The sequence below is a fragment of the Pseudomonas sp. GT1P32 genome (assembly GCF_054897805.1).
This window is the reverse complement of the sequence record NZ_CM142704.1, coordinates 4488444-5402475: the sequence shown is the minus strand read 5'-3', so window position 1 is coordinate 5402475 and position 914032 is coordinate 4488444. Positions and strand designations below refer to the sequence as shown.

Sequence of the window (914032 nt, the reverse complement as noted above, 5' to 3'; positions counted from 1 at the left end):
TGCCTTCGAGTCGGTGATCAAGCTGATCGCCATTGGCGGCGTTGGTTTATATGCGCTGTACGGCGTGTTCGACGGCCCGCAACAGCTGGAACTGTGGCTACTGCAAAACCAGACCGCCCTCGCCGCGCTGCACACGCCATTGCAGGAAGGCCCATGGCGCACGCTGTTGCTGGTGTTCTTCGCCTCGGCGATCGTGATGCCGCACATGTACCACATGACGTTTACCGAAAACCTCAACCCGCGCTCGCTGGTCAGTGCGAGCTGGGGCTTGCCGTTGTTCCTGCTGTTGATGAGCCTGGCGGTGCCGCTGATTCTCTGGGCGGGCCTGAAACTGGGGGCCACGACCAATCCGGAATACTTCACGCTCGGTATCGGTATCGCCGCCAACAGCAAAGCCTTGGCGCTGCTGGCGTATGTCGGCGGACTATCGGCAGCCAGCGGGCTGATCATCGTCACCACCCTGGCCCTGTCCGGGATGGCGCTGAACCACCTGGTGCTGCCGCTCTATCAGCCGCCGGCCGAAGGCAACATCTACCGCTGGTTGAAGTGGACACGCCGGGCGCTTATCGTCGCGATCATCATGGCCGGTTACGGTTTCTATTTGCTGCTGGGCGCAGAGCAGGACCTGGCCAACCTCGGCATCGTCGCGTTTGTGGCGACGTTGCAGTTCCTGCCGGGCGTGCTGTCCGTCCTGTATTGGCCGACCGCCAACCGCCGTGGCTTCATCGCCGGTTTGCTGGCGGGGATTCTGGTGTGGCTGGTGACCATGCTGTTGCCGCTGGTCGGCAACCTGCAAGGGTTCTACATTCCGCTGTTGAACATGATCTACGTGCTGGACGACACCAGCTGGCACATGGCGGCAATCGCCTCGCTGGCCGCCAACGTGCTGATGTTCACCCTGATTTCGCTGTTCACCAACGCCAGCCCCGAAGAAGCCAGTGCCGCCGAAGCTTGCGCCGTGGACAACGTGCGTCGTCCGCAACGCCGGGAATTGCACGCCGCCTCCCCCCAGGAATTCGCCACGCAACTGGCCAAACCCTTGGGTGCCAAGGCTGCGCAGAAAGAAGTCGAACAAGCGCTGCGCGACCTCTACCTGCCGTTCGACGAGCGCCGGCCTTATGCCTTGCGCCGCTTGCGCGACCGGATCGAAGCCAACCTCTCCGGCCTGATGGGCCCGAGCGTGGCGCAGGATATGGTCGAGACCTTCCTGCCTTATAAGGCTGGCGGCGAGAACTACGTCACCGAAGACATTCACTTCATCGAAAGCCGCCTTGAGGATTACCACTCGCGCCTGACCGGCCTGGCTGCCGAACTCGATGCCCTGCGCCGCTACCACCGCCAGACCCTGCAGGAATTGCCGATGGGCGTTTGCTCGTTGGCCAAGGATCAGGAAATCCTCATGTGGAACAAAGCCATGGAGGAGTTGACCGGAATCGCCGCGCAGCGCGTGGTCGGTTCGCGCCTGAGCACCATCGCCGATCCGTGGAAAGAGCTGCTGCAAGGCTTCATCAATCTGCCGGACGAGCATTTGCACAAGCAACATCTGGCACTTGATGGCCAGACCCGCTGGCTGAACCTGCACAAAGCGGCGATCGACGAACCGCTCGCGCCGGGTAACAGTGGCTTGGTATTGCTGGTGGAAGACCTCACCGAAACGCAGATGCTCGAAGACAAACTGGTGCACTCCGAGCGCCTGGCCAGTATCGGCCGCCTCGCTGCGGGCGTGGCCCATGAAATCGGCAACCCGATCACCGGCATTGCCTGCCTGGCGCAGAACCTGCGCGAAGAACGCGAAGACGATGGCGAGCTGAAGGAAATCAGCGGGCAGATTCTGGAACAGACCAAACGCGTATCGCGCATCGTCCAGTCGCTGATGAGTTTTGCCCACGCGGGCAGTCATCAGCACAACGACGAGCCCGTCTGTCTGGCCGAAGTCGCCCAGGACGCCATTGGTTTGCTGGCCCTGAACCGACGCAATTTCGAAGTGCAGTTCTACAACCTGTGCGACCCCGATCACTGGGTCGAAGGCGATCCGCAGCGACTCGCCCAGGTACTGATCAACCTGCTCTCAAACGCCCGTGACGCCTCGCCTCCCGGCAGCGCGGTGCGGGTAAAAAGCGAAGCCGGCGAACACACGGTCGACCTGATCGTGGAGGACGAAGGCAGCGGCATTCCGAAAAACATCATGGATAGATTGTTCGAACCCTTCTTCACCACCAAGGATCCTGGCGAAGGCACCGGTCTGGGCCTTGCACTGGTCTATTCCATCGTTGAAGAGCATTATGGACAAATCACCATCGACAGCCCGGCTGATGTTCAAAGCCAACGCGGCACCCGTATCCGGGTGACCTTGCCGCGTCATGTCGAAGCGACGTCCGCTGTGAACTGAGACCGTCGAGAGTATCGAATCAATGCCGCACATTTTGATCGTCGAAGACGAAACAATTATCCGCTCCGCCTTGCGCCGCCTGCTGGAACGCAACCAGTACCAGGTCAGCGAAGCCGGTTCAGTGCAGGAAGCACAAGAACGCTTCACCATTCCCACGTTCGACCTGATCGTCAGCGACCTGCGTTTGCCTGGCGCGCCGGGCACCGAGTTGATCAAGCTCGGCCAGGGCACGCCGGTGCTGATCATGACCAGCTACGCCAGCCTGCGTTCGGCGGTCGACTCCATGAAGATGGGCGCGGTGGATTACATCGCCAAGCCTTTCGACCACGACGAAATGCTCCAGGCCGTCGCACGCATCCTGCGTGACCGGCAATCGGTACAGGCCAGCGGTGAACCTGCCGTCGGCAAAGCCGCCAATGGCGCGGCGAAACCGGGTGTCGACAACAGCAACGGCGAAATCGGCATCATCGGTTCGTGCCCGCCGATGCAGGATCTGTACAGCAAGATCCGCAAAGTCGCGCCGACCGATTCCAATGTCCTGATCCAGGGCGAGTCCGGTACCGGTAAAGAACTGGTGGCCCGCGCCCTGCACAACCTGTCCAGGCGCGCCAAGGCACCGATGATTTCGGTGAACTGCGCGGCGATTCCGGAAAGCCTGATCGAGTCCGAACTGTTCGGCCACGAAAAAGGCGCGTTCACCGGTGCCAGCGCCGGGCGTGCAGGCCTTGTGGAAGCGGCTGATGGCGGCACCTTGTTCCTCGACGAAATCGGCGAACTGCCACTGGAAGCCCAGGCCCGCTTGCTGCGCGTGTTGCAGGAAGGCGAAATTCGCCGGGTCGGCTCGGTCCAGTCGCAGAAAGTCGATGTGCGCCTGATCGCCGCGACTCACCGGGACCTCAAGAGCCTGGCGAAGATCGGCCAGTTCCGTGAGGACTTGTATTACCGCCTCCACGTGATCGCCCTGAAACTGCCGGCCCTGCGTGAGCGCGGTGCCGACGTCAACGAAATCGCCAATGCCTTCCTGGCGCGGCAGAGCGCGCGGGTCAACCGCACCGATCTGAAGTTCGCCGCAGACGCCGAGCAGGCGATTCGTCATTACTCCTGGCCGGGCAACGTGCGCGAACTGGAAAACGCGGTCGAACGCGCGGTCATCCTGTGCGAGAGCCCGGAAATTTCCGCCGAGCTGCTGGGCATCGACATCGAGCTGAGCGACCTGGAGGACGACGAGTTCATCGGCCTGCCTCCGCAACAGGGCAACGGCGCCGGCAACAACAATCATGAGCCGACCGAAGACCTGTCACTGGAAGACTACTTCCAGCACTTCGTCCTCGAACATCAGGACCACATGACTGAAACCGAGCTGGCACGCAAACTGGGCGTCAGCCGTAAATGCCTGTGGGAGCGCCGCCAACGCCTGGGCATTCCGCGGCGCAAGACCGGGGTGGCCAGCGAGAGCTGAGCGGGTAACACATGACTGTGTGAAGAAACTGTTACCCCAGTTTTTTCACGTAACAGAAACCGGGGCTTACGGTAACGAAGCCCCGGTTTTTTTTGGCCTCGAAAAAGCCCACCAAGTGACGTAACCCCTTGTTTTGCTAGGCTTCGCAAAAGTTGGCACGCACCCTGCTATATGTTTGGTACAAGAACAATAACAAGCAATGTACAAGACAATAAAAATAAGACGAATCGACTCACGCACAATAAAAACAAGACGGCATGAGGCGCAGCTAACTGATTCTTTTGGAGAGGCGTTGTATTTGGGGCTTGCCCCACGACCAGGCTGAGAACAACAAAAAACTGTCTTGAGACAGAGCCTGAACTGGTTGGATCGCAAGATCACTGCAGCACAGCGACCAAAGCAATCCGTTTGCTCTTGGCTCCCGATTGGGAGGGTCATGAAGGGAAACTTCATGACGCGGGCACTCAACAAAAACAAGAAGCCCGAAACCAATAACAAAAATAGAACATGCAACTACTTCTTGGGGAGCTTCGGCTCCCCTTGTAGTTTCTGGCGTTTACGCCCGTGCCAGACACGCCCTTCAAGCGCTTGCGCAGCTTCCTACACCATCCCCCGACTAAATGCTAGAATCCCCGCCCATCATGCGGTCATTCTTCGTTTTGGCCGAACATTCCTTCAAACAGTGCATCCCATGCTGAAGAAGCTGTTCCAGTCATTCCGTTCTCCCAAGCGTCATACGCAACACATCCGCAGCACGCCTGAAGTGCTTAACAGCGGCCAACACTCGCTGCAAAAGGCGCAATTCAGCCGTTACGCGGTGAATATCGTCGAACGCCTGCAGAACGCCGGTTACCAGGCTTACCTGGTCGGCGGCTGTGTGCGTGACATGATGCTCGGCATCACACCGAAAGACTTTGACGTCGCCACCAGTGCCACCCCAGAACAGGTGCGCGCCGAATTCCGCAATGCGCGGATCATCGGTCGCCGCTTCAAACTGGTGCATATCCACTTTGGCCGCGAAATCATTGAAGTCGCGACCTTCCGTGCCAATCACCCGCAAAACGATGAAGAGGAAGACAGCAACCAGTCTTCCCGCAACGAGAGCGGGCGCATTCTGCGCGATAACGTCTACGGCACGCTGGAAGAGGACGCGCAACGCCGAGACTTCACCATCAACGCCCTGTATTACGATCCGGTCAGCGAGCGCATCCTCGACTACGCCAACGGCGTACACGACATCCGCAACCACCTGATCCGCCTGATCGGCGATCCGAAACAACGCTACCAGGAAGACCCGGTGCGGATGCTGCGTGCCGTGCGTTTCGCCGCCAAGCTGAATTTCGGCATCGAAAAACACAGCGCCCTGCCGATCCGCGACCTGGCACCGATGCTGCGCGAGATCCCGTCGGCCCGTCTGTTCGAAGAAGTGCTCAAGCTGTTCCTCTCCGGCCACGCCGCGGACACCTTCGAGATGCTGGTCGACCTGCAGCTGTTCGATCCGCTGTTCCCGGCCAGTGCCGAGGCGCTGGAATACAACCCGACGTACACCCACACCCTGATCAGCGACGCGCTGATCAACACCGACCTGCGCATCAAGCAGAACAAACCGGTGACCCCGGCGTTCCTGTTTGCAGCCCTGTTGTGGCCTGCCCTGCCGGCTCGCGTGCTGCGCTTGCAGGAACGTGGCATGCCGCCGATTCCGGCGATGCAGGAAGCGGCGCACGAGCTGATTGCCGAACAGTGCCAGCGGATCGCGATTCCAAAACGCTTCACCATGCCGATCCGCGAGATCTGGGACATGCAGGAACGCCTGCCGCGCCGCAGCGGCAAACGCGCCGACCTGTTGCTGGACAACCCGCGCTTCCGCGCCGGTTACGACTTCCTGCTGCTGCGCGAAAGCGCTGGCGAACAGACCGATGGCCTGGGCGAATGGTGGACGGATTATCAGGACGCCAACGACAGCGAACGTCGTGACATGATCCGCGACCTCAGTGGTAAAGAAGACGGCACTGGCGCGCCACGCAAACGTCGCCGCAGCGGCGGTGCCAAGCGCAAACGTGCAGCCGGCGCGCCGAGCACCACGGGCGAGTAATCGATGGAACGCATCTACATCGGCATGGGCAGCAATCTGGCTGACCCTGCCGAACAATTGCGCAGCGCCGTCGAAGCGCTGGCGCGGTTGCCGCAGACTGAACTGGTCGGGGTTTCCGGGTTTTACCAGAGCGACTCGCTGCTGCCTGGCCAACCGCGTTACACCAACGCAGTGGCCGCTCTCGACAGCACGCTTGCCCCGCTGGAGCTGCTCGATGCGCTGCAAGCCATCGAGAACGGACAGGGCCGCGAGCGTCTTGAGCGCTGGGGGCCACGCACGCTCGACCTCGACATCGTGCTGTTCGGTGATCGGCTGATCGACGAACCACGCCTCAAAGTGCCCCACTACCACATGCAGGAACGCGCGTTCGTTCTGTATCCACTGGCCGAACTGGCGCCGGTGGATTTGCGGTTGGCCGATGGCCGTGCGCTGACTGATCTCCTTGCAGCCTGCCCGTTCGTCGGATTGGAACGCTTGCCCTGACCTCCGCCATCCCCCTGTAGGAGCGAAGCTTGCTCGCGAAAGCGGTGTAACAGTCGACATAAATATTGAATGTCACACCGCTTTCGCGAGCAAGCTTCGCTCCTACAAAATCTAACGCCCCGCTAGATTGCGGCTGCTGAATCGCATCAGTTACTTCGGTAACACCCCACGCGTAACAATGCGGTAACACACGCAATTGACTTCCCGAGTTCTCCTCACGACTATAGGCGTCCCGCTGCCGCCAACACGGCGTTAAAGGGCGCAATCCAGGCCTTAAAAGCACGACAACAGACCGTGCGCCTGTATTTAACGAAGAATCACGCGCGTTACTCGCAGTAGTTTCCACAGCGCCTGAATGAGGAACTTTTCATGCCAGCCATCACCCTGACCACTCTGCAAGGTCTCAAGCAAAAAGGTGAAAAAATCACCATGCTGACCTGCTATGACGCGACCTTCGCCCACGCCTGCAATGAAGCCGGCGTCGAAGTGCTGCTGGTGGGCGACTCCCTCGGCATGGTTCTGCAAGGTCACGACAGCACCCTGCCGGTGACCACCGCCGAGATGGCTTACCACGTCGCCGCCGTCAAACGCGGTAACACCGACGCGTTGATCCTCGCCGACCTGCCCTTCATGGCCTACGCCACTCTCGAACAAACCATGACCAACAGCGCCCAGTTGATGCAGGCCGGTGCGCACATGGTCAAGGTCGAAGGTGCGCTGTGGCTGGCGGACTCGATCCGTCTGCTGGCCGAGCGCGGCATCCCGGTGTGCGCGCACATGGGCCTGACACCGCAATCGGTGAACATTCTGGGCGGCTACAAAGTCCAGGGCCGTAACGAGAACCAGGCACGGCAGATGCGCGCCGACGCCATCGCCCTGGAACAGGCCGGTGCCGCCATGCTGCTGCTCGAATGCGTGCCGAGCGAACTGGCTCAGGAAATTACCCAGGCTGTGGGGATTCCGGTGATCGGCATCGGTGCCGGCAGCGGTACCGACGGCCAGGTCCTGGTGCTGCACGACATGCTCGGCCTGTCGATCACTGGCCGAGTGCCAAAGTTCGTGAAGAACTTCATGAACGGTCAAACCAGCATTCAAGCGGCCCTGAGCGCTTATGTCACTGAAGTCAAAGCAGCGACTTTCCCAGGTATCGAACACGGATTCTCTGCATGAACACCGTAAAAACCGTACGCGAATTGCGGGCCGCCGTGGCCCGCGCCCGCAGTGAAGGCAAGCGCATCGCCTTCGTACCGACCATGGGCAACCTGCACAGCGGTCATATTGCGCTGATCACCAAAGCCTCCCAGCGGGCGGACTTCGTGGTCGCGAGTATTTTCGTCAACCCGCTGCAGTTCGGCGCCGGCGAAGACCTCGACAAGTACCCGCGCACCCTGGCAGCGGATCAGGAACAACTGCTCGAGGCCGGTTGCCACTTGTTGTTCGCACCCGCCGTAGAAGAAATGTACCCCGACGGCATGACCGGCCAGACCCGCGTCAGCGTTCCACAACTGTCCGAAGGCTTGTGCGGCGCCAGCCGTCCGGGGCATTTCGAAGGTGTGGCGACGGTGGTCAGCAAACTGTTCAACATGGTCCAGCCGGACCTGGCGATCTTTGGCCAGAAGGATTTCCAGCAACTGGCCGTGATTCGCGCGCTGGTGCATGACCTGAACATGCCGATCCAGATCATCGGCGAACCGACGGTTCGTGCGGCCGATGGGCTGGCATTGTCATCGCGCAACGGGTTTCTCAGTGAAGAACAGCGGGCCGTGGCGCCGGTTGTGTATCGCACGCTGGCCTCGATTGCCGAATCCATTAAACAGGGTGAGCGTGATTATCCTGCGTTGATCGAAGCACAGACCAAGCAGCTCGAAGCTGCGGGTTTGCGTACCGATTACCTGGAAATCCGCCATGCGCTGACCTTGCGCCCGGCGACGGCGGAAGATCGGGACCTGGTGATTCTGGTGGCGGCATTCCTCGGCACCACGCGGTTGATCGACAACCTGCACCTGAACCTCGACACACCCGCCTGAACCCCACAATTCCTCTGTAGGAGCGAAGCTTGCTCGCGAAGGCGTCGCGTCATTCGACATCTGCATCGACTGACACGGCGCCTTCGCGAGCAAGCTTCGCTCCTACAGGGAGTTGCGTTGCCTCGCCCCTGTATTGCTGCCCACAATCGCTTCGGGCAAACTGCCCGCCGTTCGATTCCGACCTGGGAAAACACTCATGCACGCCATCATGCTCAAGGCCAAGCTGCATCGCGCCGAAGTCACCCACGCAGTACTCGATTACGAAGGTTCTTGCGCCATCGACGGCGAATGGCTGGACTTGTCCGGCATCCGTGAATACGAACAGATCCAGATCTACAACGTCGACAACGGCGAACGCTTCACCACCTACGCCATTCGTGGCGAAGAAGGCTCGCGCATGATCTCGGTCAATGGCGCCGCCGCCCACAAGGCCAAGGTCGGTGACCGTGTGATCATCTGTGCTTACGCTCACTACAGCGAAGCCGAGCTGCTCAACTTCAAGCCACGCATGCTCTACATGGCACCGGGTAACGAGCTGAGCCACACCAGCAATGCCATTCCGGTTCAGGTCGCCTGACCGAACCTTCTCTTCCGTTTGTCGGACCGTTCCCTGCTTCATGTACAAAAAAGTACCGGGAACGGGTCAGACAAAGTCAAGACAGATCGCAGCGCGAGGTTTACTGTATTCGCCCTGTGCCATGAAATCGTGTCGACGCAGTTGACCGGACGCCCACCCACAGCGCTCCGGGATTTTTAGTGTTCAAAAGGCCGTTCAAGTAAAAAGGAAACCCGCAGCGATGGCGTACTACCGCACTCCTCAAGACGTGACCGCTCTGCCCGCCTGGCAGGCGCTGAATGACCACCGCCAAGCCATGCAGGATTTCAGCATGCGCGAAGCCTTCAATGCCGATCCGCAGCGCTTTACCCAATTCACCCTCAGCAGCTGCGGCCTGTTTCTCGACTACTCGAAAAACCTGATCAACGCCGAGACCCGCAATCTGCTGGTGGGCCTGGCCAATGAAGTCGACCTCCAGGGCGCAATCAAGGCGCTGTTCGAAGGCGAAATCGTCAACTCTTCCGAAGGACGCCCCGCCCTGCACACCGCGCTGCGCCGTCCAGTGGGCGAGAAGCTGTCGGTCAACGGCGTCAACGTGATGCCCGAAGTACACAAGGTGTTGAACAAGATCACCGACCTCGTGGGCCGTATCCACGACGGTCTGTGGCGCGGTTACACCGAGAAGCCGATCACCGACGTGGTGAACATCGGCATCGGTGGCTCGTTCCTCGGCCCAGAGCTGGTTTCCGAAGCCCTGCTGTCCTACGCCCAGAAAGGCGTGCGCTGCCATTACCTGGCGAACATCGACGGCACCGAGCTTCATGAACTGACCATGAAGCTGCGCGCCGAGACCACGCTGTTTATCGTTTCGTCGAAGTCCTTCAACACCCTCGAAACCCTGAAAAACGCCCAGGCCGCTCGCGCCTGGTACTTGGCTCAGGGTGGTTCGGAAGCCGAGCTGTATCGTCACTTCATCGCGGTATCGAGCAACAACGCCGCCGCCGTGGCGTTCGGTATCCGCGAAGAAAACATCTTCCCGATGTGGGATTGGGTTGGCGGTCGTTATTCGTTGTGGTCGGCCATCGGTTTGCCGATTGCCCTGGCCATCGGCATGTCGAACTTCAAGGAACTGCTGTCCGGTGCCTACACCATGGACCAGCATTTCCAGAGCGCGCCATTCGAACAGAACATGCCGGTGCTGCTGGCGTTGCTCGGTGTCTGGTACGGCAACTTCTGGGGCGCGCAGAGCCACGCGATCCTGCCGTACGACCACTACCTGCGCAACATCACCAAACACTTGCAACAACTGGACATGGAATCCAACGGCAAGAGCGTGCGCCAGGACGGCACACCGGTGTCCACTGATACCGGTCCTGTGATCTGGGGTGGCGTGGGCTGCAACGGTCAGCACGCGTATCACCAGTTGCTGCACCAGGGCACCCAACTGATTCCGGCCGACTTCATTGTGCCGATTGTCAGCTTCAACCCGGTGTCCGATCACCACCAGTGGCTGTACGCCAACTGCTTGTCGCAAAGCCAGGCATTGATGCTCGGCAAGACCCGCGCCGAGGCCGAATCCGAGCTGCGTGACAAAGGCATGGCCGAAGCCGACGTGCAGAAACTCGCGCCGCACAAGGTGATCCCGGGCAACCGTCCGAGCAACACCCTGGTGGTCGAACGCATCAGCCCGCGTCGTCTCGGCGCACTGGTGGCGATGTACGAACACAAAGTCTTCGTGCAAAGCGTGATCTGGGGCATCAACGCCTTCGACCAGTGGGGCGTGGAGCTGGGCAAAGAGCTGGGCAAAGGCGTCTACAACCGCCTGGTCGGCAGCGAAGAAACTCCGGCTGACGATGCTTCTACCCAAGGGCTGATCAACTACTTCCGCGGTCGTCACCGCGGTTAATCTGACGCCACTCCTACAGACGGTACTAACCTTGTAGGAGCCGGCTTGCTGGCGATGACGGTGTTTCAGTCGACGGATTTGTTGACTGATACGCCGCCATCGCCAGCAAGCCGGCTCCTACGAGGGTCGCGTAGCTCCCCTCTTGTCGCAAAAACAAGAAGAAGGAACCGTCATGTTCGATATCAGCACGTTCCCCAAAGCCGATGCCGTCCGCCGGGCCGCACACCTCAGTCAAGACGACTACAAGCGCCTGTATCGCCAATCCATCGAGCACCCCAGTGAATTCTGGGCTGAGCAGGCCACACGCTTTCTTGACTGGAGCAAACCGTGGGATACCGTCCAGCGCTATAACCTGAAAACCGGCGAAGCCAGCTGGTTCGCCGGCGGCAAGCTGAACGTCAGCTACAACTGCATCGACCGCCACCTGGAAAAACGCGGCGATCAGATCGCAATCCTCTGGGAAGGCGATGACCCCGCCGAATCGGCCCAGATCACTTACAAAAAACTGCATCACAACGTCTGCCGCCTGGCCAATGTGCTCAAAAGCCGTGGCGTGAAGAAAGGCGACCGCGTGTGCATTTACATGCCGATGATCCCCGAAGCCGCCTACGCCATGCTCGCCTGCACGCGAATCGGGGCGGTGCATTCGGTGGTGTTTGGCGGTTTCTCCCCGGACTCGGTGCGCGACCGTATTCTCGATGCCGACTGCCGCACCGTGATCACCGCCGATGAAGGCGTGCGCGGCGGCAAATTCGTACAGCTCAAGCAGAAAGTCGACCAGGCGCTGAAAAGTTGCCCGAACGTCAGCACCGTGATCGTGGTCGAGCGCACCCAGGGCGATGTCGACTGGGTCGAAGGCCGCGACCTCTGGTATCACCAGGCCCTGCGCGACGTCGACGACAATTGCCCGCCGGAACCCATGGACGCCGAAGACCCGCTGTTCATCCTCTACACCTCCGGCAGCACCGGCAAACCCAAAGGCGTGCTGCACACCACCGGCGGTTACCTGCTGCAAGCGGCGATGACCTTCAAATACGTACTCGACTACCGCGACAACGAAGTCTTCTGGTGCACCGCCGATGTCGGCTGGGTCACCGGCCACAGTTACATCGTCTATGGCCCGCTGGCCAACGGCGCGACCACGCTGATCTTCGAAGGCGTGCCGAGCTACCCGAGCAGCTCGCGCTTCTGGCAGGTGATCGACAAGCACCACGTGAACATCTTCTACACCGCCCCCACCGCCCTGCGCTCGCTGATGCGCGAAGGCCCCGAACCGCTGAAGGAAACGTCCCGCGCGAGCCTCAGATTACTCGGCAGCGTCGGTGAGCCGATCAACCCGGAAGCGTGGGATTGGTATTTCAACGTCGTCGGCGAGCAGCGTTGCCCGATCGTTGACACTTGGTGGCAGACCGAAACCGGCGGCATCATGCTCAGCCCGCTGGTGAGCGCGCAGCGGATCAAACCCGGCTGCGCCACGCAACCGATGTTCGGTGTGCAGCCGGTGTTGCTCGACGAAGTGGGCAAGGAAATCAAAGGCGCCGGCAGCGGCGTTCTGGCGATCAAATCCAGCTGGCCGGCGCAGATCCGCAGTGTCTACGGCGATCCGCAACGAATGGTCGACACCTATTTCAAACCCTACCCTGGCTACTATTTCACCGGCGACGGCGCGCGGCGTGACGAGGACGGCGACTACTGGATCACCGGGCGCATTGACGACGTGATCAACGTTTCCGGCCACCGCATCGGCACCGCCGAAGTGGAAAGCGCGCTGGTGCTGCACGACAGCATCGCCGAAGCGGCGGTGGTCGGTTACCCTCACGACGTCAAAGGCCAGGGCATCTATGCCTTTGTCACGCCCATGAACGGCACCGATCCCACCGACGAACTGAAGAAGGAACTGCTGGCCCACGTCAGCAAGGAAATCGGCAGCTTCGCCAAACCGGACCTGATCCAGTGGGCCCCGGCCTTGCCGAAAACCCGTTCGGGGAAGATCATGCGACGGATCCTGCGCAAGATCGCCTGCAATGAGCTGGACAGTCTGGGCGACACCTCGACGTTGGCCGATCCTAGCGTGGTTCAGGATCTGGTGGATAAACGCTTGAACCAATAACGTGTGCACGCCTTACCCTTGTAGGAGCCGGCTTGCCGGCGATAGCAGTGTGTCATTCAACATTTTTGTCGATTGATACGCCGCTATCGCCGGCAAGCCGGCTCCTACAGGGGGACATTAGCGCTCCCCTTTTTTTCACCATTGAGTCGCCATGGAATTCATCCGCAGCCGCATCGAAACCCAGGTCATGAGCCTCACTGGCCTGTCCCTCGGCAAGCTCGACCTGGAAAACCCCAAGGGTGATCCCGGCCTGTTCGGCCCTGATTCGGTCAGTTGGCAAGTCCACGGCGACTTCAGCAGCATGCTCATCGGCGGCATCAGCGCGTTGATGCTGCAAGCCCTGCACCCCTTGGCGCTGGCCGGGGTCTGGGACCATTCGAATTTTCGCGAGGACATGCTCGGTCGCCTGCGCCGCACCGGGCAGTTCATTTCCGGCACCACCTTCGGCTCGCGCAAAGATGCCGACTGGCTGATCGAGAAAGTCCGCACCATCCACCTGCAAGTGACCGGCACCGCGCCGGATGGCCGGCCTTACGCCGCCAGTGATCCCGACTTGTTGACCTGGGTGCACGTGGCCGAAGTCAGCAACTTCCTCGCGGCGCATTTGCGTTATCGCAACCCGCACCTTTCACTGGCCGATCAGGACCGTTACTACGATGAAATCGCCTTGGTCGCCGAACGCCTGGGCGCGCGTGACGTACCACGTTCGCGACAGGAAACGGCCGAATACCTTGAGCGCATTCGTCCGCAATTGCTGTGCGACGAACGCAGTCGCGAGGTGTTGCGACTGTTGTTGAACGCCCCCTCCCCGAGCCGTCTGGCCAAGCCGTTCGGTGGGTTGATGATGCAGGCAGGCATTGACCTGCTGCCGGATTGGGCCAGCGACATGCTCGGCGTGCGCCAAAGTGCCCTGCAACGCAAACTGATCCGCGCCAGCGTCAACCGCAGCGCACCGATGCTGCGTTGGGCCGTGCGTAATGGCTCGGTGCATCGGGCGAAGCGACGGATGGGATTATTGACCTGACTCATATTTGTAGGAGCCGGCTTGCCGGCGATGGCCACACCTCGGTTCATCAGACAAACCGCGTTATCGTTCATCGCCGGCAAGCCGGCTCCTACAGGTTGAGCGCAAGCTGTTAAACTCCCGCGCCAAATTCCCTCCCCTGCAAGGCGCCCAGCATGTCTTCCTTGAATCAGGCGCTGTGCGCCGCCCTCGAACATCGCCAGGACCTGCTTGCCGAACTGCATCAGCAAGGCACCGATTGCTATCGCCTGTTCCACGGCAGCCAGGAAGGCGCCGGCGGCCTGACCATCGACCGCTACGGCCCACAGTTGTTGGTGCAGAGCTTTCATCAGGCGCTGGAGCGCGACGCCCTGCTGCAAGTGCATGAAACGATCAACCAACATCTGGGCCTCGATACCCTGCTGGTCTACAACGACCGCTCCCGGGGCAACTCGCGCATCGACCGTGAAGACACGGTCTACCGCGCCGACGAAGCCGCCCTGCAAGACTTGGTCGGTCACGAATGGGGCCTGAATTACCGGGTTCGCGGCCGCCACGCCGGCCAGGATCCGCTGCTGTTTCTCGACCTGCGCAACACCCGCGGCTGGGTCAAGGATCACAGCAAGAACAAAAGCGTGCTGAACCTGTTTGCCTACACCTGCGGCGTCGGCCTGAGCGCTGCGGCCGGTGGCGCGAGCGAGGTGTGCAACCTGGACTTCGCCGAGGGCAATCTGGCGGTCGGCCGCGAAAACGGTCTGCTCAATCCGCAATTGCCGACCATGGAGTTCATCCAGTCCGATTATTTCCCGGCCATTCGCCAACTCGCCGGCCTGCCCATCAGCCAGCGTCGCGGGCAGAAACTGCCGAGCTATCAACGCCTGGAACAACGTCAATACGATCTGGTTTTGCTGGACCCACCGGCCTGGGCCAAGAGCGCTTTCGGCACCGTCGACCTGCTACGCGACTACCAGAGCCTGCTCAAGCCCGCACTGCTGACCACCGCCGACAATGGCGTGCTGATCTGCTGCAACAACCTGGCAAAAGTCAGCATGGACGACTGGCGCGAACAGGTTTTGCGCTGCGCGGAGAAGGCCGGCCGCCCGGTGCGCGAGTGGACGGTGATGAAACCGGGCGCCGACTTCCCGTCCATGGATCAGCAGCCGCCGCTGAAAACACTGATCCTGCAGCTCTGAATCACGACAGATAAATCTGAAAAATCCTGGGCTGAGCGAATACTTCGGAACCGGATTGGCGTGCCATACTCCAAGGCACTCCGATTCAGACAGATGAAGCCGCACATGCCCAAAGGATTGATCCGCGCTATCGGCGCCTTGTTGACTGCTCTGGCCCTCTACAGCCTGCTGGGGTTTCTGATTTTGCCGGGCATCGCATTGCGGGTGGCCAACCAGCAACTGGCCAACTACGCGACGACGCCCGCCACTATTCAGCGAATCGAACTCAACCCGTTCAGCCTTGAAGTCACCCTGTGGGGCCTGATCATCGGCGAACCGGGCAAGGAACAGGTCGGCTTCGAACGCCTGTACGCCAACCTGCAGATCGACAGCCTCTGGACCAAGGCGCTGCACCTGTCCGATATCGAACTGGACAAGCCTAAGACCGAAATCCTTTTCGGCAAGGACGGCAAACTCAACTTGCTTGGTATGTTCAAACTGCCGGCGAGCGAGCCGACGCCGGCCGACCCGAACGCCAAACCGTTTCCGCTGCGCGTAGAGCGGATCAAACTGGCCGGCGGTACCGTGCACTTCAAGGATGAACGTCCCAGCGAAGCCATCGAGTTCCTCTACGACAAACTCGATTTCGAGCTGAACAACCTCAGCACTCTGCCCGATGACAATGCCGACATGACCCTTGTGGCCATCGGCCCGAACGGTGGGCAGATCGACTGGACCGGTAACTTCAGCCTCATCCCGATCGCCTCCGAAGGTAAGCTGAAAATCACCGACGGGCAGATGAAAACCTTTTGGCCCTATGTGCGTGACGCATTGCCGCTGGTGCTGGAAAACGGCGTGCTGAATCTGAGCACCGACTACAAACTCAACCTGTCCAAGGAAACCGAGCTGCTGCTGAACAACGTCGCAGTGAGCGTCGCGCCCTTCGCCATCAAGGCTCCGGACGGTCGGCCATTGGTGAAACTCGAACGCCTGGACGTGACTGAAACCACGGTCGACCTGGCCAAGCAGCAAGTTGTCGTCGGCAAGATCCGCAGCAACAAACTGGAAACCTGGGCGGCACTGGAAGCCGACGGGCAACTCGACTGGCAGAAGCTGTTCGCCAGCCAACCGTCCAAGGCCGCCGCCAAAGCCAAAGCCGAACCGGCCAGCACGCCAGCGGCCGCCGACTCGCCAAAACCAGAACCGACGCCGCCGAGCAAACCTTGGCAAGTGCTGTTGAAAGATGTGCAGTTGCGCAATTACCAGGTGCACCTGGCTGACCGCAAAACACAGCCCGCCGTGACGCTGGATTTGAACCCGCTGAACCTGGACCTGCAAAATTTCGACAGCCTCAATGGCTCGCCTTTTACCCTCAAGCTCGACACCGGCGTGGGCAAGCAAGGCAAGATCTCTGCGGATGGCGAGGTCAATCTCGCTCCCGTCAGCGCCAAATTGAACGTGCACACCAAGGACATCGACCTGCGGGTCGCCCAGTCCTACATCAATCCGTTCATTCGCCTTGAACTGCGCAGCGGCATGCTCGGCAGCGATCTGGCGGTCAACCTGAAAAGCACCGAGCCGTTGGCGTTCAGCGTCACAGGACGGGCGCAGATCGATCAGTTGCACACCCTCGACACCCTGAAAACCCGCGACTTTCTCAAGTGGCAACAGGTGGTGGTCGAAGGCCTGAATTATCAGCACGGCGACAGCCTGTCGATCGACAAGGTCAACCTGCTCCAGCCCTACGTGCGTTTCATGATCAACGATGACCGCACCACCAACGTCGATGACCTGCTGATCCCGCAACCACCCGATTCCGGCGCCAAAACCGCTGCGGCCAAACCTGCCAGCAAGGACAAGCCGCTGGGCATCCACATCGGCGGCATTGCCATCAATGACGGTTCGGCCAACTTCGCCGACTTCAGCCTGACCCCGAACTTCGCCACCGCCGTGCAACAGCTCAACGGGCAGATCGGCACCATCGACAGCCGTCAGGCAAAACCGGCGACCGTCGACATCAAGGGCAAGGTCGATCGCTACGCGCCGGTGACCATCAAAGGTTCGGTCAACCCGTTCGACCCGATGGCCAGCCTCGACATCGCCACCAGTTTCAAACGGGTGGAACTGACCACACTGACGCCCTACTCCGGCAAATTCGCCGGCTACCGTATCCGCAAGGGCCGACTCAATCTCGACCTGCATTACCTGATTACCAAAGGCCAGCTCAAGGCTGAAAACAAAGTGGTGGTCGAGCAATTGCAACTGGGTGAAAAGGTCGACAGCCCCGACGCTGTCAGCCTGCCGCTGAAACTGGCGATTGCCCTGCTCAAGGATGTCGACGGCAAGATTTCCATCGAGCTGCCAGTCACCGGCGACCTCAACAATCCGCAGTTCAGCGTCATGCCGATTGTCTGGCAGACCCTGCGTAACCTGATCGTCAAAGCCGCTGCCGCACCGTTCAAAATGATTGGCGGGCTGGTCAGTGGCGGTGGTTCGGAAGACCTCGGCACGGTGTCGTTCGCACCGGGTTCAAGCGACCTGAGCAAGGACGCCGAGGGTTCGCTGGTCAAACTGTCCAATGCACTCAAGGAACGTCCGGCCCTGCGCCTGGAGATCGAAGGCACCGCTGCCGCCAGCAGCGATGGCCCGCTGATCGCCGAGCAACGCCTGGAACGGGAATACCAGTACAACTACTACAAAATGCTCCAGCGTCGCGGCGACAGGGTGCCGGCGCAGGCCTCGTTGCTGCAAGTACCGGACGGCGAGAAAGGCCCGCTGCTGGAAGGCATCTACCGCACCCGCCTGAAAAACCAGCCACCGGCCGAATGGAAGGACCTGGGCAAGGAAGAACGCACTGCAAAAATGCGCGCGGACGTGATCAAGTTCTGGAGTTCCAGCGACGTGCTCTTGCGCCAGCTGGGCCAGGATCGCGCCAGCAGCATCAAGGATTATCTGGTCGACAAGGGTCAGTTGGCCGATGACCGCGTGTACTTCATCGATGCCAGTCTCGGCGAAGCGGAAAGTGACGGTCGGGTGGTAACGCCGTTGCACCTGGATGCCGAGTGATGATCAGTCGGTTGCTGATCAGCCTGGCACTGGCAATGGCGGCCAGTCCGGCCACGGCCGCCGATACCCTGCGCTGCGGCAGTCAGTTGGTCAGCGTCGGCGACCGGTCCAGCGAGGTCCTGCAGAAGTGCGGTGAGCCAGTCAGTCGAGACCTGTTGGGCTACAAGCGCAGCGCCAACCGTCGGGAAGAATTCCAGGTCGAGGAATGGACCTACGGGCCCAACGGCGGGATGTATCAATACCTACGGTTTGAAGGGAATCGCCTGAGGCAGATCACCAGCAAGCGCGGTAACTGACACACAGGCCCTTTGTAGGAGCCGGCTTGCTGGCGATTGCGGTGTGTCAGTAATCAGTTTCGTCGACTGACACACCGCAATCGTCGGAACGCCGCCCGCAGCAAGCCGGCTCCTACAGTTTGGTTTTGTGGTGGCCCGGAATAGAACAGGCCCCGGACACGAATGTCTGGGGCCTGTAATGGCCACATCCTTGTGGCCGTCGCATGAACTCTCAAGTGGCGGCAGACGCATGACTCGGCTCGTCTACCGCGCCTTCTCCCGTTCAGGCGAGAAGTCTTGCCTTACTCGGCTTTCAGGCCGTCAGCGGAGACCGCTTTGACGCCTTTGATTTTCTTGGTGATGGCCACAGCGGTGGCTTTCTGCGCGTCAGTCACCGCGACGGTGGACGACAGGGATACAACACCTTTGTTGGTTTCGACTTTGATATCGGTACCAGGAATGCCTTTTTCAGTTACCAGGTCAGCTTTGACTTTGGTGGTGATCCAGGTGTCTGAAGTGGTTTCTTTAGCCTTGGCCACTTCACCGGCAGCCAGGGTCATTGGCGCTTGGGTAGCCTGGGTCTGTGCAAATGCAGCGTTGGCCATGGTCAGGGTCAGAGCGGTAGCAGCAGCGGCAGCGATAGCGAACTTCTTCATACGAGTAACTCCTGTTTTTTCATAAAGTCTGCTGCGTGTCTTGTCAGCAGGGTTACTGGGTATAGTGCGAACGCTGTGCCAACTTTGAAACAGTCATTAATTCCTTATAAATCAGCAAGTTAAAAAAATGACTGATTTTCGAAATCATGCAAATTGCATGACTTCGGCAATATCTACATGCAAGTTGCGGGTTTTACCGTTGGCCTAAGGCCATGAATTTGTGGGGTTTTCCAAATCTCACCAAGAAGCACAGCGAACTGGGAGTTTTTTCCCCCCAAAAAAATGCCCCATCCAACGATGGGGCATTCTTCTATTTACCCGTTTGCAGCATTAAGTTGCTGAGGCTGTGCAACCAGGCGGTGCGTAATCGGCAGTCACGCCGGTCGCGCATGACCAGCCTGCTGTGGCGCTGCGAGTCAGCGTGATGGTTTTACCTGCCACAGGGGCCGGTGCTTTCTGCAAGGTGCAGACAATGGTGCCAGCGCCTGAGGCAACCGTGCCGGTGACAGCAATTGCACAGTTCTGCGTCGTCGTGCCGGCGCCCGTCAGTGTGGTGGGTTCTGCAGTGCCGGCATTCATCAGGTCTTCAAACGAAACCTTCAGCGCTGCAATCTCCGCCAACCCCGCCGTCACTTTTGCCCGGGCCTGATACTTCGAGTAAGCCGGCAACGCAAACGTCGCCAGAATCCCGATGATCGCCACCACGATCAACAGTTCGATAAGCGTAAAACCTTTCTGAGTATTCATAGACAAGCTCCATGCATGAGTCGAAATCTCATGACCTGAACCAGTCTCAGCACAGCCCATGCCAAGCCCGTTGCCCCCTGTTAGCGGGACGCGGGAACGAAGCAAGGCCTTTTCCAGCCCCCAGGATCCGCACTATCTGACACTTTTTGTCACCAGAGCAGCGCTGGTTTGGCGCCACCGGTTGACTAGGCTATAAGTCATGAACTGTCTGCGTCCGGTATCCCCATGAATGACATCGCCCTTAGCGGTCTGGCCAAGCAATTGGTTCTTGCCGAGCTGCTCACCGACCAAAGCGCGCAACAGGCGTATCAGCAAGCCCAACGTCATAAAATCTCCCTCGTCAGTTATCTGGTGCAGAACAAACTGGTGAAAAGTCGCCAGGTCGCCGAGATCGCTTCGGAGCATTTCGGCATGGCGCTGCTCGACCTCAACTGCCTGGACAAGGAAACCCAACCCAAGGGCCTGGTCAGCGAAAAACTGGTTCGCCAGCATCACGCCCTGCCCCTCTGGCGGCGCGGCAACAAGTTGTTCGTGGGGGTTTCCGACCCGACCAATCACCAGGCCATCAACGACATCCAGTTCAGCACCGGGCTGAACACCGAAGCCATCCTGGTGGAGGACGACAAGCTCAGCGATGCCATCGAGAAGTTCTTCGACAGCCATGCCAGCGGACTGGAAGACATGGCCGACGTAGACCTCGATGGCATGGACATCGAGTCGATCGATGACCACCAACAGGACGCCATCGCCGGACAGGATGCCGACGACGCGCCGGTGGTGCGCTTCGTTCACAAGATGCTGCTGGACGCGATCAGGAGTGGCTCTTCCGACCTGCATTTCGAGCCCTACGAAAAAACCTACCGCGTGCGGATGCGCACCGACGGCATGCTGCGTGAAGTCGCCAAGCCGCCGATTCAACTGGCCAACCGCATCGCCGCCCGCCTGAAAGTCATGGCCAGCCTCGACATCTCCGAGCGGCGCAAACCCCAGGACGGGCGGATCAAGATGCGCCTGTCGAAGAGCAAGTCCATCGACTTCCGGGTCAACACCCTGCCGACCCTGTGGGGCGAAAAAGTGGTGATCCGGATACTTGATCCATCGAGCGCGCAAATGGGCATCGACGCCCTCGGTTACGAACCGGACCAGAAAGACCTGTACATGGCCGCGCTGAAGCAGCCGCAGGGGATGATTCTGGTGACCGGTCCCACGGGGTCGGGCAAGACCGTGTCGCTCTACACCGGGCTGAACATTCTCAACACCGTGGACATCAACATCTCCACCGCCGAAGACCCGGTGGAGATCAACATGGAAGGCATCAACCAGGTCAACGTCAACGCCAAGCAGGGGCTGGGTTTTGCCCAGGCGCTGCGTTCGTTTTTGCGCCAGGACCCGGACGTGATCATGGTCGGCGAGATCCGCGACCTGGAAACCGCCGAAATTGCCATCAAAGCCGCCCAGACCGGGCACCTGGTGCTGTCGACCCTGCACACCAACAGCGCCGCCGAAACCCTGACCCGCCTGCACAACATGGGCATTCAGGGGTTCAACATCGCGACGTCCGTCAGCCTGATCATCGCCCAGCGCCTGGCGCGCAAACTGTGCAGCCAGTGCAAGAAGCCCATCGATATTCCCCGCGAGGCATTGATCAAGGAAGGCTTCCCCGAGGAACGGATTGGCGCATTCACGATCTATGAGCCGGTCGGTTGCGATCAGTGCAACGGCGGCTACAAGGGGCGCGTGGGGATTTATGAAGTGGTGAAGAACACAGCAGACCTGCAACGGCTGATCATGGCCGAAGGCAACTCGCTGGAAATCGATATCCAGATGCGCAAGGACGGCTTCAATGACCTGCGTACTTCCGGGCTGATCAAGGCCATGCAAGGTATCACCAGCCTTGAAGAAATCAACCGGGTCACCAAGGACTGAACATGGCGGTCAAGGCAGCAAAAATCAGTGTGTACGCCTGGGAAGGCACCGACAAAAAAGGCAGCAGAATAACCGGCGAACTCAGCGGTCAGAACCCGGCGCTGATCAAGGCGCAACTGCGCAAGCAAGGCATCAACCCCGGCAAGGTGCGCAAGAAATCCGCCTCGCTTTTCAGCCTCGGTCAACGCATCAAGGCGCATGACATTGCCCTGTTCACCCGGCAGATGGCGACCATGATGAAAGCCGGCGTGCCGCTGTTGCAGTCGTTCGACATCATCGGAGAAGGCTTCGAAAACCCGGCCATGCGCAAACTGGTGGACGAGGTGAAACAGGAAGTCGCGGCGGGTAACAGCTTCGCGGCGGCCCTGCGCAAAAAGCCGCAGTATTTTGATGAGCTCTACTGCAATCTGGTGGATGCCGGCGAACAGGCCGGCGCGCTGGACACCCTGTTGGAGCGGGTCGCGACCTACAAGGAAAAGAGCGAAAGCCTCAAGGCCAAGATCAAGAAAGCCATGACTTATCCGCTGGCGGTGGTGTTCGTCGCGATCATCGTCACCGGGATTCTGCTGGTCAAGGTGGTGCCGCAGTTCGAGTCGGTGTTCAAAGGTTTTGGTGCGCAACTGCCGGCGTTCACGGTGATGGTCATCGGCCTGTCGCAGTTCATGCAGGATTGGTGGTGGCTGATGCTTGGCGTGCTGATCGCGGCGATATTCGGTGTGCGCCACGCCTTCAAGACATCGCAAGGCTTTCGGGACCGGACAGACACCTGGCTGCTGAAACTGCCGTTGATTGGCACGTTGATGTACAAGTCCGCCGTGGCCCGTTACGCCCGTACGCTGTCGACCACTTTCGCCGCGGGTGTGCCGCTGGTCGAAGCGCTGGAGTCAGTGGCAGGCGCGACCGGCAACATTGTGTTCAAGCGGGCGGTGCTGCGTATCAAGCAGGACGTTTCGACGGGGATGCAGCTGAATTTCTCCATGCGCACCGCCGGCGTCTTTCCGAACATGGCGATCCAGATGACAGCCATTGGCGAAGAGTCCGGCGCACTGGACGACATGCTCGACAAGGTCGCCAGTTTCTATGAGGCGGAAGTCGACAATATGGTCGACAATCTCACCAGTCTGATGGAGCCATTCATCATGGTGGTGCTGGGTGTGATCGTCGGCGGCCTGGTGGTTGCGATGTACCTGCCCATTTTCCAACTCGGCAATGCGATCTGACATGCCCTTGAACGAAATCCTGACCGTGTACCCGCTGGCGTTTGTCGTCGTTGCACTGGTGGTCGGCTTGCTGGTCGGCAGCTTCCTCAACGTGGTGATCTGGCGCCTGCCGAAAATGCTCGCGCGTGAGTGGCAATTGCAGGCCCGGGAAGTTCTCGGTTTGCCTGGCGAAACACCGCCTGCGACCTACAACCTGATGCTGCCCCACTCCCAGTGCCCGCACTGTGGGCACCGGATTCGCGCCCGGGAAAACATCCCGCTGCTCAGTTACGTGTTTTTACGTGGACGATGCTCAAGCTGCGCAACGCCCATCAGCAAACGCTACCCGTTGACCGAACTGGCCTGCGGCCTGCTGTCGGCGTTCATTGCCTGGCACTTCGGTTTCGGCTGGCAAGCCGGGATGGTGCTGGTCCTGAGCTGGGGCCTGTTGGCCATGAGCCTGATCGACGCCGAGCATCAACTGTTGCCGGATGTGCTGGTGCTACCGCTGATGTGGCTGGGACTGATCGTCAACAGCTTCAAATTGTTCGTGCCGTTGCACGAGGCGCTATGGGGCGCAATTGCGGGCTACATGGCGCTGTGGTCGGTGTTCTGGCTGTTCAAGCTGATCACCGGCAAGGAAGGCATCGGCCATGGCGATTTCAAGCTGTTGGCCATGCTGGGCGCCTGGGGCGGCTGGCAGATTTTGCCGCTGACCATTCTATTGTCGTCTCTGGTGGGCGCGATTATCGGCATGATTTTGCTGAGCCTGCGCAATGCGAAAACCTCGACCCCGATCCCCTTCGGTCCCTATCTGGCGATTGCCGGCTGGATTGCATTGCTCTGGGGTGGTCAAATAACCGACTTCTATTGGCAGTTTGTCGGTTTGAAATGAATACCCCTGTGGATAAACCCTGGATTCTCGGCCTGACCGGCGGCATCGGCAGCGGCAAAAGCGCGGCCGCCCAGCACTTCATCGACCTCGGTGTGCACGTGGTCGATGCCGATCATGCGGCGCGCTGGGTGGTGGAGCCTGGTCGTCCGGCGCTGGCACAAATCGCCGAACATTTTGGCCCCGGCGTGTTGCAAGCCGACGGGCAACTCGATCGCGCGGCGTTGCGCAAATTGATCTTCGAAGTGCCTGAGCAACGCCTCTGGCTCGAGGCGCTTTTACATCCGCTGATCGCGAGGGAAATCGCCGATCACCTGGGCAAGGCACAATCGCCTTACGCGATTCTGGTTTCGCCGTTGCTGATCGAGTCCGGGCAGTACGCCATGACCCAGCGAGTGCTGGTGATCGATGCGCCCGAACAACTACAGATCGAACGCACCCTGCAGCGCGACCAGACCAGCGAACAACAGGTTCAGGCGATCCTCAAGGCGCAATCCAGTCGCCAGGATCGCGTGAGCCATGCCGACGATGTGGTGGTCAACGACCGCGACCTCGCCTGGCTGCACAGCGAGGTCGAACGCCTGCATCACTTTTACCTTACATTGCGTGGAGGCCAGTCATGAGCCAGATCCCAACCGTCGAATGCCCAACGTGCGGCGCCCCTGTGGAATGGACCCCGGAAAGCACGTTCCGGCCGTTCTGTTCGGACCGCTGCAAACTGATCGACCTGGGTGCGTGGGCGTCAGAAGAGCACAAGATTCCAGTGGCACCCGATGCCGAGGACGAGTTGTTCAGTGGTGATTTCGACCCGCGTCACTAAGTGACGGTTCAGGGCCGCATGAAGCCGTAGTCCTGACCGTCATCGAGGTTCTCGGCGAGAAACTGCAACTCATCGGCCAGATCCTCGACACTGCGCACGGCCTTGCTCTGCTGCACCACCGCACTGAGCAGGGCGCGCAGGCTCAACCCCGGATCAAACCCGACTTCCTGCGCTGCATCCAGACTGTGGCGCAACTCCTGCCTTGCCCATTCGTAGACACTCATTTTCGATGCTCCTGAAGGTTTGTCGGAGCATGGATTCGTCGACGTTTTTTGGATTTGATGTGGATCAAGATTTCGGATCGTCGTCCTTCCAGGGTGCCGATAGGTAGCGTGTGCGGTTGAAGGTCTCCAGCCATTCGGGGCTGAACACCACCAGTGCGCTGACGACCATGCCGTTGATGAAGGCTTCGGGAAAGATGATCAGCCACAGGTAACCGACAAAATCTTCCAGCCAGTAAGGCATGACGAAAAGCTCGTTGAACCACAGCAGCCACAGGGCCAGCAGCAGGCACAGCAAGGCCGATAGCGCCGCGGCGAAGAAACCGGAAACGAAGATATACACGAAGGGATTACGCGGCTGCGCGCGCTCGACCAGGATTGCGCAGCACTCGGTGACCAGCACGGGCAGCAGAATCAACAAGGCGCCGTTCACGCCGACGGCGGCGAGGTCTTGGCGTCCGAGCAGTACCAGGCCTGCTTGTGCGACCAGTCCGCCGACGATTGCCAAGGGCCAGTCCAGGAGCAGTGTCACGGCGGTCATGCCGATGAAGTGATAGGACACGCCGGTGTCGAAATCCCGTCGTACCAGCCACAGCATGAATAGCGCGAACACGGTGCCGAACAACAGATGCTGGCGGCGGCTGTCGCTGAACAGCTCGACCCACGGGGCACGTGCGATGGCCCAGATCAGGGCTGGAATGTAGATCAGCCAGCCGACGGTGAGGGTTTCGGGGGACAGCAGCTCGGCGCCAATCATGGCTGGGTGGGCTCCCTTGTCTTTGCCGGAATAGGGTGGGTATCAGTTTACACCGGTGTTTGGTTGGCCTTTGGTTGGTGGGCATATCCGTTTTTGCGGTGATGGCGGCTATTGGTTTCGCCCTTACGGCGAGTCACTTGGAGAAGCCCCAAGTAACCAAGGGCTCTTGCCCCTTTCGTTCGGTGGCTCGCTAATGCTCGCCATGCCCTCGCTCCGGTCCTGCTCCGTGGGCCCGCCGCCATCGGCCATCCCTGGCCGGGGGCGGCTAACCCGGCATCCATGCCGGGTTGCCCACTACGCAGAACCTGCGCTCGGCCTCTCGAGGGGGCGCTCAGATCAAAAGCTGAAGGCGAGCTAACGCTCGGCCTGATGAGTGGTGAAAATCAAAAGCGCACGCCGATCCCTGTAGGAGCCGGCTTGCTGGCGATAGCGGTGGGTCAGTCACCCTGCTTTTCGACTGGACGGACGCCATCGTCGGAACGCCGCCTGCAGCAAGCTGGCTCCTACAGGGGAAATGCAGATGCGTTTGGATAAATACGATCAACTGTAGGAGCCGGCTTGCCGGCGATAGCGGTGGGTCAGTCAACGTATGTATTGGCTGGACGGACGCCGTCGTCGGAACGCCGCCCGCAGCAAGCTGGCTCCTACAGGGGAAATGCAGATACGTTTGGATAGATACGATCAACTGTAGGAGCCGGCTTGCTGGCGATAGCGGTGGATCAGTCACCCTCCTTTTCGACTGAATGGACGCCATCGCCAGCAAGCCGGCTCCTACAGGGGATCGGTGTACATGTCCAAAATGAGTGGCCACAGCAGTGAAGGAGAACGCGTACGCAAATCAGCCAGGTCGGCTTTCAGGCCGCCTCGGCTGCTGTGGCGGTAGTCGCCCCCTCGAGAGGCCGAGCGCAGGTTCTGCGCAGTGGGCAACCCGGCATGGATGCCGGGTTAGCCGCGCACGGCCAAGGATGGCCGATCGCGGCGGGCCCACGGAGCAGGACCGGAGCGAGGGCATGCCGAGCATTAGCGAGGCACCGAACGAAAGGGGCAGAAGCGCTTTGGTTACTTTCCGCCGGGCCGCGCAGGCTTTTCGAAAGTGACTCGCCGTAAGGGCGAAACCAATAGCCGCCATAACCGCAGAAACGGATATGCACCCACGATTGTTACGTTTTCTGCAAAGCTGAATCAGCCCCAGCCCCCTTTATCCATCACCGCCAAGGACTAAACTTCAAGCATCAAAACCAACACCGAGGGCACAAAAATGAAAACCCTGACCACCCTGTTTCTGACCCTGATCGCCACCTCAGCCATGGCCGCCAGCGAACCCGCTGCCACCCCGTACAACCCGGCGCAACCGCTGGACATCGCCAAGGTGGTTTCCGTCACCGACACCGCAACCGCGTGCGACGTCGTGCCGGCAACCATGGTCTACATCGACCATCAGGGCCAGACCCATCGCGTGACCTACCAAGTCATGGGCAACTGCACAAGCAACCTGTAACACCCGGCATCACACGATCAGCCGTTTCGCCTGCAACGCCAAATCATGCAGGCCGGCCAAACGCGCCATGATCCGTTCGACCACCTCGACCCTGGCCACCGCACCGCTTTGCAATTCCCCCATCGAATGCAAAGCCACTCCAGCCTTTTCCAGCCCCAGACGGGTGGAGCCGGATAACTGCTGAATCCCCTGGCGTGCATGCTCCGCCGACTGTTCCAGCCCCGTGGCGATTTGCCGGATCTGCGCACTGGAGTCCGCAGCCTGACGCGAGAGATTGCGCACCTCGTCGGCGACCACCGCAAACCCTCGGCCATGACTGCCCGCCCTCGCCGCCTCGATTGCTGCGTTGAGCGCCAGCAGATTGGTCTGACGGGCGATGTCCTGAATGCTGCCGACAATCGCACCGATGCGCATCGACTGACTGCCGAGCTCATCGAACACCTGATCCAGACGCTGCATGTAGAGGTTCAGGTCCTCCAGCACACTGGCCGAAGACTGCATGCTCTGCGCACTCGCCTTGACCCGATCGCCGGCCGTGCGCGCCAGTTGATTGGCAAAGCGCATGTCTTCCTCGGTTTGCAGCACCGACTCGGTCAATTGCTCCAGCTTGTTCTGCAAGCCGATGTTGTAAGGCAGTTGTTCTTTTTCAATGGTCATAGCAGCGTCCAGGTGTAACTGAGGATCAGGCGGTTTTCGTCGATATCACTGCGGTAGTTGGATCGGGCCATCACGTTACGCACGCGAATCCCGAGGCCTTTGAGGCTGCCGTTTTGCAGCACATAGCCGAGGTCGAGATCACGCTCGCGATCCTTGCCCTCGAAGCCCTTCCCTGTGTCGACGTTATTACCGGAAATGTAACGCACGGTGCTGGTCAGCCCCGGCACACCGAGGGCGGCGAAGTCGTAGTCGTAACGCGCTTGCCAGGAGCGCTCGTCGGTAAAGGCAAACTCGTAGGTCGGTACCTCGTTGCCCAGCGGCGAGATGTTGGCGAAGACCCGCGGGAATGCGCTGTCACCGAACATCCCCTGATAACCGACATAAAACGTGTGACCACCACGCTTGGCCGACAGCAGCGAGAAGAACGCTTGGTTATCAATGTTGCCCAGCAGCTTCTTGCCGTCTTCGCGCGAATCGTAATAACCAAGGTTGGCGCCCAGGGTCCAGTCGCCCATCGGCTGGCTGTGCTTGAGACCGAGAAAACGCTGGTTGTAGATATCTTCCAGTTGCCCGAACCAGGCGCTGACCGAGCTGCGTTTATCGTTGAAGGCGTAATCGGCGCCGGCAAAGTTGAAGCCATCACTGCTGACCTGGCGCTGCGGCACGTGGCCGAGCATGGCCTGCATTTTTTCGTCGCCCGCCTCGTTGCGCAGGCTGGTCGTGTTCAAGTGACCGCCCTGCAAAGTCAGGCCATTGATCTCATTGGAGCTGATGCTTGCACCTTGGTAACTGGGCGGCAGCAGGCGGATATCGCTGAACGCCAGCACTGGCAGGTTGGGTTGCAACTCCCCGACCTTCAGCTCGGTTTTGGAGTAACGCATCTTCAGCGCAGCTTCGAGACGGCTGTAATCATTCGCCGCGCGCCCGTCATCCTTGACCGGCAGCAAACCGGTATTGACCCGATCCGGGCTGCTGTCGAGTTTGAGGCCGAGCAGGCCGATCACATCCACACCAAAACCGACAGGCCCTTGGGTGTAGCCGGATTTGACGTTAAGGATGAAGCCCTGCGCCCACTCTTCGGCCTTCGATTGTTTGTTCGCCCCGACGATGTCGGAGAAGTCCCGGCTGAAGTAGTAATTGCGTGCCTGCAAGGTGGCCGTGGTGTCTTCGATAAAGCCGCCCTCGGCCGCCATCGCTCCGGTGGAGAAACCCGAGACGAGCGCCATGGACAACACGGAACCGGTTGTTGGAAGAATCTGTTTCATCGTTTTTTCTCTTATTTTTATTGATCGACAGTTGGAAGTGCTTCAGCCGCCGCGCTTTCGCGACGGGCGTTTAACAACACATGGGTGACCATGCCGAAAATCAGTCCCCAAAAAGCCGCGGACAAACCCAACAACGACATGCCCGAAGCGGTGGTGAGAAAGGTCACCAGCGCGGCTTCGCGATCTGCCGGCACCGCCATTGCGCCGGCCAGCGCCCCGGCAATCGCGGCGAACAGCGCCAGCCCGGCCAACGCCGCGATCAGCTCTTTGGGGAACGCCGAAAACAGCGAAACCAGGGTGGCGCCGAAGATGCCCAGCAGCAGGTAACACAGCCCACCGACCACCCCAGCCACGTAGCGCTTGCCGGGATTTTCATGGGCCTCGCGACCGGTACAAATGGCTGCGGTGATCGCCGCCAGATTCAGCCCGTGGCAACCGAACGGTGCCAACAGCGCCGTGCCCAACGCGCTGCTGGCGATAATCGGGCCGGACGGCATCGCATAACCGCTGGCCCGCAGCACCGCCATGCCGGGCACGAACTGGCCGGTCAGCGCCACCATCACCAGCGGCAAGGCAATGTTCAGCGTCGCGCTGAGGCTGAACACGGGCGTGATCCACACCGGCGTGGCCAACCCGATCACCAGCGCTTCGCTGTGCAAATCACCGGCGAGAAACGCCACCGAACAGCCCACCAGCAGCACCATCACCACCGCATAACGCGGCATCAGCCGTTTGCAGATCAGGTACGTGGCAAACATCGCCAGCACCAGCAACGGTTTGCCCTGCAACGAGACAAACAACCCGGTGCCGAAACTGAACAGAATCCCCGCCAGCATCGCCGCCGCAACAGCCGCCGGCAGTTTGCCGATGATCCGGTCAAACGCCCCCGACACCCCGACCAGGAAGATGATCAGGCTGCTGACCAGATACGCGCCCACCGCCTCCGGCATCGAGATCCCCGGCAACAGAGCCACCAACAAAGCCGAGCCCGGCGCCGACCACGCGATGATCACCGGCACGCGGTAACGCAGGCTCAAACCGATGCCGAGCACCGCACTGCCGATGGAAATCGCCCAGACCCAAGACGACAACACTTCCCGCGACAGGTGTGCGGTCTCGGCCGCCTGGAAAATAATCACCAACGGGCCGGCATAGGAAATCACCGTGGCGATAAATCCGGCGACGGCCGCCGACAGGGAAAAATCCCGGACAAACGTTTTCATGAAGCTTCGCCGACAGACCCGTCTGGCGAACCGTTGCGCAGGCCCGACAGCGCTTGCCTGTGACTGCGCTGACTGCTGATCGCAAACACGGTCATGGCAATCGCGGCCACCGCGCCGGGCAAGGCAAACGCCATGAAGTTGAGTTGCAGCGGCAGGCTGATCCCGAGCAAGGCACCACCCAGCAGCGGCCCGACAATCGCACCGTTGCGTCCGATACCCGAAGCCCAGCCCAGACCGGTGGAGCGAATGGTCATGGAGTAGAACTGCGCGGCGCAGGCGTACAACAGAATCTGCGAGCCGATGGTGGTGGCGCCGGCGATGGCGATCAGCAGGTACAGCAGCGGCATCGGGCTGTTGAAACCGAGCAAGGTGATCGACACGGCGGCCACGGTGAAGAACACCGCCAACACCCGCGGCAGGTTCAATTTGTCACCCAGCACGCCGCCACCGACCGCGCCGAAAATGGCGCCGAAGTTGAGCACCAGCAGGAACGACAGGCTCGAACCCAGGCTATAACCGGCGTTGGCCATCAGTTTCGGCAGCCAGGAACTCAAGGCGTAAACCATCAGCAAGCAGCAGAAAAATGCCAGCCACAACATCAGCGTGCGCAGCGCGCGCCCCTCGCGAAACAGTTGCAGCACGGGGGTGCCGGTGCCCTTCACTTCGCTCATCTGCAGTTGATCGCCGGACTGCGCGACGTATGCCGGATCGACCCGCTGAAGAATGGCCCGCGCCTCTTCATTGCGCCCCTGACGCAGCATGAAACCCACCGACTCGGGCAGGAAGTACATGATCAGCGGCAACAACACCAACGGCAGCACCGCGACGTAAAACACCGACTGCCAGCCGAAGCTCGGGATCAGCACGATACCCAGCCCCGCCGAGAGCATGCCGCCCACGGAGTAGCCGCTGAACATGATCGCCACCAGCGTGCTGCGGATTTTCTTCGGCGCGTACTCGTTCATCAGCGCCACGACGTTGGGCATCACCCCGCCGATGCCGAGCCCGGCAATAAACCTGCAAATCCCGAACTCGGTGGGGTTGCGGGCAAAACCGTTGAGCACGGTAAAACCGCTGAAGAGCATCACGCAGATGGTGATGGCTTTCTTGCGGCCGATCTTGTCCGAGAGCGGGCCGAAAAACAGCGCGCCGAACATCATTCCAAACAATGCGTAACTTCCCAGCGCGCCGGCCTGCAAGGGACTGAGCCCCCACTCCTTCATCAGCATCGGCAACACCACGCCGTAGATCACCAGATCGTAACCGTCGAAAATGATGATCAGGGCACACCAGAACAGCACCATCCAGTGGAAGCGGTTGAATCGAGCGTTGTCGATAACCTCATGTACGTCGATCTTGCGCATGGCATTCATCTCTTGTTGTTGTTTTATTCAGAGCGTCGGTAAAGCGGCTAACGTCCCGTAAAGCCGAGGGTAAAGCTGCCAGGCATGGGGCAATATCCGCTTTGCGCAGATCGCTATCCGTTTTGTGCAGGGCCCTGAAACGGGCGCGGGATGGGGCAATGGCGTGACAGGCTTTTGTTCTTCTCCGACAAACTGTCTTCTTTTCGAACGCATTTGAACGCTAAGCTTGGGCCTATGGATGACTCAGATTATTTACGCCTGCTGACCATTGCGGCCGAGCAAGCCAACGCGTTCCTTTCCAATGCCCGCAAATGGGAGCGTGAGCGTTGGGTGTGCCAGCGCCTGCTGCAAGGGCTGAACATTCCTTACCGCACCGACGAGTTCGCGCCTGCCGGGGAGCCGCCGGACGTGCTGTTTCGCGAGGCGAATTTCGAAGTGTTTTTCGTGCTCGACGAAGGCCGGCGCCTCAACGATGAGTGGCGCGATGAACTGCAACGCCGACGCAGTGCGTTTTCGCTGAGTTCGCTGGTGCGTCGCGAAGCCAAACCCAGGCGCATTCCGGCCAATGAATTCCTGCTGAGACTGGCGCCGACCTTGCGCAAAAAAGCGCACAACTACAAAGAGCGCGGCATGGACCTGGGCGAGCTGGACATCATCGCCTTCGCCAGCCTCAAGCGCGAAGTGCTCGACCTCAATAGCCATTTCCCACCGCCCACCGAATACTTGCGTCAGGGCTGGCGCTCGTTGTCGCTGGTGGGTCCGACCTTCGCCCGTGTTTTATTTGCGCATCCCGACGCTCCGGATTTCCTGCGCAGCAACCTCGGTCGCAGCATCGTTTTCGATGTCGGGATCAGCCTGTGAGTCCATTGCAGGAACTGATCGCTGAAGTCCCTCAAACCGGCCGCGTACGCTGGATCGGCGTGCGCCCGCAGCCACACGTGCCGATGATCGAACTGGCGGCCGTGGAGGCACGACTCGAGGCCGGGCTGACCGGCGATCGCGCTCGCCCCGGCGTGCGCAATGCGCGGCAGGTGACGCTGATTCAGTGGGAGCATCTGGCAGTGATCAACTCGCTGATGGGCCGCTCGGAAGATAATCCGCTGTTGCCTAATGATTTGCGGCGCAACCTCGTTATCAGTGGGATCAACCTGTTCAGCCTCAAGGGTCGCCGTTTCAAAATCGGCCAGGCGATTTTCGAAACCACCGGTTGGTGTCAGCCCTGCGCGCGTCTGCAAAACAACCTCGGCCCTGGTACCTTTCAGGCCGTTCGCGGACATGGCGGAATCACCGCCCGAGTGTTACAAAGTGGAATCATTCGCCTGGACGATACGGTCAGCGTCGAGCCTGTTCCGGAGAGCGGCTATGCTCCGTTCAACGCGGGCTAACGTTTTGCACAAAAGCCTGCTTGTAGCTTCTTCACATTAAGCAACGTCTACCCCTGACGAGGTCCGATATGACCAGCCGCCTGAACCCCGACGACCAAAAGCATGTCGAAGAGTACCTGCACCTGTCCCAGCACCGAGTCGAGCGCCGGCCTTTCCGGCCGTGGATGCTCCTGGTGGTGGTGCTGGCAGTGACTATTGGCCTGGGCCTGTTGAGCCGATTTATCAGTTACCTGACGCTATGAGCTGCATCGCGCTCGCTCGGATAATTGCACCGATTTCTTTTAGCCTTGCGAGATATCCCCATGACTCATCGTATTGTCATCGTTGGCGGCGGCGCCGGCGGTCTGGAGTTGGCTACCCGTCTGGGTAAGACTCTGGGCAAGCGCGGCACGGCCAGTGTGATGCTGGTCGACGCGAACCTGACCCACATCTGGAAACCGCTGTTGCATGAAGTGGCGGCCGGTTCCCTGAACTCTTCCGAAGACGAACTCAACTATGTTGCCCAGGCGAAATGGAACCACTTCGAGTTCCAGCTGGGGCGCATGAGCGGGCTTGATCGGGCACAGAAGAAAATCCAGCTGGCCGCCACCTATGACGAAGCCGGTCTGGAACTGGTGCCGGCGCGTGAAGTGCCGTACGACTCGCTGGTGATCGCCGTCGGCAGCACCACCAACGATTTCGGTACCCAGGGCGCGGCGCAACATTGCCTGTTCCTCGACACGCGTAAACAGGCCGAGCGTTTCCACCAGCAACTGCTCAACCATTATTTGCGCGCGCACGCCGGGCAGACGGATGTGGTGCAGCAGATCAGCGTCGCGATCGTTGGCGCTGGCGCCACAGGCGTCGAGCTGGCCGCCGAACTGCACAACGCCGCGCATGAACTGGCGGCTTACGGTCTGGACCGGATCAAACCGGAGAACATGCACATCACCTTGATCGAAGCCGGTCCACGGGTGCTGCCAGCATTGCCGGAGCGGATCGGCGGGCCTGTGCATAAAACCCTGGAGAAACTCGGGGTCAATGTCATGACCAACGCGGCCGTTAGCGAAGTGACCGCAGACAGCCTGATCACCGCCGACGGCAAAGTGATCAACGCCAGCCTGAAAGTCTGGGCCGCCGGGATTCGTGCGCCGGGTTTCCTCAAGGACATCGACGGTCTGGAAACCAACCGCATCAACCAGCTGCAAGTGCTGCCGACCCTGCAAACCACCCGCGACGAAAACATCTTCGCCTTCGGTGACTGCGCGGCCTGCCCGCAACCGGGCACCGATCGCAATGTGCCGCCGCGCGCCCAGGCTGCGCATCAGCAGGCGTCGTTGCTGGCCAAATCGCTGAAGCTGCGGATCGAGGGCAAGGCTTTGCCTGTGTACAAGTACACCGACTACGGCTCGTTGATTTCGCTGTCGCGTTTTTCGGCTGTGGGTAACTTGATGGGCAACCTGACCGGCAGCGTGATGCTCGAGGGTTGGCTGGCGCGGATGTTTTATGTGTCGCTGTACCGCATGCACCAGATGGCGCTGTATGGCGCGTTCCGCACAGCGATGTTGATGCTGGGCAGCAAGATTGGTCGCGGGACTGAGCCTCGACTCAAGCTGCACTAAGTTCTTCGGCGCTCGTTCGGGCCTCTTCGCGGGCAAGTCGGATCGCCGCACCGCTCGCTCCTACAGGTTGGTGGTGACCTTGTAGGAGCGAGCGGTGCGGCGATCCGACTTGCCCGCGAATGGGGCGCCTCGGTCCAACCTGAAAACACTTGTGTGTCTCACTGTATCTCACCCCACGATTTTGCCCCTTCGCTTACAAACTCCCCCCTTGCGCGACACAGTAGCGATACACCTCGCCCGTTAAATGGCCACATCCAAGCAAGGCACCCCGCCCGCTTCGGCTAACGCCGCACTTACGTGGCAACCTTTATCGAGTGGTTGTGTTGCGCAACCCAGGAGATTTGAAATGTCCCGTACCACCAAGAACACTATCGGTTTGCTCGGCGCTGTCCTCGCTGGCGGCATGATGTTGACCGGCACCGTTTTCGCCGCGCAGCCTCTGACCCAGGGCTACCTGCTGGCCTCGGCCGAACAGGTGGTGAAAACCCCTGAAGGCAAATGCGGCGAAGGCAAGTGTGGCGATGCGTCGATGGCAAAAACCGACACCGACGGTGACGGCAAGGTCTCTCGCGCCGAATTCCTGAAAGTCGCGCCGAAGTCCAACTTCGACAAGATCGACACTAACCACGACGGTTTCATCGACGAACAAGAAGCGTTCGATAACGTGAAAGCCAACTACGAAGCCAATGGCAAGAAAATGCCAAAAGGCCTGTTCGAACACCTGAAAGATCAAGACGGCGCCTAAGTCTCAATAAAAAAGCCGCGCTTTTCCTTCGAAAAGCGCGGCTTTTTCATGTCCGGCACATTTACACCCGAAAACGCTGCACCATCCCCTGCAACGCATTGGCCAGTTTCGATAGCTCGTGGCTGGAGGCACTGGTCTGATCCGCGCCGGTAGCGGAACGCACCGACAGATCACGAATGTTCACCAGATTGCGATCCACCTCCCGGGCCACTTGGGCCTGTTCTTCAGCGGCACTGGCAATCACCAGATTGCGCTCGTGAATCTCGTGGACCGAGGCGGTGATGGTCTGCAACGCGTCGCCAGCCCGCTCGGCCAGCACCAGCGTACTGGCGGCACGGGAAGCGCTGGCATTCATCGAGTCCAGCGCCAGGCTCGAGCCGCTGCGCATGCCCTGGACCATTTGTTCGATTTCCTGGGTCGATTGCTGCGTGCGATGCGCCAGTGCACGCACTTCATCGGCCACCACCGCAAAACCGCGCCCGCTTTCACCCGCACGCGCCGCTTCAATTGCAGCGTTGAGCGCCAACAGATTGGTTTGCTCGGCAATGGCCCGAATCACATCCAGCACCTTACCGATGTCCTGAGACTGATTGGCCAGCGACTGCACCAACTCGCCGGTGTGCTGCACATCATTGGCCAGGGCGCTGATGGCACTCGCGGTTTCGCTGACCCGCTCCTGCCCCAGATGCGCCGACTCGCTGGACTGGCGAGTGGCATCGGAAGTCGACACTGCGTTGCGCGCAACTTCTTCGACGGCGGAGGTCATTTCGTTGACCGCCGTGGCGGCTTGCTCAATCTCGTTGTTCTGTTGTTGCAGGCCCTGGGTGCTGTCGAGGGTGACGGCGTTCAGCTCATCTGCCGCCGTGGCCAGTTGCGTCGCCGAGCCACTGATGGCTTGCAGGGTTTCCCGCAGGTTCTGCTGCATGGTCGCCAGCGCCTTGAGCAAACGGCTCACTTCGTCATTGCCATGGGTCGCGATAGGTCGGGTCAAATCGCCCTGCGCCACGCTTTCCGCCGCACTCAAGGCTTCGTTCAGCGGACGGACGATGCTGCGAGTCAGCAACATCGCCAGGCCGACAGTCGCCAACGCCGCGAGCGCGATGAACAGGCTGACGATGGACCGCGAGGTTTCGTAGTGCGCTGCGGATTTCTGGCTTTCAACGGCGACCTGTTTGGCGAACAGTTCCGCCAGGTCATTGAGCTGCTTGCCGGAACCATCGACCACGGTTTTCATGTCGATCAACAGCAGTTTGGTCAGCTCGTCACGGCGACCTTGCTCGGCCAGGGTGAACGACTGGGCAATGCCGGTGCGATAGGCGGCGAAGGTGGTTTTGAACTGGTCATACAAGGCCTGACCTTCAGCGGTGTCGACCAACTTGTCGTAAGCCGCAATCTTCTCGCTCAGTTCCTTGTCGCGGGTGTCCATCTGGCCGCGGTAGGTTGGAATGTTCTTTGGGTCTTGATCCAGTGCCATGCGCAGGGAAATGGTACGGATGCGCAGCATCAGTTCGCGGATCTCGTCACCACCACGGATGCTCGGCAGCCATTGTTTCTCCACCGCCACCTCGCTCTCGCGAATGCTCGACATCTGCCCCAGGGCAAATATTCCAAGCAACGCCACCAGCACGGCAATCAAGGCAAAACCCAGCGCAGCACGAGGGGCAATATTCAGCTGACGAAGAAACATAACGAGTGCCTTTCTTGTTGTTGGCTTGAATGAGAGGTCGCGAGTGCGCCCCGACAGCTCGTTATCGGCTAGTTGTACGATGACTTGAAAGGATTCGGCTTTTTAAAAGGCAAAAAAAATCCCCGTATCTTTCGATACGAGGATTTTTAATATGGTCGGGGTAAGGGGATTCGAACTCCTGACATCCTGCTCCCAAAGCAGGCGCGCTACCGGACTGCGCTATACCCCGGTAAAAAAAAGGCACCTTTTAAAGGCGCCTTCTTCGATCAGCGCTTTTGGCCTCTGATCTTAAGATTCGATTCCAGCGCTAACTGGTTTCAAAAATGGTGGGTCGTGTGGGATTCGAACCTACGACCAATTGGTTAAAAGCCAACTGCTCTACCAACTGAGCTAACGACCCAAAAATGGTCGGGGTAAGGGGATTCGAACTCCTGACATCCTGCTCCCAAAGCAGGCGCGCTACCGGACTGCGCTATACCCCGGTTTGAAATTGGCTCCGTGACCAGGACTCGAACCTGGGACCCAATGATTAACAGTCATTTGCTCTACCGACTGAGCTATCACGGAACTACATATTTCAATTTACAACGGTGAAGCTTTACTGCGTTCTCTTCGACCCGTTCGCATCGCTGCGTTCGTGTGTCTGAGGCGCGCTATTCTACAATCTTAAGCACCTCTGTCAACCCCCTAAATTGCATTCAAGTTAATGATTTGCAACTTATTTCAGATTCCTGCTTGGGGAGCAGAAACCCTTCCGGGTGACTTACTGCGGGGCGCACTTTACAAGCCTTTTCCTTTGAGTTCAACAACCTGACGAAAAAAAGGCCTCGCAACGCGAGGCCTCTTCAGTTTTGTTGCTAACGCGGATCAGGCGAAGACGATTTCGTCGTTTTCCACCACACCCTTGGCGGTATCGCCGGGCATGAAACGACCCGACAAAATCAGCTGCGCCAGCGGGTTTTCGATCCAGCGCTGAATCGCACGTTTCAGTGGCCGTGCGCCGTACACCGGGTCGTAGCCAACCGCGATCAGCTTGTCCATGGCCTCAGGGCTGAGCTCCAGTTTCAGTTCGCGCTCAGTCAGGCGACTGCGCAGACGACCCAACTGGATCTCGGTAATGCCCGCAATCTGATCCCGCGCCAATGGTTCGAAGATCACCACTTCGTCGACCCGGTTGATGAACTCCGGCCGGAAGTGCGTGGAAATCGCATCCATCACCGCTGCGCGCTGAGCCTCACGATCACCGACCAGTTCCTGGATCTGTACCGAGCCCAGGTTGGAGGTCATGACGATCACGGTGTTCTTGAAATCCACCGTGCGGCCATGGCTGTCGGTCAGGCGGCCATCTTCCAGCACTTGCAGCAAGATGTTGAACACATCCGGGTGGGCCTTCTCGACCTCATCCAGCAGGATCACCGAATAAGGCTTGCGACGCACCGCCTCGGTCAGGTAACCGCCCTCTTCATACCCTACGTAGCCTGGTGGCGCACCGATCAACCGGGCCACGGAATGTTTCTCCATGAACTCGGACATGTCGATCCGCACCATCGCCTCTTCGGTATCAAAGAGGAACTCGGCCAACGCCTTGCACAACTCGGTTTTACCGACACCGGTCGGGCCGAGGAACATGAACGAACCGCTCGGACGATTCGGGTCGGACAAACCGGCCCGCGAACGACGCACCGCGTTGGAAACCGCGATCACCGCTTCGTCCTGACCGATCACGCGCTGATGCAACAGGCCTTCCATCTTCATCAGCTTGTCGCGCTCGCCTTCGAGCATTTTCGACACGGGGATGCCGGTCCACTTCGAGACGACTTCGGCGATTTCTTCCTCGGTCACCTTGCTGCGCAGCAACTGGTTTTCGCTTTTGCCATGCTGGTCGACCATTTGCAGGCTGCGCTCCAGATCCGGGATCACCCCGTATTGCAGCTCGGCCATGCGGTTCAGGTCGCCTTTACGGCGGGCGGCTTCCAGTTCCTGGCGGGATTGTTCGATTTTCTGCTGGATCTGCGCAGAACCCTGGACTTCGGCTTTTTCCGAGTTCCAGATTTCTTCGAGGTCCGAATACTCACGCTCATGACGAACGATTTCTTCCTGGAGTTTTTCCAGACGCTTGATCGCCGCTTCATCGCTCTCTTTCTTCAGCGCCTGGGATTCCACCTTCAGCTGAATCAGACGACGCTCAAGACGGTCCAGCACTTCCGGCTTGGAGTCGATCTCCATGCGGATGCGGCTGGCGGCTTCGTCGATCAGGTCGATGGCCTTGTCCGGCAACTGACGATCGGTAATGTAGCGATGACTCAGTTTGGCCGCGGCGATGATCGCGCCGTCGGTGATCGCCACTTTGTGGTGAACTTCATAACGCTCTTTCAGGCCACGCAGAATGGCGATGGTGTCTTCTTCGCTCGGTTCGTCCACCAACACTTTCTGGAAGCGCCGCTCGAGGGCCGCGTCCTTCTCTATATATTGACGGTACTCGTTGAGCGTGGTCGCGCCGACGCAGTGCAACTCGCCACGGGCCAACGCAGGTTTGAGCATGTTGCCCGCATCCATCGAGCCTTCGCCTTTACCGGCGCCGACCATGGTGTGCAGTTCGTCGATAAACAGAATGATCTGCCCTTCCTGCTTCGACAGTTCGTTGAGCAGGGATTTCAGGCGCTCTTCAAACTCGCCACGGTACTTGGCACCGGCAATCAGCGCGCCCATGTCCAGGGACAGCAGGCGTTTGCCTTTCAGGCCATCCGGCACTTCGCCGTTGATGATGCGCTGGGCCAGGCCTTCGGCGATGGCGGTTTTACCCACGCCAGGCTCACCGATCAGCACCGGGTTGTTCTTGGTGCGGCGTTGCAGCACCTGAATGGTCCGGCGAATTTCGTCGTCACGACCGATTACCGGATCGAGTTTGCCGTCTTCGGCGCGCTTGGTCAGGTCGACGGTGTATTTATCCAGCGCCTGACGCGACTCTTCGTGGTTGGCGTCGTTGACCGCTTCGCCGCCACGCAGGTTGTTGATCGCGTTTTCCAGGGCTTTTTTGCTGACGCCCTGACCGAGCAACAATTTGCCGAGTTTGTTGTTCTCGTCCATGGCGGCGAGCAGCACCAGCTCACTGGAAATGAACTGATCGCCCTTCTGCTGGGCCAGGCGATCCGCCTGATTGAGCAGACGCGCCAAGTCCTGCGACATGTTGACGTCGCCGGTCGGGTTCTGGATTTTTGGCAGCTGGTCGAGCTCTTTGGTCAGCTCTTTACGCAGGCTGTTGACGTCAAAACCAACCTGCATCAACAGGGGTTTGATCGAACCACCCTGCTGTTCAAGCATGGCTTGCATCAAGTGCGCCGGTTCAATACCGGGATGGTCAAGGCCGACGGCCAGCGATTGGGCGTCGGATAGAGCTAACTGCAATTTGCTGGTTAAACGATCTATACGCATGGGTCACCTTCCTTTTGAGCAGGCCGGACCTATAAAACATCCTGAATGAAGAAACCTGCCAGATACCGCTATAGATGTGGTCGATTCTGGGAGTTTCAAGCGTCGTGACGTTGATGCAGGTCAGGGAAGTCTAGCGATCCAACCAGACAAGGGAGGCAAACCGACCGGTGCGAGGGCTGCGGCGGTAAGAAAAGAAGCGGGGATCGGTCACGGTGCAGAAACCGCCACCATAAACAGCAGTGACACCACGAGCCGCCAGACGCAAACGCGCCAGCTCATAGATGTCAGCCATGAATTTGCCAGCGTTTTGGCTTGGGACGAAGGCTTTGGCGGATTCGGGCAATTGCTCGATGAAGGTATCCCGTACTTCCGGGCCGACTTCAAAGGCTTGCGGGCCAATGGCCGGACCGAGCCAGACCAGCACGTCTTCCGAGGGCACGGCCAGCGCATCGAGCGTCGCTTCGAGCACGCCCGCCGCCAACCCGCGCCAACCGGCGTGGGCGGCAGCGACGCGAGTGCCGGCACGGTCGCAAAACAACGCGGGCAGGCAATCAGCCGTCATCGCCGCGCAGGCAATGCCGGGCGTTGCCGTCCAGCTGGCATCGGCGGTGGCCACAAGGCTTGGGTCCGCATGAGCCACGGCGATGCCGTGAACCTGCTTCAACCAGGCCGGCTGCATGGAGAAATGATCGGTGAGGCGACGGCGGTTTTCGGCAACAGCTTCGGGGCTGTCGTCGACGTGATCGCCGAGGTTGAGGCTGTCGAACGGCGCCAGACTGACGCCGCCCGCACGGGTGGTGACGCAGGCCTTCACCCCGGCAGGCGCAGGCCAGTCGGGAATCAGCCAGTCACTCATCCGATGAACGCCTCACGGTCTTGCTTGAGCAGCGTCAGCAACCAGACGAAATCGTCCGGCAGTGGCGATTCCCAGCTCATGCGTTTACCGGTAGTCGGGTGATCCAGCTCCAGGAACCGCGCATGCAGCGCCTGGCGCGGGAACGTCTTCAAGGAATCGACCATGGTCTGGCTGGCGGCTGGCGGGATACGGAAACGACCGCCGTAGGCAGGATCTCCGACCAACGGGTAGTTGATGTGCGCCATGTGCACGCGAATCTGGTGCGTACGACCGGTTTCCAGCTTCACCCGCACGTGAGTGTGGGAGCGGAAACGCTCAAGCACACGGTAATGGCTGACGGCTTGCTTGCCACCTTCCATCACGGCCATGCGTTGGCGTTGCTGGCCGTGACGACCGATCGGCGCGTTGATCTTGCCGCCCGCCGTCACGACGCCGATTACGATGCACTCGTAGATCCGGCTGACGCTACGGCTCTGCAACTGTGTAACCAGCTGCGTCTGCGCTTGAATGGTCTTGGCCACCACCATCAGACCGGTGGTGTCCTTGTCCAGACGATGCACGATACCGGCGCGGGGCACATTGATGATGTCCGGCACGTGGTGCAGCAAGGCGTTGAGCAAGGTGCCATCAGCGTGACCGGCAGCCGGATGCACCACCAGGCCCGCAGGCTTGTTGATCACCAGGATGTCGTCGTCTTCATAGACGATGTCCAGCTCAATGTCTTGAGCGATCCATTCGCCCTGAGCTTCCTGCTCGGCAGTCAGTTCAAGAATGGCGCCACCGTGAACGATGTCTCGCGGGCGGATAACCGCCCCATCCACAGTCAGGCGGCCGTCTTTGATCCAGGCGGAAAGGCGCGAGCGCGAGTGCTCAGCGAATAATTGTGCGGCGACTTGATCGAGGCGTTGGCCGCCCAATTCGGACGGCACCTCTGCGCGAAGTTCAATTTTATCGGACATGCTCAGACTAGGCGTCGGCACAGCCTTTGGTTTCGGCTGCGCGCTTGTGGTTAAATACGGCGTCTTTTGCCCCGAGGCTATTCAACGGGGCGCTCATCATAACAGGACGGCCCCGCCCAAGACAGCGGCCGTCATAGGGACGCAAGCCGCCATGCAAGTGAAACACCTGCTGCTGATCGCCATCCTCGCATTGACCGCTGCTTGCTCATCGAAGGAAGTCGTAGACGAAAACCTTAGCGAAGTCGAGCTGTACCAGCAGGCTCAGCAAGATCTGGACAACAATAGCTACACCGCCGCCACAGCCAAGCTGAAGGCGCTGGAGTCGCGTTATCCGTTCGGTCGCTACGCCGATCAGGCTCAACTCGAGCTCATCTACGCCAACTACAAGAACACCGAGCCTGAGGCTGCGAAGTCTGCCGCCGAGCGTTTCATTCGTTTGCACCCTCAGCATCCGAACGTGGATTACGCCTATTACCTCAAGGGCCTGACCTCTTTCGACCAGGACGTCGGCCTGCTGTCGCGTTTCCTGCCGCTGGACATGACCAAGCGTGACCCGGGTGCTGCCCGCGACTCCTACAACGAGTTCGCCCAGCTGACCAGCCGCTTCCCGAACAGCCGTTACTCGCCGGACGCCAAGCAGCGCATGATTTACCTGCGCAACCTGCTGGCGGCCTACGAGATTCACGTCGCCGACTACTACCTGACCCGTCAGGCCTACGTCGCTGCCGCGAATCGTGGTCGTTACGTGGTGGAAAACTTCCAGGAAACCCCATCGGTCGGCGACGGCCTGGCGGTGATGACTGAAGCCTACCAGCGTCTGCACCTGGACGACCTGGCAGCCACCAGCCTCGAAACCCTGAAGCTCAACTACCCGAACCACCCAACGCTGGTAGACGGTCAGTTCGTGCCAACGGTCGACGAAGCCGACAACCGTTCGTGGTTGAGCAAGGCGACTCTGGGCCTGATCGAATCCCGCCCACCGCTGCCGCCGGGCGAAACCCGCGCCAACCAGGACGTGCAGAGACAATTCCGGGACGCCAAAGACGCGATTCCGAACGATCTCAAGCCTAAAGATGAAAATGGCGACGTGATCGAAGAAGAAAATCACGAAGCGGAAGGCAACAACAGCGACCGCTCGTGGTTCAGCTACATGACCTTCGGCGTGTTCGACTGATACGACCGGTGGTGCAAAAAGGGAGACTCTTGAGTCTCCCTTTTTTATTGCGCGGTTTTTATTACGCTGTGCGCCCGTCATGTCCTTGGCTAAACTGCTTAATCACTCGTCATAAAGCAGCTCATCATGCTTCGTTTACTGTTCTGGATCGCCCTGATTGCCGCAGCGGTATGGTTCTGGCGCAAGTTCAAGGGCCAGGCTTCTGTGCCCAAGTCCCCTGCCGAACTGGAAGCCGCGCCCATGGTCCGCTGCGCCCATTGCGGCGTACACCTGCCCCGCGACCGCGCGCTGAGCCTTCAACAACAGTGGTATTGCAGCCAGGCTCACCTCGAGCAAGGCCCGGGCTCCAGTGATCGCTGAGACGTCCAGTCCCGGCAGCAAACAGGCTCAGCGACTGCTGCGCCTTTATCACCTCTACCGTCTAAGCGTCGGCATCACCTTGGTGCTGCTGATCTCCAGCAACCTGGACAACCAGTTGCTGACGTTCGCCAATGACAGCCTGTTGCGCAGTGGCAGCTGGCTGTACCTGGTGCTGAACATCTTGCTGGTGGTCTTCTTCGAGAACACCCGCCGCCCGGCGCAACTGTTCGGGCTGGCGCTGATTGATGTCCTGCTGTTGTGTGGCTTGTTCTACGCCGCCGGCGGTGTCGCCAGCGCCATCGGCAACCTGCTGATCGTCTCGGTGGCCATCAGCAACGCCTTGTTGCGAAACCGCATCGGCCTGCTGATCGCCGCCGTCGGCGCGCTCGGCATCGTCGGGCTGAGCTTTCTCCTGAGCTTCAACCATCCCGCCAGCCCCAACGATTACCTGCAAGCCGGCACCCTCGGTGCGCTGTGCTTTGCTGCAGCGTTGCTGGTGCAAGGCTTGATCCAACGCCTGGAAGTCAGCGAAACCCTCGCCGAACAACGGGCCAGCGAAGTGGTGGGCCTCGAAGCCCTCAATGCATTGATCCTGCAACGCATGCGCACTGGCATCCTGGTGCTCGACGGGCAACTGCGGGTGCAATTGGCCAACCACAGCGCGCTGATCTTACTGGGTCGAGACACTCTCGAAGGCCAACGGATCGACGACTGCTCGCCCATTCTGGTCGAACGCCTGCAACTGTGGCGGAACAATCCGACGCTGCGCCCCCAGAGCCTGAAAATCGCCAACAGCGGCCTGGAACTGCAACCGAGCTTCATTGCCCTGGCCCAAAGCCCGCACCACCAAACCCTGGTCTTCCTGGAAGATCTCGCACAAATCGCCCAACAGGCCCAACAACTGAAGCTCGCCGCTTTGGGTCGCCTGACGGCCGGTATCGCCCACGAAATTCGCAATCCTTTGGGCGCCATTAGTCATGCCGCTCAGCTATTGCAGGAATCGGAGGAACTGAACGGCGCGGATCGGCGTCTGACCCAGATTATTCAAGACCACTCTCAGCGAATGAATCGGGTTATCGAAAACGTCCTGCAACTGTCCCGCCGCCAGCAAACCGTACCGCAACGACTCGATCTGAAGCCGTGGCTGGAGCAGTTCGTTGCGGACAGTCGCGAAAGTGCGCTCGATCGTCAGCAGATTCACCTGCGCATCGGTTCAGGCGACGTCAAAACCCTGATGGACCCGAACCAGCTCACCCAGATTCTCGACAATTTGTTGCGCAACGCCTGGCGTCATAGCGCTCAGGTCCACGATCAGGCACAGGTCTGGCTCGATTTGTTTGTCGACCCCGACAGCCAGTTGCCGATCATCGAGGTTCGGGACGATGGCCCCGGCGTAGCACCGGACCAGCAGGTGCATTTGTTCGAACCGTTCTATACCACCAGCGCCCAAGGCACAGGCCTGGGGCTGTATCTGTCCCGTGAGCTGTGCGAAAGCAACCAGGCCCGCCTAGACTTCAAGCCACGCCATGATGGCGGCTGCTTTCGCATCACCTTTGCTCACGGACGGAAACAAAGTTGAACATGAGCCCACGGCAAAAAGTCCTGATCGTCGACGACGAGCCGGATATCCGCGAACTCCTGGAAATCACCCTGGGACGGATGAAACTCGACACCTTCAGCGCCCGTAACCTCGGCGAAGCCCAAGCGCTGTTGAAGCGTGAGACCTTCGACCTGTGCCTGACCGACATGCGCCTGCCGGACGGCACCGGTCTTGAGCTGGTGCAACATATCCAGCAACGCGCCCCAAACCTGCCGGTGGCCATGATTACCGCCTACGGTAGCCTCGAAACGGCGATCAACGCCCTCAAGGCCGGCGCCTTCGACTTCCTGACCAAACCGGTGGACCTCACGCGATTGCGCGAACTGGTCACCAGCGCCCTGCGCATGCCGGCACCGGGCGCAGCCATCGACCGACGGTTGCTGGGCGATTCGCTGCCCATGCGTAACCTGCGTAAACAAATCGACAAACTGGCCCGCAGTCAGGCGCCGGTCTACATCAGCGGCGAGTCTGGCAGCGGTAAGGAACTGGTCGCCCGACTGATCCACGAACAAGGACCGCGCGCCAACCAGCCGTTTGTCCCGGTCAATTGCGGGGCGATACCGTCGGAACTGATGGAAAGCGAGTTTTTTGGCCATCGCAAAGGCAGTTTCAGCGGCGCTATCGAAGACAAGCCCGGGCTGTTCCAGGCCGCGCAGGGTGGCACGCTGTTCCTCGACGAAGTGGCCGACTTGCCGCTGTCGATGCAGGTCAAACTGCTGCGGGCGATTCAGGAAAAAGCCGTTCGCAGCGTTGGCGGCCAGCAGGAAACCGTGGTCGATGTGCGGATCCTCTGCGCCACCCACAAAGACCTCGACGCCGAAGTCGCCGCTGAACGCTTTCGTCAGGATTTGTATTACCGGCTGAATGTGATCGAACTGCGGGTTCCGCCTTTACGCGAACGCCGCGACGACATCGAGTCATTGGCCGGTCATGTGCTCAAGCGTCTGGCGGCAGCCAGCGGCCAACCCGCCACGAAACTCCACCCACAAGCGCTTGAAGCGCTGAAAAGCTATCGCTTTCCGGGCAATGTGCGGGAACTGGAGAACATGCTCGAACGCGCGCACACCTTGTGCGACAACAAGCAGATCGAAGCCAGTGACCTGCGACTGGCCGAAGGCAATTGCAGCGCCGACAGCGGTGCGCCGGACCTGACGCAGATCGACAATCTGGAAGACTATCTGGAAAACGTAGAACGCAAACTCATCCTCCAGGCCCTGGAGGAAACCCGCTGGAACCGCACGGCGGCGGCTCAGCGATTGAATTTGTCGTTTCGGTCGATGCGTTACAGGTTGAAGAAATTCGGGCTGGATTGAGGGCCCCTTCGCGGGCAAGCCTCGCTCCTACAAGATCAACGACGATTGACATCTGTAGGAGCGAGGCTTGCCCGCGAAAGCGTTCTGGAAGGCGACGAATGTTTCGCGACTAGATCCGCCCGGCCGGCGCATACGGCGCCGGATCAATGATCGGCGCCCTGCCCAGCATCACATCCGCAAACAACTGGCACGACGCCGGCGCCAGCACCAAACCGTTACGGTAATGCCCGCAGTTGAGCCACAACCCATCGAAGCCCGGCACCCGGCCGATGTAGGGAATGCCCTCCGGTGAACCCGGTCGCAGCCCCGCCCAATGCCCGACCACCTCGGCATCCGCCAGCGCTGGAATCAATTCCACCGCAGACGCTTTCAGACTCTCAAGCGCAGAGCCGGTCGGCGTCTTGTCGAAGCCTTCATGTTCCAGCGTGCTGCCAATCAGAATGTGTCCATCCCGGCGAGGAATCGCATAACGCCCCTTGGCCAGTACCATGCTCGGCAGGAAGTCCGCCGCGCACTTGTAAAGAATCATCTGCCCTTTCACAGGCTCAACCGGTAACGCCAGGCCCAGGCTTTTGAGCAAATCACCGCTCCAGGCACCAGCCGTCAGCACCACCTGTTCTCCGTGGATCGCGCCTGCCGAAGTCTGCACGCCGACGACTTTCTCGCCTTCGCGAACGAACCCGCTGACTTCGCACTGCTCATGAATCGTCACGTTCGGCATCGCCAGCAAGGCAGCCTTGAGGGATTTCACCAGTCGCGGATTGCGCACGTTGGCCACGTCGGCCATGTAGATCGCGCGGGTGAAACCGCCACCCAGGACCGGCACCGCATCGTGCGCTGCCGAGATATCCACAGCCCGCAGCGGACGGTTTTCCCGCTCGGCCCAGGCCAGCGCCTCGGCTTCATCGTCCAGGTCCAGCCAGTACAGGCCGGTGGTGTGCACTTCAGGATCAACCCCGGTCGCGGCAAACAGGCGCTCGCCCAGCTGTGGATAAAAGTCCTGAGACCAATGGGCCAGCGCGGTAACTGCCGGGCTGTAGCGCCATGGGTAGAGCGGCGAAACGATGCCGCCACCGGCCCAGGACGATTCCTGACCGACATTCGAACGGTCCAGCAGCACAACGCTCTGTACTTGCGACACGAGATTGAACGCTGTCAGCAGGCCAATCACACCGCCGCCGACTATCACCACTTGCTGTTGCATGGTCATGTTCCGATCCAACCGTTAAAGAGACAGGAGGCGCAAAAGGCGCCCGAAAAAAACTCAGCGACCCCAGCAATCTTTGGTGGTCAGTCCGGCCGTCGCGTTGACCATGCTTCTGACACCGGTGTTGGTGATGGTGAAATCGCCACACTTGTCAGTCGCCATGCTGCCGGCCTTGCGTGTAGCGGTCAGCAGGAAGGTCTGGTCGGTCAGGGTCGGGGTGATGGTGTAATAGTCATTGCCGACGCTCAGGCCGGTGGCACCGGTGTAGACATTACCCTTCGAGTAAAACCGTTCAAGAACCTGCGCCTGCTCGGAGAGAAGCCCGGCCACTTCAGCCCGGCGGCCCTTTTTCACGTATTCGGTAAGGCTCGGGTAGCCAATGGTGATGACGATCCCGATGATCGCAATCACGATCATGATTTCGATCAGGGTAAAACCTCGGTTGGATCTGCGCATGCCTCAACTCTCACTTACTGTATTTGTCGCCACATGATGCGACGGCTGCCACCGCCGCCTTTTTCGGTCAGCTTGGTCACCGTTGAACCTGTATCGGTTACGATCTTGCCGGTGCCGCCGTTGGTAACGGCGCTCAAGAATGGCATCCCGCTAGTGAAAATCACCCCGCTGGATATCGCATCGTTGCTGTCGACTAGCCCATCGCCAGTGGTGTCGAGCACCGCATAGTTGAGCATCTTACCGCTGAACGCATCCAGCTCGACCACTTTACCAGTGCCGAAACTGGCACAAGGATCCGTGGTGTCCACAATGGCCGTGGTAAATACGATTCGCCCCAACACCAGGGCTGCCTGGTTAATCACCCGCTCGCCGGTCAAAACACTGTTGTAGACCAGCGGCAAATACCAGCCCTTCTCCGCCGGATAGGTCACTTCGTTCTGGCTGGTGGTGATGAACTGCCCCGTGCTTCCCGAGAACACTCCCGTCACTGACTGGATCTGCAAACTGGACGTAGTGATCTGTCCAGAGCCGCCGTCAGCATCCCACACCGCATAGAACGCCTGCAGATCCTTGTTGGTCTTGTCGACCGTCTCATTGAATTTGCCGGTACCGAAAAACACCACTTTGCCGCCCAGTGAATTGTCCGCCAACAACGGCTGCGCGGTGATTGGCTGGGTGGCGCCGCCCGCTGTCGTGAACAACGGTTTGCCGGAAAACGCCACGCCCCAGGTGTCCGTGGTGGCGCCGCTCAAATCAAACTTCCATAAACGCCCTTTCAGATCCCCGCCATAGGCGGCCTGCACCACATTCTGCGAGTTGACCTTGAGTTTCACCGACGACAAACCGTTGGTGGTTTCCGTGCTGTCGATGACGATTTTCTTGATCAGCGAGCCATCGCGGATATCCACCACGTACAACGCGGCCACACCCGAATTGCTGCCGTAGCCGTTGGAGATGAACGCCGCCCAACGACCATCCGCCAAGCGTGCCACTTCCGGACGGGCGTAGGCATAACCCAGATCATTGAAAACGTTCGCCGTGTTTGCTGTGGCAGGTGCACTGATTTCCCACAACGCCTTGGTCACGTTGCCGGCCGAGGCGTCAAACAGCTGCAAGGCGTAGAACGTCTTGCCCCCCGCGCCTGTTCCGCCGAGCGCCAGGGTTTTCCAGGCACTGTTGAGTTGTGCATCAAAAACGCCAACCTGACCGTCGACCAGAAACCTGTGACTGACGCCGTTGATGTAGGCGGTATCGGCGATATAGCGCAACGATGGCAAAACACTGGATGGCATGTAGGCATAACGTCTGGCGCCGTTACCCGAATTGATGACGCTGACAAAACCATCGTTGGCATTGACCACCAGACTGGTGTTCATGTTGCTGGATTTGGTGGCCAGATAGGTGCTGTAGCTGGTGTCACTGACCAGATCGGAGGCGGTTTTTTCCGTTGGCGAGGCCAGCACCAAAGGCGAGTTGATGATGTCGCCGAGCAACACGCTGCGTACTTTCAACCCGGTCTTGTTGGTGCCCTTGCTCCACTCCACAAGGTCACTACCGGTGATGCCGGTGGGCAGGCCCTGATTCAGCACCGTCTGCTGTGCCGGGGCGAAATTGGCGAAGGCCAGCGTGACGGGAGCGTTGCTCACGTTGTTCCACGACTGGTAAGTCGGCGCTGTGGCGCCGGGCACGATGGCCGTATCAGTCGTCCAGAGCACCGTGGAGGTATTGACCGAGCCGGTGGCGGTGAACCCGTAAGACTTGATGGTGCCGCGCCAATCCTTGGGGTCGTAGCTGGTCTGGTAGTAAGCGGAACCGACCCCGACGATTGCACTGCTGGTGGTGCCGCTCCCGCCGGAACCGGCTTTCGACGTGATGTCGCCCAGTGCTGATGACAACGCGGTATTGAGACCGGCACTGTCCGTCGCCTGGTAGTACTTGCCCTGCCCGTAACCAGCGGCGTCCGACAACATCTGGTTCGCGGCGGTGAAACCCACGGTGTAGGTGTTCATGTTCTGTTTGGGGAAATCTGCGGCGTTCCAGCTTTTGCCACCGGCGTCGGTACCGGTGGTGCGCATATCGATGTCGAAGGCGAACTTGGCGATGTCGTCCAGGTACAACGTATCCCCCTCGCCATCACCGGAGAGGTTGTCGCCATCGTTCGCACTGTTGCCGTCCCAGTTCGGCAAGCGGGTGCCACCGAGCGGATCGTTGGTCGGGAAGGTCCGGTCGAACGTAGGCAGGCCATCGGTGATCACCACGCCATAGTTTTTCTGGCAGCGATACTGGATCGGGCTGGTGTAAGTGGTTGGCGTCGAGTTGTAGTACGGCGCCATGCCGCGCATGTACCGCGTGATCTCGTAATAGGTTTCCGCCAACGGGGTACTGGCGATTGCACTCAAACCATTGATCGAAGAGATCAAGGCGTTGTAGTTGGTGTCCGCCTGGGCCTGAGTAACGCTACCACTGACGGGAGACAGATCACTGACCGCGCGGGCGATAAAACCGCCGGGGCCGGAGTTGCCACTGACAGAAGGGTTGAATGTCGCCAGGCCTATTCTCAATGAGCGGTTGCTGGTGACCAGATTGGTGGATACATCTTGCGCAACGCTGATGCGGTAATCATTGGGGATCGCACCGGTGCCGGTGGTGAAATCCCTGTTTGAACCGTTGGCCAGTGTCACCAGATAAGACAGATAGTTAGCCGTATAACGCGTGTTTTCGTTGCCCACCGGGTCGGGCAGCTTCAGGCATATCGATGACAGCCCCAGGAAGCCCCGATAAAAACCGTACCAGTTGCCACTGGTGGAGCACCCGCCACGATTCAGGCTCGACAAGGCGATGTTGGTATCGTCCATGTCCAGGTTCTGACCGCTCAGACACGAGCCGTTCGAACTGCAATTGGCAATTTGCGGGCGACTGATCGTCGGATCGAAACCCGGCGCCCAAATGATGTTGTTCATGCTTCCCGAATCATCGATCAGCAGCATCACGTTGGGCGCAACCGCCGCAGCGCTCAGCAGGGGCGAGTCCGAGGGTGTGAACGCGTACGCAGGGGCTGTCAGGTACAGGCCCAATGCAACGCCCGTCAGCAACCGCCAGATCCTTGAGCAGCTATTAGTACTTGGCATAGATGCTCTCCACCACACTGCGCACGTTGTTGCCCACGATGGCTACAGCCGTGACCCGATAAAGCGTCGCAGAGGTGTTGCTCGGCACATTCACGGCATTCAACGTGGTGCCGATGTTCTGTACCCCATAGAAACCGTTGGCGGCCGCGATCCAGGTGACACCCGAGGAGGAATTGAGACCGGCAGCCGTGATGATCGATGACTCGGCGGGCGGCAAACATTGATTGCCGCTGCAAACCGGCAATGTATAGGTATCGAGCTGAACCGCACTTTCGCCGATGCGCAACGCGGCTTCGGCGATCTGGAACGACTGATTGCGCAGGGTCACGCTGCTGGCCATCTTTTCCTGCAGGGTTGCGTTCTGCATCGATGAAATGCCAATCAGCGTCAGCAACAGAAGGAACACCAGGCTGACCAGCAGCGCCATGCCGCGCTGGGCGTGAGAGGTCGCGGGAGAAAAATTCATCGACCCTCCCCTCATGGCAAGCGGTTGCGCAAAGCGGCAACCACGTTGAAAGTTTGATCGCGGACCCGGCTGTTCGGATCTCTCAGTGTCAGCGTCAGGCGCACACTACGGATTCGCGCAGGGTCGGACGGGTTGGTGCTGTAACTGGAAGCGGCCGTATCGGTGGTCGACGCAGCGAGGCCGAAGCTCACGTCGAATTTGCTGACGTTGTCGACAAGCACTGCCTGAGTCGGCGTGCCGATGCCACTGCCCATCGTCAGTTGGCCGTTCTTGAGGCTGTAGATCAATCGTCGAATCGGAAACGCCAATTGCCCTGTGGCGGGAGCCTGCACATTGGAGTAAGCCGTCGCCGTGTTTCGGCAATCCGAAACCACCGTCCAGGTCGGCGTACCGCCACCCGCTCCGACATCGGCGGTCACCAGGGTCAGCTTGAGGTTGGCATTGTCCCAGTTGATCGGCGTTATTTGGCTGGCAGTAAAACTCGCACCGGCGCTTGCATCGGTGATCGTCCCCAGACAACCAAACATCCCCACCATGCGGATTTCCTGAATCATTTTGCTCAGCACGAAACGTGCATCTTCCTGCATGTTCGCCGCCGCGTTCTGGCTGACATAAGTGTTCTTGGCCGCTATGAAAATCTGCGCCACACCGAGCACCACGACCAGGCTCAATGCCAACGCGATCAACATTTCGATCAGGCCGAAACCTCTGTTGAGCCGGTTCATGGCGTCGCCACCGGATCGACGGCGGCGCGACTGGTCAGCACAAAGCTGCGACGGGAATTGGCGGCATTGGCAGCCCGCGAGTCGTCCCAGGTAATGGTGATGGTGTACACCCGCTGATTGAGGGTGACGCTGCCCGTAGCGGTGGCGCCGAGCATACTGACGATATTGGAGGTGAAGTCGTAGAGGTCCTGATCCCTGGCAACGTTGAGGTTGCCCGACGTCGGCGGCGTGACCGTGTAATCGGCGCCGGCGTTGGCGCGGATGCGGTCCATCATGTCGTAGGCGATAAAACTGGCCTGACTGGTCATCCGCGAACTGTCGGTGTACTTCAGCGCATTGAGCTGGAACGCCGCCGCCCCCAACAGGCCCACGCTCAAAATCAACAACGCCACGAGAACCTCGATCAGCGTCATGCCCTCCTGTGCACGCTTGCTCCATCCCCTCATCCGCAACTTCCACCCAATAGAATTCGTCCGTTCAAACACACATTCAGCGTCCTGCTTTGCGCCCCCAGTACGTAGCTGATCACCACCGCCGTGGACGGTGCCGACAGACCGCCCAGATTGTTGAAATCGATGGCGGTCACTCCTGAGGTTAGCGTCAGAGTCGCGCCGCTGCTCATCGCTGGAACAACCCGCAATACATTGGGCGCCGTGCCAGTACTGTCATAGACCGCCAATTCTCCGGTCCAGACGCTGCCACCTGCCGTCGGCCGCACCCGGGTGGTGATGCCGCGGTCGATGGCTTCAAGCCGGGCGAAATTCAAAGCGCGCTGCAGGTCGCCCATCTCGGTATCGGCCTTGGTGCCTTGCACCGAACGGGTAAACGCCGGTACTGCCAGGGTGATCAGAATCAAAAAGACTGCGAGCGCGACCAGCAACTCGATCAGCGTGAAACCTTTTGTACGATGATCCATCGATGCCCTCCGTTGCCGTCGGCTATACCTGCTGTTACACGCTAGAACATCCGACCGACAGATGTCGGTTGTTTTGCCATTACTCGCGCAAGGATTGCGCGGGCCACCGCACTCCAGGGAAGGAGATGTCATGCGTCAACAGGGTTTCAGTCTGATTGAACTGCTCATGGGACTGACGATTGTCGGGATTGTTCTGCATCTGGTCAGTCCGGCGTTTGCAGCGCTCACGGAATCGAACCATCAAGAGGAGGCAGCGAAGTCACTTGTCAGTGGCATGCGCAGCGCCAGAAGCGAGGCGATCACGCGAAACCAGGCTGTCGTCATACACGGGATAAACGACGATTGGGGCCAAGGCTGGCGGATGATTCTGGATTTAAATGGCAAGGGACATGAGGACAGCAGCAATCCGCTGCTGGTAGAGCGCCGGAGTGACACTCGGGTACCGGTTGTCGGCAATTACTATGTCAGGACTTCAGTACGATTCAGCCATCTCGGCGAACCGCAGCACGGAGGCTTTCAAGCGGGGACATTGCATGTTTGCGCAAAACTCGAGCCAGTGAGTCAGCACCAAGTGGTGCTGGCCCCGAGCGGTCGCGTCAGCCTGCGCAGCATCAAGGCTGTGCAGGCGTTGTGCGAGAAAGGAAAAAAATCAAAGCAGCGAACGGACGCGTAACTCTTTCGGCATGGAGAACGTGATGTTCTCCTCGCGACCCGCCAGTTCATCGGCACCGGTGGCGCCCCAGGCCTGCAACTGCTGGATCACGCCACGCACCAGTACTTCCGGTGCAGAGGCACCTGCGGTAATGCCGATGCGCTCGACACCGTCGAACCAGCTCTTTTGCAGGTCTTCAGCGCCGTCGATCAGGTAGGCCGGAGTGGCCATGCGTTCGGCCAGCTCACGCAGGCGATTGGAGTTGGAGCTGTTCGGGCTGCCGACAACCAGCACCACGTCGCATTCGTCGGCCAGCGTCTTGACGGCGTCCTGACGGTTTTGCGTGGCGTAGCAGATGTCGTCCTTGCGCGGGCCACCAATCGCCGGGAAGCGTGTACGCAGGGCGTCGATGACGCGGCTGGTATCGTCCATGGACAGGGTGGTCTGGGTCACGAACGCCAGCTTTTCGGGGTTATTCACCTGCAACGCGGCGACGTCTTTCTCGTCCTCGACCAGGTAAATCGCGCCGCCATTGCTGCCATCGTACTGGCCCATGGTGCCTTCGACCTCCGGGTGACCGGCGTGGCCGATGAGGATGCATTCACGGCCATCGCGGCTGTAACGCGCGACCTCGATGTGCACTTTGGTCACCAGCGGGCAGGTGGCGTCGAACACCTTCAAGCCACGGCCGGCGGCTTCGGTACGCACAGCCTGGGAAACGCCGTGTGCACTGAAGATCACGATGACGTCGTCCGGCACCTGATCCAGCTCTTCAACGAAGATCGCGCCGCGAGCGCGCAAGTCTTCGACGACGAATTTGTTGTGGACCACTTCGTGGCGCACATAGATCGGCGGCCCGAAGACTTCCAGGGCGCGGTTGACGATTTCGATCGCCCGGTCCACACCAGCGCAGAAGCCACGGGGGTTGGCGAGTTTGATTTGCATGCTGTGCCTCGTGTCTTGCGCGCAGGAAATTAGAACATTACATCCTGTAGGAGCAGAGCTTGCTCGCGAAAGCGGTGTGTCAGTCGACATTGATGTTGAATGTGATGACGCCTTCGCGAGCAAGCTCTGCTCCTACATTTGACCGCATTCAGTCAGTTACAGCGATTTGACGGTGATGATTTCCACGTCAAAGGTCAATGTCTTGCCGGCCAACGGATGGTTGAAGTCGATGGTCACTTGCTCGTCATCGAACTCTTTCACCACGCCAGGCAGCTCAGTATTCGCCGCATCGTTGAAGATCACCAGCAAACCCGGTGAAAGGTCCATGTCCTTGAACTGCGAACGCGGGATGATCTGTACGTTTTGCGGGTTCGGCTGACCGAAAGCGTTTTCCGGCTGAATCGTCAGCGTACGCTTGTCGCCGGCCTTGAAGCCGAACAGGGCCGCTTCGAAACCTGGCAACAGGTTACCGTCGCCGACCTGGAAGGTCGCCGGGGCTTTGTCGAAGGTGCTGTCGACGGTGTCGCCATTCTCCAGGCGCAGTGCAAAGTGCAAGGTGACTTCCGTGTTCTGGCGGATGCGTTGCTCAGCCAATACCTGTTCAGTCATGAACTGCTTCTCCGGTCTTCTTTGATTTGAACATGTCCAGCGCCAGCATTACCGCACCCACAGTAATTGCACTGTCGGCGAAGTTGAACGCCGGGAAGTACCAGCGGTTCTGCCAATGCACCAGAATGAAATCGATCACATGGCCCAGGGCTATGCGGTCGTACAGATTGCCCAGCGCACCACCCAGGACCAGCGCCAACGCGATGGCCAGCCAGGTTTCGTTGCGCCCCAGACGCTTGAGCCACACCACCAGCACCGCACTGACCACGACCGCGATCAGGGCGAACAACCAGCGCTGCCAGCCCGAGCTGTCGGCCAGGAAGCTGAATGCCGCGCCCGTGTTGTAGGCCAGGGTCCAGCTGAAGTAATCGGGGATCACCACGATCTGCTGGTACATTTTCAGCGAGCCTTCGAAGTAGAACTTGCTGGCCTGGTCGATGACCAGGACCAGCAAACTCAACCAGAGCCAGCCCAGCCGTCCAAAACGGCCAATGGCGTTAGGCATAGTGACGAACCTCGCCAGTGCCGCTGATGTTATCGACGCAACGACCGCAGATTTCCGGATGTTCCGGGTTCACGCCGACGTCTTCACGGCAGTGCCAGCAACGGGCGCACTTGGCGAAGGCCGACTTGACGATTTTCAGCTTCAGGCCGCTGACTTCGGTGACCACTGCATCGGCCGGAGCCTGTACGAACGGCGCAACGCTGGCGGTCGAGGTGATCAGTACGAAGCGCAGTTCGTTGCTCAGTTTGGCCAGGTCGGCGCTCAGGGCGTCTTCGGCGAACAGCGTCACTTCGGCTTGCAGGTTGCCACCGACGGCTTTGGCCGCGCGCTGGATTTCCATTTCTTTGTTCACAGCGACCTTCACCGCCATGATCCGCTCCCAGTAGGCACGGCCCAGTTCGACGTTTTCCGGCAGCTCGGTCAGGCCTTCGTACCAGGTGTTGAGCATCACCGATTCGTTACGCTCGCCCGGCAGGTATTCCCACAGTTCGTCGGCGGTGAACGCGAGGATCGGCGCGATCCAGCGCACCAGCGCTTCGGAGATGTGGTACAGCGCAGTTTGCGCCGAACGGCGGGCCTTGCTGTTGGCGCCAGTGGTGTATTGACGGTCCTTGATGATATCGAGGTAGAAACCGCCCAGCTCCTGCACGCAGAAGTTGTGGATCTTGGAGTAGACGTTCCAGAAGCGGTATTCGCCGTAGTGCTCTTGCAGCTCGCGTTGCAGCAGCAAGGTGCGATCCACGGCCCAACGGTCCAGCGCGAGCATTTCTTCGGCCGGCAGGATGTCGGTGGCCGGGTTGAAACCGGTCAGGTTGGAGAGCAGGAAGCGCGCGGTGTTACGGATCCGCCGGTAGGCGTCCGCACTGCGTTGCAGGATCTGCTCGGAAACCGCCATTTCACCCGAGTAGTCGGTGGATGCTACCCACAGACGCATGATGTCGGCGCCCAGGGTGTCGTTGACTTTTTGCGGCGCGATCACGTTGCCCAGCGACTTGGACATCTTGCGGCCGGACTCGTCGACGGTGAAGCCGTGGGTCAGCAGTTCGCGGTATGGCGCGTGGTTGTCGATGGCGCAACCGGTCAGCAGCGACGAGTGGAACCAGCCACGGTGTTGGTCCGAGCCTTCCAGGTACAGGTCGGCGCGTGGACCGGTTTCGTGGCCCATCGGGTGCGAACCGCGCAGGACGTGCCAGTGCGTGGTGCCCGAATCGAACCAGACGTCCAGGGTGTCGCTGATCTTGTCGTACTGCGGCGCTTCGTCGCCGAGCAGCTCGGCAGCGTCCATCTTGAACCAGGCTTCGATGCCTTCGACTTCAACGCGCTTGGCGACTTCTTCCATCAGCTCGGCGGTACGTGGGTGCAACTCGCCGCTTTCCTTGTTCAGGAAGAACGGGATCGGCACGCCCCAGTTGCGCTGACGGGAGATGCACCAGTCCGGACGGTTGGCGATCATCGAGTGCAAGCGCGCCTGGCCCCAGGCCGGAACGAACTGAGTTTCTTCGATGGCTTTAAGAGCGCGCTTGCGCAGGGTATCGCCGCTGACAGGCTCTTTGTCCATGCCGATGAACCACTGCGCGGTGGCGCGGTAGATCAGCGGGGTCTTGTGACGCCAGCAGTGCATGTAGCTGTGTTCGATGATGGTGGTGTGCAGCAGCGCACCGACTTCGGTCAGCTTGTCGACGATGGCCGGGTTGGCTTTCCAGATGAACTGGCCGCCAAAGAATTCCAGCGAGGTCGCGTATACGCCGTTGCTTTGCACCGGGTTAAGGATGTCGTCGTTGACCATGCCGTATTTCTTGCAGGTCACGAAGTCGTCCACGCCGTAGGCCGGAGCGGAGTGAACCACGCCGGTGCCAGCGCCCAGTTCAACGTAGTCGGCCAGGTAAACCGGCGACAGACGGTCGTAGAACGGGTGACGGAAGTTGATCAGTTCCAGTTCTTTACCGGTGGTGGTCGCGATGACCGAGCCTTCCAGGCTGTAACGGACCAGGCAGGATTCAACCAGCTCTTCAGCCAGCACCAGCAACTTGTCGCCGACATCGACCAGGGCGTAGTTGAATTCCGGGTGAACGTTCAGCGCCTGGTTGGCCGGGATGGTCCACGGGGTGGTGGTCCAGATCACGATCGAAGCAGGTTTGCCCAGCGATGGCAGACCGAAAGCGGCAGCCAGCTTGGCTTCATCGGCAATCGGGAACGCCACGTCGATGGTCGAGGACTTTTTGTTCTCGTACTCGACTTCCGCTTCAGCCAGGGCCGAACCGCAGTCAAAGCACCAGTTCACAGGCTTCAGGCCCTTGAACACGAAACCGCCCTTGACGATTTCGGCGAGCGCGCGGATTTCACCGGCCTCGTTTTTGAAGTCCATGGTCTTGTACGGGTTGGCGAAGTCGCCCAACACGCCCAGACGGATAAATTCGGATTTCTGGCCTTCGATCTGCTCGGTGGCGTAGGCACGGCACAGTTCGCGGGTCTTGTCCGCGCCCAGGTTCTTGCCGTGGGTCACTTCGACTTTGTGCTCGATCGGCAGACCGTGGCAGTCCCAGCCCGGAACATAAGGAGCATCGAAACCCGACAGGGTTTTCGAGCGGATGATCATGTCCTTGAGGATCTTGTTCAGCGCATGACCGATGTGAATCGTGCCGTTGGCGTACGGAGGACCGTCGTGCAGAACGAACTTCGGACGATCCTTGCCAATCTCGCGCAACTTTCCGTACAGGCCAATACTGTCCCAGCGCTGCAGAATCTGCGGTTCGCGCTGTGGCAGGCCGGCCTTCATTGGGAAGGCGGTGTCCGGAAGGTTTAGCGTGGCTTTATAGTCGGTCATTTATGGCTCTTCATTAGCGATTGGCGCTAGGTGCGACAGGGCACGGGCGGCGGCGACATCCGCATTGATCGCCGTCTTAAGCGCCTCCAGAGAGGCGAAACGCTGCTCTTCACGCAGCTTGTGGTGGAAAACCACCGTCAAACGCCGGTCATACAGATCGCCGGCAAAATCTAAAAGATGTACTTCGAGGTGGGCTTTGCCATCCCCTTGGACCGTGGGCCGCACGCCGATATTGGCGACGCCTGGACAGGTCTTGCCGTCGATGTCGACGTCGACCAGGTAAACCCCGGTGAGCGGCACACGACGGCGCTTGAGTTGAATGTTGGCAGTTGGCGTACCCAACTGGCGCGCCAGTTTCTGGCCATGCAGGACTCGCCCGGTAATCTGGAACGGCCGACCGAGCAGGCGCTCTGCCAAGGCAAAATCGGCAGCGGCCAGGGCATTTCGCACTTGGGTGCTGCTGACGCGAATGCCGTCCAGCTCAACGGTTTGCGCCGCTTCGACGGTGAAGCCCTGCATGACGCCGGCCTGTTGCAGGAAATCGAAATCCCCTACCCGGTCACAGCCGAAGCGGAAGTCGTCACCGACCTCAAGATGCTGCACGCCGAGACCGTCCACCAGAATGGTATCAACGAATTCGCTGGCGCTGAGCTTGCTCAGGCGCTGGTTGAAGGCCAGGCACAGGACCCGGTCGACGCCTTCGTCAGCCAGAAGCTGAAGTTTGTCGCGCAGTCGCGCCAAGCGGGCCGGCGCTGTCTCCGGGGCGAAAAACTCCCGCGGCTGCGGCTCGAAAATCACCACGCAGCTGGGCACGCCCAACTCGAGCGCACGCTCACGCAGCCTGGCCAGGATAGCCTGGTGACCACGGTGAACACCGTCAAAGTTGCCAATAGTGGCGACACAGCCCCGATGCTGGGGGCGCAGATTGTGGAGGCCTCGAACCAGCTGCATAACGCGCTTCTTGCTCATAAAGTGGTCGATTATAACCACACCCGGCGGCCGACGACAGGCAACACCGTAACCCAAAGTGATCGAACCGACAAAACCGTCGGCCCGCCCGTGTTTATCGAGGCAAAAGCCTCAGTTCAGCGCCTTGCGATTGAAGTCGCGCAAACGGAAGCCCATCAACAGCAACATGCCGAAATAGGAGACCACGCCAGCCCCTACCAGAGCGCCCAGACGCAGGAATCGCTCAAGCATGTGGCCCTGATCCCAGGCCGACATGAAGTGCATCCCTACCAGCAACACCGCGGACATCACGGTGACCGCAACCACCAGTTTTGCACCGAACTTCGCCCAGCCCGGCTGCGGCTGATACATCTGCTGCTTGCGCAGCTGATAGAACAACAACCCGGCGTTAAGGCAGGCACCGGCGCTGATCGCCAGAGCCAGACCGGCGTGAGCCAACGGCCCGATCAACACCAGGTTGAACAACTGGGTAACCACCAGGGTGAAAATTGCGATTTTCACCGGCGTGCGAATGTTTTGTTGCGCATAAAAGCCCGGCGCCAGCACTTTGATCACGATAATCCCAAGCAACCCGACCGAATATGCAATGAGCGCCCGCTGAGTCATGGACGCATCGAAGGCGTTGAACTGACCGTATTGAAACAGCGAGACCGTCAGCGGCTCAGCCAGGATCCCCAACGCCAGCGAGCACGGCAGCACCAGCACAAAGCACAGGCGCAGCCCCCAATCGAGAATCCGCGAATACTCTGCGCGATCCTTGCTGGCGTAGGTCTTGGCCAGGGTCGGCAGCAGGATCGTACCCAACGCCACGCCCAGCACGCCGGACGGCAATTCCATTAGGCGGTCGGCGTAATACATCCACGACACAGAGCCGGCGACCAGGAACGACGCGAAAATGGTGTTGATGATCAGCGAAATCTGGCTCACCGAAACGCCGAGAATCGCCGGCAGCATCTGTTTCATGACCCGCCACACGCCACTGTCACGCAGGTTCAGGCGTGGCAGCACCAGCATGCCGATCTTTTTCAGGTGCGGCAGTTGATAGAGCAACTGCGCCAGACCACCCGCCAGCACCGCCCAACCCAGCGCCATGACCGGCGGATCGAAATACGGTGTCAGGAACACCGCAAAGATGATCATGCTGACGTTGAGCAAGGTCGGCACGAAGGCAGGCACCGAGAAACGGTTATAGGTGTTGAGGATCGCCCCGGCCAATGAAGACAGGGAGATCAGCAATATATAAGGGAATGTCACCCGCAACAGGCTGGAGGTCAGCTCGAATTTTTCCGGGGTATCGGTGAAACCGGGCGCGGTCACCCAGATGACCCACGGCGCAGCGAGCATGCCCAACACAGTGACCACTGCCAGCGCCAGGGTCAGCAGTCCGGAGACGTAGGCAATAAAGGTTCGAGTCGCCTCTTCGCCTTGCTGGCTTTTATATTCAGCAAGAATCGGCACAAACGCCTGGGAAAACGCCCCTTCGGCGAAGATCCGGCGCAGCAGATTGGGCAGTTTGAAGGCGATAAAGAAGGCGTCGGTCGCCATTCCCGCACCAAAAATACGCGCAATGAGGGTGTCACGGACGAACCCCAGAATCCGGGAAAGCATCGTGATAGAGCTGACGGCGGCCAACGATTTGAGCAGATTCATTGAAAGAGTTTGTGCCTGTCGATAAACAGCAGGCGAACAAAGCGCCCACTTATGCGATACTCCGCGCCGCAGCAGCACAGAGCCAAAGCTCGCGAGTTTACAGGTCAAGCGCCGGAAATAAATATCCCGCCTCTTTATACCTACCACTTAGCGGAACGTCTCAACCGCCCTTGACAAGACATCAACTCATCGGCATGATTCGCGGCCTATTTTGTTTGCTATTTCCTAAAAAGTCTTTCGAGGAGCTCGACGGTGGCCAACACACCTTCCGCCAAAAAACGTGCAAAACAGGCTGAGAAGCGTCGCAGCCACAACGCCAGCCTGCGTTCCATGGTTCGTACCTACATCAAGAATGTAGTTAAGGCCATCGACGCAAAAGACGCTGAAAAAGCTCAAGCTGCTTACGTTCTGGCCGTGCCAGTTATCGACCGTATGGCCGATAAAGGCATCATCCACAAGAACAAGGCTGCTCGCCATAAGAGCCGCCTGAACGGTCACGTCAAGGCTCTGAACCTTGCTGTTGCCGCATAAGCGATAAGCTTGTTGAAAAACCGACCCCAGGGTCGGTTTTTTATTGCCTGCGATTTAACAAACGCCGCGCAAAAAAGTAGGAGTGAGCCTGCTCGCGATGGCGGTGTATCAGATAGCACTAATGCCGACTGACACCCCGCCATCGCGAGCAGGCTCACTCCTACATTTCGAATCGCGCCAGATTATTGAGCCTGCGCCCAAGGCAAGATAGGAATCGCCGTCACCGCATTCTGCGGACTGCCTTCGATCAAGCGATCGCTGTAGACCAGATACACCAGCGTATTGCGCTTCTTGTCGAGGAAGCGCACCACCTGCATGGTCTTGAACACTAGCGAAGTACGCTCCTTGAACACTTCTTCGCCATCCTTCAACTCACCCTTGAAGTTGATCGGACCGACCTGACGACACGCAATGGACGCTTCCGCTCGATCTTCAGCCAAGCCCAAACCACCCTTCACACCGCCCGTCTTGGCTCGGGACAGGTAGCACGTCACGCCTTCGACCTTCGGATCATCAAATGCCTCAACGACGATGCGGTCGTTCGGACCGACGAACTTGAACACCGTCGACACCTGGCCAATTTCCTCGGCCGAAGCCAGCAGCGGCATTGCCAACAGCAAGCCCAACAATCCTTTTGCCACGCGCATTCAAATATTCCTTCAGACCAGGATCAGGTTATCGCGGTGAACCAGTTCCGGCTCCGCCATGTAACCCAACAGACCGACAATCGCCTCAGACGACTGACCGATGATTTTTTGTGCTTCCAGCGCGCTGTAGTTAGCCAGGCCACGGGCGATTTCACGACCGTCCGGCGCCACGCACACCACCATTTCACCGCGACGGAAACTGCCCTGAACCAGTTTGACACCCACCGGCAGCAGACTTTTATTGCCCTGGGACAGCGCCGTCACCGCACCAGCATCCAGCACCAGCGTGCCGCGAGTTTGCAGATGCCCGGCCAGCCACTGCTTGCGCGCCGCCAGCATGCCGCGCTCTGGCGACAGCAAGGTGCCGATGCGCTCGCCCGCCTTCAGGCGATCCAGCACACGCTCAAGGCGCCCACCGACGATGATGGTGTGCGCACCGGAACGGGCCGCCAAGCGCGCCGCACGCAACTTGGTCTGCATGCCGCCACGACCCAACGCACCACCGGTACCGCCCGCCACTGCATCCAGCGCCGGATCATCAGCACGCGCCTCGTAAATCAGCTTGGCATCGGGATTGTTGCGCGGATCGGCGTCGAACATACCGTCGCGATCCGTCAGGATCACCAGCAAATCAGCCTCGACCAGGTTGGCCACCAGCGCCGCGAGCGTGTCGTTGTCGCCGAAACGGATTTCGTCAGTGACCACAGTGTCGTTTTCGTTGATCACCGGGATCACTTTCAACTCGACCAAGGCACGCAAGGTGCTGCGGGCATTCAGGTAGCGCTTGCGGTCGGACAGATCGTCATGAGTCAGAAGAATCTGCGCAGTGTGCCGGCCATGCTCGGCAAAGCTCGACTCCCACGCCTGAACCAGCCCCATCTGACCGATGGCGGCAGCTGCCTGCAATTCGTGCATTGCACTGGGTCGCACGGTCCAGCCCAGACGGCTCATGCCCGCTGCTACCGCCCCGGAGGACACCAGCACCAGCTCGACGCCCGCCTCATGCAAGGCCACCATCTGTTCGACCCAGACACCCATTGCCGCGCGATCCAGGCCCTTGCCGTCCGCCGTCAGCAACGCGCTGCCGATTTTCACGACCCAACGCTGCGCACCTGTCACCTTGCTCCGCATCATCTTCAACCTTAGCTTGAGGGCAGCGCGACCCAGCGCTGCCCGTGACGTTAATCGTGGCTATTTGTTACCAACAATCGATTTCCAGATACTAAAACGCCGCTCCAGGGAGCGGCGTTCAAGTTTATCGCAACAGATCAGTCACGCACGTAAATGATTTCCGGACCGTCTTCGTCATCCACATCTTCTTCATCCCAATCATCGTCACCGATGTCATGGACCGACTTCACGCCGCTGCGACGCAGGGCACGCTGGTCATCCAGGGCCTGCAACTGAGCGCGCGCTTCGTCTTCGATGCGCTGATCGAGATCGGCCAGTTCTTCCTTGTAAGCCGGGTCGTTCGCCAGGCGGTCAGCACGATCTTCCATGTAACGCATGATGTCGTGGCACAGACGCTCGGTACCGAGCTTGGAGATGGCGGAGATCACGTAAACCGGACCGGTCCACTCCAGGCGATCAACGATTTCCTTGACGCGAGCATCGTGCTCTTCTTCAAGGATCTGGTCGCACTTGTTCAGCACCAGCCAGCGATCACGCTCAGCCAGGGACGGGCTGAACTTGGTCAGCTCGCTGACGATCACTTCAGCCGCATCCGGAGCGCTGGTGTCATCCAGTGGCGCCATGTCCACAAGGTGCAGCAGCAAACGGGTACGCGCCAAGTGCTTGAGGAAACGAATCCCCAGGCCAGCACCGTCAGAGGCACCTTCGATCAGGCCCGGAATGTCCGCAACCACGAAGCTTTTCCAGCGATCGACGCTGACCACACCCAGGTTCGGCACCAGCGTGGTGAACGGGTAGTCGGCGACTTTCGGCTTGGCGGCCGATACCGAACGGATAAAGGTACTTTTGCCAGCATTTGGCAAACCCAGCAAACCAACGTCCGCCAACACCTTCATTTCCAGCTTCAGGTCACGCGCCTCACCCGGCTTACCCGGAGTGGTTTGACGCGGAGCGCGGTTGGTACTGGATTTGAAACGAGTGTTACCCAGACCGTGCCAGCCGCCATGGGCCACCAGCAGCTTTTGACCGGCCTTGGTCAAGTCGCCGATCACTTCCTGAGTGGCAGCATCGATGACCGTGGTGCCGACCGGAACGCGCAACACCAGCTCTTCACCTTTCTTGCCGGTGCAGTCGGTACTGCCGCCGTTGGAACCGCGCTCGGCATCGAAATGCCGGGTGTAACGGTAGTCCACCAGGGTGTTGAGGTTTTCATCGGCGATCATGTAGACCGAGCCGCCGTCACCACCGTCGCCGCCGTTAGGGCCGCCGTTTTCGATGAATTTCTCGCGACGGAAGCTCATGCAACCGTTGCCGCCGTCACCGGCCTTTACTCGAATCGATACTTCATCAACAAACTTCATAACAAAACGCCTCTCGCCATACGGACGAGCCGAAAAAATCCAGACATAAGACTCTTGCAAAAATGAGCGCAGCGACCTCAATCAACGACCGCAAATCCAGCGCTGGAGCTCATTACAAACAGCTTTGCAAGAGACTCACCCCACAAACGAAAAAGCCCCGTCGCGAGACAGGGCTTTTCCAGCATCTACGTAATTATGCCGCGACGACTTCAGTCTTCGGGACAATGCTCACGTAACGGCGGTTGAAAGCGCCTTTTACTTCAAACTTGATCACGCCGTCGATTTTAGCGAACAGAGTGTGATCTTTACCCATGCCAACACCGTAACCGGCGTGGAATTGGGTGCCGCGCTGACGCACGATGATGTTGCCCGGAATGATAACCTGGCCGCCATACATCTTCACGCCAAGGCGTTTGGCTTCTGAGTCGCGACCGTTACGGGTACTACCACCAGCTTTTTTGTGTGCCATGAGTCAATTCTCCTAGTGAGGAATTAGGCTGAAATTAAGCCTGAATACCGGTGATTTTGATCTCGGTGTACCACTGGCGGTGGCCCATACGCTTCATGTGGTGCTTACGACGACGGAACTTGATGATGCGGACTTTATCGTGACGACCTTGGGAGATCACTTCAGCCACAACGGTAGCGCCAGCAACAACTGGAGCGCCGATGTTCACGTCATCGCCATTGGCGACCAACAGAACGCGATCAAAAGTAACGGATTCGCCGGTAGCGATTTCCAGTTTTTCGATCTTCAGGTATTCACCTGGGGCGACCTTGTATTGCTTGCCACCAGTAACAATTACTGCGTACGACATGGTATTTCTCCGATAATCCTGCTCACCCAGCTCTTTATAAGAAGAGGTATTGGCTGGCATGGCTGCATATGGCTGGAAGGCCAGTTTGCAATTGCGTAAGGCAGGTGCTGCCCAGGAAGTTCAGGGTGCGCGATTGTACGCAAGCTGCCGTGGCGTTGCAAGAGGCCGTCCATCGCGCCTTGACACCCGCCGACGTGGGTCCTAGCATGCCGCGCAACCCTTCTGGAGCGACTGTCGCTGATGCAACCCCAAGCTTTCTACCGCGCGGTGGCGGACGATTTTAGCGCCGTCGACGGCATCATCAAGAAGCAGCTGACTTCCCGAGTGCCGCTGGTTTCGAAAATCGGCGATTACATTACCTCGGCTGGCGGTAAACGCCTGCGTCCTTTATTAGTGCTGCTGTGTGGCAAGGCCCTTGGCCGCGAAGGCGACGACCTGCGTCTGCTGGCCGCGACCATCGAGTTCCTGCACACCGCCACCCTGCTGCACGACGACGTGGTCGACATGTCCGGCATGCGCCGCGGCCGTTCGACCGCCAACGCCATGTGGGGCAACGCACCAAGCGTGCTGGTGGGCGACTTCCTGTACTCGCGCTCCTTCGAAATGATGGTCGAACTGGGCTCCATGCCGGTGATGAAGATCCTTTCGCAAGCCACGCGCATCATCGCCGAAGGCGAAGTGTTGCAGCTGTCGAAGGTTCGTGACGCGAGCACTACCGAAGAAACCTACATGGAAGTCATCCGCGGCAAGACCGCGATGCTTTTCGAGGCTTCGACCCACAGCGCCGCAGCCCTCTGCGAAGCCACGCCGGAACAGGCTGAAGCCCTGCGCACGTTTGGCGATCACCTGGGCGTAGCCTTCCAGTTGGTCGACGACCTGCTGGACTACAAAGGTGACGCAGAGACCCTGGGCAAGAACGTCGGTGACGATCTGGCCGAAGGCAAGCCGACCCTGCCGCTGATCTACACCATGCGCGAAGGCACGCCGGAACAGGCTGCCCTGGTGCGCAAGGCGATCCAGAAAGGTGGCATCGAGGACCTGGAAAGCATTCGCGAGGCCGTTGATGCTTCCGGTTCGCTTGAGTACACCGCGCAACTGGCCCGCGACTACGTGGCCCGTGCGATCAAATGCCTCGACGCGCTGCCCGCCAGCGAATACCGCGATGCATTGGTCGAGCTGAGTGAATTCGCGGTCGCCCGCACTCACTGATCCGCTTTTGTAGGAGCCGGCTTGCTGGCGATCCAGTCGCCGCGGTGTTCCAGAAACACCGCGGTGATGCCATCGCCAGCAAGCCGGCTCCTACAGGTCACCTCTCCCCGCCTAAAACCCTATACAATGTGCGCTTTTTAGCGATCCTGAATCCAAGGAGCTTTAGTGAGCACGTTGCCACCCTGCCCGAAATGCAATTCCGAATACACCTATGAAGACGGCGCGCAGCTGATCTGCCCGGAGTGCGCCCACGAGTGGTCCGCCAGCGGCGAAGCTGAAGCGGCGTCCGATGACGCTGTGAAAAAGGATTCGGTGGGCAATGTCCTGCAAGACGGCGACACCATCACCGTGATCAAGGACCTCAAGGTCAAAGGCACATCGCTGGTGGTCAAGGTCGGTACCAAGGTCAAGAACATCCGCCTGTGCGATGGCGATCACGACATCGACTGCAAGATCGACGGCATCGGCCCGATGAAGCTCAAATCCGAGTTCGTCAGAAAAGTCTGAATCTGCTGTATTCCATCCCGCGCCCGGCGTGGGATGGTGCTTCGCCCTCCCCCGCTTCGCCCCGCATTTCCTCGCAATAGCCAAACGCCAGCCGTTTTGACCTTACGCAATCTTTACCCGGAAAAAATCACAAACCGCCAATAGGCCCTTGCTATTTGATGAATAAGAATTATTCTCATTGAAACCAATCAATGGAGATGAGACCCATGACTTATTTGATCGATGCCTGGCTGGACCGCCCACACCCCTACCTCAGGATCCTGCATCGGGAAACCGGGGAAGTCTGTGCGGTGCTTGAAGAAGAAGCCTTGAACGAGCTGCAGGATCAGGGTGACCTGGACGTCAACGGCTTGAGTTCCAGCGAGCCGGTAGTGCTCAAGGAACTGGTGCGTAATCTGTTTCTGTTCTGCTATGCCCGGGCGTTGCGCCCGTCGCATGAACTGCATCACAAGCTAGAAATATGAGAAACACCACAAAACCTGTAGGAGCGAGGCTTGCCCGCGAACCCGACAACTCGGTTCCGACTTGAAACCGAGGTGATGCATTCGCGAGCAAGCTTCGCTCCTACAGGCTCATGTATTACAGAACGTCGAGCAGCTCGACGTCGAAGACCAGTACGCTGTGCGGCGGAATGCTGCCAACGCCTTGAGCGCCGTAAGCCAGTTCGCTCGGCACGTACAGACGCCATTTGCTGCCAGCGTTCATCAGTTGCAGGGCTTCGGTCCAGCCAGCGATCACGCCGCCTACCGGGAATTCTGCAGGCTGACCGCGCTCGTAGGAGCTGTCGAACACAGTGCCGTCGATCAGAGTGCCGTGGTAGTGAGTACGCACTTGGTCTTCACGGGTCGGCTTGGCGCCTTCACCGGCGGTCAGCACTTCGAATTGCAGACCGGAAGCCAGGGTGGTGATGCCATCGCGCTTGGCGTTTTCAGCCAGGAATGCCAGGCCTTCGCCAGCAGCCGCTTCAGCCTTGGCAGCTGCTTCGGCTTGCATGATTTCACGGATAACCTTGAAGCTGGCGGACATTTCTTCCTGACTTACACGGCTTTCCTTGCCGGCGAAAGCGTCAGTCAGGCCTGCCAGGATTGCGTCCAGGCTAACGCCCGGCGGCGGGTTGTCGCGCAGTTGGTCGCCCAACTGACGGCCAATGCCGTAGCTGACGCGGGTTTCGTCGGTGGACAGATTTACTTCGGACATGACACTGCTCCGCTGTGCGGACGGCCCTGGAACTTGCCGTGCGTGCACAGCGCGTCCCGGAGCGCCCGGAACCAAAAGGGCCAGCAGACTAGCACAGATGTCGATGCGCTGATGAGGGGCGTCAGTGTCGCCAGGCAGTACCGATGTTGATCGGCACCTTCAGGCTTTCCTCTGCATTCGCAACCAGCCCGCACATTTCATCATGAACCGAAGTGTGTACAAGGTTGAACTGCAAGGTGGGAAAGGCATGAAGCACTTCACGCGCATGTTCGACCGAACGCAGGTGAACGGCCTGGCCGTGGGAATCACTCAAGGGGTACGCAGAACCATGCATGCGCGCCTCCAACAGGTAGATCCCGCCTTCCATGGAGATCAGGTTAAGCTCATCGATCTTCCCTGCGATGGCATAAGCACGTAACTCTACAAAATTCATGAACGCACCTCACGCAGTGGCGAGCCAGCATCCTTACAGGCATAGGCCTCACTGCATCAAAGTACAAGCCATAAACGCCACCGCCCGTCTGTTTCACACCGCCCCTGTAGGAGCGAGCGGTGCGGCGATCCGACTTGCCCGCGAAGGCGGCGTGACAGACAACACCTATGTCGACTGACCCGGCCTATTCGCGGGCAAGCCTCGCTCCTACAGTGCCTGGTGCGGATCAGTGTTTGGTGAGTTTATCCAGATACCCCATGGCAAACGCCGATACCACGAAGGTCATGTGGATGATCACGTACCACTTCAAATGCTCGGGATCGACGTTTTTGGCGTCCATGAAGATCCGCAGCAGGTGAATCGACGAAATCGCCACGATGGACGCAGCGACCTTCATCTTCAATGAAGACGAATCCATGGTGCCCAGCCAGTTGAGCTTTTCCTTGTGGTCATCGATATCCAGCTCGGAGACGAAGTTCTCGTAGCCGGAAATCATCACCATCACCAGCAAACCGCCCACCAACGCCATGTCGATCAACGACAGCAGCACCAGAATCAGGTCCGATTCGGCCATCGAGAACACGTTAGGGATGACGTGGAAGACTTCCTGGAAGAATTTCAGCGCCAGGGCCAGCAGCCCGAGGGACAGACCGAAGTAGATCGGCGCCAGCAGCCAGCGGGAGGCGTACATTGCATTTTCGATAAAGCGTTCCATTGAATCTCACACGTGGGCTTGGAAATGGCCGCGAGTATACCAGCCGCCCGGCTATCCCCAGAAGCAGCCAGAAACAGTCGGAAAATCCGCGACCTGCGCGTGTGTGACAAGGTTTTTCTGCTAGTGTCCAAACCATTGACACCTCTGCGACATCGGACAGGAAGACGGGAAATGGATGTGCGATTGCCTTTAATGAGCGCCGGGATTTGTCTGGCCCTGCTGGCGAGCGGCTGCTCACCGGACGATGACAAACGCCAGGTCAGCCTCGAGGAAAAGACCGCGCAGTTCGAAACGTCTCTCGACGCGATCCAGGACCCGAAACTCAAGGATGCCGTGGCCGAACTCGGTGGCTCCCTGCTGCTGCTCGAACGTGCGCAACTCAGACTCGACAGCAAACCGGTGGAAACCGAGTACGGCGAAGACGTCCTCGCCGTGCTCAAGCACTACCCCACGCCACAGGCGCTGGTCGACACGTACATTAACGGCCTGTTCGTGCTGCACAAGGATTCCAGCTCCGACTACCTGACCGATCTGCAACCGGTGTTCCCGTTCAATTTCAACATTCCGGCCGAGTTTCTCTTTCCTCATGGCCTGGAATGGCAGTCGGTGACCTTGAGCAACAAACGCGTGATCCCGTTCCAGCCGGAGTGGTCGGAAACCGATCCGGGCATTCAACTGAGCCCGTCGAGCTCCAACCTGACCAGCCCCGACGATCTCACGGTGACTTACCCCTTCATCGACGGCCTGGACGTGGAAAACAAGAACCAGCCGCAGCCCGTCAGCCTGCGAGGCAAGGTCGAAGTCATCGCCCCGCGCAGACTCTATAGCTTCGACCTGACCAAAAAGGACGTTGGCCAGGCTCGCAGCAATGACAACCTCAGCGTCACGCTGCTGAAGCTGACAAACAACTACGCCGAAATCGAGTTCAGCAACAGCGCGCCGCTGGCCCCGGAAGTCAGCGAGATACCCTTCAACCCGTTGGTCGTCCAGGCCAGGGACGCCACCGGGCAATTTCTCTCACGCTCGGGTTCGATCAACCAAACCGCCGCGCAAATTGCCTTCTACCAGAAACAACTGGCGAAAATGCAACAGCAGAAGAGCTGGAGCGAAGCCTTCGAAAAGCAGCTCAATGAAGAACAACGTGCGTTTGAGAAGCAACAAACCAGGCATTACTCCAAGGTGTATTTCAACGGACCTATCGAGACCCTCGAAGTCAGCCTGCTGGACTTTTCGGTGGCCACGGTCACGCGCAAGGACCTGGACCTGCCGATCCGTCGCTTCGATCAACACACCACGGCAAAAACCATCCAGCCACTGACTTTGCCCGTGGTCGTGTACGACGATCAGGCACCGACCTGGCTCAAAGGCGCAACGCTCAGCGAGGAACAACTGAAGAAGAGCGTCAGCATCCGGCAATCGGTGGACGACCCGAGCGCGGCGCGCATCGAGTTCGATCACACCCGAAGCTTCAACGATGAACTGCTTGGCACGTCCTTCAGCCCTGGCGATAGCCCGGTCAGTTTCTTTACCGAGGACAGCAGCGGTCAACGCGATGAGCCGATCGAACTGCCGCCTGAGGCTTACCAGGTCGATCCCCTGCGCGGCATCATCACTTATGACCTGAACCTGTTCGCGCAAACGCCGGCGTTTGCGGTGGGTTCCATGCCGCTGTTCCTGGCCACGGTCGACAAGCAAACACTTGAAACCGACCGGCTGCCCAAAGGCCTGGAATTGAAAGGCAATGCACTGGTGGTTGATCTGAAACTGTTTCCCGCCCAGGACTGGCGCTTTTTCGCCAGGGACGACAGCGGCCACTATCTCAAGGAGATTCTTTCGGTCATTCACGATGCGAGTGCACAGGGCCCGGCGTTATTCAGCGTGCATTACTTCTACGGCCAGCCGGCGCAGCTGGAAACCTACCAGCGAACCGATCTCACCACGGTGCAATATGGATTCGAGGTCAAGCTCGACAAGGCTGATATGTCCAACCTCGCCCAATAGCCGTCTCAGTGATCGGGGCGGAACTCGAAGCCGCCCATGTTGCGGCAGCGCCCACCATTGATTTCCCGTAGCTGGGCTTGCAGGTGCAGGCACCAGATTTGCGGGTCATCGGCCAGTTCATAGCCGTGCAACGTCAGGCTTTCAACGATGGTATCGAGGATCGATTCAGCCGCGAAGGGCCCGGGAAACGGACCTTGGGCTTTGATGGCTGAGGGTTGTTCGCCAGCCATTCCGGCGGCGAAAAGCAAAGTCCACATGCCCGTATCACCAGCCAATGGCTTGATGGCACATTCGATACGGGTCACAAGGCCCAGGCATTGACGGGTGAGGCAGAGGTTGCGCGACATGGCGGCGACCCTCGGTAGATCCGGTATTCAGCTCCCACGGGAGAACTGTCTCGATCCAGTGATTACTGTCGATGTCCTTGAGCTGAGAATAGAAGAAAAGTCAGACCCGCACGCCAACTGAGACCAGAAGGCGCCGAATGGTCATTGTGTGAATGTTGACGCCAGAGTGATGGCACATTCTTCTGGATAGGCCCAAAACAAATGTGGGAGCGAGCCTGCTCGCGATGAGGCACTAACATTCAACATCTCTGTTGGCTGAAAGTACGCTATCGCGAGCAGGCTCGCTCCCACAGTTTTGTTGCGTATCAGGCCGGTTTGGCTTCGACCAAGGCTTCCTGTGCCGCTTCTTTCTCGGCTTCTTTCAGGTCTTCTTCGCTGATCATTTCCGCGATCACCCGCAAGCGCTCCACCACCCGCGCATTCACGCTGCCTTCTGGAAATTCGCCATTTTCATCTGGCGCACCGGCAGGCTCGCCGACCAACAGGCTCAGCGCTTCGTCAGCCTGGCGCACCGCGTAAACGTGGAATTGCCCTGCGCGCACCGCCGCCAGCACCTTCTCGTCCAGCATCAGCGTTGCCACGTTGGCGTGAGGAATGATCGCCCCCTGCTCACCGGTCAGCCCGCGGGCTTCGCAGAGACGGAAGAAGCCTTCGATCTTCTCGTTGACCCCGCCCACCGCCTGCACTTCGCCGAACTGGTTGATCGAACCGGTGATTGCAAAGCATTGCTTGAGCGGCGTTTTCGACAACGCCGAAATCAACGTGCACGCCTCGCCCAACGACGCACTGTCGCCATCGACATAACCGTAGGACTGCTCCAGGGCGATACTCGCGGAAATCGCCAACGGGAATTCCTGGGCGTAACGGCTGCCCAGATACCCGGTGAGGATCATCACGCCTTTGGAGTGAATCGGCTGACCGAGGTTAACCTCACGTTCGATGTCGACAATGCCGCTGCCACCCGGATACACCGTGGCGGAAATCCGCGCCGGGACACCAAACGCCGAATCCCCGACTTCCAGCACCGTCAGCCCGTTGCACTTGCCCACGGCTGCGCCATCGGTGTCGATCAGGATGATCCCGGCCAGCATGTCATCGAGAATCCGCGCCGAAACGCGCCCGGTGCGGGTGGCCTTGGCCTTGAGCGCACGCTCGATGTGCCCGGCGTCGGTCATTTCATCGCTGGCCAGGTGACGAATGAAATCCGCCTCGCTGACCAGTTGGAACAAGTCACCGATCCGCGCCGACAAACGCCCCTGGTGCTCGGCCAGACGCGCGCTGTAGGTCGCCAGGCGCGCCACGGCGTCGGCGGTCAGCGGTGCCATGCCTTCTTCGGAGGTACGGGTTTTCAGCAACTGGGCAAACTGCTCCAGGCTTTCGTCGACCATCGGGATGTCTTCGTCGAAGTCCACCAGAACGCGGAACATCTCCTGGAAGTCCGGATCGAGGTCTTGCAGCGTGTAATACAACTGCCGGGCACCGATGATGACGACTTTGACCTGCAACGGAATGTGTTGCGGTGTCAGGGTCACGGTGGCCAGACGGCCCAGCTCACCCAGCGGTGATTCCATTTTCAGTTTGCGCGATTGCAGGGCGCGCTTGAGCGCATCCCATACGAACGGCTCGCTGAGCATTTTTTCTGCTTCAAGAATCAGGAAACCGCCGTTCGCGCGGTGCAGCGCACCGGGACGCAACTGGCGATACGTGGTGTAGAGCGCGCCCTGATCGGTGCTGTATTCGATGCGGCCAAACAGGTTTTCGTAGGTCGGGTGCGGCTCGAACACCACCGGCGCACCGCCGCTGGCCGAGTGACCGACCACCAGGCTCGGCGCGTATTGCTCTTCCAGCATCTTGCGCGCCACCGCATCGGCCTTGCTGTCGTCGACCAATTGCTCGACCACGGTTTTCAGCAAGTAAACCTGCATGGCTTGCAGGTAACCGCACACCGCCGCGTTCTCGGCGTATTTTTCCGACAACGGCGACAACAACGGCTGCAAGGCCAGGGTGATGGTTTCTTCGTTGAGGTGGCGCAGCTGATTGCTCGACTCGCGCTTCCACTGCGGCAGGCTGGCTAGTTCTTCGTTCAGTCGCTCTTCCAGGCCGGAGATGTCTTCGTGGAAACGCTCGCGATCGGCTTCCGGCAACTGGGCGAATTCCGCTTCATCCAGCGCCTTGCCTTCGCTCATCGGGGTAAACGCGATGTTGCTCGCGTCACGGTACAGCGCGACTTCTTTCTCCAGCGCCAGGCGCTCGATGATGTCCAGCGCCTTGTCGTAGCGCTGGTTGAAGGCACGGTCGATGGCGCTTTTCTTCTGCTGGTAGGACGGGTGCTCGAACACGGCGGGGAAAGTCGCCAGCAGGTTGTCGATCAAACCGTTGATATCACCGATGAACGCACCGGCCGTGCCCGATGGCAATTCCAGGGCGCGCGGCTCGCGGGGCTCATCGAAATTGTTGACGTAGACCCAGTCGGCCGGGGTCTGCAGGCGTTTGCCTTCGGCCTTCAGGTAGCGTTTGACGAACGAAAACCGGCCGGTGCCAGGCTCGCCCATGACGAATACGTTGTAACCGGGGCGTGGCATGGCCACACCGAACTGCAAGGCTTCGACCGCACGTTCCTGGCCAAGCACACCGCGGAAGGGCTCCAGATCATTGGTGGTAGAGAAGCTGAACTGTTCAGCGGAAAACGGACGGGTCAGCGCTTCGGGCGCTAGACGCAAGCTGGCAGCAACAGGATCAGGCATCGGGCTTCCTTACATCAGGCGGGGCAGATAGCGGCATTCTGGCGCTGCCCATACCCCACTTGCAAGGCGCGCCTTTCGCCAAAGCATAGCCAAACGGGCATCCCCAGGCGGGCCGGGTCTAAATCAATGTTTTCAACGAATGTTTCGTAAAAAATCACGGAACCCCTGGAACGTGCCTAAACTCCAAACTGCGCGGCTGGAACAATAACCGGCCCACTGGCGCCAGATCGGGCCAGACCCTGTCCATTGGTATGCACATAAAGAGAACAAAGCTATGAAACGGATTCTTCTCGGTACTCTCTTCACCGTTGTATCCCTCAACGCCATGGCACAAGCGCCAGGCGGTCCGGATTGCGGTTGGGGCAACATGCTGTTCGAAGGTCAGCGTGGCACCCCGGCTCACTTCCTGGCATCCACCACCAACGGCACTTCCGGCAACGCAACGTTCGGTATGACCTCTGGTACCAACGGTTGCGCGACTAATGCGTCGCTGACTTATGGCGGCAAATCCTGGTTTGCCATGAATGGCATGATGAACGAGCTGTCCGAAGACATGGCTAAAGGCAACGGCGAAGCGCTGACGACCTACGCCGTGGTACTGGGCGTGGCGCCGGAAGACCGTGCGCATTTCGCAGCTGTGACTCACGAGCACTTCCAGCAGATCTTCAGCAAGGCTGACGTGACTGCAGAAGATGTGCATACCAACACCCTGGCCGTTTTGAAGGCCGATCCTCGTCTGGCCAAGTACGCAACTCAAGCTTAAGCTCGACCCGCCCGTTCCTTTCGGGGAGCGGGTTTTATTTTTTGGACCTGCCCTCTTTGGTAATCCTGTTTAACTGTAGGAGCTGGCTTGCCAGCGATGATCGTTAACGATGACGCGTGCTTACTGGATAAACACGGCGCCTTTGAGACCATCGCTGGCAAGCCAGCTCCTACATTGACGGCGTCTACCGCGCTGGGTCTTTATTTTTTTCGACTTAAGTTGCCCACTATGCTCAAACGCCTTGCCTGGCTGGCGCTCTGTGTCTGCGCCCCGCTGTCCGCCGCGCCTCACATCGACAATCAACGTTTGCAGCAACTGGCCAACGACCCCTTCTGGATTTCCCTGGGGCATTACGAAACCGCCAAGCTCGGTGGCTGGCGCAGCTATGTCAGCGACAGGAAATTCTTTCTGGCGCCCGATGGCAACGAACACCCCGACCGCGAACTGGCGGCCACCGTGCAGGCGCTGTACGCCCCGGCCAGTGCCGGCGAAAAACATGCGCAATGCGTCTACCCGGCGCGTACCCGCTGGCTCAAGGCGCAACTCAACCTGACTGACTTGCCGGCCCTGGACTGTGCAGAATTCAAGCAATGGTTCAAGGATGTCTCGCCCCACAGCGCGGTGATGATTTTCCCGGCAGCCTACTTGAACAGTCCGTCATCGATGTTCGGCCACACGCTGCTACGCATCGATCAGGCGGATGTGCAGAGCGACAAGACGTCATTGCTCAGCTACGCCATCAACTTCGGCGCCTACATCGAAGGTTCGGACAACAGCATCCTCTACGCCTGGAAAGGTTTGATGGGCGGCTATCCGGGCCTGTTTGCGCTGGTGCCGTATCAGGAAAAACTCTCGGAGTACCGCAGCCTCGAAAACCGTGACCTGTGGGAATACCGGCTGAACCTGACGCAGCAGGAAACCGAGCGCATGGTCGAGCACGTCTGGGAACTCAAGCAGATCCAGTTCGACTATTTCTTCTTTGACGAAAACTGCTCCTATCGCCTGCTGGAACTGCTGCAAGTGGCGCGTCCGAGCTTGCGCCTGACCGAACAATTCCCGCTGACCGCAATCCCCACCGACACGGTCAAAGCGGTGAAAGAAGCCGGCCTGGTGGAATCCATTCAGTATCGGCCGTCCCGCGAACGCGAACTGCTGAGCCGCGCCGAACCGTTGAATCCTGAAGAACAGCAGTGGGTGCTGAAAGTCAGCGCCGACCAGAAACAGTTGCAGGAACCGGCGTTCAAGGCGCAACCGCGCGACCGTCAGGCGCTGATCATCGACGCGGCTTACCGGCTCGAACGCTACCGCGCCAACGGCCAGGAACGCGACCCGCAGCGGGCTCAGCGCAGTTTTGAATTGCTGCGGGCGATCAACCAGAACCCGGCGCCGGAGCTGGACATCCCCCAACCGGGCTTGCCCGAGGACGGCCATGAATCGCGCACCTGGCAGGCCGGCCTCGGCACCCGGGGCGACAAGGCCTTTGGCGAATATGGCCTGCGCATGGCGTATCACGATCTCAACGACAACTCGGAAAGCTTTCCCCTCGGCGCGCAGATCGAAATCCTGCAGATGAAACTGCGTCAGTACGAAGGCAATCAGTGGCAGTTGCAGCAACTGGATCTGGCGACCATTCGTTCCCTGACTCCGCGCAACGAGCTGCTGCAACCTCTGTCGTGGCAGGTCACCGGCGGCCTGGAGCGGGTGCCGGGTAAACATGACGATGAGACGCTGGTCAGTCACGTCAACGGCGGTGGCGGCGGTACGTGGCAACTGGGCGACGACATGCTCGGTTTTGCCTTGGGCACCGTGCGCGTCGAACACAATAACGACTTCGCCGGTTTCATCGCCCCCGCGGCGGGTTTCAACAGCGGTGTGCTATGGAACAACCCGCTGGGCAATTTCAGCCTGGAGGCCAAGGGGGACTTTTTCACCAATGGCGAAGTGCGCCGTAGCGTGAGTCTGAACCAGCAGTGGGAATTGTCGCGTAACCTGGGTGTGCGTCTGAGCGCCCAGCGCGAATTCAGCCATCTGGCCTCCCCCGAGAATGAAGTGATGCTTGAGCTGAAGTGGTATCACTACTGACCTGTAGGAGCCGGCTTGCTGCGGGCGGCGTTCCGACGATGGCATCACTGCGGTGAATCTGAAAAACCGCGTTGATGCCATCGCCGGCAAGCCGGCTCCTACAGGGGATGGCGTCATCGCGGTGTAACTGAGCGACCGTGTCGATGCGATCGCCGGCAAGCCGGCTCCTACAAGCGATGGCATCACTGCGGTGTAACTGAACGACCGTGTTGATGCGATCGCCAGCAAGCCGGCTCCTACAGGGGATGGCATCACTGCGGTGTAACTGAGCGAGCGTGTTGATGCGATCGCCGGCAAGCCGGCTCCTACAAGGGATCTGTGTTGTTCAACGGATTGATCACAGGCGTTTCACGAAGGTCTCACGAATGCACTCCTAGACTTGAACCATAGGCCGTTGAACGGCCGGGAGTCCGAGATGTGGCGTTGCGTGGGTGTGGTGGGTTTGGTGCTGTTATGCGCGGGTTGCCAGACGACTCACGAAGACCTGATCGCCAAGGGTTATCCTCCGGCCTTCGCCGATGGTTTCGATGACGGCTGCAGCAGTGGTCGACAGGCTGCCGGGGCGATCAGCGGTGAATTTCGCAAGAACGTGCCGCGGTATCTCAAGGACAAGCCATACGCCGAAGGCTGGAGCGATGGCTTCCGCCAATGCCAGGCCATGCGCGAAAGCGAAGACCGCGAGGACTATCGCAGCCACCATTGGGACGATCGTGAAAAAGCCTGGCAACAGCAGAAAGATCAGGACGCCGCCCGTGCGTTTCGCTCGCAATGAGTCGCTGACAGACATCCGCCGAAACTAAAAGCCTGTGACCATGGCCTAAACCTCATAACGGGAGGAAACCATGAGTCGTGCCTTCGTCAATGAAGATAACGCCGCCGCGCAAGCCGATCAGCCCGTCGAACGGCAGGTCAGCACGCAGCCCAATTACGTCACGCCCACAGGCCTTGCTCAGTTGCAGGCAAAAGTCGCCGGGTTGCAACAAATGCACAACGACCAATCGGCCAAAGGCGAACAGGCTGACAAGCAACGGCTGGCGGACCTTGAGCGGGATTTGCGCTACTTCAATCAGCGCCTGCAAAGCGCTCAAGTCGTGACCGCCGCCAGTTCAACGCAAAAGGTGCAGATCGGCAGCCGCGTGACCTTCGCCGACGAGCACAGCACCGAGCAAACCGTGCAACTGGTCGGTGAAGACCAGGCCGACGCGTCTGCGGGCCTGATCAACTGGGGTTCACCGCTGGGCCGGGCATTGCTTGGGGCGCAACTCGGCGACGAGGTGCTGTGGCAACGCCCGGCCGGCGATCAGAAGATCGAAATCATCCGCATTGAACCGGCTTAAACCACGCCCTGGGCGAGCATGGCGTCGGCGACTTTGACGAAACCGGCAATGTTCGCACCTTTGACGTAGTTGATGCGGCCGTTCTCTTCGCCGTAATGCACGCACGCATGGTGGATCGACTGCATGATCCCGTGGAGTTTGCTGTCCACTTCCCCGCCGGTCCACAGCAGACGCATCGCGTTCTGCGACATCTCCAGCCCGCTCACCGCGACACCGCCGGCGTTGGACGCCTTGCCCGACGCGAACAGAATCCCGGCCTCGATAAACAGGTCCACGGCTTCCAGGGTAGTCGGCATGTTCGCGCCTTCCGCCACGCAGATGCAGCCGTTGCGCAGCAACGTGCGCGCGGCCTCGGCATCCAGTTCGTTTTGAGTGGCGCAGGGCAGCGCGATGTCGCACACCAGATCCCATGGGCACTGGCCTGCGCGGAACTCCAGACCGAAACGATTGGCCAGTTCGCTGATCCGTCCACGCTTGACGTTTTTCAGCTCCAACAGCGCCAGCCACTGTTCTTCGGTCAAACCGGCCTCGCAGTACAGCGTGCCTTCGGAATCCGAGAGCGAAATCACCTTGCCGCCCAGGTCCATGACCTTGCGCGCCGCGTACTGCGCAACGTTGCCGGAACCCGAGATCGCTACGCGTTTGCCTTCGACGGCTTCACCGCCGCGCTTGAGCATTTCCTCGGCGAAGTACACGCAGCCGAAACCGGTGGCTTCCGGGCGAATCAGGCTGCCGCCATAGCTCGGGCCTTTGCCGGTCAGCACGCTGGTGAACTGGTTGCTCAGGCGCTTGTACTGGCCAAACAGGAAACCGATCTCGCGGGCACCGACGCCGATGTCACCGGCCGGCACGTCAACGTCTGCACCGATGTGGCGGTACAACTCGCTCATGAACGCCTGGCAGAAGCGCATGACTTCCGCGTCGCTTTTGCCTTTCGGGTCGAAGTCCGAGCCACCCTTGCCACCGCCCATGGGCAACGAAGTCAGGGAGTTTTTGAAGGTTTGCTCGAAGGCGAGGAATTTCAATACGCCGAGGTTCACCGAAGGATGGAAACGCAAGCCGCCCTTGTACGGACCGATCGCACTGTTCATCTGGATGCGGAAACCGCGATTGACCTGCACCTTGCCGTGATCGTCGACCCAGGAAACGCGGAACACAATCGCCCGTTCCGGCTCGCAGATACGCTCCAGAATGCCGGAGGTCAGATAATGCGGATTGGCTTCGAGAAACGGCCACAGACTGCGCAGGACCTCTTCGACGGCCTGGTGGAATTCAGGTTGATCCGGGTCGCGTTTTTTCAGTCGGGCAAGGAAGGTTTCGACGGATTCGATCATGGAAAAGTCTCGGCAAATTTATTGTCGTTGGAAGAGATTGGGCCGGACTTTAGCAAACGGAGCGCGCACAGTAACAGAGCAAAATGTCGCGTTTATGAAATTAAATGGTGCACAGGATATAAATAAACCCTGTTTTCAGGCAGTTTTCGCACCTAAAAAGGGATTCACAAATTGCATCATGCACCAGTAGTGATTCCGCTTTCGCGAGCAAGCTTTGCTCCTACAGTTGATCGCGTCCCCCTGTAGGAGCAAAGCTTGCTCGCGATGAATCCACCTCGGTATACCTGAAAAAACCCATAAAAAAACGGAGCCCCGAAGGCTCCGTTTTTTTATGCAACCAACCCGAAATCAGGCCAGTTTCTTGTGCCGTACACGATGCGGCTGGGAAGCCGCTTCGCCGAGGCGTTTCTTACGATCAGCTTCGTACTCGGTGTAGTTACCTTCGAAGAACACCGCTTGCGAATCGTCTTCGTACGCCAGGATGTGCGTCGCGACGCGGTCAAGGAACCACCGATCGTGAGAGATCACAATGGCGGCGCCCGGGAAGTCCAGCAGGGCTTCTTCCAGGGAACGCAGGGTTTCAACGTCGAGGTCGTTGGACGGTTCGTCGAGCAGCAGGACGTTGCCGCCCTCTTTCAGGGTCAGGGCCAGGTGCAAGCGACCGCGCTCACCACCGGACAGGTCCTTGACGAACTTCTGTTGATCGCCGCCCTTGAAGTTGAAGCGACCGACGTAGGTACGCGACGGGATCTCGTAGTTGCCGATGCGGATCTGATCCGAACCGTCGGAGATTTGCTGGAATACAGTCTTGCTGCCGTCCAGGTCCTCGCGGCTCTGATCGACGCAGGCCAGTTGCACGGTTTCGCCGACTTCGATGCTGCCCGAATCCGGTGTTTCCTTGCCCATCAGCATGCGGAACAGCGTCGACTTACCGGCACCGTTACCGCCGATCACGCCAACGATGGCGCCTTTTGGCATGGAGAACGACAGGTTGTCGATCAGCACGCGATCGCCGTAGCCCTTGGAAACGTTCTTGAACTCGATGACCTTGTCACCCAGGCGCGGACCGGCCGGGATGTAGATCTCGTTGGTTTCCGAACGCTTCTGGAATTCCTGCGATTGCATTTCTTCGAAGCGTTGCAGACGTGCCTTGGATTTGGACTGGCGGGCCTTGGCGCCTTTGCGCACCCACTCCAGTTCTTCCTTCATGGCTTTTTCGTGGGCCGACTGCTGCTTGGATTCGGCAGCGAGACGATCGGACTTGGCTTCAAGCCAACCCGAATAGTTGCCCTCGTACGGGATACCGGCGCCGCGGTCGAGCTCGAGGATCCAGCCAGCAACGTTGTCCAGGAAGTAACGGTCGTGCGTGATCGCAACGACAGTGCCCGGGAAGTCGTGGAGGAAGTGTTCCAGCCAGGCGACGGAATCGGCGTCCAGGTGGTTGGTCGGTTCGTCGAGCAGCAGCATGTCGGGGGCGGACAGCAGCAGGCGGCAGAGGGCCACACGACGCTTTTCACCACCGGAAAGGAATTCGATCTTGGCGTCCCAGGCCGGCAGGCGCAGCGCATCGGCGGCGACTTCCAGTTGGCGATCCAGGTTGTGACCGTCGCTGGCTTGCAGGATGGCTTCGAGCTTGGCCTGTTCGGCGGCCAGTTTGTCGAAGTCGGCATCTTCATCAGCGTAAGCCGCGTAGACCTCGTCCAGGCGTGCCTGGGCGTTCTTGATCACGCTGACCGCTTCCTCGACCACTTCACGCACGGTCTTGGTCGGGTCCAGGATTGGTTCCTGTGGCAGGTAGCCGATGTTCAGCTCCGGCATCGGACGGGCTTCGCCCTCGAACTCGGTGTCGACGCCGGCCATGATTTTCAGCAGCGTGGATTTACCCGAACCGTTGAGGCCGAGCACGCCGATCTTGGCGCCGGGGAAGAAGGACAGCGAAATATTTTTCAGGATTTCCCGCTTCGGCGGAACAACTTTGCCCAGCCGATGCATGGTGAAGACGTATTGAGCCATGGAGAACCTTGGGTCAGTGACAGATGAATGATTGAAGCGCAGGCGATGCCCGGCCAGACCGTGCGCGTCGTCCGATTGATAGTTATCAATGCGTGCGCGCTGAAAAAGCCTGATTCTAGGAGCTGGAACGCTCCCGCGTAACCGGCAAAGCTACCTTATTGACAGAAGGCAGTCCAGCCGGGAGGGTCTGGCACTTTGCCACAACTCAAGGCATGCTAGCCGCCCTCTGGGCGTCCGGCTTATAGTGCACGTCGCGCCAGTCCAGCTAAACCGCAGGATTACAGTTTGTCTAATGTCACTCCGCCCTTGACCACCCCTGCACCGACTGCGGTGTCCGGTACTCCCCTGCGCGGAACATTAAAGGGCGCGCTGGCGACACTCGTGCTTTTGCTGCTCGCGTTGCTGTTCTGGCAACTGCTGGATCAGCTGCGTGAAACCCAGAAAAACCAGCGCCAATACACCATCGACTACACCGCCGATCTGGCTGCGCAAGTCAGCCTGAACATGTCGCTCAATGCGCAGATCGCCCTCAACCTGCTACCGATCGTCGAACAGCCGCAAAGCGCCGACGAACAGCAGGAGCTGCTGCGCAAGCTGCAAAAATCCTTGCCCGACCTGCGCAGCCTCGCGTTGTTGAGCCCCTCAGGGAAAGTCATCAGCGACAGCGCCGTCGACAGCGAGGACGCCGACTACCTCGTCGAACTGGTACGCCGCAGCCGTGCCCAGGCGCATTATTTCAGCAACGCCGATAACGGTTCGGTGGTGCACCTGCTGCTGCATCAGGCCAGCGGCAGCTCTCGGGGCTATTGGGCCCTGCGCCTGACGCCGAGCTTTTTCTCGTCACTGACCAAACCAAGTGAGGCCGGTATCCGCCCAATGTGGCTGGTGGAAAACCGCGTCAATCACCAGGTCATCAGCCGCGATGATTCACTGCCCTTGGCCAAGTCGAGCGAGCTGACCGCCAATGATGTGGCCAACAGTGTGCTGACGGTTCCCCTGACCAGCAGCGACTGGCAACTGCGCGGGTTGTTCGACCGCCAACGCGTGATCGAAGAACTGCTGCCGGCGTTTATCGGTAAATGCCTGTTGGGGCTGGCGCTCTCTCTGCTGCCGCTGATCGCCCTGTTGAACATGCGCCGCCGTCAGCGCCAGGTGACTGAAGGTCGCCGGCGCTATCAGGATATTTTCGAAGGCACCGGCGTTGCCCTGTGTGTGCTCGATGTGTCTGGCCTCAAGAACGTCTTCGACAAAGCCGAGTTGCACAGCACCGAAAACCTGCAAGCCTGGCTGGAGACCCCGGAACAGCGCCAGCAACTATTGCAGGAACTGCGCATCACTGAGGTCAACCAGGTTGCGCTGCAACTGCTCAACGTCAATTCCTGTGAACAAGCCTGGAAGTTGCTGATCGACGGCAATCCGCTGGATGGCACCGCCATCGGCAATCAAGTGCTCGAAGCGGTACTCAATCAGCAGAAACAGTTTGAGCTGGAAATAAAACTGCAAGACGCCAATGGCCGCGATCAGCACCTGTGGCTGGTGATGCGCCTGCCGGAAAACCAGGACGACTATAAAGCAGTGATCCTGAGCATCAGCGACATCACCAGTCGCAAGCTCATCGAACTGTCGCTGCTTGAGCGTGAAGGGTTCTGGTCCGACGTGGTGCGCACCGTGCCGGATCATTTGTACGTCCAGGACGTGATCAGCCAGCGCATGATCTTCAGCAACCACCATCTGGGCCAGACACTCGGTTACAACCGCACCGAACTGCACCAGATGGGCGAGTACTTCTGGGAAATCCTGCTGCACCCCGAAGATGCCGACCATTACCACCGCGCGCGCCAGACCCAGCGGCACGCGGGCTATACGCAATTGCTGCAATGCCAACTGCGCTTCCGTCACCGCAACGGCAAATGGCGGCGTTTCGATATTCGTGAACAGGCGCTGGCGCGGGACAAACACGACCAGGTCACACGGATCATCGGCGTGGCCAAGGACATCACCGAGCAGATCGAGGCCAGCGAGTCCCTGCGCGACAGCGAGCAGCGCTACCGGATGCTCGCCGAAAGCATCAGCGACGTGATTTTCTCCACCGACAGCAAGCTCTCGCTCAACTACGTCAGCCCGTCGGTGCAAGCCGTGCTGGGCTACGACACCGACTGGATTTTCCAGAACGGCTGGCAGTCGACCATTGCCAACCCGCAACAATTGACCGGCATCTACAACCTGATGGACCGCGTCAGCAAAGCGCTGGGCAAACCCGACCAACTGGCGCTGCTGCGCAGTCAGGTGCAGACCCAACTGTTCCTGTTCGACTGCCTGCGTGCCGATGGGCGCAAAATTCCGATCGAGTTGCGGCTGGTGCTGGTCTGGGACGAACACGGTGCCTTCGAAGGCGTGCTCGGTGTCGGTCGCGACATCAGCCAGCAACGTCGCGCCGAGAAAGACCTGCGCATGGCGGCCACGGTATTCGAACACTCGACGTCGGCGATCCTGATCACCGACCCGGCAGGCTACATCGTGCAGGCCAACGAAGCGTTCAGTCGCGTGAGCGGCTATGCGGTGGAGCAAGTGCTCGACCAGTTGCCGAACATGCTGACCGTCGACGAGCAGCAGGAAGCGCACCTGCGCTATGTGCTCAAGCAATTGAATCAGCACAGCACCTGGGAAGGCGAAGTCTGGCTCAGGCGTCGTAACGGCGAGCATTACCCGGCGTGGGTCGGCATCACGGCGGTGCTCGACGATGAAGGCGATCTGGCCAGTTACGTGTGTTTCTTCAGCGACATCAGCGAGCGCAAGGCCAGTGAACAACGGATTCACCGCCTCGCCTATTACGACGCCCTGACGCACCTGCCCAACCGCACGCTGTTCCAGGACCGTCTGCACACCGCGCTGCAATCGGCGGAACGGCAGAAGTCGTGGGTGGTGCTGATGTTCCTCGACCTCGACCGTTTCAAGCCGATCAACGACTCCCTGGGCCACGCCGCCGGCGATCGCATGCTCAAGGAAATGGCCACGCGCCTGCTCGGTTGCGTCGATGACGACGACACCGTGGCGCGCATGGGCGGCGACGAATTCACTTTGCTCCTGCAACCGCGGGCCAACCGCGAAATCGCCCTCAATCGGGCGATTCACGTGGCCGAACAGATTCTCGCCAGCCTGGTGAAACCGTTCGTGCTTGAAGGCCGCGAATTCTTCGTCACCGCCAGTATCGGCATCGCCCTGAGCCCGCAGGACGGCAACGAACTCAGTCAGCTGATGAAGAACGCCGACACCGCGATGTACCACGCCAAGGAGCGCGGCAAGAACAACTTCCAGTTCTATCAGGCGGACATGAACGCCAGTGCCCTCGAGCGCCTGGAGCTGGAAAGCGACTTGCGTCACGCCCTGGAGCAAAACGAATTCGTTCTGTACTACCAGCCGCAATTCAGCGGCGACGGCAAACGCCTGACCGGCGCCGAAGCCTTGCTGCGCTGGCGCCATCCGCGCCGTGGCCTGGTGCCGCCGGGGGATTTCATTCCGGTGCTCGAAGAGCTCGGTCTGGTGGTGGACGTTGGCGACTGGGTGATCAGCGAGGCGTGCCGTCAGCTCAAGACCTGGCATCAGGCCAAGGTGCGGGTGCCGAAGGTATCGGTAAACATCTCTGCCCGGCAGTTCTCCGACGGCCAGCTCGGCACGCGGATCGCCACCATCCTCAAGGAAACGGGCCTGCCGCCGGCGTGCCTGGAGCTGGAGCTGACCGAAAGTATCCTGATGCGCGAAGTCAGCGAGGCTATGCAGATTCTGGCCGGACTGAAGAACCTCGGGCTGAGCATCGCAGTCGACGACTTCGGCACCGGTTATTCGTCGCTCAACTACCTCAAGCAGTTCCCGATCGACGTGCTGAAGATCGACCGCACCTTTGTCGATGGCTTGCCGTCGGGTGAACAGGATGCACAGATCGCCCGGGCGATCATCGCCATGGCCCACAGCCTCAACCTGGCGGTGATCGCCGAGGGCGTGGAAACCCATGAGCAGCTGGACTTCCTGCGTGAGCACGGCTGCGATGAGGTTCAGGGTTACCTGTTCGGACGGCCGATGCCGGCGGGCCGGTTTGAAGCGCAGTTCAGTAATGATGCGTTGTTCATGTTCGATTGAGGTTTTGTGGTGAGGCAAATGACGCCATCGCCAGCAAGCCGGCTCCTACAGGGGATCGCATTCCAACTGTAGGAGCCGGCTTGCTGGCGATGAGGCCGGCATGATCACCGCTGATCCCGACATGAAGCCCACTTGTCTGCGACATGATGCCCTTTCATATGCCATCTAAATCCCATTGGGTTAGAATGCCCCCCTTTTCTGCCCCGATCCTTGAGGACCGCCATGTTCAGCCGTGATTTGACTATTGCCAAGTACGACGCCGATCTCTTTGCCGCCATGGAGCAAGAAGCTCAGCGCCAGGAAGAACACATTGAGCTGATCGCTTCGGAAAACTACACCAGCCCTGCGGTGATGGAAGCTCAAGGCTCGGTACTGACCAACAAGTACGCCGAAGGCTACCCGGGCAAGCGCTACTACGGTGGTTGCGAGTTCGTCGACGTCGTTGAGCAACTGGCCATCGACCGTGCCAAAGAACTGTTCGGCGCCGATTACGCCAACGTTCAGCCGCACGCCGGTTCGCAAGCCAACAGCGCCGTTTACCTGGCCCTGCTGCAAGCGGGCGACACCATCCTGGGCATGAGCCTGGCTCACGGTGGTCACCTGACTCACGGTGCCAGCGTTTCGTCCTCCGGCAAGCTGTACAACGCCGTTCAGTACGGCATCGACGCCAATGGCCTGATCGACTACGACGAAGTCGAGCGCCTGGCCGTCGAGCACAAGCCGAAAATGATCGTGGCCGGTTTCTCTGCCTACTCGCAGATCCTCGACTTCCCGCGCTTCCGCGAAATCGCTGACAAGGTTGGCGCTTACCTGTTCGTCGACATGGCCCACGTGGCCGGTCTGGTCGCCGCTGGCGTCTACCCGAACCCGGTGCCATTCGCTGACGTCGTGACCACCACCACGCACAAGACCCTGCGCGGTCCACGTGGCGGCCTGATCCTGGCACGCGCCAACGCCGACATCGAGAAGAAGCTGAACTCCGCAGTATTCCCGGGCGCCCAGGGTGGCCCGCTGGAGCACGTGATCGCTGCTAAAGCGATCTGCTTCAAGGAAGCGCTGCAGCCTGAGTTCAAGGCTTACCAGCAACAAGTGGTGAAAAACGCCCAGGCCATGGCCAGCGTCTTCATCGAGCGCGGTTTCGACGTGGTTTCCGGCGGTACTGAAAACCACCTGTTCCTGCTGTCGCTGATCAAGCAGGAAATCTCCGGTAAAGACGCTGACGCCGCTCTGGGCAAAGCATTCATCACCGTGAACAAGAACTCCGTGCCAAACGATCCACGCTCCCCGTTCGTCACCTCCGGCCTGCGCTTCGGCACTCCGGCTGTGACCACTCGCGGCTTCAAGGAAGCAGAGTGCAAAGAGCTGGCCGGCTGGATCTGCGACATCCTGGCTGACCTGAACAACGAAGCGGTGATCGACGCCGTTCGCGAGAAGGTCAAGGCCATCTGCAAGAAGCTGCCGGTGTACGGCGCTTAATTGCACCGCTAGACCGTAGTTGGAAAAAAACCGGCCAGTGATGGCCGGTTTTTTTTCGCCTGCGATTTGTAGGAGCCGGCTTGCTGGCGATCCGTTCTAGAGCCTTGCATTGATCTTTTGGCCGCCATCGCCAGCAAGCCGGCTCCTACACACCCAGCTTCGCTGGTCAGACCGGTCATGCCAATTTTCAGGTTTTCACTTGTAATCGTAAAAAAATCCGGCGTAGACTGCGCCTGCACTGGACATACCGGTAAGACCACAATAATTAAGTCCTGAATCTGATGCGCTTAAGCGTCGGCAGCCAGGACACCGACCAGGATTCCTCCCATGCTCAGATGGTGCTCGCGTTCAATCTTCCTTCAAGTGGTTCTCGGACTGGTGCTCGGCATCGTCTGCGGGCTGACCCTTCCCGAATACTCCGCCCAGCTCAAACCCCTCGGCGACGGCTTCATCAAACTGATCAAGATGCTCATCGGTCTGATCGTGTTCTGCGTGGTGGTCAGCGGCATCAGCGGTGCCGGCGATCTGAAGAAGGTCGGGCGCATCGGCCTGAAATCGGTGATCTACTTCGAAGTGCTGACCACCATCGCCCTGGTGATTGGCCTGGTGTTCGCCTTCAGCACCGGCATCGGCAGCGGCGCGAACATTCATCTGGAGCAGCTGTCTGCCGCCGACATGGGCGACATCGCCCAGCGCGGCCAGCACATGCACACCACCACGCAGTTCCTGATGGACCTGATTCCGACCTCGGTGATCGGCGCCTTCGCCGACAACAACATCCTGCAGGTCCTGCTGTTTTCAGTGCTGTTCGGCAGCGCACTGAACCTGGTGGGCGAAGCCGCGTCGGGTATTTCCCGGCTGATCAATGAGCTGAGCCACGTGATCTTCCGCATCATGGGCATGATCGTGCGCCTGGCGCCGATCGGCGTGTTCGGCGCGATTGCCTTCACCACCAGCAAATATGGCCTGGACTCGCTGCAACACCTGGGCAGTCTGGTCGGTCTTTTCTACCTGACTTGTGTCGCGTTCGTGACACTGATTCTCGGCCTGGTGATGCGTCTGTCCGGCCTGCGCATGTGGCCGTTGCTCAAATACCTGCGCGAAGAATTGATGATTGTAATGGGCACCGCATCGTCCGACGCCGTGCTGCCGCAAATCATGCGCAAGCTCGAACACCTGGGCATCGGCAGTTCGACGGTCGGGCTGGTGATTCCCACCGGATACTCGTTCAACCTCGACGGCTTTTCGATCTACCTGACATTGGCCATTGTGTTCATCGCCAATGCCACCGGTACGCCGTTGGCCATGACTGATTTGCTGACCATTCTGCTGGTGTCGCTGATCACCTCCAAAGGGGCTCACGGCATTCCCGGCTCGGCACTGGTGATTCTGGCCGCGACACTGACGGCCATCCCGGCGATTCCAGTGGTCGGTCTGGTGCTGGTACTGGCGGTGGACTGGTTCATGGGCATCGGCCGCGCGCTGACCAACCTGATCGGCAACTGCGTCGCCACCGTGGCCATCGCCCGATGGGAAAAAGACATCGATATCCAACGCGCAAACAAGGTGCTTTCCGGTCAGGTGGGTTATACCTTCCAGCCTCGAAAACCGGTCGCACCCGCGCACCAGCAGGAATTCTAAACAACGTGTGCCTGCCTTTGGGCGGGCACATTATCGCGACTTGGAGCGAACAGTGATTACCTCGTCAACCGTCGTAAATTCAGTAGTGGAAAAACTTCGTGCCGCGCTGGCACGTGGGCAATGGCGCTCCGGCGAAATGCTGCCGGGGCAACGTGAACTGGCCGAACAACTGGGCATCAGCCGCCCGAGCCTGCGCGAGGCGGTCATCGTCCTGGAAACCCTCGGCCTGGTGCGCTCGATGCCGGGCAAAGGCGTGGTGGTGCTCGATGCCCAACTGACAGACAGCCAAAGCCACGACAGTGCAGTGGCCGGCGCGAGCCTGGAAGACGTGCTGCAACTGCGCTACACCCTTGAGCCGTTTATTGTCGGCCTGGTGGCGCAGTCGATCAGCAGCAAGGAAGTCGGGCAATTGCGCCTGACCCTGATGGACATGCGCGAAGCCCTTGAGGCGAACGACAGCGAAGCCGGGGTCAACGCCTACATCGCGTTCCACGAAGAGCTGTTCACGCTGACCTCGAATCCGATTTTCCAGAGCGTGGTTCAGCAGACCAGTAACGCCCTCAAGCAAAGCGCCGAGGTGCTGCGCAACTCCCCCGAACATCTGGCCGAACGCCTCGAAGAAAACGAAGCCGTGGTGCGCGCGATCCGCAGCAAAAACAGCGCCCAGGCCAGTGCCGAAATGCGTCGGCACATTCTTCGCGAAGGCCAGCGGATGGGCATCGAATTGAATATCCCGGACGACAACCTCGGCAGTTGAACCCTCTTGGAACCGGAGACAGGCCATGAACAGCTTCGCTTCAGCGCAAACTCTTGTTGCCCTGCCCTTTCCCGCGCCGACGGATGATCTCTACTCGCGAGTCTTCGACGCCATTCTTGAACAGCGCATCGATGCGGCCAGTCGCTTTACCGAAGAAAGCCTGGCGCAGATGTTCGGCGTTCGCCGCAGTGACATGCGTGGGGTGCTGACGCAGTTGTCCCATCAGCAAATCATCGTGTTGCGCACTCACCATCGTCCCCGAGTCGCTGCGCTCGAAAATGAGCAAGTCCGGCAGACGCTGCATGCGCGGCGGCTGACCGAAACCACGGTGGTGCGACTGGCGTGTCAGCAGCCCCGTGCGCAAGACTTGAAGTGTCTGCGTGGGTTGATTGATAGCGAGCGCCAATGTGCCACGCGTGGCTCGGCGATTCGGTTGGCGGGGGAGTTTCATCTGCAACTGGCCGAAATGGCGGGGAATGCACCGTTGGCGCATTTTCTGGGCAGTCTTGTGCCACTGACTTCGCTGGCGATTGCGCAGTTTGATGTGTCGGTGGAGGGTTATTGCGATTGGCGGGTGCATACGAGGATTCTGGAGGCGGTAGAGCGTGGGGATGCGGTGAAGGCGGTCTCGCTGCTGAGCGGGCACCTGGATGATCTTGAGGAAATATTGCTGAACTCAGGACTTGGGCTTAGTCAGGATCGTGTTGCTGGTTAGATCGCTTTCGCGGGCAAGCCTCGCTCCTACAGAGGGCATGCATTATCTGTAGGAGCGAGGCTTGCCCGCGAAGGCGTTATCACTGACGAACGAAATGATTCAATCCGCCGCCACCCGCGCAAACCCCTCGCGAATTTTCTCTTCCGGCAATTCATCGGCAATAAACACAATCACACTTTCCCGCGCCTCGCCCTCTGCCCACTCCGTGTCCCAGTCGAAGCCATACAACTTCAGCACACCCTGAAACACCATGCGCCGCGGCTCGCCAAGGATGTTCAGCACGCCTTTGTAGCGCAGCAACTGCTTGCCATGTTCTTCCAGCAGTTCGTTCATGAACTCGCTGAGCTTGTCGATATCCAGCGGTTTATCGGTGCGCAGCACCAGGCTGGAAATGCGGTCGATGGAAGGCGCTTTGCTGACCGGGCGCAAACTCACGCCGCCACCCAGGTCGGCATTGAGGTTGAAGCCGCGCACATCGAGCAGTTCGGCCAGATCGATCTGGCCGTGGTCGACCACGCGAATCGGCGCGCGACGGTTGATGCGGGTCAGGCGCTCGCTCAACGCGGTGAAGGTCGGCTCGTCCACCAGATCGCGCTTGCTCACCAGCAAGCGGTCGGCGAAACCAATCTGCGCCTGGGCGATGGTTTGGGTCAGGTGTACGTCGGCGTGCGCTGCATCGACCAACGTGATGATGCCGTCGAGGATGTAACGCTCACGCAATTCCTCGTCGATGAAGAAGGTTTGCGCCACCGGTGCCGGATCCGCCAGGCCGGTGCACTCGATCACCAGACGGTCGAAGGCGATTTCGCCACTGTCCAGCCGTTCAAGCAACAGGTAGAGCGCCTTGGTCAGGTCGGTGTGGATGGTGCAGCAGACGCAGCCGTTGGACAGCGTCATCACTTGCACCGGCTCGTCGCCCAACAGTTGGGTGTCGATGCCGGCGTCACTGAATTCGTTTTCGATCACGGCGATTTTCAGGCCGTGCTCGGCTTTGAGCAGGTGGCGCAACAGCGTGGTCTTGCCGGCGCCGAGGAAGCCGCTGAGGATCGTGACCGGGATTGGTGTGAACAATCGAAAATCTCCCATACGCTAAAAAAACTGTAGGAGCCCGGCTTGCCGGCGATAGCGAATTTAAAGACGCCATCGCCGGCAAGCCGGGCTCCTACAGTGGTGTGTTGCTTAAGCCTCGTGCATCAACAGCACTTCGGCCCACCCTTGCCACCGTAACGGGCTTCCTGACGTTCCCGAAAGAACATTTCGTAGCTCATCACCGGTTTGTCCGGGTGTTTGGTCTGCATATGCTCGACGTAGTTGTCGTAGTCGGGCATGCCGACCATCAGGCGTGCGGCCTGACCGAGGTATTTACCGAGGCGACTCAGGTCATTGAACATGCTGCAATCCTCGATTACGCGTCCGGCAAGGCCTGGAATGGCGATTCTTTATCCGTACGTTCTTTTTTACCCCAGGCGGCAATGCCGACCTTGAGCGCATAGAACAGGATACTGAACACCACGAACAGGAACAGCGCGGTCAGCGTTGCGTTGGTGTAGGCGTTGAAAATCACGTGTTGCATCTGGGTGATGTCCTTGGCCGGGGCGAGGATCTGACCGTTGGCCAGCGCATCGCTGTATTTTTTGGCCAACGACAGGAAGCCGATCGCCGGGTTGGCGTCGAACAGCTTGATGAAGCCGGCAGTGGTGGTGCAGATCAGCAGCCAGACCGCAGGCAGCATGGTCACCCAGACGTAGCGTTGGCGTTTCATTTTGATCAGCACGACGGTGCCAAGCATCAGCGCAATACCGGCCAGCATCTGGTTGGAGATACCGAACAGCGGCCACAAGGTGTTGATGCCACCCAGCGGATCGATCACGCCCTGATACAGCAACCAGCCCCACATCGCCACACAACCGGCGGTGGCGATCAGGTTGGCGGTCCAGGATTCGGTGCGTTTCAGCGCCGGCACGAAGGAACCGAGCAAGTCCTGCAACATGAAGCGACCGGCACGGGTACCGGCGTCCACCGCTGTCAGGATGAACAGCGCTTCGAACAGAATCGCAAAGTGGTACCAGAACGCCATGGTGTTTTCACCCGGCAGGACACTGTGCAGGATCTGCGCGATACCGACCGCCAGGGTCGGCGCACCGCCGGCGCGGGCCAGGATGGTGGTTTCACCGATGTCCTTGGCCACCGCTTGCAGCGCTTCCGGGGTAATTGCAAAGCCCCAGCTGCTGACGGTTTGCGCCACAGCCACCACGTCACCGCCGACAACGGCGGCCGGGCTGTTCATGGCGAAATACACACCTGGCTCGATCACCGAAGCGGCAACCATCGCCATGATGGCCACGAACGATTCCATCAACATGCCGCCGTAACCGATGTAACGGGCGTTGACCTCGTTATCCAGCAGTTTTGGCGTGGTGCCGGAAGAGATCAGCGCGTGGAAACCCGAGACCGCGCCACAAGCAATGGTGATGAACAGGAACGGGAACAGACCGCCCTTCCATACCGGACCGGTGCCATCGATGAACTGGGTCAGCGCCGGCATTTTCAGCTCGGGCATGGTAACCAGGATGCCGATCGCCAAGGCGATGATGGTGCCGATTTTCAGGAACGTCGACAGGTAGTCACGCGGCGCCAGAATCAACCACACCGGCAACGAAGCGGCCACGAAACCGTAACCGACCAGCATCCACGTAATCTGCACGCCAGTGAAGGTGAAGGCCTTGGCCCAGACCGGGTCCGCGGCAATCTGCCCGCCGAGCCAGATCGAACCGAGCAGCAACAGCACGCCGACGATGGAGATCTCACCGATGCGGCCCGGGCGGATGTAGCGCATGTAAATGCCCATGAACATCGCGATCGGGATGGTCGCCATCACCGTGAAAATGCCCCACGGGCTCTCGGCCAGGGCTTTGACCACGATCAGCGCCAGCACCGCGAGGATGATGATCATGATCAGGAAGCAGCCGAACAGCGCGATGGTGCCGGGGATGCGGCCCATTTCTTCACGGACCATGTCGCCCAGGGAGCGGCCGTTGCGGCGGGTGGACATGAACAGGACCATGAAGTCCTGAACCGCACCGGCCAGCACCACACCGGCGATCAGCCACAGTGTGCCGGGCAAGTAGCCCATCTGCGCCGCCAACACCGGACCGACCAACGGCCCCGCACCGGCAATGGCTGCGAAGTGGTGACCGAAGAGGATGTGTTTGTTGGTAGGGACGTAGTCCAGACCATCATTGTTGAGCACGGCGGGGGTGGCCCGTCGCGAATCGAGTTGCATCACGTTGTTAGCGATGAACAGACTGTAGTAACGGTACGCGACCAGATAAATGGCCAGGGCGGCGACCACAATCCACAAGGCGTTGATTGCCTCGCCGCGGCGCAATGCCACTACACCAAGGGCGCACGCTCCGACGATTGCCAGCAGTAGCCAGGGTAGGTGGCGTAGCGGGCTATTATTATTTTTCATTTTTTTATTCCAGCCAGGGTGGACAAGAAAGACAGCCACCCCGAGTTTAGCTCTCCTGACGGCAAAGGCCATACCCCGACATTGGTCTAGACGCCTGTGTCGGCTGGCAGGCTTTGACAATGCGGGTCTATAGTCAGCGAACATCTCAGAGGATTGCGCCATGAGCGAACACCCTGCCAATCGCCGCCGCTTCAAACGTATTGCGTTCGATGCCCGAACCGAGCTGAGCCAGGGAGAGTACATCTGGCCAGTACAGCTGATTGACTTGTCGCTCAAGGGTTTGCTGATCGAGCGGCCCGAGCCATGGCTGGGCGACCCGGAAAAGATCTTTTCCGTCGACATTCATCTCAGCAACGACGTTGACATCAAGATGGACGTGCAACTGACGCACGACGATCCTCGCCATTTGGGATTCGTTTGCCGGTACATCAGCCTGGAATCCATCGAGCGGCTGCGGCGATTGATCGAGCTCAACCTGGGGGATCCGCAGGAGCTGGAGCGCGAATTGGGTGCGCTTATAGAAGTGTGAACCTCCCTTTGTAGGAGCCAGCTTGCTGGCGATTGCGGCACACACGAACGCGCGTGAACTTCAATCGCCAGCAAGCTGGCTCCTACAAGGATTGGGGTTACTCGAAGAGTGCGTCGAGGGCCTGTTCGAGGCGGGTTACAGCAATAATCTGCAATCCCGGAGGAGACTCCTTCGGCGCATTGCCCTTGGGCACGATGGCCCGTTTGAAGCCGTGCTTGGCCGCTTCTTTCAAGCGTTCCTGCCCACTCGGCACCGGACGCACTTCGCCAGACAAACCGACTTCGCCGAACACCAGCAGGTCATGGGGCAATGGTCGGTTGCGCAAGCTGGACATGACCGCCGCCATCAGCGCCAGGTCGGAAGCGGTTTCCAACACCTTCACGCCGCCCACCACGTTGAGGAACACGTCCTGGTCGTGGGTCGGAATACCGCCGTGTCGATGCAAAACCGCCAGCAACATCGCCAGTCGGTTCTGATCCAGCCCCAACGTGACCCGACGCGGGTTGGCCAGATGGCTGTCATCCACCAACGCCTGAACCTCCACCAGCATCGGTCGGGTGCCTTCCCACGTTGCCATGACCACACTGCCCGGGACTTCTTCCTGTGCACGAGTGAGAAAAATCGCCGAAGGGTTGGAGACTTCTTTCAAACCCTTGTCGGTCATGCCGAACACGCCCAATTCGTTGACCGCGCCAAAACGGTTCTTCACCGCCCGCAGCAAGCGCAAGCGACCGTCGGACTCGCCCTCGAAATACAGCACGGTATCGACCATGTGCTCCAGCACGCGCGGACCTGCCAGCGCACCTTCTTTCGTCACGTGGCCAACCAGGAAAATCGCCGTACCGCTTTGCTTGGCATAGCGCACCAGCAAGGCCGCGCTCTCCCGCACCTGGGACACGCCGCCCGGTGCCGATTGCAGCTGTTCAGTGAAAATCGTCTGAATCGAGTCGATCACCATGACCTTGGGCTTTTCGACCCGAGCGGTGGCGATAATGGTTTCGATGCAGGTTTCAGTCATGACCCGCAGTTGATCCTGCGGCAATCCCAGGCGTCGGGCGCGCATGGCCACTTGCTGCTGGGACTCTTCGCCCGTGACGTACAGCGCCGGCATGCTCTTGGCGAGGTTGCACAAGGTTTGCAACAGGATGGTTGATTTGCCGATGCCCGGATCACCGCCGATCAGTACCACCGAACCGTCCACCAGCCCGCCGCCCAGGACGCGATCGAGTTCACTGGAGGCGGTGGAAAAGCGCGGTATTTCTTCGACGCTGACTTCGGCCAGGGTCTTGATCTGTGCCTGCTGGCCGGTCCAGCCGGTGCGACCGCTGGGGGCTGCGGCACCGCCGCTCTCGACCATGGTTTCGGTCAAGGTGTTCCAGGCCCCGCACTCGCCGCACTGGCCGGCCCACTTGGGGAAGGTTGAGCCGCACTCGGTGCAGCCGTACATGCGCTTGGCCTTGGCCATCTGAACTCCCGGCAAAAAAACGCGATGATAGCTCAGCTGGACTGGATCAGTGCGACGGAGTTACCCAATGGAGTTGTGCGGCAACTTGCTCGGCTCTCGAGACAACGACATCGTTATAAATTTTACAACTTGTACAACACGCCGCCCAAACAACTCTGCAAAAGTTAAATCTAAAACCCACAAAGCTGTACAACTCTTAACACTCTGCGAACTTAACGTACAACATTACCCAACAGACCAAGAGTTTAATACAAATAATCAAATCGATGGCTTTACGGAATCATCCACTCTGTGTTTTTCCAGCCACTATTTTCTGAACCAAGAACTTATACCTGAAATTCAGTACTGTAAAACTAATAGCGCACATTCCCATTGCACTCAATAAAACACTCCTGAGACGCACACACTTTTACTGACAACCACCACCTCCATCGCTGAATGACGAACAACGCCACCTCAGATGGATAGCGAGAGCAAGCCTGGAACACGCAGATCTGCGCATCAGTGATGGCATTTTGAAAACCTTTTACCGTTGCCCCGGTCGATAGCAGGCAAGCGCTGTAAGCAGTTGTTTCGGGCAAGAACCATTTGGCTGATTTACACTGCATTACCAACCTCATCTGTAACAAGGAAATAACCTATGGGCGTGCTAAATGAGTTCAAGGCCTTCGCGGTAAAAGGCAACGTGGTCGACATGGCCGTCGGTATCATCATCGGTGCCGCCTTCGGCAAGATCGTTTCGTCGTTTGTCGGCGACGTGGTCATGCCGCCAATCGGCCTGCTGATCGGTGGGGTGGATTTCAGTGATCTCGCCATTACGCTCAAAGCCGCCAGCGGCAACGCCCCCGCAGTGGTGATGGCGTACGGCAAATTCATCCAGAGCATGATCGACTTCATCATCGTCGCGTTCGCGATTTTCATGGGCGTCAAAGCCATCAACCGCTTGAAGCGCGAAGAGGCCGTTGCGCCCACCCTGCCGCCGGTTCCGACCAAGGAAGAAGAGCTGTTGGGTGAAATTCGCGATCTGCTGAAGGCCCAGAACAATCGGCCTTAATGATCTGATGCAGATAAAAAACGGCGCCTTCGTGGCGCCGTTTTTTTTACCAGTAGTTTTCCACCGCCACGTGCCCGGGGCGTCGGCTGAGGCTCAAGTGCATGTCACGCTGTTTCAGCAGTTTTCGCGTGTCATCGATCATCTGCGGGTTACCACACAGCATGACCCGCGAATGCTCGGCCGTCAGTGCCACGCCTGCCGCCCGCTCCAGTTCGCCACTCTCTATCAAGGTGGTGATCCGGCCATTCAAGGCCCCTGGATGCTGCTCGCGGGTAACGGTGGCAATGTACTGAAACTTGTGCGCGTACTCGGCCAGATAGTCACGCTGCACCAACTCCGCAATCAGTTCCTGATACGCCAGCTCCCGGGCTTCGCGCACGCTGTAGACCAGAATGATTCGCTCGAATTTCTCCCAGACCTCGAAGTCCTGCAGGATCGACAGAAACGGCGCCACGCCCGTGCCGGTGGATAACAACCAGAGATCCCGCCCGTCGATGAAGCGATCAAGCGTCAGGTATCCAAAGGCCTGGCGGTCGACCAGCAGCGTATCGCCGACGCCCAGCCGACTCAGCTCACTGGTGAACTCGCCTCCCGGCACCACGATGGAAAAGAACTCGAGGAACTCGTCGTAAGGTGAAGAAACCATGGAATAGGCACGCCAAACAACGCTGCCGTCAGCCTTGGTCACGCCCAGCCGGGCGAATTGCCCCGCACGAAAACGAAAGCCCGGATCCCGTGTCGTGCGCAGGGTGAACAGGTTTGGGGTCAACGGCTTGACGTCGAGCAGGGTCTGGCGCGTGAATTTTTCTGCACTGGCAGTCATGGTGCGCTCCATTCAACAGATAGCATCCAGTGTCCCGCAAAGCAGGGAAAACAAACACCGACGATTTGTAGTGCCTTTTATTATCAACCTGAACATTACAAATAGTATTCGATCTTTCTAGACGTACCATTCAGTTAATAAAACAGCCAATGAAATTAAACTCAACATTCAAAACCCGCCGTATTTTTAAAAACTCTATTAGAACTTGATATCTATTTTTTAAAGCGTAGTAAAGCCAAAAAATCTCACTTTTATGTAGGATTCATCCTACACTCGGCTCGTGCAGGATTTCGGATCCAATCAGCACCCCGGCAGATTGTAAAATGGAGATACATGATGGAGCGGTGGAAGGAGTCACAACTCAACCAACTATCGAGCACGAAGCATATTGATGCAGCGTACCCGATCGCACTTGAATTCGCGAAAAATATCGGGTTTAAATTTTTCGCTTTTTCAACTACTTATCAAACAAAAAACAACCAGTTCAACACTATCCGACACAACAATTACCCAACCGTCTGGAACAAATATTATGAACAGAAAAACTTAAGCTTGGTGGACCCGGTAGTAGCTCATTGCAATCACTCGATGCTGCCCATTCTGTGGAGCGAAAATCTTTTTTCCAAGGTTCCTTCACTGTGGGAAGCCCTTGAAGCACAAGGTTTGCAGCACGGCTGGTCACAATCGCTGCATGACGAAGAGAGCGGCCTGTGCAGTATTCTGAGGCTGGCAAGGAGCCATTGCCCGATCACGGCCCTGGAGTTGTATGAAAATCTCGGTTTCTCGGTGTTCATGTGCCGCCATCTTCATGCGTTGATCGCACAATCATTGCCCAAGAAAATGCTGAAACCACCCGCTGCACATTTATCTCCACGGGAAATCGACGTATTGGAACTGGCGGCAGCCGGGAAGACGGCTGAAGAAAGCGCGCGAATTCTCAACCTGAGCGCACGGACCATCCATTTCCACATTCAAAGCGTGATTTTGAAACTCGGGGTCAGCAACAAGATTGCCGCGATCATCGCCGCGATCAAGGCCGGTCACCTCAAAAGCACCTCGACACGTTGATCGATTAAAACCTGCGAGTAACGTACCATTTGTGATTCCTCCTGAGTGTTGACGTGTGAACCTTCACGACGCAGTGCACTCGGACGGTCTCGCCCGCTACAACGCCCCTGGGCCGCGGGATACCCGTTGATTTACCCAGAGCCCCGCCCCATGCCTTTGCTCGAAACATCCTTCGCCCGCCTCGACCTGATCCGCCAGCCAGAACAGCAGAACGAACCGCTGCAAGCGTTTGATGCCGCCGACGAATACCTGCTCAATCACCTGGCCGAACAACAACCGGGCGCGAACACTCGAGTGTTGGTGCTCAACGACAGCTTTGGCGCATTGGTGGCCAGCCTCGCAGGCAAGGTTCAGGTGACCAGCAGCGGCGACTCGTTCCTGGCCTTTCAGGGCCTGGAAAAAAATCTGATCCGTAACGCTCAGGCATTTGATGCCGTGCCTCGCGTGCCTGCCAGCGATGCGCTGACCGGCCCGTTTGATCGGGTCCTGATCCGCGTGCCGAAAACCCTGGCCTTGCTGGAGGAACAACTGATCCGTCTGCAAAGCCAATTGGCGCCCGGCGCCCAAGTGATTGCCGGCGCCATGATCAAGCATCTGCCACGCGCCGCCGGGGATTTGCTGGAGCGCTACATCGGTCCGGTTCAAGCCTCGCTGGCGGTGAAAAAGGCTCGGCTGTTGATGGCCACCGCTGAAGCCAAAGCCCCCGCGACATCGCCCTACCCGACTCGCTATCAGCTCGATGCGCCGGCGATTGAACTGCTCAACCACGCCAATGTGTTCTGTCGCGAAGGGCTGGATATCGGTACGCGAGCCTTTCTGCCGCACTTGCCGACAAACCTCGGCGCGGCACGGGTCGCTGATCTGGGCTGCGGTAACGGCGTTTTGGCCATTGCCAGCGCTCTGCAAAACCCTCAGGCGCACTACACGCTGGTGGACGAATCCTTCATGGCCGTGCAATCGGCCGCCGAAAACTGGCGCGCGGCGCTGGGTGACCGGGACGTGATAGTGCGTGCCGGGGATGGTCTGGCCGGACAGGAACCGCAGTCACTGGACGTGGTGCTGTGCAACCCCCCGTTTCACCAGCAACAAGTCGTGGGCGACTTCCTCGCCTGGCGGATGTTTCAGCAAGCACGCGAAGCGCTGGTGGTGGGCGGCGCGCTGTACATCGTCGGCAACCGTCATCTGGGTTATCACAGCAAACTGGCGCGGTTGTTCCGTGGCGTCGAACAAGTGGCGGCCACACCGAAGTTCGTGATCCTCAAAGCCCGAAAATAATCCCGGGCAAAAAAAACCCTCCAGCGCAGGAGGGTTGTAAATCCGTGCCGCAAGACATCGGGATGGGATTTTGCGAATTCAGTGGGTCGACAGGCCTGCGGCATTCATGAACATGCGCATCAGGCTCGCAACGATGAACAGCGCCACCACGCTGCCAGCCCAGATCATCGCCAGCCAGCCGAGCCGCTGCCAGAGCGGCTTTTTCTCTGCCGCCTGGATTTCTTCCAAAGTGTGTTTACCAGTCATGGCGTTCAAGACCTCCTCTTCAAGGTTGATGGCGTCTGTGATGACGCCATCGTCGGAGTGCCGCCCGGAACAAGCTCGGCTCCTACAGGATTAGTGGTAACCATCTTCATGGGTGACCTTGCCGCGGAACACGTAGTAGCTCCAGAAGGTGTAACCCAGGATGAACGGGATGATGAACAAGGTGCCGACCAGCATGAAGCCCTGGCTTTGCGGCGGTGCGGCGGCGTCCCAGATCGAGATCGACGGCGGCACGATGTTCGGCCACAGGCTGATGCCCAGACCGCTGTAGCCGAGGAAGATCAGCACCAGCGTCAGCAGGAACGGCGTGTAGTGCGCATTGCGAGCCACAGCGCGGATCAAGCCGTACATGGTCACCAACACCAGAATCGGTACCGGCAGGAACCAGAACAGATTCGGCAACGTAAACCAGCGCGCGGCGATTTCCGCGTGAGCCAGCGGCGTCCAGATGCTGACGATACCAATCACCGCCAGCACCACGAACGCCAGCGGCCGCGCCAGGTTGTGCATCTGCTCCTGCAACTTGCCTTCGGTTTTCATGATCAGCCAAGTGCAACCGAGCAGCGCATAAGCCACCACCAACGCCACGCCGCAGAACATCGTGAACGGTGTCAGCCAGTCCAGTGACCCGCCGGCGAACTGACGGTTGACCACCGGCAGCCCATCGATGAACGCACCCAACGCGACGCCCTGGAAGAAGGTCGCGGCGATGGAGCCACCAATGAACGCCTTGTCCCAGAGGTGGCGCTTGTCGTCCTTGGCCTTGAAGCGGAACTCGAACGCCACGCCGCGAAAGATCAGCCCGATCAGCATGAAAATCAGCGGCAGGTACAGCGCCGAGAGCACCACTGAATAGGCCAGCGGGAAAGCACCGAACAACGCCGCGCCGCCCAGCACCAGCCAGGTCTCATTGCCGTCCCAGACCGGTGCTACGGTGTTCATCATCACGTCACGGTCAGTCTTGCCCGGGATGAACGGGAAGAGAATCCCGATGCCCAGGTCGAAGCCGTCCATGACCACGTACATCATGATGCCGAAGATGATGATCACGGCCCAGATCAGCGGAAGATCAATACCCATGACTCAAATCTCCTTGGTCAGGCTGGGGCTGTGGTCGTTTTCGGCGCCATCATCGTCAGCCGCAGACAGCGGACGCGCCGGCGTGCGTTTCTGGCCGGGACCACCGTCGTTGGTTTCCTTGCCTTCGTCGATCTTCGGCCCTTTGCGCACCAGGCGCATCATGTAGCCCAGACCGGCACCGAACAGCGCGAAATAGACCACGACGAACAGGATCAGCGTGATGCTCATCTGCATGAAGCTGTGATTGGAGGACGCGTCCGCCGTGCGCATCAGGCCGTAGACGACCCAAGGCTGACGACCGATTTCAGTGGTAAACCAACCGGCGAGGATCGCGATCAAGCCGGACGGCCCCATCCACAATGCCAGGTACAGGAACGGTCGCGACGTATAGAGCCTGTCGCGTTTGCGCAGCCACAGGCTCCACAAACCGGTGAAGATCATCAGGAATCCGAGGCCGACCATGATCCGGAACGACCAGAACACGATGGTCGAGTTCGGCCGGTCTTCCGGCGGGAACTCCTTGAGCGCCGGCACCTGTTTGTCCAGCGAGTGCGTGAGGATCAGGCTGCCCAGGTACGGAATCTCGACGGCGAACTTGGTCCTCTCTTCTTTCATGTCCGGCCAGCCGAACAGGATCAGCGGGGTCGGTTCATCGCCGTGGTTTTCCCAGTGGCCTTCGATCGCGGCGATTTTCGCCGGTTGATGCTTCAACGTATTGAGACCGTGGAAGTCACCGATGACCGCCTGAATCGGCGCGACGATCAAGGCCATCCACATGGCCATCGAGAGCATGGTACGGATCGCCGGGTTGTCCTTGCCGCGCAGTAAATGCCAGGCCGCCGAGGAACCGACGAAGAATGCGGTCGCGACGAACGCGGCCGTCGCCATGTGCATCAGGCGGTACGGGAACGACGGGTTGAAGATCACCGCCAGCCAGTCGGTTGGAATGACCTGGCCGTTGACGATTTCGAAGCCCTGCGGGGTTTGCATCCAGCTGTTGGACGCAAGAATCCAGAAGGTCGAGATCAGCGTGCCGATGGCGACCATGACCGTGGCGAAGAAGTGCAGATTGCGCCCGACCTTGTTCCAGCCGAACAGCATGACCCCAAGGAAACCGGCTTCAAGGAAAAACGCGGTCAGTACTTCGTACGTCAGCAACGGCCCGGTGACGGAACCGGCGAAGTCCGAAAAACGGCTCCAGTTGGTGCCGAACTGATAGGCCATGACCAGCCCGGAGACCACGCCCATGCCGAAGTTGACGGCAAAGATCTTCGACCAGAAGTGGTACAGATCGCGGTAGGTGTCGTTATTGGTTTTCAGCCACAGGCCTTCGAGTACCGCCAGGTAACTCGCCAGACCAATGGTGATGGCCGGGAACAGGATGTGGAACGAGATGGTGAACGCGAACTGAATTCGGGCGAGATCAAGCGCCTCCAAACCGAACATAAGTCTTCCTCTGTCAGGTAATACCGGCTGAAGGCTTGCGGCCTACACCCACGGCCCCCACGAATAGGAGTGTGGCGAATTTGAATTCGTTCTTCTTTTTACAAACATCACACGTAGGGAGTCTGGCCATCTGGCCACCAGATCAATTCCACAAAGGCCTTGATCTGGATCAAGCATGGGTAAAAGAGTAGTCCGGTTTTTGGCGATGGACGGTGTGGTCTTTTGCCGCGTGACAGGTTGCCTCATAGGTTCGGCAATCAGCTGCAACACATTCCGTGTGGGAGCGGGCTTGCTCGCGAAGGCGATCTGTCTGTCACCTTTATGTTGGATGCGCCGACGTCTTCGCGAGCAAGCCCGCTCCCACAGGGGGATTTGCGGGTTTTCTGGATCGGTGTCTAGCTAACTAAATTTCCCGCCTCTGCAACTTCTGGTTACAGGTTGGTGATAATCTCGGACCTCTCCTCGCTCAAGATCCGCCTCAGATGCCCAGCCAAGCGCCCTTGCTGTTACGTCATCACCGCCCTTTCATCGCGTTCTGGCTGGCTCGGGTGTTTACCGCCAGTGGCTTTCAGATGCTCACCGTGGCCATCGGCTGGAACCTGTATCAACTGACCGGCAACGTGCTGGATCTGGGCCTGGTCGGTCTGGTGGAGTTTGCCCCGCGCGTGCTGTTCATGTTGCACACCGGGCATGTCGCCGACCGCTACGACCGGCGTAAAGTCGCGGCGATCTGTCAGTCGCTGCAAGCCTTGATTGCCTTGACGCTGGCGATTGGCGGCGCCACCGGCCATGTCACCCGGGAAATGATCTTCATCCTCGCGTTTCTGCTCGGCGCCGCGCGTTCCTTCGAGATGCCGACCACCCAGGCGCTGCTGCCAAGTATCGTTCCCTCCGCGCTGTTCCCCCGCGCCGTCGCCGCTGCACAGTCTGCCCAACAATCGGCGACCATCGTCGCGCCGGCCCTCGGCGGCTTGCTGTATGCCTTTGGCAGCGTCTGGGTCTACGGCCCGACCGTGATTCTCTATGTGATTGCCTGCCTGCTGATGCTCAACCTGCCTGCGCGGCAAACGCCGTTGAACAAAGGCAAGGCCACCCTGGACTCGCTGCTGGCGGGTATCCGCTTCATTCGCAGCCGACCGGACATTCTCGGGGCGATTTCTCTGGATCTGTTTGCCGTGCTGCTCGGCGGCGCGACGGCCTTGCTGCCGGTGTTTGCCAAGGACATTCTGCTGACCGGGCCATGGGGCCTGGGCTTGTTGCGTTCGGCTCCGGCAGTGGGCGCGTTGCTGATGTCGCTATGGCTGGCGCGGTTCTCCGTGGATCGCAAGGTTGGTCGGGTGATGTTTACCGCCGTCGGTGTATTCGGCGTCGCGACCATTGCGTTCGGCCTGTCCACTTCATTCTGGTTCTCGCTGGCGGTGCTGGTCGTGTTGGGCGCAGCAGACATGATCAGCATGGTGATCCGCGCGTCCTTCGTGCAACTGGAAACCCCGGATGAAATGCGTGGCCGGGTCAGCGCCGTCAACGGCCTGTTCATCGGCGCCTCGAACCAGTTGGGCGAGTTCGAATCCGGTCTTACCGCCCATTGGTTCGGCACCGTGCCTGCGGTGGTCATGGGCGGCATCGGCACGCTGGTGGTGACTGGGGTCTGGATCAAACTGTTCCCGACCCTGGCCAACCGGGATCGTATGCATGTGCCAGTGGAAGAAGCGACGGCCTGACATTCGTTAAACCACCAACTCCCCCGCCACCGTCGCCCGCATGGCCTTGCCGCAAAGTTGTTCCACCAGTGTCAGGGCAAACTCAAGTGCGCCCCCTGAACCTTGAGCGGTCACGCAGTTGCCGTCGACAACCACCGGTTTATCGACAAAGTTGCAACCCGACAGTTGATGGCTGGCAGTCGGCAGGCACGTCATCCGCCGTTGACGCAGGACGCCAAAGGCCTGAAGTGCCAGCGCCGGGGCTTCGGCGATGCCGGCGAACAGACGGCCGGCTGCCGCCTGATCCTTGATCAATTGCTGCAAAGGTTGATGGCCGGCCAGATGTTGCGCGCCGACGGCACCGCCGGGCAGCACGATCAGGTCGAACGGCTGAGCCAGCAAATCCACCAGCATTGCATCGGCCGTCACGCGGGTGCCGCGAGCACAGGTGAGCATGCGCCGGCCCTCGATGCTGGCCACCACCACTTCAACCTTGGCGCGGCGCAGCACATCGATCAGCGTCACGGTTTGCAGGTCATCGATGCCCTCAGCGAGGGTAATCAGGGCTCTAAAGGTCATGGGCGCAGTCCACAGAATGATCTTTAAAGCGTAGTCAGCTTTCCTGACCCTTGTTCGAGCCGGCCGTTACTTGATGTAAAGCTGCGTCGACAGCGTGTTGCCCGGCGCATTGATGGACGTGTTGCTGAAGGTGAACGTGCCTTCTTGCTTGCCGGCCAGATCGAAGACATACAGGTAACCCACGGTTTTTCTGCCGACGGTGCAATCGGTAAGGTTGCCGTTATCAAAGGCGCAGATCGGGGTCCGGGTGCCGTCCACATCAAAACCGTCCAGCCCGACTTGCGCCTTGCGCCCATAGCCGACTTCCAGCACGTAGATCTTGATGTTCGGCCCGCTGTGATCGCAGCGTGTTGTCTCCTGCCCCTCGCCAATGTCCTCAAACCCACAGGCTGGCGACTCGACCTTGAGCACCTTGACCTGGCTCAACGGCGCCGCCGAGGCAGCCGAAGCGGTTTGCGCCCCCAGCATCAAGGCAATCAATACTCCGAATACGTTAACCAGACGCTTTTTCATGCAATCCCCATGTCCCTCAAAACCAGCGCGCAGTATGGCGCACTTGGCTTTAACGCAAAACATCGACGACGATCACCACCATAAGCAGCCACAACCCCACGCGGCTGGTATGATGCGCGGCTTTTTCCGACCCACAGAAAATTACCAGGCGCCTGCAGCGGTCTGTGCTTTGCTGTTGAGGTCGATACATTCACGGCGCCGGGCGCGCCACGGGGAGCAGACATGCTGGAAAGGCTGTTTCAACTCAAGGCACACAACACCAACGTGCGGACCGAGATTCTTGCGGGCGTCACGACCTTCCTGGCCATGGCCTACATTCTGTTCGTCAACCCGAGCATCCTCGGCGAGACCGGCATGGACAAAGGTGCGGTGTTTGTCGCCACCTGTCTGGCAGCCGCCATCGGCTCCACGACCATGGGCCTGATCGCCAACTACCCGATCGCCCTCGCACCGGGCATGGGCCTGAACGCCTTCTTTACCTACACCGTGGTCCTGCACATGGGCCACACCTGGCAAGTGGCGCTGGGCGCGGTATTCATCTCGGCAGTGTGCTTCTTCCTGCTGTCGATCTTCCGCATCCGGGAATGGATCATCAACAGCATCCCGCTGCCGCTGCGTTCGGCGATTGCTGCCGGTATCGGCCTGTTCCTGGCGCTGATCGCCCTGCACAACGCCGGCATCGTGGTCAGCAATCCGGCGACCATGGTCGGCCTCGGTGACCTGAAACAACCGGCACCGATCCTCGCCACCCTGGGTTTTGCCCTGATCGTTGCCCTTGAAGCCCTCGCTGTGCGCGGTGCGGTGCTGATCGGGATTCTGGTCGTGACCATTGCGTCGATTGCCCTCGGTTTCACCCCGTTCGGCGGCGTGATGTCGATGCCGCCATCGCTGGCGCCGACCTTCCTGCAACTGGACATCAAGGGTGCACTGGACATCGGTCTGGTCAGCGTGATCTTCGCCTTCCTGTTCGTCGACCTGTTCGACAACTCCGGCACCCTGATCGGCGTCGCCAAGCGCGCCGGTCTGATGGGCAAGGACGGCCACATGCCGAAAATGGGCCGTGCGCTGATCGCGGACAGCACCGCGGCCATGGCCGGTTCGTTGCTGGGTACGTCGACCACCACCAGCTACATCGAATCCGCAGCAGGCGTGAGCGCCGGCGGCCGCACCGGTCTGACGGCCATTGTGGTGGCGATCCTGTTCCTGCTGGCACTGTTCTTCTCGCCACTGGCCGCCAGTGTTCCGGCATTTGCCACGGCGCCGGCACTGCTGTTCGTCGCAGTCTTGATGACTTCCGGCCTGGCCGAAATAGACTGGGACGACATCACTGTTGCCGCACCGGTCGTGGTCACTGCGCTGGCCATGCCATTCACTTACTCCATCGCCAACGGCATCGCCTTCGGTTTCATTTCCTGGACCGCCATCAAGCTGCTGTCCGGTCGCGGCCGTGAGCTGAACCCGGCGCTGGTGATTCTGTCGATTCTGTTTGTGATCAAGTTGGGTTGGTTCAACGCATGACTTTTGATTCCCAGGCTTACACCGTTCAGCTCGAAGAAAAGGTCTCGCGCCTGCGCGACCTGCTGGCCCCGTTCGATGCACCGGAGCCGGCGGTGTTCGATTCGCCGCTGAAGAACTTCCGCCTGCGTGCCGAATTCCGCCTGTGGCGTGAAGCCGGCGAGCGTCACTACGCGATGTTTTCTCAGGAAGACAAACGCACGCCGATCCTGATTGAAGAGTTACCGATTGCCAGCCTGCGCATCAATCAACTGATGCCGCAGCTCAAGGCCGCGTGGAAAGCCAGTGCGGCCCTGAGCCACAAGCTGTTTCAGGTAGAGTTCCTGACCACGCTGGCCGGCGATGCAATGATCACGCTGTGCTACCACCGCCCATTGGACGAACACTGGCATGCGGCGGCGTCAAAACTGGCGGCAGACCTGAACGTCAGCGTGATCGGCCGCTCCAAGGGCAAACGCGAAGTGATCGGTCACGATTACGTGGTCGAAAAACTGGAAGTCGGTGGCCGCACGTTCAGCTACCGCCAGCCAGAAGGCGCGTTCACCCAGCCCAACGGCACCGTGAACCAGAAAATGTTGAACTGGGCTTTTGACGCACTCGGCGATCGTCCCGACGATCTGTTGGAGCTGTATTGCGGCAACGGCAACTTCACGCTGCCACTCGCGACCCGCGTACGCAAAGTGCTGGCCACCGAGATCAGCAAGACCTCAGTCAACGCGGCGCTGAGCAATCTCAGCGAAAACGCGGTGGATAACGTCACGCTGGTGCGCCTGTCCGCTGAAGAGCTGACCGAAGCCCTGAACGAGGTTCGCCCGTTCCGTCGCCTGCATGGCATCGACCTCAAGAGCTACGAGTTCGGCAGCGTCTTCGTCGACCCGCCTCGCGCCGGCATGGACCCGGACACCTGCGAACTGACCCGACGCTTCGACAATATCCTGTACATCTCCTGCAACCCGGAAACCCTCGCGGCCAACATCGCCCAGTTGCACGACACCCACTGCATTACCCAATGCGCAATGTTCGACCAGTTCCCCTGGACTCACCACATGGAATCCGGGGTGTTGTTGACCCGTCGTTGATTGCTGCTGAGCGATACAAAACAGCCGTCATTTCGACGGCTTTTTTGTGCGTGCTCATTCGGTGATTTCTGGCTTGCGCGGACGTCCGCCCTTGCGACCATTGGCCCGCGCAGCCTCTGCTTTGGCGGCGCTGCTTTGGCGACCATTGCGCGAAGCAATGACCGAGGCGGCCATGTCCATCAGCGGCTTGCTCGCCGAGATCATGCTGGCGATGGATACATGCAAATCCTTGCCCTCATGGCAGAGGGCGGTTCCGGAAAAACCGACTTTCAGGTCGGCGAAATCCTCGACCTCGAATCCATCGAACTCCGGATAGTGCTGCACCGGCAGCAGCACGCCACTGCCATCAACGAAACTGACTGCCAGACACGGCTCCACAAAGGACACGGCCGTCACCTGAAAACCACCTTTGTGACGCGCTTGTCCACGACGGATGGCCGTATCCAGCGCGGCTTCTGTCACAGGCCGATCCGCCAGTGTTTTCGCCTCTATCGATTTCATAACTTGATCTCCACACCCTCCGAAACGCCAAACAGCGCCAGCAAGGTCTTGTTCGTCTCGGGCTCATAGCAAGCCGAATAAATCATGTTGGTCGCACTGGAGGAACAATTTCATGCTAACCCATCCGTTAGGTTAATGAGCCCTATGACCCGTCATTCCCTTGAAAATCCGATAACCGGTGCAAGCCTGCACGTTATCGCCCGAACTTGAGGCTAGCGTTCCAACTCGCATCGGGCATGGCGATAAGCTGCAAAAATGGTAAGCAATCCTTTCCGCAATTTGATAAACACTGCATCAAGTCCTTCATTTGATCCCCGGTGTAATCAATCATGCAGCGAACATTCGACGACCTTCAGCTCGGCAGCATCGAACTGTTTTGCCTCGCCGCTGAAGCTGGCAGTTTTACCGCCGCCGCGCTGGTCGCTGGCGTGACGCCGGCAGCGGTGAGTCGGTCCGTGTCGCGCATGGAAGAACGCCTGGGCGTGCGGCTGTTCGCGCGTACCACTCGCAGCGTCAAACTGACGGATAGCGGGCGCCGGTATTACGAAGAATGTCGTCAGGCGCTGGCGCAATTGGTCGAGGCCCAACGCGAAGTGATGGGCCAGCAGCAAGAGCCTTCCGGCACCTTGCGCATCAGTATTCCCACGACGTATGCGCATCACCGGATCCTGCCTTTGCTGCCGGCGTTTCGGGAGCGTTTTCCGCAGGTGAAAGTCGAGTCGCACATCAGCAATCGCAACATCGATTTCGTCGGTGAAGGCTATGACCTGGCCATCCGCGTGCGGGCGATTCCGGATTCCGGGCTGATCGCCCGGCAACTGGAGGACGCGGATCTGGTGATGATCGCCAGCCCCGATTACCTGAAGCGCGCGGGCACGCCGCAAACCCTGGATGACCTGAAAAATCATGAATGCATCCAGTACGATTTGCCCAGCAGCGGTCGGCGAATTGCCTGGCTGTTCAACGACGATGGCGTGCAGCGCGAGATTCTCGCCGAGGGCGATCTCAGTTGTTCCGACGACGTGCTGGGCGGTGTGACCCTGGCCAAACATGGGGCGGGTCTATTCCAGACCTATCGTTTTATCGTTGAAAAAGAACTGGCCGATGGCTCGTTGGTGGAAATCCTCAAACCTTACGGCGGACGGTCACGACCATTCACCCTGCTTTACCCGCAAAGCCGTCATGTGCCTCTGCGATTACGGGCGTTTATTGATTTTCTGATAGAGCATTTGCCGCGCTGAGATGCCGAAACCGTCCGATCACCGCACACAAACCTCCGTCTCGGCGCCTGTTCAATTGACCAAATTAACCATCTAGTACAATTTATCTCCACAGGCTGAAACATCAGCCCATGCCAAAAATAATATGTGGAGAGACCCTGATGAACCCTATCGTTCTGGTGCTCAACGGCCCGAACCTGAACCTGCTCGGCACCCGTGAACCGGCAACTTACGGCCACGAAACCCTGGCGGATATCGCAGCGTTGTGCGGCCGGTCCGCCGAAGAGTTTGGCCTGGCGGTGGAGTTTCGCCAGACCAACCATGAAGGCGAACTGCTCGACTGGATTCACGCCGCCCGCGGTCGTTGCGCCGGGATCGTCATCAACCCCGCCGCCTGGACCCACACCTCGGTCGCCATTCGTGATGCCCTGGTCGCCAGCGAATTGCCGGTGATCGAAGTCCACCTGTCCAACGTCCATGCTCGTGAACCTTTCCGCCACCACTCCTTTGTTTCAGCCATTGCCACCGCTGTAATGGCCGGTTTCGGCAGCCACGGCTATCGCCTGGCGCTGGAGCATTTCAGCCTGCGCTTGAAAGGGTGAACGCCGTGACTCAGAACAACGCGGTACTGGCCGGGCTGATCGGCGCCGGCATTCAGGCGTCCCGTACGCCCGCACTGCATGAACATGAAGGCGACGCCCAGGGTGTGCGTTACCTCTACCGCCTGATCGATCTCGATCAGTTGAAACTCGACAGCAGCGCCCTGCCCGACCTGTTGATGGCGGCGGAACGTATGAACTTCACCGGCCTGAATATCACCTTTCCGTGCAAGCAGTCGATCATCCCCCTGCTCGACGAGTTGTCGCCAGAAGCCCGCGGCATCGGCGCGGTGAACACGGTGGTGTTGAAGGACGGTAAACGCATCGGCCACAACACCGATTGCCTGGGTTTTGCCGAAGGTTTTCGCCGTGGCTTGCAGGGCGTTGCCCTTGAGCGTGTCGTCCAGATGGGCGCCGGTGGTGCCGGTGCGGCGGTGGCCCACGCGCTATTGAGCGAAGGCGTACAGCGGTTGAGCATTTTCGATGTGGAAATCAGTCGCGCGCAGAGTCTGGCAGACAATCTCAACCAGCATTTCGGCGCTGGCCGAGCCGTGGCGGGTCATGATTTGCCGAACACGTTGGCTCAGGCTGACGGTCTGGTGAACACCACGCCCATGGGCATGAAAAAGCTGCCGGGCATGCCGGTCCCGGTGGAGTTGCTAAGGCCGCAGTTGTGGGTGGCGGAGATTGTGTACTTCCCGCTGGAAACCGAACTGCTGCGCAACGCACGCGCCTTGGGATGCCGGACACTGGATGGCGGCAACATGGCGGTGTTTCAGGCGGTGAAAGCGTTTGAATTGTTCAGCGGCGTGGTGCCGGATGCGCAGCGAATGCTGGCGCATTTTCAAAGCATGAATGGCTGAAAAGCTTCGCGGGCAAGCCTCGCTCCTACAGATCAACGTAAAACCTGTAGGAGCGAGGCTTGCCCGCGAAGGCGTCAGGCCTGCAGGTATCGCAACACCGACTCGCAAATCATCTCTCGATGACGCTGCTTGATGCTTTCGTCCGGCAGGTCGATCTGAAAAATCTCACCAAAAGTATGGCGGTTCGACACGCGATAGAAGCAGAACGAACTGATCAACAGATGCACATCCAAGGGCTCAAGCCCCGCCCGGAACACACCTTCTTCAGCCCCGCGACGCAATATCACGCCCAGTGAATCAAGAATGGTGTTGTTCATCGCCTTGATCGCATCGGAGCGCTTCACGAATTCGGCATTGTGAATGTTCTCGATGCTGACGATGCGCACGAAATCGACATTGCGATCATGGTGATCGAAGGTGAACTCCACCAGCCGCCGAATCGCCTCCACCGGTGCCAGTTCGGCCAGGTGCAGGCGGTTTTCGGTGCTGCGGATATCGCCGTAGAGTTTCTCCAGCACCTCGATGTAGAGCTGTTCCTTACTGCCGAAGTAGTAATAGATCATGCGTTTTGAGGTGTGGATGCGCTCGGCGATCGCATCGACGCGAGCGCCGGAAAGCCCCTGCTGGACGAACTCGACAATGGCTTCTTGAAGAATGTTCTCGCGGGTCTTTTCCGGGTTGTTCTTGCGACTCTTGCGTGGCTCGGCCAACGGTTCGTCGGGCGCTACGGAGAGTTCTGATGTCATTGTCATTGCGGGCTCACGGCCATCACTGCACAGGCTGGCGATTATGAGCCGCACGGCACAGTGAAGGAAGCCGCGCGGCAGCGGTTTAACCTCGCGTTTACGAAATTGCTACAACTTAGCCTGACGAACGGCGCCGCTGCGGGATTTAGCCATCGCCGCCAGCCGTACCGCCACATTCGCCGCGCCGTAACCGGCATAGCCGTTTTTGCGCTGGATGATTTCAAAGAAGAACCGCCCTTCGAACGGCTCGGTGTAAACGTGGAACAGCTCACCGCCCTGGGCATCACGGTCGTACAGCACGTTGTAATAAGCCAGTTCGCTGAGGAACTCGTCGTCGAAATCGAACCGCGCCGCCAGGTCATCATAATAGTTGAGCGGGATATCCAGCAGCGGTACGCCCGCCTCCTTGGCCCGACGGACTTCGGCAAAGATATCGTCGCAGTCAAACGCGATGTGATGCACACCAGAGCCGCGATAACTCGACAGCGCGTGTGAGATCGCGGTGTTACGGTTCTCGGAAATGTTCAGCGGCAAGCGGATCGAACTGTCGCGGCTACGCAGCGCCCGACTCTTCACCAGACCGTACGGGTCAGGCAACACCACTTCGTCGTCGGCTTCGAAATCCAGCAGGCTCTTGTAGAACAGCACCCAACTGTCGAGGCTGTCGGCCGGCAGCGCCATGGCCATGTGGTCGATGCGCTTGAGGCCACCGCTGGCCGTTTCCGTCGGTTGCAGATTGAAGTCGGTGCCGTAGACGTCGGCGTCCTGGTCCACCAGGTAAATCAGGCTGCCATCCGGCGCGCGCACCGCAGCCAGTTCCAGCTCATTGGGGCCGACCAGTCCGCGATAAGGCTGACCTTTGTAAGCCACGGCCCGGGCCAGCGCGCTGGCGCTGTCATTGACCCGCACCGCCGTGGCGCAAAGCGACGGGCCATGAGCTTCGAAAAAGCTGTGGGCAAACGAGTAGGGCTCGGAGTTGAGAATCAGGTTGATGTCGCCCTGACGCATCAGGCTCACGCTTTTTGAACGGTGTTGGCCGGCCTTGACGAAGCCCAGCCGCTCCAGCCAATGAGAAAGCCTGGCGCCGAGGCTTTCGTCCACGGCGAACTCAAGAAATTCGATGCCGTTGTATTCACTGGCCTTCGGCGTCTCGAACAGAATGTCCGGGCTGGCCGCGGGTTGGGTTTCCTGCGCCAGCCGCTCGCGGGTCTTCTCTTCCAGGTACAGCAACGAACGCAATCCGTCGGCGGCGTTGGCCCGTGGCGGTGCGGCGCGGAAGCCGTCGTTGAAGATCTCGAGCGACAACGGCCCGGTGTAGCCACTTTTGATGATCGGCGCGAGGAACCCCGGTAAATCGAATTCGCCCTGGCCCGGGAAGCAGCGGAAATGCCGGCTCCATTCCAGCACGTCCATGGCCAGGATCGGCGCGTCGGCCATTTGCACGAAGAAGATTTTGTCGCCGGGAATGTCGGCGATGGCACTCGGATCGCCCTTGAGCGACAACGTGTGGAAGCTGTCCAGCAACACGCCCAGACTTGGGTGGTCCGCTTGGCGAACGATGTTCCACACCTGTTGCCAGGTGTTGACATGCCGGCCCCAGGCCAACGCTTCGTAACCGATTCGCAGGCCACGCGCACCGGCGTGTTCGGCCAGCAGGCGCAAGTCGTCGACGAGGATTTGCTCATCACCCACGGAATCGGCGGAAGCGTTGCTGCACACCAGCACCAGGTCAGTGCCCAGCTCCTGCATCAGGTCGAACTTGCGCTCGGCCCGTTCCAGATTGCGCGGCAGGCGGTCGCGGCGGCAGCCTTCGAAATCGCGGAACGGTTGAAACAGCGTGATGGCGATCCCGAGATCGGCGCACATCTGTTTGATTTCCCGAGGACTACCGTCGTAATAGAGCAGGTCGTTCTCGAAAATCTCCACCCCGTCGAAACCGGCGGCGGCAATGGCTTCGAGTTTTTCCGGCAGGGTACCGCTCAAGGACACGGTGGCAATGGAACGCTGCATGTTTCGACTCCCGGTGGTGGAGACTGTCTTGTTAGAGGTTTTTGTAGGAGTCGGCTTGCCGGCGATGGCGATCTTGCGGGCGCCATCGCCGGCAAGCCGGCTCCTACAGGGACCGCGTTTTTCATGGAGTAAATTATTGGCTGTAGTATCGAGCACAGCAATTCAAAGTGTACTATCCGGTTAGTTTTCCGTGCGATTATCGAACACAATGGCCTTTGGCGAATTGACGATTTTTCGTCCACTGCCCACCATCCACTACACATTGAGTCCGGTCACAACCATCGGTCTCGGTGACCCAAGAATCAGAACACCACATAAAAATAATCGGTGGCCTACATGACTCCTTCTCAAAGCTCTCCCGTGGAGCGTTCCTCCACGACTCCTGCCGTCGGCGGCATCGGCGACAAGATCCGCGGCGCCATGGCCGTCGGCAAGACCCGTTGGGGCATGCTGGCGCTGGTGTTTTTCGCCACCACCCTGAACTACATCGACCGCGCCGCACTGGGCGTCATGCAGCCGATCCTGGCCAAGGAAATGAGCTGGACGGCGATGGATTACGCCAACATCAACTTCTGGTTCCAGGTCGGTTACGCCATCGGTTTCGTGCTGCAAGGCCGCTTGATCGACCGGGTCGGCGTGAAGCGTGTGTTCTTCTGCGCGGTGTTGCTCTGGAGCCTGGCGACCGGCGCCCACGGCCTGGCCACGTCAGCGGTCGGCTTCATGGTTTGCCGCTTTATCCTCGGACTGACCGAAGCCGCGAACTACCCGGCCTGCGTGAAAACCACGCGGTTGTGGTTCCCGGCCGGCGAGCGCGCCGTGGCCACCGGCATCTTCAACGCCGGCACCAACGTCGGCGCGATGTTCACCCCGATGCTGCTGCCATTGATCCTGCATGTGTGGGGCTGGCAGGCCGCGTTCCTGTGCATGTCGGCACTGGGCGGTATCTGGTTGCTGTTCTGGGGCCTGAAGTACTTCAACCCGGAAGATCACCCAAGCGTTAAACAATCGGAACTGGACTACATCCAGAAGGAAGTCGAACCGGAACAATCCCGCGTACCGTTCTCGAAAATCCTGCGCATGCGTGGCACCTGGGCCTTCGCCCTCGCCTACTCGATCACCGCGCCGGTGTTCTGGTTCTACCTGTACTGGCTGCCGCCGTTCCTCAATCAGCAATACAACCTGGGGATCAACGTGACCCAGATGGGTATCCCGCTGATCATCATCTACCTCACTGCCGACTTCGGCAGCGTCGGTGGCGGCATCCTGTCCTCGTTCCTGATCGGTCGCGGGATCAACCCGATCAAGGCGCGCCTGATGTCCATGTTCCTGTTCGCCTGCTGCATCATCGGCGTGATCATGGCCGCCGGTTCGAGCAGCCTGTGGGTGGCGGTGTTTGCGATCTCCCTGGCCATCGGTGCACACCAGGCCTGGACCGCGAACATCTGGAGCCTGGTGATGGACTACACGCCTAAACACATGATGAGTACGGTGTTCGGCTTCGGCGGCATGTGCGCCGCGATCGGCGGGATGTTCATGACCCAGTTGGTCGGCCACATTCTGACCATCACCAACAACAACTACACCGTGCTGTTCACCATGATTCCGGCGATGTACTTCATCGCGCTGACCTGGATGTACTTCATGGCGCCGCGCAAGATTCCGACTGTCGAAAACTGATACACCCCAAACGCAGGCCTGATTCCGGGCCTGCGTTTTTTTATGCGCAGGATTTATGAATGCCCCCTTTTTTCTCAACACCACAGAGACCCACCATGTCGCCAGGTCACTTGAGCATTGCCAAACGCGCCGTGATCAGCTTCGGCGTTATCGCCCTGCTGGTTCTGTTACAGGGATTGTTCGCCCTCAAACAGGTTGCGCAGGTCCGCGCCACCGGCCAGCACACGGAAAACATCTCCCTGCCGAGCGTTCGCTACCTGGGTGAAATCCGCGACTACGTTCTTAGCATTCGCGTACTCAGCCTGCGCATGGCACTCAACCGCGACCCGAAAGTGCTCGATGCTACCGTCACACGCCTGCATCAAGTACAAGGCTGGCTGGGCGAGACGCTGGAAAAATTCACCCCGCTGGTCGGTGATTACAACCGGGAGCCGTACGAAAAGTTCGTTGCCACCGTCACCCGTTACCGTCAGGCGTTGGCGCAATACGAAGCGCTGTCGCGGGAGAACCGCAGCGAAGACATGACCGCGCTGCTCAACGGCAAAATCCAGGAGTACTCCACCCAGACCGGTGACCAGTTCGCTGAATTGATGGCCCTTGCCGCCAATGAAGTCAGCCTGTCGGCCAACCAGGCCGATTCGCTTTACAACCAGGTGAAGTTCACCGTGATCGGTGCGCTGATCGCCGTTGCGCTCCTGACCTTGTGCCTGGCCTGGCTGCTGATTCGCAGCATCGTCGTTCCGATCCGTCAGGCCGTCGCCGTGGCCGAGCAAGTCGCCGCCGGGGATTTGAGTAAACCGATCCACAGCCACGGCAGCGATGAAACCGCACGTTTGCTCAAGGCCTTGTCGGCCATGCAAACCAGCCTGCGCGAAACCCTGCAGTTGATCAGCGGCACCTCGACGCAATTGGCGGCGGCTGCGCTGCAGATGAATCAGAACACTCGGCAGGATTCCGCTCGGCTGCAACAGCAACACAATGAAATCGAGCAAGCCGCCACGGCCGTCAACGAGATGACGGTCGCGGTGGAAGAAGTCGCACGTAACGCGGTGTCGACTTCCGACAGCACTCGCCTGTCCACGCAGCAAGCCAACCAGGGCCAGACGCGGGTCATTGAGACACTGGATTCGATTCAGGCGATGAGCAGCAATGCCGGCATTGCTCTGCAACAGGTGCAGACGCTGGCCGAACAATCCCGGGAAATCGGCAAGGTGCTGGACGTGATCCGCGCCATCGCCGAACAGACCAACCTGCTCGCGCTCAATGCCGCCATCGAGGCCGCGCGCGCCGGGGAAGCCGGGCGTGGGTTTGCAGTGGTGGCCGATGAAGTACGGGCGCTGGCTCATCGCACCCAGCAATCGACCCGCGAAATCGAACAGATGATTGGCCGGGTGCGGGGCGATACCGACAGCGTGGTGCTGTCGATGCACGACAACAGTCAGCGCGTCGCCGATACCTTGACGATTGCCGAACAGGCTGGTCTGGCACTGGCAGAAATCACCCGGGCAATGGAGCAGATCCATGAACGTAATCTGGTGATCGCCAGCGCGTCAGAGGAACAGGCGCAAGTGGCCCGCGAGGTGGATCGCAATTTGCTGAACATCCGCGACCTGTCGCTGGAAAGTGCTGACGCCTCGACCCGGACCAGCGCCACCAGCCAGGAATTGTCGCAACTGGCGACCGGCCTGCAAAACCTGGTGGTGCGCTTCAGATTCTGACCCTGTTCAGCGACGGCTTTGCTGCCAGGCCGCCGCCAAACCGCTGCAGCAAATCACCGCGATCCCGACCACCGTGGTCAGGGTCGGCGTGTGGGAAAACAGCAACCAGCCGAGCAAACCGGCGAAAACAATCTGGCAATAGCCGAACGGCGCCAACAGCGCCGGAGCGGCGTAGCGGAATGCCTGAGTCAGAAACAAGTGCGCCGTCATCCCGCATGCCCCCAGCGCCACCATCATCAATCCATGCCCAAGGCTCGGCACTTGCCAGAAGAACGGCACCAGCGCACTCATCACCAGGGTGTTGCACAACCCGGCGAAAAAGTTGCTGGTGGTCGGGCTGTCGATGCTGCTGAGCTTGCGGGTGAGCAATTGATAGAAGCAGAAAAACAACGCTGAGCAGAGCGGCAGCAGCACCGCTGGCGTGAACAGATCACCGCCGGGGTGGACGATGATCAATACGCCGATAAATCCGCAAATCACCGCGATCCATTGGCCACGGGTGACGCGCTCACGCAGCAGCGGCACCGACAGCGCAGTCACCAGGACCGGTGCAAGAAAGTTGACGGCCGTGGCTTCGGCCAACGGGATGTACTGCAAGCCGGTGGTGAAAAACAGACTGGTGCCCAGCAGGCACAACGCCCTCAGCAGCTGCAGCAACGGCCGTTTGGTGCGTAGGACTCGCAGCCCGGATTGCGGCAGAAAAATCCCGGCCATCAACAAGGTGTGGACCACATACCGGGCCCACACCACCATGACGATCGGGTAGAACCCCGAAAGGTATTTCGACAAGGCGTCATGGCTGGAGAAGAGAAAGGTGGCGAAGACGATCAGCAAAATCCCTTTGAAGGGTTGGTTTACGCCGGAGAGCGGGGTGCTGACGGTCATTGGGGATCCTTTTTTACTTCGAAAGTCAAAAGCTTCGCGGGCAAGTCGGGTCGCCGCACCGCTCGCTCCTACAAGAGCAATGAAAAACCCTGTAGGAGCGAGGCTTGCCCGCGAAAGGTGCGCAGCACCGTCTAGATGCGCGCCAACAATTCCCGGGCCTTATCCAGCGCCATCTGCGCCCGTTGCAACCCGCTCACGCCCTGCTCCAACAACTTCGCCGTTGGAATCTCCAGGCTTAGCGGAATATCGGCAGGCAAACACTGCAACAACCCCGCCAGATCACAATCGCCATCACCTGGAAAACGTCGCTCGTTGCGGGCCTGACGCAAAATCTCCGCCATGTCCGTCGGCCGGCGCCCCGCCACATCGCACAACTGCGCATACCGTAACCGTGACGGGGCGACTTTGGCCAGATCTTCCAGCCGCGAACCCGAACGGTCGAAATGGAAAGCATCAACCAATACCGCGCCGTTTTCACGATCGGCGTTTTCGACGATGCGCACCGCTTGTTCAAGATTGCGCGCATCAGTCCAGGGCATGAACTCCAGGTGCGGGTGCAGTCCGTAAGGCGCCGCCAGATCACAGAGCCGGGCGAAGTTTTCCGTCAGCCGTTGCTCGTCAGAATCGTTACCCGCTACCAGCAATTCACTGGCACCAAACTCCGCACCGACTGCCAGAATTTTCTCGAAGTCGGCGACGACGGTGTCCGGTTTAAGACGCAGGATTTCAACATCCAGCACACGAACACCGGTGTCGCGCAGCCGCGCCAGCGTCTCACGCCGCAAACCGACATCGGCTACCAGCGCGAAGTGATGTTCTTCGGATGTCGCCGGCTCAAGGCGTAGTCCCACGTGGCTGTACCCGACGCGTGCCGCGACGTCCACCATCTGCGGCGGTGACAATTCCAGTACCGTCAGACTGGCCAAGGAAAAGATCCGTTCACTCATGTTCATTCCTCAATCACCATCGGGGTGCAGGCGCGACCGGTGTCGGCGGCTTCGCGGATGGCTTCGATCAACGCCAGTGTGCGTGCCGCATCGGCAGCGCTGACCAACGGTTCGACTTCCCGACGCACCACGCGCACGAAATGCTGCAACTGCAAACCCAGCGCTTCATCGGCGCTGACGCTTTCCTGCACCGGCAACAAGGGTTGATGCCATCCCCCATCAGCGTCGGCGTAATGCCAGCGCTTGAGTTGCGGAATGCTCAACGCGCCGCCGGTTCCGGCCAACAAGTAACACGGCTGATCCGCCTGACGCGGATACACCGGGTTCTCCCCGGAATCCAGCTCCCAACTCCAGGGCGCCGCCACCGCGTCGGAACCGGTCAGGCTGCCCAGTGCGCCGTTGTCGAATTGCAGCAACACCGCCGCACAATCCTCGTTGGCAAACCCGCGCACGGCATTGCTGGTGATCGCTTGAACCTGCCGCACTTCGCCGCACAGATGGCGCAGCAGATCGAGGTCATGGATCAGGTTGGTCAGCAACATTCCCGCGCCTGGTTCGCGGCGCCACGGCGTTTCGAAATAACTGTCGGGTTTGCGCAATTGCCAGAGCGCGGTCACCGTCGTCAGCCGTCCCAAAGCACCGCTTTGCACCAGTTCGCGGGCACGGACGATCAGTGGATTGTGCCGACGATGATGGCCGACCAGCACCGGGACGCCGGTGGCTTTCGAGGCAGCCACCAACTCGCGCGCCTCATCCAGGTGCACGCCGACCGGTTTTTCCAGCAGGACCGGCACGCCGGCAGCCAGGCAATCGAGCGCGGTGCTGACGTGCAGCGTGTTCGGGTTGGCCACGATGACCGCGTCCGGCTTCACCTGCTCCAACATCTGACGGTGATCGGAGAAATACCCCACGCCCCATTCGGCGGCGAGGCCTGCCGTTTGCGGGCCAGGGTCGGCTACCGCACACAGGGTCGCGTCTTTCAGGGTGTGCAAATGCCGGTAATGCTGCTGGCCCATGTTGCCGGCACCGATCAGGGCGATGCGAACGGGCGAAGTCATGGTGCGGTCCTCTTGTGATTATTGTTGGTTGACGCTCAACAATTTAGAACCTGGTTCCAGATTCTTACACAAGCGATTCACGAAAGCGTGCGAACAACGCACAACTTTCCGGCGAACAAAGATTCCTGTGCGGCGGTGGTTAACTGAAGAATTCCGACGCGAGACTCGCCGCCGACAACTCTTCGGCAAATCTCAACAACAGCGGTGCCAACTCATGCAGCCGCGCCCCCGGCATCCGCGCGCTCGGCCCGGCAATGCTCAGCACCCCGATCACTCGCCCATCGCTCGGGTGCCGCACCACCGCCGCAATCGCCGAAGTGCCCACCGCCGAACTCTCTTCGACCCAGGCGTAGCCCTGCTCCCGCGCCAGACGCAGGCGCTCGAGCAATTCAATGTTGGAACGCGGCGCGTTCGGCCCTAGGTCTTTTGGCCGCTCGCCGCCCTGGCGTTCCACCAGCGACAACGCTTCGGCATCGCTCATGCACGCCAGCCACGCATGGCCCGACGCCGTGTAAAACAGCGGCGCATCACGGCCCATGTCCGGGTCGTATCGCAGACCGGAGCGGGCGCCCTGGGACTTGGCGATCCAGGTTTGACGCTCGCCCTCGATGACCCCGAGGCGCACCAGTTCGCCGGTTTCCTGGGCCAGGCGATCAAGCACTGGCTGCACGATATCGGCGCCGCTTCCCGACAGATAACGGAACCCCATGGCCACCAGTTTGGTCGACAGGTGATAGCGCAGGTTATCCGGATTCTGCCGCACGTAACCCAGCCGAATCAGCTCGGCGAGCAAGCGATGCGTCGCGCTTTTAGGGATGTCCAGTTGCTCTGCCAGCGTCTGCATCGGCAGGCCGCGAGGGTCACTGGTGAGGCTTTCCAGCACGCTGAAAACACGTTCGATCTGACTGCCGGCCATGGAAGGTTCCGCCTGAAATTTGCCCGATTCTAGAAGACAAACCGCCTAATGCGAAATCTGGAACTGCTTGTTCGGTAACCGCCCGTTTTATCGGCTGAGTGGTTGCCGAGCGGATTCACGTCGCTATATTTTCTGGAATCCAATTCTAAAAATATGCACTGGAGTTTTAAACAATGCCTGCCGAATCCCACAGCTCTCCAGACATCGACTGCGATGTTTTGGTCGTCGGCTCCGGTGCAGCCGGGTTATCGGCAGCGGTTACCGCTGCATGGCACGGATTGAAAGTCATCGTGGTGGAGAAAGACCCGGTATTCGGCGGAGCCACGGCGTGGTCCGGCGGCTGGGCCTGGGTGCCGTGCAATCCTCTGGCCCGCCGCGCCAGCATCGTCGAAGACGTCGAGTTGCCGCGCACCTATCTCAAGCATGAACTCGGTGAGCGCTACGAACCGGCAATGATCGATGCGTTCCTCGAGGCGGGCCCACGCATGGTCGCCTTCTTCGAACAGCACACCTCGCTGCAATTCGCCGATGGCAATGCCATCGCCGACATACATGGCGATACACCCGGTGCCGGAACGGGCGGACGCTCGGTGATCGCAGCGCCCTATGACGGGCGAAAAGTCGGCAAGCTGCTGAGGCGTCTTCGCAAAACCATGCGGGAAACTTCGTTCATGGGCATGCCGATCATGGCGGGGGCAGACCTGGCCGCGTTTCTCAACCTGACCCGTTCGGTGCCCGCCGCGTGGCACGTCACCCGGCGCTTCACCCGGCACCTGCTCGACCTCATTGTGCATGGCCGGGCGATGCAACTGGTCAACGGCGTGGCGCTGGTCGCACGTCTGGCAAAATCTGCCGAAGACCTTGGCGTTCTGCTCTGGGAATCAGCGCCTGTCAGCGAGTTGCTTCGCGATGGCGATCAGGTCCGGGGCGCGCTGGTGAGCACCGCCAAAGGCAAGGTCCGCATCCATGCACGCAAGGCTGTTGTGCTCGCGGCCGGTGGGTTTGCCAATGACATCGAGCGGCGCAAGGCACTGTTCCCGCGCACACCGACCGGCAACGAGCACTGGGCGCTGCCACCACTCGGCGTGGCCGGTGACGGTTTACGCCTGGGCGAAAGCGCCGGTGCCCGGGTCAACACCGACATGGCCTCTCCCGTAGCGTGGGCGCCGGTCTCGCAAGTGCCACACAGGGATGGCAGCATCGGTCACTTCCCGCACATCATCGAGCGGGGCAAACCGGGGATCATCGGCGTACTGAGCAACGGCCAGCGCTTCGTCAATGAAGCGAACGGCTACTACGACTATGTAACGGCCATGGTCGCCGCTGCGCCTGCCGGCGAAGAGGTTGCCTCCTGGCTGATTTGCACCCATGGTTTTCAACGCCGATATGGGCTGGGCATCTCTCGGCCGTTTCCGGTTCCGTTGTCATCCTTTATCCGCAGCGGCTATCTGAAAACCGGCAACACGATCGAGGAATTGGCCCACGCCTGCGGCATCGACCCAAACGGGTTGCGCAGCACTGTGGCGGACTACAACCAGCATGCGCGCAACGGTGAAGACCCCTTGTTTGGCCGCGGCTCGACGCCTTACAACCGCAAACAGGGTGACGCCTTGCAGCAACCCAACCCGTGCGTCGCCCCCATCGAGCAAGGGCCGTTTTACGCGGTGAAGGTCCAGCCCGGCTGCTTCGGCACCTTCGCCGGGCTCAAGGTCAATCAACACGCCCAAGTCCTCGGCGAATCCGGCCAGGCCATCACCGGGCTGTACGCCGCGGGCGGCGACATGGCCAGCATCATGGGCGGGCATTACCCCGCCGGCGGCATTAATCTCGGCCCGGCGCTGACGTTCGGCTACATCGCCGCGCGACATATCGCCGGCATCACTGCTTACGAACAGGAGATCGACCATGCAGCGCATCGTTAATGCACAGGGTTTGAACATGCCCAAACTCGGCCTCGGCACCTGGCCGATGCTCGGCGAAGAATGCACACGCGCCGTTGAACAGGCGTTGAAGTTGGGTTATCGGCACATCGACACCGCTGCCGCCTACAACAACGAAGACGCTGTCGGTCAGGCGCTGGTGAACAGTCCTACGCCTCGCGAGCAGATCCACGTCACCACCAAAGTCTGGTGGGATCAACTGCAACCCGATGCCATGCGCCATTCCATGGACCGCAGCCTCAAGGCCTTGCGCAGCGATTACGTTGACCTGTTCATGGTCCACTGGCCGACCACCGATTGGGACCTGCCACGCACGATCGAAACCCTGGTGTCATTCAAGGAGCAAGGCCTGGCGCGCAACATCGGCGTGGCGAATTTTCCGCTGCCGCTGCTGCGTAAAGTCGTCGAAGAACTGGGTGCGCCGCTGTCAGCCATCCAGGTTGAATACCACGTGCTGCTCGGACAAAACGCGCTGCTGGATTACGCCCGTCAACATGACCTGGCACTGACGGCCTACTCGCCGCTGGCCCGCAACAAGGTCTCGGACATCCCGCAAATCCAGCAGATCGCCGCCAGACACGGGGTTCTGCCGACACAAGTGGCACTCAAATGGCTGCTTGATCAACCAAACGTTGCGGCGATCCCCAAGGCCAGCAGCGAGGCCAATCAACTGGCCAACCTGGCCTCGCTGGACGTCCAGCTCGATGACGAAGACCGGGCGTTGATTGCCGGGTTGTCGAAACGCGAACGACTGGTCAGCCCTGACTTTGCGCCAGTGTGGGATGCATTCGACCGGTAAGCACCGGACTGCTTTTTGTAGGAGTCGGCTTGCCGGCGATGTCGTCCGTAAGATCGCCATCGCCGGCAAGCCGGCTCCTACAAGTCATAGGGCGTTCGCCCTGACGTCATAAAAAACCCATCACCTGACGGAATTCGATGGGCTATCCACGTTCAATACACTCAGTAATGTTCCCGCCCGCATAAAAGCCGGACGACCGGACTGGCGCCGCTCCCACTCACCAGCAACACTCATCCCCACGATAATCAGAGGATTCCCACATGCTATGGAAAAAAGGCCGACGCAGCGACAACGTGGTCGATGCCCGTGGTGATGATGTCGGCGGCGGTGGCGGCGGGATGCGTTTTGGTGGCGGCAAGGGCCTGAGCCTGACCGCAATCATTCTGATTGTCGGGATCGGCTGGATCACCGGCCAGGACCCGTTGCAGATCCTCGGCCAACTCACCGGGCAGATGACCGAGCAATCGGCACCGGCACCGACGCAAACCCGCAAGGCACCGCCAGCCAATGATGAAGGGGCGGAATTCGTACGTTCGATCCTCGGTGACACCGAAGACACCTGGGGCCAGATTTTCCAGCAGGCCGGCCGGCAGTATAAGAATCCTACGCTGGTGCTGTTCAGCAACCGGGTGAACTCGGCGTGCGGCCTGGCCACCTCGGCGACCGGGCCGTTCTATTGCCCCGCAGACCAGAAGGTTTACCTGGACATGAGTTTCTTCCAGGAAATGTCGCAACGCTTTTCCGCTGCGGGTGATTTCGCTCAGGCCTACGTGATCGCTCACGAAGTCGGACACCATGTTCAGACCTTGCTCGGTGTTTCAGCGAAAATTCAGGCAGCCCGTCAGCAAGGCCGGCAAATGGAAGGCGACGGTGGCTTGCTGGTGCGTCAGGAACTGCAAGCGGATTGCCTCGCGGGTGTCTGGGCCAACAATGCACAGCAACGCCTGAACTGGCTGGAACCGGGCGACATCGAAGAAGCCTTGAATGCCGCCAATGCCATCGGCGACGACCGCTTGCAGCAGCAAGGCCAGGGTCGCGTGGTGCCGGACTCGTTTACCCATGGCACGTCGGCGCAAAGGGTGCGCTGGTTCAAAACCGGATTTGCGCAAGGCCAGGTGGGCCAGTGCGATACCTTTGCGGCGAAAAATCTGTAAATGAAAAAGTGGCTGTTGGTGTTGTTGCTTACCTGCACATGTACCCAGGCTGCCGAGCATGGGGTCAAGGAGATCAGCCCCGGCCGACTCTTGTTGAAAGAAGGTGAGATGGCGGTGGGCATCGGCCCGGCGCCGACGAAAATCGAACGTGTGCTGATCATCATCCACGGTCGGTTGCGCAATGCTGAAACCTACCGCCAGAGTGCCGAGCGGGCGGCAGAGCAAGCAGGGCAAAGCGCCAACACGTTGGTGATCGCTCCGCAATTTCTCAATGAAACCGACGTGGCACTCCATCCAGTCGCCGACACCGTGTTGCGCTGGCAGGGCAATGACTGGATGGCCGGCGGTTTATCCACCGCTCCGTTTGCGCTGAGTTCCTACGCGGCACTCGACCAAATCATCGCCCGGCTCGGCGATCGTCGACAGTTTCCGGACGTGAAGGATGTCATCATCGCGGGCCACTCGGGCGGTGCTCAGGTGGTTCAGCGTTATGCGTTGTTGAGTCACGATCAACCGGAGCTCAAGGCGGCTGGCGTGCACATGCGCTACGTCATCGCCAATCCGTCTTCCTACGCGTATTTCGATGAGCGGCGGCCAGTGGCGTTCAGTCACGCCGGCTGCCCGGAGTTCGATCGCTGGAAGTACGGCCTGAGAGATTTGCCCGCTTACGCCGACGGACAAACGCCCGCGCAACTGGAGGAAAACTACGTTCAGCGTGACATCGTTTATCTACTGGGGCAGCAGGACATTGATCCGAACCATCCGGCGCTGGATAAAGGTTGTGAGGCGAAAGCCCAGGGCGCTAATCGATTGATTCGCGGGCGCAATTTTTTTGAGTTTTTGAAGCGTAGCCATCCGCAAGGATTGAATCAGCAATTGATCGAAGTGCCCGGGGTTGGGCATAACGGGGATGGGATGTTTACGTCGCCGGAGGGGCAGAAGGTTTTGTTCGGGCAGTGATGACGCCTTCGCGGGCAAGCCTCGCTCCTACAAGGACCGCGGGTATCCCCTGTAGGAGCGAGGCTTGCCCGCGAAGGGTCCCTCAAGCCAACAACATTTCCCGCAACGCCACACAATCCGCCGCATGCCAATCGGTGAGCTCCGGCCACGGGTTATCCGGCAGGTTCACCAACACCGTCCGCGCCCCCGCCGCTCGCCCGCAATCCAGATCAAACCGGTAATCACCGACCATCACCATCTCGCTCGCCGGCACGTTCCAGGCCTCGGCCAATTTCAACAAACCACCGGGGTGCGGCTTGGGCGGCGCTTCATCACGCCCCAGCACATCCTCCACCGCGAAGCAGTCCGCCAGGCCAATGGCCTCCAGCGTCACGTGCGCCAGTTCCCGAGCATTGCGCGTAAGAATGCCCAGGCGATAACCGCGCCCCGCCAACTCGCGCACCAGTTCCACAGCACCCGGCGCCGGTTTCGAACCCAGCGCCAGATCCCGTTCATGCTCCAGCAACCATGCATGTTTGGCCGCGGCTTCAGCGGCCGGCAGCGCGGCGAGGTGGGTCAGGATGTCGTCTTCGGCCGGGATCGCCAGCGCCACACGAATCGCCGCGAAGTCATGCACCGCCACCGTCAGGGTGCCGTCCATGTCGAACACCCAGTGCCGCACCTCGGCCAGGCTCATGCCCAATCCTTGCGGTGACGGATCAGGCCTTCCTGCGTGACCGACGCCACCAGTTGCCCGGCGCGGTTGAACACGCTGCCACGGCTGAACCCACGGGAATTACCGGCCCACGGGCTGTCCATCGCGTACAGCAACCAGTCATCGGCACGCAGGTCCGCGTGGAACCACAGCGCGTGATCGAGGCTGGCGACCTGCATGTCTTTCTGCCAGACCGACTTGCCATGGGGCAACATCGAGGTGGTCAGCAGATTGAAATCCGACGCGTAGGCCAGCAGGTATTTGTGCAGCGCCGGGGAGTCGGCCAACGCGCCGTCGGCGCGAAACCAGACGTACTTGACCGGATCGGATGGTTGCGGGTTGTAGGGATCTTTCTCGGTGACCGGGCGGAATTCGATCGGCTTCGGGCACAGCAGTTTTTCACGCATGTGCTCGGGGATCAGGTGCGCGCGCTGATGGGTCAGTTCCAGTTCCGAGGGCAGGTTTTCCGGCCCGACCACCGTCGGCATCTGGGCCTGATGCTCGAAGCCTTTTTCGTCATATTGGAACGATGCGCTGCAAGTGAAAATCGGGTTGCCCTTCTGGATCGCCGTGACCCGACGTGTGCTGAAACTGCCGCCGTCGCGAACCCGATCAACCTGATACACCACGGGCAACGTGGAATCGCCCGGACGCAGGAAATAACCGTGCATCGAATGCACATGACGCGCGACTTCGACCGTCTGGCTGGCCGCCGACAGGGACTGACCGATCACCTGGCCACCGAACAACTGACGAAAGCCCAGGTCCTGGCTGCGGCCACGGAACAGGTTTTCTTCGATCGGTTCCAGGGTCAGCAAGTCGACCAGATCATCCAACACTTGGCTCATTCAGACTCTCCTCACACAACGCAATGCCGCGCAGTCTTGGCTGCGGCGGTCGGTTCAGTTTCCGGCCGGGGCCATCATTGGCGCCATTGTAAACGTCCGGGCCGTCTTATCCATGCAAGGTTTGCAGCCATTGTTCACGGGTGATGCGGTACAGCACATGGTGACGCAGGGGATGATCGACCGCGAGTTTCGGGTGGTCGAAGTCACCGGCTGAATCATGGTGCATACCGATGGCCTGCATGACTTTCTGCGATGGCGTGTTGGTTTCCGTGGTGAAGGACACGACCTCTTGCAGCGCCAACCGGTCAAACCCGCAGCGCAGAGCGGTCCACGCCGCCTCACTGGCGTAACCCAAGCCCCAGTGTTCGCGGGCCAGGCGCCAGCCGATCTCGACGGCCGGCGTGAAAGGCGCGTCGAAACCGACCACGCCGAGCCCGGTAAAACCGATGAATGCACCGGTGTCCTTGCGCTCCAGCGCCCAGAGACCAAAACCATGCTCGGCGAAATGCCCACGAACCAGCCCGATCAGCGACGCACTTTCCAGTCGACTCAAAGGCGCCGGAAAATAGCGCATCACCTGTGGATCGGCGCACATCGCCGCAAACGCCGGCAAATCCTCGTCACGCCACTGCCGCAATAGCAGTCGCGCGCTCTCGAGTTCCAGTATCGGCTCCATCGTGCCCCTCCGTTTCCATGCCGCAAGTCTACATCGCTGGTAGGATCGTTCACTCATTCCTACACGCCGTACTCATAAAAGCCCGTCATGCCGCTGCCACTGATCTACCACGAAGACTACAGCCCCGAGTTCCCGGCGGACCACCGCTTCCCCATGGACAAGTTTCGCCTGCTGCGCGATCACCTGGTGGACAGCGGGCTGACCCGGGACGCCGACCTGCTGCGACCGGAACTCTGCCCGCCGGAAATTCTCGCCCTCGCACATGACGCTGCCTATATCGAACGCTACATGAGCGGCGAGTTGTCCCGCGAAGATCAGCGGCGCCTCGGCCTGCCATGGAGCGAAGCCCTGGCCCGGCGCACGGTGCGGGCGGTCGGCGGTTCGTTACTGGCGGCGGAACAGGCGCTGGAACATGGATTGGCCTGTCACTTGGCCGGCGGCACGCATCACGCGCATTACGATTACCCGGCGGGGTTCTGCATCTTCAATGACCTGGCGGTGATCAGCCATTACCTGCTGGAAAGCGGTCGTGTGAATCGGGTGCTGATCTTCGATTGCGACGTGCATCAGGGCGATGGGACTGCACGGATTCTGCACAACACCCCGGACGCGGTGACCGTTTCCCTGCACTGCGAGAAGAACTTTCCTGCACGCAAGGCCGAAAGTGACTGGGACATTCCGCTGCCCAAGGGCATGGGTGATGCGGATTACCTGAAGGTGGTGGACGACGCGCTGAATTATTTGCTGCCGCTCTACCAGCCGGACCTGGTGCTGTACGACGCCGGGGTCGATGTGCATAAGGACGACGCGCTCGGCTACCTGAAGTTGACAGACCAAGGCGTGGCCGCTCGGGATGAAAGCGTGATGCGCCATTGCCTCGGGCGGGATATTCCGGTGGTCGGGGTGATTGGCGGCGGCTACAGCAAGGACCGCAAGGCGCTGGCGCGGCGGCACGGCATCCTGCATCACAGCGCGCAGCGGGTGTGGGCGTCATCAGGTTGTCATTGAGGTGTGCGCCTTTACCCACAATGCCTGTGGAACTGCCTGTGGATAACCTGAGCGAAAGGGCCTACAGGCCATGCAGCATATAGCCTGCAAAGGGGTGGTTGTTTTTTAACCAACTCTTGAACCCGACATAAATCCCCTGTGGGAGCGAGCCTGCTCGCGAAAGCGATTTAACAGTCACATTGATGTCGACTGAACCACCGCTTTCGCGAGCAGGCTCGCTCCTACAGGGAATTGGGCTGGTAGAATGCCCGGCTTATTCCGCCGAACCGCAGCGCATTCCATGACCCAATCTTCCGCCGCCCTCCCCCCTAAAGTCGCCATCATCGGCGGCGGCCCCGCCGGCCTGATGGCGGCCGAAGTGTTGAGCCAGGCCGGAATCAAGGTCGATCTGTACGACGGCATGCCTTCGGTAGGTCGGAAATTTCTCCTCGCTGGCGTGGGCGGCATGAACATCACCCATTCCGAAGCCTACCCGGCATTCCTCTCACGCTACGCCGAGCGTGCACCGCAGATTGCACCGCTGCTGCGTGCCTTTGGTGCCGAGGCGCTGTGTCAGTGGATTCATGACCTTGGCATCGAAACCTTTGTCGGCAGCTCCGGCCGGGTCTTTCCGACCGACATGAAAGCCGCGCCGCTGTTACGCGCCTGGCTCAAACGCCTGCGAGAGGCCGGCGTAGTTATCCACACCCGCCATCGTTGGCTCGGCTGGGATAACAACGGTGGATTGCGTGTTGAAAGTCCTGAGGGTGAAAAAACCCTGAAGCCCGAAGCAACGCTGCTCGCCCTCGGTGGCGGCAGTTGGTCGCGCCTGGGTTCGGATGGCGCGTGGATGCTGCCACTGGAGCAGCACGGCGTAGGACTGGTGCCGCTGCAACCGAGTAATTGCGGCTTCGAGGTGCAGGCCTGGAGCGAATTGATGGTCAGCAAATTCGCCGGCGCGCCGCTGAAAAATATCGCTATCGGACTCAATGACGATGTTCCGCGCCTCGGCGAATGTGTGATTACGGCCACCGGGATTGAAGGCAGTTTGATCTACGCCCTGTCGGCTCCCATCCGCGAAGCGATCAATCAGCATGGCTCGGCGACCATTCACCTCGACCTGTTGCCGGGCCGGCCTGTGGATAAAGTTCAGACTGCGCTGAGCAAACCGCGCGGGTCTCGTTCAATGTCCAAACATCTGCACAGTCAGCTCGGGATAGATGGCGTGAAAGCGGCACTGCTGCGGGAACTGACGCTGGCAGAATGCTTCGCCGATCCGGCGCTGTTGGCTAAAGCGATCAAGGCGTTGCCGCTGACATTGATGAAAACCCGCCCACTGGACGAAGCCATCAGCACTGCCGGTGGCGTGATGTTCGAGGCAATGGATGAACGTTTGATGCTCAAGCAGTTGCCTGGCGTGTTCTGCGCGGGGGAAATGCTGGATTGGGAAGCGCCGACGGGCGGTTACCTGCTGACCGCGTGTTTCGCCAGTGGGCGTGCGGCGGGGTTGGGGATGGTGGATTGGCTCAAGCGCAGGTCTTGAGACCGGGGCGCGCCCTTCGCGGGCAAGCCTCGCTCCTACGGATTAGTGGTGCCTTGTAGGAGCGAGGCTTGCCCGCGAAGGCGGCCTAACAGCCGCCGCAGTAAATCAAGGCTTCTTCTTACGCGGCCCAGTGTTAAACACCGGCACCTTACGCACAGGCTTGATCGAAGGCTCCGGCGCAGAAGCATCCCCGCTCTCGACCCATTTACCCAAATTGCGCTTACCGCCGCTGGACGTCTTCGGCTTCTTCGGTTTTTTCGGTTTCTTCACCACCTGGCCGCTGGCATCGGTGTCCGGCACGCGGTGCTCAGGTTCGAAGTCATGTTCCATCTGCCGAGGCAACGTCTGACGCGTCAACGTCTCAATGGCCGACAGCAAATTCACTTCATCGGCACAGACCAACGAAATGGCCTGCCCGGTGGCACCCGCACGGCCAGTACGACCGATCCGGTGAATGTAGTCTTCCGCCACGATCGGCAGGTCGAAATTGACCACCAATGGCAAATCTTCAATGTCCAGACCACGGGCCGCGACGTCGGTGGCCACCAGGATCTGCACTTCGCTGGCCTTGAAACGGTCCAGCGCACGTTGACGCGTAGCCTGAGGTTTGTCGCCATGGATGCCGTCGGCGTTGATGCCCAGGCCCTGGAGTTTTTCCACCAACGCGTCCACGCCGTTGCGGGTCTTGGCGAACACCAGCACCTGCTTCCACTTGCCCTTGCGCAGCAGGTGGATGAACAGTTCCGGCTTGCGCTTCTTGTCCACCGTCACTACCCACTGTTTAACAGTGTTGGCAGCAACGTTGCGCGGGCTGACTTCGATGCTCAGCGGGTCATTGAGCATTTGCCCGGCCAGCAGGCGAATCGCATCGGAGAAGGTCGCGGAGAACAGCAGTGTCTGACGTTTCTTCGGCAGCACGCGGTAAATGTTCCCCAGCTCCTCGGAAAAGCCCAGGTCGAGCATGCGGTCCGCTTCGTCCAGCACCAGGGTTTGCAGCTGGTTGAACTTCAGCGCGTTCTGGCGGAACAGATCGAGCAGACGGCCCGGCGTCGCCACCAACAGGTCGACGCCTTTGCGCAGCTTCATCATTTGCGGGTTGATGCTGACACCGCCATACACCGCATAAGTGCTCAGCGGCAGGTTCTCGGCGTACTGACGCACGGCTTCGTGAACCTGCTCGGCCAGTTCGCGAGTCGGCACCAGAATCAATGCGCGCACCGAGTTGGCAGTGACTTTCGGCCCTTCCATGGCCAACAATTGCAGCAGCGGCAGCGCGAAACCGGCGGTCTTGCCGGTACCGGTCTGGGCGGCGGCCATCAGGTCGCGACCGGCCAGCACCGCCGGAATGGCTTGCGCCTGAACCGGCGTCGGGGTCTGGTAGCCGAGCGTCTCGAGAGAGCGCAGCAAGGGTTCGATCAGGCCAAGGGTGGCGAAAGTCATGGGATTACCGTAGGAAAAATCAGAGCGGGTATGCAATGGCGCGCAGTTTACCCTAATTCACACGGGATTCTGTCGGCACCGCTACGGCGGGCTGCACAGGCGTCCGACGCCACTGCGGCAAACCGATCAGCACCACCGCGCTGATGATCACCAGCATAGCCAAGGCTTCTTCGATACCGATGGTCTCGCCGACAAACACGATCCCCAGCAACACCGCCACCGCCGGGTTGACGTAGGCATAACTGGTGGCCGCTGCCGGACGCACGTTTTTCAACAGGTACATGTAGGCGTTGAACGCGATGATCGAGCCGAAGAAGGTCAGATAGGCCAAGGCCGCCCATCCTTCAATCGGTGGCATGGCTTCCAGATGTTCGCCGCTCAGCGCACTGCCGATCAGCAGCGCCACGCCGCCCACCAGCATTTCCACGGCACTGGCCATCGCGCCTTGGGGCAACGGCAAGTGTTTGCTCCAGACCGAACCGAACGCCCATGCCGCCGCCGCAAAGATCAGCAACATCGCACCCAGCGGGCTCGATTGCAGGTTGGAACCGAGGTTGAGCATGGCGATGCCGATCAGCCCGAGCACAATCCCCGCCCATTCGAGACGGGTATTACGCGCGCCCCAGAAATAGCCGCAGAGCAAGGTAAACAACGGCACCGTCGCCACCGCCAATGCCGCGACGCCGGAAGCGACACCCATGTGTTCCGCCACACTGACCCCGCCGTTACCGCACGCCAGCAGCAAAATCCCGATGATCCCCGCCGCTTTCCACTGCGCCCAGGTCGGTGCCGGCGCCCCGCGCCAGCGCAGGAAGGCGTACATCAACGTGCCGGCGATGACGAAGCGAATACCGGCGAGCAGCAACGGCGGCCAAGACTCCACGCCGATACGGATCACCAGATAAGTCGAGCCCCAAATCACGTACAAGGCGAAAAAGGCAGCGATCAACGGTAGGGGAAAACGACGGAGGCCAGGCATGGGGGCAGCTCGCAGGCAAGGACAAATGAACAGCTATTCTAGAAAGGCGAACAGCAGAAAATAAGTTACAAAACCTGTTTATAGCGCCAGTACACTTTTCAAATCACGGAGATCAGCGCTATATACCGTGTTTTCGAAAGTCAGCCATTTTTCAGGAATTCGCTCATGGATAAATACGACCGCATGCTCCTCAGCGCCCTGCTGGAAAACGGTCGTGCGTCCTACGCCGACCTCGCGCGCAAGGTCAACCTGTCCGCCCCGGCCGTGGCCGAGCGAGTGGCCAAACTTGAGGCCAGCGGGGTGATTACCGGTTATCAGGCGAAAGTCGACATGGCCAAGCTAGGGCTGCCGATTCAATGCGTGATCGAACTGCGCCTGAACCAGCACGGTAATCAAAAGGCCTACGACGACCTGATCAAAATCCCACAGCTGACCGAATGTCACCGAGTGACAGGTGATCCATGCGTGATCATGCAAGCGGCGGTGGGTTCGATGCCGGAACTGGAAGAGCTGATCAACCGGATTGCCACGTTCGGGTTCAGCAAGACGTCGATCGTATTGTCGAGCGCGATAGAGAAGCGCGTGCCGTTGGGGCAGTTGGAGGGGAACGGTAAGTAGTGATGCGACTGACGCCTTCGCGGGCAAGCCTCGCTCCTACAGGATTTCATCGTACCCGTAGGAGCGAGGCTTGCCCTCGAAGAGGCCCGTCCGAACACCGCTGAACTTAAAACCCGCGATGGCGCTTGAGGTGTTCGTTGATTTTGGCCGCCGGCACTTTCTGCAGGCTGACCAACAAATCATGGGACAACTCCCGCAGCCCGTGCTTCTGCCGCAGTTCCTGCGCCAGATGCGCCGTCAGGTTGGCCGCCATCTCGGCGTCGGCCATCGCCCGGTGAGCCTGGCCGGTGTGGGGCAACTGGGCGAAAGTGGTGAGCGTACCGAGTTTGTGATTCGGCGCAGCCGGCATCAAGCGGCGGGCCAGTAGCAGCGAGCAGGCAAAGTTCTGCAACCGCGTGCGTTTGATTCGCCCCAGCTCAAAGTCCCAGAACTTCTGGTCGAACGCGGCATTGTGGGCCAGCAGCGGCGTGGTGCCGACAAACTCGTTGACCTCGTTCATCACCTGTTCCGCCGACGGCGCGGTGCGCAGCATGGCGTTGCTGATGCCGGTGAGTTGTTCGATGAAGGCCGGGACGCGTACGCCGGCGTTCATCAGGCTCTGGTAACGCTCGACGATGCGCCCCTGTTCAAGGATCACCACGGCAATTTCCGTGGCCCGGCAGCTGCTGCTCGGGGAGATCCCGGTGGTTTCAAAGTCGATGACTGCTATGCGTTCCAAACCTGTTTCAACTCCGTAAAAATCAATTCTTGAGCAGCAACGCGCCTTCGATCGGCACGTAGCGGCTGGCGGCGCGGATCAGCGAGTTGGCCGTCAGGCCCGGTACGCCGTAAGCCACCGCTTGTACGCCGTGCTTGGCGATGATGCGTTCCAGCAACATGTCGAAATCACCGTCACCGGAGGCCAGCACCACTTCGTCGACGTGATCGGCGGCGTCCATGATGTCGAGGGTGATGCCCACGTCCCAGTCGCCCTTGGCCGAGCCGTCGCTGCGCTGGATGTAGGGTTTGAGCTTCACGGTGAAGCCGAGGTTGCGCAGGATCTGCTGGAACTGCTGCTGTTTGCTGTCGCCGCGATCGATCGCGTAGGCATAGGCTTCGACGATATCGCCCTGCTTGCTGATGTCAGCCCACAGCGCGGCGTAGTTGAAGTGGCAACCATAGGCCTGGCGCACGGTGTAGTAGAGGTTCTGGACATCGGCGAACACTGCAATTTTTTTCACCGTGCATCCTCTTTCGCGCAGGCGGGATCAGGCACCGGGCCCGAAAAGTTGCCCAGTATGCCAGCCCGGAGGATTGTTCCGCGAATAATCAGCCCGGAGCGCCGCAGCGCTCCGGACGAATGGCGTGTCAGACGAAGGAATCGTCGTCGCCGCCGAAGAACGATGAGCTGTCATCGTTGTAGTCGGTGTCGGCATAGTCTTGGGAGTTGTCAGCCACGCGCTGGTCATCGCCCCAGCCGTTGTCACCGCCGTGGTCGTTGACCTGCGCCGGCTCTTCCTTGATCACTTCAACCACTTCCGGCTGCTGGTTGTGATGGAACAGGCTGCTGATGCCTTGTGCCAGCATCACGCCACCCGCCACACCCGCTGCAGTTTTCAGCGCGCCGCCGAGGAAACCGCTGCCAACCGCCGGTGCCGGCTGTTGCGGCGCGTAGTTCTGCTGCGGTGGCGGTGCACCGAAATTCTGCTGTGGCGGCTGCGCGTTGAACGACGGCCGTCCCGGCTCACGCCAGCCGCCGCTGGACGGCGGTGCACTTGGCGCAGGCGTCTCACGGGAACTGCCACCGAAAATGCTCGACAGGAACCCACCACTGCTCGGCGCCGGAGCAGGTGCCTGGGACTTGGCCGATTGCAGTTCGGCCTGCAATTGCTGGATTTGCTCGGTGAGTTGCTTGTTCTGTGCGTCGAGGCTCTTGATTGCTGCCTCTTGCACCAGAATCGCCTGGGTCATGAAGTAGCCCGCCGCGGGTTGGCGAGTCAGGTGTTCCTTGATCCGCGCCTCGGCCAGGGCATCGCGCGGGGCTGCGTCCGTTTCGGCCTGTTGCAGCCGGGAAAACAGTCCATCGATCAGGGTTTGTTCTTCAGTGTTCATGGCGACCTCGTAGATTGCCGGGGAAAATCGTTGACCTTCTCGAAGGAGGATACGGTGCTCGACCTTAATGGAGGCTGAAACAAGTTGTTTCAATGAGCTTTACCGAACGTTTACGTTTGCGCCCCGAAGCGCTGCATCGGTTAAAGTGGGCCACTGCTTTCAACCTGCGATACCGACTGATGAATCCGTTCGATGTACTGCGTGACTCGTTGTATTTCTTTAAGCGCAATCTGAGCCAGATCGTGCGGCTGTGCCTGCCGCTGGTGATTTTCGAAGCGCTGCTGCAACAAGTGGTCGACCACAACACCGTGCCGGACAGCTTTCCCGGCGTCAGCGTGATCGTTGGCCTGCTGGTGTACCCGCTGTACACCGCCGCCCTGATCCTGTTTCTCGACGCGCGCAGCCGTGGCGAATCACCGCGAAACCGTGACCTGCTGACAAGAGCCGCGTGGCTGTGGCCGCGCTTTGCACTGCTCACGGCGCTCAATACCTTGATGATCCTGCTCGGCCTGTCGTTGTACTTCCTGCCGGGCATCTGGCTGATGGTGACGTTGGCGTTCAGCGAATACCTGCTGGTGCTGCGCGGCCTGGCGCCACTGGCGGCAATGAAAGAAAGCCTGCGCATGACCCGCGGTCATTTCCTGCGCATTCTGGTATGCATCCTGTGTGTGATGGGTCCGTTGTGGGTGCTCAAGGGTGTGACAGTCAACGTGTATCCGGAACCGCAGAACCCGGTGATTTCCCTGCTGATCGACAGCGCCCACAGCTTCCTGCAACTGTTCACCAGCGTGGTGTTGTTCCGTTTGTTCATGTTGATCAGCGACGTTCCCGAGAAAATCGACCGCCCGCTCTGATCGTGGGCTTCGGCCCGACACTCGGTTATGCTCGGATCCATCTTTTGTAACGCTATAAGCCGAGCCATGACCCGACTACTGCGCTACACCCTGCTGGGCCTGTTGATAGCAATCGGCCTGATTGCCTTGCTGATCTACAGCCTGACCTGGCGCCCCGAAGCCAAGGAAGTTTTGCCCGTCAGTTGCAACGCTCAAGCACCGACACTGGTGCCCGGCCAGGCGCTGAAAGTGATGACCTGGAACGTTCAGTACCTGGCGGGTAAGCGCTATGTGTTCTGGAATGACCTGGCCGCCGGCGACGACGAAAAACCGACGCCTGAAGACATGGCCTTCAGCCTCGATGAAGTGGCGCGGGTGATTCGTGACGAACAACCGGACATCGTGTTGCTGCAAGAGCTCGATGACGACGCCAAGGCCAGCGATTACCAGAACCAGTTCAAACTGCTTCAGGAACGCCTCGCCGACCTCTATCCGTGCAGCGCCCATGCCTTCGACTGGAAAGCCGACTTCGTGCCGCAACCGCACATCTTCGGCAGTGTCGGCCGGCAACTGGCAACCCTCAGCCGCTACCGGATCGAACACGCCGAACGCCTGCAACTGCCGGTCGCGCCGGCCAACTTCATCAGTCGCCAGTTCCAGCCGAAAAATGCCTTGCTGGCCACTTACCTGCCGTTGAGCGACGGCGGGCAACTGGCGGTCCTCAACACCCATCTGGACCGTGCGACCCAACCTGACGAAACGCTACAGACCCAGGTGACGGCGGTGGCCAAAGTCCTCGACAAATACGAAAGCCATAGCACCCCGTGGCTGATCGGCGGCGACTTCAACCTGTTGCCGCTGGGGCAATATCGACGCCTTCCCACCGAACAACGCACGCCCTACTCCGCCGACAGCGCGTTGCACCTGTTGTGGGACAAGTACCCGATGATCCCGACCAACAATGAAGCCAGCGGCATCGATCGGGCACGTTGGTTGACGCACTACCCGAATGATCCAGGCTTGAACGGCCCGGACCGCACCGTCGATTACCTGTTTTACAGCCCTCGGATCAAACGGGTCGAGGCGACGGTGCGACAGGACGATACCTTGCGGATCTCCGATCACTTACCGGTGATAGCGCGGTTCCTCCTGCCGGCAGCACCGTAATCCCAGGCTAAACGCAAAACCCTGTAGGAGCCAGCTTGCTGGCGATAGCGGTGGGTCAGTCAACGAAGATGTTGGATGTGATGGCCTCATCGCCAGCAAGCCGGCTCCTACAGGGGATTGCGTGACACTCAATGCACCTCCTCCAGGTCGTCATGCAGCAGCCCGAAAATATCGCGCTTCATCTCGATAAATGAACGCTCCATGACCATGTCCAGGGTCCGTGGGCGTTCGATTGGCACGTCCAGAATCTGCTTGATCCGCCCTGGTCTGGCGCCCATCACGTAGACCCGGTCACCCAGCAGAATCGCCTCGTCGATATCGTGGGTCACGAACAGCACAGTCTTCTTGCTGTTGCCCCAGACGCGCAATAACAGCTGCTGCATTTGCAGGCGCGTCTGGCTGTCGAGGGCGCCGAAGGGTTCGTCCATCAGCAGGATTTGCGGGTCGTTGGCCAGTGCGCGGGCAATCGCCACCCGCTGCATCATGCCGCCCGACAGCTGCTTGGCGTAGTTGTCGGCGAACCCGCTGAGACCGACTTCGTTGACGTAGTAATCGACGATGTCCTTGCGCTGCGCCGCCGCCATGCCGCGACGCTTGAGGCCGAACTCGACGTTCTGTCGCACAGTCAGCCACGGGAACAGCGTGTAGCTCTGGAACACCATGCCGCGATCCGCACCCGGCCCCTGCACTTGCTGACCGCCGACGTAGATCTCGCCTTCCGTGGGCTCGTTCAAACCGGCGGTGAGGTACAGCAAGCTCGACTTGCCGCAACCCGATGGCCCGACCAGCACCGCGAACTGCTGATCCGGAACTTCGAACGAAACCTGATCCAGCGCGGTGAACACGCCGCCGTCGGGCTTCTGGTAACGCAGGCTGACTTTGTCCACTTGCAAACGAGGCGCGGCGTAGGCCGGGGCAGCCATCGGTGTGACGATACGCGGGTTGACGGCGGTTACTGAGCCCATGCGGCAATCCTCAGACGAAGGAAACGGAACAGTTGATCGGTGACCAGGCCCAACAGGCCGATGATCGCGATGGCGAGGAAAATCACATCCACCTGAAAGCCGCGCATGGCCTTAAGACTCAAGTAACCCAGGCCACTGGAAGCGGCGACCAGTTCGGCGACCACCAGGTACGTCCAGGCCCAGCCCATGGTCACGCGCAAGGTGTCGAGCACACCCGGCAACGAGGCCGGTGCGATCACATGCAACACCGCATCGCGGCGGTTCGAACCGAGTGTGTAAGAGGCATTGATCAGGTCTTTGGAGATGCCTTTTGACACGTCCGCGATCATCACCAGTTGCTGGAAGAACACGCCGAAGATGATTACCGAGACACGCTGCTCCAGACCGATACCGATCCACAGAATGAACAGCGGCACGAACGAGGTCACTGGCAGGTAGCGGATGAAATTGACCATCGGTTCGAGGAACGCCTGAACGATGCGGAAGCTGCCCATCAGCAACCCCAACGGCACCGCCACCAGCGACGAAACGACGAAACCGACCACCACCACTTCAAGACTGGCCCACACGTGCAAACCGAGCGTGCCGTCGCGGCTCAGGCGCACGGCGGCTTCGACCACCGCGCCCGGCGTCGGCAAGAACATGCCCGGCACCACGCCGCCGTAAGACAACCCGGCCCACAGGCCAACCAACAACACCCAGGCCAGGCCGCTCGCGCTCCAGATCACCGAAACCGGCAAGCCGGTCTTGGGCGTGATGCAACGGCTCAGCCATGAATTGCGCTTGAACATGCGAACCTCCTACAGCGGGCTGACGAAACGGTTGTCGATCAGGTCGTCATTGCTGACGCTGTAGGGTTTGCCCTGCAATTCACTGGCGGTTTCGTTGGCCAGTTTGATCAACGGTTCGCTGTCACCCGGATTGCCCGGCGAGCCCAGGAGTTTTTCGCTCATGGCCTGATCGTAGAAGCGCACGCCTTGCGCGGCGGCTTCCAGTTCCTTCGGATCGGCGAGGTAGCCGCCGACGCCCTTGGCCATGATTTTGTAGGCTTCCTGCGGATGGTCCTTGGTGTACTGCACTGCTTTGTACAGACCGGCGACCAACGCCTTGACGTCTTCCGGCTGTTTCTCGATGACCGTGCAGTTGAGCGCGACCACATCGACGATCACGCCTGGTGTGCTGCTGCTGTCGATCAAGACTTTGCCTTGTTTCTTGTCACGCACCATCGACAGGTGCGGTTCCCACGTCACGGCGGCCGGCACACGACCGGCGATGAACGCGGTGGCGGCGTCGTCAGCCGTCATGTTCTGCACGGTGATGTCGCTCATGCTCATGCCGTGTTTTTTCAGCAGGTACGAGAGCCAGAACTGCGAAGTGGAACCTTCGTTCACCGCCACGGCTTTGCCTTTCAGCTCCTGCAGGCTCTTGATGTCCTTGCCCACCAGAACACCGTCGCCACCATGGCTGTCATCGAGTGCGGCTACGGCCTTGAAGCAAAATTGCGGACGGTATTTCAGTACTTCGTCGATGGTCGACGCCGAGCCGGACAATTCGCCCGAGGCTTGCGCGGCCATGTACATCGAAGCCTCTTCGACGACGGGCAACTCGACGGTCAAACCGCCTTCCTTGAAGTAGCCCAGGTCCTGGGCGAGGTAGAGCGTGCCGTAACCGACCCATGTGGTATGGCCTATGGACAGGGTGCCGGCCTGGGCGCTGGTGGCGACCGTGGCGGCGATGGCGGTGATCGCCAGTGGATGAGCGACGCGGGTTAGCAAGGACTTGATCATGGAGCACTCCCAAAGCTGTTGATTTAGTTTTGTCATGGGCAGTACGGCCAGCAGCCCTGGTGAAGCGCTGCCACTTGTGGTCTCTGATGGACCTTTGGTGGGCAGCGCTCGGCTGACTGGCGAGGTCGATGTTGGACCAAGGTGGGGATTAGGAAAATTAGGAAATATGTCGATGGGAGTGATGAAAAAACTGGGTAGCGTGCGCGGTAAAAGGGCGGGGTTGGCGGGGGTGCACGGGCTTTGTGCAAAAGGTGAGAGGTGTGGTGAATCGACAAAAGCTTTCGCGGGCAAGCCTCGCTCCTACAGGTTATGTGTCAGGCCTAAAATCCGAGGCCGACAATAAACCTGTAGGAGCGAGGCTTGCCCGCGAAAAGGTCCGCAGGACCTTCGGCTACATCAGAGCCGCCCGTATTCCTGCGCCGTACGATCGACCGCTTTCAGCGTCTTGCCAACCAACTCATCCACTTCCTCACGACTGGCAATCAACGCCGGCGCCATGATCATCCGCCCCAGCGTCGAACGAATGATCACCCCCTCCTCAAACCCAATCGTGCGGCAACGCCAGGCAATGTCGTTCTCGTTGGCAAAGCGCTTGCGACTGGTTTTGTCTTCGGCCAACTGCAACGCCGCCACCATCCCGACACCCTGGATATCCCCCACCAACGGGTGGTTGCCGAACACCTCGCGCAAGCACTGTTGCAGGTACGGCCCGATGTCGTCCTTGACCCTCGTCACCACGCCTTCATCGCGCAACGCCTTGAGGTTGGCGATGGCCACCGCTGCCGCCACCGGGTGTCCGGAATAGGTCAGGCCGTGGGCAAACACCCCGCCCTGCTCCACCAATACCTGCGCCATTTTTTTCGACAGGATCAGCCCGCCCATGGGGATGTAGCCGGAGGTCAGCCCCTTGGCAATCGACAGCGTGTCCGGCTCGAAACCGAAGTGCTCGTGGGCGAACCATTCGCCAGTGCGACCGAAGCCGCCGATCACTTCATCGGCGCACAACAGCACGTCGTACTTGCGGCAAATCCGCTGAATCTCCGGCCAGTAACTTTCTGGCGGGAAGATCATCCCGCCCGCACCCTGGAACGGCTCGGCGATAAACCCGGCGACCTTGTCGGCGCCCAGTTCGAGAATCTTCGCTTCCAGTTGCTGCGCCGCCCGCAGGCCGAATTCAGCCGGGGTCAGGTTGCCTTCGTGGGCGAAGAAGTACGGCTCGTCGATGTGCTCGATGTCCGGCAGCATGCCGCCCATTTCGTGCATGAACTTCATGCCGCCGAGCGCCGTCGCCGCCAGTGTCGAACCGTGGTAACCGTTCCAGCGACCGATCATGACTTTCTTCTCGGGCTTGCCGAGGATGGTCCAGTAACGGCGCACGGTGCGGATCAGCACCTCGTTCGCTTCGGAGCCGGAGTTGGTGTAGATCGCGTGGCTGTAGTGCCCCGGCAACAGGCTGAACAGCAGCTCCGAAAGCTCGATCACCTGCGGGTGAGTGGTGTGGAAAAACATGTTGTAGTACGGCAGTTGCTCAAGCTGCTGAGCCGCTGCCGCCGCCAGATCCTTGCGACCGTAACCGAGGTTGGTGCACCACAACCCGGACATGCCGTCGAGGTAGCGCCGACCATCGTTGTCCCACAGGTGCAGGCGCTCGCCACGGACCATCACCCGTGGTCCTTCATCGTTGAGCGCTTTCTGATCGACGAATGCGTGGATGTGGTGCGCAGCGTCGGCGGCCTGGTAGTCGCGGGTTTCACGTGGTGTGGTCATCGCCAGTTCTCCGTTTTGTTATTAGCGCAGTTGAAACCAGGTGGTCTTCAACTGGGTGTATTTATCGAATGAGTGCAGCGACAGGTCACGGCCAAAACCGGACTGCTTGCCGCCGCCGAACGGCACCGTCACGTCGAGCGCATCAACACTGTTCACCGACACCGTGCCGGCGCGCAATTGCCGCGCCACGCGGTGGGCGCGATTGAGGTCGTCGGTCCACAGCGAAGCGGCCAGGCCGTAGACGCTGTCGTTGGCCAGTTGCAAGGCGTGTGCCTCGTCATCGAACGCCGTGACGGCCAGTACCGGGCCGAACACTTCGTCGCGAAACAGCGGCATGTCCGGGCTCACGTTAGTGAAAATCGTTGGCTGGATGAAGTTGTCGGAGCCGTTGAAAATCGACTGTCGACCGCCGCACACCTTGGTCGCACCCTGGCGCTGGGCTTGCTCGATGAACTTCATGATGCGCGCGGTCTGACGGCTGTCGACGATCGCCCCGGCGCTGCTCGACGGGTCCAGCGGATCGCCCGGCAGCCAGCGTTCGGCCTGCGCCTTGAGGCGCTCGACGAACTCGTCATGGATCGAACGCTGCACCAGCAACCGCGAGTTGGCCGAACACACTTCGCCCTGATTGAAGAAGATGCCGAACGCGGCTTTCTCGGCCGCCAGATCCAGGTCCTGACAATCGGCGAACACCAGATTGGCGCTCTTGCCACCGCATTCCAGCCACACCTGTTTCAGGTTCGATTGCGCGGAATACTGCATGAAAAATTTGCCGACTTCAGTGGAGCCGGTGAACACCAGGCAATCGACGTCTGGATGCAAACCGAGGGCTTTGCCGGTCTGCTCGCCGAGGCCCGGCAGCACGTTGAGCACGCCTGCTGGCAAGCCGGCTTCAAGCGCCAACTCGGCCAGACGCAGGGCGGAAAACGGTGATTGCTCGGCGGGTTTGAGGATCACCGAATTGCCTGCCGCCAGTGCTGGCGCGAGCTTCCACGCGGCCATGTCCAGCGGGAAGTTCCACGGCACCACGGCGGCGATCACGCCCAGCGCTTCGCGGGTGATGGTCGCCAACACGTTTTGCGCGCTCGGCGCGATCTGGTCGTAGAGTTTGTCGAGGCTTTCGGCGTACCAGCGAAACACCCCGGCCGCGCCCGGCACGTCGATGTTGTAGGCGTCCATCACTGGCTTGCCCATGTTCAGAGAATCCAGCAGCGCCAGTTCTTCGCGGTGGGTCATGATCAGATCGGCCAGACGCAGCAGCACTTGCTTGCGCTCGTTTGGCGAACGCGCCGACCAGGTGCCGGCCTCGAACACCTGCCGCGCATTTTTGACGGCGGCGTTCACTTCTTCATCACCGCACGCTGTCACGTTGGCCAGGCGCTGGCCGGTGGCCGGGTTGATCGCGGCGAAGGTTTGCCCCGACTGCGCCGAACGGGGTTTGCCATCAATCAGGGCCTGGTCGGGAAACGCCAGCGCAGCGGCCTTGTTTTGCCAGTAGGTAAGCTCGAACACGTTCAGATGCTCCATGGGCTTTTCTTGTGAATTGGATGGTGGCCCAGGCCCGTGTCGAGGAAAAATAGTAAAAATGTCTTCGCAGACCATGAAAAAACTGGGCAGCCCATCTCCCCGGTCGTGCGGTATGTGGTTATTGTTCAGGCACAACAACACCGTCGTCAGAACGGATGCAGTCGGCGCAAAAATTGCCTGGATGTCGAGTCCATCCACCCCGAGGTTTGCCGTGGCTGCCTACAACCTGCGTCAATTGAAGTACTTCATCACCACCGTCGAATGCGGCAGCGTCGCCGAGGCCTCGCGCAAGCTGTACATCGCCCAGCCGGCGATCTCCACGGCGATCAAAGGCCTGGAAGACAGCTTCGGCGTGCAATTGCTGATCCGTCATCACGCCCAAGGCGTGTCCCTGACCCCCAGTGGTGCACGCTTCTACCGCAAGGCCCAGGAACTGCTGCGCATGGCCAAGGAGTTCGAACAGAACGCCCTGGCCGACAACGACGTGGTGGCCGGGCAAATCGACATCGGCTGCTTCGAAACCGTCGCGCCGCTGTACCTGCCGCAATTGATTGCCGGGTTCTCGGCGCTGTATCCCGGCGTGAAAATCCGAATTCGCGACGGTGAGCAACAAGAGCTGGTGCAAGGCCTGACCTCGGGCACCTTCGACCTGGCGATCCTCTATGAACACGACCTCGACGCCACCATCGAAACCGAACCCTTGATGCCGGCGCAGCGGCCTTATGCCTTGCTGCCGGCGGACCATCGCTTCGCCCAACTCAAGCAAGTGTCCCTGCGCGACCTGTGCCTGGAGCCGATGATCCTGCTGGACGTGCAACCGAGCCGGACCTACTTCGTCAGCCTGTTCGAAGAACTGGGCCTGTCGCCGAACATTGCGTTCAGCTCACCGTCGATCGAAATGGTCCGGGGCATGGTCGGGCAAGGGTTCGGCTTTTCGATCCTGGTCACCCGCCCGCACTCGGAATGCACCTACGACGGGCAGAAAGTGGTGTGCGTGGACATCGTCGAAGACGTCACCGGCTCAGGATTGGTGGCGGCGTGGCTGAAGCGCGGGCAGTTGACCAAACCCGCGCAGTTGTTTGCCGACTATTGCCGGGAGCAGTTGACGGCCAAGGCCGGTGCTTGAATGCCCCGGCCCCTTTCAGGAAACCTGAGGTGACCTGCGCTCGATTTCGATGCCGATGAGTGGACGCTTCAAGGCAATCGATACCCATGCCCCCAAGGCTGCGATCACGCATGCGGCAAATCCCAACAGGAAGGACATGAAGCTGAGCTCTTGCGCGACAGCCAGCAGTCCAAGCACCGCTGCGGTTGCCTCGGCCGCCCCCCAGACACAGGTCTGGACGGCCATCGCGACAGAGCTGCGCCCTTTCCATATCTTGACGGCCTGGGCTTGATACAACGGGCCACAGATCATCTCGCCAATAACGATAAAAACCACCACGACAAACAGAATCGCCTGAGCTTGCGATGAAATGATCAACAGCAGGCATCCCGTCCCGATCAACATGTTTGAAACGATGACACGCCACAAGCGAGACACTCGCTGCGAGAGCGACGTTATATAAACCTGGCTGAAAATGATGATCCCGCTGGCCACCAGGAAAAGTACCCCCACCAACTCACTGGAGAAGCGCTCGGTCGCATAGGTTGGAAACACGTAATAAAACTGCGCATAGCCAATCATGGTCAAAAAATTGATTGCCATGAATGCAACAACTTTAGGGGACGCCTCGGAACCGTCCACTGTGGAAGAACGATCGCCAAACTCCAGACCTGCCGAGCGTGCCATGTGAGGAATCAGCGTGGTGGAAGCGGTTGCAAGCACACCTAAAAGCAATGGCAAGGCAACAAACCAGTAACCCGCCCCGGCCAGTATCAACGATGCGATGAAGGGGGCCACACCGGCGCCGGCGTTCGCTGCAACATTCTCGTAGGAGAGTACGCGCTCGTGTTCGCCCTCACGGAAGTACTGGACGATGTAGGAGATCTGCGAAATCGTAGCGATCGAATTGGCCACGCCGAACACCACGACAAGCACCACCCAGATCAATACGTTGGTGATTCCCATCGCTGCCGTAACAAGCATCAATAACGCGGCCACCGCCACGCACAGTAATGCCAGTGCAATTTCCAGGCGGCGATCAACCTTGTCCAGAACACCTTGAAAGGCCAGTGCACCTATGCGGTTTGAAACAATTGCAAAGCCGACGACGATGCCGGCAGCACTGGTACTGAGGCCCACAGCTGCATTGAGCCAGATAGCCATGAATGGATAAAAGCAACTCCATGCGGCGGACGATAGAAACCGGACGATGTAGATCATTTGAATACCGGTCTTCTAGGGCCACGATCAGTATGGACCAGCACTTGACCGATCTCGCGCACGACGACTTCTGCATAGCCGGTGAGCATGCCGATCCAGGCATAATCGGAAGTGCCGATGGGTTGGATCACGCTGCCGACGTTGGCGATCGGCGTATGAATGGAAGCCATTTGCGGAACCTCCCAGTCATGCACGATTGCTTCGTGGTCCAGGCAATACCAATAGCTCAAGGTCTGCCGGCACTCTTCAACCGGTTTGTATTCCAGCGTGGCATCCAGCAATCCCAGCGGCAGCAGCGCAACGTGTTGTAGAACGGTTGCAGGCGGCAGGTCATAGGCCAATGCAATCTGCTCGACGATACTCGCCCCACCCAGGCGCCCCATATTGGCGTCAATCAGATAGGCCGTGGACGGTGTTGCGATGAACTCGCAATGAAAGAAACCGTTATCAAACGCCGAACGCGAAACCAGATCGCGCACTGCTGTCTCGATTTTCGAACGAACGGATAGGGCAATAAGCTGGTTGGCAGGAAACTGATTGGCGACTTCAGTGAACCCGACACGATCGCGTCTGGACAGCCCAAGGAAGACAACCCGTCCGTCCTGAACGAAGCCCTCCATGCTCACGAGGTCACCCACGCAGTGCGCCTGGACAATCCACGCAATGCCTTCGGGATCGTCGATTCCGCTCTCCAGAATGGCCGATTTGATCACACTGGCAGGATCAACGTCCGCCGCGATTGAAAGCATGGTCGTTGCCACCGCACCGGAGCCGACCGCGGGCTTGAGGACAACGTCATTTTTCACACCTGGCGTCAGCCAGGGAAGCACGAAGTCGCCATCAGCCAGTGCAACACAGGACTCGGCTGGAACGTGCTCGGGTATCAAGCCGCCCACGAACTCCTTTGATGACAGTCTTGCAAATACCGCTGGCGGCGCGTTGAAGCCAAACGTTTCGGCAATCGCCGAGACAACCGGGAACAGCTCGTCAAAAAAGGTTGTAATGCTGTGGATCTTGCCAACCAGCGCTTCATTGGCCTTCAAGTAACCGGACAGGGCATCTGTGTCGGTAAATGCAGGAATGCAGGTTACCCCCTCGAATACAGCTTTGGCTGCTCCGTGAAAACCTGAAGGGTCAACGGAAAGTATCGGCTCGAACCCTGCACTGCGAATCGCATCGCAAACATACTTGATGGATACCTTGTTAATACCAACTATCAAAACATGACGCATATCTTTCACCTCCATCCATAAAAATGAAAAAACGACGATTATTGAGCTTCAACGGTTAACGGCCGATACATCTTTCCGGGGTTCAGGATGTTCTCCGGGTCCAATGCCGATTTGATTGCCCGCATGATCTGGAGCGCCGTGCCGTGTTGTGCCGACATCCATTTCACTTTTCCTTGCCCTACGCCGTGCTCGCCACTGACCGTGCCGCCGAACGACAACGCCCGATTCGACAATCGACTGAGGAAAGCCTGAATCTCCACACTTTCATCCTGACCTTCCTCAAGCATGACCAGTAAGTGGAAATTACCGTCCCCTACATGGCCGATGAGCGGTGCGTCGAGCCCGGAAGCGGCGATGTCTGCCGCGGTGGCGCTGATACATGCACTCAGGCACGACAGCGGAACACAGACATCGGTGGCCAGCCCCTTGCGCCCCTTGTAGAACGCGTGAAATGCCCACCAGGCGTCATGTCGGGCCTTCCACAAGGCCGTGCGTTCTTCAAGGCGATCAGAAACCTTGACCTGCCCCCCGTGCTCACGAGCGCAAACCGTGAACATTTCAACGCTACTGGCAACCGAGGACTTATCCCCGTGGAACTCCAGGAAAAGATGGGGTGTTTGCGGCAAGCACAAGGAGGGGGAATAGGCGTTGCACGCGCGAACAGCGGTGACATCCAACAACTCGATCCGTGCAATCAAGAGGCCTTGCCCGAGCGCACTTGCCACCGTCTGTACCGCGCTGTCGACAGAGTCAAACGAACAGACGCCTGCAACGATGGCCTCCGGCAATGGATGTAACCTGACTTCCAGCTCACTGAATACGCCAAGGGTTCCCTCCGATCCCACAGCGATCGCCAGCAGGTCCAATCCCATGGCTGACTTGGGCGCTCTGGAGCCAATTTCAGCCACTGCCCCATCCGCCATGATCCAGCGTGCGGCTTTGACATTGCCAGCCATCGTCCCGTATCGAACGGAGTTGGTACCCGATGCACGCGTCGCCGCCATTCCCCCCATGGAAGCGTTGGCGCCGGGATCGACTGAAAAGAACAGCCCCGTATCACGCAAATAACTGTTCAGCTGTTCACGGGTGACACCCGGCTGAACAGTTGCGCTCATGTCGGTAACGTTTACGCCGAGGATCGCGTTCATCTCTGAACAATCGACACATACGCCACCACATGGCGCGTTGATTTGCCCCTCGAGGGATGAGCGGGCGCCCGCCGGGATCACCGCAACGCCATATTCACGACAGAGCCGTACAACCTGAACGATTTCCTCCTCGCTGCGCACGGTAACGACGGCATCGGGAGGGCTCAGATCGATACCAGGGGGGGCCTGGCAGAATTGTTGCCTGATGCCTTGTTGTAGCCTTAAACGTTCGCCAAACAGCTGACGGAGTTTTTCAACAACCAGAGTATTCATTAGTCTCATCCCTGTTCTGACTGATCACTGCCAGGTTTCTTTTTATCTGCCGGATCACCGCGCTATCCCGCACACTCCTGTGAGCGGTCGACGGTCGCGAATCAGCGAACAAAGAAGGCGATGACACCCGCCTCCTGTATGTTCATTCCTTGGTACTTTTGGTCTTTCGGGCCGCACGCCCGTCGTACTCCGAACGGCCAGAAACAATTAACCCGAAGAAATAAGGCTGGGCGCCTGAGTCCTCGAGCTGATGCCCTGACTTGTTATGCACTTCAATGAGAGAGAAAAGATCCACAAGACGGTCTTGAATCTGTTCTATTTCCGCGTCTTTCAGTGTCACCATCGAGCTGTATTTGAAAGAACCTGAAACATCAAAGTATTCACTTTTTTCAGGCTTGAGCAGCGACCTTTCCACTTCATGGCGCAGGAACTGATCCTTTAACCTCAACGCATCAACTGTTCTGGGCATCCTCAGCGTTGGTGCATGACGAACAAAGGGATCTTCAGGTGCTGTTCGTTCTTTTGAGACAAGGCTCAAGAAAGCTTCCGTCTGTTGATCGTAGGCAAGGCCAATTTGCTGGCACACCAACTGGATTTCAGCAACGGAGGCACTGTCCACCATATAGAGGTAAGTCATCAATGGCAGCAGTTCAAAGTTCGCTTCAAATGCTGCGATCACCTCTTCGGTGATGATGAACTCACGCTCATACCGACTTAAACTCAGCGCCCGACGTAAAATTTTCGAATCATGCTCTCTCAGCTCAAGCCTGGAAGAAAGATCCGTGACTTCGACACCTTTGCCAAACAACATCTCGTGGACGTTAGCGGGCAGCAAGTCTCTGAAGTAATGCCAAAAATAATCAAAACTGACTTTGCTTGAGGCGTCGATACCAAGATGGTCATGCAACTCCACTGCGGCATCAATACTCAGGTATTTCCTTCCGGCCTCAACGTCACGATAGTAATTGGCCGAAAATGGAATATTGACCTCATCGAGAAACGTTGAAACCTTCAAATGTCCCTTTTCGATCCGCAACTGCATGAGAAACGCACCAAACGCTCGTTTACTATCCAAGCTCATCAGCCTCTGCCGACAGAGTGACAACCACTCTGGTCGTGTTTTTCTTGATTTTCATACTGGAAGTTACCACGCCTATTTCCTGCGTATTACGCACATGAACTCCCCCACAGGGAATTGACCAGTCTTCGCATTGCCACCAACGAAATCCATGTCCTTTGCTCGTATCCGACTCCGTACGAATCTCATGACTTGCAGAGCAAAACTCGTTCAAGGCATCCGTCGCCCGCCTCAGACTGTCTTCGTCGAACTCTGCGATAAACTCGTATTGATTCTCCCCACCGTCGTCACTCAACGGAGAACGTACCGGGTGTGGAATGGACCGCTCAAGCGTCTGCTCCAGCATGCAGTGCATCAAATGCATGGCCGAATGAAGACGCATCTGATGATATCGCAATGGCCAATCAAGCGTTGCCGTAGCCTGCTGGCCAATCGCGCGCGCTCTCAGCAGCGTGAACGCCTCATCGTCAACGCTCAAGTAATGCCTGATCTGATCATCCCTTTTCTTGGTCGACACAATCTCCAACGCGCGTAATGCCTCATCCTTCCCTGGGCCCGGGATATTCAACACGCCTCGATCTCCGAGCTGTCCGCCTCCTTGCGGGTAGAAAACTGTCTCGCCAAGGAGCGCAAAAGGAAGACCCGCGTCGTCGCGTTCAAGCGAGTCGACTCGACATTCCAGTTGCTTCAGATACGGTTTTTCGTGAAATAAAGGCTGCGTTTCGCTCATTTTTACCTCGAGTAAAGTCTCACCGGGTTGCGCTGGAAGCCCGCGCGAATCATCGAGGGCTTCCATGGCCTGCTGGCCTCAGCGGCGCTTATGGGTTTCCAGTTTTTTCCTCAGGACATTACACAGTCTTGTCATCTGATCCTCACTCCCGAACGAGATCCTGAGGCATGTATCCAGGCCATAGTCGGTCAACTGAGAAGTCAGGAAGCCTTCACCTTCCAGATAGCCATGCAAATCCTGGCAGTTGTGCTGGCTGACGCACTCCACGAATACAAAGTTGACGTACTGGCTTCTGGCTTGAATGCCATAGGCCTTGAACAGGCTCACAATTTCCTGCCCCCAGGCAAGACAATGCGCCGCAGTCTTGTCCAGATGATCAGAGTCCTGAAGCACGTATTCTCCCGCGAGGGCAGAAAACGAACTGACGTTGTAGGGCGAGCGCCGCGCTTGAAGTACCGGGACCAGATCAGCGCTGGCAAAAGCCCAACCAAGACGTAATCCGGCAATGCCGTACGCTTTTGAAAACGTCCGCAGGCATATCGAGTTTTCCCGAGTGTTCACTATCTGAACGCCTGCGGAGTTTTCCCGATCCGGCGCGAACTCCGCGTACGCTTCATCGATAATGACCGTGGTACTTTTCGGAATGGCGGCCACAAGTGCCAACAGTTCCGATGGCGATAAATAGTCACCCAGAGGGTTGGATGGATTTACCAGCACAACCACATCGGGCTTTTTCTCAAGGGCGATGTTCAGCGCGGTTTCATAGCCCTGACCGGCGGCTGGAAAAATCTCACTGTATTCGGCCCCCAGTAACGCTGATCTGATTTTGTACATTTTGAAACTGTGGTGCAGAGCCACGATGCGGCTGCCTGGTTTCAACAAGCCCCGCAAAGAAATATCGATCAACTCATCAGAACCTGCCCCTACAACCACCCGCTCGGAATCAACATTCCAGCGCTCTCCGATTGCCGAGCGAAGAGACTTGTAAGTCACCTCTGGGTATTCGCTCAATAACGATGGCATCGACATGCACAGATGCAGTGCCAGGCCAGACGCGCCCAGCGGATTTTCGTTGGCGTGCAGTCGGACACTATTGGCGACCACTGCCGAAGGCTCCCTGCCCGCGAGCACAGACTCCTTGACTGACGAACTCATCGGCCCTGCCCTCCCAGAACCTGGGCGACAATTTTTTCCAGATACCCGGTCAAGGCGACATCCCGATCCAGATAAGGGATAAGTTCACGCACTCGCCCGTGCCAGGAGCGGCCCTGAGTTCCCAGCTTCGTGCAACCCCTGATATCCGCGGCCTGGGCAGCACATATCAACTCGAAGGCAATGACATAGCGCGTGTTCTGAAGCACCTCGGCCACTCGCCGCGCGGCCACAAGGCCGAATGAAACCACGTCCTGGAAATCCCCCGTGGTGGTCAAGGTCTGGATCGAGACCGGCGTAGCCAGGGAACGGTTTTCTGCCGTCAGGGAAGCGGACATGAATTGCCCCCCCATGAGGCCGAAACGCAGGCCGCCATTTTCCGCACACAGGAATGACGGGAGACCATTGCTGTTTGCTTTCGTCAGGAAGCGATCGATTCGGCGATCGGAGAGGTTGCACATCGTGATCATGGAGATCGTCAGATAGTCCATGACCGAGGCGATGTACTGCCCGTGAAAGTGGCCATTGTGAAAAACCTGGCCATTCTCGGGCGTGATCAATGGATTGTCGTTCGATGAGTTCAGTTCGTTGGTGACCACGCGTTCGGCGAACTCGATGGTCTCCAGAACCGGACCCAGAATCTGTGGGGTGCAGCGAATGGAATATGCATCCTCGATGGGCATATCTTCCTGGCGAACCTGGTCCGTACGCAGCGCGCTCAGTTGCGACGACAATTCAATATCATCGATCGCCAGTTCCGACCCTTGAAGATCGTCCCAGATGGCCTGGGCAATCTTTTGCTGGCCCAGATGCGGTTTCAACTGATGAACGTCAGGGTGGAACGGACGCACGCGCGCCTGCAACGCTTCGAAAGAGAAGGCGGAAATCGAGGTGTATTGCTCAAGCAGGTCCCTGGCCTCGACCACATTCATCGCTGCGACCGCGACCATGCAGGAAGTGCCGTTGATCAGCGCCAGCCCTTCTTTGTAACTCAGGTGAAGCGGTGCCAGGCCCAACTGCTCAAGCGCCTGCGCCGCAGGGATGCGGGCACCCTCGAGATAGGCATATCCGTCCCCGGTCAGCATCCGCGCGACAGCCGCCAGCGGCCCCAGGTCGCCGCTGGTACCGAGAGAGCCCTTGCTCGGAATTTCGGGAATGAGACCGGCGTTATAGATGGCAATGTAGCGATCAAAATTCTCCAGCGAGATCGCCGAGTTTCCGCGCGACAAGGATACGATTCGCGCAAACATCGTTGCGCGGGCGACGCTGTCCGGAAAGCGCTCGCCGACGTTTGTCGAGACACCCTGAATCAGATTGGACTGGAGTTCATGGGCTTTCTCGATTGGCACAAGGTGGTCAACGAAGCCCCCCATTCCGGTATTCACGCCATAGATGACCGCCCCTTGCGCGACGAGGTTTTCCAAGGCTTCTCTCGACGCCTGGACCCTTTGCCGGGTGGCTAGCGACGCGACCACTTTTTTTCCGGGCGCGGCAAACCTGATCAGGTCCTTGAGGCAGACATCGACGCCGGGAGTCAGTACAAACGTGCTATCCGACGTGAAGTTTTTTTCCTGAATCGTCATCTTTTCATCCCTGAGCTACATGTGACTGACCATCAGCCCAATCGGCGATGATCACGTTGATTTTTCGATTGCCCGAAAATGCGCGCCGGCCGTGAGCGAACTGAAAATTATCGAGCAATAAAAGATCGCCCTCCCCCAGATCGACATCTCGTTCCAACCCTCTGACGGTGTGGAACAGCTCGAGGGTGAGATCTTCCGGTAGCGGTTCACCATCGCCAAAACACATGGCTTCCAGCAGTTCCGGGCTCTTGCTGCGCGCGTTTATCAGTTCACTGGCGTCCTGCTCTCGACCATCGATACGCGCCCATTCGATCATGGCTGCCGCACCCCAGAAGTGCGCTTGATTGCACCAGATGCTTGCCGTTTTACGAGGATGCTGACGCATCGGAGCGATACAGTCCTGCCAAAGGACCAGGTCTTTGTCGCTCCATTCGAAGTCCCAACCCCGCGCTCGGCAGAGCACTTCTGCTTCGGCCTCGCAGTTGGTGGAGAACGTCTCCTGCCAGCTCTTCTTGACCCCGGGCTTGAGATTGACCCGCGCCTCGCAGGGTAAGGTCCTGCGCAATTTAAGGCCGCGATCGGTCAGTCGTTTCAATGTCACTTGATCAACCAGATGCTCCAGCTTGCGCATGTCCCCGATGACAGATTCGCCGCCCTTCCCGGCAGGCTCAACGCATACGAAAGCGATGATCTCGGGCGGACTTTTCACATAGGCCATTTCCTGATGGAGGATGACTGACCACGCGGGTGGTGTGCGGGTCGCTTCCATGACCTTGCCCTGAATAGTCGAGCGTGGAGAGCTCCCGCCGACGTAATCCCGGGTCTGGAAGCCCAGTGCGCCAATGGCCTTTTCAAACACGCCAGGGTCCCGACACTGACCGGCGCCGCGAATGACAACGGCCCCGTCATTCAGCAGGCGTGCATGGATGTCGTTCGCTGCGTCTGAAAAATAGCGGTGCGGATCAGCGTATCCGCTGGCCACGAAATCGAATGTCCCTTGTGTATCACTGCCCTTCACTTTCATCACTCCTCACTTCCCTGGAATCGTCGGCATCTCCGTCTGCGATGCATTGAATACCACTCCCCATTTACAAATTCAACAAATAGAAATATGTTTCTTCCGTAAGATGTTTTACAGCTAAGCACGCAAACTCGCCGTAGGTCGCTCCGAGAAAACAACCCAACTTGTTGATACATATGAAAAATAATTCAAGGAATCGAAGATCGTATGACCATGGAAAAGCCGCAATCACTCGCTGTATGCGCAGGCGCTTCATCGGTACTGAGTGATTGCCTCCTCAAGCCCCCTGCAACGCTCCCCATCAAACCTTACGTGAGCCCCTTCTCATGAGTGGACCCAATGCGCGCCCGGGCGAGCTGAAGCGCAGCCTGAAAAATCGACACATTCAACTGATCGCCCTGGGTGGGGCAGTGGGGACCGGCCTGTTCCTGGGCTCGGCGGGAGCACTCAAGTCCGCCGGCCCCTCAATCATCCTCGGCTACGCGATTTGCGGTTTCATCGCCTTCATGATCATGCGACAACTGGGCGAAATGATTGTTGAAGAACCCGTCGCCGGCTCCTTCAGCCATTTCGCCCACAAGTACTGGGGCGGGTTTGCCGGCTTCCTGTCGGGATGGAACTGCTGGATCTTGTACATCCTGGTTGGCATGTCCGAACTGACAGCCGTCGGCAAATACGTGCACTACTGGTGGCCAGAGATTCCGACCTGGGTATCGGCCGCAGTCTTCTTCGTGCTGATCAATGCAATCAACCTGACAAACGTCAAAATATTTGGCGAGGCCGAATTCTGGTTTGCCATTATCAAGGTCCTGGCCGTGATCGGCATGATTGCCATGGGCAGCTATCTCTTGGTCAGCGGCAACGCAGGGCCACAAGCCTCGGTGAGCAACCTGTGGCAACACGGCGGTTTTTTCCCCCATGGGCTGGGCGGACTGGCGATGTCCATGGCAATCATCATGCTGTCCTTTGGCGGTCTGGAAATGCTCGGTTTCACCGCTGCCGAGGCGGAAAAACCTCGCACCGTGATCCCCAAAGCCATCAACCAGGTGATCTACCGCATTCTGATTTTCTACATCGGCGTGCTCGTCGTGCTGCTGTCGCTGACGCCGTGGGACAGTCTGCTGATATCGCTCAACGCGTCCGGCGATAGCTACAGTGGAAGCCCATTCGTCCAGGCGGCCTCGATGCTCGACAGTGCCATCGCTGCGCATATTCTCAACTTCGTGGTTCTGACCGCCGCCCTGTCGGTCTATAACAGCGGCACCTACTGCAACAGCCGCATATTGCTGGGCCTGGCCGAGCAAGGTGACGCCCCGCAAAGCCTGGTCAGTATCGACAGGCGCGGCGTCCCCGTGCGCTCCATCCTCGCGTCGGCGGCCGTGACCCTGATCGCGGTGCTGATGAACTACATGATCCCGCAGCATGCCCTGGAATTGCTGTTGTCTCTGGTGGTTGCGACGCTGGTGATCAATTGGGCGATGATCAGCCTGTCCCATATCAAATTTCGCCAGCACATGAACAACACCCGACAGACCTCGCGGTTCAAGGCGCTGTGGTACCCCTACGGCAACTATGTTTGCCTGGCATTCGTGGTGTTCATATTGGGCGTCATGCTGCTGGACCCCATCTATCAGATGGCGGTGTATGCGATACCGATATGGATTGCGTTGATGTGGATCTGCCATGGCATCAAGCACAAACGCAGTGTTTCGCAGGCTCTCTACGGGGAGGCCTGAACGATTGCAAATCTCGGACGACACGTCGCCCGGCTGAGACCGGGCACGTACGTCCTTACTTGCGGGGTTTGATTCGTGCGGTGGCTTCGGCCACCAACGGATCATCCGGCCAGTAATGCTTCGGATACCGCCCCTTCAAATCCTTTTTCACCTCGGCATACGTGCTGCGCCAGAAGTTCGCCAGGTCCTGCGTCACCTGCACCGGCCGTCGCGCCGGGGACAGCAAATGCAGTTTGACCACCTGCCGGCCACCGGCAATGCGCGGGGTTTCGGCCAGGCCGAACAACTCCTGCAACCGCACCGCCAGAATCGGCGGCTGCTCGCTGTAATCCAGACGAATCGACGACCCCGACGGCACGCTCAAATGATGCGGCGCCAGCTCATCGAGCCGTTGCGGCAGCGGCCACGGCAATAGGTTATGAACAATGCTTGAGAGATCCAGATTGGCAAAATGACTGAGCCGCGAGACCTTCCCCAGATACGGCATCAACCAGTGTTCAAGGCTTTTGAGCAGCGCAGCATCACTGACATCCGGCCACTCGCTCTCGCCCTTGCCGGCAATGTCCAACTGCCGCAACAACGCGACCCGCGCCTGCCACTGACGCAACTCCGGCGTCCACGGCAACAGCTCCAGCCCCTTGCGCCGCACCAGATTCACCAACGCCTGACTGCGCGCGGTTTCATCGAGCCCGGTCAACGGTTCACGGCTGAGGATCAACTCGCCAACCTTGCGCTGACGCTCGGCGCGTAACACGCCTTCACGCTCGTCCCAGTCCAGCTGATCGACCACGCGCACCTGCTCGGCAAGCACCGAATCGAACAACGCCGGATCGAAATCCGCCGCCAGATAAATCCGTTCCTCACGCTGCCCCTGACGGCTGCCGAGATCGGCGATTACCAGCCACGGTTGCTTCATCAAGCTGTCGGCTTCGGCGAACAACGCAGCACGACCGTTGGCCAGGCGATATTCCGCACCACCCGCTCGACGTTGCTGCGCAACACGGTCGGGATAGGCCAGCGCCAGCAAGGCACCGAGCCAGCGCGGGTGCTCCGGATCGCTGACCGGCTCCGACGCCTTGCCACGCAGATAACCACGGTATTGACGCGCCAGTTGCCGCGCTCGCTGAACACCGCCCTGAGCACCGCGTGCGGCACGCTCTTCGCCGGACAACAGCACCAGTCGACTGTGCAGATCGGCGCCGGCACCGCGCAAGATATCCCGCTCGCCGAGCAACGCCGCGACATCGCACGCCATGTCAGCCAAGCCCAGCGCCTGACCGCGCAGCAGCAAATGAGCGATGCGCGGATGCGCCGGCAGTTCGGCCATGGCTTGACCGTGGCGGGTCAGCGCTTCGCCATCCAGTGCGCCGAGGCGATCAAGCAAGTCCTGAGCCTGGGCATACGCGGCGGCGGGCGGCACGTCGAGCCACACCAGTTGCGTCGGTGTCACGCCCCAGCGGCCGAGCTGCAAAGCCAGACCGGCAAGGTCCGCCGAAAGAATTTCCGCACTCGCATACGCCGCCAGTTGCTCGTGCTGATCCTGCGACCACAAGCGATAACACACGCCCGGCTCCAGCCGCCCTGCCCGCCCCGCACGTTGCGTGGCGCTGGCGCGGGAGATGCGCTGCGTGTCGAGGCGGGTCATGCCGCTGCCCGGATCGAAACGCGGCACCCGCGCCAACCCGGCATCGATCACCACACGCACGCCGTCGATGGTCAGGCTGGTCTCGGCGATGTTGGTCGCCAGCACCACTTTGCGCTCGCCCGCCGGGGCTGGATCAATCGCGGCGCGTTGCGCGGCGAGGTCCAGTTCACCGTGCAACGGGCAGAGCAACACCTGGGTGTTCTCGCCCAACGCATCGGCCAGTTGTTGATGCACCCGGCGGATTTCCGCTTGCCCCGGCAGGAACACCAGGAGGCTGCCGGTTTCATCGTTCAAGGCTTCGAGGATGGTTTGCACCAGCCGCGGCTCGATGAATTCACCGGGCTGGAACGGTCGGCCCCAGCGCATCGCCACCGGGTACATGCGCCCTTCACTGCGCAGGATCGGCGCATCATCGAGCAACCCGGCCAGGCGTTCACCTTCAAGGGTGGCCGACATCAAAAGAATTTTCAGCGGCTGATCATCGCGGAACAGTTCCCGGCCATTCAGGCTGAGGGCCAAGGCCAGATCGGCATCAAGACTGCGTTCATGAAATTCGTCGAAGATCAGCAAACCCACGCCGTCCAGCGCCGGATCATCCTGCAAGCGCCGGGTGAGAATGCCTTCGGTGACCACTTCAATGCGCGTCCTGGGCCCGACTTTGCTGTCCAGCCGAATGCGATAGCCGACGGTTTCACCGACCTTCTCGCCCAGCTCACTGGCCAAGCGCTCCGCCGCCGCACGTGCAGCCAACCGACGCGGTTCAAGCATCAGAATGGTCTGCCCGGCCAGCCACGGCTCGTTGAGCAGGGCCAATGGAACACGGGTGGTTTTACCGGCGCCGGGCGGTGCTTCGAGCACGGCTTCGTGGCGTGTCGCCAAGGCTTCACGCAGGGCGGGTAAAACTTCATCAATCGGCAAAGAAATCATGCTGGCTCCCAAACAGAGGGCCGAGTATAACGGCGAACTGCCTGGCGTTCGTCGCGGTCCTAATTCATAACGACGACGCTTCGTTTTCCAGATGACTCAGGAGGTTTCATATGCGTGTTCCCTTTCGCCTGATTGGCGGTGTATTGGTTGCAACCCTGCTGACCCAGGTTACCGCTTGCGGATCGATCTTCTACCCTGATCGCCGTGGGCAGATCGAAGGCAAGATTGACCCGGCCATCGCCGCGCTGGATGCCGTGGGCCTGCTGTTCTACATCATCCCCGGCCTGATCGCGTTTGCCGTGGACTTCGCCACCGGCGCGATTTACTACGCACCGGGCGAGACCGCGCAGGTGGCGCCGGAAAAACTCAAGGAAGCGATCGGTGCCGACGGCAAGGTCGATACCCACAAGTTGCAGACTATTCTTGAAACCGAACTGGGCCGCAGCTTCCCGCTGGACGACCCACGTTTGATTCAACACAAGGGCAGCACTCAGCAATTGGCCCTGCTCGGCCTGCAGCCTGCCGCGTAATCCGTGCACATAAAGGAATAGCCGCACTTATGATTTCCAGCTCCGAACACGCCCGCCTGCTGCGGCTGGCGACCCGTGCCTCGGTGGCGGTGGCGTGCACGTTGATCGTCGCCAAAGCCATCGCGTGGTGGTTGAGCGGTTCGGTGAGCATGCTCGCCGGGTTGACCGACTCGGCCCTCGACGGTATCGCCTCGCTGCTCAACCTGCTGGCAGTGCATTACGCCTTGCGCCCCGCCGATGAAGATCACCGTTACGGGCACGGCAAGGCCGAATCGCTGGCGGGCATGGCGCAGGCGCTGTTCATTGGCGGCAGTGCGGTGCTGATTGCGTTGCAGGCGTTTGATCGGCTCAAGCATCCGGAACCGGTGGGTGCGCCGTGGATCAGCATCGGCGTGATCGTGTTTTCCCTGGCGCTGACGTTGGCGCTGCTGATGTTGCAGCATCGGGTCGTCAAGGCCACCGGCTCCAACGCGGTGCGTGCCGATTCCCTGCATTACCGTTCGGACTTGCTGCTCAATGGCAGCATTCTGGTTGCGCTGGTGCTGGCCGGGTTTGGCTGGCATCAGATGGACGCGTGGTTTGGATTGGGGATCGCCGCTTACATCTTCTGGAGCGCCATCCAGATCGCCCGGGAAAGTTTTACCGTGCTGATGGACGAGGAGCTGCCGCCGGACGTCAGCCAACACATGCTCGAACTGGCCTGCAGCGTACCGGGTGTGTTGGGCGCGCATGACCTGCGCACACGGGTTTCCGGCAATCAGTGGTTTGTGCAATTGCATTTGGAATTGCCGGGGGAACTGACCCTGTCAGTCGCCCACGGCATCAGTGATCAGGCGGCGGATGCGATTCACGCCGCTTACCCGCGAGCCGAGGTGCTGGTGCACGCCGACCCGCAGGAAGTGGTGAAGGCAGCCAGGGCGAATCAGAAACTCACCTGATACCCGCGACTGCTCAGGCAGTTGCCCTGGGCCTGGCGGTAGGCTTGCACCACCGACGGATCCGGCTGGTAGGTGGCCGTGCGCGGATCGAAGCCACTCTGCTGCACTGCGTATTGATAACACTCGTAGCCATCCTGATCGACCTGCTGCGGCGACTGCCCGTTGGCGGGATACGCCACCACGTCATAGCCATTGCCGGTCGGTTGCGGCTGCTGTTGCACGGGCGGCTCGACCACCACGTAATCCTGAGAGCTTTCCTGATAGGCGTAGTACGAGCCCGCCGCCAGGAACAACAGCGTGCCGCCGATCCACACTTCACGGGCGTAATCAGGCAGGTAGCTGACGCGAATCCCGCGCGGTGGCTGCACCACGACATAACGCGGGCCGAGCGGGCGATACCAGTAGCCGCCGGAGAAGAAATAATCCTGCCCACGATACGGCACGCGATAGTCGCGGTCCGGGAAGCGGTCGATCACATGCCCGGGACGGTACTGCGGGCCAGGGCCCCAGCCGTTACCGTGGCCGTTCGGGCGACCGGCCCAATGATGATCGTCGGGACGTGAACCCGGCCCGCCGGTCTGCCATTGCTGGTTGTAACCATTGTTTCGCGGGATGTCCTGATAGTAACCACGTTGCGGCTGCTGGGTCTGGCGCACGGTGTCGGGCCGGCCCTGGATCGGCAGGTCGTTGGCCGGCAATTGTGGCGGCGGCGGTGGCGGCCGGACGGGACTGTTGAAGTCGCGTGGCTGATTGTCTCGCGGCTGATTGTTTTGCCACTGACCGCCATTGCGCGACTGGCCGTTGTTCTCGAACTGACGACTGTTGTCGCCACGAATGATCTCGTTGTTCTGCGGACGTGGTTGATTATTCTGCTGCGGATCGTTTTGCGGGCGCGGCTGATTGTTACCGCCATGTCCCTGATTGTTGCCCTGATGACCGTCCCCACGTTGTCCGTTGTCGGAACCCCGGTTCTGCGGCTCATCGGCCAGCGATTGCGCAGTGACACTGACACACAGCAAACCAACACCGGCCAAACGCCAGATGCGCGACTTCATGCTTTTCCTCACTGCGGGTTAGGGCCTGTACGTAAGACTGGGAAAGCACAGGCCGGTTCTGCAACAGGTTATCAGTCGCGCAACTTATTTATTGAGGGACAGGCAAAAGAAAGGTTGGTTGTTCGGGTGTACACAAATCCCCTGTAGGAGCCGGCTTGCTGGCTCCTACAGGTATTGCATTCCCGGGGTTGCGTGAAGAACAAAAAGAAAAGGGAGACCCGTCGGCCTCCCTTTGAGAACTTCGTCCGTGCTCGACGCTTATGACGTCGGCTCACCTCACGCCGTCTTCTGGACAGTGTGCAGCTCGGGGGCCGGCACATCCCCGGTGGGGGTGGCGGCCGCGACTGGCCTGATTGGGCGAGCCGCTGTGGACTGTTTGTCCGAGCAGTGATTCTGGTGATAAGAATAGGCCTGGGGCGCCGGCAGAGGATTGCGAAGATTGCTCAAATAAACATGACTTGCGCAATTTTTAACCCTGGATAGATAATCTGCCGCAATCGATATGACAAAGGCCTGATTGATGAGCAAACTCGACCGATACGACCTGAGCATTTTGGCGGAATTGCAGCGCGACGCGCGCATCTCCAACCAGGAGCTGGCCGAACGCATCGGCCTGTCACCTTCACCGTGCTCGCGCCGGGTCAAGCAACTGGAAGACGACGGCTACATCACCCGCCAGGTGGCCCTGCTGGATCGCAAAATGCTTGGCCTGAGCCTGACTGCTTACGTGCTGATCGGCATGGACCGGCATACACCGGAGCGATTCGAGAACTTCGAAGCGGCGATTCGCACCTTGCCGCAAGTGCTTGAATGCAGCCTGGTGACGGGGATGGATGCGGACTATCAGCTCAAGGTGGTGGTGCCGGACATGGATCACTATCAGAAGTTGCTGCTGGGGCACCTGACGCGGATTGAAGGGGTGACGAGTGTGCGGTCGAGTTTTGTGTTGAATCAGGTGCTCAACAGCACCGAGTTGCCTTTAACTCACCTGCGCAGCTGACGACGCCTTCGCGGGCAAGCCTCGCTCCTACAGGGTCATGACGGTCGCAATATCGTGATCGCCGCAAAACCTGTAGGAGCGGGCTTGCCCGCGATAGGGCCCGCGAAGGCGACGAATAGCTGCGACACGCTGCCGCAGGTCAATGCCGCGCCAATCCCCCATGCCGTATACTCCAGCGCCTTTTAGCCCCGCCCCCGCTGGAGATGTCCGATGGATCCTGCAGTATTCGAAGAGTGGATGATGACCGGACTGGTCAGCATTCTGATCATTTTCATGGGTTTCATCGTCTGGGATCTGGCAAAGAAATCCAAGGCCGGGCGCTTTGGCTCGTTCATCCTGTTCTTCGTGCTCGGCCTGGGCGTGGCCGCGTTCGTGATCAAAAGCGTGGTGATCGGCCTGATCGAATCCGGCACGTTATAAGCGCGCCGGCACTTCTTTCCACTGGCCTTGATCGAGCCCTTCGATCGACCAGTCGCCGATCCTGACCCGTACCAGCCGCAACGTCGGCAAGCCGACCGCTGCGGTCATGCGCCGGACCTGACGGTTACGCCCCTCACGAATCACCAGTTCCAGCCAACTGGTCGGCACGCTTTTGCGAAAGCGCACCGGCGGGTTTCGCGGCCATAGTTGCGGCTCATCCAGTTGCCGTGCTTCAGCAGGCAAGGTCATGCCGTCATTCAGCTCGACGCCATCACGCAAACGCTGTAACTGCTCGGCACTCGGCTCACCTTCCACTTGCACCCAATACGTCTTGGCCAGTTTGTGCTTGGGGTCGGCAATCCGCGCCTGGAGCTGGCCGTCGTTGGTCAGCAGCAGCAACCCTTCGCTGTCGCGATCCAGACGGCCTGCCGGGTAAATCCCGGGAATCTCGATGAAATCCTTGAGCGTCGCCCGCCCTTCGCCGTCGCTGAATTGCGTCAGCACATCGAACGGTTTGTTGAACAGGATCAGCTTCGGCTCGGCCGGAGGCGCCTTGGCGACACGGCGCGGGGCTGATGGCGGGGTGTTCGCGCCGGGGCGGCGGGACACGGGACGTTGGGGACGGGACATGAGCAAAGGAACATCTAGCGGTCAGGGCTGCTAATGCTAGTGCCCTGACCGCCAAATGACCATGACAACTCTCAATCAGCGGAACGGCGGCTCGTCGAAGCTGCGCAGTTTGCGCGAGTGCAACGAGTTGAGTTCGGTGCGCAACAAGTCCACCGCCTCGATACCGATCTTCAAGTGCTGGCTGACCGCGCGTTCATAAAAGGCGTTGGCCGAACCCGGCAGCTTGATTTCGCTGTGCAACGGTTTGTCCGAGACGCAAAGCAATGTGCCGTACGGCACCCGCAAGCGATAACCTTGCGCCGCGATGGTGCCGCTTTCCATGTCCACCGCTACGGCGCGGGACAGGTTGATCAACGGACGTTCCTGGGCCCAGCGCAATTCCCAGTTACGGTCGTCGTAAGTCAGCACGGTACCGGTGCGCAGGCGTTTTTTCAGCTCGTCGCCCTTCTCTCCGGTGATGTTGGCCGCCGCTTGCTGCAACGCCATCTGCACCTCCGCCAGGGCCGGAATCGGAATGTTCGGCGGCACGACCCGGTCGAGAATCCCGTCGCGGCGCATGTAGGCGTGAGCCAGCACGTAATCGCCAATGGTCTGCGACTGACGCAGACCGCCGCAGTGACCGATCATCAGCCAGCAATGCGGACGCAATACCGCCAAATGGTCGGTGATGTTCTTGGCGTTGGACGGGCCGACGCCGATGTTCACCAGGGTCACGCCGTGACCGTCGCTGGCGATCAGGTGATAGGCCGGCATTTGATAGCGATGCCAGACCACGCCGGCAGCAATCGCCGACGCTTCGCCGTGATCCATGCTCTTTTCGATGATCACGTTGCCCGGCAGCACCATGCGCACGAAACGCGGATCGCTGCGCAACTGCTCGAGGCCATGAACAATGAACTGGTCAACGTAGCGGTGGTAGTTGGTCAGCAGAATCCACGGCTGCACATGGCGCCAGTCGCTGCCGGTGTAATGCACGAGACGGCGCAGGGAAAAATCCACCCGCGCGGCATCGAACAGGGCCAGCGGCAGCGGATCGGTGTTTTCCCAATCGTACAAACCGTCAGCGATGCCATCGGTCGCGGCGGACAGATCGGTACTCGGGAACACCCGCGCCAGCACGGCTGCGGTCACGCCGGAGCCGGCCAGTTCATCGCCCTGCTCGACCACGTAGGGATAAGGAATGTTCTGCTGGCTGATGCCGACTTCCACGGTCACGGTGAAGTCGTGCATCAACGGCACGAGCTGTTCCAGCAAGTATTTACGGAAAGCCGCCGGATGGGTGACGGTGACGCTGTAGGTCCCCGGCAACTGCACCTTGGCGTAGGCGCGGGTGGTTTGTGGGACTTCACCCTGGCAGTGGTAGGTCAGACGCAATTCAGGATAACGAAACATCGCACGCTGTTCGGCGTCCGGTTCAACTCGATCCTTGAGGTAACGCTTGAGCGCCTGGCTCAGCGCGGTGGTTGCGCGATTGTGCAAGTGAGCAAGCCGGTCCACGGCTTGCTCGGCGGTTTGAACGATAATAAAAGCTTCGGTCACGATCAGCATCCTGTGTTCTGACTTGCAGGCCTTCATCTTGCCTGCATCGTCGCTTCACGGGAACAGTGGTGGCTACACAAATGCCAAGTCCACAGTAGATCCAATGTGGGAGCGAGCCTGCTCGCGATGACGGTGTGTCAGTCAATGAATAAGTTGACTGCCAGTCCGCTATCGCGAGCAGGCTCGCTCCCACAGGGGTTTTGTGTTGGTTATAGAAGCGGGGTCGAGCGGGCCACGATTGCTTCGACATCCAACCCACGCGGCAACGCACCGTATACGCGACCGGCGTCGCCGAGGCGGCTGGCGATGAACGCATCGCTGACCGCCGAATTGCCGGCCTCCAGCAACAGCTTGGCTTGCAGCCCCAACGCGATGTCTTCGGTGAGCTGCCGCGCACGATACTGAATGTCGCTGGTGTCCTTGAACGCCGCCTGCAATTGGCTGATGTGCGCGGCCAGCCGTTGGTCGCCGTGACCATCGCCCAACTCGCTGAACAGCACATCGAGCACACCCGGCTCTTTCGACAGCGCCCGCAACACATCTAGGCATTGCACGTTGCCGGAACCTTCCCACGTCGAATTGACCGGAGCCTCGCGGTACAAGCGCGGCAGGATGCTGTCTTCGACATACCCGGCACCGCCCATGCATTCGGCGGCCTCGTTGATCATCGCGGGCGCGCGTTTGCAGATCCAGTACTTGCCCACTGCGGTCACCAGGCGGGCGAATTTGGCTTCGTGCCCGTCATCCAGATGATCCAGCGCCTTGCCCATGCGCAGGCTCAACGCCAACGCCGCTTCACTCTCCAAGGCCAGATCGGCGAGGACGTTCTGCATCAACGGTTGTTCGCTGAGCAGCTTGCCACCGACGCTGCGATGGGCGCAGTGATGACTGGCCTGGGTCAGCGCCTGACGCATCAAGGCGCTGGAACCGACCATGCAATCGAAGCGGGTCATGGCAACCATTTCGATAATGGTCGGAACGCCGCGCCCCTCTTCACCGACCATCCACGCCAGCGCACCGCGAAACTCGACTTCGCTGGAGGCGTTGGAGCAATTGCCAAGTTTGTTTTTCAGGCGCTGGATGTAGAACTGATTACGCGTGTCGTCCGGGCGATGGCGTGGTAACAGGAAGCAGGTCAAACCTTTGTCGGTCTGGGCCAGCGTGAGGAAGGCATCGCACATCGGCGCGGAACAGAACCATTTGTGGCCCACCAGTTCGTAGGCCTGGCCCGGTCCGCTGGCACCCACCGGATACGCTTTGGTGGTGTTGGCCCGCACATCGGTTCCGCCCTGTTTCTCGGTCATCGCCATGCCAATGGTGACACCGGCCTTGTGGGCCATGCCGACATTGCGCGGGTCATATTCGGTGGCGAGGATTTTCGGCAGCCACTGCTTGGCCAGGTCCTCTTGCAGGCGCATCGCCGGCACGCTGGCGAAGGTCATGGTCAGCGGGCAACCGCTGCCGGCTTCGGCCTGGCTGTGCAGGTAGGTCATGGAAGCGCGGGCGACATGGGCGCCGTCCTGTGGATGCGCCCAGGGCAGCGAGGTCAACCCGTGCTCGATCGCCGTGCGCATCAGCTCGTGATACGCCGGGTGAAACTCCACCAGATCGATGCGGTGACCGTAACGGTCGTGGCTGCTGAACACCGGTTTGTTCTGGTTGGCCAGGAACCCCGCTTCCATCAGCGGCCCGCCGGCCAGCGCGCCGTAAGCGTCGATCCGCGACTCGGCCCAACCGGCCCCGAAACGCCGCGACCATTCCTGCAAAGGCAGGTCGATACGATACAGGTTGGCGCCGTCCAGCGACGGCGGCTGGTTGGTGACTTCGTGGGTTTCGGCGAACTGATGCAGGTTCATGACGGTGCTCCTTTGGTCAGCCAAGGAGTTCAGTTAAGCACTGCCCCGAGGCCGAACAAAGTGGCATATCCGCCTAACTGTCGGCGCTTTCGCCTTGTTTTGGACAAAGCACTCGTCGATACAACGCGGCCTGCAAATCTTCGAATTTCACTGGTTTGCTCAGGTAATCGATCAATGCACCGGTTGGGCAGCGCTCCCGATCAGCACCCGAGGCAATCATGAACACCGGCAACTCGGCACAACCCGGCAAGGCCCGGATCTGGCAGCAGACAGACACCCCGTCGAGGGCCGGTAGCTGACAATCGAGGAGTACGGCGTCGAAGGTTTCACGCTGCAGGACTTCCAGCGCGGTCACCGCGTTGTCCGCCGTACGGACCCGAAACCCGAGCTTGAGCAACATGCCGCGCATCACCAATTGATTGATGCTGTTGTCGTCCACCAGCAGCACCGTGCAGTCCTGAGGCAAGCGCAGGCGCGGGAATTCCCGGGTCATCAATGGCGTTGTCACGCGCTCTACCACCGGCAATTCAAACTCGACGTCAAGCTGGAAGCGGCTGCCGCGACCTGGCTCGGAACGGTGCGTGAGGTTCCCGCCGAGCAGTTCGACCAGTTGTCGACAGATCGCCAGGCCGACACCGAGGCCGCCATATTCACGGGTCATCGAGCCGTCGAGCTGGAAGAACCGCTGATACAGCGTCGCCTCGCCCAGATCGGTGAAACCGATACCGGTGTCGATCACCGCAAAGGACAATGCCAGCTTGCCGGGCTCCGCATTTTTACCCGTGACCCGCAGCGCCACCCCGCCCACTCGCGTGAACTTGATCGCGTTATCCAGCAGGCATTCCAGGCATTGCGCCAACTTGACGTTATCGCCGTACAAACGGTCCGGCAGGCCTGGTGTCACCTCGACCTTGAAGTCCAGCGACTTGCCCGACGCGTTGCCTTCGAACTGCACGCGCAAGGTATCGACCACGCTGCGCAAACTGAAGGTGGACGCCGAAGCCTTGAGCTTGCCGGCCTGCAATTCGGTCAGGGTAAGTATGCCGTTGACCATGCGCATCATGTCGCGTGCCGAACCGGCAGCCGTTTGCTGGTATTGCTCCAGCTCCGGGTCCATCTCGACGGTTTGCATCAATTCCAGCGAACCGATCACGCCGTTCATGGGGGTGCGCAATTCGTGGGTCAGCGTGGCGAGGAATTCATCCTTGAGCTTGTTACTGTGCGCCAGTTGCTGGTTGAGCACTTCAAGCTTCTGGCCAGCATCGAACAAGGTTTGCGCCTGTTGCTCGCGCATGGCGTTGATGCGGTCGGCCAGGGCCAGGGACAGCAGCGCCACCTCGATGGCCGAACCGATCTGGCTGGAATACATGGTCAGGAATACGTTCGGCAGGTAACCCAGCACCATCATCGTATTGATGATGCCGCCGAGCAAAAACGCCGACCAGGCGATGATGAAATAGCGCGCCACACGCAAGCCGCGCCACCAGGCGAAAAACCCTGCGGCGAAAATCACCACGGTGAACGACAGGGCCAGCGTCGTCGCCAGGCGCAAGGCCAGGGCGTAACTGGTCATCAATGACAACCCGACGACTACCGCACTGAACGCAATCAACGCCAGCAGCAAGCGATCGAGCCAGCGGCTGAGGGTCGCCGTTTGCAGGAAGCTGCGGGCGAACTGGCTGCCGAACAGCCCTGCGCAACCAATGAAAAACGGCGTCGCGGCGTTGGCCCACCATGGGTTGTCCGGCCAGAAATACTGGACGGCCGCGCCATTCACCGACAGCTGATACAGGCCGAACGAGGCGATATAGAAGATGTAATAGAGGTAGCTGGTGTCGCGCACGCTGAGGTAGATGAACAGGTTATAGACCAGCATCCCCAGCAATACACCGTAAATCAGGCCCAACACATATAGCCGCACCGGCTGTTCTTCGAGAAACGCGGTGCTCGACCACAACGTGACCGGCGCCTGGATCGACCCTTCGCTTTGCAGGCGCAAGTACACGGTTTGCGTTTGATCGGGCGTGAAGTTCAGATCGAACAGGTAGTTGTTCTGGCGAATCTCGCGACTGCTGAACGGCAAGGCGTCGCCGGTCTGACGAGCCAATTGATAGCCACCGCCGGCATCAGGCAAATACAGATCAAGGTGATCGAGGGGCGGATAGGCCAGTTCCAGCAGCCACGTCCGCTGTGCAGCGGGATTGGTCGGGCGGTAATGCAGGTCGATTTTCAGCCAGAACACCGAACGCGAGTAACCGGCGTTGAGGGTGGCCTTGTCGTGGGGTTTGAAGTGACCAGCAGCGGCTTGCGCGCGGACATCGGCAATGCTCGCCTGACCATCGGCGTCTTCGAACACTTGCAGGGTTCGGCCCAAGGGCAGGCTTTGAGTGAACTCATCGAACTCGACTGCGCTTGCCATGAGGGGCAAGCAAAACAGCAACATCAGCAAATAGCGCATTTAAGCCCCAGCGTGGCCTGTCCGGTTATCTCAGGAAGCCCCTCATTCCTTTTGAGTAGACGTAAAACCGGCATTACCTGTTATTGGTTTGGATCCACTCTAGCATAGCCGTTGATGGCCATTGAACACCATTGAAATTTTTCTTGGAAAGGCTCTAGAACGGGCGTTACAGCGAAGAATGTCAAGTCAGAGCTGTTTGCTCGGTCAGATTGTGACAATCCCGGACGGCTGCATTGCCAGCCCATGACTCTCTATCGGCAGACCTGGCGGGCACTGCACCCGAAAATCGATGTTTGGTGGTAAGCTCGCGCACCATGAATATCTACAGCTCTCGCCCCGTTGTCCTCTGTCTCTCCGGCCACGACCCAAGTGGTGGCGCCGGCTTGCAGGCAGATATCGAAGCCCTGCTTGCCCAGGGATGTCATGCGGCTCCGGCCGTCACCGCCCTGACCGTGCAAGACACGGTCAATGTCACGGATTTCCGCGTCCTCGACCGTGAGTGGGTGCTGGCTCAGGCCAACGCCGTGCTCAACGACTCCGAAGTCGCCGCCGTCAAGCTGGGCATGCTCGGTTCCCTGGAAATGGTCGACACCGTCGTCGAACTGCTTCAGGCGCACCCGCATTTGCCGATGGTCTGCGACCCGGTGCTGCGCGCCGGCGGTGGCGGACGACTGGGCAAGGACGAAGTCGGCTACGCCATGCGCGAACGCCTGCTGCCCCTGGCCATCATCGCCACCCCTAACCTTCCCGAAGCCCGCATCCTCGCTGAACTGCCAGAAGGCACCGCCGACGAGTGCGCTGAAAAACTCCTGCCGTTCGTCAAACACCTGCTGATCACCGGCGGCCACGGTGATGAACACGAAATACACAATCGCCTTTACAGCCGCGACGGTCTGCGCGAAACCTATACCTGCCAGCGTTTGCCCGGCAGTTACCACGGTTCCGGTTGCACATTGGCGAGCGCCCTCGCCGGTCGTCTGGCCCAGGGTGAAAACCTCGTCAGCGCCGTGCAGAGCGCGCTTAACTACACGTGGCGCACCCTGCGCGATGCCGAGCAGTTGGGCAAAGGCCAGTTCGTGCCGCGCCGCCTGCCACTGGATTTCTGTTCGTAACGCCATGAGGCTTGCCCGATGAAACTACGTGGCCTGTACGCCATTACCGACAGCCAGTTACTGGCCGGTAAATTTCTTTCGTACGTGGAGGCGGCGCTGGAAGGCGGCGTCACCCTGCTGCAATACCGCGACAAGAGCAGCGACGAGGCCCGCCGTCTGCGTGAAGCTGAAGCCCTGCGCGATCTGTGCGAACGCTACAAGACCCATCTGATCATCAATGACGATGCCGAACTGGCCGCACGCCTGAACGTCGGCGTGCACCTGGGCCAGACCGACGGCCCGCTGATGCCGGTGCGTGCGTTGCTCGGTCGCCAGGCGATCATCGGTTCGACCTGTCACGCGCAACTCGAACTCGCCGAACAAGCGGCCAAAGAAGGCGCCAGTTATGTCGCCTTCGGCCGCTTCTTCAATTCCAGCACCAAACCCGGCGCACCGGCCTGCAGCCTCGAACTGCTCGACCAGGCCCGCAGCAAATTGCAACTGCCGATCTGCGCGATCGGCGGCATTACCCTGGAAAACGCCGCCCCGCTGGTGGCCCACGGGGTCGATCTGCTGGCGGTGGTCCACGGCCTGTTTGGCGCCGAGAGCACGGCTGAAGTGACCCGCCGCGCCCGCGCATTTAACGAATTACTAAAAATCTGATTTGAGAGCCCCATCATGTCTCGTTCCGAAACGCTGTTTGCCAATGCCCAGAAACACATTCCCGGTGGCGTGAATTCGCCTGTTCGCGCGTTCAAGAGCGTTGGCGGCACCCCCCTGTTTTTCAAACACGCTGAAGGCGCCTACGTCACCGACGAAGACGACAAGCGTTATGTGGATTACGTCGGTTCCTGGGGGCCGATGATCCTCGGCCACAGCCATCCGGACGTGCTGGACGCGGTGCGCAAACAGCTGGAACACGGCTTGTCCTACGGCGCCCCGACCGAGATGGAAACAGAGATGGCCGACCTGGTCTGCTCGATCGTGCCATCGATGGAAATGGTGCGCATGGTCAGCTCCGGCACCGAAGCGACCATGAGCGCGATTCGCCTGGCCCGTGGTTTCACCGGTCGAGACAGCATCATCAAGTTCGAAGGCTGCTATCACGGTCACTCCGACAGCTTGCTGGTTAAAGCAGGTTCCGGCGCCCTGACCCAAGGCGTGCCGAGCTCGGCCGGTGTACCCGCGGCCTTCGCCAAACACACCCTGACCCTGCCGTTCAACGACATCGACGCAGTGGAAACCATGCTCGCTGAAGTGGGCCAGGACGTGGCCTGCATCATCGTCGAGCCGGTGGCCGGCAACATGAACTGCGTACCGCCGGCGCCGGGTTTCCTCGAAGGCCTGCGGACCCTGTGCGACAAGCACGGCGTGGTGCTGATTTTCGACGAAGTGATGACCGGTTTCCGCGTTGCCCTCGGCGGTGCTCAAGCGCATTACGGCGTTACGCCAGACCTGACCACGTTCGGCAAGATCATCGGTGGTGGCATGCCGGTTGGCTGCTTCGGCGGCAAACGCGCAATCATGTCGCACATCGCGCCACTGGGCCCGGTTTACCAGGCGGGCACCTTGTCGGGTAACCCGCTGGCAATGGCGGCCGGTCTGACGACCTTGCGCCTGATCAGCCGCCCAGGCTTCCACGCCGAACTGAGCGACTACACCAGCCGCCTGCTCGATGGCCTGCAACAGCGCGCCGACGCCGCCGGCATTCCGTTCGTGACCACCCAGGCGGGTGGCATGTTCGGCTTGTACTTCAGCGGCGCCGACGACATCGTCACCTTCGATGACGTGATGGCCAGCGACGCGAAGCTGTTCGGCCGGTTCTTCCACCTGATGCTCGAAGGTGGCGTGTACCTGGCGCCAAGTGCATTCGAAGCCGGCTTCACCTCGATCGCCCATGGCGAAGCCGAGTTGAAACTGACCCTGGATGCCGCCGAGCGCGCTTTCGCTGCATTGAAATAACGTTGTGCCGCTGACGTTGGCGATTGCCAGCGTCAGCTTTCACCTACATTCCCGCCTCTTTTCCTACTCACCTGCCGATAATCCCCCGCAAAGTGGGCGATATATTCCCCGTGCAGCAGAAAAACGAGTAAAGACTTTGTAAGGTTGGCCCTGCTTATTTCATAATGCGCGCTTATTGGATCCCCTCGTTGGGTCCGCGCGCCCTTCAGAGGTAAGTCGATTCCCATGAACCGCACCGGCCGCGCCCTTGCAATGGGCTGCCTGTTGCTCCTTCAGCCCCTGCTCGCGCTCGCACAAGCAGGCGGCAACTCGTTGTTAATCCCAGCGATGGGTCGCTGCACCCTCAATACCCAGCCGCAAGACCTGGCACAGGCGCTCGCCGCCTGTCAGAAAGCGTCGGATGAAGGGGATGCGCAAGCGCAATACGAGTTGGGTGAGTTCTACTACGACGGCAAAAACTCCCCGCGCGATCTCAAGAAAGCCCTGGATTACTTCGAAAAGGCCTCGCTGCAAGGCCATGCCCAGGCGCAATTCAAACTCGGCACCATGTTTTTCCACGGCGAAGGCGTACCGGCCAATAACGTTCAGGCGTACATCGTGCTGAAAATGGCGGCGGTCAATGGTGCGGAAGAAGCGCTGGATACGGCGGATGAAGTCGCCGAGAAGATGCCGCGTGAAGAACTTGAGGTTGCGACCCAGGTGCTTGGACAGATCTTCCGCAAGTACCTGATGGAATTGCAGAGCGCCGATGGGCGCACGCCTTTCTCGCCGCTTCCCTGATTTCTGCCTCGATCTTTCTGGCCCCTTCGCGGGCAAGCCTCGCTCCTACAAGTCTTATGCGCACACATAACCTGTAGGAGCGAGGCTTGCCCGCGAAGGGCGCGACTCGATCTTACTTCTCAGGCATTGGCATCGGAAACGGCATCACATTGCCGACCGCGCCACGGGCTTCGCTGATTTTCGGGGTGCCCAGACGCTCGACTTCGTCGATGCGCACGATCGAATGCATCGGCACAAAACTGCGCACCACGCCCTCGAACTGAGCCTTGAGCTTCTCTTCGCTCGGGTCGACGACCACTTGCGTGCGCTCGCCAAAGACGAACTCTTCCACTTCCAGGAAGCCCCACAGATCACTTTGATAGATCTGCTTGGCGTACATTTCGTACACCTGGCCCTGATTGAGGAAAATCACCTTGTAGATTGGAGCTTCACGTTTGGTCATGGTGGGCGAGCAACACATCGGGGGATAAAAATGAGGGCGCGAACTATAGCATAGCCACCGGACGCGCAACGGTAGGAACCTTGGGACATGTTCCCTATAATGCGCGGTTCTTTGAATCACGTGATGACTGTATCCATGGCCAAGAAGCTTTACATCGAAACCCACGGTTGCCAGATGAACGAGTACGACAGCTCGCGCATGGTTGATCTGCTGGGTGAACATCAGGCCCTGGAAGTCACCGCTCGCGCTGAAGACGCCGACGTGATCCTGCTCAATACCTGCTCGATCCGCGAACGCGCCCAGGACCGGGTGTATTCCCAGCTCGGCCGCTGGCGTGAACTGAAACTGGCCAACCCGGACATGGTGATCGCCGTCGGCGGTTGCGTTGCCAGCCAGGAAGGCGCCGCCATCCGTGATCGCGCCCCGTATGTCGACGTGGTGTTCGGCCCGCAAACCCTGCACCGCTTGCCGGAAATGATCGACGCCGCCCGCGCTACCAAGCTGCCGCAAGTCGACGTCTCGTTCCCGGAAATCGAAAAATTCGACCACCTGCCCGAGCCGCGCATCGATGGCCCGAGCGCTTATGTGTCGGTGATGGAAGGTTGCAGCAAGTACTGCACATTCTGCGTGGTGCCCTACACCCGCGGCGAAGAAGTCAGCCGCCCGTTCGATGACGTGATTGCCGAGATCATCCACCTCGCCGAGAACGGCGTGCGTGAAGTGACGTTGCTGGGCCAGAACGTCAACGGTTATCGCGGCACAACCCACGATGGTCGCCTGGCGGACCTCGCCGAACTGATCCGCGTGGTCGCTGCTGTCGATGGCATCGACCGGATTCGCTACACCACCTCGCACCCGCTGGAGTTCTCCGACAGCCTGATCCAGGCCCACGCCGAGGTACCGGAACTGGTGAAACACCTGCACTTGCCGGTGCAATCGGGTTCGGACCGCATTCTGTCGGCGATGAAGCGCAACCACACGGCGCTGGAATACAAATCCAAACTGCGCAAGCTGCGCGCCGCGGTACCGGGGATCTGCATCAGCTCGGACTTCATCGTCGGCTTCCCGGGCGAGACCGAAAAAGACTTCGAACAGACCATGAAGCTGATCGAAGACGTCGGCTTCGACTTCTCCTATTCGTTCGTCTATAGCCAGCGCCCAGGCACGCCGGCGGCCGATCTGGCCGACGAAACGCCGGAAGAACTGAAAAAAGAACGCCTGAACGCCTTGCAACATCGCCTGAACCAGCAAGGTTTCGAGATCAGCCGACAAATGGTCGGTTCGGTCCAGCGGATCCTGGTCACCGATTACTCGAAAAAAGACCCCGGCGAGCTGCAGGGCCGGACCGAGAATAACCGGATCGTCAACTTCCGCTGCGACAATCCAACCCTGATCGGCCAATTCGCCGACGTGCACATCGATGCGGCACAACCGCACTCGCTGCGCGGTTCTCTAATTCAATGACACCACAAAACCTGTAGGAGCGAGGCTTGCCCGCGAAGGCCGCGCCACGGTCTGCCTGACAAACCGCGTTATCGTTCTTCGCGGGCAAGTCGGATCGCCGCACCGCTCGCTCCTACAGGGACGGTGTTCGACGGAGAGATATTTAAGAGCTTTCGCACCCAGGCCACTGGCGTTATCCTTGATTTCATCTTAATTGCCCCAGGGCGGCTAAATACGACCTTGAACGCACCCATAGAACCACATCGTTTTATCCTCGAGCCCTTTGAGGCTCGCCGCTTTGCCAATCTGTGCGGGATGTTCGACGAACACCTGCGCCTGATCGAGCAACGCCTGACCATCGAAATCCGCAACCGCGGAAATCAGTTCGAGCTGATCGGCGATCCCAAACACACCACCTCCGCGGAAAACCTCCTGCGCCGCCTGTACCGGGAAACCAAGGGTACCGAGCTGTCGCCGGACATGGTTCACCTGTTCCTGCAGGAATCGGCCGTCCAAGAGCTGGACAACGTTTCGCCGTCCGAACCTTCCGTGGCCCTGCGCACCAAAAAAGGCATGATTCGCCCTCGCGGCTTGAATCAGCTGCGCTACGTGAAGGAAATCCTCGGCAACGACATCAACTTCGGCATCGGTCCGGCCGGCACCGGCAAGACCTACCTTGCCGTCGCCTGCGCGGTCGATGCGCTGGAACGCGAGCAGATCCGCCGCATCCTGCTGGTGCGCCCGGCGGTTGAAGCGGGCGAAAAACTCGGCTTCCTGCCCGGCGACCTGTCGCAAAAGATCGACCCGTACTTGCGCCCTCTCTACGACGCGCTCTACGAAATGCTCGGTTTCGAATACGTCGCCAAGCTGATCGAGCGCCAGGTGATCGAAGTCGCGCCGCTGGCCTACATGCGCGGTCGCACGCTGAACAACAGTTTCATCATCCTCGACGAAAGCCAGAACACCACCGTCGAGCAGATGAAGATGTTCCTGACCCGGATCGGCTTCGGTTCCACAGCGGTCATCACCGGTGACATCACCCAGGTCGACCTGCCGAAAGGCACCAAGTCCGGGCTGCACCACGTGATCGAAGTGCTGAAAGACGTGCCGGGCATCAGCTTCACCCATTTCATGCCCAAGGACGTCGTGCGCCATCCACTGGTGCAGCGGATCGTCGAAGCCTACGAGCGCTTCGAGAATCGCGTGGCAGACGAAACACCAAAGGACAGCCGCCGCGATGCTTGAGCTTGATCTGCAACTGGCCACCGAAGCATCTGCGCCAAGTGAAGCCGAGTTCCGCCAATGGTGTGAACTGGCCCTGCGCCAGCGCACCGCCGACTCCGAAATGACCATTCGACTGGTCGACGAAGCCGAGGGTCGCGAGCTGAATCACACCTGGCGGCAAAAGGACTACGCCACCAACGTGCTGTCGTTTCCTGCCGATGTACCTGACGAGTTTCTCGACATCCCGCTGCTGGGCGATCTGGTGATCTGCGTGGCGGTGGTCGAGCGCGAAGCCGCCGAACAAGGCAAGGAACCCAAGGCACACTGGGCACATCTGGTCATTCACGGCTGCTTGCATCTGCTGGGTTACGACCATATAGATGACGACGAAGCCGAAGAAATGGAAGCACTGGAACGAACGTTGCTTGCTGAATTGGGCTATCCCGATCCGTACGCAGACGACGAAACAGAAACATCCCCTATCGTTACAACAAAGGATTCAGAGTAATCGCTATGAGCGAAGATCGATCGAGCAACGGGCAGAAGTCATGGCTGGGTAAGCTCACCCAGGCTTTTGCCCACGAGCCGAAGAACCGTCAGGAGCTGCTGGAGCTCCTGCGCGATGCACATCAAAACAAGTTGCTGGACAGCGAAGCGCTGGCCATCGTCGAAGGCGCCATCCAGGTTGCGGACCTGCAAGTACGGGACATCATGGTCCCGCGCTCGCAGATGATCAGCATCAAGGCGACCCAGACACCCCGCGAGTTTTTGCCCGCCGTGGTCGACTCTGCCCACTCCCGTTACCCGGTCATCGGCGAAAGCCACGATGACGTGATGGGCGTGTTGCTGGCCAAGGACTTGCTGCCGTTGATCCTCAGGGAGAACGGTGACAGCTTCAACATCAAGGATCTGCTGCGCCCGGCCACCTTCGTGCCCGAGTCCAAGCGCCTGAATGTGCTGCTGCGCGAGTTCCGCGCCAACCACAACCACATGGCCATCGTCATCGACGAATACGGCGGCGTGGCGGGTCTGGTGACCATCGAAGACGTGCTGGAACAGATCGTCGGCGACATCGAAGACGAGCATGACGTCGAGGAAGACAGCTACATCAAGCCGCTGCCCAGCGGTGATTTCCTGGTCAAGGCCCTGACGCCGATCGAGAACTTCAACGAGTTTTTCGACAGCGAATTCTCCGACGACGAATTCGACACCGTTGGCGGCCTGGTGATGAGCGCGTTCGGGCACTTGCCAAAACGCAATGAAATCACTGAAATCGGCCCTTATCGCTTCCGCATCCTCAATGCGGACAGCCGTCGGATCCACCTTTTGCGCCTGACTCCAATTGCCCGTTAAGGACTGACATGCTCCGCGTAACCCGCCCCGGCTGGCCCGGTAACCTGCTGGCCGTGGCGGCCGGTGCACTCACCACCCTGGCCCTGGCGCCGTTCGATATCTGGCCGCTGGCACTGCTGGCGGTCGGGTTCTTTTATGCCGGTTTGCGCGAACTGAACCCACGTCAGGCCCTGGGCCGTGGCTGGTGCTTCGGTTTTGGCCTGTTTGGCGCGGGCACCAGCTGGATCTACTACAGCATTCACCACTTCGGCGGCGCTTCAGTGCTGCTGGCCGGTTTCCTGATGCTGATCTTCACCGCGGCGATTGCCTGGTTCTTCGCCCTGCCCGCCTGGGTCTGGGCGCGCTGGCTGCGACGCAACGAGGCGCCGCTGGCCGATGCCCTGGCGTTTGCGGCGTTGTGGGTCGGCCAGGAAGCGTTTCGTGGCTGGTTCCTGACCGGTTTCCCGTGGCTCTACTCCGGTTACAGCCAGCTCGACGGCCCGCTGGCCGGGCTCGCCCCCGTGGGCGGGATGTGGCTGATTTCCTTCACCCTGGCCCTGACCGCCGCACTGATCTACAACGCCTTGCGCCTGGTGAAAGCGGGTCGCAAAGGCTTCATCGCCGCCGGCGTATTGCTGTTGCTCGGCCCTTGGGTCGCCGGCATCGCACTCAAGGGCCATGCCTGGACCTCCCCGGCCGGCGAACCGCTGAGCGTCGCGGCGATTCAAGGCAATATCGAACAAAGCATGAAGTGGGACCCGGCGCAGCTCAACGCACAACTGGCGCTATACCGCGACATGAGCTTCAGCTCCAAGCCGGTCGACCTGCTGATCTGGCCGGAAACCGCCGTCCCGGTGCTCAAGGAGTCCGCCCAGGGCTACCTGAACATGATGGGAAACTTCGCCGCGGAACGTAAGAGCGCGCTGATTACCGGCGTACCGATCCGTGAAGAGGTTCACCACCAGAAGCGCTTCTACAACGGCATTACCGTAGTGGGTGAAGGCGATGGCACGTACCTCAAGCAGAAACTGGTGCCGTTCGGCGAGTACGTGCCGTTGCAGGAAGTGCTGCGCGGGCTGATCGCCTTCTTCGATTTGCCGATGTCGGACTTTGCCCGCGGCCCCGCCGATCAGGCGATGCTGCAAGCCAAGGGTTATCAGATTGCGCCGTTCATCTGCTACGAAGTGGTTTATCCGGAATTCGCCGCCAGCCTTGCCGCTCGCAGCGATTTGTTGCTGACCATCAGCAACGACACCTGGTTCGGCACCTCCATCGGCCCGCTGCAACACTTGCAGATGGCGCAGATGCGCGCGCTGGAGGCCGGTCGCTGGATGATCCGCGCCACCAACAACGGCGTCACCGGCCTGATCAACCCGTTTGGGCAGATCACTGTCCAGATCCCACAGTTCGAACGCGGCATTCTGTATGGCGAAGTGGTGCCAATGCACAACCTGACGCCGTATCTTGAATGGCGTTCGTGGCCGCTGATCATCGTGTGCGTGTTGTTGTTTGGCTGGGCACTGGTCGCGAACCGGATGGCGAAAACCGTTTAATCGCGGAGCCTGCAAAGAGATCGCAGCCTGCGGCATCTCCTACATGGGATTCTGTACACCCTGTAGGAGCTGCCGCAGGCTGCGATCTTTTGATTTTTAGCGGTAAAACAACGAATACCCGATCTGCCCCGCCGCCTCATTCAACAACATCCCGCTTTGCCACACCGACTTGAATTCCGGGACCCAGCCAGCCAACGGCCGGGCATTATCCACCCCGAGAAACCCCATCGGCGCCGCCACCACCTCAAAACCCGCCTTCTGAAAACTCCAGACCGCTCGCGGCATGTGCCAGGCCTGGGTGACAACGACCACGCGCTTGACGCCTTCCGGCAACAACACCTCAGCGCTGAATTGAGCGTTCTCCCACGTGGTGCGGCTGCGCTCTTCCTGCCAGCGCACGGTCACGCCGAAATCATCGCGCAACGAATCGGCCATCAACCTGGCTTCGCTCGGTGGTGTCCCATAATGCAATCCGCCGCTGGTCAGGATCGGCAAGCCCGACGCCTTCGCCAACCGCGCCGCATAGCGTTCGCGCTCCAGCGCGACACCGGTCGGCTGGTCGGCGCCCCAGGCCAGGTCGCCACGTTCGCGCCCCGCACCGAGCACGATGATCGCGTCGGCGCGCTGAGCCAGGGTTGCCCACTCCTCGCGAGCCAGCGGCGGCTCGCGCTCCAGGGCTTTGGCGCCCCATTGCACAGCCACCGGCAGGCTCATCAGCCAGAAGCCGCCCGCCCCCAGCACAAAGCACACACCGGCAAGTCGCGGTCTTGAGCGGCGAAACCACCAGGCAAGCACCAGCAACAGCAACAAAATGCCGGGCGGCATGAGAAGGTGTTTAACGAAGTAACGAAAAGGCATCGAGCATCTCCTGAAGATGCCCGAAGCCTAAGTGGGTTGACGCAATGCGACAACAAATGCGAAAGGACTATGCTTTAAAAAAACATACGTCATGGGCTCAAGTGCCCTTACTTGAATTGCAGAGACCGGACCTTTACCGCGTCTTTGCCAGGTGCCTTGTCCTTGAGCCAGATGATCTTGGCCGAACGTGGTGCGTCGAGTTGCTTCACTGCTTCTGACAAGCATCCGTGTGTCTCACGTTCACTGCGGTCCAGATACGCCTTGACCAGTGCAAATTCTGCGGGGCTCAGGCCACGCAACTCCAGCTCAAGGGGGCGCTCATCGCGCAACTGGCCAGCGGTTTTTGCCGCGTCCAAGGCCAATCCCAGACGATCGATCAGTCTTTCGTACAACTCCGGTTTTGTAACTTTTTGCCGTGACTCAACCATCCCTCACCTCATTGAAGATAAGACTCACTCCCCATTTAGAGCTTAGCTTCCATGAACAAACCGGCTGAACGCCGCGACCAACGGCCCTCGCAGCCATTTCTGCGAGACGCGCGGCAGTAATCAGGGTTTCCCTCGGTAGAGTGCGGTCATGTATGCTACGGCGCTTCCTGTAACTCCACTTCCAGCTCGTCTGGGCACCGAAACGCCGATTTGGCGTGATCACCGTCCAGCGTCGCATTGAAGAGGATTAGGCCACCCCTATTCAGTTCAAAAGTAGCCATGCACGAACAATATCAGCCCCGTGAAATCGAAGCCGCCGCCCAGTCATTCTGGGACGAGCAAAAGTCCTTTGAAGTCAGTGAACAGCCAGGCAAGGAGACTTTCTATTGCCTGTCGATGTTCCCTTACCCCAGCGGCAAGCTACACATGGGGCATGTGCGCAACTACACCATCGGCGACGTGATCTCCCGCTACCAGCGCATGCAAGGCAAGAACGTCCTGCAACCCATGGGTTGGGACGCCTTCGGCATGCCGGCGGAAAACGCCGCGATGAAGAACAACGTAGCGCCCGCCAAGTGGACCTACGAAAACATCGCCTACATGAAAAACCAGCTGCGCAGCCTCGGCCTGGCGGTGGACTGGTCGCGTGAAGTGACCACCTGCAAGCCCGATTACTATCGCTGGGAACAATGGCTGTTCACGCGCCTGTTCGAAAAAGGCGTGATCTACAAAAAGAGCGGCACCGTGAACTGGGACCCGGTCGACCAGACCGTCCTGGCCAACGAGCAAGTGATCGACGGCCGCGGCTGGCGTTCCGGCGCGCTGATCGAAAAACGCGAAATCCCGATGTACTACTTCAAGATCACCGCGTACGCGGATGAACTGCTGGAGAGTCTCGACGATCTGCCGGGCTGGCCTGAACAGGTCAAGACCATGCAGCGCAACTGGATCGGCAAGTCCCGCGGCATGGAAGTGCAGTTCCCGTACAACGTCGATTCCATCGGCGAAGCTGGCACGCTGAAAGTCTTCACCACCCGTCCGGACACCCTGATGGGCGCGACCTACGTCGCCGTGGCCGCTGAACACCATTTGGCCACCCTGGCCGCGCAGAACAACCCTGAGCTGCAAGCGTTCATCGCTGAATGCAAGGGCGGCAGCGTCGCTGAAGCCGACGTCGCCACTCAAGAGAAAAAAGGCCTGCCGACCGGCCTGTTCGTCGAGCACCCGCTGACCGGCGAGAAGCTGCCGTTGTGGGTCGCCAACTATGTGCTGATGCACTACGGCGACGGCGCCGTCATGGCGGTTCCAGCTCACGACGAGCGTGATTTCGAGTTCGCCCACAAGTACAACCTGCCGGTCAAATCGGTGGTGCGCACCAGTTCAGGTGACACCAACCCGGCGCCGTGGCAAGACGCCTACGGCGAACACGGCACGCTGATCAACTCCGGCGAATTTGACGGCCTCGACTTCGCAGGCGCTTTCGACGCCATGGAAGTCGCGCTGATCAAGAAAAACCTCGGTGCCTCGCGTACCCAGTTCCGCCTGCGCGACTGGGGCATCAGCCGTCAGCGTTACTGGGGCTGCCCGATCCCGATCATCCACTGCGGCACCTGCGGTGACGTGCCGGTCCCGGAAGACCAGCTGCCTGTCGTACTGCCGGAAGATGTGGTGCCGGACGGCGCCGGTTCGCCATTGGCCCGCATGCCCGAGTTCTACGAGTGCACTTGCCCGAAATGCGGCGCACCGGCCAAGCGTGAAACCGACACCATGGACACCTTCGTCGAGTCCTCGTGGTACTACGCCCGCTACGCCTCGCCGCACTATGAAGGCGGCCTGGTGGAAAAATCCGCAGCCGACCATTGGCTGCCGGTGGATCAGTACATCGGCGGCATCGAACACGCGATTCTTCACCTGCTCTACGCGCGCTTCTTCCACAAGCTGATGCGCGACGAAGGCCTGGTGAGCTCCAACGAGCCGTTCAAGAACCTGCTGACCCAAGGCATGGTGATCGCCGAGACTTACTATCGTCGCGAAGCCAATGGTGCTTACACCTGGTTCAACCCGGCGGACGTCGAACTCGAACGCGACAGCAAGGCCAAGGTCATCAGCGCCAAGTTGATCGCCGACGGCCTGCCGGTGGAAATCGGCGGCACCGAGAAGATGGCCAAGTCCAAGAACAACGGCGTCGACCCTCAGTCGATGATTGACCAGTTCGGCGCAGACACCTGCCGCCTGTTCATGATGTTCGCCTCGCCGCCTGACATGAGCGCGGAATGGTCCGACTCCGGCGTAGAAGGTTCGCACCGCTTCCTCAAGCGCGTCTGGCGTCTGGCCCAAGCGCACGTGACTCAGGGCCTGCCGGGCAAACTGGACATCGCCAGCCTGAACGACGAACAGAAAGTCATTCGCCGTTCGATCCACCAGGCCATCAAGCAGGCCAGCCACGACGTTGGCCAGAACCACAAATTCAACACCGCCATCGCTCAGGTGATGACGCTGATGAACGTGTTGGAAAAAGCCCCGCAGGCGACCGAACAGGATCGCGCGCTGGTTCACGAAGGTCTGGAAACCGTGACGCTGCTGCTGGCTCCGATCACCCCGCACATCAGCCATGAGCTGTGGCATCGCCTGGGTCACGCCGATCCGGTGATCGACGCCGGTTGGCCAGTGCTGGACGACAGCGCACTGGTGCAGGACAGCCTGACACTGGTTATCCAGGTCAACGGCAAGCTGCGCGGCCAGATCGAAATGCCGGCCAGCGCGACTCGTGAAGAGATCGAAGCCGCTGCCCGTATCAACGAAAACGTGCTGCGTTTTGTCGATGGCCTGACTATTCGAAAAGTGATCGTAGTGCCCGGGAAACTGGTCAATATCGTCGCCAGCTAATTGGATCAGGCGCCAGGTGAGCCTGGCGCCGAGTAAAACCTTTCGGGCCGCATGATCGGCCCACATGGTTTCAAGGGGAGCAACAAGATGATCAAACGCAATTTGCTGGTGATGGGCCTCGCGGTCCTGTTGAGCGCCTGCGGTTTCCAGCTGCGCGGCACCGGCACCTATGAAATGGCGATCAAGGAAATCGACCTGAGCGCGCGCAATTCCTACGGTGAAACCGTGACGCTCATGCGTCAGGTGATGGAAAACAGCGGCATCAATGTCCACCCCGGCGCACCTTACAAACTGGTGCTGGCCGACGAAAAAGAAACCCAGCGCATTCTCAGCTACGCAGGTGCCGGCCGTACTGGCGAGTATGAGCTGAATACCGTGCTCGACTACGTCATCCTGGGTCGGAACGACCTGCTGCTGGTGAGCGACAAGATTGAAATGCAGCGAGTCTTCATTCACGACGGCAACAACCTGGTGGGTTCCGACCAGGAAGCCGCCGATGCCCGCAAGGACACGCGTCGTGAAATGGTTCAACGCATGATGATCCGCATGCAACAGCTCACCCCAGCTCAGCTGGATCAGTTGCAAGAGACCGCCGAAGCCAGGGCCAAGGCTGAAGCCGCGGCACTGGAAGCAGCGCAAAAGGCTGAAGCGGAAACGCCGCGTCAGTCGCCTATCGAAATCCCGCAGCAATAAGACTTACGGGGCGCTCAGGCGCCCCGTTTGCCCTCGCCTATGAAACTCGCCCCCGCCCAACTCGCCAAACACCTGCAAGGTGCACTCGCGCCGGTCTACATCATCAGTGGCGACGATCCGCTGCTGTGTCAGGAAGCCGCCGACGCCATTCGTGCAGCCGCCCGTCAACAGGGCTTCGATGAACGCCAAGTGTTCGCCGCCGACGCCAGTTTCGACTGGGGAACGCTGCTGCAAGCCGGCGCAAGCATGTCGTTGTTCGCTGAAAAACGCCTGCTGGAACTGCGTCTGCCGTCCGGCAAGCCCGGTGACAAAGGCGCAGCTGCATTCATCGAGTACTGCTCGCGACCGGCCGAAGACACCGTGTTACTGATCAGCCTGCCGAAGCTCGACGGCAGCGCGCAGAAAACCAAGTGGGGCAAGGCGCTGGTCGAAGGTCAGCACACTCAGTTCGTGCAAATCTGGCCGGTTGACGCCAGCCAGTTGCCGGGCTGGATCCGGCAGCGCTTGTCCCAGGCTGGCCTGTCCGCCAGCCAGGACGCCGTGGAACTGATCGCCGCGCGAGTTGAGGGCAACTTGCTGGCGGCCGCGCAAGAGATCGAAAAGCTCAAGCTGATGGCCGAAGGCGGGCAGATTACCGTCGAAACCGTGCAAGCCGCAGTGGCCGACAGCGCGCGCTTCGATGTCTTTGGCCTGACCGATGCGATTCTCAACGGCGAGGCTGCTCACGCCCTGCGCATGCTCGAAGGGCTGCGCGGTGAAGGCGTCGAACCGCCGGTGATTCTCTGGGCGCTGGCCCGGGAACTGCGCTTGCTGGCCAACCTCTCGCTGCAATACAGCCAGGGCGTGCCGCTGGACAAAGCCTTCAGTTCTGCTCGACCGCCGGTCTGGGACAAACGCAAACCGCTGATGAGCAAAGCCCTGCAACGTTACTCGGCGCAACGCTGGGCACAGTTGTTGTTGGAAGCACAGCGCATCGACGCACAGATCAAAGGTCAGGCGGCGGGTTCGCCGTGGATGAGTTTGAGTCGGTTGTCGTTGTTGATGGCTGGGCAGCGGCTGACATTGCCTGCCGAGTAAGGCGTTCGACCGCATAACAGCCATTCGCGGGCAAGCCTCGCTCCTACAGGTTTAGCATCGGATCTGTAGGAGCGAGGCTTGCCCGCGAAGGCGTCCGAAAGGTCCTACGCAATGTGGGGTCTAGACAGAACCCCAACTTCGGCAGATTATTTCCCCCCGCAAAACCCCACTCAATCGAGAGATCCGATCATGAGCAAAAAGCCATCTAAACATGGCCCCAACAAGGCCAAATCCATCATCGCCCAGCCACTGTTCCGCAGCCGTCAGGAACGAGCCGGCAAGGGCAAAGGCAGCTACCGCCGCGAAGCCTTCCAGTCTGACAACTGGGAGGCTTCTTACTTTCTGGCGGCCTGAAAGGCAAGCCATCGCTCAACATGTTAAGGTCTGCACCTGATCCGTATTCCCTGGACCCGTGCATGCCCCTTTGTATTTCCCGTCGTTGGCATTTGCGCCAATTGATTGCTGCCTCCAGCCTCGTTCTGCTTGTCGCCTGCGCGGAAAAACCGACCGCCGCCGACGCCCAACCGCTTCAGACCCTTCCCGTCGCGACAGCCCCTGCGGTGATCCCGTCCGTGGTGCCGACCGGTGAAAATCTCGACATCCAGCCAACCCAGACCTTCGCCGAATGGCAAGCGGGTTTCCGCAAGGATGCGCTGGCAGCCGGCATCCGCGCTGATCTGTTCGACCGCGCCTTCGCCAATGTCAGCCTGGACACCAGCGTGATCCGTGCCGACCGCAGCCAACCGGAGTTTTCCCGCCCGGTGTGGGAATACCTCGATGGCGCCCTGTCGCCGCTGCGCGTGCGCAAAGGTCAGGCACTGGTCGGCCAATACGCCGACATCCTGCAAAGCATCGAACAACGCTACGGCGTCGATCGGCAGGCACTGGTCGCGGTGTGGGGCATGGAAAGCAACTTCGGCCAGTTTCAGGGCAGCAAGTCGGTGATCAACTCCCTGGCGACCCTGGCCTACGAAGGTCGGCGCCCTGGTTTCGCCCACGCGCAATTGATCGCGGCCCTGCAGATCCTGCAACAGGGCGACATCGCGCCGGAGAAAATGCTCGGCTCCTGGGCCGGCGCCATGGGCCAGACCCAGTTCATCCCGACCACCTACAACACCCACGCCGTGGACTTTGATGGCGACGGCCGTCGCGACATCTGGGGCAGCTCCGCCGACGCCCTGGCGTCGACCGCGCACTACCTGCAAAGCTCTGGCTGGCAGAAAGGCCAGCCCTGGGGCTTTGAAGTGCAGTTGCCGGGCAGCTTCAACTACGTGCTGGCCGATGGCTCGATTCGCAAGAGCGTCGCCGAATGGCAGCAATTGGGCGTCACGCTGCCTAACGGTGGCCAGGTTCCGGCCGGCTCGGAACACCTGTCGGCGGCCCTGCTGCTGCCGGCGGGCTATCGTGGCCCGGCATTCCTCGTGCTCGACAACTTCCGTGCGATCCTCAAGTACAACAACTCGTCGTCCTATGCGCTGGCCGTCAGTTTGTTGGCCGGGCGCTTCAACGGCGCGGGTTTCATCAATGGCACCTGGCCCAAGGATGATTTGCCGCTGAGCCGTACCGAACGGATCGAGCTGCAAAACCTGCTGAGCGCGCAGAAGTATGACGCGGGCACCGCCGACGGAATCATCGGCGCCAACACCCGCAAAGCGATCCGCAGCGCCCAGCAGTCGTTTGGCTGGCCGGCGGACGGGTATCCGACGCACAAGTTGCTCGAAGGCCTGCGCAACCGCTAAAAGCTTCGCGGGCAAGTCGGATCGCCGCACCGCTCGTTCCTACAAGGGATATGTAACTCCTGTAGGAGCGAGCGGTGCGGCGATCCGACTTGCCCGCGAAGACTGACTATCAGGCGCTGTAAAACTATCGCCTGATCACAACATCCTGCTCCAACACCAATTCCTTATTGCCCGCATCCAACCGGACCAGTGCCCCCATCGGCAATGTCAGGTTCGGATCGCAATGCCCGCTGCGCCACCCGGCCAGTACCGGAATCCGCAACGGCTCGAACGTCTGCTTGAGCAACCGCTCCAGCGCCACCGTATCCACTCCCGCCACATCCCCCACCAGAACCCCGCGCAACTTGCCCAGCGTGCCGGCCAGACGCAGATGAGTCAGCAGCCGGTCAATGCGGTACAACGGCTCGTTGATGTCCTCGATAAGCAGGATGACGCCCTCGGCCTCGATTTCATAAGGCGTGCCCATGGTCGCGGCAATCATCGACAGATTACCGCCCAGCAACCGCCCGTGAGCGATGCCGGGCTCGATTGTGGTCAACGGGTAAGCCACCGGGTGCGTCAACACACTGCCCGCCTTCACCTGCCCCCTGAGCATGTTGAAAAACGAGGACTCGGTAGGCTTTTGCTTGTCCCCCAACAAATCAGCGTTGAGCAGCGGACCATGAAAAGTCACGAACCCGGCATAACGGCTGATCGCCAGGTGCAGCGCCGTGATATCGCTGTAGCCGATGAACGGCTTGGCGTTGTTCTGCAATAGTTCGAAATCAATGCGATCAAGCAAACGCGGCGTGCCGTAACCACCGCGCAGGCAAATGATGGCATCGACCTCGCTGTCCGCGAACGCGGCATGCAGGTCATTGAGCCGCACGTCGTCACTGCCGGCCAGGTAGCCTTCCTGCTCATACACACCAGGGAAAATCCGCAACGCGTAACCGCGCGCGCGCATCCAGCTGATGGCTTTATCGGTGTCCAGTGCCGCGGGGCCTGCGGGCGCAATGACACCGATCAGCCCTTGCGAGGGCAAGGCCGGAACAGGTTTGTGGGGAAAAAGAGTGTGGGTCGGTCGAACGGTCATCCATGAATCTCCCTGCGCGAAAGCTTCTGCACACAGTAGTCAGGAACGGGAATAAACAGAAGAGGGACAGTCGCCCCACAGCGTGCAGGAAAAGACTGTAGTTGCCGTAGGCACGGCCAAAAAAAGCCCGCAAGGCTGAAAAGCCTTGCGGGCGTTTTGTTACAACGACGAGATCAGTTCGGCTTTAACCAGCTTCGCCTGCTCGTCGGCGTGGTACGAAGAACGTACCAACGGACCGGAAGCGACGTTCTTGAAGCCCATCTTGTAACCTTCCTCGGCGAACCAGGCGAAGGTGTCCGGGTGCACGAAACGCTGCACCGGCAAGTGGCTGCGGGACGGTTGCAGGTACTGGCCGAGGGTCAGCATGTCGATGTCGTGCTCGCGCATGCGCTTCATGACTTCGATGACTTCTTCGTCGGTCTCGCCCAGACCCAGCATCAGGCCGGACTTGGTCGGAATGTGCGGCATCATCTGCTTGAAGCGTTGCAGCAGGGTCAGCGACCACTGGTAGTCCGAACCCGGACGCGCAGCCTTGTACAGGCGCGGCACGGTTTCCAGGTTGTGGTTGAACACATCCGGTGGCTCGGCGGCGGTGATTTCCAGCGCCACGTCCATGCGCCCACGGTAGTCCGGGACCAGGGTTTCGAGCTGCACGTTCGGCGACAGCTTGCGGATTTCGCGGATGCAGTCGGCAAAGTGCTGGGCACCGCCGTCACGCAGGTCGTCGCGGTCAACCGAAGTGATCACTACGTATTTCAGTTTCAGGTCGGCGATGGCAATGGCCAGGCTTTCCGGCTCATTCACGTCCAGTGGTTTCGGACGGCCGTGACCAACGTCGCAGAACGGGCAGCGACGGGTGCAGATGTCGCCCATGATCATGAAGGTCGCGGTGCCGCCGGAGAAGCACTCGCCCAAGTTCGGGCAGGACGCTTCTTCGCACACGCTGTGCAGCTTGTGTTTGCGCAGCAACGCCTTGATGCGGTCGACTTCCGGGGAAACCGGGATGCGCACGCGGATCCAGTCAGGTTTCTTCGGCAGTTCGGTGGTAGGAATGATCTTTACCGGGATGCGTGCAACCTTCTCGGCGCCGCGCAGCTTGACGCCGGCTTCAACCTTGGCACGCGGGGCCGGACGCTCGGTGACATCCAGCGTCGGGATCATGGTTTGCACTGCATCAGTAGTCATATCAGTCGATTCCGCCCGTTAGGGTCGTCTGCTCAGCATAGTCGAGGTGTTTGACGAGCTGCGCGCGCAGCCGGGCACTTACCTCGGCAAATTCAATCGATCCTGCGTGATCGCTCAGCTGGGTCATCGCCAGCCCGGCGTAGCCGCAGGGATTAATCCGTCGAAACGGTTCCAGGTTCATGTCCACGTTCAGGGCCAGGCCATGAAAGGAACAACCGTGGCGGATCCGCAGACCCAGGGAAGCGATTTTCGCCCCATCGACGTAGACGCCCGGTGCATCCGGCTTGGCCGCAGCCGTCACGCCGTAGCTGGCCAGCAGCTCGATCAGGCAGTGTTCCATGCGGGTGACCAGGTCACGCACGCCGAAACCCAGCTTGCGCACATCGAGCAACAGATAGGCCACCAACTGGCCGGGACCGTGATAGGTCACCTGACCACCGCGATCGACCTGCACCACCGGAATATCTCCCGGCAGCAACAAGTGCTCGGCCTTGCCGGCCTGGCCCTGGGTGAACACCGGCGGGTGCTCAACCAGCCAGATCTCGTCCGCGGCATCGCTGCCGCGTTCGTTGGTGAAGCGTTGCATGGCATGCCAGACCGGCTCGTACGCCATCTGGCCGAGCTCGCGAAAGCCCAGCGTGCCAGACATCACAGCACCATGTGCACGAAGCCGGTAGCCCGCAGTTCGCTGTTGATGTTGTACAGCTGGTCCTGGTCGGTGGCGACGATGTGCAATTGAATCGTGGTGTATTTGCCGTTGGTGCTTTGGCGTTCATCCACACGGTCATGGTTGATCGTCGCGTGTTTCTTGACGATCTCGATGATCCTGTCTTTGTTGCCAACACCGGTATCGCTGATCACCTTAACCGGGTAATCAACGTTGGGGAATTCGATCTTGGGCGCCTTTACTTCAGTATCGGTCATGGCGTAACGGCCTCGTAAGCGTAAGCCGTGGCGACGGGCATGACCCCGCGCCGGATGAGCGCGGGACCATGCAGGTGCACACTAATTCAGTTGAACAAGCCGTAGAAGAATAGACGGATGCTATCCCACATGCGACGGAAGATACCACCCTCTTCGACGCCATCCAGAGCGATCAGGTCAGCGCTGTGCACCACCTTGTCGTCCAGTTTGACTTCGACTTTACCGATCACGTCGCCCTTGGCGATTGGCGCAACCAGTTGCGGGTTCATGGTCATGCTGGCAGCGAGCTTTTTCAGCTGGCCTTTTGGCAGGGTCATGGTCAGGTCTTCAGCCAGGCCGGCCTTGACTTGATTGGTGGAGCCTTTCCAGACAGGGGCCTGAGCCAGCTCGGCGCCTTTCTGATAGAAGGTCTGGGTTTCGAAGAAACGGAAACCGTAGGTCAGCAGCTTCTGGGTTTCCGACGCACGAGCCACTTCGCTGTTGGTGCCGAACACCACGGCGATCAGGCGCATGCCATCACGTACGGCCGAAGACACCATGCAGTAGCCGGCTTCGTCGGTGTGGCCGGTTTTCAGACCGTCGACGGTCTTGTCGCGCCACAGCAGCAGGTTACGGTTAGGTTGCTTGATGCCGTTCCAGAAGAACTCTTTCTGCGAGTAGATCGCATAGTGAGCCGGGTCTTCGTGGATGATGGCGCGAGCCAGCACGGCCATGTCGTGAGCCGACGAGTAGTGCTCAGGGTTCGGCAGACCGGTCGGGTTCATGAAGTGGCTGTTGGTCATGCCCAGGTCGGCCACGGTTTTGTTCATCATGTCGGCGAAAGCGTCTTCGCTGCCGGCGATGTGCTCGGAGAGCGCAACACTGGCGTCGTTACCCGACTGAATGATGATGCCGTGCAGCAGGTCGCTGACGGTCACTTGCGAACCGACCTTGATGAACATCCGCGAACCGCCGGTGCGCCAGGCGTTTTCGCTGACGGTCACCGGGTCGTTTTCGCCGATCTGGCCGCGACGGATTTCCAGGGTCGCGATGTACGCGGTCATCAGCTTGGTCAGGCTGGCTGGTGGCAGACGCTGGTCACCGTTGTTCTCGACCAGCACGTTGCCGCTGCTGGCATCCATGAGCACATAGGCTTTGGCGGCCAGTTGTGGCGGCGACGGCATCATCTCGACCGCAAAAGCGGCAGGCGAGAGGAGCAGCGGGACTAGAAGGCACAGGCGTTTGGCAAAGGTGGTGATGTTCATCCGTCTCTCGAAATCGCTAATGGAAACTGCCCGAAGGCAAAACTAATCAGACAGCTTTCTAACGAGCTGTCGCGTGTTCAGTCGTTCACTCAGAACCCTTGCCGGGCTTTTGTTCTTCAACGAGCCAACAACCAGGTTCACCCCTCAAAACCGCAAGTGAACCGTCAATCAAGTACTACGTATTACTCGGCGGTGACCACGCTCGGCGAACCGAGATTGGCCAGGCGCACGCTGTTCTGCACTTGCTGGATTTCACCCGGCGAGCCGATCGGCCCCAGGCGCACCCGATGCAGTGTCTGTTGATTGCGCACGATCGAGCTGATGAACACCGGAGCGCTCACCATCCCGCTGAGCTTCGATCTCAGGAGTTCTGCAGCGTCCGGGTTGGCGAACGCGCCCACCTGCAGATACTGGCCAGAGGCTGGTACAGAAGCGTTTTTTTTTGCATCGATCTGCACGGGCACGACGGCCGCAGCGTGTTGCTGCGGCGGCGGTGTCCATTGCTCGACCGTGCCGGCCGATGCGGTAATCGTCGGCGCCGCATTTTGCGCTACTTGCGGCTCGTTGAGCATCAAAGGCGCCGGACGGCCTTTGGCCGCCCACCATTGCTGCGGGTCGATGCCTTCGACCTTGACCCGTGCGGTGCCGGTTTCGGCGTAGCCGAGTTTCTTCGCGGCAGCGTAGGACAAGTCGATGATGCGATCCGAGTAAAACGGCCCGCGATCGTTGACCCGCAAAATCACTGACTTGTTGTTGTCCAGGTTGGTCACCCGAACGTAACTCGGCAGTGGCAAGGTCTTGTGAGCGGCGCTCATTCCATACAGGTCGTAAACCTCGCCATTGGCAGTGTTCTGACCGTGAAACTTGGTGCCGTACCACGACGCCGTGCCCGAGGCGACGTAGGTCTTGGATTCTTGCAGCGGGAAGTAAGTCTTGCCCAGCACGGTGTACGGGTTGGCCTTGTAAGGGCCGGTGTGCAGGGTCGGCGTGGCATCCGGGATGCGCGACACGTCGACGTCCCACCACGGTGCGCCATCTTTGTGGGCGCGGTTGATGTCCAGCCCCGGCGCCGAGCGCACGGCGGTGGATGATTTCTGCGACGGTGCGCGGCTGGTCGAACAACTGGCGACCAGCACTGCCAACGCGGCGAATGCCATCAGCTTCAGGGGTTTATTCATAGGCAATGCCCGCATTACTTGACGCCCCGTGCTTGGACCAGCTGTTCAGACAGTTGATGTACGGCCATGGCGTACATCACGCTGCGGTTATAACGCGTGATTGCGTAAAAATTCGTCAGACCCATCCAGTATTCAGGGCCATTGTCACCTTCCAGGCGGAATGCCGTGACCGGCATATCATCGCGCAGCGCATCATGACTTGACCACCCTAGAGCCCGCAACTCCCCGACGGTTTTAGTCGGTTCTATACCGGTGGTCAAACCTTCGTCGACCTGATCGCCACGCACATCGGCGCGGCTGACCACTGGTTCGCCGGCCACCCAGCCGTGACGCTTGAAATAACTGGCGACGCTGCCGATGGCATCGTCCGGATTGGTCCAGATATTAATGTGGCCGTCACCGTCAAAGTCCACCGCATAGGCGCGGAAGCTGCTCGGCATGAACTGCGGCAAGCCCATCGCCCCGGCGTAGGAGCCTTTTAGGGTCAATGGATCAACCTGCTCTTCCCGGGCCAGCAACAGGAATTCACGCAATTCCTTACGGAAAAATTCGGCACGGGGAGGATAGTCGAAACCCAGGGTCGACAAGGCGTCGATTACCCGGTAATTGCCGGTATTTCGACCGAAAAACGTCTCAACGCCGATGATCGAGACAATCACTTGGGCCGGCACGCCATATTCCTGCTCGGCACGGGCAAGTACCGCCTCGTGCTGCCGCCAGAAATCCACGCCGCGTGCGATGCGCGCGTCGGTGATGAACATCGGGCGGTATTCTTTCCACTGTTTGACCCGTTCGGCGGGCTTGGAGATCGCGTCCAGAATCGACTGCTTGCGCTCGGCCTCGCGGAACACGCCCATCAGCTGTTCACCGGCGAAACCGTAGTCGCGGGTCATTTCACCGACGAATTCGGCCACCTGGGGGGTGCCTTCGTAATCGCCGGCCAACGCGTCCTGCGCGATGCCAAGGATGCTTACCAGGCTGACCCATGGCGCATTTCGAGTCGCCCAGCCACGCATTACTTGCATTGAAATCTTCACCTTATTCAAACCTGTGCGATCCACTTACGATGGGTATGGATCGACATCAAAACCCCAAACGCTGACAGCAGCGTTACCAGCGAAGTTCCTCCGTAGCTAATGAACGGCAACGGCACCCCTACAACCGGCAACAGGCCACTGACCATACCGATGTTGACGAAAACGTAAACAAAAAACGTCATGGTCAAGGCGCCCGCGAGCAGTTTGCCGAACAATGTCTGGGCCTGGGCGGTAATCACCAGCCCGCGACCGATCAACAGCAGGTAAATCAGCAGCAGTGCGCAGATGCCCACCAGGCCGAACTCTTCACCCATCACCGCAATAATGAAGTCGGTGTGGCTTTCCGGCAGGAAGTCGAGGTGCGACTGGGTGCCCAACAGCCACCCCTTGCCGAACACGCCGCCGGAACCGATGGCGGCTTTCGACTGAATGATGTTCCAGCCGGTGCCCAGCGGATCGCTTTCCGGGTCGAGGAACGTCAGGATTCGTTGCTTCTGGTAGTCGTGCATGATGAAAAACCACATCGCCACGGCCACCGGCACAGCGGCGGCCAGCACGCTGATGATCCAGCGCCAGCGCAGCCCGCCCATGAACAAAACGAATGCGCCACCCGCGAGGATCAGCAGCGAAGTGCCGAGGTCGGGCTGACGTACGATAAGAATGAACGGCAAACCGATCAGGAACAGACTGACGCCCACATGCTTGAGCTGCGGCGGCAAGGTGCGTTTGGACAAGTACCAGGCGATGGTCGCCGGCATCAGGATCTTCATGAACTCCGAAGGCTGGAAGCGGATCACCCCCGGAATGTTGATCCAGCGCGTGGCGCCCATAGCGTTGTGGCCCATGACGTCCACCACCACCAGCAACAGCACGCCGACGACATAACCGACCGGCACCCAACGGGCCATGAAGCGCGGCTCGAACTGGGCGATGACGATCATCGACACCAGGCCGATGCCGAACGAAGTGGCTTGCTTGGCCAGCAAATCCCAGCTCTTGCCGCTGGCCGAATACAGCACGAACAGGCTGCCGGCGGCGAGGGTCAGCAGCAGGATCAGCAGCGGGCCGTCAATGTGCATGCGTTGCAACAGCGTCGCACGGCGACGCATCACATCCTCGCTGGAGAGGATGCGATCGAAATTACTCTTCACGGGCCGTAGCCTCCGCACTGGTAGGGCTGGCGTATTCGGCTTTCAGTCGGCCGTCCTGGTCGAGGAGCCAGGCGTCCATGACTTGACGCACCACAGGCGCGGCGACACCGGAACCGGACTCGCCGTTCTCGACCATCACCGACACCACGATTTTCGGGTCGTCGGCCGGCGCGAAGCCAACAAACAAGGCGTGGTCGCGATGACGCTCCTGAACCTTCGAGCGGTCGTACTTCTCGCCCTGTTTGATCGCGACCACCTGGGCTGTACCACTTTTGCCGGCGATCCGGTATTGCGCGCCGATCGAGGCCTTGCGCGCCGTACCGCGGGCACCGTGCATCACCTGCTGCATGCCGTGGTTGACCTTGGTCCAGTCGGACGGATCACGCAGGATGATGTCCGGCATCGGGTTTTCATCCTTCGGCCGCTCGCCTTCGACGGTCTTGGCCAGGTGCGGACGGTTCCACACACCTTTGTTGGCCACCAGCGCCGTGGCCTGGGCCAGTTGCAGCGGCGTGGATTGCATGTAGCCCTGACCGATCCCGAGAATCAGCGTTTCACCCGGGAACCAGGCCTGGCGCCGGGTCGCGCGCTTCCACTCGCGGGACGGCATCAGCCCCGGCGACTCTTCGAACATGTCCAGCGAGACCTTTTGGCCGATGCCGAACTTGCCCATGTAGGCCGACAAGCGATCAATCCCCAGCTTGTGGGCCAGGTCATAGAAGTAGGTGTCGTTGGACCGCATGATCGCCGTGTCCAGATCGACGTAGCCGTCACCTGTACGGTTCCAGTTGCGATACTTGTGATCGTAATTGGGCAGCATGTAGTAGCCGGGGTCAAAGACCCGGGTCGACGCGGTGACAACGCCCGAATCCAGGCCCGCGATGGCCACCGCTGGCTTGATGGTCGAACCCGGCGGGTAAAGACCACGCAGCACGCGGTTGAACAACGGCCTGTCGATGGAATCACGCAGTTCGGAATAAGCCTTGAAGCTGATGCCGGTCACAAACAGGTTCGGGTCGAAACTCGGCTGACTGACCATTGCCAGCACTTCACCGGTTTTCGGGTCCAGCGCGACCACCGCACCACGGCGACCGCCGAGTGCCGCTTCGGCCGCTTCCTGCAATTTGATGTCCAGGCTCAGGACGATGTCCTTGCCGGGAATCGGATCGGTACGCTTGAGCACCCGCAACACGCGGCCTCGTGCGTTGGTTTCGACTTCCTCGTAACCCACCTGGCCATGCAGTTCGGGCTCGTAGAAACGCTCGATGCCGGTCTTGCCGATGTGGTGGGTGCCGCTGTAATTGACCGGATCGAGAGACTTCAGCTCTTTCTCGTTGATCCGCCCCATGTAACCCACCGAGTGCGCAAAGTGCGCGCCCTGCGGGTAATGCCGCACCAGTTGCGCAACCACTTCCACACCCGGGAGGCGGAACTGGTTCACGGCGATGCGGGCGATCTGTTCTTCGGTCAGCTCGAACAAAATCGGCACCGGCTCGAATGGCCGACGCCCCTGACGCATGCGTTTCTCGAAGATCACCCGATCCTCGGGCGTCAGCTCCAGCACTTCGACGATCACGTCGAGCACTTGCTGCCAGTCGCCGGAACGCTCGCGGGTCATGCTCAGGCTGAAACTCGGCCGGTTGTCGGCCACTACTACGCCATTGCGGTCGAAGATCAATCCGCGGGTCGGCGGAATCGGCTGCACATGGACGCGGTTGTTTTCCGACAGGGTCGAGTGGTACTCGTACTGGATCACCTGGAGGAAATACAGGCGCGCGATCAGCACGCCGATCAGCACCACCACTGCAATGGCCCCGAACACGACGCGGCCACGCACCAGACGGGCGTCTTTTTCGTGGTCCTTGATGCGGATCGGCTGGGACATGAGGCAGAACTACTTGTGGTAAGGGTGACCGGACAGAACTGTCCAGGCACGGTACAGCTGTTCGCCGATCAGAATCCGCACCAGCGGGTGCGGCAACGTCAACGGTGACAACGACCAGCGCTGATCGGCCCGCGCACAAACTTCCGGCGCCAGCCCTTCGGGGCCGCCGACCATGAAATTCACCGTGCGCGAGTCCAGCCGCCAGCGATCGAGCTCGACCGCCAACTGCTCGGTGCTCCAGGGCTTGCCATGGACTTCGAGGGTGACAACACGCTCATTAGGCCCGACTTTGGCCAGCATGGCTTCGCCTTCCTGACGGATGAAGCGTGCCACGTCGGCGTTCTTGCCACGGGTGTTGAGCGGTATTTCCACCAGTTCCAGCGCCAGCTCGGACGGAAGACGCTTGGCATATTCATGCCAGCCTTCTTCCACCCATTTGGGCATGCGTGAACCGACGGCGATCAGTCGCAGTCGCACAGCAATCCCTTACAGCTGGTCTTTGTTGAGCTTGGTGAAATGCTCGTGGGTGTTTTCCGGGCTGTGATGCGCAGCGCTGGCCGAACGGCTCTGCTCTGCACCGGCCCACAGGCGCTCCAGGTCGTAGAACTGGCGAGCCGAGGCGGTCATCATGTGCACGATGACGTCGTCCATATCCAGCAGGACCCAGTCGCTGTCGCCCTTGCCTTCTTCACCCAAAGGCTTGACGCCCTGGGCTTTGACGGCCTCGCGGACCTTGTCCAGCATGGCGCCGATCTGGCGGTTGGACGTACCGGTAGCGATGATCATGAAGTCAGTGATGCTCTGCTTTTCACGAACGTCGATGACCTGGATGTCCTGGGCCTTCACGTCTTCCAGGGCTGCCACGGCAACCTTGACCAGCGCTTCGCCAGCCAGCTCAGGGCCGGTTGGAGCTACTACTGGCAGCGGGGCGCTCTTGAATGTGCCTTTGCGCTTTACTTTAGCTACGTCTTTGTCAGTCATATAAAACTCGTTTTGCTCGTATGTTCGGGCGCTTCGCTACACGCATTCACGTGCCTTGAAGCGCACCCTTTTTCAGTTCGACGCACGGTAAAGTCCGTGCGCATCGATGTAGGCCAGGACCGCGTCGGGCACCAGGAAACGTACCGACTTACCGCTGGCCAGCAGTTGACGGATCTGGGTGGCGGATACCGCGAGCGGCGTCTGCCAGACGAATGCAATCTGTCCGCTCGGCCCTTTAAGGGCCAGCGGGTCGCTCACCGAGCGCGCTGCCAGCAGGTTGCGCAAGGCATCCGGCGGTTCGCTGTCGGCATCCGGGCGTTGCAGCACCAGGATGTGGCAATGCTGGAGCAACTCTTCCCAGCGGTGCCAAGTGGGCAGGCCGCAAAATGCGTCCCAGCCCAAAAGTAGAAAAACCTGGTCTTCAGCGGCCAGTTCGGCACGCATCAGTTCCAGGGTGTCGATGGTGTAGGACGGCTTGTCCCGCTGCAATTCGCGGGCGTCCACCACCAACGGCGCCACACCGGCCACCGCGCACTCGACCATCGCCAGACGGTCCTTCGCCGACACCTGCGGCGTACCGCGATGAGGCGGCCTGGCACTCGGTGTCAGGCGTAACTCGTCGAGCGCCAGCGATTCGGCGACTTCCAGCGCACCGCGCAAATGGCCGATGTGCACCGGGTCGAACGTCCCGCCCAGCATACCGATACGTCGAGGCGCAGGTTCGCTGGTGGTTACCGGGGCCGACGGATTAAGGTCGCCCAAGTCAGACCGACGCCTGGCCGCGCAACTGGCCATCACCGACCACGATGTACTTCTCGCAGGTCAGACCTTCGAGACCCACCGGGCCGCGGGCGTGCAGCTTATCAGTAGAAATGCCAATCTCGGCACCCAATCCGTATTCGAAGCCATCAGCGAAGCAGGTCGGGGTGTTGATCATCACCGACGACGAATCGACTTCCGCGACGAAACGCCGGGTGTCCGCAAGGTTTTCGCTGACGATCGAATCGGTGTGATGGGAGCCGTACTTATTAATGTGCTCGATGGCCTGGTCCAGCCCGTCAACCACGCGGATCGAGAGGATCGGAGCCAGGTACTCGGTGTGCCAGTCTTCTTCAGTGGCCACGGCGGCATCAATGATCGACCGCGTGCGCTCGCATCCCCGCAGTTCAACGCCTTTTTCGCGGAACTGGGCAGCCATCGATGGCAGGAAATCTTTGGCAACGGTTTGATCCACCAACAGCGTCTCCATCGCGCCGCAAATGCCATAACGGTAAGTCTTGGCATTGAAGGCAATACGCTGGGCCTTCGGCAGATCGGCGTGGGCACTGACGTAAACGTGGCAGATACCGTCCAGATGCTTGATCACCGGCACGCGCGCATCACGGCTGACGCGTTCGATCAGGCCACGGCCGCCGCGGGGTACGATGACATCGACGTATTCAGGCATGGTAATCAGCGCACCCACAGCAGCGCGATCGGTGGTTTCGACCACTTGAACCACGGCGGCCGGCAGATCGGCTTCGGCCAGACCGCGCTGAATGCAGGCGGCGATGGCACGGTTGGAATGAATCGCTTCGGAACCGCCGCGCAGGATGGTCGCGTTGCCGGACTTCAGGCACAGGCTGGCGGCGTCGATGGTCACGTTGGGCCGGGATTCGTAAATGATCCCGATCACGCCCAGCGGCACACGCATCTTGCCGACCTGAATCCCCGACGGACGGAAGCTCATGTCGCGAATGGCGCCGACCGGGTCCGGCAACGCTGCAACCTGGCGCAAACCGACGATCATGCCGTCGATACGCTCCGGGGTCAGCGCCAGACGTTCCAGCAGTGCAGGTTCCAGGCCATTGGCTCGACCAGCCGCCAGATCCAGCTCATTGGCGGCCGTCAGCTCGGCACGTGCGGCATCCAGCGCATTGGCAGCCGCCTGCAAGGCGCGGTTTTTCTGCGCGGTGCTGGCACGGCCGATGATGCGCGACGCTTCACGGGCGGCGCGACCCAGGCGGGTCATGTAGTCGAGAACGGACTCAGTCATTGTCTGCTGTGATCTTGGCAAAGATGAAAGCGGCAGATTATAGCTGTCGCGTCCCCTGACTAACAGCGGTGACGGGCGGATGGTCGAAATGGAGGGCAATTTGCCGACGTTCAGCCGTGATTAAGCTGCAAATTGTTATCATCACGACTCAATCAGCTTTGATAAATGCCGTTCATCATGTCCAACCTGACTGTTCGTGCGACCGCTGCGGGCCTGCCCACCGGGCTCCCGGACGCATTTTTCGACCGGGATGCGCAAACGCTGGCCCGGGATTTACTTGGCAAAGTCATCCGGCATCGGGTCGGTGAACTGTGGCTCAGCGCCCGGATCATCGAGACCGAAGCCTATTACTTTGAAGAAAAAGGCAGCCATGCCTCTCTCGGCTACACAGAAAAGCGTAAGGCTTTGTTTCTGGATGGCGGCCACATCTATATGTATTACGCCCGGGGCGGCGATTCCCTGAATTTCAGCGCTCAAGGTCCGGGCAATGCGGTTTTGATCAAGTCCGCTTACCCATGGGTCGATGAATTGAGCGGCCCGGCAAGCCTGGCGCAGATGCTGCTGAACAATCCCGACGCCCAGGGCCGCCCTCGCCCGTCGCAAAAACTCTGTGCCGGGCAAACGCTGTTGTGCAAGGCGCTGGGTTTGAAGGTGCCGGTCTGGGACGCCAAGCGTTTCGATCATGAAGTATTGCTGGTGGAGGATGTCGGCCCGGCGCCGGGCCACATCATTCAAACCACACGCTTGGGTATTCCCCATGGGCGCGATGAGCATCTGATGTACCGCTTCGTCGATGCGGCTTACGCGCCGTATTGCACGCGGAACCCGCTGCGACGGGGGCAGGTCGAAGGTCGCGATTATTTTTTGCTCACTTGAACAATGAAAATCCCTTGTAGGAGCAAGCTTGCTCGCGATAGCGGTCTGACAGCCGAAGCAGATGTTGCCTGACACTCCGCCATCGCGAGCAAGCTTGCTCCTACAAGGGTCTGTAGTGTTTTGAAGAGTGCGTTCGGCCTTTGAGGCCAATTGATTATTCAATGGAGTTGTTTTTATGGGCCCATGGCTCGATAGCGTGACCGGATGGCTGACGGTCAACCCGCAATGGCTGGCTGCGGCGGTGTTCATCGTGGCCTTCGTGGAATGCCTGGCGATTGCCGGACTGATCGTACCCGGCACAGTGTTGCTGTTTGCCGTCGCCGTTCTGGCCGGCAGCGGCGCATTGTCGCTGAGCGAAACCTTGCTGCTGGGATTCGTCGCCGGCGTGCTGGGCGATATCGTTTCCTACTTTGTTGGGCGACATTTCCATCAGAACATCCGGCGCCTTCCCGGTCTGCGCCATCACCCGGAGTGGATCGCCGGTGCCGAGGCTTACTTCCAGCGCTATGGCATTGCCAGCCTGCTGGTCGGACGATTCATCGGGCCGCTAAGGCCGATGCTGCCGATGGTCGCCGGGATGTTCGACATGCCATTCCCGCGCTTCGTCGCCGTCAGCCTGCTGGCCGCCGCCGGTTGGAGCGTCGCCTACCTGTTGCCCGGCTGGGCCACGGGCGCGGCGATTCGCTTGCCATTACCGGAAGGTTTCTGGCCTGAGGCCGGGATCGTCGCCGGCAGCATCGCCGTGATGATCGGCCTCAGCGCGACCAGCAGCCTGCGCCGTCATCGCAAGGCCACGATACTGATTGCCGGCATGAGCTTGTTGATTCTGGCCGGATTGTTTATCGGCTACCCGCACCTCACCGCTCTCGACCAGGGTTTGATGACACTGGTGCAGGAACACCGCAGCCCGATGCTCGATGAAGTCGCCGTCACCTTCACGCTGATTGGCGAGTTCCGCAACATGCTGATGTTCAGCGCCCTGCTGACCGTTTTGCTGCTGCTGACCCGGCAATGGCGCCAGGCGATTTTCGCCGGCAGCACGCTGCTGATCACCGCACTCGGCAACACCTTCACCAAGCAGTTTTTCGCCCGGGTGCGCCCGGAAGTCCTGAGCGACCCGCTCACCAGCTACAGCATGCCCAGCGGCCATGCCTCGGGTTCTTTCGCGCTGTTTCTGACGCTCGCCGTGCTGGCCGGTCGCGGACAACCGCCACGGATGCGCCTGACCTGGTTGCTGCTGGGTTGCCTGCCGGCGCTGGCGATTGCCTTGTCACGCGTGTACCTGGGCGCGCACTGGCCAACGGATGTGCTGGCCGGCGCCATGCTGGCGGCGTGCGTGTGTGCGGCGAGCCTGGGGTTGAGTCAACGCCAGACACCGCTCAACGCCATGCCGCCCAAAGTCTGGTGGCTGGTGTTGCCGGCGATGGCGGTGCTATTCGGCTTCTTTGCGCTGCGGCATTTGCCGCACGCGATGTTGCGGTATGCCTATTGATCGAACACAAAAAGCCCGAGCATTGCTCGGGCTTTTTTTATCCAGCGAAATTGTTCAAGTACGTCGAGCTTCGCGTTTTTCGATCAGTGCATCCGCGGCATCGACGGCAGCCTGAGCAGCGACTTCATAGTTGAATCGCTGTTGACTCTTCAGCACTACCAGCATGACCTCAACGGCGCATTGATCCCAGATAGCCTGTTTTTGTGTTGCGTCGGAATCCATTTACATCTTCCTTTTCAAGTGTGAACCCACTTCCTGTGGGCAGACTTGAAACTATGCGCATCCGTAGCTTCCGACAATGCTGGCCTGAAGCCCAAACTGCTACCAAATGCGTTCATCAATCCTTCGCTTTCAAGCAAACAACTCACCCTGCAACTCATCGAGCAGCGCCTGGATCGCATCCAGTCGTTGCTGCGGATCGTCGAGTTGCAGCAGGTCGATCTTGTCCACCTCGGCGAATGGCAGCAGGTACGCCAACTGATTGGCCAGCGACTGTTGCCCGGTCGCTTCGGTGCCCATGTTCAGCGCTTCGACCATCGGGTGTTCGGCCAGGGCCTTGAGCAGTGCGACGAGGTCGGCATCCTCATCCTGCAAGGGTTGCTCCGGTTCGTCTTCCAGCCACTCGACCTCGGCGACGGTCAACTGATCACGCTGAACCTCGGTGCGCAACACGTGAAAACGCCGCCCGCCCTGCACCCGAATGCCCAGCAGGCCATTGTCCTGCTGCTTGAAATCGGTGATCAGCGCCTCACACCCGACCAGCGCATAACCTGACGGGGCGATGCCGACCTCTTCACCCTCAAGGATGCACACCACGCCGAAGCCGCCGCCCTGTTTCATGCAGCGACCAATCATGTCCAGGTAGCGCGCCTCGAAGATCTGCAAATCGAGGATGCAGCCAGGGAACAGCACCGTGTTCAGCGGGAAAAGCGGCAAGCTCATAGACATTTCCTTACACCACCATCGACACCGCCAACGGCAGGAACACCGCCGTGGCCACGCCCATCAGACTCATCGCCAGCGCCGCGAAGGCGCCGCATTCTTCACTTTCCTGCATCGCCACGGCCGTGCCCACCGCATGGGCGGTCATGCCCAGCGCCATGCCACGCGCCTCGGGGCTGTGGACGCCGAGCCGGTTCAGCAGGCTCGGCCCAAAAATCGCCCCGATCACGCCGGTGATCAACACAAAAACCGCCGCCAGCGCCGCGACGCCGCCGATCTGTTCGGCCACCAGCATGGCGATCGGCGAGGTCACCGACTTCGGCGCCATGGTCATCAGGATCATGTGCTCGGCACCAAACGACCACCCCAGCAACACGCCCATGCCGGTGGCAATCACGCCAGCTATCACCAGCGTAGTAAATATCGGCCAGAACAACTGCCGAATCCGCCGCAGGTTGAGGTAAAGCGGCACGGCCAGCGCAACAGTGGCCGGGCCAAGCAAAATACTGAGGATCTCGGTGCTCTTGCGGTACTCAGCGTAGGTCAGGCCGCAGCCGACCAGCACGCCAATGACCAACAGCATGGAGACCAGCACCGGCTGCAGAAAAATCCAGCGGGTTTTCTCGAACGCCGCCAACACCAGCTGATAGGCGCCGAGGGTGATGCCGATGCCGAACAACGGATGATGAATCACCGACACCCAGGCGCCCTGCCAGTCGAAGATCATTGCGAGTCCTCGCGGTGCGCGTGGCGTTTGACCATGCGCTGCATCAGCACACCGGCGAACGCCATGGACAGCAGCAGCGACAACACCAGTGCGCCGACGATGGCCCAGAAGTCCGCGGCAATGTCCTTGGCATAAACCATCACGCCCACGGCCGGCGGCACCAGCAGCAACGGCAGGTAACGCAGCAGGCTGCCGGCCGCCAGGCTCAGCGGTTCGCCGACCTGGCCACGGCTGATCAGGTACACCAGCAGAAGCAGCAGGCCGATGATCGGCCCCGGCAGCACCGGCAAAAACAAATGGTTGATGGCGGTGCCCAGCAATTGGAACAACACCAGCCAGGTCAGGCCACGTAACAGCATCCGTCCTCTCCCCCGAAAAATCGCGCCCGGCATTATAAGCATGCCAACGCTATAGACCGGCATTCGCCAAAAGCATGGTCAGTTGACCGGAGCAATTTGCCATGTTGATCTAAAGTGGTAATCCGGGAGGTCAAATCCCCCCACCTCAAAACTATAAAACCGATGAACCCAAGGAGAGTCTCAATGCCCTATGTTCCTGTTGCAGAGCTCAAAGATTATGTCGGCAAGGAACTTGGACGTTCCGAATGGCTAACTATCGATCAGGAGCGCATCAACCTGTTCGCCGAAGCCACTGGAGACTATCAGTTCATCCACGTCGACCCGGTCAAAGCCGCGCAAACGCCATTTGGCAGCACCATTGCCCACGGTTTCCTGTCGCTGTCGCTGATCCCGAAACTGATGGAAGACATCCTCATCCTGCCTGAAGGCTTGAAGATGGTGGTCAATTACGGCCTCGACAGCGTGCGGTTCATTCAGCCGGTCAAGGTCGATTCGAAAGTGCGCCTCAAGGTCGATCTGACCGAAGTCACCGAGAAGAAGCCCGGCCAATGGCTGCTCAAGGCCACCGCCACGCTCGAGATCGAAGGTTCGGAAAAACCGGCCTATATCGCCGAGCCGCTGTCGCTCTGCTTCGTGTAAACCCTCCCGGATGCGAAGCAGCTCACGCTGTTTCGCGACCTCTCTCTATATCTCAGTCATAGAGCTGCGGCATACTCGGTCGCCTAATTGCCCGGATCCCGCTATGCGCTCACTTGCACTCATTGCCTTGACCCTGATGCTCACCGCTTGCGGCGACAGCGAATCGCTGTTGCCGCCCGATGCGCGCCTGCCGGACGGCGGCCGCTATCGCGGTGACCTGGTCAACGGATTGCTGCAAGGTCAGGGTCGCGTCGATTACCCGAACGGCAGCTGGTACGCCGGCAGTTTCGACAAGGGCCAGTGGCACGGCCAGGGCGAATGGCACGGCAGCAACGGCGAGCTGTATCGCGGCAATTTCAACCTGGGGCTGTTCGACGGCCAGGGCACGCTGACCACCAGCGGCAGCAGCTACACCGGCGGCTTCAAGGCGGGTCGGCGCGAAGGCGAAGGCACCCTCAAAGAAAACGGCATGACCTACCGCGGCGAATTCAAGGCCGATCAATATTCTGGGCTCGGCCGTCTGGAGCTCGAAGACGGCAGCTCGTATCAAGGCCAGTTCACCCATGGCAAACCCAACGGCGAAGGCCAGCGTGGCGACGCCAGCGGCAATCAGTTCACCGGTCATTTCAAGGACGGTCAGCTGGAAGGCAACGGGACATTCAACAGCGCTGAAGGCGACATTTACGTCGGCAGCTTCAAGAACAACCAACTGCACGGCAAGGGCCGCTACGAAAACGCCGACGGTGATGTCTGGCTCGGCCAGTTCAAGGAAGGCTCGCTGAATGGCAAAGGCGAGTTGATCGGCGCGGATGGCAGCCACTACATCGGCCAGTTCAGCGACTGGCGCTTCACCGGTCAGGGCCGACTGAATTTGCCCGACGGCAGTTTCTACATCGGCCAGTTCGACGGCGACAGTTATCAGGGGCGCGGCACGCTGGTGCTGACCGATGGCACCGTGCAGAGCGGCACTTGGGCCAATGGTCAGCGAGTGCGCGATGCCGACGGCAAGCTGTTGCCCGACAGCCTTGAACTCGGCTTGCTGGCCCAGGGCCGCTTGCTCGAAGACGCGCTGGCCAATGTGCCGGCTTCGACCCCGGCGATCGAGTTGTACACCTTGACCGTCGGCGGTGACGGCAAGCAGAGCGTGTTCCTGCGCGAATCCGATTATGTCAGCAACATGCTCACCAGCCGTTTCGGTGCGTTTGGCCAGATCCGCCTGGTGAACCATCGCGACCACCTCGTCGACCGGCCGATGGCCACCCGGGAAAACCTGCGCCGTGCGGCGCTGACGCTGGCCGAGCGCAGCGGCCCGGAAGACCTGATCTTCATCTACCTGACCAGCCACGGCACCAGCGAACACGAACTGGTGCTCGACCAGCCACGCATGGAGCTGTCCGACCTGCCGGCCAACGAACTCGGCGCCGTGCTCGCCCCGCTGAAAAACCGCGACAAGATCATCGTGATTTCGTCTTGCTACTCCGGTGGTTTCATCCCCGCCCTCAAGGACGAACGCACCCTGATCATGACCGCGTCGCGTGCCGACCGCGTGTCCTTCGGGTGCTCGGAAGAAGCCAACTTCACCTACTTCGGTGACGCGCTGTTCGCCCAGGCCCTGAACCAGACCGACGACCTGGAACAAGCCTTCAAGCTGGCAAAGGCCACCGTGGCCGAGCGTGAACTGGCGGACAGCTTCGAAGCCTCTGAACCGCAAATCTGGGCGCCGAAAACCGTTCTCTCCCATTGGCAGCTGTTACGCAAACAGCAGGCACGAAAAGCGCTACAAAGTGTCTCTATCGACAGCAAGGACGCAAAGAGCAACTAAGCTGATCAGTATCAAGGGGGACATATTATGTACTTGACGCCTCAGCATGTATTGCTTGCCGGAGCTACCGGGTTAACCGGTGAACACTTGCTTGATCGCCTGCTCAACGAGCCCACGATCACGCGCGTATTGGCCCCCTCACGCCGGCCGCTGGCCGAGCATCCGCATCTGGAAAACCCGGTCGGCGACCCGGCGATGTTCCTGCCGCAACTTAGCGGTCGCGTCGACATCGCCTACTGCTGCCTCGGCACCACGATCAAACAGGCCGGCTCGGAAGCGGCGTTCCGCGCGGTCGACCTGGACATGGTGGTGGCCTTCGCCAAACGGGCGCGGGAAATGGGTGCGCGACACTTGATCGTTATCAGCGCCTTGGGGGCCGATCGCAGATCCTCGGTTTTCTACAACCGGGTCAAAGGCGAGATGGAGTACGCATTGCGCGCACAAAACTGGCCACAGCTGACCATTTGTCGACCTTCGGTGTTGCTGGGTGAACGCCTCGAACCGCGCCTGGCCGAGCAGTTCGCCGGTCCGTTGTCCCGCTTGATCCCTGGCAAATACCGCGGCATCGAAGCGTGCCAACTGGCCCGGGCGATGTGGCGACTGGCGCTGGAGGAGCAGGATGGGATACGGATTGTCGAGTCGGATGAGTTGCGCAAGTTAGGCAAGTAATTTTGTGGCGTCTGTAATGACGCCTTCGCGAGCAGGCTCGCTCCCACACGGATCTGTGTCGTTCACAAATCCAATGTGGGAGCGAGCCTGCTCGCGATAGAGCGCGAAGCGCTCTCCTACAATCCACCCGTCGCCTGAAAACTCACACCGATCACCGTCAGCACCGACAACGGCAACAACAGCGTATCAAGCAACGCGCTGGCCGGCAGATCGACACCCGGATAGCTCGGCGCCTGCGCCCCAAAACGATCCATCGCACAGCAACCGCCATTCAGGGCGTACAAATCCAGGCGCGTCCCCGAATACACCACCGGCGCCCCCGGTTTGGCAGCATCCAGCGTGCGTGCCGTGGCGCAACCCGCCAGTTGCAACGCGAGCACAATCGTCAGCAGCTTATTCATCGCTGGTCAGATGGTGTTCGCCCCAACGCGGCAGCATGTCTTGTGGAATGTTCAGCAGGTTGAGAATCCGCGCCACCACGAAGTCGATCAGGTCATCGATGGTCTGCGGCTGATGATAAAAGCCCGGCGACGCCGGCAAAATGGTCACGCCCATGTTCGACAACTTGAGCATGTGCTCCAGATGAATGCTCGAATATGGCGCTTCACGCGGCACCAGAATCAACTGGCGACGCTCCTTCAGCGTGACATCGGCGGCGCGCTCGATCAGGTTGTTGCAGGCACCGGTGGCAATGGCCGACAACGTGCCGGTCGAACACGGCACGACCACCATCGCCGACGGCGCGCCGGAGCCCGAGGCCACCGGCGACATCCAGTCTTCCTTGCCGTACACCCGAATCTGCCCGGCGGCAGCGCCGGTGTATTCGGTGAGGAAGGCCTGCATCATTTGGGTTTTCGGCGGCAGCGTGACGTCAGTCTCGGTGGCCATCACCAGTTGCGCAGCCTTGGAAATCAGGAAGTGCACCTCGCGGTCTTCGCGGATCAGGCAGTCCAGCAGGCGCAAACCGTACTGGGCGCCCGAAGCGCCGGTCATCGCCAGCGTGATGCGTTCCGGGCCGTTGTTCATTGCAGCGCCTCGGCGAGTTTGCCGTGCAGGCCGCCGAAGCCACCGTTGCTCATGATCACCACGTGAGTGCCGGGCTGCGCCTGGCTCTTCACACGGTCGATGATGCCTTCCAGCGATTCGCTGACGATCGACGGCACACTGCACAGCGCGGCGGTCGCGCCCAAATCCCAACCGAGGTTGGCCGGTGCGTACCAGATCACTTGATCGGCATCGACGACGCTTTCCGGCAAACCATCGCGGTGCGCGCCAAGTTTCATGGAGTTGGAACGCGGCTCGATGATGGCGATCAGCGGCGCGTCGCCGATGCGTTTGCGCAGACCGTCGAGGGTCGTAGCGATGGCCGTCGGGTGATGGGCAAAGTCGTCATAGATGGTAATGCCGCGGACCTCGGCGACCTTTTCCATCCGGCGCTTCACGCTTTTGAACGCGCTCAACGCGGCGATGCCCATCGACGGCACAACACCGACATGCCGCGCGGCTGCCAGGGTGGCCAGTGCGTTGGCAACGTTATGCTGGCCGGTCATGTCCCACTCGACCACACCTTGAGCGACGCCTTCGAACATCACTTCGAATTTCGAACCGTCTTCGCTCAGCAGTTTGACCTGCCACTGGCCACCGGCGCCGGTGGTTTGCACCGGGGTCCAGCAGCCCATCTCGATCACGCGCTGCAACGCCGGTTCGGTGGTCGGATGGATCACCAGGCCTTCGCTCGGGATGGTCCGCACCAAATGGTGGAACTGTCGCTCGATGGCCGGCAGATCGGGGAAGATGTCAGCGTGATCGAACTCCAGGTTGTTCAGGATCGCCGTACGCGGGCGGTAGTGAACGAACTTGGAGCGCTTGTCGAAGAACGCACTGTCGTACTCGTCGGCTTCGATCACGAAAAACGGTGTGCCGCCCAGACGTGCCGACACCGAGAAATTCTGCGGCACGCCGCCGATCAGGAAACCGGGGCTCATGCCCGCGTGTTCCAGCACCCAGGCCAGCATGCTGCTGGTGGTGGTTTTGCCATGCGTACCGGCGACAGCCAGTACCCAGCGGCCCTGCAACACGTGATCGGCCAGCCATTGCGGACCGGAGACATAAGGCAGGCCTTTGTTCAGTACGTATTCAACAGCCGGGTTGCCGCGGGACATGGCGTTGCCGATGACCACCAGATCCGGCGCCGGATCGAGCTGGGCGGGATCATAACCTTGGGTCAGTTCAATGCCTTGCGCCTCAAGCTGAGTGCTCATCGGCGGATAGACGTTGGCATCGGAGCCGGTCACGTGATGGCCCAGCTCTTTGGCCAGAACCGCCATCGAACCCATGAAAGTGCCGCAGATACCAAGAATATGAATGTGCATTAGTCGACCTCGTAAAACATGGCCGCAGGTTAGCGTAGGGAGGCGAAAATCGCACCTTGTGTTTGTAGGAGCGAGCGGTGCGGCGACCCGACTTGCCCGCGAATGCCATCACACGGTTCACCTGATGCACCGCGTTATCGTTCTTCGCGGGCAAGCCTCGCTCCTACGGGGCCGGTGCAATTACCGGGCGATGCCGTGTTTACGCAGCTTTCTATACAGGGTGTTACGGCTGACACCCAACTGCTCGGCGGTATGGGTCATGTGCCAACGGGTTTGCTCCAGCGCATTCAGCAACGCCAGGCGTTCGGCATCGTCCAGCGGATGTTCGCAAGGCTGTTCAACAGCAACAATCGGCACCGGTCGCGCCTGTCGAATCATCACCGGCAAATCCTCCAGCCCGATCCGCCCACCATCACACAACGCCGCCAAGGTGCGCAGCACGTTGCGCAGTTGCCGCACGTTCCCGGGCCAGGCGAAACCCAGCAACGCCTGGCGTGCGGGCTCATCAATCAGCACCGTCTCCCCGCCCGCTTCTTCCGCCAGCAGAAAGTCGAGCAACTGCGATTTGTCACTGCGTTCGCGCAACGCCGGCAACGCAATCTCCAGCCCATTGAGCCGGTAATACAAATCCTCGCGGAAGCTTCCGTCCTGCACCCGTTCCAGAAGATTACGGTGAGTCGCGCTGATGATCCGCACGTTGACCGCCTCCGGCTCGCCGCCAATCGGCACCACTTGTCGGTCTTCCAGCACTCTTAATAGCCGGGTCTGCAACGCCAGCGGCATGTCGCCGATTTCATCGAGAAACAAGGTCCCGCCATCCGCCTGCTGCAACTTGCCGCGCATGCCTTCCTTGCGTGCGCCGGTGAAGCTGCCGCCGCGATAGCCGAACAACTCGCTCTCGATCAGGCTTTCCGGGATGGCCGCGCAGTTGAGCGCGACAAAGGCTTTTTCGGCCCGCTGACTGGCCTGGTGCACCGCTTTGGCGAAGGCCTCCTTGCCGGACCCGGTTTCGCCGTTGATCAACAGCGGCACATCCCGTTCGAAGACGCGCAGGGATTTGCGGAAGTCTTCCTGCAACCCCGTATCGCCCAGACAAATACCCGACAGGCGCGCAGGTTCGGCAATGACCCGACTGGGCACTACCGGCACCGGAATACTGCGCGGCTGACCGCGCAACACGGCAAACAGGCTGCGCCCGTCACGTGTTCGCAACGGCCAACTGGCGCTGGCATTCACACTCGCGCGGCCCAGCAACTCATCCAGCGAGCAATCGAAAAACGCCTCGACCGGTTTGCCCAGCAGCCCGCCGCGACTATGCCCCAGCAGGTTCAGCGCGCTCTGATTGACCGCGCTGATCCGACCTTCGCCGTCGAACGCCAGCAGCCCTTCGCTGAACAGCCCGACGGATTCCGCCTGCAGGTGAAAACGCAGCAACCATTGATTGTCGAAGTAACGCAGGAAATAGCAGCTCTCGATCATCTTCGCCGAGAGATTGACCAGGGCCATGGTGTGGAACTGACTCTGCCGCGAGACCTCGTGCCGCGCCGAGGACACGTCGAGCACCGCCAACAGTTCTCCATGCGGATCGAACACCGGGCTCGCCGAGCAAGTCAGCCCAGTGTGACGACCACGAAAATGTTCGTCCTGGTGAATGGTCAGCGACTGACGCTCCACCAGGCAGGTGCCGATGCCGTTGGTGCCTTCGCAGGCTTCGCTCCAGTCGGCACCGAGCCAGAGGCCGGCGCGTTCGAAAATCTTCCGCTCGGCGGGTGCCGTCACACAATTAAGGATCACCCCCCGCGCATCCGTCAGCAGCACCGCATGGCCGGCGCCGGACAGCTGCTGATGAAGACTGCTCATTTCGTTGCCGGCGATGTGCAGCACTTGCTGCAAGCGTTCGCGGCTTTCGAGGACACGGCCGTGCTCCAGCACCGTCGGCGCCATGGTCAGGGCCGGGTCGAGGTGATAGTCCTCAAGACAGCGCAGCCAGGAACGGGCGATGGACGGATCGCTGCCGGGACCGTGCAGGTGGGATTTCCCCTGGGTCACGGTCAGCACTTGCTGGGCATGGCGACTCAAATGGTTGTCGTGCATTTCTTATTATTCTCCCCGAGAGGTTTACGCCGACCCTGTAGGAGCGAGCGGTGCGGCGACCCGACTTGCCCGCGAAGGCGATGACGCGGTTTGCCTGATGCACCGCGTTATCGTTCTTCGCGGGCAAGTCGGGTCGCCGCACCGCTCGCTCCTACAGGGAGGTTCGAGCATCCTCCAGCCTAGCCCGCATTGCAATGCTGGCAAGACCGGCCAGTCACAAGCTGTGCCACAAGCGGTACAAACTGTCACTGGGACTGTACCGAATCCGTCACGGGCGCCGCCCGCCTGTCCGACAGAAACTACGCAAGGCCTTGATTTGCTTGACCTGCAGGGCAGTGGCCCGACCTTTGCTCTACGCTTATAGCAAGCGCACATGCGCCTCTCTAATAAGTACAAAAGCCAAGGAGAAAACACCATGCGTTACGCTCACCCCGGTACTGAAGGCGCTATCGTTTCGTTCAAAGCCAAATACGGTAACTACATCGGCGGCGAGTTCGTCGCGCCTGTCAAAGGTCAGTACTTCACCAATACCTCGCCAGTGAATGGCCAACCAATTGCCGAATTCCCGCGCTCCACGGCCGAAGACATCGACAAAGCCCTGGACGCTGCCCACGCCGCTGCCGATGCCTGGGGCGCTACGTCCGCCCAGGCGCGCTCGCTGGTTCTGCTGAAAATCGCCGACCGCATCGAGCAGAACCTGGAACTGCTGGCGATCACCGAATCCTGGGACAACGGCAAAGCCGTTCGCGAAACCCTCAACGCCGACATCCCGCTGGCCGCCGACCACTTCCGTTATTTCGCCGGTTGCATCCGCGCGCAGGAAGGCAGCGCTGCCGAGATCGACGGCAACACCGTGGCCTATCACATCCATGAACCGCTGGGCGTGGTCGGGCAGATCATCCCGTGGAACTTCCCGATCCTGATGGCCGCGTGGAAACTCGCCCCGGCGCTGGCGGCGGGTAACTGCGTGGTGCTCAAGCCTGCAGAACAAACACCGCTGGGCATTACAGTACTGGTCGAGCTGATCGGCGACCTGCTGCCACCGGGCGTGCTGAACATTGTTCAAGGCTTCGGCAAAGAAGCCGGCGAAGCGCTCGCCACCAGCAAACGCATCGCCAAAATCGCCTTCACTGGCTCGACCCCGGTCGGCTCGCACATCATGAAGTGCGCCGCCGAAAACATCATCCCGTCCACCGTGGAGCTGGGTGGCAAATCGCCGAACATCTTCTTCGAAGACATCATGAAAGCCGAACCGTCCTTCATCGAGAAAGCCGCTGAAGGCCTGGTGCTGGCCTTCTTCAACCAGGGCGAAGTCTGCACCTGCCCGTCCCGCGCGCTCGTTCAGGAATCGATCTACGACGACTTCATGAAAGAGGTGATGAAAAAAGTCCTGTCGATCAAACGCGGCGACCCGCTGGACACCGACACCATGGTCGGCGCCCAGGCGTCCGAGCAGCAATTCGACAAAATCCTTTCGTACCTGGAAATCGCCAAGGGCGAAGGTGCCGAGCTGCTGACCGGCGGCAAGGTGGAAAAACTCGAAGGCAGTCTGGCGACGGGTTATTACATCCAGCCGACCCTGCTCAAGGGCACCAACAAAATGCGTGTGTTCCAGGAAGAAATCTTTGGCCCAGTGGTGAGCATCACCACGTTCAAAGACGAAGCCGAAGCCCTGGCCATCGCCAACGACACCGAGTTCGGCCTCGGCGCCGGCCTCTGGACCCGCGACATCAACCGCGCCTATCGCATGGGCCGCGCCATCAAGGCCGGTCGCGTGTGGACCAACTGCTATCACCTGTACCCGGCGCACGCCGCGTTCGGTGGCTACAAAAAATCCGGCGTCGGTCGTGAAACCCACAAAATGATGCTCGATCATTATCAGCAGACCAAAAACCTGCTGGTGAGCTACGACATCAATCCGTTGGGCTTCTTCTAACCCGGCGCGAAACCGCGTAACGGCCTTCGCGGGCAAGCCTCGCTCCTACAAGGATTGCGTTGTACCTGTAGGAGCGAGGCTTGCCCGCGAAGACATCCTCAATGACACACCAAACATCGCCCTGCCGCTCTGGCACGGGCTTTGCGTGCCCGCTCCACACCAAAATGCAGTTCCCGAAAGTCCAACAGATCAAACAATAAAAAAGACAGCGAGGACTTATGACTTCTTCCACACAGCTCAAACCCACACTCGGCACCCTGCATCTATGGGGTATTGCCGTCGGCCTGGTGATTTCCGGCGAGTACTTCGGCTGGAGTTACGGCTGGGGCACCGCAGGCACTCTGGGTTTCCTCGTCACCGCCCTGATGGTGGCGACGATGTACACCTGCTTCATCTTCAGTTTCACCGAATTGACTACCGCCATTCCCCACGCTGGCGGGCCCTTTGCCTACAGCCGACGGGCCTTCGGCGAGAAAGGCGGCTTGATTGCCGGCATTGCCACGCTGATTGAGTTCGTCTTTGCGCCGCCGGCCATTGCCATGGCCATTGGCGCTTATCTGAACGTTCAATACCCGGAACTTGACCCCAAGATTGCCGCCGTTGGCGCCTATTTCGTGTTCATGACGCTCAACATCCTTGGCGTCAGCATTGCCGCCACGTTTGAACTGGTGGTGACCGTGCTGGCCGTCGCCGAGTTGCTGGTGTTCATGGGCGTGGTCGCACCGGGCTTCAGTTTCAGCAATTTCGTGCTCAACGGTTGGTCGGGCTCGAACGAGTTCACCATCGCCTCAATCCCCGGCATCTTTGCGGCGATCCCGTTTGCGATCTGGTTTTTCCTCGCGATTGAAGGCGCGGCGATGGCGGCCGAAGAAGCCAAGGACCCGAAACGCACGATTCCCAAGGCGTACGTCAGCGGCATTCTGACGTTGGTGTTCCTCGCGATCGGCGTGATGGTAATGGCCGGCGGTGTGGGCGACTGGCGTCAATTGTCGAACATCAACGACCCGCTGCCTCAGGCGATGAAAGCCGTGGTCGGCAACAATTCGACCTGGATGCACATGCTGGTCTGGATCGGCCTGTTCGGGCTGGTGGCGAGTTTCCACGGGATCATTCTCGGCTACTCGCGTCAGTTCTTCGCCCTGGCCCGTGCTGGCTACCTGCCACGCTCGCTGGCCAAACTGTCACGCTTCCAGACCCCGCACCGCGCCATCCTGGCCGGCGGCGTGATCGGCATCGCGGCAATCTACAGCGACGGCCTGGTCAACCTGCAAGGCATGACGCTGACGGCAGCGATGATCACCATGTCGGTATTCGGCGCCATCGTGATGTACATCATCAGTATGCTGAGCCTGTTCAAGCTGCGTAAGACCGAGCCGAACCTGGAACGCAGCTTCCGCGCGCCGGGTTACCCGATCGTACCGGGGATTGCGCTGTTCCTGGCGGTGGTGTGCCTGGTGGCGATGGCGTGGTTCAACACACTGATCGGCTGCGTGTTCCTCGGTTTCATGGCGGCCGGCTACCTGTATTTCCAATTGACCGCCAAGCAGCGCTTCGATGCGCCGGCGGATGCGATGCTTGAAGGCGTCTGAACTGCACCGGCGCCGGGCTAACTTCCCGGTGCCTGCTTTATTGAAGTGCACACAGATTCAAATGTGGGAGCGGGCTTGCTCGCGAATGCGGTGTGTCATTCAGTACATATTTTGAATGACATACCGCATTCGCGAGCAAGCCCGCTCCCACAGGAGGTTCGGTGGTGTATTTGAGTTATTGATTTGATCAGGAGGACACCGTGGCCACATTTGCCCATTCCATCGGCGCCCAGACCTACCGCTTTGCCAGCCTCAAAGAGGTCATGGCCAAGGCCAGCCCGGCACGTTCCGGGGATTTCCTGGCCGGCGTCGCCGCCCTTAACGATGGCGAGCGCGTCGCCGCGCAAATGGCCCTGGCTGATATCCCGTTGACTCACTTCCTGCAGGAAGTGCTGATTCCTTACGAGGCCGATGAAGTCACTCGACTGATCATTGACACTCACGACAAACAAGCTTTCGCCGTGGTCAGCCATCTCACCGTCGGCGGGTTTCGCGACTGGCTGCTCAGCGATGCCGCCGACGAACAGAGCCTGCGCGCCCTCGCACCGGGCCTGACGCCGGAAATGGCCGCAGCGGTGTCGAAAATTATGCGCGTGCAGGACCTGGTGCTGGTCGCGCAGAAAATCCGCGTGGTCACGCACTTTCGCGGCACCATGGGCCTGCGGGGACGCTTATCCACCCGCCTGCAACCCAACCACCCCACCGACGAACCGGCCGGTATCGCCGCGAGCATTCTCGACGGTCTGCTGTACGGCAACGGCGACGCGATGATCGGCATCAACCCGGCCACCGACAGCATTGCCTCGATTTGCGCGATGCTGGAAATGCTAGACGCGATCATCCAGCGCTACGAAATTCCTACACAGGCCTGCGTGCTGACCCACGTCACCACGTCCATCGAAGCGATCAATCGCGGCGTTCCGCTGGACCTGGTGTTCCAGTCGATCGCCGGCACCGAAGCGGCCAATGCCAGCTTCGGCATCAACCTGAACGTGTTGCAGGAAGGTTACGACGCCGGTTTGAGCCTGAATCGCGGCACGCTTGGGCAAAACCTGATGTATTTCGAGACCGGCCAGGGCAGCGCCCTGTCGGCGAACGCCCACCACGGCATCGATCAACAAACCTGCGAAACCCGCGCCTACGCGGTTGCCCGACATTTCAAACCGTTTTTGGTGAACACCGTCGTAGGATTTATCGGCCCGGAATACCTCTACAACGGCAAACAGATCATCCGCGCAGGCCTGGAAGACCACTTCTGCGGCAAATTGCTGGGCGTGCCGATGGGCTGCGACATCTGTTACACCAACCACGCCGAAGCCGACCAGGACGACATGGACACCCTGCTGACCCTGCTGGGCGTGGCCGGGATCAACTTCATCATGGGCATCCCCGGTTCCGACGACATCATGCTCAACTACCAGACCACTTCGTTCCACGACGCGCTCTACGCCCGACAAACCCTGGGCTTGAAGCCGGCGCCGGAGTTCGAACAGTGGCTGGCCAAGATGGGCATTTTCACTCAGGCCGATGGCAAGATTCATTTCGGCGAGCGCCTGCCGCCAGCCTTCCGCCAGGCGATGGGGCAACTGGGATGAGTGTCGAGATGGATAAACCGCCTGTTGATTCAGAAAATCCTTTGCTGGAACTGCGGCGCCTGACCCCGGCACGGATTGCCCTCGGCCGCACCGGCACCAGCATGCCGACCAGCGCACAGCTGGATTTCCAGTACGCCCACGCCCAGGCTCGGGACGCGGTGCACCTGCCCTTCGACCATGCCGGGCTCAGCGCGCAATTGGCCGAATGCGGATACGAAAGTGTGCTCCTCCACAGCGCCGCCACCAACCGCGACAGTTACTTGCAGCGCCCTGACCTGGGGCGAAAATTGAGCGATGAGTCCGCGCAAATCCTGCGCAACCATGCTTCAGCCTATCCCGGCGGCGTCGATCTGGTGATTGTCGTGGCCGATGGTTTGTCGGCACTGGCTGTGCACCGTCACACCGTGCCCTTCCTTTCGCGCATGCGAGAGCAGATCGAAGTCGATGGCTGGACGGTTTCACCGGTGATTCTGGTAGAACAAGGCCGGGTCGCGGTAAGCGACGAAATCGGTGAGCTGCTGGGCGCAAAAATGGTGGTGATCCTGATTGGCGAACGCCCTGGCCTCAGCTCGCCAGACAGTCTGGGATTATATTTCACCTACAATCCAAAGGTTGGTCTGACGGATGCCTACCGCAACTGCATCTCCAATGTGCGACTGGAAGGCTTGAGTTATGGCATGGCGGCACACCGCTTGCTTTATCTGATGCGCGAAGCCTGTCGGCGGCAGTTGTCGGGGGTCAACCTGAAGGACGAAGCGCAGCTTCAGACGCTGGAATCGGATGCAGGTGCGGACATGAAAGGTAATTTCCTACTGAGTCTGCCGGATGCCTGAACCGTTTCCGCATTGCGTTTCTGATTGGATTTCAGGCAGGATCGAAACACGGCTGCCCGAGTGAAGAACCGTTCGCCGTCAGAGCACGTGAAGACAGCCACTTGAAGACGAGACCTACCGATGCGGATTATTCAAGCGACCCTCGAACACCTGGACCTGCTGACCCCGTTGTTCGTCAAATATCGCGAGTTTTATGGTTCCCTGCCGTATCCGGACTCGTCCCGGGCGTTCCTTGAGAAACGCCTGCGTCGCAAGGAGTCGGTGATCTACTTGGCCCTGGCCGATGACGACGACAAGAAGCTGATGGGTTTCTGTCAGCTGTACCCGAGCTTTTCGTCGCTTTCGCTTAAACGCGTGTGGATCCTCAACGACATTTATGTCGCCGAAGACGCCCGCCGGCAGTTAGTAGCTGACAACCTGATGCGCACCGCGAAAAAAATGGCCAAGGAAACCAATGCCGTGCGCATGCGCGTTTCCACCAGCAGCGACAACGAAATCGCACAGAAAACCTACGAATCCATCGGGTTCAAGGAAGACACCGAGTTCAAAAACTACGTGCTGCCGATCAGCGACGAGCTTTGATCCGCACCGAGCCCTCGTAGGAGCGAAGCTTGCTCGCGAAAGCGGTCGGACATCCGGCGGATATGCTGAATGACAGACCGCTTTCGCGAGCAATCGAGCGTCGACCGGCCGCCCCTACAAAAAAAGCAGACCGCGCCGCCGGTCTTGCGCGACACTCCTCGCTACAAACTCGACGCGATTTTCACTTTTCAGTCCGTATAATCCCGATCTTTCCGGCTTGTAAGAAAAACTACATTCGCTTGTAGCCTTACATGAAGTCATCCGCACAGGCCTGCCGAGTCGGGCCGTCACCACAGGTGCCCCCATGGATTTCAACCCGCTCGACCTTATTCTGCATCTCGATGTTTACCTCGACTTGCTGGTAAATAACTACGGGCCATGGATCTACGCCATCCTGTTTCTGGTGATTTTCTGCGAGACCGGCCTGGTGGTGATGCCTTTCCTGCCGGGCGATTCCCTTCTTTTCATCGCCGGCGCCGTGGCGGCCGGTGGCGGCATGGACCCGGTATTGCTCGGTGGCCTGCTGATGCTGGCGGCGATCCTCGGGGACAGCACCAACTACATCATCGGACGAACGGCGGGTGAGCGACTGTTCAGCAACCCGAACTCGAAAATTTTCCGCCGCGATTACCTGCAACAAACCCACGACTTCTATGACAAGCACGGCGGCAAAACCGTATCGCTGGCGCGTTTTATGCCGATCATTCGCACCTTTGCACCGTTCGTCGCCGGCGTGGCAAAAATGCCTTACCCACGATTCTTCTTCTTCAGCGTCCTCGGCACCATCCTGTGGGTTGGTGGTTTGGTGACCCTCGGTTACTTCTTCGGCAACGTGCCGTTCATCAAGAAAAACCTCTCGCTGCTGGTAGTGGGCATCATTCTGCTTTCGCTGTTGCCGATGATCATCGGCGTGATTCGCAGCCGCTTCGGCAGCGCCGCATCCAAAGCCGAACCACACTGAACGATGTGGTCGCTCAGCGCCTGGCGTCGCCGGCGCATCCTGGCCAAACACCCGATTGCCGACGATATGTGGCAGCGGGTGCGCCATCACCTGAGTTTTCTCGACGGCATCAGCGCGGCTGAGGACCAGTGGTTGCGCGAAGCCTGCGTACTGTTTCTCGACGACAAACACCTGACCGCCCTGCCCGGCGTCGAACTCCACCAGGAGCAGCGTTTGCTGCTCGCCGCCCAGGCGCAATTGCCGTTGCTGAAGCTGGGCGATCTGAACTGGTATCAGGGTTTTCACGAAATCGTCCTCTACCCCGACGACTTCCTCAGCCCGCAGCGCCATCGCGACGCCAGTGGCGTTGAACACGAGTGGGACGGCGAACACAGCGGCGAAGCCTGGCAGCAAGGCCCGATCATTCTGGCCTGGCCCGGCGTGATGGCCAGTGGTGGCTGGGAAGGCTACAACCTGGTGATCCACGAACTTGCGCACAAGCTCGACATGCTCAACGGCGACGCCAACGGCCTGCCACCGCTGCACGCGGACATGCGCGTCAGCGACTGGGCCAGGGTCATGCAAGAGGCCTACGACGATCTCGACGGACAACTGGAGCGCAACCCGGACGCCGAAACCGCCATCGACCCCTACGCCGCGGAAAACCCCGCCGAGTTCTTCGCGGTCACCAGCGAATACTTCTTCAGCGCCCCGGATTTGCTGCACGAGGCTTATCCACAGGTGTATGAGCAGTTGAGGCTGTTTTACCGGCAGGATCCACTGGCGCGTCTGCGGCAACTTCTGGCCGAGAACCCTGTCTATCAGGCACACGACTAAGGTCTACACAACCTCTGGTCCGTAGCGTGATCGGCGGAATATGCCTATAATCGCCGCCACTTTTTGGTCAATCCGGCCAAGTGTTTTTGGTCAACTAACGGGGGCACCGCCCAATGAGCTACAGCAAGATTCCGGCTGGCAAAGACCTGCCGAACGACATCTACGTCGCGATCGAGATTCCGGCCAACCACGCGCCGATCAAATACGAAATCGACAAAGACAGCGATTGCCTGTTCGTTGACCGTTTCATGGCCACCCCGATGTTCTACCCGGCCAACTACGGTTACATCCCGAACACCCTGGCTGACGACGGTGATCCCCTCGACGTGCTGGTCGTGACCCCTTACCCGGTTGCTCCAGGTTCGGTCATCCGCGCTCGTCCGGTCGGCATCCTGAACATGACCGACGACGGCGGCGGCGATGCCAAAGTCATCGCAGTCCCACACGACAAGCTGTCCCAGCTGTACGTCGACGTGAAGGAATACACCGACCTGCCACCGCTGCTGATTCAGCAGATCGAGCACTTCTTCGCGAACTACAAAGATCTCGAAAAAGGCAAATGGGTGAAGATCGAAGGCTGGGCCGGTGCAGACGCCGCCCGCGAAGCGATCACCAAGTCGGTTGCTGCCTATAAAGGCTGAGACGCCACTGGCCTTACGCCACTGACGACTTGAAAAAACCCCGGTTAATCCGGGGTTTTTTGTGCCCGCAGAAAAGCATTTAAACGTGCCGTTTAACCATCCGGTGAATCGGTTTTTTCTTGTTTAATTTTTACTCGATACGTCTTACATCCGGTCTTAAATTTCCCTCGTATTTTGAACGGTTCGTTTATTCAAAGCCTCGCCATAGGCCCGTAAACTCGTGCCCATGAAGAAAAAAAACACTAGCGGTCCACGGTTTAAAGCGCTCCTCAAAGTAGCGAACATCACGACGACCGGATTTGCCGAATTCCTCGGCACGGCGCCGCAAAACGTCCACAACTGGTACACCCGCGGTGTGCCCGATCACTGCATGGAAGCCGTCGCCAGAAAGCTCTCGGTCAACAGCGAGTGGCTCAAATATCTCGAAGGCCCGAAAGACGCCAAACACCTGCGTCTGGTCAGCGACACCGGCAACACCTTCGACGCCCAGGCCCTCCGCGGCATCTACACCGTCATCGAACCCACCGATGTCGAATTGCCCTTTTACAAAGAAGCGCCCGTCGCTCCCGGCTCCAGCAAAACCCACGTGATCGAGGACACCAGCCACCCCATCCGCCTACCCCGAAGCCACCTCGACTCCCTGGAAATCAACCAAGCGGATGCCATCTGCGCCTACATGATCGGCAACAGCATGGCCGAGAAAATTGAAGACGGTTCAACCATCGCCATCGATCGCGGCCTGACCCAGATTGTCGATGGAGAAATTTACGCGATCGAACACGACGGGATGCTTCGCATCAAGTACCTGCACCGGATGCCAGGGAATGGATTGCGATTGCGCAGCCACAACAGCGCTGAGTACCCGGATGAGACGTTCAGGGCGGTGCAAATCGAAGAGCAGAACATCCGGGTGTTGGGGTGGGTGTTTTGGTGTTCGACGCTAAACAAGCGTCGCCCGCCCATTCCGTTCCTGTAACACCGCGCCGCGCCCCTTCGCGAGCAAGCCCGCTCCCACAGGGATTACGTAGAACCTGTGGGAGCGGGCTTGCCCGCGAAGGCGGTGGAACATTCACCTCAAAACCCGGATCAGCTACCCGATCCCAAGCAACTAACAGCTCTACCCCGCACACCACACTGGGAATTCCCCAAAAAAATCAGTATGCTGCGCCCCACATTTACGCATCGACCCGCCCCGCGGCTCCGATCGCACTGACAAGGCAGATGATTTTCTCGCCGAGTCCCACAGCCGGACGCAAGATCCGGGTGTACGTTTTGAAGGCTGGCGCGGTTTACCAAAAATGAACCAAGCCAGTCCCCGAGAAGCCGGCCACAAGCCGGCTTTTTAATGCCTGAAGCCTTTATAAAATATGGCCTTTATCGCAAGCCCCTATTCCAGCCCATACTTCAGTCCATATCTAAACGCAGATCGCAGATCGCAGATCACAAATCACGAGCTCTGGGTCATGGCAAACACCTGGGACACTTCCTGCAAATGAGCCCTGGTTAGCCACAAGCGGATCCTCAAAGACCTATCGCCCCTGCATTGCCTATGACATGTAGGCAGCTCGACGGGTTAAACTCGGCTTTTTTGCCTACCCGAAGGAACTGTCGCGTGAATACGGAAAACCATTCCCAGACGGCCGCCTTTCTCTGGTCGATTGCCGACCTGCTGCGTGGTGATTTCAAGCAGTCCCAGTACGGACGCATCATCCTGCCATTCACTCTGCTGCGGCGCATGGAGTGTGTGTTGGCGCCGACCAAGGATGCCGTGATTCGCGAGTTCTACGCCCAGGAAGGCCGCCCAGACACCGTACGTGAAATGTATATGCTGCGTGCGGCAGGTGGCCTGCAGTTCTTCAACGCCTCGCCGCTGACCCTCGGCACTCTGTCCGATACCCAGACCCCAGCCGACCTGATGAGCTACGTGCAGTCCTTCAGCAAGGACGCCCGCGAGATATTCGAACACTTCCACTTTGAAGACTTTGTTCAGCAACTGGCCAGCGCTAACCTGCTCTATCAGGTGGTGCAACGGTTTGCTGCCACGGACCTGAGCCCCGAGCGTATTAGCAACTTCGGTATGGGAATCATCTTCGAAGAACTGATCCGCAAGTTCGCCGAAAGCTCCAACGAAACTGCGGGTGAGCACTTCACCCCGCGCGATATCGTGCACCTCACTACTTCGCTGGTGATCACCGATCAGGACCATAAACTCGCGCCCAACAGCATTGTCACCATCTACGATCCAACGGCGGGTACGGGTGGCTTTCTGTCCGAAGGCGACGAGTACATCCAATCCATAAGCGAAAAGGTCAGCGTCTCCCTGCACGGGCAGGAGTTAAATCCCGAGTCCTACGCCATTTGCAAAGCAGACATGCTAATCAAGGGCCAGGATGTGGCCAGCATCAAGCTCGGCAACACGCTTTCTAACGACCAATTAACCAACAAGCACTTCGACTTCATGCTCAGCAACCCGCCGTTCGGCGTGGAATGGAAGAAGGTGCAAAAACAGATCACCGACGAGCACAGTCACAAAGGTTTCGATGGCCGCTTCGGCCCCGGCCTGCCACGAGTGTCCGACGGTTCACTGCTGTTCCTCCTGCATCTGGTCAGCAAAATGCGTGACCCACGCGACGGAGGCTCGCGAATTGGCATCATCCTCAACGGCTCGCCACTTTTCACCGGCGGCGCGGGCTCGGGTGAGTCGGAGATTCGCCGCTACCTGCTGCAAAACGATCTGGTCGAAGCCATCGTCGCGCTGCCAACGGACATGTTCTACAACACCGGCATCGCCACCTATGTCTGGATACTAAGCAACCACAAGGCCGCGGAACGCCAGGGCAAGGTGCAGTTGATCGATGGCAGCCAGCACTTCGCCAAGATGCGTAAGTCGCTGGGCAGCAAGCGCCAGTACATCACCGAAGATCAAATCAGCGAACTGGTGCGCCTGTATGGCAGCTTCGAGCACACAGCACAGAGCAAGATCCTCCCCATCGATGCCTTCGGCTACCGCCGCATCACTGTTGAGCGCCCGCTACGGCTGAGTTTCCAGACAAGTGCCGAGCGCCTCGACAAGGTGTTGGAAGAAAAAGCCCTGCAAAAGCTCGACAGCACCGCTCAGCAGCAACTGATGACCGCTCTGCAAGCCATAGACGCAAGCCAACTCTACCGAAACCGCGAACAGTTCACCAAGGTTCTGAAAAAATCCCTCGCTACGCACAGCGTCAGCCTCAACTTGCCGGAGCTCAAAGCCCTGCTCAATGCCCTGAGCGAGCGCGACCCCGAGGCGGATATCTGCATCACCAAGGGCCAGCCGGAAGCGGACGCTGGCTTGCGTGACAACGAGAACGTGCCGCTGGGCGAGTCGGTGTATGACTACTTCCAGCGCGAAGTCATCCCCCATGTGCCGGAGGCCTGGATCGACGAAACCAAAACCGACGCTCAGGATGGCGACGTCGGCATTGTCGGTTTCGAAATTCCCTTTAACCGGCACTTCTACGTGTTCCTACCGCCGCGCCCGCTAGCCGAAATTGACCGCGACCTGAAAATCTGTACCGACAGCATCAAACGTATGATTGAGGGGCTGTCGGCATGAGCTTGCTTGCATATCAGAAGCTGAAACCGTCAGGTATTGAGTATTTGGGCAAAATTCCAAATCATTGGTCATTAAAGCGACTTGGCGATCTTGTTGCTTTTGCTCAGGGCAAGGCGCATGAGCCGTATATTGACGATGACGGCGACTACATCTGCGTTAACTCTAGGTTTGTTTCGACCTCGGGAAAAACGATTAAGACATGCAATATCAATCTAACCCCTGCTTCGTTAAACGATATATTGATGGTAATGAGCGACCTGCCCAATGGGCGGGCACTTGCTCGGGCATATTACGTTGGTGATCATGGCAAGTACGCCGTGAATCAGCGGGTGTGTCGAATCACCGCAGAAAAGGCATATCCTCGTTTCTTGTTTTACTTGTTAGATCGTCACCCTGGACTTATGCAAAATGACGATGGCGTGCATCAAACCCATCTTTCAAACGCCGATTTTCAAAAGCTAAAGCTCTATTTACCAACAATTTCAGAGCAAAACCAAATCGCCCGCTTTCTCGACCACGAGACAGCCCGCATCGACGCGCTGATCGAAGAGCAGCAGCGCCTGATCGAACTGCTCAAGGAAAAGCGCCAGGCTGTGATTTCCCACGCCGTCACTAAAGGCCTCGACCCTACTGTGCCGATGAAAGACTCGGCCGTGGAGTGGTTAGGCGAGGTGCCAGCGCATTGGGAATTAACCGCCGTGAAATATGTAGTTGAGAGCCTGAGTCAAGGATGGAGTCCTCAGTGCGACAATTATCCGGCTGAGGATTGCGAGTGGGGTGTATTAAAAGTTGGGTGTGTAAATGGGGGAGTATTTAATCCAGCTGAAAATAAGCGCCTACCGGATGAGCTTGAACCAGATGCGAGATTAGCGATAAAGAAAGGGGACATGTTGATATCAAGAGCAAACACCCGAGAACTTGTTGGCAGTGCTGCTGTTGCTGTCAGCGACTATCCATGGCTAATGCTCTGCGACAAACTTTATCGATTGCGTTTGAACGCTAAGAGAGTCGCTCCCGAGTTCTTGGCGCTATACCTCGGATCAAGCGCTCCGAGGAGTCAGATTGAATTGGCTGCAAGTGGCGCAAGTGACTCGATGCAAAATATATCGCAGTCAGTAGTTATGGATATGCCTCTGCCCTTGCCGCCAGTCGGCGAGCAGGAGGCCATCTTGCGACTCCTAGGTGACACACTGAAATACTCCGATGAGCTAGTTGCGGATGTCACTATTCAACGCTGCCTACTCCAAGAACGCCGCTCCGCCCTAATCTCCGCCGCCGTCACCGGCAAAATCGACGTGCGCGGCTGGCAGCCTCCGGCCAGCGCGCCATCCCCCGAATTAGCACAAGAGGCCGTGTAATGGCGGACAGCAAGGAAGCTCAGTTTCAGCAGGACATTATCGACGCCCTGGCCGCTCAAGGCTGGCGAGTTGGTACTGCCAGCGGCTACAACCGGCGTACGGCGCTGTATACCGAAGATGTGCTGGGCTACTTCAAGGAGGCCTGGCCGGAGCGCTGGGACAAGTTCGCCAAGGCCAACCCGAATGCACCAGATGACGTGCTGGTACAGAAGCTGGTGCGCGAGCTTGAGCAGAGCGGCACCCTGGATGTGCTGCGCCATGGCTTCAAGTTGCCGGCGGTGAAGGTGGAGCTGTGCAGCTTCCAGCCCGACCACGGTATGAACCCGGATACCTTGAAGCGCTACCAGTGCAACCGCCTGCGCGTGGTACCGGAGGTGTCCTACTCGCCGCATGCGCGTGAGGCTGGCAGCAGTGGGCAGAGCTACAATCCACGGCTGGATCTGGTGCTGTTCGTTAACGGCATCCCCACAGCCACGCTGGAGCTGAAAAGCGAGTTCAAGCAGTCGGTCGAGAACGCCAAGCGTCAATACCGTTACGACCGCCCTGTGAAAGACCCGCTGACACGCAAGCCCGAACCGCTGCTGACCTTCAAGCGTGGCGCGCTGGTGCATTTTGCCGTAGGGCAGTATGAGGTGGCGATGACCACGAAACTGGCGGGCAAGGACACCTTCTTCCTGCCCTTTAACCTCGGCAGCGAGGAAGGCGGCGCTGGTAACCCGATGCCTACCGACGACAGCCAGTACTCCACCGGCTACCTGTGGCAAAGGCTGTTGCAACCAGATGCTTGGCTCAAGGTGCTGGGGCGCTTTCTGCACCTGGACAAAAAAACCAGCGAAGGCTTCGACGGCTCGCTGGTTACCAAGGAAACGATGATCTTCCCGCGTTACCACCAATGGGAAGTGGTCAACAAACTGGTCAACACCACCCGCGCCGAAGGACCTGGCAAGCGCTATTTAATCCAGCACAGCGCCGGCTCGGGCAAGTCCAACTCCATCGCCTGGACTGCGCATCAACTGGCCTCGCTGTACAACGACGCCGGCGAGCGCCTGTTCAACTCGGTGATTGTGGTCACCGACCGCACGGTGCTGGATAGCCAGTTGCAGAACACCATCTACCAGTTCGAGCATGCCCAGGGCGTGGTCAAACCGATCAGTCGTGATGTCGGCAACCAGAGCAAGTCCGAACAACTGGCTGAGGCGCTGGCTGAGCAGACGCGCATCATCATCGTCACCATCCAGACTTTTCCTGCGCTGTTCGATGCCCTAGACCAGTACCCCAAGCTGGCTAGCGGGCGTTATGCGGTAATCGCTGACGAGGCGCATTCATCCCAAACTGGCACGTCAGCCAGCAAGCTGAAACAGATCCTAGGCAGCGATGCGCTGGACGCCGAGGAAGTCAGCGCCGAAGAGTTGTTGGACGCAGCCGTACAGGCGCGCCAACCGAATGAGCGCATCAGTTACTACGCCTTCACTGCCACACCCAAGGCCAAGACCCTGGAGCTGTTCGGTCGCCCGGTCGACCCCACGCTGCCGGCCAGTTCCAGCAACAAGCCGGAGGCTTTTCATCTGTATTCCATGCGCCAGGCTATCGAGGAGGGTTTCATCCTCGACGTGCTGCGCAACTACACCACCTACAGCACCGCTTGGAAGATCGCCCACCCAGATGGCGAAGACGACGAGGTGGACAGCAAGAAGGCGCGCATCAAGCTAGCGCGCTGGGTGCGTTTGCATCCATACAACATCAGTCAAAAGGTTGAAGTGATCGTCGAGCACTTCCGCGCCAATATTCGCAATTTGCTCAATGGCCAGGCCAAGGCCATGGTGGTGACCAGCAGCCGCCAGGAGGCTGTGCGTTACCAGTTGGCGGTGAGAGCCTACGTACAGCAGATGGGTTACAACGATGTCCACCCGCTGGTGGCGTTTTCCGGCAGCGTGCTACCGGATGAGGTGATCCCCGAAGAGGTGACGGAAAACAGCAGCCTGCTCAACCTTGGCCTGAATGGCCGCGACCTGGCAGTGGCGTTCGACACCCAAGACTTCAACGTGATGATCGCGGCCAACAAGTATCAGACTGGCTTCGATCAACCCAAGCTGTGTGCCATGTACGTGGACAAGAAGCTGCAAGGCGTGGACTGCGTACAGACCCTGTCGCGGCTGAACCGCACTTTCGGTGACAGCAAGGAAACCTTCATCCTCGACTTCTTCAATGAGCCGCAGGATATTCTCGACGCCTTCTTGCCGTACTACACCAAGGCCGAGCTGACCGATGTAACCGACCCGCAGATCATCTATGACCTGCAGAAAAAGTTGGATGCCGAGGGGATCTATCACTGGCAGGAAGTCGAGGCTTTCGCCATGTCCTTCTTCGACCGCAAGGCGGCGGCCAGCAAGCTCAGCTATTACTGCGCGCCGGCCAAGGAGCGCTTTGCCAAGCGTTATGCCTTCTCGGTGGAGTCGCATCAGCAGGCGCTGGATTACAAGCGCATGGCCGAGGCGAACGGTGACAGCGCCGGCCTGAAAAAAGCCGAGCATGCGCTGAAAGAGACCGGCGAACAGATCGATCAACTGGACCTCTTCCGAAAGAATCTGCAGAGCTTCGTGCGCCTGTACGAGTTCCTCTCGCAGATTGTGCCCTATGAGGACCGCGAACTAGAGCAGCTCTGCGTGTACGCCAAACATCTACACCCGCTGCTGCGCTTCGATCGCCTGCAACAAGACGACGTGGACGTGGGCGAGCTGCAACTGAGCCACTACCGCCTGAGCAAGCGCGCCGAGCATCAGTTGCGCCTGAACGAGGAAAACGGCGAATACACACTCAAGCCCGGCAGTGATGTGGGTAGTGGTAAGCCTCATGATCCGGAGAAGAAGCGCTTGTCAGAAATTATCGAGGCGCTGAACGATATCTTCGGTGCAGAGGTGAGCGATGACGATCAGTTGCAGTTCCTCACCGGTATCGCCCAGCGTATCAGGCGCCAGGAAGATGTGATGGCCCAGGTGAACAACCACTCCGTGGATCAAGTGATGCATGGCCTATTTCCTAAGCGCGTTCTCGATACCGTATTGGACGCCATGACAGACCACGAGAAGCTGTCGCTGGAAGTTTTGGATAACGAAACGAAGAGCCGGGCGTTTGCACTGGTGATTTTGAAGATGCTGAAATCGGCAGTGAGCCTTGATGAGACATTCCACAGGCGTAAGGAGTGACAATGCCAATTCCGGATTTTCAAAGCGTGATGCGGCCGGTGCTGACCACCGTGCAGAACGGCGCACCACTACCGCTCAATGCACTGCGCGAGCAGATTGCTGATCAGTTCCAACTGACCGAAGAAGAGCGCAAGGAGCACCTGCCTTCCGGGCATCAGACGGTGATCAACAACCGCGTAGGCTGGGCTCGGACTTATCTAAATAAGGCAGGCCTACTGACCATTCCAGCGAAGGGCATGGTGCAAATCACCCCGCGCGGCCTCGATGCCTTGTCCAATGGACCAGAGCGAATCACCGTGAGCTGGCTAAAGCAATTCCCCGAATTCGCCGATTTCCATACCGCCAAGCCACACGCAGCGGGCATACCTGTTGTGATGGATATCACTACATCGGAAACCACTCCAGATGAGCAAATGGCCGAGGCCCATCAAGCTCTTGTGCAATCACTTGCTGATGAGCTTCTTGTTCAGGTGCGGGCAGCAACGCCGAGCTTTTTCGAGCAAGTGGTGGTCGATCTGATGCTGGCCATGGGGTACGGTGGCTCACGCAAGGAAGCCGGCAAAGCCACTCAGCTCACCAATGACGGCGGTATCGACGGCATCATCAAAGAAGACAAACTTGGCTTGGACGTGATCTACCTGCAGGCCAAGCGTTGGAACAACACCGTGCATCGCCCTGAAATCGACAAATTCATCGGCGCACTGACTCGCCAGCGGGCCCGCAAGGGTGTGTTCATTACCACCTCGGACTTTTCCATGGGAGCAAGGGACGCTGCACTTGGCCTTGATATCAAGGTGGTACTGATCGATGGTGTCGAGCTCGCTCGGCTGATGGTCGAGCATAACTTGGGCGTGAGCGTTAAGCAGGTATACGAGGTAAAACAGCTCGACAGCGATTACTTTGCCGAAGAGTGATTCGCGAACGGTCAGTTGGCTCAGTTCAACTGGTGCAAGGATCCAAAACACGGCTTATTTCGCAACAAAGTTCTGATGACCTCATCAGCCTGATCTGGTAGCGGCGATTTGTGTAGCCGGGTGGAGTGTTCAGCAGCGCAACTGTGCGTGAAGCGTTAAAGCATTGGGATTGCGTAGCCGGGGTTGCCGGGGTTGCCGCCCGCAAAAGCATACTGTTTGACGATTCGGCGCTTGATGTTGCTCTCAAACGCCTGATCTCCAGTGGTTTAGGTCTGAAATTGCGGCTGCTCGAAAAGGACGTCCTTCACCTTGCACTCACGACCGGCATTCACCGATTCCAGGTCTCACGGGGCCGTTTTTAAAAAACCAAATTTGACTACTACGTTCAAGTTTTCTTCTTCAAAGTTAATATTAGCCCTGTCATTTCTGCCTGCAGGTCTGCCAATTGTCTTTCCAGGTCAACTTGACGTTCAACCAGTGTTTCCAAGGAATCAATATCATCGAGCACTTCACGCACAAGATATTTGGAAACGCTCAAATTCCATTCATTATTTTCAATATCGGCCAATGGCACCAATTTAGAAAAATTCTCATAATCTGATCTGGCATCACAAAGAGCAACAACCTTACTCACTGCCTCACCGAGAATAACATTCCGGTTGCGGTCCTTCGAAAAAAAACTAGATGCATCTACAAAAAGCACATCACTTTCTTTTCGAGTTCGACGAAGAACCAAAATATTTGCAGGGACAGCAGTGCCGTAAAAAGTATTCGGCGGCACAGCCACGACCGTTTCAACATGATGATTAGCTAAAAACTTTACTCTAATAGCCTTCTCAACACCCTCTCGAGAGAGAACCCCAGTGGGTACAATAACTGCAGCACGGCCATTCTCCTTCAGACTAAATAACGCTCGTTGAAGAAAGGCATAATCTGCATTAGATCTAGGTGGAATGCCGTACTCAAAAAAAACACCACTCGCATTGCCATCCCAGCGGAGGGAAAACGGAGGATTCGCAGTGACCACGTCAAAACGCCCAAACTTCCCTTTACCGTCATGAACGCTGAACATACTATTTGAAAGCTCAATACTTTCTTCATCCAACCCATGCAACAGCATATTTGACTTTGCAATAAAAAGTGAGACAGATGAAATATCTTGACCGTACAAATTTAACTGACCACCACTTAAATCCTCACTAACGCGCCTTGCTGCTGCTATCAAAAACCCGGCGGACCCACATACCGGATCATACACACTCTCCGATTCTTGAGCCTTTAGCATCTCCGTCACCAAATGCACCACACCACGTGGAGTATAAGAGTAACCTGCACTGTCGATACTATTTTCTGCAAATATAAAAAGGAGCAATTCGAAACACTCCCCAAGCGCTACTCGACCATCCATTCCTTCGAATGGCAAGTGGCTCAGCCCTTGCCACAACTCATACAGATCCGCTTGCAAACGTGCATCTGTCCTCATAGAAGCAATGGACTTTAGACAAACCGAAACAAAGTACTTTTTAAAACTACTCGAGTCACGACCACTATTTTCTACGGTGACCATTAACCATCGATCAAAATCCTCTCGCCCATTTAACAAGGGTACGTTCTTGGCAAAATTATAATCTAAAAAATAAAACCTCAAGACCATCAACAACACTATTTGCTCAACCAACTCTGAACCACTTAAACGCGACCGTAGCCGTTCAATCGAGGGAGAGACAACACGAACAAATTCCTGCTGCAAGTTGGCTATCACTTTACTCCACCTCCCAATACTTGCATACAAGCACTGGCCATCAAGCTTTCACCATTCACCAAAAGCTCCTGCAACACTGATTTCTGCTTACACCAACTATCATAGATTTGCAGAATCATCCCCTGATCTTCAGGACTCGGAATCGGAATTTCTATTTCAGATAAATTTTTTATACTTATGTTTGGAATCGTCGCACCGCCACGAATTGAATCCAGCGCTCTACGACCAAAAGGCGAATTTAAATACCAATGAAAATATGCAGAACCAACACCCTGATCCAACGACTTTATTACTGCCACTTGATTTGTCGTGACGACTAAAATATCAGAGTTCTTCACGTTATAAAGCATAGCCTCACTCCTATTCCCTCTCAGAGGTAGCAGGACATCACCAAAAGTCAAAGGTGCTTTAATTTTGGCCGGATCAATTTCCGCAAAAGACAATTCGTCAGCATCTATCAGAGCCCCCTCACGAATATCTTTTATTTGAATCAAGCGTATGCCACTCTCATCGCTTATCGCTTCTGCTTTTTCTCTGAAAGTCTGCCCAACAGAAATTTTTGCAACCGATGAAAGTTTTTTTTTCTGAATCATTTTTTTAGGAGTCCGCTCTGGTCGACAGCGTCTTTTTTTAGCGCTACCTCTATGCTACTGATGTGTGAACCGTCAATCGAGGTTGACAGGGACTGTCTGAAGTCGAAATTAATGCTCGGGCTTAGGACAAGAAAAATCGCCACCGTCAGGGCGTGAGTAGAAAATTTCTTAGATCGTTTCTTTTTCATTTTTTGCTCCACCCATCGCTTAACAAGATCAGCGGCGCCCACAGAGGCCTGTACTGCTGGTACTGCTCATGCAGTAAGGCAAGAGTAGGTGCTTGTCTCGCTACTGTCAAATCAGTATTGCCAGTACCGCGCTGAATTCTCTTGGCGATCTATCCTCCACTCAGCTGATCAAACCAAAACCAATTGCAATCTTTTTCAGCCACGGCTTATGAAAAATCTAGCAATGCTGATCACGGATAACTAAACCCCTTAACCAACGTCAACTCCCCCACCGCCCGCATCGGCACCAGAAAAGTCTCCATCTTCTCGTTCGGCGTCCCTTCCTCCGTAATCACCGTCACCTGCGCCGTCGTCAACGGCTGAACCGCATCCTCCTGCCCCTCTTCATCACTCCGATACCCACCGCCAAAGTAATTCACATACACCAAATACTGCCCTTTGATCGGCGCCGGCATGGCGAAGATTTCCGGCCCATACCCCGTCGTAACGTCCACATCCAGCGCCGCGCCATTGGGCGCAACACGATCGCCATACCAGATGTGTGCGCCATCGGGGGTGATGAGGTGCAAGTCCAGATCCGTACCGTCGCTGTCCCACGCCAACAACACCCGCAATTTCGCTGGGGTGGCGCCGCCGCTGGCGTTGAGGAACTGTGTGCGATGGCGTTGTTGGCCATCGGGGCTGCGGACTTCGACGCTGTTGCTGCCGTTGGGGAACGAGAACGGTCGGTCAAAGCGGCCAGCGGGATCGATTTTCAGCGGCATGCTGACACCGTTGACGATCAACCGGCCCGGTTCAGTGGACTTGGGGGTGGCTTTGATCTGGCCGGTGATGCGTGCGGTGTTGGCCTGGCCCACTGGCGTGTTCACCGAGGAGGCCGGGTAGTTGACGGTCTGGCGGAAGTTTTCGCCTTCGCCCTCGGCCGCGCCCGTGCGCCAGCCGCCGACGGGGGTGTCGAGTTTGACGGCGCTTTCAGCCGCAAAAAGCGTCGGCAATACGCAAACAGAACAAAGGAACAGGAAGACCTGTGGATAACGGAGTTTCATGGCCTATTCCAGCAAGAGGTGGCGGGCGAGCCCTTCGATGTAGGTTTCATCCTGGCCGTTGGGGTGTGCTTCGAAGGCCAGGTGCAGGTATTCGTGGGTCAGGTCGAGGCGGTCTTGCAGCGACAGCACGCCGCGCACGTAAATGCGCTGACGCTCGCGGTCGACGTAGGGGCGGCCGAAGGCCAGGCGACAGACGGCGAAGGTGCTGACTTCGTTGTAGCCGGTTTCGTTTTCGAGGCGCTGGCGCCAGCCGCGTCGTTGGGTTTGCAGCCAGTCTTGGGCGGCGGGCAGTGCTTCGCAGGAGGCGACGGGGTTGTCCCAGCGGCTGAGGCTCGCGCGCGGGTAGGCGTGCAGCAGGATGGCGTCGTAGCGCTGGCCGGCGTTGGCTTGTTCGACGGCGTGCTGCCAGGAGAGTTTGTCCGGGCCGGGTTGATCGGAGTGATAAGTGACGGTGCTGCCAGCGAGTACCAGGTCGCTGGTCCATGCGGCGATGTTGCGTGATTCGGCGGTGGCAGGGCGCGGGGCGACGCGTTGACGGCTGCTGCTGTCGTCGATGCTCAGGCAGTCGCCGTTGCGGGTGGCGTTTTGCAGCAGGTAGGTGCGGATGGCGATGGCCAACGCTTTGGCGGCTTCAGCAGGTTCGGGTTTGGCTTCTCGTTGCAGGACGCGAGCGACATATTCTTCGCGGTCCAGACGGGCGATCAATTTATCGCCCACCAAAAACAGTTCTCCGTCGCTGTGGATATCGAGTTGGTTGCCATTAGAAAACTCGACGCGAAAATCGCCCTGCAGTGGTCCGGAAGAAACAACACGATCCCCCGCCAGAACCCGCCCGATCGGATAACGAGAAAACAACCCAACCTCGACGCAGCGCCCCGCATCCAAAGGCCAATCAACCGGCAGCACCGAAGCCAACGCCTCACCATAATTGCGCAGCACCATCTGACTGGTTCCGCGCCCGCCCGCCCAGATCGGTGTGCCATCGGCCAGCCAACCGGCAAACCCACCCTGACGCGACGATGGATCCTGGTCGCCCAACCAGCTCCAGGTTTTCACCCGCAACCGACCACCGAGTTCGCCCACGACATTGCCGTCGGCGGCGTTCAACACCACATCCAGCAACACTCGCCGTGCCTGATCCTGCGCGGGCATCACGGCCAGCACTTTAAGCAATTCAACCACCGACACCCGCGTGGATGGCTGCAACGAAGGCAAGTCCAGCAACCACTCCGGCGCCTGCCGTGCCTGCCAATACGTGCGCCACTCAGCGCCAGCAATGCCCAACCGCGCAGGCTCGAAGTACAAGCCACACGACTTCACCAGCGCCTGATCGCGCTCAATCTTGCCGCCTGCGGTGCAGCAATAGACTTCTTCTTTTGACTGCCCGCGACACTCATACGCTGGCTCACGGGCGCCGGTTTCCACCAGCCAGCCGTACACAAACAACTTCCACAGACTGCCCAATGGCGTCTGCAAATCCGAAGGCAACGGCTCACGAGCAATCACCTGAGTCCGGCTCAGCGACAGCAATTCACCCTTGAAACCCAGACGCAGCGGCTCGTCCTGCGCCGTCGCCAGCGCAGGGATCAAACACAGCAGCCACCAAAGCAAACGCCGGGTCATGTCAGTTGACCGTGACCTGACCAAGCGCCGGTTTCTGCTCCTGAGCCTGATGCTGCGGCGCGTAGACCTGAGTGAAGCGCACTGGCGGCAGGTTGAACTGGCCTTTCTGCGAGAAACGCACCAGGTGGCGCAAACGCAATTCGCCGCTCAAGGCATCCACCGGAATCGCGTAAGCCATCTGCCCCGGTTCGAAGCGCGCCTTCTCCAGCGCCGTCGGTTCAGTGCCGGCCTTGCCCATCAACTTGATGCCCCACGTGGTGCGCTCGACATCCGCGCCGGGTGGCAGCGGCACTTCGATCATGCCGTAGCGCAGCGGTTTCGCGGCTTTGCTGGTGATGATCACTTCGTCCAGATACAGGCTGTCGCTGGACAACGGTTTGGTGCCAACCGCTTCCAGTTTGAAGGTGAAGGCTTCATCACCCGGCACCAGACGCGACAAGCGACGGGTGATGGTCACAGCCATCGGATCAACCGGCGGTTGTTTAGTCTGGAAACTCAACGCCGCCCGCAACGGGCGCTCTTGTGTCCCGGTCAGAGACAGCACTGCCGGCACCGGCGAAGTGCCCTGCCACGTCCAATACATCTCACCGGTATCACCGTAATTTTTCTTCCAGCCTTCACCCGGTGCCAGTGCGATGGTGGGCGAAGCCTGCTCGATGCTGCGTTGCAACCAGGTCAGCGCCAATGCGCGCTCCAGGGTCGATTGCTGCGGCAGCAAGCGCTGCAACAACGCTTGCGCATGAGCCTGATCGAAGCTTTGCAGCGACAGATTCAACGCTTCGGCAAACGGCTGCGAACTGACGGCCAGACGCTGCTGCGCGTCGGCCAGTTGTCGGTTGAAAGCATCCGGCAGATTGACCTTTGACTGCTTCGCCAAAGAAGCGGTCAAAGCACGCGCCGCCGCCAGGCCCAACGCTGAATCCGGATCGCTCATGACAATACTGTCTTCGCCATCCTCCATCAGAGTCGCGGCATTGCCCACGCCCGCTTTTGCCAGGTCGTCCATCAAACCGCTGAGCAACGTGTTGACCGGCAATTGCATCTGTTTGGCGAACGACAGGATCAACGCACGCTGCAACAGCGGCGTGTTTTTCGCCTGTTTCGAATAGACCTCCAGCACCCGCTGCCAATGTTCCGGCGGCAGGCTCAGTTCCAGCGCTTTGCTGGCGTGCCAGTCGGCGTAATAGGCATACGCGGTGAGGAACGCGTCCGGCTCACCGTCCATGCCCCACCAGGTGAAACTCGCCGATGGCCCGGCCATTTGCACCAGACGCAGACGGCTGTTCTGCATGATCAGGCGCAAGCGATCGCGGATCTGTGGGTTCGACGACAAGGTCGGGTACGCAATGCTCAACGGCAACAAACGACTGGCCGTCTGCTCGACGCCGCCGTACGGATAGCTGAGCAAATCATCCAGCGCCGAACGGAACAGCGCTTGCGGACTGTCATCCAGACGCAGGCGAATATCGGTGGCGTCCGCCGGCAAGGTCAGCGGCGTATCACCGCTGGCCACGTCCAGGCTTTGACTCTGCGTAACGAGCCAACCTTCGCCGGTCGCGGTCAGACGCACGGCCAGGGCGTCGGCGGTTTTACCGTCCTGCACCAGTTCGGCGGTCCACTCGCCAGTGGCCAAGGCGAACGCCGGCAACGCGATGTAGTTGATGCCGTTGTTTAGCGTCACGGGCACGCGCTGTTCGGCGCCAGCGAAATGAATCACCAGCTCAGCCTTGACCGGTTTTTCCGCCTGACTGAAGGCGAACACGCCGAGATCCGGTTTGTCGCCGGTGCGGAATTTGGTCGGGCCGCTCCACTTCAGGTACAGCGGTTTTTCCGAGCGCAGGAATTGCTTTTTCTGCCCGACCTGACCGTCATCGGCGATGGCGCGCGCGGTGATGCGCCAGCGGGTCAGCGAGTCCGGCATTTTGAAGGTGAAGCGGGTTTTGCCGTTGGCGTCGCTGATCAATTCCGGCTGCCACGCGGCGGTGTCGACGTCCTCACGACGCGGCCGCTCCAGCACTTTCACACCGCGCTCGCTGCGATTGGCTTTGCCCGGTGCACCGGGGCTGCCCGGCAACGCGACGTCGTAGCTGATGAACGACAGACTGGCGCTGGTGCGCACGTTGTTGCGGCGCGGGTGATAGAAGAACTGGTCGATGGTTGGCGCAACTTCCGGTTGCAGCGCGTAGACCATTTCGTCGACAACGCTGACCGTTAGGTGCGCCGGAATCGGCTTGCCGGCGAACTGCGTTGTCAGGTCCACGGACACCGTATCCCCCGGCTGATACACCTCTTTATCGGTGACGATGGCTACGTCGATTTGCGGCGCAATCACCTTGATCCCGGCGTTCTGGAAGCTGTACTGGCCGCCCTTGGTGTACAACACCGAGAACGTCAGGTTCGGCGCGAAATTATCCTTCACCGGAATGCGCGCGCGGTATTGGGTGTCGCTGAGTTTTTCCATTTTCAGCCAGTCGCCGCCCTTCGACATCAGCGCGGTGGCCTCGACCTTGTCGCGTTCCAGCGACAGTAAGGCATCGCTGACAGGCTCGGGGAAAGTGATCAGCGCGAGGGCTTCGTCACCCGCCTTGTACTCGGGTTTATCGAGGACGATCTCCACGGTGCCGGGCACGGCTTTGACGCCATCGCCAGTGACCGAATGCCCGGTCGCGCCGACCACGCGACCATGGTCATCCTTCAACGTCAGGTTGTAAGTGCCCGGACGTTCGAAGGCCAAGGTGAAGCCTTTATCGCTTGCAGCCAGTTTGCCTTCGCCCGTGGTCTGATCTTCCAGGCGCACCCAGCTGTAGCCGCTCGGCGTGACCGCTTTGCTTTGCTCGCTGCCACCTTCATTGGCGTAGCTGAATGCAACCTTGTCGCCCACCGCACTGAAGCGCTGCGGCGCGTTCAAGCGGAAACTCGCGGCGCCACGGTCGATGAGGATTTCCTTGGTGGTCTTGACCCGATACGCCGCGCCATCGCTGGCGAAAACGGTGAGCATGTAACGGCTCGGTTTTTCGGCGGCGGGCAGGTCGAGGGTCGCGTTGCCTTTGGCGTCGGTGGTCAGTTCGGTGCTGGTCAGCTCCACCGGGAATTGCCCGAGATATTGCAGCTCGTTATCGACCATCGACAGTTGCTGGGCACGCAGGCTCAGGGTCAACTTGGCGTCGGTCACCGGTTTGCCGTCCGGGTACAGCAGCACCAGGCTGCCTTTCACCGGCTCGCCGGTGCGGTAATCCTGCTTGGCCAGGTTCAGCGAAATCTCGAAGTGCGGCTTGATGTATTCAGCCACGCGGAAGGCGCTGCTGTAGGCCTGATCCTTGTAGCTGAAACGCAGTTCATAACCGCCCGCGACCGCGTTGTCCGGCAGCTGGAAACGACCTTGTGTGCCGGCCTTGGAATCGAGTTTCAACGCCAGCGTTTGCAGCGCAGTGCCGGTGGCATCGAGCACCGTGACATTCACATCAGCCGCCGTCGGCAACACCGAATCACGGGCATTCTTGAACTCGCGACCGACGATTTTCAGCGACACCCAATCCCCCGGCCGATACAGCGGCCGGTCCGTAAACGCATAGAGTTTGGTGTCGTAGATTTCGCTGTCGTAATAGAAGTTCTCGGAGACAAACACCCCGCCCTCTTCGTCCTCGCCGATCACGAACGAACGCTCCGGGCTGACGTGTTTCAGGCGCAGCAAACCATCAGCATCGGTGGCACCGCTGCTCATCACGCCGAGGCCGTCGGTCCACAACACATTAACCTTCGGCACCGAACTGCCTTCGTGTTTGCGTGCCGCCCAGACCACCAGCTCATCACCGGCAATCTTGCTCACGGCCACGGTGTTGGAAACGAAGACCATGGTAGTCGCGCGGTACTTGCCGATCAGCGCTTCCACCAGATACAGGCCCGGCTTCAGGTTGCCCAACGGGATGTACACGTTGCCCGGTGCGACAGTGACGAACTCGCTGGACGAACCGGCGAGGTTCACGCCCTCAGGCGGCTGGATCGGTTTGGCTTGCCACAGTGGATAACGGAGCTGACTGACCACCGGCAGGCCCGGGATCAGTGCGAATTGCGGCTGCGCGTCGTAAGGCGTTGGCGCGGCAATCGCAGTGCCCATCTTCAGTTCCGGCACTTCCTCGGTGACTTGTTTGCGGGACTCGTAGGAAAACGCCCGCTGCATCACACGACGGGATTTGCGGTACCAGTTGTCCCACAGGTACGCGAGGGTGTTCGACAGGCCTTCACCCTTGAACTGGCCGTCGCTGACCACGCGGTGCAGGTTCTTCTGGCGCTTGAGGAAATCCAGCGGTTTGTCGATGCGGTACACACGAATGTCCGCGCCGCCGTAAGGCTCCATGCGGAAGCGGCGATAGTCGCGGCCCGGTGCTTCGAGGCGCACCATCGCCTGTTCGTCGCTGGCAAAACTGCTGTCCGCCAACAGGAAAAAGCTTTCACCGGCCACCGGCGTGTAGCCGCTCGGTTCGACGGTGTCTTCGGCATTCACCGCCGAAAAAGGCAGGACCAATACCAACAGTAGAGACAGAAAACGCAGCATGCGGGCACCGGTCATTGGGAGAGAAAGTTCAGTCGATAGACGCCGATGAAGTTGGGGTTGGCTGCGTCGGGTATCCATCGGGTGTCCTTCCATGTCATGAGTTGCTGCAGGCTCGCGGAACGCATGCCGTTGTCAGTGGGGGTGGTGGTGCCGGTGTGATAGGCGATGTAGCGGCCCATCCAGATCATCAGGTGCTGGTCGTCGCCCTGATCGAAAAACATCAGGTCGCCGGGCCGGGCTTGCGCCAGGTCGCGGCCAACCAGATGGCTGTTGAACTGAATCAGTTTGATCGCGTTGACGTACGGCCCGACCTTGCCGCCACCCTGCTGCCATTGCTGGGCGAGACCGCGTTGCGCCTCGCTCAATTGCAGCTCTGGCGGCAGGTAGCGATTGGACAGGCCATTGCTGCGCAGCCATTTGTCGTCATGGACTTTCAGCGCTTCGTTGGCGGCAAAACGCACCAGACCCGCGCAGTCCTGCTGATACCAACGCGGGCTCGGACCTTGGGTCAACTGTTCCTGGGCGATGCGCACGAACCAGGCGCGGAACACCTGGGATTGCTGCACGTCGAGCGGCGCGGCGTCACTGGCAAATACCCGACTGCCCAGCAACATCGCCAGCAAGCCGAGGCCTCGGATAAGTGCGGTCACAGCGCTTTCCATTCCAGCGGCAGCCATTGCCAATGGCCGTCGGGCTCGCTGCCTTCCGGCAACGTCAGCGCGTATTTGCCGTAACCGCCGAGCTTGCGCAGTTTCGGAATCAGGTAGGTTTGCGCCGCGTTGTAGAACACCGGCTCCATGTCTTGCGGCAGGCTGTCGAGGGTTTCCTGTTGCATCAGCTGCGCCATGGAGTCCGGGCCGAAGTAGACCGGCATCAACAGGTCTTTCGGTACCACGTCGGCCATCGGCGGGAAGCGTTTATCGAGGGTGCCGAGGGCTTTGTCCACGAGTTTGTCGTCGAGGGAGAACAACAGCGTCGAACCGTGGCGCGCCAGGCTCACGCGCATGAACGCTTTGCCGGTGATCGCGTCCGGGTCCTCGGCGTCCTTGGCTTTGTAAGGGCCGAAATTGGAACTGACCTGACGCTGCCACTGGTGGTTTTTACCTTCCTGCTTCTCGACCACCGGGAACGCGTGCTCTTCGACGTTGCCTTCGTAGGCGCCGACCATCGAGCTGAACAAGCTGCCCAGGTCACCGTCGAGTTTGGCGCTGTCGTCGTCATTCAGACTGGCCACCAGCAGCGGCGTGTACAGCCGCGAATCGGCGTACCAGCACAGGCCGGCGGCACCGGCCATGTGTTCGGTCAGCGCCTGGGCCACGGTTTCTTCGGCGCCGAGCTTCACCAGCAACGGCTTCTGTTGTTCGGCGGCGAGCGGCAGGGCCACACAAGCACTGGCGCCCATCGGCATGGCTTGCCAGATCGGTTTGAAATCGAAGTCCGGCTGGTTTTCCAGTTCGTCCATGGCGAGGAAGCTGTGCCAGCCCTTGTCGTCCATGTCGAAACGCAGGCCGGCGAAGTTCGGGATGAACCGCTGGTAACCCATGGCCAGCACGCTGGAACTGACCGACAGACGTTGTTTCACTTCCGGCGCGCGCAGTGGCAGGCCGAAGGCTTCGGGGAAGAGTTTCTGACCGCCGAGCAATGCTTCCAGCGATTGAGTCGAAACCATCCCAGGCTCATCGATCGGGCCATTGCTGTTGTCGTACAGTTTCGAAGGATTGGACAGCACCACCAGCTTGTCGCCATGAGAGGCAAACAGCAGCGCCTTGCTGTTGTTGTAGGTGAGCTGAAACAGCGGCACCGTCTCGCCGACGACCTTGATGTCACCGAGTTGCGTCAGCTGCGAATCATCCAGCGCCACTTTGGCCAGCGGCTCCAGCACCTTGGCCAGACCACCGCGATCCATCACCAACAAAAAGTCTTTCAGGCGACCATCCGCCCCGCGCCACAACGCGACATCCGCCGGTTGATCGAAAAGCTGCTCGATCAGGCTGTCCTGCAGCTTCAGGTCATGTTCGTAGATGATCCGCCGCAGACTGCCGATCAAGCCGAGGCGATCGGCATGGGCTTCGTAATAGAAGACGAAATCTTCGGTCAGGGTTTCCTTGAGGAACGGCACCGCCAGCAAGTCCTTGGGCAATTGGCTCAAGGAATGGGTTTCGAGCAGGCCGTCCGGGCGGCTCATGCCCAGTTTGTCGCTGGCCAATTGCGCCGCCGGCGCCTTGGGTTTGTGCATGAACCAGCCCAATCCGCCCGCCACGCCAGCCACCAGGATCAGCCCGCCCAACAGCAGTGGCCAACGTCGAGAAGGTTTGGCGGCAGGTGCGTCGGCGGCCGGGGTAACAGTGTTATCGCTCATGTTCACAAAGCCCATTTCATCCGTGGTGCGGGATGCTTAATAGTTGAAAGTCTTGACCAGCAGCAGGTCACCGATCGCGCGCAGGGGCACGATGAAGGTCTCGCGTTTTTCGTCGACGGTGTTTTCGTTCAGCACCAGGTTGATCTGCGAGGTGATCACCTCGTTCTGGTTGCTGGTCTCATCGAAGTTATAGCCGCCGCTGCCGAAGTTGCCCCAATAGTTCACGTAAACCAGATAGGTGCCATGCAGCGGCGCGGTCATGGTGAACATTTCCGGGCCGGGGCCGTCGACGCCGTCCGGGTCGAGGCCGCCGCCGTTGCTCATCGCCGGGCGAGCCCAGAACGCATGTTGGCCGTCGGGGGTAATGATGTGCAGGTCGAGTTCGGCTTTCGGATCGTCCCAGCCCAGCACCACGCGAATCCGCGCCGGGGTACGCAGGTTGTTGGCTTCATAGAATTGGACACGCTTGAGCGATTGGCCTTCGGCACTGCGCACTTCGACGCTGTTGGAGCCCGCGCCAAACGCATACGGCCGGGCGAAACGCCCCTGGTCGTCGGTGTACAGGTTCAGAGGATTGCCGTTGACCGCCAGCGTGTGCGGCCCGCGTTGAGTGCCGATGGCCTTGAGCTGGCCTTCGATCATCGTGCGATTGCGCTGCACACCCCGGTCGATGGGCGGCGTTGGGTAGGCGACTTGCGGGTTTTCGCTGCGATCGAGCAGGCCGTTGTAGCGCCAGCCGCCCACCGGTTCCGACAGCTCGGCCGTCGGCTCAGCCCAGGCTGCGGTCGCGCAGACCCACCCCATCAGCAATAGAAGAAATGAACGCATGTGATGCCTCCTGCCATGCATAACGAAACCTTGCGCCTGATCCTCGGCGCGTTACAGATCCAAATACTGCGTTTCGTCAGAAAGACCCGTGACTATTGGGTCGTAGAAGGCGCGAAGGTTAGCCATTTGGCGGGTTTTTAACAATCGGATACATCTTGAATTGCGGGGGGGATCACGATGATTGTTGGGGGTGAGCCGAATAATCCTCGTCACTGCAGTAGTGCTGTTACCTGAGAAAGCAGTCCTGCGGATGTATCCGGCACCTTTGTGGGAGCGGGCTTGCTCGCGAAGGCTGTGTGTCTGGTGACGAGTTTTTTGATGGTGTACATATCCATTATTGAGGTAACGGCGGCTATTGGTTCCGCCCTTACGGCGGGTTACTTGGAAAAGCGCCAAGTAACCAAGCGCCCGCGCCCCTGACGTACGGTGCCTCGCCTAGGCTCGGCATACCCTCGCTCCGGTCCTGCTCCGTGGGCCCGCCGCCATCGGCCATCCATGGCCGGGGGCGGCTAACCCGGCATCCATGCCGGGTTGCCCACTGCGCAGAACCTCCACTCGGCCTTCCGACGGGGCAGATCAAGATCAAAAGCCAAAGCAAAAACGAGGCGGCCTGCCAGCCGACCTGGCTCTTCGGTCGTGTGCACACTCCCGCACTGTGGTTGCCGCACTAATTTAGGATGTTTGCACATTCCCCTGTAGGAGCCAGCTTGCTGGCGATGGACGTCAACGATAACGCGGGCTGTCTGAATGAACGCGTTGTCCAAACGCTTTTCGCCGGCAAGCCGGCTCCTACAGGGAATCGCGTACGCTTTTGATTTTCACCACTCATCAGGCCGAGCGTTAGCTCGCCTTAAGCTTTTGATCTTGGGGTACACGCCCCCTCGAGAGGCCGAGCGCAGGTTCTGCGCAGTGGGCAACCCGGCATGGATGCCGGGTTAGCCGCGCACGGCCATGGATGGCCGATCGCGGCGGGCCCACGGAGCAGGACCGGAGCGAGGGCATGGCGAGCCTTAGCGAGGCACCGAACGAAAGGGGCAAAAGCGCTTGGTTACTTGGCGCTTCTCCAAGTGACCCGCCGTAAGGGCGGAACCCATATCAGCCGTTACCGCAAAAACGGATATACCCCCAACCCACCGCGCATCAGACAATGCCCTCATTTGCCCATAACCCCCATGTCTGCTAGTGTCGCGCCGGTTTAACGTCAACCGGAAATCGCCGCCATGGCCCGCAAAAAAGCTGCACTGGATTTCGAACAATCCCTCGCCGACCTGCAAACGCTGGTAGAGCGACTGGAGAACGGCGAACTGTCGCTGGAAGACTCGCTGACGGCTTTCGAGCAAGGCATCGGTCTGACCCGCGATTGCCAGGCAGCGCTGGCCCAGGCCGAGCAGAAGGTTCAAGTGCTGCTCGAACGTGATGGCGAGCTGGCCGAGGAACCCTTCGACGCGGATCAGCCAGAATGATTGCAGCGTATTCGGCGACGAGCCAGGCCCGCGTCAACGCGGCACTGGAAACCCTGTTCAACGCACCAAGCCCGGAACTCGCGCGGCTCTACGAAGCCATGCGCTACAGCGTGATGAACGGCGGCAAGCGCGTGCGTCCGTTGCTGGCCTACGCTGCGTGCGAAGCGCTGGGCGGCAAGGCCGAGCAAGCCAACGGCGCTGCATGCGCGGTGGAACTGATCCACGCTTATTCGCTGGTGCACGACGATTTGCCGGCGATGGACGACGACGATCTGCGTCGCGGCCAGCCGACCACCCACAAAAAATTCGATGAAGCCTGCGCGATTCTCGCCGGTGACGGTTTGCAGAGCCTGGCCTTCAGCGCCCTGCTCGACCCGCGCCTGAGCACGTCCGATGCTGAGATCCGCCTGCAAATGGTCAGCGCGCTGGCGTTGGCAGCAGGGCCGGCCGGCATGGTCGGCGGTCAAGCCATCGACCTCGGTTCGGTCGGCTTGAAGCTCGATCAGAAAGCCCTCGAATACATGCATCGGCACAAGACCGGCGCGCTGATCGAGGTCAGCGTCAAACTCGGCGCCCTCGCCAGCGGCCGGGCCGAGAAAGACGAACTGAAGTCCTTGCAGACTTATGCACAGGCCATCGGCCTGGCCTTCCAGGTGCAGGACGACATTCTCGACGTCGAAAGCGATACCGAAACCCTCGGCAAACGCCAGGGCGCCGACATCGCGCGCGACAAGCCGACCTACCCGGCCCTGCTCGGCCTCGATGCGGCCAAAGCCTATGCGCTGGAACTGCGCGATCAGGCCCTGCATGCGCTGCGACCGTTTGACGCGGCCGCCGAGCCATTGCGCGATTTGGCCCGGTATATCGTCGAACGGCGCAGCTGACAGCGTATCCGCCAAAAAAGAGCAACGCGTGGGCAGGGGCCGATGCATCAGGTAAACTGCCGCCTCTTCTATACCTATAACGATTCGCCTGATGCCCACGACGTTTCATGAGATTCCCCGCAAGCGCCCGACCACGCCCCTGCTCGACCGTGCCAACACGCCGGACGGCCTGCGCCGGTTAGGCGAAGCCGAGCTGGAAACCCTGGCCGATGAGTTGCGCCTGGAATTGCTCTACACGGTCGGTCAGACCGGCGGGCATTTCGGTGCCGGCCTGGGCGTCATCGAGCTGACCATTGCGTTGCATTACGTCTTCGACACCCCGGACGACCGGCTGGTGTGGGACGTGGGTCATCAGGCCTATCCGCACAAGATCCTCACCGGCCGTCGCGAGCGCATGGGCACCCTGCGCCAGAAGGACGGCGTCGCCGCTTTCCCGCGCCGCTCCGAGAGCGAGTACGACACCTTTGGCGTCGGCCACTCCAGCACGTCGATCAGCGCAGCGCTGGGCATGGCCATTGCCGCCCGCCTGCAAAACAGTGACCGCAAGGCCATTGCCGTGATCGGCGACGGCGCGTTGACCGCCGGCATGGCGTTCGAAGCGCTGAACCACGCGCCGGAAGTGGACGCCAACATGTTGGTGATCCTCAACGACAACGACATGTCGATCTCGCGCAACGTCGGTGGCTTGTCGAATTACCTGGCGAAGATCCTTTCCAGCCGCACCTACGCGAGCATGCGTGAAGGCAGCAAAAAGGTCCTGTCGCGCCTGCCCGGCGCCTGGGAAATCGCCCGTCGCACCGAAGAATACGCCAAAGGCATGCTGGTTCCCGGCACGCTGTTCGAAGAGCTGGGCTGGAACTATATCGGCCCGATCGATGGCCACGACCTGCCGACCCTGATCGCCACTCTGCGCAACATGCGCGATCTCAAAGGCCCGCAGTTCCTGCACATCGTCACCAAGAAAGGCAAAGGCTTCGCCCCGGCGGAAGTCGACCCGATCGGTTACCACGCCATCACCAAACTCGAACCGCTGGACGCTCCGGCCGCTGCGCCGAAAAAAGCCAGCGGTCCGAAGTATTCCGGTGTGTTCGGCGAATGGCTGTGCGACATGGCCGCGACCGATCCACGCTTGGTGGGCATCACCCCGGCGATGAAAGAAGGCTCCGACCTGGTGGCCTTCAGCGAGCGTTTCCCGTTGCGCTATTTCGATGTGGCGATTGCCGAACAGCACGCCGTCACGTTCGCGGCGGGTATGGCCTGTGAAGGCGCGAAACCGGTGGTGGCGATCTACTCGACGTTCCTGCAACGCGGCTACGATCAGCTTGTTCACGATGTGGCGGTGCAAAACCTCGACGTATTGTTCGCCATCGACCGCGCCGGTCTGGTCGGCGAAGACGGCCCGACGCACGCAGGCAGTTTCGACCTGTCGTTCCTGCGCTGCATCCCCGGCATGCTGGTGATGACCCCTAGCGACGAAAACGAACTGCGCAAAATGCTCACCACAGGCCATCTGTACAACGGTCCGGCGGCGGTGCGTTACCCGCGCGGCAATGGCCCGAACGCAACGATCGAGAAAGACCTGCAACCAATCGAAATCGGCAAAGGCGTGGTTCGCCGTCAGGGCAGCAAAGTCGCCCTGCTGGTGTTCGGCGTGCAATTGGCCGAGGCGCTGAAAGTCGCCGAGACGCTGGATGCCACCGTGATCGACATGCGTTTCGTCAAACCGCTGGATGAAGAGCTGGTTCGCGAAATCGCCGGCAGCCACGAGTTGCTGGTGACCATCGAAGAGAACGCAATCATGGGCGGTGCCGGTGGCGCGGTCAGCGAATTCCTCGCCCGCGAGAACATCCTCAAGTCGGTGCTGCACCTGGGCTTACCGGACCTTTACGTCGAACACGCCAAGCCTGCGCAAATGCTGGCCGAGTGTGGGCTGGATGAGGCCGGGATCGAGGCCTCGATCCGCGAACGCCTGCAACTGCTAGCTCAGTAACCCCTCCCCCTGTAGGAGCGAGGCTTGCCCGCGAAGACGATCTAACGGTCAACATAAATGTTGAATGTTATGGCCTCTTCGCGGGCAAGCCTCGCTCCTACAAGTCCCGTGTTTGCTACGGATTACCGATGAATTTCTCCCGCCTCGCCCTGACGCTGACCCTTCTGCCGTCCGGCCCGCTCCTGGCCGACACCTTCGAACGCGATCAAGCCCTGAAGCTGCCCGACGTGCTGATCAGCGCCAACCGCCAGGTCGAAGCGCGCAACGACAGCAGCGCCGCCAACACCGTGTTCACCCGCGACGACATCGACCGCCTGCAACCGGGCAGCGTCACCGATCTGCTGCGTCGCGTGCCGGGCGTGCAAGTCGGGCAGACCGGTGGGCGCGGCAGTTTGCCAGGGGTTTACATTCGCGGCACCAAATCCGCTCAGAGCCTGGTGCTGGTTGATGGTCAACGCATCGGCAACTCGACCTCCGGCGACAGCAACCTGCAACACATCAACATCGAACAAGTCGAGCGCGTGGAAGTGCTGCGCGGCTCCCGTTCGGTGATTTATGGCAGCGATGCGATTGGCGGGGTGATCCAGATTTTCACCCGTCGTGGCGCCGAACAAGGTCTGCAACCGCGTCTGCACATGGGTTTTGGCAGCAACCAGACGTGGGAGCGCAGCCTTGGCGTGTCCGGTGGCGATGAGCAAACCCGCTTCAACCTGGGCGCCAGTCTCGATGAGACGGCCGGGATCAATCGCACCCACGCGTCGTACCCCAGCGATGGTGATCACGATGAGTATCGCAACAAGTCGGTGAGCCTGAGCCTGAGTCACGCCCTCACCGATGACCTCGAAATCGGCGCCAACTTGCTGGATAACCGAGGCAAAGGCGCGTTCGACAACCCGTTCGGCCGCTTCGACACCACCACCTTCGAATCAGTCCAGCAGCAGCCTTACAACGAATTCACGGTGAGCAGCCTCAGCAGTTACCTCGATGCGCGCATCAACGACCGGTGGAAAACCCGCATCGAATTCGGCCACAGCGAAAACCGCGAGCAGACCGTCGACAAGCTCAGCGATGAACGCAGCGTGTTCAACACCTACCGAGACTCGGTGAACTGGCAGAACGACCTGACGCTCGACGCGCGCAACAGCCTGATCCTCGGCGGTGATTGGTACGAAGACCGCATCAACAGCAGCACCGCATTCGACGAGGACAGCCGCTGGAACCGCGCGGCGTTTATCCAACATCGCTATCAGGCCGACAGCTTCTCCACGGAACTGGGCCTGCGCCGCGACCAGAACCAGCAGTTCGGCAGCCAGAACAGCTGGAGCGGCACCTTCACCCTGCCGTTGAACCCGGATAACGATGTGCTGCTGACCTACAGCGAAGGCTTTCGCGCACCGACGTTCAATGACTTGTATTACCCGGACTTCAGCAATCCGGACCTGAAGCCTGAAACCTCGAAAAGCTACGAGCTGCAATGGCGCAGTCAGCTAACCGAAAACAGCCGCCTCGAAGCCTCGCTGTATCGCACCGATCTCAAGGACGCGATTATCTTCGGCAACAACGACCGCCCGCAGAACGTCGCCTCGGCGCGGATCAACGGGTTTGAAGCGGCGTTGAAGCAGGAGCTGCTCGGTTGGCAGAGCAACCTTGGCGTGGCGATCATCGACCCGCGGGATCGCGACAGCGGGCACACCCTGGCGCGTCGTGCACGGAGGACGTTGAGCCTGGACCTGGATCGACAGTTTGATCGACTGGGTCTCGGCGCCAGTTGACAAGCGGTGAGCAGCAGCTTTGACGATGAGAACAATCGGCAGCCGTTAGGCGGGTATGCGCTGCTGGGGCTGCGCAGCAGTTGGGAGCTAAATCGTGAGATCAAGCTTGAGCTGAAGGTCGATAACCTGCTGGACAAGGGTTACAGCCGGGCGTTGTACAGCCATGACGGCAGTCAGTATGGGTATCGCGAGGAAGGTCGGGCGTGGATGTTTGGGGTGACCTGGACGCCGGAGATCTGATCTGACATTTTCGGTGTTCGGGCGGGCCTCTTCGCGGGCAAGCCTCGCTCCTACAAAGCACCGTGATCCTCTGTAGGAGCGAGGCTTGCCCGCGAAGGCCGCGCCGCGGTTTAACGATCAGGCGCTATCAATTGGCAGAGCTTGGCCGTCGCTTCGATCATCTGCCCACTCGGCCGCTCCAGCCCTTTATCCGTCACCAACCGCAATCGCCCCTGCGCCACCGCCGCCACTTGCGGCCAGGTCTTCCACGCCTCCAACTGCGCCTGATCACCGGCCAGAATCACCTCGGGGTTACGCTGCAAAACCGCCTCCACGCTGACTTGCGGCGCTGGCAATGTCAGGTCGGCAAACACATTGCGCGCGCCGCACACGTCCAGCGCATCACTGATGATCTGCCCACCACCGACGGTGTACAGCGGACGATCCCATACCTGATAAAACACCCGCAACGGTTCATCCCGCCGATAGCGCTGGCGCAGTGCATCGAGGCGCTGACGCAGGTCGCTGGCCAATGACACACCTCGCTCGGGCCGGCCAAGCTGCGTGGCAATCGCCTCGATTTGCGCGGTCAGTTGGTCAAGAGTGTGGGGGTCGGCGACGTACGTGGGGATGTTCAGGCGCTTGAGTTGTTCACGCTGGGCCGGGCCGACGCTGCCGGGCCAGAGCAGCAACAAATCGGGTTTGAGGCTGAGCAACCGCTCCATGTCCAATTGGCCGTAGCGGCCAACGGAAGGCAGGTCTTTGAGTTCAGCAGGACGATCGCCGGCATCCAGTACGCCGACCAGAAGATCAGCCGAACCCAGCTCAACGACGATTTCAGAGAGAGACGGCGCAAGGCTGACGACGCGCTCGACCGCAGAGGTCAGGTTGCTGACGACCAGCAGCAAAACCGCCAGCCCGATGCGGCGCATCAGCCGAGTTGACGCGGGATACGGTAGAGGTAGAACAGCACCGTGGTCGACAGCGCCAGTAGCACCAACGGCACCGCTTCAAGCCCAACGAATACGGCCAACGCACCGATCCAGGCCGGTAAACCGGCGGCCAGAAACGCGGTACGGCGCTTGGCAGCCAGGACAATCCACGCGGCGGGCTCTTCAGGGGTATCGAGGGCTTTCTGGGTAGCGATCAGCGCGTGTTTGTAGCCACCGAAAAACTTCAGGCTGACAAACATCGAGGCCACACCGGCGATGAACAACGGCATCGCCAGCACCGGCAGGATCGCCTCGCCCTGGCCAAACACGCCGTTGATCACGAACAGCGGCAGCAGGGCCAGCGCCAGGTATTGCCACCAGCTGACGGACAGTCGGCGACGCACTTGACCGCGGGTCACGCCCGGTCTACCTCACCCTGATGCTCGTTGCCCATCATGTGGTCGAGCTTGCTGGCCTTGGTGGCCAGGTAGAGTTTGTTGTGCGGATTGTGGCCAGTGTGCAGCGGCACGCGCTCGGCGACGACGATACCCATGTCGGTCAAGGCTTTGACCTTGCGCGGGTTGTTGGTCATCAGGCGCAGGGATTTCACACCCAGGTGCTCGAGCATCGGCAAGCACATGGCGTAATCGCGCTGATCAGCGGCGAAGCCCAAACGCTCGTTGGCTTCAACGGTGTCGGCGCCGCCGTCCTGCAATTCATAGGCGCGGATTTTGTTCAGCAGGCCAATGCCACGGCCTTCCTGACGCAAATACAGCAATACGCCACGACCTTCGCGGGCGATGGCCTGCAAGGCAGCCTCAAGTTGCGAGCCGCAGTCGCAGCGCTGGCTGAACAAGGCATCGCCGGTCAGGCATTCAGAGTGCAAGCGGCCGAGTACCGGGGCACCGTCGTCGAACTCACCGAGGCTCAGTACAACGTGCTCGCGCCCGTTTTCTTCATCGAGAAAGCCGTGCATGGTGAATTGCGCAAAAGGCGTTGGCAGCTTGGAAGCGGCGACAAAAACGACAGGCACCGGTGTGCTCCTGATCAATAAGTACTGGAGATTCGCAGACGCGGCATTGTAACAGCAGGTTCCTACAGACGCTTAGGCTGAATTATGGAGCATAACGATCTAAAAGTTTGATCACAGCCCCACATCAGAACCTGTAGGAGCCGGCTTGCCGGCGATAGCGGTGGATCAGACGATTAATTTAGTGACTGGACGGACGCCATCGCCGGCAAGCCGGCTCCTACAGGGGGCCGCGGTGTAGCGCAGTAACTGTGTTCAGTTTGAGTCGAACGGATACGGCTGTTTCCAGCGCTCGAAAATCGGTTTCAACTGGCCGTTTTTGACCAGCACTTCCATTCGCTGGTCGAACAGCGCCATCAGTTTTCGCGCCTTGGGCGTATTGGCAAAGCACAGGTACAGCGGCAGTTCCGCGATGTGCGTGCGCCGGAACTGGGATGGATCCTTGGCCCAGCGGAGCACGTAATCCACCTCGGTCAGTGCGTCGATGTAGTAGTCGGCACGGTTGTGGGTCAGCATCGACAGAATGCCGGTGCGCCGCATCACTTCGTTATAGCGACGCACATTGGGCAGGTAGTTCTGGAAGTCGTAACCCCGGACCCAGGCCAGCCGATAGTTGCCCAGCGTCTGCGGCGTCGGCGCCGGATTGCTGGACAGCCCCAGGGCGTAGATGTGATCGGTGTCGTAATTCCAGCGCGGATACAGCAGGTCGCTGACTTCATCACGATAACCACCGACACACGCGTCCACTTCGCCACGCTGCGCCAGGCCGATAGAGCGAATGTAGGGTTCGGTCCGGATGTCCAGTTTGACGCCGGCCGGCTCGAAGACTTCGCGCAACACGTCCCAACCCAGGCCATGGCCATCAGCGGCGGTGTAGTCTTCCCAGTCTTCGCTGGCCAAATGAATCACCGATGGCGTTATCACTGCCTCCCCCGCCTGGGCGAGCGAAGCAAACAGTGCGAAACCCATCACAGCCAACCAGCGTCGAGCCATCCTAGTCCCCTGCTCCGCCACTCAGGCGAAAATCCATACCAGCCCCTGCATCGCCAGCCACGCAAACACTCCGGCCAATACGTCGTCGAGCATGATCCCGACGCCGCCGTGCACATGCCGGTCAATCCAGTGAATCGGCCACGGTTTGAGGATGTCGAAGAAGCGGAACACCAGAAAACCCGCGAGCAACCAGTACCAGCCTTCCGGAACCAGCCACAAGGTGATCCACATCCCGACCATTTCGTCCCAGACGATGCCTTCGTGGTCGTGCACCCGCAAATCGTCGGCCACTTTGCCGCACAGCCAGAAGCCGAACAGCATGGTGATGCCCAGCATCAGCCAGTAACCCCAGTCGGGCAGCATCTGCCACAACGGAATAAAGGGTAGCGCAACTAACGAACCCCAGGTGCCCGGTGCCTTTGGCAAGGTGCCCGAACCGAAGCCGAACGCCAGGAAATGCCATGGATTACGCCAGACCGACGGCGGTACGTTTTCCGCCGGGACCTGTTTGGGGTGATCTGTCACGGTGTCTCCCGAAAATGTTGATAGCCCCGGGTTTGCGGGGTGATGTCTTGTCCGGCGGCATCCAGCAGCACAACGCCCTGCCCCGTTACCACGCTCCCGATCACATGGATTGGCCAGCCATCTGCCAGCAACCCCGGCAACTCGACGGACGGTAAGGTGAAGGCCAGTACATAGTCATCACCACCGCTCAGGGCGGCGCTTTCGGCGCCCGATTGACCGAGGAAGGCCACTAAAGCCTTCGACAGCGGCAAGCGGTCCCGTTCAACCTGAATGCCGACCCTCGACGCGAGCGCGATGTGCCCGCAGTCGGCGAGCAAGCCATCGGAGATGTCCAGCGCCGAGGTGGCTTTACCGCGCAACGCCTGGCCCAGCGCGAGTTGCGGTTGCGGCGACCAGTAATGCGCCAGCAGCGGATCGGCGATGGCGGCTTCAGCCGTGCGCTGACCAAGCACCAGCGGCAAGGCACCGGCGGCGTTGCCCAGCTCACCGCCGACACACAGCAGGTCGCCTGGTTGCGCACCGCTGCGGGTCAACGCCAAACCACTTGGCACACGGCCGAACACGGTCATGGTCAGGCTCAACGGCCCACGGGTAGTGTCGCCCCCCACCAGCGCGACGCCGCAGTTCTGCGCCATGCGGTTCAAACCACGGGCATAGGCGTCCAGCCAATCGGCGGTTACCGTCGGCAAGGTCAGGGCAAGGGTAAAGGCAACAGGGGTGGCGCCCATGGCCGCCAGATCGCTGACGGCCACGGCCAGCGAACGCTGACCGAGCAGAAACGGGTCGCAGGGGTCTGCGAAATGCACACCGGCCACGAGCGTGTCGGTGGAAATGGCCAACTGTTCCCCGGGGGGAACAGCGAGCAAGGCGCAGTCATCGCCGATCCCCAGGGCAACGCCTTCGCCGCCCTGCGCACAAGGCGCGGCGGCGAAGAAATTGCGGATCAGCTCAAACTCGCCCATGGCTGAGACAAAGAGTTCAAGCGCCAATCAGCGCTTGAACGCCTTCACTTCAGCTTCACGCAGACGCGGGGCCAGCTTGTCGAGTACACCGTTGACGAACTTGTGGCCGTCGGTGGAACCGAAGACTTTCGCCAGTTCGATACCTTCGTTGATCACAACGCGGTAAGGCACGTCGACGCGCTCGAGCAGTTCCCAGGTGGACAGGCGCAATACCGCCAGCTCAACCGGGTCCAGCTCTTCGATGGTCAGGTCCAGGCAAGGTGTCAGTGCGGCGTCGATACGGTCTTTCTGCGCGGGAACCCCATGCAGGATTTCACGGAAGTAGGCGCCGTCGACATCGCTGAAATCGTTATCGACCCGGAACTGCGCTTCGATCTCGTTCAGCGATTGCTTGGCCATGTGCCATTGGTACAGCGCCTGAGTCGCGAGCTGACGGGCTTCGCGACGCTTGACGCTTTTCGATGGCTTGCCGGCATCCGCAGGCTTTGGATCGCGCGGGTTGAAACGATCGCTTTCGTCGCTAATCACTTGGCCTCCAACTGCGCCAGCAGGCTGACCATTTCCAGAGCGGACAGGGCAGCTTCGGCACCTTTGTTACCGGCCTTGGTGCCGGAACGTTCGATGGCTTGCTCGATGGAATCAACGGTCAGGACGCCGAAGGCAACCGGAACGCCGAACTCCATGGACACCTGGGCCAGGCCCTTGGTGCATTCGCCCGCCACGTATTCGAAGTGCGGAGTACCGCCACGAATGACCGCGCCCAGAGCGATGATGGCTGCGAACTCGCCCTTCTGAGCGACTTTCTGCGCAACCAGCGGGATTTCGAAGGCGCCAGGCGCGCGGATGATGGTGATGTCGCTTTCGCTCACGCCATGGCGAACCAGGGCATCAACTGCACCGCTGACCAGGCTTTCAACAACGAAGCTGTTGAAACGGCCCACTACCAAAGCGTAGCGGCCTTTAGGGGCGATGAAGGTACCTTCGATGGTCTTCAGGGTCATTCGTTAGTTCTCTTAAAGAGCCGGGACGCGTCTTCTACGCGCCCCTCAGTGATATTTGAACCGCGAATACAGGGCCGGGAACAACCGGTCATTATTCGGAGGGCACGTATTCTACAACTTCCAGATCGAAACCGGATATCGCATTAAATTTCATTGGCGCAGACATCAGGCGCATTTTGCGCACGCCCAGGTCCCGAAGGATCTGCGAACCGGCACCGACGATGCTGTAGGTGGTCGGTTTTTTCACCGCGGCGTGATCGGCGGTTTCGCGGATATGCGCCAGCAACACGTCGCCATCGAGCGGGTGACCGAGCAACAACACCACGCCGCTGCCAGCCTCGGCAACCGCGGCCATGGCGGCACGCAGGCTCCAGCGGCCAGGCTGCTTGACCATCAACAGGTCGCGCAGCGGGTCCATGTTGTGCACGCGAACCAGGGTCGGTTCTTCGGCGCACACGGTGCCCAGGGTCAGGGCCATGTGCACGTCGCCTTCCACGGAATCACGATAGGTCACCAGGTTGAATTGGCCCAGTTCGCTGTCCAGTGGCTGCTCGGCAATCCGCTGAACGGTACGTTCGTGGATCATCCGGTAGTGAATCAGGTCGGCGATGGTACCGATCTTGATGTTGTGCTCGGCGGCGAAAGCTTCCAGTTCGGCGCGACGGGACATGGTGCCGTCGTCGTTCATCACTTCGCAGATCACGCCGCTCGGCTCGAAACCGGCCATGCGCGCGAGGTCGCAGGCGGCTTCAGTGTGGCCGGCGCGAGCCAGGGTGCCACCGGCCTGGGCCATCAGCGGGAAGATGTGGCCGGGGCTGACGATGTCTTCGGCCTTGGCGTCTTTCGCGGCAGCGGCCTGCACGGTGCGCGCACGGTCAGCGGCGGAGATGCCGGTGGTCACGCCGGTGGCGGCTTCGATGGACACGGTGAACTTGGTGCCGAAACCGGAACCGTTGCGTGGCGCCATCAACGGCAGCTTCAGCGTTTCGCAGCGCTCGCGGCTCATCGGCATGCAGATCAGGCCACGGGCGTGCTTGGCCATGAAATTGATGTGTTCGGCCTGGCAGCACTCGGCGGCCATGATCAGGTCGCCTTCGTTCTCGCGGTCTTCGTCATCCATGAGGATGACCATCTTGCCTTGGCGGATGTCTTCAACCAGTTCTTCGATGCTATTGAGCGCCACAAGGCACCCCCTTGGGTCAGGATTTGAGGTAGCCGTTGGCGGCCAGAAAGCTTTCGGTAATGTTACTGGAGGTTGGCTCTGCGCCCTTGTCGCCCAGCAGCAGGCGCTCCAGGTAACGGGCCAGCAAGTCCACTTCCAGATTCACCCGGCGACCCGGCTGGTACGACGCCATGATGGTTTCGCTCAGGGTGTGCGGAATGATCGTCAGCAGGAACTCGGCGCCATCGACCGCGTTCACGGTCAGGCTGGTGCCGTCGACGGTGATCGAGCCTTTGTGGGCGATGTACTTGGCCAGTTCTTTCGGTGCACGGATGCGGAATTCCACGGCACGTGCGTTCTCGGTGCGGGCAACCACTTCGCCCACGCCATCGACGTGACCGCTGACCAGGTGCCCGCCGAGGCGAGTGGTCGGGGTCAGGGCTTTTTCCAGATTGACCGGGCTGCCGCTTTTCAGGTCGTTCATGGCGGTGCAGTCGAGGGTTTCGCGACTGACGTCCGCAGCAAAGCCGTTGCCTGGCAGCTCAACGGCCGTCAGGCAAACGCCGTTGACCGCGATGCTGTCGCCCAGTTTGACGTCGCTCAGATCGAGCTTGCCGGTTTCTACATGGACCCGCACATCTCCGCCTTTTGGGGTCAATGCACGAATACTGCCGATGGATTCGATGATGCCGGTAAACATGAAGTCCTCCTCGAGAACAGGGCCGTCGCGTGGCGCAGGCCCGGAATTATACGCTCGCCGATGGCGCAGGAATGGCAATGACTCGCCAGTCATCGCCAACCGCGCGGATTTCAGTGATTTTGAGCTCGGGCGCGTCTTTCATCTGAGCCAGAGGCCAGTCGAGCAATGGTCGGGCCGAAGAGCCAAGGAACTTGCCGGCGATGAAAATCTGGAATTCGTCCACCAGACCTTGCTGGGCAAAGGCCCCGGCCAGACGTGGACCGGCCTCGACCAGCACTTCGTTGACGCCGCGATTGGCCAGTTCGACCAGCAACTTGCGCAGGTCAACCAAGCCATCGTCACCGGCCACTATCAGGCATTCCGGGCCGTTGGCGTATTGTTCTTCAATCGCCATGCAGGTGGCGACCAGCGCCGGGCCGGCCTTGAAGAATGGCGCGTCGAGCGGCACGCGCAGACGGCCGTCGATCAGTACGCGCAGCGGCGGACGGCTCATTGCCAACGCGGTTTGCTCGGCGTCCAGCCCCAACTCGTCAGCGCGCACGGTCAAACGGGCGTTATCCGCCAGCACCGTGTCGGCGCCAGTCAGCACCACGCTGGCCTGGGCGCGCAGGCGTTGTACCGCCGAACGTGCTGCCGGGCCTGTGATCCATTGGCTTTCGCCGCTTTCCATCGCCGTGCGACCGTCGAGGCTCATGGCCAACTTGACCCGCACGAACGGCAAGCCGTGTTCCATGCGCTTGAGGAAGCCTTGATTGAGCTTGCGCGCCTCGCCTTCCAGCACACCGCTTTCGATGGCAATGCCGGCCTGAGCCAGACGCTGCATGCCACGACCGGCCACCGACGGGTTCGGGTCCTGCATCGCCGCGACGACGCGCGCGAGGCCGGCATTCACCAGCGCATCGGCGCAAGGCGGCGTGCGGCCGTGGTGGCTGCACGGTTCGAGGGTCACGTAAGCGGTAGCACCACGGGCCTTGTCGCCCGCAGCGCGCAGCGCGTGGACTTCGGCGTGGGGTTCGCCGGTGCGCTCGTGCCAGCCTTCGCCGACAATCTGCCCGTCCTTCACGATCACGCAGCCAACACGCGGGTTGGGATGCGTCGTGTAATGGCCTTTGCGCGCCAGTTCCAGGGCTCGGGCCATGTAGTGGGCGTCGAGGATGGCTTGCTCTGGGGAAGTGGTCATTCTTTCACCGGCTCACGGGCCAGGCGATCGATCTCTTCGCGGAACTCGTTGAGGTCCTGGAAGCGCCGATACACGGAGGCGAAACGAATGTAGGCGACTTCATCGAGCTTTTGCAGCTCGGCCATCACCAGTTCACCGACCACGAGGGACTTGACCTCGCGCTCGCCGGTGGCGCGCAGCTTGTGTTTGATGTGCACCAGCGACGATTCGAGGCGCTCGACACTCACCGGGCGCTTCTCCAGCGCACGCTGCATGCCGGCGCGGAGTTTTTCTTCGTCGAACGGCTGGCGGCTGCCGTCGGTTTTGATCAGGCGCGGCAACACCAGTTCAGCGGTTTCGAACGTCGTGAAACGCTCGCCGCAGGCCAGGCATTCGCGCCGGCGGCGCACCTGTTCGCCCTCGGCGACCAGACGCGAGTCGATGACCTTGGTGTCGTTGGCACCGCAGAAGGGACAGTGCATGGTGGCAGGCAACAAAAAAAGGGAGGGCCATGGTAGCGCATCCCGGTGGCAAGACAAGCCATAGGGTTTGCGGTATACAGACTGGCTATAGAGAACGATCCATGGATTTCACCTTGCTGGAGCCGCAAATGTCACTCAGACCGCTCGTATTGCTCAGCCTTTTCAGCCTGTTGGTGGCCTGTAGCAGCGATGCACCCAAGCCCCAGCCGCCAACGCCCGGCCCCGCTCCACAGGCGGCGCAGAAAAAAGCCCGCGAGTCCGCCAACCTCGGTCCGCTGCCCGCTTATCAGCGTGAATTGAGCGGCACCCTGCAAGGCGTGCCGGCCGGTGCCGAAGTCGAATTGGCGCTGCTGGTGATCGATGACAAGGATCGCCCGCAACAATTGCTCGCCAGTTCCAGCCTGATCGGCACCGATCAGGTGTTGCCGTTTCACCTGCGCTTCAACCCGGATTCGTTTCCGGCCGGTGCCCGCGTGGAACTGCGGGGCCGCGCCAGCCAGTCCGGCCAGCTGATTCTGCACCTGCCGTCGCAAGTCATCACCCAGCCGACGACCCAGGCCCTGGGTCAACTGCAATTCGTCAAAGCGCCATGATTGCACCGCTCGACCTGCAACAGGCGTTGGGGGAGTTGCTGGGCGATGCACAGCTTGTCCCGGTCGCCTTGCCCGATACCGCACTGAAGCTCTGGCTGATCGACGGCGACAACATGGACCGCGCCTTCAGCCCGGAAGAAACCCGGCGGATTCTGCATGAACCGCCGTACTGGAGTTTCTGCTGGGCCAGCGGGTTGTCGATGGCCCGTTATCTCGCTGAATTCCCCGAGTGGGTCAAAGGCAAGCGCGTGCTGGATTTTGGTGCCGGTTCTGGCGTCGCGGGGATTGCCGCGGTAAAGGCCGGGGCGCTGGAAGTGGTGGCGTGTGACCTGGACCCGCTGGCGATTGCCGCCTGTCGGGCGAATGCCGAACTCAATGAAGTGGAACTGAGTTACTCGACGGATTTTTTCGCCGAGGCGGATCGCTTTGATCTGATCCTGGTGGCTGACGTGCTGTACGACCGGGAGAATCTGCCGCTGCTCGATGAGTTTTTGAGTCGCGGCCGGGAAGCGCTGGTGGCGGACTCGCGGGTGAGGGATTTTCGTCATCCGTTGTATCAACGCATCGAAATGCTCGAAGCGATGACCTTGCCGGATCTGGCCGAGCCTGAAGAGTTTCGGTATGTGAGCCTGTATCACGCGCGGCGGTAGTTAAAAGCTTCGCGGGCAAGCCTCGCTCCTACAGGTCCGCGTCGTTATTGAGAGAGGCACTAAACCTGTAGGAGCGAGGCTTGCCCGCGAAGGCAATCTGTCAGACTGCACACACTTTCAGGCACACCCCGCCAAGCCGTATAGTTGCCACATTCACGCTTTTACGAGATCCCCCATGAGTCAGCAAACGCCGTACATCTTCGACGCCACGACTGCCGATTTCGACCAGTCGGTGATCGAGAACTCTTTCCACAAACCGGTGCTGGTGGATTTCTGGGCCGAATGGTGTGCGCCCTGCAAAGTGCTGATGCCGATGCTGCAGACCATCGCCGAGAGCTATCAGGGCGAGTTGCTGCTGGCCAAGGTCAACTGCGATCTGGAACAAGACATCGTCGCTCGCTTCGGCATCCGCAGCCTGCCGACCGTGGTGTTGTTCAAGGATGGCCAGCCGGTGGACGGTTTTGCCGGTGCGCAGCCGGAGTCCGCCGTTCGCGCCATGCTGGAGCCTCACGTACAAATGCCGCCACCGGCGGCGGCTGATCCGTTCGAACAGGCTCAGGTGCTGTTTGACGAGAGCCGTTTCGCTGACGCAGAAGCCATTCTCAAAGTGCTGCTGGGCGAAGACAACACCAACGCCAAAGCGCTGATTCTGTATGCCCGCTGCCTGACTGAACGAGGTGAGCTGGGTGAAGCGCAAACCGTGCTCGACGCGGTGAAAAGCGATGAACACAAGGCTGCATTGGCCGGTGCAAAAGCGCAGATCCAGTTTCTCGGCCAGGCCAAGGACTTGCCGGATGCCGCCGACTTGAAGGCGCGCTTGGCGAAGAATCCGCAGGACGATGAAGCGGTGTATCAACTGGCGATCCAGCAACTGGCCCGTCAGCAGTACGACGCGGCGCTGGATGCATTGCTCAAGCTGTTCGTGCGTAACCGCAGCTACAGCGAAGGCTTGCCGCACAAGACGTTGCTGCAAGTGTTCGAGTTGCTGGGCAATGATCACCCGTTGGTGACCACGTATCGCCGCAAGTTGTTTGCCGCGCTTTATTGATCTGTAGGAGCCGGCTTGCTGGCGATGGCCCCGACGCGGCGTCACTGACAAACCGCGTCATCGTTCATCGCCAGCAAGCCGGCTCCTACAGGATCGGGATCATCACAAAATTCCCGAACACCCGATCCTACGATTCGATCCAGCTGTAGAGCGGCGTATCACCGCCGCTCGACACTTTCACTTCCGCGCTATGCCGCAACCGCACCAGCAGACGCTTGCCCGACGCTGCGCTGCCAGTCAAACCTTCCAATTGCTCCAGCAAATCCGGCCCGCTCAGTTGCCCGGCCTTGCGCAGCAGATCCTTTGCGACCTGCCACTGCGCGTCATCCTGATTCACCGGTTTGGCCGGCGCTGCACTGACCTCTGACTTGACCACCTGCACCTGCGCGCCGAGCCGCGCCCAGTCAGCGTCGTCCATCTCCAGGGTCAAATCCACCGGCCAGTCGCCGATGCTTCCGCGTATACGCAACATGATTTCGCTCCCGCACATTTCTGACCTGCATGCTCCCATGGGACTTGTGCAACGCCAAGTAGCCGGTCAAACTCCTCGCGCTTACGTTATAAGATTACATAACAAATTCTTCATTTTACTTTTCGGAGACCCGCCATGCGCCGTCTGCTGCTCGCTTTGCCGTTTGCCCTGTTGCCGCTGGCCATCGCCCATGCCGCCGATGAGCATGACCACGACCATGAACACGGCAGCCTCGGTGCCCACGAGCATGGTGTCGGTCGCCTGAACGCAGCGCTGGACGGTCAGACCCTGGAGCTGGAACTGGAAAGCCCGGCGATGAACCTGGTGGGTTTCGAACACGCGGCCGCCAGCGACGCCGACAAAGCCAAAGTCGCCGCCGCCCGTGCGCAACTTGAAAAACCGCTGGCCCTGTTCAACCTGCCAAAAGCGGCGGGTTGCGTGGTCGCGACTCAGGAACTGGAAAGCCCGCTGTTCGGTGACAAGCCGGAGGCCGATGATGATCATGACGACGATGCCAAAGACGAGCATCACCACGACCACAGCGAAATCCACGCTCACTACCAGTTCACCTGCGCGACGCCGGGCGCACTGAAAACCCTGGATCTGGCAAACCTCTTCAACACGTTCCCGGCGACCCAGAAAATTCAGGTACAACTGATCAGCCCGAGCGGGCAGCAAGGGGTAGAAGTGACGGCCAAGGCGGCCGCCCTGAAATTCTGATCCACCACGACCCTGTAGGAGCCGGCTTGCTGGCGATTGCGGTGTATCAGCCAACACATTTGTTGAATGATAAAACGCCATCGCCAGCAAGCCGGCTCCTACAGGTCATCTGCATTCATGAAACCGGTGTTATGACCCAAGCACTCATCGAACTGTCCGACCTGGGCTTCAGCTGGCCCGGTCACCCGCCGCTGCTGGACATCCCGGCCTTTCGCCTGGAACCGGGTGAAACCCTGTTCCTCAAAGGCCCCAGCGGCAGCGGCAAGACCACCCTGCTCGGCCTGCTCGGTGGCGTGCAAAAGCCCGATCGCGGCAGCATTCGCCTGCTCGGCCAGGAACTGACCGAACTCGGTGCCGGCGCGCGTGATCGCTTTCGCGTCGATCACACCGGCTACATCTTCCAGCAGTTCAACCTGCTGCCGTTTCTCTCGGTGCGCGAGAACGTCGAACTGCCCTGCCACTTCTCCAGGCTGCGCGCCGAACGGGCGATCCAGCGCCATGGCAGCGTCGATCAGGCGGCGGCCACCTTGCTCGCTCATTTGGGTTTGAAGGATGAAAGCATCCTCGGCCGTCGCGCCGACTCGCTGTCCATCGGTCAGCAACAACGCGTCGCCGCCGCCCGTGCGTTGATCGGTCAGCCGGAACTGGTGATCGCCGACGAACCGACTTCCGCGCTGGATTACGACGCCCGCGAAAACTTCATTCGCCTGCTGTTCGCCGAATGCCGCGAAGCCGGGTCGAGCCTGTTGTTCGTCAGCCACGACCAAAGCCTCGCGCCGCTGTTCGATCGCAATCTGTCGCTGGCCGAACTCAATCGCGCCGCCACTCCGTCCGAGGTCTGAGATGTATTTGTTTCGCCTAGCCATGGCCAGCCTGGCTAACCGCCGCTTCACCGCGATCCTGACCGCGTTCGCCATCGCCCTGTCGGTCTGCCTGCTGTTGGCCGTGGAACGCGTGCGCACCGAAGCCAAAGCCAGTTTTGCCAGCACCATCAGCGGCACCGACCTGATCGTCGGCGCCCGTTCCGGCTCAGTGAACCTGCTGCTGTACTCGGTGTTCCGCATCGGCAACGCCACCAACAACATCCGCTGGGACAGCTTCGAGCACTTCGCCAACAACCCGAAAGTGAAGTGGGCGATCCCGATGTCGCTGGGCGATTCCCATCGCGGATATCGGGTGATGGGCACCACCGAGGCGTACTTCGAGCATTACCAGTACGGTCATCAACAACACCTGGAACTGGCTGACGGTCGCGCCTTCGCCACCGATCCGTTCGAAGTGGTGCTCGGCGCCGAAGTGGCCGATGCACTGCACTACAAACTCGGCGACAAACTGGTGCTGGCCCACGGCGTGGCGGTGATCAGCCTGGTCAAGCACGACGATAAACCGTTCACCGTGGTCGGCATTCTCAAACGCACCGGCACGCCGGTGGACCGCACATTGCACATCAGCCTCGGTGGCATGGAAGCGATTCACATCGACTGGCACAACGGTGTGCCGGCGCGCGGCAGCGGTCGGATCAGTGCTGATCAGGCACGCAACATGGACCTGACGCCGCAAGCGATCACCGCATTCATGCTGGGCCTCAACAGCAAGATTTCGACCTTTGCCCTGCAGCGCGAAATCAACGAATTCCGTGGCGAACCGATGCTGGCGATCCTGCCGGGCGTGGCGCTGCAAGAGTTGTGGAGCTTGATGAGCACCGCAGAAAAAGCCTTGTTCGTGGTCTCGCTGTTTGTGGTGCTGACCGGGTTGATCGGCATGCTCACGGCGATCCTCACCAGCCTCAATGAACGTCGGCGCGAGATGGCGATTCTGCGTTCAGTGGGGGCGCGGCCGTGGCACATCGCGACGCTGCTGGTGCTGGAGGCGTTTGCCCTGGCGCTGTCGGGCGTGATCGCTGGCGTGGCCCTGCTTTATGTGGGCATCGCCGCTGCGCAAGGCTACGTGCAGGCCAATTACGGTCTGTTTCTGCCGCTGGCGTGGCCCAGCGAATATGAATGGACGCTGCTCGGTGGCATCCTGATCGCCGCGCTGCTGATGGGCAGCGTGCCGGCCTGGCGCGCGTATCGCCAATCCCTGGCCGATGGCCTGTCGATCCGACTATGAGGACGTTAATGATGCCCCGCGCTCTGCTTGCGCTGTTGATGCTGGTCGCCTTGCCGCTGTGGGCCGCCGAGCCGAAAGAGCTGACCTGGTCGGAAATGATCCCGCCGGACGCTGCGCCGGAAGTGCCGAACATGACGCCCCTGCACGACCTCTCGCAGATGGGCAGCGCACTGTCCGCCGAGTCGGCGCCAGCCGCGAAACAGGACATGCCCAATGCACCGGTGGTGAAGAGCCTCGACGGCCAGAACATCCGCCTGCCGGGCTACATCGTGCCGCTGGAAGTGAGCGAAGAAGGCCGCACTACGGAGTTTCTGCTGGTGCCGTATTTCGGCGCCTGCATCCATGTACCGCCACCGCCGTCGAACCAGATCGTGCATGTGAAAAGCGAAGTCGGCGTGAAGCTGGACGAGCTGTATCAGCCTTATTGGATCGAGGGGGCGTTGCAGGTTAAAGCGTCGACCAGTGAGTTGGCGGATGCGGGGTATCAGATGGAGGCGGACAAGATTTATGTGTATGAATTGCCGGAGTGAATCCCGGTAGTCATGTGTTGTTTCAGTAGACGCCTTCGCGGGCAAGCCTCGCTCCTACAGGGGTGGCGCTAACCCGTAGGAGCGAGGCTTGCCCGCGAAGGCGTCCTCAAAGGTTCCGCAAAAATTAGTGCCATCACTGTTTCATTGAGCTGAGTCAAAAGACCGGACCAGACCGCTCCGTACCATTGGACATCGAACATTTTCAACGTCCTCTGGAGCCTCCATGCACAAGTCCTTGCTCAGCGCTTCGCTGTTTGCCCTCGCGCTCGCAGCCCCGCTCGCCCATGCCCACGAAGCCGGCGACATCCTCCTTCGTGCCGGTGCAATCACCGTCAACCCGAAAGCCGACAGCTCCGACGTCAAAGTCGATCAAGGCCCGCTGGCAGGTACCAATCTGGGTGGCAAGGCCACCATGAGCAGCGACACCCAACTGGGTCTGAACTTCGCTTACATGCTCAACAGCCACTGGGGCATCGAGCTGCTCGCGGCCACGCCATTCGAACATGACGTGAAGCTCAAAGGCACCGTCCTGGGCGCGGCCAACGGCAAACTCGGCAGCCTGAAACACCTGCCGCCGACCTTGAGCGTTGTCTACTACCCACTGGACGGCAAGTCTGCATTCCAACCGTACGTTGGCGCCGGTATCAACTACACCTGGATTTACGACGAGCACGTCGGCAGCGAAGCCAGCGCCAATGGCTTCAGCAACTTCAAGGCAGACAACTCCTGGGGCATGGCGTTTCAGGTCGGTGCTGACTACATGATCACCGACAACATCATGCTCAACGCCCAAGTGCGTTACATCGACATCGATACCACCGCCACCGTGGAAAACAACGCCGTGGCACAAGGCACCCGTGCCAAGGTCGATGTCGACGTGGACCCGTTCATCTACATGGTCGGTCTGGGTTACAAGTTCTAAAATCGTTCACGTGGTGGGAACGAGCTGCAAAAAAAGGCGCCTTCACAGGCGCCTTTTTCTTGCTGGCGAAAAACTCAGCGCCCCAACAACCGCGCCAGGCCGACACTCATCGGCGTCTGTGCGGGGCAGGAAAACCGCTCCAGCAGGCGCTGATTGTTCGCCCGCGAATGGCGAATATCACCCGAACGCGCCGGGCCGTAGCTCACTGGCGGCAGTTCACCGACCGCCACTTTCAACGCTTCCAGCATTTGCTTGAGCGTGGTTGCCTGGTTCCAGCCGACATTGACCGCACCGACTTCAACCTGCGGTTTTTCGATGGCTTGCACCAGCACGTCGACCAGATCTTCGACGTAAACAAAATCCCGCGTCTGCTCGCCATCGCCAAACACGGTGATCGGCAGGCCGTTTTGCGCGCGCTCGCTGAAAATGCTGATCACCCCCGAGTACGGCGAGGACGGATCCTGACGTGGGCCGAAGATGTTGAAGAAGCGGAAAATCACCGGTTCCAGCGCATGCTGGCGACGGTAGAAATCGAAGTAATGTTCGCTGGACAACTTGTCCGACGCATACGGCGTCAGCGGTGCCTTGGGCGTGTCTTCGTCGATCGACTGGCCTTCTCCATTGTTGCCGTAGACCGCTGCGCTGGAGGCAAACAGCACACGTTTGACGCCGCTCTGGCGCATGGCTTCGCAGACATTCAGCGAACCGATGAAATTGCTCTGGTGAGTCTTCACCGGATCATCCACCGAAGCCTGCACCGACGCCACGGCCGCCAGGTGCGCGACCGCACTGCAACCGGCCATTGCGCGAGCGACCAGGGCGGCATCGGCGACGTCGCCGACCATCAGCTCGACGCGAGGATTATCCAGCGCCAGGTTGCTACGCTTGCCGGTGGACAGGTCGTCGAGAATCCGTACCGAATGGCCCTTGGCGAGCAAGGCGTCGGTCAGGTGCGAGCCGATGAAACCCGCGCCGCCGGTGATTAAAACAGGGCCGTCAGCCATGGCGATAAAACCTGTCCAGTAAACCAGGGAGTGCCGCACGCCAGGCGCGGGGCTTGATCCCGAAGGTGTGAAGGATTTTCTTGCAGGCCAGCACCGCGTGTTGCGGCTCTTCGGCAGCGTCCGGGCGTGCGGCGTGAGCCTGGGCGGTCGGCGCTTCGATAGCCAGCGGATGCAGCGCGCGGGCTTCGGTGAGAATCGCCTGCCCCAGCGCCAGCGGCGTAGTCGCCTCGTGCCCGGCGTAGTGGTAGGTGCCCCACAGCGGCGCCGCGCAATCGAGTTGTTTGAGCACCGAAATGATCACCCGGGCCGCGTCGTCGACCGGAGTCGGGTTGCCCCGGCGGTCATCGGCCATCAGCAACTCATCAGGTTTTTCGGCCCGGGACAGGAAACGCCCAAGGGTGCCGTCGGGGCTGTCATCGAGCAGCCAGCCGAACCGCAGCAGCACATGCTGCGGGCAGGTCGCGCGCACGCTTTGCTCGATGCGCCACAAGGCCTGACCACGCAGGCCCAGCGGCACCGGCTCGTCTTTTTCGCTGTAGGCGGTAGCCCGCGAGCCGTCGAACACCCGATAGCTCGAGGGTTGCAGCAGAACGATGTTGTGATGCTGGCACAGTTCGGCCAGACGCTCGATTGCCCGTTCCTGCCCGGCCAGACGCGATTCGCTGACCGTCTCCGCCTGGAACCAGTCGAAGTAGTAGGCGAGGTTGATCAACGCGTCCGGGCGCGTGTCGTCGAGCAGTTGCGTCAGGCTCGCGGCATCCCAGCCGTCTTGCGGTGGGCGGGGGGCGAGGAAACCGATGTCTTCCTCCGCACCGAGGCGAATCAGCGCCTGCCCAAGGGCATTTCCGCCGCCCAGTAACATAAGGCGCATTCGCATAGAGTCAGCAGGCCCAGTCTGATTGGATCAATGGCTTTATCGGCACCGCTCGCGGGCGGTGCCGTCGATAGTTGCCGGAATCGTTGCATTTTGCGGGTTTAGTGCGCAACCGTCATCCGTAAAGTGTAGATCTCCGGGATTTGTGGTGCTGCTGATGGCCTCTTCGCGGGCAAGCCTCGCTCCTACAGGTTTCACGCGTGGCCTTGTAGGAGCGAGGCTTGCCCGCGAAGAGGCCATCAGCACCGATACAGATCCCGAGCGGTACTTGCATCTTCCCCACCCCGCCCGCATAAATTACTCCATGAATCTGCCCATTCCCACGGACGCGGCCATGGCAGGCTTCCACCCCGCCGTCAGCGCCTGGTTCAGCAGCACCTTCCCGACGGTCACCGCCGCCCAGGCCCGGGCGTGGCCGCTGATCCGTCAGCATCGTTCGACGTTGATCGCCGCGCCCACCGGCTCCGGCAAAACCCTCACGGCGTTTCTCGCCGTCATCGACGATCTGGTTCACCGTGGGCTGGAAACCGCAGACGGGCTACCCAACGAAACACTGGTGGTCTACGTCTCGCCGCTCAAAGCCTTGTCCAACGACATCCAGATCAACCTGCAAAACCCGCTGGCCGGCATCACTGAACAGTTACGCGCACTGGGCCTGCCCAAGTTGCAGATCAACACCGCCGTGCGCACCGGCGACACGCCGCAAAAAGAACGCTCGGCGATGCGCAAGACCGCGCCGCACATTCTGGTGACCACCCCGGAATCCCTTTACGTGCTGCTCGGCTCCGACTCCGGCCGGCAAATGCTCGGCACCACGCGCACGGTAATCGTCGATGAGATCCACGCCATCGCCGCCAGCAAACGCGGTAGCCATCTGGCCCTAAGCCTGGAACGTTTGCAGGCGTTATGCGCAGCACCGTTGATGCGCATCGGCCTGTCGGCCACGCAAAAACCCATCGAAGCAGTTTCACGCTTTCTGGTCGGTCGTGATCGCGCATGCGAAATCATCGACATCGGCCACGCCCGCCCAAGGGATCTGGGCATCGAAGTACCGTCGGTGCCGCTGTCGGCGGTGATGGCCAATGATGTCTGGGAACTGGTCTACGACCGCCTCGCCGCCCTCGCCCGCGAACACCGCACTACGCTGATTTTCGTCAACACCCGACGCTTGGCCGAGCGCTTGAGCCGGCATTTGAGCGAGCGTCTCGGCAAGGAAGCCGTCGCCGCCCACCACGGCAGCCTGGCCAAGGAGTTTCGCCTCGACGCCGAACAGCGGCTCAAGCGCGGCGACCTGCAAGTGCTGATCGCCACGGCGTCGCTGGAACTGGGGATCGATATCGGCGATGTCGATCTGGTCTGCCAAATCTCGTCGCCGCGTTCGATTGCCGGATTCCTGCAACGGGTCGGTCGCTCCGGCCACCAGGTCGGCGGCACGCCCAAGGGCCGATTGTTCGCCACCACCCGCGACGATTTGATCGAATGCACCGCCCTGCTCGACTGCGTGCGGCGCGGGGAACTCGACACCTTACAGATTCCTCAAGCGCCGCTGGACGTACTGGCCCAGCAGATCATCGCCGAGGTCAGTTGCCAGGAATGGCCGGAGCACGCGCTGCTGGAGATGTTCCGCAAAGCCTCACCCTACGCTGACCTCGACGAAAAACATTATCAGGCGCTGCTGCAGATGCTCGCCGAAGGCTACAACGGTCGCCAGGGCATCCGCAGCGCGTACCTGCACCGCGACGCCGTGACGCGTACGTTGCGCGGTCGGCGCGGCAGCAAACTGACCGCCGTCACCAGCGGCGGCACTATTCCAGACAACGCCGACTACAGCGTGCTGCTGGAGCCGCAAGGGCTGAACATCGGCAGCGTCAACGAAGACTTCGCCGTGGAAAGCATCGCCGGTGATGTCTTTCAGTTGGGCAACACCTCGTACCGAATCCTGCGGGTCGAAACCGGCAAGGTCCGCGTCGAAGACGCGCAGGGCCAGCCACCGACCATTCCGTTCTGGCTCGGTGAAGCGCCGGGGCGCAGCGCAGAATTGTCCTTCGCCGTGGCGCGCCTGCAAGCGCAACTCGACGACCTGCTCGGCGCCACGCCCGGCAACCTGCAGCCGGCCCTCGACTGGCTGACCGAGACCCTCGGCCTGAACCTCGACAGCGCCGGACAACTGGTGGATTACCTCGCCCGCGCGCGCCTGACATTGGGCGCCCTGCCCTCGCAGGACACGCTGCTGATGGAGCGCTTTTTCGATGAATCCGGCGGCACGCAACTGATCATCCACACGCCCTTCGGCAGCCGCATCAACCGCGCCTGGGGCCTGGCCCTGCGCAAGCGTTTCTGCCGCACCTTCAACTTCGAATTGCAGGCCGCCGCCAGCGAAGATGCGATCGTGTTGTCGCTGTCCACCAGCCACAGCTTTGAGCTCGATGAGGTCTGGCGCTACCTGCACAGCAACAGCGCCCAGCACCTGCTGATTCAGACGGTGCTCGATGCGCCGCTGTTCGGTGTGCGCTGGCGCTGGACTGCCGGCATCGCATTGGCGTTGCCGCGCTACAGCGGCGGGCGCAAAGTCCCGCCGCAGATTCAGCGGATGAAAAGCGAAGACCTGATCGCCAGCGTGTTTCCCGACCAGATCGCCTGCGTGGAAAACCTCGCCGGCGAACGGGAGATTCCCGATCATCCACTGGTGGAACAGACCCTCGACGATTGCCTCCACGAAGCCATGGACTGCGAAGGCTGGCTGACGTTGTTGCGGCGCATGGAAAGTGGCGACATTCGCCTGATCAGCCGCGACCTGCCGGCGCCCTCGCCCCTGGCCGCCGAAATTCTCAGCGCCCGGCCTTACACCTTTCTCGACGACGCGCCGCTGGAAGAGCGCCGCACCCAAGCCGTGCTCAACCGGCGCTGGACCGATCCGCAGTCCACCGACGACCTCGGCGCGCTGGACGCCGAGGCGATTCAAGCGGTGCGCGATGAGGCCTGGCCGACGCCGACCAATGCCGATGAAATGCACGAGACGTTGATGAGCCTCGCGTGCATCGCCGAGGCCGAGGCGCAGGCCAATGCGCAGTGGATTGATTGGTTGAATGCCCTTGCCGAGAGCGGTCGCGCCTGTCGTTTGCAGATTGATGCCGAGCAATCGCTGTGGCTGGCGGTGGAACGGCTGACGTGCCTGCGCGCCATTTATCCACAGGCAAATTTGTCGCCACCGCTGGAAGCGCTGCCAGGGTTCGATGACGTCTGGGAAGCAGACGAAGCGGTGCTGGAAGTTATCCGTGCACGGCTCAGCGCTTTCGGTCCGTTGCCGCTGAGCGCGATTGCCAAACCTCTGGGATTACCTGCGACTCACGTCACCCAGGCACTCGCGCAACTGGAACGCGAAGGGTATGTGTTGCGCGGCCACTTCACCCCCGGCGCCGATCAGGAAGAATGGTGCGAACGGCATCTGCTGGCGCGAATTCATCGTTACACGGTCAAGCGTCTGCGGCGAGAAATCGAGCCGGTGGCGTTGCAGGATTTCATGCGATTCCTGTTCGACTGGCAGCATCTTTCTGTCTCGACTCAAGGCCAGGGCAATGCGGTGCTGCCCGCTATCGTCGCTCAGTTCGAAGGTTATCCCGCCGCCGCTTCAGCCTGGGACAGCGACATTCTTGCGGCACGGATCAAAGGCTATTCGGCGAGTTGGCTGGATGACCTGTGTCGCAGCGGCAAACTGGTCTGGACGCGCCTGACTGCGCACAACAAAAGCGCCAGCACGGCGCTGCGCAGCACGCCCATTGTGCTGTTGCCGCGCAGTCAGGTCGGGTTATGGAGCGGTCTGACCGAACAGACACCGGTCAGCGATCTGTCGCCCAAAACCCAAAAGGTTTACCAAGCCCTCAGCCAGCACGGCGCGCTGTTTTTCGATGAGCTGATTCACGAGGCTCATCTGCTGCGCTCGGAGCTGGAAATCGCCTTGCAGGAACTGGTCGGCGCCGGGCTGGTGAACGCCGACAGTTTTGCCGGTTTGCGGGCGCTGATCACGCCGGCCAGTAAACGGCAAAATCATAGCAGCCGACGCGGGCGCGGGGCGTTTATCGGCGGCATGGACGACGCCGGACGCTGGGCCTTGCTTCGACGCGGGGCGCCAGCGCCGGTGGCGGATAACAAACATCCAACGCCGAGCGACACCCTGGAACACATCGCCATGACCTTGCTGCGCCGCTACGGCGTGGTGTTTTGGCGCCTGCTGGAACGCGAAGCAGACTGGTTGCCGAGCTGGCGCGAATTGCTGCGCACGTTCCATCGGCTGGAGGCTCGCGGCGAGATTCGCGGCGGGCGGTTTGTCAGTGGTTTGGCCGGTGAACAGTTCGCCTTGCCTGAGGCGATTCCGTTGCTGCGCGAAGTGCGGCGGCGGGCGCATGACGGGAGTCTGATTGCCGTGTGCGGGGTTGATCCGCTGAACCTCGCTGGCACGCTGCTACCCGGCGTGAAAGTACCGGCGCTGACGAGTAATCGGTTGGTGTACCGCGATGGTTTGCCGGTGGCTGCCGAGATCGCTGGTCAGCAGGTTTTCTGGGTGGAATCGACGAGTGAAATACGCAACAAGCTGATCCGGCACTGATGCTGTCCGGGCCGGCCTCTTCGCCGGCAAGCCGGCTCCTACAGGTCCGGTGCCACATGAAAACCCTGGATTACACGCAACCCTTGTAGGAGCCGGCTTGCCGGCGATGAGGCCCGCAAGAGCGGCGGCGTATTTGAGGCCGCCATCGCTGGCAAGCCAGCTCCTACAGGTCCGGTACCACATAAAAACCCCGGACTACACACAACCCTTGTAGGAGCCGGCTTGCTGGCGATGAGGCCCTCGAGAACGGCGGCGTATATGAGGCCGCCTTCGCCAGCAAGCCGGCTCCTACAAGGGGCTGCGTGTTTCTGCGGGAGTGATATTTGCGTTCAGGGCAAATATCAAATGCCAATACCTCTATTTTTCCGCACAACCCAATCCCCGACACTGCGCTCCATCAATCAACCCACCGGAGTTGCAGCCATGCCCATTGCCTTGCTCGCGCTGACCCTCAGCGCCTTCGCCATCGGGACGACCGAGTTCGTCATCGTTGGCCTGTTACCCACGATCGGCGCCGACCTCGGCGTCAGCCTTCCTTCCGCCGGTCTGCTGGTCAGCCTCTACGCCCTGGGCGTTGCCATCGGTGCCCCGGTGCTGACCGCCCTCACCGGCAAAGTCCCGCGCAAAATGCTGCTGTTGTCGCTGATGGTGCTGTTCACCCTTGGCAACCTGCTGGCGTGGAAAGCGCCGAGCTACGAATCGCTGATCATTGCGCGAATCGTCACCGGCCTGGCCCACGGGGTGTTTTTCTCGATTGGCTCGACCATCGCTACCAGCCTGGTGCCGAAGGAAAAAGCCGCCAGCGCGATTGCGATCATGTTCACCGGCCTGACGGTGGCGCTGGTCACCGGCGTACCGTTGGGGACGTTCATCGGTCAGCATTTCGGCTGGCGTGAAACCTTCCTCGCCGTCTCTGCTTTGGGTGTGATTGCGTTCATCGGCAGCCTGCTCTACGTGCCGAAAAACATCACCCACAGCAAACCGGCTTCGCTGCTGGAGCAGTTGCAGGTCCTCAAGCAACCGCGCCTGCTGCTGGTGTATGCCATGACGGCGGTCGGTTACGGCGGTTCGTTCATCGCCTTCACGTTCCTTGCGCCGATTCTTCAAGACATCTCTGGTTTCAGCGCCGGCACCGTCAGCCTGGTGTTGCTGGTGTACGGCATCTCGGTGGCCGTCGGTAATATCTGGGGCGGCAAACTGGCCGACAAACGCGGCCCGATCAAAGCCCTGAAGATCATCTTCGCCCTGCTCGCCGCCGTGCTGTTCGTGCTGACTTTCACTGCCGGCAACCCATGGCTGGCGCTGGCCACCGTGCTGGTCTGGGGCGCGGTCGCTTTCGGCAACGTGCCGGGCTTGCAGGTGTATGTGGTGCGTCAGGCCGAACATCACACGCCGAATGCGGTGGACGTGGCTTCCGGCCTGAACATCGCGGCGTTCAACCTCGGCATTGCCGGCGGCGCGTGGGGCGGTGGTTTGATCGTCGCCCACATGGGCCTGATCCATACCGCGTGGATCGGTGGTCTGGTGGTGTTGGTGGCGCTGGCGCTGACCGCATGGAGCGGTCGCCTCGATCGCCTCGGCCCGGTCTACGCCGCGGGTTCTACCCGCATAGTCGCCGGTCACTGATTACCCTGTAGGAGCCGGCTTGCTGGCGATAGCGGTGGCACATTCAACATGGATGTGACTGACACACCGCTATCGCCAGCAAGCCGGCTCCTACAGGTTTAGCCCTCCTACCGTCCGTAGTCCCGTCGAAACTTTCTCGCTTGCCCCGCAGTCATCAAAAGACAGGGGCAACCGGGGACCCTCAGACGGGAGGCGACATGGCGGCGATTCACAGCGGTATTTCAGGTTGGCGCTTCTGTGCCTCCGGCGAGCCTGCGGCACAAGGCGTGCTGCCATGAACCGCGCCGAGCAGTTCAACCCCGACGATGACGCGTCAGGAACCGTGAACGCGGTGCGCCGCTTCACCGTGCTGACGGTCAACACGCACAAGGGTTTCACCGCGCTCAACCGGCGTTTCATCCTGCCGGAATTGCGCGAAGCAGTGCGCAGCGTGTCCGCCGACGTGGTGTTTTTGCAGGAAGTCCACGGTGCCCACGAGCACCATCCCCAGCGTTACAGCAACTGGCCGACGATGCCGCAGTACGAATTCCTCGCCGACACGCTGTGGCCGCAATTCGCCTACGGACGCAACGCGGTTTACCCGGCAGGCGATCACGGCAATGCGCTGTTGTCGAAATTCCAGATCATTCGCCACGACAACCTCGACGTGTCCATCAGCGGACACGAAAACCGCGGCCTCCTGCATTGCGTATTGCGCTTGCCCGTCGATGGCCCGGAGGTGCACGCGATTTGCGTCCATCTGGGGCTGCGCGAAAGCCATCGCAATGAACAGCTGAAGCTGCTGACCCAACGCCTCGCAGAATTGCCGAGCGACGCGCCGGTGATTGTCGCCGGTGACTTCAACGACTGGCGTCAGCGCGCCGACGCAATGCTCAAGCCCTGTGGTTTGCGCGAGGTCTTCGCCGAACGCCATGGCAAACCGGCGCGCAGTTTTCCGGCGCGCTTGCCGGCCTTGCGCCTGGACCGCATCTACGTGCGCAACCTTAAGGCCAGTCATCCGCAAGTCCTCGCTGCGCGACCCTGGTCCCACCTTTCCGACCACGCACCGCTATCGGTGGAGATCGAGCTATGAGCAGCGCACCGATGGAAAAAACCACCGTGGATCACGTGCCCACCAACCCGCCGGTGCGCGAGCCCGGCGTGGTCGACGTTGAATACGGTTGGCAGGGCAACAACCGGGTGGAACTGCTGGAAAACGGCGAAGAGTATTTCCCACGGGTATTCGAAGCCATGCGCCAGGCCAAGACTGAAATCCTCCTGGAAACCTTCATCGTTTTCGAGGACAAGGTTGGCGACGAGCTGCAGCACGTGCTGATCGACGCGGCTCAACGCGGCGTGCGGGTTACCGCCAGTCTCGACGGGTTTGGTTGTGGCGAGTTGAGCACCGGTTACCTCACCGCGTTGAGCGAGGCCGGCGTGCACCTGCAAATGTTTGATCCGGCACCGAAACGCCTGGGCATCCGCACCAACTGGTTCCGGCGCCTGCACCGCAAGATCGTGGTGGTCGACGGCACGATTGCGTTCATCGGCGGGATCAACTTTTCCGCCGACCATCTGGCCGACTTCGGCCCCGAGGCCAAACAGGATTACTCGGTTGAAGTGCAAGGCCCGGCGGTGACCGACATTCATCATTTCGCCCTGCTGCAAAGCGGTCGCCCGGCCCGCGCCAAATACTGGTGGCAACGCCGGCGGCAGCGGCGTTCAGAACTGGCGTTCAACGATCACGATGGCCAGGTCCGTTTGGTGTACCGCGACAACGGTGATCATCAAACCGATATCGAAGAGGTTTATCGACATGTCCTGCGCAGCGCCCAGCGTCGTGTGGTGATTGCCAACGCTTATTTCTTTCCCGGTTACCGCTTGCTGCGCGAAATACGCAACGCCGCGCGGCGAGGCGTCGACGTGCGACTGATCCTGCAAGGCCAGCCGGACATGATGGTGGCCAAACTGGCGGCGCGAATGACCTATGACTACCTGCTCAAATCCGGGGTGCAGATTCACGAATATTGCGAGCGCCCGCTGCATGGCAAAGTCGCGCTGGTGGACGAAGACTGGAGCACCGTCGGCTCGAGCAACCTCGACCCGCTGAGCCTGTCGATGAACCTGGAAGCCAATGTGCTGATCCGCGATCGCGCCTTCAACCGCGATTTGTTCGAACGCCTCGAGAGGCTGAGCGACAACCACTGCAAAGCCATGTGCGCGGACAAATCCCCACGCGGACGGGTCTGGCACATGACCGTCGGCTTTCTGGTGTTTCACTTCCTGCGGCACTTCCCGGCGTGGGCCGGCTGGCTGCCGGCACACAAGCCACGCCTGAAACCCTTCACCCACCTCGCCGGGGGCGATCACCATGAGCCGCGCTGAAACCCACTCGGTGCCTCACGCCGACAGCCCGCACAAGTCGCATTGGAGTCGCTGGAAAAAACCGCTGACGATGCTGTTTTTCCTGGCGCTGATCGTCCTGTTCACGATGCTGGCCCAACGCATCGAATGGAACGAAGTGTTCGACACGCTCGCCGATTTCAAGGTGCGCACGCTGATCATCGCCTCCGGGCTGACGCTGGTGAGTTTTCTGGTGTACGCCTGTTTCGACCTGATTGGCCGCACCTATATTCGTCAGGACCTGACCTGGAAACAGATCCTGCCTGTGGGGATCATCAGCTACGCCTTCAACCTCAACCTGAGTGCCTGGGTCGGCGGCATTGCCATGCGCTATCGGCTTTACTCGCGGCTCGGCGTGAACAAAAGCAACATCGCAAAAATCCTCGGCCTGAGCCTGGCGACCAACTGGTTCGGCTACATGGTGATTGCCGGCGCGGTGTTCAGCAGCGGACTAGTACGCATGCCACCGGGCTGGAAACTCAGCAGTGGCGCCTTGCAGGGCGTGGGGGTTTTGTTGCTGTTGGTGAGCGCGGGTTACCTGGCGGCCTGTCAGTATTCCAAGCGACGGGAGTGGGCGATTCGCGGCGTCGAAATCAACCTGCCGTCCCTGCGCATGGCGGTGCTGCAACTGGCGCTCGGGGCGCTGAACTGGTCGCTGATGGCGGCGGTGATTTTCACCCTTCTACCGAGCAAGCTGGATTATCCGCTGGTGCTTGGCGTGTTGTTGATCAGTGCGATTGCCGGGGTGATCACGCACATTCCGGCGGGGCTCGGGGTGTTGGAGGCGGTGTTTGTGGCGTTGCTGCAGCATGAGGTTTCGCGGGGAAGTCTGGTGGCGGGGTTGCTGGCGTATCGGGCGATTTACTTCATATTGCCGTTGTTGATTACGTTGGTGATGTATTTGATTGTCGAAGCCAAGGCCAAGTCGTTGCGGATTGCGAAAAAGCCCAAGTGATTGGGTGGTTGTAAGGACGCCTTCGCGGGCAAGCCTCGCTCCTACGGGATTTGCGCGTTTCTTGTAGGAGCGAGGCTTGCCCGCGAAGGTATCCCCGCCGATCTTATGTCGATTGAATAATGCTCAACCGCTCACCCACCACCATCTCGGTAATCCAGTCCACCAGGATCGACGTATACGCCTGCTGCGAAACCGGCTCGCTCAACGCGTGATCGGCGCCGTCGATGATCCGGTGGGTCAGCGAGTGCGTCTGCTGACACGCCGCCCGGTAACTCATGATGGTCGCATGGGGCACATAGTCGTCTGTCTCGGACTCCACCAGCAGCACATCCCCGGTAAATTGCGAACAGGCATGCAACGCGCGATTGCTGTCGGCGCGCACCAGCGTGCTGCGGTAATCACGCAAATCGAGCTTGTCCAGTTCGCGCTTGGGCGTGTGCCATTGCTCATCGCGATACAACGCCGGCACCCGCAGAGCCAGCCAGCGCACGGGGCGCAATGAGGTCAGAATCGAAGCCAGATAACCGCCATAACTGGTGCCGACCACGGCGATCGCCGAGGTGTCGAGCGCAGGGTGCGCGAGCAATCGGTCGTACGCCGCGAGCAGGTCTCGCAAGTTGTCTTCGCGGGAAACCCGCGTCAGTGGAATGCCGGTGCCGCCGGTGTGCCCGCGCAAGTCGAACGTCAGGCACACGCAGCCCAGACCTGCGATGCCTTTGGCACGTTCAAGATCACGCTCCTGACTGCCGCCCCAACCGTGCACGAAGAGCACGCCGGGGACCTTCGATTTGGGGCTGAGAAAAGTCCCGCTCATCTGTTCATCGTCGATGTCGATCTGAATGGTTTCGCTTCTAGCCGTCATAGGATTTGACCGTTACGTACTTGAGGAGAAATTCACTGTTGTGCGCCGGACCGCGGTACACCTCAATGGCGTTCGCCGGCAGCGCTTGATCGATGTAGGTTTCCACCGAGGACACACGAATCGCGCTCATCTGCGGGTCGTTGACGAAGCTCTGCAACGCCGCGACTTCGGCGCTGCTGGCACCGCCCATGCGCCAGGATTGCTCAAGCACGCCGCTGCGCTGTGTGCCGTTACTGTCCAGGCCTTGCGCGATGTCGTAGTTGCGCCGCGAGGCATAGAAACCCGGATAGGCCTCGTCCGCCGCGCGGTCGAACACCTGCGCTTGCCGGATGGCCAGCCGCACGTCGTCGGGCAGTTGCAGTTCGAGCAGCTCGTCGTAGCCGCCCTGCACCGCGAGCAGATTGGAACCGCCATAGACCTGCTCGCCATGACCGTCTGCAGTCAAGTACTGATCACCGCAGTAACTCAGCACAGTGCCGCCGATGAAGCTTTGGCCGACGCTGTGGGTCACGACCTTGGTCAGGTCTTGCTCCAACACCACACCTTCGGTGAATAGCGCCTTGGCATCGGGTCTGCCGAGGATCGCATCGAATTGGTCGAGGCTCTGGATCACCTCCTGACCGCGCCCGGCGCAGGCATGGATCGGTTTCAGGCGAACCGGTCCGCTATCGAGCAAATGCTCCGCCGCAGGACGCGCATCGTCGAGGGAGAACACGCTGAGCCCCTCGAGCACCACGTTGCGCACCCGTTCGCAAAACAACGGCGACCAGCCGTGCGGAGCAAAAGCGTTTTTGTTGCGCAAGCCGTGGCTGATGGCTTTGGTGCAGATGAAATCATGCTCGACGTAGCCGCCCCACAAATCCTCCGGGCCCTTGACGCCCAATTGCCGCGCGGTCGCAGCGCCGACAATGGTTTGTGTCGGCAGCAGATAAAGATCGCGACCGCTGTGGTGTTCGGGGTCGTAGCTGCCGCCGAATTTGAACCCGAGAACCTGCGCCAGCCAACGGGCCAATGCGCGATTGGTGTCGACTTCGTGTTGTGGCGCGTCGGGCCGCACCGAATGGGCGACCACCAGTTTTTTGCGGTTTGTTGGGGTCATGCGTCCCCCCTTCAATCGGCGCTTGATGAATGTAGTTGTAGGGGTGCAGAGATCAGGCCAAGGGCGGCTGATTTGAAATAATCGGCAATTCAATCAGTTGCCGAATCGGTGATAGCAATGAGCCTGTCTCATTCTGCACGACACTCATTTCAGCTCTGGCATTTTGCACGATCCAAGCCTTGCATAGACCCACTGTAGGAGCGAGCCTGCTCGCGAAAGCGACCTTTCAGGCAACATAGATGCTGACCGTCACGGCCTCTTCGCGAGCAGGCTCGCTCCTACACTGAATTGATGTTCACTGACGGACCGATGCGGTAGTCGGCGTCACCCCAAACCGCGCCCGATAATCACTCGGCGCCAGCCCGGTGATTTTCTTGAACGTCGCACGAAAGGCGCTCGGGTCCTGATAACCGACGGTCCAGGCAATGTGGTCGATGGTGCCGTTGGTGAACTCCAACATTTCCCGGGCCTTGCCGACCCGCAGATGCTGACAGTACTCGGTAGGTTTCAGCCCGGTTGCAGCACGAAATCTGCGCAGGAAAGTACGCTCTTCCAGCCCTGCCCGTTCAGCCATGGTCGCCAGCGACACATCGGTCGCGCCGGTGCTTTGCAGCCAATGCTGAACCTTGAGAATCGAGGCGTCGCCGTGGCTGAGAATCGGTGAAAAGTTGCTGCCACATTCACTCGCACTGTCGCTGTGTTCCACCACCAGAAACCGCGCAGTGCCGGTGGCAATGCTCGGCCCCAGCAATCGGTCGACCAGGCGCAAACCCAGCTCGGACCAGGCCATCAATCCGGCGGTGGTGATCAAGTCGCCGTCATCGACGATCGGCGTATCGGCCTTGAGCTTGATCGCCGGATAACGCTCGGCGAACGCCTTGGCCGACGTCCAGTGGGTGGTGGCACTGCGGCCGTCGAGCAGGCCGCTTTCAGCCAATAGAATCGAGCCCACGCAGACGCCGCCGAGGGTCGCGCCTTGTGCATGTTGCTGACGAATCCAGCGCAGCAAGCCTTGCGGCGCCTGGCCTTCGGAAAAACCGGCAATCGACGGCGGGATCAACACCGCCACCAATGCGCCGTCCGGTGCGGGATGGCTGTCGTAGACGCGTTTGGGGGGCTGATCGCCATCGACCTGCCAATGGCTGACCCGCAACAGCGGTAACTGCGCCGCCTGATAGTCGGCGGCAATCCGGTTCGCCACCCCGAACAAGTCTGTCAGCCCGTGCACCGCCGCCATCTGCGCGCCGGGATAAATCAGTACGCCCAGCTCGGCGATTGCCCTTTGTGCGTCCATTGTCAGTTTTCCCCCTTTTATTGTCGGTGCGGCCGATCCTCGGACGGTCCGCCAGAGCCAATACTTCATTCCACACCAACACACACTTCGAGGAAACAGTCATGGCCAAGCAAGCACTCATCGTAGTTGATATCCAAAACGACTACTTCCCCCAGGGCAAGTGGCCGCTGGTCGGCGCCGACGCTGCTGCGGACAACGCCGTACGCCTGCTCAAAGCCTTTCGCGATGCCGGTGATTCGGTGGTGCACATTCGCCACGAGTTCACTTCCGACGAAGCGCCCTTCTTCACCCCGGGCTCCGAGGGCGCAAAGCTGCATCCCAAAGTCCTGAACCGTGCCGATGAGCCGGTGGTGCTCAAGCACTTCGTCAACTCGTTCCGCGAAACTGAACTGCAGTCAATTCTCGACGAGCAGGGCATCAAGGAATTGGTGGTGGTCGGCAGCATGAGCCACATGTGCGTCGACGGCATTACCCGTGCGGCCAACGACCTCGGCTACAGCGTCACGGTGATCCATGACGCCTGTGCCTCACGGGATCTGGAGTTCAACGGACTTACGGTTCCGGCTGCCCATGTTCATGCCGCGTTCATGTCTGCGTTGGGTTTTGCCTATGCCAGTGTGGTGTCTACTGCCGAGTTTCTGGCTGGTTGAGGTGAGCTGAGCTGAGCTGAACGGAGCTGAACGGAGCTGAGTACATATCCGTTGCTGCGGTAACGGCTTCTATTGGTTTCGCTCTTACAGCGAGTCACTTGGAGAAGCGCCAAGTAACCAAGCGCTTCTGCCCCTTTCGTTCGGTGCCTCGCTGTGGCTCGGCATGCCCTCGCTCCGGTCCTGCTCCGTGGGCCCGCCGCCATCGGCCATCCCTGGCCGGGGGCGGCTAACCCGGCATCCATGCCGGGTTGCCCACTGCGCAGAACCTCCTCTCGGCCTCTCGAGGGGGCGACTACCGCCACAGCCGCCGAGGCGGCCTGAAAGCCGACCTGGCTCTTCAGTTGTCCGCGTTGTCCTTCTTTGATGCGCTCACTCATTCCGGACATGTGCACCGCTCCCCTGTAGGAGCCGGCTTGCTGGCGATAGCGTCCTTTCAGGCGATAGATGTGTCGACTGACCCACCGCTATCGCCAGCAAGCCGGCTCCTACAGTTGATCGTATTTATCCAAACACATATGCATTTCCCTTGTAGGAGCCAGCTTGCTGGCGATGGCGTCCTTTCAGGCGATAAATGCGTCGACTGACCCACCGCCATCGCCGGCAAGCCGGCTCCTACAGGGGGTACGTACGCTTTTGATTTTCACCACTCATCAGGCCGAGCGTTAGCTCGCCTTCCGCTTTTGATCTGAGCGCCCCCTCGAGAGGCCGAGCGCAGGTTCTGCGCAGTGGGCAACCCGGCATGGATGGCCGATGGCGGCGGGCCCACGGAGCAGGACCGGAGCGAGGGCATGCCGAGCCTAGGCGAGGCACCGAACGAAAGGGGCAAGAGCCCTTGGTTACTTGGGGCTTTTCCAAGTGACTCGCCGTAAGGGCGAAACCGATATCCGCCATCACCCAAAAAACGGATATCCCCCCAATCCCCGCCCCCACCACCCATAAAAAAATCTCACGCGTGAGCTATTGAGCCCAGCAAAAATTGCCTGTAGTGTTTCTCACGCGTGAGTTTTTCACAACGAGGTCAGCACCATGAACAGCAGCTCTCCATCAGATCCGCCTTCCGGGTCTGTGAACGATTCAGCAAGCCGCAAGGGAGAGCGCTCGAAACCGTCCGCGAAAAAACCGTCGAGCTTCTACATGAAGCAGATGCGCGCGGGCCTGGGTGCCGCCGGTTATGTAAAACACGAGACTTGGGTGCTTCCCGAAAACCGAAGCCTGCTCAAGCAGATGGAGAAACAGCTACGCCAACCGATTCTGGCTGGCTCATTCATGTCGGAGAATTACATGAGCGCAGGTAACAACTGGAACATCGATCGCCTCTACAGCGCCCTTCAAGCCCTGGACGAAGTGGTCTCGAACGACATCACCCTCTCCCTCGTCCAAGGCTCCGAATCCAGCATCAAGCTGGAAATGAACGACTTCGGTGGCTTGCCGATTTACATCGCGGTAGTGGGCGACCAGATCATCGTCGATACCGTGCTGGTCGACGTCGAGTCGATCAAGGACGTGCCGGCCTTCAATGATGCCGTGCTGCGCAGCCGGGAAATGTTCCCGCTGTCCTCGATCGGCATCGAGTCCATGCCCAACGGGCAGGTCGTTTACAACATGTTTGGCGCGCTCAGCTCCGACTCGAGCCTGACCAACGTCGTAACCGAGGTCAAAACCCTCGTCGACAACGTGCAGCGCGCCAGCGAAGCCTTCGAACGTTTTTTCAATTAATTATTCGGGAATCAGGGAAAATCCAATGACTCAGTCCATCTGGAGCAAATTGTTCACCGCACTGCGTGGCGGCGCCAATGAAGTCGGCGAATCGATCGTCGACCAACAGGCCCTGCGCATCCTCGACCAGGAAATTCGCGATGCCGACAGCGCGCTGGCCAACGCCAAGCGTGAACTGGTAACCATCATGGCCAAGCACAAACTGTCGGCCGATCGCGTCAGCGAGTACAACGCCAAGATCAAGGACCTGGAATCCAAGGCGCTGGCCGCCATTCAGGCCAACCGCGAAGACCTGGCACTGGAAGTGGCCGAAGCCATTTCGACCCTGACCAACGAGCTGGATGTCGAGCAGAAGCAGGCCACCGAATTCGGCGGTTATGCGGACAACATGCGCAAAGACATCACCAAGGCTGAAAACCGCATCAAGAGCCTGCGCCAGCAAGTGGACATGGCCAAGGCCCGCGAAAGCGTGCAGAAAGCCCAGGTCAGCGCGTCCATCGCCAGCGGCGGCGCCAACGGCAAACTGGAAACCGCAGTCGGCACGCTGAACCGCTTGCAAGCCAAGCAGCAGCAACGCGCCGCTGAACTGGAAGCCCAGGACCAACTGGCCGATGCGTCGACCGGCACCGACCTGGAGCGCAAGCTGCGCGAAGCCGGCATCACGCCGGACGCAGGCAGCGCCAACGCGATTCTGGAGCGCCTGAAGCAGAAATCGGCTGAGTAATCGACTCAGTCGCAGATGCATAACCTGTGGGAGCTAGCCTGCTAGCGATTACGGTTTGTCAGGCGACATTAATGTTGACTGACACTTCCTCTTCGCGAGCAGGCTCGCTCCCACAATGGATATGCGTTTCAGTTTTTTGTTGAATCGAGGTCAAGGATGGGTGCCCTGAAGGGTTTCAAGACAATCGCCAGCCTCGCCATTTTCATGGTGGCGCTGCAACTGCTCAACGCCGCGACCGGCTACAGCCTTCTGGCATTCGGCCTGGTGCCGAGAACGGTCCACGGACTGGTCGGCATCATCACCTCGCCTTTTTTGCACGCGTCCTTTGCGCACCTCAGCGCCAACCTTATCCCCTTCCTGATTCTGGGCACCCTGGTCATTGTCGACGGGCTCAACCGGTTCCTGGCCGTCAGCGCGATCATCATTCTGCTGGGCGGCGCGCTGGTCTGGCTGTTCGGATTTTCCGGCGTGCACATTGGCGACAGCGGCTGGGTATTCGGATTGTGGGCCTATCTCCTGTCCCGCGCCTGGTTTCACCGCAGCTGGGGCAACCTGATCACGGCCAGCGTCGTGGCGCTGCTCTATGGCGGCCTGGTCTTCGGCTTCCTTCCGCGACAGGGTGTGTCCTTCGAAGGACATCTCTTTGGGGCGCTCGCCGGATTTATTGCAGCCAAGGTACTTTTCTCTGCGCCGCGCAGCAGGTTTAATGCCGCCGGTTAACCGCACTTGAGCATTCAGACGCCGAGGCGATAACGTCGCCAGGAATGAGTACCCACGGAGTCAGGGACGAAATGTCGATTTTCCTTTTACTGCGCATGTATGCCTCGTCCCTCTTCCACCGATTCGGTTGGGCAGGACTGGTCATCGCCTTGGCCGTGCACCTGACCACGGCGTATCTGGGCCTGGTGTTGCTGGGCGAACAGCACCTCACCGCCCCCGCCACGTTTACCTACTTCTATCTCACTACCACGCTTACCGTAGGCTATGGCGATCTCGCGCCACAGACATCGGCGGGGCGCATTTTCGTGGCCACCTGGGTCATGCTCGGCGGCATTGCGCTGCTGACGGCTGCCATCGGCAAAACCACCAGCAGCGTTATCGATGTATGGAGAAAAAGCATGAAGGGCAAAGGTGACTACACCGGCAATGTCGGGCATACGGTGCTCATCGGCTGGGAAGGTGCGTCCAGCGAACGGGTCGTTGAATTATTGCTTCAGGATGAAACCTCCAACGACAACCTGATCGTCATTTGCGATTGCACCCTTGAAGAAAACCCCATGCCCGGCCAGGCAGCCTTCATCAAGGGCGAAAGCCTGTCCTCGGTGGCGCTGCTGCTACGCGCTGGCGTTCCCGGTGCCGAACGCGTTCTGGTGCGAACCCATTCAGACGACCTGACCCTGGCCACCGTGCTGGCGGTCAATCAACTTAAGCCTGTCGGGCATGTGGTCGCCCACTTCAATGACAGTGAAATCGCCGCGCTTGCCAGCGCCTACGCCCCCAGCCTGGAATGCACATCAAGCATGGCCATCGAGATGCTTGTGCGCGCGTCTCAGGACCCCGGCTCGTCCGTGGTCATCAATGAATTGCTATGCGTGGGCCAGGGCGCGACCCAATACTTGATGAAACTGCCCGAGACGTTTAACGCGACCTTCGGCGATCTGTACACGCAGATGAAAGAACGTCACAACGCCACCCTCATCGGCTACCGCGCCAAGGGCGCCCGACAACCATCGATCAACCCGCCTGGCGCCACACGCGTCGAGGGCGGCGAGCTCTTCTACATCGCCTCCACTCGCCTCAAGGAAATCTCCAATGGGATGGTTTAAACAGTTGATGGGGCTTGAGGCCCCGAACGCGAATTCAGAATCGAAATGGACCGCCGGCGAAACCCAGCCGGCCGTCGGCCCGCTGGGTCTGGCACTGGGCAAAGGCGTGATGTTCGACAGCACGCTGCAATTGCTGCTCGACGAAAAAACCGCCGTGGCGATCCCTGGCTCGCAGCAGATCTGGAGCAACGGCACCATTGACCTCGGGCAGTCGACCTGGCTGTCGCGCTATTACATGAACGACGAAGACTACTGGCTGCAAGTGCACACCACCGGCGATATCGCCGGCCAGGTCGAGTCGGTGATCCTGTTCAACTACCTCAGCTACATCACCATCAGCAGCGAAGCGGAGCTGCGCCGTCTGGCCGGCCCGAATAGCCTGATCGGGCTGCCGACCTACACCCACAACGGCGTCGAATACACCCGCGAATGGGGCACCGAGAATGGCCAGACTGAATTGGTGGCGTTGAGCGAACAGCTGAAAAACCCGGACGAGTCCTACAGTGTCGAGCACCGTTCGATGCTGTACGCCCGCGAAACCGGCCTGACCGACCGCCGTGAATTCCTGCTGTTTTCCGTCGAAGAAGACGCCGAAGGCACGATCAGCTTGAGCACTTCGCTGGGTATTTCGCTGTACACCACCGACCTGAACACTTTTTAAAAAGGAAGAAACCCATGCTAGAAGCGCTCTCCGTCTCCCTGAACAAAGCCGCCGTGTTCGGGTTTGTTGCGTACATCCTCGGCGCCGCCGTGCTGTTCGCGCTGTTCCAGTTCATCTACACCCGCATTACCCCGCACAAAGAATTCGAACTGATCCGTTCGGGCAACGTCGCGGCTGCAATCGCCCTGGGCGGTGCGGTCATCGGTTTCGCGATTCCGGCCAGCAACGTGATCGCCTACTCGATCAGCCTCCTCGACTTCGTGGTCTGGGCAGTCATCGCCGCGTTCGTGCAATTGTTGGCGTTCCTGATGACCAGCCTGGTGCTCAAGGGCACCTCCGAGCGCATCAAGAAAGGTGAAATCGCCGCCGGTATCTACGTGGCAGCCGTGGCCATCAGCGTCGGCATGTTGAACGCCGCCTGCATGACCCCTTCCCAGAACTGATCGCGCACGGAGCTCCCGATGAAACGAAGCAAGTACGTTCAGCTGTCGCTGGCAGCCTCGGTCGCGATGGCGATTTCGGGCTGCGGGCCGACGGAAAAAACCTACTCGATGCAGAAAAAGTACAACTTCCAGTCCGTGCAACAATGCGCCGATGAGAAGCTTCCGGTGGACGTCTGCTCGGACGCCTTTATGACCGCCATGGCTGAACACCGGCGCATTGCCCCGGTGTACGACAACCAGGCCGATTGCGAAGCCGACTTCGTCGCCGATTGGTGCCAGCAGGACTCTGCCGGCAAATTCATCCCCAAGCTCGGCGGCTTTGAACTGACCGCCAATGGCGAGGTGACGCAATCCCAGGTGGACGCCGCCAAAGCGCAATTGCCTGCCTCGGAAGCAAACAGTGGCGGTTCGGGATTCTCCGGCACCAGCCTGCTGACCGGCCTGCTGATCGGCAACATGCTGAGCAACAACCGCAACAGCTACTATTCCGAGCCGGTGTACCGCTACCGCGATGACCGTGGCAGCTATTCGTCTTCGACACTCGGCCAGCGGATTTCGAAAGGTTCGACCTTTACCAAGTCCAATCAGGCGCGATACGGCAGCAGCAACTACGCCGACTCGATTCGTTCCGCCAGCAAACCGGTGTCCGTTGCCTCGTCCACTTCCCGTGGCGGCTTCGGCAGCAAAGCCAGTGCGCGCAGCGGCTGGGGTGGCGGCGGGTCGAGCAGTTAAGGAAACAGGGCCATGAAGAAAATCCTCTGCGCAGAGCGTCATGACTGGAAACAGACCGCCGAAAACCTCGGCTTTCTGTTTCACACCATCGACAACGAACCCTATTGGGACGAGAGCGCGTACTACCAGTTCACGCTCAAGCAGATCGAGAACGATCTCGAAGACCCGACCACCGAGATCCATGAGATGTGCATGGACCTGGTGGCTCGCGTGGTGCAGAGCGAGGAACTGCTGGAACGCCTGAGCATTCCGGCACCGTTCTACGACCTAGTTCGTACGTCATGGCTCGAAGGTCATCCGCATCTGTACGGGCGCATGGACTTTTCCTACAACGGCAACGGCCCGGCCAAACTGCTGGAGCTCAACTACGACACGCCGACCAGCCTCTACGAAGCGGCGGCGTTCCAGTGGGGCTGGCTGGAGCAATGCATTGAGCGCGGTCTGTTGCCCAAGAACGCTGACCAGTTCAACAGCATCGACACCAAGCTGCATCAGGCCTTTGCTCAACTGCAGCTCACGCGTCCCTTCTATTTCGCCTCGATGAAAGACTCGGTCGAGGACAAGGGCACCACCGATTACCTGCGGCTGGTTGCGGAAAAAGTCGGCATCGAATCCCGCCACATCGACATCGAAGACATTGGCCTCACCAATGACGGACGTTTCGTCGATCTTGAAGATCGCTGGATTCCTCACCTGTTCAAACTGCACGCCTGGGAGTTCATCTTCCACGAGCCTTTTGGTGCAGCGATTGCCCAGAGCGATACGCAGTTTTTCGAACCGGCCTGGAAATCCATCATCTCCAACAAAGGCATCCTGCCGCTGCTGTGGGAATTCAACAAAGGCCATCCGAACCTGCTCGCCGCCCACCTGGATACCGACCCGAACAAGGCAGTGCCCAAGGGTTGGGTGCGCAAGCCATTCTTCTCGCGGGAAGGCGCCAACATCGAGCTGCAAACAGCGGACGGTCTGATCGTGAAAGAGGACGGGCCCTACACGGACGCGCCGTTTATCCTTCAGGAGTTCGCGCCGTTGCCGCAGTTTGGCGATAGCTACACGCTGATCGGTTCGTGGGTGATCGGCGATCAAGCGGCGGGCATCGGTGTACGCGAGGACAACAGCTTGATTACCAAGGATTCCAGCCGATTCTTGCCGCACCTGATACTCGACTGAACAGTTACCGTTAGCGGAAAAGCCCGTTGCCATGCATCGGGCGTCGGGGTGAAACAGGCGTAAACCCGATCAGGGACCCGACAACCACAAGACTTACCGCTGAAAAGCCGGATAATGGCGGCCAAATCGTCTAGCCCGTTATTCTGGTACCCCCCCATGGAAATCAAGGTCAACTTTCTCGACAACCTTCGGCTTGAAGCCAAGTTCGACGACTTCACGGTGGTGGCCGATCAACCAATCCGCTACAAGGGCGATGGCTCGGCACCCGGTCCGTTCGACTACTTCCTGGCTTCGTCGGCGTTGTGTGCGGCGTATTTCGTGAAGTTGTACTGCAGCACACGCAATATCCCCACGGATAACATCCGCCTGTCGCAGAACAACATTGTTGACCCGGAAAACCGCTACAACCAGATTTTCAAGATCCAGGTCGAGTTGCCCGCGGACATCTCCGACAAGGACCGCCAGGGCATCCTGCGTTCCATCGACCGTTGCACCGTGAAAAAAGTGGTGCAGGCCGGGCCTGAATTTGTGATCGAAGAAGTGGAAAACCTCGACGCCGATGCCCAGGCGTTGTTGATGCCTGCTTCCAGTTCAGAGGCGAGCACTTACATTGCCGGCAAGGATCTGCCGCTGGAACAAACCATCGCCAACATGTCGGCCATTCTGGCGGACCTGGGCATGAAGATTGAAATCGCCTCGTGGCGCAATATCGTGCCCAATGTGTGGTCGCTGCATATCCGCGATGCACACTCGCCGATGTGCTTCACCAACGGCAAGGGTGCGACCAAGGAAGGCGCACTGGCGTCGGCGTTGGGCGAGTTTATCGAGCGGCTCAACTGCAACTTCTTCTACAACGACCAGTTCTGGGGCGAAGACATCGCCAACGCGGAATTTGTGCACTATCCGGACGAGCGCTGGTTCAAGCCTGGCCGTAAAGACGCACTGCCGACCGAGATTCTCGACGAGTACTGCCTGAAGATTTACAACCGCGACGGCGAACTGCGTGGCTCCCATCTGATCGACACCAACTCGGGCAATGAAGAGCGCGGTATCTGCTCGCTGCCGTACGTGCGCCAGTCGGACGGCGAGGTGGTGTATTTCCCGTCCAACCTGATTGAAAACCTGTACCTGAGCAACGGCATGAGTGCCGGCAACACGCTGGCCGAAGCTCAGGTGCAGTGCCTGTCGGAGATCTTCGAGCGCGCGGTAAAACGCGAAATCATCGAAGGTGAATTTGCACTGCCGGATGTGCCGGCCCACGTGCTGGCGAAGTACCCAGGGATCCTCGCCGGCATTCAGGCGCTGGAAGAACAGGGTTTCCCGGTGTTGGTGAAGGATGCGTCCCTGGGCGGTGAATTCCCGGTGATGTGCGTCACGTTGATGAACCCGCGCACCGGCGGTGTGTTCGCCTCGTTCGGCGCGCACCCAAGCCTTGAAGTGGCACTGGAACGCAGCCTCACCGAATTGCTGCAAGGCCGCAGCTTCGAAGGCCTCAATGACCTGCCCCAGCCGACGTTTGAAGGTCATGCGGTGACCGAGCCGAACAACTTCGTCGAGCACTTCATCGACTCGAGCGGCATTGTGTCGTGGCGCTTCTTCAGTTCGAAGTCGGATTACGAATTCGTGGAGTGGGACTTCTCCGGCCAGGGTGAAAACTCGAACACCGAGGAAGCCGCGACCTTGTTCGGCATTCTCGAAGGCATGGGCAAGGAAGTGTACATGGCGGTCTACGAGCATATCGGCGCGACGGCCTGCCGCATCCTGGTGCCGGACTATTCGGAAATTTATCCGGTAGACGATCTGATCTGGGATAACACCAACAAAGCGCTGTTCTTCCGCGAAGACATCCTGAACCTGCATCGCCTGGACGAAGAAGAACTGCGAGCGCTGGTCGAGCGTCTGGTGGAAAGTGAGCTGGACGACTACACCGACATCACCAGCTTGATCGGCATCGAATTTGACGACAATACCGCTTGGGGTCAGCTGACGATCCTGGAATTGAAGCTGCTGATTTATCTCGCCCTGCAACAGTTTGAAGAGGCGAAAGAGGCGGTGGAAATGTTCCTTCAGTACAACGACAACACGGTTGAGCGCGGTTTGTTCTACCAGGCTGTCAATGTGGTGCTGGAGATGAAGCTGGACGAAGACCTGGAACTGGAAGACTACGAGGCCAATTTCCGCCGGATGTTTGGCAGCGAGCGGACGGACGCAGCGATCGGCTCCGTGGACGGGACCGTGCGCTTCCATGGCTTGACGCCGACCAGCATGAAACTGGAGGGGCTCGACAGACATCTGCGCCTGATCGACAGCTACAAAAAACTGCATACGGCACGGGCCAACGTAACCACCTCATCCCGTTGAGCGCAAATCTGTAGGAGCCGGCTTGCTGGCGATGAACGATAGCGCGGTTCGCCTGATTAACCGCGTTGCCGCCATCGCCAGCAAGCCGGCTCCTACAAATTAGTGTGCAAAAGAAAACCCCCGACCAGTCCAGAGGACCGATCGGGGGTTTCGAGGCTAAACCTTACAAAGGCCTAAGCCATATCCTAGAACGGGATATCATCATCAAAGCTGTCGAAATCCGGAGCCGGCTGAGGAGCAGCCTGCTGTGGAGCCGGGCGCGACTGTTGCGGTGCCGACTGCTGCGGACGCGGTGCCTGCTGCTGGCGTGGAGCCGGAGCGGACTGCTGGTAGTTGTTGCCCCCGCCTTGTTGGTCGCCCTGCTGTGGACGGCCGCCCAGCAGTTGCATGGTGCCTTGCATGTCGACCACGATTTCAGTGGTGTAACGCTTGATACCGTCTTTTTCCCACTCGCGGGTCTGTAGCTTGCCTTCGATGTAGACCTGCGAACCTTTACGCAGGTATTCGCCGGCGATTTCCGCCACTTTGCCGAACATCGACACACGGTGCCATTCGGTCTTCTCGACCTTCTGACCGGTCTGCTTGTCGGTCCACTGTTCGCTGGTCGCCAGACTCAGGTTGGTCACGGCGTTACCGTTAGGCAAGTAGCGAACTTCGGGATCCTGGCCGCAAGTGCCGACCAATATGACTTTGTTAACCCCACGGGCCATAACGTTCTCCTAGGCTACGCACGCTGCCTCGGGCGGGTTGTTCACCAGGCGCTCGAGGGTAGTGCGATCCAATAGTTCTGTGTCCAATTTGATGTAAATCGCTGCTTCATCAGCAACGATTACCGCATCTGTTACCCCTACGACGGCCTTCAGGCGCTCAACCAGACCCGCTTCGCGGATCGCCTCGGGCGACAACGGCAAGCGCAGGCTCGTGACATAAGGTGGTTCGCGCATGGTAACAGCAAAGGCCAGCCAGAGGGCAGCCAGGCCGGCGCATCCGAGGAAGACAACCGACAGACCGCCATGCTGGAACATCCAGCCGCCGAGGATCCCGCCCAGTGCCGATCCGAGGAACTGACTGGTGGAATAAACCCCCATCGCCGTGCCCTTGCCGCCCGCCGGTGAAACCTTGCTGATCAGCGATGGCAGCGAAGCTTCCAGCAAGTTGAACGCGGTAAAGAACACCACCGTCCCGATCACCAGAGCCCGCAAGTTATCGCCGAACTGCCAGAAGAATAGCTCAGTGAGCATCAGCGTCAGCACTGCGCCCAATAAAACTCGTTTCATTTTGCGTTTCTTCTCGCCGTAGATAATGAACGGGATCATGGCGAAGAAGGAAATCAGCAGCGCGGTCAGGTAGACCCACCAGTGCTGCTCTTTGGGCAGGCCGGCTTTTTCGACCAGGGCCAGCGGCAATGCCACGAAGCTCGACATCAACATCGCGTGCAACACAAAAATACCCAGGTCCAGGCGCAGCAGGTCCGGGTGCTTGAGCGTCGGCATCAACGCCTGACGCGCAACGCCGGACTCACGGTGCTGCAACGGCCCGGTGGAGCGCGGCACCATGAACATCACGATCACGATGCCCACCAGCGCCATGCCACCGGTGGCGAGGAACAACCCGGACAGCCCGAAGGCGCGAGTCAGCAAAGGCCCTACCACCATGGCGACCGCGAACGACAGACCAATCGTCATACCGATCATGGCCATGGCTTTGGTCCGATGCTGTTCGCGGGTCAGGTCTGACAGCAACGCCATCACTGCTGCGGAAATCGCCCCGGCGCCTTGAAGGATTCGTCCGGCGATAACGCCCCAGATCGAGTCAGCGTTGGCCGCCAGCACACTGCCAAGGGCGAATACGATCAGCCCAAGGTAAATCACCGGGCGGCGCCCGATGCGGTCGGAAATGAAGCCGAACGGAATCTGAAAAATCGCCTGGGTCAGGCCGTAAGCGCCAATCGCCAGCCCGATGAGGGCCGGGGTCGCTCCTGCCAGATCCATCCCATAGGTCGCCAGTACCGGCAACACCATGAACATGCCAAGCATACGGAAGGCGAACACGAGGGCCAGACCGCTTGCTGCGCGGGTCTCACTGCCACTCATGCGTTCGCTGTGGGGATCGTGCATGGAAAAACCTCATGTGAACCGGCGGCGATTCTACCAGTCCCATCGATTGACAGGGTATATCGCGACGCTTTGACGCGCTCCGCTGACAGACTCTTCATGTACGACAGTAAACCACTCGTTTGATAGTGTGCATCCATCCAGTATTTGGCCGTATACTCCTACGTTTTCGACGCCCGCCGAGCGAGGCCACTTTGGACAAGATCCTGATTCGTGGGGCCCGAACCCACAACCTGAAGAACATCGACCTGACCCTGCCACGGGACAAACTGATCGTCATCACCGGCTTGTCCGGATCCGGCAAATCGTCCCTGGCGTTCGACACGCTGTACGCCGAAGGCCAGCGCCGCTATGTCGAGTCGCTGTCGGCCTATGCCCGGCAGTTTTTGTCGATGATGGAAAAGCCTGACGTCGACACCATTGAAGGTTTGTCGCCAGCCATTTCCATCGAACAGAAGTCGACCTCGCACAACCCGCGTTCGACGGTCGGCACCATCACCGAAATCTACGACTATCTGCGCCTGCTCTATGCTCGCGTCGGTATTCCGCGCTGCCCGGATCACGATATTCCGCTGGAAGCGCAGACCGTCAGCCAGATGGTCGACCTGGTCCTCGCCCAACCGGAGGGCAGCAAACTGATGCTGCTGGCGCCGGTGATCCGCGAGCGCAAAGGCGAACATCTTTCGGTCTTCGAAGAATTGCGCGCCCAGGGCTTTGTCCGGGCCCGGGTCAACGGCAGGATCTGCGAACTGGACGAACTGCCGAAGCTGGACAAGCAGAAGAAGCATTCGATTGACGTCATCGTCGACCGCTTCAAGGTCCGCGCCGATCTGCAACAGCGTCTGGCGGAATCCTTCGAGACCGCACTGAAGCTGGCGGACGGCATTGCCCTGGTCGCACCGATGGACGACGAACCCGGCGAAGAGATGATCTTCTCCGCGCGCTTCGCCTGCCCGATCTGCGGTCACGCGATCAGCGAGCTGGAACCCAAGCTGTTCTCCTTCAACAACCCGGCCGGTGCCTGCCCGACGTGCGATGGTCTGGGCGTGAAGCAGTTCTTCGACATCAAGCGACTGGTCAATGGCGAACTGACCCTGGCCGAAGGCGCGATTCGCGGCTGGGACAGGCGTAACGTCTATTACTTCCAGATGCTCGGGTCGCTGGCGGCGCACTACAAATTCAGCCTCGAAGTGCCGTTCAACGAACTGCCGGCCGATCAGCAGAAATTCATCCTGCACGGCAGCGGCTCCCAGAACGTCGATTTCAAATACCTGAATGACCGTGGCGACATCGTCAAACGTTCGCACCCGTTCGAAGGCATCGTGCCAAACCTGGAACGTCGCTATCGCGAAACCGAATCGGCTTCGGTGCGCGAAGAGCTGGCCAAGTTCCTCAGCACCCAGCATTGCCCGGATTGCCGTGGCACCCGCCTGCGTCGCGAGGCGCGACATGTCTGGGTCGGCGAGAAAACGCTGCCGGCGGTGACCAATCTGCCGATTGGCGATGCGTGCGAATACTTCGGCGTGCTGAAGCTGACCGGGCGTCGCGGTGAAATTGCCGACAAGATCCTCAAGGAAATCCGCGAGCGCCTGCAGTTCCTGGTCAACGTCGGCCTCGATTATCTGTCGCTGGATCGCAGTGCGGACACGTTGTCCGGTGGCGAGGCGCAACGGATTCGTCTGGCCAGTCAGATTGGTGCCGGCCTGGTGGGCGTTCTATACATCCTCGATGAACCGTCGATTGGTCTGCACCAGCGCGACAACGACCGTTTGCTCGGCACACTCAAGCACCTGCGCGACATCGGCAACACGGTGATCGTGGTCGAACACGATGAAGATGCCATTCGCCTCGCTGACTATGTTGTGGATATCGGCCCGGGTGCCGGCGTTCATGGCGGACATATCGTCGCCGAAGGTACGCCAGCGGAAGTTATGGCTCACCCTGACTCGCTGACCGGCAAATATTTGTCTGGCCGGGTGAAGATTGCCGTCCCTGCCAAACGCACACCGCGTAACAAGAAATTGTCGCTGTCCCTCAAGGGCGCTCGCGGCAACAACTTGCGCAACGTCGATCTGGAGATTCCGATTGGCCTGCTGACCTGCGTTACCGGCGTGTCCGGTTCGGGCAAGTCGACGCTGATCAACAACACACTGTTTCCTTTGAGCGCGACGGCACTCAACGGTGCAACGACGCTTGAGGCTGCAGCTCACGACAGCATCAAAGGGCTGGAGCATCTGGACAAGGTCGTCGACATTGACCAGAGCCCGATCGGCCGCACGCCACGCTCCAACCCGGCGACGTACACCGGGCTGTTCACGCCGATTCGCGAACTGTTCGCCGGCGTGCCGGAATCCCGCTCCCGCGGTTACGGGCCGGGGCGTTTCTCCTTCAACGTGAAGGGCGGACGCTGCGAGGCCTGCCAGGGCGATGGCCTGATCAAGGTTGAAATGCACTTCCTGCCGGACATCTATGTTCCGTGCGACGTCTGCAAGAGCAAGCGCTACAACCGCGAAACGCTGGAGATCAAGTACAAGGGCAAGAGCATCCACGAAACCCTCGAGATGACCATCGAGGAAGCTCGAGTGTTCTTCGACGCGGTGCCAGCACTGGCACGCAAGCTTCAGACGTTGATGGATGTCGGCCTTTCGTACATCAAGCTGGGGCAATCAGCGACCACGCTGTCTGGTGGTGAAGCACAGCGGGTGAAACTGTCCCGCGAGCTATCCAAGCGCGATACCGGCAAGACGCTTTACATCCTCGATGAGCCAACCACCGGTTTGCACTTCGCGGATATCCAGCAACTGCTCGACGTGCTGCATCGACTGCGCGACCACGGCAACACCGTGGTGGTGATCGAGCACAACCTGGACGTGATCAAGACGGCTGATTGGTTGGTGGATCTTGGACCGGAAGGTGGTTCCAAAGGCGGGCAGATCATTGCCGTTGGTACACCGGAAGAAGTCTCCGAGATGAAGCAGTCTCACACCGGTTTCTATCTCAAACCGTTGCTGGCTCGCGACAAGGCCTGAATCAGGCCCATGAAAAAGCCCCTGTCACTTTGTCGGTGACAGGGGCTTTTTTGTTCACACTGTAGGAGCACAGCTTGCTGGCGATGGCGATATCAAGGACGCCTTCGCCAGCAAGCTGTGCTCCTACGGTTCAATGTCAGGCGTGAGATTGCAGGTAATTTTCCAGACCAATCAACTTGATCAGCCCCAACTGCTTCTCGAGCCAGTAGGTGTGATCTTCTTCGGTATCGTTCAGCTGAATGCGCAGCATCTCGCGGCTGACGTAGTCTTTGTGCTGCTCGCAGAGTTCGATGCCCTTGCAGAGAGCGGCGCGGACTTTGTATTCCAGACGCAGGTCGGCAGCGAGCATGTCAGGAACCGTGGTGCCGACATCAAGATCGTCCGGACGCATGCGTGGCGTGCCTTCGAGCATCAGGATTCGGCGCATCAGCGCATCGGCGTGCCCCGCTTCCTCTTCCATCTCGTGGTTGATTCGTTCGTAGAGCTTGGTGAATCCCCAGTCCTCATACATCCGCGAGTGAACGAAATATTGATCACGCGCGGCCAGTTCGCCGGTCAGCAACGTGTTGAGGTAATCGATTACGTCTGGGTGGCCTTGCATCGCCCTACATCTCCCTGCTTGAAAGTCTGTAGTTTGAACCACAGCGACTGTTTGGTCACTTGGTTTGCGCGATAAAAGCGAAGATATTCTGAGAAAAGTAGTTTAAATAGCGCAAAAACCGCCCTAATGAGGGCGGTTCTGCTTCTCGTTTAGACTTCGTTAATCTGTACGTTGAGCGCCTTTGCGATTGCCTCTCCATACGCCGGGTCGGCCTTGAAGAAATGCTGCAATTGGCGATCCACTACATCAGCGGAGACCCCTGCCATCGCGCCCGCAATGTTGTTGATCAGCAGGTTCTTCTGCTCATCACTCATCAAACGGAACAACGCACCTGCGTGGCTGTAGTAGTCCGTGTCTTCGCGATGATCGTAACGATCAGCCGCACCACTCAATGCCAAAGCAGGCTCAGCATAACGAGGCGCCTGTTTTGGCGTCTCTACGTAGCTGTTCGGCTCGTAGTTCGGCGCTGCACCGCCATTGCTGCCAAACGCCATGGACCCATCACGCTGGTAGCTGTTGACCGGGCTGCGAGGCGCATTCACCGGCAGTTGCTGATGGTTGGTGCCAATACGGTAGCGGTGCGCATCGGCGTAAGCGAATACTCGCCCTTGCAGCATGCGGTCTGGCGACAGGCCGACACCCGGCACCATGTTGCTCGGACCGAAAGCCGCTTGCTCAACTTCCGCGAAGTAGTTCAGCGGATTACGGTTGAGTTCGAGCTCACCCACTTCGATCAGCGGGAACTCTTTCTGCGACCAGGTCTTGGTCACATCGAAAGGGTTCTCATAGTGCGCCGCAGCTTGGGCCTCGGTCATGATCTGAATGCACACACGCCATTTTGGAAAGTCGCCACGCTCAATCGCTTCGAACAAGTCGCGCTGTGCGTAATCCGGATCGGTGCCCGCCAGACGAGCAGCTTCTGCTGGTGCCAGGTTCTTGATCCCTTGCTGGGTCTTGTAGTGCCACTTCACCCAGTGACGCTCGCCGCCGGCACTGATCAAGCTGTAGGTGTGGCTGCCGAAGCCGTGCATGTGACGGTAGCCGTCAGGGATGCCGCGGTCCGAAAACAGGATGGTGACCTGATGCAGCGCCTCTGGCGAGTGCGACCAGAAGTCCCACATCATCTGCGCACTTTTCAGGTTGCTTTGCGGCAGGCGTTTTTGGGTGTGGATAAAGTCCGGAAACTTGAGCGGATCACGAATGAAAAACACTGGTGTGTTGTTGCCAACGATGTCCCAGTTACCTTCCTCGGTATAGAACTTCAGGGCAAAACCACGTGGATCGCGCTCTGTGTCAGCCGAGCCGCGCTCACCGCCCACGGTGGAAAACCGCAGAAACGTTGGCGTTTGCTTGCCGACGGATTCGAACAGCTTGGCGCTGGTGTACTCAGTGATGTCGCGCGTCACGGTGAACGTACCGTAAGCACCTGAGCCCTTGGCGTGTACGCGGCGCTCAGGAATGTTTTCACGGTTGAAGTGGGCAAGCTTCTCGATCAGGTGGAAGTCGTCGAGCAGCAATGGGCCACGAGGGCCGGCGGAGCGGGAATTCTGGTTGTCGGCGACAGGAGCGCCACTGGCGGTGGTAAGTATTTTATTTTGGCTCATGCGATCTCTTCCTCTGTCAGTCTTGAACTGCCGGCTAATCGGCTGAGAGGGAGTATTGATCACCAACGTTACACCTACAAATTCATTAACTTGTAAGTGTCGATAGAAAATTACTAACGACGAGCCTACTTTTCAGACGCCCACAAAAAACCGGGCACTAGGCCCGGTTTTTCGTTTCAGACTGACGTCTTACTCAGCGGATACAGCTTCACCGCCGGTAGCACGATCAACCAACTCGACGTACGCCATAGGCGCGTTGTCGCCAGTGCGGAAACCGCACTTGAGGATGCGCAGGTAGCCACCCTCACGGGTAGCGTAACGCTTGCCCAGGTCGTTGAAGAGCTTACCAACGATAGCTTTCGAACGAGTACGGTCGAAAGCCAGACGGCGGTTAGCCAGGCTGTCTGTCTTGGCCAAAGTGATCAGCGGCTCAGCAACGCGACGCAGTTCTTTAGCTTTCGGCAGTGTAGTTTTGATCAGCTCGTGCTCGAACAGCGACACTGCCATGTTTTGAAACATGGCCTTGCGGTGCGAGCTAGTGCGGCTCAGGTGACGACCACTTTTACGATGACGCATGGTTCATTCCTTACCAAACACGACGTTCGGTGATTACGACGATCAGGCAGTCGCCTTGTCGTCCTTCTTAAGACTTGCAGGCGGCCAGTTGTCGAGGCGCATGCCGAGGGACAGACCGCGGGAGGCCAGAACGTCCTTGATTTCAGTCAAGGATTTCTTGCCAAGGTTCGGAGTCTTCAACAGCTCTACTTCGGTACGCTGAATCAGGTCACCGATGTAGTAGATGTTTTCCGCCTTAAGGCAGTTAGCCGAACGTACAGTCAGTTCCAGATCGTCAACCGGGCGAAGCAGGATCGGATCGATCTCGTCTTCCTGCTCGACAACCACTGGCTCACTGTCACCTTTGAGGTCGACGAACGCAGCCAACTGCTGTTGCAGAATGGTTGCAGCGCGACGGATAGCCTCTTCAGGATCCAGAGTACCGTTGGTTTCCAGATCAATAACCAGCTTGTCCAGGTTAGTACGCTGCTCGACACGGGCGTTTTCCACCACGTATGCGATACGGCGAACCGGGCTGAACGAAGAGTCAAGCTGCAAGCGACCGATGCTGCGGCTTTCGTCTTCATCGCTCTGACGCGAGTCTGCCGGTTCATAACCACGACCACGAGCTACGGTGAGCTTCATGTTCAGGGCGCCGTTAGACGCCAGGTTAGCGATTACGTGATCGGGGTTAACGATCTCGACATCATGATCCAGCTGAATATCGGCAGCGGTAACCACCCCCGAACCCTTCTTCGACAAGGTCAGCGTAACTTCGTCACGACCGTGCAGCTTGATAGCCAGACCTTTAAGGTTCAACAGGATTTCAATTACGTCTTCCTGTACGCCTTCGATGGCGCTGTACTCGTGGAGTACACCGTCAATCTCGGCCTCGACTACTGCACAGCCGGGCATTGAGGACAACAGGATGCGGCGCAGCGCGTTGCCCAGGGTGTGGCCGAAACCACGCTCGAGAGGCTCGAGAGTGATCTTGGCGCGGGTTGGACTGACAACCTGCACATCAATATGGCGGGGTGTCAGGAACTCATTTACCGAAATCTGCATGGATGCACCTATTTTCTAGCCCTTACTTGGAGTAGAGCTCGACAATCAGGCTTTCGTTGATGTCGGCGGACAGATCACTGCGAGCTGGAACGTTCTTGAAAACGCCCGACTTCTTCTCAGTGTCTACTTCTACCCATTCTACGCGGCCACGTTGGGCACACAGATCGAGAGCTTGGACAATGCGAAGTTGGTTCTTTGCTTTCTCGCGAATCGCGACCACGTCACCAGCACGAACCTGGTAAGACGGTACGTTTACGGTCTGGCCGTTAACGCTGACGGATTTGTGCGATACCAGCTGACGGGATTCGGCACGAGTAGAGCCAAAACCCATACGGTATACAACGTTGTCCAGACGGCATTCGAGCAGTTGCAGCAGGTTTTCACCGGTTGCACCTTTCTTGCCAGCAGCTTCTTTGTAGTAGCCGCTGAATTGACGCTCGAGAACGCCGTAGATACGACGGACCTTCTGCTTTTCACGCAGTTGGGTGCCGTAATCGGACTGGCGACCGCGGCGTTGGCCGTGGATACCAGGTGCTGCTTCAATGTTGCACTTCGATTCGATCGCGCGCACGCCGCTCTTCAGAAAGAGATCGGTGCCTTCGCGACGAGCGAGTTTGCATTTTGGACCAATGTAACGAGCCATTCTTTACAATCTCCTGGATTACACGCGGCGCTTCTTCGGCGGACGGCACCCGTTGTGCGGGATTGGCGTCACGTCGGTGATGCTGGCGATCTTGTAGCCACAGCCGTTCAAAGCGCGGACTGCAGATTCACGACCTGGGCCTGGACCTTTGACGTTAACGTCGAGGTTTTTCAGACCGTATTCCAGCGCAGCTTGGCCAGCACGTTCAGCAGCTACTTGAGCAGCAAACGGGGTGGACTTGCGGGAACCGCGGAAACCCGAACCACCGGAGGTAGCCCAGGAAAGAGCGTTGCCTTGACGGTCGGTGATGGTCACGATTGTGTTGTTAAAAGAAGCATGGATGTGGGCGATGCCATCAACCACTGTCTTTTTAACTTTTTTACGAGGACGAGCAGCAGGTTTAGCCATGATTAATTTCCTGTCGATTCGCTGGGGCGATTACTTGCGGATCGGCTTACGCGGACCTTTACGGGTACGCGCGTTAGTCTTGGTACGCTGACCGCGCACTGGAAGACCACGACGATGACGCAGACCGCGATAGCAACCGAGGTCCATCAAACGCTTGATTTTCATGTTGATTTCGCGACGCAGGTCACCTTCAGTGGTGAACTTCGCCACTTCGCCACGCAGCTGTTCAATCTGCTCGTCGCTCAGATCCTTGATCTTTGCGGCTGGGTTTACCCCAGTCACTGCACAGATCTTCTGTGCAGTAGTGCGACCAACACCATAGATGTAGGTCAGCGAGATAACAGTATGCTTGTTATCTGGAATGTTAACGCCTGCAATACGGGCCATTCAGTGGGACTCCAATTGACAGCTACCTACGCCCCGGAAGCCAAGAAATAGGGCGCGAGATAATATCGCTGTAATAACAAATAATCAACCCGGTAGCGCACTAGCTACCGGGCTTGAAGCACAATCACACTCAGCCTTGGCGCTGTTTGTGACGCGGTTCCGCGCTGCAAATTACTCGAACAACACCTTCGCGGCGAATAATCTTGCAGTTACGGCACAGCTTTTTCACCGATGCACGAACTTTCATCACCAACTCCTCGAACCTTATGGGTACTCAGCGCAACATGCCGCTGCCGTAACCCTTCAGGTTGGCTTTCTTCATCAGGGATTCGTACTGGTGCGAAACGAGGTGCGATTGTACTTGGGACATGAAGTCCATCACAACCACGACGACGATCAGCAACGAGGTCCCGCCAAGGTAGAACGGTACGTTTGCCGCAACCACCAGGAACTGGGGAAGCAGACACACGGCCGTCATGTAAAGAGCACCGAACATGGTCAAGCGAGTCAGAACGCCATCAATGTAGCGCGCAGACTGCTCACCTGGACGGATGCCCGGAATAAAGGCACCGGACTTCTTCAGGTTTTCCGCTACGTCTTTCGGATTGAACATCAACGCCGTATAGAAGAAGCAGAAGAAAATAATCCCTGCACTAAACAGCAGAATATTCAACGGCTGACCAGGAGCGATCGACTGCGAGATGTCCTGCAACCAGCCCATACCTTCAGACTGGCCGAACCAGGCACCCAACGAAGCCGGGAACAGCAAAATGCTGCTCGCGAAAATGGCCGGAATAACACCGGCCATGTTCACCTTCAGCGGCAAGTGGCTAGTCTGCGCAGCAAAGACCTTACGGCCCTGCTGACGCTTGGCGTAGTGAACAGCAATACGACGCTGACCACGCTCAATGAACACCACGAAACCGATAATCGCTACTGCCAGCAAACCGATGGCAACCAGGGCGAAGATGTTGATATCACCCTGACGTGCAGACTCGAAAGACTGCCCGATCGCTCTCGGAAGACCGGCGACGATACCCGAAAAAATCAACATCGAGATACCGTTGCCAACACCACGCTCAGTAATCTGCTCACCCAGCCACATCATGAACATCGCACCAGCCACAAACGTGGATACCGCGACGAAATGGAAGCCAAAGTCACCAGTGAACGCAACGCCCTGCCCTGCCAGGCCAATGGACATGCCAATTGCCTGAACAAGAGCGAGGACGACAGTGCCGTAGCGGGTGTACTGGCTGATCTTGCGACGGCCAGCTTCACCTTCCTTCTTCAACTGCTCCAGCTGCGGGCTGACGGCGGTCATCAGTTGCATGATGATCGATGCCGAAATGTACGGCATGATCCCCAATGCAAAGATGCTCATCCGTTCCAGCGCGCCGCCGGAAAACATGTTGAACAAGCTAAGAATGGTCCCCTCATTCTGTCGAAACAGGTCCGCGAGTCGGTCCGGGTTGATACCTGGAACCGGGATGTGTGCGCCTATTCGGTAGACGATAATCGCCAGGAACAGAAAACGCAGACGAGCCCAGAGTTCAGACATACCGCCTTTGCCGAGCGCAGAGAGAGCACCTTGCTTAGCCATTTATTCCTCGAACTTGCCGCCAGCTGCTTCGATAGCCGCACGCGCACCTTTGGTGGCGCCGATTCCCTTTCCGATGGTAACAGCGCGAGTCACTTCACCGGACAGCATGATTTTCACACGCTGTACGTTGACGTTGATCACGTTGGCATCTTTCAAGGACTGCACGGTGACGATGTCGCCTTCCACTTTAGCCAGCTCGGACAAACGCACTTCTGCGCGGTCCATGGCTTTCAGGGAAACGAAACCGAACTTCGGCAGGCGACGATGCAGCGGCTGTTGACCGCCTTCAAAGCCTGGAGCAATGGTGCCACCGGAGCGGGAGGACTGACCTTTGTGGCCACGGCCACCGGTCTTACCCAAACCACTACCGATACCACGGCCCGGACGATGCTTTTCGCGACGGGAACCCGGCGCTGGACTCAGATCATTGAGTTTCATCGATTAACCCTCGACACGCAGCATGTAGTAAGCCTTGTTGATCATCCCGCGATTCTCGGGAGTATCAAGTACTTCTACAGTGTGACCGATGCGACGCAGACCCAGACCCTTAACGCACAGTTTGTGGTTAGGGATGCGGCCGGTCATGCTTTTGATCAGCGTAACTTTAACGGTAGCCATGATCAGAAGATCTCCTTGACGCTTTTGCCACGCTTGGCGGCAATGGATTCAGGAGACTGCATAGCCTTCAAACCTTTGAAAGTGGCGTGAACCACGTTTACCGGGTTAGTCGAGCCGTAGCACTTGGCCAGAACGTTCTGAACGCCAGCAACTTCGAGAACAGCACGCATAGCGCCGCCAGCGATGATACCGGTACCTTCAGAAGCAGGCTGCATGTACACCTTCGAAGCGCCGTGAGCGGACTTCATTGCGTACTGCAGAGTGGTGCCGTTCAGATCAACTTGGATCATGTTGCGGCGAGCAGCTTCCATTGCCTTCTGGATCGCAGCAGGCACTTCACGCGACTTGCCACGGCCGAAGCCAACGCGCCCTTTACCATCACCAACCACGGTCAACGCGGTGAAAGTGAAGATACGGCCGCCTTTAACGGTTTTGGCTACGCGGTTAACTTGAACCAGCTTCTCGATGTAGCCTTCGTCGCGCTTTTGGTCGTTATTTGACATAACTTAGAACTCCAGCCCAGCTTCACGAGCAGCATCAGCCAGCGCCTTGACGCGGCCGTGGTACTTGAAGCCAGAGCGGTCGAAAGCCACCTGCGAGACGCCAGCGGCTTTAGCACGCGTAGCGACCAGCTGGCCAACCTTAGTGGCCGCGTCGATGTTGCCAGTGGCGCCATCACGCAGTTCTTTATCCAAAGTCGAGGCAGATGCCAGGACTTTGTTGCCGTCGGCCGAAATGACCTGGGCGTAGATGTGCTGCGACGAGCGGAACACGCAGAGACGCACGACTTCGAGTTCGTGCATTTTCAGGCGTGCTTTGCGAGCGCGACGCAGTCGAGTAACTTTTTTGTCGGTCATTTGCTATGCCCTACTTCTTCTTGGCTTCTTTACGACGGACGACTTCGTCCGCGTAGCGCACACCTTTGCCTTTGTACGGCTCTGGTGGACGGAAGTCGCGGATCTCGGCGGCCACTTGACCTACCAGCTGCTTATCGATGCCCTTGATCAGGATATCGGTCTGGCTAGGAGTCTCAGCGGTGATGCCTTCCGGCAGTTCATAATCCACTGGGTGCGAGAAGCCAAGAGCCAGGTTCAGCACTGTGCCTTTTGCTTGCGCTTTGTAACCAACACCGACCAGCTGGAGCTTACGCTCGAAGCCTTGGCTTACGCCTTGGACCATGTTGTTTACCAACGCACGAGTGGTACCAGCCATTGCGCGAGTTTGTTGATCGCCATTGCGAGCAGCGAAACGCAGCTCACCAGCTTCTTCAACGATCTCAACGGACGAATGGATGTTCAGTTCGAGAGTGCCCTTGGCACCCTTCACCGAAAGCTGTTGGCCTGCGAATTTGACTTCGACGCCGGCTGGCAGCTTAACGGGGTTCTTAGCGACGCGTGACATGCTTATCCCCCCTTAGAACACAGTGCAAAGAACTTCGCCGCCGACACCGGCAGCGCGCGCAGCACGATCCGTCATCACACCTTTGTTGGTGGAGACGATAGACACACCGAGACCGCCACGAACTTTTGGCAGATCATCGACGGACTTGTACTGACGCAGGCCTGGACGGCTAACGCGCTTCACTTCCTCGATGACCGGACGGCCTTCGAAGTACTTCAGCTCGATGGACAGCAGTGGCTTGATTTCGCTGCTGATCTGATAACCCGCAATGTAACCTTCGTCCTTCAGGACTTTGGCAACAGCTACCTTCAAAGTAGAAGATGGCATGCTTACGACGGACTTTTCAGCCATCTGGGCATTACGGATTCGAGTTAGCATGTCCGCTAACGGGTCCTGCATACTCATGGGCTAGACGCTCCTAATACACAAAAAATTAGCCTTGCGGCTACTACGTGTCGCCGAGCACATCCGTGCGAAAAAAGCACGGGCTCAGGCGAGCCGGGTATTCTAGACACACCCCACAAATGAATCAAGCCCCAAAAGGGGCTTGATTCAAGTTCAAGGTCACCGGTGGTCAGGATCTTGCGATCCCGGACACCGAGACTTTGATAGTGCTTACCAGCTGGCTTTAACCAGACCAGGTACGTCACCACGCATTGCAGCTTCACGCAGTTTGTTACGGCCGAGGCCGAACTTGCGGTAAACGCCGTGTGGACGACCGGTCAGGCGGCAGCGGTTACGCATGCGCGAAGCGCTTGCGTCACGTGGCTGCTTCTGCAGAGCTACTGTAGCTTCCCAACGCGCTTCTGGACTTGCGTTCAGATCAACGATGATAGCTTTCAGTGCTGCACGCTTTTTGGCGTACTTGGCAACCGTGAGCTGACGCTTCAGCTCGCGGTTTTTCATGCTCATCTTGGCCATTTTCCTACTCCAATCAGTTGCGGAACGGGAATTTGAAAGCACGCAACAGGGCGCGACCTTCATCATCGTTCTTGGCAGTGGTGGTCAGGGTAATGTCCAGACCGCGGAGAGCATCGATCTTGTCGTAGTCGATTTCCGGGAAGATGATCTGCTCTTTTACGCCCATGCTGTAGTTACCACGACCATCGAAGGACTTGGCATTCAGGCCGCGGAAGTCGCGGACCCGAGGCAGGGAGATCGACAGCAGACGATCCAGGAATTCGTACATACGCTCACGGCGCAGGGTCACTTTGACGCCGATCGGCCAACCTTCACGGACTTTAAAGCCAGCGATGGATTTCCGAGCGTAAGTCACAACGACTTTCTGACCGGTGATCTTTTCCAGGTCAGCAACTGCGTGCTCGATGACTTTTTTGTCACCGACCGCTTCGCCCAGACCCATGTTCAGGGTGATCTTTGTAACGCGTGGAACTTCCATCACGTTCGAAAGCTTAAGTTCTTCCTTAAGCTTCGGTGCGATTTCTTTCCAGTAAATCTCTTTTAGTCGTGCCATGGTCTCATCTACCTAGCAGTGTTCAAGCATCAACCGCTTTTTGGGTCGACTTGAAGACACGAATTTTCTTGCCGTCTTCTACTTTGAAACCAACGCGATCAGCCTTGTTGGTTTCGCCGTTGAAAATGGCGACGTTAGAAGCGTCCAGTGGAGCTTCTTTTTCGACGATACCGCCTTGTACGCCCGACATCGGGTTAGGCTTGGTATGACGCTTAACCAGGTTCAGACCGCCGATAACCAGACGGTTATTAGCGAGAACCTTAAGCACCTTACCGCGCTTACCTTTGTCTTTGCCGGCGATCACGATGATCTCGTCGTCACGACGAATCTTTTGCATGTCGGATCTCCTTACAGCACTTCTGGGGCGAGCGAGACGATCTTCATGAACTTCTCAGTACGAAGTTCACGGGTCACTGGCCCAAAGATACGGGTGCCGATCGGCTCTTGCTTGTTGTTCAGAAGAACAGCAGCGTTGCCATCAAAGCGGATAATGGAGCCATCAGCACGACGTACGCCGTGACGAGTGCGGACTACAACAGCAGTCATCACTTGGCCTTTTTTCACTTTACCGCGAGGAATTGCTTCCTTCACGGTAACTTTGATGATGTCACCGATACCAGCGTAACGACGATGGGAGCCACCCAGCACCTTGATGCACATAACGCGGCGAGCGCCGCTGTTATCGGCCACATCGAGCATGGATTGAGTCTGAATCATATAATTTCTCCGACCCCTAGTCCTTAGACTTCCACAGCGCGTTCGAGAACATCAACCAGCGCCCAAGACTTGGTCTTGGCCAGCGGACGAGTTTCACGAATAGTGACTTTGTCGCCGATGTGGCACTGATTGGTTTCGTCGTGCGCGTGCAGCTTAGTCGAACGCTTAACGTATTTACCGTAGATCGGGTGCTTTACGCGACGCTCGATCAGAACGGTGATGGTCTTGTCCATTTTGTCGCTGACAACACGGCCAGTCAGCGTACGGACGGTTTTTTCGGCTTCAGCCATGATTACTTACCTGCCTGCTGTTTGAGCACAGTCTTCACGCGAGCGATGTCACGCTTAACTTGCCGGAGCAGGTGAGACTGCCCCAACTGGCCAGTTGCTTTCTGCATGCGCAGATTGAACTGGTCGCGCAGCAGGCCGAGCAGTTGCTCGTTAAGCTGCGGCGCGTCTTTTTCACGAAGTTCGTTCGCTTTCATCACATCACCGTCCGTTTAACGAAGGCAGTGGCGAGCGGCAGCTTTGCAGCAGCCAGGGCAAATGCCTCACGCGCCAGCTCTTCAGAAACACCCTCGATTTCATACAGGACTTTGCCTGGCTGAATCTGGGCAACCCAGTATTCCACGCTACCTTTACCTTTACCCATCCGAACTTCGAGTGGCTTCTTGGAAATAGGCTTGTCCGGGAATACACGGATCCAGATCTTGCCGCCACGTTTAACGTGACGGGTCAGTGCACGACGCGCTGACTCGATCTGACGAGCGGTGAGACGACCACGAGCTACAGACTTCAGCGCATATTCGCCGAAGCTGACTTTGCTACCGCGCTGAGCCAAGCCACGGTTGTGGCCAGTCATCTGCTTGCGGAACTTCGTACGCTTTGGTTGCAACATTTGGCGTACCCCTTACTTAGCAGCTTTTTTACGAGGCGCTGGTGCTTGTGGTTTCAGTTCTTCTTGGCGACCACCAATTACTTCGCCTTTGAAGATCCAAACCTTTACACCGATCACACCATAAGTGGTGTGAGCTTCGTAGTTGGCATAGTCGATGTCGGCACGCAGGGTGTGCAGTGGCACACGACCTTCGCGATACCATTCAGTACGTGCGATTTCAGCACCGCCGAGACGACCGCTCACTTGGATTTTGATGCCTTTGGCACCAATGCGCATGGCGTTCTGTACAGCGCGCTTCATAGCGCGACGGAACATTACGCGACGCTCCAGCTGCTGAGCTACGCTCTGCGCAACCAACATACCGTCGAGTTCCGGCTTGCGGATTTCTTCGATATTGATGTGCACAGGCACACCCATTTGCTTGGTCAGGTCCTGACGCAGTTTCTCAACATCTTCACCTTTCTTCCCGATAACGATACCTGGACGAGCGGTGTGGATGGTGATACGTGCTGTTTGAGCCGGACGATGGATATCGATACGGCTTACGGACGCGCTTTTTAGTTTGTCTTGGAGATACTCACGCACCTTCAGATCAGCGAACAAATAGTCCGCATAAGTCCGACCGTCTGCGTACCAGACGGAGGTGTGCTCCTTGACGATTCCCAGGCGAATGCCAATGGGATGTACTTTCTGACCCATCTCTTCGACTCCGTTACTTGTCAGCAACCTTGACAGTGATATGGCAAGACCGCTTGACGATGCGATCAGCACGGCCTTTGGCACGTGGCATGATTCGCTTCAGCGAACGCCCTTCGTTGACGAAAACGGTGCTGACTTTAAGGTCATCAACGTCTGCGCCTTCGTTATGCTCGGCGTTGGCTACGGCCGACTCCAGCACTTTCTTCATGATCTCGGCGGCTTTCTTACTGCTGAAAGCCAACAGGTTGAGCGCTTCGCCCACCTTCTTCCCGCGGATCTGGTCGGCGACCAAGCGGGCTTTCTGGGCGGAGATTCGAGCGCCCGACAACTTAGCGGCTACTTCCATTTCCTAACCCCTTAACGCTTGGCTTTCTTGTCTGCCACGTGCCCACGGTAAGTGCGGGTACCGGCAAACTCGCCCAGTTTGTGGCCGACCATGTCTTCGTTCACGAGAACTGGGACGTGGAGACGACCGTTGTGTACAGCGATGGTCAGACCGACCATTTGTGGCAGGATCATCGAACGACGCGACCAGGTTTTCACCGGTTTGCGATCGTTCTTTTCCGCCGCCACTTCGATCTTCTTCAGTAGGTGAAGATCGATAAAAGGACCTTTTTTCAGAGAACGTGGCACTGTCGTATCCCTCTATTTACTTGCGACGACGGACGATCATTTTGTCGGTACGCTTATTACCACGAGTCTTCGCGCCCTTAGTCGGGAAGCCCCATGGCGATACCGGATGACGACCACCAGAGGTACGACCTTCACCACCACCATGTGGGTGGTCAACCGGGTTCATGGCAACACCACGAACGGTTGGGCGAACGCCACGCCAGCGTTTAGCACCAGCTTTACCCAGCGAACGCAGGCTGTGCTCGGAGTTCGAGACTTCACCCAGGGTCGCGCGGCATTCAGCCAGCACTTTACGCATCTCACCAGAACGCAGACGCAGGGTCACGTAGACACCTTCACGAGCGATCAGCTGAGCCGAAGCACCAGCGGAACGAGCGATTTGCGCGCCTTTACCTGGCTTCAATTCGATGCCGTGTACGGTGCTACCAACTGGAATGCTGCGCAGCTGCAACTGGTTGCCTGGCTTGATCGGAGCCAAAGCACCCGAAATCAGCTGGTCACCAGCGTTCACGCCTTTAGGGGCAATGATGTAACGGCGTTCGCCGTCTGCGTACAACATAAGAGCAATGTGAGCAGTACGGTTTGGATCGTATTCGATACGCTCGACAGTGGCTGGAATGCCATCTTTGTCGTTGCGACGGAAATCGACCAGACGATAATGCTGCTTATGGCCACCACCGATGTGACGAGTGGTAATACGACCATTGTTGTTACGACCACCAGACTTCGATTTCTTCTCGAGCAGCGGTGCGTGAGGAGCGCCTTTATGCAGCTCCTGGTTGACCACCTTGACCACATGACGGCGGCCAGGGGAAGTCGGTTTGCATTTAACGATTGCCATGATGCACCCCTTCCTTACTCAGCACTGCTGCTGAAATCGAGATCTTGGCCTGGCTGAAGGGAGATAACTGCCTTCTTCCAGTCATTACGCTTGCCCAGACCGCGAGCGGTGCGCTTGCTCTTACCCAGAACGTTCAGGGTAGTAACACGCTCAACTTTCACGCTGAACAGGCTTTCGACGGCCTTCTTGATTTCCAGCTTGGTTGCATCAGTAGCAACCTTGAAAACGAACTGGCCTTTCTTGTCTGCCAGAACCGTAGCCTTCTCGGAAACGTGCGGGCCAAGCAGAACTTTAAATACGCGTTCCTGGTTCATCCCAGCAGCTCCTCGAATTTCTTCACGGCCGACACGGTGATCAACACCTTGTCGTATGCGATCAGACTAACTGGATCGGAACCTTGCACATCACGTACATCTACGTGCGGCAGGTTGCGAGCAGCCAGGTACAGGTTCTGATCAACAGCGTCCGACACGATCAGAACGTCGGTCAGGCTCATGTTGTTCAGCTTGCCCAGCAGGTCTTTGGTTTTCGGAGTTTCAACTGCGAAATCCTGAACCACGACCAGACGATCAGTACGCACCAGCTCAGCAAGGATGGAACGCATTGCTGCGCGATACATCTTCTTGTTCAGCTTCTGGGAGTGATCCTGAGGACGAGCTGCGAAAGTGGTACCGCCGCCACGCCAGATTGGGCTACGGATAGTACCAGCACGAGCACGGCCAGTACCTTTCTGACGCCATGGGCGCTTACCGCCACCACGAACGTCGGAACGGGTCTTTTGCTGCTTGCTACCTTGACGGCCGCCGGCCATGTAGGCCACGACTGCTTGGTGAACCAGCGTCTCGTTGAATTCGCCGCCAAATGTCAGTTCGGAAACTTCGATCGCTTGAGCGTCATTTACATTTAATTGCATGTCAGCTTCCCCTTAACCGCGAGCCTTGGCTGCTGGACGTACAACCAAGTTGCCGCCAGTAGCGCCAGGAACAGCGCCCTTGACCAACAACAGATTGCGTTCAGCGTCCACGCGCACTACTTCGAGGGACTGCACGGTCACGCGCTCAGCGCCCATATGACCGGACATTTTTTTGCCCTTGAATACACGACCAGGAGTCTGGCACTGGCCGATAGAGCCTGGAACGCGGTGGGACACGGAGTTACCGTGGGTATTATCTTGCCCGCGGAAGTTCCAACGCTTGATCGTACCCTGGAAGCCTTTACCTTTGGACTGACCGGTTACATCAACCAGTTGACCAGCGGCGAAGATTTCAGCGTTGATCAGATCGCCGGCCTGGTACTCGCCTTCTTCAAGACGGAATTCCATTACGGTACGACCAGCGGCAACGTTCGCTTTAGCGAAGTGGCCAGCCTGAGCAGCTGTAACACGCGAAGCACGACGCTCGCCTACAGTGACTTGCACTGCACGATAGCCATCGGTCTCTTCAGTTTTGAACTGGGTGACGCGATTCGGCTCGATCTCAATGACCGTGACCGGAATGGAGACACCTTCTTCGGTGAAAATACGGGTCATACCGCATTTACGACCGACTACACCAATAGTCATGTTGTAAACCTCATGAGTGTACGGGGCTTTCACCCGCTATGGCCGCCCATTTCAGAGCGTTACACGACTAAGACCGAGTCTTAGCCGAGGCTGATCTGCACTTCCACACCGGCCGCAAGATCAAGCTTCATAAGAGCATCAACGGTTTTATCCGTTGGCTGGACGATGTCCAGAACGCGCTTATGAGTACGGATCTCGTACTGGTCACGCGCGTCTTTGTTGACGTGCGGGGAGACCAGAACGGTGAACCGCTCTTTACGGGTAGGCAGTGGAATTGGACCACGCACTTGAGCACCAGTACGTTTCGCGGTTTCCACGATTTCCTGGGTGGATTGGTCGATCAGGCGATGGTCAAAAGCCTTCAACCTGATACGGATTTGCTGATTTTGCATTGGATTTCAGACTCCGGCTGCTATTCCCACCGGGCGCAATACGCCCGTTAAAAGGAGGCGCAATTCTATAGACGCCCCAGATAGGTGTCAACCCAATAAAAAAGCCCCCGCTAAGCGGGGGCTTTTTCAACTCATCAAAGCTTACTCAAAAAGAGCTTACTCGATGATTTTGGCTACGACGCCAGCGCCGACGGTACGACCGCCTTCACGGATAGCGAAACGCAGACCGTCTTCCATTGCGATGGTTTTGATCAGGGTAACAGTCATCTGAATGTTGTCACCTGGCATTACCATTTCAACGCCTTCTGGCAGCTCGCAGTTACCAGTCACGTCAGTAGTACGGAAGTAGAACTGTGGACGGTAGCCTTTGAAGAACGGAGTATGACGACCGCCTTCTTCCTTGCTCAGAACGTAAACTTCTGCGGTGAACTTGGTGTGCGGCTTAACCGAACCCGGCTTAACCAGAACCTGGCCACGCTCAACGTCGTCACGCTTGGTACCACGCAGCAGAACGCCGCAGTTCTCGCCAGCACGACCTTCGTCGAGCAGTTTGCGGAACATTTCAACACCGGTGCAGGTGGTGACGGTGGTGTCACGCAGACCAACGATTTCCAGTGGATCTTGAACGCGAACGATACCGCGCTCGATACGACCAGTCACAACAGTACCACGACCCGAGATCGAGAATACGTCTTCGATTGGCATCAGGAACGGCTTGTCGGTCAGACGAACTGGCTCTGGGATGTAGCTGTCCAGAGTTTCCACCAGCTTCTTAACAGCAGTGGTACCCATTTCGTTATCGTCAAGACCTTCAAGAGCCATACGAGCAGAACCGATGATGATCGGAGTGTCGTCGCCCGGGAAGTCGTAAGTGCTCAGCAGATCGCGCACTTCCATCTCAACCAGTTCCAGCAGCTCAGCGTCGTCTACCAGGTCAGCCTTATTCAGGAAAACCACGATGTACGGAACGCCTACCTGACGGGACAGCAGGATGTGCTCACGGGTTTGTGGCATCGGACCATCAGCGGCCGAGCAAACCAGGATTGCGCCGTCCATCTGTGCAGCACCGGTGATCATGTTCTTCACATAGTCAGCGTGACCTGGGCAGTCAACGTGAGCGTAGTGACGGATCTTCGAGTTGTACTCAACGTGCGCGGTGTTGATGGTGATACCACGAGCCTTTTCTTCTGGAGCGCTGTCGATTTTGTCGAAAGCAACAACAGCCGAACCGAAAACTTCGGAGCAGACGCGAGTCAGAGCAGCAGTCAGAGTGGTTTTACCATGGTCAACGTGACCGATGGTGCCAACGTTGACGTGCGGAAGGGAACGATCAAATTTTTCTTTAGCCACGACAATTAACTCCTAGCCTAAAGGACTGAATCAGCCTTGTTTTTTGGTTACAGTTTCGACGATGTGCGACGGAGCTGTATTGTATTTTTTGAATTCCATAGAGTAGCTTGCGCGACCTTGGGACATGGAACGAACGTCGGTCGCATAACCGAACATCTCGCCCAACGGAACCTCGGCACGAATTACTTTACCGGAAACCGTATCTTCCATACCCAGGATCATGCCGCGACGACGGTTAAGGTCGCCCATCACGTCACCCATATAGTCTTCAGGTGTAACAACCTCTACAGCCATGATCGGCTCAAGCAACTCACCACCGCCCTTCTGGGCCAGTTGCTTGGTCGCCATGGAAGCAGCCACCTTAAACGCCATCTCGTTCGAGTCGACGTCATGGTAGGAACCATCAAACACGGTAGCCTTCAGGCCGATCAGCGGATAGCCGGCAACAACGCCGTTCTTCATCTGCTCTTCGATACCCTTCTGGATAGCCGGGATGTATTCCTTAGGAACCACACCACCCACTACTTCGTTCAGGAATTGCAGACCTTCCTGACCTTCGTCAGCAGGAGCAAAACGAATCCAGCAATGACCGAACTGGCCACGACCGCCGGACTGACGAACGAACTTGCCTTCAATTTCGCAGCTCTTCGTGATGCGCTCACGGTACGAAACTTGAGGCTTACCGATGTTGGCTTCGACGTTGAACTCACGGCGCATCCGGTCAACCAGGATGTCCAGGTGCAACTCGCCCATGCCGGAGATGATCGTTTGACCAGTCTCTTCATCAGTCTTGACGCGGAAAGAAGGGTCTTCCTGAGCAAGCTTGCCCAGAGCGATACCCATTTTTTCCTGGTCGTCCTTGGTCTTAGGCTCTACGGCAACCGAAATAACCGGCTCCGGGAAGTCCATGCGAACCAGGATGATTGGCTTGTCAGCGTTGCACAAAGTCTCACCAGTGGTGACGTCCTTCATGCCGATCAAGGCCGCGATGTCACCAGCGCGAACTTCCTTGATCTCTTCGCGGGCGTTTGCGTGCATTTGCACCATACGACCCACACGCTCTTTCTTGCCTTTAACCGAGTTGATCACGCCGTCGCCGGAGGCCAACACGCCCGAGTAAACTCGAACAAAGGTCAAGGTACCCACGAATGGGTCGGTAGCGATCTTGAACGCCAGAGCCGAGAACGGCTCGCTGTCGTCTGCGTGACGCTCCATTTCCTTGGTCTCGTCATCCGGGTCAGTACCCTTGATGGCAGGAATGTCGGTAGGAGCAGGCAGGTAGTCGATAACGGCGTCGAGAACCAGGGGAACACCCTTGTTCTTGAAGGAAGAACCGCAAACAGCCAGAACGATCTCGCCAGCAATAGTACGCTGACGCAGAGCGGCCTTGATTTCCGCGTTGGTGAGTTCTTCACCTTCGAGGTACTTGTTCATCAGCTCTTCGCTGGCTTCAGCCGCAGCTTCAATCATGTTGCTGCGCCACTCGTCAGCCAATTCCTGCAATTCAGCAGGGATAGGCTCGCGACGTGGAGTCATGCCTTTGTCAGCATCATTCCAGTAAACAGCTTCCATGGACATCAGGTCGATCTGACCCTGGAAGTTGTCTTCGGAACCGATAGCCAACTGAATTGGCACCGGGGTGTGACCCAGACGCTGCTTGATCTGACCGATCACGCGCAGGAAGTTTGCACCAGCACGATCCATCTTGTTTACGTAAACAAGACGTGGAACGCCGTACTTGTTGGCCTGACGCCATACGGTTTCCGACTGAGGCTCAACACCCGAGGTACCGCAGAACACAACGACCGCGCCGTCGAGAACACGCAGGGAACGCTCAACTTCAATAGTGAAGTCAACGTGGCCCGGGGTGTCGATGACGTTGAAGCGATACTGATCTTTGTGCTGCTTCTCGGAACCCTGCCAGAAGGCGGTAATAGCAGCAGAAGTAATGGTAATACCACGCTCCTGCTCCTGCACCATCCAGTCTGTGGTCGCGGCGCCGTCATGCACCTCGCCCATTTTGTGACTTTTGCCGGTGTAAAAAAGGACGCGCTCGGTGGTGGTGGTTTTACCAGCATCCACGTGAGCAACGATACCAATGTTACGGTAGCGATTAATCGGTGTTGTACGAGCCATAAAGCCCTCGCAAAATTAGTGACGCTAAAATTAGAAGCGGTAGTGCGAGAAAGCTTTGTTAGCTTCAGCCATACGGTGCACGTCTTCACGCTTCTTAACTGCAGCACCTTTACCTTCAGCAGCGTCCAACAGTTCGCCAGCCAAACGCAGAGCCATAGACTTCTCGCCGCGCTTACGGGCGAAGTCTACCAACCAGCGCATTGCCAGAGCGTTACGACGGGACGGACGAACTTCGACCGGAACCTGGTAAGTAGCACCGCCTACACGGCGCGACTTTACTTCGACCAGCGGAGCGATGGCGTCGAGAGCTTTCTCGAAGATTTCCAGGGGGTCGCTGTTCTTGCGTTCTTTAACCTTCTCCAGCGCGCCATAAACGATACGCTCGGCAACGGCTTTCTTGCCGCTTTCCATCACGTGGTTCATGAACTTGGCCAGGATTTGGCTTCCGTATTTTGGATCGTCAAGCACTTCGCGCTTGGCTGCTACGCGTCTTCTTGGCATGGATAAGCCCTCAAACGGTCTTCAGGTTCGCTCGGAATCGGTGCCCTTTCGGGACGCCTCCGACCTTACTCTTATCGACTCAGAAAAATAGATGATTCAGTTTTTACAAAAAGCCACTGCTACTTAGGCTTCTTGGTACCGTACTTCGAACGACCTTGGTTACGACCTTTAACGCCGGAAGTATCCAAAGAGCCGCGAACGGTGTGGTAACGAACACCTGGCAAGTCTTTTACACGACCGCCGCGGATCAGTACCACGCTGTGCTCTTGCAGGTTGTGGCCTTCACCGCCGATGTACGAGGAAACCTCGAAACCGTTGGTCAGACGCACACGGCATACTTTACGCAGTGCCGAGTTAGGTTTTTTCGGCGTAGTGGTATACACACGGGTGCATACGCCACGACGTTGCGGGCAGTTCTGCAGCGCAGGTACGTCGGATTTCTCGACGATACGCTTACGCGGCTGACGTACCAGCTGGTTGATAGTTGCCATCTACTAGCTCCACTGTTGTCTTGCGACGCTATTGTCTTGCAAGAAAAGCAAAATGGCAGGAACGAATTCCCGCCAAATTTAGGGGTACAAGAGTCTAAAGAGGATCTTGCCCCCAGTCAAGACAAGGCCCCGACCTTCCCGCTCATCCAACCTCGACAATATGTCTTGATTCGATGAACGGAACGATCAGGGCCTTGGCTCATTTATCGCAGAACTCAGTTACCGCTCGAGTTCAGCGCTTCGGTCAGTGCAGCTTCCACTTCACTGGCGCTTACGCGCAACGGTTTGTCAGCATCACGACGGCGTTTACGCTCGCTGTGATAAGCCAGACCGGTACCAGCCGGGATCAGTCGACCCACGACCACGTTTTCTTTCAGGCCGCGCAGGTAATCGCGCTTGCCGGTTACCGCCGCTTCGGTCAGTACACGAGTGGTTTCCTGGAAGGAAGCCGCCGAGATGAACGATTCGGTGGACAACGACGCCTTGGTAATACCCAGCAGCACGCGAGTGAACTTGGAAACGAATTTCTCGTCGCCAGCCAGGCGCTCGTTCTCTACCAGTACGTGAGTCAATTCCATCTGGTCGCCCTTGATGAAACTGGAATCGCCGGATTCAGCGATTTCAACTTTACGCAGCATCTGACGCAGGATGGTCTCGATGTGCTTGTCGTTGATCTTCACGCCTTGCAGACGGTAAACGTCCTGGATCTCGTTCACGATGTACTTGGCCAGCGCACTTACACCCAGCAGACGCAGGATGTCGTGTGGATCGCTCGGGCCGTCGGAGATAACTTCGCCGCGGTTTACCTGTTCGCCTTCGAAGACGTTCAGGTGACGCCACTTCGGAATCAGCTCTTCGTACGGATCGCTACCGTCGTTCGGAGTGATGACCAGACGGCGCTTGCCTTTGGTCTCTTTACCGAACGCGATGGTGCCGCTGACTTCAGCCAGAATCGAGGCTTCTTTCGGACGACGGGCTTCGAACAAGTCGGCAACACGCGGCAGACCACCGGTGATGTCACGGGTCTTCGAAGTCTCTTGCGGAATACGAGCGATAACATCACCGATCGCGATTTTCGCACCGTCCGCAACACCGACCAGGGCGTTGGCCGGCAGGAAGTACTGAGCGATAACGTCAGTGCCTGGCAGCAACAGATCCTTGCCGTTGTCATCAACCATCTTCACAGCAGGACGGATATCTTTACCGGCAGCTGGACGGTCTTTGGCGTCGAGAACTTCAATGTTGGTCATACCGGTCAATTCGTCAGTCTGACGCTTGATCGTGATGCCTTCTTCCATGCCCACGTAGGTCACGGTACCTTTCATTTCGGTAACGATTGGGTGAGTGTGCGGATCCCACTTGGCCACGATTGCGCCAGCGTCGACCTTGTCACCCTCTTTAACCGAAATCACAGCACCGTACGGCAGCTTGTAGCGCTCGCGCTCACGACCGAAGTCATCAGCGATCGCCAGCTCACCGGAACGGGACACAGCAACCAGGCAACCATCCACTCGCTCAACGTGCTTCAGGTTGTGCAGACGGACGGTACCGCCATTCTTCACCTGAACGCTGTCAGCTGCGGAGGTCCGGCTTGCCGCACCACCGATGTGGAACGTACGCATGGTCAGCTGGGTACCCGGCTCACCGATGGACTGGGCAGCGATAACGCCGACCGCTTCACCGATGTTCACCTGGTGACCACGAGCCAAGTCACGGCCGTAGCACTTGGCACAAATGCCGTAGCGGGTTTCGCAGCTGATCGGCGAACGCACGATCACTTCGTCGATGCTGTTCAGCTCGATGAACTCGACCCACTTCTCGTCTACCAGGGTGCCGGCAGGAACGATAACTTCCTCGGTACCTGGCTTGAATACGTCACGAGCAATGACACGACCCAATACGCGCTCACCCAACGGCTCAACAACGTCACCGCCTTCAATGTGCGGAGTCATTACCAAGCCATGTTCGGTGCCGCAATCGATCTCGGTCACAACCAGATCCTGCGCCACGTCTACCAGACGACGAGTCAGGTAACCGGAGTTCGCAGTTTTCAACGCGGTATCCGCCAAACCTTTACGAGCACCGTGAGTCGAGATGAAGTACTGAAGTACGCTCAAACCTTCACGGAAGTTCGCAGTAATCGGCGTTTCGATGATGGAACCGTCCGGCTTGGCCATCAGACCACGCATACCGGCGAGCTGACGGATCTGCGCAGCAGAACCCCGTGCGCCCGAGTCGGCCATCATGTACATCGAGTTGAAGGACTCTTGGTCGACTTCGACGCCATGACGGTCGATGACTTTCTCTTTCGAGAGGTTGGCCATCATCGCCTTGGAAACTTCGTCGTTCGCCTTGGACCAAAGGTCGATCACTTTGTTGTACTTCTCGCCCTGGGTTACCAGGCCGGAGGCGTACTGACTTTCGATCTCTTTCACTTCGTCGGTAGCAGCACCGATGATGCGGGCTTTTTCATCCGGGATAACGAAGTCGTTAACACCGATGGAAACGCCGGAAATAGTCGAATAGGCAAAACCGGTGTACATCAACTGGTCAGCGAAGATCACGGTCTCTTTCAAACCAACCACGCGATAGCACTGGTTGATCAGCTTGGAGATCGCCTTTTTCTTCATCGGCAGGTTGACGACGTCGTACGACAGACCCTTTGGTACAACTTGATACAGCAATGCACGGCCGACTGTAGTGTCGACGATACGAGTGCCGCTCACGCTGCCACCGTCACGGTCGTTGACGGTTTCGTTGATCCGCACTTTGACTTTTGCGTGCAGTGCGGCTTCGCCGGCACGGAACACACGGTCAACTTCCTGCAGATCCGCGAACACACGACCTTCGCCCTTGGCGTTGATCGCTTCACGAGTCATGTAGTACAGACCCAATACAACGTCCTGCGAAGGAACGATGATTGGCTCACCGTTGGCTGGCGACAGAATGTTGTTGGTCGACATCATCAACGCACGCGCTTCCAACTGGGCTTCCAGTGTCAGCGGTACGTGCACGGCCATTTGGTCGCCGTCGAAGTCGGCGTTGTACGCAGCACAGACCAGAGGGTGCAGCTGGATAGCCTTGCCTTCGATCAGTACTGGTTCAAACGCCTGGATACCCAGACGGTGAAGGGTCGGTGCACGGTTGAGAAGCACTGGGTGTTCGCGGATAACTTCAGCGAGAACGTCCCAAACTTCCGGCAGCTCACGCTCGACCATCTTCTTGGCGGCTTTGATGGTGGTAGCGAGACCACGCATTTCCAGCTTGCCGAAAATGAACGGCTTGAACAGCTCGAGAGCCATTTTCTTCGGCAGACCGCACTGGTGCAGACGCAGGGTCGGACCTACGGTAATTACCGAACGACCCGAGTAGTCAACACGCTTACCGAGCAAGTTCTGACGGAAACGACCTTGCTTACCCTTGATCATGTCAGCCAGGGATTTCAGAGGACGCTTGTTGGAACCAGTGATAGCGCGGCCACGACGACCGTTGTCGAGCAGTGCATCGACGGCTTCCTGCAACATACGCTTTTCGTTACGTACGATGATGTCCGGAGCGGACAGATCGAGCAGACGCTTCAAGCGGTTGTTACGGTTGATCACTCGACGATACAGGTCGTTGAGGTCGGAAGTCGCGAAGCGACCGCCATCCAGCGGGACCAGTGGACGCAGATCTGGCGGCAGAACCGGCAGAACGGTCAGCACCATCCATTCTGGAAGGTTGCCGGAACCCTGGAAGGCTTCCATCAACTTCAGACGCTTGGACAGCTTCTTGATTTTGGTTTCGGAGTTGGTTTGCGGAATTTCTTCACGCAGACGGCCAATCTCGTGTTCCAGGTCGATAGCGTGCAGCAGTTCACGGACAGCTTCGGCACCCATACGGGCATCGAAATCGTCGCCGAACTCTTCCAGCGCTTCGAAGTACTGCTCGTCGTTCAGCAGCTGACCTTTTTCAAGGGTGGTCATGCCTGGATCGATAACGACATAGCTCTCGAAATAGAGAACGCGTTCGATATCACGCAGGGTCATGTCCATCAGCAAACCGATACGCGACGGCAGCGATTTCAGGAACCAGATGTGGGCAACTGGCGAGGCCAGTTCGATGTGCGCCATGCGCTCACGACGAACTTTAGCCAGCGCGACTTCAACGCCGCACTTCTCGCAGATCACACCACGGTGCTTCAAGCGCTTGTACTTACCGCACAGGCACTCGTAATCCTTTACCGGGCCAAAGATCTTGGCGCAGAACAGGCCGTCACGCTCAGGTTTGAACGTACGGTAGTTGATGGTTTCCGGCTTTTTAACTTCACCGAACGACCACGAACGGATCATCTCAGGCGATGCCAATCCAATACGGATGGCGTCGAACTCTTCGACTTGACCCTGGTTTTTCAGCAAATTCAGTAGGTCTTTCAAGGCCTTTCCTCCTGGCGGAGCAGAGAGCGGGCAATCCTGCCCCGCTCTCGATTCGCGTCACGTGTTATTCGGTTTCCAGATCGATATCGATGCCGAGGGAACGAATTTCCTTGATCAACACGTTGAAGGACTCGGGCATGCCCGGCTCCATACGGTGATCGCCATCCACGATGTTTTTGTACATCTTGGTACGGCCGTTCACATCGTCCGACTTCACTGTGAGCATTTCTTGCAGAGTGTAAGCGGCACCGTATGCTTCCAGTGCCCAGACCTCCATCTCCCCGAAACGCTGACCACCGAACTGCGCCTTACCACCCAGCGGCTGCTGGGTAACCAGGCTGTACGAACCGGTAGAACGAGCGTGCATCTTGTCGTCTACCAAGTGGTTCAGCTTCAGCATGTACATGTAGCCAACAGTAACCGGGCGCTCGAACTTGTTGCCGGTACGGCCGTCGGTCAGTTGCATCTGGCCGCTTTCTGGCAGGTCTGCCAGTTTCAGCATGGCCTTGATTTCGCTTTCCTTGGCGCCGTCGAACACTGGAGTGGCCATTGGAACGCCGCCACGCAGGTTCTTCGCCAGATCCAGGATTTCCTGGTCGGAGAAGCTATCCAGATCTTCGTTGCGACCGCCGATCTCGTTGTAGATCTCGTGCAGGAACTTGCGAAGATCGGCGACTTTGCGCTGTTCTTCGATCATCCGGTTGATCTTCTCGCCCAGACCTTTGGCCGCGAGGCCCAGGTGGGTTTCAAGGATCTGACCAACGTTCATACGCGAAGGTACGCCCAACGGGTTGAGGACGACGTCGACCGGGGTGCCATTGGCATCGTGCGGCATGTCTTCAACCGGCATGATCACGGAGACCACACCTTTGTTACCGTGACGACCGGCCATCTTGTCGCCCGGCTGGATGCGGCGACGTATTGCCAGGTAAACCTTGACGATTTTCAGCACGCCTGGAGCCAGGTCATCGCCCTGCTGCAGTTTGCGCTTCTTGTCTTCGAACTTGTCGTCCAGCAGACGGCGGCGATCAACGATGTAGGCCTGAGCCTTCTCGAGTTGCTCGTTCAGAGCATCTTCAGCCATGCGCAATTTGAACCACTGACCATGCTCAAGACCGTCGAGAACTTCGTCGGTGATGTCCTGACCTTTCTTCAGACCGGCGCCGCCTTCGGCTTTATGGCCGACCAGAGCGGAACGCAGACGTTCGAAAGTGGCGCCTTCAACGATACGGAACTCTTCGTTCAGGTCCTTGCGGATCTCGTCGAGTTGAGTCTTCTCGATCGACAGTGCACGAGCATCACGCTCAACGCCGTCGCGGGTGAAGACTTGTACGTCGATGACAGTACCCTTGGTACCGGTAGGTACACGCAGGGAAGTGTCTTTAACGTCGCTGGCTTTTTCACCGAAGATCGCACGCAGCAGTTTTTCTTCCGGAGTCAGTTGGGTCTCGCCTTTCGGAGTGACCTTACCGACCAGAATGTCGCCTGCGCCAACTTCAGCACCTACGTAAACGATACCGGCTTCGTCCAGCTTGTTCAGTGCAGCTTCACCCACGTTAGGGATGTCTGCAGTGATTTCCTCAGGCCCAAGCTTGGTGTCACGTGCCACACAGGTCAGTTCCTGAATGTGGATCGTGGTAAAGCGATCTTCCTGAACAACACGCTCGGACAGGCAGATGGAGTCTTCGAAGTTGAAGCCGTTCCATGCCATGAACGCGATGCGCATGTTCTGACCCAGAGCCAGCTCACCCATGTCGGTGGACGGACCATCGGCCATGATGTCGCTGCGCTGGACCCGATCACCTTTACGCACCAGCGGACGCTGGTTGATGCAGGTGTTCTGGTTAGAGCGGGTGTATTTGGTCAGGTTGTAGATGTCGACACCAGCTTCGCCGGTTTCAACTTCGTCATCAGCAACACGAACCACGATACGGCTGGCGTCCACGGAATCGATAACGCCGCCACGACGAGCCACGACGCAAACGCCGGAGTCACGAGCTACGTTACGCTCCATGCCGGTACCGACCAGCGGCTTGTCAGCGCGCAGTGTTGGTACAGCTTGACGCTGCATGTTCGAACCCATCAACGCACGGTTGGCGTCGTCGTGCTCGAGGAACGGGATCAGCGACGCTGCAACCGAAACTACCTGCTTCGGCGATACGTCCATCAAGGTGACGTCTTCCGGCGCCTTGACGGTGAACTCGTTCAAGTGACGAACGGCTACCAGCTCATCGATCAGCACTTTCTTGTCGTTCATCGTGGCCGAAGCCTGAGCGATCACGTGATCAGCTTCTTCGATGGCGGACAGGAACACGATCTCGTCAGTGACCAGAGCGTCTTTCACCACGCGGTACGGGCTTTCGAGGAAGCCGTACTGGTTGGTGCGCGCATAGGCGGCCAGGGAGTTGATCAGACCGATGTTCGGACCTTCCGGCGTTTCGATCGGGCATACACGACCGTAGTGAGTCGGGTGTACGTCACGAACTTCAAAGCCGGCACGCTCACGAGTCAAACCGCCAGGACCGAGTGCAGACACACGACGCTTGTGGGTGATCTCGGACAGCGGGTTGTTCTGGTCCATGAACTGGGACAGCTGGCTGGAACCGAAGAACTCTTTCACCGCCGCAGCCACTGGCTTGGCGTTGATCAGGTCTTGCGGCATCAGGCCTTCGCTTTCAGCCATCGACAGACGCTCTTTGACCGCACGTTCAACACGTACCAGGCCAACGCGGAACTGGTTCTCGGCCATTTCGCCTACGCAGCGAACACGACGGTTACCCAGGTGGTCGATGTCATCGACGATGCCTTTGCCGTTACGGATGTCGACCAGAGTCTTCAGAACCGCGACGATGTCTTCTTTGCACAACACGCCCGAACCTTCGATCTCGGTACGACCGATACGACGGTTGAACTTCATCCGGCCGACCGCAGACAGGTCATAGCGCTCAGGGCTGAAGAACAGGTTGTTGAACAGAGTCTCGGCAGCGTCTTTGGTTGGCGGCTCGCCTGGACGCATCATGCGATAGATCTCTACCAGCGCTTCCAATTGGTTGCTGGTGGAGTCGATCTTCAGGGTGTCGGAGACGAACGGACCGCAGTCGATATCGTTGGTGTACAGAGTTTCGATGCGGACAACCTGAGCCTTGGCGATTTTTGCCAGGATCTCGGTGTTCAGCTCGGTGTTGCACTCTGCCAGGATTTCGCCGGTTGCCGGATGCACGATGACCTTGGCGGTAGTGCGACCCAAGACGTAGTCCAGAGGCACTTGCAGCTCTTTGATCCCGGCTTTTTCCAGCTGGTTGATGTGGCGAGCGGTGATACGACGACCTTGCTCGACAATAACCTTGCCTTTGTCATCCAGGATATCCAGGACAGCAATTTCACCACGCAGGCGCTGGGGCACCAGTTCCAGGCTGAGGTTTTCACCTTGCACGTGGAAGACGTTGGTGGTGTAGAACGCGTCGAGCACTTCTTCAGTGGTATAGCCGAGCGCGCGCAGCAGTACCGATGCAGGCAGCTTGCGACGACGGTCGATACGCACGAACACGCAGTCTTTCGGATCGAACTCGAAGTCCAACCACGAACCGCGGTAAGGAATGATGCGCGCGGAGTACAGCAGTTTGCCGGAGCTGTGCGTCTTGCCACGGTCGTGGTCGAAGAACACGCCCGGGGAACGGTGCAGCTGGGAAACGATTACACGCTCGGTACCGTTGATTACGAAGGTACCGTTCTCAGTCATCAGGGGGATTTCACCCATGTAGACTTCTTGCTCTTTGATGTCCTTGATCGCTTTGTTCGACGATTCTTTGTCGAAAATGATCAGGCGCACTTTTACCCGCAAAGGTACGGCGTAAGTTACACCGCGCAATACGCATTCTTTGACATCAAATGCCGGTTCGCCCAGGCGATAACCGACGTACTCCAGCGCAGCATTGCCGGAGTAGCTGATGATCGGGAAAACGGATTTGAAGGCCGCATGCAGGCCCACGTCGCGGAACTGATCTTTAGTCGCTCCCGCTTGCAAGAATTCACGATACGAATCCAGCTGGATGGCCAGGAGGTACGGCACATCCATGACGTCCGGCAACTTGCTAAAGTCCTTGCGGATACGTTTTTTCTCAGTATATGAGTAAGCCATCAGCGTTCCCCAGCTTGGTCACCTGCTTGTTTGGCCCCTCCCGACGGGAGCAGCCAGAAAATCGTGCAAACCCCATGGTTTGCGCCACCGCATCGGGTGGTTACAACTCGTTATCAGCACCGACCCAGTCGGCTGCCAATAACGGAAAAAGGCCGGTGGCAAGAGCCACCAGCCATCAGCCTTTCGCTTTACGCTCGGGCTGGAGGAGCAAAGTCGATGCTTACTTCAGCTCGACTTTAGCGCCTGCTTCTTCCAGTACTGCTTTGGCTTTGTCAGCTGCGTCTTTGGCAACAGCTTCCAGAACCATGGCAGGAGCGCCGTCAACTACAGCCTTGGCTTCTTTCAGGCCCAGACCGGTCAGTTCACGTACAGCCTTGATCACGTTAACTTTCTTCTCGCCAGCTTCGGTCAGCATGACGTTGAATTCGGTTTGCTCTTCAACAACGGCGGCAGCAGCAGCTGGACCAGCCGATGCAGCAGCAGCGGTAACACCGAAGGTTTCTTCCATCGCTTTGATCAGCTCAACGATTTCCACTACGGATTTCTGGCCGATTGCTTCGATGATTTGTTCGTTAGTCAGAGACATGACTCAATTCCTGAATTGGGGGATAGCCTGCAGGCCATCGAAATAAACAAAAATACGCGAGAGATGAAACGCTCAGCCTCAGGCTGCAGCAGCTTCTTTCTGGTCGCGAATTGCCGCCAGAGTACGAGCCAATTTGCTGGTTGCGCCTTGAATCACGCTCATCAGCTGAGAAATTGCTTCGTCACGGGTCGGCAGAGTTGCCAGTACGTCGATTTGGTTAGCTGCGAGGAACTTGCCCTCGAACGCAGCTGCCTTGATCTCGAACTTGTCCTGACCTTTTGCGAATTCCTTGAAGATACGAGCAGCAGCGCCCGGATGTTCGTTGGAGAATGCAATCAAGGTCGGGCCGGTGAACACGTCGTTGAGAACACTGTATTCAGTGTCGGCAACAGCGCGCTTGAGCAGGGTGTTACGTACAACACGTACGTAAACGCCAGCTTCACGAGCCTCTTTACGGAGTCCGGTCATTGCGCCTACTGTTACGCCACGGGCATCAACCACGACAGCGGACAGAGCGACTTTGGCAGCCTCGTTGACTTCAGCGACGATGGCCTTCTTGTCTTCGAGTTTAATTGCCACGGGTTTAACTCCTGCTTGTTACCGTTTCATCCAGCCGGAGCCGGATGTCGTTTTGGTGTCTGATTCGGTAAGGAACCGGGAGCACCATCTGCGTAGGCTTGAGGTTTAAGACTTGCGTCGCCTACGGTCTTGGATAGCCCCCGCCAGGCAGGGACCCCAATCTTTCAATTGGCGCAATCGCTTGCGCCAATCTGTGTCTTACGCGTCGAGCGAGCTTTGGTCGATGACCAGACCTGGACCCATAGTGGTGCTCAGGGTAACGCGCTTGACGTAAATGCCTTTCGAGGAAGCTGGCTTGATACGCTTCAGATCAGCGATCAGGGCTTCAACGTTTTCCTTCAGCTTGACGGCGTCGAAGCCAATCTTGCCAACGGAAGTGTGGATGATGCCGTTTTTGTCGGTGCGATAACGAACCTGACCAGCCTTGGCGTTTTTAACCGCGGTAGCTACGTCTGGAGTTACGGTGCCGACTTTAGGGTTAGGCATCAGGCCACGTGGACCGAGGATCTGACCCAACTGACCTACAACGCGCATTGCATCCGGGGATGCGATAACTACGTCATAGTTCAGGTCGCCGCCTTTCATTTCGGCAGCCAGGTCGTCCATACCTACACGGTCAGCGCCGGCAGCCAGAGCGGCCTCAGCAGCTGGACCCTGGGTGAACACAGCAACGCGAACGGTCTTGCCAGTACCGTGCGGCAGCACAGTAGCGCTACGAACGACCTGGTCGGATTTACGCGGGTCAACACCCAGGTTCACAGCAACGTCAAACGACTCGCTGAACTTGACAGTCGACAGCTCAGCCAGCAGAGCAGCAGCGTCTACAAAGTTGTAGGACTTGCCTGCTTCGATTTTGCCGGCGATAGCCTTTTGACGCTTGGTCAACTTAGCCATTACACACCCTCCACGTTAAGGCCCATGCTACGAGCAGAACCGGCGATGGTACGCACGGCTGCTTCCATATCAGCTGCAGTCAGATCCGCGTTTTTAACTTTCGCGATTTCTTCCAGCTGAGCACGAGTCACAGTGCCAACCTTAACGGTGTTCGGACGAGCGGAACCGCTAGTCAGACCAGCCGCCTTCTTCAGCAGAACCGAAGCAGGGGTGGATTTGGTTTCGAAAGTGAAGCTACGGTCGCTGTAGACAGTGATGATCACTGGAGTCGGCAGACCTGGCTCAATACCCTGAGTACGGGCGTTGAAAGCCTTGCAGAATTCCATGATGTTCACGCCGTGCTGACCCAGAGCAGGACCAACAGGTGGGCTTGGGTTAGCCTGAGCGGCCTTCACTTGCAGCTTGATGTAAGCGGTAATCTTCTTGGCCATGAGGCACTCCAATTACGGGTTCGAACGCCTCGAAAGGCTCCCCGGTTACTTGCGCGTTTATCCCAGTGACGACAAAACCCCACAGCCTAGGGCTGCGGGGTTGGGATGCTTGTTCAGCTAGACTTTTTCGACCTGGCTGAACTCTAGCTCTACCGGAGTAGAGCGACCGAAAATGAGCACTGCCACCTGGATCCGGCTCTTTTCGTAGTTAACTTCTTCGACCGTGCCGGTAAAGTCGGCAAACGGCCCGTCGTTGACGCGCACCGACTCACCAGGCTCGAACAACGTCTTCGGCTTTGGCTTATCGCTACCATCAGCGACACGACGCAGAATCGCTTCTGCCTCTTTGTCTGTGATTGGTGCAGGCTTATCAGCGGTACCGCCAATGAAACCCATCACCCGAGGAGTATCCTTGACCAAGTGCCAAGTCCCCTCATTCATGTCCATCTGAACCAGCACGTAACCTGGGAAGAACTTGCGCTCGCTTTTGCGTTTCTGGCCATTACGCATTTCCACCACTTCTTCAGTGGGAACCAGAATTTCGCCAAAGCCATCTTCCATGCCAGCCAGCTTTACGCGCTCTACCAACGAGCGCATGACATGCTTCTCGTAACCGGAGTAAGCATGCACAACGTACCAACGCTTAGCCACGGGACACCCTTAGCCGACAATCAAGGAAACAAGCCAGCCGAGCAGGGAATCAAGCCCCCACAACAGCAACGCCATAACCAACACAACAGCGACAACGATCAACGTGGTCTGCGTGGTTTCTTGGCGAGTTGGCCATACGACTTTACGAATCTCGGTGCGAGCTTCCTTAACCAGTACAAAGAAAGACTTGCCTTTGACTGTCTGCAGACCTACGAAGGCAGCCACAGCAGCAATGACAAGCAATGCAAGTACGCGGTACAGGATCGGCGAAGCAGAGTAATACTGATTACCAACAACGCCAACAACCACCAAAGCGACTACTACTAGCCACTTGAGCAGATCGAAGCGAGAGCCTTGAGCTTCAGCTTTAGGAGTCATCTATGAAGATCCTGTGAAAAGAAAGCCAGACACACCAAGTGAATCTGGCAGGTCAGGAGGGAATCGAACCCCCAACCTACGGTTTTGGAGACCGTCGCTCTGCCAATTGAGCTACTGACCTAAAACAAATCAGGCCGACCATTATGCCGACCCAAAAAAGACATTACAACAATTTACTCGACAGCCTTGATTCAACACCAAAACCGCCCGAGCGATCACTCGACAACAACAACACGACGCGATCGCAACCATTAAAACAAAGGCAGATATTTTCATATCTGCCTTGTTATATGGAGCTCTTGAGCGGATTTGAACCGCTGACCTCACCCTTACCAAGGGTGTGCTCTACCAACTGAGCTACAAGAGCGTAACACTTTGCAGGACCTGCAAACTTGGAGCGGGTAGCGGGAATCGAACCCGCATCATCAGCTTGGAAGGCTGAGGTTCTACCACTAAACTATACCCGCGAGGCTTGCAGCTCTCGCTAAAAATGGTGGAGGGGGAAGGATTCGAACCTTCGAAGTCGTAGACGTCAGATTTACAGTCTGATCCCTTTGGCCGCTCGGGAACCCCTCCTAAGCGAGCCGGCATTCTATATCATGCCAGCCTTCTGTCAAGCATTTTCTCATTAAAAACCTGAGGTTAGCTGCGCTGACATCGCCTCGTAGTGTTTACCGTTAAAGGCGTTCACTGCGAAGCGGGCGCCATTCTATTCAAACTATTCAGCGGGTGCAACCCCCTCGCACGGCATTATTTTATGTTTTAACTCATTGAATTCTCTAGAAAGGTTTTGCAGCTGAACCTCACCCAGCCAACGCCGGCTTTCAGGGGCGATCCGAACCCAATAACCCGCGAATTCAGGATGATCCTTTGGCAGGAGCTGATACTTGATTTCCATGCCATTCAAGCGCCGCTCAACGGCCTGAACCGCATCCTGACGAGCAAAACCACCCAAGTACAAACAGCTATTGTCCGGCAGAGCAGCCTTCCCCTTATCAAGGACCGGATCAGCCGCCTCGCTCAACAAGCGAATATCCTGCTGCCCTCCCCTATACAAACTCAAAGGAGTGACATCCTTCGCGCGCAGAGGAGCCTCTTGTTGGTGCCAGATGTAATAGAACACATTCAAAACAAGCAGCAGCAGAAACAACCAACGCATAAGTACCTCAGGACAAAGGACATGCCATAGCCAAACCCACAAATACCAGGTCCGGAACCACTCTAGCCTCTGGCACAATCTCAGAAACCAACCCTGCATCCCCACCGGTCAGAAACACGGAGAAATCTGCCCCCCAGTAGCTACGCGCAAGCTCCAGCTGGGTCAGAACAAAGCCTCTAAGCATCAGCGAGCAGCCCCGCTCAACCGCTTCGACGGTTGTGCGACCCGGAATGAGACTTTCCATGGCGCGCTCAGCCGCCAGATCCCCATAACGAATTTTACGGGTATGGGTGCGCAATTGATTTCGCATCAATGGCATTCCCGGACAAATAAACCCCCCGAGATGCTCTCCATCACCGGCAACGAAATCCGCAGTGACAGCAGTACCAAAATCAAGCACCAGGCATGCACCTGACGCTAATTGGAACCCCCCAAGCATCGCCAGCCAACGATCGAGCCCCAGGCGTTCGAACTCTTCATAGCCATTGCGAACCCCCGACATTTCGCGAGCGGGCGCAGCGCAAACTACTGACACTCCGAAAGTATCGGTCAGCAGAGCAATCAGGGCACTGGTCTCCTCTGCCGTTCGGACACTGACCAATCGGCAAAACTTGAGGGCGAGCCCCTTGAGCGCGCTCAAACTCTCCAGCAGTGCAAGATTGGAGTCGACGACGCCCTCGCCGACCGCCTGGCGAGCATCAGCTTCAAGCACACGCCACTTGATAAAACTGTTTCCGCAGTCGAGCTCAAGAATCATCACGCAACCTCAAGCTGAGCTCACCACCACTAAAGACTTTTTCCACACCACCCACCTTCAAGCGCAGAGCACCCTGACTATCAATACCCAGCACCTCGCCATCTATGTGGTTAACTCCGGCGATCAACGACACCGCCCGACCCTGCCACAGATGGTTCTGCTCCCACTCTGCCTGGATAGCGGAAAATCCGTCGACTTGATGTCGACTCAAATAAACCTGGAGCATCTGCCCCAACTGCGCGACCAAGTGATTGCGATCGAATGTCCGCCCCGACTCAAGCCGCAAGGACGTCCACTGCTGATCAACCTCGTCGGTCATCTGCATGTTCACATTGATCCCGACACCCAGAACCACATGGCACACATCAGCAGGATCGCCTACCAACTCAAGCAGTATCCCCGCGAGCTTTTTTTGACCAACCAGAACATCGTTGGGCCATTTCAAGCCTGCATCTGATACGCCCAGCGCTCGCAAGGTTTGCAAGACAGCAAGTCCAACAACAAGGCTCAAGCCTTCCAACTGGCGCATGCCACCGTCAATACGCAGCACCAGACTGTAATAGATATTTTCCGCGAAAGGACTCACCCACTTACGCCCACGGCGCCCACGGCCAGACGTCTGCCGCTCGGCAAGCACAAGAAATGGCGCTACCTGACCGCGCTCTATTGCACGCAGCGCCTCGGCGTTAGTGGAGTCAATTGAATCGAAAACCAGAATGGGCCAATTACAAGAAGGCGCCTGCTCTGCTATTGCGACAGAGTCGAGCAGTGTCAACGGCGAGGCCAATTGATAACCACGCCCACGCACCTTGTGGATAGACAAGCCAAGCTCAGCCTCTAGAAGCTGAAGCTGCTTCCACACAGCACTCCGACTGACACCTAAAGCGGCGCCCAGGGCCTGACCTGAATGGAATCGGCCGTCCTTAAGAAGCTTTAACAACGTCAGCATGCAAGTCCCGCCTCACAATGAGGCCCGCATGATAGCCATGCCTTGAGCCGTTGCATAGAAACCGTACCAGGCAGATTTTTCTGCGGACAAAACAAAACCCCAACTGCTTTCGCAATTGGGGTTTCGGAATTTAATCTTGACGATGACCTACTCTCACATGGGGAAACCCCACACTACCATCGGCGATGCATCGTTTCACTGCTGAGTTCGGGATGGGATCAGGTGGTTCCAATGCTCTATGGTCGTCAAGAAATTCTTGAGCTGACGCGTCTTGCGACGTTCCAGCGAATTGGGTATGCGATAGTTTGTGTGTTGCTCTCGAACTTTCGGTTCATTGCGTCTTCACACACCGCAATCTGATGCTCTTTCGAGTAGTCAAATTGCTTGGGTGTTATATGGTCAAGCCTCACGGGCAATTAGTATTGGTTAGCTCAACGCCTCACAGCGCTTACACACCCAACCTATCAACGTCGTAGTCTTCGACGGCCCTTCAGGGGACTCAAGGTCCCAGTGAGATCTCATCTTGAGGCTAGTTTCCCGCTTAGATGCTTTCAGCGGTTATCTATTCCGAACATAGCTACCCGGCAATGCCACTGGCGTGACAACCGGAACACCAGAGGTTCGTCCACTCCGGTCCTCTCGTACTAGGAGCAGCCCCTCTCAAATCTCAAACGTCCACGGCAGATAGGGACCGAACTGTCTCACGACGTTCTAAACCCAGCTCGCGTACCACTTTAAATGGCGAACAGCCATACCCTTGGGACCGGCTTCAGCCCCAGGATGTGATGAGCCGACATCGAGGTGCCAAACACCGCCGTCGATATGAACTCTTGGGCGGTATCAGCCTGTTATCCCCGGAGTACCTTTTATCCGTTGAGCGATGGCCCTTCCATACAGAACCACCGGATCACTAAGACCTACTTTCGTACCTGCTCGACGTGTCTGTCTCGCAGTCAAGCGCGCTTTTGCCTTTATACTCTACGACCGATTTCCGACCGGTCTGAGCGCACCTTCGTACTCCTCCGTTACTCTTTAGGAGGAGACCGCCCCAGTCAAACTACCCACCATACACTGTCCTCGATCCGGATAACGGACCTGAGTTAGAACCTCAAAGTTGCCAGGGTGGTATTTCAAGGTTGGCTCCACGCGAACTGGCGTCCACGCTTCAAAGCCTCCCACCTATCCTACACAAGCAAATTCAAAGTCCAGTGCAAAGCTATAGTAAAGGTTCACGGGGTCTTTCCGTCTAGCCGCGGATACACTGCATCTTCACAGCGATTTCAATTTCACTGAGTCTCGGGTGGAGACAGCGCCGCCATCGTTACGCCATTCGTGCAGGTCGGAACTTACCCGACAAGGAATTTCGCTACCTTAGGACCGTTATAGTTACGGCCGCCGTTTACCGGGGCTTCGATCAAGAGCTTCGCGTTAGCTAACCCCATCAATTAACCTTCCGGCACCGGGCAGGCGTCACACCCTATACGTCCACTTTCGTGTTTGCAGAGTGCTGTGTTTTTAATAAACAGTCGCAGCGGCCTGGTATCTTCGACCGGCATGAGCTTACGGAGCAAGTCCTTCACCCTCACCGGCGCACCTTCTCCCGAAGTTACGGTGCCATTTTGCCTAGTTCCTTCACCCGAGTTCTCTCAAGCGCCTTGGTATTCTCTACCCAACCACCTGTGTCGGTTTGGGGTACGGTTCCTGGTTACCTGAAGCTTAGAAGCTTTTCTTGGAAGCATGGCATCAACCACTTCGTGTTCTAAAAGAACACTCGTCATCAGCTCTCGGCCTTAGAATCCCGGATTTACCTAAGATTCCAGCCTACCACCTTAAACTTGGACAACCAACGCCAAGCTGGCCTAGCCTTCTCCGTCCCTCCATCGCAATAACCAGAAGTACAGGAATATTAACCTGTTTTCCATCGACTACGCTTTTCAGCCTCGCCTTAGGGACCGACTAACCCTGCGTCGATTAACGTTGCGCAGGAAACCTTGGTCTTTCGGCGTGGGTGTTTTTCACACCCATTGTCGTTACTCATGTCAGCATTCGCACTTCTGATACCTCCAGCAAGCTTCTCAACTCACCTTCACAGGCTTACAGAACGCTCCTCTACCGCATCACCTAAGTGATACCCGTAGCTTCGGTGTATGGTTTGAGCCCCGTTACATCTTCCGCGCAGGCCGACTCGACTAGTGAGCTATTACGCTTTCTTTAAAGGGTGGCTGCTTCTAAGCCAACCTCCTAGCTGTCTAAGCCTTCCCACATCGTTTCCCACTTAACCATAACTTTGGGACCTTAGCTGACGGTCTGGGTTGTTTCCCTTTTCACGACGGACGTTAGCACCCGCCGTGTGTCTCCCATGCTCGGCACTTGTAGGTATTCGGAGTTTGCATCGGTTTGGTAAGTCGGGATGACCCCCTAGCCGAAACAGTGCTCTACCCCCTACAGTGATACATGAGGCGCTACCTAAATAGCTTTCGAGGAGAACCAGCTATCTCCGAGCTTGATTAGCCTTTCACTCCGATCCACAGGTCATCCGCTAACTTTTCAACGGTAGTCGGTTCGGTCCTCCAGTTAGTGTTACCCAACCTTCAACCTGCCCATGGATAGATCGCCCGGTTTCGGGTCTATTCCCAGCGACTAGACGCCCTATTAAGACTCGCTTTCGCTACGCCTCCCCTATTCGGTTAAGCTCGCCACTGAAAATAAGTCGCTGACCCATTATACAAAAGGTACGCAGTCACCCAACAAAGTGGGCTCCCACTGCTTGTACGCATACGGTTTCAGGATCTATTTCACTCCCCTCTCCGGGGTTCTTTTCGCCTTTCCCTCACGGTACTAGTTCACTATCGGTCAGTCAGTAGTATTTAGCCTTGGAGGATGGTCCCCCCATATTCAGACAAAGTTTCTCGTGCTCCGTCCTACTCGATTTCATGACTAAGAGATTTTCGCGTACAGGGCTATCACCCACTATGGCCGCACTTTCCAGAGCGTTCCGCTAATCTCAAAGCCACTTAAGGGCTAGTCCCCGTTCGCTCGCCACTACTAAGGGAATCTCGGTTGATTTCTTTTCCTCAGGGTACTTAGATGTTTCAGTTCCCCTGGTTCGCTTCTTAAGCCTATGTATTCAGCTTAAGATACCTAACTTATGTTAGGTGGGTTCCCCCATTCAGACATCTCCGGATCAAAGTCTGTTTGCCGACTCCCCGAAGCTTTTCGCAGGCTACCACGTCTTTCATCGCCTCTGACTGCCAAGGCATCCACCGTATGCGCTTCTTCACTTGACCATATAACCCCAAGCAATCTGGTTATACTGTGAAGACGACATTCGCCGAAAATTCGCGATTAAACTCACAAATTTTACCTTAGCCTGAATAAACACCAGTGAAAGTGCTATCCAGTCTATCTTTCTATCACATACCCAAATTTTTAAAGAACGATCTAGCCAAAGACTAGAAATCAACATTCACCACCATCACGATGGAATGCTCATTTCTAAGCTTTATACAATCAGAAGCAGTAGTGGTGGAGCCAAACGGGATCGAACCGTTGACCTCCTGCGTGCAAGGCAGGCGCTCTCCCAGCTGAGCTATGGCCCCGTATTGCTACAGGATCCCACACAAAAATTGGTGGGTCTGGGCAGATTCGAACTGCCGACCTCACCCTTATCAGGGGTGCGCTCTAACCAACTGAGCTACAGACCCAATTTCGGGCTGCTTCTTATCGTCTTCTTCAATGAATCAAGCAATTCGTGTGGGAACTTATGGAGCAGCTGATGTCGTCGATTAAGGAGGTGATCCAGCCGCAGGTTCCCCTACGGCTACCTTGTTACGACTTCACCCCAGTCATGAATCACACCGTGGTAACCGTCCTCCCGAAGGTTAGACTAGCTACTTCTGGTGCAACCCACTCCCATGGTGTGACGGGCGGTGTGTACAAGGCCCGGGAACGTATTCACCGCGACATTCTGATTCGCGATTACTAGCGATTCCGACTTCACGCAGTCGAGTTGCAGACTGCGATCCGGACTACGATCGGTTTTATGGGATTAGCTCCACCTCGCGGCTTGGCAACCCTCTGTACCGACCATTGTAGCACGTGTGTAGCCCAGGCCGTAAGGGCCATGATGACTTGACGTCATCCCCACCTTCCTCCGGTTTGTCACCGGCAGTCTCCTTAGAGTGCCCACCATTACGTGCTGGTAACTAAGGACAAGGGTTGCGCTCGTTACGGGACTTAACCCAACATCTCACGACACGAGCTGACGACAGCCATGCAGCACCTGTCTCAATGTTCCCGAAGGCACCAATCCATCTCTGGAAAGTTCATTGGATGTCAAGGCCTGGTAAGGTTCTTCGCGTTGCTTCGAATTAAACCACATGCTCCACCGCTTGTGCGGGCCCCCGTCAATTCATTTGAGTTTTAACCTTGCGGCCGTACTCCCCAGGCGGTCAACTTAATGCGTTAGCTGCGCCACTAAGAGCTCAAGGCTCCCAACGGCTAGTTGACATCGTTTACGGCGTGGACTACCAGGGTATCTAATCCTGTTTGCTCCCCACGCTTTCGCACCTCAGTGTCAGTATCAGTCCAGGTGGTCGCCTTCGCCACTGGTGTTCCTTCCTATATCTACGCATTTCACCGCTACACAGGAAATTCCACCACCCTCTACCATACTCTAGCTTGTCAGTTTTGAATGCAGTTCCCAGGTTGAGCCCGGGGATTTCACATCCAACTTAACAAACCACCTACGCGCGCTTTACGCCCAGTAATTCCGATTAACGCTTGCACCCTCTGTATTACCGCGGCTGCTGGCACAGAGTTAGCCGGTGCTTATTCTGTCGGTAACGTCAAAACAGCAAAGTATTAATTTACTGCCCTTCCTCCCAACTTAAAGTGCTTTACAATCCGAAGACCTTCTTCACACACGCGGCATGGCTGGATCAGGCTTTCGCCCATTGTCCAATATTCCCCACTGCTGCCTCCCGTAGGAGTCTGGACCGTGTCTCAGTTCCAGTGTGACTGATCATCCTCTCAGACCAGTTACGGATCGTCGCCTTGGTGAGCCATTACCTCACCAACTAGCTAATCCGACCTAGGCTCATCTGATAGCGCAAGGCCCGAAGGTCCCCTGCTTTCTCCCGTAGGACGTATGCGGTATTAGCGTCCGTTTCCGAGCGTTATCCCCCACTACCAGGCAGATTCCTAGGCATTACTCACCCGTCCGCCGCTCTCAAGAGAAGCAAGCTTCTCTCTACCGCTCGACTTGCATGTGTTAGGCCTGCCGCCAGCGTTCAATCTGAGCCATGATCAAACTCTTCAGTTCAAACATCTTTGGGTTTTTAAGAAACCCTAAACTTGGCTCAGCAATCGTTGGTTACATCTTTGATTTCTCGCGGAGTAACTTGTGATGCTGATAATCTTGTTGACTATCAGTCTGACCCCACAAGCACCCACACGAATTGCTTGATTCAGTTGTTAAAGAGCGGTTGGTTAAGATCTTTCGTCTCAACCGAGGCGCGCATTCTACAGCGTCCTCTGTATCTGTCAAGCGGTTATTTTCAGAAGTTTTCAAAGTTTCCTTTGCAACTTCAACCACTTGCGCTTCCGATCTCTCGTTAGCGGGAGGCGAATTCTACAGCGTTACTCGCTGCTGTCAACACCTCTTTTTCTCCGCTTTCGACCGAGAAGATCGAACCGTCAATCAAGCCACACAACACCGCTTGACCAACTCCTTCTGGGCTTCGATGACCTGAAGCAACTCACCGCCGAAAACTGCGTAACTCTTTGTTTACCAAGGAGTTTTCCGTTTCGACTGCGCCGGAAGTGGGGCGAATTATAGACTTCCAGAATCTGCCGTCAACCCCTAATTCCAGCTTTATTCGGATTTGAGCGAAATACGCGCAAATGCCTTCTTGCCAGCCTGGCAAACATGGGTCGCGCCCAGCACGTATATAAAGGTGCGATCCACAACTTCACCATCTATACGTACGCCGCCGGAATTCAGCAGATCACGCGCTACCGCCGAGTTCTTCACCAGGCCTGCCTTATTAAGGACAGCAGCGATCGGCATATCTTCAGTAGCGGTCAATTCGATTTCCGGCAGATCGTCAGGCAGCTCGCCATCCTTCATACGATTGCCCGCTGCACGGTGAGCATTGGCTGCAGCCTCTTCACCATGGAAGCGCGCAACAATCTCTTCGGCCAGCTTGATCTTGATATCGCGCGGATTGGCACCCGCCTCGACATCAGAGCGGAACGCATTGATCTCATCCATGGAACGGAAGCTGAGCAATTCGAAGTAACGCCACATCAGCGCATCCGGAATCGAAACCAGCTTGCTGTACATCACTCCCGGCGCTTCCTGAATGCCGACGTAGTTGCCCAAGGATTTGGACATCTTCTTCACGCCATCCAGACCTTCAAGCAACGGCATGGTCAGAATGCACTGAGGATCCTGCCCATAACCACGCTGCAGCTCACGCCCCATCAACAGGTTGAACTTCTGATCGGTACCGCCCAGCTCGACATCCGCGCGCAAGGCGACCGAGTCGTAACCCTGAACCAGCGGATAGAGGAACTCATGGATGGCGATTGGCTGATTGGTCGTGTAGCGCTTGTCGAAATCGTCGCGCTCGAGCATGCGAGCAACGGTGTACTGCGAAGTCAGGCGAATGAAGTCGGCCGGCCCCATCTGATCCATCCAGGTGGAGTTGAACGCCACCTCGGTTTTGGCCGGATCAAGAATCTTGAAAACCTGGGTCTTGTAGGTCTCGGCATTCTCGAGAACCTGCTCACGGGTTAGCGGCGGACGCGTAGCGCTCTTGCCGCTCGGATCACCGATCATCCCGGTGAAGTCACCTATAAGGAAGATCACCTGATGCCCCAGCTCCTGGAACTGGCGCAGCTTATTAATAAGCACGGTGTGGCCCAGGTGCAAATCCGGCGCGGTCGGATCGAAGCCTGCCTTAATACGCAGCGGCTGGCCACGCTTGAGCTTTTCGATCAGCTCGGACTCGACCAACAGTTCTTCTGCACCACGTTTGATCAGCGCTAGCTGCTCTTCAACCGACTTCATAACAGACCCGCAAGGCTCGAATTCAAAGGGAACCAACCATACAAGATCACGCGTCAAATACAAAGTTTGGCCGGCGCAATGACGCCAATCCGCTGGCAGAGTGACCACGGACTTGCTTCAGAGATGATTTGGTTATATTTTATACAGTTATTTCATCTTCATCATGTCATTCATCTTTTCCAATTCATCTTTTTCAAAGTCAAAATTACCTATGACCAAAGAATCGTCTAAAGCGCCTCCGCTTTACCCGAAGACCCACCTGCTCGCAGCAAGTGGTATCGCCGCCCTTCTGAGCCTGGCGCTTCTGGTATTTCCTTCCAGTGATGTAGAAGCCAAAAAGACGACCCTGAGTCTTGAACTGGAAAGCCCTGCTGAACAACTGACACAAGATCAAGACGCCGCCGACGCCGCCCAAGCCACAAATGAGCCGGTAACTTCCCCTTTTGCGCAGATCGAAAACGGCGCCGAAGAGTCCCAGGAAACTGCCCAGGCCAAACCCGCGCCGGTCGTCGAAGAAAAGAAGGGGCCCAACCACAGGGAAGTGACAGTCGCCAAAGGTGACACGCTCTCCACGCTGTTCGAGAAAGTCGGCCTTCCGGCCACTTCGGTGCATGAAGTATTGGCCAGCGACAAGCAGGCCAAGCAATTCAGCCAACTCAAACATGGCCAGAAACTCGAATTCGAACTGAACCCCGAAGGCCAGCTGACCAACCTGCACAGCAAGGTCAGCGACCTCGAAAGCATCACCCTGACCAAGAATGACAAGGGTTATGTGTTCAACCGCATCACCGCCAAGCCTACGGTGCGCTCCGCCTACGTTCACGGCGTGATCAACAGCTCGTTGTCGCAGTCCGCAGCGCGCGCCGGCCTGTCCCACAGCCTGACCATGGACATGGCCAGCGTGTTTGGCTATGACGTCGACTTCGCCCAGGATATTCGCCAGGGTGACGAGTTCGACGTGATCTACGAACAGAAAGTCGTCAACGGCAAGGCTGTCGGCAATGGCCCGATCCTTTCCGCACGCTTCACCAACCGCGGCAAGACCTACACCGCCGTGCGTTACACCAACAAACAAGGCAACAGCAGCTACTACACTGCTGACGGCAACAGCATGCGCAAGGCGTTTATCCGCACCCCGGTAGACTTTGCCCGCATCAGCTCGAAATTCTCCATGGGCCGCAAACACCCGATCCTGAACAAGATCCGCGCTCACAAAGGTGTCGACTACGCAGCTCCGCGCGGCACGCCAATCAAGGCGGCCGGTGACGGCAAGGTGTTGTTGGCCGGCCGTCGCGGCGGTTATGGCAATACCGTGATCATCCAGCACGGCAACACTTATCGCACGCTGTACGGCCATATGCAGGGCTTTGCGAAAGGTGTCCAGACCGGCAGCTCCGTCAAGCAGGGTCAAGTGATTGGCTACATCGGCACTACCGGCCTGTCCACTGGACCGCATCTGCACTACGAGTTCCAGGTCAATGGTGTGCACGTCGATCCGCTGGGTCAAAAAGTGGCGATGGCCGATCCAATTTCAAAAGCAGAACGGGCACGTTTCCTCGCGCAGAGTCAGCCTCTGATGGCGCGCATGGATCAAGAGAAATCCACCCAACTGGCTTCGAGCAAGCGCTAATCCATGACGCTCTATATAGGTGTGATGTCCGGAACCAGTCTCGATGGCCTGGACATCGCGCTGGTTGAGCTGAACCCGGCGATCAGACTGGTCGCCACGCACTACATTCCCATGCCTGATTCCCTGCGCACCGAGCTGCTTGGCTTGTGCGCCAGCGGCCCGGACGAGATTGCCCGCTCCGCCATCGCCCAGCAAAACTGGGTCACCCTGGCGGCGCAAGGCATTCATACCCTTCTTGATCAACAAAACCTGAAACCCGAAGACATTCGCGCGATTGGCAGCCATGGCCAGACCATTCGCCACGAACCGGCGCGCGGCTTCACGGTACAGATCGGTAACCCTGCCCTGCTGACCGAATTGACCGGCATCACCGTGGTCAGTGACTTTCGCAGTCGCGACGTTGCGGCCGGTGGGCAAGGCGCACCACTGGTGCCAGCGTTTCACGAAGCGCTGTTTGAAGAGCAGGCAGGCAACCGCGCGGTATTGAACGTCGGCGGTTTCAGCAACCTCAGCCTGATCGAACCCGGCCAACCCGTAGCCGGTTTCGACTGCGGCCCCGGGAACGTACTGCTGGACGCGTGGATTCATCAGCAACGCGGCGAAAACTTTGATCGTGACGGCCAATGGGCAGCCAGCGGTCAAGTCGAACCTGTTCTGTTGAAAGCGCTACTCAGTGATCCGTTCTTCGTGACCAAAGGCCCGAAGAGCACCGGTCGTGAAGTGTTCAATCTGCCATGGCTGACACAGCATCTTTCGCATTTGCCGACCTTCGCCGCCGAAGACGTGCAAGCAACGCTGCTTGAGCTGACCGCACTGACCATCGTCGAATCATTGCAAAGCGCCCAAGCGGATACCCGAGAGTTGCTGGTCTGCGGCGGCGGTGCGCACAACGCCACGCTGATGAAGCGCCTGGCCAGCCTGCTGCCAAACGCGAACGTCAGCAGCACCGCCACTCATGGCGTTGACCCGGACTGGGTCGAAGCCATGGCCTTCGCCTGGCTGGCTCATTGCTGCCTGGAAGGCATCGCGGCCAATCGTCCAAGCGTCACCGGCGCTCGCGGCCTGCGCGTACTCGGCGCCATCTACCCAGCCTGAACGCCAGACAGCAAAACGCCGCAGAGCCCTGAGGCCATGCGGCGTTTGTAATGCGGTGAATCGCGATCAGATCGAGAACGAAGAGCCGCAGCCACACGTGGTGCTGGCGTTCGGATTCTTGATGACGAATCGCGAACCTTCCAGACCTTCCTGATAATCCACTTCGGCGCCTGCCAGGTACTGGAAGCTCATCGGATCGACGACCAGGCTCACGCCCTCGCGCTCGACGATGGTGTCGTCATCGGCCACTTCTTCATCGAAGGTGAAGCCGTACTGAAAACCTGAACAACCGCCGCCCGTAACGAATACGCGCAGCTTCAAGCGATCATTCCCCTCTTCATCGACCAGGCTCTTCACCTTGTGCGCGGCACCGTGGGTGAATTGCAAAGCCGTGGGGGTGAAGGATTCGACGCTCATGCTGACTATCTCCCGGCGTTACGCCGCCATAATGCGTGATGACGAGCATTATCCGCTTCTCCTAGAAAAGCGGTCAACTATTGTTACGGTATATCAATAAACCCGATTGCCGGTTCGAAACGCAAAAAGGCCCGTTCAACGGGCCTTTTTGCTGAGCAGACTAAACCCTTACGGCAGCATGCCGGCGTGCGACAAGCCCAGACGCTCATCCAGACCGAACAGGATGTTCAGGTTCTGTACCGCTTGACCCGACGCACCCTTGACCAGGTTATCGATGACCGACAACACCACCACCAGGTCACCGTCCTGCGGACGATGCACGGCGATACGGCAGACGTTGGCGCCGCGCACGCTGCGGGTTTCCGGATGGCTGCCTGCTGGCATCACATCAACGAACGGCTCGTTGGCATAGCGCTTTTCAAACAGCGCCTGCAGATCCACCGAACGATCCACGACCGTCGCGTAGAGCGTCGAGTGAATGCCGCGAATCATCGGCGTCAGGTGCGGAACGAAGGTCAGACCGACATCCTTTCCTGCAGCACGACGCAGACCCTGGCGAATTTCTGGCAAGTGACGGTGACCTTTCACGGCGTAGGCCTTCATGCTTTCCGACGTTTCGGAGTACAGCGAACCTACGGCAGCACCACGACCGGCACCGCTGACGCCGGATTTGCAGTCAGCGATCAAGCGAGTGGTATCGGCCAGACCGGCTTCGAGCAATGGCAGGAAACCCAATTGCGTAGCCGTTGGATAGCAGCCCGGTACGGCGATCAGGCGAGCCTGCTTGATCTGCTCGCGATTGACTTCCGGCAAGCCATAGACCGCTTCTTCCAGCAGCTGCGGCGCACCGTGCGGCTGGCCGTACCACTTGGCCCACTCATCGGCATCTTGCAGACGGAAGTCCGCCGACAGGTCGATGACCTTGGTTCCGGCCGCCAGCAGTTCACCGGCCAGCGCGTGAGCAACACCGTGAGGCGTGGCGAAGAACACCACGTCGCAGGCGCCCAGGGTCTTGATGTCCGGAACGCTGAACGCCAGGCCGTCGTAATGGCCACGCAGGTTCGGATACATATCAGCCACGGCCAGACCGGCCTCGGATCGGGAAGTGATCACCACCACTTCTGCTTGCGGATGCTGTGCCAACAGACGCAGCAGTTCGACACCGGTGTAACCCGTGCCGCCGACGATACCGACCTTGACCATAAACCTGCCCTCAACGAACCCACTGGAAAGCCGTCGATAATAGGGCCCGTATCGCCCTGCGACAACCGTCAAGGTGACGTGCGGACGCTCTACCCTCTACTATCTTCGCTACCGTGAACCTGGGAATAACTAAAAATGCTTTATCTGTGGCTCAAAGCGCTTCATATCATCAGCATGGTCTGCTGGTTTGCCGGCCTGTTTTACCTGCCGCGCCTGTTCGTCTATCACGCCCAAAGCGAAGACACCGTCAGCAAGGAACGCTTCAGCCTGATGGAGCGCAAGTTGTATCGCGGCATCATGGGCCCGGCGATGATCGCCACGCTGGTTTTCGGCATTGCGCTGATCGGGCTGAACCCAGGCATATTCAGCCAAGGTGCCTGGATTCACGCCAAATTGACGCTGGTGGTGATCCTGATCGGCTACCACCACATGTGCGGCGCGCAGGTGAAACGATTTGCCCGTGGCGAGAACACCCGCAGCCATGTCTTTTATCGCTGGTTCAATGAAGTGCCGGTTCTGATATTGCTGGCTATCGTAATTCTGGTCGTCGTTCGGCCGTTCTAACTTCAATCAGCACCACTCACCGGGGTACTTCCAATGTCGCTGCCCGCTTTGCTCGAACAACGTTTGCGTCTGCCCGTGGTGGCAGCGCCGATGTTCCTGATTTCCAACCCGCAACTGGTACTCGCCTGCTGCCGTAATGGCGTGGTGGGCAGCTTCCCCGCGCTGAACCAGCGTGAGAGCAGCGGCTTCAAGGCCTGGCTGGAAGAGATCGAAGCAGGGTTGGCGACACTGGAAAACCCGGCGCCTTACGCCGTGAACCTGATCGTCCACAACAGTAACCCGCGCCTGCAAGCGGACCTGGAGATCTGCATCGAGCACAAGGTGCCGATCGTGATCACCAGCCTTGGCGCCGTGAAAGAGGTGGTCGACGCAGTCCACAGCTACGGCGGCCTGGTGTTCCATGACGTAACGACTCGTCGCCACGCAGAGAAAGCAGCGGAGGCAGGCGTAGACGGCTTGATCGCCGTTGCCGCGGGCGCCGGTGGACACGCGGGTACCTGGAGCCCGTTTTCGCTGATTGCCGAAATCCGCCAGTTCTTCGACAAGACGCTGTTGCTGGCCGGCTGCCTCAATCACGGTCACGAGATACTCGCGGCACAATTGCTCGGTGCGGATCTGGCCTACTTCGGTACGCGATTTATCGGCACCACCGAAAGTCATGCACCTGACGCCTACAAGGAGATGCTGCTGACATCCAGAGCGGCAGACATCATTCACACTCCGGCGGTATCGGGTGTTCCGGCGAGTTTCATGCGTCAAAGCCTGGAAGCTGCCGGGTTCGACATGGCAGCGCTGCAAAACAAGGGCGAGGTCAACTTCGGCTCCAAGCTCAAGCCATTGAGCGATGAAGCCAAGGCCTGGAAAACCGTGTGGTCCGCCGGCCAGGGCGTCGGAGAGATAGACGATTTACCGAGCGTGGATCAATTGGTTGCCCGGCTGGACGCTGAATACCGCCAGGCGCTGGAGCTGGCAGCACAACTGCCGAAACGCTGGCCGCGTTAGCAGGAAATTTGGCCAGTCATCGTCGACTGGCCTTACACTCCGGGCTCGCAACTCTCTAACTGTTCAAACACTCGCGACAAGGATGCTTCGCAATGAGCGACAACCGTTTCAAGATCGTATTCGACGGCGCTCTGTTGCCGGGGATCGACCTCACCACCGCGAAACTCAATCTGGCGGCGTTGTACAAAAGCGAAGTGGCAGCCGTCGAACGACTGTTCACCGGGCAAGCGGTTACGCTCAAGCAAGGCCTGTCGCAGACTGACGCGCAAACCTACCTTCAGGCGCTGACGAAAACCGGCATAAACGCCCGCATTGAAGCCGAGCCCTCGATTGAACTGAACCTGGCCGATGCACACCACCACGCCCCCGCCAGCAGCAAACCCGTATTCGCAGAACCGGAGTCGCCGTACGCACCACCCCAGGCCAGGGTCGGCGAAAACCTGCCGCCGTTCGGCACGCTCAAGCCTTTTGGCGTCGAAGGACGCATCGGCCGTTTGCGCTATCTGGCCTGGACCATGGTGCTGACGCTGGTCATGCTCGGCGTCGGGTCGGTCGTCGCCATTTTCGCCATTGCCCTGATCGCCAGCGATTCGACCGCAGGCCTGATTGTCGGCGGCCTGGTGGTGGTGCTCCTGTGCATCGCCATCGCGGTCGTCAGCATTCAGATCAGCGTTCAGCGCCTGCACGACATCGGCTGGTCCGGCTGGCTCTGGCTGCTCAATCTCGTGCCATTTATAGGCAGCTTCTTTCCGTTTGTGATCATGTGCGTGCCGGGCAACACCATCGCCAATCGCTACGGCCCACCACCACCGCCGAACAGCACGGCAGTCAAAGTGTTGTCTTCACTGTGGGTGGTATTCATTGCCATCGTCTTTATCGGTGCATTGGCTGGCGGTTTCAGTGCGATCCAGCAAGAGTACGAAGACGCTGCCGGACTCAGCTATGACAGCAGCTCGGTAACCACCGAAGAAGTGGAAGTCGAGCCCGCCGCTGAGGCTGAAGAAGTGCCGGATTCCACAGACGATGAAGCCGAAGAAGCCTTGGCCCCTGTAGACTCTGCGAAAGAATGAACAGCGCTCCCCGCCCGTGACACCTGCGTCGCCGGCGCGGAGCTGTTGCGATGGAGAACTGCATGACCCGTTACGCTCTGATCACTGGCGCTTCCAGCGGCATCGGCCTGGCGATGGCCGAAGCGCTGGCCCGCCGTGGCCGTAGCCTGATTCTGGTGGCCCGACAGCGTGATCAGCTGGAAAGTATTGCAATTGAATTGACCCAACGTTTTGGCGTGGAGGTATTGTTCCGCGCCTGCGACCTCGGCGAGCCGCTGCGCCTGTCCGGGTTTCTGCTGGAACTGGAAGAAGGCGACCGGCAGATCGACTTGCTGGTGAACTGCGCCGGCATCGGCACCTGCGGCCCATTCCTGGCGCAGGACTGGATGACCGAACAAGACTTGATCGAAGTGAACATTCTGGCCCTCACTCGCCTGTGCCATGCCATCGGCAACAGCATGGCCTTGCAGGGTGGCGGGCAGATTTTGAACGTCGCCTCGGTTGCAGCGTTCCATCCCGGCCCGTGGATGAGCACTTACTACGCCAGCAAAGCCTATGTACTGCACTTTTCCGAAGGGTTGCGCGTCGAGCTGAAGAAATGCGCAGTCAAGGTTTCCGTACTCTGCCCCGGCCCGACCCGCACCGCGTTTTTCCGCACCGCACAACTGAACAGCGACAAACTGGTCGATAGCAAACTGATGATGAGTCCCGAGGAAGTCGCGCTCTATACCGTGCGGGCTCTGGATAAGAATCGCGCCATTATTATTCCGGGTCGGCTGAACCGCTGGTTCGCTTTCCTGCCACGGCTCGGCTCACGCTGGCTGATCAGGACCATCACAGGCATGGTCAACAAGGCCTATTGCCCGCGCTGACCTGGCTTCAAGGCAAAAGGCTGGGCTCGGGGATCCCCCATGAGTACACTCAGGCCAGCCCAAACAACGGAGAAAACAGCTGTGGATACTCTGTTCACCAAGATCATCAACCGGGAAATCCCGGCGAAGATCATTTACGAGGACGACCAGGTACTGGCCTTCCACGACATCGCCCCGCAGGCACCGGTGCATTTTCTGGTGATCCCGAAGAAACCGGTGCGTACCTTGAACGACCTCACCGAGGACGACAAGGCATTGGCCGGGCATATTCTGTTCACTGCCCAGCGCCTGGCACTGGAACTGGGCTGCGAAAAAGGTTTTCGCGTTGTCATGAACTGCAATGAAGAAGGTGGGCAGACTGTGTACCACATTCATATGCATGTGCTGGGTCAGCGTCAGATGCACTGGCCGCCGGGTTGATCCATACCCCGCCCTTGTAGGAGCCCGGCTTGCCGGCGATGGCGTCATCGAGAGCGCCATCGCCGGCAAGCCGGCTCCTACAGATGCAGCCTGCGTCGCAATGACCCAGCGCAAACCTTCCACGGCCGATTGGGTTAAACTGGCCGCCGAGATTCCTCCCGGAGATCAGCATGACTACCCAACGTCACTACTCGCCCATTGACCGTCTTCTGCTGCAAGCCGACGCCGCGATGCGTACCCTGCTGCCCTTCAGCGGCCAGCCGTACCGTCCGTCCCCTGCGATCGTGCAGCCGGAAACGCAAATGAGCGACGAAGACACCCGGCACGTCGCCGGTCTGATGCGCATCAACCATACCGGCGAAGTCTGCGCCCAGGCGTTGTATCAGGGGCAGGCCCTGACCGCCAAGTTGCCGCAGGTGCGCGCCGCCATGGAACATGCTGCCGAAGAAGAAATCGACCACTTGGTCTGGTGCGAGCAACGCATCAAACAGTTGGGCAGCCATACCAGCATTCTCAATCCGCTGTTCTACGGCATGTCATTCGGGATTGGCGCAGTGGCCGGGTTGATCAGCGATAAGGTCAGCCTGGGTTTCGTTGCAGCTACCGAGCACCAGGTGTGCAAGCACTTGAACGAACACCTTGAGCAGTTGCCGGCCGAGGACGAAAAGTCCCGGGCGATTCTTGAGCAGATGCGTGTTGATGAAGAGCAACATGCCGAAAGTGCGCTGGAGGCTGGGGGCTTTCGTTTTCCGGCGCCGGTGAAGTTCGGGATGAGTTTGATGGCCAAGGTGATGACCAAGAGTACTTATCGGATCTGATTTCAGATTTTTTGTAGGAGCGAGCTTGCTCGCGATAAACCTGAGGGCAACGCGCTTATCCAGAAAACACGCGTTATCGTTAACGTCCATCGCGAGCAAGCTTGCTCCTACAAGGGCAAGACATGAAAAAGGCGACTGCCGTGAGGGAGTCGCCTTTTTTTGTGCTCGCGAGAATCTTAGGTCGGCATGTTGCGCGCGTAGAAGATTTCGAGCATTTCGTGTTTCACACGATCCGTCACTTGGGCACGTTGCTCAGTGGACAGGTTGTTGGTCGCGTCGCCGAACAGGTAGTTATCCAGTTCGAAGTTCTTCAACAGCATTTTGGTGTGGAACAGGTTTTCCTGGTACACGTTCACGTCGGTCATCTGGTACGCGTCGCGGGTGTCTTCGGACAGGTAGTTCTGAATCGAGTTGATCTCGTGATCGATGAAGTGCTTGTTGCCTTCGACGTCACGGGTGAAACCGCGCACACGATAATCCACGGTCACGATGTCCGAATCGAACTGGTGAATCAGGAAGTTGAGCGCTTTAAGCGGTGAAATGACGCCACAGGTCGACACGTCAATGTCCACACGGAAGGTCGCGATACCGTCGTCCGGATGGATTTCCGGGTAGGTGTGCACCGTGATGTGGCTCTTGTCGAGGTGGGCCAGGATGATTTCGGGCAACGGGCCCGGAGACTCTTCGATCTGGCTGTCGGTCGGGGTCACCGGCTCTTCAGAGATCAGAATCGTGACGCTGGCGCCCTGTGGGTCGTAGTCCTGACTGGCAATGTTCAGGATGTTGGCACCAATGATATCGACAACTTCAGTGAGGATCTGCGTCAGGCGTTTCGCGTTGTACTCTTCATTGATGTACTCGACGTAAGCCTGCTGGTCTTGCGGGGTTTCCGCGTAGCAGATGTCATAGATGTTGAAGCTCAAGGTCTTTGTCAGGTTATTGAACCCGTGGAGCTTGAGTTTGCTTTTCACCGTTAAAAACTCTCTATGTATTGCGGCCCGGGCCGCGTGATCAAGCATGCCCGTCAGATGCGTACGACGCACCTGCGTAGGACGGTTAACACCTCTTCGCGATGGCGATTTTGGTTGTCTGTTCGGGCGAGCGGCCTGTCGGTTGACGGACCACTACCCTGAAAAAAGTGGCGCATTATGCAGACGTCAGCTTGGGATCGCCAGAGTCTGCACCGCTTTTATGATAGTTGAATGTCGAATCAACCGAGTTCGATGATTTCGTAGTCGTGGGTAATCGCGACACCCGCCGCGCCGAGCATGATCGAGGCCGAGCAATACTTCTCGGCAGACAGCTCGATGGCGCGCTTGACCTGGGCTTCTTTCAGCCCGCGGCCCTTGACCACGAAGTGCATGTGGATCTTGGTGAAGACCTTCGGGTCCTCGGTCGCGCGCTCGGCTTCGAGGAAGGCTTCGCAGCTTTCGACGGCCTGACGGGATTTCTTGAGAATGCTGACCACGTCGAAATTGCTGCAACCGCCGACACCCAGCAGGAGCATTTCCATCGGCCGGACACCCAGGTTACGACCACCGGCATCGGGCGGACCGTCCATGACCACGACATGACCGCTACCGGATTCGCCGAGGAACATGGCTTCGCCAGCCCATTGGATGCGTGCCTTCATCGCCAAGACTCCACTGTATAAAAAAGGGTCGCCAGCTTAGCACAGGGCCCTGGATTGACAGCGCTCACCGTCCTAGGACATAACCTTCTGCTTTGTAGGTAAAATCTCGAATATTGCAGGAAGTGTCTGTTAAGCTGGCGCCAATTCGCTGGCGCATTGCCAGCCTTGTAGCAACCTCAGCGCCTCATAAAAAAACCAAACACACCGTGCAGTCTTTTCGGGATACAACCATGGTTGCTATTGCCCCTACACCCAAGATCAAGAACCTCGACAAGCTGTTGATGCATTGCCAGCGCCGTCGCTATGCGGCCAAGAGCAATATCATTTGCGCCGGCGACCGCTCGGAGACGCTGTTCTTCATCATCAAAGGCTCGGTCACCATTCTGATCGAGGATGACGACGGCCGTGAAATGATCATTGCCTACCTGAACTCCGGAGACTTCTTCGGCGAGTTGGGTCTGTTTGAACAGGCCGGTCTCGAACAGGAACGCAGCGCCTGGGTGCGCGCCAAGATCGAGTGCGAAGTCGCGGAAATCAGCTACGCCAAATTCCGCGAACTGTCCCAGCAAGACCCGGACATTCTTTACGTACTTAGCGGACAAATCGCACAGCGCCTGCGCAACACCACGCGCAAGGTCGGTGACCTCGCATTCTTCGACGTGACAGGCCGAGTTGCCCGTTGCCTGCTGGAATTGTGCAAACAGCCCGATGCGATGACCCACCCCGATGGCATGCAGATCAAGGTGACCCGTCAGGAAATCGGGCGGATTGTCGGGTGTTCCCGGGAGATGGTCGGTCGCGTCCTTAAAGATCTGGAAGAACGCAACCTGGTAGATGTCAAAGGCAAGACCATGGTGGTCTTCGGGACGCGCTAAGCCTTGAACATCTCCGCCAGCAACTGGCGATAGAGCGTGTCGAGCCGTGCCAATGCGTCAGGTGCGGCGAACTTCTCATGGAGCGCGATGTGGCTCTCGGCGCGGACCCGTTGTTCCAGGCCGCACGCCTCATTGAAGCGATTGACCGCGGCGACCATCGATTCGCGCTCGTTATCCAGCAACAACGCACCGTGCACCAACCCGACCGGACGCGTGCCGCCCTTGCTCTGGCGCCAGCGCTGGGCGGTGCCGACCATCTTGCGACCGTCGAGATTGACGTTGAAACGACCATCGCAAAATGCGCCGTCGATTTCGCCCAGGGACGAAACGCCGCCCAGTTCATCCAGCAACTGACAGATCGGATCGCAGAGCCTGCGATAGGCGGATTCGATGCGGTTCTGGTCGCCCTCGCTACGCGGTGGCGCGTAGACCAGTGCAATGTTGATGGTGGAAGCCGACTGCGGCACGGGCTCACCGCCGGTTTCACGCAAAAGGACTGGCCAGCCTGCTGCCGCCGATACTTCGCAAGCGGCATCGAAACCGGGCAGGCGATTCAGGCGGCGTGGCATGACCAGTGCGTGATCGCTAGGCTGCCAGAACAGCAAACCGAATTCCGAGTCGCCGGTGCAGACGGAGGCCAGCAAATCCTGTTCGGCTTGCAGGCCCGCTTCAACGGTTAGATTGGTCGGCTGGGTCATGGACTGCTCCACAAAGCATGAATTTTTTGGGGAATTGAAGGGCCTCTTCGCGAGCAAGCCCGCTCCCACATTAGTTCGCTTCCGTCCAGACAACGGCGATCCAATGTGGGAGCGGGCTTGCTCGCGAAGGCCACACCGCGGTTTCCGACATGTCTTCAGTCGAGTGTCGAACCACTCACCGGAACACCACGCTCCGGGAAGAACAGACGCTGAAGCTCGGTGCCCGGGCTTTCGGCGCGCATGAACGCTTCGCCGACCAGGAACGCATACACGTCGCTGATTTCCATCAGCTCGACATCGGCCCGATTGAGGATGCCGCTTTCAGTGATCACCAACCGGTCACGCGGAATCCGCGGCAACAAATCCAGCGTGGTTTCCAGACTGACATCGAAGGTGTGCAGGTTGCGGTTGTTCACGCCGACCAGCGGCGTGTCGAGGGTTTTCAAGGCCCGCTCCAGTTCGTCGCCGTCATGGACTTCCACCAACACATCGAGACCAACACTTTTCGCCACCGCCGCCAGCTCGGCCATTTTCACGTCGTCCAGCGCGGAGACGATCAACAGCACGCAGTCGGCGCCCAATGCACGGGCTTCGACGATCTGATACGGGTCGATCATGAAATCCTTGCGGATCACCGGCAGTTTGCACGCCGCCCGGGCCTGTTGCAGATACGCATCTGCACCCTGGAAATAATCGATATCGGTGAGCACCGACAAGCAAGTCGCGCCGCCCTTCTCGTAGCTCCTGGCGATATCGGCAGGAACGAAGTTCTCGCGAATCACGCCTTTGCTCGGCGAAGCTTTCTTGATTTCAGCAATGACCGCTGGCTGCTTTAGCTTGGCCTGCGCCAGCAATGCCTTGGCAAAACCACGGGGTGCATCGGCCGCCTTGGCCAGACTTTCCAGCTCGGCCAGGCTCACACGAGCGCTACGCTCGGCGACTTCCTGGACTTTGCGCGCCAGAATGTTTTCCAGAACCGTCGGTACACTCATCCCTCATTCTCCACTTTGAATACCGCGGTAAATGCACCCAACTCCTCAAGTTTTTCCCGAGCGAGGCCTGTGTGCAGCGCATCGTGCGCCAGGGCAACGCCTTCTTTCAAACTGGTTGCCAGGTCGGCGGCGTAGAGTGCAGCACCGGCATTGAGCACGATCATCTCGGCAGCTTTCTGACCGCTCTCGGTCTTGCGCTTGCCCAGGGCATCGCGAATCAGCTCAAGCGAAGCGGCCGGGCTTTCCACCGCCAGGCCGTGCAGGCTCTGGCTCTTCATGCCCAAATCTTCTGGCTCGACCCAATACTCGGTGATCTGGTCATTCTTCAGTTCGGCGACAAAGGTTGGCGCCGCCAGGCTGAATTCGTCCAGACCGTCTTTCGAGTGCACCACCAGCACATGCTTGCTGCCCAGACGCTGCAAGACTTCGGCCAATGGCCGGCACAACGCCTGATTGAACACGCCCACCACCTGATGCTTCACGCCGGCCGGATTCGTAAGCGGGCCGAGCATGTTGAACAGGGTACGCAGACCAAGATCCTTGCGCGGGCCGGCGGCGTATTTCATGGCTTTGTGATGAGTCTGGGCAAACATGAAACCGATGCCGACGTTGTCGATGCAACGCGCCACCTGAACCGGCGTCAGGTTCAGGTAGATGCCCGCCGCCTCCAGCAGATCGGCGCTGCCGCTTTTGCCCGAGACCGCACGGTTACCGTGTTTGGCCACGGTGCAACCGGCGGCTGCCACCACAAAGGAAGAAGCCGTCGAGACGTTGAAAATGTTCGCCCCATCGCCGCCGGTACCGACCACATCAACCACGCCGTCGAGGGTCTTCAGTTCGACCTTGTCCGCCAGCTCGCGCATGACAGACACGGCGCCGACGATCTCGTCGATGCTTTCGCTCTTCATGCGCATGGCCATCATGAACGCGCCGATCTGCGCGTCCGTGCATTGCCCGGTCATGATCTCGCGCATCACATCGCGCATTTCATCGGTGCTGAGGTCGAGGTGATCGACGATACGGCTGAGGGCTGTCTTGATATTCATGGAAAGTCCTTAGCGCGTGCCGCCGGTTTGTTTGAGGAAGTTGGCGAACAGCTCGTGGCCCTGTTCGGTCAGGATAGACTCAGGGTGGAACTGCACACCTTCAATGTTCAGCGTCTTGTGGCGCAGGCCCATGATTTCGTCGACCGAACCGTCTTCAAGCTGAGTCCAGGCGGTCAGCTCCAGGCAGTCCGGCAAGGTTTCGCGCTTGACGATCAACGAGTGATAACGCGTGACGGTCAGCGGATTGTTCAGGCCTTCGAAGACACCTTTGTCCTCGTGGAACACCGGGCTGGTCTTGCCGTGCATCACCTGGCGGGCACGAACCACATCGCCGCCGAAAGCCTGGCCGATGGATTGATGGCCCAGGCACACGCCGAGAATCGGCAGTTTGCCGGCGAAATGCTTGATGACGTCAATCGAGACGCCCGCTTCGGTCGGCGTGCAAGGACCGGGCGATACAACGATGCGCTCAGGGTTGAGGGCTTCGATTTCGGCAACGGTCAGTTCATCGTTGCGCACAACTTTGACCTGGGAGCCTAGCTCACCGAGGTATTGCACAACGTTGTAGGTAAAAGAGTCGTAGTTATCGATCATCAGCAACATGGCTTGAGAACCTCTTGAATTCACGGACTATAAAGGCTGCCTTCGAAGGAGCGACCCGCAGCGCTTTGTCAGCCAAAGCGACATGGCATACGGGTCACGTTCATCGGTCAGCTTTCCGGGGTTTGTTCAGCCAGGGCGACTGCGCGGAACATGGCACGACGCTTGTTCAGGGTTTCTTCCCATTCCAGCGCCGGCACCGAGTCGGCAACGATGCCGCCACCGGCCTGCACGTGCAGTTCGCCGTTCTTGATCACGGCGGTGCGGATCGCAATCGCCGTGTCCATGTTGCCGTTCCAGGCGAAGTAACCGACCGCGCCGCCATAGACGCCACGCTTGACCGGCTCCAGTTCGTCGATGATTTCCATCGCGCGAATCTTCGGTGCGCCGGACAAGGTGCCCGCCGGCAGGATCGCCCGCAATGCGTCCATCGCCGTCAGCCCGGCTTTCAGTTGCCCGGTGACGTTGGAAACAATGTGCATCACGTTGGAATAGCGCTCGATAACCATTTTCTCGGTGAGCTTCACCGAGCCGATTTCCGATACGCGACCGGTGTCGTTACGACCCAGATCGATCAGCATCAGGTGTTCGGCGATTTCCTTGTCGTCGGAGAGCAGGTCTTTCTCCAGCGCCAGGTCCGCCTCTTCGTTAGCCCCGCGTGGGCGAGTGCCGGCAATCGGGCGAACGGTGATCAGATTGTCTTCGACCCGCACCAGCACTTCCGGTGAACTGCCGACGACGTGGAAGTCGCCGAAGTTGAAGAAGTACATATAAGGCGTCGGGTTGAAGCAACGCAGCGCCCGATACAGATCAATCGGCGCCGCCTTGAAGTCGATCGACATGCGCTGGGACGGCACGACCTGCATGCAGTCACCGGCCAGGATGTATTCCTTGATGGTGTCGACGGCTTTTTCGTAATCGTCCTGGGTGAAACTGGAGCGGAACACCGGGTCAGCCGATTGTTGCTTGCTGAAGTCCAGGCCTCGGCGCGGGGTAATTGGCTGACGGAGTTTTTCCAGCAGCTCTTGCAGGCGCGCCTGACCTTGCTCGAAGGCATCGTCCTGCGACGGGTCGGCCAGGACAATCGCGTGCATTTTGCCGGCGAGGTTGTCGAACACCACCACCGCATCGGACACCATCAGCAGAATGTCCGGCACGCCCAGAGGATCCGGGTTCGGGCACTTGCCCAGACGCTTCTCCACATAACGCACGCAGTCGTAACCGAAGTAACCCACCAGGCCGCCGTTGAAGCGTGGCAGGCCGGGGATGGTCGGTACGTTGTAACGGGCTTTGAATTCTTCGACGAACGCCAGCGGGTCTTGCGCTTCATGGCTTTCGATCTCGACGCCGTCATGGGTCACGCTGATGTGATGGTCATGAACCCGCAGCACGGTGCGGCACGGCAGGCCGATGATCGAGTAACGGCCCCACTTCTCCCCGCCCTGCACGGATTCGAGCAGGTAGGAATTGGGCTCGTCAGCCAGTTTCAGGTAGATCGACAGCGGCGTGTCGAAGTCGGCCAGGGTTTCGCAGGCAAGCGGGATGCGGTTGTAGCCGGCAGCGGCCAAACGCAGGAATTCTTCGCGGATCATGGGGTAGCCTCGTGGCTTGAGGTGCTAACAGTCAGGTATGCAAACGCGCCGGTAGACCGGCCAGGAACAAGTCAGGCGCGCCAACGCCAGCGGGCCAGGGCCTTGATGACTTTCATCCAGAGTTTGCGGGTGACCACCACGATGGCGTTTCCAGAAGGGGGTTGAACAGCGTCGGCCAACGTTATCTCAGCGGCCGGATCCAGGCAACCGGGAATTAGCTTGCGCAGGTCGTCGATGACCAGCGCCGGCGACTCTTCGGCAATCGGTCGACCGTGGTTATAGCCATAACTGAGGGCCACGCATTTGACCCCCGCCGCTTTCGCCGCCAGCACATCACTGCGCGAATCGCCGACAAACAGCGATTGCGACGCCGGGATGTTGGCCATTTTCATCACAAAAAACAGCGCAGCCGGGTCAGGTTTCTTCTGCGGCAGGGTATCGCCGCCGATGATCCATTTGAAATAGCGGCCGATCTTCATCTGATCCAGCAACGGCGCGACGAAGCGCTCCGGCTTGTTGGTGATCAGCGCCATCTCCACGCCTTGCTTGTTCAGCCACTTGAGGGTGTCACGCACGCCGGGGTAAACCACCGTCAGGTCGTGACCGTCCTCGTAAAAGCCGTTGAACAATTCCAGGGCATGTTCAGCCTCGACATCATCGACACCTTCGGCGTCGATGTGATTAGCCAGGGCCCGGCGCACCAGCATGTGCACGCCGTTACCGACCCAGTCACGCACCGATTCGATGCCGACAGGCTGGCGCCCGAGTTTGAGCAGCATGTTATCCACCGCCGCGGCGAGGTCAGGGACCGAGTCGACCAGCGTGCCGTCCAGATCGAACATCACCAGCCGTGGCAGGCTCCCCGGGAACAGCTGCTCAAAGCCACTCATGGGCGGGCCAGCGCCAGTTCGGAACGCATCTTCTCGATGACTTCCTGGTAGTTCGGCGCGTTGAAGATCGCCGAGCCGGCCACGAAGGTATCGGCACCAGCAGCCGCGATTTCACGAATGTTGTTCACGTTCACACCGCCGTCGATTTCCAGGCGGATGTCACGGCCCGAGGCATCGATCAACGCACGTGCTTCACGCAGCTTGTCGAGGGTGCCGGGGATGAACTTCTGCCCGCCGAAGCCCGGGTTGACGCTCATCAGCAGGATCATGTCGACCTTGTCCATCACGTACTTGAGCACGTCCAGCGGGGTCGCTGGGTTGAACACCAGGCCCGACTTGCAGCCGCCTTCGCGGATCAGTTGCAGGGAACGGTCGACGTGCTGAGAGGCTTCCGGGTGGAAGGTGATGTAAGTCGCGCCGGCCTCGATGAAGTCGCCAACGATGCGGTCCACCGGGCTGACCATCAGGTGCGCGTCGATCGGCGCGGTTACGCCGTACTTGCGCAGCGCGGCACAGACCATCGGGCCGATGGTCAGGTTCGGCACGTAGTGGTTGTCCATGACATCGAAGTGCACGAAGTCGGCGCCGGCGGCCAGAACGTTGTCCACTTCTTCACCCAGGCGGGCGAAATCGGCGGAGAGAATCGACGGAGCAATTACGAAGGGCTGCATGACGCACCTTTTCTGAGCAGAATCACGATGGCGCGCATTGTATACCTCATGCTTTGACGCGCGCACCGTAAGGACGATGATCAGTAGGCCGCGCGGTAGATCCTCTCGATATCAATCGCACTCAGTTTGCGTGGATTGTTGCGCATCAGGCGCTCGATTCCCGCGGCTTCCAGGGCCATTGCCGGGATCGCATCCTCGGGAACGCCGAAACTGCGCAGGCCCGGCGGGATTTCTACCGCCGCGCACAGTTCGGTCATCGCCTCCACGGCTTTGTCGGCCGCTTCATTGGCGCTCAGATGAGCGGTCTTCACGCCCATGGCTTCGGCAATATCCTGCATGCGTTCGACGCAGGCCATCTTGTTCCAGGTCATGACGTACGGCAGCAACAAGGCGTTGCTGACGCCGTGGGCGATGTTGAAACGTCCGCCCAGCGGATACGCCAGCGCATGCACCGCGCCGACCCCGGCATTGCCGAACGCCATGCCGGCCATCAGGCTGGCGGTGGCCATGTCTTCACGCGCCTGCAGATTGGAGGGATTGGCGTAGGCCTTGGGTAACGCCTGGGTGATCAACTTGATCGCGCCGATGGCCAGCGCGTCGGTAATCGCTGAAGCATTGAGGGACAAATAAGATTCGATGGCGTGCACCAGCGCATCGACGCCACTGGCGGCGGTGACACTGCGCGGGCAGGTCAGGGTCATTTGCGGGCTGACCAGCGCCACGTCGGGCAACAGATAGTCGCTGATGATGCCCTTTTTCAGCTGCGCGACCTTGTCGGAGAGGATCGCTACGTTGGTCACTTCCGAGCCGGTGCCGGCGGTGGTCGGGATGGCGATCAGCGGTGGACCTTTACGCGGCACCTGGTCGATGCCGAACAGATCCTCCAGCGCGCCGTGATAACCGGCATACGCTGCAACACTTTTGGCGATGTCGATCGCGCTGCCGCCGCCCAGGCCGATCAGCCCGTCGTGCCCGCCTTCGCGGTAAACGCGCATGCAGTCTTCGACGATGGCGATTTCCGGGTCTGGCAGTACACGGTCGAAAATTTCGTAGCTACGCTCCCCCAACTGCGCGAGCGCCAGCTCCACCGTGCCGGACTTGACCAGCGCGGCGTCGGTGACGATCAGCGGGTTGTCGATGTCCAGACGTGTGAGCTCGGCGGACAGTTGCTCGATGGCAGCTGCGCCGGTGATCAGTTTGTGTGCGATTTTGAAAGAGGAAAGACTCATCGTGCGCAGCCTCTTATAGATAGGGGAGCTGGGCACAATAGTAGCTGGGGATTGGGGTTTGTCTGCTATTCAGGGCGTGAATGATCAAACATGGAAACAACACAAATCTAATGTAGGAGCGAAGCTTGCTCGCGAAGGGGCCATGTCAGTCAACATTTATGCTGAATGTGCTGGCCTCTTCGCGAGCAAGCTTCGCTCCTACAAAATCAAAAGCTGATCAGGCCTGGGCGGTGCGCAGTTTCTCGCTGCGGCCACGCAGCCATTCCAGGGTCAGCAGCAGGATCACCGAGAAGGCGATCAGCAGCGTTGCCGCGGCGGCAATCGTCGGGCTGAGGTTTTCGCGGATACCGCTGAACATCTGCCGAGGCAAGGTCGCTTGCTCGGGACCGGCGAGGAACAGCGTCACCACCACTTCATCGAACGAGGTCGCGAAGGCAAACAGTGCACCGGAGATCACTCCCGGCGCGATCAGTGGCAAGGTCACGCGGCGGAACGCGGTCAGCGGCGAAGCACCGAGGCTGGCAGCGGCGCGCACCAGGTTGTGGTTAAACCCCTGCAACGTCGCCGACACCGTGATGATCACAAACGGCACGCCCAACACCGCGTGCACCACGATCAACGAGAAGAAGCTGTTACCCAGGCCCAGCGGTGCAAAGAACAGGTAACTCGCGACACCGATGATCACCACCGGCACCACCATCGGCGAAATCACCAACGCCATCACCAGCGCCTTGCCCGGGAAGTCGCCCCGAGTCAGGCCAATCGCCGCCAGCGTACCGAACACCATCGCCAGCACGGTCGCCGCCGGGGCGACGATGATGCTGTTCTTCAGTGCACGCATCCATTCCGCCGAGGCGAAGAAGTCCTGATACCAGTGCAGCGAAAAACCTTGCAGTGGATAGACCAGGAAACTGCCCGAGTTGAACGACAACGGGATGATCACCAGCACCGGCAGGATCAGGAACAGCAAAATCAAGCCGCAGAGAATCCGCAAGCTGTAGAACCACACCCGTTCGATGGGCGACATGTAAGGACTCAGCATTTCGATTCTCCCCTTAGCTCAGGCGCAGGCGACTGGCGCCCACCAACCAGCTGTAAATCAGATAAAGCACCACGGTCGCCAACAGCAGCAGCCCACCGAGTGCGGTCGCCATGCCCCAGTTGATGCTGGTGTTGGTGTAGAAGGCGACGAAGTAACTGACCATCTGATCGTTCGGGCTGCCCAGCAAGGCCGGGGTGATGTAGTAGCCGATGGCGAGGATGAACACCAACAGGCAACCGGCGCCGACACCGGCATAGGTCTGCGGGAAGTACACCCGCCAGAAACTGGCGAACGGGTGGCAGCCGAGGGAAATCGCGGCGCGCATGTAGGTCGGCGAGATACCTTTCATCACGCTGTAGATCGGCAGGATCATGAACGGCAGCAGGATGTGCACCATCGAGATGTAAACCCCGGTGCGGTTGAACACCAGCTCCAGCGGTTTATCGATGATGCCCATGGCCATCAGGCCGCTGTTGATCAGCCCGCCCGATTGCAGCAATACGATCCATGCGGCGACGCGCACCAGAATCGAGGTCCAGAACGGCAGCAGCACCAGGATCATCAGCAGGTTGCTTTGACGCGACGGCAGGTTGGCCAGCAGGTAAGCCAACGGATAGGCGAGCACCAGGCAAATGGCGGTGATGATCAGGCCCATCCAGAAGGTGCGGGCGAAGATGTCGAGGTAGATCGCCTGATCGGGCGTGGCCTGGGCGATTTCGCCAAGGTCGTCGATGCGGTGATCGACCGCTGCCAGCAAATAGTACGGCGTGATGCTGCTGGTGTTGCGGCGCACCGCTTGCCAGTAGGCCGGGTCGCCCCAACGCTCGTCGAGCCCTTCCAGCGCTTCTTTATAAGAGGCCGGTTCGGTAGCGAACGGCAACGAGCGGGCGGTTTTGGTCAGCAGGCTGCGATAGCCGGCCAACTCCATGTTCAAGCGCTTGGACAGGTCGCCCAGGGTCTGATTCTTGCGCGCTTCAGCGAGGTCTTCGCTAGCCGCTTTGTAAACCGGTTCAGCGGGCAGACCACGGCCGTCCCAACTGGCGATGGCCGCCACGGTGCGCGGCATGCCGCCGACCACTTCCGGGTTACCAACGCTTTTGTAGAGCAGCGCCACGATGGGCACCAGGAACACCAGCAACAGAAACAGCACCAATGGCGCGATCAAGGCCTGGGCCTTCCAGCGGTTGATCCGCTCGGCGTGCTTGAGCCGCTGCTTCAAGGTGGGGTCAGTGCCCGCGTTCAGGGGAATGGCGGTGGCCATGGCGTACTCCGGAAATCTTTGATCGTTACAGAGGAGGCCTCCTTTGACCGCGAGGCCGCCTCTGTTCTTGATAACTACACATCCCCCCCGTAGGAGCGAAGCTTGCTCGCGAAGGCAGCGTGTCAGTCAACATTGATGTTGAATGTGCTGACGTCTTCGCGGGCGAGCCTCGCTCCTACAGGAGTCGATAAGCCCACGGGGTGGTCTTATTTCGCAGCCCAGGAATTGAAGCGCTGTTCCAGTTGCTCGCCGTTGTCAGCCCAGAAGCTGACGTCGATCTGCACTTGGTTGGCGATGTTTTCCGGGGTGGTCGGCATGTCTTTCAGGACGTCCTTGGACAACAGCGGTACGGCTTGGGTGTTGGCCGGGCCGTAGGCGATGTTTTCCGAGTAAGTCTTCTGCTGCTGCGGCGCCACCGAGTACGCGATGAATTTCTTCGCCGCTTCAGCACGTGCCTTGTCCAGGCCTTTTGGAATGGCCCATGCGTCGAAGTCGTAGATACCGCCGTTCCACACGACTTTCAGGTTGCTTTCTTTCTGCACGGCAGCGATCCGGCCGTTGTAGGCCGAGCTCATGACCACGTCACCGGAAGCGAGGTATTGCGGCGGTTGTGCACCGGCTTCCCACCACTGGATGTTTGGTTTCAGCTCATCGAGCTTCTTGAACGCGCGGTCCTGACCGTCTTTGCCGGCCAGCACTTTGTAGACGTCTTTCGGCGCAACGCCGTCGGCCATCAGTGCGAATTCCAGGGTGTACTTGGCGCCTTTACGCAGGCCGCGCTTGCCCGGGAATTTCTTGGTGTCCCAGAAATCCACCCAGCTGGTGGGTGCGGAGGCCAGCTTGTCGGCGTTGTAGGCCAACACGGTCGACCACACGAAGAAACCTACGCCGCAAGGCTGGATAGCGCCTTTGACGTAGTCTTCGGTCTTGCCGAACAGCGCCGGATCGAGTTGCTCGAACATGTCTTCGTCGCAACCGCGGGACAGTTCTGGCGACTCAACTTCTACCAGGTCCCAGGACACGCTCTTGGTGTCGACCATGGCTTTGACTTTGGCCATCTCGCCGTTGTACTCGCCCGCTACGATCTTGCCGTTACCCGCCGCTTCCCACGGTGCGTAGAAGGCTTTGACCTGCGCGGCCTTGTTCGCCCCGCCAAAGGACACCACGGTCAGGTCCGGGCCCGCCGCCATCGCGTGTGCCGCACCGATCATGCCCATGACCAGGGCGGTGAATTTCAGGGATCTCAACATTTATTGTTCTCTCCACGTGCAGGGTTGGTTGAAGCAGGGGGCGATCAGTTCGCCTCTAGAAGTGGGTCGAGCGCGCGAACGTGCTCGACCTGCCAGCCAAGCGGTACCACGTCGCCGACTGCGAGCGCGGGATCGAGCTCGGCAATCGGTTGTTTCACGAAGAAGTCGGTCTTGCCGCAGACTTCCAGGCGAACCCGGACGTGGTCGCCCAGATAGATGAATTCCGCCACCCTCCCTGAGAAGCGGTTGACACAGGACTCGCTCGAACCATTGAGGCTCACGCGTTCCGGACGAATCGACAGCGTGACGGGTTCGCCGGTCTTGCCGACATTGACCGCCAGCGCTTCAACCTTTTCACCGCGACCGAGTTCAACGATGCAGCGATCGCCGGTCTGGCTGTGCAGTCGGCCGTTGAGACGGTTGTTCTCGCCGATGAAGTTGGCGACGAAGGTGTTTTTCGGTTCTTCGTAGAGGCTGCGTGGAGGGGCGATCTGCTGGATTTCGCCCTGATGGAACACCGCCACACGGTCGGACATGGTCAGGGCTTCGCCCTGGTCGTGGGTCACGTAGACCACGGTCACGCCGAGGCGCTGGTGCAGATGCTTGATCTCCATCTGCATGTGTTCGCGCAGTTGTTTGTCGAGTGCGCCGAGGGGTTCGTCCATCAGCACCAGCTGCGGTTCGAACACCAATGCACGGGCCAGGGCCACACGCTGTTGCTGACCACCGGACAGTTGCGCCGGATAACGCTGGGCGAAGGTGTCGAGCTGAACCATGCTCAGGACACGTTTGACCCGGTCGCTGACGTCGCTCTTGTTCAAGCCGCGCACGGTCAGCGGGAACGCGAGGTTCTCGGCGACGGTCATGTGCGGGAACAGTGCGTAGTTCTGGAACACCATGCCGATGTCGCGCTTGTGCGGCGGCACGTTGTTGATGGCGCGCCCGGCCAGGAGGATTTCACCGGCGGTCGGGGTTTCGAAACCGGCGAGCATCATCAGGCTGGTGGTTTTGCCGGAACCTGACGGCCCGAGCAACGTGAGGAACTCGCCTTTGCGAATGTCCAGGTTGAGGTCTTTGACGATCAGGTTCTCGCCGTCGTAGCTCTTTTGCACTCCACGAAAGCTGACCAGAATGTCATTGGCCCCTGCACTTGAATCGACCTGGCTCATACCCACACCTTTGTTATTGATGACTGCTGTGGACTAAGCCTAGTGGACGCTGGGGAGCACGCAAATCGGGGCGCAGGAGAGAATCGCCTCAGCCGGATGGAAGGTTGGGGGTAGGGATTGCCCTACAAGGATGGCGGGATTGGATAGGTCGACGGCGAGTGTTCAGCTGCAACCCACAGGAACGGGCAATAGCTATTTGGCGGGATGTCGCAAATGGATATGCGCATGCGATCTCCTGTAGGAGCCCGGCTTGCCGGCGATGGCGATTTCGAGGGTGCCATCGCCGGCAAGCCGGCTCCTACAAGGGATTGGGGTGTCAGAGCAGTTTGTGTTCCATGGCGTACTTCACCAGTTCGGCCAGGGACGTGATGTTGAGTTTCTGCATCAGCCGCGCCTTGTGGGTGCTGATGGTTTTGCTGCTGAGGGCCAGTTGCTGGGCGATGTCGTTGACGTTGGCGCCCTGGGCCAGGCGTTCGAACACCGAGAACTCACGCTCCGAGAGCAACGAATGCAGCGGCCGCGAATCGGTCAGGCCGACTTCGAAAACCATGCGGTCGGCCAGGTCCGGGTCGATGTATCGACCGCCCGCCGCGACCTTGCGGATCGCCGTCAGCAACAGCGCCGGGTCGCTGTCCTTGGTCGCGTAACCCGCCGCGCCGACCTTCAACGCCCGGGCAGCCATTTGCGCTTCGTCGTGCATCGACAACACCAGAATCGCCGGTGGATTGTTCAGTGCGCGAATCCGCGGGATCGCTTCCAGGCCATTGACGCCCGGCATCGAGATGTCCAGCAACACTACTTCGCAAGGCACATGACGCAAGGTCTCGAGCAACTGCTCGCCATTGCTCGCCTCGCCCACCACCAGCAAGTCCTTGGCCAGGCCGATCAATTGTTTAATGCCTTCGCGAACGATGGTGTGGTCTTCGGCTACCAGTACACGGATCACGGTCTTTCTCCAGATTCAAGATCTATCGCGAGCAGGCTCGCTCCCACAGGGATTTTGTGAACGCCACAGATCCAAATGTGGGAGCGAGCCTGCTCGCGAAGGCGTCAGTAAAACCAACACAAATTCTTCAGGCTTCATCCAACGGTACGCGCACACTCAAGGTCGTGCCCTCCCCCGGCTCACTTTCAAGCGACAACTGCCCGCCCATGATCAACACCCGCTCGCGCATGCCCACAACCCCAAAGGATGTTGGCCGGCCAGTAGCGGCGACAAATCCTACGCCATCATCGCTGACAGTCAGACACAACTCGTCGCCCTCAAGCGTCAATGTCAGTTCAACAGTATGCGCCTGGGCATGCCGCATGACATTGGTCAGCGCTTCCTGAAGGATCCGGAACAAGCCGATCGCCTTGGCATCGCTGAGCACCGGCAAGTTCTCCGGCACTTGCACCAGACACGGAATCTGCGTGCGCGCCTCGAAACGCCGGGCCTGCCATTCGATGGCCGAAGCAATCCCGGCATCGAGAATCGGTGGCCGCAACGCCGTGGCCACATCGCGCACCAGTTGGAACAGCTGAGCGATCAAGCGCTTCATGCTGTTCAAACGTTCATTCAGACCTGGGTCGAGCTGGGCGTAGGCCAGTTCGCACATGGACGTTTCCAGTTTCAGCACGGTCAACATCTGACCCAACTCGTCGTGAACTTCCCGGGCGATACGCGCCTTTTCCTCTTCTCGCACGCTCTCCAGGTGTGCGGACAATTCACGCAATTGCTCACGGGAGCTGGCCAGTTCCAGCTCGATGCGTTTGCTCTCGCTGATGTCCCAGACGATGCCGTCCCAGACATAGGTGCCGTCTTCCAGCTGCCGCGTAATCGCCTTGATCTCGGCCCAGCGCTGATCGCCCTGGCGCGTGAGAATCCGCCCTTGCCACGACCAGTCACTGTCAGTGTCCAACGCATGATCCTGCGTCTGGTGGTAACTGGCCTTGTCGTCTGGATGCACCAGGCTGCGCAGGCCTTTGTCACGATGAGCCAGGGTCGCCGGCGAGTAACCCACCAGGCTCTCGCTGCCCTCACTGATGTAGGCAAAGTCGATCTGCCCTGTCATCGGTGCCCGCTCCAGGCGAAAGACCAATCCAGGCACGTTCGCGGCAATCCCTTGCAAGCGCGCCTCGCTCTCCTGCAACGCGGCCAGCGCACGGCGACGCTCGGTGACGTCGTTGAGGTAGACCACCAGATATTCACCATCGCGAAAACGCAGGAAGCTCAACGAAACATCCGTCGGCAGAATGCTGCCATCGGCTCGCAGGCAATTGGTTTCAAAGCTGAGCGGCCCTTCTTCACTGGCGCGGGCGCGTTTCCAAAGGTTCAGCCAGCGGTCCATGTGCAGACCGGGTTCGAAGTCGATCAACGGCCGATCGATGATGCCGCCCGACGGATAGCCGAGCATGGTTTCGGCGGCGCGGTTGGCATAGCGCACATGGCTGTCCCAGTTGACCCAGAGAATGCCGACGGTGCTCTGGTCGATGGAAAACTGGGTGAGGCGCAACGCTTCTTCGCTGGCGGCACGCAAGGCAATGTCTTCCCGTGCTACCAACAACCGTTGCTCAAGACTGTGTTGCTGCCGACGCTGCCAGGCCACGATCGCCATGCAGCTCAACATCAACACTGCAAACAGCAGACAGAGGTTCTGCCAGAAACCCGGTGACTCAGTCAGTCGCGGGTACTTGGGTTGCAGCCATTGATTGTGCAGTTGCTCCAGGTCCTTGGCGGGGATCGCCCGCAGCGCGCTTTCGATAATGCCGGCGAGTTCCGGCCAGTCCCGCCGTGTAGCCACCCGCAGCAGTTGCGGCAAGCCAATATCACCGACCACCACCAACCCGGCAAACTCCGGTTCGACAGACAAACGTCCCAATTGCGCTTCGTCGACCACGGCATAACTGGCCTGCTGACTCAACAACAGTTGCAGTGCCTGACGCTCGATCGGCACGCCCTGGAGATTCAAGTGCGGGTAATTGCTGCGCAGGTAATCGGCGGTGGCGCTGGGCATGCGTACGGCGACGCGGGTCTGGCTGTCGAGTTTTTCCAGTTCGACCACGCCGGCGCCCTTCTGGTCGCTGACCACCAGTTGTGGCACCCGCATGTATGGATCGGAAAACTGCCACAGGCGCAGACCGCCAGGGGTTTGCGCCAATCCCGGGGCGATGTCGATTTCACCTTCGCGCGCGGCGGCTTCCAGTTGCGCAAGGTCGGGATAGTTACGCCAGCTCAGTTCGACCTTGAGCGCTTTTGCCAGCCATTTCATCAGCTCGACGTTAACCCCGGACAGCCGCTGCAAGCGGCGATCGTATTGCGCATAGGGCACTTGCAACACCAGTCCGACGCGCAACTCATCATGCTGCGCCATCCATTGTTGCTGGCTCGCAGACAACTGCGCGACGTGCGCCGGTGGCGCAGGCGCCGCCCAGCCCATCAAGGGAAACCACAAACAGCCGATAACCCACAGGCAGCAAAAACGCATCATTGAAGTCTCACACACTGACAAATACTGACCAACCCATTAGGCTGCCGGAACCACTTCTGGCCTGGAATATCCGATGCCCCCTGTCTACCGCCTGGCACTGCCAGCATTGTGCCTGTCGCTGATCCTGCCTTGCGCCTTTTCCGTCGAGGCCGCAGACCCGGCACCGGCTGCCGCGGAAAAATCCGCAGGCGAAAAACCGGTCGAACGTCAGCCGCTGCTTGAGCGTAGTCAGGAAGAAGCGGCAGCACTTGAGCGAAAAATTCCCGCTCAGGAACAGCAACAACTCCAGGCCGGCAGCGACACGTTTCTGGCCTTGTGGAAACCGGCCAATACCGCTGACCCCAAGGGTGCGGTGATTATCATCCCGGGCGCGGGCGAAACCGTTGACTGGCCGCAGGCAATCGGCCCGTTGCGGCGCCAATTGCCGGACGCCGAGTGGAGCAGCCTGAGTATCACCTTGCCAGACGTGCAAAGCGATGCCATTGCGCCACGTATCGTTGAAGTAACGCCATCGCCCAAAGCACCTGATGCCGGCAGCAAGGACTCGACCACGGCGGCGCCCATCGAGCAGGCGGCGGGCGGTGAAGCGGAAGTGGCTGACAAGGCCATTGCTGAAACCAGCGATGAACAGGTCAAAGCCGACGCCGAACGAATTTTCGCACGCATCGATGCGGCTGTTGCCTACGCCGAACAGCAGAGCGCTCGCAGTATCGTGGTGCTGGGTCATGGCACCGGCGCTTACTGGGCTGCGCGTTATCTGAGCGAGAGGCAGCCCTCGCAAGTCGAGAAGTTCGCGATGGTCGCTGCGCAGACGCCCGTGGCAGCGAAACCTGGCCTGGCTGAATTGACGCCGACACTAAAACTGCCCACCGCCGACATCTTCTATAAGGACAAGCCGCTGGACCGCAACGCGGCACTGGAGCGCTTGCAGGCCAGCAAGCGTTTGAAGGGTTCGACGTTCAGTCAGGTATCGCTCAAGGCGTTGCCGGGTGACTCGAAAGCAGAGCAAGAGCAGTTGGTTCGCCGGGTGCGGGGCTGGTTGAATCCTCAGGCTGCGGCGGACTGATAGACCGAGTCGCGCCCTTCGCGGGCAAGCCTCGCTCCTACAGGATTTCATCGTACCTGTAGGAGCGAGGCTTGCCCGCGAAGGCGTCATCACTGACGACGCATCACTTGAAATCCCGCCGCTGACGAATCAACGTATAGGCGTTATGCAATTCGCGCGTCTTGTCCGTCGCCTCGCGCACCTGCAACGCCGTCGCACCGCTGCCGGCAATTTTGTCCGGATGATGACGACTCAGCAGGCGCCGATAGGCGCGTTTGATCTGCGCCGGTTCGGTGGTGGCGGACACACCCAACAGCGACAACGCTTCCTGATAAGTGATGGCAGTGCCGGCCGATGATCGCTTATGCGGCTCATAGTCAGACGCCAGCGCCTGCACCTGATACGACGTCCAGCCCAGCCATTTACCCCATTGCCGAATCAGTTCGCGCTCGGCTTGCCCGGCGCGACCATCGGCCCAGACCATTCGCCAACAGGCGCGCAATACGCCTTCCGCCGCATGGGGTTGCTCACTCAAGCGTCGCAGATAACCGCGCAACCGGTCACGGCCCGACTTGCCGCGGTTGAACGCGGCAATCGCCCGACGCTTGGCCGGCTCGGTCATGTCCAGTGCCTGCATTTCCTGGCGTGCCTGCTGGATATGCCCGTCTACCACTCGCCCATCGCATTTGGCCAGCCGTCCCAGTAACACGAACAGCAGCTCATCGTTGCGCAGCACCGGCCTGCCACCGAGCTTTTCACGCAAATGTCCCCACGTATGCAATTGCAGGTGCCGATCCAGCGCCTGCCCCAACAAAGCGCCGAGCATGGCCCCCGGAATGCTGGCAATGGCAAAGCCCGCTCCGGCTCCAATCAGAGTCCCTGGCCACAGCATCTCAGCGACTCGCTTCAATCAGAGTTTCAACTTCCGCCAGACGCTCGTGAGTTCCGACATCCACCCACCGCCCGCTCAGCCGCTCACCCGAAACTTGTCCGGCGGCCATGGCCGTGCGCAGCAGCGGTGCAAGCTTGAATGCCCCGGCGGTGTGCCCGTCGAACAGCTGCGGATGCAACACTGCAATGCCGCTGTAAGTCAGGGTCGGCGAATCTGCCTGACCGTCGTGCACTTGCCCGTCGACCAGCGTGAAATCGCCTGCCGGGTGGTGGCTCGGGTTATCCGCCAACACCAGATGCGCCAGGCCACTGATGGGTTGATGCAAGACGCTGAAGTCATAGTCGGTCCAGATATCACCGTTGACCACCACAAACGCCTCATCACCCAACAATGGCAATGCGCGAAAAATCCCGCCACCGGTCTCCAGCGGTTCACCTTCGGGCGAGTACTGGATGCTCACGCCATAACGCGAACCATCGCCCAGATAGTCTTCGATCTGCTGTCCCAGCCAGGCATGGTTGATCACGATTTCGGTAAACCCGGCAGCGGCCAGCGCGCGCAGGTGATACTCGATCAGCGGCACCCCGCCAGCGCGGACCAGCGGTTTTGGCGTGGTCAGGGTCAGCGGGCGCATGCGCTCGCCTTTACCCGCAGCCAGAATCATTGCCTTCATGCATTCGCTCCAGCACGCAGACTCAGCAACAACACATCCAGCTCCGCCAGTTCAGGACGGCGGGCGATCACTGCTTCTATATAAGCAAAGAAGCGCGGCACGTCGGCGAGGTAACGCGGCTTGCCATCGCGATGGCAGATGCGGGCGAAGATACCGATGACTTTCAGGTGACGCTGCACGCCCATCAGGTCGCTGGCGCGCAGGAAGTCTTCGAAGTCTGGCTGGACGGGAATGCCGAGGGCGCCCGCCTGCTGCCAGTAATCTTGCAGCCAACCGCGCACTCGCTCCTCGGGCCAGCTCAGGAACGCGTCCTTGAACAGGCAGGTCACGTCATAGGTCACCGGGCCATAGACCGCATCCTGGAAATCCAGTACGCCGGGATTCGGCTCGCTGAGCATCAGGTTGCGCGGCATGTAGTCGCGATGCACCAGGACTTTCGGCTGCGCCAGGGCGCTGTCGATCAGCAACTCCGTCACGTTCTGCCAGAGCATTTGCTGCGCAGCGTCGAACTCGATGCCCAACTCACGCTTCACAAACCACTCGGGGAACAATTCCAGCTCGCGACGCAACAGCGCCACGTCATAACTCGGCAGCGGAGCAACCATCGGCAACTGCTGAAAAGCCAACAGAGCCTGCAAGGCATCCTTGAACAAATCGTCGGCATTTTCGCTGTCGATAACGTCCAGATAGGTCTTGTTGCCCAGGTCATTGAGCAAAAGAAACCCGCGTTCGAGGTCTTCGGCATAAATTTTCGGCACATTTATTCCGGATTTCGCCAGCAAAAAAGCGATATCCACGAAGGGTTTGCAGTTTTCCTGGGGCGGCGGCGCGTCCATTACGACGAAACTTTTGCCGCCACCTTCCCAACGGAAATAGCGCCGAAAACTCGCATCACTGCTGGCCGCGGTCAACGTGGCCGGGGGTACGGCGCCCCAACTCTGCTCTGCAAAGAGGATCGCCAACTGCTCATCGAGCCAAACTTTCAGGTGTTGCAAACGTACATCTTGGTCAGGCATTGCAAGGGTCTCCGACGGCGCTAGCCGTCAAGCGGGTCATGCTTTATTATCCAGCATCTTTTTCAGACCATCGAGAGGCGTGCGGCCCACACCGCGGGCAGATGGCACGCAGGAAGCCCGGACTAATAAGATGGCATTGAAATCCCCCGCGTTTCGTAAAAAATTTCCGTTGTTGGTCACCGGCAGTCTGCTGGCCCTGCAACCTCTAGCCACTTCGTTCGTGGTCGCCGCGGAACAGTATGACTGCTCAGTCTCTGCTTCGGGTGCCTGGAACTGTGCGCCCAAGACGTCGGCGGCTGCTTTGCCACCGCGTCCCATCCATGAGGGCAGCGCAGTCTCCGCGACCGGTGAAGCACCAGCCGAAAGCGGCGCCAGTGAAGACACCGGCACCAAGCCTGTGCTGGTCACCGAATCCAAAGGTCGCGCCCTCAAGTCCCGTAGCGCAGACTACAGTCACCTCGACTGGGTTCCGCGTGAGAATCTCACTGCAGCGCAATTGGCCGAAACCGGTCCTTACTGCTCTGGTTCCTATATCGAACCGATTCGTCCTGGCATGAATGACAAGACGAATAAAAGTGACGCCCCGACGTTTGTCGGTGCCAAGGCTTCTCGCTACAAGCAGGATGAACAGATCGCTACCCTGGCCGGTGACGTGGTCCTGCGTCAGGGCAGCATGCAGGCCGAAGCCGACGAAGCGAACCTGTACCAGGCCGAGAGCCGTGGCGAGCTGGACGGCAACGTGCGCATTCGCGACAACGGCGCGCTGATCGTCGGCGACCACGCCGAAGTGCAGCTCGACACTGGTGAGGCCAAGGTCGACAACGCCGAATACGTGATGCACAAATCCCGTGTCCGCGGTAACGCGCTGTACGCCAAGCGTGCCGAAAACGCGATCATCCGCCTCAAGGATGGTACGTACACCACGTGCGAACCGAACAGCAACGCCTGGCAGCTCAAGGGCAACAACATCACCTTGAACCCGGCGACCGGTTTCGGTACCGCGACCAACGTGACACTGCGGGTCAAGGACATTCCGGTTCTGTACACGCCGTACATCTACTTCCCGATCGATGACCGTCGTCAGTCCGGCTTCCTGCCGCCAACCATTGGCAGCGGCAGCGATACCGGCTTCCTGTTGGTCACCCCGTACTACTTCAACCTGGCACCGAACTACGACGCCACGTTGTACCCGCGCTACATGAGCAAGCGCGGCCTGTTGATGGAAGGCGAGTTCCGTTACCTGACCAAGTCCACCGAAGGTCAGTTCGGCGCCGCGTACCTCAACGACGAGAACGACGATCGCAAGCGTCAAACGGATTACGAAAAAACCCGCTACATGTACAACTGGCAGCACAAGGGTGGTCTCGACTCGCGGGTATTCACGCAGGTCGACTACACCAAGATCAGCGATCCGTATTACTTCCAGGATCTGCAGACCGACCAGCTTGGCGTGAAGTCGTCCGATTACGTGAACCAGCAGGGCTCTGTCAGCTATCGTGGCGACAGCTACGTTGCACGCCTCAATGCCCAGGCCTATCAGCTGGCGACCGTAGCGAACATCACACCGTACGACCGCCTGCCACAGCTCACCTTCAACGGTCAGCTGCCAACGCACCCGAACGGTTTGAATTTCGACTACGAAACAGAAATCGTGCGATTCGAGCGCGACCTGAAAACAGGCTCGTTCTCCGATGAAGACGGCAACCTGTCGCCTCGTCTGGACACCAACGTGGCGGGTCTGGCTCGTGCCAACGGTAATCGTCTGAACCTCAAGCCAGGCGTAAGCCTGCCGCTGGACTGGACGTATGGCTTCGTCAAGCCATCGCTCAAATATCAATACACCCAGTACGACCTGGATCTCGATGGCACCGGTAAAAACGATCTCCTGACGAACCGCAATAACGCTTCGGCGCTTGGCGAGTCGTTCGGCAGCTCGCAAAACCGCGGCGTCCCGATCGCCAGCGTCGACAGCGGCCTGTATTTCGATCGCAACACCACCTGGTTCGGCAAGAACTATCGCCAGACCCTGGAACCGCGCCTGTTCTACCTGTATGTCCCTGAAGAAGACCAGAAGGACATCCCGGTTTTCGACACCGGCGAGTACACCTTCAACTACGCGTCGCTGTTCCGCGACAACCGCTTCTCGGGCTCCGACCGCGTCGGCGACGAGAACAAACTGTCGCTGGGCGTGACCAGCCGCTGGATCGAAGAAAACGGCTTTGAACGTCAACGCATCAGCGTCGGCCAGGCCTTGTACTTCAAGGATCGCGAAGTCCAGTTGCCGGGTATCGACGCAAAAACCCGCGACGATGCGCAATCCAATGTATCCCCGTATGCACTGGAGTACGAATACCGCTGGAACCGCGATTGGCGCACAACCGCCGATTACAACTGGGATCCGGACAGCCACAGCCCTCGCTCGGGCAGTGCGATGTTCCACTACCAGCCTGAAGACAACCCGAACAAGGTCATCAACGCCGGCTATCGCTATCGCAATGACCAGGTCCGTTACGACCAGAACACCGGTCAATGGTCGGTGGGCGGTGGTGACTACGGCACGCCGGGCACCCCGGGTTACGTGAAGGACTACTACAAGATCCAACAGCACGATTTCTCGGTGATCTGGCCGATCGTGCCGCAATGGAACGCCATCAGCCGCTGGCAGTATGACTACAACCAGAACCGTACCCTGGAAGCCTTCGGTGGTTTCGAGTACGACAACTGCTGCTGGAAACTGCGCCTGATCAACCGTTACTGGGTTTCCTATGACGAATTCAGTCAGGAAGCTCCGCAAAACGAAAAAGGCGACCATGGCATCTTCCTCCAAATCGTTCTGAAAGGTCTCGGCGGCGTTGTTGGCCAAAAAGTAGAGAGCTTCCTCGACAAAGGCATCCAAGGTTATCGTGAACGTGAAGACCAAGCTTTCTGATTGTCTGCGCCCGCTGATGCTGGGCGCGCTGTTCCTGGGTACTGCGGCGAATGCCGCGGTACAGTCCATCGATAAAGTGGTGGCCATTGTCGATAACGATGTGGTCATGCAGAGCCAGCTGGACCAACGTGTTCATGAAGTTCAGCAAACCATCGCCAAACGCGGTTCTGCTGCGCCACCGGCCAGCGTGCTGGACCAGCAGGTGCTTGAGCGCCTGATCGTCGAAAACCTGCAACTGCAGATCGGCGAACGCTCCGGCATTCGCATCACCGATGAAGAACTGAACCAGGCGGTCGGCACCATTGCCCAGCGCAATAACATGTCGATCGATCAGTTCCGCGCGGCCCTGACTCGCGATGGCCTGTCTTATGAAGACGCTCGCGAGCAGATTCGTCGTGAAATGATCATCAGCCGCGTGCGTCAACGCCGTGTGGCTGAGCGCATTCAAGTGTCCGAGCAGGAAGTGAAGAACTTCCTCGCTTCCGACCTTGGCAAAATGCAGCTGTCCGAAGAGTTCCGCTTGGCCAACATCCTGATTCCTACACCGGAAAGCGCTAATTCCGATGCGATTCAGAGTGCTGCCAAACAGGCCGACGCGGTTTACCAGCAGCTCAAGCAAGGCGCTGACTTCGCTCAGTTGGCAATCGCCAAATCCGCCAGCGAAACCGCACTGGAAGGCGGCGACATGGGCTGGCGTAAAGCCGCTCAATTGCCACCTCCGTTCGATCGCATGCTGAGCACCATGTCAGTCGGCGATGTAACCCAGCCGATGCGTACGCCGGGTGGCTTCATCATCCTGAAGATCCTCGACAAGCGTGGCGGCGAGACCCAGACGCGCGACGAAGTACACGTGCGTCATATCCTGGTCAAACCTAGCCCGATCCGCGACGAAGCAAAAACCAAGGCTCTGGCCCAGTCGCTCTACACCCGTATCGAATCGGGCGAAGATTTCGGCGAACTGGCGAAAAGCTTCTCGGAAGACCCGGGTTCCGCCCTCAACGGCGGCGACCTGAACTGGATCGACCCGAATGCATTGGTGCCCGAGTTCCGCGAAGTGATGGCCAAGACCCCGCAAGGTCAGCTGTCCAAGCCGTTCCAGACCCAATATGGCTGGCACGTCCTGGAAGTCCTTGGCCGTCGCGCCACTGACAGCACCACCCAGGCCCGTGAGCAGCAAGCAATGACCGTACTGCGTAACCGCAAATACGACGAAGAGCTGCAAACCTGGCTGCGTCAGATCCGTGACGAAGCGTATGTAGAGATCAAACTCCCTGGTGCAGACCAGGCAGCGCAGTGAAACCCCAACGTTTCGCGCTGACACCCGGCGAACCGGCCGGCATAGGTCCTGACCTTTGCCTGCTGGTCGCCTCGCAAGCCCAGCCACATCCCCTGATTGCCATTACCAGCCGCGACCTGCTCCTTGAGCGGGCCGCGCAGTTGGGCGTGGTCGTTGATTTGCTGCCGGTGACCCCGGACAGCTGGCCGGATGTCCCCGCGCCAGCCAACAGCCTGTATGTCTGGGATACACCGCTCAATGCGCCGGTGACTGCCGGTCAGCTCGACAAAGCCAATGCCGCTTTCGTACTGGAAACCCTGACCCGCGCTGGTCAGGGCTGCCTGGACGGGCACTTCGCCGGCATGATCACGGCCCCTGTGCACAAGGGCGTGATCAACGAATCGGGTATCGCCTTTTCCGGGCATACAGAATTTCTCGCCGACCTGACGCAAACCGCCCAAGTGGTGATGATGCTTGCGACCCGCGGATTGCGCGTGGCGCTGGTCACCACTCACCTGCCCCTTCGCGAGATTGCCGATGCAATCACACCGGAGCGTCTTGAGCGGGTCACGCGGATTCTGCATGCCGACCTGCAACAAAAATTCGGCATCGCCCAGCCGCGTATCCTGGTGTGCGGGCTCAATCCCCATGCCGGCGAAGGTGGACACCTGGGCCATGAAGAAATCGACATCATCGAACCTACATTAGAGCGCCTGCGTGGCGAAGGCATGGACCTTCGCGGTCCCCTGCCCGCCGACACTCTGTTTACCCCCAAATATCTGGAGCACTGCGACGCGGTGCTGGCGATGTACCACGACCAGGGCTTGCCCGTGCTGAAATACAAAGGCTTCGGCGCAGCAGTCAACGTGACCCTCGGCTTGCCGATCATCCGCACGTCGGTCGACCACGGCACTGCCCTGGACCTGGCCGGCAGCGGCAACATCGACACCGGCAGCCTGCAAGTCGCCCTGGAAACCGCCTACCAGATGGCCGAGACCCGTTTATGACCGAGCATTACCAACACAAGGCGCGCAAACGCTTTGGCCAGAATTTCCTGCACGATGCCGGCGTTATCGACCGCATCCTGCGCTCCATCCATGCCAAACCCGAAGACCGCCTGCTGGAAATCGGTCCGGGCCAGGGCGCGCTGACCCAAGGCCTGCTGAACAGCGGTGCCCAGCTGGACGTAGTAGAGCTGGATAAAGACCTGATCCCGATCCTCAACCAGCAGTTCGCCGGCAAGAGCAATTTCAACCTGCACCAGGGCGATGCGCTGAAGTTCGACTTCAACAGCCTGAACGCCGCCCCGAACAGCCTGCGCGTGGTGGGCAACCTGCCGTACAACATCTCCACACCGCTGATTTTCCACCTGCTGCATAACGCGAGCATCATTCGCGACATGCACTTCATGCTGCAGAAAGAAGTGGTCGAGCGTCTGGCGGCAGGCCCTGGCGGCGGTGACTGGGGTCGTCTGTCGATCATGGTTCAGTACCATTGTCGTGTAGAGCACCTGTTCAACGTTGGCCCCGGCGCATTCAACCCGCCGCCGAAAGTCGATTCTGCCATCGTGCGCCTGGTGCCTCACGCCGTACTGCCGCACCCGGCCAAGGATCACCGCTTGCTGGAGCGCGTCGTGCGCGAAGCCTTCAACCAGCGCCGCAAGACCCTGCGCAACACCCTCAAGTTGCTGCTGAGCAACGACGAAATCACCGCCGCCGGTGTCGACGGCAGCCTGCGCCCGGAGCAGCTCGATCTGGCCGCCTTCGTACGCTTGGCCGACAAGCTCAGCGAACAAGTCCTACAGAAGCCTGCCGCCGACTGACAGGCAACAAGCGTTATCGGGTAGGACACCAGCCCTCATGTCTGGTTTACTACCCGATACTTGGCCTAGACTGAGTTCCATCAGCTACGCCCCGCGTCCCGCTTCGTTTTTAAGGCCTCTTGAATGTCCGATCCTCGTTATCAGGTCGACGTCAGCGTCGTCACCCGTTATCTGGCAGAACAATCGCAACCCGAGCAAAACCGCTTTGCCTTCGCTTACACCATCACCGTGCACAACAATGGCGAATTACCGGCCAAGCTGTTGTCGCGGCACTGGGTGATCACCGATGGTGACGGGCATGTCGAGGAGGTTCGCGGTGCCGGCGTGGTTGGCCAACAGCCGTTGATCAAGGCAGGCGAGAGCCATACCTATAGCAGCGGCACGGTGATGACGACCAAGGTCGGCAACATGCAAGGCAGCTATCAAATGATTGCCGATGACGGCAAACACTTCGACGCCATCATCGCTCCATTCCGCCTGGCGGTGCCCGGAGCCCTGCACTGATGGCGACGTATGCCGTTGGCGACCTGCAAGGTTGCCTCGAACCGTTGAAATGCCTGCTCAAGCAAGTTGCCTTCGACCCTGCCCGGGACAAACTGTGGCTGGTGGGCGATCTGGTCAACCGTGGCCCGCAGTCGCTGGAAACCTTGCGCTTCCTCTATAGCATTCGCGAATCACTGGTGTGCGTGCTCGGCAACCACGATCTTCATCTGCTGGCCGCCGGGCATAACATCGAACGCCTGAAGAAAGCCGACACCCTGCGCGAGATTCTCGAAGCACCGGATCGTGTGGAACTGCTGGAATGGGTGCGCCAGCAAAAGCTCATGCATTACGACGAGCAGCGCAACATCGCCCTCGTCCACGCCGGTATACCCCCGCAATGGTCGCTGCGCAAAGCCCTGAAGTGCGCTGCCGAAGTCGAAGAGGCCCTGCGCGACGACAATCGCTTCGCGCCTTATCTCGACGGCATGTACGGCAACGAACCGCTGAAATGGGACGGCGATCTCAAAGGCGTGACCCGCCTGCGCGTGATCACCAACTATTTCACCCGCATGCGTTTCTGCACCAGCGAAGGCAAACTCGACCTCAAGGGCAAGGAAGGTGTCGACACCGCACTGCCGGGGTATGCGCCGTGGTTCACTTACAAGGAGCGCAAGACCAGGGACGTGAAGATCATCTTCGGCCACTGGGCAGCGCTCGAAGGCCAGTGCAACGAGCCAGGCATCTTCGCCCTCGACACCGGTTGCGTCTGGGGCGGTTCGATGACCCTGATGAACGTCGACACACTTGAGCGCCTGCAGTGCAAATGCGACGAGCATGGCCACACCTTCCTGCCGTCAGTCGCCTCCCCTATTTCCGAACAAACGTCAGCCGGCGCCCAGCGCTAGACTGCGCTTTCAGCCGAGCCACAGGAGCCCGCCATGAGCGAATTCAAACGTATCCCCCCAGAACAGGCCCAGGCCCTGCGTGAACAAGGCGCAGTGGTGGTCGATGTTCGAGACCCGGCAACATTTGCCGCGCTGCACATCAGCGGCTCGAAGCATCTGGACAACCATTCCCTGCATGCTTTCATTCAGGGCGCGGACCTGGACGCACCGACGGTGGTGGTCTGCTATCACGGCAATTCCAGCCAGGGCGCAGCGGCCTACCTGATCAGCCAGGGTTTCTCCGATGTCTACAGCATGGACGGCGGTTTTGAGCTGTGGCGTACGACTTATCCTTCGGAAACCGCGCAAGGCACTTCCGAATAATTTTTTTGTAACGTGCAAGCCCCGGCTGCCGCGGGCTCGCGCGGTGGCAGACGAACGGTCTGCCACAACTAATTACGTATCTCGCCTTTACCTCCCGAATAAGCAACTATCCTTAAGCGCAGGCCATCCAAAACAGGGGAGAGCCGGTACACCGGCGCGCGGGTCATCGGGAGTAGCTTTCGGGGCGGTACGCTTTGAAAGGGTTCTGGGGGGTAAACAGCGACTGCATATCCGGTCGCTGCCAGCATCGACTGACTGATCCGGCGTCGGCTCCACGTATCGAGCGAGGTGACGTCATGAGTATCTTTAGCCACTTCCAACAACGCTTCGAGTCCACACGCCAGGAAGAACTCTCACTGCAAGAGTACCTGGAGCTGTGCAAAAAGGACCGCAGCGCCTACGTTTCCGCCGCCGAGCGTCTGTTGCTGGCCATCGGAGAACCGGAGCTGCTCGACACCTCGACCAACTCGAGGCTTTCGCGAATCTTTTCCAACAAGGTGATCCGCCGCTATCCGGCCTTTGAAGACTTCCACGGGATGGAAGAATGCATCGACCAGATCGTCTCGTATTTCCGCCATGCCGCTCAGGGCCTGGAAGAGAAAAAACAAATCCTCTATCTGCTCGGCCCCGTCGGCGGCGGTAAATCGTCCCTGGCCGAGAAGCTGAAACAGCTTATCGAGAAGGTGCCTTTCTACGCGATCAAAGGCTCGCCGGTTTTCGAATCTCCCCTGGGTCTGTTCAACGCCACCGAAGATGGCGCGATCCTCGAAGAAGACTTCGGCATTCCGCGGCGCTATCTCAACACCATCATGTCGCCATGGGCCACCAAACGTCTGGCCGAGTTCGGCGGTGACATCAGCCAGTTCCGAGTAGTGAAGCTCTATCCGTCGATCCTCAACCAGATCGCCGTGGCCAAAACCGAGCCGGGAGACGAAAACAACCAGGACATCTCGGCGCTGGTGGGCAAGGTCGATATCCGCAAACTGGAAGAATTCCCGCAAAACGACGCCGACGCCTACAGCTATTCGGGCGCACTGTGCCGGGCCAACCAGGGCCTGATGGAATTCGTCGAAATGTTCAAGGCACCGATCAAGGTGCTGCACCCATTGCTGACCGCCACCCAGGAAGGCAACTACAACAGCACCGAAGGTCTGGGGGCGATTCCGTTTACCGGGATCCTGCTGGCCCACTCCAACGAATCGGAATGGCACACCTTCCGCAACAACAAGAACAACGAAGCCTTCATCGACCGGATCTACATCGTCAAAGTGCCGTACTGCCTGCGGGTCAGCGACGAAGTGAAGATCTACGACAAACTCTTGTTCAACAGCTCCCTGGCCAAGGCGCATTGCGCACCGGACACGCTGAAGATGCTCGCCCAGTTCACCGTACTCTCGCGCCTCAAGGAGCCGGAAAACTCGAACATCTACTCCAAGATGCGGGTCTACGACGGTGAAAACCTCAAGGACACCGATCCAAAGGCCAAGTCGATCCAGGAATACCGCGACAATGCCGGTGTCGACGAAGGCATGAACGGTCTGTCGACCCGTTTCGCGTTCAAGATTCTGTCGAAGGTCTTCAACTTCGATCCGCACGAAATCGCCGCCAACCCGGTGCATTTGCTCTACGTGCTGGAACAACAGATCGAACAGGAACAATTCCAGGCTGAAACCCGCGAACGCTACCTGCGCTTCCTCAAGGAGTACCTGGCGCCGCGTTATATCGAGTTCATCGGCAAGGAAATCCAGACTGCCTACCTCGAGTCGTACAGCGAGTACGGCCAGAACATCTTCGATCGCTACGTGCTGTACGCCGACTTCTGGATCCAGGACCAGGAATACCGCGACCCGGAAACCGGCGAGATCCTCAATCGCGTGGCGCTGAACGAAGAACTGGAGAAAATCGAAAAACCGGCCGGTATCAGCAATCCAAAGGATTTCCGCAACGAAATCGTCAACTTCGTGCTGCGCGCCCGTGCCAACAACAACGGCAAAAACCCGACCTGGCTCAGCTACGAAAAACTGCGGGTGGTCATCGAGAAGAAAATGTTCTCCAACACCGAGGACCTCCTGCCCGTCATCAGCTTCAATGCCAAGGCGAGCAAAGAGGACCAGCAGAAACACAACGACTTCGTCACACGGATGGTCGAGCGGGGCTACACCGACAAACAGGTACGACTGCTGTCCGAGTGGTACCTGCGGGTCAGAAAATCACAATAACCCGCTGCCGGTCAGACCGGTTGTCGTCAGCCAGAGGCCTGTGTACGCAATTTCTGTTACACAGGCCTTTGGAAGGTGTTCGAAAGTCGGTAGCGAGTTCAGGCAGCATCCAAAGCGCTTGGGGGAGCGTTGAATACCCCTTGGCACTCGGTCCGATGCTGCATCACCGCTCGCCCCTTTCAGGACAGCTTCTAAGGAGCAGTCATGAGCTATGTGATCGACCGACGTCTCAATGGCAAGAACAAGAGCACGGTGAACCGTCAGCGGTTTCTGCGGCGTTACCGTGATCACATCAAAAAGGCTGTCGAAGAGGCGGTCAGCCGGCGCTCCATCACCGACATGGAACACGGCGAACAGATCAGCATTCCCGGCCGCGACATCGACGAGCCGGTGCTTCACCACGGTCGCGGGGGCAAACAGACCGTCGTGCACCCCGGCAACAAAGAGTTCACCAGCGGCGAGCACATCGCCCGTCCACCCGGAGGCGGCGGCGGCAGAGGCCCCGGCAAGGCTGGCAACTCGGGTGAAGGCATGGACGAGTTTGTCTTCCAGATCACCCAGGAAGAGTTCCTCGAGTTCATGTTCGAGGACCTGGAACTGCCCAATCTGGTCAAGCGCAACCTGACCGGCACCGACACCTTCAAAACCGTTCGTGCAGGCATCAGCAACGAAGGCAACCCGTCGCGGATCAACATCATCCGCACCTTGCGCTCGGCCCACGCCCGACGAATCGCCCTGTCCGGCAGCAGCCGGGCGAAACTGCGCGAAGCCAAAGAGGAATTGCTGCGACTCAAGCAGGAAGAACCGGACAACTTCGGCGATATTCAGGAAATCGAGGCGGAAATAGAAAAACTCAGTGCGCGCATTCATCGCATACCGTTCCTCGACACCTTCGACCTCAAGTACAACCTGCTGGTCAAGCAACCCAACCCCAGTTCGAAGGCGGTGATGTTCTGCCTGATGGACGTGTCCGGTTCCATGACCCAGGCGACCAAGGACATCGCCAAGCGTTTCTTTATCCTGCTGTACCTGTTCCTCAAGCGTAACTACGACAAGATTGACGTGGTTTTCATCCGCCACCACACCAGTGCCCGGGAAGTGGATGAGGAAGAATTCTTCTATTCCCGCGAAACCGGCGGCACCATCGTTTCCAGTGCGTTGAAACTGATGCAGGAGATCATGGCCGAACGCTATCCGAGCAACGAGTGGAATATCTACGCCGCCCAGGCTTCCGACGGCGATAACTGGAATGACGACTCGCCGATCTGCCGCGACATTCTGATCAACCAGATCATGCCGTTCGTGCAGTACTACACTTACGTTGAGATCACCCCGCGCGAACATCAGGCCCTGTGGTTCGAGTACGAGCGCATCGCCGAAGCCTTTTCTGACACCTTTGCCCAGCAACAACTGGTCTCGGCCGGGGATATCTATCCGGTCTTCCGTGAACTCTTCCAGCGCAGGTTAGTGACATGACCGCCAAAGAGCAGAAGCGCCAACCCATTTCCACCGGCTCCGAATGGACGTTCGAGCTGATCCAGGCCTACGACCGCGAAATCAGTCGTATCGCGGCTCGCTATGCGCTCGACACCTACCCCAACCAGATCGAAGTGATCACGGCGGAGCAGATGATGGACGCCTACGCCTCCGTCGGAATGCCGCTGGGTTATCACCATTGGTCCTACGGTAAACACTTCCTCAGCACCGAAAAATCCTACTCTCGCGGGCAGATGGGCCTGGCCTACGAAATCGTAATCAACTCGGACCCCTGCATCGCCTACCTGATGGAAGAAAACACCATCTGCATGCAGGCACTGGTGGTGGCCCACGCCTGCTACGGGCACAACAGCTTCTTCAAAGGCAACTACCTGTTTCGCACCTGGACCGACGCCAGCTCGATCATCGATTACCTGGTGTTCGCCAAGCAGTACATCATGCAGTGCGAAGAGCGCCACGGCATCGACGCGGTGGAAGACCTGCTGGACTCCTGCCATGCGCTGATGAACTACGGGGTTGACCGCTACAAACGCCCTTACCCGATTTCCGCCGAGGAAGAACGTCGTCGGCAAAAGGACCGGGAGGAGCATTTGCAGAAACAGATCAACGATCTGTGGCGCACCATTCCGAAAGGCGCGGACAAGTACAGCGACCGGGACAACGCACGCTTCCCCGCCGAACCTCAGGAAAACATCCTGTACTTCATCGAAAAACACGCGCCGCTGCTGGAGCCCTGGCAGCGGGAGATCGTGCGGATCGTGCGCAAGATCGCGCAGTATTTCTACCCGCAACGCCAGACTCAGGTGATGAACGAAGGCTGGGCCACGTTCTGGCATTACACCCTGATGAACGACCTGTACGACGAAGGCCTGGTGACCGATGGCTTCATGATGGAGTTCCTCACATCACACACCAGCGTTGTTTATCAGCCAGGGTTCGACAGCCCTTACTACAACGGTATCAACCCCTACACCCTGGGGTTTGCCATGTATCGGGATATCCGGCGCATGTGTGAATCACCCACCGAAGAAGATTACCGCTGGTTCCCGGAAATTGCCGGCACCGACTGGTTGTCGTCCATCAAGTTCGCGATGAGCAGCTTCAAGGATGAAAGCTTCATCCTGCAGTACCTGTCACCGAAGGTGATCCGCGACCTGAAATTGTTCAGCATTCTCGATGATGATCAGAAGGACGACCTGCTGGTGCCAGCCATCCACGACGAAGATGGCTACCGCACCATCCGGGAAACCCTGGCCGCGCAGTACAACCTGGGCAATCGCGAACCCAACATCCAGATCTACAGCATCGACCGCCGCGGAGACCGCTCCCTGACCCTGCGTCACCAGCAACACGATCGCAAACCGCTGGGCGAGTCCACCGAGGAAGTGCTTAAACACTTGCACCGCCTCTGGGGCTTCGACATTCACCTGGAAACCCTGCAAGGGGATCAGGTGATGAAAACCCACCACGTACCGCCCAGAAGCGAACACAGCGAAGGCGAATACGGCCGGCTGGACCTGGCCGTCATTCATCTTTGATCCTGTTCGTGCCTCCGCAAGCTCGACGCAACGGTTATTCTGTCGGGCTAACGGAGGTTTTTTATGCGGATTTATAAAGTCGGCGGTGCGGTACGCGATCGCCTGCTGGGCAAACCTGTCACCGATATCGACTGGGTCGTGGTCGGCGCCACTACGGAAGAAATGCTCGCCAAGGGCTATCGCCCGGTGGGCGCGGACTTTCCGGTGTTTCTTCATCCAAAAAGTGGTGAGGAATATGCCCTCGCCCGGACTGAACGCAAAAGCGGACGCGGTTACGGCGGTTTTACCTTTCACGCCAGCCCCGAAGTCACCCTCGAAGAAGACCTGATTCGTCGCGACCTGACGATCAACGCCATGGCTGAAGACGATCAACAGAATCTGACCGACCCGTACCATGGCCAACGCGATCTCGAAGCTCGCGTTCTGCGTCACGTTTCCCCCGCATTCGCCGAAGATCCGCTCCGTGTTTTGCGTGTTGCGCGCTTTGCCGCTCGTTATGCGGAATTGGGCTTCACCGTCGCACCGGAAACGCTGGAGCTGATGCGCCAACTCAGCGAGTCGGGCGAATTGGAGGCATTGACCGCCGAACGCAGCTGGAAAGAAATTTCCCGCGCACTGCTGGAAGATCAGCCTCATGTGTTTATCGAAGTGCTGCGCGAGTGCGGCGCTCTCAAGGTGCTGATGCCGGAGGTCGATGCGCTGTTCGGCGTACCGCAACCGGAAGCTCATCACCCGGAAATCGACACGGGCGTGCACACCTTGAGCGTGCTTGAGCAATCAGCGCAGCACAAACAACCACTGACTGTGCGCTGGGCCTGCCTGCTGCATGACCTGGGCAAAGGACTGACGCCGAAAGAAGACTGGCCGCGGCACATCGCCCACGAACACACTGGCCTGAAGCTGATCAAAGCGGTCAATGAACGCTACAAGGCACCGAAAGACTGCCAGGAACTGGCTTTGCTGGTGGGGCAGTATCACACCCATGGCCATCGCGCCTTGGAGCTAAAGCCCTCGACGTTGCTGGAGCTGTTGCAGAGTTTTGACGTCTATCGTCGTCCGCAGCGGTTTGAGGAGTTTATCGCGGCGTGTGAAATGGACGCGCGCGGGCGCAAAGGGCTGGAGCAGAGAAGTTATCCACAGGCCGATTATTTGCGCGGGGCGGCGAATGCAGCCCGCAGCGTGGCGGTACAGCCGTTGTTGGAAAAGGGATTCAAGGGGCCGGAGTTGGGTGAGGCGATCAAGCGTGAGCGGCTCAAGGCTTTGAAAGCCTACAAAGAAGCGGCGTCTGCCTGAAAAGCATCGCGAGCAGGCTCGCTCCCACATTGGATCTATGGTGCTCATACAGCTCAGTGTGGGAGCGAGCCTGCTCGCGATGACGTCATCCGCCTCACAACAAATTCGAAGGCGTCAGCTGCTCCCCGCGCCACTCAAACGCCACTGGCGCCAACACCTGATCAATCTGCGCTTCGCCCCACAACGTCGCAAAGCTTTTGCCTACGCCCGGATGCACACGATCCGGCGCAATGAGCGACAACGGCCACAATACGAAGGCATTTTTCAGGATCTCTGCCCGCGGCAGAATCAATCCGTCGAAGTTGCCCACCAGATCACCGAACAGTAAAACGTCGATATCCAGTGGCAAACCCTTGCGGTCCGGCGCATAGCGACCATTGTCCGCCTCGATGAATTTCAGTCGGCGGTCCAGTTCTATCAGCGGCAAATCGGTGTAAGCCGAGACCACGAAATTGAAGAACGGCCCGCTCTTGATCCCCACCGGCTGGCTTTCAAACACCGCCGAGCATCTTATATCCACCAGAAAACCCGCCAGGGCTTCCAGGCCAGCCTGCAAATGGGTTTCGCGCTCGATATTGCTACCGAGCCCGAGGTACACCTGAGTCAGCGACATCCGCGCTCGATCTCCACGCCCACACCACCGGTGGCCGCCGGGACGGCACCTGGCTTGGTCAGTTTGAGACGCATCCAGGTGATGTTGAACTCGCTCATCAGCACTTCAACCAGACGTTCGGCAAAGGTCTCGACCAACTGGAATTGCGCTTGCTCGGCAAAGGCCTGGATGCGCGACGAAACGCTCGCGTAATCGAGCGCCAGGGTCAGGTCATCACCGGCCGCAGCCGGACGGTTGTCCCAGGCGAAACTCAGATCAAGACGCAAGCACTGTCGGATGCCTCGCTCCCAGTCGTAGGCACCGATCACGGTGTCGACTTCCAGGCCCTCGATAAACACTCTGTCCAAGCACTTTTCTCCGCTGCACGACAAGGGCGCAATGCGCCGTTAGAATCAGGGCGTCCTCGCCCGGAATAGTTAGCATGTTTTGGTTACTGGCGACTCTCGCCTACCTGCTTGGCTCTCTGTCCTTCGCCATTTTGCTCAGCCGCCTGACCGGTAACCCCGATCCGCGAATGAGTGGCTCGGGCAATGCCGGCGCCACCAACATGTTGCGTCTGGCCGGCAAGAAACTCGCCATCCTGACCTTGATCGGCGACCTCTGCAAAGGGCTGTTGCCGGTGCTGATCGCCGGTGTTGCGGGCCTTTCGCTGCAAGAACAGGCCTGGATCGGCGTTTGCGCCGTCATCGGCCACCTGTTCCCGCTGTATTTTCGCTTTCGCGGCGGCAAAGGTGTCGCCACTGCTGCCGGCATGTTACTGGGGCTTTACCCGCCAGCAGCCCTGCTGGCGGTCTGTGCCTGGCTGCTGACGTTCTACCTGACCCGCACCAGCTCACTCGCCGCGCTGATCGCCACACCGCTGACCCTGCCGCTGCTGGCCTGGCAGGAACCGGCGGCCTTGCTGCCCATGAGCGCGCTCACGGGCCTGATCGTCTGGCGTCATCGGGGCAATCTACGCGACCTGTTTGCCGGGCGCGAACGGCATTTTTAAATACCGGACGTGAGCGCCGTTCATCACAGCCCTGACAATTGCTCCATCGGCCAGCGTGCCTGCACGCTGATAGCCAGACTTTCGTGCTGACCGGCCTGCAAGCGCTGGCAGCCGGCAAACGCAATCATTGCGCCGTTGTCGGTGCAGAACTCCGGACGGGCGTAAAACACGTCGCCCTTCATGTCGCCGAGCATTTTCTCCAGTGAAGAGCGCAGCGCCTTGTTGGCGCTGACGCCTCCTGCGATGACCAGACGCTTCATGCCTGCCTGTTTCAGGGCACGCTTGCACTTGATGGTCAAAGTCTCCACCACGGCCTGCTGGAACGCCAGCGCGATGTCGCAACGGGCTTGCTCGCTGTCGTCCCCGGCGCTGACGCTCTGCTGCCAGGTGTTCAGGGCAAAGGTTTTCAGGCCGCTGAAGCTGAAAGCCAGGCCCGGGCGATCGCACATCGGACGCGGAAAAGTGAAACGTCCCGCAACGCCTTGCTCCGCCAGACGAGCGATTTCCGGACCGCCCGGATAATTCAGCCCCATCATCTTCGCGGTCTTGTCGAAGGCTTCACCGGCAGCATCGTCGAGGGTTTCGCCCAAGAGCGTGTATTGACCGATCCCGTCGACCTGAACCAGCTGCGTATGACCGCCCGATACCAACAAAGCGACGAACGGGAATTCCGGTGGTTGCGACTCCAGCATCGGCGCCAGCAAATGACCTTCCATGTGGTGCACGCCGAGCGCCGGAATTCCCCAGGCAAAGGCCAGCGCCTGAGCGCAGGAAGCACCGACCAGCAGCGCCCCGACCAGCCCCGGACCCGCGGTATAGGCGATCGCGTCGATCTCGGTGGGCACGCAGTCTGCCTCGGCCAACACCTGACGAATCAAGGGCAGCATGCGTTTGACGTGGTCACGCGAAGCCAGCTCCGGCACCACGCCACCATAGGCGCGATGCAGGTCGATCTGGCTGAACAGCGCGTCGGCCAGCAAGCCGCGTTCACTGTCATATAATGCGACACCGGTTTCGTCGCAGGAGGTTTCTAATCCCAGTACTAGCATGGGTTTGCGCCTTGTTTAGGCTGAATTCGAAGGCGCGCATAATAGTCGCCATGTGATGCCCCGACTAGCGGTTTTCGATCAGAGGCTTTGCATTCCGAGCGATGAGGGGTTAACATCCGCAACCCTTAAAAACCGACGTCTTCAAGTGCTCTTTTGCCGCGAGGATGTTGACCCCGGTAATGAATGAAGGTAGCTCTGGATGCCAGCCGTCAAAGTAAAAGAGAACGAACCCTTCGACGTAGCTCTGCGTCGTTTCAAGCGCTCCTGCGAAAAAGCCGGTGTACTGGCTGAAGTTCGTAGCCGCGAATTTTACGAGAAGCCAACTTCTGAGCGTAAGCGCAAAGCAGCAGCCGCTGTTAAGCGTCACGCCAAGAAAGTTCAGCGCGAACAGCGCCGCGCCGTTCGCCTGTACTAATACACAGACGTTCGTAGCAAGCTTCTGCCAAGCCCGGCCCTCAGCCGGGCTAATGGCATTTGCGGACAACGCTTGATGCTTCACCGTCAAAGCCGCAGACGCGACCGAGACAAACCTGCTTCACAGCGTCAGACCTGGCTCTTTTGCCAGCGGTGCACGTCTTTTCTGACGAGCCTTCCAAGGCTACTGACGAGCACACCCACTGATTCCTCTCACGACGATCAGCCCAAGGCACCTTCTTGCGTGCCCGCTTATGAGCTATCCGAGGCCATCGACTGGCCGCAGCGGATTCAGCGAAACACTTTCAAATAGTCGAATACTGATTGGTATTAACGTCAGTGGATTTTCGGCAGATACACTTCCCGACAGCGATTATGCAGACGACACTGGTCGAGCCGCACACTTTGCGCGCCTCAAGCAATGACCCGCGTTCGCCGGCCCTTCGTTTTGGGTCCATTTCAGCGCAGATGACGAGACCGCCATGGCCGGGCTAATTCCCCAGAGCTTCATTGACGACCTTCTGAACCGCACCGACATCGTCGATGTGGTCAGCTCGCGCCTGCAACTGAAAAAGGCCGGCAAAAACTACACCGCCTGCTGCCCGTTCCACAAAGAGAAAACCCCCTCCTTCAGCGTCAGCCCCGACAAGCAGTTCTATTACTGCTTCGGCTGCGGCGCTGGCGGTAACGCTCTCGGCTTCATGATGGACCACGACAACCTGGACTTCATCCAGGCTGTCGAAGAACTGGCCAAAGCCGCCGGCATGGAAATCCCCCGCGAAGAAAGCGGCCGGCCGCACAAACCGCGGCAGCCAACCGATTCGCCGCTGTACCCGCTGCTCACTGCCGCCGCCGACTTCTATCGCCAGGCACTGAAAAGCCATCCGTCGCGCAAAGCCGCGGTGGATTACTTGAAAGGTCGCGGGCTGACCGGCGAGATCGCCCGGGACTTCGGCCTCGGTTTCGCTCCGCCCGGCTGGGACAATCTGTTCAAGCACTTGAGCAGCGACACCCTGCAACAGAAAGCCATGGTCGATGCCGGCCTGCTGATCGAAAACGCCGAAACCGGCAAACGCTATGACCGCTTCCGCGATCGCGTGATGTTTCCGATCCGCGACAGCCGCGGCCGCATCATTGCTTTCGGTGGCCGGGTGCTGGGCGATGACAAACCGAAATACCTGAACTCGCCGGAAACCCCGGTATTCCATAAAGGCCAGGAACTCTACGGCCTTTATGAAGCACGCAAAAACAACCGCAACCTCGACGAAATCATCGTCGTCGAAGGCTACATGGACGTCATCGCCCTCGCCCAGCAAGGCCTGCGCAATGCCGTCGCCACACTTGGCACCGCCACCAGCGAAGAGCACTTGAAGCGCCTGTTTCGCGTCGTGCCCAACGTTTTGTTCTGCTTCGACGGCGACCAGGCTGGCCGTAACGCCGCATGGCGAGCACTGGAAGCCACCCTGCCTTGCCTGCAAGACGGGCGACGGGCGCGCTTTCTGTTTCTGCCCGAGGGCGAAGACCCGGATACGCTGGTCCGCTCCGAAGGCACCGATGCTTTCCGCGCGCGGATCAACCAGCACGCGCAGCCATTGGCAGACTACTTTTTCCAGCAACTGACCGAGGAGTCGGACCCGCGCTCGCTCGAAGGCAAGGCCCACATGGCCACCCTCGCGGCGCCGCTGATCGACAAGGTTCCGGGCGCGAACCTGCGGATCCTCATGCGCAAGCGCCTGTCCGAAATCACCGGGCTCAGTGGCGAAGCCGTGAGCCAGCTGGTGCAAAGCGCACCTCAGGACGCGCCGCCTGCCTACGATCCGGGCGTCGATTACGACGCTATGCCGGATTACAGCGACTACCATCAGCCGCAGGCACAAGAGATGTACGTGCCGCAGCAGGAATGGACGCCGAAGAAACCCGGCGCCGGCGGCAAGAAATGGGACAAGAAACCGTGGGACAAAAATGGCAAGCGTGGCGGTGATCGCGATCAACAAAGCGCTCCGCGCACACCGATTGCCGTGGAAGCCCCGACCCTGATTGCGCTCCGCACGCTCATTCATCACCCGGAACTGGCTGGCAAGGTAGAAACCGCCGACCATTTCGCCAATGAGAGCAACACCTACGCGCAATTGCTGGTGGCCCTTATCGAGGCCGTGCAAAAAAATCCTAAGCTAAACTCAATTCAGTTAATGGCCCGCTGGCACGGGACGGAGCAGGGACGTCTTCTCAAAGCATTGGCAGAAAAGGAATGGCTGATTGAAGGCGGCAACCTTGAACAACAGTTTTTAGACACCATTACTAGGCTATCAGCCGGTCAACACACCGATAGCCTGGAAGCACTTATCAGAAAAGCAAGACAGCCGGGATTGACCGCAGAGGAAGCAAATCAGATCGCAAATCAGATGCGCGACCTATTAAAACGCAATATGGCTGCACCAAACCCGACCTCAACTGGCGCGTGAGGTCATAGCTCAGGTATAATCCTCGGCTTGTTTTTTGCCCGCCAAGACCTTCAGTGGATAGGGTGTTATGTCCGGAAAAGCGCAACAGCAGTCTCGTATCAAAGAGTTGATCACACTTGGTCGTGAGCAGGGCTACCTGACTTACGCGGAGGTCAACGACCACCTGCCGGAGGATATTTCAGATCCGGAACAGGTGGAAGACATCATCCGCATGATCAATGACATGGGGATCAACGTATTCGAGGTTGCGCCAGATAAGGATTCCCTTATGCTGGCCGACGCCGATACCGACGAAGCCGCGGCCGAAGAGGCAGCAGCAGCGTTGGCAGCGGTCGAAACCGACATCGGTCGCACCACCGACCCGGTGCGCATGTACATGCGCGAAATGGGTACGGTAGAGCTCCTGACACGTGAAGGCGAAATCGAAATCGCCAAACGTATTGAAGAAGGCATCCGCGAAGTGATGGGCGCAATCGCGCACTTCCCTGGCACGGTTGACCATATTCTCTCCGAATACACTCGCGTCACCACCGAAGGTGGCCGCCTGTCCGACGTCCTGAGCGGTTATATCGACCCGGACGACGGCATTGCGCCGCCTGCTGCAGAAGTGCCGCCGCCAGTCGATCCGAAAGCCGTGAAAGCGGACGACGATACCGACGATGATGACGCCGAAGCTTCGGATGACGAAGAAGAAGCCGAAAGCGGTCCGGATCCGGTCATCGCCGCACAGCGTTTTGGCGCTGTCGCTGATCAGATGGAAATCACCCGCAAGGCTCTGAAAAAGCACGGTCGCAACAACAAGGCAGCTATCGCTGAACTGTTGGCCCTGGCTGAGCTGTTCATGCCGATCAAACTGGTGCCGAAGCAATTCGAAGGCCTGGTCGAGCGTGTTCGCAGTGCCCTGGATCGTCTGCGTCAGCAAGAGCGCGCGATCATGCAATTGTGTGTGCGTGATGCCCGTATGCCGCGTGCCGACTTCCTGCGCCAGTTCCCGGGCAACGAAGTTGACGAAAGCTGGAGCGACGCTCTGGCCAAAGGCAAAAGCAAATATGCCGAAGCCATTGGTCGCCTGCAGCCGGACATCATTCGTTGCCAGCAGAAGCTGACCGCGCTGGAAACCGAAACAGGTTTGACGATCGCCGAGATCAAGGACATCAACCGTCGCATGTCGATCGGTGAGGCCAAGGCCCGCCGCGCGAAGAAAGAGATGGTCGAAGCGAACTTGCGTCTGGTGATCTCCATCGCCAAGAAGTACACCAACCGTGGCCTGCAATTCCTCGATCTGATCCAGGAAGGCAACATCGGTTTGATGAAAGCGGTAGACAAGTTCGAATACCGCCGCGGCTACAAATTCTCGACTTATGCCACCTGGTGGATCCGTCAGGCGATCACTCGCTCGATCGCCGACCAGGCCCGCACCATCCGTATTCCGGTGCACATGATCGAGACGATCAACAAGCTCAACCGTATTTCCCGGCAGATGTTGCAGGAAATGGGTCGCGAACCGACCCCGGAAGAGCTGGGCGAACGCATGGAAATGCCTGAGGACAAGATCCGCAAGGTATTGAAGATCGCTAAAGAGCCGATCTCCATGGAAACCCCGATCGGTGATGACGAAGACTCCCATCTGGGTGACTTCATCGAAGACTCGACCATGCAGTCGCCAATCGATGTTGCTACCGTTGAGAGCCTTAAAGAAGCGACTCGCGAAGTTCTGTCCGGCCTCACTGCCCGTGAAGCCAAGGTTCTGCGCATGCGCTTCGGTATCGACATGAATACCGACCACACGCTTGAAGAGGTTGGTAAGCAGTTCGACGTGACCCGTGAACGGATTCGTCAGATCGAAGCCAAGGCGCTGCGCAAGCTGCGCCACCCGACGAGAAGCGAGCATCTGCGCTCCTTCCTCGACGAGTGATCACAAAACCCCCGGCCCAGGCCGGGGGTTTTGCTTTATGCAGATTAAATCCCCCGCACTTCCCTCCCGCCGAATTGCCCGTCTACACTCGAAACATTCCCCCGAGCCATAACGAGACCGTTATGCCCAGACTGCCGACCGTGCTTTTTTTGCTGTCGCTGATGACCTGGACCGCAACGGCTGGCGCGCTGACTCTGACCGACGAAGAACGTAGCTGGTTGACGGCCCACCCTGACTTGCGCCTGGGTGTCGATGCGTCATGGCCACCCTTTGAATTTCGCGACGATCAGGGCCGCTATCAGGGCCTTGCGGCGGATTACATCGACCTGATTCGCCAACGCCTGGCCATTAAGCTCACGCCCATCGAGCCTGTGAGCTGGACGGCTGTGCTTGAGCAGGCCAAGCAAGCGAAACTGGACCTGTTACCGGGCATCATGTCGACCCCGGAGCGTCAGAAATACCTGTCGTTTACGCGCCCCTACCTGGACTTTCCGATCGTCATTCTTGCCCACGTCGGAGGCGCTCAACCGCGCAAGCTCGAAGACTTGTACGGTCTGAAAATCGCCGTGGTGGAAAACTACGCGCCTCATGAACTGCTGCGCACTCACCACCCCGACCTGAACCTTGTGGGCATGCCCAACGTCAGTTCGGCCTTGCAGGCACTGGCGACCGATGAAGTGGACGCGGTGGTCGGCGATCTCGCTTCCAGCGTCTGGAGCTTGCGTCAACTCAAGCTCGATGGGCTCTATGTCAGCGGCGAGACGCCCTATCGCTATCAACTGGCCATGGGCGTACCTCAGGACAAGAAGATTCTGGTCGGCATCCTCGACAAAGTCCTGGCGGACATGACACCGGCAGAAATCAGCGCCATCCAGGAACATTGGGTCGGTAACGTCCTCGATCATCGAACCTTCTGGTCCGACCTGATCGTTTACGGCCTGCCGGGGTTGCTGTTGCTGATCACTGTGCTGGCGGTGGTCATCCGGATCAATCGCCGACTGAGTTCGGAAATCTCCCGCCGCGTCGACCTGGAACAGGAACTGCGCAGCAGCGAATACCATTATCGCGGGCTGGTGGAGAGCCTTTCGGCCATTGCCTGGGAAGCACGGATCACCGATTTCACCTACAGCTATGTGTCGCCCCACGCCGAAGAATTGCTTGGTTATCCCCTGTCCCATTGGCTGATTCCGGGGTTCTGGCGCAACATCATCCACCCCGCCGACCTGACCCGCGCCCAGACCTTTTGCGATCACGAAGTCCTGGCCGGGCGTGATCACAGCCTCGATTACCGGGTCATCACCGCCGACGGCCGTTGCCTGTGGGTGCGCGACATCGTCAGCCTGATCGAGCACGGTCATGAACCGGTGATGCGCGGGCTGATGATCGACATCAGCGAAGCCAAGCGCACCGAAGAGGCGTTGCGCCTGTCGGAGCAGAAGTTTGCCTCGGTGTTCCAGCAATGCCCGGACATTCTGGTCATCGCGCGGCTGTCGGATGGCTGCCTGCTGGAGGTCAACGAAGCGTTCGAGGAGCAGATTGGTCTCAAAGCCGAGGAAGTCATCGGTCAGACCGCCACCGACCTGAACATCTGGGGCATACCCGGCGTAGGGCCGGGCCTGTTGCAACGCTTGCAGGCCGGCAGCATCCGCAACCTGGAGATGCCCTTTCGCCGCAGCAATGGCCAAGTGTTTACCGGCCTGATCTCCGCCGAACCTTTCGACCTCGACACGACCCCGGCGCTGGTGGTGGTCGTGCGCGATATCAGTAAGCTCAAGGAGACCCAGCAACAGCTGCAAACGTCCGAAGAGAAATTCGCCAAAGCCTTCCACGCGTCCCCCGACGGTTTGCTGCTGTCCCGGCAGAGCGATGGCTTGCTGCTGGAGGTCAATGAAGGCTTCAGTCGCATTACCGGCTTCAACAGTGCGATGTCGGTGGATCGTTCGGCGCTTGAGTTGGGGATCTGGGTCAACCTCAACGAACGCAAACAGATGCTCGACCTGCTGCACCGGGACGGTTTCGTCCGCGACTTCAGCTGCCATATCCGCCGCAGCGACGGGCAGATCCGCCTCTGCGAGGTGTCCAGCCGGCCGCTGCCGATCGGCGATGAAGACTGCATGTTGACCATCGCCCGGGACATCACCGAGCGACACCTGATGCAGGAAAAACTGCAACAAGCCGCGACTGTGTTCGAGAGCACCGCCGAGGGGGTTTTGATCACCGACACGCAGCAACACATCAGCGCAGTCAATCGCGCGTTTACTGAAATTACCGGTTACAGCGAAAGCGAAGCACTGGGCCACACCCCGCGCCTGCTAGCCTCGGGCCTGCATGACAGCGCTTTCTACGCGGCCATGTGGCATCAACTGACCGCCGAAGGCCATTGGCAGGGCGAGATTTCCAACCGGCGCAAAAACGGCGAGTTGTACCCGAGCTGGCTGACCATCAGCGCCGTGCGCAACCGCGACAAGTTCATCACCCACTTTGTTGCCGTGTTCGCAGACATTTCCAGCCTGAAGCACGCGCAAGCCAAACTCGATTATCAGGCGCACCACGACCCGCTCACCGGCCTGCCCAACCGCACACTGTTCGAAAGCCGGCTGCTGACCGCGCTCAACAACCAACAGGAAAACGGCGGCCAGGGCGCGGTGTTGTTCCTCGATCTGGACCGCTTCAAACACATCAACGACAGCCTCGGCCACCCGGTCGGCGACCTGCTGCTCAAGGGCATCGCCGTGCGTCTGAAGGAGCAGTTGCGCGATATCGACACCGTGGCGCGGCTGGGCGGCGACGAATTCATCATCCTGCTGCCAGGCCTGCAGCAATCCACCGACGCCGACAATATCGCAACCAAGTTGCTCAACTGCTTCAGCGCGCCATTCCAGGCGGGCGAGCATGAGTTCTTCATCAGCGCCAGCATCGGCACCAGCCTGTATCCCAAGGACGGCTGTGACGTCGCCACACTGGTCAAAAACGCCGACGCGGCGATGTATCGCTCCAAGGCCAAGGGCCGCAACCGGGTCGAAAGCTATACCCGCGACCTGACCGCCCAGGCCAGCGAGCGTATCGCGCTGGAGCACGAACTGCGCCGCGCCATCGAGCGCAATGAGCTGTTCCTGTGTTACCAGCCAAAAATCAGCCTGGAGGACCATCGCCTTGTCGGCGCCGAAGCGCTGATTCGCTGGCATCACCCGACCTTCGGCGCCGTGCCGCCAGAGCACTTCATTCCGCTGGCCGAAGAGAACGGGATGATTCTGCAAATCGGCGACTGGGTGCTCGAGACCGCGTGTCGGCAGATGTACGAATGGAATCAGACCTATGAGTGCCTCGGCCCGCTGTCGGTCAATCTCGCAGGCGCACAACTGCGTCAACCCAACCTGCTCGGCCGAATCGAACAACTGCTCAAGGACAACGGCCTTCAGCCCGGTTTATTGCAACTGGAAATTACCGAGAACTTCATCATGAGCCAGGCCGAGGAGGCGCTGGCGGTGCTGCATCAACTCAAACACCTGGGCGTGCAACTGGCCATCGACGACTTCGGCACCGGCTATTCCTCCCTGAGCTACCTCAAACGCCTGCCGCTGGATATTCTCAAGATCGACCAGTCTTTCGTCCGCGGCCTGCCGGATGATCCCCACGATGCGGCAATCGTTCGCGCCATCATCGCGCTGGGTCGCAGCATGCAATTCACCGTGATAGCCGAAGGCGTCGAGACCCTGGCGCAGCAACTATTTCTCGCCGAAGAAGGCTGCGAACAGATTCAGGGCTACATCGTCAGCTTGCCGTTGCGGGCGGACGAATTCGCCGCGACGTTTCTTCGTATAGCCGTATCGGATTTTTCGGATAGCACAGCCGAGAAACCGTCGCTATAATCCGCGGCCTACTGAGGGCCTATAGCTCAGTTGGTTAGAGCAGAGGACTCATAATCCTTTGGTCCACGGTTCAAGTCCGTGTGGGCCCACCAAACAAAAAAGCCGCGCTTAATGCGCGGCTTTTGCGTGTCTGAGTGACTGGTTTTTTGTAGCTCTATTTTTCGGATCGCTCAGTTCGCAAAGTTCTCGATCTTTACCTGGCCCTCAGGAAAGGTCGCGATGATTTCCAGCTCGCCCCCCATTGCGCGGATGTAGTTGCGCAGCGTGCTGATGTACATGTCTGTGCGTCGTTCCATCCTGGAAATCGCCGCCTGATTGACGTGCAGCATCTTGGCCAGCGTTTCCTGGCTCAATTCTTGGGCCTTACGCAGCTCGTGCAGGGGCATTTCTTTCAGGTGCTGCTGGAACAACCGCTCTGCGTTAGCACGAGACTCTGGCGTCATACGGGCTTGAAGTTCAGCAAATTTTTTAGCCATCGTTGCGGCCCTCTTTACGCAATATTTCCAAATGGTCGTCATACAGTTTTTCAGCCAGCGGGACATGCTCGTCATACCAACGGTTTTGCCCGGTTTTATCCCCTCCGATTAAAAGTAGCGCGCATCGGCGTGGATCAAACGCGTAAAGCACGCGAATGGGACGACCGGCATGCTGGACCCGCAACTCTCGGAGGTTGCCCAGTCGTGAACCTTTAATGTCGCTGCTATGTGGGAAACGCAGGCCCGGGCCGAGTAACCCAAGCAGATCGACGCTGGCTGACACCGAGGACTGCTCTTTCGCGTCCAACCTCTCCCACCAGACTTCAAATTCATCGGTGTATTCAATTTCCCAACCCATACCAATATGCCACCCAAGGAATATGATCTCAAGGGAATAACTTTAGGCGTTAGCGGCCGTGCGGCCACCTTGGTTGCCAATGCAATTGTTAAGGGCGGTTTCGAGCGGGATGTGAGTGTTCGGCTTCTGGCGTTTGGTTTTGTTTACTTCAGGTGGCGCAATATCGGATGACGTCCGCAGACCTTGTAGGCAAACTCCGAATCGTGTTTTGTGGGCACTTTGATGCCTTGTTGTGCTTTTCTTCGACGGGATAGTCTCCGGACGTCGCTGCAAATGCAGTGATCGGGTGTGGTAACCCGGCGAGAAAAGGCGCAACAGCGTTTCCATCACATGAACAGTCAGTTCTTTACGGCTGTGATCCTGTGTTATGGCGGCTGTGCGTGGGACGCTCTAGGGCGTGCCGGTCTCCTTGGCTCCCGGTTTACCACCCTGCGCACAGCTGCCTCCCATTCGTGTGGTAACGAATGCGGCAGCTCCCTATGTCAAGGAGCAAGACTATGAGCAAAACAGATTCGACCGCGTTTTCAGAACTACAAACCATCGGCCTCACACCCTTCATCTACTGCTCAAACCAGGCGCTGTTCCATGTCAGTCGCGGCGTTCCCCTTGCCGACGCATTAGCCCAAGCCTCCAATCTGTTGTACCTCGCCAAGGAACTGACCATGGACGCCGCCTACGCCAAAGACACCGACCGCCACGCCTGGGCCGCGCATTACCTGACGTCGATGAGCAAGGCCGTGGTCGATGATGTGATGAAGGTGCTGGAGCGCGGACCTGATCGCACCGATACGGAGTCCAAAAAATAGCGGTCGATTGACCGTGGAATGAGCCCCGAGAATTCGGGGCTTTCACAGGATGATCGGTGGTGCGCTGTCTTACGCCCAAACACCCAACGCTGGAATGGCCTGCACCGGCCGCAACCGCTCAAGCATTTCACGCGTAAACACCACCTCATACGTATCCGCCGCCCTGCCCCACTGCTCCACGATGACCATGGCGTCGACCAACACGCGTCCCAGTTCGGTAATCGTGTCCGCCAGATCCTCGACGATTGCTTGAGTCCGACCCCACATGCGATCAGTCATCGCCTGAAGCTCAGCCGCAATAAGGTCAGATGACGTGGGGTCCGTATCGGGATAGGTGATGTTGCGCAGCAAATACTGAAGCTCTTTTACTTTTGCGTAGTCCTGTTCCGCCCCCAGCGAACCTTTCAGGATGGTGACGGCTTTCGTCTTGTCGACGCGATTCCCGGACCGATGCATCGAAGACAATGTCTGCCCCATGGCGCCGGCCATCAGGACCATCATTCGGGCTTCCACGTGCGCTTTCATTGCTTCCATCGATGAAATCGGGTGCGCCAGGGTAATGGCAGCGCCTCCTTGATGGCGCAAATCCATGGTCACGGACAGGGTCACGCCGCCGGTTGCAAACCCCAGTGCGCGAGCAACGACGTAGTGGCCCATTTCGTGATGGGCGATCTGCAATGCATGATCATGTACAGCGGCGGGCATATTCTTGGTCATTTCATCGCCCCGTTTCCCCGACCTCACATTCGACTACGATTGACGATAGCTGTCTATTCCGTCCGCTCAGCCAAAAAAGCCGCGCAATCGCGCGGCTTTTTCGTACCTGCAATTCAGCCTTTACTTGGGCAAGGCGTACGCAATTACATAGTCCCCACGATCGGTCGACTGACGCGCACCGCCCACCGTCAGCAGGATGTACTGCTTACCGGTTTTCGGCGAAACGTAAGTCATCGGACCCGACTGGCTACCCACTGGCAAACGCGACTTCCAGATCTCATTCCCGTTACCCGTATCGAACGCCCGCAGGTAGAAATCCTGGGTACCGGCGAAAAACAGCAGGCCGGACTGGGTGGCCAGAGAAGCACCGAGGGTCGGCATGCCAATCGGAATCTGCAAATGCATGCGGATGCCCAGCGGACCGGTGTCCTGAACGGTGCCGACCGGGACTTGCCACATCAGTTTGTGGGTCTTGAGGTCGATGGCGGACATGGTGCCGAACGGCGGCTTCTGGCACGGAATGCCCACCGCCGAGAGGAAGCGTTCGCGCATCGCCCCGAACGGTGTGCCTTCCTGTGGCACGACGCCCATTTCGATACCGCTGGCCCCGGCGGCGATCTTGTTGCGCGGGATCATGTAGTTGGCCAAGCCCAGGCGCATGTCGTTGACGAACATGTAGTTCGTGTTTGGATCAACCGAAACGCTGCCCCAGTTCATGCCGCCCAACGAACCCGGGAATTGCAGCGCGCGGTCCATGCCCGGCGGGGTGTAGACGCCTTCGTGGCGCATGCCTTTGAACTGGATGCGGCACATCAACTGGTCAAACGGCGTGGCGCCCCACATGTCGGCTTCGGTCAGGGTCTTGTTGCCGATGGATGGCATGTCCACCGAGAACGGCTGGGTGGGCGAATAGCGTTCGCCGGGCACACTACCTTGCGGAACCGGGCGCTCTTCGACGCGCGCGATCGGCACGCCGGTTTCGCGGTTGAGCAGGAAGATTTCGCCCTGTTTGGTGACTTGCGCCAAGGCTGGCTGCAGGCCGCCCTTGTCGTCCGGCACGTCGTACAACAACGGTTGGGCCGGCAAGTCGAAGTCCCACAGGTCGTGATGGGTGGTCTGGAAGTGCCAGCGCACCTGACCGGTCTTCACGTCGATGGCGACGATGGACGAGTTCCACTTGTCATCGAATGCCGTGCGTTGGCCGCCGAAGAAGTCTGGCGTGGCGTTGCCGGTGGGCAAGTAGACCAGACCGAGTTTGGCGTCGTAGGACATGGCCGACCATACGTTCGGTGTGCCACGGGTGTAGGTCTCACCAGCCGGCGGGCGTTTGGTGGTGTTCGGATTGCCCGGATCCCACGCCCACACCAGTTCACCGCTGCGTACATCGTAAGCGCGGACTACGCCTGGCGGTTCGCCGGTGGAGTAGTTATCGGCCACACGGCCACCGACGATCACCACGTCACCTGCGACCAGCGGGGTTGAGGTTTGCTGGTAGTAACCGGGCTTCACCTCACCCATGTCGGTGGTCAGATCGACCGTGCCTTTGTTGCCAAACTCTTCACACGGCTTGCCGGTCTCGGCATTGATCGCGATCAGACGGGCATCGCCGGTCGGCAGAAACAGACGTTTCGTACAGGCTGCTGGCTGGATGTCCGAAGACGCAGGGGTCTCGGAATAACCCAGGCCACGGCAACGCTGCCAGTTTGGCGCAGTACCTTGCGGGTCGAACTTCCAGCGTTGGGCGCCAGTGTCGACGTCCAGCGCGAAGACTTTGCCGTAAGCGGTGCAGGTGTAGACCGTGTCGCCGATTTGCAGCGGGGTGTTCTGGTCTTCAGCGCCAGCGCCGGTGCTTTGCGGGATGTCGCCGGTGCGGAAGGTCCACGCCACCTGCAACTTGTCGATGTTGCCTTTGTTGATCTGGTCCAGCGCAGCAAAGCGGTTACCAGCGGTGGTGTTGCCCCAATGGGCCCAGTCTTTCTGCTCGGTACCCGGAGCGACCGGCGTAACAGCCGGTTCAATGCTGGCCTTGACCACATGGGTCGGCACGAACATGTAGGCCATCGTAGCGACAACGCCGACGCCCAGGATACCGGCGAGGCCATAAGCGCCACGGTCGGCAGTCGCGCCTGAAGCACGCACCAGCGTCGGGTAAACAAGCGCGACGACCAGACCGATCACGGCAAAGGTCAGCACGCGCGAGACCAGCGGCCAGTATTCGAAACCGGTGTCCCATACGGCCCAGATCGCGGTAAGAATCAGCGCCACACCATACAGCCACGCACCTTGCGGCTTGCGACGGGCGATCATCAGCCCGGACACCAACATCGCCAGGCCCATCAGCAGGAAATACCAGCTGCCACCCAGCGAGACCAGATAACCGCCGCCACCGGCCAGGCCGAGTCCGATCAACGCAATCAGGACACCCAGCCCCGACAGCAACCATTTGCCGCCGCCGGCAGCCCCAGAATTATTCATGTCGGTAATTTTCCCCATTTGTGACAAGCGCGGAATAATGTACTACCTAGTTACTTATGGCAAATTGTCGCAGGCAAAAATGGCATGAACGGTACTGAGGCTAGATCAAACATCCGGTATGCGAGCGGTGCTGTAACATGCTGACCCATTGATTTGTGTTGCTGGAGACGACCATTGCCTGACACTCGCCCGCCCGTTCTTGACGAAATCGACCGCCAATTGATCGCGGCCCTGCAAATCAATGCCCGCGAAAGCGTGGCCATGCTCGCCCGGCAATTGGGAATCGCCCGCACCACCGTAACGTCGCGGCTGTCGCGCCTGGAAAAGGCCAGGGTCATCACCGGTTATGGCGTGCGCTTGGGCCAGCGTGTGGTGGACGGCGGATTGCAGGCGTACGTCGGGATAACCGTGCAACCGCGCTCGGGCAAGGAGGTATTGCGGCGGTTGAGTGCGATGGCTCAGGTTCAGCAGTTGTGTGCGGTGAGTGGCGAATTTGATTATGTGGCGTGGTTGCGCACTGATTCGCCGGAGCAGCTGGATCAGTTGCTGGATCAGATCGGCAGTGTGGACGGGGTGGAGAAGACGACCACGTCGATCATTCTCAGCAGCAAGATTGATCGCGGCCAGCCGGTTTAGATGCGGTCCACGGTGGGAGCGAGACCGGCTTGCCGGCGAATCGATTTACCAAACAATATCAATGTCGACTGACACACCCTCTTCGCGAGCAGGCTCGCTCCCACACTGGACGGTGTGTAGCGATAGCTCGTCATTTTGCTCAATTAATTAGCAAAACGACGACACATTGCGTCTTATTAACGTGTTCTACGCTCTCTAGAATGGCTGCCATCTTTTCCTATACTCAGACGCGCACTCCGCGTCCGGTCGCCAGCAAGGTCAGCCATGAACAAGAACAATCGCCATCCTGCAGACGGTAAAAAACCAGTCACCATTTTCGGCCCGGACTTTCCTTTCGCCTTCGACGACTGGATCGAACACCCGGCCGGCCTCGGCAGCATTCCTGCGCACAACCACGGCGCCGAAGTGGCGATTGTCGGCGCCGGTATCGCCGGTTTGGTCGCGGCCTACGAACTGATGAAACTGGGCCTCAAGCCCGTCGTCTATGAGGCCTCGAAAATGGGCGGCCGTCTGCGCTCGCAGGCGTTCAACGGGACCGATGGCATCGTCGCCGAACTGGGCGGCATGCGCTTCCCGGTGTCGTCCACCGCGTTTTACCACTATGTCGACAAGCTCGGCCTCGAGACCAAACCCTTTCCCAATCCGCTGACCCCTGCCTCTGGCAGCACCGTCATCGACCTGGAAGGCAAAACCCATTACGCACAGAAACTGGCGGATCTTCCTGCACTGTTCCAGGAAGTGGCTGACGCGTGGGCGGACGCACTGGAAGCCGGTTCGCAGTTCTCCGATATCCAGCAAGCGATCCGCGACCGCGACGTGCCACGCCTCAAAGAGTTGTGGAACACCCTCGTTCCGCTGTGGGACGACCGCACCTTCTACGACTTCGTCGCCACCTCCGAAGCATTCGCCAAGCTGTCGTTCCATCACCGCGAAGTATTCGGCCAGGTTGGTTTCGGCACTGGCGGCTGGGACTCGGACTTCCCGAACTCGATGCTGGAAATCTTCCGCGTAGTGATGACCAACTGCGACGATCACCAACACTTGGTCGTCGGCGGCGTCGAACAAGTGCCGCAAGGCATCTGGCGCCATGCGCCGGAACGTTGCGTGCACTGGCCCGAAGGCACCAGCCTCAAGTCGCTGCACAGAGGCGCGCCACGCTCCGGGGTCAAAAAAATCGCTCACGCCGCGGACGGCCGTTTTGCGGTCACCGATAACAACGGCGATACCCGCGAATACGCGGCGGTACTGACCACCTGCCAGAGCTGGCTGCTGACCACCCAGATCGAATGCGACGAAACCCTGTTCTCGCAAAAGATGTGGATGGCCCTCGACCGCACCCGCTACATGCAATCGTCGAAAACCTTCGTGATGGTCGACCGCCCGTTCTGGAAGGACAAGGATCCGGAAACCGGCCGCGACCTGATGAGCATGACCCTCACCGATCGCCTGACCCGCGGCACCTATCTGTTCGACAACGGCGACGACAAGCCGGGCGTGATTTGCCTGTCGTACTCGTGGATGAGCGACGCGTTGAAAATGCTTCCACACCCAGTGGAAAAACGCGTCGAACTGGCGTTGAACGCGCTGAAAAAGATCTACCCGAAAGTCGACATCGCAGCGCGAATCATCGGCGATCCGATCACCGTGTCGTGGGAAGCCGACCCGCACTTCCTTGGCGCGTTCAAAGGCGCATTGCCCGGTCACTACCGTTACAACCAGCGCATGTATGCGCACTTCATGCAGGCTGAGATGCCGGCCGAACAGCGCGGGATTTTCATCGCTGGCGACGACGTTTCGTGGACACCGGCATGGGTCGAGGGCGCGGTGCAGACCTCGCTCAATGCGGTGTGGGGCATCATGAAACACTTCGGCGGTGAAACTCACGCCGAGAACCCGGGTCCAGGAGATGTGTTCAACGAGATCGGTCCGATTGCCCTGCCCGAGTAAAAGGAGTTCGAAATGCGCGTAGCCCTTTACCAATGTCCACCGCTACCTCTGGACGTCGCCGGCAATTTGCAACGCCTGCAACAACTGGCACTGGAGGCCAAAGGCGCCGATTTGCTGGTGCTGCCGGAAATGTTCCTGACCGGTTACAACATCGGCGTCGATGCCGTCAGCGTCCTGGCGGAGGTGCACAACGGAGAGTCGGCGCAGCAGATCGCGCGCATTGCCAAGACAGCGGGGATCGCCATTTTGTATGGCTATCCCGAGCGTACCGAAGACGGGCAGATCTACAACGCCGTGCAACTGATCGACGCCAATGGCGAGCGCCTGTGCAACTACCGCAAGACTCACCTGTTCGGCGACCTCGATCACTCGATGTTCAGCGCCGGCCAGGATGATTTTCCGCTGGTGGAGCTCAACGGCTGGAAGCTCGGTTTCCTGATTTGCTACGACATGGAGTTCCCGGAGAACGCGCGGCGTCTGGCCCTGGCCGGCGCCGAGCTGATTCTGGTGCCGACGGCGAACATGATTCCTTACGACTTTATCGCCGACGTCACCGTCCGCGCCCGCGCCTTCGAAAACCAGTGTTACGTGGCTTATGCCAATTACTGCGGCAACGAAGGCGACATCCACTATTGCGGCCAGAGCAGCATCGCCGCGCCGGATGGCAGCCGCATCGCACAGGCGGGCCTCGATGAAGCGCTGATTGTCGGTGAGCTGGATCGCCAGTTGATGATCGATTCCCGCGCCGCCAATCGTTACTTCCTCGATCGCCGCCCAGAGCTTTACGGCGAGCTGAACAAGCGCTGACACCCAGTAATCCGCTAGCATTAGCGCTTCCCTGTTCTGGAAGTGCTCATGCCTGCGCTGAATCCCCCTCGCCCTCACACTGAAACCCTGGCCAACGGCCTGCGGGTGACGCTGCGTCATGCCCCGAATCTGAAGCGTTGTGCGGCCGCGTTGCGGGTCGCCGCGGGCAGTCATGACGTGCCATTGGCATGGCCAGGCCTGGCGCATTTTCTTGAACACCTGCTGTTTCTCGGTACCGAGCGTTTTCCTGCGGAACAAGGGCTGATGGCCTACGTACAAGGTCATGGCGGGCAGGTGAATGCACGGACCAGCGAGCGCACCACCGACTTCTTTTTCGAGTTGCCGCCTCAAGTCTTCAACGGAGGACTGCAGCGTCTGTCAGACATGCTCGCTCATCCGCGTATGAATCTGGACGATCAGTTGCGGGAACGGGAAGTGTTGCACGCGGAGTTTGTCGCCTGGTCGCAGGATCCTACGGCACAGCAGCAACTGGCGTTGTTCGATGGGCTTTCGCCGACTCATCCGTTGCGCGGCTTTCATGCCGGCAACCGCGACAGCCTGCCCGTGCAGCAACCGGAGTTTCAGCAAGCGCTGCAGGATTTCCATCAACGGTTTTATCAGACCGGACAGATGACGCTGAGCCTGGCCGGCCCGCAAAGTATCGAAGAGTTGAAGCAAATGGCGCTGAAGTTCGGCGCGGTGATTTCCGTGGGAGAAAACCTCCCGCAACAGGCTCCTGTGCCGCTGATGGAATCTCCAGTCGCAAGTTATCAACAGGCTGGCGAGCGTCGGCTGGATCTGCTGTTTACCTTCGAAGCACTGCCCAATGCGTCGACCGAAGCATTGGCGTTTCTGTGCCATTGGTTGAACGCCGCGAAACCCGGCGGGCTGCTGACTGTATTGCGCGAATGCGGTTTGGCTGAGCATCTGAATGCCAAGCCGCTGTATCAATTTGCCGGACAAGCCGTGCTGCACGTTGAATTCACAACGACCGCATCGGCGAGCGTCCTGAGCGAGAAGCTCCTGGATTGGCTGGGCTTTTTTGCAGCTCAGCAAGATTGGGCCCTTCTGCGTGACGAGTACGCTGCCGTGCTTCAGCGCCAGCAACAAGTCAGCAGCGCGCTGCAACTGGCCCGACTCGACAGCGAACAGCTTGAAACCGGGTTATCCGAGCAGGGCGTTGCAGCGCTCAAGGACATCCTGAAGAAAATCGGCGCTGTGGATAACTTCAGCGGTGAATGGCAACTGCCGACACCGAATCCGTTCTTGCGCGCCGAGGCGCCGCCCCCAAATGCCGGCCTGATTCGCGGCCAGACCAGCAAACACCGTGGCCTGCGGACATTTGCGCAGGACCGCTCGCGCAGCCGTCGCGAAAACTCGCCGATGCAATTCAGCCAGGCCCTGCCGGACAACACCGCTGAAGGCGCGATTTATCTGCGCTGGCGACTAGAGTCCAAACCTCAACCCTGCCATCAGCAGGGTCTGGAAAACCACCTGCAGCCGCTGCGCGAGGATGCCCGTCAGGCGGGCGTCGACTTTTCTTTCAGCGCTTCAGGAAATGAATGGTTGCTGAAAATGACGGGGCTGCAAGAGTCGATGCCGACCGTCCTCGAACATGCGCTGAAAGAGCTGACAAACCCTGACGCCGGTTTCTCACAGGAAGAACCGAACAGCGCCGCGTTGATACCGATTAAACAACTGTTGAAAGCGCTGCCTGATCATTGCCTTGAGCACAGCGCTGTCGCTGATGACTTGCAGCAGCTGTGGTCGACGGCGCGCTGGGAAGGCCTGGCAATCGGGTTGTCGGCACAGACTCAAGCAGCGATGGGTTTCGCCCTGAGTCGCGTGCCCGGCATTGCGGACACTCAACCGTCGTTGCCGTCCTCGATCAACGGGCAGCGTCTGTGGACCGCCGTCGACACCGGTTCCAGCGAACACGCGTTGTTGCTGTTCTGTCCGACGGCCACGCAGGAAATCTCTGACGAAGCCGCGTGGCGTTTGCTGGCGCACATTTGTCAGACGCCGTTCTACCAGCGCCTGCGCGTTGAGTTGCAACTGGGTTATGCGGTATTCAGTGCGCTGCGTCAGGTCCATGGGCAGACGGGCGTTCTGTTCGGCGTGCAATCACCGAGCGTCGAGCCTCTGAACCTGCTGCAACACATGGAAGACTTTCTGAACGACTTGCCCGCAATGATCGACGGCATCGACGAGGCGACCTTCATTGCCCAGCGTCAGGCCTTGGCCGATCAATTCCAGATTCCTGCATTGCCCGCCGCCCAAGCCGCCGAACTGCTCTGGCAGGGCAAGCTGGCTGGCCACTCATCGGATTATCTGACGCAGCTTCCCCAAGCCATTCTGGACGTCGATCGTTCTGCCCTGCGCGCCACCGCACAGCACCTGATCAACGCCGAGGGCGGCTGGCGCGGTCTGGCCAGCAGTTCGCAGCCGGAGGCGCCTTGGCAAGTGGCAAAATGATCATTACCGCTGGTGCAATTAGCTTTTTCCGAGATTGCAGGCCAATCGCTCTGTAATTTTGAGTAACATAGCCACCTAACTATCTGAACATCTCCGGCTGGAGGTGGACTATATGTATAGATCTCAACTGTCCCATCACCTGAAGGAGCGCTCCCATGTCCTGGTCCAAACCTGCTTACACCGACCTGCGTATCGGCTTTGAAGTCACCATGTACTTCGCAAGCCGCTAAGCTTGTCCTGCCGTTCAGCGCCTCGGTTTGCCGAGGCGTTTTTATTTTCAGCGTTGAAATGATGGAGCACCCATGTTTGTCCAGATTCTAGGTTCCGCCGCCGGCGGCGGTTTCCCCCAGTGGAACTGCAACTGCGTGAACTGCGCAGGTTTTCGCGACGGGAGCCTGAACGCCAAGGCACGGACTCAGTCGTCCATCGCGATTTCCGATGACGGCGTGAACTGGGTGCTGTGCAACGCCTCGCCGGACATCCGCGCCCAGCTCCAGAGTTTTGCCCCGATGCAACCGGGCCGCGCCCTGCGCGATACCGGCATCAGCGCGATTATCCTGATGGACAGCCAGATCGATCACACCACCGGCCTGCTCAGCCTGCGCGAGGGTTGCCCGCACAACGTCTGGTGCACCGACATGGTCCATGAAGACCTGAGCACCGGCTTCCCGCTGTTCACCATGCTGACCCACTGGAACGGTGGGCTGAACTGGAACCGCATCGAACTCGACCGCAGCTTCACCATCCCGGCCTGCCCGAGCCTGCGTTTCACCCCGCTGCCGCTGCGCAGCGCCGCGCCACCGTATTCGCCGCACCGCTTCGACCCGCATCCGGGCGACAACATCGGTTTGATCATTGAAGACCTGAACACCGGCGGCAAGCTGTTCTACGCGCCGGGCCTGGGCAAGGTCGACGCGCCGTTGCTGGAGATCATGGCCGGCAGCGACTGCCTGCTGGTGGACGGCACGATGTGGGACGACGACGAAATGCAGCGCCGTGGTGTCGGCACCCGCACCGGCCGGGAAATGGGCCATCTGGCGCAGAACGGCCCCGGCGGTATGCTGGAAGTGCTGGAACAGTTGCCCAAGCAGCGCAAGGTGCTTATCCACATCAACAACACCAACCCGATCCTTGATGAGGATTCGCCGGAGCGCGCCGAGCTGGCTCGGCGGGACGTTGAAGTGGCGTATGACGGCATGAGTATTGTGTTGTAGCCGACGGCCCCTTCGCGGGCAAGCCTCGCTCCTACAGGGATAGCGCCGAACCTGTAGGAGCGAGGCTTGCCCGCGAAAGCGTCCGAACAGACACAACAGAATCCACCGGTTATTCCCCCGGAGACCGAAATGACTGACACCCCACTGTCCCCCGCCGAATTCGAAGCCGCCCTGCGCGCCAAGGGCGCCTATTACCACATCCATCACCCCTATCACGTGGCGATGTACGAAGGCCGGGCAACCCGCGAGCAGATCCAGGGCTGGGTCGCCAACCGCTTCTACTATCAGGTGAACATCCCCCTGAAGGACGCCGCGATTCTGGCCAATTGCCCGGACCGGGAAATCCGTCGCGAGTGGATTCAACGCCTGCTCGACCATGACGGCGCCCCCGGCGAAGACGGTGGCATCGAAGCGTGGCTGCGTCTGGGGCAGGCCGTCGGCCTCGACCCGGACCAACTGCGATCGCAGGAACTGGTGTTGCCCGGCGTGCGTTTCGCAGTGGACGCCTACGTCAACTTCGCCCGCCGAGCCAGTTGGCAGGAAGCCGCCAGCAGCTCTTTGACCGAACTGTTCGCGCCGCAGATCCACCAATCGCGTCTCGACAGCTGGCCGCAGCATTACCCGTGGATCGACCCGGCCGGTTACGAATATTTCCGCACCCGTCTGGGCCAGGCGCGCCGCGATGTCGAACACGGTCTGGCGATCACCCTGCAGCACTACACGACGCGGGAAGGCCAGGAGCGCATGTTGGAAATTCTCCAGTTCAAACTGGACATTCTTTGGAGCATGCTCGATGCCATGAGCATGGCCTACGAACTAAAACGCCCGCCGTATCACAGCGTGACCGAGCAACGGGTCTGGCACAAAGGAATCAGCTTATGAGTTTCGATCGCAGCAAGACCCCGAACTGGCGTCCCGGCTACCGCTTCCAGTACGAACCGGCGCAGAAAGGCCATGTGCTGCTGTACCCGGAAGGCATGATCAAACTGAATGAAAGCGCCGCGCTGATCGGCGGTTTGATCGACGGCGAACGTGACGTCGCGGCGATCATCGCCGAACTGGACGCGCAGTTCCCCGGCGTGCCGGAGCTCGGTGATGACATCGAGCAATTCATGGAGGTCGCCCGTGCTCAGCACTGGATCGAACTTGCCTGATTCCGTGTCGGACAAGTTACCGCCCAAACCGGAAATCGGCCTGCCGCTGTGGCTGCTGGCCGAACTGACGTATCGCTGCCCGCTGCAATGCCCGTACTGCTCCAATCCACTGGATTTCGCCGAGCAAGGCAAAGAGTTGAGCACCGAACAGTGGATCAAGGTGTTCCGCGAAGCACGGGAAATGGGCGCGGCGCAGCTGGGCTTTTCCGGCGGCGAACCGCTGGTGCGCCAAGACCTCGCCGAACTGATTGCCGAGGCGCGCAAGTTGGGTTTCTACACCAACCTGATCACCTCCGGCATCGGCCTCACCGAGCAGAAAATCAGCGACTTCAAGAAGGCCGGCCTGGACCATATCCAGATCAGCTTCCAGGCCAGCGACGAGCAGGTGAACAACTTGCTGGCCGGGTCGAAAAAGGCCTTCGCGCAAAAGCTGGAAATGGCTCGCGCAGTGAAAGCACACGGTTATCCGATGGTGCTGAATTTCGTCACCCATCGGCACAACATCGACAAGATCGACCGGATCATCGAGCTGTGCATCGCCCTTGAGGCAGACTTCGTCGAACTCGCCACGTGCCAGTTCTACGGTTGGGCGCAGCTCAATCGGGTCGGTCTGCTGCCGACCAAGGAACAACTGGTCCGTGCCGAACGCATCACCAACGAATACCGCGCCAAACTCGAAGCCGAAGGGCATCCGTGCAAGCTGATTTTCGTCACGCCGGACTATTACGAAGAACGACCGAAAGCCTGCATGAACGGTTGGGGCAGTATTTTTCTGACAGTAACCCCGGACGGAACCGCGCTACCGTGTCACGGCGCCCGACAGATGCCGGTGCAGTTTCCTAACGTGCGCGACCACAGCATGCAGCACATCTGGTACGACTCGTTTGGCTTCAACCGCTTTCGCGGTTACGACTGGATGCCCGAGCCCTGCCGCTCGTGCGACGAGAAAGAAAAGGACTTCGGTGGCTGCCGCTGCCAGGCCTTCATGCTCACCGGTGACGCCAGCAACGCCGACCCGGTGTGCAGCAAATCGGAACATCACGGCGTGATTCTCAAGGCCCGCGAAGAAGCCGAGCACGCGACCCAGACCATCGAACAACTGGCCTTTCGCAATGAACGAAACTCACGACTCATCGCAAAAAGCTGAACCCTTCAGCGCCGCCAAAGCGGTCGCTGCCGGTATCGACTTTGCCGAACTGCAGGTTGGCCCGCATGGCCTGTTCTGGAACGAGTACCGTCCCGAGGACGCCGCTTGTCGAATCTGGCATTGGCGTGATGGCCAGGCGCATTGCCTGACGCCAATGGGTTTCAGCGTGCGCAGTCGGGTGTACGAATATGGCGGCGGAGCGTTCTGTCTGACAGATGACGGGATAGTTTTCGTCAACGAGGCGGATCAGCAGCTGTATCGCCAATCGCTGACAGGCGAACCGCCCCAAGTGCTGACGTCCGGTGAATGCCGCTACGGCGATCTGCAGTTTGCCAACGGGCACGTGTTGGCCGTTGAAGAACATCGGGATCGACATCGCCTGGTGGCCATCGACCTGGCGGACAGCACGCGGCATCTGTTGGCCGAGGGTGCTGACTTTTATGCCGCGCCGACACTGAGCCCCGATGCTCGGCGGTTGGCCTGGATCGAATGGAGCCGTCCGGACCAGCCATGGACCGCGACGCGCCTGATGGTTGCCGAGCGCCAGAGCGATGGCCGTTACGCTCAAGCGCGTTGCCTGGCGGGTGAAGATATTCAGGAGTCGTTGCAACAACCGCGATTCGATGACCGTGGCCGGCTGTTGTGTCTGACGGATCGCGGCGGTTACTGGCAGCCGTGGGCGGAGTCTTCCGATGTGTTGCGCCCGTTGCCCAGCGCTGAGGCTGATCATGGGCCAGCGCCCTGGCAGTTGGGGGGTTGCACTTGGCTGCCCCTAGGTGAAAACAGCTATCTGGCCAGTTGGACCGAAGGCGGATTCGGCCGACTGGGCATTGGCGGTGACGCTACAGAAGATTTCACCGGGGACTACAGCCGATTCCGACATCTCGCACTGGATGAACAATTCATCTACTGCATTGCCGCTTCGCCAGTCAGTTCGTCGGCCGTGATCGCCATCGACCGCAAGACCCGAGCCGTCAGGGTATTGGCCGGTGGAGTCGCGCCGCTGCCCGCGGATCAGATCAGCATCGCGCAAACCCTGCGCTACCCGAGCGGTTCGGGCGAGGCTCACGGTTTTTTCTACCCGGCAATGAACGGCGCAGCGAAACCGCCGCTGGTGGTGTTCATCCACGGCGGCCCGACATCGGCGTGCTACCCGATGCTTGATCCGCGCATCCAGTACTGGGCGCAACGAGGCTTCGCCGTGGCCGACCTCAACTACCGTGGCAGCAGCGGTTACGGCCGGGCCTATCGCCAGGCGTTGCATTTGAGTTGGGGTGAAGTGGATGTGGAAGATGCCTGCGCGGTAGTCGCCCATCTCGCCGAGCGTGGATTGATCGACGGCGACCAGGCGTTTATTCGCGGCGGCAGCGCCGGCGGCTACACCACGCTGTGTGCATTGGCGTTCAAGAAAGTCTTTCGCGCCGGCGCCAGCCTTTACGGTGTCAGCGATCCCGTTGCCCTGGGCCGTGCGACCCACAAGTTCGAAGGCGATTACCTGGACTGGCTGATTGGCGATCCTGAGCTGGACGCCGAGCGCTACGCCGCACGCACGCCCCTGCTGCATGCGAGCAACATCAGCGTGCCGGTGATTTTCTTTCAGGGCGAACTGGACGCTGTGGTCGTGCCGCAACAGACCCGCGATATGGCCGAGGCGCTGCAGCAAAACGGCATTCTGGTGCAGGCGCATTATTACGCGGACGAACGTCACGGCTTCCGCAAGGCGGGCAATCAGGCCCATGCGCTGGAGCAGGAGTGGTTGTTTTATCGGCGGGTGATGGCGCTCGCCAGCTGACACCGCGTCGTTCCCTTCGCGAGCAGGCTCGCTCCCACATTCGACCGAGTTCTATCAGGGGAACGCGATTTCATGTGGGAGCGAGACCGGCTTGCCGGCGAAGGCGATCCATAAAACGCTGCAGCTTTCAGCGTTTGGCGATGATGTACACCGCATGCACGATCCCCGGAATATAACCGCACAACGTCAGCAGAATATTCAGCCAGAACGCACCAGCGAAACCGACTTGCAGAAACACACCCAGTGGCGGCAACAGAATGGCGATGATGATGCGAATGAAGTCCATGGGGCAGCTCCTGAATTGAAGTGGGCTCATATGAGCCTTGCTTCTAATCGACCAACACCGTTCGTCAGGGTTCAGTACTGTTCCTCAGGCCAGTATCTCCAGACCATGTTTCTGAACAATGCTCAACAACTTCAGCGCCATGCCACTGGGGTGTTTGGCCCCTGCTTCCCACTGTTTGACCGTCGAAGCACTGGTGTTCAGATAACGCGCAAATACCGGCTGGCTGACGTTGTTGCGTTCGCGCAGTGCTTTGATCTGCTCCGCAGGAATCGCGTCCGGCACCGTCGCAAGACAGGATTCATCGAATTCGCGCATGGTTGCCTTGCTGATTGCGCCAATGGCGTACAAGGCACTGGCGGATTCGTGAACTGATTCCAACGCCTCACTTCTGAATTTTTTACTCATGAGATATCTCCAAAAACTCCCTCGAATCCAGTAGGTACTGGACTTGCAACTCTGTTAGCCCCTCGTAGGTCTTCGCCACTTTCCGAAAACCGATCAAATCGGCCTGACTGATATTGCTCTGATCTTTCTTGGCATAGAGGAACTGATAGATCCAGTAACGACCGCCCTTTGCCACAACAATCGAGCGGTGGCGATTGGCATTCAAACGCTTCTTCCAAACCCCGCCGCCGAGACTTTCTGCCTGGCCCTTGAGCATTTCGGTGAATGCCTCCCGAAGCTCATCATCACCAATCCAGGCCTTACCCGCCTGCATCGCAAAACGCTTTGTCTTGAACAACCTCGGTGACATCGGCATCCCTTCCAAAAAACATACCACTGAGTGGTATAGAAATCAAAACCAGGAATCCTTCACTGGCACCGGCACTCCCTGCCGGCTTTTCTAAAAAGCCACCGATTTAGCTCCCGTTCAAGCGACGAAGTGCATCCGGCAAAACGCAGAGACAAAAAAACGCCCCACGTCAAAAGAATCAAACGTGAGGCGATGCGTTATACCGCGAGACGGTTCGGGAATTCGTGTAGGGCGGTTCTGATCAGACGGCAATCCCTTTGCGGCATTGCAGTTGTGCGGTGCGCACGCGGGAAAACGCGCGGGCCAGGCGCAGGAGCATTTCGTCGATGTTGGATTTGCTGACCGTAAGCGCTGGGGTGAATCGCAGGCAATCGGCTTGCGGGGCGTCGAGCAGCAAGCCTTCGTACAGCGCTGCTTTGACTACGGCGTCAGCCGAATCGTCGGACAGGGTCAGACCCCAGAGCAATCCCTGACCGCGCAGTTCGCCGTGTCCATAGCGATGAGCCAGGCGTGCCATGCCTTCGCGCAAGTGCTGGCCGGTTTCCCTGACATGCTCGAGAAAGCCCTTGTCCTGCACACTATCGAGCACCGCCAGACCCGCAGCGGTCATCAGCGCGTTGCCATGGTGAGTGCCCGTCAGCTCGCCGACGTCGAAGCAGCAGGCCTTGCCCCGCGCCAGCAGCGCCGCCAAGGGCACACCACCGCCCAGGCCTTTGCCGAGGACGACGATATCGGCTCGCACACCGTAGGACTGTTCCGCGAGTAAGGTGCCGAGTCGACCAAGACCGGTTTGCACTTCGTCGAAGATCAACAGGATGCCAAGCTCACGGCACAGGCGTTCGACGCCCTTGAGGTAATCCTCGGTGGCGGGAATTACCCCGGCTTCGTTCTGTATCGGCTCAAGCATGATTGCCACGGTCCGGGCGTCAACGGCGGCGTGCAGAGCGGCCAGATCATTGAACGGTACGTGGCTGAAGCCTGGAAGTTGCGGCTCGAAGCGGTTGGTCAGCCTGGAACTGTCCGACGCCGGAATCGTCCCGAGACTACGGCCATGGCAACCGTTGTTGGCCACGATGATCCGCGACGCACCGCCGCGATGTTGCTGGCCCCACTTGCGCGCCAGTTTGATCGCCGCTTCACAGGCTTCACTGCCACTGTTGAGCAGGTACGCCTGATCACTGCCAGTGCTGACGCAGAGCCGCTCGGCGAGGTTGAGCATGCCGCGGTTGTGCAGGCCAAAACCGGGATTGATCAACGATTGAGCTTGCGCCGTGATTGCGTTGACCAGTACCGAAGGGCTATGTCCGAGGCTATTGGCCCCGCCACCCTGGGAAAAATCCAGATAGGCGCGGTCTTCGCTGTCCCATAACCAGGAGCCCTGACCGCGCACAAAAATCTGTTTCGGCCGCTCGACACTGGGCATCAGGCACTCGCTGGAAAGATTGTCACTTCTGTACGGCAGGAAAGTGTCCGCGCTCAGGTCATCAAGGCTGGGAGCATTGCGCCGTAAATTGAACAAATTCATCCGAAAACACCTCGTTTGAGGTGTTTTGTCTTACCTATGTAAACACCTTCGGCGTAAACGGTAATCATCGCGTTCTATGGCCCTGTAAGCCCTGTGAATGCGGTTAGACTAGGCTCAGGCAGGGCCTTGAGCCATTTCGATTTCCCAGTATTTTCGATAAGCAAAACTTATGGATTTTAAACAACTGCGTTATTTCGTCGCGGTCTACGAAGAGGGCCATGTGGGCCGGGCCGCCGAGAGGCTTTCAATCTCCCAACCGGCACTCTCCCAACAGATTCGCCAGCTCGAACAACACCTCGATGTGAGCCTGTTCGAGCGCAGCAGTAAACGCTTGCTGCCGACCCTGGCCGCGCACACGCTGTACAACCACGCCCTGCCCTTGCTCGATGGCCTGCAACGGGCGCGTGAAGCATTGGGCAACTTCAAGGGACAAGCGCTGCGCACCCTGGCCATTGGCGTGCTGCAAACCGTCCACACCAGCCTGGTGCCGCAGATGCTCGAACGCGTGCGCAAGGCGCAGCCGCACCTGGTGGTGCAGATCTATGAACTGACGGGACTGGAAATCGAACGGCGGTTGCTCAACGGTTCGCTGGACATCGGCATCAGTTACCTGCCGCCCCGTCAGCCGGGGCTACACGGCGTGATGCTGTACGAAGATGAACTGACACTGGTCATCCCGGCGGATCACCCGCTGCGCGAATTCAAGAAAGTCTCCATGAGTCAGGCCGCCGAGTTGCCGATGTTGCTGCTGGGTGAAGAGTTTCAGGTGCGGCAGATCTGGCAAACACAACTGGCCAGCCTGGGACGACGCCCGCAGGTGCAGGCCGAACTGAACAACATGGCGGGGATTCTCGACAGCCTGCCGCACACCCGGTTGGCGACCGTCCTGCCCGGCCGCTCGCAGAAGATGCTGGGCAATGACGAACTGCTCTGGAAGCCGCTGACCGAGCCACGGGTGCCATTGAAAGTCGGGTTGGTGTGTCGCGATGTGCAACGGCAACAAGCGTCATTGGCTTTGTTGCGGACATTGCTGGAAGAAGTGATGAACGGCCCGAATGAAGCCCCCACAACCCTGGACGGGATGAGCTGACTACTTTTCTGCGGGCAAAAGAAAACCCCGCCGAAGCGGGGCTTTGCAGACTGTTTCCCTGACATCCATTTCACTCCGCCGTCCTGGCAGAATCCTACGTGTCCGTGTTGTTGCTTTGCGCTTCCTGCGCGACGTCCATGTGAAGTAGATTAGCCGTGGATCCAATCTGCATCTATGGGAGAAAAGCAGCACGTCATGTAAGAGAATGCTTACATGACGTTACATCGTCAGAACTGCGCCGCGTCCAGCAGGAACAGCGACTCGCTACCGGCCTTCACCGACGCACTCAACGAGTGAATACGCGGCAGCAGGCGAGCGAAATAGAACCGCGCCGTGCCCAATTTGCTCGCGTAGAAATCGTCCTGCGCTTCTTTGCCGAAGGCGGCCTTGGCCATCAGTGCCCACATGTAGGCGTAAGCCACGTAACCGAAAGTTTGCAGGTATTCGACCGAAGCCGCGCCGATTTCATTCGGGTTGTTTTTCGCCCGATCCAGCAACCACGCCGTCAGTTCGTCGAGGGTGGTCACGGCATCGTTCAGCGGCTTGGTGAACTCGTCCAGGTCAGCACTGGCCGTCGCGGTGAAGTGACGAATCTCGTCGGCGAACAGGTTGTAGAACGCCCCGCCGCTGCCAACGATCTTGCGCCCGACAAGGTCCAGCGCCTGGATGCCGTTGGTGCCTTCGTAAATCTGAGTGATGCGCACATCGCGAACCAGTTGTTCCTGGCCCCACTCACGAATGTAACCGTGGCCGCCGAAAACCTGCTGGCCGTGAATAGTGGTTTCCAGACCAAGGTCTGTCAGGAACGCCTTGGCTACCGGGGTCAGCAGCGCTACCAGGTCTTCCGCGCGTTTGCGGGTAGTCGCATCTTCGCTGAACTTGGCGGTGTCCAGTTGCATGGCCACGTAAGTCGAGAAAGCACGGCCGCCTTCGTTCGAGGCTTTCATGGTCAGCAGCATGCGACGCACGTCCGGGTGGACGATGATCGGGTCGGCCACTTTGTCCTTGTTCTGCGCGCCGGTCGGCGAACGGCTTTGCAGGCGGTCGCGGGCGTATTCAACGGCGTTCTGGTAAGAGCGCTCGCCAGAGGCCAGGCCCTGGATACCGACGCCCAGACGCTCGTAGTTCATCATGGTGAACATCGCCGCCAGGCCTTTGTTCGGCTCGCCGACCAGGTAACCCACGGCTTCGTCGAAGTTCATCACGCAAGTCGCGGAGGCCTGAATGCCCATCTTGTGTTCGATCGAACCGCAGGTCGCCGGGTTACGTGCACCGAGGCTGCCATCGGCATTGACCATGAACTTCGGCACCAGGAACAGCGAAATGCCTTTCGGCCCCGCTGGTGCATCCGGCAGTTTGGCGAGTACCAGGTGAATGATGTTCTCGGTCAGGTCGTGTTCGCCACCGGTGATGAAAATCTTGGTGCCGCTGACTTTGTAGGAACCGTCCGCCTGAGGCTCAGCCTTGGTGCGAATGATGCCCAGGTCTGTACCGGCGTGCGGCTCGGTCAGGCACATGGAACCGGCCCAGACACCGGCGTACATGTTCGGCAGGTAAGCGGCTTTCAGTTCGTCGCTGGCGTGGGCGTTGATCGACAGGCAAGCACCGGCGGTCAACATCGGGTACAGACCGAACGACAGGCTCGCGGAGTTGACCATTTCTTCGACCTGGGCCGAAACCGCCTTGGGCATGCCCATGCCGCCGTAGGTCGGATCGCCACCGACGCCGACCCAACCGCCTTCAGCGTAAGTCTGATAAGCCTGTGGGAAACCTGCCGGCGTGGTGACAGCACCGTCCGCCCAATGGCAACCTTCTTCGTCAGCCGCACGGCTCAGGGGCGCGATGCTTTTGCTGGTGACCTTGCCGGCCTCTTCAAGAATGGCTTCAACGGTTTCTGCGTCGACGGTATCGGCCAGTGCAGGCAACTCGGCCCAGAGTTTGGCGACCTCGAACACTTCATTGAGGACGAAGCGCATATCGCGCAGCGGCGCTTTGTAGTCAGCCATGGCAAACCTCGCAGGATCTTTACAGGTGATTCGTAGGAAGAGTGTTTTCGTTGGGTCCGAGTGTAACCCAACAACTTTTGCGACACATAGGGTCAGGCCGTGACCGTTTTGTAATTTTTGGTCATTGCATTTTTGTGTCTGCCAGAACGCCTTCGCGGGCAAGCCTCGCTCCTACAGGTCGTGCGCCAAATTTAAAATGGCGCAAACCCTGTAGGAGCGAGGCTTGCCCGCGAAGCTTTTCAAACGCAACCGTTACAGCGCAAACAACTCAGCCGGCAGCTTCATCAGGCAATCGCTACCCGCTTCGATGGCCGCGCGATGAGCGGCGGTGCGTGGCAGCAATCGCTTGAAGTAAAACTCGCTGGTCGCCAGTTTGCCCCGGCAGAAATCGGCATCGCCGCTGCCCGCATCCAGCTGCGCCTGAGCCACCAGCGCCATGCGCAGCCACAAGTAACCGAGGATGATGTAACCGCTGTACATCAGGTAATCCACCGACGCAGCACCCACTTCGTCCGGATTCTTCATCGCGGCCATGCCGACCTGAGTGGTCAGTTCGCCCCACTGCTGATTCAGCCCGTTGAGTTGCGCCACGTAGCTGGCGAGTTGCGGATGATCGGCGTTCGCCGCGCAGAACTTGTGAACGATTTTGGTAAAACCGCGTAGCAGTTTGCCCTGGCTGCCGAGCACTTTGCGCCCGAGCAAATCCAGCGCCTGAATGCCGTTGGTGCCTTCGTAGATCGGTGCAATCCGGCAATCGCGAACCAACTGCTCCATGCCCCACTCACGAATGAAGCCGTGGCCGCCGAACACCTGCATCCCGTGGTTGGTCACTTCCAGCCCGGTGTCGGTCATGAAGGCCTTGCAGATCGGCGTCAGGAACGCCAACAGGTCTTCGGCGTCCTGCCGCGCGGTTTCATCCGGGCTCAGGTGCGCGGCATCCAGAAGTTGCGCAGTGAAGTAGGTAAGCGCGCGATTGCCTTCGTTGAAGGCCTTCATGGTCAGCAACATTCGACGCACATCAGGATGAACGATGATCGGGTCGGCGGCTTTTTCCGGTGCTTTCGGACCGGTCAGCGAACGCATCTGCAAACGATCATTGGCGTACTTGATCGCCCCCTGAAAACTCGCTTCCCCCAGACACAAACCCTGCATCCCGGTGCCGAGACGCGCATGGTTCATCATGGTGAACATGCAGTTCAGGCCCTTGTTCGGCTCACCGATCAGAAAGCCTTTGGCCTCGTCGAAGTTCAGCACGCAGGTGGCCGAGGCCTTGATACCCATCTTGTGTTCGATCGAGCCGCAGGAAACGCCGTTGCGCGCACCCGCCTCACCTTCGGCATTGGGTAGGTATTTAGGCACGATGAACAGCGAAATGCCCTTGGTGCCCGCAGGCGCATCCGGTAGTTTCGCCAGCACCAGGTGAATGATGTTGTCGCTCATGTCGTGTTCGCCGGCAGAGATGAAAATCTTGCTGCCGGAGATCGCGTAACTGCCATCGGCTGCCGGCACGGCGCGGGTCTTGATGATGCCCAGGTCTGTGCCGCAATGGGCTTCGGTCAGGCACATGGTGCCGGTCCATTGGCCCGCGGTGAGTTTGCTAAGGTAGGTGTTTTTCTGTTCTTCGGTGCCATGGGCGTGGATCGCCGACATCGCGCCGTGCGTCAGGCCCGGGTACATGCCCCAGGAAGTGTTGCTGGACCCGACCATCTCGCTGATGACCAGTCCCAGGGAACTCGGCAAGCCCTGGCCGCCATAAGCGGGATCGGCCGCCAGACCATGCCAGCCACCTTCGACGTATTGTGCGAAGGCTTGCTTGAAGCCTGTAGGCGTTGTCACCACGCCGTTGTCGAAATGGCAGCCCTCTTCGTCGCCGCTGCGATTGAGCGGTGCGAGCACGTTCTCGCAGAACTTCGCGCCTTCTTCGAGGATCGCATTGACCATGTCCGGACTGGCATCCGTGGCGCCCAGAGCGGCGTAGTTGCTGTGAAAGTCGAAGACGTGGTCGATCAGAAAGCGCATGTCGCGCAGGGGAGCTTTGTACTCGGGCATGGTCATTTCTCCGGCAGCAGATTGATCAAACCTACTGCCGCCGACCACGCCTCACAATCACAGTCCAGACGCTGAATGCGCCATCATCACTCAACCCGCAGCCACCTCGCGCACTGCACCACGACGGTTCTGACCGTAAGCCACCACGCAGTTTCGCCCCGCGCCTTTCGCGGCGTAGAGCGCCTCGTCCGCGGACTTGAGCACTTTTTCCGGGTTGCGTTGCTCCACGCGTTCGGCGACGCCAATGCTGACGGTGACCGACACACTCGAAGCCCCTGACCCGGAACGACGCTGACGACCTTGCTGGTCATCCTGAGGACGGTTGTCCTGGTTACGCAGTTGAATGTTGTAGGTGGCGATGGATTCGCGGATGACTTCCAGGTGCGGCATGCACTCTTCAAGCGTCTTGCCCGCGAACACCAGCGCAAATTCCTCACCGCCGTAGCGATACGCCCTACCGCCGCCGCCGATTTTCGACAGTTTGCTGGCTACCAGCCGCAGCACCTGATCGCCGACGTCGTGGCCGTGGGTGTCGTTGAATTTCTTGAAGTGGTCGACGTCGCTCATGGCCAGCACGTAATTGCGCCCCAGGCGCTGCATGCGTTCGTTCAACGCGCGGCGGCCAGGCAAACCGGTGAGCTCATCGCGGAAGGCCATTTGATAGGCTTCATGGGCAACTGCCGCGGCAATCATCAACATCACCTGGCTGCACATGATGTTCAAGGTGAACGGCAGGATGAACGTCTTCGGCAACGCCCAGAACAACCCGAGCAGCCCCACCAGCTGGGCGGCGTGCAAAGGTCTGGGGTTGCGCCAGTATTGCCAGCTCAGCAGCAGGAACGAGGCGATAAACACGGGGTAGGACAGCTGAATCAGGCTCATCCACGCGCCATGCAGGGCTGGCCAGCGGATTTCCGACAGCCACATCAACAGCGCCTGTGGGTAACTTTGCTCCAGGCCCAACGCCACGCTGCCGACGGCCAGCAACACCGCGAAACGCGCGATCATGTCCTGGAACAGATGGGTGCGTTCCTGCCACGCGGCGAATATGCCAAACATCAGCGGCAGTAACAGACAGCACAGGTGAAAGACCACGGCGGCGTCTTCACGCACTCTGCCGTTGTCGCGGTAATAGTCGGTCTGAGTGTCGAGCAGGTAGTAGGCGATGTACACCGTGACCATCAGAAACAGTTCACGCTGACGTCGGTAAACCGCGCAATAAGCGCCGCCGAGCAACAGCACCAACGTAGGCAGCACGTTGAACAGCGAAGTGAAGAAGACGTTCAGATCCTTGACGTACGCAGCCGCCAGCCCCGCAAGCAAAAGCAGAAGTGACGGTAGGAAATGACTGAAACGTACAGCGGAAGAACGCGGCAAGGGTAAAGCTCCGACCCGTCATATCTATAGATGGCATTGTGCCCACCACTTTAACGGCAGTGCCCCTGATTTTCTGAGTGATTTGATAAGGTTTTTTTGACGCCGTGTAACTGACTGTCGCCAGTTACACGGAATGAAGCATCAAAGGTCGTTGTAGTACGGCTGCAACGGCCCTTCTTTCACTTTGCGCCCCTCTGCGCCGACCGACTTGAGTTTCACCACCGCATCCACGGCCCGCTGGGTCGTAATCTTCGGATTGACCGGTTTTGCCACGACCGCATTTTCATCCCCGACGTGGCCTTGATGAATCACCAGCGATGGATGATCGAACGGCGCTTGCTCCCACGCCACGCGCGGATCGGTCAAGCCGACCTCCATGAACTTCACCAGGGCATCGATTTCATCGGGCGTCAGGTTCAGGGGCGTCATGTCCGGATCGAGGTTCGAGGTGTTGTGCTGATTCACACTGGGATGATTGAAGCCGCTGGTGTTGTTCGCTTCCGAGCCACGCCGGTCACCGCCACGGTTGTAGAACTCCATGACCTGTTTAAGCGTCGCCCGGCTGCCATTGTGGAAATACGGACCGGTCAACGCGATGTTGCGCAGCGTCGGGGTCTTGAAGGCACCATCCACCGCATCGCGGAAACCGACATTGGGTTTAAGCGTCGCATCGCAGGGGAGTGCCGCGCTCAAGGGCACTTCGAAAGTGCAGACATCGACGTCAAGCGGGTCAGGCACGTTGCCGCCCTGGATTTGCGTGTTGTATTCACGGGTGAACGACAGCGGATTGCCCCACGCGTCTGTCCCGCCAAGCGCCAGGTCTTCCGACGTCGGGCGTACTCCGGTGTTGTAAAAACCGTTGTCGTAGAGCGTGGTCAGGTTGTCGGCCATGACCATCCGTTCAATGCGCTCGCGCGGATGAAACAGCAAACGGCTGCCGGCGTTGGTCAATTCCGCGCCGCCATGGCAACTGATGCACTTGCCCTTACCGAGGAACAGATTCATTCCTTCGACTTGCTGGGCATTCATTGCCTGATGATTACCTTGCAGGTAGGCGTCCAGCGGCGCCTGGTCGGAAATCAGGGTCGATTCGTACATCTGGATCGCAAGTCCGAAGAACAGCGAGAAGTTGGCCTCCATTTGGGTAAACGGAGCGCCGCCGAGGGACACCTGTTGCGTGGCGTTCCACAGCCGTGGATGGAAAGCCGCCTTGATCAGTTCACGATAGGTAGGCCGGGATGTACCGGAAACCGGGCCCAGCACTGAATCGGTGGAGGAAATCTGCTGCCCTTTGAGCAACAGCGTGTCGAGCATGCGCCGGCCGATGTCCGCAAAGGTGCGTCCGCCGCAGGACATTTCTACCGCGCTGCCGGGTGGCCCAACGGCTTGCGAGGCGGCAGACGCATCTTTGAGCGCCAGCCGCACTTTGGTCGCTACCCCGCTGCTATCGCTGGTGACGAAAATCCCGGCATCGGGGTCGCGATTGCCAAACGGCGAAAAACCGTTGAACACGTTGTTGGCCCGACCATCCCAGAAATTGCGCACGTTGAACGCGGCGTTGATCACCGTCGGCGCGTTACGCCCTGTCGCACGACGGACATTGATCCCGCCCACCTGGAAAATACCGTCCGGCTGCTGCGTGCACTTGTCGAAACGTGATTGACGGGGTTTGACGAAGTTGGCGTCGAATACGCCTTGCGAGCCAACCACATCGTCGGTCGAATAGAGGATGGGCGAATTGCGATCGAGCGGATCAGCCAGCACGTGGGTGGGAAAGTCGGTTTTCTTGAGTGTGTAGTTCGGGCCGCCCTTGCCGCCGGACAGGGTCACGTATGACGCCACGTCGCCGGGGATATCCGAGGCTACAAAAGGCTTGTTGAAGATCGACGCGACGTTGGCATTGGTGTTCGCCTGGCCGGGGTTGATCTGGTTGGTTATCCGGTGATCGACCCCGGCGTGGAAGTGGCAAGACGCGCAGGCGGTGGCGCCGTCGCTGCCAACCTCCATGTCCCAAAACAGGGCCTTGCCTAAACGAATCGCCGCGCTGCGATTGAGGACATAGTCGGTCATCAGATCGACTTTGCGTCCGCCTTCGGTTCCCGAGGGGTCAGGGGGTGTCATGCCACGCAAGGATTGCAGAGTGGGCACGTCGGGCACAGGCGGATTGACCTCGGGCGCGGCGGCGGCCCATGCACTCATGACCGGCAGTCCACCGGCAAACAGAACGCTCGTCATTGCACAGGCCAGACGGCGAGTTCGAAAGATGCTCAAGTACTTAACCATGAAGACGTTCTCGATTCAGCACGGAGTAGCCAGGCTCCGTGATTTTCCTGTTGCGAGATGAACTCATCGCCATGAATCCTGCTATTTGCACCTGCGACCAAACCAATTAAAAAATTGGCAGGCAGGGCAAAGCACCACTGGCAAAGTACTCTCTTGGCTCAGGCTTTAGTTAAACTTTGCGCTGCTGCGCCTTCGAGGCGCTCAATCCAACTTTAGCTGTAACAAAACATTTCAGCAGAAAAAATCAATATTTTTTTATTTTGACGCCCGCCCGTAAAAACCGCTTAGCAAAACCCCCGCGAGGAGCACATCAACAGCCGTTTAACACTATCCATCATTATCGGTGTAGTCCCCCCCCATATCTGGGTGGCATTCCCCAACAGCCATGGACCGGAACCCAACAACAAGACTTAAGATATTGATATACAAGACTTATAGCGTATCGATGCCCCCTTTAGATAAGCTGGCAGAGTTATTGCTTACACCCACGGACAAGCATGTATCAAACACAGTAGTTCCATGCGTGCGCAAGTTGCACTGCGTGAGCTATGGCTTTTTTTATATAAAATTCAAAACAACTTTAATTGCGAAGACCACAAGAATACTGCTTGCCAACCATTCCCACTCAGAGTACATATAGACAACATTTCTCATTAACTTAATTATGGAAAACCAGTCAGGAACTACACTAAAAACCAATTACTGAACTCCCTAATATGGGCATATATCCCCCCCTATATTGGTGAATATCACTCGGCAGCCTTTCGCGCAATGCCAGCAACAGCGGCGCAGCCCGTATGTTCAATGCACTAACAACTATGTGTGCCGGTCAGGCACGACAACTGCTATGTACGCCCCAGGCTCAAGGAAATGTCTCTCGCGATCGTGTCCCTAACCGGCCAACACATCGCGTAATGCAGTCTGAAGGGTGAGTGGCGATCACGTATCGACCGTACAGCACCACCGTCACTCTCCCTCTGGATCGAGCCAACTCGACGCTCATGCCTTTCCGTCTTTCTTGCGCAGGATTCAGCGCATCAGCAGGCCTGAGAGTCGATTGGCCGGAAACTGGTCCTGCAAGATTTTGGAGAGAACCATGAGCTTATCTGTACACACAAAGACGCTCGCTATACCGCCGCTCCACAAACGACTTAACCTTATGCTCGGTCGCCACGCGCTGCTGGCCTGTTCAGTCGCCGTTGCACTGACCGTTGGAGGAGGAGGTGATGTATTTGCAAAAGGAGGGGGAACCGCCAAACCCGTCAAGGGCGCTCCCTCACCGTTCTCGACCCCCACACTGCCCGATCCGGTATTCACCAACCCGGATGCGATTCACGGCTTCGACATCACGGGTTTTATCCAGAACATGACCCTGGATCCCTCCAATGTGAACTGCCCGAATACCAGCGATCCCGGCCGTTTCGGGGGCACGGTCCAACTGAACGGAGTAACCATCACAGTCCCCTGCAACACGGTTCTCCAGATGCCGGCCAATACCCTGACCTGGGCTGACTTTGTCAGGGGCGGACCGCTGGCCCTTAACAAAGCGCCGTTGTCGTACCCCTCGTTCGAAATACATGTGGTTGGCAATACCGTCGCCAACAAGCAGATCGCCGGGTTGATCTTTGTCTCCCAGCAATCCACCAACGCTGGCAGCGGCTACATTTCCAGGATCGACTACACCACCGGCAACATCGAAATTGACAGCGGTACCCCGCTTCAACCGACCATCATCCAGATCAACGATCCGAATGGGCGCTTTGGCCGCGCCCAAAGTCCCGATCCTCGTTTCTCCGTCGACGACGCGAACCCGACGATTCACTCCGCCACTGGCTACCCGATGTGCGTGCCACGCACGATTTCCGGTGACGACACACTCTGCCCACAGAAAAACCGGCCAAAAGTGGTGACTCCGACCACCACCAACAACTGCCGGAACTTCAGCCAGGCCGGTGTAACGCCTCCAGCCAGCGGCGAGCTTTCGCCTCCGGCGCTGGGTCAGGTCTACTGCAGCCAGTACGTCATGAAAAGATTCAGCGACGCTACGCGTACGGCGACAGACCCCGACCCGACGCAACAGGCGCCCTTTGAAGTCGGCGACTTCATCAGCTACGCGGGCACATTGTTCAAATCTGCGACAGCGGGTACCCCGGACTACATTTCTGCACACACGATTGAAGCGAACATCGGGATCTACACCCAGCCAGGTACGCAGCCCAGCTACCTGTCTATCGGGGAGTTTGGTATCGGTACCGCCGACCCTGCGGCAACGGCCATCAATGGTGTAGCGCAGGAAACGCAGGACCGGATATTCCTGGAAACATCGACCACCGACATCAAGACTCCGGTCGACATCTATCTGATAGACGTCGATCCTTCGACGGGCTTACAAACCAATCGCTGGGTTACCCCCTATGAGATGACGGGCGAATGCAACCCTGCCCAGACGCTTGCTGCAAGTTGCCTTGGGGCTTCGGGCGGCATCACGACCCAGAACACTGGTCCTCAGCCACAACGCGCCAGGCTTCGTGCAACGAAGGCACCGACAGGGCTCCTCAGCCAGCCGACCCGTACCTTGCGTGTCGTTGCGCGCTCACTTTGCGTTCCTCAATTGACCGCTTCCCAAACCGCCGTCGACAGCTGCATCCAAAATGCCAGCAGGCTGGCGGTGGCCAATGGTCTGACAGCCGGCCAGTATGTGGCGCCGGTGTTTGAGTTCATCTTTCCGGAAGGCGTGAAACCTGGCGATCCCGTTGTCCCGAACGACTTCTGGCACCTGCCGTTCCTGCGTAACGGAGAAGGCGTCAGCACACCGACAGGTGTCGGCCCCCTGGACCCGACCCCGTGGTAAACCGTGGCTGATGGAAGCGCAAAAAAAAACCGCCGCTCCCGAAGGAGCGGCGGTTTATTTGAAGGACTGCGTTAAGGCTTAGTAGCCCAGATCGAAGTTCTCTTCTTTCATGTCCATCAGGTTGTTGGCGCCCGACAGCATGGTTGCAACGTGAGTGCGGGTACGCGGCAGGATGCGCTGGAAGTAGAAGCGCGCAGTCTGCAGCTTGGCGGTGTAGAACGCTTCTTCGGTGGTGCCGGCTGCCAGTTTCTCGGCCGCCAGACGTGCCATGTCAGCCCAGAAATAGGCCAGGCAGGCGTAACCGGAGTACATCAGGTAGTCCACAGAGGCCGCGCCGACTTCTTCGCGGTCTTTCATGGCTGCCATACCGACCTTCATGGTCAGCTCGCCCCATTCTTTGTTGATTGCAGCCAACGGAGCGACGAATTCCTGAACGGCTTCGTTGCCTTCGTTGGTCTGGCAGAACTTGTGGACGATCTTGGTGAAGCCTTTCAGGGCCTCGCCTTGAGTCATCAACACTTTGCGGCCCAGCAGGTCGAGTGCCTGGATGCCGGTGGTGCCTTCGTACAGCATCGAAATGCGGCTGTCGCGAACGTTCTGCTCCATGCCCCACTCGGCGATGAAGCCGTGGCCGCCGTAGATTTGCACGCCGTGGTTAGCGGATTCGAAACCGACTTCGGTCATGAAGGCTTTGGCAATTGGCGTCATGAACGCCAGCAGTGCGTCGGCTTTCTTCTTCTCTTCTTCGTCCACGCCGTACTTGACGATGTCGACTTGCTTGGCGGTGAAGTAAACCATTGCGCGGTTGCCTTCGGCGAACGCTTTCATGGTCAACAGCATACGACGAACGTCAGGGTGCACGATGATCGGGTCGGCAGCTTTTTCCGGCGCTTTCGGGCCAGTCAGGGAGCGCATTTGCAGACGATCGCGAGCGTATTTCAGGCCGCCCTGGAAACCGATTTCGGCGTGGGCCAGGCCTTGCAGCGCGGTACCCAGACGTGCGGTGTTCATGAAGGTGAACATGCAGTTCAGGCCTTTGTTCGCCGGGCCGATCAGGAAACCGGTGGCCGCGTCGAAGTTCATCACGCAGGTGGCGTTGCCGTGGATGCCCATTTTGTGTTCCAGGGAACCACAGGACACGGCGTTGCGTGCACCGATCGAACCGTCTTCGTTCGGCATGAATTTCGGAACGATGAACAGCGAGATACCTTTGGTGCCAGCCGGTGCATCCGGCAGGCGAGCCAGCACGATGTGGACGATGTTGTCGGCCATGTCGTGTTCACCGGCCGAGATGAAGATCTTGGTGCCGGAAACTTTGTAGGAACCGTCGGCCTGAGGTTCGGCCTTGGTGCGCAGCATGCCCAGGTCGGTGCCGCAGTGCGGTTCGGTCAGGCACATGGTGCCGGTCCATTCGCCGGAGACCAGTTTGGTCAGGTAAGCGTGTTGCTGCTCAGGCGTGCCGTGCTCGGAAATGGTGTTCATCGCGCCGTGCGACAGGCCCGGGTACATGCCCCACGACCAGTTGGCTTCGCCAACCATTTCGCTGACGGCCAGACCCAGAGACTCCGGCAGGCCTTGGCCGCCATGCTCTACGTCGTGGGCCAGGCTTGGCCAGCCGCCTTCAACGAATTGCTTGTAGGCTTCTTTGAAGCCGGTCGGGGTTTTAACGCCGGACTCGCTCCAGGTGCAGCCTTCGGTGTCACCCACGCGGTTCAGCGGAGCCAGTACCTGCTCACAAAACTTGGCGCCTTCTTCGAGAATGGCGTCAACCATGTCCGGAGTTGCGTCCGAGCAAGCCGGAAGGCTCTGATAATGCGCTTCGTAGCCGAGCAGTTCGTCACGAACGAAGCGAATATCACGCAAGGGGGCCTTGTAGTCAGGCATAGCGATAAACCTCTGCTGATGTAACCGGGAATGAACGACCGCGTTGATTTGTTGTGACGGTCAAACAGTTGTTTGAAACATACGTTTACGCCCAAATCTTGTCAAGCGCCGATCTTTTGCCGTTCGTCTTCGCACCCCGCGCAAAGCTGCACACGCGACAACGCAACGCCGTTGACTGAGCAACACGTCCTGCAGAAAAGTTTAGTTGGGCGAGAAGGACTTACGCACAAAAACGCCGCGAAGGGTCGCGGCGTTGGTAGAGCGGTTTCAGCAGATGATCAGGCGAAGGTATCGATCAGCGTACCGAGCATTTCATCGGAAGCTTTGGCAACTTTGACACCGGCCTCGACCTGAAACTTGCCCTGAGCCATCTCGACCATGTTGCTGGCGAGGTCCGACTGCTGGCTGCGATCAACCGAACGCAGGCGATTGACCTGAGCATCGGAGGACTGGCTGGTCACCGAACGCTCGACCGAATTGCTGGCAATCTGGCCGGAGGCTTGATCGACACGGTTCTGCCCTGTCTGAATAGTGCTCAGACCAGCATAAAAAGCGGTACTTCCTGAGATTTCCATGGGAGAACTCGTCCTACAAAGGATCAACAGCGGCCATTGAACCAGACGCACGGCCAAAACACCCGACAAAAACACTAATGGCACAGTGCCTTGTCATAGGTAAAACCAGCACTTGAAACTTCAGTCCAGCAAATCCAGCTGAAGGTGTTCCGCCACCGCCTCTGCCGTCACCACCTTGAGTTTCGGCACGCGCCCCAGGCATGGCGCGGGGATCCGCTCGGCCAGCGTGGCCAGGTTTTCTTCAAGACGCGCAGTCTTGGCATCGATGATGTTGGCCACCCAACCCGCCAGTTGCAAACCATCCTGCGCAATCGCCTCGGCCGTCAGCAGCGCATGATTGATGCAGCCCAGCCGTACGCCGACCACCAGAATCACCGGCAGATCCAGCGCCATGGCCAGGTCCGACAGGTTGTCCTGATCCGCCAGCGGCACGCGCCAGCCGCCGGCGCCTTCGATGAGGGTGAAATCTGCCTGCATCTCCAGAATCTGCTGCATTGGCGTCAGCAACGATTGCACCGTCAACGCCACGCCGGCCTCGCGCGCCGCCAAATGCGGAGCGATGGCCGGTTCGAAAGCCACCGGATTGACCTGTGCATACGTCAGCGGCACCGAACATTCCGCCAGCAGCGCCAACGCATCGGCGTTGCGCAAGCCCTTGGGCGTCACGTCGCAACCGGATGCCACCGGTTTTCCCGCCGCCGTACTCAGGCCGGCCAACCGCGCGGCATGCAGCAAACCCGCAGCCACGGTGGTCTTGCCGACATCGGTGTCAGTCCCGGTGATGAAATACGCTGCGCTCATAAGGGTTTCTCCAAAACGGCGTACACCACTTGATAAGTCGCCGGCAGTCCTTGGGCCTGACGAAACTGCTCATACGCCTCGACCAGGCCGAGGATCCGCGCCCTGCCGGTCAAACCACCCGGCCGACCGGGGTTCAGATTATGCGCGCCCAGCGCCTTGAGTTCATGGGTCAGGCTGCGCACATCCGGGTAATGCAGCACATGAGGACAGGTTTGCAGACTCGCGACCTGCAAACCGCTGGCCGCACACAGGTGTTGATAAACCCCGAACTCGCGGAAGCGGTTGACGTGCACCATGCCATCCACCTGACGCCAACTGTCTCGCAGCTCAAACAGTGTGCCCACGCACAGACTAGCAAACGCAAACATTCCGCCGGGTTTCAGCACGCGATGGGCTTCACTGAGCACCGACGCGAAGTCCGCGCACCACTGCACCGCCAGGCTGGAAAAAATCAAATCACAGGTCGAATCCTGCAATGGCAACCGCTCTGCATCCCCGGCGATGAAGTGCGTGGCCCCGCCCAATGGACGCGCGTGATTGAGCATGCCTTCGGCGATGTCCAGCGCCACGCCGTGACCGCCAGGAAAACGCTCACCCAGCACACGACTGAAATGCCCGGTGCCACAGCCCAGGTCCAGCCAGCGACCGGGCACGAAATCGTCCGGCAAACGGCTCAACAACTGGCTGCCGACGTCACGCTGCAATTCGGCCACGCTGTCGTAGCTGGCCGCTGCGCGGGAAAAGGACGCCGCCACCTGGCGTTTGTCCGGCAGGCCGCCGGGCTGCTTTGGAAGGGGCAGCGGAAGGGATAAATCAGTCATCACCGGACTCATGCAAAAAGGCCTGGATCGCCCCCGCCACACCGTGAGGGTCTTCCAGAAGAAACGCGTGGCTGGCCTGTTCAATCAGACCGATTTCGACGTCCGGCAGCAACGCCAGCAAGTCCCCCGCCGCTTCGGCCGGAACCAGTCCGTCGAGGCCGGCGAACAGGTGCAACTGCGGGCCGCGAAACGCCTGCAACGCCTGACGGGTATCCAGTTGTGCCAGCAACTCCAGGCCGCTCATCAACACCGCAGCAGAGGCGTTTGGCGCACCACCGAGCAGCAGCCGCGACAGCCCGCGCGGGTCTTCGGCGCCTTGCGCGCACAGCAGCGAAAAGCGCTTCAAGGTCATGCGCGGATCGGCATTGCAGCCTGCCAGAAACGCATCAAAAGTCTCGCCCGGCATCGCGCTCGGCCACTGTTCATGGGCAACAAAAGAAGGATTGCTCGCCAGGGTCAGCAAGCCACAGCAACGATCACCGCGTCGCGCCGCCAACTCGGAGGCAAGCATGCCGCCGAGCGACCAGCCGCCAAGCCACGCATCCTGAGGTACGGCCGAGTCGAGTTCGTCGAGCCATTCAGCAAGGTCGCTGGACTCCAGATCCGGCAACGGCTCGATCTCGACGCGCAGGTGTTCATCCAGCCCCTGCAACGCAGCCGCCAATGGCTCCATCGGAGAAATTCCGAGCCCCCAGCCTGGCAGCAGAATCAGGCGATTACGCATGGCTTGGCTCCGGTCCCAGTTGTTGAAAACAATCGGCCAGTCCATTTAACAATAGCTGCACCTGCGCCTCGCTGTGCGCGGCGGTCAGGGTCACGCGCAGACGGGCGCTGCCGGCGGGCACGGTCGGCGGACGAATCGCCGTGACCATCAAGCCGCGTTCGCGCAGCATCTGCGACAGTCGTACCGCACGCCCGGCGTCGCCGATCATGATCGGTTGAATGGGCGTGAAGCTGTCCATCAACTCCAGGCCGATCTGCTCGGCGCCTTGGCGGAACTGACGGATCAGCGTCTTCAGGTGCTCACGTCGCCAATGTTCAGTACGCAGCAATTCGAGGCTTTTCAGCGTCGCGCAGGCCAGGGCCGGCGGTTGGCTGGTGGTGTAAATGTAGGGACGGGCGAACTGGATCAGGCTCTCGATCAGCTCTTCGCTGCCGGCGACGAACGCGCCCGCCGTACCGAATGCCTTGCCGAGGGTGCCGACCAGCACGGGAACGTCTTCCTGGCTCAGGCCGAAATGCTCGACGATCCCGCCGCCATTGGCACCCAGCGGACCAAAACCGTGCGCGTCATCGACCATCAGCCACGCGCCTTTGGCCTTGGCTTCACGGGCCAATGCCGGCAGGTCGGCGATATCACCGTCCATGCTGAACACGCCGTCGGTGACCACCAGCGTATTGCCGGTGGCTTTCTCGAGACGATTGGCCAGGCTCGCTGCATCGTTGTGCAGATATCGATTGAAACGTGCGCCGGACAACAAACCGGCATCGAGCAACGAGGCGTGGTTGAGGCGGTCTTCGAGCACCGTATCGCCCTGCCCGACCAGCGCGGTGACCGCACCGAGGTTGGCCATGTAGCCGGTGGTGAACAGCAACGCGCGCGGGCGGCCGGTCAAGTCAGCCAGCGCTTCTTCCAGCTCGTGATGTGGCGTGCTGTGACCGATGACCAAATGCGAAGCGCCGCCGCCGACGCCCCATCGAGAAGCCCCGGCGCACCATGCCTCGATCACTTGCGGATGATTGGCCAGGCCCAGGTAATCGTTGTTACAGAACGCCAGCAACGGCTGGCCATCGACCACCACTTCCGGGCCCTGAGGGCTTTCGAGCAAGGGGCGTTGGCGATAGAGATTTTCGGCACGACGGGCAGCAAGGCGTGCGGCGAGATCGAAAGACATGCAGGCCTCGCGAGTAAGGAAAACATACATAACCTGTAGGAGCGAGGCTTGCCCGCGAAGGGAACGCCGCGGCCTGACTGAACGACCGCAGTGACTCTTTCGCGGGCAAGCCTCGCTCCTACAAGGTTTCGCGTTGGTTAGACGGCGGCGTTGTAGAACTGCTCGCTGCTCTTCTGCTCCACCAGCGCCTGCTCGATGGCGGCCTGATGCACTTCGTCGGCGTGCTCTTCGCGCGCTTCCGGCAGGATGCCCAGGCGCGAGAACAGTTGCATGTCCTTGTCGGCCTGCGGGTTGGCGGTGGTCAGCAGTTTGTCACCGTAGAAAATCGAGTTCGCACCGGCGAAGAACGCCAGGGCCTGCATCTGCTCGTTCATCGCTTCGCGGCCGGCGGACAGGCGCACGTGGGACTTCGGCATCAGGATCCGCGCCACGGCGAGCATGCGGATGAAGTCGAACGGATCGATGTCTTCGGCGTTTTCCAGCGGCGTACCGGCGACTTTCACCAGCATGTTGATCGGAACCGATTCCGGATGCTCCGGCAGGTTGGCCAGTTGGATCAGCAGGTTGGCGCGGTCATCCAGGGACTCGCCCATGCCGAGGATACCGCCAGAGCAGATCTTCATCCCGGAATCACGCACGTAGGCCAGGGTTTGCAACCGCTCGCTGTAGGTGCGGGTGGTGATGATGCTGGTGTAGAAATCCGGCGAAGTGTCGAGGTTGTGGTTGTAGTAATCGAGGCCGGCCTTGGCCAGCGCTTCGGTCTGCTCCTGGTCCAGACGACCGAGGGTCATGCAGGTTTCCAGGCCCATGGCCTTCACGCCTTCGACCATCTTCAGCACGTACGGCATGTCTTTGGCCGACGGGTGTTTCCACGCCGCGCCCATGCAGAATCGCGTCGAACCGATGGCTTTGGCGCGAGCGGCCTCTTCGAGGACCTTCTGCACTTCCATCAGTTTTTCTTTTTCCAGGCCGGTGTTGTAGTGGCCGGACTGCGGACAATATTTGCAATCTTCCGGGCAGGCGCCGGTCTTGATCGAGAGCAGCGTGGAAACCTGGACGCGGTTGGCGTCGAAATGCGCGCGGTGCACGGTCTGCGCCTGAAACAGCAGGTCATTGAATGGCTGAACGAAGAGTGCTTTGACTTCGGCCAAAGACCAGTCATGACGCAGGGTTGCAGAGGTGCTGGCGCTCATGGGCGTTTCCTTTGTTTTATGCTGGGCAAGCGGTCGGGGGACGGAATACCCACAGACGCGACACGGATGTTCGGCATATTTAAGGAAGAGCGATGCGCTGTCAACCACGATACGAAGGACCGGTTTACATCTGGTTAAAAAACAACCAACCCTGTTTACTCTGCGGCGAGACGACTGAAGAAGCCACGCCGATCTGCATGGCCTGCGAAACCGAGCTGCCCTGGCTCGGCGATCACTGCCAGACCTGCGCCCTGCCATTACCTGCGGCGGGCCTGACGTGCGGCCAGTGCTTGCAGCAACCGCCGCCCTTCGAGCAAGTCATTGCCCCGTGGACCTATGGTTTTCCGGTCGACAGCCTGATCACCCGATTCAAGCACGGCGCGAAGTGGCCGTTTGGTCGCCTGCTCGCCGAACTTCTTGCTCAATCCCTGCAACATCGCTTCGATGAAGCGCTGGAACGGCCAGATGAGTTGGTCCCCGTTCCGCTCGCCGCTAAACGTCTGCGCCAACGGGGTTTCAACCAGGCCGCGATGCTGGCCCGCTGGTTGAGCGCCAGCCTGGATATCCCCTGTGACGAACGGCTGCTCAAGCGGATTCAGGACACCAGCGCGCAACAGGAGCTGAAGGCTGATGCGCGTAAAAAGAACCTGCGTAACGCCTTCGCCCTGATGCCCGGAGCACTGATCAAGGGCCGTCACCTGGCGCTGGTCGATGATGTCTTGACCACCGGCGCCACGGCCCAGGCCTTGGCTCGTCTATTAATGGATGCGGGCGCAGCGCGAGTCGACGTCTACTGCCTGGCCCGCACCCCAAAACCCGGTGACAACACTTGACTTAAGCCAGGCACAAACCTGTGGGAGCGGGCTTGCTCGCGAAGGCGTCAGCTCAGTCGATATCTTTGTTGAATGCCAGTCCGCATTCGCGAGCAAGCCCGCTCCCACAGGTTTTGTGCCCGACTTGACTCTCGGGCTTCCAGCCGCCAACGTCGTGCCCATCGCCACAACCCGAAGCGTCTCGCCATGTCCTTGCCTACGTTGTTATCCCAGCACATTGTCCGTCGCCCGCAGCGCATCGCCTTGCTGCAACACATCGCCGAACAGGGCTCGATCACTCGCGCCGCGAAAAGCGCGGGCCTGAGTTACAAAGCGGCATGGGATGCCATCGACGAGCTGAACAACCTCGCGCAGAAACCGCTGGTGGAGCGTAGCGTCGGCGGCAAGGGTGGCGGTGGCGCCAAGCTGTCCAGCGAAGGCGAGCGCGTATTGCGCCTGTATCAAAAGCTGCAAACGTTGCAGGCGCAGGTGTTGGAAGCGGCCGAAGACGCCAGCGACCTCAACCTGCTCGGCCGCCTGATGCTCAGAACCAGCGCGCGCAATCAATTGCACGGCAAAGTCGTGGAAATCGAAGCTCAGGGACGCAACGACCTGATCCGCCTGGAACTGGCTGAAGGCTTGATCCTCGTGGCGCAGATCACTCACGACAGCACCCTGCGCCTGGAACTGCAGACCGGCACCGAAGTCGTCGCCCTGATCAAGGCCGGTTGGCTCGACCTGCTGGGTATCGATGACGAGGCAACGCCTGGACACAATTGCCTGACCGGCACCCTCGAAGAAATCCTCGACGCCGAAGACGGCCCAAGTGAAGTGCGCATCGGCCTGCCCAATGGCCAGACGCTGTGCGCGCTGGCCGAACCGCTGCACTTGCGAACCCACGGTCTGGCCACCGGCAAAGCGCTGCGGGTGCAATTTGCCCCCTCCAACGTGCTGCTCGGTACACCGCTCTGAAACACAAGCGTCATTAACGCGCTTTAAGGTGACTGCAAAAACCAGCAGGGAGCCTGATGTGAGCCTATTAGAAGACAACCAATCCACCGACCTCGAGCAAATGGTCGGCCTCAGCCGTCGTGGTTTCATCAGCGCGGGCGCCCTGTGCGGTGCCGCGATGTTCCTCGGCGGCAACCTGCTGAGCCGTAGCGTGCTCGCGGCCAGTGTCAGCGCAGGCACCAGCAAACTGTTGGGTTTTGACAGCATTCCCGCCGCCACCAGCGACGCTATCACCCTGCCACCGGGCTACAAGTCTTCGGTGCTGATCAGTTGGGGCCAGCCGCTGCAAAAGAATGGTCCGGCATTTGATCCAAGCGGCAACGGCAGCGCCGAGCAACAGGAAGTCCAGTTCGGCGACAACAACGACGGCATGAGCCTGTTCGAGTTTCCGGGTGAGAAAGACCGGGCGCTGATGGCGATCAACAACGAATACACCAACTACCGCTACCTCTACCCGCACGGCGGCATGCCGCAATCGGCCGAAGAAGTGCGCAAGGCTCTGGCCTGCGAAGGCGTGTCGGTGATCGAAGTGCAGCGCAAGAACGGCCAATGGCAATTCGTTCAGGGCTCGCACTACAACCGCCGCATTCACGGCAACGCACCGATCAGCCTCAGCGGCCCGGCCGCCGGCCACGCGCTGGTGAAAACCAGCGCCGACCCGCACGGCAAGAACGTGCTCGGCACCTTCCAGAACTGCGCCAACGGCAAGACGCCGTGGGGCACCTACCTGACCTGTGAAGAGAACTTCACTGACTGTTTCGGCAGCAGCAACGCCGAGCAGAAATTCGACCCGGCGCAAAAACGCTACGGTGCGGTGGCGACCAGTAAAGAGATCAACTGGCATCAACACGACGAGCGCTTCGACCTGGCGAAGAACCCCAACGAACTCAACCGTCATGGCTGGGTCGTGGAAATCGACCCGTTCGATCCGAAATCGACCCCGGTCAAACGCACCGCACTGGGCCGTTTCAAGCATGAAAACGCGGCCCTGGCCGAAACCCATGACGGCCACGCCGTGGTGTACATGGGCGACGACGAACGCGGCGAGTTCATCTACAAGTTCGTCAGCCGCGACAAGATCAACCACAAGAACCCGAAAGCCAACCGCGACTTGCTGGACCACGGCACCCTGTACGTGGCGCGTTTCGACGCGGGCGACGGCAATGCCGATCACCCGAAAGGCCAGGGCGAGTGGATCGAGCTGACCCACGGCAAAAACGGCATCGACGCCAGCAGCGGTTTTGCCGATCAGGCCGAAGTGCTGATTCATGCGCGCCTCGCCGCCACGGTGGTGAAAGCCACGCGCATGGACCGTCCGGAATGGATCGTCGTCAGCCCCAAGGATGGCCAGGTCTATTGCACGCTGACCAACAACGCCAAGCGCGGTGAAGACGGTCAACCGGTGGGCGGGCCAAACCCGCGCGAGAAGAACGTCTACGGGCAGATTCTGCGCTGGCGCACCGACCGTGATGATCACGGCTCGAAAAGCTTTGCCTGGGATCTGTTTGTGGTCGCCGGCAACCCGGGTGTCCACGCCGGCACGCCGAAGGGCGGTTCGTCGAACATCACGCCGCAGAACATGTTCAACAGTCCGGACGGCCTGGGTTTCGACAAGGCCGGACGCTTGTGGATCCTGACCGATGGCGATTCGAGCAACGCCGGTGATTTTGCCGGCATGGGCAACAACCAGATGCTCTGTGCCGACCCGGTGACCGGTGAGATCCGTCGCTTCATGGTCGGGCCGGTGGGTTGCGAGGTGACGGGGATCAGCTTCTCGCCGGATCAGAAGACGCTGTTTGTCGGGATTCAGCATCCGGGTGAAAACGGTGGCTCGACGTTCCCTGAGCATTTGCCGAACGGCAAGCCGCGGTCTTCGGTGATGGCGATTTCCCGCGAGGATGGCGGGATCGTCGGCGCCTGATAAGGCCTCTTCGCGGGCAAGCCTCGCTCCTACAGGTCGTGCGCCAATTTCAGCATGGCGAATAACCTGTAGGAGCGAGCGGTGCGGCGATCCGACTTGCCCGCGAAGACGTCAGCCCAAACAACACACATTCCAACCCCAACCACTAAAGACAGCCCGTCTGCGCTACCATGCTTGGCCGGACGCGGCAGCCTGCTGCGCGCAGGAGTCAGCATGGCCCACCCGTTTGCAACCCTCACCCCAGACCTCGTGCTCGATGCCGTCGAAAGCATCGGCTTTCTCAGCGACGCGCGCATTCTGGCGCTCAACAGCTACGAGAACCGCGTCTATCAGGTCGGCATCGAAGACTCCGAGCCGCTGATCGCCAAGTTCTATCGCCCGCAGCGCTGGACCAACGAAGCGATTCTCGAAGAACACCAGTTCACCTTCGAACTCGCCGAGTGCGACGTGCCGGTGGTGGCGCCAATGATTCACAACGGTGCCAGCCTGCACGAACACAACGGTTTCCGTTTCACCCTGTTCCCCCGCCGTGGCGGCCGCGCACCTGAGCCGGGCAATCTCGATCAGCTGTATCGGCTGGGCCAACTGCTCGGTCGCCTGCACGCCGTCGGCTCGACCAAACCGTTCGAGCACCGTGAAGCCCTGGGCGTGAAGAACTTTGGTCATGCCTCGCTGACAACGTTGCTCGAAGGCAACTTCATCCCCAAAAGCCTGCTGCCGGCCTACGAGTCAGTCGCCCGCGACCTGCTCAAGCGTGTGGAAGAGGTCTACAACGCCACGCCGCACCAGAACATCCGCATGCACGGCGATTGCCACCCCGGCAACATGATGTGCCGCGACGAGATGTTCCACATCGTCGACCTGGACGACTGCCGCATGGGCCCGGCGGTGCAGGACATCTGGATGATGCTCGCCGGCGACCGTCAGGAATGTCTGGGGCAGCTGTCGGAACTGATGGACGGCTACAACGAGTTTCACGATTTCGACCCGCGGGAATTGGCGCTGATCGAACCGCTGCGCGCGCTGCGCCTGATGCATTACAGCGCGTGGCTGGCACGCCGCTGGGATGATCCGGCGTTCCCGCACAGTTTTCCGTGGTTCGGGACGGAGCGGTATTGGGGGGATCAAGTGTTGGCGTTGCGCGAGCAACTCGCCGCGCTCAACGAAGAACCCCTGAAACTGTTCTGACCCCTGTAGGAGCGAGCGGTGCGGCGATCCGACTTGCCCGCGAAGAACGGTGACGCGGTTTAGCTGATATACCGCATCATCGTTCTTCGCGGGCAAGTCGGATCGCCGCACCGCTCGCTCCTACAAAATATCTGACATGTCTATACAATCCCCTCTTTGTTAGCTGCCTAAGCAAGGATTCTGCATGCAAGCCGCCAACCCCCGTCGCGGGTACATCCTGGGCCTGAGTGCCTACATCATCTGGGGACTTTTCCCGCTCTACTTCAAAGCCATTGCCAACGTGCCCGCCGTGGAGATCATCATCCATCGCGTGCTCTGGTCGGCACTGTTCGGCGCGTTGCTGCTGATGGTGTGGAAGCATCCGGGCTGGTGGCGCGAGTTGCGTGACAACCCGAAACGGCTGGCGATCCTGGCCTTGAGCGGCACGCTGATCGCGGCCAACTGGCTGACGTACGTCTGGTCGGTGAACAACGGGCGCATGCTCGAAGCCAGTCTCGGTTACTACATCAACCCGCTGGTGAACGTGTTGCTGGGGATGTTGATCCTCGGCGAACGGTTGCGGCGTATGCAGTGGATCGCCGTAGGTCTGGCGGCGGTCGGCGTCGCGCAACAGGTGTGGCAAGTCGGCAGTCTGCCTTGGGTGTCGCTGGTGCTGGCGTTGACGTTCGGCTTCTACGGATTGATCCGTAAGCAGGCGCCGGTCAAGGCGCTACCCGGCCTGGTGGTGGAAACCTGGATGCTGGTGCCGATTGCCATCGCCTGGCTGCTCTTCAATCAGACCGCCGTCAGCGCCCAGCCCGAATTCTGGACCACGTCCGAAGCCTGGTGGCTGGTCGCCGCGGGTCCGGTAACGCTGGTGCCGCTGGTGTGTTTCAACGCCGCCGCACGGCATTTGCCCTACACGACACTCGGATTTCTCCAGTACCTGGCGCCGACATTGGTGCTGTTGCAAGCCGTGCTGCTGTTTGGCGAGCATCTATCGTCCAGCACACTGGTCGCCTTCATCTTTATCTGGGCAGGCCTGGCGGTTTACAGCATCGATGCGTGGATAAGTCTGCGCCGCCGCAGCTGATCAAAAATCGTACAAACCTCTGCAGGCCACGCCTCTCGTGGCCTGCATCGATCCTTCCAAAGGTTATCCACAGCGTGATCCCCGGCGTTTGTGCGCAACTTGTTGAAACTGATGGTTTTTTGATCAGATCTTGAAGAAGCCCGGCCGGCGTGGGCTGGCGGGCTGTCTCTACAGGTTATCCACAGGCAGGTGCACGTATAACTTGGATAACCCTGTCAGGGGTCGCTGCGCAACACCAACTCCACCATCAAATCGTCCGCCAGGGTTTCCAGGCGCGACTGCAACACGTCCAGCGACAAGGTCAGCGGCACCGCAAGAATCGCTTCGGCGTGGAACAACGGCTCGCTGCTCATAGGCGCCGGACGCACTTCCGTCACCAGCCGTTCCAGGTTGACCCCTTGCTCACTCAACAGACGCGTGATGTCGCGCACGATCCCCGGACGATCATTGCCGACCAATTCCATGGCAATCGGTTTCCAGGTGCAGGATTGTTCGATGCCGCTTTCGGCGATCAGCACACGAATGCCGTGAGCGGACAACGCCTGTAAGGCATCGACCAATTCGTCGTAGGCCTCGGCCGGCACGCCCACCCGAAGAATCCCGGCAAACTGCCCGGCCATGCGTGACATGCGGCTTTCCAGCCAGTTGCCGCCGTGCTCGGCAATGCACTGGGCGATGCGCTCGACCTGCCCAGGCTTGTCCGGTGCGAAAACAGTGAGTACGAGGTGGTCCATGGCGCAGCCCTCTTTTGTTGTAGAAAGAGAAGTATAGGCAAGGGATGTTGCTGCGCTGAGTCGGCTGACGCCTTCGCGGGCAAGCCTCGCTCCTACAAGACCTGCGCCATCCCTGTAGGAGCGAGGCTTGCCCGCGAATGGATCACCACCGATGAACCTGCCAAAAAACAAATCGTGTACAACTTCTTATATTTAACTGGAACAATCTCATACTTTTTTGAGAACATCCCTATCCCCGACGTGACTGCAATGCGTCACGGGGTCGCAGAACGACGTAATTAGTCTAATTTTCACAACCGCAATTCATCATGTAGTATGCCGCAGCGCGCACTACATAACGTTGGATCGATGTCTGCCACAGGCGCGGTCGCAGCCCTGAAAGCCCTGTCAGCAAGGCCTCAACGCCGTTGATCGGTTCCATTCCAGCCGCCCGAAATGGCATGTACTGGTGGAAGGGGTTTGTGGTTTAAATAGCCAGAGGCTTCATTGTTAATTTGAAGAGCTGAAAAGCGAAATAGCTGAGCAGAGTGAGGCAAGCAATGACTGAACACGTTCAAGTCGGTGGCCTGCAGGTCGCCAAAGTCCTGTTCGACTTCGTGAACAACGAAGCCATTCCCGGAACCGGCCTCACCGCCGATAAATTCTGGGCCGGTGCCGACAAGGTCATTCACGACCTGGCGCCGAAGAACAAAGCCCTACTCGCCAAACGCGATGACTTCCAGGCTCGTATCGACGGCTGGCACCAATCCCGTGCCGGTCAGGCGCACGACGCCGTGGCTTATAAGGCCTTCTTGCAAGACATCGGTTATCTGCTGCCAGAAGCGGCCGATTTCCAGGCAACGACGCAAAACGTCGATGACGAAATCGCCCGCATGGCCGGCCCGCAGCTCGTGGTGCCGGTGATGAATGCGCGTTTCGCGCTCAATGCTTCGAACGCCCGCTGGGGTTCGCTGTATGACGCGCTCTACGGCACCGACGCGATCAGCGAAGCTGACGGCGCGGAAAAAGGCAAAGGCTACAACAAGGTTCGCGGCGACAAGGTGATTGCCTTCGCCCGCGCCTTCCTCGACGAAGCGGCGCCATTGGCTGCCGGCTCGCACGTCGACTCCATCGGCTACAAGATCGTTGACGGCAAACTGGTGGTCGCCCTCAAAGGCGGCAGCAACAGCGGCCTGCGCAACGACGCTCAGCTGATCGGTTTCCACGGCGATGCCGCTGCACCGACCGCGATTCTGCTAAAAAACAACGGCCTGCATTTCGAAATCCAGGTCGATGCCAGCACCCCGGTCGGCCAGACCGATGCTGCCGGCGTCAAAGACATCCTGATGGAAGCTGCACTCACCACCATCATGGACTGCGAAGACTCCGTCGCCGCTGTCGATGCCGATGACAAAGTGGTGATCTACCGCAACTGGCTCGGCCTGATGAAGGGCGACCTGTCGGAAGAAGTCTCCAAGGGCGGCAAGACCTTTACCCGCACCATGAACGCCGACCGCACCTACACCGGCGTCGATGGCAAGGAACTGAGCCTGCACGGTCGTTCGCTGTTGTTCGTGCGCAACGTCGGTCACCTGATGACCATCGACGCGATCCTCGATAAAGACGGCAACGAAGTGCCGGAAGGCATTCTCGACGGTCTGGTGACCTGCCTGGCGGCGATCCACAGCCTCAACGGCAACAGCTCGCGCAAGAACAGCCGCACCGGTTCGGTCTACATCGTGAAGCCGAAGATGCACGGTCCGGAAGAAGCTGCGTTCACCAACGAGCTGTTCGGTCGCATCGAAGACGTGCTCGGCCTGCCGCGCAACACCCTGAAAGTCGGGATCATGGACGAGGAGCGCCGCACCACGGTCAACCTCAAGGCCTGCATCAAGGCCGCCAGCGAGCGCGTGGTGTTCATCAACACCGGTTTCCTCGACCGTACGGGCGATGAAATCCACACCTCCATGGAAGCCGGCCCGATGGTGCGCAAGGCCGACATGAAGGCCGAGAAGTGGATCGGCGCCTACGAGAACTGGAACGTCGATATCGGTTTGAGCACCGGCCTGCAAGGTCGCGCGCAAATCGGTAAAGGCATGTGGGCGATGCCCGACCTGATGGCGGCGATGCTCGAACAGAAAATCGCTCACCCATTGGCCGGTGCCAACACCGCTTGGGTGCCATCGCCAACGGCGGCTGCGCTGCACGCGCTGCACTACCACAAGGTTGACGTGTTCGCCCGTCAAGCCGAACTGGCCAAACGTGCACGCGCCTCGGTGGATGACATCCTGACCATCCCGCTGGCGGTAAACCCGCAGTGGACCGCGGAACAGATCAAGAACGAACTGGACAACAACGCCCAGGGCATTCTCGGTTACGTGGTGCGCTGGATCGACCAGGGTGTTGGCTGCTCGAAAGTGCCGGACATCAATGACATCGGCCTGATGGAAGACCGTGCCACGCTGCGTATCTCCAGCCAGCACATCGCCAACTGGCTGCGTCACGGCATCGTCACCGAAGCGCAAGTGATGGAAAGCCTCAAGCGCATGGCGCCGGTGGTTGACCGTCAGAACGCCAACGACGCGCTGTACCGTCCGCTGGCACCGAACTTCGACAGCAACATCGCCTTCCAGGCGGCGGTCGAACTGGTGGTTGAAGGCACCAAACAGCCGAACGGCTACACCGAGCCGGTTCTGCACCGTCGTCGTCGCGAGTTCAAGGCTGCCAATGGCCTGTAACTGAGCGTTGATGCCGTGACAAAAAAAGGCCCTGATCTTCGGATCAGGGCCTTTTTTGTTTGCTTGAAATAGGTGGTGCGGCCTTCGCGGGCAAGCCTCGCTCCTACAGGTCTGCGTATGACTGTAGGAGCGAGGCTTGCCCGCGAAGGCGATCAAATGGGCAACAGATAGCTTGGATCAGGGCTCCATCCCCAACTCATGCTTGACCAGCCCCAGCAGTTTGCCGGTATCGACAGGCTTGAGCAGAAAGTCCACCACGCTCAAATGCATGGCGGCAATCGCGTCCTTCACGTCGGCATCGCCGGAAACGATGATGAACGGCATGGCGCCCCGAACGGACTCACGGACCTTGCGGATCAACTCCAGGCCATCAATGTGCCCCATCCGCAGATCAGTAATCACCAGGCCTATCGAGGGTTTCTCTGCCAGCATCTTGAGCGCGGTTTCACCGCTGGCGGCAGTCATGCAACGAATACCATCCAGACCAAGAATCTCCGACAACAGCTCGCGCGCATCTTTATCGTCATCGACGATCAGCACCCGTTGCGGCGGCAGGTCGGGTTCCAGCATGACGGCACTCAGCGCCTCGCGCTCGGCGTCACTCAAAATATCGTGGTCGGACATGGTTTTCTCTAAGTTTCCAATATCATTCCCTAGCACAGTGGTGAGACATCGCTAAGCAGGGCTTCAATGTGCACTTCGTCGGATTTGTTTCCTATAGGGGAAAGGATAGGTTCTTCCCAAGATTGCGTAAGGCATTTCCGAAATTTCATCGCCGCAAGGCCCGACCTAGACTTACGTCCAATGGGCACCCTGCGCGCAGGGGTCGACCATGACTGAGTCACCCGACAACAACAATTCATAAAAGACTGCGGTAATGGTTATGAGTAAAGCGGACGCCTTCACACAGGCAGGGAAAACCGCGGTATTGCAGAACATCCAGGGCACTTTGCAATTCCTTCAGCGCTTCCCGCCCTTCAATCAAATGGAACACGCTCACCTGGCGTACCTGGTTGAACAATGTCAGCTACGTTTTTATGCCCCCGGCGAGAGCATCATCAAGCCCGCCGATGGCCCGGTTGAGCATTTCTACATCGTCAAACAAGGCCGGGTCGTGGGTGAACGTCCCCACACGGCCAAGGGCGGCACGGAAACCACCTTCGAAATCACCACCGGCGAGTGTTTCCCCCTCGCCGCGCTGTTGGGTGAGCGTGCGACACGCACCGAACATCTGGCCGCCGAAGACACCTTTTGCCTACAGCTAAACAAGCTGGCGTTCATCAAACTGTTCGCACTTTCCAACGCGTTTCGCGACTTTGCCCTACGCGGCGTGAGCAGTTTGCTGGACCAGGTCAACCAGCAAGTCCAGCAAAAAGCCGTGGAAACCCTCGGCACCCAATACTCGCTGAATACCCGTCTGGGCGAACTGGCCATGCGTCACCCGGTGACGTGCAGCCCGACCACGCCGCTGCGGGAAGCGGTCACCCTGATGCACGAGCAGCAGGTCGGCAGCATTGTGGTGGTCGATGAACACAAGGCGCCGTTGGGTATTTTCACCCTGCGCGACTTGCGCCACGTGGTGGCCGAAGGTATCAACGACTTCAACGAAGCCATCGAGCGGCACATGACCCAGGCGCCGTTTTTCCTGACACCCGACCACAGCGCCTTCGATGCCGCGATTGCCATGACCGAGCGGCACATCGCCCACGTCTGCCTGGTCAAGGACCAGCGTCTGTGCGGCGTGGTCTCGGAGCGCGACCTGTTTTCCCTGCAACGGGTCGACCTGGTGCATCTGGCGCGAACCATCCGCAGCGCCCAGCGCGTGGAAAACCTGGTGGCGCTGCGCGGCGAGATCGGTCAATTGGTCGAGCGCATGCTGGCCCACGGTGCGTCCTCGACCCAGATCACCCACATCATCACCCTGCTCAACGATCACACCGTGTGCCGGGTGATCGAACTGACCCTCGCCGAGAAAGGCGACCCCGGCGTGCCGTTCAGTTGGTTGTGTTTCGGCAGCGAAGGCCGCCGCGAGCAGACGCTGCACACCGACCAGGACAACGGCATTCTGTTCGAAGCGCGGGACGCCGCGCACGCCGCCGAGATTCGCGGCAAGTTGCTGCCCATCGCTCAGCAGATCAACCAGAGCCTGGCGCTCTGCGGTTTCACCCTGTGCAAAGGCAACATCATGGCCGGCAACCCCGAGCTGTGTTTGTCCCGGGCCGAATGGGCGCGGCGTTTTGCGGCGTTTATTCGTGAGGCGACGCCGGAAAACCTGCTGGGTTCGAGCATCTATTTCGACCTGCGTGTGGTCTGGGGCGACGAGCACAGCTGCGAGCAGTTGCGTCGGGGGATTCTCGATCAGGTCGCCGACAACCGGCTGTTTCAGCGAATGATGGCCGAGAACGCCCTGCGCAACCGTCCACCCGTAGGGCGTTTCCGCGAGTTTGTGCTGGCGCGCAAGAATGGTGAGAAAGCCACGCTGGACCTGAAAGTCCAAGGCCTGACCCCGTTTGTCGACGGCGCCCGACTGTTGGCGTTGGCCCACGGCATCGAGGCGAACAATACGCTGGAGCGCTTTCGCCAGTTGGTCGACAAAGAAGTCATCGAACGGCTGGACGGTGCGGCGTACGAAGAGGCGTATCACTTCATCCAGCAAACCCGCATGCAGCAACATCAGCTACAGACCCGGGAGAACTTGCCCTACTCCAACCGGGTCGATCCCGACAGCCTTAACCATCTGGACCGACGCATCCTGCGTGAATCCCTGCGCCAGGCCCAACGCCTGCAAAGCAGCCTGACCCTGCGGTATCAGTTATGAGCCTGTTTTCATGGCTGCGCCCGGCAGGGCCGATGCTGTCCGGGGAATTGCAGCAACGTCTGCAACGTTTGCCGGCGCGGGCCGAGCTCAGAGAATGCAGCCTGCGCGAGCAGCGCTGGGTGGTGCTGGATCTGGAAACCACGGGGTTGAACCTGAACAAGGACCGGGTGCTGTCCATCGGGGCGGTGGTGATTGAGGACGGGGCGATCGACTTCAGTCAGCAGTTCGAACGCACCCTGCAATGCGCGGACATGAAAGTGGCGCCGAGCGTGTTGATTCACGGTTTGGGCCCGAGCGCGATTGCCGCCGGCAGCGATCCGGCGCAGGCGTTGGTCGAGTTCATGGAATTTGTGGGCGACAGCCCGGTGCTGGCGTTTCATGCGCCGTTCGATCAACACATGCTCGGCCGTGCGCTGAAAGATCATTTGGGCTACAAGTTGCAGCATCCGTTTCTGGATGTGGCGGATATTGCGCCCCTGCTCTGCCCTCAGGCGCACATTCGCGAGGCGGGGCTGGATGAGTGGATCGACTGGTTCAAGCTCGAGGTGTTCGAGCGCCACAACGCCAGTGCCGATGCGCTGGCGACTGCCGAGCTGGCGCTGATCCTGTTCAGCCGCGCGCGGCAGCAGCAGATTCATAGCCCGTTGAATTTGCAGCAGCGGGTGAGTCAGTGGAAACGCAGGCAGCGGGTGCCTTCGTTCTGAGTTCGCGGCGTCTGTTCTGGCGCCTTCGCGGGCAAGCCTCGCTCCTACAGTGAGCAACGCACCATCCTGTAGGAGCGAGGCTTGCCCGCGAAGAACGATAACGCGGTCCAACTGAACACCCCCACCAAAACCACCTGACCAGTGGCCAATTGCTTACCTCCCCCGCCTCTGCCACAATCGCGAACAATTCTCGTTAGTTAACACTTCCCAATCGGTGATGCTGCGTGTCGTCAGTCCAAAGCCCCCACAGTGAGCTCGTCGGTGCGTTATATCGCGACCATCGCAGTTGGCTATTGGCCTGGCTTCGACGCAATGTCGCCTGTCCGCAACGGGCCGAAGACCTGAGTCAGGACACCTTCGTGCGTTTGCTGGGCCGCGATCAACTGAACGAACCTCGCGAGCCGCGAGCGTTTCTGGTGGCGATTGCCAAGGGCCTGCTGTTCGACTATTTCCGCCGCGCTGCGCTGGAACAGGCTTACCTCACCGAACTGATGCTGATCCCTGAAGGCGAACAACCGTCGGTGGAAGAACAGCAAATGATCCTCGAAGACCTGAAAAACATCGACCGCCTGCTCGGCAAGCTGTCGAGCAAGGCGCGGGCGGCGTTTCTCTACAACCGTCTGGACGGCCTCGGTCACGCGGAAATCGCCCAGCGACTGGGCGTGTCGGTGCCGCGGGTGCGTCAGTACCTGGCTCAGGGCATTCGTCAGTGCTACATCGCGTTGTACGGTGAGCCGGTGTGAACCCGGTCAGTTCCAAACCGGTCTCGGCGCAGGTGCTGGACGCGGCGATTGCCTGGCAATTGTCGCTGGATTCCGGCACCCCGGTGGAGCGCGAAGAGTTTGCCAAATGGCACTCTGCCCACGAAGAGCACGCCCGCGCCTGGCGCCAGTTGGGCATGCTCGACCAGCGTTTCAGCGTGGCCAGCGGCCCGGCCCGCACCGCGTTGCTGCAATCGCGCGAAAGCATTCGCCGACGGGTGCGCAAACTCGGCAGTGGCGTGGCCAGCATCGTTGCGGTGCTTGGCCTGGCGCTGTTTGCCGGTGATCGTTATCTACCGGTCGACTATTGGCTGGCGGATCAGCGCACCGCCACCGGCGAGCAACGCACCCTGCGTCTGAGCGACGGCACGCTGATCAACCTCAACACCCACAGCGCCGTGGATGTGCGTTTTGATGAGAAGCAGCGCCGGGTGATTCTTCAGGAAGGGGAAATCCTCGTCGAAACCGGTCATGGCGACGCCCGGCCATTTATCGTCGAAACCCGCGAAGGCAGCATGCGCGCGCTGGGCACGCGGTTCCTGGTCAAGCGCGAAGAAGAAGGCACGCGCCTGAGCGTGTTGCAGTCCGCCGTGGCCGCCCACCCCGAGTCGAGCCCTGAAGAACAGATCCTGCACGAAGGCCAACAAGTGCTGATGCGCAACAATGGCCTGGGGCCGATCATCGCGCTCAACCTCGGCGCCGATGCCTGGACCCGCGGCATGCTGGTGGTGGACAACGCACGGCTGGAAGACCTGGTTCACGAGCTCGGTCGTTATCGGCGTGGGCATCTGGGCGTAGCGCCCGAGATCGCCGACCTGCGCATCACCGGCAGTTTCCCGTTGCACGACACCGATCTGGCGCTGAGCGCACTGTTGCCGACGCTGCCGGTGCAGATCGAACAGCACACACCGTGGTGGGTGACGGTGGCGAAGGCGGAAGCCAAGCCCTGATTTTGTTGTCGTTTGAACGGACGCTTTCGCGAGCAGGCTCGCTCCCACAGGGGATCGCGGTCAAATGTGGGAGCGAGCCTGCTCGCGAAGGCGTCGTCAGCCTCACCACAATTGCTGAATCGAAATTATTTTCATCCAGCCCTATCACTTTTTGATTCTCGTCCGGCACCTAGGCAATTGAGAAGTATTCCCTTTCAGGAGCCGTTGCATGTCCCGTTCGCTAAACACCTTGTTGCGCCCCAGTTTGCTGGCGGTCGCCATTGCCCTTTGCGCCCCTCTGGCCAGTAGCCAACTGATCGCCGCCGAACAAGCGTCCAGCGTTCGCGCCTATAACCTGCCGGCCGCGCCATTGGCCACAACGTTGAACCAGATCGCCAGCCAGTCGGGCCTGGCGCTGTCGCTGAATCCGTCGCTGGCGGCGGGAAAGACGTCGGCACCGGTCAATGGCCAGTTCGACGCGGTTGGCGCCTTGCAGGCGGCTTTGCGTGGCACCGGTCTGCAACTGGAACAGAGCAGCACTGGCACCTACAGCCTGGTGGCCATGCCTGAGGGCGTGGTGGCCCTGCCGGAAACCAGCGTGATCGGTGTAGAAAATACTGAAAACGCCTGGGGCCCGGTTGACGGTTACGTCGCCACTCGCACCGCTGCCGGCACCAAGACCGATACGCCGATTGTCGAAGCACCACGCTCGATGTCCGTTATCACCCGCGCCCAGATGGAAGATCGCGGCGTACAGAATCTCGATGACGCCGTGCGTTACATGCCAGGCGTGATCGCCAGCAGTTATGGCAGCGACTCCCGCGCCGACTGGCTGCGCGTACGCGGCTTCGAGCCAACCCAGTTCCTCGACGGCCTGCCGTTGCCAAAAGGCTCCTACGCCAACCCGAAGGCTGAAACCTGGAACCTGGAACGCATCACGCTCCTGCGCGGCCCGGCCTCTTCGGTATACGGCCAGACGCCACCGGGCGGTATGCTCGACATGGTCAGCCGCCGTCCCGATGTTATTGCCAGCCACGAAGTGCGAGCCGAAGTCGGCAGCAACAATCGCAAGCAAATCAGCTTCGACAGCACCGGAAAAATCGATGACGAGGGTCAGTTCTTGTACCGCGTCGACGGCGTAGTGCGTGACAGCGGCTTGCCGGTCGACCACATTGATGACAAGCGCTACAACCTCGCACCGAGCCTGACCTGGAACATCGATGACGACACACACCTGACCTTCCTCTCGCAGTTCACCCGCGACGATACAGGGGTCAGCGGCCAGTTCCTGCCTCTGCAAGGCACCAAGCTGGCTTCTCCGGCCGGGGCGAAAATTTCGCACCATAAAAACCTTGGCGATCCGGACTCCGATCACTACGCCCGCACCTATTACGCACTGGGTTACACCTTCGACCATCGCCTGAACGATGTCTGGCAGTTCAAGCAAAACCTGCGTTACACCAAAAGCGATCTGTCGTTCCAGCAAGCCTATGCGTCGTTCGGTGACGTCGTGGCGGCGGACGGCACCCTGCGCCGTCTGGTCGATCAGGTTGATGAGGACATCAGCCAGTTTGCCGTGGACAACAACTTCCAGGCCGACTTCCAGACGGGTGCGCTGAGCCATGTCGTGCTGCTGGGCCTGGACCACCAGCGGACCAACACCAATTACAAATGGCTGGAAGGCAACGCGCCGAACAGCAACGTGATCAACCCGATCCGTGGTGCGGACTTCTCCAACGTCGCGTACAACACCTTTTACGACTACAACCAGAAAACCAACCAGACCGGCCTCTACGCCCAGGACCAGATCTCCCTGGACAAATGGCGCCTGACCCTCGGCGGCCGTGAAGACTGGATTCACAGCTCGACGCAGTTCAATAACCTGGGCGATGCCACCAACACCCAGCGCGACAAGGCTTTCAGCGGTAACGCAGGCCTGAGTTACGTATTCGACTCCGGGATCACGCCGTACATCTCCTACACCGAGTCGTTCCAGCCTTCGATGGGCGCCGATGCCCGTTCGACCCAGTCGTTCAAACCCACCGAAGGCAAGCAGACCGAAGTCGGCGTGAAATACCAGCCACCGGGCAGCCGCACCTTGCTGACCGCCGCCGCGTTCGACCTGCGCCAGCAGAACGTGTCGGTGTCGCAGAACAACGTCACCAGCCAGATCGGTGAATTGAAGGTGCGCGGTATCGAGCTGGAAGCCGTCTCCGATGTCACCGACAACCTGAAACTGGTGGGCTCCTACACCTACACCGATACCGAGATCCTCAAGGGCGACGACAAGGGCAACCGGATGAAACTGGTCCCGCGCAATCAGGCCTCCCTGTGGTCCGATTACACGTGGCACGCCGGTGTGCTCGACGGGTTTGGCGTGGGTGCGGGCGTGCGTTATGTCGGCGACACCTACGGCAACACGGCCAACACCAACAATGGTCACGTGGGTTCGTACACCGTGTACGACGCCGCTGTGCATTACGACCTGAGCCGCATCAACCCGGTACTGGCAAGCGTTTCGGTTGACGTCACCGCGAAGAACCTGTTCAACAAGGACTACCTGTCGACCTGCGATGGCACCTGGTGCTACTACGGCGACGAGCGCAACGTCGTGGCGGCAGTCAACTACAAGTGGTAAACCGCTGAGCGGATTACAGCCACACAAGGGTCACGGTACAGCCGTGGCCCTTTTGCATTTGGATGGGTCATGAAAAGCAAAACCATTCGCCGCTGGTCCTTCGTCCACACCTGGACCAGCCTGATCTGCACGGTCTTCCTGTTGATGCTGGCGCTGACCGGCCTGCCGTTGATCTTCCACCACGAAATCGACCACTTGCTGGGCGATGCCGCCGAGTTGCAGCAGCTGCCGGCCGACACCCCGCAGTTGAATCTGCAGCAGTTGGTGCAGGCCGCTCAAAAACATCGGCCCGGCGAGGTCATGCAATATTTCGGCTTCGACGAAGACGAACCGAACGCCGCCATCGCGATCATGGCGGCCACTGCCGGCACCGAACCGAATTCGTCGCACACCTTCATGCTCGACGCCCGCACCGGTGAAGCGCTGGAGATGCCATCGGCCAACGGCGGCTTCATGATGGTCATGCTGCGCCTGCACGTGGACATGTTCGCCGGCCTGCCGGGCAAGCTGCTGCTGGCGTTCATGGGGATTCTGTTTGTAGTGGCTATCGTGTCCGGGACGGTGCTGTACCTGCCGTTCATGCGCCGGTTGAAATTCGCCACCGTACGCCAGGACAAATCCACGCGCCTGCGCTGGCTCGACCTGCATAACCTGATCGGCGTCGTCACCCTGACCTGGGCGCTGGTGGTCGGCGTCACCGGCGTCATCAGTGCCTGCGCCGATCTGCTGATCGCCGCGTGGCGCAATGACAGCCTGAGCGCGATGGTTGCGCCGTATCGCGATGCGCCGGCGCTGACGCAACTTGCGCCTGCGACCCGCTTGCTCGACATCGCCAAGGAAGTCGCGCCCGGCATGCAGCCAGACTTCATCGCCTTCCCCGGCACGCGGTTTTCCAGTGAGCATCATTACGCGGTGTTCATGAAGGGCAGCACGCACCTGACCTCGCATCTACTGACACCGGTGCTGATCGACGCCAGCACCCTGCAAGTCACCGCCGTGGCCGAACGGCCGTGGTACATGGACGCCATGGGCATGTCGCAGCCGTTGCACTTCGGTGATTACGGCGGCATGCCGATGAAAATCCTCTGGGCGACCCTCGATGTACTGACCATCATCGTGCTCGGCAGCGGGGTTTACCTGTGGGTGGTGCGGCGCAAAGCGGCCAGGCCTGTACTGGAACAAGCGGAGGCCAACGCATGAAGCCGCGGCAGTCGAATTTCTGGAAGGTCTTCTCCACACCGACGGTCATCGCGCTGCTCAGCGCTGCCGGGTTATTCGCGGCCTTGCTGGGCGATGGCGTGTGGGATGCGCTGAGCTGGCTGGGCCTGGGCGTTCCTGCAATCCTCGCCCTGCGCGGCCTCCTGCAACGCCGATAACTACACCAAACCTGTAGGAGCGAAGCTTGCTCGCGAAGGAATCGCCGCGGTCTGACTGAAGGACCGAGGCGATCCCTTCGCGAGCAAGCTTCGCTCCTACAAGTTACGTGATCCACGCGCTATGCTCCCGGCACTGCAAACCGACCGAGATGCTGCCATGTCCGCCCCGAGCATGACCCTCTACCACAACCCGTTGTCGCCCTTCGTTCGCAAAGTCATGGTGCTGCTGCACGAGACCGGTCAGCAAGACCGCGTCGCCCTGCAAAACTGTGTGCTGACCCCGGTCGCCCCGGACCTGCCCCTGATCGATGACAATCCGCTGAGTAAAATCCCGGCCCTGCGCTTGGCCGACGGCAACGTCATCCATGACAGCCGGGTGATTCTCGACTACCTCGACCACCAACACGTCGGCAACCCGCTGATTCCCCGCGAAGGCTCCGCGCGCTGGCGTCGCCTGACCCTGGCCTCCCTGGCCGACGGGATCATGGACGCTGCGGTGCTGGTGCGTTACGAAGTCGCCCTGCGCGCCCCGGAAAAACACTGGGACGAATGGCTCGATGGCCAGCGCGACAAGATTCGCCGCGCCTTGGCGTTGCTGGAAAAAGACGCGATTGCCGAGCTGACCAGCCATTTCGATGTGGCGGCGATCAGTGTGGCCTGTGCGTTGGGTTACGTGGATTTGCGCCATCCGGACCTGGGATGGCGCGAGGTGAATCCGAAGCTGGCGGACTGGTATTTTGAGGTGAGCCAGCGGCCTTCGATGGTGGCGACGATGCCGAAGGGCTAGATTTTCGCTGACTGTTCCGGCCTCTTCGCGAGCGGGCTCTCTCCTACATTTTGATTCGTGGTGTGCATATATTTTGTGTTCACTGGAGATCCACTGTGGGAGCGAGCCTGCTCGCGAATGCACCACACCGGATCTACCGGAAACAACCCAAAAATCAGCGTCGCCAACACCTCCCCCTCCCGCTGATCCTCACGCAACCCCAACGACCGGCTCATTCCACCACCCCGATATCGAATTCCAGCGGTTTGGCCGCCTTCTGCCCAATTCCGTACCAATCCAGTTTGCGGGTCAGCACCATGAACACGCCCAGCAACCCGAACAGCAGCAACGACCCCATCAACAGCGCGTAATCCTCGGCGCTCAACAAGCCATAGAGCAGGCCATACAACGCCGCCAACCCTGCCGAAAAACTCAAGCCGTGGCGCACGCTGCGCAGCACGTGGCAGACATAGAAACCGATCAACAACACACAACCGCTGGCCGACAACAGATACGCCAGGGCAAAACCGATGTGCTCGGACAACGACAGCAACAGCAGATAAAAGAACGCCAGCGCCACGCCCACCAACGCGTATTGCACCGGGTGCACCGCCAGGCTCTTCAGGACTTCGAAGAGGAAGAAACCGGCGAAGGTCAGGACGATGAACAGCAGTGCGTATTTGATCGCCCGGTCGCTTTTCAGGTACTGGTCCACCGGGTCGATGAAGCTCACGCCGAAGCTGCGGCCGCTGAACGCTTCACAGTCGCCGCCGGACACGCAACTGCTCAGCGCTTCTTGCAGGTTGGTGGAGAAAAACGAAGTCTGCCAATTCGCGGTAAAGCCCTGATCGGAGACTTCGCGCTGGGTCGGCAGGTAGTTGCCGATGAAGCTCGGATGCGGCCAGTTGGCGGCCAGCGAGACTTTGCTGGTCTTGCCCACCGGGAGAACCTGCAACTGGCCGGTGCCTTGCAGACGCAGGTCGAAACCGAAGGCCAGCTCCGTGGCCTGACGTGGGTCAAGCGCTGGCAGCGTCACGTGCACACCTTCGCCCAACCAGCCCACCTGACTGCCCGGGATAAAGTCCAGGCGCTGATCATTGAGCTCCAGTTTCAATGCGTTCTCGATGCCGCGAATGTCGCTGATCCCGACGGCAAGAAATGGCTGATCGAACTGGTAGTCGGCGAAATCTTCCTTGATACCCAGTTGTGCCGGGACCGAGAAATGTCCGCTGATGCGGTTGTCGGCGTGGAACAGCCGCGCCTCGTAGATGCCCCGCGAACGCAGCTCGGTCTGGACCTGCCCGTCGAGCTCGAAACGCTCCGGCAGGAAGTACAAACGGCCGCGCTCTTCGCCGATGTCCTGGTAACGCTCGTTGGTTTTTTCGTTGAGCTTCCAGGTGCGCACCACTTTGCGATAAGGCACCACCATCAACGGCCCGCTCAGGCGCTGGCTGTAACTGGAACTGCGCGCGATGTCTTCGAGCACACCGTCGCGCAGTTCCTGGCGGTCCTGGATCACGCCGTTGATCATCAGCAACGGGATCAGCAACAACAGAATCAGCAGGGCAATGGCCCCGAGTTTTATGGTCAGATTTCGGTTCATGGGACTCTCCCTGTTTGGATGGGGGGAGTCTGGGATGGGTGTGTGGAGGATTTATGGGGGAAATATGGAGACTTTGTGGAGACTGGGCCGGCCCCATCGCCGGCAAGCCGGTCTCGTTCCCACAGGTTCAACGCAAGTCCATGTGGGAGCGAACCTGCTCGCGATTGGCCGCGACTCGGTTCTAAGCCAGCCGCAACGTCACTTCAACCCCACCCTCAACATTGCCAACGCTCAATGTCCCGCCATGCAGCTTCACCACTTCCTCTACAAAATTGAGCCCCAACCCTGTGCTCTTGCGCCCACTGTCCGGACGCGGCAACGAGTAGAAGCGCTCACTCAATCGCGGCAACGCGTATTCGGGAATCGCTTCGGCCTGATTGAACAGTTTGAACTCAATCTGTTCCCCAATACGCTCGGCGCTGAATCGCAGTACGCCATTCACCGGCGTGAAATCCAACGCATTTTCCAACAGATTGCCCAGAGCCTGACGCAACAAAAACGGCTCACCGGTCAGCGCCAGATCCCCTGGAATCGCCTGGTCCACGCGTAACCGTTTGCCTTCGATGCGCCCGGCCTGAGCACTCAGCAGCTCATCGACCAAACCCGCCAACGGCACGGCCACCCGCTCTTCCAAGCCTTGGCGCTGTTCAACCTGCGCCAGGTTCAGCAACCGTTCGATCAACTGCTGCATCCGCACGCTTTCGCTGTCGATGTTGCTGACGAAACGCTGCCGTTGCGCCAACGGCATCTCCCCTTGCAGCAACTCCGCCGCACCACGAATCGCCGCCAGCGGGCTTTTCAATTCATGGGTCAACGTGTGCACGTAACGCTCGACGTAGGCCTTGCCTTCGAGCTGCGTGCGCATCTGTTCCACAGCAGTCGCCAGTTGCTCCAGCTCGCCGCCGCGATAGTGCGGAACCTCGACTCGCCGGCCTTCACTCACGGCTTTCGCATAAGCGGTCAAGCGCCGCAATGCCGCGCTCAGCCACCACGACAGCAACGCGCCGAACAGCAAGCCGAGGCCGATCAATCCGGCGCCGTACGCGAGCAATCGGCGTTCCGTGCGATCGACGTAAGGCTGCAACGAGCTATTAGGTTTGGCCACGGTGACCACGCCGATGATCTGACCGTTGTCGCGGATTGGTGCGCCAACGTGCATCACCGAAGAGCTGGCATCATTCGGATCGCTGCGACTGGAGCGAGCGCCGTATTCACCGCGCAAGGTCAGCAGAACATCGTTCCAGCGCGAGTAATCCTGCCCCACCGCCACACCGCTGGAATCCAGCACCACGATGCCCTTGGCGTCGGTGACGTAGATGCGGTGGTTGACCTGATTTTTCGGCAACCCCCAGATGCTCGCCTTCGGTTGCCGCTCGCCATAGGCCTTGAGCAATTCGGGCCAGCGGTTCTGATTGAGCGTGCCGGCCTTGAAATCATCGCGCAGGATTTCGGCCATCAGGTTGGCGGTATCGACCAGGGTTTCTTCGGTGGACTGACGCACGCCGGGGCGGATTTCCTCCATCACGGTGTTGAGCACGAAATAGCCGGTCAGGCCGATGAACAGCACATAGACCAGGAAAATCCGGATCCCCAAGGGCATCAGCTGTGCCCCGGACTGTAGCTGTAACCGAGGCCGCGATGGGTCTGGATCGGTTCGGCGTCAGCCTTCACCAGACGCAACTTGGCGCGCACGCTCTTGATGTGGCTGTCGATGCTGCGCTCGTACCCGGCATCGGCGGCGACACCCAGAGCATCGAGCAACTGCTCGCGGCTGAACACGCGTTCGGGTTGTTCCAACAGGCATTGCAGCAGACGGAATTCGTGGCGGGTGAGGCTCAGCAACTGGCCGCGATAGCAGATCTGTACCCGCTCGTTGTCGATGCGAAACAGCGCAGATACTGGGTCGGCCACTGCACGCGGCGCCATGCGCTTGAGGATGGCCCGCACGCGTGCGGCTACTTCCCGTGGGCTGAACGGCTTGACCACATAATCGTCGGCACCGATTTCCAGGCCGACGACGCGGTCGATTTCCGCATCACGCGCGCTGAGGAAAATCACCGGCACTTCACTGAAACGGCGCAGTTGCTTGCAGGTTTCGAAGCCGCTGATATCCGGCAGGCCGATGTCGAGAATGATCAGATCGGCCGGGGTCTGCCGCTGATGGTCCAGCGCGGCGGCGCCAAGGCTCAGCCACGTCGTGGTGAACCCTTCGCCCTGCAAGGCGAAAATCAGGGTGTCGGCAATCGCCGCTTCGTCTTCGACAATCAGGATATGAGGCATGGCGTCCGAGCCCGGCAGTTGAGTGGGCGAACGGTGCCCCATGCCTCACGTCACGTCAATGAGACCACTTGAAATCAGCAGTCGGGCTTGTCCGCCGTAAAACGTCGCGCCGGGTTCACGGCCGCGCCGAATTCACGCAGGGCTTTGGCGCCGATCAGCAGCGGGTAGTTGAAGCTGCTGCGGTCGGTGAGATTGACCTCGACCGTGCGCTTGACGTTGCCCAGGCACAGTTCCAGATCGACCACCGGGCGCTTGGTGGGCGCCGCTACATCTTCATCCTCGTCCTCTTCGGAGCGGGTCTTGATCTTGCTGATCCGCGCGACCTTGTGTTCGTAGACCTTGTTGCTCGCGTCTTTGGTGGCGAGGCGGAAGCGTACCCATTCATCGCCGTCGCGGGTGAAGGTTTCGATGTCCTTGGCCGACAGCGAGGCGGTCAGGGCGCCGGTGTCCATTTTGGCCTTGAGCACTTCACCGCCGATTTCCGGCAGCGCAATGTATTCGTAGCGCCCGTACAGGGTCGGCTCAGCGGCCAGGACCGGCAGGGCCACGAGGGAAAGCAATGCGAGGAGGGATTTCACGTAAGGGGCATCCTGGGAAAGTGGGCAGCGGAATTTTAGACCGTCAGTGAGCAATTCGTTCGTTCTTGGGATCGCTTCGCGGGCAAGCCTCGCTCCTACAGGTTTCCCGCTATCCCAGTAGGAGCGAGGCTTGCCCGCGAAGAGGCCGGAACTATCGCCACAGTTCCAGCATACCCACGCAACCGTGAAACATTCGTCACCCCCGATTTGGCCTGTCGCCCGAAGCTGCTTATCATGGCGCGCCCAAACGCTTTCAAGAGTTACTTATGCGCCGCCTGCTCACCGGCTGTTTCGTTACCCTGCTGCTGTTGCTCAACACCTTGGTCCTGTTCGGGCCGCTGATGGTGTTTGCCCTGCTCAAACTGGTCCTGCCCGGCCGCTTGCGTGATTACGCATCATCGGCCGTGATGTGGATCGCCGAGACCTGGGCCGAGATCGACAAGCTGATCTTCCGTCTGTGTATTCCCACGCAATGGGACGTGCGGGGCGGCGATGACCTGCGGGTCGACACGTCGTACCTGGTGATCAGCAACCACCAATCCTGGGTGGACATTCCGGCATTGATCCAGACGCTCAACCGGCGCACGCCGTTTTTCAAATTCTTCCTCAAGAAAGAACTGATCTGGGTGCCGTTCCTGGGCCTGGCGTGGTGGGCGCTGGATTACCCGTTCATGAAGCGTTACACCAAGGCGTTTCTGGCGAAGAACCCGACGCTCGCCGGCAAGGACCTGGAGATCACCAAAGCGGCGTGCGAACTGTACAAGCGCCAGCCAGTGACGGTGGTCAATTACCTGGAAGGCACCCGGTTCACGGCGGCGAAAAGCACTCAGCAGCAGTCACCGTTCACCCATTTGCTCAAGCCCAAGGCTGGCGGCGTGGCGTTTGTGCTGGCGGCAATGGGTGAACAGCTGGACGCCATTCTCGATGTGACGGTGGTGTACCCGCAGCAGAAGATTCCGGGATTTTGGGATTTGATCAGCGGTAACGTGCCGAGGGTCATCATTGACATCAAGACCCGCGAACTCGACCCCGCGTTGTGGCAGGGCGATTACGAGAACGATCCGGTGTTTCGCGAAACGGTCCAGAACTGGGTCAACCAGCTCTGGATCGAGAAGGACCGGCGCATCGACGCCTTGCGCGCCGAGCGCCGCTGAATCAGGTGCCGGCGCCCCAGATCCCGCCCAGGTTCTGCAGCAGCGAACCGGCGACGCCCTGCTGACCGAAGTATTGCAGAATCAGCGGGGCAAACTGACCGATCATGCCGGTGTCCATGCCCAATGCGCTGAACGCATTGTTCAGGTCATTGGTGTCCTTGACGTTACCCAAGACATTGTCCAGCCCGGCCACCTTGCCGGACGAACCGAGCAAACCGGCGATGGCACCCAGTTCACCGCCGCCGGACAGCATGTCGATGCCCGGTACGCTTTTGGCCAGTTCCGAATAGTCGGTTGAACTCAATTGATTCTTCGCCAGGCCGAGCATCGCTCCGGTGCCGCCAATCATTTGTTGTGGCGTCAGGTTCAACTCGCTGAGCGCACCCAGCAGATCGGCTGTTTCAGCCGTCGGCGCTGCCGCTGTGGCGGCGTTATCGCCCTTCATGCCGGAAATGGCACCGGCTGCATCGCTCAAGCTGAACTGAGCGAAGACCGGACTGGCCACCAGAGTCATGAGCGATGCCAGTACAAAACCACGTGAAACCTTCATCCAGACATCCTCTTGTGCCATGAAAACCGCCCGGCAACGAGCGGAAAAACCTGCCGATTTGACTCGGCTTCTGCCGGCATGTTCCTCAGGCGTGCATCCATTTTTAGCCCGCTCGCGTATATAAAACGTGAAATCCCGGATGCCGCGCGATGAATGGCACGACCGCTCCCGCTGAACTAGCCTGTGAACAACCGGGCAGAACCCGCTGCCGCCCTGCCATCGCCTGGAGAACCGTTATTTCCCTCGCCGACACCGATCAGCTCAGGCAGCTTCTGGCCCAATGCTCACTGGGCGACCGCCGCGCGTTCGAGACGCTTTACCGTCATGTCGGCCCGCGTTTGCACGGTGTTGCCCTGCGGTTCATGGGGCGTGCGGATCTCGCGGAAGAAGTGTTGCAGGAAAGCTTCGTGCGCATCTGGAACAACGCATCGCGCTACGAGGCGCATCTGTCGGCGCCGTTGACCTGGATGATCAACATCACGCGCAACCAAGCGATTGACCAGTTGCGCAAACACCGCGACCGGCCGCTGACTGATCTTGAAGAGCAAGCGCTGGTGGATGAAAGCCCCTCGGCCCACGAACAATTGAGCCGCGCCCGCGACGCCAGCGCGTTGAACCGTTGCCTGGACAGTCTTGAAGGCATGCAGCGTCAATCGATCACTGTCGCGTACTTTCAGGGGCTGTCGTGTACCGAACTGGCGGAACACCTGGCCGCGCCGCTGGGCTCGGTGAAATCCTGGATCCGCCGTGGCATGGAACGCCTGCGCCGGTGCCTTGAATCATGAACTATCAAACCCCGCCCCTGCGCCGCGCCCTCGCCGCCGATTACGCCATTGGCCTGATGCCCGCTTCCGCCCGTCGGCGTTTCGAGCAGTTGTTGCTGGACGATGCGGCGTTGCGTGCAGAACTGGCGCAGTGGCAGGAAAGCCTGGCCAGCCTGACTGAAGCGCTGCCCGAACCCCCTGTGCCGGATCGCGTGTGGCGCGGCATTACTGCGCGAATTGATCCGCAAGTGCTGCATGTGCCTGAGAAACGTCCTTTCTGGAACTGGCTGCGGATGACGGCGGCCGTCTGTTCACTGGTGATCGCGGTGACCTTGGGCGTGCTCTATACCCGTGACAGTGCACGTTACAGCGCTACGTTGTTGACGGCCGACGCGCAGCCAGCGCTGAAGGTTGAAGCGCATGAAGATTATCTGAAGGTCGAGCCGCTGACGCTGGCCGCGGTTGATCCGGGACGCAGCCTGGAGTTGTGGGCGATCCCGGCGGATGGCAAACCGATTTCCCTTGGCGTGATTCCGCTGGGCGGCAAGGGTCGGGTCGAGCTGAGCGATGCGCAGAAAGCGTTGATCGGCAAGCCGATTGCGCTGGCGGTGAGTCTTGAGCCGAAGGGTGGTTCGCCGACTGGCCAACCGACCGGACCGGTTCTCTATCAAGGTGCGCTCGCAGCACTTTGACCACACCGCCCCTTGTAGGAGCCGGCTTGCTGGCGATTCAGGCAACGCGGTGTGCCAGATACACCGCCATCGCCGGCAAGCCGGCTCCTACAGTGTTTGGCATACACACCATAAAAAACGGCGACCCGAGGGTCGCCGTTTTGCATTGCGTGAAGCCTTATGCCGCGCTGAACAGTTTGTGCGGATCGATCACAAACTTCTTCGGTACGCCCGCATCGAATTCACCGTAGCCCTGAGGTGCTTGATCCAGGCTGATCACCTGAACGCCCACCACTTCGGCGATGTTGATGCGGTCCCACATGATCGCCTGCATCAGCTGGCGGTTGTACTTCATCACCGGGGTCTGGCCGGTGTGGAAGCTGTGGGATTTGGCCCAGCCCAGACCGAAGCGAATGCTCAGGCTGCCCATTTTCGCGGCCGCGTCCACGGCACCTGGATCTTCAGTCACGTACAGGCCAGGGATACCGATTTTGCCAGCCACCCGAACCACGCCCATCAGCGAGTTGAGCACGGTGGCCGGAGCCTCGTGCTTCACGCCGTCATGGCCATGACCGCGTGCTTCGAAGCCTACGGCGTCGACGGCGCAATCCACTTCCGGTTCACCCAGCAGCGCGGCGATCTGTTCGTGCAGCGGCGTGTCCAGGGACAGGTCGGCGATTTCGAAGCCCTGCGCCTTGGCGTGCGCCAGGCGAACGGTGTTGACGTCACCGATGATCACCACCGCCGCGCCCAACAGGCGAGCGGAAGCGGCAGCGGCCAGACCAACCGGACCGGCACCGGCGATGTACACCGTGCTGCCCGGGCCAACGCCAGCAGTCACTGCGCCGTGGTAACCGGTTGGCAGGATGTCGGAGAGGCAGGTCAGGTCGCGGATTTTTTCCATCGCGCGATCGCGGTCAGGCAGTTTCAGCAGGTTGAAGTCAGCGTACGGCACCATCGCGTACTCAGCCTGGCCGCCGGTCCAGTCGCCCATGTCGACATAACCGTAAGCACCGCCCGGACGTGCCGGGTTAACGCTGAGGCAGACGCCGGTGTGCATTTCCTTGCAGGAACGGCAGCGCCCGCAAGCCACGTTGAACGGAACGGACACCAGGTCGCCGATCTGCAGGTTCTCGACGTCGCTGCCCTTCTCGATCACTTCACCGGTGATTTCGTGGCCCAGTACCAGACCGGTTTGAGCGGTGGTACGACCCCGCACCATGTGCTGGTCGGAACCACAGATGTTGGTGGAAACCACGCGCAGGATGACGGCGTGGTTGATCTTCCTGCCACGCGGGTCCTGCATTTTCGGATAGTCGATTTTCTGTACTTCGACCTTGCCAGCGCCGAGATACACCACACCACGATTGCCAGACATGCTTTCACCTCGCTGTTGTTTTTATGTAATAGCCGCGTCGCCCAGGATCGGCGGCGCGTTGATTGCTCGGGTTATTGCCTGTGTGTCTTGTGTTGTTTGTAAGGGCCCCTTCGCGGGCAAGCCTCGCTCCTACATTTGGAACGCATGCCCCTGTAGGAGCGAGGCTTGCCCGCGAAGGCGATCTAAAGAACAACCGTGCGATTGGCGTTGAGGAACACCCGTCGCTCAATGTGATATCCAACGGCTCTGGCCAACGTCAGCCCCTCGATATCCCGCCCCTTGGCGATCAAATCTTCCGGGTAATGACTGTGGTCCACCACCTCCACGCCCTGGGCGATGATCGGGCCTTCGTCCAGGTCGTTGTTGATGTAATGCGCCGTAGCGCCGACCAGTTTCACGCCCTTGTTGTAGGCCTGGTGATACGGCTTGGCGCCTTTGAAACCGGGCAGCAGGGAGTGATGGATATTGATCGCCTTGCCATCGAGTTTGCGGCACAGCTCCGGCGACAACACCTGCATGTAGCGCGCAAGAATCACCAGCTCGGCGCCCGACTCTTCGATCACCTGCAACACCTGGCGCTCTTGCGACGGCTTGTCGTTCGGGTCGAGCGGGAAGTGGTAATACGGAATCTGGTGCCAGTCGGCCAACGGCTTGAGGTCCGGGTGGTTGGAAACCACGGCGGCGACGTCCATCGACAACTGGCCGATGCGTTGGCGGTAGAGCAAATCGTTGAGGCAGTGATCGGCCTTGGAGACCATGATCACCACTTTCGGCCGGTAGTTCGGCGCGGTCAGCTCGAAGATCATGCCGAAGGCCTGGCCGCGTTCTTCCAGGCCTGCGCGGAAGGCTTGTTCGTTGAAGCCATCAGGCTGACGGAATTCCACGCGGATGAAGAAGCGACCCGAGAGCCGGTCATCGAACGAATGGTGCTCGGTGACGTAGCAGCCCTGCTCGAACAGAAAGCGGGTCACCGCGTCCACGGTGCCGAGGACGCTTGGGCAGTCGGCGGTCAGAATCCATGTGTCTGGGGCGCGGCTCATAGTGCGGTGACTCCTGTTGTTATGGGCAACCGCTGCGCGGTTGATCGCCGGCAAGCCGGCTCCTACAGTTTTGGGTCGTTCGCACATGATGTGTACGGCGCGGACCTGTAGGAGCGAGGCTTGCCCGCGAAGGCAATCTCAAGCCTGAACGCTAAGCCCGTACTCGGCCGCCGCATCCTGCAACCACAACCACCAGTAATCCGAGAAGCTGCGACGGATCAGCAGTTCCCAGGTGTCTTCGGCGGTGTGGCGGATCACCAGTTGCGATTTGGCAAACACGGTGCCGACAGCCTTGCCGACCGGGAAGCTGTTGGGGTGTACGTCGTAGCTGGTGGACTTCATCAGCACCTGGCGCACGTTCGGACCGCTCAGTTCGAGGATCTGCTGGCCACCGCTGACGTTGACGATCTGGATGTGCAGGTCCCCCAGCGCTTCACGGAGCTTTTTCTCGGCGGCAAATTCTTCGCCGGTCGGCACGATCAGCAAATACTCATCCGGCCCCATCCATTGCAGGCTGGTTTCACCCTTGACGATCACGGTCAGCGCACTCGGCAATTCGATGCCCAGGGCTTTGTGCACGCCAGCGGCGAACGCGGCATCGTGGCCATCGCCACGGATGGTCAGGTGGCCGAGGAGTTTTTTCTCACGCACGATCACGCCGGCGTTTTTGCGGCCCTTGCCGACCAGGCTGGCGAGGTCGGCATGATGCAACGACGACTCGGCCTTGGCCCCGGTGGTTGGGCGTTGTTGGTAAACATTGGCTGCGGTCATAAAGCACCTTTCCTGAATTCTGTTGTGAGGCTTGCGGTGACTGATCTGGCGTCATCGCCGGCAAGCCGGCTCCTACAAATCGCATACATCCTGTAGGAGCCGGCTTGCCGGCGATGCGGTGCATCAGATGCACCACATCCGGCAATCACACGTTCTGGCGATCGCCTTTCGGATCGAAGAACACCGAAGAAACGATTTCCGCCTCGATCACGCTGCCATCGGCCAGCGGTGCGAATACGCGCTCGCCGATCCGCTTCAAGCCGCCCTTGACCACGCCCATGGCAAACGAATAACCGAGGGAGTTGTGCAGGTAGCTGGAAGTGACGTGACCGACCATCGTCATCGGGATCGTCTGCTTGGTGTTGAACACCAGTTGCGCACCTTCCGGCAGCCATTTGGTCGGATCGATCGGCTTCAGGCCCACCAGTTGTTTACGTTGATCACGCACGCAGTCTTCGCGATTCATGCCACGCCAGCCGATCCACGAGAACGGTTTGGTGCGACCGACACACCAGCCCATGTTCAGGTCGTCCGGGGTCATCGAGCTGTCAGTGTCCTGACCGACGATGATGAAGCCCTTCTCCGCACGCAGGATGTGCATGGTTTCGGTGCCGTACGGCGTCAGGTTGTACTGCTTGCCGGCCTCGGCGATTTTCTCGAGCACGCCCATCGCATAGTCGGCTTGCACGTTGACTTCGTACGACAGCTCACCGGTAAACGAGATCCGGAACACCCGCGCCGGCACACCGCCGACCAGGCCCTCTTTCCAGGTCATGAACGGGAAGGCTTCGTTGCTCAGGTCGATGTCGGTGACTTCGCTGAGCAGCTTGCGGCTGTTCGGCCCGGACAGGGTCATGGTTGCCCAGTGATCCGTCACGGAAGTGAAGTACACCTTCAGCTCTGGCCATTCGGTCTGGGAGTAGATTTCCAGCCATTGCAGCACGCGTGCAGCGCCGCCGGTGGTGGTGGTCATCACGAAGTGGTTGTCGGCGAGGCAAGCAGTGACGCCGTCGTCGAAGACCATGCCGTCTTCTTTGCACATCAGGCCATAACGCGCCTTGCCCACGTCGAGCTTGGTCCACGCGTTGGTGTAGATGCGGTTGAGGAACTCACGCGCATCCGGGCCTTGAATGTCGATTTTGCCGAGGGTCGACGCATCCAGCAGGCCGACGCTGTCGCGCACGGCTTTGCATTCGCGTTTCACGGCGGCGTGAATGTCTTCACCGTTTTTCGGGAAGTACCAAGGACGTTTCCACTGACCGACGTCTTCGAATTCGGCGCCATTCTTCACGTGCCAGTGATGCAGCGCAGTGAAGCGGACAGGTTCGAAGATGTGCCCACAGTGACGGCCGGCTACCGCGCCGAAAGTCACCGGCGTGTAGTTCGGACGGAACATGGTGGTGCCCATCTGCGGGATGGTCACGTTCAGCGAACGGGCGGCGATGGCCAGGCCGTTGACGTTGCCGAGCTTGCCCTGGTCGGTGCCGAAGCCCAGTGCGGTGTAGCGTTTGACGTGCTCGACCGACTCGAAGCCCTCGCGGGTCGCCAGTTCGATGGCGGCGGCGGTGACGTCGTTTTGCAGGTCGACGAATTGCTTCGGCGCACGTGCGGTGTTCTTTTCGTGCGGCACCTGGAACAGCGCCAACGTAGGCTCTTCCAGACGGCTCAGGGCTTTCGGCAAGGTGCCTTCGACCACGCTGAAACCGGCTTCGCTGGCTGCGCGAGCGCCGCCTTCAAAACCGTCGGCCAGCGAATCGCCGAGACCGTAGACGCCGTTGATGCCACCGACGCACACGCGTTTCTGCGGTGCTTCGCCCGGTACGAAACCGAGGATGTCTTCACGCCAGATCGGCTTGCCACCCAAGTGCGAAGCCAGGTGAACCACCGGGCTGTAACCGCCGGAACTGGCAACCAGGTCGCATTCGAGCCACTCGCCAGGGCTGGTCACGGAGTGGGCTTTGACATCGATCGCGGCAACGCGAGCGGCGGTCACGTGCTTGCTGCCACGGGCCTCGATCACGGCGCTGCCGGTCAGGATGCGAATGCCTTTGGCGCGGGCTTCTTCCACCAGCGCACCACGTGGGTTGCTGCGGGCGTCGGCGATGGCCACCACTTGCAGGCTGGCGTCGAGCCAATCCAGTGCAACGCGGTAGGCGTGATCGTTGTTGGTCGACAGCACCAGTTTTTTACCCGGTGCCACGCCGTAGCGACGGACGTAAGTCGACACAGCGCCGGCGAGCATGTTGCCCGGCACGTCGTTGTTGCCGTAGACCAGTGGACGCTCGTGAGCGCCGGTCGCCAGCACCACACGCTTGGCGCGCACGCGGTGGATGCGTTGACGCACCTGGCCAATCGGGGCGCGGTCGCCGAGGTGATCGGTCAGGCGCTCGTGGATGGTCAGGAAGTTATGGTCGTGGTAGCCGTTGACCGTGGCGCGCGGCAACAGCAGCACGTCCGGGGTGTTCTTCAGTTCGTCGAGGACGCTGGCGACCCACTCCACGGCAGGCTTGCCGTCGAGGCTTTCGCGGGAGTCGAGCAGGCTGCCGCCGAACTCTTCCTGCTCATCGGCCAGGATGACGCGAGCACCGCTGCGAGCGGCTGCCAAAGCAGCGGCCAGGCCAGCCGGGCCACCGCCGACGATCAGCACGTCGCAATGCTGGTTCATGTAGTCGTAGGTGTCCGGATCGTTCTCGGTCGGCGAGCGGCCAAGACCTGCAGCCTTACGAATGTACTTCTCGTAAGTCATCCAAAACGATTGCGGGTACATGAAGGTTTTGTAGTAGAAGCCCGGTGGCATCAGCTTGCCGCCGACCTTGCCGAGAATCCCCATCATGTCGTTGTTCACGCTCGGCCAGCCGTTGGTGCTGGTGGCGACCAGGCCCTGGTACAGCGCTTGTTGCGTGGCGCGTACGTTCGGAATTTGCGTGGCTTCGGTCGCGCCGATCTGCAGCACGGCGTTCGGCTCTTCGGCACCGGCGGCGAAGATGCCGCGCGGACGGGAGTACTTGAAGCTGCGACCGATGATGTCGACGCCGTTGGCCAGCAGTGCAGCGGCCAGGGAATCGCCTTCAAAGCCTTTGTAGGTCTGGCCGTTGAAGGTGAAGCTCAGCACTTTGTTGCGGTCGATCCGTCCGCCGTTGGACAGGCGATTGATCTGGCTCATACCTTCTCTCCCAGAGCCGTCGTAGCCGCTTTCGAGCTATCGGTCTTGTCGGTGAATTGTGGCTTGGTGCCGATCTTGTAGGTCTCGAGAATCTCGTAGGTCACGGTGTCGCGGGTGACGTTGAAGTACTGACGGCAACCGGCAACGTGATCCCACAGCTCGTGGTGCAGGCCGCGAGGGTTATCGCGGAAGAACATGTAGTCGCCCCACTCCTCGTCGGTGCAGGTGTTCGGATCCAGTGGACGCGGGATGTGCGCCTGGCCGGATGCGTGGAATTCCTCTTCAGAGCGCAGCTCGCCGCAGTGAGGACAGAAGATATGCAACATGGGGATTTCTCCTGTTAGTGGGCAACCGCAGCAGCGCCGTGTTCATCGATCAACGCACCGTTGTGGAAACGGTCGATGGAGAAAGGTGCGGCCAACGGGTGCATTTCACCCTTGGCCAGACTCGCGGCAAACACGTTGCCCGAGCCAGGTGTTGCCTTGAAGCCGCCGGTGCCCCAACCGCAGTTGAAGAACATGTTCGGGACCGGGGTTTTCGAGATGATCGGGCAGGCATCCGGCGTGGTGTCGACGATGCCGCCCCACTGCCGGTTCATGCGCACGCGGGACAAGACCGGGAACATCTCGACGATGGCCTGGATGGTGTGCTCGATCACCGGGTACGAACCACGCTGGCCGTAGCCGTTGTAGCCGTCGATACCGGCGCCGATCACCAGGTCGCCCTTGTCGGACTGGCTGATGTAACCGTGTACGGCGTTGGACATGATCACGCTGTCGATAATCGGCTTGATCGGCTCGGACACCAGCGCTTGCAGCGGGTGGGATTCGATCGGCAGACGGAAACCGGCAAGTTTGGCCATGTGCCCGGAGTTACCGGCCGTGACCACGCCGACGCGCTTGGCGCCGATGAAACCCTTGTTGGTTTCAACGCCGATGCACACGCCGTTTTCCTTGCGGAAACCGATCACTTCGGTCTGCTGGATCAGGTCCACGCCGAGTGCGTCGGCGGCACGGGCAAAGCCCCATGCCACGGCATCGTGACGGGCCACGCCGCCGCGACGCTGGACGGTTGCGCCCATCACCGGGTAGCGGGTGTTCTTGGAGCAGTCGAGGTACGGAATCTCGTCCGCTACTTGCTTGGCATCGAGCAGTTCGCCGTCCACGCCGTTGAGGCGGTTGGCGCTGACCCGACGCTCGGAATCACGAATGTCCTGCAGGGTATGGCACAGGTTGTAGACGCCGCGCTGGGAAAACATCACGTTGTAGTTCAGGTCCTGGGACAGGCCTTCCCACAGTTTCATCGCGTGTTCGTACAGGTGCGCCGACTCGTCCCACAGGTAGTTGGAGCGAACGATGGTGGTGTTGCGCGCGGTGTTACCGCCGCCCAGCCAGCCTTTTTCGACCACGGCCACGTTGGTGATGCCGTGTTCCTTGGCCAGGTAGTAAGCCGTGGCGAGACCATGCCCGCCGCCGCCGACGATGACCACGTCGTAGACCTTTTTAGGGGTCGGCGTGCGCCACATTTTCTGCCAGTTTTCGTGATGGCTGAGGGAGTGTTTGAAGAGGCCGAAGCCCGAGTAGCGTTGCATAGTCATTTACTCCAAAACCGCGCTCAGCGATAAACCGGGAAGTCCGCGCACAGGGCCGACACTTGCTGCGCGACGTTCGCTTCGACATCGGCGTCGCCGAGGTTGTCGAGGATGTCGCAGATCCAGCCGGCCAGCGTGACGCACTGGGTCACCTTGAAGCCGCGCGTGGTCACCGCAGGGGTGCCGATGCGCAGGCCGGAAGTGACGAACGGCGACTGTGGATCGTTCGGGACAGCGTTCTTGTTCACAGTGATGTGGGCGCGACCGAGTGCTGCATCCGCCTCTTTGCCGGTGAGGCCCTGACGAATCAGGCTGACCAGGAACAGGTGGTTATCGGTGCCGCCGGACACTACATCGTAGCCGCGTTTGATAAATACGCCGGCCATGGCTTGGGCGTTATCGATCACTTGTTGCTGGTAAACCTTGAAACCGGGCTCCAGCGCTTCCTTGAAGCACACCGCTTTACCGGCGATCACGTGCATCAGCGGGCCGCCCTGGGCACCCGGGAATACGGCTGCGTTGAGCTTCTTCTCGATTTCTTCGTTGGCCTTGCACAGGATCAGGCCGCCACGCGGACCGCGCAGGGTCTTGTGGGTAGTGGTGGTCACCACGTCGGCGTACGGCAGCGGGTTCGGGTACAGGCCGGCAGCGACGAGACCGGCAACGTGGGCCATGTCGACGAACAGCAGCGCACCGACCTTGTCGGCGATCTGACGGAAGCGTGGGAAGTCGAGGGTCTTGGAGTAAGCCGAGAAGCCGGCAACGATCATTTTCGGCTTGCACTCGACGGCCAGGCGCTCGACTTCGTCGTAGTCGATCAGGCCGGTCTTGGTGTCGATGCCGTACTGCACGGCGTTGTACAGCTTGCCCGAAGACGAAACCTTGGCGCCGTGGGTCAGGTGACCGCCATGGGCCAGGCTCATGCCCAGAATGGTGTCGCCGGCTTGCAGCAGGGCCAGGTAAACGGCGCTGTTGGCCGAAGAACCGGAGTGTGGCTGCACGTTGGCGTAATCGGCGCCGAACAGTTGCTTGGCGCGTTCGATGGCCAGCGCTTCAACCTTGTCGACGTGCTCGCAGCCACCGTAGTAGCGCTTGCCCGGATAACCTTCGGCGTATTTGTTGGTCAGGCCGCTGCCCTGCGCTTCCATGACGCGTTTGCTGGTGTAGTTTTCGGACGCGATCAGCTCGATGTGATCTTCCTGGCGTTGCTCCTCGGCATTCATCGCCGCCAGCAGTGCATCGTCGTAACCCTGGATCTGGTCTTGCTTGCTGAACATCGCGTCTCTCCCAGCGGCATCTGTGCGCCATTCGTCTCGGTAAGGCACGGCGTTTCGGCAGTGCCCTTTGATAGCGATGGTATGACCGGCGCAGACAGGTCAAATGCCTACGGACGCCACGCAAAGGTGCGTTTACGACATGGCGGGAAATGGCATGCCGAACACGCCCCCCGAACCAGCGGAGATCCCCTGTAGGAGTGAGCCTGCTCGCGAAGGCGGAGTGTCAGGCGACATCAATGTTGCTGATACGCCGCCTTCGCGAGCAGGCTCGCTCCCACAGGGGTTATGCGGCGATCTGGCGGACGAGTAACAGCAAGAGGAAATGCAGCGGATAAAGGGCATACGCCCAGCGCCGCATTGGCGGTGGCTTGATATGTCGCCCATGTCGCAACAAGACCAGCCCCAGCCATGGCGCGATCAGGCACGTGGCTATACCGAAGATCGCCGCACGATTCCCCAGCCGGGCGGAGTAATACAGCACCTCCCACTGATTGGCGGCCAGACAGATCAACCCCGGCAACAGGCTGAAATACCAGGACCGCCGGATCACCAGCAGCATGACCAGGGGCAGTAGCACACCGAAGAAGCCGAACATCAGTCGCTCCGGGAACAGCGCCGCCAGGATCAGCGCGCCCGCCGCGATCAGTCGTGATTGCAGCATCGGGTGCTGCCAGCCGCGCGCAACCAGCAATCCGAGCGCCAGCGTCGGCATTACGTTGAGGGTATCGGGATCAGGAATGAACATCCTGTAGGGGATTTCGCTAATGATGCTGAATAGAACCAACCAGCCCAGATACCGCCATTGATGTGTTACTTGTCGTGAACGCGACAGGTTCGCCGCCATTGCCAGACAGAACCACGGAAACGCCAGTCGTCCGGGCACATACAGCAGATCGAGGGAATAACCGACATATCGCAGGTGATCGAGCACCATGCTCAGCAGCGCCAGCCACTTGAGCAGATCCAGTGCCCCATCCCGTTGAGTCATGTGCATAATCGCCCGTCGTCTTTGTATTTTTCTGTCAGACGCATCCTGTGTGCTCGCCGGATGATCTTCGGTAAAGTGCGCACCATCATTGACCACGAGACGCTTCACCATAAGCGTCCCGACCACGGAAAGCAGGGCCATGACCGATAAGAGCCAACAATTCGCCAGCGACAACTATTCCGGTATCTGCCCTGAAGCCTGGGCGGCGATGGAACAGGCCAACCACGGCCACCAGCGCGCCTACGGCGACGATGAATGGACCGCTCGCGCGTCCGATGATTTCCGCAAACTGTTCGAAACCGACTGCGAAGTGTTCTTCGCGTTCAACGGCACCGCCGCCAACTCCTTGGCCCTGTCGTCGCTGTGCCAGAGTTACCACAGCGTGATCTGCTCGGAAACCGCCCACGTCGAAACCGACGAATGCGGCGCGCCGGAGTTCTTTTCCAACGGCTCCAAGCTGCTGGTCGCCCGCACCGAGAACGGCAAGCTGACCCCGGAATCGATCCGTGAAGTGGCCCTCAAGCGCCAGGACATTCACTACCCGAAACCGCGCGTCGTGACCCTGACCCAGGCCACCGAAGTCGGCAGCGTCTACACCCCGGAAGAAATCCGCGCCATCAGCGCCACCTGCAAAGAACTCGGCCTGAACCTGCACATGGACGGCGCGCGTTTCTCCAACGCCTGCGCATTCCTAGGCTGCACGCCGGCCGACCTGACCTGGAAGGCCGGCGTTGACGTGCTCTGCTTCGGCGGCACGAAAAACGGCATGGCAGTGGGTGAGGCGATTCTGTTCTTCAACCACAAACTGGCCGAAGACTTCGACTACCGCTGCAAGCAGGCCGGGCAACTGGCCTCGAAAATGCGCTTCCTCTCGGCGCCGTGGGTCGGGATTCTGGAAAACGATGCCTGGCTCAAATATGCCCGCCACGCCAACCATTGTGCGCAACTGCTGGCGGAACTGGTCAGCGATATCCAGGGCGTGGAACTGATGTTCCCGGTGCAGGCCAACGGCGTGTTCCTGCAACTCTCGGAACCGGCCATCGCCGCACTGACCGCCAAGGGCTGGCGCTTCTACACCTTCATCGGCAACGGCGGTGCCCGCTTCATGTGCTCCTGGGACACCGAGGAAGAACGCGTACGCGAACTGGCGGCAGATATCCGCGAAGTAATGTCCCGCTAACGACACAAACCCTGTAGGAGCCAGCTTGCTGGCGATTGCCGCAACGCGGTGTGCCTGACACACCGCCATCGCCGGCAAGCCAGCTCCTACAAATTCCCGCCCCGCCTCCCATTCCGTGTACGACACAAACCCTGTAGGAGCCAGCTTGCTGGCGATTGCCGCGACGCGGTACACCCGACACACCGCCATCGCTAGCAAGCCAGCTCCTACAAATTCCCGCCCTGCCTCCCATTCCGTGTACGACACAAACCCTGTAGGAGCCGGCTTGCTGGCGATCCAGACAACGCGGTGTGCCTGACACACCGCCATCGCTAGCAAGCCAGCTCCTACAAATTCGCGCCCTGCCTCCCATTCCGTGTACGACACAAACCCTGTAGGAGCCAGCTTGCTGGCGATTGCCGCGACGCGGTACACCCGACACACCGCCATCGCTAGCAAGCCAGCTCCTACAAATTCGCGCGCTGCCTCCCATTCCGTGTACGACACATAACCTGTAGGAGCCGGCTTGCTGGCGATCCAGACGACGCGGTGTGCCTGACACTCCGCCATCGCCGGCAAGCCGGCTCCTACACATTCGCGCCCTGCCTCCCATTCCGTGTACGACACAAACCCTGTAGGAACCGGCTTGCTGGCGATCCAGACAACGCGGTATGCCTGATGGCAAGATGCACCACGCATGTTGGTCTACATTGAAACGCTCAAGTAACAATAATCAGGAGCGTACGCATGTCCCTTCAAGGCAAAACCCTGTTCATCACCGGCGCCAGCCGCGGGATTGGTCGTGAGATCGCGCTGCGGGCCGCGCGCGATGGGGCCAACATCGTGATTGCAGCCAAAAGTGCCGAGCCGCACGCCAAATTGCCGGGCACGATTTTCAGTGTCGCAAAGGAAGTCGAAGCCGTAGGCGGCAAGGCGCTGGCCTTGCAAGTGGATGTGCGCGATGAAGTCGCGGTGCGTGAGGCACTGGCCCAGGCCAACGAACATTTCGGCGGCATCGATGCGCTGATCAATAACGCCGGCGCGATCAAGCTGACCGGGGTTCAGCACATCGAACTCAAGCGCTTTGACCTGATGCACCAGATCAACACCCGCGCCGTATTGCTATGCAGCCAGGCAGCCTTGCCTTACTTGAAGAAGAGCAGCGGCCATATCCTCAACCTGTCACCGCCACTGAACCTGGCAACCAAGTGGTTCGCCCAATACAGCCCGTACACCGTGACCAAATACGGCATGAGCATGCTCACGTTGGGCATGAGCGAGGAATTCAAGAACTATGGCATCAGCGTCAACTCGCTGTGGCCGCAGACCATGATCGCCACTGCCGCCATCGAGTTTCAATTGGGCTCACGCGAGTCGTTCAAACATGCGCGCACGCCGGAAATCATGGCGGACGCCGCCCACGTCATCCTGGACAGCAGCGGTCGCAGCATCACCGGCCGGTTGCTGATTGACGAGGAAATTCTGCGGGAAAATGGCGTAATCGAATTCGAACACTATCGGTTCGCCCCTGACAGCAGCGACACGCTGATGCCGGATCTGTTTATCGACTGAAGAAACACGAAAACCTGTGGGAGCGAGCCTGCTCGCGAAGGTGGATCAGCAACATTGATGTCACCTGAAACTACGCCTTCGCGAGCAGGCTCGCTCCTACAGGGGTCATTGAGCAGCCTGTTAGAACTCGATACGCACGTCGCCCTTCGGCACGCTGCAGCACGACAAAATGTACCCTTCGGCTTCGTCTTCCTCGGTGATCCCGCCGTTGTGGTCCATTTCGACCTCGCCACCCAGCTTCATCACCTTGCACGTACCGCAGATGCCCATGCCGCAGGCCTTGGGAATCAACAGACCGAGCTTGGCCGCCGCCGCATGCACGGTTTCACCCGGCGCCACGCGAATGCTCTTGCCGGAGGCCGTGAATTCCACTTGATGCAGATCCGCCACGTCGACTTCCGGCGCATCCGCCGCTTGTTCGGCTTGCTCCACCGCATCGGCGCGGGCTTCCGGTGGCGTCGCGCCGAAGGACTCTTCGTGATAGCGCTTCATATCGAAGCCAGCGGCCTCGAGCATGCGCTTGACCGCGTTCATGTACGGCGTCGGGCCGCAGCAGAACACTTCGCGTTCAAGGAAGTCCGGCGCCATCAACTCGAGCATCTTGTGATTCAGATAACCGCGATAGCCGGCCCACGGTTCACCCAGACCATGCTTTTCGCAGATCAGGTGCAGGCTGAAGTTGTCGATCCGCGACGCCATGTGTTCCAGCTCGCGGTGGTAAATGATGTCCTTGGGCGAACGGGCGCTGTGGATAAACACCATGTCGACATTGCCGTTGGTGTCGTAGAACCAGCGCGTCATCGACATCACCGGCGTAATACCGACACCACCGCTGAGGTAGAGCACTTTCGGCGCGGTGAAGTCCATGGCGTTGAACAACCCGACCGGCCCGTGCACCGCCAGTTCCTGGCCTTCATGCAGGGTGTCGTGCAGCCAGTTGGAAACCTTGCCGCCCGGTACGCGCTTGATCGTTACCGAAAAGCTGTACGGCACCGAGGGCGAGCTGGAAATGGTGTAGGAGCGCATGATCGGCACGCCTTCGATTTCCAGTTCCAGGGTGACGAACTGACCCGGTTTGAAGAAGAACAGGATCGGCTGGTCGGCCATAAAGCAGAAGGTGCGCACATCCCAGGTTTCCTGGATGACTTTGACGCAACGGACGATGTGTCGGCCATTGGCCCAGGTCTGGGTGGTTACCGGATTCAGGAAGCTGTTGGACATGCTGTTCTCCACCGCCGATGGTCGGCCTTATGTTGACGATTCTGCGTATAGCGCAGGCCACCCATTTACCTATCTGCGACATTCACATACTTATCGCGACCAGCCCCCAACTACCGGGGGTTGCGCGTCGGGAACAGATTGGGCCATGTCGCCCATGGATAAGGTTCCGCGCAACGGCGGCCCCACACTCGCCCCATACCAAGACATACCCTTTACACCTTGCGTAGCAAACCTGATTAGCCACTTTCGCCGGCCACACAGAATGGCCTTGAGGATCACATCGATGGACGTCACCGCAAAAATCAGCCTGGGCGATCCGCTGGAACCCGCACGCAAGGCCACCGCACAGATGCTGCAAGAGCGCGAGCGCACCTTTTCGCTGCCGCAGCCGTTTTACTCTGACGAGCGGCTGTTTGATATCGACATGCAGGAGATCTTCCAGAAAGAGTGGTTGATCGCCGGCATGACCTGCGAGATCCCGACCAAGGGCAACTACCTGACCCTGCAAGTCGGCAAGAACCCGATCATCGTGATTCGCGGCGCCGAAGGCGTGGTTCACGCCTTCCACAACGTCTGCCGTCACCGCGGTTCGCGGCTGTGCACCAGTGAAAAAGGCAAGGTCGCCAAGCTGGTCTGCCACTACCACCAGTGGACCTACGAGCTGGACGGCCGCCTGCTGTTCGCCGGCACCGAAATGGGCGCCGACTTCGACATGAAGCAATACGGCCTGAAACCGGTGAACGTGAAGACCGCCGGCGGTTACATCTTCATCAGCCTGTCGGAGAATCCACCGGCCATCGATGACTTTCTGTCGACGCTGAACCATTACATGGAACCGTACGACATGGAGAACACCAAGGTGGCGATTACCACCACCTTGATGGAAAAAGCCAACTGGAAACTGGTGCTGGAAAACAACCGCGAGTGCTACCACTGCAACGCGTCGCACCCGGAGCTGCTGAAAACCCTGCTGGAATGGGACGACGTTACCGACCCGCGCGCCGACCAGGCGTTCAAGGACCACGTCGCCGCGTCCGCCGCTGCCTGGGAAGCCGAAAAGATTCCTTACGCCCACGCCAGCTTCGGCCTGCGTAACCGTATCGTGCGCATGCCGCTGCTCAAGGGCACCGTGTCGATGACCATGGACGGCAAACAGGGTTGCGCCAAACTCATGGGCCGCATCAAGAACCCGGACCTGGGCTCGATGCGCATCCTGCACCTGCCGCACTCGTGGAACCACTGCATGGGCGACCACATCATCGTCTTCACGGTGTGGCCGATCAGCGCGCAGGAAACCATGGTCACCACCAAGTGGATCGTGCACAAGGACGCGGTCGAAGGTGTCGACTACGACGTGGAACGCATGCGCCAGGTCTGGGATGCCACCAACGACCAGGACCGTCGTCTGGCTGAAGAAAACCAGCGCGGCATCAACTCCTCGGCGTACCAGCCAGGGCCTTACTCCAAGACCTATGAGTTTGGTGTGGTTAACTTTGTGGACTGGTACAGCGAGCGTCTGCTGAACAACCTCGGCGCGGAGCCTGCGCCTTACCTCAAAGGGGTTCCGGTTCAGGGTTAAAGATCAAAAGCATCGCGAGCAAGCTTGCTCCTACAAAGGATCTGAGTCGTACACAAGTTCTGTGAACGCCTCAGACCTGTAGGAGCAAGCTTGCTCGCGATGACGCCATCCCTCGCAACACATCCCCTTCTGACTCTCCGCGACCTTAGAACTGTACGAAATATGATCTATGCCGTTCGGCGCTATGCCGTTCGTGGCTCCCAGCCTTCCGCAAACAAGTTATCCACACCTCCACCCACAGCTAATGGGGACAAGTGTGCGATGACCCCAAACTTTCTCCACAGAAACCGAAGAAAATCCGTGACTTATCCAGAAGCAGGGTTTTCAACAGCGATTGGTTGTTTTTTGATCTCACACCTGAAAGCCACGCAATACGTGGCCTGTAGCGGATGGCGAACACCTTATCCACAGAAGCGCCAACAGACTTTGGGGGCAACTTCGCTGCCTCTGTGGAAAACCGCCAAAAGCCGCGATAAATCTGGGTTTACCCGAGGTTCGCCCCTCCAAACCGGCAAATTGATCATTTTTTAATCATGCAGCTAACAAGCCCGGTTTATATGGCCTGTAGCGGACAGCGAACATCTTATCCACAGAAGCGCCAACAGAGATTGGGGGCAAGTATTGGCGAACGAACAGACTTACCCTCTGGAAAAAGCTCGAAAAAACCGCAACTTAGGCTGGTTGTTTTTTGTACGAAGGCTCGCAGGGCTTGATTTGTATGGTGTGTAGCGATGGGCGAACACGTTATCCACAGAAGCGCTAACAGGGATTGTGGGTAACCGTGATCAAACCCTGTTGAAACAGGACAAGCCCGAAGCAATATCCAGATTCAGCTCGTAATCATTGAATGCACGCCATCCGAGCAAGATCGACGGCACGTACTGCCCAAGCAGCATCGATGGCGGGATCGTAAAGTCCGGATAGTACTTATAGGCGATCAATCGGGTACGCCCGGACAGGCTCAACTCGCCCTTGAAGATCAGGTGGTGCGGCTTATCGATGACATGAACAGGTGAAGCGCCGGGCGAGGCGGATGTCAGGTAATCCACATTGCCGGTGTCGATAATCGCCACGGTCGCACGCCGATCCAGCCGCGCAGCGAGGGTCAATCGTTGATTGATGTCGATACGCACGAAGGTGACCGGCGAATCACATCGTGTGGGCGCCGCAGCGTTGATCTCCAGCGTCTTTTTCGTAATGTTCAATCGTCCCAGCTTACCGATCAGATCGAGCCCCAATAAGTTATCCCGCTCACTGACAAACACCAGGACGTTCCTGAACTCGCTTGCACCGATCTTCAGGGACTCAAGGATTCCGAGTTTGGCCGCCAGGTCCCGCTCGCCGTAGAAGGTGCTGTAGCCGTAATCAGAGTCGGTCAGCAGCTTGATGCCCATCTGCTTCGCGGTTTCGCTGTTGACCCGGGTTTGCGGGGCGCCCGTGTCCAGAATGAAGCACGCCGAAACACCGTTGGCGGCTTTGACATCGAGATACGGCAGCACCTCATTCGTCACGTGGCCATCATTCGGGAAAGGATGAATCGGCAGCACTTCGCGTCGCGGTGATTTTGTCAGCGAGAAATCGGCGACCTGTCGCAAGGTCGCGATTGATTCACCGCCGAACATGGAGAACAACTGTTGGAGTTCAGGGTCATTGGCGATGGCTTGAGCATGGCGCAGCTTGATTGCCAGGTAGTAATCGGGCAGCTGGTTGGCGGCCTTGGTCTCGAACATTCTGGCGAGAACGGTGACTGAACAATTGAGGTTTTTATCGGGCGCCAACACCTGATCGCAGTGTTGCTTCATCTGTGCCAGGGAGGCGTGCCGCCCCTGCGCAGAGTCGATCCATTGATAGAAATCCGGATCGCCCTGGCGGGTATCAGCGGCCGCAGTCATCACAATCAGCATCACGCCACAGATCAGACATGTCTCACGCCGACTGACCGTGTTCATCAGCAACCCATTCCTGAAAACGAGTTTTATGAATCAGCGCTGCTGCCGCCTCGGGCCGCTCATTAAGAAATGTAGCTCACTAGGGCCACTGCATGAGGTAAGCGTCGCCGGTCACCCGAATCATCGGGTGTGGCGTGATCTGGCAGGTATCGACGATGCGGAAACCATGCCGCTCATAGAACCGACGGGCGCCGGTGTTGACGGCGTAATCGATCAGGCTCAAGCCCTTGAGCCCCAACTGGCTGGCGCGTTCGTGAGCGTGGGCGAGGAACTGCTTGCCAAGGCCCTGGTTGCGCCAGCCCTCGTGCAGCGCGAGGCTGGAGATGTAGAGCGTGTCGGGGATTTCCATGTCGGCGTAAGGCGCCAGCACCGGGTCGGTCGTGGGCTCGGCCAGCGGATCGTGGCGCATCACGTAGCTGTGCATCATGCCGATGACGTGGCCGTCGGCCTCGGCGATGAGGCAGTTCTGGTAGGAAAAATCCACGTCGTCACGGGCGTAACGCAGGGCGCCGACGTCCAACAGGTCCTGGCCGGGTTCGGCGATTTGGCTCCAGATGTAATCCGAAGCGCCTTCCGAGGAAATCTGAAACAAACGGGCAATATCCCGCGCGTCGCTGCGCAAGGCCGAACGAAATTCAACGGTCATTATTTTGTCCCTTGTAGGAGCGGGCTTGCTCGCGAAGGCGGTGTGTCAGGCAATATTAATGTCGACTGACACACCGCTTTCGCGAGCAAGCCCGCTCCCACCTTTTTGATCTGTGCTGAGTGTTGGTTAGCGGACCACGCCTTCTTCGATCAGCAATTTGAGAATCGCTTCGGCACCCGCTTGCGCGGTTACACCCTTGAGCACCTGCCCGCCGCCGCCACTGGCCTTGGCTGTCGCCGCTTTCATCCGGTCCGCGCCGCTTTTGGCTTTGATCACCTTCAAGCGTTTAGGCCGAGGTTTGGCCGGTTGCAGCGTCGATACGGCCAGCAACTCATCATCGATCACTTCGACTTCATCCGCCTGCAACACACCCCGCCGGGCCGGGCCGTACGCGCTCTGACGAGGCTTCGGCGCCGCGTTATCCACAGTCGCCAGGAATGGCAGCCGCACCTTCAAACGACGGCGCTGACCACGGGGCAACGCTTGAAGGACAAGCGCCGAACTGCCATCGATAGACTCCACCTGAGCCAGCCCGACCACCAGCGGCCAGCCGAGGTTTTCCGCCAGCAGGAACGGCAGCATGCCCGAGCCCTCGCCGGTTTCTGCCTGACTGCCAGTCAGCACGACTTGTGCTCCGGCATCGCGCAAATAGGCGGTCAACGCCGGCAAGGCATCGGCACCGGATGGTTGCTCCAGCACATGCAGCTGTTCCAAGCCCATGCCCAGATAGGCGCGCAGCGCAGGCTCAGCGACGTCGCCGGCATGCAGCACTTGCAGGTTATCCCCAGCCAGTTGCAAGCCCAGCTCTACGGCCCGCGCATCCTGCTCCGCGCGACGTGGCCGGCCGGAGGTCGGGTGGGCGCCGATGGACACCAGGCTGATGATTTTCGTGCTCATAACCCTTTCCTTCCCTTAAGCCGCATCGCGCTTGGCGTCGTCGCGATAAGCCGCTATCGCATCGATCAAGGCTTGAAGAATCTCGGCGCTCTCGCCGATCACCGACAGGTCGGCCCGTTTGATCATGTCGCAACCTGGGTCGAGGTTGATCGCCACCACCTTGTCGCAGGCACCGATGCCTTGCAGGTGCTGGATCGCCCCGGAAATCCCCACCGCCACGTAGACCCTCGCGGTGACCCACGTGCCGGACGCGCCGACCTGACGGTCACGGGCCATGAAGCCATCGTCCACCGCCACACGGGATGCGCCTTCGGTGGCGCCGAGCGCTTCGGCAGTCCTGTGGAAAAGTCCCCAGTCCTTGACGCCGTTGCCGCCGGAGAAGATGAACTCGGCTTCGGCCATCGGAATGGCTGCCGGGTCCACGGCCACAGCGCCCAGATCCTCGATCCGCGACAAGCTGCGCGCCACGGTTGTGGATAACTCCACCGGCAAGGCTTCATGACGGGTTTCGCTGACCGGCTCGGCGCATTCAGCGGCGGCCAGAATCAAGCGTGCGACCGGACGCGCAAGGTCTTGCAACCCGGCGCCAGCGCGGCCGATGCATTCCTGATCCTTGACCTGCCAGACCCGTGTGGCCGGGCGTTCGCCCAGGGCAGCGGCAAAGCGCCGACCGAGTTCGCCGCCACCGCTGCGGCTGTCCGGCAGCAGCCAGTGACGCGGGCTGAACTGGTTATCCACAGCCCGCAGGCCCTGGACACGTTGCTCCGGTGCATAACCACTGAATTCGTCGCCTTCGAGCACCAGCAAGCGATCGACGCCGGCGGTGGCAAAGGCGTTTTCCTTGTGTTCGCCGAAGACCACGGCCAATACCGCGCCGTCCTTGCCGGCCAACTGGTGGGCCAGGCCGAGCAAATCCTTGTCGTGGCTGCTCAAGCGGCCGCCGACCATGTCCGGCACCACGTTGATGTAAAACGCAGGTGCTGGCACTTGATGCAGCGGCAATTGCACTTCAACAGCGGCCGAGCGTTTGGTTGCCCCGCCCTGCTGCGCGCCGCTGCGGTCGATGCGCTTGATGCCGTTAGGACCGATAAAACCGATACCATGCGGGTTCTTGCGAATGATGCCGTTCGGCCCCATCCAGCTGTGTTGCGCCGGCTGCATGGCCGCGTGCAGCGGGTGCAGGCGGTTACGGGCAATCCATTCGGCGCGGGGGTCGCGGCGGATAATGTCGCTCATCAGTGGGCCTCCGCAGGTTCACGTTGGGCCGGTGTGGACGGTTTGCTTGGCGCTGCGTCTTCAAGCAGTGCGTCCGCCACCAGCTCGGCGATGTCCTTGATCAACGGCCGAGGTTCGACCACGCCTTCGAGCATCGCGGTGCACTGTGGGCAACCCACGGCCACCAGTTCGGCGCCCGTTTCGCGGATGTCTTCCATGCGCATGTCGGGGATCCGCTGCTTGCCCGGAATGTCGGTGATCGGCGCTCCGCCACCGCCGCCGCAGCAGCGTGAACGAAAACCGGAGCGTTGCATCTCTTTCACTTCAATCCCGAGGGCGCGCAGCACTTCACGCGGCGCCTCGTACTCGCCGTTGTAGCGACCGAGGTAGCACGGGTCGTGATAGGTCACGCTGCTGCCTTTGTGCTGGCCGAGATTGAGCGCGCCGGCGTCGATGATTTCGGCCATGTAGGTGCTGTGGTGCTGCACCAGGTAGTTGCCGTCGAAGGCGCCGTATTCGTTTTTCAGCACGTGGAAGCTATGCGGGTCGCAGGTGACGATGCGGTTAAAGCTGTATTTGGCCAGGGTCTGGATGTTGCGTTTGGCCAGCAACTGGAACGTCGCTTCGTCGCCCAGACGTCGGGCCACATCACCGCTGTCGCGTTCTTCGAGACCGAGTACCGCGAAGTCGACCTTGGCCGCTTTCAGCACTTTGACGAAGGCACGCAGGGTGCGCTGGTTGCGCATGTCAAAGGCGCCGTCGCCGACCCAGAACAACACGTCGGTGGATTTCTTCTCGCTGAGCAGATTGAGGTTCAAATCCGCTGCCCAGTTCATCCGGCCACCCGGTGCGAAACCGCCAGGGTTGTCGGTGGCAATCAGGTTTTCCAGGACTTCGGCGCCCTTGTTCGGGGTCGCGCCTTTTTCCAGGGTCAGATGGCGACGCATGTCGACGATGGCATCGACGTGCTCGATCATCATCGGGCATTCCTCGACGCAGGCACGGCAGGTGGTGCAGGACCACAGGGTTTCGGCGTCCACCAGACCGTTGACGATTGGTTGATGCGGATTGCCCGCGTGTTCGCCGATGGCTTTGCCCGGATAGGGGCTACCGGCGAACTTGGCATCGGTGCCGCCAGCAAGGCCGACGACCATGTCCTGAATCAGCTTTTTCGGGTTCAGCGGCTGGCCGGCGGCGAACGCCGGGCACGCGGCTTCACATTTACCGCATTGCACGCAGGCGTCGAAACCGAGCAGTTGGTTCCAGGTAAAATCCTTGGGTTTTTCCACGCCCAGCGGTGCGTTTGGATCGTTCAGGTCGAGCGGTTTCAAACCGGTGGAACGACCACCGCCAAAACGTTCGGCGCGGCGGTGCCAGGCCAGGTGCAGGGCACCGGCGAAGGCGTGCTTCATCGGCCCGCCCCAGGTCATGCCGAAGAACAATTCCGAGACGCCCCACAGCACGCCGATCCCGAGGATCACCGCCAACAGCCAGCCACCGAAGTTTTCCGGGAAGATGCCCGCGACCGGCAGGGTCACCAGGAAGAACGACGCGGAGAACGCCAACAGGCTTTTCGGCAGACGCATCCACGGGCCTTTGGACAAACGGGCCGGAGGGTTGCGTCGACGCAGGTACACAAAGATCGCACCGACGAACATCACCGTCGTCATCAACAGCAGCGCGTAGCCGAGGAAGCGGTTATGCAGGCCGAAGCCGTGCACCAGAATCGCCAGAACCACCGACGCCACGGCACCACCGGCCGTGGCCACGTGGGTGTTGGCGATGTATTTGTCTCGCGCGACGACATGGTGCAAATCGACCATGTAGCGCTTGGGCATGGCGAACAGGCCACCGATCAGGTCGACCTTGGAGGCTCGGCCCCGGCGCCACATAGCCACCCGCCGCAACGCGCCGAGGACAGCAAGGCCCAGGGCAGCGAACAACAGGATTGGAAGAAGGGTGTTCAACATGGTGGAGCTCCCAAAGACCGCAGGGTCTTGCAGGCCAAACTACCTGGATGCCTTGCCCGATTCCTGTAGGAGCGAGGCTTGCCCGCGAAAGCGATGGGTCAGCCGACAACAATGTTGAATGTCAGGACGCCTTCGCGGGCAAGCCTCGCTCCTACAGGGTTATCCACAAGCTCTTAGAAATCCTTGCACAGCCGCAGCGCGTCGTAGATCGCCGCGTGCACGTTACGCTGGGCCACGCAGTCGCCGATGCGGAACAGCAAGTAGCCGTCACCGCTCTGCTCAAGGCATGGCTGCGGCTTGATCGCGAACAAGGCTTCGACGTCGATCTGGCCTTTGTTACGCGAGCCGTCCTTCAGCGCGTAGTAGATTTCTTCGTCCGGGCGCACGCCGTTTTCCACGACCACCTGGTCGACCACCCGCTCCTCTTTGGCACCGGTGTATTCGTTTTCCAGTACCGCCACCAGCTTGTCGCCTTCGCGATAGACCTTCTCCAGCATCATGTCGCCGGTCATGATCACTTCTTTCGGGTACATGCTGCGGTAGTAAGTCGGGAACGACGTACCGCCAATCGCTACGCCCGGCTTGATGTCGTCGGTGACGATCTCGACCTGGCTGCCCTTGTCGGCGAGGAAGTCGGCGGTCGACATCCCGGTGAACTCGCAAATCGTGTCGTAGACCAGCACGTTCTTGCCCGGCGCGACCTTGCCGTCGAGCACGTCCCAACTGCTGACCACCAAGCCTTCAGCCGCGCCCCAGTGTTCGTTCTGCTCAAGGAACGGATGGCCGCCGACAGCCAGCACCACCACATCCGGACGCAGGTCCATGATGGTCGGTGCATCAGCCGCAGTGCCCAGGCGCAGGTCGACTTTCAACCGTGCCAGTTCCAGCTGATACCAGCGGGTGATACCGGCGATCTGGTCACGCTGCGGCGCTTTCGACGCCGTGGTGATCTGCCCGCCGATGAATTCCTTTTTCTCGAACAGGGTCACGTCGTGGCCACGTTCGGCGGCCACGCGGGCGGCTTCCATACCGGCAGGACCGGCACCGACCACCACCACCTTGCGTTTCACGCCAGTGGTTTTTTCGATGATGTGCGGCAGGCCCATGTATTCACGGGAGGTCGCCGCGTTCTGGATGCACAACACATCCAGGCCTTGATACTGACGGTCGATGCAGTAGTTCGCGCCGACGCATTGTTTGATCTGGTCGATCTGCCCCATCTTGATCTTGGCGATCAGGTGCGGGTCAGCGATGTGTGCGCGAGTCATGCCGACCATGTCGACGTAACCGCCTTCCAGAATACGGGTCGCCTGGTTCGGGTCCTTGATGTTCTGTGCGTGCAGCACCGGAACCTTGACCACTTCCTTGATACCGGCCGCCAGGTGCAGGAACGGCTCCGGCGGATAACTCATGTTCGGAATCACGTTGGCCAGGGTGTTGTGGGTGTCGCAACCCGAACCCACGACGCCGAGGAAATCGAGCATGCCGGTGTCGTCGTAATACTTGGCAATCTGCTTCATGTCCTCGTGGGACAGGCCGTCCGGGTGGAATTCGTCACCGCAGATACGCATACCCACGCAGAAATCATCACCGACTTCGGCGCGCACGGCTTTCAACACTTCCAGACCGAACTTCATGCGACCTTCGAAGGTGCCGCCCCATTCGTCGGTACGCTTGTTGACCCGTGGGCTCCAGAACTGGTCGATCATGTGTTGGTGCACGGCCGACAGCTCGACACCGTCCAGGCCACCGGCCTTGGCGCGGCGTGCCGCTTGCGCGTAGTTGCCGATCACCCGCCAGATTTCTTCCGGTTCGATGGTTTTGCAGGTGGCACGGTGCACCGGTTCACGGATACCGGACGGCGACATCAGCGTCGGCCAGTTGAAACCGTCCCAGCGCGAGCGCCGGCCCATGTGGGTAATCTGAATCATGATCTTGGCGCCGTGCTTGTGCATGGCGTCGGCCAGATTCTGGAAGTGCGGAATAATGCGGTCGGTGGACAGGTTCACCGAACTCCACCACTCCTGCGGGCTGTCAACAGCCACCACGGAGGAACCGCCGCAAATCGCCAGGCCGATCCCGCCCTTGGCTTTCTCTTCGTAATACTTGACGTACCGATCGGTGGTCATGCCGCCGTCGGTCGCGTAGACCTCGGCGTGCGCGGTGCTGAGCACGCGGTTACGGATGGTCAGTTTGCCGATCTGGATCGGCTGGAACATTGCTTCGAAAGCCATGGCGGGTTCCTCGACTTACAACGGCTTGACGGTGAACAAACCGTCGTCGTGGCCTTCTTCGGAGCCACCGTAGACTTGTTCGGCAACGGTGCGAATCTTGCTGCCGCGGGCTTGCAGAATCTGGTCCATGGCACCGGCAAACCAGCCAGTGAACATGTAGTCGACCTTGCGCCCGACCTTGCCGTACACGTAGACGAAAGCGGAGTGTTCGAGCTTGACGCTGGCGGTGCCTTTGTCGAGGTCGATGTCCTGGATCTTGAACAGGCCCCAGCCGCGTTGCGACAGGCGCTTCATGTAGTGCTCGAACACCGCGACGCCTTCCAGGCCGTGGCATTCAGCTTCTTTTTCACACCAGTGCCAGGCGGACTTGTAGCCGGCCTTGTAGAGAATTTCGGCGTAGGCGTCGGCGCCCAGCACTTCCTCGATGCCCATGTGGTTGTTGACGAAGAAGTGACGCGGCACATACAGCATCGGCAGGGCGTCGGAGGTCCAGACACCGGTTTCGCTGTCGACTTCGATAGGCAATTGCGGGGCGATCTTGGCCATGGAAACTTAACTCCAGAAAAATTTTGGTGTTGCCCCCGGCACGGACGGACGGGGGAAAGAATTCAGAGGTGCGGCGGCTTATTCGCCCCAGACATCTTTCAAGACGTTGACCCAGTTCTCGCCCATGATCTTGCGGACCACGCGCTCGGAATGGCCGCGCTTGAGCAGGGTCTCTGTCAGATTCGGGAACTCGCCAACGGTGCGGATGCCCAGCGGGTTGATGATCTTGCCGAAGCTGGTCAGACGGCGGGCGTAGCCCTTGTCATGGGTCAGGTATTCGAAGAAGTCCTGGCCATGGCCCTGGGTGAAGTCGGTGCCGATGCCGATGGCGTCTTCGCCGACGATGTTCATGGTGTATTCGATGGCTTCGGCGTAGTCGTCGATGGTCGAATCGATGCCCTTGGCGAGGAACGGCGCGAACATGGTCACGCCGACGAAACCGCCGTGGTCGGCGATGAACTTCAGTTCTTCATCGGATTTGTTGCGCGGGTGAATTTTCAGACCCGACGGCAGGCAATGGGAGTAGCAGACCGGTTTCTTCGATTCGAGGATGACTTCTTCGGAGGTTTTCGAACCGACGTGGGACAGGTCGCACATGACCCCGACGCGGTTCATCTCGGCAACGATTTCGCGACCGAAGCCCGACAGGCCGCCATCGCGCTCGTAGCAACCGGTGCCGACCAGGTTCTGGGTGTTGTAGCACATCTGCACGATACCGACGCCGAGCTGCTTGAACACCTCGACATAGCCGATCTGGTCTTCGAAGGCGTGAGCATTCTGGAAACCGAACAGGATGCCGGTCTTGCCCTGCTCCTTGGCTTTACGGATGTCGGCGGTGGTGCGAACCGGAATCACCAGGTCACTGTTCTCGCGGATCAGCTTCTGGCTGGCGGCGATGTTGTTGACGGTGGCCTGAAAGCCCTCCCACACCGACACGGTGCAGTTGGCCGCGGTCAGACCGCCCTTGCGCATGTCTTCAAACAGCTCGCGGTTCCACTTGGCGATAATCAGCCCGTCGATAACGATGCTGTCGGCGTGCAATTCGGCTGGGCTCATCAGGCTGTCCCCTATTAGCGATTCATGCGCCGAATCGTGTGCCGGCGCTTTGGGGCCAGCATATGCCTGAGTACCGGTGCAGCCGGGTGCAAAAACGACAGGGGGTTTGCCGAAAGCGTCAATCTGCGACAAAGGGTCGTCGTTGAACGTCGCAAGCCACCTGTTCAAGGACTTGCGCATGGGCCAGAATTCGCCGCATTACGGAGTTTGGGCCAAAAAAAGGGCTGAGACGCAATGAAATCGATCTTACTGGCAATGGCACTGATAGCGACCGGCGTACAGGCGGCTGAAGAGTCCGACAACAACCCCTGCGATGCGGTCGAAAACGAAGTCCAAACCCTGGAATGCTCGGTCTACAGCCGCACCACCGCCGAAGACCTGCTCAAAGACAACTACAAGAGCCTGACCGAGCGCATGCAAACGCTCTACGGCAAGAACCCGACACAACTGGCCGACATCACCGCCAAAATCAAGGCCGCCCAACAGCAATGGCTGAAGACCCGGGATGCGGATTGCACTGTTGAAGCCTTTCCGGCGACCAGCGGCAGCAAGGCATTCACCATTGCGCAAAATGATTGCGTGGCGCGGATGAGTGATGAGCGGTCGGAGTTTTTGGAGTCGATTGGGCAGGAGTGATTAAGAGCTGAGCTTATTGTTTCTACACCCTGCCAACGCGAGCGGTAAGCTGCACACCATAATTTGGTAAAGGGACTCAAATGAAAATCTGCGGCATCGAAATCAAAGGCAGCGAAGCAATCATCGCCGTGGCCTCCCTAGACGATCAGGTACTAAGCCACGTCGCGCTGAACACCAAGAAAATCGCCCTCGACGATGACGACGAAGCCGCCAACGTCAAAGTCTTTGCCGCTCAGGTCGCATCGTTCGTCCGTGAGAATTCAATCGATCGGATCGCGATCAAGAAGCGCAGCAAGAAAGGCGAATTCGCCGGTGGGCCGACCACGTTCAAGATCGAAGGTGTTTTTCAGTTGCTGGAGAGTTGTGAGGTGATTCTGCTGTCGCCGCAGACGATCAATGCGCAGAACAAGAAGTTTGATTTTGAGCTGCCGGCGACGCTGAACAAGTATCAGCATGAGGCTTACAAAGCCGCCTGTTCGGCACTGATGAAAAAGTAAACGCCACACACCCTGTAGGAGCGAGGCTTGCCCGCGAAGGCGGAGTGTCAAACGACGGTGATTTCGATTGAGGCGGCCTCTTCGCGGGCAAGCCTCGCTCCTACAGGATTCGGTTTTTTCCGTTGGTAGTTTCAGGCCTTTTGGGTTTGTCGGCGGTCTTCCCGCGGACACCGCTCAAACTTCGCCCGATAACTTCGGGTGAAGTACGACGGCGATTCAAACCCGCACGCAATGCTCACTTCCAGCACGCTCATATCGGTCTGCCGCAGCAACTGCCGCGCCTTCTCCAGCCTTAACCGCAGGTAGAAATTGCTCGGCGTGTCGTTCAGGTGCAACCGAAACAACCGCTCCAGCTGCCGCCGCGTCACCTTGATCGACTCCGCCAGCTCCAGCGTGGTCAGCGGCGGTTCGCTGTGCTGTTCCATCTCGCCGATCACGTGAACGAGCTTCTTGTTGCTGATGCCATACCGCGTGGCGACTTCCATGCGCTGGTGGTCTTTGCGCGGGCGGATGCGACCGAGCACGAATTGTTCGCTGACCTGGATCGCCAGTTCCGGGCCGTGGGCCTGGGCGATGAGGTCGAGCATCAGGTCGATGGAGGCGGTGCCGCCGGCGGAGGTGATGCGGCGACGGTCGATCTCGAACAGCTCCTGAGTGACGCTGAGCTGTGGATAAGATTCCTTGAAGGCGTCGATGGCTTCCCAGTGCAGGGTCAGCCGATGCCCATCAAGTAAGCCGGCTTCGGCGAGGACGAAGCTGCCGGTGTCGATGGCGCCGAGGGTCACGCCTTCGTTATCGAGTCGGCGCAGCCAGTGCTCCAGCGCCGGGGTAGCAAATTTCAGCGGTTCAAAACCGGCGACCACCAACAACGTCGCGCCTTTCTTCAGCGGTTCCAGCGCGGCATCGGCGTTGACCGACATGCCGTTACTGGCCAAAACCGCCCCGCCATCCGCACTAAGCACATGCCAGCGATACAACTCACCGCGAAAACGGTTAGCGACCCGCAACGGCTCGATCGCAGAGATGAAACCGATGGCCGAGAAACCCGGCATCAACATGAAGTAGAAATCCTGGGACATGGAGCGCACTCGATTCGCGGGTAGCGTGTGCTGTTGATACGCCACTTGCGAGCGGCATTCAAGTGGACAGGTCGCTGCAGTGCAAGAGCTGGTCGCCGCAGTGCGTTTTCATGGGCGCTTAGCTGCGTAACTTGGCATCACCGGCGCACAAAGACGACCGGACCCACAATAACGAACTGCCGAGGAAACCTGAGATGAAACGACTGATCAGCAGCTGTGTTCTTGCACTCAGCGGTACCGCTTTCCTGAGCGCCAGCGTCATGGCCGCCGAACCTGCATCGTGCCAGAACGTACGCATGGGCGTCGTGAACTGGACCGACGTGATCGCCACCAGCGCCATGACCCAGGTCTTGCTCGATGGCCTCGGCTATAACACCAAACAAACCAGCGCCTCCCAGCAAATCATTTTCGCCGGGATCCGCGACCAGCGCCTGGACCTGTTCCTGGGCTACTGGAACCCGTTGATGACTCAAACCATCACGCCGTTCGTCGATGGCAAGCAGGTCAAAGTGCTTGAGGCGCCCAGCCTGAAAGACGCCCGCGCCACCCTCGCGGTTCCGACTTACCTCGCCGACAAGGGCCTGAAAACCTTCGCCGATATCGCCAAATTCGAGAAAGAGCTGGGCGGCAAGATCTACGGCATCGAGCCAGGGTCGGGCGCCAACACGCAGATCAAAGAGATGATCGCCAAGAACCAGTTCGGTCTCGGCAAATTCCAGCTGGTCGAGTCCAGCGAAGCCGGAATGCTGTCGGCGGTGACCCGGGCGACCAAACGCAACGAAGCCATCGTGTTCTTCGGCTGGGCGCCGCACCCGATGAACGTCAACGTGCAGATGACTTACCTCACCGGCAGCGACGACGCCCTGGGCCCGAACGAAGGCATGGCGACTGTCTGGACCGTCACTTCGCCGACCTACGCCGAGCAATGCCCGAACATCGGCCGCTTGCTGAGCAACCTGACCTACACCGCCGAAGACGAGAGCCGGATGATGCAGCCGCTGCTGGATCACAAGGACGCCTTCGAATCGGCCAAGCAATGGCTGAAAGATCACCCGCAAGACAAGCAGCGCTGGCTGGAAGGTGTGACCACTTTCGATGGCAAACCAGCGGCTGAAAACCTGCAACTCACCAGCAAGTAGCTCTTCAGCAAACAGACCCGAACCGAACCACCGATTCGCAGCCCGACCGGGCTGCGAACGGGACCACCACGCCTGTAAGGAACCACCTCATGAACCACGACGTCATCATCACCTGCGCACTTACCGGTGCTGGCGACACGACCAGCAAAAGCCCACACGTGCCGGTCACCCCAAAACAAATCGCCGCTGCTGCCGTGGAAGCCGCCAAGGCCGGTGCCACTGTGGTCCATTGCCATGTGCGCAACCCCGAAACCGGCAAGTTCAGCCGTGACGTGGCCCTGTACCGCGAAGTCATGGAGCGCATCCGCGAGGCCGACGTCGACATCATCGTCAACCTCACCGCCGGCATGGGCGGCGACCTGGAAATCGGCGCCGGCGAGAACCCGATGGAGTTCGGCCCGAACACCGACCTGGTCGGCCCGCTGACCCGTCTGGCCCACGTCGAAGAACTGCTGCCGGAAATCTGCACCCTCGATTGCGGCACCCTGAACTTCGGCGACGGCGACACCATTTACGTCTCTACCCCGGCGCAGCTGCGTGCAGGCGCCAAACGCATTCAAGAGCTGGGCGTAAAAGCCGAGCTGGAAATTTTCGACACCGGTCACCTGTGGTTCGCCAAACAGATGATCAAGGAAGGCCTGCTCGACGACCCGCTGTTCCAGCTGTGCCTGGGCATCCCGTGGGGCGCACCGGCCGACACCACCACCATGAAAGCCATGGTCGACAACTTGCCGGCCAATGCAGTCTGGGCCGGGTTCGGCATCGGTCGCATGCAAATGCCGATGGCGGCGCAAGCGGTGCTGCTGGGCGGCAACGTGCGGGTCGGCCTGGAAGACAACATCTGGCTGGACAAGGGCGTATTGGCGACCAATGGCCAGCTGGTCGAACGCGCCTCGGAAATCCTCAGCCGCCTCGGCGCCCGGGTTCTGACACCGGCTGAGGGCCGGGCAAAAATGGGCCTGACCAAGCGCGGCTAAGCCCCCACACAAAAACCTGTAGGAGCGAGGCTTGCCCGCGAAGAGGCCGGTACACCCGCCATGGATATAGCGGCAGGAATATCGCCTTCGCGAGCAAGCTTCGCTCCTACAAAGATCACCGAATTCTTTTAGGAAGTTGCCATGACCTTCATTACCGAAATCAAAACCTTCGCCGCCCTGGGCAGCGGTGTCATCGGCAGCGGCTGGGTGTCCCGCGCCCTCGCCCACGGCCTCGATGTTGTGGCCTGGGACCCGGCGCCCGGCGCTGAAGCCGCCCTGCGCAAACGCGTCGCCAATGCCTGGGGCGCACTGGAGAAACAAGGCCTGGCACCCGGTGCATCACAGGATCGGCTGCGCTTTGTCGCAACCATCGAAGAGTGTGTTCGCGACGCCGATTTCATTCAGGAAAGTGCTCCTGAGCGTCTGGACCTGAAACTGGAACTTCACAGCAAAATCAGCGCCGCAGCCAAGCCCAATGCCTTGATCGGCTCCAGCACCTCCGGCCTGTTGCCGAGCGAGTTCTACGAGAGCTCGACCCACCCGGAACGCTGCGTCGTCGGTCACCCGTTCAACCCGGTTTACCTGCTGCCACTGGTGGAAGTGGTCGGTGGCAAGAACACTGCCCCCGAAGCGGTACAAGCGGCCATGAAAGTCTACGAATCCCTAGGCATGCGCCCGCTGCACGTGCGCAAGGAAGTGCCAGGGTTCATCGCCGACCGTTTGCTCGAAGCGCTTTGGCGTGAGGCCCTGCACCTGGTCAACGACGGTGTGGCGACGACCGGTGAAATCGACGATGCGATTCGCTTTGGCGCGGGTCTGCGCTGGTCGTTCATGGGCACGTTTTTGACCTACACCCTGGCGGGCGGCGACGCTGGCATGCGCCATTTCATGGCACAGTTCGGTCCGGCGTTGCAGTTGCCGTGGACGTATCTGCCGGCACCGGAACTGACCGACAAGCTGATTGATGATGTGGTGGACGGCACCAGCGATCAGTTGGGCAAACACAGCATTTCGGCGCTGGAGCGCTATCGTGATGACTGCCTGCTGGCGGTGCTGGAGGCGGTGAAGACCACCAAAGAGAAGCATGGGATGGCGTTCGCCGACTAAGCCCCGCCACCACTTGTAGGAGCGAGGCTTGCCCGCGAAGAGGCCGGTACTTCCGACGGATCTCTTGTGGCAGGAATACCGCCTTCGCGGGCAAGCCTCGCTCCTACAGGTTCTCGTTATCTCAGGAATCGATCGCATGCCTGCTCTTACGACTTACAGCACCAGAATCATCCCCGACTGGGTCGACTACAACGGCCACCTGCGCGACGCGTTTTACCTGCTGATTTTCAGCTACGCCACCGACGCGCTGATGGACCGGCTGGGCATGGACAGCAACAACCGCGAAGCCAGCGGCAATTCGCTGTTCACCCTCGAACTGCACCTCAATTACCTGCATGAAGTGAAGCTCGACGCCGACGTAGAAGTGCACACCCAGATCATCGCTCATGACAGTAAACGCCTGCACCTCTATCACAGCCTGCACCTGGTCGGTGACGACAAAGAGCTGGCGGGCAACGAGCAGATGTTGCTGCACGTCGACCTCGCCGGTCCCCGCTCCGCGCCGTTCAGCGAAGAAACGCTGGGCAAGCTGCAAGCCATCGTTGCGCAACAAACCGACCTGCCCACCCCTGACTACATTGGCCGAGTGATCGCGTTCCCCCCAAAAAAATAACAAGGAGATCGCCATGAACACCGCCGCCGCTTTTGCTGACTTCCGTACTTATCCGTTGATCAGCGCGCTGAGTGGCGTGCAGGCCCTGGCGGATCGCGTTCTTGTGAAATGGGCCGATGACCGTGTCAGCCCCTTCCATCATCAATGGTTGCGTGACAACTGCCCCTGCCCGCAGTGCGTCTACACGGTGACCCGTGAGCAGGTGCTGGAAATCGTCGACGTTGCGCAAGACCTGATGCCCGCAGAGACGAGCGTCGACCCTGAAGGTTGCCTCTGCATCCAGTGGCAGGACGGTCACCTCAGCCGCTTCGATCCGGGCTGGTTGCGGGCCCACGCCTATGACGACGAATCCCGCGCCGAACGCCGCGCCGGCAAGCCAAAAGCCCGGCTGTGGAAAAGCGACTTGTCGCTGCCGGTGTTCGATTATCAAGCGCTGATGGACGACAACGACGCCTTGTTGCAATGGCTGTTGGCGGTGCGCGATATCGGCCTGACGCAAGTGCGCGGTGTGCCCACCGAACCCGGTTCACTGAAACTGATCGCCCAGCGGATTTCCTTCATCCGCGAGAGCAATTTCGGCGTGCTGTTCAACGTGCAATCCAAGGCCAATGCCGACAGCAACGCCTACACCGCTTTCAACCTGCCGTTGCACAGCGATTTGCCGACCCGGGAGTTGCAACCGGGGCTGCAATTTCTGCATTGCCTGGTCAATGACGCCGACGGTGGCGAGAGTATTTTCGTCGACGGTTTTGCCATCGCCCAAGCGCTGCGCGAGGAAGATCCCGAGTCGTTCAAGGCCCTGTGTGAAATCCCCGTGGAGTTTCGCAACAAGGACCGTCACAGCGACTATCGCTGCCTCGCGCCGATCATCGCTCTGGATGCGCTGGGGCAGGTGTCTGAAATTCGCATGGCGAACTTTTTGCGCGGGCCGTTCGATGCGTCGGTGGAGGAGATGCCCCGGCTGTATTGCGCTTATCGACGGTTTATTGCGATGACTCGCGAGGGGCGGTTCAGGCTGATGCAACGGCTCAACCCCGGGGAGCTGTGGTGCTTCGACAATCGCCGCACGCTGCATGCGCGCAATGCGTTTGATCCCGCCAGTGGTGCCCGGCATTTTCAGGGGTGCTATGTCGATCGGGATGAATTGTTGTCGCGGATCCTGGTTTTGCAACGCTAGACCGAGTCATCGTTTTTCGCGGGCAAGCCTCGCTCCTACAGGGTTAGCGTGGCTTCTGTAGGAGCGAGGCTTGCCCGCGAAGGCGTCCGCACAAACTCCCCCTATTCCCCGGATGCACAGGCAAAAAAAACCCCGATCAAGCCGTGACAGGATCGGGGCAGAGGTGGGTACTGTTGAGGAGCCGTTGCGCGAGGGTGACCAAACCTTCGTGAAGCCAGCTGAATCCAGTGTGCCCACTCTCCCCTCTCGCGAGTTAGTCGAAAACGACCTGTTCATAGGTATTGCGGCCATTGCGACAAATCGTCCTTGCCGACGCCAACGGCCCCTACGAGAATCGAACCACGACACCGTTCCCTGAAGAAGGATTGCGTCATGATGCACGCCGATTTGATTGACCAGGAAGACCTGTTGGGCCAGCTGAAATCGTTGGGCTTTCAAGTACCAAGCGGCTCCACCGCCGAGCAGGCTTGCGAGTGCGCGGTGAGAGGATTGAACAACGAACGGGCGACGGTGCTGCGCACCATGGTCAAGCAGATGTACACCAGCAGCGCGACCATCCTGCCGGCAGTGCGTCAGGCTATCGATAAGCAGCTGCTGCCGGCATTGGCTGAATACCAACAAAGCCACCGCGCCTGACACGTCGGCGGTTTGCTAGAGTGATGGCTTCCTGACCACCACGAGCGATCGCCGATGCTCCGAATCCAACACTGCCAGTCCGGCGAACAAGCGGGCTGGCTGCCTTTGCGCCAGACACTCTGGCCTGATGCTTCGGAACAGGAGCATCGGGACGAAATCGCCGAACAGCTGCGTCAGCCGCAACGCTATGTCAACTTCGTCGCTTACGACTCCGGGGAGCAACCCGTCGGCCTGGCCGAAGCCTCATTGCGCCACGATTACGTCAATGGCACCGACAGCTCGCCGGTGGTGTTCCTGGAAGGTATCTACGTAGTGCCGCAGCAACGCCGCCATGGAGTGGCCGCACGCCTGATCGAACACGTGGCGCAATGGGGACGGGAACGCGGTTGCGTGGAAATGGCCTCGGACACTGACGTCGACAACCTGCCGAGCCAGGAGACGCACAAGGCGCTCGGTTTCGAGGAAACCGAGCGCGTCGTGTTTTTCAGGCGCCAGCTCTGATCAGAGCCTTACGCTGGCGAAGGTCGACTCGTTGCGCGCCTGGCTCAATGCCGACAACGGCCCGGACAACGGCGACAGCACCAATGCTTGCGGCAGCGGCATCATCGCCACCTGTTGCGTGGTGTTGGAGCCGACGCGCTCGTCACGCGGCGGAATGCCGAAGTATTCGCGGTAGCACTTGGAGAAGTGCGGCGTGGACACGAAACCGCACACCGACGCCACTTCGATGATCGACATCGGCGTTTGCTTGAGCAACTGCCGGGCACGGATCAGGCGCAGTTTCAGGTAGTAACGCGAAGGCGAGCAGTGCAGGTATTTCTGGAACAACCGCTCGAGTTGCCGACGTGACACGGCGACGTACACCGCCAATTCGTCGAGGTCGATCGGCTCTTCCAGGTTGGCTTCCATCAACGCGACGATTTCCTGCAACTTCGGCTGGTTGGTGCCGAGCATGTGCTTGAGCGGCACACGCTGGTGATCCTGTTCGTTGCGGATGCGCTCGTAGACAAACATCTCCGAAATCGCGGCGGACAGTTCACGCCCGTGATCACGGCTGATCAGGTGCAGCATCATGTCCAGCGGCGCGGTGCCGCCGGAACTGGTGAAACGGTTGCGGTCGAGGGTGAACAGACGAGTGCTCATCGCCACACGCGGGAAAGCTTCCTGCATCGAGGCCAGGCATTCCCAGTGCACGCTGCAATCGAAACCGTCCAGCAGGCCGGCGCACGCCAGGGCCCAGCTGCCGGTGCAGACCGCACCCAGACGCTTGGATTGACGCGCCTGGCTTTGCAGCCATGACACGTGTTCGCGAGTTACCGTGCGCTGAATACCGATACCGCCGCAGACAATGATGGTGTCCATGGAGGGTGCTTTGTGCATGGAGGCGTCGGGGGTGATCTGCAGACCGTCACTGGCCCAGACCTGACCGCCATCGACGGTGAGCGTGGTCCAGCGATACAGCTCGCGACCGGACAATTGGTTGGCCATGCGCAGGGGTTCTACGGCGGAGGCCAGAGAAATAAGCGTGAAATTGTCCAGCAGCAAAAAGCCGATGGATTGAGGCGCACGGTTCTGGGGTTGAGCCCCGGAGTTGAACGTCGTCATCGCGGTATCTCCTCACACAAAGCAGGTGATGGCCTCAGGCGGAGGCTCTTGTTATTGCCATCGTTCTCGCGTGGGAGACGGGCTTTGTAATGACAGAGCAATTGCCATGCCTAAAATTGAATACGCGTTCAATAACTCCTGAAAACGACGTCGCAGCCTGTCTATATAAGCCGCGTCACGAGTAGGGGTTATAAGTGGCATTCACAGGGGCAAGCGCTCTGCCGCGTTGCGTGTGAGCAAATCGGTAGCACTTGTGGGAACAGGCCTGCGACGACTTCGGAAAGAGTGTCACCGCAGGCACAGGAGACGGGCGGTCAGGGCCGGGTTGGATCCCTGACGTGTTGCAATGCGCTTATCTGTAAGCGACGCGCCAAAACGTGGCGCGTTTTGAATTCGGTGTTCACTTAGCGCGCAGTTTTGACTGGTCTGACGTCTTCGCGGGCAAGCCTCGCTCCTACAAGAGCATCGCACGATCCCTGTAGGAGCGAAGCTTGCTCGCGAATGGGATCGACTCGGTCTCAGCACTCAACCGCGCTAACCGCCAACCCGCCCCGCGATGTCTCTTTATATTTGTCATGCATATCCGCCCCGGTATCCCGCATGGTGCGGATCACCCGGTCCAGCGAAATAAAGTGCTGGCCGTCGCCACGCAACGCCATCTGCGCCGCGTTGATCGCTTTCACCGCGGCAATCGCGTTGCGCTCGATGCACGGCACCTGCACCAACCCGCCGACCGGGTCGCAGGTCAGGCCGAGGTTGTGTTCCAGGCCGATTTCCGCCGCGTTGCACAACTGCTCCGGCGTGGCGCCGAGAATCTCCGCCAACCCGGCCGCCGCCATCGCGCAAGCCGATCCGACTTCGCCCTGGCAACCGACTTCCGCGCCGGAGATGGAGGCGTTCTTCTTGCACAGAATCCCCACCGCCGCGGCACCGAGGAAATAGTCGACCACGTTGGCGTCCGTCACCACCTCGCTGAACTTCATGAAGTAGTGCAACACCGCAGGAATGATCCCCGCCGCGCCATTGGTCGGCGCCGTAACCATGCGCCCGCCGGCCGCGTTTTCTTCGTTGACCGCGAGGGCGAACAGGTTCACCCACTCCATCGCACTCAGGGTCGAGCCGATGACGTTGGGCTTGTTCAGTTCCTGCAGGCTGCGGTGCAATTTGGCCGCGCGACGGCGCACATTCAGGCCACCGGGCAGGATGCCTTCGTGCTTGAGGCCTTGCTCGACGCAATCCTGCATGGCCCGCCAGAGTTTCATCAGGCCGGCGCGGATTTCGTCTTCACTGCGCCAGACCTTCTCGTTGGCCATCATCAATTCGGCCACACGCAGGTTGTGCTTCTGGCAGAGGCTGAGCAGCTCGGCGGCGCTGGAGAAATCGTACGGCAACACCGTTCGATCCAGATCCACCACACCGCTGGAGGCTTGTGCTTCGTCGACGACAAAGCCGCCGCCGACGGAATAGTAGGTGTCGCGATGCAACTCGCCGTCATCGCCTTCGGCGACCAGGGTCATGGCGTTCGGATGAAACGGCAGGTTTTCGTCGATCAGGCGCATGTCCCGGGCCCAGATGAACGGCACCGACAAGCGGCCGTCCAGCAACAGGGTGTGGGTTTCGCGCAGGGTTTCAATGCGGATGCCGATTTGCGACGGGTCGATCGCGTCCGGCCATTCGCCCATCAGGCCCATGATCACCGCGTTGTCGCTGCCGTGCCCAATCCCGGTGGCCGACAACGAACCATAAAGCTGGACCTCGACACGCCGCACTTGCTCCAAAAGACCCTGTTCACGCAAACCTTGCACGAACAGCGCCGCGGCGCGCATCGGCCCTACGGTGTGCGAACTGGAAGGGCCGATGCCGATTTTGAACAGGTCGAAAACGCTGATAGCCATTACTGCCGAACTCCTGGATATGCCAACTCCAGACGCAAAAGCGCCCGGTGACGGAGCTGCTACGCTCAAGCTGCAATCCGCCGGTATGGCTGCATCATCAGGCTTTTACCGTGTCGCTCGACGTCCAGTACCGACGCACTCTTGTCCACCAGCGCCGTGTGCGTTTTACGCTGCTTTTTCGCCGTTTTTTTGCGGTTCAGGTGGGCAAACGGGGCTGAAAAAATCTGTAAACGACGTCACCGACACTGGATGCGACCATCCCTGTACTGGATACGACGCACCCTGTAGGCGTCAGATTTTCACTGGTACATGATCGTATCGACTCGATTGCAAGGCGCCGTGGTAGAGCTGTCTCCAAAACGCCATCCAACCGCAACCTATAAGTGCGGTGGTCCAGTCGGAACACTGCCAAAAAAAACACCAAGGAGTCCATCCATGAAAGGTTCCCCGTCGTTGTTGTTGGCCGCCATGCTGAGTCTGCCGTTACTGGCTCAAGCCGCAGAACCCGCTCAGTGCAGTACCGTAAACTTCTCCGATGTCGGCTGGACTGACATTACCGCGACAACCGCCACCACCAGCGTCGTGCTCGATGCCCTGGGCTACAAGACCAAAACCACCATGATTTCCGTGCCGGTGACCTACAAGTCCCTGGCTGACGGCAAGAACATGGACATCTTCCTCGGCAACTGGATGCCGACCATGGAGAACGACATCAAGGCCTACCGCGATGCCGGTACCGTGGATGTCGTGCGCACCAACCTCACCGGCGCCAAGTACACCCTCGCCGTACCGCAAGCGCTGTACGACAAAGGGCTGCATGACTTTGCCGATATCGCCAAATTCAAGAAAGAACTCGACGGCAAGATCTACGGTATCGAGCCGGGCAACGACGGTAACCGCCTGATCCAGACCATGATCGACAAGAACGCCTTCGGTCTCAAAGACGCCGGCTTCAAAGTCGTCGAGTCCAGCGAAGCGGGCATGCTGTCGCAAGTCGACCGCGCCCAGAAACGCGATACCGCCGTGGTTTTCCTCGGCTGGGCACCGCACCCGATGAACAAACGCTTCAAAATCCAATACCTGACCGGTGGCGATGATTTCTTCGGCCCTGACTTCGGTGCCGCCACCGTTGCGACCAACACCCGCAAGGGGTATACCCAAGAGTGCAGCAACGTAGGCCAATTGCTGAAAAACCTCGAATTCACCGTCGACATGGAAAGCTCGCTGATGGGCAACATCCTGGACGACAAGATGAAGCCTGACGCGGCCGCCAAGGCCTGGCTGAAAAAGAATCCACAGGTGCTCGATACCTGGCTCGCTGGCGTGACCACCATTGACGGTAAACCAGGCCTGGAGGCCGTTAAAGCCAAGCTCGCGCAGTAATCGCTTACGCCGGGCGGGCTCGCCCGCCCGGGCTGTTTATTTCCTTGCATGCGGACGTTCACTACCATGCTGATTGATCAGAAAATACCTCTAGGCCAGTACATCGCGGGCTTCGTTGAATGGTTGACGCAACACGGCGCCAACACCTTCGACGCAATCGCTGTGACACTGGAAACGATGATCCACGGCGTGACTTTTGCGCTGACCTGGTTCAACCCGCTGGCATTGATCGGCCTCATCGCGCTACTGGCACACTTCATTCAACGCAAATGGGGCCTGACAGTCTTCGTCATCGCCTCCTTCCTGCTGATCCTCAATCTGGGGTACTGGCAGGAAACCATGGAAACCCTCGCCCAGGTGTTGTTCGCCACCCTGGTCTGCGTGGTCATCGGCGTGCCGCTGGGCATCGTCGCCGCGCACAAACCGATGTTCTACACCCTGATGCGTCCGGTGCTCGATCTGATGCAGACCGTACCGACCTTCGTTTACCTCATTCCTACCCTGACCCTCTTTGGTCTGGGTGTGGTCCCGGGTCTGATCTCCACGGTGGTGTTCGCGATTGCCGCGCCTATCCGCCTGACCTACCTGGGTATTCGCGATGTCCCGGAAGAATTGATGGACGCTGGCAAGGCCTTTGGCTGCTCGCGACGTCAGCTGCTCTCACGGATTGAATTGCCCCACGCCATGCCAAGCATCGCGGCCGGTATCACCCAGTGCATCATGCTGTCGTTGTCGATGGTGGTGATTGCGGCACTGGTGGGCGCCGACGGCCTGGGCAAACCCGTGGTCAACGCACTGAACACTGCTGATATCGCCCTGGGCTTCGAAGCAGGCCTGGCGATCGTATTGCTGGCGATCATGCTCGACCGTATCTGCAAACAACCCGACGCTAAAGTAGGGGGTGACGCATGAGCATTATTCGCTTCGAAGACGTCGACGTGATCTTCACCAAAGATCCGCGCGAAGCCTTGAAACTTCTCGACCAGGGCATGACCCGTAACGAGATCCTGAAAAAGACCGGGCAGATCGTCGGCGTCGAAAAGGCCACCCTGGATATCGAGAAAGGCGAGATCTGCGTGCTGATGGGCCTGTCCGGCTCCGGTAAATCCAGCCTGCTGCGTTGCATCAACGGCCTCAACACCGTGAGCCGCGGCAAGTTGTTCGTCGAGCACGAAGGCAAGCAGATCGACATCGCTTCCTGCACCCCGGCAGAACTGAAAATGATGCGCACCAAGCGCATTGCGATGGTGTTCCAGAAGTTCGCCCTGATGCCATGGCTGACGGTGCGCGAGAACATCAGTTTCGGTCTGGAAATGCAGGGTCGGCCGGAGAAGGAACGCAAAAGACTGGTCGATGAAAAACTTGAGCTGGTGGGCCTGACCCAATGGCGCAACAAGAAACCCAACGAGCTCTCCGGCGGTATGCAACAACGTGTGGGCCTGGCCCGCGCACTGGCGATGGACGCCGACATTCTGCTGATGGACGAACCGTTCTCGGCCCTCGACCCATTGATCCGCCAAGGCCTGCAGGACGAACTGCTGGAGCTGCAAAGCAAGCTGAACAAAACCATCGTCTTCGTGAGCCACGACCTCGATGAAGCACTGAAGCTGGGCAGCCGTATCGCGATCATGAAAGACGGTCGGATCGTCCAGTACAGCAAGCCGGAAGAAATCGTTCTCAACCCGGCGGACGACTATGTGCGGACCTTTGTCGCCCACACCAATCCGCTGAACGTTTTGTGCGGTCGCAGCCTGATGCGCACCCTGGACAACTGCAAGCGCATCAACGGTTCGGTCTGCCTGGATCCGGGTGGCGATTCGTGGCTGGACCTGGCGGAAGGCAACACCATCAAAGGCGCACGCCAGAACGGTGCGAGCCTGGACCTGCAGAACTGGATCCCGGGGCAAGCCGTTGAAGGCCTGGGCCGTCGCCCAACGCTAGTGGACTCCAACATCGGCATGCGCGATGCGCTGCAGATTCGTTATCACACCGGCAACAAACTGGTGCTGCACGACAACAACAAAGTGGTCGGGATTCTCGGCGACAGCGAGCTGTATCACGCACTGCTCGGCAAGAACCTGGGATAAGGCAACACACACAAAAACGCCGCGAGAGGATCGCGGCGTTTTTGTTTGTGGGGTATCGAGGGAGATGTGTATTGCCCCATCGGGCCCCTTCGCGGGCAAGCCTCGCTCCTACGAGGACAGCGTAAACCTGTAGGAGCGAGGCTTGCCCGCGAAGAACACGACGCGGTGCTTCAGACTGAAACACCGCGTCACTTACAACGTATTAGCTATAAACCCGGCCAAGGAGCTGCCGATGGCTTTCAAACTGATCGAGCACGTCACGAGTGATCTGATCCTGAGTGAAGCCCATCAGGTCATAGTCCTGGCTGCCATTGTGCAGGTACACCTCGGCGCGGTAGTAACGGGCGCGAGGTTCATCGGCACTTTCAGCCGACACCGTGTCGCTCGCCGCCGCCAGATAGCCGTCCAGGCTCACTTCGTAGACAAAAGGGTTGCCCTCTTCCATCTCGATGCGCACGCCCATGCAACGCTTGGACTTGCCCAGCAACGTTTGCACGTCCAGACCCTGGGTACGCAATTGCACCGCGGCATCTTCCAGCGCCGGGCTGACTTGCTTGTCCATGAAACGCTGAACGATCGACTGGTTCGGCTGCAGGTCCAACTGAGTCAGACGCTCGCTGAAACCACGACGACCGCGCGCCGCCAACTCCGCTTGCTCCTGTTCGATCTGCACGTCCTGGCGCATGGCCTTGTGCAAGCCGAACATGAAGAACACCAGCACCACCGAGAACGGCAGACCGGCCAGCACCACCATGGTTTGCATGGCTTCGAAGTTACCGGCGAACAGCAGGCCGATGGTCACCAGGGTGATCACGACGGACCAGAAGATTCGCAGCCAGTGCGGCGCATCTTCGTCGACGTTGCCGCCCTTGCACGAAAGGTTGGCCATCATCACCGCGCCGGAATCCGCCGGGGTCAGGAACAGCACGAAACCGACGAAAATCGACACGCCGATTACCACTTTCGACGCCGGGTAATGCTCAAGCAACTGGTAGATCGCCATGGACGGCTGTTCCAGCGCCGTCTTCCCGAGCTCCACCGCCCCGTGGTTCATCACCAGGTCCAGGGCCGAGTTACCGAAGATCGACAACCACGCCAGGGTGAAACCCAACGGAATCAGCAGCACACCAGCCACCAGTTCACGCACGGTACGACCACGGGAAATACGCGCGATGAACATGCCCACGAATGGTGCCCAGGAAATCCACCAGGCCCAGTAGAACAGGGTCCACAGGCCCAACCAGCGGTCGGACTTCTCACTGTCGCCTTCGTACACATAGAGGTCGAAGGTCTTCAGCACCACGCCGTTCAGGTAGTCACCGACGTTCTGCACGAAACCGTTAAGCAGGTGCAAGGTCGGGCCGAACAGCAGCACGAAAATCAGCAAACCGCTGAACAGCACGATGTTGAGGTTGGACAGACGACGGATGCCGTTTTCCACGCCGGACACGGCGGCGATGGTCGCCACGGTGCTCATCACGATGATCACGATCAGCAGGTTGGTGTTGCTGTGTTCCATGCCGAACAGGTTTTCAAGGCCCGACGACACTTGCAGCGAACCAATCCCCAGGTTCGTCACCAGACCCAAAAGGGTCACGAACATGCCGAAGCCGTCCACCGCGTGACCGGCCGCGCCTTTGACCCAACGCTCACCGACCAGCGGATACAGCGCCGAACGCAACGCCAGCGGCTGGTTATGACGGTAGGCAAAGTACGCCACGGCCAGACCGACCAATGCGTAAATCGCCCAGCCATGCAGGCCCCAGTGCAGGAAGGTCAGTTGCACCGCCTGACGTGCGGCCATGTTGCTGGCCGACACGCCTTCCGGCGGGTTGAAGTAGTGATCCAGCGGCTCGGACGCACCGAAGTACAACAGCGAGATGCCGATACCCGAGGAGAACAGCATCCCCGCCCAGGCGCCGTAGCTGAAGTCCGGGGTGTCATCCTTGCTGCCCAGTTTGAGCTTGCCGTAGGACGAAAACGCCAGGCCGACCACGAATACCAGGTAAGCGGCAATCACCACCATGTAATACCAGCCAAAGCTGCGGGACAGCCAGGCCTGGGCGATACCGAGCAATCTGCCAGCCTCTTGCGGGGCGATGATCAGAATGGCGGTCAACAGCAGAATCAGCGCGGTAGAGGTGTAGAACACCCAACCGTTGACCGTCACCTTCTCGGGCGGGGTCTTTATTAGAGAGGCAGAACTCATGGCACAGATGCTCCAGGCAGTGCGAGAGAAGAACACAAGGCAGCGCATTACCCGACCAATCGGTTAGTTGGCAGCCGACCGGCGGGTGATATAAAGACAACCCGAAAAAAGCCCGAAACCCATAAGCACCAGTGCGCAGGGGTTTCGAGCCGTTTTGGACGTCGGTTTATCGCCATTTACACGTAGGAAAAACCTGTAAGCAGCGACGATTTGTCGCAGATCTTATTCTTTGTTGATTGAACGTTCAATCAAAACAAAATAGACTGGCCCTCAATCCGATAGACGTTTTGCGTCTGCCGGAAGGCCTAAGGAGATGTGCAAGATGCCCAAGGTCGGTATGCAACCCATCCGCCGCCAGCAATTGATCGAAGCCACCTTGCTGGCCGTCGATCAGGTCGGAATGGGGGACGCCAGCATTGCGCTGATCGCCCGTTTGGCCGGTGTCTCGAACGGCATCATCAGTCACTATTTTCAGGACAAGAACGGCCTGATCGCTGCCACGGCGCAGTACCTGATGAGTGTCCTCAGCGAGAACGTCACCGCGCGCCGTCAGGCGCTGACAGATGACAGCCCGCGGGCGCATCTGCAGGTGATCATCGAAGGCAACTTCGACGCCAGCCAGGTCAATGGCCCGGCAATGAAAACCTGGCTGGCCTTCTGGGCCACCAGCATGCACCACCCGTCTTTGCACAGGTTGCAGCGGATCAACGATCACCGTCTGTATTCCAACCTGTGCTGCCAGTTCCGCCGCGTATTGCCGCTCGATGACGCGCGCAGTGCAGCCCGGGGCCTGGCAGCGTTGATTGACGGTTTGTGGTTGCGCGGCGCGCTGTCGGGAGATGCTTTCGACACGGAACAGGCGCACCGGATCGCTTACGAATACATGGATTTCCAACTGGCCAAGCAGGTGAGTTAGAGCACACATAAAACGCTCAACCCCTGAACCGCCACTGACCAGCGTGCCAGCGCTACACGGCACGCCCAGTGGTCAACGCCAACCACTTATGCACTTGCGAGGACACTATGGCCCGTTTCGAACTGCAAAAACTCTACATCGATGGCGGTTACTCCGACGCCAGCAGCGACGCCACTTTCGAAGCCATCAACCCGGCTAACGGTGAAGTCCTCGCAAAAGTACAGCGTGCGACCAAGGAAGACGTTGAGCGCGCTGTAGTCAGCGCCGAAAAGGGCCAGAAAATCTGGGCTGCAATGACTGCCATGGAGCGTTCGCGCATCCTGCGTCGCGCCGTTGACATCCTGCGCGAGCGCAACGATGAACTGGCCGCCCTGGAAACCCTGGACACCGGCAAGTCGTTCTCCGAAACCAAGTATGTCGACATCGTTACCGGCGCTGACGTACTGGAATACTACGCAGGCCTGGTACCCGCCATCGAAGGCGAACAGATCCCGCTGCGCACCACTTCGTTCGTTTACACCCGTCGCGAGCCGCTGGGCGTCGTGGCCGGTATCGGCGCGTGGAACTACCCGATCCAGATCGCCCTGTGGAAATCCGCTCCTGCCCTGGCGGCTGGTAACGCGATGATCTTCAAGCCAAGCGAAGTCACTTCCCTGACCACGCTGAAACTGGCCGAGATCTACACCGAGGCAGGCTTGCCAGCCGGCGTGTTCAACGTATTGACCGGCAGCGGCCGTGAAGTCGGCACCTGGTTGACCGAGCACCCGCGCATCGAAAAAATCTCCTTCACCGGCGGCACCGACACCGGCAAGAAAGTCATGGCCAGCGCTTCCGCTTCGTCGTTGAAAGACGTGACCATGGAACTGGGCGGCAAATCCCCGCTGATCATTTTCGACGACGCCGACCTCGATCGCGCCGCCGACACCGCGATGATGGCCAACTTCTACAGCTCCGGCCAGGTCTGCACCAACGGCACTCGCGTGTTCGTACCGAGCCACCTGAAAGCCGCTTTCGAAGCCAAGATCGCTGAGCGCGTTGCACGCATCCGCGTCGGCAATCCGGAAGACGAAAACACCAACTTCGGCCCGCTGGTCAGCTTCGCCCACATGGAAAGCGTGCTGGGCTACATCGCCAAAGGCAAAGAAGAAGGCGCTCGCGTGCTGTGCGGCGGCGGCCGTCTGACCGACGGCGAATTCGCCAAAGGCGCGTTCGTCGCACCGACCGTGTTCACCGATTGCACCGATGAGATGACCATCGTTCGCGAAGAAATCTTCGGCCCGGTGATGGCGATCCTGACCTACGAAACCGAAGAAGAAGTGATCCGTCGTGCCAACGACACCGACTTCGGCCTGGCCGCGGGCGTCGTCACCAAGGACCTGAACCGCGCTCACCGCGTGATTCATCAACTGGAAGCCGGTATCTGCTGGATCAACGCCTGGGGCGAGTCCGACGCGAAGATGCCGGTCGGCGGCTACAAGCAATCCGGTGTGGGTCGTGAAAACGGCATCAGCTCGCTGAACAACTTCACGCGCATCAAATCGGTACAGGTTGAGCTGGGCGATTACGCCTCGGTGTTCTAAGCCCCCGAGTCATGTGTTGCCCGCGAAGATGCCTTCGCGGGCAAGCCTCGCTCCTACAGGATCGAGGTTTGCCGCAGATTTTGCGCTCGACGCAAAACCTGTAGGAGCGAGGCTTGCCCGCGAATCGAGTGCGCAGCACTCGCCCAGGCCTGACCTGACCACTTTCAAAGAGGGTGCATTCAATGTCCCAAGAATTCGATTACATCATCATCGGTGCCGGCTCGGCCGGTAACACCCTGGCGACCCGTCTGACTGAAGACGAAGGCGTCACCGTCCTGCTGCTCGAAGCGGGCGGCCCGGATTACCGCATGGATTTCCGCACGCAAATGCCAGCGGCTTTGGCGTTCCCGCTGCAAGGTCGTCGCTACAACTGGGCGTACGAAACCGATCCAGAGCCACACATGGACGGTCGCCGGATGGAATGCGGTCGCGGCAAGGGCCTGGGCGGTTCTTCGCTGATCAACGGCATGTGCTACATCCGCGGCAACGCGATGGACTACGACGGCTGGGCCAAACTGCCAGGTCTGGAAGACTGGGACTACCTGAACTGCCTGCCGTACTTCCGCAAGGCCGAAACCCGCGACATCGGCCCGAACGACTACCACGGTGGCGAAGGTCCGGTCAGCGTGACCACGCCGAAAGCCGGCAACAACCCGCTGTTCCACGCCATGGTTGAAGCCGGCGTGCAAGCCGGTTACCCGCGCACCGAAGACCTGAACGGTTACCAGCAAGAAGGCTTCGGCCCGATGGACCGCACCGTGACGCCTAAAGGCCGTCGCTCCAGCACCGCTCGCGGCTACCTGGACACTGCTAAAAAGCGTTCGACCCTGACCATCGTCACTCACGCCCTGACCGACAAGATCCTGTTCGAAGGCAAGCGTGCCGTCGGCGTGCGTTACCTGATCGGCGCCGCTGAAGAGCGCGTTGAAGTCCGCGCCCGCAAAGAAGTGCTGCTGTGCTCCGGCGCCATCGCTTCGCCGCAGATTCTGCAACGCTCCGGCGTCGGCCCGGCCGAACTGCTGAACAAGCTCGACATCCCGGTGGTCCACGACCTGCCAGGCGTCGGCGAAAACCTGCAGGATCACCTCGAGCTGTACCTGCAATACGCCTGCACCCAGCCAGTTTCGCTGTACCCGTCGCTGCTCTTGCACAACCAACCGGCCATCGGTGCCGAGTGGCTGTTCAACGGCACCGGCATCGGCGCCAGCAACCAGTTCGAAGCCGGCGGTTTTATCCGCACCCGTCCGGAATTCGAATGGCCGAACATCCAGTACCACTTCCTGCCGGTCGCGATTAACTACAACGGCAGCAACGGTGTGAAAGAGCACGGCTTCCAGGCGCATATGGGTTCCATGCGTTCGCCGAGCCGTGGTCGCATCCAGGCCAAGTCCAAGGATCCGCGCGAGTACCCGAGCATCCTGTTCAACTACATGGCCACCGAGCAGGACTGGCAGGAATTCCGTGACGGCATCCGCCTGACCCGTGAAATCATGCAACAGCCTGCACTGGACGCTTTCCGTGGCCGCGAAATCAGCCCGGGCATTGAAGTGCAAACCGATGAGCAGCTCGACAAGTTCATCCGCGAACACGCCGAAACCGCGTTCCACCCGTCCTGCTCGTGCAAGATGGGCACCGACGAGATGGCTGTGGTCGATGGCGAAGGCCGTGTGCACGGCATGCAAGGTCTGCGTGTGGTCGATGCCTCGATCATGCCGATCATCACCACCGGCAACCTGAACGCGCCGACGATCATGATCGCCGAGAAAATCGCCGACAAGATCCGTGGTCGCAAGCCATTGCCGCGCAGCACTGCCAGCTACTTCGTGGCCGGTGATGCACCGGTGAAAGGCAAGCCGCTGCGTGATGTGAGCGCGACAGCACGCTGATAGCCGCTCTGCAAAACCGAAAACCGCCACCTCTTCGGAGGCTGGCGGTTTTTTATTGCCTTGAATAAGCCACTCACCCTATCCAGCCGGCAACAAAACCCGCAACACTTATAGAGCACTTCAAACTTAATAGTTGCATTAAGATCAGCGCCAAACAAAAACCTGATTATCAAGGATGATAATGAACACCCACTATGCAAACCCAACTGTATCAGCCAGCTTATTTCGGCAAGCAATAGCAAAAGAAACAACAATCACTCTGAACTTCAATTACCTCAGCGGCATGATCGAAGCATGGTGGATGAAAAATCATGACCAGAGTATTCATGAGCTTAAAATCCAGCTGATCAATATCTTTGCAACTTACCTTCGCCCTGAAGATGCCTACTATTTCGATAAATTAGGGCAGGCACATGAAGGCGTTGCCGCCGTGTGCATCAAGAACATCTTCCACCTCGATTCACCCAGGCTGGCCCTGACGGTACATGAAGCGCTCTCCGATTTGTTCCATCTGGTTGACATCAAATATGACTATGAAGAACACAAAGCCTTATATCTGAAACCGGCGGCGGAAAAATATCGCGAATGGGGAAATGGCTATGGAGATATCACACCGCATTCCGACGACTTGTATGAAAACCTCAGCGTAGACTTCCTGGCATTAACAGTTTGTCGAGACACTACTCATACACCGACGGCTTATTACTTCCCCGCAGATTTGCTCCGCGACCTTGAAAACGAAGACATTGAAATACTGCTTGGCATGCAAGCCAGGTTTATTTCCGGCAAAAACGTCAAGGGTTCGAAAGAGCGAATTCGCAATGTCGTCGAATACGACGACCACTACGGCTACCGGTTTTCTCTGGACTTCCGGATCGACCCGCACAACGGTGAGCGCATGCGAGCGGTCAACGGTGGCCAACATGTCCTCGACAAGATCAGAGCCCAGTTGCCCACCGCCAGGCACGGTGTCTCGACAGCCGAGACCGGAACCTTCCTGATCGTGGCCAACCATAAGATCCTGCACGCGCGCCCCATGCTGAACATGAGTGAAGATGCCGTGCGCACCCAGACCGCCACGTCAACACTGGCCACCACACCTCGCCTGCTGTTTCGCAGCAAAGGCCCCAGGAAACAGTATTACGCGCTGAATGCATCCGACTGTCCGCGGGAAACTCGCTGATGGTTGGAGGAGAACAGCCCTGTCATTCGTCAGCCAAGGTCTTCCAGGAAGGCGCACGGGATGCGATCAGCTTCGGTGTCGCCTTCCTGTTTCTGTATTTGTCGATCGGGATGGTAGGCGCCGCACAGTCATTAACCCTGGGGCAGACCCTGGCAACAACCTTGTTGATATTTTCTACGCCGCTACAGTTTTTGCTTCTGCAAAACTACAACGATGGCTGGCTGTTGATTCCGGTCATTCTGGCGCTCAACGTGCGATTTTTATTGCTCTCGGCCGCGCTGGCGCCGTACCTGAAGCACGTTTCAACAAGCAACATACTGCCCTCGCTGATCCTGATAACGCCGTCGATATTCACGGCCTGCATGACCCGCTTCAAACAACGAACCACTCACCCCTTCACTTACATGCTCGGCGTGGGCTTGCCGATATTTGCCGTGTCGATTGTGTGTACCTGCATCGGCTTCATCGCCGGTGCCGGGTTGGCGTCGCCGGTGACCACGGCCGTGATGATGATGCTCTTGCCGCTTCAGTTCACCGCACTGGCCGGCAAACACTGGCCGCATTACGCCGAAGTGTCCAGCTACTGGCTGGGCTTCATCGGCGCGCCAGTGCTGGTGTTGTTCTTCAAGGATTACAACTTGCTCATCACACCATTTTTGATCGGTGGCGTGACCGTGTTGATTGAAAACGCCTGGACCGAACAAGGAGCGCGCACCCAATGACACTTTGGTTTTTGATCGGCTTTGCCGCCGTCAGCGCACTGGCGTTTCGCGCCCTGCCCTTTGCCTTTAAAAACACTACGGCGCTGACACGCACACACGGTTCGTTCTATCGGTTTATCAACTACAGCGCACAAGCCATGCTGGGGGTAATCATTTATGACACGGCGTTCAACAAACAGGATGCGCCGAGCCTGATACAACAGTTTGAAAGCCTGGATGCACTGAAGCTGATCCTGCTGCTGGGGACCTTCATTGTGGTCGCCAAAACCAGAAAAATACTTCCCGCTTTCTTGGCCAGCCTGATGATTTATCTGACGGCGGTCGTCTATCTCTATGGCGGGCAATAAGCCCCGCCCCCTCTCATCACCGCAACCAATGCCATCGCGAGCAGATCACGACAGGGTCTGCCCGCGAGCCTCGGCCTTCACGCTGATTAAATATTTCCTGCGCAGCTCTGCGCTTGATCCTACCCCCACGCAGGCCTAATCTAGCGCCACGCAAACGTTTCACCCCCCCTTCGCAACACCGCTACATCGCCACTCCAGACCAAGGAGGTTCCCGAATGTTCGATTTCCACCCCCAGCTCAAGCAGCGCTTTGCTGCCTTGCGCACGGGCGCTGAATTCTTTTCTCTGCGATACGTGCGCGAGTCCGGCCAGTACCTGTCGGTGCGCAAGAACGTTGCCGAACCTCCGAGCCTGAGCCGTGACGAAGGCGCGATGCTGACCGTTCGTGTCAACGGCGTTGAAGCCTACGCCGCGACCAACGACCTGTCGCCGCAAGGCCTGCAATCGGCGCTGGACCGAGCCGAGCAACAAGCTCGCCTGCTCAAGCCTCACGCGCTGCTCGACCTGCGCGAGCAAGCCGTTTCCAGCGACCGCGCCGACTATTTTTCGCCGAACCTCGACCAGCCCTTCCCGTCCCTGAGCGATTGCTACCAACTGCTCGGCGCCGAATCCGCGGCAGTGCCCAAGGACGAGCGACTGGTGAACTGGCAGGTCAGCATCGGCATCACTCATGTCGAACAGATCTACCTCAACAGCGCCGGCGCCGAACTGCGCCAGGCCCAGCGTTTCGTCTATCCGGGCCTCGATGTCACGGCCTACGACGGCAACGACAGCCAGACCCGCAGCCTCGGCCGCGAGAACTTCGGCCAGCAGGGCAGCGCTGATGTCATCAGCCGTTGCGGCCTGATCGGCGCCGGTCCAACAGTTGCCGATCAAGCGTTGCAATTGCTGCTCGCGCCAAACACGCCACAAGGCCCGCGCGACCTGCTGCTGATGCCTGATCAGATGATGCTGCAGATCCACGAATCCATCGGTCACCCGCTGGAACTCGATCGCATCCTCGGTGACGAGCGCAATTACGCCGGCACCAGTTTCGTCAAGGCCGAAGACTTCGGCCATTTGCAGTACGGTTCGAAACTGCTGAACGTCACCTTCGACCCGGACATTCCCGAGCAGCTCGCCAGCTACGGTCATGACGACGACGGCACTGCCGCGAGCAAGCAATTCCTGATCAAGCAGGGCTTGCTCCTGCGTCCATTGGGCGGTGCACTTTCGCAGTTCCGCGCAGGCATGGACGGCGTTGCCAACAGCCGCGCCTGCGGCTGGAATCGCCCACCGATCGACCGCATGGCCAACCTCAATATCGAGCCCGGCGATCAGCCGCTGGAACAACTGATCGGCAACATCGAGCACGGTATTTTGATGAGCACCAACCGTTCCTGGTCCATCGACGATGCGCGTAACAAGTTTCAGTTTGGCTGCGAATGGGGCCAGTTGATCGAAAACGGCGAACTCAAAGGCGTGGTGAAAAACCCGAATTACCGGGCGATTTCCGCGCAGTTCTGGAAAAACCTCAGCGCCGTCGGCGACGCCAGCACCTTCAAGGTTCTGGGCACGCCGAACTGCGGCAAGGGCGAACCGAATCAGGTGATCCGTGTCGGCCATGCATCACCGGCCTGCGTGTTCAGCAACGTGGATGTATTCGGGGGAGACGCCTGATGAGCACTTCAAAAAGTCAGGCTGATTCGTTCAAGGCCTTGGTCAGCGGGTTGCGCGAGGCGATTCGCGAACCGGAGCAATTCACCCTCAGCTACGCCGCCGAGTCGTCGGCCTTCGTGCGTTTCAATCATGCCAAGGTGCGGCAGGCCGGTCAGGTGCAACAGGCGAGCGTCGGTCTCAAACTGATCAACGACGGTCGCCACGCTGACCTCGACATCACGCTGTCGGGCGATGCTCACGTTGACTCCCAGCGTCTGGCCGAAGGCCTGCAACAGTTGCGCGACACCCTGCCGCTGCTGCCGCAGGATCCGTACTTGCTGCTCAACTACACCGGCTGGCAAAGCAAGAATGTGCAGGAGCATCCGCTGCCGGACACCGAGCAGGTGGTCGCCGAAATCACCCGGGCCGCCGAAGGGCTGGATCTGGTGGGTTTCTACGCCGCCGGCCCGATCAGTCGCGGCTTCGCCAGTTCTTCAGGCGCGTTCGGCTGGCATCAGGCCAACAGCTTCAACTTCGACTTCAGCCTGTTTCATGCAAACGGCCAGGCGGTGAAAGCCAGCTACGCCGGGCATGACTGGAACAGCGAAGGGTTTGCCCGGCGCTTCCAGCAGGCGCGTGAGCAGCTTGAGTTTCTCGGTCGACCATTGCGTACGTTGGCACCGGGTCAGTATCGCGCTTACCTGGCACCGGCCGCGCTGGAAGAAATCATGGGCATGTTGTCCTGGGGTGGCTTTTCGGCGCAGTCGATTGCCAGCAAGAGCAGTCCGTTGCAGAAACTCTACGCGGGTGACCATTCGTTCAGTTCGCTGGTGTCCCTTGACGAGCAAGTCAGCGGTTCGTTGAGCCCGGCATTTTCTGGCGAAGGCTATCCACGCAGTGACCTGAAGCTGATCGTCGACGGCAAGGCCGGCGCGCAATTGGTCGGCTCACGCAGCGCCGCCGAATACGGCCTGACAGCCAACGGCGCCAGCGGCGGTGAATCGCCGACCGCGCTGAACATGGCGCCAGGCGCGCTTGCCGATGCCGAGATCCTCAAGCAACTGGGCACGGGCTTGTACATCAGCAACCTCTGGTACCTGAATTACTCGGACCAACCGATGGCACGCATGACCGGCATGACGCGGTTTGCGACGTTCTGGGTCGAGAATGGCGAAATACAGGCACCGGTCAGCACCATGCGTTTTGATGACAGTGCCTACAGTTTGCTGGGTTCGCAGCTGGAAGCGTTGACCGAAGAGCGCGAGTTGTTGCTGTCGGCGAGCACTTACAGCCAGCGGGCCACGGCATCGGCGTTGTTGCCGGGCGCGCTGATCAGCCGCCTGACGCTAACCCTGTAACCCCGCAAAACCCGTAACGACGCAAAACCTGTAGGAGCTGGCTTGCCAGCGATGGCGGCCTGTCAGGCGCCATTGATGTTGAATTTGCCGGCCTCATCGCCGGCAAGCCGGCTCCTACAGGGTCGGTGAAACGCTGATATTCCTTTACCAAGAGGTCCCATGCCCAACCGCCCGCCTCTCGACGCTGTCACCGCCCGCTGGTTGCCGTGGGTCGTCGCCATTGCCTTCTTCATGCAGTCCCTCGACGGGACCATCCTCAACACCGCCCTGCCGGCCATGGCCCGCGATCTGGCTGAAGACCCTTTGCGCATGCAAGGGGTGATCATCGCCTACATGCTCACCGTCGCGTTGCTGATCCCCGCCTCGGGCTGGATTGCCGACCGCTTCGGCACCAAGAAAATCTTCTTCGGCGCGATCCTGCTGTTCAGCTTCGGCTCGTTGCTCTGCGCCTTGTCGAGCAGCCTGAGCATGCTGATCGGCGCCCGGGTGATTCAGGGCCTGGGCGGTGCGCTGATGCTGCCGGTCGGGCGACTGGTGGTGCTGCGGGCCTACCCGCGCTCGGAACTGGTGCGGATCATGGGTTTCATCACCATTCCCGGCCTGCTCGGCCCGTTGATCGGCCCGACCATGGGCGGCTGGATGGTGGAATACCTGACGTGGCACTGGATCTTCCTGATCAACCTGCCGGTCGGCGCCGTCGGTTGCTACGCGGTGTGGAAATTCATCCCCGACCTGCGCGGTACTGAACGCACGCGGTTCGACAGCCTCGGCTTTTTGCTGTTTGGCGCAGCGATGGTGCTGATCACCATCGCCATGGAGGGCCTCGGCGAACTGCACCTGCCGCACCTACGCGTGATGTTGCTGCTGTTCGGTGGCATGGCGTGCCTGGCGGCGTACTGGTTGCGGGCCGGGCACATCGACAATCCGCTGTTCGCACCGTCGCTGTTCAAGACCCGCACGTTCGCCGTCGGCATCCTCGGCAACCTGTTCGCCCGTCTGGGCAGCGGCGCACTGCCCTTCCTCGTGCCATTGCTGCTGCAAGTGGCGCTGGGCTACTCGCCGTCGCAGGCGGGGATGAGCATGTTGCCGCTGGCAGCGGCGGCGATGGTCGCCAAGTCGGTGGCCCGGCCGCTGATCGAGCGCCTGGGCTATCGCATCGTGCTGACCGGCAACACCCTAGCGCTGGGGCTGATGCTGGCAAGCATGGGCCTGGTCAGCGAGCAGACGCCGTACTGGCTGCTGCTGGGCATGCTGGCGATTCTCGGCGCGATCAACTCGTTACAGTTCACCGCGATGAACACCGTGACCCTGATCGACCTCGACGACGCCAGCGCCAGCAGCGGCAACAGCCTGCTGTCGGTGGTCGCGCAATTGTCCCTGAGCCTGGGCGTTGCGTGTGCCGGTGCGCTGCTTGGCGGGTTCACGGCAGAGATCGGAAACGACGGCGTGGACACGGTGCTGGGCGCGTTCCAACTCACGTTTGTGACCGTTGGAATCATGGCGATGCTGGCTGCAACGATCTTTTCCCAGCTCTCAAAGGAAGACGGACGGCGCGTCAAGCGTCCGGAAGAACACATCGAACCTTAGGGCCAATGGCCATGGGACTGGTACACTGCGCGACATTTTGTTTTGCAGGCCAGTCCCGTGACCACCATCGCCACCGCTTTTAATACTTTGCCGCTGTCCGCCGCCATGCTGGCTAACCTCGACTCCCTCGGTTATGCCCAGATGACGCCGATCCAGGCGCAAAGCTTGCCGGTGATCCTCAAGGGGATGGACCTGATCGCCCAGGCCAAGACCGGCAGCGGCAAGACCGCGGCCTTCGGCATCGGCCTGCTGAACCCGATCAATCCGCGCTTCTTCGGCTGCCAGGCACTGGTCATTTGCCCAACGCGCGAGCTGGCTGACCAGGTCGCCAAGGAAATCCGTCGTCTGGCCCGCGCCGAAGACAACATCAAGGTCCTGACCTTGTGCGGCGGCGTGTCGTTCGGTCCGCAGATCGGCTCGCTGGAGCACGGCGCGCACATCATCGTCGGTACTCCGGGCCGCCTTCAGCAACATTTGCGCAAAGGTTCGCTGGTGCTCCATGGCCTGAACACGCTGATCCTCGACGAAGCCGACCGCATGCTCGACATGGGTTTCTACGACTCCATCGAAGAAATCATCGCCCAGACCCCGGAACGCCGCCAGACCCTGCTGTTCTCCGCCACGTACCCGACGGGTATCAAGCAACTGGCGGCGAAATTCATGCGTACCCCTCAGATCGTGAAGGCCGAGGCGTTCCACGACGACACGCAGATCGAGCAGCGCTTCTACGAGATCTCTCCGGAAGAGCGCATGGACGCCGTGGTCAAAGTCCTCGCGCATCACCGCCCGGCCTCTTGCGTGGCCTTCTGCTTCACCAAGCAGCAGGTTCAGGAAACCGTCGATCATCTGACCGCCAAAGGCATCTCCGCCGTCGGCCTGCACGGCGATCTGGAACAACGTGATCGTGACCAGGTGCTGACGATGTTTGCCAACCGCAGTACTTCGGTACTGGTTGCCACCGACGTCGCCGCCCGCGGTCTGGACATCGATGCGCTGGACATGGTGATCAACGTCGAACTGGCCCGTGATTCGGAAATCCATATTCACCGCGTTGGCCGTACTGGCCGCGCCGGTGAAAAAGGCATCGCGATCAGCCTGGTCGCTCCGTCCGAAGCGCACCGCGCCCAGGCCATCGAGCAACTGCAGAAGTCGCCGTTGAGCTGGGATCAGCTGGACAACCTCAAGTCCCAGGGCGGTGGTCCGTTGCTGCCGCAAATGAGCACACTGGTCATCGGCGCTGGCCGTAAAGACAAAGTGCGTCCGGGCGATATTCTGGGTGCATTGACTGGCGACGCCGGGATTCCGGGCGCGCAGGTTGGCAAGATCGCGATTTTCGACTTCCAGGCGTTCGTGGCCGTGGAACGCGGAGTTGCCAAGCAGGCAGTGCAACGCCTGAACGACGGCAAGATCAAAGGCCGCTCGCTGCGCGTGCGTATCCTCTGATCACCTTGTAGGAGCCGGCTTGCTGGCGATGCAGGCGCTGCGGTCTATCAATTGGACCGTGTCATCGTTCATCGCCAGCAAGCCGGCTCCTACAGGTTCCGTGTCGTTTTTGAGATTTATGTGAGGACACCGTTTTGCGCTCTACCGAAGTCGTGATCATTGGCGCTGGCGCCGCAGGGTTGATGTGTGCGCTGACCGCCGCCGGGCGCGGGCGCAAGGTGATGTTGCTCGACCACGCGAACAAGGCCGGCAAGAAAATCCTGATGTCGGGCGGTGGCCGCTGCAATTTCACCAACATGTACACCGAACCGGGCAATTTCCTCTCGCAGAACGAACACTTCTGCAAATCCGCACTGGCGCGCTACACGCAGTGGGATTTCATCGGCATGGTCGCCAAGCATGGCGTGCCGTACCACGAGAAGAAACTCGGCCAACTGTTCTGCGATAACAAATCCAGCGACATCCTCGAAATGCTGCTCAACGAGTGCGATCAGGCTGGCGTCAGCCTGCACCTGGACACGTCGATCCAGACCATCGAAAAGCTGGAAAGCGGCTATCTGCTGGACACCACACTGGACCAGATCACCTGTGAATCCTTGGTGATCGCCACGGGCGGCCTGTCGATCCCGACGCTCGGCGCCACCGGTTTCGGCTACCAGGTCGCGAAGCAGTTTGGCCACGAACTGTTGCCAACCCGCGCCGGCCTGGTGCCCTTCACCATCACCGATCAGCTCAAAGAGCTTTGCACCGAACTGTCCGGTACGTCGGTGGATTGCCTGGTGAGCTGCAACGATCAGAGCTTTCGCGAGAACATCCTGTTTACCCATCGCGGCCTCAGCGGTCCGGCGATTTTGCAGATTTCCTCGTTCTGGGAATCCGGCGACCCGGTAGAGATCAACCTGATGCCGGATCACGATGTGCCGAGCTGGCTGCAACAGCAGCAGGCCGAACGTCCGAACAGCGAGTTGAAAACCCTGCTCGGTGAAATCTTCACCAAGAAGATGGCCAACCTGCTGGCGGACAACTGGTTCGTCTCCAAACCGATGAAGCAATACACCCACGCGGAAATTGCCGACATCGCCGAGAAGCTGGCGAGCTGGAAAGTGGTGCCGGCCGGGACCGAAGGCTACCGCACGGCCGAAGTGACCTTGGGCGGCGTCGACACCAACGAAGTCTCGTCCAAGACCATGGAGTCGTTGAAAAGCCCTGGGCTGTATTTCATCGGCGAAGTGCTCGACGTGACCGGGCATCTGGGCGGTTTCAACTTCCAGTGGGCCTGGGCATCGGGTTACGCGGCTGCGCAATACGTCTAACAAACACAAAACACACTGTGGGAGCGAGCCTGCTCGCGAAGGGGTCGGCACATTCAACATCTTTGTTGAGGGTTAGACCGCTTTCGCGAGCAGGCTCGCTCCCACATTGGTTATGGGTTGTCCGTTAAAGGAACAGATTTTGCTGTCAGATGTGATCGGCGCCATTGCGTCGGCGTCATTACTGGCTCAATTTAGCGTCATTGCCTCGGAAGGCCCTCGCACTTCATGCCATCGACCCCTTTTCGTCAGTCCCTGCGTCGCCTCTGGGCGCTGGATAAATTCAGTTACAGCGTACGGGTGTTCATCGCCCTGACCGGCAGCATGGCGCTGTGTTGGTATCAGGATGAAATGGGACTGCTGATCCCGTTGTTCCTGGGGATCATCGCCAGCGCCCTGGCCGAAACCGACGACAGCTGGCAGGGTCGCCTCAATTCGCTGGCCGTAACGCTGGTCTGCTTCATCGTCGCAGCCCTGTCCGTCGAACTGCTCTTCCCCTACCCCGTCCTGTTCATCATCGCTTTCGCATTGGCAGCTTTCTGCCTGACCATGCTCGGTGCGCTCGGCGAACGTTATGGCGCGATTGCCTCGGCGACGTTGATTCTGTCGGTCTACACCATGATCGGCGTGGACCAGCGCGGCGGCGCGGTGACCGATTTCTGGCACGAACCGGTGCTGCTGGTGGCCGGCGCGGCCTGGTACGGCTTGCTCTCGGTGTTATGGCAGGCGATGTTTTCCAACCAGCCGGTGCAGCAGAGCCTGGCAAGGTTGTTCCGCGAATTGGGTTTTTACCTGAAGCTGAAATCGTCGCTGTTCGAGCCGATCCGGCAGATGGACGTGGAAGCGCGTCGACTGGAACTGGCCCAGCAGAACGGTCGGGTCGTAGCGGCCCTGAACGCTGCCAAGGAAATCATTCTGCACCGGGTCGGCAACGGTCGACCGGGCTCGAAAGTCAGCCGCTACCTGAAGCTCTACTTCCTCGCTCAGGACATCCACGAACGCGCCAGCTCCTCGCACTATCCGTACAACGCGCTGGCCGACGCCTTTTTCCACAGCGACGTGCTGTTCCGCTGTCAGCGCCTGCTGCGCCAACAGGGCAAGGCTTGCCGAGCGCTGGCGGAATCGATCCAGATGCGCCAGCCGTTCATCTATGACGCCAGCTTTGCCGAAGCCCTCAGCGACCTGCACGCGTCCCTCGAACACCTGCGTATCCAGAGCAACCCGGCCTGGCGCGGACTGCTGCGATCCCTGCGCGCACTGGCCGCCAACCTCGGCACCCTCGACCGTTTGCTCAGCGATGCGAGCAACCCCGACGCCCTCGCCGACGCCACCGACAGTAGCCTGCTCGACCGCTCGCCACGCAGCCTCAAGGATGTGTGGATTCGCTTGCGCACGCAGCTGACACCCACCTCGCTGCTGTTCCGCCATGCCCTGCGTTTGCCCCTGGCGTTGAGCATCGGCTACGGCATGGTGCATTTGATTCACCCGTCGCAGGGTTACTGGATCATCCTCACCACGCTGTTTGTCTGCCAGCCGAACTATGGCGCGACAAGGCGCAAACTCGGTCAGCGGATCATCGGCACCGCCATTGGCCTGACCCTGGCTTGGGCGTTGTTCGACCTGTTCCCTAACCCGCTGATCCAGTCCTGCTTCGCGATTGCCGCCGGGGTGGTGTTCTTTACCAACCGCACCACCCGCTACACCCTGGCCACGGCCGCGATCACGCTGATGGTGCTGTTCTGCTTCAACCAGGTCGGGGACGGTTACGGACTGTTCCTGCCGCGACTGTTCGATACCTTGCTCGGCAGCCTGATCGCCGGTCTGGCGGTGTTCCTGTTCCTGCCGGACTGGCAGGGCCGACGCTTGAACAAAGTGCTGGCCAACACCCTCACCTGCAACAGCATTTACCTGCGCCAGATCATGCAGCAATACGCCGCCGGCAAGAGCGACGACCTGGCTTATCGCCTGGCCCGGCGCAACGCGCACAACGCCGATGCGGCGCTCTCGACGACGCTCGCCAACATGCTGATGGAGCCGGGGCATTTCCGTAAGGAAGCGGATGTCGGGTTCCGTTTCCTGGTGTTGTCGCACACCTTGCTCAGCTATTTGTCAGGACTGGGTGCACACCGTGAAACCCAACTGCCGGCAGACGTGCGCGAACAATTGATCGAAGGGGCCGGCGTGAAACTGGCGGCGAGCATCGATGAAATCGCTCAAGGGTTGGCGAGCAAACTGCCGATTGCGATTCAGAGTGATGAGGAAGAGGCGCTGGCCAATGAGCTGGAACAGATGCCGGACGAGATAGACGAAGGGCAGCGGTTGGTGCAGACGCAGTTGGCGTTGATCTGCCGGCAGTTGGGGCCGTTACGGACGTTGGCGGCGCATTTGATCAAGGACACCGGCGAGGATTGAGATTTGTGGTGAGTGGGCCGGCCTCTTCGCGGGCAAGCCTCGCTCCTACAAGTATCGCCGCGAACCCTGTAGGAGCGTGGCTTGCCCGCGAAGAGGTCATCAGCCATCCCGCAAAAACTACATCCCGTGCTGCTTCATCAGCTGCTCATAACTGCCATCCGCTTTCATCTCCGCAATCTCACGGTCGAAACTGGCCACGATCTCTTCATGGTGCGGATTTTTCAGGCTGACCAGAATGTGCAGGCTGTTCTCGCTCAACGGCTTGGGCAGGAACTCCACGGCATTGCGCACCTTGGCGGACTCCCGGGCCAGGTAATAACGAGCGACGTATTCGTCTTCCAGCGTCAGCTTGACCCGATCGGCAGCGACCATGCGCACAGCCATGGCGAAGCTGTGCACCGGGATCTTCTGTAGCGAAGCGTCCTCATCGAACGCCGGTGAATAGGCGTAACCGCGTACCACTGCAATCGGATAAGTGTGCAGCTGCTGCAGGTTGTTGTATTCGATCGGTGCGTCCTTGCGCTTGAGAAAGCGCACGCGGTTGAGCAGGTACTCGCCGGAAAACTGGCCGAGTTTGGTGCGCTCTTCGGTATACCAGGCGTTCACCAGCACATCGTAACGGCCTTCGCCCACACCCATCAGGGCGCGTGCCCAAGGCACCTGTTCAAAGTCACTGGCATAGCCGGCTCGCGCCAGCGCGGTGCTGACAATGTCCGTCGCCAAACCACCATTGATCAGCGTGGCGTCGGTAAAGGGTGGCCAGGCATCGGCTACCAGTCGCAGCTTTTCCGCTGCCGCGCCCTGAGTCAGCAACAGCAATCCGATCAAGGCCAAAGCTCGATGCAATCGCGGCATGCTCGAAAATCCTTAGCGGGCGGCTGCCCGACGTGTTTTCAGCCAAAACTCCAAGGTCCCTTACCGGCAAAACCCAGGTACTAACATTAGCTCATCGAAGCCACTGCACAGCGCTTCACCCCAGATTACACAAAGAAGACAACGCCGCGCGAATTGAATGATGGCATTTTGGCCTTTGTCACAGATTTCTCTGCCATAAAGACATCTTTCGTCCAGGCGATTAGTATCGGAGCGACTAGGTCAACGGAATGTGAAGATGACAATCGATTGGATCTGCAAGCACCACAGCGATCTGGGCAAAGAGCAGCTGTACGCCATTCTGCAGCTGCGCTCAGAGGTTTTCGTTGTGGAGCAGAAATGCGTCTATCAGGACGTGGACGGCCAGGACCTGGAGGGTGACACCTGCCACTTGATGGCCTGGGACGGCGATCGGCTGGTGGCGTACCTGCGCTTGCTCGACCCGGAATTACAGGGCGGCGACGTGGTGATCGGCCGGGTGCTTACCGCACCGGAAGCGCGCGGCAAAGGGTTGGGTCATGAGCTGATCGCCCTGGCGTTGAAGCAGGCTGAGAAGCGTTGGCCTGATGTGCCGGTTTATCTGTCGGCGCAGGCGCATTTGCAGGGGTATTACGGGCGGTACGGGTTTGTCGTGGCGGGTGAGGAATACGTGGAAGATGGCATTCCGCATATCGGGATGCGTCGTTCTTGAGGGCCTCTTCGCGGGCAAGCCACGCTCCTACAGGATTTGCTCTGCCCTTGTAGGAGCGAGGCTTGCCCGCGAAGGCATCAGCCGCAACAGCGCAAATCACGGATATTCCAACACCGCTTTAATCTGCCGCAGATTTCGCTCGATCCATCCCCGATCAATCGCTCCCCACTCGCGAATCCGATAACGCCCGGCATGGTTGCGCGCGCCCTCTTCCTGCTCGAACTCGCAAACGATATCCAGATCCGCCAACGCGGCAATGGTGTCCTGCGCCGTGCGCCGGGGCATGCCGGTCACGTCGGTCAATGCCGGGACGCTGCTGGCCAGCCCACTGTCGATCAGGTACGCCACGTATAAACGGCGATAGAAGCTGCTCTTGGTCTTGCTCACGTCCATCCACACACTCCTTGGCTACTGCATTTCCCGCCACGTCAGGTACACCCGCAAATCGAATTCGACCTGGTGATACCCCGGCAACATGTGTTCGCACAGCTTGTAGAACGCCTTGTTGTGATCCGACTCCTTGAAGTGCGCCAGCTCATGCACCACGATCATTTTCAGGAACTCGCAAGGCGCCTCCTTGAACAGCGAGGCCACGCGAATTTCTTTCTTGGCCTTGAGTTTGCCACCCTGCACCCGCGAGATCGTGGTGTGCAGGCCAAGGGCGCGATGGGTCAGGTCCAGACGGTTGTCGAACAACACTTTGTCGATGGCCGGGGCGTTACGCAGGTATTCCTGCTTGAGGTCCAGGGCATAGGCATACAGCGCCTTGTCACTCTGCACGTCGTGCTTTTGCGGGTAGCGCTTGTCCAGGTAGTCGCCCAGCCGACCCTCGGTGATCAGCCAGCGCACCTGGTCCTGCAACTCTACGGGATAGGCCTGAAGGTATTTCAACGCGGTCATCGGGATAGGCAACATCAATTACTGAAAGGCCGCCAGTGTAGCGAATTCAGTCGATCAACGTGCTCCAGTCGAACGGTCGCACAAAGTCGCCGACGTCCTCGGCAATCATCGGCCGCGCCACCAGGAAACCTTGCACGTACTCGCAACCATTGGCTTGCAGCCATTCATATTGCGCGACGGTTTCCACGCCTTCGGCGATCACCAGCATCCCGTACTGCTTGCACAGGTCGATCACATTGCGCACCAACGCCGCATCCCGCAAGGAGTCCGGCAACCGGGCGATCACATGCCGGTCAAGCTTGAGCGTGTCCAGCTCCAGGTCCCGCAGATGCGACAACGAGCACGGCCCGGAGCCGAAATCATCCAGCGCCACCCGCACCCCCAGATTGCGCAGCAGGCGCAGTTGTTTCCGCGTTTCATCGGGGTTGTGCATCAAGGCCTCTTCCGTGACCTCGACCTCCAGATGCCGCGCCTGCAAGCCATGGCGCTCCAGCACCTGACGCAACTCGGTGACCAGGTTGGGCATGCCGAACTGTGTGCTGCTCAAGCTGACGCCCAGCACCAAGTCTTCGGCAAACAAGGTTTCCCAGGCTTTGCGTTGCCCGGCGCCGCGATGATAAATCCAGCTGCCCAGGCGACTGATCAACCGCGCCTCTTCCAGCAACGGCAAAAACAACCCTGGCGGCACGTCGCCGACGCTCGGATGCTGCCAGCGCAGCAGGGCTTCGAACCCGCGAATCTGCCCTCCGGCAATGGCCACCTGCGGTTGATACACCAGATTGAAATCGCGGTTTTCGATGGCGGTGCGCACACTTTCTTCGAGCATCAGCCGTGAGCGCGCGCGACCGTTCATGTCATGGTCATAGAAGCGATATTGCTGACGCCCGGCACGCTTGGCTTCGTACATGGCGATGTCGGACGCTCGCAACAAACCATCGAGATTGGCCCCGCAATCCGGATACGTGGCAATGCCGATGCTGGCCCCGAGGGCGATATCCAGCCCATCGATCTGCTGACAGATCGACACCCGCTCAATCAGCTTCTCGGCAATCTTGGCCGCTTGCTCGGGGAACTCCAGATCGAGCAGCGCCGTGAATTCATCGCCGCCCATGCGCGCCAGAATGTCGAAGGGTCGCAAGCAAGCCTTCAACTGTTCGGACACCCAGCGCAACACGCGGTCGCCGGCATCGTGACCGAGGGAATCGTTGACCCGTTTGAAACCGTCGAGGTCGAGATACAGCAACACCCAGGCGCTGTCGTTACGCTCACCGCGCAGCAGCAGGTTTTCCACGGTCTGATAGAAACCACGGCGATTGAGCAGGCCGGTCAACGGGTCGGTCACCGCCTGAAATTCCAGCTGCTGATGCAGATGACGCACCACCGACATGTCCAGCACCGTCACCACCATCGCGTGTTGCTCGGTGGGCAATGGCGCACATGAAAGTGCGACAGGCACCTGCTGGCCCGGCGCCGTACGCAACAGCGCATCGTGCAGGCGCAGGGTTTCGCCGCGCTTGTAACCGGTCAGCAGTTCGGAATCGGCCCAGACCGGAATATGCGGCTTTTGCAGGTAATCCAGAAACTCTTTGCCTTGCAGGTCTTGCACCGTGGCGTTTAGCAGTCGCGACATCGCCGGGTTGGCAAAGCGGATCAGACCGTCCTCACCGACCACCAGAATGCCTTCGGCGGCGTTATCCAGCACCGAGGCGTTAAAGGCGCGCGCGACCTCCAGATCGTGACTCAGGCGCTGCAGCGCCCGGCGATTGCGCTGATGCTCCAGTAGCGCCTGGACTTTGGGCTTGAGAATCTGCGGGTCGAACGGTTTGAACAGGTAATCCACCGCACCACTGGCGTAGCCCTTGATCACGGCATCCTGAGACTGTTCGTTGGCGGTGAGGAAAATGATCGGCGTGAGACGGGTGCGCTGACTGCCGCGCATCAGGCGCGCCACTTCAAAGCCGTCCATACCCGGCATCTGCACATCCAGCAGCACCAGGTCGATATCGTGTTCGAGTAAAAGACTCAGGGCTTCAAAACCGGACGCAGCGGTGATGACCTGCCAGTCCTGGCGCTGCAGCAACGCGCGCATGCTGATCAGGTTTTCAGGGTAATCATCGACGATTAAAAGGGTTGAGCTGCCTTCGGCTGGCGGGGGTTGCGCGCATTCCATGCTGCTTCTCTATGTCGGGGCGTCAGGCCGGTTTCTCGTGAAAACCGGACAAATGTTACGTCTTCACTCTAGACCGGGATTCGCGAAAGCAGAAGATATCAGTACGCCATCATGTAACTAAAGGGTTCATTTGCCGACTAACGGTCACCTCTACAGGCCGCTAAAACCGGGAAAGATGGCCTTTTAACAGGATTTTGACGTCATCCATTTGTCAGACAGACGTTAACAAAATAGCCTTCTACGCTTATAAAGACCGCCCTCCAAGGCGCGTGCTAGAGCTTCTGGTACGTCCGTGCTGCAAAATTCGTGGAAGCTTTTCCTATGATCGATCTCGCATCCTGGAACCTCAGTGTTCCCGTCGGCAACCCGCCGTACACCGTTGAAACGGCCAAACTGGTGAATGGGTTCAAGGATCAATACTTCCACTCCGACACCGGCACACTGTTTTTCTGGTCGCCGGTAACCGGCACAAAAACCGAAAACGCTAAGTATCCGCGCACCGAACTGCGGGAAACCTACAGCAACGGCACCCTGAAAAACTGGTACTACCCGGACGCCGACAATTCCCTGCGCGCCACCCTGGCGGTGAACCAGGTGCCGAGCTCCGGCAAAATCGTCATCGGCCAGATCCACGCCTATGAAAGCCAGAAACCCATGGTGAAGGTCGAGTATCAGTACAAGACCGCCACCAAGACCGGCAACATCGTAGCCAAGGTGCGCATGCACCCCGATGACGGCGAAGGCCGGGTAATCACCATCGCCACCGGCGTGAAGCTGGATCAGGAATTTTCCTACCTCATCCACCTCAGCCCTGGTGGTGCGCTGGGCATCAGTGCTGCGGGTTTTCAGTGGGACACCAAAATCAGCGCGACGTGGCGGGTCAAACCGCTGTACTTCAAGGCCGGGGTGTATGTGCAGGACAACACCGGGTACACCAGTGAAGGCGGTAAAGTGACATTTAGCAAACTGGATATTGATCACGATAAATAGCCCATACCGGGATCCCGATAGTAGCTGTGGAGCTTGCGAGGCTGCGTCCGAAGACAAAGCCCTCGCAGTACATTGCCGGATCCTGCCCCCCATTTACATCACAATTCGAATATCGCCTGCAACCTTCATCCCTGCCAACAGTTCCCCTCCCGGAACACTGAAAGTGACTTTACTCCCTATTTTCAACTGCTGACTTGGATCAGTGTCTTTAATCAGGAAAGCATAACTTTCATACTTTCCTTTTATACCTCCAACTCCGCTTCTACTATCCCACATTGTCACCACACCTTCTCCAGCACTCATTTTCGACGCTCCAAAGTTAAAAATTAAGAATTAAATATCAGTAAAAACACAGAACAAAGGGGACAGATTTATTTGATCGACTAAAACGGGAACGGCTAAATCATTCTGTCCCTTTTATTTTTAACACGGTAGACCCACCGCATTTTAGAAGCGTTCAAAAGCTCCAACCCCCCTCACCGCATTTACCGTAATTTATGCTGTCTTACCAAGACTTGCACTAAATACGGCGGCACCGCCGCCAAAATACGAAACAGTACCTTGCAGCAGTGAATAGGTTTTATCGGAGGACATTAACTTCATTTCAAAACTCGGAGAGTCATCTCGAGAAGCCAATGTCAGATTAATAACAACCTTCGTGTTTGGCGGGCTCATGTATTGAAAAGTCCCCCTAACGTCATAGACCCTACCCCCATACACATATGTTCCGACATTTATAACATCGCGACTAGCATCTGAGTCCGTGATCTTCAAAACAGCTTTGGTGTCACCTTCACCGCCTTCATATGTCCCATTCAACATTATACTCATCTCCATAATTGCAAATCAGTAGAGTAAACGCATGGATTTATTCACATCGCTCACCCCTCGGATATGACATACAAACGATATGGCAAAAACAGCCTGCTGATCACCTGTAAAAAATCACAGTTTTTTATACAATTTCGAAATAATAATCAGCACCACACATACGTCATCGCACTAACACTAACTAACGCCTACTTGGGAGCCATGAGTAGAATGAAGGTCGCACAAGATAAACATTTTCGAGAGCAAGAGAATTAAGCGACTCATGATTTTCTTGCACGCATAAAAAACCCGCCTCTCGGCGGGTTTTTTGTGCAACTCAAATGCTGAAGGTTTAGTTAACCTTGGCGTTCAACTCACCTTTCAGATAACGCTGATACATGCCTTCCAGCGAAATCGCTTTGATCTTCGAAGCGTTGCCGGCAGTGCCGAAGGCTTCGTAGCGAGCGATACACACGTCACGCATTGCAGTGACAGTCGCGCCGAAGAACTTACGCGGGTCGAACTCGCTCGGGTTGGTGGCCATCAGGCGACGCATCGCACCGGTGGATGCCAGGCGCAGGTCGGTGTCGATATTGACCTTGCGCACGCCGTGCTTGATGCCTTCGACGATTTCTTCAACCGGTACGCCGTAGGTTTCTTTGATGTCGCCGCCGTACTGGTTGATGATCGCCAGCCACTCTTGCGGAACCGAAGACGAACCGTGCATTACCAGGTGGGTGTTCGGGATGCGCTTGTGGATTTCTTTGATGCGGTCGATGGCCAGCACGTCGCCGGTAGGCGGCTTGGTGAACTTGTACGCGCCGTGGCTGGTGCCGATGGCGATGGCCAGGGCGTCGACCTGAGTGCGCTTGACGAAGTCAGCGGCTTCTTCCGGGTCGGTCAGCATCTGGCTGTGATCCAGAACGCCTTCAGCGCCGATGCCGTCTTCTTCACCGGCCATGCCGGTTTCCAGCGAACCCAGGCAGCCCAGCTCGCCTTCTACCGATACGCCGCAGGCGTGAGCCATGGCTACGGTTTGTTGGGTAACACGGACGTTGTAGTCGTAGTCGGTCGGCGTCTTGCCGTCTTCGCCCAAGGAGCCGTCCATCATGACCGAGCTGAAGCCCAGTTGAATGGAGCGCTGGCAGACGTCAGGGCTGGTGCCGTGGTCCTGGTGCATGCACACCGGGATGTGCGGGAATTCTTCGATTGCCGCCAGGATCAGGTGACGCAGGAACGGTGCGCCGGCGTATTTGCGAGCACCGGCCGACGCCTGGACGATCACCGGGGAGTCAGTCTTGTCAGCGGCTTCCATGATGGCGCGCATCTGCTCAAGGTTGTTGACGTTGAAGGCTGGAACGCCGTAGCCGAACTCGGCTGCGTGGTCCAGCATCTGGCGCATGCTGATAAGTGCCATTGTGTGTGTCTCTCCCGGTTTGGGTCGTTAATCGTGCCAGCCTGCCGGAGCGGCGGCGGCTATTCAAGTTATTGCAGATCGGGGGTTAATCCAGTCCGCTCATTCGGTATTACGCAGAAACCCTGTAGGAGCGAAGCTTGCTCGCGAAAGCGGTTTAACTGACACCACATGCGTTGAATGTGGCGCCCTCTTCGCGAGCAAGCTTCGCTCCTACAGGCTTGGCACAAGCCTTCAATTACTCGGCTTTACAACCGCGGCCGATCAAATCGTTGGTGGCGACCCAGTAAACCAGGCCTTCCTCACCTTTTATGTGAAACGCCAGCATGTCGTTGCTGTACAGCGAACCTTCGGCGCCCGGCTCGAGCTTCAGGCGATAGACCTGATCGGCCCCGCCGAGACGCACGTCGACGGCCTTGTGGCTGTCGTCAGTGTAGCGCCAGACCACTTTGGCCTGGCTGTCGCAGGTCCAGGTGGCCCAGCTGTCCGTCGATTGGGCCGGCTTGAACAGGTCAAAATTCGAGCAACCTGCCAGCAGAACCAGCGCCGTAATGGCGATAAAACCTTTCATCCGTGTTCCTCGACTGACGGCGCACGCTGCCAGCCCTGAGTAAGGAGTCAGACCCGTCAAGGACAACCATGTTCCTTGGCGGGGGTCTGTGTTTCGTATTTGTCCAGGCCATCAGGCCCGGAACGCTTGTTGAGCACCGGGTTGGTTTCCGCTTGCCAGTCAGCCTGGTAGCAGCTCTTTTGCACCGATTGCGGCGCAGGTTCCGGTGCGGCCTTCGGGTTACTCCCGCAAGCCGCCAGTGAACCGGCAACGATCAACAGCGCTAGCGTCTTGACCATCTGAACACTCCTTTGCCTGGTCAAATCAGCGACCTCAGGCCTTCGCCCGACTTTCCAGGACTTCTACGGCCGGCAACACTTTGCCTTCGACGAATTCGAGGAATGCGCCGCCGCCGGTAGAAATGTAGGAGATCTGCTCGGCAACGCCATATTTATCAATGGCCGCCAGGGTGTCGCCGCCGCCCGCGATGGAGAACGCCGAGCTTTCGGCGATGGCCTGGGCCAACACTTTGGTGCCGTTACCGAACTGGTCGAATTCGAACACGCCCACCGGGCCGTTCCACAGGATGGTCTTGGACGACTTCAGCAGCTCAGCGAAATTCGCCGCGGTCTGTGGGCCGATGTCCAGGATCATGTCGTCTGCCGCCACATCGGCGATCAGCTTGACGGTGGCGGTGGCGCTTTCAGCGAATTCCTTGGCGACCACCACGTCGACCGGCAGCGGCACGCTGACTTTGGCGGCGATGGCGCGAGCAGTGTCCAGCAGGTCCGGTTCGTACAGGGACTTGCCGACCGGGTGACCGGCTGCGGCCAGGAAGGTGTTGGCAATGCCACCGCCGACGATCAGCTGGTTGCAGATCTGGCTCAGGCTGTTCAGCACGTCGAGTTTGGTCGACACCTTGGAACCGGCAACGATGGCTGCCATGGGTTGAGCCGGAGCGCCGAGGGCTTTGCCGAGCGCGTCCAGTTCAGCGGCCAGCAACGGGCCCGCGGCCGCGACTTTGGCGAACTTGGCCACGCCGTGGGTCGAACCCTCGGCGCGGTGAGCGGTGCCGAAGGCGTCCATCACGAACACGTCGCACAGGGCGGCGTATTGCTGGGCCAGTTCGTCAGCGTTCTTTTTCTCGCCCTTGTTGAAGCGCACGTTTTCGAACAGCACGATGTCGCCGGCCTTGACGTCAACGCCGCCCAGATAATCGGCAACCAGCGGCACTTCGCGGCCCAAGGCCTTGCTCAGGTAGTCAGCGACAGGCTTGAGGCTGTTCTCGGCCGAGAACTCGCCTTCAGTCGGGCGGCCAAGGTGCGAGCAGACCATCACGGCCGCGCCTTTTTCCAGGGCCAGCTTGATGGTCGGCAGCGAGGCCAGGATTCGCGCATCGCTGGTGACAACACCGTCCTTGACTGGGACGTTGAGGTCTTCGCGGATCAATACGCGCTTACCTTGCAGATCGAGGTCGGACATCTTCAACACGGTCATGGGTCGCACTTCCTACGGTTTTTTTGAAGTTGCTGTTTGCAGATAGTGTTCTGCAACGTCCAGCATTCGGTTGGCAAAACCCCATTCGTTGTCGAACCAGGCCAGGATGTTCACCAGCCGCGGGCCGGAAACTCGGGTCTGACTGGCATCGACGATCGCCGAATGTGGGTCATGGTTGAAATCACAGCTTGCGTGGGGTAGCTCGGTGTAGGCCAGCAGCCCCTTGAGCGGGCCGCTGGTGGCAGCCTCGCGCAGAATCCGGTTGACCTCGGTGGCGTCGGTGTCGCTCACGGTCTGCATCGTAATATCGAGGCAAGACACGTTCACCGTCGGCACCCGCACGGCTTTGGCCTGAATTCGCCCGGCAAGTTCCGGCAACAGGCGTTCGATGCCGCGCGCCAGACCAGTGGACACCGGAATCACCGACTGAAACGCCGAACGCGTGCGGCGCAGGTCTTCGTGGTGATAGGCATCGATCACCGGCTGATCGTTCATCGCCGAGTGGATGGTGGTGATCGACACGTATTCCAGGCCGATGGCCTGATCCAGCAGGCGCAACAGCGGCACGCCGCAGTTGGTGGTGCAGGATGCGTTGGACACCAGCAGCTCGTCGCCGGTCAGGCAATCCTGGTTCACGCCGTAGACGATGGTGGCGTCGACATCCGCCTCGCTGGCCATCGGCTGGGAAAACAGCACGCGTGGCGCGCCAGCGTCGAGGAAACGCTGGCCGTCTTCACGGGTGTTGTAAGCGCCGGAGCACTCCAGCACCAGATCGACGCCCAGGGACGCCCAATCGATGCCTTCGGGGGTGGCACTGCGCAGGACCTTCACGCAGTCGCCATTAATATGCAGACAATCGCCGTCGACCTTCACCTCGCCGGGAAAACGCCCGTGCGTGGAGTCGAAGCGTGTCAGGTATTCGATGCTGGCCATGTCCGCCAGATCGTTGATCGCGACAATTTCAAACCCGGCCGCCGAGCCTCGCTCAAACAACGCACGCAAGACGCAACGACCAATCCGGCCGTAGCCGTTGAGTGCAACTTTGTAGGGACGCGGTTGAGGCATGAGGGTTCTCGATGACGCTTGGGAATGTGGTCGCCAGGTCTGCCGTCTTCGCGGGCAAGCCTCGCTCCTACAGGTTTGCGATTGTTGGGGATCGGGATGCACCCAATTCCGCCAACAACGCTATCCCTTGTAGGAGCGAGGCTTGCCCGCGAAGACGTCAGCCCCGATAACGCAACTTCTGGATCAGTCTTCCAGCAGCTCTTCAGCCTGACCCAGGATGTTTTCCAGGGTGAAGCCGAACTCTTCGAACAAGGCTGGCGCAGGCGCCGACTCGCCGTAGGTGGTCATGCCGATGACGCGACCTTCCAGGCCCACGTACTTGTACCAGTAGTCCGCGTGAGAGGCTTCGATGGCGATACGGGCACTGACTTGCAACGGCAGGACCGATTGCTTGTAGCCGGCGTCCTGGGCATCGAACACGCTGGTGCACGGCATCGAAACGACGCGCACTTTGCGACCCTGCTCGGTCAGCTTGTCATAAGCCTGAACCGCCAGGCCGACTTCGGAACCGGTGGAGATCAGGATCAGCTCAGGCTCGCCTGCACAGTCCTTCAACACGTAACCGCCACGGGAGATCTCTTCGATCTGAATCGCGTTGCGGGTTTGGTGCTGCAGGTTCTGACGCGAGAAGATCAAGGCCGAAGGACCGTCCTTGCGTTCCAGCGCGCATTTCCAGCTCACCGCCGATTCCACGGCGTCGGCTGGACGCCAGGTGTCGAGGTTCGGCGTGCAGCGCAGGCTGGCCAGTTGCTCGATAGGCTGGTGAGTCGGGCCGTCTTCGCCCAGACCGATGGAGTCGTGGGTGTAGACGTGGATCACGCGCTGCTTCATCAAGGCCGACATGCGCACGGCGTTGCGGGCGTATTCCATGAACATCAGGAAGGTCGCGCCGTAAGGCACCAGGCCGCCGTGCAAGGCAACGCCGTTCATGATGGCGGTCATGCCGAACTCGCGTACGCCGTAGTACATGTAGTTGCCGCTGGCGTCTTCAGCCGTGACGCCTTTGCAGCCTTTCCACAGGGTCAGGTTGGAACCGGCCAGGTCAGCGGAGCCGCCGAGGAACTCAGGCAGCAGCGGGCCGAACGCATTAAGAGCGTTCTGGCTGGCTTTACGGCTGGCGATGGTTTCGCCTTTGGCAGCGACTTCAGCGATATAAGCATCGGCTTTCTCGGTGAAGTCGGCCGGCAGATCACCGCTCAGACGACGAATCAGTTCGTTCGCTTCGGTCGGGAAAGCGGCGGAGTAGGCAGCGAAACGCTGGTCCCACTCGGCTTCGGCAGCTCGGCCGGCTTCCTTGGCGTCCCACTCGGCATAGATATCGGCCGGGATTTCGAACGGACCATGATTCCACTTCAAAGCAGTACGGGTCAGTGCGATTTCCGCGTCACCCAATGGGGCGCCGTGGCAATCTTCTTTACCTTGCTTGTTCGGCGAACCGAAACCGATGGTGGTCTTGCAGCAGATCAGGGTCGGCTGCGCGCTTTTGCGAGCGGTCTCGATGGCGGTCTTGATCTCTTCAGGATCATGACCGTCGACGTTGCGGATCACCTGCCAGTTGTAGGCTTCGAAACGCTTCGGCGTGTCATCGGTGAACCAGCCTTCGACTTCGCCGTCGATGGAGATGCCGTTGTCATCGTAGAAAGCGATCAGCTTGCCCAGGCCCAAAGTACCGGCGAGCGAGCCGACTTCGTGGGAAATGCCTTCCATCATGCAGCCATCACCCAGGAACACGTAGGTGTGGTGGTCAACGATGTTGTGGCCCGGGCGGTTGAACTGCGCCGCCAGGACTTTTTCAGCCAGGGCAAAACCCACGGCGTTGGCCAGACCCTGGCCCAGTGGACCGGTGGTGGTTTCAACGCCCGGGGTGTAGCCGAGCTCCGGGTGACCCGGGGTACGGCTGTGCAGTTGACGGAATTGCTTCAGGTCATCGATCGACAGGTCGTAGCCGGTCAGGTGCAGCAGCGAGTAGATCAGCATCGAGCCGTGGCCGTTGGACAGCACGAAGCGGTCACGGTCGGCGAACGATGGATTGCTCGGGTTGTGCTTCAGGTAGTCACGCCAAAGTACTTCGGCGATATCCGCCATACCCATCGGGGCACCGGGATGGCCGCTGTTGGCTTTTTGCACGGCATCCATGCTGAGGGCACGAATGGCGTTGGCACGCTCACGACGGCTGGGCATCGCTGATCTCCTAGGGTTTGAATAAAACGAAACGGAAAAAAGGCGAGCATTTTCCCTCACAGGCATGCCTCGCGGCAATGACAGATAGTCATCTGAAGGCGTTTTTCCAATGGATAAAGACGGTTTCGGCTGGTGAAACCTTTCTGCTATTCGTTTGTAGAGTGGAACAAGTCATCAGAAGTGCCACCCATCGAGCAATATCAAAACTTTTTGATATTGCTCTTGCAGTGCTTTCTGACCGTCACTAGACTGCTGGCCCTATGAATTTACGCGTGCCTTCCATTCAACATGACGAGTGCGATGAGCTGGCGGCCCTGTGCAAGGCCGGTGGCGATCCTCTGCGGCTGAATGTATTGCGCGCGCTGGCCAACGACTCGTTTGGCGTACTTGAGCTGGCGCAAATCTTCGGTATTGGCCAGTCGGGCATGAGTCATCACCTCAAGGTGCTGGCCCAGGCCGACCTGGTGGCGACGCGCCGTGAAGGCAACGCGATTTTCTACCGTCGCGCCCTGCCCCACACCGACCTGCTCGGCGGCAAGCTGCACGCCGCGCTGCTCGAAGAAGTGGACAACCTGACCCTGCCTGCCGATGTGCAGTCGCGGATCGGTCAGGTCCACGGGCAACGCGCAGCGGCCAGCCAGGACTTTTTCTCACGGGTCGCGGAGAAGTTTCGCGCCCAGCAAGACCTGATTGCCGGCCTGCCGCAGTACCGCGAAAGCGTGGTGGCCTTGCTCGACAAACTGAGCTTCAGTGAAGGCGCCACGGCCATTGAAGTCGGCCCTGGCGACGGTGCTTTTTTGCCGGAACTGGCGCGCCGTTTCACTCACGTCACCGCGCTGGACAACAGCCAGGCGATGCTCGAATTGGCGCGGCAGGTCTGCGAACGTGAAACGCTGGCTAACGTCAGCCTGCAACTGGCCGATGCATTGAATGGCGTAAGCCTCAAGGCCGATTGCGTTGTACTGAACATGGTGCTGCACCACTTTGCCGCACCGGCCGATGCGCTCAAGCACATGGCCAAATTGCTGCAACCGGGCGGTAGCCTGCTTGTGACAGAGTTATGTAGCCACAACCAGAGTTGGGCCAGGGAGGCCTGCGGTGATCTCTGGTTGGGGTTTGAACAGGACGATCTGGCCCGTTGGGCCACCGCTGCGGGACTCGTTCCCGGGGAAAGCCTCTATGTAGGCTTACGTAATGGTTTCCAGATTCAGGTCCGCCACTTTCAGCGGCCAACTGGCGACACTCACCATCGGTAAATTCAGGAAAAAATCGAGATGAGCGAATACTCCCTCTTCACCTCCGAGTCCGTGTCTGAAGGGCATCCGGACAAAATCGCCGACCAGATTTCCGATGCGGTGCTGGACGCCATCATTGCTGAAGACAAGTTCGCCCGTGTGGCGTGCGAAACGCTGGTAAAAACCGGCGTGGCAATCATCGCAGGTGAAGTCACCACGTCGGCCTGGGTCGACCTGGAAGAAATCGTGCGCAACGTCATTCTGGACATCGGCTACAACAGCTCCGATGTCGGCTTCGACGGCGCCACTTGCGGTGTGATGAACATCATCGGCAAGCAGTCCCCTGACATCAACCAGGGTGTTGACCGTGCCAAGCCTGAAGATCAGGGCGCCGGCGACCAGGGCCTGATGTTCGGTTACGCCAGCAACGAAACCGACGTGCTGATGCCAGCACCGATTACCTTCTCGCACCAACTGGTTCAGCGCCAGGCCGAAGCCCGTAAATCCGGCCTGCTGCCTTGGCTGCGCCCGGACGCCAAGTCGCAAGTGACTTGCCGTTACGAAGGCGGCAAGGTTGTCGGTATCGACGCCGTTGTACTGTCGACCCAGCACAACCCTGAAGTGTCGTACAAAGACCTGCGCGAAGGCGTGATGGAGCTGATCGTCAAGCACGTGCTGCCTGCCGAACTGCTGACCAAAGACACCCAGTTCCACATCAACCCGACTGGCCAGTTCATCATTGGCGGCCCAGTGGGTGACTGCGGTCTGACCGGTCGCAAGATCATCGTCGACAGCTACGGCGGCATGGCCCGTCACGGCGGCGGCGCGTTCTCCGGTAAAGATCCATCGAAGGTTGACCGTTCGGCTGCCTACGCCGGTCGTTACGTGGCGAAGAACATCGTCGCTGCAGGCTTGGCCGAGCGTTGCGAGATTCAGGTTTCCTACGCGATCGGTGTTGCCCAGCCGACTTCGATCTCGTTGAACACCTTCGGCACCGGAAAAATCAGCGACGACAAAATCGTCAAACTGGTTCGCGAAGTGTTCGACCTGCGTCCATACGCAATCACCACCATGCTTGACCTGCTGCACCCGATGTACCAGGAAACCGCAGCGTACGGCCACTTCGGTCGCACCCCGGCAACCAAGACCGTTGGCGAAGACACCTTCACCACGTTCACCTGGGAAAAAACCGACCGCGCCGACGACCTGCGTTCGGCTGCCGGCCTGTAAGACCTCCCCGGCGGTACCAAAAGCCCTGCACGGTTCGCCGTGCGGGGCTTTTTATTGTCTTGCGTTTGAGACCTACGGCCGCCCGGAAACACCAGGCAAAACACCCACACTTCCTGCCAGCAAATACTGACTAGCCTTCAAGCACTCCCCTTGAGCAAGGACGCTCACGATGCTTCTGCGCCTGTTTTCTGTTTTTTCTCTGAGCTTTTTTTGCCTCACTACAACCGCAGCCGACTGTCCCGACTGGCCGCCCGACAGGGCTCTGGAAGAAATCACAACCCTGCAAAAACTAATCGACACTTGGGATGACAGTTATCACCGCCATGGCCGCTCGTTGGTTGCCGACGAACTTTATGATCAGGCCCTCGCTCAATTGACCGAATGGCGCAGTTGCTTTGACCTGGGTCTAACGCCCGAACCATTACGCACGGCTGGCGGCAAAATTGCCCACCCCATTGCCCACACAGGCCTGGAAAAAGTGCGGGACAGTCATGCTGTCGAAAACTGGCTGCGCAGCCGCGAGGACATCTGGGTACAACCCAAAGTCGATGGTGTGGCGGTGACGCTGATCTACCGCAAGGGCGTACTGCACCAGGCAATCAGTCGCGGCGACGGAATAAACGGGCAAGACTGGACAACCTCGGCGCGACTGATCCCCGCCATCCCCCGGCAACTGTCGAAACCGCTGGACCTGCTGGTGCAAGGTGAACTCTATTGGCGACTGGTCGACCATGTTCAAGTCAAGGCGGGAAGCCTCAACGCCCGCGCCACCGTGGCCGGTTTGATGGCGCGCAAGGAACTCAGCCCTAAGCAGGCCATAGGCATCGGCCTGTTTATCTGGGACTGGCCACAAGGCCCGGCCGGTTTGCCTGCTCGCATCGCCACTCTGGATGAGCTGGGTTTGCCGAGCATCGCGCCTTACAGTCAGCCGGTACAGACATTTGCCGATGCCGAACACTGGCGCGATCACTGGTACCGCTCGCCCCTGCCCTTTGCCAGTGACGGTGTGGTCCTGCGCCAGAGCCAACGCCCTTCGGCCGAGCGCCGGCAGGCAAAAACACCGTACTGGGCCGTCGCCTGGAAATACCCCTTTGCCCAGGCGTTGGCCGAAGTACGCAAAGTCGACTTCAAGGTCGGTCGCACCGGACGGATCACACCAGTGCTGGACTTGAAACCGGTGACGCTCGATGACCGGCAGATCAAGCATGTCAGCGTCAGCTCACTGCGGCGCTGGGAGGCGCTGGACATCCGCCCCGGTGATCAGGTGTCCATCAGCCTCGCGGGGCTGACCATTCCCCGGCTCGACGGCGTCGTACTACGCGCCGCCGAACGCCCAGCCTTGAACGCGCCGCTGGCAGCCGACTTTAATCATTTGAGTTGCTGGCAACCGACGCCGGGCTGCGAAAGCCAATTTCTCGCGCGACTGACCTGGCTCAGCGGCAAGCAAGGGTTGGCCATGCCTCATGTCGGCCCAGGAACGTGGGAGAAACTTTTCGAAACAGGCCACCTGAACGGCCTGCTGGATTGGTTGACCCTCGATGCTCAAGAGCTTGCTAACATTAACGGCTTCGGCGAGCGCAGCAGTACTCGTCTTCTAAACAGTTTCAACAGTGCCCGCCAACGCCCTTTTGCTCGCTGGCTCAAAGCCCTGGGTTTACCGCCGACCGGCCAGGCGAACCTCGCCGACTCCTGGCAGGAACTGGCACAACGAAACACCGAACAATGGCAGGCCGAAGCCGGCATCGGCCCGGGACGCGCGGCGCAATTGAGCGCATTTTTCCGCGACCCGCAGGTTCTGGCCTTGAGCGACACATTACGTGCGGCGGGGATCGACGGTTTTTAGCGACCGCAGATACTCGCCCGCCCGGGAACCCAAAGAGGCCGATGGGCTCAAACGCCCATCGCCCTATCGACCCGATTGCACCTGCACATGGAGCTTTTATGAAATTTCTTTCACCGCTCGCCCTGCTGACCCTTTGCAGCGTGATGGCCGCGCCACTGATGGCCGCCGAAGAGGCCCCGGGGCTGACCGGTTGTGCCGCCAAGAAACAAGGCATCATCAACCAGATCGAACTGGCCAAATCCCATGGCAACGCCGATCAGCAGGCTGGTCTGGAAACGGCACTGAGCGAAGTCACCGCGCATTGCACTGACGCTTCGCTGAAGAAGGAGCGGGAAAACAAGGTCCTCGACGCCAAGCATGAAGTCAGCAAGCGCCAGGCCGATCTCGACAAAGCCATGAAGAAAGGCGACCCCGAGAAGATCAACAAGCGTAAAGACAAACTCGCCGAGTCGCGCAAGGAACTGCAGGACGCGCTCGACGAGCTGGATAAATAAGAAAAGGTAAAGTCAGGAATTTGTAGCGTTCTTCAGGGAGCTTCGCGAGCAGGCTCGCTCCCACAGGGGAATGCATTCCTATGTGGGAGCGAGCCTGCTCGCGAAGACGTCAGCCAAAGCACCGCATGTTAATGATCCCGAAACTCTTTATGACAGGCACTGCAGGCATCTTCGACCTTCTGCACCGCCGGCCCCAGGTTGCTGGCCTTGTAAGGCTGAACCTTGCTGGCAATCACCAATTCACCGGTGGCGGCTTCAAGGTTGCGGGCCATTTCCTGAAAGCGTGCCTGTTTCTGCCACACGTCGCCCTTGGCGCTGGTGTGATCTTCTTCGCGCACCTGCGGAAAATGCTTCCACGGTTCCTGGGACAGCGCATCGAGTTTCACCGCGCCGTCAGCGAATTTCGGGCCATCGAATGGAATGCGGCCGCGCAACATGCCACCCAGGTCTTCGCCAGTCTTGAGCATTTGTTTGAAGATTGCCTTGCGCTGACCCAGTGGCGAATTCGGATCGACACCGCCGCACGCGGACAAGGTCAGGCAGGCCAGCAATACAACGGAAAGTCTTTTAAGAGTCATGGTGGCTTCAGGTCACGGGAAACGGCGGCCAGTATCCTCGCGTCATCGGCAAAGACCAATAGCCCTATTATCAATACGGGTTGTTTGAGCGCATGGAGCACTCAGGCAACCGACAAAGGAATTACTCCATGAACAGCCGTTTCAAGGCATGGCGTCACCGCCTCGCCTGGACCCTCCCGATGGTGGCCGTGCTTGCAGGCTGCACCGGCGGTGACAACAACAAACCCAAGACCCACGCGCTGGCGACTTATTCCAGCGCCACCTGGGAAGCCCTGCCGACGGTGTCCGATAACGACCTGGTCGCCGGTTTCGGTTCATGGCGCAGCGCCTGTACCCGACTCAAGGCCGACCCGATCTGGGGCTCGACCTGTGCGGCTGCCACCAGCGTGCCGCAAACCGCCAGTGACATTCGCGGCTTCCTCAAACAGAACCTCGACGTCTACGGCCTGCGCGCCGCCAACGACAATCCCAACGGCCTGATCACCGGTTACTACGAGCCGGTCTACCCCGGCAGCCTGACCCAAACTACCGTGGCGAACATCCCGGTGTACGGGGTTCCAGAAGACATGATCATCGTCTCTCTGGACAGCATCTACCCGGAGCTCAAAGGCAAACGCCTGCGCGGACGGCTCGAAGGTCGCGTGCTCAAGCCTTACGACGATGCGGCAACCATCGAAACCAAAGGGGTCAAGGCGCCGGTCGTGGCGTGGCTGACTGACCCGATGAACCTGCAATTCCTGCAAATCCAGGGTTCCGGTCGCATTCAGCTCGACGATGGTCGCCAGTTGCGCATTGCGTATGCCGACCAGAACGGCCATCCGTATCGCCCCATCGGCCGCTGGCTGGTAGAGCAAGGCGAACTGAAGAAAGAAGACGTGACCATGGGCGCAATCAGCGACTGGGCCAAGGCCAATCCGGCGCGCATTCCGGAACTGCTCGGCAGCAACCCGAGCTATGTGTTCTTCACCCGTAACCCGGACAGCAATGAAGGCCCTCGCGGCTCGCTGAACGTACCGCTGACGGCGGGTTACAGCGCGGCAGTGGATCGCAAAGTGATTCCGCTGGGCAGTCTGTTGTGGTTATCCACAACGCGGCCGGACGGCACCGCGCTGGTTCGTCCGGTGGCGGCTCAAGACACTGGCGGCGCGATTGCCGGTGAAGTCCGTGCGGATTTGTTCTGGGGCACCGGCGAAGCGGCGGGGCAACTGGCTGGCGACATGAAACAGCAGGGACAGATCTGGATGCTCTGGCCCAAAGGCGCGGCATTGCCGCAAGTGCCTCAGGTGGCGGATGCGGTGAAGACCAGTCCTTGAGCCTTGTATCGGCAGTCAGATAGTCATCGCGAGCAGGCTCGCTCCCACAAGAGATTTGTAATCGACGCAAATCCAATGTGGGAGCGAGCCTGCTCGCGAAGGGGTCATCACTGACACAGCAAATTGTCAGACCGAAACCACAAAAAAACTCACGATCAACCCCATCCCCACAAACCACACCAACGACCGCAGAATCGCCCAGTCAGCCAGGTAGCAAATGATGTACAGCAGACGGCTGGTGATGAACAACACCGACAGCACATTGATCGTCACCAGCTCGGCGTTGCCGGCCAGGTGGGCCACGATCACCGCCGCCGCGAACGCCGGGGTCACTTCGAAACTGTTCAATTGCGCCGCATAGGCGCGCCGGCCCAAACCATTCAGTGACTCGAGAAAGTCCCGGGGGTCATGGTTGTCTTTCAGTCCAAAACGGCCACTGACCTTGGCAATACCCACGCAGAGATAGGGCAAGAAGATCGCAATCAAAATGCACCACAGAGCAAGCGTCATATCGCAGTCCCTTTCTTCGAGTTATAAAATCCGGATTCCGGTCAAAACTTCATCACCAACATGCCGATCAGCACCAGCCCACAGGCTAAGAGCCGCGGCCGACCGAAAGGTTCTTTCAGATAGCGCATGCCAAACAGCACCACCAGAATCACGCTGATCTCGCGCAATGCCGCCGCTTCTGCAATCGACCCCAGCTGCATCGCCCACAGCACCAGAGCGTAGCTGAACAACACGCAGAACCCGACCGCCAATCCCAAGCGCCATTGTTCACGCCAGAACAGCATGAACGCCAGCCGCTTGCGCACCAACGCCAGCAGCGGAAACGGCCAGGCGCTGAGCAACGTCACCCAGACCAGGTAATCCAGCGGATGCGACCAGCGCCGCAGCGCCTGGCCATCGATAAAGGTGTAGCAGCCAATGCACAGGCCAATCAGCGCTACCACCGGCAGCATCGACCACGGCAAACGCGTACCGCCACCGCCCTGCCACAGCAGGCACAGCATGCCCAACGGGATGAGCAGAATTCCGAAGATCTGCTGATTCGTCAGCACCTCCCCGGCAAAGATCAGCGTCAAGGCCAGCACCACTAACGGCGACAAGCCACGCATCAGCGGGTACACCAAACCGAGATCACCCACCCGATAGGCCTGAATCAGCAGATAGCGATAAAGCAATTCGAACGCTGCCGATGCGAGAATCCATGGCCAGATTTCAATCGGTGGCAGCGCCACGAACGGCAGCATCAGCGCGACAAAAAGCATCGCCACGCTGTCCATGCAGGCCACGACCAACAACCGTTCCGCACTGAATTTAATCAGGGTGTTCCACGCCGCGTGCAACAACGCCGCCACCAACACCAACGCCGTCGCAAGCACGGCACACTCCTTTTTTTGCCCCCTCGGCCCTTGTAGGAGCCCGGCTTGCCGGCGATGACATCCTCAAGAACGCCATCGCCGGCAAGCCGTGCTCCCACAAGGTCGGGGGGGGAAATTGATTCGCCATATGTCAGCAGCTGTTTATACTGCAAGCGACCACGCCGCACTCAGTTGCGCACAGACTAATTCCAATAATTTCTGCCATGGCCCGCTCTCTTCGAGAACGGTCGTCGGCCTGCGTATGCCTGATCACAGCGTCAAGACTACCGACAGAGACCTTGCGCATGCCACTCGCCTTGCTTGCCCTCGCTGTTGCCGCGTTCGGCATCGGCACCACTGAATTCGTCATCATGGGCTTGCTGCCCGACGTCGCTCGCGACCTCGCCGTCAGCATTCCCCACGCCGGTCTGTTGATCACCGGTTACGCCCTGGGCGTAGTGTTCGGCGCGCCGATCCTCGCGGTCGGCACCGCCAATATGCCGCGAAAAGCCACTCTGCTGGGCATGACACTGATGTTCATCCTCGGCAACGTGCTGTGCGCGCTGGCGCCAAACTACGCCACGCTGATGGCCGCGCGAGTGGTTACCGCGTTGTGCCACGGGGCGTTCTTCGGCATTGGTTCGGTGGTCGCGGCCGGTCTGGTCGCGCCGAACAAACGGGCGCAGGCGATTGCCATGATGTTCACCGGCCTGACCCTGGCCAATGTGCTCGGTGTGCCATTGGGCACCGCGCTCGGCCAATACGCCGGTTGGCGTTCGACGTTCTGGGCGGTGTCGGTGATCGGTGTAATCGCCGCAATTGCACAGTGGGTCTGGTTGCCGAAGGACATCGCCATGGACAAGGCCAACCTCGCCAGCGAGTTCAAGGTGTTGGGCAAGGTCAGTGTGCTGCTGGCCCTGGGCATGAGCGTGCTGGCGTCGACCAGCCTGTTCAGCGTGTTCACCTACATCGCGCCGATCCTGCAGGACATCACCGGGGTCAGCCCGCACGGCGTGACGATTATGCTGCTGTTGTTCGGCGTCGGTTTGACCGCGGGCAGCATGCTCGGCGGCCGCCTGGCCGACAGTCGCTTGCTGCCTTCGCTGGTGGGCATGGCGTTGGCGGTGGTGGTCGTGCTGGCCGCGTTCACGCAGACCAGTCACTCGGTGATTCCGGCGGCGATCACGCTGGTGTTGTGGGGGATTTTTGCCTTCGCCCTGTGCCCTATTCTGCAACTGCTGATCATTGATCAGGCGCATGAAGCTCCGAACCTCGGTTCGACGTTGAACCAGAGCGCTTTCAATCTCGGCAATGCGGCGGGCGCGTGGATTGGCGGGCTGGTGGTCGCCAGCGGCGCGGACCTGGCGGACTTGCCTTGGACCGGGGCGTTGGTCAGTGGCCTGACGGTGCTGACAGCGCTTTTCTTCATTTACCTGCAACGTCGCGGTGTGGCTGCGGTCAATGTGTCCGGCTGAATAATTGCCTTCGCGGGCAAGCCTCGCTCCTACAGGATCGCGTAGAACCTGAGAGAGGCTTGCCCGCGAAGAAGCTGAACTCGGCGAAACCCCGACCGTAGGCACCACGACCCTGCTGCTCGCACACGAAGACCGGGCATCACTGATTATTTTTTGACCTGCTGCGGGTCGGGTTTCCGATCCGCAGACTGCTTCGGCGGCCCGCTTTCGCTGCGAATCTGCGCATGGCTCAACAGCGCAAAGATAAAGCTGCCACCGATGATGTTCCCCGCCAGCGTGGGACCTGCGAACACCAGCCAGAAATCCTTCCACGGCAACTCGCCGGCAAACACCAGATACGACACCTCGGCCGAACCGACGACGATGTGGGTGAAATCCCCCAGCGCCATGAGGTAGGTGATGAGGATGATGATCCACATCTTGGCGCTCTCCATGGACGGGATCATCCAGACCATGGTCGCGATCATCCAGCCCGACACAATGCCTTTGGCGAACATCTTGCTCGCGTCGTTCTCCATGACTTTGCGTCCGATATCGAGGAAGGCCAGGTCGGTCTTGGTGTCGAAAATCGGCAGGTGCAACATCACATACGCGACCAGCAAGGTGCCGCAAAGGTTGCCCACCAGCACCACCGACCACAGCCGCAACAACCGGCCGAAATTGTTCAGGGTGGGTTTGGTCATGACCGGCAGCACCGCCGTCAGGGTGTTCTCGGTGAACAATTGCTGGCGGGCGAGGATGACCGCAAGGAACCCGGCGCAGTAACCGAAACTGGCAATCACCTTGAAGTGTTCGCCGTCCGGCAGGCGCGAGTTGAGCAACCCCATGGCCATCAGCGACAGGCCCATGGTCAGGCCGGCGGCGAGCGCCGACCACCATAGCGCGGCGACGCTGCGTTCGAGTTCCTGATCGCCCTGGGTCCGGATGATTTCGTGCAATACGGCCGCACGTGGCGGCTGGCTTTTTTCGACGTCATGCCGTTCTTCAGCCGAGAGGTTCGGGGTCTTGCCGTCTTTTTGCGCGTCCATAGAGCTCCGGAACCGGTGGCGTGTCATGTAGGTACGACATGCGGGGTTCGGCGCTTGTTCAGTGCACTGACTGGTTTCTGTAGGAGCCAGCTTGCTGGCGATGGGGTCGACTCGGTTTCTGTGGTGATGCTGATTACGCCATCGCCGGCAAGCCGGCTCCTACGGAACTCGCATTACTCGTCCTTGAACTGGTCTTTGACGTACTTGATCTCGGTCCGGCCGTGTGGGGCGGGCAGGCCGTCTTCACCTAGGTTGACGAAGACCATCTTCTCCACCGTCAGGATGCTTTTGCGGGTGATCTTGTTGCGCACTTCGCAAGTCAGGGTGATCGAGGTGCGGCCGAACTCGGTGGCGGTGATGCCCAGTTCGATGATGTCGCCCTGGCGCGAGGCGCTGACGAAGTTGATTTCGGAAATGTACTTGGTCACCACGCGCTGATTGCCCAACTGGACGATGGCGTAGATCGCCGCTTCTTCGTCGATCCAGCGCAACAGACTGCCGCCGAACAGTGTGCCGTTGGGGTTGAGGTCTTCGGGTTTTACCCATTTGCGGGTGTGGAAATTCATATTCACTCCTGAGCGTCTTGCCGAATGATGGGTGCCATCATGGCAGAGCCCGGACTAGAGCTCTATTAAGCATCGTCTATGGTCACGATTACCGTTCGGACATTGACTGACAGAAACGCTTTGGAAGATCAGCATAGCCCGCTATAATCGCCCCCGTTTCAAAACGGTCATCTTCAGTTGATACCGTTTTCCCGCCACCTGTCCGAGGGGCGCTGCAGCAGGTTCAACCTGTCAGGCTCGGATGGGGCGTTGACTGGCCACGGCCAGACACTAAACGCACAACGGCGCCCATTCGCATACATTACGAATGGAGGCTCATCATGAGCGCTGTTATCACGCCTGCAGATTTTAACGATTACAAAGTCGCCGACATGTCCCTGGCTGCCTGGGGCCGTCGCGAAACCATCATCGCTGAATCCGAAATGCCAGCCCTGATGGGTCTGCGCCGCAAGTACGTCGGTGAGCAGCCGCTCAAAGGCGCCAAGATTCTCGGCTGCATCCACATGACCATTCAGACTGCCGTGCTGATCGAAACCCTGGTTGCCCTGGGTGCCGAAGTTCGCTGGTCGTCCTGCAACATTTTCTCGACTCAGGATCAGGCCGCTGCTGCTATCGCCGCTGCTGGCATCCCGGTTTTCGCCTGGAAAGGCGAGACTGAAGAAGAGTACGAGTGGTGCCTGGAGCAAACCATCCTGAAAGATGGCGCGCCATGGGATGCCAACATGATCCTCGACGACGGCGGCGACCTGACCCAGCTGCTGCACGACAAGTACCCACAGGTTCTGGATCGCGTTCACGGCGTGACCGAAGAAACCACCACTGGCGTTCACCGCCTGCTGGACATGCTGGCCAAGGGCGAGCTGAAAATCCCGGCCATCAACGTCAACGACTCGGTGACCAAGAGCAAGAACGACAACAAGTACGGCTGCCGTCACAGCCTGAACGACGCGATCAAGCGCGGCACCGACCACCTGCTGTCCGGCAAGCAAGCGCTGGTCATCGGTTACGGTGACGTGGGCAAGGGCTCCGCTCAGTCCCTGCGTCAGGAAGGCATGATCGTTAAAGTCTCCGAAGTCGACCCGATCTGCGCCATGCAAGCCTGCATGGACGGCTACGAGCTGGTTTCGCCGTTCATCGACGGTATCAACACCGGTACCGAAGCAAGCATCGACAAAGCGCTGCTGGGCAAGATCGACCTGATCGTGACCACCACCGGTAACGTCAATGTTTGCGACGCGAACATGCTCAAGGCCCTGAAGAAGCGCGCTGTTGTCTGCAACATCGGCCACTTCGACAACGAAATCGACACCGCTTTCATGCGCAAAAACTGGGCATGGGAAGAAGTGAAGCCACAGGTTCACAAAATCCACCGTACCGGTCCTGGCGCATTCGATGCCCAGAACGACGACTACCTGATCCTGCTGGCCGAAGGCCGTCTGGTTAACCTGGGTAACGCCACCGGTCACCCAAGCCGCATCATGGACGGTTCGTTCGCCAACCAGGTTCTGGCGCAGATCTTCCTGTTTGGTCAGAAGTACGCCGACCTGTCGCCAGCCCAGAAAGCCGAGCGCCTGACTGTTGAAGTACTGCCGAAGAAACTCGACGAAGAAGTGGCCCTGGAAATGGTCCGCGGTTTCGGCGGCGTCGTGACTCAACTGACCAAGACCCAGGCCGACTACATCGGCGTGACTGTCGAAGGTCCGTTCAAGCCGCACGCTTACCGCTACTGATTCGACCTGCTGTCCGCTCCCCATGGGAGCGGACTTAAGCAGAAACCACGCTCCTCTGTAGGAGCGAAGCTTGCTCGCGAAAGCATCACCGCGTTGTTTCTGAAGCACCGTGTTGTTGCTTTCGCGAGCAAGCTTCGCTCCTACAGAAAGCGTGGCGACTGCAAGGCTTACGCGTTTCCAAGGATATGACCATGTCCCAAGACCGTCGCTACAGCTTCGAGTTCTTCCCTACGAAGACCGACGCTGGGCATGAAAAGCTGCTCGCCACTGCTCGTCAGCTGGCCACGTACAACCCCGATTTCTTCTCCTGCACCTATGGCGCTGGCGGTTCGACCCGTGATCGAACGCTCAACACCGTGTTGCAGCTCGAAAGCGAAGTCAAAGTCCCTGCCGCACCGCATCTGTCCTGCGTGGGCGACAGCAAGGACGACTTGCGCGGCCTGCTGGCGCAATACAAGGCCGCCGGCATCAAGCGCATCGTTGCCCTGCGCGGTGACCTGCCTTCGGGCATGGGCATGGCCAGCGGCGAAATGCGCCACGCCAACGACCTGGTCCAATTCATTCGTGAAGAGACCGGCGATCATTTCCACATCGAAGTCGCCGCTTACCCGGAGATGCATCCGCAAGCTCGCAATTTCGAAGACGATCTGACCAACTTCGTGCGCAAAGCCAACGCTGGCGCCGACAGCGCGATCACCCAGTACTTCTTCAACGCCGACAGCTACTTCTACTTCGTCGAGCGTGTACGGGCGATGGGCGTGAACATCCCGATCGTGCCGGGCATCATGCCGATCACCAACTACAGCAAGCTGGCGCGCTTCTCCGATGCCTGCGGTGCGGAAATCCCGCGCTGGATCCGCAAGCAACTGGAAGCCTACGGCGACGACACCCAGAGCATTCAAGGCTTTGGTGAACAAGTCATCACCGAAATGTGCGAACGCCTGCTGCAAGGTGGCGCGCCAGGGCTGCACTTCTACACACTGAACCAGGCTGAAGCGAGTCTGGCGGTGTGGAACAACCTGAAGTTGCCGCGCTGAAAAACGTTTAAAGCAAGATCAAAAGATCGCAGCCTTCGGCAACTCCTACATTTGGGCATGTTTAATCCCTGTAGGAGATGTCGAAGGCTGCGATCTTTTGCTTTCTACGCACTTTTACTGTGATGCAACACACGGAGATAGAGCATCTGCAGTCGGTTTCTGGCTCTTTCCCGTTTCTCGTCGTAATCTCAAGCCCATGCCTTTGATCCCACAGTTAATTGCCGTGCTGGTTTTCACTTGCCTGAGCTTCGCCGCTCGGGGCGAGAAACTGCGCATTGTCACTGAACCGTGGGCGCCTTATGTCTACGAGGAAAACGGCAAATCACTGGGCCTGGACTACGAAACCACGGCCATCGTCTTCAAGCGCCTGGGGATCGAAGTCGAGTGGCAGTTCCTGCCGTGGAAACGCTGCCTGTCGATGCTTGAAACCGGCCAGGCCGATGGCGCGCTGGACATTTTTCACAGCGACGAGCGCGATGCGACCCTGCTCTACCCCGGCGAACCGCTCTCGGAAGTCCAATTCGTGCTGTTCTATGCCAACGAACGCCCGCATCCGTTTAGCACCCTCGACGATCTGAAAGGCCTGACGATAGGCACCTCGCCGGGCTATCTGTACAGCCCGGACTTCCGTGAATCGACGCTGTTCACGCGCGAACCGGCGCCCACCCATGAAGCCAACTTCGGCAAACTGGTGCGCGGCAGGATCGACCTGCTGATCACCGACCGCCGGGTGGGCCAGCATTTGCTCGACGAATTGAATATCCGCGACCAGATCAGCGAAAACCCGACCATCATCAGCCAGCAGAGCCAGTTCCTGGCGGTGCGCCGCAACGCGGGCATGGATTTGCTGGTGCAGCGCTTCGGCGCCGAGCTCAAACGATTCAAGCGCGAACCCGCGTACGCCGAACTGAGTGCCCGTTATGGCGCCGATCCGGCTACCAGCACGAAAACTGCCGGGGCCACCGCTGCCCGCGAAAAAACCGTTGAGCAGCAGGAAAGCGGCGCGCAGTGATTGCTCTGTTATACTCCGGCCTTCCCGCCAGGCTCACGCCCGGACGCTCGGACTTGTTCAAGGCATCTCGACCCCGCTACAGCGCAGCTTTTCAGCCCGCGCGAGCGCTCCAGACGAGCCTTCGAGGCCCAGCAGGACCGGACGGGATTGCGTCCTCTTAAACGCCATTCGCGCCAGGCAAGACTCCCATTGGGCCAAGCCCTAACTAAAACAGGATTACTCATGTCCTTTGCTTCCCTCGGTCTCTCCGAGGCTTTAGTCCGCGCCATCGAGGCAGCGGGCTATACCGAGCCTACTCCGGTGCAACAGCGGGCTATTCCCGCCGTGTTGCAAGGTCGCGACCTGATGGTTGCGGCTCAGACAGGTACTGGTAAAACCGGTGGCTTCGCCCTTCCGATCCTGGAGCGGTTGTTCCCTAACGGTCACCCGGACAAATCCCAGCGTCACGGCCCGCGCCAACCGCGCGTACTGGTCCTGACCCCTACCCGCGAACTCGCGGCTCAGGTACACGAGAGCTTCAAGATCTATGCCCGTGACCTGAAGTTCGTCAGCGCCTGCATCTTCGGCGGCGTCGGCATGAACCCACAGGTTCAGGCCATGTCCCGTGGTGTTGACGTGCTAGTAGCCTGCCCTGGCCGCCTGCTCGACCTCGCCGGCCAAGGCAGCGTCGATTTGTCCCACGTGGAAATCCTCGTGCTGGACGAAGCCGACCGCATGCTCGACATGGGCTTTGTCCATGACGTGAAGAAGGTCCTGGCTCGCCTCCCGGCCAAGCGTCAGAACCTGCTGTTCTCGGCGACGTTCTCCAAGGACATCACCGACCTCGCTGGCAAATTGCTGCACAACCCGGAACGCATCGAAGTGACACCGCCGAACACCACGGTCGAGCGTATCGAGCAACGGGTTTTCCGCCTGCCAGCCAACCACAAGCGTTCGTTGCTGGCGCACCTGATCACCGCGGGCGCCTGGGAACAGGTGCTGGTGTTCACCCGCACCAAGCACGGCGCCAACCGCCTGGCCGAGTACCTGGACAAACACGGCCTCAGCGCCGTCGCCATCCACGGCAACAAGAGCCAGAACGCGCGCACCAAAGCCCTGGCCGACTTCAAGGCCGGTGAAGTGCGCATCCTGGTCGCTACCGACATCGCCGCGCGCGGCCTCGACATCGACCAGTTACCACACGTGGTCAACTTCGAACTGCCGAACGTCGACGAAGATTACGTGCACCGTATCGGCCGTACTGGCCGTGCCGGTCGTTCGGGCGAGGCGATCTCGCTGGTGGCTCCGGACGAAGAAAAACTGCTGAAAAGCATCGAACGCATGACCAAGCAGAAAATCGCCGACGGCGACCTGATGGGCTTCGATTCCAGCGCCGTGGAAGCCGAGAAACCGGAAGTGCGCGAGCGTCCGGACGTGCGTAACCCGCGCAACCCACGTGGCCCGCGCGGCGACGGTCCGAACGGCAGCGGCGGTGGCGGCGGTCGTAAAGACAAGGGCAAGGACAAGGGCGGCAAGGAAAAACCGGCGGCCAGCGGCCGTGGCGAGCGCCCGGCACGTGAGCAGAAGCCACGTGAAGGCACGCCTGCCCGCGAGCAACAGCGCCCGGCGCCACGCGCTGCCGCTGATCGCGCTCCGGACGAGTTCCTGGACGACGATATCGATAACTTCGGTAACCGCGTCGACTACGTGCCTCAAGCCAAACCGGCCCAGGGCCGTGGCCGCCGTCCGGGTGCTCCGGCACAAGGCACGGCCGCTGGCGCAGGTGCTCCACGCACCGGCGGCAAGCCTCAGGGTCGCCAAAGCGGTCCACGCAGCAGCGACGGCGCCACCACTGGCACGCCGCCAGCCAAACGCAGCGGTCCACGCAACGGTGCACCTCGTGACGGCCAGGCCCGTCGCGAAGAAGGTCGCAACCGTCGCCCGGCACGTGACGAGCAGCCACGCTCGGAACCCGCTGTGCAGAACCCGCGCGGCCCGGCTCCGAAGATCATTCACAAGGAGTCGAAAACCGATCGTTTCCCGACACCTGAACAGCTTGATCAATTGCCAGGCCGTCCGCGTGGTGAGAAACCAGCGTTGCTGACTCGCAACCGCTGAGTTTTACCCTGCCATGAAAAATGCCCCTGATCTCACGATTCGGGGCATTTTTTTATGCCTGACAAAACCCCATTTTTTACGCCGGACAAAAACCCTGTAGGAGCCGGCTTGCTGCGGGCGGCGTTCCGACGATGGCGTCGTGTCAGTCACGTTGATATCGGCTGACACACCGCCATCGCCAGCAAGCCGGCTCCTACAGGGGATTTGTGGTGGTCATGCAGATTTGGGCAGGCAATAAAAAACGCCCCCGATCGTGAGGTCGGGGGCGTTTTTGTGTCAGGTGCGAAAGTTACTTCGCTTTGACACCTTCAAACGTTACGTACAACTCAACCGCGTCGGACGCTGGGCCCAGGTCTTTCTGCTTGCCGAAATCGGAACGCTTGAGGTTGGTGGTGCCTTCGAAGCCGGCACGGTAGCCGCCCCATGGATCCTTGCCTTCACCCAGGAAAGTCGCCTTGACCACGACTGGCTTGGTCACGCCAGCGATAGTCAGATCACCCGCCACGTCCGCAGTGTCTTTGCCAGCGGCGTTTTTGCCGGTGGATTTGACGCTGGTGGAAACGAAGGTGGCTTTAGCGAATTTGCTCGCGTTCAGGAAGTCACCGCTGGCGATGTGCTTGTCGCGTTCGGCGTTGTTGGTGAAGACGCTGGCGGTGTTCACATTGAACTCGATCTTGGCGTCTTCAGGCTTGGCAGCGTCGAAGCTGAACTTGCCGTCGATGTCCTTGAAGGTACCGGTGATGAAGCTGTAGCCCAGGTGGCTGATCTTGAAGTCAACGAAGGCGTGCTGGCCTTCCTTGTCGACGACATAGTCAGCTGCCATTACGTTACCGGCGGACAGCAGAGCGGAACCGATTGCCAGAGCGGCGAGGGTCTTTTTCAACATGCTTTCTATTCCTTTGGAGTCGAGGTTGAACTTCAGGCTTTGCGACCCAGCATTCGAGTAAGGGTCGCATCACGATCGATAAAGTGGTGCTTCAATGCTGCCAACGCATGGAGACCGGAAAAAATTACCAGCACCCATGCCAGATACAGATGAATCACACCGGCGGTGTCTGCCTGGTCCGGTAGTCCGGATACCAGCGCAGGAATTTCAAACAGGCCAAACACCGGAATCCCGACACCATCTGCGGTGGAAATCAGGTAACCGGCAATCATCACAGCAAACAGACCGAGGTACAGGAACGAATGGCCAAACTTCGCGCCCATGCGCGTCAGCCGGCCATAGCTTTCCAGTGTTGGCGGTGGTGGGCTGATAAAGCGCCACAGCACCCGCAGCACCATCACGGCCAGCAACACCAGGCCAATGCTCTTGTGCAGCTCCGGCGCATCTTTGCGCCAGGTGCTGTAGTAGTCGAGATCGACCATCCACAAGCCCAACGCAAACAGACCGAAGACCGCCAGCGCCACGCCCCAGTGCATGAAGATGCTGACCCAACCGTAGCGGGAAGAAGAGTTACGTAGCTGCATGCCCAAATCCTGTGAGAATTGCGACCAAGACTATCGAGTTATCTATCGAATTAAAGCGGAAAATTTCGCTTTGAAATATCGAGAAATACGATCAAGAGTCTGAAATCGGTGAGTTAAGGAAAGATTAAAGACCAATGTGTGAAAAAAAATGACGTCCACATCAAGAACACCGGCGCCATGAGATTTATTCAGATCTTTTCTTCAGGCATAAAAAAACGCGGCATTTACGCCGCGTTTCTCTAATCCAGACGCTTACTGCGCTTTGGTATCAGCTACCGGAGTCGCAGCAGGTTTGGCTGCTGGTTTCTTCGCCGCTTCAGCTTTCTTTGGCGCCGGTTTCGCCGGGGCCTTTTTGGTTTCGGCCGCAGGCTTTTTCGCCGGCGCTTTGGCCGCAGCCTTCTTGGCCGGCTCGGCTTTCACCGGGGCGGCAGGTTTTGGCGCTTCCACTGGCGCGGGGGCCGGGGCTGCAACTGGAGCCGGTGCCGGGGCTGGCGGTGTGACGGGTTCTGGCGCCTTTACGGGCTCCGGCTTCTTGTCGTCGTCCGAGGAACCACCAAACAGGTTGCTGAAGAAGTTGCCTTTCTTCGCCGCCACTGCGCCCGCTGCAGCAGCAGTCGCTGCCGGAACGACCTTCGCCGGTTCAAACGACTTGCCGGCCGCCAGGTCTTCAACCTGACTGGCTGCACGCTGACCGGTGCGCAACGCGCCTTCCAGAGTGCCCGGGTACAAGGTGTCGGTGTGTTCGCCAGCGAACGCTACGCGTTGCAGCGGACGTTCCCACAAGCGCCAGAACTTGCTGATCTGGCCCGGACCGAAGGCCAGGTAAGCGCCGCCCATCGACGGGTCGGTGCTGTAGCGACGGATTTCATAACCGGTGAACGAACCGCGCGCCTGTGGATAAAACGTGTGCAGGCGAATCAGCACCTGATCGGCCATCTGCTTGTCGCCGAAGGCCTGCATCACCCGCGCGTTGTCGCCGGACAGGTTGATCACCACGTTGGCGCCACCCTTCAGCGCCGGCTCGACCCACAACATGCCCAGGCCGGTGTTGCTGTAGATCTCGCCGGACATGCGCGCCTTGCTTTCCCAGACCGGGGTCTTGAACTTCAGCATGATCTGGTCGCGCCAACCGTAGTTGGTGCCTTTGATCGCGCCCATGTGCTGGGCATCCAGCGCCGGGGTCATCACGATTTTGTTGAGGGCGCGCAATGGCACCGCGACCACGACGTAGTCAGCCTGATAGCCGACGCTGCCGACCTTGACGGTCACGCCGTCCTTGTCCTGGGTGATGGACGAGACCGGGGAACTGGTCTTGATGGTTTTCAGCTGTTTGACGAAGGCTTGTGCCAGCACCGGGCTACCGCCCAGCAGGCGCGAAGCGCGCAGGTCACGGTCGGACACGCCGCGGTAAACCCGGCTCTGTTGTGCGTAATACAGCAACGACAGGCGCGAAGGTTCGTCATAACGGGTACGAATTTGCTGATTGATCAATTGACGAGCCGTGGCTGGCAACGTCAAACGGTCGAGCCAGTTGGAGACGTTGATCTGATCCAGGGCATGCAGCGCGCTGGTCGCGGCAGGGTTCAGCGGGTCTTCGATCGAGCGCGCCAGGTCGTCCAGGGTCTTCTCGTAACGCTTGAGCGCGTCAGCGGTGGCCGGCTCTTTGGTGGCCAGGTCAGCGGCGGAGTAATACACGCCGTCGATCAGGTAACTCGGCGTGCGCACGAATTCAGGGGCCGGCGTGGTGCTCAGCTTGAAGGTCGATACGTACTTGTTCAAAACCGGCTGAGTCTTGTCGTTGCCGATCCATTCGCTGGTGGCCATGCCGGAACGACCGCCCAGGGTCGGCTTGGCTTCCAGCAGGGTCACCTGCCAGCCTTTGTTCTGCAGTTCGTACGCCGCCGTCAGGCCCGAGAGCCCGCCGCCGATCACGATCGCCGTTTTATCCTTGGCCAGCGCAGACACGCTGAACAGCCCCAACATCACCAGCGCACAGGCGCGCAGCCAACCAGCAGACATTCAGCGAACTCCGGAAATACACGAGAAAAAAGCAGTTTTACGAGTCAGGCGACTCAAAGAACCGCGAAGAATACGTTAGCCATCAAAGGGCCGCCAGCGACGTCTATCGCCCTATTCAAAGTAGCTCATTCGACACAATGGGTTGTCCCGATGCCACGCATTGCATAGGCTTGCGCGATTGTATGTCCGCGCCTGTCGCGGACCGCCTCGAGGAGACTGGAAATGGGCCTGAATAATCAGTGGATGCAACGCGATCTCGCCGTGTTGTGGCATCCCTGCACCCAGATGAAAGACCACGAACAGCTGCCGCTGATCCCGATCAAGCGCGGTGAAGGCGTGTGGCTGGAAGACTTCGAAGGCAAACGCTACCTCGACGCCGTCAGCTCCTGGTGGGTCAACGTGTTCGGCCACGCCAACCCGCGCATCAACCAGCGCATCAAGGATCAGGTCGATCAGCTGGAACACGTGATCCTCGCCGGTTTCAGCCATCAGCCGGTGATCGAGTTGTCCGAGCGTCTGGTGAAGATGACGCCGGAGGGCCTGACCCGATGCTTCTACGCCGATAACGGTTCGTCCTGCATCGAAGTCGCGCTGAAAATGAGCTTTCACTACTGGCTCAACCGCGGTCAACCGAACAAGAAGCGCTTCGTCACCCTGACCAACAGCTACCACGGCGAAACCATGGCGGCGATGTCGGTGGGCGACGTGCCGCTGTTCACCGAAACCTACAAGGCGTTGCTGCTGGACACCATCAAGGTGCCGAGCCCCGATTGCTACCTGCGCCCTGAAGGCATGAGCTGGGAAGAGCATTCGCGGAACATGTTCGCCGCGATGGAACAGACCCTGGCCGAAAACCACGACACCGTTGCGGCGGTAATCGTCGAGCCGCTGATCCAGGGCGCCGGCGGCATGCGCATGTATCACCCGGTTTACCTGAAACTGCTGCGCGAAGCCTGCGACCGTTATGGCGTGCACCTGATCCACGACGAAATCGCCGTCGGCTTCGGCCGCACCGGAACGATGTTCGCCTGCGAACAGGCCGGCATCCGTCCGGACTTCCTTTGCTTGTCCAAAGCCCTGACCGGCGGTTACCTGCCGCTGGCGGCGTGCGTGACGACGGAAGATGTCTACAGCGCGTTCTACGACGACTACCCGACCTTGCGCGCGTTCCTGCATTCGCACAGCTACACCGGCAATCCGCTGGCGTGCGCGGCAGCCTTGGCGACGCTGGATATCTTCGAAGAAGACAACGTGATCGAGAACAACAAGGCGCTGGCCCAGCGCATGGCCTCCTCCACCGCGCACCTGGCCGATCATCCCAACGTCTCGGAAGTGCGTCAGACCGGTATGGTGCTGGCCATCGAGATGGTCAAGGACAAGGCGACCAAGGAAGCCTATCCGTGGCAGGAACGACGCGGGTTGAAGGTGTTCCAGCACGCGCTGGAGCGCGGTGCTTTACTTCGACCGCTGGGCAGCGTGGTGTATTTCCTGCCGCCGTACGTGATCACCCCGGAGCAGATCGACTTTCTGGCGGAAGTGGCCAGTGAAGGGATCGACATTGCGACGCGCAATAGTGTGAGCGTGGCGGTGCCGCAGGATTTCCATCCCGGGTTCCGTGATCCGGGCTGATTGATTTCACTCGATTCTGTGGGAGTCTGGGCTGGCGCCATCGCCAGCAAGCCGGCTCCTACAGGTCCGATGTCGTATACAAAATTTGCGATATGCACAAATCCTTGTAGGAGCCGGCTTGCTGGCGATGGCGGCCTCAAGAACTACACATGAATTACAGAGAACCCGCATGAGACTGTCCCGCTTCTTTATCGACGCCCCTCTGAGCACCGGCCAACACGAATTGCCCGAGGCCCAGGCCCATTACATCAGCCGCGTGCTGCGCATGGCCGAGGGTGATGCGTTGCAACTGTTCGACGGTTCGGGTCATGAGTTTCGCGCGACGCTGGTCGAGGTCGGCAAGAAGCGCGTCGTGGTGCAGATCGACGAAAGCTTCGCCGGGCAAATCGAATCGCCGCTGCAGATCCATCTCGGCCAGGGCCTGTCCCGTGGCGAGCGGATGGACTGGGCGATTCAGAAAGCTACCGAACTGGGCGTGACCGAAATCACCCCGATCTTCAGCGACCGCTGTGAAGTCCGGCTGAAGGACGAGCGCGCCGACAAACGCCTGATGCACTGGCGCCAGGTGGCAATCAGCGCGTGCGAGCAATGCGGGCGTTCACGGGTACCGGTGATTCACCCGCCGGTGTTGTTGGCGGACTGGTTGAAGCAGACCGAGGCAGAGTTGAAGCTGGTGCTGCATCCGGTGGCTGAGCCGTTGGTGAGTCATGCGAAGCCTGGGACGCTAGCGTTTTTGATCGGGCCGGAAGGTGGGTTGTCCGATGCTGAGGTTGATCAGGCCAAGGCTGCGGGGTTCCACGCTGCGCGCCTGGGTCCTCGGGTGTTGCGCACCGAGACCGCGCCGGTGGTGGCGTTGGCGGTGGCCCAGCAGTTGTGGGGCGATTTCTAGGACCCCATCGCCTGTAGGAGCGAGGCTTGCCCGCGAAGAACGATAACGCGGTTCGCCAGGTAAACCGCGGCGACTGCTTTGCGGGCAAGCCTCGCTCCTACAAGACGTAAAACATAATCGCCACAAAGTGCAGCAAACTCCCCGCGATCACGAACAAATGCCAGATCCCGTGCGCATGCCGCAACCGATGATCCAGGGCAAAAAAGATAATCCCCACGGTGTACAAAATCCCGCCCGACGCCAGCCAGGCAAACCCGGCCGTGCCCAGCGCCGCCAATAGCGGCTTGACCGCCACCAGCACGATCCAGCCCATCACCGCGTAAATCACGATCGACAGGATCCGCGCTTCCGAACGCGGTTTGATCTCCTGAAGGATGCCGATCAACGCCAGCCCCCAGACAATCCCGAACAACGTCCAGCCCCACGGCCCGCGCAGGGTCACCAGACAAAACGGTGTGTAGCTTCCGGCAATCAACAGGTAGATCGAAAAGTGATCGACCTTCTGCATGATCGCTTTCTTGCGCCCGCGCACGCTGTGGTAAACGGTTGACGCGCTGTAGAGCACCATCAACGTGAAACCGTAAATCGCCACGCTGACGATTTTCCAAGGGCTGCCGTCCATGCCTGCGATCACCAGCATCCACACCACCCCGACCGTCGCCGCCACCGCCCCGACCAGATGCGTCCAGGCGTTCAATCTTTCCCCGTGGTACATGTGTTACTCACCTCACAATCCAATGCAGCGTTGCGCAAGGCTCAGGCTTCAAGCGTAAAAGCGCAACTCTTCAGTACACCTTCGCCCCCTGTAGGAGCCGGCTTGCCGGCGATTGGCCTTCAAGCGTTACGATAAATTCAAGGCCGCCATCGCCAGCAAGCTGGCTCCTACAAAGGTCTGCGTGAGGCCAGAGAATTGGGCACAATCGAGCCATTCGAATAAGAGTCACGCCCATGCTGATCGATGAAGAGTTGACCCTGAAAAAACTCGAGGTGTTCCTCGCCTTCATGCGCACCGGCAATCTGGCTCGCGCCGCTGCCGAGCTGGAGACCAGCAACGTCAGTGTGCACCGGGCGATCCACTCCCTGGAAAGTGCCCTGCGCTGCCCGCTGTTCAAGCACGAAGGCCGTAACCTGACGCCGCTGGAAAGCGCTTACGTTCTGGAAGAACGGGCGCAAAAGCTGATTCAGGACGTGGTCGAAACCGTGCGCCTGACCCGCGAAGCCGCCGGGTTCTCGGCTGAGCGCTTCAAGCTGGGATCGTTGTATTCGCTGACGGTGAAGACCGTTCCGCAACTGATCATGGGCCTGAAAATCCGCCGCAGCGAACTCAACATCGACCTGATCCTCGGCTCGAATTTCGACCTGTTGTACAAGCTCAAGAACATGGAAGTCGACGCGATCCTGGTGTCTTTGGACGAGAGCGTGAACGACCCGGATTGCGAGCAGATCCCGCTGTTTTCCGATGACATTTTCCTGGCCACCCCGGCGGATTCGAAGTTTGCCCAACGCACGGAAGTCGATCTGGCGGAAGTCCGCGACGAGACATTCATTACCCTGACCCAAGGCTTCGCCACGCACCAGGATGGCAATCGGGTGTTTAAGCAGGCGGGGTTCGAGCCGAAGGTGGCGATGCAGGTCAACGACATCTTCACCCTGCTGAGCATGGTCAGTTCGGGGGTGGGTTATGCGTTGCTGCCAGGAAGGATTGCAGCGGTGTATGAGAACCGGGTGAAGCTGATTCCGTTGCAGGAAAAGTATCGGTTGCAGCAGCACATCGGCGTGGTGTTTTTGAAGGCCAAGGAACGCGATCCGAACTTGCTGGCGCTGCTGGCGGAGTGTCGGATGTATGCCAATCGCCAGGCTTAAGACCGCGTCGCGTCCATCGCCAGCAAGCTGGCTCCTACAAGATTTGCGTGCGCCGTAAAATTCCGGTGCAACACATAACCCTGTAGGAGCCGGCTTGCCGGCGATGGCGTCAGAACAATCAGCGATGAATCATCGGGTTAACCCACAATCCCGCGAACAATGAAATACAACAACGATGGCCCAAGCAGGCACCCAAGCCCGGTGTGAAAGGTCGCCGTCAACGCCCCATAAGGCACCAACCGCCGATCTGTCGCCGCCAACCCGGCGGTCACACCGCTGACCGTGCCGGCCAACCCACCAAACACCATCGCCGAGCGCGGGTTATCCAACCCCATCCAGCGCGCTGCCATCGGCGTGCCGACCATCACCAGAATCGCCTTGATCAACCCGGTGGCAATCGACAATGCGACCACATCGGAACTGGCACCAATCGCCGCGCCAGTCACCGGGCCGACGATGTAAGTCACCGCGCCCGCACCGATGGTAGTCATGCTTATTGCATCACGATAACCGAACACCCAGGCAATACTCGCCCCGACAATGAACGGCAACACCGTGCCCAGCAACAGCGCGATCACGCCGATCATCCCGGCCTTTTTCGCTTCGGTGGCCTGCACTTCGAATGCCGTGGCGACGATGGCAAAGTCGCGCAACATCGCCCCGCCCATCAAACCGATACCCGAGAACAGTGTCAGGTCCGCCAGGCCTTTTTGCCCGCCGGTCATGGTGCCGCCGACCCACGCCAGGACCAGGCCGATGACAATGGCAATTGCCGAGCCATGAATCCGCCCGAACGTCAGGCGTTTGGACAACACCACCGACACCCACATGATCACGCCAACGAACGCGAACGCCGTGACCAGACCGTTAGTTGCCAAGCCCTTCTCGATGACTTCCAACATATCAGCGGCCTCCTACTGGCGTGCCAACGGGCGTGAGTTCCGCAGGTTCATCAGGCAACGGTTCGCCTTTATGGGTCCGGCTGATCAGGGCAATGGTGCAACCGCAGAGCACCACCGAACCGATGGCCGCGAGCACCGCCACCGGGCCGCCGTGCAATGCGGTCACGACGTTCTGTTGCGCCGCCATCGCCACCACCACCGGAATGTACATGGCGCCCCAGAAGCCGACGCCCATCTCGCAATCCTTGGTCATGCCGCCGCGTTTTTGCATCCACAACCGCGCGCAAATCAGCAGGATCATCGCAATCCCGACCCCGCCCACATTGGATTTGACGCCCAGCAATACGCCCAGCGCATCACCCAGAATCACCCCTGCCAGCGTACAGATCGCCAATAGAGCCACACCGTAAATAATCATTGTTGTAGTCCTCAAAGTGCATCGTCGAATGTTGTTTTTGTTGTTCGAAGCCAGAGACGGTGATTTAGGATTGGCGGCTTCCCTCCTCACGCAATAGCGCCTGCAAGGTGTCGAGCCGCGCCCCGTCGAAGGCAATCACGGTGCCCTGCTCGAACACCCGGCGCGCCAGCCCGGTCAGCACCGCACCAGGCGGCAGTTCGATCTGTAGCCGTACGCCGCGCTCGTAGGCGCTTTGTACCGTGCCGCGCCAATCGACGATGCGGCACATGTTGTAAGCCAGGTCTTCGCGCAGGGCATCGATGTTGATGATTGGCCGGGCGCGACTGCCGCTCAGGTAGCCCACCGTCGGCGTTTTCAATTTCACATTGGCGAAGGCTTCGGCCAGGATTTTCGCCGGCGCATCCAGCAGCGGACAGTGCGACGGCACGCTGACGGCAAGTCGCTTGGCCAGGCCTGCGCCGCGCCCTTTCGCCAACTCGGCGACGGCCTTCATCGCGCCGTCGCTGCCGGCAATCACCACCTGGTTATCGGCATTGATGTTGGCCAGGTAAACCGGCGTGTCGACGCTGTGAACCTGCGCCAGCAAGCCTTCCACTGTGGATAAATCGAGACCGATGATCGCGGTCATGCCGTAGCCCTGTGGATAAGCCTGCTGCATCAATTCACCGCGCAGGCTGACCAGATGCAGCGCATCGCTGAAGCTCAAGGCACCCGAAACTACGGCGGCCGGATAAGCACCAATGGACAAGCCCGCCACGTAATCCGGCGTCATCGATAACTGACGCGAAGCCGCTACACCGGCGATCAGCAGGCAGAGCTGAACCGCCCGCGTCGATTTCAATGCTTCAGCGCAATCCAGCTGCAATGCGTCTTCGCCAAGCACTTCGCTCGCCTCGATCACCGTCTCGCGAGGCAAACGATGGAGCATGCCCGGCTGCTGCGCGCCCTGTCCGGGGAACACCAGCAAACTGCTCACGCTGCTTGCTCCAGCGGGTTCCACGGATCAATCACAAGGCAGGCTTCACTCGCGTTTTTCAGCAACACCCGACGCGCAGGACCGGCCCATTCACGCAGGGCGACGGCGCCAAATGGCGTCTGCAATTGCATGTCCACCTGGCACTTGGCGCGTTCCAGAATCTTCATCAGTTCCTGCGCCTTTAACCGCTCCAGAATCTGCGGCGTACGCAGGATCAAATCCAGATCGCTGCCCTCATGCAAGGCAACGATCCCACTGGCCAATTCAAATCCGGCACTGCCGCTGACACCCCACACCCAACCGCAGTCATCGAGCAACGGCCGCAATTGGTTGAGGGCCTGCACGGCTGGCAAGTCCCGATCAATCGAGACATGACACAGCGCTTCCGGTGTGACCCGACGCTGAACCGCATCGACCGCCATCTCCGTCGCATACCGCTGCTCACGCAACCGTCCACGCACCCCGACCGCGATGAAACCCGGCGTACTCAACGCACGCCGAACCACCACCGGCTGACCCGCACTGATCGACTCGATCACCCACGCGGGCGCCTGCGCAGGCAACTGCTCCGGGGTCATCCCCCACAGCAGGTCGTGAGCCAGAAACGTGTTCACCACTGTTCTCTCAGCAGTTGGCGAACCGTGCTCGACGCAGCGCGATTGCTCGCGCCCAAGCGGCTACTCAAGTCGCGACCGCTTGCGGCAACATCGCCAATCGCCAGATTCAGGCATTCCGTCACCCGCGCCAGATCCGCTGATGTTGGCTGCTCAATCTGGTCCACCGACAAGGTTTCCCACAGCAAACCGAGACTGGCGTAACTGTCGATGTCATACGCCATCGGCGGCACGCTGGCGGCCAGCGCTTCCAATTCTTCGACACTGCGCAAGGTCACCCGCGCGGCTGACGCCTTGCCCATCGCATGCACCATAACGCCCGGATCACGCAGCGCGATCAGCCGATTGGCCTGGTAGCCATGAGCCAAAAACGCTCCGGACATCGCCTTGCCCACCAGCAAACCAATCACGGCGTGGCCAGCCAACCGGGCGCGGGCATAACTGTCCGCCGCAGCGGCCAGTGCTTGATGAATACCCAGCGCTTCTTCGCGCCGACCGTAAGCCTGACTCGGCACATCGATGATCGCGATCACGGCGCGCTTATGCGATTTATCAGCGTCAGCCACGATGATTTCATCCACAGCCTTGGCCAATCCCCAGCCTTCCAGCAAGCCCACTTCACCGTTGCGAGCACGGACGAAACGGTTGTCGGGATCTGCCACCACCGCGATAAACCGGACCGGTTGTTCGCCCACCACACCATCTGCGGCTTTCAGTGATGCAGGCAAACCCTTCACCGGTTTCGCGCCTGCACTCAAGGCGTTGAACCAGTTCAAACCTCTCAGGGAATACGAACTCATGAGCGCTCTCCTTGATACAGATCGCGAACCGTCGCCGCATCGATTTGCGGTTCGGCGTCCAGGCGGGCCAGCCGTTGCAGGAACAGATCGGCTTGACGACTGCGTTGTTGTTCCGGCAAGCCCTGTTGCAGCAATTCACTGACCTGCTGCCGGACCTGCGCCACGTCGTCAGCGACAAAGCGATCCACCAGACCGCTGGCAAAGCGTTGCTCGCCGCCGGTCAGGCTCCAGATGAACGGACGGTCGCGGGAGTCGTATTCCTCAAGCCCGGCTTCCTGTTCGATCACCTGCGGGCCGTTCAAGCCAAGCCGTGCTTCCTGAGTCACCAGCAAATAGCTGCACAAACCGGCGGCAATCGACATCCCGCCAAAGCAGCCGACGCTGCCCGCCACCACGCCGATCACCGGTTGGTACTGACGCAGATCGACAATCGCCGCATGAATGTCGGCAATTGCCGCCAACCCAAGGTTGGCTTCCTGCAAGCGCACGCCGCCGGTTTCCAGCAGCAACACGGCGCGGGTTGGAATGCCGTTGCGGTTGTCTTCAGCGGCGAGTTCCAGCGCACCGGCAATCTTCGCCCCGCCGACTTCACCGAGGCTGCCGCCCTGGAAAGCGCCTTCGATGGCGGCGATCACCACCGGCAAACCGCCGAGGCTGCCCTTGGCAATCACCACGCCGTCATCGGCTTGCGGCACCACGCCCTGGCGCGACAGCCACGGCGACATGACGCGTTGAAACGGGTCGAGCAATTCGCGGAAGGTGCCAGCGTCGAGCAAGGCTTTCGCCCGTTGCCGCGCGCCGAGTTCGATGAAGCTGTGCTTGTGGAGGAGCGCTGCACTGTCAGTCATGGTCGATCTCCTCAAAGCCTTGTTCCAGACGCAAGCGCACCACGCCGGGGGTCGCGCCGAAATCGTGGATATCGATAGCCATTGCCGGTGGTGTCTGGCCGTCGAACATCCGTGCGAACAGATGCTGCCAGCGTTGTTCGGCGCCATTGACCGAGGTCTGCACCTTGATGGTCAGCTTGCCGGCCTGACCCGGTTCGATCAGCACTTCCAGATCGCCCGAACCGACACAACCCACCAGCGTGCGACCGCGTGGCGGCTGCCCGGCGGGGAATTCAAAGGATAAGGTTTCCATCAAAACGCTCCCTGGTTGATGCCGTCAGCCGACGCAATGCGGTCGATAAACAGGCAGGCTGCGAGCAAGTCCGCAGCGCCGCCGGGCGAGGCATTCAACGCGATTAATTGTTCGTCCAGTTCATGCAAGCGACGGCGACCGGCAAGGCTGGCGCTGCCACCCGCGTCGAGCACCGCTTGGGCGCCGAGTTGCATGGTGTGCAGGCCTTGTTCGCCGGCGCGGTAGAGCACGCAGGTGTCACTCAGTTGAGTCATGATCGCCAGCAGCGCATCGAGTCGGGCGTTCTGTTCGCCATGGCCGGCGGCGCGGCTGCGTTTGAGTTGCGGCAGTGCGCGTTGCAGCACCGAAGGGAAACCGAGTTGGGCTTCTTCACGGGCACCGCGCGCGCCGTAGCGTTGGGCGACTTGCGCGCCGTGGCTCAGAGGACGCGGAGCGAAACGGTCGTCGAGTATCGCCAGTCGGGCGGCGCGCAACGTCACCGTGCTTGCGTGGGTATTCGAGCAGTCCAGCGCGGCGGCAGTGACCAGCAGGCCCAACGCCCAGATCGCGCCCCGATGTGTATTCACACCGTTAGTGGTGGCGAGCATGGTTTGCTCGCCTTCCCGGCCAATCCGTCCAATCGCTTCGCGCAGCGGTACACCGACCTCGCCAAACGCGATGGCCGATTCCGCCATCTCCTTGAATGCCGGCCACAGCGACAACGCCGAAGCGTGCATCAGCCCGAGGTGCAAATCGGTGTGCGCGCCGTTGCCGCGACGATCCACCAGCGCCGGTTTCGGCGACAGGTCCGCTTCGTCGATCAGCGCGTCCACCGCCAGGTCCGCCAGCCGTTCGGCCAGCGACAGAGGTTTGGGTTGCAGGTTGAATGCATGCATTACCAGCTCCTGAACTTGGCGGGCGGGTTGTAGAGGCCACCGGACCACTCGACCAGATCGGCCACGCTTTTGGCGGCGAGCAATTCACGGGTCGCGTCGGTGCGACGGATGCCGAGGTCTTCAGGCAAGGCGATCAAGCCTTCGCGACGCATCCGGGCGGTGTCTTTCGGGTTGTGACGCAGGCCGATGGCAGTCACGCCAGCGACGGCGGCGATCATCGCCTGACGCTCTTCCAGCGAGCGCGCCTTGTACAAATAGGCGATGCCTTCTTCGGTCAGCAGGTGGGTGACGTCGTCGCCGTAAATCATGATCGGCGCCAGCGGCATGCCGCTTTTCTTCGCCACTTCAATCGCGTCGAGGGTTTCGACGAAGGTCGGTTTGCCGCCCTCTTGGAACGTCTCGACCATTTGCACCACGAGTTTTTTACCGCGTTCGAGCATCGGTTCGGGCACGTCGGTGTGACGCATGTCGAGCCAGGCTGGCGTGCCGTGACGCCGCCCACGCGGGTCGTGCCCCATGTTTGGCGCCCCGCCGAAACCGGCCAGGCGCCCGCGAGTCACGGTGGAAGAATGGCCGTCGCCATCGACTTGCAGGGTCGCGCCGATGAACAGGTCCACCGCGTATTGCCCGGCCAGTTGGCTGAACATCCGGTTGGAACGCAGCGAGCCGTCGCGCCCGGTGAAGAACACGTCCGGACGCGCAGCGATATAGTTTTCCATGCCCAGTTCGGTGCCGAAGCAATGCACGCTTTCGACCCAGCCGCTTTCGATGGCCGGGATCAAGGTCGGGTGCGGATTGAGTGTCCAGTTGCGGCAGATCTTGCCTTTGAGGCCGAGAGATTCGCCGTAGGTCGGCAGGATCAGTTCGATGGCGGCAGTGTTGAAACCGATGCCGTGGTTCAGCGACTGCACGTTGTGTTTTTCGTAGATTCCGCGGATCGCCATCATCGCCATCAGCACGTGCACAGGCTTGATGTGCCGTGGGTCGCGGGTGAACAGCGGCTCGATGTAGAACGGCTTGTCGGCCACCACCACGAAATCGACCCAAGAGGCCGGGATGTCGACGCGCGGCAAGTCAGTAACGTCGTCGACAAGCTGGTTCACCTGAACGATGACGATGCCGTCGCTGAAGGCCGCTGGTTCAATCAATGCGGGCGTGTCTTCGGTGCTGGGGCCGGTGTAGATGTTGCCGGCGCGGTCGGCCATGAAACCGGCGGAGAGCACGACGTTTGGAATCAGGTCGACCACCAATCGTGCGTAGAGCTCGATGTAGGTGTGGATCGCGCCGATTTCCAGCAGGCCGTCTTCCAGCAATTGGCTGATGCGCAGGCTTTGAGTGCCGGCGAAAGAGAAATCGAGCTTGCGGGCGATGCCGCGTTCGAACAGGTCCAGATGCTCGGAGCGCCCGACGCTGGGCATGATCATGTGCAGGTCGTGGAGCCTGGCAGGATCGGCCTTGGCCAGGGAGCGCGAAAGGAAATCCGCCTGCTTCTGGTTGTTGCCCTCCAGCACCACGCGGTCGCCCGGCAGGATAAGTGCCTCCAGCGCGGCCACGATGTTGTCGGTGGGCAAAACCACACCGTCGGCCAGGCCTTTGACCAACGCCAGACGCCGCTGCTTTTCGCTGCGCCGCCGCGTCCATCGCGAGTCGGGGGATATTGTTGTTGTCATGACCACTCCACGGGTTCGCTGTCGTGGGAGTCACCTTAGGAGCGTTGGGTGGGGGGCATCAATCAAGCAGAGAGACGGATCGTTACGGTCAGGGTAATGGTTGTCTGTGCCGACGCCTTCGCGGGCAAGCCTCGCTCCTACAGGATTTTTGTGTGCGCCTCGATCCAATGTGGGAGCGAGCCTGCTCGCGAAGGCGTCAGAAGCCTCCCTACAATTTTCAATGTCGGAGAACAATGATCGACAAGTCCAAAAAAAGGACCGATCGGTCCCATTTTGGGAATCCTCAATCCTTGGCTCAGGCCAAGGGTTAGCCGTCAGGTTTGTGGTGAATGGAAGGCTGCTTTCGCGAGCAGGCTCGCTCCCACAGGGGTTTTGTGTGCGTCCCGATCAATTGTAGGAGCGAGGCTTGCCCGCGAAGGGGCCAGTCAGGTCAACCCGGCACTCACAAGCAACTCCTCCAGCGCCAGCAAGTCAGGCACCTTGGCCACTTGCTCACCCACCTGCACCGCCGCCTGCTCCAGCGCACACAACGGCACATCCACATAACTGAGCTGGCTGTCGAGCTTGTAAGAGCGAGGAATCCCCTGCACCAGCAAGGCGATGAATTTCAGTTCAGGTCGCCCGCCGAGGGCATTGAGAATCACGATACGCGCGCGCTCGCCAATGACGATTTTATCGCCGCACGCCGACTCAAAGCTCAGCAACGGAATCTGCCGCTCCCGCCAACTCACCCGCCCCAGGTACCACGGCGGCGTATCGAGATCGAAGGCCCCCGGCTGATAGTCGATCAACTCCGCCACCGCGACGTTGGGCAAAATCAGGTTGCGGTCAGCCAGGGGCAACAGCAGCCCGGTGAGGTTGCTGGTGCGATGTTCAAGCATGGGTTTTGCTCCACAGGGCGATGCTTTCGAGCAGCACCGATTCCTGATACGGCTTGCCGAGGTAGTCGTTGACGCCAATGGCCATGGCGCGGTCGCGGTGCTTCTGACCGGTGCGCGAGGTGATCATGATGATCGGCAGGTGTTGCAGGCGCTCGTCGGCGCGCACCTGGGTGGCGACTTCGAAACCGTCCATGCGCGGCATTTCGATGTCCAGCAGCATCAGGTCCGGCAGGTGGTCTTCGAGCAGCAGCATGGCATCGACGCCGTCCTTGGCCGTCAGCACGTTCATGCCGTGGCGTTCAAGTAAACGACTGGTGACCTTGCGCACGGTGACCGAGTCGTCGACCACCATGACCAGCAAGGGCTTGTGCGGCTCGGGTTCAGGGTCTTGAAGCAGCCGTCGTTGCGGTACCTGCGCCTGCATCGCACGAATCGGCGCCAGCAGATCGACAATCAGCACCACGCGGCCATCGCCCAGAATCGTCGCCCCGGACAAACCCTGCACCGCCGCAAATTGCGGGCCGAGGCTTTTCACCACAATCTCACGGGTGCCGGCCATGGCATCGACCTGCACGGCGATGTGGCGCTCGTTACATTGCACCAGCAACACCGGCAACGGCAGGCTCTGGCCCAACAGTTTCGGGCGCGTGCTGGTTTTCAGCAGTTCACCGAGGTAGCACAGTTCATAGTGCTGCCCGGCGTATTTGTAGGTCGGCGGATCGAGCCGGTAATGCCCTTCGAGTTCGTTTGGCAGCACGCGCACGATGCCGTCGATGGTGTTCAGCGGGATCGCATATTGATCCTCACCGCACTGCACCATCAGCGCCCGGTTGACCGACACAGTGAACGGCAGGCGAATGCGGAAATGCACGCCCTGCCCCGCCACAGAGTCAATGCTCATCGTGCCGCCGAGTTGCCGGACTTCTTCATGAACCACATCCATGCCCACGCCGCGCCCGGAAATCTGGGTGATTTTCTCGGCCGTGGAGAACCCCGGTTGGAGGATGAACTGCAGCACGTCGCGGTCGCTGATGTCGCTGTCAGCGGCGAGCAAGCCGCGCTTGATTGCCTTGCGCCGCACCGCGTCCAGCGGCACACCGGCGCCGTCGTCGCGAATGTCGAAAATGATGTCGCCGCCCTCGCGGGACAGGTCGAGGGTGATCCGCCCTTGCGCCGGTTTCCCGGCCGCGATGCGCACTTCGGCGGATTCGAGGCCATGGTCCACCGCGTTGCGCAGCATGTGTTCCAGCGGCGCGGCCATGCGTTCGAGGACGTTGCGGTCCATCTCGCCTTCGGCGTTGCCGACCACGAATTCCACCTCCTTGCCCAATTCGCTGGAGACCTGGCGGACGATGCGTTTCAAGCGTGGCAGCATCCGCTCGAACGGCACCATGCGCGAACGCATCAGGCCTTCCTGCAATTCGGTGTTGATACGGCCTTGCTGTTGCAGCAGGTTCTCCGCGTCCTGATTGCGCCGGTCGAGGGTTTCCTTGAGGTCGAGCAGGTCGGAAGCCGATTCGAACAGCGCCCGCGACAGCTGCTGCAACTGCGAGTGACGGTCCATTTCCAGCGGGTCGAATTCTTCGTAGCCCGAGCGTTCGGCGTCGACTTGCTGGCGGCTGAGAATCCTGCCCTGGGTTTCGGTATCGAGCCGGCGCAATTGATCGCGCATGCGCTCAATGGTGGTTTCCATTTCGTTCAGCGCCACGCGCGCATCGTTGACCTGCTGTTCGATACGACCACGGAAAATCGAAGTTTCCCCGGCCAGGTTGACCAGATCGTCGAGCAGTTCCGCCGAAACCTTGACCATGTCGGCACCGGTATCGGCTTGTGGCGCAGGCGCTTCGACCTTGGGCACAGCAGGCACTGAAACCGGTGCTTCGAGCACTTCCGGATGGCTGAAATTCCTGATCGCGTCGATCAGCCGATCCGCTGGTGGCAACGGTTGACCGGCGCGGGTCGCGTCGAGCATCTGCGCCAGCCGGTCATGGCTGCTTTGCAACAGGCCGAACAGCGCAGCGGTCGGTTTCAACACACCGGCGGACAAGCCTTCGTAGAGAAATTCCAGCTCATGGGCAAGGTCGCCGATCGGGCCGATTTCCACCATCCGCGCACCGCCCTTGAGGGTGTGCAGATCGCGCAGCAGGGTTTCCATTTCCTGACGATTGGCAGGTTCGGCCTGCCAGCGAACCAGCGCAGCGCCGGAGTTTTCGATGATGTCGAAACCTTCCTCAAGGAAGATCTCCAGCAACTCCGGATCATGCCCCGGCGAATCCTCGGCCCGCGCAGGCTCGGCGGCTTCTGGCGCACTGGCGTTGCCTTGGCGGAACTCGCGAATGGCTTCGATCAGCTCACCCGGATCCCCCAGCGGCTTGTGGTGCTGTAATTGCTCAAGCAGTTGCGCCAGTCGGTCATGGCTCTGCTGCAACAGCTGCGCCAGGGTTTCGTTGTGGCTGTAACGGCGATCGACAAGCCCTTCGTAAAGGCTTTCCAGTTCATGGGCGAGGTCACCGACGGGCTCGACCTCGGCCATCCGCGCACCGCCCTTGAGCGTGTGCAAATCCCGCTGCAACGACAGCAACGGCGCAGCGTTGTCCGGGTCTTTCAGCCAACGCTGCAAGGCCTGACCGGCGCTTTCGAGGATGTCCACCGCTTCTTCGAGGAAGATCGAAACGATCTCGTCGTCCAGATCCGCTACGCGGTCAACTGTAGGAGCCGGCTTGCCGGCGATGGTCGTTAACGATGATGCGTTTTCACTGGATGAATGCGGCGCCTGCGAGTCCATCGCCGGCAAGCCGGCTCCTACAGAGATCTGTTCCAGTTCGGCGGTGGCGACGCCCAGTTCGCGAATGCTCAGTGTGCGGCTGCCGTCGCTGCGAATCAGGCCCATGGCCGATGGGTCGAGGCTCTCATCGAGCAAGCCGCGCAAGGCCCGGATGCGCTCCGGTTGCGGGCTGACTTCCTGACCGGCAGCGAGTTCGTCGAGCATGTTGATCAGCGCTTCGTGAGCACTTTGCGCCTCATGGAAAAACGCCTCGCTGACCGCCAGGCTGCTTTCTTCCACGGCGCCGTATAGATCAAGCAAGGCTTCACAGAGCTCATCCACCGGATGCAGATCAGCCAGGTGCGCACCTTCGCCGAGGGTGGTCAATTCATCCAGAAGCGCGCTGAGCTCCTGACGTTCACCGGGGTGCTGCTGCCAACGCTGCAACAGGCTTTCGGCGTCCAGCAGGATGTCCATGCCCTGGGCCAGGAAGTTGTTGATCAACTGCGGATCGCGCTTGGTTCTGAGCGCCATGCTCGGCGTGCTCAACAGGGCCTCCAGGCGCTCGGCCAGCAGCGCCTGGGTTCTTTCGATCAACGAACGGGCCCCGGGAATCTCGGCCAACGGATCGACCTTGAGCTGTCGCAGCCCGACGCGGAACACGCCTTCGGCTTCCAGCAGCAGCTCGACTTCGTCGAGGTCCAGCGCGATCAGGTGCGCCTTGTATTCACGGGCCAGTTTGTCCAGCGGCGTCGCCAGCTCGGCAATCGGCAAAACGCCGGCCATCGACGCGCTGCCTTTGAGCGTGTGCAAGGCACGTTGCAGTTCGTCGCTGGCCTGCAACGGCACATGTTCGGCGGCCTGATCGAGGAAGCGGTTGAGGCTGGCCAGATGGGTTTCGGCTTCGTTGCGGAAGATCTCCAGCAGCAACGGATCGAGGGCGGCGACATCCTGCACGTCCTCATCGGCCAACGGCTTGTCACCCTTGGCGAGCGCGTGGGCACGGGCGGCCAATTGGTCGACGTCGTTGCGCTGACGCTGAGCATTGCCGGCAAATTCAGCCACCAGCTCCGGCAGCAGGTTCAGTACATCGCCGAGCAGTTGCTGCACCACCGGCCCCGGTTCAACGCTGCGCTCCAGCACGCGGTTGAGCAGGTTTTCCACGGCCCACGCCAGCTCACCCAGCACCAGCGCGCGCACCATCCGGCCACTGCCTTTGAGCGTGTGGAAGGCTCGGCGCAGTTCGCCCAGGGTCGATTCGCTCTCGGGGTTGGCCGCCCAGCGCGGCAAGTATTCCCGGAGGATTTCCAGGACCTCGTCGGTTTCTTCGAGGAAGACTTCGCGCAGTTCATCGTCCACCGGTTCTTCACCCGGAGGCGGTGGCAACAGGCTGCCCGGCGTATTCAGGGCGGGCGGATTGACCGCCGACACCGGGTTGGCGAGGACATCGGCCAGGGTCTGGACGACGTCGGGATCGTCCAGTTCCTGCTGGCCCTGCATCACCTGCGCCTCACTCGGGCTGAGCACTTCATCCAGCACAGGGACATTGTGTTCGCTGGGGAAAAAGCCGAGCGCTGCCAGGCTCTTTTCCGCAACGTCGAGCAATTGTTCACCGGACGCTTCAGCGTCGTCGCTCAGACGTTCAAGGTAATATTCGATGCTGGTGATGACGTCGGCCAGGCTGTCCAGCGCCTGCCAGCCAGGCTGGTCCGGATCCAGCAGCAGATGCTCGCGGATAAAGTGGTTGCAGGCGTCGATCAGGCTCGCCGCACGGCTCAGGGGGATCATCGCCAGCGCGCCGCGCACCTGGGTGAGCAAGGCCGGCAACGGTTGCAAATGCTGGCGGTCCCAGTCGGCGTCGATGTAGTCGACGATCATGTCCTTGGCCTGTTGCAGGCAGATGCGGGCTTCCTTGATCACGATCTGGTGGATCTGCGTCAGGTCGGTGGTCGGCAGGCGACTGTCTTCCTGGCTCTCCGGTTCGACCGTGCCGACCATCCCGGCGAGCGTCGCCTCGACGTAGAGCAAGGCGCCGGCGACGTCCATCAGGATCGCGTCGTTGGGTTCGCGTTGCCCCTGAGCGAGGCTCAACACCACCGCAAGCTGATCAATGATGACCTTGCGCGGCTGGCCGAAACCGAGCACCGCCAGGGTGTCGGCGATTTGCCGCAAGGGTGCCAGCAAGCTTTCGAGGTCCGAGGCATGCTGGCGGTCGCTGCGCACGAACAGGTCGAGGCGTTCTTTGACCCGCACCAGTTCTTCGCACAGCGCGGCCAGCACCGAGCGCATGGCATCGCGGTCAGGGCCGGCCAGCCGCGCCCGTTCTTCGTCGACCATCGCGCTGTCAGGCAGCGCATCGTCCAGTCCGTAGCGATCTTTCATGGTCAGCATCTGCCCGGTGGGGTGTTCGGCTTTGGCGATATAAAACAGCAAACTCTTGAGCAACTCCGGCGGCGCCGGCTGATTGATCGCGCACATGCCCTGTTCAAGCAAGCGCTTGAGTTCTTTGTCGGCGTCCTTGAACAGGCTGCGCAGGGCCGGGCTGTTGGCGATCGAGCCGCCGCGCATGCCTTCGACCAGCGCCGAGGCAACTTGCCACAACGGGCTCAGCGGTGCATTCCCGCACAGCCCTTCGAGGCGTAAAAATACAGTGCTCAGGTAACCGAGATGAGTGTCGTCATCCTGCTCACGCAGCAACCCGACCAGGGCCATCTGCAACATCTGGCGCAATTTGCGCAGCACGTTCGGCAGGTCCGCCGGCTCCAGCAACGCCAGCGCCTCTTCATCCAGTGGCGGCAAGTCCGGTAATTGCGGGGTGAACAGGCTGGTTTCCGATAACAGGCTTTCGCCACGGGCACTGCGCAGGTCGTTGATCAACGGCAACACCACCAGCGGCAGGTCGCGGCGCGCGCCTTGTATGCGGTCGAGATAGATCGGCAGTTGACCGATCGCATGCAACAACAAGTGGATCGCCTCGTCGCGATGAATGACGCGGTTCTGCTGCAAGGCGGCGGCCAGTTGCTCCATTTCTTCGGCGAGCAGGGCCGCGCCGTAGAACTCGACCATCTGCAAACTGCCGTGAACCTGATGGATGCACGCCAGGCATTCACTGAGGGCGTGCGTCGCCTGAGGGTCATCAAGCAACGTTTCAATCGCCTGGTGAGCCACTTTCAGTGTTTCGGCAATCTCGCCTTTGACCCATTCGAGGGCCACATAGTCGTGCCGATCACCCATAACCACTCCGTTCATCGTTCGAACGCCCTCGGGCGCTTCACACTTTGTCCACAGTCTGCGCCTTGGCGGCCGGCAAGGTGAAACCGGACACCGAGCGTCGCAGCTGGCTGGCCATTTTCGCCAGGTTGCCAATGCTCTCAGCCGTGGCGGTGGAGCCGGACGAGGTCTGCGTGGTGATCTGCTGGATCACGTTCATCGTCAGGGAAATCTGCCCGGCCGAAGTCGTCTGCTGTTGTGCCGCGTTGGAAATACTCTGGATCAACGCCGCGAGGGTTTTCGATACGCCTTCGATTTCTTCCAGAGCCACACCGGCATCCTGCGCCAGACGCGCGCCACGCACCACTTCGGTGGTGGTCTGCTCCATGGAAATCACCGCTTCATTGGTGTCGGCCTGGATCGCCCGCACCAGGGTTTCGATCTGCCGTGTCGCGGCGGACGAGCGTTCGGCCAACCGTTGCACCTCGTCGGCCACCACCGCAAAACCGCGCCCGGCATCACCGGCCATGGAGGCCTGGATCGCAGCGTTGAGTGCAAGGATGTTGGTTTGGTCGGCAATGTCATCGATCAGGCTGACAATGTCGCCGATCTCTTGCGAAGACTCGCCCAGGCGCTTGATGCGCTTGGCGGTGTCCTGGATCTGCTCGCGAATGTTGTCCATGCCGTGGATGGTGTTGTGCACCACCTCGTTGCCCTTGTTGGCGATTTCCACCGAGCGCTCAGCCACCGCCGAGGATTCGGCGGCGTTGGCCGACACCTGATCGATGGACTGCGCCATGTCGTTGATCGCGGTGGAGGCTTCGCTGATTTGTTGCGCCTGATGCTCCGAGGCCTGTGCCAGATGCATGGCAGTGGCCTGGGTTTCCTGCACGGCGGCGGCGACCTGGCCGGCGGTGAGGTTGATTGTTGCCACCAGATCGCGCAGCTGGTCCACGGAATAGTTGATCGAATCGGCGATGGTCCCGGTGAAGTCTTCGGTCACCGAAGCGGTCACGGTCAGGTCGCCGTCGGCCAGGTCTTCGATCTCGTCGAGCAGGCGCATGATCGCGTTCTGGTTGCGCTCGTTCTTCTCGGCGGTTTCGCGCAACTGACGATTGGTTTCGCGCACCATCACCATCCCGATAAGGATGATCGACATCAGCGCCGCCAGACCCAGTACGTAGCCACCAATGGTGTCTGTATTGCGCCCGCCGGCGAGATTTTCGAACCCGGAGGCCAGGTGCGAGGCTTCGTCGAGCAGGGTTTGCGACAGGCTGAATATGTTGGTCGCCGATTCGCGGACCTTGAACAGCTCCGGCGAGGTTTCGAGGATTTCATCCACCGAACCCGAGACAAATTCGAACAGCTCGGAAATCTCGATCAAGCGGGCACGGGCATCGTGGTCTTCGACCTGGCTGACTTTCAGTGCCGGATTACCCTGGAGCATGCCCGTGAGCACCAGGCCGAAACGCGCGGCGTCGCGGCCAAACGCGTCGGCGGCCTGTTGCGAATTTTCGTCGCCGGACAGCACAGTGTTCACCGCGCCGAGGATACGTTCGGCTAACAAAGACTGACGCTGGGCCATCGCTACCTGAGCGGCGGGCGCACCGCGTTGCAGGAGTATTTCGACGACTTTTTCGTACTCGACCTGCAACTGCGGCACGGTTTCAGCCAGGGTGGCGGCGACTTGATGCAGCGACAAAACCGTCTGTTCGCTGGAGAGGATGGCGTCGGTGTTTTTCAGCACGCGTTCCCAATCCAGCTGCACGGCGCGCATTTCCGGGCGCACGGTGGACGGTGCCGGCGGAAGCCCGGTGGAAGGGTCGCCTTTCTTCAGATAGCCCCAGCGCTGGGCAAAATCGTTGCGCGCATCGCTGAGCAACTTGAACGCCGCAGCCTTGCCGGCGGCGGCTTCAGTCGCGTTTTTGGCAATGCGCTGGGACAGCACGCGCAACTCGCCGGCGTGGCCGATGTACTGTTTATCGTACGAGGCCTGGGTGTTGAGGTAAGCGAAGTTGGCGAACAGCAGCATGATGAAGACAATCAGCGCGATGAACAGCGCGATGATCTGCGAGCGGCTGCGCGATCCTTCTGGCTTGCCTGTTTTTGCTTTTATCATCGGTCCTCGCCTGTGCTACCCAATTCACCCAAGCCCCTGTAGGAGCGAGGCTTGCCCGCGAAGCAGGCGAAGCGGTCTTGCAGGAATACCGCGTTATCGTTCTTCGCGGGCAAGCCTCGCTCCTACAAAGGTTACAGCGCTACGTGCATGAAGCTTTGTGACTGCGCCAGCGCGAACGGGCTGAACACCTGCCAATTCTGCTCACGCTGAAACCGGCCCTTGATGAACGGTGCAATCGGGCCACTCAAGTTATCCACCGGTTCCAGACTGTCCTGGGCAAAGTGCTGAAGGCCGAAAACCTCATCGACCATCAACCCGGCAAACACGTCGTTATGCTCCACCACCAGCACCCGCCGCTGTTTGCGCGCCGCCGACAATTCGTGCCCGAAGAAAGCACTCAAATCCATCATCGGCAGCAAGCGCCCACGCAGGTTGGCCACGCCCTTGACCCAAGGCTTGACCCCCGGCAACTGGGTAAAGCGCGGCTCATGCAGGACTTCGCTGACTTCACCCATCGGCGCGACGTACCAAGCCTCGCCCAAACGAAAACCGATACCGCTCCAACTGTCCTGTCGGGTTGGCTGCGACGGCAGATCCGCCGCCAGCAGACGACAGCGCTGGTCGATCTGCAGCAGCAGTTCGAAGGCGGTCAACGACTCGGTCATGGTCGGGTGATCAACCGGCCAGCACGTTGTTCAGGGTTTTGATCAGGGTCTCTTCGTCGACCGGTTTGGTCAGGTAATCCTTGGCGCCCTGGCGCGTGCCCCAGACCTTGTCGGTTTCCTGATCCTTGGTGGTGATGATGATCACCGGGATGTGCCCGGTTTCCGGGTCTTTGGTCAACTGACGGGTCGCCTGGAAACCGTTGAGGCCGGGCATGACGATGTCCATCAGTACCGCGTCAGGTTTCTCCTGACGGGCCAGGGCCACGCCGTCGGCGCCGTTTTCGGCTTTCAACACTTCATGACCGTGCTTTTCCAGCATGCCGGTCAGTTTGTACATTTCGGTCGGCGAATCATCGACGATCAGAATACGTGCCATGGTTTTCCCCATTCTTGTCGACGCCGGGCCCGCTGGCCGAGCGTCACTGTGCGTGTCCTACTGCGGCAAAACGGCGGCGAAGCCCGGTACATGGGCCTGGATCGCGTTAAGCAGTTCTTCCTTGCTGAAAGGCTTGGTCAAAAACTGGTCGGAGCCGACGATGCGCCCCTTGGCCTTGTCGAACAGCCCGTCCTTGGACGACAGCATGATCACTGGCGTGGACTTGAACGCACTGTTGTTCTTGATTAAAGCGCAGGTCTGATAGCCATCCAGACGCGGCATCATGATGTCGACAAAGATGATGCCGGGATGATGATCGGCAATCTTCGCCAGCGCATCGAAACCATCGATGGCCGTAATGACTTCACAACCCACATTCTTCAACAGCGTTTCGGCGGTGCGACGAATCGTCTTCGAATCGTCGATCACCATGACCTTCAAGGCGCTGGAATGCTGGCCCATAAATGCTCTACCGTCGCCTTTGCGAATCAAATTGTCCGTTTTCCGGTTACCGGCGGCTTGAAACCCTTGATACTCAAGGGCCAGCACGACATGGCAGCCTTTTTAGCACAGTCTCCAAATGCAATCTATCGGGCGTCCTTTGAAGTGGTTTTTCCTTGACCGGGAACACACTCAGCGCCACTCTGACGCCACTTTTTCAAAGCCGCTCCGGCCCCCAAATTCGAGGAAAAACCCATGAGCGTTCGCGTCGGGATTGTCATGGATCCCATTGCCAGCATCTCCTATAAAAAGGATAGCTCGCTGGCCATGCTGCTGGCCGCACAGAAGCGCGGCTGGGAACTGTTCTATATGGAACAGCGCGACTTGTATCAAGGCGAAGGTGAAGCCCGGGCGCGGATGCGGCCGCTGAAAGTTTTCGCCAACCCGGAAAAATGGTTCGAGCTGGAAGACGAGACCGACGCGCTGCTGAGCGATCTGGACGTGATCCTGATGCGCAAGGATCCGCCGTTCGACATGGAGTTTGTCTACTCCACTTATCTGCTGGAGCAAGCCGAGCGCGCGGGCGTGCTGGTGGTCAACAAGCCGCAGAGCCTGCGTGACTGCAATGAAAAACTGTTCGCCACATTGTTCCCGCAGTGCACGCCGCCGACCGTGGTCAGCCGCCGCGCCGATGTGCTGCGTGAGTTCGCCGCCAAACATGGCGATGTGATCCTCAAGCCGCTGGACGGCATGGGCGGCACCTCGATCTTCCGTCACCGCGCAGGTGATCCGAACCTGTCGGTGATCCTGGAAACCCTGACCGCGCTGGGCACCCAGCAGATCATGGGCCAGGCGTACCTGCCGGCGATCAAGGACGGCGACAAACGCATCCTGATGATCGACGGCGAGCCGGTGGATTATTGCCTGGCGCGGATTCCGGCGGCCGGCGAAACCCGTGGCAACCTCGCCGCCGGTGGTCGTGGCGAAGCCCGTCCGCTGAGCGACAAGGATCGCTGGATCGCTGCCCAGGTCGGCCCGACCCTGCGCGAGAAAGGCCTGCTGTTCGTAGGTCTCGACGTGATCGGCGAGCACCTGACGGAAATCAACGTCACCAGCCCGACCTGCATTCGCGAGATTGATAACGCGTTCGGCACCGACATCGGCGGCCTGTTGATGGATGCCATCGATCAGAAGCTCAAGGCCCGTTGATATAGAACACCCAAGATGAAACCAACATTGCGCTATCATGCGCGGCCTCTGAAAAACGCGATGTTGGTTTTCTTGTCATGACACTTCCGTCCGATCTGCCCGCTGAACTCGCCCATCGTGGCGTGCGCCCGGCCGATCGCCTCGGATTTACCCTGTTTCTCGCGGCGTTGATTCACCTGGCCTTGCTGTTGGGCGTCGGCTTTACGATGGTCGAACCCAAGCAAATCAGCAAAACCCTGGAAATCACCCTCGCCACCTTCAAGAGCGAAAAGAAACCGGCGAAGGCCGACTTCCTCGCGCAGGAAAATCAGGAAGGCAGCGGCACCCTGGATAAAAAGGCGATTCCCAAGACCACCGAGGTCGCGCCGTTCCAGGACAACAAGGTGCAAAAAGTCACGCCACCGCCGGCCGCCAAGCCTGAAGTGCAGGAAGCAGCGCCCAAGGCTGCCGTGACCACCGTCGCACCGAAGCCGAAGAAAGCAGCGGCCAAGACCGAAGAGCCCAAACCTGCCACCAAACCCGCCATCGCCGCGCCGACGTTCGACAGTGAGCAACTGTCCAGCGACATCGCCAGCCTCGAGGCGGAACTGGCCAACGAACAACAGCTGTACGCCAAGCGCCCGCGCATCCACCGCCTGAGCGCGGCCTCGACCATGCGCGACAAAGGCGCCTGGTATAAGGATGAATGGCGCAAAAAGGTCGAGCGCATCGGCAACCTCAATTACCCGGATGAAGCGCGGCGCAAACAGATTTACGGCAATTTGCGCTTGATGGTCTCGATCAACCGCGACGGCTCGCTTTTTGAAGTCTTGGTACTGGAGTCATCCGGGCAACCGCTGCTGGACCAGGCAGCGCAGCGAATTGTGCGGCTGGCTGCGCCGTTTTCGCCGTTTACCGGGGATTTGTCGGACATCGACCGACTGGAAATCATCAGGACGTGGAAGTTTGCACGCGGGGATCGCCTCTCCAGCAACTGACCGAAGGATTGCGGTTGTTTTGACCGACGCCTTCGCGGGCAAGCCTCGCTCCTACAGGTTTGCGGAACATGCCAAACCTGTAGGAGCGAGGCTTGCCCGCGAAGAGGCCCTCAAGCAAACAGGCATCAAAAAGACACCCGCGCAGGCATTTCCTGTGCATCCCCAGCTTGTCAGTTCGCCCCTCCAACGCCACACTAGCGCTCATGAAGAACGTCAGCCCAAGCTACCTCAAGCATCACTTCCTGATCGCCATGCCTCACATGGCCGACCCGAACTTTGCGCACACCTTGACCTACATCGTCGAGCACACGGCCAATGGTGCCATGGGGCTGGTGGTCAACCGTCCGCAAGACCTGAACCTGGCCGATATCCTCGAGCAATTGCGCCCCGATATCGAGCCGCCGCTGCTCTGCCAGCATGTGCCGATCTTCATCGGCGGCCCGGTGCAGACCGATCGCGGTTTTGTCCTGCACCCGTCGGGCAAGCAGTTTCAGGCGACCGTTGATCTGGAAGGCGACCTGTCGTTGTCCACCTCCCAGGACGTATTGTTCGCCATCGCCGATGGCGTCGGCCCGGCCAAAAGCCTGATCGCCCTCGGTTACGCAGGCTGGGAAGCCGGGCAGCTTGAGGCCGAACTGGCGCAGAACGCCTGGCTGACCTGCCCCTTCGATGCCGACATCCTGTTCAACACCAGCAGCGAACTGCGCCTCGAAGCAGCGGCCAAGCACCTGGGCGTCAACCTCAGCCTGCTCACCAGCCAGGCGGGACACGCCTGATGGCCCTGCGGCTGATTCTGGGTTTCGACTACGGCACCAAACAGATCGGCGTGGCGGTCGGCCAGGTGATTACCGGCCAGGCCCGCGAGCTGTGCACCTTGAAGGCACAAAACGGGGTGCCCGACTGGAATCAGGTCGAAGCACTGATCAAAGAGTGGAAACCCGATGCCGTGGTGGTCGGCCTGCCGTTGAATATGGATGGCACGCCCAGCGACATGTGCCTGCGCGCCGAGAAGTTCGCCCGCCGCCTCAATGGCCGCTACAACCTGCCCTTCTATACCCACGATGAACGCCTGACCACGTTTGAAGCCAAGGGCGAACGACGTGATCGCGGCGGGCAAAAGGGCAGTTACCGCGACAACCCGGTCGACGCCATCGCCGCCGCCCTGCTGCTGCAAGGCTGGCTCGATGAAAACAGCGCACTGTTCGAATCCTGAAGAGCCGTAACAAGCGTCTCTCTATAGCGACAACCCGAGCCACCTCCAGCAGCACCCGGCCCGGGCCCAAGAAGGAGCAACCATGAGCCTGCCCAATCCCGCCGAACTGATCAGCCAGATGGCGATCCGTCTCAAGGCACATCTGGAACACCGTGGCATCAGCGAACCGCGCTACATCGGTATTCGTACCGGCGGCGTCTGGGTTGCCCAGGCGTTGCTCGAAGAACTGGGCAGCGACGCGCCGCTCGGCACCCTGGACGTGTCTTTCTACCGTGACGATTTCAGCCAGAACGGCCTGCACCCGCAGGTGCGCCCTTCTGCGCTGCCGTTCGAGATCGAAGGCCAGGACCTGGTGCTGATCGACGACGTGCTGATGAGCGGCCGCACCATCCGCGCCGCGATGAACGAACTCTTCGACTACGGCCGCCCGGCCAGCGTAACGCTGGTGTGCCTGCTGGATCTGGACGCCGGTGAACTGCCGATCCGCCCGAACGTGGTCGGCGCGACTTTGTCGCTGGCCGCCCACGAGCGCGTGAAGCTGTCCGGCCCGGAACTCAAGCTCGAACTGCAAGACCTCGCCCTTTAATTCGCCCTATTGAGAGTCCCCCTCGCGATGACGCCTCTAGAAACCAAGCGCCCGCTGCAGCTCAATGATCAGGGCCAGCTGCGCCACTTCCTCTCGCTCGACGGTTTGCGCCGCGAGCTACTGACGGAAATCCTCGACACCGCCGACTCGTTCCTCGAAGTCGGCGCCCGGGCGGTGAAGAAAGTCCCGTTGCTGCGCGGCAAGACCGTGTGCAACGTGTTTTTCGAGAACTCCACCCGCACCCGCACCACCTTCGAACTGGCGGCCCAGCGGTTGTCGGCGGACGTGATCACCCTCAACGTCTCGACATCGTCGGCGAGCAAGGGCGAAACCCTGCTCGACACCCTGCGTAACCTGGAAGCCATGGCCGCCGACATGTTCGTCGTGCGCCACGGTGATTCCGGCGCTGCGCACTTCATCGCCGAACACGTATGCCCGCAAGTGGCGATCATCAACGGCGGCGACGGCCGTCACGCGCACCCGACCCAGGGCATGCTCGACATGCTGACGATCCGTCGGCACAAGGGCAGCTTCGAAAACCTTTCCGTGGCCATCGTCGGCGACATCCTGCACTCGCGGGTGGCGCGCTCGAACATGCTGGCGCTGAAAACCCTCGGCTGCCCGGACATCCGCGTGATCGCGCCGAAAACCCTGCTGCCGATCGGCATCGAGCAATACGGCGTGAAGGTCTACACCGACATGACCGAAGGCCTGAAAGACGTCGACGTGGTGATCATGTTGCGCCTGCAACGTGAACGCATGACCGGCGGCCTGCTGCCAAGCGAAGGCGAGTTCTATCGCCTGTTCGGTCTGACCACCGCGCGCCTGGCCGGGGCCAAACCGGACTGCATCGTCATGCACCCGGGCCCGATCAACCGGGGCGTTGAGATTGAGTCGGCGGTGGCCGACGGTCCGCATTCGGTGATTCTCAACCAGGTAACCTACGGCATCGCGATTCGTATGGCCGTGCTGTCCATGGCCATGAGCGGGCAGACTGCCCAGCGCCAATTCGAGCAGGAGAACGTTCAGTGAAGCTCAGCATTCTCGGCGCCCGCGTGATCGATCCAGTCAGCGGGCTGGATCAAGTGACTGATATCCACATCGAAGCCTGCAAGATCGTCGCCCTTGGCGCCGCCCCCGCCGGTTTTGTTGCCCTCGATACAATCGACGCTCAAGGCCTGGTCGCCGCACCGGGGCTGGTTGACCTGAACGTCGCCCTGCGCGAGCCGGGCTACAGCCGCAAAGGTTCGATCGTCAGCGAAACCCGCGCTGCCGCCGCCGGTGGCGTGACCAGCCTGTGCTGCCCACCGAAGACCAAACCGGTGCTGGACACCTCGGCCGTGGCCGAACTGATCCTCGACCGCGCCCGCGAGGCCGGCAACACCAAGGTGTTCCCGATTGGCGCCCTGAGCAAAGGCCTGGACGGTGAGCAACTGGCAGAACTCGTTGCCCTGCGCGATGCCGGCTGTGTGGCCTTCGGCAACGGTCTGGAAAGCTTCCGCAACACCCGCACGCTGTGCCGGGCGCTGGAGTACGCGGCGACCTTTGACCTGACGGTGATTTTCAACTCGCAGGACCATGATCTGGCCGAAGGTGGCCTGGCTCATGAAGGTCCGACCGCCAGTTTCCTCGGCTTGCCGGGTATTCCGGAAACCGCAGAAACCGTGGCGCTGGCCCGTGACCTTCTGCTGGTCGAGCAAAGTGGCGTGCGCGCGCACTTCAGCCAGCTGACCAGCGCTCGCGGCGTGGCCCTGATTGCTCAGGCCCAGGCACGCGGATTGCCGGTGACGGCGGATGTCGCCCTGTACCAACTGATTCTGACCGATGAAGCGCTGATCGACTTCAGCAGCCTTTATCACGTCCAGCCGCCGCTGCGCACCCGCGCAGACCGCGATGGCTTGCGTGAGGCGGTGAAGTCCGGGGTGGTTTCGGCGATTTCCAGTCATCACCAGCCCCATGAACGGGACGCCAAACTGGCGCCGTTTGGTGCGACCGAACCAGGGATCAGCAGCGTTGAACTGTTGCTGCCGCTGGCGATGACGCTGGTGGAAGACGGTTTGCTCGATCTGCCGACGTTGCTGGCACGCCTGAGTGCCGGGCCTGCGCAAGCGTTGCGCTTGCCGGCGGGGAAACTGGCGGTGGGTGGCGCAGCGGATATCGTGCTGTTCGATCCAGCGGCTTCGACCGTGGCCGGTGAAACCTGGTTGTCCAAGGGTGAGAACTGCCCGTTCATTGGGCATAGCTTGCCGGGTGTGGTGCGTTACACGTTGGTGGATGGGCGGGTTAGCCACCAGGCTTAAGACCGCGTCGCTCCCATCGCCGGCAAGCCGGCTCCTACAGGTTTATTGGTTGACCGTGAAATTGCGGACACCACACACCCATTGTAGGAGCCGGCTTGCTGGCGATGCTTTTACTGGAAGGTGCCGCGATTCTGCGCGTTACGCACGGAAACCTGGTCATTCAGCGTCCAGAAGTCATACAAAACCCCCAGAAAGAACAACCCGCCCGTCACCAGGTACAGCAACCCGCTGATCCACTTCCCCTGATACATCCGGTGCACGCCGAACACTCCCAGAAACGTCAGCAGAATCCACGCAACGTTGTATTCGATAGGCCCGGCGGTGAAACGCAGGTCCGCTTCACGGTCCATGGCCGGGATCAGGAACACGTCGATCAGCCAGCCGATACCCAGCAAACCGAAGGTGAAAAACCAGATCGTCCCGGTCACCGGTTTGCCGTAATAAAAGCGGTGAGCACCGGTAAAACCGAAAATCCACAGCAGGTAACCGATCACTTTGCTGTGGGTATCTTGATGTGGAACGGGGTGTTGATAGGTGTTCATGAATGGCCTCGAATCACACGATAGATAAATATTCTTGAATTCTTTGTGACTTTTTTACAGGTGGCCGACGTATGGCAAATGCTACCGTGTCTCCCGTCAAACCCTTATAGCACCTGACTTCTGTCCGACAATTGCGTCTATTTGCCGCGTATTGGGCTCCGTTGACCGCCAGGTTGAATCGACCAACGGCCTCGGAATGACAAAAAAAGCTGTTATAAAGTTTCGCGCTAACCAACACGAGCCTTGCCTAATGCGTCCATTTTTCAAGACATGGCTAACCATTTGCCTTTTGATGCCACTGGCCGCCCACGCCACCAATCGTGAGCAACGTCTTCCTAACGTTAATGGTTACACCCCTAAATCCCATGTTTCTGCTCCTTCGAGCAAAAACAAACAAACTGCCAGACAATCGACTTCGCTGAGCAAAGCCAACAGCAAGTTTGTCCCGCCGATGGCGACCAAGGAAAGCAGCAATGTGCTGAGCCGTGCCGTCAACGTCCTCGGTACACCTTACCGTTGGGGCGGCAGCAGCCCAAGTAAAGGGTTCGATTGCAGTGGCCTGGTGAAATACGCGTTCAACGACGCCACGTTTGACCTGCCGCGCACCTCGAACGCCATGGCCAGTGGTCATGGCGAGAAAGTCGAACGCGGCGACCTGAAGCCGGGCGACCTGATTTTCTTCAACATCAAGAGCCGTCGGGTCAATCACGTCGCCATCTACCTGGGCAACGACCGCTTCATCCACGCACCACGCCGTGGCAAGTCGGTGACCATCGACACCTTGAAGAAACCGTACTGGGAAAGCCACTACGTGGTTGCCAAGCGGGTTCTGCCTAAAGAGAAGAACACGCTGCAGGTTGTTCAGCGCTGATCTGAAATCCCGGGCCCAACCCGGGATTTTGCTTTGAACCTGCCGTCCCCTTCGCGGGCAAGCCTCGCTCCTACAGGTGATCGCATTCCAATGTAGGAGCGAGGCTTGCCCGCGAAGGCGTATTCGGACCGGTCAAAAATTATCCGGCGACCGCGCCTTCTCCCGCGCATGCTCGCGGCTGATCAAGCCCTTGGTCACCAACTCCTTCAAGCACATATCCAGCGTCTGCATCCCCAGATTCCCGCCGGTCTGGATCGACGAGTACATCTGTGCCACCTTGTCCTCGCGGATCAGGTTACGGATCGCCGACGTTCCCAGCATGATTTCGTGCGCCGCGATCCGCCCGCCGCCGATCTTCTTCACCAGCGTCTGCGATACCACTGCCAGCAGCGACTCGGACAACATCGAACGCACCATGGCCTTCTCATCCCCCGGAAACACGTCCACCACCCGGTCGATGGTTTTCGCCGCCGACGTGGTGTGCAACGTGCCGAACACCAGATGGCCGGTCTCGGCAGCCGTCAGCGCCAGGCGAATAGTCTCCAGGTCACGCATCTCGCCCACCAGAATCACATCCGGGTCTTCCCGCAACGCCGAGCGCAAGGCGGTGGCGAAGCTACGGGTATCGCGATGGACTTCGCGCTGATTGATCAGGCATTTGCGTGATTCGTGGACGAATTCGATCGGGTCTTCAATGGTCAGGATGTGGTGATGACGATGGTTGTTCAGGTAGTCGATCATCGCCGCCAGGGTGGTGGACTTGCCCGAACCGGTCGGGCCGGTGACCAGTACCAGGCCACGGGGGGAGTCGGTAATCTTGCGAAACACTTCCCCCATCCCGAGGTCGTCCATGCTCAGGACTTTCGACGGAATGGTCCGGAACACCGCGCCGGCGCCACGGTTCTGGTTGAACGCATTGACCCGGAAACGCGCGACACCGGGCACCTCAAAGGAAAAGTCGGTTTCCAGGTGTTTCTCGAAATCCACACGCTGGGTGTCGTTCATGATGTCGTAGACCAGCTCCTGAACTTCCTTGTGATCCAGGGCTGGCAGATTGATGCGCCGCACATCGCCGTCGACGCGAATCATCGGTGGCAGGCCTGCCGACAGGTGCAAGTCGGACGCTCCTTGTTTGGCGCTGAACGCCAGCAGTTCAGTGATATCCATAGCACTCCTCAATTCCAGTAGAATGCCGCCAACCTCAGACCCGCTGGCGCCTCTTGAATGTCCACGATAGCAGACAACATAGCCCTGGTTAGTTCACGCATCCGGGCTGCAGCCCTCGCCGCCCACCGTGACGAACACAGCGTTCAGCTCCTGGCCGTGAGCAAGACCAAGCCCGCCAAGGCCCTGCGCGAAGCGCATGCCGCCGGCCTGCGCGACTTTGGCGAGAACTACCTGCAGGAAGCCCTGGGCAAACAGCTCGAATTGGCCGACCTGCCCTTGATCTGGCACTTCATCGGCCCCATTCAATCGAACAAGACTCGCGCTATCGCCGAGCACTTCGCTTGGGTGCATTCTGTGGATCGCTTGAAAATCGCACAACGCCTGTCCGAACAACGCCCTGCCGATCTGCCGCCACTGAACATCTGCATCCAGGTCAATGTCAGCGGCGAGGCCAGCAAATCCGGCTGCACCCCGGCCGACCTGCCGGCCCTGGCCAATGCCATCAGCGAACTGCCGCGCATCAAGCTGCGCGGGCTGATGGCGATTCCCGAGCCGACGGAAGATCGCGCCGCCCAGGACGCCGCTTTTGCTGCCGTGCAAAGTCTGCAAGCCAGCCTGAACCTGCCGCTCGACACACTTTCCATGGGCATGAGCCACGACCTTGAGTCGGCCATCGCTCAAGGCGCCACATGGGTCCGTATCGGTACGGCCCTGTTTGGCGCTCGCGATTACAGCCAGCCTTGATGGCTTTCTTTATAAGGACCTGACATGAGCAAGACTCGTATTGCCTTTATCGGTGCCGGCAACATGGCCGCCAGCCTGATCGGCGGCCTGCGCGCCAAAGGTCTGGACGCCGCGCAGATCCGCGCCAGCGATCCGGGCGCGGAAACCCGCGCCAAAGTGAACGCCGAACACGGCATCGAAGTATTCGCTGACAACGCCGAGGCCATTCAAGGCGCCGACGTGGTCGTTCTGGCGGTCAAACCGCAAGCGATGAAAGCTGTGTGCGAAGCGATTCGCCCGAGCTTGAAACCGGATCAACTGGTGGTGTCCATCGCCGCCGGCATCACCTGCGCCAGCATGAACAACTGGCTCGGCGCACAACCGATCGTGCGCTGCATGCCCAATACCCCGGCGCTGCTGCGTCAGGGTGTGAGTGGTTTGTTCGCCACCGCCGAAGTCACCGCAGAACAGCGCCAACAGGCGCAAGAACTGCTGTCGGCCGTTGGCATCGCCTTGTGGCTGAATGAAGAGCAGCAACTGGACGCCGTCACCGCCGTCTCCGGCTCGGGCCCGGCGTATTTCTTCCTGTTGATCGAAGCCATGACCGCCGCCGGCGTGAAGCTCGGCCTGCCGGCGGACATCGCGGCCCAACTGACCCTGCAAACTGCCTTGGGCGCCGCACACATGGCGGTTGCCAGCGATGTCGACGCGGCTGAACTGCGTCGCCGTGTGACATCGCCGGCGGGCACCACAGAAGCTGCAATCAAATCGTTCCAGGCTGGCGGCTTCGAAGCGCTGGTAGAAAAAGCACTCGGCGCCGCTGCGCACCGCTCGGCCGAGATGGCTGAGCAGCTCGGCCGCTAATCAGCCCTTACAAAGGAATAAATGATGCTAGGACTCAACGACGCTGCCATTTTCATCATCAAGACCCTGGGCAGCCTGTACCTGCTGATTGTTCTGTTGCGTTTCATCCTGCAACTGGTCCGGGCGAACTTCTACAACCCGCTCTGCCAGTTCATCGTCAAGGCTACCCAGCCGCTGCTCAAGCCGCTGCGCCGGGTCATCCCGAGCATGTTCGGGCTGGACATGTCGTCACTGGTGCTGGCGCTGATCGTGCAGATGCTGCTGATCGCGGTCATCGTGTCGCTCAAAGGCTTCATGGTCGACTGGGTGCTGCTGGTGCCGTGGGCGCTGATTGCGCTGTTCTCGCTGTTTTTGAACATCCTGTTCTACGCGATGATCATCAGCGTGATTCTGTCCTGGGTCGCGCCGGGGAGCCACAATCCGGGCGCCGAGCTGGTCGCGCAGATTACTGAACCGGTACTGGCCCCGTTCCGCCGGATCATTCCGAACCTGGGCGGCCTCGACATCTCGCCGATCTTCGCGTTTATCGTGATCCAGTTGCTGCAAAGCTGGCTGATTCCGCGACTGGCGTACTTTGCCCTCATGCCTCAAGGGCTGCTCGGTTTGATCTGATACCGCGTCATCGTTCTTCGCGGGCAAGCCTCGCTCCTACAGATTTAGAGCCGATCGCGATATTGGCGAACGACACATTACCTGTAGGAGCGAGGCTTGCCCGCGAATGTAGCACCTCGATTCAACTGAATGAAATCAGGCCCGGCCTTTGCTTGCCGCTAACCCCACCGGTCTTTAGACTTACGCCTCATTTCAACGAGAGCAGGGTCGATGCCAACTGCCTTTCCCGCCGATTCTGTTGGTCTGGTGACGCCGCAAGTGGCGCACTTCAGTGAACCCCTGGCCTTGGCCTGTGGCCGTTCGCTCCCAGCGTATGACCTGATTTACGAAACCTACGGCACGCTGAACGCCACGGCGAGCAACGCCGTGCTGATCTGTCACGCCTTGTCCGGTCACCATCACGCCGCCGGCTTCCACAGCCCCGACGACCGCAAACCCGGTTGGTGGGACAGCTGCATCGGCCCCGGCAAACCGATCGACACCAACAAGTTCTTCGTGGTCAGCCTGAACAACCTCGGCGGTTGCAACGGCTCCACCGGCCCGAGCAGCATCAACCCGGAAACCGGCAGGCCGTTCGGCGCCGATTTCCCGGTGCTGACCGTGGAAGACTGGGTGCACAGCCAGGCGCGTCTGGCCGACCGGATCGGCATCAGCCAATGGGCCGCCGTGATTGGCGGCAGCCTCGGCGGCATGCAGGCGATGCAATGGAGCATCAGCTACCCGGATCGCATTCGTCACTGCCTGGCCATTGCCTCGGCACCGAAACTGTCGGCACAGAACATCGCCTTCAACGAAGTCGCACGCCAGGCAATCCTCACCGACCCCGAATTCCACGGCGGTTCGTTCCAGGAAGCCGGCGTGATCCCCAAGCGCGGCTTGATGCTGGCGCGGATGGTCGGGCACATCACTTATCTGTCCGATGACTCGATGGGCGAAAAATTCGGCCGCGGCCTGAAGAGCGAAAAGCTCAACTACGACTTCCACAGCGTCGAGTTCCAGGTTGAAAGCTACCTGCGTTATCAGGGCGAAGAGTTCTCCGGGCGTTTCGATGCCAACACTTACCTGCTGATGACCAAGGCGCTGGACTACTTCGACCCGGCGGCAAACTTCGACGATGACCTGGCGAAAACCTTCGCCGGCGCTTCGGCCAAGTTCTGCGTGATGTCCTTCACCACCGACTGGCGCTTCTCCCCGGCCCGCTCGCGGGAACTGGTGGACGCGCTGATGGCGGCCAAGAAAGACGTCTGCTACCTCGAGATCGACGCTCCGCAAGGCCACGATGCCTTCCTGATTCCGATCCCGCGCTATCTGCAGGCGTTCAGCAATTACATGAACCGCATTACGTTGTGAGAAAGCCATGAGAGCTGATCTGGAAATCATCCAGGAATGGATCCCCGCCGGCAGCCGCGTGCTCGACCTCGGTTGCGGTGACGGCGAGCTGCTGACGTGGCTGCGCGACAACAAGCAAGTCACCGGCTATGGCCTGGAAAACGACGCGGACAACATCGCCGAGTGCGTGGCCAAGGGCATCAACGTGATCGAGCAGGACCTGGACAAGGGCCTGGGCAACTTTGCCAGCAACAGTTTCGACGTCGTGGTCATGACCCAGGCGCTGCAAGCCGTGCACTACCCGGACAAGATCCTCGACGAAATGCTGCGGGTCGGTCGCCAATGCATCATCACCTTCCCCAACTTCGGTCACTGGCGCTGCCGCTGGTACCTGGCGAGCAAGGGCCGGATGCCGGTGTCCGAGTTTCTGCCGTACACCTGGTACAACACGCCGAACATCCACTTCTGCACCTTCGAAGACTTTGAAGCACTTTGCCGCGAACGTGAAGCCAAGGTCATTGATCGGCTTGCCGTGGATCAACAGCATCGGCACGGGTGGGCCAGTAAGCTATGGCCTAATCTGTTAGGTGAGATCGGTATTTACCGCGTCAGCAGTCCAGGACTGCAGGATCACAAGGTCGCGGTCTGAACCACGACATTCCAAGGAGAACGATCATGGGTCGTATAGCGCTGTTTTTACTCACTGCCTGCCTGAGCGTCACCGCCATGGCCGCCGATGCCATCAAAGGTGAGCGCCAGGAAAAATTCGGTGATGTGACGGTGCACTACAACACCTTCAACTCCACGTTCCTGACACCGGACATCGCCAAATCGGCCGAGCTGATCCGCAGCAAGAACCAGGGCGTGATCAACGTTTCGGTGATCAAGGATGGCAAACCGCTGATCTCTGACGTCAGCGGCACGGTCAAAGACCTCACCAGCCAAAGTGTGCCGTTGAAATTCAAGCAGATCACCGAACAAGGCGCGGTCTACTACATCGCGCAATACCCGGTCGATCAGCAGGAAATCCGCACCTTCGAGATCAAGGTGCAGACCGGTGACAAAATCAACACCATCAATTTCAACCAAGAGCTTTTCCCCGGCGAATGATCAATTTCACGCAACTCGTACTGGCCAGCCACAACGCCGGCAAACTCAAGGAACTCCAGGCCATGCTCGGCGACTCGGTGCAACTGCGCTCGATCGGCGAGTTCAGCAGCGTCGAGCCTGAAGAAACCGGTCTGTCGTTCGTCGAGAACGCCATTCTCAAGGCCCGCAATGCCGCGCGCATTTCCGGCCTGCCGGCGCTGGCCGACGATTCCGGGCTGGCGGTGGATTTTCTCGGTGGCGCACCGGGCATCTACTCGGCTCGTTACGCTGACGGCAAAGGCGATGCGGCGAACAACGCCAAATTGCTCGACGCTATGAAGGACGTGCCGGAAGCCGAGCGCGGCGCGCAGTTCGTTTGTGTGCTGGCGCTGGTGCGTCATGCTGACGATCCGTTGCCGATCCTCTGCGAAGGGCTGTGGCATGGGCGTATCCTGCACGCCGCCAGCGGCGAACACGGGTTTGGCTACGACCCGTTGTTCTGGGTACCGTCGCGCGATTGCTCCAGCGCCGAGCTGAGCCCGAGCGAGAAGAACCTCATCAGTCATCGCGCCCGAGCAATGGATCTGCTGCGCCAGCGTCTAGGCTTGATATGACCCACGACTCATCCGCGTCACCGCTGATCTTCGGCGGCGGCGCACAATCGCCTCGGGCCGCGCTTCCCGTGCTGCCGCCCCTGGCGCTGTACATCCACATCCCGTGGTGTGTGCGCAAATGCCCTTATTGCGACTTCAACTCCCACACCGCCAGCCCGGTGCTGCCGGAAGAAGAGTACGTCGACGCCTTGCTGGCGGACCTCGATCAGGATCTGCACGCGGTCTACGGCCGCGAGTTGAGCTCGATTTTCTTTGGTGGCGGCACGCCGAGCCTGTTCAGCGCCGAAGCCTTGGGCCGCTTGCTCAAAGGCGTCGAGCAACGGATTCCGTTTGCCAGCGACATTGAAATCACCCTGGAGGCCAATCCGGGCACGTTCGAACAAGAGAAGTTCGTGGCCTACCGCGCGCTGGGCATCAATCGGCTATCGATCGGCATCCAGAGCTTCCAGGAAGAGAAACTCAAGGCTCTGGGACGGATTCACAACGGCGATGAAGCGGTGCGTGCTGCCGGCATGGCGCGCCAGGCCGGGTTCGATAACTTCAACCTGGACTTGATGCACGGTTTGCCCGATCAGTCGCTGGACGACGCCCTGAGTGATCTGCGCCAGGCCATCGCCCTGAAGCCGACCCACTTGTCCTGGTATCAGCTGACGCTGGAGCCGAATACGGTGTTCTGGAACCAGCCGCCTGTGCTTCCGGAAGACGACACGCTGTGGGACATTCAGGAGGCTGGCCAGGCGCTGCTCGCCGAACACGGTTACGCACAATACGAAGTCTCGGCGTATGCCCTGCCCGGTCGTCCGGCGCGGCATAACCTCAATTACTGGAGCTTCGGCGACTTCATCGGCATCGGCGCCGGCGCCCACGGCAAGCTCAGTCATCCAGACGGGCGCATCGTACGCACCTGGAAGACACGCCTGCCGAAGGATTACCTGAACCCGGCAAAAAGCTTCAAGGCTGGCGAGAAAGCGCTGACCAACGATGAACTGCCGTTCGATTTCCTGATGAACGCTTTGCGCCTGACTGAGGGGGTCGAATCGCGGCTGTATCCGGAGCGCACCGGGCTGAGCCTGGAAAGCCTAGCCGAAGGCCGCCGCGAAGCCGAACAAAGCGGTCTGTTGCAGGTCGAACCGTCACGTCTGGCGGCCACCGAGCGCGGGCAATTGTTCCTCAATGACTTGCTGCAAACATTTCTGAGCTGATTTCAGCCTTAAGGGAAAACGAATGGATTTGATACTCGACCTGCTCGCCACCGTCTCCCGCTGGAGCCGCAGCAACCTGTCGGAAATCTCTCTGGCGCTGGTGGGCTGTTTGCTGGTGCTGTTCGGCGCGGACATCAAAGCCTGGATCGATCAACGCCTGGGCAGCATCGCCGGCGCTTTGCGCGTCCCGTTGCTCGCGCTGGTATGCATGATCGGCAGCGGTGCCGCGCTGATCTACGCCACACCGTGGATCGTTCGTGGTTTGAGCCAGTTCAACAACTACAGCCTGGCGCCGGTGTTGTTGGTGGTCCTGGTGCTCATCGGCGTAGTCGCCGACCGCCGCTGATTTCCAGACACAAAAAAACCTGTAGGAGCCGGCTTGCTGGCGATGGAGTGTCAGTCAACATTGATGTGTCTGACACTCCATCGCCAGCAAGCTGGCTCCTACAGGTTTGTAGCGTGATGCTTAGGACTGTTTTTCGAACTTCAGGTCCCACACGCCATGCCCAAGTCGTTCGCCACGGCGTTCGAACTTGGTGATCGGGCGCTCGGCCGGGCGCGGTACGCACTTGCCGTCTTCGGCGAGGTTGCGATAACCCGGCGCGACATTCATCACTTCCAGCATGTATTCAGCGTACGGTTCCCAGTCAGTGGCCATGTGCAGAATCCCGCCGACCTTCAACTTGCTGCGCACCAGTTCAGCAAACGACGCCTGAACGATACGACGCTTGTGGTGGCGGCTCTTGTGCCATGGGTCCGGGAAAAACAGCATCAGGCGATCGAGGCTGTTGTCGGCCACGCAACGGTTGAGCACTTCGATCGCGTCGCAATCGTAGACCCGCAGATTGGTCAGGCCCTGAGTCAGCACGCCATTGAGCAGCGCGCCCACACCCGGACGGTGCACTTCCACGCCAATGAAATCCTGTTCCGGCGAAGCAGCGGCCATTTCCAGCAGCGAATGGCCCATGCCGAAACCGATTTCCAGCGAACGCGGTGCCGAGCGACCGAACACCTGGTCGAAGTCCACCGGCGCGTCGGCCAATGGCAGCACGAACAGCGGCGTGCCCTGCTCCAGACCTTTTTGCTGGCCTTCGGTCATGCGCCCGGCGCGCATCACGAAACTCTTGATGCGGCGGTGTTGGCGCTCGTCGCCTTCTTCCGTCTGGATTGGCGTGTCGTTTGATTCAGTCATCAATGGCTCTTACTTGATCAGACCATCCAGCGGCGAAGAGGCGCTGGCATAGAGTTTTTTCGGCATGCGGCCGGCGAGGTAGGCCAGGCGGCCTGCAACGATGGCGTGTTTCATGGCTTCAGCCATCATGATCGGCTGCTGGGCATGGGCGATGGCCGAGTTCATCAGCACCGCTTCGCAACCCAGCTCCATGGCGATGGTGGCGTCGGAAGCGGTACCGACACCGGCATCCACCAGCACGGGAATCTTGGCCTCTTCGAGGATGATCTGCAGGTTGTACGGGTTGCAGATCCCCAGGCCCGTGCCGATCAGACCGGCCAGCGGCATGACCGCGATGCAGCCGATTTCCGCCAGTTGACGGGCGATGATCGGGTCATCGCTGGTGTAGACCATCACGTCGAAGCCTTCCTTGACCAGCACTTCGGCGGCCTTGAGGGTTTCGATCACGTTGGGGAACAGGGTTTTCTGGTCCGCCAGCACTTCCAGCTTCACCAGGTTGTGGCCACCGAGCAGCTCACGGGCCAGGCGGCAGGTGCGCACAGCCTCGGTAGCGTCGAAGCAACCGGCGGTGTTAGGCAGGAAGGTGTAGCGATCCGGCGACAGGACTTCGAGCAGGTTCGGTTCGCCCGGGGTCTGGCCGAGGTTGGTGCGGCGCACGGCGAAGGTGACGATCTCGGCACCCGAGGCCTCGATGGCCAGGCGGGTTTCTTCCATGTCGCGGTATTTGCCGGTGCCTACCAGCAAACGCGACTGGTAAGTACGACCGGCCAGGACGAAGGGCTTGTCGCTACGAACGATGCTCATGGGAAATCCTCTGTAGGGGTGAGGTTCTTGCAGAATTCTGTGCCCTTGCGGGCCGGGCGACTAGCCGCCGCCGATGGCGTGTACCACTTCGACGGAATCGCCGTCGTTCAATGTGGTGTCCGCATGCTGGCTGCGCGGGACGATATCCAGATTGAGTTCGACCGCTACCCGGCGTCCGGTCAATTCCAGACGGGTCAGCAGGGCCGCAACGGTTTCACCGTCGGGCAGTTCAAGGGATTCGCCGTTCAACTGAATGCGCATGCCGGATGCCGTCATCATTTTTAGGGGCTGGCATTCTAGCCCGATCAGTCTTGGCGACCCAAGCCATTCGTCATGTCGTGGGCCTTGTAGGAGCGAGGCTTGCCCGCGAAGGCGTCGTGTCAGACGAAGATGATGGTGGCTGACTGTCGCCTTCGCGGGCAAGCCTCGCTCCTACAAGGTCAGTTTAAGCGCCAGGCGGCAAGGCCCAGACAGAACCAACCGATCAGGAATGCCAGGCCGCCGAAGGGCGTGATGATTCCGAGCTTGCTGATACCGGTCAGGGTCAACAGGTACAGACTGCCGGAAAACAGCAGGATGCCAATGGCAAAAGAGGCGCCGGCCCACGTGATCAAACGACCCGGAATCTGCGTGGCAAGCAGTGCCACACCCAGCAACGCCAAGGTGTGCACCAATTGGTAGGTGACGCCGGTGTGGAAAATCGCCAGGTATTCAGGCGTCAGCCGGCTTTTCAAGCCGTGGGCGGCGAATGCGCCAAGGGCAACGCCGGTGAAGCCGAAGAAAGCGGCCAGCATCAGAAAGCCACGCAGCATGAAGAACTCCAGTCAGACTCGATCAACAGGGTCTGTATAATGGCCCGCTCAATGGGTTCGGCCAAGCCATCTCTATGCTGCGTTTATTTTTACGACGATTTACAAAGGCCGTGCTCTGGTTCGCGGGCGGCAGCGTATTGCTGGTGCTGATTTTCCGCGTGGTGCCACCACCGGGCACGACGCTGATGGTCGAGCGCAAGATCGAATCCTGGTTCGACGGCGAGCCCATCGACCTGCAACGCACCTGGAAACCCTGGGATGAAATCTCCGACGACCTCAAAGTCGCAGTGATTGCCGGTGAAGATCAGAAATTCCCGGAGCATTGGGGTTTTGACCTCGGTGCGATCCGCGCAGCCCTGGCGCACAACGAGCTGGGTGGTTCGGTTCGCGGTGCCAGCACCTTGAGCCAGCAAGTGTCGAAAAACCTGTTTTTGTGGTCCGGCCGTAGCTGGCTGCGCAAAGGTCTGGAAGCCTGGTTTACCGGGCTGATCGAAGTGTTCTGGCCCAAACAGCGGATCCTTGAGGTGTACCTGAACAGCGTCGAGTGGGATGACGGGGTGTTTGGCGCGGAAGCGGCGGCTCGGCATCACTTTGGTGTAAGCGCCAAGTCGCTGTCCCGGCAGCAGGCCAGTTATCTGGCGGCTGTATTGCCTAACCCACGGGTGTGGAGCGCGAGTCACCCGACTAGTTATGTTGCACGTCGTGCCGGGTGGATTCGGCAGCAGATGAGCCAGTTGGGTGGTGACAGTTATCTCCTGGGGCTCAACGATTCGCGTCGGGCGCCTTGGGCCCAGTAACACCGCCGCCCCTTGTAGGAGCTGGCTTGCCAGCGATCGCGATATGCCTGACACACCCTATCGCCTCGATCGCAAGCAAGCCGGCTCCTACAAAAGCAGCGCCGGATTCAAGACTTTCGAGCACAAACAAAAACGCCCCGATCAATGATCGGGGCGTTTTTTATTGCCTTCGCACAGCTTAGGCGGCGATCGACAACTTGAGCTTGTTCATCGCACTCTTCTCGAGCTGACGAATACGCTCGGCCGACACGTTGTACTTCTGCGCCAGGTCGTGCAGCGTGGCTTTCTCTTCAGCCAACCAGCGCTGATAAAGGATGTCACGGCTGCGATCGTCCAGCACTTCCAGCGCTTCGTGCAGGTTGTGATTGGAGTTGTCGCTCCAGTCGGCGTCTTCCAGTTGACGGGCCGGGTCGTACCGGTGGTCTTCCAGATAGTTGGCCGGCGACTGGAAAGCACTGTCGTCGTCCGCTTCTGCGGCCGGGTCGAAGGCCATGTCATGGCCGGTCAGTCGGCTTTCCATCTCGCGCACTTCCCGCGGCTCTACGCCGAGGCTTTCCGCCACACGATGGACTTCCTCGTTGTTCAGCCACGCCAGACGTTTCTTCTGGCTGCGCAGGTTGAAGAACAGCTTGCGCTGGGCCTTGGTGGTCGCGACTTTCACAATGCGCCAGTTGCGCAGGATGAACTCGTGAATTTCCGCCTTGATCCAGTGCACAGCGAACGAAACCAGACGCACACCCATTTCCGGGTTGAAGCGCTTCACGGCCTTCATCAGGCCGACGTTACCTTCCTGGATCAGGTCAGCCTGAGCCAGACCGTAGCCGGAATAGCTACGGGCGATATGTACGACAAAACGCAGGTGGGCGAGCACCATCTGCCGAGCCGCCCCCAAATCCTGCTCATAGTAGAGACTCTCGGCCAGTTCACGCTCCTGCTCCGGCGTCAGCAATGGAATGCTGTTGACGGTGTGCACGTAGGCCTCCAGGTTCGCACCCGGGACCAGAGCATATGCAGGTTGCAAAGAATTGGTCATACGAAAAAACCTCCGTCTTACAAACTCGTGCAGTTCAGCACTGCGAAAATTGACCGGAAACCAAAAGACAAGTTCCCATAAACGCTGAAAGGTCAATACGAGCAAAATGATACTACTTAGGCGCAAGCTCCCTCAGGTGGCGTGCGACTGCAATCCATGCACCGATATACCCTAACAGCACCGCGCCAAGCAAGAGAGACAGACCGTCGGCTACTGGCACTCCCGCCAGCGCAAAATTACTGCCGTACAAACCGGCCAGTCCAACCACTGCCTCGTTCAGCCAGTTCAAGCCAAACGCCAATACGCCCCAGGAAAGTATCCCCGCACCGAAGCCATACAGCGCGCCCATATACAGAAAGGGCCTGCGCACATAGCTGTCAGTGCCGCCGACGAGTTTAATCACTTCTATCTCTGTGCGGCGGTTTTCAATATGAAGACGAATGGTATTGCCTATCACCAAAAGTAATGCAGAAACCAGAAGCACGGTCAGACCGAAGACAAAACGGTCACCCAGCTTGAGGATGGCTGCCAGACGCTCGACCCAGACTAGATCAAGTTGTGCCTGTTGTACCTTCGGCAGCTCGGAAAGTTTTTGTCGTAATGCTTCAAGCGCGGGCTTGTCGACCTCGTTCGGGGTTACCAGCACCACGCCTGGCAGCGGGTTCTCCGGCAGCTCCTTCAACGCTTCGCCCAGGCCGGACTGCTGCTGAAACTCTTCCAGCGCCTGATCACGACCGACATATTCGGCATCCGCTACGCCCGGAATGCCTTTGATCTGATCGCGCAACGATTCGCCTTCAGCCGGGCTGACCTCAAGTTGCAGGTACAGGGAAATCTGCGCCGCACGCTGCCAGGAACCGCCAAGACGTTCGACGTTACTTAGCAAAAGTGACAGGCCCATCGGCAAACTCAGGGCAACCGCCATCACCATGCAGGTGAAGAAACTGCCGATGGGATGCTTGCCCAGGCGCCGCAGACTGTCCAGCAGACTGGCGCGATGGCTTTCAATCCAGGCGCGGAACAGCGTGGCGAAGTCCGGACCGTCGTCATCGTCGCGTTTTTTCTTCTGCGGTTGCGGATCGGCGGCTTTCGGCGCCACGCGTTCGGAGACTTTAGGGCTGCGTGTCGCACTCATTCGCCCGCCTCCCCGTCGCCGATCAATCGGCCGCGTTGCAGTGTCAGCATGCGGTGACGCATGCGCGCGATCAGGGCCAGGTCGTGACTGGCGATCAGCACGCTGGTACCCAGACGGTTGATGTCTTCGAACACACCCATGATCTCGGCCGCCAGGCGCGGGTCGAGGTTACCGGTCGGCTCATCCGCCAGCAGCAAGGCCGGGCGGTGAACGATGGCGCGGGCGATGCCGACGCGCTGTTGCTGGCCGGTGGACAGGTCGCCGGGGTACAGATCGGTCTTGTCCGACAGCGCCACGCGCTCCAGTGCCGAATCCACACGTTTGGCGATTTCGGCCTTGGACAAACCAAGAATCTGCAACGGCAGGGCAACGTTGTTGAACACCGTGCGATCGAACAGCAACTGGTGATTCTGGAACACCACGCCGATCTGCCGACGCAGGTAAGGAATCTGTGCGTTGCTGATGGTGCCGAGGTCCTGACCGGCCAGCAGCAATTTGCCGGTGGTCGGACGCTCCATGGCCAGCAGCAGGCGCAACAAGGTGCTTTTACCGGCGCCGGAATGGCCGGTTACAAACAAGAATTCGCCCCGACGGACTCGAAAGCTCAGCTCATGCAAGCCGACGTGACCGTTCGGGTAGCGTTTACCGACCTGTTCGAAACGAATCATGAACGCTCCCGCTCGGCAAACAGTGCCTGGACAAAGGGTTCTGCTTCAAAGGTACGCAAGTCATCGATGCCTTCACCGACGCCGATGTAGCGAATCGGCAGGCCGAACTGCTTGGCCAGGGCGAAAATCACCCCGCCCTTGGCGGTGCCGTCGAGCTTGGTCAGCGCCAGGCCGGTCAGTTCGACGGTCTGGTTGAATTGCTTGGCCTGGTTGATGGCGTTCTGCCCGGTGCCGGCGTCGAGCACCAGCAGCACTTCGTGCGGCGCGTCGGCGTCGAGCTTGCTGATAACCCGGCGAACCTTCTTCAACTCTTCCATCAAATTGTCTTTGGTGTGCAGGCGACCGGCGGTGTCGGCGATCAACACGTCAATGCCACGGGCCTTGGCGGCTTGCACGGCGTCGAAGATCACCGAAGCCGAGTCGGCGCCGGTGTGCTGGGCGATCACCGGAATCTTGTTGCGCTCGCCCCAGACCTGCAATTGCTCGACAGCGGCTGCGCGGAAGGTGTCGCCCGCTGCCAGCATGACTTTCTTGCCTTCGAGTTGCAGCTTCTTCGCGAGTTTGCCGATGGTGGTGGTCTTGCCGGCGCCGTTGACGCCCACGACCAGGATCACGAACGGCTTGTTCTGCGAGGTAATTTTCAGCGGTTGCTCGACCGGCTTGAGCATCGCCGCCAGTTCCGCCTGCAGGGACTTGTACAGCGCGTCGGCATCGGCCAGCTCTTTGCGGGCAACCTTTTGGGTCAGGCGCTGGATGATCACCGAAGTGGCTTCAACGCCCACGTCGGCGGTCAGCAGACGGGTTTCGATGTCTTCGAGCAGCTCGTCATCGATGATCTTCTTGCCAAGAAACAGGCTCGCCATGCCTTCGCCGATGCTGGCGCTGGTCTTGGACAGGCCTTGCTTGAGCCGGGCGAAGAAACCGGCTTTGGTTTCTTCGGTCCGCACAGGCTCGGCGGGTGTTTCGACCGGCACGACGGGCACGACGGGCACGACGGGCGCGGCGGCAACGGGGGCGACGGGGGCGACGACCGGCGCAGGCTCTGGCGCTTGAACAACCGGAGCAACCGGAGCAACGAAAGCAGGAATCTCAGGCTCTGTAACAGCCGGCACAGGTTCGGCCACAACAACTGGCTCAATCACTGGCACCTGAACGGGCGCAGGAGAAAACGCACTCGGCGCCGGAATCGGCGGCGTAATGTGCGGCGCCAGCTCGTCTTCGACCAACGATACCGGCTCTTCCGCTACCGGCAAGGTCAGCCACGGCTCGGCGGCAGGCGTCAGCGGCTGTTCAGCCACGACGTCAGGTTGCGCCTCAACCACCGGTTGCAGCACCGGTTCGGAGATCGGCAGGACAACCGGCGCCGGCGCTTCATCTATTACCGGTGCAGGTACTGGCTCAGGAATGGGCTGTGGCTGTTCGACGACGGTTTCCTGCGGCTTTTTGCGCAGCCATCCGAACAGGCTTTTCTTCTCGCCAGCCGCAGCTGGGGCTTTCTTGTCGTCGTTGGAACCAAACATGGAGGACGGCTATCTCACGGTAGCGACGCGCCAAAAGGCGCCTCGGCAAATAAATATTCGATGCAGAACAGACTGCGATTGACCCAGCTTGTTCACGCGCAACATTTTGTAGAGGTGCAAACAGCGCCTCAAAGGTCGACTAATACGAAGGACTGGAACGGCATCGTCGGCGAAAACGCAGAGTTTAGCTGACAAACTCAAAGCTTCCGGCGCAAACCCAAACAACCTGCTGACCGATCAAAGGCCTGATAGGCGTGGCCGCCAGTAAAACGGATCAGTATCCTAGCACCCTCTCGCCCGCCGACGCTAAGACCAAGCGGGCAGCTCAACAGGTTTAAAAACGAATGAATGCTCTAGCCCGCCGCGCTGCAGGCCTGCTGCTCAGCACAGTTTGTCTGCCACTTTCAGCCTTTGCTGCCGATCCGCAACCCACCCACGAATTCACCCTCGACAATGGCCTGAAGGTCATCGTGCGCGAAGACCATCGCGCGCCAGTGGTGGTTTCCCAGGTCTGGTACAAGGTTGGCTCCAGCTACGAGACGCCGGGGCAGACCGGTTTGTCCCACGCCCTGGAACACATGATGTTCAAGGGCAGCGAGAAAGTCGGCCCCGGCGAAGCCTCGCTGATCCTGCGAGACCTCGGCGCCGAAGAGAACGCGTTCACCAGCGACGACTTCACCGCTTATTACCAGGTGCTGGCCCGCGACCGTCTGGGCGTGGCCTTCGAGCTCGAAGCCGACCGCATGGCCAGCCTGCGCTTGCCGGCCGACGAGTTCGCCCGCGAGATCGAAGTCATTAAAGAAGAACGTCGTCTGCGCACCGACGACAAGCCGATGTCCAAGGCCTACGAACGCTTCAAGGCCATGGCCTACCCGGCCAGCGGTTACCACACGCCGACCATCGGCTGGATGGCTGACCTGGACCGCATGAAGGTCGAAGAGCTGCGCCACTGGTACCAATCCTGGTACGTGCCGAACAACGCCACGCTGGTGGTGGTCGGCGACGTGACACCGGACGAAGTGAAAACCCTGGCCCAGCGCTACTTCGGCCCGATCGCCAAACGCGACGTGCCACCGGCGAAAAAACCGGTCGAACTGGCCGAGCCCGGCGAACGGCAGATTACGCTGCACGTGCAGACCCAACTGCCGAGCCTGATGCTGGCCTTCAACGTACCGAGCATCGCTACCGCCGAAGATAAACGTTCGGTCAACGCCTTGCGCCTGATCTCGGCCCTGCTCGATGGCGGCTACAGCGGACGCATCCCGACGCAACTGGAGCGCGGCGAAGAGCTGGTATCCGGCGGTTCGTCGAGCTACGACGCCTACACCCGCGGCGACAGCCTGTTCACCCTGTCGGCAACGCCGAACACCCAGAAAAACAAAACCATGGCCCAGGCCGAAGCCGGTTTGTGGAAGCTGCTCGAACAGCTGAAAACCACCGCGCCGTCCGCCGAAGAGCTGGAGCGCGTGCGGGCTCAAGTGATCGCCGGTCTGGTTTACGAGCGCGACTCGATCACCAGCCAGGCCACCGCTATCGGCCAACTGGAAACCGTCGGCCTGTCCTGGAAGCTGATGGACACCGAACTGGCCGAACTGGAAAGCGTCACGCCAGAAGACATCCAGAAAGCCGCCAAGCTGTATTTCACCCGCGAACGTCTCAGCGTCGCCCATGTCCTGCCACTGGAGACGACTCATGAGTGAGCATAAAAAACCACGTCTGGCCTTGATCGGCCTGGTCGCTGTCGCATTGATTGGCTCCGCTGCCTTCTATTTACTGAAGACCGACCACTCCAACGCCAGCGAAGCCCTCGACAAGGCCAAGTCCAGCCAGAAACTGCAATCGCTGGCCGAACTCGGCGGCAAGGCACCGAGCCGCCGCTCGCTCAACGTGCAAACCTGGAACACCGCCGAAGGCGCCAAGGTGCTGTTCGTCGAAGCCCGCGAGTTGCCGATGTTCGACATGCGCCTGATCTTCGCCGCCGGCAGCAGCCAGGACGGCGGTGCGCCGGGCCTGGCCGTGCTGACCAATGCGATGCTCAACGAAGGTGTGGCGGGTAAAGATGTCGGCGCTATCGCTCAGGGCTTCGAAGGCCTGGGCGCCGACTTTGGCAACGGTGCGTTCAAGGACATGGCGCTGGCGTCGCTGCGCAGCCTCAGTGCCGCGGATAAACGCGAGCCTGCGTTGAAGCTGTTCTCCGAAGTTGTCGGCAAACCGACCTTCCCCGCCGATTCGTTTGCGCGCATCAAGAACCAGATGCTCGCCGGCTTCGAGTACCAGAAACAGAACCCCGGCAAACTGGCCAGTATCGAGCTGATGAACCGCTTATACGGCGATCACCCGTACGCGCATTCCAGCGATGGCACGGCGAAAACCGTACCAGCCATCACCCTGGCTCAGTTGAAGGCGTTCCATGAGAAAGCCTACGCCGCCGGCAACGTGGTGATTGCGCTGGTGGGGGACCTGTCCCGCGCCGAAGCCGAGGCGATTGCTGCACAAGTCTCCAGTGCGCTGCCAAAAGGCCCCGCGCTGGCGAAACTGCCGCAACCTGAAGAACCGAAAGCCAGCATCGGCCACATCGAGTTTCCGTCCAAGCAGACCAACCTGATGCTCGCGCAACTGGGCATCGACCGTGACGATCCGGATTACGCCGCGCTGTCCATGGGCAACCAGATCCTCGGCGGCGGTGGCTTCGGCACCCGTTTGATGAGCGAAGTACGCGAGAAGCGCGGCCTGACGTATGGCGTATATTCGGGCTTCACCCCGATGCAGGCGCGTGGCCCGTTCATGATCAACCTGCAAACCCGCGCCGAGATGAGCGAAGGCACGCTGAAACTGGTGCAGGACGTGCTCGCCGACTACCTTAAAACCGGCCCGACCGAAAAAGAACTCGACGACGCCAAGCGTGAACTGGCCGGCAGCTTCCCGCTGTCCACCGCCAGCAACGCCGACATCGTCGGCCAGCTCGGCGCGATGGGCTTCTACAATCTGCCGTTGAGCTACCTGGAGGACTTCATGCAGCAGTCCCAGAGCCTGACCGTCGAGCAAGTCAAAGCCGCACTGAACAAACACCTGAGCACGGATAAAATGGTCATCGTCAGCGCTGGCCCGACCGTGCCGCAAAAGCCGTTACCGGCCCCTACTGATAAACCTGCCGAGCAGCCGCTCGGGGTTCCGGAGCATTAATGGCCACTCGTCCTAAAAAGCCTGTTCACAACGTGCACAACGGCGTGAACCAACTGCGCATCATCGGCGGTGAATGGGGCAGCCGAAAGCTGAGCTTCCCCGATGCACCGGGCCTGCGCCCGACGCCAGACCGAGTGCGTGAAACCTTGTTCAACTGGCTGGCGCCTTACATCGCCGGCGCCAAGGTACTTGATCCATTCGCCGGCAGCGGTGCGCTGTTCCTTGAGGCGCTGTCCCGTGGCGCGGCAATGGGCCAGGCGCTGGACGCCAGCAATATCGCGGTCTCAAGTATCAAGGAACATCTGGGTACCCTGCGCTGCACCACCGGCCAGATCCAGACGGCCGATGCCTTGCGCTATCTGGAGACCCAGACCGCGAGCGCTTATGACGTGGTGTTCCTCGACCCGCCGTTCAACCAGAACCTGTTGCCCGCCGTTTGCACGCTGCTCGAAGAGCGCCAATGGCTGGCGGACGATGCCTGGGTGTACACCGAAAGCGAAACCGCCCCCTCGACGCTTGGCCTGCCGGCCAACTGGCGCCTGCACCGAGAGCAGAAATCCGGGCGCGTCTACTATTCGTTGTGGCAACGTATGGCAGAGATCGCCGGTTAACCGACCGGCCTGAAAAGGTGCGCACAGGTTGCGCACCGCTGCATCGAGAGCAATCGTGTCTTTTCCGTCAGAACGCTTCACCCCTGCCTTCGGCCTCGGCAACCCGCACTTGCAGACCTTGTGGGGACCGCTTTGGCGCAAAACCACGCACATCGATCGCGAACGCGAACGTTTGTGGCTCGAAGATGGCGACTTTCTTGACCTGGACTGGCACGGCCCGCACAGCGCCGATGCACCGCTGGTGCTGGTGCTGCATGGCCTGACCGGCTCTTCCAATTCGCCTTATGTGGCCGGCGTGCAAAAAGCCTTGGGTGACCAAGGCTGGGCCAGCGTCGCGCTGAACTGGCGCGGCTGCTCCGGCGAACCGAATCTGTTGCCGCGCAGCTACCATTCCGGCGCCAGCGAAGATTTGGCCGAAACCATCAAGCACCTGCGGGCCAAACGGCCACTCGCGCCGCTGTATGCGGTCGGTTATTCCCTCGGCGGCAACGTTTTGCTCAAGCACTTGGGCGAGACCGGCAGCGACAGCGGCGTGCTCGGTGCCGTGGCGGTGTCGGTGCCGTTTCGGCTCGATCACTGCGCCGACCGCATCGGCCAGGGTTTCTCGAAGGTGTATCAGGCGCACTTCATGCGCGAGATGGTCGCCTACATCAAGAACAAGCAGCGGCAGTTCCAGCATGACGGACGCGAGGATGGCCTGGCGGAATTGGCCGCGCTGGGCTCGCTGGAAAACATGCGCACGTTCTGGGATTTCGATGGCCGGGTCACCGCGCCGTTGCACGGTTTCACCGATGCGCAGGATTACTATCGCCGCGCCTCAAGCCGTTACTTTCTGGGCGAGATTCGCACACCGACGCTGATCATTCAGGCCGCCGACGACCCGTTTGTATTTCCTCACAGCCTGCCGCAAGCCGAGGAGCTGTCCGTCTGCACTCAATTAGAACTGCAAGCCAAGGGCGGGCATGTCGGCTTCGTCGATGGCTCGTTCCGGCAGCCGGGTTACTACCTGGAACGGCGCATCCCGCAGTGGCTGACCGCCGTGGGTCGCGGGTAAACCGATGGACATCGATCAGGGCGAGTCGATCCGTTTCTGGCAAACGGCGCCTTTGGCCGGGGTCGAGTTGTTGTCCGCACGCTACATCGAACACCGTTTCGCCCCGCATGTGCATGACGGTTACGTGATCGGCATGATCATGGCCGGCGCCCAGCGTTACCGCTATCGCGGCGCCGAACATCTGGCGGGCAGCGGCACGCTCGTTTTGATCAACCCCGACGAGTTGCACACCGGTCACAAAGGCACGGAAGACGGTTGGTTGTACCGGGCATTTTATCCCGACAGCGGGCAGATTCTGTCACTGCTCGATGAGCTGGAACTGCCGACCCATAACCTGCCGGCATTTGGCGCCACGCTGTATCGCGATCCGGACCTGGTGAAAGGCTTCTGCCAACTGCATCGTCTGCTCGAAACGCCCTCCACCGCCCTGCAACAGCAGACAGCCTGGCGAGAAATGATGTTGTCGCTGCTGCAACGTCACGCCGCCGTTCCGGACGCCGGCAAACCCGGCAAGGAACACCGCGCGGTGACGCAGGCCAAGGAACTGCTGCAAGCGCAATTGGCGGCACCGCCGTCGCTGGAAGAACTCGCGGCAGCGGTCAATCTGTCGCCCTTTCATTTCGCCCGGGTGTTCCGCAGCGCCACCGGCATGCCACCGCACACCTGGTTGATGCAGCAGCGCATCGCTCGGGCGCGGGCGTTGTTGCAGGGCGGCTGTTTGCCATTGGAAGTGGCGACACAATTGGGGTTTGCCGACCAGAGTCATCTGAGCCGACAGTTCAAGCAGGTTTACGGGGTGGGGCCTGGGGCATATCGCAGAGCGCTTCTGTAGGAGCCGGCTTGCTGGCGATAGAAGCAATGCGGTCTGTCTGATTGACCGCGTTGCGCTTATCGCCAGCAAGCCGGCTCCTACAGGGGATTGGTGTTTATTCGCCGGTGGCGATGCCACGCGCGGGGTCGTTGATCCATTCGCTCCACGAACCGGCATACAACGAGCCCAACGGATATCCCGCGAGGCACAAGGCGAACAGGTTATGGCACGCCGTCACGCCGGAACCGCAGTACGCCACCAGATCGATCGGCGCGCGATTGCCGAGTTTCGCGGCAAAGCGCTGCTTGAGCTGATCGGCCGGCAGAAAACGCCCGTCGCTGCCCAGGTTGTCGGTGAATGCCGCACATTGCGCGCCGGGAATGTGCCCGGCAATCGGGTCGATCGGCTCCACTTCACCCTTGAAGCGCGGCAAGGCACGGGCATCGAGCAAGGTCAAATCGGGCTGGCCGAGACGGTGCTGAAGCTGTTCGGCGTTCAACAGCAGCGTATTGTCCGGCGTTCCCGCGAAGGTGCCACGTTCAATACCGGGCGCATCAAGGCTCAAGGGCAAACCCGCCGCGTGCCAGGCCTTGAGCCCGCCATCGAGGATAAACACGTTGTCACGCTTGCCCAGCCAGGCCAGCAACCACCACGCCCGCGCCGCGTAGGCACCGGGGCCGTCGTCATACAAAACCACATCGCTGTCGGCATTGATGCCCCAGGCTTGCAGGCGTTCGATCAAGTCCGCAGGTTGCGGCAACGGATGGCGCCCGGTCACGCCCTTGACCACCGCCCCGCTCAAATCACGCTCAAGATCAGCGAAGCTCGACCCGGCGATGTGCCCTTCGGCATAGCTGCGCTGGCCGTAGTCCGGGTCTTCGAGGGCAAAACGACAATCAAGAATCACCAACCCCGGCTGGTCCTTTTTCAGGTCCAGTGCTTGCGGGCTGATCAGTTGCGCAATGGGCATAACGGGCTCCTGTGAGGTGGTCGATTTTGAATCCTACTGCACTTCTTCCAGTGCCTGGGCCAGCGGCACGTAAAACTCCTCGTACAGCGCGTTCACCGCATCACGCGACTGATCGGTGACAAAACCGGCCTCCAGCACCAGCACCTGATACACGCCGCGTTTGATCGCCTGCTCGCTCAGGTGGTTGGAATTTTCCCGCGTGGTGCACAGGAAACGCACCCAGGACGTGAGGATGATCCACGCATTAAGCGTCAGGGATTCAATCTGCACCTTATCCATGGACAGGATGCCGGCCTCGACGAATCCCGCGTAGATGTGCGTGCCATAGATCAGGCAGCGCTGGGAAAAGCGCCGATAACGGGCGGCGAGTTCCGGATCGCTGTCGAGCAAGTGCTCGAGATCACGATGCAAAAACCGGTAGCGCCACATCGCCGCCAGCAACTCCTGAAGGTAGAAGCGCTTGTCTTCAACCGTCGCGGCGCGCCCCTGGGGTGGGCGCAGGAAGCTGTCCACCAGGCTTTCGTACTCACTGAACAGTACGGCGATGATCGCCTGCTTGTTGGGGAAGTGGTAGTAGAGGTTGCCCGGAGAAATGTCCATGTGGGCAGCAATGTGGTTGGTGCTGATGCTGCGCTCACCCTGCTGGTTGAACAGCTCCAGGCTGTTCTGCACGATGCGCTCGCTGGTTTTGATCCGAGGGGCCATGGCTTGAGCTTTAATTCAGAGTGCGTTGAGGGGCATCTTACGACCTAACCGCGAGCGGATAAAACAACGCGATGTCAGGATCTCATTTGACTTTATAGAGTATAGACTCTAAAAAGTTCATCACTACAATAAATCCGGAGCCGACCATGACTGCTGACATCGCCTATCTGCAGAACCTGCAGCAGCCCCTGGAGGAGCTCCAATCCCGGTTCGACGACCAGCGCGCAGCCTATGCCGCCAACCCGATGCCGCCCGCAGCCCAGCGACTTCAATGGCTCAAAGCCCTGCGCGATTTGTTGAGCAATGAACGTCAGGCCCTGATCGATGCGATCAGCCAGGACTTCAGCCACCGCAGCGCCGATGAAACCCTGCTCGCCGAACTGATGCCCAGCCTGCACGGCATTCACTATGCCAGTCAGCACCTCAAAGGCTGGATGAAACCTTCACGACGCAAGGTCGGCGTGGCCTTCCAGCCAGCCTCGGCGAAAGTCGTTTACCAGCCGCTGGGCGTGGTCGGGGTGATCGTTCCGTGGAACTACCCGCTGTATCTGGCCATCGGCCCTTTGGTTGGCGCGTTGTCGGCGGGCAATCGGGTGATGCTCAAACTCAGCGAATCGACACCCGCCACCGGCCTGTTGCTCAAGGAATTGCTTGGGCGGATCTTCCCCGAAGACCTGGTTTGCGTGGTGCTCGGCGAGGCCGATATCGGCGTAGCGTTCTCCCGCCTGCGTTTTGATCACCTGCTGTTCACCGGCGCCACCAGCATCGGCAAACACGTGATGCGTGCAGCGGCCGAGAACCTGACGCCGGTAACGCTGGAACTGGGCGGCAAGTCCCCGGCCATCGTCTCTCGTGATGTGCCGTTGAAGGACGCCGCCGAACGTATTGCTTTCGGCAAGACGCTCAACGCCGGGCAAACCTGCGTCGCCCCGGACTACGTAATGGTCCCGGAAGACCGCGTGGGTTCTTTCGTCGAAGCCTACCGTCAGGCGGTTCGCGGGTTTTATCCGACACTGGCTGACAACCCGGACTACACCGCGATCATCAATGACCGACAACTGGCCCGGCTCAACGGCTACATCAGCGACGCCACCAGCAAGGGCGCGCTGCTGATTCCGCTGTTCGACCAGGGCCAGGGCCGGCGCATGAGCCACAGCCTGCTGCTGAACGTCACCGACGAGATGATGGTGATGCAGGACGAAATCTTCGGTCCGCTGCTGCCGATCGTTCCGTACAAGGATCTGGATGAAGCATTTGCCTACATCAATCGTCGCCCTCGCCCACTGGCGCTGTATTACTTCGGCTACGACAAGCGCGAACAAAACCGCGTCCTGCATGAAACCCACTCCGGAGGCGTGTGCCTGAACGACACGTTGCTGCACGTCGCGCAGGACGACATGCCCTTCGGCGGCATCGGCGCCTCGGGCATGGGCCATTACCACGGCCACGAAGGTTTCCTGACGTTCAGCAAGGCCAAAGGCGTGCTGATCAAACAGCGTTTCAACGCAGCGAAACTGATCTACCCGCCGTACGGAAAAACCATTCAGAAACTGATCCAGAAGCTGTTTATCCGCTAACGACCTTCACCGCCGGGTAATAACAATAATGAGCCCAAGCCTGTCCGATACACCCGCGCTGTCACGGCGCGGCCTGCTTAAATTCAGCCTCGGCGCAAGCGCGTTTCTGGCCACGGCCGGACTCGGCGCGAGCCTCAGCGGGTGCTCGTCGAGCATCCCGGCCAGCGGTTTCGCGATCCTGCGCAGCGGCGATCTATTGTTTTTACGGGCGCTGATTCCGGTGATGCTCGATGGCGCCGTGGTCGCCGGGAAAATGCCGATGGCGCTCGACCAGACCTTGCACTGCCTGGATAACGGCCTCAATCACCTGTCACCGGAAATGCTCAAACTCACTCGGCAATTGTTCGATGTGCTGGGGATGGCCGTGACTCGCGGGCCGTTGACCGGGATCTGGGGCAGTTGGGAAAACGCCAGTGCCGATGAGATCCGGCACTTTCTTGATCGCTGGGAAAACAGCTCGTTGAGCCTGTTGCGCATGGGGCATAGCTCGTTGCTGCAACTGGTGATGATGGCGTGGTACAGCCGGGCTGAGTCGTGGGCGCATTGCGGGTATCCCGGACCGCCAACCGTTTAGGACCGAGTCGGCCCTTTCGCGGGCAAGCCTCGCTCCTACAAAGCCTATGCGATCTGTAGGAGCGAGGCTTGCCCGCGAAGGCGGCCTGATGAACGACACATTTCTCAATATAAAAACAAGAGAACCCGAATATGCCCGTACCCGATCCGTTCCGCGAAGGCATGGCCCGTGGCTGGAAAACCCACAACGGCTCGCAACTGTCCGAGGACCTGACCCTCGAAGCGGACGTGGCGATCATCGGCAGCGGCGCGGGCGGCGGCACCACCGCTGAAATCCTCAGCGCCGCCGGCTACAAGGTGCTGTTGATCGAAGAAGGTCCGCTCAAGACCAGCAGCGACTTCAAGATGCTTGAAGACCAGGCCTACACCAGCCTCTATCAGGAAGGCATCGGCCGCATGAGCAAGGACGGCGCGATTACCATCCTTCAGGGCCGCGCAGTGGGCGGCACCACGCTGATCAACTGGACCTCGAGTTTCCGCACGCCAGAGCCAACGCTCGAACACTGGGCCAGGGAGCACAACGTCAAAGGCCACAGCCCGGCCGAGATGGCGCCATGGTTCGAGAAAATGGAGCAACGTCTGGGCGTCGCACCCTGGATGGTTCCGCCGAACGCCAACAACGATGTGATTCGCAAAGGCTGCGAGCAGCTCGGCTACAGTTGGCACGTGATCCCGCGCAACGTGCGCGGCTGCTGGAATCTTGGCTACTGCGGCATGGGCTGCCCGACCAACGCCAAGCAATCGATGATGGTCACGACGATTCCGGCGACCCTGGAAAAGGGCGGCGAGCTGCTTTACCTGGCCCGCGCCGAGAAACTGATGATCAAGGACGGCAAGGTCACCGGCCTGCAATGCGTGGCGATGGATGATCGCTGCGTCGCCCCCACGGGCAAGACGATCTCGGTCAAGGCGCGGCATTACGTGCTGGCCGGCGGCGGCATCAACAGCCCCGCGTTGCTGTTGCGTTCCGACGCGCCCGATCCGCACAAACGTCTGGGCAAGCGCACGTTCCTGCATTTGGTGAACATGTCCGCCGGGCTGTTCGACGAGGTGATCAACCCGTTCTACGGCGCGCCGCAGTCGATCTATTCCGACCATTTCCAATGGCAGAACGGCACCACCGGCCCGATGGCCTACAAACTCGAAGTGCCACCCCTGCACCCAGCCCTGGCCGCCACATTGCTCGGCGGTTTTGGCCAGGAAAGCGCCCGACACATGGAAAGCCTGCCGCATACCCACGCCATGCTGGCGTTGCTGCGCGATGGCTTTCACCCGGACAGCCCCGGTGGCAGCGTCGAATTGCGCGGCGACAACACGCCAGTGCTCGATTATCAGGTTTCACCCTACGCCTGGGACGGACTGCGCCGCGCCTTCCACAGCATGGCCGAGATCCAGTTCGCCGGCGGCGCCAACGCCGTGATGCCGATGCACGCCGACGCGCGCTATGTGAAAACCCTGGCCGAGGCGCGCACGCTGATCGACGGCCTGAGCCTTGAGTTGTATCGCACACGCTTGGGCAGTGCCCATGTGATGGGCGGTTGCGCCATGGGCGAAGACCCGAAAAACGCCGTGACCGACAGCCTCGGCCGGCATCATCAGCTCAGCAACCTGTCGATCCACGACGGCTCGCTGTTCCCCACCAGCATTGGCGCAAACCCGCAATTGTCGGTCTACGGGCTGACGGCGCAACTGGCGACTTCGTTGGCCGAACGTTTGAAAAACCCATGAAAAGAGCGAATATTCCTATCGTCTATAGTGCTTTCTTACCCAACAGGCGACTTGGCCGACCGGGAAGGCTGCGATACCATCCGACTCCCCAACGGACTCCCGCCAGGACGACGCGATGAACCGAGTGTTGTACCCAGGTACCTTCGACCCTATTACCAAGGGCCATGGCGATCTGGTCGAACGCGCCGCGCGCCTGTTCGATCATGTGATCATCGCCGTCGCCGCCAGCCCGAAGAAAAACCCGTTGTTTCCCCTGGAACAGCGTGTGGAGCTGGCCCGCGAGGTCACTAAACATCTGCCGAACGTTGAAGTCGTCGGCTTCTCGACGCTGTTGGCGCACTTCGCCAAAGAGAAGAATGCCAACGTGTTCCTGCGTGGTTTGCGCGCAGTGTCGGACTTCGAATACGAATTTCAGCTGGCCAACATGAACCGTCAGTTGGCGCCGGATGTGGAAAGTCTGTTCCTTACACCGTCCGAGCGCTATTCGTTCATTTCCTCGACGCTGGTCCGTGAAATCGCGGCGTTGGGCGGCGATATCACCAAGTTCGTCCACCCTGCGGTGGCTGACGCTCTGACACTTCGATTTAAAAAATAACGCCAGACCTGTAGGAGCCAGCTTGCTGGCGATGGATGTTAACGATGACGAGTGCTGCCTGAATGAACGCGGCGCTCTCCCGCCCATCGCCAGCAAGCTGGCTCCTACAGCGCCAATGCGGCACAATTGCGCATTGGTTTTTAGCGCCCGGGCCTGCCGCCCCGGCTGGAGTTAGCATGTCCCTGATCATCACCGACGATTGCATCAACTGCGACGTCTGCGAACCCGAGTGCCCGAACGCCGCCATTTCCCAAGGCGAAGAGATCTACGTGATCGACCCGAACCTGTGCACCCAGTGTGTCGGCCACTACGACGAACCTCAGTGCCAGCAGGTGTGCCCGGTGGATTGCATTCCACTGGACGAAGCGCATCCGGAGACTGAAGAGCAGTTGATGGAGAAGTACCGGAAGATTACCGGTAAGGCGTGAGCCATGAGGCGTCTGTGAGGACGCCTTCGCGGGCAAGCCTTGCTCCTACAGAAGCAGCGCTAACATTGTAGGAGCGAGGCTTGCCCGCGAAGCTTTTAGGCTTCACTCCCGCTGCTCAAACCCCTCCCCGATACATCCCAGACACCTTACGAACGCCGCTTTCGCCGGATCAACCACCAACGCCTGTCCCGCGTCACCGACATTGCCGCCCAGCGCGGTAAACGGCAACGACACCACAAACGCCCCCGCGCCAATCACCGTTGCCACGACCAGCAAGGGTCGGGCAATCAGCAAGTCGCCGAGCATGGCGTACGCCGGGGGATTCTGGATGGTGTAGCGCGGGTCGCCGCTGCCGGTATTTGCTGCCAGCGCCGGTGCACCGGCACTCAGCAGCAAAACCACGGCAAGGGTTCGGAACAGGTTCATGGCACGGTCCTTCGACTAGGCAGTGAGAACACTGACTATAGACCGTAGGAATATCAGCTCTGGCAGCGCGGGCAAAAGACGCTGGCGCGCTGCCCGAGTTTGACTTCCCGCAGCTCTGTTCCGCAGACCTTGCACGGTTGGCTGCCACGGCCGTACACGAATAATTCCTGCTGGAAATAACCGGGCTGACCGTCGCCGCCGATAAAGTCGCGCAACGTCGTACCGCCGCGCTCGATGGCGGCGGCCAGGATGCGTTTGATCTCGATCGCCAATTTCAAATAGCGCGCCCGGGAAATGCTCTTTGCCTCGCGACGCGGGTCGATACCGGCCGCAAACAGCGCTTCAGTCGCATAGATATTGCCGACGCCGACCACCACGGCGTTGTCCATGATGAACGGTTTGACCGCCATCGAACGCCCACGGGACTGCTGAAACAAGCGCTCGCCGTCGAACAGATCAGTCAACGGCTCAGGCCCCAGGCGAATCAGTAATTCATGGTTAAGCGGATCGAGGCTCCAGAGCATCGCGCCGAACCGTCGCGGGTCGGTGTAACGCAGGGCCAGGCCCGATTCCAGCTCGATATCCACATGCTCATGCTTGGCGGCCGGCAGGCCGACTTCCACCAGGCGCAGATTGCCCGACATGCCCAAGTGGCTGATCAGCGTGCCGACTTCGGCGTTGATCAGCAAGTACTTGGCGCGCCGCTCCACCAGCACGATACGCTGGCCGGAGAGCCGCACATCCAGGTCTTCAGGGATCGGCCAGCGCAGGCGACGGTCACGCACGATCACCCGGCTGACGCGTTGGCCTTCCAGGTACGGCGCAATACCGCGGCGGGTGGTTTCGACTTCCGGCAGTTCAGGCATGGTGCTCTCGAATCAGGCGCTGACGGCACTCAGCGGTGAGTGCCGAGGTCGCGAATCGTTTGTTTGAGGGTTTCGAAGTCGTAGTCCGAGAGGCCCACGTAATCGAGTACCAGCGGCGCGATGGTGTTCCATTCACGGTCCTCGTTCTGGTTGCCCAGTACCCGGTAGGACGCACAAATGTGCTCGGCCATTTTCAGGATCGCCAACAGGTTTTTCAGCTGGCTGTTGCGCGAAGACTCATCGCTGAAAATCGCCAGCGCATTGTGGTGATTGGCGATCGCCGTGCTCACATGCTCCGGCAGGCGCCAGGATTTGGCCGTGTAATAACCGACCACCGCATGATTGGTATTGAACACCCGATTTTCCGTGTCCACCACCCGGCATTCGGCACTGGCGCTGGCGTAGGCTTCTTCCAGCGTGGTCATGTAATCCGGGAACCGCTGCAGCATCAGCGGCACGCCGCAGTCGTGGAACAGGCCCAGGGCGTACGCTTCATCGCCGGCCTGGACGCCAATGCGCTTGGCCAGGGTCAGGCAGGTCATCGCCACGTCCTGAGCAGTGTCCCAGAAACGGTTCAGGGTGACGATGGTGTCATCGTTCATTTCACCCTTGATCGACTGTGCGTTGATCAGGTTGATGATCGAACGGCTGCCCAGCAGATTCACTGCACGCTGGATCGAGGCGATCTTGTTGCTCAAGCCGTAATACGGCGAGTTGACGATTTTCAGCAGGGCACCAGAGAGGCCCGGGTCCTGGGAGATCAGCTTGGCGATCACTTCCAGATCCGGGTCGGGCATGTACTGCTCCATCTGCAGATCCACCATGATCTGCGGCTGGGCCGGCACGCTGATGCCTTGCAGGGACTGTTGGATCTGTTCGGTGGTCAGCTCTTGGGACATAAGTACACACTCTGGGACAGGCGCCGATTCTAACCTTTATAAAGTTGGATCCGACATACCGGCGGACAACATCGGCCAAAGTTTCATTTCCGTGGAGCATTCGAAATTGCCTTCGCGGGCAAGCCTCGCTCCTACGGGTTTTGTGTCGGTCACGGAAATTGCGTACGACGCGAAACCTGTAGGAGCGAGCGGTGCGGCGACCCGACTTGCCCGCGAAGGGGCCGTCAGCGTTTCATCGCCCACCCGGCCCGCCACCACCCTCAACACGCTATACTCCCGCTCTTTTTTCCGGAGCGACGTCATGTCCCTGCCTAGCCTGCGCCTCAAAGCCAACGCCGACCGTCGCCTGCGAAACGGCCACTTGTGGGTCTACAGCAACGAAATCGACGTGGCTGCCACCCCGTTGCACGGCTTCAAGGCCGGTGACCAGGCGATCCTCGAAGCCGCCGGCGGCAAGCTGCTGGGCATCGTCGCCATGAGCCCGAACAACCTGATCTGCGCTCGTCTGCTGTCGCGCGACATCAAGTTGCCGCTGGACAAATCGCTGCTGGTGCACCGCCTGAACGTTGCCCTGTCCCTGCGCGATCGCCTGTTCGACAAGCCGTTCTATCGCCTGGTCTACGGCGACTCCGACCTGCTGCCAGGCCTGGTGGTCGACCGTTTCGGCGACATCCTGGTGGTGCAGATCGCTTCGGCAACCATGGAAGCGCATAAAGACGACGTGATCGCGGCGCTGACCCAAGTGCTCAAGCCAAGCGGCATTCTGTTCAAGAACGACTCCGCCGCCCGCGACGCCGAAGGCCTCAACCGCTACGTCGAAACCGTGTTCGGCCTGGTGCCGGAGTGGGTCGCGCTGGAAGAGAATGGCGTGAAGTTCGAAGCCCCGGTCATTCAGGGCCAGAAAACCGGCTGGTTCTACGACCACCGCATGAACCGTGCACGCCTGGCCCCGTACGCCAAAGGCAAACGCGTCCTCGACCTGTACAGCTACATCGGCGGCTGGGGCGTGCAAGCCGCAGCATTCGGCGCCAGTGAAGTGTTCTGCGTCGATGCTTCCGCCTTCGCCCTCGACGGCGTCGAGCGCAACGCCGCGCTGAACGGTTTCGCTGAAAAAATAACCTGCCTCGAAGGTGACGTCTTCGAAGCGCTGAAAGAACTGAAAGCCAGCGAAGAACGCTTCGACGTGATCGTGGCCGACCCGCCGGCGTTCATCAAACGCAAGAAAGACATGAAAAACGGTGAAAACGCTTACCGTCGCCTGAACGAGCAAGCCATGCGCCTGCTCAGCAAGGACGGCATCCTGGTCAGCGCATCCTGCTCGATGCACCTGCCGGAAGATGACCTGCAGAACATCCTGCTGACCAGCGCCCGCCACCTGGATCGCAACATCCAGATGCTGGAACGTGGCGGTCAGGGTCCGGATCATCCGGTACACCCAGCCATCGCTGAAACCCGCTACATCAAGAGCATCACCTGCCGGTTGCTGCCAAACAGCTAACAACACAGAACTACTGTAGGAGCGAGCTCGCTCGCGATGGTCGTCAACGATAACGCTGGCTGCCTGACACCCCCGCAGCCTGCTCGTTTTTCGCGAGCAGGCTCGCTCCTACAACGGTCTGAGAACAGTCCCACACCTCCTGCATTGACTTCCCTATTCATCAAGTCGACTCTCGGCTACCCCTCACGGATCGAGAGCGCTGTTGATGAACCCTTCCCCGCACACCGCGAAAAAATCGTCGCTCATCCTGCTATTGATGACGATGACGCTACTGGGTGTTTTCCCGCTGGACGTCGTACTCCCGTCCTTTCCCGCGCTTTCTGATTACTTCCGGACCTTGGCGTCCGACATTGCCCTTTCGGTCAGCCTGTTTGCCATTGGCCTTGGGCTATCGGTGGTGCTGGTCGGACCGTTGTCGGATAGGTGGGGGCGAAAAAATCTATTGCTGACCGGAATCGCCATCTCAATAGTCGGCGCTACGGGTTGTCTGCTTTCCAGTGAATACAGCTGGTTTCTGGTATTTCGCGTCATTCAGGCCGTGGGTTGCGGGTCCTTTGTGCTGTCGCAAGCGCTGATTCAGGATTTGTTCGTCGGCAAGGAACAGGAACGAATGAGGATCTGGATGACCACCGCCGCCGGCGTGTTCATTTCCATTTCGCCGCTGCTTGGAACCTGGTTGCAGATGCATCTGGACTGGCAGGGCAGCTTCTATGTCTTTATCGCGCTGGCGGTTTTCGTCTGGATAAGGGCTGGCGTGCTCCTCAAGGAAACCCCGCGCAGTCGCAATGCGGCGCCCGGTCACTTTTTCAGTGCCTACTGGCGGCTATGCGCGGATTTTCGCTTCATGGGTTACTGGCTGATTTCGGCCCTGGCCTTCGCTTGCCATTTTTCATTCATCGTCATGTCGCCGATCATTTTCATGGAGCGCCTGGCACTCACGCCCTACGAATTCGCCTGGACATTGTTGCTGTATGGCGTGGCTTATGTGTTCGGCGGGATAGTTGCCAGCGCATTGCATCGGCGTCTGCCGGCCAATTCACAGATAGTGATCGGCCTCGGCCTGATCGCACTGTCGGGGCTGGTCATGCTGTGGCTGGCGAATCAATTCGGGCTGACGGCCGCTGCGGTGCTGATCCCGATGCTCATTTGTACGGCCGGCACCACCATTGCCCGGCCTATCGCCAATTCCAAAGCCATGACCCTCTATCCACAGGATGCCGGTACGTCATCCTCGGTCGGCGGGGTGATGATCTTCATGTGCGGCGGGCTGATCAGCGTGGTGATCAATCTCGCGTCCGAAGACCTCACCACGGCGCTCGCCTTGTGTTTCCTGATCCTTAGCGGCGCGGGCCTGGGTTTGAACGCGCTGATCATGCAGCGCAATCTGGCACTGAACGCGAGTTGATTTACGCCGGTCGTCATCCGGCGCACGCCACCGGCGCCGGATCAGCGCGTCCCGGCATTCCCTCCAGCCGCCAGCCGTGTAGAATCGCGACATTCATCGCCAGTCATCCCCCGGCGGGTTTATGAGCTCAAGCTGAAGCGCGCGGCGATCCCGCAAAGTTATCGGCAACTTCCGGACACACGGCCATTTCTGAGTGTTCCAGACGTCAATAGAAGCTCACTTCCCTTTTGATACCTGATTAGCCGCCCGGAGTGCTTCATGCCTGATTACCGCTCGAAAACATCCACCCACGGCCGCAACATGGCCGGTGCCCGCGCATTGTGGCGCGCCACGGGGATGAAAGATGACGACTTCAAAAAGCCGATCATCGCCATTGCCAACTCGTTCACCCAGTTCGTACCGGGCCACGTCCACCTCAAGGACCTGGGCCAACTGGTCGCCCGCGAAATCGAACGCGCCGGCGGTGTCGCCAAAGAATTCAACACCATCGCCGTGGATGACGGCATCGCCATGGGCCACGACGGCATGCTGTATTCGCTGCCGAGTCGCGAGATCATCGCCGACTCCGTCGAGTACATGGTCAACGCCCACTGCGCCGACGCCATCGTCTGCATCTCCAACTGCGACAAGATCACCCCAGGCATGTTGATGGCGTCCCTGCGCCTGAACATCCCGGTGATCTTCGTCTCCGGCGGCCCGATGGAAGCCGGCAAGACCAAACTGGCCAGCCACGGTCTCGACCTCGTCGACGCCATGGTGATCGCCGCCGACTCCAGCGCTTCTGACGAGAAGGTTGCCGAGTACGAGCGTAGCGCCTGCCCTACCTGCGGTTCGTGCTCCGGCATGTTCACCGCCAACTCGATGAACTGCCTGGTTGAAGCGCTGGGCCTGGCCTTGCCGGGCAACGGTTCTACCCTCGCCACCCACAGCGACCGCGAGCAGTTGTTCCTGCACGCCGGCCGCACCATCGTCGAGCTGTGCAAGCGTTACTACACCGACAACGACGAGTCGGTGTTGCCGCGCAACATCGCCAACTTCAAGGCGTTCGAAAACGCCATGACCCTGGACATCGCCATGGGCGGTTCCACCAACACCATCCTGCACTTGCTGGCCGCCGCCCAGGAAGCCGAGATCGATTTCGACCTGCGCGACATCGACCGTCTTTCCCGTCACGTGCCGCAACTGTGCAAAGTCGCGCCGAACATCCAGAAGTACCACATGGAAGACGTGCACCGCGCCGGCGGGATCTTCAGCATCCTCGGTTCGCTGGCCCGTGGCGGCCTGCTGCACACCGACCTGCCGACCGTGCACAGCAAGACCCTGGCCGAAGGCATCGCCAAGTGGGACATCACCCAGACCGACGACGAAGCCGTGCATCACTTCTTCAAGGCCGGCCCGGCGGGCATCCCGACGCAAACCGCGTTCAGCCAGTCGACCCGTTGGGAAACCCTGGACGACGACCGTGAAAACGGCTGCATCCGCAGTGTTGAACACGCTTACTCGAAAGAAGGCGGCCTGGCCGTTCTCTACGGCAACATCGCGCTCGACGGCTGTGTAGTGAAAACCGCGGGCGTCGACGAGTCGATCCACGTGTTCGAAGGCAACGCAAAAATCTTCGAAAGCCAGGACAGCGCCGTACGCGGCATCCTCGCTGACGAAGTGAAGGCCGGCGACATCGTGATCATCCGTTACGAAGGCCCGAAAGGCGGCCCGGGCATGCAGGAAATGCTGTACCCGACGTCGTACCTGAAATCCAAAGGCCTGGGCAAAGCCTGCGCCCTGCTCACCGACGGCCGTTTCTCCGGCGGCACTTCGGGCCTGTCCATCGGCCACGCTTCGCCGGAAGCCGCTGCCGGTGGCGCGATTGGTCTGGTGCAGGACGGCGACAAAGTGCTGATCGACATTCCGAACCGCTCGATCAACCTGTTGGTCAGCGATGAAGAATTGGCCGGCCGCCGCGCCGAGCAGGATCAGAAAGGCTGGAAGCCGGTGGAGAAACGTCCACGTAAAGTGACCACCGCACTGAAAGCCTACGCCCTGCTGGCGACCAGCGCCGACAAGGGTGCCGTGCGTAACAAGGCGATGCTTGACGGGCTGTAAGCGTCAGTCGCCCCCATGAAAATGCCCCGCCAAGTGCGGGGCATTTTTTTGCCAATCGTTAGATCTGCGTTGTATGCAAATCCCTGTAGGAGCCGGCTTGCTGGCGATAGCGGTGGGTCAGCCAGTGACGTTTTCGGCTGGAAGTCCGCCATCGCCAGCAAGCCGGCTCCTACAGTTGATCGGTGTTGCGGTTACTGGATTTCTGCTGGCGTCACGATCACCCAGTTCTTGTCCGCCGTCACTGGCAACCCTTCTTTGGCCTGGGCCGCAGCGTGTTTGGCCATCATGCCGTTAATCTGGGTCATGTATTTGTCCTTGCGGTTGACCCACAAGTGGATGCCGCCCTTGGCCACGTCAACATCGTGGAACAGCATGTAACCGTCGCTGCTCGGGGTGTCGCCGCCGACCAGTACCGGTTTTTTCCATTCATCGATGTAGGTCAGGATCGCCGCGTGTTTACCGGCCATCCAGGTCGCCGGGGTCCACAGGTACGGGGTCAGTTCGAGGCCGAGGTTGGCCTTCTCGTCATACTTGCCAGCGCTGATCTGCTTGCGGGCCGTGGTCAACTCACCGGACTTTTGATCCTTGAGCAGCAGGCTCACGCCGATCACGTTTTGCGGTTTGACGTTGTAACCGTACTTCGGATCGGAGGCGACCATGCGCACCAGCTCTTCAGAAGCGGCGGTCATCACGTAGACCTCGATGCCGTTCTCCATCAGCTTGTTGTACAGCTCGGTTTGACCGGTGAAAACTTTCGGCGGGTTGACGTCGAGCTTCTTGACCACATCGCCTTCGTAATAGGTGGCCGGCACCGGTTTGCCGGACGCCATCAACTCGTCGACATAACCTTTGAGCTCTTGCAGGGTGAAACCGGAGAACACCTGGGCGACCCATGGGTAGCAAACCATGTCGTCGAGTTCGCAGAGGCGGTAGTAGTAGCTGAACAGGCTTTCCTTATGGTCGGCGGTGTCCTTGAACGGAATCAGTTTCAGGGAGGGATCGAGTTTCTCGCGGGTGATCAGGCCCTTGTTTTCCATGAACGGCAGCAGCGACTCTTCGAGGTCGTAGCGGTAACTGGTGTTGTCCATGTCGAACACCGCGTAGTTACCTTTGTTCGCGTTGGCCGCGATCATCGCGTCCAGCGCCTTGGCCTGATCGGCTGGCCAGTGCTTCAAATCCGTAGCGAAGGCCTGGCCGGCGAGGCCAATGCACAGTGCAGCGAGCAGAAATTTCGGTGCGAACTTCATCGATAGATCTCCCTGAATTAAAGACATCGACGCTAACAAATAAGTGTGACAGTCCCCGTCTGTCAGCGACGGCCAACGCACCTATCGCGCCAGCTGCATTCCTTTAAGCGACACCGGCTTATTCCAAAAACGACAGTCATCAGACTTTTTTGATATTAATTCATTGAAAATCAAGCTGTTAGGCTTACCGGTTCGCAGCTGCCCCGGAAGGCAGTTGGCACATGTCTAATGGGAGTTCCAATGAATCTGCCGCTGATTCTCAATCTGCTGGTGTTCCTCGCCCTGCTCGTCGCACTGGCGCAAACCCGTCACACGACGTGGAGTCTGGCGAAAAAAGTCCTGCTCGCCCTGGTGTTGGGCGTGGTGTTCGGTGTCTCGCTGCACACCGTTTACGGTGCCGGAAACCCGGTGCTGAAAGCTTCTATCGGCTGGTTCGATCTGGTGGGCAACGGTTACGTGCAGTTGCTGCAAATGATCGTGATCCCGCTGGTGTTCGCCTCGATCCTCAGCGCCGTGGCCCGTCTGCACAACGCTTCGTCACTGGGCAAAATCAGTTTCCTGACCATCGGCACGCTGCTGTTCACCACCGCCATCGCGGCGCTGATCGGTATCGGTTTGACCAACCTGTTCGGCCTGACCGCTGAAGGCCTGGTCGCCGGCACACAGGAAATGGCCCGTCTGCAAACCATTCAGACCGACTACGCAGGCAAGGTCGCGGACCTGAATGTGCCGCAGCTGCTGCTGTCGTTCATCCCGCAAAACCCGTTCGCCGATCTGGCGCGCGCCAAGCCGACATCGATCATCAGCGTGGTGATATTCGCCGCGTTCCTCGGGGTCGCCGCGCTACAACTGCTGAAGGATGACGTCGAAAAAGGTCAGAAAGTGATCAACGCCATCGACACCCTGCAAGCCTGGGTGATGCGTCTGGTGCGTCTGGTGATGAAGCTGACTCCGTACGGCGTACTGGCGCTGATGACCAAAGTGGTCGCCGGTTCCAACCTGCAAGACATCATCAAACTTGGCAGTTTTGTCGTGGTCTCTTACATAGGCCTGGGCCTGATGTTTGTGGTCCACGGCGTGCTGGTGTCGGTGGCCGGGATCAACCCGCTGCGGTTCTTCCGCAAAATCTGGCCGGTGCTGACGTTTGCTTTCACCAGCCGCTCCAGCGCGGCGACGATTCCGCTGAGCATCGAAGCGCAGACCAGCCGTCTGGGCATTCCGCAATCCATCGCCAGTTTCGCCGCTTCGTTCGGCGCGACCATTGGCCAGAACGGCTGTGCGGGTTTGTATCCGGCGATGTTGGCAGTGATGGTTGCGCCGACCGTGGGCATTAACCCGCTGGACCCGCTGTGGATCGCGACGCTGGTGGCGATTGTGACCTTGAGTTCGGCCGGTGTGGCCGGCGTGGGCGGTGGTGCGACGTTCGCGGCGCTGATCGTGCTGCCGGCGATGGGTTTGCCAGTGTCACTGGTGGCGTTGCTGATTTCGGTTGAGCCGCTGATTGATATGGGGCGTACGGCGTTGAACGTGAGTGGGTCGATCACCGCCGGGGCGATTACCAGCCAGATCATGCAGCAGACCGATAGAACGCTGCTGGATGCGGATGAGCATGCGGAGTTGGCTCACGCTTAAGATTTTCAGTGACTGAGCGGGCCTCTTCGCGGGCAAGCCTCGCTCCTACAGTCTTTGTGTTGATCGCAAATATTGCGTACGACACAACCCTGTAGGAGCGAGGCTTGCCCGCGAAGCTTTTAAGCCTTTTCCCAGACCTCGAAGTTGTACGCCGGCTTGTCGCCTTCCGCCGAGTTCGGTACATCGGACACCAGCTTCCACTCCTTTAAATCAAACTCCGGAAACCACGCATCCCCGTCCGGACTCAACGCCACGCGCGTCAAATACAACCGATCAGCCTGCGCCAACCCTTGCGCATACAACTGCGCGCCGCCAATCAACATCAACTCATCGACGCCCTGCTCTTTCGCCCATTCCTCTGCGCGAACCACGGCAGCCTCCAGCGACGGATAAACCTCCGCACCTTCAAGCAGCAGATCCGCCTGACGGCTGACCACGATGTTCAAGCGGCCCGGCAGCGGGCGACCGAGGGAATCCCAGGTCTTGCGACCCATGATGATCGGCTTGCCCAAGGTGGTGGCCTTGAAGTATTTGAAGTCCCCCGGCAAGTGCCAGGGCATGCTGTTGTCGACGCCGATCACGCGGTTTTCACCGAGGGCTGCGATCAGGCTGAGGGGGAGTGATTTAGTCATGCCGGCGAGGATACCAGAGGCTCGGCTTCTCGCAACGTAGCCCCCCGACAAGCGCCACAGCGGTTATGCTCACAGCTCAATTGAGCGACGGGATGCCGCGTGACTGAACTGAATACCCTCTGGCTGACGGAAACCATTCGCCTGCGTGAAGAATACGCCGGCCCTCTGGATGATCTGGAAGCCAACCGACTGGCTCGCACAGCGGGCGGCGATCTGCCGACACGGATTTCGCGCCGCGCCTTATGGCTGGCCGAGCGCGATGGGCTGACCGAAGCGCTCAGGCATTGGCTGCAAGGTGCGCGACTGGCGCTGCTGGTATTGGCCGCGCTGGCAGTGGTCAGCGGCGCCGGTCTGGCGTTTGCCGCGCTGGGCGACGGACAAACGCCGGTCAATGTGTTTTGGGCCTTGGGCAGCTTGCTCGGGCTGAACCTGATTCTGCTGCTGAGCTGGGCGCTGGGCCTGGTGTTTGCCGGTGATCACGGCGCGACGCTGGGACGCTTGTGGTTGTGGCTCAGCGAAAAACTCGCCCGCGACGCCAAAGCCGCGCAACTGGCGCCCGCCCTGCTGTTGCTGCTGCAACGACAGAAACTCAATCGCTGGGCGCTCGGCGCGCTGGTCAATGGCTTGTGGTTGCTGGCGATGCTCAGCGCGTTGGTGATTCTGCTGATGCTGATGGCAACCCGGCGTTATGGCTTCGTCTGGGAAACCACCATCCTTGGCGGCGACACCTTCGTCGCCATGACCCAGGCTCTGGGCGCCCTGCCGGCGCTGCTGGGTTTCAGCGTGCCCACCGTGGAAATGATCCGCGCCAGTGGCGATGCCGCACTGAACATTGAAAGCGCTCGTCAGGCCTGGGCCGCGTGGCTGGTGGGCGTGTTGCTGGTCTACGGGGTTCTGCCGCGGGTGTTATTGGCGCTGTTGTGCCTGTGGCGCTGGAAAAGTGGCCGCGCCAGGTTGCGTCTGGACCTGAACCTGCCCGGCTACGCGCAACTGCGCGAACGCCTGATGCCGACCAGCGAACGCCTGGGCATCAGCGATGCGGCACCTGCGCAACTTCATCACGTGGAAAGCGGCGTCAGTGAGTTGCAAAGCGACGGCGCGTTGCTGGTGGCCATCGAGCTGGACGATCAACGGCCATGGCCGCCACCGCTGCCGAAAACCGTGAACGACGCAGGCATCCTCGACAGTCGCGAATCGCGCCACAAACTCTTGGAACAGCTCAGCCGTTTCCCCCCGGCCCGTCTGCTCATCGCCTGCGATCCACGGCGTTCGCCGGACCGCGGCAGCCTCGCACTGATCGCCGAACTGGCCCGCAACGCCAGCGCCACCCGCGTCTGGTTGCTGCAAGCGCCGCCCGGCGAAGCGCTGGACGCCGAGCGCCTCGGCGACTGGCACGTGGCGTTGCAGCAACTGAATCTGCCCTTCGCCGATTGCGCGCCGCTGAACTGGCTGGAGACCGGTCATGACTAATCCGTGGAAAGCACCGTTGAAGCTTGCCGTGGTCGGCCACACCAACGTCGGCAAAACCTCGTTGCTGCGCACGTTGACCCGTGATGTCGGTTTCGGCGAAGTCTCCCATCGCCCCAGCACCACGCGGCACGTCGAAGGCGCGCGGTTGTCGGTGGACGGCGAGCCCTTGCTCGACCTGTTCGACACGCCAGGCCTGGAAGACGCCATCGCCCTGCTCGACTACCTCGAACGCCTGGAGCGTCCCGGTGAACGCCTCGACGGTCCGGCGCGACTGGCGCGTTTTCTTGAAGGCAGCGAAGCGCGGCAGCGGTTCGAACAGGAAGCCAAGGTTCTGCGGCAACTGCTCACCTGCGACGCGGGCCTCTATGTGATCGACGCCCGCGAACCGGTGCTGGCCAAGTACCGCGACGAATTGGAAGTGCTGGCCAGCTGCGGTAAACCGTTGCTGCCGGTGCTGAACTTCGTAAGCAGCGCCAACCACCGCGAACCGGATTGGCGTGAAGCGTTGGCACGTCTGGGCTTGCATGCCCTGGTGCGTTTCGACAGCGTGGCACCGCCGGAAGATGGCGAGCGGCGGTTGTATGAAAGCCTCGCGCTGCTGTTGGAAAACTCTCGCGAGCAACTGGAACGTTTGATCGCCGATCAGCAGGCCCAGCGTCTGGCCCGGCAACAAAGCGCGGCGCGGTTGATTGCCGAATTGTTGATCGATTGTGCGGCGTGTCGGCGCAGCGTGGTCAGCGACGCCGAGCAGGAACAACAGGCGATCAGCGAACTGCGCAAAGCCGTTCGCCAACGGGAACAGCGCTGTGTCGAAGCGCTGCTCAAGCTCTACGCCTTCCGCCCGCAGGACGCGGCGGCCAGTGATCTGCCGCTGCTCGATGGCCGTTGGGGCGATGACCTGTTCAACCCGGAAACCCTCAAGCAACTGGGCGTGCGCGTCGGCGGCGGCATCGCGGCGGGTGCGGCCGCCGGGGCCGGGGTGGATCTGCTGGTCGGCGGCTTGACCCTCGGTGCAGCGGCGCTGGCCGGCGCGATTGCCGGCGGCGCCCTGCAAACCGCGCGCAGCTATGGCAGCCGGTTGCTGGGCAAGATCAAAGGTCAGCGTGAATTGACGGTCGATGACAGCGTGTTGCGGTTGTTGGCATTACGGCAGCGGCAGTTGCTTCAGGCTCTGAATGCGCGTGGGCATGCGGCGATGGACAGCATCCAGGTCGCCACGCCACAGGACAAGAGCTGGCGCGAAGGCAAACTGCCCGAAGCCTTGAACAAGGCTCGGGCACATCCGCAATGGTCGTCGCTGAATCCGCACGCGAAGTTGAATCAGGCGGAACGGCAGGAGCAGATCGAGGTGTTGGCGCAGCAGTTGTAGTGGCCTGACCGGTTATCTGTGGTGGTACTGCCGGCCTCTTCGCGAGCAAGCCCGCTCCCACACTAGATCTGCGTCGTACACAAAATCTTCGGCTGCTGAAGATCAAATGTGGGAGCGGGCTTGCTCGCGAAGGCAGCAACGCGGTTTCGAAGCTTTACGCAGCCAACAAGCGCAATGCTTTTTCCTTCAAAAGCCCCAGATCAATCACCGGCACCCACATATCCTTGGCCAGTTCATCCCAGTGCCGCATGCGCAAACTGACGGCGCACAACGGATCCTGTTCGAAAGCCTCAGCCTCGGCCTCGGTCATCACCCCACCCTGATACTCCAAGGTCCGACGGCTGGCCTCACTCAGTCGCTCGTAGTACCCAGGCGTTTTGAGTGTCAGATATCGCTTGGCCTGAACGTGGTATTCCACCAGCCGCGCCACGCGTTCGCTGAAACCTGCGCGACGCAGGTAATCGGCGCCCAGTCGTTCGTGGCTGACCACGCCAAAACCGTCCATGTTCTCGGCGCTCTCGGCGCAGATATGCCCGATATCGTGGAAGAACGCCGCCAGCACCACTTCGTCATCGAAGCCTTCCGCCATGGCCAGTTGTGCAGCCTGGGACATGTGCTCGATCTGCGACACCGGCTCGCCGATGTAATCGCTGTCGCCAAAGCGCTCATACAACCCAAACACCTCGTCGATCACTTTCGCCTTGCGGTCCATCAACGCTCTCCCAATAACGTCGCGACATTACGTTCTGCCATTGCCGGCCCGACACTCATGCCGACGCCAGTGTGCATCAGTGCCACGCTCACGCCCGGCATCGGTCGCAGGAACGAAAACGGCCCTGGCCCTCGGGAACCATAGACACCCTGCCAGCGCTCGACCACTTGCACTTTGCAGCCCAGCGTCTGCTCGGCGAGTTCGATCATCCAGTTATCCACCTGCTCGTCGTTGAACGGAGACGGATCACTGCCGTAGTGGTGGGAATCGCCGATGATCAGTTCGCCGTGAGGTGTCGGGCTGATCAGCAGGTGAATGCCGTTTTCATGCAAGTGCGGTTCTTCGCGCAGGATTTGCGCCTGCACCGCCGCTGCTTCCGGCAGATCGGCGAAGGCGCCGTAATGCACGCAACTCAAACCGGTGAGCAGCGCGTGTTGCAGGTTGAGGTTGATCTGCGGACGGGCGCGAAGCATTTGCAGGCGGCAGATTTGCGGGTTGAGCGCGGCAATCGACTCGGCCAGCAAGGTCTGATAATCGTGACCGGAGCAGACGATGATCTGCTCGGCGTTGAAGGTGCCGGCGGTGCTGTGCAGGCGGCCCGGTTCGATGTCGCGCACGAGGGTGGAGAAGTGAAACTCGACGTTCATTTCGCGGCGCAGGTAATCGATCAACGCCGGGACTGCTTCGCGGGAATACAGTTGCTGATCGTCCATCCCGTGCAGCGCGGCGCGGTGATGGCGGAACTGGCCGCCGTACAGGTCGCGCAATGCGGCACCGCGCAGCAAGTCGACGCGGTAATCGTGTTCCACGGCGCGTCCGGCGCAAAATACTTCCAGCAGGTGTTCTTCGGCTTCGGTGCGGGCAAACAGGTATGAGCCGTTGCGTTTCAGTTGCAGGCCGGCCAGTTGCGCCCACTGGCCCCAAATCTCGCGGCTAGCTTTGGCCAGTTCAAGCATCGGGCCTGGTGGCTGGCCGGTGACGAGAGCCTGGCCGAAGTTGCGCACCGAGGCGCCCAAAGGCGTTTCGCTGCGCTCGAAAACGGTGACTTTGAGACCGCGTCTGGCGGCGGCGTAGGCGTGGGACAGACCGAGGATGCCGGCGCCTACGATCAGCATGTCGTTGGGGTGTGTCATGGAGTTTTGTCCAAAGTTCGAAGCCGCCTTCGCGGGCAAGCCTCGCTCCTACAGGGGTACGCATTTCTCTGTAGGAGCGAGGCTTGCCCGCGAAGGGGCCCGTCAGCCGATGAAAATCTTACTTGGCAACCACTTTCTCGGACTTGCCGTCATAGCGCTTGCGCCACTCGGTCAGGATTTCATCGCGATTCTTCGACGCCCAGGCGAAGTCGTTCTTGATCAGGCGCTGCTCGTAATCCGCTGGCAATTCGGTCTGCGGCTTGGCGATACCCGGCTGAGCGAGGACGGCGAAGTTCTCTTTGTACAGCTCCATCGCTGCAGGGCTGGCCGAGAAGTCAGCCAGTTTCTTCGCCGCGTCTTCATGCGGTGTGCCCTTGATCACAGCCGTCGCTTCGATCTCCCAACCCAGGCCTTCTTTCGGCAGGATGATGTCCAGCGGTGCGCCCTGGCGCTTCAACTGAACAGCCGGGTATTCAAAGGAAATACCAATCGGGAATTCACCCGCCGCTGCCAGTTTGCAAGGCTTGGAACCGGAGTGAACGTACTGGCCGATGTTCTGGTGCAGGTCGTCCATGTACTGCCAGCCCTGCTTCTCGCCGAAGGTTTGCAGCCAGGCGCTGACGTCGAGGAAACCGGTGCCGGACGAGGCCGGGTTCGGCATCACGATTTTGCCTTTGTACTCAGGCTTGGTCAGGTCCTGCCAGCTCACGGGCTTGGTCAAACCCTGCTTCTCGGCTTCGACGGTGTTGAAGCAAATGGTCGCGGCCCACACGTCCATGCCAACCCAGGCTGGCGGGTTGGCGGCGTCGCGGTAGTTGCCGCCGATTTTGCCGAGATCCTTCGGCGCGTAGCTTTGCAGCATGCCTTGCTGATCGAGAATCGCCAGGCTCGACGCGGCCAGGCCCCAGACGGCGTCAGCCTGTGGGCGGGCTTTTTCGGCCAGCAGTTTGGCGGTGATGATGCCGGTGGAATCGCGCACCCACTTGATCTCGACGTCCGGGTTGGCTTTTTCGAAGGCTTCTTTGTAGGTCTTCAGTTGTTCGGCTTCGAGAGCGGTGTACACCGTCAACTCGGTTTTCGCCGCGAAGGCGTTCAGGCTGAAAGCGGTGAGGACAGCAGCGGCCAGGGCCAGGGGCTTGAACATGATCTTTTCCTGTTTTGAGTTGAGGTTGCGGGATTGGAAATCAGTGACCGGGCGCGGTCTGCCGCCAGGCCTGGGAGCGGCGCAGCAAACCGCGCGAGGCCCAGGCCAGCAGCAGGGACACGCCCGCCGAGGTGAACAGAATCAGGGTCGACATCGCCGCCGCGCCGCCGACGTTGCCGGCGTCATCCATGTTCAGCACCGCCACCGCCGCGAGGATGGTGTCGGGGCTGTAGAGGAAGATCGCCGCCGAAACGGTGGTCATGGCCGAGACGAACAGGTAGCGCACGATGTCCAGCAGCGCCGGCAGGCAGATCGGCACGGTGACCCGCAGGTAATGCCGGTACAGCGGCGCCTTGAGCGACAGCGCGGCGGCTTCGAACTCGGCGTCGAGTTGGCGCAGCGCCGTGGTCGCGGTCATTTGCGCGGTGGTCAAATAGTGAGCAATGGTGCAGACCACCAGCAGGGTCATGGTCCCGTAGAGCACATGCAGCGGGTTGTCGCTGAGGTTGAAGAAGAAGACATAACCCAAGCCCAGCACCAGACCCGGCACCGCCATCGGTACGAAACTGAGCATGCGCAATGTCAGATTCAGTCCGCGCTGGCCCTTGGTTTTTTCCATCAGGTAGGCGCCGGTGAAGATCAGCACGCTGCCGATCAACGCCGTGCACAAGGCCATCTTCACGCTGTTGCCGTAGGCCAGCCAACCGCCGCCCGCCGTATCGTTGAACTGGTAATGGTTGAGCGACAGCGACAGGTTGTACGGCCAGAATTTCACCAGTGACGAGAACACCGCCATGCCGAACACCAGCAGCAACACCGCGCAGATCAGCAACACGATGGCCAGGTAGCAGCCGTCGCGCAGTTTCGACGGTGCCGGTTGGAAGACCTGCGCCCGACCACTCATGGAATCGCCGTGACGCCGACGCAACCACGCATCGACCCCGAAGCTGAATAGCGCCGGCAGCAGCAGGACCATGCCGATCAACGCACCGCGACCGAATTGTTGCTGACCGACCACGGCTTTGTAGGCTTCCAGCGCCAGCACCTGATAGTCGCCACCGACCACCACGGGCACGCCGAAGTCAGTGATGGTCAGGGTGAAAACGAGGCAGAACGCGGCGAACACCGCCTGACGCGTCGCCGGCCAGGTGATGCTGCGGAAGGCTTTCGCCGGACTGGCGCCCATGCTGGAGGCGGCATCGAAGAGTCGCGCATCCGCCAGAGACAGGGCTGACAGCAGAATCATCAAGGCGTGTGGGAAGGTGTAGATGACCTCACCGAGAACAATGCCCCAAAAGCCGTAGATATTGTCCGAGAGCAAACCGCGCAACATGCCTTGGTTACCGAACAGATAAACCAGCGCAATGCCGGGGAGCATCGACGGCGCCATCAGCGGCAACAACGACATCCCGCGCCAGATACCTTTGCCCGGAATCAGGGTGCGTTGCAGCGCGTAGGCAAACAGGTAGGCCAGCGGTACGACAATCGTCGCGACGCTGAGGGACACTTTCAGGCTATTGCCGAGCAACCAGTGGAAATTCGCACTGGTGACCAGTTCACGGGCAGCCACCAGACCACCGCCCTGCCCGGCCTCCGAACTGAAGCCACGCCAGAAGATCGCCAGCAACGGCATCAACACCGCGACGCCGAGCAACACCAGCAAAAGGACTTTGCCGCCGACCACGAACACCCGGTCGCCGATCTCGGCACGGGAGGTCTGCCGAACCTGCTTGTGCGGTATCGGCAGCGCGATGTTCGCGCTCATCAGGCAAACACCTGCAGGCTGCGCGGTGGCAAGGCGACCATGATCTGCTGCGCGCCGAGGCGCGGCATGGCTTCCGGTGCCAGTTCTGCCAGCAGTGCGTGGCCCGGCAGTTGATCGAGTTCGAAGCTCATGCGGCAGCGGTTGCCGAGGAAAGTGATTTCGCGAACCTTGGCCGGGAACAGGTTTTCTTCATGCACCAGCGGGTTGACGTTGATCGCTTCCGGGCGGCAGAACAGACGGCCCGATGTCGTTTTAGCGCTGCCATCCGCCAGGCGCATGCTCATCCCGCCGACCTGGGCGTGGCTGTCACTGCTGCGGCTGAACGGCAGCCAGTTGCCCTGGCCGACAAACTCCGCCACGAACGGCGTGGCTGGGCGGTCGTAGATTTCCTGCGGCGTGGCGTACTGCTCGACCTTGCCGTTGTTCATCACGGCGATACGGTCGGCCATCAGCATGGCCTCGTCCTGATTGTGGGTGACCATCAGCGTGGTGATGCCGAGGTTGCGTTGCAGTTGGCGCAGCTCGGTGCACAGGTGCTCGCGGACTCGGGCGTCGAGCGCCGACATCGGTTCGTCCAGCAGCAACAGGGACGGGGCTGGCGCCAGGGCGCGGGCCAGTGCCACACGTTGCTGCTGACCGCCGGACAATTGGCCGGGGTACTTTTTCTCACTGCCGGTCAGGCCGACCAGTTCCAGCATCTGACCGACGCGCTTGCGCACTTCATCGCGACCGCTGCCAGCGAGGCCGTAGGCAATGTTCGCTTCGACGGTGAGATTGGGGAACAACGCGTAGGACTGAAACAGAATGCCGTAGTCCCGCGCCTGGGGTGCCAGGTGCGAAACGTCGCGATCACCGAGGTACAACTCGCCGCTGTCCTGTTTCTCCAGACCGGCGATGCAACGCAGCAAGGTGGTTTTGCCGCAACCCGACGGCCCCAGCAGACACACCAGTTCACCGGCCGCCACGTCGAGGGAAACGTTATCCAGCGCAGTGAAAGCGCCGAAGCGTTTCTGCACGCCGCGCACCTTCATCGGGGCGCCGGGGTTGGTCAGGGCAGTTGCGATCGAGTGGTTCATGGACGGGCCTCATCAAGCAGATGAAGGCCATCCTAGGGATGTAATGCGTCCGTCATGTGGCAGTGAGGCCAAAACGGCTGATAGTGGTATTCAAGGATTTGGGTTGGGGTTAATGGTGACTGGTCTGGCGCCTTCGCGGGCAAGTCGGATCGCCGCACCGCTCGCTCCTACAGAGAAATGCGTTCCCCTGTAGGAGCGAGGCTTGCCCGCGAAGAGGCCAGCACAGTCACCGCAAAACTCAGGCCGGGGCCATTTCCTGCGCCAACCCCAGAAACGCCGCCGGCAACCGCGCGCCTTTTCGTTCCTTAAGGCAGTACAAATACTCGGGAATCTGCGGCGCATTCTCGATGGTCAGCACGCGCAATTGCGGATCATGCGGCACTTCCTGCCGAGCGATGATGCTGATGCCAATGTTGCGCAGCACCGCTTCGCGGATCGATTCACGGCTGCCGATCTCCAGCAACGGGCCGAAACTTACTCCGGCGCTGGCCAGCAATTCTTCGGTCAGACGCCGAGTGGTCGAGCCTGACTCGCGCATCAACAACGTATGCCCGGCCAACGCGCTGAGCGGCACATGATCGTGCACCGCCAACGGATGATTGCGATGCACCGCCAACACCAGCGGATCGCTGCCGAGCACCCGCCGAATCAGTCGCGCATCATCGAGCAGTTGCGAGGACGCGGCGACATCCACCCGGTAATCCTCCAACGCTTCCAGCACCTGCTGGGAGTTGCCGATCTCCACCGACACTTCCACCTGCGGCAAGCGCTCGCGGAAGGTCTTCACCAGATCGAGGATGTAATACGGCGCCGTGGCGGCGATGCGCAAAGTGCCCTGGACCTGGCCGCTGTTACGCAGGAAAAACTCGATGTCGGCTTCCTGCTGCAACAGCGTCTTGACCATCGGCAGCAGCCGCGCACCTTCATCACTGACGCTGAGGCGGCGACCGCCACGGTAGAACAGTTCAACCGAGTACTGGCTTTCCAGGTTGCGGATTTGCGTGGTCACGGTGGGCTGGCTCAGGCCGAGCTTTTTCGCCGCCAGGGTAATGCTGCCCAGGCGGGCCACCATGTAAAACGCCTTCAGCTCGGCACTCAGCACACCCGCTCCTCATCATTTATTTGCGCAACAGGCGCAAACCGTTGAACACCACCAACAGGCTCACGCCCATGTCGGCGAACACCGCCATCCACATGGTGGCGATCCCGGCGAAGGTTACCCCAAGAAAGATAGCCTTGATGACCAAAGCGAGGGCGATGTTCTGTTTGAGGATGCTCGACGTCTGCCGCGACAGGCGGATGAACGCGGGGATTTTGCGCAGATCGTCGTCCATCAGGGCGACATCGGCGGTTTCGATGGCGGTATCGGTGCCGGCGGCAGCCATCGCAAAACCGATCTCGGCCCGGGCCAGTGCCGGGGCATCGTTGATGCCGTCACCGACCATGCCGACGCTATGGCCCTGTGCATAAAGGGCTTCGATGGCTTGCAGTTTATCGGTCGGCAGCAGATCGCCCTTGGCTTCGTCGATGCCGACTTGTGCGGCAATCGCCTGGGCGGTGTGGACGTTGTCGCCAGTGAGCATCAGGGTTTTGATGCCCAGGTCGTGCAGTTGCTGGATCGCTTCGCGGCTGGACTCCTTGACCGTATCGGCCACGGCGAACAGCGCCAGCGGGCCGGATTTGTCGAGCAGCAGCACCACGGACTTGCCCTGCTTCTCCAGCGCAAACAGCTTTTCTTCCAGGGCGGGCGAACACAGGTTCAGCTCTTCGACCAAACGGTGGTTGCCCAAGTGGTAGACCTGACCGTTGATTTCACCGCGCACCCCGCGTCCGGCCAGGGCTTCGAAGTTATCCACAATGAGCGAGACGAATGATTTATCCACAGCTGCATTGGCGATGGCCAGCGACACCGGGTGGTCCGAGCGCCCGGCCAATGCCGCCGCAATTCCCGGCGCCGAGGCATCAGCGGTTGGGTCAAGCGACAGGTAATCGGTCTGCACCGGTTTGCCGTGGGTGATCGTGCCGGTCTTGTCCAGCGCCAGGTAATCGAGCTTGTAACCGCCCTCCAGATAAACGCCGCCCTTGACCAGAATCCCTTTGCGCGCGGCCGCCGCGAGGCCGCTGACGATGGTCACTGGCGTAGAGATCACCAGCGCACACGGGCAAGCGACCACCAGCAATACCAACGCGCGATAGATCCAGTCGAACCAGACGGCGCCCATGAACAGCGGCGGAATTACCGCAACGGCCAGAGCCAGGGCGAATACGGCCGGAGTGTAGATTTTTGAAAACTGGTCAACGAAACGCTGAGTCGGTGCCCGTGCGCCTTGCGCCTGTTCGACGGCGTGGATGATCCGCGCCAGGGTCGAATTGTTGGCGGCGGCGGTGACGGAATACTCCAGAGAACCCGCCTGATTGATGGTCCCGGCGAAAACCTTGTCGCCAAGCGTCTTCTCGACCGGCAGGCTTTCACCCGTGATCGGTGCCTGATCGATGGTCGAACTGCCCGACACCACTTCACCGTCCAGGCCAATCCGCTCGCCGGGCCGCACGCGCACCCGAGCGCCCAGTTCGATGGTTTTGACGTCCTGCAAAACCCAGCTGCCGTCGGCCTGCAACACCGTGGCCTGTTCCGGGGTCATCTGCATCAAACCGCTGATGGCATTGCGCGCACGGTCCAGGGACTTGGCCTCGATCAACTCGGCCACGGTGAACAGGAACATCACCATTGCCGCTTCCGGCCACTGCCCGATCAGGATCGCGCCGGTCACCGCGATGCTCATCAGCGCGTTGATGTTGAGGTTGAGGTTTTTCAGGGCGATCCAGCCCTTCTTGTAAGTGCTGAGGCCGCCGCTGAGGATCGAGACCAGCGCGATAACCGCCACGGCCCAGTTGGGCGCTGCGTCGGTGAAGTGGATCACTTCGGCAGCGAGCGCAGTCACGCCGGACAGTGCCAGTGGCCACCACGGTTTTTTCTCAGGCGCCGGCGCGGGTGCTTCGACGCCCTGCTCCAGCGGCTCGGCAACCATGCCCAGCGACTTGATCGCGTCGATGATCGGCGCGGTGCTTGGCAAGTCGTGAGTGACGCCCAGCACGCGGTTGATCAGGTTGAACTCCAGCTGCTGCACACCGGTGAGCTTGCCGAGTTTGTTCTGGATCAGCGTCTGCTCGGTCGGGCAGTCCATCGCGTCGATGCGGAAACTGCTCAACCGCGCGTTGGCGGTGGACGTTTCGCTGAGCTTGATCAGCGACGGCGCCGCCGCTTTGGAAGAACAGCAGGAATCCCCGTGACCGCCATGGTCATGTTTCTGTACAGGCTGCAGTTTGTGGCTGTGACCAGCCTCGTGTGTGTGATCGTGTCGGGAATCGCTCATTAGGTCGCGTCCATAAGGTGCCTGTTGCCAAGTAAAGACCCTGTAGCCACTATAGGGTCAAGCACCCTTTTGGAGATTGCCGTCATGAAGATCGGAGAACTGGCCAGACTCACCGACTGCGCCGTGGAAACCATTCGCTACTACGAGCGCGAAAACCTGCTGCCGGAACCGGCCCGCAGCGACGGCAACTACCGCGTCTACACCCAGGCCCACGCCGAGCGCCTGACCTTCATCCGCAACTGCCGCACCCTCGACATGACGCTCGAGGAAATCCGCAGCCTGCTGGCCTTGCGCGACAGTCCGCAGGATCAGTGTGAAAGCGTGAATGCGCTGATCGACGAGCACATTCATCACGTGAAAGCGCGGATCGACGGGTTGCTGGCGTTACAGGCACAACTGCTCGACCTGCGCCAACGCTGTGGCGAAGGGCCGGATATCGATCAATGCGGGATTTTGCAGCGGTTGGAAGTGAGTGGCGGGGTTGTGGCCACGGAGGTTGAGCATTCGCATGTCGGCCGCAGTCATGGGCATTGAGGGCCTCTTCGCGGGCAAGCCTCGCTCCTACAGGTCCAGTGTAAATCTGTAGGAGCGAGGCTTGCCCGCGAACAGCGCGAAGCGGTGCCAGACTTAGACCGCCATTGGCGCCGTCATCGGCGCATGGTGCTGATAACCCTCAAGCGAAAAATCACCCGGCTCGATCAACTCCAGCCACTCCGGCTGATACACGCCCGTCTTGGCAAACTCCGGCACACGATCACTGATCACCAGTTTCGGCATCGGGAACGGCTCGCGCTTGAGCTGTTCGTTCAGCATGTCCAGATGGTTCTCGTAGATGTGCGCGTCACCGATGAAATAGGTGAACCAGCGCGGCGTATAACCGGTCAGGCGACCGATCAGGCTCAGCAGCGCGGCGCCTTCGGTGAGGTTGAACGGTGTGCCCAGGCCCAGGTCGTTGGAGCGGATGTAGAGGGTCAGGGAAATTTCCTTGGTCTCGACATTCGGGTGGAACTGGTACAGCAGGTGGCACGGCGGCAGGGCCATTTCATCAAGCTGCGCGACGTTCCAGCCGTGGAACAGGATGCGGCGGCTGCCCGGGTCCTTGATGATGGTGTCGACGCACTGGCGGATCTGGTCGATCGCCTTGTACAGCACGACGTAAGCCTGACCGTCTTCTTCGCCTTCAGCGATCTGGCGGTAGCCTTGCTTCAGGGTCTGCTCGATGGCGGCCTGGTTGCTGACCGGGATCTGTTTGTACGCCGGCCATTTGCGCCATTGCACGCCGTAGATCTCGCCGAGGTCGTCTTCACCCTGGCGGAACGGGTTGGCCAGCCATTGCGCGTTTTCGTTGGCGTTCTGGTCCCAGACCTTGCAGCCCAGCGCACGGAATTCGGCGGCGTTGTTCACCCCACGCAGAAAACCGCACATCTCGCCGATGGCCGATTTGAAGGCCATCTTGCGCGTGGTGATCGCCGGAAAACCTTCTTGCAGGTCGTAGCGCAGCATCGCGCCCGGAAAGGTGATGGTGTTCACGCCGGTGCGGTTGGCCTGTTTGGTGCCGTTCTTGATGACGTGGGCGACCAGTTCGAGATATTGCTTCATGAGTTACCTGTGTCCTTGAACCCGGAGGCCGTCGCCCCCGGGATTCGAATTTATACGGCTGCCGCTGGAGTCGCCGGGGCGCGGTGATACGCCAGCCAGATCAGGAACAGCCCGCCGACGATCATCGGCACGCAGAGCACCTGGCCCATGGTCAGCCAGTTCCAGGCCAGATAGCCCAGTTGCGCGTCCGGCACGCGGACGAATTCGACGATGAAACGGAAGATGCCATAGAACAGCGCGAACATCCCGGACACCGCCATGGTCGGCCGTGGCTTGCGCGAGAACAGCCACAGGATCAGGAACAGCGCGACGCCTTCCAGCGCGAACTGATACAGCTGCGACGGATGACGCGGCAACTGCGCCGGATCGCTGAACGGCGGGAAGATCATCGCCCACGGCACGTCGGTCGCCTTGCCCCACAATTCGGCGTTGATGAAGTTGCCGATACGCCCGGCACCCAGGCCGATCGGCACCATCGGCGCGACGAAGTCCATCAGCTGGAAGAACGACTTGTTGTTCTTTTTACCAAACCACAACGCCGCCAGCATCACGCCGATGAAGCCGCCGTGGAACGACATGCCGCCCTTCCACACTTCGAAAATCAGCGCCGGGTTGGCCAGGTAAGCGTGCAGATCGTAGAACAGCACATAACCCAGGCGACCGCCGACGATAACGCCCATCGACATCCAGAAGACCATGTCGGAGAGTTTCTCCTTGGTCCAGGTCGGGTCGAAACGGTTGAGCCGGCGCGACGCCAGCAGCCACGCACCGCCGATGCCGATCAGGTACATCAAGCCGTACCAGTGGATTTTCAGCGGACCGATGGCCAGGGCCACCGGGTCGATCTGCGGGTAAGGCAGCATTGCGACTCCTCGTTAGAGTTGAAAGCTTCAAAATTCCCGGGCGACGCTGCCACCTCAGGATTAAGCCAGGATTGTGCGGTGCGTCAGATCAGAAAATTCAAACCCACGCAAAACAGCAAAGCGGCGAACAGTCTTTTCAGCAACTTCGGCGACAGCCTGTGGGCCAGTCGCGCACCGATACGGGCGAAAAACATGCTGGTCAGGGCAATCCCCAGCAGCGCCGGCAAATAAACAAAACCGAGACTATGGGCCGGCAGCAACGGATCGTGCCAGCCCAGAATCATGAAACTTAATGCACTGGCCAGCGCGATGGGCAGACCGCACGCCGAGGACGTGGCCACCGCTTGCTGCATCGGCACGCTGCGCCAGGTCAGGAACGGCACGGTCAGCGAACCACCGCCAATCCCGAAAATCGCCGAGGCCCAGCCAATCACGCTGCCGGCCACGGTCAGACCGACTTTACCCGGCACCGTTCGGCTGGCCTTGGGTTTGACATCCAGCGCCAGTTGCGCGGCGATGACCAAGGCAAATACGCCGATGATTTTCTGCAGGTTTGGCCCGGAGATCGCTTCGGCTGTCAGCGCGCCGAACCCGGCGCCGAGCAGGATGCCGACAGTCATCCAGGCAAAAATCGGCCAACGTACGGCGCCACGGCGATGATGCTCACGCACGGCGTTGACCGAGGTAAAGATGATCGTAGCCAGGGATGTGCCGACCGCCAGATGCGTCAGGATCGAGGCGTCGAACCCCTGCAAGGTGAAACTGAACACCAGCACCGGCACGATGATAATTCCGCCGCCGACGCCAAACAGGCCGGCCAGCACGCCTGCACAGGCGCCGAGCGCCAGATAGAGCAGAAATTCCATGTACGACCCCCAAAGAAGAGCGGCATGGTAACGGATGCATGGCCTTCGGCTCCACTGGATGGCGATGGATACCCGCACAATGACTGCGTAGAGTGGGCAAAAACACACAAGGACCACCTTATGTGCCTGATTGTCTTTGCCTGGCGCCCGGGTCACACCCAGCCGCTGATCGTCGCCGCCAACCGCGACGAATTCTATGCCCGGCCCAGCCTGCCCCTGGCGCAATGGCCCGAAGCACCGCACGTCTACGCCGGTCGCGATCTGGAAGCCGGCGGCACCTGGCTCGGTGTCGGCGCCAACGGGCGCTTTGCGGCACTGACCAATATTCGCGATCCCCATCAACCGGCCGCTCGAAAATCCCGAGGCGAACTGGTTGCGCGATTTCTTAGCGGCGACATGCCGATAGATGATTATTTGGAAGACGTTGTCGGACGTTCGCTGGAATATGCCGGTTTTAACCTGCTGATCGGCAATGCCAATGAACTGTGGCACTTCAATGCCCGGGAGTCTGAAGCGGTGCTGCTGCCGGCCGGGGTGTATGGGTTATCGAATGCTGGCCTGGATACGCCGTGGCCGAAGTTGCTCAAGGCGCGAGCGGCGCTGGAGGCTGTTCTGGAGGATCCGCAGCCTGAGGCGTTATTGGCGTTGCTCAGTGATTCGCAGACAGCACCTTTTGCCGAGTTGCCGGATACCGGGGTGGGTCTGGCGACCGAGTCGTTGTTGTCGAGTGTGTTTATTGCCAGCCAGAGTTATGGGACGCGGGCGAGTACGGCGTTGATTGTTCAGGCGGATGGAACGCGGCTGATGGTGGAACGGAGTTTCGGGCCGTATGGCGGGCATTTGGGGGAAGTTGAGGTCAGGGTTTAGATTGTTGGCACATTAGGGGACGCCTTCGCGGGCAAGCCTCGCTCCTACAGGATTTACGCGATCCCTGTAGGAGCGAGCGGGCGGCGTTCCGACTTGCCCGCGAAGAGGCCATCAGCCTTTTAGAGGGCCTTGACCGCAGCCGGGCTGACCATCTTCGCCAACCCAAGGTTCTTCAGCGCCAGTTGCAGCGAGCTGTGGATAACTTGCGGGTTGTCGATGGTCATCAGCTCCGCGAGCAATTCCTTGGCCTTGCTCAGGTTGATCTGACGCAGCATCCACTTCACCTTCGGCAGGTTGGTGGCGTTCATCGACAAACTGTCAAAGCCCATCGCCATCAGCAGCACCGCCGCCGCCGGATCCCCCGCCATCTCGCCGCAGATGCTCACAGGCTTGCCTTCGGCATGGGCATCACGCACCACGTTTTGCAACGCCTGGAGCACCGCCGGGTGCAGGTAGTCGTAGAGGTCGGCCACTCGCGGGTTGTTGCGGTCAACGGCCAGCAGGTACTGGGTCAGGTCGTTGGAACCGACCGACAGGAAGTCCACTTGCCGCGCCAGTTCCTTGGTCTGATAAACAGCCGCCGGAATCTCGATCATCACGCCAATCGGCGGCATCGGCACGTCGGTGCCTTCGTCGCGGACTTCGCCCCAGGCACGGTGAATCAGGTGCAAGGCTTCTTCGAGTTCGTGGGTGCCGGAGATCATCGGCAACAGAATCCGCAGGTTGTTCAAGCCTTCGCTGGCCTTGAGCATGGCGCGGGTCTGCACCAGGAAGATTTCCGGGTGGTCGAGGGTGACGCGAATGCCGCGCCAGCCGAGGAACGGGTTGTCTTCCTTGATCGGGAAGTACGACAGCGACTTGTCGCCGCCGATGTCCAGGCTACGCATGGTCACCGGTTGCGGGTGGAACGCGGCGAGTTGCTCGCGATAGATCGCCAGTTGTTCCTTTTCGCTCGGGAAGCGCTGGTTGATCATGAACGGCACTTCGGTGCGGTACAGACCGACACCTTCGGCGCCGCGCTTCTGCGCCCGCGCCACGTCCGCCAGCAGGCCGGTGTTGACCCACAGCGGCATGCGGTGACCGTCGAGGGTCACGCACGGCAGGTCGCGCAGGGAATCGAGACCGAGCGCCAGTTGTTTCTCTTCTTCCACCACCTCGGCGAACTGCTTGCGCAGCACATCGCTGGGGTTGGTGTAGACCTCGCCGCGATTGCCGTCGACGATCAATTCGATGCCATCGACCTTGGCATAAGGCAGGTCGACCAGGCCCATCACCGTCGGGATGCCCATCGCCCGAGCGAGGATCGCGACGTGGGAGTTACCTGAACCGAGGACCGAAACCAGACCGACCAGCGTGCCTTCTGGCACCTCGCCGAGCATCGCCGGCGTCAGTTCTTCGCTGACCAGAATGGTTTTTTCCGGGTAGACCAGGTTCTGCTGGCGCTCTTCCTGCAAGTAGGCGAGCAGACGGCGACCAAGGTCCTTGACGTCCGATGCGCGCTCACGCAGGTAGGCGTCGTCCATCAATTCGAAACGGTTGACGTGCTCAGTGACCACCTGGCGCAACGCGCCCTGGGCCCACTGACCGGTCTTGATCACCGTGGTTACTTCGTTGCCCAGCGCCTCGTCGGCGAGCATCATCAGATAGACGTCGAACAAGGCCCGCTCTTCGGGGCGCAGCTGCGAGGCCAATTTGGCTGATAACGCACGCATGTCGGCGCGCACGCCTTCGATGGCGGTCTTGAACAACGCCAGTTCGGCGTCGATGTCAGCGATGGATTTGTCCGGCACCACGTCCAGATCGGCCGGTGGCAGCATGACCACCGCCGTACCGACCGCCGCACCCGGCGAACCCGGCACGCCGACGAACTTGGCTTCCTGGATGCCTTTGCCCTGACGGCCCAGGCCACGGATCGAACCGGTGGCCTCGGCGTGGGCGATAACCCCGGCGAGCTGCGCGCTCATGGTCACGAGGAAGGCTTCTTCACCTTCATCGAACTGGCGGCGTTCTTTCTGCTGAATGACCAACACGCCGACAACACGGCGGTGGTGGATGATCGGCGCCCCGAGGAAGGAGGCGTAGCGCTCTTCACCGGTCTCGGCGAAGTAGCGGTAGCGCGGGTGATCCGCGGCGTTTTCGAGGTTCAGGGGTTCTTCACGCGTGCCGACCAGGCCGACCAGACCTTCGTTGGGTGCCATGCTGACTTTGCCGATCGAGCGCTTGTTCAAGCCCTCGGTCGCCATCAGCACGAAGCGGTTGGTCTCGGGGTCAAGCAGGTAGACCGAGCAGACCTGGCTGCCCATGGCCTCTTTGACGCGCAACACAATAATCCCCAACGCCGCCTTGAGATCCTTGGCGGAGTTAACTTCCTGGACGATCTTGCGCAGCGTATTGAGCATGGCTCGGGGTCGAACTCCGTCGTCAGTCGCGCGCTAAAAGGCGCGGGGCAAGCTCTTTGAGAGCGCGTCGATACACCTCGCGCTTGAATGTCACCACCTGGCCCAACGGATACCAATAACTGACCCAGCGCCAGCCATCGAATTCCGGTTTACCGGTCAAATCCATCCGCACCCGCTGCTCGTTGGAGATCAGGCGCAGGAGAAACCATTTCTGTTTCTGGCCGATGCACAGCGGTTGGCTGTGGGTACGGACCAGACGTTGCGGCAAACGATAGCGCAACCAGCCCCGGGTGCAGGCGAGAATTTCAACATCTTCGCGCTCCAGACCCACTTCTTCGTTCAACTCGCGGTACAAGGCGTCTTCCGGCGTCTCCTGGGGGTTGATACCACCCTGTGGAAACTGCCAGGCATCTTGATTGATACGGCGAGCCCATAGCACCTGTCCGGCATCATTCGTGAGAATGATCCCGACATTGGGGCGGAAACCATCGGGGTCGATCACGGCAACAACCTCGCAAACGCATGTCGCCGCATTGTTCCACAAAGGTTGTGAAGGCAGCAACGAGCCGTCCAACCTTATGTGCACTCTTGTGAAAAGTCCGTATTCTGGGCGCCTTTCTACAGACTTTTCAGCGAGTAACTGCAATGCGCCTGGCTTTATTCGACTTGGACAACACACTTCTGGGCGGCGACAGTGACCACGCCTGGGGTGATTACCTGTGCGAACGCGGCTTCCTCGACGCCGTCGCCTACAAGACACGCAACGACGAGTTCTATCAGGATTACCTGGCCGGCAAGCTCGACAACGCCGCCTACCTGAACTTTTGCCTGGAAGTGCTCGGCCGCACCGAAATGGCCACACTGGATCAGTGGCACAGCGATTACATGCGCGACTGCATCGAACCGATCGTGCTGCCCAAGGGACTTGAGCTGCTGAAGAAGCACCGCGATGCCGGCGACAAACTGGTGATCATCACCGCGACCAACCGCTTCGTCACAGGTCCGATTGCCGAGCGTTTGGGTGTTGAAACCCTGATCGCAACCGAGTGCGAGATGGTCGATGGCCGCTACACCGGGCGCAGCACCGACGTGCCGTGCTTCCGTGAAGGCAAGGTGACTCGGCTTAATCGTTGGCTGGAAGAGTCCGGGCATTCGCTGGAAGACAGTTACTTCTACAGCGACTCGATGAATGATTTGCCGTTGCTGGAACAGGTGGTGAATCCGGTAGCGGTTGATCCGGACCCGAATTTGCGCGCCGAGGCGCAGAAGCGTGGCTGGCCGGTAATCTCTTTGCGCGACTGAAATCGCCTTCGCGGGCAAGCCTCGCTCCTACAGGTCATGCGTCAATTATGAAAATGACGCAAATCCCGTAGGAGCGAGGCTCGCCCGCGAAGGGGTCAACTCGGTTTCAAGCGTTAAACAGGCTTGGCACCCATCAACCCGGCAATGGCGATAAAGCAGACGAAGCTGAACAACGCCAGGGCGAAGGTAAACTTGCCGTTCCCCGCCGGCGCCTTGCGCAACTTGTTAAGTCGCACCAACAACCAGAACCACGCCAACGCCGCAACGGTGTAAAGCACACTCGACGCCAGCAACCACGTCTGCCCCAACGGCCAACCCACCAGATGCACCATCCACCAGCCGGTGAACGGCATGCTCAGCAATGCCAGCCCCATCAACAGCCAGATGAACACCCGAGGCCGTTGCAACGTGCGGCTGCCCGCCGTCGCGTCGCCATTACGCCGAGTTCGCCAGACCCAGATCCCCAGGCCCAGCGCACAGACCAGCAGCACAACCGTCGCCACCATGTGCGCCACTTTCAGGGCGGTTAACGTTTCCATTGTTCGACTTCCTTATGACCTGCCCATCAGCGTAGCCGCTCAGCCAAGAAACAGCTGATAGGCCGGGTTGTCGCTTTCGTCCCAGTACGGGTAGCCGATTTCTTCCAGCGCCGCCGGCACCAGATGACGCTCCTCGTGAGGCACTTGCAGCCCTGCGACCACACGACCGTCCGCCGCGCCGTGGTTGCGGTAGTGGAACATCGAGATGTTCCAGCGCCCGCCGAGCTTGCTGAGGAAGTTGAACAGCGCGCCCGGTCGCTCCGGAAATTCGAAGCGCAGCACCACTTCATCAACCACCTGGGCTGCGCGACCACCGACCATGTGCCGGATGTGCAACTTGGCCAGTTCGTTGTCGGTCAGGTCCAGCACCGGGAAACCCTGCTCGGTCAGACTGGCAAGCAGCGCACTGCGCGGATCGTTTTCCGGGTGCGTCTGTACGCCAACGAAGATGTGCGCTTCGCTGCCGGTGTTGTAGCGGTAGTTGAATTCGGTGATCTGGCGCTTGCCGATGGCTTCGCAGAACGCCTTGAAGCTGCCCGGCTTCTCGGGGATGGTCACGGCGATGATGGCTTCGCGGCCCTCGCCCAGTTCGGCGCGTTCGGCGACGTGGCGCAAGCGGTCGAAGTTGACGTTGGCACCGGAATCGATGGCCACAAAGGTGTGCCCGGTGACAGCGTGCTGCTCGACGTATTTCTTGATCCCGGCCACGCCCAAGGCGCCGGCAGGTTCAGTGATCGAGCGGGTATCGTCGTAGATATCCTTGATCGCCGCGCAGATCTCGTCGGTGCTGACCGTGATCACTTCATCGACATAGTCTTTGCAGATGTCGAACGTGTACTGACCAATCTGAGCGACCGCGACGCCGTCGGCGAAGAGGCCCACGGTCGGCAGCACCACGCGCTCGCCGGCGGCCATGGCGGCTTGCAGGCAATTGGAGTCGTCCGGCTCGACGCCGATGATCTTGATTTCCGGGCGCAGGTATTTCACGTACGCCGCGATACCGGCGATCAGCCCGCCGCCGCCCACCGGAACGAAGATCGCATCCAGGCGCCCAGGGTGCTGGCGCAGAATCTCCATGGCCACCGTGCCCTGCCCGGCAATGGTGTGGGGATCGTCGTACGGGTGAATGTAGACGTAGCCTTTTTCGTCGACCAGTTTCAGCGAGTAAGCCAGGGCTTCCGGGAACGAATCCCCGTGCAGCACCACTTTGCCACCACGGGAACGCACGCCTTCGACTTTGATTTCCGGGGTGGTCTTGGGCATGACGATGGTGGCTTTCACGCCGAGCACTTTCGCCGCCAGGGCCAGGCCCTGCGCGTGATTACCTGCCGAAGCCGTCACGACGCCGCGTGCGCGTTCTTCATCGCTCAACTGCGTGAGCTTGTTGTAGGCCCCGCGAATCTTGAACGAGAACACCGGCTGCAAGTCTTCACGCTTGAGCAAAATACTGTTGCCCAGCCGCTCGGAGAGCTGGCGGGCAGTCTGCAATGGGGTTTCTACGGCAACGTCATAAACGCGCGAGGTGAGGATCTTTTTGACGTACTGTTCGAGCATCGGAAAGCATCACTGAGCGGGTTGGGCAGGGCCAAGGAGTCTAACCCGGCTTTCGGGCGGGCGACCACACTAAACAGGTGGTTTTACCCTCCCCGGAAGGGATCATGGACCTGTAGGAGCGAGGCTTGCCCGCGAAAGCGTTTTTACAGCCGACATTTATTTTGGATGTAGCGGCCTCTTCGCGGGCAAGCCTCGCTCCTACAGGTCACGGTGGCGGTCTGCCAATCGGGCAATGACCTTACCCGTCCCGGGGCCTATAATGCCGGGCTTTCGTTCCCCCTCTTCGGCACTTCGGAGCCCGCATGACCCAGGATCAACTCAAACAGGCAGTGGCCCAGGCCGCCGTCGACTTCATCCTCCCGAAACTCGACGACAAGAGCATCGTCGGGGTCGGCACCGGCTCCACCGCCAACTGCTTCATCGACGCACTGGCGCAACACAAAGGCGCCTTCGACGGCGCAGTCGCCAGTTCCGAAGCCACCGCCGCACGCCTCAAGGGCCACGGTATTCCGGTGTATGAGCTGAATACTGTCAGCGACCTGGAGTTCTACGTCGACGGCGCCGACGAAAGCGACGAGCACCTGAACCTGATCAAGGGCGGCGGCGCAGCCCTGACCCGCGAGAAGATCGTCGCGGCCGTGGCCAAGACCTTCATCTGCATCGCCGATGGCAGCAAACTGGTGCCGGTGCTCGGCGCGTTCCCGCTGCCGGTCGAAGTGATCCCGATGGCCCGCAGCCACGTGGCCCGCGAGCTGGTGAAGCTCGGCGGCGACCCGGTTTACCGTGAAGGCGTGCTGACTGACAACGGCAACATCATTCTGGATGTGTTCAACATGCAGATCACCAACCCGGTCGAGTTGGAGACGCAGATCAATGCGATCGTCGGCGTGGTGACCAACGGTTTGTTCGCGGCGCGCCCTGCGGATCTGCTGTTGCTGGGCACCAGCGAAGGCGTGAAGACCCTGCGCGCGCAGTAAGCCAGACGCAAAACCCTGTAGGAGCCGGCTTGCCGGCGATCGCGGTTTAACAGTCAACATAGATGTTGAATGTCACGGCCTCATCGCCGGCAAGCCGGCTCCTACAGGGGTTGTGTTTATGTTTTAGGGTTGTGGCGGTTTCTTGAAGACGTAGAACAGGTTCGGCTCACTCACCAGGTACATCGTGCCGTCGTCATCCATGGCGATCCCTTCCGCTTGCGGTACCGTCTTCTGCAACCCCTGACGCCCCTTGCTCAGTGACATGGTGCTCAGCGGACGCCCGTCCACATCCAGCTCCAGAATCAGTCGCGACTCGTCGGACAGCGCCAGTAAATGGCCGCTGCGCTCGTCGTATTGCAGGCTCGACAGGTCACGCACAAACATCCCGGCATCGCGCTTGGGGTTGTTGACCACGTGCACCGCATAGGATTTTTCCGGGTTGTAATGCGGAAAGCCCTGCACTTCATAGATCAGCATCGGGTCGCGCTCCTTGGCGACAAACAGCCGCTTGCCCACCGAATCGTAGGCCAGGCCTTCGAAGCCCTTGTTGCTGCTCATGTGCACGCCGAGGGTTATCTGTTCGGCATCCGCCGCATCGAGGAACGTCGTGTCCTTCTCCAGATGAATCTTGATCAGTCGCTGCTGACGCTCGTCGGTGATGACGTAAGTGTCGGTGCTGATGAATTCCACCGCCTCCGGATCACCGAAGCCGACCAGCGCGATGCGCTGAAGGATTTGGCCTTCCAGCGACAGCTCGATCAGCTCGGAATTTTTATTGGTGACCGTGAACAGGCTTTTGCGTACCGGATCGAAGGTCAGCGCAGACACATCGTCGTCCAGGCCTTCAATGACCCGACCCTCAATCGCAACCTGATAGTGATCCAGCCCGATCGACTGGGCGCTCTCGGCCTGCCAAAGCGTATGCAGATTGAACCAGGCCCGCTCGAACAGCCGCAGGTGCTGGCCGAACGCAACCAGCACGATCAGCGCAATCACCGAAAGAATCAGGATCAGGGGTTTGGGGCGGGCAAGTCGGCGCATTCAGGCAAGCTCGGAATCAGGACGGGCGGATGAAATACCACGGCAGTCTGAATTGAAGCTTAAAGGCCGTTGGGCTGGCCCTACAACTGAGCGTCGCGTTTCCTACACATTCGCGGACCAAGGTCGCGGATCAAGATCGAGAACCAAGCTCGCGGATCAGTGCTGCTTTTCGAATCGGTAGAACAGGTTCGGCTCGCTCACCATATACAGCGTGCCCGCCTCGTCCATGGTCACGCCTTCGGCGCGGGGAATGGTCTTCTTCAGGCCATTGAAACCACCCAGCAAGGTCATGAAACTGACCTGCTCGCCCTTCTCGTCCAGCTCCAGCAGCAAGTGGGAATCGGCGGACAACACCAGCGTATGGCGGGTGCGCGGGTCGATGGCCAAGGCCGACAGGTTGCGGATGTCCAGCGCGTCACTGGCCAGCTTCTGCTTGTCGCCGGTGAGTGTCAGGCCGTCGGTGCTTTTCCAGGTGAACAGCGCCGGTGGACGCTCCTCACCCAGCAGCATTTGTTGATTGTGCGCATCCCAGACGACCGCTTCGAACGCTTTGTTCTGGTCTTTCGACGGGCCGAGGTCGTACTTGGGGAAGTTGGCGATGTTCAGCTCGCGGGTATCGGCGTCGACCTTGACGATGGTCAGCAAATGCTCACGCTCATCGACAATGGCCAGCAGACCGTTGCCCATGACCGTCACACCTTCCGGGTTGCTCCAGCCCACCAGCGGCATTTTGCGCAGCACATCGCCCTGCAGGGTCAGCTCGACCAGGAACGGGTTTTTGCCCATCACTGAGAACAGGGTTTTGGTATGAGGGTTGTAGGCCAGGTCGGATGCTTCGTCCTTTTCCATCCCCGGCAACAGCTTGGCATCGATCACCGCCCGATAATCCGGAAGCCAGATACTTTCCTGGCGTTCGGCCGGACTTTCGAAACGCTCCCGCACCCAGAGCACGCCGCGATCATCCCAATGCATTGCAAAGGCGAGGCCATACGCCGCGGCCGCGACCAGCAAAAGCCAGGCATACCAACGCATGAAAAAGCGCGGGCGACGGGCAGTTTTAAGCGTGGGCAGCGATTGGATGGCCATCGGGGGATGCGTTCCAGAAATTCAGGCTAAGGGTAATAGCACAATTGGGACCGGCTCAGACGCCAGAAGCCCGGGAATTATCCAGACAAGATGTGAAAAAAACGGGAAATGGCGGGATTGCCCTGCATGGGCGCCGCTTTCTTCAGATCGAAACACAATCCCCTGTAGGAGCCGGCTTGCCGGCGATGAGGCCATCACATTCAACATTTATGCTGAATGTTCCAACGTCATCGCCGGCAAGCCGGCTCCTACAGGGGGGTCTGTGTCAGCGGACGCTGCTGGTGAAGCTGCTCGCGCCTGGCAGTTCCAGAACGATTTCGTCACCCACATTCAGCGGGCCGACACCGACCGGCGTGCCAGTCAGGATCACGTCGCCCGCCTGCAGCGAAAAGCAGCCGGCCATGTGCTGGATCATTGGCACGATCGGGTTGAGCATCGCGCTGCTGTTGCCGTCCTGGCGCACTTCGCCGTTGATGGTCAGGCGGATGCCGATGTCGGTCAGGTCGGCAAAGGTGCTGCCGGACACGAACGGTGCAATCACCGCCGCACCATCGAAGGACTTGGCGATTTCCCACGGCAGGCCTTTGGACTTCAGCTCGGCCTGCTTGTCGCGCAGGGTCAGGTCCAGCGCTGGAGCGAAACCGGAAATAGCATCAAGGACTTCTTCACGGCTTGGCTTGGTCGACAAAGGCTTGCCAATCAGAACAGCGATTTCCGCTTCGTAATGCACCGAGCCACGCTCGGTCGGAATGCTGAAACCGCCTTCCAGCGGCACGACGCAACTGCCTGGCTTGATGAACAGCAGGGGCTCCGTTGGCACCGGGTTGTCCAGTTCCTTGGCGTGTTCGGCGTAGTTGCGGCCGATGCAAACCACTTTGCCCAATGGGAAGTGGATGCGTGTACCGTCGACATACTGGTGCTGATAGCTCATTGACCGACTCCTGGTTCGTAGCGCTTAAGTTCGAAAATCAAACAGCGAAAATCTTGCCCGGGTTCATGATGCCGTTCGGATCGAACACCGCTTTGACCGCTTTCATGTACTCGATCTCAACCGGGGAGCGGCTGTAGGTCAAGTAATCACGCTTGGTCATGCCCACGCCGTGTTCGGCGGAAATCGAGCCGTTGTACTTCTCGACGGTTTCGAACACCCACTTGTTCACGGTCGCGCACTTGGCGAAGAACTCGTCCTTGCTCAGGTCATCCGGCTTGAGGATGTTCAAGTGCAGGTTGCCATCGCCGATGTGGCCGAACCAGACGATTTCGAAGTCCGGGTAGTGTTCGCCGACGATCGCATCGATTTCCTTCAGGAACGCCGGGACTTTCGACACAGTGACCGAAATGTCATTTTTGTACGGCGTCCAGTGGGAGATGGTCTCGGAAATGTATTCGCGCAGTTTCCAGAGGTTTTGCAGCTGGGTTTCGCTTTGGCTCATCACGCCGTCCAGCACCCAGCCCTGCTCCACGCAATGCTCGAAGGTTTCCAGCGCATGGTTGGCCACTTCTTCAGTGGTCGCTTCGAATTCCAGCAGCGCGTAGAACGGGCAGTCGGTTTCAAACGGCGCTGGCACGTCACCGCGCCCCATGACCTTGGCCAGGGCTTTGTCAGAGAAGAATTCGAACGCGGTCAGGTCAAGTTTGCTCTGGAACGCGTGCAATACCGGCATGATCGAGTCGAAATCGGTAGTGCCAAGCACCATCGCGGTGAGGTTTTTCGGCGCTCGGTCCAGACGCATGGTCGCTTCGACCACAAACCCGAGGGTGCCTTCAGCGCCGATGAACAGCTGACGCATGTCGTAGCCGGTGGCGTTCTTGATCAGGTCGCGGTTCAGTTCCAGCACATCACCCTTGCCGGTGACCACTTTCATGCCGGCGACCCAGTTACGGGTCATGCCGTAGCGAATCACCTTGATCCCGCCGGCATTGGTGCCGATATTGCCGCCAATCTGGCTCGATCCTGCGGAAGCGAAGTCCACCGGGTAGTACAGGCCTTTTTCCTCGGCGACGTTCTGCAAATGCTCGGTCACGACGCCCGGCTGGCACACGGCGGTGCGGTCGGTGAGGTTCACGTCGAGGATCTGGTTCATATAGTCGAAGGACACGACTACTTCGCCATTCGCCGCGACTGCCGCTGCGGACAGCCCGGTGCGCCCGCCGGACGGCACCAGCGCCACCTTGTGTTTATTGGCCCACAAAACGATGGCCTGGACCTGCTCGGTGGTCTTCGGGAACACGATGGCGGTCGGGGCCGGGGCGAAATGCTTGGTCCAATCCTTGCCGTAAGCGTTCAGGGAGTCGGCATCGGTCAGTACCTTGCCAGGCTCGACCAGGGTCTTCAGTTCATCAATCAGGGCAGGATTGGTCATCGACAGAACTCTCGAACAATTCATGGTCATCCTGAGAACGCTTCACGTCGCAGGAATGAGTGTTTGCGGGGCGCTTATGCTAGCATACCGACCCCGCAGGATAGTGCCCAAGGCCGTTCTGCGGCGACGGCTTAGTTGCCGTCCGGGTCAGCATCTGTTGACCATTTCCTGCCATTTTTCTCCGGGATACAGGTTTACGCAGATGAGCAAGACTTCTCTCGATAAGAGCAAGATCAAGTTCCTTCTTCTCGAAGGCGTCCACCAATCGGCTGTCGACGTTCTCAAGTCGGCGGGCTACACCAGCATCGAGTACCTCACGGGTTCTCTGCCGGAAGCCCAGCTGAAGGAAAAGATCGCTGATGCTCACTTCATCGGCATTCGCTCCCGCACTCAACTGACCGAAGAGATCTTCGATCACGCGAAGAAGCTCGTCGCTGTAGGTTGTTTCTGCATCGGCACCAACCAGGTTGACCTGAACGCTGCCCGCGAACGCGGCATCGCAGTGTTCAACGCTCCGTACTCCAACACTCGCTCCGTTGCCGAGCTGGTGCTGGCCGAAGCGATCCTGTTGCTGCGCGGCATCCCTGAGAAGAACGCTTCCTGCCACCGTGGCGGCTGGATCAAGAGCGCGGCCAACTCCTTCGAAATCCGTGGCAAGAAGCTCGGCATCGTTGGTTACGGCTCGATCGGTACGCAACTGTCGGTCCTGGCGGAAGGCCTGGGCATGCAGGTGTATTTCTACGACACCGTGACCAAGCTGCCGCTGGGTAACGCGACCCAGGTCGGCAACCTCCACGAGCTGCTGGGCATGTCCGACATCGTCACCTTGCACGTTCCGGAAACCGCTGCGACCCAGTGGATGATCGGCGAGAAGGAAATCCGCGCCATCAAGAAGGGCGGCATCCTGATCAACGCCGCTCGCGGCACCGTGGTCGAACTGCAAGCCCTGGCAGACGCGATCAAGGACAAGCACCTGATCGGCGCGGCCATCGACGTATTCCCGGTGGAGCCACGCTCCAACGACGAAGAGTTCGAAAGCCCGCTGCGTGGCCTGGACAACGTGATCCTGACCCCGCACATCGGTGGTTCCACCGCTGAAGCGCAAGCCAACATCGGTCTGGAAGTGGCCGAGAAACTGGTCAAGTACAGCGACAACGGTACGTCGGTATCGTCCGTGAACTTCCCGGAAGTGGCCCTGCCGGCTCACCCTGGCAAGCACCGTCTGCTGCACATCCACGAGAACATTCCGGGTGTGATGAGCGAGATCAACAAGGTCTTCGCCGAAAACGGCATCAACATCTCCGGTCAGTTCCTGCAGACCAACGAGAAAGTCGGCTACGTGGTGATCGACGTCGACGCCGATTACTCGGAAATCGCCCAAGAGAAGCTGCAGCACATCAACGGCACCATTCGTTGCCGCGTGTTGTTCTGATAGCGACTTGAGCGACAAAAAAAGGAGACCTTCGGGTCTCCTTTTTCTTGGGCGCGACTAACGTTACTTAACGTTGACTGTAATTTTCTCGGAGAGGATCGGCGGATCGAATGGCAGGTGGTTGCGATCGCCAAGCTCGAGTTGCAAGGTGTGCTTGCCGGGCGTCAGCTTTACTTCAGCCTGAGTCTGCGCCTTGCCGAAGTGCAAATGGTTGGCATCGTTCGGAATCGGCGCCCCGGCCGTTGGCAGCTCGTCGACATCAACCAGCAAGTGATGGTGGCCTGTGTTTTCGGTGGGATCACCCGCCGGGGCCAGCGCAATGTTCTCGACAGCGAACTTGACGACGACAGTCTGCGGGACCGTCGCACCGTCTTCAGGAGAAACGATGGACACTTCAGCACCCTTGGGTGCCGGCGTAGCCGCACTGGCCAGCACCGAAACACCCATCAGCAGGCCAGCCAGCGCAGCACGTGACATAAAGGTTTTCATTCTCTTCTCCAGTTTTTTCGTAAAATCCGCGTGACCATGACAACTTCACGGCCATTCGTTGTCGAAGGCACTCGACAACCATAGCAAAGCGAGCCTGAACCAGAGCATCGCGATAAATGTATTCAAAGGAGTGACCATGCGCTTTCTGCCTGGCCTGATCTGCCTGCTACCCCTTTTGAGCCCTTTGGCTCATGCCGAACTTATTGACGATGTAAACGACCGCGGTGAATTGCGTATTGCCCTTGAGGCTAATACACCGCCCTTCAATTTCAAGGACGACGGCCAACTCTCGGGCTTTGAAGTCGAACTGGGCCAATTGCTGGCCAATGAACTGGATGTAAGGGCCGACTTCGTCGTCACCGACTCCAGCGATCTGTTGACCGGCGTTGAAAGCGGCAAGTACGACATCGCTCTCAATCACATAACAGAGACCCCGGCGCTCAAGGATCGTTTCGACTTCAGCGAACCTTACATTCACACCGATGCGCATTTGATCGCGCAGAAAGAAGAGCCGCGTTCAATCCTGTTGGTGCAGTCGCTGACGCAAGAAAAGCCGAAAGCCGCCCCGGCCGAGAACCTGGCCATTCCGTTTCAGAAAGGGAACCCGGCGTTTCACGCCAGCCTGGAGAATGCGTTGCAGCGGATCAAGGCAGATGGGCGACTGGAGGCACTGGAGAAAAAATGGTTTGGGGCGGATGCCGCCGAGATGCCGAAACCCTAAGGCCACCGACGATCACCACGATCCCTTGTAGGAGCCGGCTTGCCGGCGATAGCGGTGTAACAGTCAATATAGATATTGAATGTTACGGCCTCATCGCCAGCAAGCCGGCTCCTACAGGGATTTGCGTTTAGAGTTGCAGCGCGGCGGCGGCTTCAGCCAGTTCCAGTTCGCTGAAGACCTGCACGCCATGGCGCTTGAGCAACGCCGCCGTCACGCCTTCGCCGCTGACTTTCACACCGCTGAACGTGCCGTCATAGGTCAACAGGTTGCCGCAGGACGGGCTGTTGGCCTTGAGCACGGCGATGCGGATGTTGTGTTTTTGCACCAGCTCCAGCGCCTGGTAAGCACCGCTCAGAAACTGCGCGCTGACATCCTCGCCGTCGATGGTGATTACCGCCGCCTGCCCCTCCAGCACGTCACCACCCTGCCCGCCCGGAATCTCCGCCGCCGCCCGCGGCGTCGGCAAGCCACCGGCAACTTCCGGACACAACGGCACGACGCGACCTTCGTCGACCCACTGTTGAAGCTGGTCGAACGGCCCGCTGGCGCCGCCGTCGTAACGCACGCGGTGGCCGAGCAGACAGCGACTTACCAGAATTTTCTGCATGATCAGAACGGCTCGTTGCCACGACGCCGGAACCAGCCGGTCAACGACAGGCGATCCCGGGTCGCGGGCAGGACTTCGTGGGGCACTTCGCCCGACAGGAACACCACCAGGCATCCGCCGGTGGGCACCACATCGTATTCGACGCCTTCCTTGAGGTACATGCGCAACTGACCGCCGTGCTCCGGCAACCAGGCATCGTTGAGGTAGACCACCGCCGAGACCATGCGCCGATCATCGTCGCGGAAGCGGTCGACATGCTTGAGGTAGAAAGCGCCGGGCGGGTACATCGCGAAATGGCTTTCAAAGTCTTCGAGGCCCAGATACAACCCGCGATTCAATGCCTCGCGCAGGCTGTCCATCAACTGCAGATAGTTGTCGCAAGCCAGGGCCTGACCCGGCTCGATCCACTGGATTCGGTCGCCGCGAATCCCCTCGCGAATCTCCGATGTCGGCCCGCGGCCCACGGCGGCCGGGGCCAATTCACCCTCGGCGGCACGTTTACGGCACTCAGCCGCCAGTTCTTGGGTCAGACCCAAGGGCAGGAAAATGTTCTGCTGCGACCAGCCGTGTTCGGCCAGGTCGTCGACGATACGTAACAGCAGCGGGTGATCAGAGGGTATTGGCATGGCGCGCATAGTATTCCTGTGCCGGAAAATCCGACAGAGCCACGCGGCGGCTTGATACGAATTCTCGACAAGTCCCTATGCCACACGGAGAATAGTCGCCTGCTGACAGGAGTCCCTATGCGCCGTTTGCTTTTCTCACTGATGATGTTCTGCGTTTTGCCCGCTTGGGCAGACGGCCACGACCAGTTGTACAAGGTCGCCGGCTGGCCAGAACAACGCGCGCATTTCAGTGATGCCCTTTCAGCCGCTCAGCAGCGTTACCAGAACAGCCTCCCGCCCGCCGTGTTTCAGGCGCTGGTGAACAACAGCAATCAGCGTTTTGCCCCGCAGGCCGTGGACCAGCGCGCCGAAGCGCAGATGCGCAAAACCCTCGCCGACCCTAAACCTGCACTGGCTTTTTTCCAGTCGCCGCTGGGCAAGAAGATCGTCGCCGCCGAGTTGCTGGCGACCCGTCGCGATCAACTGGCGAAGAACGCCAAAGGCCTGCCGAAGATTCAAGCCAGCGACAGCCGCACGCTGATCATCGGTCACCTAGCCCAGGCCTTGCCCGCGCGGGAGGCCGGTGCGGAAGTCAGCCTGGCGATTGCCGGCGTCGCGGCCGACAGCCTGAGTTCGATGATCCCCGGCCTGCTCGGTGGCGGTCAGGCGCAGGGGCTGTTGAACGGTCAGCGTCAACGCTTGATGGACCAGATCGGCAGCGACCTCAACAACACGCTGCTGTATGTCTATCGTGATCTATCGGATGACGAGCTGGAAGAGTTCGCCACGTTTGCCGAGTCGGCAGAAGGCAAGGCGTATTACCAGGCGGCGTTGGCGGCGATTCGAGCGGGGTTGGCGGTGGGGCAGAATCCTTCGAATTTGACCCAATGATTTTCAGCGCCGGTTAGATCGCCATCGCCGGCAAGCCGGCTCCTACAGTTGACCGTGTTCTTCCGGACAACTCGATCCACTGTAGGAGCCGGCTTGCCGGCGATGAGGGCTTAACTGCCGCTAAAGATTCCGGCCCTTGATCCGCTTCGTCAAAAACCCGAAATACTCCCCGCGCAACGCCACCGTCTCATTCGCCAAATGATGCCGCGCCTCAGGCAGCATCAACACCTGAGGCCGATCGAACTTGGCTTTCAACACCTCAAGATTGTGCTGCCAATCCACCGTCATGTCCGCCTGCCCCTGCACGATCAGCGGCCGCCGAGTGCTGTCCGGCGCGGCTTCGATGCGTTTGATCCAGCGCGCCAGCGCGCCGACCCAGGCCGTCGGCAAACGCAGCGGTTGCAGCGGGTCGGCTTGCAGGAACGGCAGGAAATCCGGGTCGTTGGAGTTCTCGCTGAAACGTCGGGCGATGGCTTTGACGAATGGCTTGAGCAGGTAATAACTGAGCTGCGACCAGCCCCAGGCGCGCGGCCTCACCAGCGGCGACAACAGGATCACCTGGCCCTGGGCCGGGCTGCCCGCCCCTTCGTTGAGCACATGGTCGATCACGATGGCGCCACCAGTGCTTTGACCGCACAGGTGCCACGGCTGCGGCAGATCGAGGGATTTCGCCTCGGCGAACAGCCCTTGCAGCGTGTCCTGATACTCGGCGAAATCGTTGATGCTCGCGCGTTCGCCGCTGGACAGGCCATGCCCCGGCAAGTCGCAGGCAATCACCGCGAAATCCTGATTCAGCGCCCACTCGATCACATGCCGGTAGAGCCCGGTGTGATCGTAGAAACCGTGGAACACAAACAGCGTCGCCTTCGCCCGCTCCGGCCACCACACCTGGCCGACCACGTCATAAGCATCCACCTCAAAACGACCCAGGCCCCTGCGCAACTGACGCCCCGGAAAATCCAGCCCGTAGAACCGCTGGTACGCCTGCGCCTCCACGGACAGCGGCTGCCACTCGGCCAGGGGTCGCAGGCTGGCACGCAAATGATCGGGGGCGAAAGTGGCGGACATGGGCGATTCCAGAGCACGAAGCGGACTTTATAAGCCTGCGATATTCATCTGTCGCGGCAAGCATGGCAAGCTGGGCGACCTTCGAGGATCGACACCCATGCGTTCGCCCTACCGCACCCCACTGCTTGCCTGCCTGATTGCCCTCGTGTGCGGCGGTGTTTTATGGGCGGCGTACGACTGGTTTCAAGGACGCTACCTGCGGGCGTTCAGCGAACACACGGCGGTGTTTTCCGGTGACCCGTTGCGCCTGCCCGACAACCTCGCCGGCCCCGGTGCCATTCGCCTGGTGCACTTCTGGGACCCAGCCTGCCCGTGCAACGTCGGCAATCAACAACACCTGAGCGAACTGGTCGAGCAGTATGTGCCGCAAGGCGTCGAGTTTTATGCGGTACAAAAACCCGGCAGCCACGGCCAGTTGCCAAGCACGCTGAGCAGCCTGAAAACCATCACCATCCTCCCAGGCTCCGAACAGATCCCGGCCAGCCCGGCCGTGGCGATCTGGGACCGCAGCGGCAAACTGGCCTACTTCGGCCCTTACAGCGAAGGCCTGACCTGTAATTCGAGCAACAGCTTCATTGAGCCGATCCTACAAGCGTTAAACGCGGGCCGCACAGTCAATGCCACGCACACACTGGCCGTCGGGTGTTACTGCCCGTGGCCCGCCGACACAAAGCAGTAAGACCGCGCAGACGCGAATCCCTCCTAAGGGCGATGGGCCGATTCGGCAAGCCGTGTTAAACAGTGGCGCCAGGGAACTGCTGCCACTAATAACAACAAGGAGTCACCATGAAACGTAGCCTGACCGTTCTCGCACTGCTGATAGTCGCACTCGCCGCAGGTGCCGGCGGGTACATCTACAGCAAGCAACCGACGCGCCAGGGCATGGTCGAGCTGCAACACCTGCAAGGCTCCGTCACCGTCCGTTACGACGAACGCGGCATCCCGCACATCCGCGCCGAAAACGAAACCGACCTGTACCGCTCCCTCGGCTATGTGCACGCCCAGGACCGGCTGTTTCAGATGGAAGTCCTGCGCCGCCTGGCCCGTGGTGAACTGGCCGAAGTGCTGGGCCCCAAACTACTCGACACCGACAAGCTGATGCGCAGCCTGCGCATTCGTGAACGCGCCGAAACCTACCTGGCGAACATGGATAAGCAGTCGTCGGCCTTCATCGCCCTGCAAGCCTATCTGGACGGCATAAACCAGTATCAGGACAGCCATGCAAAACCTGCGGAGTTCGATGTACTGGGCATTCCAAAACGCCCGTTCACCGCGCAGGACACCATCAGCATCGCCGGTTACATGGCCTACAGTTTTGCCGCGGCGTTTCGCACCGAACCCTTGCTGACCTACGTGCGTGATCAACTGGGTGCCGAGTACCTGAACGTCTTCGATCTCGACTGGCAGTCCAAAGGCGTGCTGGCGAACAACCACAGCAGCACCCCGCCGCCTCTCGCCAGCGCCGACTGGAAAGACCTCAACGCCCTCGCCCGCCTGAGCGAGCAAGCACTGGCCGACAACGGTTTGCCGCAGTTCGAGGGCAGCAACGCCTGGGTGGTCGCTGGCAATCGAACCAAAAGCGGCAAGCCGCTGCTGGCCGGTGATCCGCATATCCGCTTCTCCGCGCCGTCGGTGTGGTACGAAGCGCAGCTCTCGGCGCCGGGCTTCGAGCTCTACGGTCACTATCAGGCCTTGATGCCATTTGCCTCACTGGGGATGAACCGCGACTTCGGCTGGAGCATCACCATGTTCCAGAACGACGACCTCGACCTCATCGCCGAGAAGGTCAACCCGGACAACGCCAACCAGGTCTGGTATCGCGGCAAGTGGGTGGACATGGTCACCAGCGAACAGCAAATCACGGTCAAGGGTCAGCCGCCGGTGAAGTTGCTGCTGCGCCAGTCGCCACACGGGCCGATCGTCAACGATGCGCTGGGCAACGCCGTCGGCAAAACGCCCATCGCCATGTGGTGGGGTTTTCTCGAAAGCCAGAACCCGATCCTCGAAGGCTTCTATCAGCTCAACCGCGCCGACACCCTGGCCAAGGCGCGCAGTGCCGCCGCCAAGGTCCAGGCGCCGGGCCTGAACATCGTCTGGGCCAACGCCAAGGGCGACATCGGCTGGTGGGCCGCGGCGCAACTGCCGAAGCGTCCGGCGGGTGTGCGGCCGTGGTTCATCCTCGATGGCAGCAGCAACGAAGCGGACAAGGACGGCTTCTACCCGTTCAGCGCCAACCCACAGGAAGAGAACCCGGCGCGGGGCTACATTGTCTCGGCCAACTTCCAGCCCGTGTCGCCGACCGGCATCGAGATTCCCGGTTACTACAACCTCGCCGATCGTGGGCAGCAGCTCAATCGTCAGCTCAGCGACAAGACCGTGAAGTGGGATCTGGAGGCCAGTCAGAAACTGCAACTGGGCACCACCACCGCTTACGGCCCGCGTTTGCTCGCGCCGTTGTTACCGGTGCTGCGTGAGGTGGTGAGCGATCCCGCCGAACTGAAACTGGTGGAACAACTGGCCCAGTGGACAGGCGACTACCCGCTGGATTCCACCAGTGCCACGCTGTTCAATCAGTTCCTGTTCAACCTCGCAGACGCGACGATGCACGATGAACTGGGCAACGACTTTTTCGAGACGCTGCTGTCGACCCGGGTGATCGACGCTGCGCTGCCGCGCCTGGCGGCGAACGCCGACTCGCCGTGGTGGGACAACCGCAACACCCTCGGCAAGGAAACCCGCGCCGACACGGTCAAGGTGGCGTGGCAAGCGAGCCTCGCGCACCTCAAGAGCACGCTGGGTGCGGATTTCGCGCAATGGCAGTGGGGCAAGGCGCATACGCTGACCCATGGTCATCCGCTGGGGCAACAGAAGCCGCTGGACCGGATTTTCAATGTCGGGCCGTTCGCGGCACCGGGCACTCACGAAGTGCCGAACAACCTCTCGGCCAAGATCGGCCCGGCGCCATGGCCGGTGACTTATGGGCCGTCGACCCGACGCCTGATCGACTTCGCCGACCCGGCGCACAGCCTGACCGTCAACCCGGTGGGCCAGAGTGGCGTGCCGTTTGACCGACATTTTGATGATCAGGCTGAGGCGTATGTCGAAGGGGTGTATTTCCAGGCGCATCTCAATGATGAAGAGGTCACGGCGAATACGCGGAGTACGTTGAAGCTGTTGCCGGCGCGGGCTGCGCCTTAGGTTTGTGTTGGCTGGGCTGACGTCTTCGCGGGCAAGCCTCGCTCCTACAGAGTATGCGTATCCATTGTAGGAGCGAGGCTTGCCCGCGAAGAGGCCCTGACTGACCACACAAATATCGGCTCAAACCATCGCCGCAAAATTCAACCTGAACTGCTGCGGCGTCACACCGAGTCGTCGATTGAACACGCTACGCATATGCTGCGCATCGCGAAACCCGCACTGGTACGCCACCGTCTTCAACGGCGCGACGGTGCTTTCGAGCATCACCCGCGCCGCATCCACCCTCGCCCGTTCTACGAATTCCGCCGGGGTGATTTTCGCCTCTTTGGCAAACACCCTGGAAAAGTTGCGGGCGCTCATGTTGGCGGCGCTGGCCAAGTCAGCAATGGTCAAATCGCCCGTCAGGTTGGCCAGCACATAATGCTGAACCATCGCCACCGCCGACGTCGGCTCGGCGTGGGGCGTGAGGAATGGACTGAACTGCGATTGCCCGCCCGAGCGCTGTGTGAACACGACCAGCCGCTTGGCCACGCTGAGCGCCACTTCCGGCCCGTGATCCCGGGCCAACAAGTACAACGACAGATCGATCCCCGCCGTGACCCCGGCCGAGGTATAGAGCTCGCCGTCCTGCACGTACAACCGATCAGCCTCGACCTGCGTCGAAGGGCACAACGCCGCGAGCGCAGCGGCATCGCCCCAATGAGTCGTCACTGTTCGCCCTTCGAGCAAGCCTGCCCGGGCGAGCATGAACGCACCGTTGCAGATTGAGCCGAACCGTTGCGCCAGCGCACTGGCATCACGTAGCCAGGCATCGAAGGCCGCGCCGAAATCCATGAACGGCAACTGCGGCCCACCGGCCACCAGCAACAAGTCGTACGCCCCCAGCGCCTCGCTGAAATGCCGATGGGCATTGAGGGATAAACCGTTGGAGCACGGCATTACCCCGCGCTCGACGCCGATCACCTCCAGTTGATAGTGATCCTGCGGCGCGAGGAAACGATTGGCCTCGGAAAACACATCCATGGGGCCGGTGACGTCCAGAGACTGAACGCCGGCGAACACCACGATGGCAACGGTTTTACTCATGACTGGGAATACCCTCGATGCACGCAGACTTTGTAGGAGCCGGCTTGCTGGCGATAGCGGTGAATCAGGCGACGATTGTTTCGGCTGGAAGTCCGCTATCGCCAGCAAGCCGGCTCCTACAAGGTGTGCGCATGACGTAAATCCATGCGCAGGACCTCAACCGTAGCCAATCCGCGCTCAACAAGCGAGGTTGGCGCGATATGCATGCTCATTGGCAAGGATCGCAGCCATGGATCGATTGTCCGGTTTTGGGGCCGGGAACAGACTTGTCCCATCAGCGCCGCCACGGCGTTCCCCACGAGGACAGCACCATGAGCAGCACCATCGCCGGCATCAAAATCCCTGACAGCGCATTGGCCCGGGCCACCACGGAATACATTCGCGACGTCGAGTCCGACCTGCTTTATCACCACTCGCGCCGGGTGTTCCTGTTCGGCGCTTTGAGCGGTGAACGCAAGCAACTGGCCTACAATCCGGAGCTGTTATACGTCGGCGCGATGTTTCATGACTTGGGTCTGGTGGAAGGTCATCGCACTGACGACGAACGCTTCGAAGTCGATAGCGCCAACGCCGCCAAAGCATTCCTCAAGCCTTACGGGCTGAGCGATGACGACATCGAGCAGGTGTGGTTGTCGATTGCCCTGCACACCACGCCGAACGTAGTGCATCACCTGCGCCCCAACGTGGCATTGGTGACGGCGGGCGTTGAAATGGATGTGCTGGGGATCGACTACGCGGCGTTTCCCACGGCGCAACGCGAAGCGGTGGTGCATGCGCATCCACGGGGCGAGGGGTTCAAGGAGTGCATCCTGTGTGCGTTCGCCAACGGCTTCAAGCACAAGCCGGATACCACGTTCGGTACGGTGAATGCGGATGTGCTGGTGGACAGCGAGCCAGGGTTCAAGCCGATGAACTTCGTCGAGATCATCCGCAAATCCCCCTGGGTGTCCTGAAACCTTGTAGGAGCCAGCTTGCTGGCGATTGCGGTGTAACAGTCAGCGCAATTGTTGAATGTTAAACCGCTATCGCCAGCAAGCCGGCTCCTACAGGGGATTTGGGTTGATCACAGAAATGCGATCAACCCAAAGGTTCAGGCCGCTTCCGGCGCCTGTGCGCGACGCACGTCCGGTTGCTTCCACGAATCGGCAGCGCTTTCTTCGATGGCCTGCTGAATCGCACGCTTGCGGCTTTCTTCGGCACGGCGGCTGAAGAACCAGACCAGGAAGGTCATCAACGACACCGCCAGCAGAATCAGGCTGGCCACGGCGTTGATCTCAGGCTTCACGCCCAGACGCACCGCCGAGAACACTTCCATCGGCAAGGTCGTCGATCCCGGCCCCGACACGAAGCTGGCCAATACCAGGTCATCCAGCGACAGGGCGAACGACATCATGCCGCCCGCGCCCAGCGATGGCGCGATCATCGGGATGGTGATCAGGAAGAACACCTTCCACGGCTTCGCCCCGAGATCCATGGCGGCCTCTTCGATGGACAGGTCCAGCTCACGCAAGCGCGCCGACACCACCACCGCCACATACGCCGCACAGAACGTGGTGTGGGCGATCCAGATGGTGACGATGCCACGCTCTTGCGGCCAACCGATCATCTGCGCCATGGCCACGAACAGCAGCAACAGCGACAGACCGGTGATCACTTCGGGCATCACCAGCGGCGCGGTGACCAGGCCACCGAACAACGTGCGACCCTTGAAGCGGGTAATGCGGGTCAGGACGAATGCGGCCAACGTGCCCAGCGCCACAGCGGCAATCGCGGTGTAGCAGGCGATTTCCAGCGAGCGCACCACCGAGCCCATCAGTTGGGTGTTGTCCATCAGGCCGACGTACCACTTGATCGACCAGCCGCCCCACACCGTCACCAGTTTCGAGGCGTTGAACGAGTAGATCACCAGGATCAGCATCGGCGCGTAGATGAACAGCAAGCCCGCGATCAGCATGAAACTCGAGAAACGGAAGCGCTTCATTCTTTACCCTCCATTTCCTTGGCCTGACTGCGGTTGAACAGGATGATCGGCACAATCAGGATCGCCAGCATCACCACTGCCAGGGCAGACGCCACCGGCCAGTCACGGTTGTTGAAGAACTCTTGCCAGAGCACTTTACCGATCATCAGGGTTTCCGGACCGCCCAGCAGTTCCGGGATCACAAACTCGCCCACCACTGGAATGAACACCAGCATGCAGCCGGCGACGATGCCGTTCTTGGACAGCGGAATGGTGATCTTCCAGAAGCTGTTGAACGTACTCGAACCAAGGTCGGACGCCGCTTCCAGCAGACTGTGGTCGTGCTTCACCAGGTTGGCATAGAGCGGCAGGATCATGAACGGCAGGTAGGAATAAACCACGCCGATATACACCGCCAGATTGGTGTTGAGGATCTGCAGCGGTTCGTCGATCCAGCCCATGCTCATCAGGAAACCGTTGAGCAGACCGTTGTTGCTGAGGATGCCCATCCACGCGTAAACGCGGATCAGGATCGCGGTCCAGGTCGGCATCATGATCAGCAGCACCAGTACCGTTTGCATCTCTTTGCGGGCACTGGCAATGGCATAGGCCATCGGGTAGCCGATCAGCAGGCAGAGGATGGTGCTGATCAGCGCCATCTTCAACGAGCCGAGGTAAGCGGCGATGTACAACTCGTCGCCGGCCAGCATCGCGTAGTTGCCGAGGTTGAGCAGCACCTGCAGCTTCTGGTCAACGAAGTTGTAGATTTCGGTGTACGGCGGAATGGCCACGTCGGCTTCGGCGAAGCTGATCTTCAACACGATGAAGAACGGCAGCATGAAGAACATGAACAGCCAGATGAACGGAACCCCGATGACCAGCTGACGGCCACCGGGAATTATTCGATTGAGGCGGCGTTTGAATTTGCGCATGTTCATGAGCGAAGTACCACGCCGCTGTCGTCTTCCCAGTACACGTAAACCTGATCACCCCAGGTTGGGCGCTGACCACGGCGCTCGGCGTTGGCGACGAACGACTGGACGATCTTGCCGCTCGGCAGCTCGACGTAGAACACCGAGTGACCACCGAGGTAAGCGATGTCGTGCACTTTGCCGCTGGACCAGTTGTACTCGCAGGTCGGCATGGTCGGCGTCACCAGCAATTTTTCCGGACGGATCGCGTAGGTCACGGATTTGTCCTGCACCGAGGTGCTGATGCCGTGACCCACGTAAATCTGCCGATCCAGGTCTTTGCAGGTAATGGTTGCATGGCCTTCGGCATCGTCGATCACTTCACCGTCGAAGATGTTGACGTTGCCGATGAATTCGCAGACCAGGCGGCTGGTCGGGGTTTCGTAGATGTCGATCGGGCTGCCGATCTGGGCGATCCAGCCCAGGTGCATGATCGCGATGCGCTCGGCCATGGTCATGGCCTCTTCCTGGTCGTGGGTCACCATGACGCAGGTTACGCCGACGCGCTCGATGATCTCGACCAGCTCCAGCTGCATTTGCGAACGCAGCTTCTTGTCCAGCGCCCCCATCGGTTCGTCGAGCAGCAGCAGTTTCGGTCGCTTCGCCAGCGAACGTGCCAGGGCCACACGCTGACGCTGACCACCGGACAACTGATGCGGCTTGCGCTTGGCGTACTGGCTCATCTGAACCAGCTTGAGCATGTCCGCCACACGCGCATCGACTTCAGCCGCCGGAAGCTTGTCCTGCTTGAGGCCGAAGGCGATGTTCTGCGCCACGGTCATGTGCGGGAACAGGGCGTACGACTGGAACATCATGTTGATCGGCCGCTCGTAGGGCGGCATGTCGGTGATGTCTACGCCATCGAGGAAAATGCGCCCCTCCGTAGGCCGTTCGAAGCCTGCGAGCATACGCAGCAACGTGGACTTGCCCGATCCCGAACCGCCGAGCAGGGCGAAAATCTCGCCTTTCTTGATTTCCAGGGACACATCGTCCACGGCAATCGTCTCGTCGAACTTCTTCGTGACCCGGTCGATTTTGACCAGCACCTGTTTAGGTGACTGGTCGCCCTCGAGGGCTTTCTTATAGGCGCCGGAGGCAACTGCCATTTACGAAACTCCCAAAAAAAAGAGTGCAGTTCGCTCAAGGTGAGCCAACCTTGGATAGTTTGAGCTTTGAAGCTATTTGCCCGACTTGACCTTGGTCCAGCTGCGGGTCATCAAACGTTGAATGTTTGGTGGTAACTCGACCGACACGTAGGTCTTGTCGAGGACTGCTTGCGGTGGATAAACCGACTCATCGGTGCGGATGGACTGTTCCATCAATTTGTCCGAGCCAGGGTTGGGGTTCGCATAGCCAACAGAATCACTGACCTGTGCGATCACCTCGGGTTTCAACAAATAGTTGATGAAGGCGTGGGCCTCTTTGACGTTGCTCGAATCCTTCGGAATCGCGAGCATGTCGAACCACAACGCACCGCCCTCTTTGGGAATGGTGTAGGCGATGTTCACGCCTTTCTTCGCTTCAGCCGCACGGTTGCGGGCCTGGAACATGTCGCCGGAAAAACCGATCGCGATGCAGATATCGCCGTTGGCCAGATCCGCGATGTATTTGGAGGAGTGGAAGTAGGTCACGTAAGGCCGCACTGCCAGCAACTTGGCTTCGGCCTTTTTGTAATCTTCGGGGTTGGTGCTGTTGGCGTTCAGGCCCATGTAGTTGAGGACCGTCGGCATCATTTCATCGGCGGAGTCGAGGAACGCCACGCCGCAACTGTGCAGCTTCTTGATGTTCTCCGGCTCGAATACCGTGGCCCAGGAGTCGATCTTGTCGACGCCGAGCACAGCCTTGATCTTGTCGACGTTGTAACCAATGCCGTTGGTGCCCCACAGGTAAGGGACGGCGTACAAGTTGCCCGGATCGTTTTGTTCCAGACGCTTGAGCAATACGGGGTCGAGGTTCGAGTAGTTCGGCAACTTCGACTTGTCGAGCTTCTGGAAAGCACCGGCCTTGATCTGCTTGCCGAGGAAGTGGTTGGACGGCACGACCACGTCATAACCGGTACGCCCGGCGAGCAACTTGCCCTCCAGGGTTTCGTTGGAGTCAAACACGTCATAGACCGGTTTAATGCCGGTCTCTTTCTGGAAGTCGGCCAGGGTGGTCTCGCCGATGTAGTCCGACCAGTTATAAATATGCACCGTGCCGGCAGCCTGGACACTGACAGCCATCGTCAGTCCGGCACCGGCCAGCAATGCATTGCGCAACAAAGAAAAAATAGGCAAGTGGAGGTCCTCTAAAATTAGTTGGGCCCAAGTTGCCCCGCGTTACATGACAGTCGTAGCTGCCCAGCAACAAAACCGGCGCGCAACTTACCCTCGAAAAACCGTTCCAGCAAAACTTTCTGTCATTTAATTGCACCTGCTGCCGTCGCCGCGCAGGCGACGACAACAGGTTGTTGCTTCAAACCGGCTTATTTACCCGATTTGATCTTGGTCCAGCTGCGAGTCAGGATCCGCTGGGTCGCGGCCGGCAAGTCGGCAATCGCGTACAGCTTGGCCAGCACATCGGCAGGCGGGTAGACGCCCGGATCTTCGGTGATTTCTTTTTCGACCAGAGGAGTGGCCGCCGCGTTACCGTTCGGGAAACGTACCGCGTTGGTGATTTCAGCCATGATTTCCGGCTTTTGCAGGAAGGTCATGAACTTGTAGGCGCCTTCGACGTTTTCGGCATCTTTAGGGATGGCGACCATGTCGTAGAAGCTGCCGGCACCTTCTTTCGGAATGTTGTAGCTGACTTTCACCTTGTCACCGGCTTCGGCGGCGCGCGCTTTGGCCTGGTAGATGTCACCCGAGTAACCCACGGCTACGCAGATGTTGCCGTTGGCCAGGTCGGAGATGTACTTGGACGAGTGGAAGTAGCCAATCGAAGGACGAATCTTCAGGAACAGCGCTTCGGCTTCGGCCAGTTGTTTTTTGTCCTGACTGTCGGTTGGATAGCCCAGGTAGTGCAACGCCACCGGAATCATCTCGGTTGGCGAATCGAGGAAACTGACGCCACACGATTTCAACTTCGCGACGTTTTCAGGTTTGAACAACAGGTCCCAGGAATTGGTCGGTGCATCGGCACCCAGTGCAGCCTTGACCTTCTCGGCGTTGAAGCCGATACCGATCGAACCCCACATGTAAGGGAAGGCATGTTCGTTGCCCGGGTCGCTCACCGATACCGCTTTGAGCAGGTCAGTGTTCAGGTTCTTCCAGTTAGGCAGCTTGGACTTGTCCAGCTTCTGGTAAACGCCGGCCTTGATCTGCTTGGCCAGGAAGTTGTTCGACGGTACGACGATGTCGTAACCGGACTTGCCTGCCAGCAACTTGGCTTCCAGGGTTTCGTTACTGTCGAATACGTCGTAAACGACTTTGATGCCGGACTCGGTTTCGAACTTCTTGATGGTGTCCGGAGCGATGTAATCGGACCAGTTATAGACGTGCAACACCTTGTCGTCCGCCTGAACTGCACCCGCCATAATGCCCATCAGGGACATGGCGAGGAGTGTCTTGCCAGCAAGCTTTTTTCCTAATGCCTTCATGCGTTTAATGCTCCAAATTTTTCTTTTTTGAACCACTTTGTTCAGCGGCCGAACCCGGACAACTGGAACCGCGGCTAGTCTGGCAAGATCGGAGGCGGTCTTTCAAGGAAAGGCCGCCCTTTAGACGACTCCGAGCGAAAGTTTCATGTCTCCCGCTCAGAGCCTAGCACTTAGCCCTGCAATGCACTGAGGGTCAGGTCCAGACACTTGCGTGCCTTGGTCACCAGCTCATCGATTTCAGCCTTGGTGATCACCAGTGGCGGAGCAATGATCATGGTGTCGCCGACGGCACGCATGATCAGGCCGTTGTCGAAGCAGAACGTGCGGCAGATCATGCCGACGCCCTTGCCTTCGTAACGCTTGCGCGTGGCCTTGTCCTGAACCAGTTCGATGGCCCCCAAAAGCCCCACCCCACGCACTTCCCCCACCAACGGGTGATCGCTCAGTTCCCGCAAACGCTTTTGCAAGTACGGTGCCGTTTCTGCATGAACGCGCTCGATAATTTTTTCTTCGCGCAAGATGCGGATGTTTTCCAGCGCCACCGCCGCCGCCACCGGGTGCCCGGAGTAGGTGAAACCGTGGTTGAAATCGCCGCCCTCGTTGAGCACCGCCACCACTTCGTCACGCACGATCAGGCCACCCATTGGGATGTAGCCGGACGTCAGGCCTTTGGCGATGGTCATCATGTCGGGTTTGAGGCCGTAGAAATCGGTACCGAACCACTCACCGGTGCGGCCGAAACCACAGATCACTTCGTCCGCCACGAACAGGATGTCGTACTTGGCGAGGATTTCCTTGATGCGCGGCCAGTAGGTGTCTGGCGGAATGATCACGCCACCGGCACCCTGGATCGGCTCGGCAATAAAGGCACCGACGTTGTCCACGCCGATTTCCAGAATCTTCTCTTCCAGCTGATTGGCTGCCCACACACCGAACTCTTCCGGTGTCATGTCGCCGCCTTCACTGAACCAGTACGGCTGGGCGATGTGGACGATGCCCGGGATCGGCAAGTCGCCTTGTTCATGCATGTACGTCATGCCACCCAGGCTCGCACCGGCCACGGTGGAACCGTGATAACCGTTCTTGCGGCTGATGATGACTTTCTTCTTCGGCTGGCCCTTGATCGCCCAATAGTGGCGGACCATACGCAGCATGGTGTCGTTGCCTTCGGAGCCTGAACCGGTGAAGAACACATGGTTCATGCCTTCCGGCGCGATGTCGGCAATGGCCTTGGCCAGCTCGAGCACCGGCGGGTGAGCGGTCTGGAAGAACAGGTTGTAGTAAGGCAACTCGCGCATTTGCTTGCTGGCAGCATCAGCCAGTTCATCGCGACCGTAGCCGATCGCTACGCACCACAGGCCGGCCATGCCGTCGAGGATCTTGTTGCCTTCGCTGTCCCAGAGGTAAACGCCCTTGGCGTTGGTGATGATCCGCGGGCCTTTCTCTTTCAGCTGCTTGAAGTCGCTGAACGGGGCCAGGTGGTGATCGTTGCTCAGGGTTTGCCATTCACGGGTTTGCGGGTTGTTGCTGGTCATGCGAACTCTCCTAAGATTTCGGTGAAAGGCGCCGCAGGAATCAGCAGCGCCCGGCGCATCAGACGGCGAAGAGCAGGAATTCCCGCTCCCAGGAGCTGATGACGCGCTTGAAGTTTTCATGCTCGGCCCGCTTGACCGCGACGTAGCCAGTGATGAATTTCTTGCCCAGGTATTTCTCGACGGTCGCGCTGTTTTCCATGCGTTCCAGCGCGTCCTCGATGGTCAGTGGCAGGCGCAGGTTGCGGCGTTCATAGCCGCGCCCCACCACCGGCGCACTTGGGTTCAGGCCTTCGACCATGCCGATGTAACCGCAGAGCAGGCTCGCGGCAATCGCCAGGTACGGGTTGGCATCGGCCCCCGGCAGGCGGTTTTCCACCCGACGGTTTTGCGGCCCGGCATCCGGCACCCGCAGGCCCACGGTGCGGTTCTCTTCGCCCCACTCCACGTTCACCGGCGCCGACGTATCCGGCAGGAAGCGGCGGAACGAGTTGACGTTCGGGGCAAACAGCGGCAACAGCTCGGGGATCAGTTTCTGCAAGCCACCGATGTGATGCAGGAACAACTGGCTCATGGTCCCGTCTTCATTGGAGAAGACGTTCTTGCCGGTCTCGATGTCGATGATGCTCTGATGCAGGTGCATCGCGCTGCCCGGTTCGCCGGTCATCGGCTTGGCCATGAAGGTGGCGGCCACGTCGTGCTTGAGCGCGGCTTCGCGCATGGTGCGTTTGAACACCAGGATCTGGTCGGCCAGGGACAGGGCATCGCCGTGACGGAAGTTGATTTCCATCTGCGCCGTGCCGTCCTCGTGGATCAGCGTGTCGAGGTCCAGCTCCTGCAGTTCGCACCAGTCGTAGACGTCTTCGAACAGCGGATCGAATTCGTTCGCCGCTTCGATGGAGAACGACTGACGACCGATTTCCGGGCGCCCCGAGCGACCGATTGGCGGTTGCAGCGGGTAGTCGGGGTCGTCGCTACGCTTGGTCAGGTAAAACTCCATTTCCGGCGCCACGATTGGCTGCCAGCCCTTGTCGGAATAGAGCTTCAGAACCTTTTTAAGCACGTTGCGCGGCGACAGCTCGATCGGGTTGCCTTGCTTGTCATAAGTGTCGTGGATCACCTGGGCGGTAGGCTCGATGGCCCACGGCACCAGGAACACTGCATTCGAGTCGGGACGGCAGATCATGTCGATGTCGGCCGGGTCGAGCAGTTCGTAATAGATGTCGTCTTCGACATAGTCGCCGGTCACGGTCTGCAACAGAACGCTCTCGGGCAGGCGCATGCCTTTTTCAGCAATGAACTTGTTGGTCGGCGAAATCTTGCCCCGGGTGATCCCGGTCAAGTCGGCGATCATGCATTCGACTTCTGTGATCTTGTGGTCTTTCAACCAATCGGTGAGCTGGTCGAGGTTGTTACTCATAAATGCCTCTTAGGCTGAGTTTCCTGACTCTTATAAGTCAGGCGTTGTTTGACGCACGGGCGTCGCTTGGTACAGATTGCCACTGCAATTGCCGCGCACAAATACCTGCCTCGACGACGGCATGGGTGAACGGGAACAATGCAAGGCGTGCAGAATCACGAGCAATGACCGACACGTTGGTCGGGCCAGCCAGGTAAAACGGTTCTATATTGGAAGGACAACCCGTAAAGAGAATGTCGCGCAGACCGTCCAGAATATCGGACGGAACCAGCCGGTTTGCCGGGGAAGGAAGAGTCGACGGCACGCCTTTGGCAACACGGGCCCTGGCGTGAGCGTAACGATCGCCACTGATGTGATAAGCATGCAGACCGATCTGCTTAGAGCAGACGGCGACGCCGATTAACGGCAGGCGAGACATGAAGCACCCCGGTATTATTGCTGTTATGGGTTTGAATCGAGCTTAGCCTTGTTCATTTTTTTACACAACACCCCCGTAAAAAATACAACACGGCCCGCTCAAGCCCGCGGACGGCAAAGCATTCAAAGGCATAAAAACGCCCCAAAGTGCCTCAAAAAAGCCTCATGGGCGCTTTTTTAGGGCAAAAAAGGCCTCGCTTGACTTCGGCATGCCGTTCGGGTTGACTGGAATCCGAAGAGATCAATGATTGATATTTTTAACAACAAAGGTGTTGCATCATGTCGGTACCCCCGCGTGCCGTTCAGCTTAACGAAGCGAACGCGTTCCTTAAGGAACATCCTGAGGTTCTGTACGTTGACCTTCTGATTGCGGATATGAATGGTGTGGTGCGCGGCAAGCGCATTGAACGCACCAGCCTCCACAAGGTTTACGAGAAAGGCATCAACCTGCCGGCCTCTCTATTTGCTCTGGATATCAACGGCTCGACGGTGGAAAGCACCGGCTTGGGCCTGGACATCGGCGATGCTGACCGAATCTGCTATCCAATCCCGGACACCCTGTGCAATGAGCCTTGGCAGAAGCGCCCGACCGCGCAACTGTTGATGACCATGCACGAACTCGAAGGCCAGCCGTTCTTTGCCGACCCGCGAGAAGTGCTGGCCAATGTCGTGCGCAAGTTCGACGAACTTGGCCTGACCATCTGCGCCGCGTTCGAACTGGAGTTCTACCTGATCGACCAGGAGAACGTGAACGGCCGTCCGCAACCACCTCGCTCGCCGGTTTCCGGTAAACGCCCGCACTCGACACAGGTCTACCTGATCGACGACCTCGACGAATACGTCGACTGCCTCCAGGACATTCTGGAAGGTGCAAAAGAGCAAGGCATTCCGGCCGACGCCATCGTCAAGGAAAGTGCCCCGGCGCAGTTCGAAGTGAACCTGCACCACGTGGCCGATCCGATCAAGGCTTGCGACTACGCGGTCCTGCTCAAGCGCCTGATCAAGAACATCGCCTACGACCATGAGATGGACACCACCTTCATGGCCAAGCCTTACCCGGGCCAGGCGGGCAACGGTCTGCACGTCCACATTTCGATTCTTGATAAAGACGGCAAAAACATTTTTGCCAGCGAGGATCCCGAGCAGAACGCCGCACTGCGTCACGCGATCGGCGGTGTGCTCGAGACCCTACCGGCGCAGATGGCTTTCCTCTGCCCGAACGTCAACTCCTACCGTCGTTTCGGTGCACAGTTCTACGTGCCGAACTCGCCGTGCTGGGGCCTGGACAACCGCACCGTAGCGATTCGCGTACCCACCGGCGCCGCCGATGCCGTGCGCATCGAACACCGTGTGGCCGGCGCCGACGCCAACCCGTACCTGCTGATGGCTTCGGTCCTGGCGGGCGTGCACCACGGCCTGACCAACAAGATCGAGCCGGGCGCACCCGTGGAAGGCAACTCCTACGAGCAGAACGAGCAAAGCCTGCCGAACAACCTGCGCGATGCACTGCGCGAGCTGGACGACAGCGAAGTCATGGCCAAGTACATCGATCCGAAATACATCGATATCTTCGTGGCCTGCAAGGAAAGTGAGCTGGAGGAGTTTGAACACTCCATCTCCGACCTTGAGTACAACTGGTATCTGCATACCGTTTAAGCGGTTGCAGTGAAAACAACGCCGCAGGCTTCACAGCTTGCGGCGTTTTTTTATGGCCGCCTTCGGCGGTTCGTCGGAATGCCGCCCAGACCAAGCCTCGCTCCTACAGGGATCTACGTTTCCTCTGTAGGAGCGAGGCTTGCCCGCGAAGGCGGCCGACAAGACAACACAGATACCTGCTCGTACAATGCCCGCTGCCCCGCAGGAGACTTCAATGACCCGACTCGCCACCCCACGCAAACCCCGCGCCCGCAGCCAGGCCCGGATCGATTCGATACTCGATGCCGCCCGCACGCTGCTGGCCGCCGAGGGCGTGGCCAGTCTGTCGATCTACAGCGTTGCCGAACGCGCGGAAATCCCGCCCTCTTCGGTCTACCACTTTTTCGCCAGCGTCCCGGCCCTGCTCGAAGCGCTGACCGCCGACGTTCACGCTGCTTTCCGCGCCTGCCTGCAAGCGCCCATCGACCACGATGCGCTCAACGGCTGGCGCGACCTGTCGCGGCTGGTGGAACAACGCATGCTCGACATCTACGACGAAGATGCCGCCGCTCGCCAATTGATCCTCGCCCAGCATGGCCTGACCGAAGTGACTCAGGCCGACCGTCAGCACGACATTGAGCTGGGCGACCTGATGCACAAGCTGTTCGATCATCATTTCGAACTGCCCAAATTGCCGACTGACGTTGATGTGTTTGCGCTGGCCATGGAGCTGGGTGATCGGGTGTATGCGCGCTCGGTGCAGCAGCATGGGCAGATCACGCCGCGTATGGCCGAGGAAGGGATGCGGGTGTTTGATGCGTATTTGGGGCTGTATTTGCCGCCCTACCTGCACAAGCGCGTTGTTTCAGCCTGATTCTTCATCAGCCGCACCGGCCTCATCGCGAGCAGGCTCGCTCCCACATTTGGAATGCATTCCCCTGTGGGAGCGAGCCTGCTCGCGAAGGCCGCACCGCCGACCCCACTGAATCACGCCCATAAAAAACCCCGAAGGGTTCGAACCCTCCGGGGTTGTTTGCCGTGCATGCCCTTACAACTTGGCGATCGACACCTCGGTGGATTTCACAAACGCGATCACTTCGCTACCGACCACCAGCTCCAGCTCTTTTACCGAGCGGGTGGTGATCACCGACGTGACGATGCCGGAAGCGGTTTGCACGTCGATTTCCGACAGCACGTCACCCAGTACGATTTCCTTGATCGAGCCTTTGAACTGGTTACGAACGTTGATGGCTTTGATAGTCATGATGTTGATTCCTGTCGTTGGATGAGGCTTGAGTTATTGAGCCCAGCGCAATTGCGTAGGCAAGGGTGAAACAGGTTCCGGCTCCGGCGGCTGGCCGGGCAGCGCGAGGACGCGATTGAGGACTTCGGTTTCCAGCGCCGCCAGCCGATGCGAACCCCGAACCCGAGGTCGCGGCAGTTCCACGTGCAGGTCGAGGCCGACTTCGCCCTCTTCGATCAGGATCACCCGATCGGCAATCGCCACCGCTTCACTGACATCGTGGGTCACCAGCAACACGGTGAAACCGTGCTTCTGCCAGAGCCGTTCGATCAGTTGCTGCATTTCGATGCGGGTCAGGGCATCCAGCGCGCCCAGCGGTTCGTCCAGCAACAGCAAGCGCGGTTGATGGATCAGCGCGCGGGCCAGGGCCACACGTTGCTTCTGCCCACCGGACAAGGCCGCCGGCCATTCATTGGCGCGATCCGCCAGGCCGACCGACTCCAACGCTTCCAGCGCCTGTGGCCGCCAGTTGCCCGAGAGACCGAGGCCGACGTTGTCGATGACCTTTTTCCACGGCAGCAGACGTGCTTCCTGGAACATCAACCGGGTGTCTTCCCGTGCATCACTCAGCGGCGCGGAACCGGCGAGCAACTCACCGCCAGTCGGCTTATCGAGACCGGCGAGCAACCGCAGCAAGGTACTTTTGCCGCAACCACTGCGTCCCACCACGGCGACGAATTGGCCGGCCGGAATGTGCAGATCGATCTCGCGCAGCACCTGCCGCGAACCGAAGGTTTTTTGCAGCTTGCGCACCACCAGCGGAATCCCGCGCAGCAGGCGTGGAGGTTGTTGAGCAGTCATGCGGCACCTCCTTTGGCAACCTGATACGCCGGATGCCAGCGCAGCCACACACGTTCAAGTCCACGGGCCGCGAGGTCGGCCAGTTTGCCCAGCACCGCGTACATCAGAATCGCGAGCACCACCACGTCGGTCTGCAAAAACTCCCGGGCGTTCATCGCCAAGTAACCAATGCCGGAGCTCGCGGAAATGGTTTCGGCAACAATCAAGGTCAGCCACATGAAGCCCAGCGCAAAACGCACGCCGACCAGAATCGAAGGCAATGCACCCGGCAGAATCACCTGACGAAACAGGCTGAAACCGGACAAGCCGTAACTGCGTGCCATCTCCACCAACGCCGGATCGACGTTGCGGATGCCGTGATAGGTGTTGAGATAAATCGGGAACAAAGTGCCCAGCGCCACCAGGAAAATCTTCGCCGACTCGTCGATGCCGAACCACAGGATTACCAGCGGAATCAGCGCCAGGTGCGGCACGTTGCGGATCATCTGCACCGAACTGTCGAGCAGGCGCTCGCCCCATTTCGACAGGCCGGTAATGAAGCCCAGCGCCAGGCCGATGCCGCCACCGATGGTGAAGCCCAGCGCCGCACGCCAGCCGCTGATTGCCAGGTGCGTCCAGATTTCACCGCTGCGCACCAGGCTCACCCCGGCTTCGATCACGGCAATCGGCGCCGGCAGAATCCGTGTCGACAACCAGCCTGCCGACACCGACAACTGCCATACCGCCAACAGCAAAATCGGCAACGCCCAGGGCGCCAAGTTGTGGATGATTCTCTTCATGGCGCGCCTCAGCTCTGGGACGCAGCTTTGGGAAGAATGTCGTTGGCGACCATCTCGCCGAACGGGCTGACGTAACCGGCGCTTTTCGGCAATTCCGGACGTTCGATGTCCAGGTGCGGGAACAGCAACTCGGCGACGCGGTACGACTCTTCCAGGTGTGGGTAACCGGAGAAGATGAAGGTGTCGATGCCCAGATCCGCGTATTCCTTCACGCGGGCGGCCACGGTCGGACCGTCGCCGACCAATGCAGTACCGGCACCGCCACGCACCAGGCCGACTCCAGCCCACAGGTTAGGGCTGACTTCCAGGTTATCGCGGCTGCCGCCATGCAGCGCAGCCATGCGCTGCTGGCCCACGGAATCGAAGCGCGCCAGGGAAGCCTGGGCGCGAGCGATGGTGTCGTCGTCCAGGTGCGAGATCAGTCGATCCGCCGCTTGCCAGGCTTCGGCGTTGGTTTCACGGACGATCACGTGCAAGCGAATACCGAAGCGCACCGTGCGGCCAAGCTTCGCGGCTTTGGCGCGAACCTGTTCGATCTTCTCGGCCACGGCGGCCGGCGGTTCGCCCCAGGTCAGGACCATTTCCACTTGCTCGGCGGCCAGGTCTTGCGCGGCTTCCGACGAGCCGCCGAAGTACAGCGGCGGACGCGGTTGCTGGATCGGCGGATAGAGCAACTTGGCGCCTTTCACGCTGATGTGCTGACCGTCGTAATCGACGGTTTCGCCTTCCAGCACGCGACGCCAGATGCGGGTGAATTCCACCGAAGCCTGATAGCGCTCTTCGTGGGTCAGGAACAAACCATCGCCGGCCAATTCTTCCGGATCACCGCCGGTCACCAGGTTGAACAGCGCACGACCGCCGGACAGACGATCCAGTGTCGCGGCCTGACGCGCAGCCACCGTCGGGGAAATGATCCCGGGGCGCAGGGCGACAAGGAATTTCAAACGCTGGGTCACCGGGATCAGCGACGCGGCCACCAGCCACGAGTCTTCGCACGAGCGGCCAGTGGGAATCAGCACCCCGCCGAAGCCCAGACGATCCGCCGCTTGCGCGACTTGTTGCAGGTAACCGTGGTCAACGGCGCGAGCGCCTTCGGCGGTGCCAAGGTAATGGCCGTCGCCGTGGGTAGGCAGGAACCAGAAGATGTTGAGGCTCATGGAGTGGTCTCCTTGGGGAATCGAATTACCGGGCTTTTGGTTACTGAGCTTTGGCAACGGCTGCCGGTGGCGTCCAGATCACGTCTTTGATGCTCAGCGGCTTCGGAATCAGCTTGAGCTGGTAGAAGCTGTCGGCGATTTTCTGTTGCGCGGCGACCACTTCCGGGGTCAGGAACAACGCGCCGTAGCCCTGGCGTTTCACCGAGGTCAGGGTGATGTCTTCCGGCAAGCCGAGCAGTGGCGAGACCTGCTTGGTCACGTCTTCAGGATTGGCCTTGGACCATTCGCCGACGGCGCGCACTTCTTCCACGAGGGTCTTGATCACCTCAGGATTTTTCTGTGCGTAAGGCTTGGTCGCCAGGTAGAACTGATGGTTGTCGACAATGCCCTGGCCATCGCGCAGGGTGTGCGCTTGCAGCTGCTTCTCGGCGGCGGCCTGGTACGGGTCCCAGATGACCCAGGCATCGACACTGCCACGCTCGAACGCGGCGCGGGCATCGGCCGGCGGCAGGAACACAGTTTGGATGTCGGTGTATTTGAGGCCAGCGTCTTCAAGCGCGCGGACCAGCAGGTAGTGAACGTTGGAGCCTTTGTTGAGCACGACTTTCTTGCCCTTGAGGTCCTTCACCGATTTGATCGGCGAGTCCTTCGGCACCAGGATCGCTTCGCTGTGGGGCGCAGGCGGCTCGTAGGCGACATAGAGCAGATCGGCGCCCGCCGCTTGAGCAAATACCGGAGGCGTTTCGCCGGTGACACCGAAGTCGATGGAGCCAACGTTCAGGCCTTCAAGCAGCTGCGGGCCGCCGGGGAATTCAGTCCATTGCACGTCGACGCCTTGGGCAGCGAGGCGTTTTTCCAGAGTGCCTTTGGCTTTGAGCAGCACCAGGGTGCCGTATTTCTGATAGCCGATCCGCAGAGTTTCAGCTTGTGCTTGAGTAATGGCGCCGAAGGTTACAGCCGCAGCAAACAGAGCGACCAGACCACGACGCAAAATGACAGTGCGCATAGCGCTCTCCTTTTTGCAGTTGGGTTTTGGCTGCACCTGCTGAACCGTTGACGGCTGAGTAAGGTGAGTACATCAAGTCAGGGTGAGGCTTAAATGCTCCAGCGAGCACTCAACAAACGATCATTCAGCAGGTTCGGATCGATCGGCTTGGGCCGTCGGGCCATGGCGCTGAAGAACAGCTCCAGCGATTCATTCAGTCGTTGCTCCAGTTCCGGCGCCAGCTGCGCCTGGGCGCTGCCTTCGCCATAAGCGATCTGGCTGTCCACGGCGAAAATCCCGTGGAGCATTTCCTGGGCTTTCAATGCCGACAGCACTGGCTTGAGTGCGTAATCCACCGCCAGCATGTGAGCGATGCTGCCGCCGGTGGCCATCGGTAAAACCACTTTGTGCGCCAGGGCGCGTTCGGGCAGCAGGTCCAGCACGGTTTTCAAAGCACCGGAAAACGACGCTTTGTACACCGGGGTGGCGATCAACAGGCCATCGGCGTTTTCAATCTGTTGCAACAGGTCGATCACCTTGGGGCTGTCGAACCGTGCGTGCAGCAAGTCTTCGGCCGGGAAGTCCCGTACCTGATAACTCACCACTTCCACACCTTGCTCTTGCAACCAGCGTTGAGAGCGCTCCAGCAGCACCCCGGAACGGGAGCGTTGACTGGGACTGCCACCGAGTGAGACGACCAGCATTCAGACGATTCCTTGAACGGTGCAGGCGATTCGCAGTGGGCGATCTCGCTTCGATGGAGAGACCTTAACAGGTGATTTATATATCTTTAAATCATATTTATTCATTTGGTTATTCGTTGTGGTTCTATGCGAAACCGCTTTGTCCGAGCAAAAAAATGGGCCGTATAAACGGCCCGAAATTCCCCTGCTATATGGATTTGCACAGCCCTGTAGGAGCGAGGCTTACCCGCGAAGAGGCCATGACGTCCAACATTGATGTTGGCTTTGACGACGCCTTCGCGGGCAAGCCTCGCTCCTACAGGGATTGGTTTTCAGCTCAACGATTGGGTTGCGGTGTCAGGCGCAGGTACGGCTTCACCGCGCGATAACCCTTGGGAAAGCGCTTCTTGATTTCCTCTGGATCCTGAAGCGACGGCACGATCACCACTTCTTCACCGTCCTGCCAGTTGGCCGGGGTGGCCACCTTGTAGTTGTCGGTGAGTTGCAGCGAGTCAATCACCCGCAGGATTTCATGGAAGTTGCGGCCGGTGCTCGCCGGGTAGGTGATGGTCAGGCGAACCTTTTTGTTCGGGTCGATCACGAACAGCGAACGCACAGTCAGGGTGTCGTTGGCGTTCGGGTGAATCAGGTCGTACAGGTCCGATACCTTGCGATCAGCGTCGGCCAGGATCGGGAAGTTGACGATCGTGTTCTGGGTTTCGTTGATGTCCTCGATCCACTTGTGGTGCGAGTCCACCGGGTCTACCGACAACGCGATGGCCTTGACCCCGCGCTGGGTGAATTCATCCTTGAGCTTGGCGGTGAAGCCCAGCTCGGTGGTGCACACCGGGGTGAAATCCGCCGGGTGGGAAAACAGCACGCCCCAGCTATCGCCCAGCCATTCATGGAAACGGATGGTGCCGGCGCTGGAATCCTGTTCGAAGTCGGGTGCGATGTCGCCGAGTCTGATGCTCATGGTGGGCTCCTGATGAGTAGGTGTAGAACTCAACTGTAGCTCGTGTTGGGGAATTTAGAAAAAGAATAAATAAAGCCATTCTTAGACTTTAAAAGAATATTAAAGATCTGTTCACTGGACCTGCAAAGTCATCGCGACGACTATCGCTTCCAAGGTTCGAGAAGGCCTTGAGTCGCTGCAAAAGAGGGAACGTTTCGGGACGGGATTACGGGGGTGACCCCGCCCCGAAAACGCAAAAGCCCCGCCCGGCGTGATGCCGGGCGGGGCTTTTTTTCAGCAGTTACGCGAGCGCTATTACAACAGCGGGATCGAGTAGCTGACGATCAGGCGGTTTTCGTCCTGGTCGCGTTGACCAGGGATGTCGTTGCGCCAGGTAGCGTTTTTCCACATCACGCCCAGGTTCTTCAGCGTGCCTTCTTGTACGACGTAACCAACGGTCAGGTCGCGTTCCCACTCGGAGCGGCCAGTATCGTTGACGCTGACTTGGCGGGTGCCGACTTTACCGGTGGTGTCGATGTTGTCGCCACGCAGGTAAACCACACCGGCGGTCAGGCCAGGGATGCCAACCTTGGCGAAGTCGTACGAGTAGCGAGCTTGCCAGGTGCGTTCACCGGCACGGGCGAACTTGGCAATCTGACTGTCGGTAGTCAGGTAAGCCGACGAACCGTCACCCTGGTTAAGCCATGGGAAGTCGCTATTGCCGTTGCTGACCTGATAGCCGCCACCGAAGGTATGACCGGAAACGCTGTACAGGAACAAGCCGCTGTACAGGTTGTTGTCAACCTTGCCCTTGGTGAGGCCAGTGCCGTAGTCACCGGTGGTGAAGTAGGCAGAGTCATGGCCATTGGCGCCATCATCACGGCTGTTGAAGTAACGGAAGTCAGACTTCAACACGCCCGGACCGATGGCCCAGTTGTGGACCAGACCCAGGAAGTGCTGCTTGTAGAAGTCTTCCAGGTTGCCGTAGTAGTACTGGGCAGTCAGGTCTTTGGTGATTTTGTAGTCACCGCCACCGTAAATGAATTTGTTGCTGTCGCGACCGGCAGCCGTGTGGGCGTTGGCACCAGCGATCGACAACTCTTCGTTGTTGCTGGAGTTACGACCTTTGGCGTGCTCGATCTGACCACCGACCAGTGTCAGGTCTTTGATTTCGTTCGTAGTGATCTGGCCACCCTGGAAGGTTTGTGGCAGCAGACGACCGTCGTTGGTCACGATAACCGGCAGTTTTGGCTGCAGGGTGCCCAGCTTCAGTTCAGTCTGGGAGATCTTGGCTTTGGCAGTCAGGCCCAGGCTGGAGAAGTTATCAACCGCTTCGCCGTTGGATTTGCTTGGGAAAACAGTGCCGCCGTACGAAGTCGAAGTGGCGCCGTTAGTACCGCCGCCCGTATCCAGACGCACGCCCAGCAGGCCGATCGCGTCGATACCGAAGCCGACGGTGCCTTGGGTGTAACCGGAGGTGAAGCGCAGATCGAAGCCTTGGCCCCATTCTTCCAGCTTGTTCTGAGCCTTGGCAGCTTTGGTATCGCTGTCACGGTTATCGGTGTTGATGTAGAAGTTACGCAGCCCCAAAGTAGCTTTGCTGTCTTCGATGAAACCGGCGGCGCCTGCCTGCTGCGCCAAAACCCCTACGGCCACAGCCAGGGCCAAGGTGGACTTGTTCATTGTTTCGCTCCTCTCGTTTCTAATTTTTTCGGTCCTGAGTCGAATGCCCTGGATCCTGAAATGTGCGGATACCGCCAACCGCAATCCGCGCGCCACTCAACTGATGTGTCTAAGTCAAGGGTCCAAGCGCGGCGAATGGGCCAGCATGGTAAACGTAAATACATTTATTTCATTCTTTTTCATGCCGTGCGGGAATAAAAAACGGCATTTTAATCGCTGCGGGACATTTAATATCGGCCCCGGCGGGATGCACTTTAGGGGTTTATTTTAAAAGCCAAAAAGAATAATAAATTCCTAAGTAATGCCTAATTAGAATATGAGAAAAAACGCAAAAAAAACCCCGCCAAACGGCGAGGCTTTTTTGCGAATCCTGTTACAGGAAGCTGTAGGTGTAGTTGAAGATCAGACGGGTCTGGTCTTGGTCAGCGTTGGTGTTGCCACGATAAGCACCGTGACGCACCGTCGTGCCAAACCCTTTAAGTGGACCGGTTTGAATCACATAGTCTACGCGCAGGTCGGTTTCCCGCTCGTTCAGGTCTTCACCCGAGCCGCTGACGGTCTTGATATCCCGGCCATACAAGTAACCAGCCGAAGCTTTCAAGCCTGGCACACCCAAAGACGCGAAGTCATAGGTGTACTGACCGTACGTGGTGTTTTCACCGGCACGGATAAAGCTGCCCACAGTGGCATCGGTGAACGAGTAGAAGCTGGCGCCGCCACCGCCTTCGTTGCGACCGTTGCCATCGACAACGTTGCCCTGGTTCAAGAAGACGAAGCCGCCGTCATCGTTGACACGCTGATGCCCGAGCAGGAACGCGTTGCCGCCCAGGGTGTAGGTGAACGTGGCACTCCAGGTCTTGTTATCGACCTCGCCCTTGTTCTTGGCGAAACCACCGTTGTTGCTGAATTGGTAGCCAGCCTGACCGTTCTTGCCGTCGGAGCTGCTGTCGAAATAACGAAGATCGGTCTTGAACGACTGGTTGGGTGCGATCGGGTAGACGTGCACCAGGCCGAGGAAGTTCTGCTTGTAGAAGTCTTCCAGGTTCGCGTAGTAGTACTGCAGCATCAGGTCTTTGGTGACTTTCCAGTCAGCACCGGCATAACGGAACTGATTGCTGTCCTGAGTAGCGCCAGCCACAGACAGGCCAGTGCTGTTGCTGGACGCGCGACCCGTCGCGTGCTCCAGCTGACCTACGTTGAAGGTCACGTTGTCGATTTCCTTCGAGGTGATGGTGCCACCTTCAAAGGTTTGCGGCAGTACGCGACTGTCGTTCGCGATCAGGATCGGCATGTTTGGCTGCAGGGCACCACCGTAGTGGGCCTCTGTCTTCGAGAAGCGTGCCTTGACGTTGCCCGCCACGCGGCTCCACGAACTCTCTGCCGAACCATCGGAATCGCTAGGGCTGAAGGAGTTGTTGTCCGGGTGATGGCCCTTGCCGCCGTCCAGATGGATACCGACCAATGCCTGGGCATCGATACCGAAACCTACGACACCTTGGGTGAAGCCCGACTGGTAATCGAACTTGAGGCCTTGAGCGGCTTCTCGCTGACGGTTAGCTGGAATCTTGGCGCCTTCACGGACATCGGCGTCGAAATAATAGGTGCGCGAACTTACGGAAGCCTTGCTGTCTTCGATGAAACCGGCGGCGCCTGCCTGCTGCGCCATAACCCCTACGGCCACGGCCAGCGCCAAGGTGGACTTGTTCATTGTTAAACTCCTCTCGTCTCTAATTCTTGTATTCCTGGCCCGGAATCAATGTCCCAAGTCCTAAGATGCGCGATTAGCGCCAGAGCGTGACCCACAAGTCAATCGTAACCATGTGTGTCTACGACCATGGTCTAATCCCCGGTTTTTGGTCCGTGCAGGGTCATGATTTCGTCATAAACCTGAAAAGAATAGCTGGATTCTTTTCTCATACCGTTTAGGAATTTAGCTCACCGTTTGCTGCCCTGCGGACTAGAGCGGCCAGCTCATAAGCTAATTCCTAAATGGTATTTATTAGGCGTTTTTTAGATCGATTAGGTTTGGAAGCAATTCCGCAATAATTCCTATCGATAAGGCCTACGCCATGACGACCAAGCGCGCACTATCCAACCCAATTGTTACAGTTTGTGTATCGGTATTATTTTCTTTTTCTGCCCATGCTGCGAACCTCACCGTGGGTTATCAAACCGGCATTGACCCCAGCAAAGTCCCCCAGGCGGATGGACTCTACGAGAAAACCATTGGCCAAAAAATTGACTGGCGTCGTTTCAACAGTGGGCCGGAAGTAGTAACCGCCATCGCCTCGGGCGACGTACAGATTGGCAACCTCGGCTCAAGCCCACTGGCCGCGGCCGCCTCGCGCAATCTGCCGATTGTCGCGTTTATCGTTTCTGCCCAGATCAACGCCGCCGAAGCGTTGGTGGTGCGCAACGGCAGCGGCATCGATAAACCGGAAGATCTGATCGGCAAGACCATCGCCACACCGTTCGTTTCAACCTCTCACTACAGCTTGCTCGGTGCCTTGAAGCACTGGGGCCTGGACGCCTCGAAAGTCAAAGTGGTGAACCTGCAACCGGCGGAAATCGCTGCCGCCTGGAAGCGTGGAGACATCGACGGTGCGTTCGTCTGGTCGCCCGCTCTGGGGGAAATTCGCAAGACTGGCAAGACGTTGACTGACGCCGCACAGGTAGGTCAGTGGGGCGCGCCGACTTTTGAAGTGTGGGTGGCGCGCAAGGATTACGCCGAGAAACATCCGGACGTCGTCGCCAAGTTCGCCAAGGTGACGCTGGACTCGTTCGCCGACTATGCGGCACATAAAGACAGCTGGACTGCCGATTCGGTGCCGGTACAGAAAATCGCCAAACTGACCGGTGCCAATGCCGCCGATGTGCCGGAGTTGCTGGCAGGTTCTGCATTCCCGGATGCCAAGGCGCAACAAACCACCGCGCTGCTGGAGGGCGGCACGGCGAAGGCGATTGGTGAGACGGCGAAGTTCTTGAAGGAACAAGGCAAGGTTGAGACGGTGCTGCCGGACTATTCGCCGTATGTCAGTGCGAAATTTGTCGTTGAGTAATTTTGGCGGTTGCTTTGCAACCGATCGCCAGCAAGCCGGCTCCTACAGGATTCCGTAGGAGCCGGCCTGGCGATAGGAACAACACGGTTACAAGGTTTTTTCGAAGATCTTCGAATTGCGCTGATAGTTGTACAGAGACGCCCGCGCCGACGGCAGGCGCTCGACGCTGCTTGGCACAAACCCGCGCTCGCGGAACCAGTGAGCCGTACGGGTCGTGAGGACAAACAGCGTCTTCAACCCCTGAGCCCGGGCACGGGTTTCGATCCGCTCCAGCAGCTCATCCCCGCGACCGCCATGACGGTATTCCGGGTTCACCGCCAGACACGCCAACTCCCCGGCATCCGAATCAGCAATCTGATACAGCGCCGCGCAAGCGATGATCATGCCTTCGCGCTCGACCACGCTGAACTGCTCGATCTCACGCTCCAGCACTTCGCGCGAACGTCGCACCAGAATCCCCTGCTCTTCCAGCGGGCTGATCAAATCCAGCAGACCGCCAACGTCTTCAATCGCGGCTTCACGCACAACCTCGAATTGCTCCTGTGCCACCAGCGTACCGCCACCGTCACGGGTGAACAGTTCGGTCAGCAGCGCGCCGTCTTCGGCGTAACTGACGATATGGCTGCGCGCCACGCCGCCACGGCAGGCTTCAGCCGCCGCATCCAGCAGTTCCGCCTGATAGTTGCTGCCCAGACGTTGCAAATGCGCCGGCACTTGTTGCGGGCGCAACTCGCGCACCAGACGACCGTTTTCATCGATCAAGCCCAGGTCCGCACCGAACAGCAACAATTTATCGGCCCCCAGGTCGATGGCCGCGCGGGTGGCGACGTCTTCGCAAGCGAGGTTGAAAATCTCACCGGTCGGCGAGTAGCCCAACGGCGACAGCAGTACGATGGAGCGCTCGTCCAGCAGACGATTGATGCCTTTGCGGTCAACCCGGCGCACTTCGCCGGTGTGGTGATAGTCGACACCTTCGAGCACGCCGATCGGCCGGGCGGTCACCAGGTTGCCGCTGGCCACCCGCAGGCGCGAGCCCTGCATCGGCGACGAGGCCATGTCCATGGACAGGCGCGCTTCGATGGCGATACGCAACTGGCCGACCGCATCGATCACACACTCCAGCGTCGCGGCATCGGTGATGCGCATGCCGTGGTGGTAATGCGGGGTCAGGCCGCGAGCAGCGAGACGGGTTTCAATTTGTGGACGGGAACCGTGAACCAGCACCAGTCGCACGCCGAGGCTGTGCAACAGCACCAGGTCGTGGACGATGTTGCCGAAGTTGGGGTGCTCCACGCCGTCGCCGGGCAGCATGACGACGAAGGTGCAATCGCGGTGGGCATTGATGTAAGGCGAAGCGTGACGAAGCCAATTAACGTATTCGGGCATGAACCTGGGCCTGTAATAAATAGCAGCCAAAAAATGGGCGAAACAGAAAACGCACAGCGGGCTGATGGTTATCGTCGGAACAGGCTTGGCGACACGCGCGCTCTCCTCATGAATACGGGTTTAAACATCGGCAATTTATACACTTTGTCGGTCATGACACAGACCCTGTGGGAGCGAGCCTGCTCGCGATGAGGCCAGACCAGTCAACATGGATGTTGAATGAAAGATCGCTATCGCGAGCAGGCTCGCTCCCACATGGATGGTGTTCAACCAACCGACATCGGCGTTTGGGCCGGTGTCAGGCAGTAATGTTCAATCAACTGCCGTAATAGATGCACGGTAGGCTGCAAACGTGACATTTCGAGGTATTCCCCCGGTTGGTGAGCACAAGCGATGTCACCCGGGCCCAGCACCAGCGTTTCGCAGCCAAGGCGTTGAAGATAAGGCGCTTCCGTCCCGAACGCCACTGCTTCGGCGCGATGACCGGTGAGCTGTTCCGCGATGCGGACCAATTCGGCGTCTTCGGCCTGCTCGAAGGGCGGCACCTCAGGGAACAGCGGCGCGTAATCGATCTTCACCTGATGGCGCTCGGCAACCGGCTGGAGTTTCTGCAGAATCTCCGCGCGCAACACCTTGGGGTCCATGCCCGGCAACGGACGCAGGTCGAACTCCAGTGAGCACTGACCGCAAATCCGGTTGGGGTTATCCCCGCCATGGATGCAGCCGAAGTTCATGGTAGGAGTCGGCACGCCGAACTGCGGATTGCGGAATTCACGTTGCCACAGCAGGCGCAGGCCGCGCAATTCGCCAATCGCATCGTGCATGGCTTCGAGGGCGCTATGACCCAGTCGCGGATCGGAGGAATGGCCGCTCTGACCGAGAATGTCGATGCGCTCCATCATGATGCCTTTGTGCATGCGGATCGGCTTGAGCCCGGTCGGCTCGCCGATCACCGCCGCTCGGCCCAACGGGCGTCCTGCTTCGGCCAAGGCACGCGCGCCGGACATCGAGCTTTCTTCGTCGCAGGTGGCGAGGATCAGCAACGGCTGTTTGAACGGCTGGTTGAGCAACGGCAGGACGGCTTCGATGGCGAGGGCAAAAAAGCCTTTCATGTCGCAACTGCCCAGCCCGACCCAGCGGCCATCGACTTCGGTCAGCTTCAGCGGATCGGTCTGCCACAACGCGCCATCGAACGGCACCGTGTCGCTATGCCCGGCGAGCACCAGACCGCCGGGGCCGGAACCAAAACTGGCCAGCAGGTTGAATTTGCCGGGGCTGACCTGCTGGATATCGCAGGCAAAACCCAGATCACCGAGCCACGTCGCCAGCAAATCGATCACCGGACGGTTGGTCTGATCGAGGCTGGCCTGAGTGCAACTGACCGATGGTGCGGCAATCAGCGCAGCGAACTGATCTTTCATCGACGGCAACGGCATCGCTGACTCCAACTCCCGAATTGAAGTCCATCATAGAGCCATCCGGTGACAGGAATAAACCGTCGCGGCGCGTAGGTCTGAGCAGTGCTGTACACTGCACGACCTTGGCAGCCACACATTCCCCCGGCTGCGCTCCCGATCCTGGATTTTCCGGCCATGCAGAAAGAAACTGAAATCAAACTCCGCGTCAGCCGCGAAACCCTCGCCGCACTGCGCGAGCACCCGCTCCTGAAAAAACGCAACAAAAGTGGCTGGGAACGCCGTGAACTGATGAACCAGTACTTCGACACGCCTGAGCGCGACCTGGCCCGCGCCAAGGTTGCCCTGCGCCTGCGCAAGGACGGCGAAGAAGTCATTCAGACCCTCAAGACCCGTGGCCAGAGCGTCGCCGGTTTGTCCGAGCGTAACGAATACGACTGGAACCTGCCCAAAGCCAAGCTCGACGTGAAGAAACTCGACGGCGAATGCTGGCCTGAAGAGCTGGCCGAGCTGGACAAGAAAACCCTGAAGCCGATCTTCACCACCGATTTCGTCCGCGAACGCGCTGAAATCGCCTGGGGCCGTGGCAAGACCAAAGTGGTCATCGAAGCGGCGCTGGACCTGGGCCACGTGGTGGTCGGCAAGCAGAAAGAAGAAATTTGCGAGCTGGAACTGGAACTGCGCGAAGGTGAACCGGCTGCATTGCTGGAGCTGGCCGCCGAACTGGCCGCGACCCTGGCCCTGATGCCGTGTGACATCAGCAAGGCCGAACGCGGTTATCGCTTGTACGACGCCAACAGCTATTCGTTGAGCCTGCCGGCCCCGCAGATCAGCGCCGAAATGCCGCTGGACGACGCGTTCGCCGCGTTGAGCTGGCACTTGCTGAGCAGCAGCCAGCGCCTGGCCGAGCAATATCGCTTCAATGGCCACTGGCGTCTGTTGCAGGACTGGGTCGAAAACCTCGCTGAATTGCGCGCCCTGCTGAGTAGCCTTGGCCAAGCCGCGCCGCGTCAATCGACGCACGATCTGCGCCTCGCGCTGGATGCCTTGCTTGAAGACTGGCGTCCGCTGGTTCAAGCCGGTCTGGACGACGAAGACGTGCGCAAAGCCGCGCCGGAGCAGTTCCTCGAAGAACTCGAAGACCCACGCTGGGGCCTGTTCTCGCTGAACACCTCGCGCTGGTTGCTGGCCCGCACCTGGGCGGCCGATCGTAATGTTCGTGGCAATCGCCAAGGCGCTGCGCAACTGGGTAGCTGGTTGCCGCGCTTGCTCGGTGAAGAAGCGACGTCCCTGCAATTGCAGCGTTACCAGCAGCAGCCGGAAGATCTGGCCGAGCAACTGCCGCGCATCGAGCGCATCCAGTCCTGGTTGCACCATGCGCGCAACGTGCTGGAGATCCCGGAAATGGATCGACTGTACGGCGAGCTGAAACAGTTGGCGTTGCTGGCTAACGAGCCGATCACCGATGAATTGCTGGATGCGCGTAAGCAGCAGGCGATTGCCGTTTATCAGAATCGTGCCTGGAAAATGCTGCTGCGTATGTAAAACCGTCTTCGCGGGCAAGCCTCGCTCCTACAGGTTCAGCGGTGATCGTGAGATGACCAATAACCCGTAGGAGCGAGGCTTGCCCGCGAAGAGGCCCGCCCATTCACCACAAAATCTCAGACCGGCAAACTCGTCGTCGACTTGATCTCCGACAACGCCACAATCGAGTTCACCTCCTGAATCCCCGGCACCATCGACAGCTTCTCAAAGAAAAACCGCTCATACGCCTCGATGTCCGCCGTGACAATCCGCAACAAGAAATCCACCGACCCCATCAGCACATAACACTCCAGCACTTCGGGAAAACCGCGAATCGCCTCGGTGAACTCAGTGAAGTTCGAACGCCCATGCGCGTTGAGTTTGATCTCGGCAAAGATCTGCGTGTTGAGCCCGATTTTCTTGCGGTCCAGCAGCGTCACCTGACCACGAATGATCCCCTCCTCCTTCATCCGCTGAATCCGCCGCCAGCACGGCGACTGCGAAAGCCCCACCTGCTCGGCGATCTGCGCGCTGGAGAGTGAAGCGTCCTCTTGCAGCAACGCGAGAATCTTGCGGTCGTAGCCATCCAGCTCGCTTTGCATAGAAAAACCTGTAATCGATGTCTTGTTGAATAGCACGATTCGATAAATCGCCAATTAGCCCCATCATAGATAAGAAATGCCCGGCATCGAATGTAAAAATTCCTCCAGTGATTTTGGAGACCGACCATGCCGCATCTTGAAGCCGTGAACACCCCGCCCACCCGCGCCGATGCCTGGAACGCCAGCAACGCCCATTGTCGTGTGCGCTATCAACTGCTGGCCGAAGCCGAACCGGACCTGCTGTGTCGGGCACTCAACCTGTTCGCACTGCAGTTCCTGACGCCGCAACAGGTCAACGTGCAGCGCACGGACGATCTGCTGGCGATCGACATCGTCATGGAAGGACTGAGCTGGCACCGCGCTCAAGTGATCGCAGAAAAACTACGTAACCTGATCAGCGTCTGCTCGGTGGACCTGCAAGCGTCTGGTTCCGCGTGGGCTGAAGCCGCTCAGGCGACGGGCTGAAAAAACCCGTTACGGCTTCGTCGGGTAGTGGCCCAACGGTCGGCGGGTCCGCGACTATCCTTTGCGAACTGTTGTTCACGAGGAGCCCGCATGTCCGTTCAACTTGCCTTTCAGGACCGCTGGCTGGATCTCAATGATTTGCTGCGCGAGCTGGTCGCCCAGGGTTTTATCAGCCAGGACTCGGCCGAGCACGCACTGAATGCCCGCCGCCGTCACGCCGCCAATGGCCAGATGCACCCGCTGGAGTTCATCGCCAGCCAACAACTGGACGACCTCAGCCGTCCCGGTAAACACCTCGATCTGGAAAGCCTGACCCTGTGGCTGTCACAGCAGGCCGGTCAGCCCTATCTGCGCATCGATCCGCTGAAAATCAACGTCGCGGCCGTTACGCCGCTGATGTCCTACGCCTTCGCCCAGCGCCACAAGATTCTCGCGGTGTCCATCGATCGCGACGCCGTGACCGTGGCCAGCGCCCAGCCTTACGTCAAAGGTTGGGAAGCCGACCTGACCCATGTGTTGAAGCTGCCGATCAAACGGGTGGTGGCCAACCCGGTGGATATCCAGCGCTTCAGCGTGGAATTCTTTCGCCTGGCCAAATCGGTCAGCGGCGCGACCAACGCCGACCAGCAGAGCAACACCCTGGGCAACTTCGAACAGTTGCTCAACCTCGGTGCCAGCGATCAGGAGCCGGACGCCAACGACGCGCACATCGTCAATATCGTCGACTGGCTGTTCCAGTACGCTTTCCAGCAACGCGCCAGCGATATCCACATCGAGCCCCGACGTGAGCAAGGCACCGTGCGCTTTCGCATCGACGGCGTGTTACACAACGTCTATCAATTCCCGCCGCAGGTGACCATGGCGATTGTCAGTCGCCTGAAGAGCCTGGGGCGGATGAACGTCGCGGAAAAACGCAAACCCCAGGACGGCCGGGTCAAAACCAAGACCCCGGATGGCGGCGAAGTCGAACTGCGGCTGTCGACGTTGCCGACGGCGTTCGGCGAAAAAATGGTCATGCGGATTTTCGACCCGGAAGTGCTGCTCAAGGATTTCGATCAGCTCGGGTTTTCAGTCGAAGACCTGCGCCGCTGGCAGGACATGACGAGCCAGCCCAACGGCATCATCCTCGTGACCGGCCCGACCGGTTCGGGCAAGACCACCACGCTCTACACCACGCTGAAAAAACTGGCGACGCCGGAGGTCAACCTCTGCACCATCGAAGACCCGATCGAGATGGTCGAGCCGGCCTTCAACCAGATGCAGGTCCAGCACAACATCGACCTGACCTTCGCCGCCGGTGTGCGCGCGCTGATGCGACAAGACCCGGACATCATCATGATCGGCGAGATCCGGGACCTGGAGACGGCCGAAATGGCGATTCAGGCCGCGCTCACCGGCCACTTGGTGCTATCGACGCTGCACACCAATGACGCGCCCAGCGCCATCAGCCGCCTGCTGGAACTCGGCGTGCCGCATTACCTGATCAAGGCCACGGTGCTCGGCGTCATGGCGCAGCGGCTGGTCCGTACGTTGTGCCCGCACTGCAAGGCCCCGCTGACCCTGAGTGAAGAAGACTGGCAAACCCTGACCAAACCCTGGCAAGCGCCGTTGCCCGGCAATGCGCAACGCGCCATCGGTTGCCTGGAATGCCGCGATACCGGCTATCGCGGCCGCGCCGGGGTTTACGAAATCATGCAACTGACGGATGGCCTAAAAGCGCTGATCAACCCCGACACCGACTTGCTGGCGATACGGCGCCAGGCTTTCAAGGAAGGCATGCGCAGCTTGCGACTGTCGGGCGCTCAGAAAGTCGCCGCAGGTTTGACGACGATCGAGGAGGTGCTGCGGGTGACGCCGCAGAGTGAGCAGAAGTAGCTGCGACCGTGATGGAACTCGGCAGGGTCATTGGCAATCCAACCCCGCGTAGTTAACCCAGTGGAGTCACCCATCATGCGTTTCAAACTTGCTGTCGCTACCATCGCCGTGTTGTCCCTTCCAGTCGGTTCAGCGATGGCCGATAGCTTTTGGCGTAACGTCCTTACTTCCGGTGCCACCACCGGTTCGTCCTACCTGACCTCCAGGGATCACAAGCTGATCGTCGCCGCCCAGGACGACGCCGGCAGCTTTGTCGCCAGTGACGGCGCTATTCGCGGCCCTTACCTGGAAGCCGCGATGCAGAAAGTACGCGCCGACAACCCGGGCCTGCAGGCCACGGATATGGAACTGGCGAATGCGATCCTGGCGAAGAATGCCGTCGCTTCGAAGTAAGGTTTACGGTTGAACAAAAATGCCGCTCATATGAGCGGCATTTTTTTTGCCCAACACAGAACCCCTGTAGGAGCTGGCTTGCCAGCGATGGTGTATCAGACACATTGATGTCGACTGACACTCCATCGCTGGCAAGCCAGCTCCTACAAGGGGCGGTGTGTTTCAGCGATAGTCGTCCACCGGGACACACGCGCAAAACAGGTTCCGGTCGCCGTAGACGTTATCGACACGATTCACCACCGGCCAATACTTATGCGCCTTGGTGTGCGCGTCCGGCGTGACGGCCTGTTCGATGGTGTACGGTCGCTCCCAAACCCCGGTGATGTCGGCCAACGTGTGCGGTGCCCGTTTCAGAGGATTGTCTTCTGCCGGCCAATTGCCGTTTTGCACCTCGGTGATTTCCGCGCGGATACTCAGCATCGCCCCGATAAAGCGGTCCAGTTCCGCCTTCGATTCACTTTCGGTCGGCTCGACCATCAAGGTGCCCGGCACCGGAAAGGACATGGTCGGCGCGTGAAAGCCGTAGTCCATCAGGCGCTTGGCGACGTCCTCTTCGCTGATACCGGTCAGCACTTTGAGCGGCCGCAGATCAAGGATGCATTCGTGGGCCACACGCTCGTTGCGCCCGGTATAAAGCACCGGGAACGCACCCGACAAATGCTGCGCCAGGTAATTCGCGGCGAGGATCGCCACTTCGCTGGCGTCCGCCAGTTGCGGCCCCATCATCGCGATGTACATCCAGCTGATCGGCAGAATGCTCGCGCTGCCCCAAGGCGCCGCGCTGACTGCGCCGTTCTCCGGTAGCGGGCCTTCAATCGCCACCACCGGGTGGTTGGCCACGAACGGCGCCAGGTGCGCACGCACGCCAATCGGCCCCATGCCGGGCCCGCCACCGCCGTGGGGAATGCAGAAGGTCTTGTGCAAATTCATATGGGAAACGTCGGCGCCAATGTCCGCCGGCCGCGCCAACCCGACTTGCGCATTGAGGTTGGCGCCATCCATGTACACCTGACCGCCGTGACTGTGGATAACTTCACAGATCTCGCTGATGCCTTCCTCGTACACGCCGTGGGTCGAAGGATACGTCGCCATCAGGCAGGCCAGCTTGTCTCCGGCAGCCGCCGCTTTTTCTTTCAGGTCATCGAGGTCGACGTTGCCTGCCTCATCGCACTCGACGATCACCACCCGCATCCCGGCCATTTGCGCCGAGGCCGGGTTGGTGCCATGGGCCGAGGACGGAATCAGGCAGATATCCCGCCCGCCTTGATGCCGACTCTCGTGGTATTTACGAATCGCCAGCAACCCGGCGTACTCGCCCTGGGCACCTGAGTTGGGCTGCATGCAGATCGCATCGAAACCGGTGATCGCGCAGAGCCAGCGCTCCAGCTCTTCGATCATCAGCGTATAACCGGCCGCCTGCTCTTTCGGCACAAAGGGATGCAAGTTGGCGAATTGCGGCCAGGTGATGGGGATCATTTCGCTGGTGGCGTTGAGCTTCATGGTGCACGAGCCGAGCGGAATCATCGATTGATTGAGCGCCAGGTCCTTGTTCTCCAATTGCTTGAGGTAACGCAGCATCTCGGTTTCGCTGTGATGGGCGCTGAACACCGGATGACGCAAGTAAGGCGAAGTGCGCAGCAGCCCGTCAGGAATGCCGGAAGGCAGGGTTTCAGCGTCCAGTTCGTCGACGTTGAGCCCGTGATCGGCCCCCAGGAAGACATCAAATAACTTCGCCACGGTGCTTTCGTCAGAGGTTTCGTCAAGGCTGAGGCCCAATTGCCCGCGCCCCAGAATCCGCAAGTTGATCTGCGCGGCCTGCGCGCTTTCGATGATCGCGGTTTGAGTGCCACCGACCTCCAGCGTCAACGTGTCGAAGAAGTGTTTGTTCAGGCGGGTGATGCCACGGCGCTCCAGACCCGTGGCGAGGATGCAGGTCAGCCGGTGAACACGCTGGGCAATCTGCTTCAGCCCTTCCGGACCGTGGTAGACCGCGTAGAAACTGGCGATATTGGCCAGCAGCACTTGGGCGGTGCAGATGTTCGAGTTGGCCTTCTCCCGGCGGATGTGTTGCTCACGGGTTTGCAGGGCCATGCGCAACGCAATGTTGCCACGCGCGTCTTTCGAGACGCCGATGATTCGCCCCGGAATCGCTCGTTTGTATTCATCGCGACTGGCAAAAAACGCCGCGTGGGGGCCGCCGTAACCCATGGGCACGCCAAACCGCTGGGACGAGCCGAACACCACGTCGGCGCCCAATTCTCCCGGTGGCGTCAGCAACAGCAGGCTCAGCAGATCGGTGGCGACGCAGGCCAGGGCTTGCTGGGCGTGCAGGTGATCAATCCACGGACGCAGATCGCGAATCTCGCCGTGGGTGTCGGGATACTGCAGCAGCGCGCCGAATACCTGATGCTGTTTCAAGTTATCCACAGCGTCGATGATCAGCTCGAAACCGAAACCTTCGGCTCGGGTCTGCACCACGGAGATGGTCTGCGGATGACAGTTTTCATCGACGAAGAACAGATTGCTCCTGGACTTGGCGACACGCTTGGCCAGGGCCATGGCTTCCGCCGCCGCCGTGGCTTCGTCCAACAGCGAGGCATTGGCCAGTTCCAGGCCGGTGAGGTCGATGGTCAATTGCTGGAAGTTCAGCAGTGCTTCGAGCCGACCTTGGGCGATCTCCGGTTGATACGGCGTGTAGGCGGTGTACCAACCGGGGTTTTCCAGGACATTGCGCAAAATGACGGTCGGCGTCAGCGTGCCGTGGTAGCCCATGCCGATCAGGCTGGTCCAGACCTGGTTCTGCTCGGCGTAGCCACGCAGCTTGGCCAACGCGGCTTGTTCGTCGAGGGCGGGTGGCAGGTCAAGCGCCCGGTTCAGGCGGATTCCCGGCGGCACCGTCTGCTCGATCAGCTCGACGCGGCTACCAACGCCGAGGCTGTCGAGCATCGCTTGCTGCTCGGCGGCATCCGGTCCGAGGTGGCGGCGAAGGAAGGCATTGGGGTCGCGTAACTGGCTCAAGGACGGCAACTGGGACATGACGGGCTCTCTCTTGACTGGCGCTCAACGTCGATGCAACACGGTCAAACCAGCATAGCTCCCCTGCGCGCGGCATGGCGTCTTTGGACGCGGCCCATCCCTGAAGCATTCAAAACACGCCAAGTCTCTTCAGGCTCTTTCATTCCAGCGATATATGCATCGCCGATCGTTATATAAGTTATTTTTTCTCGCCAAAAATAAGTCCTCACATAAATATCCGTAAAACGGCGCCTGCAAACAGGTGAAAAACCAACACTTATTAAAACAGTCAAACGCTTACAAAAACCAATCGCGATAGATAGAATCAAACCATAGCCAATAGATCTATAGCGCAATAATCCGCATGCTATGTTTGTTGAGGGCTGGGCAACGGAACCAAAAAGCCACTACCCAGTTACAAACAACCCAAGCTACGCTTTATTCGAAATGGAGTTCAAAATGAGCAGTCAGACAATCACTTTGTACATCGAGCAAAATCAACTAATCGCACAAAAAAAGAACCAGTACAGCCTTTATCTAGCCAAAAAGGTAAATAATGATTTTACTGTTATCTGGCAATCAAAAGGTCCTGTGGCAACCGTTCTCAACCCTAGCTATCAATACAAAAATCTGTTCGATATCACGACACCTTCCTTCAATGTCAACTATACGAACGATTCGGTTAGCCAAGGTGATGTCACCTTTACCTCCGGTGGGAAAAACCTGCCTATCAGTACCGGCCAAACGACAGTACTGGATCAATACGGTGTTTTTTCACCGGCCAAAAACGGCGGTGTAGCATCAGATATTCTTATCACCAACCAACTGCAAGGCAATCCCCACGAGATACTGCTGGATTCCAATGGCAATAATATCTGGGTCAACCGCGCGAGCGGCATGAACGTCGGCACCGCTACGCTGACACCAAAAAGCCAATACCAACTGTGGTTCGGAAACATTCAGGAAACTGGCTCGCTGATTGCTCAGAATCTATCCAATGCCTATGTAGCAACCTTGCAGGATGGAGGCAGCATCATCCTCACCTATACCGACGCGGGCACCTGGGTGACTGGCGAACCAGCCAAACGCCTCAGCGACAAGGAAGTCGCGGCGCTGCATGCCAAGGTGGAAAGCGCTATAGCGGCATAGCATGGAGGGCGAATCGAGCACCGTTTGCACAATGGACTGAAAGCATTTCGTCTTACCGTTGACAGTCTTGAACGCGCAAACATGTTCAAAAAACCCTGTAAATCCTGGATCTACAGGGTTTTTTATTGACAGTACAAACGCCGCAGCGAATCAGGTGAGCCTGGAAGCCCGCCATGAAATACTCCGCTGGATGAATGGAAAACAGCCATGAGCGAACAACAAATTATTCTGTATATCGAAGAGGCACAACTGATCGCCCAAAAAACCAACAATTACAGCCTTTACCTTGCAAAAATGGTAAACAACACCTTTACCGTCATATGGTCAGCAAGGCTCCCCAAAGCCACAACAAACAATCCTAGCTTTCAATACAAAAATACATTCGACATATCCAGCCCCTCTTTTATGGTCAACTTTACAAGCACCCCAATGCAAGAAGGCGATATTACATTTACTTCAGGAGGAAAAAATCGCCCCATCAGTACGGGGCAAAAAACGACACTCAATGAATATGGTGTATTCACTCCTCCCATAAATGGCGGTGTCCCCGGAGATGTTTTAATCAACAACCAATTACCCGCCAATCCTCGGGAAATCTTGCTGGACTCCAAAGGTTATTGTATTTGGGTGAACTGTTCAGGCGGCATGAGTATCGGTGCAACCACCATGACGCCAAAAAACCAGTTTCAACTATGGTTTGGCCCAGCTCAGGCGACGGGTTCTTTAATCCCAGGCAATGTATCCAACCCTTACGTCGTCACGGTAAATGACGGAGAAACCAAAACGATCACTTACAACGACAGTGGTGTTTGGGTTCCGGGCGAACCGGCAATACTTCTGACAGCAGACCAAATAACGGCGCTTCACGCCAGGGTAAACAAAGCGGTAGCAATGGCGGCATGAATGGTCAGCAAACCTTCACAGCCAGACCGCACCGCACGGCATTAAACAAAAAACGCCGCGTTCTCCAGGCAAGGAAAACGCGGCGCTCTTGTAGCGGTTTTGCTTTCGGCAGTGCTTACTCGCCGATGGCGGCCTTATAGCCAGCTGCATCGAGCAGCTTGTCCAGGTCAGCGGCATTGCTTGGCTTGAGCTTGAAGATCCAGGCACCGTACGGGTCGGAGTTAAGCAGTTCCGGATTGGCGCTCAGCTCTTCGTTGACCGCAATCACTTCACCGGCAATCGGTGAGTAGATGTCAGAGGCGGCTTTAACCGACTCCACAACACCCGCCTGATCTTCGGCTGCAAACACATTACCGACTTCAGTCAGCTCAACGAACACCACATCGCCCAAGGCTTCCTGAGCGTGATCGCTGATGCCCACAGTGACGGTGCCATCGGCTTCCAGACGGGCCCATTCGTGACTTTCGGCAAAACGCAGGTCGGCAGGGATATCGCTCATGTTCTGTGTCCTCAAGAAAATTGTCAGCGGTCGTTGCCCGCCAGAAAAGGTTAGATCAAGGTTTTGCCATGGCGTACGAAGGTCGGTTTGACCACTCGGACCGGGTACCACTTGCCACGGATTTCCACTTCTGCGCGGTCGGCAGTCGCCATTGGCACGCGCGCCAGTGCAATCGACTTGCTAAGCGTAGGAGAGAAACTACCACTGGTGATCTCTCCTTCGCCAACATTGGCGATGCGGACCACTTGATGAGCGCGCAAAACCCCTCGCTCCTCAAGGACCAGCCCCACCAGTTTGTGCTGTACGCCGCCTGCCCGTTCAGCTTCCAGAGCGACGCGGCCGATGAACTGGCGAGAGGCCGGCTCCCAGGCAATGCTCCAGGCCATGTTCGAGGCCAGCGGCGAAACATCTTGATGAATGTCCTGACCGTACAGGTTCATGCCGGCTTCGACACGCAGCGTATCCCGTGCGCCAAGGCCAATCGGCGAGATGCCTGCACCCACCAGATCGTTGAAGAATCCCGGCGCCTGACTGGCCGGCAAAATGATTTCCAGACCGTCTTCGCCGGTGTAGCCGGTGCGCGCGATGAACCAGTCACCGTCAGGCTGGCCTTCGAACGGCTTGAGCAACTGGATCAGGTTGCCGCGAGACTGGGTGACCAGTTCGGAGATTTTGTGTCGGGCATGCGGGCCTTGAATGGCCAGCATCGCCAGCTCGGAGCGCTCGTTGAGCTGCACATCGAAGCCGTCGAGGTGCACCTGCATCCACGCCAGGTCTTGATCGCGGGTGGAGGCATTGACCACCAGGCGATAACCGTCATCGAGGCGATAGACGATCATGTCGTCAACGATGCCGCCGCGCTCATTGAGCATGGTGCTGTACAAGGCACGGCCGGGGCTGTGCAGGCGTTCGACGTCGTTGGCCAGCAAATGCTGGAGCCAGGCCTTGGCCTGCCCGCCGCTGACATCGATCACGGTCATGTGGGATACATCGAAAACCCCGCAATCGCGGCGCACCTGATGGTGCTCCTCGACCTGCGAGCCGTAATGCAGAGGCATATCCCAACCGCCAAAATCGACCATCTTCGCGCCGAGGGCGAGATGAAGGTCATACAGAGGCGTACGCTGTCCCATGGGTTTCTCCTTCCGGGCGTGGCGAAGGTGCGGGCCGGTGCTGCACGGAGTGAACGCCTTGAAATAGAAGGCTTTCAGCCGATTTCAGCAACCGGGTCTGTAGGACGGACCGCACCGAATGCCGCGCATTGTAGCCTCAAGGTGTAGGACTGACACCTAGGTGTTTCGATGCGCTGAACGTCGAATCAATCCGATGACCGGTAACAGCCCGACCAAAACCAGGGTCAGCGCCGGCAATGACGCCCTCGCCCACTCGCCCTCGCTGGTCATTTCGAAGATGCGCACCGCCAGCGTATCCCAGCCAAACGGCCGCATCAGCAGGGTCGCGGGCATTTCCTTGAGTACATCGACGAACACCAGCAACGCAGCGCTCAATGTTCCGGGCAGCAATAACGGCAGATACACTTTGAAAAACAGTCGCGGCCCACCGACCCCAAGGCTACGTGCCGCTTCGGGCAAAGATGGCCGTATTCGCGCCAGGCTGTTTTCCAGAGGCCCGTAAGCCACCGCAATGAATCGCACCAGATAGGCCAGCAGCAAGGCCGACAAGCTGCCCAACAATAACGGTTTGCCGGCGCCACCCAACCATCCCGACAGCGGAATCACCAACTCGCGATCCAGATAACTGAACGCCAACATGATCGACACCGCCAGCACCGACCCCGGCAACGCATAGCCGAGATTGGCCAGGCTGACACCGGAGCGGATCGCCCGGGTCGGCGCCAGCCGCCGGGCAAATGCCAGCACCAGCGCAACGCTGACAGTAATCAGCGCCGCCATGCCGCCCAGGTACAAGGTGTGGACGATCAGGCCGGTGTAACGCTCATCCAGATCGAAACGCCCGCGCTGCCAGAACCACACCACCAATTGCAGCACCGGGATCACGAAGGCGCAGGCAAACACCAGACCGCACCAGCTCATCGCTGCCAGCGCTTTGAAGCCGCGCAGGTGATACAACGCTTTGACCCGCGGTCGTTCATTGCTTGCGCGGTTGGCCCCGCGTGCGCGGCGCTCGCCGTACAGCACAACCATCACCACCAACAGCAACAGGCTGGCCAGTTGTGCGGCAGTCGAAAGACTGAAGAAGCCGTACCAGGTTTTGTAGATCGCCGTCGTGAACGTGTCGAAGTTGAACACCGACACCGCACCGAAATCCGCCAGGGTTTCCATCAGCGCCAACGCGACACCCGCACCGATGGCCGGGCGTGCCATCGGCAACGCGACACGCCAGAACGCCTGCCACGGCGATTGCCCCAGGACTCGCGCCGCTTCCATCAGGCCTTTGCCTTGAGCGAGAAACGCCGTGCGCGCCAGCAGGTAAACGTAGGGATAGAAGACCAGTACCAGAACGAGGATGACGCCGCCGGTCGAGCGGACTCGCGGCAGTCGCAGGCCCGTGCCGAACCATTCGCGCATCAACGTTTGAACGGGACCGGCAAAATCCAGCAATCCGACGAAGACGAACGCCAACACGTAGGCGGGAATCGCGAACGGCAGCATCAACGCCCAATCCAGCCAGCGCCGACCGGGGAATTCGCAGAGGCTGGTGAGCCAGGCGAGGCTGACACCCAGCAGCGTTACGCCGGCACCGACGCCAAGCACCAGGGTCAACGTGTTGCCCAGCAGCCGCGGCATCTGCGTGTCCCAGAGGTGGGACCAGATTTGATGATCGACGGTTTGCCAGGAGAGCAACAGAACGCTGAGGGGCAGCAAGACCAGCGCAGCGATGGCGAAGACCAGGGGATACCAGCGGCGTTGGGCGGGGTGGGCCAAGGAAAAGCTCTCAAGGGATGGAAATTACAACAGAAGCCCCTTGTAGGAGCGAGCCTGCTCGCGAAAAACGTCACGACACCGCGGACCGTCAGGCACACCGCGTTATCGTTGGCGTTTTTCGCGAGCAGGCTCGCTCCCACAGGGTCGGAGGCGCCTCGCGCAAAATCAAAACGCCCCGCATAGGCGGGGCGCAGTATATCGACAGACTCAGTTCCAGCCAGCCCGATCCATCATGCGAATCGCTTCAGCCTGACGTTTGCCGGCGACTTCCACCGGCAAGGTATCGGCGACGAACTTGCCCCAGGCGGCGACTTCCGCGGATGGCGCCACCGTAGGGTTGGCCGGGAATTCCTGGTTCACATCAGCGAAGATCTTCTGCGCCTCAGGCGTGGTCATCCACTCCACCAGCGCCTTGGCCGCATCCGGGTGCGGCGCGTGTTTGGTCAGGCCAATGCCGGAAAGATTGACGTGTACGCCACGATCAGCCTGATTCGGCCAGAACAGCTTCACCGCCAGGTCAGGCTTCTGCTTGTGCAGACGGCCGTAGTAGTAAGTGTTGACGATGCCGACGTCGCACTGGCCAGCGTTGATTGCTTCCAGTACCGCGACATCATCGGAGAACACGTCGGTGGACAGGTTGTTGACCCAGCCCTTGAGGATCTTCTCGGTTTTTTCGGCGCCATTCACTTCGATCATGGTGGCGGTCAGTGACTGGTTGTAGACCTTCTTCGCCGTACGCAGGCACAGGCGGCCTTCCCAGTTCTTGTCGGCCAGACCTTCGTAAGTGCTCAACTCGCCCGGTTTCACCCGGTCAGTGGAGTACGCGATGGTCCGAGCCCGCAGGCTCAGGCCGGTCCAGGCATGAGAAGCCGCACGGTATTGCGACGGGATGTTGGTGTCGATGGTTTTCGAAGTGAAGGGTTGCAGGATGCCCATCTGCTCGGCTTGCCACAGGTTGCCGGCATCGACGGTCAGCAGCAGGTCCGCGGTGGCGTTCTCGCCCTCGGCCTTGATGCGCTGCATCAGCGGCGCTTCCTTGTCGGTGATGAACTTCACCTGCACGCCGGTTTTCGCGGTGTAGGCGTCGAACACCGGCTTGATCAGCTCGTCGATACGCGAGGAGTAAACCACCACCTCGTCAGCGGCCTGGGCGACGGTGCTGCCGATCAGGGTCAGGGCGAGTGCTGTCAGTAGACGCTTCGGTGCCAACATGGGAGCGATCTCTCAATTCGAAAAGTGAGGGCAAATGATAAGGACTCACATTTACCATCTCAATCGATCAGTTTGCGGAGGAGTTACCAGATGTTGCGTGGTTTGAAATGTGTGGTGGATGTGCCGACGCCATCGCGAGCAGGCTCGCTCCCACATTTGGAATGCATTTCAAATGTGGGAGCGAGACCGGCTTGCCGGCGAAGAGGTCATCAGCATCGACGAAACTGTCAGGCCTTGGCCAACGCCGGCAAATCCCCGGTCAACCCCAACGCCTCACGCACAAACAACGCCTTGGCCTCCGGCATCTGCTCGACGATCTTCAAACCGGTATTACGCAACCAGCGCACCGGCAACGGATCTGCCTGGAACAAGCGCTCGAAGCCCTCCATCGCCGCCATCAACGCCAGGTTATGCGGCATGCGCCGACGCTCGTAACGGCTCAGCACTTTTGCATCTGCCAACCGCTCGCCCCGCTCGGCTGCTTGCAGCAGCACTTCAGCCAGGACCGCGGCATCCAGGAAACCGAGGTTCACCCCCTGCCCGGCCAACGGGTGAATGGTGTGCGCCGCGTCGCCGATCAGCGCCAGACCTTCGGCTACATACCGCTTGGCATGACGCTGGCGCAGCGGCACGCACAGACGTGGGTCAGCGCTCAGCACCGTGCCGAGCCGGCCTTCAAAGGCGCGTTCCAGTTCGAGGCAAAACGCTGTGTCGTCCAGCGCCATCAGCCGTTCGGCTTCGCTCGGCGTGGTCGACCAGACGATCGAACACCAATCCTGCTGGCCGTCGCGTTCCAGCGGCAGAAACGCCAAGGGACCGTTGTCGGTAAAGCGCTGCCAGGCCGTCATTTGATGAGGCTTGGTGCTGCGCACACTGGTCACGATCGCGTGGTGCAGATAATCCCACTCGCGCGTGGCCACCCCGGCCAGGCGCCGAACCGCCGAGTTGGCGCCATCCGCCGCAATCACCAGCGGCGCACGCAAGGTGCGGCCATCGGCGAGCGTCAGCAGCCAGTCATCGCCGGAGCGGCGCATCTGCTCCAGACGCGCATTGGCCAGCATCCCGAGGTCGCAGTCGTGCAAGCGGTCGAGCAAGGCGTCCTGAACCACGCGGTTCTCGACGATATGCCCGAGCACCTCGGCATGCACGCTGGCGGCGGAAAAGTGGATCTGCCCAGTGCCGCTGCCGTCCCAGACATGCATGTCGGTGTATGGGCTGCTGCGCCGGCTGGCAATGCCATCCCACACGCCGAGGCGTTCAAGAATCCGCTGGCTGGCCGCCGATAACGCGCTCACGCGCGGTTCGAACGGCGCTTGCCCGTCGAAGGGTTTGACGCTCATCGGGCTGCCGTCCAGCAGCAGGACTTCCAGCCCGCTGTCCTGTAACGCCAGCGCCAGGGCGCTGCCGACCATTCCGGCCCCGACAATCAGCAGATCTGCGCGCATGTCCATGCTTTAAGCCTGTCTCGCTTGCGGCTTGAGCCGCACGTAAAGGGTTTTCTGGACCCGCGCCACCAAGGTGCCGGCGCCGTCGTGGATATCGACCTGCAATTGCGGCAGGTATTTTTCGCCGTTCGCCGTTTGCCGGCGGACCTCGTCGAGCAAGGTCTCGTCGATCCTGAAATTGGCGAACACCGGGCCTTTGCCCGGCGAGATGAAATCGATGTCTGCCGCTTTGTCCCAGACGATGTAGTGGCGTCCGAGGTTTTCCATCAGCATCAGCATGTAGAACGGATCGACCATCGAATACAGGCTGCCACCGAACTGCGTGCCGACGTAATTGCGGTTGTACCAGCCCAGGCCCATGGACACCGTGACGTCCCGGAAATCATCACTGATGTGCCGCACGCGAACCCCGGCGCCCAGGTACGGCGGGTAGAAGGTCATGAACCAACGCATCAACCGTGCTTTGCCGAACCTGCTCGTCAACCACTTACGCATCGGGACGCGTACCCAGGCCCATGGCCTGTCGGGCGAACCAGCGCTTGGCCGGCGGCAGTAGATCAAGGCCGAGCAGGCCGATGTTACGGCCCAGCGAAACCAGCGGTTGAGTGCTGCCGAACAACCGCGTGACCTGATCGGAGAAACCCACGGTCAGGTTCTGATCCATCCGCTGACGTTCGCGGTAAGCCTGCAAGGTCGCGAAATCGCCGAGCGAAGTCTCGCTCGCCAGCAGCGCATCCGCCAACGCTTGCGCATCACGCAGCGACAGGTTGAAACCCTGGCCGGCAATGGGGTGCAGGCTGTGGGCGGCGTTGCCGAGGATCGCCAGATGCGGACGCACCTGCTCTTCGGCTTCGATCAGCGTCAACGGATAAAGATGCCGTGCGCCGACCTGTTTCAACGTGCCGAGGCGGTAACCGAACACGCCCTGCAACTCGCTGAGGAAACTGCGTTCATCCAGGGCCGCAAGCCGTTGCGCGTCCATGCCCAGACGGGTCCAGACCAATGCGCAGCGATTTTCCGGCAACGGCAACAACGCCATCGGACCGTCGTCGGTGAAACGCTCGAACGCCATGCCGTTGTGCGCTTCGCTCGTGGTGATGTTGGCGATCAGCGCGCTCTGGTTGTACGGGCGCTTTTTGATGCCGATCCCCAGTTGCTCGCGCAGACCGGAACGGCCGCCATCAGCGAGCACTGCGAGGTCGCACTCCAACGTTGTTTCGTCGTTGAGGGTCAGGCGATAGCCGTCGGTCAGCGGTTCCATGCGCGTGACTTCCGCCGGGCAGCGCCAGGTGACCACGTCCTTGTCCAGACCTTGCCAGAGGCATTGGCCGAGCCAGGCGTTTTCCACCACATAACCCAGCGCCGGTACGCCCTCTTCCATCGCCGACAAGCGCGCGGTGGAGAAACGGCCACGGTCGGAAACGTGAATCTGCTTGATCGGCTCGGCGCGGCGGGAGATTTCCTGCCACACGCCCAACCGTTGATAAATCTGTTTGGCACCGTAGGACAACGCCGAAGAACGGGCGTCGTAGCTCGGTTGATAGGTGTGGCCGGGGGCAAACGGTTCGATCAGCACGATCTTCCAGCCGCGCGCCTTGGCCCCTGCCTGCAATGCCAACGCCAGGCTGGCACCGACCAGGCCGCCACCGATAATTGCCAGATTGACTCGACTCATGCTGCTTTTGTCCGCGCTTCAGCCATCAAGGCCTCAATCTCGGCGACCGTTTTCGGTACGCCATTGGTCAGGATTTCACAGCCGGTTTTGGTGACCACGACGTCGTCCTCGATGCGCACGCCAATGCCGCGCCATTTCTTCGCTACGTTCTGGTTGTCCGGGGCGATGTAGATCCCCGGCTCCACGGTCAGCGCCATGCCGACTTCCAGCACACGCCATTCGCCGCCGACCTTATACTCGCCGACGTCATGCACATCCATGCCCAACCAGTGGCCGGCGCGGTGCATGTAAAACGCTTTATAGGCTTCGCTGGCGATCAGTTCGTCGACGTTGCCCTGCAACAGGCCCAACTTCACAAGACCGGTGGTAATCACCCGGACCGTGGCTTCGTGCGCCTGATTCCAGTGTTTATTCGGGGCGATTTCGGCAAAGGCTGCTTCCTGTGAAGCCAGCACCAACTCGTAGATCGCCTTCTGTTCCGCTGAATACTTGCCGTTGACCGGCCAGGTGCGCGTGATGTCGCTGGCGTAGCAATCGATCTCGCAACCGGCGTCGATCAGCACCAGATCGCCATCCTTGAGCACCGCGTCATTCTGCTGGTAGTGCAGGATGCAGCTGTTGCGCCCCGCCGCGACGATCGAACCATACGCCGGCATCTTCGCCCCGCCCTTGCGGAACTCGTAATCAAGCTCGGCTTCAAGGCTGTACTCATGCAACCCGGCCCGGCTGGCCTGCATCGCGCGAATATGCGCCTGAGCGGAAATCCGCGCGGCTTCGCGCATCACCTTCACTTCTGCCGCCGATTTATACAGGCGCATGTCGTGCAGCAGATGATCCAGCGCAACGTATTCGTTCGGCGGCTGAGCGCCGAGGTGCGCCTTGGAGCGGATCACGTTGATCCATTCCATCAGGTGGCGGTCGAATTCGGGGTTGCTGCCCATGGCCGAATACACCCGGTCGCGCCCTTCGATCAGGCCCGGCAGGATGTCGTCGATGTCAGTGATGGGGAAAGCGTCGTCGGCACCGAAGTCGCGGATCGCGCCTTCCTGACCGGCGCGCAGGCCGTCCCAGAGTTCTCGCTCGGCGTTGCGTTCACGGCAGAACAGCAGGTATTCGCCATGCTCACGACCCGGCATCAGCACGATAACGGCTTGAGGCTCGGGGAAACCGCTGAGGTACTGGAAGTCGCTGTCCTGGCGGTAAACATGCTCGACGTCGCGGTTGCGGATGGCGACCGCGGCGGCGGGCAGAATAGCGATGCTGTTGGGTTCCATCTGCGCCATCAAGGCCTTGCGGCGACGGCTGTATTCCGATTTCGGGATATGAATCATGGGCAGATGGCTTTTCCTGGCTCGCTATTAATGCAACGACGGTTTGGCGGCAGCCGGCGCGTCCGGCTTGCGGGTTTCGGAGAACAGCAGCAGCGGCGCGACACGCAGGTACTCCATGACTTCCATGTAGTCGCTTTCGCCGTCGTCGGACTCTTCCAGCGCGTCTTGCACCTGGGAAATGGCCGCCAGATCCTGCAACACTTCGGTGGCCTCGGTGCTGAGCATGCTGCTGTCGCGGCAGTTCAGGCCGAAACCGCTGAGGAAGCCCTGGCACCATTGGCCCAGTGCGGCGGCACGGTCAGCCAGCGGCGCGTCATCGGTCGGCAGCAGCAGAACGACGGTCACGTCGTCGCCGGTGAGTTCGCCCTTGACCATCTCTTGCAGGCCAATCAAGGCATTGCGAACGTTGTCTTGCGGCTCGCCTTCGAGCAGCTCGGCAGCATCGATAAGCCACTCTTCGGCAGTGAAACCGGCACCGGCGCAACTGCGACCGAGCAGCAGGCCATGCAGTTCGGCAGGCGAGACGTTGTGACCGCTGGAAGTCAGCAGCGTGGCGAAGGCTTGGTACGGAGAATTCTGAATGGGCATGGGCAGCTAGGCGCCAGACGGCGCTATGTCTAGAATGAAGGCCTTGTATCCTACATCGACAGACTCGCCAAGACTATTAAAGGCTGTCCGGCCGCGACTACCTCCATCAGTTACATATTCAGTGGACACCATGGAAGACACCGACCTGCAAGCGCTGATGGCCAGACTCGAACTGCTAATTGATCGAGTCGAGCAACTTAAGAGTCAAAATGGACTCCTACTAGCTCAGGAAAAGACCTGGCGCGAGGAACGCGCTCACCTCATTGAAAAGAACGAAATCGCCCGGCGTAAGGTCGAATCGATGATTTCGCGCCTCAAGGCCCTGGAGCAAGACTCATGAGTTCAAGCAATAGCGTCACCGTGCAGATCCTCGACAAAGAATATTCGATCATCTGCCCCCAGGAAGAGCGCAGCAACCTGGTGAGCGCCGCCCGCTACCTGGACGGCAAGATGCGCGAGATCCGCAGCAGCGGCAAAGTCATCGGTGCCGATCGCATCGCCGTGATGGCCGCGCTGAACATCACGCACGACCTTCTGCACAAGCAAGAAAGCCCGGATGTTCAGGTCAGCGGTTCGACCCGCGAACAGGTGCGCGACCTGCTGGATCGCGTCGATCTGGTGCTCGCCACCGATCCGGACGTCACCAAGGGCTGATTCGTCCGACCGCTTGGGTTATACTCGCAACACTCCCTGGGGTGCTTGCCAGTTGACCACGTCCCTGAGCCGATTCGCACTACCCTGGAGGCTGCACGTTGGGCTGGTGTGCATGTCCGCTAGACGGAAAGCCTTAAAGCCTACTGCATCTTCCACCTTGAACTTTCGGGTTCAAGGGCTAAGTCAGCAGCGGTTCATCCGGGGAGCCTGATTCCAGTCCGATGCCGGTTTAAATACCGGCATCGGCTTTTTTACGGGTACGCTTTGTGTACCCGCACTGCCGAAGCCCGAATCCATGACCGAACCTGCGCTGCTGCCCCGCCCGCAACTTCGACGCATGCTGCGCAAGGCCCGCCGCGCACTGACAGCCAGTCAGCAGCGCCAGGCCGCTCGCGGGCTGTACAAGCAATTGGCCCAGCAGCCGTTGTTTCGCCGCGCCAAACATATCTCTCTGTACCTGCCCACCGACGGTGAAATCGATCCGCGCCTGTTGCTGCGCGCCGCACAACGTCGGGGCAAGGCGACTTACCTGCCGGTGCTCAGCGCCTGGCCGCGAACCAAAATGGTGTTCCAGCGGATTCGCCCCGGCGAAAAGCTCCAACCCAATCGCTTCCGTATTCTCGAACCCAGGCACAACCTCGCCCGACAACGCAAAGTCTGGGCGCTCGATCTGGTGCTGTTGCCGCTCGTAGGGTTCGACGATGTCGGTGGCCGACTCGGCATGGGTGGTGGTTTCTACGACCGGAGCCTGGCATATCTGGCGCGGCGGAAAAGCTGGCGCAAGCCGACGCTATTGGGCCTGGCCCATGAATGTCAGAAGGTCGGAAGACTGGCTCAGGCGAGCTGGGATGTGCCGTTGCAAGGAACGGTTACAGACAAGGCGTGGTATTTCGCAGACTAGACGCCACTCGAATCAGCGGCGTCAAAAAGACAGGTTCAGCGCTTGAAGGCTGACGGCTGTTGTTGCTGCGCGATTTCAATCGGCGCATCGGTCTTGTTGCTCCACAAGCTTTGGGCATAGCCAGTGGTCACGACGCCAAGGCCGAACAAAATAACCAAAATCCATAGTAAATCCGGTTTGCGTTTCATCGATTGCCCCCCAAAGGCACATCAATACGATGACAGCAGCGGTTTCCGTTGTAGGTGTAGGCCGTGCAGCAGCGTCAAGCTTAGAAGGCCGGCATTTTGCGACAACGTGAACCGACACGCAAACGCTGGCGTCAACCGACTGTCGGTTTGTCATAAAATCGCCCGACAACTTGTCCACCTGACTCGCAAGGAGCAAAAACCATGGCCTATTGGCTGATGAAATCCGAGCCCGACGAGCTCTCGATCAAAGGTCTGGAGAAGCTCGGCAAAGCGCGCTGGGATGGGGTTCGCAACTATCAGGCGCGTAACTTCTTGCGTGCGATGGCGGTCGGCGACGAGTTCTTCTTCTATCACTCCAGCTGTCCGGAGCCCGGGATTGCCGGGATCGGGAAGATTGTCGAAGCAGCGTACCCGGACCCGACGGCGCTGGAGCCGGAGAGTCATTACTACGACCCGAAGGCCAGCGCCGAGAAAAACGCCTGGAGCGCGATTGATGTCGCGCATGTGGAGACGTTTTCCAGGGTGTTGAAGCTGGATTATTTGAAGCAGCAGACGGCGTTGGCGGAAATGCCATTGGTGCAGAAGGGTTCGCGGTTGTCGGTGATGCCTGTTACCGCTGAACAATGGGCAGCGGTTATCGCGTTGCGGGCTTGAGTCTTTTAGTGACTGCAAGAATGCTTTCGCGAGCAGGCTCGCTCCCACAGTTGTCTTCAGTGAATGCAGATCCAGTGTGGGAGCGAGCCTGCTCGCGAAGAGGCCCGCCCGGACAACAAATGCCTTATTGGATGATCAGGTTGTTGAACAACAAATCCTCAACCACCGGCTTGCCGGTTTCATCGTTCATGATCTGCTGGGTCTGCTTCAACGCTTCCTGACGCAGCTTTTCCTTTCCCTCGATGCTGTTCATCGCCTCGGTGGTTTGCTGGGTGAACAACGCCACCAGTTGATTGCGAATCAACGGCTCATTGGCCTTCACCTGTTTGGCCGCCTCATCACCGGTGACCCGCAATGCCACGTCAGCCTTGAAGACCTTCAACTTTTGCGTGCCATCCAACCCATAGTTGCCCACGAATGGCGGGCTCAGGGTGAGGTAGCTGACTTTCGGGGCTTCACCTTCTTTGGCGGCTTCTTCAGCCACTGCTGCCACAGGCAGAGACAGGGCCAGCAACAACATGATCCACGCTTTCACAATTCGCTCCTTATCCGGTTTGCGGCCTAGCATAACGACCCGCCGCGCAAGCACAAGCTTATGGCTGACTATCAGGGCGGGGCATGCTCGTTGACCCGTCGACTCACACACCTACACTTATCGGCCATCACTCCCAAAGGAATAGCCCTGATGAAAGCCGTGCTGTGCAAAGCCTTCGGCCCTGCCGAATCGCTGGTGCTGGAAGACGTCGCCAGTCCTGTCGCGAAGAAGAATGAAATCCTGCTGGACGTGCACGCCGCCGGGGTGAATTTCCCGGACACGCTGATCATCGAGGGCAAATACCAGTTCAAGCCGCCCTTCCCGTTTTCACCGGGCGGCGAAGCGGCTGGCGTGGTCAGCGCCGTGGGCGAAAAAGTCAGCCACCTGAAAGTTGGCGATCGAGTCATGGCGCTGACCGGCTGGGGCAGTTTCGCCGAACAGGTCGCGGTGCCAGGCTACAACGTGCTGCCGATCCCGACCTCCATGGACTTCAACACCGCAGCCGCATTCAGCATGACTTACGGCACCTCGATGCACGCGCTCAAGCAACGCGGCAACCTGCAACCGGGTGAAACCCTGCTGGTGCTCGGTGCTTCCGGCGGTGTCGGCCTGGCCGCCGTGGAAATCGGCAAAGCCATGGGCGCCCGCGTGATCGCTGCCGCCAGCAGCGCCGAAAAACTGGCCGTGGCCAAGGCTGCCGGCGCCGATGAACTGATCAACTACACCGAAACCAGCCTCAAGGACGAAATCAAACGCCTGACCGATGGCCAGGGTGCGGACGTGATCTACGACCCGGTCGGCGGCGACCTGTTCGACCAGGCCATCCGCGCCATCGCCTGGAACGGCCGTTTGCTGGTGGTCGGTTTTGCCAGCGGCCGCATTCCGGAATTGCCGGTCAACCTCGCACTGCTCAAGGGTGCGGCGGTGGTCGGCGTGTTCTGGGGCTCCTTCGCCCAGCGCCAACCGCAGGACAACGCGGCGAACTTCCAGCAATTGTTTGGCTGGTTCGCCGAGGGCAAGCTGAAGCCGCTGGTGTCTCAGGTGTACCCGCTGAGCAACGCGGCGCAGGCAATCAATGATCTTGGCCAGCGCAAGGCGGTCGGGAAAGTGGTGGTGCAGGTTCGCTGAATCGCAGCAGGATACAAAAAGGCCAGGACAACTGATGAGGTTGTTCTGGCCTTTTCGATTACATGACTAGCAAAAAGACAGCGCTCCATACTTTTCGTCAAAGCAACTCGCGAATTTCCTCCGGAAGAAAACGCACGTACCGGGTCGCCGGATGCGTATTGCAACGCCGAACAATTGAAGGAATGCTTTTATTTAGTTTGGCGATGAGTGCCAATCGTCTTTCGTCTGACAACTGCGAAGATGAAAAAGAGTGGCTCAGATAACTGCGGGTGTACCTGAATACCACCATATCCACCCAAAAATTAACTGCAAGGTGCTGCGCTTCCCTGCTGACCTCCCCGCAAGTCAACCGCTTCAATTCCTCGTTGGCATGGATAGGTATCTCACTGTCCAGCCTGAAAGACATTGGCGCAACAACTTCGATCTCTGGCGGCCTGTCACTGGTGACACCCCATGGTTTGAATCGCCACCGATTCACCGCTGTGAGTGATGCGTCTACCAGTTCAGCGTGAGCTTTGCCCGGAGCCGCCATCACCTTGCTAACTGACCCATCGGCGTGAACGGTAAAACTGACCCGAACATCCCCCGTGATACCGGCCCGATAAAGTGTCTTTGGGTACTTAGGCTTGGGGTTGTCCGCAGGTATCAGAAACATCGCCTCAGCGCTGACGCTGCTGGAAACCACAAATAAAAAAGCCAACACAAAACACCGCATAAACCCCACCCCCTTCACCACTGAAAAGCCACACCTGGCAACAGCACAAAGGTTAAGGCTCGGTGATTGTTTACATAACGCCATGGCTTCCTGTTCAGGTGCAGGACATTTCCCAAAGCCCCGCCCTACACCGGGCATCGCTGCGTCATAAAAGGTTGAGAGGTAACAATTCCCACAGCGCCCTTCACTTATACCTGAGCGACATGTTCGTAAAAGAACATGCCATCTCCAACATTTCCGCTATTTGGTCGATGCGAACCAGTGCTATTTTCGGTAACGAAACTGTAACATTCGCATCCGCAGTCAAAACAAGAAATCTGGAGCTCTTGAATGTTTGCTTTCTTTCGTCCTGCCGCACATCAGGCTCCATTGCCTGAAGAAAAAATAGACAGCGCCTACCGACGGCATCGCTGGCAGATCTTCGCCGGCATATTCATCGGCTACGCGGGTTACTACCTGCTGCGCAAAAACTTCTCCCTGGCCATGCCCTATCTGATCGAAGAGGGCTATACCCGCGGTGAGCTGGGCCTGGCGTTGTCGGCGATTGCTATCGCCTACGGCTTGTCCAAGTTCCTGATGGGCATTGTTTCCGACCGCTCCAACCCACGCTTCTTCCTGCCGTTCGGCTTGCTGGTTTCGGCTGGCGTGATGTTCATTTTCGGTTTTGCGCCCTGGGCCACGTCCAGCGTGACCATCATGTTCATCCTGCTGTTTATCAATGGATGGGCGCAGGGCATGGGTTGGCCGCCGAGTGGCCGGACCATGGTCCACTGGTGGTCGCAGAAGGAACGCGGGGGCGTGGTGTCCTTGTGGAACGTGGCGCACAACGTGGGCGGTGGTTTGATCGGCCCGCTGTTCCTGCTCGGCATGGGCCTGTTCAATGACTGGCACGCGGCGTTTTACGTGCCTGCGGCAGTGGCCATGGCCGTGGCGGTGTTTGCCTTCGCCACCATGCGCGACACGCCGCAATCGGTTGGCCTGCCGCCGATCGAGAAGTACAAGAACGACTACCCGGAAGGCTACGACGCCAGCCACGAAGAAGAATTCAGCGCCAAGGAAATCTTCGTCAAATACGTGCTGCGCAACAAAATGCTCTGGTATATCGCAATGGCTAACGTCTTTGTCTACCTGCTGCGTTACGGCGTGCTGGACTGGGCACCGACCTACCTCAAGGAAGCCAAGGGTTTCAGCGTGGATAAAACCTCGTGGGCCTATTTCCTTTACGAGTGGGCAGGTATTCCAGGGACGCTTCTGTGCGGATGGATGTCGGACAAGATCTTCCGTGGCAACCGTGGCCTGACCGGCATGGTGTTCATGGCGTTGGTGACCGTGGCGACGCTGGTTTACTGGCTCAATCCGGCCGGCAACCCGACGGTCGACATGATCGCGCTGATCTCGATTGGTTTCCTGATCTACGGCCCGGTGATGCTGATCGGCTTGCAAGCGCTGGAACTGGCGCCGAAGAAAGCCGCCGGTACGGCAGCGGGTTTCACGGGCCTGTTCGGTTACCTGGGTGGTTCAGTCGCGGCCAGTGCAGCCATGGGCTACACCGTGGACCATTTCGGCTGGGACGGCGGTTTCGTCTTGCTGATCGGCGCGTGCCTGCTGGCAATGGCCTTCCTTGCGCCAACCTTGTGGCACAAGCAGGTCGCCAGTCAGACCCGCGAAGCCATCGCCTGATCGACCTTTGATTTACAGCGCTTGAGCCGCGCCTCCAGATTCCGGTCTGGCATGGCGTGGCTACGCAGGGCGTTGGCGGTCTGCTCGACATAATCGCGAGTGGTGCCGTAACGCCCGCAAGCGTTTTCGAACACGTGGCTCAGCACGTGATCCGGCAGGTTGCCGGCATAGCTGGGCAGGTGTCGCTCCAACACAAATCCCAATGCCTGAACCTGATTGCCATCTTCGAGACGGCAGTTCAACCAGTGTGGGCGATAAGAAGGGAATGGCATTTCGCGCTGCCACAAGGCATACAGCGACGCTTCGAGTTGTTCTTCGGGCAAACGATAAGCGAAGCCGCTGCAAGAGCCGCCACGATCCAGGCCAAATACCAACCCCGGTACTTCCGGCGTGCCGCGATGTTCGTGAGACCACAGGTACAAACCGCGATGGTAGCCATGCACCCGGCCGCGAACCCGTTCAACCGCCGCGCACTCAGGGCGCCAGATCAGCGAGCCGTAAGCGAACAGCCAGACCGGCCCACCCTTGTGGCGCGCCATGGTCGACTGCATTGAGCTGAGCAATTGTTCGTGCGTAAGCTGCGGCCCCAGATCGAGCCGCGGAGGGTAAGCCAGATTCATAAAAGCAGATTCAATGGCGCTCATGGCGAATAGCGTTCAGCTCCCCGCGGGTAATGATTACTTAATAGAACGCACCGCTGTAACAATAAGGCACATATGTTTTAAGGCAATTTAAGTGCCACGGCACAGTTCTTAAATAATTGCCTGATTGAGTTATAACCTACCGGCATTTAATTAAATTTATAAATACCGATCGGCTATATACGAAGTTATATGTAGGAGCGAGCCTGCTCGCGATGGAGGCAGGGACAACGCGTTCATGCTGCTGCAGCGCGTTATCGTTGACCGCCATCGCGAGCAGGCTCGCTCCTACAGGGTCGGCGTCATCCTCTGGGCGCGTACGCAAACACATCGGCACGCATCTGATGAGCATCCATCCCGGCCTCGACCAACGCGTCCAGCGTGCCGTAGACCATCGCCGGTGAGCCGCTGGCGTATACATGCAGCGCTTTCAGATCCGGAAAATCTTCGCACACCGCCTCATGCAACATCCCGCAACGCCCCTTCCAGCCACATTGATCGCTGACGACTTTATGCAGGAACAGATTCGGCAGTTTCTGCCATTCGTCCCAATGCTCGATCTCATAAAAGTCTTCAGGGCGACGCACGCCCCAGTACAGATGCACCGGATGCTTGAAACCCGACGCCCGGCAATGTTCGATCAGGCTATGGATCTGGCCCATGCCGGTGCCCGCAGCGATCAGCACCAGCGGACCGTCCGGCAACTCTGCCAGATGGGTATCGCCGAAGGGCATTTCGATGCGCACCATCGGATTGCGTTGCAGTTGCTCGATCAGGCTCAGCGCACTGCTTTCGCGCGCCAGTACGTGAATTTGCAGATCACGCCCCGCATGAGGTGCAGAGGCCAGGGAGAATGCGGATTTCTCGCCGTTCTCCCGCTCGATCATTAAGTACTGACCGGCGTGATAACGCGGTGGCTTGCCGGCCGGCGCGCGAAAACTCACGCGCCAGGTATCGCCGCCGACATCCTTGCACTCAATGACCTGACACGAGACGCTGCGCACCGGCAATTCTCCAAGCGCGAGCACGCCATCCCACAGCACAATGCAGTCTTCCAGCGGCTCTGCTATGCAAGTGTAGAACTCGCCATGGTCGCGCACACCACCGGCCTGCTCGACTCGCCCTTCCACCAGCAGCGCGGCGCACACATGGCAATTGCCGTTGCGACAGCTTTGCGGGCATTCATAGCCCAGGCGGCGTGCGCCATCGAGAATCCGCTCGCCGGGCAGTATCTCTAGCACTGCTCCGGAGGGCTGCAAAGTTACACGCATCAATCTATTCCTAACTGATTCCAGATGGCATCGATCCGTTGGGTGACGGCTTCATCCTTGACGATTACCCGGCCCCACTCGCGTGTGGTTTCGCCGGGCCATTTATGCGTGGCATCGAGCCCCATTTTCGAACCCAGGCCGGACACCGGCGAGGCGAAATCGAGGTAGTCGATTGGCGTGTTGTCGATCATCACCGTGTCGCGCTTGGGGTCCATGCGCGTGGTGATGGCCCAGATCACGTCGTTCCAGTCCCGTGCGTTGATATCGTCGTCAGTGACGATAACGAACTTGGTGTACATGAACTGTCGCAAAAACGACCAGACACCGAGCATTACCCGCTTGGCATGGCCGGGATACGACTTCTTCATGGTCACGATGGCCATGCGGTACGAGCAACCTTCAGGCGGCAGGTAGAAGTCGGTGATTTCCGGGAACTGCTTCTGCAGGATCGGCACGAACACTTCGTTCAGCGCGACACCAAGAATCGCCGGCTCATCCGGCGGACGACCGGTGTAGGTGCTGTGGTAGATCGGTTTGATCCGGTGGGTAATGCGCTCGACGGTGAACACCGGGAAGCTGTCGACTTCGTTGTAGTAACCGGTGTGGTCGCCGTACGGACCTTCGTCGGCCATTTCGCCCGGATGGATCACGCCTTCAAGGATGATCTCGGCGGTGGCCGGCACTTGCAGGTCGTTGCCACGGCACTTCACCAGCTCGGTGCGATTACCGCGCAGCAAACCGGCGAAAGCGTATTCGGAAAGGCTGTCCGGCACCGGCGTCACAGCGCCGAGGATGGTCGCCGGGTCAGCGCCGAGCGCCACAGACACCGGGAATGGCTGGCCCGGATGCTTCTCGCACCACTCGCGGTAATCCAGCGCGCCGCCACGGTGGCTGAGCCAACGCATGATGACCTTGTTGCGGCCGATCACTTGCTGACGGTAGATGCCGAGGTTCTGCCGGTCCTTGTTCGGGCCTTTGGTGACGGTCAGGCCCCAGGTGATCAGCGGGCCGACGTCGCCCGGCCAGCAGGTCTGCACCGGCAGCATCGCGAGGTCGACGTCGTCGCCCTCGATGACCACTTCCTGACACACCGCGTCTTTGACGACTTTTGGCGCCATGGCGATGATCTTGCGGAAGATCGGCAGCTTCGACCAGGCGTCCTTCAAGCCTTTCGGCGGCTCGGGTTCCTTGAGAAACGCCAGCAGCTTGCCGATCTCGCGCAGTTCGCTCACCGCTTCTGCGCCCATGCCCAGCGCAACACGCTCGGGGGTGCCGAACAGATTGCCGAGGACGGGAATGTCATAGCCCGTCGGGTTCTCGAAAAGCAGGGCCGGACCTTTGGCACGCAAGGTGCGGTCACAGACCTCGGTCATTTCGAGCACCGGGGACACCGGAACCTGGATGCGCTTGAGTTCGCCGCGCTGTTCCAGGCCGCTGATAAAGTCGCGCAAGTCGCGATACTGCATGCGTGAGCCTCGTGTTGGCCGTGGCGTTCGGGGGCTGGCAGTTTAGCGCCGAACCCCTCTGTTCAGAACAACGAAGTGCCGTTCATCAAAAATCAGATAGCAAAAAGCCGGGTTTCCCCGGCTTTTGCTGGTCTATCGACTTACTTGCGTTTCATCGACAGGAAGAACTCATCGTTGGTCTTGGTCGTTTTCAGCTTGTCGACCAGGAACTCGATGGCAGCGATCTCGTCCATCGGGTGCAGCAACTTGCGCAGGATCCACATGCGCTGCAACTCGTCGTCGGCCGTCAGCAACTCTTCGCGGCGGGTGCCGGAACGGTTGATGTTGATGGCCGGGAACACGCGTTTTTCAGCGATACGGCGATCCAGCGGCAGTTCCATGTTGCCCGTGCCTTTGAATTCTTCGTAGATCACTTCGTCCATCTTCGAGCCGGTTTCAACCAGCGCGGTGGCGATGATGGTCAGCGAACCGCCTTCTTCAATGTTCCGCGCGGCGCCGAAGAAACGTTTCGGTTTCTCCAGGGCGTGAGCATCGACACCACCGGTGAGCACTTTGCCGGAGCTCGGGATCACGGTGTTGTAGGCGCGAGCCAGACGGGTGATGGAGTCGAGCAGGATCACCACGTCTTTCTTGTGTTCGACCAGGCGCTTGGCCTTCTCGATCACCATTTCGGCAACCTGCACGTGGCGGGTTGGCGGCTCGTCGAACGTCGAGGCAACCACTTCGCCGCGCACGGTGCGCTGCATTTCGGTTACTTCTTCCGGACGTTCGTCGATCAGCAATACGATCAGATGAACTTCAGGGTTGTTACGCGCGATGTTCGCCGCGATGTTCTGCAGCATGATCGTTTTACCGGCTTTCGGCGGTGCAACGATCAGACCGCGCTGGCCTTTACCGATCGGGGCGCACAGGTCGATGACACGACCGGTCAAGTCTTCGGTGGAACCGTTGCCGGCTTCCATCTTCATGCGCACAGTCGGGAACAGCGGGGTCAGGTTCTCGAAGAGAATCTTGTTTTTCGCGTTCTCGGGACGATCGTAGTTGATCGTGTCGACCTTGAGCAGCGCGAAATAACGCTCGCCTTCCTTCGGAGGGCGGATCTTGCCAACGATGGTGTCACCGGTGCGCAAGTTGAAACGGCGGATCTGGCTCGGCGAGACGTAGATATCGTCCGGGCCGGCGAGATAGGAAGCGTCAGCGGAGCGCAGGAAGCCGAAGCCGTCCTGGAGAATCTCCAGCACGCCATCACCGGAGATTTCCTCGCCGCTTTTAGCGTGCTTTTTGAGCAGGGAGAAAATCACGTCCTGCTTGCGCGAACGGGCCATATTTTCTATGCCCATCTGTTCGGCCAATTCGAGCAGTTCGGTAATCGGCTTTTGCTTGAGTTCAGTCAGATTCATATAGGAATGACGTAATCATTTATGGAGGGGGGGAAATTAAGCTTTTGGCTTAATGAGGCCGCGCCGCGGAGAAGGCGACAGGATCGCGTACTTATTCGAAAAGGAGTGCGTCGGCGACGGCTAGCAGGGGGCAGTGGAGAAACCAGTGCGGGGCCGAATGTAACACCTGAGTTTCGGAGCGTCTAGCCCTCAATAACGAAAAAGCCCCGCAATATGCGGGGCCTTTTTTCGGACACTTTACAAACGACGCTTAGATGTTGGCGTCGAGGAAAGCAGCCAGTTGCGACTTCGACAGTGCGCCGACCTTGGTCGCTTCAACGTTGCCGTTCTTGAACAGCATCAGGGTCGGGATACCACGCACGCCATGCTTGGCCGGGGTTTCCTGGTTTTCGTCGATGTTCAGTTTGGCAACGGTCAGCTTGCCTTTGTAGGTTTCAGCAATCTCGTCCAGAACAGGAGCGATCATTTTGCAAGGGCCGCACCACTCAGCCCAGTAGTCGACCAGTACAGCGCCTTCGGCCTTGAGTACGTCGGCCTCGAAGCTAGCGTCGCTAACGTGTTTGATAAGATCGCTGCTCATGGAAGTCTCCAGGTTGTAAGCAAAAAAACGTGGCCCATCATAGCCGCCCTTCCCTCGTTCAGGAAGGTGCAGATGATTGAGTCTCACTATGGTGGTGCATGAGTTTGGGTATAGCTCAAGTCAGGATGTGGCGGGAGCGACGAAGGCAATTCCGGTGCGCAGGGCGGCGTTGCGCACATGTTCGTGCATGGCCTTCTGCGCCGCGCCGGACGAGCGCCGGGCCAGTGCACGGAGGATTTTGCGGTGCTCGTGCCAGGTTTCCATGGCCCGTTCGGCCCGGATGAACGGTAGCTTCTGGCTCTCCAGGAAAATGTCGGCGCTGGCCGTCAGAATGCTCAACATCGCCTGATTACCGCTGGCCAGCAGGATGCGCCGGTGAAACTCGAAGTCCAGGCGCGCCGCCGCCTCGAAGTCACCCACCTTCAGTTCATTGCGCATCGCGGCGACATTGTCCTCCAAAGCATCGAGTTCATCGGTGCTCAACGTCACGGCGGCCAGCCCGGCGGCAAAACCTTCCAGGGCATAGCGCAACTGGAAGATATCCAGCGGCGATGCCTGTGCCGCGAACGGCCAGCTCAGCGCCGCATCTGAGCGAGGCAAGTCCACCGGCGCCTGCACGAAAACGCCTTTGCCCGGCTGAATGCTGATCACGCCCAAGGCACTCAGCGACGACAACGCTTCGCGCAACGACGCCCGACTGACCCCCAATTGCACTGCCAGATCCCGCTGCGAAGGCAAGGCATCCCCCGGCCCGAAACCTTGTTCGGCGATCAGTTTGCGGATGGCTTGCAGCGCCACTTCAGGTACAGCTCGGGAGATCGAATTCATGGTTTTCGGACGAACCAGGCGAATGAGCGGCTAGTTTTAAAGCTATTCGCGGCGCCCGGCAAGTCGTGCCCCACCGGGGTTCGGTAATGGCCGACGATGCGCTATCAGAGTGCGAAACATCGACCGACTGTTCAGACCAGTAAGACCGAACAACACCAGTAAAACCGTGGCTTGGCACGGCAAAAACCCAATGTTGGCATGGCCCGTGCTCTGTCGATCCGCAGAAATCATTCCTCGCCGATCCGGAGATTTGCCATGACCCTGCGTTACAGCGCCCTCCTCGCCTCCCTGTTCGCCAGCCTGCTGCTGAGCCAGGTGCCCGCCCACGCCGACGGTCTGGAGGATGTGGTCAAACGCGGCGTCCTCAAGGTTGCCGTGCCTCAGGACTTCCCGCCATTCGGCTCGGTCGGCCCGGACATGAAACCCCGCGGCCTCGATATCGACACCGCCAAACTGCTGGCCGACCAACTCAAGGTCAAGCTTGAACTGACACCGGTCAACAGCACCAACCGCATCCCGTTCCTGACCACCGGCAAGGTCGACCTGGTGATCTCCAGCCTCGGCAAGAACCCCGAGCGCGAGAAAGTCATCGACTTCTCCAGCGCCTATGCACCGTTCTACCTCGCGGTGTTCGGTCCGCCTGACGCCAGCATCAAAGGCCTGGACGACCTCAAGGGCAAAACCATCAGCGTCACCCGTGGCGCCATCGAAGACATCGAACTGACCAAAGTCGCTCCCGAAGGCGTAACCATCAAGCGCTTCGAAGACAACAACTCGACCATCGCAGCCTACCTCGCCGGACAGGTTGACCTGATCGCCAGCGGCAACGTGGTGATGGTCGCGATCAGCGAGAAAAGCCCGAAACGAGTACCCGCGCTGAAAGTGAAGCTCAAGGATTCGCCGGTCTACGTCGGCGTAAACAAGAACGAGCCGGCGTTGCTGGGCAAGGTCAACCAGATCCTCGCCACCGCCAAGACTGACGGCGCGCTGGAAAAAAACTCACAGACCTGGCTGAAAGAGCCGCTGCCGGCCGATCTCTGATCGTCGCGCGGGAGATTTGATATGGCCTATCAGTTCGACTTTCTGCCGGTGGTGCAAAACACCGACCTGCTCGTGCGCGGTGCGCTGTTCACTCTGGAACTGACGGCCATCGGCGCGGTGCTCGGCGTCGGCCTGGGCATTGTCGGCGCGCTGGTGCGGGCGTGGAATATCCGCCCGTTCTCGGCGATCTTCGGGGTTTACGTCGAGTTGATCCGCAACACGCCATTCCTGGTGCAGTTGTTTTTCATCTTCTTCGGTTTGCCATCGCTGGGCGTGCAGATTTCCGAATGGCAGGCGGCGGTGCTGGCGATGGTGATCAACCTCGGCGCTTATTCGACCGAGATCATCCGCGCCGGCATTCAAGCGATCCCTCGCGGACAACTGGAAGCCGCAGCGGCGTTGGCGATGACCCGGCTCGAAGCCTTCCGCCATGTGGTCCTGTTGCCAGCGCTGGGCAAGGTGTGGCCGGCGCTGAGCAGCCAGATCATCATCGTCATGCTCGGCTCGGCGGTCTGTTCGCAGATCGCCACCGAAGAGCTGAGCTTTGCCGCCAACTTCATTCAGTCGCGCAACTTCCGCGCTTTTGAAACCTACGCCCTGACCACGCTGCTTTATCTGTGCATGGCTTTATTGATCCGTCAGTTGCTGAACTGGATCGGTCGTCGATACATAGTCAGGAGCAGCCAATGAGCGATTTCACCTTTTGGGACATCGTGCGCAACTTGCTCACAGGCCTGCAATGGACGCTGGCGCTGTCGCTGGTGGCGTTTATCGGCGGCGGGTTGATCGGCTTGCTGATCATGGTCATGCGCATTTCGAAAAAAGCCCTGCCACGCAACGTTGCACGCACCTACATCGAGCTGTTCCAGGGCACGCCGCTGCTGATGCAGCTGTTCCTGGTGTTTTTCGGGGTGGCGCTGGCCGGGGTGGAAATCTCGGCGTGGATGGCAGCGGCGATTGCCCTGACCCTGTTTACCAGCGCTTACCTGGCGGAGATCTGGCGCGGCTGCGTGGATTCGATCCCCAACGGCCAGTGGGAAGCTTCGTCGAGCCTGGCGCTCAACCCGCTGGAGCAACTGCGCTACGTGATCCTGCCGCAAGCCCTGCGCATTGCCGTAGCGCCGACCGTGGGTTTCTCGGTGCAAGTGGTCAAAGGCACCGCCGTGACCTCGATCATCGGCTTCACCGAACTGACCAAGACCGGCGGGATGCTCGCCAACGCGACCTTCGAACCGTTCATGGTCTACGGCCTCGTCGCCCTCGGCTACTTCCTGCTCTGCTACCCCTTGTCCCTCAGTGCGCGCTACCTGGAAAGGAGACTGCATGCCTCTGCTTAGAATTTCCGCCCTGCATAAATATTACGGCGATCACCATGTGCTCAAAGGCATCGACCTCAGCGTCGAGGAAGGCCAGGTGGTGGCGATCATAGGCCGTAGCGGCTCGGGCAAATCGACCTTGCTGCGCACGCTGAACGGCCTAGAGTCGATTAACGACGGCGTGATCGAAGTCGACGGCGAATACCTCGATGCCGCGCGTGCCGATTTGCGCAGCCTGCGGCAAAAAGTCGGGATGGTGTTTCAGCAGTTCAACCTGTTCCCGCACCTGACGGTGGGCGAAAACGTGATGCTTGCGCCGCAGGTGGTGCAAAAAGTGCCCAAGGCCAGAGCGGTGGAGTTGGCGCGGGAGATGCTGGAACGGGTCGGGTTGGGCGAGAAGTTTGATGCGTTCCCGGATCGGCTGTCCGGCGGGCAGCAGCAGCGCGTGGCGATTGCCCGGGCGCTGGCGATGTCGCCTAAGGTGTTGCTGTGCGACGAGATTACTTCGGCGCTGGACCCGGAACTGGTCAATGAGGTGCTGAGCGTGGTTCGGCAACTGGCCAAGGAGGGCATGACGTTGATCATGGTTACCCATGAAATGCGCTTTGCCCGGGAGGTTGGGGATAAGTTGGTGTTCATGCATCAGGGGAAGGTGCATGAGGTCGGGGATCCGAAGATTCTGTTCGCGAACCCGCAGACGGCGGAGTTGGCGAATTTCATCGGTACTGTCGAAGCGACAGCCTGAAAGATCTTCGGTGCCTGTGAGGCCGTCTTCGCGGGCAAGCCTCGCTCCTACAGATTCAGGCTGTTCGCGGAACATTCACCCACCGCCAACCTGTAGGAGCGAGGCTTGCCCGCGAAGGCGTCTGCGAGATCACTACTCTTTCCTGCTCAGGATCAAGGCTTTGAACGCTACGCGTTGGCGTCAGCGTTTGATCGTGGCACGATGTCGAGGTTATCGACCGAGACCCCCTGACCATGCCGCAATCCCAAGCCAAGAATCTGTCCCTGATCGCCGCAATCGACCTGGGCTCCAACAGCTTTCACATGGTCGTGGCCAAGGCCCAGAACGGCGAAATCCGTATTCTCGAGCGTCTCGGGGAGAAGGTTCAGCTGGCCGCCGGCATCGACGAAGAACGCCACCTCAACGAAGAATCCATGCAACGCGGGCTCGATTGCCTGAAGCGTTTTGCCCAACTGATCAGCGGTATGCCGCCCGGCGCCGTGCGAATCGTGGGCACCAACGCCTTGCGCGAAGCTCGTAACCGCGTCGAATTCATCCGCCGCGCCGAAGAAATTCTCGGCCACCCGGTGGAAGTCATCTCCGGTCGTGAAGAAGCGCGCCTGATCTACCTCGGCGTGTCCCACACCCTCGCCGATACGCCGGGCAAACGCCTCGTGGCCGACATTGGCGGCGGCAGTACCGAATTCATCATCGGCCAGCGCTTCGAGCCGCTGCTGCGCGAAAGCCTGCAAATGGGCTGTGTCAGCTATACCCAGCGCTATTTCAAGGACGGCAAGATCACCCCGGCCCGCTACGCCCAGGCGTACACGGCGGCGCGGCTGGAGATCATGAGCATCGAACACGCCCTGCACCGCCTGACCTGGGATGAAGCCATCGGCTCCTCGGGCACCATCCGCGCCATCGGCCTGGCGCTGAAAGCCGGCGGTCACGGTACGGGCGAGGTCAACGCCCAAGGCCTGGCGTGGCTCAAGCGCAAACTGATCAAGCTCGGCGACGTCGAGAAAATCGACTTCGAAGGCATCAAGCCTGACCGCCGGGCGATTTTCCCGGCGGGCCTGGCGATTCTCGAAGCGATCTTCGACGCCCTCGAACTGCAACGCATGGACCACTGTGAAGGCGCACTGCGCGAAGGCGTGCTCTATGACCTGCTGGGCCGTCACCATCATGAAGACGTCCGGGAGCGCACGCTCAGCTCGCTGATGGAGCGTTACCACGTCGATCTGGAGCAAGCGGCACGGGTCGAGCGCAAAGCACTGCATGCGTTCGACCAGGTGGCGGAGGATTGGGAGCTGGACGACGGCGTCTGGCGCGAACTGCTCGGCTGGGCTGCCAAGGTCCATGAAGTGGGCCTGGACATCGCTCACTATCAGTATCACAAGCACGGCTCGTACCTGATCGAGCACTCGGACCTCGCCGGGTTCTCCCGCGAAGACCAACTGATGCTCGCGCTCCTGGTGCGTGGCCACCGCCGCAATATTCCCCGGGACCGGTTTGCCGATTTTGGCGACGAAGGCATCAAGCTGATTCGCCTGTGCGTGCTACTGCGCTTTGCGATCCTGTTCCATCACATCCGCGGCACCCAGGAAATGCCTCAAGTGGCGCTGCACGCCAATGGCGACAGCCTGGATGTGTTGTTCCCGGAAAAGTGGCTGGACGACAACCAGCTGACCCAGGCTGACTTTGCGCTGGAAGCTGAATGGCTGACGCGTGTGGGTTTCACCCTCAACGTCCGATAACCCCCCGAAAAACGCTCGCCGTACACGGTTCTGTAGGAGCACGGCTTGCCGGCGAAGGCGATTTCGAAGACGCCTTCGCGGGCAAGCCTCGCTCCTACGGGTCTGCGCGCTCAGGCGACACCTGTAGGAGCCGGCTTGCTGCGGGCGGCGTTCCGACGATGGCGATTTCGAGGGCGCTATCGCCGGCAAGCCGGCTCCTACAGGGAATGGTGGTAGTACAAACAAAAATGGCGATCCGCAGGGATCGCCATTTTTTATGCCGCGTGAAGGTTAACGCACCGCCAGAATCGGGCTGCCCAACCGCTCCAGCAACGTTGCCTGCGCACTGCGCGGGTTCTGGTTGCCGGTCGGCGTGTTGCGGACGTAGCGACCGTCCGCCTGCAGGCTCCAGCTGTGAGTGTTATCGGTGAGATAAAGCTCCAGCTCTTTCTTGACCCGCATGATCAGCTTCTTGCCTTCCACCGGGAAGCAAGTCTCGACGCGCTTGTCGAGGTTGCGTTCCATCCAGTCGGCACTGGAAAGGAACATCTGCTCCTCGCCACCGTTAAGGAAGTAGAAGACCCGGGTGTGTTCCAGGAAGCGGCCGATGATCGAGCGCACGTGGATGTTGTGCGAAACCCCGGCGATGCCCGGACGCAGGCAGCACATGCCGCGCACCACCAGATCAATGCGCACGCCGGACTGGCTGGCCTTGTACAGCGCGCGGATGATCTTCGGATCGGTCAGCGAGTTGAACTTGGCGATGATGTGCGCCGGTTTGCCGTCGAGGGCGAACTGCGTCTCCCGGGCAATCATGTCGAGCATGCCCTTCTTCAGCGTGAACGGCGCGTGCAACAGCTTCTTCATGCGCAAGGTTTTACCCATGCCGATCAGCTGGCTGAACAATTTGCCGACGTCTTCACACAAGGCGTCGTCGGAGGTCAGCAGGCTGTAGTCGGTGTACAGACGGGCGTTGGCGGCGTGGTAGTTGCCGGTACCCAAGTGGGCGTAACGCACAATCTCGCCAGCCTCGCGACGCAGGATCAGCATCATCTTGGCGTGGGTCTTGAAGCCGACCACGCCGTAGATCACCACCGCACCGGCTGCTTGCAGACGGCTGGCCAGTTGCAGGTTGGACTCTTCGTCGAACCGCGCGCGCAATTCGATCACCGCGGTGACTTCCTTGCCGTTACGCGCCGCATCCACCAACGCATCGACGATTTCCGAGTTGGCGCCGGAGCGGTACAGCGTCTGACGCACCGCCAATACATGCGGATCCTTCGCCGCCTGACGCAGCAAATCGACCACAGGCGTAAACGACTCGAACGGGTGCAGCAGCAGAATGTCCTGCTTGCTGATCACGCTGAAAATGTTTTCGCTGTTCTGCAGCAGTTTCGGGATCTGCGGCGTGAACGGCAGGTATTGCAGGTCGCGCTGACTGTCGAGGCCGGTGATGCTGAACAGGCGAGTCAGGTTGACCGGACCGTTGACCTGATACAGCTCGGTCTCGTGCAGGTTGAACTGCTTGAGCAGGTAGTCGGACAGGTGTTTCGGGCACGTGTCGGCCACTTCCAGACGCACAGCGTCACCGTAGCGACGGGAGAACAACTCGCCGCGCAGGGCGCGGGCCAGGTCTTCCACGTCTTCGGTGTCGACGGCCAGGTCGGCGTTTCGGGTCAGGCGGAACTGGTAGCAACCCTTGACCTTCATGCCCTGGAACAAGTCATCGGCGTGCGCGTGGATCATCGACGACAGGAAGACATAGTTGTCGCCAGGGCCGCCGACTTCTTCCGGCACCTTGATCACTCGCGGCAGCAGACGCGGCGCCGGGATGATCGCCAGACCGGAATCGCGACCGAAGGCGTCGATGCCTTCGAGCTCGACGATGAAGTTCAGGCTCTTGTTCACCAGCAACGGGAACGGGTGCGTCGGGTCGAGACCGATCGGAGTGATGATCGGCGCGATCTCGTCGCGGAAATAACGGCGGACCCAGGTTTTGAGCTTGGTGGTCCAGTAACGACGACGGATGAAGCGGACCTGATGCTTTTCCAGTTCCGGCAACAGAATGTCGTTGAGGATTGCGTACTGGCGGTCGACGTAACCGTGCACCAGCTCACTGATCCGGGCCAGGGCCTGGTGCGGTTGCAGACCATCGGCGCCGGCCTGTTCACGGGCGAAGGTGATCTGCTTCTTGAGGCCGGCCACACGAATTTCGAAGAACTCATCCAGGTTGCTGGAGAAAATCAGCAGGAACTTCAGCCGTTCCAGCAACGGATAGGACTCATCCAGCGCCTGCTCAAGCACGCGGATATTGAACTGCAGTTGCGAGAGTTCGCGGTGGATGTACAGGCTGCTGTCATCCAGGCCCGGAATGACAATCGCTGGCGCCGCCGGCGCGGTTTCGACCACCACCGCAGGTGGAGCAGGCTCCAGCTCCGGCGGGGTTTCGGCGATCGGCTCCACCACGGGTTGAGCCTCTTGTACTGCAACTTCAGTGAGTCCTTCGGTATTCATCGAATGTTCCTGGGAGGGCTATTTTTGCTCTCGTAACAATTGAGCAGCACGAACGGCAAAGTAAGTCAGGATGCCATCAGCGCCTGCACGTTTAAAAGCGGTCAGGGATTCGAGGATAACCCCTTCGCTCAACCAGCCATTCTGGATCGCCGCCATGTGCATGGCGTATTCACCGCTGACCTGATAAACAAAAGTCGGCACTTTGAATTCTTCTTTGACCCGGTAAAGGATATCCAGATATGGCATGCCTGGCTTGACCATGACCATGTCTGCGCCTTCTGACAAGTCCGCCGCCACTTCGTGCAGGGCTTCGTTGCTGTTGGCCGGGTCCATCTGATAGGAGGCCTTGTTGGCTTTGCCCAGGTTCAGCGCCGAACCCACCGCATCGCGGAACGGGCCGTAATAGGCGCTGGCGTACTTCGCCGAATAGGCCATGATCCGCACGTTGACGTGATCGGCCAGTTCGAGGGCTTCGCGAATTGCCTGGATGCGACCGTCCATCATGTCCGACGGAGCCACCACTTGAGCACCGGCTTCGGCGTGGGACAGGGCCTGCTTGACCAGTGCGTCGACGGTAATGTCGTTCTGCACGTAGCCTTCCTCGTCGAGGATACCGTCCTGACCGTGGGTGGTGAACGGGTCCAGCGCGACGTCGGTGATCACACCCAGTTCAGGGAACTGCGCACGCAGGGCACGAGTGGCGCGCTGGGCAATGCCGTTCGGGTTCCAGGCTTCGGCGGCGTCCAGCGACTTGAGTTCCGGTGGCGTGACCGGGAACAGCGCTACGGCTGGAATCCCCAGTTCAACCCACTTGGCCGCTTCTTCCAGCAACAGGTCGATGGTCAGGCGTTCAACGCCAGGCATCGAGGCCACCGCTTCGCGACGGTTTTCACCGTCCAGCACAAACACCGGCAGGATCAGGTCATCGACGGTCAGGACGTTTTCACGAACCAGTCGACGCGAGAAATCATCACGGCGGTTGCGGCGCAGGCGGGTGGCTGGAAACAAGCGATTGGCGGGGGTAAAACTCACGGCAGACTCCTGAGCCCGCGCTGGCGGGCGAGCGTGACAGTTATAAGCGGCCATTATGACCGTGGTATTACAGTTGTGTGCACCCCCGCGACACGTAGTCGCATTCCATTGTCCTTGTAGGAAATGTTCACGTCGAGACACATTTGGACACTTTCATGAATGTGCACGAAGGGTTAGGCTGCGCGTTCATTTCGCCAGCACCCAGACAATGCTCCAACAATTTCTGCATGACTTCGGCTACTTTGCCCTTTTTCTCGGCACGTTCTTCGAAGGCGAAACCATCCTGGTGCTCGCAGGCTTCCTCGCGTTCCGTGGATACATGGACATCAATATCGTGGTGGTCGTGGCGTTTTTCGGCAGTTATGCCGGCGACCAGCTGTGGTACTTCCTGGGACGCAAGCACGGCCGCAAGTTGCTGGCGCGCAAGCCTCGCTGGCAGATGATGGGCGACCGGGCACTGGAACACATTCGCAGGCACCCGGACATCTGGGTGCTGAGCTTCCGTTTCGTCTACGGTTTGCGCACGGTGATGCCGGTGGCGATCGGCCTGTCGGGTTATCCGCCGGGACGTTACTTGTTGCTGAACGGGATCGGCGCCGCGATCTGGGCGGCCGCACTGGCGGCTGCGGCCTATCACTTCGGCGCGGTGCTCGAAGGCATGCTGGGCAGCGTCAAGAAATATGAGCTGTGGGTGCTCGGCGCCCTGCTGGTGCTGGGCTTCGGCCTGTGGCTGCGTCGCCGCTTCAAGAATGCGCGCCTGGCCAAGCAGGTCTATGCCGAAGAGCAGGCCTTGAAAGCCGAACAGGCCAAGGCCACCGAGGTCAAGACGCCAACCGAGTGAAGCGGTTTCTGCAACAGTAGAGACCGATTCCGCTGAGCAGACTGTAACTCAGCAGGCCGACCCAGCCCACCGCGCTGGCCGGCCACAGCCCGAGCAGCGGCGCCAGCCACACCAGCGGCACGTTCGACGCCAGCCGCAGCAGCTCCAGCTTCAACGCCCACGGGCGATTCTCCAGGGCCACGCCCAAGGTAAACAATCCCAGCGCCACGGCGCTCCAGCCGAGCACCAGCGCAGCGGTCGGCAGATGCGGCTCGAAGTTCATCAAATAACTGCCCAGCGCGATGTAGACGCAGAACTGCAACAGCACATAAATCTGCTGACGCCCATCCAGCGGCACCTCGAACTTGCGGAACTGACTCAGGTCCGGCTTGCTCATCGGGTACTTCGCCGCCACGTCCGCTGGCCGCCAACCGGTGCGCATGAACCAGATCCGCAGCTTGTCCCACGTGCTTTCAGCCCGTCGCGCGTCATCCCACAGCTGCGCGTAAAACTGCACGTTCGCCCACAACGGATTCCAGCTCGCCAGCGGCTTGGTCACGCCGAAAATCACCGGTTCGTTGTCGTCTTCTTCCTGGAACGAGCCAAACAGACGGTCCCAGATAATGAACACCCCGCCGTAGTTGCGATCCATGTAGAGAGCGTTCTGTGCATGGTGGGCCCGATGATTGGATGGCGTGACGAAGAACCACTCGAACCAGCCGAGTTTGGGAATGTGCCGGGTGTGCACCCAGAATTGATACAGCAGGTTCAGCGCGGCGACGCTGATAAACACCAGCAGCGGCACGCCCAGTACCGCCATCGGCAGGTAGAAAATCCAGCTCAACAGGAAACCGGTACTGGTCTGGCGCAACGCCGTGGAGAGGTTGTAGTCCTCGCTCTGGTGATGCACCGAATGCGCGGCCCAGAGGATGTTGCGTTCGTGGCCCATGCGATGCAGCCAGTAGTAGCAGAAGTCGTAGAGAACGAAGGCGAACACCCAGACCCAGACGCTGTCGGCAGAGAGTTCGAACAGCGCCAGATGCTTGAGCGCAAAGGCATAGGTCACCAGCCCCACGCCCTTGGTCAACAGGCCTGTGGTGGTCGACAACACGCCGGTGCTGATGCTGTTGATCGCGTCGGCCACCCGATAGTTGCTGACCCCGCGCCAACGGTCGGCCAGCAGCTCGACGGCAATCAGCACAAAGAAGAACGGCACTGCATACAGAATGAAGTCCATGACGCGCCCTGATCGGAATCTTGAGGACAGATGCTAGGTGTAGCCGCGAATTGAACCTATGGCAACGAGTGACAAATTAGTGGACATTTAACGCCATGAATCTGGAGAAAAGCCCATGAGCAAAAAAATTGCAGTGATCCTTTCCGGCTGTGGCGTCTACGACGGCGCCGAGATCCACGAAAGCGTGATTACCTTGCTGCGACTGGATCAGCGCGGCGCGCAGGTGCAGTGCTTCGCCCCTAACATCGCGCAGTTGCACGTGATCAACCACCTGACCGGCGAAGAAATGCCCGAGTCGCGCAATGTGCTGGTGGAGTCGGCACGGATCGCCCGGGGCAACATCAAGGATATTCGCGAAGCTGACGTCGAAGAGTTCGATGCGCTGATCGTGCCGGGTGGTTTTGGCGCGGCGAAAAACCTGTCGAACTTCGCCATCGAAGGCGCTGGCTGCAGCGTGCAACCCGATGTTCTCGCCCTGACCGAGGCGTTTGCCGAAGCGGGTAAACCGGTCGGGCTGATCTGCATCTCGCCGGCGCTGGCCGCGAAGATTTATGGACCGGGCGTGACCTGCACCATCGGCAATGACGCCGATACCGCCGCCGCCATGAACAAGATGGGCGCCACTCACACCGATTGCGCAGTCACTGACATCGTTGAAGACAAAGCACGCAAGTTGGTGAGCACACCGGCGTACATGCTGGCGCAATCGATCAGCGAAGCAGCGTCCGGCATCAACAAACTGGTCGACCGCGTGCTCGAACTGACCCACGAAAACGACGCCTGACGCGGATTACTGTAGGAGCTGGCTTGCCAGCGATGAGGCCGTAACATTCAACGCATCATTTGCTGACTGTTGGATTGCTATCGCTGCGGTGCGGCGATCCGACAAGCCAGCTCCTACAGGGGTTTTGCGCTGATTCAGGATTTGCGGGTTAGCCGCGTCAGGATCCGGTCCAGCGCATTGGCAAACGCCTGCTTTTCGCGTTCGCCAAACGGCGCCGGCCCGCCGCTCATCTGCCCCTGTTCACGCAAGTCGGTGAACAGGTTGCGCACCGCCAACCGATCACCCATGTTCTGCGCGTCGAACTCCTTGCCTCGCGGGTCCAGAGCCGCCACGCCTTTCTTCACCAAGCGGTCCGCCAGCGGCACATCGCTGCAGATCACCAGCTCACCAGGCACCGCGTGTTCCACCAGATAGTCGTCCGCCGCGTCCGGCCCGCTCGGCACCACGATCAACTTCACCAGCGCCAGCCCCGGCTTGATCTGCGGCTGCCCCGCCACCAGCACCACCTCGAACTGACGCTTGAGGGCGAACTTCACCACCAGATCCTTCGCCGCCCGGGGGCAAGCGTCGGCATCGATCCACACGCGCATTGTGTTTTCCTCCGTTAAAAGCTTCGCGGGCAAGCCTCGCTCCTACAGGATTGCATAAAGCCTGTAGGAGCGAGCGGTGCGGCGACCCGACTTGCCCGCGAATGTGAGCGCAGCGAATGCCGTTTAAGAAACCGGCACCCGCCGCTTCTCCGCCATCCAGCTACGCCCATACAGCACAATGATCGCAATAATCGCCACCGCCTGCGCACTCAACGAATACGCATCCGCGTGAATGCCCAGCCAGTCGAAGTCAAAGAACGGCACCGGCCGCGTGCCGAAGATCCCGGCTTCCTGCAACGCCTTCACGCCATGACCGGCAAACACCACCGACAACGCGCACAACAACCCGGCGTTGATGCTAAAGAACAGCGACAGCGGCAGTTTCGCCGAGCCCCGCAGGATCACCCACGCCAGGCCAACCAACAACACCAGCGCCGTCGCCCCGCCCGCCAACACCGCGTTATGCCCCGCCGGCCCCGCCTGCAGCCACAGGGTTTCGTAGAACAGAATCACTTCGAACAGTTCGCGGTACACCGAGAAGAACGCCAATATCGCAAAACCGAAACGGCCACCGCCGCCCACCAGACTGCTCTTGATGTAATCCTGCCAGGCCGCCGCGTGGCGACGGTCGTGCATCCACACGCCGAGCCAGAGCACCATGACCGCGGCGAACAACGCCGTCGCACCTTCCAGCAATTCACGCTGCGAGCCGCTGACATCAATCACGTACGCCGCCAGCGCCCAGGTCGCCATACCGGCCAGCAACGCCAGGCCCCAACCGACGTTGACGCTGCGCACCGCCGATTGCTGGCCGGTGTTGCGCAGGAAGGCAAGGATCGCCGCCAGCACCAAAATCGCTTCCAGGCCTTCGCGCAGCAGAATCAGCAGACCGGAGATGTAACTCAAGGACCAACTCAGGCCATCGCTGCCCAACAGGCCGGCAGATTCTTTCAACCTGGCTTTGGCCGCCTCCAGACGCTCTTGGGCCTGGACTACCGGCAAACCGTCCTGCAATGACTGACGGTACGCCATCAGCGATTTTTCGGTGTCCTTGCGCACGTTGGCGTCGACGTTGTCCAGTGAGCTTTCGACCAGTTCGAAACCTTCCAGGTACGCCGCCACCGACAGGTCATAGGCTTGGTCGTGATCGCCGGCACGATAGGCCGCGATACTTTTGTCCAGCGTTGCAGCGGTGTAATCGAGCAACTGCGCCGGGCCACGCTTGACCTGCGGCGGTTGCGCACGCTGCGCACGGTAAGTCGCTGCCGCTTGCGGGCCTTCGGCAGCCAGCACTTCGGCCGGAGTCTGACGGGCCAGGTCGGCGATGTTGTAGGTCTTTTCAGATGCGGCAGCGGCCGGATCGGCACTGAAACCGGCGATGTAGGTCGCCAGGTCCCAACGCTGACGATCGTCCAGTTGATCGGCGAAGGCCGGCATGTCAGTGCCTTCGACACCGAGGTTCAGGGTGCTGTAGAGCGCATAAAGGCTCAGGTGATCAATGCGCGTTGCATCCCGCAGATTGGAGGACGGCGGCGTCAGGCCGACACCCGCAGGGCCATCCCCGGCACCTGCATCGCCATGGCACACCGAGCAATGCTGGGCATACAGCGGCGCACCACGGGTGGGATCCGGCGTGATGATCGGTGCTTGGCTGACTTCATAAGCCACGGCCAGCTTCGCCCCCAATTGCCGCGCTTGGCGGGCGACATCCGCACCGTCCTGATGAGCGGCGATGGCACTGCGCAACGTATTGACGCCCTGCTCCAGCCCGGCCTTTTCAGGTTTGCCCGGCATCGCGGCGATCAAGCCTTGCAACGCCTTGATGGCGCTCACCTGCTCGCGGTATTCGGACTCGTTAATGACCTTGCCCGCCTGCACCGATTCCGGGTAGTCCGCGCCGATGTAATCGAGCAAATGAAGCGCTTGCGGCGCGCCTTCTACGGTGTCGGCCAGCAGGTTGGAACTGCACAAGGCAAAAAGCGGCAACACCAGCCAGGCCAGGAAACGGGACGGGGCAGTCATGAATGAATCTCAATTGGAAATACGAAGTAACACATTGTTCACTTCGAATGAGTTTCGCTCAAGCTTTGTTGTCTGAAACGCCGTCGCAGACCTCGATTGGTATTTTTTCAGATGATGGCACTTTCTGCTTAAAAGCAGATCAAAAAGCCATTACGGAGCCACTATCCCTGTCTATAATGCCAGGCCCTCAATGATCGATATGGCACTCAAAGCTCCTCTGCTTATGAGGAATTGGCAGGACGCCCGTCTGCGCCGATAGGTCCAAAAAGCCCGACCAGCAAGCGCGGCTGATCACCATTCACGGAAGAAGTACCTATGGCCTCCCGCGCCCTTGCAGTGATTGCGCTCAGCACCGTCACGCTGCTCTCTGGCTGCACGGCATTCCGTAACTACGACTCAGAGCTCGCACAAACCAACCTGCAGCTGGCTTCCGGCAATATCGACGCGGCGCTCACCCTGCTGGAAAAGAACAACTTCGGTGCAGACAAGGACCTCCTCTACTACTTCGAGAAGGGTGAACTGCTGCGCGCCAAGGGCGATCTGTCCGGCAGCCAGAACGCCTGGAGCAGCGCCGATCTCGTGGTCGGTCAATGGGAAGAGTCGGTCAAACTCGATGCCGGCAAGTACCTCGCTCAGTTCGGCAGTTTCCTGGTGAACGACAAGGTCCGCCGCTACGAAGGCTACGACTACGAAAAAGTCATGCTGACCACTCAAATGGCCCTGAATCTGCTGGCCGTCAACGACTTCGACGGCGCACGTATCGCGATCAAGAAAACCCACGAACGTGAAGCGGTGATCGCCGACCTGCGCGACAAGGAATACCTCAAGAGCGAAGAGGAAGCCGATAAGGCAGGCATCAAGACCGAGTTAAAAGACTTGTATGGCTATCCCGTCGCCAGCCTCGACGCACCTGAAGTGGTTGGGCTGAAAAACAGCTACCAGAGTGCCTTCAGCCATTACCTGGCCGGCTTCGTCTACGAAGCCCTGGGCGAAAAAGGCCTGGCCGCACCGGGTTACCGCACAGCAGCCGAACTGCGCCCGAACACTCCGCTGCTGGAGCAGGCATTGAAGGATCTGGACCAGAAAAGTGCCGAGGACGAAGACAGCGACATCCTGATCGTCGTGCAAAGCGGGCTGGCGCCGGCCCGGGGTTCGATCCGCTTGCCACTGACTCTGCCAATCAGCAACGGCGTGGTGATCGCTCCGCTGTCCTTCCCGGTCATCAAGCCAGATTTCTCCACCGCCCCGCTCACCCAGATTGGCGTGGACGGTCAGCAACTCACCCTGACGCAACTCAACAGCATTACCACCATGTCCCGCCGCGCACTGCGTGACGACATGCCGGGCATCATTGTGCGCACCACTGTTCGTGCAGCTACCCGTGGCGTGGTGCAGGAAAAGATCAAACAAGTCAGCCAGCTGGCGGGCGTGGCAGTCGGTTTCAGTTCAACCGTGTTCGAAGGTGCCGATACCCGTACGTGGCGCACCCTCCCGGACAACACCCATGTCGTGCGCCTGCGCCTGAAGAAAGGCGAGCACCAGGTCGCGGTTGGAACGACAGTGCTCAAGATCACCGTTGACCAGCGCTATCAAGTCATCAGCCTGCGCGCCGTGGGCAACCAGATCTTCGCCAGCGGCCTGGCCGTTCACGCGACCCCGAGCGCCAGCCCGACAGCCGTGGCCAGCTTCAAACAACTTTAATTACGGAGTCTTCCCATGCGCTTCAAACTCATCGCTGTCGTCATCCTGGCCTTGTTGGCCGGTTGCGCCACAACAGCCGCCAGCAAGGTCGTGGCCTTGGGCAAGCTAAGGGACATTGAGATCGACGCCATGCGTGTCGCCCGGGAAAACGGCTTCATTACGGTCAATACACAGCTGAGCAACACCAGCTCCGACAACAAGACCTTCTACTACCGCTTTGCCTGGCTCGACCCTGACGGCTTCCCGGTTGCCGAAGAAGAAACCTGGAAGAGCCAGATGATGTACGGCGAGCAGACCCGCTACATTCAGGCCATAGCGCCCACCCCCAAGGCCGTGGATTTCCGCCTGGAAATCAATACGCCTTAACACCCTATTCGTTCAGCTTCAGAGAGCATTCCCATGTTTGTACGCTTTTCGATTATTGCCGCTATCGCCCTCCTGGCCAGTGGTTGCGCCAGCAACCCACCGATCCTGGGCAGCAAGAACACCAGCTATGGCGACACCAAGGCTGTGGAAACCATCACCAACGAGTTCAGCTCCACCGACCTGCAGATAATCGCCGAGTCCATGACCCGCTCTCTCGCCCAGTCCGGCATTCTGCGTGGACGCCCGGTGGTCCAGGTCTACGACGTGAAGAACAAAACCAGCGAATACATCGACACCCGCGAAATCACCACCACCATCAAGACCCAACTGATGAAATCGGGCATGGCACGCTTCTCCAGCGACAACACCGATATGCAGAGCCAGGTTGATCAGATCGAGCTGCAAAACCAGAGCGGTCTGTACAAGAAAGCCACCGTGTCCAAGATCGGCAACATGATCGCCGCCAAATACCGCCTTGAAGGTTCGATCAGCTCGATCGTCAAGCGCAGCAGCGAGTACAAGGACGTCTTCTACAAATTCAGCCTGCAATTGATCGACGTTGAAAGCGGTCTGGCCGAGTGGATGGACGAAAAAGATATCCGCAAAACTACGGAGCATTAATCAATGCGCGCATGGATTGGGATGATGGCCCTGGCTTGCACGTTCAGCGTGCAGGCGGCCCCGAAAGTCGCAGTAACCGACCTGGCGTACGAGGAGCGCGTGGAGCAGTACATCCACACCGTTTCGTCCAAGAACAATTACCGCGAGGGTGAGTACAGCGCCAGCGGTTCTTCGAGCTACGACGAGTTCGAATCCAGAACCAGTTACATCGAGCAAACCGAGCTGCGCAAATTCACCGGCGACATCAAGGGCCAGATACTGCGCTCCGGAATGTTCCAGCTGGTGCAAGGCACGCCGTACACCGCCGAGTCCAAAGGCGATATCTATGACGTGATCGAGCGGATCAAGGCCGGCAACTTCGAGGGCGCCGACTATGTACTGTTCGGCACCTTGTCGGACGTAGACTTCAACAATGATGTCAACGAGATACCCAACACCGACAGCTATTCCTCGGTGCTGGCACTGACCCTGGTGGCGGATTTCAGCCTGATCGACACCAAAACCTTCGAAATCACCTCGGCCTTCACGGCGATGGGCGAAGGCCAGGACACCAAGTTGACGAAGCGCCGGGACGCGAAGATCTCACCGAATCGCCCTCGGGTGGTGCGTGAGGTGTCCAAGTCCCTGGGGGAAGATGTGGCTCGTCAATTGAGCGAACAACTGGGTGGCAGCGGGAATGAGCAGCAAGAGCAGGCGCCGTTGAGCAATAACCTGCCAGAGGATACAGAGCCGGTCATTTTGCGCTGATCCCTTGAACGAAAAAGGCGACCTCAAGGGTCGCCTTTTTTGTGCCTGACGGTTTTACACCGCCGCTTTGCGCAGCGTCGCCATAAACGCCGCAGCGCCAATGAACAGCCCGGCAAACGTGCGGTTCATGCGTCTTTGCTGCTTGGGCGTGCGCAACATGCGCAGCACTTTGGACGCCAGCCCGGTGTAACCGGCCATGACGATCAGGTCAACGCAGACCATGGTCACGCCGATGATCAGGTACTGAGCCAGCAGCGGCGCATGTGGGTCAATGAACTGCGGCAACACCGCCAGCATGAACACCAGAGCCTTGGGGTTGCTGATGTTGACCAGGAAACCTCGGAACACCAGGGCCATTGGCTTGCCGATCTGACGCACCGCCGCGTCATCGCTCATGTCGCTGGGCAGTGCACGCCATTGCTTGATCGCAAGATAAACCAGGTACGCCACGCCGAACCATTTGATCGCATAAAAAGCGCTGGCCGACGCCGTGAGGATCGCGCCGACACCGGCACCGACAATTGCGATCTGCACCGCCAGGCCCAATTGCAGGCCCAGGGCATTCCAGTAACCGCGCCAGAAACCGTATTGCAGACCGCTGGACATCGACGCAATGGCGCCGGCACCGGGAGACAGGCTGATCACCCAGCAGGCGGCAAAAAACGCCAGCCATGTTTGAAGCTCCATCGCACACCTCGACTCAGACTCGTAAACAGATGTCTAAGCTAATGCGGCTTTGGGCTGATGACCATCGTTTTTTTTGCAGGAAGTTACGACTTTAGGGCCCCTTCGCGAGCAGGCTCGCTCCCACAGTTGATCGAGTTCTTTCAGAAGAAACGCGATTTACTGTGGGAGCGAGCCCGCTCGCGAAAACGGTGTGTCAGACACTAGGAGACTTACTTTTCAAACCCGCTCGAAGGGAACACATCAGTCCCACGCCAGCGTCGAACCGAGCGCTGGAAGAACAGGCTGTTAGGCACCTGAACCATCGCACTGCCGGTCCCAAGCTCTTCAGCTTCGATCAACGTGGTGTAAAGCAGATTGATCGCCACCACCCGACCTTTGACGCCAGGCTTGTCAGTGGTGTCCACCAACTCGACCACATCGCCGAGGCGAAACGGGCCGACGGTGAAGATCAGGATCGCGCAGAGCAGATTGGAGAGCACGCTCCACATGGCAAAAAACGCCACCGCCGCTACCGCGACGAAGCCGGACAACGCGGTCCAGAGCACCGTCGCCGACACCCCGAGGCGTTCCAGCACGAAAATCAGCGCACTGCCCATGATCAGCCAGCGCAGACCGCCCCGCAGCGGCATCAGCAACTGCGGCGGAAACGGGTAGCGCTCGCCCAGGCGCGTCAGGCCTTTCGCGACGAAGCGCTGGGTGAAGTAACCGGCCAACAGAATCAGCAGGATTTGCACGACGAGCCAGATCGGCTCGACCCACACCGCCGGCAGCGGCAGCTTGAACGCCTCCATCAGGACAGCGCCTCCAGCTCCGCCTGCATGCTTTCCAGCAATTCCAGCGCTTCCATCCAGGCTTCTTCCAGTTCGGCTTCACGCACTTTCAGCTTGGCTTGCTCGGCCAGCAGATCACGCAGGTCGTTCTTGCGCGCCGGCTCGTAAATGTCGCTGTCGCCGAGGCTGGTATCGATCTTCGCCAGCTTCTCGTGGAGCTTGCCGAGCTCGGCTTCGAGCTTGTCAGCCTCGCGCTTGTGCGGCGCCAGTTGCTGACGCAACGCAGCGGCGGCCTGACGCTGGGCCTTCTTGTCAGTCTTGTCCGGATTGACCGGCGTGCTGCTGACCGGGGCATTGCGCTGACGGTAGTCGACCAGCCAACGGGCGTAGTCTTCCAGGTCGCCGTCAAACTCCTCGACCTTGCCGTCCGCCACCAGATAGAAATTGTCGGTAGTGCTTTTGAGCAAATGACGATCGTGGGAAACCACCAACACCGCGCCGCTGAATTCCTGCAAAGCCATGGTCAGCGCAAGGCGCATTTCCAGGTCGAGGTGGTTGGTCGGTTCGTCGAGCAGCAACAGGTTCGGCCGCTCCCAGGCGATCAACGCCAGGGCCAGACGTGCCTTCTCGCCACCGGAGAAGTTCAGCACTGGCTCGTCGATGCGCGCGCCGCGGAAGTCGAAACCACCGAGGAAGTCGCGCAACGTCTGTTCACGCTCGGTTGGCGCCAGACGCTGCAAGTGCAGCAACGGGCTGGCCTTCGAGTCGAGGGAATCGAGCTGATGCTGGGCGAAGTAACCGACGACGGTGTTCTCGCCACGGGTCAGTCGACCAGCCAGCGGCGAAAGCTCACCGGCGAGGTTTTTGATCAGGGTCGATTTACCGGCGCCGTTGGGGCCGAGCAAACCGATGCGCGCGCCGGGGGTCAGTTGCAGCTTGACCTTCTCCAGCACGGCTTTGTCGCCATAGCCCAGACGGGCATCGGACAGATCGATCAGCGGGCTGGAAATCTTCGTCGACTCGCGGAAGACGAAGTCGAACGGCGAGTCGACGTGGGCAGCGGACAGCTCTTCCATCCGCTCCAGCGCCTTGATCCGGCTCTGGGCCTGGCGGGCCTTGGTGGCCTGGGCCTTGAAGCGGGCGATGTAGCTTTCCATGTGCGCACGTTGCGCCTGCTGCTTCTCGTAGGCCTGCTGTTGCTGGGCCAGACGTTCGGCGCGGGCACGTTCGAAAGCGCTGTAACCACCGCGATACAGGGTGATCTTGCGTTGATCGACGTGGGCCACGTGATCGACCACGGCATCGAGAAAATCCCGGTCGTGGGAAATCAGCAGCAAGGTGCCGGGATAGCTTTTCAGCCATTCTTCGAGCCAGATGATGGCGTCGAGGTCCAAGTGGTTGGTCGGTTCGTCGAGCAGCAGCAAGTCCGAGGGGCACATCAATGCCTGCGCCAGGTTCAGACGCATCCGCCAGCCACCGGAGAAATCGCCTACCTGGCGATCCATCTGCTCATTGGTGAACCCAAGCCCGGCCAGCAGCTTGCGGGCGCGAGCATCGGCGGTGTAACCGTCGGCACTGTCGAGTTCCGAGTGCAGGCGGGCCTGAGCGGCACCGTCATGGGCGGCTTCGGCCGCGGCGAGGTCACGTTGCACCTCGCGCAGGCGCAGGTCGCCATCGAGCACGTAGTCGACCGCCAGGCGTTCGAGCGTCTCGATCTCCTGGCGCATGTGGGCGATGCGCCAGTCGGCCGGCAGGAAGCAGTCACCCGAGTCCGGGTGCAGTTCGCCCCGGATCAAGGCGAACAGGCTCGATTTGCCGGCGCCGTTGGCACCGATGAGGCCGGCTTTGTGGCCGGCGTGCAGGGTCAGCTCGGCGTCTTCTAGCAGACGTTGCGGGCCACGCTGTAAAGTCAGGTTCTGAAGTCGAATCATAATGGCGGCGGAGTCTACCAGCTTCGCTCGCAACTGGCGCGAGTAGCACTATGTCCTCTGACCTGTGGAGCTTTTCCCTTGGCACTTACGCCCGTCCCGGCGTTGAAGCCGCGTGCCTGACCCTGCAATCGGCGGGGGTGAATGTGTGTCTGTTGCTGTGCGGGTTGTGGCTGGGCCAGCGGGGGATCGCCTGCAACGAACAACGACTGCAGCAGCTTCGCAACGTGGCGGAGCCTTGGGACTCGGATGTCGTTCAACCGCTGCGCGCCTTGCGCATGCGATGGAAAGTCGTCGCGACTGAGGACGCCGAACTGAATGCGTTACGCGAACAAGTAAAAACGCTGGAGGTGGAAGCCGAGCGGCATTTGCTGATGCGGCTGGAGCGAGCGGCGTTGAATTGGCCGCAGTGTGAGGCGACCGATTTATCGGTCTGGCTGGAGGGTGTGGCGGCGGGTGCCGCCCACCTGGACCGCGACGCGCTGCATCAGCTGCGCGTCGCGGCAACCGGCACTTAGGAAGCGCTGGTTGGGGTGGAGCTGTTGCTCGACGGTGCTACTGGCGTTGGCGCAGTGGTGGCTGTCGAGGTGGAGGCTGCTGGTGCTGGCGAGGCCGAAGCGGATGGCGCCGGGGTCGCTGGCTTGGCAGCAATTACCGGGGTCGGCTTGGCAACAGCGGCCGGTTTTTTCACGGCTGGTTTGGCTGCTGGCTTGGCAGCTGGTTTTGCAGCCGGCTTGGCAGCGGCAGGTTTGGCTGCTGGTTTCGCTGCGGCAGGTTTTGCCGCGGTGGCTGGCTTGGCAGCAGCAGTCCTGGTAGCGGCCGGCTTGGCAGCAGGCTTCGCAGCGGTTTTAGCGGCGACTGGCTTGGCAGCAGGCTTCGCAGCGGCAGTTTTAGCGGCTGGTTTTGCAGCCGGTTTTGCGGCGGGTTTGGCCGCTGCAGTTTTTGCTACGGCCGGTTTGGCAGCAGTGGTTTTTGCAGCCGGTTTTGCGGCAGCTGTTTTGGCAGCGGCTGGCTTGGCAGCAGGTTTGGCAGCAGCAGTTTTAACGGCTGGTTTTGCAGCCGGTTTCGCAGCGCTGGCAGCGACTGGTTTTTTCGCCGCAGGTTTCGCTGCAGGTTTAGCCGCCGCTTTCACAGGTGCCTTGGCGGCAGGTTTGGCCGGTGCTTTTGCAGCAGCCGGTTTGGCAGCGGCTTTCTTCGCAGGGGCCGCAGCAGGCTTGGCCGCACGCAGGGACAACGCCTTGCCGACAGCCTCTTGTACACGACCGACGCCCTGGGCCAGTTTCAGGCTTTCTTGAGCATCGCGTTTGAGTTGCAGAATGTAGGCGCGGGTGTCGGACTGACGATCCTTGAGGGCATCGAGCACGTCTTCGAGTTGCTGCACGCCGTCCTTCGCCTTGGCTTGTGCCTTGGCTTTGCCGGCCGCCGCAGCGTCCTGCAATTTGGTGCGGGATTTGTGCAATTTCTCTTGTGCTTTTCCGCGCTGTTTTTCCAGTTTGGCGAGCAGTTTTTCAGCATCAGCCAAGGCTTGGGAACAAGCGGTTTCCAAATGCTCGAGCAAGCTGCCCGAGAGTTGTTGGAGTAAGTGCAACGGGGTATTTACAGGCTTCTTGGTGGCCGACATGGTTTACCTCCTGGCTGACGTGGGTGCGGCTCATACTAGACCTCTGCAGGGACCGCCGCTAGGGCATGTTGACAGTATCGAAAGCGTCGCGTTGCAACGGATCGAAAATCTTCTGCGCTTGAGCAAAACAAGTTCACTGTCGAACGCATTCACACTGGCATAATCTGCCGCATCTCAGGTCGGAGAGTGCCCATGTCGCGCTACCTTTTTTTATCGCTGTGCGTGTTTTTTTCCATCGCCCAAGCCGCCGAAAAAACCAAGGAAAATGAAGCTCACGATCTCGCTTACAGCCTGGGCGCAAGCCTCGGCGAACGCTTGCGCCTGGAGGTTCCCGACCTGCAACTGCAGGCGCTGATCGAAGGTTTGCAGCAGGCCTATCAAGGCAAACCCCTGGCCCTGAAAGATGAGCAGATCGAACAGATTCTGACCGAGCACGAAGCGCAGACAGCCTTGCAGCCGAGTCCGCCACAGAGCGAAGCCGCGCTCGAAAAAGAGCACCGGTTTCTCGCCGAGGAAAAAGCCAGACCCGGCGTTCGCGAACTGGCCGATGGAATATTGCTGACGGAGCTGACACCCGGCACCGGCGCGAAAGCCGGTCCGAATGGCAAGGTCCAGGTGCTGTACATCGGTCGTCTTCCCGACGGCACCGTGTTCGATCAGAACACTCAGCCGCAATGGTTCAGTCTCGACAGCGTGATCAGCGGATGGCGCAGCGCGCTGCAAAACATGCCGGTCGGTGCGAAGTGGCGACTGGTGATTCCATCGGCCCAAGCCTATGGCGCCGACGGTGCCGGCGACTTGATCGAGCCGTTTACGCCGCTGGTATTCGAAGTCGAATTGCGCGGCGCCACCAGCTAAACAGCGGAAACGAAAAACGGCGCGCATAGCGCACCGTTTTGAGGTGTGGCAGGAAAGGATTCAGGCCTGAACCGAATCCACTTCCTTATGAGCGGTGTGCAGCACTTCGATCAGGCAGTCTTCCAGTTCGAAGCGTTCATGCAACAGACCACCCAGCTCCTTGAATTTCTCTGCGACGCATTTGCCTGCGTCACACAGGTCGTTGAACGCGAGCAGCTTCTCGGTGATGACGTCGATGCGCGGGTAGATGGTCTCGGCGAGTTCCAGACCACGCTTGTCGTTGAAAGCCTTGGCCTCCCCCGTCAGCTGTTCGTAGATCTCGAAGTGCCCGGCAGACACGTAATCGACCAGCACGCCGCAGAACTCCTGCAATGGCTTGCGGTTCTCACCCAGAGCCTCAGGCTTGGCGCCGAGAGCATCATAGGCCCGAACCAGTTCGTGACGCTCCTGCAACCAGCGATCGATCAGCAGATTCACTCCACCCCAGCGTTCTTGAGCATTCTGACAACTTTCGAGCATGGCGTTCTCTCTTCCCTTGTGGGTCATGCTGCCCTACACCTGTCGCACACTTGAAGATCAAGAGTCGGCCAGGCAGAGCGTCATTCGAGCAACATAATTCCAATGACACGTGCGGGCCAGATTATGCCCGCGCGACTGTGGCTTCAAGGTACGCAGCAGATAAAGTTCATACAAGTGTTTAATCGCCGACCAGCACCCGGTGCGACGACGTGCCGCTGAGCGGTCGCTGACAAGCGATCCAGACCACGCGCAGCAACTGGTAAACACTCAGGATCGTCATGGCGATGAAGAAGAGCAGACTCCACTCGGGAAGGCTCAGGTCGAACAGCGTCCAGGAGATCTGTGCGCATTCGGCCGTGCCTTTGAACATCTGCTGCACCACATAAACCAAGGGAGTGCTTGCGAACGGGTCCGCCAGGCTGAGCGAGCACGCTGACAGCTGTTGCACCGGATCGCCTTGCAACAACACCTGACGCCATGCCGTCACCGTACCCGCCAGACTGCACAGCAGACCGAGCAGCCAGTACAGGAACGAACCGAAGCGACCGGGGCCATGAACCGAAGCCATCAGGCAGACACCCGTGAGCACCGCCAGGCAAATCCGCTGTAAAAGGCACAGCCCGCAGGGCTTGAGGCCGACTGCATATTCCAGGTAGTAGGAAACGCCCAACGCCAGCGCGCCAGCAATGAAAACCATGAAAAACAAGGAGCGTGAGCAGGCCAACGACATGGCTTTTCCGTACCAGTAGAGACAAGTGGTTACGGTAGAGGAAAGCGCGGCAGCCTTTCAAGGCAAGCCAGCAAGGACACTTCAACAGAGGTGTAGGGAATTCCCGACAGAAGCGAGAGGATCAGGTGTAGTCCTCTGTAGGACTCTGCCGTCGAGGCTCTACGAATGTAAGAAAACGTCGCTGCAACACCTACTGTGTGGCGAGGGAGCTTACCCCCTCGCCACACAATCAGGCATGAACCGGCGCCGGCAGCGGCGCGGCCAGCAAGCGTTCGTCCAGCAGGCCAAGGCCTTCCTGAAACAGCTGGTTGCTGCGCTCGGTATCGCCCAGTTGCGCCAGCAGCCGAGCCAGCTCGGCACAGGCTTCCGGGTTACGCTGCGCGCGTAGACTGCTTTCCAGATAGTCCCGGGCCTTGCCCCACAAACTGTTTTGCAGACACAGACGACCAAGGGTCAGCAACAGGCTCGGGTCAGCCGGATGATCCTTGAGCCAGCCCTCGGCGGTCTGCAATTGACGTGCAGAGTCACTGCCGCGAACCAGCCCGTAAAGGCGTGCCAGATGGCTGTCGTAGTTGCGCTTGAGCGCCGTTCGCAGGACCTCTTCGGCCTCAACCTGCGCGCCCAGTTGCCGAAGTTGCTCGGCATACGCCAATACCAGTTGCGGTTCCTGGCGCTGAGCCGAGGTGAGTTGTTGCCAGGCGCGGTTGAGCGATTGCAAACCCACCGTCCCGTCTTCTTCCTGACGCGCAGCCAGGGACAGGTTTTCACCCCATGCCCGGCGCTCAAGTTCGGCCAGCTCGGCCGCTGGCAGGACCTTGTCCTTGCGCAGCTCCGGCAGCAGGCGAATCACCGCTGACCAATCGCCGCGCTGTTGATGCAAGCGTTGCAACTGGCGCAAGGTCTGTACGTTGTGAGGGTGACGCTCATGCATCGCCTGCAACGTCGACAGGGCGCCGTCGGTGTCGCCACGGTCGGTCTGCAATTGGGCGTGACTCAGGGCAATCGCCAACTCGGCCTGAGGTTGTCGCTCCAGTGCGCGCTCCAGCAGATTGTCGCTTTCCTCGTAATGACCTTGTTCGTTCGCCGCGCGGGCAGCGCCGAGGTAGTAAAGCAGCGGCTGGCGCTCGGCTTCGGCGGCGCGATGCAGATGACGCTGCGCGCTGGCCCAGCGACCCTCAGCCAAATCCAACTGACCGTGCTCGATCGCCACTTGCACCCGACGACTGCGATTGCGCCGCGACCATGGGTTGACCACGCCGCTGGAGGTCGTCACCAATTCGATCAACGCCTTGATGCCCCAGAACACCAGCCACAGTACCGCCACCAGCGCCAGGGTGGCCCACAGGCTCGATTCGAAACGGAAGCTCTTGTAGGCGATCAGCACGTAGCCGGCATGCTCGGCAATCGCCAGCCCCAGCGCGGCGGCAACGGCGATGACCAGAAACACGATCACATAGAGGCGTTTCATGGCGTGGCCTCCTGCGCGGTGCTTGCGGCAGGTTTGGCCATGGGTTTGATCGAGTCCTCGGCGTTGACATTACGTCGCTCGAGATAGCCCTGAACCGCGCTCAGCGTGCCGGTCAGGTCCGGCGTGACCACGGTGACCGGCTGCTTGCTCAGTTCGCCAACCTGCTCGAGCATCACTTTGCTCTGCGGGTTGTCCGGGTTGAAATTACCCTTGAGCACATCCCGCGCCTCGGCCAGCGCCTGGGTGTAGACCGCAGCCTGACCATTGAGCGCCGCCCACTGCGCCTGCTCCAGCGCCAGGCTCAGGGCCAGGCGCACCTGGCTCAAGCTCTGCCCTGCCAGCAGCGGACGGACATTTTTATCGGCATTGAAATCGATACGGATGTAACGCGAGATCTGATCCCACCACTGCGCCCAACGACTGGCGCCGTCGCCATCGGCGGTCAGGCCCAGCAGCGAATCGCCACGGTCCTTGTACTCGGGAGCCAGCTCGGTGAGGCTGACCACCTGATCGCGCAGCGCACCCAGTCGCAGGAACAGGCCGGTGCGATCCGGCTGTTCGGTACTGCGCAAGGCGACCAAGGTTTTCGCCACTTGCTCACGAGCGGCGAAGGAACCCGGATCGTTCTGTTCGCGAAGAATTTCGTCGGCGCCCTGCACCAGCGCCTGAGCGCTGTTGATGTCCTGCAACGCCGAAAGCCGCAGGCTGGCCAGGCGCAGCAAATGCTCGGCCTCAGCCAGGCGCCAATCCTTGCGGCTGGCGCCGAGGACGGTTTCCAGACGCTGATTCAAACGCTGCTGATCGCCTTGCAGCTGAATCACCAGACGGCTGCGGGCGTCGAGTTCTTCGGCGGCAGGCATTTGTTCAAGGCGTGCGCTAAGGCGCTGCTCGTTGAGCTTCAGGCTTTGCGCCTGATCGTTCAACGCCTGCACCTGACTCAACTGCTCCTGCGTATTGGCTTGCAGGTGACGCACCTGCCAGACGCCCCAACCGCCCACCGCCACACCGGCGGCGCCCAGCAGCAGCGCGACGATTGCCAGCCCATTGCCTCGGCGCTGCACTGCAGCAGGTGGCGCACTTTCTACCGGTGCTTCAACCGGCGCATCGATCACTGGCCGGGAGTCATCTTTAGGCAAGGCTGTTTCGCTCACGTATCCATCCTTTGCATTAGAGAACGGGTTCGGGATGCTCCCGTAACACCGTCAGCAAAGCCGCGGCACTCGCGCCACGACAATCCACAACTGTTTGGGCCCCGGCGGCACGTGCCAGCTCGGCGACCCTGGGGCTTGGTACAAACAACGGCAACTGCGCCAACTGTGGCCAGGCATCGCCGGCCAATTGATACAGATGCTCAAAACCCTGTCCACTGCTGACCACCAGCCCGTTCAGGCGTTCCGCCTTGATCCGCTCAGGCAATGTTGCCGGCGGATACTGTGGAAGCTTGCGGCGATACAACTCCAGATACTCGACACTAGCACCAAGCTCGCGCAAACGCTCAGCGAGCAACTCGCGGCCACCCTCCCCACGCAGGATCAGCACCCGTGGATCAGGCTGCTCGACAGCCTCGCGCAACGAAGCAAGCTCCAGCAAGGCTTCGCTGTCATCACCCTCGGCCGGGAAACTCACGTCCAACCCTTGTTCATCAAGGATCTGCGCCGTCGCCGCGCCCACGCTGAACCACTTCAGGCGCGGTGGTTGCGGCCAGTACTGGTCGACCAGGTCCACCGCGATTCTGGCGGCGGGCTTGCTGACCACGATCACGGCGCAATAACGATCCAGATCCTGAATCACCTGGCGCATTGTGGCAGAGGCCGGAATCGGTTCAATTTCCAAAAGCGGCAAACTGCTGCTGAAAATCCCCACTTCGGCCAACACAGCGCTCAGCGCCGCCGACTCATCCGCCGGACGCGTCAGCAGCAGGCGCCAGCCCGTCACTCGTGACCTGCCTCACCGTAGACCGCTTTCAGAATGTCATTGGCACCCTGGCTCAGAAGGTCTTCGGCCACTCGCACACCCAGCGCTTCGGCATCGCCGCGCGGCGCACGGGCTTCGGCGCTGAGCAGCAGACCGCCGCTCGGATCGCCCACCAGGCCACGCAACCAGACCTGCTCGCCTTCCAGCACGGCGTAGCAGGCGATCGGCACCTGGCAACCGCCATTCAGATGTTTGTTGAGGGCACGTTCGGCGGTGACACGAGTGGCGGTGTCCTGATGGTGCAGCGGCGTGAGCAAGGCGTGAATTTCGCTGTCGGCGGAGCGGCATTCGATGCCCACGGCACCCTGACCACCAGCCGGCAGGCTGTCATCGACACTGATCGCCGAGGTGATGCGATCCTCGAAGCCCAAGCGAATCAGGCCGGCCGCCGCGAGGATGATGGCGTCGTATTCGCCGGCATCGAGCTTGGCCAGGCGCGTGTTGACGTTACCGCGCAGGAAGCGGATTTCCAGGTCCGGGCGACGGGTCAGCAACTGAGCCTGACGGCGCAGGCTGGAGGTGCCGACGATGCTGCCTGACGGCAATTCGTCCAGGCTGGCATAGGTATTGGAGACGAAGGCATCTCGCGGGTCTTCTCGCTCGCAGATGCAGAACAGACCGAGGCCTTCCGGGAAGTCCATCGGGACGTCTTTCATGGAATGCACGGCGATGTCGGCTTCATTTTCCAGCAGCGCGGTTTCCAGCTCCTTGACGAACAGGCCCTTGCCGCCGATTTTCGACAGCGGCGAGTCGAGCAGCTTGTCACCGCGACTGACCATGGGCACCAACGTCACGAGCAGACCCGGATGGGCCTCTTCCAGACGGGCTTTGACGTATTCGGCCTGCCACAGGGCGAGAGCACTTTTGCGGGTGGCGATGCGGATTTCGCGAGAGGACATGGATCAATCCGTACTGAATAGATACGGCAGATAATAACAGCTCAACCAAATGCGCTTTGACTTGAATCAGGAATTGCCTGGCCTCCCTGGCCCCGGACGTCCGGCAATCGGGTGAGAAATTCGCCTGCGGGTGGCGAATTAAAGCTGTTGCATCATTTTGCGCACGCCGGCCACATGGCGTCGGCTGACGATCAGGGCGTCACCGTTCAGGCCTTTGAGGAACAGCTGAAAATGCCCCAGTGGCGTGCGTTGCAGGCGTTCGATGCGTTCGCGGGCGACCAGCGCGTTGCGGTGGATCCGCACGAAACGGTCGCCGAATTCATCTTCAAGGGCCTTGAGCGGCTCATCCAGCAGCACTTCGCCGCCTTCATGGCGCAAGGTCACGTATTTGTGATCCGCAATGAAGTAGACCACCTGCCCCAACGGGATCAGCTCAATACCTTTACGGGTACGGGCGCTGATATGGCTGCGCGGGCCGCTGCCGGTTTCGGCGGCGGGACGGGTCAAAGCCGCAAGCTGGATGCGATTGGGCCGTTCGGCTTTTTTCAATGCGTCATGCAATTGTTCTGTACGCACAGGTTTCACCAGATAGCCTACGGCGCTGGCCTGTAAGGCTTCCACGGCAAATTCATCGGGACCTGTGCAAAACACCACGGCGGGCGGGGTTTCGCGTTCGCACAATCGTGCAGCCACTTGCAGGCCATCGAGGCCCGGCATGCGGATATCGAGCAGCACGATATCCGGTTTGTGGCTGTCGATCAGTGCCAACGCTTCTTCGCCGTTCGTGGCGCTCGGCTCCAGGACACTGTATCCCTCGAGTTCACCGACCATTCGGCTCAGGCGCTCGCGGGCAAGGGGTTCGTCATCAACGATCAGGACATTCATATTGCGCTGGATTCCTGCGTGAGTCTCGCACAAGGATAGCGTAGACAGGTGAAGTGACGTCTGTCACCGCGATCCACGCTAAGACTAGCGCGAGGGCCAAAAAGTGCCGCCCGTCCGACCGCTAAATTTTTATTTGCCGGGCAATTGGCGGTTGGCGAGGCATCGCCGTAGGGTTTGCTGATACACAATATGAACACCCCCTCTTCTTATAGTCCGCTGCAGCGCCAGGAAGTGCGCTGATCCTACTGTCCAACTGTAGACGGTTGCCGGGACGTTATTGCTCAATTGAAAAATATCGTTGCGCAATTTCCACAATGCCTGCCTTGAGTATGGGTCGACGCATGAGAAAAAAACGTGTCGACCAGTGTCAGCGACAGGATTGGCAACCCTGTTATTATCCGCCGCAGCTTTCAACGCCATCTTTCTTCAGCCGATACGAGCGAATTCATGAGCACTGACAAGACCAATCAGTCCTGGGGCGGCCGCTTCAGTGAACCCGTCGACGCCTTCGTCGCCCGCTTCACCGCCTCCGTCACTTTCGACCAGCGCCTGTATCGCCACGACATCATGGGCTCGATCGCCCACGCCACCATGCTGGCCAAGGTCGGCGTGCTGACCGATGCCGAGCGCGACAGCATCACCGATGGCCTGAAGACCATCCAGGGTGAAATCGAGGCCGGCCAGTTCGACTGGCGCATCGACCTCGAAGACGTGCACATGAACATCGAGGCGCGTCTGACCGACCGCATCGGCGTGACCGGTAAAAAGCTGCACACCGGCCGCAGCCGTAACGACCAGGTCGCCACCGACATTCGCCTGTGGCTGCGTGACGAGATCGACCTGATCCTGAGCGAAATCACCCGCCTGCAAAAAGGCCTGCTGGAACAGGCCGAGCGCGAAGCCGGCAGCATCATGCCGGGCTTCACTCACCTGCAAACCGCGCAGCCGGTGACCTTCGGGCACCACATGCTGGCCTGGTTCGAAATGCTCAGCCGCGACTACGAGCGTCTGGTCGACTGCCGCAAGCGCACCAACCGCATGCCGTTGGGCAGTGCTGCGCTGGCCGGCACCACGTACCCGATCGACCGCGAATACACCGCGCAACTGCTGGGCTTCGACGCCGTGGGCGGCAACTCGCTGGACAACGTGTCCGATCGTGACTTCGCCATCGAGTTCTGCTCGGCCGCGAGCATCGCGATGATGCACTTGTCGCGTTTCTCCGAAGAGCTGGTGCTGTGGACCAGCGCCCAGTTCCAGTTCATCGATCTGCCGGACCGCTTCTGCACCGGCAGCTCGATCATGCCGCAAAAGAAAAACCCGGACGTGCCGGAGCTGGTTCGCGGCAAGACCGGTCGCGTCTTCGGTGCGCTGATGGGCCTGCTGACCCTGATGAAAGGCCAGCCTTTGGCCTACAACAAGGACAACCAGGAAGACAAGGAACCGCTGTTCGACGCCGCCGACACCCTGCGCGACTCGCTGCGGGCCTTTGCCGACATGATCCCGGCGATCAAACCCAAGCACGCGATGATGCGCGAAGCGGCGCTGCGCGGTTTCTCCACCGCCACCGACCTGGCCGACTACCTGGTTCGCCGTGGCCTGCCATTCCGTGACTGCCACGAAATCGTTGGCCATGCCGTGAAGTACGGCGTGGAAAGCGGTAAAGACCTGGCGGAAATGAGCCTGGAAGAGCTGCGCAAGTTCAGCGACCAGATTGATCAGGACGTGTTCGCCGTGCTGACCCTCGAAGGTTCGGTGAACGCCCGTGACCACATCGGCGGTACCGCTCCGGCGCAGGTCAAGCAGGCGGTGGCTCGCGGTCAGGCGTTGCTCGCCAGCCGTTAAACGATCTCTGCAACACCTGAGCTCGATGGCTGAACGGCCATCGAGCTTTTTATGCTCAGGCTGTCGCGCGTCCAACGGCTCCCACCCGCTGCAAAAAGGCAGGCGCTTCGGCCAGCCGGTCAGCGGCGACTTTTTGTACATTCGGGTTTTCGGCCAGGCGCTCCAGCAACGCTTTGGCGCCGGGCATGTCGCCGAGGAAATCGACGTTGAACAAACGCTTTCCGACGTCCACAGCCAGATCGACGCTGTAGAGAAAGTACAAATCAGCCAGGGTGAACTGTTCGCCCGCCACGTACGGTGCAAACCGCGCCCGGTGTTTCAGGGCGGCAAATCCCTTGATCAGGTCTCGCTCGGATTTGGCCTTCAGCGCCTCGGGGGTCAGCCTGCCACCAAAGAACACCTCGACATAACAGACTCGCGCCGGCAGTTCGATATACAACTCGATCTCCTTGGCCATGGCTCGAACGCCTGCCCTTTCAAACGGCGATTGCGGCAGCAGTGAAATGCCCGGTTGAGTCTCTTCGATGAAATCGAGGATCGCGTCCGTTTCGCTCAAGAACCCTTGTTCGGTTTCCAGTACCGGCACTTTCCCGCGTGGGCTGACCGCCAGGATGTCCGGGTTCTGGCAGCCATGAAACGGAACCGTTTCAAACGGCACGCCTTTCTCCAGGAGTGCCAGTTTGACCATGTTGAAATAATTGCTGGCCGCAAAGCCATACAGTTTGAGCATCGTCGGGTCTCCTTGACCGTGGAAGTTTCCTGATCGAAAACGATCGATGCTCAAAGTAACCAATACCCGGGACCGCGGAAGAACCCGGTTATTACCGCGTAAGACGAAAATGCCTGAACGGTCCGTCGGACAAGGGCGACGGCCATATGGGACAAAAGATTGCGAATCTTCTGACACACACAATGGCCGCCACTTCTTTATTTCTTGGACGCCACCATCGCCAGGAACGCTGGCATCGCCGCTTCCTTGTCCGCCGCAACCCGCTGCACGTTCGGGTTCTGCTCCAGACGCTCAAGCAATGCCTTGGCCGCTGGCATGTCTGCCAACAGATCAACACCAAACAGCTTGTGCCCTACCGAGCAGGCCAGCGGCACGCTGTACAGGAAGTACAGATCCGCAATGCTCAGGCGGTCGCCTGCAACATAAGGGGCAAACTTGCCGTGTCGCTCAAGCGAGGCAAAACCCAGCAGCAACTCGGTTTTAGTCTTGTCCTTGATCGCGTCCGGTACCGGCATGCCGAAAAACGCTTCGCCGAAGCAGGCGCGAGCCGGCAGCTCGATGTACAGCTCGATTTCCTTGGCCAGCGCCAGGACCTGTGCGCGTTCGAAGGGATCGCTCGGCAGCAGCGGCGGGCCTTTCTGGCTCTGCTCGATGTACTCGAGAATCACCGCAGTTTCGTTGACAAACCCTTGCTCGACGCGCAGCACCGGCACTTTGCCGCGCGGGCTGATGGCCAATGCCTCGGGGCTTGTGCCCGCATAAAACGGCACTTCCTCGAACGGCAGTCCTTTCTCCAGCAGCGCCAGTTTCACCATGTTGTAGTAGTTACTGACGGAAAATCCATAAAGCTTGAGCATCACAAAGCCTCCAGGCCGTGCGGGGTTGGCAGTGCCTGCTTTATAGAACGCCAAGGCGTTTCTCGCCAGCAGCATCATGGCGCTGAATGCAGGTAAACTGCCCGCCTTACCTTGAGGAGCCTGCCATGAGCGAGCCAACCGACATCGATAGCGACGAAGAAGAATTCACCGAAAACACTTTGATCGAAGCGATCGAAAACCAGATCGAGAGCGACAACCCGCCAGCCGCCAAGGCGACCTTCAACAAATTGACCCTGGTGGGTTATGAGCGTGAGGAAATCCTCAACCTGATGGCTCACGTTTTAGCGGTAGAAATCGACGCGATCCTCGAAGAAGACCGCGCGTTCAACACCGAATGGTACGAAGCGGCGCTGCGCGCATTGCCGGAATTGCCGCCGGAAAAGAAGTAATCCCCCGCCCTTCGTAGGAGCGAGGCTTGCCCGCGAAAGCTCCACCGCGGTCCCTCTGAAACACCGCGTTACCGTTCTTCGCGGGCAAGTCGGATCGCCGCACCGCTCGCTCCTACAGGTAATCAATACATCGTTCTTTTGAACCCTGACTACACTGGTACGCACCCCGCTGCCGCACCACCCGCCGGGGAATGCTTCCCAAGGAGAAAAAACCCTGTCGCGAGCACTGGACATGCCGCGCGAGTGGGATCACCTTAGGGGCGCTGTCGTCCAATTCCTAGAAAGTCTGGAGTCCTTATGTCGCTTACCCCTGAGTTGGTTGCCGAACTGGAAATCCTCGCACTCTTCAACCTGGACAGTTCCCAGGAAGGTTTGAAAATTCATCAGACCGCTGCCCCGAAAGCCATTGCTGCCGCTCAACGCCTGTACGAAAAAGAACTGATCGACCAGCCCGATGGCGGTTATCTGACCAGCCTGGGTCGTGATGCCGCGCAAAGTGTGCAAACCGTTCTCACCATTCTGAGCGTCCAGGAAACAGCCTGACCCACCGTATCGCCCACGGAAACCCCTGCTACGGGATTTCCGCGGGCACTCTTCGATACGAACTGCCGCCCAACGATAGAAATCTGACGCCAAAAAAAACAAATCAGCCTGAATATCCCGGGGCCGAGGCGCTAAACTGCCCCTCATCCTGAGATCCTCCACGTCCGAGCCCTGCGAGCCGGTTTGAGCTGACATGACCCGCACCCATGAAATCCGCCCCGATCTGGACGAGGGAATCGACCGCAAGGTTCTCGGCCAGTTGCGCGCACGTTTTCTGAAGCTCAACGAGGGCCGCATGGCGCGAGCCATGGAAGGGCTGTCGACCCGTCAGCAAGGGGTGCTGACCCTGTTGCCGCTGTTTTTCCACGTCAATCATCCGCTGTTGCCGGGTTACGTTTCCGGTAGCACCCCCGCCGGGTTGTCGAACTTCGAGCCTGACGCCAATGCCCTGGCCGAAGCCCAGCGCCTGACCCGCTCGTTTTCATACAAGCCGCGCCACGGCAGCAATCCACCGCGACCGATTCACGGCCTGTTCCTGATGGGCAGCCTCGGCACCCTGGCGCAGGCCGATCAAAGCGACATGGATGTGTGGGTCTGTCACGCACCGGACTTGAGCGAAAGCGAACTCAACGAGCTGCGTAAAAAATGCCAGTTGCTCGAAACCTGGGCTGCGAGCCAGGGCGCCGAGGCGCATTTTTTCCTGATCGACCCAGCCCGCTTCGTGCTCGGCGAGCGGGACAATCAACTCAGTTCGGAAGACTGCGGCACCACCCAGCATTACTTGCTGCTGGACGAGTTCTACCGCACTGCAATCTGGCTGGCCGGCCGCACGCCGATCTGGTGGCTGGTGCCGGTATACGAAGAGGCCGCGTACGATCGCTATACCCACACGCTGCTGTCCAAACGCTTCATTCGTGCCGACGAAACCCTGGACCTGGGGCATTTGGCGTACATCCCGCCCGGCGAATTCATCGGTGCCGGGCTCTGGCAGTTGTTCAAAGGGATCGAGTCACCCTACAAGTCAGTGCTCAAGCTGTTGCTGACCGAGGTCTACGCCAGCGAACACCCCAGGGTTCAATGCCTGAGTCTGCGTTTCAAACAAGCGGTGTTCGCCAACCAACTCGACCTCGATGAGCTGGACCCGTACGTCGTGGTCTACCGGCGAATCGAGGAATACCTCACCGCCCGTGGCGAACCGGAGCGCCTGGAGCTGGTGCGACGTGCGCTCTACCTGAAGGTCAATCGTAAACTCACCGGCGGCAGCCGCACCCAGAGTTGGCAGCGCTCGTTGCTTGAACGCCTGGCCCATGAATGGCATTGGGATCAGCGTCAACTGGCGCTGCTGGATAGCCGCAGTCAGTGGAAAGTCCGTCAGGTCAGTTCCGAACGCCGGGCGTTGGTCAACGAACTGAATTACAGCTACCGCTTTTTGACGGAGTTTGCCCGCAGCGAACAGACCGTCAGCCTGATCAACAAGCGCGACCTCAACGTGCTGGGCCGACGCCTGTACGCAGCGTTCGAGCGCAAGGCCGACAAAGTCGAGTTCATCAATCCGGGCATCGCCCCGGACCTGGCCGAAGACACCCTGACGCTGGTGCATGCGCCAGACAAGAAAGAATCGGGGCAATCCCAGTGGGGCTTGTACAACGGCAGCCTGACCGCCCTTGAGTGGGAGCATTTCGCACCGATCAAGCGCAGCCGCCAACTACTGGAGCTGCTCACCTGGTGCCACCGCAATGGTGTGATCGATAGCAGCACGCGTCTGGCGTTGCATCCCGGCGACAGTGATCTGAGCGAATTCGAACTGTTCAACCTGCTCGGCAGCCTGCAACAGAGCATCGCCCTGCCCCTGCCCACGGTCGCCGAAGAACCGCTGCTGCGCGCCAGCGTGCCGAGCGAGGTGTTGATTCTGGTGAATGTCGGCGTCGATCCGCTCAAGCATCACCGCGACCTGAACATTCTGATGACCACCGAGCGCACTGACTCGCTGAGTTACGCCGGAGTCCGCGAGAACCTGGTACTGACCCTGGATCAGGTCACGCTCAACAGCTGGAACGAGGTGTCGGTCAATCGCTTCGATGGCCCTCACGCCCTGCTCGACTGCCTGCGCGATTACCTCAACAACCTGCCGAACGGCCCACAGCAACCCAAATTGCGGGTGCGTTGCTTCTGCCATAACCGCGCGCAGTTCATCGCGCAACGGGTCGAGGAAGTGATCGACACCGCGCAGAACCTGCTGCTGAGCAAGCTCAATCACCGCTACCTGATTCAGGTTCAGCAGCACTACCACGTACTGGAATTGGTGCCAGGGCAGGTCAATCACGTCGCCCTCGCCACCCTGTCGGCGCTGTTCGACTACCTCGGCGAAGAGCTGGCGAGCTACAGCCCGCTGCACCTGGACCCAATGGCGCTTGAGGATCAGGACCTGGCACTGATTCTGCCCATGGGTCAGCCCGAGTGCATTCAGGTGTTCTACCGGATTCACGACGACCAGGCCGATCTGTACGTGCTAGATGAATTCAATGCCTTGTGGCAGCAGCGTTTGCCCTATCACGACGAACAAAGCCTGCTGGTGCCGTTGCAACGCTTCCTGCAATCGATCCAGTACCGGCGCGATGCCTTGCTGCCGATGGACGCCGCCCAGCCACTGAGCCTCGACACGCTGTATTACCAACTGCTGCCGTCGGGTCCCGGACGAGCGCGCCGGGTCGAAGCCCGACTTGCGCCGCAAACTCCGGTCAACAAGCCGTTCTATGATGTGCAGGCGATCGTCGGCAAAGCCGCACCGGGCAAGGTGCAAGTCACGTTGTATTGCAATCAGCGGGAATTTTCAGAGCTGGAGCATGGCGACCAACTGTTCAGTGTGGTCGCCCGGGAAATCGTCGAGCAGCGCCGTGAAACCGAACGCTATCGCTGCTACATCACCGACCTGGACCTGTCGGGCCTGCTCGGTGATGGTCAGAGCTCAAGCAATTTGTACCTGCGCTACAAGGCCGATCTGGAGCGCGCATTGAACGACGCGCTCGAGCTGGTCTGAGGGAAGGTTATTCCGGGAAGTCGCCGCCATGGGCCGGCTGCGATTCGACTTCAAGCAAGGTCAGCTTGAGGGTTTTGCCGCCCGGAGCGGGCCAATCGATGTGCTGGCCAACCTTCAGGCCCAGCAGTGCGCTACCGACAGGCGCCAGAATGGAGATCTTGCCTTCGTCCGCGTTGGCATCCTTGGGGTACACCAACGTCAGGTGATAGTCCTTGCCGCTGCTTTCTTCGCGGCAATGCACTTTGGAATTCATGGTCACGACGTCAGCAGGCACTTCTTCGTGACCGACCACGGTATCGGCGCGATCCAGTTCGGTTTGCAGCGCGATAACGCCCGGCAGCGTGTCGTCCAGGCTGTCGATCAGGCGTTCCAGACGTTGAACGTCCAGACGAGTAAGGGTGATGGAAGGTGCGGTCATGATAGAGGCAGACTCCTTTCTTCTGCACAGAAAAAGCAAAACCCCGCCAGAAAAAGGCGGGGTTTTCACGAGCCTCGATGGGTTGAGGCGTTTCTGGACACTATCACAGCTCAAAAAATATACAAGCAGGGCGCGATGGACCCTATTTTTCGGTAACTCCGATGAAACCTGTAGGAGCAGAGCTTGCTCGCGAAGGCGGCGTGTCAGCCAACATGGGTATCGACTGATGCGCCGCCTTCGCGAGCAAGCTCTGCTCCTACAGGTCTGTGCATCAAGCCAAGGATTTGCGTTGTATAGCCTGCGCGCAGATGACCCGCCGGCGCTCATCATCGGCCGAGCGCCATTCACGGATGTCTTCGACATGGCGAAAACACCCCAGGCAGACCTTCTGCTCATCCAGCCGACACACACCGCTGCACGGCGAAGGCACCGCCGGGCTGACATTGCTGTAAAGCGGCTTGGGCGGTCGAACGGGTGCAGGCTGGGTCACGATCTCACAGACCTTCGAAATCGAATTCAGCGCCGGCCTGTTGCTGGACGATGCGCTCAAGCATCTCGCCGAGCTGCTCTTCGCTCTTGTCGCACATCCAGCGCTCGCTCTCTTCGTCGTAGTCGAAGTGGAAGCCACCCGACACCGCCGCCAGCCACAACTGACGCAGGGGTTCCTGTCGGCTGAAGATCAACTGGCTGCCGTTTTCGAACTTGACGGTGAGCACACCGGCCGAGCTCTCCAGATCGATATCCAGGTCGCTGTCGTCAAAGATGTCCTCCAGCGTTTGCTGGGTGGCATCGACCAGATCGTGGAAACGGGCTTCGGTCAAACTCATTGCGGCAACCTCAAAAAGTGTCTGTTCACGCTCAAGCGCCGCAAGATACGGGCGAGCCCCGGTGATTGCAAAGGATAACCGACAGATCACTAAACCTGTGGGAGCGAGACCGGCTTGCCGGCGAAAGCGGTGTATCAGCCAATATCCATGCTGACTGATACACCGCTTTCGCGAGCAGGCTCGCTCCCACAGGGAATGCGTGATCTCGAATGATCTGCCGAGCCCCGCCGGACGGGACCCTGGTCGCATAGGCAAGCTGCCGGGTGGCCGGTATACTCCGGCGCAATTAACGCATTTTCAAGGATTTCGCCATGAAGCGCCTGATCTCTTCCTTTGCTGCGCTCGTCGCGGTTGCTTGTTTATTGTCGGCCTGTGGTCAAAAAGGTCCGCTGTACCTGCCTGACGATTCCCAGGACCCTGCCGAGCAGGCCCAGTCCTCGCAAAAGCAGCCGTCGAAAGCACACAAGCACGACGTCTACCAATAAGGGAACGCCATGGACGCTTTTAACTACCGTGACGGCGAGCTGTTCGCGGAAGGTGTTGCCCTGTCCGCCATCGCCGAACGCTTTGGCACACCGACTTACGTCTACTCCCGCGCCCACATCGAAGCCCAGTACCTGGCGTATGCCGACGCACTGGTCGGCATGCCGCACCTGGTCTGCTACGCGGTCAAGGCCAACTCCAACCTGGGTGTGCTGAATGTCCTGGCGCGATTGGGTGCCGGTTTTGACATCGTCTCCCGTGGCGAGCTGGAACGCGTACTGGCCGCCGGCGGCAGCGCCGACAAGATCGTGTTCTCCGGCGTCGGCAAGACCCGTGACGACATGCGTCGCGCCCTGGAAGTCGGCGTGCACTGCTTCAACGTCGAGTCCACCGATGAGCTGGAACGCCTGCAAGTGGTCGCCGCCGAGCTGGGCGTTCGCGCACCGATCTCGCTGCGCGTGAACCCGGACGTCGATGCCGGCACGCACCCGTACATTTCCACCGGTCTCAAAGAGAACAAGTTCGGCATCGCCATTGCCGACGCCGAAGACGTGTACGTGCGCGCCGCGCAGCTGCCGAACCTGGAAGTGGTCGGCGTCGATTGCCACATCGGCTCGCAACTGACCACCCTGCCGCCGTTCATCGACGCCCTCGACCGCCTGCTGGGCCTGGTCGATCGCCTCGGCGATTGCGGCATCTACCTGCGCCACATCGATCTCGGTGGCGGCCTGGGCGTGCGTTATCGCGATGAAGAGCCGCCGCTGGCTGCCGACTACATCAAAGCCGTGCGCGAGCGTCTCGACGGTCGTGACCTGGCGCTGGTGTTCGAGCCGGGCCGCTTCATCGTCGCCAACGCCGGCGTGCTGCTGACTCAGGTCGAATACCTCAAGCACACCGAACACAAAGACTTCGCCATCGTCGACGCGGCCATGAACGACCTGATCCGCCCGGCGCTGTACCAGGCCTGGATGGACGTCACCGCCGTGCGCCCTCGCGCCACCGCCGCTCGTGCCTACGACATCGTCGGGCCGATCTGCGAGACCGGCGACTTCCTGGCCAAGGATCGTCAGCTGGCCCTGGAAGAAGGCGACCTGCTGGCCGTGCATTCGGCCGGCGCCTATGGGTTTGTCATGAGTTCCAACTACAACACCCGCGGCCGTACCGCCGAAGTGTTGGTGGACGGTGATCAGGCATTTGAAGTGCGTCGCCGTGAGACGGTAGCCGAGTTGTTTGCTGGCGAAAGCCTGCTGCCGGAGTAAAACCATGCTGCTGCGTTTTACCAAGATGCACGGCCTGGGCAATGACTTCATGGTCCTCGACCTGGTCAGCCAGCACGCGCACATCCTGCCCAAGCATGCCAAGCAATGGGGCGATCGGCACACCGGCATCGGTTTCGACCAGTTGCTGATCGTCGAAGCGCCGAGTAACCCGGACGTGGATTTCCGCTATCGGATCTTCAACTCCGACGGTTCCGAAGTGGAACAGTGCGGCAACGGTGCGCGCTGTTTCGCCCGCTTCGTGCTCGACAAGCGCCTGACCGCAAAACGGCAGATTCGCGTCGAAACCAAAAGTGGCATTATCGAACTGGATATCCGCAGTGACGGCCAGATCAGTGTCGACATGGGCGCACCGCGCCTGGTGCCGGCCGACATCCCGTTCGTTGCCGACAGTCAGGCGCCGAGCTACTCGCTCGACGTCGACGGCACCACGGTGGAACTCGCCGCTGTGTCGATGGGCAATCCACACGCCGTGCTGCGGGTCAGCGACATCAACAACGCACCGGTGCATGAGCTGGGGCCGAAAATCGAACATCACCCGCGCTTCCCTGCGCGGGTCAATGTCGGTTTTCTCCAGGTCATCGACCGCAACCGCGCGCAGTTGCGCGTCTGGGAACGTGGCGCCGGGGAAACCCAGGCCTGCGGCACCGGCGCCTGCGCTGCTGCAGTGGCCGCGATCAGCCAGGGGTGGATGGATTCGCCGCTATTGATCGACCTGCCCGGCGGGCGTCTGTCCATTGAATGGGCAGGCCCTGGCCAACCGGTGTTGATGACCGGCCCGGCAGTCCGTGTATATGAAGGACAAGTACGTCTTTGAGTGAGTCAAACCCATGACCGACAAGCCCCAGGTTCCCGCCCTACAGCCCGACGAATCCCCTTCCGAAAGCCTTGAGGCAGCGGCGATTGCCGCGTACCTGGAGGCTCATCCGGATTTCTTCGTCGAGCACGAAGAACTGCTCCCGGCCCTGCGCATTCCGCACCAGCGAGGCGACACCATTTCGCTGGTCGAGCGCCAGATGACCATCCTGCGCGACCGCAATATCGAGTTGCGCCATCGCCTCTCGCACTTGATGGACGTGGCCCGCGACAACGACCGTCTCTTCGACAAGACCCGCCGCCTGATCCTCGCGCTGATGGACGCCACCAGCCTGGAAGATGTGGTGATCAGCGTCGAAGACAGTCTGCGCCAGGACTTTCAGGTGCCTTTTGTCAGCCTGATCCTGCTGGGCGACAACCCGATGCCGGTTGGGCGCTGGGTGACCCACGCCGACGCGCAAACGGCCATTGGCGGTTTACTTTCCGAAGACAAAAGCGTCAGCGGCAGCCTGCGCGAACATGAACTGGACTTCCTGTTCGGCGAAGAGCAGCGCAAGCAGATCGGCTCGACCGCCGTTGTCGCCATCAGCCATCAAGGCATTCTCGGCGTCCTGGCCATCGCCAGCCGTGATCCGCAGCACTACAAAAGCTCGGTCGGCACGCTGTTCCTCAGCTACATCGCCGAAGTCATGGGCCGCGTGCTGCCACGGGTCAACAGCTCTCTGCGCTCGGTACGCTGATCATGGAACGGCAACTGGACGCTTACTGCGAACACCTGCGCAGTGAGCGGCAGGTGTCGCCCCACACGCTGTACGCCTACCGCCGCGACCTCGACAAAGTGCTGGGCTTCTGTGTCAAACAGAACATCGGCAGCTGGGCAGCGCTGGATATTCAGCGCCTGCGCAGCCTGATCGCTCGCCTGCATTCCCAAGGTCAATCGTCGCGCAGCCTGGCGCGTCTGCTCTCCGCCGTGCGCGGGCTCTATCATTATCTGAATCGCGAAGGCCTTTGCGATCACGACCCGGCCAACGGCCTGGCGCCGCCGAAAGGCGAGCGGCGATTGCCGAAAACCCTCGACACCGACCGTGCCCTGCAACTGCTTGAAGGTGCGGTAGAGGATGACTTTCTGGCGCGTCGGGATCAGGCGATTCTGGAGCTGTTCTATTCCTCGGGTTTGCGGCTTTCGGAGCTGACCGGGCTCAATCTCGATCAACTGGACCTGGCCGACGGCATGGTTCAGGTACTTGGTAAAGGCAGCAAGACGCGCCTGTTGCCGGTCGGCAAAAAGGCCCGCGAAGCCCTGGAGTTGTGGCTGCCATTGCGTGCCATGACCAACCCGGCGGATGACGCCGTGTTTGTCAGCCAGCAAGGCCGGCGCCTCGGCCCTCGGGCGATTCAGGTGCGGGTCAAGGCCGCCGGTGAGCGCGAGCTGGGACAAAACCTGCATCCGCACATGTTGCGGCACTCCTTCGCCAGCCACCTGCTGGAGTCCTCGCAGGACCTGCGCGCGGTGCAGGAATTACTCGGCCACTCGGACATCAAGACCACCCAGATCTACACCCACCTGGACTTCCAGCATCTGGCGACGGTTTACGACAGCGCCCATCCACGGGCCAAACGCATTAAGGGCGATGATTCATGACGATCCAATTGATCACCTTCGACCTCGACGACACCTTGTGGGATACCGCCCCGGTCATCGTCAGCGCCGAAGCCGTATTGCGTGAATGGCTGACCGAACATGCACCGAATCTGGGCGCGGTGCCGGTGGAGCATTTGTGGGGGATTCGCGAGCGCATTCTGGGCAGCGAACCGGGCCTCAAGCATCGAATCAGTGCCTTGCGTCGTCGGGTGCTTTTTCATGCGCTGGAAGAGGCCGGTTACGGCCATGATCAGGCGTCAGACCTGGCCGATCAGAGCTTTGAAGTGTTTCTGCATGCCCGGCATCAACTGGAAATCTTCCCGGAAGTCGAGCCGACACTGGAGACGCTGGCCAAACACTATGCACTCGGCGTCGTCACCAACGGCAATGCCGATGTGCGCCGTTTAGGGCTGGCCGACTACTTCAAGTTTGCGCTGTGCGCCGAAGACATCGGCATCGCCAAACCGGACGCACGCCTGTTTCATGAGGCGCTGAAGCGTGGCGGCGCAACGGCCGCGACGGCGGTGCATATCGGCGACCATCCGGGCGATGACATTGCCGGGGCGCAGCAGGCGGGGTTGCGGGCGATCTGGTTTAACCCGCAAGGCAAATTGTGGGAAGCGCAGAAAGCACCGGACGCCGAGATTCGCAGCCTGACCGAGCTGCCGGCGTTGTTGGCGCGGTGGAACTCTGGCTCTGTGTAAAACAACCAACACCGCCAAACCCTGTAGGAGCCGGCTTGCTGGCGATGGCGTCCTGCAGAACAGCACACATTTCAAAATCTTTCGCCAGCAAGCCGGCTCCTACAAGGGATTGCTCCGGGCTTCAGAATTTTTCTCCGCCCATGAAAAAGCCCGCAGCGACGGCGGGCTTTTTCAGCAAGCAAGGGCAGACGCTTAGATAGGCCGGCTGCCGTACTTGTTGTCAGGCTTCTTGGGAGGATCGGCGACCACATTGGCCTCCACTTCCTGCACCTTGCCGCCCTTGGCCAGGAACTCTTCCATGGCCTTGGCCAAGGCATCGCGTTCCTTGTTTTTTGCTTCGACGCTCGGCAGCTCATCGACCGATACCGCTGCCTTGGCTTTGCCTTTGGCGGTCGGAACGGGCGTTTCACCGCCATCGTCTTCAGCGACGTCTTCCGCCGCTGCTTCCAGACCTTCTTCGGTTTCGTCGTCGTCGCCTACTTCGAGGTCGTCGTTTTCCAGATCATCGTCGCTCATGTTCTACCTCATGACTTGCGAAAAGCAGATTAGTTATAGCCCAGCTTTGCCCTCTGTCGAAGGCTGCCGGAAAAATTCAATAACCGCTGGTGACCAGCGGCTCATGCCTCTTCACCGTGCACGGTGGCGAGGACTTTACGGGCACCGCCAAAATCACGGTGCTCGCCCAGATAAACGCCTTGCCAGGTCCCTAACGCCAGTCGGCCCGCCGAAATCGGCAAACTGAGCTGACAGCCAAGCACGCTGGCCTTGAAGTGCGCCGGGAGGTCGTCCAGGCCTTCGTCGTTATGCTCATAGCCGTCTGTTCCTTGTGGGATCAGACGATTGAAAAATCGTTCGAAGTCGCGACGTACCGCCGGATCGGCGTTCTCGTTGATGGTCAACGACGCCGAGGTATGCTGCAGCCACAAATGCAACAGACCGACCCGACACGCCTTGAGTTCAGGCAGGCCGGCGAGTAACTCGTCCGTTACCAGATGAAAGCCCCGGGGCCTCGCCCGCAGGGTAATCAGAGTCTGTTGCCACATACAGTTCTCCGCACGTTCGGGGCGCATTCTAGCGCGCTCTGGGAAAAAACAAAGGCCCTAATATTCCTTCAATCATGTAAGCCATTGGCCGCAGAAAAACGCCCGCCGTAAACACCACTAAACGTGTACGAAAAAACCTTTCAGCAGTCCCCACACTGACAAACTCCAGACAAAAAAATGCCCGGCAAGCCGGGCAAGTTTTTTTATGCGCGTCTTACAAGTTGTAGCCGCGTTCGTTGTGAAGCGCCAGATCGATGCCGACAGCCTCTTCTTCTTCGGTGATACGCAGACCCATGACAGCGTCCAGTACCTTGAGAATGATGTAGGTGACAATTGCGGTGTAGATCACCGTGAAGCCCACGCCTTTGCACTGAATCCAGACTTGTGCGGCGATGTCGGTGACGGTGCCGAAGCCACCCAGCGACGGAGCGGCGAACACACCGGTCAGGATCGCGCCGAGGATACCGCCGATACCGTGCACACCGAAGGCGTCCAGGGAATCGTCATAACCGAGTTTGCGTTTCAGGGTGGTGGCGCAGAAGAAGCACACCACGCCTGCTGCCAGACCGATCACCAGCGCGCCCATCGGGCCCACGGTGCCAGCGGCCGGGGTGATTGCAACCAGACCGGCGACCACACCAGAGGCGATACCCAGTGCACTTGGCTTGCCGTGAGTGATCCACTCGGCAAACATCCAGCCCAGTGCGGCGGCGGCGGTTGCGATCTGGGTAACCAGCATCGCCATGCCGGCAGTGCCGTTGGCCGCTGCGGCGGAACCGGCGTTGAAGCCGAACCAGCCGACCCACAGCATGGCGGCGCCCATCAGGGTGTAACCGAGGTTGTGCGGTGCCATCGGGGTGGTCGGGAAGCCTTTACGCTTGCCGAGCACGATGCACGCCACCAGACCGGCCACACCGGCGTTGATGTGCACCACGGTGCCGCCAGCGAAATCGAGCACGCCCCAGTCCCACATCAGGCCGCCGTTGCCGGACCAGACCATGTGCGCGATCGGTGCATAAACCAGAGTGAACCAGATGCCCATGAAGATCAGCATCGCGGAGAACTTCATCCGCTCAGCGAAGGCACCGACGATCAGCGCAGGGGTGATGATGGCGAACGTCATCTGGAAGGTGATGAACACCGCCTCAGGGAACAACGCCGCAGGACCCGTCAGGCTGGCGGGGGTGACACCGGCGAGGAAAGCCTTGCCCATGCCGCCGAAGAAGGAGTTGAAGTTGACGACGCCCTGTTCCATGCCGGTGGTGTCGAACGCGATGCTGTAGCCATAAATGACCCACAGGACGCTGATCAGACCGGTAATGGCGAAGCACTGCATCATCACGGAAAGAATGTTTTTGGAGCGAACCATGCCGCCGTAGAACAGCGCGAGGCCGGGAATGGTCATGAACAGCACGAGGGCTGTCGAGGTCAGCATCCAGGCGGTATCGCCGGAATTGAGGACTGGGGCCGCCACTTCGTCTGCCGCCATGGCCAGGCTGGGCATTACGAGGGACAACAGGGCTCCTAGCCCTGCGAATTTACGCAGAGTCATATTGTTTTCTCCTGGGGCGTTGGGGTTTGTGGCGGCTTAAATCGCGTCGGTATCGGTTTCGCCGGTACGGATGCGAATCGCCTGTTCCAGATTGACCACGAAGATCTTGCCGTCACCGATCTTGCCGGTATTGGCAGCCTTGGTTATCGCCTCGATAACCCGATCAAGATCCTTGTCGTCAATGGCGACATCGATCTTCACCTTGGGCAGGAAATCGACCACGTATTCCGCGCCGCGATACAGCTCGGTGTGACCCTTCTGCCGCCCGAAGCCTTTGACTTCGGTAACGGTAATGCCCTGCACGCCGATCTCGGACAGCGATTCGCGCACGTCGTCCAACTTGAACGGCTTGATGATGGCAGTGACTAGCTTCATGAAAACTCTCTCCCGAATTGGTGGACTTGCCCCAGGAAAACAAACCCGGCTCAAGTCTAAGCGCAGTGCCTGGCTTTGTAACGCATCGTCGGCCTTACCTGCCCGTCCGACGCCAGCTAACCGCTCCTCACGAAACTCTTCCCCCGTTTCGCTTGGCGCACTGCATTCGTCACATCGACTGCATCAGTGCATGGGTCACTACCGTCTAAGCAGAAAGCTTGCCATCTCCACAAAACCCTCAGTTTTCAAGCCCTTGGCCGTAGATGCCCACCACATCGCTGCAACACCGGACGCGTTACGCACAACAACGGTGCGGCGCCGTCCGTCCGCATGCGCGAAAAGCGTGCACCCCTGCGGTCGGGATTGACTATAGACACTGCGTGATACACTGCCCGCCATTGTTTCCAGGACCTTTCCCATGCTCGCGCCCAAAGATTTCCTCGACGCCTTGACCGGCACCGCCTCCCGCCTCTTCAGCGGCGACACCCCACTGCCGAAAAGCGAAATCGAAAGCCAGTTCAAAGCGTTGCTGCAAAGCGGCTTCAGCAAACTGGACCTGGTGAGCCGGGAAGAGTTTGATAGTCAGATGGTCGTGCTGGCACGCACGCGGGCACGCTTGGAAAGCCTGGAAGCGAAGGTTGCCGAGCTGGAAGCAAAGCTCAATCCCCCAACCGAATAACACGCAAAACCCACTGTAAAAACCCAATCCCCTGTGGGAGCGAGCCTGCTCGCGATTGAAGGTCGGCACGACCTTCAGATTCATCTGTAGGAGCTGCCGCAGGCTGCGATCCTTTGATTTCCAGCCCCGCAAAAATCCCGGCAACGTCCTACAACAAAACCACCGCCGTCCGATTGCGTCGCCAAGTATCCGGCCTCTAAGCTCATCCCCAGCTGAATATTCAGCTCTGGGTTTGGCGACCCGGAAGACCCCGACGCACCGCGACCACATTCGACCGAGGAACTTATTCCCATCTCGAATTATGGCGGCTATGCGTGGGAGACCTTCGGGTCTGCCGGTTCTCGGGCGTCACCGGTTCGCCAACCCGCGCATGGCTGCCACCCTTTTCGTTTGGCGACGATCAGAGGCAGTTTTCTTCATTTGATCCCGAGAACTGCACGATGGACGAAAACTATCTGATCCCCCACGTCTTCACCCGCCACAAACTCCACCTCCACGCCCTCCTCCTCCAAAACCAACCCTGGTTCAGCGCCCGCGATCTCGGCCGCTTCCTGCGCCTCTACCTCGACGACCGCGCCGTCCGCAAACTCGACCCCGACCAGCGCCAGTCCGCACGAATGCTCATCAACGGCAGCATCGAAAACACGCTATTGATCAGCGAATCCGGCGTCTACGCACTACTGATCTACCACTACTGCCCCGAACACCGAGCCCTGCGCGAATGGCTGACCCACGACGTAGTGCCAGCCCTAAGGGATGCCCAGCAACCCATATCTATCGAACGGCCGATCCTGAGCCTGCTGAACTGGCCGGAAATGTCACTGAGTTTGCTGCACTGGAATAACCAGCCGTGGATTCGGTTGCAGGATGTTCCGCACGTTCTACCTGACCGGGATGAGTCAAACCGTGCGGTCAATGCGCCTTGGTGGAAGAGAGCTTCGCGGATGCTGCAATCGCTTTAACACCCATTTGCGCCGTCTATTGACTACGTTTGCTGCTCGGCAGACGTAGTCCTTTTCCATAACCAAACCCAATTTCACCCGCTGTGCTTCTGACGTCCTTCATTCATCTCAGTACGGTCCTACATTAGCCAACTCCTGCGCCTGATTACGTGACCACGCCCGCGTCCGTTAACTTCTTCGCCTCGATCTCAATAGTACAAACGCGATGAGAAGAAAGGGAAAAGGCACAGAACTCCGCAATCAGATATTCAAGTCTGATGCTCGAAATCTCACTTACGAAGCAATGTCCTATGATCCTGACGTTCGTGCCGCGGGAATCAACGTCTCAGCACTCAGGCTCGATCCAATCACCGCGGCTGCAATCAGCTCCTGTCATCTGTGGCAAGAGGCAATCCCGTACCCGTGGGAATGCATCCCGGATTGGAAGCGAAAGGATGCAAGGGGACTGGATTTAGCCATCTGGTATGAAGAAGAGCTCTGTGGCTTGTGCTATGCGACTCCGCGTGAAAGTACTGTCTGCATAAAAATAGTACTGTTGCAGGGGCATACAAGAAACACCCACCCTTTGCGGGGCTGGATCGCTCCAATTGCATTACGGGCTAGCGAATTTTATGCACGGATGCTGGGTTGCGATGAGATTGAGGTACAAGAACCCGACCCGGGTGTCATCTCCTACTATCAAAAACTTGGATTCATTTTTGACAAAACCAACCGCCTTGTCTTTTCGCTAGACGACCAATAAGATCGATCCACTCATCCAGGCACGCGAGGTGTCTATGAAACGCAAAAAGCAAAAAGCGAAGCCGTTAATGATCGCTGAGTATCATGCCGAGGCGCTCCGTTTCGCCGGAAGCGTTTCTGCCAGCCAAAATCGCTTTTTTAAAGTGGCAGCAATGTATGGCAAAGAGCTCGAACCTGATGGCTTGCTTGCAGGTGCACGAAGCTGACTAGCCCCCCCCGAAGAAACCGTCCGAGTGGCGGTTTTTTTTCGTATCCGAACTAGCTCATGAATGCCCGCACAAGCTCCAATGTTTGACGCTTCAACCACTATCCCAATCCGTAACCAAACTTTTAAATCGACGCGCAAGAGGTGCGTATGAGCCCAAAAAAGCGAAAGGCAAAGCTGTTACAAATTGTTGAGTTCCACGCCGAAGCGCGTCGTCTGGCTGGCAACTTATCGGCCAATCAACTACGCATTATTGAAGTCGGCCTCGCTCGCGGTAAAGAACTTGAGCCAGGTGGTTGGTTAGCCGGTGGACGAAGCTGAATTTTTTTCGTGAAAGAAACCGTCTCAATGGCGGTTTACTTTTATCTCGCCGATGCCCTGGTCCGTAACCGCAACATCCCGTGAAAATTCGGCCGCGTAACCACCCCTCCAACTCCCTCTCCCCCGTCTACCCTTGAAAAGCCGCAGGATGCGATCCCGCAAAACTCAAGGAACGACCATGTCCCTCTCCATCGTCCACAGCCGCGCCCAAATCGGCGTGGATGCGCCCGCCGTCACCGTCGAAGTCCACCTGGCCAATGGTCTGCCATCGCTGACCATGGTTGGTTTACCCGAAGCGGCGGTGAAGGAAAGCAAGGATCGGGTGCGCAGTGCGATCATCAACTCAGGCCTGCAATTCCCGGCGCGGCGTATAACCCTGAATCTCGCTCCAGCTGATTTGCCGAAGGACGGCGGACGATTCGATCTGGCGATTGCCTTGGGGATTCTGTCCGCCAGCGTGCAGGTGCCAACGCTGACACTGGATGATGTGGAATGCCTGGGAGAACTGGCGCTATCAGGCGCGGTACGTGCCGTGCGAGGCGTGTTGCCGGCCGCACTGGCGGCGCGCAAGGCCGGACGCTCGCTGATGGTGCCGCGAGCGAATGCCGAGGAGGCGTGCCTGGCGTCGGGGTTGAAGGTGATCGCGGTGGATCATTTGCTGGAAGCGGTTGCGCACTTCAATGGGCACACACCGGTCGAGCCTTACGTTTCCAACGGTTTGCTCTATGCCAGCAAACCCTATCCAGACTTGAACGAAGTACAGGGCCAGCTTTCAGCCAAGCGCGCATTGCTGATCGCAGCGGCGGGCGCTCATAACCTGCTGTTCAGCGGACCACCGGGCACCGGAAAAACCCTTCTGGCGAGTCGTTTGCCAGGGCTGCTTCCGCCATTGGCAGAAAATGAAGCGCTGGAAGTCGCCGCCATTCAATCCGTCACCAGTTGCGTGCCCTTGAGCCACTGGCCGCAAAGGCCCTTCCGCCAGCCCCATCACTCGGCCTCCGGCCCGGCGCTGGTGGGCGGCGGTTCGAAGCCGCAACCCGGCGAAATCACCCTCGCCCACCATGGAGTTCTGTTCCTCGACGAACTGCCGGAATTCGATCGCAAGGTGCTGGAGGTTTTGCGAGAGCCGCTGGAGTCCGGCCATATCGTGATTTCCCGCGCCAAGGATCGCGTGAGGTTTCCGGCCCGCTTTCAATTGGTGGCGGCGATGAACCCGTGTCCCTGTGGATATCTTGGCGAACCCAGCGGCAAATGCAGTTGTACACCGGACATGGTCCAGCGCTACCGCAATAAATTGTCGGGGCCATTGCTGGACCGTATCGACCTGCACTTGACCGTCGCCCGGGAAGCCACGGCGCTGAATCCTGCGCTCAAACCCGGCGATGACACCGCCACAGCCGCGCTGCTGGTCGCCGACGCCAGAGAGCGGCAACACAAACGCCAGGGCTGCGCGAACGCGTTCCTTGATCTGCCGGGCCTGCGCAAACACTGCACGTTATCCACAATCGACGAAACCTGGCTGGAAACAGCGTGCGAACGACTGACCCTGTCGTTGAGGTCTGCGCATCGATTGCTCAAGGTCGCTCGAACCCTCGCAGACCTTGAGCAGGTCGATGGCATCACCCGTGGTCATCTGGCTGAAGCGCTGCAATACCGGCCAACCTCCAGCTGATGAAATCACTCCTTCGTCAGATCCACCAACGGCGTCTGCCGAACCTCGGTTTCCCGCCCGTCCTGAATATCACTCACCCGCTTCAGCGCCTGGTCCACAGCGCCCTTGTCCGCCAACAAGCTGTAACTGATCTGAAACTGCTTGTGCTCCTTCGGCGCAATCATCGGCACCAGCCCCAGCGGCCGTTGATAGCGTCGGTTATAGGAAAAGCTGGTCCCCGGCTCGAGACCGGTGACATAGCCCTGGCCTTGGGTATCGGTGTTTTTCCACAGCGAAAACACGGGCAGCGTTTTAGTGTTAAAGCCGACGGAAACGCCCAGGCTGCCTGCCTTGTTATGCAACACCGTCAACGTGTCACCCTTGGCATCGCCATACGGCACCACGTTGTAAACCGTTTCGTCATAGTCCTTGGTTGGCGCACGGTAAGTCTGCCAGTCCGGCAGATCGCCTTTGGCCTTGTCGTTGAACGGCGACACCTGTTTAACCGGCGCAACGAAACGCGCGCCCTGCTCCAGGAATGGCGTGCTGAAGTTACTGTGGTACAGCGCCTGATATTCCTTCGGATAGTCGCCGTTGTTGGTCAGGGTATCGTTGAGAGCGAACGCTGCGCTGCCGGGCTCAGTGACCAGCTCGGTGATCACCGAGAAGTCGACTTTCTTGAAGGCCTGTTCTTTCAGCTCGCCGCGCAGGCTGATGGCATAAGGCGGTTTTTCGTCGATGTGCAGCGTGACTGTGCTGGCCGGAATGTTGGCAGCACGGCCATGCAGGGTCAGCAGTTCGCCGTTGTCGACGCCGGGGTGGCCAACCCATTCGTAGCCGCAACGGGCGACCAGTTCATTGAAACCTTCGAGCCAGCCGAGTCCGCCGCGACCGTTGAGCTCAATGAAGGACGGATTGACCACGTCCTTGACCGGCGAATCCCAGCCCATGCGCACATTGCCGACCGATGCCTGCAAAACGTTCATCCCGCGAGTCGGCACCACCGAGAGTTTCATCGTGCCGTTATCGATGTCGACGATGCTGACGCCCTCCTGCCGACCGCCGTGCAAGTTACGAAGGGTCACGGAGAAGGGTTTGTCGGTTTTCACACCGAGTTGCTGGCTGGTGATCTGCCAGTTTTGGGCAGCCTTGTCGCTGTCGAGCAGGACGTAATCCCAAGCCATGGCGTGGGAGGCGGACAGAGCGCCAAAGGCAACGACGAATTTGAGCGGAGTCATGGGGAAGCCTTTCTTGGAGTTGTGCATTTTTTATAGCGCTGATGAAACGATTCAGCAAGCTTAAAAAGCTTACACCCAAGCCTTCCCAAGCCAATTTAAATTGACCCCATGCAACCTCCGCACGCTTACGCTAGTCTCATACGGTTTTGGACCTCCGGCTGATTGACGGCGACATCATTATGACATTAAGGTCGCCAGCTAATTGCAGGAGCAAGAACAGACACCTTTGTCTGTCATTTTTGCGCAACAGAACATATGGAGTTTGAATGCGCGGGGCACTATTACGCAGCGGCAAGAGCGGGTCATTCACAGCCCTGGGCGAAACAGGTCAACCGGTGTACCGGGCGGCCCTGCAATTGCGCGAAGCCATTCGCCGCAAGAACCCCGAAATGGTCGATCATCTGGCCATCCCTCAAAGCGATGAGCTCGGTAACCAGATCGACTGGTACAGCGGCCTCGACGGCGATGTGATCCCGTGGAGCAGTGCGACCGAAGAAGAACGCGCCCCTGCCCGCCGCCAACTTGAAGCGCTGAAAACCGCGCTCGAGGAATTGAGCCAGCGTTTCCTGGGCACTGAATCCGGCGAACAGCAGCAAGGCGACAAAGCCGTGTTCGGCAAGCTGCTCAAGCGCGTGATTCATTTCCCCGATGAGAATTTCGTCTACCTGGTGCAAGGCAAGCCGGTGCTGACCTTTTGGGGTTTCGAGCATGCCGGTACCGGCAATCGCGATCCCTTGCACTGCCTCTATCAGGTTCCGCCCGCGTTTACGCTGCCCCCTGTGGTCGAAGCCGCGCCTGTAGTTGCGCCCGTCGTGCCGGTGGTTGCTCGTCCGTGGTGGCGTCGCTGGTGGTGGCTGTTGCTGCTGCCGTTCCTGCTACTGCTTTTGTGGCTGTTGCTTGGTCTGCGTGGTTGCGTGCCGATTCCGTTGGTGGCGGTAGACCTGCTGCCTGAGGGCATCGTGCCGGTAGAAAAACAGCTGGAAGAACCGCAACTGACCGGCAATGCCACGACGCTGAACGGCGTTCCGGTGACGGGCACCGTTGTAGGCTCTACCACTGGAACCGGCACCGGTACTGCCGTGACCGGAACCCAAGAAGCGGAAGCGCCGGCGGTCGAGGGCAACGAGGCAGATGCAGCGCCGGCCGACCTGGCCAAAGACCCAGCCAAAGACCCGGCAGCCGAATCGCCCGCCACCCCACCCGAAAACAAAACCGCGCCGCCGGATATCACATCGCCCGAGGCCGAAAAATCCGCCGCCGCAAAACCCGGTCCTCCCCTGAGCATTCCACCAGACGCCGCCGACGGTGCCGCCAAGTTCCTCGACGGTCAGTTCCGCGCCGGTGCCGGTATTCAGGACCGCCGGACCGGCAAACCGCTGCGTCTGGAATACCAGCTCAAGGACGGTAAGGGCGAAGTCACCGTACACCAGGCCGACGGCACGAAATGCACCGGGCCGGTGAGCGCTACTATGAAGGGTGGCAGCTTGGCTATCGACAGCCAGGGCCAAGCCGTGTGCGCCGATGGCAGCACTTACGACATGCCCAAGGTCAACTGCCGCAAAGGGGCGACCACCGTCGCAGACTGCACCGGCGGTTACGGCAAAGAACAATTCCCCATGTCCATGCGGCACGTGGCCGAATAAAAACGGAATAACCCGACATGTTGCCTGAAGTCACCCAATTCGAAGACACCGTCACGCTGGTCAGCGACACCGGCATCCAGTTCATGGATTTCGCCCTGCGCCTGGACCCTCGCAAAGAACCGGCGGGCGAGTTCGCGCCGATGATCAGCGGGTTGATCTGCCGCCTGTCATACAACGAAGAGAAAGACTTCTTTTTCTACGAGCCGGAGCCGGAAAAGGTCGAAAAAGCCAAACCTGCGTTCAGCGTTGACATGAAAAGCAGCCTCGAGCTGCTCGACGGTGTCTGGCTGCCGACGCCGTTTTTCCGCTTCATGCCGCCGCACCGCTTCGACGAAGGCCCGAGCAACTGGTCGCGCATGCGCCTGGTCAAACTGGCGACGCCCGACATCGACGGCAACACCCACCGCCTGACGATGGCCTTCGACAGCCGCGTTATGCCCAAGCGTGACGGCACCGCTTACCTGGCGCCAAACGAAGAAGACATCAGTTCCGGCGTGTCCTTCAAACTGGCGACGAAGGCCAGCGAAACCCGCTGGTTCCTGGCCCAGCCGTGGGTCAACGAGTGGCTGCTGGAGGTATTCAACGAGGGCAATGCCCACCGCTCGCGCGCAGAGCTGGACACCGACATCCGCGCCAACTATCACCTGGCGCACTACCTCAACTTGCTGAGTCTTCTGAGCAAGCCATCGGCGGCGGAGCAGTCGACTGCCCGGCCGAAAGTTGAAATCCCTGAACTCAAAGTGGTGGCCAACGACAGCAATGGCCTGGTCAAACCGATTCCGGTGGACCTGGTGCTGGACGTCGGCAACTCGCGCACCTGCGGCATCCTGATCGAAAACCACGGTCAGGCCGGTTCCGGGTTGAAACAGAACTACGTGCTGGAACTGCGCGACCTGATCACCCCCGAACACACTTACAACCTGCCGTTCGAAAGCCGTGTGGAATTCGCCCAGGCGTACTTCGGCAAGGACCACTGTTCGGTCAAAAGCGGCCGGCACGATGCATTCCAATGGGCAACGATTGCCCGCGTCGGCAACGAGGCCAGCCGTCTGGCCAGCCGTCGTCGCGGCACCGAAGGCTCGACCGGGCTGTCCAGCCCGAAACGTTACCTGTGGGACGAAAACGCCTACGGCCACGGCTGGCGCTTCAACTGCTCGTACATCAAGACCGACAGCGAGCCGTACGCCACTGCCGCGCCGTTCTCGCACCTGATCAATGAAACCGGCGAAGCGCTTTACAGCCTCGAAGAAGACGATCGTCTGCCGGTGTTCATGCCGCGTTACTCGCGCAGCTCGCTGATGACGTTCATGCTCGCCGAGGTCCTGGCCCAGGCGCTGTCGCAAATCAACAGCCCGGCCCAGCGCTCGCGCCAGGGTCACACCCGTGTGCCGCGCCAGCTCAACAGCATCACCCTGACCGTGCCGCCGGGCATGCCGCAGGCCGAGCGCAGCATCCTCAACGAACGCATGCAGCAGGCCATCGGCCTGGTATGGAAAAGCCTCGGCTGGCATGCCGGCGAGGAAGACCCGCATCAGGATCAAGCCGTCAGCCCGCGCACGCCGATCCCGAGCATCCGCGTTGAATGGGACGAAGCCTCCTGCGGCCAGTTGGTGTATCTGTACACCGAGGTCAACGAGAACTTCGCCGGGCACCCGGAAGAGTTTTTCGACACCCTCGCCCGGCCGGACAAAACCGACCGTGAACGCATCACCCTGGCGACCATCGACATCGGCGGTGGCACCACCGACCTGGTGATCACCGACTATCGCCTCGACCGCGCCGGCAACACCGGCAGCGGCAGCAACGTGCACATCGTGCCCGAGCAGCGTTTTCGCGATGGCTTCAAAGTGGCCGGCGACGACATTCTGCTGGACGTGATTCAGGACTTCGTCCTGCCGAGCTTCGAAAAAGCCTTGCAGATCTCAGGCGTCAAATCGCCCGTCTCGCTGATGTCGCGGCTGTGTGGCGATGAATCGGTCAGCGCCCAGGACATGATCCTGCGCCAGCAACTGAACCTGCAGGTATTCGCCCCGCTGGGCCTGGCGCTGCTCAAGGCCTACGAGCATTACGACCCGCAAGACCAGCAGGAAGTGAGCACCCAGACGTACCGCCAATTGCTGGGCGACAACGCGATCAGCCAGACCGTACTCGATTACGTCAATGCCGCCGTGCGTCGTGATGTCGGCAGCCAAAGCGCCTTTGACCTGTACGAATCGTTGATCAGCTTCGACCTGCAAAAACTCCATGCCGCCTTCCTCAACGATCAGATCAACATCACCAAGATCCTCGGTGCGCTATGTGAAGTGGTCGCGCATTACCCGTGCGACGTCCTGCTGCTGACCGGCCGCCCTTCGCGCCTGCCCGGCATTCAGGCGTTCATCCGCAAGGTGTTGCCGCTGCCACCGGGGCGCATCCTGGCGTTGCAGAATTACCGCACCGGCGGCTGGTACCCGTTCCACAAGAACGGCCTGATCGACGACCCGAAAAGCACCGCTTCAGTCGGCGCGATGCTGTGCCTGTTGTGCGCCAACCACAGTGTGCCGAACTTCTACTTCCGCTCTTCGGCACTCAAACCGTATTCGACGGTCAAAAACATCGGCGTTATCGACCTGAACAACGTGATCAAGGATGCCGACGTGCTGTACCGCGACATTCAGTCCGAAGACTACAAAATCAAGTTGCCGGAAATCGGCACGGGCGACGCCGCCGACACGCCTCAGCTGGAAATGCGCGGCGATCTGCGCCTCGGTTTCCGTCAGCTGGCCGCCGACCGCTGGGCCGCTTCGCCGCTGTACACCTTGCGTTTCACCAAGGCCGGTCGGGAGAAGTTCTCCCGTGCGATCGGTGAAAACGGCAGCGCGCCGCTGCTCAAGGTGCGCTTCGAGGTCAAACCGGCGGACAAGTACACACGCAAGCAGGATCTGGTCAGCGACCGCCTCTCGGTACGCAACATCGAATCCAACTGCAGCAACGTCAACTTCAACCCGCGCAGCGACCTCGAGCTGGAACTCAACACCATGCTCGACGCCGGCCTGAGCGAGACCAAGTACTGGCTCGACAGTGGAAGTGTGAAACGCAAATGAATGACCTGACCCCCGATCAACATCAGCTCTCTACCCGTTGGGCCGCTGTTTATGAAGGTGCCGGTCAGGCGCTGGAATGGATTGGCCAGACCCGTGTCAACGCGCCACGTCTGGACAGCGAAGCCGACAACCTGAACATCCGCCTGCATCGCGCCCGCAACCTGGCTCACAGCCTCGGTCGCGTGGCCTGCACGCCGATGACCATCGGCTTTTTCGGTTTGTCCCAGGCCGGCAAGTCCTACCTGATCTCGGCCCTCGCGGCCGGGCAGAACGGCAAACTGGAAACCGATTTCGGCGGCCAGCGCCTGGACTTCATCAAGCACATCAACCCGGTGGGTGGCGGCAAGGAAGCCACCGGCCTGGTGACGCGCTTCAGCCGGCGGGCCACACCGAGCCAGGACCCGGATTTCCCGGTGGAACTGACGCTGTTCAAGGAAATCGAGTTGGCGAAGATTCTCGCCAACTCCTGGTTCAAGGATTTCGACCTTGAACGGATTTCCTACGAGATTGACGAAGAACGCATCCAGCGAGTCCTCAAGCCGTTCGAAGGCCGCGAAACCGGGCCGATGCAGCCGGGTGTCAGCGCCGACGATCTGGTGTCGTTGTGGGATTACCTGCGGGACAACTTCCGTAACTCGGTGAAAAAACTCGAGCACCTGTATTGGCCGAAAGCCTTGCAGCTCGCGCCGCGCCTGAACTTCCAGGAACGTGCCGAGCTGTTCGCCATTCTCTGGGGTGAGCAAAGCGAACTGACGCGCGTGTATCAGCAACTGGCCGGCGCGCTGCACAAGCTGGGCCTGCCTGAAACTGTATTCGCGCCGTTGAAGGCCTTGGTGAGTTTCGAAAACGACACTTACAGCCAGCGCGACAGCATCATGAACGTCGACATCCTCGAGCGCTTCGGCAGCCCGCAGGACTTGCCGATCGACGTGCGGCCACGCATCGACGGTCGCCTGCAAAACAGCCAGGGCATTCCTGTCGCGCAACTGGCGGCACTCACGGCAGAAATGACGTTCTGCCTGATCGAAGCCCCGGCCGATGACATCGTCAACCAGGTCGATCTGCTCGATTTCCCCGGCTATCGCGGACGCAAGAAGCTGCATGAGATCGCCAACTCCAGCGACCCGGAGTCCGCCACCAAGGACAACTCCGTCTCGCAGCTGATTCTGCGCGGCAAGGTGGCTTACCTGTTTGAGCGCTACACCGACAACCAGGAAATGAACGCGCTGGTGGTGTGCACCGGCTCGACCAAACAAAGCGACGTCAACGACGTTGGCCCGGTGCTGACGCGCTGGATAGAAAAAACCCAGGGCGCCGACGCGGCCGCTCGCAGCAAACGCGACACCGGTCTGATCTGGGCATTGACCATGCTCGACCTGCGCATCACCAACTCCCTGAGCCTGACACCCGATCAGTACGACGAGAGCTGGAACGGCATGGTCAAGCTGACCATGCTGGAGCGTTTCGGCAGCTTGAGCTGGATGAACGACTGGGCCGGCACGCCATTCCAGAACACCTTCCTGGTGCGTAAACCGCGCATGGACGCGGCATTCATCGTCCAGGACGACAGCGGCGCCGAAACCGGGATCAACGCCAGTTACCAGGAACGCGTCGATGCACTGGGCGAAAGCTTTGCGAGCAACGCGCTGGTGTGCAAACACGTCAGCAATCCCGCCAATACCTGGAAAGAAATGCTGCGCAACGATGACGGTGGCATCAGTCACTTCAGCGGCAGTTTCAAGGGCGTGGCCAATATCGAATTCAAACTGCAGCGCATCCGCGAGCAGCTGGACGAATGCCTTGAAGGCCTGACCACGCACGGCCTGAACACCTGGTATCACGCCGACGGTGACGGCGCCGGCGCTGCCAAGAAAGCCCAGGCGCAGATGATTTTGTCGACCCTGGGCCGTCGTCCGGCGGTGCTGGGCGAACTCATCGATCAACTCGACATGCCGAGTGAAGAGGTGCGCGACCTGTACCTCAGCGGCGTGTACGAAACCGATGACGAGCCAGCGGTCAGCGATGAACCGGTCGCCCCGACACCGAGCCAGAGCCTGTACGGCAACGACGCCGGTTTCGATTTCGATTTCGGCGATGACACCAGCCCCGACAGCACACCGGCCAGCAGCAAGCCCCACACGCCGGTCCCGGAACTGCAAAGCAACGAACACCGTTTTGCCAAAGCGGCCTTCAAGGCCTGGGTCGCGCACTTGCGCGAACTGACCACCCGGCAAAGCCTGCTCAACCTGCTGGGGCTTGAAAAGGCCTTGCTCGAAGCGGTGGTCGACGAGCTGATCACTGCCGGCTACCGCCAGGATTTGCCGGGGCAACTGAGCCGCGCCGTCCTCAAGCGCGCCCAGAGCGGTGCGCGTCGCGATCAACTGGTCGAGCGCCAGGTAATGGAAGTACAGCGTGTGCTGCGCGATTTCGTGTCCTGGTTCGGCTACCTCCAGAAACCCGTGAGCGAGCGCCCACCTAGCCGGACCGGTGCCAAAGCGCCCTTGTTCTCGTTCTATACCGACATCGGTCCGGGACAGGTGCCGGAGTTGCCGCCGCAACCGGCGAACCAGGCGCAACGGTATCTCGGCGACTGGCTTTCGGGCCTGGCCTGTATCACGCAGGACAACGCCGGCCATGGTGCCGGTCGCGAAATCACCCCTGAACAGAACGAACGGCTGGGCCAAGTGCTCACAGCCTTCGCAGCGAGATAAGCAATGCCAATTCGTGTCGACCTGCTCGCCTTAGAGCCCAATGTGCCTGGCCGGGCCTGCCTTACTGTAAAGAAATGGCAGGGTGGCGAAGAACAGCTGGAATTCTCCATTCAGCGTAACCAGGACGGTTTCTACCTCCAGGATCAACAGGCCTGGAGCAACAACCCGTTCTGGTTCAAGGTTTCGCGCTTCACTGTCGCCGCCAGTGGCGACGCCCTTGAAGCCCAGATCGGCCCGGAAGTGGTCGACCCGCTGCTGGAAGGCAGCGCCAACTCGCAATTCCAGATCGAACTGCGCGAGCGGAGCCTGGGGCATGCCGACAAAGGCGTGGTCCGGCCAGGCGTCGGGCTGTTGCCGTCCACGGCGGGTGGCCAGACGCGCTCGACATACGGCGGCGCAGATTTGACCGCACCGGCTGCACCGGCACCTGAGATTCCGGAAATCCCGGAACTGCCGGAATTGACCTTGCACACCGCCGAGCCAGAAATCGAACTGGAATCGGTGCCCAACGAACGCGAATACATGCCGGCTCCGCCACCGGCGAAGAAGAGCAACAAAGGCCTGCTCGGCCTCGCGCTTGTGCTGGTATTGCTGCTGGCGGCAGCGGCCGGGTTCTGGTTCTACAAACGCACTCCCGCGCCTGCCCCGACTGTCGCGGCGGCCGCACCGGCCGGTGCCGACGCACAAGCCTGCACGCTGGAAAGCATGAACAGCCTGCCCGAGCTGACCTTCGTCCAGACCTGCATCAAGGCGGCACCTGACAGCGCCAAGCTGCTGGAAATCATCAACGAAGCCAAGGCCGGCAAACACTGCGGTGTCGCCCAGCGCCTGTACGCCAACCGTGCCCAGGCCGGTGACGCACTGATCGCCAACGCCTATGCCCGCGAGTACGACCCGAAATACCTGAAGGCCAGCGAGTGCTTCCCGGTAGCGGATAACGCCACCGCGGCCTACTGGTACGAAACGATCCTCACCCAGGACCCGAACAACGCCGAAGCCAAGCAGCGTTTCGAGGAGTTGCAGAAGTGATGCGTTCGCCCGTGAGTCGTTTCCTGCTGAGCAGCGCCGCACTGTTGGCGCTGTGCATCAGCCCGTTGTCCCAGGCTGATGACAAACCACTGATCCAGGCCGGTAAAAAGACCTTGTTCCAACGTGTGCTGACCACCCCGGGCTGCAAGATCAGCTCGACGGCGGGCGGTGCGGCAGGCGAGGCGCAACCGGTGTTCAGCCGTTTCTACGTGTACGAACGCGCCCAGGCGGCGAACGCCGAATGGCTAAAAGTCGGCCCCGACAGTTACGGCAAAACCATTGGCTGGCTGCCTGCAAGCTGCACCACCGACTGGAAAATGCAGCTGACCCTGGCCTTCACCAACCCGGCCAACCGCGACCGGCTGCTGTTCTTCAAGGAACGCGCCACGGTCGAAGGCATTCTCAATGCACCGGACCCGGTGAGCAAAGTCGCCCCGCTGCGCGCCACGTTGAAAAAGGGCAAGCAAGCACCCGGCGTGCTGGCCGAAGAACCTGAATACTTCGTCGACCTGCAAAAGCAGTTCTACCTGTTGCCCGTGCTCAGCGGCGAAGAAGTCATGACCGAAGCGGGCTTTCGCACGCGCCTGCTCAATGTCGCATCGGTCAGCAAGCCCGACGAAAAAGACACCAAGGGCGCGGCCGGCAAAAATGCGTCCGGCGGCAAAGAGGCCGAAGACAAGGCCGCCAGCCAACTGAAGGAATTCAGCGCGGCGGTGGTGTTTGTCATCGACTCGACGATTTCGATGGACCCGTACATCGACCGTACCCGCGAAGCGATTCGCAAGGTTTATCAGCAGATCGAATCGCAGAACCTCGGCAAGCAGGTCAAGTTCGGCATGGTGGCTTTCCGTTCCAATACCCAGGCGGTGCCGGGCCTGGAATACACCACCAAGATGTACGCCGACCCTACCAAGGTGAAAGACAGCGCCGACTTTTTCGCCAAGATCGCCGACCTCAAACAGGCCTCCGTGTCGAGCAGCAGCTTCGATGAGGATGCCTTTGCCGGCGTCATGGAGAGTATCGACAAGGTCGACTGGAGCCAATTCGGTGCGCGCTACGTGGTGTTGATCACCGACGCGGGCGCCATCGAAGGTGACGACAAACTGTCGAAGACCGGTTTGAGCGCTGCACAGGTGCGCATTGAAGCGGCCAACCCGGGCGTGGCGATTTACACCTTGCACTTGAAAACCCCGGCCGGGGTCAAGGATCACGCCAAGGCCGAAGCGCAGTACCAGAACCTGTCGACTTACCCGGGCACCAACACCTCGCTGTACTACCCGGTGAATGCGGGTGATGTGCAGGAGTTCGGGCGCAAGGTCGACGCACTGGCCACCGCGATCACTACACAGGTGAAAGCCGCCTACATGGGCGAAGATGCCATCGGCAGCGCGGCGAACGCCAAGCAGGACCCGGCCGAGAAGAAAATGCTCGAGGACGCCGCACTGATCGGCCACGCCATGCAACTGGCCTATCTGGGCGAGAAGAACAACAGCAAGTCCCCGCCGGTGTTCAAGGCGTGGATCACCGACCGTGACCTGATCAAGCAGAACATCCCGACCACCGACGTGCGGGTGTTGCTGACCAAGTCCCAGCTCAGCGATTTGAGCGACGTGATGAAGAAGATTCTCGACGCTGCCAACGAAGGCCTGATTTCGCCGACGGAAATGTTCGACCGCCTGCGCTCGGTGGCCGCGACCATGGGCGCCGATCCGAACCAGCTCAAGCAGAACAGCAACGCCAAACTGGCGGACATGGGCGTGCTCGGCGAGTACCTCGAAGACCTGCCGTACCAGAGCGAAGTGCTGAACCTGGATGAAGAGACCTGGAAGAGCTGGGACGGTCTGGCGCAGGAGAAATTCATCCGTACGCTCAACACCAAACTGCGGCACTACCAGCGTTACAACGCTGACGTCGACCGTTGGGTGGCGTTAGCCAAGGACAGCGATGCGCGGGACAACGTGTACCCGGTGCCTCTGGAAATGATGCCTTAACGAGACGCCCATGCTCGATATCAGGAACCTGCTGGTGCGCCGTGGTGAAGGCGCGCTGGCCCATCACGTGCGCCTGCCGCACTTGCAGATCGGCGCCGGGGAAATCCTCGCCATTACCGGCGAGAGCGGCAGCGGCAAAAGCACATTGCTTGAGGCCATCGGCCTGCTGCTGGCACCGGTCGAGCTTGAACGCTTTCGCCTGGGCGCAAAGCAGGATCAGGACATCGCCCGATTGCTTGCCACGGATGATCAACCGGCTTTGGCGGCGGTGCGTTCGCGGCATCTGGGGTTCATTTTGCAAAGTGGCGGCCTGCTGCCGTTTCTGAGCGTGCGCGACAACATCAGCCTGCCGCGCCGTTTGCTTGGCATGTCGACACACAGCGCGCACATCGACCACGCGGTTGAGGTGTTGCGCCTGCAAGGACTGCTGGATAAAAAGCCGCAGGCGCTGTCGATCGGCGAACGCCAGCGCGTGGCCTGCGTTCGCGCCATTGCCCATGAACCGCTGCTGCTGTTGGCGGACGAACCGACCGCCGCGCTCGACCCGCACAGCGCCCGACGCCTGTTTGAATTGCTGCTGAGCCTGGTGTCGAGCATGGGCCTGAGTGCGCTCGTGGTGTCCCATGACTGGGCCTTGTTGAAGGATTTCGGCTTGCCGCGACTCGGCGCTATCAGCCGTCAGGGGGAGACTCTGTTTGAACCGATGGACTGACCGACTGCGCCTGCTGGGCACGCTGGCCCTGCAAGACCTGTGGCACGACCGCAAGGTGTCGCTGTGCATTGCCGCGTCATTGGTGGCGGTGATCGCGCCGTTGCTGCTGCTGTTCGGCCTCAAGCACGGGGTGGTCAGCCAGTTGCAGGACGAACTGCTGCGCGACCCGCGTAACCTTGAAGTGAAGATGCTCAGCAACGGCAACTACGACAGTGCCTGGATCGAGCGTCTGCGCCAGCGTCCCGAGACCGGCTTTGCCCTCGGCCAGACCCGTTCGCTCAACACCCAGGCGGATTTGCTGATCGGCATGCAACGCTTCGTCGAAGGCGCGGAAATCATCGCCACCGAACCCGGCGACCCGCAACTGAACCTGCCGCAACTCAACCCCACCGGCGATCAAGTGATCCTCAGTGCCAGCGCCGCGCAACGCTTGCAAGCCAAGGTCGGCGATCGCGTGCAACTGCGCGTGCTGCGCCGTCTGGAAGGCGTGAATGAGCGCGGCGAGATGACATTGAGCGTGCTGGCGATTCTCGATGGCGCCCGTTTCGGCCGCGCTGCCGGGTTTGTCGCCCCGCCGTTGCTGCTGGACCTGGAGCGCTTTCGCGATGGCTATCAGGTCAGTACGTTCGGCATCACCACTGGCAAACCTCTGGGTGATCTGCAACCGCTGTATGCCCGCGCTCGCGTGTATGCACGCGACATTGACCAAGTGGCGCCGCTGGAGCGCTGGCTCAACGAACAACACATCGAAACCTCGAGCCGACTGGCCGACATCGACAACGTCAAAGCCATCAACCATGTGCTGGGGGTGATCTTCGGTGTTATTGCCCTGGCGGCATTGATTGGCTGTGTGGCGTCGATGGTCGGCGCGTTCCTGGCCAACATCGACCGCAAGCGCAAAAGCCTCGCGGTCCTGCGCCTGCTGGGGTTCAAGCGCACGGCGGTCGCCGGTTTCGTGGTCGTGCAAGCGCTGTTGCTGAGCCTGGCCGGCTACCTCGGCGGATTGGGGTTTTACGCTGCCGGCAGTCATCTGTTCGACTACTTGCTCGGCAGCAGCCAGGCCACCGGCACCTTTGTCTGCCACATCACACTCTGGCATGGCCTCGCCGCCCTGCTTCTGACCTTTCTGGTCGCTACACTGGTGGCCGTGATCGGCGCCGTGCGCGCCATCAGCATCCAACCTGCGGAGAGTCTGCGTGAGCTATAAACGTTTTGGCTTGCTGTTGCCCCTGAGCCTGGGCTACTTGCTCGACGCTTCGGCGGCGGGCTGGGAAGAGAAGTATTACAACCCGATGCCCGAAGCCAGCGACGTCGTGCTGCCGATGCCGTGCGAAGGCTCGATGGTGTTTCGCAAAGTATTCATTCCGGTCACCGGACCGCTCGACGACTACCCGATCAACATCGGTCAGGACGGCGCGGAATACGGCTATGTCGAACAGACTCGACCGACGTTTATCGCCGGCAGTTTCACCGGCGCCAAGAACGACAAATCCCGCTACTACCTGATGGCCAAGTACGAGATGAGTCAGTTGCAGTACGCCGCCCTGACCGACGAAACCTGCCCCACCGCCGCGACCAAGATGCGCCTGCCGCAAGTGGCCGTGAGCTGGGTGCAAGCCGTCGAAGCGGCTGACAAGTACAACCTGTGGCTGCGCAAGAACGCCGCCGGCAAGCTGCCGAAAGAAGACGGCGCGCTGGGCTTCCTGCGTTTGCCAACGGAAGTCGAGTGGGAGTTCGCCGCGCGCGGTGGCCTGGAAGTCGGTGCGGCGGAATTCCGTGATACACGCTACCCGATGCCCGACGGCATCAACGCTTACGAGTGGTTTGCCGGGGCACAATCGTCCAACGGCAAACTGCAGTTGTCCGGCCTGCAAAAGCCCAACCCGCTGGGCCTTCACGACATGCTCGGCAACGTCGACGAAATGATGTTCGAGCCGTTTCGCCTGAACAAACTCGACCGTCAGCATGGTCAGGCCGGTGGCTACGTCGTGCGGGGCGGCAATTACCTGACCGCCCAGGCTGACCTGCGCACCGCGTTGCGCAAGGAAGAGCCGTACTACAACGCCGAAGGCCAGGTAAAAAACAAAACCACCGGCCTGCGCCTGGTATTGGTCTCGCCGACCCTGACCTCTCGCGAACGCGTGGCCAGCATCGAAAGCAGCTGGAAGAAACTCGGCACCGGCAGCAAGGAAACCGAATCCGCCGACAAAGGCACGGTTCAGTCGCTGAACACGCTGGCCTCGGGTGTTGAAGATAAAGCGCTGAAGGAAAAACTCCAGGCCCTGGAAAACCAGCTGCGCGCCAGCAACCAGCAGCAGGAAGAAACCCGCGACCAGGCGATTCGCGCCAGCCTCAATCTGGGTGCGTTCCTGTGCACCAAGATGCTCGACGACGGCCAGTACGTGGATTTCCTGCAGAAAAACTACAAACTCAATTGCGAAGCCGCCGAAAAAGACGCCAGTTGTGACATGCGCAAGGGCAAGCTCGACGAGCAGAAGGATCGCCTGCACAAACTCAGCCGTTATTACGCCAGCAGCCTGGTGGAGTCGGCGACGTTGTACGGTCAGCCGCTGCTCGAGGCACAGGTTCCGGTGATGGAAGAAATCATCACCCGCAACAAACAGCTTCAGGACCTCAAACCGTACTTGCGCACGCACTGGGCGAATCAGAAGACCTTCCTGCAAAAACAGAAGATCGACACTGACGCCTGGCTGACCAGCTGCAAGACCGTCACTCAATAACATGCCAACACCGTCATCTAGGAGTTTCACCATGTCGCGCAGCCTTTGGACTCGCTTCAAGCTACAGATCGCATTCGTCGTTGCCGGCAGCCTGTTGCTGACTGGTTGCGCCAACACCGGCAGTTCGATGCTCGGCGGCAGCGACGGTGCAGACCCGCGCCTGACCCAGGGCAATGACGCAGAGTTCTTCAGCAAGTCCGGTTACCAGGCCTGCGCCGTCGGCGCCGGTGTCGGCATCCTCGGCTGCGCGCTGTCCAACAGCAGCAACAAGGCCGTCTGCGCCATCGCCGCCGGTATTACCGCGTGTGGCGTGGCCATGGGCGCGAACTATTATCTGGATCAACGTCGCAGCGAATACGCCGACACCAACACCCGTCTGGCGAAGATGAACAGCGATGTCGAGCAAGACACGCGCAATGTGATTGCCCGCACCGAGACTGCTCAGCAGGTGATCAAGGATGACCAGGCGCGTATCGCCAGGATCAAACAGGACATCGCCAGCAAAAAGGTCGACAAGTCCAAAGCCCAGGTGCAAATCGCCGAGATCGACAACAACATCGCAATCTTGCGTAAAGACCTCAGCAACATGCGCAACAAAGTCACCGAGTACCGCAAAGTGGCCGATGCCGAACGCGCCCAAGGCTCCAGCGCCGAGATGAAGCAGGTGGATGTGAGCATTTTGAAAATGAACGAGAAAGTCGCTGCCTTGCAAAAGGAAGTCGACGGTCTCTACAGCCAGCGCTCCGCAATTACTCTGGGTTAATCACATGACGTTACGACAGCTGGCGGTCCTGACCGCCGTCCTCGCTTTGAGCGGTTGCGCGACCCAGCCAGGCGAATGCGATGCGACCAATCGCGACAGCAGCATGCTGACCAAGATGAACTGCGACTACTCTGGTGGTTACAGCGATCAGGTCAAACAAAAGGAACAGGCCCTGGCCGAGTCCCGCCAGCAAAACGCGATGTTCCGTCAGGTGTACGAGAACATTCAGGCCCAGCAGCTCAGCACCAAAACCGATTTGGCCAGCCAGCAGAAGTCCCAGGCTGAACTGAACCAGTCGCTGAGCAAGTTGCTGACCTCGCTGAAGGCGCGCCATGGCAACGAAAGCCAGGTGCAAAAGCAGATCGCCGGGCTCGAACAGCAGCTCAAGGACTCGCAGACTGCACCGGTGGCCAAGCCTTCAAAGGCGGCCCTGGCCGCCAAGCAGGAACAACTGAAGGCGCTGCAGAAAAAGGTCAATCAACTGCAATTCAGCCTCGGTTACGAAGAGTAACTTTTTACCCGCAGGCCTCCCGCCGGAGGCCTGCAGCCTTTTCAGGAATCGACGTCATGCAGCGGGTCATCAGGGATGCGCAAGCCACACCAGAGGGGATGAGTGCGCTGCAAGCCAAAGTAGCCCTCATCCAGAAACACTTTCCGCCGACCGTCTCCAGCCTCTTCGCCATCCCGCGAATGGGCAGCGGTGAGGTACTGGAATGGTGGACCGAACTGGGTGGCCAACCCACGCCCTATGCCGACCTCAACGAGGATGCTCAACGGCGATTGCTGGAAACCTATGAAGTGCGTCAGACGTCCCTTGGACAGTTGGCGGACGAACTGCAAAAACGCGGTCAGCCCACGGAAGCGGATGACCTGCGCAGCCTGCTCGGCGCTCCCGAGCTGGACAAACTCTACAGCCTCAACGGTGAGCCGTTGGTGGTGCGCTGGAACCAGCGCCCGCCAAAACCGGTGGTGCCGCCGGTGGTTCCGCTGGCTCCCGCGGCCGTCGCGCCGTCGCGCCGTGGATGGTGGATCGCCGCGGCATTGCTGGCATTGCTGTTGTTGCTCCTGGCGCTCTGGGCTTACTGGTGGTTAATGCACCGGGAAAAAGTTGTTCCGGTCGAACCGGTCGCCCCGGTGGTGACACCGATTGAGAAACCGGTTGTGCCTGTTCCCGAGCCGGTAGTGGAACCGGAGCCTGTAGTGGAACCGAAACCGGAACCCGTACCGGTTCCAGAACCGGTGCCGGTGCCCGCCCCCAAACCGGTCCCACCGCCAAAACCTGTGGTGGCCGCCCCGCCACCACCACCGCCACCACCGCCACCGCCGCCGGCACCGACGCTGGACAACTTCGCGTGCCGCAAAAAAGCGCCAAACGCCGAGATCCCGCAATTCGTGGTAGTGCTCGACACCTCGGGTTCGATGGATTTGAACATCAGGTCCGTGAAAGCCGACGAGGACTGGTTCTTCGGCAATGAGATGAACAAGTATCTGGACCCAAACCGCACCATGCAGATTTTCGCCAAACCCAGCCGCATGGACGTCGCCAAAGATTCGCTGGCCGGCATGATCAACGAGCTGGACCCGAAGATCGACACGCGCCTCATCACCTTCGCCGGCTGCGAACGCACACCGGACCAGGGCGTGTTCAGGTTTGGCGACCGGCCACGGCTGATCAACGGGATTCGAGGCCTGGTTCCCAACGACGGCACACCGCTGGCCGACAGCCTCGCTTACGCGGCAAGCACCGTCGACGGGCGTAATAACGATGCCGTGATCGTGATGTTCGTCGACGGTGAGGACGGCTGCCAGAAAGACGCTTGTGCGGTGTCTCGCCAAATCGCCAGGAACCAACCACGCCTGCGGGTCAACGTGGTGAAAATCGGTGCCGGCGGCCCGTCACGCTGCATTGCTGAAAACACCGGTGGCCGGGTTTACAACAGCACCAACGCGGCAGAACTGGCCAAGCAGTTGAAACTCGCAACCAAGGAAGTGTCGAGCAACGCCAAGTGTGATTGATTGGCAGATCTGAATATTGCGGTGCAGCCTTCGCGGGCAAGTCGGATCGCCGCACCGCTCGCTCCTACAGGGGTCAACGCTGAACCTGTAGGAGCGAGGCTTGCCCGCGAAAGCTATTTCAAAGGCGACTCAACGAAACCGGTCAACCTCTTGGCGCAATTCCGCCGCCAGGCTCTCCAGCTCTTTGGCGGTCACTGCCAGGTTCGACACCACTTCCCGCTGCTCGCTGTTCGCCAGCGCAATGCTTTGCAGGTTGCTGCTGAGCAGGGTCGCGGTGCTGCTCTGCTCCTGGGTCGCGGTGGTGATCGCGGCGAATTGCTCACCGGCGGAACGGCTTTGCTCATCGATCCGTGCCAGTGCCGAGGCGACATTGGCGTTACGCGACAAGCCTTCCTGCATCAGGACTTTGCCCTGTTCCATGGTGCTGATGGCGTTGCCGGTTTCCTGCTGGATGCTCTGAATCATCCCGGAAATTTCGTCGGTGGCCTGGCGAGTGCGTGAAGCCAAGTTGCGCACTTCATCGGCCACCACCGCAAAACCACGGCCCTGCTCACCGGCACGCGCCGCTTCGATGGCCGCGTTGAGCGCCAGCAGGTTGGTTTGCTCGGCAATCGAGGTGATCACCCCGACAATGCCACCGATTTCCTGAGAACGCTGGCCCAAGGTGTTGATCACCGTGGCGGTGCTGTTCAGCGCGCCAGCAATTTGCTCCAGAGACGAAGACGCTTCACCCATCGATGTACGACCGATCTGGGTTTGCTGTGCGTTTTCCTGCGCCAGACGCTGAGTGCTGCCCATGTTGTCGGCAATGTTCAACGAGGTGGCGCTGAATTCTTCCACGGCACCGGCCATGCTGGTGATTTCGCCGGACTGCTGCTCCATGCCTTCATAGGCACCGCCAGACAAACCGGACAAGGCCTGGGCACGGCTGTTGACCTCTTGCGAGGCCCGGCGGATGTGCTCGACCATCGTCGACAGCGCCTGACTCATCTGGTTGAAGGCGCGGGCCAACTGACCGATTTCATCGTTGCTCGACACGTTCAGGCGCACGCTCAGATCACCGGCGCCCAAGGCTTCGGCCTGCCGCACCAGATCGCCCAGCGGCGCGAGTTTGCTGCGCAGCAACCAAACGGCGGACCCCACAGCGATCAACATCGCCAGCAGGCTGCCAATCGCCAGTTGAATGCCGACACTCCAGGTCACCGCGCTGATTTCGTCTTGCGGCATGCTCGCCACGACCGACCACGGACCGCCGTCGAACGGCACGGCGACGCTGTAGAAGTCTTCGGAGGTGTCGCTCCAGAAATTGCCCTTGCCCGGCGTTTTCGCCAGTGCGGCGATGGCCGGGACGGCTTTATCCAGCGCTTGCACACCGGCAATCGGCACCAGCCATTTGCTCTGCTCGTCCAGCAGCGCCAACGAACCGGTCTGGCCAATGCGGAAGCGCTTGAGGTTGGCGAACTGCGCGTTCTGCGCGTCGGTGTAATCGAATCCTACGAACAGCACGGCAATCACCTTACCGGCGCTGTCGCGTACCGGGGTGTATTGCGTCATGTAGGAACGTTCGAAGAGCAAGGCGCGGCCGACATAGCTCTGGCCTGCCATCAGGCGTGCATAGGCCGGATTGGCATGATCCAGCAGCGTACCGATGGCGCGGTTGCCGTCCTGTTTACTGAGGGACGTGCTGACCCGAATGAAGTCCTCGCCACTGCGCACGAACACCGTCGCCACGCCTGCGGTCATTTGCTTGAACTCGTCCACTTCCTTGAAATTGTTGTTCAACACTTCGCCGCCCAGGTGCAGACCGGGAGTCTGCGTGCCCGCCACCGCCACCGGTTCGTCCGGGTGCACGCTCAGGCCCGCGTTGAAGCGCTTCTCAAACAGCCCGGCCAGACGCTGGGTACTTTCACGCAACGTGCCGTGGAACGTACTCAACTGGTCGGCCAGCAGCCGCGCCTCGCTGGCCAGGTGCTCCTCGCGGGTGGCGAGGTTGGCCGTATCCAGTGAACGCAGGGCAAACAGGGTACTGCCGCTGATGACAATCGCCAGGATAACGGCGAGCGCAAGGCCAAGCTGTGAAGCGATCCGGGCACGAGGTTGAGACATGACAGCTCCTGGCCGAGCGATCTGATCCTCCTTGATCGGCTACTCAGCAAAATTTCTAATAATGGGAATTACGTCGAACCTGCACGAAGGTTCCATCTGCAGATTTTCGGCGGCGAATCTGAATACTTGAGTAAATAGCCGGGATATGGCTCAAGGCCGCTATTTCGAGGGCTCTATCGATTCAGCACAAGTGTTCGACGTCCGGCAATTTCATTGCCCGCACTTCGCCTTGCAGGAAATCGCTGAGGCGGCGCAAACGTTCACCACCTGGGCGGGTTTTCGGCCAGACGAGGTAATAATTCTCACCACTGGCGACGGCGGTCGGCCACGGCAAACTCAGACGGCCCTGCGCCACATCTTCGGCCACCATCAGCAGATCGCCCATCGACACGCCATAACCCCGGGCGGCGGCAATCATGCCCAGCTCCAGCGTATCGAACACCTGCCCGCCCTTGAGCGACACCTGATCCGTCAGCCCCATGCGCTCCAGCCAGTTGCGCCAGTCACGCCGGTCCGGCGTCGGGTGCAGCAGTTCGGCATGGGCCAGGCGCGCGACGTCCCACGGTTGGTCCTTCAGAAGATTCGGTGCACCGACCGGAATCAGCTCCTCCGGGAACAGCAGGCTCGCCTCCCAGTCCGGCGGAAAATGCCCGTTGCTGAGGATCACGGCGCAGTCGAACGGCTCATGGTTGAAGTCCACCGAATCGACGTCCATCCAGGCGCTGGTCAGTTGCACTTCGTTGCCCGGTTGCAGGTGGCGGAAACGGCTGAGCCGCGCCAGCAGCCAGCGCATGGTCAGGGTCGACGGCGCTTTCATGCGCAGGATGTCATCTTCGGCGCGCAAGGTATTGCAGGCCCGCTCAAGGGCGGTGAAGCCTTCGCGAATGCCCGGCAGGATCAGCCGCGCCGACTCGGTCAGTTGCAAATTGCGCCCGCTGCGATGAAACAGCCGACAGGCAAAATGCTCTTCAAGCGTACGAATATGCCGACTGACCGCACTCTGCGTAATCGACAACTCTTCAGCGGCACGGGTAAACGAGCTATGCCGCGCCGCTGCTTCAAATGCGCGAAGGGCATACAAGGGAGGAAGACGACGAGACATGCGGAAAGCTCCTACAGCGCAATTTCGTCAACTTATCAGAAACTCCCCATGATGAGTTTTAATCATGCGATCCATCCTTTTTATCCCTTTGTGCAAACCCAGCAGAGCGCCGAGAATCGACGCTTTCCTGTTCTCTTTGATAATCGAGCGTGATGACCATGCAGCATCCTGCGCGTATTGAACTCTGGGCCATCCTGCGGCTGGCGGGGCCGTTGATTGCCTCGCAGTTGGCGCACATGCTGATGGTCCTCACCGACACCTTGATGATGGCGCGCCTGAGCCCCGAGGCATTGGCCGGCGGCGGACTCGGCGCAGCGACCTATTCGTTTGTGTCGATTTTTTGCATCGGCGTAATTGCGGCCGTCGGCACCCTGGTGGCGATCCGTCAGGGCGCGGGCGATATCGTTGGCGCCGCACGGCTGACCCAGGCCGGGTTGTGGCTGGCGTGGTTGATGGCCCTGGTGGCCGGGTTGCTGCTGTGGAACCTCAAACCGGTGTTGCTGATGTTCGGCCAGACTGAAACCAACGTTCAGGCCGCCGGGCAGTTCCTGTTGATTTTGCCGTTTGCCTTGCCCGGCTACCTGAGCTTCATGGCCCTGCGCGGTTTCACCAGCGCGATTGGCCGGGCGACGCCGGTGATGGTCATCAGCCTCGGCGGCACGGTGGCCAACTTCGTGCTCAATTATGCGTTGATCACCGGGATGTTCGGCTTGCCGAAAATGGGCCTGGTGGGCATCGGTCTGGTCACGGCGATCGTCGCCAACCTGATGGCCGTGGCGTTGGCGCTGCACATTCGACGGCACCCGGCGTACGACGCGTATCCATTGCGTCAGGGTTTGTCGCGGCCAAACCGGCAGTATCTGAAGGAGTTGTGGCGCCTGGGTCTGCCGATTGGCGGCACCTACGCAGTGGAAGTCGGGCTGTTTGCCTTCGCCGCGTTGTGCATGGGCACCATGGGCAGTACGCAACTGGGCGCGCATCAGATCGCGCTGCAGATCGTCTCAGTGGCGTTCATGATTCCGGCGGGGCTTTCTTATGCGATCACCATGCGTATCGGCCAGCATTACGGCGCCGGGCAGTTGCTGGACGCGCGGCTTGCCGGGCGGGTCGGGATCGCCTTTGGCGCGGCGGCGATGCTCGGTTTCGCGATGGTCTTCTGGCTGTTGCCGAATCAGTTGATCGGCCTGTTTCTGGACCACAACGACCCGGCCTTCCGCCCGGTCATCGAACTGGCGGTGAGCCTGCTGGCGGTAGCGGCGTGGTTCGAGCTGTTCGACGGCACGCAAACCATCGCCATGGGCTGTATTCGCGGGCTCAAGGACGCCAAGACCACGTTCCTGGTCGGGTTGGGTTGCTATTGGCTGATCGGCGCGCCTGCCGCGTGGTGGATGGCGTTCCATTTGCACTGGGGGCCGACGGGCGTCTGGTGGGGCTTGGCGTTGGGACTGGCGTGCGCGGCGGTGAGCCTGACGCTGGCGTTCGAGTGGAAGATGAAGCGGATGATTCGGCGGGAGCCGTCGTCAGCTCAGCGTTTCGAGATAGCCTAACCCTGTAGGAGCGAGGCTTGCCCGCGAAGGCGGTCTGTCAGACAGAAATGCTTATCTGACAGACCGCCTTCGCGGGCAAGCCTCGCTCCTACAGGGACTTGTGTCAGCTCACGATCTCCAGCATTGACTGCTGACTGCTGCCAAAACTCAAATACTCAACCAACTCCGCCAACGGCAACGGCTTGCTGATCAGATAACCCTGCACCTGATCACAACCAAACCCGCGCAACAGATCCAGCTGCTCCGGCGTTTCCACGCCCTCGGCGACCACTTCCAGATTGAGGTTGTGCGCCAGGTTGATCATCGCGTGCACCAGTTTGCGATTCTCTTCGCGCCCTTCCATTCCGCCGACGAAACTCTTGTCGACCTTCAACAAGGCAATCGGCAGGCTGTTGAGGTGCACGAAGGAGGAAAACCCGGTGCCGAAGTCGTCGAGCGAGAAGCGCACGCCCAGGCGCCCGAGGGCATCCATGGTCTGCTTCACCAGATCGCTGCGGCGCATGACCGCCGTTTCGGTCAGTTCGAATTCCAGCCACTGCGCTTCGACGCCACGTTCGGCAATCAGCCGACTCAGGGTCGAAAGCAACTGACTGTCCTGAAACTGGCGGAACGACAGGTTGATCGCCATGTGCAGCGCCGGCAGACCGAGCTCGCGCAACGCCTGCATGTCGCGCAACGCGCGGGAAATCACCCAGTAACCGAGTGGCACGATCAAGCCGCTTTGCTCGGCCAGTGGCACGAACTCGCTCGGCGGCAACAACCCGCGCTCGGCATGACGCCAGCGCACCAGGGCTTCGAGACCGACGATCTGGCCGTCTTCAAGGTTCAGGCGTGGCTGGTAATGAAGTTCCAGCTCATCGCGGCGCAAGGCCCGGCGCAGCTCGCTTTCGAGGTCGGCCATGCTGCGGGCATTGCGGTTGATGCGTTCGTTGAAGATGTGAAAGGTGCAGCCTTGAGTGCTCTTGGCCTGCTGCATGGCGATGTGCGCGTGCCACATCAACGGATCGGCGCCGGCCTGGGCGCGGGCGTGGGCGATGCCCAGGCTGGAACCGATCAACAGGCTTTCGCCGTCGACCCAATAAGGCTCGGCCAACGCTTCGGTGATGCGTTCGGCCATCCATTCGGCGCGTTGCGGCGCGCGGCGGGTGTCGATCAGCAGGGCGAACTCATCGCTGCCCAGCCGCGCCAGTTGATCGCCGGCCTCGAGCTGGCTTTTCAGGCGCGCGACCACTTGCAGGATCAATCGGTCGCCGGCCTGATGGCCGAGGGCGTCGTTGGCGTGGCGGAAGTTGTCGAGGTCAAGGTGCCCGAGGGCCAGGCCACGGCCGTCGTTTTCCGCCAGTCGCGCGGCCAGCAAGGTCTGGAAGCCCTGGCGGTTGGCGATGCCGGTCAGCGGGTCTTGCTCGGCCAGGCGTTGCAGGGTGTTTTCCAGCACACCGCGCTCGCGCACATGGCGCAGGCAACGGCGCAACATGCCAGGGTCGAGATGATCGCGCACCAGCCAGTCGCTCACGCCATCGGGCGGCAACAGCGGCTCTTGTTCGAGCAGCAACACCGTTGGCAAACTGCAACGGCCGGGCGCCGGCTGAAGGGCCGGGATCGTCAACAACACCGCGCTGCGGTTGTCATCAAACAGAGCGCTGACCGACTCCCAGCTCGGAGCGCTGATGAGCACGGCCGAGCTCCCCATCGGAGCCAGACACTCGCGCAACAACGCTGCCCACGCTGGCTCTTCGGCCAATAGCAGCAAACGCAAGGGTTCGACAGGCGTAGACAAGCTAGCTCCCTAGACTCTGCAATGATGTAGGCGGCGGGCATTATGCCGTGCCGATAACCAATGACCAACGACATCAGTTATCAAACGAGGCATTTGTATCTGGAATTACGAACATTAGTCGCAAATTCGTTGCGCATCCTGCGTGAAAGTAACAAAACCGGCAAATATAGATAGCGCGCTACGTCACAAGTCGGAGAGAGCAGCACAATTCGCTGAGCCTGTTAAAATGCCGGCCCATTTCGTACTGACTCCTGAATTTACGTATGTCCCGACTCAATCCCCGGCAGCAAGAAGCCGTGAGCTACGTCGGCGGCCCTCTTTTGGTGCTCGCCGGTGCAGGCTCCGGCAAGACCAGCGTGATCACGCGCAAAATCGCGCACTTGATCCAGAACTGCGGCATCCGCGCCCAGTACATCGTCGCCATGACCTTTACCAACAAGGCCGCGCGCGAGATGAAGGAACGGGTCGGCACCCTGCTCAAGGGCGGCGAAGGCCGTGGCTTGACGGTGTGCACCTTCCACAACCTGGGCCTCAACATCATCCGCAAGGAACACGTGCGGCTGGGCTACAAACCGGGCTTCTCGATCTTCGACGAGACCGACGTCAAAGCCCTGATGACCGACATCATGCAGAAGGAATACGCAGGCGACGACGGCGTCGACGAGATCAAGAACATGATCGGCTCGTGGAAAAACGACCTGATCCTGCCCGCCGAAGCCCTGGAAAACTCGCGCAACCCCAAGGAGCAGACCGCCGCCATCGTCTACACCCACTATCAGCGCACGCTCAAGGCGTTCAACGCGGTGGACTTCGACGACCTGATCCTGCTGCCGGTGAAACTGTTCCAGGAACACGCCGACATCCTCGAAAAGTGGCAGAACAAAGTCCGCTACCTGCTGGTGGACGAATACCAGGACACCAACGCCAGCCAGTATTTGCTGGTGAAGTTGCTGATCGGCACGCGTAACCAGTTCACCGTGGTCGGTGACGACGACCAGTCGATCTACGCCTGGCGCGGCGCCCGCCCGGAAAACCTGATGCTGCTCAAGGACGACTACCCGTCCCTGAAAGTGGTGATGCTGGAGCAAAACTATCGCTCCACCAGCCGCATCCTGCGCTGCGCCAACGTGCTGATTTCGAACAACCCGCACGAATTCGAAAAGCAGCTGTGGAGCGAGATGGGTCACGGCGACGAGATCCGCGTGATCCGCTGCCGCAACGAAGACGCCGAAGCCGAGCGCGTGGCCGTGGAATTGCTGACCCTGCACTTGCGCACCGACCGGCCGTACAGCGATTTCGCGATTCTGTATCGCGGTAACTATCAGGCCAAGCTGATTGAGCTGAAGCTGCAGCACCACCAGATTCCGTATCGCTTGTCCGGCGGCAACAGCTTTTTCGGACGCCAGGAAGTGAAGGACCTGATGGCCTACTTCCGCCTGATCGTGAACCCGGACGACGACAACGCCTTCCTGCGGGTGATCAACGTCCCACGCCGGGAGATCGGGTCGACGACGCTTGAGAAGCTCGGCAACTACGCCACCGAACGCAAAATCTCGATGTACGCCGCCACCGACGAAATCGGCCTGGGCGAGCATCTGGATGCGCGCTTCACCGATCGCCTGTCGCGCTTCAAGCGTTTCATGGACAAGGTCCGCGAGCAGTGCGCCGGCGAAGACCCGATTTCGGCGCTGCGCAGCATGGTCATGGACATCGACTACGAGAACTGGCTGCGCACCAACAGCTCCAGCGACAAGGCCGCCGACTACCGCATGGGTAACGTCTGGTTCCTGATCGAGGCGTTGAAAAACACCCTGGAGAAAGACGAAGAAGGCGAGATGACCGTCGAGGACGCCATCGGCAAACTCGTCCTGCGCGACATGCTGGAACGTCAGCAGGAAGAGGAAGACGGCGCCGAAGGCGTGCAGATGATGACCTTGCATGCCTCCAAAGGGCTGGAATTCCCTTACGTGTTCATCATGGGCATGGAAGAGGAAATCCTCCCGCACCGCTCCAGCATCGAAGCCGACACCATCGAAGAAGAACGCCGCCTGGCCTACGTCGGCATTACCCGCGCACGTCAGACCCTGGCCTTCACCTTCGCGGCCAAGCGCAAGCAGTACGGCGAGATCATCGACTGCGCGCCCAGCCGCTTCCTCGATGAACTGCCGCCGGACGACCTGGCCTGGGAAGGCACCGACGACACGCCGGTTGAAGTCAAAGCCGTTCGCGGCAATACCGCATTGGCCGATATACGGGCGATGTTAAAGCGCTAGAATTGAGCACTTTTTAACCGACACCTTTTGACAAACTAGGCGCACATGGCGCCAGTAGAGGAACGCTTCATGGAAGCACTGCACCAGAAAATTCGCGAACAAGGCATCGTGCTTTCCGATCAGGTCCTGAAGGTCGACGCCTTTTTGAACCACCAGATCGACCCGGCGCTGATGAAACTGATCGGCGACGAGTTCGCTGCGCTGTTCAAGGACTCGGGCATCACCAAGATCGTCACCATCGAAGCCTCGGGCATCGCTCCGGCAATCATGACCGGCCTGAACCTGGGCGTACCGGTGATTTTCGCGCGCAAGCATCAGTCCCTGACCCTGACCGAAAACCTGCTGTCGGCGACCGTTTACTCGTTCACCAAGCAGACCGAAAGCACCGTGGCGATCTCCCCGCGCCACCTGACCAGCAGCGACCGCGTGCTGATCATCGATGACTTTTTGGCCAACGGTAAGGCGTCCCAGGCGCTGATCTCGATCATCAAACAGGCCGGCGCGACCGTGGCCGGTCTGGGCATCGTGATCGAGAAGTCGTTCCAGGGTGGACGTGCGGAACTGGATGCGCAGGGTTATCGCGTTGAATCGTTGGCTCGCGTGCAGTCGCTGGCCGGCGGTGTCGTGACCTTCATCGAATAACGCCACACCATTTGCCGCGTTATCCCCATTATTGGACTACGCCGCAAACCTTGTAGGAGCCGGCTTGCCGGCGATGAGGCCCTAACATCCAACATTTACGTTGACTGTTACGCCGCCATCGCCGGCAAGCCGGCTCCTACAGTTGTTTTGGGTGGGCTGTTATTGCGCGGTGGCTTTGAGGCCGGTGAGCAGCAGGCGCTGGAACAGGTCTTCTTTCAAGCCCTCGGGATTGGTCAGTTGCATGCGTTCCAGATGCTCGGGAAACGCTGCCGGTTCGGGCGCATCCAGCGCAGCCTTGCCCAACTCCAGAATCTCCGTCAGCTTGAACTTGCTCTTCAACCAGTTCAGCGCCCGCAACAAATCCCGCTCATGCGCGGTGAAATCACTCCCCAGCGGATACTCCGGAAACAACTGCGGATGCCGCGCCTGAATCGCCTGTAAACGTTCCGGTCGGTTGTCGGTAAAACGCGGATCGAGACGAAAATTCTTCGGCAGTTTCCCGGCACTCTGCGCCTGCTCGATCAAGCCGGGCTGGAACCGTGAATCGCTGATGTTCAGCAACGCCTCGATCACTGCCGCATCGGTCTTGCCACGCAAATCGGCGATACCGTATTCAGTAACCACGATGTCCCGCAAATGCCGCGGGATCGTGCAATGGCCGTACTCCCAGACGATGTTGGAACTGACCTCCCCGCCCGACTCGCGCCAGCTTCGCAGCAGCAGAATCGAACGTGCGCCTTCCAGCGCATGGCCCTGGGCGACGAAGTTGTATTGCCCGCCGACGCCGCTGAGGACACGCCCGTCTTCAAGCTGATCGGCCACGCCGGCGCCAAGCAACGTCATGGTGAATACGGTGTTGATGAAGCGCGCATCCAGGCGCTGCAAGCGTTTGAGTTCCTCCTGACCGTACAGCTCGTTGATGTAGCTGATGCGGGTCATGTTGAATTCGAGCCGTTTGCTTTGCGGCAGCTCTCGAAGACGCTCGTAGAAACTGCGCGGCCCGAGGAAGAATCCACCGTGCACCGAAATGCCGTCGGTTTGCGCCGCTTCGTCCAGCGTGCCGGCATTCGCCTGTTGTTGGGTTGGCACATCGGGGTAGACCTTGCGCCGCACGATGCCGGCATCGACCAGCACCAGCAGGCCGTTGACGAACATTTCGCTGCAACCGTAAAGGCCTTTGGCGAACGGTTCCAACCCCCCTTCGCGGCCGATCAACTGCGCCCACTGGCTAAGATTCACATCCGCCAGCAATGCCTGGTAACCGACATTATCCGCTTGCCGCGCCAGCAACGCCGCCGTCAGCGCGTCGCCCATGGCGCCGATGCCGATCTGCAACGTTCCGCCATCGCGCACCAGCGCGCTGGCGTGCAGGCCGATGAAATGGTCCTGGAAACCCACCGGCATGTTCGGCGTCGAGAACAGCGTGGTGTTGTCTTTCTCGTCGACCAGCAGGTCGAAAGTGTCGATGCCAATTTCCGCATCACCGGGCATGTACGGCAAGTCGTTGTGCACCTGGCCCACGAGTAGGACCGTCTCCCCCGCCGCCCTGCGCTTGGCGATCATTGGAAACAGGTCGAGGGTGATGTCCGGGTTGCAGCTCAGGCTGAGGCGATCCGGGTGTTCGGAGTGGCTGGCCACCAGTTGCGCGACCAGGTTCAAACCGGCGGCATTGATGTCCCGCGCGGCGTGGCTGTAGTTGCTGCTCACGTAGTCCTGCTGGGCGGACTCGCTATGAAGCAGGCTGCCGGGCTGCATGAAAAACTGCTGAATATGGATGTTGGGCGGCAGGTTGTCCTTGCGCAGGCCCGCGAGGAAATCCAGCTCCGGATAATCGCCGAATACCCGTTCGATGAAGGGTTCGAGGAAACGCTTCTGCAAGCCGTCGCCCAATGCAGGACGGCCCAGGCACAGCGCGGTGTAGATCGTCAGCTTGCGCTCGGGCAATTGCGCAACGCGTTGATACAGCGCGTTGACGAAGTGGTTGGGTTTGCCCAGACCGAGGGGCAGGCCCATGTGGATATGCGCCGGCAACCGCGCCAGCACCTCATCGACCGCTTGCTCGATAGAACACAGCTGCACCATCTGATCCTCCCTTACATTCCATGAATTGGGGTTGGACCGAGCTTGCCGGGTCTTTGCTGCAATGAACAGTCCCGGAAGCCAACACAAAACCTTGTAGGAGCCGGCTTGCCGGCGATCCAGACGCCGCGGTTAGCCAGACAAACCGTGTGATCGTTCATCGCCGGCAAGCCGGCTCCTACAGGTGAATGGGCACAAAAAAGCCGCCCGGAGGCGGCTTTTTGCTGAAAATGAACGCTTATTTCAAGCCGGACATTTTCTGGATGGCGCCTTTGAGATCGGCGTCGGTGCAGTCTGCACAGGTGCCTTTAGGCGGCATTGCGTTGATCCCGGTAATGGCCTTGGCCAGGATACCGTCGAGGCCACCCTGGTGATCGGCACGTTCTTTCCAGGCCGCTGTGTCACCAATTTTTGGTGCGCCCAACAGGCCAGTGCCGTGGCAAGCGTTGCAATGTTTTGCAATCACCGAGTCAGGCGTCTTGGCATCACCGCCGCCCGCCGAAGCAGCGACTTCCATCCCCTTGCACTCTTGACCCTGAACACAAACTTGGCCAACTGGATCAAGGCGTTTTGCAATATCGTCATTCGTCGCAGCTTGAGCGCTGACAGCCCATAGGGCCAATACGGTTGCTGGTACGGCCAGCATTTTCATAATTAGGTTCACGCGTTCACCCTCAATGGTGGCTAGTCACGCCTACGGCCACGGTTCGCAGGCGGGCGCAAGTATAGCGGTAAGCCCGCCGCACTGAAACAACCCCAAAGTCGAAGGGGTCTTGTTGCGCCGCGGAAAAACCCTTCGGGTGCCGCTGCCGTGCTGGCAGGGCGCCTCTTCTGTTAAAAATTCGCTGGCGTGGCTGCGCTGATTAGTCGCGCCGGCGCGTCGAACGGATTACGGAAACGGTGCGGCTTGGTACTTTCAAAGTAGTAGCTATCACCGGCTTCGAGCACAAAAGTTTCCAGCCCGACTACCAGCTCCAGGCGCCCTTCAACAAGAATCCCGGTTTCCTCGCCCTCATGGGTGAGCATCTCGTCACCGGTGTCGGCGCCTGGCGGGTAGATTTCATTGAGGAAGGCAATGGCGCGGCTCGGGTGAGCCCGGCCGACCAGTTTCATGGTCACTGCGCCATCGGAAATATCGATCAGCTCGTTAGCCTTGTAGACGATCTGAGTCGGTTTTTCCTGCAGGATCTCTTCGGAAAAGAACTCGACCATCGACATGGGAATCCCGCCCAGAACCTTGCGCAGCGAACTGATCGAGGGGCTGACGCTGTTCTTCTCGATCATCGAAATGGTGCTGTTGGTGACGCCCGCGCGTTTGGCGAGTTCACGCTGCGAAAGACCTTTGAGCTTACGGATGGATTGCAGTCGTTCACCGACGTCCAAGCTTGCGCCTCCAGGATTCAGGTTGTAGGAATATTGAGCGTTATCATGGCGACAGCGTTCAGTATTTACAACACTTTGACCTGAATCCTGTTCGGCGAAGCGACTTCTGGTCCGCGCGGTTCGGGTCAAGCCCCGGAATAGAGCAGCGGAACCCGGCGCAGGTTGCAGAAGATCTGATAGGGAATCGTGTCCGCGGCTTCCGCCACGGTGCTGGCCAGCACGTTTTTGCCCCACAACTCGACGGTCGAACCGAGGCCGGCTTGCGGTACATCGGTCAGATCGATGCAGAGCATGTCCATCGACACCCGGCCGATCAACTGGCTGAGCTGCCCGGCGACCATCACCGGCGTACCGGTCGGTGCGTGACGCGGATAGCCATCGGCATAACCCATCGCCACCACGCCAACGCGCATCGGCTTCTGGGTGATGAACCTGGCGCCGTAACCGATCGGCTCGCCGGCCGACAGCTCTTGCACGCAAATCACTTTCGATTCCAGGGTCATCACCGGTTGCAGGCGCGAGGCCACGGCGTTGGCTTCTTCGAAAGGCGTGGCGCCATAGAGCATGATGCCCGGACGCACCCAGTCACTCGGGATCTGCGGCCAGCCGAGCACTGCCGGCGAGTTGCGCAGGCTGACCTCGGCAGACAAACCCTGACGGGCCGCTTCAAACACGGCCACCTGCTCGGCACTGGCTTGACTGTGCAGCTCATCGGCGCGGGCGAAGTGGCTCATCAACACCACTTTCGCGACCTTGCCGCTGGCCAGCAGCCGTTGATAGGCCGACTGGTAATCCTTTGGTTGCAGACCGACCCGGTGCATGCCCGAATCGAGTTTGAGCCAGACCGTGATCGGCTTGCTCAACGCGGCTTTTTCGATGGCTTCGAGTTGCCACAGCGAATGCACCACGCACCAGAAATCATGCTCGACGATCAGCGCCAGCTCATCGGCTTCGAAAAAACCTTCCAGCAACAACACCGGCGCGCGAATGCCTGCCGCACGTAGTTCCAGTGCTTCTTCGATGCACGCCACGGCAAAACCGTCCGCCTCGGCTTCCAGCGCCTGGGCGCACCGCACCGCACCATGGCCGTAGGCATCCGCCTTGATCACCGCGAGGGCCTTGGCCCCGGTGAGTTCACGGGCGATCTGGAAGTTGTGACGCAGGGCTTGAAGGTCGATCAGGGCACGGGCTGGACGCATGGCGGCAGGACTTCTAGGCGGTCATAGGAATAAAAACCGGCGCTGGCTGACGGCGTGAACCGCCAACAGCACCGGGAGAGGGATCTTTCTGACAGGCTTACGGCAGAGCGGCTACAACCGACAGCTCGATCAGGATTTCCGGTTCGCACAGCTTCGATTCAACCGTTGCGCGGGCCGGGGCGACGCCTTTGGGCAGCCACTTGTCCCACACCGCGTTCATGCCTTCGAAGTGCGCGTCGATATCTTTCAGGTAAATCGTCACCGACAGCAAATGGTGCTTGTCGGTACCCGCCATATCCAGCAAACGCTCGATATTGGCGAGGGTTTCGCGAGTCTGCTGTTCAATCCCGGCGTTCATGTCGTCGCCGACCTGCCCTGCCAAATACACCGTACCGTTGTGAGCGACGATCTGACTCATGCGCTCATTGGTGAGCTGGCGCTGGATTGCCATGTTTTGCGGACTCCTGGACTTTGCTGCCATAACGGGAAATATCGAGGCCTTCTGCACTGATCTGCGGCGTTTTCTTCGCCATCAGGTCGGCCAGCAAGCGACCGGAGCCGCACGCCATGGTCCAGCCGAGAGTGCCGTGACCGGTGTTCAGGAACAGGTTGCTGAACGGCGTTGCACCCACAATCGGCGTGCCATCCGGCGTGGTCGGACGCAGACCGGTCCAGAAACTTGCCTGGGCCAGATCGCCGCCCTGAGGATAAAGGTCGTTGACGATCATCTCCAGGGTTTCGCGTCGACGCGGGTTCAGCGACAGGTCAAAACCGGCGATTTCAGCCATGCCGCCGACGCGGATGCGGTTGTCGAAACGGGTGATCGCGACCTTGTAGGTCTCGTCGAGAATGGTCGACGTCGGGGCCATCGCCGGGTTGGTGATCGGCACGGTCAGGGAGTAACCCTTGAGCGGGTAAACCGGTGCCTTGATGCCCAACGGCTTGAGCAGTTGCGGCGAATAGCTGCCGAGTGCCAATACATAGCGGTCAGCGGTTTCCAGCTTGCCGTCGATCCACACACCGTTGATGCGATCACCGGCGTAGTCGAGCTTCTGAATGTCTTGGCCGAAGCGGAATTCCACACCCAGTTTCACAGCCATTTCGGCCAGGCGGCTGGTGAACATCTGGCAATCGCCGGTCTGGTCGTTCGGCAGGCGCAGGGCACCGGCGAGGATATCGGTCACGCTGGCCAGCGCCGGTTCAACGCGAGCAATGCCGGCACGGTCGAGCAGTTCGAACGGCACGCCGGACTCTTTCAATACGGCGATGTCTTTCGCGGCGCCGTCGAGTTGAGCCTGGGTGCGGAACAATTGAGTAGTACCGAGGCTGCGGCCTTCGTAGGCAATGCCGGTTTCGGCGCGCAGTTCGTCGAGGCAGTCACGGCTGTACTCGGACAGACGGACCATGCGCTCCTTGTTCACCGCATAACGGCTGGCGGTACAGTTGCGCAGCATCTGCGCCATCCACAGGTATTGGTCGATGTCGGCAGTGGCCTTGATCGCCAGCGGTGCATGGCGCTGCAACAGCCACTTGATGGCCTTGAGCGGCACACCCGGCGCGGCCCACGGCGAGGCATAACCCGGCGAGACCTGCCCGGCGTTGGCGAAACTGGTCTCCATGGCCGCAGCCGGCTGACGGTCCACCACCACCACTTCGAACCCGGCACGCGCCAGATAATAAGCACTGGTGGTACCGATGACGCCGCTACCCAAGACCATAACGCGCATTTTCATATCCCTCATCGCGGCGTGCCGCTGACGTTTGTAGTACAGACCGTAGATGTGGGCAGTTTAAAAAAGATTAGCCAGTGCATTTCACTATATAAGCACCTATATTTGGCGACAATTCTCGGCAAAAACGCTTTTCACGGAGGCGCATCCCCTATGCGTACCAACACTCAGACCAAACGTGAGCTGGACAAGATCGACCGCAACATCCTGCGGATCCTGCAAGCGGACGGGCGTATCTCCTTCACGGAGCTTGGGGAAAAGGTCGGGCTCTCGACCACGCCCTGCACCGAGCGGGTCCGGCGGCTGGAGCGCGAAGGGATCATCATGGGCTACAACGCCCGGCTGAACCCGCAGCACCTCAAAGGTAGTCTGCTGGTGTTCGTCGAGATCAGCCTCGACTACAAATCCGGCGATACTTTCGAAGAGTTCCGACGCGCAGTGCTGAAACTCCCCCATGTGCTGGAATGCCATTTGGTGTCAGGGGATTTCGACTACCTGGTGAAGGCGCGGATCTCGGAGATGGCTTCTTATCGCAAGCTGCTGGGCGACATTCTGCTCAAGCTGCCGCATGTGCGCGAATCGAAGAGTTATATCGTGATGGAAGAGGTGAAGGAGAGTTTGAGTCTGCCGATTCCGGATTGAAGTTTTTTGCGGCGCTTGTAAGGGCCTCATCGCGAGCAGGCTCACTCCTACAGGGATTTGTGAGCGATATAGATCCCTGTAGGAGTGAGACCGGCTTGCCGGCGATTGAGGCGACTCGGTCTCGACCTAGACCAACACCTGCCGGGTAGAAGCCATGTACTCATGAATCTGCTTCTCCACCCGCGGATGAATCAGCTCCACCGGCCCCCGCCCATTCGGGCACGGCAATGTCTTGGTGGTGCCGAACAGCCGGCAAATCAACGGACGCTCGTCATACACCGTGCAGCCGTTGGGGCCCAAGTGCACACAGTTGAGTTCATCCATCGCCGCATCCTGCTCGGCGCGGGTCTTGCGCGGCAGACGCGACATTTCTTCCGGCGAGGTGGTCACCGGCCCGCAGCAGTCATGGCAGCCGGGCACGCACTCGAACGAGGGAATCTGCTGGCGCAACGTGCGGATTTTCTGACTGTTGCAGCTCATCGAAACGGTGACCCAAAGCGGACTGGAGCGCGATTCTGACGCAAACGCGCCGATCCAGACAGCCACAACCGACCAGTGTTGCCCGCGCCGGAAGGTCCGGCTTATGCTCCGTCAAATTTTCCAAACACAAAAATCAGGATGATGCGCATGAATGCCCGTGCTCAGCACACCGCCTCTTATTACGCCGCCAGCAGCCTGCCGCAGACCGATCATCCGGTGTTGAAAGGCGAGCTGGTAGCCGATGTGTGCGTGGTCGGCGGCGGGTTTTCCGGGCTGAACACTGCGCTTGAGCTGGCGGAACGCGGCCTCAGCGTGGTGCTGCTCGAAGCGCACAAGATTGGCTGGGGCGCCAGTGGCCGTAATGGTGGGCAACTGATTCGTGGCGTCGGTCATGGGCTCGATCAGTTCGCCAACGTGATCGGCACGGACGGTGTGCGTCAGATGAAACTCATGGGGCTGGAAGCGGTGGAAATCGTCCGACAGCGCGTCGAGCGTTTTCAGATCCCTTGCGACCTGACCTGGGGTTACTGCGACCTCGCCAACAAACCCCGCGACCTGGAAGGTTTCGCCGAAGACGCCGAAGAACTGCGCAGCCTTGGTTACCGCTACGAAACACGATTGTTGCAAGCCTATGAAATGCACTCGGTGGTGGGTTCTGACCGCTACGTCGGCGGCCTGATCGACATGGGTTCGGGCCATTTGCACCCACTGAATCTGGCATTGGGCGAAGCCGCCGCTGCACAGCAACTGGGCGCCAGACTGTTTGAGCAATCGGCAGTGACCCGCATTGATTACGGCCCGGAGGTGAAGGTCCATACGGCTCAAGGTTCGGTTCGCGCAAAAACCCTGGTGCTGGGCTGCAACGCCTACCTCAACCAACTCAACCCCGAACTCAGCGGCAAGGTGTTGCCCGCCGGCAGCTACATCATCGCCACCGAACCCTTGAGCGAAGAACAGGCGCATGAACTGCTGCCGCAGAATATGGCGGTGTGTGATCAGCGAGTGGCGCTGGATTACTACCGGCTCTCGGCGGATCGTCGCTTGCTGTTCGGTGGCGCCTGCCATTATTCAGGTCGCGACCCGAAGGACATCGCCGCGTATATGCGGCCGAAGATGCTTGAAGTGTTCCCGCAACTGGCCGGCGCGAAGATTGATTATCAGTGGGGCGGGATGATCGGCATTGGCGCTAATCGATTGCCGCAGATTGGCCGGCTCAAGGATCAGCCCAATGTGTATTACGCCCAGGCTTACTCAGGTCACGGCGTGAATGCCACGCATCTGGCGGGCAAGTTGTTGGCCGAGGCGATCAGTGGTCAGCAGGGTGGCGGGTTCGATCTGTTTGCCAAGGTGCCGCACATGACTTTCCCCGGCGGGAAGCATTTGCGCTCGCCGTTGTTGGCGTTGGGGATGTTGTGGCATCGGCTTAAAGAGTTGGTCTGAGGAATGTGTGGCGTCAGTGATGACGCCTTCGCGGGCAAGCCTCGCTCCTAAAGTTGAACGCACATTCTGTAGGAGCGAGGCTTGCCCGCGAATGGATCGAATGAACGCCACAAACCTCAGATCCGCCAGAAAGGCTTAAGCCCCTCCTCCCGCGCCTGCTCCCGACTCAACCCGACATCCCGCAATTGCTCCGGCGTCAGATCCAGCAACGCCTTGCGCGTGTGCAGACGATGCCAGAACAGACCCCAGCGACTCAGGCCTGACGGTGCGTTGCGCATCAACGCCTCGCGCGTACCGTTGATTTGCCCTGCCGCCAGTTCCTGACTGCGTAACGTCAGCCGCACATCGCTCAAGCCGTTCATTTTGATTGCTCCTGTTTACTTGGGTAGCCAGAGCTTTCATGATGCGCGGACGGCGAAAAGCATTACAGATTCAACCAACCTGTATTAATTCCATACAGATTTGGCGTTTTAGCCTCTGAATTACAATTTTTTGCCTGATCTGTACTGGTTAACCGAATCACTCACACCGAGACTGCGCCATGACCCTTTACGTCAACCTCGCCGAATTGCTCGGCACGCGTATCGAACAGGGCTTCTATCGCCCCGGTGACCGGCTGCCGTCGGTGCGGGCATTAAGCGTCGAACACGGCGTCAGTCTGAGCACGGTGCAGCAGGCCTATCGAGTGCTGGAAGACAGCGGCCTGGCGATGCCGAAACCCAAGTCCGGCTATTTCGTCCCGGTCAGCCGAGACCTGCCGGAACTGCCGGCGATTGGCCGTCCGGCGCAACGTCCTGTGGATATCTCGCAGTGGGACCAGGTGCTGGAACTGATCCGCGCGGTGCCGCGCAAAGACGTGGTGCAACTGGGTCGCGGCATGCCGGACATCACCACGCCAACCATGAAACCGTTGCTGCGCAACCTTGCGCGCATCAGCCGACGGCAGGACATGCCCGGCCTGTATTACGACAACATCCACGGCACCCTCGAACTGCGTGAGCAAATCGCCCGCCTGATGCTCGACTCCGGCTGCCAACTGACGGCCAACGACCTGGTGATCACCACCGGCTGCCACGAAGCGCTGTCCACCAGCATTCGCTCCATCTGTGAGCCGGGCGACATCGTCGCGGTGGATTCGCCGAGCTTTCACGGCGCCATGCAGACGCTCAAGGGCTTGAACATGAAAGCCCTGGAAATCCCCACCGACCCGCTGACCGGGATCAGCCTCGATGCACTGGAACTGGCCCTGGAGCAATGGCCGATCAAGGCCATACAGTTGACCCCCAACTGCAACAACCCGCTGGGCTACATCATGCCGGAATCGCGCAAACGCGCGTTGTTGACACTCGCACAGCGGTTCGACGTGGCGATTATCGAAGACGATGTGTATGGCGAACTGGCCTACAACTACCCGCGACCGCGCACGATCAAATCCTTCGACGAAGACGGCCGCGTCCTGCTCTGCAGTTCGTTCTCCAAAACGCTGGCGCCCGGCCTGCGCATCGGCTGGGTTGCACCGGGCCGCTATCTGGAGCGGGTGCTGCACATGAAATACATCAGCACCGGTTGCACTGCGCCGCAACCGCAGATTGCCATCGCCGAATTCCTCAAGGCTGGTCACTTCGAGCCTCATTTGCGGCGGATGCGCACGCAATACCAGCGCAATCGCGACATCATGATCGATTGGGTTAGCCGCTATTTCCCCGCCGGCACCCGCGCCAGTCGCCCGCAAGGCAGCTTCATGCTGTGGGTCGAACTGCCGGATGGCTTCGACACCCTGAAACTGAACCGCGCCCTGCACGACCAGGGCGTACAGATTGCCGTCGGCAGCATCTTTTCCGCCTCGGGCAAATACCGCAATTGCCTGCGGATGAACTACGCTGCCAAGCCATCACCACAGATCGAAGACGCGGTGCGCAAGGTCGGCGCGGCGGCAATCAAACTGCTGGCGGAAAATGAGAACTTCACCGACTGACCTTTAGCCGAGATCCAGCGTCCATATGTCGACAACTGCCGCCAATCGGACCGATCCCACGTGAGAGTCAGACAGCCCCTACTCGCTCTTCTGCTACTCGCCTCGCTTCTGGGCGGTTGCGCCAGTCTCGATGTTCAACGCGAACCGAGCCAGGCGCTGCCCGCCAGCGCTTCGGCATTCGGTCGATCAATCCAGGCCCAGGCCGCACCCCATGAGGGCAAGTCCGGCTTTCGCCTGCTGTCCAACAGCGGCGAAGCCTTCATGGCCCGCGCCGAACTGATCCGCAACGCCCAAAGCAGCCTCGACTTGCAGTACTACATCGTCCATGACGGCATCAGCACACGGATGCTGGTGGACGAACTGCTCAAGGCTGCCGACCGCGGCGTACGCGTGAGAATCCTGCTCGACGACACCACCAGCGATGGCCTCGACTGGATCATCGCCACGCTGGCGGCGCACCCGCAGATCCAGATCCGCCTGTTCAACCCGCTGCACCTGGGCCGCAGCACCGGCGTGACGCGGACCATGGGGCGGCTGTTCAACCTGTCGCTGCAACACCGGCGCATGCACAACAAGTTGTGGCTGGCGGACAACAGCGCCGCCATCGTCGGCGGTCGCAATCTGGGGGACGAGTATTTCGATGCCGAGCCCAACCTGAATTTCACCGACATCGACATGCTTGGCGTCGGGCCGGTGGCTGAGCAGCTTGGCCACAGCTTCGACCAGTATTGGAACAGTGCGCTGAGCAAGCCGATCGATGAATTTCTGTCGAGCCGTCCGACGCAAAAGGACCTGCAAAACACCCGCACGCGCCTGGAAGAATCACTGGAAGAAACACGCAAGCAGAATCACGCGCTGTATCAACAGCTGATGACTTACACCACAAACCCGCGCATGGATATCTGGCGCCGGGAGTTGATCTGGGCCTGGAACCAGGCGTTGTGGGACGCACCAAGCAAGGTCTTGGCAGACGGCGAGCCCGATCCGCAATTGCTGCTGACCACGCAGTTGGCGCCTGAGCTGAACGGGGTCAGCAAAGAGCTGATCATGATCTCGGCTTACTTCGTACCGGGTCAGCCAGGGCTGGTTTACCTGACTGGCCGCGCCGATGCCGGGGTCTCTGTCAGCCTGCTGACCAACTCGCTGGAAGCCACCGATGTACCGGCGGTGCACGGCGGTTACGCGCCCTATCGCCGGGCGTTGCTGGAACATGGCGTGAAGTTGTACGAATTGCGTCGCCAGCCCGGCGAAGGCGGCGGCAGCGGGCCGCATATTTTCTACGGCAAGCCATACCGGGGTTCCGATTCGAGTCTGCACAGCAAAGCGATGATCTTCGACCAGCAGAAATCCTTCATCGGCTCATTCAACTTCGACCCGCGCTCGCTACTGTGGAACACCGAGGTCGGGGTGCTGGTAGACAGCCCCGAACTCGCTGTCTATGTGCGCAAGGCGGCGCTGGAAGGGATGGCGCCGCCTCTGAGTTATGAGGTGAAGCTGGAAGACGACCGGATCGTCTGGGTGACTGAAGACGACGGCAAAATGCACACATTGACCGATGAACCGGGAAGCTGGTGGCGCCATTTCAATGCGTGGATGAGCAATGCCGTGGGACTGGAGAAGATGCTCTAACAGGCAGCAACACCCCCCCTGTGGGAGCGAGCCTGCTCGCGAAGGCGGTGCGTCAGTCAATACAAATGCTGACTGATACACCGCCTTCGCGAGCAGGCTCGCTCCCACAGGGTTTAGGCGATTAGTTGGCAGTTTGGGGTCAGGCAGGTTCAGCCACCGTGCCGAACGCACCTTGGCGCGACAGCAAAATCACCAGGCCGAACGCACCGGCCGCCATCAACAACGGCAACGCGTGACCGCTGATCCACTGACTGCCGGCGCCAGCCGCCAAAGGCCCGACCAGGCAACCAATGCCCCACAACTGCGCGATATGCGCATTGGCCCGCACCAACGCATCGTCGCGATAACGCTCGCCAATCAGGATCAGCGACAAGGTAAACAACCCACCTGCACTAGCACCGAACAACACCCACAACGGCCAGATCAGCAACGTGTCGATCAGCATCGGAATCGCCAGGCTCGACAGCATCAGCACCACAGCGCAACCGGTGAACAACGTACGTCGCGACAAGCGATCCGCCAGTGCGCCAATCGGCAATTGCAGCAAGGCATCGCCCACCACCACAGTACTGACCATCGCCAACGCGATGTCCGTGGTAAAGCCCTGGCGCAGGCAATAGACCGGCAACAAGGTCAGGATCATCGCCTCGAACGCTGCGAACAGCGCCACGCCCCAGGCAATCGCCGGCAGGCCTCGGCAGAAGCCCCACAAGTCGCTGAAAGTCACACTGCAGGCTTCACTGGTCGGCGCACCGCTACGGCCGAGCAACAGGAACGGTGCCGCCGTCAGCAAGCCGACCCCGACCCAGAATCCATAATCGTGCTCAGTCCCCAGAACACCCAACAACAAAGGCCCGGCCAGCTGACTCAGCGCATAACTACTGCCATACAGCGCCACCAGCCGACCGCGCCATTGCTCGACCACCAACTGGTTGATCCAGCTTTCACCGAGGATGAAGACGAGGGTCAGGATCACTCCGATCATCAGGCGCAACACCAGCCACACCGGATAGCTCGGCAGCAGCGCGAGCAAACCGATGGAGGCCGCTCCGGCCCAAAGACACAAGCGCATCAGATTGGCCGTGCCGAGCCGCGCCGCCAGATGGCTGGAGATCTTCGCCCCCAGCAACACGCCAATCGCCGGCATCGCGGCCATTACGCCGATGGCGAACGAACCGTAACCCCAGCCCTCAAGGCGAAAGGACACCAGCGGCATGCTGACACCCAGGGCCAGGCCGACACTCAAGACAGACGCCAACACGGCGAAATAAGTCGCCCAACGCATGTTCCACGCTCCTGTGGATATTTTATGTACAACACAAAACACTGTGGGAGCGAGCCTGCTCGCGATGACGGAGCAACATTCAACATTTTCGTCGACTGTTACACCGCTATCGCGAGCAGGCTCGCTCCCACAGGGGATTCGCGCCCTGAGGGGGAACCTGCTTTAGACAGGCTCCCCTACTGGCTTACAACTTGATCCAGGTCGCCTTCAGCTCGGTGTACTTGTCGAACGCATGCAGCGACTTGTCACGGCCGTTGCCCGACTGCTTGAAGCCACCAAACGGTGCGGTCATGTCGCCACCATCGTACTGGTTGACCCACACGCTACCGGCACGCAATGCCCGGGCAGTCAGGTGAGCCTTCGAGATGTCCTTGGTCCACACCGCAGCGGCGAGGCCGTACGGCGTATCGTTGGCAATCGCGATGGCTTCTTCGGCGGTATCGAAAGCGATGACCGAAAGCACCGGGCCAAAGATTTCTTCCTGGGCGATTTTCATCGCGTTGCTGACGCCGTCGAAAATCGTTGGCTCAACGTAAGTACCGCCGGTTTCCTGCAGCGTACGCTTGCCACCAGCAACCAGTTTGGCACCGTCGGTGTGGCCGGACTCGATGTAGGACAGCACGGTGTTCATCTGCTGGGTGTCCACCAGCGCGCCGACGTTGGTCGCCGGGTCCAGCGGGCTGCCCGGCTTCCAGGCTTTCAAGGCCTCGATCACCAGCGGCAGGAATTGGTCCTTGATCGAACGCTCGACCAGCAGACGCGAACCGGCGGTGCAGACTTCGCCCTGGTTGAAGGCGATGGCGCCCGCAGCCGCTTCCGCAGCTTCCTGCAGGTTCGGGGCATCGGCGAACACGATGTTCGGGCTCTTGCCGCCGGCTTCGAGCCAGACGCGCTTCATGTTCGACTCGCCCGAGTAGATCAACAGTTGCTTGGCGATCTTGGTCGAACCGGTGAACACCAGCGTGTCGACATCGTTGTGCAGGGCCAGGGCCTTGCCGACAGTGTGACCGTAGCCCGGCAGCACGTTCAGCACGCCTTTCGGGATACCGGCTTCAACGGCCAGCGCCGCGATGCGGATGGCAGTCAGCGGCGATTTTTCAGACGGCTTGAGGATCACCGAGTTACCGGTGGACAGCGCCGGGCCGAGTTTCCAGCAGGCCATCATCAGCGGGAAGTTCCACGGCACGATGGCGCCGACAACGCCGACCGGCTCACGAGTGACCAGACCCAACTGATCGTGCGGCGTCGCAGCGACTTCGTCGTAGATCTTGTCGATAGCCTCACCGCTCCAACTCAGGGCTTGCGCCGCGCCGGGAACGTCGATGTACAGCGAATCGCTGATTGGCTTGCCCATGTCCAGGGTTTCAAGCAGGGCCAGCTCTTCGGCGTGCTGTTTCAGCAGGCCGGCAAAACGGATCATGGTGGCTTTGCGTTTGGTCGGCGCCAAACGCGACCAGACGCCGGAATTGAACGTGGCGCGAGCGTTTTCAACAGCGCGCTGGGCGTCGGCGGCATCACAGCTGGCGATCTTGCCCAGCAGACGGCCATCGACCGGGCTGATGCACTCGAAGGTCTCGCTGGAGACGGCATCGGTGTATTCGCCATTGATGTAGGCGCGGCCTTCGATCTTCAGATCGCGAGCCCGCTGTTCCCAATCGGCACGAGTCAGGGTGGTCATTCGAGTGTCCTCCTCTTATTGAATACGAGCGCCCCGCGTTCTTCGCGGACGTCCCCAGGAATTCTGCCCAGCCAGCCTGCAATTCGGCCGAAGGCAACCGTCACCCTAAACCAGTGGCCGGGGTTGTTTCAATATATTTGACATAAGGTCGGTAAACGGCCTTGCGGTGTTCATTTTAATAAACATAGACTTTGGGCTTTCCAGCCACCTTTCCAGCCACTCGCGCCGCAATCACGGGGGATAACAATAATGAGCATCCAGAATATCGTCGATTTTAGCCAAGCCACTACCGAGCCTGAGCGTTACAGGCCGGACCCGGCGAAAATCTTGAAGGGCGACCCCGAGCAAGTGGTTTACAACCACTACAACAGCCCTTGCGGCCAGTTGAATGCCGGTGTGTGGGAAGGCGCTATCGGCCAGTGGACGGTGAACTTCACCGAGCACGAATACTGCGAAATCGTCCAGGGTGTTTCAGTGCTGCGTGACCTCGACGGCAATGCCAAGACGCTGCGCGTGGGTGATCGCTTCGTGATCCCGGCAGGCTTTCGTGGCACCTGGGAAGTGCTGGAGCCGTGCCGCAAGATTTATGTGGCGTTTGAACAGAAGGCTTGAGGACTTGCGTTGTTCGGGCCGGCCTCTTCGCGGGCAAGCCTCGCTCCTACGGTGAATCGCGTCTGTTCTGTAGGAGCGAGGCTTGCCCGCGAAGGGGCCCTCACAGGCACTGCATAATCCGCAGGCACAAAAAAGGCCCGTATCTCGCGATACGGGCCTTTTTCGTAAGAGGGAAAAATCAATTACTTGATTTTGCCTTCTTTGTAGATCACGTGCTTGCGAACAACCGGATCAAATTTCTTGATCTCGATTTTGTCCGGAGTAGTGCGCTTGTTCTTGTCGGTAGTGTAGAAGTGACCAGTACCGGCGCTCGAGATCAAACGAATCAATTCACGCATGATTATCTCCCTTAGATCTTGCCAGCTTTGCGGATTTCGGCCAGCACGACAGTGATGCCACGCTTGTCGATGATACGCATGCCTTTGGCAGATACGCGCAGACGCACGAAACGTTTCTCTTCTTCAACCCAGAAGCGGTGATGCTGCAGGTTCGGCAGGAAACGACGACGGGTTTTGTTGTTTGCGTGGGAAATGTTATTCCCAGTCACCGGACCCTTACCGGTAACTTGACATACTCTCGACATGCCTCAGCCCTCTAAAACCACATGCCCAACCCGGCATGGGTTGGCCGCTTAATCTCTCAGTCATTTGGCGCCAGGCGCCGCGTTTCTTTAGAGGTCTTACCGGCTACACCTACAGTGAAGGAACCGGGCCCCTAGAAAAGAGCGCTGCTTTATACCAGAAAGACTGAGGTGCAACAACATTCCGTGCGCACAGACTTGATAAAAACCCCATTTTTCAGGCTGCGAGCGCCTTGGGTAAAGGCTATCGTCGATAAAGACCGCTCGTCGCAGAAAATCGGCCAACCGGCCAATCCAGGGGTTTTGTCGGCCTGCACTCACCGAAAACGATCGCACATAGTCCCCTTAAAATGAAAAAGGGGATAGTCATTTACAAAAGAGCCCACTAGGGTAAGCCTTTTCCAGACTGCACTTGCAGATGGGCCTTCGATCTGTAAAGGAATCCGACCATGCGCCTCGCTGCCCTACCGCTGTTGCTCGCCCCGCTTCTACTGAGCCCGCTGGCCCATGCCGCCGCCCTGAGCGTCTGCACCGAGGCCAGCCCGGAAGGGTTCGACGTGGTGCAATACAACTCGCTGACCACCACCAACGCCTCGGCCGACGTGCTGATGAACCGCCTGGTGGACTTCGATACCGCCAGCGGCAAAGTGGTCGCAGGCCTCGCGGACAGCTGGGAAGTCACGCCCGACGGCCTGACCTATGTGTTCAAGTTGCACCCGCAGGTAAAGTTCCACCGCACCGAATACTTCAGTCCGACCCGCGAACTGACCGCCGAAGACGTGAAATTCAGCTTCGAGCGCATGCTCGACCCGGCAAATCCTTGGCACAAAGTGGCGCAGAGCGGCTTCCCGCACGCGCAATCGATGCAGTTGCCGGCGCTGATCAAGAAGATCGACGCGCTGGACCCACTGACCGTGCGCTTCACCCTCGATCACGCGGACTCGACGTTCCTGCCGACCCTGAGCATGGGCTTCGCCTCGATCTACTCCGCCGAATACGCCGACCAGTTGCTGAAAGCCGGCACCCCGGAGAAGCTCAACAGCCAGCCGATCGGCAGCGGCCCGTTCGTGTTCACGCGTTTCCAGAAGGACGCCACGATTCGCTACAAGGCCAACCCGGATTACTTCCGTGGCAAGCCTTCGGTGGACCCACTGATCTTCGCCATCACCCCGGACGCCAATGTGCGGTTGCAGAAACTGCGTCGTAACGAGTGCCAGATCGCCCTCTCGCCGAAACCGCTGGACGTACAAGCCGCGCTGAAAGAGCCGACACTGAAAGTCGAAAAGACTGACGCGTTCATGACCGCGTTCGTTGCCATCAACAGCCAACACCCACCACTGGACAAGCCTGAAGTGCGTCAGGCGATCAATCTTGCCTTCGACAAGGCCAACTACATCAAAGCCGTGTTCGAAGACACCGCCGAAGCCGCCAACGGCCCGTATCCGCCGAATACCTGGAGCTACGCCAAAGGATTGCCGGGCTACGCGCATGACGTGGCAAAGGCCAAGGCATTGATGGCCAAGGCCGGACTCAAAGACGGTTTCCAGACGACAATCTGGACCCGCCCCTCTGGCAGCCTGCTGAACCCCAACCCAAGCCTCGGCGCGCAGCTGCTCCAGTCTGACCTCGCGGAAATCGGCATTCAGGCCGAGATCCGCGTGATCGAATGGGGCGAAGTGATCCGTCGCGCCAAGGCCGGCGAACACGACCTGCTGTTCATGGGCTGGGCTGGCGACAACGGCGACCCGGACAACTTCCTGACGCCGCAATTTTCCTGCGCGGCGGTCAAGTCCGGCACCAACTTCGCCCGTTACTGCAACCAGGACCTGGACAAACTGATCAGCGCCGGCAAGACCACCTCCGAGCAAGGTGTACGCACCAAGCTCTACGAGCAGGCTCAGGCGCAGATCCAGCAGCAGGCGCTGTGGCTGCCGCTGGCCCACCCGACGGCTTTTGCGCTGATGCGCAAGGAAGTCGAGGGGTATTCGGTCAGCCCGTTTGGCCGTCAGGACTACTCCAAGGTCAACCTCAAATAACCCGTACCCCCCTGTAGGAGCCGGCTTGCTGCGGGCGGCGTTCCGACGATAGATTCACCGCGGTGAATCAGTCGAACCGCGTTGCCTGGATCGCCAGCAAGCCGGCTCCTACAAAGTCCTGTTACATCCACCCATACTCAGCCATCGACAGCGGATCGCCGTCGCCGATGATGAAGTGGTCGAGTATCCGCACATCGATCAAGTCCAACGCCTCTTGCAGGCGCTTGGTCAGCTTTCGGTCGGCCTGACTGGGGTCGGTACTCCCCGACGGGTGGTTGTGACAGAGGATCAAGGCGGCAGCGTTGTGAGCCAACGCACGCTTGACCACCTGGCGCGGATAAACGCTTGTACTGTCGATGGAGCCGCGAAACAGCACTTCAAAGGCCAGAACTTGATGCTTGGAGTCCAGAAACAGACAACCAAACACCTCGTGTGGCTCGTGGCGCAGCATCGATTTCAGGTAATCGCGAACCGCCTGCGGATTTTCCAGCGCTGACTTTTGCCGCGCACTCTCGGCCAAATGCCGCCGCCCCATTTCCTGTACAGCCTGCAATTGAGCGAATTTCGCTGGCCCAAGGCCTAACTGTTTGCTGAATGTTTGTTGATCCGCCTCAAGCAGCGAACGCAGGCTGCCAAACTGATTCAACAAATGTCGCGCCAGATCCACTGCGCTTTTACCCGACACGCCGGTCCGTAAAAAAATCGCCAACAGCTCAGCGTCCGAAAGGCTCGCCGAACCCAACTCCAGTAACCTCTCCCGCGGCCGCTCGGCCGCCGGCCAATCACGAATACTCATAGCACCTCCCTGGTCTGTGGGCGCCGCTGTTCCGTAGCGGTCGCTGTGATATCGTAGCCCATCTTTTTTGCGGGCGATTTCACTCCTGGGGAGGGGGTATCGCCACGCAGTCATCAACGAAATGAAAGGCAGACCTATGCAGCGGCTGTATCGGAAACGCATCGTTCTGGGCGTCGGCGGCGGTATTGCTGCCTACAAGAGCGCCGATCTGGTTCGCCGCCTGATCGATCAGGGCGCCGAAGTGCGCGTGGTCATGACCCGTGGCGGCGCCGAGTTCATCACTCCGCTGACCATGCAGGCCCTGTCCGGGCACCCGGTTCACCTGGACCTGTTGGACCCGGCGGCCGAAGCCGCGATGGGCCACATCGAACTGGCCAAATGGGCCGATCTGGTGCTGATCGCACCTGCGACCGCGGACCTGATCGCCCGTCTGGCCCAAGGCATCGCCGACGACCTGCTGACCACACTGGTGCTGGCCACCGACGCCGTGGTCGCCGTCGCCCCGGCGATGAACCAGGCCATGTGGCGCGACCCGGCGACCCAAGCCAACCTGCAAACCCTCGAAAGCCGCGATATCAAGGCTTTCGGCCCGGCCTCGGGCAGTCAGGCCTGTGGTGACGTTGGCCTCGGTCGCATGCTCGAAGCCGTCGAACTCGCCCAATGCGCGGCGGACTGCTTCCAGCGTCAGGCGCTGACCGGCAAACACGTGCTGATTACCGCCGGCCCGACCCAGGAAAACATCGACCCGGTGCGCTACATCACCAACCACAGCTCCGGGAAAATGGGCTTTGCCCTGGCCGAAGCCGCCGTTGAAGCAGGCGCCCGCGTGACCCTGATCACCGGCCCGGTGCACCTGCCGACACCGGATCGCGTCACCCGCATCGACGTGGTCAGCGCTCGCGACATGCTCGCCGCTTGCGAAGCCGCGATCCCTTGCGACCTGTTCATCGCCTCGGCAGCAGTCGCGGACTACCGCCCCGAAGTCGTCGCCCCACAGAAACTCAAGAAAGACCCTACGAACGGCGACGGCTTGTTGCTACAGATGGTGCGCAACCCAGACATTCTGGCCACCATCGCCACTCGCCCCGACCGCCCATTCAGCGTCGGTTTCGCCGCTGAAACCGAACACCTGCTCGATTACGCCGCACGCAAGTTGAAAGACAAGAACCTCGATTTGATCGTCGCCAACGACGTGGCCAACCCGAGCATTGGCTTCAACAGCGAGGAAAACGCCTGCAGCGTGATCGACCGTGAGCTCCACGCCACACTTTTCGCCCAGACCAGCAAGAGCAAAATCGCTCGCCAGCTGATCACTTTTATCGCCGAACGTCTGAACCAGGTTTAATTTACATGCACGCTTTGCAAGCCAAGATCCTCGACCCACGCATCGGTACCGAATTCCCGCTGCCGCAGTACGCCACCCCAGGCTCCGCCGGCCTCGACCTGCGCGCCATGCTGGAAAAAGACATCGTGATCAAACCGGGTGAAACCGTGCTGATCCCAACCGGCCTGTCCGTCTACATTGGCGATCCTGGCCTGGCTGCGCTGATTCTGCCGCGCTCTGGCCTGGGCCATAAGCACGGCATCGTGCTGGGCAACCTGGTCGGCTTGATCGACTCCGACTACCAGGGTCCGTTGATGGTTTCGTGCTGGAACCGTGGCCAGACCGATTTCAACATGGTGGTCGGCGAGCGTTTGGCCCAGCTGGTTCTGGTGCCGGTGGTTCAAGCGCACTTCGAGATGGTCGAAGAGTTCGTTGAAACCGAGCGCGGTGCGGGCGGTTTCGGGCATTCCGGCAAGCATTGATTTCTGGTTTTCAGGCTGGGCGCCCTGCCCGGCCTGAAGGGTGCTCTGCATTTTCAGAATGAAAATTGCATAGCCGTCATCTGCAAGGTTTAACACTGGAAATCAAGGCATTGCCCGGCCAAATCCCGGCTGGTGTTGGTGGCATGGCCTTTTCGCACCACGAACTCTCTGCGAAAAACGCCGTCATACCCTTCAGTTCGAGCCCGCCGAAGCGTTCTTCGCGCGCAGGTCCAGCCACTTTCGAGATGGAGCATTCCCACAGATGAGCACCCCAGCCCAAGTCGCACCCAAGTTCCCCGACAGCATTTTCCGCGCCTACGACATTCGCGGCACCGTCCCGGAATTCTTGAACGCTGAAACCGCTTACTGGCTCGGTCGCGCCATTGGCGCCCAAAGCCTGGCCCAGGGCGAACCGAACGTCTCCGTTGGCCGTGACGGTCGCCTGTCCGGCCCGGAACTGGTCGAGCAGCTGATCAAAGGCCTGGCCGAGGCCGGTTGCCACGTCAGTGACGTCGGCCTGGTGCCAACGCCGGCGCTGTACTACGCCGCCAACGTACTGGCCGGCAAATCGGGCGTGATGCTGACCGGCAGCCACAACCCGTCGAACTACAACGGTTTCAAGATCGTCATCGCTGGCGACACCTTGGCCAACGAACAGATCCAGGCCCTGCACGACCGCCTCAAGACCAACAACCTGAGCAGCGGCAAGGGCAGCATCACCCAGGTCGAGATCCTCGACCGCTACAACACCGAAATCGTCCAGGACATCAAACTGGCCCGCCGCCTCAAAGTCGTGGTCGATTGCGGCAACGGCGCAGCCGGCGTGATCGCCCCGCAACTGATCGAAGCGCTGAACTGCGAAGTCATCCCGCTGTTCTGCGAAGTCGACGGCAACTTCCCGAACCACCACCCGGACCCGGGCAAGCCTGAAAACCTTGTCGATCTGATCGCCAAGGTCAAGGAAACCAACGCCGACATCGGCCTGGCTTTCGATGGCGACGGCGACCGCGTTGGCGTAGTGACCAACACCGGCAGCATCGTCTACCCGGACCGCCTGCTGATGCTGTTCGCCCGCGACGTTGTGGCGCGCAATCCGGACGCGGAAATCATCTTCGACGTCAAATGCACCCGCCGCCTGACGCCGCTGATCAAGGAATACGGCGGTCGTCCGCTAATGTGGAAGACTGGTCACTCGTTGATCAAAAAGAAAATGAAACAAACCAGCGCCCTGTTGGCCGGCGAAATGAGTGGGCACATTTTCTTCAAGGAACGCTGGTTCGGTTTCGACGATGGCATTTACAGCGCCGCACGGCTGCTGGAAATCCTCAGCAAGGAAAAATCCACTGCGGAAGAGCTGTTTGCGACCTTCCCGAATGATATTTCTACGCCGGAAATCAATATCCATGTGACCGAAGAGAGCAAATTCAGCATCATTGATGCATTGCACGACGCGAAGTGGGGCGAAGGCGCCGACCTGACCACCATCGACGGCGTGCGAGTCGACTATGCCAAAGGCTGGGGCCTGGTGCGCGCGTCCAACACCACACCGGTGCTGGTGCTGCGCTTCGAGGCCGATGACGAGGCTGAATTGCAGCGCATCAAGGACGTTTTCAAAGTCCAGTTGAAGCGTGTTGCACCTGATCTCCAACTACCGTTCTGATTCACCCGGAGCCCTGAATGACCCTCGAACGCGAAGCCGCCGCCAACACCGCCAAGGTCCTGTCCGAAGCGCTGCCTTACATCCGCCGCTATGTCGGCAAGACGCTGGTGATCAAATACGGCGGCAACGCGATGGAAAGCGAGGAGCTGAAAACCGGCTTCGCCCGCGACATCGTGCTGATGAAAGCCGTCGGGATTAACCCGGTGGTGGTTCACGGTGGCGGCCCGCAAATCGGTGACCTGCTCAAGCGACTGTCGATCGAGAGTCACTTTGTCGACGGCATGCGCGTCACCGACGCGGCAACCATGGACGTGGTGGAAATGGTCCTGGGCGGCCAGGTCAACAAAGACATCGTCAACCTGATCAACCGTCACGGCGGCAGCGCCATCGGTCTGACCGGCAAAGACGCCGAGCTGATTCGCGCGAAGAAGCTGACCGTCACCCGCCAGACGCCGGAGATGACCCAGCCGGAAATCATCGACATCGGTCACGTCGGTGAAGTGGTCGGCATCAATACCGATCTGCTGAACCTGCTGGTCAAAGGCGACTTCATCCCAGTGATCGCGCCAATCGGCGTCGGCGCCAACGGCGAGTCGTACAACATCAACGCCGACCTGGTGGCCGGCAAGGTGGCCGAAGCGCTGAAAGCCGAGAAGTTGATGCTGCTGACCAACATCGCCGGATTGATGGACAAGTCGGGCCAGGTCCTGACCGGCCTGAGCACTCAGCAGGTCGACGACCTGATTGCCGACGGCACGATCTACGGCGGCATGCTGCCGAAGATCCGTTGCGCGCTGGAAGCGGTTCAGGGTGGCGTGGGCAGTTCGCTGATCATTGACGGTCGCGTGCCGAATGCGATCTTGCTGGAAATCTTCACCGATACCGGCGTGGGTACTTTGATCAGCAATCGCAAGCGTCCCTAAGCGATAGCGCATACAAAAAGACCCCGCTCAGCCTGGCTGAGCGGGGTCTTTTTTTGTGCGGACGTGCGCCTGATAAATCGCGGCGCCGCCATCGCCGGCAAGCCGGCTCCTACAAAATCGGTGAGATCCCTGTAGGAGCTGGCTTGCCAGCGATGGTGGCGTGCCTGACACACCGCGTCGCATTGATCGCCAGCAAGCCGGCTCCTACAGGGTCAGACGCCGAATTGGGCGCGGTAGGCTTCTACGGCTGGCAAGTGTTGCTTGAGCTGCGGATCGTCCGCCAGGAATTCCAGCACCTGATTCAGCGAAACAATGCTGATCACCGGAATCCCGAAGTCACGCTCCACTTCCTGGATCGCCGACAATTCACCATTGCCACGCTCCTGGCGGTTCAGGGCGATGAGCACGCCTGCCGCCTTGGCGCCGTCCTGGGAAGCGATGATCTGCATCACTTCACGGATAGCGGTGCCGGCGGTGATCACGTCGTCGATGATCAGCACATCGCCGGTCAATGGCGCGCCGACCAGGCTCCCGCCTTCGCCGTGGGCCTTGGCCTCTTTGCGGTTGAAACACCATGGCAAATCACGGTCGTGATGTTCAGCCAGGGCCACTGCGGTGGTCGCCGCCAAAGGGATGCCTTTGTAGGCCGGACCAAACAATACGTCGAAGGGAATGCCGCTCTCGACGATGGCCGCCGCGTAGAAACGACCCAGCTGCGCCAGGGCCGAACCCGAGTTGAACAGGCCGGCATTGAAGAAGTATGGACTGGTACGCCCGGACTTCAGGGTGAACTCACCGAAGCGCAAAACGCCGCGATCGATGGCAAAACGAATGAAATCGCGCTGATACGCTTGCATGAAAAAAACCCCAAATACCACGGATTTAGCTAATTAGGTTGACGCCGTGTATCATACACGCACGCGATTTTTGGGGCCATTTATGCGGATCATCAGTGTGAACGTCAATGGTATTCAGGCTGCAGTGGAGCGAGGTTTGCTCAGTTGGCTGCAAGCACAGAATGCCGACGTCATCTGCCTGCAGGACACCCGCGCCTCCGCCTTTGAACTGGACGATCCAGCCTTCCAACTGGATGGCTACTTCCTTTATGCCTGCGAAGCCGAAGTTCCCGCCCAGGGTGGCGTGGCTTTGTATTCGCGGTTGCAGCCGAAGGCAGTCATCAGCGGTCTCGGCTTCGAGACGGCCGACCGCTACGGGCGCTACCTGCAAGCCGATTTCGACAAGGTCAGCATCGCGACCTTGCTGCTCCCTTCGGGGCAGAACGGCGATGAAGACTTGAACCAGAAGTTCAAGCTAATGGACGACTTCGCCCGTTATCTGGATAAACAGCGGCGCAAACGTCGCGAGTACATTTACTGTGGCTCGCTGTACGTGGCGCAACAGAAGCTGGATATCAAGAACTGGCGCGACAGCCAGCAATCCCCGGGCTTCCTGGCACCTGAGCGTGCCTGGATGGACGAGATTGTCGGCAATATGGGTTATGTCGATGCCCTGCGCGAAGTCAGCCGTGAAGGTGATCAGTACAGCTGGTGGCCAGACAATGAGCAGGCTGAGATGCTCAACCTGGGCTGGCGCTTCGATTACCAGATACTGACGCCGGGCCTGCGCCGCTTTGTACGTAGCGCTCGCTTGCCACGTCAGCCACGGTTTTCGCAGCATGCACCGCTGATCGTGGACTACGACTGGACGCTGACCATCTAGGCGTCGTTTCGCAGACACAAAAAAGCCGACAGCAGTGTCGGCTTTTTTGTGGGCGCTGATTCGCTTTCTGTTGGAGCGAGGCTTGCCCGCGAAGAACGATCACGCGGTATGCCTGACAGACCGAGCTGCCTCATTCGCGGGCAAGCCTCGCTCCTACAGGGCGGTGCCGCCTATTTGATCAACCGCCAAGTGAACGGATACCGATACGGCACCCCTTCATTGGCCTTCACGCCAGCAATGATCGTCAACACCAACGCACCGATCGCCAGTAACCCAAACAGGAAGAACCCGATGATCAACACCATCAGCAGGAAGCAGATGGCGGAAGCGATGGCGACGGTGATCTGAAAGTTCAGCGCTTCCTTGCCCTGCGCATCGACAAACGGGTCCATCTCGCGCTTCATCTGCCAGAGAATCAGCGGGCCGATCAGCGTGCCGAACGGAATCCAGATCCCCAGCAAGGCGGACAGGTGACAAAACATCGCCCATTGCCGAACTTCTTTGCTCGGGACGGGAAGCAGCTCTTGCTCGTCACTCATGTTGCCCTCCTTGCCTGGAATGGTTCCGGTCAGTCAGCCAGTGCAGCCTTTTGCAGTTCGAAGATTTCGGTCATGCCTTTCTTCGCCAGTTCAAGCATAGCGGTCAACTCTTCAGGCTGGAACGGCGCGCCTTCGGCAGTGCCCTGAACTTCGATGAAGCCGCCAGTGCTGGTCATCACCACGTTCAGGTCGGTCTCGGCAGCCGAGTCTTCCAGGTAGTCTAGGTCGAGCACAGGCTCGCCCTGGTACATACCCACCGAAACGGCGGCGATCATTTGCTTGAGCGGGTCGCCGCCTTTCAGGCCGCCTCGCTTCTTGATCACTTTCAAGGCATCGACCAGCGCAACCATCGCGCCGGTGATGGACGCGGTGCGGGTGCCGCCGTCAGCCTGGATCACATCGCAGTCGACGTACAGGGTGACGTCGCCCAGCTTGGACATGTCCAGCGAGGCGCGCAGCGAACGACCGATCAGACGCTGGATTTCCAGGGTGCGGCCGCCTTGCTTGCCGCGGCTCGCTTCACGCTGGTTACGCTCGCCGGTGGCGCGCGGCAACATGCCGTATTCGGCGGTCAACCAGCCTTGGCCCTGACCCTTGAGGAAACGCGGCACGCCGTTTTCGACGCTGACGGTGCAGATGACTTTGGTATCACCGAACTCGACCAGTACGGATCCCTCGGCGTGTTTGGTGTAGTTGCGGGTAATGCGGATCGAGCGGAGCTGATCGGCAGCGCGACCACTTGGACGTTTCATAGGGAATACCTGTACGGGGGACGGAAAACTGCCGAGCATTATAGAGCCGCGCGCCAGTACTGGGCACTTCTAAAAAATCCGCCCGACGATTGAAGGCTCTGGCTTGAGCTTAGAACAGCGCTTTACCGACGGCCTGCAGCCCTTTGTCACACCGTGTGTTTGGGCGCATCCGCCCCACTGCGCTACAATCCTGCGCCTTTGCTGCCTGTCGGCTTTAATTCACAGATAGCGGGTCCGCGAAACCTTTGGTAACGCATCGACCTGCATTGCGAGGTACCTCCATGGTGCACAGCATGACCGCCTTCGCCCGCGTCGAGAAAGCCGGCGTCCAAGGCACCCTGAGCTGGGAACTGCGCTCGGTCAACAGCCGCTACCTGGAACCGCACTTGCGTCTGCCGGAGACGTTTCGCGATCTCGAAGGCGCGGTCCGCGAAGCGCTGCGCCAAGGCATCTCCCGAGGCAAACTCGAATGCACCCTGCGCTTCACCGAAGAGAACACCGATAAACCCCTGCAAGTGGATCGCGAGCGCGCCGCGCAATTGGTTGCGGCTGCCGAGACCATCGCCGGCCTGATCAAGAACCCGGCCGCGCTGAACCCGCTGGAAGTGCTGGCCTGGCCCGGCGTGCTGGTGGGCGATGCCACCGACCCGCAAGCCTTGAATGCCGAAGCACTGGCGCTGTTCAACGAAGGCCTGAAGGAACTCAAGGCTGGCCGCGAGCGCGAAGGCGCGGAGCTGGCACGGCTGATCAACGATCGCCTGACTTCGATTGAACAAGACGTGGTGACCCTGCGCGAACTGGTCCCGCAGATGCTCGCCACACAACGTCAGAGAGTCCTCGACCGCTTCGCCGACATGAAAGCGGAAATGGACCCGCAGCGCCTGGAGCAGGAAATGGTCATGCTCGCTCAGAAGAGCGACGTCGCCGAAGAACTGGATCGCCTGAGCACTCATATCATCGAAGTTCGCCGGGTACTCAAGTCCGGCGGCGCTGCCGGCCGGCGCCTCGACTTCCTGATGCAGGAGCTCAACCGCGAAGCCAACACACTGGGCTCCAAAGCCTTCGACCCGCGCAGCACTCAGGCGGCGGTCAACCTCAAGGTGTTGATCGAGCAGATGCGCGAACAAGTGCAGAATATTGAGTAAGGCAAACCCGACATGACCCACAGCACCGGCACCCTGTACATCATTTCCGCCCCCTCGGGCGCGGGCAAGAGCAGCCTGGTCAAGGCCCTGACTGACGCTGATGCGGAGATCCGCGTCTCGGTCTCCCACACCACCCGCGCCATGCGCCCCGGTGAAGTGGACGGCGTGAACTATCACTTCGTCGAACGCAGCGAGTTCGTGAAGATGATCGAGCACGGCGATTTCCTCGAGCGCGCCGAAGTATTCGGCAACCTCTACGGCACTTCGCAAAGCCACCTGCAGCAGACCCTGGACGAAGGCCACGACCTGATTCTGGAAATCGACTGGCAAGGCGCCGAGCAAGTGCGCAAGTTGATGCCACAGGCCCGTTCGATCTTCATTCTGCCGCCGTCCCTGCAGGCCTTGCACCAGCGCCTGACCAATCGCGGCCAGGACAGCGACGAGATCATTGACGGCCGCATGCGTGAAGCCGTCAGCGAGATGAGCCACTACGTTGACTACGACTACCTGATCATCAACGACGATTTCGCCCATGCCCTGCGCGATTTGCAGGCGATTTTCCGCGCCAATCAGCTGCATCAGAAGCGCCAGCAGCAGCGCAACGGCAAACTTTTGGCTGAATTGCTCGGCTAAACAGCTCTTCCCAAAACCGCTGCAAGGGCTTTACATTGGCACTTGCAGCGCGTTGAAGGGCTTGGTCAAAAAATCAGCGCTTCCCTAATCGCTGGTGATTTTTTAAACTGTTGAGTCCGCTCGCCCAACCGGGCAGCGCGCATATTGCATTCGCTCCGAGGAATACCATGGCCCGCGTAACCGTTGAAGACTGCCTAGAACACGTGGAAAACCGCTTTGAGCTGGTCATGCTCTCTACCAAGCGTGCCCGTCAACTGGCCACCGGTGGCAAAGAGCCGCTGGTTCAGTGGGAAAACGACAAGCCTACCGTTGTAGCGCTGCGTGAAATCGCTGAAGGCCTGATGAGCTACGAGTTCATCGCCGAGCAAGAAATCGTCCAGGATGAACCGCTGTTCGCAGCGTTCGAGGACGAGTCCAACGAGGCCGTCTAAGCCTATGCCTGGTCGACGTAGCACGGCGCGGGGTCACAGCGAACGGCAGGAGTCATCATGCCGAGCATAGACGCCCTCGCCGATCGCTTATCGACCTACCTCGGCAAGGACCAGGTCAACCTGGTCCGCCGAGCGTACTTCTACGCCGAACAAGCCCACGACGGCCAACGCCGCCGCAGTGGCGAGGCGTACGTCACGCATCCTCTTGCGGTGGCGAATATTCTTGCCGACATGCACATGGACCATCAGAGTTTGATGGCTGCGATGCTGCATGACGTGATCGAAGACACCGGTATTGCCAAGGAAGCGCTGCAAGCGCAGTTCGGCGAAACCGTGGCCGAACTGGTCGATGGCGTCAGCAAGCTGACCCAGATGAACTTCGAGACCAAGGCCGAAGCCCAGGCCGAAAACTTCCAGAAAATGGCCATGGCCATGGCACGCGACATTCGCGTGATCCTGGTCAAACTCGCCGACCGCCTGCACAACATGCGCACGCTGGAAGTCCTGTCCGGTGAAAAACGCCGGCGGATCGCCAAGGAAACCCTGGAAATCTATGCGCCCATCGCCAACCGGCTGGGCATGCACGCCATCCGCATAGAATTCGAAGACCTCGGCTTCAAGGCCATGCACCCGATGCGTTCCGCGCGGATCAACCAGGCGGTCAAACGCGCCCGGGGCAACCGCAAGGAAATCGTCAACAAGATCGAAGAATCCCTCGGCCACTGCCTGGCCATCGATGGCATCCAGGGCGAAGTCAGCGGTCGTCAGAAACACCTCTACGGCATCTACAAGAAAATGCGCGGCAAGCGTCGGGCCTTCAACGAGATCATGGACGTCTACGCGTTCCGGATCATCGTCGACAAGGTCGATACCTGCTACCGCGTGCTGGGTGCTGTACACAATTTGTACAAACCGCTGCCGGGGCGCTTCAAGGATTACATCGCGATCCCCAAGGCGAACGGCTACCAGTCGTTGCACACCACGTTGTTCGGCATGCACGGTGTTCCGATCGAGATCCAGATCCGCACCCGTGAAATGGAAGAGATGGCCAACAACGGCATCGCCGCCCATTGGCTGTACAAATCCAGCGGCGACGAGCAGCCCAAAGGCACTCACGCCCGCGCCCGCCAGTGGGTCAAAGGCGTGCTGGAAATGCAGCAACGCGCCGGCAACTCGCTGGAATTCATCGAAAGCGTGAAGATCGACCTGTTCCCGGACGAGGTCTACGTGTTCACGCCCAAAGGCCGGATCATGGAGCTGCCCAAAGGCTCCACGGCGGTCGACTTCGCTTACGCGGTGCACACCGACGTGGGCAACAGCTGCATTGCCTGTCGGATCAATCGTCGTCTCGCGCCGTTGTCCGAACCGCTGCAAAGCGGCTCCACGGTCGAGATCGTCAGCGCCCCCGGCGCGCGGCCGAACCCGGCATGGCTCAACTTCGTGGTCACCGGCAAGGCGCGAACCCATATCCGCCACGCGCTGAAACTGCAACGCCGCTCCGAATCCATCAGCCTCGGCGAACGCCTGCTGAACAAGGTCCTCAACGGTTTCGACAGCGCCCTGGACAAAGTCCCGGCCGAGCGCGTCAAAGCCATGCTCACCGAGTACCGCCTCGAACTGATCGAAGACTTGCTCGAAGACATCGGCCTGGGCAATCGCATGGCTTACGTCGTCGCCCGCCGCCTGCTCGGCGAAGGCGAACAACTGCCAAGCGCGGAAGGCCCGCTGGCGATTCGCGGCACCGAAGGCTTGGTGCTCAGCTACGCCAAGTGCTGCACGCCGATCCCGGGCGACCCGATTGTCGGTCACCTGTCGGCGGGCAAAGGCATGGTTGTGCACCTCGACAACTGCCGCAACATCAGCGAAATCCGCCACAACCCGGAAAAATGCATCCAGCTCTCGTGGGCCAAGGATGTCACCGGCGAATTCAACGTCGAGCTGCGCGTCGAGCTGGAACACCAGCGCGGCCTGATCGCACTGTTGGCCAGCAGCGTCAACGCGGCCGACGGCAATATCGAAAAAATCAGCATGGACGAACGCGATGGTCGCATCAGCGTGGTCCAACTGGTGGTCAGCGTGCACGACCGCGTGCATCTAGCTCGCGTGATCAAGAAACTGCGCGCACTGACCGGGGTGATCCGCATCACCCGCATGCGCGCCTAAGCCAACCTATTACAAGGAGTCATTCATGACCAAGACTGTTATCACCAGCGACAAGGCCCCGGCCGCCATCGGCACTTACTCCCAGGCGATCAAGGCTGGCAACACCGTTTACATGTCGGGTCAGATTCCTCTGGACCCAAAAACCATGGAACTGGTTGAAGGCTTCGAAGCCCAGACCGTCCAGGTGTTCGAGAACCTGAAAGCCGTGGCTGAAGCCGCTGGTGGTTCGTTCAAGGACATCGTCAAACTGAACATCTTCCTCACCGACCTGAGCCACTTCGCCAAGGTCAACGAGATCATGGGCAAGTACTTTGACCAGCCATACCCTGCCCGCGCCGCCATTGGCGTAGCTGCCCTGCCAAAGGGTTCGCAGGTTGAAATGGATGCCATTCTGGTCATCGAGTAATGCGTTCGGCGCAGCCCGAAAGGCTGCGCCAATGCCGTATGTATAAAAAAGCGTTTTGAAAGGATTCCACCATGCGCACTGCGCTTGCTGTCTCGCTGGTCGCCCTGTTCTTGGGCGGATGTGCCAGCAACCCTGCCGACCGTGACATCAGCGGCACCTGGATCAATCAGGTGGCGATCGATGCTGCGTCCAAAGGCGGCCCCCTGCGCGAAGCGCTCCAGGCTTATGGTCCGAACCTGGAATGGGATGTCAACACCAAGGCCGGTCAGGCCCGCTACACCAACGGTTTTGAGAACGTCGAAGGCAAGCTGCTGGGCGAAGCGTCCGGCGCCTGGAAAGTCGACTTCTACGGCAGTTCCGCCAGCGAGCTGAAGCGTGACGGCAAGCAACTGGCCCAAGTCGCCAGCGACAACGAACCCGCACAGGTCTTCGACCGCGCGCTGATCCCGGTGCCGGATGGCGCACCGATTGGCGCGAGCTTCGAACGCGCGTTGTATTCTGCTTATATGGGCGGTAGCTGGAAAGTCGTCAGCGGTCCTGGCGAAGGCAGCTCCGTGCAGTTCCAGGCCGACGGCCAGGTAACCGGTTTGCCGGGTGCAGATCGCTACGCGCTGTGCCTGGCGGGCGATTGCGCGTCGATGAGCGGCGGCAATGACAACATGTGGTTGCAACTCAAGGGCCAGGGCAACACCTGGATCTTTGCGCGCAAGGGCAAGGAACTGGAGATCCTCCAGGCTGTGAACACCGCGCAGGCAGACGAAATGCCGCAGTTCACGCCGGGTGATCGCAAGTGGTTGCTCGAGAAGCAGTAACCCGGCTCAAGAGCCAACGCAACACCAAATGTAGGAGCGAGGCTTGCCCGCGAAGGCGATGTAACAGCCGACATAGATGTTGGCAATTATGACGCCTTCGCGGGCAAGCCTCGCTCCTACGGTGTTGTGGGGGACGGGAAATCAGCAGCGGCCTTCGAGGATAGCGGCGTACCCTTCGCGATAGCTTGGGTACTTCGGCACCCAACCCAAGGCCTTCACCCGCGCATTGGTGCACTGCTTGCTGCCCGTGCGCCGCACACTCGCATCGTCAGCCCATTCAGTCACGCCCAGATATTCACGCAACCAATCCACCACTTCGGCCAGCGGTGCAGGCGCGTCGTCGACGCCGATATAGACGTCATCCAACGCCACACCGCGCCGATCCGCCTCAAGCAGAAACGCCATCAACCCAGCCGCGTCATCCGCGTGAATCCGATTGCCGTACAACGGCGGATCAATCGCCACGCGATATCCGCGACGAACCTGCGTCAGCAGCCATTCGCGACCCGGGCCGTAGATGCCGGTCAAACGCACAATGCTTGCCGGGATGCCACTGTTGAGTGCCACTTGCTCCGCCTCCAGCATCAGTCGACCTGAATAGCCGGCAGCGATGGTCGGCGACGTTTCGTCGACCCACTCGCCGTCCTGCTGGCCGTAAACACTGCTACTGGAAACGAACAGCAGGCGATTGGGCACCTGGCCGTAGTCGTCCAGCCACTCAAGCACATGCTGCAAGCCCTCGACATAAGCGGCGCGGTAACCGGCTTCATCGTGATCGGTGGCTGCCGCGCAATACACCAGGTAATCCACCGCACCGACCGGCCAGGTTTGCGGGCAATCCTTGTTGAACAAGTCACCGGCAACGCCAATCACCCCCTCGGGCAGGCGCGAGACGTCACGACGCAGGCCATGGACCTCCCACCCTGCGGCCAGCAATTGTGTAGCCAGACGACTGCCGACATCACCGCAGCCGGCGATCAAAACAGAAGGCGCGGACATCAAAAAACTCCTATCGGAAAGCCACAGACTAGCGCCGGCAATGGACGAGCGGCTAGCAATGAAGGAAAAAAAGATACTCTATTACTTCTGTTAACAAGAATTACTTGCAATAATGCCTGCCACTTTTGTTCTCGGCCTTCGAGGCCTGGAAGAACATTTACCGTCTTTTTCTCTCAGGTCCGGCCAGCATGACACGCAATCAACTCCCCGCTTCGCCAACCAATCGACCTCGCGCCTGGAGCGCGGTGGCCGCCCTGTTGCTCAGCCTGATGCTGGCGCCAACCGCCGCCTTCGCTGACGCACAAGCCCCGGCCACCCCAGCCGCCGCCACCGCGCCCGCTCCCGCCGACCACTCTGCCGAACACGCCGCACCGGTTGCCACCGATCCGGCCCAGGCCGTAGACGCTGCTGGTGAAGACGCGCCGCAAGTCCTCGAAGCCGACAACAGCCTGGGCATGGCCCATGACCTGTCGCCGTGGGGCATGTACCAGAACGCTGACATCATCGTGAAAATCGTGATGATCGGCCTCGCCATCGCGTCGATCATCACCTGGACCATCTGGATCGCCAAGGGCTTCGAGCTGATGGGCGCCAAACGTCGTCTGCGCACTGAAATCGTCCACCTTAAGAAGGCGGCCACCCTCAAGGAAGCCAGTGTAACGGCAGCCAAGCCCGGCACCCTCGCCAACCTGTTGGTGCACGATGCGCTGGAAGAGATGCACCTGTCGACCAACAGCCGCGAGAAAGAAGGCATCAAGGAACGTGTCGCCTTCCGTCTCGAGCGCCTGGTCGCAGCCTGCGGTCGCAACATGAGCAGCGGCACCGGCGTACTCGCCACCATCGGCTCTACCGCGCCGTTCGTGGGCCTGTTCGGCACCGTGTGGGGCATCATGAACAGCTTCATCGGCATCGCCAAAACCCAGACCACCAACCTCGCCGTCGTAGCTCCCGGCATCGCCGAAGCCTTGCTGGCCACCGCGCTGGGCCTGGTGGCCGCGATTCCAGCCGTTGTGATCTACAACGTGTTCGCCCGCTCCATCGCCGGCTACAAGGCGCAAGTGTCCGACGCCTCGGCAGAAGTCCTGTTGCTGGTCAGCCGCGACCTCGACCACCAGCCTGAGCGCAGCTCGCAACCGCACATGGTGAAAGTGGGGTAATCGGCCATGGGCCTGCATTTGAAAGAAGGCGCAGACGACGATCTGGCCGAGAACCACGAAATCAACGTCACGCCGTTCATCGACGTGATGCTGGTGCTGTTGATCATCTTCATGGTGGCCGCTCCGTTGGCCACCGTGGACATCAAGGTCGACCTGCCTGCCTCCAGCGCCAAACCGGCGCCGCGGCCAGAGAAACCGGTGTTCCTCAGCGTCAAAGCTGACCAGCGCCTGTTCCTCGGCGAAGACGAAGTGAAAGCCGAAGCACTCGGCGCCACGCTCGACGCCAAGACCCAGGGCAAGAAAGACACGACGATCTTCTTCCAGGCCGATAAAGGCGTGGACTACGGCGACCTGATGAGCGTGATGGACAACCTGCGCGCTGCCGGCTACCTGAAGGTCGGTCTGGTCGGACTCGAGACGGCAGTGAAGAAATGATCACGACGCGCCATAAGCTGACGCGTTACGGCGGTAGCCTGGCCGTGGTGCTGGGCGTCCATGCGCTGGCCATTGCGCTGGCGCTGAACTGGACGTCGCGCCCACCTATCGAGCTGCCGCCGCAGGCGATGATGGTCGAGTTGGCGCCGGTTCCGGCACCGCCTCCTCCGGCACCGCCGAAGGTGATAACGCCGCCACAACCACCTGCTCCGGTGGAAGAGCTGCCGATCCCGAAGCTGGCCGAAGTGCCTAAGGCAGAAATCACCGTACCGAAGCCGGTCAAACCCAAGCCCAAGCCTCAACCGCCCAAGCCTGTGGAGAAAAAGCCGGAGCCGCCGAAGGAAAAACCGTCCGAGGAAAAACCGAGCGAAGCGCAACCGACCCAGGCGCCGACGGAGAAATCCGCTCAACCGGCACCGGGCCCATCGCCCGCGCAGCAAGCGGCCAAGGCCAGTTGGCAAGGCACCCTGCTGGCGCACCTGGCCAAGTACAAAAAGTACCCGGCCAGTGCACAGGCGCGGGGCAAGGAAGGTTTGAACCGTCTGCGCTTCGTGGTGGATGCCGAAGGTAACGTGTTGTCGTTCGAACTGGTGGGCCGTTCGGGCAACGCCGATCTGGACCGGGCCACCCTGGAAATGATCAAGCGTGCTCAACCGCTGCCCAAGCCACCGGCCGACATGCTGAACAACGGCTCCATCGAAATTGTTGCACCGTTTGTTTACTCGCTGGAACGCCGCCGCTAAAGAGAACCCTGTAGGAGCGAAGCTTGCTCGCGAAAACGGTATGTCAGTCGAATCATTCGTGAATGACATACCGCTTTCGCGAGCAAGCTTCGCTCCTACAGATTCTGTGGCGGTAACAAGATTTGTAAAAGGCACCCGAAAGGTGCCTTTTGCATATCCGCCAGCGGCAAACGCGCATTGCCCGGTGTCACTCGACACACTCTCTCTGATAACGTGCGTCTATCGATTGCAGCCGGTATGCTTGGCCCGCAACTTCATGGACGCTCGCTATGACTCTTACAGAATTACGCTACATCGTTACCCTCGCCCAAGAGCAGCACTTTGGCCACGCGGCCGAGCGTTGCCACGTCAGCCAGCCGACCCTGTCGGTGGGCGTGAAAAAGCTTGAAGACGAACTCGGTGTGCTGATTTTCGAGCGCAGCAAGAGCGCCGTGCGCCTGACCCCGGTCGGCGAAGGCATCGTGGCCCAGGCGCAGAAAGTCCTGGAACAGGCCCAAGGCATCCGCGAACTGGCTCAGGCCGGCAAGAACCAGCTGACCGCCCCGCTGAAAGTCGGCGCCATCTACACCGTCGGCCCGTACCTGTTTCCGCACCTGATTCCGCAACTGCACCGGGTCGCCCCGCAGATGCCGTTGTACATCGAAGAAAACTTCACCCACGTGCTGCGCGACAAACTGCGCAACGGCGAGCTCGACGCGATCATCATCGCCCTGCCGTTCAACGAAGCCGACGTCCTGACCCTGCAGCTCTACGACGAGCCGTTCTACGTCCTGATGCCGGCCCAGCACCCGTGGACGCAAAAAGAATCCATCGACGCCGCCCTGCTCAACGACAAGAGCCTGCTGCTGCTCGGCGAAGGCCACTGCTTCCGCGATCAAGTGCTGGAAGCCTGCCCGACCCTGACCAAAGGCAACGACGGCGCCAAGCACACCACGGTGGAATCCAGCTCGCTGGAAACCATTCGCCACATGGTCGCCTCGGGCCTTGGCATCTCGATCCTGCCGCTGTCGGCGGTCGACAGCCATCACTACGCCCCCGGCGTAATTGAAGTGCGCCCACTGACCGCGCCAGTGCCGTTCCGCACCGTGGCCATTGCCTGGCGCGCGAGCTTCCCGCGTCCAAAGGCCATTGAAATCCTCGCTGACTCCATTCGCCTGTGCTCGGTGGCCAAGCCGCCCGCGCCGGTGGCTGCGGCTTAAGTCGCTGTCATGACCGAGTTGTCGCAAGTGTCGGTCACGGCACTCAAGGGTGTCGGCGAGGCCATGGCCGAGAAACTGGCCAAGGTCGGCCTGGAGAATCTCCAGGACGTGCTGTTTCACCTGCCGCTGCGTTATCAGGACCGCACTCGTGTAGTCCCGATCGGCCATCTGCGACCGGGGCAAGACGCCGTGATCGAAGGCACCGTCAGCGGCGCCGACGTGGTCATGGGCCGGCGTCGCAGCCTGGTCGTGCGCTTGCAGGACGGCACCGGCGGGCTCAGCCTGCGCTTCTACCATTTCAGCAACGCCCAGAAAGAAGGCCTCAAACGTGGCACGCGGATTCGCTGCTACGGCGAAGCGCGGCCCGGTGCGTCGGGGCTGGAGATCTACCACCCGGAATACCGCGCCCTCACCGGTGACGAGCCGCCGCCCGTGGATGAAACCCTGACGCCGGTGTACCCGCTCACCGAAGGCCTGACCCAACAGCGCCTGCGCCAGTTGTGCATGCAAACCCTGACGATGCTCGGCCCGACCAGCCTACCGGATTGGTTGCCGAACGAACTGGCGCGGGACTATCAACTGGCGCCGCTGGCCGACGCGATTCGTTACCTGCATCACCCGCCGGCCGATGCCGACGTCGACGAACTCGCCCTCGGCCATCATTGGGCGCAGCACCGTCTGGCCTTTGAAGAACTGCTGACCCATCAACTGTCCCAGCAGCGTCTGCGCGAAAGCATGCGTTCCCTCCGCGCGCCGGCGATGCCGAAAGCCACGAAGTTGCCGGCTAAATACCTGGCCAATCTGGGCTTCGCACCGACCGGCGCCCAACAACGCGTCGGCAACGAAATCGCCTATGACCTCAGCCAGCACGAACCGATGCTGCGCTTGATTCAGGGCGACGTCGGCGCGGGCAAAACCGTGGTCGCTGCCCTTGCCGCGCTGCAAGCGCTGGAAGCCGGTTACCAAGTGGCGTTGATGGCGCCGACCGAGATCCTCGCCGAGCAGCACTTCATCACCTTCAAGCGCTGGCTCGAACCGCTGGGCATCGAAGTCGCGTGGCTGGCCGGCAAGCTCAAAGGCAAGAACCGCGTGGCCGCGCTGGAACAGATCGCCAGCGGCACACCGATGGTGGTCGGCACTCACGCGCTGTTCCAGGACGAAGTGCAGTTCAAAAACCTCGCGCTGGTGATCATCGACGAACAGCACCGCTTTGGCGTGCAACAGCGCTTGGCGCTGCGGCAGAAAGGCGTCGGCGGTCGCATGTGCCCGCATCAGTTGATCATGACCGCCACGCCGATCCCACGCACGCTGGCGATGAGCGCCTACGCCGACCTCGACACCTCGATCCTCGACGAACTGCCGCCGGGCCGAACCCCGGTCAACACCGTGTTGGTCACCGATACCCGGCGCGTCGAAGTCATCGAACGGGTACGCGGCGCCTGCGCCGAAGGGCGTCAGGCCTATTGGGTGTGCACGCTGATCGAAGAGTCGGAAGAGCTGACCTGCCAAGCGGCGGAAACCACCTTTGAGGACCTCACCGCCGCCCTCGGCGAGTTGAAGGTCGGGTTGATTCACGGCCGTATGAAGCCTGTGGAAAAAGCCGCCGTGATGGCCGAATTCAAGGCCGGCAACCTGCAACTGCTGGTCGCCACCACCGTGATCGAAGTCGGCGTCGACGTGCCGAACGCCAGCCTGATGATCATCGAAAACCCCGAACGCCTCGGCCTCGCGCAGTTGCACCAATTGCGCGGCCGCGTCGGTCGGGGCAGCGCCGCCAGCCATTGCGTGCTGCTCTACCATCCGCCGCTGTCACAGATCGGCCGTCAGCGCCTGGGCATCATGCGCGAAACCAACGACGGTTTTGTCATCGCCGAAAAAGACCTCGAACTGCGCGGCCCCGGCGAAATGCTCGGCACGCGCCAGACCGGCCTGCTTCAATTCAAGGTCGCGGACCTGATGCGCGACGCCGATCTGCTGCCCGCCGTGCGCGACGCCGCCCAGGCATTGCTGGAGCGCTGGCCGGATCACGTCAGCCCGCTACTCGACCGCTGGCTGCGCCACGGGCAGCAATACGGCCAAGTGTGAGCACCGTCGCAGTTTCTGGACCCTGCCCTTAAACAAGCTGGTTATACTCCTGCAATTGTTTGAATACGGATACAGACCATGACTGAAGCTGCCCTCGTCCCCGAAACCCCGCACGCTCCGTCTGTTATTCGGCTGCTGCTCGCCAAACTGGGCATCGCCTACGAAGAAGTCCTCGACCACCACGGCCTGAACGCCTCGCGCAAAGTGCAAGCGGTGCTGCTCGACGACGCCGTGGGCGCGCTGATGGTGCTGTTCCCGCAAAGCCAATTGCTCGACCTCAACCGCCTCGCCGAACTGACCGGCCGCCGCCTCGCCGCCGTGTCGACCGAGCGCCTGGAAAAGATGCTCGGCAAACACAACCTGAGCCTGCTGCCCGGCCTGCCGGCGCTGACCAGCTCGCCCTGCCTGTACGAAGAAAGCCTGCTGCGCGAACCGAAGTTGCTGATCAACTCGGGCGAGCCAGGTGTGTTGCTGGAAATCACCAGCGAAGCCTTCAAGACCATGCTGACCAAGGCCAGCGCCGCCAACTTCGGCGAGAACGTGAGCAGCATCCGTCCGAACCTCGACCGCCCCGACGATGACCGCGAGGAAATCACCCAGGCCGTTCAAGCGTTCACCGCGCGACGCATCCAGCAGCGTCTGGAAGCCACCATCGAAATTCCGCCGCTGGCCGAGACCGCGCAGAAAATCATCAAACTGCGCGTCGACCCCAACGCCACCATCGACGACATCACCGGCGTGGTCGAAACCGACCCGGCCCTGGCCGCACAAGTCGTCAGCTGGGCGGCGTCGCCGTACTACGCCTCGCCGGGCAAGATTCGCTCCGTTGAAGACGCCATCGTCCGCGTGCTGGGCTTCGACCTGGTGATCAACCTGGCGCTGGGCCTGGCCCTGGGCAAAACCCTCAGCCTGCCCAAAGACCACCCGCAACACACCACGCCGTACTGGCAACAATCGATCTACACCGCCGCCGTCATCGAAGGCCTGACCCGCGCCATGCCGCGCGCCCAGCGCCCGGAAGCCGGCCTGACCTACCTCGCCGGCCTGCTGCACAACTTCGGCTACTTGTTGCTGGCCCACGTGTTCCCGCCGCACTTCTCGCTGATCTGCCGCCACCTGGAGGTCAACCCGCACCTGTGCCACAGCTACGTCGAGCAACACCTGCTCGGCATCAGCCGCGAACAGATCGGCTCATGGCTGATGCGCTATTGGGACATGCCCGATGAGTTGGCCACCGCGCTGCGCTTCCAGCACGACCCAAGCTACGACGGCGCCTACGCTGAATACCCGAACCTCGTGTGCCTGTCCGTGCGCCTGCTGCGTAGCCGCGGCATCGGCTCCGGCCCGGATGAAGACATCCCCGACGCCCTGCTGGAACGCGTCGGCCTAACCCGCGACAAAGCCAACGACGTCGTCAGCAAAGTCCTCGAAGCCGAAGTGTTGCTGCGCGAACTTGCGTCGCAATTCACCCAGGCCTAAAAACATCGTCGGAACGCCGCCCGGACCAAGCCTCGCTCCTACAGGAATCACGAAACCCTGTAGGAGCGAGGCTTGCCCGCGAAGAATGCAACTCGGTCTACCTGATACACCTCAAGTTTAAGACTTGATCTCACTCAGCGTTATCCCAAGTAACGCACCGCATAATCCAGGGAAATAACCCCGAGAATAACGATTTTGTTATCTGCCGTTAATGCTCTGTCGAGATACTGCGAACTCCAGGACTCTCGGAAGATGGCCCAGCCAGTACCCCCAAACGTCAAATCCAAAAACCCATTAAGGTCATAACGCGCAACCACTATGTAGCCATCCTCGCCCAACCCAGTGACGACGATCATTTTTTCCCGCTGAAAAGCACACTCATGAAAAGACAACCGCGCCAGGAAATCAGCATATAGCGGCTGTCCCTTGTTGAAGACCTGATTGAAACTGCCGCTTCGGTTAAGAACTATTAACAATCCTTCACGTGCAGTACCCGTGTTCGAATAACCAGACGCCACGATCACATCATCACGACTTACCGCGATAGAAGTGAGCAAAGACCGTCGACCGTCATCTCCGTTGACGACGGTTACTGTCCCGTTGTTACCGAATGCACTATCGACATTTCCTTTTCCGTCATAGCGGGTCAGAAAAACATCTCCCTCGGGAGGGCCACCACTAATGACGAACGCACCAGCAACCAGCACACCATCCCCGTGCACGGCCAATGCCCCAAAGCGTACGAAAGAATCGGCGCCTGGCTTCTCCATCAATACATAACCGCCGTTGAAACTCGTGTCCTTAGTACCGTCCTTTTCGTTCAGACGATATACAACTGCAGTGAGGGGTGCCTGGGAACGAATGCCGGAGCTCAAATAAATTTTTTGTTCCTGATCCGAGACACTCAACCAAGGGCTACCGAAAAAGATGAAATCCCCAGTCGCGCCCTCTTCACCGCCATGAAGAAAACTGGCACCTTCGCCAATTTCGGCAATATCCGAGGCTTTAAGCGTGACGATGCCGTTCTCACCAAAACGAGGTACCAATTGGCCGTCCGCAGACAGCCGAGCGACATACAAGTTGTCGGGGGTCGAACCGGTCTCGGTGCCCACGATCAGAAATTCGCCACTGGCAAACAAATACATTTGAGTCGGAAAAAACCTTCTTGACCCAACAGCGATTTCACGCGAACCGCCACTCCCAAACGATTCATCAGGCACTCCAGCCTCAGTCAAGCGTGTCACTATAAGTGGCGCTGAAACGGCTGTTTTTGAAGCAATGAGTAACTTCTTATCAGGTAAAGCGAGCACTGTTCGTACTCCTTCCAGAAGTACCGCCACGCCTGCGTCAGCAAAGGTTTTATCGATAGTGCCCGGCCCATTTAGTGCTGTTACCTGATTCATGATCGTGCTCCCTGGATGAAAACATTCAGTAAGGAATCTCGATCTCAGTTGAGCACGACGGAACAGCTGCCATCACCTGTCAGAAATTACAGCGCGATGGTCCTTGCAAGCCAGACAAGTGGCCCATTGAGCCGAATCAACGAACATTATTTTTTAACTCGCTTATGCAGTTTTCCGAGGCTTCAAATACTTGGTCAACCCCTGGAACCAGATCACCAGCGCCGGGTTGCCCTTGATCTGAATCGACTTGTCCTGAATCCCCGTCATAAACGCCAATTGCTTGTTCTTCGCCTGCATCGTGGCAAAGCCATACGCCGCATCTTTAAAGGCAATCGCAAACGCCGGCTCGGCATACACGCCCGACTTACTGGTAATGCGCTGATCCTTCACAAAGAAATGCCGCGCCACTTTCCCGTCCAGGGTCTGCAGCTGGAACACCAACTCCTTGTCACCCAACTGCTGCTGAAACGCAGGATTAGTCCGACTGGCCTTACCCATCAACAAACCCAGCATCCACAGAAGAAAACGAAATTTCATGCGCACAGCCTCAAGAGAAAAATGAACGGCCGGCGCAGTGTAGCGGCTTCGAGCGGGAACGCCACTATTGCGTAGTGTTAGAAGAAGATGCCGTAGTTTTTGACGCTGATGACTACCAAGTCATTGACGAAACGCTGTTGTTTAAAAGCTGAGGTTTTTTGGTCTTTCTACGCTCGGGGCTATCGGATATTTCCTTCAACACGTGGCGCTGTTCATGAACTAGGCATCCCTAATCTTCATCGATAACCTTTGCTCGTTGCCGCGAAATCAGCGACCGGATGTGCAAGTCCGAAATCGGAGAAAAACAATTCATTAACTCCAAGGATTTACACCTATGACCAATCCGACATCCAAATCGCCCGAAAATGAAGCCACTTCCCCCTACGAATCCTTGGATTCCAAAAAACTCCACGAAGCCACCGAGCGTGCCCTCGACCATCACTTCGGCACAACTGCGGATAAACCATCGAAATCCCGCAAGGGTGCGCTCTTCATCGTCGCTCCCGATCTCCACACCGAAACCCTCCTGGCCAATGCCTCCGAAGACCTGCTGTCCATCAGCGCCATCGCCGCCGACCTGGCCGACGGTGTAGAAGGCTCCCGCCGCTCAGTCGCCCTGGCCCTCAGCAGAATGGCGGACGGTGTGCATCTGTTGGTGGAGCGAGCGCTGGACCACATTGATTCGCCGCCCCCGGAAGAGCATCTGGCCAAGGCGTAAGACTGAACTGGCTGACCAAGCAAACAAAAACGGCCCCGATTGATGTTGCCAACAATCGGGGCCGTGTTCTTTTCTGGCTCAGGAACCCGGGCAGGCCTTTGGTTACTTCACTTCAAAACAGGCTTTGCCAGGGTAATTGGGCACCAAACTAAAAGGGCGGCCCACCAGAGCCGCCCTTATCTTTGTACAGCTACACGTTCTTTTCAGACGACTTCAAGTTACTGGCCTGATCAGCCACCAAATCTAGCCAGCCACCGGGCTTGTCCTCTTCGTTCGCCGAATTCGCCAGCATACCGGCCAATGCACCCACGTCTTTCTTGCGAGCAGCTTCGACTGCTTCAAGCGCCTGATGGGCTACCAGAATTTTCTGCAGCGCCGGGGTGTTCGCGGTTGCTTCGGTCAATGGTTTCAGTGGTGGCAAGGCTGCGACTTTGGCAACCAAATCACCCGGCGCCTTCGTGAAGGTCCGTAGAGAGTCCAGGTTATCGAGCATTGGAATTGCAATACCGGTAAGCGGATCGAACGCGCTGATCTCAGGCAAACCAACCTTCCCGGTAAGAATAGGACGAGCCACGTTCATGAGAGGGAGTGCCAGCAACATTCGCGGATCACGCTTTTTAATGCTCAAGCCAATACTGGCCACCGCGATACCGATACCGATGACGCGACCCGCTGTGGCAACCAAAGACAGTTGCTTGTTGGACTCGTTATCGAAATGCACCAGACGTATGCGGAAGTAATCCGTAAAGGGTTCGCGGGGACCAATGCCGGATGTGTTCATAAACCATGCACGAGAGTCGTGAACCTGATCATCGAACAGTGCAACCAAGTCTTCCTGGCCCTGCCGTACTTTGTTTGGTGCGCTGAACATCTCCTTGTAACGCGCCGTGCCATTGTCGTACAGGTAGTTGTACTCCTCGGCCTCATCCTCCTCATTGATCGCGTAGACCGTGCCGCCAACCAACATATCAATGATCGTGCTGCCGATTTTCCAGTCATCCAAAATGCCCCATTCTTTGAGGTAGTCATGGCGGAATTCGGCAGCAGCACCCAATAGTTGTACTTGGTCTAGGGGCGGATCGAAGGCTTTTTCCAAACGAATGTTGTCGACCTTTTCCTGGCCTCCGACAATCTGAACATTCAGTTGATATTCTTTTTCCTGCGCCTCGGTATACGTCGGCAGCGGCTGCCCTTGGGCGGCGGCAGCGGACTCAGCGGAGCGACGTGCATAGATCGCTTTCCATGCATCCTGTTGAGCCACGGGCATGTCTTTGTCGACGTTCGCAAAGAAACCACGCTGCGCCAGGCCACCGGCATAACGGTCGATGCGCCAGCCTGTAAGTAGTGCCTGCTCTCGTTTGATCATTTCTTCGAGGGTGCCGACTTTGACTTGAGACTGCCACGCGTTGAAGCGCTTGATCAGCTCGTCTGAAACGTTGAATTCGATCTCCGTATCAGGGGCCATAACACGCCAGATTTCATGAACGTCGGGTTGACGTGCCGGCTCGGGGACTTGCAAAGGTGCGCCTGCTTTAAAAGCTTCCGCGTATAGATGATGAAGCGGAATCTGCGATACCAAATAATCTGTACCCGGTAGTGCCTTACCCTGATTACCAGGTGAGTAACCGCCACCTACATCGGAGTGCACACCGGGGTACAAAAATTCTTCGGTTCCACTTCGATAACTGGATGCTTGTGTATCATCTCGTTGGCCCGCTGAGTTTTTGGGCCTGCGCCGAATAGAGTCCAAGGGAAAGCTGGCACGCTGCTCATGCGCCGATACCAAATGAACGCAACGTTTTAAAAAGTGACAGTCATCTGGCAAAGCAGTGCTCATGCACTTTTCTATAGCTTCATCAGGTAGGCGCATTGTGTCATCAGCCCAACCCATGTGGCCGGCGGCAAAGGGCATGCTATCCGCCATACCCACTGCCGCAACCGTGTCGCAGATGCCCAGAAATTCTATAGAAATAGGCAGTCCGGCAAAGCGGTATTCAGTTTGGCCATCGCTACCAGTGCAACGCGTCAATGTTTGCAGCCAATTGGCGAATGTCCGGGCTTGCGCGGCACCACGCGAAAATCCATACACATACAATCGCATAGCGAGAATATGAGGTTTAACTTCGGCATCGACGCGTTTTTTCAACGCGTCTTCCAGTTTCTGAATCTCAGGTCGCATTGCTGCTTCGCGTTTTTTTTCTCCATTGGCCAAGAGACCACCGGTGAGCGCAGTCACTAGTCCAGTAGACATGGCATCTATCAGTCCGCGCATTTCAGGTACGCTGAGACCAGTCGATTCCAGTGTCTGCTTCAACGCATCGAGTAATCGAGTGAGTCCCCAGTTGATTCGGTTCTCACCCCCACTCGCAAACATAAGCCCACCATCGCTAGGCGTGTATTCGAGTATGTCAGGGAAAACCGTGCCTACTCCGGGGCTGTAGTAACGGAAATATCCTTGCTCCTGAGCTGAACTGATTCCGCCAATACTGGCATGGAACATTCGAGCAATATTGCTACGCGAGGACGGTGTCGATGCACCATCTGCCTGGTCATTGTTGTTGGTACCATCGAATGCAATGGTGATATGCAGGGACTTGCTGCAAGGTGGACCGCTTTGAATATTGCCTTTAGCCTGCAACAACTTTCGCTGCTGATTTCCAAACGCGGCTTCATCGCGTTTTTGCAATTTAATATTTTTCGTTAACTGTCCTGGTTCTCTTGGCAATCGTCGAGCCAATGGAAAGTTTGGCGCAGCAAATGCGCTAGCAGGTTTAGGAGCACCTCCTGAACTCAAAAACTCGGACATACGGAGGACTCCTTCGAATTGAAATAAGCTCTATCTGGATAATCGGGGTGTTCCGGTGTATAGCACGTAGTAGAAACACGAACTTTATCGCAAGGCAGGAAATGAACCTGCAACGCACAAAACTTATCGTCATATTTAGGAATATCAACGACTGCTTTGTGATGAGTGTAGTTAGCGGCATGACGACTGTAATCGCCAGACTCGATTTGACCGTATTTATCCCGTTTTATAGCTGCACGCGGGGCCGGATCACTTTCCCACTCAACAATGGCTTTTAATCCTGGATTCCAGCTTCGAGGTAGCGTGGTACAACAGGTTTGTGAACTTAACCCTCCTTGATACGGGCCTATATTAGGCCCTCCAGCGCCATTCACGGTAAATCGGTTGATGTTGCTAGATGTATGGTTATAGCCCGAGACCGGGGTGCCTAGCATCTCAGACTGTGCTTGACATGCACCTAAGTTCAACACACCAAAAAACAACAAAAAGACATTGGCCAATCGGTGGTTGTTAGAGAACCTAATGTTGGGTACACATTGAGCGATCAAGCTATAACCTCGATAGAAAAAACTTAGCATCAACGCCGTGAAAAATTGCAGACTGCTTTCCTTATTTATACACCTAGACATATATTTGGCCGCTCCATATTCATCGGACAATTAATTAAACATCCGGAAACCCGGGATTGATGCTTGTGCAGGATCAAAGAATCAGACATGAAGTCAGCTCCTCAACCTGAAAATATGTTTTATCGGGATAGTTCGGATTTGAAGGCGTGTAGCAAGTTGTCGAAACCCGCACCTGATCACACGGCAAAAAATGAACCTGCAACGCGCAGACGCTTTCGCCGTATTGGGGAATATCAACAACCGCCCTGTGATACGAATACTTTTGTCTTTGTTCAGCCATGCGCTTCCTCCATGCGTCGGAGTAAGGACGCTCGCTCCAGGTACTGGAAGAACCGGGTTCAGGATCCTTCTGCCACTCGACGATTGCCTTCAGGCCCGGTGTCCAATGGCGAGGAAGCGCTCCACAGCAGACCTCACTGCCACCACCGTGGTGAGGCCCGATATTCGGACCACCAGCGCCATTCACAGTAAATCGGTTTATCGATGCGGACGTATGGTTGTAACCCGTCACCGGTGCCGCCAGCATTTTCGATGGAGCACTGCTGCAACCACTCAACATCACCACACCCCCTAACACCCACCCACGAACCCGCCAAGAAGACCTCATCTCCCCCGGCCCACAAACAACCCCACTCATCAAATCAACGCCTTCGGCGGCTCATCAATCACAAACGGCGAATTCTCCACCAACCACTGTTCAATAAACGGTTCCCGCTCTTCCGGTTCCTTCAACCCCTTCTGATTCGCCGCGATCTGGCTGCGATACAAATGGCGAATAAGCCCCTCATTACGGCTCAAGCCGTAGTTTTGCGGCACGGCGCAGCGGTCGATGCGGTAGGCGTCGGCTTCGCTCCAAGCGAGCAGGTTGGCGACTTGGGGGTGGTCGAACATGACGGGGCCGTTGGCCGGTGTGGGGGCGTGGCGGACGTAGTTGCCGGGCAGGCTTTGCGGGTGTTGATCGCGGTCGAGCCAGTGCCAGGAGATGACGGCGGCGTGGAAGGCGTTGCTTTGTACCGGGGTCAGGGTTTCGGCGACGGGCAGCAGCATGCGCGGGTCGTAGTAGCGCAGCACGCCTTCGGAGCGGCCCTGGTTCCATTTTGCCTGGGTGTAGCCGCGCAGGTGTTCGGCCAGCGCATCGAACGCCCAAGGGCTGAACAGGGCGACGACGTGTTTGTTGCAGTCGACGGCGCTGATGAAGGTTTTCAGCCAGGCGCGTTGGGCCGTGTCGACGCGCAGCAGCAGCGGGCCGAAATCGGCGATGGCGACTTCCGGGGTGTTTTCAAACAGCTTGGCCAGTTTTGGCCCGTCGGGCTGCTCCGCCAGTTCTTGCAGCAGCGGGTAGTCGAGGCTGGTGGCGTCGATCAGCAGGTCGAGGTACGGCTGTTTCAGTTGCTGGGCGTTGACCCATAACTCATCCAGCCAGTGCACGTTGCTTGTGTACATGAAGTCGTCCTTTATCGTGCGGCCAGGGCCTGGGCGTTACGTTTGGCCCGGGCCAGGCATTCCTTGCAAACCGGGGGCGGCGCCATCGGTGCGTTGCCGAGTGCCTGAGGCGGCACGGCGCCGGCGATGTCCTTGTCCGCTGCACCTGGCAGTATCGGCGGTTTGATGCCGATTCCGGTCCCCGAGCCTGCCGAACCGCCGGCATTGATCTTCACAATCGGCCCGACCACGGTCACGCCACCGGCATCCAGTTTGATGAAGCTGCCGCCGCCCTTGATGGTCAGTTCCGAGCCGGCCTCAATAACAATCTTCGCCCCGGCCTTCAGGTGAATCTCTTTCCCGGCGCTGGTCAGTTGAGCGGTGCCGAGCTTCACATGCTGGTTCTGCCCAATCGTCAGGTGATCATCCACCCGCGTCTCAACCTTGCGATCAGCAATCGTGGTGCGGTGCTCTTCAGCCTTCAGCTCGGTGTAGGTGTTCTTCACCACCGTGTCGTGCCGCTCATTCCCGACGCGAATCTTCTGGTCGTGCTCGATGTTTTCATCCCAGTCGCGCTGGGCATGGATGAAGATCTGCTCCGCGCCTTTCTTGTCCTCAATCCGCAGTTCGTTGTACCCGCCGCCGCCCGGTGAGCTGAGGGTTTTGAACACGCTGCGCGTCTTGTTCGCCGGCAGGTCGTAGGGAACCTGGTTTTCCTTGTGGTACAGGCAGCCGGTCACCAGCGGTTGGTCGGGGTCGCCTTCGAGGAAGGTGACGAGGACTTCCATGCCGATGCGCGGGATGACGATGGCGCCGTAGCGGTCGCCGGCCCAGCTTGAGGAGACGCGCATCCAGCAGCTGGTTTTGTCGTCGGCCTGGCCTTCGCGGTCCCAGTGGAATTGCACTTTGATGCGGCCGTATTGGTCGCAGTGGATTTCTTCGCCGGCGGGGCCGGTGACTTTGGCGGTCTGGCTGCCGAGTACGCGGGGCTTGGGGTGTTGCAGCGCCGGGCGGTAGAACACGGCCCACGGGGTGGCGAGGAAGCGGTTGCGGTAGCCCTGATGGAAGTCGTCTTTGTTGTCGGTGGTGTCGCTGGTCACGGACTCTTCGAGGACTTGCGGCTGTTTGCCTTCGTGGACGATTTCGGTGAGCAGCCAGAGGTCGTTCCACTCGGTGCGTGGGTGGTCGGACATTTCCAGGAAGTGGCCGCTGATCAAGCGGGTCTGGTCGCCGTGGCCTTCGGCTTGCTGGTAGTCGGCGCGGTGGCGTTCGAGGACGCGCTGGCTGAGGAATTTGCCGCGCGCGCGGTCGAGGAAGCGGCCGGGGTAGTCGTAGTCTTCGAGGTCTGGTTCGTCACTCTGAACATCGGGTTTGTAGGCAGCTTCGAGTTGCAGTCGTGGTTTTTCGAAATCGTAGTCGCGGCGCGTGGTGCGACTGGTGCGGGTTTCCAGGCGCAGTTTGAAGCCTTTGATCACCGGTTCGTCGGCGACCATGCCGCTGCCTTGCACATAGGCCGTCGGCTGGCCGAGTTTCGGGAACACGGTCTGGTCGTCACCGAACACCAGCAAGTGAGCTTTTTCGCTGTGCTGGAAGTGGTAGTGAATGCCTTCTTCTTCGCACAGGCGCTGGACGAAGTGCAGGTCGGTTTCGTCGTACTGCACGCAGTAGTCGCGGTCCGGGCATGGCTGGCTGAGCTGGAAGTTGTAGGCGTTGCCCTTGATGCCGTGTTCTTCGAGGATCAGTGCGATGATTTTCGGCGCGGACATCTGCTGGTAGATGCGCTGGTTGGTGCGGTGATGCAGGTATTGCAGGTGCGGCACCAGGGAGACTTTGTAGCGGGTCAGGCGTTTTCCGGCGTCACCTTGGGCGACGCGGTAGATCTGGCCGTGGATGCCAGAGCCCTGCGGGTCGAACGCGAGGAATGCCTGTTTGTGCAGGAGTTTTTCCAGGTCCAGATCGGGGTTTTCGCTGACCAGTTCCAGGTCGAAACGATACGGCTGGCTGATGCCTTCGGTGCCGGTGAACGACAGCACTTGCAGGTCGCCGACGTAGTCTTCCACAGTCAGGCTGAAGTGCGTTTCGTTAGCTGAGTTGAACATTGCTTGCTCCCTGTTCGGTAGTCATCCGTTACGCCCGAAGTCGCAGACGTTGCAGCAAAGACGAAGTGGCGCCCATGGCGTCACGCAGTTGTGCGGCGGTGATCGTTCGATCGGCCGCATCGAATGCCAGCGCCGTTCGCAGGGCTGGCCAGCAGTGTTTCGGTAGATTTTTCGGGGCGTGCAGCTCGCGCTCCAGGTGTTCGTCACGGGCCTGGGTCGAGGGCAAGCGACGGAACGGATGTTTGCCGCCCGCCAATTCGTAAAGCACGCAGGCCACGCCGTAGACGTCGGCGCTGGCGGACAGCGGCTGGCCTTCGAGCAGTTCCGGTGCGGCGTAGCCTGGAGTCCAGGCGTTGAAGCGGTCGCGGCTCAAATGAGGTAGGCCGGGCAGGATGCCCTCTTCGGCTTGGCCCAGACCGAAGTCGAACAGGCGCACGCCTTCTTCGCTGAGCATCACGTTGCTTGGCTTCATGTCGCCGTGTAGCACGCCGCGCGCGTGGGCGTAGGCCAGTGCGTCGAGCAGCGGCAGCGCGATGTCGCGCAGTTCTTTGCACGGCAAGCCGAGTGGTCGCTCGCAGAGCAGTTTGTCCAGGGTCAGCCCACGCATGAGTTCCATGGTGATGAAGGCGCGCTGGCAATCGGTGTCCACTTCAAAGGTGTGCGGTCGCAGCACGTTGTTGTGGCGCAGGCGTCGGGTCAGGGCGAACTCGCTGTAGAGCAAGGCACTGGCGTCCGGCGATTCGGCAAATTCTTCGCTGAGGATTTTCAGCGCGATGTAAGGGTCGGGATCGCCGAACTGTTCGCTCAGCAAGTCCCGTGCACGGTAAACCGCGCCCATGCCACCTGCACCGAGCAGGCGCTCGATGCGGTAACGCCCTGCCAGCACGTCCGGCAGTTCACCGACGCTGGCCCGTGTCGGCGCCAACGCGGGCTCAGCTTGATGCGACTTGGCAAACGCAAAGTAAGTCAGGTTATTGGCTTGCTCTTCGCTCATCAGCAGGTCGTCGAGCGGCGGCATGAGTTGGGTCATTGGCGGATTACCACGGCAGTCAGGTTGTCCCGGGCCGAGCCACGCAGCGCGCCGTCAAACAGACGCTCAAGCGCGACATGCGGCGCGGTCAGGCTCAGGGCGCTACCCAAGGCATCGCTGCTCAACCCGTTGTACAAACCATCGCTGCACAACAGAAACGCATCGCCGGGGTAAACCTCGAGTTCGAGCACGTCGAGCGTCAGCTGCTCGGCCGCCCCGACCGCACGGGTCAAGGCATGCGCGGCGGGATGGGCACGGGCGTCTTCGACGCTCATCTGTTGTTCGTCGATGAGTTGCTGTTGCAGCGAATGGTCCTTGGACAGCTGATACAAACGCTGGCCACGCCACAGGTAGCAACGGCTGTCGCCGGCCCAGATGCAGGCCGCGCGATTGCCTTCCACCAGCAGCGCCACGACGGTGCTGCCCATGATGCTGTCGTGGCGCCCGGCAGTGACGGTCAATTCCTGACCCAAGCGGCGGTTCAGCCAGTGCAGGCACTGGCGAATGCCTTTGAGTCGTTCGTCGAAGTCATCCTGCGCCGGCAATTCCGCCAGGCTGGCGACGATCAACTGGCTGGCAACGTCGCCGCCCTGATGACCGCCCATGCCGTCCGCGACCACCCACAGCCCCTGCTGCGGACTGTCGAGGAAAGCATCTTCGTTGCGCGCCCGAACCTTGCCGGCATCGGTGCGCGCAGCGCTGCGCCAGGAACTGGCAACCAGCATCAGAGCTGCACCGGCATACGGAAGGTGCGCAGCACGCCCATGTCGAACGGGTTCGGCGTGCGCTGGCTGGTCAGCAAGTAGTTGGCGCGCAGGCCACCGACGTCCGCCTTCAGCACCAGCACGTCACGACCGCTGAGGTACTCGGTTTGCATGAGGTCGAACAGACGGAACAGCGACCACGGGCCGGAGTTCTTCTCGATGCCGATCGGGCGGCCCGCCATCTTGTCCATCACCAGGCTGGTGCGCCCGTCTTCAGCGTCGGTCGGCCATTTGAACGACACCGGCACGATCGGGCCGTGACGGTATTCGATGGTCTTGTCGCCGAACTTGAACTCGGAACGGCTGACGGCCGGGTCGAGGGTGTACGGCTCCAGTTTGAACTGCACTTGCGGTTCCGCCGGGTTGATCGAGAAGAAGCTCTGGCGAATCACTTGTGCGGCGGCCATCTGGTCGAGGTAGACCTTGGAGATCGGCATGCTGTGACCGTCAATGCTGCGCAGACGGTAGTTGCCCGGATCGCCACTCACGAACGGACGCATGTAGGTATCGAAGAACCGATCGGCAATGCCCTGCGCCTTGAAGAACTCGCGGAAGTCGCTGATCGCCACGTCGCTGGTGCTGTGGGCGCTGAACGGGTAGCGCTTGTTGATCGCCTTGCCGTAGAAGCTGTACAGCTCGCTCTGATAACGCTGGTTCAGGTACTGGTACGAATCGTTGAGCACCAGACGCCAAGTGTCTTCGGCCAGCACGTTGAACCACACGCTGACCGGGCGCGGCAGGCGGTTCGAGGCATTGCGCAGGTTGCTCAGCGCATCACGCTGGCCGCTCATGCGGGTCTTGGCCATTTCGAAAGCGGCCTGCTCCGGCGCACTGGCGCGCGCAAGGCTCGACAGCTGCATTTGCAGGTCATTGAGCGCCGTCAGCGCCGGGGTCAAATCAGCGGCCGGGCCGTTGTTGTCATCCAGCAAGCGGTGCAGCGGTTCGAAGCGGCGTTGCAGGGATTTCTTCGCGGTGTCCGGCAGGTTTTTGATCGCGGCCATGTCCGAGGCTTTGTCCGCGGCGGCAGACGCCAGTTTGCCCAGCTTGCCCAACTTGCCTTTCTGCTCGCCCAGTGCGGCAGCGGCATCAGCCGCTTGATCGACCGCCTCGGCTTCTGCCGGGAACCGGGTGTTCTCGCGCACTTCCACCAGCAGTTGCAGCACCGGCGAGTTGGCCGAGGTCAGGCCCGCCAGTTGCTCGGCGCCCTCACTGAAATCGCTGATCGGAGGCAGTGCAACCTGGCCCACGGCTTCGCTCCAGAAGTTGGCGTAGTCGCGGAAATACAGCTGCTCCAGTTCGACCATCAGGCGACGCAAGTCCATGCCGCTGATGCCCGAACCTTCGCCCAGCACCCAATTGTCACGCAGGATATCGGTAACCAGCGCGCTGCCCTGCACCGAGAAATACTGCTGATAACCCTGCTGGGTGTAGAAGCCCGGGATCACGTAATCAGTGCCGACAAACAGCGCACCTTGCGGGCCCAGGTGTTGGCTCAAACGGTATTCCGGCAGGTCTCGGGCCTGCTCGCGCAGCATCCGGTAAACCACGTTGGCCAGCGACTCGCTGCGCAATACCTGACGCGCCTGAGCCACCAGTTGATCGTTCAGCGGGTAGATAAACGGAAGCTTGAGCAAACGCTCGAAGTGCGTGTTCAGGCCATTCTGCACCGCAGTGTTGCCGGCGTAACGCAGGGACCAGTCAGTCGCGACCCAGTCCTTGAGCCACACCGCATCGCGGCGATCTTTCATGTTCAGCATCAGGTACGCACGCAGGCTGTTGAGCAGGCGTTCGCGGTCCTTCATGTTGGCGCGGATCTGCCCTTCCAGCAGGGTCGCGACCTTCGGCAGCAATTGCTTTTCGAGCTCGCGCTCGTAAGCCGCCTTGACCACCGGGTTGACGTCTTCACCCTGATACAGGCCGCCACGCTCGTGGTAACCCACGTCGCCCTTTTTCGGGAACACCTGGGTCGCTGCGTAGCTGGTGTCGAGGGTCTTCAGTACCGCCATCGAATCATCACGGGCGGTCAGGGCCGAGCGCTGTTGCGTCCAGGTTTGCGCCAGGTTGCGCAGGTTTTCCAGGCGCTCATAGTTGGCCGAGAAACCGCCCGCCCACAGCAGGCCGAACAGGCCCAACGCCGCCAACGCACCGACGTACAACGCACGCTGGCCCCAATGGATGCGGCTGCGTTCGCGCTTGTCCAGACCGGCCAGATCGGCCTCGGGGAAAATCACCCGGCTGAGCAAATGGTGAATGAACCGCGAACGGCCACTGCGCAGGGTCGGCAATACGCCGGAATTGATCCCCAGATTGGCGCCGATGCCGGCGGTGGTCTGGTCCATTTCCTGGGTCAGGTGCGGTGCGCTGGTCAGGTAGAAACCGCGCAACTGGCTGACACGCTGGTAACGGTTACCAGTGAACGCCATGTCGACGAACAGGCACAGGCGCTCGCCGATCTGCCCCAGTTGATGCGGGAAATCGAGGATGCGGCCACGGCGCTGAGTGTCGCGCTCCTGGTGCATGCGCATGATCACCTGGCTATTCAGGCGACGCAGCAGCTCTTCGAACTCGGCTCGCAGCACGGTCACGTCGGTGCCGCTCTGCTCTTTGCGGAAGCTGGTGCCCAGCACCTGATCGCTTTCTTCGCGGGTCAGTTGATCGAAGAACTCATCGAAACCGAGCAGCTTGTCCGCCTTGCTCAGCACCAGATAGATCGGCACATCGACGTGCAGTTTCTGATGCACGTCTTGCAGGCGCGCACGCACTTGGCGAGCGAGCGTATCGAGGTCCTGCTCGGTGTCACCCAGCAGCATTTCCACGGGGATGGTCACCAGCACGCCGTTCAACGGACGGTTGCGGCGACGCTTGCGCAGCAGGTCGAGCAAGGTGCTCCAGGCGCTGCCGTCGACTTCGGCATCCGCCTGGGTCAGGTAACGACCGGCGGTGTCGATCAGCACACCGTGGTCGGCGAAATACCAGTCGCAATGACGGGTGCCGAGGGTATCGCGGGTCAGTTTGCGGTCGATCTTGTTGATCGGAAACTCAAGGCCCGAGAAGTCCAGCAAGCTGGTCTTGCCGCTGCCCTGCGGGCCGATCAGCAAGTACCACGGCAAATCACTGCGCCAGCGCTCGCTGCGACCGCGATAGAGGCTCGAGGTCTTCAGGGTTTTCAGGGCGTCCTTGAAACGCTCCTTCAACTCCTTCTGCTCTTCGTCGATCAACTCTTCACGGCGGATACGATCCTGACCATCCTCAGTGTCTTCGACCGCTTTCTTGCGCACACCGGCGCGCCAGCTGACGAAGACCATGGTCAGGCCCCAGATCAGGAACAGCACACTGATGGTCAGCAGGCGGGAGGTCGAACCTTCCCAGAACTTGTAGTCATCGACGGCCAACAGCGGCCCGACAAACCAGACCAGCAGCGCGACGAACAGCACCAGCAGCAAGGTCCAGACCCAGGTCTGGCGCACGAACGCGCCGACTTTCTTGAAAAACTTTTTCATCACACGTCCCTGTTTACGGCTGCGACAGCGGCTGGGCCGCGGCGGAATCCAGCGGCTGATAAGGTTGCAGAACGGTGTCGCGCTGCTCGCCCAAGACCCAGGCGAACCCCGAATACATCACCACCAGGCAGACCACGGTGAACAGCACCACCATCCACGCCGGCACGATGCGCACCAGGCTGCGACGCTGATCGTTCAAGCCTTCCCAATGCGGCGACAGTTCACGCGGCACGTCGCCGCGCAGCTGACGAATCTGCCGATACAAGGCGTCGCGGATGCCTTCAAGTTCGAGCATGCCGCGTGCTTGCACGCGGTACTTGCCTTCGAAACCGAGGGACAGGCACAGGTACATCAGCTCCAGCATCGGCAGGTGCTTGACCGGGTTTTTCGACAGGCGATCCAGCAGCTGGAAGAACTTCTCGCCACCGAAGGTTTCGTTGTGGAAGCTGCTGAGCAGACTCATCTGCGACCACTCGCTTTCGTTGCCCCACGGCGTGGTCACGACGGCTTCGTCGACCACGGTGCAGAGCACGTAACGCGCAGCCATCACCTGGCTGCTTTCGGCGCCGTTGTGCAGCGCACGCACTTCAAACAGTTTCAGCCCGGCGGTCAGTCGCTCGTTGAGCGCGTACATGTCTTCGCGGCTGTCGCTGTGCTTGAGGCGCACCACTTCCGACAACAGGTCGGAACCGGCGGCCACCAGCGAATTGAGGCTGATGTTGAAGGACTCCGCCGGGCGCAGGCGGGCGGCGTAGATCATCCGCTCTTCGAGTTGTTCGAAACGCGGCGGTGCGGCGAAGTCGGTTAGCGGACTTTGCGCCGGGCCGTGGCCCTGGCGGTCGAGCAAGACGGTTTTATCGTCCTGATGGTGTTCCATGTCCTTGATCATGTCGGTCAGTTCCTGATGGCCCAGAATTTCAGTTCAAGCTCGGCGAATTCGCCGGACACGTGGAACGCGAAGCCGCCGGAGCGCTCGAGTTGCGCCAGGTCTTCGGAACTGAGTTCGAGGATGAAATAGGTTTTGTTGGAGTGGAACGCGATCTGCCGTGGGGCCACCGGCAACGGTTTGACCTTGATGCCCGGCAGGTGCAGGTTGACCAGTTGGCGGATGCGCTCCACCGGGCCGACCTTGAGGTGCGCCGGCAAGCGGTGGCGCAGCTCTTCGGAATCGCAGTTGGCACTGGCCGCGAGCACGAACGACGCCGAGCCCAGCAGTTTGTGGTCGTGCAACGGCGAGACGATGATCCCGTACTGACGTGCTTGCAGGACCAGTTCGATGGCGTGCTGTTCGAGCACCATCGACAGCACCTGACGAATCGCTTCCATCAGTTTGCGAAAGCTCGCGCCCTGATCGCTGTGCTGGTAACGGCTGTCCAGACGCGGGCGTTTGCTGTCGCTGGAGAAGGTCGCCAGATCACCGAGCATGGTCAGCAGCGTGCGGTACAACTCTTCCGGGTGAACCTGTTCCAGACCGAGGTAGTGACGCAGCAGCAGCTCGGTGCGGTTGATCAGTTGCAGCATCATGAAGTCACCGACTTCCGCACCACCAACCTTGCCGTTGGAGCGGATGCGCTCGGCGATGGTGTCGCCCCGGTGACCGAGCATGCTGATCACTTCTTTCAGGCACGACAGCAAGTAGCTGGAGGAATGCGCCTGAATGTAGGTCGGCACGAAATCCGGATCGAGGCTGATCACACCGTCGGGCGTGGTGTCGAGCACGTCGCAGATTTTCAGTTTCACGTAGGCCTGATCGCTCTGCTGCTCGCCGAGCAACAGTTTGAAGTCCGGGCGACCGCAGCTGACCTGGCTGGCGGAATCGTCGCCGGCGTTGGAGTCGGCCACTTCCGCTTCGTACGCGGTGTAGCGCGCCAGCACGTCGGATTGCTCCGGGCGGCGCGACTCGATGTGGTTACCGGTGACCAGCGGCAGCGCCAGGTAAATCGGCGTGTTGCCGGTGTTCGGCGGCACGTCCAGCGCCAGCGGCTCGGTGTTGCCGCCGAGTTCGAACAGACTGCCGTCCGGCAGAATCCCCGAGGCCTGGCTGATCACCAGTTTGCCCATGTTGAGGAACTGCAAATCGATGTCGAGATTGAGGAAACCCCAGGTGTAACTGCCCAGCAACTGCGTGCGGGTTTTCATCTGGTGGTCGTAGTAGCGATCGTTGTGCTGGAAGTGCTGCGGACGCAGCAGCATGCCTTCCTGCCAAATGACTTTATGGGAATTCATGATCAGTCATCCGCCTTGGCGAGCTTTTCGTTGCTGTTGCGAATACCGGCCTGGTCGAGGGTCAGGTCAGCCTCGGTGACTTCCAGCGGGGTGACTTGCACCGTGTAGCGCCATTTGGTTTCCGGCAGGTCGCGGTAGGCCGCGAGGATCCCGACGTAACGGCTGCCCTCCTCCACGCTGAGTTTCAGCTCGATGGTTTCGCCCGGGCGCAGTTCGAGTTCTTCGCTGGCCACCAGGTCTGGGGCCAGGGATTCCTTGGCGCGCTCGTACAGGCTGAAGAAGTCGGCATTCTCGAACGTCACCGGGTGCTTGAGCTCGAACAGACGCACGACAATCGGCGACGGACGCCCGTTGAGGTCCGGGTTCAACTGATCGCTGCCGGTGAGCTTCAAATTGACCTTGGTCACTTTGGAATACGGCGACAGCGACGAGCAACCGGCCAGCAGCACCAGCACCGCGAACGCAGTCAGCATCTTGAAAAAAGCGGTCGAGCAGCGAGACATGCGCATCATCCTTGGTGGTCGGTGTGAAGGGTGGAAATCAGGCGGATCTGTTCTTCGTAGGCCTGAGCGAAGTCGCGGGCCAGCAGGCGCTCGCTCCAGTCATCGTCCTGACGCAAGGCCTGGTGATAACGACCGTAAGCTCTCCAGCGGCTGCCGGAGGTGGCCAGCAACGGCTTGTTGTCGCGCTCGAAACGCAGGGTCAGTTGCTGCGGCGAGAAGTGCTCCAGCGTGCCGCGAACGGCGGCGCGGCTGGCGGTCAGCAAGGCCACCTGATGTGCCTGCAAATCGCGGAACGCACGGGAGATCGACTGCTCGGCCGGCAACTGGCCCGACTTGTTCGGCTGCAACAAAATGCCCAGCGCTTCACCGGCATCGACGGCGAATTTCAGCGGGTTCTTGTTCGTGCCTTGCACGGTGGTCTGGGCCAGACGCAATTCGTTTTTCAGTTCGCTGCGGGTGCGCAGGCTCTGCTGCAAACCGCCGACGCTTTGCTTGAGCAGGCGTGCCGCGTTCAGCGCCAGGGCTTCGCGGGCGTCGTGGTCGAGGCCTTTGAGGTCCACGCCCAGCGCCGCACCGAAGTGCTCCCAGAAACCTTCGCTCTGGCGCTCGGGCGCTTTTGCGACAGGGCTTGGTGCGGGTTCGGCGGGGGCGTTGATCAACTCCGGCACCATCAGGCTTTCCATGTCGATGCGCGCATAGTCGGCGCGCTGACGGGTGTCCTCGATGGTGGTGCTCGGGGTGATCAGCTCTTCGATTTCCGAGTACACACGCTCTTGCTGATCGAGTGCGTTCAGCGGATCGAGGTCAAGGAACGCGTCATCCGGAATGATGCTGCCCGCCGCTTGTGGGCGACCGACTTCGACGTCGAAGGTCGCCGGGTCGCGCACCAGCCGCGCACGGATCTCGAAATCACCCAGCACGTAGGTGCTGCCATGCTCGATGCGCATCGGTTCGCCCTTGCGCAAGCGTGCGCCGCTCCCGCCATCCTGGACACCGTTGCTGCTGGTGTCGGTCAGGAAGAACGTCCCTTCGCGAAAGCTGATGTCCACATGGTGATTGGACAGATGACGCTTGCGGTCCGGGATGATCCAGTCGCAATCCTCGCCCCGGCCAATCACGCCGCCGGCCTGCTTGAAGGTCTTCTGGCACAGCTCCGTGGGCACGAACTGCTTGGTGTTCAGCATTTCGAAAACCAATTCCATGGTGATACTCCTTGCGGTCACTTGCCGCGATTGACCGCCTGCGGATCACCCAATGGGCGATAGGTGTTGTCGTTGAATTTGTAATTGCCGCTGCAGCCGCCAAGGCCGCATAGAACGACGAGGGCCAGCAGGACGGCTTGCCAGTGACGAACAGACATCAGAGGGTCTCCAGGGGTAGACAAAGCACAAAGCGCCGGCCCGTTCGGGCGGCGCTATCAGAAGCGAATGAGGTGAAATCGACGGTCATTTGCCTAACCATCGAAGTCACCGAGATTGATGTTCAGACGCCCGAGGCGGTACAGCAGCGTGCGTCGCGGCAGGCCGAGTTCGCGGGCGGCGAGGGTCTGGTTGCCGTCGTTTTTGCGCAGACAATCGAGCAGCAGGCTGCGTTCGACCTGCTCCAGGCGTTCGCGCAGGTTCAGGCTGTTGTCTTCCGGCACGGCTTCCATGCGCAGGGAGAAATGCTCGGCCAGCAACTCGCCGCCCTCGCACAGCAACACCGCGCGCTCGACCAGGCCTTTGAGTTCGCGCACGTTGCCGGGGAACGCATAACCGGACAGGTGATCCAGCGCCGCGTCGGACCAACGCACCGCATCGCGTTGCAAGAACGAGCAGGCCTTGTCGGCGAAGTGCCGGGCCAGGTCTAGGATGTCGCCTTCACGTTGACGCAGGGCCGGCAGTTCAATCGGGAATTGCGCGAGGCGGTAGTACAAGTCCTCGCGGAATTTGCCTTCGCTCACCAGCACCGACAAATCCCGGTGCGTCGCGGCGATGATGCGCACGTCGATCTTGTGGGTGTCGTTGGAACCCAGCGGGCGGATCTCGCCCTCCTGCAACACACGCAGCAACTTGGCTTGCAGCGACAGCGGCATGTCGCCGATTTCATCGAGCAACAAAGTGCCGCCATTGGCCGCGTCGAACAGCCCGGCGCGGTCGCGATCCGCGCCAGTGAAGGCGCCTTTGCGGTAGCCGAACAGTTCGCTTTCCAGCAGGTTCTCGGGGAACGCCGCGCAGTTCTGCACGATGAACGCCTGGGAACGGCGCGGGCCGCAGTCGTGAATGGCGCGTGCGACCACTTCCTTGCCGGTGCCGGTCTCGCCGCGCAGCAGCACGGTGTACGGGCTGTGCAGGACTTTGCTGATCAGCGAATAGGTTTCGCGCATGGCCTTGCTCTTGCCGATCAAACCGTAACCACTGGCACTCGGGACGCTGGCTTTCAATGGCCGTGCATCACCCACCGGCTGACGCAGACGTTGCAGCAGGTGCAGTTGGCCGAGCACAAACGAACCCAGTTGCCCGAGGGAATCGGCAAAGCCTTGCAAGTCGATGTGCCGGCGACTGGCGCACAGCAGCAAACCTTCGACCGCCTTCTGCTGATTGACCAGCGGCACGCATAGCAGCGACTGCCACGGCGTGGCTTGCGGCGGCAGGAAGCTGGTTTCGTGCAGGCTGCCGCTCAGCTCGCCGAGGCTCACCACGCGGTTCTGGCACAGGGCGAATTGCAGCAGTTGTTCACCGTTGTAATCCGCCGGCAGACTCGCCGATTCGCGCGGTTGCAGAATGCCGTTGAGGCACTCGGCGTTCATCCCCAGGCACGTGTGGGTAGCGTCCAGCAGGTACAACTGCGTCAGCTCGCAACCGCTGAGTTCCGCCACGCCGCGCACGAAGTCACCCAGCAGCGCAGCGCCGTCCGCCGCGCGCGACAGGCTGGCGAATTGCGCCAGCAACGCTTCGGCATACACCAGCGGTTGCGGCACTTGAGTGAACATCACACCCACCTCAGGCGAACTCGCAGGTCACACTGGCGCCGCCGTCGAGCGTCGCGTGGACGCGCTTGAGGCTTTCACCCGTGGCCATCGCGTCGAGCAAGCGGTCAGCCACCAGCGGCAGTACGTGCAGGTCGAGCAAGTGGTCGATCAGGCGCGCGCCGCTGTCGCTTTGGGTGCAACGTTCGGCCAGGTGATCGACGAGGTCTTGCGAGTAGGTGAAGTCCAGTTGACGACGGTTCAGCCGCTCGCCCAGACGACCGAGTTTGATTTCGATCAGCTCGCGCAGCACCGGACCGCCGACCGGGTAGTAAGGCACCACGCGCATCCGCGCCAGCAGCGCCGGTTTGAAGTGTTTGCTGAGCACCGGGCGAATGGTTTCTTCGAGCACTTCGGCGGTTGGACGTGCGCCGTTTTCGCAGAGGTCGCTGATACGGTCGCTGCCCAGGTTCGAGGTCATCAGGATCAGCGTGTTGCGGAAATCGATCTCGCGACCTTCGCCGTCGTTGGCCACGCCTTTGTCGAAGATTTGATAGAACAGGTTGAGCACGTCCGGGTCAGCCTTTTCGACCTCATCGAGCAACACAACGGAGTACGGCTTCTGGCGCACGGCTTCGGTGAGCATGCCGCCCTCGCCGTAGCCGACGTAGCCCGGTGGTGCACCGATCAAGCGCGAGACCGTGTGCTTCTCCTGGAACTCGGACATGTTGATGGTGGTGATGAAACGATCACCGCCGTACAGCAAGTCGGCGAGGGCCAGCGCGGTTTCGGTCTTGCCGACGCCGCTCGGGCCGACCAGCAGGAACACGCCCACCGGTGCGTCCGGTTTGTTCAGGCCGGCAGCGGTGGCGCGCATCGAGCGGTCCAGTGCGTGAACAGCTTGTTCCTGGCCACGGATGCGGGTGCGCAGGTCGGTGGCGAAGCTGGCGACCTTGGCGTTGTGCTCGCGGGCCAGTTGCGCCAATGGGACACCAGTCCAGGCGCTGATGACTTCGGCGACCAGACGTGGGCAGACTTCGAAGCTGACCAGGCGTTCTTTGACCTGCGCATCCGTCAGGGCTTTGTGAGTTTCGTTGAGCGCGGTTTCGAGGGACGCGACGTCATTCACCGTTTCGAGGGTTTCGATCACGGTGCCTTCGGCGTCTTCTTCAACCGTGACGGTCGGCTCGACGGCAGCAACCTCGCGAGCCTTGGCCAGTTGCTGACGCAGATCCAACAGGCGCTCGGCCAGCTCTTTCTGCTCGGTCCACAGCGTTTCGAGGGCGACCCTTTCGTCTTCGGCGGCAGCCAGACGATCTTCCAAAGCATCCAGCGCTTCGTGATCAATCAACAAACCGGCTTCAGCATCACGACGCAGCGCCTGACGCTGACGCCCCCCTTCAGCCAGTTCGCCACGCAGACGTTCAAGGCTTTCAGGTGCGGCGGCGAGGCTGATGCGAACGCGCGCGCACGCGGTGTCGAGCACATCGACGGCCTTGTCCGGTAGCTGACGGCCGGCGAGGTAACGGGCGGACAACTCAGCCGCTGCAACCACCGCGTCATCGCGCAGGTAGATGCCGTGGCTCTTCTCGTAAACCTGAGCCAAACCACGGAGGATCGTCACCGCTTCGCTGACGGTCGGTTCGTGCAGTTGCACCGGCTGGAAACGACGGGCCAGGGCCGGGTCTTTTTCGAAGTACTTCTTGTACTCCGCCCAGGTGGTAGCGGCGATGGTGCGCAACTCACCACGGGCCAAGGCTGGTTTGAGCAGGTTGGCCGCATCGGAACCACCGGCATTGCCGCCCGCGCCGATCAACGTGTGGGCTTCGTCGATGAACAGGATGATCGGCTTCGGCGAGGCTTTGACTTCGTCGATCACGCCTTTGAGACGACGCTCGAATTCACCTTTGACGCTGGCGCCGGCCTGCAACAGGCCCATGTCCAGCGACAGTAGCTCGACGCCTTTCAACACTTGCGGCACTTCACCGGCGGCAATGCGCGAAGCCAGACCTTCGACGATGGCGGTTTTACCGACGCCAGCTTCGCCGACCACAATCGGGTTGTTTTTGCGGCGACGGGCAAGGATGTCGACCATCTGCCGGATCGCGCCATCGCGGCACAGCACCGGGTCGAGTTTGCCGTCGCGGGCCTGTTGGGTCAGGTTGTGGGTGAAGCGCTGCAGCAGCGATTCGCCCGGCACGGCAGGCTTACCGGTGGCCGGTTGCTCTTTCTGCGACAGGGCGAATTCTTTCAGGCGCTCGATGTTCAGCTTGGCCAGCAACGACTGGTAGCGGCTGCCGGCGTAGCGCATCGGGTTGCGCAGCAGCGCGAGAATCAACGCGGCTTGCTCGACCTGGCTCTGGCCCAGTTCAAGGTTGGCCACCAGCAACGCGTCTTGCAGCCATTGCACCAGTTCCGGGGCAAACACCGGATTGCGCGAGGCGCTGTGCTCGACCCGCGATTGCAGCGCGGCGCTCAGCTCGCCAGCATCCACTTCGGCGTCTTGCAGCGCGCGTGCGAGCAGGCCTTGCGGGCGCTCCAGCAGGCCCAGCAGCAAGTCTTCGACGAGGATCTTGCTGCCGCCACGGGCGACGCAGCGTTCGGCAGAACTTTCCAGATCACGACGGGTTTCGGCGTCCAGCGCCTGGATAAGTTGTTGCAGGTCTACGTTGATCATTGGTCATCTGTCCTTAATGAATTTTGCTGCCCAGGGTCACCACGCCGTCCGCTTTTTCGCGGCCCAGCCAACTGGTCCATCCCAGGCGACAGGCGTTCTGCTCACCGATGCGCAGTTCGCGGATTTCTTCCTGGCGCAACACCAGGCGAATGTCATAGTCGAGCGGGTCACGCAGGGTGAACCGCACCAGCGCGCACAACGGCTGGTAGCCGAAACCGATCGGCAGAAATTCGTGAAAGCGTTGCCAGTCGAGTTCGCGGATATGAATGCGGAATTTGCCGCTGCGGTCGCGCACGTGTTCGCCCAGCACCAGGTCTTCGCCGAGCAGGCTGTTGGCGCGGCCCAGACGGTTGCGCTGCTCGTCGAGAATTTCCACGCGGCGCTCGATGCACTGCTCGATGGTCAGTTCGGCGTGCTTGAAGTAGTAACGCAGCACCGCTTCGATCAGCGCCGCCGAGTGCGCCCGCAAGCTGAGCAAACCGAGGTACGGCAGCAGGCGTTTCCAGTTCAGTTCCTGGGCCTTGCGGATCTCTTCACCGCCGAGGCCGATCAAGGCAAACAGCTGCGCCGAGAACGGGTCGAGGGCGCCACTCTGGAAGCTTGCGCGGTAGCGGTACTTGCGCCAGATCGGCAGCATCAGCCGTTGCAAACGATGGTGAAACAGGTCGAGGAAGTTGCGGGTCGGGTTGCCGTCTTCGCTGTCGCCCAGCGCCTGTTCGCCGTAGAACGCCGGCAGCGGCGAACCGGAACCGACCAGGCCGATCAGGTTGAACCGCAGGCGCGCACGCATGTGCCCGTGCTCCTGGAAAAACTCCACGCGATCAATGTCACTGCCAGGGAAACCCAGGCTCGGGTTGGCCTGGAATTCCAGCTGGTCGTACAGGTCGTCTTCGCTCAGGTGCGGGTGGGCCTCGCGCAGCCGGTCAATCACCAGCAGCACGGCCTGAAACAGCGAGTACTCGCGTATTCCTCGGGTCAGTCCGCTTAAAGAAGCGGCTGCAGGCCCATACGTGGTGTCCATTGGTACACCTCTCCCTGTGTGCTTTTTACCCGCAGCTCGTGGTACGAATTGAGACTGGCGTAAAGCGCGAAAAACTCGTTGAGAACCGAAGCGAAAACGAACAGGTCGCCCTCGCCGATATACCCTTCCGGGTCGATGGTCAGCTCGGTGCGCAACCCGCGAACCGGCAACCCTCGGTGCAACCGGTCGACGTGGTGGTGCTTGATCGACTTGAGCCCGCCGAGCAGGCGCTTGCTGACTTTTTCTGCGTGTTGGTCGTAGTAGCGCGGCAAGTCGTAGGTTTCGAGAATCACCTTCAACGCATTGACGTCGGCCAGCGACAAATAGTTAAGCGACATGTTGCTGATCAACTTCCAGAGGAAGTCGCGGTTCAGCGGCGGTGCGAAACTCGATGTGGCCGGGGTGATGTTGCGGAAGCTCAAAAACTCCGGCGTCTCTTCGCAGGCCATGCAGATGTCACCAAGCTTGAGTTTGCGCGGCAGGTTCTGGTTGGTGCACATCAGCTCAATCGACAGGGTTTCGTGGGCTTCGGTGTGGCGGATGCCGAAGCTCAGGTAGGTGTCGAGGCCGTCGTGCAGCAAGGAGGAACGCTGGCGAATGCTGTAATGCGGACGGCTGTTGGGCACGTCGAAACTCGGGTCGTGCTCGAACGATTCGAACGGCACGTACTCCTGATAACCGAGGCCGCCGGGCTTCCAGCCGGTCACGGTTTCCACCGAGAACACGCCGCAGTTTTGCAGATCGAATTCGGCGGGCAGCAGCAGGTATTCGTCCTGCTTGCCGTCGAGGCGGATCGGCAAGGCGTCGTGCTCGAACAGGTTGACGATGGGCGTGCAGTAGAGCTTCACGTTATCCAGCGTCGGACGCATGCGCATGATGCCGCTCTTGCGAATGTCGAAGCGCAATTCGAGGCCGCGCATCTGCTTCAGCGTGTCTTCCGGCAGAGCTTTGAGCAGGTCCAGACCGTTGATATCAACGAAGAGGAATTTGTCCTGGAAGGCAAAGTATTCCTGCAAGTAGCGATAGCCACGGAAAGTGTTCAGCGGGTACGGGATCAACGCTTCTTCTTCGGCAAAACCTACCGGCTGCACACGGTCGCCGGGCATCTTGAACGCCATCGGCGTGCCGTTGACGCCGTTGATGGGCTTGCCGGCGCCGTCCAGCGGGATCAGCTCAATGCCTTCCAGATTGCGCAGCAGGCTCAGGTACAGCATCTGGCTGATGTAGCGCTCGCCGGCGAAGTGCAGACGCAGGCGGCTCAGTTCCAACTCACCGAGGTGACCGTCAGCGCTCATCTCAAGACGCAGGCTCAACAGCGAACCGTCGCCCTTCACCGAGTAATTCAGCGCGGCCAGATCCAGCGGCAACACCTCGGTTGGGTAGCAGGTGCGAAAGCGGCAACGCACGTCATCAATCGGCACGCTCTCGATCGGCGTGTCACGCTCGACCCTCAACGCAGGACCCGAACGCTTCAACGGGTCGAACTGCAAAATGCTGAACGCCGGCAGCGGCCGCATGTAGTTCGGCCACAACAGGTGCATCAGCGAATGGCTGAGCTCCGGCAGTTCATCGTCGAGCTTCTGACGCAGGCGGCCGGTCAGGAATGCAAAACCCTCCAGCAACCGCTCCACGTCTGGATCTCGGCCGGCCTGGCCAAGGAAAGGCGCCAACGCCGGGCTACGCTCGGCGAATCGACGACCTAACTGGCGAAGTGCGGTGAGTTCGCTTTGGTAGTAGTGGTTAAAGGACACGGGGTACCTTCCTGGTGGTGGATCTCATGAAAAAAACGTCCTGTGGATTACGCTCAATGTCCGACCTGATCATTGGACGGAACTCAGGATTGCGGTCAGGTATCGCAATGCCCTGCCCTTCCTCCATGGGGTCCGTACCATTAGAAAACTTCACGGAACACCCATTGATTGAATCGATAAAGCGCAGCCACCCCAAACATCGAAGCCATCAAGGAAGGAATTCCGACACGTAGGCTTTTTGATTTGGCAGACATCACGATCGATTTCACGAAATAACAGAAAGCGACAACAATCAGAGGAACAAAAAGAAAGGTGCAAAAAACAAACAACCCAACATGAGCATCCGCCTCTGCGTCCAATCCAAAAAATCCACCGTTGACCGGCCATTGGCTTTTGGGGTCGGTGAATGTCATCAACCAAAATGCTGAGCAGACAAAAAAATAAACACCGTTCATTTACAGCCATCCTTGGGGTTCGAGCCGAGGGAGTGAAAACGAGAAAACTGGGGGCAGTCCCTTTTAGCGCTCATGCACGGCCAGACCGATGATGCGACGGCTATTCATGTGCAACTCCAGCCAAGGCTTTATCGGCGCTCAGGACCTGGCTTTGCTGAAGGTAAATAACGCCTTCGCCGGCGAAGAACATCACACTGTCGGCAGTCAATGGCTGGCTGTTTTCATCTCCGAACTTCAGCCACCCCTGATCCCACAATGACCCGTCATCATTGCGGACCTGCACGAAATAATAGGGCGGTTCAGATTTGCTGATTTCTACGAACTGGCCACCATCGGCACCACCACGCCATTTCGCATTCGGGTACTCGCTCAAAACGCGAGGCTCATCTTTCGAAAAGTCCATGTAGGAAACGATCACCACCAACACCACGCAGGCGAGCACACCCATTGCCATGAGGAATCGCTGTAACCAGATCATTTCGACACAGTCCGGGCAAACGGCTGGGGACGCAAGAGACGTGTCATCTCGAAACTCTTCCGTAAGAGTTTTGAGAGAGCCATCGGTTGATTGTCAAACGCAGCACAAACGCCAATACGCTCATACTGGTAGTGAGACCACCATAGGCAAATGCTCGTACCGGGTTGTCTGGCAGGAAATAAAACAACACAACACTCAGCATTACTGCTACCACCAGCAACTTCAACATGACCTTTGGCATAAAGAAAACTATAAGGTTGGCAAAAATAAAAAAATAAAATGTCAGCTCTGCGGTGCCACCTATTGCAGCCCCCCTGTCTGTAAAGCCCACATGCGACTTGTAATAAACAACACCAATATCGTGCACATAGAAATACAAGACGCCGACAAGCAGGTAAATAACGGCACCAACGAGAACTTTCAAAATCACGCTTCCCATGTTTTGTATTTCGCCAACAGGCCTGCGTCAATCGACGTCTTGAGCCTTACATTAGAGGCTGGTTTGAACACTGTACTTGAGACTGTCGCACCGCCGACCCCGAATCTTTGTCCGCCCATGGCTCTTTTCTCGAGCACCAGTTCAAAGTTCTCAGAAGCCCACAAACAGGCCCTGATGATTATGAAGTTGTCATAGACATTCTTACTGCCATCGTCGCTGCCGCCGAGCGTTCCGTCTGCCCAGTCCAGGCCGGTTTGGCCAGTCTTCCTGATCGCGGAATCAACCTCGTGGGTTTCCTCCCAATACTTTCGGAAGGTATCCACTGCAAATGGAATTTGCCCCAGCCCATCTGTCCAGTAAGGATCCCCTTCAACGAGACAAAGAAGATACTTGGCACCACCTTCAGGTTGTTTTTTCCAATCTCCGGGAAGATTTCTATAGTAAACAAGCGATGGCCTGTCCACGATTGCAAAATCAATAATCGATTGCCATGTGTGCTGTCGATAAGCCCCATACACTTCCGACCCTTCTATATTACTTTCGGGGTTTACCCATAAGCGTTCGCGATAGAAGCCGGCCAATGGTTCAAACCATTGAATCTTCTCAGCGTATAACTTTTCAGCGCTTAGAATCCGAAAAGGCTTATCACAGATATCTGGTTTTACAGCGAATAGAGGTACTCCATTAGAACGAGTCACCAACCAAACTTCAGGAAGATTCAAAGTCCCCAGATCCGTATCGTTGCTGGCGGTCGTCTTATCATCAAGCCTTAACGCGGTAGCACCGTCTTCGGTAACAAAGGTATAAGGCACGCCGCCAATTTCAACAATCGTTTCCAAGATATATTACTCCGAAGTCACAAAAATCGAGACGGACTCAGGTTTCTGCCCCGTAGAGAAACAGGCAGACGTTCCAGCTACCGCGGTACCAAACTTCTCGATTCCACTTTCGGAAACTATTTTATAATTCAGTCCCTCGACCGTTTTCCCACTGGCAGTTTTAAAGGCAAAAACACGATTGAATATTCCGGGGATAATCACAGGCAACGGAGGAACAAACGGCACCGGCGAATGCGAATTCCCGATAATCACCGTCCCGGACCCGGCCGTAACCTTGTTGCCATGCGTCCCAACGGAATCCACCGTCGCAGCCGGTTTCCCGTTAATCAAAACCGTCGTCGCCAACCCTCCCGACATCGCACCACCACACGCCGAGGCATCGCCTTGGCGGGCGGCCGCGAGGCCGTCGAAGAAGACGTCGCCGGAACCGGCGGCGATCGGGTTAGTGCCGTGGCCGGGGAGCGGGCAAGCGGTGGGGTCGGATACGCGTGCTGCTGGTTTGCCGGACATACGAATCTCCTTAAGTGACCTTGACTTGACCGCTGCCATCCAGGCGCGCGGCGAAACTGACCTGGCGCTTGAAACCATCAACTTCCAGCAGGCCTTCGATGCTGAAGGACAGGCGAAGCTGATCGTTGTCACGCGGCAGGGAGATGACACGCACGTTGCTCAGGCGCGGTTCGTAGGCTTCGATGAAGCTTTCGATGGCCAGGCGGGCCTGACTCAGGGAGTCGTGCAGGCTCAGGCGCATGTCATTGAGATCGGGTAGCCCGTAATCGGACAGCGTTTGCACGCTGCCCGCACGGGTGCTGAGCATCTTGGCCAGATGGGCAGCCACGGACGCCATGGCGGAGACCTCGCGGCTCCAGCCGACGCGTTTGTCCGCGTCGCCACCCAGGCGTTCGAAAAGGCTGCCGTATCCAGTCATGAGTTAGCTCCGCTTACTCTTTGTCCAGCTTGCCAACCAGCGACAGGGTGAAATCGGCACCCATGTACTTGAAGTGCGGGCGCACGTTCAGGCTGACGCGGTACCAGCCAGGCTCGCCTTCGACATCGCTGACGATGATCTGGGCAGCGCGCAGTGGACGACGGCCACGAACTTCGGCACTTGGGTTTTCCTGGTCGGCCACGTACTGGCGGATCCACTTGTTCAGTTCCAGCTCGAGGTCGGTGCGCTCTTTCCACGAACCGAGTTGCTCGCGCTGCAGCACTTTCAAGTAGTGAGCCAGGCGGTTGACGATCATCATGTACGGCAGTTGGGTGCCGAGCTTGTAGTTCAGCTCTGCCGCCTTGCCTTCTGCGCTGATGCCGAAGAACTTCGGCTTCTGCACCGAGCTTGCGGAGAAGAACGCCGCGTTGTCGGAGCCTTTGCGCATGGTCAGGGAGATGAAGCCTTCCTCGGCCAGTTCGTATTCACGACGGTCGCTGACCAATACCTCGGTAGGGATCTTGGTTTCGATTTCGCCCATGCTTTCGAAATGGTGCAACGGCAGGTCTTCAACCGCGCCACCGCTCTGCGGGCCGATGATGTTCGGGCACCAGCGGAATTTGGCGAAGCTGTCGGTCAGCTTGGTGCCGAACGCGTAGGCGGTGTTGCCCCACAGGTAGTGCTCGTGGCTGTTGGCGACGGTTTCTTTGTACACGAACGATTTGACCGGGTTTTCTTCCGGGTCGTACGGGTTGCGCAGCAGGAAACGCGGTACGGTCAGGCCAATGTAACGGGAGTCTTCCGACTGGCGGAAGCTCTGCCATTTGGCGAATTGCGGGCCTTCGAAGTGATCTTTCAGATCCTTCAGGTCCGGCAGGCCGGTGAAGCTTTCCAGGCCGAAGAATTTCGGGCCGGCGGCGGCAATGAACGGCGCGTGGGACATGCACGCAACGCTGGACACGTACTGCATCAGTTTCACGTCCGGCGAACTTGGGGACATGAAGTAGTTAGCGATGATCGCGCCTACCGGCTGACCACCGAACTGGCCGTATTCAGCGGTGTAGATGTGCTTGTACAGGCCAGCCTGCATCACTTCCGGCGAATCTTCGAAATCGTCCAGCAGGTCTTCTTTGGAGACGTTGAGGATTTCGATCTTGATGTTTTCGCGGAAGTTGGTGCGGTCGACCAGCAACTGCAGGCCACGCCACGACGATTCCAGGGACTGGAAATCAGGGTGGTGGAGGATTTCGTCCATCTGACGGCTGAGCTTGGCATCGATCTCGGCGATCATGCGGTCAACCATGGCTTTCTTGACCGGCTCACCGTTGTTCTGCGGCTTGAGCAGTTCTTCGATGAAGGCCGACACACCGCGCTTGGCGATGTCGTAGGCTTCGTCGTCCGGGGTCAGGCGGGTTTCGGCGATGATGCTGTCGAGAATGCTGTATTCGCCATTCTCGTTACTCTTTTGCTGCGCTGCACTCGTGCTCATGTTGGCTTCCTTGGCTGATAGAGACTCAGGCGTCCTGGGCGGCGGCGTTCAGGCCCAGCTCACCCAGTACGCGACCGCGGGATTCGTCGTCGGCGAGAACGCCTTCGATGGCTTTGCGGAACGCAGGCGCGTTACCCAGCGGGCCTTTGAGGGCCACCAGCGCGTCGCGCAGTTCCATCAGTTTTTTCAGCTCAGGCACTTGCTCGACCAGGCTGGCCGGGTTGAAGTCCTTCATCGAGTTGACGCGCAGTTTCACGGCCAGTTCTTCAGTGTCGCTTTCTTCCTGAAGACGGTTCGGTACGCTCAGTGTCAGCTGCAGTTCTTGCTTGGCCAGCACCTCGTCGAAGGTCATCTTGTCGATGCTGATCGGCTTGCGATCTTCGACTTTGCGTTCGTCCTTGCGGTGGGTGTAGTCACCGATTGCCAGTAGTTTCAACGGCAGTTCGATCTCTTCCTGGGCACCACCGGTGGCAGGTTTGAACGTGACGTTGATGCGTTCCTTGGGGGCTACCGAGCCTTCTTTGGCCATGGCTTTTCTCCTTGCGGTTGTGGCCCTGGGGCCTATTCGAGTACCACTTCGAGATCGAGGTGGCACAGCCTGCGATAAATCTCTTCCTTGCGTTCACGTACGGCATGGTTCTGCGGCAACAACTCGCAGCAGCTATGCAGTAAATGCAGCACTTCCAGCGCAAGATCGGGCTCCCAGGCGTGCAGGCCTGAGTCCTGTAATGTTTGGTCGAGGGTTTCGAGTTGGGTCTTGGCCAGTTCGTACTTTTTGGCCATGAAGCACAGCCGCGCGAGGGCGAACTGCCAGAAGAACCGCACGCGCCCGCCGTTGGCGCTTTGCAGGCCCTGCTTGAGAATTTGCACGGCGGCCTTGAGGCCGTCCTTGCGCAGAATCGGCAGGACCTCTTCGAGGGCCAGTTCCCAGGCGGGCTGGGTGTCGGCGACTTCGACTTTGCGCGGCGCACTGGCGCTTTGCAGGTGCGGCATGACGTTGGCGCTGATCCAGGCGCGAGTGGCCGGATCGGCAAACGGCGCGCCGTCATGGAAGCGCAACTCGACGATGCCAGGCAGGCGCTGAACCAAAAGCGCGAAGTGGATTTCCACTTCGCGCATCGCCATTTCTGCGTTGAGTGCCTGGAGGCATTCCCAGACGATTCGCTGGCCATCGAACCAGAACGGCGCCTTCGCCAGGCTCGCCTCCAGTTCCACCAACAGGTCAGCGTATTTTCCCTGGTCGTAACGGTCCTGGTAGACCTTCAACTTGTCCGCCGGCAAGCCGCGTAGCACGGTGATCTGCTCGGCATTACGTTCGGGGACAGCGTCGATGGGCAACCACAACAACGTTCGATTAAGGCGCAAGGCACGCAGGTCGGTGGCTTTCTGCTTGAGCCACCAGGCGCACAACGGCCGGGCGCTTTCCTGCTGGGCGCGCAGGGCTTTGTGGGCTTCTTTTTCGTTGTCGATCGGCGCGCCGGGCGTCAACAGTTGCGTCGCGACTTGTTTGACCTGAGCCACGGCAGCACCGACCACGCCGGGTTCCGGCTGGTTGTCGGCGGCGCGTTGCACCATGTTTTTCAGGCGGCGGGAGATTGGCAGCAGCAACGGCGCGTCGTCACCCAGGTGCTCGGTGCACGCGGCGTCGAGGCCTTCCAGGTGTTCCACCAGACGGCGGAACATCGGCAACTGCTCTTTGATCGCGACGTTTTCGGTCAGCACCTGCTCAAGACGCGGCACCAGCCAACTGATCGCAGCGGAGCGCGTACGTGCCTTGTTCGGGTGGACTTCGGCCCAGTGGCTTTCGCACAGGTAGTGCAGCAAACCGAGGCCGGCGAGCAGGCCTTGGAAGGATTCGCGCTGGTACAGGGCCCAGGTCAGCCAGGCGCCGACGCGCAAATCCTTGGACTGGGTGCGCAGCAGGTTTTCGCTGTTTTCACGGATTTTCAGCCAGTCGATCTGACCGCTTTCGTGCATGGACGAGGCTTTGGCCAGCTCGCTTTCCAGTGACTCATATTCGCTCGAAAAGCGAACATCCTCGCCCGCGAAATTCTCTTTGGAAACAGAGGCTTTTGCGAGATCGAGGTAATGAGCAGAAAGTTTGCTTGAGTAGGACATCCATGGCCTTTAGTTTGGATTACAGTCATACGCTCATTGGAGTTCCAACGGCGCGAGACAGAATCAAAGAGCTGCGAAAATTCTCATCCAATTGAGATCGTGCTCTTTCAAAGTGGGCGCATCGTACTCACGATGATGGCCACTAGCAAGCACCCGATTAAACAATAAGACGAAGCGTCCCTAATTCACGTAGGAGAATTCCTTATATATCGCAAGGGATTCCCTGATAGCCGTTTAATATTCACACACCCAATGTATCTGGCTGAAAGCCCCGACCTAGAGCCACCGCCTCCAAACATCCGCCATCGCTACTTATGGAATCGCTGACGCAGGCTTGAATCATGACAAGAATAAAAAACAATAAATGTAGGAGGCTTCCGAAAGGTGCTGTCATTTTTTGACAGAAAGGCAGCGACAACAGCCCGAGGGAAAAGTGCCATCATTATGATGGCAATTTAATATAGGCTTAAGTTCCACAATGGAACTTCCGGTATCGCAATATTTTTAATACGAGGACTATTGAAGTGCCAACATTTCCGATGGTTAAACACCCTTCAAAAGTGCTTGTTTAAAACACCTCAAGGTTACGTCCTGCAAGCTACAACACCTTGCGTCGTTGCCTACGGCTACGCCAGAATCCGCCGGCTTGTGCGCCTTGGGGGCGGTCGGTAACTTGGTTCGTGTCACTGCTCATCAGTGATCGGGTTTAGTCGCTCGCTGGTAATTGAAGATGCACAAGCGTCCGTCAGGCAGGTATTTCCAACCTGCATTTGATGGTGGCTGTGCGTAGGGCACCTTCGGGTGCGCCGGCTTCTTCAATTCCCCGGTCCGACTAACCTGCGTACAGCTGCCACCCCTTCGTTTAGTCGGCGAAGTGGTGTCGGCATCACTCAAGGAATTGAAGATCATGTTCAAGGTAACTCCCAACCCGCCAGAAACCGACCCAATCTCCCCATACGAAAGCCCCGACTCAAACAAACTCAACGAAGCCGCCGAACGCGCACTCGACCATCACTTCCCGCCAACCGAACCCAAACCACCGAAACGCAACGGCCAGCTCTTCAGCGTCTGCCCCGGCATCAACACTGAAGCCCTCCTCGCCAACGCCTCGGAGGACCTGCTGTCCATCAGCGCCATCGCCGCCGACCTCGCCGACGATGTGGACGGCTCACGCCGCTCCGTAGCCCTGGCGCTCAGCCGTATGGCCGACGGGGTGCATTTGCTGGTGGAGCGTGCGCTGGATCATCTGGATGAACCCGAGATGGCGGCGATTTTCGCCAGGCAACAAAGTCGGGGCGGTTGATCCGTCACGCACGCATACCTGTAGGAGCCGGCTTGCTGGCGATGGCGGAGTGTCAGGCGACATAGATGTTGGTTGATAGGACGCTATCGCCGGCAAGCCGGCTCCTACAGTGAGTGTTGTGACCTGAAAAGATGGGGAGACCCTTGTCACTGAATTGCTGCGGGGGAAGTGGGGAATTCGCTGGTACGTAGGACTGTAGGAGCCAGCTTGCTGGCGATGACGGTGTGTCAGGCGACGTTGATGTTGGTTGATAGACCGCTATCGCCAGCAAGCCGGCTCCTACAAAGAGCACGTCGTCAGCCATAAAAAATGGGCACCCAACCTGGTTGGCGTGCCCATTTTTTGTTCCGCTCACCCGCTAGGCGGGCAGTCGGTGCGTGTTACGGATTAACGCTGTCTTTCAACGATTTGCCTGGCTTGAACGCAACGGTGTTGCTGGCCTTGATTTTGACGGGCTCACCGGTTTGCGGGTTTTTGCCGGTGCGGGCTCCGCGGTGGCGTTGCAGGAAGGTGCCGAAGCCGACCAGCGTCACGCTGTCCTTGCGGTGCAGGGCGCCGGTGATTTCTTCGAGAACGGCGTTGAGAACGCGGTTGGCCTGTTCTTTGGTGAGATCTGCTTTTTCCGCGATGGCGGCGGCGAGTTCTGGTTTACGCATTAGTGAAGCCCCTTTGACGGTTTTTTGTTGTTATGTCCGTGCTGTTCTCGTTGGAACAGCGCCCAAAGCGCCGCAGGTGCTCTACTCTGCGGCAGACGGGAGTGAGAATGGCATGCACGGAGAAGCCGCGCCAGTCTCGGCGCGACGTTTGTGGGGGCAAAAGAGGGGTGATTCCGACAGAACGACCGGTATTTACGCCAGCAGCGGCGGAAGCTCTTTGTTCAGCGCGAGTTTTTCCATCACCGCCGCGCCTGTCAGGGCATAACCGAGCAGTTTTCCGGCGGTATCGCGGCATAAAACCTTGATGTCAGCGCCCTGCCCTTCGACGGTCCAGACGCCTTCCAAACCCCGTGGCGGCGGCGAAACCACCAATGGGCAAACCGGCGTTTTAACGGTGATCGGCATCGCGCCATAGCTCACCGCCGTCGGGTTTCCGGCGAGGGTCTGGGCAAGCGCTCTCGCACAGCTCATGAGGGGCATCACGTACAGCAAATTCAGCCCGTCGACTTCGGCACAGTCGCCCAAGGCGTAGATGTTGGCGTGAGAGGTTTTCAGGTGACGGTCGACGACCACACCACGATTGACCTGTACACCGGCAGCCGCCGCCAAGTCGATGCGCGGACGCAGGCCGATGGCGGAGACAACCACGTCGCACGGAATAACCTGACCGTCCGACAGATGCGCTTCCAATCCATCTTCAACACGCTGCAAACGGTTGAGCACCGGCCCGAGGTGGAAACGTGCGCCGAGGCTTTCCAGCCCGGCCTGGACCGCAGCGGCTGCCGCCGGGTGCAGCAAGGTCGGCATGACCTGTTCGCACGGTGCAACCAGTTGCACCTCGTAACCGCCAAGGATCAGGTCGTTGGCGAATTCACAGCCGATCAGGCCGGCACCGAGCAACAGCACCCGACGTTTACCCGCTGCCGCCGCACGAAAGCGCGCGTAGTCTTCGAGGTCGTTGATCGGGAACACCGCGTCCGCTGCGTCACCTTCGATAGGCACGCGCACGGTTTCGGCGCCCCAGGCCAGGATCAGGTCGCGGTAGATCACCGATTCTTCGCCAATCCACAGGCGCTTATGGCCCGGGTCGATGCCGCTGATGCGCGTGTGGGTGCGCACTTCGGCTTTCAGTTGTTCGGCCATGGCGCCGGGTTCGGCCATGCTCAGGCCGTCGGCATCCTTGTTCTTGCCGAAGCCCGTGGAGAGCATCGGCTTGGAGTAGGAGCGCCCGTCATCGGCGGTAATCAGCAGCAGCGGGGTTTCGCTATCGAGTTTGCGAAACTCCCGGGCGAGGTTGTAGCCAGCCAGCCCGGTGCCGACGATCACGACAGGTGCGTTCATTCCTTACTCCTCTAAATGTCTTAGTTGATTTCAATCATTTCGAAATCCATCTTGCCGACGCCGCAGTCTGGGCACAGCCAGTCTTCCGGCACGTCTTGCCACTGGGTGCCCGGCGCAATGCCGTCATCCGGCCAGCCGTCGGCTTCGTTGTAGATCAGGCCGCAGACCACACATTGCCACTTTTTCATTCAGGTACATCCTCAGGATTCAGGCTTATTGCCGGCGCGGACGGTCGATGGTTGCAGCGTTGCCGTCCGGCTCAGGGCGTTTTGTACTGATCGGGCCCGGCAGATGCAAGCCTGTTCGACGCAATGGGGCGCCGGGTCAATCAAAATCACCGACCGACATGGTAAGCTCGCCGCCTCATTTGCTGCCAATAATGACTCACTGTGCCGCACTCAAAACCTCCTTTCTGGCTTCCCCAAAGCCGACTTTCGCCGCTCCCCGACACGTCTACCCTCGACTGGTTGTTCGACGAAGGTTCGCTGACCCGACGGCTGACCCGTCTGTCGAATGACGGTTTCAGCGTCACGCCGTTGTTCGAAGGCTGGCAACCGCTGCGCGCGGACGAATGTGCGGCACTGGACCTGGCCGAAGACAGTGAAGGCTGGGTGCGCGAGGTGTATCTGCGCGGCCACGGTGAAGCCTGGGTGTTCGCCCGCAGTGTGGCGGCACGCAGCGCGTTGCAGGGCGACGGGTTGCACATGGACGAGTTGGGCAGCCGCTCGCTGGGCGAGTTGCTGTTTTGCGATCAGGCGTTTCAGCGTCGCGCCATCGAGGTTTGTCACTATCCTCAGGAGTGGCTGCCGATGGAGTGCCGGGCACCTGAATTGTGGGGCCGTCGCTCGCGCTTCGACCGTGGCGCCCTGAGCGTGCTGGTGGCCGAGATTTTCCTGCCGACCTTGTGGCACGCCACCCGCGCCCATCCGGAGAACTGCTGATGTACCAAAGCCTGCTCAAGTCCCTGAATCGCTTGAACCCTCGGGCCTGGGATTTCATTCAGCTGACGCGCATGGACAAGCCGATCGGCATTTACCTGTTGCTGTGGCCGACGCTGTGGGCGCTGTGGATTGCCGGCAAAGGCTCGCCGTCGCTGGCCAACGTGGTGATCTTCGTGCTCGGCGTGGTGCTGACCCGCGCCGGCGGTTGCGTGATCAACGATTGGGCGGACCGCAAGGTCGATGGCCATGTGAAACGCACCGAACAGCGCCCGCTGCCGAGCGGCAAGATCAGCTCCAAAGAAGCGTTGGTGTTCTTTGCATTGCTGATGGGCGTGAGTTTCCTGCTGGTGCTTTGCACCAATGCGGCGACGATCTGGCTATCGTTCGGCGGTTTGGCGCTGGCCTTCACTTACCCGTTCATGAAGCGCTACACCTATTACCCGCAAGTGGTGCTGGGCGCGGCGTTTTCCTGGGGGATGCCGATGGCGTTCACTGCCGAAACCGGCGAACTGCCGGCGGCGGCGTGGTTGCTGTGGATCGCCAACCTGCTGTGGACAGTGGGTTATGACACCTATTACGCGATGACTGATCGCGACGACGACTTGAAGATCGGTGTGAAATCTACTGCGATTCTGTTTGGCGAGGCGGACCGCGTGATCATCCTGACCCTGCAAGGCTTGGCGTTGGGTTGCCTGCTGCTGGCCGGGTCAAAGTTCGAGTTGGGCGGCTGGTTCCACTTGGGATTGCTGGCGGCGGCGGGCTGTTTTGCGTGGGAGTTCTGGTACACCCGTGGCAAGGACCGGATGCGCTGCTTCAAGGCGTTTTTGCACAACCATTGGGCGGGGTTGGCGATTTTTGTGGGGATTGTTTTGGATTACGCGGCGCGGTGAGGCGGCTGACGCCTTCGCGGGCAAGCCTCGCTCCTACGGAAACGAGGCCGCCGTTTCGGATCGGGGTTACATCTTCGGTCCGGAGTTGGTGATGACGTGCCAGACGTCCTTCATTTTGTCACCGGCCTTGTCTCCCGGTTTCGCGTCCTTCTTGAAGTAGTACAGCGGTTTGCCCTTGTAGGCCCACTGCATCGTGCCGTCGTCACGCTTGACGATTGTCCAGTCACCTTCGGCCTTGGCATCCGCTGGCGCCTTGAACGCTGGCCAGTATTCCGCACACTCACCAGTGCACACAGACTTGCCGGCGGTGGTGTCCTTGTCGAACGTGTACAACGTCATGCCCTTGTGGTCCGCCATCACACCGTCTTTCATCATCACAGGCTCAGCCGCGAAGGCCATTGCCGGCAAAGACAGGGCAGCTGCCAGCATCAGGGCTTTAAGGGATTGCGTGTATTGAGTCATGGAAACCTTCTTTGGTGGTTGTCAGGGTTCGGACTTAGAGAATAGATCAGGATCATGACAATCGCCGGGCGACTAAAATACTGTCACACGACTGCAATAATTCCGTTATCTAATGCGGCGCAAGACAGTTAAATGACAAGAGGATTAAAGGCATGGTTGGCAGGAGCATTCTGATCGTCGACGACGAAGCGCCCATTCGCGAAATGATCGCCGTTGCGTTGGAAATGGCCGGCTATGACTGCCTGGAGGCCGAAAACTCGCAACAGGCCCACGCGATCATCGTCGACCGCAAACCGGACCTGATCCTGCTCGACTGGATGCTGCCCGGCACCTCCGGCATCGAACTGGCCCGCCGCCTCAAGCGCGATGAGCTGACCGGGGACATCCCGATCATCATGCTCACCGCCAAGGGCGAAGAGGACAACAAGATCCAGGGCCTGGAAGTCGGTGCCGACGACTACATCACCAAGCCGTTTTCCCCGCGCGAACTGGTTGCGCGCCTCAAAGCAGTGCTGCGCCGCGCCGGCCCTACCGATGGCGAAGCGCCGATTGAAGTCGGCGGCCTGCTGCTGGACCCGATCAGCCACCGCGTGACCATCGACGGCAAACCCGCCGAGATGGGCCCGACCGAATACCGCTTGCTGCAATTCTTCATGACCCACCAGGAACGCGCCTACACCCGTGGCCAGTTGCTGGATCAGGTGTGGGGCGGCAATGTGTATGTCGAGGAACGCACCGTCGACGTGCACATCCGTCGCCTGCGCAAAGCCCTCGGTGATGCCTACGAAAATCTGGTACAAACCGTGCGCGGCACCGGCTACCGGTTTTCCACCAAAGCCTGATTCAGCCCTTTCCCGCCCGACAAGCTGACAAGGACGCGCGTTCAAGTGAACCAAAACTGGCATGGCACCCTGATTCGCCACATGCTGCTACTGGTCACCGCCTGCCTGGTGATCGGCCTGATCACCGGCTACTACGGCTGGAGCCTCGCTGCGGGCCTGGGTCTTTACCTGGCTTGGACCCTCAAGCAATTGCTGCGTCTGCACGAGTGGCTGCGCCTGCACAAACCCGATGAAGCGCCGCCCGATGGCTATGGCCTGTGGGGCGAAGTGTTCGACAGCATCTATCACCTGCAACGCCGCGACCAACGCGTGCGCGGACGCCTGCAAGCGGTGATCGACCGGGTCCAGGAATCCACTGCCGCGCTGAAAGACGCGGTGATCATGCTCGACACCGACGGCAACCTCGAATGGTGGAACCGCGCCGCGGAAACCCTGCTCGGCCTCAAGACGCCGCAGGACAGTGGCCAGCCGGTGACCAACCTGGTGCGCCATCCGCGCTTCAAGGAATACTTCGAGCAGGAAAGCTACGCCGAGCCGCTGGAAATCCCGTCACCGATCAATGATCGACTGCGCATTCAGCTGTACATCACCCGTTACGGCAACAATGAACACTTGATGCTGGTGCGCGACGTGACGCGCATCCATCAGCTGGAACAGATGCGCAAAGACTTTATCGCCAACGTTTCCCATGAACTGCGCACGCCGCTGACGGTGATCTGCGGGTATCTGGAAACCCTGCTGGACAACGTCGAGGACGTAAACCCACGCTGGAGCCGTGCCCTGCAGCAAATGCAGCAGCAAGGCGGGCGCATGCAGACGTTGCTCAACGACTTGCTGCTGCTGGCCAAACTGGAAGCCACCGATTACCCGTCGGACAACCAGCCCGTGGCCATCGATGGCTTGCTGCAATCGATCAAGGGCGACGCTCAGCAACTGTCCGGGCAAAAAAATCAGCGCATCACCCTGGAAGCCGATCCGACGATTCTGCTCAAGGGCAGCGAAGCCGAATTGCGCAGTGCGTTTTCCAACCTGGTGTTCAACGCGGTGAAATACACACCGGCCGAAGGCAATATCCGCATTCGCTGGTGGGGCGACGAGCAAGGCGCGCACCTGAGCGTGCAGGACTCCGGCATCGGCATTGACAGCAAACACCTGCCGCGCCTGACCGAACGGTTCTACCGCGTCGATTCCAGCCGCAACTCCAACACCGGCGGCACCGGGCTTGGGCTGGCCATCGTCAAACATGTGCTGCTGCGCCACCGCGCACGGATGGAAATCAGCAGCGTGCCGGGCCACGGCAGTACGTTTACCTGCCATTTCGCGCCGGCCCAGGTCACCAAATCCCGGGTCATCAGCACGGCCGACTGATACCGGCCAGCATTCGCCACTAGGCAAGCACCCGGTCAGCCGCTACATTGGCTGACTTGTGCCTGCCCTTCAGGCACCGCATTGACCCCCTTTTCGAATACACGGAACCCGCAAAACTCCATCATGGACCCTTCCCCTGGCTTGACCCTCGCGACACTCTTTGCCGACTTCGGCATGATTCTTTTTGCTCTGATCCTGGTGTTGCTCAACGGATTTTTCGTTGCGGCGGAATTCGCCATGGTCAAACTGCGCTCGACCCGGGTCGAGGCCATCGCTGATAAAAACGGCTGGCGCGGGCATATCCTGCGCACCGTTCACAGTCAGCTCGATGCCTACCTGTCGGCCTGCCAATTGGGTATCACCCTCGCCTCCCTGGGCCTTGGCTGGGTCGGCGAACCGGCGTTCGCGCACATCCTCGAGCCTATGCTTGAAGCCGTCGGCGTACAGTCGGCCGAAGTGATCAAGGGCGTGTCGTTCTTCGCCGCGTTCTTTGTCATCTCGTACCTGCACATCGTGGTGGGTGAACTGGCGCCGAAATCCTGGGCCATCCGCAAACCCGAATTGCTGTCGCTGTGGACCGCCGTGCCGCTGTACCTGTTCTATTGGGCGATGTACCCGGCGATTTACTTGCTCAACGCCAGCGCCAACACCATCCTGCGCATTGCTGGCCAGGGTGAGCCCGGCCCCCATCACGAGCACCATTACAGCCGTGAAGAACTGAAACTGATCCTGCACTCCAGCCGTGGCCAGGACCCGAGCGACCAAGGCATGCGCGTATTGGCCTCGGCGGTGGAAATGGGCGAGCTGGAAGTGGTCGACTGGGCCAACTCCCGCGAAGACCTGGTGACGCTGGAGTTCAATGCGCCGCTCAAGGAAATCCTGGCGATGTTCCGTCGCCACAAGTTCAGCCGTTATCCGGTGTACGACAGCGATCGCCAGGAGTTCGTCGGCCTGCTGCACATCAAGGACCTGCTGCTGGAACTGGCCGCGCTGGACCACATTCCCGAGTCGTTCAACCTGGCTGAGCTGACCCGACCGCTGGAACGCGTGTCGCGCCATATGCCGCTGTCGCAGTTGCTGGAACAGTTCCGCAAAGGCGGCTCGCACTTCGCACTGGTTGAAGAGGCCGATGGCAACGTCATCGGTTACCTGACCATGGAAGACGTGCTGGAAGTGCTGGTCGGCGACATTCAGGACGAACACCGCAAGGCTGAGCGCGGGATCCTCGCGTACCAGCCGGGCAAGTTGCTGGTTCGCGGTGATACGCCGCTGTTCAAGGTCGAGCGCCTGCTGGGCATCGACCTGGACCACGTCGAAGCCGAAACCCTCGCCGGGCTGGTGTATGAATCCCTGAAACGGGTGCCGGAAGAGGAAGAAGTGCTGGAAGTCGAAGGCTTGCGGATCATCATCAAGAAGATGAAAGGGCCGAAGATTATTTTGGCCAAGGTGTTGATGCTGGATTAAACAGGCTGATCCGGAACCGCATCGATCCCATCGCGAGCAGGCTCGCTCCCACAGGGAAACGCATTCCAATGTGGGAGCGAGCCTGCTCGCGAAAGCGTCAGTCCAGACAACACTTTATTGTTTGCCCAACGCAAAGTTGGGCAACGCGCCGACCGGTTGATTGAACTGGTACGGAATCGACACCAGCCCCATCCCGGTATTGCGCTGCACCACGAAATGCAGGTGCGGCCCGCTGCTGTTGCCTGTATTGCCCGACAGCGCCAGCGGACTGCCCACCGACACCCGCTGCCCCTCGCGAACACTCACCGAACCTCGCTTGAGGTGCAAGTACACGCCCATCGTCCCGTCATCGTGCAGCACCCGCACGAAATTGCCTGACGGATCGTTGCCGCGCCCGGTCTGGGCATTCTCGGTTTTCACCACCACCCCGCCGCGCGCCGCGATGATCGGCGTGCCCTCGGGCATGGCGATGTCCATGGCGTAGCGATTCTTGGGGCCGAAGTGGCTGTATTGGCCATTGGCGCCCTGGCTCAGCCGAAACGGTCCACCGCGCCAGGGGAACGGGTATCGATAGGCCATGGCGGCTCCTGAGGGATCACCCAGGAAGTATTCAAATCTGGGGATGTACGCGAGCGGCCTTTCAGCCTGCGTCGCCGTGAGCAGCGCCAGACGAATGCTGCTGCGCGCCGGCATGACCCGGCGAATCGGCCGGCTCGGCGCACCACTGACGTTCTGCAGCCCGGCAAAGCTCAACTCGATCTGTACCGGCGCGTACAGGTCGTTGCGCACGTACACGCTGTCTACGCCCTTCTTCTTTGTGATGACGAGGTACACCTGACGCTCAAGGTGCTCGACCATGCGATCACGAAAAGTGAACACCTGGGAGCCTTTCGTGGGGCGGTCGCTGTAGGAGACCACGCCATTGGCATCAGTGGATTTGTAGATGGTCATGGCCATGGCCGAGGTGGACGCCATGAACAGACCATAGCAAAACAGCAGGCGCGCGAGCATGGGCAGGATTCTGTCGAGTAAGGCCTGGGGATGAGCCTAGCAGCTGCAATGGACCCGGGTAGTCGGCAGATGTTTCAAAATGGGCAGGTCGGGGGGATGTGTGGTGAATCTGATGGCCCCTTCGCGGGCAAGCCTCGCTCCTACAAGTACGGTGTGAACCTGTAGGAGCGAGGCTTGCCCGCGAAGGCGGACTGTCAGGCGACGAAGATCACGCGCCTGGAACGAAATGCTTCTGCGCCGTACCACGTGCTATCAAACGGGAGATGTAATCCAGTTTCTGCGCATCCTGGTCGACAAAGCGGAACGTCAGTTGCAGCCATTCGCTGTCGGGTTTCTGCTCGTGGGCGACGATGGCGTGCAGGTAACCGTTCAGGCGGGCGACTTCAGCGTTGTCGCCTTGCTCCAGATCGAGCACGGCGCTGTCGAGCACTTGCGGCAGGGCTTCGCTGCGTTTGACCACCAGCAGCGCTTCCTTGAGGCTCAAGGCCTTGATCACGCATTGCTGAATGCCATTGGGCAGGCGCAATTGGCCTTGGCCACGACCACCGGATGGCGCTGCAGACGCAGCCGGTGCTTTTACCGGCGGGCTGTTGAGCAGGCCGCGAGAAGGCGCAGGAGCCGGGGCCGGTGCTGCGGCGACAGGTTTGGCAAACGGGTTGACCGGCGCCGCTGCTGGCGCGACGCTGGCCACGGCAGGCTTTCCGCCGGTCAACGCGCTCAAGGAATCATTGCCGAACGCCGAGTTCATTTTGGTCGGCGCGCTGTTCATCAAAGTGTCGAGCTTGCCGACCTTGTTCAGCGCCTGCTTGACCTTGGTCAGCAGTTGTTCGTTGGTGAACGGCTTGCTGACGTAGCCGGATACACCGGCCTGGATCGCCTGGACGACGTTCTCTTTGTCGCCACGGCTGGTCACCATGACGAAGGGCATGGTCTTGAGGTTGTCCTGCTCGCGGCACCAGGTCAGCAGTTCCAGGCCGGACATTTCCGGCATTTCCCAGTCACACAGAACCAGGTCGAACGCTTCCCGAGCGAGAATGGCCTGAGCCTTCTTGCCATTGACCGCGTCTTCAATGCGGATCCCGGGGAAGTAGTTGCGCAGGCACTTCTTCACCAGGTCACGAATGAACGACGCATCGTCCACGACCAATACACTGACCTTACTCATCCATCACCCCTTTAAAAAATCCCGGCAAGCATACCGCTTTGCTGATGGCACATTGCCAAAAACCTTCAGTCACGCCGGGACTTTTCGTTCGCGGGTGCTGCATTCAAATTCGTAAACCCGCAAACAAAAACGCCCGGCCAAAAGGCCGGGCGCTTTACTTGGGCAATATTACTTATCGTCAACTTTGCCCGGAACATTAGCGGTTTCACCACTTGTGCCTTCAACTTCTTCCTTCATGCGCTTGAGGCCCAAGTGACGCACGTCGGTGCCGCGCACCAGGTAGATCACCAGCTCGGAGATGTTGCGCGCGTGGTCGCCGATGCGCTCCAGCGAACGCAGCACCCAGATGATGCTCAGAACCCGCGAGATAGAGCGCGGGTCTTCCATCATGTAGGTGGCGAGTTCACGCAGGGCGGTCTTGTATTCGCGGTCGATGATCTTGTCGTACTGCGCCACCGACAACGCCAGGTCGGCGTCGAAACGGGCAAACGCGTCCAGTGCATCGCGAACCATGTTGCGCACCTGGTCGCCGATGTGGCGCACCTCGACGTAGCCGCGTGGGGCTTCGCCTTCTTCACACAACTGGATGGCGCGACGGGCGATCTTGGTTGCTTCGTCACCGATGCGCTCAAGGTCGATCACCGACTTGGAGATGCTGATGATCAGACGCAAGTCGGACGCGGCCGGCTGACGACGGGCCAGAATGCGCAGGCATTCTTCGTCGATGTTGCGTTCCATCTGGTTGATCTGGTCGTCGATCTCGCGAACCTGCTGGGCCAGGCCGGAGTCGGCCTCGATCAGCGCGGTAACCGCGTCGTTGACCTGCTTCTCGACCAGCCCGCCCATGGCCAGGAGGTGGCTGCGCACTTCCTCCAGCTCAGCGTTGAACTGCTGGGAGATGTGATGGGTAAGGCCTTCTTTGCTAATCATGTTGGCGTCCTTGGAGCGTCCGGTAAGGTGCGGTGGACCGCAGCGTCAGTTCAGTGAGCAACAACAGCTTCCTAGCCGTAGCGACCAGTGATGTAGTCTTCGGTCTGCTTCTTCGCCGGATTGGTGAACAAGGTGTCGGTGTCGCCGAATTCCACCAGTTTGCCCATGTACATGAACGCCGTGTAGTCGGAAACCCGCGCGGCCTGTTGCATGTTGTGGGTCACGATGACGATGGTGAATTTCGATTTCAGTTCGTAGATCAGCTCTTCGACTTTCAGCGTCGAGATCGGGTCGAGTGCCGAGCACGGTTCGTCGAGCAGCAGCACTTCCGGTTCCACGGCGATGGTGCGCGCGATGACCAGACGTTGTTGCTGACCACCGGACAGGCCTAGTGCCGATTCATGCAGACGGTCTTTGACTTCGTCCCACAGCGCCGCGCCTTTCAATGCCCACTCGACGGCTTCGTCGAGGATGCGCTTTTTGTTGATGCCCTGGATGCGCAGGCCGTAAACCACGTTTTCGTAGATGGTTTTCGGGAACGGGTTCGGCTTCTGGAACACCATGCCGACGCGACGACGCAGCTCGGCCACGTCTTCGCCCTTGCGGTAGATGTTGTTGCCGTAAAGGTTGATTTCGCCTTCTACGCGGCAGCCATCGACCAGGTCGTTCATGCGGTTGAAGGTACGCAGCAGCGTGGACTTGCCGCAGCCGGACGGGCCGATGAAGGCGGTCACGCGCTGTTTCGGAATGTTCATGCTGACGTCGTACAGCGCTTGTTTGTCGCCGTAGAACAGGCTCAGGCCCGGCACTTCAATGGCCACGGTTTCCTGCGCAAGGCTCAGGCTCTGTTTGTCGCGGCCCAGGGCAGACATGTTGATGCCGTGGGTATGTGCTTCGTGCTGCATGGGAGGCTCCCTGTGCTGACAAATTCGGTTCGGGGCCGCAGGCCGGGCCTGCGGTTACACAATTCTTTTGTAGGAGCCGGCTTGCTGGCGATGACATCACCGCGGTGAACCAGACGGACCGAGCCGCCAGCATCGCCAGCAAGCCGGCTCCTACAGTTGATTAGCTATCCAGCGCTTTGTATTTCTCGCGCAGGTGGTTACGGATATAAACGGCCGACAGGTTCAATGTCGCGATCACCAGCACCAGCAGCAGCGCTGTGGCGTACACCAGCGGTCGTGCGGCTTCGACGTTCGGGCTCTGGAAGCCGACGTCATAAATATGGAAGCCCAAGTGCATGATCTTCTGGTCAAGGTGCAGGTACGGGTAGTTGCCATCCAGCGGCAGCGATGGCGCCAGTTTCACCACACCCACCAGCATCAGCGGCGCCACTTCACCGGCGGCGCGAGCCACGGCGAGGATCATGCCGGTCATCATTGCCGGGCTGGCCATCGGCAGCACGATCTTCCACAAGGTTTCCGCCTTGGTCGCGCCGAGGGCCAACGAGCCTTCACGCACGGTACGAGGAATCCGCGCCAGGCCTTCTTCGGTGGCCACGATCACCACCGGCACCGCCAGCAGCGCCAGGGTCAACGAAGCCCAGAGCAGACCCGGCGTACCGAAGGTCGGTGCCGGCAGCGCTTCAGGGAAGAACAACCGGTCGACCGAGCCGCCCAGCACGTAAACGAAGAAGCCCAGACCGAACACGCCGTAAACGATCGCCGGAACGCCCGCCAGGTTGTTCACGGCGATGCGGATAATCCGCGTCAGCGCGTTCTGCTTGGCATATTCACGCAGATAAACCGCCGCCAGTACGCCGAACGGGGTCACGATCATCGCCATGATCAGGGTCATCATCACGGTGCCGAAGATGGCCGGGAAGATCCCGCCTTCGGTGTTCGCTTCACGCGGGTCGTCGCTGAGGAATTCCCAGACCTTGCTGAAGTAGAAACCGATCTTGGTCATCGTGCCCATGGCGTTTGGCTGGTAGGCGTGAACCACTTTGCCGATGCCGATTTCAATCTCTTTGCCGTTGGCATCGCGGGCCGTCAGGCTGTCGCGATTGAACTGGGCGTGCAGGTCGTTCAGGCGCGCTTCGATGTCCTGATAACGTGCGTTCAGCTCGGCACGCTCGGATTCCATGTCCGCTTGCGCGGTGGCATCGAGCTTGCCGGCCAGTTCCAGTTTGCGACCGTGCAGACGGATGCGTTCGAGGCCTGAGTTGATCGCGCCGATGTCGACTTTTTCCAGGGTCTTGAGCTGTGCAGCGAGCTGGTTGACGCGGGCAACACGGGCCTGCAACTCAGGCCACGCAGCCTCGCCTTCAGCGATGACCTTGCCATCCTGTTTGACGTTGACCAGGTAGCCGTAGAAGTTGCCCCACTCGCGACGCTCGATGGCCATCAGCTCAGGCGGCGTCTTCTGGTTGGTCAGCCACTCGCCGACGATCCAGGTGAAGTCGTTGCCATTCAAGTCACGGTTGCCGACCTTGATCAGCTCGCGGGTCATGAACTCCGGGCCTTCGTCAGGCACCGGCAGCCCGGCGCTTTTCAGGCGCGCGCGCGGCACTTCTTCTTTCTGCACCACTTCGCCGACGACCAGGTGATTGGCCTGGCCCGGCACGTCGTAGCTGGCGTGAATCAAATCCGCCGGCCAGAAGTGACCCAGACCGCGCACGGCAATCACCGCCAGCAGGCCAATGGTCATGATGACCGCGATGGACACCGCGCCACCGCTGATCCAGACGCCGGGGGCGCCGCTCTTGAACCATCCATTCAGGGAGTTCTGTTTCACAGACTTCTACCTTTCTTAAAGCGACGAGTATTTCTTGCGCAGACGCTGACGAATCAGTTCTGCGAGGGTGTTCATGACGAAGGTGAACAACAGCAGCACCAGCGCCGAGAGGAACAGCACGCGGTAGTGGCTGCCGCCGACTTCCGATTCGGGCATTTCCACCGCGACGTTGGCGGCCAGCGTTCGCAGACCTTCGAACAGGTTCATTTCCATGACCGGGGTGTTACCGGTGGCCATCAGCACGATCATGGTTTCACCGACCGCGCGGCCCATGCCGATCATCAGCGCCGAGAAGATGCCCGGGCTGGCGGTGAGGATCACCACGCGGGTCATGGTCTGCCACGGCGTGGCACCGAGGGCCAGGGAACCGAGGGTCAGGCCGCGAGGCACGCTGAACACGGCGTCTTCGGCGATGGAGTAGATGTTCGGAATTACCGCGAAGCCCATGGCCAGACCGACCACCAGTGCGTTGCGCTGGTCGTAGGTGATGCCCAGATCGTGGGAGATCCACATGCGCATGTCGCCGCCGAAGAACCAGTTCTCCATGAACGGGCTCATGTACAGCGAGAGCCAGCCCACGAACAGGATCACTGGAATCAGAATCGCGCTTTCCCAACCGTCCGGCACTTTCAGGCGGATCGATTCAGGCAGACGGCTGAAGACAAAACCGGCGACCAGAATGCCGATCGGCAAGAGCATCAGCAGGCTGAAGATGCCCGGCAAATGCCCTTCTACATACGGTGCGAGGAACAGACCGGCGAAGAAACCGAGGATCACCGTCGGCATCGCTTCCATCAGCTCGATCACCGGCTTGACCTTGCGGCGCATGCCCGGAGCCATGAAGTACGCGGTGTAGATCGCCGCAGCGACGGCCAGTGGCGCGGCCAGCAGCATGGCGTAGAACGCGGCTTTCAGGGTACCGAAGGTCAGCGGAGACAAGCTCAGCTTCGGTTCGAAATCGGTGTTGGCGGCGGTCGATTGCCAGACGTATTTAGGCTCGTCGTAGTTCTCGTACCAGACCTTGCTCCACAGCGCGCTCCAGGACACTTCCGGGTGCGGGTTGTCGAGCAGCAGCGGTTGAATCTTGCCGCCGGCTTCCACGATCACGCGGTTGGCCCGTGGCGACAGGCCGAACAGGCCCTGGCCTTCCACGACCTGATCCACCAGCAAGGTGCGGTGCGCGGTGCTGTGGAACACGCCGAGCTTGCCGGAAGCGTCGAGGGCGATGAAGCCTTTGCGACGCTCTTCGGCAGTGATTTCAACGATTGGCGTGGTGCCCATCTGGAACGTACGGATTTGCTTCAGGCGCAGCTCACCATCCGCGTCCCGGGCCATGAACCACTGGGCCAGGCCACCTTTGGAGTCGCCGAGGATCAGCGAGATACCGCCCACCAGTTGGGTGCTGGCGGTGATTTCGGCATCGCCGTTTTCGAGCAGCTTGTAGCGACCGTTGAGGCTCTTGTCGCGCAGGCTGAACACGTCGGCTTGCGCACGACCGTTAATCACATACAGCCACTGCTGACGCGGGTCGACGAAGATGTTCTTCACCGGCTCGGTCATCTGCGGCAGATCAATGCGTTTCTGCTCGTTGGTGATTTCGCCGGTCATCATGTTCTCTTCGCTGGTCAGCGACAGAACATTGAGTTGCGAACCGGTGGAACCGACCAGCATCAGGGTCGAATCGGTGGCGTTGAGGCTGACGTGCTCCAGCGCACCGCCCGCCTCGTTCAGCGCGATCGGGGTTTCGCCGTACGGATATTCGATGGCCGGCGAGATGGTCTTCTTGCCGTCCGGGTAGCTGACTTTATAGGTGTGACGGAACACCAGCGCCTGGCCATTGGACAAGCCCACCGCCACCAATGGATGGCCCGGTTGGTCTTCGCCGATGGAGGTCACGGTAGCGCCGGCCGGAACCGGCAGATCGACGCGCTTGAGTTCGGCGCCACTGTCGATGTCGAAAAACAGCGCCTGCCCTTTGTCGGAAACCCGCATGGCGACCTGGTTCTGTTCTTCCAGGGAGATCATCAGCGGCTTGCCGGCGTCCTGCATCCAGGCGGGCGTGATGGATTCCTTGGCGGTCAGGTCGGCACCCTGGAACAGGGGGAAAACGACGTAGGCAAGGAAGAAGAAGATCAGCGTGATCGCGCCAAGAACGGCAAGGCCGCCAACGAGGACGTACCAGCGGGTCAGGCGATCTTTGAGCGCGCGGATGCGGCGCTTGCGTTGCAGCTCAGGCGTATTGAAATCAATTCGCTTGGGGGGATTTGTAGTCATGGTGGAATTGGCCAGATCATTCATGCGCACACCCTAGCGATCCTGTATGACAGAAAGATGACAATGCAGTGACGCAACAAATCCGCCGCCAGCGGGAACTGGCAGTGGATAGGAAATTTGGGGGGGCCGGGTCGCCGGAAATGGCAACCCTGAGCCTTGTAGGAGCGAGGCTTGCCCGCGAATGGGTCTTCACATTCAGTATCAATGTCGACTGACCCACCGCGTTCGCGAGCAAGCTTCGCTCCTACAGGTCCGGGATCAACCCGGACCTAGGGTTTTACTTTTTTGCGACTTCAGCGCCGCCTTCCGCGAGACCCAGGTCAGCCAGTGCTTTGGCAGCAACTTTGGCTGGCAGTGGGATGTAGCCGTCTTTCACTACAACTTCCTGGCCCTGTTTGGACAGAACCAGTTTCACGAACTCAGCTTCCAGCGGGGCCAGAGGCTTGTTCGGGGCTTTGTTGACGTAAACGTAGAGGAAACGCGACAGCGGGTATTTACCGTTCAGGGCGTTTTCTTCGGTGTCTTCGATGAAGTCCTGGCTGCCTTTCTTGGCCAGTGCCACAGTCTTCACGCTAGCGGTTTTGTAGCCGATGCCCGAGTAACCGATGCCGTTCAGCGAGGAGCTGATCGACTGCACGACCGAAGCCGAGCCTGGTTGTTCGTTGACGTTTGGCTTGTAGTCGCCTTTGCACAGGGCTTCTTCTTTGAAGTAGCCATAAGTGCCGGATACCGAGTTACGACCGAACAGTTGAACTGGCTTGTTGGCCAGGTCGCCGGTCACACCCAGGTCGCCCCAGGTTTTCACGTCGGTTTTAGCGCCGCACAGACGAGTGGACGAGAAGATCGCGTCGACTTGTTCCATGGTCAGGTGCTGGATCGGGTTGTCTTTGTGAACGAAGACAGCCAGGGCGTCCACGGCAACCGGGATAGCGGTTGGCTTGTAGCCGTACTTCTGCTCGAAGGCAGCCAGTTCGGTGTCCTTCATCTTGCGGCTCATCGGGCCCAGGTTGGAGGTGCCTTCAGTCAACGCAGGTGGCGCAGTGGCGGAGCCAGCGGCCTGAATCTGGATGTTTACGTTCGGGTATTCTTTTTTGTAGTTCTCAGCCCAGAGGGTCATGAGGTTGGCCAGGGTATCGGAGCCGACGCTGGACAGGTTGCCCGACACACCAGTGGTCTTGGTGTAGCTCGGGATCGACGGGTCAACAGCGGCGAACGCGTTGGCAGTCGCAACGCCAGCAGCGACAAAAGTCATTGCCGCCATCAAACGCTTCAGTTTCATGCCTTACTCCTAGCAGATAGAGTGTGTTAGTCGGGGCCAAGTATCAGCAGGCCGTGTGAACACTCTATGGCTGAAATATGACAATTGGATGAAAGGCCAGTATTCCGTGTTTCAACGTATTACCGCGTTATCGTTCTTCGCGGGCAAGCCTCGCTCCTACAGGTAAACGGTGTACCTGTAGGAGCGAGCGGGCGGCGTTCCGACTTGCCCGCGAAGGCGTCAGTCGTCTTAGCGACCCTTCTTCCAGAGATAACCGCCGACCACAATCCCGACGCCACAAATGATCGCCACGTAATACGCAGGCCCCATCGGGCTCTCCTTCAGCAGCAACGTCACCACCATCGGCGTCAGGCCACCGAAAATCGCATAGGCCAGGTTGTAGGAGAACGACAGCCCGCTAAAGCGCACCACTGCTGGAAAGGCTTTGACCATCACGTACGGCACCGCACCAATGGTGCCGACCAACAGACCGGTCAGGGCATACATCGGGAACAGCCAGTCCGGGTGGTTGAACAGGCTGTGATAGAAGGTCCACGAACTGATCAGCAGCGCGGCACTGCCGAACACGAACACCCGGCCAGCGCCGAAGCGGTCGGCCAACGCGCCGGAAGCCACACATCCCAGGCTCAGGAACACAATCGCCAGGCTATTGGCCTGCAACGCGGTGGTCGGTGCAAAGTGATAAACCGTCTGCAGCACGGTCGGGGTCATCAGGATGACCACGATGATGCCGGCGGACAGCAACCAGGTCAGCAGCATGGAAATCGCGATCGCGCCGCGATGGTCGCGCAATACGGCACGCAGCGGCACTTCTTCGGCCAGTGCCTTGCGCAGTTGCAGCTCGGCGAAAACAGGGGTTTCGTGCAGCCAGCGGCGCAGGTAAACCGAGAACAGGCCAAACACGCCACCGAGCAGGAACGGGATCCGCCAGGCGTAATCCGACACTTCCACCGGGGTGTAAATGCTGTTGATCGCGGTGGCAACCAGCGAACCCAGAAGGATCCCCGCCGTCAGACCGCTCGTCAGGGTGCCGCAGGCGTAGCCGATATGCCGTTGTGGTACGTGTTCGGAAACGAAGACCCACGCGCCGGGCACTTCACCACCAATCGCTGCGCCCTGAATCACGCGCATCAGCAGTAACAGGATTGGCGCCCACATGCCGATCTGCGCGTACGTCGGCAGCAAACCCATGATCAGGGTCGGCACCGCCATCATGAAAATACTCAGGGTGAACATTTTCTTGCGACCCAGCAGGTCGCCGAAGTGCGCCATCACAATGCCGCCCAGCGGACGCGCCAGGTAACCGGCGGCGAAGATGCCGAAGGTCTGCATCAGGCGCAGCCACTCGGGCATGTCGGCCGGGAAGAACAGCTTTCCGACCACCGTGGCGAAGAACACGAAGATGATGAAGTCGTAGAACTCCAGCGCGCCGCCAAGGGCGGACAGCGATAAAGTCTTGTAGTCATTGCGGGTCAACGGACGTGCGGGCTGGGTCGGCTGCGCGATGCTCGAGGGCGCTGTGGTCATGGCAAGGCTTCTCTTATAGTCGGATCTGCAACCTCAACAACGCTGGCGGAGGCTTGGGCAGGTCCGGCACGATAGCAAATTGTTCGAAAAAGCACATAGAGGTGCGTATTTGACGGTCAAAATGAGAACCGGACGGTCGTCTCGGAGTCTACCGACCGATATACTCGGGATCTTGCAACAGTTTGAAAGGGTTGCTGTGCGAAGACGCTGCTGGCCTACCAGTCGATTTCGCAGAGTTTCCCTTTAGGCGCCTTACGAAAAACGTGACGAACGTAGTATGTTCGGGGCTGAATCGTTTTTCCTTGAGACGGCTATTCACCTTGAAGTACCAATGAAGAGTCACGGGTCAGAGGCACCCCCGGCATGATAGAGCTCGAACAAGAAGATCCAATCCCGCAAGGCGACCTGGCCCTGCAAATCACCGCGCTTCCGCGTGAAACCAACGGTTTCGGCGACATTTTCGGCGGCTGGCTGGTGGCGCAGATGGATTTGGCCGGCACCGCAATGGCCAGCAAAGTCGCGGGCGGACGCGTGGCGACCGTGGCGATCGACCGTATGGCGTTCCTGGTTCCGGTGGCGGTGGGCGCTCAGCTCTCCTTCTATACCCAGGCGCTGGAAATCGGCCGCAGCTCGATTCAGATGATGGTCGAGGTCTGGAGCGACGATCCGCTGTCCAGCGAGTGGCGTAAAGTGACTGAAGCCGTGTTTGTGTTCGTGGCCATCGACGGCAGCGGTCGCACCCGTTCGGTTCCGCCGCGCGCGCGTTAAACGCGGCGAACGTTTTGCGGTCCATTGCAGTCATTGTTCCTGATCGAGAGTTGCCCCATGAGCACGCCCAACGTTGAAGCCGTGAAACTGGATGAACTGAACTGCTGGCGCATCCGCCACGGTCAGGCCGAATTGCTGGTCGCCCAGCAAGGTGCGCACATTCTCAGTTATCAATTGGCCGGCCAACCGCCGCTGATCTGGCTCAACGACGAGGCTGTGTTCAAGACCGGCAAGAACATCCGCGCCGGCGTGCCGGTGTGCTGGCCGTGGTTCGGCAACCTTGCGCGCAACCCGCAGAGCGTTCAGGCGATGCGCGTCAGCAACGAACCGCCGAGCGCCCACGGTTTTGTACGGGCGATGGACTGGGAACTGGGCGGCATCGAAACCGAAGGTGAAAGCCTGAAGGTGGAATTCGTCCTGCCCTACCCCGATGGCGGCTTTCCGGGTTGGCCGCATCAGGTGGACTTGAAGTTGAGCATTCGTCTGGATGAGCAACTGCACATCAGCCTGACCAGCCACAACCAGGGCTCGGAAAAAGCCACGATCAGCCAGGCGCTGCACAGCTATTTCGCGGTCAGCGATGTGCGCAATGTGCATGTTGATGGGCTGGATGGCTTGAAGTACATCGAGACGCTGGAAGACTGGAAAACCAAGACTCAGACCGGCGACCTGCATTTTGCCGGCGAGACCGATCGCATCTACCTCAATACCCCGGCGAAGCTGAACATTGTTGACCCGGCCTGGGAACAGCGCATCGAGCTGACCATCAGTGGTTCGCGCTCGGCTGTGATCTGGAACCCGTGGATTGATCGCGCGGCGGCGTTCAGTGACATGGCCGATGATGGCTGGCAACGGATGCTGTGCATCGAGACGGCGAATGTGATGGATGATGTGGTGACGCTGGCGCCGGGTGCGAGTCATACCCTCGGCGTAAGCATCGCCAGCGCTCCGCTATAAGCAACACCGAAAAACCAAATGTGGGAGCGAGCCTGCTCGCGAATGCGTCGTGTCAGACACCATTGATGTTAACTGACACACCGCTTTCGCGAGCAGGCTCGCTCCCACAGTTTTGACCGCCTACAAGTCCGATTCCTTCACCACCCGCACTTGCGCCGCATCCAGCGCATACGCTGCATCGGCCAGGTCGTTGTTGACCTTCTCGATCTTCAACGTGCCGGTCACCCATAGCGGCGTGTAGATATCATTCAGCTTCAACCCTTTCGGATAACGCACCAGCACCAACTGGTTAGGCGGCGGTGGCGGCACGTGGATGCAGGCGCCCGGATACGGCACGAGGAAGAACAGCGTGCTGCGGCCCTTGGCGTCGGATTCCAGCGGCACTGGATAACCGCCGATGCGGATGTTCTTGTCGTTCATCGAGGGCACGGTTTTGGTCGAGTACATCACCGCCGGCAAGCCCTTGCTCTGCTTCATGCCACCCTTTTCGGTAAAGGTGCCATTGGCTTCGGGGGAGTTGTGATCGATTTCGGGCATGGCCTCGAGGGCTTTCTGGTCCGACTTGGGCATCAGTTCGAGCCAGTCGGTTTCCGGCAGTTCGCCGGCATGGGCAAGGCCCGAACCCAGTAAAAGGACAGTCAACAGAAGACGGCGCATGGAGGTGCTCGGTAAAGGAAGGACGATAAGTCGCCGAGCATTCTAGTCCTCTCGGACTGCGCAGCCGAGAGGACTTTGTCGCCTGAATCAGTTCTTTTTGATCAAGCCGTAGATCACCAGCAACACCACGGCGCCGACCAGCGCACCGATGAAGCCCGCGCCTTGGCCGGCCTGGTAGATGCCCAGGGCCTGACCGCCGTAAGTGGCCGCCAGCGAACCGCCGATACCGAGCAGGATGGTCATGATCCAGCCCATGCTGTCATCGCCCGGTTTCAGGAACCGCGCGAGCAGGCCGACGATCAAGCCGATAAAGATGGTTCCGATAATTCCCATGACATTTCCCTCTGATTGGTTGGTTATGCCAAAGCCTAGTCAGACTTTGGCATCCTGCCATCAGAGAACGACGGTCCCTGAATGGTTCCGCCGCTGCCACATGAAACTATTTATTCGGCGATGAGGGCTTCGACCTTGAGGATCTGTGCCGCCAGCGTCTCGCGGTCGGCACAACGCAGGTTGGCGTGACCGACCTTGCGGCCGACCTTGAACGCCTTGCCGTAGTGATGCAGATGGCAATCGGCGATGGCCAGGACCTTCTCGGTGTCCGGCACTTTACCGATGAAGTTGAGCATCGCGCTCTCGCCGACCTTGGCGGTCGAACCCAACGGCAGGCCGGCTACAGCGCGCAGGTGGTTTTCGAACTGGCTGCACTCGGCGCCTTCAGTGGTCCAGTGCCCGGAGTTGTGCACGCGCGGGGCGATCTCGTTGGCCTTGAGGCCACCGTCGACTTCAAAGAACTCGAACGCCATCACGCCAACGTAGTTCAACTGCTTGAGCACACGGCTGGAGTAGTCTTCGGCCAAGGCTTGCAGCGGGTGGTCGGTGCTGGCCACGGACAGCTTGAGGATGCCGCTGTCGTGGGTGTTGTGAACCAGCGGGTAGAACTTCGTTTCGCCATCGCGGGCGCGCACGGCAATCAGCGACACTTCGCCGGTGAACGGCACGAAGCCTTCCAGCAGGCAGGCAACGCTGCCCAGTTCAGCGAAGGTGCCGACCACGTCTTCAGCGGTGCGCAGGACTTTCTGGCCCTTGCCGTCGTAACCCAGGGTGCGGGTTTTCAGCACGGCCGGCAGACCGATGGAGGCCACTGCGGCGTCCAGATCGGCTTGCGACTGGATGTCCGCGAACGCCGGGGTCGGAATCCCCAGGTCCTTGAACATGCTCTTCTCGAACCAGCGGTCACGGGCGATGCGCAGGGCTTCGGCGCTCGGGTAGACCGGGACGAACTGCGACAGGAATGCCACGGTTTCAGCCGGGACGCTCTCGAACTCGAAAGTCACCAGATCGACTTCATCGGCCAGTTGGCGCAGGTGATCCTGATCGCCGTAATCGGCCCGCAGGTGTTCGCCCAACGCGGCTGCGCAAGCATCCGGCGCGGGGTCCAGGAAAGCGAAGTTCATGCCCAGCGGAGTGCCCGCCAGCGCCAACATGCGACCCAACTGGCCGCCACCGATTACACCGATCTTCATCGTCAACAACCTCAGGCGATGCGTGGGTCTGGATTGTCCAGGACGCTGTCTGTCTGCTCAGCGCGGAATGTCTTCAGCACTTCGTGGAACTGCGGGTGCTTGGCGCCGAGGATACTCGCCGACAGCAGCGCGGCGTTAATTGCGCCGGCCTTGCCGATGGCCAGGGTGGCAACCGGAATGCCTGCTGGCATTTGCACGATAGACAGCAGCGAATCGACGCCCGAGAGCATCGACGACTGCACCGGCACGCCCAGCACTGGCAGGTGGGTCTTGGCCGCACACATGCCTGGCAAGTGGGCCGCGCCACCGGCACCGGCGATGATCACCTCGATGCCACGCGCCTCGGCCTCTTCGGCGTACTGGAACAGCAGGTCCGGGGTGCGGTGGGCAGAGACCACTTTCACCTCGTAAGGGATGCCGAGCTTTTCCAGCATATCGGCGGTGTGGCTAAGGGTGGACCAATCGGACTTGGAGCCCATGATCACGCCAACCAGTGCACTCATCGTCGTGCCTCTTCTCTCTGGGCGCCCGCAGGCGCGTCAAAAAACAACAAGCCACGCAAAATGCGTGGCTTGATTGTACGAAAAATGGCCGGACGAACCGGCCGAAGGCCGCGCAGTATACCTCAATGAAGCAGATAAACAGCCCCCGATGCGACCATCTGTCATACGGCGCAAAACCCCGGTTTTATTGACCCGAAGGTCAAGCCAATACACCACGAATCCCCTGTGGGAGCGAGCCTGCTCGCGAAGGGGCCGGTACATTCAACATCTTCGTTGACTGACACACCGCCTTCGCGAGCAGGCTCGCTCCCACATTGGAAATTCGCAGGTCTCAAGTACCAGTTGTACCTTGCGCGGCGCCGCCTTCGAGCTTGCGCCATAGCAACCGCACGTTGGCCTTGCGCACCAGTGCGCAGCGGTACAGGCGAATCTCCAGCGGCACATGCCATTGCGGGCCGCCGCAAACCACCAGCTCTCCGCGCGCCAGCTCGGCACGCACACTCAGTTGCGGCACCCAGGCGATGCCCAGGCCTTCCAGCGCCATGCTTTTCAGGCTGTCGGCCATGGCGGTTTCATACACCGTGGTAAACCGCAGCGCACGCTGGCGCAGCAAGCCGTTCACCGAACGCCCGAGAAAGGCGCCGGCGCTGTAGGCGAGCAACGGAACGCTGGCTTCGCCTTCCAGATCGAACAGCGGCTTGCCGTCGGCATCTGCTGCGCACACCGGCAACATTTCCGTGTGTCCAAGGTGCAGCGACGGGAAAATTTCCGGGTCCATCTGCATCGCGGCGTCCGGGTCGTAGAACGCCAACATCAAATCGCAACCGCCTTCGCGCAAGGCATGCACGGCGTCGCCAACGTTGGTCGCCACCAGTCGCGTGGCAATGTTCAAGCCTTCATTACGCAGTTGCGCGATCCAGCGCGGAAAGAAACCCAACGCCAAGGAGTGAGCGGCAGCGACTTGCATCACTTCGCCCTGCCCGCCTTCCAGGTGATGAAGATGACGCAGCACTTCGCCGAGTTGTTCGACCACCGTTCGCGCGGTCACCAGAAACAACTGCCCCGCCGCCGTCAGCTCGATCGGCGTGCGCGAACGATTGACCAGTTGCAGCCCCAGCGCGGCCTCAAGGCTGCGGATCCGTCGGCTGAACGCCGGCTGCGTCACGAAGCGGCGTTCGGCAGCCTGGGAGAAGCTGCGGGTGGCGGCCAGAGCACTAAAGTCCTCAAGCCATTTGCTTTCCAGATTCATCACGTCCTCCCGGACACGCACCAATTTAGGTCACACGTTCGCCGCAGACACGGCGTCACATGGGCATTATGCCGAATGTGCATAGGCCAGTGTTTAACAGCATTGGCCGAAAATTCTCCACAAGCCTAGCATTTGCAGTGTTCCGGCACAGACCGGGTCCATATCGAGATGATTTCTATCATGTCCTCCGCTGCATCTTTCCGCACAGAAAAAGACCTGCTTGGCGTACTCGAAGTACCGGCTCAAGCGTATTACGGCATCCAGACCCTGCGAGCGGTGAACAACTTCCGTCTCTCCGGCGTTCCGATTTCGCATTACCCGAAGCTGGTTGTCGGCCTCGCAATGGTCAAACAGGCCGCTGCTGACGCCAACCGTGAGCTGGGTCACCTGAGCGAAGCCAGGCACGCTGCCATCAGCGAAGCCTGTGCACGATTGATCCGCGGCGATTTCCACGAAGAGTTCGTGGTGGACATGATTCAAGGCGGCGCTGGCACTTCAACCAACATGAATGCCAACGAAGTCATCGCCAACATCGCGCTGGAGGCCATGGGTCACAGCAAGGGCGAATACCAATACCTGCACCCGAACAACGACGTGAACATGGCGCAGTCGACCAACGACGCCTACCCGACCGCGATCCGTCTGGGTCTGCTGCTGGGTCACGACGCATTGCTGGCCAGCCTCGACAGCCTGATCCAGTCGTTCGCCGCCAAAGGTGAAGAATTCAGCCACGTATTGAAGATGGGCCGTACCCAGCTGCAAGACGCCGTGCCGATGACCCTTGGCCAGGAATTCCGTGCCTTCGCCACTACGCTGAGCGAAGACCTGGCACGCCTGAAAACACTGGCACCCGAGCTGCTGACCGAAGTGAACCTCGGCGGCACCGCAATCGGCACCGGCATCAACGCCGACCCGCGCTATCAGGCCCTGGCCGTTCAGCGTCTGGCACTGATCAGCGGTCAACCGCTGGTTCCAGCCGCCGACCTGATCGAAGCCACGTCCGACATGGGCGCCTTCGTACTGTTCTCCGGCATGCTCAAGCGCACCGCGGTCAAGCTGTCGAAGATCTGCAACGACCTGCGCCTGCTGTCCAGCGGCCCACGTACCGGCATCAACGAAATCAACCTGCCAGCGCGTCAGCCAGGCAGCTCGATCATGCCAGGCAAGGTCAACCCGGTAATCCCGGAAGCGGTAAACCAGGTGGCGTTCCAGATCATCGGCAACGACCTGGCGCTGACCATCGCGGCCGAAGGCGGCCAGCTGCAACTGAACGTGATGGAGCCGCTGATCGCTTTCAAGATCTTCGACTCGATCCGTCTGCTGCAACGCGCCATGGACATGCTGCGCGAGCACTGCATCACTGGCATCACCGCCAACGAAGCCCGCTGCCGCGAACTGGTCGAGCACTCGATCGGCCTGGTGACCGCGCTGAACCCGTACATCGGCTATGAAAACGCCACCCGCATCGCCCGTATCGCCCTTGAAAGCGGTCGCGGCGTGCTGGAACTGGTGCGCGAAGAAGGCTTGCTCGACGAAGAAATGCTCGCCGACATCCTGCGCCCGGAAAACATGATTGCTCCGCGTCTGGTTCCGCTTAAAGCCTGAACCGACGCGTTACTTGTAGCACCGCTCACCAGGTCGAGGGACTAGACACCTCTCACCTTTTGAGGGCTTGGGGATTTATTCCCCAGGCCCTTTTTTTTAACTCTTTTGCAACAACCCAGAACCTGTGGGAGCGGGCTTGCCCGCGATGAACGATAACGCGGTTTAACTGAAAAACCGCGGTGTCTGCATCGCGAGCAAGCTTGCTCCTACAAGAGCCCGGCGCCGGTAACGTCGGGTGTTTCAAAGGCTTCGCTTCACTGAATGCACCACAATCGTGCAGACGGACGGCACTGTCATCGGTATAGTGCCGCCCCTCTTCGCGTGAGCGGTCGTCGGTAACGAGGCCCAAACCCATGCGAAACCCGAACTAATAACAAACCCGCAATATGAAATCGGGACGAACCTTCGCCTCGCCTGTTGTGCCGTGCGTACAGCGGTGTAACGCGATGTTTCCGACCGTCCAGCATTTGCCTACACAAAAAAAACAGCGAGGAATAATCCATGCTCGAAGTCATTAACGACTTCCTCTCAGGGAAAGTACTGATCGTGCTCATTGTCGGGCTCGGTAGCTACTTCACGATCCGCTCGCGTTTCGTTCAATTGCGTCACTTCTTCCACATGTTCGCGGTGTTCCGCGACAGCCTCAAAAGCAGCGCCGGTCAACTCAGCTCCTTCCAGGCCCTGATGCTCAGCCTTGCCGGCCGCGTCGGTGCGGGTAACATCGCCGGTGTCGGCATTGCCGTGACCCTCGGCGGGCCAGGTGCGGTGTTCTGGATGTGGGTGACCGCGCTGGTCGGCATGTCCAGCAGCTTCTTCGAATGCTCCCTCGGCCAGCTCTACAAACGCGCCGACGCCGACGGCACTTACCGTGGCGGCCCGTCCTATTACATCCAGCACGGCCTGCAGAAACGCTGGTTGGGCATGATCATGGCGTTCCTGCTGCTGATCACCTTCGGGTTTGCCTTCAACGGCCTGCAATCCCACGCCGTGACTCACTCGCTGAACAACGCGTTCGGCTTCGACACCACCTGGACCGGTCTGGCCCTGGCGGTGCTGCTGGGCCTGGTGTTCATCGGCGGGATCAAGCGCATCGCCAAGGTCGCTGACCTGTTGGTGCCGGTGAAAACCCTGGTGTACATCGGCGTGACCATCTACGTGATCGTGCTGCAATTCGACCACGTACCGGCGATGCTGATGACCATCGTCAAAAGCGCGTTCGGTCTGGACCAGGCCTTCGGCGGCCTGATCGGCAGCGCCATCGTCATGGGCGTGAAGCGTGGCGTGTTCGCCAACGAAGCAGGCCTGGGCAGTGCGCCAAACGTAGCGGCCGTGGCGTCGGTTGAACACCCGGTGTCACAAGGCGTGGTTCAGGCGTTCAGCGTGTTCCTCGACACCTTCGTGATCTGCACCTGCACCGCGTTGCTGATCCTGCTTTCGGGCTTCTATACCCCGGGCTTCGAAGGCGACGGCATTGCCCTGACCCAGAACTCTCTGGCCGCCGTGGTCGGTGACTGGGGCCGGATGTTCATCTCCGTGGCACTGGCGCTGTTCGTATTCACCTCGATTCTCTACAACTACTATCTGGGCGAGAGCAACCTGCGCTTCCTGATCGGTGAAAACCGCAAGGCGCTGATCGGCTACCGTGCACTGGTACTGGTGTTGATTTTCTGGGGGGCGATCGAGAATCTCGGCACGGTGTTCGCGTTCGCCGACATCACCATGACCCTGCTCGCGTTCGTGAACCTGATCGCGCTGTTCATGCTGTTCAAGGTCGGCATGCGCATCCTGCGTGACTACGATGACCAGCGTGCTGCCGGCATCAAGACACCGGTTTTCGATTCGAGCAAATTCCCGGATCTGGACCTGGACCTGAATGCCTGGCCAGCCAACCCGCCAGCGGTTGCCACCAAGGCTGAAGCTGAAGCGCAAGGCGTACCCGCAGCGCAACGCTGATCGGTGAATGACGGGCGCATCCCCTGCGCCCGTCAGTTAAAGTGCACAACTTGTGGGAGCGAGACCGGCTTGCCGGCGATGACGGAGAGCCAGTCGACATAAATGTTGAATGATTAACCGCCATCGCCGGCAAGCCGGTCTCGCTCCCACATGTCATCTCTTGCGGAGACTTTCCCATGGTTCCCAACTCCTACCCTGCCGCCCAGCACGTCATGGTGCTCTACACCGGCGGCACCATCGGCATGCAAGCCAGCGAACACGGCCTGGCTCCGGCCTCCGGTTTTGAAGCGCGGATGCGTGAATACCTGCACAGCCAGCCTGAGCTGGTGGTGCCGCAGTGGCGCTTTCGCGAGATGTCGCCGCTGATCGACAGCGCCAATATGTCCCCGGCGTATTGGCAACAACTGCGTGAAGCGGTGGTCGATGCCGTCGACGTTCAGGGCTGCGACAGCGTGTTGATCCTGCACGGCACCGACACCCTCGCTTACAGCGCGGCGGCCATGAGCTTTCAATTGCTCGGCCTGAATGCGCGGGTGTGCTTCACCGGTTCGATGTTGCCGGCCGGCGTGACCGACAGCGATGCCTGGGAAAACCTCGGCGGTGCTTTGGTTGCTTTGGGCCAAGGTCTGGCGCCGGGTGTGCATCTGTACTTCCACGGCGAGCTGCTGGCGCCAACCCGCTGCGCGAAGGTGCGCAGTTTTGGTCGGCATCCGTTCAAGCGCCTGGAGCGTCAAGGCGGCGGAGCGAAGGCCCCGTCACTGCCAGCAGCGTTGAACTACAACCAGAGCAAGCAACTGGCGAAAGTCGCTGTGTTGCCGCTGTTCCCCGGCATTGGCGCCGAGCAACTGGATGGCGTGCTGAACAGCGGCATCCAGGGGCTGGTGCTTGAGTGCTACGGCAGCGGCACCGGGCCGAGCGACAACCCCGAGTTTCTGGCCGCGCTTTCGCGGGCACGGGATAACGGCGTGGTGGTGGTTGCGGTGACGCAGTGCCATGAAGGTGGTGTTGAGCTGGACGTTTACGAGGCCGGCAGCCGCTTGCGTGGTGTCGGTGTATTGTCCGGTGGCGGCATGACCCGTGAGGCGGCGTTCGGCAAGTTGCATGGGTTGCTGGGTGCTGGTCTGGACACCGCTGAAGTGCGGAAACTGGTCGAACTCGACCTCTGCGGCGAACTCGCCTGACCCTGTAGGAGCCGGCTTGCTGGCGATTCATGCAACGCGGTGTGTCTGGAAAACCGCGTCGACTGGATCGCCAGCAAGCCGGCTCCTACAAGTGCACGGCACACAACTTGCTGCGTTCCAGCCATCCCAAGGCTGGAAGCCGCCATGCTGCACTCCCACCTCACCACTCTCAATGCTGTCTCTCTGGTGCTCAACGCCTTCAAGGCCGAAGGCCTGTCCAGCGACGCCTTGCTCGCCGGCAGCGGTATCAGCGCAGCGGACTTGAACCGTGCCGACACGCGCATCACCACCAACCAGGAAATGCAGGTCTGCACCAACGCGGTCGCGCTAAAGCGTGACATCGGCCTGGAACTGGGTCGGCGCATGCACGTTTCCTGCTACGGGATGCTCGGTTATGCGCTGCTCACCAGTGCCACCTTCGGTGACGCTTTGCGCCTGGCGATACGTTATCCGGCGCTGTTGGGAACACTTTTCGAGCTGAGCCTGGAGGACGACGGCGAGCGCATCTGGTTCGTCGCCGCCGACTACCGGGAGAGCCCGGCGATGGCGGTGTTCAATGCCGAGTTCTGCCTGGTGTCATTGAAAGTCACCTGCGACGACCTGCTCGGTCACCCGCTACCGTTGATCGCCGCACGCTTCGAACATGCTGCGCCGGACTATCAAGCGACCTACGCCGCACACTTCAACTGCCCGCTGCACTTCGAAGCGCGGGACAACGCCTTTGCTTTCGACAAGCGCTGGCTCGACCAACCCCTGCCGCTTGCCGATGTCATCACCCATCAGGCCATGGCCGAACGCTGCCGCAAGCAGAACCTCGAGTTCACCGGGCGTCAGGCATGGCTGGGACGGATTCGCCAGTTGCTCAGTGCTCAATTGAATGCAGCACCGGGGCTGGAAGGGTTGGCCGAGCAAATGAATTGCTCGGCGCGGACTCTGCGTCGGCACCTCAAGGACCTGGGGTGCAGTTATCAGGAATTGCTGGATGAGCTGCGATTCGAGCAGGCCAAGCAACTGCTCTGCGAAGACCAGATGCCGATCTACCGGATCGCCGAAGTGCTGGGTTTCAGCGAGACCGCGAGCTTCCGCCATGCCTTTGTGCGCTGGAGCGGCGTGGCGCCCAGCCAGTTCCGCCCTTGAAAACGACCCGATCCCTGTAGGAGCGAGGCTTGCCCGCGAAGGCGTCCTCGAGAACGCCAAAAAGCTTCGCGGGCAAGCCTCGCTCCTACAGGGATCGGGTCGTTTGGGGCCGTTGCGGTGTCGAAAAGGGGCGAATTTCGGTCAACTATTTTGGCCACATAAATCCCCTTTTGGCCTTTCCTGCCGTTCTCCGAATCGCCATCCGCCGCAAGACTGTGTTCAACCGAATCAGCCTGCGGAGAACAAGAAATGCTGACGATCTACTCGGACGATCACCACCTGCACCACGGCCGTTGTGAATTGATAGACGGGCAACTCAAGCCCTGCTTCGAAATGCCCTCGCGCGCCGACCATGTGCTGTCACGGGTGCAAAAACAGAACCTCGGCCCGGTAGAAGCGCCGAAGGATTTCGGCCTCGACCCGATTGCACGCATCCACAGCCGCGACTACCTCGACTTCTTCAAAGGCGCCTGGGCACGCTGGACCGAATTCAATACCGACGGCGACTTGCTGCCTTACACCTGGCCGGCCCGTACCTTGCGCCGCATCAAACCCACCAGCCTGCACGGCGAACTGGGTTATTACAGCTTCGACGGCGGCGCCCCGATCACCGCAGGCACCTGGCAAGCCGCGTACAGCGCTGCCCAAGTGGCGCTCACCGCCCAGGCGGAGATCCAGCGTGGCGCGCGCAGTGCCTTCGCCTTGTGCCGTCCACCGGGACACCATGCTGCCAGCGACTTGATGGGCGGTTATTGCTACCTCAACAACGCCGCCATCGCCGCTCAAGCCTTCCTCGATCAGGGCCACAAGAAAGTCGCGATCCTCGACGTCGATTACCACCACGGCAACGGCACCCAATCGATTTTCTACGAGCGCAGCGACGTGCTGTTCACCTCGATCCACGGCCATCCGGAAGCCGAGTTTCCGTTCTTCCTCGGTTATGAAGACGAGCTCGGAGAAGGCGCGGGCGAAGGCTTCAACTTCAACTACCCGTTGTCCGCCGGAAGCGGTTGGGATGTCTGGAGCGCCGCGCTGGAACAAGCCTGCAAAGAGATCGAAAAGTACGGCGCCGAGATCGTCGTCGTGTCCCTGGGCGTCGATACGTTCAAGGACGATCCGATCTCCCAGTTCAAGCTCGACAGCCCGGATTACCTGGCGATGGGCGAGCGCATCGCCAAGCTCGGCGTGCCGACCCTGTTCGTGATGGAAGGCGGTTACGCGGTCGAAGAAATCGGCATCAATGCCGTGAACGTTCTTGAAGGTTTTGAAAGCGCCCAGGGGAAATAACAACAATGAACACACTCAAGCGTTTCATCGCACCCGCGCTCTGCGCCACAGTGCTCAGCGGGGCCGCTCATGCCGAAGAGCGCACGTTGCGCGTCTACAACTGGTTCGACTACATCACCCCCAAAGCGCTGGAAGACTTCAAGGCGCAGAACACCCAGACCAAGCTGATCTACGACATCTTCGACACCAACGAAGCGCTGGAAGCCAAGCTGCTGACCGGCAACTCCGGTTACGACGCGGTGGTGCCGTCCAACGTGTTCCTCGCCAAGCAGATCGAGGCTGGTGTTTTCCAGCCGCTGGACCGCAGCAAACTGCCGAACTGGAACCACCTCGATCCCAAGCTGATGAAGCTGATCGAGGCCAACGATCCGGGCAACAAATTCGCCGTGCCGTACATGTACGGGACCATCCTGATCGGCTTTAACCCGGACAAGGTCAAAGCCGCGCTGGGCGCCGACGCGCCGGTTGACAGCTGGGACCTGATCTTCAAGGAAGAGAACATCAGCAAGCTCAAGCAGTGCGGCGTCGCCCTGCTCGATTCGCCGTCGGAAATCCTGCCGCTGGCCCTGCAACACCTCGGCCTGGACCCCAACAGCAAGAAGCCGGCGGACTACGAAAAGGCTGAAGCACTGTTGATGAAGATCCGGCCGTACGTCACGTACTTCCACTCCTCCAAATACATGGCGGACATCGCCAACGGTGACATCTGCGTCGCGGTCGGTTATTCCGGCAGCTTCTCCCAGGCGGCCAACCGCGCCAAGGAAGCGAAGAACGGGGTGACCGTCGACATGCGCCTGCCGAAAGAAGGTGCACCGATCTGGTTCGACATGCTCGCGATTCCGAAGGGCGCGAAGAACACCGAGGACGCCTACACCTTCATCAACTACCTGCTGCAACCGCAGGTGATCGCGCCGGTCAGTGACTTCGTCGGTTACCCGAACCCGAACAAGGACGCCACGGAACTGGTCGACCCGGCGATCCGTAACAACCCGAACCTGTACCCGACCGAAACGGCCATGGCCACGCTTTACACCCTGCAACCGCTGCCGCGTGATGCTGAACGTGCCCGCACGCGGGCCTGGACCAAAATCAAGTCAGGGACCTGAAGCCCCCACCTGAAAACCGAAGACCCGCCGTGATGCGGGTCTTTTTTTGCCTGCGATATTTATGTACCGCCAGACACCTGAGCCCGCCCGATACCGTCCCCTGATCCAGCGCTGCGCATTCAACCGCAGCGCACTCAATCAGGAGACGACCATGCCCGATAACGCTTCCCCGAGTGCAGAAAATGTACTGACCCAACTGGTCACCGGCCCCTCGATCAGAGAGGTCGCAGCGACTGCATTGGCGCCAGCACTCAACGCGCTTTACCCGCAGTTGAAGATAGATCCGACGCTCGCCACGGTCGTCACCCCGACCTGGGTCGATACCGGCAGCGATGTCGTGCCGGGCAATAATCTGTATGAATCGCTCACCGACGTGTTGGTGCGGCTCGGGTTGTCGGGTTCGACGGTGACGTTCATCGATGGCGAGCATTTCCTGACCCTGCAACCGGGCGCGACCCCGCCGGCTCAACTGCCGGTGAACATCACGGCCATCGGTTCGCTGATCAATACGCTCGCACCGCAGCTGTTCATCGCCTATCAGCAACAGCAACTTGATTACTGGAATCAACAGACAAGCCCTTCCACCCCGCGCTGGCATCAGCTCTCGCAGGCGCTGCAGGACATCTGGAACCTCGACGAGGCCACCGATTGGGATGCCGATCAAAAGGCAATGGCCCTTGCCGTGTTCACTCATCCGGATCGGGCAGCACGGCGCTCACAGGACAAGTACCTGACCAAGGCCTGCCTGATCGATACCGAACACGTTGAAAGCGCACAGAGCAAACATCTGCGGGTGCTGGATGTCGCGGTGTTTGTGGGCACGTCGGGCAGTCGAACCCTGGTGCTGACCCACTCGATTACCGAAGGGTTCAGGCGTTACGGCTCTGTTGCGGCACTGGGCGAAACATTGTTTGCAAACCCTGGGGCGTCGAGCACCGGGCAGACGCTGCAATGGCGCCTGTATGAACCCGAGGGCAATTTCTTCCATCATCAGGCGTGCGCGCTGATCGCACTTGAAGCCGAAGCCATCGGTGCCTTCAATACATTCCAGAGCGCTACGCCAACCAGGTTTTCACCGCAAATCAGCGCAGCCGCAAAAAGCTTCACTGAATTTGAAACCCTGCCTTCGTCGCGCTTCAGCAAGGTTCAAGGGTTACTGACAGGCTGGCTCAGCAACGCATCGTCAGCGGACCTGACCCGTTACAGCCGACACCTGATGGACCTGGCGCAGTTGCGGGAGCAGGACGCTGGAAAAACCTTTAACGAAGGCATCGCTTCACTGCCGGAATTTGCCCTGAAAACCCTGCAAGAACAGATGCTCAAGGATCATCCAACGGTAGCGGACCTGAATCTGAAGGACATTCAAATCAGCATCACCAGCGTCATCGTGCTGGGCGCTGTCGTGGTCCCCGGCAAGACGCAGACCGTTACGTTGTCGCTGATCGAATTGGCACTGCAAAACCTGATTGCCGTTCCGTTGGGCAACAAGACGGTGCAGTACAAAAACGGCGACCCTGTACCCGCCTGGATGACACCCGCCTACCTCGAAAAACTCGTGACCCAGGTCGATATCGGCGCGGTTTACCCGGCGCTGATCAAGCGCAAGCTGCTGGATGACTCGCGAGAATCGTTGCGCCGACAAGCGCTCTACACGCGTCATCTGCGCACCCAGTTGCCCTTGCAGGCGCTGCAACACAAGATGCGCGGCGAAGCCGGCATTGATGAACGAGGCTACCAGTACGTCAACGCAGCCCTGCAGCAAAGTGCGGCCGATCGCCGGGTGAACGGGCAGGAGATTGTCATTCGCCCGTTGGCGCTCATCACCGGTGATAGCGCCGACAGCAAGGGCGACGAAGTTGCCAATATGTTCGTCATCGGTCCGCGATCCGCTGATCAGGGACCGTGTCTGCTCTACCGGCCATTGCTCGTGCCCTCACTGACGCAGTACCCGAACGAAGCCAATCTGCTGTACGCGATCAAGCACGAGAAAACCCTTCGCCAATCGGTCCTGGCGTGGCTGGCCGATGACGTGCGCTTCAACTATTCCCAGTACGTGTTTTCCGGTGAGTTGCCTTCGGTCTGGACCCTGACCCAATTGCTGGTCGATCCCACTTCAGCGCTGGGCAAGATGGGTGCGGTGTCGCTCAGTGCGGCAGCCCTTGATGATGATTCACTGGCGCCGCTGTTCAAAGCCAATGCCAACGCCATGATCACCTTGGCTGACCGCCAATCGGTGTCCAATTCTCAAGCTCGCTGGGAAACGCTCAAGCACGGTGCATGGATGCTGTTCAACGTCGCCTTGCCCTTCCTCGGGCGCACTGCCGGGGTTGCCGCGTGGATCTGGCAGATCATGGACGACTTGCAAGAAATCACCGATGCCGCAGAAAGCGAAGACAGCCAGCTCGCCTGGGCTGCCCTGACCGATTTGCTGTTGACGCTCGGCATGGTACTGGCTCATCGGGCTGCCGCTCGCCATAAACCGGTCTCGCGGTTGGCGGAGAAACTCGAGCCGTCACCGGTCACACCGCCCATCAAGCCTGCGCAGAAAATCACGGTCACTCGCCTGCCCGACCTTAATCAACTGCCTCACACCCATGAGACGTCTTTGCACGCCGTCGCCACGCTGCCGCCTGTAGCGTTGGGCACCTTGCTGGATGAACTGGCCATTGCCGAACCCAAGGGAATGGCCGTCGCCTCCAGCGCGCCCGGCCCTCGCCAGCACCTCAATTCACTTAACGGAAAATGGTATGCGAAGGTCGGCCAGCGATGGTTCGAAGTCACCCTCAACGACAATAACGACGTGCAGATCATTGACTCGCGCCAGTCCCCCACGCGCACCGGGCCGTTGCTGATCAAGAACGCCAACGGCGAATGGTTTATCGATACGCGGCTGAGGCTGCGGGGCGGGGGCAAGGAAAAGCAACGGCTGGAACAGCAAAACAAGCAGCGCCAGGCTGAACTGAAACAGCAAATGATCGCGTTCGAAAGCCAGGTCAAAAGCCGGGAAACAGAACTCAAGGAAGCTGAAAAAAACGCGAAGGCTCCGAGCGCCACCGCCACCCATCGTCGCTTGTACCTTGAAATGCTCGACGCGCAGATGTCATTCATCAGCGCCAACATTGAACAGATGAAAGCATTCAATGCTCGCGAAGCCATTCCCAATTTCCGAAAAGCGATGATCAGTCGCCTGGATTTCCAGCTATCGCTGCTGGAGAAATGGTTCGACCACCAGCGTCCTGTTTTCGACAATCAAATGCGTCTCTCCCTCAATCTTCTCGACACACAACCAACGGAAAACACGCAGGCCGCCCGACAGTCCTTTCAACGCATGAGCGATCTGACCGAGGGTTACATCAACAAAATCGAATTCGCGCAATCGCGCTTCGAGCAACTGAACCTGCTCGGCAAAGAAGCCGTGGAAGTGATCCGCGACGTCAAGGCCAACATGCCGACGTTCGATTTACAGGACCTCAAACTGTTCCAGATCACGCTGGCCCAGGAGTTGTGCCTCGACCCCTCGGCTGCGCTCACGCTTGAAGCTCGCCCGGCGCTGGAGAGCATTGTCGAAAATGCAGCGCTCGCCATTCAGGCTTCACTGGATTTGGCCGCTGACGAAGACGTGTTGCGCTTGCCGGGGCGAATCGAGGGGCTCAGTGACCTGGTGGAGCAACTCACGATCACCGATCAGCGCATCATCGACCTGCCCGGCGAGTTCCCCGGTCAGTTCCTGCAACCCTCGCTCGACCTGATGCGCCAACGTATCGACGCGTTTCAACAGCGCACCGTGAAGCACCTCGCGAGCCTGCTGCGCGAGCGCCAGGCGCTCGAACCGCAACCTGGCCCTTCCCGTCTGCCGACCGCTCCTGTCAAACGCATCATCAAGACCCGTTACAACGGCACGGTGGTCGGCCAACTGCGCGCCGATGCGGTGGCGGACGGATCAGAACTGGTCGACGTAACCTCGACGCTGACAGGCAAAGTCATCTCGACCTTTCATGAGAAAACCCCGGGTGTCTGGGTTGAACGAGTGGCCGCGAAACCGGTTTCCCCTGCCGTCGTCCAACCCGATTTGGGTACAAGCATTGTTCAAGGTCAGGCAATGCTTGACGGGCTGGAGGCGTTCATCCGCCGAACGGACGCCCATTCAAAAGGGGCGCGGCGAATTCCCGTAGAAATCGAGGAGATGTTCCATCAACAGGCCCATCGAATGCAGGACGCCGCCAAGGCAATCGACGAGGCGCTGATTTCCAGCAACGCCACCGATGACGGTCCGGGGTCTGCCGTGACACTGGTCAAGCAGCTGAATGACGGAGCAACCCGGCTCTACAGTCAGGGACGCGCAACGCGAATCAGCATGACAAAACTACAGCCGCCGACGGCAGAGCGGGTCCAGTGGCTGCAAAGCGAAGGTCAGGTCGACATCGTCAGGAACCCCGGCCGACGCTTGCTCAAAAGCCGTAAAAAAGACTACCTCGAGGAATATGAAGTCCGTGACCACACCAGCAAAAATGTTCTGTGGTATGCACACTTTCACTACGCGCAGCCCGCGTCGCCTGTCCAGACGTTCACGGCGGCGCATCTGAAAACCGTGCAGCAACGGCTGCTGGGCGGCGCATCCGAGGCGCGCAGTGCGAATGACGATCTCCACGCGATTGCGATTTATCGCAGCGAAATCAGCCCACAACTGGCAACTGCACTGTTTTTCGCGAAGGTGCTGCCATCGGCCTCAAAATCGTAAGCCTTAACGCCGCCAGACCTTTTCCAGTCGCCCGAGTGCGGTGCTGATGGCCGCCTCGGGCACGGCCGCGAAACCCAGGACCAGCCCGGCACGCTGGTCCACCGGTTTCTGCGAATCCGGCAACCAATAGCTGCTCAGCGCATTGATCTCGACATCGACGCTGGCGGCTTTTTCTATCAACTCGTACTCGCGCACCTGTGAGTCGACCGCCACCGTCAGATGCAACCCTGCCGCGACACTCGGCAGGCTGCCAATGCCGGGGATGTTCTGCGGCCAGCCCGCGAGCAAGGTATTGCGTCGACTCAGAGCAGCACGGCGCATGCGGCGGATGTGCCGCTGGAAATGCCCGGCGGCCATGAACTCGGCCATCACCGCTTGGGTGCTGACTTCGGAATGCCGAACGTCCACCGCTCGACGTTGAGAAAACGCCTGCACCAGTGCCGGCGGCAACACCAGATAACCCAGGCGCAACGCCGGGAACGCGACCTTGCCAAAGGTTCCGACGTACAAGACCCGGCCCTGCCGATCGAGTGCCGCCAACGGCGCCAGGGGTGCGCCGCTGTAACGGTATTCGCCATCGTAGTCGTCCTCAACGATCCAGCCTTGGTTGCGCTCCGCCCAAGCGAGTAATTCAAGACGCCGCGCCAGGCTCATCACCACGCCGGTCGGGTATTGATGCGAAGGCGTGACATAGGCCAGTCGACAATCGCTGAGCCGGGCCAGTTCGGTGCAGTCGATGCCCTCGCTGTCCACCGCCACCCCATGCAATTTTGCCCCGGCCACGGCGAACGCATGACCCGCCGCCCGATACCCCGGATTTTCAATCGCCACCCCGTCGCCCGGCTCCACCAGCAGCTGTGCACAAAGGCTAATCCCCTGCTGTGCGCCGCTGGTGATCACTATTTGCTCAGCCGTGCACTGCATCCCCCGCGAACTGCGCAAATAAGCGGCGATCAGGCCGCGCAAGCGCTCATCGCCCGCTGGATCGCCATAACACAGCTGCTGCAAATCCGGTTTACGCCAGAAAGCCGCATTCAGCTTGGCCCACACCTCGAAGGGAAACAGGTCGAACGCCGGAACGCCCACCCGAAAAGCCCGAGGCGGACCGCTGGGCGGCGTGGCCAAATGGTTCTTTTCAACGCGCCCCAGCGCTCCGCTGTGGATAACTTTACTGGATGGACCCACAGGTAAATCCAGCCAATTTGTGGATAAGACTGTGGGTAACCCTGTTGACAACCCTGTGGATACTTTTGTGGATAGTTTTTTCGTGGGCAAGGCCGCTTGAGGCAATTGCGCGACATAAGTCCCGTCCCCGACACGCCCCTCGATGAAGCCCTCTGCGTAAAGCTGATCGTAGGCCCGAACCACGCTGTTGCGGGAAATCGCCAACGCCGCCGCCAAGTCCCGGCTGGCCGGCAATCGTGTGCCACTGGCCAGCCGCCCGTCGAGCACCCGCAGGCGCAAGGCCTGATAGAGCTGGCGACTAAGACCCTGACGGCGGTCAAGTTCGATACCGGCGGGGTTGAACGACAGGGAAAGCGGCGCTTCGCTCATGGCAATGGACCTATGAAATTGGTCGTTAATGGCTCTTACAACAGACCAATAGCCTGCCTAGGATGGACGCATTCGCCAAGGAATTTTTCCATGTACAACCCCAGCGCCTTTGCCATCAAAGATTTGCATGAACTGCAGCAGCAGATACTCGAAACGCGCCTGGCCGTGGTGATCACCCACGACGAGCAAGGCTTGCAAGCCAGTCACCTGCCGTTGTTGTTCAGCCCCGACCAAGGTCCGAATGGCACCCTGTACGGTCATTTCGCCCGGGCCAACCCGCAATGGAAGGCACTGCAAAACGGTGCCGAAGCGCTGGTCATTTTCGCCGGTGCCGACGCGTACGTCAGCCCGGGCTTTTATCCGAGCAAAGCCGAGCACGGCAAAGTCGTACCGACCTGGAACTACGTCGCCGTACACGCTTACGGCACCGCAGAGGTTTTCAGCGATGCCGACCGCCTGCTCAACCTGGTCAGTGCGTTGACCGATCGCCATGAAGCCGGTCGCGCCCAACCATGGACAGTCGCCGATGCACCTGCCGACTACATCGACGGCATGCTCAAGGCCATCGTCGGGTTTGCCCTGCCGATCCAGCGCCTGGAAGGCAAACGCAAACTCAGCCAGAACCGCAGCACCGCAGACATCGCCGGTGTGCGCGAGGGGCTCGCCGCCAGCCCCGACGTGCACGACCAGGCCCTCGCCCACTTGATGCGCTAAGGATTGAACATGAGTCAGATTGAAATCCGCCAGGTCACCGCTGATGATCACACTGCGTGGCTGCCGTTGTGGCAAGCCTACCTGCGCTTCTACAACACCGAACTGCCTGAGGCGGTCACTGACAGCACGTGGCAACGCCTGCTCGACTCGAATGAACCGACTCATTCGGCATTGGCGTGGCGCGACGGCAAAGCGGTCGGGATGGTGAACTTCATTTACCATCGGTCGAACTGGAGCATCGAAAACTCCTGCTACCTGCAAGACCTGTTGGTAACACCCGAAACCCGCGGCACCGGCGTCGGCCGCAAACTGATCGAATTTGTCTACGCGACCGCCAAAGCGGACGGCTGCTGCAAGGTCCACTGGTTGACCCACGAAACCAACGCCACCGCGATCCAGCTCTACGAGCGCATCGCCGAGCGCCCTGGTTTCATCCAGTTTCGCAAAGCCCTTTAAGGTTCAAGGAGAACGACATGACGACTTCACTCGCAGACTGGAAAGGCGTCCCGGCGCCAACGGTGCAAACCATCGAAGGGCGCTTTATCCGCCTGGAAAAACTCGACCCGGCGCGCCATGGCGACGGTTTGTTCAAAGCCCTGCAAGGCCCGGGCGCCGACCCGAAACTCTGGGATTATTTGCCTTACGGTCCTTTCCCGGAGCGCAGCGTATTCAACGACTGGCTGAACAACCACGCTGCCAACAGCGACCCGTATTTCTTCAGCGTGATCGACCGTGCCAGCGGCGATGTGCAAGGTATTCTCAGCTTGATGTCGATCGTTCCGGCACAAGGTCGCATCGAGATCGGCCACGTCACATTTGGCGCGCCGATGCAGCGTTCGCCGAAAAGTACTGAGGCGGTGTATCTGCTGGCGAAAGAGTCGTTCGCGCTGGGCTATCGGCGTCTGGAGTGGAAATGCAACAACGGCAACGCGCGTTCCAAGTACGCGGCGGAGCGGTTGGGGTTCAGTTTTGAAGGGGTGTTCCGCCAGCACATGGTGGTGAAGGGGCAGAACCGGGATACCGCGTGGTATTCGATTCTGGATTCGGAATGGCCGGTGGTCGGGGCGGGGTTTGAGCGGTGGTTGAGTGATGAGAATCAGACGGGGTCGGGGCAGGTGAAAACTCTGGCGGAGTGTCGCGGGTAAATCAGCGGCGCCCGGACGGACGCCTTCGCGGGCAAGCCTCGCTCCTACAGGTTTGTTGGAGCGTTCAAATTTGCGCAAAACCTGTGGGAGCGAGGCTTGCCCGCGAATGGCTTCACGCCAATTTCTGGGCAAGCACCGCAATATGCTCCGGCCCAATCCCGCAGCACCCACCCAAATGGCTGGCACCGCGCTCTTTCCAATCCGCCGCCCAATGCAGGTAGCCCGGCGGGTCCAGATCGTCGCGCAACGGGTCCAGACCGTCATTGGCTGTCGCCTCTTTCGGTTGCGGCGGGAAGGCATTGGCGTACGCGCCGATGTGAATCTTCACCCCCAGACGCTCGAAAGTTTCTCGCGCCGCATCAATCGCCGCACCGATCACTTCCGGCTGGCTGCAGTTGAACAGCAACGTCTCGACGCCCAACTCCGCAGCCACCGTAGCGGCTTGCGCCACAGGTTCGCCGGAACGCAAACGCGGGACTTCGTCCGCGTCCTCATCCTTCAGGGTAAACGACAGCCAGAACGGCTTGCCGTCCTTCGGCAGACCGGCGTGAATCGCTCGCGCTTCCACGATCGAGCTTTGGGTTTCGGCCAGCCACAGGTCGACATGCGGGGCCAGCCCCTCAACCAGCGGCGCGAGCAATTCCGTCACCCGACCTGCATCGAACAAATCCGGACGATAGGAACCGAACAACGGCGGCAATGAACCCGCCACACGTACCGGTTTGCCCGCAGCGTCCACCGCACGCCTGGCCAACTCCCCGGCCAACGCCGCGAGGGCTCGACCCTCAGCCGCAAAACGTTCTTCACCAATGTGAAAAGGCACCACCGCATAGCTGTTGCTGGTGATCACGTTCGCGCCGCTTTCGATATAAGCCGCGTGCACCGCCTCCACAGCCTGCGGCGCTTCGCTCAAGGCCAGCGCCGACCATTCAGGCTGTCTGAATGGCGCACCCCGGCGTTGCAACTCACGACCCATGCCGCCATCCAGAATCACTGTGCTTGCTACGCTCATATGCTTTTTACTCATATTCTTATGAAAATAACTCACTACCGGAGTCGTTCTTATAACTATTTAATACGCACCATCCGGTTAATAACAACCATTTTTTTATCAGGGGTCGACTGTGAAACTTCAACCACTACTGGCCCTGGGCCTGACGATTCTGGCTGCCTCCACCCAAGCCTTCGGCGGTGCCACGCTGGACCGCATCGAGCAAAAGAAAGAACTGGTCGGCGTGCTGATGGAAAGCTATCCGCCCTTCTCGTTCCTCAATGACCAAAACCAGCTCGACGGCTTCGACGTTGATGTGGCCAAAGCCGTGGCCAATAAACTCGGGGTCAAACTGCGCCTCGAAACACCTTCCTGGGACGTGATCGCCGCCGGCCGCTGGAGCGGGCGCTACGACATTTGCATCTGCTCCATGACCCCGAGCAAGGCCCGCGCCGAAGTCTTTGATTTCCCGGTCGAGTACTACGCCTCGCCCGCGGTGATCGTAGTCAACGCCAAGGACGACAGCATCCACAACGCCAAGGACCTGAGCGGCAAGAAAGTCGGCCTGACCAGCGCTTCCAGCTACGAAAGCTACCTGAACAAAAACCTGGTGATCGAAGGCGCCGAAGACACGCAGTTGCAGTACCCGTTTGAAAACGTGCAGATCGCCCCGTACGACACCGACAACGTGGCGTTCCAGGACCTGGGGCTGGGCGCCGGCGTGCGACTGGATGCGGTCCTCACCAACCTGGTCACCGCGCAGCCGCGCCTGACCGAAGACAAACGCTTCAAGCTCGCCGGTGAACCGCTTTACTCGGAGCCGAACTCGGTGGCCATCGAAAAAGGCGATGCTCAGTGGGACGCCAAGGTGCGTGACGTCTTCGCACAGCTGAAACAGGACGGCACCCTGAGCAAACTCTCGCAAAAATGGATCGGCGCCGACATCAGCAAATGACTTCCTTCCCCAACCCTCCTCAGCCACCACAACCGGTGGCTGAGTCTCGGCTGCAACGGATCTTCGGTTTTCGCACGCGGCTGTACCTGACCTGGGCGGCAATGCTGGGTCTGTTCGCCAGTTTCTTCCTGAGCTTCGACCTGAAGTTCTCGATCATCCTCGACAAGCTGCCCAACCTGATCGGCCTGCACCTGGCGCCGAACGGCTTTCTGCAAGGCGCGGCGCTGACCCTGTTTTTATGCCTGTGCTCGATCGTTGCGTCGTCGCTGCTGGGCTTCATCACCGCCCTCGCACGGCTGTCGAAAAGCGCCGTGGCCTTCGGCATTGCAAGTTTCTACGCCTCATTCTTTCGCGGCACTCCGCTGCTGATCCAGATCCTGCTGATCTACCTCGGCCTGCCGCAACTCGGCATCGTGCCGGGCGCCGTCGTCGCCGGCATCATCGCCCTGTCGCTGAACTACGGCGCGTACCTGAGCGAAATCTTCCGCGCCGGCATCCTCGGCGTCCCCCACGGCCAGCGCGAAGCCTCGCTGGCACTGGGCATGCGCGAAACCGTGATCTTCTGGCGCGTCACCCTGCCGCAAGCCATGCGCACCATCATCCCGCCGACCACCAACCAATTCATCTCGATGCTCAAAGACTCGTCACTGATCTCGGTGATGGGCGTTTGGGAGGTGATGTTTCTGGCGCAGTCGTATGGGCGCTCGAGCTATCGCTACATCGAGATGCTGACGACGGCAGCGGTGATTTACTGGGTGATGTCGATTGGGTTGGAGCTGATTCAGGCGCGG

General features: G+C 59.7%; 829 protein-coding genes, 11 tRNA genes, 3 rRNA genes, 1 other RNA gene, 6 pseudogenes and 1 riboswitch (2 of these 851 only partly in view). Of the genes and pseudogenes, 377 read left to right on the top strand and 473 right to left on the bottom strand.

The window, feature by feature from the left end:
* The 13 genes from ACYZUC_RS24765 to ACYZUC_RS24705 all read left to right on the top strand — a co-directional run.
* Nucleotides 1-2389: the 3' portion of a sensor histidine kinase gene (locus ACYZUC_RS24765; protein WP_461990988.1), read on the top strand. The gene continues 566 nt to the left of window position 1, outside the view; 2389 of the gene's 2955 nt are visible here — the last part of the coding sequence; the start codon falls outside the window, past its left edge; the stop codon is at nt 2387-2389.
* A 22-nt stretch (nt 2390-2411) separates the two neighbouring features.
* Nucleotides 2412-3848 carry a sigma-54-dependent transcriptional regulator gene (locus ACYZUC_RS24760; RefSeq protein WP_008033182.1) on the top strand — a complete coding sequence of 479 codons (1437 nt, stop codon included), beginning with the start codon at nt 2412-2414 and terminating at the stop codon, nt 3846-3848.
* 691 nt (nt 3849-4539) lie between these two features.
* Complete coding sequence (locus ACYZUC_RS24755) at nt 4540-5940, top strand: polynucleotide adenylyltransferase PcnB (protein WP_461990986.1); 1401 nt, start codon at nt 4540-4542, stop codon at nt 5938-5940.
* A 3-nt stretch (nt 5941-5943) separates the two neighbouring features.
* The gene (gene folK / locus ACYZUC_RS24750; RefSeq protein WP_192227984.1) at nt 5944-6423 is read left to right on the top strand and encodes a 2-amino-4-hydroxy-6-hydroxymethyldihydropteridine diphosphokinase; all 480 of its coding nucleotides are present in this window, start codon (nt 5944-5946) and stop codon (nt 6421-6423) included.
* Between the two features lie 369 nt (nt 6424-6792).
* The gene (gene panB, locus ACYZUC_RS24745) at nt 6793-7593 is read left to right on the top strand and encodes a 3-methyl-2-oxobutanoate hydroxymethyltransferase (RefSeq protein WP_461990983.1); all 801 of its coding nucleotides are present in this window, start codon (nt 6793-6795) and stop codon (nt 7591-7593) included.
* Nucleotides 7590-8450 (top strand): pantoate--beta-alanine ligase, encoded by an 861-nt coding sequence (gene panC, locus ACYZUC_RS24740; protein ID WP_461990981.1) that lies wholly within the window; start codon nt 7590-7592, stop codon nt 8448-8450. The genes panB and panC overlap by 4 nt, the downstream gene beginning before the upstream one ends.
* Before the next feature lie 196 nt (nt 8451-8646).
* Nucleotides 8647-9027, top strand: coding sequence for an aspartate 1-decarboxylase (gene panD / locus ACYZUC_RS24735; protein WP_003228271.1), 381 nt, complete (start codon nt 8647-8649; stop codon nt 9025-9027).
* Nucleotides 9028-9247: 220 nt separating this feature from the next.
* The gene (gene pgi, locus ACYZUC_RS24730) at nt 9248-10912 is read left to right on the top strand and encodes a glucose-6-phosphate isomerase (protein WP_461990979.1); all 1665 of its coding nucleotides are present in this window, start codon (nt 9248-9250) and stop codon (nt 10910-10912) included.
* Between the two features lie 172 nt (nt 10913-11084).
* Complete coding sequence (acs, locus tag ACYZUC_RS24725) at nt 11085-13022, top strand: acetate--CoA ligase (RefSeq protein ID WP_461990977.1); 1938 nt, start codon at nt 11085-11087, stop codon at nt 13020-13022.
* Nucleotides 13023-13173: 151 nt separating this feature from the next.
* Nucleotides 13174-14046 (top strand): oxygenase MpaB family protein, encoded by an 873-nt coding sequence (locus ACYZUC_RS24720; protein ID WP_192419986.1) that lies wholly within the window; start codon nt 13174-13176, stop codon nt 14044-14046.
* A 155-nt stretch (nt 14047-14201) separates the two neighbouring features.
* Nucleotides 14202-15218 (top strand): class I SAM-dependent rRNA methyltransferase, encoded by a 1017-nt coding sequence (locus ACYZUC_RS24715; protein WP_461990975.1) that lies wholly within the window; start codon nt 14202-14204, stop codon nt 15216-15218.
* Nucleotides 15219-15311: 93 nt separating this feature from the next.
* Entirely contained in the window at nt 15312-18263 is a 2952-nt protein-coding gene (locus ACYZUC_RS24710) for a DUF748 domain-containing protein (RefSeq protein WP_461990973.1), read from the top strand.
* Nucleotides 18263-18559 (top strand): DUF2845 domain-containing protein, encoded by a 297-nt coding sequence (locus ACYZUC_RS24705; RefSeq protein ID WP_461990971.1) that lies wholly within the window; start codon nt 18263-18265, stop codon nt 18557-18559. Before ACYZUC_RS24710 ends, ACYZUC_RS24705 begins: the two co-directional genes overlap by 1 nt.
* Nucleotides 18560-18840: 281 nt before the next feature.
* Here ACYZUC_RS24705 and ACYZUC_RS24700 read toward each other — a convergent pair whose 3' ends face one another.
* Together ACYZUC_RS24700 and ACYZUC_RS24695 are read right to left on the bottom strand one after the other, a co-directional pair.
* Nucleotides 18841-19194, bottom strand: coding sequence for a BON domain-containing protein (locus ACYZUC_RS24700; protein WP_461990969.1), 354 nt, complete (start codon nt 19192-19194; stop codon nt 18841-18843).
* 330 nt (nt 19195-19524) lie between these two features.
* Complete coding sequence (locus ACYZUC_RS24695; protein WP_461990967.1) at nt 19525-19941, bottom strand: pilin; 417 nt, start codon at nt 19939-19941, stop codon at nt 19525-19527.
* A gap of 225 nt (nt 19942-20166) precedes the next feature.
* On the opposite strand from ACYZUC_RS24695, the gene pilB reads away from it, so the two are divergent.
* From pilB to yacG, 5 genes are read left to right on the top strand one after another with little or no spacing between them, the layout of a single operon-like run.
* Nucleotides 20167-21867 (top strand): type IV-A pilus assembly ATPase PilB, encoded by a 1701-nt coding sequence (pilB, locus tag ACYZUC_RS24690; protein ID WP_461990966.1) that lies wholly within the window; start codon nt 20167-20169, stop codon nt 21865-21867.
* 2 nt (nt 21868-21869) lie between these two features.
* Complete coding sequence (locus ACYZUC_RS24685) at nt 21870-23087, top strand: type II secretion system F family protein (RefSeq protein ID WP_461990964.1); 1218 nt, start codon at nt 21870-21872, stop codon at nt 23085-23087.
* Nucleotide 23088: 1 nt separating this feature from the next.
* Nucleotides 23089-23961, top strand: coding sequence for a prepilin peptidase (locus ACYZUC_RS24680; protein WP_461990962.1), 873 nt, complete (start codon nt 23089-23091; stop codon nt 23959-23961).
* Nucleotides 23958-24581: a dephospho-CoA kinase gene (gene coaE, locus ACYZUC_RS24675; RefSeq protein WP_008033209.1), complete on the top strand. Its 624-nt coding sequence runs from the start codon at nt 23958-23960 to the stop codon at nt 24579-24581. Before ACYZUC_RS24680 ends, coaE begins: the two co-directional genes overlap by 4 nt.
* Nucleotides 24578-24778: a DNA gyrase inhibitor YacG gene (gene yacG / locus ACYZUC_RS24670; RefSeq protein WP_008033210.1), complete on the top strand. Its 201-nt coding sequence runs from the start codon at nt 24578-24580 to the stop codon at nt 24776-24778. The genes coaE and yacG overlap by 4 nt, the downstream gene beginning before the upstream one ends.
* An 8-nt stretch (nt 24779-24786) precedes the next feature.
* On the opposite strand, the gene ACYZUC_RS24665 is transcribed toward yacG, so the two are convergent.
* Entirely contained in the window at nt 24787-25002 is a 216-nt protein-coding gene (locus ACYZUC_RS24665; RefSeq protein ID WP_008033212.1) for a hypothetical protein, read from the bottom strand.
* Nucleotides 25003-25066: 64 nt separating this feature from the next.
* On the bottom strand, nt 25067-25756 hold the full coding sequence (locus ACYZUC_RS24660; protein WP_461990959.1) for an energy-coupling factor ABC transporter permease: 690 nt from the start codon (nt 25754-25756) through the stop codon (nt 25067-25069).
* A 1258-nt stretch (nt 25757-27014) separates the two neighbouring features.
* Between ACYZUC_RS24660 and ACYZUC_RS24655 the strand changes: the two genes are divergently transcribed.
* Nucleotides 27015-27254 carry a DUF2790 domain-containing protein gene (locus tag ACYZUC_RS24655; protein WP_461990958.1) on the top strand — a complete coding sequence of 80 codons (240 nt, stop codon included), beginning with the start codon at nt 27015-27017 and terminating at the stop codon, nt 27252-27254.
* A 9-nt stretch (nt 27255-27263) separates the two neighbouring features.
* Here the strand turns inward: ACYZUC_RS24655 and ACYZUC_RS24650 are convergent.
* From ACYZUC_RS24650 to ACYZUC_RS24635, 4 genes and pseudogenes are all read right to left on the bottom strand, one after another.
* Nucleotides 27264-27665: pseudogene (locus tag ACYZUC_RS24650) on the bottom strand (methyl-accepting chemotaxis protein); the annotation flags it as partial.
* 242 nt (nt 27666-27907) lie between these two features.
* The gene (locus ACYZUC_RS24645; protein ID WP_461990956.1) at nt 27908-29176 is read right to left on the bottom strand and encodes an OprD family porin; all 1269 of its coding nucleotides are present in this window, start codon (nt 29174-29176) and stop codon (nt 27908-27910) included.
* 17 nt (nt 29177-29193) lie between these two features.
* The gene (locus tag ACYZUC_RS24640; RefSeq protein WP_461990954.1) at nt 29194-30399 is read right to left on the bottom strand and encodes a benzoate/H(+) symporter BenE family transporter; all 1206 of its coding nucleotides are present in this window, start codon (nt 30397-30399) and stop codon (nt 29194-29196) included.
* Nucleotides 30396-31763, bottom strand: coding sequence for an aromatic acid/H+ symport family MFS transporter (locus ACYZUC_RS24635; protein ID WP_461990952.1), 1368 nt, complete (start codon nt 31761-31763; stop codon nt 30396-30398). The genes ACYZUC_RS24640 and ACYZUC_RS24635 overlap by 4 nt, the downstream gene beginning before the upstream one ends.
* 234 nt (nt 31764-31997) lie before the next feature.
* Here ACYZUC_RS24635 and ACYZUC_RS24630 point away from each other — a divergent pair, with 234 nt between their 5' ends.
* The 5 genes from ACYZUC_RS24630 (at nt 31998) to ACYZUC_RS24610 (ending at nt 35494) form a co-directional block, all read left to right on the top strand.
* The gene (locus tag ACYZUC_RS24630) at nt 31998-32624 is read left to right on the top strand and encodes a DUF1780 domain-containing protein (RefSeq protein ID WP_032828736.1); all 627 of its coding nucleotides are present in this window, start codon (nt 31998-32000) and stop codon (nt 32622-32624) included.
* Entirely contained in the window at nt 32621-33148 is a 528-nt protein-coding gene (locus ACYZUC_RS24625; RefSeq protein WP_461990950.1) for an MOSC domain-containing protein, read from the top strand. Before ACYZUC_RS24630 ends, ACYZUC_RS24625 begins: the two co-directional genes overlap by 4 nt.
* Nucleotides 33149-33216: 68 nt before the next feature.
* Nucleotides 33217-33390 carry a DUF3094 domain-containing protein gene (locus tag ACYZUC_RS24620; RefSeq protein WP_008028730.1) on the top strand — a complete coding sequence of 58 codons (174 nt, stop codon included), beginning with the start codon at nt 33217-33219 and terminating at the stop codon, nt 33388-33390.
* 60 nt (nt 33391-33450) lie between these two features.
* Nucleotides 33451-34749, top strand: a complete 1299-nt coding sequence (locus tag ACYZUC_RS24615) for an NAD(P)/FAD-dependent oxidoreductase (RefSeq protein ID WP_461990948.1) — start codon at nt 33451-33453, stop codon at nt 34747-34749.
* Between the two features lie 346 nt (nt 34750-35095).
* Nucleotides 35096-35494, top strand: a complete 399-nt coding sequence (locus ACYZUC_RS24610) for an HvfA family oxazolone/thioamide-modified RiPP metallophore (protein WP_461990946.1) — start codon at nt 35096-35098, stop codon at nt 35492-35494.
* 61 nt (nt 35495-35555) lie between these two features.
* On the opposite strand, the gene ACYZUC_RS24605 is transcribed toward ACYZUC_RS24610, so the two are convergent.
* The 8 genes from ACYZUC_RS24605 to rluD all read right to left on the bottom strand — a co-directional run bounded on the left by ACYZUC_RS24605 (nt 35556) and on the right by rluD (nt 42428).
* Nucleotides 35556-37181: a methyl-accepting chemotaxis protein gene (locus tag ACYZUC_RS24605; RefSeq protein WP_461990944.1), complete on the bottom strand. Its 1626-nt coding sequence runs from the start codon at nt 37179-37181 to the stop codon at nt 35556-35558.
* Between the two features lie 152 nt (nt 37182-37333).
* Nucleotides 37334-37410: transfer RNA gene (locus tag ACYZUC_RS24600), tRNA-Pro, on the bottom strand.
* Nucleotides 37411-37505: 95 nt separating this feature from the next.
* Nucleotides 37506-37581: transfer RNA gene (locus ACYZUC_RS24595), tRNA-Lys, on the bottom strand.
* A gap of 5 nt (nt 37582-37586) precedes the next feature.
* Nucleotides 37587-37663: transfer RNA gene (locus ACYZUC_RS24590), tRNA-Pro, on the bottom strand.
* A gap of 9 nt (nt 37664-37672) precedes the next feature.
* A tRNA-Asn gene (locus ACYZUC_RS24585) sits at nt 37673-37748 on the bottom strand.
* 300 nt (nt 37749-38048) lie between these two features.
* Nucleotides 38049-40613, bottom strand: coding sequence for an ATP-dependent chaperone ClpB (gene clpB, locus ACYZUC_RS24580; RefSeq protein WP_461990942.1), 2565 nt, complete (start codon nt 40611-40613; stop codon nt 38049-38051).
* A gap of 130 nt (nt 40614-40743) precedes the next feature.
* The gene (gene pgeF, locus ACYZUC_RS24575; RefSeq protein WP_461990940.1) at nt 40744-41469 is read right to left on the bottom strand and encodes a peptidoglycan editing factor PgeF; all 726 of its coding nucleotides are present in this window, start codon (nt 41467-41469) and stop codon (nt 40744-40746) included.
* A complete protein-coding gene (gene rluD, locus ACYZUC_RS24570) occupies nt 41466-42428 on the bottom strand; it encodes a 23S rRNA pseudouridine(1911/1915/1917) synthase RluD (protein ID WP_008028788.1) in 963 nt (320 codons plus the stop codon). Before rluD ends, pgeF begins: the two co-directional genes overlap by 4 nt.
* Before the next feature lie 151 nt (nt 42429-42579).
* Here rluD and ACYZUC_RS24565 point away from each other — a divergent pair, with 151 nt between their 5' ends.
* The 4 genes from ACYZUC_RS24565 to ACYZUC_RS24550 all read left to right on the top strand — a co-directional run bounded on the left by ACYZUC_RS24565 (nt 42580) and on the right by ACYZUC_RS24550 (nt 46875).
* Complete coding sequence (locus tag ACYZUC_RS24565) at nt 42580-43602, top strand: outer membrane protein assembly factor BamD (RefSeq protein ID WP_461990938.1); 1023 nt, start codon at nt 42580-42582, stop codon at nt 43600-43602.
* A gap of 126 nt (nt 43603-43728) precedes the next feature.
* Complete coding sequence (locus ACYZUC_RS24560; RefSeq protein WP_008037883.1) at nt 43729-43962, top strand: PP0621 family protein; 234 nt, start codon at nt 43729-43731, stop codon at nt 43960-43962.
* Nucleotides 43952-45541: a sensor histidine kinase gene (locus ACYZUC_RS24555; RefSeq protein WP_461990936.1), complete on the top strand. Its 1590-nt coding sequence runs from the start codon at nt 43952-43954 to the stop codon at nt 45539-45541. Before ACYZUC_RS24560 ends, ACYZUC_RS24555 begins: the two co-directional genes overlap by 11 nt.
* Nucleotides 45542-45543: 2 nt before the next feature.
* Nucleotides 45544-46875: a sigma-54-dependent transcriptional regulator gene (locus tag ACYZUC_RS24550; RefSeq protein ID WP_461990935.1), complete on the top strand. Its 1332-nt coding sequence runs from the start codon at nt 45544-45546 to the stop codon at nt 46873-46875.
* Between the two features lie 109 nt (nt 46876-46984).
* Here the strand turns inward: ACYZUC_RS24550 and thiO are convergent, their stop codons facing one another.
* From thiO to ACYZUC_RS24515, 7 genes are read right to left on the bottom strand one after another with little or no spacing between them, the layout of a single operon-like run.
* Nucleotides 46985-48085 carry a glycine oxidase ThiO gene (gene thiO, locus ACYZUC_RS24545; protein WP_461990933.1) on the bottom strand — a complete coding sequence of 367 codons (1101 nt, stop codon included), beginning with the start codon at nt 48083-48085 and terminating at the stop codon, nt 46985-46987.
* Nucleotides 48086-48139: 54 nt separating this feature from the next.
* Nucleotides 48140-48538, bottom strand: a complete 399-nt coding sequence (locus ACYZUC_RS24540; RefSeq protein ID WP_461990931.1) for a type IV pilin protein — start codon at nt 48536-48538, stop codon at nt 48140-48142.
* Between the two features lie 14 nt (nt 48539-48552).
* Nucleotides 48553-51666 carry a pilus assembly protein gene (locus tag ACYZUC_RS24535; protein ID WP_461990929.1) on the bottom strand — a complete coding sequence of 1038 codons (3114 nt, stop codon included), beginning with the start codon at nt 51664-51666 and terminating at the stop codon, nt 48553-48555.
* Nucleotides 51653-52132 carry a pilus assembly PilX family protein gene (locus tag ACYZUC_RS24530; protein ID WP_461990928.1) on the bottom strand — a complete coding sequence of 160 codons (480 nt, stop codon included), beginning with the start codon at nt 52130-52132 and terminating at the stop codon, nt 51653-51655. The genes ACYZUC_RS24535 and ACYZUC_RS24530 overlap by 14 nt, the downstream gene beginning before the upstream one ends.
* 11 nt (nt 52133-52143) lie before the next feature.
* Nucleotides 52144-52857, bottom strand: coding sequence for a PilW family protein (locus ACYZUC_RS24525; protein ID WP_461990926.1), 714 nt, complete (start codon nt 52855-52857; stop codon nt 52144-52146).
* Nucleotides 52854-53303 (bottom strand): type IV pilus modification protein PilV, encoded by a 450-nt coding sequence (pilV, locus tag ACYZUC_RS24520; protein ID WP_008028808.1) that lies wholly within the window; start codon nt 53301-53303, stop codon nt 52854-52856. The genes ACYZUC_RS24525 and pilV overlap by 4 nt, the downstream gene beginning before the upstream one ends.
* A complete protein-coding gene (locus ACYZUC_RS24515) occupies nt 53300-53773 on the bottom strand; it encodes a GspH/FimT family pseudopilin (RefSeq protein WP_461990924.1) in 474 nt (157 codons plus the stop codon). Before ACYZUC_RS24515 ends, pilV begins: the two co-directional genes overlap by 4 nt.
* Before the next feature lie 130 nt (nt 53774-53903).
* On the opposite strand from ACYZUC_RS24515, the gene ACYZUC_RS24510 reads away from it, so the two are divergent.
* Nucleotides 53904-54446, top strand: a complete 543-nt coding sequence (locus tag ACYZUC_RS24510; RefSeq protein WP_461990922.1) for a GspH/FimT family pseudopilin — start codon at nt 53904-53906, stop codon at nt 54444-54446.
* On the opposite strand, the gene ispH is transcribed toward ACYZUC_RS24510, so the two are convergent.
* The 6 genes from ispH to murJ form a co-directional block, all read right to left on the bottom strand.
* Entirely contained in the window at nt 54423-55370 is a 948-nt protein-coding gene (ispH, locus tag ACYZUC_RS24505; protein ID WP_008028815.1) for a 4-hydroxy-3-methylbut-2-enyl diphosphate reductase, read from the bottom strand. The two genes, ACYZUC_RS24510 and ispH, sit on opposite strands and share 24 nt — an antisense overlap.
* Before the next feature lie 156 nt (nt 55371-55526).
* Nucleotides 55527-55964: an FKBP-type peptidyl-prolyl cis-trans isomerase gene (gene fkpB / locus ACYZUC_RS24500; RefSeq protein WP_177318884.1), complete on the bottom strand. Its 438-nt coding sequence runs from the start codon at nt 55962-55964 to the stop codon at nt 55527-55529.
* A gap of 7 nt (nt 55965-55971) precedes the next feature.
* Nucleotides 55972-56484 (bottom strand): signal peptidase II, encoded by a 513-nt coding sequence (lspA, locus tag ACYZUC_RS24495; RefSeq protein ID WP_017340852.1) that lies wholly within the window; start codon nt 56482-56484, stop codon nt 55972-55974.
* Nucleotides 56477-59308 (bottom strand): isoleucine--tRNA ligase, encoded by a 2832-nt coding sequence (ileS, locus tag ACYZUC_RS24490; protein ID WP_461990920.1) that lies wholly within the window; start codon nt 59306-59308, stop codon nt 56477-56479. Before ileS ends, lspA begins: the two co-directional genes overlap by 8 nt.
* The gene (ribF, locus tag ACYZUC_RS24485; protein WP_461990918.1) at nt 59309-60259 is read right to left on the bottom strand and encodes a bifunctional riboflavin kinase/FAD synthetase; all 951 of its coding nucleotides are present in this window, start codon (nt 60257-60259) and stop codon (nt 59309-59311) included.
* A gap of 129 nt (nt 60260-60388) precedes the next feature.
* Entirely contained in the window at nt 60389-61927 is a 1539-nt protein-coding gene (gene murJ / locus ACYZUC_RS24480) for a murein biosynthesis integral membrane protein MurJ (protein ID WP_461990917.1), read from the bottom strand.
* Between the two features lie 252 nt (nt 61928-62179).
* Here murJ and rpsT point away from each other — a divergent pair, with 252 nt between their 5' ends.
* Complete coding sequence (gene rpsT, locus ACYZUC_RS24475) at nt 62180-62458, top strand: 30S ribosomal protein S20 (RefSeq protein ID WP_008154937.1); 279 nt, start codon at nt 62180-62182, stop codon at nt 62456-62458.
* A gap of 182 nt (nt 62459-62640) precedes the next feature.
* Here rpsT and ACYZUC_RS24470 read toward each other — a convergent pair whose 3' ends face one another.
* The 5 genes from ACYZUC_RS24470 to rplU form a co-directional block, all read right to left on the bottom strand.
* Entirely contained in the window at nt 62641-63105 is a 465-nt protein-coding gene (locus tag ACYZUC_RS24470) for a CreA family protein (RefSeq protein WP_253405043.1), read from the bottom strand.
* A gap of 12 nt (nt 63106-63117) precedes the next feature.
* Entirely contained in the window at nt 63118-64236 is a 1119-nt protein-coding gene (gene proB, locus ACYZUC_RS24465; protein ID WP_017340857.1) for a glutamate 5-kinase, read from the bottom strand.
* 137 nt (nt 64237-64373) lie between these two features.
* Entirely contained in the window at nt 64374-65597 is a 1224-nt protein-coding gene (gene cgtA / locus ACYZUC_RS24460; RefSeq protein ID WP_008028831.1) for an Obg family GTPase CgtA, read from the bottom strand.
* A gap of 193 nt (nt 65598-65790) precedes the next feature.
* A complete protein-coding gene (gene rpmA, locus ACYZUC_RS24455) occupies nt 65791-66066 on the bottom strand; it encodes a 50S ribosomal protein L27 (protein ID WP_003215862.1) in 276 nt (91 codons plus the stop codon).
* Between the two features lie 34 nt (nt 66067-66100).
* Nucleotides 66101-66415: a 50S ribosomal protein L21 gene (rplU, locus tag ACYZUC_RS24450; RefSeq protein ID WP_003176051.1), complete on the bottom strand. Its 315-nt coding sequence runs from the start codon at nt 66413-66415 to the stop codon at nt 66101-66103.
* A gap of 240 nt (nt 66416-66655) precedes the next feature.
* On the opposite strand from rplU, the gene ACYZUC_RS24445 reads away from it, so the two are divergent.
* The 3 genes from ACYZUC_RS24445 (at nt 66656) to ACYZUC_RS24435 (ending at nt 68595) form a co-directional block, all read left to right on the top strand.
* On the top strand, nt 66656-67624 hold the full coding sequence (locus tag ACYZUC_RS24445) for a polyprenyl synthetase family protein (protein WP_008028837.1): 969 nt from the start codon (nt 66656-66658) through the stop codon (nt 67622-67624).
* 165 nt (nt 67625-67789) lie between these two features.
* Nucleotides 67790-68131 carry a zinc ribbon domain-containing protein YjdM gene (locus ACYZUC_RS24440; RefSeq protein ID WP_008028840.1) on the top strand — a complete coding sequence of 114 codons (342 nt, stop codon included), beginning with the start codon at nt 67790-67792 and terminating at the stop codon, nt 68129-68131.
* Nucleotides 68132-68337: 206 nt separating this feature from the next.
* The gene (locus ACYZUC_RS24435) at nt 68338-68595 is read left to right on the top strand and encodes a PA4570 family protein (protein WP_008028843.1); all 258 of its coding nucleotides are present in this window, start codon (nt 68338-68340) and stop codon (nt 68593-68595) included.
* Between the two features lie 115 nt (nt 68596-68710).
* On the opposite strand, the gene ACYZUC_RS24430 is transcribed toward ACYZUC_RS24435, so the two are convergent.
* From ACYZUC_RS24430 to ACYZUC_RS24420, 3 genes are all read right to left on the bottom strand, one after another.
* The gene (locus tag ACYZUC_RS24430; RefSeq protein WP_192419938.1) at nt 68711-69328 is read right to left on the bottom strand and encodes an FKBP-type peptidyl-prolyl cis-trans isomerase; all 618 of its coding nucleotides are present in this window, start codon (nt 69326-69328) and stop codon (nt 68711-68713) included.
* A gap of 121 nt (nt 69329-69449) precedes the next feature.
* Nucleotides 69450-69761, bottom strand: a complete 312-nt coding sequence (locus ACYZUC_RS24425; protein ID WP_461990913.1) for a DUF6482 family protein — start codon at nt 69759-69761, stop codon at nt 69450-69452.
* A 226-nt stretch (nt 69762-69987) separates the two neighbouring features.
* A complete protein-coding gene (locus ACYZUC_RS24420; protein ID WP_027924206.1) occupies nt 69988-70476 on the bottom strand; it encodes a TIGR00645 family protein in 489 nt (162 codons plus the stop codon).
* A 171-nt stretch (nt 70477-70647) separates the two neighbouring features.
* Between ACYZUC_RS24420 and ACYZUC_RS24415 the strand changes: the two genes are divergently transcribed.
* On the top strand, nt 70648-72477 hold the full coding sequence (locus tag ACYZUC_RS24415) for a hypothetical protein (RefSeq protein ID WP_461990911.1): 1830 nt from the start codon (nt 70648-70650) through the stop codon (nt 72475-72477).
* Nucleotides 72478-72482: 5 nt separating this feature from the next.
* Here the strand turns inward: ACYZUC_RS24415 and ACYZUC_RS24410 are convergent, their stop codons facing one another.
* Together ACYZUC_RS24410 and ACYZUC_RS24405 are read right to left on the bottom strand one after the other, a co-directional pair.
* Nucleotides 72483-72824 (bottom strand): PA4575 family protein, encoded by a 342-nt coding sequence (locus ACYZUC_RS24410; RefSeq protein ID WP_008028851.1) that lies wholly within the window; start codon nt 72822-72824, stop codon nt 72483-72485.
* Between the two features lie 305 nt (nt 72825-73129).
* Nucleotides 73130-75568: a Lon protease family protein gene (locus tag ACYZUC_RS24405; RefSeq protein WP_461990909.1), complete on the bottom strand. Its 2439-nt coding sequence runs from the start codon at nt 75566-75568 to the stop codon at nt 73130-73132.
* Between the two features lie 274 nt (nt 75569-75842).
* Here ACYZUC_RS24405 and ACYZUC_RS24400 point away from each other — a divergent pair, with 274 nt between their 5' ends.
* From ACYZUC_RS24400 to ACYZUC_RS24385, 4 genes are all read left to right on the top strand, one after another.
* Nucleotides 75843-76331, top strand: a complete 489-nt coding sequence (locus ACYZUC_RS24400; RefSeq protein ID WP_461990907.1) for a DUF3015 domain-containing protein — start codon at nt 75843-75845, stop codon at nt 76329-76331.
* 228 nt (nt 76332-76559) lie between these two features.
* Nucleotides 76560-78413, top strand: a complete 1854-nt coding sequence (locus tag ACYZUC_RS24395) for an Lnb N-terminal periplasmic domain-containing protein (protein ID WP_461990905.1) — start codon at nt 76560-76562, stop codon at nt 78411-78413.
* Between the two features lie 415 nt (nt 78414-78828).
* Nucleotides 78829-79185 carry a hypothetical protein gene (locus ACYZUC_RS24390; protein ID WP_461990903.1) on the top strand — a complete coding sequence of 119 codons (357 nt, stop codon included), beginning with the start codon at nt 78829-78831 and terminating at the stop codon, nt 79183-79185.
* 70 nt (nt 79186-79255) lie between these two features.
* On the top strand, nt 79256-79750 hold the full coding sequence (locus ACYZUC_RS24385) for a GreA/GreB family elongation factor (RefSeq protein ID WP_461990901.1): 495 nt from the start codon (nt 79256-79258) through the stop codon (nt 79748-79750).
* Here ACYZUC_RS24385 and gdhA read toward each other — a convergent pair.
* Nucleotides 79747-81084, bottom strand: a complete 1338-nt coding sequence (gdhA, locus tag ACYZUC_RS24380) for an NADP-specific glutamate dehydrogenase (RefSeq protein WP_461990899.1) — start codon at nt 81082-81084, stop codon at nt 79747-79749. The genes ACYZUC_RS24385 and gdhA overlap by 4 nt on opposite strands.
* Before the next feature lie 348 nt (nt 81085-81432).
* Complete coding sequence (gene ettA / locus ACYZUC_RS24375) at nt 81433-83097, bottom strand: energy-dependent translational throttle protein EttA (protein WP_010467508.1); 1665 nt, start codon at nt 83095-83097, stop codon at nt 81433-81435.
* Nucleotides 83098-83382: 285 nt separating this feature from the next.
* On the opposite strand from ettA, the gene ACYZUC_RS24370 reads away from it, so the two are divergent.
* Complete coding sequence (locus tag ACYZUC_RS24370; RefSeq protein ID WP_461990898.1) at nt 83383-87231, top strand: sensor domain-containing protein; 3849 nt, start codon at nt 83383-83385, stop codon at nt 87229-87231.
* Between the two features lie 222 nt (nt 87232-87453).
* Nucleotides 87454-88707: a serine hydroxymethyltransferase gene (gene glyA / locus ACYZUC_RS24365; protein ID WP_461990896.1), complete on the top strand. Its 1254-nt coding sequence runs from the start codon at nt 87454-87456 to the stop codon at nt 88705-88707.
* Nucleotides 88708-88715: 8 nt separating this feature from the next.
* Here glyA (ACYZUC_RS24365) and ACYZUC_RS24360 read toward each other — a convergent pair whose 3' ends face one another.
* A complete protein-coding gene (locus ACYZUC_RS24360; RefSeq protein ID WP_461990894.1) occupies nt 88716-88946 on the bottom strand; it encodes a hypothetical protein in 231 nt (76 codons plus the stop codon).
* 88 nt (nt 88947-89034) lie between these two features.
* Between ACYZUC_RS24360 and ACYZUC_RS24355 the strand changes: the two genes are divergently transcribed.
* From ACYZUC_RS24355 to ACYZUC_RS24345, 3 genes are read left to right on the top strand one after another with little or no spacing between them, the layout of a single operon-like run.
* Nucleotides 89035-90348 (top strand): C4-dicarboxylate transporter DctA, encoded by a 1314-nt coding sequence (locus ACYZUC_RS24355; RefSeq protein WP_192418941.1) that lies wholly within the window; start codon nt 89035-89037, stop codon nt 90346-90348.
* 52 nt (nt 90349-90400) lie between these two features.
* Entirely contained in the window at nt 90401-91105 is a 705-nt protein-coding gene (locus ACYZUC_RS24350; RefSeq protein ID WP_461990892.1) for a FadR/GntR family transcriptional regulator, read from the top strand.
* A gap of 25 nt (nt 91106-91130) precedes the next feature.
* A complete protein-coding gene (locus ACYZUC_RS24345; protein ID WP_461990890.1) occupies nt 91131-91820 on the top strand; it encodes a GntR family transcriptional regulator in 690 nt (229 codons plus the stop codon).
* 99 nt (nt 91821-91919) lie between these two features.
* Here the strand turns inward: ACYZUC_RS24345 and yjiA are convergent, their stop codons facing one another.
* From yjiA to ACYZUC_RS24330, 3 genes are all read right to left on the bottom strand, one after another.
* On the bottom strand, nt 91920-92906 hold the full coding sequence (yjiA, locus tag ACYZUC_RS24340) for a GTPase (protein ID WP_223555237.1): 987 nt from the start codon (nt 92904-92906) through the stop codon (nt 91920-91922).
* A 107-nt stretch (nt 92907-93013) separates the two neighbouring features.
* Complete coding sequence (locus ACYZUC_RS24335) at nt 93014-93211, bottom strand: YbdD/YjiX family protein (RefSeq protein WP_007895266.1); 198 nt, start codon at nt 93209-93211, stop codon at nt 93014-93016.
* Between the two features lie 14 nt (nt 93212-93225).
* Nucleotides 93226-95292, bottom strand: coding sequence for a carbon starvation CstA family protein (locus tag ACYZUC_RS24330; RefSeq protein WP_461990888.1), 2067 nt, complete (start codon nt 95290-95292; stop codon nt 93226-93228).
* 160 nt (nt 95293-95452) lie between these two features.
* On the opposite strand from ACYZUC_RS24330, the gene ACYZUC_RS24325 reads away from it, so the two are divergent.
* Complete coding sequence (locus ACYZUC_RS24325; protein WP_461990886.1) at nt 95453-95821, top strand: PilZ domain-containing protein; 369 nt, start codon at nt 95453-95455, stop codon at nt 95819-95821.
* A gap of 97 nt (nt 95822-95918) precedes the next feature.
* Here the strand turns inward: ACYZUC_RS24325 and radA are convergent, their stop codons facing one another.
* A complete protein-coding gene (gene radA / locus ACYZUC_RS24320) occupies nt 95919-97286 on the bottom strand; it encodes a DNA repair protein RadA (protein WP_008028888.1) in 1368 nt (455 codons plus the stop codon).
* A gap of 640 nt (nt 97287-97926) precedes the next feature.
* Between radA and mscL the strand changes: the two genes are divergently transcribed.
* Complete coding sequence (mscL, locus tag ACYZUC_RS24315) at nt 97927-98340, top strand: large-conductance mechanosensitive channel protein MscL (protein WP_461990885.1); 414 nt, start codon at nt 97927-97929, stop codon at nt 98338-98340.
* A 46-nt stretch (nt 98341-98386) separates the two neighbouring features.
* Here the strand turns inward: mscL and ACYZUC_RS24310 are convergent, their stop codons facing one another.
* A complete protein-coding gene (locus ACYZUC_RS24310; RefSeq protein WP_461990883.1) occupies nt 98387-99163 on the bottom strand; it encodes a ferredoxin--NADP reductase in 777 nt (258 codons plus the stop codon).
* Between the two features lie 336 nt (nt 99164-99499).
* On the opposite strand from ACYZUC_RS24310, the gene ACYZUC_RS24305 reads away from it, so the two are divergent.
* A complete protein-coding gene (locus tag ACYZUC_RS24305) occupies nt 99500-100231 on the top strand; it encodes an autoinducer binding domain-containing protein (RefSeq protein ID WP_461996756.1) in 732 nt (243 codons plus the stop codon).
* Between the two features lie 150 nt (nt 100232-100381).
* Nucleotides 100382-101506, top strand: coding sequence for a methyltransferase (locus ACYZUC_RS24300; RefSeq protein WP_461990881.1), 1125 nt, complete (start codon nt 100382-100384; stop codon nt 101504-101506).
* A 78-nt stretch (nt 101507-101584) separates the two neighbouring features.
* On the opposite strand, the gene ACYZUC_RS24295 is transcribed toward ACYZUC_RS24300, so the two are convergent.
* The 3 genes from ACYZUC_RS24295 to ACYZUC_RS24285 all read right to left on the bottom strand — a co-directional run bounded on the left by ACYZUC_RS24295 (nt 101585) and on the right by ACYZUC_RS24285 (nt 104296).
* Nucleotides 101585-101752 carry a DUF2474 domain-containing protein gene (locus ACYZUC_RS24295; RefSeq protein WP_008028899.1) on the bottom strand — a complete coding sequence of 56 codons (168 nt, stop codon included), beginning with the start codon at nt 101750-101752 and terminating at the stop codon, nt 101585-101587.
* A 90-nt stretch (nt 101753-101842) separates the two neighbouring features.
* Nucleotides 101843-102850, bottom strand: coding sequence for a cytochrome d ubiquinol oxidase subunit II (gene cydB, locus ACYZUC_RS24290; protein WP_008028900.1), 1008 nt, complete (start codon nt 102848-102850; stop codon nt 101843-101845).
* 3 nt (nt 102851-102853) lie between these two features.
* The gene (locus ACYZUC_RS24285; protein ID WP_461990878.1) at nt 102854-104296 is read right to left on the bottom strand and encodes a cytochrome ubiquinol oxidase subunit I; all 1443 of its coding nucleotides are present in this window, start codon (nt 104294-104296) and stop codon (nt 102854-102856) included.
* A gap of 482 nt (nt 104297-104778) precedes the next feature.
* Here ACYZUC_RS24285 and ACYZUC_RS24280 point away from each other — a divergent pair, with 482 nt between their 5' ends.
* Nucleotides 104779-106017 carry an MFS transporter gene (locus ACYZUC_RS24280; RefSeq protein ID WP_461990877.1) on the top strand — a complete coding sequence of 413 codons (1239 nt, stop codon included), beginning with the start codon at nt 104779-104781 and terminating at the stop codon, nt 106015-106017.
* Between the two features lie 6 nt (nt 106018-106023).
* On the opposite strand, the gene ACYZUC_RS24275 is transcribed toward ACYZUC_RS24280, so the two are convergent.
* Together ACYZUC_RS24275 and ACYZUC_RS24270 are read right to left on the bottom strand one after the other, a co-directional pair.
* Entirely contained in the window at nt 106024-106575 is a 552-nt protein-coding gene (locus ACYZUC_RS24275; protein ID WP_461990875.1) for a DJ-1 family glyoxalase III, read from the bottom strand.
* 66 nt (nt 106576-106641) lie between these two features.
* Nucleotides 106642-107088: a DUF4879 domain-containing protein gene (locus ACYZUC_RS24270; RefSeq protein WP_008040293.1), complete on the bottom strand. Its 447-nt coding sequence runs from the start codon at nt 107086-107088 to the stop codon at nt 106642-106644.
* A 222-nt stretch (nt 107089-107310) separates the two neighbouring features.
* On the opposite strand from ACYZUC_RS24270, the gene ACYZUC_RS24265 reads away from it, so the two are divergent.
* Both ACYZUC_RS24265 and trmA read left to right on the top strand, forming a co-directional pair.
* Nucleotides 107311-108606 (top strand): NCS2 family permease, encoded by a 1296-nt coding sequence (locus ACYZUC_RS24265; RefSeq protein WP_008028910.1) that lies wholly within the window; start codon nt 107311-107313, stop codon nt 108604-108606.
* On the top strand, nt 108603-109682 hold the full coding sequence (gene trmA / locus ACYZUC_RS24260; RefSeq protein ID WP_461990872.1) for a tRNA (uridine(54)-C5)-methyltransferase TrmA: 1080 nt from the start codon (nt 108603-108605) through the stop codon (nt 109680-109682). Before ACYZUC_RS24265 ends, trmA begins: the two co-directional genes overlap by 4 nt.
* A gap of 54 nt (nt 109683-109736) precedes the next feature.
* Here the strand turns inward: trmA and ACYZUC_RS24255 are convergent, their stop codons facing one another.
* Nucleotides 109737-110183, bottom strand: a complete 447-nt coding sequence (locus ACYZUC_RS24255; protein ID WP_461990870.1) for a DUF2442 domain-containing protein — start codon at nt 110181-110183, stop codon at nt 109737-109739.
* 329 nt (nt 110184-110512) lie between these two features.
* On the opposite strand from ACYZUC_RS24255, the gene ACYZUC_RS24250 reads away from it, so the two are divergent.
* The 3 genes from ACYZUC_RS24250 to ACYZUC_RS24240 all read left to right on the top strand — a co-directional run bounded on the left by ACYZUC_RS24250 (nt 110513) and on the right by ACYZUC_RS24240 (nt 112865).
* Nucleotides 110513-111424, top strand: coding sequence for a LysR family transcriptional regulator (locus tag ACYZUC_RS24250; RefSeq protein ID WP_461990869.1), 912 nt, complete (start codon nt 110513-110515; stop codon nt 111422-111424).
* A 140-nt stretch (nt 111425-111564) separates the two neighbouring features.
* Nucleotides 111565-112005, top strand: coding sequence for a type II 3-dehydroquinate dehydratase (gene aroQ / locus ACYZUC_RS24245; protein WP_461990867.1), 441 nt, complete (start codon nt 111565-111567; stop codon nt 112003-112005).
* A 5-nt stretch (nt 112006-112010) separates the two neighbouring features.
* Nucleotides 112011-112865: a shikimate dehydrogenase gene (locus ACYZUC_RS24240; RefSeq protein ID WP_461990865.1), complete on the top strand. Its 855-nt coding sequence runs from the start codon at nt 112011-112013 to the stop codon at nt 112863-112865.
* A 74-nt stretch (nt 112866-112939) separates the two neighbouring features.
* Here ACYZUC_RS24240 and ACYZUC_RS24235 read toward each other — a convergent pair whose 3' ends face one another.
* Together ACYZUC_RS24235 and quiC are read right to left on the bottom strand one after the other, a co-directional pair.
* A complete protein-coding gene (locus ACYZUC_RS24235) occupies nt 112940-113617 on the bottom strand; it encodes a TetR family transcriptional regulator (RefSeq protein ID WP_008028922.1) in 678 nt (225 codons plus the stop codon).
* A gap of 102 nt (nt 113618-113719) precedes the next feature.
* Complete coding sequence (gene quiC, locus ACYZUC_RS24230) at nt 113720-115621, bottom strand: 3-dehydroshikimate dehydratase QuiC (RefSeq protein ID WP_461990862.1); 1902 nt, start codon at nt 115619-115621, stop codon at nt 113720-113722.
* A gap of 420 nt (nt 115622-116041) precedes the next feature.
* On the opposite strand from quiC, the gene ACYZUC_RS24225 reads away from it, so the two are divergent.
* Together ACYZUC_RS24225 and ACYZUC_RS24220 are read left to right on the top strand one after the other, a co-directional pair.
* Nucleotides 116042-117298, top strand: a complete 1257-nt coding sequence (locus ACYZUC_RS24225; RefSeq protein ID WP_461996755.1) for an MFS transporter — start codon at nt 116042-116044, stop codon at nt 117296-117298.
* Nucleotides 117299-117393: 95 nt separating this feature from the next.
* Nucleotides 117394-119016: a methyl-accepting chemotaxis protein gene (locus tag ACYZUC_RS24220; protein WP_461990861.1), complete on the top strand. Its 1623-nt coding sequence runs from the start codon at nt 117394-117396 to the stop codon at nt 119014-119016.
* A gap of 6 nt (nt 119017-119022) precedes the next feature.
* Here the strand turns inward: ACYZUC_RS24220 and ACYZUC_RS24215 are convergent, their stop codons facing one another.
* The 4 genes from ACYZUC_RS24215 to ACYZUC_RS24200 form a co-directional block, all read right to left on the bottom strand.
* A complete protein-coding gene (locus tag ACYZUC_RS24215; RefSeq protein ID WP_461990859.1) occupies nt 119023-119901 on the bottom strand; it encodes a DMT family transporter in 879 nt (292 codons plus the stop codon).
* Nucleotides 119902-120032: 131 nt separating this feature from the next.
* The gene (locus ACYZUC_RS24210; RefSeq protein ID WP_461990858.1) at nt 120033-120848 is read right to left on the bottom strand and encodes a sugar phosphate isomerase/epimerase family protein; all 816 of its coding nucleotides are present in this window, start codon (nt 120846-120848) and stop codon (nt 120033-120035) included.
* A 2-nt stretch (nt 120849-120850) separates the two neighbouring features.
* Entirely contained in the window at nt 120851-121906 is a 1056-nt protein-coding gene (locus ACYZUC_RS24205; protein ID WP_461990856.1) for a Gfo/Idh/MocA family protein, read from the bottom strand.
* 139 nt (nt 121907-122045) lie between these two features.
* Complete coding sequence (locus tag ACYZUC_RS24200; protein ID WP_008028937.1) at nt 122046-122822, bottom strand: IclR family transcriptional regulator; 777 nt, start codon at nt 122820-122822, stop codon at nt 122046-122048.
* A 173-nt stretch (nt 122823-122995) separates the two neighbouring features.
* Between ACYZUC_RS24200 and ACYZUC_RS24195 the strand changes: the two genes are divergently transcribed.
* From ACYZUC_RS24195 to ACYZUC_RS24180, 4 genes are all read left to right on the top strand, one after another.
* Entirely contained in the window at nt 122996-124744 is a 1749-nt protein-coding gene (locus tag ACYZUC_RS24195; protein ID WP_461990855.1) for an FAD-dependent oxidoreductase, read from the top strand.
* Complete coding sequence (locus tag ACYZUC_RS24190; RefSeq protein ID WP_461990853.1) at nt 124728-125561, top strand: aldo/keto reductase; 834 nt, start codon at nt 124728-124730, stop codon at nt 125559-125561. Before ACYZUC_RS24195 ends, ACYZUC_RS24190 begins: the two co-directional genes overlap by 17 nt.
* Nucleotides 125562-125821: 260 nt before the next feature.
* Nucleotides 125822-126715, top strand: a complete 894-nt coding sequence (ypfJ, locus tag ACYZUC_RS24185) for a KPN_02809 family neutral zinc metallopeptidase (protein WP_461990851.1) — start codon at nt 125822-125824, stop codon at nt 126713-126715.
* Nucleotides 126716-127675: an alpha/beta hydrolase gene (locus ACYZUC_RS24180; protein ID WP_461990849.1), complete on the top strand. Its 960-nt coding sequence runs from the start codon at nt 126716-126718 to the stop codon at nt 127673-127675. It begins immediately after the preceding gene.
* Between the two features lie 82 nt (nt 127676-127757).
* On the opposite strand, the gene ACYZUC_RS24175 is transcribed toward ACYZUC_RS24180, so the two are convergent.
* From ACYZUC_RS24175 to ACYZUC_RS24165, 3 genes are all read right to left on the bottom strand, one after another.
* Nucleotides 127758-128351: an HAD family hydrolase gene (locus ACYZUC_RS24175; protein WP_008041913.1), complete on the bottom strand. Its 594-nt coding sequence runs from the start codon at nt 128349-128351 to the stop codon at nt 127758-127760.
* Complete coding sequence (gene tesB, locus ACYZUC_RS24170) at nt 128348-129217, bottom strand: acyl-CoA thioesterase II (protein WP_461990847.1); 870 nt, start codon at nt 129215-129217, stop codon at nt 128348-128350. Before tesB ends, ACYZUC_RS24175 begins: the two co-directional genes overlap by 4 nt.
* A 106-nt stretch (nt 129218-129323) precedes the next feature.
* Nucleotides 129324-129893, bottom strand: coding sequence for a GNAT family N-acetyltransferase (locus ACYZUC_RS24165; protein ID WP_461990845.1), 570 nt, complete (start codon nt 129891-129893; stop codon nt 129324-129326).
* An 87-nt stretch (nt 129894-129980) separates the two neighbouring features.
* Between ACYZUC_RS24165 and ACYZUC_RS24160 the strand changes: the two genes are divergently transcribed.
* A complete protein-coding gene (locus tag ACYZUC_RS24160) occupies nt 129981-130901 on the top strand; it encodes a histone deacetylase family protein (protein WP_461990843.1) in 921 nt (306 codons plus the stop codon).
* 280 nt (nt 130902-131181) lie between these two features.
* Nucleotides 131182-132423, top strand: coding sequence for a TIGR03862 family flavoprotein (locus ACYZUC_RS24155; RefSeq protein WP_461990841.1), 1242 nt, complete (start codon nt 131182-131184; stop codon nt 132421-132423).
* A gap of 105 nt (nt 132424-132528) precedes the next feature.
* On the opposite strand, the gene ACYZUC_RS24150 is transcribed toward ACYZUC_RS24155, so the two are convergent.
* Nucleotides 132529-133863 (bottom strand): DEAD/DEAH box helicase, encoded by a 1335-nt coding sequence (locus ACYZUC_RS24150; protein ID WP_461990840.1) that lies wholly within the window; start codon nt 133861-133863, stop codon nt 132529-132531.
* Nucleotides 133864-133915: 52 nt separating this feature from the next.
* Nucleotides 133916-134842 carry a drug/metabolite exporter YedA gene (gene yedA, locus ACYZUC_RS24145; RefSeq protein ID WP_461990838.1) on the bottom strand — a complete coding sequence of 309 codons (927 nt, stop codon included), beginning with the start codon at nt 134840-134842 and terminating at the stop codon, nt 133916-133918.
* 165 nt (nt 134843-135007) lie between these two features.
* Here yedA and ACYZUC_RS24140 point away from each other — a divergent pair, with 165 nt between their 5' ends.
* The gene (locus ACYZUC_RS24140) at nt 135008-135460 is read left to right on the top strand and encodes an Lrp/AsnC family transcriptional regulator (RefSeq protein ID WP_008041273.1); all 453 of its coding nucleotides are present in this window, start codon (nt 135008-135010) and stop codon (nt 135458-135460) included.
* A gap of 106 nt (nt 135461-135566) precedes the next feature.
* Here the strand turns inward: ACYZUC_RS24140 and ACYZUC_RS24135 are convergent, their stop codons facing one another.
* The 3 genes from ACYZUC_RS24135 to ACYZUC_RS24125 all read right to left on the bottom strand — a co-directional run bounded on the left by ACYZUC_RS24135 (nt 135567) and on the right by ACYZUC_RS24125 (nt 137551).
* Nucleotides 135567-136178 carry a 3'-5' exonuclease gene (locus ACYZUC_RS24135; protein WP_461953109.1) on the bottom strand — a complete coding sequence of 204 codons (612 nt, stop codon included), beginning with the start codon at nt 136176-136178 and terminating at the stop codon, nt 135567-135569.
* A gap of 22 nt (nt 136179-136200) precedes the next feature.
* On the bottom strand, nt 136201-136680 hold the full coding sequence (locus ACYZUC_RS24130; protein ID WP_008031749.1) for a LabA-like NYN domain-containing protein: 480 nt from the start codon (nt 136678-136680) through the stop codon (nt 136201-136203).
* 127 nt (nt 136681-136807) lie between these two features.
* Nucleotides 136808-137551, bottom strand: coding sequence for a DUF2076 domain-containing protein (locus ACYZUC_RS24125; RefSeq protein WP_461990835.1), 744 nt, complete (start codon nt 137549-137551; stop codon nt 136808-136810).
* Between the two features lie 179 nt (nt 137552-137730).
* On the opposite strand from ACYZUC_RS24125, the gene ACYZUC_RS24120 reads away from it, so the two are divergent.
* Nucleotides 137731-138405, top strand: a complete 675-nt coding sequence (locus ACYZUC_RS24120; protein WP_461996754.1) for a YciC family protein — start codon at nt 137731-137733, stop codon at nt 138403-138405.
* A gap of 66 nt (nt 138406-138471) precedes the next feature.
* Entirely contained in the window at nt 138472-139551 is a 1080-nt protein-coding gene (locus ACYZUC_RS24115; RefSeq protein WP_461990833.1) for an endonuclease/exonuclease/phosphatase family protein, read from the top strand.
* 128 nt (nt 139552-139679) lie between these two features.
* On the opposite strand, the gene ACYZUC_RS24110 is transcribed toward ACYZUC_RS24115, so the two are convergent.
* The 5 genes from ACYZUC_RS24110 to ACYZUC_RS24090 all read right to left on the bottom strand — a co-directional run bounded on the left by ACYZUC_RS24110 (nt 139680) and on the right by ACYZUC_RS24090 (nt 145582).
* On the bottom strand, nt 139680-140516 hold the full coding sequence (locus ACYZUC_RS24110; protein ID WP_008031755.1) for an ABC transporter ATP-binding protein: 837 nt from the start codon (nt 140514-140516) through the stop codon (nt 139680-139682).
* Nucleotides 140504-141307 (bottom strand): ABC transporter permease, encoded by an 804-nt coding sequence (locus tag ACYZUC_RS24105; RefSeq protein WP_008031757.1) that lies wholly within the window; start codon nt 141305-141307, stop codon nt 140504-140506. Before ACYZUC_RS24105 ends, ACYZUC_RS24110 begins: the two co-directional genes overlap by 13 nt.
* A 9-nt stretch (nt 141308-141316) precedes the next feature.
* The gene (locus tag ACYZUC_RS24100) at nt 141317-142303 is read right to left on the bottom strand and encodes an ABC transporter substrate-binding protein (protein ID WP_207285492.1); all 987 of its coding nucleotides are present in this window, start codon (nt 142301-142303) and stop codon (nt 141317-141319) included.
* A 396-nt stretch (nt 142304-142699) separates the two neighbouring features.
* Nucleotides 142700-144070: an aspartate aminotransferase family protein gene (locus ACYZUC_RS24095; protein ID WP_008041264.1), complete on the bottom strand. Its 1371-nt coding sequence runs from the start codon at nt 144068-144070 to the stop codon at nt 142700-142702.
* Nucleotides 144071-144091: 21 nt separating this feature from the next.
* Nucleotides 144092-145582: an aldehyde dehydrogenase gene (locus ACYZUC_RS24090; RefSeq protein ID WP_461996753.1), complete on the bottom strand. Its 1491-nt coding sequence runs from the start codon at nt 145580-145582 to the stop codon at nt 144092-144094.
* 226 nt (nt 145583-145808) lie between these two features.
* On the opposite strand from ACYZUC_RS24090, the gene ACYZUC_RS24085 reads away from it, so the two are divergent.
* The gene (locus ACYZUC_RS24085) at nt 145809-146723 is read left to right on the top strand and encodes a LysR substrate-binding domain-containing protein (RefSeq protein ID WP_192418881.1); all 915 of its coding nucleotides are present in this window, start codon (nt 145809-145811) and stop codon (nt 146721-146723) included.
* A 15-nt stretch (nt 146724-146738) separates the two neighbouring features.
* Here ACYZUC_RS24085 and ACYZUC_RS24080 read toward each other — a convergent pair whose 3' ends face one another.
* From ACYZUC_RS24080 to ACYZUC_RS24045, 8 genes are all read right to left on the bottom strand, one after another.
* Nucleotides 146739-147923 carry an MFS transporter gene (locus ACYZUC_RS24080; protein WP_461990830.1) on the bottom strand — a complete coding sequence of 395 codons (1185 nt, stop codon included), beginning with the start codon at nt 147921-147923 and terminating at the stop codon, nt 146739-146741.
* Complete coding sequence (locus ACYZUC_RS24075) at nt 147920-149155, bottom strand: ATP-grasp domain-containing protein (protein ID WP_461990828.1); 1236 nt, start codon at nt 149153-149155, stop codon at nt 147920-147922. Before ACYZUC_RS24075 ends, ACYZUC_RS24080 begins: the two co-directional genes overlap by 4 nt.
* A gap of 38 nt (nt 149156-149193) precedes the next feature.
* Nucleotides 149194-150576 (bottom strand): FAD-binding oxidoreductase, encoded by a 1383-nt coding sequence (locus ACYZUC_RS24070; protein WP_461990826.1) that lies wholly within the window; start codon nt 150574-150576, stop codon nt 149194-149196.
* A gap of 142 nt (nt 150577-150718) precedes the next feature.
* On the bottom strand, nt 150719-151618 hold the full coding sequence (locus ACYZUC_RS24065; RefSeq protein WP_225602421.1) for a hypothetical protein: 900 nt from the start codon (nt 151616-151618) through the stop codon (nt 150719-150721).
* Nucleotides 151619-151643: 25 nt separating this feature from the next.
* Nucleotides 151644-152450 (bottom strand): alanyl-tRNA editing protein, encoded by an 807-nt coding sequence (locus tag ACYZUC_RS24060; protein ID WP_461990824.1) that lies wholly within the window; start codon nt 152448-152450, stop codon nt 151644-151646.
* A gap of 12 nt (nt 152451-152462) precedes the next feature.
* Complete coding sequence (locus ACYZUC_RS24055; protein ID WP_461990822.1) at nt 152463-153539, bottom strand: pyridoxal phosphate-dependent aminotransferase; 1077 nt, start codon at nt 153537-153539, stop codon at nt 152463-152465.
* Entirely contained in the window at nt 153536-155119 is a 1584-nt protein-coding gene (locus tag ACYZUC_RS24050; RefSeq protein WP_461990820.1) for a phenylalanine aminomutase (D-beta-phenylalanine forming), read from the bottom strand. The genes ACYZUC_RS24055 and ACYZUC_RS24050 overlap by 4 nt, the downstream gene beginning before the upstream one ends.
* A gap of 4 nt (nt 155120-155123) precedes the next feature.
* Nucleotides 155124-156143, bottom strand: coding sequence for a TauD/TfdA family dioxygenase (locus ACYZUC_RS24045; RefSeq protein ID WP_461996752.1), 1020 nt, complete (start codon nt 156141-156143; stop codon nt 155124-155126).
* A gap of 323 nt (nt 156144-156466) precedes the next feature.
* Between ACYZUC_RS24045 and ACYZUC_RS24040 the strand changes: the two genes are divergently transcribed.
* Nucleotides 156467-157876, top strand: coding sequence for an amino acid permease (locus ACYZUC_RS24040; protein ID WP_461990818.1), 1410 nt, complete (start codon nt 156467-156469; stop codon nt 157874-157876).
* A 55-nt stretch (nt 157877-157931) separates the two neighbouring features.
* Here ACYZUC_RS24040 and hrpB read toward each other — a convergent pair whose 3' ends face one another.
* Complete coding sequence (gene hrpB, locus ACYZUC_RS24035; protein ID WP_461990816.1) at nt 157932-160448, bottom strand: ATP-dependent helicase HrpB; 2517 nt, start codon at nt 160446-160448, stop codon at nt 157932-157934.
* 110 nt (nt 160449-160558) lie between these two features.
* Here hrpB and ACYZUC_RS24030 point away from each other — a divergent pair, with 110 nt between their 5' ends.
* Together ACYZUC_RS24030 and ACYZUC_RS24025 are read left to right on the top strand one after the other, a co-directional pair.
* Nucleotides 160559-160978 (top strand): hypothetical protein, encoded by a 420-nt coding sequence (locus tag ACYZUC_RS24030; RefSeq protein WP_008035153.1) that lies wholly within the window; start codon nt 160559-160561, stop codon nt 160976-160978.
* 29 nt (nt 160979-161007) lie between these two features.
* Entirely contained in the window at nt 161008-161916 is a 909-nt protein-coding gene (locus ACYZUC_RS24025; protein WP_461990814.1) for a cation diffusion facilitator family transporter, read from the top strand.
* Here the strand turns inward: ACYZUC_RS24025 and ACYZUC_RS24020 are convergent.
* Entirely contained in the window at nt 161901-162971 is a 1071-nt protein-coding gene (locus tag ACYZUC_RS24020) for a DUF6515 family protein (RefSeq protein WP_461990812.1), read from the bottom strand. The genes ACYZUC_RS24025 and ACYZUC_RS24020 overlap by 16 nt on opposite strands.
* 520 nt (nt 162972-163491) lie before the next feature.
* On the opposite strand from ACYZUC_RS24020, the gene ACYZUC_RS24015 reads away from it, so the two are divergent.
* Complete coding sequence (locus ACYZUC_RS24015; protein ID WP_007894448.1) at nt 163492-163971, top strand: Lrp/AsnC family transcriptional regulator; 480 nt, start codon at nt 163492-163494, stop codon at nt 163969-163971.
* 210 nt (nt 163972-164181) lie between these two features.
* Nucleotides 164182-164391, top strand: coding sequence for a DUF2788 domain-containing protein (locus ACYZUC_RS24010; RefSeq protein WP_007937369.1), 210 nt, complete (start codon nt 164182-164184; stop codon nt 164389-164391).
* Here the strand turns inward: ACYZUC_RS24010 and ACYZUC_RS24005 are convergent.
* The 4 genes from ACYZUC_RS24005 to ACYZUC_RS23990 all read right to left on the bottom strand — a co-directional run bounded on the left by ACYZUC_RS24005 (nt 164386) and on the right by ACYZUC_RS23990 (nt 170874).
* A complete protein-coding gene (locus ACYZUC_RS24005; RefSeq protein ID WP_461990810.1) occupies nt 164386-165021 on the bottom strand; it encodes a pseudouridine synthase in 636 nt (211 codons plus the stop codon). The two genes, ACYZUC_RS24010 and ACYZUC_RS24005, sit on opposite strands and share 6 nt — an antisense overlap.
* Before the next feature lie 75 nt (nt 165022-165096).
* Nucleotides 165097-166596, bottom strand: coding sequence for an AMP nucleosidase (amn, locus tag ACYZUC_RS24000; RefSeq protein ID WP_177318196.1), 1500 nt, complete (start codon nt 166594-166596; stop codon nt 165097-165099).
* A gap of 173 nt (nt 166597-166769) precedes the next feature.
* Nucleotides 166770-168416, bottom strand: coding sequence for an acyl-CoA dehydrogenase family protein (locus ACYZUC_RS23995; RefSeq protein WP_461990807.1), 1647 nt, complete (start codon nt 168414-168416; stop codon nt 166770-166772).
* A 73-nt stretch (nt 168417-168489) separates the two neighbouring features.
* Nucleotides 168490-170874: a 7TM diverse intracellular signaling domain-containing protein gene (locus ACYZUC_RS23990; protein ID WP_461990805.1), complete on the bottom strand. Its 2385-nt coding sequence runs from the start codon at nt 170872-170874 to the stop codon at nt 168490-168492.
* Between the two features lie 314 nt (nt 170875-171188).
* On the opposite strand from ACYZUC_RS23990, the gene ACYZUC_RS23985 reads away from it, so the two are divergent.
* From ACYZUC_RS23985 to ACYZUC_RS23970, 4 genes are all read left to right on the top strand, one after another.
* Nucleotides 171189-171986 carry a hydroxymethylpyrimidine/phosphomethylpyrimidine kinase gene (locus ACYZUC_RS23985; protein ID WP_032829222.1) on the top strand — a complete coding sequence of 266 codons (798 nt, stop codon included), beginning with the start codon at nt 171189-171191 and terminating at the stop codon, nt 171984-171986.
* A gap of 18 nt (nt 171987-172004) precedes the next feature.
* A complete protein-coding gene (thiE, locus tag ACYZUC_RS23980; RefSeq protein WP_461990803.1) occupies nt 172005-172628 on the top strand; it encodes a thiamine phosphate synthase in 624 nt (207 codons plus the stop codon).
* A 15-nt stretch (nt 172629-172643) separates the two neighbouring features.
* The gene (gene hemL / locus ACYZUC_RS23975) at nt 172644-173927 is read left to right on the top strand and encodes a glutamate-1-semialdehyde 2,1-aminomutase (protein ID WP_008035126.1); all 1284 of its coding nucleotides are present in this window, start codon (nt 172644-172646) and stop codon (nt 173925-173927) included.
* 225 nt (nt 173928-174152) lie between these two features.
* Nucleotides 174153-174707: a tetratricopeptide repeat protein gene (locus ACYZUC_RS23970; protein WP_461990801.1), complete on the top strand. Its 555-nt coding sequence runs from the start codon at nt 174153-174155 to the stop codon at nt 174705-174707.
* A gap of 112 nt (nt 174708-174819) precedes the next feature.
* Here ACYZUC_RS23970 and ACYZUC_RS23965 read toward each other — a convergent pair whose 3' ends face one another.
* Complete coding sequence (locus ACYZUC_RS23965) at nt 174820-175149, bottom strand: DUF1820 family protein (RefSeq protein WP_007894425.1); 330 nt, start codon at nt 175147-175149, stop codon at nt 174820-174822.
* 135 nt (nt 175150-175284) lie between these two features.
* Between ACYZUC_RS23965 and miaB the strand changes: the two genes are divergently transcribed.
* The 5 genes from miaB to lnt all read left to right on the top strand — a co-directional run bounded on the left by miaB (nt 175285) and on the right by lnt (nt 180701).
* On the top strand, nt 175285-176613 hold the full coding sequence (miaB, locus tag ACYZUC_RS23960) for a tRNA (N6-isopentenyl adenosine(37)-C2)-methylthiotransferase MiaB (protein ID WP_461990799.1): 1329 nt from the start codon (nt 175285-175287) through the stop codon (nt 176611-176613).
* 219 nt (nt 176614-176832) lie between these two features.
* A complete protein-coding gene (locus ACYZUC_RS23955) occupies nt 176833-177837 on the top strand; it encodes a PhoH family protein (RefSeq protein WP_461990797.1) in 1005 nt (334 codons plus the stop codon).
* The gene (gene ybeY / locus ACYZUC_RS23950; RefSeq protein WP_008035119.1) at nt 177830-178324 is read left to right on the top strand and encodes an rRNA maturation RNase YbeY; all 495 of its coding nucleotides are present in this window, start codon (nt 177830-177832) and stop codon (nt 178322-178324) included. Before ACYZUC_RS23955 ends, ybeY begins: the two co-directional genes overlap by 8 nt.
* Before the next feature lie 5 nt (nt 178325-178329).
* The gene (locus ACYZUC_RS23945; RefSeq protein ID WP_008035118.1) at nt 178330-179169 is read left to right on the top strand and encodes an HlyC/CorC family transporter; all 840 of its coding nucleotides are present in this window, start codon (nt 178330-178332) and stop codon (nt 179167-179169) included.
* 8 nt (nt 179170-179177) lie between these two features.
* Complete coding sequence (lnt, locus tag ACYZUC_RS23940) at nt 179178-180701, top strand: apolipoprotein N-acyltransferase (protein WP_461990795.1); 1524 nt, start codon at nt 179178-179180, stop codon at nt 180699-180701.
* Nucleotides 180702-180797: 96 nt separating this feature from the next.
* Here lnt and ACYZUC_RS23935 read toward each other — a convergent pair whose 3' ends face one another.
* Nucleotides 180798-181559, bottom strand: a complete 762-nt coding sequence (locus tag ACYZUC_RS23935; RefSeq protein WP_461990793.1) for a YdcF family protein — start codon at nt 181557-181559, stop codon at nt 180798-180800.
* A gap of 107 nt (nt 181560-181666) precedes the next feature.
* Nucleotides 181667-181987: a hypothetical protein gene (locus ACYZUC_RS23930; RefSeq protein WP_461990791.1), complete on the bottom strand. Its 321-nt coding sequence runs from the start codon at nt 181985-181987 to the stop codon at nt 181667-181669.
* Nucleotides 181988-182266: 279 nt separating this feature from the next.
* On the opposite strand from ACYZUC_RS23930, the gene leuS reads away from it, so the two are divergent.
* The 5 genes from leuS (at nt 182267) to ACYZUC_RS23905 (ending at nt 188382) form a co-directional block, all read left to right on the top strand.
* Nucleotides 182267-184873: a leucine--tRNA ligase gene (gene leuS, locus ACYZUC_RS23925; protein WP_461990789.1), complete on the top strand. Its 2607-nt coding sequence runs from the start codon at nt 182267-182269 to the stop codon at nt 184871-184873.
* Nucleotides 184874-184960: 87 nt separating this feature from the next.
* Nucleotides 184961-185566, top strand: a complete 606-nt coding sequence (locus ACYZUC_RS23920) for an LPS-assembly lipoprotein LptE (protein WP_461990787.1) — start codon at nt 184961-184963, stop codon at nt 185564-185566.
* A gap of 39 nt (nt 185567-185605) precedes the next feature.
* Nucleotides 185606-186643, top strand: a complete 1038-nt coding sequence (gene holA, locus ACYZUC_RS23915) for a DNA polymerase III subunit delta (RefSeq protein ID WP_461990785.1) — start codon at nt 185606-185608, stop codon at nt 186641-186643.
* Between the two features lie 189 nt (nt 186644-186832).
* A complete protein-coding gene (gene arfA / locus ACYZUC_RS23910) occupies nt 186833-186997 on the top strand; it encodes an alternative ribosome rescue factor ArfA (RefSeq protein WP_008035105.1) in 165 nt (54 codons plus the stop codon).
* Between the two features lie 62 nt (nt 186998-187059).
* Nucleotides 187060-188382 (top strand): lytic murein transglycosylase, encoded by a 1323-nt coding sequence (locus tag ACYZUC_RS23905; RefSeq protein WP_461990783.1) that lies wholly within the window; start codon nt 187060-187062, stop codon nt 188380-188382.
* A gap of 124 nt (nt 188383-188506) precedes the next feature.
* On the opposite strand, the gene ACYZUC_RS23900 is transcribed toward ACYZUC_RS23905, so the two are convergent.
* From ACYZUC_RS23900 to ACYZUC_RS23840, 13 genes are all read right to left on the bottom strand, one after another.
* Nucleotides 188507-189457 (bottom strand): S66 peptidase family protein, encoded by a 951-nt coding sequence (locus tag ACYZUC_RS23900; RefSeq protein ID WP_461990781.1) that lies wholly within the window; start codon nt 189455-189457, stop codon nt 188507-188509.
* Nucleotides 189458-189616: 159 nt separating this feature from the next.
* Nucleotides 189617-190642 carry a lipoyl synthase gene (gene lipA / locus ACYZUC_RS23895; RefSeq protein ID WP_008035102.1) on the bottom strand — a complete coding sequence of 342 codons (1026 nt, stop codon included), beginning with the start codon at nt 190640-190642 and terminating at the stop codon, nt 189617-189619.
* Between the two features lies 1 nt (nt 190643).
* Nucleotides 190644-191291 (bottom strand): lipoyl(octanoyl) transferase LipB, encoded by a 648-nt coding sequence (gene lipB / locus ACYZUC_RS23890; RefSeq protein WP_128871443.1) that lies wholly within the window; start codon nt 191289-191291, stop codon nt 190644-190646.
* The gene (locus tag ACYZUC_RS23885) at nt 191291-191566 is read right to left on the bottom strand and encodes a DUF493 domain-containing protein (protein WP_008022933.1); all 276 of its coding nucleotides are present in this window, start codon (nt 191564-191566) and stop codon (nt 191291-191293) included. Before ACYZUC_RS23885 ends, lipB begins: the two co-directional genes overlap by 1 nt.
* A gap of 86 nt (nt 191567-191652) precedes the next feature.
* Nucleotides 191653-192810 (bottom strand): D-alanyl-D-alanine carboxypeptidase family protein, encoded by a 1158-nt coding sequence (locus tag ACYZUC_RS23880; protein ID WP_008035100.1) that lies wholly within the window; start codon nt 192808-192810, stop codon nt 191653-191655.
* Between the two features lie 182 nt (nt 192811-192992).
* Entirely contained in the window at nt 192993-194003 is a 1011-nt protein-coding gene (locus ACYZUC_RS23875) for a septal ring lytic transglycosylase RlpA family protein (RefSeq protein ID WP_008044546.1), read from the bottom strand.
* On the bottom strand, nt 194003-195013 hold the full coding sequence (mltB, locus tag ACYZUC_RS23870) for a lytic murein transglycosylase B (RefSeq protein WP_461990778.1): 1011 nt from the start codon (nt 195011-195013) through the stop codon (nt 194003-194005). The genes ACYZUC_RS23875 and mltB overlap by 1 nt, the downstream gene beginning before the upstream one ends.
* 17 nt (nt 195014-195030) lie before the next feature.
* Entirely contained in the window at nt 195031-196134 is a 1104-nt protein-coding gene (rodA, locus tag ACYZUC_RS23865) for a rod shape-determining protein RodA (RefSeq protein ID WP_191623650.1), read from the bottom strand.
* Nucleotides 196135-196165: 31 nt separating this feature from the next.
* Complete coding sequence (mrdA, locus tag ACYZUC_RS23860; RefSeq protein ID WP_461990776.1) at nt 196166-198061, bottom strand: penicillin-binding protein 2; 1896 nt, start codon at nt 198059-198061, stop codon at nt 196166-196168.
* Nucleotides 198062-198070: 9 nt separating this feature from the next.
* A complete protein-coding gene (gene rlmH, locus ACYZUC_RS23855) occupies nt 198071-198538 on the bottom strand; it encodes a 23S rRNA (pseudouridine(1915)-N(3))-methyltransferase RlmH (RefSeq protein WP_007937439.1) in 468 nt (155 codons plus the stop codon).
* Nucleotides 198539-198547: 9 nt separating this feature from the next.
* Nucleotides 198548-199042 carry a ribosome silencing factor gene (gene rsfS, locus ACYZUC_RS23850; protein WP_280162296.1) on the bottom strand — a complete coding sequence of 165 codons (495 nt, stop codon included), beginning with the start codon at nt 199040-199042 and terminating at the stop codon, nt 198548-198550.
* Nucleotides 199043-199114: 72 nt separating this feature from the next.
* Nucleotides 199115-199804: a nicotinate-nucleotide adenylyltransferase gene (gene nadD / locus ACYZUC_RS23845; protein WP_263864901.1), complete on the bottom strand. Its 690-nt coding sequence runs from the start codon at nt 199802-199804 to the stop codon at nt 199115-199117.
* Between the two features lies 1 nt (nt 199805).
* Nucleotides 199806-201077 carry a glutamate-5-semialdehyde dehydrogenase gene (locus tag ACYZUC_RS23840; RefSeq protein ID WP_461990773.1) on the bottom strand — a complete coding sequence of 424 codons (1272 nt, stop codon included), beginning with the start codon at nt 201075-201077 and terminating at the stop codon, nt 199806-199808.
* Between the two features lie 177 nt (nt 201078-201254).
* Here ACYZUC_RS23840 and ACYZUC_RS23835 point away from each other — a divergent pair, with 177 nt between their 5' ends.
* Both ACYZUC_RS23835 and ACYZUC_RS23830 read left to right on the top strand, forming a co-directional pair.
* The gene (locus ACYZUC_RS23835) at nt 201255-201953 is read left to right on the top strand and encodes a DNA-3-methyladenine glycosylase (RefSeq protein WP_032832881.1); all 699 of its coding nucleotides are present in this window, start codon (nt 201255-201257) and stop codon (nt 201951-201953) included.
* Between the two features lie 175 nt (nt 201954-202128).
* Entirely contained in the window at nt 202129-203445 is a 1317-nt protein-coding gene (locus tag ACYZUC_RS23830; RefSeq protein ID WP_461990770.1) for a bifunctional DedA family/phosphatase PAP2 family protein, read from the top strand.
* A 54-nt stretch (nt 203446-203499) separates the two neighbouring features.
* On the opposite strand, the gene ACYZUC_RS23825 is transcribed toward ACYZUC_RS23830, so the two are convergent.
* The 4 genes from ACYZUC_RS23825 to ACYZUC_RS23810 all read right to left on the bottom strand — a co-directional run bounded on the left by ACYZUC_RS23825 (nt 203500) and on the right by ACYZUC_RS23810 (nt 205473).
* Nucleotides 203500-203667, bottom strand: a complete 168-nt coding sequence (locus ACYZUC_RS23825) for a hypothetical protein (RefSeq protein WP_008035083.1) — start codon at nt 203665-203667, stop codon at nt 203500-203502.
* Nucleotides 203668-203796: 129 nt separating this feature from the next.
* Nucleotides 203797-204387: an LON peptidase substrate-binding domain-containing protein gene (locus tag ACYZUC_RS23820; protein ID WP_008035081.1), complete on the bottom strand. Its 591-nt coding sequence runs from the start codon at nt 204385-204387 to the stop codon at nt 203797-203799.
* A 10-nt stretch (nt 204388-204397) separates the two neighbouring features.
* Nucleotides 204398-205114, bottom strand: coding sequence for an LrgB family protein (locus ACYZUC_RS23815; RefSeq protein ID WP_461990768.1), 717 nt, complete (start codon nt 205112-205114; stop codon nt 204398-204400).
* Nucleotides 205111-205473: a CidA/LrgA family protein gene (locus tag ACYZUC_RS23810; protein ID WP_150630363.1), complete on the bottom strand. Its 363-nt coding sequence runs from the start codon at nt 205471-205473 to the stop codon at nt 205111-205113. The genes ACYZUC_RS23815 and ACYZUC_RS23810 overlap by 4 nt, the downstream gene beginning before the upstream one ends.
* A gap of 183 nt (nt 205474-205656) precedes the next feature.
* Here ACYZUC_RS23810 and ACYZUC_RS23805 point away from each other — a divergent pair, with 183 nt between their 5' ends.
* The 3 genes from ACYZUC_RS23805 to ACYZUC_RS23795 all read left to right on the top strand — a co-directional run bounded on the left by ACYZUC_RS23805 (nt 205657) and on the right by ACYZUC_RS23795 (nt 208603).
* Nucleotides 205657-206112 carry a MaoC family dehydratase gene (locus ACYZUC_RS23805; protein WP_461990765.1) on the top strand — a complete coding sequence of 152 codons (456 nt, stop codon included), beginning with the start codon at nt 205657-205659 and terminating at the stop codon, nt 206110-206112.
* 103 nt (nt 206113-206215) lie between these two features.
* The gene (locus tag ACYZUC_RS23800) at nt 206216-207934 is read left to right on the top strand and encodes a C13 family peptidase (protein ID WP_461990763.1); all 1719 of its coding nucleotides are present in this window, start codon (nt 206216-206218) and stop codon (nt 207932-207934) included.
* A 27-nt stretch (nt 207935-207961) separates the two neighbouring features.
* On the top strand, nt 207962-208603 hold the full coding sequence (locus tag ACYZUC_RS23795; RefSeq protein ID WP_008035759.1) for an oxidoreductase: 642 nt from the start codon (nt 207962-207964) through the stop codon (nt 208601-208603).
* A 116-nt stretch (nt 208604-208719) separates the two neighbouring features.
* Here the strand turns inward: ACYZUC_RS23795 and ACYZUC_RS23790 are convergent, their stop codons facing one another.
* The 4 genes from ACYZUC_RS23790 to ACYZUC_RS23775 all read right to left on the bottom strand — a co-directional run bounded on the left by ACYZUC_RS23790 (nt 208720) and on the right by ACYZUC_RS23775 (nt 213069).
* On the bottom strand, nt 208720-209004 hold the full coding sequence (locus tag ACYZUC_RS23790) for a YceK/YidQ family lipoprotein (protein WP_461990761.1): 285 nt from the start codon (nt 209002-209004) through the stop codon (nt 208720-208722).
* Nucleotides 208997-209629, bottom strand: a complete 633-nt coding sequence (gene ubiX, locus ACYZUC_RS23785) for a flavin prenyltransferase UbiX (protein ID WP_008035761.1) — start codon at nt 209627-209629, stop codon at nt 208997-208999. Before ubiX ends, ACYZUC_RS23790 begins: the two co-directional genes overlap by 8 nt.
* On the bottom strand, nt 209626-210975 hold the full coding sequence (gene mpl, locus ACYZUC_RS23780; RefSeq protein ID WP_192228057.1) for a UDP-N-acetylmuramate:L-alanyl-gamma-D-glutamyl-meso-diaminopimelate ligase: 1350 nt from the start codon (nt 210973-210975) through the stop codon (nt 209626-209628). The genes ubiX and mpl overlap by 4 nt, the downstream gene beginning before the upstream one ends.
* 180 nt (nt 210976-211155) lie before the next feature.
* Nucleotides 211156-213069 carry a sigma-54-dependent Fis family transcriptional regulator gene (locus ACYZUC_RS23775; protein ID WP_461990759.1) on the bottom strand — a complete coding sequence of 638 codons (1914 nt, stop codon included), beginning with the start codon at nt 213067-213069 and terminating at the stop codon, nt 211156-211158.
* A 415-nt stretch (nt 213070-213484) separates the two neighbouring features.
* On the opposite strand from ACYZUC_RS23775, the gene exaC reads away from it, so the two are divergent.
* The 14 genes and pseudogenes from exaC to ACYZUC_RS23705 form a co-directional block, all read left to right on the top strand.
* Nucleotides 213485-215005: an acetaldehyde dehydrogenase ExaC gene (exaC, locus tag ACYZUC_RS23770; protein ID WP_008035766.1), complete on the top strand. Its 1521-nt coding sequence runs from the start codon at nt 213485-213487 to the stop codon at nt 215003-215005.
* 218 nt (nt 215006-215223) lie between these two features.
* A complete protein-coding gene (eat, locus tag ACYZUC_RS23765) occupies nt 215224-216594 on the top strand; it encodes an ethanolamine permease (RefSeq protein WP_461990756.1) in 1371 nt (456 codons plus the stop codon).
* Between the two features lie 200 nt (nt 216595-216794).
* Nucleotides 216795-218189: an ethanolamine ammonia-lyase subunit EutB gene (locus ACYZUC_RS23760; RefSeq protein ID WP_461990754.1), complete on the top strand. Its 1395-nt coding sequence runs from the start codon at nt 216795-216797 to the stop codon at nt 218187-218189.
* Nucleotides 218190-218197: 8 nt separating this feature from the next.
* On the top strand, nt 218198-219022 hold the full coding sequence (gene eutC, locus ACYZUC_RS23755; protein WP_461990752.1) for an ethanolamine ammonia-lyase subunit EutC: 825 nt from the start codon (nt 218198-218200) through the stop codon (nt 219020-219022).
* A 120-nt stretch (nt 219023-219142) separates the two neighbouring features.
* On the top strand, nt 219143-219604 hold the full coding sequence (locus tag ACYZUC_RS23750) for a GNAT family N-acetyltransferase (RefSeq protein ID WP_008035780.1): 462 nt from the start codon (nt 219143-219145) through the stop codon (nt 219602-219604).
* A gap of 304 nt (nt 219605-219908) precedes the next feature.
* The gene (locus ACYZUC_RS23745) at nt 219909-220565 is read left to right on the top strand and encodes a DedA family protein (protein ID WP_461990750.1); all 657 of its coding nucleotides are present in this window, start codon (nt 219909-219911) and stop codon (nt 220563-220565) included.
* Nucleotides 220566-220568: 3 nt separating this feature from the next.
* A complete protein-coding gene (locus ACYZUC_RS23740; RefSeq protein WP_461990748.1) occupies nt 220569-221381 on the top strand; it encodes a M90 family metallopeptidase in 813 nt (270 codons plus the stop codon).
* Between the two features lie 113 nt (nt 221382-221494).
* Nucleotides 221495-222022: an inorganic diphosphatase gene (gene ppa, locus ACYZUC_RS23735; protein ID WP_003205933.1), complete on the top strand. Its 528-nt coding sequence runs from the start codon at nt 221495-221497 to the stop codon at nt 222020-222022.
* Nucleotides 222023-222248: 226 nt separating this feature from the next.
* Nucleotides 222249-222998 carry a S24 family peptidase gene (locus ACYZUC_RS23730; protein ID WP_461990745.1) on the top strand — a complete coding sequence of 250 codons (750 nt, stop codon included), beginning with the start codon at nt 222249-222251 and terminating at the stop codon, nt 222996-222998.
* A gap of 636 nt (nt 222999-223634) precedes the next feature.
* Complete coding sequence (locus ACYZUC_RS23725; RefSeq protein WP_461990743.1) at nt 223635-225614, top strand: type I restriction-modification system subunit M; 1980 nt, start codon at nt 223635-223637, stop codon at nt 225612-225614.
* The gene (locus ACYZUC_RS23720) at nt 225611-226972 is read left to right on the top strand and encodes a restriction endonuclease subunit S (RefSeq protein ID WP_461990741.1); all 1362 of its coding nucleotides are present in this window, start codon (nt 225611-225613) and stop codon (nt 226970-226972) included. Before ACYZUC_RS23725 ends, ACYZUC_RS23720 begins: the two co-directional genes overlap by 4 nt.
* Nucleotides 226972-230175 (top strand): type I restriction endonuclease subunit R, encoded by a 3204-nt coding sequence (locus ACYZUC_RS23715; RefSeq protein WP_461990739.1) that lies wholly within the window; start codon nt 226972-226974, stop codon nt 230173-230175. The genes ACYZUC_RS23720 and ACYZUC_RS23715 overlap by 1 nt, the downstream gene beginning before the upstream one ends.
* Before the next feature lie 2 nt (nt 230176-230177).
* Entirely contained in the window at nt 230178-231089 is a 912-nt protein-coding gene (locus tag ACYZUC_RS23710) for a restriction endonuclease (protein WP_461990737.1), read from the top strand.
* A 140-nt stretch (nt 231090-231229) separates the two neighbouring features.
* A pseudogene (locus tag ACYZUC_RS23705) lies at nt 231230-231358 on the top strand (type II toxin-antitoxin system antitoxin DNA ADP-ribosyl glycohydrolase DarG); the annotation flags it as partial.
* A gap of 116 nt (nt 231359-231474) precedes the next feature.
* Here the strand turns inward: ACYZUC_RS23705 and ACYZUC_RS23700 are convergent.
* The 8 genes from ACYZUC_RS23700 to ACYZUC_RS23665 form a co-directional block, all read right to left on the bottom strand.
* Nucleotides 231475-232851, bottom strand: coding sequence for an HsdM family class I SAM-dependent methyltransferase (locus ACYZUC_RS23700; protein ID WP_461990735.1), 1377 nt, complete (start codon nt 232849-232851; stop codon nt 231475-231477).
* Nucleotides 232848-233444: a restriction endonuclease subunit S gene (locus ACYZUC_RS23695; protein ID WP_461990733.1), complete on the bottom strand. Its 597-nt coding sequence runs from the start codon at nt 233442-233444 to the stop codon at nt 232848-232850. The genes ACYZUC_RS23700 and ACYZUC_RS23695 overlap by 4 nt, the downstream gene beginning before the upstream one ends.
* Before the next feature lie 418 nt (nt 233445-233862).
* Nucleotides 233863-234678 (bottom strand): YfaP family protein, encoded by an 816-nt coding sequence (locus ACYZUC_RS23690; protein WP_461990731.1) that lies wholly within the window; start codon nt 234676-234678, stop codon nt 233863-233865.
* A 3-nt stretch (nt 234679-234681) separates the two neighbouring features.
* Nucleotides 234682-236301, bottom strand: a complete 1620-nt coding sequence (locus ACYZUC_RS23685) for a DUF2300 domain-containing protein (protein WP_461990729.1) — start codon at nt 236299-236301, stop codon at nt 234682-234684.
* Nucleotide 236302: 1 nt separating this feature from the next.
* A complete protein-coding gene (locus ACYZUC_RS23680) occupies nt 236303-240868 on the bottom strand; it encodes an alpha-2-macroglobulin family protein (protein ID WP_461996751.1) in 4566 nt (1521 codons plus the stop codon).
* A complete protein-coding gene (locus ACYZUC_RS23675) occupies nt 240865-241515 on the bottom strand; it encodes a DUF1175 domain-containing protein (protein WP_008035794.1) in 651 nt (216 codons plus the stop codon). The genes ACYZUC_RS23680 and ACYZUC_RS23675 overlap by 4 nt, the downstream gene beginning before the upstream one ends.
* Nucleotides 241500-243212, bottom strand: a complete 1713-nt coding sequence (locus ACYZUC_RS23670) for a DUF2138 domain-containing protein (protein ID WP_461990727.1) — start codon at nt 243210-243212, stop codon at nt 241500-241502. The genes ACYZUC_RS23675 and ACYZUC_RS23670 overlap by 16 nt, the downstream gene beginning before the upstream one ends.
* A 36-nt stretch (nt 243213-243248) precedes the next feature.
* On the bottom strand, nt 243249-244040 hold the full coding sequence (locus ACYZUC_RS23665; RefSeq protein WP_223437093.1) for a YfaP family protein: 792 nt from the start codon (nt 244038-244040) through the stop codon (nt 243249-243251).
* A gap of 1220 nt (nt 244041-245260) precedes the next feature.
* On the opposite strand from ACYZUC_RS23665, the gene ACYZUC_RS23660 reads away from it, so the two are divergent.
* The 4 genes and pseudogenes from ACYZUC_RS23660 (at nt 245261) to ACYZUC_RS23645 (ending at nt 250389) form a co-directional block, all read left to right on the top strand.
* On the top strand, nt 245261-245503 hold the full coding sequence (locus ACYZUC_RS23660) for an exodeoxyribonuclease VII small subunit (protein ID WP_007894317.1): 243 nt from the start codon (nt 245261-245263) through the stop codon (nt 245501-245503).
* Nucleotides 245500-246387 (top strand): (2E,6E)-farnesyl diphosphate synthase, encoded by an 888-nt coding sequence (gene ispA, locus ACYZUC_RS23655; RefSeq protein ID WP_461990725.1) that lies wholly within the window; start codon nt 245500-245502, stop codon nt 246385-246387. The genes ACYZUC_RS23660 and ispA overlap by 4 nt, the downstream gene beginning before the upstream one ends.
* 91 nt (nt 246388-246478) lie before the next feature.
* Nucleotides 246479-248377: a 1-deoxy-D-xylulose-5-phosphate synthase gene (gene dxs, locus ACYZUC_RS23650; RefSeq protein ID WP_461990723.1), complete on the top strand. Its 1899-nt coding sequence runs from the start codon at nt 246479-246481 to the stop codon at nt 248375-248377.
* 128 nt (nt 248378-248505) lie between these two features.
* Nucleotides 248506-250389: pseudogene (locus ACYZUC_RS23645) on the top strand (TonB-dependent receptor domain-containing protein).
* 110 nt (nt 250390-250499) lie between these two features.
* Here the strand turns inward: ACYZUC_RS23645 and ACYZUC_RS23640 are convergent.
* The 12 genes from ACYZUC_RS23640 to nrdR form a co-directional block, all read right to left on the bottom strand.
* Nucleotides 250500-251300 carry a cobalamin-binding protein gene (locus ACYZUC_RS23640; RefSeq protein WP_461990721.1) on the bottom strand — a complete coding sequence of 267 codons (801 nt, stop codon included), beginning with the start codon at nt 251298-251300 and terminating at the stop codon, nt 250500-250502.
* Entirely contained in the window at nt 251300-251719 is a 420-nt protein-coding gene (locus tag ACYZUC_RS23635) for a hypothetical protein (protein ID WP_008033728.1), read from the bottom strand. Before ACYZUC_RS23635 ends, ACYZUC_RS23640 begins: the two co-directional genes overlap by 1 nt.
* Nucleotides 251716-252333: a GTP cyclohydrolase II gene (gene ribA / locus ACYZUC_RS23630; RefSeq protein WP_008033730.1), complete on the bottom strand. Its 618-nt coding sequence runs from the start codon at nt 252331-252333 to the stop codon at nt 251716-251718. The genes ACYZUC_RS23635 and ribA overlap by 4 nt, the downstream gene beginning before the upstream one ends.
* A gap of 252 nt (nt 252334-252585) precedes the next feature.
* Nucleotides 252586-253323, bottom strand: coding sequence for a substrate-binding periplasmic protein (locus tag ACYZUC_RS23625; protein WP_461990719.1), 738 nt, complete (start codon nt 253321-253323; stop codon nt 252586-252588).
* Nucleotides 253324-253344: 21 nt separating this feature from the next.
* The gene (locus ACYZUC_RS23620) at nt 253345-253848 is read right to left on the bottom strand and encodes a phosphatidylglycerophosphatase A family protein (RefSeq protein ID WP_207286587.1); all 504 of its coding nucleotides are present in this window, start codon (nt 253846-253848) and stop codon (nt 253345-253347) included.
* Complete coding sequence (gene thiL, locus ACYZUC_RS23615) at nt 253845-254810, bottom strand: thiamine-phosphate kinase (RefSeq protein WP_461996750.1); 966 nt, start codon at nt 254808-254810, stop codon at nt 253845-253847. Before thiL ends, ACYZUC_RS23620 begins: the two co-directional genes overlap by 4 nt.
* Nucleotides 254811-254837: 27 nt before the next feature.
* On the bottom strand, nt 254838-255338 hold the full coding sequence (gene nusB / locus ACYZUC_RS23610; RefSeq protein WP_145318911.1) for a transcription antitermination factor NusB: 501 nt from the start codon (nt 255336-255338) through the stop codon (nt 254838-254840).
* Entirely contained in the window at nt 255335-255811 is a 477-nt protein-coding gene (ribH, locus tag ACYZUC_RS23605) for a 6,7-dimethyl-8-ribityllumazine synthase (RefSeq protein WP_003228649.1), read from the bottom strand. Before ribH ends, nusB begins: the two co-directional genes overlap by 4 nt.
* Before the next feature lie 91 nt (nt 255812-255902).
* Nucleotides 255903-256994 (bottom strand): bifunctional 3,4-dihydroxy-2-butanone-4-phosphate synthase/GTP cyclohydrolase II, encoded by a 1092-nt coding sequence (gene ribBA / locus ACYZUC_RS23600; RefSeq protein ID WP_008033745.1) that lies wholly within the window; start codon nt 256992-256994, stop codon nt 255903-255905.
* 16 nt (nt 256995-257010) lie between these two features.
* Nucleotides 257011-257673, bottom strand: coding sequence for a riboflavin synthase (locus tag ACYZUC_RS23595; RefSeq protein ID WP_461990715.1), 663 nt, complete (start codon nt 257671-257673; stop codon nt 257011-257013).
* 46 nt (nt 257674-257719) lie between these two features.
* Nucleotides 257720-258853 carry a bifunctional diaminohydroxyphosphoribosylaminopyrimidine deaminase/5-amino-6-(5-phosphoribosylamino)uracil reductase RibD gene (ribD, locus tag ACYZUC_RS23590; RefSeq protein ID WP_461990713.1) on the bottom strand — a complete coding sequence of 378 codons (1134 nt, stop codon included), beginning with the start codon at nt 258851-258853 and terminating at the stop codon, nt 257720-257722.
* Nucleotides 258850-259314 (bottom strand): transcriptional regulator NrdR, encoded by a 465-nt coding sequence (nrdR, locus tag ACYZUC_RS23585; RefSeq protein WP_003228656.1) that lies wholly within the window; start codon nt 259312-259314, stop codon nt 258850-258852. The genes ribD and nrdR overlap by 4 nt, the downstream gene beginning before the upstream one ends.
* Before the next feature lie 128 nt (nt 259315-259442).
* Here nrdR and ACYZUC_RS23580 point away from each other — a divergent pair, with 128 nt between their 5' ends.
* From ACYZUC_RS23580 to trxA (ACYZUC_RS23570), 3 genes are all read left to right on the top strand, one after another.
* Complete coding sequence (locus ACYZUC_RS23580; protein ID WP_461990711.1) at nt 259443-259907, top strand: YbaY family lipoprotein; 465 nt, start codon at nt 259443-259445, stop codon at nt 259905-259907.
* Entirely contained in the window at nt 259904-260557 is a 654-nt protein-coding gene (locus ACYZUC_RS23575) for a class I SAM-dependent methyltransferase (RefSeq protein WP_461990709.1), read from the top strand. Before ACYZUC_RS23580 ends, ACYZUC_RS23575 begins: the two co-directional genes overlap by 4 nt.
* Nucleotides 260558-260732: 175 nt before the next feature.
* Nucleotides 260733-261605, top strand: coding sequence for a thioredoxin (trxA, locus tag ACYZUC_RS23570; RefSeq protein ID WP_461990707.1), 873 nt, complete (start codon nt 260733-260735; stop codon nt 261603-261605).
* A gap of 127 nt (nt 261606-261732) precedes the next feature.
* Here the strand turns inward: trxA (ACYZUC_RS23570) and ACYZUC_RS23565 are convergent, their stop codons facing one another.
* Entirely contained in the window at nt 261733-262077 is a 345-nt protein-coding gene (locus tag ACYZUC_RS23565; RefSeq protein ID WP_461990705.1) for a hypothetical protein, read from the bottom strand.
* A 135-nt stretch (nt 262078-262212) separates the two neighbouring features.
* On the opposite strand from ACYZUC_RS23565, the gene ACYZUC_RS23560 reads away from it, so the two are divergent.
* The 5 genes from ACYZUC_RS23560 (at nt 262213) to ACYZUC_RS23540 (ending at nt 266358) form a co-directional block, all read left to right on the top strand.
* Nucleotides 262213-262797, top strand: coding sequence for a DUF2796 domain-containing protein (locus tag ACYZUC_RS23560; protein WP_461990704.1), 585 nt, complete (start codon nt 262213-262215; stop codon nt 262795-262797).
* 131 nt (nt 262798-262928) lie between these two features.
* Complete coding sequence (locus ACYZUC_RS23555) at nt 262929-263639, top strand: ABC transporter ATP-binding protein (RefSeq protein ID WP_223453249.1); 711 nt, start codon at nt 262929-262931, stop codon at nt 263637-263639.
* Between the two features lies 1 nt (nt 263640).
* A complete protein-coding gene (locus tag ACYZUC_RS23550; RefSeq protein WP_461990701.1) occupies nt 263641-264906 on the top strand; it encodes an ABC transporter permease in 1266 nt (421 codons plus the stop codon).
* Nucleotides 264907-264917: 11 nt separating this feature from the next.
* Nucleotides 264918-265436, top strand: a complete 519-nt coding sequence (locus tag ACYZUC_RS23545) for a DUF3299 domain-containing protein (RefSeq protein ID WP_461996749.1) — start codon at nt 264918-264920, stop codon at nt 265434-265436.
* A 223-nt stretch (nt 265437-265659) separates the two neighbouring features.
* Complete coding sequence (locus ACYZUC_RS23540) at nt 265660-266358, top strand: OmpW/AlkL family protein (RefSeq protein ID WP_008042936.1); 699 nt, start codon at nt 265660-265662, stop codon at nt 266356-266358.
* 74 nt (nt 266359-266432) lie between these two features.
* On the opposite strand, the gene ACYZUC_RS23535 is transcribed toward ACYZUC_RS23540, so the two are convergent.
* Nucleotides 266433-267362 carry an NAD-dependent epimerase/dehydratase family protein gene (locus ACYZUC_RS23535; protein WP_461990699.1) on the bottom strand — a complete coding sequence of 310 codons (930 nt, stop codon included), beginning with the start codon at nt 267360-267362 and terminating at the stop codon, nt 266433-266435.
* A complete protein-coding gene (locus ACYZUC_RS23530; RefSeq protein ID WP_461990697.1) occupies nt 267355-268239 on the bottom strand; it encodes a sugar nucleotide-binding protein in 885 nt (294 codons plus the stop codon). Before ACYZUC_RS23530 ends, ACYZUC_RS23535 begins: the two co-directional genes overlap by 8 nt.
* A gap of 301 nt (nt 268240-268540) precedes the next feature.
* Here ACYZUC_RS23530 and ACYZUC_RS23525 point away from each other — a divergent pair, with 301 nt between their 5' ends.
* From ACYZUC_RS23525 to ACYZUC_RS23505, 5 genes are all read left to right on the top strand, one after another.
* Nucleotides 268541-272839, top strand: coding sequence for a DEAD/DEAH box helicase (locus ACYZUC_RS23525; RefSeq protein WP_461990695.1), 4299 nt, complete (start codon nt 268541-268543; stop codon nt 272837-272839).
* 423 nt (nt 272840-273262) lie between these two features.
* Nucleotides 273263-274465, top strand: coding sequence for an MFS transporter (locus tag ACYZUC_RS23520; RefSeq protein ID WP_008034454.1), 1203 nt, complete (start codon nt 273263-273265; stop codon nt 274463-274465).
* A 274-nt stretch (nt 274466-274739) separates the two neighbouring features.
* Entirely contained in the window at nt 274740-275537 is a 798-nt protein-coding gene (locus ACYZUC_RS23515) for an endonuclease/exonuclease/phosphatase family protein (RefSeq protein WP_461990692.1), read from the top strand.
* Complete coding sequence (gene clsB, locus ACYZUC_RS23510) at nt 275534-276829, top strand: cardiolipin synthase ClsB (RefSeq protein ID WP_461990690.1); 1296 nt, start codon at nt 275534-275536, stop codon at nt 276827-276829. The genes ACYZUC_RS23515 and clsB overlap by 4 nt, the downstream gene beginning before the upstream one ends.
* A complete protein-coding gene (locus tag ACYZUC_RS23505; protein WP_461990688.1) occupies nt 276816-277802 on the top strand; it encodes a lysylphosphatidylglycerol synthase domain-containing protein in 987 nt (328 codons plus the stop codon). The genes clsB and ACYZUC_RS23505 overlap by 14 nt, the downstream gene beginning before the upstream one ends.
* 103 nt (nt 277803-277905) lie before the next feature.
* On the opposite strand, the gene ACYZUC_RS23500 is transcribed toward ACYZUC_RS23505, so the two are convergent.
* From ACYZUC_RS23500 to ACYZUC_RS23490, 3 genes are all read right to left on the bottom strand, one after another.
* Nucleotides 277906-278664: an alpha/beta hydrolase family protein gene (locus ACYZUC_RS23500; protein WP_461990686.1), complete on the bottom strand. Its 759-nt coding sequence runs from the start codon at nt 278662-278664 to the stop codon at nt 277906-277908.
* On the bottom strand, nt 278654-279763 hold the full coding sequence (locus ACYZUC_RS23495) for a DUF3182 family protein (protein WP_461990684.1): 1110 nt from the start codon (nt 279761-279763) through the stop codon (nt 278654-278656). The genes ACYZUC_RS23500 and ACYZUC_RS23495 overlap by 11 nt, the downstream gene beginning before the upstream one ends.
* A 295-nt stretch (nt 279764-280058) precedes the next feature.
* A complete protein-coding gene (locus ACYZUC_RS23490; protein WP_461990682.1) occupies nt 280059-281057 on the bottom strand; it encodes a GlxA family transcriptional regulator in 999 nt (332 codons plus the stop codon).
* A gap of 101 nt (nt 281058-281158) precedes the next feature.
* Here ACYZUC_RS23490 and ACYZUC_RS23485 point away from each other — a divergent pair, with 101 nt between their 5' ends.
* The 10 genes from ACYZUC_RS23485 (at nt 281159) to ACYZUC_RS23440 (ending at nt 291340) form a co-directional block, all read left to right on the top strand.
* Nucleotides 281159-281707, top strand: coding sequence for a cysteine hydrolase family protein (locus ACYZUC_RS23485; RefSeq protein ID WP_461990680.1), 549 nt, complete (start codon nt 281159-281161; stop codon nt 281705-281707).
* Nucleotides 281708-282841: 1134 nt separating this feature from the next.
* A complete protein-coding gene (locus ACYZUC_RS23480) occupies nt 282842-283423 on the top strand; it encodes a YjfI family protein (protein WP_085988408.1) in 582 nt (193 codons plus the stop codon).
* Nucleotides 283424-283448: 25 nt separating this feature from the next.
* Nucleotides 283449-284147 (top strand): PspA/IM30 family protein, encoded by a 699-nt coding sequence (locus ACYZUC_RS23475; RefSeq protein WP_223555571.1) that lies wholly within the window; start codon nt 283449-283451, stop codon nt 284145-284147.
* 156 nt (nt 284148-284303) lie between these two features.
* On the top strand, nt 284304-284867 hold the full coding sequence (locus ACYZUC_RS23470) for a rhomboid family intramembrane serine protease (protein WP_461990677.1): 564 nt from the start codon (nt 284304-284306) through the stop codon (nt 284865-284867).
* 71 nt (nt 284868-284938) lie between these two features.
* Nucleotides 284939-285973 carry an ion channel gene (locus ACYZUC_RS23465; RefSeq protein ID WP_461990675.1) on the top strand — a complete coding sequence of 345 codons (1035 nt, stop codon included), beginning with the start codon at nt 284939-284941 and terminating at the stop codon, nt 285971-285973.
* Nucleotides 285960-286634 (top strand): DUF2491 family protein, encoded by a 675-nt coding sequence (locus tag ACYZUC_RS23460; RefSeq protein WP_461990673.1) that lies wholly within the window; start codon nt 285960-285962, stop codon nt 286632-286634. The genes ACYZUC_RS23465 and ACYZUC_RS23460 overlap by 14 nt, the downstream gene beginning before the upstream one ends.
* Nucleotides 286635-286648: 14 nt before the next feature.
* Nucleotides 286649-287077, top strand: a complete 429-nt coding sequence (locus tag ACYZUC_RS23455) for a DUF350 domain-containing protein (RefSeq protein WP_461990671.1) — start codon at nt 286649-286651, stop codon at nt 287075-287077.
* A gap of 18 nt (nt 287078-287095) precedes the next feature.
* On the top strand, nt 287096-287809 hold the full coding sequence (locus ACYZUC_RS23450; RefSeq protein ID WP_192228087.1) for a DUF1190 domain-containing protein: 714 nt from the start codon (nt 287096-287098) through the stop codon (nt 287807-287809).
* A gap of 12 nt (nt 287810-287821) precedes the next feature.
* Nucleotides 287822-288979, top strand: coding sequence for a glutathionylspermidine synthase family protein (locus ACYZUC_RS23445; RefSeq protein WP_461990669.1), 1158 nt, complete (start codon nt 287822-287824; stop codon nt 288977-288979).
* A 156-nt stretch (nt 288980-289135) separates the two neighbouring features.
* Nucleotides 289136-291340, top strand: coding sequence for an OsmC domain/YcaO domain-containing protein (locus ACYZUC_RS23440; RefSeq protein ID WP_461990667.1), 2205 nt, complete (start codon nt 289136-289138; stop codon nt 291338-291340).
* Between the two features lie 185 nt (nt 291341-291525).
* Here ACYZUC_RS23440 and ACYZUC_RS23435 read toward each other — a convergent pair whose 3' ends face one another.
* Together ACYZUC_RS23435 and ACYZUC_RS23430 are read right to left on the bottom strand one after the other, a co-directional pair.
* A complete protein-coding gene (locus ACYZUC_RS23435) occupies nt 291526-292050 on the bottom strand; it encodes a single-stranded DNA-binding protein (protein ID WP_008041307.1) in 525 nt (174 codons plus the stop codon).
* Nucleotides 292051-292059: 9 nt separating this feature from the next.
* Complete coding sequence (locus tag ACYZUC_RS23430) at nt 292060-293457, bottom strand: MFS transporter (protein ID WP_461990665.1); 1398 nt, start codon at nt 293455-293457, stop codon at nt 292060-292062.
* Between the two features lie 191 nt (nt 293458-293648).
* Between ACYZUC_RS23430 and uvrA the strand changes: the two genes are divergently transcribed.
* A complete protein-coding gene (gene uvrA, locus ACYZUC_RS23425; protein ID WP_461990663.1) occupies nt 293649-296483 on the top strand; it encodes an excinuclease ABC subunit UvrA in 2835 nt (944 codons plus the stop codon).
* Nucleotides 296484-296619: 136 nt separating this feature from the next.
* Here the strand turns inward: uvrA and bfr are convergent, their stop codons facing one another.
* The 55 genes from bfr to tyrS form a co-directional block, all read right to left on the bottom strand.
* Nucleotides 296620-297084 carry a bacterioferritin gene (bfr, locus tag ACYZUC_RS23420; protein ID WP_223415619.1) on the bottom strand — a complete coding sequence of 155 codons (465 nt, stop codon included), beginning with the start codon at nt 297082-297084 and terminating at the stop codon, nt 296620-296622.
* Nucleotides 297085-297233: 149 nt separating this feature from the next.
* Nucleotides 297234-298688 (bottom strand): catalase, encoded by a 1455-nt coding sequence (locus ACYZUC_RS23415; protein WP_461990660.1) that lies wholly within the window; start codon nt 298686-298688, stop codon nt 297234-297236.
* Nucleotides 298689-298877: 189 nt separating this feature from the next.
* Complete coding sequence (gene rplQ / locus ACYZUC_RS23410) at nt 298878-299264, bottom strand: 50S ribosomal protein L17 (protein WP_007943777.1); 387 nt, start codon at nt 299262-299264, stop codon at nt 298878-298880.
* A 42-nt stretch (nt 299265-299306) separates the two neighbouring features.
* A complete protein-coding gene (locus tag ACYZUC_RS23405) occupies nt 299307-300308 on the bottom strand; it encodes a DNA-directed RNA polymerase subunit alpha (protein WP_003186012.1) in 1002 nt (333 codons plus the stop codon).
* 22 nt (nt 300309-300330) lie between these two features.
* Entirely contained in the window at nt 300331-300951 is a 621-nt protein-coding gene (gene rpsD / locus ACYZUC_RS23400) for a 30S ribosomal protein S4 (protein ID WP_003210056.1), read from the bottom strand.
* Between the two features lie 18 nt (nt 300952-300969).
* Entirely contained in the window at nt 300970-301359 is a 390-nt protein-coding gene (gene rpsK, locus ACYZUC_RS23395) for a 30S ribosomal protein S11 (RefSeq protein WP_002555466.1), read from the bottom strand.
* 30 nt (nt 301360-301389) lie between these two features.
* Nucleotides 301390-301746: a 30S ribosomal protein S13 gene (gene rpsM / locus ACYZUC_RS23390; protein WP_003186020.1), complete on the bottom strand. Its 357-nt coding sequence runs from the start codon at nt 301744-301746 to the stop codon at nt 301390-301392.
* A 130-nt stretch (nt 301747-301876) separates the two neighbouring features.
* Complete coding sequence (rpmJ, locus tag ACYZUC_RS23385) at nt 301877-301993, bottom strand: 50S ribosomal protein L36 (protein ID WP_002555468.1); 117 nt, start codon at nt 301991-301993, stop codon at nt 301877-301879.
* Nucleotides 301994-302020: 27 nt separating this feature from the next.
* Nucleotides 302021-303349 carry a preprotein translocase subunit SecY gene (secY, locus tag ACYZUC_RS23380; RefSeq protein WP_003228718.1) on the bottom strand — a complete coding sequence of 443 codons (1329 nt, stop codon included), beginning with the start codon at nt 303347-303349 and terminating at the stop codon, nt 302021-302023.
* The gene (rplO, locus tag ACYZUC_RS23375; protein WP_007896782.1) at nt 303350-303787 is read right to left on the bottom strand and encodes a 50S ribosomal protein L15; all 438 of its coding nucleotides are present in this window, start codon (nt 303785-303787) and stop codon (nt 303350-303352) included.
* 3 nt (nt 303788-303790) lie between these two features.
* Entirely contained in the window at nt 303791-303967 is a 177-nt protein-coding gene (gene rpmD, locus ACYZUC_RS23370; RefSeq protein ID WP_003186033.1) for a 50S ribosomal protein L30, read from the bottom strand.
* 2 nt (nt 303968-303969) lie between these two features.
* The gene (gene rpsE, locus ACYZUC_RS23365; RefSeq protein ID WP_003186035.1) at nt 303970-304470 is read right to left on the bottom strand and encodes a 30S ribosomal protein S5; all 501 of its coding nucleotides are present in this window, start codon (nt 304468-304470) and stop codon (nt 303970-303972) included.
* Between the two features lie 3 nt (nt 304471-304473).
* Nucleotides 304474-304824 (bottom strand): 50S ribosomal protein L18, encoded by a 351-nt coding sequence (gene rplR / locus ACYZUC_RS23360; protein ID WP_003186037.1) that lies wholly within the window; start codon nt 304822-304824, stop codon nt 304474-304476.
* Between the two features lie 10 nt (nt 304825-304834).
* Nucleotides 304835-305368 carry a 50S ribosomal protein L6 gene (gene rplF / locus ACYZUC_RS23355; RefSeq protein ID WP_003176412.1) on the bottom strand — a complete coding sequence of 178 codons (534 nt, stop codon included), beginning with the start codon at nt 305366-305368 and terminating at the stop codon, nt 304835-304837.
* 12 nt (nt 305369-305380) lie between these two features.
* Nucleotides 305381-305773: a 30S ribosomal protein S8 gene (gene rpsH / locus ACYZUC_RS23350; RefSeq protein WP_003186040.1), complete on the bottom strand. Its 393-nt coding sequence runs from the start codon at nt 305771-305773 to the stop codon at nt 305381-305383.
* A gap of 210 nt (nt 305774-305983) precedes the next feature.
* The gene (gene rpsN, locus ACYZUC_RS23345) at nt 305984-306289 is read right to left on the bottom strand and encodes a 30S ribosomal protein S14 (protein WP_003176414.1); all 306 of its coding nucleotides are present in this window, start codon (nt 306287-306289) and stop codon (nt 305984-305986) included.
* A 13-nt stretch (nt 306290-306302) separates the two neighbouring features.
* Nucleotides 306303-306842: a 50S ribosomal protein L5 gene (gene rplE / locus ACYZUC_RS23340; protein ID WP_003176415.1), complete on the bottom strand. Its 540-nt coding sequence runs from the start codon at nt 306840-306842 to the stop codon at nt 306303-306305.
* Nucleotides 306843-306864: 22 nt separating this feature from the next.
* Nucleotides 306865-307179: a 50S ribosomal protein L24 gene (gene rplX / locus ACYZUC_RS23335; protein ID WP_003176416.1), complete on the bottom strand. Its 315-nt coding sequence runs from the start codon at nt 307177-307179 to the stop codon at nt 306865-306867.
* An 11-nt stretch (nt 307180-307190) separates the two neighbouring features.
* Nucleotides 307191-307559, bottom strand: a complete 369-nt coding sequence (rplN, locus tag ACYZUC_RS23330) for a 50S ribosomal protein L14 (protein ID WP_002555479.1) — start codon at nt 307557-307559, stop codon at nt 307191-307193.
* A gap of 23 nt (nt 307560-307582) precedes the next feature.
* Nucleotides 307583-307849 (bottom strand): 30S ribosomal protein S17, encoded by a 267-nt coding sequence (gene rpsQ, locus ACYZUC_RS23325; RefSeq protein ID WP_003176419.1) that lies wholly within the window; start codon nt 307847-307849, stop codon nt 307583-307585.
* Between the two features lie 2 nt (nt 307850-307851).
* Entirely contained in the window at nt 307852-308043 is a 192-nt protein-coding gene (gene rpmC, locus ACYZUC_RS23320) for a 50S ribosomal protein L29 (protein WP_008030901.1), read from the bottom strand.
* On the bottom strand, nt 308043-308456 hold the full coding sequence (rplP, locus tag ACYZUC_RS23315; RefSeq protein WP_007943783.1) for a 50S ribosomal protein L16: 414 nt from the start codon (nt 308454-308456) through the stop codon (nt 308043-308045). The genes rpmC and rplP overlap by 1 nt, the downstream gene beginning before the upstream one ends.
* 12 nt (nt 308457-308468) lie before the next feature.
* Nucleotides 308469-309155, bottom strand: coding sequence for a 30S ribosomal protein S3 (gene rpsC / locus ACYZUC_RS23310; protein WP_003176422.1), 687 nt, complete (start codon nt 309153-309155; stop codon nt 308469-308471).
* A gap of 13 nt (nt 309156-309168) precedes the next feature.
* Nucleotides 309169-309501 carry a 50S ribosomal protein L22 gene (rplV, locus tag ACYZUC_RS23305; RefSeq protein ID WP_003103908.1) on the bottom strand — a complete coding sequence of 111 codons (333 nt, stop codon included), beginning with the start codon at nt 309499-309501 and terminating at the stop codon, nt 309169-309171.
* Nucleotides 309502-309512: 11 nt separating this feature from the next.
* Nucleotides 309513-309788 carry a 30S ribosomal protein S19 gene (gene rpsS, locus ACYZUC_RS23300; RefSeq protein WP_003232420.1) on the bottom strand — a complete coding sequence of 92 codons (276 nt, stop codon included), beginning with the start codon at nt 309786-309788 and terminating at the stop codon, nt 309513-309515.
* A gap of 16 nt (nt 309789-309804) precedes the next feature.
* Nucleotides 309805-310629, bottom strand: coding sequence for a 50S ribosomal protein L2 (rplB, locus tag ACYZUC_RS23295; RefSeq protein ID WP_008030897.1), 825 nt, complete (start codon nt 310627-310629; stop codon nt 309805-309807).
* Nucleotides 310630-310643: 14 nt separating this feature from the next.
* The gene (rplW, locus tag ACYZUC_RS23290; protein WP_002555488.1) at nt 310644-310943 is read right to left on the bottom strand and encodes a 50S ribosomal protein L23; all 300 of its coding nucleotides are present in this window, start codon (nt 310941-310943) and stop codon (nt 310644-310646) included.
* Nucleotides 310940-311542 carry a 50S ribosomal protein L4 gene (gene rplD / locus ACYZUC_RS23285; protein ID WP_003228735.1) on the bottom strand — a complete coding sequence of 201 codons (603 nt, stop codon included), beginning with the start codon at nt 311540-311542 and terminating at the stop codon, nt 310940-310942. Before rplD ends, rplW begins: the two co-directional genes overlap by 4 nt.
* A gap of 12 nt (nt 311543-311554) precedes the next feature.
* Nucleotides 311555-312190, bottom strand: a complete 636-nt coding sequence (gene rplC / locus ACYZUC_RS23280; RefSeq protein ID WP_003186059.1) for a 50S ribosomal protein L3 — start codon at nt 312188-312190, stop codon at nt 311555-311557.
* Nucleotides 312191-312270: 80 nt separating this feature from the next.
* Nucleotides 312271-312582, bottom strand: coding sequence for a 30S ribosomal protein S10 (rpsJ, locus tag ACYZUC_RS23275; RefSeq protein ID WP_003186070.1), 312 nt, complete (start codon nt 312580-312582; stop codon nt 312271-312273).
* Between the two features lie 156 nt (nt 312583-312738).
* Nucleotides 312739-313932, bottom strand: coding sequence for an elongation factor Tu (tuf, locus tag ACYZUC_RS23270; protein ID WP_150634595.1), 1194 nt, complete (start codon nt 313930-313932; stop codon nt 312739-312741).
* Between the two features lie 30 nt (nt 313933-313962).
* Nucleotides 313963-316068 carry an elongation factor G gene (gene fusA / locus ACYZUC_RS23265; RefSeq protein ID WP_008030893.1) on the bottom strand — a complete coding sequence of 702 codons (2106 nt, stop codon included), beginning with the start codon at nt 316066-316068 and terminating at the stop codon, nt 313963-313965.
* A 30-nt stretch (nt 316069-316098) separates the two neighbouring features.
* Complete coding sequence (gene rpsG, locus ACYZUC_RS23260; RefSeq protein ID WP_002555493.1) at nt 316099-316569, bottom strand: 30S ribosomal protein S7; 471 nt, start codon at nt 316567-316569, stop codon at nt 316099-316101.
* 119 nt (nt 316570-316688) lie between these two features.
* The gene (gene rpsL / locus ACYZUC_RS23255) at nt 316689-317060 is read right to left on the bottom strand and encodes a 30S ribosomal protein S12 (protein ID WP_002555494.1); all 372 of its coding nucleotides are present in this window, start codon (nt 317058-317060) and stop codon (nt 316689-316691) included.
* 215 nt (nt 317061-317275) lie between these two features.
* On the bottom strand, nt 317276-321475 hold the full coding sequence (gene rpoC / locus ACYZUC_RS23250) for a DNA-directed RNA polymerase subunit beta' (RefSeq protein ID WP_461990655.1): 4200 nt from the start codon (nt 321473-321475) through the stop codon (nt 317276-317278).
* Nucleotides 321476-321539: 64 nt separating this feature from the next.
* Nucleotides 321540-325613, bottom strand: a complete 4074-nt coding sequence (gene rpoB / locus ACYZUC_RS23245) for a DNA-directed RNA polymerase subunit beta (protein WP_461990653.1) — start codon at nt 325611-325613, stop codon at nt 321540-321542.
* 220 nt (nt 325614-325833) lie between these two features.
* A complete protein-coding gene (rplL, locus tag ACYZUC_RS23240) occupies nt 325834-326199 on the bottom strand; it encodes a 50S ribosomal protein L7/L12 (protein WP_461990651.1) in 366 nt (121 codons plus the stop codon).
* A gap of 78 nt (nt 326200-326277) precedes the next feature.
* The gene (gene rplJ / locus ACYZUC_RS23235) at nt 326278-326778 is read right to left on the bottom strand and encodes a 50S ribosomal protein L10 (protein WP_038981297.1); all 501 of its coding nucleotides are present in this window, start codon (nt 326776-326778) and stop codon (nt 326278-326280) included.
* Between the two features lie 198 nt (nt 326779-326976).
* A complete protein-coding gene (gene rplA / locus ACYZUC_RS23230) occupies nt 326977-327672 on the bottom strand; it encodes a 50S ribosomal protein L1 (protein WP_008041297.1) in 696 nt (231 codons plus the stop codon).
* Nucleotides 327672-328103: a 50S ribosomal protein L11 gene (rplK, locus tag ACYZUC_RS23225; protein WP_008030880.1), complete on the bottom strand. Its 432-nt coding sequence runs from the start codon at nt 328101-328103 to the stop codon at nt 327672-327674. The genes rplA and rplK overlap by 1 nt, the downstream gene beginning before the upstream one ends.
* A 117-nt stretch (nt 328104-328220) precedes the next feature.
* On the bottom strand, nt 328221-328754 hold the full coding sequence (nusG, locus tag ACYZUC_RS23220; protein ID WP_007896622.1) for a transcription termination/antitermination protein NusG: 534 nt from the start codon (nt 328752-328754) through the stop codon (nt 328221-328223).
* Between the two features lie 9 nt (nt 328755-328763).
* On the bottom strand, nt 328764-329132 hold the full coding sequence (gene secE / locus ACYZUC_RS23215) for a preprotein translocase subunit SecE (protein WP_007896620.1): 369 nt from the start codon (nt 329130-329132) through the stop codon (nt 328764-328766).
* 45 nt (nt 329133-329177) lie between these two features.
* Nucleotides 329178-329253 (bottom strand) — tRNA-Trp (locus ACYZUC_RS23210).
* A gap of 170 nt (nt 329254-329423) precedes the next feature.
* Nucleotides 329424-329499: transfer RNA gene (locus ACYZUC_RS23205), tRNA-Thr, on the bottom strand.
* 26 nt (nt 329500-329525) lie between these two features.
* Nucleotides 329526-329599: transfer RNA gene (locus ACYZUC_RS23200), tRNA-Gly, on the bottom strand.
* A 24-nt stretch (nt 329600-329623) separates the two neighbouring features.
* Nucleotides 329624-329708, bottom strand: a tRNA-Tyr gene (locus tag ACYZUC_RS23195).
* Nucleotides 329709-329850: 142 nt separating this feature from the next.
* Nucleotides 329851-330291 (bottom strand): hypothetical protein, encoded by a 441-nt coding sequence (locus ACYZUC_RS23190; protein ID WP_461990648.1) that lies wholly within the window; start codon nt 330289-330291, stop codon nt 329851-329853.
* A 7-nt stretch (nt 330292-330298) separates the two neighbouring features.
* The gene (locus ACYZUC_RS23185; protein WP_461990646.1) at nt 330299-331048 is read right to left on the bottom strand and encodes a pantothenate kinase; all 750 of its coding nucleotides are present in this window, start codon (nt 331046-331048) and stop codon (nt 330299-330301) included.
* On the bottom strand, nt 331038-331997 hold the full coding sequence (gene birA, locus ACYZUC_RS23180) for a bifunctional biotin--[acetyl-CoA-carboxylase] ligase/biotin operon repressor BirA (RefSeq protein WP_461990644.1): 960 nt from the start codon (nt 331995-331997) through the stop codon (nt 331038-331040). The genes ACYZUC_RS23185 and birA overlap by 11 nt, the downstream gene beginning before the upstream one ends.
* Nucleotides 331998-332131: 134 nt before the next feature.
* Nucleotides 332132-332247, bottom strand: a 5S ribosomal RNA gene (rrf, locus tag ACYZUC_RS23175).
* A 145-nt stretch (nt 332248-332392) separates the two neighbouring features.
* A 23S ribosomal RNA gene (locus ACYZUC_RS23170) occupies nt 332393-335284 on the bottom strand.
* A gap of 236 nt (nt 335285-335520) precedes the next feature.
* Nucleotides 335521-335596 (bottom strand) — tRNA-Ala (locus ACYZUC_RS23165).
* Between the two features lie 28 nt (nt 335597-335624).
* Nucleotides 335625-335701 (bottom strand) — tRNA-Ile (locus ACYZUC_RS23160).
* Nucleotides 335702-335783: 82 nt separating this feature from the next.
* Nucleotides 335784-337320: ribosomal RNA gene (locus ACYZUC_RS23155) — 16S ribosomal RNA — on the bottom strand.
* The 16S, 23S and 5S rRNA genes sit together here with 2 tRNA genes alongside, the layout of an rRNA operon.
* A gap of 552 nt (nt 337321-337872) precedes the next feature.
* Nucleotides 337873-339072, bottom strand: coding sequence for a tyrosine--tRNA ligase (gene tyrS / locus ACYZUC_RS23150; RefSeq protein ID WP_461990642.1), 1200 nt, complete (start codon nt 339070-339072; stop codon nt 337873-337875).
* A 211-nt stretch (nt 339073-339283) separates the two neighbouring features.
* Between tyrS and ACYZUC_RS23145 the strand changes: the two genes are divergently transcribed.
* Both ACYZUC_RS23145 and ACYZUC_RS23140 read left to right on the top strand, forming a co-directional pair.
* Nucleotides 339284-340702, top strand: a complete 1419-nt coding sequence (locus ACYZUC_RS23145; protein ID WP_461990640.1) for a peptidoglycan DD-metalloendopeptidase family protein — start codon at nt 339284-339286, stop codon at nt 340700-340702.
* 3 nt (nt 340703-340705) lie between these two features.
* Nucleotides 340706-341797 carry an anhydro-N-acetylmuramic acid kinase gene (locus ACYZUC_RS23140; RefSeq protein ID WP_461990638.1) on the top strand — a complete coding sequence of 364 codons (1092 nt, stop codon included), beginning with the start codon at nt 340706-340708 and terminating at the stop codon, nt 341795-341797.
* Between the two features lie 66 nt (nt 341798-341863).
* Here ACYZUC_RS23140 and erpA read toward each other — a convergent pair whose 3' ends face one another.
* Nucleotides 341864-342214, bottom strand: a complete 351-nt coding sequence (erpA, locus tag ACYZUC_RS23135) for an iron-sulfur cluster insertion protein ErpA (RefSeq protein WP_007947969.1) — start codon at nt 342212-342214, stop codon at nt 341864-341866.
* A 168-nt stretch (nt 342215-342382) separates the two neighbouring features.
* Nucleotides 342383-343417, bottom strand: a complete 1035-nt coding sequence (gene argC, locus ACYZUC_RS23130) for an N-acetyl-gamma-glutamyl-phosphate reductase (RefSeq protein WP_008035993.1) — start codon at nt 343415-343417, stop codon at nt 342383-342385.
* Nucleotides 343418-343552: 135 nt separating this feature from the next.
* Here argC and hemJ point away from each other — a divergent pair, with 135 nt between their 5' ends.
* From hemJ to coq7, 6 genes are all read left to right on the top strand, one after another.
* Entirely contained in the window at nt 343553-343981 is a 429-nt protein-coding gene (gene hemJ / locus ACYZUC_RS23125) for a protoporphyrinogen oxidase HemJ (RefSeq protein WP_008027117.1), read from the top strand.
* Nucleotides 343982-344014: 33 nt separating this feature from the next.
* Complete coding sequence (locus tag ACYZUC_RS23120; RefSeq protein ID WP_461990635.1) at nt 344015-344983, top strand: NAD(P)H-dependent flavin oxidoreductase; 969 nt, start codon at nt 344015-344017, stop codon at nt 344981-344983.
* Between the two features lie 92 nt (nt 344984-345075).
* On the top strand, nt 345076-346053 hold the full coding sequence (locus ACYZUC_RS23115; RefSeq protein WP_461990633.1) for a DUF805 domain-containing protein: 978 nt from the start codon (nt 345076-345078) through the stop codon (nt 346051-346053).
* A gap of 62 nt (nt 346054-346115) precedes the next feature.
* Nucleotides 346116-346904: an SDR family NAD(P)-dependent oxidoreductase gene (locus ACYZUC_RS23110; protein WP_461990631.1), complete on the top strand. Its 789-nt coding sequence runs from the start codon at nt 346116-346118 to the stop codon at nt 346902-346904.
* Between the two features lie 81 nt (nt 346905-346985).
* Nucleotides 346986-347324, top strand: coding sequence for a histidine triad nucleotide-binding protein (locus tag ACYZUC_RS23105; protein WP_008027110.1), 339 nt, complete (start codon nt 346986-346988; stop codon nt 347322-347324).
* Nucleotides 347325-347494: 170 nt separating this feature from the next.
* Nucleotides 347495-348142, top strand: a complete 648-nt coding sequence (gene coq7 / locus ACYZUC_RS23100) for a 2-polyprenyl-3-methyl-6-methoxy-1,4-benzoquinone monooxygenase (RefSeq protein ID WP_008027108.1) — start codon at nt 347495-347497, stop codon at nt 348140-348142.
* Nucleotides 348143-348318: 176 nt separating this feature from the next.
* On the opposite strand, the gene speD is transcribed toward coq7, so the two are convergent.
* Nucleotides 348319-349113 (bottom strand): adenosylmethionine decarboxylase, encoded by a 795-nt coding sequence (gene speD, locus ACYZUC_RS23095; protein ID WP_461990628.1) that lies wholly within the window; start codon nt 349111-349113, stop codon nt 348319-348321.
* Between the two features lie 239 nt (nt 349114-349352).
* Nucleotides 349353-349775 (bottom strand): OsmC family protein, encoded by a 423-nt coding sequence (locus ACYZUC_RS23090; RefSeq protein ID WP_007941657.1) that lies wholly within the window; start codon nt 349773-349775, stop codon nt 349353-349355.
* 230 nt (nt 349776-350005) lie between these two features.
* On the opposite strand from ACYZUC_RS23090, the gene crp reads away from it, so the two are divergent.
* Nucleotides 350006-350650, top strand: coding sequence for a cAMP-activated global transcriptional regulator CRP (gene crp / locus ACYZUC_RS23085; protein WP_008027103.1), 645 nt, complete (start codon nt 350006-350008; stop codon nt 350648-350650).
* On the opposite strand, the gene ACYZUC_RS23080 is transcribed toward crp, so the two are convergent.
* The 14 genes from ACYZUC_RS23080 to ACYZUC_RS23015 form a co-directional block, all read right to left on the bottom strand.
* Entirely contained in the window at nt 350647-351348 is a 702-nt protein-coding gene (locus ACYZUC_RS23080) for a lipoate--protein ligase family protein (protein ID WP_461990625.1), read from the bottom strand. The genes crp and ACYZUC_RS23080 overlap by 4 nt on opposite strands.
* A gap of 155 nt (nt 351349-351503) precedes the next feature.
* On the bottom strand, nt 351504-352340 hold the full coding sequence (gene trpC / locus ACYZUC_RS23075; RefSeq protein ID WP_008035982.1) for an indole-3-glycerol phosphate synthase TrpC: 837 nt from the start codon (nt 352338-352340) through the stop codon (nt 351504-351506).
* Entirely contained in the window at nt 352337-353386 is a 1050-nt protein-coding gene (gene trpD, locus ACYZUC_RS23070) for an anthranilate phosphoribosyltransferase (RefSeq protein ID WP_461990622.1), read from the bottom strand. Before trpD ends, trpC begins: the two co-directional genes overlap by 4 nt.
* Before the next feature lie 9 nt (nt 353387-353395).
* Entirely contained in the window at nt 353396-353989 is a 594-nt protein-coding gene (locus ACYZUC_RS23065) for an aminodeoxychorismate/anthranilate synthase component II (protein ID WP_096514722.1), read from the bottom strand.
* A gap of 107 nt (nt 353990-354096) precedes the next feature.
* The gene (gene trpE / locus ACYZUC_RS23060; protein ID WP_192416836.1) at nt 354097-355578 is read right to left on the bottom strand and encodes an anthranilate synthase component I; all 1482 of its coding nucleotides are present in this window, start codon (nt 355576-355578) and stop codon (nt 354097-354099) included.
* 71 nt (nt 355579-355649) lie between these two features.
* The gene (locus ACYZUC_RS23055) at nt 355650-356468 is read right to left on the bottom strand and encodes a phosphoglycolate phosphatase (protein ID WP_461990620.1); all 819 of its coding nucleotides are present in this window, start codon (nt 356466-356468) and stop codon (nt 355650-355652) included.
* Nucleotides 356465-357139 (bottom strand): ribulose-phosphate 3-epimerase, encoded by a 675-nt coding sequence (gene rpe, locus ACYZUC_RS23050; RefSeq protein ID WP_008027088.1) that lies wholly within the window; start codon nt 357137-357139, stop codon nt 356465-356467. Before rpe ends, ACYZUC_RS23055 begins: the two co-directional genes overlap by 4 nt.
* A gap of 80 nt (nt 357140-357219) precedes the next feature.
* Nucleotides 357220-358368, bottom strand: a complete 1149-nt coding sequence (locus tag ACYZUC_RS23045; protein WP_461990617.1) for an iron-containing alcohol dehydrogenase — start codon at nt 358366-358368, stop codon at nt 357220-357222.
* 217 nt (nt 358369-358585) lie between these two features.
* Nucleotides 358586-359410, bottom strand: a complete 825-nt coding sequence (locus ACYZUC_RS23040; RefSeq protein WP_192416834.1) for an ABC transporter permease — start codon at nt 359408-359410, stop codon at nt 358586-358588.
* 13 nt (nt 359411-359423) lie between these two features.
* Nucleotides 359424-360671, bottom strand: coding sequence for an ABC transporter permease (locus tag ACYZUC_RS23035; protein ID WP_461990615.1), 1248 nt, complete (start codon nt 360669-360671; stop codon nt 359424-359426).
* A gap of 206 nt (nt 360672-360877) precedes the next feature.
* The gene (locus ACYZUC_RS23030) at nt 360878-361921 is read right to left on the bottom strand and encodes an ABC transporter substrate-binding protein (RefSeq protein ID WP_008035977.1); all 1044 of its coding nucleotides are present in this window, start codon (nt 361919-361921) and stop codon (nt 360878-360880) included.
* A 44-nt stretch (nt 361922-361965) separates the two neighbouring features.
* Nucleotides 361966-363090, bottom strand: a complete 1125-nt coding sequence (locus ACYZUC_RS23025; RefSeq protein WP_461990612.1) for an ABC transporter ATP-binding protein — start codon at nt 363088-363090, stop codon at nt 361966-361968.
* A 316-nt stretch (nt 363091-363406) separates the two neighbouring features.
* Entirely contained in the window at nt 363407-364036 is a 630-nt protein-coding gene (locus tag ACYZUC_RS23020; protein WP_003210977.1) for a response regulator, read from the bottom strand.
* 127 nt (nt 364037-364163) lie between these two features.
* The gene (locus ACYZUC_RS23015) at nt 364164-366560 is read right to left on the bottom strand and encodes a PAS domain-containing sensor histidine kinase (RefSeq protein WP_461990610.1); all 2397 of its coding nucleotides are present in this window, start codon (nt 366558-366560) and stop codon (nt 364164-364166) included.
* Between the two features lie 73 nt (nt 366561-366633).
* Between ACYZUC_RS23015 and ACYZUC_RS23010 the strand changes: the two genes are divergently transcribed.
* The gene (locus ACYZUC_RS23010) at nt 366634-367626 is read left to right on the top strand and encodes an alpha/beta hydrolase family protein (protein ID WP_461990608.1); all 993 of its coding nucleotides are present in this window, start codon (nt 366634-366636) and stop codon (nt 367624-367626) included.
* Between the two features lie 103 nt (nt 367627-367729).
* Here ACYZUC_RS23010 and ACYZUC_RS23005 read toward each other — a convergent pair whose 3' ends face one another.
* The 3 genes from ACYZUC_RS23005 to ACYZUC_RS22995 are packed head-to-tail and all read right to left on the bottom strand — an operon-like array spanning nt 367730 to nt 370186.
* On the bottom strand, nt 367730-368497 hold the full coding sequence (locus ACYZUC_RS23005; RefSeq protein ID WP_461996748.1) for a TerB family tellurite resistance protein: 768 nt from the start codon (nt 368495-368497) through the stop codon (nt 367730-367732).
* Nucleotide 368498: 1 nt separating this feature from the next.
* Entirely contained in the window at nt 368499-369170 is a 672-nt protein-coding gene (gene murU / locus ACYZUC_RS23000; protein ID WP_461990606.1) for an N-acetylmuramate alpha-1-phosphate uridylyltransferase MurU, read from the bottom strand.
* Nucleotides 369167-370186, bottom strand: coding sequence for an aminoglycoside phosphotransferase family protein (locus ACYZUC_RS22995; protein WP_461990604.1), 1020 nt, complete (start codon nt 370184-370186; stop codon nt 369167-369169). The genes murU and ACYZUC_RS22995 overlap by 4 nt, the downstream gene beginning before the upstream one ends.
* Before the next feature lie 130 nt (nt 370187-370316).
* Between ACYZUC_RS22995 and ACYZUC_RS22990 the strand changes: the two genes are divergently transcribed.
* The 11 genes from ACYZUC_RS22990 to ACYZUC_RS22940 all read left to right on the top strand — a co-directional run bounded on the left by ACYZUC_RS22990 (nt 370317) and on the right by ACYZUC_RS22940 (nt 384511).
* Nucleotides 370317-373115: an LPS-assembly protein LptD gene (locus ACYZUC_RS22990; protein ID WP_461990602.1), complete on the top strand. Its 2799-nt coding sequence runs from the start codon at nt 370317-370319 to the stop codon at nt 373113-373115.
* Entirely contained in the window at nt 373096-374412 is a 1317-nt protein-coding gene (gene surA / locus ACYZUC_RS22985; RefSeq protein ID WP_192229280.1) for a peptidylprolyl isomerase SurA, read from the top strand. The genes ACYZUC_RS22990 and surA overlap by 20 nt, the downstream gene beginning before the upstream one ends.
* Nucleotides 374409-375398: a 4-hydroxythreonine-4-phosphate dehydrogenase PdxA gene (gene pdxA, locus ACYZUC_RS22980; RefSeq protein ID WP_461990600.1), complete on the top strand. Its 990-nt coding sequence runs from the start codon at nt 374409-374411 to the stop codon at nt 375396-375398. The genes surA and pdxA overlap by 4 nt, the downstream gene beginning before the upstream one ends.
* On the top strand, nt 375395-376213 hold the full coding sequence (gene rsmA, locus ACYZUC_RS22975; protein WP_461990598.1) for a 16S rRNA (adenine(1518)-N(6)/adenine(1519)-N(6))-dimethyltransferase RsmA: 819 nt from the start codon (nt 375395-375397) through the stop codon (nt 376211-376213). Before pdxA ends, rsmA begins: the two co-directional genes overlap by 4 nt.
* Nucleotides 376214-376336: 123 nt before the next feature.
* Complete coding sequence (gene apaG / locus ACYZUC_RS22970; RefSeq protein WP_461990596.1) at nt 376337-376717, top strand: Co2+/Mg2+ efflux protein ApaG; 381 nt, start codon at nt 376337-376339, stop codon at nt 376715-376717.
* Nucleotides 376717-377601: a symmetrical bis(5'-nucleosyl)-tetraphosphatase gene (locus tag ACYZUC_RS22965; RefSeq protein WP_461990594.1), complete on the top strand. Its 885-nt coding sequence runs from the start codon at nt 376717-376719 to the stop codon at nt 377599-377601. Before apaG ends, ACYZUC_RS22965 begins: the two co-directional genes overlap by 1 nt.
* A 33-nt stretch (nt 377602-377634) precedes the next feature.
* The gene (gene glpE, locus ACYZUC_RS22960) at nt 377635-377964 is read left to right on the top strand and encodes a thiosulfate sulfurtransferase GlpE (RefSeq protein ID WP_008027054.1); all 330 of its coding nucleotides are present in this window, start codon (nt 377635-377637) and stop codon (nt 377962-377964) included.
* A 296-nt stretch (nt 377965-378260) separates the two neighbouring features.
* The gene (locus ACYZUC_RS22955; RefSeq protein ID WP_008027052.1) at nt 378261-380183 is read left to right on the top strand and encodes a PrkA family serine protein kinase; all 1923 of its coding nucleotides are present in this window, start codon (nt 378261-378263) and stop codon (nt 380181-380183) included.
* A 204-nt stretch (nt 380184-380387) separates the two neighbouring features.
* Nucleotides 380388-381659, top strand: coding sequence for a YeaH/YhbH family protein (locus ACYZUC_RS22950; RefSeq protein WP_253405181.1), 1272 nt, complete (start codon nt 380388-380390; stop codon nt 381657-381659).
* Nucleotides 381656-383218 (top strand): SpoVR family protein, encoded by a 1563-nt coding sequence (locus ACYZUC_RS22945; RefSeq protein ID WP_461990591.1) that lies wholly within the window; start codon nt 381656-381658, stop codon nt 383216-383218. Before ACYZUC_RS22950 ends, ACYZUC_RS22945 begins: the two co-directional genes overlap by 4 nt.
* A 63-nt stretch (nt 383219-383281) precedes the next feature.
* Nucleotides 383282-384511: a multifunctional CCA addition/repair protein gene (locus tag ACYZUC_RS22940; protein WP_461990589.1), complete on the top strand. Its 1230-nt coding sequence runs from the start codon at nt 383282-383284 to the stop codon at nt 384509-384511.
* A 94-nt stretch (nt 384512-384605) separates the two neighbouring features.
* Here the strand turns inward: ACYZUC_RS22940 and folK (ACYZUC_RS22935) are convergent, their stop codons facing one another.
* Together folK (ACYZUC_RS22935) and folB are read right to left on the bottom strand one after the other, a co-directional pair.
* Entirely contained in the window at nt 384606-385124 is a 519-nt protein-coding gene (folK, locus tag ACYZUC_RS22935; RefSeq protein WP_461990587.1) for a 2-amino-4-hydroxy-6-hydroxymethyldihydropteridine diphosphokinase, read from the bottom strand.
* Entirely contained in the window at nt 385115-385471 is a 357-nt protein-coding gene (folB, locus tag ACYZUC_RS22930) for a dihydroneopterin aldolase (RefSeq protein ID WP_008027044.1), read from the bottom strand. The genes folK (ACYZUC_RS22935) and folB overlap by 10 nt, the downstream gene beginning before the upstream one ends.
* A gap of 74 nt (nt 385472-385545) precedes the next feature.
* On the opposite strand from folB, the gene plsY reads away from it, so the two are divergent.
* Nucleotides 385546-386115 carry a glycerol-3-phosphate 1-O-acyltransferase PlsY gene (gene plsY / locus ACYZUC_RS22925; protein WP_150654008.1) on the top strand — a complete coding sequence of 190 codons (570 nt, stop codon included), beginning with the start codon at nt 385546-385548 and terminating at the stop codon, nt 386113-386115.
* Nucleotides 386116-386138: 23 nt separating this feature from the next.
* On the opposite strand, the gene tsaD is transcribed toward plsY, so the two are convergent.
* Complete coding sequence (gene tsaD, locus ACYZUC_RS22920; RefSeq protein ID WP_461990584.1) at nt 386139-387164, bottom strand: tRNA (adenosine(37)-N6)-threonylcarbamoyltransferase complex transferase subunit TsaD; 1026 nt, start codon at nt 387162-387164, stop codon at nt 386139-386141.
* A gap of 199 nt (nt 387165-387363) precedes the next feature.
* On the opposite strand from tsaD, the gene rpsU reads away from it, so the two are divergent.
* The 5 genes from rpsU (at nt 387364) to ACYZUC_RS22895 (ending at nt 395916) form a co-directional block, all read left to right on the top strand.
* Nucleotides 387364-387579, top strand: a complete 216-nt coding sequence (gene rpsU, locus ACYZUC_RS22915; protein ID WP_002551877.1) for a 30S ribosomal protein S21 — start codon at nt 387364-387366, stop codon at nt 387577-387579.
* A 481-nt stretch (nt 387580-388060) separates the two neighbouring features.
* A complete protein-coding gene (dnaG, locus tag ACYZUC_RS22910) occupies nt 388061-390040 on the top strand; it encodes a DNA primase (protein ID WP_461990582.1) in 1980 nt (659 codons plus the stop codon).
* A 67-nt stretch (nt 390041-390107) separates the two neighbouring features.
* On the top strand, nt 390108-391955 hold the full coding sequence (gene rpoD, locus ACYZUC_RS22905) for an RNA polymerase sigma factor RpoD (protein ID WP_461990580.1): 1848 nt from the start codon (nt 390108-390110) through the stop codon (nt 391953-391955).
* 122 nt (nt 391956-392077) lie between these two features.
* The gene (locus ACYZUC_RS22900; RefSeq protein ID WP_461990578.1) at nt 392078-395824 is read left to right on the top strand and encodes a bifunctional diguanylate cyclase/phosphodiesterase; all 3747 of its coding nucleotides are present in this window, start codon (nt 392078-392080) and stop codon (nt 395822-395824) included.
* A gap of 15 nt (nt 395825-395839) precedes the next feature.
* A tRNA-Ile gene (locus tag ACYZUC_RS22895) sits at nt 395840-395916 on the top strand.
* A gap of 78 nt (nt 395917-395994) precedes the next feature.
* On the opposite strand, the gene ACYZUC_RS22890 is transcribed toward ACYZUC_RS22895, so the two are convergent.
* Both ACYZUC_RS22890 and ACYZUC_RS22885 read right to left on the bottom strand, forming a co-directional pair.
* Entirely contained in the window at nt 395995-396300 is a 306-nt protein-coding gene (locus tag ACYZUC_RS22890) for a helix-turn-helix domain-containing protein (protein ID WP_008027032.1), read from the bottom strand.
* Nucleotides 396293-396658, bottom strand: coding sequence for a type II toxin-antitoxin system RelE/ParE family toxin (locus ACYZUC_RS22885; RefSeq protein ID WP_461990576.1), 366 nt, complete (start codon nt 396656-396658; stop codon nt 396293-396295). Before ACYZUC_RS22885 ends, ACYZUC_RS22890 begins: the two co-directional genes overlap by 8 nt.
* Before the next feature lie 497 nt (nt 396659-397155).
* Here ACYZUC_RS22885 and ACYZUC_RS22880 point away from each other — a divergent pair, with 497 nt between their 5' ends.
* Nucleotides 397156-397464 carry a DUF3077 domain-containing protein gene (locus ACYZUC_RS22880; RefSeq protein ID WP_461990574.1) on the top strand — a complete coding sequence of 103 codons (309 nt, stop codon included), beginning with the start codon at nt 397156-397158 and terminating at the stop codon, nt 397462-397464.
* A gap of 69 nt (nt 397465-397533) precedes the next feature.
* On the opposite strand, the gene ACYZUC_RS22875 is transcribed toward ACYZUC_RS22880, so the two are convergent.
* Both ACYZUC_RS22875 and ACYZUC_RS22870 read right to left on the bottom strand, forming a co-directional pair.
* Nucleotides 397534-398181 (bottom strand): peptidase M41, encoded by a 648-nt coding sequence (locus ACYZUC_RS22875; RefSeq protein WP_461990572.1) that lies wholly within the window; start codon nt 398179-398181, stop codon nt 397534-397536.
* 120 nt (nt 398182-398301) lie between these two features.
* Nucleotides 398302-400656, bottom strand: coding sequence for a glucose/quinate/shikimate family membrane-bound PQQ-dependent dehydrogenase (locus ACYZUC_RS22870; protein ID WP_461990570.1), 2355 nt, complete (start codon nt 400654-400656; stop codon nt 398302-398304).
* 174 nt (nt 400657-400830) lie between these two features.
* Here ACYZUC_RS22870 and ACYZUC_RS22865 point away from each other — a divergent pair, with 174 nt between their 5' ends.
* From ACYZUC_RS22865 to ACYZUC_RS22820, 10 genes are all read left to right on the top strand, one after another.
* The gene (locus ACYZUC_RS22865; RefSeq protein ID WP_008027020.1) at nt 400831-401292 is read left to right on the top strand and encodes an Lrp/AsnC family transcriptional regulator; all 462 of its coding nucleotides are present in this window, start codon (nt 400831-400833) and stop codon (nt 401290-401292) included.
* 264 nt (nt 401293-401556) lie between these two features.
* Complete coding sequence (locus ACYZUC_RS22860; protein ID WP_461990568.1) at nt 401557-403239, top strand: flavin monoamine oxidase family protein; 1683 nt, start codon at nt 401557-401559, stop codon at nt 403237-403239.
* A 12-nt stretch (nt 403240-403251) separates the two neighbouring features.
* A complete protein-coding gene (locus ACYZUC_RS22855; protein ID WP_461990566.1) occupies nt 403252-404046 on the top strand; it encodes a carbon-nitrogen hydrolase family protein in 795 nt (264 codons plus the stop codon).
* 48 nt (nt 404047-404094) lie between these two features.
* Complete coding sequence (gene pqqF / locus ACYZUC_RS22850; RefSeq protein WP_461990564.1) at nt 404095-406521, top strand: pyrroloquinoline quinone biosynthesis protein PqqF; 2427 nt, start codon at nt 404095-404097, stop codon at nt 406519-406521.
* A 155-nt stretch (nt 406522-406676) separates the two neighbouring features.
* A complete protein-coding gene (pqqA, locus tag ACYZUC_RS22845) occupies nt 406677-406751 on the top strand; it encodes a pyrroloquinoline quinone precursor peptide PqqA (RefSeq protein ID WP_009045898.1) in 75 nt (24 codons plus the stop codon).
* A 72-nt stretch (nt 406752-406823) separates the two neighbouring features.
* Nucleotides 406824-407735 (top strand): pyrroloquinoline quinone biosynthesis protein PqqB, encoded by a 912-nt coding sequence (gene pqqB / locus ACYZUC_RS22840; RefSeq protein WP_461990562.1) that lies wholly within the window; start codon nt 406824-406826, stop codon nt 407733-407735.
* 129 nt (nt 407736-407864) lie between these two features.
* Nucleotides 407865-408617, top strand: a complete 753-nt coding sequence (pqqC, locus tag ACYZUC_RS22835) for a pyrroloquinoline-quinone synthase PqqC (protein ID WP_192416808.1) — start codon at nt 407865-407867, stop codon at nt 408615-408617.
* Nucleotides 408614-408889: a pyrroloquinoline quinone biosynthesis peptide chaperone PqqD gene (gene pqqD / locus ACYZUC_RS22830; RefSeq protein WP_461990559.1), complete on the top strand. Its 276-nt coding sequence runs from the start codon at nt 408614-408616 to the stop codon at nt 408887-408889. Before pqqC ends, pqqD begins: the two co-directional genes overlap by 4 nt.
* Nucleotides 408861-410036, top strand: coding sequence for a pyrroloquinoline quinone biosynthesis protein PqqE (gene pqqE, locus ACYZUC_RS22825; RefSeq protein WP_008024195.1), 1176 nt, complete (start codon nt 408861-408863; stop codon nt 410034-410036). The genes pqqD and pqqE overlap by 29 nt, the downstream gene beginning before the upstream one ends.
* A complete protein-coding gene (locus ACYZUC_RS22820) occupies nt 410002-411828 on the top strand; it encodes a S9 family peptidase (RefSeq protein WP_461990557.1) in 1827 nt (608 codons plus the stop codon). The genes pqqE and ACYZUC_RS22820 overlap by 35 nt, the downstream gene beginning before the upstream one ends.
* Before the next feature lie 127 nt (nt 411829-411955).
* Here the strand turns inward: ACYZUC_RS22820 and ACYZUC_RS22815 are convergent, their stop codons facing one another.
* The 4 genes from ACYZUC_RS22815 to ACYZUC_RS22800 all read right to left on the bottom strand — a co-directional run bounded on the left by ACYZUC_RS22815 (nt 411956) and on the right by ACYZUC_RS22800 (nt 414393).
* Nucleotides 411956-412114 carry a YqaE/Pmp3 family membrane protein gene (locus ACYZUC_RS22815; RefSeq protein WP_007904205.1) on the bottom strand — a complete coding sequence of 53 codons (159 nt, stop codon included), beginning with the start codon at nt 412112-412114 and terminating at the stop codon, nt 411956-411958.
* A gap of 84 nt (nt 412115-412198) precedes the next feature.
* Nucleotides 412199-412519 carry a helix-turn-helix domain-containing protein gene (locus ACYZUC_RS22810; protein WP_461990555.1) on the bottom strand — a complete coding sequence of 107 codons (321 nt, stop codon included), beginning with the start codon at nt 412517-412519 and terminating at the stop codon, nt 412199-412201.
* A complete protein-coding gene (locus ACYZUC_RS22805; RefSeq protein WP_461990553.1) occupies nt 412512-412868 on the bottom strand; it encodes a type II toxin-antitoxin system RelE/ParE family toxin in 357 nt (118 codons plus the stop codon). Before ACYZUC_RS22805 ends, ACYZUC_RS22810 begins: the two co-directional genes overlap by 8 nt.
* Nucleotides 412869-413109: 241 nt before the next feature.
* Nucleotides 413110-414393, bottom strand: coding sequence for an aspartate aminotransferase family protein (locus tag ACYZUC_RS22800; RefSeq protein ID WP_461990551.1), 1284 nt, complete (start codon nt 414391-414393; stop codon nt 413110-413112).
* Between the two features lie 169 nt (nt 414394-414562).
* On the opposite strand from ACYZUC_RS22800, the gene ACYZUC_RS22795 reads away from it, so the two are divergent.
* Entirely contained in the window at nt 414563-415483 is a 921-nt protein-coding gene (locus tag ACYZUC_RS22795; protein WP_461990550.1) for a LysR family transcriptional regulator, read from the top strand.
* Between the two features lie 227 nt (nt 415484-415710).
* On the opposite strand, the gene ACYZUC_RS22790 is transcribed toward ACYZUC_RS22795, so the two are convergent.
* The 4 genes from ACYZUC_RS22790 to ACYZUC_RS22775 form a co-directional block, all read right to left on the bottom strand.
* Complete coding sequence (locus ACYZUC_RS22790; protein ID WP_461990548.1) at nt 415711-417489, bottom strand: acyl-CoA dehydrogenase C-terminal domain-containing protein; 1779 nt, start codon at nt 417487-417489, stop codon at nt 415711-415713.
* A gap of 252 nt (nt 417490-417741) precedes the next feature.
* Nucleotides 417742-419538 (bottom strand): acyl-CoA dehydrogenase C-terminal domain-containing protein, encoded by a 1797-nt coding sequence (locus tag ACYZUC_RS22785; RefSeq protein ID WP_461990546.1) that lies wholly within the window; start codon nt 419536-419538, stop codon nt 417742-417744.
* A 90-nt stretch (nt 419539-419628) separates the two neighbouring features.
* Nucleotides 419629-420915, bottom strand: a complete 1287-nt coding sequence (locus ACYZUC_RS22780) for a GGDEF domain-containing protein (RefSeq protein ID WP_461990544.1) — start codon at nt 420913-420915, stop codon at nt 419629-419631.
* A 141-nt stretch (nt 420916-421056) separates the two neighbouring features.
* Nucleotides 421057-423150, bottom strand: coding sequence for a cytochrome-c peroxidase (locus ACYZUC_RS22775; RefSeq protein WP_461990542.1), 2094 nt, complete (start codon nt 423148-423150; stop codon nt 421057-421059).
* A gap of 1144 nt (nt 423151-424294) precedes the next feature.
* Between ACYZUC_RS22775 and ACYZUC_RS22770 the strand changes: the two genes are divergently transcribed.
* Nucleotides 424295-426049: a hypothetical protein gene (locus ACYZUC_RS22770; protein WP_461990540.1), complete on the top strand. Its 1755-nt coding sequence runs from the start codon at nt 424295-424297 to the stop codon at nt 426047-426049.
* A gap of 78 nt (nt 426050-426127) precedes the next feature.
* Here the strand turns inward: ACYZUC_RS22770 and ACYZUC_RS22765 are convergent, their stop codons facing one another.
* From ACYZUC_RS22765 to bioB, 7 genes are all read right to left on the bottom strand, one after another.
* Nucleotides 426128-427933, bottom strand: a complete 1806-nt coding sequence (locus ACYZUC_RS22765; RefSeq protein ID WP_461990538.1) for a phenylacyl-CoA dehydrogenase — start codon at nt 427931-427933, stop codon at nt 426128-426130.
* Between the two features lie 278 nt (nt 427934-428211).
* Nucleotides 428212-428508, bottom strand: a complete 297-nt coding sequence (locus tag ACYZUC_RS22760; RefSeq protein WP_461990536.1) for a pyrroloquinoline quinone biosynthesis protein PqqE — start codon at nt 428506-428508, stop codon at nt 428212-428214.
* Nucleotides 428509-428628: 120 nt separating this feature from the next.
* Nucleotides 428629-429309, bottom strand: a complete 681-nt coding sequence (bioD, locus tag ACYZUC_RS22755) for a dethiobiotin synthase (protein ID WP_461990535.1) — start codon at nt 429307-429309, stop codon at nt 428629-428631.
* Nucleotides 429306-430130 (bottom strand): malonyl-ACP O-methyltransferase BioC, encoded by an 825-nt coding sequence (gene bioC / locus ACYZUC_RS22750; RefSeq protein WP_461990533.1) that lies wholly within the window; start codon nt 430128-430130, stop codon nt 429306-429308. The genes bioD and bioC overlap by 4 nt, the downstream gene beginning before the upstream one ends.
* Nucleotides 430123-430854 carry an alpha/beta fold hydrolase gene (locus ACYZUC_RS22745; protein ID WP_461990531.1) on the bottom strand — a complete coding sequence of 244 codons (732 nt, stop codon included), beginning with the start codon at nt 430852-430854 and terminating at the stop codon, nt 430123-430125. Before ACYZUC_RS22745 ends, bioC begins: the two co-directional genes overlap by 8 nt.
* Nucleotides 430847-432025: an 8-amino-7-oxononanoate synthase gene (bioF, locus tag ACYZUC_RS22740; protein WP_461990529.1), complete on the bottom strand. Its 1179-nt coding sequence runs from the start codon at nt 432023-432025 to the stop codon at nt 430847-430849. The genes ACYZUC_RS22745 and bioF overlap by 8 nt, the downstream gene beginning before the upstream one ends.
* A gap of 137 nt (nt 432026-432162) precedes the next feature.
* On the bottom strand, nt 432163-433218 hold the full coding sequence (bioB, locus tag ACYZUC_RS22735; RefSeq protein WP_008024223.1) for a biotin synthase BioB: 1056 nt from the start codon (nt 433216-433218) through the stop codon (nt 432163-432165).
* 92 nt (nt 433219-433310) lie between these two features.
* Between bioB and ACYZUC_RS22730 the strand changes: the two genes are divergently transcribed.
* The 5 genes from ACYZUC_RS22730 to rarD all read left to right on the top strand — a co-directional run bounded on the left by ACYZUC_RS22730 (nt 433311) and on the right by rarD (nt 439222).
* Entirely contained in the window at nt 433311-434051 is a 741-nt protein-coding gene (locus ACYZUC_RS22730; protein ID WP_461990526.1) for a double zinc ribbon domain-containing protein, read from the top strand.
* A 186-nt stretch (nt 434052-434237) separates the two neighbouring features.
* Entirely contained in the window at nt 434238-435002 is a 765-nt protein-coding gene (locus tag ACYZUC_RS22725; RefSeq protein ID WP_461990525.1) for a TOBE domain-containing protein, read from the top strand.
* A gap of 58 nt (nt 435003-435060) precedes the next feature.
* Entirely contained in the window at nt 435061-436962 is a 1902-nt protein-coding gene (locus ACYZUC_RS22720; protein ID WP_461990524.1) for a PhoX family protein, read from the top strand.
* A 213-nt stretch (nt 436963-437175) separates the two neighbouring features.
* The gene (locus ACYZUC_RS22715; protein WP_192416793.1) at nt 437176-438150 is read left to right on the top strand and encodes a serine/threonine protein kinase; all 975 of its coding nucleotides are present in this window, start codon (nt 437176-437178) and stop codon (nt 438148-438150) included.
* 184 nt (nt 438151-438334) lie between these two features.
* Entirely contained in the window at nt 438335-439222 is an 888-nt protein-coding gene (gene rarD / locus ACYZUC_RS22710; protein WP_192227612.1) for an EamA family transporter RarD, read from the top strand.
* Between the two features lie 215 nt (nt 439223-439437).
* Here the strand turns inward: rarD and ACYZUC_RS22705 are convergent, their stop codons facing one another.
* Complete coding sequence (locus ACYZUC_RS22705; RefSeq protein WP_064680143.1) at nt 439438-439956, bottom strand: glycine cleavage system transcriptional repressor; 519 nt, start codon at nt 439954-439956, stop codon at nt 439438-439440.
* A gap of 539 nt (nt 439957-440495) precedes the next feature.
* Between ACYZUC_RS22705 and ACYZUC_RS22700 the strand changes: the two genes are divergently transcribed.
* The gene (locus tag ACYZUC_RS22700; RefSeq protein WP_192227611.1) at nt 440496-442673 is read left to right on the top strand and encodes a malate synthase G; all 2178 of its coding nucleotides are present in this window, start codon (nt 440496-440498) and stop codon (nt 442671-442673) included.
* A 177-nt stretch (nt 442674-442850) separates the two neighbouring features.
* Here ACYZUC_RS22700 and ACYZUC_RS22695 read toward each other — a convergent pair whose 3' ends face one another.
* Nucleotides 442851-443297, bottom strand: a complete 447-nt coding sequence (locus tag ACYZUC_RS22695) for a response regulator (protein WP_461990521.1) — start codon at nt 443295-443297, stop codon at nt 442851-442853.
* Nucleotides 443298-443550: 253 nt separating this feature from the next.
* Between ACYZUC_RS22695 and ACYZUC_RS22690 the strand changes: the two genes are divergently transcribed.
* The 8 genes from ACYZUC_RS22690 to ACYZUC_RS22655 all read left to right on the top strand — a co-directional run bounded on the left by ACYZUC_RS22690 (nt 443551) and on the right by ACYZUC_RS22655 (nt 452686).
* A complete protein-coding gene (locus ACYZUC_RS22690; protein WP_461990519.1) occupies nt 443551-445491 on the top strand; it encodes a putative nucleotidyltransferase substrate binding domain-containing protein in 1941 nt (646 codons plus the stop codon).
* A complete protein-coding gene (locus ACYZUC_RS22685; RefSeq protein ID WP_461990517.1) occupies nt 445488-446195 on the top strand; it encodes a 3'-5' exonuclease in 708 nt (235 codons plus the stop codon). The genes ACYZUC_RS22690 and ACYZUC_RS22685 overlap by 4 nt, the downstream gene beginning before the upstream one ends.
* 224 nt (nt 446196-446419) lie before the next feature.
* On the top strand, nt 446420-446938 hold the full coding sequence (locus ACYZUC_RS22680) for an RNA polymerase sigma factor (RefSeq protein WP_032829214.1): 519 nt from the start codon (nt 446420-446422) through the stop codon (nt 446936-446938).
* On the top strand, nt 446935-447906 hold the full coding sequence (locus ACYZUC_RS22675; RefSeq protein ID WP_461990515.1) for a FecR domain-containing protein: 972 nt from the start codon (nt 446935-446937) through the stop codon (nt 447904-447906). Before ACYZUC_RS22680 ends, ACYZUC_RS22675 begins: the two co-directional genes overlap by 4 nt.
* A gap of 208 nt (nt 447907-448114) precedes the next feature.
* On the top strand, nt 448115-450523 hold the full coding sequence (locus ACYZUC_RS22670) for a TonB-dependent siderophore receptor (protein ID WP_461990513.1): 2409 nt from the start codon (nt 448115-448117) through the stop codon (nt 450521-450523).
* A 69-nt stretch (nt 450524-450592) separates the two neighbouring features.
* Entirely contained in the window at nt 450593-451723 is a 1131-nt protein-coding gene (locus tag ACYZUC_RS22665; RefSeq protein ID WP_008045147.1) for a PepSY-associated TM helix domain-containing protein, read from the top strand.
* Nucleotides 451720-451899 carry a hypothetical protein gene (locus ACYZUC_RS22660; protein ID WP_461990511.1) on the top strand — a complete coding sequence of 60 codons (180 nt, stop codon included), beginning with the start codon at nt 451720-451722 and terminating at the stop codon, nt 451897-451899. Before ACYZUC_RS22665 ends, ACYZUC_RS22660 begins: the two co-directional genes overlap by 4 nt.
* Nucleotides 451900-452056: 157 nt before the next feature.
* Nucleotides 452057-452686, top strand: coding sequence for a glutathione S-transferase (locus ACYZUC_RS22655; RefSeq protein WP_008045154.1), 630 nt, complete (start codon nt 452057-452059; stop codon nt 452684-452686).
* Between the two features lie 211 nt (nt 452687-452897).
* Here the strand turns inward: ACYZUC_RS22655 and creD are convergent, their stop codons facing one another.
* The 4 genes from creD to rloA2 all read right to left on the bottom strand — a co-directional run bounded on the left by creD (nt 452898) and on the right by rloA2 (nt 457126).
* Nucleotides 452898-454268, bottom strand: a complete 1371-nt coding sequence (gene creD, locus ACYZUC_RS22650; RefSeq protein ID WP_461990508.1) for a cell envelope integrity protein CreD — start codon at nt 454266-454268, stop codon at nt 452898-452900.
* Between the two features lie 181 nt (nt 454269-454449).
* On the bottom strand, nt 454450-455868 hold the full coding sequence (gene creC / locus ACYZUC_RS22645) for a two-component system sensor histidine kinase CreC (RefSeq protein ID WP_461990507.1): 1419 nt from the start codon (nt 455866-455868) through the stop codon (nt 454450-454452).
* Nucleotides 455868-456548 (bottom strand): two-component system response regulator CreB, encoded by a 681-nt coding sequence (creB, locus tag ACYZUC_RS22640; RefSeq protein ID WP_461990505.1) that lies wholly within the window; start codon nt 456546-456548, stop codon nt 455868-455870. Before creB ends, creC begins: the two co-directional genes overlap by 1 nt.
* A gap of 74 nt (nt 456549-456622) precedes the next feature.
* The gene (rloA2, locus tag ACYZUC_RS22635) at nt 456623-457126 is read right to left on the bottom strand and encodes a retropepsin-like aspartic peptidase RloA2 (RefSeq protein ID WP_223413630.1); all 504 of its coding nucleotides are present in this window, start codon (nt 457124-457126) and stop codon (nt 456623-456625) included.
* A 266-nt stretch (nt 457127-457392) separates the two neighbouring features.
* Between rloA2 and ACYZUC_RS22630 the strand changes: the two genes are divergently transcribed.
* A complete protein-coding gene (locus ACYZUC_RS22630; protein ID WP_461990503.1) occupies nt 457393-458280 on the top strand; it encodes an acyltransferase in 888 nt (295 codons plus the stop codon).
* 1 nt (nt 458281) lies between these two features.
* Here the strand turns inward: ACYZUC_RS22630 and ACYZUC_RS22625 are convergent, their stop codons facing one another.
* Nucleotides 458282-458830, bottom strand: a complete 549-nt coding sequence (locus tag ACYZUC_RS22625; protein ID WP_461990501.1) for a DUF2780 domain-containing protein — start codon at nt 458828-458830, stop codon at nt 458282-458284.
* 149 nt (nt 458831-458979) lie between these two features.
* Between ACYZUC_RS22625 and ACYZUC_RS22620 the strand changes: the two genes are divergently transcribed.
* Complete coding sequence (locus tag ACYZUC_RS22620) at nt 458980-459615, top strand: sigma-70 family RNA polymerase sigma factor (protein ID WP_461990499.1); 636 nt, start codon at nt 458980-458982, stop codon at nt 459613-459615.
* The gene (locus ACYZUC_RS22615; RefSeq protein ID WP_461990497.1) at nt 459612-460286 is read left to right on the top strand and encodes an anti-sigma factor; all 675 of its coding nucleotides are present in this window, start codon (nt 459612-459614) and stop codon (nt 460284-460286) included. The genes ACYZUC_RS22620 and ACYZUC_RS22615 overlap by 4 nt, the downstream gene beginning before the upstream one ends.
* Before the next feature lie 157 nt (nt 460287-460443).
* Here the strand turns inward: ACYZUC_RS22615 and fdhA are convergent, their stop codons facing one another.
* The 8 genes from fdhA to ACYZUC_RS22575 all read right to left on the bottom strand — a co-directional run bounded on the left by fdhA (nt 460444) and on the right by ACYZUC_RS22575 (nt 470479).
* Entirely contained in the window at nt 460444-461643 is a 1200-nt protein-coding gene (fdhA, locus tag ACYZUC_RS22610; protein WP_017341178.1) for a formaldehyde dehydrogenase, glutathione-independent, read from the bottom strand.
* A gap of 182 nt (nt 461644-461825) precedes the next feature.
* Nucleotides 461826-462683, bottom strand: a complete 858-nt coding sequence (gene purU / locus ACYZUC_RS22605; protein WP_461990495.1) for a formyltetrahydrofolate deformylase — start codon at nt 462681-462683, stop codon at nt 461826-461828.
* Nucleotides 462684-462821: 138 nt separating this feature from the next.
* Nucleotides 462822-463454, bottom strand: a complete 633-nt coding sequence (locus tag ACYZUC_RS22600; RefSeq protein ID WP_008035033.1) for a sarcosine oxidase subunit gamma — start codon at nt 463452-463454, stop codon at nt 462822-462824.
* 145 nt (nt 463455-463599) lie between these two features.
* Nucleotides 463600-466617 carry a sarcosine oxidase subunit alpha gene (locus ACYZUC_RS22595; RefSeq protein WP_461990493.1) on the bottom strand — a complete coding sequence of 1006 codons (3018 nt, stop codon included), beginning with the start codon at nt 466615-466617 and terminating at the stop codon, nt 463600-463602.
* Entirely contained in the window at nt 466614-466943 is a 330-nt protein-coding gene (locus ACYZUC_RS22590; RefSeq protein WP_008035036.1) for a sarcosine oxidase subunit delta, read from the bottom strand. Before ACYZUC_RS22590 ends, ACYZUC_RS22595 begins: the two co-directional genes overlap by 4 nt.
* 14 nt (nt 466944-466957) lie before the next feature.
* Complete coding sequence (locus ACYZUC_RS22585) at nt 466958-468208, bottom strand: sarcosine oxidase subunit beta (protein WP_007947735.1); 1251 nt, start codon at nt 468206-468208, stop codon at nt 466958-466960.
* A 23-nt stretch (nt 468209-468231) separates the two neighbouring features.
* Nucleotides 468232-469485: a serine hydroxymethyltransferase gene (gene glyA / locus ACYZUC_RS22580; RefSeq protein ID WP_461990490.1), complete on the bottom strand. Its 1254-nt coding sequence runs from the start codon at nt 469483-469485 to the stop codon at nt 468232-468234.
* 283 nt (nt 469486-469768) lie between these two features.
* The gene (locus tag ACYZUC_RS22575) at nt 469769-470479 is read right to left on the bottom strand and encodes a TraX family protein (RefSeq protein ID WP_461996747.1); all 711 of its coding nucleotides are present in this window, start codon (nt 470477-470479) and stop codon (nt 469769-469771) included.
* Nucleotides 470480-470612: 133 nt separating this feature from the next.
* Between ACYZUC_RS22575 and ACYZUC_RS22570 the strand changes: the two genes are divergently transcribed.
* Both ACYZUC_RS22570 and ACYZUC_RS22565 read left to right on the top strand, forming a co-directional pair.
* Nucleotides 470613-471653, top strand: coding sequence for a threonine aldolase family protein (locus ACYZUC_RS22570; protein ID WP_008035042.1), 1041 nt, complete (start codon nt 470613-470615; stop codon nt 471651-471653).
* Between the two features lie 726 nt (nt 471654-472379).
* Nucleotides 472380-473204 carry an SDR family oxidoreductase gene (locus ACYZUC_RS22565; RefSeq protein WP_461990488.1) on the top strand — a complete coding sequence of 275 codons (825 nt, stop codon included), beginning with the start codon at nt 472380-472382 and terminating at the stop codon, nt 473202-473204.
* A gap of 120 nt (nt 473205-473324) precedes the next feature.
* Here ACYZUC_RS22565 and gbcB read toward each other — a convergent pair whose 3' ends face one another.
* Nucleotides 473325-474425 (bottom strand): glycine-betaine demethylase subunit GbcB, encoded by a 1101-nt coding sequence (gene gbcB, locus ACYZUC_RS22560; RefSeq protein WP_461990486.1) that lies wholly within the window; start codon nt 474423-474425, stop codon nt 473325-473327.
* Between the two features lie 283 nt (nt 474426-474708).
* Between gbcB and gbcA the strand changes: the two genes are divergently transcribed.
* Nucleotides 474709-476004, top strand: a complete 1296-nt coding sequence (gbcA, locus tag ACYZUC_RS22555; protein ID WP_414912705.1) for a glycine-betaine demethylase subunit GbcA — start codon at nt 474709-474711, stop codon at nt 476002-476004.
* Nucleotides 476005-476789: 785 nt separating this feature from the next.
* Here gbcA and ACYZUC_RS22550 read toward each other — a convergent pair.
* The 8 genes from ACYZUC_RS22550 to ACYZUC_RS22515 form a co-directional block, all read right to left on the bottom strand.
* Nucleotides 476790-477953 (bottom strand): retropepsin-like aspartic protease, encoded by a 1164-nt coding sequence (locus ACYZUC_RS22550; protein ID WP_461990484.1) that lies wholly within the window; start codon nt 477951-477953, stop codon nt 476790-476792.
* 79 nt (nt 477954-478032) lie between these two features.
* Nucleotides 478033-478599, bottom strand: coding sequence for a GNAT family N-acetyltransferase (locus tag ACYZUC_RS22545; protein WP_461990482.1), 567 nt, complete (start codon nt 478597-478599; stop codon nt 478033-478035).
* 126 nt (nt 478600-478725) lie between these two features.
* Nucleotides 478726-479496 (bottom strand): electron transfer flavoprotein subunit beta, encoded by a 771-nt coding sequence (gene etfB, locus ACYZUC_RS22540; RefSeq protein WP_008044824.1) that lies wholly within the window; start codon nt 479494-479496, stop codon nt 478726-478728.
* A 15-nt stretch (nt 479497-479511) separates the two neighbouring features.
* Entirely contained in the window at nt 479512-480732 is a 1221-nt protein-coding gene (gene etfA / locus ACYZUC_RS22535; RefSeq protein ID WP_461990480.1) for an electron transfer flavoprotein subunit alpha, read from the bottom strand.
* Nucleotides 480732-482681 carry a dimethylglycine demethylation protein DgcB gene (gene dgcB, locus ACYZUC_RS22530; protein WP_461990478.1) on the bottom strand — a complete coding sequence of 650 codons (1950 nt, stop codon included), beginning with the start codon at nt 482679-482681 and terminating at the stop codon, nt 480732-480734. Before dgcB ends, etfA begins: the two co-directional genes overlap by 1 nt.
* Before the next feature lie 173 nt (nt 482682-482854).
* A complete protein-coding gene (gene dgcA, locus ACYZUC_RS22525) occupies nt 482855-484915 on the bottom strand; it encodes a dimethylglycine demethylation protein DgcA (RefSeq protein WP_461990476.1) in 2061 nt (686 codons plus the stop codon).
* Between the two features lie 15 nt (nt 484916-484930).
* Nucleotides 484931-485461, bottom strand: coding sequence for a DUF5943 domain-containing protein (locus ACYZUC_RS22520; RefSeq protein WP_008033249.1), 531 nt, complete (start codon nt 485459-485461; stop codon nt 484931-484933).
* A gap of 78 nt (nt 485462-485539) precedes the next feature.
* Entirely contained in the window at nt 485540-486517 is a 978-nt protein-coding gene (locus ACYZUC_RS22515) for a dipeptidase (protein ID WP_008033250.1), read from the bottom strand.
* Nucleotides 486518-486751: 234 nt separating this feature from the next.
* On the opposite strand from ACYZUC_RS22515, the gene ACYZUC_RS22510 reads away from it, so the two are divergent.
* Both ACYZUC_RS22510 and ACYZUC_RS22505 read left to right on the top strand, forming a co-directional pair.
* Nucleotides 486752-487153 carry a lysozyme inhibitor LprI family protein gene (locus ACYZUC_RS22510; RefSeq protein ID WP_461990474.1) on the top strand — a complete coding sequence of 134 codons (402 nt, stop codon included), beginning with the start codon at nt 486752-486754 and terminating at the stop codon, nt 487151-487153.
* Nucleotides 487154-487233: 80 nt separating this feature from the next.
* The gene (locus tag ACYZUC_RS22505; RefSeq protein ID WP_223554228.1) at nt 487234-487650 is read left to right on the top strand and encodes a DUF3010 family protein; all 417 of its coding nucleotides are present in this window, start codon (nt 487234-487236) and stop codon (nt 487648-487650) included.
* 131 nt (nt 487651-487781) lie between these two features.
* Here ACYZUC_RS22505 and ACYZUC_RS22500 read toward each other — a convergent pair whose 3' ends face one another.
* A complete protein-coding gene (locus ACYZUC_RS22500; protein ID WP_008033255.1) occupies nt 487782-488729 on the bottom strand; it encodes a GlxA family transcriptional regulator in 948 nt (315 codons plus the stop codon).
* 194 nt (nt 488730-488923) lie between these two features.
* Between ACYZUC_RS22500 and ACYZUC_RS22495 the strand changes: the two genes are divergently transcribed.
* From ACYZUC_RS22495 to aac(6'), 7 genes are all read left to right on the top strand, one after another.
* Nucleotides 488924-489868, top strand: a complete 945-nt coding sequence (locus ACYZUC_RS22495) for a choline ABC transporter substrate-binding protein (RefSeq protein ID WP_461990471.1) — start codon at nt 488924-488926, stop codon at nt 489866-489868.
* An 89-nt stretch (nt 489869-489957) separates the two neighbouring features.
* Nucleotides 489958-490845: a 3-dehydrocarnitine:acetyl-CoA trimethylamine transferase CdhC gene (locus ACYZUC_RS22490; RefSeq protein ID WP_140674841.1), complete on the top strand. Its 888-nt coding sequence runs from the start codon at nt 489958-489960 to the stop codon at nt 490843-490845.
* Between the two features lie 141 nt (nt 490846-490986).
* Nucleotides 490987-491952, top strand: coding sequence for an L-carnitine dehydrogenase (locus tag ACYZUC_RS22485; protein WP_008033260.1), 966 nt, complete (start codon nt 490987-490989; stop codon nt 491950-491952).
* Between the two features lie 136 nt (nt 491953-492088).
* The gene (locus ACYZUC_RS22480) at nt 492089-492565 is read left to right on the top strand and encodes a thioesterase family protein (protein WP_461990468.1); all 477 of its coding nucleotides are present in this window, start codon (nt 492089-492091) and stop codon (nt 492563-492565) included.
* Between the two features lie 13 nt (nt 492566-492578).
* Nucleotides 492579-493742 carry a gamma-butyrobetaine dioxygenase gene (locus ACYZUC_RS22475; protein WP_461990466.1) on the top strand — a complete coding sequence of 388 codons (1164 nt, stop codon included), beginning with the start codon at nt 492579-492581 and terminating at the stop codon, nt 493740-493742.
* A gap of 372 nt (nt 493743-494114) precedes the next feature.
* Nucleotides 494115-494378, top strand: a complete 264-nt coding sequence (locus ACYZUC_RS22470) for a hypothetical protein (RefSeq protein WP_461990465.1) — start codon at nt 494115-494117, stop codon at nt 494376-494378.
* Nucleotides 494379-494432: 54 nt separating this feature from the next.
* Nucleotides 494433-494879 (top strand): aminoglycoside 6'-N-acetyltransferase, encoded by a 447-nt coding sequence (gene aac(6') / locus ACYZUC_RS22465; RefSeq protein WP_461990463.1) that lies wholly within the window; start codon nt 494433-494435, stop codon nt 494877-494879.
* On the opposite strand, the gene gbdR is transcribed toward aac(6'), so the two are convergent.
* Together gbdR and ACYZUC_RS22455 are read right to left on the bottom strand one after the other, a co-directional pair.
* Nucleotides 494880-495983 (bottom strand): choline metabolism transcriptional regulator GbdR, encoded by a 1104-nt coding sequence (gbdR, locus tag ACYZUC_RS22460; RefSeq protein ID WP_008033265.1) that lies wholly within the window; start codon nt 495981-495983, stop codon nt 494880-494882. It abuts the gene before it with no gap.
* Between the two features lie 518 nt (nt 495984-496501).
* Nucleotides 496502-497878 carry an L-serine ammonia-lyase gene (locus tag ACYZUC_RS22455; protein ID WP_008033266.1) on the bottom strand — a complete coding sequence of 459 codons (1377 nt, stop codon included), beginning with the start codon at nt 497876-497878 and terminating at the stop codon, nt 496502-496504.
* 435 nt (nt 497879-498313) lie between these two features.
* Between ACYZUC_RS22455 and ACYZUC_RS22450 the strand changes: the two genes are divergently transcribed.
* The 3 genes from ACYZUC_RS22450 (at nt 498314) to choV (ending at nt 501348) form a co-directional block, all read left to right on the top strand.
* Nucleotides 498314-499261 carry a choline ABC transporter substrate-binding protein gene (locus ACYZUC_RS22450; protein ID WP_157713598.1) on the top strand — a complete coding sequence of 316 codons (948 nt, stop codon included), beginning with the start codon at nt 498314-498316 and terminating at the stop codon, nt 499259-499261.
* A 66-nt stretch (nt 499262-499327) separates the two neighbouring features.
* Nucleotides 499328-500173, top strand: coding sequence for a choline ABC transporter permease subunit (choW, locus tag ACYZUC_RS22445; protein WP_027926639.1), 846 nt, complete (start codon nt 499328-499330; stop codon nt 500171-500173).
* Nucleotides 500170-501348 carry a choline ABC transporter ATP-binding protein gene (choV, locus tag ACYZUC_RS22440; protein WP_223452605.1) on the top strand — a complete coding sequence of 393 codons (1179 nt, stop codon included), beginning with the start codon at nt 500170-500172 and terminating at the stop codon, nt 501346-501348. Before choW ends, choV begins: the two co-directional genes overlap by 4 nt.
* Before the next feature lie 202 nt (nt 501349-501550).
* On the opposite strand, the gene ACYZUC_RS22435 is transcribed toward choV, so the two are convergent.
* Entirely contained in the window at nt 501551-503500 is a 1950-nt protein-coding gene (locus ACYZUC_RS22435) for a BCCT family transporter (protein WP_461996746.1), read from the bottom strand.
* Between the two features lie 379 nt (nt 503501-503879).
* On the opposite strand from ACYZUC_RS22435, the gene betI reads away from it, so the two are divergent.
* The 12 genes from betI to yccS all read left to right on the top strand — a co-directional run bounded on the left by betI (nt 503880) and on the right by yccS (nt 519938).
* Nucleotides 503880-504473, top strand: coding sequence for a transcriptional regulator BetI (gene betI, locus ACYZUC_RS22430; protein WP_461990459.1), 594 nt, complete (start codon nt 503880-503882; stop codon nt 504471-504473).
* Nucleotides 504474-504580: 107 nt separating this feature from the next.
* Entirely contained in the window at nt 504581-506053 is a 1473-nt protein-coding gene (gene betB / locus ACYZUC_RS22425) for a betaine-aldehyde dehydrogenase (RefSeq protein ID WP_008033273.1), read from the top strand.
* Between the two features lie 182 nt (nt 506054-506235).
* Entirely contained in the window at nt 506236-507939 is a 1704-nt protein-coding gene (betA, locus tag ACYZUC_RS22420; RefSeq protein ID WP_461990457.1) for a choline dehydrogenase, read from the top strand.
* 181 nt (nt 507940-508120) lie between these two features.
* On the top strand, nt 508121-509122 hold the full coding sequence (locus tag ACYZUC_RS22415; RefSeq protein ID WP_461990455.1) for a hypothetical protein: 1002 nt from the start codon (nt 508121-508123) through the stop codon (nt 509120-509122).
* A complete protein-coding gene (locus ACYZUC_RS22410; protein ID WP_461990453.1) occupies nt 509122-509844 on the top strand; it encodes an AzlC family ABC transporter permease in 723 nt (240 codons plus the stop codon). The genes ACYZUC_RS22415 and ACYZUC_RS22410 overlap by 1 nt, the downstream gene beginning before the upstream one ends.
* Nucleotides 509841-510191: an AzlD domain-containing protein gene (locus tag ACYZUC_RS22405; RefSeq protein ID WP_461990451.1), complete on the top strand. Its 351-nt coding sequence runs from the start codon at nt 509841-509843 to the stop codon at nt 510189-510191. The genes ACYZUC_RS22410 and ACYZUC_RS22405 overlap by 4 nt, the downstream gene beginning before the upstream one ends.
* Before the next feature lie 215 nt (nt 510192-510406).
* Complete coding sequence (locus ACYZUC_RS22400; RefSeq protein WP_461990450.1) at nt 510407-511849, top strand: TldD/PmbA family protein; 1443 nt, start codon at nt 510407-510409, stop codon at nt 511847-511849.
* Nucleotides 511849-513186 carry a TldD/PmbA family protein gene (locus tag ACYZUC_RS22395; RefSeq protein WP_461990449.1) on the top strand — a complete coding sequence of 446 codons (1338 nt, stop codon included), beginning with the start codon at nt 511849-511851 and terminating at the stop codon, nt 513184-513186. Before ACYZUC_RS22400 ends, ACYZUC_RS22395 begins: the two co-directional genes overlap by 1 nt.
* A 159-nt stretch (nt 513187-513345) precedes the next feature.
* The gene (gene mdtD, locus ACYZUC_RS22390; RefSeq protein ID WP_461990447.1) at nt 513346-514773 is read left to right on the top strand and encodes a multidrug transporter subunit MdtD; all 1428 of its coding nucleotides are present in this window, start codon (nt 513346-513348) and stop codon (nt 514771-514773) included.
* Nucleotides 514774-514878: 105 nt separating this feature from the next.
* The gene (gene dbpA, locus ACYZUC_RS22385; protein WP_461996745.1) at nt 514879-516216 is read left to right on the top strand and encodes an ATP-dependent RNA helicase DbpA; all 1338 of its coding nucleotides are present in this window, start codon (nt 514879-514881) and stop codon (nt 516214-516216) included.
* A 134-nt stretch (nt 516217-516350) separates the two neighbouring features.
* Nucleotides 516351-517529, top strand: a complete 1179-nt coding sequence (locus tag ACYZUC_RS22380; RefSeq protein WP_461990445.1) for a BaiN/RdsA family NAD(P)/FAD-dependent oxidoreductase — start codon at nt 516351-516353, stop codon at nt 517527-517529.
* Nucleotides 517530-517754: 225 nt separating this feature from the next.
* Complete coding sequence (yccS, locus tag ACYZUC_RS22375; protein ID WP_461990443.1) at nt 517755-519938, top strand: YccS family putative transporter; 2184 nt, start codon at nt 517755-517757, stop codon at nt 519936-519938.
* A 117-nt stretch (nt 519939-520055) separates the two neighbouring features.
* Here the strand turns inward: yccS and ACYZUC_RS22370 are convergent, their stop codons facing one another.
* Nucleotides 520056-520793 (bottom strand): substrate-binding periplasmic protein, encoded by a 738-nt coding sequence (locus ACYZUC_RS22370; protein ID WP_461990441.1) that lies wholly within the window; start codon nt 520791-520793, stop codon nt 520056-520058.
* Between the two features lie 256 nt (nt 520794-521049).
* Here ACYZUC_RS22370 and ACYZUC_RS22365 point away from each other — a divergent pair, with 256 nt between their 5' ends.
* Entirely contained in the window at nt 521050-521502 is a 453-nt protein-coding gene (locus ACYZUC_RS22365; protein ID WP_461990440.1) for a GNAT family N-acetyltransferase, read from the top strand.
* 96 nt (nt 521503-521598) lie between these two features.
* Here the strand turns inward: ACYZUC_RS22365 and ACYZUC_RS22360 are convergent, their stop codons facing one another.
* Genes ACYZUC_RS22360 through ACYZUC_RS22350 form a run of 3 tightly spaced genes read right to left on the bottom strand, consistent with a single transcriptional unit; the run spans nt 521599 to nt 524572 of the window.
* Nucleotides 521599-521895 carry a winged helix-turn-helix domain-containing protein gene (locus ACYZUC_RS22360; protein ID WP_008033286.1) on the bottom strand — a complete coding sequence of 99 codons (297 nt, stop codon included), beginning with the start codon at nt 521893-521895 and terminating at the stop codon, nt 521599-521601.
* A 15-nt stretch (nt 521896-521910) separates the two neighbouring features.
* The gene (locus ACYZUC_RS22355) at nt 521911-522402 is read right to left on the bottom strand and encodes a YgjP-like metallopeptidase domain-containing protein (protein WP_032832888.1); all 492 of its coding nucleotides are present in this window, start codon (nt 522400-522402) and stop codon (nt 521911-521913) included.
* Nucleotides 522403-522448: 46 nt separating this feature from the next.
* Entirely contained in the window at nt 522449-524572 is a 2124-nt protein-coding gene (locus tag ACYZUC_RS22350; RefSeq protein ID WP_461990437.1) for a putative bifunctional diguanylate cyclase/phosphodiesterase, read from the bottom strand.
* Between the two features lie 321 nt (nt 524573-524893).
* Between ACYZUC_RS22350 and ACYZUC_RS22345 the strand changes: the two genes are divergently transcribed.
* The gene (locus ACYZUC_RS22345; protein ID WP_461990435.1) at nt 524894-525562 is read left to right on the top strand and encodes a polysaccharide lyase family 7 protein; all 669 of its coding nucleotides are present in this window, start codon (nt 524894-524896) and stop codon (nt 525560-525562) included.
* A 93-nt stretch (nt 525563-525655) separates the two neighbouring features.
* On the opposite strand, the gene ACYZUC_RS22340 is transcribed toward ACYZUC_RS22345, so the two are convergent.
* The 8 genes from ACYZUC_RS22340 to tkt form a co-directional block, all read right to left on the bottom strand.
* Nucleotides 525656-525865 carry a hypothetical protein gene (locus ACYZUC_RS22340; RefSeq protein ID WP_461990433.1) on the bottom strand — a complete coding sequence of 70 codons (210 nt, stop codon included), beginning with the start codon at nt 525863-525865 and terminating at the stop codon, nt 525656-525658.
* Between the two features lie 192 nt (nt 525866-526057).
* A complete protein-coding gene (locus ACYZUC_RS22335) occupies nt 526058-526384 on the bottom strand; it encodes a hypothetical protein (RefSeq protein WP_461990431.1) in 327 nt (108 codons plus the stop codon).
* Between the two features lie 340 nt (nt 526385-526724).
* Nucleotides 526725-527789, bottom strand: coding sequence for a class II fructose-bisphosphate aldolase (gene fba, locus ACYZUC_RS22330; RefSeq protein WP_007981624.1), 1065 nt, complete (start codon nt 527787-527789; stop codon nt 526725-526727).
* A 235-nt stretch (nt 527790-528024) separates the two neighbouring features.
* Nucleotides 528025-528357, bottom strand: a complete 333-nt coding sequence (locus ACYZUC_RS22325; RefSeq protein ID WP_008045002.1) for an MliC family protein — start codon at nt 528355-528357, stop codon at nt 528025-528027.
* A gap of 56 nt (nt 528358-528413) precedes the next feature.
* Nucleotides 528414-528635 carry a hypothetical protein gene (locus tag ACYZUC_RS22320; RefSeq protein WP_008033291.1) on the bottom strand — a complete coding sequence of 74 codons (222 nt, stop codon included), beginning with the start codon at nt 528633-528635 and terminating at the stop codon, nt 528414-528416.
* Nucleotides 528636-528669: 34 nt separating this feature from the next.
* Nucleotides 528670-529833 carry a phosphoglycerate kinase gene (locus ACYZUC_RS22315; protein ID WP_192416742.1) on the bottom strand — a complete coding sequence of 388 codons (1164 nt, stop codon included), beginning with the start codon at nt 529831-529833 and terminating at the stop codon, nt 528670-528672.
* 12 nt (nt 529834-529845) lie between these two features.
* Entirely contained in the window at nt 529846-530898 is a 1053-nt protein-coding gene (gene epd / locus ACYZUC_RS22310) for an erythrose-4-phosphate dehydrogenase (RefSeq protein ID WP_461990428.1), read from the bottom strand.
* 183 nt (nt 530899-531081) lie between these two features.
* Nucleotides 531082-533079 carry a transketolase gene (gene tkt, locus ACYZUC_RS22305; RefSeq protein ID WP_461990426.1) on the bottom strand — a complete coding sequence of 666 codons (1998 nt, stop codon included), beginning with the start codon at nt 533077-533079 and terminating at the stop codon, nt 531082-531084.
* Nucleotides 533080-533339: 260 nt separating this feature from the next.
* Here tkt and ACYZUC_RS22300 point away from each other — a divergent pair, with 260 nt between their 5' ends.
* The 4 genes from ACYZUC_RS22300 (at nt 533340) to ACYZUC_RS22285 (ending at nt 537881) form a co-directional block, all read left to right on the top strand.
* Nucleotides 533340-534335, top strand: coding sequence for an ArsR/SmtB family transcription factor (locus ACYZUC_RS22300; RefSeq protein ID WP_008033297.1), 996 nt, complete (start codon nt 533340-533342; stop codon nt 534333-534335).
* Between the two features lie 18 nt (nt 534336-534353).
* On the top strand, nt 534354-535544 hold the full coding sequence (gene metK / locus ACYZUC_RS22295; RefSeq protein WP_008033298.1) for a methionine adenosyltransferase: 1191 nt from the start codon (nt 534354-534356) through the stop codon (nt 535542-535544).
* A 169-nt stretch (nt 535545-535713) separates the two neighbouring features.
* A complete protein-coding gene (gene ligB / locus ACYZUC_RS22290) occupies nt 535714-537387 on the top strand; it encodes an NAD-dependent DNA ligase LigB (RefSeq protein ID WP_461990424.1) in 1674 nt (557 codons plus the stop codon).
* 98 nt (nt 537388-537485) lie between these two features.
* Nucleotides 537486-537881 (top strand): DUF1090 domain-containing protein, encoded by a 396-nt coding sequence (locus tag ACYZUC_RS22285; RefSeq protein WP_461990422.1) that lies wholly within the window; start codon nt 537486-537488, stop codon nt 537879-537881.
* Nucleotides 537882-538009: 128 nt separating this feature from the next.
* Here the strand turns inward: ACYZUC_RS22285 and ACYZUC_RS22280 are convergent, their stop codons facing one another.
* Nucleotides 538010-538459, bottom strand: a complete 450-nt coding sequence (locus tag ACYZUC_RS22280; protein ID WP_461990420.1) for a c-type cytochrome — start codon at nt 538457-538459, stop codon at nt 538010-538012.
* Between the two features lie 128 nt (nt 538460-538587).
* On the opposite strand from ACYZUC_RS22280, the gene mltA reads away from it, so the two are divergent.
* Nucleotides 538588-539772, top strand: a complete 1185-nt coding sequence (gene mltA / locus ACYZUC_RS22275; protein ID WP_461990418.1) for a murein transglycosylase A — start codon at nt 538588-538590, stop codon at nt 539770-539772.
* 126 nt (nt 539773-539898) lie between these two features.
* Here the strand turns inward: mltA and ACYZUC_RS22270 are convergent, their stop codons facing one another.
* The gene (locus ACYZUC_RS22270; protein ID WP_461990416.1) at nt 539899-540282 is read right to left on the bottom strand and encodes an MAPEG family protein; all 384 of its coding nucleotides are present in this window, start codon (nt 540280-540282) and stop codon (nt 539899-539901) included.
* Between the two features lie 41 nt (nt 540283-540323).
* Nucleotides 540324-541157, bottom strand: a complete 834-nt coding sequence (locus ACYZUC_RS22265; protein ID WP_461990414.1) for an EamA family transporter — start codon at nt 541155-541157, stop codon at nt 540324-540326.
* A 284-nt stretch (nt 541158-541441) separates the two neighbouring features.
* Here ACYZUC_RS22265 and ACYZUC_RS22260 point away from each other — a divergent pair, with 284 nt between their 5' ends.
* On the top strand, nt 541442-542611 hold the full coding sequence (locus ACYZUC_RS22260; RefSeq protein WP_461990413.1) for an MFS transporter: 1170 nt from the start codon (nt 541442-541444) through the stop codon (nt 542609-542611).
* Between the two features lie 146 nt (nt 542612-542757).
* On the opposite strand, the gene ACYZUC_RS22255 is transcribed toward ACYZUC_RS22260, so the two are convergent.
* The gene (locus tag ACYZUC_RS22255) at nt 542758-543639 is read right to left on the bottom strand and encodes a formate/nitrite transporter family protein (RefSeq protein WP_461990411.1); all 882 of its coding nucleotides are present in this window, start codon (nt 543637-543639) and stop codon (nt 542758-542760) included.
* A gap of 173 nt (nt 543640-543812) precedes the next feature.
* Nucleotides 543813-544205, bottom strand: a complete 393-nt coding sequence (locus tag ACYZUC_RS22250) for an acyl-CoA thioesterase (protein ID WP_008033312.1) — start codon at nt 544203-544205, stop codon at nt 543813-543815.
* A 198-nt stretch (nt 544206-544403) separates the two neighbouring features.
* A riboswitch (S-adenosyl-L-homocysteine riboswitch) is annotated at nt 544404-544502 on the top strand.
* Between the two features lie 23 nt (nt 544503-544525).
* On the opposite strand from ACYZUC_RS22250, the gene ahcY reads away from it, so the two are divergent.
* The 4 genes from ahcY to ACYZUC_RS22230 all read left to right on the top strand — a co-directional run bounded on the left by ahcY (nt 544526) and on the right by ACYZUC_RS22230 (nt 550081).
* Complete coding sequence (gene ahcY, locus ACYZUC_RS22245) at nt 544526-545935, top strand: adenosylhomocysteinase (RefSeq protein ID WP_461990410.1); 1410 nt, start codon at nt 544526-544528, stop codon at nt 545933-545935.
* A 191-nt stretch (nt 545936-546126) separates the two neighbouring features.
* Nucleotides 546127-546972 (top strand): methylenetetrahydrofolate reductase [NAD(P)H], encoded by an 846-nt coding sequence (gene metF / locus ACYZUC_RS22240; protein WP_008045026.1) that lies wholly within the window; start codon nt 546127-546129, stop codon nt 546970-546972.
* Nucleotides 546973-547168: 196 nt separating this feature from the next.
* Nucleotides 547169-547984 (top strand): substrate-binding periplasmic protein, encoded by an 816-nt coding sequence (locus ACYZUC_RS22235; protein WP_461990408.1) that lies wholly within the window; start codon nt 547169-547171, stop codon nt 547982-547984.
* Nucleotides 547985-548206: 222 nt separating this feature from the next.
* A complete protein-coding gene (locus ACYZUC_RS22230; protein WP_461990407.1) occupies nt 548207-550081 on the top strand; it encodes a DEAD/DEAH box helicase in 1875 nt (624 codons plus the stop codon).
* Between the two features lie 289 nt (nt 550082-550370).
* Here ACYZUC_RS22230 and ACYZUC_RS22225 read toward each other — a convergent pair whose 3' ends face one another.
* From ACYZUC_RS22225 to ACYZUC_RS22215, 3 genes are all read right to left on the bottom strand, one after another.
* Nucleotides 550371-550967, bottom strand: a complete 597-nt coding sequence (locus ACYZUC_RS22225) for a YceI family protein (RefSeq protein ID WP_008033318.1) — start codon at nt 550965-550967, stop codon at nt 550371-550373.
* A gap of 32 nt (nt 550968-550999) precedes the next feature.
* Nucleotides 551000-551551 carry a cytochrome b gene (locus tag ACYZUC_RS22220; protein WP_461990405.1) on the bottom strand — a complete coding sequence of 184 codons (552 nt, stop codon included), beginning with the start codon at nt 551549-551551 and terminating at the stop codon, nt 551000-551002.
* Between the two features lie 252 nt (nt 551552-551803).
* Entirely contained in the window at nt 551804-553570 is a 1767-nt protein-coding gene (locus ACYZUC_RS22215; RefSeq protein ID WP_461990403.1) for a flavin monoamine oxidase family protein, read from the bottom strand.
* 222 nt (nt 553571-553792) lie between these two features.
* Between ACYZUC_RS22215 and ACYZUC_RS22210 the strand changes: the two genes are divergently transcribed.
* Together ACYZUC_RS22210 and ACYZUC_RS22205 are read left to right on the top strand one after the other, a co-directional pair.
* Nucleotides 553793-555199: an adenosylmethionine--8-amino-7-oxononanoate transaminase gene (locus ACYZUC_RS22210; protein WP_461990401.1), complete on the top strand. Its 1407-nt coding sequence runs from the start codon at nt 553793-553795 to the stop codon at nt 555197-555199.
* A 169-nt stretch (nt 555200-555368) separates the two neighbouring features.
* Complete coding sequence (locus ACYZUC_RS22205; protein ID WP_461990399.1) at nt 555369-556088, top strand: 16S rRNA (uracil(1498)-N(3))-methyltransferase; 720 nt, start codon at nt 555369-555371, stop codon at nt 556086-556088.
* Nucleotides 556089-556185: 97 nt separating this feature from the next.
* Here ACYZUC_RS22205 and trhA read toward each other — a convergent pair whose 3' ends face one another.
* A complete protein-coding gene (gene trhA, locus ACYZUC_RS22200; protein WP_008033324.1) occupies nt 556186-556803 on the bottom strand; it encodes a PAQR family membrane homeostasis protein TrhA in 618 nt (205 codons plus the stop codon).
* Nucleotides 556804-557036: 233 nt separating this feature from the next.
* Here trhA and ACYZUC_RS22195 point away from each other — a divergent pair, with 233 nt between their 5' ends.
* A complete protein-coding gene (locus ACYZUC_RS22195; RefSeq protein ID WP_461990397.1) occupies nt 557037-557951 on the top strand; it encodes a LysR family transcriptional regulator in 915 nt (304 codons plus the stop codon).
* A 137-nt stretch (nt 557952-558088) separates the two neighbouring features.
* Here the strand turns inward: ACYZUC_RS22195 and madM are convergent, their stop codons facing one another.
* From madM to pilG, 15 genes are all read right to left on the bottom strand, one after another.
* Nucleotides 558089-558853: a malonate transporter subunit MadM gene (gene madM / locus ACYZUC_RS22190; protein ID WP_008026230.1), complete on the bottom strand. Its 765-nt coding sequence runs from the start codon at nt 558851-558853 to the stop codon at nt 558089-558091.
* A gap of 1 nt (nt 558854) precedes the next feature.
* A complete protein-coding gene (madL, locus tag ACYZUC_RS22185; RefSeq protein WP_008026228.1) occupies nt 558855-559271 on the bottom strand; it encodes a malonate transporter subunit MadL in 417 nt (138 codons plus the stop codon).
* A 64-nt stretch (nt 559272-559335) separates the two neighbouring features.
* The gene (gene mdcH / locus ACYZUC_RS22180; protein ID WP_461990395.1) at nt 559336-560247 is read right to left on the bottom strand and encodes a malonate decarboxylase subunit epsilon; all 912 of its coding nucleotides are present in this window, start codon (nt 560245-560247) and stop codon (nt 559336-559338) included.
* The gene (locus tag ACYZUC_RS22175; RefSeq protein WP_461990393.1) at nt 560244-560864 is read right to left on the bottom strand and encodes a malonate decarboxylase holo-ACP synthase; all 621 of its coding nucleotides are present in this window, start codon (nt 560862-560864) and stop codon (nt 560244-560246) included. The genes mdcH and ACYZUC_RS22175 overlap by 4 nt, the downstream gene beginning before the upstream one ends.
* Nucleotides 560858-561661, bottom strand: a complete 804-nt coding sequence (gene mdcE, locus ACYZUC_RS22170) for a biotin-independent malonate decarboxylase subunit gamma (RefSeq protein WP_461990391.1) — start codon at nt 561659-561661, stop codon at nt 560858-560860. Before mdcE ends, ACYZUC_RS22175 begins: the two co-directional genes overlap by 7 nt.
* Nucleotides 561658-562509, bottom strand: a complete 852-nt coding sequence (locus tag ACYZUC_RS22165) for a biotin-independent malonate decarboxylase subunit beta (protein ID WP_280162420.1) — start codon at nt 562507-562509, stop codon at nt 561658-561660. The genes mdcE and ACYZUC_RS22165 overlap by 4 nt, the downstream gene beginning before the upstream one ends.
* Nucleotides 562502-562801, bottom strand: a complete 300-nt coding sequence (locus ACYZUC_RS22160; protein WP_311096812.1) for a malonate decarboxylase subunit delta — start codon at nt 562799-562801, stop codon at nt 562502-562504. Before ACYZUC_RS22160 ends, ACYZUC_RS22165 begins: the two co-directional genes overlap by 8 nt.
* The gene (locus ACYZUC_RS22155) at nt 562801-563676 is read right to left on the bottom strand and encodes a triphosphoribosyl-dephospho-CoA synthase (protein WP_223434055.1); all 876 of its coding nucleotides are present in this window, start codon (nt 563674-563676) and stop codon (nt 562801-562803) included. The genes ACYZUC_RS22160 and ACYZUC_RS22155 overlap by 1 nt, the downstream gene beginning before the upstream one ends.
* Nucleotides 563676-565346, bottom strand: a complete 1671-nt coding sequence (mdcA, locus tag ACYZUC_RS22150; protein ID WP_461990388.1) for a malonate decarboxylase subunit alpha — start codon at nt 565344-565346, stop codon at nt 563676-563678. The genes ACYZUC_RS22155 and mdcA overlap by 1 nt, the downstream gene beginning before the upstream one ends.
* A 425-nt stretch (nt 565347-565771) precedes the next feature.
* Nucleotides 565772-566227 carry a chemotaxis protein CheW gene (locus ACYZUC_RS22145; protein WP_461990386.1) on the bottom strand — a complete coding sequence of 152 codons (456 nt, stop codon included), beginning with the start codon at nt 566225-566227 and terminating at the stop codon, nt 565772-565774.
* Complete coding sequence (locus ACYZUC_RS22140; RefSeq protein ID WP_461990385.1) at nt 566220-572225, bottom strand: Hpt domain-containing protein; 6006 nt, start codon at nt 572223-572225, stop codon at nt 566220-566222. Before ACYZUC_RS22140 ends, ACYZUC_RS22145 begins: the two co-directional genes overlap by 8 nt.
* A gap of 37 nt (nt 572226-572262) precedes the next feature.
* Nucleotides 572263-574320 (bottom strand): methyl-accepting chemotaxis protein, encoded by a 2058-nt coding sequence (locus ACYZUC_RS22135; protein WP_461990383.1) that lies wholly within the window; start codon nt 574318-574320, stop codon nt 572263-572265.
* A 131-nt stretch (nt 574321-574451) separates the two neighbouring features.
* Nucleotides 574452-574985 carry a chemotaxis protein CheW gene (locus ACYZUC_RS22130; RefSeq protein ID WP_461990381.1) on the bottom strand — a complete coding sequence of 178 codons (534 nt, stop codon included), beginning with the start codon at nt 574983-574985 and terminating at the stop codon, nt 574452-574454.
* Between the two features lie 10 nt (nt 574986-574995).
* Nucleotides 574996-575361, bottom strand: coding sequence for a twitching motility response regulator PilH (gene pilH / locus ACYZUC_RS22125; RefSeq protein WP_008068134.1), 366 nt, complete (start codon nt 575359-575361; stop codon nt 574996-574998).
* A 57-nt stretch (nt 575362-575418) separates the two neighbouring features.
* Nucleotides 575419-575823 (bottom strand): twitching motility response regulator PilG, encoded by a 405-nt coding sequence (pilG, locus tag ACYZUC_RS22120; protein ID WP_008026200.1) that lies wholly within the window; start codon nt 575821-575823, stop codon nt 575419-575421.
* Here pilG and ACYZUC_RS22115 point away from each other — a divergent pair.
* The 8 genes from ACYZUC_RS22115 to ACYZUC_RS22080 all read left to right on the top strand — a co-directional run bounded on the left by ACYZUC_RS22115 (nt 575812) and on the right by ACYZUC_RS22080 (nt 582087).
* On the top strand, nt 575812-575982 hold the full coding sequence (locus ACYZUC_RS22115; RefSeq protein WP_157214348.1) for a hypothetical protein: 171 nt from the start codon (nt 575812-575814) through the stop codon (nt 575980-575982). The genes pilG and ACYZUC_RS22115 overlap by 12 nt on opposite strands.
* Nucleotides 575983-576057: 75 nt before the next feature.
* Entirely contained in the window at nt 576058-577011 is a 954-nt protein-coding gene (gene gshB, locus ACYZUC_RS22110; protein ID WP_008026199.1) for a glutathione synthase, read from the top strand.
* Nucleotides 577012-577088: 77 nt separating this feature from the next.
* The gene (locus ACYZUC_RS22105; protein WP_008026197.1) at nt 577089-577988 is read left to right on the top strand and encodes an energy transducer TonB; all 900 of its coding nucleotides are present in this window, start codon (nt 577089-577091) and stop codon (nt 577986-577988) included.
* A gap of 203 nt (nt 577989-578191) precedes the next feature.
* Nucleotides 578192-578764, top strand: coding sequence for a YqgE/AlgH family protein (locus ACYZUC_RS22100; protein WP_461990378.1), 573 nt, complete (start codon nt 578192-578194; stop codon nt 578762-578764).
* The gene (gene ruvX / locus ACYZUC_RS22095) at nt 578764-579201 is read left to right on the top strand and encodes a Holliday junction resolvase RuvX (protein WP_007945492.1); all 438 of its coding nucleotides are present in this window, start codon (nt 578764-578766) and stop codon (nt 579199-579201) included. The genes ACYZUC_RS22100 and ruvX overlap by 1 nt, the downstream gene beginning before the upstream one ends.
* 82 nt (nt 579202-579283) lie before the next feature.
* On the top strand, nt 579284-579787 hold the full coding sequence (pyrR, locus tag ACYZUC_RS22090) for a bifunctional pyr operon transcriptional regulator/uracil phosphoribosyltransferase PyrR (RefSeq protein WP_008026190.1): 504 nt from the start codon (nt 579284-579286) through the stop codon (nt 579785-579787).
* Nucleotides 579788-579814: 27 nt separating this feature from the next.
* Entirely contained in the window at nt 579815-580819 is a 1005-nt protein-coding gene (locus tag ACYZUC_RS22085; protein WP_008026189.1) for an aspartate carbamoyltransferase catalytic subunit, read from the top strand.
* Nucleotides 580816-582087: a dihydroorotase gene (locus tag ACYZUC_RS22080; RefSeq protein ID WP_461990376.1), complete on the top strand. Its 1272-nt coding sequence runs from the start codon at nt 580816-580818 to the stop codon at nt 582085-582087. Before ACYZUC_RS22085 ends, ACYZUC_RS22080 begins: the two co-directional genes overlap by 4 nt.
* 110 nt (nt 582088-582197) lie before the next feature.
* On the opposite strand, the gene ACYZUC_RS22075 is transcribed toward ACYZUC_RS22080, so the two are convergent.
* Entirely contained in the window at nt 582198-582629 is a 432-nt protein-coding gene (locus tag ACYZUC_RS22075; protein WP_392892248.1) for an NINE protein, read from the bottom strand.
* 250 nt (nt 582630-582879) lie between these two features.
* Between ACYZUC_RS22075 and ACYZUC_RS22070 the strand changes: the two genes are divergently transcribed.
* Nucleotides 582880-583500: a C40 family peptidase gene (locus ACYZUC_RS22070; protein WP_461990374.1), complete on the top strand. Its 621-nt coding sequence runs from the start codon at nt 582880-582882 to the stop codon at nt 583498-583500.
* Nucleotides 583501-583632: 132 nt separating this feature from the next.
* Here the strand turns inward: ACYZUC_RS22070 and ACYZUC_RS22065 are convergent, their stop codons facing one another.
* A complete protein-coding gene (locus ACYZUC_RS22065; protein ID WP_461990372.1) occupies nt 583633-584667 on the bottom strand; it encodes a type IV pilus twitching motility protein PilT in 1035 nt (344 codons plus the stop codon).
* Between the two features lie 57 nt (nt 584668-584724).
* On the opposite strand from ACYZUC_RS22065, the gene ACYZUC_RS22060 reads away from it, so the two are divergent.
* From ACYZUC_RS22060 to ACYZUC_RS22020, 9 genes are all read left to right on the top strand, one after another.
* A complete protein-coding gene (locus ACYZUC_RS22060) occupies nt 584725-585411 on the top strand; it encodes a YggS family pyridoxal phosphate-dependent enzyme (RefSeq protein WP_461990371.1) in 687 nt (228 codons plus the stop codon).
* Nucleotides 585412-585435: 24 nt separating this feature from the next.
* Nucleotides 585436-586254: a pyrroline-5-carboxylate reductase gene (gene proC, locus ACYZUC_RS22055; protein ID WP_461990369.1), complete on the top strand. Its 819-nt coding sequence runs from the start codon at nt 585436-585438 to the stop codon at nt 586252-586254.
* 24 nt (nt 586255-586278) lie between these two features.
* The gene (locus ACYZUC_RS22050) at nt 586279-586866 is read left to right on the top strand and encodes a YggT family protein (protein ID WP_008026173.1); all 588 of its coding nucleotides are present in this window, start codon (nt 586279-586281) and stop codon (nt 586864-586866) included.
* Nucleotides 586867-587076: 210 nt separating this feature from the next.
* Entirely contained in the window at nt 587077-588216 is a 1140-nt protein-coding gene (gene metX / locus ACYZUC_RS22045; protein ID WP_461990367.1) for a homoserine O-succinyltransferase MetX, read from the top strand.
* Between the two features lie 7 nt (nt 588217-588223).
* The gene (gene metW, locus ACYZUC_RS22040) at nt 588224-588844 is read left to right on the top strand and encodes a methionine biosynthesis protein MetW (protein WP_008036692.1); all 621 of its coding nucleotides are present in this window, start codon (nt 588224-588226) and stop codon (nt 588842-588844) included.
* Nucleotides 588845-588870: 26 nt separating this feature from the next.
* Complete coding sequence (locus ACYZUC_RS22035) at nt 588871-589305, top strand: DUF4426 domain-containing protein (RefSeq protein ID WP_461990365.1); 435 nt, start codon at nt 588871-588873, stop codon at nt 589303-589305.
* Complete coding sequence (gene rdgB / locus ACYZUC_RS22030) at nt 589302-589898, top strand: RdgB/HAM1 family non-canonical purine NTP pyrophosphatase (protein WP_461990364.1); 597 nt, start codon at nt 589302-589304, stop codon at nt 589896-589898. The genes ACYZUC_RS22035 and rdgB overlap by 4 nt, the downstream gene beginning before the upstream one ends.
* Nucleotides 589895-591100, top strand: coding sequence for a radical SAM family heme chaperone HemW (gene hemW / locus ACYZUC_RS22025; RefSeq protein WP_461990362.1), 1206 nt, complete (start codon nt 589895-589897; stop codon nt 591098-591100). Before rdgB ends, hemW begins: the two co-directional genes overlap by 4 nt.
* A 22-nt stretch (nt 591101-591122) precedes the next feature.
* The gene (locus tag ACYZUC_RS22020) at nt 591123-591446 is read left to right on the top strand and encodes a DUF3392 domain-containing protein (protein WP_008026163.1); all 324 of its coding nucleotides are present in this window, start codon (nt 591123-591125) and stop codon (nt 591444-591446) included.
* A gap of 120 nt (nt 591447-591566) precedes the next feature.
* Here the strand turns inward: ACYZUC_RS22020 and trmB are convergent, their stop codons facing one another.
* The 4 genes from trmB to ACYZUC_RS22000 all read right to left on the bottom strand — a co-directional run bounded on the left by trmB (nt 591567) and on the right by ACYZUC_RS22000 (nt 593908).
* Entirely contained in the window at nt 591567-592292 is a 726-nt protein-coding gene (gene trmB / locus ACYZUC_RS22015; protein WP_008026161.1) for a tRNA (guanosine(46)-N7)-methyltransferase TrmB, read from the bottom strand.
* 9 nt (nt 592293-592301) lie between these two features.
* Nucleotides 592302-593096 carry a thiazole synthase gene (locus ACYZUC_RS22010; protein WP_008036703.1) on the bottom strand — a complete coding sequence of 265 codons (795 nt, stop codon included), beginning with the start codon at nt 593094-593096 and terminating at the stop codon, nt 592302-592304.
* Between the two features lie 60 nt (nt 593097-593156).
* On the bottom strand, nt 593157-593357 hold the full coding sequence (gene thiS / locus ACYZUC_RS22005; protein WP_008026157.1) for a sulfur carrier protein ThiS: 201 nt from the start codon (nt 593355-593357) through the stop codon (nt 593157-593159).
* Between the two features lie 179 nt (nt 593358-593536).
* The gene (locus ACYZUC_RS22000; RefSeq protein WP_461990359.1) at nt 593537-593908 is read right to left on the bottom strand and encodes a DUF423 domain-containing protein; all 372 of its coding nucleotides are present in this window, start codon (nt 593906-593908) and stop codon (nt 593537-593539) included.
* Nucleotides 593909-593982: 74 nt separating this feature from the next.
* On the opposite strand from ACYZUC_RS22000, the gene mtgA reads away from it, so the two are divergent.
* Nucleotides 593983-594705 (top strand): monofunctional biosynthetic peptidoglycan transglycosylase, encoded by a 723-nt coding sequence (gene mtgA, locus ACYZUC_RS21995; protein ID WP_461990357.1) that lies wholly within the window; start codon nt 593983-593985, stop codon nt 594703-594705.
* Between the two features lie 178 nt (nt 594706-594883).
* On the opposite strand, the gene rpoH is transcribed toward mtgA, so the two are convergent.
* The 4 genes from rpoH to ftsY all read right to left on the bottom strand — a co-directional run bounded on the left by rpoH (nt 594884) and on the right by ftsY (nt 599061).
* Nucleotides 594884-595738: an RNA polymerase sigma factor RpoH gene (gene rpoH / locus ACYZUC_RS21990; RefSeq protein ID WP_007897890.1), complete on the bottom strand. Its 855-nt coding sequence runs from the start codon at nt 595736-595738 to the stop codon at nt 594884-594886.
* Between the two features lie 112 nt (nt 595739-595850).
* Entirely contained in the window at nt 595851-596873 is a 1023-nt protein-coding gene (gene ftsX / locus ACYZUC_RS21985) for a permease-like cell division protein FtsX (RefSeq protein WP_461990356.1), read from the bottom strand.
* Nucleotides 596870-597541 carry a cell division ATP-binding protein FtsE gene (ftsE, locus tag ACYZUC_RS21980; RefSeq protein ID WP_008026149.1) on the bottom strand — a complete coding sequence of 224 codons (672 nt, stop codon included), beginning with the start codon at nt 597539-597541 and terminating at the stop codon, nt 596870-596872. The genes ftsX and ftsE overlap by 4 nt, the downstream gene beginning before the upstream one ends.
* Complete coding sequence (gene ftsY, locus ACYZUC_RS21975; protein WP_461990355.1) at nt 597538-599061, bottom strand: signal recognition particle-docking protein FtsY; 1524 nt, start codon at nt 599059-599061, stop codon at nt 597538-597540. Before ftsY ends, ftsE begins: the two co-directional genes overlap by 4 nt.
* A gap of 344 nt (nt 599062-599405) precedes the next feature.
* Here ftsY and ACYZUC_RS21970 point away from each other — a divergent pair, with 344 nt between their 5' ends.
* The 5 genes from ACYZUC_RS21970 to ACYZUC_RS21950 are packed head-to-tail and all read left to right on the top strand — an operon-like array spanning nt 599406 to nt 604741.
* Nucleotides 599406-600761 carry a M16 family metallopeptidase gene (locus ACYZUC_RS21970; RefSeq protein ID WP_461990353.1) on the top strand — a complete coding sequence of 452 codons (1356 nt, stop codon included), beginning with the start codon at nt 599406-599408 and terminating at the stop codon, nt 600759-600761.
* Nucleotides 600754-602244: a M16 family metallopeptidase gene (locus ACYZUC_RS21965; protein WP_461990351.1), complete on the top strand. Its 1491-nt coding sequence runs from the start codon at nt 600754-600756 to the stop codon at nt 602242-602244. Before ACYZUC_RS21970 ends, ACYZUC_RS21965 begins: the two co-directional genes overlap by 8 nt.
* Nucleotides 602244-602855 (top strand): 16S rRNA (guanine(966)-N(2))-methyltransferase RsmD, encoded by a 612-nt coding sequence (gene rsmD, locus ACYZUC_RS21960; RefSeq protein WP_192416708.1) that lies wholly within the window; start codon nt 602244-602246, stop codon nt 602853-602855. Before ACYZUC_RS21965 ends, rsmD begins: the two co-directional genes overlap by 1 nt.
* Nucleotides 602856-602910: 55 nt before the next feature.
* Nucleotides 602911-603909 (top strand): hydrolase, encoded by a 999-nt coding sequence (locus ACYZUC_RS21955; protein ID WP_461990349.1) that lies wholly within the window; start codon nt 602911-602913, stop codon nt 603907-603909.
* A 4-nt stretch (nt 603910-603913) separates the two neighbouring features.
* Nucleotides 603914-604741 (top strand): AraC family transcriptional regulator, encoded by an 828-nt coding sequence (locus ACYZUC_RS21950; RefSeq protein WP_192416707.1) that lies wholly within the window; start codon nt 603914-603916, stop codon nt 604739-604741.
* A gap of 94 nt (nt 604742-604835) precedes the next feature.
* Here the strand turns inward: ACYZUC_RS21950 and ACYZUC_RS21945 are convergent, their stop codons facing one another.
* Together ACYZUC_RS21945 and ACYZUC_RS21940 are read right to left on the bottom strand one after the other, a co-directional pair.
* Nucleotides 604836-605690: a sulfurtransferase gene (locus ACYZUC_RS21945; RefSeq protein ID WP_461990347.1), complete on the bottom strand. Its 855-nt coding sequence runs from the start codon at nt 605688-605690 to the stop codon at nt 604836-604838.
* Between the two features lie 33 nt (nt 605691-605723).
* The gene (locus ACYZUC_RS21940; protein WP_008026133.1) at nt 605724-606395 is read right to left on the bottom strand and encodes a TetR/AcrR family transcriptional regulator; all 672 of its coding nucleotides are present in this window, start codon (nt 606393-606395) and stop codon (nt 605724-605726) included.
* 146 nt (nt 606396-606541) lie between these two features.
* On the opposite strand from ACYZUC_RS21940, the gene ACYZUC_RS21935 reads away from it, so the two are divergent.
* The 5 genes from ACYZUC_RS21935 to ACYZUC_RS21915 all read left to right on the top strand — a co-directional run bounded on the left by ACYZUC_RS21935 (nt 606542) and on the right by ACYZUC_RS21915 (nt 611296).
* Nucleotides 606542-607972, top strand: a complete 1431-nt coding sequence (locus ACYZUC_RS21935) for a coniferyl aldehyde dehydrogenase (RefSeq protein WP_461990345.1) — start codon at nt 606542-606544, stop codon at nt 607970-607972.
* A 28-nt stretch (nt 607973-608000) separates the two neighbouring features.
* Nucleotides 608001-608546: a twin-arginine translocation pathway signal protein gene (locus ACYZUC_RS21930; protein WP_192416704.1), complete on the top strand. Its 546-nt coding sequence runs from the start codon at nt 608001-608003 to the stop codon at nt 608544-608546.
* 131 nt (nt 608547-608677) lie between these two features.
* Nucleotides 608678-610273, top strand: coding sequence for a GMC family oxidoreductase (locus ACYZUC_RS21925; RefSeq protein ID WP_461990343.1), 1596 nt, complete (start codon nt 608678-608680; stop codon nt 610271-610273).
* A 115-nt stretch (nt 610274-610388) separates the two neighbouring features.
* Nucleotides 610389-610868, top strand: coding sequence for a pantetheine-phosphate adenylyltransferase (coaD, locus tag ACYZUC_RS21920; protein ID WP_003177462.1), 480 nt, complete (start codon nt 610389-610391; stop codon nt 610866-610868).
* Between the two features lie 176 nt (nt 610869-611044).
* Entirely contained in the window at nt 611045-611296 is a 252-nt protein-coding gene (locus ACYZUC_RS21915) for a YfhL family 4Fe-4S dicluster ferredoxin (RefSeq protein ID WP_003195146.1), read from the top strand.
* 102 nt (nt 611297-611398) lie between these two features.
* On the opposite strand, the gene ACYZUC_RS21910 is transcribed toward ACYZUC_RS21915, so the two are convergent.
* From ACYZUC_RS21910 to ACYZUC_RS21900, 3 genes are read right to left on the bottom strand one after another with little or no spacing between them, the layout of a single operon-like run.
* A complete protein-coding gene (locus tag ACYZUC_RS21910; protein ID WP_223434042.1) occupies nt 611399-611722 on the bottom strand; it encodes a multidrug transporter in 324 nt (107 codons plus the stop codon).
* Nucleotides 611723-611775: 53 nt separating this feature from the next.
* Nucleotides 611776-612588: a bifunctional DNA-formamidopyrimidine glycosylase/DNA-(apurinic or apyrimidinic site) lyase gene (gene mutM / locus ACYZUC_RS21905; protein ID WP_008026119.1), complete on the bottom strand. Its 813-nt coding sequence runs from the start codon at nt 612586-612588 to the stop codon at nt 611776-611778.
* Nucleotides 612589-612617: 29 nt separating this feature from the next.
* A complete protein-coding gene (locus tag ACYZUC_RS21900) occupies nt 612618-613433 on the bottom strand; it encodes an HDOD domain-containing protein (protein WP_461996744.1) in 816 nt (271 codons plus the stop codon).
* 355 nt (nt 613434-613788) lie between these two features.
* Between ACYZUC_RS21900 and ACYZUC_RS21895 the strand changes: the two genes are divergently transcribed.
* The 3 genes from ACYZUC_RS21895 to ilvD all read left to right on the top strand — a co-directional run bounded on the left by ACYZUC_RS21895 (nt 613789) and on the right by ilvD (nt 618490).
* Nucleotides 613789-614985, top strand: a complete 1197-nt coding sequence (locus ACYZUC_RS21895) for a class I SAM-dependent rRNA methyltransferase (RefSeq protein ID WP_461990338.1) — start codon at nt 613789-613791, stop codon at nt 614983-614985.
* Between the two features lie 205 nt (nt 614986-615190).
* Entirely contained in the window at nt 615191-616390 is a 1200-nt protein-coding gene (locus tag ACYZUC_RS21890; RefSeq protein ID WP_461990336.1) for an MFS transporter, read from the top strand.
* Between the two features lie 258 nt (nt 616391-616648).
* On the top strand, nt 616649-618490 hold the full coding sequence (ilvD, locus tag ACYZUC_RS21885; RefSeq protein WP_461990334.1) for a dihydroxy-acid dehydratase: 1842 nt from the start codon (nt 616649-616651) through the stop codon (nt 618488-618490).
* Nucleotides 618491-618681: 191 nt separating this feature from the next.
* Here ilvD and ACYZUC_RS21880 read toward each other — a convergent pair whose 3' ends face one another.
* Entirely contained in the window at nt 618682-619737 is a 1056-nt protein-coding gene (locus ACYZUC_RS21880; protein ID WP_461990332.1) for an HAD family hydrolase, read from the bottom strand.
* Between the two features lie 240 nt (nt 619738-619977).
* Between ACYZUC_RS21880 and ACYZUC_RS21875 the strand changes: the two genes are divergently transcribed.
* A complete protein-coding gene (locus ACYZUC_RS21875; RefSeq protein WP_461990330.1) occupies nt 619978-621369 on the top strand; it encodes an L-cystine transporter in 1392 nt (463 codons plus the stop codon).
* A gap of 119 nt (nt 621370-621488) precedes the next feature.
* On the opposite strand, the gene ACYZUC_RS21870 is transcribed toward ACYZUC_RS21875, so the two are convergent.
* A complete protein-coding gene (locus ACYZUC_RS21870; RefSeq protein ID WP_461990328.1) occupies nt 621489-622001 on the bottom strand; it encodes a dihydrofolate reductase in 513 nt (170 codons plus the stop codon).
* A gap of 99 nt (nt 622002-622100) precedes the next feature.
* Here ACYZUC_RS21870 and ACYZUC_RS21865 point away from each other — a divergent pair, with 99 nt between their 5' ends.
* Complete coding sequence (locus ACYZUC_RS21865) at nt 622101-623471, top strand: DUF2868 domain-containing protein (protein WP_461990326.1); 1371 nt, start codon at nt 622101-622103, stop codon at nt 623469-623471.
* The gene (locus ACYZUC_RS21860) at nt 623464-624840 is read left to right on the top strand and encodes a GTPase/DUF3482 domain-containing protein (RefSeq protein WP_253405360.1); all 1377 of its coding nucleotides are present in this window, start codon (nt 623464-623466) and stop codon (nt 624838-624840) included. Before ACYZUC_RS21865 ends, ACYZUC_RS21860 begins: the two co-directional genes overlap by 8 nt.
* 154 nt (nt 624841-624994) lie before the next feature.
* Here the strand turns inward: ACYZUC_RS21860 and ACYZUC_RS21855 are convergent, their stop codons facing one another.
* The 7 genes from ACYZUC_RS21855 to ACYZUC_RS21825 all read right to left on the bottom strand — a co-directional run bounded on the left by ACYZUC_RS21855 (nt 624995) and on the right by ACYZUC_RS21825 (nt 634044).
* A complete protein-coding gene (locus ACYZUC_RS21855) occupies nt 624995-625552 on the bottom strand; it encodes a phosphonate degradation HD-domain oxygenase (protein WP_461990324.1) in 558 nt (185 codons plus the stop codon).
* Nucleotides 625552-626685: a TIGR03364 family FAD-dependent oxidoreductase gene (locus ACYZUC_RS21850; protein WP_461990322.1), complete on the bottom strand. Its 1134-nt coding sequence runs from the start codon at nt 626683-626685 to the stop codon at nt 625552-625554. Before ACYZUC_RS21850 ends, ACYZUC_RS21855 begins: the two co-directional genes overlap by 1 nt.
* Before the next feature lie 118 nt (nt 626686-626803).
* Nucleotides 626804-627829 carry a putative 2-aminoethylphosphonate ABC transporter substrate-binding protein gene (locus ACYZUC_RS21845; RefSeq protein ID WP_461990320.1) on the bottom strand — a complete coding sequence of 342 codons (1026 nt, stop codon included), beginning with the start codon at nt 627827-627829 and terminating at the stop codon, nt 626804-626806.
* Nucleotides 627830-627869: 40 nt separating this feature from the next.
* Nucleotides 627870-629594 (bottom strand): putative 2-aminoethylphosphonate ABC transporter permease subunit, encoded by a 1725-nt coding sequence (locus ACYZUC_RS21840; protein ID WP_461990318.1) that lies wholly within the window; start codon nt 629592-629594, stop codon nt 627870-627872.
* Nucleotides 629594-630670: a putative 2-aminoethylphosphonate ABC transporter ATP-binding protein gene (locus ACYZUC_RS21835; protein ID WP_461990316.1), complete on the bottom strand. Its 1077-nt coding sequence runs from the start codon at nt 630668-630670 to the stop codon at nt 629594-629596. The genes ACYZUC_RS21840 and ACYZUC_RS21835 overlap by 1 nt, the downstream gene beginning before the upstream one ends.
* A gap of 238 nt (nt 630671-630908) precedes the next feature.
* Nucleotides 630909-631772 (bottom strand): LysR family transcriptional regulator, encoded by an 864-nt coding sequence (locus tag ACYZUC_RS21830; protein WP_008026094.1) that lies wholly within the window; start codon nt 631770-631772, stop codon nt 630909-630911.
* Nucleotides 631773-631788: 16 nt separating this feature from the next.
* Complete coding sequence (locus ACYZUC_RS21825) at nt 631789-634044, bottom strand: heavy metal translocating P-type ATPase (RefSeq protein WP_461990314.1); 2256 nt, start codon at nt 634042-634044, stop codon at nt 631789-631791.
* Between the two features lie 84 nt (nt 634045-634128).
* On the opposite strand from ACYZUC_RS21825, the gene cadR reads away from it, so the two are divergent.
* Nucleotides 634129-634578, top strand: a complete 450-nt coding sequence (gene cadR, locus ACYZUC_RS21820) for a Cd(II)/Pb(II)-responsive transcriptional regulator (protein ID WP_008040770.1) — start codon at nt 634129-634131, stop codon at nt 634576-634578.
* A 93-nt stretch (nt 634579-634671) separates the two neighbouring features.
* Here the strand turns inward: cadR and ACYZUC_RS21815 are convergent, their stop codons facing one another.
* From ACYZUC_RS21815 to ACYZUC_RS21805, 3 genes are all read right to left on the bottom strand, one after another.
* Nucleotides 634672-635643: a thymidylate synthase gene (locus ACYZUC_RS21815; RefSeq protein WP_461990312.1), complete on the bottom strand. Its 972-nt coding sequence runs from the start codon at nt 635641-635643 to the stop codon at nt 634672-634674.
* A gap of 50 nt (nt 635644-635693) precedes the next feature.
* Complete coding sequence (gene lgt / locus ACYZUC_RS21810; RefSeq protein WP_461990310.1) at nt 635694-636506, bottom strand: prolipoprotein diacylglyceryl transferase; 813 nt, start codon at nt 636504-636506, stop codon at nt 635694-635696.
* An 83-nt stretch (nt 636507-636589) separates the two neighbouring features.
* The gene (locus ACYZUC_RS21805; protein WP_461990308.1) at nt 636590-637372 is read right to left on the bottom strand and encodes a sulfite exporter TauE/SafE family protein; all 783 of its coding nucleotides are present in this window, start codon (nt 637370-637372) and stop codon (nt 636590-636592) included.
* Between the two features lie 120 nt (nt 637373-637492).
* Between ACYZUC_RS21805 and ACYZUC_RS21800 the strand changes: the two genes are divergently transcribed.
* Entirely contained in the window at nt 637493-638239 is a 747-nt protein-coding gene (locus ACYZUC_RS21800; RefSeq protein WP_461990306.1) for an NRDE family protein, read from the top strand.
* Between the two features lie 119 nt (nt 638240-638358).
* Here ACYZUC_RS21800 and ptsP read toward each other — a convergent pair whose 3' ends face one another.
* Both ptsP and ACYZUC_RS21790 read right to left on the bottom strand, forming a co-directional pair.
* Nucleotides 638359-640638 carry a phosphoenolpyruvate--protein phosphotransferase gene (gene ptsP / locus ACYZUC_RS21795; RefSeq protein WP_461990304.1) on the bottom strand — a complete coding sequence of 760 codons (2280 nt, stop codon included), beginning with the start codon at nt 640636-640638 and terminating at the stop codon, nt 638359-638361.
* Between the two features lie 22 nt (nt 640639-640660).
* Nucleotides 640661-641140: an RNA pyrophosphohydrolase gene (locus ACYZUC_RS21790; protein WP_007897732.1), complete on the bottom strand. Its 480-nt coding sequence runs from the start codon at nt 641138-641140 to the stop codon at nt 640661-640663.
* Nucleotides 641141-641283: 143 nt separating this feature from the next.
* Here ACYZUC_RS21790 and ACYZUC_RS21785 point away from each other — a divergent pair, with 143 nt between their 5' ends.
* Nucleotides 641284-641940, top strand: coding sequence for a histidinol-phosphatase (locus ACYZUC_RS21785; RefSeq protein ID WP_461990302.1), 657 nt, complete (start codon nt 641284-641286; stop codon nt 641938-641940).
* 113 nt (nt 641941-642053) lie between these two features.
* On the opposite strand, the gene ACYZUC_RS21780 is transcribed toward ACYZUC_RS21785, so the two are convergent.
* Nucleotides 642054-642479 carry a DUF2269 domain-containing protein gene (locus tag ACYZUC_RS21780; protein WP_008026082.1) on the bottom strand — a complete coding sequence of 142 codons (426 nt, stop codon included), beginning with the start codon at nt 642477-642479 and terminating at the stop codon, nt 642054-642056.
* Between the two features lie 39 nt (nt 642480-642518).
* Nucleotides 642519-644033, bottom strand: a complete 1515-nt coding sequence (ilvA, locus tag ACYZUC_RS21775; RefSeq protein WP_008026079.1) for a threonine ammonia-lyase, biosynthetic — start codon at nt 644031-644033, stop codon at nt 642519-642521.
* A 302-nt stretch (nt 644034-644335) separates the two neighbouring features.
* Between ilvA and rpiA the strand changes: the two genes are divergently transcribed.
* Entirely contained in the window at nt 644336-645010 is a 675-nt protein-coding gene (gene rpiA / locus ACYZUC_RS21770; RefSeq protein WP_008026076.1) for a ribose-5-phosphate isomerase RpiA, read from the top strand.
* A gap of 123 nt (nt 645011-645133) precedes the next feature.
* On the opposite strand, the gene ACYZUC_RS21765 is transcribed toward rpiA, so the two are convergent.
* The 4 genes from ACYZUC_RS21765 to ACYZUC_RS21750 all read right to left on the bottom strand — a co-directional run bounded on the left by ACYZUC_RS21765 (nt 645134) and on the right by ACYZUC_RS21750 (nt 649500).
* Nucleotides 645134-646051: an SdiA-regulated domain-containing protein gene (locus ACYZUC_RS21765; RefSeq protein WP_461990299.1), complete on the bottom strand. Its 918-nt coding sequence runs from the start codon at nt 646049-646051 to the stop codon at nt 645134-645136.
* Nucleotides 646052-646207: 156 nt separating this feature from the next.
* On the bottom strand, nt 646208-647137 hold the full coding sequence (locus ACYZUC_RS21760) for an SdiA-regulated domain-containing protein (protein ID WP_461990297.1): 930 nt from the start codon (nt 647135-647137) through the stop codon (nt 646208-646210).
* Nucleotides 647138-647402: 265 nt separating this feature from the next.
* Nucleotides 647403-648068 carry a fumarylacetoacetate hydrolase family protein gene (locus ACYZUC_RS21755; protein ID WP_008026071.1) on the bottom strand — a complete coding sequence of 222 codons (666 nt, stop codon included), beginning with the start codon at nt 648066-648068 and terminating at the stop codon, nt 647403-647405.
* 37 nt (nt 648069-648105) lie between these two features.
* Nucleotides 648106-649500, bottom strand: a complete 1395-nt coding sequence (locus ACYZUC_RS21750; protein WP_461990295.1) for an FAD-binding oxidoreductase — start codon at nt 649498-649500, stop codon at nt 648106-648108.
* Nucleotides 649501-649702: 202 nt separating this feature from the next.
* On the opposite strand from ACYZUC_RS21750, the gene serA reads away from it, so the two are divergent.
* Nucleotides 649703-650932, top strand: a complete 1230-nt coding sequence (gene serA / locus ACYZUC_RS21745; RefSeq protein WP_157714314.1) for a phosphoglycerate dehydrogenase — start codon at nt 649703-649705, stop codon at nt 650930-650932.
* 63 nt (nt 650933-650995) lie between these two features.
* On the opposite strand, the gene ACYZUC_RS21740 is transcribed toward serA, so the two are convergent.
* Nucleotides 650996-651421: a DUF4399 domain-containing protein gene (locus tag ACYZUC_RS21740; protein WP_461990293.1), complete on the bottom strand. Its 426-nt coding sequence runs from the start codon at nt 651419-651421 to the stop codon at nt 650996-650998.
* A 136-nt stretch (nt 651422-651557) separates the two neighbouring features.
* On the opposite strand from ACYZUC_RS21740, the gene ACYZUC_RS21735 reads away from it, so the two are divergent.
* Nucleotides 651558-652142: a transporter substrate-binding domain-containing protein gene (locus tag ACYZUC_RS21735; protein ID WP_461990291.1), complete on the top strand. Its 585-nt coding sequence runs from the start codon at nt 651558-651560 to the stop codon at nt 652140-652142.
* 127 nt (nt 652143-652269) lie between these two features.
* Here ACYZUC_RS21735 and ACYZUC_RS21730 read toward each other — a convergent pair whose 3' ends face one another.
* The gene (locus ACYZUC_RS21730; protein WP_461990289.1) at nt 652270-652749 is read right to left on the bottom strand and encodes a 2-thiouracil desulfurase family protein; all 480 of its coding nucleotides are present in this window, start codon (nt 652747-652749) and stop codon (nt 652270-652272) included.
* 2 nt (nt 652750-652751) lie between these two features.
* Nucleotides 652752-653384 carry a 2OG-Fe(II) oxygenase gene (locus tag ACYZUC_RS21725; RefSeq protein WP_223413741.1) on the bottom strand — a complete coding sequence of 211 codons (633 nt, stop codon included), beginning with the start codon at nt 653382-653384 and terminating at the stop codon, nt 652752-652754.
* A gap of 108 nt (nt 653385-653492) precedes the next feature.
* Between ACYZUC_RS21725 and ACYZUC_RS21720 the strand changes: the two genes are divergently transcribed.
* Entirely contained in the window at nt 653493-654245 is a 753-nt protein-coding gene (locus ACYZUC_RS21720) for a DUF2059 domain-containing protein (protein WP_461990287.1), read from the top strand.
* A 120-nt stretch (nt 654246-654365) separates the two neighbouring features.
* Here ACYZUC_RS21720 and bipL read toward each other — a convergent pair whose 3' ends face one another.
* Entirely contained in the window at nt 654366-655313 is a 948-nt protein-coding gene (gene bipL / locus ACYZUC_RS21715) for a phospholipase BipL (RefSeq protein ID WP_461990285.1), read from the bottom strand.
* 97 nt (nt 655314-655410) lie between these two features.
* On the opposite strand from bipL, the gene ACYZUC_RS21710 reads away from it, so the two are divergent.
* Together ACYZUC_RS21710 and ACYZUC_RS21705 are read left to right on the top strand one after the other, a co-directional pair.
* The gene (locus tag ACYZUC_RS21710; protein WP_461990283.1) at nt 655411-655992 is read left to right on the top strand and encodes a DUF6436 domain-containing protein; all 582 of its coding nucleotides are present in this window, start codon (nt 655411-655413) and stop codon (nt 655990-655992) included.
* A 107-nt stretch (nt 655993-656099) separates the two neighbouring features.
* A complete protein-coding gene (locus tag ACYZUC_RS21705) occupies nt 656100-658511 on the top strand; it encodes a penicillin acylase family protein (protein ID WP_461990281.1) in 2412 nt (803 codons plus the stop codon).
* Between the two features lie 120 nt (nt 658512-658631).
* Here ACYZUC_RS21705 and ACYZUC_RS21700 read toward each other — a convergent pair whose 3' ends face one another.
* A complete protein-coding gene (locus tag ACYZUC_RS21700; protein ID WP_461990279.1) occupies nt 658632-659597 on the bottom strand; it encodes a GlxA family transcriptional regulator in 966 nt (321 codons plus the stop codon).
* A 311-nt stretch (nt 659598-659908) separates the two neighbouring features.
* Between ACYZUC_RS21700 and ACYZUC_RS21695 the strand changes: the two genes are divergently transcribed.
* Entirely contained in the window at nt 659909-660550 is a 642-nt protein-coding gene (locus tag ACYZUC_RS21695) for an HD domain-containing protein (RefSeq protein WP_461990277.1), read from the top strand.
* 137 nt (nt 660551-660687) lie between these two features.
* On the opposite strand, the gene ACYZUC_RS21690 is transcribed toward ACYZUC_RS21695, so the two are convergent.
* The 8 genes and pseudogenes from ACYZUC_RS21690 to ACYZUC_RS21655 all read right to left on the bottom strand — a co-directional run.
* Entirely contained in the window at nt 660688-661578 is an 891-nt protein-coding gene (locus tag ACYZUC_RS21690) for an ABC transporter permease subunit (RefSeq protein WP_461990275.1), read from the bottom strand.
* Complete coding sequence (locus tag ACYZUC_RS21685; protein ID WP_461996743.1) at nt 661575-662456, bottom strand: ABC transporter permease subunit; 882 nt, start codon at nt 662454-662456, stop codon at nt 661575-661577. The genes ACYZUC_RS21690 and ACYZUC_RS21685 overlap by 4 nt, the downstream gene beginning before the upstream one ends.
* 35 nt (nt 662457-662491) lie before the next feature.
* The gene (locus ACYZUC_RS21680) at nt 662492-663634 is read right to left on the bottom strand and encodes an ABC transporter ATP-binding protein (RefSeq protein WP_157714327.1); all 1143 of its coding nucleotides are present in this window, start codon (nt 663632-663634) and stop codon (nt 662492-662494) included.
* A gap of 72 nt (nt 663635-663706) precedes the next feature.
* Nucleotides 663707-664804: a polyamine ABC transporter substrate-binding protein gene (locus tag ACYZUC_RS21675; protein ID WP_461990274.1), complete on the bottom strand. Its 1098-nt coding sequence runs from the start codon at nt 664802-664804 to the stop codon at nt 663707-663709.
* A 188-nt stretch (nt 664805-664992) separates the two neighbouring features.
* Entirely contained in the window at nt 664993-666105 is a 1113-nt protein-coding gene (locus ACYZUC_RS21670; protein WP_461990272.1) for a polyamine ABC transporter substrate-binding protein, read from the bottom strand.
* Nucleotides 666106-666275: 170 nt separating this feature from the next.
* Complete coding sequence (locus ACYZUC_RS21665; RefSeq protein WP_008026032.1) at nt 666276-667640, bottom strand: aspartate aminotransferase family protein; 1365 nt, start codon at nt 667638-667640, stop codon at nt 666276-666278.
* A 58-nt stretch (nt 667641-667698) separates the two neighbouring features.
* Complete coding sequence (locus ACYZUC_RS21660) at nt 667699-669057, bottom strand: glutamine synthetase family protein (RefSeq protein ID WP_461990269.1); 1359 nt, start codon at nt 669055-669057, stop codon at nt 667699-667701.
* A gap of 100 nt (nt 669058-669157) precedes the next feature.
* Nucleotides 669158-669475 (bottom strand): annotated as a pseudogene (locus ACYZUC_RS21655) (gamma-glutamyl-gamma-aminobutyrate hydrolase family protein); the annotation flags it as partial.
* A 278-nt stretch (nt 669476-669753) separates the two neighbouring features.
* Between ACYZUC_RS21655 and ACYZUC_RS21650 the strand changes: the two are divergent.
* Both ACYZUC_RS21650 and ACYZUC_RS21645 read left to right on the top strand, forming a co-directional pair.
* Nucleotides 669754-671130: a glutamine synthetase family protein gene (locus ACYZUC_RS21650; RefSeq protein ID WP_192416676.1), complete on the top strand. Its 1377-nt coding sequence runs from the start codon at nt 669754-669756 to the stop codon at nt 671128-671130.
* Nucleotides 671131-671344: 214 nt separating this feature from the next.
* Nucleotides 671345-671983, top strand: coding sequence for a TetR/AcrR family transcriptional regulator (locus tag ACYZUC_RS21645; RefSeq protein WP_461990268.1), 639 nt, complete (start codon nt 671345-671347; stop codon nt 671981-671983).
* A gap of 174 nt (nt 671984-672157) precedes the next feature.
* Here ACYZUC_RS21645 and ACYZUC_RS21640 read toward each other — a convergent pair whose 3' ends face one another.
* The 9 genes from ACYZUC_RS21640 to ACYZUC_RS21600 all read right to left on the bottom strand — a co-directional run bounded on the left by ACYZUC_RS21640 (nt 672158) and on the right by ACYZUC_RS21600 (nt 681163).
* A complete protein-coding gene (locus tag ACYZUC_RS21640; protein WP_003229256.1) occupies nt 672158-672373 on the bottom strand; it encodes a TOBE domain-containing protein in 216 nt (71 codons plus the stop codon).
* 33 nt (nt 672374-672406) lie between these two features.
* Nucleotides 672407-673213, bottom strand: coding sequence for an aliphatic sulfonates ABC transporter ATP-binding protein (gene ssuB, locus ACYZUC_RS21635; protein ID WP_008040746.1), 807 nt, complete (start codon nt 673211-673213; stop codon nt 672407-672409).
* Complete coding sequence (ssuC, locus tag ACYZUC_RS21630) at nt 673210-673992, bottom strand: aliphatic sulfonate ABC transporter permease SsuC (RefSeq protein ID WP_192227512.1); 783 nt, start codon at nt 673990-673992, stop codon at nt 673210-673212. Before ssuC ends, ssuB begins: the two co-directional genes overlap by 4 nt.
* A gap of 8 nt (nt 673993-674000) precedes the next feature.
* Nucleotides 674001-675149: an FMNH2-dependent alkanesulfonate monooxygenase gene (gene ssuD / locus ACYZUC_RS21625; protein ID WP_008026018.1), complete on the bottom strand. Its 1149-nt coding sequence runs from the start codon at nt 675147-675149 to the stop codon at nt 674001-674003.
* Nucleotides 675150-675189: 40 nt separating this feature from the next.
* Nucleotides 675190-676155: a sulfonate ABC transporter substrate-binding protein gene (locus tag ACYZUC_RS21620; RefSeq protein ID WP_461990266.1), complete on the bottom strand. Its 966-nt coding sequence runs from the start codon at nt 676153-676155 to the stop codon at nt 675190-675192.
* An 89-nt stretch (nt 676156-676244) separates the two neighbouring features.
* Nucleotides 676245-676838 carry an NADPH-dependent FMN reductase gene (gene ssuE, locus ACYZUC_RS21615; RefSeq protein WP_008026012.1) on the bottom strand — a complete coding sequence of 198 codons (594 nt, stop codon included), beginning with the start codon at nt 676836-676838 and terminating at the stop codon, nt 676245-676247.
* 316 nt (nt 676839-677154) lie between these two features.
* Entirely contained in the window at nt 677155-677793 is a 639-nt protein-coding gene (locus ACYZUC_RS21610) for a peroxiredoxin (protein WP_223480660.1), read from the bottom strand.
* Between the two features lie 294 nt (nt 677794-678087).
* Nucleotides 678088-679455: an OprD family porin gene (locus tag ACYZUC_RS21605; protein ID WP_461990263.1), complete on the bottom strand. Its 1368-nt coding sequence runs from the start codon at nt 679453-679455 to the stop codon at nt 678088-678090.
* Between the two features lie 373 nt (nt 679456-679828).
* On the bottom strand, nt 679829-681163 hold the full coding sequence (locus ACYZUC_RS21600) for an OprD family outer membrane porin (RefSeq protein ID WP_461990262.1): 1335 nt from the start codon (nt 681161-681163) through the stop codon (nt 679829-679831).
* A 361-nt stretch (nt 681164-681524) separates the two neighbouring features.
* On the opposite strand from ACYZUC_RS21600, the gene tauA reads away from it, so the two are divergent.
* Nucleotides 681525-682514, top strand: coding sequence for a taurine ABC transporter substrate-binding protein (gene tauA, locus ACYZUC_RS21595; protein ID WP_461990260.1), 990 nt, complete (start codon nt 681525-681527; stop codon nt 682512-682514).
* Between the two features lie 87 nt (nt 682515-682601).
* On the opposite strand, the gene argA is transcribed toward tauA, so the two are convergent.
* Nucleotides 682602-683900, bottom strand: coding sequence for an amino-acid N-acetyltransferase (gene argA, locus ACYZUC_RS21590; protein ID WP_008026003.1), 1299 nt, complete (start codon nt 683898-683900; stop codon nt 682602-682604).
* 266 nt (nt 683901-684166) lie between these two features.
* The gene (gene argE / locus ACYZUC_RS21585; protein WP_461990258.1) at nt 684167-685336 is read right to left on the bottom strand and encodes an acetylornithine deacetylase; all 1170 of its coding nucleotides are present in this window, start codon (nt 685334-685336) and stop codon (nt 684167-684169) included.
* A gap of 156 nt (nt 685337-685492) precedes the next feature.
* Between argE and ACYZUC_RS21580 the strand changes: the two genes are divergently transcribed.
* Nucleotides 685493-686860 carry a CYTH domain-containing protein gene (locus tag ACYZUC_RS21580; protein ID WP_461990256.1) on the top strand — a complete coding sequence of 456 codons (1368 nt, stop codon included), beginning with the start codon at nt 685493-685495 and terminating at the stop codon, nt 686858-686860.
* Between the two features lie 116 nt (nt 686861-686976).
* Here ACYZUC_RS21580 and ACYZUC_RS21575 read toward each other — a convergent pair whose 3' ends face one another.
* Complete coding sequence (locus ACYZUC_RS21575; protein WP_027926471.1) at nt 686977-687441, bottom strand: Lrp/AsnC family transcriptional regulator; 465 nt, start codon at nt 687439-687441, stop codon at nt 686977-686979.
* 126 nt (nt 687442-687567) lie between these two features.
* Between ACYZUC_RS21575 and ACYZUC_RS21570 the strand changes: the two genes are divergently transcribed.
* The 3 genes from ACYZUC_RS21570 to ACYZUC_RS21560 all read left to right on the top strand — a co-directional run bounded on the left by ACYZUC_RS21570 (nt 687568) and on the right by ACYZUC_RS21560 (nt 690174).
* Nucleotides 687568-687906 carry a hypothetical protein gene (locus ACYZUC_RS21570; RefSeq protein ID WP_461990254.1) on the top strand — a complete coding sequence of 113 codons (339 nt, stop codon included), beginning with the start codon at nt 687568-687570 and terminating at the stop codon, nt 687904-687906.
* A gap of 90 nt (nt 687907-687996) precedes the next feature.
* Complete coding sequence (locus ACYZUC_RS21565; protein ID WP_461990252.1) at nt 687997-689781, top strand: GspE/PulE family protein; 1785 nt, start codon at nt 687997-687999, stop codon at nt 689779-689781.
* Nucleotides 689782-689856: 75 nt separating this feature from the next.
* Entirely contained in the window at nt 689857-690174 is a 318-nt protein-coding gene (locus ACYZUC_RS21560) for a DUF2388 domain-containing protein (protein WP_461990250.1), read from the top strand.
* Between the two features lie 162 nt (nt 690175-690336).
* Here ACYZUC_RS21560 and gcvP read toward each other — a convergent pair whose 3' ends face one another.
* The gene (gene gcvP, locus ACYZUC_RS21555) at nt 690337-693210 is read right to left on the bottom strand and encodes an aminomethyl-transferring glycine dehydrogenase (RefSeq protein ID WP_461990248.1); all 2874 of its coding nucleotides are present in this window, start codon (nt 693208-693210) and stop codon (nt 690337-690339) included.
* 438 nt (nt 693211-693648) lie between these two features.
* Between gcvP and ACYZUC_RS21550 the strand changes: the two genes are divergently transcribed.
* Nucleotides 693649-694338 (top strand): hypothetical protein, encoded by a 690-nt coding sequence (locus ACYZUC_RS21550; RefSeq protein WP_461990246.1) that lies wholly within the window; start codon nt 693649-693651, stop codon nt 694336-694338.
* A 207-nt stretch (nt 694339-694545) separates the two neighbouring features.
* Nucleotides 694546-695241: a hypothetical protein gene (locus ACYZUC_RS21545; protein ID WP_461990244.1), complete on the top strand. Its 696-nt coding sequence runs from the start codon at nt 694546-694548 to the stop codon at nt 695239-695241.
* 115 nt (nt 695242-695356) lie between these two features.
* Here ACYZUC_RS21545 and gcvH read toward each other — a convergent pair whose 3' ends face one another.
* The 9 genes from gcvH to ACYZUC_RS21500 all read right to left on the bottom strand — a co-directional run bounded on the left by gcvH (nt 695357) and on the right by ACYZUC_RS21500 (nt 704897).
* Nucleotides 695357-695740, bottom strand: coding sequence for a glycine cleavage system protein GcvH (gcvH, locus tag ACYZUC_RS21540; RefSeq protein WP_461990242.1), 384 nt, complete (start codon nt 695738-695740; stop codon nt 695357-695359).
* 50 nt (nt 695741-695790) lie between these two features.
* Nucleotides 695791-696873, bottom strand: coding sequence for a glycine cleavage system aminomethyltransferase GcvT (gene gcvT, locus ACYZUC_RS21535; RefSeq protein WP_461990240.1), 1083 nt, complete (start codon nt 696871-696873; stop codon nt 695791-695793).
* Nucleotides 696874-697029: 156 nt separating this feature from the next.
* Nucleotides 697030-698646: an ABC transporter permease gene (locus ACYZUC_RS21530; protein ID WP_223556081.1), complete on the bottom strand. Its 1617-nt coding sequence runs from the start codon at nt 698644-698646 to the stop codon at nt 697030-697032.
* Nucleotides 698647-698853: 207 nt separating this feature from the next.
* Nucleotides 698854-699858, bottom strand: coding sequence for an extracellular solute-binding protein (locus ACYZUC_RS21525; RefSeq protein ID WP_461990238.1), 1005 nt, complete (start codon nt 699856-699858; stop codon nt 698854-698856).
* A gap of 227 nt (nt 699859-700085) precedes the next feature.
* Nucleotides 700086-701303: a 2-octaprenyl-3-methyl-6-methoxy-1,4-benzoquinol hydroxylase gene (locus tag ACYZUC_RS21520; RefSeq protein WP_461996742.1), complete on the bottom strand. Its 1218-nt coding sequence runs from the start codon at nt 701301-701303 to the stop codon at nt 700086-700088.
* Between the two features lie 9 nt (nt 701304-701312).
* Nucleotides 701313-701798, bottom strand: coding sequence for a DUF4442 domain-containing protein (locus ACYZUC_RS21515; RefSeq protein WP_461990236.1), 486 nt, complete (start codon nt 701796-701798; stop codon nt 701313-701315).
* Complete coding sequence (ubiH, locus tag ACYZUC_RS21510; RefSeq protein WP_461990234.1) at nt 701791-702978, bottom strand: 2-octaprenyl-6-methoxyphenyl hydroxylase; 1188 nt, start codon at nt 702976-702978, stop codon at nt 701791-701793. The genes ACYZUC_RS21515 and ubiH overlap by 8 nt, the downstream gene beginning before the upstream one ends.
* Nucleotides 702975-704309, bottom strand: a complete 1335-nt coding sequence (gene pepP / locus ACYZUC_RS21505) for a Xaa-Pro aminopeptidase (RefSeq protein WP_253405422.1) — start codon at nt 704307-704309, stop codon at nt 702975-702977. The genes ubiH and pepP overlap by 4 nt, the downstream gene beginning before the upstream one ends.
* Nucleotides 704310-704336: 27 nt before the next feature.
* A complete protein-coding gene (locus tag ACYZUC_RS21500) occupies nt 704337-704897 on the bottom strand; it encodes a YecA/YgfB family protein (protein WP_192416659.1) in 561 nt (186 codons plus the stop codon).
* Between the two features lie 130 nt (nt 704898-705027).
* On the opposite strand from ACYZUC_RS21500, the gene ACYZUC_RS21495 reads away from it, so the two are divergent.
* From ACYZUC_RS21495 to ACYZUC_RS21480, 4 genes are all read left to right on the top strand, one after another.
* Nucleotides 705028-705237, top strand: a complete 210-nt coding sequence (locus ACYZUC_RS21495) for a TIGR02449 family protein (protein ID WP_003177365.1) — start codon at nt 705028-705030, stop codon at nt 705235-705237.
* Entirely contained in the window at nt 705234-705551 is a 318-nt protein-coding gene (locus ACYZUC_RS21490) for a cell division protein ZapA (RefSeq protein ID WP_017341388.1), read from the top strand. The genes ACYZUC_RS21495 and ACYZUC_RS21490 overlap by 4 nt, the downstream gene beginning before the upstream one ends.
* 30 nt (nt 705552-705581) lie before the next feature.
* Nucleotides 705582-705760: non-coding RNA, 6S RNA (gene ssrS / locus ACYZUC_RS21485), on the top strand.
* An 86-nt stretch (nt 705761-705846) separates the two neighbouring features.
* Nucleotides 705847-706452, top strand: a complete 606-nt coding sequence (locus ACYZUC_RS21480) for a 5-formyltetrahydrofolate cyclo-ligase (protein ID WP_223434018.1) — start codon at nt 705847-705849, stop codon at nt 706450-706452.
* Nucleotides 706453-706487: 35 nt separating this feature from the next.
* Here ACYZUC_RS21480 and ACYZUC_RS21475 read toward each other — a convergent pair whose 3' ends face one another.
* Nucleotides 706488-706640: a hypothetical protein gene (locus tag ACYZUC_RS21475; RefSeq protein ID WP_008024268.1), complete on the bottom strand. Its 153-nt coding sequence runs from the start codon at nt 706638-706640 to the stop codon at nt 706488-706490.
* Between the two features lie 201 nt (nt 706641-706841).
* Between ACYZUC_RS21475 and ACYZUC_RS21470 the strand changes: the two genes are divergently transcribed.
* Nucleotides 706842-707294 carry an EVE domain-containing protein gene (locus tag ACYZUC_RS21470; protein ID WP_461990231.1) on the top strand — a complete coding sequence of 151 codons (453 nt, stop codon included), beginning with the start codon at nt 706842-706844 and terminating at the stop codon, nt 707292-707294.
* A gap of 124 nt (nt 707295-707418) precedes the next feature.
* Here ACYZUC_RS21470 and ACYZUC_RS21465 read toward each other — a convergent pair whose 3' ends face one another.
* Entirely contained in the window at nt 707419-707829 is a 411-nt protein-coding gene (locus tag ACYZUC_RS21465) for a flagellar basal body-associated protein FliL (protein ID WP_461990229.1), read from the bottom strand.
* 150 nt (nt 707830-707979) lie between these two features.
* Between ACYZUC_RS21465 and ACYZUC_RS21460 the strand changes: the two genes are divergently transcribed.
* Nucleotides 707980-708957 (top strand): NADPH:quinone oxidoreductase family protein, encoded by a 978-nt coding sequence (locus ACYZUC_RS21460; RefSeq protein ID WP_008024273.1) that lies wholly within the window; start codon nt 707980-707982, stop codon nt 708955-708957.
* A gap of 97 nt (nt 708958-709054) precedes the next feature.
* On the opposite strand, the gene ACYZUC_RS21455 is transcribed toward ACYZUC_RS21460, so the two are convergent.
* Entirely contained in the window at nt 709055-709660 is a 606-nt protein-coding gene (locus tag ACYZUC_RS21455) for an energy transducer TonB (RefSeq protein WP_461990226.1), read from the bottom strand.
* A gap of 342 nt (nt 709661-710002) precedes the next feature.
* Between ACYZUC_RS21455 and glpT the strand changes: the two genes are divergently transcribed.
* On the top strand, nt 710003-711352 hold the full coding sequence (gene glpT / locus ACYZUC_RS21450; RefSeq protein WP_008024279.1) for a glycerol-3-phosphate transporter: 1350 nt from the start codon (nt 710003-710005) through the stop codon (nt 711350-711352).
* On the opposite strand, the gene ACYZUC_RS21445 is transcribed toward glpT, so the two are convergent.
* The 6 genes from ACYZUC_RS21445 to ACYZUC_RS21420 form a co-directional block, all read right to left on the bottom strand.
* A complete protein-coding gene (locus tag ACYZUC_RS21445) occupies nt 711328-711996 on the bottom strand; it encodes a gamma-glutamylcyclotransferase (RefSeq protein WP_192227496.1) in 669 nt (222 codons plus the stop codon). The two genes, glpT and ACYZUC_RS21445, sit on opposite strands and share 25 nt — an antisense overlap.
* 299 nt (nt 711997-712295) lie before the next feature.
* Nucleotides 712296-713264 (bottom strand): CDP-6-deoxy-delta-3,4-glucoseen reductase, encoded by a 969-nt coding sequence (locus ACYZUC_RS21440; RefSeq protein WP_461990224.1) that lies wholly within the window; start codon nt 713262-713264, stop codon nt 712296-712298.
* The gene (gene ubiD / locus ACYZUC_RS21435; protein WP_008024285.1) at nt 713264-714730 is read right to left on the bottom strand and encodes a 4-hydroxy-3-polyprenylbenzoate decarboxylase; all 1467 of its coding nucleotides are present in this window, start codon (nt 714728-714730) and stop codon (nt 713264-713266) included. The genes ACYZUC_RS21440 and ubiD overlap by 1 nt, the downstream gene beginning before the upstream one ends.
* A gap of 140 nt (nt 714731-714870) precedes the next feature.
* The gene (rho, locus tag ACYZUC_RS21430) at nt 714871-716130 is read right to left on the bottom strand and encodes a transcription termination factor Rho (RefSeq protein WP_007942421.1); all 1260 of its coding nucleotides are present in this window, start codon (nt 716128-716130) and stop codon (nt 714871-714873) included.
* Nucleotides 716131-716380: 250 nt separating this feature from the next.
* The gene (trxA, locus tag ACYZUC_RS21425) at nt 716381-716710 is read right to left on the bottom strand and encodes a thioredoxin TrxA (protein ID WP_003206727.1); all 330 of its coding nucleotides are present in this window, start codon (nt 716708-716710) and stop codon (nt 716381-716383) included.
* Between the two features lie 120 nt (nt 716711-716830).
* Nucleotides 716831-717538 (bottom strand): FadR/GntR family transcriptional regulator, encoded by a 708-nt coding sequence (locus tag ACYZUC_RS21420; RefSeq protein ID WP_461990220.1) that lies wholly within the window; start codon nt 717536-717538, stop codon nt 716831-716833.
* 255 nt (nt 717539-717793) lie between these two features.
* Between ACYZUC_RS21420 and ACYZUC_RS21415 the strand changes: the two genes are divergently transcribed.
* From ACYZUC_RS21415 to ppx, 5 genes are all read left to right on the top strand, one after another.
* On the top strand, nt 717794-718579 hold the full coding sequence (locus ACYZUC_RS21415) for a transporter substrate-binding domain-containing protein (protein WP_461990218.1): 786 nt from the start codon (nt 717794-717796) through the stop codon (nt 718577-718579).
* 21 nt (nt 718580-718600) lie between these two features.
* Nucleotides 718601-719269: an amino acid ABC transporter permease gene (locus tag ACYZUC_RS21410; protein ID WP_223481188.1), complete on the top strand. Its 669-nt coding sequence runs from the start codon at nt 718601-718603 to the stop codon at nt 719267-719269.
* Entirely contained in the window at nt 719266-719916 is a 651-nt protein-coding gene (locus ACYZUC_RS21405) for an amino acid ABC transporter permease (RefSeq protein ID WP_150638095.1), read from the top strand. The genes ACYZUC_RS21410 and ACYZUC_RS21405 overlap by 4 nt, the downstream gene beginning before the upstream one ends.
* Nucleotides 719903-720640: an amino acid ABC transporter ATP-binding protein gene (locus tag ACYZUC_RS21400; RefSeq protein ID WP_008040676.1), complete on the top strand. Its 738-nt coding sequence runs from the start codon at nt 719903-719905 to the stop codon at nt 720638-720640. Before ACYZUC_RS21405 ends, ACYZUC_RS21400 begins: the two co-directional genes overlap by 14 nt.
* A 233-nt stretch (nt 720641-720873) precedes the next feature.
* Nucleotides 720874-722376: an exopolyphosphatase gene (ppx, locus tag ACYZUC_RS21395; protein WP_461990215.1), complete on the top strand. Its 1503-nt coding sequence runs from the start codon at nt 720874-720876 to the stop codon at nt 722374-722376.
* Nucleotides 722377-722646: 270 nt separating this feature from the next.
* On the opposite strand, the gene ppk1 is transcribed toward ppx, so the two are convergent.
* On the bottom strand, nt 722647-724869 hold the full coding sequence (gene ppk1, locus ACYZUC_RS21390) for a polyphosphate kinase 1 (RefSeq protein WP_461990213.1): 2223 nt from the start codon (nt 724867-724869) through the stop codon (nt 722647-722649).
* Nucleotides 724870-724887: 18 nt separating this feature from the next.
* Entirely contained in the window at nt 724888-725901 is a 1014-nt protein-coding gene (gene hemB / locus ACYZUC_RS21385) for a porphobilinogen synthase (RefSeq protein ID WP_010465043.1), read from the bottom strand.
* A gap of 208 nt (nt 725902-726109) precedes the next feature.
* Here hemB and ACYZUC_RS21380 point away from each other — a divergent pair, with 208 nt between their 5' ends.
* A complete protein-coding gene (locus ACYZUC_RS21380; RefSeq protein WP_461990210.1) occupies nt 726110-726742 on the top strand; it encodes a DedA family protein in 633 nt (210 codons plus the stop codon).
* On the opposite strand, the gene ACYZUC_RS21375 is transcribed toward ACYZUC_RS21380, so the two are convergent.
* Complete coding sequence (locus ACYZUC_RS21375) at nt 726723-727958, bottom strand: sterol desaturase family protein (protein WP_461990208.1); 1236 nt, start codon at nt 727956-727958, stop codon at nt 726723-726725. The two genes, ACYZUC_RS21380 and ACYZUC_RS21375, sit on opposite strands and share 20 nt — an antisense overlap.
* Before the next feature lie 115 nt (nt 727959-728073).
* Here ACYZUC_RS21375 and elbB point away from each other — a divergent pair, with 115 nt between their 5' ends.
* Nucleotides 728074-728742 (top strand): isoprenoid biosynthesis glyoxalase ElbB, encoded by a 669-nt coding sequence (gene elbB / locus ACYZUC_RS21370; protein WP_461990206.1) that lies wholly within the window; start codon nt 728074-728076, stop codon nt 728740-728742.
* A gap of 134 nt (nt 728743-728876) precedes the next feature.
* Here the strand turns inward: elbB and ACYZUC_RS21365 are convergent, their stop codons facing one another.
* Complete coding sequence (locus ACYZUC_RS21365) at nt 728877-729332, bottom strand: YaiI/YqxD family protein (RefSeq protein ID WP_192227491.1); 456 nt, start codon at nt 729330-729332, stop codon at nt 728877-728879.
* Between the two features lie 123 nt (nt 729333-729455).
* A complete protein-coding gene (locus tag ACYZUC_RS21360; protein WP_461990204.1) occupies nt 729456-731354 on the bottom strand; it encodes an FTR1 family protein in 1899 nt (632 codons plus the stop codon).
* A 315-nt stretch (nt 731355-731669) separates the two neighbouring features.
* Here ACYZUC_RS21360 and ACYZUC_RS21355 point away from each other — a divergent pair, with 315 nt between their 5' ends.
* The 4 genes from ACYZUC_RS21355 to ACYZUC_RS21340 are packed head-to-tail and all read left to right on the top strand — an operon-like array spanning nt 731670 to nt 734789.
* Nucleotides 731670-733055, top strand: coding sequence for a COG3014 family protein (locus ACYZUC_RS21355; protein ID WP_461990202.1), 1386 nt, complete (start codon nt 731670-731672; stop codon nt 733053-733055).
* 15 nt (nt 733056-733070) lie between these two features.
* Nucleotides 733071-733421, top strand: coding sequence for a YcfL family protein (locus ACYZUC_RS21350; protein WP_192227488.1), 351 nt, complete (start codon nt 733071-733073; stop codon nt 733419-733421).
* Between the two features lie 33 nt (nt 733422-733454).
* Nucleotides 733455-734042: a penicillin-binding protein activator LpoB gene (gene lpoB, locus ACYZUC_RS21345; RefSeq protein WP_461990200.1), complete on the top strand. Its 588-nt coding sequence runs from the start codon at nt 733455-733457 to the stop codon at nt 734040-734042.
* Between the two features lie 3 nt (nt 734043-734045).
* On the top strand, nt 734046-734789 hold the full coding sequence (locus ACYZUC_RS21340; RefSeq protein ID WP_461990198.1) for a penicillin-binding protein activator LpoB: 744 nt from the start codon (nt 734046-734048) through the stop codon (nt 734787-734789).
* 54 nt (nt 734790-734843) lie between these two features.
* On the opposite strand, the gene rhtB is transcribed toward ACYZUC_RS21340, so the two are convergent.
* From rhtB to ACYZUC_RS21325, 3 genes are all read right to left on the bottom strand, one after another.
* A complete protein-coding gene (gene rhtB, locus ACYZUC_RS21335) occupies nt 734844-735476 on the bottom strand; it encodes a homoserine/homoserine lactone efflux protein (RefSeq protein ID WP_461990196.1) in 633 nt (210 codons plus the stop codon).
* 209 nt (nt 735477-735685) lie between these two features.
* Nucleotides 735686-736267 (bottom strand): mechanosensitive ion channel domain-containing protein, encoded by a 582-nt coding sequence (locus tag ACYZUC_RS21330; protein WP_461990195.1) that lies wholly within the window; start codon nt 736265-736267, stop codon nt 735686-735688.
* A complete protein-coding gene (locus ACYZUC_RS21325) occupies nt 736267-738177 on the bottom strand; it encodes an ATP-binding cassette domain-containing protein (RefSeq protein ID WP_461990193.1) in 1911 nt (636 codons plus the stop codon). Before ACYZUC_RS21325 ends, ACYZUC_RS21330 begins: the two co-directional genes overlap by 1 nt.
* Before the next feature lie 50 nt (nt 738178-738227).
* On the opposite strand from ACYZUC_RS21325, the gene ACYZUC_RS21320 reads away from it, so the two are divergent.
* The gene (locus ACYZUC_RS21320; RefSeq protein WP_461990191.1) at nt 738228-738692 is read left to right on the top strand and encodes a TIGR02444 family protein; all 465 of its coding nucleotides are present in this window, start codon (nt 738228-738230) and stop codon (nt 738690-738692) included.
* Here ACYZUC_RS21320 and ACYZUC_RS21315 read toward each other — a convergent pair.
* On the bottom strand, nt 738689-739795 hold the full coding sequence (locus ACYZUC_RS21315; protein ID WP_461990189.1) for an AlgP family protein: 1107 nt from the start codon (nt 739793-739795) through the stop codon (nt 738689-738691). The genes ACYZUC_RS21320 and ACYZUC_RS21315 overlap by 4 nt on opposite strands.
* A 192-nt stretch (nt 739796-739987) precedes the next feature.
* Between ACYZUC_RS21315 and ACYZUC_RS21310 the strand changes: the two genes are divergently transcribed.
* Nucleotides 739988-740653 (top strand): FKBP-type peptidyl-prolyl cis-trans isomerase, encoded by a 666-nt coding sequence (locus ACYZUC_RS21310; RefSeq protein ID WP_461990188.1) that lies wholly within the window; start codon nt 739988-739990, stop codon nt 740651-740653.
* Nucleotides 740654-740713: 60 nt separating this feature from the next.
* On the opposite strand, the gene rsd is transcribed toward ACYZUC_RS21310, so the two are convergent.
* The 8 genes and pseudogenes from rsd to ACYZUC_RS21270 form a co-directional block, all read right to left on the bottom strand.
* Nucleotides 740714-741172 carry a sigma D regulator gene (rsd, locus tag ACYZUC_RS21305; protein WP_192416844.1) on the bottom strand — a complete coding sequence of 153 codons (459 nt, stop codon included), beginning with the start codon at nt 741170-741172 and terminating at the stop codon, nt 740714-740716.
* Between the two features lie 178 nt (nt 741173-741350).
* Nucleotides 741351-741902 (bottom strand): disulfide bond formation protein B, encoded by a 552-nt coding sequence (locus ACYZUC_RS21300; RefSeq protein ID WP_461990186.1) that lies wholly within the window; start codon nt 741900-741902, stop codon nt 741351-741353.
* Between the two features lie 229 nt (nt 741903-742131).
* The gene (locus ACYZUC_RS21295; protein ID WP_461990184.1) at nt 742132-743370 is read right to left on the bottom strand and encodes a heme biosynthesis HemY N-terminal domain-containing protein; all 1239 of its coding nucleotides are present in this window, start codon (nt 743368-743370) and stop codon (nt 742132-742134) included.
* The gene (locus ACYZUC_RS21290; RefSeq protein WP_461990182.1) at nt 743367-744521 is read right to left on the bottom strand and encodes a uroporphyrinogen-III C-methyltransferase; all 1155 of its coding nucleotides are present in this window, start codon (nt 744519-744521) and stop codon (nt 743367-743369) included. The genes ACYZUC_RS21295 and ACYZUC_RS21290 overlap by 4 nt, the downstream gene beginning before the upstream one ends.
* A 16-nt stretch (nt 744522-744537) precedes the next feature.
* Nucleotides 744538-745305 (bottom strand): uroporphyrinogen-III synthase, encoded by a 768-nt coding sequence (locus tag ACYZUC_RS21285; protein ID WP_461990180.1) that lies wholly within the window; start codon nt 745303-745305, stop codon nt 744538-744540.
* Entirely contained in the window at nt 745302-746243 is a 942-nt protein-coding gene (gene hemC / locus ACYZUC_RS21280; RefSeq protein WP_461990179.1) for a hydroxymethylbilane synthase, read from the bottom strand. The genes ACYZUC_RS21285 and hemC overlap by 4 nt, the downstream gene beginning before the upstream one ends.
* A gap of 138 nt (nt 746244-746381) precedes the next feature.
* Entirely contained in the window at nt 746382-747128 is a 747-nt protein-coding gene (locus ACYZUC_RS21275; protein WP_407010051.1) for a LytR/AlgR family response regulator transcription factor, read from the bottom strand.
* A pseudogene (locus ACYZUC_RS21270) lies at nt 747125-747441 on the bottom strand (sensor histidine kinase); the annotation flags it as partial. The pseudogene ACYZUC_RS21270 and the gene ACYZUC_RS21275, both read right to left, overlap by 4 nt.
* A gap of 134 nt (nt 747442-747575) precedes the next feature.
* Between ACYZUC_RS21270 and argH the strand changes: the two are divergent.
* The gene (gene argH / locus ACYZUC_RS21265; RefSeq protein ID WP_461990177.1) at nt 747576-748970 is read left to right on the top strand and encodes an argininosuccinate lyase; all 1395 of its coding nucleotides are present in this window, start codon (nt 747576-747578) and stop codon (nt 748968-748970) included.
* Nucleotides 748971-749025: 55 nt separating this feature from the next.
* On the opposite strand, the gene ACYZUC_RS21260 is transcribed toward argH, so the two are convergent.
* Complete coding sequence (locus ACYZUC_RS21260; protein WP_461990175.1) at nt 749026-749700, bottom strand: glutathione S-transferase family protein; 675 nt, start codon at nt 749698-749700, stop codon at nt 749026-749028.
* A 197-nt stretch (nt 749701-749897) separates the two neighbouring features.
* Entirely contained in the window at nt 749898-750557 is a 660-nt protein-coding gene (locus tag ACYZUC_RS21255) for a glutathione S-transferase family protein (protein ID WP_461990174.1), read from the bottom strand.
* A 125-nt stretch (nt 750558-750682) separates the two neighbouring features.
* Here ACYZUC_RS21255 and ACYZUC_RS21250 point away from each other — a divergent pair, with 125 nt between their 5' ends.
* The 3 genes from ACYZUC_RS21250 (at nt 750683) to ACYZUC_RS21240 (ending at nt 754547) form a co-directional block, all read left to right on the top strand.
* A complete protein-coding gene (locus tag ACYZUC_RS21250) occupies nt 750683-750967 on the top strand; it encodes a hypothetical protein (RefSeq protein ID WP_008024357.1) in 285 nt (94 codons plus the stop codon).
* A gap of 297 nt (nt 750968-751264) precedes the next feature.
* Nucleotides 751265-751510: a TIGR02647 family protein gene (locus tag ACYZUC_RS21245; protein ID WP_135847736.1), complete on the top strand. Its 246-nt coding sequence runs from the start codon at nt 751265-751267 to the stop codon at nt 751508-751510.
* Between the two features lie 193 nt (nt 751511-751703).
* Complete coding sequence (locus tag ACYZUC_RS21240; protein WP_461990171.1) at nt 751704-754547, top strand: class I adenylate cyclase; 2844 nt, start codon at nt 751704-751706, stop codon at nt 754545-754547.
* 7 nt (nt 754548-754554) lie between these two features.
* On the opposite strand, the gene rnk is transcribed toward ACYZUC_RS21240, so the two are convergent.
* The 3 genes from rnk to cyaY all read right to left on the bottom strand — a co-directional run bounded on the left by rnk (nt 754555) and on the right by cyaY (nt 755792).
* The gene (gene rnk, locus ACYZUC_RS21235) at nt 754555-754965 is read right to left on the bottom strand and encodes a nucleoside diphosphate kinase regulator (protein WP_461990170.1); all 411 of its coding nucleotides are present in this window, start codon (nt 754963-754965) and stop codon (nt 754555-754557) included.
* A 271-nt stretch (nt 754966-755236) separates the two neighbouring features.
* Nucleotides 755237-755455, bottom strand: a complete 219-nt coding sequence (locus ACYZUC_RS21230) for a DUF1289 domain-containing protein (RefSeq protein ID WP_081500210.1) — start codon at nt 755453-755455, stop codon at nt 755237-755239.
* Nucleotides 755456-755459: 4 nt separating this feature from the next.
* Nucleotides 755460-755792: an iron donor protein CyaY gene (gene cyaY, locus ACYZUC_RS21225; protein ID WP_461990168.1), complete on the bottom strand. Its 333-nt coding sequence runs from the start codon at nt 755790-755792 to the stop codon at nt 755460-755462.
* A 311-nt stretch (nt 755793-756103) separates the two neighbouring features.
* Here cyaY and lptM point away from each other — a divergent pair, with 311 nt between their 5' ends.
* From lptM to ACYZUC_RS21195, 6 genes are read left to right on the top strand one after another with little or no spacing between them, the layout of a single operon-like run.
* Nucleotides 756104-756277 carry an LPS translocon maturation chaperone LptM gene (gene lptM, locus ACYZUC_RS21220; protein ID WP_008040632.1) on the top strand — a complete coding sequence of 58 codons (174 nt, stop codon included), beginning with the start codon at nt 756104-756106 and terminating at the stop codon, nt 756275-756277.
* A gap of 9 nt (nt 756278-756286) precedes the next feature.
* On the top strand, nt 756287-757534 hold the full coding sequence (lysA, locus tag ACYZUC_RS21215; protein ID WP_461990165.1) for a diaminopimelate decarboxylase: 1248 nt from the start codon (nt 756287-756289) through the stop codon (nt 757532-757534).
* A gap of 4 nt (nt 757535-757538) precedes the next feature.
* A complete protein-coding gene (dapF, locus tag ACYZUC_RS21210; RefSeq protein ID WP_192227475.1) occupies nt 757539-758369 on the top strand; it encodes a diaminopimelate epimerase in 831 nt (276 codons plus the stop codon).
* Between the two features lie 13 nt (nt 758370-758382).
* Entirely contained in the window at nt 758383-759108 is a 726-nt protein-coding gene (locus ACYZUC_RS21205; protein WP_008024376.1) for a DUF484 family protein, read from the top strand.
* Between the two features lie 2 nt (nt 759109-759110).
* The gene (xerC, locus tag ACYZUC_RS21200) at nt 759111-760010 is read left to right on the top strand and encodes a tyrosine recombinase XerC (RefSeq protein WP_008040629.1); all 900 of its coding nucleotides are present in this window, start codon (nt 759111-759113) and stop codon (nt 760008-760010) included.
* Nucleotides 760007-760714 carry an HAD family hydrolase gene (locus ACYZUC_RS21195; protein ID WP_461990162.1) on the top strand — a complete coding sequence of 236 codons (708 nt, stop codon included), beginning with the start codon at nt 760007-760009 and terminating at the stop codon, nt 760712-760714. Before xerC ends, ACYZUC_RS21195 begins: the two co-directional genes overlap by 4 nt.
* A gap of 192 nt (nt 760715-760906) precedes the next feature.
* Here the strand turns inward: ACYZUC_RS21195 and sutA are convergent, their stop codons facing one another.
* The 4 genes from sutA to glnK form a co-directional block, all read right to left on the bottom strand.
* Nucleotides 760907-761230, bottom strand: coding sequence for a transcriptional regulator SutA (gene sutA / locus ACYZUC_RS21190; protein WP_045059697.1), 324 nt, complete (start codon nt 761228-761230; stop codon nt 760907-760909).
* Nucleotides 761231-761331: 101 nt separating this feature from the next.
* Nucleotides 761332-761757: a secondary thiamine-phosphate synthase enzyme YjbQ gene (locus ACYZUC_RS21185; RefSeq protein ID WP_008030499.1), complete on the bottom strand. Its 426-nt coding sequence runs from the start codon at nt 761755-761757 to the stop codon at nt 761332-761334.
* A gap of 214 nt (nt 761758-761971) precedes the next feature.
* Nucleotides 761972-763309 carry an ammonium transporter gene (locus ACYZUC_RS21180; protein ID WP_223480915.1) on the bottom strand — a complete coding sequence of 446 codons (1338 nt, stop codon included), beginning with the start codon at nt 763307-763309 and terminating at the stop codon, nt 761972-761974.
* Nucleotides 763310-763345: 36 nt separating this feature from the next.
* On the bottom strand, nt 763346-763684 hold the full coding sequence (gene glnK / locus ACYZUC_RS21175; protein ID WP_002555808.1) for a P-II family nitrogen regulator: 339 nt from the start codon (nt 763682-763684) through the stop codon (nt 763346-763348).
* 418 nt (nt 763685-764102) lie between these two features.
* On the opposite strand from glnK, the gene ACYZUC_RS21170 reads away from it, so the two are divergent.
* The 5 genes from ACYZUC_RS21170 to ACYZUC_RS21150 all read left to right on the top strand — a co-directional run bounded on the left by ACYZUC_RS21170 (nt 764103) and on the right by ACYZUC_RS21150 (nt 768264).
* Complete coding sequence (locus ACYZUC_RS21170; RefSeq protein ID WP_008030504.1) at nt 764103-764363, top strand: accessory factor UbiK family protein; 261 nt, start codon at nt 764103-764105, stop codon at nt 764361-764363.
* A gap of 440 nt (nt 764364-764803) precedes the next feature.
* Complete coding sequence (locus tag ACYZUC_RS21165; RefSeq protein WP_461990159.1) at nt 764804-765325, top strand: BRO-N domain-containing protein; 522 nt, start codon at nt 764804-764806, stop codon at nt 765323-765325.
* 776 nt (nt 765326-766101) lie between these two features.
* Nucleotides 766102-766272: a hypothetical protein gene (locus ACYZUC_RS21160; protein WP_461990157.1), complete on the top strand. Its 171-nt coding sequence runs from the start codon at nt 766102-766104 to the stop codon at nt 766270-766272.
* A gap of 149 nt (nt 766273-766421) precedes the next feature.
* Nucleotides 766422-766592, top strand: a complete 171-nt coding sequence (locus tag ACYZUC_RS21155) for a hypothetical protein (RefSeq protein WP_253405479.1) — start codon at nt 766422-766424, stop codon at nt 766590-766592.
* Nucleotides 766593-766770: 178 nt separating this feature from the next.
* The gene (locus ACYZUC_RS21150; RefSeq protein WP_223415410.1) at nt 766771-768264 is read left to right on the top strand and encodes a YifB family Mg chelatase-like AAA ATPase; all 1494 of its coding nucleotides are present in this window, start codon (nt 766771-766773) and stop codon (nt 768262-768264) included.
* Nucleotides 768265-768269: 5 nt separating this feature from the next.
* Here the strand turns inward: ACYZUC_RS21150 and ACYZUC_RS21145 are convergent, their stop codons facing one another.
* Nucleotides 768270-769481, bottom strand: a complete 1212-nt coding sequence (locus ACYZUC_RS21145) for an aldose 1-epimerase family protein (RefSeq protein WP_461990155.1) — start codon at nt 769479-769481, stop codon at nt 768270-768272.
* Nucleotides 769482-769747: 266 nt separating this feature from the next.
* Between ACYZUC_RS21145 and ACYZUC_RS21140 the strand changes: the two genes are divergently transcribed.
* Genes ACYZUC_RS21140 through ACYZUC_RS21090 form a run of 11 tightly spaced genes read left to right on the top strand, consistent with a single transcriptional unit; the run spans nt 769748 to nt 786170 of the window.
* A complete protein-coding gene (locus tag ACYZUC_RS21140) occupies nt 769748-771124 on the top strand; it encodes an SrfA family protein (protein WP_461990153.1) in 1377 nt (458 codons plus the stop codon).
* Nucleotides 771125-771141: 17 nt separating this feature from the next.
* Nucleotides 771142-774207 carry a virulence factor SrfB gene (locus tag ACYZUC_RS21135; RefSeq protein WP_461990151.1) on the top strand — a complete coding sequence of 1022 codons (3066 nt, stop codon included), beginning with the start codon at nt 771142-771144 and terminating at the stop codon, nt 774205-774207.
* Nucleotides 774204-776918: a putative virulence factor gene (locus tag ACYZUC_RS21130; protein WP_461990149.1), complete on the top strand. Its 2715-nt coding sequence runs from the start codon at nt 774204-774206 to the stop codon at nt 776916-776918. The genes ACYZUC_RS21135 and ACYZUC_RS21130 overlap by 4 nt, the downstream gene beginning before the upstream one ends.
* Before the next feature lie 3 nt (nt 776919-776921).
* Complete coding sequence (locus ACYZUC_RS21125) at nt 776922-777947, top strand: hypothetical protein (protein WP_461990147.1); 1026 nt, start codon at nt 776922-776924, stop codon at nt 777945-777947.
* On the top strand, nt 777947-779938 hold the full coding sequence (locus ACYZUC_RS21120) for a vWA domain-containing protein (protein ID WP_461996741.1): 1992 nt from the start codon (nt 777947-777949) through the stop codon (nt 779936-779938). Before ACYZUC_RS21125 ends, ACYZUC_RS21120 begins: the two co-directional genes overlap by 1 nt.
* Nucleotides 779939-779948: 10 nt before the next feature.
* Nucleotides 779949-780650, top strand: coding sequence for an ABC transporter ATP-binding protein (locus ACYZUC_RS21115; protein WP_461990145.1), 702 nt, complete (start codon nt 779949-779951; stop codon nt 780648-780650).
* Nucleotides 780634-781857 carry an ABC transporter permease gene (locus ACYZUC_RS21110; RefSeq protein ID WP_461990143.1) on the top strand — a complete coding sequence of 408 codons (1224 nt, stop codon included), beginning with the start codon at nt 780634-780636 and terminating at the stop codon, nt 781855-781857. Before ACYZUC_RS21115 ends, ACYZUC_RS21110 begins: the two co-directional genes overlap by 17 nt.
* Nucleotides 781847-783391, top strand: a complete 1545-nt coding sequence (locus ACYZUC_RS21105; RefSeq protein WP_461990142.1) for an SUMF1/EgtB/PvdO family nonheme iron enzyme — start codon at nt 781847-781849, stop codon at nt 783389-783391. The genes ACYZUC_RS21110 and ACYZUC_RS21105 overlap by 11 nt, the downstream gene beginning before the upstream one ends.
* A 31-nt stretch (nt 783392-783422) precedes the next feature.
* Nucleotides 783423-784154, top strand: coding sequence for a zinc ribbon domain-containing protein (locus ACYZUC_RS21100; protein ID WP_461990141.1), 732 nt, complete (start codon nt 783423-783425; stop codon nt 784152-784154).
* A gap of 4 nt (nt 784155-784158) precedes the next feature.
* Complete coding sequence (locus ACYZUC_RS21095) at nt 784159-784665, top strand: hypothetical protein (RefSeq protein ID WP_461990139.1); 507 nt, start codon at nt 784159-784161, stop codon at nt 784663-784665.
* Between the two features lie 56 nt (nt 784666-784721).
* Nucleotides 784722-786170, top strand: a complete 1449-nt coding sequence (locus ACYZUC_RS21090; RefSeq protein ID WP_461990138.1) for a vWA domain-containing protein — start codon at nt 784722-784724, stop codon at nt 786168-786170.
* A 129-nt stretch (nt 786171-786299) separates the two neighbouring features.
* Here ACYZUC_RS21090 and ACYZUC_RS21085 read toward each other — a convergent pair whose 3' ends face one another.
* Together ACYZUC_RS21085 and ACYZUC_RS21080 are read right to left on the bottom strand one after the other, a co-directional pair.
* Complete coding sequence (locus tag ACYZUC_RS21085; RefSeq protein ID WP_461990136.1) at nt 786300-788276, bottom strand: methyl-accepting chemotaxis protein; 1977 nt, start codon at nt 788274-788276, stop codon at nt 786300-786302.
* 181 nt (nt 788277-788457) lie between these two features.
* Complete coding sequence (locus ACYZUC_RS21080; RefSeq protein WP_008030538.1) at nt 788458-789378, bottom strand: LysR substrate-binding domain-containing protein; 921 nt, start codon at nt 789376-789378, stop codon at nt 788458-788460.
* A 158-nt stretch (nt 789379-789536) separates the two neighbouring features.
* On the opposite strand from ACYZUC_RS21080, the gene ACYZUC_RS21075 reads away from it, so the two are divergent.
* Entirely contained in the window at nt 789537-790925 is a 1389-nt protein-coding gene (locus ACYZUC_RS21075) for a NorM family multidrug efflux MATE transporter (protein WP_461996740.1), read from the top strand.
* Nucleotides 790926-791028: 103 nt separating this feature from the next.
* Here ACYZUC_RS21075 and ACYZUC_RS21070 read toward each other — a convergent pair whose 3' ends face one another.
* Nucleotides 791029-792702, bottom strand: coding sequence for a putative bifunctional diguanylate cyclase/phosphodiesterase (locus ACYZUC_RS21070; protein ID WP_461990134.1), 1674 nt, complete (start codon nt 792700-792702; stop codon nt 791029-791031).
* A 263-nt stretch (nt 792703-792965) separates the two neighbouring features.
* Between ACYZUC_RS21070 and rep the strand changes: the two genes are divergently transcribed.
* Together rep and ACYZUC_RS21060 are read left to right on the top strand one after the other, a co-directional pair.
* A complete protein-coding gene (gene rep, locus ACYZUC_RS21065) occupies nt 792966-794975 on the top strand; it encodes a DNA helicase Rep (RefSeq protein ID WP_008030544.1) in 2010 nt (669 codons plus the stop codon).
* A 69-nt stretch (nt 794976-795044) separates the two neighbouring features.
* Nucleotides 795045-795617, top strand: a complete 573-nt coding sequence (locus ACYZUC_RS21060) for a xanthine phosphoribosyltransferase (protein WP_010465159.1) — start codon at nt 795045-795047, stop codon at nt 795615-795617.
* A gap of 159 nt (nt 795618-795776) precedes the next feature.
* On the opposite strand, the gene ACYZUC_RS21055 is transcribed toward ACYZUC_RS21060, so the two are convergent.
* From ACYZUC_RS21055 to dadA, 6 genes are all read right to left on the bottom strand, one after another.
* Entirely contained in the window at nt 795777-797699 is a 1923-nt protein-coding gene (locus tag ACYZUC_RS21055) for an acetyl-CoA hydrolase/transferase C-terminal domain-containing protein (protein ID WP_461990132.1), read from the bottom strand.
* 235 nt (nt 797700-797934) lie between these two features.
* Complete coding sequence (locus tag ACYZUC_RS21050; protein WP_461990130.1) at nt 797935-798348, bottom strand: c-type cytochrome; 414 nt, start codon at nt 798346-798348, stop codon at nt 797935-797937.
* A gap of 182 nt (nt 798349-798530) precedes the next feature.
* Nucleotides 798531-799079: a cupin domain-containing protein gene (locus tag ACYZUC_RS21045; protein WP_007947433.1), complete on the bottom strand. Its 549-nt coding sequence runs from the start codon at nt 799077-799079 to the stop codon at nt 798531-798533.
* Between the two features lie 125 nt (nt 799080-799204).
* Nucleotides 799205-800278, bottom strand: coding sequence for an alanine racemase (gene alr, locus ACYZUC_RS21040; RefSeq protein ID WP_461990128.1), 1074 nt, complete (start codon nt 800276-800278; stop codon nt 799205-799207).
* 97 nt (nt 800279-800375) lie between these two features.
* Nucleotides 800376-800729: a RidA family protein gene (locus ACYZUC_RS21035; protein WP_008030554.1), complete on the bottom strand. Its 354-nt coding sequence runs from the start codon at nt 800727-800729 to the stop codon at nt 800376-800378.
* Entirely contained in the window at nt 800701-802005 is a 1305-nt protein-coding gene (gene dadA / locus ACYZUC_RS21030) for a D-amino acid dehydrogenase (protein ID WP_461990126.1), read from the bottom strand. The genes ACYZUC_RS21035 and dadA overlap by 29 nt, the downstream gene beginning before the upstream one ends.
* A 156-nt stretch (nt 802006-802161) precedes the next feature.
* Between dadA and ACYZUC_RS21025 the strand changes: the two genes are divergently transcribed.
* Nucleotides 802162-802650, top strand: a complete 489-nt coding sequence (locus ACYZUC_RS21025; RefSeq protein WP_003177284.1) for an Lrp/AsnC ligand binding domain-containing protein — start codon at nt 802162-802164, stop codon at nt 802648-802650.
* Nucleotides 802651-802776: 126 nt separating this feature from the next.
* On the opposite strand, the gene ACYZUC_RS21020 is transcribed toward ACYZUC_RS21025, so the two are convergent.
* Nucleotides 802777-803130 (bottom strand): YkgJ family cysteine cluster protein, encoded by a 354-nt coding sequence (locus ACYZUC_RS21020; RefSeq protein ID WP_007947437.1) that lies wholly within the window; start codon nt 803128-803130, stop codon nt 802777-802779.
* A 147-nt stretch (nt 803131-803277) separates the two neighbouring features.
* Here ACYZUC_RS21020 and ACYZUC_RS21015 point away from each other — a divergent pair, with 147 nt between their 5' ends.
* A complete protein-coding gene (locus ACYZUC_RS21015) occupies nt 803278-804570 on the top strand; it encodes an NAD(P)/FAD-dependent oxidoreductase (protein WP_461990124.1) in 1293 nt (430 codons plus the stop codon).
* A 116-nt stretch (nt 804571-804686) separates the two neighbouring features.
* Here ACYZUC_RS21015 and ACYZUC_RS21010 read toward each other — a convergent pair whose 3' ends face one another.
* The gene (locus ACYZUC_RS21010) at nt 804687-804932 is read right to left on the bottom strand and encodes a DUF1127 domain-containing protein (protein WP_461990123.1); all 246 of its coding nucleotides are present in this window, start codon (nt 804930-804932) and stop codon (nt 804687-804689) included.
* A gap of 179 nt (nt 804933-805111) precedes the next feature.
* Here ACYZUC_RS21010 and ACYZUC_RS21005 point away from each other — a divergent pair, with 179 nt between their 5' ends.
* Together ACYZUC_RS21005 and ACYZUC_RS21000 are read left to right on the top strand one after the other, a co-directional pair.
* Nucleotides 805112-806545 (top strand): aminotransferase-like domain-containing protein, encoded by a 1434-nt coding sequence (locus ACYZUC_RS21005; RefSeq protein ID WP_461990121.1) that lies wholly within the window; start codon nt 805112-805114, stop codon nt 806543-806545.
* 60 nt (nt 806546-806605) lie between these two features.
* Nucleotides 806606-808174 (top strand): phospholipase D family protein, encoded by a 1569-nt coding sequence (locus tag ACYZUC_RS21000; RefSeq protein ID WP_461990119.1) that lies wholly within the window; start codon nt 806606-806608, stop codon nt 808172-808174.
* 139 nt (nt 808175-808313) lie between these two features.
* On the opposite strand, the gene ACYZUC_RS20995 is transcribed toward ACYZUC_RS21000, so the two are convergent.
* Together ACYZUC_RS20995 and ACYZUC_RS20990 are read right to left on the bottom strand one after the other, a co-directional pair.
* A complete protein-coding gene (locus tag ACYZUC_RS20995) occupies nt 808314-809459 on the bottom strand; it encodes an MFS transporter (RefSeq protein WP_461990117.1) in 1146 nt (381 codons plus the stop codon).
* A 184-nt stretch (nt 809460-809643) separates the two neighbouring features.
* The gene (locus tag ACYZUC_RS20990) at nt 809644-811137 is read right to left on the bottom strand and encodes an aldehyde dehydrogenase (RefSeq protein ID WP_461990115.1); all 1494 of its coding nucleotides are present in this window, start codon (nt 811135-811137) and stop codon (nt 809644-809646) included.
* A 249-nt stretch (nt 811138-811386) separates the two neighbouring features.
* On the opposite strand from ACYZUC_RS20990, the gene ACYZUC_RS20985 reads away from it, so the two are divergent.
* Complete coding sequence (locus tag ACYZUC_RS20985; RefSeq protein ID WP_461990113.1) at nt 811387-811749, top strand: cupin domain-containing protein; 363 nt, start codon at nt 811387-811389, stop codon at nt 811747-811749.
* Between the two features lie 182 nt (nt 811750-811931).
* On the opposite strand, the gene rpmG is transcribed toward ACYZUC_RS20985, so the two are convergent.
* Nucleotides 811932-812087, bottom strand: a complete 156-nt coding sequence (gene rpmG / locus ACYZUC_RS20980) for a 50S ribosomal protein L33 (protein WP_007894709.1) — start codon at nt 812085-812087, stop codon at nt 811932-811934.
* An 11-nt stretch (nt 812088-812098) separates the two neighbouring features.
* Entirely contained in the window at nt 812099-812332 is a 234-nt protein-coding gene (gene rpmB, locus ACYZUC_RS20975; protein ID WP_007894701.1) for a 50S ribosomal protein L28, read from the bottom strand.
* Between the two features lie 446 nt (nt 812333-812778).
* Between rpmB and ACYZUC_RS20970 the strand changes: the two genes are divergently transcribed.
* Entirely contained in the window at nt 812779-814365 is a 1587-nt protein-coding gene (locus tag ACYZUC_RS20970; protein ID WP_461990112.1) for an ABC transporter substrate-binding protein, read from the top strand.
* Between the two features lie 121 nt (nt 814366-814486).
* Here the strand turns inward: ACYZUC_RS20970 and radC are convergent, their stop codons facing one another.
* Entirely contained in the window at nt 814487-815161 is a 675-nt protein-coding gene (gene radC, locus ACYZUC_RS20965) for a RadC family protein (protein WP_461990110.1), read from the bottom strand.
* 136 nt (nt 815162-815297) lie between these two features.
* Between radC and coaBC the strand changes: the two genes are divergently transcribed.
* From coaBC to argB, 4 genes and pseudogenes are all read left to right on the top strand, one after another.
* Nucleotides 815298-816506 (top strand): bifunctional phosphopantothenoylcysteine decarboxylase/phosphopantothenate--cysteine ligase CoaBC, encoded by a 1209-nt coding sequence (gene coaBC, locus ACYZUC_RS20960; protein WP_461996739.1) that lies wholly within the window; start codon nt 815298-815300, stop codon nt 816504-816506.
* Between the two features lie 5 nt (nt 816507-816511).
* Nucleotides 816512-816967, top strand: a complete 456-nt coding sequence (dut, locus tag ACYZUC_RS20955) for a dUTP diphosphatase (RefSeq protein WP_008030580.1) — start codon at nt 816512-816514, stop codon at nt 816965-816967.
* A 256-nt stretch (nt 816968-817223) separates the two neighbouring features.
* A pseudogene (locus tag ACYZUC_RS20950) lies at nt 817224-818627 on the top strand (phosphomannomutase/phosphoglucomutase); the annotation flags it as partial.
* Between the two features lie 17 nt (nt 818628-818644).
* Nucleotides 818645-819550: an acetylglutamate kinase gene (argB, locus tag ACYZUC_RS20945; RefSeq protein ID WP_192420546.1), complete on the top strand. Its 906-nt coding sequence runs from the start codon at nt 818645-818647 to the stop codon at nt 819548-819550.
* A 212-nt stretch (nt 819551-819762) separates the two neighbouring features.
* On the opposite strand, the gene pyrE is transcribed toward argB, so the two are convergent.
* Nucleotides 819763-820407, bottom strand: a complete 645-nt coding sequence (gene pyrE, locus ACYZUC_RS20940; RefSeq protein ID WP_008038033.1) for an orotate phosphoribosyltransferase — start codon at nt 820405-820407, stop codon at nt 819763-819765.
* Between the two features lie 82 nt (nt 820408-820489).
* On the opposite strand from pyrE, the gene ACYZUC_RS20935 reads away from it, so the two are divergent.
* Nucleotides 820490-821269 carry an exodeoxyribonuclease III gene (locus ACYZUC_RS20935; protein ID WP_008030595.1) on the top strand — a complete coding sequence of 260 codons (780 nt, stop codon included), beginning with the start codon at nt 820490-820492 and terminating at the stop codon, nt 821267-821269.
* A 170-nt stretch (nt 821270-821439) separates the two neighbouring features.
* On the opposite strand, the gene ACYZUC_RS20930 is transcribed toward ACYZUC_RS20935, so the two are convergent.
* Complete coding sequence (locus ACYZUC_RS20930; protein ID WP_008038052.1) at nt 821440-821808, bottom strand: DUF4870 domain-containing protein; 369 nt, start codon at nt 821806-821808, stop codon at nt 821440-821442.
* 29 nt (nt 821809-821837) lie between these two features.
* Entirely contained in the window at nt 821838-822560 is a 723-nt protein-coding gene (rph, locus tag ACYZUC_RS20925) for a ribonuclease PH (RefSeq protein ID WP_008030600.1), read from the bottom strand.
* Nucleotides 822561-822841: 281 nt separating this feature from the next.
* On the opposite strand from rph, the gene ACYZUC_RS20920 reads away from it, so the two are divergent.
* The 6 genes from ACYZUC_RS20920 to ACYZUC_RS20895 all read left to right on the top strand — a co-directional run bounded on the left by ACYZUC_RS20920 (nt 822842) and on the right by ACYZUC_RS20895 (nt 828150).
* On the top strand, nt 822842-823705 hold the full coding sequence (locus ACYZUC_RS20920) for a YicC/YloC family endoribonuclease (protein WP_461990107.1): 864 nt from the start codon (nt 822842-822844) through the stop codon (nt 823703-823705).
* Between the two features lie 12 nt (nt 823706-823717).
* Nucleotides 823718-824338, top strand: coding sequence for a guanylate kinase (gmk, locus tag ACYZUC_RS20915; RefSeq protein WP_008030603.1), 621 nt, complete (start codon nt 823718-823720; stop codon nt 824336-824338).
* Nucleotides 824339-824505: 167 nt separating this feature from the next.
* Complete coding sequence (rpoZ, locus tag ACYZUC_RS20910) at nt 824506-824769, top strand: DNA-directed RNA polymerase subunit omega (protein WP_008030604.1); 264 nt, start codon at nt 824506-824508, stop codon at nt 824767-824769.
* Nucleotides 824770-824826: 57 nt separating this feature from the next.
* Nucleotides 824827-826932, top strand: a complete 2106-nt coding sequence (spoT, locus tag ACYZUC_RS20905; RefSeq protein WP_008038056.1) for a bifunctional GTP diphosphokinase/guanosine-3',5'-bis pyrophosphate 3'-pyrophosphohydrolase — start codon at nt 824827-824829, stop codon at nt 826930-826932.
* Between the two features lie 25 nt (nt 826933-826957).
* The gene (locus tag ACYZUC_RS20900) at nt 826958-827338 is read left to right on the top strand and encodes a RidA family protein (protein WP_003229509.1); all 381 of its coding nucleotides are present in this window, start codon (nt 826958-826960) and stop codon (nt 827336-827338) included.
* Nucleotides 827339-827409: 71 nt separating this feature from the next.
* A complete protein-coding gene (locus ACYZUC_RS20895) occupies nt 827410-828150 on the top strand; it encodes a putative periplasmic lipoprotein (protein WP_192228198.1) in 741 nt (246 codons plus the stop codon).
* A 141-nt stretch (nt 828151-828291) separates the two neighbouring features.
* Here ACYZUC_RS20895 and ACYZUC_RS20890 read toward each other — a convergent pair whose 3' ends face one another.
* Nucleotides 828292-829149: an SDR family oxidoreductase gene (locus ACYZUC_RS20890; protein ID WP_461990105.1), complete on the bottom strand. Its 858-nt coding sequence runs from the start codon at nt 829147-829149 to the stop codon at nt 828292-828294.
* 188 nt (nt 829150-829337) lie between these two features.
* Between ACYZUC_RS20890 and exbB the strand changes: the two genes are divergently transcribed.
* The 6 genes from exbB to ACYZUC_RS20860 all read left to right on the top strand — a co-directional run bounded on the left by exbB (nt 829338) and on the right by ACYZUC_RS20860 (nt 836247).
* Nucleotides 829338-830306, top strand: coding sequence for a tonB-system energizer ExbB (exbB, locus tag ACYZUC_RS20885; protein ID WP_223415113.1), 969 nt, complete (start codon nt 829338-829340; stop codon nt 830304-830306).
* A 6-nt stretch (nt 830307-830312) separates the two neighbouring features.
* On the top strand, nt 830313-830741 hold the full coding sequence (gene exbD, locus ACYZUC_RS20880; RefSeq protein ID WP_008030611.1) for a TonB system transport protein ExbD: 429 nt from the start codon (nt 830313-830315) through the stop codon (nt 830739-830741).
* Nucleotides 830738-831484, top strand: coding sequence for an energy transducer TonB family protein (locus ACYZUC_RS20875; protein ID WP_461990102.1), 747 nt, complete (start codon nt 830738-830740; stop codon nt 831482-831484). Before exbD ends, ACYZUC_RS20875 begins: the two co-directional genes overlap by 4 nt.
* 269 nt (nt 831485-831753) lie before the next feature.
* Entirely contained in the window at nt 831754-832683 is a 930-nt protein-coding gene (locus ACYZUC_RS20870) for a hydrogen peroxide-inducible genes activator (RefSeq protein ID WP_008030615.1), read from the top strand.
* Nucleotides 832684-832692: 9 nt separating this feature from the next.
* Complete coding sequence (recG, locus tag ACYZUC_RS20865; RefSeq protein WP_461990100.1) at nt 832693-834768, top strand: ATP-dependent DNA helicase RecG; 2076 nt, start codon at nt 832693-832695, stop codon at nt 834766-834768.
* A gap of 78 nt (nt 834769-834846) precedes the next feature.
* Nucleotides 834847-836247 carry an aminoacyl-tRNA deacylase and HDOD domain-containing protein gene (locus ACYZUC_RS20860; RefSeq protein WP_008030618.1) on the top strand — a complete coding sequence of 467 codons (1401 nt, stop codon included), beginning with the start codon at nt 834847-834849 and terminating at the stop codon, nt 836245-836247.
* 140 nt (nt 836248-836387) lie between these two features.
* Here the strand turns inward: ACYZUC_RS20860 and ACYZUC_RS20855 are convergent, their stop codons facing one another.
* Both ACYZUC_RS20855 and ACYZUC_RS20850 read right to left on the bottom strand, forming a co-directional pair.
* Nucleotides 836388-837650, bottom strand: a complete 1263-nt coding sequence (locus ACYZUC_RS20855; protein ID WP_461990098.1) for a hypothetical protein — start codon at nt 837648-837650, stop codon at nt 836388-836390.
* A 162-nt stretch (nt 837651-837812) separates the two neighbouring features.
* Nucleotides 837813-838187 (bottom strand): helicase, encoded by a 375-nt coding sequence (locus ACYZUC_RS20850; protein WP_461990096.1) that lies wholly within the window; start codon nt 838185-838187, stop codon nt 837813-837815.
* Nucleotides 838188-838521: 334 nt separating this feature from the next.
* On the opposite strand from ACYZUC_RS20850, the gene ACYZUC_RS20845 reads away from it, so the two are divergent.
* Nucleotides 838522-838905: a DUF6124 family protein gene (locus ACYZUC_RS20845; RefSeq protein WP_461990094.1), complete on the top strand. Its 384-nt coding sequence runs from the start codon at nt 838522-838524 to the stop codon at nt 838903-838905.
* Between the two features lie 190 nt (nt 838906-839095).
* On the opposite strand, the gene ACYZUC_RS20840 is transcribed toward ACYZUC_RS20845, so the two are convergent.
* The 26 genes from ACYZUC_RS20840 to tssA all read right to left on the bottom strand — a co-directional run bounded on the left by ACYZUC_RS20840 (nt 839096) and on the right by tssA (nt 869026).
* Nucleotides 839096-841711 carry a T6SS phospholipase effector Tle1-like catalytic domain-containing protein gene (locus ACYZUC_RS20840; RefSeq protein ID WP_461990093.1) on the bottom strand — a complete coding sequence of 872 codons (2616 nt, stop codon included), beginning with the start codon at nt 841709-841711 and terminating at the stop codon, nt 839096-839098.
* A complete protein-coding gene (locus tag ACYZUC_RS20835; RefSeq protein ID WP_461996738.1) occupies nt 841696-842289 on the bottom strand; it encodes a DUF3304 domain-containing protein in 594 nt (197 codons plus the stop codon). Before ACYZUC_RS20835 ends, ACYZUC_RS20840 begins: the two co-directional genes overlap by 16 nt.
* Nucleotides 842290-842413: 124 nt before the next feature.
* Entirely contained in the window at nt 842414-842977 is a 564-nt protein-coding gene (locus ACYZUC_RS20830; RefSeq protein WP_461990091.1) for a DUF3304 domain-containing protein, read from the bottom strand.
* Nucleotides 842977-843783, bottom strand: coding sequence for a DUF4123 domain-containing protein (locus ACYZUC_RS20825; protein WP_461990089.1), 807 nt, complete (start codon nt 843781-843783; stop codon nt 842977-842979). Before ACYZUC_RS20825 ends, ACYZUC_RS20830 begins: the two co-directional genes overlap by 1 nt.
* 11 nt (nt 843784-843794) lie before the next feature.
* A complete protein-coding gene (locus tag ACYZUC_RS20820; RefSeq protein WP_461990087.1) occupies nt 843795-845861 on the bottom strand; it encodes a type VI secretion system Vgr family protein in 2067 nt (688 codons plus the stop codon).
* 28 nt (nt 845862-845889) lie between these two features.
* Nucleotides 845890-846891: a serine/threonine-protein kinase gene (locus tag ACYZUC_RS20815; protein ID WP_461990085.1), complete on the bottom strand. Its 1002-nt coding sequence runs from the start codon at nt 846889-846891 to the stop codon at nt 845890-845892.
* Nucleotides 846888-847616: a PP2C family protein-serine/threonine phosphatase gene (locus ACYZUC_RS20810; protein ID WP_461990084.1), complete on the bottom strand. Its 729-nt coding sequence runs from the start codon at nt 847614-847616 to the stop codon at nt 846888-846890. The genes ACYZUC_RS20815 and ACYZUC_RS20810 overlap by 4 nt, the downstream gene beginning before the upstream one ends.
* Nucleotides 847616-851155, bottom strand: a complete 3540-nt coding sequence (tssM, locus tag ACYZUC_RS20805) for a type VI secretion system membrane subunit TssM (protein ID WP_461990082.1) — start codon at nt 851153-851155, stop codon at nt 847616-847618. The genes ACYZUC_RS20810 and tssM overlap by 1 nt, the downstream gene beginning before the upstream one ends.
* Before the next feature lie 13 nt (nt 851156-851168).
* The gene (icmH, locus tag ACYZUC_RS20800; RefSeq protein WP_461990080.1) at nt 851169-852044 is read right to left on the bottom strand and encodes a type IVB secretion system protein IcmH/DotU; all 876 of its coding nucleotides are present in this window, start codon (nt 852042-852044) and stop codon (nt 851169-851171) included.
* A 5-nt stretch (nt 852045-852049) separates the two neighbouring features.
* Nucleotides 852050-853381, bottom strand: a complete 1332-nt coding sequence (tssK, locus tag ACYZUC_RS20795; RefSeq protein WP_008030656.1) for a type VI secretion system baseplate subunit TssK — start codon at nt 853379-853381, stop codon at nt 852050-852052.
* 2 nt (nt 853382-853383) lie between these two features.
* Nucleotides 853384-853884, bottom strand: a complete 501-nt coding sequence (tssJ, locus tag ACYZUC_RS20790; RefSeq protein WP_223415121.1) for a type VI secretion system lipoprotein TssJ — start codon at nt 853882-853884, stop codon at nt 853384-853386.
* A gap of 5 nt (nt 853885-853889) precedes the next feature.
* Entirely contained in the window at nt 853890-855086 is a 1197-nt protein-coding gene (tagH, locus tag ACYZUC_RS20785; protein ID WP_461990078.1) for a type VI secretion system-associated FHA domain protein TagH, read from the bottom strand.
* Nucleotides 855087-855103: 17 nt separating this feature from the next.
* Nucleotides 855104-855244, bottom strand: coding sequence for a type VI secretion protein (locus ACYZUC_RS20780; protein WP_461990076.1), 141 nt, complete (start codon nt 855242-855244; stop codon nt 855104-855106).
* Nucleotides 855245-855337: 93 nt separating this feature from the next.
* A complete protein-coding gene (locus ACYZUC_RS20775) occupies nt 855338-856855 on the bottom strand; it encodes a sigma-54 interaction domain-containing protein (protein WP_192228188.1) in 1518 nt (505 codons plus the stop codon).
* Nucleotides 856856-856865: 10 nt separating this feature from the next.
* Nucleotides 856866-859508: a type VI secretion system ATPase TssH gene (gene tssH, locus ACYZUC_RS20770; protein WP_461990074.1), complete on the bottom strand. Its 2643-nt coding sequence runs from the start codon at nt 859506-859508 to the stop codon at nt 856866-856868.
* Between the two features lie 13 nt (nt 859509-859521).
* Entirely contained in the window at nt 859522-860529 is a 1008-nt protein-coding gene (gene tssG / locus ACYZUC_RS20765; protein ID WP_461990072.1) for a type VI secretion system baseplate subunit TssG, read from the bottom strand.
* On the bottom strand, nt 860493-862280 hold the full coding sequence (gene tssF / locus ACYZUC_RS20760; protein WP_008038098.1) for a type VI secretion system baseplate subunit TssF: 1788 nt from the start codon (nt 862278-862280) through the stop codon (nt 860493-860495). Before tssF ends, tssG begins: the two co-directional genes overlap by 37 nt.
* Nucleotides 862281-862420: 140 nt before the next feature.
* Nucleotides 862421-862735 (bottom strand): hypothetical protein, encoded by a 315-nt coding sequence (locus ACYZUC_RS20755; RefSeq protein ID WP_461990070.1) that lies wholly within the window; start codon nt 862733-862735, stop codon nt 862421-862423.
* A gap of 100 nt (nt 862736-862835) precedes the next feature.
* Nucleotides 862836-863213 carry a hypothetical protein gene (locus ACYZUC_RS20750; RefSeq protein ID WP_461990068.1) on the bottom strand — a complete coding sequence of 126 codons (378 nt, stop codon included), beginning with the start codon at nt 863211-863213 and terminating at the stop codon, nt 862836-862838.
* Between the two features lie 43 nt (nt 863214-863256).
* A complete protein-coding gene (locus ACYZUC_RS20745) occupies nt 863257-863643 on the bottom strand; it encodes a hypothetical protein (protein WP_461996737.1) in 387 nt (128 codons plus the stop codon).
* Nucleotides 863640-864491, bottom strand: a complete 852-nt coding sequence (locus tag ACYZUC_RS20740; RefSeq protein ID WP_461990067.1) for a hypothetical protein — start codon at nt 864489-864491, stop codon at nt 863640-863642. Before ACYZUC_RS20740 ends, ACYZUC_RS20745 begins: the two co-directional genes overlap by 4 nt.
* 6 nt (nt 864492-864497) lie before the next feature.
* Nucleotides 864498-865001, bottom strand: a complete 504-nt coding sequence (locus ACYZUC_RS20735) for a PAAR domain-containing protein (protein ID WP_461990065.1) — start codon at nt 864999-865001, stop codon at nt 864498-864500.
* A 10-nt stretch (nt 865002-865011) separates the two neighbouring features.
* The gene (gene tssE, locus ACYZUC_RS20730; RefSeq protein ID WP_008038101.1) at nt 865012-865419 is read right to left on the bottom strand and encodes a type VI secretion system baseplate subunit TssE; all 408 of its coding nucleotides are present in this window, start codon (nt 865417-865419) and stop codon (nt 865012-865014) included.
* A 13-nt stretch (nt 865420-865432) separates the two neighbouring features.
* Nucleotides 865433-866908 carry a type VI secretion system contractile sheath large subunit gene (gene tssC / locus ACYZUC_RS20725; RefSeq protein WP_008030678.1) on the bottom strand — a complete coding sequence of 492 codons (1476 nt, stop codon included), beginning with the start codon at nt 866906-866908 and terminating at the stop codon, nt 865433-865435.
* Between the two features lie 25 nt (nt 866909-866933).
* Nucleotides 866934-867437 (bottom strand): type VI secretion system contractile sheath small subunit, encoded by a 504-nt coding sequence (gene tssB / locus ACYZUC_RS20720; RefSeq protein WP_223415127.1) that lies wholly within the window; start codon nt 867435-867437, stop codon nt 866934-866936.
* A gap of 32 nt (nt 867438-867469) precedes the next feature.
* Nucleotides 867470-869026: a type VI secretion system protein TssA gene (gene tssA, locus ACYZUC_RS20715; RefSeq protein ID WP_461990062.1), complete on the bottom strand. Its 1557-nt coding sequence runs from the start codon at nt 869024-869026 to the stop codon at nt 867470-867472.
* Nucleotides 869027-869933: 907 nt separating this feature from the next.
* On the opposite strand from tssA, the gene ACYZUC_RS20710 reads away from it, so the two are divergent.
* Complete coding sequence (locus tag ACYZUC_RS20710; protein WP_461990060.1) at nt 869934-870329, top strand: DUF6124 family protein; 396 nt, start codon at nt 869934-869936, stop codon at nt 870327-870329.
* A 380-nt stretch (nt 870330-870709) separates the two neighbouring features.
* On the opposite strand, the gene ACYZUC_RS20705 is transcribed toward ACYZUC_RS20710, so the two are convergent.
* From ACYZUC_RS20705 to ACYZUC_RS20695, 3 genes are all read right to left on the bottom strand, one after another.
* The gene (locus ACYZUC_RS20705) at nt 870710-870985 is read right to left on the bottom strand and encodes an HU family DNA-binding protein (protein WP_003213368.1); all 276 of its coding nucleotides are present in this window, start codon (nt 870983-870985) and stop codon (nt 870710-870712) included.
* 192 nt (nt 870986-871177) lie between these two features.
* Entirely contained in the window at nt 871178-872326 is a 1149-nt protein-coding gene (locus tag ACYZUC_RS20700; RefSeq protein ID WP_461990058.1) for an NAD(P)/FAD-dependent oxidoreductase, read from the bottom strand.
* 20 nt (nt 872327-872346) lie between these two features.
* Nucleotides 872347-872514 carry a rubredoxin gene (locus ACYZUC_RS20695; RefSeq protein WP_074872076.1) on the bottom strand — a complete coding sequence of 56 codons (168 nt, stop codon included), beginning with the start codon at nt 872512-872514 and terminating at the stop codon, nt 872347-872349.
* 201 nt (nt 872515-872715) lie between these two features.
* On the opposite strand from ACYZUC_RS20695, the gene ACYZUC_RS20690 reads away from it, so the two are divergent.
* Together ACYZUC_RS20690 and ubiA are read left to right on the top strand one after the other, a co-directional pair.
* Entirely contained in the window at nt 872716-873267 is a 552-nt protein-coding gene (locus ACYZUC_RS20690; protein WP_461990056.1) for a chorismate--pyruvate lyase family protein, read from the top strand.
* Complete coding sequence (ubiA, locus tag ACYZUC_RS20685; RefSeq protein WP_461990054.1) at nt 873267-874157, top strand: 4-hydroxybenzoate octaprenyltransferase; 891 nt, start codon at nt 873267-873269, stop codon at nt 874155-874157. Before ACYZUC_RS20690 ends, ubiA begins: the two co-directional genes overlap by 1 nt.
* 66 nt (nt 874158-874223) lie before the next feature.
* On the opposite strand, the gene ACYZUC_RS20680 is transcribed toward ubiA, so the two are convergent.
* Nucleotides 874224-874619 carry a COG4315 family predicted lipoprotein gene (locus ACYZUC_RS20680; protein WP_223416441.1) on the bottom strand — a complete coding sequence of 132 codons (396 nt, stop codon included), beginning with the start codon at nt 874617-874619 and terminating at the stop codon, nt 874224-874226.
* A gap of 152 nt (nt 874620-874771) precedes the next feature.
* On the opposite strand from ACYZUC_RS20680, the gene phoB reads away from it, so the two are divergent.
* The 3 genes from phoB (at nt 874772) to ACYZUC_RS20665 (ending at nt 878293) form a co-directional block, all read left to right on the top strand.
* Complete coding sequence (phoB, locus tag ACYZUC_RS20675; RefSeq protein ID WP_007896474.1) at nt 874772-875461, top strand: phosphate regulon transcriptional regulator PhoB; 690 nt, start codon at nt 874772-874774, stop codon at nt 875459-875461.
* 81 nt (nt 875462-875542) lie between these two features.
* On the top strand, nt 875543-876829 hold the full coding sequence (gene phoR / locus ACYZUC_RS20670) for a phosphate regulon sensor histidine kinase PhoR (protein ID WP_461996736.1): 1287 nt from the start codon (nt 875543-875545) through the stop codon (nt 876827-876829).
* A gap of 123 nt (nt 876830-876952) precedes the next feature.
* Nucleotides 876953-878293 carry a hemolysin family protein gene (locus ACYZUC_RS20665; protein WP_461990052.1) on the top strand — a complete coding sequence of 447 codons (1341 nt, stop codon included), beginning with the start codon at nt 876953-876955 and terminating at the stop codon, nt 878291-878293.
* A gap of 114 nt (nt 878294-878407) precedes the next feature.
* Here ACYZUC_RS20665 and ACYZUC_RS20660 read toward each other — a convergent pair whose 3' ends face one another.
* From ACYZUC_RS20660 to ACYZUC_RS20625, 8 genes are all read right to left on the bottom strand, one after another.
* Nucleotides 878408-879304, bottom strand: a complete 897-nt coding sequence (locus ACYZUC_RS20660) for a peptidoglycan DD-metalloendopeptidase family protein (RefSeq protein WP_461990050.1) — start codon at nt 879302-879304, stop codon at nt 878408-878410.
* Between the two features lie 208 nt (nt 879305-879512).
* Nucleotides 879513-880469, bottom strand: coding sequence for a response regulator (locus ACYZUC_RS20655; RefSeq protein WP_461990048.1), 957 nt, complete (start codon nt 880467-880469; stop codon nt 879513-879515).
* A gap of 168 nt (nt 880470-880637) precedes the next feature.
* Nucleotides 880638-881399, bottom strand: a complete 762-nt coding sequence (gene phoU, locus ACYZUC_RS20650) for a phosphate signaling complex protein PhoU (RefSeq protein ID WP_008030696.1) — start codon at nt 881397-881399, stop codon at nt 880638-880640.
* Between the two features lie 71 nt (nt 881400-881470).
* Nucleotides 881471-882304, bottom strand: a complete 834-nt coding sequence (gene pstB, locus ACYZUC_RS20645) for a phosphate ABC transporter ATP-binding protein PstB (RefSeq protein ID WP_461990046.1) — start codon at nt 882302-882304, stop codon at nt 881471-881473.
* 160 nt (nt 882305-882464) lie between these two features.
* Complete coding sequence (pstA, locus tag ACYZUC_RS20640; RefSeq protein ID WP_461990044.1) at nt 882465-884135, bottom strand: phosphate ABC transporter permease PstA; 1671 nt, start codon at nt 884133-884135, stop codon at nt 882465-882467.
* Between the two features lie 15 nt (nt 884136-884150).
* The gene (locus tag ACYZUC_RS20635) at nt 884151-886184 is read right to left on the bottom strand and encodes an ABC transporter permease subunit (RefSeq protein ID WP_461996735.1); all 2034 of its coding nucleotides are present in this window, start codon (nt 886182-886184) and stop codon (nt 884151-884153) included.
* 502 nt (nt 886185-886686) lie between these two features.
* On the bottom strand, nt 886687-887688 hold the full coding sequence (locus ACYZUC_RS20630) for a phosphate ABC transporter substrate-binding protein PstS (RefSeq protein ID WP_461990042.1): 1002 nt from the start codon (nt 887686-887688) through the stop codon (nt 886687-886689).
* 228 nt (nt 887689-887916) lie between these two features.
* Nucleotides 887917-889215 carry an MFS transporter gene (locus ACYZUC_RS20625; protein ID WP_223416439.1) on the bottom strand — a complete coding sequence of 433 codons (1299 nt, stop codon included), beginning with the start codon at nt 889213-889215 and terminating at the stop codon, nt 887917-887919.
* A gap of 363 nt (nt 889216-889578) precedes the next feature.
* Here ACYZUC_RS20625 and ACYZUC_RS20620 point away from each other — a divergent pair, with 363 nt between their 5' ends.
* Complete coding sequence (locus ACYZUC_RS20620) at nt 889579-889983, top strand: acyl-CoA thioesterase (RefSeq protein WP_007896491.1); 405 nt, start codon at nt 889579-889581, stop codon at nt 889981-889983.
* A 57-nt stretch (nt 889984-890040) separates the two neighbouring features.
* On the top strand, nt 890041-890940 hold the full coding sequence (locus ACYZUC_RS20615; RefSeq protein WP_461990041.1) for a D-hexose-6-phosphate mutarotase: 900 nt from the start codon (nt 890041-890043) through the stop codon (nt 890938-890940).
* Nucleotides 890941-891060: 120 nt separating this feature from the next.
* On the opposite strand, the gene ACYZUC_RS20610 is transcribed toward ACYZUC_RS20615, so the two are convergent.
* From ACYZUC_RS20610 to ACYZUC_RS20590, 5 genes are all read right to left on the bottom strand, one after another.
* Nucleotides 891061-891597, bottom strand: coding sequence for a DUF3299 domain-containing protein (locus tag ACYZUC_RS20610; RefSeq protein ID WP_192417726.1), 537 nt, complete (start codon nt 891595-891597; stop codon nt 891061-891063).
* Nucleotides 891598-891684: 87 nt separating this feature from the next.
* Nucleotides 891685-891930, bottom strand: a complete 246-nt coding sequence (locus ACYZUC_RS20605; RefSeq protein WP_008030708.1) for a GlsB/YeaQ/YmgE family stress response membrane protein — start codon at nt 891928-891930, stop codon at nt 891685-891687.
* Between the two features lie 110 nt (nt 891931-892040).
* A complete protein-coding gene (locus tag ACYZUC_RS20600; protein WP_008030711.1) occupies nt 892041-893123 on the bottom strand; it encodes a 5-(carboxyamino)imidazole ribonucleotide synthase in 1083 nt (360 codons plus the stop codon).
* Between the two features lie 11 nt (nt 893124-893134).
* Nucleotides 893135-893626: a 5-(carboxyamino)imidazole ribonucleotide mutase gene (gene purE, locus ACYZUC_RS20595; RefSeq protein WP_090326730.1), complete on the bottom strand. Its 492-nt coding sequence runs from the start codon at nt 893624-893626 to the stop codon at nt 893135-893137.
* Between the two features lie 331 nt (nt 893627-893957).
* The gene (locus tag ACYZUC_RS20590; RefSeq protein ID WP_280162524.1) at nt 893958-894875 is read right to left on the bottom strand and encodes a LysR substrate-binding domain-containing protein; all 918 of its coding nucleotides are present in this window, start codon (nt 894873-894875) and stop codon (nt 893958-893960) included.
* A gap of 180 nt (nt 894876-895055) precedes the next feature.
* On the opposite strand from ACYZUC_RS20590, the gene aspA reads away from it, so the two are divergent.
* From aspA to ACYZUC_RS20555, 7 genes are all read left to right on the top strand, one after another.
* The gene (aspA, locus tag ACYZUC_RS20585; protein ID WP_461990038.1) at nt 895056-896480 is read left to right on the top strand and encodes an aspartate ammonia-lyase; all 1425 of its coding nucleotides are present in this window, start codon (nt 895056-895058) and stop codon (nt 896478-896480) included.
* A gap of 501 nt (nt 896481-896981) precedes the next feature.
* Nucleotides 896982-898433: an alanine/glycine:cation symporter family protein gene (locus ACYZUC_RS20580; RefSeq protein WP_461990036.1), complete on the top strand. Its 1452-nt coding sequence runs from the start codon at nt 896982-896984 to the stop codon at nt 898431-898433.
* Between the two features lie 176 nt (nt 898434-898609).
* Nucleotides 898610-899614: an asparaginase gene (locus ACYZUC_RS20575; RefSeq protein ID WP_461990035.1), complete on the top strand. Its 1005-nt coding sequence runs from the start codon at nt 898610-898612 to the stop codon at nt 899612-899614.
* 144 nt (nt 899615-899758) lie between these two features.
* Nucleotides 899759-900751, top strand: a complete 993-nt coding sequence (locus ACYZUC_RS20570; protein WP_461990033.1) for an AraC family transcriptional regulator — start codon at nt 899759-899761, stop codon at nt 900749-900751.
* 249 nt (nt 900752-901000) lie between these two features.
* A complete protein-coding gene (locus tag ACYZUC_RS20565) occupies nt 901001-902038 on the top strand; it encodes a histone deacetylase family protein (protein ID WP_461990031.1) in 1038 nt (345 codons plus the stop codon).
* 5 nt (nt 902039-902043) lie between these two features.
* Nucleotides 902044-903144 carry a polyamine ABC transporter substrate-binding protein gene (locus ACYZUC_RS20560; RefSeq protein WP_461990029.1) on the top strand — a complete coding sequence of 367 codons (1101 nt, stop codon included), beginning with the start codon at nt 902044-902046 and terminating at the stop codon, nt 903142-903144.
* 151 nt (nt 903145-903295) lie between these two features.
* Nucleotides 903296-907882: a dermonecrotic toxin domain-containing protein gene (locus tag ACYZUC_RS20555; RefSeq protein ID WP_461990027.1), complete on the top strand. Its 4587-nt coding sequence runs from the start codon at nt 903296-903298 to the stop codon at nt 907880-907882.
* A 3-nt stretch (nt 907883-907885) separates the two neighbouring features.
* Here ACYZUC_RS20555 and pdxR read toward each other — a convergent pair whose 3' ends face one another.
* Entirely contained in the window at nt 907886-909436 is a 1551-nt protein-coding gene (gene pdxR, locus ACYZUC_RS20550) for a MocR-like pyridoxine biosynthesis transcription factor PdxR (protein WP_461990025.1), read from the bottom strand.
* Between the two features lie 90 nt (nt 909437-909526).
* Here pdxR and ACYZUC_RS20545 point away from each other — a divergent pair, with 90 nt between their 5' ends.
* Genes ACYZUC_RS20545 through ACYZUC_RS20535 form a run of 3 tightly spaced genes read left to right on the top strand, consistent with a single transcriptional unit; the run spans nt 909527 to nt 911295 of the window.
* A complete protein-coding gene (locus tag ACYZUC_RS20545) occupies nt 909527-910150 on the top strand; it encodes an FMN-binding negative transcriptional regulator (RefSeq protein WP_461990024.1) in 624 nt (207 codons plus the stop codon).
* Nucleotides 910151-910159: 9 nt separating this feature from the next.
* Nucleotides 910160-910606 (top strand): GNAT family N-acetyltransferase, encoded by a 447-nt coding sequence (locus ACYZUC_RS20540; RefSeq protein WP_461990022.1) that lies wholly within the window; start codon nt 910160-910162, stop codon nt 910604-910606.
* Nucleotides 910607-910623: 17 nt separating this feature from the next.
* Complete coding sequence (locus ACYZUC_RS20535) at nt 910624-911295, top strand: GNAT family N-acetyltransferase (RefSeq protein ID WP_461990020.1); 672 nt, start codon at nt 910624-910626, stop codon at nt 911293-911295.
* Between the two features lie 112 nt (nt 911296-911407).
* Here ACYZUC_RS20535 and ACYZUC_RS20530 read toward each other — a convergent pair whose 3' ends face one another.
* Nucleotides 911408-912307 carry a homocysteine S-methyltransferase family protein gene (locus ACYZUC_RS20530; protein ID WP_461990018.1) on the bottom strand — a complete coding sequence of 300 codons (900 nt, stop codon included), beginning with the start codon at nt 912305-912307 and terminating at the stop codon, nt 911408-911410.
* Nucleotides 912308-912419: 112 nt separating this feature from the next.
* On the opposite strand from ACYZUC_RS20530, the gene ACYZUC_RS20525 reads away from it, so the two are divergent.
* On the top strand, nt 912420-913241 hold the full coding sequence (locus ACYZUC_RS20525; RefSeq protein WP_207284982.1) for an ABC transporter substrate-binding protein: 822 nt from the start codon (nt 912420-912422) through the stop codon (nt 913239-913241).
* Nucleotides 913238-914032: the 5' portion of an amino acid ABC transporter permease gene (locus ACYZUC_RS20520; RefSeq protein ID WP_461990016.1), read on the top strand. Its footprint extends 42 nt past the window's final position; only the first 795 of its 837 coding nucleotides appear in the window; it begins with the start codon at nt 913238-913240; its stop codon lies beyond the right edge, outside the window. The genes ACYZUC_RS20525 and ACYZUC_RS20520 overlap by 4 nt, the downstream gene beginning before the upstream one ends.

Excerpts from the sequence above, each read along its gene's own strand:
- ACYZUC_RS24760 (WP_008033182.1), top strand. The coding sequence starts at position 2,412 with ATGCCGCACATTTTGATCGTCGAAGACGAAACAATTATCCGCTCCGCC.
- ACYZUC_RS24755 (WP_461990986.1), top strand. The coding sequence starts at position 4,540 with ATGCTGAAGAAGCTGTTCCAGTCATTCCGTTCTCCCAAGCGTCATACG.
- folK (WP_192227984.1), top strand. The coding sequence starts at position 5,944 with ATGGAACGCATCTACATCGGCATGGGCAGCAATCTGGCTGACCCTGCC.
- panB (WP_461990983.1), top strand. The coding sequence starts at position 6,793 with ATGCCAGCCATCACCCTGACCACTCTGCAAGGTCTCAAGCAAAAAGGT.
- panC (WP_461990981.1), top strand. The coding sequence starts at position 7,590 with ATGAACACCGTAAAAACCGTACGCGAATTGCGGGCCGCCGTGGCCCGC.
- panD (WP_003228271.1), top strand. The coding sequence starts at position 8,647 with ATGCACGCCATCATGCTCAAGGCCAAGCTGCATCGCGCCGAAGTCACC.
- pgi (WP_461990979.1), top strand. The coding sequence starts at position 9,248 with ATGGCGTACTACCGCACTCCTCAAGACGTGACCGCTCTGCCCGCCTGG.
- acs (WP_461990977.1), top strand. The coding sequence starts at position 11,085 with ATGTTCGATATCAGCACGTTCCCCAAAGCCGATGCCGTCCGCCGGGCC.
- ACYZUC_RS24720 (WP_192419986.1), top strand. The coding sequence starts at position 13,174 with ATGGAATTCATCCGCAGCCGCATCGAAACCCAGGTCATGAGCCTCACT.
- ACYZUC_RS24715 (WP_461990975.1), top strand. The coding sequence starts at position 14,202 with ATGTCTTCCTTGAATCAGGCGCTGTGCGCCGCCCTCGAACATCGCCAG.
- ACYZUC_RS24710 (WP_461990973.1), top strand. The coding sequence starts at position 15,312 with ATGAAGCCGCACATGCCCAAAGGATTGATCCGCGCTATCGGCGCCTTG.
- ACYZUC_RS24705 (WP_461990971.1), top strand. The coding sequence starts at position 18,263 with ATGATCAGTCGGTTGCTGATCAGCCTGGCACTGGCAATGGCGGCCAGT.
- ACYZUC_RS24700 (WP_461990969.1), bottom strand. The coding sequence starts at position 19,194 with ATGAAGAAGTTCGCTATCGCTGCCGCTGCTGCTACCGCTCTGACCCTG.
- ACYZUC_RS24695 (WP_461990967.1), bottom strand. The coding sequence starts at position 19,941 with ATGAATACTCAGAAAGGTTTTACGCTTATCGAACTGTTGATCGTGGTG.
- pilB (WP_461990966.1), top strand. The coding sequence starts at position 20,167 with ATGAATGACATCGCCCTTAGCGGTCTGGCCAAGCAATTGGTTCTTGCC.
- ACYZUC_RS24685 (WP_461990964.1), top strand. The coding sequence starts at position 21,870 with ATGGCGGTCAAGGCAGCAAAAATCAGTGTGTACGCCTGGGAAGGCACC.
- ACYZUC_RS24680 (WP_461990962.1), top strand. The coding sequence starts at position 23,089 with ATGCCCTTGAACGAAATCCTGACCGTGTACCCGCTGGCGTTTGTCGTC.
- coaE (WP_008033209.1), top strand. The coding sequence starts at position 23,958 with ATGAATACCCCTGTGGATAAACCCTGGATTCTCGGCCTGACCGGCGGC.
- yacG (WP_008033210.1), top strand. The coding sequence starts at position 24,578 with ATGAGCCAGATCCCAACCGTCGAATGCCCAACGTGCGGCGCCCCTGTG.
- ACYZUC_RS24665 (WP_008033212.1), bottom strand. The coding sequence starts at position 25,002 with ATGAGTGTCTACGAATGGGCAAGGCAGGAGTTGCGCCACAGTCTGGAT.
- ACYZUC_RS24660 (WP_461990959.1), bottom strand. The coding sequence starts at position 25,756 with ATGATTGGCGCCGAGCTGCTGTCCCCCGAAACCCTCACCGTCGGCTGG.
- ACYZUC_RS24655 (WP_461990958.1), top strand. The coding sequence starts at position 27,015 with ATGAAAACCCTGACCACCCTGTTTCTGACCCTGATCGCCACCTCAGCC.
- ACYZUC_RS24645 (WP_461990956.1), bottom strand. The coding sequence starts at position 29,176 with ATGAAACAGATTCTTCCAACAACCGGTTCCGTGTTGTCCATGGCGCTC.
- ACYZUC_RS24640 (WP_461990954.1), bottom strand. The coding sequence starts at position 30,399 with ATGAAAACGTTTGTCCGGGATTTTTCCCTGTCGGCGGCCGTCGCCGGA.
- ACYZUC_RS24635 (WP_461990952.1), bottom strand. The coding sequence starts at position 31,763 with ATGCGCAAGATCGACGTACATGAGGTTATCGACAACGCTCGATTCAAC.
- ACYZUC_RS24630 (WP_032828736.1), top strand. The coding sequence starts at position 31,998 with ATGGATGACTCAGATTATTTACGCCTGCTGACCATTGCGGCCGAGCAA.
- ACYZUC_RS24620 (WP_008028730.1), top strand. The coding sequence starts at position 33,217 with ATGACCAGCCGCCTGAACCCCGACGACCAAAAGCATGTCGAAGAGTAC.
- ACYZUC_RS24615 (WP_461990948.1), top strand. The coding sequence starts at position 33,451 with ATGACTCATCGTATTGTCATCGTTGGCGGCGGCGCCGGCGGTCTGGAG.
- ACYZUC_RS24610 (WP_461990946.1), top strand. The coding sequence starts at position 35,096 with ATGTCCCGTACCACCAAGAACACTATCGGTTTGCTCGGCGCTGTCCTC.
- ACYZUC_RS24605 (WP_461990944.1), bottom strand. The coding sequence starts at position 37,181 with ATGTTTCTTCGTCAGCTGAATATTGCCCCTCGTGCTGCGCTGGGTTTT.
- clpB (WP_461990942.1), bottom strand. The coding sequence starts at position 40,613 with ATGCGTATAGATCGTTTAACCAGCAAATTGCAGTTAGCTCTATCCGAC.
- pgeF (WP_461990940.1), bottom strand. The coding sequence starts at position 41,469 with ATGAGTGACTGGCTGATTCCCGACTGGCCTGCGCCTGCCGGGGTGAAG.
- rluD (WP_008028788.1), bottom strand. The coding sequence starts at position 42,428 with ATGTCCGATAAAATTGAACTTCGCGCAGAGGTGCCGTCCGAATTGGGC.
- ACYZUC_RS24565 (WP_461990938.1), top strand. The coding sequence starts at position 42,580 with ATGCAAGTGAAACACCTGCTGCTGATCGCCATCCTCGCATTGACCGCT.
- ACYZUC_RS24560 (WP_008037883.1), top strand. The coding sequence starts at position 43,729 with ATGCTTCGTTTACTGTTCTGGATCGCCCTGATTGCCGCAGCGGTATGG.
- ACYZUC_RS24550 (WP_461990935.1), top strand. The coding sequence starts at position 45,544 with ATGAGCCCACGGCAAAAAGTCCTGATCGTCGACGACGAGCCGGATATC.
- thiO (WP_461990933.1), bottom strand. The coding sequence starts at position 48,085 with ATGACCATGCAACAGCAAGTGGTGATAGTCGGCGGCGGTGTGATTGGC.
- ACYZUC_RS24540 (WP_461990931.1), bottom strand. The coding sequence starts at position 48,538 with ATGCGCAGATCCAACCGAGGTTTTACCCTGATCGAAATCATGATCGTG.
- ACYZUC_RS24535 (WP_461990929.1), bottom strand. The coding sequence starts at position 51,666 with ATGCCAAGTACTAATAGCTGCTCAAGGATCTGGCGGTTGCTGACGGGC.
- ACYZUC_RS24530 (WP_461990928.1), bottom strand. The coding sequence starts at position 52,132 with ATGAATTTTTCTCCCGCGACCTCTCACGCCCAGCGCGGCATGGCGCTG.
- ACYZUC_RS24525 (WP_461990926.1), bottom strand. The coding sequence starts at position 52,857 with ATGAACCGGCTCAACAGAGGTTTCGGCCTGATCGAAATGTTGATCGCG.
- pilV (WP_008028808.1), bottom strand. The coding sequence starts at position 53,303 with ATGAGGGGATGGAGCAAGCGTGCACAGGAGGGCATGACGCTGATCGAG.
- ACYZUC_RS24515 (WP_461990924.1), bottom strand. The coding sequence starts at position 53,773 with ATGGATCATCGTACAAAAGGTTTCACGCTGATCGAGTTGCTGGTCGCG.
- ACYZUC_RS24510 (WP_461990922.1), top strand. The coding sequence starts at position 53,904 with ATGCGTCAACAGGGTTTCAGTCTGATTGAACTGCTCATGGGACTGACG.
- ispH (WP_008028815.1), bottom strand. The coding sequence starts at position 55,370 with ATGCAAATCAAACTCGCCAACCCCCGTGGCTTCTGCGCTGGTGTGGAC.
- lspA (WP_017340852.1), bottom strand. The coding sequence starts at position 56,484 with ATGCCTAACGCCATTGGCCGTTTTGGACGGCTGGGCTGGCTCTGGTTG.
- ileS (WP_461990920.1), bottom strand. The coding sequence starts at position 59,308 with ATGACCGACTATAAAGCCACGCTAAACCTTCCGGACACCGCCTTCCCA.
- ribF (WP_461990918.1), bottom strand. The coding sequence starts at position 60,259 with ATGCAGCTGGTTCGAGGCCTCCACAATCTGCGCCCCCAGCATCGGGGC.
- murJ (WP_461990917.1), bottom strand. The coding sequence starts at position 61,927 with ATGAATCTGCTCAAATCGTTGGCCGCCGTCAGCTCTATCACGATGCTT.
- ACYZUC_RS24470 (WP_253405043.1), bottom strand. The coding sequence starts at position 63,105 with ATGCGCGTGGCAAAAGGATTGTTGGGCTTGCTGTTGGCAATGCCGCTG.
- proB (WP_017340857.1), bottom strand. The coding sequence starts at position 64,236 with ATGCGGAGCAAGGTGACAGGTGCGCAGCGTTGGGTCGTGAAAATCGGC.
- cgtA (WP_008028831.1), bottom strand. The coding sequence starts at position 65,597 with ATGAAGTTTGTTGATGAAGTATCGATTCGAGTAAAGGCCGGTGACGGC.
- rpmA (WP_003215862.1), bottom strand. The coding sequence starts at position 66,066 with ATGGCACACAAAAAAGCTGGTGGTAGTACCCGTAACGGTCGCGACTCA.
- rplU (WP_003176051.1), bottom strand. The coding sequence starts at position 66,415 with ATGTCGTACGCAGTAATTGTTACTGGTGGCAAGCAATACAAGGTCGCC.
- ACYZUC_RS24445 (WP_008028837.1), top strand. The coding sequence starts at position 66,656 with ATGCAACCCCAAGCTTTCTACCGCGCGGTGGCGGACGATTTTAGCGCC.
- ACYZUC_RS24435 (WP_008028843.1), top strand. The coding sequence starts at position 68,338 with ATGACTTATTTGATCGATGCCTGGCTGGACCGCCCACACCCCTACCTC.
- ACYZUC_RS24430 (WP_192419938.1), bottom strand. The coding sequence starts at position 69,328 with ATGTCCGAAGTAAATCTGTCCACCGACGAAACCCGCGTCAGCTACGGC.
- ACYZUC_RS24425 (WP_461990913.1), bottom strand. The coding sequence starts at position 69,761 with ATGAATTTTGTAGAGTTACGTGCTTATGCCATCGCAGGGAAGATCGAT.
- ACYZUC_RS24420 (WP_027924206.1), bottom strand. The coding sequence starts at position 70,476 with ATGGAACGCTTTATCGAAAATGCAATGTACGCCTCCCGCTGGCTGCTG.
- ACYZUC_RS24415 (WP_461990911.1), top strand. The coding sequence starts at position 70,648 with ATGGATGTGCGATTGCCTTTAATGAGCGCCGGGATTTGTCTGGCCCTG.
- ACYZUC_RS24410 (WP_008028851.1), bottom strand. The coding sequence starts at position 72,824 with ATGTCGCGCAACCTCTGCCTCACCCGTCAATGCCTGGGCCTTGTGACC.
- ACYZUC_RS24405 (WP_461990909.1), bottom strand. The coding sequence starts at position 75,568 with ATGCCTGATCCTGTTGCTGCCAGCTTGCGTCTAGCGCCCGAAGCGCTG.
- ACYZUC_RS24400 (WP_461990907.1), top strand. The coding sequence starts at position 75,843 with ATGAAACGGATTCTTCTCGGTACTCTCTTCACCGTTGTATCCCTCAAC.
- ACYZUC_RS24395 (WP_461990905.1), top strand. The coding sequence starts at position 76,560 with ATGCTCAAACGCCTTGCCTGGCTGGCGCTCTGTGTCTGCGCCCCGCTG.
- ACYZUC_RS24390 (WP_461990903.1), top strand. The coding sequence starts at position 78,829 with ATGTGGCGTTGCGTGGGTGTGGTGGGTTTGGTGCTGTTATGCGCGGGT.
- ACYZUC_RS24385 (WP_461990901.1), top strand. The coding sequence starts at position 79,256 with ATGAGTCGTGCCTTCGTCAATGAAGATAACGCCGCCGCGCAAGCCGAT.
- gdhA (WP_461990899.1), bottom strand. The coding sequence starts at position 81,084 with ATGATCGAATCCGTCGAAACCTTCCTTGCCCGACTGAAAAAACGCGAC.
- ettA (WP_010467508.1), bottom strand. The coding sequence starts at position 83,097 with ATGGCTCAATACGTCTTCACCATGCATCGGCTGGGCAAAGTTGTTCCG.
- glyA (WP_461990896.1), top strand. The coding sequence starts at position 87,454 with ATGTTCAGCCGTGATTTGACTATTGCCAAGTACGACGCCGATCTCTTT.
- ACYZUC_RS24355 (WP_192418941.1), top strand. The coding sequence starts at position 89,035 with ATGCTCAGATGGTGCTCGCGTTCAATCTTCCTTCAAGTGGTTCTCGGA.
- ACYZUC_RS24345 (WP_461990890.1), top strand. The coding sequence starts at position 91,131 with ATGAACAGCTTCGCTTCAGCGCAAACTCTTGTTGCCCTGCCCTTTCCC.
- yjiA (WP_223555237.1), bottom strand. The coding sequence starts at position 92,906 with ATGGGAGATTTTCGATTGTTCACACCAATCCCGGTCACGATCCTCAGC.
- ACYZUC_RS24335 (WP_007895266.1), bottom strand. The coding sequence starts at position 93,211 with ATGTTCAATGACCTGAGTCGCCTCGGTAAATACCTCGGTCAGGCCGCA.
- ACYZUC_RS24330 (WP_461990888.1), bottom strand. The coding sequence starts at position 95,292 with ATGAAAAATAATAATAGCCCGCTACGCCACCTACCCTGGCTACTGCTG.
- ACYZUC_RS24325 (WP_461990886.1), top strand. The coding sequence starts at position 95,453 with ATGAGCGAACACCCTGCCAATCGCCGCCGCTTCAAACGTATTGCGTTC.
- radA (WP_008028888.1), bottom strand. The coding sequence starts at position 97,286 with ATGGCCAAGGCCAAGCGCATGTACGGCTGCACCGAGTGCGGCTCAACC.
- mscL (WP_461990885.1), top strand. The coding sequence starts at position 97,927 with ATGGGCGTGCTAAATGAGTTCAAGGCCTTCGCGGTAAAAGGCAACGTG.
- ACYZUC_RS24310 (WP_461990883.1), bottom strand. The coding sequence starts at position 99,163 with ATGACTGCCAGTGCAGAAAAATTCACGCGCCAGACCCTGCTCGACGTC.
- ACYZUC_RS24305 (WP_461996756.1), top strand. The coding sequence starts at position 99,500 with ATGGAGCGGTGGAAGGAGTCACAACTCAACCAACTATCGAGCACGAAG.
- ACYZUC_RS24300 (WP_461990881.1), top strand. The coding sequence starts at position 100,382 with ATGCCTTTGCTCGAAACATCCTTCGCCCGCCTCGACCTGATCCGCCAG.
- ACYZUC_RS24295 (WP_008028899.1), bottom strand. The coding sequence starts at position 101,752 with ATGACTGGTAAACACACTTTGGAAGAAATCCAGGCGGCAGAGAAAAAG.
- cydB (WP_008028900.1), bottom strand. The coding sequence starts at position 102,850 with ATGGGTATTGATCTTCCGCTGATCTGGGCCGTGATCATCATCTTCGGC.
- ACYZUC_RS24285 (WP_461990878.1), bottom strand. The coding sequence starts at position 104,296 with ATGTTCGGTTTGGAGGCGCTTGATCTCGCCCGAATTCAGTTCGCGTTC.
- ACYZUC_RS24280 (WP_461990877.1), top strand. The coding sequence starts at position 104,779 with ATGCCCAGCCAAGCGCCCTTGCTGTTACGTCATCACCGCCCTTTCATC.
- ACYZUC_RS24275 (WP_461990875.1), bottom strand. The coding sequence starts at position 106,575 with ATGACCTTTAGAGCCCTGATTACCCTCGCTGAGGGCATCGATGACCTG.
- ACYZUC_RS24270 (WP_008040293.1), bottom strand. The coding sequence starts at position 107,088 with ATGAAAAAGCGTCTGGTTAACGTATTCGGAGTATTGATTGCCTTGATG.
- ACYZUC_RS24265 (WP_008028910.1), top strand. The coding sequence starts at position 107,311 with ATGCTGGAAAGGCTGTTTCAACTCAAGGCACACAACACCAACGTGCGG.
- trmA (WP_461990872.1), top strand. The coding sequence starts at position 108,603 with ATGACTTTTGATTCCCAGGCTTACACCGTTCAGCTCGAAGAAAAGGTC.
- ACYZUC_RS24255 (WP_461990870.1), bottom strand. The coding sequence starts at position 110,183 with ATGAAATCGATAGAGGCGAAAACACTGGCGGATCGGCCTGTGACAGAA.
- ACYZUC_RS24250 (WP_461990869.1), top strand. The coding sequence starts at position 110,513 with ATGCAGCGAACATTCGACGACCTTCAGCTCGGCAGCATCGAACTGTTT.
- aroQ (WP_461990867.1), top strand. The coding sequence starts at position 111,565 with ATGAACCCTATCGTTCTGGTGCTCAACGGCCCGAACCTGAACCTGCTC.
- ACYZUC_RS24235 (WP_008028922.1), bottom strand. The coding sequence starts at position 113,617 with ATGACAATGACATCAGAACTCTCCGTAGCGCCCGACGAACCGTTGGCC.
- quiC (WP_461990862.1), bottom strand. The coding sequence starts at position 115,621 with ATGCAGCGTTCCATTGCCACCGTGTCCTTGAGCGGTACCCTGCCGGAA.
- ACYZUC_RS24225 (WP_461996755.1), top strand. The coding sequence starts at position 116,042 with ATGGCCGTCGGCAAGACCCGTTGGGGCATGCTGGCGCTGGTGTTTTTC.
- ACYZUC_RS24220 (WP_461990861.1), top strand. The coding sequence starts at position 117,394 with ATGTCGCCAGGTCACTTGAGCATTGCCAAACGCGCCGTGATCAGCTTC.
- ACYZUC_RS24215 (WP_461990859.1), bottom strand. The coding sequence starts at position 119,901 with ATGACCGTCAGCACCCCGCTCTCCGGCGTAAACCAACCCTTCAAAGGG.
- ACYZUC_RS24210 (WP_461990858.1), bottom strand. The coding sequence starts at position 120,848 with ATGAGTGAACGGATCTTTTCCTTGGCCAGTCTGACGGTACTGGAATTG.
- ACYZUC_RS24205 (WP_461990856.1), bottom strand. The coding sequence starts at position 121,906 with ATGACTTCGCCCGTTCGCATCGCCCTGATCGGTGCCGGCAACATGGGC.
- ACYZUC_RS24200 (WP_008028937.1), bottom strand. The coding sequence starts at position 122,822 with ATGGCCGGCAGTCAGATCGAACGTGTTTTCAGCGTGCTGGAAAGCCTC.
- ACYZUC_RS24195 (WP_461990855.1), top strand. The coding sequence starts at position 122,996 with ATGCCTGCCGAATCCCACAGCTCTCCAGACATCGACTGCGATGTTTTG.
- ACYZUC_RS24190 (WP_461990853.1), top strand. The coding sequence starts at position 124,728 with ATGCAGCGCATCGTTAATGCACAGGGTTTGAACATGCCCAAACTCGGC.
- ypfJ (WP_461990851.1), top strand. The coding sequence starts at position 125,822 with ATGCTATGGAAAAAAGGCCGACGCAGCGACAACGTGGTCGATGCCCGT.
- ACYZUC_RS24180 (WP_461990849.1), top strand. The coding sequence starts at position 126,716 with ATGAAAAAGTGGCTGTTGGTGTTGTTGCTTACCTGCACATGTACCCAG.
- ACYZUC_RS24175 (WP_008041913.1), bottom strand. The coding sequence starts at position 128,351 with ATGAGCCTGGCCGAGGTGCGGCACTGGGTGTTCGACATGGACGGCACC.
- tesB (WP_461990847.1), bottom strand. The coding sequence starts at position 129,217 with ATGAGCCAAGTGTTGGATGATCTGGTCGACTTGCTGACCCTGGAACCG.
- ACYZUC_RS24165 (WP_461990845.1), bottom strand. The coding sequence starts at position 129,893 with ATGGAGCCGATACTGGAACTCGAGAGCGCGCGACTGCTATTGCGGCAG.
- ACYZUC_RS24160 (WP_461990843.1), top strand. The coding sequence starts at position 129,981 with ATGCCGCTGCCACTGATCTACCACGAAGACTACAGCCCCGAGTTCCCG.
- ACYZUC_RS24155 (WP_461990841.1), top strand. The coding sequence starts at position 131,182 with ATGACCCAATCTTCCGCCGCCCTCCCCCCTAAAGTCGCCATCATCGGC.
- ACYZUC_RS24150 (WP_461990840.1), bottom strand. The coding sequence starts at position 133,863 with ATGACTTTCGCCACCCTTGGCCTGATCGAACCCTTGCTGCGCTCTCTC.
- yedA (WP_461990838.1), bottom strand. The coding sequence starts at position 134,842 with ATGCCTGGCCTCCGTCGTTTTCCCCTACCGTTGATCGCTGCCTTTTTC.
- ACYZUC_RS24140 (WP_008041273.1), top strand. The coding sequence starts at position 135,008 with ATGGATAAATACGACCGCATGCTCCTCAGCGCCCTGCTGGAAAACGGT.
- ACYZUC_RS24125 (WP_461990835.1), bottom strand. The coding sequence starts at position 137,551 with ATGAACACTGAAGAACAAACCCTGATCGATGGACTGTTTTCCCGGCTG.
- ACYZUC_RS24120 (WP_461996754.1), top strand. The coding sequence starts at position 137,731 with ATGAATCCGTTCGATGTACTGCGTGACTCGTTGTATTTCTTTAAGCGC.
- ACYZUC_RS24115 (WP_461990833.1), top strand. The coding sequence starts at position 138,472 with ATGACCCGACTACTGCGCTACACCCTGCTGGGCCTGTTGATAGCAATC.
- ACYZUC_RS24110 (WP_008031755.1), bottom strand. The coding sequence starts at position 140,516 with ATGGGCTCAGTAACCGCCGTCAACCCGCGTATCGTCACACCGATGGCT.
- ACYZUC_RS24105 (WP_008031757.1), bottom strand. The coding sequence starts at position 141,307 with ATGTTCAAGCGCAATTCATGGCTGAGCCGTTGCATCACGCCCAAGACC.
- ACYZUC_RS24100 (WP_207285492.1), bottom strand. The coding sequence starts at position 142,303 with ATGATCAAGTCCTTGCTAACCCGCGTCGCTCATCCACTGGCGATCACC.
- ACYZUC_RS24095 (WP_008041264.1), bottom strand. The coding sequence starts at position 144,070 with ATGACCACACCACGTGAAACCCGCGACTACCAGGCCGCCGACGCTGCG.
- ACYZUC_RS24080 (WP_461990830.1), bottom strand. The coding sequence starts at position 147,923 with ATGATCTACATCGTCCGGTTTCTATCGTCCGCCGCATGGAGTTGCTTT.
- ACYZUC_RS24075 (WP_461990828.1), bottom strand. The coding sequence starts at position 149,155 with ATGCGTCATGTTTTGATAGTTGGTATTAACAAGGTATCCATCAAGTAT.
- ACYZUC_RS24070 (WP_461990826.1), bottom strand. The coding sequence starts at position 150,576 with ATGAATACTCTGGTTGTTGAAAAACTCCGTCAGCTGTTTGGCGAACGT.
- ACYZUC_RS24065 (WP_225602421.1), bottom strand. The coding sequence starts at position 151,618 with ATGCAGTTGCGGATCGAAAAGGGACATTTGAAGGTTTCAACGTTTCTC.
- ACYZUC_RS24060 (WP_461990824.1), bottom strand. The coding sequence starts at position 152,450 with ATGGAAGCCCTCGATGATTCGCGCGGGCTTCCAGCGCAACCCGGTGAG.
- ACYZUC_RS24055 (WP_461990822.1), bottom strand. The coding sequence starts at position 153,539 with ATGAGTTCGTCAGTCAAGGAGTCTGTGCTCGCGGGCAGGGAGCCTTCG.
- ACYZUC_RS24050 (WP_461990820.1), bottom strand. The coding sequence starts at position 155,119 with ATGACGATTCAGGAAAAAAACTTCACGTCGGATAGCACGTTTGTACTG.
- ACYZUC_RS24045 (WP_461996752.1), bottom strand. The coding sequence starts at position 156,143 with ATGAAAGTGAAGGGCAGTGATACACAAGGGACATTCGATTTCGTGGCC.
- ACYZUC_RS24040 (WP_461990818.1), top strand. The coding sequence starts at position 156,467 with ATGAGTGGACCCAATGCGCGCCCGGGCGAGCTGAAGCGCAGCCTGAAA.
- hrpB (WP_461990816.1), bottom strand. The coding sequence starts at position 160,448 with ATGATTTCTTTGCCGATTGATGAAGTTTTACCCGCCCTGCGTGAAGCC.
- ACYZUC_RS24030 (WP_008035153.1), top strand. The coding sequence starts at position 160,559 with ATGCGTGTTCCCTTTCGCCTGATTGGCGGTGTATTGGTTGCAACCCTG.
- ACYZUC_RS24025 (WP_461990814.1), top strand. The coding sequence starts at position 161,008 with ATGATTTCCAGCTCCGAACACGCCCGCCTGCTGCGGCTGGCGACCCGT.
- ACYZUC_RS24020 (WP_461990812.1), bottom strand. The coding sequence starts at position 162,971 with ATGAAGTCGCGCATCTGGCGTTTGGCCGGTGTTGGTTTGCTGTGTGTC.
- ACYZUC_RS24015 (WP_007894448.1), top strand. The coding sequence starts at position 163,492 with ATGAGCAAACTCGACCGATACGACCTGAGCATTTTGGCGGAATTGCAG.
- ACYZUC_RS24010 (WP_007937369.1), top strand. The coding sequence starts at position 164,182 with ATGGATCCTGCAGTATTCGAAGAGTGGATGATGACCGGACTGGTCAGC.
- ACYZUC_RS24005 (WP_461990810.1), bottom strand. The coding sequence starts at position 165,021 with ATGTCCCGTCCCCAACGTCCCGTGTCCCGCCGCCCCGGCGCGAACACC.
- amn (WP_177318196.1), bottom strand. The coding sequence starts at position 166,596 with ATGAAGGCCTGCAAGTCAGAACACAGGATGCTGATCGTGACCGAAGCT.
- ACYZUC_RS23995 (WP_461990807.1), bottom strand. The coding sequence starts at position 168,416 with ATGAACCTGCATCAGTTCGCCGAAACCCACGAAGTCACCAACCAGCCG.
- ACYZUC_RS23990 (WP_461990805.1), bottom strand. The coding sequence starts at position 170,874 with ATGCGCTATTTGCTGATGTTGCTGTTTTGCTTGCCCCTCATGGCAAGC.
- ACYZUC_RS23985 (WP_032829222.1), top strand. The coding sequence starts at position 171,189 with ATGAATATCTACAGCTCTCGCCCCGTTGTCCTCTGTCTCTCCGGCCAC.
- thiE (WP_461990803.1), top strand. The coding sequence starts at position 172,005 with ATGAAACTACGTGGCCTGTACGCCATTACCGACAGCCAGTTACTGGCC.
- hemL (WP_008035126.1), top strand. The coding sequence starts at position 172,644 with ATGTCTCGTTCCGAAACGCTGTTTGCCAATGCCCAGAAACACATTCCC.
- ACYZUC_RS23970 (WP_461990801.1), top strand. The coding sequence starts at position 174,153 with ATGAACCGCACCGGCCGCGCCCTTGCAATGGGCTGCCTGTTGCTCCTT.
- ACYZUC_RS23965 (WP_007894425.1), bottom strand. The coding sequence starts at position 175,149 with ATGACCAAACGTGAAGCTCCAATCTACAAGGTGATTTTCCTCAATCAG.
- miaB (WP_461990799.1), top strand. The coding sequence starts at position 175,285 with ATGGCCAAGAAGCTTTACATCGAAACCCACGGTTGCCAGATGAACGAG.
- ybeY (WP_008035119.1), top strand. The coding sequence starts at position 177,830 with ATGCTTGAGCTTGATCTGCAACTGGCCACCGAAGCATCTGCGCCAAGT.
- ACYZUC_RS23945 (WP_008035118.1), top strand. The coding sequence starts at position 178,330 with ATGAGCGAAGATCGATCGAGCAACGGGCAGAAGTCATGGCTGGGTAAG.
- lnt (WP_461990795.1), top strand. The coding sequence starts at position 179,178 with ATGCTCCGCGTAACCCGCCCCGGCTGGCCCGGTAACCTGCTGGCCGTG.
- ACYZUC_RS23935 (WP_461990793.1), bottom strand. The coding sequence starts at position 181,559 with ATGCCTTTTCGTTACTTCGTTAAACACCTTCTCATGCCGCCCGGCATT.
- ACYZUC_RS23930 (WP_461990791.1), bottom strand. The coding sequence starts at position 181,987 with ATGGTTGAGTCACGGCAAAAAGTTACAAAACCGGAGTTGTACGAAAGA.
- leuS (WP_461990789.1), top strand. The coding sequence starts at position 182,267 with ATGCACGAACAATATCAGCCCCGTGAAATCGAAGCCGCCGCCCAGTCA.
- ACYZUC_RS23920 (WP_461990787.1), top strand. The coding sequence starts at position 184,961 with ATGATCAAACGCAATTTGCTGGTGATGGGCCTCGCGGTCCTGTTGAGC.
- holA (WP_461990785.1), top strand. The coding sequence starts at position 185,606 with ATGAAACTCGCCCCCGCCCAACTCGCCAAACACCTGCAAGGTGCACTC.
- arfA (WP_008035105.1), top strand. The coding sequence starts at position 186,833 with ATGAGCAAAAAGCCATCTAAACATGGCCCCAACAAGGCCAAATCCATC.
- ACYZUC_RS23905 (WP_461990783.1), top strand. The coding sequence starts at position 187,060 with ATGCCCCTTTGTATTTCCCGTCGTTGGCATTTGCGCCAATTGATTGCT.
- ACYZUC_RS23900 (WP_461990781.1), bottom strand. The coding sequence starts at position 189,457 with ATGACCGTTCGACCGACCCACACTCTTTTTCCCCACAAACCTGTTCCG.
- lipA (WP_008035102.1), bottom strand. The coding sequence starts at position 190,642 with ATGACTACTGATGCAGTGCAAACCATGATCCCGACGCTGGATGTCACC.
- lipB (WP_128871443.1), bottom strand. The coding sequence starts at position 191,291 with ATGTCTGGCACGCTGGGCTTTCGCGAGCTCGGCCAGATGGCGTACGAG.
- ACYZUC_RS23885 (WP_008022933.1), bottom strand. The coding sequence starts at position 191,566 with ATGACCGATACTGAAGTAAAGGCGCCCAAGATCGAATTCCCCAACGTT.
- ACYZUC_RS23880 (WP_008035100.1), bottom strand. The coding sequence starts at position 192,810 with ATGAACATCACCACCTTTGCCAAACGCCTGTGCCTTCTAGTCCCGCTG.
- ACYZUC_RS23875 (WP_008044546.1), bottom strand. The coding sequence starts at position 194,003 with ATGCGGGCATTGCCTATGAATAAACCCCTGAAGCTGATGGCATTCGCC.
- mltB (WP_461990778.1), bottom strand. The coding sequence starts at position 195,013 with ATGCAAGTAATGCGTGGCTGGGCGACTCGAAATGCGCCATGGGTCAGC.
- rodA (WP_191623650.1), bottom strand. The coding sequence starts at position 196,134 with ATGCGTCGCCGTGCGACGCTGTTGCAACGCATGCACATTGACGGCCCG.
- mrdA (WP_461990776.1), bottom strand. The coding sequence starts at position 198,061 with ATGTCCCAGCCGATCCGCATCAAGGACCACGAAAAAGACGCCCGTCTG.
- rsfS (WP_280162296.1), bottom strand. The coding sequence starts at position 199,042 with ATGACTGACAAAGACGTAGCTAAAGTAAAGCGCAAAGGCACATTCAAG.
- ACYZUC_RS23840 (WP_461990773.1), bottom strand. The coding sequence starts at position 201,077 with ATGACTGAGTCCGTTCTCGACTACATGACCCGCCTGGGTCGCGCCGCC.
- ACYZUC_RS23835 (WP_032832881.1), top strand. The coding sequence starts at position 201,255 with ATGTCCAACCTGACTGTTCGTGCGACCGCTGCGGGCCTGCCCACCGGG.
- ACYZUC_RS23830 (WP_461990770.1), top strand. The coding sequence starts at position 202,129 with ATGGGCCCATGGCTCGATAGCGTGACCGGATGGCTGACGGTCAACCCG.
- ACYZUC_RS23825 (WP_008035083.1), bottom strand. The coding sequence starts at position 203,667 with ATGGATTCCGACGCAACACAAAAACAGGCTATCTGGGATCAATGCGCC.
- ACYZUC_RS23820 (WP_008035081.1), bottom strand. The coding sequence starts at position 204,387 with ATGAGCTTGCCGCTTTTCCCGCTGAACACGGTGCTGTTCCCTGGCTGC.
- ACYZUC_RS23815 (WP_461990768.1), bottom strand. The coding sequence starts at position 205,114 with ATGATCTTCGACTGGCAGGGCGCCTGGGTGTCGGTGATTCATCATCCG.
- ACYZUC_RS23810 (WP_150630363.1), bottom strand. The coding sequence starts at position 205,473 with ATGCTGTTACGTGGCCTGACCTGGCTGGTGTTGTTCCAATTGCTGGGC.
- ACYZUC_RS23805 (WP_461990765.1), top strand. The coding sequence starts at position 205,657 with ATGCCCTATGTTCCTGTTGCAGAGCTCAAAGATTATGTCGGCAAGGAA.
- ACYZUC_RS23800 (WP_461990763.1), top strand. The coding sequence starts at position 206,216 with ATGCGCTCACTTGCACTCATTGCCTTGACCCTGATGCTCACCGCTTGC.
- ACYZUC_RS23795 (WP_008035759.1), top strand. The coding sequence starts at position 207,962 with ATGTACTTGACGCCTCAGCATGTATTGCTTGCCGGAGCTACCGGGTTA.
- ACYZUC_RS23790 (WP_461990761.1), bottom strand. The coding sequence starts at position 209,004 with ATGAATAAGCTGCTGACGATTGTGCTCGCGTTGCAACTGGCGGGTTGC.
- ubiX (WP_008035761.1), bottom strand. The coding sequence starts at position 209,629 with ATGAACAACGGCCCGGAACGCATCACGCTGGCGATGACCGGCGCTTCG.
- mpl (WP_192228057.1), bottom strand. The coding sequence starts at position 210,975 with ATGCACATTCATATTCTTGGTATCTGCGGCACTTTCATGGGTTCGATG.
- ACYZUC_RS23775 (WP_461990759.1), bottom strand. The coding sequence starts at position 213,069 with ATGCACGACAACCATTTGAGTCGCCATGCCCAGCAAGTGCTGACCGTG.
- exaC (WP_008035766.1), top strand. The coding sequence starts at position 213,485 with ATGCGTTACGCTCACCCCGGTACTGAAGGCGCTATCGTTTCGTTCAAA.
- eat (WP_461990756.1), top strand. The coding sequence starts at position 215,224 with ATGACTTCTTCCACACAGCTCAAACCCACACTCGGCACCCTGCATCTA.
- eutC (WP_461990752.1), top strand. The coding sequence starts at position 218,198 with ATGGATAAACCGCCTGTTGATTCAGAAAATCCTTTGCTGGAACTGCGG.
- ACYZUC_RS23750 (WP_008035780.1), top strand. The coding sequence starts at position 219,143 with ATGCGGATTATTCAAGCGACCCTCGAACACCTGGACCTGCTGACCCCG.
- ACYZUC_RS23745 (WP_461990750.1), top strand. The coding sequence starts at position 219,909 with ATGGATTTCAACCCGCTCGACCTTATTCTGCATCTCGATGTTTACCTC.
- ACYZUC_RS23740 (WP_461990748.1), top strand. The coding sequence starts at position 220,569 with ATGTGGTCGCTCAGCGCCTGGCGTCGCCGGCGCATCCTGGCCAAACAC.
- ppa (WP_003205933.1), top strand. The coding sequence starts at position 221,495 with ATGAGCTACAGCAAGATTCCGGCTGGCAAAGACCTGCCGAACGACATC.
- ACYZUC_RS23730 (WP_461990745.1), top strand. The coding sequence starts at position 222,249 with ATGAAGAAAAAAAACACTAGCGGTCCACGGTTTAAAGCGCTCCTCAAA.
- ACYZUC_RS23720 (WP_461990741.1), top strand. The coding sequence starts at position 225,611 with ATGAGCTTGCTTGCATATCAGAAGCTGAAACCGTCAGGTATTGAGTAT.
- ACYZUC_RS23715 (WP_461990739.1), top strand. The coding sequence starts at position 226,972 with ATGGCGGACAGCAAGGAAGCTCAGTTTCAGCAGGACATTATCGACGCC.
- ACYZUC_RS23710 (WP_461990737.1), top strand. The coding sequence starts at position 230,178 with ATGCCAATTCCGGATTTTCAAAGCGTGATGCGGCCGGTGCTGACCACC.
- ACYZUC_RS23695 (WP_461990733.1), bottom strand. The coding sequence starts at position 233,444 with ATGATTCAGAAAAAAAAACTTTCATCGGTTGCAAAAATTTCTGTTGGG.
- ACYZUC_RS23690 (WP_461990731.1), bottom strand. The coding sequence starts at position 234,678 with ATGAAACTCCGTTATCCACAGGTCTTCCTGTTCCTTTGTTCTGTTTGC.
- ACYZUC_RS23685 (WP_461990729.1), bottom strand. The coding sequence starts at position 236,301 with ATGACCCGGCGTTTGCTTTGGTGGCTGCTGTGTTTGATCCCTGCGCTG.
- ACYZUC_RS23680 (WP_461996751.1), bottom strand. The coding sequence starts at position 240,868 with ATGACCGGTGCCCGCATGCTGCGTTTTCTGTCTCTACTGTTGGTATTG.
- ACYZUC_RS23675 (WP_008035794.1), bottom strand. The coding sequence starts at position 241,515 with ATGGAAAGCGCTGTGACCGCACTTATCCGAGGCCTCGGCTTGCTGGCG.
- ACYZUC_RS23670 (WP_461990727.1), bottom strand. The coding sequence starts at position 243,212 with ATGAGCGATAACACTGTTACCCCGGCCGCCGACGCACCTGCCGCCAAA.
- ACYZUC_RS23665 (WP_223437093.1), bottom strand. The coding sequence starts at position 244,040 with ATGCGTTCATTTCTTCTATTGCTGATGGGGTGGGTCTGCGCGACCGCA.
- ACYZUC_RS23660 (WP_007894317.1), top strand. The coding sequence starts at position 245,261 with ATGGCCCGCAAAAAAGCTGCACTGGATTTCGAACAATCCCTCGCCGAC.
- ispA (WP_461990725.1), top strand. The coding sequence starts at position 245,500 with ATGATTGCAGCGTATTCGGCGACGAGCCAGGCCCGCGTCAACGCGGCA.
- dxs (WP_461990723.1), top strand. The coding sequence starts at position 246,479 with ATGCCCACGACGTTTCATGAGATTCCCCGCAAGCGCCCGACCACGCCC.
- ACYZUC_RS23640 (WP_461990721.1), bottom strand. The coding sequence starts at position 251,300 with ATGCGCCGCATCGGGCTGGCGGTTTTGCTGCTGGTCGTCAGCAACCTG.
- ACYZUC_RS23625 (WP_461990719.1), bottom strand. The coding sequence starts at position 253,323 with ATGGCTCGACGCTGGTTGGCTGTGATGGGTTTCGCACTGTTTGCTTCG.
- thiL (WP_461996750.1), bottom strand. The coding sequence starts at position 254,810 with ATGGGCGAGTTTGAGCTGATCCGCAATTTCTTCGCCGCCGCGCCTTGT.
- ribH (WP_003228649.1), bottom strand. The coding sequence starts at position 255,811 with ATGACCCTGAAGACCATCGAAGGTACCTTCATCGCCCCTAAAGGCCGC.
- ACYZUC_RS23595 (WP_461990715.1), bottom strand. The coding sequence starts at position 257,673 with ATGTTTACCGGCATCATCGAATCCATCGGCAGTATTCGTGCATTGACC.
- ribD (WP_461990713.1), bottom strand. The coding sequence starts at position 258,853 with ATGACCACTTCCCCAGAGCAAGCCATCCTCGACGCCCACTACATGGCC.
- nrdR (WP_003228656.1), bottom strand. The coding sequence starts at position 259,314 with ATGCACTGTCCCTTCTGCGGTGCCAACGACACCAAGGTCATCGACTCG.
- ACYZUC_RS23580 (WP_461990711.1), top strand. The coding sequence starts at position 259,443 with ATGTCACTCAGACCGCTCGTATTGCTCAGCCTTTTCAGCCTGTTGGTG.
- ACYZUC_RS23575 (WP_461990709.1), top strand. The coding sequence starts at position 259,904 with ATGATTGCACCGCTCGACCTGCAACAGGCGTTGGGGGAGTTGCTGGGC.
- trxA (WP_461990707.1), top strand. The coding sequence starts at position 260,733 with ATGAGTCAGCAAACGCCGTACATCTTCGACGCCACGACTGCCGATTTC.
- ACYZUC_RS23565 (WP_461990705.1), bottom strand. The coding sequence starts at position 262,077 with ATGTTGCGTATACGCGGAAGCATCGGCGACTGGCCGGTGGATTTGACC.
- ACYZUC_RS23560 (WP_461990704.1), top strand. The coding sequence starts at position 262,213 with ATGCGCCGTCTGCTGCTCGCTTTGCCGTTTGCCCTGTTGCCGCTGGCC.
- ACYZUC_RS23555 (WP_223453249.1), top strand. The coding sequence starts at position 262,929 with ATGACCCAAGCACTCATCGAACTGTCCGACCTGGGCTTCAGCTGGCCC.
- ACYZUC_RS23550 (WP_461990701.1), top strand. The coding sequence starts at position 263,641 with ATGTATTTGTTTCGCCTAGCCATGGCCAGCCTGGCTAACCGCCGCTTC.
- ACYZUC_RS23545 (WP_461996749.1), top strand. The coding sequence starts at position 264,918 with ATGCCCCGCGCTCTGCTTGCGCTGTTGATGCTGGTCGCCTTGCCGCTG.
- ACYZUC_RS23540 (WP_008042936.1), top strand. The coding sequence starts at position 265,660 with ATGCACAAGTCCTTGCTCAGCGCTTCGCTGTTTGCCCTCGCGCTCGCA.
- ACYZUC_RS23535 (WP_461990699.1), bottom strand. The coding sequence starts at position 267,362 with ATGGCTGACGGCCCTGTTTTAATCACCGGCGGCGCGGGTTTCATCGGC.
- ACYZUC_RS23530 (WP_461990697.1), bottom strand. The coding sequence starts at position 268,239 with ATGCGAATGCGCCTTATGTTACTGGGCGGCGGAAATGCCCTTGGGCAG.
- ACYZUC_RS23525 (WP_461990695.1), top strand. The coding sequence starts at position 268,541 with ATGAATCTGCCCATTCCCACGGACGCGGCCATGGCAGGCTTCCACCCC.
- ACYZUC_RS23520 (WP_008034454.1), top strand. The coding sequence starts at position 273,263 with ATGCCCATTGCCTTGCTCGCGCTGACCCTCAGCGCCTTCGCCATCGGG.
- ACYZUC_RS23515 (WP_461990692.1), top strand. The coding sequence starts at position 274,740 with ATGAACCGCGCCGAGCAGTTCAACCCCGACGATGACGCGTCAGGAACC.
- clsB (WP_461990690.1), top strand. The coding sequence starts at position 275,534 with ATGAGCAGCGCACCGATGGAAAAAACCACCGTGGATCACGTGCCCACC.
- ACYZUC_RS23505 (WP_461990688.1), top strand. The coding sequence starts at position 276,816 with ATGAGCCGCGCTGAAACCCACTCGGTGCCTCACGCCGACAGCCCGCAC.
- ACYZUC_RS23500 (WP_461990686.1), bottom strand. The coding sequence starts at position 278,664 with ATGACGGCTAGAAGCGAAACCATTCAGATCGACATCGACGATGAACAG.
- ACYZUC_RS23495 (WP_461990684.1), bottom strand. The coding sequence starts at position 279,763 with ATGACCCCAACAAACCGCAAAAAACTGGTGGTCGCCCATTCGGTGCGG.
- ACYZUC_RS23490 (WP_461990682.1), bottom strand. The coding sequence starts at position 281,057 with ATGGACGCACAAAGGGCAATCGCCGAGCTGGGCGTACTGATTTATCCC.
- ACYZUC_RS23485 (WP_461990680.1), top strand. The coding sequence starts at position 281,159 with ATGGCCAAGCAAGCACTCATCGTAGTTGATATCCAAAACGACTACTTC.
- ACYZUC_RS23480 (WP_085988408.1), top strand. The coding sequence starts at position 282,842 with ATGAAGCAGATGCGCGCGGGCCTGGGTGCCGCCGGTTATGTAAAACAC.
- ACYZUC_RS23475 (WP_223555571.1), top strand. The coding sequence starts at position 283,449 with ATGACTCAGTCCATCTGGAGCAAATTGTTCACCGCACTGCGTGGCGGC.
- ACYZUC_RS23470 (WP_461990677.1), top strand. The coding sequence starts at position 284,304 with ATGGGTGCCCTGAAGGGTTTCAAGACAATCGCCAGCCTCGCCATTTTC.
- ACYZUC_RS23465 (WP_461990675.1), top strand. The coding sequence starts at position 284,939 with ATGTCGATTTTCCTTTTACTGCGCATGTATGCCTCGTCCCTCTTCCAC.
- ACYZUC_RS23460 (WP_461990673.1), top strand. The coding sequence starts at position 285,960 with ATGGGATGGTTTAAACAGTTGATGGGGCTTGAGGCCCCGAACGCGAAT.
- ACYZUC_RS23455 (WP_461990671.1), top strand. The coding sequence starts at position 286,649 with ATGCTAGAAGCGCTCTCCGTCTCCCTGAACAAAGCCGCCGTGTTCGGG.
- ACYZUC_RS23450 (WP_192228087.1), top strand. The coding sequence starts at position 287,096 with ATGAAACGAAGCAAGTACGTTCAGCTGTCGCTGGCAGCCTCGGTCGCG.
- ACYZUC_RS23445 (WP_461990669.1), top strand. The coding sequence starts at position 287,822 with ATGAAGAAAATCCTCTGCGCAGAGCGTCATGACTGGAAACAGACCGCC.
- ACYZUC_RS23440 (WP_461990667.1), top strand. The coding sequence starts at position 289,136 with ATGGAAATCAAGGTCAACTTTCTCGACAACCTTCGGCTTGAAGCCAAG.
- ACYZUC_RS23435 (WP_008041307.1), bottom strand. The coding sequence starts at position 292,050 with ATGGCCCGTGGGGTTAACAAAGTCATATTGGTCGGCACTTGCGGCCAG.
- ACYZUC_RS23430 (WP_461990665.1), bottom strand. The coding sequence starts at position 293,457 with ATGCACGATCCCCACAGCGAACGCATGAGTGGCAGTGAGACCCGCGCA.
- bfr (WP_223415619.1), bottom strand. The coding sequence starts at position 297,084 with ATGCAAGGCCACCCAGACGTAATCGATTACCTCAACACGTTGCTGACC.
- ACYZUC_RS23415 (WP_461990660.1), bottom strand. The coding sequence starts at position 298,688 with ATGAGCCAAAATAAAATACTTACCACCGCCAGTGGCGCTCCTGTCGCC.
- rplQ (WP_007943777.1), bottom strand. The coding sequence starts at position 299,264 with ATGCGTCATCGTAAAAGTGGTCGTCACCTGAGCCGCACTAGCTCGCAC.
- ACYZUC_RS23405 (WP_003186012.1), bottom strand. The coding sequence starts at position 300,308 with ATGCAGATTTCGGTAAATGAGTTCCTGACACCCCGCCATATTGATGTG.
- rpsD (WP_003210056.1), bottom strand. The coding sequence starts at position 300,951 with ATGGCTCGTTACATTGGTCCAAAATGCAAACTCGCTCGTCGCGAAGGC.
- rpsK (WP_002555466.1), bottom strand. The coding sequence starts at position 301,359 with ATGGCTAAACCTGCTGCTCGTCCTCGTAAAAAAGTTAAAAAGACAGTG.
- rpsM (WP_003186020.1), bottom strand. The coding sequence starts at position 301,746 with ATGGCCCGTATTGCAGGCGTTAACATTCCAGATAACAAGCATACTGTT.
- rpmJ (WP_002555468.1), bottom strand. The coding sequence starts at position 301,993 with ATGAAAGTTCGTGCATCGGTGAAAAAGCTGTGCCGTAACTGCAAGATT.
- secY (WP_003228718.1), bottom strand. The coding sequence starts at position 303,349 with ATGGCTAAGCAAGGTGCTCTCTCTGCGCTCGGCAAAGGCGGTATGTCT.
- rplO (WP_007896782.1), bottom strand. The coding sequence starts at position 303,787 with ATGAAACTCAATGATCTGAGTCCAGCGCCGGGTTCCCGTCGCGAAAAG.
- rpmD (WP_003186033.1), bottom strand. The coding sequence starts at position 303,967 with ATGGCTACCGTTAAAGTTACGCTGATCAAAAGCATGACCGGCCGCATC.
- rpsE (WP_003186035.1), bottom strand. The coding sequence starts at position 304,470 with ATGTCAAATAACGACCAAAAGCGCGACGAAGGCTACATCGAGAAGCTG.
- rplR (WP_003186037.1), bottom strand. The coding sequence starts at position 304,824 with ATGACCGACAAAAAAGTTACTCGACTGCGTCGCGCTCGCAAAGCACGC.
- rplF (WP_003176412.1), bottom strand. The coding sequence starts at position 305,368 with ATGTCACGCGTCGCTAAGAACCCCGTTAAGCTGCCAGCCGGCGTCGAA.
- rpsH (WP_003186040.1), bottom strand. The coding sequence starts at position 305,773 with ATGAGTATGCAGGACCCGTTAGCGGACATGCTAACTCGAATCCGTAAT.
- rpsN (WP_003176414.1), bottom strand. The coding sequence starts at position 306,289 with ATGGCCAAGATGAGCATGAAAAACCGCGAGCTGAAGCGTCAGCTCACG.
- rplE (WP_003176415.1), bottom strand. The coding sequence starts at position 306,842 with ATGGCACGACTAAAAGAGATTTACTGGAAAGAAATCGCACCGAAGCTT.
- rplX (WP_003176416.1), bottom strand. The coding sequence starts at position 307,179 with ATGCAAAAGATTCGTCGTGACGACGAGATCATCGTGATCGCCGGCAAA.
- rplN (WP_002555479.1), bottom strand. The coding sequence starts at position 307,559 with ATGATTCAGACTCAATCCATGCTCGATGTGGCCGATAACAGCGGCGCT.
- rpsQ (WP_003176419.1), bottom strand. The coding sequence starts at position 307,849 with ATGGCTGAAGCCGAAAAAACCGTCCGTACGCTGACTGGCCGTGTTGTC.
- rpmC (WP_008030901.1), bottom strand. The coding sequence starts at position 308,043 with ATGAAAGCGAACGAACTTCGTGAAAAAGACGCGCCGCAGCTTAACGAG.
- rplP (WP_007943783.1), bottom strand. The coding sequence starts at position 308,456 with ATGTTGCAACCAAAGCGTACGAAGTTCCGCAAGCAGATGACTGGCCAC.
- rpsC (WP_003176422.1), bottom strand. The coding sequence starts at position 309,155 with ATGGGTCAGAAAGTACATCCCATTGGCATTCGCCTGGGAATCGTCAAG.
- rplV (WP_003103908.1), bottom strand. The coding sequence starts at position 309,501 with ATGGAAGTAGCCGCTAAGTTGTCGGGCGCTCGAATCTCCGCCCAGAAA.
- rplB (WP_008030897.1), bottom strand. The coding sequence starts at position 310,629 with ATGGCAATCGTTAAATGCAAACCGACTTCCCCTGGCCGCCGTCATGTG.
- rplW (WP_002555488.1), bottom strand. The coding sequence starts at position 310,943 with ATGAACCAGGAACGCGTATTTAAAGTTCTGCTTGGCCCGCACGTTTCC.
- rplD (WP_003228735.1), bottom strand. The coding sequence starts at position 311,542 with ATGCAATTAAATGTAAATGACGCTCAAGCGATCGAAGTTTCCGAACTG.
- rplC (WP_003186059.1), bottom strand. The coding sequence starts at position 312,190 with ATGACTATTGGTGTAGTCGGTCGTAAATGCGGTATGACCCGTATTTTC.
- rpsJ (WP_003186070.1), bottom strand. The coding sequence starts at position 312,582 with ATGCAAAATCAGCAAATCCGTATCAGGTTGAAGGCTTTTGACCATCGC.
- fusA (WP_008030893.1), bottom strand. The coding sequence starts at position 316,068 with ATGGCTCGTACAACACCGATTAATCGCTACCGTAACATTGGTATCGTT.
- rpsG (WP_002555493.1), bottom strand. The coding sequence starts at position 316,569 with ATGCCAAGAAGACGCGTAGCAGCCAAGCGCGAAGTGCTTGACGATCCA.
- rpsL (WP_002555494.1), bottom strand. The coding sequence starts at position 317,060 with ATGGCAACTATCAACCAGCTGGTACGTCAGCCGCGTAAGCGTATCGTC.
- rpoB (WP_461990653.1), bottom strand. The coding sequence starts at position 325,613 with ATGGCTTACTCATATACTGAGAAAAAACGTATCCGCAAGGACTTTAGC.
- rplL (WP_461990651.1), bottom strand. The coding sequence starts at position 326,199 with ATGTCTCTGACTAACGAACAAATCATCGAAGCAATCGGCCAGAAATCC.
- rplA (WP_008041297.1), bottom strand. The coding sequence starts at position 327,672 with ATGGCTAAGTTGACCAAGCGTCAAAAGGCTATCGCCGGCAAAATCGAA.
- rplK (WP_008030880.1), bottom strand. The coding sequence starts at position 328,103 with ATGGCCAAGAAGATTACCGCTTACATCAAGCTGCAAGTGAAGGCCGCT.
- secE (WP_007896620.1), bottom strand. The coding sequence starts at position 329,132 with ATGACTCCTAAAGCTGAAGCTCAAGGCTCTCGCTTCGATCTGCTCAAG.
- ACYZUC_RS23190 (WP_461990648.1), bottom strand. The coding sequence starts at position 330,291 with ATGCGTTGGTTGTTTCTGCTGCTGCTTGTTTTGAATGTGTTCTATTAC.
- ACYZUC_RS23185 (WP_461990646.1), bottom strand. The coding sequence starts at position 331,048 with ATGATTCTTGAGCTCGACTGCGGAAACAGTTTTATCAAGTGGCGTGTG.
- birA (WP_461990644.1), bottom strand. The coding sequence starts at position 331,997 with ATGCTGACGTTGTTAAAGCTTCTTAAGGACGGCCGATTCCATTCAGGT.
- tyrS (WP_461990642.1), bottom strand. The coding sequence starts at position 339,072 with ATGAAGTCGGTTGAAGAGCAGCTAGCGCTGATCAAACGTGGTGCAGAA.
- ACYZUC_RS23145 (WP_461990640.1), top strand. The coding sequence starts at position 339,284 with ATGACCAAAGAATCGTCTAAAGCGCCTCCGCTTTACCCGAAGACCCAC.
- ACYZUC_RS23140 (WP_461990638.1), top strand. The coding sequence starts at position 340,706 with ATGACGCTCTATATAGGTGTGATGTCCGGAACCAGTCTCGATGGCCTG.
- erpA (WP_007947969.1), bottom strand. The coding sequence starts at position 342,214 with ATGAGCGTCGAATCCTTCACCCCCACGGCTTTGCAATTCACCCACGGT.
- argC (WP_008035993.1), bottom strand. The coding sequence starts at position 343,417 with ATGGTCAAGGTCGGTATCGTCGGCGGCACGGGTTACACCGGTGTCGAA.
- hemJ (WP_008027117.1), top strand. The coding sequence starts at position 343,553 with ATGCTTTATCTGTGGCTCAAAGCGCTTCATATCATCAGCATGGTCTGC.
- ACYZUC_RS23120 (WP_461990635.1), top strand. The coding sequence starts at position 344,015 with ATGTCGCTGCCCGCTTTGCTCGAACAACGTTTGCGTCTGCCCGTGGTG.
- ACYZUC_RS23115 (WP_461990633.1), top strand. The coding sequence starts at position 345,076 with ATGAGCGACAACCGTTTCAAGATCGTATTCGACGGCGCTCTGTTGCCG.
- ACYZUC_RS23110 (WP_461990631.1), top strand. The coding sequence starts at position 346,116 with ATGACCCGTTACGCTCTGATCACTGGCGCTTCCAGCGGCATCGGCCTG.
- coq7 (WP_008027108.1), top strand. The coding sequence starts at position 347,495 with ATGACTACCCAACGTCACTACTCGCCCATTGACCGTCTTCTGCTGCAA.
- ACYZUC_RS23090 (WP_007941657.1), bottom strand. The coding sequence starts at position 349,775 with ATGAAGGCACGCATCCAATGGGCTGGCGAAGCCATGTTCCTCGGCGAA.
- crp (WP_008027103.1), top strand. The coding sequence starts at position 350,006 with ATGGTTGCTATTGCCCCTACACCCAAGATCAAGAACCTCGACAAGCTG.
- ACYZUC_RS23080 (WP_461990625.1), bottom strand. The coding sequence starts at position 351,348 with ATGACCCAGCCGACCAATCTAACCGTTGAAGCGGGCCTGCAAGCCGAA.
- trpC (WP_008035982.1), bottom strand. The coding sequence starts at position 352,340 with ATGAGTGTACCGACGGTTCTGGAAAACATTCTGGCGCGCAAAGTCCAG.
- trpD (WP_461990622.1), bottom strand. The coding sequence starts at position 353,386 with ATGAATATCAAGACAGCCCTCAGCCGTATCGTCGATCACCTCGACCTC.
- ACYZUC_RS23065 (WP_096514722.1), bottom strand. The coding sequence starts at position 353,989 with ATGTTGCTGATGATCGATAACTACGACTCTTTTACCTACAACGTTGTG.
- trpE (WP_192416836.1), bottom strand. The coding sequence starts at position 355,578 with ATGATCCGCGAAGAATTCCTGCGTTTGGCCGCTGCCGGCTACAACCGC.
- ACYZUC_RS23055 (WP_461990620.1), bottom strand. The coding sequence starts at position 356,468 with ATGAGTGGCTTTGAGCAGCTGTTCCCGGGGAGCCTGCCACGGCTGGTG.
- rpe (WP_008027088.1), bottom strand. The coding sequence starts at position 357,139 with ATGCAGCCCTTCGTAATTGCTCCGTCGATTCTCTCCGCCGATTTCGCC.
- ACYZUC_RS23045 (WP_461990617.1), bottom strand. The coding sequence starts at position 358,368 with ATGAGTCTTTCCTCTTTCAAAATCGCACACAAACTGATCACCGGCGCA.
- ACYZUC_RS23040 (WP_192416834.1), bottom strand. The coding sequence starts at position 359,410 with ATGCTGAGTCCTTACATGTCGCCCATCGAACGGGTGTGGTTCTACAGC.
- ACYZUC_RS23035 (WP_461990615.1), bottom strand. The coding sequence starts at position 360,671 with ATGGCCACCGCCATTCCCCTGAACGCGGGCACTGACCCCACCTTGAAG.
- ACYZUC_RS23030 (WP_008035977.1), bottom strand. The coding sequence starts at position 361,921 with ATGTTGAGATCCCTGAAATTCACCGCCCTGGTCATGGGCATGATCGGT.
- ACYZUC_RS23025 (WP_461990612.1), bottom strand. The coding sequence starts at position 363,090 with ATGAGCCAGGTCGATTCAAGTGCAGGGGCCAATGACATTCTGGTCAGC.
- ACYZUC_RS23015 (WP_461990610.1), bottom strand. The coding sequence starts at position 366,560 with ATGATGCGTTTTTGCTGCCTGTGGGTTATCGGCTGTTTGTGGTTTCCC.
- ACYZUC_RS23010 (WP_461990608.1), top strand. The coding sequence starts at position 366,634 with ATGCCCCCTGTCTACCGCCTGGCACTGCCAGCATTGTGCCTGTCGCTG.
- ACYZUC_RS23005 (WP_461996748.1), bottom strand. The coding sequence starts at position 368,497 with ATGCTGTGGCCAGGGACTCTGATTGGAGCCGGAGCGGGCTTTGCCATT.
- murU (WP_461990606.1), bottom strand. The coding sequence starts at position 369,170 with ATGAAGGCAATGATTCTGGCTGCGGGTAAAGGCGAGCGCATGCGCCCG.
- ACYZUC_RS22995 (WP_461990604.1), bottom strand. The coding sequence starts at position 370,186 with ATGCCTGACCAAGATGTACGTTTGCAACACCTGAAAGTTTGGCTCGAT.
- ACYZUC_RS22990 (WP_461990602.1), top strand. The coding sequence starts at position 370,317 with ATGGCATTGAAATCCCCCGCGTTTCGTAAAAAATTTCCGTTGTTGGTC.
- rsmA (WP_461990598.1), top strand. The coding sequence starts at position 375,395 with ATGACCGAGCATTACCAACACAAGGCGCGCAAACGCTTTGGCCAGAAT.
- apaG (WP_461990596.1), top strand. The coding sequence starts at position 376,337 with ATGTCCGATCCTCGTTATCAGGTCGACGTCAGCGTCGTCACCCGTTAT.
- ACYZUC_RS22965 (WP_461990594.1), top strand. The coding sequence starts at position 376,717 with ATGGCGACGTATGCCGTTGGCGACCTGCAAGGTTGCCTCGAACCGTTG.
- glpE (WP_008027054.1), top strand. The coding sequence starts at position 377,635 with ATGAGCGAATTCAAACGTATCCCCCCAGAACAGGCCCAGGCCCTGCGT.
- ACYZUC_RS22955 (WP_008027052.1), top strand. The coding sequence starts at position 378,261 with ATGAGTATCTTTAGCCACTTCCAACAACGCTTCGAGTCCACACGCCAG.
- ACYZUC_RS22950 (WP_253405181.1), top strand. The coding sequence starts at position 380,388 with ATGAGCTATGTGATCGACCGACGTCTCAATGGCAAGAACAAGAGCACG.
- ACYZUC_RS22945 (WP_461990591.1), top strand. The coding sequence starts at position 381,656 with ATGACCGCCAAAGAGCAGAAGCGCCAACCCATTTCCACCGGCTCCGAA.
- ACYZUC_RS22940 (WP_461990589.1), top strand. The coding sequence starts at position 383,282 with ATGCGGATTTATAAAGTCGGCGGTGCGGTACGCGATCGCCTGCTGGGC.
- folK (WP_461990587.1), bottom strand. The coding sequence starts at position 385,124 with ATGTCGCTGACTCAGGTGTACCTCGGGCTCGGTAGCAATATCGAGCGC.
- plsY (WP_150654008.1), top strand. The coding sequence starts at position 385,546 with ATGTTTTGGTTACTGGCGACTCTCGCCTACCTGCTTGGCTCTCTGTCC.
- tsaD (WP_461990584.1), bottom strand. The coding sequence starts at position 387,164 with ATGCTAGTACTGGGATTAGAAACCTCCTGCGACGAAACCGGTGTCGCA.
- rpsU (WP_002551877.1), top strand. The coding sequence starts at position 387,364 with ATGCCAGCCGTCAAAGTAAAAGAGAACGAACCCTTCGACGTAGCTCTG.
- dnaG (WP_461990582.1), top strand. The coding sequence starts at position 388,061 with ATGGCCGGGCTAATTCCCCAGAGCTTCATTGACGACCTTCTGAACCGC.
- rpoD (WP_461990580.1), top strand. The coding sequence starts at position 390,108 with ATGTCCGGAAAAGCGCAACAGCAGTCTCGTATCAAAGAGTTGATCACA.
- ACYZUC_RS22900 (WP_461990578.1), top strand. The coding sequence starts at position 392,078 with ATGCCCAGACTGCCGACCGTGCTTTTTTTGCTGTCGCTGATGACCTGG.
- ACYZUC_RS22890 (WP_008027032.1), bottom strand. The coding sequence starts at position 396,300 with ATGGCTAAAAAATTTGCTGAACTTCAAGCCCGTATGACGCCAGAGTCT.
- ACYZUC_RS22885 (WP_461990576.1), bottom strand. The coding sequence starts at position 396,658 with ATGGGTTGGGAAATTGAATACACCGATGAATTTGAAGTCTGGTGGGAG.
- ACYZUC_RS22880 (WP_461990574.1), top strand. The coding sequence starts at position 397,156 with ATGAGCAAAACAGATTCGACCGCGTTTTCAGAACTACAAACCATCGGC.
- ACYZUC_RS22875 (WP_461990572.1), bottom strand. The coding sequence starts at position 398,181 with ATGACCAAGAATATGCCCGCCGCTGTACATGATCATGCATTGCAGATC.
- ACYZUC_RS22870 (WP_461990570.1), bottom strand. The coding sequence starts at position 400,656 with ATGAATAATTCTGGGGCTGCCGGCGGCGGCAAATGGTTGCTGTCGGGG.
- ACYZUC_RS22860 (WP_461990568.1), top strand. The coding sequence starts at position 401,557 with ATGAACAAGAACAATCGCCATCCTGCAGACGGTAAAAAACCAGTCACC.
- ACYZUC_RS22855 (WP_461990566.1), top strand. The coding sequence starts at position 403,252 with ATGCGCGTAGCCCTTTACCAATGTCCACCGCTACCTCTGGACGTCGCC.
- pqqF (WP_461990564.1), top strand. The coding sequence starts at position 404,095 with ATGCCTGCGCTGAATCCCCCTCGCCCTCACACTGAAACCCTGGCCAAC.
- pqqB (WP_461990562.1), top strand. The coding sequence starts at position 406,824 with ATGTTTGTCCAGATTCTAGGTTCCGCCGCCGGCGGCGGTTTCCCCCAG.
- pqqC (WP_192416808.1), top strand. The coding sequence starts at position 407,865 with ATGACTGACACCCCACTGTCCCCCGCCGAATTCGAAGCCGCCCTGCGC.
- pqqD (WP_461990559.1), top strand. The coding sequence starts at position 408,614 with ATGAGTTTCGATCGCAGCAAGACCCCGAACTGGCGTCCCGGCTACCGC.
- ACYZUC_RS22820 (WP_461990557.1), top strand. The coding sequence starts at position 410,002 with ATGAACGAAACTCACGACTCATCGCAAAAAGCTGAACCCTTCAGCGCC.
- ACYZUC_RS22815 (WP_007904205.1), bottom strand. The coding sequence starts at position 412,114 with ATGGACTTCATTCGCATCATCATCGCCATTCTGTTGCCGCCACTGGGT.
- ACYZUC_RS22810 (WP_461990555.1), bottom strand. The coding sequence starts at position 412,519 with ATGAGTAAAAAATTCAGAAGTGAGGCGTTGGAATCAGTTCACGAATCC.
- ACYZUC_RS22805 (WP_461990553.1), bottom strand. The coding sequence starts at position 412,868 with ATGTCACCGAGGTTGTTCAAGACAAAGCGTTTTGCGATGCAGGCGGGT.
- ACYZUC_RS22800 (WP_461990551.1), bottom strand. The coding sequence starts at position 414,393 with ATGAATTTGTTCAATTTACGGCGCAATGCTCCCAGCCTTGATGACCTG.
- ACYZUC_RS22795 (WP_461990550.1), top strand. The coding sequence starts at position 414,563 with ATGGATTTTAAACAACTGCGTTATTTCGTCGCGGTCTACGAAGAGGGC.
- ACYZUC_RS22790 (WP_461990548.1), bottom strand. The coding sequence starts at position 417,489 with ATGGCTGACTACAAAGCGCCGCTGCGCGATATGCGCTTCGTCCTCAAT.
- ACYZUC_RS22785 (WP_461990546.1), bottom strand. The coding sequence starts at position 419,538 with ATGCCCGAGTACAAAGCTCCCCTGCGCGACATGCGCTTTCTGATCGAC.
- ACYZUC_RS22775 (WP_461990542.1), bottom strand. The coding sequence starts at position 423,150 with ATGACGAGCGTTCTGTTTGCCGGTGGACTGCCGGTCATGAGTGCATGG.
- ACYZUC_RS22770 (WP_461990540.1), top strand. The coding sequence starts at position 424,295 with ATGAGCTTATCTGTACACACAAAGACGCTCGCTATACCGCCGCTCCAC.
- ACYZUC_RS22765 (WP_461990538.1), bottom strand. The coding sequence starts at position 427,933 with ATGCCTGACTACAAGGCCCCCTTGCGTGATATTCGCTTCGTTCGTGAC.
- ACYZUC_RS22760 (WP_461990536.1), bottom strand. The coding sequence starts at position 428,508 with ATGGAAATCTCAGGAAGTACCGCTTTTTATGCTGGTCTGAGCACTATT.
- bioD (WP_461990535.1), bottom strand. The coding sequence starts at position 429,309 with ATGAGCGCAGCGTATTTCATCACCGGGACTGACACCGATGTCGGCAAG.
- bioC (WP_461990533.1), bottom strand. The coding sequence starts at position 430,130 with ATGACTGATTTATCCCTTCCGCTGCCCCTTCCAAAGCAGCCCGGCGGC.
- ACYZUC_RS22745 (WP_461990531.1), bottom strand. The coding sequence starts at position 430,854 with ATGCGTAATCGCCTGATTCTGCTGCCAGGCTGGGGGCTCGGAATTTCT.
- bioF (WP_461990529.1), bottom strand. The coding sequence starts at position 432,025 with ATGTCTTTCGATCTCGCCGCACGCCTTGCTGCCCGTCGTGCCGAAAAT.
- bioB (WP_008024223.1), bottom strand. The coding sequence starts at position 433,218 with ATGAGCGCCAGCACCTCTGCAACCCTGCGTCATGACTGGTCTTTGGCC.
- ACYZUC_RS22730 (WP_461990526.1), top strand. The coding sequence starts at position 433,311 with ATGCGCTGTCAACCACGATACGAAGGACCGGTTTACATCTGGTTAAAA.
- ACYZUC_RS22725 (WP_461990525.1), top strand. The coding sequence starts at position 434,238 with ATGTCCTTGCCTACGTTGTTATCCCAGCACATTGTCCGTCGCCCGCAG.
- ACYZUC_RS22715 (WP_192416793.1), top strand. The coding sequence starts at position 437,176 with ATGGCCCACCCGTTTGCAACCCTCACCCCAGACCTCGTGCTCGATGCC.
- rarD (WP_192227612.1), top strand. The coding sequence starts at position 438,335 with ATGCAAGCCGCCAACCCCCGTCGCGGGTACATCCTGGGCCTGAGTGCC.
- ACYZUC_RS22705 (WP_064680143.1), bottom strand. The coding sequence starts at position 439,956 with ATGGACCACCTCGTACTCACTGTTTTCGCACCGGACAAGCCTGGGCAG.
- ACYZUC_RS22700 (WP_192227611.1), top strand. The coding sequence starts at position 440,496 with ATGACTGAACACGTTCAAGTCGGTGGCCTGCAGGTCGCCAAAGTCCTG.
- ACYZUC_RS22695 (WP_461990521.1), bottom strand. The coding sequence starts at position 443,297 with ATGTCCGACCACGATATTTTGAGTGACGCCGAGCGCGAGGCGCTGAGT.
- ACYZUC_RS22690 (WP_461990519.1), top strand. The coding sequence starts at position 443,551 with ATGGTTATGAGTAAAGCGGACGCCTTCACACAGGCAGGGAAAACCGCG.
- ACYZUC_RS22685 (WP_461990517.1), top strand. The coding sequence starts at position 445,488 with ATGAGCCTGTTTTCATGGCTGCGCCCGGCAGGGCCGATGCTGTCCGGG.
- ACYZUC_RS22670 (WP_461990513.1), top strand. The coding sequence starts at position 448,115 with ATGTCCCGTTCGCTAAACACCTTGTTGCGCCCCAGTTTGCTGGCGGTC.
- ACYZUC_RS22665 (WP_008045147.1), top strand. The coding sequence starts at position 450,593 with ATGAAAAGCAAAACCATTCGCCGCTGGTCCTTCGTCCACACCTGGACC.
- ACYZUC_RS22660 (WP_461990511.1), top strand. The coding sequence starts at position 451,720 with ATGAAGCCGCGGCAGTCGAATTTCTGGAAGGTCTTCTCCACACCGACG.
- ACYZUC_RS22655 (WP_008045154.1), top strand. The coding sequence starts at position 452,057 with ATGTCCGCCCCGAGCATGACCCTCTACCACAACCCGTTGTCGCCCTTC.
- creD (WP_461990508.1), bottom strand. The coding sequence starts at position 454,268 with ATGAACCGAAATCTGACCATAAAACTCGGGGCCATTGCCCTGCTGATT.
- creC (WP_461990507.1), bottom strand. The coding sequence starts at position 455,868 with ATGCCCTTGGGGATCCGGATTTTCCTGGTCTATGTGCTGTTCATCGGC.
- creB (WP_461990505.1), bottom strand. The coding sequence starts at position 456,548 with ATGCCTCATATCCTGATTGTCGAAGACGAAGCGGCGATTGCCGACACC.
- ACYZUC_RS22630 (WP_461990503.1), top strand. The coding sequence starts at position 457,393 with ATGCGCCGCCTGCTCACCGGCTGTTTCGTTACCCTGCTGCTGTTGCTC.
- ACYZUC_RS22625 (WP_461990501.1), bottom strand. The coding sequence starts at position 458,830 with ATGAAGGTTTCACGTGGTTTTGTACTGGCATCGCTCATGACTCTGGTG.
- ACYZUC_RS22620 (WP_461990499.1), top strand. The coding sequence starts at position 458,980 with ATGAATGGCACGACCGCTCCCGCTGAACTAGCCTGTGAACAACCGGGC.
- ACYZUC_RS22615 (WP_461990497.1), top strand. The coding sequence starts at position 459,612 with ATGAACTATCAAACCCCGCCCCTGCGCCGCGCCCTCGCCGCCGATTAC.
- fdhA (WP_017341178.1), bottom strand. The coding sequence starts at position 461,643 with ATGTCTGGCAATCGTGGTGTGGTGTATCTCGGCGCTGGCAAGGTCGAA.
- purU (WP_461990495.1), bottom strand. The coding sequence starts at position 462,683 with ATGAGCCGCGCCCCAGACACATGGATTCTGACCGCCGACTGCCCAAGC.
- ACYZUC_RS22600 (WP_008035033.1), bottom strand. The coding sequence starts at position 463,454 with ATGACCGCAGCCAATGTTTACCAACAACGCCCAACCACCGGGGCCAAG.
- ACYZUC_RS22595 (WP_461990493.1), bottom strand. The coding sequence starts at position 466,617 with ATGAGCCAGATCAATCGCCTGTCCAACGGCGGACGGATCGACCGCAAC.
- ACYZUC_RS22590 (WP_008035036.1), bottom strand. The coding sequence starts at position 466,943 with ATGTTGCATATCTTCTGTCCTCACTGCGGCGAGCTGCGCTCTGAAGAG.
- ACYZUC_RS22585 (WP_007947735.1), bottom strand. The coding sequence starts at position 468,208 with ATGCAACGCTACTCGGGCTTCGGCCTCTTCAAACACTCCCTCAGCCAT.
- glyA (WP_461990490.1), bottom strand. The coding sequence starts at position 469,485 with ATGTTCAGCAAGCAAGACCAGATCCAGGGTTACGACGATGCACTGCTG.
- ACYZUC_RS22575 (WP_461996747.1), bottom strand. The coding sequence starts at position 470,479 with ATGCACATGACTCAACGGGATGGGGCACTGGATCTGCTCAAGTGGCTG.
- ACYZUC_RS22570 (WP_008035042.1), top strand. The coding sequence starts at position 470,613 with ATGACCGATAAGAGCCAACAATTCGCCAGCGACAACTATTCCGGTATC.
- ACYZUC_RS22565 (WP_461990488.1), top strand. The coding sequence starts at position 472,380 with ATGTCCCTTCAAGGCAAAACCCTGTTCATCACCGGCGCCAGCCGCGGG.
- gbcB (WP_461990486.1), bottom strand. The coding sequence starts at position 474,425 with ATGTCCAACAGCTTCCTGAATCCGGTAACCACCCAGACCTGGGCCAAT.
- gbcA (WP_414912705.1), top strand. The coding sequence starts at position 474,709 with ATGGACGTCACCGCAAAAATCAGCCTGGGCGATCCGCTGGAACCCGCA.
- ACYZUC_RS22550 (WP_461990484.1), bottom strand. The coding sequence starts at position 477,953 with ATGAACACGGTCAGTCGGCGTGAGACATGTCTGATCTGTGGCGTGATG.
- ACYZUC_RS22545 (WP_461990482.1), bottom strand. The coding sequence starts at position 478,599 with ATGACCGTTGAATTTCGTTCGGCCTTGCGCAGCGACGCGCGGGATATT.
- etfB (WP_008044824.1), bottom strand. The coding sequence starts at position 479,496 with ATGAGCACGAAAATCATCAGCCTGGTGTCCATCGGCGCCCACCCGACC.
- etfA (WP_461990480.1), bottom strand. The coding sequence starts at position 480,732 with ATGAGCGACATTATCCGCCGCGACCCCCGCGCCGAATGGATTGCCCGT.
- dgcB (WP_461990478.1), bottom strand. The coding sequence starts at position 482,681 with ATGTTGAACACCCTTCTTCCAATCCTGTTGTTCGCTGCCCTGGGCCTT.
- dgcA (WP_461990476.1), bottom strand. The coding sequence starts at position 484,915 with ATGGCTTTCGAAGCAATGTTCCAGCCGATCCAGATCGGCAAACTGACC.
- ACYZUC_RS22520 (WP_008033249.1), bottom strand. The coding sequence starts at position 485,461 with ATGGCCAAGATCGCCCCGCAATTGCCTATCGAAGTCGACAGCGAAACC.
- ACYZUC_RS22515 (WP_008033250.1), bottom strand. The coding sequence starts at position 486,517 with ATGAGCCCAGCCGAATTGCACGCCGACAGCATCGTTATCGACGGGCTG.
- ACYZUC_RS22510 (WP_461990474.1), top strand. The coding sequence starts at position 486,752 with ATGAAATCGATCTTACTGGCAATGGCACTGATAGCGACCGGCGTACAG.
- ACYZUC_RS22505 (WP_223554228.1), top strand. The coding sequence starts at position 487,234 with ATGAAAATCTGCGGCATCGAAATCAAAGGCAGCGAAGCAATCATCGCC.
- ACYZUC_RS22500 (WP_008033255.1), bottom strand. The coding sequence starts at position 488,729 with ATGTCCCAGGATTTCTACTTCATGTTGATGCCGGGTTTCTCGGCCATC.
- ACYZUC_RS22495 (WP_461990471.1), top strand. The coding sequence starts at position 488,924 with ATGAAACGACTGATCAGCAGCTGTGTTCTTGCACTCAGCGGTACCGCT.
- ACYZUC_RS22490 (WP_140674841.1), top strand. The coding sequence starts at position 489,958 with ATGAACCACGACGTCATCATCACCTGCGCACTTACCGGTGCTGGCGAC.
- ACYZUC_RS22485 (WP_008033260.1), top strand. The coding sequence starts at position 490,987 with ATGACCTTCATTACCGAAATCAAAACCTTCGCCGCCCTGGGCAGCGGT.
- ACYZUC_RS22480 (WP_461990468.1), top strand. The coding sequence starts at position 492,089 with ATGCCTGCTCTTACGACTTACAGCACCAGAATCATCCCCGACTGGGTC.
- ACYZUC_RS22475 (WP_461990466.1), top strand. The coding sequence starts at position 492,579 with ATGAACACCGCCGCCGCTTTTGCTGACTTCCGTACTTATCCGTTGATC.
- ACYZUC_RS22470 (WP_461990465.1), top strand. The coding sequence starts at position 494,115 with ATGATGCACGCCGATTTGATTGACCAGGAAGACCTGTTGGGCCAGCTG.
- gbdR (WP_008033265.1), bottom strand. The coding sequence starts at position 495,983 with ATGACGACGTTCAACTCCGGGGCTCAACCCCAGAACCGTGCGCCTCAA.
- ACYZUC_RS22455 (WP_008033266.1), bottom strand. The coding sequence starts at position 497,878 with ATGGCTATCAGCGTTTTCGACCTGTTCAAAATCGGCATCGGCCCTTCC.
- ACYZUC_RS22450 (WP_157713598.1), top strand. The coding sequence starts at position 498,314 with ATGAAAGGTTCCCCGTCGTTGTTGTTGGCCGCCATGCTGAGTCTGCCG.
- choW (WP_027926639.1), top strand. The coding sequence starts at position 499,328 with ATGCTGATTGATCAGAAAATACCTCTAGGCCAGTACATCGCGGGCTTC.
- choV (WP_223452605.1), top strand. The coding sequence starts at position 500,170 with ATGAGCATTATTCGCTTCGAAGACGTCGACGTGATCTTCACCAAAGAT.
- betI (WP_461990459.1), top strand. The coding sequence starts at position 503,880 with ATGCCCAAGGTCGGTATGCAACCCATCCGCCGCCAGCAATTGATCGAA.
- betB (WP_008033273.1), top strand. The coding sequence starts at position 504,581 with ATGGCCCGTTTCGAACTGCAAAAACTCTACATCGATGGCGGTTACTCC.
- betA (WP_461990457.1), top strand. The coding sequence starts at position 506,236 with ATGTCCCAAGAATTCGATTACATCATCATCGGTGCCGGCTCGGCCGGT.
- ACYZUC_RS22415 (WP_461990455.1), top strand. The coding sequence starts at position 508,121 with ATGAACACCCACTATGCAAACCCAACTGTATCAGCCAGCTTATTTCGG.
- ACYZUC_RS22410 (WP_461990453.1), top strand. The coding sequence starts at position 509,122 with ATGGTTGGAGGAGAACAGCCCTGTCATTCGTCAGCCAAGGTCTTCCAG.
- ACYZUC_RS22405 (WP_461990451.1), top strand. The coding sequence starts at position 509,841 with ATGACACTTTGGTTTTTGATCGGCTTTGCCGCCGTCAGCGCACTGGCG.
- ACYZUC_RS22400 (WP_461990450.1), top strand. The coding sequence starts at position 510,407 with ATGTTCGATTTCCACCCCCAGCTCAAGCAGCGCTTTGCTGCCTTGCGC.
- ACYZUC_RS22395 (WP_461990449.1), top strand. The coding sequence starts at position 511,849 with ATGAGCACTTCAAAAAGTCAGGCTGATTCGTTCAAGGCCTTGGTCAGC.
- mdtD (WP_461990447.1), top strand. The coding sequence starts at position 513,346 with ATGCCCAACCGCCCGCCTCTCGACGCTGTCACCGCCCGCTGGTTGCCG.
- dbpA (WP_461996745.1), top strand. The coding sequence starts at position 514,879 with ATGCTGGCTAACCTCGACTCCCTCGGTTATGCCCAGATGACGCCGATC.
- yccS (WP_461990443.1), top strand. The coding sequence starts at position 517,755 with ATGCCATCGACCCCTTTTCGTCAGTCCCTGCGTCGCCTCTGGGCGCTG.
- ACYZUC_RS22370 (WP_461990441.1), bottom strand. The coding sequence starts at position 520,793 with ATGCCGCGATTGCATCGAGCTTTGGCCTTGATCGGATTGCTGTTGCTG.
- ACYZUC_RS22365 (WP_461990440.1), top strand. The coding sequence starts at position 521,050 with ATGACAATCGATTGGATCTGCAAGCACCACAGCGATCTGGGCAAAGAG.
- ACYZUC_RS22360 (WP_008033286.1), bottom strand. The coding sequence starts at position 521,895 with ATGGACGTGAGCAAGACCAAGAGCAGCTTCTATCGCCGTTTATACGTG.
- ACYZUC_RS22355 (WP_032832888.1), bottom strand. The coding sequence starts at position 522,402 with ATGACCGCGTTGAAATACCTTCAGGCCTATCCCGTAGAGTTGCAGGAC.
- ACYZUC_RS22350 (WP_461990437.1), bottom strand. The coding sequence starts at position 524,572 with ATGGAATGCGCGCAACCCCCGCCAGCCGAAGGCAGCTCAACCCTTTTA.
- ACYZUC_RS22345 (WP_461990435.1), top strand. The coding sequence starts at position 524,894 with ATGATCGATCTCGCATCCTGGAACCTCAGTGTTCCCGTCGGCAACCCG.
- ACYZUC_RS22340 (WP_461990433.1), bottom strand. The coding sequence starts at position 525,865 with ATGAGTGCTGGAGAAGGTGTGGTGACAATGTGGGATAGTAGAAGCGGA.
- ACYZUC_RS22335 (WP_461990431.1), bottom strand. The coding sequence starts at position 526,384 with ATGTTGAATGGGACATATGAAGGCGGTGAAGGTGACACCAAAGCTGTT.
- fba (WP_007981624.1), bottom strand. The coding sequence starts at position 527,789 with ATGGCACTTATCAGCATGCGCCAGATGCTGGACCACGCAGCCGAGTTC.
- ACYZUC_RS22325 (WP_008045002.1), bottom strand. The coding sequence starts at position 528,357 with ATGAAAGGTTTTATCGCCATTACGGCGCTGGTTCTGCTGGCAGGTTGC.
- ACYZUC_RS22320 (WP_008033291.1), bottom strand. The coding sequence starts at position 528,635 with ATGGTCAAGACGCTAGCGCTGTTGATCGTTGCCGGTTCACTGGCGGCT.
- ACYZUC_RS22315 (WP_192416742.1), bottom strand. The coding sequence starts at position 529,833 with ATGACCGTGTTGAAGATGTCCGACCTCGATCTGCAAGGTAAGCGCGTA.
- epd (WP_461990428.1), bottom strand. The coding sequence starts at position 530,898 with ATGCCTCAACCGCGTCCCTACAAAGTTGCACTCAACGGCTACGGCCGG.
- tkt (WP_461990426.1), bottom strand. The coding sequence starts at position 533,079 with ATGCCCAGCCGTCGTGAGCGTGCCAACGCCATTCGTGCCCTCAGCATG.
- ACYZUC_RS22300 (WP_008033297.1), top strand. The coding sequence starts at position 533,340 with ATGAATTTACGCGTGCCTTCCATTCAACATGACGAGTGCGATGAGCTG.
- metK (WP_008033298.1), top strand. The coding sequence starts at position 534,354 with ATGAGCGAATACTCCCTCTTCACCTCCGAGTCCGTGTCTGAAGGGCAT.
- ligB (WP_461990424.1), top strand. The coding sequence starts at position 535,714 with ATGCTTCTGCGCCTGTTTTCTGTTTTTTCTCTGAGCTTTTTTTGCCTC.
- ACYZUC_RS22285 (WP_461990422.1), top strand. The coding sequence starts at position 537,486 with ATGAAATTTCTTTCACCGCTCGCCCTGCTGACCCTTTGCAGCGTGATG.
- ACYZUC_RS22280 (WP_461990420.1), bottom strand. The coding sequence starts at position 538,459 with ATGACTCTTAAAAGACTTTCCGTTGTATTGCTGGCCTGCCTGACCTTG.
- mltA (WP_461990418.1), top strand. The coding sequence starts at position 538,588 with ATGAACAGCCGTTTCAAGGCATGGCGTCACCGCCTCGCCTGGACCCTC.
- ACYZUC_RS22270 (WP_461990416.1), bottom strand. The coding sequence starts at position 540,282 with ATGACGCTTGCTCTGTGGTGCATTTTGATTGCGATCTTCTTGCCCTAT.
- ACYZUC_RS22260 (WP_461990413.1), top strand. The coding sequence starts at position 541,442 with ATGCCACTCGCCTTGCTTGCCCTCGCTGTTGCCGCGTTCGGCATCGGC.
- ACYZUC_RS22255 (WP_461990411.1), bottom strand. The coding sequence starts at position 543,639 with ATGGACGCGCAAAAAGACGGCAAGACCCCGAACCTCTCGGCTGAAGAA.
- ACYZUC_RS22250 (WP_008033312.1), bottom strand. The coding sequence starts at position 544,205 with ATGAATTTCCACACCCGCAAATGGGTAAAACCCGAAGACCTCAACCCC.
- ahcY (WP_461990410.1), top strand. The coding sequence starts at position 544,526 with ATGAGCGCTGTTATCACGCCTGCAGATTTTAACGATTACAAAGTCGCC.
- metF (WP_008045026.1), top strand. The coding sequence starts at position 546,127 with ATGTCCCAAGACCGTCGCTACAGCTTCGAGTTCTTCCCTACGAAGACC.
- ACYZUC_RS22235 (WP_461990408.1), top strand. The coding sequence starts at position 547,169 with ATGCCTTTGATCCCACAGTTAATTGCCGTGCTGGTTTTCACTTGCCTG.
- ACYZUC_RS22230 (WP_461990407.1), top strand. The coding sequence starts at position 548,207 with ATGTCCTTTGCTTCCCTCGGTCTCTCCGAGGCTTTAGTCCGCGCCATC.
- ACYZUC_RS22225 (WP_008033318.1), bottom strand. The coding sequence starts at position 550,967 with ATGTTGAAAAAGACCCTCGCCGCTCTGGCAATCGGTTCCGCTCTGCTG.
- ACYZUC_RS22220 (WP_461990405.1), bottom strand. The coding sequence starts at position 551,551 with ATGCAGCTACGTAACTCTTCTTCCCGCTACGGTTGGGTCAGCATCTTC.
- ACYZUC_RS22215 (WP_461990403.1), bottom strand. The coding sequence starts at position 553,570 with ATGTCTGCTGGTTGGCTGCGCGCCTGTGCGCTGGTGATGTTGGGGCTG.
- ACYZUC_RS22210 (WP_461990401.1), top strand. The coding sequence starts at position 553,793 with ATGGGCCTGAATAATCAGTGGATGCAACGCGATCTCGCCGTGTTGTGG.
- ACYZUC_RS22205 (WP_461990399.1), top strand. The coding sequence starts at position 555,369 with ATGAGACTGTCCCGCTTCTTTATCGACGCCCCTCTGAGCACCGGCCAA.
- trhA (WP_008033324.1), bottom strand. The coding sequence starts at position 556,803 with ATGTACCACGGGGAAAGATTGAACGCCTGGACGCATCTGGTCGGGGCG.
- ACYZUC_RS22195 (WP_461990397.1), top strand. The coding sequence starts at position 557,037 with ATGCTGATCGATGAAGAGTTGACCCTGAAAAAACTCGAGGTGTTCCTC.
- madM (WP_008026230.1), bottom strand. The coding sequence starts at position 558,853 with ATGTTGGAAGTCATCGAGAAGGGCTTGGCAACTAACGGTCTGGTCACG.
- madL (WP_008026228.1), bottom strand. The coding sequence starts at position 559,271 with ATGATTATTTACGGTGTGGCTCTATTGGCGATCTGTACGCTGGCAGGG.
- mdcE (WP_461990391.1), bottom strand. The coding sequence starts at position 561,661 with ATGAGTTCGTATTCCCTGAGAGGTTTGAACTGGTTCAACGCCTTGAGT.
- ACYZUC_RS22165 (WP_280162420.1), bottom strand. The coding sequence starts at position 562,509 with ATGACTGACAGTGCAGCGCTCCTCCACAAGCACAGCTTCATCGAACTC.
- ACYZUC_RS22160 (WP_311096812.1), bottom strand. The coding sequence starts at position 562,801 with ATGGAAACCTTATCCTTTGAATTCCCCGCCGGGCAGCCGCCACGCGGT.
- ACYZUC_RS22155 (WP_223434055.1), bottom strand. The coding sequence starts at position 563,676 with ATGCATGCATTCAACCTGCAACCCAAACCTCTGTCGCTGGCCGAACGG.
- mdcA (WP_461990388.1), bottom strand. The coding sequence starts at position 565,346 with ATGACAACAACAATATCCCCCGACTCGCGATGGACGCGGCGGCGCAGC.
- ACYZUC_RS22145 (WP_461990386.1), bottom strand. The coding sequence starts at position 566,227 with ATGCTTGAACATCGCACCAGCAACCTCACCGGGCTGCTGTTGCCCCTG.
- ACYZUC_RS22140 (WP_461990385.1), bottom strand. The coding sequence starts at position 572,225 with ATGGGTGATCGGCACGACTATGTGGCCCTCGAATGGGTCAAAGGCGAG.
- ACYZUC_RS22135 (WP_461990383.1), bottom strand. The coding sequence starts at position 574,320 with ATGATAAAAGCAAAAACAGGCAAGCCAGAAGGATCGCGCAGCCGCTCG.
- ACYZUC_RS22130 (WP_461990381.1), bottom strand. The coding sequence starts at position 574,985 with ATGACCGAGTCGTTGACCGCCTTCGAACTGCTGCTGCAGATCGACCAG.
- pilH (WP_008068134.1), bottom strand. The coding sequence starts at position 575,361 with ATGGCACGTATTCTGATCGTCGATGATTCGCCGACCGAAATGTACAAA.
- ACYZUC_RS22115 (WP_157214348.1), top strand. The coding sequence starts at position 575,812 with ATGCTGGCCCATAAATGCTCTACCGTCGCCTTTGCGAATCAAATTGTC.
- pilG (WP_008026200.1), bottom strand. The coding sequence starts at position 575,823 with ATGGGCCAGCATTCCAGCGCCTTGAAGGTCATGGTGATCGACGATTCG.
- gshB (WP_008026199.1), top strand. The coding sequence starts at position 576,058 with ATGAGCGTTCGCGTCGGGATTGTCATGGATCCCATTGCCAGCATCTCC.
- ACYZUC_RS22105 (WP_008026197.1), top strand. The coding sequence starts at position 577,089 with ATGACACTTCCGTCCGATCTGCCCGCTGAACTCGCCCATCGTGGCGTG.
- ACYZUC_RS22100 (WP_461990378.1), top strand. The coding sequence starts at position 578,192 with ATGAAGAACGTCAGCCCAAGCTACCTCAAGCATCACTTCCTGATCGCC.
- ruvX (WP_007945492.1), top strand. The coding sequence starts at position 578,764 with ATGGCCCTGCGGCTGATTCTGGGTTTCGACTACGGCACCAAACAGATC.
- pyrR (WP_008026190.1), top strand. The coding sequence starts at position 579,284 with ATGAGCCTGCCCAATCCCGCCGAACTGATCAGCCAGATGGCGATCCGT.
- ACYZUC_RS22085 (WP_008026189.1), top strand. The coding sequence starts at position 579,815 with ATGACGCCTCTAGAAACCAAGCGCCCGCTGCAGCTCAATGATCAGGGC.
- ACYZUC_RS22075 (WP_392892248.1), bottom strand. The coding sequence starts at position 582,629 with ATGAACACCTATCAACACCCCGTTCCACATCAAGATACCCACAGCAAA.
- ACYZUC_RS22070 (WP_461990374.1), top strand. The coding sequence starts at position 582,880 with ATGCGTCCATTTTTCAAGACATGGCTAACCATTTGCCTTTTGATGCCA.
- ACYZUC_RS22065 (WP_461990372.1), bottom strand. The coding sequence starts at position 584,667 with ATGGATATCACTGAACTGCTGGCGTTCAGCGCCAAACAAGGAGCGTCC.
- ACYZUC_RS22060 (WP_461990371.1), top strand. The coding sequence starts at position 584,725 with ATGTCCACGATAGCAGACAACATAGCCCTGGTTAGTTCACGCATCCGG.
- proC (WP_461990369.1), top strand. The coding sequence starts at position 585,436 with ATGAGCAAGACTCGTATTGCCTTTATCGGTGCCGGCAACATGGCCGCC.
- ACYZUC_RS22050 (WP_008026173.1), top strand. The coding sequence starts at position 586,279 with ATGCTAGGACTCAACGACGCTGCCATTTTCATCATCAAGACCCTGGGC.
- metX (WP_461990367.1), top strand. The coding sequence starts at position 587,077 with ATGCCAACTGCCTTTCCCGCCGATTCTGTTGGTCTGGTGACGCCGCAA.
- metW (WP_008036692.1), top strand. The coding sequence starts at position 588,224 with ATGAGAGCTGATCTGGAAATCATCCAGGAATGGATCCCCGCCGGCAGC.
- ACYZUC_RS22035 (WP_461990365.1), top strand. The coding sequence starts at position 588,871 with ATGGGTCGTATAGCGCTGTTTTTACTCACTGCCTGCCTGAGCGTCACC.
- rdgB (WP_461990364.1), top strand. The coding sequence starts at position 589,302 with ATGATCAATTTCACGCAACTCGTACTGGCCAGCCACAACGCCGGCAAA.
- hemW (WP_461990362.1), top strand. The coding sequence starts at position 589,895 with ATGACCCACGACTCATCCGCGTCACCGCTGATCTTCGGCGGCGGCGCA.
- ACYZUC_RS22020 (WP_008026163.1), top strand. The coding sequence starts at position 591,123 with ATGGATTTGATACTCGACCTGCTCGCCACCGTCTCCCGCTGGAGCCGC.
- trmB (WP_008026161.1), bottom strand. The coding sequence starts at position 592,292 with ATGACTGAATCAAACGACACGCCAATCCAGACGGAAGAAGGCGACGAG.
- ACYZUC_RS22010 (WP_008036703.1), bottom strand. The coding sequence starts at position 593,096 with ATGAGCATCGTTCGTAGCGACAAGCCCTTCGTCCTGGCCGGTCGTACT.
- thiS (WP_008026157.1), bottom strand. The coding sequence starts at position 593,357 with ATGCGCATTCAGTTGAACGGCGAATCCCTTGAACTGCCCGACGGTGAA.
- ACYZUC_RS22000 (WP_461990359.1), bottom strand. The coding sequence starts at position 593,908 with ATGCTGCGTGGCTTTCTGATGCTGGCCGCTTTCTTCGGCTTCACCGGC.
- mtgA (WP_461990357.1), top strand. The coding sequence starts at position 593,983 with ATGCTGCGTTTATTTTTACGACGATTTACAAAGGCCGTGCTCTGGTTC.
- rpoH (WP_007897890.1), bottom strand. The coding sequence starts at position 595,738 with ATGACCAATTCTTTGCAACCTGCATATGCTCTGGTCCCGGGTGCGAAC.
- ftsX (WP_461990356.1), bottom strand. The coding sequence starts at position 596,873 with ATGAGTGCGACACGCAGCCCTAAAGTCTCCGAACGCGTGGCGCCGAAA.
- ftsE (WP_008026149.1), bottom strand. The coding sequence starts at position 597,541 with ATGATTCGTTTCGAACAGGTCGGTAAACGCTACCCGAACGGTCACGTC.
- ftsY (WP_461990355.1), bottom strand. The coding sequence starts at position 599,061 with ATGTTTGGTTCCAACGACGACAAGAAAGCCCCAGCTGCGGCTGGCGAG.
- ACYZUC_RS21970 (WP_461990353.1), top strand. The coding sequence starts at position 599,406 with ATGAATGCTCTAGCCCGCCGCGCTGCAGGCCTGCTGCTCAGCACAGTT.
- ACYZUC_RS21965 (WP_461990351.1), top strand. The coding sequence starts at position 600,754 with ATGAGTGAGCATAAAAAACCACGTCTGGCCTTGATCGGCCTGGTCGCT.
- rsmD (WP_192416708.1), top strand. The coding sequence starts at position 602,244 with ATGGCCACTCGTCCTAAAAAGCCTGTTCACAACGTGCACAACGGCGTG.
- ACYZUC_RS21950 (WP_192416707.1), top strand. The coding sequence starts at position 603,914 with ATGGACATCGATCAGGGCGAGTCGATCCGTTTCTGGCAAACGGCGCCT.
- ACYZUC_RS21945 (WP_461990347.1), bottom strand. The coding sequence starts at position 605,690 with ATGCCCATTGCGCAACTGATCAGCCCGCAAGCACTGGACCTGAAAAAG.
- ACYZUC_RS21940 (WP_008026133.1), bottom strand. The coding sequence starts at position 606,395 with ATGGCCCCTCGGATCAAAACCAGCGAGCGCATCGTGCAGAACAGCCTG.
- ACYZUC_RS21935 (WP_461990345.1), top strand. The coding sequence starts at position 606,542 with ATGACTGCTGACATCGCCTATCTGCAGAACCTGCAGCAGCCCCTGGAG.
- ACYZUC_RS21930 (WP_192416704.1), top strand. The coding sequence starts at position 608,001 with ATGAGCCCAAGCCTGTCCGATACACCCGCGCTGTCACGGCGCGGCCTG.
- ACYZUC_RS21925 (WP_461990343.1), top strand. The coding sequence starts at position 608,678 with ATGCCCGTACCCGATCCGTTCCGCGAAGGCATGGCCCGTGGCTGGAAA.
- coaD (WP_003177462.1), top strand. The coding sequence starts at position 610,389 with ATGAACCGAGTGTTGTACCCAGGTACCTTCGACCCTATTACCAAGGGC.
- ACYZUC_RS21915 (WP_003195146.1), top strand. The coding sequence starts at position 611,045 with ATGTCCCTGATCATCACCGACGATTGCATCAACTGCGACGTCTGCGAA.
- ACYZUC_RS21910 (WP_223434042.1), bottom strand. The coding sequence starts at position 611,722 with ATGAACCTGTTCCGAACCCTTGCCGTGGTTTTGCTGCTGAGTGCCGGT.
- mutM (WP_008026119.1), bottom strand. The coding sequence starts at position 612,588 with ATGCCTGAACTGCCGGAAGTCGAAACCACCCGCCGCGGTATTGCGCCG.
- ACYZUC_RS21895 (WP_461990338.1), top strand. The coding sequence starts at position 613,789 with ATGTCCCTGCCTAGCCTGCGCCTCAAAGCCAACGCCGACCGTCGCCTG.
- ACYZUC_RS21890 (WP_461990336.1), top strand. The coding sequence starts at position 615,191 with ATGAACCCTTCCCCGCACACCGCGAAAAAATCGTCGCTCATCCTGCTA.
- ilvD (WP_461990334.1), top strand. The coding sequence starts at position 616,649 with ATGCCTGATTACCGCTCGAAAACATCCACCCACGGCCGCAACATGGCC.
- ACYZUC_RS21880 (WP_461990332.1), bottom strand. The coding sequence starts at position 619,737 with ATGAAGTTCGCACCGAAATTTCTGCTCGCTGCACTGTGCATTGGCCTC.
- ACYZUC_RS21875 (WP_461990330.1), top strand. The coding sequence starts at position 619,978 with ATGAATCTGCCGCTGATTCTCAATCTGCTGGTGTTCCTCGCCCTGCTC.
- ACYZUC_RS21870 (WP_461990328.1), bottom strand. The coding sequence starts at position 622,001 with ATGACTAAATCACTCCCCCTCAGCCTGATCGCAGCCCTCGGTGAAAAC.
- ACYZUC_RS21860 (WP_253405360.1), top strand. The coding sequence starts at position 623,464 with ATGACTAATCCGTGGAAAGCACCGTTGAAGCTTGCCGTGGTCGGCCAC.
- ACYZUC_RS21855 (WP_461990324.1), bottom strand. The coding sequence starts at position 625,552 with ATGGACCGCAAGGCGAAAGTGATCGACGAGGTGTTTGGGTTGTATGAG.
- ACYZUC_RS21850 (WP_461990322.1), bottom strand. The coding sequence starts at position 626,685 with ATGACACACCCCAACGACATGCTGATCGTAGGCGCCGGCATCCTCGGT.
- ACYZUC_RS21845 (WP_461990320.1), bottom strand. The coding sequence starts at position 627,829 with ATGTTCAAGCCCCTGGCCCTGGCCGCTGCTGTCCTCACCGCTTTCAGC.
- ACYZUC_RS21840 (WP_461990318.1), bottom strand. The coding sequence starts at position 629,594 with ATGAGCGCGAACATCGCGCTGCCGATACCGCACAAGCAGGTTCGGCAG.
- ACYZUC_RS21835 (WP_461990316.1), bottom strand. The coding sequence starts at position 630,670 with ATGAACCACTCGATCGCAACTGCCCTGACCAACCCCGGCGCCCCGATG.
- ACYZUC_RS21825 (WP_461990314.1), bottom strand. The coding sequence starts at position 634,044 with ATGAGCGATTCCCGACACGATCACACACACGAGGCTGGTCACAGCCAC.
- cadR (WP_008040770.1), top strand. The coding sequence starts at position 634,129 with ATGAAGATCGGAGAACTGGCCAGACTCACCGACTGCGCCGTGGAAACC.
- ACYZUC_RS21815 (WP_461990312.1), bottom strand. The coding sequence starts at position 635,643 with ATGAAGCAATATCTCGAACTGGTCGCCCACGTCATCAAGAACGGCACC.
- lgt (WP_461990310.1), bottom strand. The coding sequence starts at position 636,506 with ATGCTGCCTTACCCGCAGATCGACCCGGTGGCCCTGGCCATCGGTCCG.
- ACYZUC_RS21805 (WP_461990308.1), bottom strand. The coding sequence starts at position 637,372 with ATGGAATTTCTGCTCTATCTGGCGCTCGGCGCCTGTGCAGGCGTGCTG.
- ACYZUC_RS21800 (WP_461990306.1), top strand. The coding sequence starts at position 637,493 with ATGTGCCTGATTGTCTTTGCCTGGCGCCCGGGTCACACCCAGCCGCTG.
- ptsP (WP_461990304.1), bottom strand. The coding sequence starts at position 640,638 with ATGCTCAATACGCTGCGCAAGATCGTCCAGGAAGTTAACTCCGCCAAG.
- ACYZUC_RS21785 (WP_461990302.1), top strand. The coding sequence starts at position 641,284 with ATGCGCCTGGCTTTATTCGACTTGGACAACACACTTCTGGGCGGCGAC.
- ACYZUC_RS21780 (WP_008026082.1), bottom strand. The coding sequence starts at position 642,479 with ATGGAAACGTTAACCGCCCTGAAAGTGGCGCACATGGTGGCGACGGTT.
- ilvA (WP_008026079.1), bottom strand. The coding sequence starts at position 644,033 with ATGCTCGAACAGTACGTCAAAAAGATCCTCACCTCGCGCGTTTATGAC.
- rpiA (WP_008026076.1), top strand. The coding sequence starts at position 644,336 with ATGACCCAGGATCAACTCAAACAGGCAGTGGCCCAGGCCGCCGTCGAC.
- ACYZUC_RS21765 (WP_461990299.1), bottom strand. The coding sequence starts at position 646,051 with ATGCGCCGACTTGCCCGCCCCAAACCCCTGATCCTGATTCTTTCGGTG.
- ACYZUC_RS21760 (WP_461990297.1), bottom strand. The coding sequence starts at position 647,137 with ATGGCCATCCAATCGCTGCCCACGCTTAAAACTGCCCGTCGCCCGCGC.
- ACYZUC_RS21755 (WP_008026071.1), bottom strand. The coding sequence starts at position 648,068 with ATGAGCTATCAGCACCAGTATGTCGACGGTACACGCATCCACTTCCCA.
- ACYZUC_RS21750 (WP_461990295.1), bottom strand. The coding sequence starts at position 649,500 with ATGACCAATCCTGCCCTGATTGATGAACTGAAGACCCTGGTCGAGCCT.
- serA (WP_157714314.1), top strand. The coding sequence starts at position 649,703 with ATGAGCAAGACTTCTCTCGATAAGAGCAAGATCAAGTTCCTTCTTCTC.
- ACYZUC_RS21740 (WP_461990293.1), bottom strand. The coding sequence starts at position 651,421 with ATGAAAACCTTTATGTCACGTGCTGCGCTGGCTGGCCTGCTGATGGGT.
- ACYZUC_RS21735 (WP_461990291.1), top strand. The coding sequence starts at position 651,558 with ATGCGCTTTCTGCCTGGCCTGATCTGCCTGCTACCCCTTTTGAGCCCT.
- ACYZUC_RS21730 (WP_461990289.1), bottom strand. The coding sequence starts at position 652,749 with ATGCAGAAAATTCTGGTAAGTCGCTGTCTGCTCGGCCACCGCGTGCGT.
- ACYZUC_RS21725 (WP_223413741.1), bottom strand. The coding sequence starts at position 653,384 with ATGCGCGCCATGCCAATACCCTCTGATCACCCGCTGCTGTTACGTATC.
- ACYZUC_RS21720 (WP_461990287.1), top strand. The coding sequence starts at position 653,493 with ATGCGCCGTTTGCTTTTCTCACTGATGATGTTCTGCGTTTTGCCCGCT.
- bipL (WP_461990285.1), bottom strand. The coding sequence starts at position 655,313 with ATGTCCGCCACTTTCGCCCCCGATCATTTGCGTGCCAGCCTGCGACCC.
- ACYZUC_RS21710 (WP_461990283.1), top strand. The coding sequence starts at position 655,411 with ATGCGTTCGCCCTACCGCACCCCACTGCTTGCCTGCCTGATTGCCCTC.
- ACYZUC_RS21705 (WP_461990281.1), top strand. The coding sequence starts at position 656,100 with ATGAAACGTAGCCTGACCGTTCTCGCACTGCTGATAGTCGCACTCGCC.
- ACYZUC_RS21700 (WP_461990279.1), bottom strand. The coding sequence starts at position 659,597 with ATGAGTAAAACCGTTGCCATCGTGGTGTTCGCCGGCGTTCAGTCTCTG.
- ACYZUC_RS21695 (WP_461990277.1), top strand. The coding sequence starts at position 659,909 with ATGAGCAGCACCATCGCCGGCATCAAAATCCCTGACAGCGCATTGGCC.
- ACYZUC_RS21690 (WP_461990275.1), bottom strand. The coding sequence starts at position 661,578 with ATGAAGCGCTTCCGTTTCTCGAGTTTCATGCTGATCGCGGGCTTGCTG.
- ACYZUC_RS21680 (WP_157714327.1), bottom strand. The coding sequence starts at position 663,634 with ATGGCAGTTGCCTCCGGCGCCTATAAGAAAGCCCTCGAGGGCGACCAG.
- ACYZUC_RS21670 (WP_461990272.1), bottom strand. The coding sequence starts at position 666,105 with ATGAAGGCATTAGGAAAAAAGCTTGCTGGCAAGACACTCCTCGCCATG.
- ACYZUC_RS21665 (WP_008026032.1), bottom strand. The coding sequence starts at position 667,640 with ATGACCAGCAACAACCCGCAAACCCGTGAATGGCAAACCCTGAGCAAC.
- ACYZUC_RS21660 (WP_461990269.1), bottom strand. The coding sequence starts at position 669,057 with ATGAGTAACAACCTCGACCAGCTCACCGATTGGTTGAAAGACCACAAG.
- ACYZUC_RS21650 (WP_192416676.1), top strand. The coding sequence starts at position 669,754 with ATGTCGGTACCCCCGCGTGCCGTTCAGCTTAACGAAGCGAACGCGTTC.
- ACYZUC_RS21645 (WP_461990268.1), top strand. The coding sequence starts at position 671,345 with ATGACCCGACTCGCCACCCCACGCAAACCCCGCGCCCGCAGCCAGGCC.
- ACYZUC_RS21640 (WP_003229256.1), bottom strand. The coding sequence starts at position 672,373 with ATGACTATCAAAGCCATCAACGTTCGTAACCAGTTCAAAGGCTCGATC.
- ssuB (WP_008040746.1), bottom strand. The coding sequence starts at position 673,213 with ATGACTGCTCAACAACCTCCACGCCTGCTGCGCGGGATTCCGCTGGTG.
- ssuC (WP_192227512.1), bottom strand. The coding sequence starts at position 673,992 with ATGAAGAGAATCATCCACAACTTGGCGCCCTGGGCGTTGCCGATTTTG.
- ssuD (WP_008026018.1), bottom strand. The coding sequence starts at position 675,149 with ATGAGCCTCAACATCTTCTGGTTCCTGCCTACCCACGGCGACGGCCAT.
- ACYZUC_RS21620 (WP_461990266.1), bottom strand. The coding sequence starts at position 676,155 with ATGCGCACTGTCATTTTGCGTCGTGGTCTGGTCGCTCTGTTTGCTGCG.
- ssuE (WP_008026012.1), bottom strand. The coding sequence starts at position 676,838 with ATGCTGGTCGTCTCACTCGGTGGCAGTCCCAGTCAACGCTCCCGTTCC.
- ACYZUC_RS21610 (WP_223480660.1), bottom strand. The coding sequence starts at position 677,793 with ATGAGCATCAGACTCGGCGACATCGCACCCGACTTCGAACAGGATTCC.
- ACYZUC_RS21605 (WP_461990263.1), bottom strand. The coding sequence starts at position 679,455 with ATGAACAAGTCCACCTTGGCCCTGGCTGTGGCCGTAGGGGTTTTGGCG.
- ACYZUC_RS21600 (WP_461990262.1), bottom strand. The coding sequence starts at position 681,163 with ATGAACAAGTCCACCTTGGCGCTGGCCGTGGCCGTAGGGGTTATGGCG.
- tauA (WP_461990260.1), top strand. The coding sequence starts at position 681,525 with ATGACGACCAAGCGCGCACTATCCAACCCAATTGTTACAGTTTGTGTA.
- argA (WP_008026003.1), bottom strand. The coding sequence starts at position 683,900 with ATGCCCGAATACGTTAATTGGCTTCGTCACGCTTCGCCTTACATCAAT.
- argE (WP_461990258.1), bottom strand. The coding sequence starts at position 685,336 with ATGCCGTTGCCGTCGATGAAAGATCAGTTCGCTGCGCTGATTGCCGCA.
- ACYZUC_RS21580 (WP_461990256.1), top strand. The coding sequence starts at position 685,493 with ATGCAGAAAGAAACTGAAATCAAACTCCGCGTCAGCCGCGAAACCCTC.
- ACYZUC_RS21575 (WP_027926471.1), bottom strand. The coding sequence starts at position 687,441 with ATGCAAAGCGAGCTGGATGGCTACGACCGCAAGATTCTCGCGTTGCTG.
- ACYZUC_RS21570 (WP_461990254.1), top strand. The coding sequence starts at position 687,568 with ATGCCGCATCTTGAAGCCGTGAACACCCCGCCCACCCGCGCCGATGCC.
- ACYZUC_RS21565 (WP_461990252.1), top strand. The coding sequence starts at position 687,997 with ATGTCCGTTCAACTTGCCTTTCAGGACCGCTGGCTGGATCTCAATGAT.
- ACYZUC_RS21560 (WP_461990250.1), top strand. The coding sequence starts at position 689,857 with ATGCGTTTCAAACTTGCTGTCGCTACCATCGCCGTGTTGTCCCTTCCA.
- gcvP (WP_461990248.1), bottom strand. The coding sequence starts at position 693,210 with ATGTCCCAGTTGCCGTCCTTGAGCCAGTTACGCGACCCCAATGCCTTC.
- ACYZUC_RS21550 (WP_461990246.1), top strand. The coding sequence starts at position 693,649 with ATGAGCAGTCAGACAATCACTTTGTACATCGAGCAAAATCAACTAATC.
- ACYZUC_RS21545 (WP_461990244.1), top strand. The coding sequence starts at position 694,546 with ATGAGCGAACAACAAATTATTCTGTATATCGAAGAGGCACAACTGATC.
- gcvH (WP_461990242.1), bottom strand. The coding sequence starts at position 695,740 with ATGAGCGATATCCCTGCCGACCTGCGTTTTGCCGAAAGTCACGAATGG.
- gcvT (WP_461990240.1), bottom strand. The coding sequence starts at position 696,873 with ATGGGACAGCGTACGCCTCTGTATGACCTTCATCTCGCCCTCGGCGCG.
- ACYZUC_RS21525 (WP_461990238.1), bottom strand. The coding sequence starts at position 699,858 with ATGTTGGCACCGAAGCGTCTACTGACAGCACTCGCCCTGACCCTGATC.
- ACYZUC_RS21520 (WP_461996742.1), bottom strand. The coding sequence starts at position 701,303 with ATGCGCGCAGATCTGCTGATTGTCGGGGCCGGAATGGTCGGCAGCGCC.
- ACYZUC_RS21515 (WP_461990236.1), bottom strand. The coding sequence starts at position 701,798 with ATGCGTAAGTGGTTGACGAGCAGGTTCGGCAAAGCACGGTTGATGCGT.
- ubiH (WP_461990234.1), bottom strand. The coding sequence starts at position 702,978 with ATGAGTCGAGTCAATCTGGCAATTATCGGTGGCGGCCTGGTCGGTGCC.
- pepP (WP_253405422.1), bottom strand. The coding sequence starts at position 704,309 with ATGATTCATATCCCGAAATCGGAATACAGCCGTCGCCGCAAGGCCTTG.
- ACYZUC_RS21500 (WP_192416659.1), bottom strand. The coding sequence starts at position 704,897 with ATGCCCATTCAGAATTCTCCGTACCAAGCCTTCGCCACGCTGCTGACT.
- ACYZUC_RS21495 (WP_003177365.1), top strand. The coding sequence starts at position 705,028 with ATGGAAGACACCGACCTGCAAGCGCTGATGGCCAGACTCGAACTGCTA.
- ACYZUC_RS21490 (WP_017341388.1), top strand. The coding sequence starts at position 705,234 with ATGAGTTCAAGCAATAGCGTCACCGTGCAGATCCTCGACAAAGAATAT.
- ACYZUC_RS21480 (WP_223434018.1), top strand. The coding sequence starts at position 705,847 with ATGACCGAACCTGCGCTGCTGCCCCGCCCGCAACTTCGACGCATGCTG.
- ACYZUC_RS21475 (WP_008024268.1), bottom strand. The coding sequence starts at position 706,640 with ATGAAACGCAAACCGGATTTACTATGGATTTTGGTTATTTTGTTCGGC.
- ACYZUC_RS21470 (WP_461990231.1), top strand. The coding sequence starts at position 706,842 with ATGGCCTATTGGCTGATGAAATCCGAGCCCGACGAGCTCTCGATCAAA.
- ACYZUC_RS21460 (WP_008024273.1), top strand. The coding sequence starts at position 707,980 with ATGAAAGCCGTGCTGTGCAAAGCCTTCGGCCCTGCCGAATCGCTGGTG.
- glpT (WP_008024279.1), top strand. The coding sequence starts at position 710,003 with ATGTTTGCTTTCTTTCGTCCTGCCGCACATCAGGCTCCATTGCCTGAA.
- ACYZUC_RS21445 (WP_192227496.1), bottom strand. The coding sequence starts at position 711,996 with ATGAGCGCCATTGAATCTGCTTTTATGAATCTGGCTTACCCTCCGCGG.
- ACYZUC_RS21440 (WP_461990224.1), bottom strand. The coding sequence starts at position 713,264 with ATGCGTGTAACTTTGCAGCCCTCCGGAGCAGTGCTAGAGATACTGCCC.
- ubiD (WP_008024285.1), bottom strand. The coding sequence starts at position 714,730 with ATGCAGTATCGCGACTTGCGCGACTTTATCAGCGGCCTGGAACAGCGC.
- rho (WP_007942421.1), bottom strand. The coding sequence starts at position 716,130 with ATGAATCTGACTGAACTCAAGCAAAAGCCGATTACCGAACTGCTCGAA.
- trxA (WP_003206727.1), bottom strand. The coding sequence starts at position 716,710 with ATGAGCAGCGATCTTATCAAACACGTTAGCGACGCTAGCTTCGAGGCC.
- ACYZUC_RS21420 (WP_461990220.1), bottom strand. The coding sequence starts at position 717,538 with ATGAATTCGATCTCCCGAGCTGTACCTGAAGTGGCGCTGCAAGCCATC.
- ACYZUC_RS21415 (WP_461990218.1), top strand. The coding sequence starts at position 717,794 with ATGACCCTGCGTTACAGCGCCCTCCTCGCCTCCCTGTTCGCCAGCCTG.
- ACYZUC_RS21410 (WP_223481188.1), top strand. The coding sequence starts at position 718,601 with ATGGCCTATCAGTTCGACTTTCTGCCGGTGGTGCAAAACACCGACCTG.
- ACYZUC_RS21405 (WP_150638095.1), top strand. The coding sequence starts at position 719,266 with ATGAGCGATTTCACCTTTTGGGACATCGTGCGCAACTTGCTCACAGGC.
- ACYZUC_RS21400 (WP_008040676.1), top strand. The coding sequence starts at position 719,903 with ATGCCTCTGCTTAGAATTTCCGCCCTGCATAAATATTACGGCGATCAC.
- ppx (WP_461990215.1), top strand. The coding sequence starts at position 720,874 with ATGCCGCAATCCCAAGCCAAGAATCTGTCCCTGATCGCCGCAATCGAC.
- ppk1 (WP_461990213.1), bottom strand. The coding sequence starts at position 724,869 with ATGAATACCGAAGGACTCACTGAAGTTGCAGTACAAGAGGCTCAACCC.
- ACYZUC_RS21380 (WP_461990210.1), top strand. The coding sequence starts at position 726,110 with ATGCTCCAACAATTTCTGCATGACTTCGGCTACTTTGCCCTTTTTCTC.
- ACYZUC_RS21375 (WP_461990208.1), bottom strand. The coding sequence starts at position 727,958 with ATGGACTTCATTCTGTATGCAGTGCCGTTCTTCTTTGTGCTGATTGCC.
- elbB (WP_461990206.1), top strand. The coding sequence starts at position 728,074 with ATGAGCAAAAAAATTGCAGTGATCCTTTCCGGCTGTGGCGTCTACGAC.
- ACYZUC_RS21365 (WP_192227491.1), bottom strand. The coding sequence starts at position 729,332 with ATGCGCGTGTGGATCGATGCCGACGCTTGCCCCCGGGCGGCGAAGGAT.
- ACYZUC_RS21360 (WP_461990204.1), bottom strand. The coding sequence starts at position 731,354 with ATGACTGCCCCGTCCCGTTTCCTGGCCTGGCTGGTGTTGCCGCTTTTT.
- ACYZUC_RS21355 (WP_461990202.1), top strand. The coding sequence starts at position 731,670 with ATGGCCTCCCGCGCCCTTGCAGTGATTGCGCTCAGCACCGTCACGCTG.
- ACYZUC_RS21350 (WP_192227488.1), top strand. The coding sequence starts at position 733,071 with ATGCGCTTCAAACTCATCGCTGTCGTCATCCTGGCCTTGTTGGCCGGT.
- lpoB (WP_461990200.1), top strand. The coding sequence starts at position 733,455 with ATGTTTGTACGCTTTTCGATTATTGCCGCTATCGCCCTCCTGGCCAGT.
- ACYZUC_RS21340 (WP_461990198.1), top strand. The coding sequence starts at position 734,046 with ATGCGCGCATGGATTGGGATGATGGCCCTGGCTTGCACGTTCAGCGTG.
- rhtB (WP_461990196.1), bottom strand. The coding sequence starts at position 735,476 with ATGGAGCTTCAAACATGGCTGGCGTTTTTTGCCGCCTGCTGGGTGATC.
- ACYZUC_RS21330 (WP_461990195.1), bottom strand. The coding sequence starts at position 736,267 with ATGGAGGCGTTCAAGCTGCCGCTGCCGGCGGTGTGGGTCGAGCCGATC.
- ACYZUC_RS21325 (WP_461990193.1), bottom strand. The coding sequence starts at position 738,177 with ATGATTCGACTTCAGAACCTGACTTTACAGCGTGGCCCGCAACGTCTG.
- ACYZUC_RS21320 (WP_461990191.1), top strand. The coding sequence starts at position 738,228 with ATGTCCTCTGACCTGTGGAGCTTTTCCCTTGGCACTTACGCCCGTCCC.
- ACYZUC_RS21315 (WP_461990189.1), bottom strand. The coding sequence starts at position 739,795 with ATGTCGGCCACCAAGAAGCCTGTAAATACCCCGTTGCACTTACTCCAA.
- ACYZUC_RS21310 (WP_461990188.1), top strand. The coding sequence starts at position 739,988 with ATGTCGCGCTACCTTTTTTTATCGCTGTGCGTGTTTTTTTCCATCGCC.
- rsd (WP_192416844.1), bottom strand. The coding sequence starts at position 741,172 with ATGCTCGAAAGTTGTCAGAATGCTCAAGAACGCTGGGGTGGAGTGAAT.
- ACYZUC_RS21300 (WP_461990186.1), bottom strand. The coding sequence starts at position 741,902 with ATGTCGTTGGCCTGCTCACGCTCCTTGTTTTTCATGGTTTTCATTGCT.
- ACYZUC_RS21295 (WP_461990184.1), bottom strand. The coding sequence starts at position 743,370 with ATGAAACGCCTCTATGTGATCGTGTTTCTGGTCATCGCCGTTGCCGCC.
- hemC (WP_461990179.1), bottom strand. The coding sequence starts at position 746,243 with ATGTCCTCTCGCGAAATCCGCATCGCCACCCGCAAAAGTGCTCTCGCC.
- ACYZUC_RS21275 (WP_407010051.1), bottom strand. The coding sequence starts at position 747,128 with ATGAATGTCCTGATCGTTGATGACGAACCCCTTGCCCGCGAGCGCCTG.
- argH (WP_461990177.1), top strand. The coding sequence starts at position 747,576 with ATGAGCACTGACAAGACCAATCAGTCCTGGGGCGGCCGCTTCAGTGAA.
- ACYZUC_RS21260 (WP_461990175.1), bottom strand. The coding sequence starts at position 749,700 with ATGCTCAAACTGTATGGCTTTGCGGCCAGCAATTATTTCAACATGGTC.
- ACYZUC_RS21255 (WP_461990174.1), bottom strand. The coding sequence starts at position 750,557 with ATGCTCAAGCTTTATGGATTTTCCGTCAGTAACTACTACAACATGGTG.
- ACYZUC_RS21250 (WP_008024357.1), top strand. The coding sequence starts at position 750,683 with ATGAGCGAGCCAACCGACATCGATAGCGACGAAGAAGAATTCACCGAA.
- ACYZUC_RS21245 (WP_135847736.1), top strand. The coding sequence starts at position 751,265 with ATGTCGCTTACCCCTGAGTTGGTTGCCGAACTGGAAATCCTCGCACTC.
- ACYZUC_RS21240 (WP_461990171.1), top strand. The coding sequence starts at position 751,704 with ATGACCCGCACCCATGAAATCCGCCCCGATCTGGACGAGGGAATCGAC.
- rnk (WP_461990170.1), bottom strand. The coding sequence starts at position 754,965 with ATGACCGCACCTTCCATCACCCTTACTCGTCTGGACGTTCAACGTCTG.
- cyaY (WP_461990168.1), bottom strand. The coding sequence starts at position 755,792 with ATGAGTTTGACCGAAGCCCGTTTCCACGATCTGGTCGATGCCACCCAG.
- lptM (WP_008040632.1), top strand. The coding sequence starts at position 756,104 with ATGAAGCGCCTGATCTCTTCCTTTGCTGCGCTCGTCGCGGTTGCTTGT.
- lysA (WP_461990165.1), top strand. The coding sequence starts at position 756,287 with ATGGACGCTTTTAACTACCGTGACGGCGAGCTGTTCGCGGAAGGTGTT.
- dapF (WP_192227475.1), top strand. The coding sequence starts at position 757,539 with ATGCTGCTGCGTTTTACCAAGATGCACGGCCTGGGCAATGACTTCATG.
- ACYZUC_RS21205 (WP_008024376.1), top strand. The coding sequence starts at position 758,383 with ATGACCGACAAGCCCCAGGTTCCCGCCCTACAGCCCGACGAATCCCCT.
- xerC (WP_008040629.1), top strand. The coding sequence starts at position 759,111 with ATGGAACGGCAACTGGACGCTTACTGCGAACACCTGCGCAGTGAGCGG.
- ACYZUC_RS21195 (WP_461990162.1), top strand. The coding sequence starts at position 760,007 with ATGACGATCCAATTGATCACCTTCGACCTCGACGACACCTTGTGGGAT.
- sutA (WP_045059697.1), bottom strand. The coding sequence starts at position 761,230 with ATGAGCGACGATGATCTGGAAAACGACGACCTCGAAGTAGGCGACGAC.
- ACYZUC_RS21185 (WP_008030499.1), bottom strand. The coding sequence starts at position 761,757 with ATGTGGCAACAGACTCTGATTACCCTGCGGGCGAGGCCCCGGGGCTTT.
- ACYZUC_RS21180 (WP_223480915.1), bottom strand. The coding sequence starts at position 763,309 with ATGACTCTGCGTAAATTCGCAGGGCTAGGAGCCCTGTTGTCCCTCGTA.
- glnK (WP_002555808.1), bottom strand. The coding sequence starts at position 763,684 with ATGAAGCTAGTCACTGCCATCATCAAGCCGTTCAAGTTGGACGACGTG.
- ACYZUC_RS21170 (WP_008030504.1), top strand. The coding sequence starts at position 764,103 with ATGCTCGCGCCCAAAGATTTCCTCGACGCCTTGACCGGCACCGCCTCC.
- ACYZUC_RS21165 (WP_461990159.1), top strand. The coding sequence starts at position 764,804 with ATGGACGAAAACTATCTGATCCCCCACGTCTTCACCCGCCACAAACTC.
- ACYZUC_RS21160 (WP_461990157.1), top strand. The coding sequence starts at position 766,102 with ATGAAACGCAAAAAGCAAAAAGCGAAGCCGTTAATGATCGCTGAGTAT.
- ACYZUC_RS21155 (WP_253405479.1), top strand. The coding sequence starts at position 766,422 with ATGAGCCCAAAAAAGCGAAAGGCAAAGCTGTTACAAATTGTTGAGTTC.
- ACYZUC_RS21150 (WP_223415410.1), top strand. The coding sequence starts at position 766,771 with ATGTCCCTCTCCATCGTCCACAGCCGCGCCCAAATCGGCGTGGATGCG.
- ACYZUC_RS21145 (WP_461990155.1), bottom strand. The coding sequence starts at position 769,481 with ATGACTCCGCTCAAATTCGTCGTTGCCTTTGGCGCTCTGTCCGCCTCC.
- ACYZUC_RS21140 (WP_461990153.1), top strand. The coding sequence starts at position 769,748 with ATGCGCGGGGCACTATTACGCAGCGGCAAGAGCGGGTCATTCACAGCC.
- ACYZUC_RS21135 (WP_461990151.1), top strand. The coding sequence starts at position 771,142 with ATGTTGCCTGAAGTCACCCAATTCGAAGACACCGTCACGCTGGTCAGC.
- ACYZUC_RS21130 (WP_461990149.1), top strand. The coding sequence starts at position 774,204 with ATGAATGACCTGACCCCCGATCAACATCAGCTCTCTACCCGTTGGGCC.
- ACYZUC_RS21125 (WP_461990147.1), top strand. The coding sequence starts at position 776,922 with ATGCCAATTCGTGTCGACCTGCTCGCCTTAGAGCCCAATGTGCCTGGC.
- ACYZUC_RS21120 (WP_461996741.1), top strand. The coding sequence starts at position 777,947 with ATGCGTTCGCCCGTGAGTCGTTTCCTGCTGAGCAGCGCCGCACTGTTG.
- ACYZUC_RS21115 (WP_461990145.1), top strand. The coding sequence starts at position 779,949 with ATGCTCGATATCAGGAACCTGCTGGTGCGCCGTGGTGAAGGCGCGCTG.
- ACYZUC_RS21100 (WP_461990141.1), top strand. The coding sequence starts at position 783,423 with ATGTCGCGCAGCCTTTGGACTCGCTTCAAGCTACAGATCGCATTCGTC.
- ACYZUC_RS21095 (WP_461990139.1), top strand. The coding sequence starts at position 784,159 with ATGACGTTACGACAGCTGGCGGTCCTGACCGCCGTCCTCGCTTTGAGC.
- ACYZUC_RS21090 (WP_461990138.1), top strand. The coding sequence starts at position 784,722 with ATGCAGCGGGTCATCAGGGATGCGCAAGCCACACCAGAGGGGATGAGT.
- ACYZUC_RS21085 (WP_461990136.1), bottom strand. The coding sequence starts at position 788,276 with ATGTCTCAACCTCGTGCCCGGATCGCTTCACAGCTTGGCCTTGCGCTC.
- ACYZUC_RS21080 (WP_008030538.1), bottom strand. The coding sequence starts at position 789,378 with ATGTCTCGTCGTCTTCCTCCCTTGTATGCCCTTCGCGCATTTGAAGCA.
- ACYZUC_RS21075 (WP_461996740.1), top strand. The coding sequence starts at position 789,537 with ATGCAGCATCCTGCGCGTATTGAACTCTGGGCCATCCTGCGGCTGGCG.
- rep (WP_008030544.1), top strand. The coding sequence starts at position 792,966 with ATGTCCCGACTCAATCCCCGGCAGCAAGAAGCCGTGAGCTACGTCGGC.
- ACYZUC_RS21060 (WP_010465159.1), top strand. The coding sequence starts at position 795,045 with ATGGAAGCACTGCACCAGAAAATTCGCGAACAAGGCATCGTGCTTTCC.
- ACYZUC_RS21055 (WP_461990132.1), bottom strand. The coding sequence starts at position 797,699 with ATGGTGCAGCTGTGTTCTATCGAGCAAGCGGTCGATGAGGTGCTGGCG.
- ACYZUC_RS21050 (WP_461990130.1), bottom strand. The coding sequence starts at position 798,348 with ATGAAAATGCTGGCCGTACCAGCAACCGTATTGGCCCTATGGGCTGTC.
- alr (WP_461990128.1), bottom strand. The coding sequence starts at position 800,278 with ATGCGTCCAGCCCGTGCCCTGATCGACCTTCAAGCCCTGCGTCACAAC.
- ACYZUC_RS21035 (WP_008030554.1), bottom strand. The coding sequence starts at position 800,729 with ATGGCAATCCAGCGCCAGCTCACCAATGAGCGCATGAGTCAGATCGTC.
- dadA (WP_461990126.1), bottom strand. The coding sequence starts at position 802,005 with ATGCGCGTTATGGTCTTGGGTAGCGGCGTCATCGGTACCACCAGTGCT.
- ACYZUC_RS21025 (WP_003177284.1), top strand. The coding sequence starts at position 802,162 with ATGCGTACCAACACTCAGACCAAACGTGAGCTGGACAAGATCGACCGC.
- ACYZUC_RS21020 (WP_007947437.1), bottom strand. The coding sequence starts at position 803,130 with ATGAGCTGCAACAGTCAGAAAATCCGCACGTTGCGCCAGCAGATTCCC.
- ACYZUC_RS21015 (WP_461990124.1), top strand. The coding sequence starts at position 803,278 with ATGAATGCCCGTGCTCAGCACACCGCCTCTTATTACGCCGCCAGCAGC.
- ACYZUC_RS21010 (WP_461990123.1), bottom strand. The coding sequence starts at position 804,932 with ATGAACGGCTTGAGCGATGTGCGGCTGACGTTACGCAGTCAGGAACTG.
- ACYZUC_RS21005 (WP_461990121.1), top strand. The coding sequence starts at position 805,112 with ATGACCCTTTACGTCAACCTCGCCGAATTGCTCGGCACGCGTATCGAA.
- ACYZUC_RS20995 (WP_461990117.1), bottom strand. The coding sequence starts at position 809,459 with ATGCGTTGGGCGACTTATTTCGCCGTGTTGGCGTCTGTCTTGAGTGTC.
- ACYZUC_RS20990 (WP_461990115.1), bottom strand. The coding sequence starts at position 811,137 with ATGACCACCCTGACTCGTGCCGATTGGGAACAGCGGGCTCGCGATCTG.
- ACYZUC_RS20985 (WP_461990113.1), top strand. The coding sequence starts at position 811,387 with ATGAGCATCCAGAATATCGTCGATTTTAGCCAAGCCACTACCGAGCCT.
- rpmG (WP_007894709.1), bottom strand. The coding sequence starts at position 812,087 with ATGCGTGAATTGATTCGTTTGATCTCGAGCGCCGGTACTGGTCACTTC.
- rpmB (WP_007894701.1), bottom strand. The coding sequence starts at position 812,332 with ATGTCGAGAGTATGTCAAGTTACCGGTAAGGGTCCGGTGACTGGGAAT.
- ACYZUC_RS20970 (WP_461990112.1), top strand. The coding sequence starts at position 812,779 with ATGCGCCTCGCTGCCCTACCGCTGTTGCTCGCCCCGCTTCTACTGAGC.
- radC (WP_461990110.1), bottom strand. The coding sequence starts at position 815,161 with ATGAGTATTCGTGATTGGCCGGCGGCCGAGCGGCCGCGGGAGAGGTTA.
- coaBC (WP_461996739.1), top strand. The coding sequence starts at position 815,298 with ATGCAGCGGCTGTATCGGAAACGCATCGTTCTGGGCGTCGGCGGCGGT.
- dut (WP_008030580.1), top strand. The coding sequence starts at position 816,512 with ATGCACGCTTTGCAAGCCAAGATCCTCGACCCACGCATCGGTACCGAA.
- argB (WP_192420546.1), top strand. The coding sequence starts at position 818,645 with ATGACCCTCGAACGCGAAGCCGCCGCCAACACCGCCAAGGTCCTGTCC.
- pyrE (WP_008038033.1), bottom strand. The coding sequence starts at position 820,407 with ATGCAAGCGTATCAGCGCGATTTCATTCGTTTTGCCATCGATCGCGGC.
- ACYZUC_RS20935 (WP_008030595.1), top strand. The coding sequence starts at position 820,490 with ATGCGGATCATCAGTGTGAACGTCAATGGTATTCAGGCTGCAGTGGAG.
- ACYZUC_RS20930 (WP_008038052.1), bottom strand. The coding sequence starts at position 821,808 with ATGAGTGACGAGCAAGAGCTGCTTCCCGTCCCGAGCAAAGAAGTTCGG.
- rph (WP_008030600.1), bottom strand. The coding sequence starts at position 822,560 with ATGAAACGTCCAAGTGGTCGCGCTGCCGATCAGCTCCGCTCGATCCGC.
- ACYZUC_RS20920 (WP_461990107.1), top strand. The coding sequence starts at position 822,842 with ATGGTGCACAGCATGACCGCCTTCGCCCGCGTCGAGAAAGCCGGCGTC.
- gmk (WP_008030603.1), top strand. The coding sequence starts at position 823,718 with ATGACCCACAGCACCGGCACCCTGTACATCATTTCCGCCCCCTCGGGC.
- rpoZ (WP_008030604.1), top strand. The coding sequence starts at position 824,506 with ATGGCCCGCGTAACCGTTGAAGACTGCCTAGAACACGTGGAAAACCGC.
- spoT (WP_008038056.1), top strand. The coding sequence starts at position 824,827 with ATGCCGAGCATAGACGCCCTCGCCGATCGCTTATCGACCTACCTCGGC.
- ACYZUC_RS20900 (WP_003229509.1), top strand. The coding sequence starts at position 826,958 with ATGACCAAGACTGTTATCACCAGCGACAAGGCCCCGGCCGCCATCGGC.
- ACYZUC_RS20895 (WP_192228198.1), top strand. The coding sequence starts at position 827,410 with ATGCGCACTGCGCTTGCTGTCTCGCTGGTCGCCCTGTTCTTGGGCGGA.
- ACYZUC_RS20890 (WP_461990105.1), bottom strand. The coding sequence starts at position 829,149 with ATGTCCGCGCCTTCTGTTTTGATCGCCGGCTGCGGTGATGTCGGCAGT.
- exbB (WP_223415113.1), top strand. The coding sequence starts at position 829,338 with ATGACACGCAATCAACTCCCCGCTTCGCCAACCAATCGACCTCGCGCC.
- exbD (WP_008030611.1), top strand. The coding sequence starts at position 830,313 with ATGGGCCTGCATTTGAAAGAAGGCGCAGACGACGATCTGGCCGAGAAC.
- ACYZUC_RS20875 (WP_461990102.1), top strand. The coding sequence starts at position 830,738 with ATGATCACGACGCGCCATAAGCTGACGCGTTACGGCGGTAGCCTGGCC.
- ACYZUC_RS20870 (WP_008030615.1), top strand. The coding sequence starts at position 831,754 with ATGACTCTTACAGAATTACGCTACATCGTTACCCTCGCCCAAGAGCAG.
- recG (WP_461990100.1), top strand. The coding sequence starts at position 832,693 with ATGACCGAGTTGTCGCAAGTGTCGGTCACGGCACTCAAGGGTGTCGGC.
- ACYZUC_RS20860 (WP_008030618.1), top strand. The coding sequence starts at position 834,847 with ATGACTGAAGCTGCCCTCGTCCCCGAAACCCCGCACGCTCCGTCTGTT.
- ACYZUC_RS20855 (WP_461990098.1), bottom strand. The coding sequence starts at position 837,650 with ATGAATCAGGTAACAGCACTAAATGGGCCGGGCACTATCGATAAAACC.
- ACYZUC_RS20850 (WP_461990096.1), bottom strand. The coding sequence starts at position 838,187 with ATGAAATTTCGTTTTCTTCTGTGGATGCTGGGTTTGTTGATGGGTAAG.
- ACYZUC_RS20845 (WP_461990094.1), top strand. The coding sequence starts at position 838,522 with ATGACCAATCCGACATCCAAATCGCCCGAAAATGAAGCCACTTCCCCC.
- ACYZUC_RS20840 (WP_461990093.1), bottom strand. The coding sequence starts at position 841,711 with ATGTCCGAGTTTTTGAGTTCAGGAGGTGCTCCTAAACCTGCTAGCGCA.
- ACYZUC_RS20835 (WP_461996738.1), bottom strand. The coding sequence starts at position 842,289 with ATGCTAAGTTTTTTCTATCGAGGTTATAGCTTGATCGCTCAATGTGTA.
- ACYZUC_RS20830 (WP_461990091.1), bottom strand. The coding sequence starts at position 842,977 with ATGAGTGGGGTTGTTTGTGGGCCGGGGGAGATGAGGTCTTCTTGGCGG.
- ACYZUC_RS20825 (WP_461990089.1), bottom strand. The coding sequence starts at position 843,783 with ATGTACACAAGCAACGTGCACTGGCTGGATGAGTTATGGGTCAACGCC.
- ACYZUC_RS20820 (WP_461990087.1), bottom strand. The coding sequence starts at position 845,861 with ATGTTCAACTCAGCTAACGAAACGCACTTCAGCCTGACTGTGGAAGAC.
- ACYZUC_RS20815 (WP_461990085.1), bottom strand. The coding sequence starts at position 846,891 with ATGACCCAACTCATGCCGCCGCTCGACGACCTGCTGATGAGCGAAGAG.
- ACYZUC_RS20810 (WP_461990084.1), bottom strand. The coding sequence starts at position 847,616 with ATGCTGGTTGCCAGTTCCTGGCGCAGCGCTGCGCGCACCGATGCCGGC.
- tssM (WP_461990082.1), bottom strand. The coding sequence starts at position 851,155 with ATGAAAAAGTTTTTCAAGAAAGTCGGCGCGTTCGTGCGCCAGACCTGG.
- icmH (WP_461990080.1), bottom strand. The coding sequence starts at position 852,044 with ATGATCAAGGACATGGAACACCATCAGGACGATAAAACCGTCTTGCTC.
- tssK (WP_008030656.1), bottom strand. The coding sequence starts at position 853,381 with ATGAATTCCCATAAAGTCATTTGGCAGGAAGGCATGCTGCTGCGTCCG.
- tssJ (WP_223415121.1), bottom strand. The coding sequence starts at position 853,884 with ATGTCTCGCTGCTCGACCGCTTTTTTCAAGATGCTGACTGCGTTCGCG.
- tagH (WP_461990078.1), bottom strand. The coding sequence starts at position 855,086 with ATGGAATTGGTTTTCGAAATGCTGAACACCAAGCAGTTCGTGCCCACG.
- ACYZUC_RS20780 (WP_461990076.1), bottom strand. The coding sequence starts at position 855,244 with ATGTCTGTTCGTCACTGGCAAGCCGTCCTGCTGGCCCTCGTCGTTCTA.
- ACYZUC_RS20775 (WP_192228188.1), bottom strand. The coding sequence starts at position 856,855 with ATGTTCACTCAAGTGCCGCAACCGCTGGTGTATGCCGAAGCGTTGCTG.
- tssH (WP_461990074.1), bottom strand. The coding sequence starts at position 859,508 with ATGATCAACGTAGACCTGCAACAACTTATCCAGGCGCTGGACGCCGAA.
- tssG (WP_461990072.1), bottom strand. The coding sequence starts at position 860,529 with ATGGACACCACGTATGGGCCTGCAGCCGCTTCTTTAAGCGGACTGACC.
- ACYZUC_RS20755 (WP_461990070.1), bottom strand. The coding sequence starts at position 862,735 with ATGAACGGTGTTTATTTTTTTGTCTGCTCAGCATTTTGGTTGATGACA.
- ACYZUC_RS20750 (WP_461990068.1), bottom strand. The coding sequence starts at position 863,213 with ATGATCTGGTTACAGCGATTCCTCATGGCAATGGGTGTGCTCGCCTGC.
- ACYZUC_RS20735 (WP_461990065.1), bottom strand. The coding sequence starts at position 865,001 with ATGTCCGGCAAACCAGCAGCACGCGTATCCGACCCCACCGCTTGCCCG.
- tssE (WP_008038101.1), bottom strand. The coding sequence starts at position 865,419 with ATGACTGGATACGGCAGCCTTTTCGAACGCCTGGGTGGCGACGCGGAC.
- tssC (WP_008030678.1), bottom strand. The coding sequence starts at position 866,908 with ATGAGCACGAGTGCAGCGCAGCAAAAGAGTAACGAGAATGGCGAATAC.
- tssB (WP_223415127.1), bottom strand. The coding sequence starts at position 867,437 with ATGGCCAAAGAAGGCTCGGTAGCCCCCAAGGAACGCATCAACGTCACG.
- tssA (WP_461990062.1), bottom strand. The coding sequence starts at position 869,026 with ATGTCCTACTCAAGCAAACTTTCTGCTCATTACCTCGATCTCGCAAAA.
- ACYZUC_RS20710 (WP_461990060.1), top strand. The coding sequence starts at position 869,934 with ATGTTCAAGGTAACTCCCAACCCGCCAGAAACCGACCCAATCTCCCCA.
- ACYZUC_RS20705 (WP_003213368.1), bottom strand. The coding sequence starts at position 870,985 with ATGCGTAAACCAGAACTCGCCGCCGCCATCGCGGAAAAAGCAGATCTC.
- ACYZUC_RS20700 (WP_461990058.1), bottom strand. The coding sequence starts at position 872,326 with ATGAACGCACCTGTCGTGATCGTCGGCACCGGGCTGGCTGGCTACAAC.
- ACYZUC_RS20695 (WP_074872076.1), bottom strand. The coding sequence starts at position 872,514 with ATGAAAAAGTGGCAATGTGTGGTCTGCGGCCTGATCTACAACGAAGCC.
- ubiA (WP_461990054.1), top strand. The coding sequence starts at position 873,267 with ATGTACCAAAGCCTGCTCAAGTCCCTGAATCGCTTGAACCCTCGGGCC.
- ACYZUC_RS20680 (WP_223416441.1), bottom strand. The coding sequence starts at position 874,619 with ATGACTCAATACACGCAATCCCTTAAAGCCCTGATGCTGGCAGCTGCC.
- phoB (WP_007896474.1), top strand. The coding sequence starts at position 874,772 with ATGGTTGGCAGGAGCATTCTGATCGTCGACGACGAAGCGCCCATTCGC.
- phoR (WP_461996736.1), top strand. The coding sequence starts at position 875,543 with ATGCTGCTACTGGTCACCGCCTGCCTGGTGATCGGCCTGATCACCGGC.
- ACYZUC_RS20665 (WP_461990052.1), top strand. The coding sequence starts at position 876,953 with ATGGACCCTTCCCCTGGCTTGACCCTCGCGACACTCTTTGCCGACTTC.
- ACYZUC_RS20660 (WP_461990050.1), bottom strand. The coding sequence starts at position 879,304 with ATGCTCGCGCGCCTGCTGTTTTGCTATGGTCTGTTCATGGCGTCCACC.
- ACYZUC_RS20655 (WP_461990048.1), bottom strand. The coding sequence starts at position 880,469 with ATGAGTAAGGTCAGTGTATTGGTCGTGGACGATGCGTCGTTCATTCGT.
- phoU (WP_008030696.1), bottom strand. The coding sequence starts at position 881,399 with ATGATTAGCAAAGAAGGCCTTACCCATCACATCTCCCAGCAGTTCAAC.
- pstB (WP_461990046.1), bottom strand. The coding sequence starts at position 882,304 with ATGCAGCACGAAGCACATACCCACGGCATCAACATGTCTGCCCTGGGC.
- ACYZUC_RS20635 (WP_461996735.1), bottom strand. The coding sequence starts at position 886,184 with ATGCAGGACGCCGGCAAGCCGCTGATGATCTCCCTGGAAGAACAGAAC.
- ACYZUC_RS20630 (WP_461990042.1), bottom strand. The coding sequence starts at position 887,688 with ATGAAACTGAAGCGTTTGATGGCGGCAATGACTTTTGTCGCTGCTGGC.
- ACYZUC_RS20625 (WP_223416439.1), bottom strand. The coding sequence starts at position 889,215 with ATGACCACAGCGCCCTCGAGCATCGCGCAGCCGACCCAGCCCGCACGT.
- ACYZUC_RS20620 (WP_007896491.1), top strand. The coding sequence starts at position 889,579 with ATGATAGAGCTCGAACAAGAAGATCCAATCCCGCAAGGCGACCTGGCC.
- ACYZUC_RS20615 (WP_461990041.1), top strand. The coding sequence starts at position 890,041 with ATGAGCACGCCCAACGTTGAAGCCGTGAAACTGGATGAACTGAACTGC.
- ACYZUC_RS20610 (WP_192417726.1), bottom strand. The coding sequence starts at position 891,597 with ATGCGCCGTCTTCTGTTGACTGTCCTTTTACTGGGTTCGGGCCTTGCC.
- ACYZUC_RS20605 (WP_008030708.1), bottom strand. The coding sequence starts at position 891,930 with ATGGGAATTATCGGAACCATCTTTATCGGCTTGATCGTCGGCCTGCTC.
- ACYZUC_RS20600 (WP_008030711.1), bottom strand. The coding sequence starts at position 893,123 with ATGAAGATCGGTGTAATCGGTGGCGGCCAGTTGGGTCGCATGTTGGCG.
- purE (WP_090326730.1), bottom strand. The coding sequence starts at position 893,626 with ATGAGTGCACTGGTTGGCGTGATCATGGGCTCCAAGTCCGATTGGTCC.
- ACYZUC_RS20590 (WP_280162524.1), bottom strand. The coding sequence starts at position 894,875 with ATGAATCTGGAAAGCAAATGGCTTGAGGACTTTAGTGCTCTGGCCGCC.
- aspA (WP_461990038.1), top strand. The coding sequence starts at position 895,056 with ATGTCCTCCGCTGCATCTTTCCGCACAGAAAAAGACCTGCTTGGCGTA.
- ACYZUC_RS20580 (WP_461990036.1), top strand. The coding sequence starts at position 896,982 with ATGCTCGAAGTCATTAACGACTTCCTCTCAGGGAAAGTACTGATCGTG.
- ACYZUC_RS20575 (WP_461990035.1), top strand. The coding sequence starts at position 898,610 with ATGGTTCCCAACTCCTACCCTGCCGCCCAGCACGTCATGGTGCTCTAC.
- ACYZUC_RS20570 (WP_461990033.1), top strand. The coding sequence starts at position 899,759 with ATGCTGCACTCCCACCTCACCACTCTCAATGCTGTCTCTCTGGTGCTC.
- ACYZUC_RS20565 (WP_461990031.1), top strand. The coding sequence starts at position 901,001 with ATGCTGACGATCTACTCGGACGATCACCACCTGCACCACGGCCGTTGT.
- ACYZUC_RS20560 (WP_461990029.1), top strand. The coding sequence starts at position 902,044 with ATGAACACACTCAAGCGTTTCATCGCACCCGCGCTCTGCGCCACAGTG.
- ACYZUC_RS20555 (WP_461990027.1), top strand. The coding sequence starts at position 903,296 with ATGCCCGATAACGCTTCCCCGAGTGCAGAAAATGTACTGACCCAACTG.
- pdxR (WP_461990025.1), bottom strand. The coding sequence starts at position 909,436 with ATGAGCGAAGCGCCGCTTTCCCTGTCGTTCAACCCCGCCGGTATCGAA.
- ACYZUC_RS20545 (WP_461990024.1), top strand. The coding sequence starts at position 909,527 with ATGTACAACCCCAGCGCCTTTGCCATCAAAGATTTGCATGAACTGCAG.
- ACYZUC_RS20540 (WP_461990022.1), top strand. The coding sequence starts at position 910,160 with ATGAGTCAGATTGAAATCCGCCAGGTCACCGCTGATGATCACACTGCG.
- ACYZUC_RS20535 (WP_461990020.1), top strand. The coding sequence starts at position 910,624 with ATGACGACTTCACTCGCAGACTGGAAAGGCGTCCCGGCGCCAACGGTG.
- ACYZUC_RS20530 (WP_461990018.1), bottom strand. The coding sequence starts at position 912,307 with ATGAGCGTAGCAAGCACAGTGATTCTGGATGGCGGCATGGGTCGTGAG.